The sequence below is a fragment of the Streptomyces sp. CY-1 genome, from assembly GCF_047218265.1.
GTDB lineage: Bacteria > Actinomycetota > Actinomycetes > Streptomycetales > Streptomycetaceae > Streptomyces > Streptomyces niphimycinicus.
Genome location: NZ_CP178393.1, coordinates 7,020,001 through 7,939,999, shown reverse-complemented (window position 1 = coordinate 7,939,999; position 919,999 = coordinate 7,020,001). Strand labels below are relative to the sequence as shown.

Annotated in this window: 763 protein-coding genes, 8 tRNA genes, 2 rRNA genes, 22 pseudogenes and 3 riboswitches (2 of these 798 running past the window's edge); of the genes and pseudogenes, 333 read left to right on the top strand and 462 right to left on the bottom strand. The window is 70.5% G+C overall.

The features are described 5' to 3' along the window. On the top strand, window positions 1–109 hold the final stretch of the coding sequence (locus ACK1X7_RS34190) for a hypothetical protein (RefSeq protein WP_385152616.1). 443 nt of this gene lie to the left of the window's left edge; the window shows 109 of its 552 coding nt (coding positions 444–552); the start codon falls outside the window, past its left edge; its stop codon occupies window positions 107–109. Between the two features lie 55 nt (window positions 110–164). Here ACK1X7_RS34190 and ACK1X7_RS34185 read toward each other — a convergent pair whose 3' ends face one another. From ACK1X7_RS34185 to eccD, 10 genes are all read right to left on the bottom strand, one after another. Next, the gene (locus tag ACK1X7_RS34185; RefSeq protein ID WP_216345249.1) at window positions 165–626 is read right to left on the bottom strand and encodes a tetratricopeptide repeat protein; all 462 of its coding nucleotides are present in this window, start codon (window positions 624–626) and stop codon (window positions 165–167) included. Between the two features lie 10 nt (window positions 627–636). Further along, complete coding sequence (gene dapB / locus ACK1X7_RS34180) at window positions 637–1,389, bottom strand: 4-hydroxy-tetrahydrodipicolinate reductase (protein ID WP_382960295.1); 753 nt, start codon at window positions 1,387–1,389, stop codon at window positions 637–639. Window positions 1,390–1,428: 39 nt separating this feature from the next. Continuing rightward, window positions 1,429–2,808, bottom strand: coding sequence for a M16 family metallopeptidase (locus ACK1X7_RS34175; RefSeq protein WP_390795480.1), 1,380 nt, complete (start codon window positions 2,806–2,808; stop codon window positions 1,429–1,431). Continuing rightward, entirely contained in the window at window positions 2,805–5,060 is a 2,256-nt protein-coding gene (locus ACK1X7_RS34170) for a polyribonucleotide nucleotidyltransferase (protein WP_385152625.1), read from the bottom strand. The genes ACK1X7_RS34175 and ACK1X7_RS34170 overlap by 4 nt, the downstream gene beginning before the upstream one ends. 393 nt (window positions 5,061–5,453) lie before the next feature. Next, window positions 5,454–5,741, bottom strand: a complete 288-nt coding sequence (gene rpsO, locus ACK1X7_RS34165; RefSeq protein ID WP_020868053.1) for a 30S ribosomal protein S15 — start codon at window positions 5,739–5,741, stop codon at window positions 5,454–5,456. Window positions 5,742–6,025: 284 nt separating this feature from the next. Further along, a complete protein-coding gene (locus tag ACK1X7_RS34160) occupies window positions 6,026–8,083 on the bottom strand; it encodes a protein kinase domain-containing protein (RefSeq protein WP_413116094.1) in 2,058 nt (685 codons plus the stop codon). A gap of 78 nt (window positions 8,084–8,161) precedes the next feature. After that, window positions 8,162–10,351, bottom strand: coding sequence for a protein kinase domain-containing protein (locus tag ACK1X7_RS34155; protein WP_413116093.1), 2,190 nt, complete (start codon window positions 10,349–10,351; stop codon window positions 8,162–8,164). 11 nt (window positions 10,352–10,362) lie between these two features. Further along, window positions 10,363–12,486: a PQQ-binding-like beta-propeller repeat protein gene (locus tag ACK1X7_RS34150; RefSeq protein WP_413116092.1), complete on the bottom strand. Its 2,124-nt coding sequence runs from the start codon at window positions 12,484–12,486 to the stop codon at window positions 10,363–10,365. A 24-nt stretch (window positions 12,487–12,510) separates the two neighbouring features. After that, a complete protein-coding gene (locus ACK1X7_RS34145) occupies window positions 12,511–14,901 on the bottom strand; it encodes a PQQ-binding-like beta-propeller repeat protein (RefSeq protein WP_413116091.1) in 2,391 nt (796 codons plus the stop codon). Between the two features lie 66 nt (window positions 14,902–14,967). Next, the gene (gene eccD, locus ACK1X7_RS34140; RefSeq protein ID WP_385147733.1) at window positions 14,968–16,425 is read right to left on the bottom strand and encodes a type VII secretion integral membrane protein EccD; all 1,458 of its coding nucleotides are present in this window, start codon (window positions 16,423–16,425) and stop codon (window positions 14,968–14,970) included. A gap of 174 nt (window positions 16,426–16,599) precedes the next feature. On the opposite strand from eccD, the gene eccCa reads away from it, so the two are divergent. The 3 genes from eccCa to ACK1X7_RS34125 all read left to right on the top strand — a co-directional run bounded on the left by eccCa (window position 16,600) and on the right by ACK1X7_RS34125 (window position 21,258). Continuing rightward, the gene (gene eccCa, locus ACK1X7_RS34135) at window positions 16,600–20,550 is read left to right on the top strand and encodes a type VII secretion protein EccCa (protein WP_413116090.1); all 3,951 of its coding nucleotides are present in this window, start codon (window positions 16,600–16,602) and stop codon (window positions 20,548–20,550) included. A 93-nt stretch (window positions 20,551–20,643) separates the two neighbouring features. Beyond that, window positions 20,644–21,117: a hypothetical protein gene (locus ACK1X7_RS34130; RefSeq protein WP_413116089.1), complete on the top strand. Its 474-nt coding sequence runs from the start codon at window positions 20,644–20,646 to the stop codon at window positions 21,115–21,117. Window positions 21,118–21,129: 12 nt separating this feature from the next. Next, the gene (locus tag ACK1X7_RS34125; protein ID WP_385147726.1) at window positions 21,130–21,258 is read left to right on the top strand and encodes a hypothetical protein; all 129 of its coding nucleotides are present in this window, start codon (window positions 21,130–21,132) and stop codon (window positions 21,256–21,258) included. A 174-nt stretch (window positions 21,259–21,432) separates the two neighbouring features. Here ACK1X7_RS34125 and ACK1X7_RS34120 read toward each other — a convergent pair whose 3' ends face one another. Then, complete coding sequence (locus ACK1X7_RS34120; protein ID WP_385147723.1) at window positions 21,433–21,663, bottom strand: hypothetical protein; 231 nt, start codon at window positions 21,661–21,663, stop codon at window positions 21,433–21,435. 533 nt (window positions 21,664–22,196) lie between these two features. Between ACK1X7_RS34120 and ACK1X7_RS34115 the strand changes: the two genes are divergently transcribed. From ACK1X7_RS34115 to ACK1X7_RS34105, 3 genes are read left to right on the top strand one after another with little or no spacing between them, the layout of a single operon-like run. After that, on the top strand, window positions 22,197–22,643 hold the full coding sequence (locus ACK1X7_RS34115; protein ID WP_385147720.1) for a type VII secretion target: 447 nt from the start codon (window positions 22,197–22,199) through the stop codon (window positions 22,641–22,643). A gap of 46 nt (window positions 22,644–22,689) precedes the next feature. Next, a complete protein-coding gene (locus tag ACK1X7_RS34110) occupies window positions 22,690–24,999 on the top strand; it encodes a hypothetical protein (RefSeq protein ID WP_390795485.1) in 2,310 nt (769 codons plus the stop codon). Next, window positions 24,999–25,682 (top strand): hypothetical protein, encoded by a 684-nt coding sequence (locus ACK1X7_RS34105; protein ID WP_413116088.1) that lies wholly within the window; start codon window positions 24,999–25,001, stop codon window positions 25,680–25,682. The genes ACK1X7_RS34110 and ACK1X7_RS34105 overlap by 1 nt, the downstream gene beginning before the upstream one ends. A gap of 67 nt (window positions 25,683–25,749) precedes the next feature. On the opposite strand, the gene ACK1X7_RS34100 is transcribed toward ACK1X7_RS34105, so the two are convergent. The 9 genes from ACK1X7_RS34100 to eccB form a co-directional block, all read right to left on the bottom strand. After that, entirely contained in the window at window positions 25,750–26,061 is a 312-nt protein-coding gene (locus tag ACK1X7_RS34100; protein ID WP_044569463.1) for a WXG100 family type VII secretion target, read from the bottom strand. Window positions 26,062–26,138: 77 nt separating this feature from the next. Further along, window positions 26,139–26,513: a WXG100 family type VII secretion target gene (locus ACK1X7_RS34095; protein ID WP_216343011.1), complete on the bottom strand. Its 375-nt coding sequence runs from the start codon at window positions 26,511–26,513 to the stop codon at window positions 26,139–26,141. A gap of 131 nt (window positions 26,514–26,644) precedes the next feature. Further along, entirely contained in the window at window positions 26,645–27,895 is a 1,251-nt protein-coding gene (locus ACK1X7_RS34090) for a S8 family serine peptidase (RefSeq protein WP_413116087.1), read from the bottom strand. A gap of 1,609 nt (window positions 27,896–29,504) precedes the next feature. Then, window positions 29,505–29,966 (bottom strand): hypothetical protein, encoded by a 462-nt coding sequence (locus tag ACK1X7_RS34085; protein WP_385147707.1) that lies wholly within the window; start codon window positions 29,964–29,966, stop codon window positions 29,505–29,507. Between the two features lie 336 nt (window positions 29,967–30,302). After that, a complete protein-coding gene (locus ACK1X7_RS34080) occupies window positions 30,303–30,788 on the bottom strand; it encodes a hypothetical protein (RefSeq protein ID WP_413116086.1) in 486 nt (161 codons plus the stop codon). An 88-nt stretch (window positions 30,789–30,876) separates the two neighbouring features. Further along, a complete protein-coding gene (locus ACK1X7_RS34075; protein ID WP_413116927.1) occupies window positions 30,877–32,724 on the bottom strand; it encodes an alpha/beta hydrolase in 1,848 nt (615 codons plus the stop codon). Between the two features lie 7 nt (window positions 32,725–32,731). Further along, the gene (locus ACK1X7_RS34070) at window positions 32,732–33,196 is read right to left on the bottom strand and encodes a hypothetical protein (protein WP_385147698.1); all 465 of its coding nucleotides are present in this window, start codon (window positions 33,194–33,196) and stop codon (window positions 32,732–32,734) included. 78 nt (window positions 33,197–33,274) lie between these two features. Then, window positions 33,275–34,534 carry a type VII secretion-associated serine protease mycosin gene (gene mycP / locus ACK1X7_RS34065; protein WP_413116085.1) on the bottom strand — a complete coding sequence of 420 codons (1,260 nt, stop codon included), beginning with the start codon at window positions 34,532–34,534 and terminating at the stop codon, window positions 33,275–33,277. 21 nt (window positions 34,535–34,555) lie between these two features. Further along, window positions 34,556–36,112, bottom strand: coding sequence for a type VII secretion protein EccB (gene eccB / locus ACK1X7_RS34060; RefSeq protein ID WP_413116084.1), 1,557 nt, complete (start codon window positions 36,110–36,112; stop codon window positions 34,556–34,558). Window positions 36,113–36,296: 184 nt separating this feature from the next. On the opposite strand from eccB, the gene eccE reads away from it, so the two are divergent. The 3 genes from eccE to ACK1X7_RS34045 all read left to right on the top strand — a co-directional run bounded on the left by eccE (window position 36,297) and on the right by ACK1X7_RS34045 (window position 38,772). Further along, a complete protein-coding gene (gene eccE / locus ACK1X7_RS34055; protein WP_385147689.1) occupies window positions 36,297–37,640 on the top strand; it encodes a type VII secretion protein EccE in 1,344 nt (447 codons plus the stop codon). Further along, window positions 37,640–38,446 carry a hypothetical protein gene (locus tag ACK1X7_RS34050; protein WP_385147686.1) on the top strand — a complete coding sequence of 269 codons (807 nt, stop codon included), beginning with the start codon at window positions 37,640–37,642 and terminating at the stop codon, window positions 38,444–38,446. The genes eccE and ACK1X7_RS34050 overlap by 1 nt, the downstream gene beginning before the upstream one ends. Window positions 38,447–38,541: 95 nt before the next feature. Further along, window positions 38,542–38,772, top strand: a complete 231-nt coding sequence (locus ACK1X7_RS34045; protein ID WP_093465055.1) for a DUF397 domain-containing protein — start codon at window positions 38,542–38,544, stop codon at window positions 38,770–38,772. A gap of 70 nt (window positions 38,773–38,842) precedes the next feature. Here the strand turns inward: ACK1X7_RS34045 and ACK1X7_RS34040 are convergent, their stop codons facing one another. Next, window positions 38,843–40,393, bottom strand: a complete 1,551-nt coding sequence (locus ACK1X7_RS34040) for a PQQ-binding-like beta-propeller repeat protein (protein WP_385155059.1) — start codon at window positions 40,391–40,393, stop codon at window positions 38,843–38,845. Window positions 40,394–41,069: 676 nt separating this feature from the next. On the opposite strand from ACK1X7_RS34040, the gene ACK1X7_RS34035 reads away from it, so the two are divergent. After that, window positions 41,070–44,429: an SCO5717 family growth-regulating ATPase gene (locus ACK1X7_RS34035; RefSeq protein ID WP_413116083.1), complete on the top strand. Its 3,360-nt coding sequence runs from the start codon at window positions 41,070–41,072 to the stop codon at window positions 44,427–44,429. 130 nt (window positions 44,430–44,559) lie between these two features. On the opposite strand, the gene ACK1X7_RS34030 is transcribed toward ACK1X7_RS34035, so the two are convergent. From ACK1X7_RS34030 to rimP, 8 genes are all read right to left on the bottom strand, one after another. Further along, a complete protein-coding gene (locus ACK1X7_RS34030) occupies window positions 44,560–45,516 on the bottom strand; it encodes a bifunctional riboflavin kinase/FAD synthetase (protein WP_385155053.1) in 957 nt (318 codons plus the stop codon). 209 nt (window positions 45,517–45,725) lie between these two features. Beyond that, window positions 45,726–46,664: a tRNA pseudouridine(55) synthase TruB gene (gene truB, locus ACK1X7_RS34025; RefSeq protein WP_390795492.1), complete on the bottom strand. Its 939-nt coding sequence runs from the start codon at window positions 46,662–46,664 to the stop codon at window positions 45,726–45,728. Next, window positions 46,661–47,161 carry a 30S ribosome-binding factor RbfA gene (gene rbfA / locus ACK1X7_RS34020; RefSeq protein WP_385155047.1) on the bottom strand — a complete coding sequence of 167 codons (501 nt, stop codon included), beginning with the start codon at window positions 47,159–47,161 and terminating at the stop codon, window positions 46,661–46,663. The genes truB and rbfA overlap by 4 nt, the downstream gene beginning before the upstream one ends. A gap of 82 nt (window positions 47,162–47,243) precedes the next feature. After that, complete coding sequence (locus ACK1X7_RS34015; protein WP_385155045.1) at window positions 47,244–47,540, bottom strand: DUF503 domain-containing protein; 297 nt, start codon at window positions 47,538–47,540, stop codon at window positions 47,244–47,246. 124 nt (window positions 47,541–47,664) lie between these two features. After that, window positions 47,665–50,814 (bottom strand): translation initiation factor IF-2, encoded by a 3,150-nt coding sequence (gene infB / locus ACK1X7_RS34010; protein WP_390795493.1) that lies wholly within the window; start codon window positions 50,812–50,814, stop codon window positions 47,665–47,667. A 158-nt stretch (window positions 50,815–50,972) separates the two neighbouring features. Further along, the gene (locus ACK1X7_RS34005; RefSeq protein WP_078644074.1) at window positions 50,973–51,260 is read right to left on the bottom strand and encodes a YlxR family protein; all 288 of its coding nucleotides are present in this window, start codon (window positions 51,258–51,260) and stop codon (window positions 50,973–50,975) included. 97 nt (window positions 51,261–51,357) lie between these two features. Next, window positions 51,358–52,350: a transcription termination factor NusA gene (nusA, locus tag ACK1X7_RS34000; protein WP_216347089.1), complete on the bottom strand. Its 993-nt coding sequence runs from the start codon at window positions 52,348–52,350 to the stop codon at window positions 51,358–51,360. Window positions 52,351–52,352: 2 nt separating this feature from the next. Then, window positions 52,353–52,877 carry a ribosome maturation factor RimP gene (rimP, locus tag ACK1X7_RS33995; RefSeq protein WP_385156130.1) on the bottom strand — a complete coding sequence of 175 codons (525 nt, stop codon included), beginning with the start codon at window positions 52,875–52,877 and terminating at the stop codon, window positions 52,353–52,355. A 185-nt stretch (window positions 52,878–53,062) separates the two neighbouring features. Between rimP and ACK1X7_RS33990 the strand changes: the two genes are divergently transcribed. The 3 genes from ACK1X7_RS33990 to ACK1X7_RS33980 are packed head-to-tail and all read left to right on the top strand — an operon-like array spanning window position 53,063 to window position 55,205. Then, the gene (locus tag ACK1X7_RS33990) at window positions 53,063–53,674 is read left to right on the top strand and encodes a hypothetical protein (RefSeq protein WP_385156133.1); all 612 of its coding nucleotides are present in this window, start codon (window positions 53,063–53,065) and stop codon (window positions 53,672–53,674) included. Between the two features lie 33 nt (window positions 53,675–53,707). Next, window positions 53,708–54,211 carry a ferritin-like domain-containing protein gene (locus tag ACK1X7_RS33985; protein WP_385156136.1) on the top strand — a complete coding sequence of 168 codons (504 nt, stop codon included), beginning with the start codon at window positions 53,708–53,710 and terminating at the stop codon, window positions 54,209–54,211. A gap of 49 nt (window positions 54,212–54,260) precedes the next feature. Beyond that, a complete protein-coding gene (locus tag ACK1X7_RS33980; protein ID WP_413116082.1) occupies window positions 54,261–55,205 on the top strand; it encodes an aminoglycoside phosphotransferase family protein in 945 nt (314 codons plus the stop codon). A gap of 552 nt (window positions 55,206–55,757) precedes the next feature. Here ACK1X7_RS33980 and ACK1X7_RS33975 read toward each other — a convergent pair. The 7 genes from ACK1X7_RS33975 to ACK1X7_RS33945 form a co-directional block, all read right to left on the bottom strand. Further along, window positions 55,758–57,485: a proline--tRNA ligase gene (locus tag ACK1X7_RS33975; RefSeq protein ID WP_398160242.1), complete on the bottom strand. Its 1,728-nt coding sequence runs from the start codon at window positions 57,483–57,485 to the stop codon at window positions 55,758–55,760. Between the two features lie 128 nt (window positions 57,486–57,613). Next, the gene (locus ACK1X7_RS33970) at window positions 57,614–58,183 is read right to left on the bottom strand and encodes a GNAT family N-acetyltransferase (protein WP_216347084.1); all 570 of its coding nucleotides are present in this window, start codon (window positions 58,181–58,183) and stop codon (window positions 57,614–57,616) included. 25 nt (window positions 58,184–58,208) lie between these two features. Continuing rightward, window positions 58,209–59,054 (bottom strand): GNAT family N-acetyltransferase, encoded by an 846-nt coding sequence (locus tag ACK1X7_RS33965; RefSeq protein WP_385156145.1) that lies wholly within the window; start codon window positions 59,052–59,054, stop codon window positions 58,209–58,211. A 314-nt stretch (window positions 59,055–59,368) separates the two neighbouring features. After that, window positions 59,369–60,523: a flavodoxin-dependent (E)-4-hydroxy-3-methylbut-2-enyl-diphosphate synthase gene (ispG, locus tag ACK1X7_RS33960; protein WP_398160243.1), complete on the bottom strand. Its 1,155-nt coding sequence runs from the start codon at window positions 60,521–60,523 to the stop codon at window positions 59,369–59,371. A gap of 141 nt (window positions 60,524–60,664) precedes the next feature. Then, a complete protein-coding gene (locus ACK1X7_RS33955; RefSeq protein ID WP_413116081.1) occupies window positions 60,665–61,966 on the bottom strand; it encodes a M50 family metallopeptidase in 1,302 nt (433 codons plus the stop codon). Further along, window positions 61,963–63,225, bottom strand: a complete 1,263-nt coding sequence (gene dxr, locus ACK1X7_RS33950; RefSeq protein ID WP_385157343.1) for a 1-deoxy-D-xylulose-5-phosphate reductoisomerase — start codon at window positions 63,223–63,225, stop codon at window positions 61,963–61,965. The genes ACK1X7_RS33955 and dxr overlap by 4 nt, the downstream gene beginning before the upstream one ends. A gap of 117 nt (window positions 63,226–63,342) precedes the next feature. Beyond that, the gene (locus ACK1X7_RS33945; protein WP_413116080.1) at window positions 63,343–65,277 is read right to left on the bottom strand and encodes an acyl-CoA dehydrogenase family protein; all 1,935 of its coding nucleotides are present in this window, start codon (window positions 65,275–65,277) and stop codon (window positions 63,343–63,345) included. 296 nt (window positions 65,278–65,573) lie between these two features. On the opposite strand from ACK1X7_RS33945, the gene ACK1X7_RS33940 reads away from it, so the two are divergent. Then, complete coding sequence (locus tag ACK1X7_RS33940) at window positions 65,574–66,590, top strand: LacI family DNA-binding transcriptional regulator (RefSeq protein WP_390791877.1); 1,017 nt, start codon at window positions 65,574–65,576, stop codon at window positions 66,588–66,590. Between the two features lie 60 nt (window positions 66,591–66,650). Here ACK1X7_RS33940 and ACK1X7_RS33935 read toward each other — a convergent pair whose 3' ends face one another. From ACK1X7_RS33935 to ACK1X7_RS33915, 5 genes are read right to left on the bottom strand one after another with little or no spacing between them, the layout of a single operon-like run. Beyond that, window positions 66,651–67,352, bottom strand: coding sequence for a glycoside hydrolase family 12 protein (locus ACK1X7_RS33935; protein ID WP_385139350.1), 702 nt, complete (start codon window positions 67,350–67,352; stop codon window positions 66,651–66,653). Next, window positions 67,322–69,382: a beta-galactosidase gene (locus ACK1X7_RS33930; RefSeq protein WP_413116079.1), complete on the bottom strand. Its 2,061-nt coding sequence runs from the start codon at window positions 69,380–69,382 to the stop codon at window positions 67,322–67,324. The genes ACK1X7_RS33935 and ACK1X7_RS33930 overlap by 31 nt, the downstream gene beginning before the upstream one ends. 43 nt (window positions 69,383–69,425) lie before the next feature. Next, window positions 69,426–70,388 (bottom strand): carbohydrate ABC transporter permease, encoded by a 963-nt coding sequence (locus ACK1X7_RS33925; RefSeq protein WP_385139344.1) that lies wholly within the window; start codon window positions 70,386–70,388, stop codon window positions 69,426–69,428. Next, the gene (locus ACK1X7_RS33920) at window positions 70,385–71,365 is read right to left on the bottom strand and encodes an ABC transporter permease (RefSeq protein WP_390791879.1); all 981 of its coding nucleotides are present in this window, start codon (window positions 71,363–71,365) and stop codon (window positions 70,385–70,387) included. The genes ACK1X7_RS33925 and ACK1X7_RS33920 overlap by 4 nt, the downstream gene beginning before the upstream one ends. Next, entirely contained in the window at window positions 71,365–73,047 is a 1,683-nt protein-coding gene (locus tag ACK1X7_RS33915; RefSeq protein ID WP_390791880.1) for an extracellular solute-binding protein, read from the bottom strand. The genes ACK1X7_RS33920 and ACK1X7_RS33915 overlap by 1 nt, the downstream gene beginning before the upstream one ends. Before the next feature lie 291 nt (window positions 73,048–73,338). Here ACK1X7_RS33915 and ACK1X7_RS33910 point away from each other — a divergent pair, with 291 nt between their 5' ends. Next, complete coding sequence (locus ACK1X7_RS33910; RefSeq protein ID WP_413116078.1) at window positions 73,339–76,359, top strand: glycoside hydrolase family 3 C-terminal domain-containing protein; 3,021 nt, start codon at window positions 73,339–73,341, stop codon at window positions 76,357–76,359. A gap of 80 nt (window positions 76,360–76,439) precedes the next feature. Here the strand turns inward: ACK1X7_RS33910 and ACK1X7_RS33905 are convergent, their stop codons facing one another. From ACK1X7_RS33905 to ACK1X7_RS33895, 3 genes are all read right to left on the bottom strand, one after another. Next, window positions 76,440–77,900, bottom strand: coding sequence for an aldehyde dehydrogenase family protein (locus ACK1X7_RS33905; RefSeq protein WP_385139333.1), 1,461 nt, complete (start codon window positions 77,898–77,900; stop codon window positions 76,440–76,442). A 233-nt stretch (window positions 77,901–78,133) separates the two neighbouring features. Continuing rightward, window positions 78,134–79,921 carry a PucR family transcriptional regulator gene (locus ACK1X7_RS33900; protein ID WP_398160249.1) on the bottom strand — a complete coding sequence of 596 codons (1,788 nt, stop codon included), beginning with the start codon at window positions 79,919–79,921 and terminating at the stop codon, window positions 78,134–78,136. 207 nt (window positions 79,922–80,128) lie between these two features. After that, on the bottom strand, window positions 80,129–82,228 hold the full coding sequence (locus ACK1X7_RS33895; RefSeq protein ID WP_413116077.1) for an ATP-binding protein: 2,100 nt from the start codon (window positions 82,226–82,228) through the stop codon (window positions 80,129–80,131). Between the two features lie 664 nt (window positions 82,229–82,892). Here ACK1X7_RS33895 and gabT point away from each other — a divergent pair. Then, window positions 82,893–84,242 (top strand): 4-aminobutyrate--2-oxoglutarate transaminase, encoded by a 1,350-nt coding sequence (gene gabT, locus ACK1X7_RS33890; protein WP_413116076.1) that lies wholly within the window; start codon window positions 82,893–82,895, stop codon window positions 84,240–84,242. 102 nt (window positions 84,243–84,344) lie between these two features. Continuing rightward, on the top strand, window positions 84,345–85,265 hold the full coding sequence (locus ACK1X7_RS33885; RefSeq protein ID WP_413116075.1) for a phosphatase PAP2 family protein: 921 nt from the start codon (window positions 84,345–84,347) through the stop codon (window positions 85,263–85,265). 141 nt (window positions 85,266–85,406) lie between these two features. On the opposite strand, the gene ACK1X7_RS33880 is transcribed toward ACK1X7_RS33885, so the two are convergent. The 8 genes from ACK1X7_RS33880 to ACK1X7_RS33845 all read right to left on the bottom strand — a co-directional run bounded on the left by ACK1X7_RS33880 (window position 85,407) and on the right by ACK1X7_RS33845 (window position 94,552). After that, window positions 85,407–86,855: an NAD(P)/FAD-dependent oxidoreductase gene (locus tag ACK1X7_RS33880; RefSeq protein ID WP_385139318.1), complete on the bottom strand. Its 1,449-nt coding sequence runs from the start codon at window positions 86,853–86,855 to the stop codon at window positions 85,407–85,409. A gap of 5 nt (window positions 86,856–86,860) precedes the next feature. Next, complete coding sequence (locus ACK1X7_RS33875; RefSeq protein ID WP_078644035.1) at window positions 86,861–87,658, bottom strand: ABC transporter permease; 798 nt, start codon at window positions 87,656–87,658, stop codon at window positions 86,861–86,863. Beyond that, window positions 87,655–88,659 (bottom strand): ABC transporter permease, encoded by a 1,005-nt coding sequence (locus tag ACK1X7_RS33870; RefSeq protein ID WP_413116074.1) that lies wholly within the window; start codon window positions 88,657–88,659, stop codon window positions 87,655–87,657. The genes ACK1X7_RS33875 and ACK1X7_RS33870 overlap by 4 nt, the downstream gene beginning before the upstream one ends. 62 nt (window positions 88,660–88,721) lie before the next feature. Then, complete coding sequence (locus ACK1X7_RS33865) at window positions 88,722–89,885, bottom strand: ABC transporter ATP-binding protein (protein ID WP_385139312.1); 1,164 nt, start codon at window positions 89,883–89,885, stop codon at window positions 88,722–88,724. A gap of 20 nt (window positions 89,886–89,905) precedes the next feature. Then, a complete protein-coding gene (locus ACK1X7_RS33860; protein WP_413116073.1) occupies window positions 89,906–91,156 on the bottom strand; it encodes a polyamine ABC transporter substrate-binding protein in 1,251 nt (416 codons plus the stop codon). A gap of 80 nt (window positions 91,157–91,236) precedes the next feature. Further along, complete coding sequence (locus ACK1X7_RS33855; protein ID WP_385139306.1) at window positions 91,237–92,757, bottom strand: gamma-aminobutyraldehyde dehydrogenase; 1,521 nt, start codon at window positions 92,755–92,757, stop codon at window positions 91,237–91,239. A 280-nt stretch (window positions 92,758–93,037) separates the two neighbouring features. Continuing rightward, window positions 93,038–93,460, bottom strand: a complete 423-nt coding sequence (locus ACK1X7_RS33850; RefSeq protein ID WP_385139303.1) for a DUF4190 domain-containing protein — start codon at window positions 93,458–93,460, stop codon at window positions 93,038–93,040. A gap of 153 nt (window positions 93,461–93,613) precedes the next feature. Continuing rightward, window positions 93,614–94,552: a DUF4190 domain-containing protein gene (locus tag ACK1X7_RS33845; protein WP_413116072.1), complete on the bottom strand. Its 939-nt coding sequence runs from the start codon at window positions 94,550–94,552 to the stop codon at window positions 93,614–93,616. Window positions 94,553–94,664: 112 nt separating this feature from the next. On the opposite strand from ACK1X7_RS33845, the gene ACK1X7_RS33840 reads away from it, so the two are divergent. Then, window positions 94,665–95,687, top strand: a complete 1,023-nt coding sequence (locus ACK1X7_RS33840; RefSeq protein WP_216347592.1) for an adenosine deaminase — start codon at window positions 94,665–94,667, stop codon at window positions 95,685–95,687. Continuing rightward, entirely contained in the window at window positions 95,684–96,373 is a 690-nt protein-coding gene (locus ACK1X7_RS33835; protein ID WP_385139297.1) for a glycerophosphodiester phosphodiesterase, read from the top strand. Before ACK1X7_RS33840 ends, ACK1X7_RS33835 begins: the two co-directional genes overlap by 4 nt. Window positions 96,374–96,566: 193 nt before the next feature. Here the strand turns inward: ACK1X7_RS33835 and ACK1X7_RS33830 are convergent, their stop codons facing one another. Further along, window positions 96,567–98,018: a gamma-aminobutyraldehyde dehydrogenase gene (locus ACK1X7_RS33830; RefSeq protein WP_382960114.1), complete on the bottom strand. Its 1,452-nt coding sequence runs from the start codon at window positions 98,016–98,018 to the stop codon at window positions 96,567–96,569. A gap of 178 nt (window positions 98,019–98,196) precedes the next feature. Between ACK1X7_RS33830 and ACK1X7_RS33825 the strand changes: the two genes are divergently transcribed. Together ACK1X7_RS33825 and ACK1X7_RS33820 are read left to right on the top strand one after the other, a co-directional pair. Continuing rightward, window positions 98,197–98,667, top strand: a complete 471-nt coding sequence (locus tag ACK1X7_RS33825; RefSeq protein ID WP_361499566.1) for an Lrp/AsnC family transcriptional regulator — start codon at window positions 98,197–98,199, stop codon at window positions 98,665–98,667. 2 nt (window positions 98,668–98,669) lie between these two features. Next, on the top strand, window positions 98,670–100,031 hold the full coding sequence (locus tag ACK1X7_RS33820; protein ID WP_216347596.1) for an aspartate aminotransferase family protein: 1,362 nt from the start codon (window positions 98,670–98,672) through the stop codon (window positions 100,029–100,031). A gap of 54 nt (window positions 100,032–100,085) precedes the next feature. Here the strand turns inward: ACK1X7_RS33820 and ACK1X7_RS33815 are convergent, their stop codons facing one another. Then, window positions 100,086–101,630, bottom strand: coding sequence for a PucR family transcriptional regulator (locus ACK1X7_RS33815; RefSeq protein WP_385139294.1), 1,545 nt, complete (start codon window positions 101,628–101,630; stop codon window positions 100,086–100,088). Window positions 101,631–101,908: 278 nt separating this feature from the next. Between ACK1X7_RS33815 and ACK1X7_RS33810 the strand changes: the two genes are divergently transcribed. From ACK1X7_RS33810 to ACK1X7_RS33790, 5 genes are all read left to right on the top strand, one after another. Further along, the gene (locus ACK1X7_RS33810; RefSeq protein WP_361495992.1) at window positions 101,909–103,384 is read left to right on the top strand and encodes a sodium:solute symporter; all 1,476 of its coding nucleotides are present in this window, start codon (window positions 101,909–101,911) and stop codon (window positions 103,382–103,384) included. 104 nt (window positions 103,385–103,488) lie between these two features. Continuing rightward, the gene (locus ACK1X7_RS33805) at window positions 103,489–105,165 is read left to right on the top strand and encodes a thiamine pyrophosphate-binding protein (RefSeq protein ID WP_385139291.1); all 1,677 of its coding nucleotides are present in this window, start codon (window positions 103,489–103,491) and stop codon (window positions 105,163–105,165) included. 196 nt (window positions 105,166–105,361) lie between these two features. Continuing rightward, entirely contained in the window at window positions 105,362–106,087 is a 726-nt protein-coding gene (locus ACK1X7_RS33800) for an ABC transporter ATP-binding protein (RefSeq protein ID WP_385139289.1), read from the top strand. After that, window positions 106,069–107,322 carry a hypothetical protein gene (locus ACK1X7_RS33795; RefSeq protein WP_385139286.1) on the top strand — a complete coding sequence of 418 codons (1,254 nt, stop codon included), beginning with the start codon at window positions 106,069–106,071 and terminating at the stop codon, window positions 107,320–107,322. Before ACK1X7_RS33800 ends, ACK1X7_RS33795 begins: the two co-directional genes overlap by 19 nt. Before the next feature lie 105 nt (window positions 107,323–107,427). After that, on the top strand, window positions 107,428–108,525 hold the full coding sequence (locus ACK1X7_RS33790) for an LOG family protein (RefSeq protein WP_413116071.1): 1,098 nt from the start codon (window positions 107,428–107,430) through the stop codon (window positions 108,523–108,525). Window positions 108,526–108,622: 97 nt separating this feature from the next. Here the strand turns inward: ACK1X7_RS33790 and ACK1X7_RS33785 are convergent, their stop codons facing one another. From ACK1X7_RS33785 to rpsB, 9 genes are all read right to left on the bottom strand, one after another. After that, on the bottom strand, window positions 108,623–109,660 hold the full coding sequence (locus ACK1X7_RS33785) for an ABC transporter ATP-binding protein (protein WP_398160256.1): 1,038 nt from the start codon (window positions 109,658–109,660) through the stop codon (window positions 108,623–108,625). After that, on the bottom strand, window positions 109,661–111,274 hold the full coding sequence (locus ACK1X7_RS33780; RefSeq protein WP_385139356.1) for an ABC transporter permease: 1,614 nt from the start codon (window positions 111,272–111,274) through the stop codon (window positions 109,661–109,663). 95 nt (window positions 111,275–111,369) lie between these two features. Next, entirely contained in the window at window positions 111,370–112,443 is a 1,074-nt protein-coding gene (locus ACK1X7_RS33775) for a thiamine ABC transporter substrate-binding protein (RefSeq protein ID WP_413116070.1), read from the bottom strand. Next, a riboswitch (TPP riboswitch) is annotated at window positions 112,439–112,543 on the bottom strand. Its footprint overlaps the gene before it by 5 nt. Before the next feature lie 73 nt (window positions 112,544–112,616). Continuing rightward, window positions 112,617–113,723 (bottom strand): 23S rRNA (adenine(2503)-C(2))-methyltransferase RlmN, encoded by a 1,107-nt coding sequence (gene rlmN / locus ACK1X7_RS33770; protein WP_208517734.1) that lies wholly within the window; start codon window positions 113,721–113,723, stop codon window positions 112,617–112,619. 71 nt (window positions 113,724–113,794) lie between these two features. Continuing rightward, window positions 113,795–114,973 carry a phosphatidate cytidylyltransferase gene (locus ACK1X7_RS33765; RefSeq protein ID WP_385139274.1) on the bottom strand — a complete coding sequence of 393 codons (1,179 nt, stop codon included), beginning with the start codon at window positions 114,971–114,973 and terminating at the stop codon, window positions 113,795–113,797. Beyond that, complete coding sequence (gene frr, locus ACK1X7_RS33760; protein ID WP_059144208.1) at window positions 114,973–115,530, bottom strand: ribosome recycling factor; 558 nt, start codon at window positions 115,528–115,530, stop codon at window positions 114,973–114,975. Before frr ends, ACK1X7_RS33765 begins: the two co-directional genes overlap by 1 nt. A gap of 104 nt (window positions 115,531–115,634) precedes the next feature. Continuing rightward, complete coding sequence (gene pyrH / locus ACK1X7_RS33755; RefSeq protein WP_014055206.1) at window positions 115,635–116,417, bottom strand: UMP kinase; 783 nt, start codon at window positions 116,415–116,417, stop codon at window positions 115,635–115,637. 154 nt (window positions 116,418–116,571) lie between these two features. Further along, a complete protein-coding gene (gene tsf, locus ACK1X7_RS33750; protein WP_361495971.1) occupies window positions 116,572–117,408 on the bottom strand; it encodes a translation elongation factor Ts in 837 nt (278 codons plus the stop codon). Between the two features lie 110 nt (window positions 117,409–117,518). After that, complete coding sequence (rpsB, locus tag ACK1X7_RS33745) at window positions 117,519–118,460, bottom strand: 30S ribosomal protein S2 (protein ID WP_385139270.1); 942 nt, start codon at window positions 118,458–118,460, stop codon at window positions 117,519–117,521. A gap of 315 nt (window positions 118,461–118,775) precedes the next feature. On the opposite strand from rpsB, the pseudogene ACK1X7_RS33740 reads away from it, so the two are divergent. Next, window positions 118,776–119,348: pseudogene (locus ACK1X7_RS33740) on the top strand (peptidoglycan DD-metalloendopeptidase family protein); the annotation flags it as partial. Window positions 119,349–119,630: 282 nt separating this feature from the next. On the opposite strand, the gene ACK1X7_RS33735 reads toward ACK1X7_RS33740, so the two are convergent. The 3 genes and pseudogenes from ACK1X7_RS33735 to ACK1X7_RS33725 all read right to left on the bottom strand — a co-directional run. Continuing rightward, window positions 119,631–120,170 (bottom strand): TetR/AcrR family transcriptional regulator, encoded by a 540-nt coding sequence (locus tag ACK1X7_RS33735; protein WP_078644001.1) that lies wholly within the window; start codon window positions 120,168–120,170, stop codon window positions 119,631–119,633. A 93-nt stretch (window positions 120,171–120,263) separates the two neighbouring features. Continuing rightward, complete coding sequence (gene whiG, locus ACK1X7_RS33730; protein ID WP_014055202.1) at window positions 120,264–121,097, bottom strand: RNA polymerase sigma factor WhiG; 834 nt, start codon at window positions 121,095–121,097, stop codon at window positions 120,264–120,266. Between the two features lie 129 nt (window positions 121,098–121,226). Beyond that, a pseudogene (locus ACK1X7_RS33725) lies at window positions 121,227–121,739 on the bottom strand (DNA-processing protein DprA); the annotation flags it as partial. Window positions 121,740–121,863: 124 nt separating this feature from the next. Here ACK1X7_RS33725 and ACK1X7_RS33720 point away from each other — a divergent pair. Genes ACK1X7_RS33720 through ACK1X7_RS33710 form a run of 3 tightly spaced genes read left to right on the top strand, consistent with a single transcriptional unit; the run spans window position 121,864 to window position 126,025 of the window. Further along, window positions 121,864–123,033: a tyrosine-type recombinase/integrase gene (locus ACK1X7_RS33720; protein ID WP_413116069.1), complete on the top strand. Its 1,170-nt coding sequence runs from the start codon at window positions 121,864–121,866 to the stop codon at window positions 123,031–123,033. Next, complete coding sequence (locus ACK1X7_RS33715; protein WP_413116068.1) at window positions 123,030–125,510, top strand: tyrosine-type recombinase/integrase; 2,481 nt, start codon at window positions 123,030–123,032, stop codon at window positions 125,508–125,510. The genes ACK1X7_RS33720 and ACK1X7_RS33715 overlap by 4 nt, the downstream gene beginning before the upstream one ends. Next, a complete protein-coding gene (locus tag ACK1X7_RS33710; protein WP_413116067.1) occupies window positions 125,507–126,025 on the top strand; it encodes a DUF6262 family protein in 519 nt (172 codons plus the stop codon). The genes ACK1X7_RS33715 and ACK1X7_RS33710 overlap by 4 nt, the downstream gene beginning before the upstream one ends. Before the next feature lie 87 nt (window positions 126,026–126,112). Here the strand turns inward: ACK1X7_RS33710 and ACK1X7_RS33705 are convergent, their stop codons facing one another. The 22 genes and pseudogenes from ACK1X7_RS33705 to proS form a co-directional block, all read right to left on the bottom strand. Next, window positions 126,113–126,412, bottom strand: coding sequence for a hypothetical protein (locus tag ACK1X7_RS33705; RefSeq protein WP_413116066.1), 300 nt, complete (start codon window positions 126,410–126,412; stop codon window positions 126,113–126,115). 246 nt (window positions 126,413–126,658) lie between these two features. Beyond that, window positions 126,659–127,996, bottom strand: a complete 1,338-nt coding sequence (locus ACK1X7_RS33700) for an IS630 family transposase (protein WP_386955605.1) — start codon at window positions 127,994–127,996, stop codon at window positions 126,659–126,661. A 151-nt stretch (window positions 127,997–128,147) separates the two neighbouring features. Further along, window positions 128,148–129,080 (bottom strand): annotated as a pseudogene (locus tag ACK1X7_RS33695) (DNA-processing protein DprA); the annotation flags it as partial. Then, window positions 129,080–129,721 (bottom strand): annotated as a pseudogene (locus ACK1X7_RS33690) (ATP-binding protein); the annotation flags it as partial. The pseudogenes ACK1X7_RS33690 and ACK1X7_RS33695, both read right to left, overlap by 1 nt. A gap of 165 nt (window positions 129,722–129,886) precedes the next feature. Further along, window positions 129,887–130,489 carry a DUF6262 family protein gene (locus ACK1X7_RS33685; protein ID WP_413116065.1) on the bottom strand — a complete coding sequence of 201 codons (603 nt, stop codon included), beginning with the start codon at window positions 130,487–130,489 and terminating at the stop codon, window positions 129,887–129,889. Beyond that, a complete protein-coding gene (locus tag ACK1X7_RS33680; RefSeq protein WP_413116064.1) occupies window positions 130,486–132,840 on the bottom strand; it encodes a tyrosine-type recombinase/integrase in 2,355 nt (784 codons plus the stop codon). Before ACK1X7_RS33680 ends, ACK1X7_RS33685 begins: the two co-directional genes overlap by 4 nt. Window positions 132,841–133,097: 257 nt before the next feature. Continuing rightward, a complete protein-coding gene (locus ACK1X7_RS33675; protein ID WP_413116063.1) occupies window positions 133,098–134,276 on the bottom strand; it encodes a tyrosine-type recombinase/integrase in 1,179 nt (392 codons plus the stop codon). A gap of 123 nt (window positions 134,277–134,399) precedes the next feature. Beyond that, window positions 134,400–135,386 (bottom strand): annotated as a pseudogene (locus ACK1X7_RS33670) (YifB family Mg chelatase-like AAA ATPase); the annotation flags it as partial. Further along, window positions 135,386–135,745, bottom strand: coding sequence for a YraN family protein (locus ACK1X7_RS33665; RefSeq protein WP_216346935.1), 360 nt, complete (start codon window positions 135,743–135,745; stop codon window positions 135,386–135,388). The gene ACK1X7_RS33665 and the pseudogene ACK1X7_RS33670, both read right to left, overlap by 1 nt. A gap of 93 nt (window positions 135,746–135,838) precedes the next feature. Then, window positions 135,839–136,147 carry a DUF2469 domain-containing protein gene (locus tag ACK1X7_RS33660; RefSeq protein ID WP_004944840.1) on the bottom strand — a complete coding sequence of 103 codons (309 nt, stop codon included), beginning with the start codon at window positions 136,145–136,147 and terminating at the stop codon, window positions 135,839–135,841. 39 nt (window positions 136,148–136,186) lie between these two features. Further along, complete coding sequence (locus ACK1X7_RS33655; RefSeq protein WP_385139261.1) at window positions 136,187–136,702, bottom strand: NUDIX hydrolase; 516 nt, start codon at window positions 136,700–136,702, stop codon at window positions 136,187–136,189. Beyond that, window positions 136,695–137,465, bottom strand: coding sequence for a signal peptidase I (lepB, locus tag ACK1X7_RS33650; protein WP_385139258.1), 771 nt, complete (start codon window positions 137,463–137,465; stop codon window positions 136,695–136,697). The genes ACK1X7_RS33655 and lepB (ACK1X7_RS33650) overlap by 8 nt, the downstream gene beginning before the upstream one ends. A 96-nt stretch (window positions 137,466–137,561) precedes the next feature. Next, window positions 137,562–138,398, bottom strand: a complete 837-nt coding sequence (lepB, locus tag ACK1X7_RS33645; RefSeq protein WP_385139255.1) for a signal peptidase I — start codon at window positions 138,396–138,398, stop codon at window positions 137,562–137,564. Between the two features lie 46 nt (window positions 138,399–138,444). Beyond that, window positions 138,445–139,635 carry a signal peptidase I gene (gene lepB, locus ACK1X7_RS33640; protein ID WP_385139252.1) on the bottom strand — a complete coding sequence of 397 codons (1,191 nt, stop codon included), beginning with the start codon at window positions 139,633–139,635 and terminating at the stop codon, window positions 138,445–138,447. Continuing rightward, window positions 139,628–140,464, bottom strand: coding sequence for a signal peptidase I (gene lepB, locus ACK1X7_RS33635; RefSeq protein ID WP_385139249.1), 837 nt, complete (start codon window positions 140,462–140,464; stop codon window positions 139,628–139,630). The genes lepB (ACK1X7_RS33640) and lepB (ACK1X7_RS33635) overlap by 8 nt, the downstream gene beginning before the upstream one ends. A gap of 72 nt (window positions 140,465–140,536) precedes the next feature. Continuing rightward, window positions 140,537–140,887, bottom strand: a complete 351-nt coding sequence (rplS, locus tag ACK1X7_RS33630) for a 50S ribosomal protein L19 (protein ID WP_014055193.1) — start codon at window positions 140,885–140,887, stop codon at window positions 140,537–140,539. A 132-nt stretch (window positions 140,888–141,019) separates the two neighbouring features. Beyond that, a complete protein-coding gene (gene trmD / locus ACK1X7_RS33625; RefSeq protein ID WP_382960489.1) occupies window positions 141,020–141,850 on the bottom strand; it encodes a tRNA (guanosine(37)-N1)-methyltransferase TrmD in 831 nt (276 codons plus the stop codon). Beyond that, window positions 141,847–142,473 carry a ribosome maturation factor RimM gene (rimM, locus tag ACK1X7_RS33620; protein ID WP_385139246.1) on the bottom strand — a complete coding sequence of 209 codons (627 nt, stop codon included), beginning with the start codon at window positions 142,471–142,473 and terminating at the stop codon, window positions 141,847–141,849. The genes trmD and rimM overlap by 4 nt, the downstream gene beginning before the upstream one ends. An 81-nt stretch (window positions 142,474–142,554) precedes the next feature. Then, the gene (locus ACK1X7_RS33615) at window positions 142,555–142,794 is read right to left on the bottom strand and encodes an RNA-binding protein (protein ID WP_003980229.1); all 240 of its coding nucleotides are present in this window, start codon (window positions 142,792–142,794) and stop codon (window positions 142,555–142,557) included. A 2-nt stretch (window positions 142,795–142,796) separates the two neighbouring features. Continuing rightward, the gene (gene rpsP / locus ACK1X7_RS33610; RefSeq protein ID WP_216347666.1) at window positions 142,797–143,240 is read right to left on the bottom strand and encodes a 30S ribosomal protein S16; all 444 of its coding nucleotides are present in this window, start codon (window positions 143,238–143,240) and stop codon (window positions 142,797–142,799) included. Window positions 143,241–143,395: 155 nt separating this feature from the next. Further along, the gene (locus ACK1X7_RS33605; protein ID WP_216347665.1) at window positions 143,396–143,989 is read right to left on the bottom strand and encodes a hypothetical protein; all 594 of its coding nucleotides are present in this window, start codon (window positions 143,987–143,989) and stop codon (window positions 143,396–143,398) included. 159 nt (window positions 143,990–144,148) lie between these two features. Then, complete coding sequence (gene proS / locus ACK1X7_RS33600; RefSeq protein WP_385139243.1) at window positions 144,149–145,564, bottom strand: proline--tRNA ligase; 1,416 nt, start codon at window positions 145,562–145,564, stop codon at window positions 144,149–144,151. Between the two features lie 307 nt (window positions 145,565–145,871). Between proS and ACK1X7_RS33595 the strand changes: the two genes are divergently transcribed. Continuing rightward, window positions 145,872–146,780, top strand: a complete 909-nt coding sequence (locus ACK1X7_RS33595) for a methyltransferase domain-containing protein (protein WP_413116062.1) — start codon at window positions 145,872–145,874, stop codon at window positions 146,778–146,780. A 130-nt stretch (window positions 146,781–146,910) separates the two neighbouring features. Here the strand turns inward: ACK1X7_RS33595 and ffh are convergent, their stop codons facing one another. The 5 genes from ffh to ACK1X7_RS33570 all read right to left on the bottom strand — a co-directional run bounded on the left by ffh (window position 146,911) and on the right by ACK1X7_RS33570 (window position 154,810). After that, the gene (gene ffh, locus ACK1X7_RS33590) at window positions 146,911–148,455 is read right to left on the bottom strand and encodes a signal recognition particle protein (protein WP_216347926.1); all 1,545 of its coding nucleotides are present in this window, start codon (window positions 148,453–148,455) and stop codon (window positions 146,911–146,913) included. Between the two features lie 250 nt (window positions 148,456–148,705). Then, the gene (locus ACK1X7_RS33585; protein ID WP_385156734.1) at window positions 148,706–151,318 is read right to left on the bottom strand and encodes a [protein-PII] uridylyltransferase; all 2,613 of its coding nucleotides are present in this window, start codon (window positions 151,316–151,318) and stop codon (window positions 148,706–148,708) included. A 149-nt stretch (window positions 151,319–151,467) separates the two neighbouring features. Next, window positions 151,468–151,806 carry a P-II family nitrogen regulator gene (locus ACK1X7_RS33580; RefSeq protein ID WP_014055184.1) on the bottom strand — a complete coding sequence of 113 codons (339 nt, stop codon included), beginning with the start codon at window positions 151,804–151,806 and terminating at the stop codon, window positions 151,468–151,470. Continuing rightward, complete coding sequence (locus tag ACK1X7_RS33575) at window positions 151,803–153,089, bottom strand: ammonium transporter (RefSeq protein WP_385156731.1); 1,287 nt, start codon at window positions 153,087–153,089, stop codon at window positions 151,803–151,805. Before ACK1X7_RS33575 ends, ACK1X7_RS33580 begins: the two co-directional genes overlap by 4 nt. 206 nt (window positions 153,090–153,295) lie before the next feature. After that, complete coding sequence (locus tag ACK1X7_RS33570; RefSeq protein ID WP_385156728.1) at window positions 153,296–154,810, bottom strand: hypothetical protein; 1,515 nt, start codon at window positions 154,808–154,810, stop codon at window positions 153,296–153,298. A gap of 451 nt (window positions 154,811–155,261) precedes the next feature. Here ACK1X7_RS33570 and ACK1X7_RS33565 point away from each other — a divergent pair, with 451 nt between their 5' ends. Beyond that, window positions 155,262–155,933, top strand: a complete 672-nt coding sequence (locus tag ACK1X7_RS33565) for a bifunctional DNA primase/polymerase (protein WP_059144190.1) — start codon at window positions 155,262–155,264, stop codon at window positions 155,931–155,933. Window positions 155,934–156,079: 146 nt separating this feature from the next. Here the strand turns inward: ACK1X7_RS33565 and ftsY are convergent, their stop codons facing one another. The 5 genes from ftsY to ACK1X7_RS33540 all read right to left on the bottom strand — a co-directional run bounded on the left by ftsY (window position 156,080) and on the right by ACK1X7_RS33540 (window position 161,053). Beyond that, a complete protein-coding gene (gene ftsY, locus ACK1X7_RS33560) occupies window positions 156,080–157,300 on the bottom strand; it encodes a signal recognition particle-docking protein FtsY (RefSeq protein ID WP_361502052.1) in 1,221 nt (406 codons plus the stop codon). Window positions 157,301–157,335: 35 nt separating this feature from the next. Beyond that, window positions 157,336–157,986, bottom strand: coding sequence for a response regulator transcription factor (locus tag ACK1X7_RS33555; RefSeq protein ID WP_361502055.1), 651 nt, complete (start codon window positions 157,984–157,986; stop codon window positions 157,336–157,338). Window positions 157,987–158,075: 89 nt separating this feature from the next. Then, complete coding sequence (locus ACK1X7_RS33550; protein ID WP_390791908.1) at window positions 158,076–160,208, bottom strand: sensor histidine kinase; 2,133 nt, start codon at window positions 160,206–160,208, stop codon at window positions 158,076–158,078. Between the two features lies 1 nt (window position 160,209). Next, a complete protein-coding gene (locus ACK1X7_RS33545; RefSeq protein ID WP_385145814.1) occupies window positions 160,210–160,518 on the bottom strand; it encodes a hypothetical protein in 309 nt (102 codons plus the stop codon). A gap of 136 nt (window positions 160,519–160,654) precedes the next feature. Further along, the gene (locus tag ACK1X7_RS33540; RefSeq protein WP_385145816.1) at window positions 160,655–161,053 is read right to left on the bottom strand and encodes a hypothetical protein; all 399 of its coding nucleotides are present in this window, start codon (window positions 161,051–161,053) and stop codon (window positions 160,655–160,657) included. Window positions 161,054–161,256: 203 nt separating this feature from the next. Here ACK1X7_RS33540 and ACK1X7_RS33535 point away from each other — a divergent pair, with 203 nt between their 5' ends. After that, window positions 161,257–162,243: an LLM class flavin-dependent oxidoreductase gene (locus tag ACK1X7_RS33535; protein ID WP_361502064.1), complete on the top strand. Its 987-nt coding sequence runs from the start codon at window positions 161,257–161,259 to the stop codon at window positions 162,241–162,243. Window positions 162,244–162,286: 43 nt separating this feature from the next. Here ACK1X7_RS33535 and ACK1X7_RS33530 read toward each other — a convergent pair whose 3' ends face one another. The 4 genes from ACK1X7_RS33530 to ACK1X7_RS33515 form a co-directional block, all read right to left on the bottom strand. Beyond that, window positions 162,287–163,705, bottom strand: coding sequence for a sugar porter family MFS transporter (locus ACK1X7_RS33530; RefSeq protein ID WP_385145818.1), 1,419 nt, complete (start codon window positions 163,703–163,705; stop codon window positions 162,287–162,289). Window positions 163,706–163,921: 216 nt separating this feature from the next. Then, complete coding sequence (locus ACK1X7_RS33525; RefSeq protein WP_413116061.1) at window positions 163,922–168,706, bottom strand: AAA family ATPase; 4,785 nt, start codon at window positions 168,704–168,706, stop codon at window positions 163,922–163,924. Window positions 168,707–168,945: 239 nt separating this feature from the next. Further along, a complete protein-coding gene (locus tag ACK1X7_RS33520; protein ID WP_014055172.1) occupies window positions 168,946–169,155 on the bottom strand; it encodes a hypothetical protein in 210 nt (69 codons plus the stop codon). 372 nt (window positions 169,156–169,527) lie between these two features. Beyond that, window positions 169,528–169,809: an acylphosphatase gene (locus tag ACK1X7_RS33515; RefSeq protein WP_014055171.1), complete on the bottom strand. Its 282-nt coding sequence runs from the start codon at window positions 169,807–169,809 to the stop codon at window positions 169,528–169,530. Between the two features lie 191 nt (window positions 169,810–170,000). Between ACK1X7_RS33515 and ACK1X7_RS33510 the strand changes: the two genes are divergently transcribed. After that, window positions 170,001–170,927: a CAP domain-containing protein gene (locus ACK1X7_RS33510; protein WP_385145822.1), complete on the top strand. Its 927-nt coding sequence runs from the start codon at window positions 170,001–170,003 to the stop codon at window positions 170,925–170,927. A 146-nt stretch (window positions 170,928–171,073) separates the two neighbouring features. Beyond that, a complete protein-coding gene (locus ACK1X7_RS33505) occupies window positions 171,074–171,550 on the top strand; it encodes a winged helix-turn-helix transcriptional regulator (RefSeq protein WP_385145824.1) in 477 nt (158 codons plus the stop codon). Here ACK1X7_RS33505 and mutM read toward each other — a convergent pair. The 9 genes from mutM to ACK1X7_RS33460 form a co-directional block, all read right to left on the bottom strand. Continuing rightward, a complete protein-coding gene (gene mutM / locus ACK1X7_RS33500; RefSeq protein WP_385145826.1) occupies window positions 171,466–172,398 on the bottom strand; it encodes a bifunctional DNA-formamidopyrimidine glycosylase/DNA-(apurinic or apyrimidinic site) lyase in 933 nt (310 codons plus the stop codon). The genes ACK1X7_RS33505 and mutM overlap by 85 nt on opposite strands. 121 nt (window positions 172,399–172,519) lie before the next feature. After that, window positions 172,520–173,356 carry a ribonuclease III gene (gene rnc / locus ACK1X7_RS33495; RefSeq protein WP_390791911.1) on the bottom strand — a complete coding sequence of 279 codons (837 nt, stop codon included), beginning with the start codon at window positions 173,354–173,356 and terminating at the stop codon, window positions 172,520–172,522. A gap of 19 nt (window positions 173,357–173,375) precedes the next feature. Continuing rightward, entirely contained in the window at window positions 173,376–173,549 is a 174-nt protein-coding gene (gene rpmF / locus ACK1X7_RS33490; RefSeq protein ID WP_009714764.1) for a 50S ribosomal protein L32, read from the bottom strand. Window positions 173,550–173,551: 2 nt separating this feature from the next. After that, window positions 173,552–174,142, bottom strand: coding sequence for a YceD family protein (locus ACK1X7_RS33485; RefSeq protein WP_385145830.1), 591 nt, complete (start codon window positions 174,140–174,142; stop codon window positions 173,552–173,554). Window positions 174,143–174,344: 202 nt separating this feature from the next. Next, window positions 174,345–175,469, bottom strand: coding sequence for a cell division initiation protein (locus ACK1X7_RS33480; protein ID WP_390791912.1), 1,125 nt, complete (start codon window positions 175,467–175,469; stop codon window positions 174,345–174,347). 107 nt (window positions 175,470–175,576) lie between these two features. Continuing rightward, window positions 175,577–176,086 (bottom strand): pantetheine-phosphate adenylyltransferase, encoded by a 510-nt coding sequence (coaD, locus tag ACK1X7_RS33475; protein WP_253209493.1) that lies wholly within the window; start codon window positions 176,084–176,086, stop codon window positions 175,577–175,579. Next, complete coding sequence (gene rsmD, locus ACK1X7_RS33470; protein ID WP_382957432.1) at window positions 176,083–176,670, bottom strand: 16S rRNA (guanine(966)-N(2))-methyltransferase RsmD; 588 nt, start codon at window positions 176,668–176,670, stop codon at window positions 176,083–176,085. The genes coaD and rsmD overlap by 4 nt, the downstream gene beginning before the upstream one ends. Window positions 176,671–176,856: 186 nt before the next feature. Beyond that, window positions 176,857–179,016, bottom strand: coding sequence for an ATP-dependent DNA helicase RecG (gene recG, locus ACK1X7_RS33465; protein ID WP_385145849.1), 2,160 nt, complete (start codon window positions 179,014–179,016; stop codon window positions 176,857–176,859). Window positions 179,017–179,144: 128 nt separating this feature from the next. Next, entirely contained in the window at window positions 179,145–180,938 is a 1,794-nt protein-coding gene (locus ACK1X7_RS33460; RefSeq protein ID WP_385145837.1) for a DAK2 domain-containing protein, read from the bottom strand. 266 nt (window positions 180,939–181,204) lie between these two features. On the opposite strand from ACK1X7_RS33460, the gene rpmB reads away from it, so the two are divergent. After that, the gene (gene rpmB / locus ACK1X7_RS33455; protein WP_009714771.1) at window positions 181,205–181,390 is read left to right on the top strand and encodes a 50S ribosomal protein L28; all 186 of its coding nucleotides are present in this window, start codon (window positions 181,205–181,207) and stop codon (window positions 181,388–181,390) included. A gap of 110 nt (window positions 181,391–181,500) precedes the next feature. On the opposite strand, the gene thiD is transcribed toward rpmB, so the two are convergent. Together thiD and ACK1X7_RS33445 are read right to left on the bottom strand one after the other, a co-directional pair. Then, window positions 181,501–182,331: a bifunctional hydroxymethylpyrimidine kinase/phosphomethylpyrimidine kinase gene (gene thiD / locus ACK1X7_RS33450; protein WP_385145839.1), complete on the bottom strand. Its 831-nt coding sequence runs from the start codon at window positions 182,329–182,331 to the stop codon at window positions 181,501–181,503. A gap of 141 nt (window positions 182,332–182,472) precedes the next feature. Then, entirely contained in the window at window positions 182,473–183,441 is a 969-nt protein-coding gene (locus tag ACK1X7_RS33445) for a thiamine-phosphate kinase (RefSeq protein ID WP_385145841.1), read from the bottom strand. A gap of 137 nt (window positions 183,442–183,578) precedes the next feature. Here ACK1X7_RS33445 and ACK1X7_RS33440 point away from each other — a divergent pair, with 137 nt between their 5' ends. Continuing rightward, window positions 183,579–183,812, top strand: a complete 234-nt coding sequence (locus ACK1X7_RS33440; RefSeq protein ID WP_014055158.1) for an Lrp/AsnC family transcriptional regulator — start codon at window positions 183,579–183,581, stop codon at window positions 183,810–183,812. A 74-nt stretch (window positions 183,813–183,886) separates the two neighbouring features. Beyond that, window positions 183,887–184,330, top strand: coding sequence for a DUF3515 domain-containing protein (locus ACK1X7_RS33435; protein ID WP_385145843.1), 444 nt, complete (start codon window positions 183,887–183,889; stop codon window positions 184,328–184,330). An 18-nt stretch (window positions 184,331–184,348) separates the two neighbouring features. Here the strand turns inward: ACK1X7_RS33435 and ACK1X7_RS33430 are convergent, their stop codons facing one another. From ACK1X7_RS33430 to ACK1X7_RS33420, 3 genes are read right to left on the bottom strand one after another with little or no spacing between them, the layout of a single operon-like run. Beyond that, on the bottom strand, window positions 184,349–185,521 hold the full coding sequence (locus ACK1X7_RS33430; RefSeq protein WP_385145845.1) for a D-alanine--D-alanine ligase family protein: 1,173 nt from the start codon (window positions 185,519–185,521) through the stop codon (window positions 184,349–184,351). 34 nt (window positions 185,522–185,555) lie between these two features. Further along, window positions 185,556–186,557 (bottom strand): NAD(P)H-dependent glycerol-3-phosphate dehydrogenase, encoded by a 1,002-nt coding sequence (locus ACK1X7_RS33425; protein WP_014055155.1) that lies wholly within the window; start codon window positions 186,555–186,557, stop codon window positions 185,556–185,558. Next, complete coding sequence (locus ACK1X7_RS33420) at window positions 186,554–187,324, bottom strand: lysophospholipid acyltransferase family protein (RefSeq protein WP_385145847.1); 771 nt, start codon at window positions 187,322–187,324, stop codon at window positions 186,554–186,556. Before ACK1X7_RS33420 ends, ACK1X7_RS33425 begins: the two co-directional genes overlap by 4 nt. A 171-nt stretch (window positions 187,325–187,495) precedes the next feature. On the opposite strand from ACK1X7_RS33420, the pseudogene cofC reads away from it, so the two are divergent. Then, window positions 187,496–188,110: pseudogene (gene cofC / locus ACK1X7_RS33415) on the top strand (2-phospho-L-lactate guanylyltransferase); the annotation flags it as partial. A 290-nt stretch (window positions 188,111–188,400) separates the two neighbouring features. Here cofC and ACK1X7_RS33410 read toward each other — a convergent pair. The 4 genes from ACK1X7_RS33410 to leuC form a co-directional block, all read right to left on the bottom strand. After that, window positions 188,401–188,973, bottom strand: a complete 573-nt coding sequence (locus tag ACK1X7_RS33410) for an HU family DNA-binding protein (protein ID WP_385142657.1) — start codon at window positions 188,971–188,973, stop codon at window positions 188,401–188,403. Window positions 188,974–189,098: 125 nt separating this feature from the next. Further along, complete coding sequence (locus tag ACK1X7_RS33405) at window positions 189,099–189,344, bottom strand: hypothetical protein (protein WP_014055151.1); 246 nt, start codon at window positions 189,342–189,344, stop codon at window positions 189,099–189,101. 124 nt (window positions 189,345–189,468) lie between these two features. After that, window positions 189,469–190,062: a 3-isopropylmalate dehydratase small subunit gene (gene leuD, locus ACK1X7_RS33400; protein ID WP_385142660.1), complete on the bottom strand. Its 594-nt coding sequence runs from the start codon at window positions 190,060–190,062 to the stop codon at window positions 189,469–189,471. A 6-nt stretch (window positions 190,063–190,068) separates the two neighbouring features. Next, window positions 190,069–191,499 (bottom strand): 3-isopropylmalate dehydratase large subunit, encoded by a 1,431-nt coding sequence (gene leuC / locus ACK1X7_RS33395; protein ID WP_398160279.1) that lies wholly within the window; start codon window positions 191,497–191,499, stop codon window positions 190,069–190,071. A 142-nt stretch (window positions 191,500–191,641) separates the two neighbouring features. Here leuC and ndgR point away from each other — a divergent pair, with 142 nt between their 5' ends. After that, a complete protein-coding gene (gene ndgR / locus ACK1X7_RS33390) occupies window positions 191,642–192,358 on the top strand; it encodes an IclR family transcriptional regulator NdgR (protein ID WP_216345316.1) in 717 nt (238 codons plus the stop codon). Between the two features lie 10 nt (window positions 192,359–192,368). Here ndgR and ACK1X7_RS33385 read toward each other — a convergent pair whose 3' ends face one another. After that, complete coding sequence (locus ACK1X7_RS33385; RefSeq protein WP_385142665.1) at window positions 192,369–192,860, bottom strand: DUF4188 domain-containing protein; 492 nt, start codon at window positions 192,858–192,860, stop codon at window positions 192,369–192,371. A 93-nt stretch (window positions 192,861–192,953) separates the two neighbouring features. Here ACK1X7_RS33385 and ACK1X7_RS33380 point away from each other — a divergent pair, with 93 nt between their 5' ends. Further along, on the top strand, window positions 192,954–193,595 hold the full coding sequence (locus tag ACK1X7_RS33380) for a MerR family transcriptional regulator (RefSeq protein WP_385142667.1): 642 nt from the start codon (window positions 192,954–192,956) through the stop codon (window positions 193,593–193,595). A 51-nt stretch (window positions 193,596–193,646) separates the two neighbouring features. Here ACK1X7_RS33380 and ACK1X7_RS33375 read toward each other — a convergent pair. From ACK1X7_RS33375 to ACK1X7_RS33340, 8 genes are all read right to left on the bottom strand, one after another. Then, window positions 193,647–193,722 (bottom strand) — tRNA-Glu (locus ACK1X7_RS33375). A 22-nt stretch (window positions 193,723–193,744) separates the two neighbouring features. After that, a tRNA-Gln gene (locus ACK1X7_RS33370) sits at window positions 193,745–193,816 on the bottom strand. A gap of 13 nt (window positions 193,817–193,829) precedes the next feature. Continuing rightward, window positions 193,830–193,902, bottom strand: a tRNA-Glu gene (locus ACK1X7_RS33365). Between the two features lie 31 nt (window positions 193,903–193,933). Further along, window positions 193,934–194,006, bottom strand: a tRNA-Glu gene (locus ACK1X7_RS33360). 50 nt (window positions 194,007–194,056) lie between these two features. After that, window positions 194,057–194,128 (bottom strand) — tRNA-Gln (locus tag ACK1X7_RS33355). Between the two features lie 167 nt (window positions 194,129–194,295). Continuing rightward, a complete protein-coding gene (gene gltX, locus ACK1X7_RS33350) occupies window positions 194,296–195,783 on the bottom strand; it encodes a glutamate--tRNA ligase (RefSeq protein ID WP_385142670.1) in 1,488 nt (495 codons plus the stop codon). After that, window positions 195,776–196,567 carry a fumarylacetoacetate hydrolase family protein gene (locus ACK1X7_RS33345; RefSeq protein ID WP_216345312.1) on the bottom strand — a complete coding sequence of 264 codons (792 nt, stop codon included), beginning with the start codon at window positions 196,565–196,567 and terminating at the stop codon, window positions 195,776–195,778. Before ACK1X7_RS33345 ends, gltX begins: the two co-directional genes overlap by 8 nt. Before the next feature lie 121 nt (window positions 196,568–196,688). Next, window positions 196,689–196,904 carry a hypothetical protein gene (locus tag ACK1X7_RS33340; protein WP_216345311.1) on the bottom strand — a complete coding sequence of 72 codons (216 nt, stop codon included), beginning with the start codon at window positions 196,902–196,904 and terminating at the stop codon, window positions 196,689–196,691. 592 nt (window positions 196,905–197,496) lie between these two features. On the opposite strand from ACK1X7_RS33340, the gene ACK1X7_RS33335 reads away from it, so the two are divergent. From ACK1X7_RS33335 to ACK1X7_RS33300, 8 genes are all read left to right on the top strand, one after another. Next, window positions 197,497–201,444: a sensor histidine kinase gene (locus ACK1X7_RS33335; protein WP_413116060.1), complete on the top strand. Its 3,948-nt coding sequence runs from the start codon at window positions 197,497–197,499 to the stop codon at window positions 201,442–201,444. Next, window positions 201,445–201,867, top strand: a complete 423-nt coding sequence (locus ACK1X7_RS33330; RefSeq protein WP_078643930.1) for a roadblock/LC7 domain-containing protein — start codon at window positions 201,445–201,447, stop codon at window positions 201,865–201,867. Window positions 201,868–201,972: 105 nt separating this feature from the next. Further along, the gene (locus ACK1X7_RS33325; RefSeq protein ID WP_014055140.1) at window positions 201,973–202,383 is read left to right on the top strand and encodes a DUF742 domain-containing protein; all 411 of its coding nucleotides are present in this window, start codon (window positions 201,973–201,975) and stop codon (window positions 202,381–202,383) included. Beyond that, on the top strand, window positions 202,364–202,948 hold the full coding sequence (locus tag ACK1X7_RS33320) for a GTP-binding protein (protein ID WP_078643928.1): 585 nt from the start codon (window positions 202,364–202,366) through the stop codon (window positions 202,946–202,948). The genes ACK1X7_RS33325 and ACK1X7_RS33320 overlap by 20 nt, the downstream gene beginning before the upstream one ends. Before the next feature lie 333 nt (window positions 202,949–203,281). After that, a complete protein-coding gene (locus tag ACK1X7_RS33315) occupies window positions 203,282–206,314 on the top strand; it encodes a sensor histidine kinase (RefSeq protein WP_385142677.1) in 3,033 nt (1,010 codons plus the stop codon). A 10-nt stretch (window positions 206,315–206,324) separates the two neighbouring features. Next, complete coding sequence (locus ACK1X7_RS33310) at window positions 206,325–206,738, top strand: roadblock/LC7 domain-containing protein (RefSeq protein WP_020868201.1); 414 nt, start codon at window positions 206,325–206,327, stop codon at window positions 206,736–206,738. Between the two features lie 82 nt (window positions 206,739–206,820). Continuing rightward, a complete protein-coding gene (locus ACK1X7_RS33305) occupies window positions 206,821–207,483 on the top strand; it encodes a DUF742 domain-containing protein (RefSeq protein WP_078643925.1) in 663 nt (220 codons plus the stop codon). Then, window positions 207,464–208,042 (top strand): GTP-binding protein, encoded by a 579-nt coding sequence (locus ACK1X7_RS33300; RefSeq protein WP_078610434.1) that lies wholly within the window; start codon window positions 207,464–207,466, stop codon window positions 208,040–208,042. Before ACK1X7_RS33305 ends, ACK1X7_RS33300 begins: the two co-directional genes overlap by 20 nt. A 195-nt stretch (window positions 208,043–208,237) precedes the next feature. Here ACK1X7_RS33300 and ACK1X7_RS33295 read toward each other — a convergent pair whose 3' ends face one another. The 5 genes from ACK1X7_RS33295 to ACK1X7_RS33275 all read right to left on the bottom strand — a co-directional run bounded on the left by ACK1X7_RS33295 (window position 208,238) and on the right by ACK1X7_RS33275 (window position 214,725). Continuing rightward, a complete protein-coding gene (locus tag ACK1X7_RS33295; protein WP_078643923.1) occupies window positions 208,238–208,477 on the bottom strand; it encodes an acyl-CoA carboxylase subunit epsilon in 240 nt (79 codons plus the stop codon). 56 nt (window positions 208,478–208,533) lie between these two features. Continuing rightward, complete coding sequence (locus tag ACK1X7_RS33290; RefSeq protein WP_216347526.1) at window positions 208,534–210,117, bottom strand: acyl-CoA carboxylase subunit beta; 1,584 nt, start codon at window positions 210,115–210,117, stop codon at window positions 208,534–208,536. Between the two features lie 332 nt (window positions 210,118–210,449). Continuing rightward, window positions 210,450–212,048, bottom strand: a complete 1,599-nt coding sequence (gene cimA / locus ACK1X7_RS33285; RefSeq protein ID WP_361496363.1) for a citramalate synthase — start codon at window positions 212,046–212,048, stop codon at window positions 210,450–210,452. A gap of 345 nt (window positions 212,049–212,393) precedes the next feature. Next, the gene (locus ACK1X7_RS33280) at window positions 212,394–213,479 is read right to left on the bottom strand and encodes a branched-chain amino acid aminotransferase (RefSeq protein WP_385142681.1); all 1,086 of its coding nucleotides are present in this window, start codon (window positions 213,477–213,479) and stop codon (window positions 212,394–212,396) included. 202 nt (window positions 213,480–213,681) lie between these two features. Next, a complete protein-coding gene (locus ACK1X7_RS33275) occupies window positions 213,682–214,725 on the bottom strand; it encodes a 3-isopropylmalate dehydrogenase (RefSeq protein ID WP_385142684.1) in 1,044 nt (347 codons plus the stop codon). A 127-nt stretch (window positions 214,726–214,852) separates the two neighbouring features. Between ACK1X7_RS33275 and ACK1X7_RS33270 the strand changes: the two genes are divergently transcribed. Continuing rightward, a complete protein-coding gene (locus ACK1X7_RS33270) occupies window positions 214,853–216,436 on the top strand; it encodes a purple acid phosphatase family protein (RefSeq protein ID WP_390791915.1) in 1,584 nt (527 codons plus the stop codon). On the opposite strand, the gene ACK1X7_RS33265 is transcribed toward ACK1X7_RS33270, so the two are convergent. The 3 genes from ACK1X7_RS33265 to ACK1X7_RS33255 form a co-directional block, all read right to left on the bottom strand. Then, window positions 216,430–216,552, bottom strand: a complete 123-nt coding sequence (locus ACK1X7_RS33265) for a hypothetical protein (RefSeq protein ID WP_086706647.1) — start codon at window positions 216,550–216,552, stop codon at window positions 216,430–216,432. The genes ACK1X7_RS33270 and ACK1X7_RS33265 overlap by 7 nt on opposite strands. A 543-nt stretch (window positions 216,553–217,095) precedes the next feature. Next, window positions 217,096–218,727 carry an L-glutamate gamma-semialdehyde dehydrogenase gene (pruA, locus tag ACK1X7_RS33260; RefSeq protein WP_216347720.1) on the bottom strand — a complete coding sequence of 544 codons (1,632 nt, stop codon included), beginning with the start codon at window positions 218,725–218,727 and terminating at the stop codon, window positions 217,096–217,098. Between the two features lie 56 nt (window positions 218,728–218,783). Further along, the gene (locus ACK1X7_RS33255) at window positions 218,784–219,710 is read right to left on the bottom strand and encodes a proline dehydrogenase family protein (RefSeq protein WP_059144148.1); all 927 of its coding nucleotides are present in this window, start codon (window positions 219,708–219,710) and stop codon (window positions 218,784–218,786) included. A 164-nt stretch (window positions 219,711–219,874) separates the two neighbouring features. On the opposite strand from ACK1X7_RS33255, the gene ACK1X7_RS33250 reads away from it, so the two are divergent. Then, on the top strand, window positions 219,875–221,116 hold the full coding sequence (locus ACK1X7_RS33250; RefSeq protein WP_385142690.1) for a PucR family transcriptional regulator: 1,242 nt from the start codon (window positions 219,875–219,877) through the stop codon (window positions 221,114–221,116). Between the two features lie 22 nt (window positions 221,117–221,138). Here ACK1X7_RS33250 and ACK1X7_RS33245 read toward each other — a convergent pair whose 3' ends face one another. Both ACK1X7_RS33245 and ACK1X7_RS33240 read right to left on the bottom strand, forming a co-directional pair. Beyond that, window positions 221,139–222,428 (bottom strand): SGNH/GDSL hydrolase family protein, encoded by a 1,290-nt coding sequence (locus ACK1X7_RS33245; protein WP_413116059.1) that lies wholly within the window; start codon window positions 222,426–222,428, stop codon window positions 221,139–221,141. A 167-nt stretch (window positions 222,429–222,595) separates the two neighbouring features. Continuing rightward, window positions 222,596–224,386 (bottom strand): hypothetical protein, encoded by a 1,791-nt coding sequence (locus ACK1X7_RS33240; RefSeq protein WP_413116058.1) that lies wholly within the window; start codon window positions 224,384–224,386, stop codon window positions 222,596–222,598. 208 nt (window positions 224,387–224,594) lie between these two features. Between ACK1X7_RS33240 and ACK1X7_RS33235 the strand changes: the two genes are divergently transcribed. Next, window positions 224,595–226,988, top strand: a complete 2,394-nt coding sequence (locus ACK1X7_RS33235; protein ID WP_413116057.1) for an alpha-L-fucosidase — start codon at window positions 224,595–224,597, stop codon at window positions 226,986–226,988. A gap of 72 nt (window positions 226,989–227,060) precedes the next feature. Here the strand turns inward: ACK1X7_RS33235 and ACK1X7_RS33230 are convergent, their stop codons facing one another. Further along, window positions 227,061–227,711, bottom strand: a complete 651-nt coding sequence (locus ACK1X7_RS33230; protein ID WP_385142705.1) for a TetR/AcrR family transcriptional regulator — start codon at window positions 227,709–227,711, stop codon at window positions 227,061–227,063. Window positions 227,712–227,807: 96 nt separating this feature from the next. Between ACK1X7_RS33230 and ACK1X7_RS33225 the strand changes: the two genes are divergently transcribed. Together ACK1X7_RS33225 and ACK1X7_RS33220 are read left to right on the top strand one after the other, a co-directional pair. Further along, on the top strand, window positions 227,808–229,451 hold the full coding sequence (locus ACK1X7_RS33225; RefSeq protein ID WP_385142708.1) for an MFS transporter: 1,644 nt from the start codon (window positions 227,808–227,810) through the stop codon (window positions 229,449–229,451). Window positions 229,452–229,672: 221 nt separating this feature from the next. Then, window positions 229,673–230,632 (top strand): glycoside hydrolase family 6 protein, encoded by a 960-nt coding sequence (locus ACK1X7_RS33220; protein ID WP_385142710.1) that lies wholly within the window; start codon window positions 229,673–229,675, stop codon window positions 230,630–230,632. 33 nt (window positions 230,633–230,665) lie between these two features. On the opposite strand, the pseudogene ACK1X7_RS33215 reads toward ACK1X7_RS33220, so the two are convergent. Together ACK1X7_RS33215 and ACK1X7_RS33210 are read right to left on the bottom strand one after the other, a co-directional pair. Next, a pseudogene (locus tag ACK1X7_RS33215) lies at window positions 230,666–231,013 on the bottom strand (Uma2 family endonuclease); the annotation flags it as partial. Between the two features lie 98 nt (window positions 231,014–231,111). Beyond that, the gene (locus ACK1X7_RS33210) at window positions 231,112–231,726 is read right to left on the bottom strand and encodes a TetR/AcrR family transcriptional regulator (protein WP_385142713.1); all 615 of its coding nucleotides are present in this window, start codon (window positions 231,724–231,726) and stop codon (window positions 231,112–231,114) included. 71 nt (window positions 231,727–231,797) lie between these two features. Here ACK1X7_RS33210 and ACK1X7_RS33205 point away from each other — a divergent pair, with 71 nt between their 5' ends. Beyond that, window positions 231,798–232,367, top strand: coding sequence for a peroxiredoxin-like family protein (locus ACK1X7_RS33205; RefSeq protein WP_385142716.1), 570 nt, complete (start codon window positions 231,798–231,800; stop codon window positions 232,365–232,367). A gap of 90 nt (window positions 232,368–232,457) precedes the next feature. Here ACK1X7_RS33205 and ACK1X7_RS33200 read toward each other — a convergent pair whose 3' ends face one another. From ACK1X7_RS33200 to ACK1X7_RS33165, 8 genes are all read right to left on the bottom strand, one after another. Further along, window positions 232,458–233,960: an MFS transporter gene (locus ACK1X7_RS33200; protein ID WP_385142718.1), complete on the bottom strand. Its 1,503-nt coding sequence runs from the start codon at window positions 233,958–233,960 to the stop codon at window positions 232,458–232,460. 44 nt (window positions 233,961–234,004) lie between these two features. Beyond that, window positions 234,005–234,754, bottom strand: coding sequence for a TetR/AcrR family transcriptional regulator (locus ACK1X7_RS33195; protein ID WP_390791922.1), 750 nt, complete (start codon window positions 234,752–234,754; stop codon window positions 234,005–234,007). Between the two features lie 212 nt (window positions 234,755–234,966). Then, complete coding sequence (gene serA / locus ACK1X7_RS33190; RefSeq protein WP_385158599.1) at window positions 234,967–236,568, bottom strand: phosphoglycerate dehydrogenase; 1,602 nt, start codon at window positions 236,566–236,568, stop codon at window positions 234,967–234,969. A 272-nt stretch (window positions 236,569–236,840) separates the two neighbouring features. Further along, entirely contained in the window at window positions 236,841–237,839 is a 999-nt protein-coding gene (ilvC, locus tag ACK1X7_RS33185) for a ketol-acid reductoisomerase (RefSeq protein WP_059144139.1), read from the bottom strand. Window positions 237,840–237,970: 131 nt separating this feature from the next. Further along, a complete protein-coding gene (ilvN, locus tag ACK1X7_RS33180; RefSeq protein ID WP_191065556.1) occupies window positions 237,971–238,495 on the bottom strand; it encodes an acetolactate synthase small subunit in 525 nt (174 codons plus the stop codon). Between the two features lie 34 nt (window positions 238,496–238,529). Beyond that, window positions 238,530–240,380 (bottom strand): acetolactate synthase large subunit, encoded by a 1,851-nt coding sequence (locus ACK1X7_RS33175; protein WP_385151416.1) that lies wholly within the window; start codon window positions 240,378–240,380, stop codon window positions 238,530–238,532. 223 nt (window positions 240,381–240,603) lie between these two features. Further along, window positions 240,604–243,525 (bottom strand): putative bifunctional diguanylate cyclase/phosphodiesterase, encoded by a 2,922-nt coding sequence (locus ACK1X7_RS33170; RefSeq protein WP_385151413.1) that lies wholly within the window; start codon window positions 243,523–243,525, stop codon window positions 240,604–240,606. A 346-nt stretch (window positions 243,526–243,871) separates the two neighbouring features. After that, window positions 243,872–244,870, bottom strand: coding sequence for a 2-hydroxyacid dehydrogenase (locus ACK1X7_RS33165; protein ID WP_398160284.1), 999 nt, complete (start codon window positions 244,868–244,870; stop codon window positions 243,872–243,874). 76 nt (window positions 244,871–244,946) lie between these two features. Here ACK1X7_RS33165 and ACK1X7_RS33160 point away from each other — a divergent pair, with 76 nt between their 5' ends. From ACK1X7_RS33160 to ACK1X7_RS33150, 3 genes are all read left to right on the top strand, one after another. Further along, on the top strand, window positions 244,947–245,945 hold the full coding sequence (locus ACK1X7_RS33160) for an aldo/keto reductase (protein ID WP_385151407.1): 999 nt from the start codon (window positions 244,947–244,949) through the stop codon (window positions 245,943–245,945). A gap of 192 nt (window positions 245,946–246,137) precedes the next feature. After that, a complete protein-coding gene (locus tag ACK1X7_RS33155) occupies window positions 246,138–247,331 on the top strand; it encodes a PQQ-dependent sugar dehydrogenase (RefSeq protein WP_385151404.1) in 1,194 nt (397 codons plus the stop codon). A 145-nt stretch (window positions 247,332–247,476) separates the two neighbouring features. Next, on the top strand, window positions 247,477–247,644 hold the full coding sequence (locus tag ACK1X7_RS33150) for a DUF6191 domain-containing protein (RefSeq protein ID WP_014055106.1): 168 nt from the start codon (window positions 247,477–247,479) through the stop codon (window positions 247,642–247,644). 303 nt (window positions 247,645–247,947) lie between these two features. Here the strand turns inward: ACK1X7_RS33150 and ACK1X7_RS33145 are convergent, their stop codons facing one another. The 3 genes from ACK1X7_RS33145 to ACK1X7_RS33135 all read right to left on the bottom strand — a co-directional run bounded on the left by ACK1X7_RS33145 (window position 247,948) and on the right by ACK1X7_RS33135 (window position 253,882). Next, window positions 247,948–251,178: a helix-turn-helix transcriptional regulator gene (locus ACK1X7_RS33145; protein ID WP_413116926.1), complete on the bottom strand. Its 3,231-nt coding sequence runs from the start codon at window positions 251,176–251,178 to the stop codon at window positions 247,948–247,950. 97 nt (window positions 251,179–251,275) lie between these two features. Next, window positions 251,276–251,464 (bottom strand): hypothetical protein, encoded by a 189-nt coding sequence (locus ACK1X7_RS33140; RefSeq protein ID WP_385151402.1) that lies wholly within the window; start codon window positions 251,462–251,464, stop codon window positions 251,276–251,278. A gap of 159 nt (window positions 251,465–251,623) precedes the next feature. After that, a complete protein-coding gene (locus ACK1X7_RS33135) occupies window positions 251,624–253,882 on the bottom strand; it encodes an MMPL family transporter (protein ID WP_413116056.1) in 2,259 nt (752 codons plus the stop codon). Window positions 253,883–254,010: 128 nt separating this feature from the next. Between ACK1X7_RS33135 and ACK1X7_RS33130 the strand changes: the two genes are divergently transcribed. Then, entirely contained in the window at window positions 254,011–255,501 is a 1,491-nt protein-coding gene (locus ACK1X7_RS33130; RefSeq protein WP_390791926.1) for a M81 family metallopeptidase, read from the top strand. Window positions 255,502–256,079: 578 nt separating this feature from the next. Here the strand turns inward: ACK1X7_RS33130 and gatB are convergent. The 10 genes from gatB to ACK1X7_RS33080 form a co-directional block, all read right to left on the bottom strand. Continuing rightward, on the bottom strand, window positions 256,080–257,585 hold the full coding sequence (gene gatB, locus ACK1X7_RS33125) for an Asp-tRNA(Asn)/Glu-tRNA(Gln) amidotransferase subunit GatB (RefSeq protein ID WP_385153714.1): 1,506 nt from the start codon (window positions 257,583–257,585) through the stop codon (window positions 256,080–256,082). A gap of 15 nt (window positions 257,586–257,600) precedes the next feature. After that, a complete protein-coding gene (locus ACK1X7_RS33120; protein WP_014055101.1) occupies window positions 257,601–257,840 on the bottom strand; it encodes a hypothetical protein in 240 nt (79 codons plus the stop codon). Between the two features lie 88 nt (window positions 257,841–257,928). Further along, on the bottom strand, window positions 257,929–259,422 hold the full coding sequence (gene gatA / locus ACK1X7_RS33115; RefSeq protein WP_385153711.1) for an Asp-tRNA(Asn)/Glu-tRNA(Gln) amidotransferase subunit GatA: 1,494 nt from the start codon (window positions 259,420–259,422) through the stop codon (window positions 257,929–257,931). A gap of 5 nt (window positions 259,423–259,427) precedes the next feature. Beyond that, window positions 259,428–259,724: an Asp-tRNA(Asn)/Glu-tRNA(Gln) amidotransferase subunit GatC gene (gene gatC, locus ACK1X7_RS33110; protein WP_014055099.1), complete on the bottom strand. Its 297-nt coding sequence runs from the start codon at window positions 259,722–259,724 to the stop codon at window positions 259,428–259,430. A 190-nt stretch (window positions 259,725–259,914) separates the two neighbouring features. After that, the gene (locus tag ACK1X7_RS33105) at window positions 259,915–262,023 is read right to left on the bottom strand and encodes a putative bifunctional diguanylate cyclase/phosphodiesterase (protein ID WP_413116055.1); all 2,109 of its coding nucleotides are present in this window, start codon (window positions 262,021–262,023) and stop codon (window positions 259,915–259,917) included. Window positions 262,024–262,314: 291 nt separating this feature from the next. After that, window positions 262,315–264,528, bottom strand: a complete 2,214-nt coding sequence (gene ligA, locus ACK1X7_RS33100) for an NAD-dependent DNA ligase LigA (protein ID WP_390791928.1) — start codon at window positions 264,526–264,528, stop codon at window positions 262,315–262,317. A 15-nt stretch (window positions 264,529–264,543) separates the two neighbouring features. After that, window positions 264,544–265,560, bottom strand: coding sequence for a methionine synthase (locus ACK1X7_RS33095; protein ID WP_413116054.1), 1,017 nt, complete (start codon window positions 265,558–265,560; stop codon window positions 264,544–264,546). 143 nt (window positions 265,561–265,703) lie between these two features. Beyond that, complete coding sequence (locus tag ACK1X7_RS33090) at window positions 265,704–266,393, bottom strand: SDR family oxidoreductase (protein WP_382961135.1); 690 nt, start codon at window positions 266,391–266,393, stop codon at window positions 265,704–265,706. Between the two features lie 133 nt (window positions 266,394–266,526). After that, window positions 266,527–267,054 carry a TIGR00730 family Rossman fold protein gene (locus ACK1X7_RS33085; protein WP_211123532.1) on the bottom strand — a complete coding sequence of 176 codons (528 nt, stop codon included), beginning with the start codon at window positions 267,052–267,054 and terminating at the stop codon, window positions 266,527–266,529. 817 nt (window positions 267,055–267,871) lie between these two features. Further along, window positions 267,872–269,107, bottom strand: a complete 1,236-nt coding sequence (locus ACK1X7_RS33080; protein WP_413116053.1) for a glycosyltransferase — start codon at window positions 269,105–269,107, stop codon at window positions 267,872–267,874. 99 nt (window positions 269,108–269,206) lie between these two features. Between ACK1X7_RS33080 and ACK1X7_RS33075 the strand changes: the two genes are divergently transcribed. Then, window positions 269,207–270,250 carry a MerR family transcriptional regulator gene (locus ACK1X7_RS33075; RefSeq protein WP_390791929.1) on the top strand — a complete coding sequence of 348 codons (1,044 nt, stop codon included), beginning with the start codon at window positions 269,207–269,209 and terminating at the stop codon, window positions 270,248–270,250. A 121-nt stretch (window positions 270,251–270,371) separates the two neighbouring features. Here the strand turns inward: ACK1X7_RS33075 and ACK1X7_RS33070 are convergent, their stop codons facing one another. The 3 genes from ACK1X7_RS33070 to ACK1X7_RS33060 all read right to left on the bottom strand — a co-directional run bounded on the left by ACK1X7_RS33070 (window position 270,372) and on the right by ACK1X7_RS33060 (window position 274,348). Then, window positions 270,372–272,126, bottom strand: coding sequence for a methyltransferase domain-containing protein (locus tag ACK1X7_RS33070; RefSeq protein WP_398158378.1), 1,755 nt, complete (start codon window positions 272,124–272,126; stop codon window positions 270,372–270,374). Window positions 272,127–272,257: 131 nt separating this feature from the next. Continuing rightward, window positions 272,258–273,409, bottom strand: coding sequence for a tRNA 2-thiouridine(34) synthase MnmA (gene mnmA, locus ACK1X7_RS33065; protein WP_413116052.1), 1,152 nt, complete (start codon window positions 273,407–273,409; stop codon window positions 272,258–272,260). An 18-nt stretch (window positions 273,410–273,427) separates the two neighbouring features. Continuing rightward, window positions 273,428–274,348, bottom strand: a complete 921-nt coding sequence (locus ACK1X7_RS33060) for a TIGR03619 family F420-dependent LLM class oxidoreductase (RefSeq protein WP_413116051.1) — start codon at window positions 274,346–274,348, stop codon at window positions 273,428–273,430. 224 nt (window positions 274,349–274,572) lie between these two features. Here ACK1X7_RS33060 and ACK1X7_RS33055 point away from each other — a divergent pair, with 224 nt between their 5' ends. Further along, a complete protein-coding gene (locus ACK1X7_RS33055; RefSeq protein WP_413116050.1) occupies window positions 274,573–275,250 on the top strand; it encodes an N-acetylmuramoyl-L-alanine amidase in 678 nt (225 codons plus the stop codon). A 64-nt stretch (window positions 275,251–275,314) separates the two neighbouring features. Here ACK1X7_RS33055 and ACK1X7_RS33050 read toward each other — a convergent pair whose 3' ends face one another. Together ACK1X7_RS33050 and ACK1X7_RS33045 are read right to left on the bottom strand one after the other, a co-directional pair. Then, complete coding sequence (locus ACK1X7_RS33050) at window positions 275,315–276,754, bottom strand: hypothetical protein (RefSeq protein ID WP_413116049.1); 1,440 nt, start codon at window positions 276,752–276,754, stop codon at window positions 275,315–275,317. Between the two features lie 248 nt (window positions 276,755–277,002). Further along, the gene (locus ACK1X7_RS33045; protein ID WP_385140375.1) at window positions 277,003–278,172 is read right to left on the bottom strand and encodes a cysteine desulfurase family protein; all 1,170 of its coding nucleotides are present in this window, start codon (window positions 278,170–278,172) and stop codon (window positions 277,003–277,005) included. 144 nt (window positions 278,173–278,316) lie between these two features. On the opposite strand from ACK1X7_RS33045, the gene ACK1X7_RS33040 reads away from it, so the two are divergent. Next, on the top strand, window positions 278,317–279,183 hold the full coding sequence (locus ACK1X7_RS33040; protein WP_398158376.1) for an alpha/beta fold hydrolase: 867 nt from the start codon (window positions 278,317–278,319) through the stop codon (window positions 279,181–279,183). Between the two features lie 75 nt (window positions 279,184–279,258). On the opposite strand, the gene ACK1X7_RS33035 is transcribed toward ACK1X7_RS33040, so the two are convergent. The 11 genes from ACK1X7_RS33035 to ACK1X7_RS32985 form a co-directional block, all read right to left on the bottom strand. Continuing rightward, window positions 279,259–280,131, bottom strand: a complete 873-nt coding sequence (locus ACK1X7_RS33035) for an SRPBCC family protein (RefSeq protein WP_385140381.1) — start codon at window positions 280,129–280,131, stop codon at window positions 279,259–279,261. After that, window positions 280,128–280,511: an ArsR/SmtB family transcription factor gene (locus tag ACK1X7_RS33030; RefSeq protein WP_385140384.1), complete on the bottom strand. Its 384-nt coding sequence runs from the start codon at window positions 280,509–280,511 to the stop codon at window positions 280,128–280,130. The genes ACK1X7_RS33035 and ACK1X7_RS33030 overlap by 4 nt, the downstream gene beginning before the upstream one ends. A gap of 75 nt (window positions 280,512–280,586) precedes the next feature. Further along, on the bottom strand, window positions 280,587–281,246 hold the full coding sequence (locus ACK1X7_RS33025; RefSeq protein ID WP_014055076.1) for a trimeric intracellular cation channel family protein: 660 nt from the start codon (window positions 281,244–281,246) through the stop codon (window positions 280,587–280,589). Between the two features lie 52 nt (window positions 281,247–281,298). Beyond that, entirely contained in the window at window positions 281,299–282,375 is a 1,077-nt protein-coding gene (locus ACK1X7_RS33020; RefSeq protein WP_385140387.1) for an ABC transporter ATP-binding protein, read from the bottom strand. Between the two features lie 20 nt (window positions 282,376–282,395). After that, the gene (locus tag ACK1X7_RS33015) at window positions 282,396–283,538 is read right to left on the bottom strand and encodes an ABC transporter ATP-binding protein (protein ID WP_385140390.1); all 1,143 of its coding nucleotides are present in this window, start codon (window positions 283,536–283,538) and stop codon (window positions 282,396–282,398) included. Then, complete coding sequence (locus tag ACK1X7_RS33010; RefSeq protein ID WP_390791935.1) at window positions 283,535–284,509, bottom strand: ABC transporter permease; 975 nt, start codon at window positions 284,507–284,509, stop codon at window positions 283,535–283,537. Before ACK1X7_RS33010 ends, ACK1X7_RS33015 begins: the two co-directional genes overlap by 4 nt. Window positions 284,510–284,669: 160 nt before the next feature. Continuing rightward, complete coding sequence (locus tag ACK1X7_RS33005; RefSeq protein WP_385140396.1) at window positions 284,670–286,430, bottom strand: ABC transporter substrate-binding protein; 1,761 nt, start codon at window positions 286,428–286,430, stop codon at window positions 284,670–284,672. 134 nt (window positions 286,431–286,564) lie between these two features. Next, the gene (locus ACK1X7_RS33000; protein ID WP_211123545.1) at window positions 286,565–287,569 is read right to left on the bottom strand and encodes an ABC transporter permease; all 1,005 of its coding nucleotides are present in this window, start codon (window positions 287,567–287,569) and stop codon (window positions 286,565–286,567) included. 465 nt (window positions 287,570–288,034) lie between these two features. After that, window positions 288,035–288,829, bottom strand: coding sequence for an enhanced serine sensitivity protein SseB C-terminal domain-containing protein (locus ACK1X7_RS32995; RefSeq protein ID WP_385140400.1), 795 nt, complete (start codon window positions 288,827–288,829; stop codon window positions 288,035–288,037). 112 nt (window positions 288,830–288,941) lie between these two features. Beyond that, a complete protein-coding gene (locus ACK1X7_RS32990) occupies window positions 288,942–289,748 on the bottom strand; it encodes an enhanced serine sensitivity protein SseB (RefSeq protein WP_385140403.1) in 807 nt (268 codons plus the stop codon). Window positions 289,749–289,978: 230 nt separating this feature from the next. Beyond that, the gene (locus ACK1X7_RS32985) at window positions 289,979–290,677 is read right to left on the bottom strand and encodes an AAA family ATPase (protein WP_398158375.1); all 699 of its coding nucleotides are present in this window, start codon (window positions 290,675–290,677) and stop codon (window positions 289,979–289,981) included. A gap of 169 nt (window positions 290,678–290,846) precedes the next feature. Continuing rightward, a riboswitch (glycine riboswitch) is annotated at window positions 290,847–290,957 on the top strand. 169 nt (window positions 290,958–291,126) lie between these two features. On the opposite strand from ACK1X7_RS32985, the gene gcvT reads away from it, so the two are divergent. The 6 genes from gcvT (at window position 291,127) to ACK1X7_RS32955 (ending at window position 297,179) form a co-directional block, all read left to right on the top strand. Continuing rightward, window positions 291,127–292,254 (top strand): glycine cleavage system aminomethyltransferase GcvT, encoded by a 1,128-nt coding sequence (gene gcvT / locus ACK1X7_RS32980; protein ID WP_385140409.1) that lies wholly within the window; start codon window positions 291,127–291,129, stop codon window positions 292,252–292,254. A 207-nt stretch (window positions 292,255–292,461) separates the two neighbouring features. Then, window positions 292,462–292,842: a glycine cleavage system protein GcvH gene (gene gcvH, locus ACK1X7_RS32975; protein WP_385140412.1), complete on the top strand. Its 381-nt coding sequence runs from the start codon at window positions 292,462–292,464 to the stop codon at window positions 292,840–292,842. A 25-nt stretch (window positions 292,843–292,867) separates the two neighbouring features. After that, window positions 292,868–294,133, top strand: a complete 1,266-nt coding sequence (gene glyA / locus ACK1X7_RS32970) for a serine hydroxymethyltransferase (RefSeq protein ID WP_413116048.1) — start codon at window positions 292,868–292,870, stop codon at window positions 294,131–294,133. A gap of 87 nt (window positions 294,134–294,220) precedes the next feature. Continuing rightward, window positions 294,221–295,603 (top strand): L-serine ammonia-lyase, encoded by a 1,383-nt coding sequence (locus ACK1X7_RS32965; RefSeq protein ID WP_413116047.1) that lies wholly within the window; start codon window positions 294,221–294,223, stop codon window positions 295,601–295,603. Between the two features lie 128 nt (window positions 295,604–295,731). Continuing rightward, window positions 295,732–296,289 (top strand): carboxymuconolactone decarboxylase family protein, encoded by a 558-nt coding sequence (locus ACK1X7_RS32960; RefSeq protein ID WP_390791938.1) that lies wholly within the window; start codon window positions 295,732–295,734, stop codon window positions 296,287–296,289. Beyond that, a complete protein-coding gene (locus tag ACK1X7_RS32955) occupies window positions 296,286–297,179 on the top strand; it encodes an RNA polymerase sigma-70 factor (protein ID WP_413116046.1) in 894 nt (297 codons plus the stop codon). Before ACK1X7_RS32960 ends, ACK1X7_RS32955 begins: the two co-directional genes overlap by 4 nt. On the opposite strand, the gene ACK1X7_RS32950 is transcribed toward ACK1X7_RS32955, so the two are convergent. After that, window positions 297,170–297,736 carry a Uma2 family endonuclease gene (locus ACK1X7_RS32950; protein ID WP_216342851.1) on the bottom strand — a complete coding sequence of 189 codons (567 nt, stop codon included), beginning with the start codon at window positions 297,734–297,736 and terminating at the stop codon, window positions 297,170–297,172. The two genes, ACK1X7_RS32955 and ACK1X7_RS32950, sit on opposite strands and share 10 nt — an antisense overlap. Window positions 297,737–297,926: 190 nt before the next feature. Between ACK1X7_RS32950 and ACK1X7_RS32945 the strand changes: the two genes are divergently transcribed. Together ACK1X7_RS32945 and ACK1X7_RS32940 are read left to right on the top strand one after the other, a co-directional pair. Further along, window positions 297,927–303,158, top strand: a complete 5,232-nt coding sequence (locus tag ACK1X7_RS32945) for a DUF6531 domain-containing protein (RefSeq protein ID WP_413116045.1) — start codon at window positions 297,927–297,929, stop codon at window positions 303,156–303,158. Between the two features lie 65 nt (window positions 303,159–303,223). After that, a complete protein-coding gene (locus ACK1X7_RS32940; RefSeq protein ID WP_413116044.1) occupies window positions 303,224–303,568 on the top strand; it encodes a hypothetical protein in 345 nt (114 codons plus the stop codon). A gap of 24 nt (window positions 303,569–303,592) precedes the next feature. Here ACK1X7_RS32940 and ACK1X7_RS32935 read toward each other — a convergent pair whose 3' ends face one another. Both ACK1X7_RS32935 and ACK1X7_RS32930 read right to left on the bottom strand, forming a co-directional pair. Further along, entirely contained in the window at window positions 303,593–303,817 is a 225-nt protein-coding gene (locus tag ACK1X7_RS32935; RefSeq protein ID WP_385140433.1) for a DUF397 domain-containing protein, read from the bottom strand. Continuing rightward, window positions 303,814–304,641: a helix-turn-helix domain-containing protein gene (locus tag ACK1X7_RS32930; protein ID WP_413116043.1), complete on the bottom strand. Its 828-nt coding sequence runs from the start codon at window positions 304,639–304,641 to the stop codon at window positions 303,814–303,816. Before ACK1X7_RS32930 ends, ACK1X7_RS32935 begins: the two co-directional genes overlap by 4 nt. A gap of 364 nt (window positions 304,642–305,005) precedes the next feature. On the opposite strand from ACK1X7_RS32930, the gene ACK1X7_RS32925 reads away from it, so the two are divergent. Next, window positions 305,006–305,167, top strand: coding sequence for a hypothetical protein (locus ACK1X7_RS32925; protein WP_413116042.1), 162 nt, complete (start codon window positions 305,006–305,008; stop codon window positions 305,165–305,167). Then, window positions 305,164–305,430 carry a hypothetical protein gene (locus tag ACK1X7_RS32920; protein ID WP_413116041.1) on the top strand — a complete coding sequence of 89 codons (267 nt, stop codon included), beginning with the start codon at window positions 305,164–305,166 and terminating at the stop codon, window positions 305,428–305,430. The genes ACK1X7_RS32925 and ACK1X7_RS32920 overlap by 4 nt, the downstream gene beginning before the upstream one ends. A gap of 35 nt (window positions 305,431–305,465) precedes the next feature. On the opposite strand, the gene ACK1X7_RS32915 is transcribed toward ACK1X7_RS32920, so the two are convergent. Then, window positions 305,466–306,764 (bottom strand): diacylglycerol/lipid kinase family protein, encoded by a 1,299-nt coding sequence (locus tag ACK1X7_RS32915; RefSeq protein ID WP_413116040.1) that lies wholly within the window; start codon window positions 306,762–306,764, stop codon window positions 305,466–305,468. A 273-nt stretch (window positions 306,765–307,037) separates the two neighbouring features. Between ACK1X7_RS32915 and ACK1X7_RS32910 the strand changes: the two genes are divergently transcribed. The 4 genes from ACK1X7_RS32910 to ACK1X7_RS32895 all read left to right on the top strand — a co-directional run bounded on the left by ACK1X7_RS32910 (window position 307,038) and on the right by ACK1X7_RS32895 (window position 310,498). Further along, on the top strand, window positions 307,038–308,405 hold the full coding sequence (locus ACK1X7_RS32910; protein ID WP_390791944.1) for a hypothetical protein: 1,368 nt from the start codon (window positions 307,038–307,040) through the stop codon (window positions 308,403–308,405). A gap of 24 nt (window positions 308,406–308,429) precedes the next feature. Continuing rightward, window positions 308,430–309,266, top strand: coding sequence for a YhjD/YihY/BrkB family envelope integrity protein (locus ACK1X7_RS32905; RefSeq protein ID WP_390791945.1), 837 nt, complete (start codon window positions 308,430–308,432; stop codon window positions 309,264–309,266). Window positions 309,267–309,474: 208 nt separating this feature from the next. After that, window positions 309,475–310,143, top strand: a complete 669-nt coding sequence (locus tag ACK1X7_RS32900) for a glycoside hydrolase family 25 protein (protein ID WP_385140448.1) — start codon at window positions 309,475–309,477, stop codon at window positions 310,141–310,143. Between the two features lie 46 nt (window positions 310,144–310,189). After that, window positions 310,190–310,498: a hypothetical protein gene (locus ACK1X7_RS32895; protein ID WP_078643828.1), complete on the top strand. Its 309-nt coding sequence runs from the start codon at window positions 310,190–310,192 to the stop codon at window positions 310,496–310,498. Between the two features lie 86 nt (window positions 310,499–310,584). Here the strand turns inward: ACK1X7_RS32895 and ACK1X7_RS32890 are convergent, their stop codons facing one another. The 5 genes from ACK1X7_RS32890 to ACK1X7_RS32870 all read right to left on the bottom strand — a co-directional run bounded on the left by ACK1X7_RS32890 (window position 310,585) and on the right by ACK1X7_RS32870 (window position 315,049). Beyond that, window positions 310,585–310,815 carry an EF-hand domain-containing protein gene (locus ACK1X7_RS32890; protein WP_413116039.1) on the bottom strand — a complete coding sequence of 77 codons (231 nt, stop codon included), beginning with the start codon at window positions 310,813–310,815 and terminating at the stop codon, window positions 310,585–310,587. Between the two features lie 142 nt (window positions 310,816–310,957). Beyond that, entirely contained in the window at window positions 310,958–311,617 is a 660-nt protein-coding gene (locus ACK1X7_RS32885; RefSeq protein WP_385140451.1) for an N-acetylmuramoyl-L-alanine amidase, read from the bottom strand. A gap of 481 nt (window positions 311,618–312,098) precedes the next feature. After that, entirely contained in the window at window positions 312,099–312,602 is a 504-nt protein-coding gene (locus ACK1X7_RS32880) for an ATP-binding protein (protein ID WP_413116038.1), read from the bottom strand. 277 nt (window positions 312,603–312,879) lie between these two features. Next, the gene (locus ACK1X7_RS32875) at window positions 312,880–313,647 is read right to left on the bottom strand and encodes an enoyl-CoA hydratase/isomerase family protein (RefSeq protein ID WP_385140457.1); all 768 of its coding nucleotides are present in this window, start codon (window positions 313,645–313,647) and stop codon (window positions 312,880–312,882) included. A gap of 178 nt (window positions 313,648–313,825) precedes the next feature. Further along, window positions 313,826–315,049 carry a L,D-transpeptidase gene (locus tag ACK1X7_RS32870; protein WP_390791947.1) on the bottom strand — a complete coding sequence of 408 codons (1,224 nt, stop codon included), beginning with the start codon at window positions 315,047–315,049 and terminating at the stop codon, window positions 313,826–313,828. A 344-nt stretch (window positions 315,050–315,393) separates the two neighbouring features. Here ACK1X7_RS32870 and glgX point away from each other — a divergent pair, with 344 nt between their 5' ends. From glgX to ACK1X7_RS32855, 3 genes are read left to right on the top strand one after another with little or no spacing between them, the layout of a single operon-like run. Continuing rightward, on the top strand, window positions 315,394–317,724 hold the full coding sequence (gene glgX, locus ACK1X7_RS32865) for a glycogen debranching protein GlgX (RefSeq protein WP_413116037.1): 2,331 nt from the start codon (window positions 315,394–315,396) through the stop codon (window positions 317,722–317,724). A gap of 34 nt (window positions 317,725–317,758) precedes the next feature. Beyond that, window positions 317,759–319,612, top strand: coding sequence for an ABC transporter ATP-binding protein (locus ACK1X7_RS32860; RefSeq protein WP_385140465.1), 1,854 nt, complete (start codon window positions 317,759–317,761; stop codon window positions 319,610–319,612). Further along, window positions 319,609–321,480 carry an ABC transporter ATP-binding protein gene (locus ACK1X7_RS32855; protein WP_385140468.1) on the top strand — a complete coding sequence of 624 codons (1,872 nt, stop codon included), beginning with the start codon at window positions 319,609–319,611 and terminating at the stop codon, window positions 321,478–321,480. Before ACK1X7_RS32860 ends, ACK1X7_RS32855 begins: the two co-directional genes overlap by 4 nt. A 118-nt stretch (window positions 321,481–321,598) precedes the next feature. Here the strand turns inward: ACK1X7_RS32855 and ACK1X7_RS32850 are convergent, their stop codons facing one another. From ACK1X7_RS32850 to ACK1X7_RS32835, 4 genes are all read right to left on the bottom strand, one after another. After that, window positions 321,599–322,297: an aspartate/glutamate racemase family protein gene (locus ACK1X7_RS32850; RefSeq protein ID WP_385140471.1), complete on the bottom strand. Its 699-nt coding sequence runs from the start codon at window positions 322,295–322,297 to the stop codon at window positions 321,599–321,601. A 260-nt stretch (window positions 322,298–322,557) separates the two neighbouring features. Further along, window positions 322,558–323,349 (bottom strand): AroM family protein, encoded by a 792-nt coding sequence (locus ACK1X7_RS32845; RefSeq protein WP_390791950.1) that lies wholly within the window; start codon window positions 323,347–323,349, stop codon window positions 322,558–322,560. A gap of 10 nt (window positions 323,350–323,359) precedes the next feature. Continuing rightward, window positions 323,360–325,057 (bottom strand): OPT family oligopeptide transporter, encoded by a 1,698-nt coding sequence (locus ACK1X7_RS32840; protein ID WP_385140476.1) that lies wholly within the window; start codon window positions 325,055–325,057, stop codon window positions 323,360–323,362. A 61-nt stretch (window positions 325,058–325,118) separates the two neighbouring features. After that, window positions 325,119–326,081, bottom strand: coding sequence for a DUF1177 domain-containing protein (locus ACK1X7_RS32835; protein ID WP_385140478.1), 963 nt, complete (start codon window positions 326,079–326,081; stop codon window positions 325,119–325,121). A 373-nt stretch (window positions 326,082–326,454) separates the two neighbouring features. Here ACK1X7_RS32835 and ACK1X7_RS32830 point away from each other — a divergent pair, with 373 nt between their 5' ends. Both ACK1X7_RS32830 and pepE read left to right on the top strand, forming a co-directional pair. After that, window positions 326,455–327,258, top strand: a complete 804-nt coding sequence (locus ACK1X7_RS32830) for an IclR family transcriptional regulator (protein WP_361507332.1) — start codon at window positions 326,455–326,457, stop codon at window positions 327,256–327,258. 128 nt (window positions 327,259–327,386) lie between these two features. Next, entirely contained in the window at window positions 327,387–328,124 is a 738-nt protein-coding gene (gene pepE / locus ACK1X7_RS32825; protein WP_413116036.1) for a dipeptidase PepE, read from the top strand. A 21-nt stretch (window positions 328,125–328,145) separates the two neighbouring features. Here pepE and ACK1X7_RS32820 read toward each other — a convergent pair whose 3' ends face one another. Beyond that, entirely contained in the window at window positions 328,146–328,304 is a 159-nt protein-coding gene (locus ACK1X7_RS32820; RefSeq protein WP_413116035.1) for a hypothetical protein, read from the bottom strand. Window positions 328,305–328,803: 499 nt separating this feature from the next. Between ACK1X7_RS32820 and ACK1X7_RS32815 the strand changes: the two genes are divergently transcribed. From ACK1X7_RS32815 to ACK1X7_RS32805, 3 genes are all read left to right on the top strand, one after another. Then, window positions 328,804–331,032 carry a M4 family metallopeptidase gene (locus ACK1X7_RS32815; RefSeq protein ID WP_385140486.1) on the top strand — a complete coding sequence of 743 codons (2,229 nt, stop codon included), beginning with the start codon at window positions 328,804–328,806 and terminating at the stop codon, window positions 331,030–331,032. Between the two features lie 345 nt (window positions 331,033–331,377). After that, the gene (locus ACK1X7_RS32810; RefSeq protein ID WP_390792198.1) at window positions 331,378–333,009 is read left to right on the top strand and encodes a M4 family metallopeptidase; all 1,632 of its coding nucleotides are present in this window, start codon (window positions 331,378–331,380) and stop codon (window positions 333,007–333,009) included. Between the two features lie 146 nt (window positions 333,010–333,155). Beyond that, window positions 333,156–334,829: a M4 family metallopeptidase gene (locus ACK1X7_RS32805; protein WP_385141304.1), complete on the top strand. Its 1,674-nt coding sequence runs from the start codon at window positions 333,156–333,158 to the stop codon at window positions 334,827–334,829. Window positions 334,830–334,902: 73 nt separating this feature from the next. Here ACK1X7_RS32805 and ACK1X7_RS32800 read toward each other — a convergent pair whose 3' ends face one another. The 4 genes from ACK1X7_RS32800 to ACK1X7_RS32785 form a co-directional block, all read right to left on the bottom strand. Continuing rightward, the gene (locus tag ACK1X7_RS32800) at window positions 334,903–336,456 is read right to left on the bottom strand and encodes a phosphate ABC transporter substrate-binding protein (protein ID WP_385141306.1); all 1,554 of its coding nucleotides are present in this window, start codon (window positions 336,454–336,456) and stop codon (window positions 334,903–334,905) included. Window positions 336,457–336,560: 104 nt separating this feature from the next. Continuing rightward, window positions 336,561–337,445 (bottom strand): hypothetical protein, encoded by an 885-nt coding sequence (locus ACK1X7_RS32795; protein ID WP_398158364.1) that lies wholly within the window; start codon window positions 337,443–337,445, stop codon window positions 336,561–336,563. 91 nt (window positions 337,446–337,536) lie between these two features. Beyond that, window positions 337,537–337,953, bottom strand: a complete 417-nt coding sequence (locus ACK1X7_RS32790; protein WP_390791953.1) for a hypothetical protein — start codon at window positions 337,951–337,953, stop codon at window positions 337,537–337,539. A gap of 167 nt (window positions 337,954–338,120) precedes the next feature. Then, window positions 338,121–338,432, bottom strand: coding sequence for a hypothetical protein (locus tag ACK1X7_RS32785; protein WP_385141314.1), 312 nt, complete (start codon window positions 338,430–338,432; stop codon window positions 338,121–338,123). Window positions 338,433–338,772: 340 nt separating this feature from the next. Between ACK1X7_RS32785 and ACK1X7_RS32780 the strand changes: the two genes are divergently transcribed. The 3 genes from ACK1X7_RS32780 to ACK1X7_RS32770 are packed head-to-tail and all read left to right on the top strand — an operon-like array spanning window position 338,773 to window position 340,357. Beyond that, window positions 338,773–338,976, top strand: a complete 204-nt coding sequence (locus ACK1X7_RS32780) for a hypothetical protein (protein WP_382949294.1) — start codon at window positions 338,773–338,775, stop codon at window positions 338,974–338,976. A gap of 5 nt (window positions 338,977–338,981) precedes the next feature. Further along, window positions 338,982–339,518, top strand: coding sequence for a DUF6879 family protein (locus ACK1X7_RS32775; protein WP_413116034.1), 537 nt, complete (start codon window positions 338,982–338,984; stop codon window positions 339,516–339,518). After that, a complete protein-coding gene (locus ACK1X7_RS32770; RefSeq protein ID WP_385141320.1) occupies window positions 339,515–340,357 on the top strand; it encodes a helix-turn-helix domain-containing protein in 843 nt (280 codons plus the stop codon). The genes ACK1X7_RS32775 and ACK1X7_RS32770 overlap by 4 nt, the downstream gene beginning before the upstream one ends. 82 nt (window positions 340,358–340,439) lie before the next feature. Here ACK1X7_RS32770 and ACK1X7_RS32765 read toward each other — a convergent pair whose 3' ends face one another. Further along, window positions 340,440–340,595 (bottom strand): hypothetical protein, encoded by a 156-nt coding sequence (locus ACK1X7_RS32765; RefSeq protein ID WP_014055013.1) that lies wholly within the window; start codon window positions 340,593–340,595, stop codon window positions 340,440–340,442. 267 nt (window positions 340,596–340,862) lie between these two features. Then, window positions 340,863–343,559 carry an alpha-glucan family phosphorylase gene (gene glgP / locus ACK1X7_RS32760; RefSeq protein WP_413116033.1) on the bottom strand — a complete coding sequence of 899 codons (2,697 nt, stop codon included), beginning with the start codon at window positions 343,557–343,559 and terminating at the stop codon, window positions 340,863–340,865. A gap of 195 nt (window positions 343,560–343,754) precedes the next feature. Between glgP and ACK1X7_RS32755 the strand changes: the two genes are divergently transcribed. The 8 genes from ACK1X7_RS32755 to glgB all read left to right on the top strand — a co-directional run bounded on the left by ACK1X7_RS32755 (window position 343,755) and on the right by glgB (window position 358,150). Further along, window positions 343,755–345,617 carry a rhamnogalacturonan lyase gene (locus ACK1X7_RS32755; protein WP_413116032.1) on the top strand — a complete coding sequence of 621 codons (1,863 nt, stop codon included), beginning with the start codon at window positions 343,755–343,757 and terminating at the stop codon, window positions 345,615–345,617. A 37-nt stretch (window positions 345,618–345,654) separates the two neighbouring features. After that, a complete protein-coding gene (locus tag ACK1X7_RS32750; RefSeq protein ID WP_385141330.1) occupies window positions 345,655–346,449 on the top strand; it encodes a pectate lyase in 795 nt (264 codons plus the stop codon). Between the two features lie 87 nt (window positions 346,450–346,536). Then, entirely contained in the window at window positions 346,537–347,406 is an 870-nt protein-coding gene (locus tag ACK1X7_RS32745; RefSeq protein WP_385141333.1) for a helix-turn-helix domain-containing protein, read from the top strand. 68 nt (window positions 347,407–347,474) lie between these two features. After that, window positions 347,475–348,710, top strand: coding sequence for a S8 family peptidase (locus ACK1X7_RS32740; protein ID WP_385141336.1), 1,236 nt, complete (start codon window positions 347,475–347,477; stop codon window positions 348,708–348,710). A 279-nt stretch (window positions 348,711–348,989) separates the two neighbouring features. Further along, window positions 348,990–350,984, top strand: coding sequence for an alpha-1,4-glucan--maltose-1-phosphate maltosyltransferase (locus ACK1X7_RS32735; RefSeq protein WP_385141339.1), 1,995 nt, complete (start codon window positions 348,990–348,992; stop codon window positions 350,982–350,984). Beyond that, the gene (treS, locus tag ACK1X7_RS32730; RefSeq protein WP_385141342.1) at window positions 350,981–352,726 is read left to right on the top strand and encodes a maltose alpha-D-glucosyltransferase; all 1,746 of its coding nucleotides are present in this window, start codon (window positions 350,981–350,983) and stop codon (window positions 352,724–352,726) included. Before ACK1X7_RS32735 ends, treS begins: the two co-directional genes overlap by 4 nt. A 543-nt stretch (window positions 352,727–353,269) precedes the next feature. Then, a complete protein-coding gene (locus ACK1X7_RS32725; protein ID WP_385141345.1) occupies window positions 353,270–354,817 on the top strand; it encodes a maltokinase N-terminal cap-like domain-containing protein in 1,548 nt (515 codons plus the stop codon). A 1,092-nt stretch (window positions 354,818–355,909) separates the two neighbouring features. Further along, the gene (glgB, locus tag ACK1X7_RS32720; RefSeq protein ID WP_413116925.1) at window positions 355,910–358,150 is read left to right on the top strand and encodes a 1,4-alpha-glucan branching enzyme; all 2,241 of its coding nucleotides are present in this window, start codon (window positions 355,910–355,912) and stop codon (window positions 358,148–358,150) included. Between the two features lie 99 nt (window positions 358,151–358,249). Here glgB and ACK1X7_RS32715 read toward each other — a convergent pair whose 3' ends face one another. Then, entirely contained in the window at window positions 358,250–361,384 is a 3,135-nt protein-coding gene (locus tag ACK1X7_RS32715) for an AfsR/SARP family transcriptional regulator (RefSeq protein WP_413116031.1), read from the bottom strand. A gap of 274 nt (window positions 361,385–361,658) precedes the next feature. Between ACK1X7_RS32715 and ACK1X7_RS32710 the strand changes: the two genes are divergently transcribed. Beyond that, window positions 361,659–361,853, top strand: coding sequence for a hypothetical protein (locus ACK1X7_RS32710; protein ID WP_059148544.1), 195 nt, complete (start codon window positions 361,659–361,661; stop codon window positions 361,851–361,853). Between the two features lie 229 nt (window positions 361,854–362,082). Here the strand turns inward: ACK1X7_RS32710 and ACK1X7_RS32705 are convergent, their stop codons facing one another. After that, window positions 362,083–363,522 carry a cation:dicarboxylate symporter family transporter gene (locus ACK1X7_RS32705; protein ID WP_385141351.1) on the bottom strand — a complete coding sequence of 480 codons (1,440 nt, stop codon included), beginning with the start codon at window positions 363,520–363,522 and terminating at the stop codon, window positions 362,083–362,085. Between the two features lie 164 nt (window positions 363,523–363,686). Here ACK1X7_RS32705 and ACK1X7_RS32700 point away from each other — a divergent pair, with 164 nt between their 5' ends. Together ACK1X7_RS32700 and ACK1X7_RS32695 are read left to right on the top strand one after the other, a co-directional pair. Beyond that, the gene (locus ACK1X7_RS32700) at window positions 363,687–365,309 is read left to right on the top strand and encodes a sensor histidine kinase (protein ID WP_385141354.1); all 1,623 of its coding nucleotides are present in this window, start codon (window positions 363,687–363,689) and stop codon (window positions 365,307–365,309) included. 394 nt (window positions 365,310–365,703) lie between these two features. Then, a complete protein-coding gene (locus ACK1X7_RS32695) occupies window positions 365,704–366,411 on the top strand; it encodes a response regulator (RefSeq protein ID WP_216340593.1) in 708 nt (235 codons plus the stop codon). Between the two features lie 18 nt (window positions 366,412–366,429). Here ACK1X7_RS32695 and ACK1X7_RS32690 read toward each other — a convergent pair whose 3' ends face one another. Next, window positions 366,430–366,936: a winged helix-turn-helix transcriptional regulator gene (locus tag ACK1X7_RS32690; protein WP_361511494.1), complete on the bottom strand. Its 507-nt coding sequence runs from the start codon at window positions 366,934–366,936 to the stop codon at window positions 366,430–366,432. A gap of 119 nt (window positions 366,937–367,055) precedes the next feature. On the opposite strand from ACK1X7_RS32690, the gene ACK1X7_RS32685 reads away from it, so the two are divergent. Next, window positions 367,056–367,700 carry a dihydrofolate reductase family protein gene (locus tag ACK1X7_RS32685; RefSeq protein WP_390791962.1) on the top strand — a complete coding sequence of 215 codons (645 nt, stop codon included), beginning with the start codon at window positions 367,056–367,058 and terminating at the stop codon, window positions 367,698–367,700. Between the two features lie 29 nt (window positions 367,701–367,729). Here the strand turns inward: ACK1X7_RS32685 and ACK1X7_RS32680 are convergent. Together ACK1X7_RS32680 and ACK1X7_RS32675 are read right to left on the bottom strand one after the other, a co-directional pair. Then, window positions 367,730–368,139: pseudogene (locus ACK1X7_RS32680) on the bottom strand (HAD family hydrolase); the annotation flags it as partial. Between the two features lie 220 nt (window positions 368,140–368,359). Next, on the bottom strand, window positions 368,360–369,127 hold the full coding sequence (locus ACK1X7_RS32675) for a DUF3159 domain-containing protein (RefSeq protein WP_385141363.1): 768 nt from the start codon (window positions 369,125–369,127) through the stop codon (window positions 368,360–368,362). A 287-nt stretch (window positions 369,128–369,414) separates the two neighbouring features. Between ACK1X7_RS32675 and ACK1X7_RS32670 the strand changes: the two genes are divergently transcribed. The 5 genes from ACK1X7_RS32670 to ACK1X7_RS32650 all read left to right on the top strand — a co-directional run bounded on the left by ACK1X7_RS32670 (window position 369,415) and on the right by ACK1X7_RS32650 (window position 373,881). Further along, window positions 369,415–369,819, top strand: a complete 405-nt coding sequence (locus ACK1X7_RS32670; RefSeq protein WP_413116030.1) for a MerR family transcriptional regulator — start codon at window positions 369,415–369,417, stop codon at window positions 369,817–369,819. Then, entirely contained in the window at window positions 369,786–370,181 is a 396-nt protein-coding gene (locus tag ACK1X7_RS32665; protein ID WP_413116029.1) for a hypothetical protein, read from the top strand. The genes ACK1X7_RS32670 and ACK1X7_RS32665 overlap by 34 nt, the downstream gene beginning before the upstream one ends. A 187-nt stretch (window positions 370,182–370,368) precedes the next feature. Continuing rightward, window positions 370,369–371,382 (top strand): chitinase, encoded by a 1,014-nt coding sequence (locus ACK1X7_RS32660; protein ID WP_413116028.1) that lies wholly within the window; start codon window positions 370,369–370,371, stop codon window positions 371,380–371,382. A 192-nt stretch (window positions 371,383–371,574) separates the two neighbouring features. Then, window positions 371,575–372,951, top strand: coding sequence for an extracellular solute-binding protein (locus tag ACK1X7_RS32655; RefSeq protein WP_385141371.1), 1,377 nt, complete (start codon window positions 371,575–371,577; stop codon window positions 372,949–372,951). Window positions 372,952–372,963: 12 nt separating this feature from the next. Then, window positions 372,964–373,881 (top strand): carbohydrate ABC transporter permease, encoded by a 918-nt coding sequence (locus ACK1X7_RS32650; RefSeq protein ID WP_385141374.1) that lies wholly within the window; start codon window positions 372,964–372,966, stop codon window positions 373,879–373,881. A 348-nt stretch (window positions 373,882–374,229) separates the two neighbouring features. Here ACK1X7_RS32650 and ACK1X7_RS32645 read toward each other — a convergent pair whose 3' ends face one another. Beyond that, window positions 374,230–375,024 (bottom strand): TetR/AcrR family transcriptional regulator, encoded by a 795-nt coding sequence (locus tag ACK1X7_RS32645; protein ID WP_385141377.1) that lies wholly within the window; start codon window positions 375,022–375,024, stop codon window positions 374,230–374,232. Between the two features lie 87 nt (window positions 375,025–375,111). On the opposite strand from ACK1X7_RS32645, the gene ACK1X7_RS32640 reads away from it, so the two are divergent. Both ACK1X7_RS32640 and ACK1X7_RS32635 read left to right on the top strand, forming a co-directional pair. Beyond that, window positions 375,112–376,041: an NmrA family NAD(P)-binding protein gene (locus tag ACK1X7_RS32640; protein ID WP_385141380.1), complete on the top strand. Its 930-nt coding sequence runs from the start codon at window positions 375,112–375,114 to the stop codon at window positions 376,039–376,041. Window positions 376,042–376,079: 38 nt separating this feature from the next. After that, window positions 376,080–376,307, top strand: a complete 228-nt coding sequence (locus ACK1X7_RS32635) for a hypothetical protein (RefSeq protein WP_413116027.1) — start codon at window positions 376,080–376,082, stop codon at window positions 376,305–376,307. 6 nt (window positions 376,308–376,313) lie between these two features. On the opposite strand, the gene ACK1X7_RS32630 is transcribed toward ACK1X7_RS32635, so the two are convergent. Together ACK1X7_RS32630 and ACK1X7_RS32625 are read right to left on the bottom strand one after the other, a co-directional pair. Continuing rightward, window positions 376,314–376,511, bottom strand: a complete 198-nt coding sequence (locus ACK1X7_RS32630) for a DUF397 domain-containing protein (RefSeq protein WP_361496348.1) — start codon at window positions 376,509–376,511, stop codon at window positions 376,314–376,316. Window positions 376,512–376,513: 2 nt separating this feature from the next. Continuing rightward, complete coding sequence (locus tag ACK1X7_RS32625) at window positions 376,514–377,377, bottom strand: helix-turn-helix domain-containing protein (protein WP_398158356.1); 864 nt, start codon at window positions 377,375–377,377, stop codon at window positions 376,514–376,516. 78 nt (window positions 377,378–377,455) lie between these two features. On the opposite strand from ACK1X7_RS32625, the gene ACK1X7_RS32620 reads away from it, so the two are divergent. From ACK1X7_RS32620 to ACK1X7_RS32610, 3 genes and pseudogenes are all read left to right on the top strand, one after another. After that, window positions 377,456–378,064: a TetR family transcriptional regulator gene (locus tag ACK1X7_RS32620; protein ID WP_413116026.1), complete on the top strand. Its 609-nt coding sequence runs from the start codon at window positions 377,456–377,458 to the stop codon at window positions 378,062–378,064. A 33-nt stretch (window positions 378,065–378,097) separates the two neighbouring features. Next, window positions 378,098–379,093: pseudogene (locus ACK1X7_RS32615) on the top strand (FAD-dependent monooxygenase); the annotation flags it as partial. A 353-nt stretch (window positions 379,094–379,446) separates the two neighbouring features. Beyond that, window positions 379,447–379,566: a hypothetical protein gene (locus tag ACK1X7_RS32610; RefSeq protein WP_413116025.1), complete on the top strand. Its 120-nt coding sequence runs from the start codon at window positions 379,447–379,449 to the stop codon at window positions 379,564–379,566. An 18-nt stretch (window positions 379,567–379,584) separates the two neighbouring features. Here the strand turns inward: ACK1X7_RS32610 and ACK1X7_RS32605 are convergent, their stop codons facing one another. Beyond that, window positions 379,585–380,370 carry a methyltransferase domain-containing protein gene (locus ACK1X7_RS32605; protein WP_413116024.1) on the bottom strand — a complete coding sequence of 262 codons (786 nt, stop codon included), beginning with the start codon at window positions 380,368–380,370 and terminating at the stop codon, window positions 379,585–379,587. A gap of 156 nt (window positions 380,371–380,526) precedes the next feature. Here ACK1X7_RS32605 and ACK1X7_RS32600 point away from each other — a divergent pair, with 156 nt between their 5' ends. From ACK1X7_RS32600 to ACK1X7_RS32590, 3 genes are all read left to right on the top strand, one after another. Beyond that, the gene (locus tag ACK1X7_RS32600; RefSeq protein WP_398158353.1) at window positions 380,527–382,659 is read left to right on the top strand and encodes a bifunctional polysaccharide deacetylase/glycosyltransferase family 2 protein; all 2,133 of its coding nucleotides are present in this window, start codon (window positions 380,527–380,529) and stop codon (window positions 382,657–382,659) included. Between the two features lie 128 nt (window positions 382,660–382,787). Further along, window positions 382,788–384,095 carry an LCP family protein gene (locus ACK1X7_RS32595; RefSeq protein WP_385141397.1) on the top strand — a complete coding sequence of 436 codons (1,308 nt, stop codon included), beginning with the start codon at window positions 382,788–382,790 and terminating at the stop codon, window positions 384,093–384,095. Window positions 384,096–384,225: 130 nt separating this feature from the next. Then, window positions 384,226–385,119 (top strand): carbohydrate ABC transporter permease, encoded by an 894-nt coding sequence (locus tag ACK1X7_RS32590; RefSeq protein WP_385141400.1) that lies wholly within the window; start codon window positions 384,226–384,228, stop codon window positions 385,117–385,119. Between the two features lie 659 nt (window positions 385,120–385,778). Here ACK1X7_RS32590 and ACK1X7_RS32585 read toward each other — a convergent pair. The 3 genes from ACK1X7_RS32585 to ACK1X7_RS32575 all read right to left on the bottom strand — a co-directional run bounded on the left by ACK1X7_RS32585 (window position 385,779) and on the right by ACK1X7_RS32575 (window position 389,425). Continuing rightward, window positions 385,779–386,927 carry a hypothetical protein gene (locus ACK1X7_RS32585; RefSeq protein WP_413116023.1) on the bottom strand — a complete coding sequence of 383 codons (1,149 nt, stop codon included), beginning with the start codon at window positions 386,925–386,927 and terminating at the stop codon, window positions 385,779–385,781. After that, a complete protein-coding gene (locus ACK1X7_RS32580) occupies window positions 386,918–388,246 on the bottom strand; it encodes a hypothetical protein (protein WP_413116022.1) in 1,329 nt (442 codons plus the stop codon). Before ACK1X7_RS32580 ends, ACK1X7_RS32585 begins: the two co-directional genes overlap by 10 nt. Before the next feature lie 153 nt (window positions 388,247–388,399). Further along, window positions 388,400–389,425: an ATP-dependent 6-phosphofructokinase gene (locus ACK1X7_RS32575; RefSeq protein ID WP_385117454.1), complete on the bottom strand. Its 1,026-nt coding sequence runs from the start codon at window positions 389,423–389,425 to the stop codon at window positions 388,400–388,402. Window positions 389,426–389,633: 208 nt separating this feature from the next. Here ACK1X7_RS32575 and pta point away from each other — a divergent pair, with 208 nt between their 5' ends. From pta to pyk, 3 genes are all read left to right on the top strand, one after another. Beyond that, the gene (gene pta, locus ACK1X7_RS32570) at window positions 389,634–391,760 is read left to right on the top strand and encodes a phosphate acetyltransferase (protein WP_413116021.1); all 2,127 of its coding nucleotides are present in this window, start codon (window positions 389,634–389,636) and stop codon (window positions 391,758–391,760) included. Further along, window positions 391,757–392,902, top strand: coding sequence for an acetate kinase (locus ACK1X7_RS32565; protein WP_385145615.1), 1,146 nt, complete (start codon window positions 391,757–391,759; stop codon window positions 392,900–392,902). Before pta ends, ACK1X7_RS32565 begins: the two co-directional genes overlap by 4 nt. A gap of 72 nt (window positions 392,903–392,974) precedes the next feature. Beyond that, on the top strand, window positions 392,975–394,402 hold the full coding sequence (gene pyk / locus ACK1X7_RS32560; protein ID WP_385145617.1) for a pyruvate kinase: 1,428 nt from the start codon (window positions 392,975–392,977) through the stop codon (window positions 394,400–394,402). A gap of 111 nt (window positions 394,403–394,513) precedes the next feature. On the opposite strand, the gene ACK1X7_RS32555 is transcribed toward pyk, so the two are convergent. The 4 genes from ACK1X7_RS32555 to ACK1X7_RS32540 form a co-directional block, all read right to left on the bottom strand. Next, a complete protein-coding gene (locus ACK1X7_RS32555) occupies window positions 394,514–395,893 on the bottom strand; it encodes a hydrogenase expression protein HypF (protein ID WP_385145619.1) in 1,380 nt (459 codons plus the stop codon). Further along, complete coding sequence (locus tag ACK1X7_RS32550) at window positions 395,871–396,401, bottom strand: DUF6114 domain-containing protein (RefSeq protein WP_385145621.1); 531 nt, start codon at window positions 396,399–396,401, stop codon at window positions 395,871–395,873. Before ACK1X7_RS32550 ends, ACK1X7_RS32555 begins: the two co-directional genes overlap by 23 nt. Window positions 396,402–396,537: 136 nt before the next feature. Continuing rightward, window positions 396,538–397,155, bottom strand: a complete 618-nt coding sequence (locus tag ACK1X7_RS32545; RefSeq protein ID WP_059147638.1) for a DUF6230 family protein — start codon at window positions 397,153–397,155, stop codon at window positions 396,538–396,540. A 559-nt stretch (window positions 397,156–397,714) separates the two neighbouring features. Continuing rightward, a complete protein-coding gene (locus ACK1X7_RS32540; protein ID WP_413116020.1) occupies window positions 397,715–398,686 on the bottom strand; it encodes a tetratricopeptide repeat protein in 972 nt (323 codons plus the stop codon). 138 nt (window positions 398,687–398,824) lie between these two features. Here ACK1X7_RS32540 and ACK1X7_RS32535 point away from each other — a divergent pair, with 138 nt between their 5' ends. Continuing rightward, window positions 398,825–399,499, top strand: a complete 675-nt coding sequence (locus ACK1X7_RS32535) for a TetR/AcrR family transcriptional regulator (protein WP_385145625.1) — start codon at window positions 398,825–398,827, stop codon at window positions 399,497–399,499. Here ACK1X7_RS32535 and ACK1X7_RS32530 read toward each other — a convergent pair. The 4 genes from ACK1X7_RS32530 to ACK1X7_RS32515 all read right to left on the bottom strand — a co-directional run bounded on the left by ACK1X7_RS32530 (window position 399,475) and on the right by ACK1X7_RS32515 (window position 403,609). Next, a complete protein-coding gene (locus ACK1X7_RS32530; RefSeq protein WP_390791974.1) occupies window positions 399,475–401,175 on the bottom strand; it encodes an acyl-CoA mutase large subunit family protein in 1,701 nt (566 codons plus the stop codon). The genes ACK1X7_RS32535 and ACK1X7_RS32530 overlap by 25 nt on opposite strands. Before the next feature lie 138 nt (window positions 401,176–401,313). Beyond that, window positions 401,314–401,646 (bottom strand): DUF3817 domain-containing protein, encoded by a 333-nt coding sequence (locus tag ACK1X7_RS32525; RefSeq protein WP_413116019.1) that lies wholly within the window; start codon window positions 401,644–401,646, stop codon window positions 401,314–401,316. Between the two features lie 54 nt (window positions 401,647–401,700). Further along, the gene (locus ACK1X7_RS32520; RefSeq protein WP_385145630.1) at window positions 401,701–402,210 is read right to left on the bottom strand and encodes a MarR family winged helix-turn-helix transcriptional regulator; all 510 of its coding nucleotides are present in this window, start codon (window positions 402,208–402,210) and stop codon (window positions 401,701–401,703) included. A gap of 43 nt (window positions 402,211–402,253) precedes the next feature. Continuing rightward, window positions 402,254–403,609: an MFS transporter gene (locus ACK1X7_RS32515; protein WP_413116018.1), complete on the bottom strand. Its 1,356-nt coding sequence runs from the start codon at window positions 403,607–403,609 to the stop codon at window positions 402,254–402,256. Between the two features lie 80 nt (window positions 403,610–403,689). Between ACK1X7_RS32515 and ACK1X7_RS32510 the strand changes: the two genes are divergently transcribed. Beyond that, a complete protein-coding gene (locus tag ACK1X7_RS32510; protein WP_385145634.1) occupies window positions 403,690–404,679 on the top strand; it encodes an ArsR/SmtB family transcription factor in 990 nt (329 codons plus the stop codon). Window positions 404,680–404,754: 75 nt separating this feature from the next. On the opposite strand, the gene ACK1X7_RS32505 is transcribed toward ACK1X7_RS32510, so the two are convergent. Both ACK1X7_RS32505 and ACK1X7_RS32500 read right to left on the bottom strand, forming a co-directional pair. Beyond that, window positions 404,755–405,048, bottom strand: coding sequence for an MTH1187 family thiamine-binding protein (locus ACK1X7_RS32505; RefSeq protein ID WP_020868372.1), 294 nt, complete (start codon window positions 405,046–405,048; stop codon window positions 404,755–404,757). After that, window positions 405,045–405,389, bottom strand: coding sequence for a DUF3817 domain-containing protein (locus ACK1X7_RS32500; protein WP_216340639.1), 345 nt, complete (start codon window positions 405,387–405,389; stop codon window positions 405,045–405,047). The genes ACK1X7_RS32505 and ACK1X7_RS32500 overlap by 4 nt, the downstream gene beginning before the upstream one ends. A gap of 178 nt (window positions 405,390–405,567) precedes the next feature. On the opposite strand from ACK1X7_RS32500, the gene ACK1X7_RS32495 reads away from it, so the two are divergent. Continuing rightward, the gene (locus ACK1X7_RS32495) at window positions 405,568–406,206 is read left to right on the top strand and encodes an AIM24 family protein (protein ID WP_216340640.1); all 639 of its coding nucleotides are present in this window, start codon (window positions 405,568–405,570) and stop codon (window positions 406,204–406,206) included. Further along, window positions 406,206–406,856 carry an AIM24 family protein gene (locus ACK1X7_RS32490; protein WP_385145637.1) on the top strand — a complete coding sequence of 217 codons (651 nt, stop codon included), beginning with the start codon at window positions 406,206–406,208 and terminating at the stop codon, window positions 406,854–406,856. The genes ACK1X7_RS32495 and ACK1X7_RS32490 overlap by 1 nt, the downstream gene beginning before the upstream one ends. 34 nt (window positions 406,857–406,890) lie before the next feature. On the opposite strand, the gene ACK1X7_RS32485 is transcribed toward ACK1X7_RS32490, so the two are convergent. Then, a complete protein-coding gene (locus ACK1X7_RS32485; RefSeq protein WP_413116017.1) occupies window positions 406,891–408,147 on the bottom strand; it encodes an RNA-guided endonuclease InsQ/TnpB family protein in 1,257 nt (418 codons plus the stop codon). Between the two features lie 128 nt (window positions 408,148–408,275). Here ACK1X7_RS32485 and ACK1X7_RS32480 point away from each other — a divergent pair, with 128 nt between their 5' ends. Together ACK1X7_RS32480 and ACK1X7_RS32475 are read left to right on the top strand one after the other, a co-directional pair. Beyond that, window positions 408,276–408,956: an AIM24 family protein gene (locus ACK1X7_RS32480; protein WP_216340642.1), complete on the top strand. Its 681-nt coding sequence runs from the start codon at window positions 408,276–408,278 to the stop codon at window positions 408,954–408,956. Between the two features lie 94 nt (window positions 408,957–409,050). Continuing rightward, window positions 409,051–409,527 (top strand): MarR family winged helix-turn-helix transcriptional regulator, encoded by a 477-nt coding sequence (locus tag ACK1X7_RS32475; RefSeq protein WP_014054954.1) that lies wholly within the window; start codon window positions 409,051–409,053, stop codon window positions 409,525–409,527. A gap of 42 nt (window positions 409,528–409,569) precedes the next feature. On the opposite strand, the gene ACK1X7_RS32470 is transcribed toward ACK1X7_RS32475, so the two are convergent. The 9 genes from ACK1X7_RS32470 to ACK1X7_RS32430 all read right to left on the bottom strand — a co-directional run bounded on the left by ACK1X7_RS32470 (window position 409,570) and on the right by ACK1X7_RS32430 (window position 418,404). After that, complete coding sequence (locus ACK1X7_RS32470; RefSeq protein WP_385145641.1) at window positions 409,570–410,511, bottom strand: urease accessory protein UreD; 942 nt, start codon at window positions 410,509–410,511, stop codon at window positions 409,570–409,572. After that, window positions 410,508–411,218 (bottom strand): urease accessory protein UreG, encoded by a 711-nt coding sequence (gene ureG, locus ACK1X7_RS32465; RefSeq protein WP_385145643.1) that lies wholly within the window; start codon window positions 411,216–411,218, stop codon window positions 410,508–410,510. Before ureG ends, ACK1X7_RS32470 begins: the two co-directional genes overlap by 4 nt. Before the next feature lie 60 nt (window positions 411,219–411,278). Next, window positions 411,279–411,965, bottom strand: a complete 687-nt coding sequence (locus ACK1X7_RS32460) for an urease accessory protein UreF (RefSeq protein ID WP_413116924.1) — start codon at window positions 411,963–411,965, stop codon at window positions 411,279–411,281. 109 nt (window positions 411,966–412,074) lie between these two features. Continuing rightward, on the bottom strand, window positions 412,075–413,799 hold the full coding sequence (ureC, locus tag ACK1X7_RS32455) for an urease subunit alpha (RefSeq protein ID WP_390791977.1): 1,725 nt from the start codon (window positions 413,797–413,799) through the stop codon (window positions 412,075–412,077). Beyond that, entirely contained in the window at window positions 413,799–414,209 is a 411-nt protein-coding gene (locus ACK1X7_RS32450; RefSeq protein WP_413116016.1) for an urease subunit beta, read from the bottom strand. The genes ureC and ACK1X7_RS32450 overlap by 1 nt, the downstream gene beginning before the upstream one ends. Before the next feature lie 37 nt (window positions 414,210–414,246). Continuing rightward, entirely contained in the window at window positions 414,247–414,552 is a 306-nt protein-coding gene (locus ACK1X7_RS32445) for an urease subunit gamma (RefSeq protein WP_078643702.1), read from the bottom strand. Window positions 414,553–414,557: 5 nt separating this feature from the next. Continuing rightward, complete coding sequence (locus tag ACK1X7_RS32440) at window positions 414,558–415,493, bottom strand: urea transporter (RefSeq protein WP_390791978.1); 936 nt, start codon at window positions 415,491–415,493, stop codon at window positions 414,558–414,560. A 747-nt stretch (window positions 415,494–416,240) separates the two neighbouring features. After that, complete coding sequence (locus ACK1X7_RS32435; RefSeq protein ID WP_398158345.1) at window positions 416,241–417,755, bottom strand: sensor histidine kinase; 1,515 nt, start codon at window positions 417,753–417,755, stop codon at window positions 416,241–416,243. Then, window positions 417,748–418,404, bottom strand: coding sequence for a response regulator transcription factor (locus ACK1X7_RS32430; protein ID WP_385145653.1), 657 nt, complete (start codon window positions 418,402–418,404; stop codon window positions 417,748–417,750). Before ACK1X7_RS32430 ends, ACK1X7_RS32435 begins: the two co-directional genes overlap by 8 nt. A 114-nt stretch (window positions 418,405–418,518) precedes the next feature. On the opposite strand from ACK1X7_RS32430, the gene ACK1X7_RS32425 reads away from it, so the two are divergent. Beyond that, complete coding sequence (locus ACK1X7_RS32425; protein WP_413116015.1) at window positions 418,519–419,085, top strand: PepSY domain-containing protein; 567 nt, start codon at window positions 418,519–418,521, stop codon at window positions 419,083–419,085. Window positions 419,086–419,505: 420 nt separating this feature from the next. Here the strand turns inward: ACK1X7_RS32425 and meaB are convergent, their stop codons facing one another. Beyond that, window positions 419,506–420,480, bottom strand: coding sequence for a methylmalonyl Co-A mutase-associated GTPase MeaB (meaB, locus tag ACK1X7_RS32420; RefSeq protein ID WP_385156189.1), 975 nt, complete (start codon window positions 420,478–420,480; stop codon window positions 419,506–419,508). Window positions 420,481–420,585: 105 nt separating this feature from the next. Beyond that, window positions 420,586–421,764, bottom strand: coding sequence for an acetyl-CoA C-acetyltransferase (locus tag ACK1X7_RS32415; protein WP_078643692.1), 1,179 nt, complete (start codon window positions 421,762–421,764; stop codon window positions 420,586–420,588). Between the two features lie 156 nt (window positions 421,765–421,920). On the opposite strand from ACK1X7_RS32415, the gene mce reads away from it, so the two are divergent. From mce to ACK1X7_RS32385, 6 genes are all read left to right on the top strand, one after another. Further along, window positions 421,921–422,373: a methylmalonyl-CoA epimerase gene (gene mce / locus ACK1X7_RS32410; RefSeq protein ID WP_059147653.1), complete on the top strand. Its 453-nt coding sequence runs from the start codon at window positions 421,921–421,923 to the stop codon at window positions 422,371–422,373. A gap of 247 nt (window positions 422,374–422,620) precedes the next feature. Then, window positions 422,621–426,649 (top strand): polarized growth protein Scy, encoded by a 4,029-nt coding sequence (gene scy, locus ACK1X7_RS32405; protein ID WP_385156186.1) that lies wholly within the window; start codon window positions 422,621–422,623, stop codon window positions 426,647–426,649. A 240-nt stretch (window positions 426,650–426,889) separates the two neighbouring features. Continuing rightward, window positions 426,890–427,828, top strand: coding sequence for a cellulose-binding protein (locus ACK1X7_RS32400; protein ID WP_078643689.1), 939 nt, complete (start codon window positions 426,890–426,892; stop codon window positions 427,826–427,828). Window positions 427,829–428,195: 367 nt separating this feature from the next. Further along, window positions 428,196–429,179: a hypothetical protein gene (locus ACK1X7_RS32395; RefSeq protein WP_413116014.1), complete on the top strand. Its 984-nt coding sequence runs from the start codon at window positions 428,196–428,198 to the stop codon at window positions 429,177–429,179. 82 nt (window positions 429,180–429,261) lie between these two features. Next, window positions 429,262–430,542 (top strand): ABC transporter ATP-binding protein, encoded by a 1,281-nt coding sequence (locus ACK1X7_RS32390; RefSeq protein WP_413116013.1) that lies wholly within the window; start codon window positions 429,262–429,264, stop codon window positions 430,540–430,542. Further along, window positions 430,539–431,537 carry an ABC transporter permease subunit gene (locus tag ACK1X7_RS32385; protein ID WP_385156386.1) on the top strand — a complete coding sequence of 333 codons (999 nt, stop codon included), beginning with the start codon at window positions 430,539–430,541 and terminating at the stop codon, window positions 431,535–431,537. The genes ACK1X7_RS32390 and ACK1X7_RS32385 overlap by 4 nt, the downstream gene beginning before the upstream one ends. A 47-nt stretch (window positions 431,538–431,584) precedes the next feature. On the opposite strand, the gene ACK1X7_RS32380 is transcribed toward ACK1X7_RS32385, so the two are convergent. Continuing rightward, window positions 431,585–431,902 carry an ATP/GTP-binding protein gene (locus tag ACK1X7_RS32380; protein ID WP_216347734.1) on the bottom strand — a complete coding sequence of 106 codons (318 nt, stop codon included), beginning with the start codon at window positions 431,900–431,902 and terminating at the stop codon, window positions 431,585–431,587. 208 nt (window positions 431,903–432,110) lie between these two features. Between ACK1X7_RS32380 and ACK1X7_RS32375 the strand changes: the two genes are divergently transcribed. Then, window positions 432,111–433,151 carry an LLM class flavin-dependent oxidoreductase gene (locus ACK1X7_RS32375; RefSeq protein ID WP_413116012.1) on the top strand — a complete coding sequence of 347 codons (1,041 nt, stop codon included), beginning with the start codon at window positions 432,111–432,113 and terminating at the stop codon, window positions 433,149–433,151. A 37-nt stretch (window positions 433,152–433,188) separates the two neighbouring features. Here the strand turns inward: ACK1X7_RS32375 and ACK1X7_RS32370 are convergent, their stop codons facing one another. Then, window positions 433,189–433,581, bottom strand: coding sequence for an SCO5389 family protein (locus tag ACK1X7_RS32370; RefSeq protein WP_037951008.1), 393 nt, complete (start codon window positions 433,579–433,581; stop codon window positions 433,189–433,191). Window positions 433,582–433,792: 211 nt separating this feature from the next. Between ACK1X7_RS32370 and nucS the strand changes: the two genes are divergently transcribed. Further along, window positions 433,793–434,455, top strand: a complete 663-nt coding sequence (nucS, locus tag ACK1X7_RS32365; protein ID WP_203348529.1) for an endonuclease NucS — start codon at window positions 433,793–433,795, stop codon at window positions 434,453–434,455. A gap of 215 nt (window positions 434,456–434,670) precedes the next feature. On the opposite strand, the gene ACK1X7_RS32360 is transcribed toward nucS, so the two are convergent. The 4 genes from ACK1X7_RS32360 to ACK1X7_RS32345 all read right to left on the bottom strand — a co-directional run bounded on the left by ACK1X7_RS32360 (window position 434,671) and on the right by ACK1X7_RS32345 (window position 439,617). Continuing rightward, window positions 434,671–437,340, bottom strand: a complete 2,670-nt coding sequence (locus ACK1X7_RS32360; protein ID WP_413116011.1) for an ATP-binding protein — start codon at window positions 437,338–437,340, stop codon at window positions 434,671–434,673. Between the two features lie 210 nt (window positions 437,341–437,550). Continuing rightward, on the bottom strand, window positions 437,551–437,874 hold the full coding sequence (locus tag ACK1X7_RS32355; protein WP_014054940.1) for an STAS domain-containing protein: 324 nt from the start codon (window positions 437,872–437,874) through the stop codon (window positions 437,551–437,553). 155 nt (window positions 437,875–438,029) lie between these two features. Continuing rightward, entirely contained in the window at window positions 438,030–438,878 is an 849-nt protein-coding gene (locus ACK1X7_RS32350) for a 3-hydroxyacyl-CoA dehydrogenase family protein (RefSeq protein WP_385137771.1), read from the bottom strand. Window positions 438,879–438,975: 97 nt separating this feature from the next. Continuing rightward, a complete protein-coding gene (locus ACK1X7_RS32345; RefSeq protein WP_385137772.1) occupies window positions 438,976–439,617 on the bottom strand; it encodes a TetR/AcrR family transcriptional regulator in 642 nt (213 codons plus the stop codon). Window positions 439,618–439,697: 80 nt separating this feature from the next. Between ACK1X7_RS32345 and ACK1X7_RS32340 the strand changes: the two genes are divergently transcribed. From ACK1X7_RS32340 to ACK1X7_RS32330, 3 genes are read left to right on the top strand one after another with little or no spacing between them, the layout of a single operon-like run. Next, entirely contained in the window at window positions 439,698–440,480 is a 783-nt protein-coding gene (locus ACK1X7_RS32340; RefSeq protein WP_386950905.1) for an ABC transporter ATP-binding protein, read from the top strand. Between the two features lie 47 nt (window positions 440,481–440,527). Beyond that, the gene (locus ACK1X7_RS32335; protein ID WP_390791985.1) at window positions 440,528–441,283 is read left to right on the top strand and encodes an ABC transporter permease; all 756 of its coding nucleotides are present in this window, start codon (window positions 440,528–440,530) and stop codon (window positions 441,281–441,283) included. Between the two features lie 23 nt (window positions 441,284–441,306). Beyond that, window positions 441,307–441,879 (top strand): cob(I)yrinic acid a,c-diamide adenosyltransferase, encoded by a 573-nt coding sequence (locus ACK1X7_RS32330; protein WP_216339585.1) that lies wholly within the window; start codon window positions 441,307–441,309, stop codon window positions 441,877–441,879. Window positions 441,880–441,976: 97 nt separating this feature from the next. On the opposite strand, the gene ACK1X7_RS32325 is transcribed toward ACK1X7_RS32330, so the two are convergent. Next, the gene (locus ACK1X7_RS32325) at window positions 441,977–442,528 is read right to left on the bottom strand and encodes a hypothetical protein (RefSeq protein ID WP_385137776.1); all 552 of its coding nucleotides are present in this window, start codon (window positions 442,526–442,528) and stop codon (window positions 441,977–441,979) included. Window positions 442,529–442,699: 171 nt separating this feature from the next. On the opposite strand from ACK1X7_RS32325, the gene ACK1X7_RS32320 reads away from it, so the two are divergent. Both ACK1X7_RS32320 and ACK1X7_RS32315 read left to right on the top strand, forming a co-directional pair. Further along, complete coding sequence (locus tag ACK1X7_RS32320; protein ID WP_385137778.1) at window positions 442,700–443,914, top strand: sensor histidine kinase; 1,215 nt, start codon at window positions 442,700–442,702, stop codon at window positions 443,912–443,914. A 34-nt stretch (window positions 443,915–443,948) separates the two neighbouring features. Beyond that, window positions 443,949–444,638: a response regulator gene (locus ACK1X7_RS32315; protein ID WP_385137780.1), complete on the top strand. Its 690-nt coding sequence runs from the start codon at window positions 443,949–443,951 to the stop codon at window positions 444,636–444,638. 47 nt (window positions 444,639–444,685) lie between these two features. Here ACK1X7_RS32315 and ACK1X7_RS32310 read toward each other — a convergent pair whose 3' ends face one another. The 25 genes from ACK1X7_RS32310 to ACK1X7_RS32190 all read right to left on the bottom strand — a co-directional run bounded on the left by ACK1X7_RS32310 (window position 444,686) and on the right by ACK1X7_RS32190 (window position 471,092). Beyond that, window positions 444,686–445,135 carry a DUF2550 domain-containing protein gene (locus ACK1X7_RS32310; RefSeq protein ID WP_216339576.1) on the bottom strand — a complete coding sequence of 150 codons (450 nt, stop codon included), beginning with the start codon at window positions 445,133–445,135 and terminating at the stop codon, window positions 444,686–444,688. Window positions 445,136–445,253: 118 nt separating this feature from the next. Beyond that, on the bottom strand, window positions 445,254–445,631 hold the full coding sequence (locus ACK1X7_RS32305; protein WP_385137782.1) for a F0F1 ATP synthase subunit epsilon: 378 nt from the start codon (window positions 445,629–445,631) through the stop codon (window positions 445,254–445,256). Between the two features lie 111 nt (window positions 445,632–445,742). Continuing rightward, entirely contained in the window at window positions 445,743–447,188 is a 1,446-nt protein-coding gene (gene atpD, locus ACK1X7_RS32300; RefSeq protein ID WP_385137784.1) for a F0F1 ATP synthase subunit beta, read from the bottom strand. A gap of 4 nt (window positions 447,189–447,192) precedes the next feature. Then, complete coding sequence (locus ACK1X7_RS32295; RefSeq protein WP_385137786.1) at window positions 447,193–448,107, bottom strand: F0F1 ATP synthase subunit gamma; 915 nt, start codon at window positions 448,105–448,107, stop codon at window positions 447,193–447,195. A gap of 2 nt (window positions 448,108–448,109) precedes the next feature. Continuing rightward, on the bottom strand, window positions 448,110–449,681 hold the full coding sequence (atpA, locus tag ACK1X7_RS32290; protein WP_385137788.1) for a F0F1 ATP synthase subunit alpha: 1,572 nt from the start codon (window positions 449,679–449,681) through the stop codon (window positions 448,110–448,112). A gap of 89 nt (window positions 449,682–449,770) precedes the next feature. Then, window positions 449,771–450,586: a F0F1 ATP synthase subunit delta gene (locus ACK1X7_RS32285; RefSeq protein WP_390791986.1), complete on the bottom strand. Its 816-nt coding sequence runs from the start codon at window positions 450,584–450,586 to the stop codon at window positions 449,771–449,773. Further along, window positions 450,583–451,146: a F0F1 ATP synthase subunit B gene (locus ACK1X7_RS32280; protein WP_382949068.1), complete on the bottom strand. Its 564-nt coding sequence runs from the start codon at window positions 451,144–451,146 to the stop codon at window positions 450,583–450,585. Before ACK1X7_RS32280 ends, ACK1X7_RS32285 begins: the two co-directional genes overlap by 4 nt. A gap of 38 nt (window positions 451,147–451,184) precedes the next feature. Further along, entirely contained in the window at window positions 451,185–451,427 is a 243-nt protein-coding gene (gene atpE / locus ACK1X7_RS32275; protein ID WP_020868408.1) for an ATP synthase F0 subunit C, read from the bottom strand. A 77-nt stretch (window positions 451,428–451,504) separates the two neighbouring features. Then, window positions 451,505–452,314 (bottom strand): F0F1 ATP synthase subunit A, encoded by an 810-nt coding sequence (atpB, locus tag ACK1X7_RS32270; protein ID WP_059147674.1) that lies wholly within the window; start codon window positions 452,312–452,314, stop codon window positions 451,505–451,507. 264 nt (window positions 452,315–452,578) lie between these two features. Then, window positions 452,579–453,034 carry a hypothetical protein gene (locus ACK1X7_RS32265; protein WP_385137793.1) on the bottom strand — a complete coding sequence of 152 codons (456 nt, stop codon included), beginning with the start codon at window positions 453,032–453,034 and terminating at the stop codon, window positions 452,579–452,581. 292 nt (window positions 453,035–453,326) lie between these two features. Beyond that, on the bottom strand, window positions 453,327–454,748 hold the full coding sequence (locus tag ACK1X7_RS32260; RefSeq protein ID WP_390791987.1) for an MraY family glycosyltransferase: 1,422 nt from the start codon (window positions 454,746–454,748) through the stop codon (window positions 453,327–453,329). Window positions 454,749–454,823: 75 nt separating this feature from the next. Then, a complete protein-coding gene (glyA, locus tag ACK1X7_RS32255; RefSeq protein WP_413116010.1) occupies window positions 454,824–456,113 on the bottom strand; it encodes a serine hydroxymethyltransferase in 1,290 nt (429 codons plus the stop codon). 135 nt (window positions 456,114–456,248) lie between these two features. Continuing rightward, complete coding sequence (locus tag ACK1X7_RS32250) at window positions 456,249–456,908, bottom strand: protein-tyrosine-phosphatase (protein WP_078643655.1); 660 nt, start codon at window positions 456,906–456,908, stop codon at window positions 456,249–456,251. Further along, entirely contained in the window at window positions 456,905–457,552 is a 648-nt protein-coding gene (locus ACK1X7_RS32245) for an L-threonylcarbamoyladenylate synthase (RefSeq protein WP_413116009.1), read from the bottom strand. Before ACK1X7_RS32245 ends, ACK1X7_RS32250 begins: the two co-directional genes overlap by 4 nt. Before the next feature lie 49 nt (window positions 457,553–457,601). Then, window positions 457,602–458,447, bottom strand: coding sequence for a peptide chain release factor N(5)-glutamine methyltransferase (gene prmC / locus ACK1X7_RS32240; RefSeq protein WP_059147679.1), 846 nt, complete (start codon window positions 458,445–458,447; stop codon window positions 457,602–457,604). A gap of 54 nt (window positions 458,448–458,501) precedes the next feature. Further along, the gene (gene prfA / locus ACK1X7_RS32235) at window positions 458,502–459,581 is read right to left on the bottom strand and encodes a peptide chain release factor 1 (protein ID WP_385137799.1); all 1,080 of its coding nucleotides are present in this window, start codon (window positions 459,579–459,581) and stop codon (window positions 458,502–458,504) included. Window positions 459,582–459,709: 128 nt separating this feature from the next. Further along, a complete protein-coding gene (rpmE, locus tag ACK1X7_RS32230) occupies window positions 459,710–459,934 on the bottom strand; it encodes a 50S ribosomal protein L31 (RefSeq protein ID WP_201851294.1) in 225 nt (74 codons plus the stop codon). Window positions 459,935–460,100: 166 nt separating this feature from the next. Beyond that, entirely contained in the window at window positions 460,101–461,225 is a 1,125-nt protein-coding gene (locus tag ACK1X7_RS32225) for an LCP family protein (protein WP_413116008.1), read from the bottom strand. 366 nt (window positions 461,226–461,591) lie between these two features. Next, entirely contained in the window at window positions 461,592–463,745 is a 2,154-nt protein-coding gene (gene rho / locus ACK1X7_RS32220; RefSeq protein WP_413116007.1) for a transcription termination factor Rho, read from the bottom strand. 402 nt (window positions 463,746–464,147) lie between these two features. Continuing rightward, the gene (gene thrB, locus ACK1X7_RS32215) at window positions 464,148–465,062 is read right to left on the bottom strand and encodes a homoserine kinase (protein WP_361495120.1); all 915 of its coding nucleotides are present in this window, start codon (window positions 465,060–465,062) and stop codon (window positions 464,148–464,150) included. A 400-nt stretch (window positions 465,063–465,462) separates the two neighbouring features. After that, complete coding sequence (thrC, locus tag ACK1X7_RS32210) at window positions 465,463–466,581, bottom strand: threonine synthase (RefSeq protein ID WP_385137804.1); 1,119 nt, start codon at window positions 466,579–466,581, stop codon at window positions 465,463–465,465. A 59-nt stretch (window positions 466,582–466,640) separates the two neighbouring features. Beyond that, the gene (locus ACK1X7_RS32205) at window positions 466,641–467,933 is read right to left on the bottom strand and encodes a homoserine dehydrogenase (RefSeq protein ID WP_216339553.1); all 1,293 of its coding nucleotides are present in this window, start codon (window positions 467,931–467,933) and stop codon (window positions 466,641–466,643) included. A gap of 110 nt (window positions 467,934–468,043) precedes the next feature. Further along, window positions 468,044–469,435 carry a diaminopimelate decarboxylase gene (lysA, locus tag ACK1X7_RS32200; protein ID WP_385137806.1) on the bottom strand — a complete coding sequence of 464 codons (1,392 nt, stop codon included), beginning with the start codon at window positions 469,433–469,435 and terminating at the stop codon, window positions 468,044–468,046. Window positions 469,436–469,474: 39 nt separating this feature from the next. Then, window positions 469,475–470,509, bottom strand: a complete 1,035-nt coding sequence (gene nrtL, locus ACK1X7_RS32195; RefSeq protein WP_385137808.1) for an ArgS-related anticodon-binding protein NrtL — start codon at window positions 470,507–470,509, stop codon at window positions 469,475–469,477. 151 nt (window positions 470,510–470,660) lie between these two features. Then, on the bottom strand, window positions 470,661–471,092 hold the full coding sequence (locus ACK1X7_RS32190) for a response regulator (protein WP_232546197.1): 432 nt from the start codon (window positions 471,090–471,092) through the stop codon (window positions 470,661–470,663). A 213-nt stretch (window positions 471,093–471,305) separates the two neighbouring features. Here ACK1X7_RS32190 and ACK1X7_RS32185 point away from each other — a divergent pair. Then, window positions 471,306–471,377, top strand: a tRNA-Arg gene (locus ACK1X7_RS32185). Window positions 471,378–471,515: 138 nt separating this feature from the next. Here the strand turns inward: ACK1X7_RS32185 and ACK1X7_RS32180 are convergent. The 3 genes from ACK1X7_RS32180 to ACK1X7_RS32170 form a co-directional block, all read right to left on the bottom strand. Next, complete coding sequence (locus tag ACK1X7_RS32180; protein WP_413116006.1) at window positions 471,516–473,090, bottom strand: recombinase family protein; 1,575 nt, start codon at window positions 473,088–473,090, stop codon at window positions 471,516–471,518. 245 nt (window positions 473,091–473,335) lie between these two features. Beyond that, window positions 473,336–473,596, bottom strand: a complete 261-nt coding sequence (locus tag ACK1X7_RS32175) for a hypothetical protein (RefSeq protein WP_413116005.1) — start codon at window positions 473,594–473,596, stop codon at window positions 473,336–473,338. Window positions 473,597–474,638: 1,042 nt separating this feature from the next. Further along, window positions 474,639–475,121, bottom strand: a complete 483-nt coding sequence (locus ACK1X7_RS32170) for an ATP-binding protein (protein ID WP_385137813.1) — start codon at window positions 475,119–475,121, stop codon at window positions 474,639–474,641. A 583-nt stretch (window positions 475,122–475,704) separates the two neighbouring features. On the opposite strand from ACK1X7_RS32170, the gene pglW reads away from it, so the two are divergent. Both pglW and pglX read left to right on the top strand, forming a co-directional pair. Then, complete coding sequence (gene pglW / locus ACK1X7_RS32165; protein WP_413116004.1) at window positions 475,705–480,354, top strand: BREX system serine/threonine kinase PglW; 4,650 nt, start codon at window positions 475,705–475,707, stop codon at window positions 480,352–480,354. Then, the gene (gene pglX / locus ACK1X7_RS32160; protein WP_413116003.1) at window positions 480,351–484,028 is read left to right on the top strand and encodes a BREX-2 system adenine-specific DNA-methyltransferase PglX; all 3,678 of its coding nucleotides are present in this window, start codon (window positions 480,351–480,353) and stop codon (window positions 484,026–484,028) included. Before pglW ends, pglX begins: the two co-directional genes overlap by 4 nt. Window positions 484,029–484,083: 55 nt before the next feature. Here pglX and ACK1X7_RS32155 read toward each other — a convergent pair whose 3' ends face one another. Both ACK1X7_RS32155 and ACK1X7_RS32150 read right to left on the bottom strand, forming a co-directional pair. Then, window positions 484,084–484,293, bottom strand: coding sequence for a DUF397 domain-containing protein (locus ACK1X7_RS32155; protein WP_413116002.1), 210 nt, complete (start codon window positions 484,291–484,293; stop codon window positions 484,084–484,086). Continuing rightward, a complete protein-coding gene (locus tag ACK1X7_RS32150; RefSeq protein WP_413116001.1) occupies window positions 484,275–485,117 on the bottom strand; it encodes a helix-turn-helix domain-containing protein in 843 nt (280 codons plus the stop codon). Before ACK1X7_RS32150 ends, ACK1X7_RS32155 begins: the two co-directional genes overlap by 19 nt. A 232-nt stretch (window positions 485,118–485,349) precedes the next feature. On the opposite strand from ACK1X7_RS32150, the gene ACK1X7_RS32145 reads away from it, so the two are divergent. From ACK1X7_RS32145 to ACK1X7_RS32100, 10 genes are all read left to right on the top strand, one after another. Further along, window positions 485,350–485,634, top strand: a complete 285-nt coding sequence (locus ACK1X7_RS32145; protein ID WP_385137820.1) for a hypothetical protein — start codon at window positions 485,350–485,352, stop codon at window positions 485,632–485,634. Continuing rightward, window positions 485,631–485,858 carry a hypothetical protein gene (locus ACK1X7_RS32140; RefSeq protein WP_385137822.1) on the top strand — a complete coding sequence of 76 codons (228 nt, stop codon included), beginning with the start codon at window positions 485,631–485,633 and terminating at the stop codon, window positions 485,856–485,858. Before ACK1X7_RS32145 ends, ACK1X7_RS32140 begins: the two co-directional genes overlap by 4 nt. Window positions 485,859–486,048: 190 nt before the next feature. Then, window positions 486,049–486,318, top strand: a complete 270-nt coding sequence (locus ACK1X7_RS32135) for a hypothetical protein (RefSeq protein WP_413116000.1) — start codon at window positions 486,049–486,051, stop codon at window positions 486,316–486,318. Further along, window positions 486,311–486,937, top strand: a complete 627-nt coding sequence (locus ACK1X7_RS32130) for a DUF6879 family protein (RefSeq protein ID WP_385137826.1) — start codon at window positions 486,311–486,313, stop codon at window positions 486,935–486,937. The genes ACK1X7_RS32135 and ACK1X7_RS32130 overlap by 8 nt, the downstream gene beginning before the upstream one ends. Before the next feature lie 105 nt (window positions 486,938–487,042). Next, on the top strand, window positions 487,043–489,349 hold the full coding sequence (locus ACK1X7_RS32125; protein WP_413115999.1) for an ATP-binding protein: 2,307 nt from the start codon (window positions 487,043–487,045) through the stop codon (window positions 489,347–489,349). A gap of 268 nt (window positions 489,350–489,617) precedes the next feature. Continuing rightward, window positions 489,618–493,517, top strand: coding sequence for a BREX-2 system ATPase PglY (pglY, locus tag ACK1X7_RS32120; RefSeq protein ID WP_413115998.1), 3,900 nt, complete (start codon window positions 489,618–489,620; stop codon window positions 493,515–493,517). Continuing rightward, window positions 493,514–496,408, top strand: a complete 2,895-nt coding sequence (gene pglZ, locus ACK1X7_RS32115; protein ID WP_413115997.1) for a BREX-2 system phosphatase PglZ — start codon at window positions 493,514–493,516, stop codon at window positions 496,406–496,408. Before pglY ends, pglZ begins: the two co-directional genes overlap by 4 nt. A 35-nt stretch (window positions 496,409–496,443) precedes the next feature. After that, window positions 496,444–498,195, top strand: a complete 1,752-nt coding sequence (locus ACK1X7_RS32110) for an AIPR family protein (RefSeq protein ID WP_413115996.1) — start codon at window positions 496,444–496,446, stop codon at window positions 498,193–498,195. 38 nt (window positions 498,196–498,233) lie between these two features. Beyond that, on the top strand, window positions 498,234–499,556 hold the full coding sequence (brxD, locus tag ACK1X7_RS32105; RefSeq protein ID WP_385137836.1) for a BREX system ATP-binding protein BrxD: 1,323 nt from the start codon (window positions 498,234–498,236) through the stop codon (window positions 499,554–499,556). Then, window positions 499,556–501,736 carry a DEAD/DEAH box helicase gene (locus tag ACK1X7_RS32100; RefSeq protein ID WP_385137838.1) on the top strand — a complete coding sequence of 727 codons (2,181 nt, stop codon included), beginning with the start codon at window positions 499,556–499,558 and terminating at the stop codon, window positions 501,734–501,736. Before brxD ends, ACK1X7_RS32100 begins: the two co-directional genes overlap by 1 nt. Window positions 501,737–502,215: 479 nt before the next feature. Here the strand turns inward: ACK1X7_RS32100 and ACK1X7_RS32095 are convergent. Continuing rightward, window positions 502,216–503,271 (bottom strand): annotated as a pseudogene (locus ACK1X7_RS32095) (IS701 family transposase); the annotation flags it as partial. Window positions 503,272–503,494: 223 nt separating this feature from the next. Between ACK1X7_RS32095 and ACK1X7_RS32090 the strand changes: the two are divergent. Then, entirely contained in the window at window positions 503,495–503,866 is a 372-nt protein-coding gene (locus ACK1X7_RS32090) for a hypothetical protein (protein WP_385137841.1), read from the top strand. Beyond that, entirely contained in the window at window positions 503,806–503,967 is a 162-nt protein-coding gene (locus ACK1X7_RS32085) for a hypothetical protein (protein WP_385137842.1), read from the top strand. The genes ACK1X7_RS32090 and ACK1X7_RS32085 overlap by 61 nt, the downstream gene beginning before the upstream one ends. Before the next feature lie 390 nt (window positions 503,968–504,357). On the opposite strand, the gene ACK1X7_RS32080 is transcribed toward ACK1X7_RS32085, so the two are convergent. The 7 genes and pseudogenes from ACK1X7_RS32080 to ACK1X7_RS32050 form a co-directional block, all read right to left on the bottom strand. Further along, window positions 504,358–505,410, bottom strand: coding sequence for a beta family protein (locus tag ACK1X7_RS32080; protein WP_385137844.1), 1,053 nt, complete (start codon window positions 505,408–505,410; stop codon window positions 504,358–504,360). Window positions 505,411–506,094: 684 nt separating this feature from the next. Continuing rightward, window positions 506,095–506,730 (bottom strand): DUF6879 family protein, encoded by a 636-nt coding sequence (locus ACK1X7_RS32075; RefSeq protein ID WP_385137846.1) that lies wholly within the window; start codon window positions 506,728–506,730, stop codon window positions 506,095–506,097. Then, a pseudogene (locus ACK1X7_RS32070) lies at window positions 506,723–506,991 on the bottom strand (hypothetical protein). Before ACK1X7_RS32070 ends, ACK1X7_RS32075 begins: the two are co-directional and overlap by 8 nt. A gap of 544 nt (window positions 506,992–507,535) precedes the next feature. Further along, the gene (locus ACK1X7_RS32065) at window positions 507,536–509,395 is read right to left on the bottom strand and encodes a DNA/RNA helicase domain-containing protein (protein ID WP_413116923.1); all 1,860 of its coding nucleotides are present in this window, start codon (window positions 509,393–509,395) and stop codon (window positions 507,536–507,538) included. Window positions 509,396–509,499: 104 nt separating this feature from the next. Then, window positions 509,500–510,516, bottom strand: a complete 1,017-nt coding sequence (locus tag ACK1X7_RS32060) for a DUF3883 domain-containing protein (RefSeq protein ID WP_413115995.1) — start codon at window positions 510,514–510,516, stop codon at window positions 509,500–509,502. A gap of 518 nt (window positions 510,517–511,034) precedes the next feature. After that, complete coding sequence (locus tag ACK1X7_RS32055; RefSeq protein ID WP_413115994.1) at window positions 511,035–512,711, bottom strand: SWIM zinc finger family protein; 1,677 nt, start codon at window positions 512,709–512,711, stop codon at window positions 511,035–511,037. 76 nt (window positions 512,712–512,787) lie between these two features. After that, on the bottom strand, window positions 512,788–514,221 hold the full coding sequence (locus tag ACK1X7_RS32050) for an ATP-binding protein (protein WP_390791996.1): 1,434 nt from the start codon (window positions 514,219–514,221) through the stop codon (window positions 512,788–512,790). A gap of 266 nt (window positions 514,222–514,487) precedes the next feature. On the opposite strand from ACK1X7_RS32050, the gene ACK1X7_RS32045 reads away from it, so the two are divergent. Continuing rightward, window positions 514,488–516,131, top strand: coding sequence for an SDR family oxidoreductase (locus ACK1X7_RS32045; protein ID WP_385137853.1), 1,644 nt, complete (start codon window positions 514,488–514,490; stop codon window positions 516,129–516,131). Here the strand turns inward: ACK1X7_RS32045 and ACK1X7_RS32040 are convergent. The 3 genes from ACK1X7_RS32040 to ACK1X7_RS32030 are packed head-to-tail and all read right to left on the bottom strand — an operon-like array spanning window position 516,128 to window position 519,758. After that, window positions 516,128–517,720 (bottom strand): FAD-dependent oxidoreductase, encoded by a 1,593-nt coding sequence (locus ACK1X7_RS32040; protein WP_398158311.1) that lies wholly within the window; start codon window positions 517,718–517,720, stop codon window positions 516,128–516,130. The genes ACK1X7_RS32045 and ACK1X7_RS32040 overlap by 4 nt on opposite strands. Next, on the bottom strand, window positions 517,717–518,541 hold the full coding sequence (locus ACK1X7_RS32035; protein WP_385116709.1) for a methyltransferase domain-containing protein: 825 nt from the start codon (window positions 518,539–518,541) through the stop codon (window positions 517,717–517,719). The genes ACK1X7_RS32040 and ACK1X7_RS32035 overlap by 4 nt, the downstream gene beginning before the upstream one ends. Before the next feature lie 17 nt (window positions 518,542–518,558). Next, window positions 518,559–519,758, bottom strand: coding sequence for a lycopene cyclase family protein (locus tag ACK1X7_RS32030; protein ID WP_385116708.1), 1,200 nt, complete (start codon window positions 519,756–519,758; stop codon window positions 518,559–518,561). 568 nt (window positions 519,759–520,326) lie between these two features. Here ACK1X7_RS32030 and crtI point away from each other — a divergent pair. Genes crtI through ACK1X7_RS32015 form a run of 3 tightly spaced genes read left to right on the top strand, consistent with a single transcriptional unit; the run spans window position 520,327 to window position 523,963 of the window. Further along, a complete protein-coding gene (crtI, locus tag ACK1X7_RS32025) occupies window positions 520,327–521,925 on the top strand; it encodes a phytoene desaturase family protein (RefSeq protein WP_413115993.1) in 1,599 nt (532 codons plus the stop codon). Continuing rightward, on the top strand, window positions 521,922–522,956 hold the full coding sequence (locus ACK1X7_RS32020; RefSeq protein ID WP_390792001.1) for a phytoene/squalene synthase family protein: 1,035 nt from the start codon (window positions 521,922–521,924) through the stop codon (window positions 522,954–522,956). The genes crtI and ACK1X7_RS32020 overlap by 4 nt, the downstream gene beginning before the upstream one ends. Further along, window positions 522,953–523,963 (top strand): DUF5914 domain-containing protein, encoded by a 1,011-nt coding sequence (locus tag ACK1X7_RS32015; protein WP_413115992.1) that lies wholly within the window; start codon window positions 522,953–522,955, stop codon window positions 523,961–523,963. The genes ACK1X7_RS32020 and ACK1X7_RS32015 overlap by 4 nt, the downstream gene beginning before the upstream one ends. Window positions 523,964–524,554: 591 nt before the next feature. Here the strand turns inward: ACK1X7_RS32015 and ACK1X7_RS32010 are convergent. After that, complete coding sequence (locus ACK1X7_RS32010) at window positions 524,555–526,240, bottom strand: DNA methyltransferase (RefSeq protein WP_390792003.1); 1,686 nt, start codon at window positions 526,238–526,240, stop codon at window positions 524,555–524,557. 80 nt (window positions 526,241–526,320) lie between these two features. Between ACK1X7_RS32010 and ACK1X7_RS32005 the strand changes: the two genes are divergently transcribed. Together ACK1X7_RS32005 and ACK1X7_RS32000 are read left to right on the top strand one after the other, a co-directional pair. Further along, the gene (locus ACK1X7_RS32005) at window positions 526,321–526,560 is read left to right on the top strand and encodes a helix-turn-helix domain-containing protein (RefSeq protein ID WP_216339537.1); all 240 of its coding nucleotides are present in this window, start codon (window positions 526,321–526,323) and stop codon (window positions 526,558–526,560) included. Continuing rightward, a complete protein-coding gene (locus tag ACK1X7_RS32000; RefSeq protein ID WP_413115991.1) occupies window positions 526,560–528,029 on the top strand; it encodes a HEAT repeat domain-containing protein in 1,470 nt (489 codons plus the stop codon). Before ACK1X7_RS32005 ends, ACK1X7_RS32000 begins: the two co-directional genes overlap by 1 nt. A 599-nt stretch (window positions 528,030–528,628) precedes the next feature. On the opposite strand, the gene ACK1X7_RS31995 is transcribed toward ACK1X7_RS32000, so the two are convergent. From ACK1X7_RS31995 to ACK1X7_RS31975, 5 genes and pseudogenes are all read right to left on the bottom strand, one after another. Beyond that, entirely contained in the window at window positions 528,629–528,907 is a 279-nt protein-coding gene (locus ACK1X7_RS31995; RefSeq protein ID WP_413115990.1) for a beta family protein, read from the bottom strand. Between the two features lie 25 nt (window positions 528,908–528,932). Further along, window positions 528,933–529,412: pseudogene (locus ACK1X7_RS31990) on the bottom strand (beta family protein); the annotation flags it as partial. Between the two features lie 143 nt (window positions 529,413–529,555). Next, a complete protein-coding gene (locus tag ACK1X7_RS31985) occupies window positions 529,556–529,714 on the bottom strand; it encodes a hypothetical protein (RefSeq protein ID WP_385137873.1) in 159 nt (52 codons plus the stop codon). Next, window positions 529,707–529,910, bottom strand: a complete 204-nt coding sequence (locus ACK1X7_RS31980; RefSeq protein WP_385137875.1) for a hypothetical protein — start codon at window positions 529,908–529,910, stop codon at window positions 529,707–529,709. The genes ACK1X7_RS31985 and ACK1X7_RS31980 overlap by 8 nt, the downstream gene beginning before the upstream one ends. 364 nt (window positions 529,911–530,274) lie before the next feature. Next, window positions 530,275–530,517 (bottom strand): annotated as a pseudogene (locus ACK1X7_RS31975) (hypothetical protein); the annotation flags it as partial. Between ACK1X7_RS31975 and ACK1X7_RS31970 the strand changes: the two are divergent. Together ACK1X7_RS31970 and ACK1X7_RS31965 are read left to right on the top strand one after the other, a co-directional pair. Beyond that, window positions 530,507–530,722, top strand: a pseudogene (locus ACK1X7_RS31970) (MerR family DNA-binding protein); the annotation flags it as partial. The pseudogenes ACK1X7_RS31975 and ACK1X7_RS31970 sit on opposite strands and share 11 nt — an antisense overlap. Before the next feature lie 242 nt (window positions 530,723–530,964). Further along, window positions 530,965–531,633, top strand: coding sequence for a lytic polysaccharide monooxygenase auxiliary activity family 9 protein (locus ACK1X7_RS31965; protein ID WP_385137877.1), 669 nt, complete (start codon window positions 530,965–530,967; stop codon window positions 531,631–531,633). Between the two features lie 65 nt (window positions 531,634–531,698). Here ACK1X7_RS31965 and ACK1X7_RS31960 read toward each other — a convergent pair whose 3' ends face one another. The 3 genes from ACK1X7_RS31960 to ACK1X7_RS31950 all read right to left on the bottom strand — a co-directional run bounded on the left by ACK1X7_RS31960 (window position 531,699) and on the right by ACK1X7_RS31950 (window position 533,337). Further along, window positions 531,699–532,187, bottom strand: a complete 489-nt coding sequence (locus tag ACK1X7_RS31960) for a hypothetical protein (RefSeq protein ID WP_385137879.1) — start codon at window positions 532,185–532,187, stop codon at window positions 531,699–531,701. 68 nt (window positions 532,188–532,255) lie between these two features. Next, the gene (locus ACK1X7_RS31955) at window positions 532,256–532,651 is read right to left on the bottom strand and encodes a DUF427 domain-containing protein (RefSeq protein ID WP_385137881.1); all 396 of its coding nucleotides are present in this window, start codon (window positions 532,649–532,651) and stop codon (window positions 532,256–532,258) included. 56 nt (window positions 532,652–532,707) lie between these two features. Then, entirely contained in the window at window positions 532,708–533,337 is a 630-nt protein-coding gene (locus ACK1X7_RS31950) for a MarR family winged helix-turn-helix transcriptional regulator (RefSeq protein WP_385137882.1), read from the bottom strand. Between the two features lie 128 nt (window positions 533,338–533,465). Here ACK1X7_RS31950 and ACK1X7_RS31945 point away from each other — a divergent pair, with 128 nt between their 5' ends. Further along, window positions 533,466–535,880: an MFS transporter gene (locus ACK1X7_RS31945; RefSeq protein ID WP_413115989.1), complete on the top strand. Its 2,415-nt coding sequence runs from the start codon at window positions 533,466–533,468 to the stop codon at window positions 535,878–535,880. A 357-nt stretch (window positions 535,881–536,237) separates the two neighbouring features. Here the strand turns inward: ACK1X7_RS31945 and ACK1X7_RS31940 are convergent, their stop codons facing one another. Beyond that, window positions 536,238–536,474: a hypothetical protein gene (locus ACK1X7_RS31940; protein ID WP_014054887.1), complete on the bottom strand. Its 237-nt coding sequence runs from the start codon at window positions 536,472–536,474 to the stop codon at window positions 536,238–536,240. Window positions 536,475–536,516: 42 nt separating this feature from the next. Further along, window positions 536,517–537,803, bottom strand: coding sequence for an MFS transporter (locus tag ACK1X7_RS31935; protein ID WP_385137886.1), 1,287 nt, complete (start codon window positions 537,801–537,803; stop codon window positions 536,517–536,519). Window positions 537,804–537,977: 174 nt separating this feature from the next. Here ACK1X7_RS31935 and ACK1X7_RS31930 point away from each other — a divergent pair, with 174 nt between their 5' ends. Next, window positions 537,978–538,883 (top strand): LysR family transcriptional regulator, encoded by a 906-nt coding sequence (locus ACK1X7_RS31930; protein WP_390792200.1) that lies wholly within the window; start codon window positions 537,978–537,980, stop codon window positions 538,881–538,883. A 41-nt stretch (window positions 538,884–538,924) separates the two neighbouring features. Here ACK1X7_RS31930 and ACK1X7_RS31925 read toward each other — a convergent pair whose 3' ends face one another. Next, window positions 538,925–539,437: a GNAT family N-acetyltransferase gene (locus ACK1X7_RS31925; protein WP_385137890.1), complete on the bottom strand. Its 513-nt coding sequence runs from the start codon at window positions 539,435–539,437 to the stop codon at window positions 538,925–538,927. Between the two features lie 316 nt (window positions 539,438–539,753). Then, window positions 539,754–540,869 (bottom strand): ferritin-like domain-containing protein, encoded by a 1,116-nt coding sequence (locus tag ACK1X7_RS31920; RefSeq protein WP_385137892.1) that lies wholly within the window; start codon window positions 540,867–540,869, stop codon window positions 539,754–539,756. A 192-nt stretch (window positions 540,870–541,061) separates the two neighbouring features. Here ACK1X7_RS31920 and ACK1X7_RS31915 point away from each other — a divergent pair, with 192 nt between their 5' ends. From ACK1X7_RS31915 to ACK1X7_RS31900, 4 genes are all read left to right on the top strand, one after another. Next, window positions 541,062–541,991: an AurF N-oxygenase family protein gene (locus ACK1X7_RS31915; protein WP_093464646.1), complete on the top strand. Its 930-nt coding sequence runs from the start codon at window positions 541,062–541,064 to the stop codon at window positions 541,989–541,991. Window positions 541,992–542,068: 77 nt separating this feature from the next. Next, on the top strand, window positions 542,069–542,896 hold the full coding sequence (locus ACK1X7_RS31910; protein ID WP_385137896.1) for a TetR/AcrR family transcriptional regulator: 828 nt from the start codon (window positions 542,069–542,071) through the stop codon (window positions 542,894–542,896). Between the two features lie 94 nt (window positions 542,897–542,990). Then, window positions 542,991–543,257, top strand: a complete 267-nt coding sequence (locus ACK1X7_RS31905; RefSeq protein ID WP_390792011.1) for a hypothetical protein — start codon at window positions 542,991–542,993, stop codon at window positions 543,255–543,257. A gap of 127 nt (window positions 543,258–543,384) precedes the next feature. Continuing rightward, the gene (locus ACK1X7_RS31900) at window positions 543,385–544,650 is read left to right on the top strand and encodes a C40 family peptidase (protein ID WP_390792012.1); all 1,266 of its coding nucleotides are present in this window, start codon (window positions 543,385–543,387) and stop codon (window positions 544,648–544,650) included. Window positions 544,651–544,670: 20 nt separating this feature from the next. On the opposite strand, the gene ACK1X7_RS31895 is transcribed toward ACK1X7_RS31900, so the two are convergent. From ACK1X7_RS31895 to ACK1X7_RS31875, 5 genes are all read right to left on the bottom strand, one after another. Then, window positions 544,671–546,029: a styrene monooxygenase/indole monooxygenase family protein gene (locus ACK1X7_RS31895; protein ID WP_413115988.1), complete on the bottom strand. Its 1,359-nt coding sequence runs from the start codon at window positions 546,027–546,029 to the stop codon at window positions 544,671–544,673. A gap of 77 nt (window positions 546,030–546,106) precedes the next feature. After that, window positions 546,107–546,718, bottom strand: coding sequence for a GTP-binding protein (locus tag ACK1X7_RS31890; protein WP_228054154.1), 612 nt, complete (start codon window positions 546,716–546,718; stop codon window positions 546,107–546,109). A 34-nt stretch (window positions 546,719–546,752) separates the two neighbouring features. Continuing rightward, window positions 546,753–547,145: a DUF742 domain-containing protein gene (locus tag ACK1X7_RS31885; RefSeq protein ID WP_093464640.1), complete on the bottom strand. Its 393-nt coding sequence runs from the start codon at window positions 547,143–547,145 to the stop codon at window positions 546,753–546,755. Beyond that, on the bottom strand, window positions 547,142–547,627 hold the full coding sequence (locus tag ACK1X7_RS31880) for a roadblock/LC7 domain-containing protein (protein WP_385137902.1): 486 nt from the start codon (window positions 547,625–547,627) through the stop codon (window positions 547,142–547,144). Before ACK1X7_RS31880 ends, ACK1X7_RS31885 begins: the two co-directional genes overlap by 4 nt. Continuing rightward, on the bottom strand, window positions 547,624–550,824 hold the full coding sequence (locus ACK1X7_RS31875) for a sensor histidine kinase (protein WP_413115987.1): 3,201 nt from the start codon (window positions 550,822–550,824) through the stop codon (window positions 547,624–547,626). The genes ACK1X7_RS31880 and ACK1X7_RS31875 overlap by 4 nt, the downstream gene beginning before the upstream one ends. Before the next feature lie 389 nt (window positions 550,825–551,213). On the opposite strand from ACK1X7_RS31875, the gene ACK1X7_RS31870 reads away from it, so the two are divergent. Further along, entirely contained in the window at window positions 551,214–551,984 is a 771-nt protein-coding gene (locus tag ACK1X7_RS31870) for a hypothetical protein (protein WP_385137905.1), read from the top strand. A 108-nt stretch (window positions 551,985–552,092) separates the two neighbouring features. On the opposite strand, the gene ACK1X7_RS31865 is transcribed toward ACK1X7_RS31870, so the two are convergent. Continuing rightward, a complete protein-coding gene (locus ACK1X7_RS31865; protein ID WP_385137907.1) occupies window positions 552,093–552,662 on the bottom strand; it encodes a MarR family winged helix-turn-helix transcriptional regulator in 570 nt (189 codons plus the stop codon). Between the two features lie 207 nt (window positions 552,663–552,869). On the opposite strand from ACK1X7_RS31865, the gene ACK1X7_RS31860 reads away from it, so the two are divergent. Next, window positions 552,870–553,718, top strand: a complete 849-nt coding sequence (locus ACK1X7_RS31860) for a lysozyme (RefSeq protein WP_390792014.1) — start codon at window positions 552,870–552,872, stop codon at window positions 553,716–553,718. Window positions 553,719–553,832: 114 nt separating this feature from the next. Next, window positions 553,833–554,411 carry a TetR/AcrR family transcriptional regulator gene (locus tag ACK1X7_RS31855; protein WP_390792015.1) on the top strand — a complete coding sequence of 193 codons (579 nt, stop codon included), beginning with the start codon at window positions 553,833–553,835 and terminating at the stop codon, window positions 554,409–554,411. Between the two features lie 133 nt (window positions 554,412–554,544). Here the strand turns inward: ACK1X7_RS31855 and ACK1X7_RS31850 are convergent, their stop codons facing one another. From ACK1X7_RS31850 to ACK1X7_RS31830, 5 genes are all read right to left on the bottom strand, one after another. Next, entirely contained in the window at window positions 554,545–555,099 is a 555-nt protein-coding gene (locus tag ACK1X7_RS31850) for an NAD(P)H-dependent oxidoreductase (RefSeq protein ID WP_390792016.1), read from the bottom strand. Between the two features lie 106 nt (window positions 555,100–555,205). After that, window positions 555,206–555,811, bottom strand: a complete 606-nt coding sequence (locus ACK1X7_RS31845) for a short chain dehydrogenase (RefSeq protein WP_390792017.1) — start codon at window positions 555,809–555,811, stop codon at window positions 555,206–555,208. Window positions 555,812–555,878: 67 nt separating this feature from the next. Then, window positions 555,879–556,466 carry a Uma2 family endonuclease gene (locus ACK1X7_RS31840; RefSeq protein ID WP_390792018.1) on the bottom strand — a complete coding sequence of 196 codons (588 nt, stop codon included), beginning with the start codon at window positions 556,464–556,466 and terminating at the stop codon, window positions 555,879–555,881. Window positions 556,467–556,602: 136 nt separating this feature from the next. Next, a complete protein-coding gene (lon, locus tag ACK1X7_RS31835; RefSeq protein ID WP_385137920.1) occupies window positions 556,603–559,020 on the bottom strand; it encodes an endopeptidase La in 2,418 nt (805 codons plus the stop codon). 74 nt (window positions 559,021–559,094) lie between these two features. Next, window positions 559,095–559,814 carry a rhomboid-like protein gene (locus ACK1X7_RS31830; protein WP_385137922.1) on the bottom strand — a complete coding sequence of 240 codons (720 nt, stop codon included), beginning with the start codon at window positions 559,812–559,814 and terminating at the stop codon, window positions 559,095–559,097. Window positions 559,815–560,376: 562 nt separating this feature from the next. On the opposite strand from ACK1X7_RS31830, the gene ACK1X7_RS31825 reads away from it, so the two are divergent. From ACK1X7_RS31825 to ACK1X7_RS31805, 5 genes are all read left to right on the top strand, one after another. After that, window positions 560,377–561,153, top strand: coding sequence for a spermidine synthase (locus ACK1X7_RS31825; RefSeq protein ID WP_413115986.1), 777 nt, complete (start codon window positions 560,377–560,379; stop codon window positions 561,151–561,153). A 104-nt stretch (window positions 561,154–561,257) separates the two neighbouring features. Continuing rightward, complete coding sequence (locus ACK1X7_RS31820; RefSeq protein ID WP_014054863.1) at window positions 561,258–561,998, top strand: response regulator transcription factor; 741 nt, start codon at window positions 561,258–561,260, stop codon at window positions 561,996–561,998. A gap of 107 nt (window positions 561,999–562,105) precedes the next feature. After that, window positions 562,106–563,272, top strand: coding sequence for a sensor histidine kinase (locus ACK1X7_RS31815; RefSeq protein ID WP_385137932.1), 1,167 nt, complete (start codon window positions 562,106–562,108; stop codon window positions 563,270–563,272). Window positions 563,273–563,519: 247 nt separating this feature from the next. Next, window positions 563,520–567,365, top strand: a complete 3,846-nt coding sequence (locus tag ACK1X7_RS31810) for a multifunctional oxoglutarate decarboxylase/oxoglutarate dehydrogenase thiamine pyrophosphate-binding subunit/dihydrolipoyllysine-residue succinyltransferase subunit (protein WP_413115985.1) — start codon at window positions 563,520–563,522, stop codon at window positions 567,363–567,365. 294 nt (window positions 567,366–567,659) lie between these two features. Further along, window positions 567,660–568,838 (top strand): RNA-guided endonuclease InsQ/TnpB family protein, encoded by a 1,179-nt coding sequence (locus ACK1X7_RS31805; protein ID WP_413115984.1) that lies wholly within the window; start codon window positions 567,660–567,662, stop codon window positions 568,836–568,838. A 221-nt stretch (window positions 568,839–569,059) separates the two neighbouring features. Here ACK1X7_RS31805 and ACK1X7_RS31800 read toward each other — a convergent pair whose 3' ends face one another. After that, the gene (locus tag ACK1X7_RS31800) at window positions 569,060–569,440 is read right to left on the bottom strand and encodes a MerR family transcriptional regulator (protein ID WP_385154315.1); all 381 of its coding nucleotides are present in this window, start codon (window positions 569,438–569,440) and stop codon (window positions 569,060–569,062) included. 322 nt (window positions 569,441–569,762) lie between these two features. Beyond that, window positions 569,763–570,533, bottom strand: coding sequence for an SDR family NAD(P)-dependent oxidoreductase (locus tag ACK1X7_RS31795; RefSeq protein WP_413115983.1), 771 nt, complete (start codon window positions 570,531–570,533; stop codon window positions 569,763–569,765). 126 nt (window positions 570,534–570,659) lie between these two features. Here ACK1X7_RS31795 and ACK1X7_RS31790 point away from each other — a divergent pair, with 126 nt between their 5' ends. Further along, window positions 570,660–570,842 carry a DUF6104 family protein gene (locus ACK1X7_RS31790; RefSeq protein WP_078643568.1) on the top strand — a complete coding sequence of 61 codons (183 nt, stop codon included), beginning with the start codon at window positions 570,660–570,662 and terminating at the stop codon, window positions 570,840–570,842. Between the two features lie 95 nt (window positions 570,843–570,937). Here the strand turns inward: ACK1X7_RS31790 and ACK1X7_RS31785 are convergent, their stop codons facing one another. Further along, the gene (locus ACK1X7_RS31785; protein WP_382959649.1) at window positions 570,938–571,753 is read right to left on the bottom strand and encodes an AfsR/SARP family transcriptional regulator; all 816 of its coding nucleotides are present in this window, start codon (window positions 571,751–571,753) and stop codon (window positions 570,938–570,940) included. Window positions 571,754–571,775: 22 nt separating this feature from the next. Then, a complete protein-coding gene (locus ACK1X7_RS31780) occupies window positions 571,776–572,474 on the bottom strand; it encodes a TetR/AcrR family transcriptional regulator (RefSeq protein WP_385154308.1) in 699 nt (232 codons plus the stop codon). 149 nt (window positions 572,475–572,623) lie between these two features. Between ACK1X7_RS31780 and ACK1X7_RS31775 the strand changes: the two genes are divergently transcribed. Beyond that, entirely contained in the window at window positions 572,624–573,244 is a 621-nt protein-coding gene (locus ACK1X7_RS31775) for a malonic semialdehyde reductase (RefSeq protein WP_385154305.1), read from the top strand. A gap of 81 nt (window positions 573,245–573,325) precedes the next feature. Here the strand turns inward: ACK1X7_RS31775 and ACK1X7_RS31770 are convergent, their stop codons facing one another. Genes ACK1X7_RS31770 through ACK1X7_RS31760 form a run of 3 tightly spaced genes read right to left on the bottom strand, consistent with a single transcriptional unit; the run spans window position 573,326 to window position 577,589 of the window. After that, the gene (locus ACK1X7_RS31770; RefSeq protein ID WP_211123683.1) at window positions 573,326–573,724 is read right to left on the bottom strand and encodes a nuclear transport factor 2 family protein; all 399 of its coding nucleotides are present in this window, start codon (window positions 573,722–573,724) and stop codon (window positions 573,326–573,328) included. 15 nt (window positions 573,725–573,739) lie between these two features. Further along, on the bottom strand, window positions 573,740–574,684 hold the full coding sequence (locus tag ACK1X7_RS31765) for an NAD-dependent epimerase/dehydratase family protein (RefSeq protein ID WP_385154302.1): 945 nt from the start codon (window positions 574,682–574,684) through the stop codon (window positions 573,740–573,742). A gap of 55 nt (window positions 574,685–574,739) precedes the next feature. Further along, window positions 574,740–577,589, bottom strand: coding sequence for an AMP-binding protein (locus ACK1X7_RS31760; protein WP_413115982.1), 2,850 nt, complete (start codon window positions 577,587–577,589; stop codon window positions 574,740–574,742). 373 nt (window positions 577,590–577,962) lie between these two features. On the opposite strand from ACK1X7_RS31760, the gene ACK1X7_RS31755 reads away from it, so the two are divergent. The 3 genes from ACK1X7_RS31755 (at window position 577,963) to ACK1X7_RS31745 (ending at window position 580,837) form a co-directional block, all read left to right on the top strand. Beyond that, entirely contained in the window at window positions 577,963–578,820 is an 858-nt protein-coding gene (locus tag ACK1X7_RS31755) for a DUF4097 family beta strand repeat-containing protein (protein WP_390792024.1), read from the top strand. After that, on the top strand, window positions 578,820–579,938 hold the full coding sequence (locus tag ACK1X7_RS31750) for a PadR family transcriptional regulator (protein ID WP_385154293.1): 1,119 nt from the start codon (window positions 578,820–578,822) through the stop codon (window positions 579,936–579,938). The genes ACK1X7_RS31755 and ACK1X7_RS31750 overlap by 1 nt, the downstream gene beginning before the upstream one ends. Before the next feature lie 155 nt (window positions 579,939–580,093). Continuing rightward, the gene (locus ACK1X7_RS31745) at window positions 580,094–580,837 is read left to right on the top strand and encodes an antibiotic biosynthesis monooxygenase (RefSeq protein WP_413115981.1); all 744 of its coding nucleotides are present in this window, start codon (window positions 580,094–580,096) and stop codon (window positions 580,835–580,837) included. A gap of 122 nt (window positions 580,838–580,959) precedes the next feature. Here ACK1X7_RS31745 and ACK1X7_RS31740 read toward each other — a convergent pair whose 3' ends face one another. Together ACK1X7_RS31740 and ACK1X7_RS31735 are read right to left on the bottom strand one after the other, a co-directional pair. Beyond that, window positions 580,960–581,922, bottom strand: a complete 963-nt coding sequence (locus ACK1X7_RS31740; RefSeq protein ID WP_385157064.1) for a zinc-binding dehydrogenase — start codon at window positions 581,920–581,922, stop codon at window positions 580,960–580,962. A 162-nt stretch (window positions 581,923–582,084) separates the two neighbouring features. After that, entirely contained in the window at window positions 582,085–583,317 is a 1,233-nt protein-coding gene (locus tag ACK1X7_RS31735) for an NAD(P)-dependent malic enzyme (RefSeq protein WP_385157061.1), read from the bottom strand. 508 nt (window positions 583,318–583,825) lie between these two features. Between ACK1X7_RS31735 and ACK1X7_RS31730 the strand changes: the two genes are divergently transcribed. The 3 genes from ACK1X7_RS31730 to ACK1X7_RS31720 are packed head-to-tail and all read left to right on the top strand — an operon-like array spanning window position 583,826 to window position 586,519. Further along, the gene (locus ACK1X7_RS31730) at window positions 583,826–584,779 is read left to right on the top strand and encodes an ABC transporter substrate-binding protein (RefSeq protein ID WP_385157058.1); all 954 of its coding nucleotides are present in this window, start codon (window positions 583,826–583,828) and stop codon (window positions 584,777–584,779) included. 43 nt (window positions 584,780–584,822) lie between these two features. Continuing rightward, on the top strand, window positions 584,823–585,761 hold the full coding sequence (locus ACK1X7_RS31725; RefSeq protein WP_385157055.1) for an amino acid ABC transporter permease: 939 nt from the start codon (window positions 584,823–584,825) through the stop codon (window positions 585,759–585,761). A gap of 5 nt (window positions 585,762–585,766) precedes the next feature. After that, window positions 585,767–586,519 carry an amino acid ABC transporter ATP-binding protein gene (locus ACK1X7_RS31720; protein ID WP_385157070.1) on the top strand — a complete coding sequence of 251 codons (753 nt, stop codon included), beginning with the start codon at window positions 585,767–585,769 and terminating at the stop codon, window positions 586,517–586,519. A 26-nt stretch (window positions 586,520–586,545) separates the two neighbouring features. Here the strand turns inward: ACK1X7_RS31720 and ACK1X7_RS31715 are convergent, their stop codons facing one another. After that, window positions 586,546–587,322 (bottom strand): class I SAM-dependent methyltransferase, encoded by a 777-nt coding sequence (locus ACK1X7_RS31715; protein WP_413115980.1) that lies wholly within the window; start codon window positions 587,320–587,322, stop codon window positions 586,546–586,548. A gap of 124 nt (window positions 587,323–587,446) precedes the next feature. Here ACK1X7_RS31715 and ACK1X7_RS31710 point away from each other — a divergent pair, with 124 nt between their 5' ends. Then, window positions 587,447–588,109, top strand: a complete 663-nt coding sequence (locus tag ACK1X7_RS31710; protein WP_385150643.1) for a CGNR zinc finger domain-containing protein — start codon at window positions 587,447–587,449, stop codon at window positions 588,107–588,109. A gap of 104 nt (window positions 588,110–588,213) precedes the next feature. Here ACK1X7_RS31710 and ACK1X7_RS31705 read toward each other — a convergent pair. After that, a pseudogene (locus ACK1X7_RS31705) lies at window positions 588,214–588,381 on the bottom strand (S24 family peptidase); the annotation flags it as partial. A gap of 253 nt (window positions 588,382–588,634) precedes the next feature. Here ACK1X7_RS31705 and sodN point away from each other — a divergent pair. Next, window positions 588,635–589,030, top strand: a complete 396-nt coding sequence (sodN, locus tag ACK1X7_RS31700) for a superoxide dismutase, Ni (protein WP_020868495.1) — start codon at window positions 588,635–588,637, stop codon at window positions 589,028–589,030. A 114-nt stretch (window positions 589,031–589,144) separates the two neighbouring features. Here sodN and ACK1X7_RS31695 read toward each other — a convergent pair whose 3' ends face one another. From ACK1X7_RS31695 to ACK1X7_RS31685, 3 genes are read right to left on the bottom strand one after another with little or no spacing between them, the layout of a single operon-like run. Next, window positions 589,145–589,963, bottom strand: coding sequence for a class I SAM-dependent methyltransferase (locus ACK1X7_RS31695; protein ID WP_361501913.1), 819 nt, complete (start codon window positions 589,961–589,963; stop codon window positions 589,145–589,147). After that, complete coding sequence (locus ACK1X7_RS31690) at window positions 589,960–590,448, bottom strand: hypothetical protein (protein WP_413115979.1); 489 nt, start codon at window positions 590,446–590,448, stop codon at window positions 589,960–589,962. Before ACK1X7_RS31690 ends, ACK1X7_RS31695 begins: the two co-directional genes overlap by 4 nt. Next, window positions 590,414–591,295 (bottom strand): hypothetical protein, encoded by an 882-nt coding sequence (locus ACK1X7_RS31685; RefSeq protein WP_413115978.1) that lies wholly within the window; start codon window positions 591,293–591,295, stop codon window positions 590,414–590,416. The genes ACK1X7_RS31690 and ACK1X7_RS31685 overlap by 35 nt, the downstream gene beginning before the upstream one ends. A gap of 103 nt (window positions 591,296–591,398) precedes the next feature. On the opposite strand from ACK1X7_RS31685, the gene ACK1X7_RS31680 reads away from it, so the two are divergent. From ACK1X7_RS31680 to ACK1X7_RS31665, 4 genes and pseudogenes are all read left to right on the top strand, one after another. Continuing rightward, entirely contained in the window at window positions 591,399–591,860 is a 462-nt protein-coding gene (locus tag ACK1X7_RS31680; protein WP_385116676.1) for an ATP-binding protein, read from the top strand. Window positions 591,861–591,883: 23 nt separating this feature from the next. Beyond that, a pseudogene (locus ACK1X7_RS31675) lies at window positions 591,884–592,998 on the top strand (hypothetical protein). Beyond that, window positions 592,995–593,354 (top strand): ASCH domain-containing protein, encoded by a 360-nt coding sequence (locus ACK1X7_RS31670; protein ID WP_385116674.1) that lies wholly within the window; start codon window positions 592,995–592,997, stop codon window positions 593,352–593,354. Before ACK1X7_RS31675 ends, ACK1X7_RS31670 begins: the two are co-directional and overlap by 4 nt. Window positions 593,355–593,395: 41 nt before the next feature. Continuing rightward, entirely contained in the window at window positions 593,396–593,923 is a 528-nt protein-coding gene (locus ACK1X7_RS31665; protein WP_413115977.1) for an NUDIX domain-containing protein, read from the top strand. A 22-nt stretch (window positions 593,924–593,945) separates the two neighbouring features. Here the strand turns inward: ACK1X7_RS31665 and ACK1X7_RS31660 are convergent, their stop codons facing one another. Further along, entirely contained in the window at window positions 593,946–594,506 is a 561-nt protein-coding gene (locus ACK1X7_RS31660; RefSeq protein WP_385150623.1) for a TetR/AcrR family transcriptional regulator, read from the bottom strand. Window positions 594,507–594,645: 139 nt separating this feature from the next. Between ACK1X7_RS31660 and ACK1X7_RS31655 the strand changes: the two genes are divergently transcribed. Further along, a complete protein-coding gene (locus tag ACK1X7_RS31655) occupies window positions 594,646–595,572 on the top strand; it encodes an NmrA family NAD(P)-binding protein (protein ID WP_385150621.1) in 927 nt (308 codons plus the stop codon). Between the two features lie 148 nt (window positions 595,573–595,720). Next, a complete protein-coding gene (locus ACK1X7_RS31650; RefSeq protein WP_385150618.1) occupies window positions 595,721–598,165 on the top strand; it encodes a SpoIIE family protein phosphatase in 2,445 nt (814 codons plus the stop codon). Window positions 598,166–598,212: 47 nt separating this feature from the next. On the opposite strand, the gene ACK1X7_RS31645 is transcribed toward ACK1X7_RS31650, so the two are convergent. Beyond that, window positions 598,213–598,722 carry a pyridoxamine 5'-phosphate oxidase family protein gene (locus tag ACK1X7_RS31645; protein WP_385150615.1) on the bottom strand — a complete coding sequence of 170 codons (510 nt, stop codon included), beginning with the start codon at window positions 598,720–598,722 and terminating at the stop codon, window positions 598,213–598,215. Between the two features lie 112 nt (window positions 598,723–598,834). Continuing rightward, a complete protein-coding gene (locus ACK1X7_RS31640) occupies window positions 598,835–600,001 on the bottom strand; it encodes a LysR family transcriptional regulator (RefSeq protein ID WP_390792029.1) in 1,167 nt (388 codons plus the stop codon). A 292-nt stretch (window positions 600,002–600,293) separates the two neighbouring features. Here ACK1X7_RS31640 and snpA point away from each other — a divergent pair, with 292 nt between their 5' ends. Further along, entirely contained in the window at window positions 600,294–600,959 is a 666-nt protein-coding gene (gene snpA / locus ACK1X7_RS31635) for a snapalysin (protein ID WP_385150609.1), read from the top strand. A gap of 271 nt (window positions 600,960–601,230) precedes the next feature. After that, entirely contained in the window at window positions 601,231–601,443 is a 213-nt protein-coding gene (locus ACK1X7_RS31630; protein WP_385150606.1) for a hypothetical protein, read from the top strand. Here the strand turns inward: ACK1X7_RS31630 and ACK1X7_RS31625 are convergent. Both ACK1X7_RS31625 and ACK1X7_RS31620 read right to left on the bottom strand, forming a co-directional pair. After that, entirely contained in the window at window positions 601,440–601,997 is a 558-nt protein-coding gene (locus ACK1X7_RS31625) for an STAS domain-containing protein (RefSeq protein WP_413115976.1), read from the bottom strand. The genes ACK1X7_RS31630 and ACK1X7_RS31625 overlap by 4 nt on opposite strands. Window positions 601,998–602,225: 228 nt before the next feature. Then, window positions 602,226–602,618: an STAS domain-containing protein gene (locus tag ACK1X7_RS31620; protein ID WP_385150600.1), complete on the bottom strand. Its 393-nt coding sequence runs from the start codon at window positions 602,616–602,618 to the stop codon at window positions 602,226–602,228. A gap of 265 nt (window positions 602,619–602,883) precedes the next feature. Between ACK1X7_RS31620 and ACK1X7_RS31615 the strand changes: the two genes are divergently transcribed. The 3 genes from ACK1X7_RS31615 (at window position 602,884) to ACK1X7_RS31605 (ending at window position 605,162) form a co-directional block, all read left to right on the top strand. After that, a complete protein-coding gene (locus ACK1X7_RS31615; RefSeq protein ID WP_390792031.1) occupies window positions 602,884–603,543 on the top strand; it encodes an HAD family acid phosphatase in 660 nt (219 codons plus the stop codon). Window positions 603,544–603,751: 208 nt separating this feature from the next. Continuing rightward, window positions 603,752–604,690: a beta-ketoacyl-ACP synthase III gene (locus ACK1X7_RS31610; RefSeq protein WP_385150594.1), complete on the top strand. Its 939-nt coding sequence runs from the start codon at window positions 603,752–603,754 to the stop codon at window positions 604,688–604,690. A 76-nt stretch (window positions 604,691–604,766) separates the two neighbouring features. Then, complete coding sequence (locus ACK1X7_RS31605) at window positions 604,767–605,162, top strand: VOC family protein (RefSeq protein ID WP_385150591.1); 396 nt, start codon at window positions 604,767–604,769, stop codon at window positions 605,160–605,162. On the opposite strand, the gene ACK1X7_RS31600 is transcribed toward ACK1X7_RS31605, so the two are convergent. The 3 genes from ACK1X7_RS31600 to ACK1X7_RS31590 all read right to left on the bottom strand — a co-directional run bounded on the left by ACK1X7_RS31600 (window position 605,151) and on the right by ACK1X7_RS31590 (window position 607,167). After that, on the bottom strand, window positions 605,151–605,921 hold the full coding sequence (locus ACK1X7_RS31600) for a helix-turn-helix domain-containing protein (RefSeq protein WP_413115975.1): 771 nt from the start codon (window positions 605,919–605,921) through the stop codon (window positions 605,151–605,153). The genes ACK1X7_RS31605 and ACK1X7_RS31600 overlap by 12 nt on opposite strands. Next, complete coding sequence (locus ACK1X7_RS31595; protein WP_216341654.1) at window positions 605,918–606,142, bottom strand: hypothetical protein; 225 nt, start codon at window positions 606,140–606,142, stop codon at window positions 605,918–605,920. Before ACK1X7_RS31595 ends, ACK1X7_RS31600 begins: the two co-directional genes overlap by 4 nt. 113 nt (window positions 606,143–606,255) lie before the next feature. After that, window positions 606,256–607,167: a glutaminase gene (locus ACK1X7_RS31590; protein WP_216341653.1), complete on the bottom strand. Its 912-nt coding sequence runs from the start codon at window positions 607,165–607,167 to the stop codon at window positions 606,256–606,258. A gap of 170 nt (window positions 607,168–607,337) precedes the next feature. Here ACK1X7_RS31590 and ACK1X7_RS31585 point away from each other — a divergent pair, with 170 nt between their 5' ends. After that, entirely contained in the window at window positions 607,338–607,928 is a 591-nt protein-coding gene (locus tag ACK1X7_RS31585) for an N-acetylmuramoyl-L-alanine amidase (RefSeq protein ID WP_385150584.1), read from the top strand. Between the two features lie 261 nt (window positions 607,929–608,189). Here ACK1X7_RS31585 and ACK1X7_RS31580 read toward each other — a convergent pair whose 3' ends face one another. Continuing rightward, a complete protein-coding gene (locus tag ACK1X7_RS31580) occupies window positions 608,190–609,800 on the bottom strand; it encodes a Na+/H+ antiporter (protein WP_385157876.1) in 1,611 nt (536 codons plus the stop codon). 77 nt (window positions 609,801–609,877) lie between these two features. Between ACK1X7_RS31580 and ACK1X7_RS31575 the strand changes: the two genes are divergently transcribed. The 4 genes from ACK1X7_RS31575 (at window position 609,878) to ACK1X7_RS31560 (ending at window position 612,362) form a co-directional block, all read left to right on the top strand. Continuing rightward, complete coding sequence (locus ACK1X7_RS31575) at window positions 609,878–610,138, top strand: UBP-type zinc finger domain-containing protein (RefSeq protein WP_216341650.1); 261 nt, start codon at window positions 609,878–609,880, stop codon at window positions 610,136–610,138. A 95-nt stretch (window positions 610,139–610,233) separates the two neighbouring features. Beyond that, window positions 610,234–610,779 carry a GNAT family N-acetyltransferase gene (locus ACK1X7_RS31570; protein WP_385157873.1) on the top strand — a complete coding sequence of 182 codons (546 nt, stop codon included), beginning with the start codon at window positions 610,234–610,236 and terminating at the stop codon, window positions 610,777–610,779. Window positions 610,780–611,025: 246 nt separating this feature from the next. Next, window positions 611,026–611,439, top strand: a complete 414-nt coding sequence (locus ACK1X7_RS31565; RefSeq protein ID WP_014054819.1) for an anti-sigma regulatory factor — start codon at window positions 611,026–611,028, stop codon at window positions 611,437–611,439. 17 nt (window positions 611,440–611,456) lie between these two features. Beyond that, window positions 611,457–612,362, top strand: a complete 906-nt coding sequence (locus ACK1X7_RS31560) for an RNA polymerase sigma factor SigF (protein ID WP_372458320.1) — start codon at window positions 611,457–611,459, stop codon at window positions 612,360–612,362. Window positions 612,363–612,669: 307 nt separating this feature from the next. On the opposite strand, the gene ACK1X7_RS31555 is transcribed toward ACK1X7_RS31560, so the two are convergent. Continuing rightward, complete coding sequence (locus ACK1X7_RS31555) at window positions 612,670–613,221, bottom strand: hypothetical protein (protein WP_385148630.1); 552 nt, start codon at window positions 613,219–613,221, stop codon at window positions 612,670–612,672. 80 nt (window positions 613,222–613,301) lie between these two features. Between ACK1X7_RS31555 and ACK1X7_RS31550 the strand changes: the two genes are divergently transcribed. Continuing rightward, the gene (locus ACK1X7_RS31550; protein ID WP_093464575.1) at window positions 613,302–614,270 is read left to right on the top strand and encodes a diacylglycerol/lipid kinase family protein; all 969 of its coding nucleotides are present in this window, start codon (window positions 613,302–613,304) and stop codon (window positions 614,268–614,270) included. A gap of 317 nt (window positions 614,271–614,587) precedes the next feature. Next, entirely contained in the window at window positions 614,588–614,845 is a 258-nt protein-coding gene (locus tag ACK1X7_RS31545) for a WhiB family transcriptional regulator (RefSeq protein ID WP_014054815.1), read from the top strand. Between the two features lie 183 nt (window positions 614,846–615,028). On the opposite strand, the gene ACK1X7_RS31540 is transcribed toward ACK1X7_RS31545, so the two are convergent. The 6 genes from ACK1X7_RS31540 to ACK1X7_RS31515 all read right to left on the bottom strand — a co-directional run bounded on the left by ACK1X7_RS31540 (window position 615,029) and on the right by ACK1X7_RS31515 (window position 622,673). Beyond that, complete coding sequence (locus ACK1X7_RS31540) at window positions 615,029–616,498, bottom strand: sensor histidine kinase (RefSeq protein ID WP_216341647.1); 1,470 nt, start codon at window positions 616,496–616,498, stop codon at window positions 615,029–615,031. A 380-nt stretch (window positions 616,499–616,878) separates the two neighbouring features. Continuing rightward, window positions 616,879–617,949, bottom strand: coding sequence for an SIS domain-containing protein (locus tag ACK1X7_RS31535; RefSeq protein WP_385148634.1), 1,071 nt, complete (start codon window positions 617,947–617,949; stop codon window positions 616,879–616,881). Window positions 617,950–617,998: 49 nt separating this feature from the next. Then, window positions 617,999–619,558: a glycoside hydrolase family 3 protein gene (locus ACK1X7_RS31530; protein ID WP_390792033.1), complete on the bottom strand. Its 1,560-nt coding sequence runs from the start codon at window positions 619,556–619,558 to the stop codon at window positions 617,999–618,001. A 9-nt stretch (window positions 619,559–619,567) separates the two neighbouring features. Next, entirely contained in the window at window positions 619,568–620,398 is an 831-nt protein-coding gene (locus ACK1X7_RS31525; RefSeq protein ID WP_216344984.1) for a carbohydrate ABC transporter permease, read from the bottom strand. Further along, the gene (locus tag ACK1X7_RS31520) at window positions 620,395–621,396 is read right to left on the bottom strand and encodes a carbohydrate ABC transporter permease (protein WP_385148640.1); all 1,002 of its coding nucleotides are present in this window, start codon (window positions 621,394–621,396) and stop codon (window positions 620,395–620,397) included. The genes ACK1X7_RS31525 and ACK1X7_RS31520 overlap by 4 nt, the downstream gene beginning before the upstream one ends. A gap of 5 nt (window positions 621,397–621,401) precedes the next feature. Beyond that, window positions 621,402–622,673, bottom strand: a complete 1,272-nt coding sequence (locus ACK1X7_RS31515; protein ID WP_413115974.1) for an extracellular solute-binding protein — start codon at window positions 622,671–622,673, stop codon at window positions 621,402–621,404. Between the two features lie 262 nt (window positions 622,674–622,935). On the opposite strand from ACK1X7_RS31515, the gene ACK1X7_RS31510 reads away from it, so the two are divergent. From ACK1X7_RS31510 to ACK1X7_RS31495, 4 genes are all read left to right on the top strand, one after another. After that, complete coding sequence (locus ACK1X7_RS31510) at window positions 622,936–623,730, top strand: GntR family transcriptional regulator (protein ID WP_385148679.1); 795 nt, start codon at window positions 622,936–622,938, stop codon at window positions 623,728–623,730. A 247-nt stretch (window positions 623,731–623,977) separates the two neighbouring features. After that, complete coding sequence (locus tag ACK1X7_RS31505) at window positions 623,978–624,238, top strand: DUF3311 domain-containing protein (protein ID WP_043235484.1); 261 nt, start codon at window positions 623,978–623,980, stop codon at window positions 624,236–624,238. Beyond that, window positions 624,235–625,848, top strand: a complete 1,614-nt coding sequence (gene mctP / locus ACK1X7_RS31500; protein ID WP_385148648.1) for a monocarboxylate uptake permease MctP — start codon at window positions 624,235–624,237, stop codon at window positions 625,846–625,848. The genes ACK1X7_RS31505 and mctP overlap by 4 nt, the downstream gene beginning before the upstream one ends. 249 nt (window positions 625,849–626,097) lie before the next feature. Next, window positions 626,098–626,763 (top strand): hypothetical protein, encoded by a 666-nt coding sequence (locus ACK1X7_RS31495; RefSeq protein WP_398158287.1) that lies wholly within the window; start codon window positions 626,098–626,100, stop codon window positions 626,761–626,763. Here ACK1X7_RS31495 and ACK1X7_RS31490 read toward each other — a convergent pair. Beyond that, window positions 626,745–627,242, bottom strand: coding sequence for an ATP-binding protein (locus tag ACK1X7_RS31490; RefSeq protein WP_398158286.1), 498 nt, complete (start codon window positions 627,240–627,242; stop codon window positions 626,745–626,747). The two genes, ACK1X7_RS31495 and ACK1X7_RS31490, sit on opposite strands and share 19 nt — an antisense overlap. 153 nt (window positions 627,243–627,395) lie before the next feature. Here ACK1X7_RS31490 and ACK1X7_RS31485 point away from each other — a divergent pair, with 153 nt between their 5' ends. The 4 genes from ACK1X7_RS31485 to ACK1X7_RS31470 all read left to right on the top strand — a co-directional run bounded on the left by ACK1X7_RS31485 (window position 627,396) and on the right by ACK1X7_RS31470 (window position 629,970). Continuing rightward, window positions 627,396–628,247, top strand: a complete 852-nt coding sequence (locus ACK1X7_RS31485; protein ID WP_382958110.1) for a helix-turn-helix domain-containing protein — start codon at window positions 627,396–627,398, stop codon at window positions 628,245–628,247. Window positions 628,248–628,257: 10 nt separating this feature from the next. After that, window positions 628,258–628,458 (top strand): DUF397 domain-containing protein, encoded by a 201-nt coding sequence (locus ACK1X7_RS31480; RefSeq protein WP_382958112.1) that lies wholly within the window; start codon window positions 628,258–628,260, stop codon window positions 628,456–628,458. A 10-nt stretch (window positions 628,459–628,468) separates the two neighbouring features. Beyond that, window positions 628,469–628,669: a DUF397 domain-containing protein gene (locus ACK1X7_RS31475; protein ID WP_398158285.1), complete on the top strand. Its 201-nt coding sequence runs from the start codon at window positions 628,469–628,471 to the stop codon at window positions 628,667–628,669. Window positions 628,670–628,812: 143 nt separating this feature from the next. After that, window positions 628,813–629,970, top strand: coding sequence for a serine hydrolase domain-containing protein (locus tag ACK1X7_RS31470; protein ID WP_413115973.1), 1,158 nt, complete (start codon window positions 628,813–628,815; stop codon window positions 629,968–629,970). A 117-nt stretch (window positions 629,971–630,087) separates the two neighbouring features. On the opposite strand, the gene ACK1X7_RS31465 is transcribed toward ACK1X7_RS31470, so the two are convergent. Continuing rightward, window positions 630,088–630,999: an IPT/TIG domain-containing protein gene (locus tag ACK1X7_RS31465; protein ID WP_390792037.1), complete on the bottom strand. Its 912-nt coding sequence runs from the start codon at window positions 630,997–630,999 to the stop codon at window positions 630,088–630,090. Between the two features lie 479 nt (window positions 631,000–631,478). Here ACK1X7_RS31465 and ACK1X7_RS31460 point away from each other — a divergent pair, with 479 nt between their 5' ends. The 5 genes from ACK1X7_RS31460 (at window position 631,479) to ACK1X7_RS31440 (ending at window position 636,427) form a co-directional block, all read left to right on the top strand. Next, window positions 631,479–631,766: a hypothetical protein gene (locus tag ACK1X7_RS31460; RefSeq protein WP_385148662.1), complete on the top strand. Its 288-nt coding sequence runs from the start codon at window positions 631,479–631,481 to the stop codon at window positions 631,764–631,766. A 38-nt stretch (window positions 631,767–631,804) separates the two neighbouring features. Beyond that, window positions 631,805–631,975, top strand: a complete 171-nt coding sequence (locus tag ACK1X7_RS31455) for a DUF7196 family protein (protein WP_385148665.1) — start codon at window positions 631,805–631,807, stop codon at window positions 631,973–631,975. An 85-nt stretch (window positions 631,976–632,060) separates the two neighbouring features. Next, a complete protein-coding gene (locus ACK1X7_RS31450; RefSeq protein WP_413115971.1) occupies window positions 632,061–632,567 on the top strand; it encodes a GNAT family N-acetyltransferase in 507 nt (168 codons plus the stop codon). Between the two features lie 136 nt (window positions 632,568–632,703). Beyond that, a riboswitch (cobalamin riboswitch) is annotated at window positions 632,704–632,862 on the top strand. Window positions 632,863–632,999: 137 nt separating this feature from the next. After that, window positions 633,000–635,414 (top strand): ribonucleoside-diphosphate reductase subunit alpha, encoded by a 2,415-nt coding sequence (locus tag ACK1X7_RS31445; RefSeq protein WP_385148670.1) that lies wholly within the window; start codon window positions 633,000–633,002, stop codon window positions 635,412–635,414. After that, window positions 635,405–636,427 (top strand): ribonucleotide-diphosphate reductase subunit beta, encoded by a 1,023-nt coding sequence (locus ACK1X7_RS31440; RefSeq protein WP_385148673.1) that lies wholly within the window; start codon window positions 635,405–635,407, stop codon window positions 636,425–636,427. Before ACK1X7_RS31445 ends, ACK1X7_RS31440 begins: the two co-directional genes overlap by 10 nt. A gap of 81 nt (window positions 636,428–636,508) precedes the next feature. Here the strand turns inward: ACK1X7_RS31440 and def are convergent, their stop codons facing one another. The 3 genes from def to ACK1X7_RS31425 form a co-directional block, all read right to left on the bottom strand. After that, on the bottom strand, window positions 636,509–637,138 hold the full coding sequence (gene def / locus ACK1X7_RS31435; RefSeq protein WP_385148676.1) for a peptide deformylase: 630 nt from the start codon (window positions 637,136–637,138) through the stop codon (window positions 636,509–636,511). A 707-nt stretch (window positions 637,139–637,845) separates the two neighbouring features. Next, window positions 637,846–638,832, bottom strand: a complete 987-nt coding sequence (locus tag ACK1X7_RS31430; protein WP_014054791.1) for a tetratricopeptide repeat protein — start codon at window positions 638,830–638,832, stop codon at window positions 637,846–637,848. A gap of 233 nt (window positions 638,833–639,065) precedes the next feature. Continuing rightward, window positions 639,066–640,367, bottom strand: a complete 1,302-nt coding sequence (locus tag ACK1X7_RS31425) for an HD-GYP domain-containing protein (protein ID WP_390792201.1) — start codon at window positions 640,365–640,367, stop codon at window positions 639,066–639,068. A gap of 42 nt (window positions 640,368–640,409) precedes the next feature. Here ACK1X7_RS31425 and ACK1X7_RS31420 point away from each other — a divergent pair, with 42 nt between their 5' ends. After that, window positions 640,410–641,093 carry a hypothetical protein gene (locus ACK1X7_RS31420; protein ID WP_390792038.1) on the top strand — a complete coding sequence of 228 codons (684 nt, stop codon included), beginning with the start codon at window positions 640,410–640,412 and terminating at the stop codon, window positions 641,091–641,093. Window positions 641,094–641,401: 308 nt separating this feature from the next. On the opposite strand, the gene ACK1X7_RS31415 is transcribed toward ACK1X7_RS31420, so the two are convergent. The 5 genes from ACK1X7_RS31415 to ACK1X7_RS31395 all read right to left on the bottom strand — a co-directional run bounded on the left by ACK1X7_RS31415 (window position 641,402) and on the right by ACK1X7_RS31395 (window position 646,032). After that, a complete protein-coding gene (locus ACK1X7_RS31415; RefSeq protein WP_390792039.1) occupies window positions 641,402–642,862 on the bottom strand; it encodes an HD-GYP domain-containing protein in 1,461 nt (486 codons plus the stop codon). 341 nt (window positions 642,863–643,203) lie between these two features. Beyond that, window positions 643,204–643,521 (bottom strand): mycothiol system anti-sigma-R factor, encoded by a 318-nt coding sequence (rsrA, locus tag ACK1X7_RS31410; protein ID WP_216348139.1) that lies wholly within the window; start codon window positions 643,519–643,521, stop codon window positions 643,204–643,206. Beyond that, a complete protein-coding gene (locus tag ACK1X7_RS31405; protein WP_043235475.1) occupies window positions 643,518–644,207 on the bottom strand; it encodes a sigma-70 family RNA polymerase sigma factor in 690 nt (229 codons plus the stop codon). The genes rsrA and ACK1X7_RS31405 overlap by 4 nt, the downstream gene beginning before the upstream one ends. Window positions 644,208–644,509: 302 nt before the next feature. Continuing rightward, the gene (locus ACK1X7_RS31400; protein WP_385141226.1) at window positions 644,510–645,214 is read right to left on the bottom strand and encodes an alpha/beta family hydrolase; all 705 of its coding nucleotides are present in this window, start codon (window positions 645,212–645,214) and stop codon (window positions 644,510–644,512) included. Then, complete coding sequence (locus ACK1X7_RS31395) at window positions 645,214–646,032, bottom strand: SOS response-associated peptidase (RefSeq protein WP_385141229.1); 819 nt, start codon at window positions 646,030–646,032, stop codon at window positions 645,214–645,216. The genes ACK1X7_RS31400 and ACK1X7_RS31395 overlap by 1 nt, the downstream gene beginning before the upstream one ends. Window positions 646,033–646,080: 48 nt before the next feature. On the opposite strand from ACK1X7_RS31395, the gene ACK1X7_RS31390 reads away from it, so the two are divergent. From ACK1X7_RS31390 to ACK1X7_RS31375, 4 genes are all read left to right on the top strand, one after another. Then, window positions 646,081–646,794 (top strand): M50 family metallopeptidase, encoded by a 714-nt coding sequence (locus ACK1X7_RS31390; protein ID WP_014054784.1) that lies wholly within the window; start codon window positions 646,081–646,083, stop codon window positions 646,792–646,794. 162 nt (window positions 646,795–646,956) lie between these two features. Beyond that, a complete protein-coding gene (gene aroA, locus ACK1X7_RS31385; protein WP_361501590.1) occupies window positions 646,957–648,333 on the top strand; it encodes a 3-phosphoshikimate 1-carboxyvinyltransferase in 1,377 nt (458 codons plus the stop codon). 12 nt (window positions 648,334–648,345) lie between these two features. Continuing rightward, window positions 648,346–649,353 (top strand): ribosome small subunit-dependent GTPase A, encoded by a 1,008-nt coding sequence (gene rsgA, locus ACK1X7_RS31380; protein WP_385141232.1) that lies wholly within the window; start codon window positions 648,346–648,348, stop codon window positions 649,351–649,353. 180 nt (window positions 649,354–649,533) lie between these two features. Next, a complete protein-coding gene (locus ACK1X7_RS31375; RefSeq protein WP_216347032.1) occupies window positions 649,534–649,857 on the top strand; it encodes a DMT family transporter in 324 nt (107 codons plus the stop codon). Between the two features lie 20 nt (window positions 649,858–649,877). Here the strand turns inward: ACK1X7_RS31375 and ACK1X7_RS31370 are convergent, their stop codons facing one another. Further along, window positions 649,878–650,450 (bottom strand): TetR/AcrR family transcriptional regulator, encoded by a 573-nt coding sequence (locus ACK1X7_RS31370; protein WP_385141235.1) that lies wholly within the window; start codon window positions 650,448–650,450, stop codon window positions 649,878–649,880. 170 nt (window positions 650,451–650,620) lie between these two features. On the opposite strand from ACK1X7_RS31370, the gene hisN reads away from it, so the two are divergent. Both hisN and ACK1X7_RS31360 read left to right on the top strand, forming a co-directional pair. Beyond that, window positions 650,621–651,415: a histidinol-phosphatase gene (gene hisN / locus ACK1X7_RS31365; protein ID WP_216347030.1), complete on the top strand. Its 795-nt coding sequence runs from the start codon at window positions 650,621–650,623 to the stop codon at window positions 651,413–651,415. 219 nt (window positions 651,416–651,634) lie between these two features. Next, complete coding sequence (locus tag ACK1X7_RS31360) at window positions 651,635–652,027, top strand: cyclic nucleotide-binding/CBS domain-containing protein (RefSeq protein WP_385141294.1); 393 nt, start codon at window positions 651,635–651,637, stop codon at window positions 652,025–652,027. A gap of 159 nt (window positions 652,028–652,186) precedes the next feature. Here the strand turns inward: ACK1X7_RS31360 and ACK1X7_RS31355 are convergent, their stop codons facing one another. Beyond that, entirely contained in the window at window positions 652,187–653,653 is a 1,467-nt protein-coding gene (locus ACK1X7_RS31355) for a catalase (protein ID WP_385141238.1), read from the bottom strand. Window positions 653,654–653,814: 161 nt separating this feature from the next. On the opposite strand from ACK1X7_RS31355, the gene ACK1X7_RS31350 reads away from it, so the two are divergent. Further along, window positions 653,815–654,228 carry a Fur family transcriptional regulator gene (locus tag ACK1X7_RS31350; RefSeq protein ID WP_059149453.1) on the top strand — a complete coding sequence of 138 codons (414 nt, stop codon included), beginning with the start codon at window positions 653,815–653,817 and terminating at the stop codon, window positions 654,226–654,228. A 76-nt stretch (window positions 654,229–654,304) separates the two neighbouring features. On the opposite strand, the gene ACK1X7_RS31345 is transcribed toward ACK1X7_RS31350, so the two are convergent. The 4 genes from ACK1X7_RS31345 to ACK1X7_RS31330 form a co-directional block, all read right to left on the bottom strand. Continuing rightward, window positions 654,305–654,381 (bottom strand) — tRNA-Met (locus ACK1X7_RS31345). A gap of 138 nt (window positions 654,382–654,519) precedes the next feature. Continuing rightward, the gene (locus ACK1X7_RS31340) at window positions 654,520–656,367 is read right to left on the bottom strand and encodes a tetratricopeptide repeat protein (RefSeq protein WP_413115970.1); all 1,848 of its coding nucleotides are present in this window, start codon (window positions 656,365–656,367) and stop codon (window positions 654,520–654,522) included. Between the two features lie 181 nt (window positions 656,368–656,548). Then, window positions 656,549–656,622 (bottom strand) — tRNA-Met (locus tag ACK1X7_RS31335). Between the two features lie 70 nt (window positions 656,623–656,692). Next, on the bottom strand, window positions 656,693–659,635 hold the full coding sequence (locus ACK1X7_RS31330) for a UPF0182 family protein (RefSeq protein WP_413116922.1): 2,943 nt from the start codon (window positions 659,633–659,635) through the stop codon (window positions 656,693–656,695). 134 nt (window positions 659,636–659,769) lie between these two features. On the opposite strand from ACK1X7_RS31330, the gene ACK1X7_RS31325 reads away from it, so the two are divergent. Beyond that, window positions 659,770–660,333, top strand: a complete 564-nt coding sequence (locus ACK1X7_RS31325) for a PPA1309 family protein (protein ID WP_385141244.1) — start codon at window positions 659,770–659,772, stop codon at window positions 660,331–660,333. 22 nt (window positions 660,334–660,355) lie between these two features. Here ACK1X7_RS31325 and ACK1X7_RS31320 read toward each other — a convergent pair whose 3' ends face one another. The 4 genes from ACK1X7_RS31320 to ACK1X7_RS31305 form a co-directional block, all read right to left on the bottom strand. Next, window positions 660,356–661,450 carry a YlbL family protein gene (locus tag ACK1X7_RS31320; protein WP_361498401.1) on the bottom strand — a complete coding sequence of 365 codons (1,095 nt, stop codon included), beginning with the start codon at window positions 661,448–661,450 and terminating at the stop codon, window positions 660,356–660,358. Window positions 661,451–661,527: 77 nt separating this feature from the next. Further along, complete coding sequence (locus ACK1X7_RS31315; RefSeq protein WP_208518180.1) at window positions 661,528–661,710, bottom strand: hypothetical protein; 183 nt, start codon at window positions 661,708–661,710, stop codon at window positions 661,528–661,530. Window positions 661,711–661,951: 241 nt separating this feature from the next. After that, window positions 661,952–662,410, bottom strand: a complete 459-nt coding sequence (locus tag ACK1X7_RS31310; RefSeq protein WP_385141247.1) for a molybdenum cofactor biosynthesis protein MoaE — start codon at window positions 662,408–662,410, stop codon at window positions 661,952–661,954. A 132-nt stretch (window positions 662,411–662,542) separates the two neighbouring features. Next, the gene (locus tag ACK1X7_RS31305) at window positions 662,543–663,652 is read right to left on the bottom strand and encodes an NAD-dependent epimerase/dehydratase family protein (RefSeq protein ID WP_078643469.1); all 1,110 of its coding nucleotides are present in this window, start codon (window positions 663,650–663,652) and stop codon (window positions 662,543–662,545) included. 192 nt (window positions 663,653–663,844) lie between these two features. Here ACK1X7_RS31305 and ACK1X7_RS31300 point away from each other — a divergent pair, with 192 nt between their 5' ends. Then, complete coding sequence (locus ACK1X7_RS31300) at window positions 663,845–665,329, top strand: zinc-dependent metalloprotease (protein ID WP_385141251.1); 1,485 nt, start codon at window positions 663,845–663,847, stop codon at window positions 665,327–665,329. Continuing rightward, window positions 665,326–665,853 carry an NUDIX hydrolase gene (locus tag ACK1X7_RS31295; RefSeq protein ID WP_216346321.1) on the top strand — a complete coding sequence of 176 codons (528 nt, stop codon included), beginning with the start codon at window positions 665,326–665,328 and terminating at the stop codon, window positions 665,851–665,853. The genes ACK1X7_RS31300 and ACK1X7_RS31295 overlap by 4 nt, the downstream gene beginning before the upstream one ends. 70 nt (window positions 665,854–665,923) lie before the next feature. Here the strand turns inward: ACK1X7_RS31295 and ACK1X7_RS31290 are convergent, their stop codons facing one another. From ACK1X7_RS31290 to ACK1X7_RS31275, 4 genes are all read right to left on the bottom strand, one after another. Further along, window positions 665,924–666,682, bottom strand: a complete 759-nt coding sequence (locus ACK1X7_RS31290) for an AIM24 family protein (RefSeq protein WP_413115969.1) — start codon at window positions 666,680–666,682, stop codon at window positions 665,924–665,926. A gap of 16 nt (window positions 666,683–666,698) precedes the next feature. After that, window positions 666,699–667,382: an AIM24 family protein gene (locus tag ACK1X7_RS31285; RefSeq protein WP_361498410.1), complete on the bottom strand. Its 684-nt coding sequence runs from the start codon at window positions 667,380–667,382 to the stop codon at window positions 666,699–666,701. Window positions 667,383–667,393: 11 nt separating this feature from the next. Continuing rightward, complete coding sequence (locus ACK1X7_RS31280) at window positions 667,394–669,151, bottom strand: TerD family protein (protein ID WP_413115968.1); 1,758 nt, start codon at window positions 669,149–669,151, stop codon at window positions 667,394–667,396. Window positions 669,152–669,317: 166 nt separating this feature from the next. Next, window positions 669,318–669,944: a M48 family metallopeptidase gene (locus ACK1X7_RS31275; protein WP_385141258.1), complete on the bottom strand. Its 627-nt coding sequence runs from the start codon at window positions 669,942–669,944 to the stop codon at window positions 669,318–669,320. A gap of 263 nt (window positions 669,945–670,207) precedes the next feature. On the opposite strand from ACK1X7_RS31275, the pseudogene ACK1X7_RS31270 reads away from it, so the two are divergent. The 10 genes and pseudogenes from ACK1X7_RS31270 to ACK1X7_RS31225 form a co-directional block, all read left to right on the top strand. After that, a pseudogene (locus ACK1X7_RS31270) lies at window positions 670,208–670,718 on the top strand (ThiF family adenylyltransferase); the annotation flags it as partial. Between the two features lie 205 nt (window positions 670,719–670,923). Continuing rightward, complete coding sequence (locus tag ACK1X7_RS31265; RefSeq protein ID WP_413115967.1) at window positions 670,924–671,766, top strand: winged helix-turn-helix transcriptional regulator; 843 nt, start codon at window positions 670,924–670,926, stop codon at window positions 671,764–671,766. Further along, window positions 671,763–672,281, top strand: a complete 519-nt coding sequence (locus tag ACK1X7_RS31260) for a regulator (protein ID WP_413115966.1) — start codon at window positions 671,763–671,765, stop codon at window positions 672,279–672,281. Before ACK1X7_RS31265 ends, ACK1X7_RS31260 begins: the two co-directional genes overlap by 4 nt. Further along, a complete protein-coding gene (locus ACK1X7_RS31255) occupies window positions 672,278–673,507 on the top strand; it encodes an MFS transporter (RefSeq protein WP_413115965.1) in 1,230 nt (409 codons plus the stop codon). The genes ACK1X7_RS31260 and ACK1X7_RS31255 overlap by 4 nt, the downstream gene beginning before the upstream one ends. A 34-nt stretch (window positions 673,508–673,541) precedes the next feature. Continuing rightward, entirely contained in the window at window positions 673,542–673,844 is a 303-nt protein-coding gene (locus tag ACK1X7_RS31250) for a hypothetical protein (protein ID WP_413115964.1), read from the top strand. A gap of 73 nt (window positions 673,845–673,917) precedes the next feature. Then, window positions 673,918–675,129, top strand: a complete 1,212-nt coding sequence (locus tag ACK1X7_RS31245) for an ATP-grasp domain-containing protein (protein ID WP_413115963.1) — start codon at window positions 673,918–673,920, stop codon at window positions 675,127–675,129. Then, a complete protein-coding gene (locus ACK1X7_RS31240) occupies window positions 675,126–675,995 on the top strand; it encodes a DUF317 domain-containing protein (RefSeq protein WP_413115962.1) in 870 nt (289 codons plus the stop codon). Before ACK1X7_RS31245 ends, ACK1X7_RS31240 begins: the two co-directional genes overlap by 4 nt. Before the next feature lie 30 nt (window positions 675,996–676,025). Further along, window positions 676,026–676,529: a hypothetical protein gene (locus ACK1X7_RS31235; protein WP_413115961.1), complete on the top strand. Its 504-nt coding sequence runs from the start codon at window positions 676,026–676,028 to the stop codon at window positions 676,527–676,529. 172 nt (window positions 676,530–676,701) lie between these two features. Continuing rightward, window positions 676,702–677,719, top strand: a pseudogene (locus ACK1X7_RS31230) (SpaA isopeptide-forming pilin-related protein). A gap of 691 nt (window positions 677,720–678,410) precedes the next feature. Further along, the gene (locus tag ACK1X7_RS31225; protein ID WP_413115960.1) at window positions 678,411–678,740 is read left to right on the top strand and encodes an STAS domain-containing protein; all 330 of its coding nucleotides are present in this window, start codon (window positions 678,411–678,413) and stop codon (window positions 678,738–678,740) included. Here ACK1X7_RS31225 and ACK1X7_RS31220 read toward each other — a convergent pair. Further along, window positions 678,712–679,086, bottom strand: coding sequence for an ANTAR domain-containing protein (locus ACK1X7_RS31220; protein WP_413115959.1), 375 nt, complete (start codon window positions 679,084–679,086; stop codon window positions 678,712–678,714). The two genes, ACK1X7_RS31225 and ACK1X7_RS31220, sit on opposite strands and share 29 nt — an antisense overlap. A gap of 452 nt (window positions 679,087–679,538) precedes the next feature. Here ACK1X7_RS31220 and ACK1X7_RS31215 point away from each other — a divergent pair, with 452 nt between their 5' ends. Continuing rightward, window positions 679,539–680,066, top strand: coding sequence for a hypothetical protein (locus tag ACK1X7_RS31215; RefSeq protein ID WP_413115958.1), 528 nt, complete (start codon window positions 679,539–679,541; stop codon window positions 680,064–680,066). A gap of 12 nt (window positions 680,067–680,078) precedes the next feature. Here the strand turns inward: ACK1X7_RS31215 and ACK1X7_RS31210 are convergent, their stop codons facing one another. Both ACK1X7_RS31210 and ACK1X7_RS31205 read right to left on the bottom strand, forming a co-directional pair. Beyond that, on the bottom strand, window positions 680,079–680,897 hold the full coding sequence (locus tag ACK1X7_RS31210) for an endonuclease/exonuclease/phosphatase family protein (RefSeq protein WP_413115957.1): 819 nt from the start codon (window positions 680,895–680,897) through the stop codon (window positions 680,079–680,081). A 615-nt stretch (window positions 680,898–681,512) separates the two neighbouring features. After that, window positions 681,513–682,802, bottom strand: a complete 1,290-nt coding sequence (locus ACK1X7_RS31205; protein ID WP_413115956.1) for an FAD-dependent monooxygenase — start codon at window positions 682,800–682,802, stop codon at window positions 681,513–681,515. A 390-nt stretch (window positions 682,803–683,192) separates the two neighbouring features. Here ACK1X7_RS31205 and ACK1X7_RS31200 point away from each other — a divergent pair. Next, window positions 683,193–684,043: pseudogene (locus tag ACK1X7_RS31200) on the top strand (IS5 family transposase); the annotation flags it as partial. A gap of 129 nt (window positions 684,044–684,172) precedes the next feature. Here the strand turns inward: ACK1X7_RS31200 and ltrA are convergent. The 3 genes from ltrA to ACK1X7_RS31185 form a co-directional block, all read right to left on the bottom strand. Next, window positions 684,173–685,603 carry a group II intron reverse transcriptase/maturase gene (gene ltrA, locus ACK1X7_RS31195; RefSeq protein ID WP_413115955.1) on the bottom strand — a complete coding sequence of 477 codons (1,431 nt, stop codon included), beginning with the start codon at window positions 685,601–685,603 and terminating at the stop codon, window positions 684,173–684,175. A 960-nt stretch (window positions 685,604–686,563) separates the two neighbouring features. Then, window positions 686,564–686,770 carry a hypothetical protein gene (locus ACK1X7_RS31190; RefSeq protein ID WP_413115954.1) on the bottom strand — a complete coding sequence of 69 codons (207 nt, stop codon included), beginning with the start codon at window positions 686,768–686,770 and terminating at the stop codon, window positions 686,564–686,566. A 38-nt stretch (window positions 686,771–686,808) separates the two neighbouring features. After that, the gene (locus tag ACK1X7_RS31185) at window positions 686,809–687,372 is read right to left on the bottom strand and encodes a hypothetical protein (protein ID WP_413115953.1); all 564 of its coding nucleotides are present in this window, start codon (window positions 687,370–687,372) and stop codon (window positions 686,809–686,811) included. Between the two features lie 248 nt (window positions 687,373–687,620). On the opposite strand from ACK1X7_RS31185, the gene ACK1X7_RS31180 reads away from it, so the two are divergent. From ACK1X7_RS31180 to ACK1X7_RS31165, 4 genes are all read left to right on the top strand, one after another. Then, window positions 687,621–687,995, top strand: coding sequence for a DUF317 domain-containing protein (locus ACK1X7_RS31180; protein WP_413115952.1), 375 nt, complete (start codon window positions 687,621–687,623; stop codon window positions 687,993–687,995). An 82-nt stretch (window positions 687,996–688,077) separates the two neighbouring features. Beyond that, window positions 688,078–688,368 (top strand): hypothetical protein, encoded by a 291-nt coding sequence (locus ACK1X7_RS31175; RefSeq protein ID WP_413115951.1) that lies wholly within the window; start codon window positions 688,078–688,080, stop codon window positions 688,366–688,368. A gap of 14 nt (window positions 688,369–688,382) precedes the next feature. Then, complete coding sequence (locus tag ACK1X7_RS31170; RefSeq protein WP_413115950.1) at window positions 688,383–689,204, top strand: DUF317 domain-containing protein; 822 nt, start codon at window positions 688,383–688,385, stop codon at window positions 689,202–689,204. A gap of 737 nt (window positions 689,205–689,941) precedes the next feature. Further along, on the top strand, window positions 689,942–690,715 hold the full coding sequence (locus ACK1X7_RS31165) for a glycosyltransferase family 2 protein (RefSeq protein ID WP_413115949.1): 774 nt from the start codon (window positions 689,942–689,944) through the stop codon (window positions 690,713–690,715). A 258-nt stretch (window positions 690,716–690,973) separates the two neighbouring features. On the opposite strand, the gene ACK1X7_RS31160 is transcribed toward ACK1X7_RS31165, so the two are convergent. From ACK1X7_RS31160 to ACK1X7_RS31150, 3 genes and pseudogenes are all read right to left on the bottom strand, one after another. Further along, a complete protein-coding gene (locus ACK1X7_RS31160; protein ID WP_413115948.1) occupies window positions 690,974–691,669 on the bottom strand; it encodes a hypothetical protein in 696 nt (231 codons plus the stop codon). Window positions 691,670–691,747: 78 nt separating this feature from the next. Continuing rightward, window positions 691,748–692,194, bottom strand: coding sequence for a hypothetical protein (locus tag ACK1X7_RS31155; protein ID WP_413115947.1), 447 nt, complete (start codon window positions 692,192–692,194; stop codon window positions 691,748–691,750). A gap of 89 nt (window positions 692,195–692,283) precedes the next feature. Then, window positions 692,284–692,586, bottom strand: a pseudogene (locus ACK1X7_RS31150) (mobilization protein); the annotation flags it as partial. A 745-nt stretch (window positions 692,587–693,331) separates the two neighbouring features. Here ACK1X7_RS31150 and ACK1X7_RS31145 point away from each other — a divergent pair. The 6 genes from ACK1X7_RS31145 to tyrS all read left to right on the top strand — a co-directional run bounded on the left by ACK1X7_RS31145 (window position 693,332) and on the right by tyrS (window position 700,228). Beyond that, complete coding sequence (locus tag ACK1X7_RS31145; RefSeq protein ID WP_413115946.1) at window positions 693,332–693,931, top strand: DUF4254 domain-containing protein; 600 nt, start codon at window positions 693,332–693,334, stop codon at window positions 693,929–693,931. Window positions 693,932–693,974: 43 nt separating this feature from the next. Next, window positions 693,975–695,657 carry a pyridoxal phosphate-dependent decarboxylase family protein gene (locus ACK1X7_RS31140; RefSeq protein ID WP_413115945.1) on the top strand — a complete coding sequence of 561 codons (1,683 nt, stop codon included), beginning with the start codon at window positions 693,975–693,977 and terminating at the stop codon, window positions 695,655–695,657. Next, a complete protein-coding gene (locus ACK1X7_RS31135; protein ID WP_413115944.1) occupies window positions 695,654–696,715 on the top strand; it encodes a glycosyltransferase family 9 protein in 1,062 nt (353 codons plus the stop codon). Before ACK1X7_RS31140 ends, ACK1X7_RS31135 begins: the two co-directional genes overlap by 4 nt. Continuing rightward, window positions 696,712–697,665, top strand: coding sequence for a phosphotransferase family protein (locus tag ACK1X7_RS31130; protein WP_413115943.1), 954 nt, complete (start codon window positions 696,712–696,714; stop codon window positions 697,663–697,665). The genes ACK1X7_RS31135 and ACK1X7_RS31130 overlap by 4 nt, the downstream gene beginning before the upstream one ends. Window positions 697,666–697,669: 4 nt before the next feature. Next, entirely contained in the window at window positions 697,670–698,821 is a 1,152-nt protein-coding gene (locus ACK1X7_RS31125; protein WP_413115942.1) for a glycosyltransferase, read from the top strand. 138 nt (window positions 698,822–698,959) lie between these two features. Next, window positions 698,960–700,228: a tyrosine--tRNA ligase gene (gene tyrS / locus ACK1X7_RS31120; protein ID WP_413115941.1), complete on the top strand. Its 1,269-nt coding sequence runs from the start codon at window positions 698,960–698,962 to the stop codon at window positions 700,226–700,228. Window positions 700,229–700,310: 82 nt separating this feature from the next. Here the strand turns inward: tyrS and ACK1X7_RS31115 are convergent, their stop codons facing one another. The 9 genes from ACK1X7_RS31115 to ACK1X7_RS31075 form a co-directional block, all read right to left on the bottom strand. Continuing rightward, a complete protein-coding gene (locus tag ACK1X7_RS31115) occupies window positions 700,311–700,970 on the bottom strand; it encodes an HAD family hydrolase (RefSeq protein ID WP_413115940.1) in 660 nt (219 codons plus the stop codon). Window positions 700,971–701,046: 76 nt separating this feature from the next. Beyond that, the gene (locus tag ACK1X7_RS31110; protein WP_413116921.1) at window positions 701,047–702,768 is read right to left on the bottom strand and encodes a mobilization protein; all 1,722 of its coding nucleotides are present in this window, start codon (window positions 702,766–702,768) and stop codon (window positions 701,047–701,049) included. Window positions 702,769–702,826: 58 nt separating this feature from the next. Beyond that, a complete protein-coding gene (locus ACK1X7_RS31105; RefSeq protein ID WP_413115939.1) occupies window positions 702,827–703,324 on the bottom strand; it encodes a plasmid mobilization protein in 498 nt (165 codons plus the stop codon). 131 nt (window positions 703,325–703,455) lie between these two features. Beyond that, on the bottom strand, window positions 703,456–703,653 hold the full coding sequence (locus ACK1X7_RS31100; RefSeq protein WP_413115938.1) for a hypothetical protein: 198 nt from the start codon (window positions 703,651–703,653) through the stop codon (window positions 703,456–703,458). Between the two features lie 87 nt (window positions 703,654–703,740). Further along, window positions 703,741–703,932, bottom strand: coding sequence for a hypothetical protein (locus tag ACK1X7_RS31095; protein ID WP_413115937.1), 192 nt, complete (start codon window positions 703,930–703,932; stop codon window positions 703,741–703,743). Continuing rightward, window positions 703,929–705,593, bottom strand: a complete 1,665-nt coding sequence (locus tag ACK1X7_RS31090; RefSeq protein WP_413115936.1) for a hypothetical protein — start codon at window positions 705,591–705,593, stop codon at window positions 703,929–703,931. The genes ACK1X7_RS31095 and ACK1X7_RS31090 overlap by 4 nt, the downstream gene beginning before the upstream one ends. Continuing rightward, window positions 705,590–706,231 carry a WhiB family transcriptional regulator gene (locus tag ACK1X7_RS31085; RefSeq protein ID WP_413115935.1) on the bottom strand — a complete coding sequence of 214 codons (642 nt, stop codon included), beginning with the start codon at window positions 706,229–706,231 and terminating at the stop codon, window positions 705,590–705,592. The genes ACK1X7_RS31090 and ACK1X7_RS31085 overlap by 4 nt, the downstream gene beginning before the upstream one ends. Window positions 706,232–706,387: 156 nt before the next feature. Further along, window positions 706,388–707,095 (bottom strand): zinc finger domain-containing protein, encoded by a 708-nt coding sequence (locus ACK1X7_RS31080; RefSeq protein WP_413115934.1) that lies wholly within the window; start codon window positions 707,093–707,095, stop codon window positions 706,388–706,390. A gap of 2 nt (window positions 707,096–707,097) precedes the next feature. Beyond that, window positions 707,098–707,985, bottom strand: coding sequence for a helix-turn-helix domain-containing protein (locus ACK1X7_RS31075; protein WP_413115933.1), 888 nt, complete (start codon window positions 707,983–707,985; stop codon window positions 707,098–707,100). Window positions 707,986–709,362: 1,377 nt separating this feature from the next. On the opposite strand from ACK1X7_RS31075, the gene ACK1X7_RS31070 reads away from it, so the two are divergent. The 6 genes from ACK1X7_RS31070 to ACK1X7_RS31045 all read left to right on the top strand — a co-directional run bounded on the left by ACK1X7_RS31070 (window position 709,363) and on the right by ACK1X7_RS31045 (window position 714,389). Then, window positions 709,363–709,797: a helix-turn-helix domain-containing protein gene (locus tag ACK1X7_RS31070; protein WP_413115932.1), complete on the top strand. Its 435-nt coding sequence runs from the start codon at window positions 709,363–709,365 to the stop codon at window positions 709,795–709,797. A gap of 147 nt (window positions 709,798–709,944) precedes the next feature. Continuing rightward, on the top strand, window positions 709,945–710,388 hold the full coding sequence (locus tag ACK1X7_RS31065) for a hypothetical protein (protein ID WP_413116920.1): 444 nt from the start codon (window positions 709,945–709,947) through the stop codon (window positions 710,386–710,388). Further along, complete coding sequence (locus ACK1X7_RS31060; RefSeq protein ID WP_413115931.1) at window positions 710,379–711,530, top strand: MAB_1171c family putative transporter; 1,152 nt, start codon at window positions 710,379–710,381, stop codon at window positions 711,528–711,530. The genes ACK1X7_RS31065 and ACK1X7_RS31060 overlap by 10 nt, the downstream gene beginning before the upstream one ends. A 57-nt stretch (window positions 711,531–711,587) precedes the next feature. Further along, a complete protein-coding gene (locus ACK1X7_RS31055) occupies window positions 711,588–712,775 on the top strand; it encodes an amidohydrolase family protein (protein WP_413115930.1) in 1,188 nt (395 codons plus the stop codon). 256 nt (window positions 712,776–713,031) lie between these two features. Beyond that, complete coding sequence (locus ACK1X7_RS31050; protein ID WP_413115929.1) at window positions 713,032–713,853, top strand: phytanoyl-CoA dioxygenase family protein; 822 nt, start codon at window positions 713,032–713,034, stop codon at window positions 713,851–713,853. A gap of 215 nt (window positions 713,854–714,068) precedes the next feature. After that, a complete protein-coding gene (locus tag ACK1X7_RS31045; protein ID WP_413115928.1) occupies window positions 714,069–714,389 on the top strand; it encodes a hypothetical protein in 321 nt (106 codons plus the stop codon). 77 nt (window positions 714,390–714,466) lie between these two features. Here ACK1X7_RS31045 and fxlM read toward each other — a convergent pair whose 3' ends face one another. The 17 genes from fxlM to ACK1X7_RS30960 form a co-directional block, all read right to left on the bottom strand. Beyond that, entirely contained in the window at window positions 714,467–716,764 is a 2,298-nt protein-coding gene (gene fxlM, locus ACK1X7_RS31040; RefSeq protein ID WP_413115927.1) for a methyltransferase, FxLD system, read from the bottom strand. Window positions 716,765–717,095: 331 nt separating this feature from the next. Then, the gene (locus ACK1X7_RS31035; RefSeq protein WP_413115926.1) at window positions 717,096–718,610 is read right to left on the bottom strand and encodes an NUDIX hydrolase; all 1,515 of its coding nucleotides are present in this window, start codon (window positions 718,608–718,610) and stop codon (window positions 717,096–717,098) included. A 50-nt stretch (window positions 718,611–718,660) separates the two neighbouring features. After that, window positions 718,661–720,670: an ABC transporter ATP-binding protein gene (locus ACK1X7_RS31030; protein WP_413115925.1), complete on the bottom strand. Its 2,010-nt coding sequence runs from the start codon at window positions 720,668–720,670 to the stop codon at window positions 718,661–718,663. A gap of 1,313 nt (window positions 720,671–721,983) precedes the next feature. Then, window positions 721,984–722,478, bottom strand: coding sequence for a 3'-5' exonuclease (locus ACK1X7_RS31025; protein WP_413116919.1), 495 nt, complete (start codon window positions 722,476–722,478; stop codon window positions 721,984–721,986). Window positions 722,479–722,673: 195 nt separating this feature from the next. After that, window positions 722,674–723,480, bottom strand: coding sequence for a hypothetical protein (locus tag ACK1X7_RS31020; RefSeq protein ID WP_413115924.1), 807 nt, complete (start codon window positions 723,478–723,480; stop codon window positions 722,674–722,676). A 142-nt stretch (window positions 723,481–723,622) separates the two neighbouring features. Continuing rightward, window positions 723,623–724,588, bottom strand: a complete 966-nt coding sequence (locus tag ACK1X7_RS31015; protein ID WP_413115923.1) for an endonuclease/exonuclease/phosphatase family protein — start codon at window positions 724,586–724,588, stop codon at window positions 723,623–723,625. A 37-nt stretch (window positions 724,589–724,625) separates the two neighbouring features. Further along, window positions 724,626–725,237: a response regulator transcription factor gene (locus ACK1X7_RS31010; protein WP_413115922.1), complete on the bottom strand. Its 612-nt coding sequence runs from the start codon at window positions 725,235–725,237 to the stop codon at window positions 724,626–724,628. A gap of 47 nt (window positions 725,238–725,284) precedes the next feature. Continuing rightward, a complete protein-coding gene (locus ACK1X7_RS31005) occupies window positions 725,285–726,400 on the bottom strand; it encodes a glycosyltransferase (RefSeq protein WP_413115921.1) in 1,116 nt (371 codons plus the stop codon). Window positions 726,401–726,485: 85 nt separating this feature from the next. Further along, window positions 726,486–727,475 (bottom strand): GntR family transcriptional regulator, encoded by a 990-nt coding sequence (locus tag ACK1X7_RS31000; protein WP_413115920.1) that lies wholly within the window; start codon window positions 727,473–727,475, stop codon window positions 726,486–726,488. A 136-nt stretch (window positions 727,476–727,611) separates the two neighbouring features. After that, complete coding sequence (locus ACK1X7_RS30995; RefSeq protein WP_413115919.1) at window positions 727,612–728,883, bottom strand: cytochrome P450 family protein; 1,272 nt, start codon at window positions 728,881–728,883, stop codon at window positions 727,612–727,614. Then, window positions 728,883–730,193 (bottom strand): cytochrome P450, encoded by a 1,311-nt coding sequence (locus ACK1X7_RS30990; protein ID WP_413115918.1) that lies wholly within the window; start codon window positions 730,191–730,193, stop codon window positions 728,883–728,885. The genes ACK1X7_RS30995 and ACK1X7_RS30990 overlap by 1 nt, the downstream gene beginning before the upstream one ends. Next, a complete protein-coding gene (locus ACK1X7_RS30985) occupies window positions 730,190–730,813 on the bottom strand; it encodes a GTP-binding protein (protein WP_413115917.1) in 624 nt (207 codons plus the stop codon). The genes ACK1X7_RS30990 and ACK1X7_RS30985 overlap by 4 nt, the downstream gene beginning before the upstream one ends. Then, window positions 730,794–731,153: a DUF742 domain-containing protein gene (locus ACK1X7_RS30980; RefSeq protein ID WP_413115916.1), complete on the bottom strand. Its 360-nt coding sequence runs from the start codon at window positions 731,151–731,153 to the stop codon at window positions 730,794–730,796. Before ACK1X7_RS30980 ends, ACK1X7_RS30985 begins: the two co-directional genes overlap by 20 nt. Further along, window positions 731,150–731,557, bottom strand: a complete 408-nt coding sequence (locus ACK1X7_RS30975) for a roadblock/LC7 domain-containing protein (RefSeq protein WP_413115915.1) — start codon at window positions 731,555–731,557, stop codon at window positions 731,150–731,152. Before ACK1X7_RS30975 ends, ACK1X7_RS30980 begins: the two co-directional genes overlap by 4 nt. 2 nt (window positions 731,558–731,559) lie before the next feature. Continuing rightward, a complete protein-coding gene (locus ACK1X7_RS30970; protein WP_413116918.1) occupies window positions 731,560–732,846 on the bottom strand; it encodes an ATP-binding protein in 1,287 nt (428 codons plus the stop codon). A gap of 204 nt (window positions 732,847–733,050) precedes the next feature. Continuing rightward, window positions 733,051–734,019 (bottom strand): SAM-dependent methyltransferase, encoded by a 969-nt coding sequence (locus tag ACK1X7_RS30965; protein ID WP_413115914.1) that lies wholly within the window; start codon window positions 734,017–734,019, stop codon window positions 733,051–733,053. Between the two features lie 758 nt (window positions 734,020–734,777). Then, complete coding sequence (locus ACK1X7_RS30960) at window positions 734,778–736,019, bottom strand: helix-turn-helix domain-containing protein (RefSeq protein ID WP_413115913.1); 1,242 nt, start codon at window positions 736,017–736,019, stop codon at window positions 734,778–734,780. 830 nt (window positions 736,020–736,849) lie between these two features. Here ACK1X7_RS30960 and ACK1X7_RS30955 point away from each other — a divergent pair. The 3 genes from ACK1X7_RS30955 to ACK1X7_RS30945 all read left to right on the top strand — a co-directional run bounded on the left by ACK1X7_RS30955 (window position 736,850) and on the right by ACK1X7_RS30945 (window position 739,587). Continuing rightward, on the top strand, window positions 736,850–737,020 hold the full coding sequence (locus tag ACK1X7_RS30955) for a hypothetical protein (RefSeq protein WP_413115912.1): 171 nt from the start codon (window positions 736,850–736,852) through the stop codon (window positions 737,018–737,020). Window positions 737,021–737,605: 585 nt separating this feature from the next. Next, entirely contained in the window at window positions 737,606–738,802 is a 1,197-nt protein-coding gene (locus ACK1X7_RS30950; RefSeq protein ID WP_413115911.1) for a JmjC domain-containing protein, read from the top strand. Beyond that, entirely contained in the window at window positions 738,736–739,587 is an 852-nt protein-coding gene (locus ACK1X7_RS30945) for an aldo/keto reductase (RefSeq protein WP_413115910.1), read from the top strand. The genes ACK1X7_RS30950 and ACK1X7_RS30945 overlap by 67 nt, the downstream gene beginning before the upstream one ends. Here ACK1X7_RS30945 and ACK1X7_RS30940 read toward each other — a convergent pair. Further along, entirely contained in the window at window positions 739,575–740,435 is an 861-nt protein-coding gene (locus tag ACK1X7_RS30940; protein WP_413115909.1) for a hypothetical protein, read from the bottom strand. The two genes, ACK1X7_RS30945 and ACK1X7_RS30940, sit on opposite strands and share 13 nt — an antisense overlap. A 135-nt stretch (window positions 740,436–740,570) precedes the next feature. Here ACK1X7_RS30940 and ACK1X7_RS30935 point away from each other — a divergent pair. After that, window positions 740,571–740,763: pseudogene (locus ACK1X7_RS30935) on the top strand (NUDIX domain-containing protein); the annotation flags it as partial. A 164-nt stretch (window positions 740,764–740,927) separates the two neighbouring features. On the opposite strand, the gene ACK1X7_RS30930 reads toward ACK1X7_RS30935, so the two are convergent. The 3 genes from ACK1X7_RS30930 to ACK1X7_RS30920 form a co-directional block, all read right to left on the bottom strand. Next, window positions 740,928–741,365, bottom strand: a complete 438-nt coding sequence (locus tag ACK1X7_RS30930; RefSeq protein WP_413115908.1) for a hypothetical protein — start codon at window positions 741,363–741,365, stop codon at window positions 740,928–740,930. Continuing rightward, the gene (locus tag ACK1X7_RS30925; RefSeq protein ID WP_413115907.1) at window positions 741,366–743,423 is read right to left on the bottom strand and encodes a PrsW family intramembrane metalloprotease; all 2,058 of its coding nucleotides are present in this window, start codon (window positions 743,421–743,423) and stop codon (window positions 741,366–741,368) included. It abuts the gene before it with no gap. An 80-nt stretch (window positions 743,424–743,503) separates the two neighbouring features. Beyond that, window positions 743,504–744,046: an ATP-binding protein gene (locus ACK1X7_RS30920; RefSeq protein WP_413115906.1), complete on the bottom strand. Its 543-nt coding sequence runs from the start codon at window positions 744,044–744,046 to the stop codon at window positions 743,504–743,506. Window positions 744,047–744,317: 271 nt separating this feature from the next. Here ACK1X7_RS30920 and ACK1X7_RS30915 point away from each other — a divergent pair, with 271 nt between their 5' ends. Continuing rightward, window positions 744,318–745,685: a tetratricopeptide repeat protein gene (locus ACK1X7_RS30915; RefSeq protein WP_413115905.1), complete on the top strand. Its 1,368-nt coding sequence runs from the start codon at window positions 744,318–744,320 to the stop codon at window positions 745,683–745,685. Window positions 745,686–745,814: 129 nt separating this feature from the next. Here ACK1X7_RS30915 and ACK1X7_RS30910 read toward each other — a convergent pair whose 3' ends face one another. Then, entirely contained in the window at window positions 745,815–746,786 is a 972-nt protein-coding gene (locus ACK1X7_RS30910) for an acetylxylan esterase (RefSeq protein WP_413115904.1), read from the bottom strand. Between the two features lie 1,326 nt (window positions 746,787–748,112). On the opposite strand from ACK1X7_RS30910, the gene ACK1X7_RS30905 reads away from it, so the two are divergent. Together ACK1X7_RS30905 and ACK1X7_RS30900 are read left to right on the top strand one after the other, a co-directional pair. Next, window positions 748,113–748,271 carry a helix-turn-helix domain-containing protein gene (locus tag ACK1X7_RS30905; RefSeq protein WP_413115903.1) on the top strand — a complete coding sequence of 53 codons (159 nt, stop codon included), beginning with the start codon at window positions 748,113–748,115 and terminating at the stop codon, window positions 748,269–748,271. Window positions 748,272–748,309: 38 nt separating this feature from the next. Next, the gene (locus ACK1X7_RS30900) at window positions 748,310–749,545 is read left to right on the top strand and encodes a tyrosine-type recombinase/integrase (RefSeq protein WP_413115902.1); all 1,236 of its coding nucleotides are present in this window, start codon (window positions 748,310–748,312) and stop codon (window positions 749,543–749,545) included. A gap of 643 nt (window positions 749,546–750,188) precedes the next feature. Here the strand turns inward: ACK1X7_RS30900 and ACK1X7_RS30895 are convergent. The 4 genes from ACK1X7_RS30895 to ACK1X7_RS30880 form a co-directional block, all read right to left on the bottom strand. After that, on the bottom strand, window positions 750,189–751,541 hold the full coding sequence (locus ACK1X7_RS30895) for a hypothetical protein (protein ID WP_390792087.1): 1,353 nt from the start codon (window positions 751,539–751,541) through the stop codon (window positions 750,189–750,191). Continuing rightward, window positions 751,538–753,523, bottom strand: a complete 1,986-nt coding sequence (locus tag ACK1X7_RS30890) for a hypothetical protein (protein ID WP_390792086.1) — start codon at window positions 753,521–753,523, stop codon at window positions 751,538–751,540. Before ACK1X7_RS30890 ends, ACK1X7_RS30895 begins: the two co-directional genes overlap by 4 nt. Next, the gene (locus ACK1X7_RS30885) at window positions 753,520–754,302 is read right to left on the bottom strand and encodes a toll/interleukin-1 receptor domain-containing protein (protein ID WP_078643313.1); all 783 of its coding nucleotides are present in this window, start codon (window positions 754,300–754,302) and stop codon (window positions 753,520–753,522) included. Before ACK1X7_RS30885 ends, ACK1X7_RS30890 begins: the two co-directional genes overlap by 4 nt. A 297-nt stretch (window positions 754,303–754,599) precedes the next feature. Continuing rightward, the gene (locus ACK1X7_RS30880) at window positions 754,600–755,844 is read right to left on the bottom strand and encodes a helix-turn-helix domain-containing protein (RefSeq protein ID WP_086706125.1); all 1,245 of its coding nucleotides are present in this window, start codon (window positions 755,842–755,844) and stop codon (window positions 754,600–754,602) included. Window positions 755,845–756,310: 466 nt separating this feature from the next. On the opposite strand from ACK1X7_RS30880, the gene ACK1X7_RS30875 reads away from it, so the two are divergent. Further along, the gene (locus ACK1X7_RS30875) at window positions 756,311–757,564 is read left to right on the top strand and encodes an ATP-binding protein (RefSeq protein ID WP_385145137.1); all 1,254 of its coding nucleotides are present in this window, start codon (window positions 756,311–756,313) and stop codon (window positions 757,562–757,564) included. Between the two features lie 164 nt (window positions 757,565–757,728). On the opposite strand, the gene ACK1X7_RS30870 is transcribed toward ACK1X7_RS30875, so the two are convergent. From ACK1X7_RS30870 to ACK1X7_RS30860, 3 genes are all read right to left on the bottom strand, one after another. Beyond that, complete coding sequence (locus ACK1X7_RS30870; protein WP_385145135.1) at window positions 757,729–759,075, bottom strand: MFS transporter; 1,347 nt, start codon at window positions 759,073–759,075, stop codon at window positions 757,729–757,731. 196 nt (window positions 759,076–759,271) lie between these two features. Then, window positions 759,272–760,024, bottom strand: a complete 753-nt coding sequence (locus tag ACK1X7_RS30865; RefSeq protein WP_385145133.1) for an SDR family NAD(P)-dependent oxidoreductase — start codon at window positions 760,022–760,024, stop codon at window positions 759,272–759,274. Continuing rightward, the gene (locus tag ACK1X7_RS30860) at window positions 760,021–760,338 is read right to left on the bottom strand and encodes a hypothetical protein (RefSeq protein WP_385145131.1); all 318 of its coding nucleotides are present in this window, start codon (window positions 760,336–760,338) and stop codon (window positions 760,021–760,023) included. The genes ACK1X7_RS30865 and ACK1X7_RS30860 overlap by 4 nt, the downstream gene beginning before the upstream one ends. A gap of 70 nt (window positions 760,339–760,408) precedes the next feature. Here ACK1X7_RS30860 and ACK1X7_RS30855 point away from each other — a divergent pair, with 70 nt between their 5' ends. Then, complete coding sequence (locus ACK1X7_RS30855; RefSeq protein WP_413115901.1) at window positions 760,409–761,314, top strand: LysR family transcriptional regulator; 906 nt, start codon at window positions 760,409–760,411, stop codon at window positions 761,312–761,314. A 180-nt stretch (window positions 761,315–761,494) separates the two neighbouring features. Here ACK1X7_RS30855 and ACK1X7_RS30850 read toward each other — a convergent pair. Together ACK1X7_RS30850 and ACK1X7_RS30845 are read right to left on the bottom strand one after the other, a co-directional pair. After that, window positions 761,495–761,581 (bottom strand): annotated as a pseudogene (locus ACK1X7_RS30850) (Uma2 family endonuclease); the annotation flags it as partial. A 52-nt stretch (window positions 761,582–761,633) separates the two neighbouring features. Continuing rightward, the gene (locus tag ACK1X7_RS30845) at window positions 761,634–763,100 is read right to left on the bottom strand and encodes a M1 family metallopeptidase (protein WP_385145154.1); all 1,467 of its coding nucleotides are present in this window, start codon (window positions 763,098–763,100) and stop codon (window positions 761,634–761,636) included. 287 nt (window positions 763,101–763,387) lie between these two features. Between ACK1X7_RS30845 and ACK1X7_RS30840 the strand changes: the two genes are divergently transcribed. The 6 genes from ACK1X7_RS30840 (at window position 763,388) to ACK1X7_RS30815 (ending at window position 771,942) form a co-directional block, all read left to right on the top strand. Then, window positions 763,388–764,140, top strand: a complete 753-nt coding sequence (locus tag ACK1X7_RS30840; RefSeq protein ID WP_216343135.1) for a GntR family transcriptional regulator — start codon at window positions 763,388–763,390, stop codon at window positions 764,138–764,140. 223 nt (window positions 764,141–764,363) lie between these two features. Beyond that, window positions 764,364–766,109 carry a purine-cytosine permease family protein gene (locus ACK1X7_RS30835; RefSeq protein WP_413115900.1) on the top strand — a complete coding sequence of 582 codons (1,746 nt, stop codon included), beginning with the start codon at window positions 764,364–764,366 and terminating at the stop codon, window positions 766,107–766,109. Window positions 766,110–766,275: 166 nt separating this feature from the next. Next, complete coding sequence (locus ACK1X7_RS30830) at window positions 766,276–767,955, top strand: APC family permease (RefSeq protein ID WP_390792082.1); 1,680 nt, start codon at window positions 766,276–766,278, stop codon at window positions 767,953–767,955. Window positions 767,956–768,129: 174 nt separating this feature from the next. Further along, window positions 768,130–768,315: an SPOR domain-containing protein gene (locus tag ACK1X7_RS30825; RefSeq protein WP_078643335.1), complete on the top strand. Its 186-nt coding sequence runs from the start codon at window positions 768,130–768,132 to the stop codon at window positions 768,313–768,315. Between the two features lie 228 nt (window positions 768,316–768,543). After that, window positions 768,544–768,996 carry a (deoxy)nucleoside triphosphate pyrophosphohydrolase gene (locus tag ACK1X7_RS30820; protein WP_385145123.1) on the top strand — a complete coding sequence of 151 codons (453 nt, stop codon included), beginning with the start codon at window positions 768,544–768,546 and terminating at the stop codon, window positions 768,994–768,996. A 246-nt stretch (window positions 768,997–769,242) separates the two neighbouring features. Further along, window positions 769,243–771,942, top strand: coding sequence for a SpoIIE family protein phosphatase (locus tag ACK1X7_RS30815; RefSeq protein WP_385145121.1), 2,700 nt, complete (start codon window positions 769,243–769,245; stop codon window positions 771,940–771,942). A 68-nt stretch (window positions 771,943–772,010) separates the two neighbouring features. On the opposite strand, the gene ACK1X7_RS30810 is transcribed toward ACK1X7_RS30815, so the two are convergent. From ACK1X7_RS30810 to ACK1X7_RS30795, 4 genes are all read right to left on the bottom strand, one after another. After that, on the bottom strand, window positions 772,011–772,781 hold the full coding sequence (locus tag ACK1X7_RS30810) for a succinate dehydrogenase/fumarate reductase iron-sulfur subunit (protein ID WP_413115899.1): 771 nt from the start codon (window positions 772,779–772,781) through the stop codon (window positions 772,011–772,013). Then, window positions 772,778–774,733, bottom strand: coding sequence for a fumarate reductase/succinate dehydrogenase flavoprotein subunit (locus ACK1X7_RS30805; protein WP_413115898.1), 1,956 nt, complete (start codon window positions 774,731–774,733; stop codon window positions 772,778–772,780). Before ACK1X7_RS30805 ends, ACK1X7_RS30810 begins: the two co-directional genes overlap by 4 nt. A 15-nt stretch (window positions 774,734–774,748) precedes the next feature. Continuing rightward, window positions 774,749–775,600 (bottom strand): hypothetical protein, encoded by an 852-nt coding sequence (locus ACK1X7_RS30800; protein WP_216343142.1) that lies wholly within the window; start codon window positions 775,598–775,600, stop codon window positions 774,749–774,751. A gap of 75 nt (window positions 775,601–775,675) precedes the next feature. After that, the gene (locus ACK1X7_RS30795) at window positions 775,676–775,960 is read right to left on the bottom strand and encodes a hypothetical protein (RefSeq protein WP_069864407.1); all 285 of its coding nucleotides are present in this window, start codon (window positions 775,958–775,960) and stop codon (window positions 775,676–775,678) included. Between the two features lie 307 nt (window positions 775,961–776,267). Here ACK1X7_RS30795 and ACK1X7_RS30790 point away from each other — a divergent pair, with 307 nt between their 5' ends. From ACK1X7_RS30790 to ACK1X7_RS30760, 7 genes are all read left to right on the top strand, one after another. Beyond that, window positions 776,268–778,397, top strand: coding sequence for an ABC transporter family substrate-binding protein (locus tag ACK1X7_RS30790; RefSeq protein WP_398158251.1), 2,130 nt, complete (start codon window positions 776,268–776,270; stop codon window positions 778,395–778,397). A 504-nt stretch (window positions 778,398–778,901) separates the two neighbouring features. Beyond that, window positions 778,902–780,797: a translational GTPase TypA gene (gene typA, locus ACK1X7_RS30785; RefSeq protein ID WP_216344162.1), complete on the top strand. Its 1,896-nt coding sequence runs from the start codon at window positions 778,902–778,904 to the stop codon at window positions 780,795–780,797. 507 nt (window positions 780,798–781,304) lie between these two features. Then, window positions 781,305–782,948 (top strand): peptide ABC transporter substrate-binding protein, encoded by a 1,644-nt coding sequence (locus ACK1X7_RS30780; protein WP_385146073.1) that lies wholly within the window; start codon window positions 781,305–781,307, stop codon window positions 782,946–782,948. Between the two features lie 148 nt (window positions 782,949–783,096). Then, the gene (locus tag ACK1X7_RS30775) at window positions 783,097–784,023 is read left to right on the top strand and encodes an ABC transporter permease (RefSeq protein ID WP_385146071.1); all 927 of its coding nucleotides are present in this window, start codon (window positions 783,097–783,099) and stop codon (window positions 784,021–784,023) included. After that, window positions 784,016–784,993 (top strand): ABC transporter permease, encoded by a 978-nt coding sequence (locus tag ACK1X7_RS30770; protein ID WP_385146069.1) that lies wholly within the window; start codon window positions 784,016–784,018, stop codon window positions 784,991–784,993. Before ACK1X7_RS30775 ends, ACK1X7_RS30770 begins: the two co-directional genes overlap by 8 nt. 11 nt (window positions 784,994–785,004) lie before the next feature. After that, window positions 785,005–786,063 carry an ABC transporter ATP-binding protein gene (locus ACK1X7_RS30765; protein WP_385146067.1) on the top strand — a complete coding sequence of 353 codons (1,059 nt, stop codon included), beginning with the start codon at window positions 785,005–785,007 and terminating at the stop codon, window positions 786,061–786,063. Then, window positions 786,056–787,213: an ABC transporter ATP-binding protein gene (locus ACK1X7_RS30760; protein WP_361511191.1), complete on the top strand. Its 1,158-nt coding sequence runs from the start codon at window positions 786,056–786,058 to the stop codon at window positions 787,211–787,213. Before ACK1X7_RS30765 ends, ACK1X7_RS30760 begins: the two co-directional genes overlap by 8 nt. Window positions 787,214–787,804: 591 nt before the next feature. Here the strand turns inward: ACK1X7_RS30760 and ACK1X7_RS30755 are convergent. The 3 genes from ACK1X7_RS30755 to ACK1X7_RS30745 all read right to left on the bottom strand — a co-directional run bounded on the left by ACK1X7_RS30755 (window position 787,805) and on the right by ACK1X7_RS30745 (window position 790,023). Then, a complete protein-coding gene (locus ACK1X7_RS30755; protein WP_385146065.1) occupies window positions 787,805–788,476 on the bottom strand; it encodes a M15 family metallopeptidase in 672 nt (223 codons plus the stop codon). A gap of 106 nt (window positions 788,477–788,582) precedes the next feature. Then, window positions 788,583–788,780 (bottom strand): hypothetical protein, encoded by a 198-nt coding sequence (locus tag ACK1X7_RS30750; protein ID WP_086711230.1) that lies wholly within the window; start codon window positions 788,778–788,780, stop codon window positions 788,583–788,585. 109 nt (window positions 788,781–788,889) lie between these two features. Then, complete coding sequence (locus tag ACK1X7_RS30745; protein ID WP_398158255.1) at window positions 788,890–790,023, bottom strand: epoxide hydrolase family protein; 1,134 nt, start codon at window positions 790,021–790,023, stop codon at window positions 788,890–788,892. A 178-nt stretch (window positions 790,024–790,201) separates the two neighbouring features. Here ACK1X7_RS30745 and ACK1X7_RS30740 point away from each other — a divergent pair, with 178 nt between their 5' ends. Genes ACK1X7_RS30740 through ACK1X7_RS30720 form a run of 5 tightly spaced genes read left to right on the top strand, consistent with a single transcriptional unit; the run spans window position 790,202 to window position 795,845 of the window. Beyond that, window positions 790,202–791,842 carry a peptide ABC transporter substrate-binding protein gene (locus ACK1X7_RS30740; protein WP_390792078.1) on the top strand — a complete coding sequence of 547 codons (1,641 nt, stop codon included), beginning with the start codon at window positions 790,202–790,204 and terminating at the stop codon, window positions 791,840–791,842. Window positions 791,843–791,845: 3 nt separating this feature from the next. After that, complete coding sequence (locus ACK1X7_RS30735; RefSeq protein ID WP_361505055.1) at window positions 791,846–792,769, top strand: ABC transporter permease; 924 nt, start codon at window positions 791,846–791,848, stop codon at window positions 792,767–792,769. After that, complete coding sequence (locus ACK1X7_RS30730; RefSeq protein WP_413115897.1) at window positions 792,762–793,799, top strand: ABC transporter permease; 1,038 nt, start codon at window positions 792,762–792,764, stop codon at window positions 793,797–793,799. The genes ACK1X7_RS30735 and ACK1X7_RS30730 overlap by 8 nt, the downstream gene beginning before the upstream one ends. A gap of 2 nt (window positions 793,800–793,801) precedes the next feature. Then, complete coding sequence (locus ACK1X7_RS30725; RefSeq protein WP_385146057.1) at window positions 793,802–794,827, top strand: ABC transporter ATP-binding protein; 1,026 nt, start codon at window positions 793,802–793,804, stop codon at window positions 794,825–794,827. Further along, window positions 794,820–795,845, top strand: a complete 1,026-nt coding sequence (locus tag ACK1X7_RS30720; RefSeq protein WP_385146055.1) for an ABC transporter ATP-binding protein — start codon at window positions 794,820–794,822, stop codon at window positions 795,843–795,845. Before ACK1X7_RS30725 ends, ACK1X7_RS30720 begins: the two co-directional genes overlap by 8 nt. Here ACK1X7_RS30720 and ACK1X7_RS30715 read toward each other — a convergent pair. Then, a complete protein-coding gene (locus ACK1X7_RS30715; RefSeq protein ID WP_390792076.1) occupies window positions 795,835–796,371 on the bottom strand; it encodes a hypothetical protein in 537 nt (178 codons plus the stop codon). The genes ACK1X7_RS30720 and ACK1X7_RS30715 overlap by 11 nt on opposite strands. Between ACK1X7_RS30715 and ACK1X7_RS30710 the strand changes: the two genes are divergently transcribed. Further along, window positions 796,370–797,155, top strand: coding sequence for a GNAT family N-acetyltransferase (locus ACK1X7_RS30710; RefSeq protein WP_385146051.1), 786 nt, complete (start codon window positions 796,370–796,372; stop codon window positions 797,153–797,155). The two genes, ACK1X7_RS30715 and ACK1X7_RS30710, sit on opposite strands and share 2 nt — an antisense overlap. A gap of 19 nt (window positions 797,156–797,174) precedes the next feature. On the opposite strand, the gene ACK1X7_RS30705 is transcribed toward ACK1X7_RS30710, so the two are convergent. The 5 genes from ACK1X7_RS30705 to ACK1X7_RS30685 form a co-directional block, all read right to left on the bottom strand. Continuing rightward, the gene (locus ACK1X7_RS30705) at window positions 797,175–798,320 is read right to left on the bottom strand and encodes an ABC transporter ATP-binding protein (RefSeq protein ID WP_385146050.1); all 1,146 of its coding nucleotides are present in this window, start codon (window positions 798,318–798,320) and stop codon (window positions 797,175–797,177) included. 26 nt (window positions 798,321–798,346) lie between these two features. Beyond that, window positions 798,347–799,420, bottom strand: coding sequence for an ABC transporter ATP-binding protein (locus ACK1X7_RS30700; RefSeq protein WP_385146048.1), 1,074 nt, complete (start codon window positions 799,418–799,420; stop codon window positions 798,347–798,349). A 19-nt stretch (window positions 799,421–799,439) separates the two neighbouring features. Then, window positions 799,440–800,417 (bottom strand): ABC transporter permease, encoded by a 978-nt coding sequence (locus ACK1X7_RS30695; protein ID WP_361505513.1) that lies wholly within the window; start codon window positions 800,415–800,417, stop codon window positions 799,440–799,442. Window positions 800,418–800,508: 91 nt separating this feature from the next. After that, window positions 800,509–802,302 (bottom strand): ABC transporter substrate-binding protein, encoded by a 1,794-nt coding sequence (locus tag ACK1X7_RS30690; protein WP_385146076.1) that lies wholly within the window; start codon window positions 802,300–802,302, stop codon window positions 800,509–800,511. Window positions 802,303–802,373: 71 nt separating this feature from the next. After that, window positions 802,374–803,378: an ABC transporter permease gene (locus ACK1X7_RS30685; RefSeq protein WP_398158259.1), complete on the bottom strand. Its 1,005-nt coding sequence runs from the start codon at window positions 803,376–803,378 to the stop codon at window positions 802,374–802,376. 476 nt (window positions 803,379–803,854) lie between these two features. Here ACK1X7_RS30685 and ACK1X7_RS30680 point away from each other — a divergent pair, with 476 nt between their 5' ends. Continuing rightward, a complete protein-coding gene (locus ACK1X7_RS30680) occupies window positions 803,855–805,123 on the top strand; it encodes a hypothetical protein (RefSeq protein WP_413115896.1) in 1,269 nt (422 codons plus the stop codon). 75 nt (window positions 805,124–805,198) lie between these two features. On the opposite strand, the gene ACK1X7_RS30675 is transcribed toward ACK1X7_RS30680, so the two are convergent. Beyond that, window positions 805,199–807,361, bottom strand: coding sequence for a S9 family peptidase (locus ACK1X7_RS30675; protein WP_413115895.1), 2,163 nt, complete (start codon window positions 807,359–807,361; stop codon window positions 805,199–805,201). Between the two features lie 319 nt (window positions 807,362–807,680). Between ACK1X7_RS30675 and ACK1X7_RS30670 the strand changes: the two genes are divergently transcribed. The 8 genes from ACK1X7_RS30670 to ACK1X7_RS30635 all read left to right on the top strand — a co-directional run bounded on the left by ACK1X7_RS30670 (window position 807,681) and on the right by ACK1X7_RS30635 (window position 815,777). Continuing rightward, window positions 807,681–807,875 carry a hypothetical protein gene (locus ACK1X7_RS30670; RefSeq protein WP_014054695.1) on the top strand — a complete coding sequence of 65 codons (195 nt, stop codon included), beginning with the start codon at window positions 807,681–807,683 and terminating at the stop codon, window positions 807,873–807,875. Between the two features lie 259 nt (window positions 807,876–808,134). Beyond that, window positions 808,135–809,019: an N-acetyl-1-D-myo-inositol-2-amino-2-deoxy-alpha-D-glucopyranoside deacetylase gene (gene mshB, locus ACK1X7_RS30665; RefSeq protein ID WP_361505432.1), complete on the top strand. Its 885-nt coding sequence runs from the start codon at window positions 808,135–808,137 to the stop codon at window positions 809,017–809,019. Beyond that, a complete protein-coding gene (locus ACK1X7_RS30660; protein ID WP_351879695.1) occupies window positions 809,016–809,384 on the top strand; it encodes a DUF6113 family protein in 369 nt (122 codons plus the stop codon). Before mshB ends, ACK1X7_RS30660 begins: the two co-directional genes overlap by 4 nt. 196 nt (window positions 809,385–809,580) lie before the next feature. Next, on the top strand, window positions 809,581–811,794 hold the full coding sequence (locus ACK1X7_RS30655) for a hypothetical protein (RefSeq protein WP_413115894.1): 2,214 nt from the start codon (window positions 809,581–809,583) through the stop codon (window positions 811,792–811,794). A gap of 218 nt (window positions 811,795–812,012) precedes the next feature. Further along, window positions 812,013–813,002, top strand: a complete 990-nt coding sequence (locus ACK1X7_RS30650) for an ABC transporter ATP-binding protein (protein ID WP_385155090.1) — start codon at window positions 812,013–812,015, stop codon at window positions 813,000–813,002. Continuing rightward, window positions 812,999–813,742 carry an ABC transporter permease gene (locus ACK1X7_RS30645; RefSeq protein ID WP_390792072.1) on the top strand — a complete coding sequence of 248 codons (744 nt, stop codon included), beginning with the start codon at window positions 812,999–813,001 and terminating at the stop codon, window positions 813,740–813,742. Before ACK1X7_RS30650 ends, ACK1X7_RS30645 begins: the two co-directional genes overlap by 4 nt. A 54-nt stretch (window positions 813,743–813,796) precedes the next feature. Continuing rightward, window positions 813,797–815,068: a sensor histidine kinase gene (locus ACK1X7_RS30640; RefSeq protein WP_413115893.1), complete on the top strand. Its 1,272-nt coding sequence runs from the start codon at window positions 813,797–813,799 to the stop codon at window positions 815,066–815,068. 103 nt (window positions 815,069–815,171) lie between these two features. After that, a complete protein-coding gene (locus tag ACK1X7_RS30635; protein WP_372458597.1) occupies window positions 815,172–815,777 on the top strand; it encodes a response regulator in 606 nt (201 codons plus the stop codon). Window positions 815,778–815,992: 215 nt separating this feature from the next. Here the strand turns inward: ACK1X7_RS30635 and ACK1X7_RS30630 are convergent, their stop codons facing one another. Together ACK1X7_RS30630 and ACK1X7_RS30625 are read right to left on the bottom strand one after the other, a co-directional pair. Then, entirely contained in the window at window positions 815,993–816,829 is an 837-nt protein-coding gene (locus ACK1X7_RS30630) for a tetratricopeptide repeat protein (RefSeq protein ID WP_413115892.1), read from the bottom strand. Between the two features lie 18 nt (window positions 816,830–816,847). Next, the gene (locus ACK1X7_RS30625; protein ID WP_413115891.1) at window positions 816,848–817,864 is read right to left on the bottom strand and encodes a GNAT family N-acetyltransferase; all 1,017 of its coding nucleotides are present in this window, start codon (window positions 817,862–817,864) and stop codon (window positions 816,848–816,850) included. Between the two features lie 114 nt (window positions 817,865–817,978). Between ACK1X7_RS30625 and fdxA the strand changes: the two genes are divergently transcribed. Both fdxA and dapC read left to right on the top strand, forming a co-directional pair. After that, window positions 817,979–818,305, top strand: coding sequence for a ferredoxin (fdxA, locus tag ACK1X7_RS30620; protein WP_014054705.1), 327 nt, complete (start codon window positions 817,979–817,981; stop codon window positions 818,303–818,305). A gap of 232 nt (window positions 818,306–818,537) precedes the next feature. Next, a complete protein-coding gene (dapC, locus tag ACK1X7_RS30615; protein ID WP_385155100.1) occupies window positions 818,538–819,659 on the top strand; it encodes a succinyldiaminopimelate transaminase in 1,122 nt (373 codons plus the stop codon). A gap of 60 nt (window positions 819,660–819,719) precedes the next feature. On the opposite strand, the gene ACK1X7_RS30610 is transcribed toward dapC, so the two are convergent. Then, a complete protein-coding gene (locus ACK1X7_RS30610; protein WP_385155103.1) occupies window positions 819,720–820,316 on the bottom strand; it encodes an ATP-binding protein in 597 nt (198 codons plus the stop codon). A gap of 215 nt (window positions 820,317–820,531) precedes the next feature. Continuing rightward, complete coding sequence (locus ACK1X7_RS30605; RefSeq protein WP_385155106.1) at window positions 820,532–821,452, bottom strand: hypothetical protein; 921 nt, start codon at window positions 821,450–821,452, stop codon at window positions 820,532–820,534. Window positions 821,453–822,045: 593 nt separating this feature from the next. Between ACK1X7_RS30605 and dapE the strand changes: the two genes are divergently transcribed. After that, entirely contained in the window at window positions 822,046–823,116 is a 1,071-nt protein-coding gene (gene dapE / locus ACK1X7_RS30600; RefSeq protein ID WP_382957992.1) for a succinyl-diaminopimelate desuccinylase, read from the top strand. Between the two features lie 308 nt (window positions 823,117–823,424). Then, window positions 823,425–824,174 (top strand): TIGR00730 family Rossman fold protein, encoded by a 750-nt coding sequence (locus ACK1X7_RS30595; RefSeq protein ID WP_385149870.1) that lies wholly within the window; start codon window positions 823,425–823,427, stop codon window positions 824,172–824,174. 54 nt (window positions 824,175–824,228) lie between these two features. On the opposite strand, the gene folP is transcribed toward ACK1X7_RS30595, so the two are convergent. Beyond that, window positions 824,229–825,089 (bottom strand): dihydropteroate synthase, encoded by an 861-nt coding sequence (gene folP, locus ACK1X7_RS30590; RefSeq protein WP_361506477.1) that lies wholly within the window; start codon window positions 825,087–825,089, stop codon window positions 824,229–824,231. 138 nt (window positions 825,090–825,227) lie between these two features. On the opposite strand from folP, the gene ACK1X7_RS30585 reads away from it, so the two are divergent. Together ACK1X7_RS30585 and ACK1X7_RS30580 are read left to right on the top strand one after the other, a co-directional pair. Next, on the top strand, window positions 825,228–825,725 hold the full coding sequence (locus ACK1X7_RS30585) for a DivIVA domain-containing protein (protein WP_385149873.1): 498 nt from the start codon (window positions 825,228–825,230) through the stop codon (window positions 825,723–825,725). Continuing rightward, window positions 825,722–826,318, top strand: a complete 597-nt coding sequence (locus ACK1X7_RS30580) for a DNA-3-methyladenine glycosylase I (RefSeq protein WP_385149875.1) — start codon at window positions 825,722–825,724, stop codon at window positions 826,316–826,318. Before ACK1X7_RS30585 ends, ACK1X7_RS30580 begins: the two co-directional genes overlap by 4 nt. A gap of 56 nt (window positions 826,319–826,374) precedes the next feature. Here ACK1X7_RS30580 and ACK1X7_RS30575 read toward each other — a convergent pair whose 3' ends face one another. Next, window positions 826,375–827,181 carry an enoyl-CoA hydratase-related protein gene (locus ACK1X7_RS30575; RefSeq protein WP_413115890.1) on the bottom strand — a complete coding sequence of 269 codons (807 nt, stop codon included), beginning with the start codon at window positions 827,179–827,181 and terminating at the stop codon, window positions 826,375–826,377. A 354-nt stretch (window positions 827,182–827,535) separates the two neighbouring features. Here ACK1X7_RS30575 and ACK1X7_RS30570 point away from each other — a divergent pair, with 354 nt between their 5' ends. After that, window positions 827,536–827,703, top strand: a complete 168-nt coding sequence (locus ACK1X7_RS30570; protein ID WP_003966491.1) for a DUF3117 domain-containing protein — start codon at window positions 827,536–827,538, stop codon at window positions 827,701–827,703. A gap of 152 nt (window positions 827,704–827,855) precedes the next feature. On the opposite strand, the gene ACK1X7_RS30565 is transcribed toward ACK1X7_RS30570, so the two are convergent. Next, window positions 827,856–828,521: an O-methyltransferase gene (locus ACK1X7_RS30565; RefSeq protein WP_385149881.1), complete on the bottom strand. Its 666-nt coding sequence runs from the start codon at window positions 828,519–828,521 to the stop codon at window positions 827,856–827,858. A gap of 130 nt (window positions 828,522–828,651) precedes the next feature. Here ACK1X7_RS30565 and sigE point away from each other — a divergent pair, with 130 nt between their 5' ends. The 5 genes from sigE (at window position 828,652) to ACK1X7_RS30540 (ending at window position 833,925) form a co-directional block, all read left to right on the top strand. Next, the gene (gene sigE / locus ACK1X7_RS30560) at window positions 828,652–829,470 is read left to right on the top strand and encodes an RNA polymerase sigma factor SigE (RefSeq protein WP_385149919.1); all 819 of its coding nucleotides are present in this window, start codon (window positions 828,652–828,654) and stop codon (window positions 829,468–829,470) included. Continuing rightward, on the top strand, window positions 829,467–830,384 hold the full coding sequence (locus ACK1X7_RS30555) for an anti-sigma factor family protein (RefSeq protein ID WP_385149884.1): 918 nt from the start codon (window positions 829,467–829,469) through the stop codon (window positions 830,382–830,384). The genes sigE and ACK1X7_RS30555 overlap by 4 nt, the downstream gene beginning before the upstream one ends. 426 nt (window positions 830,385–830,810) lie before the next feature. After that, window positions 830,811–832,577 (top strand): trypsin-like peptidase domain-containing protein, encoded by a 1,767-nt coding sequence (locus tag ACK1X7_RS30550; RefSeq protein WP_413115889.1) that lies wholly within the window; start codon window positions 830,811–830,813, stop codon window positions 832,575–832,577. A gap of 99 nt (window positions 832,578–832,676) precedes the next feature. Beyond that, window positions 832,677–833,147, top strand: a complete 471-nt coding sequence (locus tag ACK1X7_RS30545; RefSeq protein WP_385149890.1) for a sec-independent translocase — start codon at window positions 832,677–832,679, stop codon at window positions 833,145–833,147. A gap of 118 nt (window positions 833,148–833,265) precedes the next feature. Then, entirely contained in the window at window positions 833,266–833,925 is a 660-nt protein-coding gene (locus tag ACK1X7_RS30540) for a hypothetical protein (protein WP_413115888.1), read from the top strand. 99 nt (window positions 833,926–834,024) lie between these two features. Here ACK1X7_RS30540 and ACK1X7_RS30535 read toward each other — a convergent pair whose 3' ends face one another. The 3 genes from ACK1X7_RS30535 to ACK1X7_RS30525 are packed head-to-tail and all read right to left on the bottom strand — an operon-like array spanning window position 834,025 to window position 837,026. Next, window positions 834,025–835,179: an Mrp/NBP35 family ATP-binding protein gene (locus tag ACK1X7_RS30535; RefSeq protein WP_382958006.1), complete on the bottom strand. Its 1,155-nt coding sequence runs from the start codon at window positions 835,177–835,179 to the stop codon at window positions 834,025–834,027. A 58-nt stretch (window positions 835,180–835,237) separates the two neighbouring features. After that, window positions 835,238–835,753, bottom strand: a complete 516-nt coding sequence (locus ACK1X7_RS30530) for a DUF1003 domain-containing protein (protein WP_385149896.1) — start codon at window positions 835,751–835,753, stop codon at window positions 835,238–835,240. Then, entirely contained in the window at window positions 835,743–837,026 is a 1,284-nt protein-coding gene (locus ACK1X7_RS30525; RefSeq protein WP_385149899.1) for a magnesium transporter MgtE N-terminal domain-containing protein, read from the bottom strand. The genes ACK1X7_RS30530 and ACK1X7_RS30525 overlap by 11 nt, the downstream gene beginning before the upstream one ends. A gap of 187 nt (window positions 837,027–837,213) precedes the next feature. Here ACK1X7_RS30525 and ACK1X7_RS30520 point away from each other — a divergent pair, with 187 nt between their 5' ends. Continuing rightward, window positions 837,214–837,963, top strand: a complete 750-nt coding sequence (locus ACK1X7_RS30520; RefSeq protein WP_385149902.1) for a hypothetical protein — start codon at window positions 837,214–837,216, stop codon at window positions 837,961–837,963. 154 nt (window positions 837,964–838,117) lie between these two features. On the opposite strand, the gene ACK1X7_RS30515 is transcribed toward ACK1X7_RS30520, so the two are convergent. Further along, window positions 838,118–838,663 carry a hypothetical protein gene (locus ACK1X7_RS30515; protein WP_216345923.1) on the bottom strand — a complete coding sequence of 182 codons (546 nt, stop codon included), beginning with the start codon at window positions 838,661–838,663 and terminating at the stop codon, window positions 838,118–838,120. A gap of 85 nt (window positions 838,664–838,748) precedes the next feature. On the opposite strand from ACK1X7_RS30515, the gene ACK1X7_RS30510 reads away from it, so the two are divergent. Further along, window positions 838,749–839,708: a DMT family transporter gene (locus ACK1X7_RS30510; protein ID WP_390792063.1), complete on the top strand. Its 960-nt coding sequence runs from the start codon at window positions 838,749–838,751 to the stop codon at window positions 839,706–839,708. Window positions 839,709–839,781: 73 nt separating this feature from the next. On the opposite strand, the gene ACK1X7_RS30505 is transcribed toward ACK1X7_RS30510, so the two are convergent. Continuing rightward, window positions 839,782–840,882, bottom strand: coding sequence for a magnesium and cobalt transport protein CorA (locus tag ACK1X7_RS30505; RefSeq protein ID WP_385149908.1), 1,101 nt, complete (start codon window positions 840,880–840,882; stop codon window positions 839,782–839,784). Window positions 840,883–841,332: 450 nt separating this feature from the next. Here ACK1X7_RS30505 and ACK1X7_RS30500 point away from each other — a divergent pair, with 450 nt between their 5' ends. The 4 genes from ACK1X7_RS30500 to ACK1X7_RS30485 all read left to right on the top strand — a co-directional run bounded on the left by ACK1X7_RS30500 (window position 841,333) and on the right by ACK1X7_RS30485 (window position 844,404). After that, window positions 841,333–841,938 (top strand): suppressor of fused domain protein, encoded by a 606-nt coding sequence (locus ACK1X7_RS30500; RefSeq protein ID WP_385149910.1) that lies wholly within the window; start codon window positions 841,333–841,335, stop codon window positions 841,936–841,938. 89 nt (window positions 841,939–842,027) lie between these two features. Then, complete coding sequence (locus tag ACK1X7_RS30495; RefSeq protein WP_211123774.1) at window positions 842,028–842,669, top strand: DUF6758 family protein; 642 nt, start codon at window positions 842,028–842,030, stop codon at window positions 842,667–842,669. A 159-nt stretch (window positions 842,670–842,828) separates the two neighbouring features. Continuing rightward, a complete protein-coding gene (locus ACK1X7_RS30490) occupies window positions 842,829–843,683 on the top strand; it encodes a PHP domain-containing protein (protein ID WP_385149913.1) in 855 nt (284 codons plus the stop codon). A 115-nt stretch (window positions 843,684–843,798) separates the two neighbouring features. Beyond that, window positions 843,799–844,404, top strand: coding sequence for a MarC family protein (locus ACK1X7_RS30485; RefSeq protein ID WP_385149916.1), 606 nt, complete (start codon window positions 843,799–843,801; stop codon window positions 844,402–844,404). A gap of 75 nt (window positions 844,405–844,479) precedes the next feature. On the opposite strand, the gene ACK1X7_RS30480 is transcribed toward ACK1X7_RS30485, so the two are convergent. After that, window positions 844,480–844,632 carry a hypothetical protein gene (locus ACK1X7_RS30480; protein WP_014054732.1) on the bottom strand — a complete coding sequence of 51 codons (153 nt, stop codon included), beginning with the start codon at window positions 844,630–844,632 and terminating at the stop codon, window positions 844,480–844,482. Between the two features lie 216 nt (window positions 844,633–844,848). Between ACK1X7_RS30480 and ACK1X7_RS30475 the strand changes: the two genes are divergently transcribed. After that, entirely contained in the window at window positions 844,849–845,778 is a 930-nt protein-coding gene (locus ACK1X7_RS30475) for an NYN domain-containing protein (RefSeq protein ID WP_413115887.1), read from the top strand. Window positions 845,779–845,854: 76 nt separating this feature from the next. On the opposite strand, the gene ACK1X7_RS30470 is transcribed toward ACK1X7_RS30475, so the two are convergent. Together ACK1X7_RS30470 and ACK1X7_RS30465 are read right to left on the bottom strand one after the other, a co-directional pair. Then, the gene (locus ACK1X7_RS30470; protein WP_385158192.1) at window positions 845,855–846,721 is read right to left on the bottom strand and encodes an alpha/beta fold hydrolase; all 867 of its coding nucleotides are present in this window, start codon (window positions 846,719–846,721) and stop codon (window positions 845,855–845,857) included. Between the two features lie 112 nt (window positions 846,722–846,833). Further along, a complete protein-coding gene (locus ACK1X7_RS30465) occupies window positions 846,834–849,233 on the bottom strand; it encodes a DEAD/DEAH box helicase (protein ID WP_390792060.1) in 2,400 nt (799 codons plus the stop codon). A 463-nt stretch (window positions 849,234–849,696) separates the two neighbouring features. Here ACK1X7_RS30465 and ACK1X7_RS30460 point away from each other — a divergent pair, with 463 nt between their 5' ends. Beyond that, on the top strand, window positions 849,697–850,509 hold the full coding sequence (locus tag ACK1X7_RS30460; RefSeq protein WP_216347611.1) for a ferritin-like fold-containing protein: 813 nt from the start codon (window positions 849,697–849,699) through the stop codon (window positions 850,507–850,509). Between the two features lie 152 nt (window positions 850,510–850,661). Here ACK1X7_RS30460 and ACK1X7_RS30455 read toward each other — a convergent pair whose 3' ends face one another. From ACK1X7_RS30455 to ACK1X7_RS30440, 4 genes are all read right to left on the bottom strand, one after another. Beyond that, window positions 850,662–850,934, bottom strand: coding sequence for a hypothetical protein (locus tag ACK1X7_RS30455; protein WP_385158268.1), 273 nt, complete (start codon window positions 850,932–850,934; stop codon window positions 850,662–850,664). Between the two features lie 206 nt (window positions 850,935–851,140). Further along, on the bottom strand, window positions 851,141–851,368 hold the full coding sequence (locus ACK1X7_RS30450; RefSeq protein ID WP_014054738.1) for a DUF3107 domain-containing protein: 228 nt from the start codon (window positions 851,366–851,368) through the stop codon (window positions 851,141–851,143). 267 nt (window positions 851,369–851,635) lie between these two features. Then, on the bottom strand, window positions 851,636–852,277 hold the full coding sequence (locus ACK1X7_RS30445; RefSeq protein WP_014054739.1) for a TetR/AcrR family transcriptional regulator: 642 nt from the start codon (window positions 852,275–852,277) through the stop codon (window positions 851,636–851,638). A gap of 137 nt (window positions 852,278–852,414) precedes the next feature. Beyond that, window positions 852,415–852,645 carry a hypothetical protein gene (locus ACK1X7_RS30440; protein ID WP_385155247.1) on the bottom strand — a complete coding sequence of 77 codons (231 nt, stop codon included), beginning with the start codon at window positions 852,643–852,645 and terminating at the stop codon, window positions 852,415–852,417. A 218-nt stretch (window positions 852,646–852,863) separates the two neighbouring features. On the opposite strand from ACK1X7_RS30440, the gene ACK1X7_RS30435 reads away from it, so the two are divergent. From ACK1X7_RS30435 to moeZ, 7 genes are all read left to right on the top strand, one after another. Further along, entirely contained in the window at window positions 852,864–853,898 is a 1,035-nt protein-coding gene (locus tag ACK1X7_RS30435) for an alpha/beta fold hydrolase (RefSeq protein ID WP_385155250.1), read from the top strand. After that, window positions 853,882–855,390 carry a DUF3152 domain-containing protein gene (locus ACK1X7_RS30430; RefSeq protein WP_390792058.1) on the top strand — a complete coding sequence of 503 codons (1,509 nt, stop codon included), beginning with the start codon at window positions 853,882–853,884 and terminating at the stop codon, window positions 855,388–855,390. The genes ACK1X7_RS30435 and ACK1X7_RS30430 overlap by 17 nt, the downstream gene beginning before the upstream one ends. A 203-nt stretch (window positions 855,391–855,593) precedes the next feature. Then, a complete protein-coding gene (locus ACK1X7_RS30425; protein ID WP_413115886.1) occupies window positions 855,594–857,417 on the top strand; it encodes a DUF3492 domain-containing protein in 1,824 nt (607 codons plus the stop codon). Next, complete coding sequence (locus ACK1X7_RS30420; protein WP_413115885.1) at window positions 857,414–858,709, top strand: hypothetical protein; 1,296 nt, start codon at window positions 857,414–857,416, stop codon at window positions 858,707–858,709. The genes ACK1X7_RS30425 and ACK1X7_RS30420 overlap by 4 nt, the downstream gene beginning before the upstream one ends. A gap of 111 nt (window positions 858,710–858,820) precedes the next feature. After that, a complete protein-coding gene (locus tag ACK1X7_RS30415) occupies window positions 858,821–859,873 on the top strand; it encodes an NAD-dependent epimerase/dehydratase family protein (protein ID WP_385155260.1) in 1,053 nt (350 codons plus the stop codon). Next, the gene (locus ACK1X7_RS30410) at window positions 859,861–860,628 is read left to right on the top strand and encodes a spherulation-specific family 4 protein (RefSeq protein WP_385155263.1); all 768 of its coding nucleotides are present in this window, start codon (window positions 859,861–859,863) and stop codon (window positions 860,626–860,628) included. The genes ACK1X7_RS30415 and ACK1X7_RS30410 overlap by 13 nt, the downstream gene beginning before the upstream one ends. 85 nt (window positions 860,629–860,713) lie before the next feature. Then, window positions 860,714–861,892 carry an adenylyltransferase/sulfurtransferase MoeZ gene (moeZ, locus tag ACK1X7_RS30405; RefSeq protein WP_078643444.1) on the top strand — a complete coding sequence of 393 codons (1,179 nt, stop codon included), beginning with the start codon at window positions 860,714–860,716 and terminating at the stop codon, window positions 861,890–861,892. 80 nt (window positions 861,893–861,972) lie between these two features. Here the strand turns inward: moeZ and ACK1X7_RS30400 are convergent, their stop codons facing one another. The 3 genes from ACK1X7_RS30400 to ACK1X7_RS30390 all read right to left on the bottom strand — a co-directional run bounded on the left by ACK1X7_RS30400 (window position 861,973) and on the right by ACK1X7_RS30390 (window position 868,130). After that, window positions 861,973–863,577, bottom strand: coding sequence for an alpha/beta hydrolase (locus ACK1X7_RS30400; RefSeq protein WP_385141288.1), 1,605 nt, complete (start codon window positions 863,575–863,577; stop codon window positions 861,973–861,975). A 135-nt stretch (window positions 863,578–863,712) separates the two neighbouring features. Then, window positions 863,713–865,221, bottom strand: coding sequence for an alpha/beta hydrolase (locus ACK1X7_RS30395; protein ID WP_413115884.1), 1,509 nt, complete (start codon window positions 865,219–865,221; stop codon window positions 863,713–863,715). Window positions 865,222–865,364: 143 nt separating this feature from the next. After that, entirely contained in the window at window positions 865,365–868,130 is a 2,766-nt protein-coding gene (locus ACK1X7_RS30390; protein ID WP_390792052.1) for a lysylphosphatidylglycerol synthase transmembrane domain-containing protein, read from the bottom strand. A 219-nt stretch (window positions 868,131–868,349) separates the two neighbouring features. Here ACK1X7_RS30390 and ACK1X7_RS30385 point away from each other — a divergent pair, with 219 nt between their 5' ends. The 5 genes from ACK1X7_RS30385 (at window position 868,350) to nudC (ending at window position 878,419) form a co-directional block, all read left to right on the top strand. After that, on the top strand, window positions 868,350–868,739 hold the full coding sequence (locus tag ACK1X7_RS30385) for an MGMT family protein (RefSeq protein ID WP_385141280.1): 390 nt from the start codon (window positions 868,350–868,352) through the stop codon (window positions 868,737–868,739). Between the two features lie 309 nt (window positions 868,740–869,048). Continuing rightward, window positions 869,049–872,228, top strand: coding sequence for an ATP-dependent helicase (locus ACK1X7_RS30380; RefSeq protein ID WP_390792203.1), 3,180 nt, complete (start codon window positions 869,049–869,051; stop codon window positions 872,226–872,228). 65 nt (window positions 872,229–872,293) lie between these two features. After that, window positions 872,294–875,974 carry a UvrD-helicase domain-containing protein gene (locus ACK1X7_RS30375; protein ID WP_413115883.1) on the top strand — a complete coding sequence of 1,227 codons (3,681 nt, stop codon included), beginning with the start codon at window positions 872,294–872,296 and terminating at the stop codon, window positions 875,972–875,974. 54 nt (window positions 875,975–876,028) lie between these two features. Continuing rightward, on the top strand, window positions 876,029–877,432 hold the full coding sequence (locus ACK1X7_RS30370; protein ID WP_390792050.1) for a dipeptidase: 1,404 nt from the start codon (window positions 876,029–876,031) through the stop codon (window positions 877,430–877,432). A 51-nt stretch (window positions 877,433–877,483) separates the two neighbouring features. Further along, a complete protein-coding gene (nudC, locus tag ACK1X7_RS30365; protein ID WP_398158276.1) occupies window positions 877,484–878,419 on the top strand; it encodes an NAD(+) diphosphatase in 936 nt (311 codons plus the stop codon). A gap of 1 nt (window position 878,420) precedes the next feature. Here the strand turns inward: nudC and ACK1X7_RS30360 are convergent, their stop codons facing one another. Continuing rightward, window positions 878,421–878,663, bottom strand: coding sequence for a mycoredoxin (locus ACK1X7_RS30360; protein WP_014054756.1), 243 nt, complete (start codon window positions 878,661–878,663; stop codon window positions 878,421–878,423). Between the two features lie 146 nt (window positions 878,664–878,809). Here ACK1X7_RS30360 and ACK1X7_RS30355 point away from each other — a divergent pair, with 146 nt between their 5' ends. From ACK1X7_RS30355 to ACK1X7_RS30340, 4 genes are all read left to right on the top strand, one after another. Continuing rightward, complete coding sequence (locus ACK1X7_RS30355; RefSeq protein WP_385141269.1) at window positions 878,810–881,062, top strand: ATP-dependent DNA helicase UvrD2; 2,253 nt, start codon at window positions 878,810–878,812, stop codon at window positions 881,060–881,062. Between the two features lie 182 nt (window positions 881,063–881,244). Next, on the top strand, window positions 881,245–881,511 hold the full coding sequence (locus ACK1X7_RS30350; protein WP_390792049.1) for a hypothetical protein: 267 nt from the start codon (window positions 881,245–881,247) through the stop codon (window positions 881,509–881,511). Window positions 881,512–881,626: 115 nt separating this feature from the next. Continuing rightward, window positions 881,627–881,989 (top strand): WhiB family transcriptional regulator, encoded by a 363-nt coding sequence (locus tag ACK1X7_RS30345; protein WP_020868576.1) that lies wholly within the window; start codon window positions 881,627–881,629, stop codon window positions 881,987–881,989. After that, window positions 881,986–882,297 (top strand): hypothetical protein, encoded by a 312-nt coding sequence (locus ACK1X7_RS30340; RefSeq protein ID WP_014054760.1) that lies wholly within the window; start codon window positions 881,986–881,988, stop codon window positions 882,295–882,297. Before ACK1X7_RS30345 ends, ACK1X7_RS30340 begins: the two co-directional genes overlap by 4 nt. 202 nt (window positions 882,298–882,499) lie before the next feature. Here the strand turns inward: ACK1X7_RS30340 and ACK1X7_RS30335 are convergent, their stop codons facing one another. Next, window positions 882,500–883,870, bottom strand: a complete 1,371-nt coding sequence (locus ACK1X7_RS30335; protein ID WP_385141264.1) for an ABC1 kinase family protein — start codon at window positions 883,868–883,870, stop codon at window positions 882,500–882,502. Between the two features lie 75 nt (window positions 883,871–883,945). Beyond that, on the bottom strand, window positions 883,946–884,551 hold the full coding sequence (locus tag ACK1X7_RS30330) for a TOMM precursor leader peptide-binding protein (RefSeq protein WP_413115882.1): 606 nt from the start codon (window positions 884,549–884,551) through the stop codon (window positions 883,946–883,948). 242 nt (window positions 884,552–884,793) lie between these two features. Here ACK1X7_RS30330 and ACK1X7_RS30325 point away from each other — a divergent pair, with 242 nt between their 5' ends. Both ACK1X7_RS30325 and ACK1X7_RS30320 read left to right on the top strand, forming a co-directional pair. Further along, complete coding sequence (locus ACK1X7_RS30325; RefSeq protein WP_413115881.1) at window positions 884,794–886,860, top strand: hypothetical protein; 2,067 nt, start codon at window positions 884,794–884,796, stop codon at window positions 886,858–886,860. Window positions 886,861–887,107: 247 nt separating this feature from the next. Further along, a complete protein-coding gene (locus ACK1X7_RS30320; RefSeq protein WP_390794959.1) occupies window positions 887,108–889,111 on the top strand; it encodes a glycosyltransferase in 2,004 nt (667 codons plus the stop codon). A 53-nt stretch (window positions 889,112–889,164) separates the two neighbouring features. On the opposite strand, the gene ACK1X7_RS30315 is transcribed toward ACK1X7_RS30320, so the two are convergent. From ACK1X7_RS30315 to ACK1X7_RS30305, 3 genes are all read right to left on the bottom strand, one after another. Further along, entirely contained in the window at window positions 889,165–891,174 is a 2,010-nt protein-coding gene (locus ACK1X7_RS30315) for a glycosyltransferase family 2 protein (RefSeq protein WP_385151063.1), read from the bottom strand. A 100-nt stretch (window positions 891,175–891,274) separates the two neighbouring features. Continuing rightward, window positions 891,275–893,536: a bifunctional glycosyltransferase/CDP-glycerol:glycerophosphate glycerophosphotransferase gene (locus ACK1X7_RS30310; protein ID WP_390794960.1), complete on the bottom strand. Its 2,262-nt coding sequence runs from the start codon at window positions 893,534–893,536 to the stop codon at window positions 891,275–891,277. Between the two features lie 430 nt (window positions 893,537–893,966). Beyond that, window positions 893,967–898,925: an NAD-glutamate dehydrogenase gene (locus ACK1X7_RS30305; RefSeq protein WP_385151069.1), complete on the bottom strand. Its 4,959-nt coding sequence runs from the start codon at window positions 898,923–898,925 to the stop codon at window positions 893,967–893,969. A 522-nt stretch (window positions 898,926–899,447) separates the two neighbouring features. On the opposite strand from ACK1X7_RS30305, the gene ACK1X7_RS30300 reads away from it, so the two are divergent. Further along, entirely contained in the window at window positions 899,448–900,014 is a 567-nt protein-coding gene (locus ACK1X7_RS30300) for a DJ-1/PfpI family protein (protein ID WP_043241320.1), read from the top strand. A 136-nt stretch (window positions 900,015–900,150) separates the two neighbouring features. Here the strand turns inward: ACK1X7_RS30300 and ACK1X7_RS30295 are convergent, their stop codons facing one another. Together ACK1X7_RS30295 and ACK1X7_RS30290 are read right to left on the bottom strand one after the other, a co-directional pair. After that, entirely contained in the window at window positions 900,151–900,819 is a 669-nt protein-coding gene (locus ACK1X7_RS30295) for an HAD family hydrolase (RefSeq protein ID WP_216345098.1), read from the bottom strand. Between the two features lie 35 nt (window positions 900,820–900,854). Continuing rightward, window positions 900,855–901,361: a DUF6912 family protein gene (locus ACK1X7_RS30290; protein WP_216345104.1), complete on the bottom strand. Its 507-nt coding sequence runs from the start codon at window positions 901,359–901,361 to the stop codon at window positions 900,855–900,857. Between the two features lie 582 nt (window positions 901,362–901,943). On the opposite strand from ACK1X7_RS30290, the gene ACK1X7_RS30285 reads away from it, so the two are divergent. Beyond that, on the top strand, window positions 901,944–902,306 hold the full coding sequence (locus tag ACK1X7_RS30285; protein WP_413115880.1) for an Rv3235 family protein: 363 nt from the start codon (window positions 901,944–901,946) through the stop codon (window positions 902,304–902,306). 770 nt (window positions 902,307–903,076) lie between these two features. On the opposite strand, the gene secA is transcribed toward ACK1X7_RS30285, so the two are convergent. Then, window positions 903,077–905,932, bottom strand: coding sequence for a preprotein translocase subunit SecA (gene secA, locus ACK1X7_RS30280; RefSeq protein WP_385153332.1), 2,856 nt, complete (start codon window positions 905,930–905,932; stop codon window positions 903,077–903,079). Between the two features lie 242 nt (window positions 905,933–906,174). Here secA and ACK1X7_RS30275 point away from each other — a divergent pair, with 242 nt between their 5' ends. Both ACK1X7_RS30275 and ACK1X7_RS30270 read left to right on the top strand, forming a co-directional pair. Beyond that, window positions 906,175–906,831, top strand: a complete 657-nt coding sequence (locus ACK1X7_RS30275; protein ID WP_413115879.1) for a GNAT family N-acetyltransferase — start codon at window positions 906,175–906,177, stop codon at window positions 906,829–906,831. Between the two features lie 91 nt (window positions 906,832–906,922). After that, the gene (locus ACK1X7_RS30270) at window positions 906,923–908,107 is read left to right on the top strand and encodes a winged helix-turn-helix domain-containing protein (RefSeq protein WP_385153326.1); all 1,185 of its coding nucleotides are present in this window, start codon (window positions 906,923–906,925) and stop codon (window positions 908,105–908,107) included. Between the two features lie 146 nt (window positions 908,108–908,253). Here ACK1X7_RS30270 and ACK1X7_RS30265 read toward each other — a convergent pair whose 3' ends face one another. The 7 genes from ACK1X7_RS30265 to mtnA form a co-directional block, all read right to left on the bottom strand. Further along, on the bottom strand, window positions 908,254–909,003 hold the full coding sequence (locus ACK1X7_RS30265) for a response regulator (protein ID WP_014061176.1): 750 nt from the start codon (window positions 909,001–909,003) through the stop codon (window positions 908,254–908,256). A 222-nt stretch (window positions 909,004–909,225) separates the two neighbouring features. Beyond that, window positions 909,226–909,915, bottom strand: coding sequence for a ribosome hibernation-promoting factor, HPF/YfiA family (gene hpf, locus ACK1X7_RS30260; protein WP_385153323.1), 690 nt, complete (start codon window positions 909,913–909,915; stop codon window positions 909,226–909,228). A 315-nt stretch (window positions 909,916–910,230) separates the two neighbouring features. Next, window positions 910,231–911,088: a ComF family protein gene (locus ACK1X7_RS30255; protein ID WP_385153321.1), complete on the bottom strand. Its 858-nt coding sequence runs from the start codon at window positions 911,086–911,088 to the stop codon at window positions 910,231–910,233. A gap of 120 nt (window positions 911,089–911,208) precedes the next feature. Beyond that, window positions 911,209–913,086 (bottom strand): LpqB family beta-propeller domain-containing protein, encoded by a 1,878-nt coding sequence (locus tag ACK1X7_RS30250; protein ID WP_413115878.1) that lies wholly within the window; start codon window positions 913,084–913,086, stop codon window positions 911,209–911,211. Continuing rightward, entirely contained in the window at window positions 913,076–915,049 is a 1,974-nt protein-coding gene (gene mtrB, locus ACK1X7_RS30245) for an MtrAB system histidine kinase MtrB (RefSeq protein WP_385153315.1), read from the bottom strand. The genes ACK1X7_RS30250 and mtrB overlap by 11 nt, the downstream gene beginning before the upstream one ends. A gap of 64 nt (window positions 915,050–915,113) precedes the next feature. Continuing rightward, window positions 915,114–915,791 carry a two-component system response regulator MtrA gene (gene mtrA / locus ACK1X7_RS30240; protein WP_014061181.1) on the bottom strand — a complete coding sequence of 226 codons (678 nt, stop codon included), beginning with the start codon at window positions 915,789–915,791 and terminating at the stop codon, window positions 915,114–915,116. Next, window positions 915,788–916,945: an S-methyl-5-thioribose-1-phosphate isomerase gene (mtnA, locus tag ACK1X7_RS30235; protein ID WP_385153311.1), complete on the bottom strand. Its 1,158-nt coding sequence runs from the start codon at window positions 916,943–916,945 to the stop codon at window positions 915,788–915,790. The genes mtrA and mtnA overlap by 4 nt, the downstream gene beginning before the upstream one ends. Window positions 916,946–917,094: 149 nt before the next feature. Here mtnA and ACK1X7_RS30230 point away from each other — a divergent pair, with 149 nt between their 5' ends. Beyond that, window positions 917,095–918,363 carry a hypothetical protein gene (locus ACK1X7_RS30230; RefSeq protein WP_385153308.1) on the top strand — a complete coding sequence of 423 codons (1,269 nt, stop codon included), beginning with the start codon at window positions 917,095–917,097 and terminating at the stop codon, window positions 918,361–918,363. A gap of 244 nt (window positions 918,364–918,607) precedes the next feature. Here the strand turns inward: ACK1X7_RS30230 and rrf are convergent. Further along, window positions 918,608–918,724: ribosomal RNA gene (gene rrf, locus ACK1X7_RS30225) — 5S ribosomal RNA — on the bottom strand. 92 nt (window positions 918,725–918,816) lie between these two features. Then, window positions 918,817–919,999, bottom strand: a 23S ribosomal RNA gene (locus tag ACK1X7_RS30220) (it continues 1,939 nt past the right edge of the window).

The following is a 919,999-nucleotide window of genomic DNA, read 5'->3' as shown; positions in this document are numbered from 1 at the left end:
AGCGCCGGAGATCGTGTTCACCACCCATGGCGCCGACTTCCTGGGCCATGCGGAGAGCTTCGAGCGGGCCGCCGACGCGATCGAGGGCTGGGCCGCCACCCACCGCTGAGCCGTACCGCCGCGGGCGCCCAACCGCTGACGTACCGCCGCGGGCGGCTCCGGGGTCAGCCCCCGGCCGCCCGTACCGGCTTGCCGTCGTGCAGGGCGATGGCGCGCTGCATCGCCTTACGGGCGCGCGCGGTGTCCCGGGCGTCGTGGTACGCCACGGCGAGCCGGAACCAGGACCGCCAGTCGTCCGGCGACTGCTCCGTCTCGGCCCGGCGCTTGGCGAAGACGGCGTCCGCCGAGTCCCGGTCGATCCGCCCGCCGGGCGTCCGTACCAGCTCGTCGACCGGAAGGCCGCCCTCCGCCTCCAGTTCACGGGCGAGCTGGTCCGCGCTCCGCGCGAACTGCGTGGTCTGCCACAGGAACCAGACGCCGATGAGCGGCATCACCAGCACCGCCAGACCGAAGGCGATCGTGACCGGGGTGCCCTCCCGGATCAGCAGCACCCCGCGGTCGCCGACCAGCACGAAGTAGACGACCAGGACGGCCGCGAGAACGAAATACGTGATCTTTGCGCGCACCGCTGTGCCCTCAGTCCAGATCCAGGAAGTGTTCCAGGCCGAAGGTCAGGCCGGGGGTGGTCACCACGCGGCGGACGCCGAGCAGGATGCCGGGCATGAAGCTGCTGTGGTGGGTGGAGTCATGGCGGATGGTGAGTGTCTCGCCCTCGCCGCCCAGCAGGACCTCCTGATGGGCGAGGAGCCCGCGCAGCCGCACCGAGTGCACCGGCACCCCGTCCACGTCGGCGCCCCGCGCGCCGTCGAGCGCCGTGGTGGTGGCGTCCGGCTGCGGGGCGCAGCCGGCCTCCCGCCGGGCCTCGGCGATGAGCTGCGCGGTGCGCGCGGCCGTGCCGGAGGGAGCGTCCACCTTGTTGGGGTGGTGCAGCTCGATGACCTCGACCGATTCGAAGAACCGGGCGGCCTGGCGGGCGAACCGCATGGTCAGCACGGCACCGATGGAGAAGTTCGGCGCGATGAGCACGCCGGTGGTCGGCGAGGCGTCGAGCCAGCCTCCCAGCCGCGCCAGGCGCTCGTCCGTCCAGCCGGTGGTGCCGACGACGCCGTGGATGCCATGGCGGACGCAGAACTCGAGGTTGTCCATCACCGACGCCGGTTCGGTCAGCTCGACCGCCACCTCGGCGCCCGCCTCCACCAGCGTCTCGAGCCCGTCGCCCCGCCCCAGCGCGGCGACCAGCTCCAGGTCCTCGGCGGCCTCCACGGCTCGTACGGCCTCGGCACCGATCCGGCCCTTGGCGCCGAGGACGGCCACACGCAGCTTGCTCATCGATCCTGTTTCCTTCGATCCGGGAGGCTTCGGCACGGGCTAGGCGACGGCCTCGTCCAGCCGGGCCGCCTGCTTGTCCTTCAGCGGGCCGATGACGGACAGCGAAGGACGCTGTCCCAGTACATCGCGCGCCACCTCGCGCACCTCGTCCGGGGTGACCGCCGCGATCCGCTCGAGCATGTCGTCCACCGACATCTGCTCGCCCCAGCACAGCTCGCTCTTGCCGATCCGGTTCATCAGCGCGCCGGTGTCCTCCAGACCCAGCACGGTGGAGCCGGCTAGCTGGCCGACGGCGCGCCGCAGCTCCTCGTCGCTCAGGCCGTTCTCCGCGACCTGGGTGAGCTCGTCGCGGCAGATCTTGAGGACGTCGTGCACCTGGTTCGGACGGCAGCCGGCGTAGACGCCGAAGAGCCCGCAGTCGGCGAAGCTGGAGGTGTAGGAGTAGACGCTGTAGGCGAGCCCGCGCTTCTCCCGGACCTCCTGGAAGAGCCGGGAGCTCATACCGCCGCCGAGCGCGGTGTTGAGCACCCCGAGCGCCCAGCGGCGGTCGTCGGTGCGCGGGATGCCGGGCATGCCGAGGACGACATGGGCCTGCTCGGTCTTGCGGTTCAGCAGCCCGACCTTGCCCGCCGTACGGATCGCACGGATGCCGGAGCGCGGGGCGACCGGGACCGCGTCGGTGCGGGACAGGGCGCCCGCCCCGTCGAACGCCGCGTGCACCTGGCGTACGACGTCGTCGTGGTCCACATTGCCCGCGGCGGCGACGACCAGATGCGTCGGGTCGTAGTGCTTCCGGTAGAAGCGGGCGATCTGGTCGCGGCCCAGGGCGTTGACGGTGTCGACGGTGCCCAGGACCGGGCGGCCGAGCGGGGTGTCGCCGAGCATGGTGTGGGCGAACAGGTCGTGCACACAGTCGCCCGGGTCGTCCTCGGTCATCGCGATCTCTTCGAGGACGACACCGCGCTCCGCGTCCACATCCGCCGCGCCGATCACCGAGCCGGTCAGCATGTCGCAGACGACGTCGATGGCCAGCGGCAGATCGGTGTCGAGCACCCGCGCGTAGTAACAGGTGTACTCCTTGGCGGTGAACGCGTTCATCTCGCCGCCGACCTCGTCGATGGCGGCGGAGATGTCCAGCGCGCTGCGCCGCCGGGTGCCCTTGAAGAGCAGATGTTCCAGATAGTGGGTGGCCCCGCCGAGCGCCGGGGTCTCGTCGCGCGAGCCGACATGCGCCCAGATGCCGAAGGTCGCCGAGCGCACGGACGGGAGGGTCTCGGTGACGACGCGCAAGCCCCCGGGGAGGGTCGTCCTGCGGACCGTGCCGATGCCGTTCTCGCCCTCGAGAAGCGTTTGGGTACGGGCGACGGCCCGCGCCTCCGAGGAGGTGCGGGCCGTCGTCTCGTCGTCGCGGGACGTCACTTGGCGGCTTCGTCCTTCGTCTGGGGCTGCGCTTCGGCGCCGGCCTCGTCCGCATCCGCGTCCGAGCCCGCTTCGTCCTCGAGGACCGGGATGAGGGAGAGCTTGCCGCGCTGGTCGATCTCGGCGATCTCGACCTGGACCTTGGCGCCGACCTTCAGCACGTCCTCGACGTTCTCCACGCGCTTGCCACCGGCCAGCTTGCGGATCTGCGAAATGTGCAGCAGGCCGTCCTTGCCCGGGAGCAGGGAGACGAAGGCACCGAAGGTGGTGGTCTTCACGACCGTGCCCAGGTAGCGCTCGCCGACCTCCGGCATGGTCGGGTTGGCGATGCCGTTGATGGTCGCGCGGGCGGCCTCGGCGGCCGGGCCGTCGGCGGCACCGATGTAGATGGTGCCGTCGTCCTCGATCGTGATGTCGGCGCCGGTGTCCTCCTGGATCTGGTTGATCATCTTGCCCTTGGGGCCGATGACCTCACCGATCTTGTCGACCGGGATCTTCACGGTGATGATCCGCGGCGCGTTGGGGGACATCTCGTCCGGGACGTCGATGGCCTCGTTCATCACATCGAGGATGTGCAGCCGGGCGTCGCGGGCCTGCTTGAGGGCCGCGGCCAGCACGGACGCCGGAATGCCGTCCAGCTTGGTGTCGAGCTGGAGCGCGGTGACGAACTGCTTGGTGCCGGCGACCTTGAAGTCCATGTCGCCGAACGCGTCCTCCGCACCGAGGATGTCGGTGAGGGTGACGTAGTGGGTCTCGCCGTCGATCTCCTGGGAGATCAGGCCCATGGCGATGCCCGCGACCGGCGCCTTCAGCGGCACACCGGCGTTGAGCAGCGACATCGTCGAGGCGCAGACCGACCCCATGGAGGTCGAGCCGTTGGAGCCGAGCGCCTCGGAGACCTGGCGGATGGCGTACGGGAACTCCTCGCGCGTCGGCAGCACCGGCAGCAGCGCGCGCTCGGCCAGGGCGCCGTGGCCGATCTCGCGGCGCTTGGGGGAGCCGACGCGGCCGGTCTCACCGGTGGAGTACGGCGGGAAGTTGTAGTTGTGCATGTAGCGCTTGCGGGTCTCGGGCGCGAGGGTGTCGAGCTGCTGCTCCATGCGGAGCATGTTCAGCGTGGTGACGCCCAGGATCTGGGTCTCGCCGCGCTCGAACAGCGCCGAGCCGTGGACCCGCGGAATCGCCTCGACCTCGGCGGCGAGCGTACGGATGTCCGTGACGCCGCGGCCGTCGATGCGCTTCTTCTCCTTGATGACGCGCTCGCGCACCAGGGTCTTGGTCAGCGCGCGGTACGCGGCGGAGATCTCCTTCTCGCGCCCCTCGAACTGCGGCAGCAGCTTCTCGGCGGCCAGGCCCTTGACCCGGTCCAGCTCGGTCTCGCGCTCCTGCTTGCCCGCGATGGTCAGCGCCTGGGCCAGCTCGTCGCGGACGGCGGCGGTCAGCGCCTCCAGGATGTCGTCCTGGAAGTCGAGGAAGATCGGGAACTCGGCGGTCGGCTTGGCGGCCTTGGCGGCGAGGTCCGCCTGCGCCTTGCACAGGACCTTGATGAAGGGCTTGGACGCCTCCAGGCCGGCGGCGACGATCTCCTCGGTGGGAGCCTCGGCGCCGTCCTTGACCAACTGGATGGTCTTGTCGGTGGCCTCGGCCTCGACCATCATGATCGCGACATCGCCGTCTTCCAGCACCCGGCCGGCGACGACCATGTCGAAGACGGCCTCCTCCAGCTCGGAGTGGGTCGGGAAGGCCACCCACTGGCCCTTGATCAGGGCGACGCGGGTACCGCCGATGGGGCCGGAGAAGGGCAGCCCGGCAAGCTGCGTGGAGCAGGAGGCGGCGTTGATCGCGACCACGTCGTAGAGGTGGTCGGGGTTGAGCGCCATGACCGTCTCGACGACCTGGATCTCGTTGCGCAGGCCCTTCTTGAAGGACGGGCGCAGCGGGCGGTCGATCAGACGGCAGGTGAGGATCGCGTCCTCGGAGGGGCGGCCCTCACGGCGGAAGAACGAGCCGGGGATGCGCCCCGCCGCGTACATCCGCTCCTCGACGTCCACCGTGAGCGGGAAGAAGTCGAGCTGGTCCTTGGGGTTCTTGGAAACGGTGGTGGCCGACAGCACCATGGTGTCGTCGTCCAGGTAGGCCACGGCCGAACCGGCGGCCTGACGGGCCAGGCGGCCCGTCTCGAAACGGATGGTGCGGGTGCCGAAGGTGCCGTTGTCGATGACTGCTTCGGCGTAGTGGGTCTCGTTCTCCACCAGGGAAATCTCCTCTTCTGCGTCCCTCGTCCGTGTGACGGTGGACGGTGGTGGAGCAGCGCCCCTGGCCTTGCGGGCCGGCGGCCGGGCCGGTCTTCGATCGAAGCCACCGGAATTGCCAGTTCCGGGAGCCACTACCGAGGACCGGCTCCTGTGGCGCCGGTGCGGCGGGAATGAGGCGCTCCTCCTCGTGCGTTATGGCGTTGTTGGGACCAGACTACAAAGCTTCGGCCGTCATCACGACGGCTGTGCTCTCCGGCCCCTACGGTACGTAGCCAGCACGCTACGCACCGCTGTGATGGCGGTACGGGTCACCTTTGGCTGAAACCGTACGACGCCGTGTACGGCAAAGGGAGCGGCCCCCATAGCGGGAACCGCTCCCTCCTTGGCGTCTTACTTGGCGCCCGCCGCACCCCGGCGGATGCCCAGGCGCTCGACCAGCGCACGGAAGCGCGTGATGTCCTTCTTCGCCAGGTACTGGAGCAGCCGGCGGCGCTGGCCGACCAGGAGCAGCAGACCACGGCGGGAGTGGTGGTCGTGCTTGTGGGTCTTGAGGTGCTCGGTGAGGTCGGAGATGCGGCGCGTGAGCAGCGCGACCTGGACCTCGGGGGAGCCGGTGTCGCCCTCCTTGGTGGCGAACTCGGTCATGATCTGCTTCTTGGTAGCGGCGTCGAGCGACACTCGGTACTCCTTGCTTTCGTATCAGCCGCCGAGTGCCCCTGGTCGTTGTCTCAGGGGATCTTCCGTGACTCGGGAGGCGGGGTCCGCTGGGCGCTGTCTCCCGAGACTCCAAGCCTCCGGGGACGCGTACGCAAACGGCCAGCACACAGAGTACCAGCGTCTTGGCGGGGGGTGGGCGGGGGCTCTTGGCGGGGGTGTGGGGTGGGGGTGTGGGGTGGGGATGTGGGGTGGGGGTGTGGGGTGGGGATGTGGGGTGGGGGCGCTGGTGGGGCGGGGCAGTGGGGCTAGAAGACGGGCATGGCGGTCAGGGTGCCGGACTCCAGTGCGAACACGCGGTTCCCGGCTGCCGCGAGCCGCCAGCCTCCCTCGGCCCCCGGGGCGTACGGCCAAGCGATGCTTCCGCTGCGCACATCGACCGCCACCACACCCTGGTCCCCGCGCAGGTCGACGGCCGCCCATACAGTGCCGCCCTCGGCGACGGGGGCGTCAAGGGGACGGTCGTCGGCCGCGAACGGCAGCGTCCACATCTCCGCCCCGTCATCCGCCCGCCGCGCCGAGAGGTCGCTTCCGTCCACGGCGTACACAACGCCCTTCCGAACGGCCGGCGCGCTCCAACCCCTCCCGCCCTGCCCGGCACGGGCCCACTTCTCCTCACCGCTCACCAAGGCGAGTGCCCTCAGGCTCTTCCCGCCGAGGTACACGACGCCGTCCGTGACGACAGGGGCGAGTGCGGTGGTGGGCCCCTGCTCGTGCGGGCCCCAGGCGGTCCTGCCCGTGCGGGTGTCGAGAGCGGCCACACCGCCGCCCGAATCATGGATCACCAGCCGGCCCTCGGCGACCGCCGCTTCGGCCGGTGCCTTGGCGGACGTCCTTACGGGCGCCGGGACCGTCCACAGTGTGCTGTGCGAGGTGAGGTCTACGGCGCGGATCCCACCGCCGCGTGTGGCGACGTACGCCGCGCTCTCGTCGGCACCGAGCAGCACCGCCGCGTCGGCACCCTGCGCCGACCACCGCTTTCTGCCGTCCTTGGTGCCCAGCGCGAGCAGCGCCCCCTCGGTGTCAGCCGTAAGGATGACGTCGTCGGATGCGGCGAGCATGCGGGCGGTGGTGGCGGCAGTGCGTTCGGAGGTCCACCGCCGCTCCCCCCTCCGCACGTCGTACGCGCGCAGAGCACCGCTCGGGGTGGCGACGACCACGAGGTCGTGGACGGGCAGCGGAGCGGGCAGGTCGGTGTCGGACGTCTCTGCGACACGGACCGGACCCCACAGCGGCTGCGGGGCCGTTCCTTCGTCATAGCGCGACAGCGGCTCGGCCTCCCAGGGCCGCCCGCCGGCCTCCGCCTCGTCGCCGCGCAGCAGCCACCATGCGACGCCTCCGCCGCCCGCCGCGAGCACGGTGCCGCCCGCGGCAATAGTGCCGATGAGCCGCCGCCGGGAGGGACCCGTACGGTCGCCGGGCAGGGCGGCCATGCGCCGGGCATCCGCCTCGCGCCGTGCGATGTCCTGCGCGAGCGGTCCGCTCTTCCAGGCGCGGTCCGCGCCCCGGGGCGGCGCCAGCGCCCGGCCGAGCCAGTCGAGACCGGGGCGGCCCCCGGGATCCTTGGACAGACAGGGCTCGACCAGAGGCCGCAGCGCGCCGGGCACCGAGCCCAGCTCCGGCTCACCGTGCACAACCTGGTACTGCACGGCGGCCACATGGCCGCCCTCGTAGACCGGCCGTCCGCCCGCCGCGTAGGCGAGGACCACCCCGAGGGAGAACACATCGCCCGCGGGGCCGGTCCGCTGTCCCAGGACCTGCTCGGGCGCGGCGTAGCCGGGGGTGGCGACGGTCTGTCCCGTGGTGGTCAGGGTGAGTCCGTGCTCGGGCCGGGCGATCCCGAAGTCGATGACCCTCGGGCCGCGGGAGGTCAGCACGATGTTGGACGGTTTGAGGTCGCGGTGCACCAGCCCGGCACCGTGGATGTCGTGGAGCGTGCGGACGAGCGCGGCTCCCAACGCCCTTACGGCGGGCTCCTCCAGGGCGCCGTACCGCTCGACGGCCTGGTCGAGCGTGGGCCCGGCGAGGAACTCCGTGGCGATCCACAGCCGTCCGCCCTCGGTCTGCGCCGCGAGCACCCGCGCCACGCCGTCGCCCCGCACGGCCTGGGCCGCGTGCGCCTCACGCACGAAACGCTGGGCCATGTGGGGGTCGTGCGCCACTTCGGGTCGCAGTACCTTCACGGCGGCCGTCCGGCCCTGCCCGTCCCGCCCGAGGTAGACCTGGCCCATGCCGCCCGCACCCAGAACGCCGATGAGGCGGTACGGGCCCAGGCGCAGCGGATCGCCGGTGCCGAGGGGTTTCATGACGAAGGGTCTCCTGGTCGATGAGGGCTGGTCGGGATCAACGAGGCCGCGGGACGGCCGGACGGACCGAGTGCCAGGTCATTCCAGCGGGATGGCGCATACGGTCTTGCCACTGGTGATGACGACCAGGCCCGCGCGGCGGTGCGCCCGCATCACGGAGGCGGATACGCCGTCCTTGTCACCGGAAGGGCCCTGGAACGTCCACGCCGTGCGATGGGTGCGGAGGTCGACAGCCCTGGCCCATCGATCCTTCTCCGGCGAGCCGTAGAAGTACTTCTCGCCGACGACCGGGGTGGATTCATAGGCTTCGGAGACGGTCGTCTGGTCCGCTGCCGCCCTCTCCTGCCACAGCAGCCGCCCGCTCTTCGCGTCCAGGGCGATGAGGCCGTTCCTCCGCTCGACGCTGTAGACCACACCGTCCTTGACCACCGGCGGCCCGTAGTGCTCCATGCTCGGGTCGTAGCCCTCCGCGGATGTCCGTTCGGCGCCGAACCGCCATGCGGTCGCGCCGTCGGCGGTGCGCAGTGCGAGAAGCTCCCGCCCACCGGTGAACAGGTGGTCTTCGGTGACGGCGAAGCACCGATCCAGGGCGATCACCGCGTCCGATCCGAGCGGAATCCGCTTCGACCAGCGCCGGTCCCCGTCGCGCGGGTCGATGGAGATGGTCTCCTCGCCCGAGAAGCGCAGGAGTGAGGCACCGGCGGGTACCGCGGCGATGGGGTCGCTGGTAGCCGCGGCGATGGCTCGGCTCCACAGCCGTTTCCCGGTGCGCAGACTGATGGCCTGCCGTTTCTCGCCGCCTTTCGCGTATCCCTCGGCGAACAAGGTGCCGTCCATCACGGCGAGAAGTTTCGGTTCGAGGCCCAAGGCGCCGGTACGAGCGATCGGGGTTTGGAGATTGCCCGTCTCGAGGTTGACGGGAGCGATCGTGGTGGCGCCGCTCCGGTCGTCCGCCTCGCAGGCGAGGAGCCGGTCCCCGTCGACGACGAGGGGGACGGTCCGGTCGCTCTCGCCCCGCTTTTCGCCCGTCTTCGCGTCCACGCAAAGGAATCCGTTGTCGTGGACGATCACGACATGGTCCCCGACGATCAGGGACGTGACGTCCGTGGTCGCCCCGGGGACGGACATCTTCCACACCAGACGTGGTCCCGCACCGGCAGGACGCCGGGTGGAGCGGGGCGTCGCGGCTGTACCGCCGTCGGATTTGTGCGGCCCGAACCAGGCCCAAGCCCCGGCCGCCCCGCCGGCCACAAGCGCAGCGCCGCCCACCGCCGCGATCAGCTTCCGCCGGGAGAGTGCGGCTCCCACCCGCCGCGGCCCCGCGGTTTCGGTATGGGGCTCTGTCCGGGGAGCCGGGAGCCTGCCGGGCTGGACCTCCCATACGGCCGTACAGCGCCGGGCGATCTCCGCGAGGACCGGGGCCGGCAGATGGTCCGCGAACCGCCGCAGGTCACCAGCGTGATCGGTACCCACGCGGAGCCGCTCTCCCAACTCCAGCGTGCCGGGCCGCGCTCCGGGATTCTTGGCGAGACACAGCTCCAGCGTCGCCCTCAGCCCCTCCGGTACCCCGGACAGGTCGGGCTCGGCGTACCGCACCCGGTAGAGCAGATCGGCGGGCTGTCCGCTGCCGAAGGGCGGGCGACCGGTGGCCGCGAAGACCAGCACTCCGGCGAGGGCGAACACATCGCCCGCAGCCGCGTGTTCGCCTCCGGCCACCTGTTCCGGCGACATATAGGCGGGCGTTCCGGCCGCCGCGCCCGTACGGGTCAGCCGGTCGTCGCCCGCCGCGCGGGCGATGCCGAAGTCGATGACCTTGGGGCCGAGGGCGGTCAGCAGGATGTTGGAGGGCTTGAGGTCGCGGTGGACCACATCGGACCGGTGGAGTTGGGCGAGTGCGTCGCACAGGGCGGCTCCCAGCGCCCTTACGGCCCGTTCGGTCAGGGCGCCACAGAGCGCGACCGCGTCGTCCAGCGGCGGGCCGAGGACGTATTCGGTGGCGAGCCAGGGGGTCGGGGCAAGGGGATCGGCGTCGATGACCTGTGCGCCGTACTGTCCGCCGATGACGCGTGCCGCGTCGGTCTCCAGTTGGAACCGGGCCCGGAATTCGGCCTGCCCGGCGTACTGGGTGTGCACGGTCTTGAGGGCGACCATCCGTCCCCTGGGCGAGCGGCCGAGATAGACGGTGCCCATTCCGCCGCCGCCGAGCCGGGCGAGAAGGGTGTACGAACCGAGGGCTTGCGGATCGTCGTGGGTGAGAGGAGAGACCATCGGTATCCGTATCAGTCCACTGGCAGTGCGTAGAGGATGGTGCCGTTCAGGACGAGGGCGATTCCGGGTGCGACGCCCACGACCTGGCCCGGGACCGCGGCTTGTTGGCCGCTTCCGGCGAGCGCCGACCGCCACCGCAGCGAACCGTCCGCCGCGTCCAGGGCCTCGATCTCCGCATCGGTCACCTGGAAGACGGTGGCCCCCGAGTGGCTCACCGCGGTCTCGCCCCTCGTCGACGAGGACTCCAGGGGAGCGGCACTTCCGCGCCGCCACCGCACGCTGCCGCTGCGGGCATCGACGGCGTAGGTGGTGGCGCGGGAATCGGTGGCGTAGACCGACCGCCCCTGAGCGGCCGGAGTGCCGGACATCCTTCCCTTGGTCGCGATCCGCCAACGTTCTTCGCCGCCGGCGATGTGGTACGCCCTCAGCGCATGGTCGTCGCAGGAGACCAGGAGATCTCCCGGAGCCACCAGACGCTGCTTGGCGCTCTCGTCCTTCGTCCCGGGGAACTCTCGGGTCCACAGCTTCCGGCCGCTACGGCGGTCGAGTGCCAGATACGAGGAGGCGTCCTCGTCGGTGTCGTCCCCCTGACTCGGCAGCAGCAGCATGGTGCCGAGCCACAGCGCGGTGGTCGTGCCGTCTCCCCGATAGGGAGCGGGAAGCGGCGTGCGCCATATCTCCTTGCGCCGCACGGAGTCGTAGCAGACCACCGCATGGTCCCCGCTCTCCGCTCCCCCACTGCCATACCTTCTGGTCAGGAACCAGCAGATGTCCCCGACGGCCCCGAGGAATTGGTAGATCGCCGGGCCGTCCACTCCGTCGTACCGCCGCTCCACCCCCTTGATACGGCCCGTGGCGAGCGAGACGACGGAAAAGGCCGAGGTGTCCGGGGAGACGAATGTCCCGTTGTCGAGCAATGTGAGGGCGGACATGGGATAGAGATCGTCGCGCGACCAGATCTTCTTGCCGGTTCGGAGATTCAGCGCGGTCACGGCGTCGGTGCTCGAGACAAGGGCGGTCCTGCCGCGCCAGAGCAGCGGTGTCTGCTGTGGCTCGCTCCCGATGTCGTGGCGCCACAGCGGAGCGGGCGCGATGCCTCGCCGGTCGGACGCACGGGATCCCGCACCCTCGCCGACCGCCCGCCAACCGGCCACTCCGCCCGCCCCGAGCGCGAGGCCGACCGCTCCCCAGAGGCCACCGACGACCAGGGCGCGCCGGGAGCGGCCCGGCGGCGCGGTGGCAGCCTTCTCCTCGACGGGCGCGGGGGGCCTCACGGGGACCTCTGCCGGATACGCGGCGGCCTGTCTGGCAAGGGCCGTCGCCACGGCGTCGGGCAGACGGCCGACCGCTTCGGAGGCCGATGCCGCCCGGAGCTCACGGGCCAGCACGTCCGGCCGGGGCCGCTGCCCGGGCTCTTGGGCGAGACAGGCCGCGAGCAGCTCTCTCAGCGCTTCCGGCAGTGCCGCGCGCATCCGCTCGGCCACGTCCGGGCGGCCTGTCGCGGCGTAGCAGAGCACGGCGCCCAGTGCGTAGACGTCCCCGGCCGGGCTGGGCCGTTCACCCGCTCGCTGTTCCGGCGGCAGGCTGAAGGCGTCGACCCCGAGCGGCGCGCCGTGGGCCGGGCCGTGCGGCGTCGCCGCTCGCACCAGCCCGTACCCGGTCAGCCGGGGCCCGTCGGCCATGAGGAGCGTGGCCTGTGGCGATATCCCGGCGTGCACGAGGCCGCCGGCGTGCCAGTGCGCGAGGGCGTGAGCGAGGACGGCGCCGAGCCCGCGCACCGTGGGTTCGGGAAGGGGGCCGCCGCAGGCGGCCAGCGCGGCGGGAAGCGGAAGGGCGGGGAAGCAGGTGTACGCGACCCAGGGGAGATCCGCGTCGGGCCCGGCGACATCGATCACGGGAGCCGCCCAAGGCCCGGTCAGACGCCGGGAGTTCTCGGCCTCCGACCGGAACCGCACCCGGTATCCGGAGTCGTCGGCGAGGGTTTTGTGCGGCAGCATCAGCACGGCCGTGCGGCCGGTGCGCTCGTCCCGGACGATACGGCGGCGCGCGTCGTCGGCGTGCCCACCGGCGTCCAGCGTGCCGATGACGCGGTACGGGCCGAGCCGGGTCGGTTCGGCCTCTCGCTGCGGTTCCATTCACTCCTCCCCTGGCGCCCTGGCTCAGCTCAACGGCAAGGCGTAGACGCTTCTCCCGCTGACGACGAGGGCCAGGTCGTCCGTCACGGCCACCCTGCGCCGCGCCACGACGGCCCCCTTGTCCGCCGCGGCGCCGAGGTCCATGAAGCGCCACCGCAGGGCGCCGTCCTCCGCGTCGAAGGCGTCGACTTCCACGTCATTCGCCATGAGCACCGTGCGCCCGGACGGATCCACCGCCGTGTCGGGTGTGCGGGCCCCGGACAGCGTCTTCATCGCGAAGGCGTAGGTGCGCTGCCATCGCACCTCTCCAGTGGCCGTGGAGAGAGCGTGAACCGCGTAGCCCCCGTCGGTGGCGTACACGACGTCGTCGTGCACGACCGGAGCACCGAAGTCAGCGGTATGCCCGGATCCGGCCTCGCCCTTGGCCCGCACGCTCCACGCGGGGCCGCCACCGTGCGCCAGGCCGTATCCGCGCAGGGTGGTGCTGACAGCGGCGATGAGAGTGCTGCGGCCGTCGGTGGTAACCGGTCGTCCGCCGGTCACGCCCTCATACGACCGCTTCCACCGCCGCGTCCCTCGCTCCCGGTCGAATGCCTGGAATGTGTCGCCCCGCACGACGAGGGCGTCCCGCGTCAGATACCCCTCGTCGAAGCCGCCGGGCAGAGGACTGCGCCAGAGTTCCTTCCGCCCGGTCAGGTCGTAGGCGATCACGACACCGTCTTCGGCTGAGCCGCTCCCCTGGCCGCCCGCCGCGAGCCAGACGGTCCCGCCTTCGGCCGCCAGCAGTGCGGCGTACGGGGTGCGGCCACCCCGCCGGAAGCTCTTCGGCCGCCACTGGATGTCGCCGGTACCGGCGGACAGGACGGCGAGTCCGTCGTCGCCCGGGACCAGGATCGAATCCTTACCGACGGGCAGAAGCCGTCCCTTGGTCCGGACTTGGTCCTGCGCCCAGAGTCGCTTGCCCGTATGGAGGTCGACTCCGATGACGGCCGTATCGTTCGCGACGACGGCTACCTTGTCCGCCCAGATGAGCGGGGGGTGTGCCGGTGGCCCGCCGGTCAGGTCATGGCGCCACAGCGGGGTGGGCGGAGCGCCGGCGAGCCGACGGCGGGAGTGGCCGGCCGCTGCCAGTCGCTCAGCGGTGGTGGACGGCGGAGGCTCCTCGTCAGTCGCCAGCCACGTCGCACCGCCGCCGAGCGCGATACCGGCCGTGCCACCGGCCGCCCCGATGAGCAGGGTTCGCCTGGACGAGCGTGCGGCGTCCTGCCGAGACGGACTCCTGGCAGCGGTCACGCCGCCGGACAGGCGCGTCGGCGCATGCGGGGCGCCGGGCGCGTCCCTCGGGGCCGGTGCCCCCTCCTCGAGCGGCGCGTCCGCCGTCGACTCGGCTTCCGCCGGCTCGACCTCCGCCGCCAGCGTCGCCGCGGACTGCTCGGCCAGTGCGACGACCACCGGTGCCGGCAGCCAGCCGGGGCTCAGCAACGCCGCCGCCCTGCGGGTGCCCCCGTCCAGCGCGGTCGAACCGGGCCCGCCGAACGGCACCGGCGCGGGCGGACGCCCGGGCCCGCCGTCGAGGACCGTCGGCGTGGGGCCTGCGGGGCCCACCGTCACGCCTGCCGGCGGTGGCAGCCGCACCCCCCGGGTCAGCCCGTCCGCCAATGCCGCCGCCGTCGGCCGGTCGGCCGGGTCCGGAGCGAGACACGGGAGCACGATGCTCCTCAGCTCCCGCGGCAGCTCGCCCGCGTCGGGCAGCCGCCGCCCGGTCACCGCGTATGCCAGGACCGCGCCCAGCGCGTAGACGTCCCCCAGCGGCCGCGGGCGCCCGCCCGCCGCCTGCTCCGGAGGCAGGTCGCCCCCGGCCAGCCCGGAAAGGCCCATCCGCGCCTGCCCGTCCGGCCCCGCTGTCCGTACCGCGCCGAAGCCCCCCAGCCACGGCCCGTCACCCGCCACGAACACGGTCCCCGGCGTGATCCCCGCGTGGGTGAGGCCCGCCCCGTGGATCTCCGCCAGCGTCGCGGCCAGAGCCGCCCCCAGCGCATGTACTGTCCGGATCGGAAGCGGCCCTCCACACACCCGCAACACGCCCGGCAGGGGCAGCATCGGGCGATACGGAAACGCGCTCCAGGGGAGGTCCGACGCGTTGCCGGAGATCTCTACGGGGGCGAGACAGGCAAGCGGCCGAGCGCCGCCGAGCCGACGTGCGTTCTCCGCCTCCGTCAGAAAGCGGCCCCGATACGCCGCGTCGTCGGCGAACTCGGCGGACGGTGCGCTGACCAGCACCGTACGGACCCCACCGGCACTGCGAGCGAGGAAGAGTCGGGCGGCCGCCCGGGGGTCGTCATCACCAGGAGCCAGCCTGGCGATGAGGTGATAAGGCCCGAGCCGCCGCGGGTCGTCCTCGCTCAGCGGCTCCACCCACGCCTCCCGAACCCCTCGGTGAGCCGTACGGTGGACCGCCCTCGCGGATGAGTGGCCATGCCCTCAGCCACTGGTCAGGCTGCGCGCCGAGCTGTAGACGTCCAACACGGCGAGACACAGGGGTACCAGAGAGAGCAGGAAGGCGCTCTCGGCCAGGTCGGACAGCCGTCCCCAGAAGGGTGACAGGCCCTTCTTCGGAATGACCAGAGCGACGCCGATGATCAAGCCCGCGCCCACGGTCACGGACACGGCGAGCCAGATCGTCCGGATGTCCAGCGGCCCACGGTCGTTCTCCGTCAGGAGCTTGAGGACCGCGTCGGCCGGCGGGTTCAGCGACAGCCCCAGGACGAGCAGGGCCAGGGCGAGCAGACCCGCGCCGAAGACGGCGGCAACCTGGGCGGTGTAACGGAAGAGGCGGGCACGCAGCAGCATCGCCAGACCGGCAGCGAGCGCGAGAAGCTGCGCCCACACACCCTCGGAGAAACCCAGGACCGCGGCGGCACCCACGACGACGGCCGAGCAGCCGCCGACCATGCCCAGCAGCATCTCGTGACCGCGCCGGGTCTGGGCGGCGATGCGGTGGATGTCGATGGGCTCGGCGTCGGGGCCGGTGTCAAGGTCATCGGTCGACGAGCGGGGCGCGGCGTAGCCGATGGGCAGACGGGCGACGCGGGCCGACAGCCCCGGCAGGAAGGCGATCACTCCGATCGCGACGACGGCGCACACGGCGGCCGTCTCGGTGGCGCCGGCGTCGGTGAGGATTTCGCAGAAGGTGGCCAAGGTCCCGACACTGGCCGCGAACACGGCGGCGACGAAAGGAGCGTCACCACTGGGCATGACGATGACCAGGACGGCCGAGCCGACGAGCACGGTGACGCAGCCGAGCAGGAACTGGAGCCGTCCGACGCCCTCTCCCGCGTCCAGGGCCATGATCCCCGACCCGGCGATCATGAGATGGGGAAGGGCGGCCATGCCCAGGGCGATGGCGGATGCGCGGTCCTCGTACACCCGTGCCCGCACGCCGGCGAGGGCCGTCAACAGCACGCCGACGGCGGCGGCGATGATGCCCGGGAGGCCGTGCATGTCGTGCTTGACGGGATCGGCGAACCAGAGCACGAAGCCCATGAGGATCAGGAGCAGCGCCCCTCCGAGCAGGCCCGAGGCCCGCAGGAACCGGTCGTTCCACAGCGTGCGGTCGCGGGTGACCGCGGAGGCGATCGCATCGGACACATCGTCATAGACGGCGGGGGGCAGCGACTCGGCGAAGGGCCGCAGAGCCAGCAGTTCCCCGTCCAGGATCTGCTGGGCCAGCAGCGAGCGGCTGCTGTCCAGGACGGTGCCGTCGCGTCGCACCAGGTGATACCCGGTGGGAGCACCGGTCGGCTGCGTCTGCCCCGTCAGGCGCAGGATCTCCGGGTAAACGTCGGCGACAGGGATGTCCTCCGGGAGAGCGACATCGATCCGGCTGTCGGGTGCGACGACGGTCACCCTGCAGAAACCGGTTGTTGCGGACGTACTCACGTGTAGGGCCCCCTGGTTCGGTCTGCGACATCGCCGGTGTCATGCGCGCGGCGGCCACCCTACCGGGGCTCCGGAGCCAATACGTCGATAGGATCGCTGACTCGCGGAGGGAGGCCGTCGCCACGGGGGTGCCGGACGAGAACTGTCCCTCCGCGTGGAGGGATGAGGGATCCGGTGAGCCAGGTCGTCGTCAAGCGCCAGCCAAGGGCTCTGCCACCCGAGGTGCCGACCGAGGAACTCCGCCTCGAACCACCCCCGGAACTGCCGCGCGGGCAGCAAGAAGGCATGCTCATGCAGCTACTGCCGACGCTCGGCATGGGTTCGTCGATGGTCTACTTCTTCATGCCGGGTGCTGCCCCGATGATGAAGATCATGGGCGTCATGATGATGTTCTCCACGCTCGCCATGACCATCGCCATGGTCATGCGGCACCGGCAGGGCTCCCAGGGCCAGCGGGCGGACATGCGTCGCGATTACCTCAAGTACCTCGCGCAGACGCGCCGGACCGTACGGCGCACGGCCCAGCGGCAGCGCGACGCCCAGTTCTATCTGCACCCCGCCCCGGAACAGCTCTGGTCGATCGTCGCCGAGGGCAGCCGGGTGTGGGAACGGCGGTTGACCGACCACGACTTCGTGCAGGTGCGGCTCGGGCTCGGAACGCAGCAGCTCTCCACACCCCTGATCGCCCCCGAGACCGCCACCGTGGACGAGCTTGAGCCGCTGACGGCAGGCGCGATGCAGCGTTTTCTCGCGACCCAGGGGTCACTGGACCATCTGCCCATGGCGGTGTCGCTGCGCGCGTTCTACCACATGACCGTGTCCGGGGCGCCGGAGCAGGTGCACGGGATCGCCAGGGCACTGATCGCCCAACTGGCCACCCTGCACTCGCCGGAGGACCTCGTCATCGCGACGGTCGCCTCGCGTGGCGCGGCGGAGCAGTGGGAGTGGACGAAGTGGCTCCCCCATGCGCAGGTGCCGGGGTCCTTCGACGGCGCGGGCTCTCGGCGGCTGTTCGGCGACTCGCTGGCCGAGGTGGAGGAGCTGCTGAGGGGGCGGCTGGAAGGGCGTACCCGCTTCAGCAGGGACGGGCAGCCGCTCCTCGACCAGCCGCACCTGGTGCTCGTGCTCGACGGCGCGATGGTGCCGCCGGACTCGGCGTTCGCTGCGGCCGAGGGGCTCCAGGGCGTCACCGTCATCGAGGTGGTGGCGGGCGAACTCGACGAGCCGCGCGGCGGTCTGTCGATCGTCGTACGGCCGGGCAAGCTACAGCTTGAGTCGCAGGTCGCCGGATACGACGGCACACCCGACTCGCTCTCCGTGGAGGCCGCGGAGGCGCTCGCGCGACAGCTCGCGCCGCTGCGCATGGGCGGGGACGACGACGATGAGCCGCTGCTGGCCAACCTCGACTTCACCGAGCTGCTGGGGCTGGGCGACGCCGGTTCGGTGGATGTCTCCCGCACCTGGCGGCCCCGCTCGCTGGCCGAGCGGCTGCGGGTGCCGATCGGGGTCTCGGAGGACGGCTCCCCGGTCATGCTGGACCTGAAGGAGGCGGCGCAGGAGGGTATGGGCCCGCACGGTCTGTGCGTCGGCGCGACGGGCTCGGGCAAGTCGGAGCTGCTGCGGACGTTGGTGCTGGGGCTGGCAGTCACGCATTCGTCAGAGACCCTCAACTTCGTCCTCGCGGACTTCAAGGGCGGCGCCACCTTCGCGGGCATGTCGGAGCTGCCGCACGTGGCCGCGGTCATCACCAACCTCGCCGACGACCTGACGCTCGTCGACCGCATGCGCGACTCGATCACCGGTGAACTGCAGCGTCGTCAGGAGCTGCTGCGTTCGGCGGGCAATTACGCGAACATGCACGATTACGAGAAGGCGCGGGCGGCCGGAGCCCCGCTGGAGCCCCTGGCATCACTCGTTCTGGTGATCGACGAGTTCAGCGAGCTGTTGACGGCGAAGCCGGACTTCATCGAGATGTTCATCCAGATCGGCCGAATCGGCCGATCGCTGGGTGTGCATCTGCTGCTCGCCTCGCAGCGGCTGGAGGAGGGCCGCCTGCGCGGCCTGGAGACGTACCTCTCCTACCGCATCGGTCTGCGCACCTTCTCGGCCGCCGAGTCCCGTACGGCCCTGGGCGTGCCGGACGCCTACCACCTTCCCCCCGTGCCCGGCTCCGGCTATCTGAAGTTCGGTACCGACGAGATGACCCGCTTCAAGGCGGCGTACGTCTCCGGCACGTACCGCACGGCCCCCGCTCAGTTCGACAGCGCGTCCCTGCCCGTCGAGCGCCGGCCGGTGCTGTTCACCGCCGCCCCGGTCCCGGTGACCTACGCCGCCCCGGACCCGGCGAGGCTGAACGCCCCGGCTCAGCCCGAGGACGACGCACTGGCCGAGACGGTCCTGGACGTCATCGTGAGCCGCCTGGAAGGCCAGGGGCAGCCCGCCCACCAGGTCTGGCTGCCTCCCCTGGACGAGGCGCCGTGCATGGACGAGCTGCTGCCGCCGCTGGCCCCTACCCGGGAGCGGGGTCTTCAGTCGGCGGACTACGCAAGGCCGGGCGGTCTTGTCGTTCCTCTGGGCCTCATCGACAAGCCGTTCGAGCAGCGGCGCGACATCCTCTACCGCGACTTCTCCGGCGCCGCCGGCCACATGCTGGTGGTAGGCGGCCCGCAGTCCGGCAAGTCCACTCTGATGCGCGCCTTGGTCACGGGCTTCGCCCTCACCCACACCCCCGCCGAGGTGCAGTTCTACGCACTCGACTTCGGTGGCGGCGGTATGAGTGCCATCGCGGATCTGCCGCATGTGGGCGGGGTCGCCTCCCGCCTGGACCCGGAGAAGGTGCGGCGGACCGTCGCGGAGGTCTCCGGGGTTCTCGCCCGGCGTGAGGAGTACTTCCGCGCCAAGAACATCGACTCCATCGGCACCTACCGACGCCAGCGGGCGGCCGGACAACACGCCGACCAGGGCTGGGGCGATGTCTTTCTCATCGTCGACGGCTGGGGCAACTTCAAGGCCGAGTACGACATGCTGGAAGGCATCGTCACCGACATCGCCGGCCGAGGGCTCGGCTACGGCGTCCATGTCGTCATCACCGCCTCCCGCAACATGGAGGTCCGCGCGTCGCTGAAGGACCAGTTGCTCAACCGGCTGGAACTGCGTCTCGGTGACACGATGGACTCGGAGTTCGACCGCAAGGTCGCCGCGAATGTCCCGGTCGGGGTCCCCGGCCGCGGTCAACTCCCGGAAAAGCTGCACTTCATGGGCGCTCAGCCGCGTATCGACAAGGGCCACGACCCCAACAGCATGACGGAGGCCACGACCGAACTGGTCCGCGCGGTCAGCGCCGCCTGGTCCGGCCCGCCCGCCCCGCGCGTGCGGTTGCTCCCGCGCAAGCTCCGCGCCGACGAACTCCCCAAGGGCTTCGAATACCCGCAGCACGGCATTGCGATCGGCATCGATGAGACAAACCTCGAACCGGTATTCATCGATTTCGAGACCGACCCGTTCTTCGTCATCTTCGGTGAAAGCGAGTCGGGCAAGACATCGCTCATCCGTCTGATCGCCAAGCAGATCATCGAGCGGTACGGTCCGGATGAAGCGAAGATCGTGGTCGGCGACTACCGCCGCTCCCTGCTCGGGGTCATCCCGGACAGCCATCTCCTCGAATACGCTCCGATCGCGTCCGCACTCGAACTCCACGCCAGTGCGCTGAACGGCCTGATGGAGCGACGCGCCCCCAAGCCGGACATCACCCCGCAGCAGCTCCGCGACCGCAGTTGGTGGAGCGGCCCCCAGTTCTTCGTCATCATCGACGACTACGAACTGGTCTCCACCAGCAGCGGCAACCCGCTGGCAGTCCTGACCGAGAACCTGCCCTTCGCCCGCGACGTCGGCATGCGCTTCATCATCGCCCGCAATTCCGCGGGCTCCTCCCGTTCGATGTTCGAGTCTTTTATGCAGCGCGTAAAGGAACTCGGCGCGCAGGGCATGGTGCTGTCCGGCGACCCCGGCGAAGGCGACGTCTTCGGCGGGGTCCGCCCACGGCCCATGCCGCCAGGTCGTGGCTTCTTCGTCTCGCGTAAGCGTGGGGTGCCGTTGACCCAGGTGGGGTGGCTGCCGGAGCAGTAGCACTGAACATGGTGAGCGAGACCCCACCCAGTTGCTGCTTTTGAGGCACAACTGCCGTGCAGACCAAGCGGCTTCATACATCTTGGGGGAAGTATGACGTTCGACGACGAGTGGTACCAGCTCCGGGCCGCAGCCTCGGACAAACAGTCGACACGTATGCGCCTCAACCAGGCGGACAGCGGAGGCGCGGCCAGTACGTCCGCTCAAGGCGATCTGGTCGTGAACCAGGACGACCTGGGGCGAGTGGGCCATGAGGCATACATACTGCACGGCCGTCTCAAGAAAGCCGGCGACATTACCCGCGGCGCCAAGGACTACGGGTCAACAACCAAGGCGGCGACCGTCCTCTCCTCACACCACTTCACCATGGGCGATGCCCTGACGACGACAGCGATGGTGTGGAACGATCAGCTCAAGACGCTCCTCCAGGCGTGCGCTCATATCTCGAACCACCTCGACTACACAAAAGAGTCGCACGCCAATGAGGATGCGAAGATCGCCGCGTCCATGGCACGGAGGCACGGCAGCGCCATGCCGATCTCCGAAATCCCCAAGTACTACAAGTAAAGGGGACTTGCCATGACACGCCTGACCTTCGACGACATCCATCACGTCTCCTTCAGCAGTCTCGGAGCCGCGGCCGACGACTGGAAGGAGATGGTGGACCAGCTCGATAGGCCGGCCACCGACGCCGTTGACGGCTGGTGAAGCAGGCCGACGCCGCCCGTTGGGCAGGCGCCAATTCCGACGTCACCAAACCTTTCGTACGCAAGACGGCCAAGGAATTCGGCGACGCCCACACCGAAGCCAAGGGCATCTGGAGCATGCTCCGGGACGCGCACTCGGACCTCGTCTCGGCCCAGTCGGACATCAAGAAACTCGTTAGATGTCGAGGCCAAAGGCAAGAACGTCCGGGTCACCGGCTTGGACGACGGCACGGTGTACTGCGTTTGTCTCCATCAGCGCGGAGACAGCGACCAGCGCACACAGAAGCAACTCGACTACCTGGACGACCTGGCGAGCCGGATCAACAGCCTCATCGCCAAGGCAGACGAGATCGACAACTCCGTGGCCGGCGCCCTGAAGAAAGATCCACGGCAGCGACAGCGACAACTTCGGCCATGCGAAGTACGACTCACTGGATGACGTCCAAGCCGAGCGAGCGGTTCAACTTGCCAAGAAGAGCCTCGCCAAGTACAAGCAGGGCGAGGAGCTCAGCACCAAGGAGCTCGCAGAGCTCAAGCGACTGATGTCGGACAACGCCAAGGATAAGCCGACGACGGCAGACAGCGCGTACCTCGAATTCACCGCCCAGGTGGCTCGCACCTTGTTCCAAGAATGGTTCAAGTGTCCAGGTGCAGCGAAGCTTCAGGACGGACCCGTGACAGTCCACTGGAATGACCCTCGACCCGATGGGTCCCACTAACAGGAACCTCCTCACTTTAAAAGGACGACGTCTTCGACGGCGTTGGCGCTCGCGCCATGTCGCCCGCCTCTCCCACAGGCGTGGGGGCCACTGGCTCAGGTGATGTAGCGCCGGAACAGTGGAGCGGCGTGCGCAGGGGGCTGCGAGCCGCACAGCCCCCTGCTAGCTTGACCTGGACATCAAGCGAGTTCGCTTTGCGACTTCAATCACCGGGGGAATCATGGCATTCGAGGACGAATGGGCCGACATCAAGGCCGAAGCCGCAAAGCAGCAGGAATCCCATATGCGGCTCAACCAGCTCGACGACGGCAACGGCGGCCGGGGAGTTCCGCAGAAGAAGCTGAAGGTCACCGCTTCAGTGCTGCGAAGCAAGGCCGGCAAGGTCGACCACGTGAGCACCGGCTTCGCCAAAGCGGACAATGAGACCATGACCGAAACCGGTCAGGTGAAAGCGAGCCTCAAGGGCTTCGACTGCGCCGCGGCGTTCGCCACGTTCCAGGAGCGGTGGGGGGCCCAGATGCGCTACGCCCAGGGGCTCCTGTCGCAGGGCCTGGCGGGGCCACTGAGGGACGCCGCCACGCACTTCGAGGTGACCGACAAGGGCGTCGGCGAAGGGCTTGACCGAGGGAAGCAGCAGGGCGGCGGCCAGGACAAGGTCGCCAGGTAGCACCTGCCCCGCGGAAACACGGTCCCAGCTCAAGGCGGAAGCACACATGGTCACATATCACTCGCTCATCACCGTCGACCTCACCCCACTCTCCGAAGCGGTCGGCAAGTGGCGCACCCTGCCGGGGAAGTTCCGGCAGGTCGGCACAAATCTTCGCACTGAGGTGCAGACACCCCTGACCAACTCGGATTGGGAGGGTGAGGCGGCGGAGTCGGCATCCACGAGGATGCAAAAGGCGGCGAAAGAGATCGAATTGGCCGCTTGCGAAGCCGAGGACGTGTATGGCCTGCTGCACGACGCGTACACGGCATTCAAGAACGCCAAGAAGAAGCTCCAGGAGTACAAGAAGGACATCGAGGAGGCGAAGCACCTGGCCATCGACGGCACCGGGCACGTCTCCTACAAGCCGACGAACCTCGATGACCTCACGCCGGCGCAACAGGGGTTGCAGGCGAAGAACTTCAGTGAAGTGGTGGGGGACTACAACGGCTACATCAGCGAGGTCGTCGCCAACGCCACCACGACCGACGAGATCCTGGCCTGGGCGCTGACGCAAGACGGCAACGGCCGGGATGAGGGTTTCTCCGCCGACGGTTACAGCAGCACCAAGGACGCCAAGGCCGGTCGCGAGCAAGCACGCAAGGACCTCAAAGAGGTCGAGGAGCTGGCGAAGTCCAAGAAGAACCTCAGCGCAACCGAGATCGCGCGGGCGAACACACTCCTCTCCCGGCACGAGGGCGACCCCTACTTCTCCGAGAAGTTCGCCACCGACCTCGGCCCGAAGGGGACCCTCGAATTCTGGCAGCACGTCACGACCGGCCAGCAATTCGGAGACGAACGCACCAAGAACCTGGAAAAGCTCCAGAAATCTCTCGGCTACACCCTCGCCACCGCCTCTCACTCCAACAGCGATGAGATGAAGCAGTGGAAGAAGGACATCATCAACCTGGGGCCCCGGCGTGTCATGGACACCGACTGGGAGGCCGGGACGAGTACTCCTGGGTCCTACGGCTTTCAGGTGATGAGCAGTCTGCTGCGCTACGGCGAGTACGACAAGGACTTCCTCGTCGACTACGGCAAGGGCTATCCCGATCCGCACAGCAAGGACGGTCGCACCGGCGGCCTGTTCGAGTTCGACCGCAAGCACAAGGACGACCTCAAGGATCTCTACTGGCCCGATGGGTACGAGACGTACGTCAACTTCGGCGAGGACAATGACCACGGAGTCGACCCCATGGCCGGCTACATGGAGTCCCTGGGGCACAATCCCGAAGCGGCGCAGACGATTTTCCACCGCAACCGCTTTGAGCAGGATGCGAGCGTCCCGCCGAACGACGACCTCATGTATCTCCTCAAGGAACGCAAGTGGCTGAACGGAAACTTCTACGCCGACGACGGTAAGGGATACGGCTACGACGAACTGGGGCACGCCTTCGAGGCTGCCGCGCTGGGGCATCCGTACGACCAGCCCGAGCTGGGCCTCCACCGCAACCCCGCCAGTGTCAATGTCGCGACACAGCTGATCAGTGTGGTCGGCGACAACTCCGGTATCCTCGCGGACAAGCAAGGCCTCAGTGACAGCTTGGCCCGCGTGGGCGCCGGCTACATCGACAATCTGGACTGGGCCACCGCCAACCACGGCGATGCCGAATCGGGGGCGAAAACCCGCGACGCGGCTTTCGGCGCGCTCGGCCCATCCGACATCTCCGTCGCCAATGAGACAGCCAAGAACTTCCTGTCGGCGGTCGGCAGAGATGACAGCGGCTATCAGATTCTCTCCGCGGCCCAGCACGACTTCACCACGGACGTGCTCAAGGCTCACCCGAAGGCCGACGACTCGCTCACCCTGGCTCTGGGCACCGGCGCCGAGACGCAGGGCATCCTGGACGAGGCCCGTTCGGACGCCATCATGAGCGACGCGAACGACAGCAAGGAGGAGAAGGCGAGGAAGCTGTCGGAAGCGGGAGAATGGCAGAAGTACCGGACGAGCACCGGGATCAGCACCGTCACCAGCCTCGTCACCGTCCCGTTCGAGGCGGCGCGGGCAACGCCCTTCGTCACGCCCTTCGTCGACGCCGCCACCGGTGCCATCGATACCCAGGCCGGCATCAACATCGACCGGGAAATCGAGAAGCAGCAGAAGGAGTTCGACGCGAAGGTCGACGCAGACGCTCATAACATGCAGAAGAAATTCGTCGAAACGAGCCAGCGTCGTTCGGTCAATCCGCTCGATGCCTATATCGCCGGCCATCCTGAACTCGACAACAGCGCTTGGTACAACCAGGCCAGCGAGCGCGTAAAGGCCGGCTACATACGTGGCGTCGGTGACGCCCAGCTGACCGGGAGCGGCAGTTGATGGAGTCGACAGGAGAGATCGTGCACCGCAATTTTCGTCTGACTCTGCGGCTGGCAGCCCTGGTCTGTACGTCTGTCGTCGCCGTCACGGGATGTGGCGGCGATGACGACGGATCCGAGGCTCCGAAGGCGGCCGCGAAGCCGACCGCCAACGCCGGGCTCATACCTGTCGCCCAAGCCTGCGATGGCCTGTTCGACGAGGCCATCGCGAAGGAGGCCCGGGAGCCAAACGGGCCCGGCAAGGTCTATCCGGTCAAGACCGAGAGCACCGGTCACGTGGCGAAGGCGCTGCGGGAGGAGTCGGCCAGGAGGAGCACGCCCGAGGACCTCTGTACCTTGACGGACAAGGCCGAGGGGAAGGAGTTGCTCGCCATCACCGTGGCATGGACTCCCCACTCGCCGCCGTCGGATCGGTCGGTGCACTACACGACCACCGTCGGTCCGGAGGACGCCGGCAGACTCCTCGTCACATGTGACATCGACAGCGGCGGCGGAACGGGGTCGGGAGGAGGTCGTTTCCTGGAGTTCGCCATGCGCGACTACTTCACCATCAGCGACCACTCCCACGCCAAGCTGCTCATCGCCTCGGCGAGGAAGATAACGTCACAGTTGAACTGCCGGGAAGCTCCCGAATACCCGGACCCGAAGGTTGTGGCACCTCCGCCGAAGGCGGGGCTGCGGTAAAACGCAAACATGGGGGTGGGCAACCGCTTCAGCGGTTGCCCACCCCCATGTGCTTGCGACCGGACCCTCAGATGGTGATGTCCTGGAAGAGCTGGGCCGACTTCTTGTCGGTCGCGTGGTAGTCCATGCTGCCGGTCCTGACCTTGGTCGCCACCTCTTTGAGCGTGCTCTCGATATGGTTGGCGCGCGTCTTGAACTGCCTCTCGGCGGCCAGCATCATCTGGTGAGCCTCGCCCTCCCAACCGTCGGTCACGGCCTTGACCGAGGCGATGATGGCCTCGATCTGCTGGCTCACCACCCTGGCGCCGCGCTCGAGGTCACCGGCGGTGTCCTCGAGCGAGTTGTATGTGACCTTGATGTCCATCCCGTCACCGGACACTTATGCTCCACCCCTCGTGGTGTCTTGATGGTTGTCGATCATTTCTGTCCCGGGGCTTTGATGGCGCCCCTAGGCGACTAGAACTGGTCGACCTTGCTGTGGGCCAGGCCATCCGCACCACTGCCGAGGTGCCCGCCGGCCGCGCTGCCATTGACGTCAACGCTGCGGAGCTGGGATGCGATCTCACTGTCGTTGGCACCACCGGAACGGTGCGTGAGCTGCACCGCCTCGTGGATGTTGACGATCAGCTGACGCAGAGCCTCGTGGTCCTCGTTGAGGCTCATCTGCGCCCTCCTGAACGCGCTTCCGCCCTGACCGGTCCACGCCGCCTCCACCGTGTCGATGGCGTTGATCAGCGTGCGCAGGTTCTGCGAGAGGTCCTCGCTGACGCGGCCGAGGTCGCCCTCGAACTTCCTGAAATGTGCGTCGCTAATCCGCTGCGAGCCCGACATCTTTCCACCTTCCCCCATGATGTGTTGGTGAGCCGAGCTGGGGATTCTTCGTCAGCTCACCACTCTGTGGAGTTTCCTACCTGACATGGCAGGAAGCGTCTAGCTGTAGTTGGTATTGGTGCTGGTGCTGCTTACGGCCTGGCCATCGATCCACCACGACGTCGCACGACGGTGAAGGCGACGGCTGCTCCGGCGACGATGACGCCCGCACCCAGGGCGACCCAGAGCGTCGCATTACCGCCGTCGTCGCTCGTCTTGGCTTCCGCCGCGGGCTTCTCAGCGGCTTGCTCATCCGATGCGGGGGGCTGTGAGCCATCCCCCGCGGCCTTAGACGCCGATTCGGAGGGCTTTGGTTTCGTAGCTCCCTCACGAGCGAGCAACGGATTGGTGTTGGCCGGCCCCGGATCCCCTTCGCCATCGAGAAGCACCTTGCGAGGACGGACCGAGCCATACCCGAGGTAACTGCTCGGGATGTCACCGGTCTTGGGCTTCGCGGCGGTCTGCATCATGACGCGCAGGACCTGGTTGCCTGTCCACTTGGGGTGCTTGGACCAGATCAGGGCGGCGGAGGCGGAGGTGATGGCGGCGGAATCGCTGGTTCCGTGTGTCATGCAGACCGACTCGAGGTCCTTACACCGGACGGGGATCTCGTCGCCGACCGCCACCAACCCGACCTGATCACCGGTCGTTGAGAAGTTGGCTACCTTGCCCGTGCGGTCAATGGCACCTACGCCAACGACGCCGGAAAGCACCGCAGGATATTCGGGGTTGTTCTCCTCATCACCGCTGTTTCCCGTTCCCGCGAAGATCAGGGCTCCCTTTTTGAGAGCGTAGTTCACGGCACTCTGAGTCTTAGAGAAGTATGCAGGTATTCCCGTCACTCCAAGCGAGATGTTCAAGACTTTCGCTCCGTGATCAACGGAATATCTAATAGCTTCGGCCATAACCGATCCGACAGATTCCGCTCGCATGTCGATCAGCGATGCTTTCACCGGCAAGATCTTTGCTTCAGGTGCCAGACCCTGTATGCCACCTGCCTCACCGGAGCCTGCGATGAGTCCAGCTATGTTCGTGCCGTGCCCATTGGGGTCGTTGTGGGGGTCGGTCGCCTTGGCCGAGGCGTCTATGCCTTCGAGTACTCGCCCCCGCAGCTCGGCCCGTGACGCATCGACGCCTGTATCGATGACGGCGACCGTAACTCCTTTGCCTTTGCTCACCTTCCACATACTGTCGGCCTTCATGTCCTTCAGGTACCACTGCTGAGAGCTGATGTCCTGTGCAGCTACCGCGGGCGAAATACCACCCACTGCCATGACCCCGGCTCCGAGTGCCGCCAGAGCCGACAGGGAACGCCGTCGCGCTCCATACTTCTGAAATGGCATAGGTGAGTGCTCTCCTCGGCATTGCACGGGGATCTGTCGATCTAGTCGATGACCGGCGGGACGGTGTCCCGCCCTCCACCCGACCAGCTCTCTTCGTCTTCCTGAAGGTAATCGGGCCTCGCCCCTGGGGCTTGCGAGCTGTTCGGTGCACCCCTGCCGGCGCGCGGCGTCGGCTCAGGATCCTGGTTGCCCCGCACAAGCCCGGATCCGCCCGGGGTGAACTCCGGCTGCGCTCCGCGCCCAGAACGCGTACCACTGACGGGCCCCCCCGACTCCGACGCGAGCCGCCGGCCCTGGCCACCACTGCTCCCGGGCGCGTGCGTACCGCCATCGGCGGACGCACCGCCCGTGCCCAGAGGACCACGCCTCGGAGGAATACCGTGCTCGTCTCCGACGACCGTACCTCGTGGCAAACGCTGCCCATTGGCGTTGTTCGGTCCTCGTGGACTGTCTACGGTCCCACCCGGCTCCGAAGCGAGCCGTCGGCCCGGCCCACCGTTCGCCGACGGAGGCGTTCCTCGGCCGAAACCGTGCGTGGCCGGTCCCATCGGCCCACGCCTCATGAGCCCTTGCTCTTCTCCGATCACCCTGCCCCGGGGAATCCGTGGAGTATTGGTTTGCCCCGGTGGGCGAGCCCGGGTCCCGCCGTGAATACCGTCAGGCAACCCGGTTCGAGGAAGACTCGTCGGCCGAGGCTGCTTTGCGGCGCCCTGGTAGGGGCCGACAGGCTCCCGTACAGGGTTACCCCCACCTCGTGCGGGAGGCGGGGCACTCGGGAGAAACGGGTCCCTCGGCGCCCTGAGACCCCCCGGCCCCACCGGGCTCGGTTGCTGGTCCGGCGCATCAGGCGGCAATGACGGCTGCCTGGTCCTGTCAATGATGTCAGGTGACGGCAGGGTGTTCGTAGAGTCGATGGTCGTATGCGTATCTGGCACCGTGTCCGGACTAGTTGCGGTCCCATGAACGCCAGTGTCCTCTACACCTAGGAACTTGGGTGAATGGACAGCAGTACCCGGAGACGAGGCGGCGGCTACGGTTCCACCACCAGGCGTTCCCTCTCCTGCAACTCCCTGGGACGGAGAGCCTTCTTCGTAAATGGGCGGAGTGAACCCGGATGGCAGCGGCGGGAAATTGGGTTCCTCGAGACTATTAATCTCGGTGTACGCCGTCTCGTAGTACGAGTCCAGCTTGTCCATCTGCTGAAGCGCTTCCAGATGGTGCTTGTCCGCGACCGCCTTCTCCGCGTCGCTCTTGTGCTTCTTGTCGTCGGCCACCGTCGGGGCCGGCATCGCTGCCTTGACCTCGGTCAGGCCCTGGCCCGCAGCGGACATGTGTACGCCGACGAGCAAGGTGTAGTCGGCCATCTTGTGGGTCTGCTTGGCCACCTCGCGACCCCAGGTCCGGAATGCGTCGGCGCCCTCGCCCTCCCAGTGCACCCGCTCGGCGTGGGCCTTCAGCTCGTCCGCGATGGCGTTGATGTCGTCGAAGGCAGCCATCAGCGCGGCACCGACGTCGGTCAGCTGACCGGGCTGCGCGGTCGCGACCATGTTGTAGAGCTCGTCGTGCGACCGATTCTCGAACTTCCCTCCGGCCATCTACCTTCTCCCCCTCACAGCGCGTCGCCCCCGACCTCTTTGCTGCCGTGGTTCTCAGTCTGACCAGCGTGCTTCTCAGTGGGCTCGCGGTAGTACTTCCGCGTGTGTGCCTGGATCTCCCGCATGCGACGAGCCTGTTCGGCGTCCATGCCGTCGTAGCCACGCTCGGCGACGATCGCCATGAGGCCCATGGCCTCAATCTGGTCGCCGAAGGACTTGCACAGGGTCTCCAGCCGCGCGTGGACCTTCTCGTAGAGGTTGGCCAGGTCGTCAGAAGAGGTGAACCCGGTACCCGAACCGTACGCGTCTCGCGTGATGGACTGTTGCGAGATCGTCTTGCGCGATGCCGGGGACTTCTCAAGGTCGGTCAGGACCTTGTCCAGGCGCGTCTTGAACTTGGCAAGCGTCTCGGCTTCCTTGACCAGCTTCTTGCCGAACGGCGTCTGTGGCTCAGACCCCGGCTCTATGGGCCTCACGCTGTCCCTCCCCGTATGACACCAACGATGTCCTAAGCCACTCTATCCGCCAGGCTTGGACGCCCCAACTGCCCCGTAGCTGTGGGACGTCGACGGTTCAGTAACGGTCCCCTCCCCCAAACGGCGCATACGAGGCACACGTCACATCCGGTGACACTATCGACTTCACCACAGACGCACATGAGTACGCATACCTATTTCGCCGGATGACAGCACAGGCGTGCGGCCTGAACGGAGGACCCCTGACCCGGCGGGGCCGAGCAGCGAAGCGGCACGGTACGGCCGTGCAGGGCGGGAGGCGGGTCGGCGCTGAGCCTCTGCCTCAAGTCGAATCGGTCAGTACTCGTCCACGTTCTGTCCGTCGGGGACCTGGAAGCAGGCCGAGGTCAGAAGGACGTAGATCAAGGACTTGGGCGCCTTGGACCCAGTCTTATCGCTCTCGTCGTAGAGATGGATGCTGACCGAGTACGGCTTCTTCGTGGAATCGGCGATGAGCTCAGGGCTCTTACTCGGGCTCTTGTCCGGCCCGTACTTGACGACCTTCCAGCCCTTCTTCGGGAGGTCTTCCTTGAGCCTCACCATTGCCTGCTTCATATCCTTGACCGGCACGTCCCACAGAGACCACGCATGGTTGACCTTGTAGAACTTTTCCTCGTCCTTGCCGCCACAGCGGGCAATCGACGGCCCCGGCTTGCTCGTCTTCCCGCGCAGGTTAATCACATCGAAGATCTCACTGGATAGACCAGCCGCTTCATCTTCCGCGTCAGCGACCTTGCGCGTCTTCGGCGTGTAGCCCAGCTCGTCCTTCTTCTTGTCACTCATTCCCGAGCACCCCACCAACGCAAATACCGCAGCCAGAGACATGATGATACCGAGGGGCGAAAGGATGCCGATTCGGTTACGCGCGGAGCTAGTCACTGATTTGCACCTTGTCATGTCGCCCCACTACCACGTTGGCCTGGTTGAGTAGACTTTGCGAGCTATCTTCATGATCCAAGTCGTAATCCCAGTAGCCACTGTGCCCATCGGTGTCGGTCGTCATCTGATGCGCCCCGAACTCGGCATCAGCGGGAATGATGGGCATGTCCGCGTCGTGCCAGAAGCGGCCGCTCTTGTCACCGCCGTGGAATGCACGACCCAGTTCAGGCACTGGATCTCCATCAGCGTACTCGTTCCAGACATGCCCCTTGGGTACATCCAGTTGTTCGGCACTGCCGACCTGGACACCCGGGCTTCCCGCGAAGACGACATCGTCCGCGTTCAGGTCGCCCTGGCGAGCTGCGGAACCAATGAGGGTGGATCCATAGGAGTGGCCTATCGCGGTGACATGGCTATTCGTCCCCGACTCATTCGACGCGTTCAGACCATCGACGAACTGGTTGAACGCGGGTGCGCCGGTATTCGCGTATCCGGGACGGGTGGCGTCCGTGACAATGTTTTGCGGCGCGTCGTAGCCGAGCCAGGTGATGGTCGAGACGTTTTGCCCCGGTGCCAGCGGTTCGGATGCATGCCACAAGTTGGTCATGCGGTTGATGTCCCCGTGAATCTTACTGAGGTTCGAAGTTGTGCCAGGGACATAGACCGCGGTGTGGTCGGCCGTGTCTGGATTTCCATTTGCAACGATCGCGCGCCCTCGACCTTCAGGACTGAAGCCGAGCAGGTATGCCTCCGGCAACCCCTTTTGACCAGTCTGATCGAATCGATCCTGAATGGCCTCCATGCCCTTCAGGGCACCCTGCAGGCGCCCCTTCTCGCCTTCGTACTTGTGATGCCAGTCGAGCCATTCTTGAGTGTAGGCCGTGACGTTGGGGCCGAGATCCTTGAACTTGGTAGGTTCCTTTGGAATCGCGTCAAGCCGAATCTGGTAGTCCGCTCGCCTCTCTGCCAGCTCGACTCGGTTCGCCTCGTCACGGATATCCGCGGGAATGCCATCCAGTTTGCCAAGGCTGGCGGGGTACATGGCGGCATAGTCGGCCTTCTCCTGATCGGAAAGACCCTTCCACCATTTCGCATTATCCTTGGGGCTTCCATCTTTGGGTGGATGCTTGATGTCGTCGAGGTAATCTTTCGCTCCGCTGCGGACACCGCTCGTGTCGCTCTGGGTGTCGGTCCAGTCATAACGGGAAACCTGCAGGTCGTCGTCGGCCTTCAGGCTGCGCAGCTTGGGGGCCCACTTCTCGTCGGCCTGCGTGGCGTCATAGACGGCTTGAGCGATGCGATTGGCGATCGCCACCGCACGGCCGAAGTTCGGGTTGGGGTGGATGTTCGCCGCCTGGCGATCCAGGGCGTCGGCTGTGTCATTCGCGTCGCCGGTCGGGTCGATCGGCTGGTTCGTCGGCTTGCCCTTCGCGCTGCCCTGGACCGTGCCGCCCTCCGGCACTTTGCCGTCGACCTTGTCACCGGCCGCCGGGTAGCTCACCGAGCCGTTGGAGCCCACCGTGAACTTTTCCGCCTTGGCGTCTTCCACAGCGGCGTCGAGCTTGTCCTTGGCTGCTCGTAGTTCGTAGGCCAGAGAGTTGAGGGCAGTGGTGATGAGAGCGCACTCGACCTGGGTGTAGTGGAAGTTGGTCGCCAGCTTTCGGAGCTGCACCACGGCCGCGTCAACGGCCTCGCCTTCGAGTGTTTTCCGCATGCCTGCGGCTATCTGCTGCTCAAGGTCGTCCTTGACCTGACTGGCCATGTCGCCGACCGTCCTATAGCCGCCCGCGGCATCCTCGAACTCCGAGGGTTTGAGGGACTTGAGCGTCGCGTAATCCACCGCCGATTCACCGACCCCGGCTGTCGCCGCCAACGGGCTTCGTGTCCTTGTACAGGACGTCCAGCCCGTCGAACGCGCGCTTGGTGGCCTCGTCGTTCTTGTATTGCTGATCCCCGGCCCTTTCAAGCCGGTCCTGGATCGCACCACACTTCCCGCTGACGCCCTTCAGGTAGCGCTTCCAGGAGCGGTAGAGTTCCCGCTGGGCCGCCGCGCTCTGGATGCCGCCACCAGAGTCGCTGCCCGCGCCCAGGCCGGTCTGCTCCTCCTCCAGCTTCGTCAGCGCCGTCTTGATGTCCCCCCGGAGCTTGCCGACACTCCGACCGGCTGTGGTCCAGGCCCTCTTGCTGGACTTCACCCCGCGTGATCCGCCTTGCGCCCATCCCGGCTTGTCATCGGCGCTCGCGAGGCTCATCCCGGTGTCACCGGACGCCTCGCGCTTCATCTGCGCCCATTCCGCCTCGAACGTCGACATACGTTCCCCCATTACATGATCACAGCGACGTCAAATACCTCAGTGTAGGAGAATGATCAGGCGCCTCCCTGAGTACTCCTACTCAACTGCTCCGGAGCGACGGCGCCTCCGTTCGTTGAGGACCGCTGCCAGGCCCGCGATGCCCGCCACCACGACGGCCGCGGCTCCCACGGAGTAGGTCGCGAGGCGTTCCCTTCGCTCCTGGGGGGTCTCGCCCAAGGGCATGGGGGCGGGGTCGGGCGCGGCGACGTCGTGGGCCGCGCCCTTGTCCAGGGTGACGTGGTCGATGCGGGTTTCGTCCTCGGTGAGGGCGCGGACGGGGTCGACGACGCCCCAGCCGATGAAGCGGTCGTGCTCGTTGACGGCTCGCTCGGCGGTCTGCTCGATCTGGGCGACCACCTCGTGCTGTTTCCAGTCCGGGTGCTTGGCACGGATCAGGGCAGCGACACCGGCGACGTACGGCGCGGAGAAGCTGGTGCCGTTGTCCACGCATTGGCCGCCCTTGGGGACGGTGGAGACCATTTCGACGCCGGGAGCGGCGACATCGACGAAGTCGCCGGACTGGGAAAAGGCGGCGCGCTCGTTGTTTCGGTCCGAGGCGCCGACGGCGAGGACGCCGTCGTAAGCGGCCGGGTAGGTCTTCTTGACCTTGCCGTCGAGACCGTCGTTGCCTGCGGAGGCGACCACGACGACGTCCGCTTGCAGCGCTTTCTCAACGGCCTGCTGAAGATTGCTGTTTGCCTGGAGCGGCTTGACGGTGTCCTGGGAGATATTGATGACGCGGGCTCCCGCGTGGACCGCCCAGTCGATGGCCGTGGCCATGGTGTCGGTGGTACCGGAGCCCTTTTCATCGTTCTGCCGGATCGGGATGATCTCGGCTTTCGGTGCGATACCGACGAACCCCGTGCCCGTGTGCGGGCGGGCGGCGATGATGCCGGCGACCTTGGTGCCGTGGCCGACCGAGTCGTCCGTCCCGTCGCCCTTCTTCCCCTTGGACAGGCCCTTCTTGCCCGCCCTACGGACCTCCTTGCCGCTCTTGGCGTCGATGGCGTCCTTGAGCTGGTCATTGGTGTTGTCAACACCGGTGTCGATGACGGCGACCTTGACCGGACGGCCCTTCGGATCCAGCCCCTTGGTGTCATGCCAGAGCTGGTCGAGCATGACGCGCTGAAGGGACCAGGGGGTGCCCTTGATCTGTTTGGCCGGATAACTGCATTCGCCACTGCCCGCGAGGGACAGATCCGGCGCCGCGGAGGGCGATGTCGGTCCGGCTGCCGCGGTCACAGCGGTGAGGGCCGTCGCCGCCGACAGGGCGAAGGGTTTGATGATGCGCCGCATGTGTTTCGGCTTCCTCATGTCCTATGAACCCTGGGGCTGCTTGGCGCTGTTGGCGTCGAGGCGTGGACCGGTGGGCAGGAATTCGGACCAGTCCGCGGGCACCGGAGTCGGGTTGACGTCCTGGTATCCGAGGCTGCGCTGGGCCTTGTTGACGTCCTGCTGCGTCTCCGTGGCCTTGCCGGAGCCGTCGTCGCCGATTTTCGATGTGCCGGAATCACTGTCGTTGTTGGACTGGACCGAGTAGCGAAGGCCGGTGTCGGTCACCAGGAATACCGGCCCGTTCTTGATCTGGCGACCGCTCACCTGGCGGTAGAGCACTCCCGAGCCCGGGGTCACATAGGCGCTAGTGGCACCGTCCGGGATGGTGGCCGGGAAATCCCGACCGGCCCAAGTGGCAACCTTCGCACCGCCCTTGGCGGTCACGCCATCCATGACGCTACAGCTCGTGTCCCGGGCTCCGCTGCCCAGTGCGGGATCGACGGAGTTGGCCTGGTTCGGGATTTCGCTGGGCCAGTGATACTTGCCGTAGAACTCATTCTCGGTGTCCGGGGTGAACGACGGGGCCGCCACTCGCTTGGCCGTACTCGCCTCGTTGATGGAGGTCTTGCTTCTGAGCAGGAGCTTGGCGACGAATTCCGAGACGCGCTGGACCTTTCCCTGAAGCACCACGTACTTCTGGGTGCCGGCTCCGGTGGGCGCTTCGAGCACCATGCCGACCCGGTTCGCCTCGCCGAGGCTCGACACCCCGGCGTCATCGCCGATCTGTCCGGGAACCTGCGGAAAGTCGATCGGCGCCCCGTCCCTGAAGGTGGCCAGCCAGTCCCTGGTGACGTGCTGCGGCTGAGCCCCGTCGTGAAAGATCGAACGCAGCAGGAGATTGCTGTCCTCGGCGGACTTGGCCTTCCAGTCCGGGCCGCCGATCAAATACTTGACGCCCCGCGGGTCTACGAGATAGCGGGCGCCATCCTGGCCCTGCACATAGAGGGCCTGGCCACCGTGGAGCGCCTGGGATCCCCGCATCTTCTTCAGCTTCGGGTCCCGTTCGGAAAAGAGGAAGACGGCCTTCTGGGTGGTCTTCCCATTGCCGCCCGGCTGTTCGCAGACCGCCCACGTCATGCGCTTCTTCGCCTCGTCCGCGCTGGGGATGCGGTCCGGCGCGTACGGAATGCCGATCGTGGGGCCACGCGGGATGTGGCCGTTGTCGAGCTCCGACTCCTTCACCTTGATGATGCTGGACTTCTCGGGGTCGAGGAGGAGCTTGGCGGAGGCGAGGTTCAGCACAGGGTGGAGTTGAGGCTTGCCGCCGGTCTTCAGGATGACGTACCGCGTGGTGGAGTCACTGCCGACGATCACATGCGATTCCGGCGTGTCCCACCCCTTGGGGGCGACGGGCTTGAACATGCCCCAGGCGCCGAAACCGGCGAGAATCAGGGCCCCGACGACGACTCCGGGAAGGACCGCGCGCAGCGGACGCGGCGCACCCTCCTCCGTACCACTCGGCGTGGGCTGCAAGAACGCGGCGACTGTCCGCTTCTTCGCATAGATATAGGCGTTGAGTTCATCCCGCCGTGATGCCATTTTTAGCCGCTTCTCCCCGCTTTTCGGCCTCGGTAGTCAGGTAGCCTGCCGTCGGTCCTGGTGTCGTACCGACCCTCTACTATGCCGGTAGTGAACTGGCTCATGCCGCCCGGGGACACTGCCCGGCGGGCGGTGGACGACCGGGCCGTTAGGGCTGGTTTCGGATACGAGGGGGCTGACGGGGATGGCTGCCGCAACGCGCGCACGTAACGCGAGGAGCGCGTCCGGCCGAGGAGCACCGAGCGGATCGCGTCCGCCAGCGCCCACTGGCACTCCCCCGACAGCGGCCCCCATCGCTTCCGCCACCCCGCGCACGACGTCCCGGCCCGGCAGCATCGGCCCTTTGCGGTTGCAGCAATTCGTGCTGGTCGAGGTGGCCGCGGCGATCGTGCTGGCCGCAGGAGTCGTCAACAAGCTCTTGCTGGTGCCCGCCGGAGTCGTGGGCGTCGTCCTGGTTCTGCTGGCCGTGGTCACGCGTCATCAGCAGCCGATTCCGGAATGGCTGGGCACCGCGCTCGCGCTGCGCAGGCGCCAGCGGCAAGCGGCGAAGCCGGTCGACGCGGGCGCGGACCCCGTGTTCACGCCGGCCCTCGAGTGCGAACCGGCCCTGCGGACCTATACGTTCACCGATCGTGAGCGGCGCATGGTCGGCCTGGTGGGCGACGGCACGTTCCTGACCGCCATCCTGCAGGTGGACGCGACGGACTCGCCGCTGCGCCCTCACCGTATGCAGCGTCCGCTTCCGCTTTCGCTGCTGCGTGACGCCATGGACGTCGACGGCATTGTCCTGGAGTCCGCCCAGGTGGTGCAGCATGCGCTGGCGGCGCCCGCACCCCATCTGTCGGCGCAGACGGTGCCCGTGCGCAACTACGGGCCGCTGCAGGAGCAGACGGGCGCCCCCGCGGTCCGTCTGACGTGGGTGGCGTTGAAGTTCAACCCGGAGCTCTGTCCGGAGGCCGTCGCGGCCAGGGGCGGGGGCCTCGAGGGTGCGCAGCGGTGTGTGCTGCGGGCCGCGGATCAGTTGTCGAGCAGACTGCAGGGGGCGGGTTTCGGCGTGACGCTCCTGACGGAGGAAGGCGTGACAGCGGCGATCGCCACCGCCGCGAGCGTCAACCCGCGAGCGACCGCGCAGGCCCGGCAGACCAACACGCTCAGCCGACGCACGGTGGAGAGCACACGAGCCTGGCGCTGCGACGACCGGTGGCACACCACCTACTGGGTCAGCCGGTGGCCGCAGTTGGGGCCAAGCGCCACGCCCCTGCCCCAGTTGGCCGCGCTGCTGACCTCGCTGCCCGCGCTCGCGACCACGTTCAGCCTCACCTTGCGGCGGGGCGGGACGCAGGGCGGCCGGCCCGCCCCCACGGTGAGCGGGCATCTCCGGATCACGAGTCATAGCGCGGACGACCTGGTCGGGATGAGGCGAGAGCTTCAGCGCACCGCCCGTGGGGTACGGGTGGGGCTCGCACGACTGGACCGCGAGCAGGTACCCGGCGTACTCGCCACTCTGCCCCTGGGAGGGACCCGCTGATGGCCATGCCGACGACCGTCTCAGGCGGCCCTTCTTACGCCCCGGCCTCCACACCTGGCCCCATGCCTGGTCAGACGGATGAGCCGGCCACTCCCGCCCCCCGCAGGCCGCGACGGGGTTTCGGGCTGATCGGACCGCGGCGCCAAGGGCATGAACTCCCCCCGGAGCAGTTCGACGCACTCGCGCTGCCGATCGGCGACGACGGGGTGATGATCGGCGTCGGCGCGCGGGATCAACCCGCAGTACTGGGCCTGCACCGTGCTACGCCCTTCAATGTCGTCCTGGTCGGCGGGCTGTGGACAGCGCAGGTGATCGGGTTGCGAGCGGTCGCCACGGGCGCACGGGTCACCGTGGAGACCGGCCGTCAGCAGATGTGGGCGTCATTGGCGCAGGCCGCGAACGGCGGGTACCAGAGCATGACACTCCATGACGTGGGACGTGTGCCGCCACAGGGGCCGTCGATCGGCAGCCCCGTCCTGGTGATCCGTGACGCGGGCATGCGGCCGCCGCGCGGGCGGGTTTCCTCGGCGCCATGGCAGTCCGTGCTGACGCTTCTGCCCTATATGAGCCCGGTCGCGCCCCGGCTCATGGAGAACGCGGACCTGGTGGGCGTCCAGCGGGTGTCCCCCGAGGAGGCCATCCAGGTCGGGCGGATCATGGGGCTGCCGTCCATGGATGTCGAGTCGCTGTCCACGCTCCCCGACGGGGTCACTCTTTGGTGTGATCGCCAAACCCGGCTCTATGTGGCGACACATCCGACGGATGTCGAGTCGGGCCTGTTGGGCGGGGCTCGCCGCATGGACTGACGGTGTTCGATTGCCGCCGCGCACACCGTGGATGAGACTGGCAGCCAAGCACCAGGCGGGCTAGTTTCCGCGGTACCCGAAGGGATTCTCCACCGATGGCCGACGCCAAAGAGAAGGAAGAGCTGTACGCCCTCGACATCTCCGATGTCGAGTGGCTGAGCGCACCTGGCAGCACCTCCGAGGACCGGGTGGAGATCGCCTACTTGCCGAATGGGGCAGTGGCCATGCGGAATTCCACCGACCCCGAGACCGTGCTGCGCTACACGGAGGCCGAATGGCGTGCCTTCGTCCTGGGCGCGAGGGACGGCGAATTCGATCTGACCTGAGAAGCGCGGGCGCGGGGGCGGGCACCGGCCGGTGCCCGCCCCCGCGGTCGTTCCGCCGCTCGGCCGCCGCTCAGGGCCCGAAGGCCAGGAGGAGCTTTTCGGGGGTGGAGTCGTTGCCGGTGACGCGGTTGGTGGCGATGTAGAAGTTGCTGTTGCGGTAGGTATGGGTGGCGGAGTAGAAGTCGCGCTCGGTTCTCTGGGTGGCCTGGGGCAGGCGTAGCAGGGTTTTCGGCTTACCGCCGTCGGGGGCGATGCGGACGATCTGGCCGGGTGCGGTGTACGAGGGCTTTTCGTAGGCGATGAGGTTCTTGCCGTCCATGTTCAGTGGGAGCAGGAGCCGTTCGGCCACCTTGACCGCCCATTTGCGCTTGCCGGTGTCGAGGTCGAAGGCGTGGATCTCGCTCGTCGAGCCCATGCCCTGGTCCTGGGTCATCTCGGTCGGCAGGTAGAAGGTGTCGGCGGAGACGGCGACGCCCTCGCAGTTGCCCATGTTCGTGCCGAAGATGTCCGTGCCGCACTCCGGTTGGTAGGAGTGCTTGCCCAGGGCGAGGGTCGAGCGTTCCTTGCCGTTGTCCGAGATGGCCAGGATGCCGCCGGACTGTCGGTTCTGGTCGGTGAGGGCCACCACGGCGGGGCTGCTGGAGAAGATGTTGTTGACCTTGTAGCCCTTACGGACGTTGTAGGTCCACTTGATCGAGCCGCTGGGGGTGAGTTGCTGGAGCCTCGCGGTGCCATTGGTGCAGGAGTAGGCGCGCAGCAGGACCTTGCCGCCCGCGTAACCGTCAATGGAGCAGCCCGCACTCGGCTTTTCGGATGGGACTTCCTTGCCGTCGCTGACCTTGATGACGGCGGAGCCGCCGAACCAGGCCATGCCGACGAGATCCCCGCTCTGTGCCATGCCCACGCTGGTGTAGCCGCTGCCCAGGGAGCCGGTCTCGGGGGCGTGGTGGTCCCAGAGCTTGACGCCCTTGTTCAGGTCGATCAGGGCGAGTTGGCTGCACGAGTTCTTTCCGTGGCCCTCATAGGCGACCACGACCTTGCCGTCGGTCGTGGAGTGGGGAGCGGCGCAGACCGCTTTGGGGAGCGAGAGGGTCCACTTGCTGCCCCCCTCGTCCTGGTACGCGACGATCTTGTTCTCGACGGCCTTGACGACATAGCCCTTCATCGCCCAGAAGCCGGGCACTTCCAGGTTCTTCTTGCTGAGCTCGGGCGCGGGCGTCTGGTAGAGAACCTTCGCCTCGCCCGCCCGGCGCTGATCGTTGGGATCGCTCTCGCCGCTGCCGCGGCCGCCGGTGTTGTCGCCGTCGCCGGTCGGCCCGGGTGTCGGGTCCTGTGTCCGCGGTCGGTCGGGGGTGGTCGTCGTGGATCCGGCGGTGGGCTTCTTACCGTCGTCATCGCCGCCCACCGCGGCGTACACCCCGCCACCCGCCGCGAGCAGTACCGCCACCACCGCGCCGATGATGAGGGCTTTGCGCTGACGGGCCGGGCCGCCGCCGCTGAGCGGATGCGCGCCGTACGGTTGGCCGGGCGGCGGGGAGTGCGGGCCGCCGTAGCCTGGCTGACTCGCGTACGGGCTCTGGGCGTACGGGTTGGCGGGGTCCGGGCCGGGGGGACCGGGCACGCCGGGCGGCGGTGGAGGCGGGCTCGACGGCAGGACGCCGGTGTCCCATATCTGGGGTGGGGTGTGGCCCGTCGACGGAGTCGATGGGGGTCTCGGGTACGCGGCGGGCGGTACGGGGGGCACGGGAGGTTTCCGCACCGGAGGTCTGCCCGGCGAGCCGGAGCCGCCCTGGCCGGGCTCCTGGGGCTTCTGAGGCCGCTGGGGCTCCTCGGGCTCCGGGGGCGGGCCGAAGCCGCCGGAGGGCGGCTGGTTGGGGGGCTGGGGCGGCTGCGACATCTGCGCCTACCTCTCACGCGAGTCCACCGACCGGTCGGCCACCTCCCGCGACCCGGTCGGTGGCACCGGCCGGAAAGGGGCGACGTGGTCGCAGGTCCCACTGCGCAACGGCATTCGAGCGGGGATTCTTTGTACCACCGGACGCTTGGACTTCCCCCCGTGGTTGCCGGGTACGTACCGCCGTAAGGCACGGTGAGGTCTCGGACTGCCGTGAGTGCGCGGACGGGCCTGCCCTCGTGGCGCTCATGGTGATTAGTCTTGGGGTACCCGGTGGAGAACCTGTTCAGGGATCCCCGGCGACACAAAAGGGGAAAGCCGAACGGTCGGACGACAGTAGCGATCGGCAACAGATCGGCCTCGCCAAGATTTTCAAGGGTGTTCGACCACACCAGGAGGCATTGTGAGCAGCGATCGGGACGAGATCCGCACGGGCGGAAACACACCCGGCGATGATCGGTCCGACGCGGAGACCGAGCACACGGGCGAGTTCACCATCGACTACACCCCGCCCGCCTGGTACACGCAGAACGCTTCGTCGTCGTCCTCGCCGGCCTCCACGGCCCCCGCGTCGACCGGCGGTTCCGGAGGGATCGGGACGGGCACCGGTGCGGGAGCGCCGGGCCCGCCGCCTCCGCCGCCCACGGGTAATCCTGTGTCCGTGCCGGGGGCGCCGGAGCCGAGCGGCTTTCCGGGTGCTTGGCCGTCGCCGACCGCGCCGCCCTCCGCCGATGCCGCTTCGGACTCCTCCGAGGTGGAGGGGGTCCCCGCGCGGAGGGAGGACGAGGGACGGTCTGAAGCCGGGGCGGGGTCGGACGCGGGGTTCCGTATGCCGCCTTTGCCCGACACCAGGCCGGGTTGGGGCAATGTGCCCGCGGATGACGCCGTGACGGGTGGTGCCGCGTCGGACAACCCCGAGTCCGAACCCGCGCCCCGAGAATCTTCCATCGAGGCTTCCGAGGTCGATGCGGAGGCGTCTGCGGCGACTCCCGCTCCGGCTTCCTTCAGCGCTTCCACTCCCGTCGATGACGACTTCAACCTGGCGCCCGCCGCGGCCCCGCGGGACGACGCTCCCGAGTCCGCGCCCGAGCCGGAGCCCGAGTCCGGCTCCGATGAGAGCGACAACGGCGATGTGGTCAGCCCCTCCACCGTGCGGTTCTCCACCGCCGCGCTGCGGCGCGAGGTGGCCGAGAGGCGGAGTGAGGATTCCGAGGAGGCTGCCGAGGCTGGTCCCGGGTTCGGGTCTGGTCCTGGCTCTTCCTCCGGTCCGGATTCATCTTCCGGTTCTGGTTCCGGTTCCTCTTCCGGTTCTGGTTCCGGGCCTGATGCCGGCGTGGGGGACGAATCCGGCTTCGCGGACGCGGACGACCGTACCGACGACGAAGTGCCCAGCAAGGGCACGCTGCGCTTCTCCACAGCCGAGCTGCGGCGTGAGATGGAGGAGCTGAGGCAGGCGACCGCCGAGCCTCAGGACGCGATCCCCGAGGACGCCGTGCCGCCGGGCGCGCCCTCCTCCGAGCAGCCCGCCGCCACCTGGGCCCCGCCGCCCGTGCCGCAGTCGGGGCTGCCGCCCCTGCCGCCGGACTTCCAGCCCGCCGCGCCCGAGGACGCCGCACCGGCTCCGGGTCCCGCTCCGGTTCCGGAGCAGCGGACGGACGGGCCTCCCACCCCTGGCGCCGGCGTGCCGCTCCCGCCCCAGGACACCTCCTGGGCGCCTCCCCCGCCCCAGTCGCAGGGTCATCCCGGTCAGCCCGCCGCCGCGGCGCCCGGGCCCGGGCCGCAGGGCGGATACGGCTATCCGCGTCCCGGCGAGGGCGCTCCCGGTGTGGTCCCCGGCCAGCCCGGTCCGGCCCCGCTGCCGGATCAGGGCCAGGGGGCACAGCCCCCGGCGGCCAACGTGCCTGGTCCGCAGGGCGGTTATCAGCAGCCCGGTCCGCAGGGGCCGCCGGCTCCGCAGGGGCCCCACTACGGCTATCCGCAAGCCGGGGGTCAGCCCGCGCCCGGTCCGGCCGGTCAGGGCCAGAGCCAGGGCCAGGGGCCGATGCCCGTCCCGGGCGGCTACGGCTTCCCACAGCCGCCCGCCCCGGACCAGCAGGGCCAGTACCAGCAGCAGCCCCATCCGCAGCCCTATCCCAATCCCGCGCCCCAGCCCGGGCAGCCGATGTACCCGGGCCAGCCCGGTCAGCCCGCACCGTACGCGCCGGGCGACCCCGCCCAGGGCCAGCAGCCCCCCGGCCAGCAGTTCCCGGGGCAGCAGGGTCCGGGGCAGCAGGGTCCGGGCGTACCGGGTGCGCAGGGGGGCTACGGCTTCCCGCGCCCCGGCGACGGCGTTCCCGGGCCCGTGCCGCAGGGGCAGGGGCAGGGGCAGCCGCACGACGGCTACGGCTATCCGCGCCCCGACGCCCACGCCGCCCCGCCGGCCCCGGCCACCCCGGCGGCCCCGGCCGATCCCCGTACCGGCGGCTGGCCGACGGTCACGCCCGACCAGCGGCGCCAGGGCGGAAGCGCGGGGGCGCCGCTCGGGTACACCGCCGCGGTCGAGCTCTCCTCCGACCGGCTGATCAAGGGCAAGCAGAAACCGAAGAAGAACACCCCCGGCCCCTCCCGCTTCAAGATCGGCGGCAAGAAGGAGGAGGCGGAGCGGCAGCGCAAGCTGGAGCTGATCCGTACGCCGGTGCTCTCCTGCTACCGCATCGCGGTGATCAGCCTCAAGGGCGGTGTCGGCAAGACCACGACGACCACCGCCCTCGGCTCGACCCTGGCCATCGAGCGCCAGGACAAGGTCATCGCGATCGACGCCAACCCGGACGCGGGCACCCTCGGCCGGCGGGTGCGGCGGGAGACCGGTGCGACCATTCGCGACCTGGTCACCGCGATCCCGTATCTCAACAGCTACATGGACATCCGGCGGTTCACCTCACAGGCGCCGTCGGGGCTGGAGATCCTCGCCAACGACGTTGACCCCGCTGTCTCGACGACGTTCAACGACGACGACTACCGCAGCGTCATCGACGTCCTGGGCAAGCAGTACCCGATCATCCTCACCGACTCGGGCACGGGTCTGCTCTACAGCGCCATGCGTGGCGTCCTCGATCTCGCCGACCAGTTGATCATCATCTCCACGCCCTCCGTGGACGGTGCGAGCAGTGCCAGCACCACCCTCGACTGGCTGTCCGCGCACGGCTACGCGGATCTGGTCTCGCGGAGCATCACCGTGATCTCCGGGGTCCGGGAGACCGGAAAGATGATCAAGGTCGAGGACATCGTGTCCCACTTCGAGACCCGCTGCCGCGGGGTGATCGTCGTGCCGTTCGACGAGCATCTGTCGGCGGGCGCCGAGGTGGACCTGGACATGATGCGGCCCAAGACCCGTGAGGCGTACTTCAACCTCTCGGCCATGGTCGCGGAGGACTTCACCCGCGCCCAGCAGCAGCAGGGGCTGTGGACGGGCGACGGCGGGGCTCAGCCGCCGCAGGTGGCCCCGCCGATGCCCGGACAGGCCCAGCAGCCCTACCCCGGCCAGCAGCCCTACCCGGGCTCCTACGCGCCTCAGCAGGGCCAGCAGCCGCAGTACCCCGGATACCCGCAGCAAGGCGGTCAGCAGGGCGGTCAGCAAGGCTGGCAGCAGTCCTACGGGCAGGGGCAGCAGCCGCAGCCCGGCCAGCCGTGGCAGCAGGTCCAGCCAGGGCAGCCGGTCCAGCCGGGTCAGCCCGGGCAACCGGAGCAGCCCTGGCAGCAGCAGCCCCCCGGGCCGCAGCAGTAGCAAGGGGCTACGGCAGTAGCAAACGGAAGCAATGCGCCCCGTGTGCCCGGATCACCGGGCCCACGGGGCGCATCCACGTTCACCGCACGACGTACCTCACGGGCGTCTCACGGGCACACCGCACACCGCCTCAGCGGCTGCTGCCGTGCTCCTCCACGAGTTCACGGGCCCGCTTCACATCGGCCGCCATGCGCTCCAGCAGCGCCTCGATCGAGTCGAACTTCTCCTGGCCCCGCAGATAGGCCAGGAAGTCGACCTCGACATGGAGTCCGTACAGATCCAGTCCGACCCGGTCGATCGCATACGCCTCGACCGTCCGCTCGGTCCCGTCGAACTGCGGATTGGTGCCGACCGAGATCGCCGCGGGCATCGCCTCGCCCCGCGCCGTCAGCCAGCCCGCGTAGACGCCGTCGGCCGGGATCGCGGTGTGCGGCGGGGTCTCCAGGTTGGCCGTCGGGAAGCCCAGTTCGCGGCCGCGCTGCGCACCGCGCACCACCACGCCCTCGACCCGGTGCGGCCGGCCGAGGACCTCCATCGCGCCCGCGACATCGCCCTCGGCGACCAGCCGGCGCACCAGTGTGGAGGAGAACGGCTCGCCGCCGCCCGCCTCACCGCGCTCGTACAGGTCGATGACCTCGACCTCGTAGTCGTAGGTGGTGCCGAGCTCGCGCAGGAACTCGACGTTCCCGGCGGCCTTGTGGCCGAAGCGGAAGTTGGGGCCCTCCACCACGACCCGTGCGCGCAACTTGTCGACCAGCACCTTCGCGACGAAGTCGGCGGGGGTGAGCCGGGAGAACTCCGCCGTGAACGGCAGGACCAGCACCGCGTCCACTCCCAGCCCGGCCATCAGCTCCGCGCGCCGCTGATGCGGGGCCAGCAGCGGCGGATGGCTGCCGGGCCGCACGACCTCGCTCGGATGGGGGTCGAAGGTGACCACGACCGCCGGTACGCCCAGCTCACGCGCCCGTGCCACGGCACGGCCGATGATCAACTGGTGCCCTCGGTGCACCCCGTCGTAGGAACCGATGGTGACGACGCTGCGCCCCCAGTCCTCAGGGATGTCCTCCAAGCCACGCCAGCGCTGCACTTTGCCCGCTCCTCGCCCGAACCTTTGTCTGTCGACTTCGCAGGTCTAAGACTGCCATGCCCCGGTCGTCCGCCTCGCATCGGTGGTCTCCACGAGCGCCCGGACCGGCCGGAAAGCCACCGTAGGCGGCCGGTCCGGGCGCTCGCAACGCAGCACGGAGTCGGTCACGACACACCACGGCCCCCTGGCCCGGACGCGCCCCGACGGCCTCATACGAAGACGGCCAGGCTCTTCGCCTTGCCCTTCGACTCCTCCACGAGGGCCAGAAAACGCCCCTCCGGCCCGAACACCGCGACCGGCCCCGAACCCGATGCCGAAGGACCCGGCGCACCCTCCCCCGAGGGCATGTCGATCCGTACGCCGTTGCCCAGCAGCCGGGCCTGGTGGTCGTCCACGTCCCAGCGCGGGAAGGCGGCGGCCGCCGCCTCGGCGATGGGCATGATCTCCAGCGACTCCTCCAGGCTCTCCAGCGTCCTGGCCGCCTCCAGCCGGTACGGGCCGACCCGGGTCCGGCGCAGGGCCGTCAGATGGCCACCGGCGCCGAGTCCGGCGCCGAGGTCGCGCGCCAGCGCCCGGATGTAGGTGCCGGAGGAGCACACCACCGTGACGTCCAGGTCGAGGACGGTGGTGCCGTCCTCCGCCTTGGCCTCGCGGCGGTCGTGGAGGACGAAGGAGGAGACGGTCACCGGCCGCGCCGGGATCGCGAACTCCTCGCCCTCCCGCGCCCGTGCGTAGGAGCGCTTACCGTCGATCTTGATGGCGCTGACCTTCGAGGGGACCTGCTGGATGTCCCCGGTCAGTTCCTCGATCCCGGCCTGGACGGCGCCCGGGTCGACCCCGGCGGCACCGTCCGAGGCGGTGATCTCGCCCTCCGCGTCATCGGTGACCGTGGTCTGGCCGAGCCGGATGGTGGCCCGGTACTCCTTCTCGGTCAGCGCCAGATGCCCCAGCAGCCGGGTCGCCTTCTCCACGCCGACCACGAGCACGCCCGTGGCCATCGGATCCAGCGTTCCGGCGTGGCCGACCCGCCGGGTGCCGGCGAACCGGCGCATCTTGGCGACGACGTCGTGCGAGGTGAAACCGGCCGGCTTGTCGACGATCACCAGGCCGTCCGGTGCCCCGGAACCGGCCCTGCCCTTGCGCGTCATGCGTCCGATGAACCCTTGCCGTCCGCGCCGGGCCCGTTGCCGTCCGCGCCGGACTCCTCGTCGGCCTCGTCCTCGTCCTCGCCCGGCTTGCGGTACGGATCGGCGTCCCCGGCGTAGCTGGCGCCCGAGGACGCCTCGCGCACCTGGGCGTCCGCCTCCCGGGCCTTGGCGAGCAGGTCGTCGATGGTGCGGGCGTTCTCCGGCAGCGCGTCCGGGACGAACGTCAGGGTCGGGGTGAAGCGCACCCCCGTCTGGCGTCCGACCTCCGACCGCAGCACACCCTTGGCGCTCTCCAGGGCCGCGGCGGAGGCCGCCCGCTCCTCGTCGTCGCCGAAGACCGTGTAGAAGACGGTCGCCTCCCGCAGATCACCGGTGATCCGGGTGTCGGTGATGGTCACATAGCCCAGCCGCGGGTCCTTGATCCGCCGCTGTAGAGTCTCCGCGACCACGACCCGGATGCGGTCCGCCAGCTTGCGTGCCCGCGCGGTGTCGCTCATGCGTCTTCTTCTCTCTTCTTCGCGTCAGTTCTTCGCGTCAGTCATCGATGGCCCGGGCGGTCTGCCGCCGCCGTTCCGGCCCTCATTCATCATCGCCACCGTGGAACCGCCGTCGCACCGACAACAGCTCCACCTCCGGCCGCGCCGCCACCAGCCGCTCGCAGCGGTCGAGCACGTCCGTGAGATGGCCCGCGTCCCCGGAGACCATCGCCAGGGCGATCCGGGCCCTGCGGTAGAGGTCCTGGTCCCCGACCTCCGCCACGCTCACCGCGAATTTGCGGTGCAGCTCGGCGACGATCGGGCGGACGACGGAGCGCTTCTCCTTCAACGACCGTACGTCGCCGAGAAGCAGGTCAAAGGACAACGTCCCTACATACATGCGGTCCGGGTCAAGCCACCCGTGGGGCCTTTGTGAATGCGGGCTTCTCGAACCGTACACGCAAGGGCCGGGGCCGATCGACGGAAATTCCTCCGCCGACCGGCCCCGGTGGGACAGCCGCTTGTCAGCCGCGCGGCTTCTCGCGCATCTCGTACGTCGCGATGACGTCGTCGATCTTGATGTCGTTGTAGCTGCCGAGGTTGATACCGCCCTCGAAGCCTTCGCGAATCTCGGTGACGTCGTCCTTGAAGCGGCGCAGACCCTCGATGTTGAGGTTCTCCGCGATGACCTTGCCATCGCGGACCAGGCGGGCCTTGGTGTTCCGCTTGACCTCGCCGGAGCGGATGAGCACACCGGCGATGTTGCCCAGCTTGGACGAGCGGAAGACCTCGCGGATCTCCGCCGTACCCAGCTCGACCTCTTCGTACTCCGGCTTGAGCATGCCCTTCAGGGCCGCCTCGATCTCCTCGATCACCTGGTAGATGACCGAGTAGTACCGGACGTCCACGCCCTCGCGCTCGGCCATCTGCGTGGCACGCCCATCGGCGCGCACGTTGAAGCCGATGACGATGGCGTCGGAGCCGGTCGCCAGGTCGATGTCGGTCTCGGTGACCGCACCCACACCGCGGTGCAGGACGCGCAGGTCGACCTCTTCGCCGACGTCGAGCTGGAGCAGCGAGGACTCGAGAGCCTCCACCGAACCGGACGCGTCGCCCTTGATGATGAGGTTGAGCTGCTGGACCTGACCGGCCTTGAGCACCTTGTCCAGGTCCTCCAGGGAGACCCGGCGGGTGCGCTTGGCGAACGCCGCGTTCCGCTCGCGGGCGGCACGCTTCTCGGCGATCTGGCGGGCGGTGCGGTCCTCGTCGACGACGAGGAAGTTGTCGCCCGCACCGGGCACGTTGGTCAGACCGAGCACCAGGACCGGGGTCGCCGGGCCGGCCTCCTCCAGCGCGTTCCCGTTGTCGTCGAGCATCGCCCGGACGCGGCCGTAGGCGTCGCCCGCGACCATCGTGTCGCCGACCCGCAGGGTGCCGCGCTGGACCAGCACGGTGGCCACGGCGCCGCGGCCGCGGTCCAGGTGCGCCTCGATCGCGATGCCCTGCGCGTCCTGCTCCGCGTTGGCGCGCAGGTCGAGCGAGGCGTCCGCGGTCAGGACGACGGCCTCCAGCAGGCTGTCGATGTGCAGACCCTGCTTGGCGGAGATGTCGACGAACATGGTGTCGCCGCCGTACTCCTCGGCCACCAGGCCGTACTCGGTGAGCTGACCGCGCACCTTGGTCGGGTCCGCGCCCTCGACGTCGATCTTGTTGACCGCGACCACGATCGGCACATCGGCCGCCTTGGCGTGGTTCAGCGCCTCGATCGTCTGGGGCATCACACCGTCGTTGGCCGCCACCACGAGGATCGCGATGTCGGTCGACTTGGCACCACGGGCACGCATGGCGGTGAACGCCTCGTGACCCGGGGTGTCGATGAAGGTGATCTTGCGCTCTTCGTCGTTGACCTCGGTCGAGACCTGGTAGGCACCGATGTGCTGGGTGATGCCGCCGGCCTCGCCCGCGATGACGTTGGTCTTGCGGATCGCGTCCAGCAGTCGCGTCTTACCGTGGTCGACGTGACCCATGACGGTCACCACCGGCGGACGCGCGACGAGCATCTCCTCGCCGCCCTCGTTCTCGCCGAACTCGATGTCGAAGGACTCGAGAAGCTCGCGGTCCTCCTCCTCCGGGCTGACGATCTCGACGTTGTAGTTCATCTCGTCGGCGAGGAGCTGGAGCGTCTCGTCGGAGACGGACTGCGTCGCGGTGACCATCTCGCCCAGGTTGAACATCACCTGGACCAGGGACGCCGGGTTGGCGTTGATCTTCTCCGCGAAGTCGGTGAGCGAGGCACCCCGCGACAGCCGGACCGTCTGGCCGTTGCCGCGCGGCAGCATCACACCGCCGATGGACGGGGCCTGCATGGCCTCGTACTCCTGGCGCCTCTGCCGCTTCGACTTACGGCCACGACGCGCCGGACCGCCGGGACGGCCGAACGCACCCTGCGTGCCACCACGGCCACCGGGACCGCCGGGACGACCACCGAAGCCGGGACGGCCACCGCCGCCACCGAAGCCGCCGCCGCCACCGGGACCGCCCGGACGACCGGCGAAACCGCCGCCGCCACCGGGACGACCGCCGCCGCCACCGCCGGGACGACCGGCGAAGCCGCCGCCGCCACCGGGACGACCGCCGCCGGCACCGCCGGGACGACCACCGCCGCCGGGACCGCGACCGCCGCCGCCACCGGGGCCCGGACGCGGGCCGGCAGCCGGACGCTGCGGCATCATGCCCGGGTTCGGGCGCGCACCGCCGGGACCCGGACGCGGGCCGCCACCCTGGGCACCCTGCGGACGGGGCATCTGGCCCGGAGTGGGACGGGGACCGCCGGGACCGCCCTGGCCACGGCCGGGACCACCCTGGCCGCCGCCCTGCGGACGCGGGCCGCCGCCGGGCTGACCGCCGGGGCGCGGGGCGCCGCCGGGACGGGGCGCCTGCGGGCGCGCCATACCGGTGGAGCCACCTGAGGTGAAGGGGTTGTTACCGGGACGGGGACCGGCCGGACGGGGACCACCCGGACGCGGACGCTCCTGACCACCCGGACGCGGGCCGCCACGGCCACCCTGACCGCCCTGGCCCTGACCCTGACCCTGGCCACCCTGACCCTGGCCGCCCTGGCCCGGTGCACCCGGACGGGCGCCGGGGCGCGGACCGGGTGTGGCACCCGGCTTGGCGGGCGCGCCCGGCTTGGCCGCGGCGGGCTTGGGGCTCGGGGCCGCCGGCGGCGCGGTGAACTCGGGCTGCGCCGGAGCCGCCGGCGCGGGGCCCGGCTTGGGGCCGGGGGCCGCCGGACGGGCCGCGGGCGCGGGACGCGGGCCCGGCGTGGGCGCCGCACCCGGGGTGGGCGCCGCACCGGGGGTGCCGCGCTGGCCCTCGGCAGCCGGCTTGGGGCCGGGCGCCGTCGGGGGCTTGGGGGCGGCCGGACGGGCCGCGGCCGCCGGACCGGGGGTCGGCGGCTTGGGCGTCGCCTTGCGCGGCGCCGAGGGCTTGCCGGCGGCACGGCCGGAGCCGTTGCCACCCTGGAATGCGTCAGTCAACTTGCGCACAACCGGCGCCTCGATCGTCGAGGACGCCGAACGTACAAATTCACCGAGTTCTTGGAGCTTGGCCATGACGACCTTGCTCTCAACTCCGAACTCCTTGGCGAGTTCGTATACCCGGACCTTAGCCACTTCGCTCCTTTTAGGTCCGGGTTGTCGCCGGACCGTCGCTACTTCATGGGCGTACTCATCGCGTACTCATCGAGTGCTCATCGCAATCTCGACCTACTTCCGACTCGCGAGGTACCTGACCGCACGGTGTCCCGTGCCGTTCTCTTCCAACTACTTACTCAGGGTGTCGCCTGCTCACCCTTCTCGACAAACCGGCGGAGCGCCGTGGTGTCGAGCGCCCCCGGCCCCCTGAAGGCCCGGGAAAAGGCCCGGCGGCGAACCGCCAGGTCAAGGCAGACCCGTGTGGGGTGAACATAAGCACCCCGACCGGGGAGCGTACCGCGCCGGTCGGGGACACAAACACCCTCGACCAGCACGATGCGCAGCAGATCGTTCTTGGCCGCCCGATCCCGGCATCCCACACAGGTTCGCTCAGGGCAGGCACCAGCGCGCGTGCGGCCAGACACTGCTTAAGTCTACCTCCCCGTACCGACCTCACCCCTTGGGGGGAGTGATCGAATGGTCACTCGATTTCTGGCCGGATCCCGCCGGCTCCGGCCAGAATCAGCCTTGATCACCCGACTGCTCGGTGTCCGGCCGGATGTCGATCCGCCAGCCGGTCAGCCGGGCCGCCAGCCGGGCGTTCTGCCCCTCCTTGCCGATGGCGAGGGAGAGCTGGTAGTCGGGCACGGTGACCCGGGCCGAGCGGGCCGCCAGATCGACCACCTCGACCTTGCTCACCCGCGCGGGTGACAGCGCGTTCGCCACCAGCTCAGCGGGGTCGTCCGACCAGTCGACGATGTCGATCTTCTCGCCGTGCAGCTCGGCCATCACACTGCGCACCCGGCCGCCCATCGGGCCGATGCACGCGCCCTTGGCGTTCAGCCCCGCGCGGGTGGACCGGACCGCGATCTTGGTGCGGTGACCCGCCTCGCGGGCGATCGCCGCGATCTCCACCGAACCGTCGGCGATCTCCGGCACCTCGAGCGCGAAGAGCTTCTTGACCAGATTGGGATGCGTACGCGAAAGAGTCACCGACGGACCGCGCACGCCCTTGACGACTCGTACGACGTACGTACGCAGCCGGGTGCCGTGCGCGTAGTCCTCACCCGGGACCTGCTCCTGCACCGGCAGGATCGCCTCGAGACGGCCGATGTCCACCAGCACGTTCTTCGGGTCCTTGCCCTGCTGGACGACGCCGGCGACGACATCGCCCTCCCGTCCCGCGTACTCGCCGAAGGTGATCTCCTCCTCGGCGTCCCGCAGCCGCTGGAGGATGACCTGCTTCGCGGTCGTCGCGGCGATCCGGCCGAAGCCGGAGGGGGTGTCGTCGAACTCGCGGGGCTCCTGCCCCTCCTCCAGATCCTCGGCGTCCTCGCGGGCCCATACGGTCACATGGCCGGTGTCGCGGTTCAGCTCCACCCGGGCGCGGCGACGGCTGCCGTCGGTGCGGTGGTAGGCGATGAGGAGCGCCGATTCGATCGCCTCGACCAGCAGGTCGAAGGAGATCTCCTTCTCTCGCACCAGACCCCGCAGGGCACTCATGTCGATGTCCACGGCTACGCCTCCTCTTTGCTCTCGTCGTCCTCGCCCGCGGTCTTCTCCTCGGGCTTGCGGTTGAACTCGATCTCCACCCGGGCCTTGGAGATCTCCCCGAAGGCAAGCCGTCTGGCGGTGGGCTTGCGCCCCTTCACACCGGGAACCTCCAGATCGAGCCCCTCGTCGTCCACCGAGACGATCCTGGCGACCAGCTCGCCGTCGTCGGTGAGCCGCGCTCGCATGAGGCGGCCGGTGGCACGGCGGTAGTGGCGCGGCTCGGTCAGGGGGCGCTCGGCGCCGGGCGAGGTGACCTCGAGGACATACGGGACCTGGCCCATCGCGTCCGTGTCGTCCAGGGTCTGGGAGATGTCCCGACTCAGCTCCGCACACGTGTCCAACTGGACGCCGTCGTCGGAATCCACGACCACTCTCAGCACACGCCGCCGCCCAGCCGGTGTCACCTCGACCTCTTCCAGATCCAGGTCTCGCGCGCTGACGAGCGGTTCCAGCAGTCCGCGCAGCCTCTCGCTCTGGGTCGTGCTCATCCGGGTGACTCCTCGGCCGCGTGTGCTGTTGTGGGAAGGTCGCGTGTCAGGTCAAAGCCTATCTGTTCCGGCGGCGGGCTGACGATTCGGTGGCCGCTGCCGGGCAGACGGGCTCCGCGCGGGTACGCTCGCCTGCTGTGATCACTACCGGCGGCCGGGAGCGGCCGCAGCCCGGAAAGAGGAACGTGTCGATCACGACTCCCCCACCTCCTCCCACACCCGCATCCGACGCGAAGTCCTCGGCCTCCCCGGCGTCCGCCGAGTCCTCGGCGCGCGCCGCCGCGGTGCCCCGGCGGCGGAGTCTGCTGCTGGGCGGCGGAGCGTTGGGGGCGGTCGCGCTGCTGAGCGGCTGTTCCGACGATGCCGAGCCCCGGCGCGACACGGGCGGCGAGGCGGCCGTCGCCCTGCTGCGAACGCGGGGCGCGCGGGACTCCACCGCACTCCTCGCACGCTACGACGCGACCGTGGACGCGCACCCCGACCTCGCGAAGCGGCTGGCGCCGCTGCGGGAGGAGACGGCCCGGCATGCCGCGGCCTTCACCACCAAGGACCATTCCGCCTCCCCCTCCGCGACCGCCTCGCGCTCGCCCTCCGCGGGCGGGCAGCGGGTGCCGAAGGTGCCGGAGGACGAGAAACAGGCCCTGTCCGCGCTCGCCCAGGCCGAGCGCCAGACCGCCGACACCCGCACCGCGGCGCTCGCCACCGCGCCGCCCGAACTGGCCCGGCTGCTGGCCTCCGTCGCGGCCTGCGGCGCCGCTCACGTGTATCTCCTCACCCAGCGCGGCACGGATTCGTGATCACGCTCGGAACCACCGGGAAGGGGTACTGACATGGCCTCTCGAGCAGGCCGATCGGCCGTCGGCGAGCGCGCCGCGGCGCTCAGGGCCGCACAGGCGGCGCTCGCCGCCGAGCACGCCGCGGTGTACGGGTACGGCGTCGTCGGCGGGCGGATCGGCGACGACCGGCTCGCGGAGGCGCGCGAAGGCTATGCCGCGCACCGCGCCCGCCGGGACGACCTCGCCCGCACCGTGCGCGACCTCGGCGGCAGCCCCGAGGCCGCGGCGCCCGCCTACGCCCTGCCCTTCGCGGTACCGGACGCGCCCGCCGCGGTGCGGCTCGCGGCCGAGCTGGAGAACCGGGTCGCCGCCGTCTACGCCGACCTCGTCCGGGCCTCGACCGGGTCCCTGCGCCGCCAGGCGGCGGGGGCGCTGCGGGAGGCGGCGGTCCGGGCGGTGCGCTGGCGGGGCGGCGGCGTAGCCTTCCCTGGACTCACCGAACGCGCCGCACCGGCCACTCCGTCGGCGTCGGCCAGCGGTGGGGCGGACGGGGTGTGAGACCGATGGGGTCTGTGAAGTCATTGATGGTGGAGGGGACAGCTCAGGAATGGCATCGGCACCACAGCCCGGCGGCCGCGATACGGCTCGCGTCCATGTGCCGAAGCGGCTCCTGGACGCGCTGAGCGACACCCCGGCGAGTGCCGTACGGAGCTGGCTGGACGCCCTGCCCGAGACGGTCGAGTGGCAGCTCGCCGCGTGGGAGCTGACCCTGGAGCGGGTGTCGGCGCCCGGCGGGCGCCGCGGGCTCGTCGCGCTCGTACGGCAGGAGGACGACACCCCGGCGGCGCTGAAGTTCCCGGTCCCCGGCCCGGACGCCGACCATGAGCGGGCCGCCCTCGCCCACTGGGACGGCTGGGGCGCGGCCCGGCTGCTGCGCGCCGACCCGGACACCGGTGCGCTGCTGATCGAGCGGCTGCGCGGCACGGTGTCGCTGCGCTCGCTGCCCGAGGCGAAGGCGGTGCTGGAGGCGACGGGCACGGTACGGCGGCTATGGGTGGCGCCGCCCGGGGGACATCCGTTCGCGTCGGTCACCGGGCGTACGGAGGAGGAGTGCGAGACCCTGCGGACGCTCGGCGCCGGGGGCTGGGCGGCGGAGGCCCGCCCGCTGACCGACGAGGCGCTGGAGCTGCGGGAGGCGCTGCCCGCCGAGCCGCCCGAGGAGGTGCTGCTGCACGGCGACTTCCGGCAGGGGAAGGTGCTGGCCGGGGAGCGCGCACCCTGGCTCGCGGTGGGCCCGGCGCCGGTCGTGGGCGAGCGCGCGTACGACCTGGCGCGGCTGGTGCTCGACCGCTGCGAGGACCTGGCCGCCGGCCCCGGCCCCGCCGCGGCCGCGCGCCGCCGGGTCGGCAAGCTGGCGGACGCCCTGGAGGTCGACCGCGACCGGCTGCGGGGCTGGTCCTTCTATCGCGCCGTCGAGACGGGCCTACGGCATGCCGCCGCGGGCGATCGCCGCCGGGCGGAGCTGCTGCTGGAGTTCGCGGGCTGGCTGTAACGGGGCCTGGCTGTAACGGTGGCTCCGCCCACAACTCCCTTGCCGAGTACGACTGTTCGGCTCGGTCGGGTGCGGCTTTCGTCTCGCGCCTTCGGCGCAATTGAGCAGCGGGGCAGGGGGTGCCGGGCCGGGCGACGTCGCCGACCGCCGGGGACGGGGCCGGTGGCGGCGGCCGATGCCGGAGAGCAGGGGGGTGGGGTACCCCTCTCGAAATCGCTTGATGTATTAGTTGCGCCAAATCAAGCATTTTTCAGAGGGGTACCCGGACCCCCGCTGCCACTCCGGAGAGGACCTCCGCCGGCGAGCGGGGAAGCCGCCACCGGCGCCCGCACCAACGGGCCCGATGGCCGGAGGCGGCGCCGCGCCCCGGCGCCCCCTGCCCCGCTGCTCAAATGCGCCGAAGGCGCGAGACGAAGCCCGCACCCGCCCACGCCGCGCAACACCACAACCCCCCAGCCCCCAGCCCAGCTCCAGCTCCAGCCCCAGCCCCAGCCCCGGGCGCCGGAGCGCAGGGCCGGGGGGTTCCCGGGACCGGCCGGGCGGGCCTGCCCGTCAGGCGGTGGCGGTGGCGATGGCGGTGAGGCGGGAAACCGCGTCGTCGATCGGCAGCTCCTCGCGCTCCCCCGTACGGCGGTCCTTCAGCTCGACGACGCCGTCCTTGGCGCCACGGCCCACGACCAGGATGGTCGGGACGCCGATCAGCTCGGCGTCGGTGAACTTCACGCCCGGGGAGACGCCTGCGCGGTCGTCGACCATGACGCGCACACCCGCCGTGCCCAGCTTCTCGGCGATGTCGAGGGCCAGCTCGGTCTGGAGGGCCTTGCCCGCCGCGACGATGTGGACGTCGGCCGGGGCCACCTCGCGGGGCCAGCAGAGGCCCGACTCGTCGTGGGTCTGCTCGGCGAGCGCGGCGACGGCGCGGGAGACGCCGACGCCGTACGAGCCCATCGTGACCCGCGCCGGCTTGCCGTTCTGGCCGAGCACATCGAGCTGGAAGGCGTCGGCGTACTTGCGGCCGAGCTGGAAGATGTGGCCGATCTCGATCGCCCGGTCCAGCTCGATGCCCGTACCGCAGCGGGGGCAGGGGTCGCCCGGCTCGACCACGACGACGTCGAGGTAGTCGTCGACCTCGAAGTCACGGCCGCAGACCACGTTGCGCGCATGGGTGTCGGGCTTGTTGGCGCCGGTCACCCAGGCGGTGCCGGGGGCGATGCGCGGGTCGGCGATATAGCGCAGGGCCTTGCCCGCCAGGCCCTGCGGGCCGACGTAGCCGCGCACCAGCTCGGGGCGGCCCTCGAAGTCCTCGGCCGTGACCAGCTCGACGACGGCGGGGGCGAGGTGCTCGCCCAGCTTGCCCAGGTCCACCTCACGGTCGCCGGGGACGCCCACCGCGGTGATCTCGCCGTCGACCTTGACCAGGAGGTTCTTCAGGGTGGCGGAGGCCGGGACGCCGAGGTACTCGGCGAGGCTCTCGATGGTCGGGGTGTCGGGGGTGTCCAGCTCCTCCAGGGGCCCGTGCTCGGCGCCCTCGACCGGCGACAGGGCCACCGTGACCGCCTCGGTGTTCGCGGCGTAGTCGCAGTTCGGGCAGTCGACGAAGGTGTCCTCGCCGGCCGCCGCCGGGGCCAGGAACTCCTCGGAGGCCGAGCCGCCCATCGCGCCGGAGACCGCGGAGACGATGCGGTAGTCCAGGCCGAGGCGCTGGAAGATCCGCTGGTACGCCTCGCGGTGCAGCCGGTAGGACTCGGCGAGGCCCTCGTCGGTGGTGTCGAAGGAGTACGAATCCTTCATCAGGAACTCGCGCCCGCGCAGCACGCCCGAGCGGGGGCGGGCCTCGTCCCGGTACTTGGTCTGGATCTGGTAGAGCATGACCGGCAGGTCCTTGTAGGACGTGCACTGGTCCTTGACCGTCAGGGTGAAGATCTCCTCATGGGTCGGGCCGAGGAGGTAGTCGGCGCCCTTGCGGTCCTTGATCCGGAAGAGCAGATCGCCGTACTCGTCCCAGCGGCCGCTCACCTCGTACGGCTCACGGGGCAGCAGCGCGGGCAGGAGGACCTCCTGGGCGCCGATGGCGTCCATCTCCTCACGCACGATCCGCGAGACGTTCTCCAGGACCTTCTTGCCGATCGGCAGCCAGGTCCAGATGCCCGCGGCGGCACGGCGGACATAGCCGGCGCGGACGAGCAGCTTATGGCTGGCGGTCTCGGCGTCCGCCGGGTCTTCGCGCAGCGTCTTCAGCATTGTCGTGGACAAGCGCTGGACGTTGACGGCGTGGGCCATGGGGTCTCTCCTGCGTGCGATGGGATGTTCAGGAGGTTAGCCGCACCGGTCGGTTTCCCGGAAATGCGTATGGCTACGGACGGTGCCCAGGCCGCGTCGCGGGCCCGCGAAGATCCACCGGACACGGCCTAGCGGCGGCGCAGCGGCAGCGGCGCTCCCATCACGGCGTACGGGCTCGGGGCGCTCGGGAAGAGCACGGGGCGGGCGAGGTCGCGGTAGCCCAGTGAGTGGTAGAGCGCGCGGGCCGGGCTCTCGGTGTCGATGGCGGAGAGGATCGACCGCGGCTGGTCGGCGCCGTCCGTGATGGTCGTGATCAGCTCCCGGCCGATGCCGCGGTCCTGGAAGTCGGGGTGGACGTGCAGCTCGGTGATGACGAACGAGTCGTCCAGCCAGTCGTCCTGCCCGGCCGCGCGCAGATACGGCTGGACGACCGTGGACCACCAGTGGGTGCGGTCGTTGGGCATGCCGTAGACGAAGCCGACGAGCCGGCCGGAGGGGGTGGTCGCGCCGAGCGCGCGGGCGCCGGGGCTCTTGAGATGGCGCAGCACGATGTGGCGTCGTACGCCGATCTCCTCGCCCGTCAGCCCGAAGGCGACGGCCTGAACGGCGAGCGCTTCGTCCACGCGTGCGGCGAGGTCGAGCGACCCGACGACGACGTCTTCGGGTTCCGGGGTCCGCCCCCCGGCGAGATGCAGCATGGGCGGCACCCTACTTGGCCGTCGATCAGAACAGCACACTCATGAACGCGCCGACTTCCCGGAAGCCGACCCGGCGGTACGCGGCGCGGGCCGCGGTGTTGAAGTCGTTGACGTACAGGCTCACCACGGGGGCGACCTCGCCCAGCGCATAGCGCAGCACGGCCGCCATCCCGGTCTCGGAGAGGCCGCGGCCACGGTACTCGGGGGCGACCCATACGCCCTGGATCTGGCAGGCGTGCGGGGTGGCCGCGCCGATCTCGGCCTTGAAGACCACCCGGCCGTTCTCGATCCGGGCGAAGGAGCGCCCGGCGGTGACCAGCTCGGCGACCCGTGCCTGGTAGAGCAGCCCGCCGTCGCCCGCGAGCGGCGAGACGCCGACCTCCTCGGTGAACATCGCCACGCAGGCCGGCATGATCACGTCCATCTCGTCCTTACGGACGCGGCGCACCAGCGGATCGGGCGGGATGTCGGCGGGCATCGCGTTGGTGACCATCAGCGGCTGCCGGGCGCGGACCTCGCGGGCCGGGCCCCAGCTCGGCTCGAGCAGGGACCACAGCCCGGCGGTGGTCTCGGCGGGGCCGACGATCGAGGAGCAGCGGCGGCCGGCCCGGCGGGCGCGCTCGGCGAAGCCGCGCACGGCCTCGGGGGTGGCGCAGATGGGCACCAGGTTGGCTCCGGCGTAGCAGAGCGACTCCAGCCGTCCGCCGGAGTACCAGCCCCACATCTCGCCGCCGAGCCGCCACGGATCCAGTCCGGCGACCTGGACGCGGGCGGCCACGAAGGCGTTCGAGACGGGGTCGCGGTTCAGCACCGCGAGGGCCGCGTCGAGCTCATGGGGCTCGAGGACCCTGGTGGTGGACGTGGTCAGCACGTGTCGGTCTGCCTCACGTGGTGCGGGCCTGCGGGCCGGGGACGTCAATTCTCCAGACTCTATCGCGCAGGTCCAGAAGGGGGTTTTTCGAGGGCTCGGTTGCGCCTCCGGGGCGCCCAACGGCAACTGGATACGCCGAAGGGCGCCGTGGAGCACCGGGTGCTTAGGTCTTCCGGCGAGTGAGCCGAAGGGGCGCGTCGCTGTCGAAAGGGAGAGCGCGCGCAGGGAGCGAGGAACGAGCGACCGAGCACGGTCGACCGTCGACAGTGACTGAAGCGCCCCGGAGGCGAACCGAGCCCTCGAAAAAAGGGGGATCAGCTAATGGAGACCTGCGGTTCGCCGGAAGCGATGCCGTCCTTCTCCATCTGCTCGGCGATCTTCATGGCCTCGTCGATCAGGGTCTCCACGATCTTCGACTCCGGCACCGTCTTGATGACCTCACCCTTGACGAAGATCTGCCCCTTGCCATTGCCCGAAGCCACTCCCAGGTCCGCCTCACGCGCCTCACCGGGGCCGTTCACCACACACCCCATGACCGCCACGCGCAGCGGAACCTCCATGCCCTCCAGACCGGCCGTCACCTCGTCCGCCAGCTTGTACACATCCACCTGCGCCCGCCCACACGACGGACACGAGACGATCTCCAGTCGCCGCTGCCGCAGATTCAACGACTCCAGAATCTGGATCCCGACCTTGACCTCCTCCGCCGGAGGCGCCGACAGCGACACCCGGATCGTGTCCCCGATCCCCTCACTCAGCAGCGCACCGAACGCCACCGCCGACTTGATCGTCCCCTGGAACGCCGGACCCGCCTCCGTCACCCCAAGGTGCAGCGGATAGTCACACTGCGCCGCGAGCTGACGGTAGGCATTGACCATCACCACCGGATCGTTGTGCTTCACCGAGATCTTGATATCCCGGAAACCATGCTCCTCGAACAGCGAGCACTCCCACAACGCCGACTCCACCAACGCCTCCGGCGTGGCCTTCCCGTACTTCTCCAGCAGCCGCTTGTCCAGCGACCCCGCGTTCACCCCGATACGGATCGGCACACCCGCGTCCGAGGCCGCCCTCGCGATCTCCTTGACCTTGTCGTCGAACTGCCGGATGTTCCCCGGATTCACCCGCACCGCCGCACACCCGGCATCGATCGCCGCGAACACATACTTCGGCTGGAAATGAATGTCCGCGATCACCGGGATCTGCGACTTCTTCGCGATCACCGGCAACGCGTCCGCGTCATCCTGCGACGGACACGCCACCCGCACGATCTGACAGCCCGACGCCGTCAGCTCCGCGATCTGCTGGAGCGTCGCCCCGATGTCCGCCGTCACCGTCGTCGTCATCGACTGAACCGAGATCGGAGCGTCGCCACCCACGGCCACCGGACCGACCTGGATCTTCCGGCTGACCCTGCGCTCGGCGAGCTTGGCCGGTACGGACGGCATTCCTAGCGAAATCGCAGTCATCTGGTTCGTAACCCCAAGAAGGTGTGTGCGTGGCCGGAGATCAGCAGACTCCGATCTCCGAGATTACGGCAACGGTGATGGCGTCAGCACACCGTGCTCCTGAAGTCCACCCAAAGGTGAACTTCAGGACATCTCGCGTCATCAAGAGATTTTCACGGGGTTCACGACGTCCGCCACCAGGACGAGCAGGGTGAAGCAGATGAAGACTCCCGCGATCACATAGGCGACCGGCATCATCTTCGCCACATCGAACGGCCCGGGGTCGGGCCGCCGGACCAGCCGGGCGGTGTGGCGCCGGATGGCCTCCCACAGCGCGCCCGCGATATGGCCGCCGTCCAGCGGCAGCAGCGGGAGCATGTTGAACAGGAACAGCGAGAGGTTGAACCCGGCGACCAGGAAGAGCATGGTCGCGATCCGCTGGGAGGGCGGGATGTCGAGGCTGGCGACGTCGCCGCCGACCCGGGCCGCGCCCACGACGCCCATCGGGGAGTCGGCCTTGCGCTCGCCGTCGCCGAAGGCCGCGTTCCACAGGTCCGGGACCTTGGAGGGCAGCGCGATCATGGAGTCGATGCCGTCGTGGACCATGGAGCCCATGCGGTCCACGGACTGCCCGAAGGACTGCTGGACCACGCCGTTGGCCGGGGTAAAGCCGAGGAAGCCGGCGGTGACGTACTCGCCCTCGACATAGCCGCCGTTCCCGTCGGACTTGGCGACCTGGTTCTCTATGAGGTTGGCGTGCAGGGTCTTGCGGACACCGTCCCGCTCGACGGTGATCGTGGCGGGGCCGGTGGTCTCGCGGATGTCCTTCTGGAGCGCGCCCCAGTCCGGGGTGCGGTGCCCGTTGAAGGCGATGATCTTGTCCCGCGGCTGGAGACCGGCGGCCTTGGCCGGGGAGTCCTTGGCGCTCTTGGGGCACTTGTCGGTGGCGGACGAGGCCGCGACCACACACTGGGAGACCGTGCCCACGCTGGTGGTCTGGGTGTTGACGCCGAAGCTCATCATCACCCCGAGGAAGATCACCACCGCGAGGATCAAGTTCATAAAGGGCCCGGCGAACATGACGATCACGCGCTTCCACGGCTTGCGCGTGTAGAAGAGGCGCTTCTCGTCGCCGGGCTGGAGCTCCTCGAAGGCGGCCGACCGGGCGTCCTCGATCATGCCGCGCCAGGGGGAGGTGGAGCGGGCGGTGAGCTTGCCGTCGTCGCCCGGCGGGAACATCCCGATCATGCGGATATAGCCGCCGAACGGGACCGCCTTGATGCCGTACTCGGTGTCCCCCTTCTTGCGGGAGAAGATCGTCGGCCCGAAGCCGACCATGTACTGCGGGACCCGGATGCCGAAGAGCTTGGCCGTGGAGAGATGGCCGAGCTCATGCCAGGCGATCGAGATCAGCAGGCCGACGGCGAACACCACTATGCCGAGGACCGTCATCAGTGTCGTCATGCGCGAGCCTCCGGGGTCGCCTTCGCCGCTCTGGCGGCCAGTTCCGTTGCGCGGGCGCGGGCCCATGTCTCAGCCTCGAGGACGTCCGCGACGGTGAGCCGGGTTCCCACGGCGGGGGTGCCATGCTCGGCCACCACCTCGGCGACCGTATCGACGATTCCGTTGAAAGGCAGCTTTCCGTCAAGGAAGGCGTCCACGCACTCCTCGTTCGCCGCGTTAAAGACGGCCGGGGCGGTGCCGCCGAGGCCGCCGACATGCCGGGCGAGGCCGACCGAGGGGAACGCTTCGGTGTCCAGGGGAAAGAACTCCCAGGTGTGGGCCTTGGTCCAGTCACAGCCGGGCGCGGCGTCCGGCACCCGCTCGGGCCAGCCGAGGCCGAGTGCGATGGGCATCCGCATATCCGGCGGGCTCGCCTGGGCGAGCGTCGAGCCATCGGTGAATTCAACCATCGAGTGGATATACGACTGAGGGTGGACCACCACCTCAATCCGCTCGAAGGGAATGTCGTACAGCAGATGGGCCTCGATGACCTCGAGGCCCTTGTTGACCAGGGTCGCGGAGTTGATCGTGACCACCGGGCCCATGTCCCAGGTGGGGTGGGCCAGCGCCTGCTCCGGGGTGACCGAGGCCAGCTCCCGCTTGGTCCGGCCGCGGAACGGGCCGCCGGAGGCGGTGACGACCAGCTTGCGGACCTCCTCGCGGGCGCCGCCGAGCAGCGCCTGGAAGAGCGCGGAGTGCTCGGAGTCGACGGGGACGATCTGGCCGGGCTTGGCGACGGCCTTGACCAGGGGGCCGCCGACGATGAGCGATTCCTTGTTGGCCAGCGCCAGCACCCGGCCCGCCTCCAGGGCGGCCAGGGTCGGCGCCAGGCCGATGGAGCCGGTGATGCCGTTGAGCACGGTGTGGCACTGGGAGCGGGCGAGCTCGGTGGCCGCGTCGGGCCCCGCCAGGATCTCGGGGAGCGGCTCACCGGCTCCGTAGCGCGCGCCGAGCGCCTCGCGCACCTCGGGCACCGCCTCCGGACGGGCGACCGCCACCCTGTCCACCCGCAGCCGGTGGGCCTGCTCGGCGAGGAGCCCGGCCCGTCCCCCGGCGGCGGACAGGCCGGTCACACGGAAGCGGTCGGGGTTGCGCACCACCACGTCGATGGCCTGGGTGCCGATCGAACCGGTGGAGCCCAGGATCACGATGTCGCGCACGCCCTCCGCGGCGGTGGCCGCCGGAAAGCGCAGATGCGGGTCAGCCAGGGATTCCGTCATCCCCCCATTGTGGCGGCAAGGGATGACGGCTCGGGGACACGCCCCGGGTTACGGCGATCACGGGCTCCGGCGGCTCCTGAAGCGACTCCCGCGTCCTCTTCGGTGGATCGGGCGGTTTCAGCGGATCGGGCGGTGGACGTTCTGGGCGGTGGTCGGGCCGGGGGTGGCGTCGGCGATCCAGGGGCCGTCGCCGCTGGGGTCGAGAACGCCCTGTTCGAGCCACTCGTAGGCGCCGGAGAGCACCCCGGAGACCACCTTGCGGTCGAGTTCGTCGGTGTTGGTCCACAGCCGCCCGAAGAGCTCGTCGGCGCGGATCCTGGCCTGTCGGCAGAACGCGTCGGCAAGCTGGTAGGCCGCGACGCCGTGGTCACCGCGCGAGCGCAGCATCTCGGCCCGTACGCAGGCCGCGCTCATCGCGAACAGCTCCGCGCCGATGTCGACGATCCGGGCGAGGAAGCCCTGTTTGGTCTCCATCCGGCCCTGCCACCGGGACATGGCGTAGAACGTCGAGCGGGCCAGCTTGCGTGCCGAGCGCTCCACATAGCGCAGATGCGGTGAGAGGTCCGGATGCCCGGCCGGGTGGAACTCGGGGTAGGCGCGGGGAAGTTGGCCGGGCCCGGCGAGCAGGCCGGGCAGCCAGCGGGCGTAGAAGCCACCGGCCTTGGCGGCCGCCTTGCCCTTGTCCTGGAGGGACTTGTCGGGGTCGATGAGGTCGCCCGCCACCGACAGATGGGCGTCCACGGCCTCGCGGGCGATGAGGAGATGCATGATCTCGGTCGAGCCCTCGAAGATCCGGTTGATGCGCAGATCGCGGAGCATCTGCTCGGCGGGGACGGCCCGCTCCCCGCGGGCGGCCAGCGAGGCCGCGGTCTCATAGCCCCGGCCGCCGCGGATCTGGACCAGTTCGTCGGCCATCAGCCAGGCCATCTCGCTGCCGTAGAGCTTGGCGAGCGCCGCCTCGATGCGGATGTCGTTGCGGTCCTCGTCGGCCATCTGGGAGGCGAGGTCGATGACGGCCTCCAGGGCGAAGGTGGTCGCCGCGATGAAGGAGATCTTGGCGCCGACGGCCTCGTGCTTGGCGATGGGCTTGCCCCACTGCTCACGGGCGGCGGACCATTCGCGGGCGATCTTCAGGCACCACTTCCCGGCGCCCGCGCACATCGCGGGCAGCGACAGCCGTCCGGTGTTGAGCGTGGTCAGCGCGATCTTGAGGCCGGCGCCCTCGGGGCCGATCCGGTTGGCGGCCGGGACGCGCACCTGGTGGAAGCGGGTGACGCCGTTCTCCAGGCCGCGCAGCCCCATGAAGGCGTTGCGCCTCTCGACGGTGACGCCCTCGGAGGCGGTCTCCACGACGAAGGCGGTGATGCCGCCCTTACGGCCCTCGGAGCGCGGCACCCGGGCCATCACCACCAGGAGGTCGGCCACCACGCCGTTGGTGGTCCACAGCTTGACGCCGTCGAGGAGGTAGTCGTCGCCGTCGGGCACGGCGGTGGTGGCGAGGCGGGCCGGGTCGGAGCCCACGTCCGGCTCGGTGAGCAGGAAGGCGGTGATGTCGGTGCGGGCGCAGCGCGGCAGGAAGCGGTCCTTCTGCTCCTGGGTGCCGAAGAGCTTCAGCGGCTGCGGTACGCCGATGGACTGATGGGCGGAGAGCAGGGCGCCGATCGCCGGGCTGGCGGAGCCGGCCAGGGCGAGCGCCTTGTTGTAGTAGACCTGCGTGAGACCCAGGCCGCCGTACTTGGTGTCGATCTTCATGCCGAGCGCGCCGAGCTCCTTGAGCCCCTGGATGGTCTCGTCGGGGATCTGGGCCTCGCGCTCGATACGGGCCGCGTCGACCCGCGTCTCGCAGAACTCGCCGAGCTTGGCGAGGAAGGTCTCGCCACGGCGCACATCGTCCGGGGCGGGGGCGGGGTGCGGATGGATCAGATCGAGTCGGAAGCGGCCGAGGAAGAGCTCCTTGGCGAAGCTGGGCTTGTGCCATACCTGTTCGCGTGCGGCCTCGGCGACCTGGCGCGCTTCACGCTCGGACACCGGCCTGACGGAGGATGCGGTCATCGGTGCTCCCTTGCCGCGAATGACGATCTCGTGACATTACCGGCACGTACCGCTGCCAGTGTGCCTCCGGTCCGACCGGTCGGCAAAGCGGGTGGATGGAGCGGGATTGCCGCAACCGTGGATCCCACAGGGCGCATAAGCGGTGTCGAAGCGCTTCGATGACTATGGACAGCCCTGCGCCGCGGGTCTACTGTCAATCCACATGGCCAGCACGGACAGGCTCGGCCATGCGTCGAAGCGCTTCACCAAAACGTATCGCTGTCCTCTCGCAATCCCATCGGATGGAGTCGCCCCGCATGGTCACCCTCGCCGAGGTCGCCCGGCACGCCGGAGTCTCCGCCAGCACGGTGAGCTATGTCCTCAGCGGCAAGCGGTCGATCTCCGCCCCCACGCGCGAGCGCGTCGAGCACAGCATCAAGGAGCTGGGCTACCACCCGAACGCCGGGGCCCGGGCCCTGGCCAGCAGCCGCTCCAACATCCTCGCGCTGATGGTGCCACTGCGGACGGACATGTATGTGCCGGTCATGATGGAGATCGCCATCGCGGTCGCCACCACCGCCCGCTCCCACGGCTATGACGTGCTGCTGCTCACCGGCGAGGAGGGCCCGGCGGCGGTGCGCCGGGTGACCGGCAGCGGGCTCGCCGACGCCATGATCGTGATGGATGTGGAGCTGGAGGACGAGCGGCTGCCGCTGCTGCACGCGGCCCGCCAGCCCACCGTACTGATCGGACTGCCCGCCGACACCGTCGGCCTGACCTGCGTCGATCTGGACTTCACCGCCACCGGTGCGCTGTGCGCCGAGCATCTGGCGGAGCTGGGCCACCGGGAGATCGCCGTCGTGGGCGAGGCCGCGGCCGTCTATGAGCGCCACACCGGATTCGCCGAGCGGACCCTGGAGGGGCTGCGGCGCCGCGCCGGTGAGCTGGGGGTGCGGCTGCTGCACCGCCCGTGCGAGGGCAGCTACGAGTCCATGGACGGCACCCTGTCCCGGATCTTCGACGAGCGGCCCGGCACCACCGGCTTCGTGGTGCAGAACGAGGCGGCCATCGATCCGCTGCTCAGCCTGTTGCGGCGGCAGGGGCGCGCGGTTCCCGAGGACGTCTCGGTGGTCGCCGTCTGCCCCGAGCAGGTGGCCACCCAGGCGTCGGTGCGGCTCACCTCGGTGGCCATTCCGGCTGAGGAGATGGGGCGGCGCGCGGTGGAGCTGGCGGTGGCGAAGCTGGCGGGGCAGCCCCTGGAGGAGCAGGTGACGCTGCTGGCCCCGGAGCTGACCGTACGGGCCAGCTCGGGCCCGGCGCCCGGCACCTCCTGAGCCCGCGGGCCCGGTGGCGTACCGCCGCCGCGCGGGAAGGACGGCGGCGGTACGGGGGCGTCAGCTCGCGCTCACGCCGAAGCTGTTGGTCCGGAAGTCCAGACCGCCGGCCGAGGAGGTGATCTCGTAGCCGAACTGGACGTCGCCGATGGTCACATCGCCGAACCAGCCCTTGGTGTTCTTGATCCAGTTCACGATGGGCTTGATGTCCACGGAGCCGGAGGTGGAGTTCGAGGTGCGGATGAAGGAGAAGACCTCATTGGCCCCGTTGCTGCCCTTGTAGACGCTCCAGGTGTGGCCGCCGAGGGAGACATTGCCCTGAGCGGTGCCGAGCGGGCCGACCGGGCCGGTCTTGTTGACCCAGAGCATGATCTCGTAGTCGTAGTTGGTGTCCCAGATGTCGTACGAGGTGTTGTACGCGCCCGAGGACGGCACGGTGACGTTGTAGTCGCTGGTGAGGGTGGAGATGGCGCTGATCTTCTTGCCGACGACCTTCTTGGCGTTGGGATAGGACTTGATGCCGCCGGTGTTCGGGTGGTTGGCCCACACTCCCCAGTCGCTGAAGGAGTTGGCCCAGATGGTCTGGGCTCCGGCGCCGGAGCCCCAGATGTTGTTGTAGAGGGTGTAGCCGCCGTTGGACCAGGTGCCCCACTGGTCCGAGGAGGACCAGGTGGCGGCCTGGGCGGGGGCGGCGGCGAAGCCGATCAGCGCGAGTAACGCGACCAGCGGGGTCAGGAAGAGCGTTCTGGCGGTTCGTCGCACGGGACTTGTCCCTTCGGATGGGGGGTCGGACGCGGGGATTCGGGCGGAGCCAGGACCATGACCGCGAAGTGGTCGAGCCGGACGCCGGTGTGGTGCGCGCGTCCGGTGAGCAGATCCGTCCGCGGGGACGGCAGGGGGACGACCGCCGGGGTGCGGCCGTGGTTGAGGAGGAAGAGATACGGGCCGCGCGCCACCGCCTCGACGCCCTCGGGGAGGCCGGGCAGCACCGGTGCCAGCCCGGCCTCCTCGGCGGCGCGGGCGAGCAGGGCGCGCAGGGCGGCGGGGTCGGGGAGGGTGGAGACGTACCAGGCGGTCCCGGCGCCGTAGGCGTGGCGGGTCACGGCGGGGCGGCCGTCCAGCTCACCGCCCTTGATCCGGGCGACCGGTTCGGCGGTGGACGGCTCCAAGTCCTCGGACCAGCCGGTGCCGTGGAACGGGCCGAGCCAGGCGCCCTCGGCGTCGAGCGTCTCGCCCTCGTCCAGCGGCCACCACTCGTGGACCGTACGGATGCCGAGGAGTTCGCGGAGCCGCCGGTCCACGCCGCCGGGGCGCACCCGGTCGTCCTCGTCGGCGACGCCCGTGAAGAAGCCGCAGACGAGGGTGCCACCGCCGCGTACATACGCCGCCAGGTTGTCCAGCGCCTCGTCGGTCAGCAGATAGAGCTGGGGGACGGCGACGAGGGCGTAGTCGGTGAGGTCGGCGTGCGGATGGGCGAAGTCGGTGGTGAGGTTGCGCTCCCACAGGGCCCGGTGCCAGGCGCGCAGCAGCCCTTCGTAGGGGAGCCGGGAGGAGGGGCGGCCGTCCTGGACGGTGGCCCACCAGGAGTGCCAGTCGTGCAGGATCGCGGCCCGCGCGGGGACGTCCGAGCCGGTGACCGGGGCCAGTTCGCGCAGCTCGGCGCCGAGCCCGCGCACTCGCGCGAAGGTGCGGCTGTGCTCACCCGCGTGCGGGACCATCCCGGAGTGGAACTTCTCGCTGCCCTGCCGGGACTGCCGCCACTGGAAGAAGCAGATCCCGTCGGCGCCGCGGGCGACGGCCTGGAGGGACCACAGCCGCATCAGCCCGTCCGGCTTGGGGTGGTTGACGCCGCGCCAGTTGACCGGCCCGGCGGCCTGCTCCATGAGGACCCAGGGGCCGCCCGCCTGGGAGCGGGTCAGATCCTGGACCATCGCCCCGTAGGCCGCCGCGTGCGGATCCTTGGGGTCGGGGTAGAGGTCGACGGAGACCACGTCCTCCTCCGCCGCCCAGGCCCAGCCGTCCTGGCCGATGAACAGCGGCATGAAGTTGGTGGTCACGGGGATGCGCGGGGTGCGTGCGGCCAGCGCGTCGCGTTCGGCGGTGAAGCACTCCAGCAGGGCGTCGCTGGTGAAGCGGCGGAAGTCCAGCCCCTGACCGGGGTTGATCATGTATTGGGCGCGGCGCGGCGGGATGATCTCCTCCCAGGAGTCATAGCGCTGGCCCCAGAAGGCCGTTCCCCACGCCTCGTTGAGGGCGTCCAGGCCGCCGTACCGCGTGCGCAGCCAGCGGCGGAAGTGCCTGGCGGTCTCATCGCACCAGCAGTGGGTGCCGTACTCGTTGCCGACATGCCACATCCGCAGGGCCGGATGGCCGCCGTAGCGGTCGGCCAGGTCCTCGGTGATGCGCAGCGCGTAGTCGCGGTAGACGGGGGACGAGGCGCAGAACTGGTTCCGTGAGCCGTACCAGACGACCGAGCCGGTCTCGTCGCGCGGCAGGGTCTCGGGGTGGCGGGAGCCCATCCAGGGCGGCGGGGAGGCGGTCGGGGTCGCCAGGCACACCTCGATCCCGCCCTCGTGGAGCAGGTCCATGACCCGGTCCAGCCAGCCGAAGTCCCGTGTGCCGGGGCGGGGTTCGAGCCGGGCCCAGGAGAAGACGCCGAGGGTGACGGTGGTGACGCCCGCCCGGCGCATCAGCCGGATGTCGTCGTGCCAGACGCTCTCGGGCCACTGCTCGGGGTTGTAGTCGCCGCCGTAGAGGATGCGGCCGCGGGTGGCGTCGTTCAGGTCGGGCATACGGCTCCCGTCTCGGGTCGGCTGGGAACGGGGGCAACCGGCGTCAGCCCTTGACGGCGCCGGTGAGCATGCCCTTGGTGAAGTGCTTCTGGACGAAGGGGTAGAGCACCGCGACGGGGATCAGCGCGAGCACCATGACGGCCATCTGCACGGCCAGGCCGGGGATCTGCTGGGTGGAGATCATCTGGGACATGCCCTGCGGCGCCTGCTGCTTGATCACCAACTGGCGCAGGATCATCTGAAGCGGCCATTTGTCCTGGTCGTTGAGGTAGAGCATGGCGTTGAACCACTGGCTCCAGTAGCCGACCGCGTAGAACAGCGAGACCACGGCGATCACGCCCTTCGACAGCGGCAGCACGATGCGCAGCAGGATCCGCCACTCCCCCGCGCCGTCGATCCGGGCGCTGTCGATCAGCTCCGGCGCGATGTTCTGGAAGAACGCCCGCAGCACCAGGACATTGAAGACCGAGACGGCCCCGGGAAGGATCATCGACCAGTAGCTGCCCTCCAGGCCGACGCCGGTGACCAGCAGATACGTGGGGATGAGACCGGCGTTGAAGAACATGGTGATGAGCAGCACCATCAGGATCGGCCGGTGCAGGAAGGACCCCGGACGGGACAGTCCGTAGGCGCACAGGACCGAGACCACAGTGCTGATCACGGTGCCCACGGCGGTGAGCGCGAGGCTGACGAGGGTCGCGCGGGTGACCGTGCCGCCGCTCAGCAGCTCGGTGTAGGCGCGGAAGGTGATCGTCTTGGGGACGATCACCAGTCCCCCGGCGTCGGTGATGGTCCGCTGGTCGGAGAGGCTGGTGACGATCACCACCCACAGCGGGCCGAGGATCACCAGACACACCCCGGTCAGGGTGACCCCCTTGAGCCCCTGGCCGACCCTGCCGGGCTCCTCCTCCCACACCGGGCGCCGCTCGCTGCCACGCCGCCGCGGGGGCGGGGCGGTGGGTGTGGGCGGGGCGGAAGCGGCCGGGGTCCGCTCGGTCACGGTCATTTCCGGTAAACCCCCTGCTCGCCGAGCATATGGGCGACTTTGTTGGCGATCAGCACCAGCACCAGGCTGAAGACGCCCTTGATCAGCCCGCCGGCGGCGGCGATCCCGTAGTCGGTGTTGGCGATGCCGACCCACCACACATAGGTGTCGAAGACCTCCGAGGCGCCGGGCCCCACCGCGTCGCGCTGGAGCAGGATCTGCTCGAAGCCGACGGTCAGCGAGTCGCCGACGCGCAGCACCAGCAGCAGGGCGACCACGGGGCGCAGCGCGGGCAGCGTGACGTGCCACATCCGGCGCCACCGGTTCGCGCCGTCCACCGCCGCGGCCTCGTAGAGGTCCTGGTTGACGGCGGAGAGGGCGGCCAGGAAGACGATCACGCCCCAGCCCGCGTCCTTCCACACCAGTTGGGCGGTGATCAGGAACTTGAAGGCCGCCGGGTCGGTCATCAGGTCGAAGCCCTCATGCCCATGGGCGCGCAACTGCTGGGCGAGCAGCCCGGCGCCGCCGAGCATCTGCTGGAAGATCGTGATGACCAGCACCCAGGAGAAGAAGTGCGGCAGGTACAGGATCGACTGCACCAGGCCGCGGACCCTGTCGCTGAGCACGCTGTTGAGCAGCAGCGCGAGCGCGATGGGCACCGGGAAGAACAGCACGAGCTGGATGAAGGTGATGGAGAGGGTGTTGGCGAAGGCGTCCCAGAAGCGGCTGTCCTCGAAGAGGAGGGTGAAGTTGTCGAGGCCCACCCAGGGGCTGGTCCACAGCCCCTGGGTGAACGGGTCGTAGTCCTTGAAGGCGACGGTGGTCCAGATCAGCGGGACGTAGGTGAACAGCAGCAGCAGACCGACGGCGGGCGCGGTCATCAGCAGCAGGGCGCGGTCCCGGCGCAGCCGGTGCCACCATCCGGCGCGACCGCCCGGGGTGCCGCGAGCCTTCGCGTGGCCGGGGCCCTTGGGGCGGCCGCGGATGTCCAGGGCCATCAGGCGCCGCTGCCGTTCTGGTCGAGGAGCTTCGCGTACCAGTCGCGGAGCCGGTCGCCGCCCCCGCTGCGCCAGTCGCTGATGGCCCGCTGGGCGTCCTTGATCGACTTACGGCCGCGGGTGACGTCCTTGGCGAGGTCCTCGAAGGGCGTGTAGAGCGAGGCGTACCGGTTGGGCTCCTGGATCTGCATCCCGTAGAAGAGCGGCTTCCTGGCGAACTTGCCCATTCGCCGCATCCAGCCGCAGTAGTCCTCGACCATCCGCGGAAAGTCCGGATAGGCGACGCTCGCCTGGGGGGAGGCGATGAAGCGGTAGGTGTCCTGGACGTCCCGGACACCCGTGGCGTTCTTGACCGGCACCCCCTTCCTCATATCGTGGTGCACGCCTTCGACGCCGTAGTCGATGAGGCGCTGTTCCTTGGTGCCGAAGGGCGCGGCGATGAAGTTCGCGAGGGCGAGGATTTCCTCGATCCCGTCCTTGGAGAGGTTTTCGTTGAGGAAGGACCAGATCTGGGCGGGCGGGTCGAGATAGATGACCGGGTCGCCGCCGTCGGGGCCGAACCAGTCCATTCCCTGGATCTTGAATTCGGGGTTCGGCCCGGCCTGTTCGAAGGTGGCGCCGTACCATTTGGCGTCGCCGTCGTTGTAGAGGAGCGTCTGGCCGGAGGTGAAGCGGGTCAGCGCGTCATTGCCCTTGCCCGCGACCGCGTCGGGATGCACATATCCCCTGGCGAAGAGCTTGCGGCACCATTCCAGGGCCTCGAGATAGTTCTCGGTCTCGACCTTGTGGACCAGCTTGCCGTCCTTCTCGACCCAGTAGTACGGCTTCTCCCCCGGGCAGCCGAAGAACCGCTGCGCCGACCACCACATGTCGTCGCAGGCCCATACCTTGCTCTTGGGCCGGGTGATCTCCTTGGCCAGAGCCAGGAATTCCGCCGGGCTCTTCGGGACCTGGTAGCCCTCCTTGGCGAAGATGTCCTCGCGGTAGTACGGGATGACGCCGGCGAGCGGGCGGGAGGGCATCGGCAGCCCGCGGAGCTTGCCGCCGAAGACTGACATCTGCCAGGCGGCGGTGGGAATGGCGGCGAGGTTCGGATATTTCTTGACCTTGTCGCCGGAGAGATACGGACCCAGGTCGGCGAATTTGGCGCCGACCGCGCCATGGATCCGCCCGCCCATCTCCCATAGCGGGATCATCACGATATCGGCGATATCACCGGAGGCGAGGACGGCGCCGAGCTTCTCGCCGTAGGTGTTGCCGTCCTGCGGCTGAAGGCTGATCTTGGCGCCGAGCGCGTCATTGACCGCCTTGTAGTAGGCGTTGTTCTTGGGCGGCGGGGTGCCCCACAGCGGTTCGAACATGGTGTAACTGCCGCCGTGGCCGGGCTTGCCCTTGACGGAGGCGACCAGGTCGGCGGCGGGCGGGGCCTTGGTGTAGCCGGGGCTGGAGCCGTTGACGCTGGGGATGTCCGGGTCCGCGACCGTCGAGGCCACATAGGTCGGCAGCAGGTTCTTCAGCTCCTTGCCGGAGGTGGTGCCGCCCTTGCCGGAGCCCTCCTCGGTGGAGCACCCGGACAGCAGCGGCGTCCCTCCCGCGACGGCCGCCGCGGCAACCGCCGTGGAGGCCAGGAAGGTTCTTCGGCTGGGAGCGGAAGTGGAGGCCGAAGCCTGGGAGTTCGACATGTGCGTCAACCCTTCGTGGCGTGCCCGCCGTACGATCGATGGTCGAAGCGCTTCGATATTGCGCTGAGGTTAAGTCGGGGGATGAGGTCACGCAAGAGCGGTGTCGAGATGAGCCGTTGGGCGTCTGTCGATTGACGGGTTGAGCAACTGTGATGCGCTTGTGAATTGTTGTCTCGTTGAGCCTTGACAGGGTCGGTGTGGCGGCTCCAGCATCGAAGCGCTTCGAATTGCTGACGCATCACCTTGTGCGGCACGTCTCCGACGAACTGGGTAAGGGGATCGGTATCCGTGATGAGTGATGACGGTGGTCTGATCACCCGTCTGCCGTTTCGCGATACGCGGCTGCCGGTGCGTACGCGCGTGGCGGATCTGCTGGCCCGGCTCTCGCTCGACGAGCGGATCGCGATGCTGCACCAGTTCGCGCCCGGAGTGGAGCGGCTCGGCCTCGCGCCCTTCCGTACCGGGCAGGAGGCGCTGCACGGTGTCGCCTGGATGGGTCCGGCGACCGTCTTTCCCCAGGCCGTCGGGCTCGGCGCGACCTGGAACCCGGAGCTGGTGCGGCGCGTCGGCGAGGCGGTCGGCCGCGAGGCACGGGCCATGCGCGCACGCGATCCGCGGGTGGGCCTCAATGTGTGGTCGCCGACGGTGAATCCGCTGCGCGATCCGCGCTGGGGCCGCAACGAGGAGGGGTACGCCGAGGATCCGTGTCTCACCTCGGCCCTGGCCACGGCCTACACCCGCGGGCTGCGCGGCGACCACCCGGAGCGCTGGCGCACCGCGCCCGTCCTCAAGCACTGGCTGGCACACAACAACGAGACCGACCGGGACACCACCTCCTCCTCGGTGCGGCCGCGGGTGCTGCACGAATACGATCTGGCGGCCTTCCGCGGGGCGGTGCGGGCGGGCGCGGTGGCCGGGGTGATGCCCGCGTACAACCTGGTCAACGGGCGCCCCAACCACCTCTCCCCGTATCTGCGCGAGCAGTTGCGCACCTGGACCGACCAGGAGCTGGTGGTCTGCTCCGACGCGGGCGCGCCGTCCAATCTGGTCGACTCCGAGCACTACTTCGACAGCCATGCGGAGGCGATCGCCGCGGCTCTGCTGGCGGGGGTGGACAGTTTCACCGACCACGACCAGGACGCGTCGAAGACGATCGCGCGGGTGCGGGGCGCGCTGGAGCGCGGGCTGATCGACGCGTCCACGGTGGACACGGCGGTGGGGCGGCTGCTGACGATGCGGTGTGGGCTGGGTGAGTTCGACGAGTGCGACGAGCCCGAGGGAGCGGCAGGCGGAATCGACGGGGCCTTCGACACCCCCGCGCATCGCGCCCTCGCCCTGGAGGCCGCCGAACAGGCCGTCGTCCTGCTCGCCAACGACGGTCTGCTGCCGCTCTCCGAGAGCGGCGTCCGTACCCTCGCGGTCGTCGGTCCGCTCGCGGACGAGTGCAAGCTGGACTGGTACAGCGGAAGCCTGATCCGGCGCAGTTCGCCACGCGAGGCGCTGGCCGAGCGGCTCGGCGCGGACCGGGTGGTATTCGCGGACGGCCTGGACACCGTACGGCTGCGCACCGAGGCCGGTTGGGTGCGGGTACCGGACGCGGCGGCGGAGGGCGAGCGTCCGGTGCTTCCGGTGCGTTCGGTGCGTCCAGTGCATCCGGTGCGTCCGGTGCGTCCGGTGCATCCGGCGGAGGAGGGGCCGACGAACGAAGGGCCCACGGGCGAAGGCCCGGCAGACGAAGGCTCGCTCAACCCTGCCCATACGGCGGGCCGTACCGATCTGCCCCCGCTGACCGTCGGCGACACCCCCACCGAGCTGTCCCTGGCCGACTGGGGCGGTGGTGTGCTCACCCTGCGCGCGCCCTCCGGCCGCTATCTGACCGTGGCCGACGACGGCTTCGTGCGCGCGGCGGCCGAGCGGCCCGGGGGCTGGGTGGTCCAGGAGACATTCACGCTCGAAGCACACCGTGACGGACACCTCCTCAGACATATGGGCACGGGCGGCTACGTCTGTGTCGCCGCGGGCGCGCTGAAGGTTGCCGAGCGTGACAGCGACGCGGAGGGGACCGTCTTCCGGCTGGAGGTCGTCGAGCGCGGCGAGGACGCGGTGGCCCGCGCCGCCGCGCGGGCGGACGCCGTGGTGGTCGTGGCGGGCAACGATCCGCATATCGGCGGCCGGGAGACCGAGGACCGCACCACCCTCGCCCTGCCCGCCCAGCAGGAGCGGCTGTGGCGCGCGGCCCACGCCGCCAATCCGCGGACCGCGCTGGTGCTGACGTCCAGCTACCCCTACGCGGTCGGGGAGGCGGCCGACGCGCTGCCCGCGCTGCTGTGGACGGCGCACGGCGGCCAGGCGGCGGGCACGGCGCTGGCCCGGGTGCTGTTCGGGGACATCTCACCGGCGGGGCGGCTGCCGCAGACCTGGTACGCCTCCCACGACGATCTGCCGGACCTGCTCGACTACGACATCATCGCCGCGCGCGCCACCTATCTGTACTTCGACGGCGCCCCGCTCTTCCCCTTCGGACACGGCCTGTCGTACACCGACTTCAGCTACGGCGAGCTGTCGGTACGGCGGGCGGCGGGCCTCACCGTGGCATGCGAGGTCACCAACTCCGGTCCGTGCGACGGCGACGAGGTCGTGCAGATCTACGCGAGCGCGCCGGGTCCGTCGCGGGTGCCACTGCCGCACCGCCGGCTGATCGCCCACCGCCGGGTGCGGCTGCGCCGGGGCGAGCGGGTGCGGCTGTTCTTCACCGTGCCGGTCGAGGACGCGCTGGGGTTCTGGGACGTGGCGCACGGCCGCTGGACCGTCGACCCGGGTACGTACGAGATCCACGCGGGCGCGTCCAGCGCGGATCTGCGGGCCACCGCCACCGTCACCGTCGAGGGCCCGCCGCCCGCGCCGCGCCCGGTGCTGCGGCGCGGTCTGGAGGCCGCGGACTACGACGCGGCGGACGGGATCGTGCTGGTGGACCGCACCAAGGTTCGCGGGGACGCGGTGGCCCGCCGTGATGACGCGGTCGGCCGACTGCTCTTCCGCGCCTGCGACTTCGGCGCGGGCGCCACGTCGATGACCGTCGAAGCGGCGCGCGATGCGGCCGCGGCGGGGGCGGGGGCGGAGGATGACGCGACGGTCGGGGTGCACCTCGCCGACGGCACCACCCTGGCCACCGTCGCCGTCCCGCCCACCGGCGGCCGCTACACGTACACCACGGTCCGCGCGGTCCTGCCCACGTCGCCGACCGGCGTCCAGGACCTGCACATCACGCTGCGCGGCGGCCTGAGACTGGCCCGTCTCGGCTTCTCCGGCTGAGGGTTCGCGGGTCCGGAGCCGCCGGGGCGGCCTGCCCCCGCGCCGGGCCCCGCAGTGGGGGCGGGGCCCGGCGGGGTGGATCAGAGGTCGAGGCCGGTGAGGACCATGACCCGCTCGTAGGTGTAGTCCTCCATCGCGTACCGCACACCCTCGCGGCCGACGCCGGACTTCTTGGCGCCGCCGTACGGCATCTGGTCGGCACGGTAGGAGGGCACATCGCCGATGATCACTCCGCCGACCTCCAGGGCGCGGTGGGCGCGGAAGGCGGTGCGCACCTCACGGGTGAAGACGCCCGCCTGGAGGCCGTACTTGGAGTCGTTCACGGCCGCGAACGCCTCGGCCTCGTCCGCCACCTTGTGCAGGGTGAGCACCGGTCCGAAGACCTCCTCGCAGGAGAGGGTGACATCGGCGGGGACGTCCGCGAGCACGGTCGGGGCGTAGTTCGAGCCCTCGCGCTTGCCGCCGGTCAGCAGCTTCGCACCGGCCCGTACGGCCTCGTCGACCCAGGACTCGACGCGCTTGGCGGCGTCCTCGCTGATCAGCGGGCCGACATCGGTGGCGTCATCGGTCGGGTCGCCGGTGACCTGCGCCTCGACGGCCGCGACGATCTTCGGCACGAGCTCCTCGTAGACGGACGCGTCCGCGATCACCCGCTGCACCGAGATGCAGGACTGTCCGCCCTGGTAGTTGGAGAAGGTGCCGATGCGGGTGGCCGCCCAGTCGAGGTCGGCGGCGGAGGCGTAGTCCGACAGGACGACCGCGGCGCCGTTGCCACCGAGCTCCAGGGTGCAGTGCTTGAGCGGCACCGACTCCTTGATCGCGTAGCCGACCTTCTCCGAACCGGTGAAGGAGATGACCGGCAGCCGCTCGTCCTGCACCAGCGCGGGCATCCGGTCGTTGGGCACGGTAAGGACGCTCCAGGAGCCCGCCGGGAGCTCGGTCTCGGCCAGCAGCTCGCCCAGGATCAGCGCGGACAGCGGGGTCGCGGGCGCCGGCTTGAGGATGATCGGGGTGCCGACCGCGATCGCCGGGGCGACCTTGTGGGCGCTCAGGTTCAGCGGGAAGTTGAACGGGGCGATGCCGAGCACGGTGCCGCGCGGGAAGCGGCGGGTCAGCGCCAGTCGCCCGGTGCCACCGGCGTCGGTGTCCAGCCGCTGGGCATCCCCGCTGTTGAACCGGCGGGCCTCCTCGGCGGCGAACCGGAAGACGGACACGGCGCGGCCCACCTCGCCGCGCGCCCACTTGATCGGCTTGCCGTTCTCGTCCGAGATCAGCCGGGCGATCTCCTCGCTGCGCTCGGCGAGACGGCGCGAGACATGGTCCAGCGCGGCGGCCCGCACATGCGCGGGGGTCGCGGCGAACTCCTCGCGCACCGCGTCGGCCGCGGCGACGGCCTCCTCGATCTGCGCATCGGTGGGAACGCTCACCACGCCGACGCGGCGGCCGTCCCAGGGCGAGGTGACCTCGAGCGTGCTCTCGCCCGTCGCCTTGCGGCCGGCGAGCCAGAACGCGTGGGTGACAGCTTCGTTTGTGTCTGGCACAGCGGATCCCGACCCTTCTGAAGTGGTGTATCTCCTCCCACCGTAGGCGCGCCCGGCCCGCTCGGCGTTTGTCCGGGGCGTAGCAGTCGGGGCCGTCGGCGCTCCGCTATGGCGTGCCCGATTCGGGAGAGATCGGGAGGAGGATGACCGGAATGGGATGACCGAAGCGGACGCGGTCGGCTCGTGGCGGTCGGCTCGTGATGCGGATGCGCGCTTCAGCCCGAGGTACCGCTTCAGGCAGAGGTGCCCGCGGCCGTGGCCTTGAGGGCGAGCCACAGCTCCATGCGGACGTCCGGATCGTCCAGGGAGCGGCCCAGGATCTCCTCGACGCGGCGCATCCGGTAGCGCAGGGTGTGCCGGTGGACGCCGAGGTCGGCGGCGGCCGCGTCCCACTGGCCGTGCCGGGAGAGCCAGGCGCGCAGCGAAGCGACCAGATCGCCCCGGCCGGTGGCGTCGTGCTCGTGCAGGGCGCGCAGCGTGCCGTCGGCGAACGCCCTTACGGCGTCGTCGGCGAGCAGGGGCAGCACGGAACCCGCCGCGACCTGCTCATGCTCCACCAGCATCCGGCCCCGGCGGCGCGCCACCGACAGCGCCTGCTCGGCCTGGCGGTAGGCGGCAGCGGCGGCGATGGGGCCCGCGGGGGCGGACAGCCCGATGACCAGCTCGTCGCCGTGGGGCGCGGTGGCGGCCGTACGGTCGCGGGGGCGGGCCTTGGTGCCGCGGCGGCTCTCGACGGCCCGGGCGTGCTCGGCGCATGCCGCGACCGCCGCGCCGCCGTCGGGGGCCAGCACGATGAGCCGTTCGCCGTCGGGCACCACCAGCACGGACTCGCCGATGCGGGCCGCGGCCGCCTCCATGGTGTCGGTGAGCGTGGCGAGGGGGTCGGCGGCCTCGGCTTCGCCGGGGGTCGTGCCCATGGCCGTGCCCGTGGCCGTGGTGGTGGCTTCGGCGAAGGGCTCCTGAGGGGCCTCGTCCGCTCCGGGCGTGGCCGCTATGGGCTGCTGGACCGCGCCGCCGGACGGCACCTCGGCGACCAGCATCCGGAACGGCGCGTCGAGCAGCCCGCCGTACAGCCGCCCGGCGACCGCCCGCGCATGGTCGGGCTCGCCCGCGAGCAGCATCCGCAGCACGGCGGCGCCGAGCCGCTGCTCGGCCTCCCGCAGGGCGCGGGAACGCTCGGTGGTCAGGGTCAGCAGCGCGACCGCGGAGTGCACGGCATAGCGCTCGGCGGTGCCCAGCGGCGCGCCCGTACCGACCGCGAGCACACCGCGGGTGGTGCGGCGCCCGGTGCCCAGGGACTGGAGCTCCACCCGGTCGGCGGCGGCCGTGTCCTCGGCCGGTTCCGCGCCCTTGGCCCCGGCCTCGCCGCCCCCGCCGCCGCCGCCGCCGACCACGATGCTCGCGGGGCCGGGGCGGGAGCGCAGCCGCTCGACATCGGCGGTGAGCCGGGCGGCACGGCGGGCGGCCCAGTCGGGGGCGGCGGCGACCACGGAGCCGGAGACGTCGTAGAGCGCGGCCCAGCCATCGACATGGGCGGCGAGCCGGGCGAGCAGCGCGGCGGGCCCCTCGGCGCCGATGGCGGCGCGGGTCAGCTCGCGCTGCGCCTCGAACCCGGCGGTCACGGCCCGGTACTGGTCGGCGGCTATGGCCGCGGAGACGGCCTTGCTGATCGCGATGAAGGGGGTGGGGCGGGGCACGCCGATCAGCGGCAGCCCCTCCTCCTTGGCCGCCGCGGCGAGCGCGGCCGGCACCTCGGCGTACTTGACGCCGAGCGCGAAGCCGAGCCCGACCACGCCCGCGCCCACCAGCCGCCGCACATAGCGGCTCATCGCCTCCGGGTCCTCGGCCTCGATCTGCATCGCGGTGATCAGGAGCAGCTCGCCGCCCTCCATATAGGGCACGGGGTCGGCCAGCTCGCTGACATGTGCCCAGCGCACAGGCGTCTCCAGCCGGTCCTCGCCCGCGAGCACGGACAGCTTGAGACCGGGGTGACGGACGAGTGAGGCGAGCGTGGGAGGCATGGCACCTTCGATGCGGATGCGACGAATTCACCGTCCCGTATGAACGGCTACTGCCGATTCTGCCTCAATGGAGGAATACGTGGAATTGACGGCCGGATTTGGCCGCCGGTCTGGCCGTTACGCTGCGGTCGCCCCGTCGCGTTGAGCGGGGCAACCGCGGCAGAACATCTGATCGCGGCAAGGAGGAACACCTGGGGCGCCGGTCGGTCACCCGCGGAGATCCACCAGCACCGGCGGCCCGCCCTCGCCCCTTACGGAGGTCACCGAGAGCACCGCATGCCCGGCGGGAACCGCGTGGGCCAGCTCGGACGCGGACCAGCGCTCGCGCTCCACCGTCCGTACGGTCACCGACTGCGTGGTCACCGCCTTTCCGGTGACGACCTTACGGATGAAGTGCAGCACCTTGGTGAGCGGTTCCTCGGCGATGATCTGCCGGTCGGTGATGTCCCGCGTCTCGACCCACTCCGTCCCCCACACCTCCGCGAACCGCGCCCCGTCCCAGGTCGTCACCCCGGCACAGGCCATCCGGCAGCCGACCGCGCCGAGCAGGGCACTGCGCAGCGCCTCGGGGACGTCGTCGAGGGTGCGGAGGGTGAGCACGGCGCCCGCGTGGGCGGAGCGGAGCCGCTGGATGCCGCGCAGGGCCTCGGGGGTGATGGTGTGCGAGGCGTCGTCCAGGACCAGACAGGCGAACAGCGAACGGTCGGCGCGGCCCACGGCGCACTCGGTGAACTGCGCCAGGACCAGCCGCGCCAGCATCCGCGACGCCTCCGCATGGCCGCGCTCGGGCAGATCGATGCGGACCCGGAGGGGGTGTTCGAGGGCGCGGAGGGAGAACGGGCGGCGGTCGCCGGTGGTGTCGAAGAAGTCGGCGAACGCGGGCCGGTCCAGCAGTGCGATCCGGTCCGCGAGCAGCGTGCCCACGTCCCCGGGCGCACCCGACTGCCGGACCCGCGCCTCCAGCTCACGGGCCTGCGCCCGCTCCCCGGCCTCGTCCAGCGCCGCGCGCAGCGCGTCGACGGCCGCCTTGGAACCGTCCAGCAGCTCCCGCAGATCCGGAACGGACGGGAAGCGGCCGTGTGCGGCGCGGTAGGGGCCGAGCAACTGGGCCAGCGCGGTGGCGGCGCGCCGGCTGTCCCCGCCGGGCAGCGAGGCGGCCATGTCGCCGATCAGGGCCTCGGCGAGGACGCCCGCGGCCTCGTCGGGGTCGGTGGTGCCGCCGTAGAGGTCGAAGTCGTAGCCGGAGTCCGGCCGGCCGATCTTCACGACGACGTCGAACGCCTCATCCGCCCCGAGCCCGGCCCCCGCCGCCCCGACCGCCACGACGGCGACCTGCCCGGCGAGCGCCTGTAGACACAGCGACTCCACGACGGGCCGCACCATCCGCCCCGTCTTCCCCGAACCGGGCGGCCCGACGGCCAGCAGCGAGGTGGCGAGCACATCGGGCTCGAGGGCCAGCCCGACGCCGCGGTGCTGGTAGGGGTTGCGGCGGTCGTCGGCGGCGGTGCCGAGGCGGACCTGATGCGCGAGGAGATCATGGCGCGCCGTCCTGGCGGGCAGATCCCGCGCCCCGGACGGATGCCCGTACGAGGCGGCGCCGTGGCGCAGCACGGTGTCGGTGAACGAGGCGAGGGAGTTCCGCCCGGCCCGCACGGACTGCCAGGCGCGCTCGATGCGGGCATGGTCGACGTCATTCATCGCCCCCGCCCGCGCGTCCGCCGCCAACCGGTCAGCCGCACTGTGCGCCCCGGCGGCCCGCAGGTGCGGCCACTCCACGGGATCCCCCTCGGGCCGCCCCGCGGCGGCCGCCTCGGGGGCGGGCTCATCCCAGGCCCGCCGGAAGAGGGGCGCGACGTAGCGGCGCCAGACTTCGGACCAGTGGCCGACGCGGCCGAAGATCACGGCAAGGCAGGCGAGAACAATGCCGATGTAGATCCGCTGGGCCCACCAGCCCGCCTGTGTGTTGCCCCCGCGCTCGTACCACGAGTCCGGAGTCAGCAGATACATGGGCCACAGCCAATAGCCACCCAGGTACCCGTTCCAGAGCAGTGACCAGACCAGCCAGCCGCAGAGCACGGAGATCACTGCCCCGCTGAGCAGCCGCCGCCCTGGGATCCGGTCCGGCTCCTCCGGCGCCTTCGGCTTGTGCTCGTACGTCCACACCCCCGGTGCCGCCTCGGACCGCGGAGCGCGCAGCCAGGCGACGAAGGACGGCCGGGCCGCGGGCGCGGGCACCGGGGGCGTGCCGGGAGCCTGGGCGGGGACCGGGGCCGCGCCGGGGGCCGCCGGGGGCGCGGTCCGCGGCATCGGCGGCGGCCCAGCCGGGCGGCTCGTGGCCGGTCCGGGAGCGGCGACGGGTGGCCAGGCTGCTGGTGACGGGCCGGTCTGCGGAGAAGGCGTGTCCCTGCCGTCTCGGTGCCACGGTCCACCTGAACCCTGTGATGGAGCGTCCGCCGCAAGCCGGGGCGTGGAGGGCTGTTCTGCTGATGCGCGCGGGTACTCCGGCTCGCGCGGCGGCTGCGGCCGGACTCCTGAGGTTGCCGAGGGCGGGGTTTGCGGGGGCGGGGGTGGGAGCGGGTTGTGGCGTGTGCTGCGTGGGTCGAACGTGCCCTCGGTGTCCATGTGCTGCCCCTTGCCCCCTGACCGGCTGTTCCTCGGCTTTCGCGCCATCGCTCAATCTAGTGTTCCCGCGCGGGGAGTTCAGCGACCCGGGCGGTGCCGTCTCACTCGCGGGGTCCCCAAAGCGGTCACCTGATCCGTAAGGCGGACACCGGATCCGTAAAGCGGTCGCTGGATCCGTAAGGCGGACACCGGGTTCGTAAGGCCGCCGCCGGATCCGTAAGGCGGTCGTCGGGCTATGGCCGTGGCGGACAAGGCAACACGCGCAGTGCTCCCGAACGGAACATGCCTCATCCGGTGCCGCGCCCCTAGCCTGCGACTAAAACCGCTGTTCTTTCCCCTGGAGCCCCTCATGACCGAACTGTCCGGAGGCCCGTCCCTCCCCCAGGAGCGTCGCGTCGTCACCGCCATTCCCGGCCCGAAGTCGCAGGAGCTGCTCGCCCGTAAGAACGCGGCGGTCGCCGGTGGGGTGGGGAGTGTGCTGCCGGTCTTCACCGTGCGCGCGGGCGGCGGTGTGATCGAGGACGTGGACGGCAACTCGCTGATCGACTTCGGTTCCGGTATCGCCGTGACCTCCGTCGGCTCCTCCGCGGAGGCCGTCGTGCGCCGGGCGTCCGCGCAACTGGCCGACTTCACCCACACCTGTTTCATGGTCACGCCGTACGAGGGCTATGTGGAGGTCTGCGAGGAGCTGGCCCGGCTCACGCCCGGCGACCACGCCAAGAAGTCGGCGCTGTTCAACTCGGGCGCCGAGGCTGTGGAGAACGCGGTGAAGATCGCCCGTTCGTACACCAAGCGCCAGGCGGTCGTCGTCTTCGACCACGGCTACCACGGCCGCACCAACCTCACCATGGCGCTCACCGCCAAGAACATGCCGTACAAGCACGGCTTCGGCCCCTTCGCGCCCGAGGTCTACCGCGTTCCGCTCGCCTACCCCTACCGCTGGCTGACCGGCCCGGAGAACTGCGCCGAGGAGGCCGCGACCCAGGCCATCGACATGATCAGCAAGCAGATCGGGGCGGAGAACGTGGCCGCGATCATCATCGAGCCGATTCTCGGCGAGGGCGGCTTCATCGAGCCCGCCAAGGGCTTCCTCCCCCGGATCGCGGAGTTCGCCAAGGCCAACGGCATCGTCTTCGTCGCGGACGAGATCCAGTCCGGCTTCTGCCGCACCGGCCAGTGGTTCGCCTGTGAGGACGAGGGCATCGTCCCGGACCTGATCACCACCGCCAAGGGCATCGCGGGCGGTCTGCCGCTCGCCGCCGTCACCGGCCGCGCGGAGATCATGGACGCGGCGCACTCCGGCGGCCTCGGCGGCACCTACGGCGGAAACCCGGTGGCGTGCGCGGCGGCGCTCGGCGCGATCGAGACGATGCGCGAGCTGGACCTCAATGCCAAGGCCAAGCGCATCGAGGAGGTCATGAAGGGCCGCCTGGCCGCGATGCGGGAGAAGTACGACATCATCGGCGACCTCCGCGGCCGCGGCGCCATGATCGCCATCGAACTGGTGAAGTCCGGCACCAAGGACCCCAACCCCGAGGCCACGGCCGCCGTCGCCAAGGCGTGCCACTCGGCCGGGCTGCTGGTGCTGACCTGCGGAACCTACGGCAATGTGCTGCGTTTCCTGCCGCCGCTGGTGATCGGCGAGGACCTTCTGAACGAGGGTCTCGACGTCCTCGAGAGCGCCTTCGCCGAGCTGTGACTGTGGGTGATCGATGGGTGGCGTGAAGAAGATGTGCGGGGCCGATGACAGGTGGGTGATCGGCCTGTCCGGCGGGGCTTCGCTGCCGTACGGTCATTCCAGATGAGAGAAACACCCCGCTCGCAGGGGACTGCGGGCGATGCCGAGCCGGTGCTTCCCCAGCCCCGACCCGGCTGTGCCCTCGCGCACACCACTGGAGCCTCCGGCTCCGGATCTCCTCACCGATCGGACGGCCGCCCGCCCCAAACCCCCCGGGGCGCGCGGCACACCGGTCGCCACGGCGGCCCCGGAACTACCCCCCCTGTTCCGGGGCCGCCGACTGTTCACTCCCCTTCCGCGCCCCGGGCGCCGTTCGTCACGCCCCGCGCACTCCTCACGCCCCGCGCGCTCTTCACACCCCTCGCACTGATCGCACTGCTCGCGCTGTGCACCTGGCAGATCGCCGCCCGCGGCCCCCTGCGGACCTACGACGAACGGCTCGGCCGCGCGATCGCCGGCTCGGCGTTCCCCTCCCCCATCGCCGAATTCCTCGCCGACCTCGGCAATACGGCGGTGGCGGTCCCCGTCCTCGCCGTCGCGCTCTGCTGGGCGGCGTGGTGCGCCCGGCGCGCGGGAGAGCCGCGCTGGTGGCTGCCGCCGCTGGCCGCCGCCGTGTCGATGGCGGCGGTTCCGGCGCTGGTGGTTCCGTTCAAGGCGCTGATCGACCGTCCCGGCCCGCCCGGTCCGCTGGCGGGCGAGACCGGATTCTTCCCGTCCGGCCATGCCGCGACGGCCGCCGTCGCCTATGGCGCGGCGGCGCTGCTCCTCCACCCTCTTCTGCGCCCGCGGCTACGGCGGCCCCTCCTGGTAGCCGTCGCCGTACTGAACCTCGCCGTGGCCGCCGGACTGGTCCGGCGCGGCTACCACTGGCCGCTGGACACCGTCGCGAGCTGGTGTCTGTGCGGTCTGCTGCTGTGGGCGACGCTCCGGCTGTGCCGGAGCGGCCAGGGTGACGGTCTGAACCGGTCGCGCCCCGGCGGCTAGCGGAAAGCGGCCCGCGAAAGCCGCGGTCACCACGGGCCGCACCGAACGGCCCGGAGTGACCTCAGCCGAGCACGGTCTCCCCGTCCTCCGGTCTCCCCGTCCTCCGGTCTTCCCGTCCTCCGGTCTTCCCGTCCTCCGGTCCTAGCTGTCGAAGCCCAGCCCCACCTTGTCCATGGCCTTCAGCCACAGATTGCGGCGCCCGCCGTTCTCGTCGGCCCGGGTCATGGCCCACTGGGTGATGCCGATGCCCGCCCAGCGCACCGGCTCCGGCGGGAAGGGCAGGGGCTTGCTGCGGACCATCTCCAGGCGGGTGCGCTCGGTGCGCTCGCCGGCGAGCAGATCGAGCATCACCTCGGCCCCGAAGCGGGTCGCCCCGACCCCCAGTCCCGTATAGCCGAGGGCGTACGCCACCCTGCCCCCGTGCGCGCTGCCGAAGAACGCGGAGAAGCGCGAGCAGGTGTCGATCGCGCCGCCCCAGGCGTGGCTGAAGCGCACGCCCTCCAACTGCGGGAAGCACTGGAAGAAGTGCTGGGCGAGGGTGCGGTAGGTGGCCGGGTGGTGATCGTATTCGGCGCGCACCCGTCCGCCGTAGCGGTAGATGATGTCGTAGCCGCCCCACAGGATGCGCCGGTCGGCGGTGAGCCGGAAGTAGTGGAAGTGGTTGGCGGTGTCGCTGAGTCCCTGCCTGCGCTGCCAGCCGATCGCCTCGAGCTGCTCCTCGGTGAGCGGTTCGGTCATCAGCGCATGGTCGTAGACGGGGGCGATGAACGGGCGGACGCGGCGCACCAGGGCGGGGAAGGCGTTGGTGGCGAGCGCCACCTGGCGGGCGCGGACCCGGCCGTAGGGGGTGCGGACGGCCATCGCCGCCCCGCTGCTCGCCAGCCGTTCGGCCGGGGTGTGCTCGTAGATCCGTACGCCCAGCTCGGCGCAGGCCCGTGCCAGGCCCCAGACGAGCTTGGCGGGGTGCACCATGGCCACGCCCCGGCGGTCCCACAGCCCGGCCAGGAAGGTGGGCGAGTCGACCTCGGCGCGTACCGCGTCGCGGTCGAGGAACTCGGGCGGCTCCAGGCCGAGGGCACCGGCCTGTTCGACGGTTTCGCGCAACTCCTCGACCTGGTGGGGCGCGGTGGCGACATCGATCTCGCCGGTGCGTTCGAAGTCGCAGTCGATGCCGTAGCGCTCGACGGCGGATTCGATGGCGTCGAGGTTGCGCAGGCCGAGCCGTTCGAGTTCGGCCAGTTCACCGGGCCAGCGGGCGGCGCCGTTGCCGAGGCCGTGGGTGAGGGAGGCGGCGCAGAAGCCGCCGTTGCGTCCGGAGGCGGCCCAGCCGATCTCCTGGCCCTCGACCAGGACCACCTCGCGGTCGGGGTCGCGCTCCTTGGCGATCAGGGCGGTCCACAGTCCGCTGTAGCCGCCGCCGACGACGAGCAGATCGCAGCGCTCGTCCCCGACGAGGGCGGGGCGGGGGCGGGGCCTGCCGGGGTCGTCCAGCCAGTACGGCCGGTACGCGGCGTCGGCCAGGGCTTTGAGGGCGGACGGGCCGGGGGCGCTGTCGCCCCCGGGCGAGCGGGTCATGGCGTCCGTGGCCATGGTTTTCAGCTCCTCTTGCGGCGGGCGCCGGCCAGTTGGCCGGCGAGAACGCACAGCACCGCGACGGCGAACATCGCCGTGCCGATCACATTGATCTGCACGGGTGTGCCGCGCTGTGCCGATCCCCAGACGAACATGGGGAAGGTCACGGTCGAACCGGCGTTGAAGTTGGTGATGATGAAGTCGTCGAAGGAGAGCGCGAAGGACAGCAGCGCGCCCGCGGCGATACCGGGCGCGGCGATCGGCAGGGTGACGCGCACAAAGGTCTGCGCCGGGGAGGCGTAGAGGTCCTGGGCGGCCTGTTCCAGCCGGGGGTCCATGGACATCACCCGCGCCTTGACGGCCGTCACGACAAAGCTCAGGCAGAACATGATGTGGGCGATGAGGATCGTCCAGAAGCCGAAGTCAACGCCCATGTTGAGGAAGAGGGTGGCCAGCGAGGCGGCCATGACGACCTCGGGCATGGCCATCGGCAGGAAGATCAGGCTGTTGACCGCGGAGCGGGCCCGGAAGCGGTAGCGGGCCAGCGCGAAGGCGATCATCGTGCCGAGGAGGGTCGCGCCGATCGTCGCCCATATCGCGAGCTTCAGGCTGAGCGAGAGCGAGCCGCACATGTCGGCGACGCCGCACGGATCGGTCCATGCCTCGGTGGAGAACCGCTGCCATTGGTAGTTGAAGCGCCCGTTGGGCTTGTTGAAGGAGAAGACCAGGACGACGACATTGGGCAGGATCAGATACGCGAGGGTGCCGAGCCCCGCGATGACCACCAGGTTCCGTCGTATCCAGCGCGTCAGGGCCGTCACACCAGGTCCTCCGTCCCGGACTTGCGGATGTAGACGGTGACCATCGTCAGGATGGCCGCCATGAGGATGAAGGACAGTGCCGCCGCCGTCGGATAGTCCAGGACCCGCAGGAACTGCGACTGGATGACGTTGCCGACCATCTTCTGGTCGGCGGAGCCGAGCAGTTCGGCGTTGATGTAGTCGCCGGTGGCGGGGATGAAGGTGAGCAGCGTGCCCGCGACGACCCCCGGCATGGACAGCGGGAAGGTCACCTTCCGGAAGGTGGTGGCGGGCCGGGCGTAGAGATCGCCCGCGGCCTCGTGGAGCCGGGGGTCGATGCGCTCCAGCGAGGTGTAGAGCGGGAGGATCATGAAGGGCAGGAAGTTGTACGTGAGCCCGCAGACCACCGCGAGCGGGGTGGCCAGCACCCGCTGTCCCTCGGTGATTCCCAGATAGCTGGTGACGTCCAGGATGTGCAGCGAGTTGAGCGCGCCCACCACCGGGCCGCTGTCGGACAGGATCGTCTTCCAGGCCAGGGTGCGGATCAGGAAGCTGGTGAAGAACGGCGCGATGACCAGGATCATCACCAGATTGCGCCAGCGGCCCGCCCGGAAGGCGATGAGGTACGCGAGCGGATAGCCGAGCAGCAGGCACATCACGGTGGCGGTGGCGGCGTAGAGCACCGAGCGCAGGAACTGCGGGTAGTACTCGCTCAGCGCGTCCCAGTAGGTCTGGAAGTGCCAGGTGACCTTGAAGCCCCCTTCGAGGGAGCCGGTCTGGACGGAGGTCGACGCCTGGTAGATCAGCGGCGCGGCGAAGAAGATCAGCAGCCAGAGGATGCCGGGGAGCAGCAGCCAGTAGGGCACCAGCCGCTTGCGGACGGCGGGCTTGAGAAGGGGCGGCTTCTGTACGGGCTCGGGCGCGGGCCCAGCGGTGTCCGGCGGGGCGTCGGGAGTGGCTGTGGCCGTCCCCTCTCCCCGCTCAGTCCCGGCGCGCTCCGACGCGCGGGCTTCCCTCGTCACTGCTCGCTCCTTCGTCGCTGCGCGGCTCCTCAGTCCAGCCCGCGCAGCGCGCCGGGACACGCTCACGAGGCCTCCTCGTCCAGCTCCGTACCCGCGTCGATGTCCTGGGTCGCGTCGAGGCCGAAGGTGTGGGCGGGGTTCCAGTGCAGGACGACCTCGGCGCCGGGGACGAGCCGGGCGTCGCGCTCGATGTTCTGCTCGTAGACGGTGATCTCGGGGCAGTCCGGGGTGGTGATGAGGTACTGGGTGGAGACGCCGATGAAGCTGGAGTCGGCGATCCGCCCGGTGAGCCGGTTGCGGCCCTCGGGTATGGTCCCGGCGTCCTCGGCATGGCTCAGGGTGATCTTCTCGGGACGCACCCCTACCAGCAGTTTCCCTCCCGTGCGGACGGGGGCGCTACATCGGTCGGCGGGCAGTGAGAGCTTGCCGCCGGCGGCGGCGAGGACGAGGTCGCCGCCGCTCTTGTCGGTGATCTCGGCCTCGATGAGGTTGGAGGTGCCGAGGAAGTTGGCGACGAAGGTGGTGCCGGGGTTCTCGTAGAGGTCGGCGGGGGCGCCGCGCTGTTCGACCCGGCCGCCGTTCATCACCGCGACCGTGTCGGCCATGGTCATGGCCTCCTCCTGGTCGTGGGTGACATGGATGAAGGTGATGCCGACCTCGGTCTGGATGCGCTTGAGCTCGAGCTGCATCTGACGGCGCAGCTTGAGGTCGAGCGCGCCCAGCGGTTCGTCGAGCAGCAGCACCCGGGGGTGGTTGATCAGAGCCCGGGCGACGGCGACGCGCTGCTGCTGGCCGCCGGAGAGCTGTTGCGGCCTGCGGCGCGCGAAGTCGCCGAGCTGGACCAGCTCCAGCATCTCCTCGACCTGCTTCTTCACCGACTTGACGCCGCGCCGGCGCAGTCCGAAGGCGACGTTCTCGAAGATGTCGAGATGCGGGAAGAGGGCATAGCTCTGGAAGACCGTGTTGACGGGCCGCTTATGGGGCGGGAGGGCGGTGATGTCCTCATCGGCGAGCCGGACGATGCCGCTGGTGGGCTCCTCCAGTCCCGCGATCATGCGCAGTGTGGTGGTCTTGCCGCAGCCGGAGGCGCCGAGCAGGGCGAAGAAGGATCCCGCGGGCACGTACAGATCGAGCGGCTGGACGGCGGTGAAGGACCCGTAGGTCTTGCTGATCCCGGTGAGACGGACGTCGCCGCCGGAGGCGAAGGTGGCACTGGGGTCGGTCATGGGGTGGCTTCCCTCGTCTGTCAGGCGCCGGTGAGCTTGGTGAACTTTTCCTCGAAGACTGTCTCTTCCTCGCTCGAGAGCGAACGGAAGGCATGAGACTTGGCGGTCATCTCCTCGTCGGGGATGATCAGCGGGTTCTCCGCCAGGCTCTTGTTGATCTTCGCCAGCTCATCGCGGACCCCGTCGACCGGACATTGGTAGTTGATGAAGGCGGCGACCCTCGCGGCGTTCTTGGGCTCGTAGTAGTAGTCGATGAGCCGCTCCGCGTTCTTCTTGTGGCGCGCCTTGTTCGGGACCAGCAGATTGTCCGTGGAGGTCATATAGCCCGCGTCCGGGACGGCGAACTCCACCTGGGGCTTGTCCAGTTGGAGCTGGACGAGGTCGCCCGCCCAGGCCACGCACGCCGCCAGGTCGCCCTGGCCGAGGTCGCCGGTGTACTCGCCGCCGGTGAACCGGCGGATCTGCCCGCGGTCGACGGCCTTCTGAATACGGGCGAGGGCGGCGTCGTAGTCGTCGGCGGTGACGTCCTCCGGCCGCTTGCCCATGTCGAGCAGGGTCAGCCCGACGGTGTCGCGCATCTCGGTCAGCATGCCGACCCGGCCCTTGAGCTTCGGGTCCTCCAGGAGCTGCGTGATGGAGGTGACCTTACGGCCGCCGGTGGCCTTCTTGTTGTACGCGATGACGGCGGGGATGCCGGTCCAGGGGTAGGAGTAGGAGCGGCCCGGGTCCCAGTCGGGGGTGCGGAAGCCCTCGGCCAGGTTGCCGAAGGCGTGCGGCAGGTTGGCCGAGTCCAGCTTCTGCATCCAGCCGAGCCGGATCATGCGGGCGGCAAGCCAGTCGGTGATGCAGATGAGGTCACGGTCGATGCTCTGGCCTCCGGCGAGCTGCGGCTTGATCTTCCCGAAGAACTCGACGTTGTCGTTGATGTCCTCGGTGTACTTCACCGCGATACCGGTGCGCCGCTGGAACTCGTCCAGGGTGGGGTGGCGCTTCTTGTCCTTGCTGACGTCCATGTACTCCGACCAGTTGGAGAAGTTGACCTTCTTCTCCTCGTCGGAGTGGTCATCGGAGGCGTTGTTGGCCTCGGTGCGCCCCGCGGGCGGGATACCGCAGCCGCCGAGCGCCCCGAGCCCGCCGACGGCGATCGCCCCGGCGCCTCCCGCGCGCAGCAGGGAGCGGCGGGTGAGCGCCATCCGGCCACTGGTCATGGAGCGCCGTATCGCGGCGATCTGCGGTGGGGACAGGCTCTCGGACTCGTGCCGTGCTTCCATAAGCTGTGCCTTTCGAGGGTGTCGGCCGGTGGCGGCCGGCCGAGGCCACGCGGGGGTGGCCGCACATTCAGGTCTGTCGGTCAGGTCTGTCGATCCCCGAAGACCGTGCGGTGCCAGTCCTTGCGGACCACTGCGGTGTTGTCGAACATCACATGCTTGACCTGCGTGTACTCCTCGAAGGAGTACGCCGACATGTCCTTGCCGAAGCCGGATGCCCGCACACCGCCGTGCGGCATCTCGCTGATGATCGGGATGTGGTCGTTGATCCAGACGCACCCCGCCCGGAGTTCGCGGGAGGCGCGGCCCGTCCGGTAGACATCGCGGCTCCAGGCGGAGGCGGCGAGACCGTAGGGGGTGTCGTTGGCGAGTGCGATCCCCTCGTCGTCGCCGTCGAAGGGGAGGACCACCAGGACCGGACCGAAGATCTCGGACTGGACGATCTCGCTGTCCTGGGGCGCGCCGGTGATGAGCGTGGGCCGGTAGTAGGCGCCCTTGGCGAGGTCGCCGCCCGGGGCGTCGCCGCCGGTGACGACGGTGGCGTAGCCGCGGGCCCGGTCCACGAAGCCCGCCACGCGGTCGCGCTGGGCGTGGGAGACCAGCGGGCCGAGGTCGGTGTGCGGATCGAAGGGGTCGCCGAGCCGTACGGACGCCATCAGATCGGCGACGGCGGCGACGAACGCGTCGTAGAGCGGGCGCTGGACATACGCGCGGGTGGCCGCGGTGCAGTCCTGTCCGCTGTTGATCAGCGCGCCAGCGACGGCGCCGTGCGCGGCGGCCTCCAGGTCCGCGTCGTCGAAGACGACGAAGGGCGCCTTGCCGCCGAGTTCGAGATGGATCCGCTTGACGGTGGAGGTGGCGAGTTCGGCGACCCGCTTGCCGACCGCCGTCGATCCGGTGAAGGAGGTCATCGCCACCGCGGGGTGGGAGACCAGCCACTCGCCCGCCTCCGCGCCGGTGCCGCTCACCACGTTGATGACACCGTCCGGAAGGCCCGCCTCCGTGGCCGCCTGCGCGAACATCAGCGAGGTCAGCGGCGTCAGTTCGGCGGGCTTCAGCACGATGGTGTTGCCCGCGGCGATGGCCGGGAGGACCTTCCAGGCCGCCATCTGGAGGGGGTAGTTCCAGGGGGCGATGGAGCCGATGACCCCAATGGGCTCGCGGCGGATGTACGAGGTGTGGTCACCGCTGTACTCACCGGCGGCCTTGCCCTCCAACTGGCGGGCGGCGCCCGCGAAGAAGGAGGTGTTGTCGATGGAGCCGGGCACATCGAACTCGGTGCTGAGCTTGATGGGCTTGCCGCACTGAAGCGACTCGGCGTAGGCGAGGTCGTCCGCCCGCTCGGTGAGCACCGCGGCGAAGCGGTGCAGCGCGTCGGACCGCTCACCGGGGGTGGCGCCCGCCCATTCGGGGAAGGCGGCCCCGGCCGCGGCCACGGCGGCGTCGACATCGGCCGCACCGGCGAGCCGGTAGTCGAACACCTGCTCGCCGGTGGCCGGGTCGATGACCTGATGCGTGCCCTCGGAGCCGCCCTGGCGCAGACGGCCCGCGATGTACTGGGCACCGTCGGCGAACCGCTCCGTCACGTCGAACCGCTGATCCATCGCGCTCTCCTCCGCCGGTCCGCCCCAACGAGGCGCGGCGTAGCTCCAACCGGAATTGAAGGCTGATCCTGACAGAGAGCCTTCGCTTCAACAAGGGATTCCGTTGTTGCTTTTTGATTTCGCGACGGATTCAGTGATCGGAGCGGCTCCGGTGTCACCGTTTCCGCGCCGGATCCCGGTCCGGACCGACGGTTTGGACAGCCGGGCCGGACGCCGGGCGGGATGCCCGGCTCGGATGCCGGCCCGGGGTCGCTCCGGGTGTCGGTCCGGACCCTCCGGTCTAGAAGATGGAGTCGATGGCGGCGTCCACCGCCGCGACGTAGATCACCGGGAGCACCATGCCGATGATTCCGCAGACCAGACCGGCGGTGGCCGAGCCTCCGTTGTTCGCCTGCCCCCGGCCGGCCTTCCCCTTGCCGATGGCGCCGAAGATGATCGCCAGGACTCCGAGGATGACCGCGAAGACCCACAGGAAGTAGGTGATCCCGCAGACCAGGCCGACGATGCCGCAGACCAGCGCGGCCGTGCCCATGCCGTTGTTCAGCCGCATCGGCATCCCGGCCGCCCCCGGGTGGACGGGCGGCGCGGCGGGGTATCCGGCTCCGGGGTACTGCGGTGGCTGGGCCGGCGGCGCGGGCATGGCGTAGGGATTGGCCTGGGGGTCGTACGGATCCTGCGGCGGACCGGGCATGGCGCTGGACATCGGTGGTCTCCCCTCCTGGTGAACGTCCGGCAATGTTATGGGCATGCCGCATTCCGGGACAGCTCGATTGCCCAGGTCGGCGCCGCTGTCGGCGGTGCCTGCCGGTGGGGGGCGGGAGCGTCCCGGGAGGCCGGTCGCGATGTGGGAGGCGCGTCAGCGGCCGATATCGGCGACCGGGAGCACCGCGGCGGCCGAGACATCGGCATAGCCCGGATCGTCATCGCCGTCCGAACCGTCGTCCCCGGTGGCGATGTAGACGAAGATCATGGCGACGCTCGCCACCACGGCGACCACGCCGAGGATCACCCCGGCGAGCGCGGAACCGCCATTGGTCGCCTCGCCGCTTGCCGCCCTGGCGCGGCCGAGCACCCCGAAGACGATGGCGAGCACACCGAGGATGATGCCGAACACGATGCTCGGGGAGAGGACCAGGCCGATGATGCCGAGCACCAGGGCGGCCGTGCCATGACCGTTGTTCGGCACATACGTCCCGCCCGGCCAGCCCTGGCCGTACGTCCCGCCGGGATAGGCGGCGCCGGGGTAGGCGGTGCCCGGATATCCGGAACCGGAGTATCCCGTGCCGGGGTGGGCGGTGCCCGGGTAGCCGTAGCCGGGATAGCCCGGCACCCCGCCGTACGGGGACTGCTTGGGGGGCGCCTGCTGCCCGTATCCGGTGTGGCCGTATCCCGGCTGGGCGTATCCCGGCTGGGCGTATCCGGTCGGCCCGTAGCCCGCCGAGCCGTACGGCCCGGCGGCCGGATAGGCGCTGGGCGTGCCCGGGCCGGTCGGCGCGGGCGGCGGCGGGGGCACCGCGCCCGGCGCGGCCACGGGGCCCGGCGGGGGCGGCGGAGGGGACGGGGGCGTCGGGCCCGCCATGGCGGTATAGGAGGTGAGGGTCGGCTGCTCGGCCACCGAGGGGCGGGGAGCCGGTTGCCCTTGTCCGGCCGCCGCCTGGTCCATCGGGCTCTTGTCCATCGCGACCCGCTGCGCCGGTGGAGCCCAGGGGTCGCGCTCGCGCGGTTCGGGCTGCCTCGGCCGCCCGGGCCGCCGTGGCTCATCCCGCGGCTCGGACGGGTCGTGCTGGTCGGCCATGAAGCTCCCCCACAAAGACGTCCGCCCATGCTACGGCCTGTGGCGGGCCCGTCGGCGACACACCATACGATGACCGGAACCCGCCGCCGGCGGGCGTCTCCCGGAGGTTTCGTTGACCGATCTGACCACCTTCATCGCCGGGCTGCCCAAGGCGGAGCTCCATGTGCACCACGTGGGGTCCGCGTCCCCGCGCATCGTGGCCGAGCTGGCCGCCCGGCACCCCGACTCCAAGGTGCCCACCGACCCCGAGGCACTCGCCGAGTACTTCGTCTTCCGGGACTTCGCGCACTTCGTCGAGATCTATCTCTCCGTGGTGGACCTGATCCGCAACGCCGAGGACGTCCGGCTGCTGACCTACGAGATCGCCCGCGACATGGCCCGGCAGAACATCCGCTACGCCGAGCTGACCGTCACCCCCTACAGCTCGACCCGGCGCGGCATCCCGGACACCGCCTTCGTCGAGGCGATCGAGGACGCCCGTAAGGCGGCCGAGTCGGAGTTCGGCACGGTGCTGCGCTGGTGCTTCGACATTCCCGGCGAGGCCGGTCTCGAGGCCGCCGAGGAGACCGCCCGGATCGCCTGTGAGCTGCGCCCCGAGGGGCTGGTCGGCTTCGGCCTCGGCGGCCCGGAGATAGGGGTGCCGCGCCCCCAGTTCAAGCCGTACTTCGACCGGGCCATCGCCGCCGGGCTGCGCAGCGTGCCGCATGCGGGCGAGACCACCGGACCGCAGACGATCTGGGACGCCCTGATCGAGCTGCGGGCCGAGCGCATCGGCCATGGCACCAGTGCCGTCCAGGACCCGAAGCTGCTCGCCCATCTCGCGGAGCATCGCATTCCGTTGGAGGTCTGCCCGACCTCCAACCTCGCCACGCGCGCCGTCGCCACGCTCGATGAGCACCCCCTGAAGCAGATGGTCGAGGCCGGGGTGATCGTCACGATCAACAGCGACGACCCGCCGATGTTCGGCACCGACCTCAACACCGAGTACCAGGTCGCGGCCCGGCTGCTGGACCTGGACGCGGCGGGCGTCGCGGCCCTGGCGAAGAACGCCGTCGAGGCGTCCTTCCTGGACGCCGAGGGCAAGGCGCGGCTCGCCGCGGAGATCGACGCCTATACGGCGGTCGCGGGCCGATGAGGGCGGCGGGGGCGCGCTGCGTCCCGGTCGGCCACCGCGGCGACCCGTATGTGTGCCGTGAGAACACCCTGCCCTCGATCCGCTCCGCGGTGCGCGCGGGGGCGGGCGCGGTCGAGATCGACGTACGGCTGACCCGGGACGGGGTGCCGGTGCTGCTCCACGACGCCACGCTGAAGCGGCTGTGGGGCCAGGACCGGCCGCTGTCCGGGCTGACCGCCGACGAGGTGCGGCGGCTGACCGGCGGGGGCGTCCCGACCCTGCGCGAGGCCCTCGCGTGCGCCGGTTCCACCCGGCTGCTGATCGACCTGCCGGACGCTTCCGCCGCGCCCGCCGCCGTCGCCGAGGTACGGGAGAGCGGGGCGGGCGACCGGGTGTACTACTGCGGCGCCCTGGCCGCCCTGCACGCCGTGCGCCGCGCGGAGCCGGACGCCGAGATAGCGCTGACCTGGACGACGCTGGCCCCGCCCGGTGCGGCGCTGCTGGCCGCGCTGCGCCCCCGGTGGCTCAACTACCGCTTCGGGCTGGTCTCCCGGGAGCTGGTCGCCCGCCATCACGCCGACGGGCTGCTGGTCTCCGCCTGGACCGCCGACACCCGGCGGTCGATGTCGCGGCTGCTGCGGGCGGGCGTCGATGGCATCACCACCAACCGGGTCGGCGCCCTGGCGGCCCTTCTGCTCAGCGGCTGATCATCGGCTGACGGGCTTCGTACAGTTCGTACAGGCCGCGTCGCCGGTCCGTAGTGGCGGAACCCCGGCTCGGACGCGGCCGGGCCGCCCGGCCCCACTTGGTCATGACAGGGGATCCTGCCATGACCAAGTGACAAGCCCGGCGCGGGAATCGGCCGGGGTCGGCCCTGATCGGCCCGGAACCGGCCCGGGATCAGCCCAGCGACGTCATGACGTGCTTGATGCGGGTGTAGTCCTCGAAGCCGTAGGCGGAGAGGTCCTTGCCGTAGCCGGACTTCTTGAAGCCGCCGTGCGGCATCTCGGCGACCAGCGGGATATGGGTGTTGATCCAGACGCAGCCGAAGTCCAGGGCCTTGGACATCCGCATCGCGCGGGCGTGGTCCTTGGTCCACACCGACGAAGCGAGGGCGTACTCCACGCCGTTGGCGTACGAGATCGCCTGCGCCTCCTCGGAGAAGGACTGCACGGTGATGACCGGGCCGAAGACCTCGTTCTGGATGATCTCGTCGTCCTGCTTGAGCCCGGAGACCACGGTGGGCGCGTAGAAGAAGCCCTTGTCGCCGACCCGGTGGCCGCCCGCCTCGACCTTGGCGTGGGCGGGGAGCCGGTCGATGAAGCCGGAGACCTGGGCCAACTGGTTGGCGTTGTTCAACGGCCCGTACAGCGCGTCCTCGTCGTCGGGCGCGCCGGTCTTGGTCTCGGCGGCGGCCTTGGCGAGCGCGCTCACGAACTCGTCGTGGATCGACTCGTGGACCAGCACCCGGGTGGCGGCCGTGCAGTCCTGACCCGCGTTGAAGAAGCCCGCGACCGAGATGTCCTCGACCGCCTTGGGGATGTCGGTGTCCTCGAAGACGACCACGGGGGCCTTGCCGCCCAACTCCAGATGCACCCGCTTGACGTCCTTCGAGGCGCTCTCGGCGACCTGCTTGCCGGCCCGCACCGAGCCGGTGATGGACGCCATGGCGGGCACGGAGTGCTCGACCATCAGCCGGCCGGTCTCGCGGTCGCCGCAGATCACGTTGAAGACGCCCTGCGGATGTCCCAGTTCCGCCAGCACTCCGCCGATGATCTCGGCGATCAGCACGGTGGAGGCGGGGGTGGTGTCCGAGGGCTTGATGACGACCGTATTGCCCGCGGCGAGGGCCGGGGCGAACTTCCATACGGCCATCATCATCGGGTAGTTCCACGGTGCGACCTGGGCGCAGACCCCGACCGGCTCACGCCGGATGATCGAGGTGAGACCCTCCATGTACTCACCGGCCGAGCGGCCCTCCAGCATCCGGGCCGCGCCCGCGAAGAAGCGGATCTGGTCGATCATCGGCGGGATTTCCTCGTCCCGCGTGAGACCGATCGGCTTGCCGGTGTTCTCGGACTCGGCGGCGATCAGCTCCTCCGCCCGCGCCTCGAAGGCGTCGGCGATCTTGAGCAGTGCCTTCTGGCGCTCGCCGGGCACCAGGTCGCGCCAGGCCGGGAAGGCGGCCTCGGCAGCGGCCATCGCCGCGTCCACGTCCGCCGCGCCCGAGAGCGGCGCGGTGGCATAGGGCTCGCCCGTGGCCGGGTTGACCACCTCCGTGGTCCGCCCGTCCGCGGCGTCCCGGAACGCTCCGTCGATGTAATTGCGCAGACGACGCAGTTCGGTGGTCACGTGCCACCCCTCCTGTTGGCTGTCCGATGGGTGAGACATCCACAGTAGTCGCCGGGGCTGCGCTTTCAACATACCCGCCACACCAGAACAACGGAATCAGTGTTTTCAGGGCCCCTGAACGACGAAATTCATCGATGAAGGGTTGCGACACGAGCGAGGCTCGTGCACAGTGAGGGTCGTGGCCACACCTGACAAGAACGGCACGACCCTCGACTCCGTATCCCTGGCGATCATCGAGCAGCTCCAGGAAGACGGCCGCCGGCCGTACGCCGCCATCGGAAAGGCCGTGGGGCTCTCCGAGGCCGCCGTGCGGCAGCGCGTGCAGAAGCTGCTCGACCAGGGCGTGATGCAGATCGTCGCCGTCACCGATCCTCTCACCGTGGGGTTCCGGCGGCAGGCGATGGTCGGCATCAACGTCGAGGGCGATCTCGACCCGGTCGCGGACGCGCTGACCGCCATGGACGAGGTCGAGTACGTGGTCGTCACCGCGGGTTCCTTCGATCTCCTGATCGAGATCGTCTGCGAGGACGACGACCACCTCCTCGACATGATCAGCAAGCGGATCCGCACACTGCCCGGTGTGCGCTCCACCGAGAGCTTCGTCTACCTCAAGCTCCGGAAGCAGACCTATACCTGGGGAACGAGATAGCAATGAGCGCCGACCTCTCCAAGACGGCGTACGACCACCTGTGGATGCACTTCACCCGCATGTCGTCGTACGAGAACTCCCCCGTGCCGACGATCGTGCGCGGTGAGGGCACGTACATCTACGACGACAAGGGCAAGCGGTACATCGACGGCCTGGCCGGCCTGTTCGTGGTCAACGCGGGCCACGGCCGGGTCGAGCTGGCCGAGACGGCCTATAAGCAGGCCCAGGAGCTGGCCTTCTTCCCGGTGTGGAGCTATGCCCACCCCAAGGCCGTCGAGCTCGCCGAGCGGCTCGCGGGCTACGCGCCCGGCGACCTGAACAAGGTCTTCTTCACCACGGGCGGCGGCGAGGCCGTCGAGACCGCGTGGAAGCTGGCCAAGCAGTACTTCAAGCTCACCGGCAAGCCCACCAAGCACAAGGTCATATCCCGGGCGGTGGCCTACCACGGCACCCCGCAGGGAGCCCTGTCGATCACCGGGCTGCCGGGGCTCAAGGCCCCGTTCGAACCGCTTGTCCCCGGTGCCCACAAGGTCCCCAACACCAACATCTACCGCGCCCCGATCTTCGGCGACGACCCCGTGGCGTTCGGCCGCTGGGCCGCCGACCAGATCGAGCAGCAGATCCTCTTCGAGGGCCCGGACACCGTGGCCGCGGTCTTCCTGGAGCCGGTGCAGAACGCGGGCGGCTGCTTCCCGCCGCCGCCCGGGTACTTCCAGCGGGTCCGCGAGATCTGCGACAAGTACGATGTGCTGCTGGTCTCGGACGAGGTCATCTGCGCCTTCGGACGGCTGGGCACGATCTTCGCCTGTGACAAGTTCGGCTACGTCCCGGACATGATCACCTGCGCCAAGGGCATGACCTCGGGCTACTCCCCGATCGGCGCGTGCATCATCTCCGACCGGCTCGCCGAGCCGTTCTACGAGGGCGACAACACCTTCCTCCACGGCTACACCTTCGGCGGCCACCCGGTCTCGGCCGCGGTCGGCGTCGCCAACCTCGACATCTTCGAGCGCGAGGGCCTCAACCAGCATGTGCTGGACAACGAGGGCGCGTTCCGGTCCACGCTGGAGCGGCTGCACGATCTGCCGATCGTCGGCGATGTCCGGGGGGACGGCTTCTTCTACGGCATCGAGCTGGTGAAGGACAAGGCCACCAAGGAGTCCTTCGACGAGGAGGAGACCGAGCGGATCCTCTACGGCTTCCTCTCCAAGGCGCTGTACGAGAACGGGCTGTACTGCCGGGCCGACGACCGCGGCGACCCGGTTGTGCAGTTGGCGCCGCCGCTGATCGCCGACCAGGCGCTCTTCGACGAGATCGAGCAGATCCTGCGGACGGTGCTGACGGAGGCATGGACCAAGCTCTGACGGTGGGTCGCTTGGGCAGGTCCAGTTGACCGAAGCTCAGGCCCATGTTGAGGCTCACGCCCACTTGAGGGCGAACCACAGCTCCATCCGGACGTCCGCGTCGCCCAGGTCCACGTCCAGCAGGGCCTCGACGCGGGCGATCCGCTGACGGACCGTATTGCGGTGCACCTCCAGTGCCACCGCCGTACGGTCCCAGCTTCCGTGCAGCGACAGCCACACCCGCACCGTCTCCAGCAGCGCCGGTGCGCCGTCGAGCGGCGCGAGCAGGGCCCGGCCGTGCGCCCCCGCCTCGGCCGGGTCCACCAACGAGCCGACCCCGCCCGCGCGGGCCGGTCCGTGCCGCACCAGCGGCACCCGCTCGGCGACGGCCCGCCGCAGCGCACGGGCGGCGTCGGCGCCGCCGCGCGGCAGCTCCGCGGCCGGTACGGGCGCCCCGACGCCCAGGGTCCAGCCGGGCTGCGCCCGCACCTCCCCCTGGCCCGGCACCAGGGCGCACATGGCGTCCCCGTCGAGGTCGACCAGCGGCGTCCCGAGCCCGGCCGCGAGCGCCGCCGTGGCCAGCAGCCCGTCATCCCGGCCGCGGCCGCGCCGCCGCCCGTGCACCACGGTCCACAGCCCGCCGCTCTCCGGGGGCCCGGATCTCAAATCGGGGGCTGTCCCCGTCTGCCCCGGCGAGCGGCTCAGCAGTCCGGCCACCCGTGCCGGTTCGGCGCCGAGCATCAGCCGTACCAGCGCCGCCGTGCGCTCGGCCTCGGCCCCGACCACCCGCCGCGCCGTCAGCAGCGACAGCAGCACCACGGCCACCCCCACGATCGCCCCGTCCGCGCCGTCCCGCCGGGGAGCGCAGAGCCCGAGCGCGAGCCGGTCCTCCGGCCCGGCCGGGCCGCCCAGCCCGTACGCGGTGAGCTGAAGCTCCTCACCGGCGGCGTCGGCCGCCCTGCCCGCCGCCGAGGACGGGCCCGAGCGCAGCCGCGCCGCGAGCGCGGCGAGCGCCGTACGGGCCTCCCGCGGCGGCCGGGGGCCCGCGGCCGCCAGCTCAGCGCCGTCCGGGCCGTAGAGCACCGTCCACGCCCCGAGGTGCTGGCCGAGCTGCCGCAGCACGGCCGGTACGGGGTGCGGGCGCGCCGCGGCCGTCGCCAGCGACTGCTGTGCCTCGGTGACGCTCCGCAGCTCATGGTGGCGGCGCTCGGCCATCGCGTCCCAGACGGCACTCGCGACGGCGGTGAAGGTCGTCTGCCGCGGCACCTCGACCAGCGGCAGCCCATGCCGGTCGCACGCCTCGACCAGCGCGCGGGGCACGGTGTCGTGCACCGGCGCGATGCCGAAGCCGAGCGCCGCCGCGCCCGCCTGGACCGTACGGGCCACATAGCGGTCCCAGTAGGTGCCGGCGCCCGCCGCCTCCGGGCAGTGCACCCCCGCGCTGAGCAGCAGCTCGCCGCCCAGCAGATACGGGACGGGGTCCTCCATCTCGCTGGTGTGGACGAAGTACACGGGCGTGTCCGCCTCGCACGCCCCCGCGACCTGCCGCAGCCCGAGAGCGGGGTGGCCGAGGAGGGTGGCGAGCGGGACGGGGGCCGTCGGGGGTACGCGGTCGTTCATCACGGCGGGCCTCGCGTGGGGACGGTTCGTACATCCCGGGGATCGGGAGTGGAGGAAACGTACACTTCCCGGACGCTCCGGCGACACCTAGGGTCTCCGTCACTCCCCACATTCCCCGCACGTCCCGTACTCCCCCGTACTCCCCCGCACTCCCCGCACTTCCGCACGCCCCACGACCCGATCCCCGCGGATCGCCGGGACCTCCCCGATCCCGTGCGGCTCCGCTCGCCCGACCTCCCGACCGCTACCCGACCCCCGCCGGACCGAGGAGCACTGCCATGACCGCTGTCGACTACACCGTGATCGTCGTCTATCTCGCGGGCATGCTCGCGCTCGGCTGGTGGGGGATGCGCCGCACCACGTCCACCAGCGACTTCCTGGTCGCGGGCCGACGGCTGGGGCCGTTCATGTACTCCGGGACGATGGCCGCGATCGTGCTCGGCGGCGCGTCCACCATCGGCGGCGTCGGGCTCGGCTACCAGTACGGGCTCTCCGGCGCCTGGATGGTCATCGCCATCGGCCTGGGGCTGCTGGCGCTGTCGGTCTTCTTCTCGGCGCGCATCGCCCGCCTCAAGGTCTACACGGTCAGCCAGATGCTGGATCTGCGCTACGGCGGCTCCTCCGGGCTGATCTCGGGCATCGTGATGTGGGGCTACACCCTGATGCTCGCGGTCACCTCGACCATCGCCTACGCCACCATCTTCGATGTGATCTTCGGCCTGGACCGGGTCATCGCCATCGTGCTCGGCGGGGCGATCGTGGTCTGTTACTCGACGCTCGGCGGCATGTGGTCGATCACCCTCACCGACATGGTGCAGTTCGTGGTCAAGACGGTGGGCGTGCTGCTCCTGCTGCTGCCGATCGCGGTGGTGAAGGCGGGCGGCTTCGGCGCGATGAAGTCCGAACTCCCCCATGGCTACTTCTCCCCCATGGGCATCGGCGGCCAGACCATCTTCACCTATGTGCTCATCTACTCCTTCGGCATGCTCATCGGCCAGGACATCTGGCAGCGGGTCTTCACCGCCCGCGATGACAAGGTGGCCCGCCGTGGCGGCACCGCGGCCGGTACGTACTGCCTGGCCTACGCGGTCGCGGGCGCGGTCATCGGCACGGCGGCGAGGGTGCTGTACCCCAAGCTGGACGCCCCGGACGACGCGTTCGCGACCATCGTCAAGGACTCCCTCCCGGTGGGCGTGAAGGGGCTGGTGCTGGCCGCCGCGCTGTCCGCGGTGATGTCCACCTCCTCGGGCGCGCTCATCGCCTGCGCGACGGTGGCCAACAACGACATCTGGGCCCGGCTGCGCGGCCGTACGCTCCGTACCTCCGGTGGCTCCCACGACGAGGTCGGCGGCAACCGCGTCTTCATCCTGATCATGGGCATCGCCGTGATCGGCATATCGGTCGCGCTCAACAATGTCGTCGAGGCGCTGACCGTCGCCTACAACGTGCTGGTCGGCGGATTGCTGATGCCGATCCTCGGCGGGCTGCTGTGGAAGCGCGGCACGGGCGCGGGCGCCCTGGCCTCGGTCGGTGTGGGCGGCCTTACGGTCATCGCGCTGATGGGGTGGAAGGGCATCCTCGCCAACGAGCCCATCTACTTCGGGCTGCTGGCCTCGCTGGTGGCCTATGTGGCGGTCAGCCTGGCCACCAAGCCGACCGACGCGGCGATCCTCGACGCCTGGCGGCGCCGACTCGCCGGTGAACCGGCCGCCCCCGCCTCCGAGACCGCCAGCCCGGCCACCGCGGGCGCCTGACACCACCTCACGCCCCCACACCGGCACCGCCATACCTACCCCTCCCTCATTCGCGTCTCCATACATCCGCGCCTCCATACGCCCCGTCAGAAAGGCACCAACCCATGCCCACCGCACAGCGCGCGCGTCACGGCGGCGATCTCGTCGTGGAGTCCCTCACCGCGCTCGGGGCGAGCACCGTGTTCGGGCTTCCCGGACAGCACGCTCTCGGGGCGTTCGACGCGCTGCGGCGGTCCGGGCTCACCTATGTGGGACTGCGGGTGGAGAACAACGCCGGGTTCGCCGCCGACGCCTTCGCCCGTGTCACCGGTACGGTCGCGCCGTTGCTGGTGTCCACCGGACCGGGGGCGCTCATGACGCTCGCGGCACTCCAGGAGTCGGCGGCGGCTTCCGCACCGGTCCTGGCCATCGGCAGCCAGGTGCCGACCGCGGGGCTCGGCGGCGGGCGCAAGGGCTATCTCCATGAACTCGTCGACCAGAAGGCGTCGTTCCGCGACGTCGTCAAGTCCGTCCACACGGTCCGTACCGCCTCCCAGATCCCCTCCGCGGTCGCCGCCGCCTGGGCGTCCGCACTGGAGGCCCCCGCCGGGCCGGTGTGGCTGGAGATCCCGCAGGACGTGCTGCTCGCACCGGTCTCCGTGCCGCCGGTGACCTCCCTGCGCGCCGAACCCCGGCCGCTGCCGCCCCGGCCCGAGCTGACGGCGGAGGCCGCGAGGCTGCTGAGCGCCGCCGAGCGTCCGGTGATCCTGGCCGGGGGCGGCGTGGTGCGCGCCGGGGCACGGCAGGAACTGCGGGCGCTGGCCGAGGCGCTGGACGCGCCCGTGGCCACGACCTTCGGCGGCAAGGGCGCGTTCCCCTGGGACCATCCGCTCTCGCTCCAGTCCTGGCTGGAGGACGCGCACACCACCGAGTTCCTGGAGGACGCCGATGTCCTGCTGGTGGTCGGCTCCGGACTGGGCGAACTCTCCTCCAACTACCATACGTTCCGCCCGCGCGGCCGCCTGGTCCAGATCGAGGCCGACCTCGGCAAGCTGGAGTCCAACCACCCGGCCCTCGCCATCCACGCCGACGCCCGCGAGGCGCTGGCCGCCCTCGCCGAGGCCGTCACGCCCCGCCCACCGGGCACGGCGGCCAAGGCCGCGGCCGGGCTGCTCACCCGGGTGCGGGAGCGGATCGACGGGCAGGGTCTGGAACTGGAGCAGCGGGTGCTGGGCGCGGTGCGGGACGCGCTACCCGATGACTCCGCCAGCTTCTGGGACATGACGATCCTCTCCTATTGGGCCTGGTCGGCCTTCGATCCCCGTGCGGGCGCCCTGCACTCGGCGCAGGGCGCGGGCGGTCTCGGCTACGGCTTCCCGGCCGCCCTCGGGGCCGCCGCCGCTGATCCCGGCCGGCCGGTGCTGGCCGTCTCGGGCGACGGTGGCGCCATGTACTCGATCGCCGAGCTGGCCACCGCCCACCAGTACCGGCTCCCCGTCACCTGGCTGATCGTGGACGACGGCGGCTACGGCATCCTGCGCGAGTACATGACGGACACCTTCGGCGAGGCGACCGCCACCGAGTTGTCCCGCCCGGACTTCGTCACGCTGGCCGAGTCCTTCGGCGTCCCGGCGGTCCGTACCACACCCGAGCGGCTGCGCGCGGACCTCGCCGGCGCCCTCGCGGCCCCCGGGCCGTCGGTCGTGGTGCTGCCCGCGCTGCTGCGGATGTTCGCGCCCACCCACCTCGACCGGCTCGCCGACGGCGGCGCCGACGAGGGCCCCGGACCCGATCAGCGCTGATCGGAGCCCGACCCCGATCAGCGCTGATCGGAGCCCGACCCCGATCAGGGCTGATCGGAGGAAATGGGGGCCACCCGCGCCGAGCCTGGGCGCGGGCCCCCACCCGAGTCCTTACCGTGCCAGTGACCCATTGGCTTCACGCTCGTTCACCCAACCGGGGGAATGAGACGATCGCAGGTAAGGCGAGGTGCTCGGGATGGTGGCTCCGCCGGACGACGAGATGCTCGCGGCACGCACCGTGTCGTATGCCTACGGCGGCTCACCCGCCCTCCTCGGTGTCTCCCTCGACGCCCGAGAGGGCGAGATCCTCGCCGTCACCGGTCCGCGGGGCTGCGGCAAGACCACCCTCCTCAGTTGTCTGGCGGGCCAACTCGTCCCGGACGGCGGGGAGGTGTGGTTCAAGGGCGTCCCCGTGCACAGCCTCCCCCCGCTCGGTCTCGAACGGCTGCGGCGCGACCACTTCGGCTGGATCGGCACCGAGCCCCATCTCGTCCCCGAGCTCACCGCCTGGGAGAACGCCGCGCTCGCCCTGATGCTGCGCGGCACCGGGCGGCGCGCCGCGAAGAGCGCCGCGTGCGAGTGGCTGGACCGGCTCGATGTCGGCGAATGCGCCCGGGCACGGCCAGCCGCGCTGCTCCAGTCCCAGCGCCAGCGAGTCGCCATCGCCCGTGCCCTGGCCGCCGGGCCGAGCGTCCTCTTCGCCGACGAGCCCACCGCCCCGCTGCACCAGGCCGACCGCGCCCAGGTGCTGCGCACCCTCACCTCGGCGGCCCGCTCCCACGGCATCACCGTCGTCCTCGCGACCCATGACCAGGAGATGGCCACCCTCGCCGACCGCACCGTCGCCCTGCTCGACGGGCGCCGGGTGGGCTCGGACCCCTCCGAGGCGGAAGGCAGGGCCGCGTGCTCAGCCTCCGTCTGACCCGCGGTGCCCGCCCATCGGTGCTGCTGCGACGGTCGCTGGTCACCGTCGCGGCGGCGGGCGCGAGCTTTCTGCTGCTGAGCGCCCTCGGGTTCGCCTCCGGCCATCCGGCCGACTCGCAGGGCGCGGTGGGGCGGCTGCTGTGGTGCCTGGTGCCACTGGCCGCGACCGTGCATCTGGCCGTCGCCGTGGGCCGCGCCGACCCCAGCACCGGGCCGGGCCCCGGGTTCGCCGCGGCCGGGCTCGGCCCCGCCCGTGCGGCACTGCTCGCGGCGGTCTCGATGGCCGCCGCCTGCGCGCTCGGCGGTGTGCTGGCGCTGCTGGTCTTCCTGCATCTGCGTGGCGACCTCGGCTCCTGGCTGGACTGGGCCGGAAGCGGGGCGGACGGCCGGCAGCTCGGCGGCGGCCGTCCGCTGCCCCTGGCCGGCACCGTGACGCTGCTCGCCGTCGTCCCCGTACTGGTGGGCGCGGCGTGTGCGGCCGGGCTGTGGCCCCGGCAGCCGCGGGCCGGGCACCAGCCGGTCCGCGAACCGCGGGGCGCCCGCCGCCCGGCGGTCCCGGCCCCGCCCACCGTCGTGACGGGGCCGGTCGCGCCCTGGCCCCACCGGGCCACCTCCGGCCTTCCATGGGGCATCGCCCTGACCGCGGCCGGACTCGCCCTGGAGGCATACGCGAGCGGTGACGCGCCCCCGCACCCCGACGCCCTGCTCGCCGTGCCGGGCCGGCTCGGCGGCAACCCGCCCGGTGTAGTGGGCGGCTGGGTGCTGGCGGCGCTCGGGCTGGTGCTGGCCGGGCCCGGCCTCACCCATCTGTGCGGCAGACTGCTGGCCGTCGGGCGGCCCGGCGTGCTGCGGCTGCTCGCCGGGCGCATGCTCCAGCAGGAGGCCGGTCTCATCGGACGTCCGGTCGGCGCGCTGTGTGCCCTGGCCGCCGCCGGATACACCGTCCTGGAGCTGTACGGAAGGGCCTCCGGGCCGTCCGGCGCCCATGCCTTCGGCCCGCTCACCGGTCTGGGCGCGGCCCTGGTCACGCTGTGCGCAGCGGCCACCACCCTGACCGCGGTCGTGGAGGCGAGGAGCGCGCGCGAGCGCACGACGGCCGCGCTGCTCCGCCTCGGCGCCCCGACCCGGCTGCTCCGCGCGGCGGCCGCGCTGCGCGCGACGGCCCTGCTGGCACTGCTGGTGCCGCTGGCGTGGGTGGTGGCGCATCTCACGGCGATGCCGTTCCGCCGCTGAAAATACGGGGTGTTGGTGTCCATGCCTGGATTGTGCGACCAAGGGGCCCGGTCACGTTTGCCGCAATCCACAGCCCCCCACCTCCGGTGTGATTAGCATGTCGGCGTGCAGGAACCAGCCCGCGAAATAGAGTCCATCGAGGAGTTCGACCAGGTCGTCGCCCGCGGCACCCTGGCCGGGTTCCGGGTCCAGTCCGTGGACCTGACGAGCCGTACGGCCGCGCTCCTCTCCACCGACACCAGCGAGGCGGTCTTCCTCGGCTGCCCGATGGAGCCCGAGGCGGCCGCGAAGGTCCGGGCCGGGGGTGCGCTGGTGTTCCCGCCGGTGCCGGATCTCCCGTTCGATCCGTACCGCGGCACCCTCTACTCGCCCGCGCAGCTCTTCGAGGGCCTGACGGAGCACGGTTACGCGCGGACGCCGGACGCGCTCGCCTACGCCTGGTTCCAGCGGACCAAGACGGACGGCGACATCTTCTCCTCGATGCTGCGTTCCATCCACGACGACGCGATCTCCGACGCGCTCGACGAATTCCTCGTCGGGACGCGGGTGGTGGGCGTCATGGGCGGCCATGCGCTGGAGCGCGGCTCCGACGGGTTCGCGGGCGCCGCGTACCTCGGACGGGCCCTGGCGCGGACCGGTCTCACGGTCGCGACGGGCGGCGGACCGGGCGCGATGGAGGCCGCGAACCTGGGCGCCTACGCGGCCCCGCACGAGGACACGATGCTGGACGAGGCGCTCGAACTGCTCGGCAAGACGCCCTCGTTCCGGCCGTCCATCGGGGCGTGGGCCGAGGCCGCCTTCGCGGTGCGCGAACGCTGGCCGGACGGCGGGGCGTCGGTCGGCATCCCCACCTGGTTCTACGGACATGAGCCGCCGAGCGCGTTCGCCTCGCACATCGCCAAGTACTTCGCCAACGCCACCCGGGAGGACGGGCTGCTGGCACGCTCGACCGCGGGCGTGGTCTTCCTGCCGGGCGCCGCCGGGACCGTCCAGGAGATCTTCGACAACGCGACGCCGAACTACTACGAGTCGCGCGGTGAGCCCACCCCGATGGTGCTGGTGGACCGCGACCACTGGACCCGGCGGCTGCCCACCTGGCCGCTGCTCGAAGCCCTCGCCGAGGGACGGTCCATGAAGGCCCGTATCGCACTGGTGGACTCGGTGGACGAGGCACCCGAGGCGCTGCTGTCGCTGCTGGGCTGACCCGACGTCAAGGAGGCCCCTGCGCACGAGCGTTGTCGCGCCCGGGGCCCAGCGCGCGCCGGAGCACCGGCGTCGGGCCCCTCCGCGAGCCCAGGCGTCAGACCTGGGCGTCCAACAGCACCACATCGGCCGGGTCGAAGGCCACCCCCACCCGGGCCCCCGCCTCCGGAGCGTCCCGCAGGGCGCAGGACGCCTCCAGGGGCGGCGCGGCCGGGTCCGGCAGCCGCAGGATGAGCGCCACATGGTCGCCGCGGAAGGTGCGCGTCTCCACGGTGCACGCCAGCCCCTCCCCGGGGTCCGTCAGCCGTACCCCGGCCGGGCGGACCAGCAGCCTGGTGGGGCCCGGCCGGGAGCCGGGCGGAACGGGCAGCTTGCCCCAACGGGTGTCGGCGACCTCGCCGTCCACGATCGCGTCGACCACATTGTCGAAGCCGAGGAAACGGGCGACGAACTCGGTGGCGGGCCGCTGCCACACCTCCAGCGGGGTGCCGGTCTGGGCGATCCGGCCGTCGTCCATCACCACCACCCGGTCCGCGAGCGCGAACGCCTCCCCCTGGTCGTGGGTGACCGCGAGGACGGTGGTGCCCAGCCGTGCGAAGAGTTCGCGGAGCTCCACCACCAGCCGTTCCCGCAGCCCCCGGTCGAGCTGGCCCAGCGGCTCGTCCAGCATCAGCAGCTTGGGCCGCGGGGCCAGCGCGCGGGCGAGCGCCACCCGCTGCTGCTCGCCGCCGGAGAGCGAGTCGACGGGGCGGCGCTGGGCGCCCGGCAGCCCCACCAGCTCCAGCAGTTCGGCGACCCGGCGATCCGCCTCCGCGCGCCCCACCTTGCGCATCCGCAGCCCGAAGGCGACATTGCCGCCCACGTCCCGCTGCGGGAAAAGCTGGTGGTCCTGGAACATCAGCCCCACCCCGCGCCGGTGCGTGGGCACCCCGTTCTGGTCCTGTCCGGCGAGCCACACCCGGCCGTCGTCGGCGGACTGGAGCCCGGCCACCACGCGCAGCATGGTGGACTTGCCGCTTCCGCTCGGGCCCAGCACACAGACCGTCTCGTGCTCGGCGACCTCCAGGTCCACGGCGTCCAGCGCGTCGCGCCGGCCGAACCTTACGGTCACCTCGTCCAGTCGCAGCAGCGTCATTCAGAACTCTCCGGAACGGTCGGTGCGGATGCGCTCGAGCGCCAGCAGCGATCCGGCGCAGACCAGCATCAGGATCGTGCTCAGGGCCATCGCCTGCCCGTAGGTGAGCTGTCCGGCCCGGCCCAGGAAGCGGGCGATGGCCACCGGGAGGGTCGGCTGGTCGGGGCGCGCGATGAAGACGGTCGCGCCGAACTCGCCCAGGGAGACGGCGAAGGCGAAGCCCGCCGCGACCGCCACGGCCCGTCCCACCAGCGGCAGGTCCACTTCTCGCCAGACCCGCCACGGGGACGCCCCGAGCACGGCCGCCGCCTCCCGGAGCCGGTGGTCCACCGCCCGCAGTACGGGCAGCATGGTCCGTACGACGAAGGGCACGCCCACCAGGGCCTGGGCGAGCGGCACCAGGACCCAGGAGGCACGCAGATCCAGCGGGGGCTCGTCGAGGGCGATCAGGAACCCGAATCCCACGGTGACGGCCGAGGTGCCCAGGGGCAGCATCAGCAGCGCGTCGAAGCCCCGTACCAGCCTGCCCGCCTTACGGGTGAGCGCGGCGGCAGCGAGTCCGCCCACGGCGAGGGCGAAGACGGTGGCGACCGCCGCGTATCGCAGGGAGTTCCCGATGGCCTCCATGGGGGCCACGAAGAAGGTGCCTCCGCTGTCGGCGGCCGACGTGAGCGCCTCGTAGTAGCTGAATCCGTAGCCGTCCGGGCCGTTCAGCGAGCGTTCCACCAGCACCGCGAGCGGTGTCACGATCAGCAGCGCGACCACCGCCAGCACGCCCCACAGCAGCGCCCACTGCGCCGGTCCCTTCGGCCGGCGCGCCGTGCGGCCGGGGTCGACGAGCCGCAGGGCACTCTCCCGGCGCCTTACGGTCCACGCGTGCAGGGCCAACACGGCGGCGACCGCGGCGAACTGGACGAGGGTGAGCACCGCGGCCGTGGGCAGGTCGAGCAGTTGCGCGGTCTCGCGGTAGATCGCCACCTCCAGGGTGGCGTAGCGGGGGCCGCCGAGGATCTGGATCACGCCGAAGGAGGTGAAGGTGAAGAGGAACACCATCAGCGCGGCGGCGGCCACGGCGGGGGCCAGCGCGGGCAGCGTCACCCGGCGCCAGGCCGAGAGCCGGCTCGCGCCGAGCACCCGCGCGGCCTCCTCCTGGCGCGGGTCGAGCTGGGCCCACAGCCCGCCGACGGTCCTGACGACGACCGCGTAGTTGAAGAAGACATGGGCCAGGAGGATCGCCCAGACGGAGGTGTCGAGGCGCACCCCCCACAGCTCGTCCAGCAGCCCGCCCCGGCCGAGCAGGGCCAGGAAGGCGGATCCGGCGACAACGGTCGGCAGGACGAACGGCACGGTCACCACGGCCCGCAGCAGCCCCTTGCCGGGGAAGTCGAAGCGGGCGAAGACATAGGCGCCGGGCAGCGCGACCGCGAGCGTGAGGGCGGTCGACGCGACCGCCTGCCAGCAGGTGAACCACAGGACGTCCAGCGTCGCCGGATCGCTCACCACCTCGGCGATCCGGCCGAACCGCCACTGCCCGCCGACGCGCAGCCCCCGGGTGACGATGGCGGCCACGGGATAGGCGAAGAAGACCGCGAAGAAGGCGAGCGGCACCGCCATCAGGGCGAGCCGGAGGGCGAGCGCACGACGGCCGCCGCCGGCTGCCGTGTCGGCCTTACGGTGGCCGTCGGCCGTCTTACGGTTCTCGCGGGGCTCTACAGGACCAGCGAGGACCATGTCTTGACCCACGGCTCACGGTTCTTGGCGATCTTCTGCGGCGCCAGGGTGGCCGAGTCGCCGATCCTGACCCCGTACCGGGTGAACAGCTCCGGCAGCTTGGCGTCCTCGCGCGCCGGGTTGACGTACATGTTCAGCGGGACGTCCTCCTGGAACCGCTTGCTCAGCAGGAAGTCCAGCAGCGCCTTGCCGCCCTTGGTGTTGCCCGCGCCGTTCAGCAGCCCGGCGAACTCCACCTGCCGGAAGCAGGTGCCCGTCGCCACCCCGGTGGGGGCCTCGGCGGGCTTGGTCTTGGCGTCGGCCACCTCGGCGGGCGGGCTGGAGGCGTAGGAGACGACGAGCGGCCGGTCGCCCTTGCCGCCGCCGGCCGAGCCGGAGAAGCGGTCGTAATACGCCTGCTCCCAGCCGTCCACGACCTCGACGCCGTTGGCCCGCAGCTTCTTCCAGTAGCCCTTCCAGCCGTCGTCGCCGTACTTGGCGGCCGTGGCGAGGAGGAAGCCGAGGCCGGGGGACGAGGTGGCCGCGTTCTCGGTGACGAGGAGGTTCTTGTAGGCGGGCTTGGTCAGGTCCTCCAGTGTCCGGGGCGGCGCCAGCTTCTTGTCGGCGAAGTACTTGCGGTCGTAGTTGACGCAGATGTCGCCGAAGTCGACGGGGGTGACGCGGTGCTCGGCCCGGTCGAGCTGAAGGGCCGCCGGGACCTTGTCGAGGCCCTTGGCCGTATAGGGGGTGAACAGGTCGTTGTCGAGCGCCCGGGAGAGCAGGGTGTTGTCGACGCCGAAGAACACATCGCCCTGGGGGTGGCCCTTGGACAGGATCGCCTGGTTGACGGCGGCTCCCGCGTCGCCCCCGGCCTGCACGCGCACCTTGTAGCCGGTCTCCTTGGTGAACTCCTTGAGGACCGCCTTGGAGGCCGCGAACGAGTCGTGGGTGACCAGGATGACCGTCTTGGAGTCCGCGCCGCTCTTGGAATCCTCGCCGCAGCCGACGAGCGCGCCCAACGCCAGTGAGCCGAGGAGGGCGGCTGAGATGGCACGCCGAAGCTGGCTATTCATGGTGATGCTGACTCCCTACGCCGGTATGACCCGGATCAGGTCCGAGGGTCTGCGGCCGTGCCGCACTCTCAGCGCTTTGAGCGCTCCCCTGTCGGAATGTTCATTTGTACGGATGTTCGGTTTTACGACAATCGCATGACGCAACGATGCCCAGGCACCGTATCAGCCGGTCCTCAGCGCTCCGAAGCCGCCAGTTGCCCGCAGGCCCCGTCGATCTCCTGGCCACGGGTGTCCCGGACGGTCACCGGCACCCCGTGGGCCTCCAGGGCCGCCACGAACGCCTTCTCGTCCTCGGGCCGGGACGCCGTCCACTTGGAGCCGGGCGTCGGGTTGAGCGGAATGAGGTTCACATGCACCCGGCGGCCCTTGAGCAGCCGGCCGAGCAGATCGGCGCGCCACGCCTGGTCGTTGATGTCCTTGATCAGCGCGTACTCGATGGAGACCCGGCGGCCGGACTTCTCCGCGTACTCCCACGCGGCGTCCAGGACTTCGCGCACCTTCCAGCGGGTGTTGACCGGCACGAGGGTGTCGCGCAGCTCGTCGTCGGGCGCGTGCAGCGACACCGCGAGTCGGCACTTGAACCCCTCGTCGGCGAACCGCAGCATCGCCGGAACGAGGCCGACGGTCGAGACGGTGATGCCGCGCTGCGAAAGGCCGAGGCCGTCGGGCTCGGGGTCGGTGAGCCGGCGGATGGCGCCGACGACGCGGTTGTAGTTGGCCAGCGGCTCGCCCATGCCCATGAAGACGATGTTGGACAGCCGGGCCGGCCCACCGGGGATCTCACCGTCGCGCAGGGCCCGCATCCCGTCGACGATCTGGTGCACGATCTCGGCGGTGGACAGATTGCGGTCCAGCCCCGCCTGGCCGGTGGCGCAGAACGGGCAGTTCATCCCGCAGCCCGCCTGTGAGCTGATGCACATGGTGACCCGGTCCGGGTAGCGCATCAGTACGGACTCCACGAGCGTGCCGTCGAAGAGCCGCCACAGGGTCTTGCGGGTGGTGTCGTCGTCGCAGCTAATGTGCCGCACCACGCTCATCAGCTCCGGCAGCAGCCCGGCGGCCAGCTTCTCGCGCGCGGCGGCCGGTATGTCGCTCCACTGTGCGGGGTCGTCGACGTAGCGCGCGAAGTAGTGGCGCGAGACCTGACTGGCCCGGAAGGGCTTCTCCCCGAGGGCGGCGACGGCCTCCCGGCGCTCGGCGGGTGTGAGGTCGGCAAGATGCCGCGGGGGCTTCTTGGCCCCGCGCGGCGCGGCGAAGGTGAGTTCTCCGGGCTTAGGCATGGTTCACCCAGTGTCGCAGACGTACGAAGGGCCCCGCGCCATGCCTGGCGCGGGGCCCGTGGGCGGCCTCGTCAGCCGCCGCCCACGAAGATCACCAGCAGCAGCCACGCGACCGGCGCGGTGGGCAGCAGCGAGTCGAGCCGGTCCATGATCCCGCCATGGCCGGGCAGCAGCTTGCCCATGTCCTTGATGCCGAGGTCCCGCTTGATCATGGACTCGCCGAGGTCGCCCAGGGTCGCGCTGACGGCGACGGCGAGGCCGAGCAGCAGGCCCTGCCACCAGACGCCGTCGTCGATGAGGTACTGCATGCACAGCGCGCCCGCGACCATCGCGAAGGTCACCGCGCCCAGCAGTCCCTCGCGCGTCTTGCCGGGGCTGATCCGCGGCGCCAGCGGATGCTTGCCGAAGCGCCAGCCCACCGCGTACGCCCCCGTGTCGCTGACCACGGTCAGCAGCAGGAAGGTGAGGACCCGCCACGGGCCGTCCGCGGTGTCGAGCATGAGCGCCACGAAGGTGGCCAGGAACGGCACGTAGAAGGCGGCGAAGACGCCCGCGGTGACATCCCTGAGGTAGTTGTCGGGCGGCTCGGTCATCCGCCAGACCAGCACCGCGAGCGCCGTGAGCGCCACCGCCACCACCGCGCCCTGGGCACCGCGCACATAGCCGGCGACGATCATGGCGACCCCGCCGACGGCGAGCGGCACCAGCGGGACCCGGATGTCCTTGCGCTCGGTCAGCCGCGAGGTCAGCTCCCAGAGCCCGACCACCACCGCGACCGCCACCACGCCGACGAACACGGGCTTGTAGATGAAGAGCGAGGCCACGATGATCACGCCGAGGCCGATGCCCACCCCTATCGCGGCGCGCAGATTACGGCCCGCGCTCTTCTTCCCCTGCCCGGCACCGGCGCCGTGCGCGCCGCCGTCGGCGGAGGCCGGGTCGGGCGCGGGGTCGGGGGGCGTCGGCGGGCGCCCGGCGGGCGGCCGGGGTCCGGGCTGCGGCTCCCGCTCGTCGCGGAAGAGGGGGCCGCTCAGCCGAGCGGCCCCCCGGTCACGGTCGGCGGCCTCGCCGGAGTCGCCGCCTGCGTGGGGCACGGTGGGCATGGGGCGAGTCTGCGCCGCTTCGCCCACCTCGTGCGCGGGACCCGCCGAAGAAGGCGCCGCCACCCAGCCGTAGCCGGGGGAGGTGCCCTGACCGCCCGGTGCCCGGAATCCGGCGCTTGGTGGGGCCCCCCAGGAAGAGTCGTTCATCAGACCTCGAGCAGCTCGGCTTCCTTGTGCTTGAGCAGCTCATCCACCTGCGCGACATACTTCGCCGTGGTGTCGTCGAGCTCCTTCTCGGCGCGGCGCCCCTCGTCCTCGCCGACCTCGCCGTCCTTGATCAGCTTGTCGATGGACTCCTTGGCCTTGCGCCGGACACTGCGGATCGAGATCTTCGCGTCCTCGCCCTTGGCCTTGGCGACCTTGATGAACTCCTTACGGCGCTGCTCGGTGAGCTCGGGGAACACCACCCGGATGATATTGCCGTCATTGCTCGGGTTGACGCCCAGATCCGAGTCCCGGATCGCCTGCTCGATGTTGCGGAGCGCGGTCTTGTCGAACGGCGTGACCACGGCCATGCGCGGCTCCGGCACCGAGAACGACGCGAGCTGATTGATCGGCGTCAGCGCACCGTAGTAGTCCGCCACGATCTTGTTGAACATCGCCGGGTGCGCACGCCCGGTGCGGATCGCGGCGAAGTCCTCCTTGGCGACCACAACGGCTTTCTCCATCTTCTCCTCGGCCTCGAGGAGGGTCTCTTCGATCACCACTTGCTCCTGGTGTTATCAGTAAGCAGAGCCTCGCCCCTGCGTGCGTCTTCTCCTGCACGGTGTCCGACCGGCAGGCCGTTGTCCATCCCCCGTTCGAGCCGTCAGGCCCGGGAGCCCTGGTCGCTCACCAGCGTGCCGATCTTCTCACCCTTCACCGCGCGCGCGATATTTCCTTCGGCCAGGAGCTCGAAGACGAGGATGGGCAGCTTGTTGTCCCGGCAGAGGGTGATCGCGGTGGCGTCGGCGACCTTCAGGTCCCTGGTGATCACCTCGCCGTACTCCAGGGCGTCGAACTTCACCGCGTCGGGGTTGCGGGCGGGGTCGGAGTCATAGACCCCGTCCACGCCGTTCTTCCCCATGAGCAGGGCCTGGGCGTCGATCTCCAGCGCCCGCTGGGCCGCGGTGGTGTCCGTGGAGAAGTACGGCATGCCCATACCCGCGCCGAAGATGACCACGCGCCCCTTCTCCAGGTGGCGCACCGCACGCAGCGGAATGTACGGCTCCGCGACCTGGCCCATGGTGATGGCGGTCTGGACGCGGGAGTCGATGCCCTCCTTTTCCAGGAAGTCCTGGAGGGCGAGACAGTTCATGACGGTTCCGAGCATGCCCATGTAGTCCGAGCGGGCCCGGTCCATACCGCGCTGCTGTAGCTCCGCACCGCGGAAGAAGTTACCGCCACCGATCACGATGGCGATCTCGGCGCCGTCCCTGACCACGGCGGCGACCTCGCGGGCGATGGCGTGCACGACATCGGGGTCGACACCGAGTCCCCCGCCTCCGGCGAACGCCTCGCCGGACAGCTTCAGCATGAAGCGACCATGCTTGGCCGCACCGTGCGCGTTCTTGTCATCGGCGGCCTGTTTGGCGTCCGCGCCGTGATTCATTGGAGATCTCCTCGTGCACATACGAAGAAGGCCACTGCCGGACGGTCCTGTTACGACCTCTGCGGCAATGGCCTCCTCGTCACATCTGCGGCCGACCGGTTGACGGTTGGCTGACTACGACCCTATCGGGGTCGACGGTCATTCGCTGCTCGGCTCAGACGCCTACGCGGAAACGGGCGAAGCGCTTGAGCGAGACACCGGCCTCGTCCAGGACCTTCTGGACGGACTTCTTGTTGTCCTTGGCGAACGGCTGGTCCACCAGGACGTTCTCCTTGAAGAAGCCGGTGACGCGACCCTCGACGATCTTCGGCAGGGCGCCCTCGGGCTTGCCCTCCTCGCGGGCCGTGGCCTCGGCGACCCGACGCTCGTTCTCGACCGTCTCGGCCGAGATCTCGTCGCGGGTGAGGAACTTCGGGGCGAAGGCGGCGATGTGCTGCGCGACGTCCTTGGCGACCGTGGCGTCTTCCTTGTCCAGCTCGACCAGGACGCCGACCTGCGGCGGCAGGTCCGGGCTGGTGCGGTGCATGTACGCCGCGACGAAACCGCCGGAGAACTGCGCGAAGCGGTCCAGGACGATCTTCTCGCCGAGGGTCGCGTTGGCCTCGTCGACGAACGCCTGGACGGTCTTGCCCGCCTCGATCTCGGAGGAGAGCAGGGCGTCCAGGTCGGCCGGGGAGGTCTTGGCGACGTGGGCGGCGATGGCGTCGGCGACGGCCACGAACTTGTCGCCCTTGGCGACGAAGTCCGTCTCGCACTTCAGCTCGACCAGCACGCCGGAGGTCTTGTCGTCCGCGATGAGGGAGACGACAGCGCCGTTCTCGGCGTTGCGGCTCTCCCGCTTGGCCACACCCTTCTGGCCCTTGACGCGCAGGATCTCGACGGCCTTGTCGACGTTGCCCTCGGCCTCGTCCAGCGCCTTCTTGCAGTCCATCATGCCGGCGCCGGTCAGCTCACGGAGCTTCTTGACGTCAGCGGCGGTGAAGTTCGCCATGATCTGTAAATCTCTTCTCGAAAGTCGAAAGCTCTACGGGTGAACGGCGGGGGCGGCGCCATCGGCACCGTCCCCCGCCGTCATACACCGTCTGAGTGACGTCTGAGTGGTCAGCCCTGCTCGGTGCCCGCGGCGGGGGCCTCGGCAGGAGTGGCGTCCTCGGCGGGCTTGGCGTCCTCAGCGGGCTTGTCCGCGGCGGCCTCGGCGGGCTTGTCCGCAGCGTCCTCGGCAGGCTTGGCGTCCTCGGCGGGCTTCGCCTCGGCGTCGTCGGCCTTCTTCTCACCCTCGAGCAGGTCGCGCTCCCACTCGGCGAGCGGCTCGCCCGCGGCCTTGTCGGCCTTCTCGTCACCGGTGGCGACGCCGGAACGGGCGATGAGGCCCTCGGCGACGGCGTCGGCGATCACCCGGGTGAGCAGGGTGACGGAGCGGATCGCGTCGTCATTGCCCGGGATCTTGTAGTCGACCTCGTCCGGGTCGCAGTTGGTGTCGAGGATCGCGACGACCGGGATCCGGAGCTTGCGCGCCTCACCGACGGCGATGTGCTCCTTCTTGGTGTCGACGATCCAGACGGCGCTCGGCACCTTCTGCATCTCGCGGATACCGCCGAGGGTCTTCTCCAGCTTCGCCTTCTCGCGGGAGAGGACCAGGAGCTCCTTCTTGGTGAGGCCGGAGGCGGCCACATCCTCGAAGTCGATCTGCTCGAGCTCCTTCAGGCGCTGAAGGCGCTTGTAGACGGTCGAGAAGTTGGTGAGCATGCCGCCCAGCCAGCGCTGGTTGACGTAGGGCATGCCGACGCGGGTCGCCTGCTCGGCGATGGCCTCCTGCGCCTGCTTCTTCGTGCCGACGAACATGATGGAGCCGCCGTGGGCGACGGTCTCCTTGACGAACTCGTAGGCGCGGTCGATGTACGACAGCGACTGGAGCAGGTCAATGATGTAGATGCCGTTGCGCTCGGTGAAGATGAAGCGCTTCATCTTCGGGTTCCAGCGGCGGGTCTGGTGCCCGAAGTGGACGCCGCTCTCCAGCAGCTCCCGCATCGTGACGACGGCCATGGCCGTACTCCTTGAGGTACTCGGTTCCACGGCGGCCGGGCGGCCGCCGCTCCTGACGTCCCGGCGCGCCTGCCACGGACGAGGCCCTTTCGGGGGGTCGTCCAAGGACCGAGGGGCGCGGCCACCGAGCTGACCGATGCGCGATCGGAGCGTCGGTGGCGGGGCGTGCGAAGTCGATCCGGTGACCCGGATCGCCATAAGAAGTGTACGGGACGGGTACGGTGCCGGGTGACGGCGTTATCCACAACCCGTGAGTAGTCCCCCGATTCCGTCCATGATCCACCCGTTTCGGGTCGCCGGGCCATCGTGGAGGACATGCGAAGGCTTGTGGTGGGGCGGGCTCTTGCCCTGGTGATTCTGGCGCTGCCGATCTTGTCGGTGCTGCCAGTGGCGACGGCGCCTCTTGCGGCGGTACCGCTTTCGACGGCGCGGGCCGCGGCGGCGGCCCCGGGCGCGGCGTCCGGTCCGGGCACGGCATCCGGTCCGGGCACGGCATCCGGTCCGGCTGAGGGGCACGCGCCGGGGACGAGGCCGGGGACGAGGCCGGGGGCGAGGCCGGGCGGGGAGCGGTCGTGGCCGGTCGACGCTGCGCCGGGCGCGGTGCGACCGGCCGTGCTGAGGGGCTGGCAGCCGCCTCCGGCGCCCTGGGCGGCGGGGCATCGCGGGGTCGACCTCGCGGCGCGCCCGGGAGCGCGGGTCAGGGCGGCGGGCGCGGGGCGGGTGAGCTTCGCGGGCCCGGTGGCGGGCCGTGGTGTGCTGGTGATCGAGGTGTCCGGGACCGGCTCCCCTCCGCTGCGCACCACCTACGAACCGGTGCGCGCCACCGTGGCCAAGGGTGAGCGGGTGGCCGCAGGGCAGGTGGTCGGGGTGGTGGCGCCGGGCCCGTTCCACTGCCGGTCCGGCTGTCTGCACTGGGGGCTGCGGCGCGCGGACCGCTATCTCGATCCCCTGTCGCTGCTGCTGCCGTCGATGCTGCGGGGCGGGCCCTCCCGGCTGCTTCCGGTGTTCGGGGTGCGCGACGCACCCACGGTCTCCGCGCTCGCCTCCCCCGCCGGGGACACCCGGCTGCCGGCCGCCGCGGCGCTGGTGGCGGCGTCCCTGTGGGCCCGGATCCGGCTGGGCCACACCTCTCGCGCCCGGTGGAGTGGAAGTGGAAGGAACCGGCGGAGGTCAGCCCCGGACGCCGCGCAGGGCCATGGCGACGGCCGCCTCGGTGATCCGCTCGGGGTCCTCGGCAGCGCCGAGCTCGATGCGCCGGACCGCGGCGTCCACCACGCCCTGGAGCAGCACGGCCGAGAGCCGCGGCTGCTCATGTCCGAGGGTCGCGAGGGCCTCGACCACCATGGCGATCAGTCCGCCATGGGCGGCGCGGATCTTCTCCCGCGCGCCCGAGTCCAGCTCACCGGCGGAGATCGCCACCACCGCGCGATGCCGGCGGTCGCCGACGAGCGCGAGCTGCCGGCGGACATACGCCTCGATCTTCGCCTCGGGCCCATCGGCCCGCTCCATCGCGGCCTCGACCTCGGCGGCCCAGACCGGGAAGTCGACGGCGCACAGCTCCTCGACCACGGCGGCGCGGGAGCGGAAGTACTCATAGACGGAGGACCGTGCGAGTCCCGTGCGCTCGGCAAGGGCGGGGAAGGTCAGCGCCTCCGTGCCGCCCTCGGACAGCAGGGTGCGGGCGGCCTCCAGCAGGGCCGCGCGCTGCATCGTTCGGTGCTCGGCCACTGAGGCCGCTCGAATCCTGGGCACCCGACCACTCTACGGAAGAGGCCACCGGAAGGGCGATGCCGGAGGGACGATTCAGCGTCCGACGTCGGCGAGTTTCGCCCGCAACTGGAGCACCGATTTGGTGTGGATCTGACTGACCCTGCTCTCGGTGACGCCGAGCACCTGGCCGATCTCGGCGAGCGTGAGCCCCTCGTAGTAATAGAGCGTGACCACGGTCTTCTCCCGCTCAGGGAGGGTGTTGATCGCTCGGGCGAGCAGCCTGCGCAACTCCCGGTCCTCGGCCACCTCGACCGGGTTGTCCGCGGCGGTGTCCTCGAGGGTGTCCATGAGGCTGAGCCGGTCGCCGCCCTCGCCGCCGACATGCAGCAGCTCCTCCAGGGCGACCACATTGGCGAGCGACAACTGGCTGAAAACGCCGTGCAGTTCCTCGATGCTGATGTCCATCTCGGCCGCCACCTCGGCCTCCGAGGGGGTGCGGCGCAGTTGGGCCTCCAGCGTGGCGTATGCCCGCTCCACGGCCCGGGCCTTCTGACGGACCGACCGCGGGATCCAGTCCAGTGCCCGCAACTCGTCGATCATCGCGCCGCGGATCCGGGTGATCGCATAGGTCTCGAACTTGATGGCGCGCTCGGGGTCGAACTTCTCGATGGCGTCGATGAGTCCGAAGACCCCGGAGGAGACGAAGTCCGCCTGCTCGACATTGGAGGGCAGCCCGACGCTGACCCGGCCGGCCACATATTTCACCAGCGGTGAGTAGTGCAGGATGAGCTGCTCCCGCAGCCGGCCGTCGCCCGTGGTCTTGTACGACCGCCACAGCTCGTCGAGCGATGAGGGCGCGGCAGGGCGCACCGCGCCGCGAGCCGCGGGCGGCGCCGCGCTGTCAGACCCGGAGATGTGCTGGGGCATTCGTCGCCTTGAGCCGTTCTGCCATGACATGGGTGAGGACGTACGCTTCCGCCGGAAACCTTGTGAGCGTAGCGTGACTACGGCGTCGCGGTATGCGAAGGGCTTCGGCTCGGCGGTGTGCGGATACGGTCATCGCCTCAACCCTTTCACCCGATTGCCCCGATTCGGGGGATCGCCTCGCCGTGCGCCGTCGCCCGGGCTCACGGGACGGACCAACTCCCATCGATCGCCATGACGTTCGACAAAGCCCAGGGCGAGCAGTTCATGGAGCCGGCCCAGGGCCTCGTCGCAGCCGGTCCCGGATTCCCGGGCCACCTCCCGCAGGTCGTTGCCGCCTCGTGCCGACAACGCTTCCAGCACCCGTGCCGTCACGGGATCGAGGAGGTCCCGCTCGACCAGCGGGCCCCGGCGCTCCGGGGCGAGGTCTCCGATGCCGCCGATGAGCTCGGCCACTTCGGCGGCGTCGGTGACCAGGACCGCCTCACCGCGCAGCAGTTCATGCACCCCGGCGGACAGCCCGCTGGTCACCGGCCCCGGCACCCCCATGGTGGACCGCCCGAGCTGTTGTGCCCGGCGCGCGGTGACCAGCGATCCGCTGCGGAACTGGGCCTCGACCACGACCGTGCCTCGGGTGAGCGCGGCGTTCTCTGGGGGTTCAGTGGGGGTGGTGTGACGTTGCAGAAGCCCTCTCATAGGGTCCTACTGCAACAGGTCTCAGGGGGTGTGGCTCTGCGGCAGATCGTTGCGATCAAGCCGTGGAGGCAGAGTGAAAGTACGGGCTTTTCGTGTCGTGCTGCCGTCGGGTACCCGGTACTGGACGGTGGTCGACGACGACTTCGAGGTGGTCAAGGAAGCCGATCGGTTCCTGCGGGAGATCCGGCTGGCGAGGGGGCGGGCAGAGACGACAACTAAGGCGTACGCCGAGGGAGTGGCGCTGTTTCTGCGCTGGTGCCTGGCTACGGGGAGGGACTGGAGGACCGCGGCCCGGGAGATGGGGCTGTTCATGCTCTGGCTGAAGTGGACACCGGGCCGTGGCGGCGACGCCCCGGTCGTCGTGCCGGGGCCGGGGTCGAAGCCCATCCGGGGCGAGATCCGGGTCAACAAGGTCCTGACCGCGGTGCGGATGTTCCTGCTCTACGCCGTGACGAACAAGCTGGTACCGGCCTGGGTGCTGGAGCAGATCTACGAGGTCGGCGACACCCGCGACCTGCCCGAGGCGGCCCAGGGCGAGAGCGATGGCATGCGGTTGCGGTTGCGTGCTCGCCACCGGGTCCAGGAGCCGGAGACGGACATCGATCGCGCCAGCGACGAGGAGGTCGTGGCGATGTTCCTGGCCTGCCGTTCCGCCCGCGACCGGTTGACGCTGCTGCTTCTCTCCCGTGTCGGCCTGCGGCCGGGGCAGGTCGCGGGTCTGCGCCGCAGCGACTGTCATCTGCTGATGGACTCCAGGCCGCTGGGCTGTGACATCGAGGGCGCCCACGTCCACATCGCCCGCCGACAGAACGAGAACGGCGCCTGGTCGAAGTCGAAGAAGACCTGGGCGATGCCGGTGGATTTCCTCGTGGTTCAGGCTTTCGATCAGTATGCGCTGGAACGCCATGAGCAACTGCCCTCCAGCGACAGCGACTTCCTCCTGATCAACCTCTTCCGGCCGCCCTACGGCAAGCCGGTCACGACGGACGCGATCGGCGAGCTCTGCGAGTCCTTGTCCCGCCGGGCCGGCCTGGGCCGGATGATCACACCGCGGATGTGTCGCCACGCCATGGCCAGCAACGTCGCGGACGCCGGCGGCAGCCTGGACGAGGTCCAGGCCCTGCTCGGTCAGAAGAACCCGCACTCGCCCAGCCCTTATCTCCACCCGAGCCGCACCCGGCTCCGGGACGCCATCGAGCGGGTCCCCTCTCCCCGCCTGCAGTTCGAGGGCGAGGGCCGATGACCATGATCCACGCAGTCGTCTCGGCCGCCGACTCCCCGGCGGACGAACTCAACGATCCCCTGCGCGAAGCCATCACGCCGGAGTTCCTGCAGCTCATGGGCTGGGACCCGCAGGTCAGGCTGCTGCTCATCCCGCGCGACCACCCGCAGTTCAGCGCCCCGGAGTGCCTGGTCGCGGGCTGCGACAAGATGGTCTACTACGCCTTCCAGCAGGGCCTTTGCGTCGGCTGCATGCGGCGCTGGGAGAAGAGCGAACAGAGCATCGAGGAGTTCGCCGGGACCGCGAAGCGGTACTGGCGGGCCATCGGCGAGGTCCCCTGCCAGGTTCCGCAGTGCGCCCGGCCCGGCAACGGCCTGGCCACCCCGCTCTGCGCGGCTCACCTCTATCAGCAGAAGCGGATCTACAAGATCCCGGTCGAAGAGTTCGTACAGCATCCCGACGTCGTCCCGCTGGAGGCGTTCGGTCCCTGCAACGTCGCCGCGTGTTACCGGCAACGTCAGAGCCCGACCGGCTACTGCCCCGCGCACGCACAGCGCCGCCGGGCCGCGATCCGCAAGGGAACTCTCGGCGACGAGGACCACTGGCGCCGGACCACGAACGCGGTCTCCGAGCACGGCGTGATCAGCCTGCGCGGACTACCCGATCGAGTGGTGCACGAAATCCTCTACGGTCTGCAGGAACGCGTGGCTGAGGGCGTGATGCAGAAGGACTACCTCCTGCGGCCGTTCTGCGACCGGGTCCGTTCCCAGCAGGTCGCCACGCTCGCCGAGCTCGACCTGAGCGCCTTCAACCACCAGACGAAGAACATCGCCACGGGCTTCCTCAAGCACCTCGGCCGTGTCGGTCTGACTCCGGAGACAGAGCGGCATAAGGACATCTGGTCCGGCTACGCGTTCGGCCTGGACGGCAACATCTACTTCGACAAGATCAGTCAGCTCTGGCTGCGGGAGGCCACGAAGTCGTGGGCCCTGGACGACATTCCCAAGCGGCGGGGCAAGAGCCGGGCAGCTGTCCAGTCGCACATCAACGCGATCGTCCAGCTCTCGGACAGCCTGCGGCTGAACCGGCCCGACCACGGTGAGGACGTTCGCGCGGTCGAGCGCGTTGACGTGACGGTCTTCCTGAACCGGCTGCGGTTCCTGAACGAGCAGGGTGAGCTCAGCGGATACGCGCACGTCCGCGTGGTCCGATACGTCCGGCGGCTGCTGAGCCGGATGCGGACCCTGGGCCTGACCCAGCGCGATCAGCCCCTGCACGGGATCAGCGAGACCTTCGGCCTGCACGCCGAGGACGTGCCGGATGATCCCGAGGACAACGAGGCCGGCCGCGACCTGCCGACCGAGGTGATGACGCAGCTCTGCCAGCACCTCGACGGCCTCGAAGCCACGGGATCCTCCGAGATTCGCACCGGGGTCGAGCTGATCATCGACACCGGCCGCCGCCCTGCGGAGATCTGCCAGCTTCCCTACGACTGCCTCGAGCGCGATGACGACGGCAAGCTGACGCTGGTCTATGACAACCACAAGGCGGCCCGAAAGGCCCGTCGCCTGCCCATCAGCGGCGAGACCGGCGCCGTGATCACCGCCCAGCAGGAACGAGTACGGGCACGGTTCCCGAACACCCCCACCGCCGAGCTCAAGCTGCTGCCCACCGTGTTGACCAACGCCACGGGCACCAAGCCGATCACGTCTGAATGGCTCGCCGCCCGCCACCGCGCCTGGGTCGAGGAACTGCCCGAGTTCCTGGTCCCCACGGTCGTCACGATCAAGGGCCGCCAGGTCACCAAGATGCTGCCCTTCGACAAGGCGAAGATCTTCCCCTACGCCTACCGGCACGCCTACGCCCAGCGGCACGCGGACGCCGGCGTCGCGCCCGACGCCCTGCAGTCCCTTATGGATCACCGTCAACTGACGACCACTCAGCAGTACTACCGGGTCAGCGAGACCCGCAAGCGTGAGGCCGTCGAGCGGGTCACCGCGATGCAGTTCGACCGGAACGGCAACCGTGTCTGGCGCAAGGCCCAGGCCCTGCTCGACTCCGAGCATGCCCGCCGGGCCGTCGGCGAGGTCCAGGTCCCCTACGGGCTCTGCACCGAGCCCACCAACGTCCAGGCTGGCGGGCACGACTGCCCCGTCCGCTTCCGCTGCGTCGGCTGCGATCACTTCCGCACCGACGTCTCCTACCTCCCCGACCTGGAGGCATACCTCGCCGACCTCCTCCGAGGCCGCGAACGCCTCGCCGCTTTTGCCGCCGATTCGTGGGCCAAGGCCGAGGCCATGCCCTCCGACGAGGAGATCACCCGGGTCCGCCGCCTGGTCAAACGCGTCCGGGAAGACCTCGAAGACCTCACCGAGGAAGACCGCATCCAGATCAAGGAAGCCGTCACCACGGTCCGACGCACCCGCCGCGTCGTCTCACTCGGCCTGCCCCGCGTCAGACCGCCCCAGGACCTCCGCCCCGAAAGGCCCGCAGGATGACCAACCCCATGATCGAGGGCAAGCGCGCCGACTCGGCCCGCCGCCGCGAACGCGTCCTGAAAGCCATCGACGCCGCCGCCAAGAACGGCGGAGACATCACCGTCTCCGGCCTCGCCAGAGCCGCCCGGGTCGACCGCACCTTCCTCTATCGCCACCCCGACCTGCTCGAACGCGTCCACGCCGCCGCCAATACCCCCGTTGAGGAAGGGCGGGTCGCGGCGGTCAGCCGGACTTCTCTGCAGACCGATCTCGCGAACGCACTGGAACGCAACAAGCGCCTCGCGGCACGGGTCCGGCAGCTGGAGCACCGCCTTTCCTCCCAGCTCGGCGACGCGGTCTGGGCCGAGTCCGGCCTCGGTGCCCCCGTCGACATCGACCAACTTCAACGCCGCATCGCCCTCCTTGAGCAGGAGGTCGCCGCCAAGCAAGGCGAACTCGGCGAGCGGACCGAGGAGTTGGAGGCAGCACGGGCAGCAAATCGGGAGCTGACCCGAGCCCTGAACCACCGACCCTGAGCGCTCAGGTCACCACCACGGCGGTTCTCGGCGGCCTTCGGCCGCCGAGAACCGACCCAGTCGGTTCACCGCGCAGCAGATCACTGGTTAGACGGGATCGGTGAACGAGATCGGCTTTCCGGTGGCTTGGGCATACGCGATCTCCCTGCTTGTGGACTCGCCGACATACCCGCCGGGGTTGACGACCAGAACCCGGTCAGCCAGGTCGATCTTGCGCAGGTGGAGGGCACCCAGCGCCGTCTTCTGCTCGTCGGTGATCAACTCGTCTGCTTCGCCTGGCGCGACGACGATGGCACCTGCGAAGGTCAGATCACGGTTCGCCGCACGCATCTCGTCCACGAACCGAGTAGAGCCGCAGATGCAGACAATCTCAGGTCGGTCGGGCACGGCTCAGTCCTTCGGTCGAACGGGAAACCGTCCGTGTTGCACGTTGACATCACAGACAGGCACACGAGCCAACAGTTTATGCAGCGAGATGGACGCCTCCCGGCTGCACCGTCGCAGCCGGGAGGCGTGGCCCGTACTGGGAATGACGCTGCTCGACGGCGAAGTCTGGGGTGCACCCGGCTCACCAGCCTTCTTTAGCAACACGACCTAGTGTGATGCGCCAGAAATGATGAGGCTAAGTCTGTCTCAGGTTTCAGTGGTCGGCGGGTTGATTTTGGTGAGGTAGTCAGCGAGAGAGTTGAGGATCTCGTCGGCGGTCTTGGTCCAGGTGAAGGGCCTGGGGTTCTCGTTCCATCCGTCGATCCAGGCCCTGATGTCTTGCTCCAGGGCCTTCACGGAGGTGTGCACTCCGCGGCGGATGAGCTTGTCCGTCAGCAGGCCGAACCACCGCTCGACCTGATTCATCCACGAGGAGCCGGTGGGGGTGAAGTGGACGTGGAAGCGTGGGTGTTTTCCGAGCCACGTCTTGATCTCGGCGGTGTTGTGGGTGGCGTAATTGTCACAGACCAGGTGAACGTCGAGGCCGGCGGGCACGGCCTTGTCGATCGTGACCAGGAACTTCTTGAACTCGATCGCTCGGTGGCGGCGGTGCAGTTCCGATATGACGCTGCCGTCGGCGATGTTGAAGGCCGCGAACAGGCTGGTGATGCCGTGCCGGTAGTAGTCGTGGGTGCGCCGCTCAGGCATGCCCGGCATCATCGGCAGCACCGGCTGGGACCGGTCCAGCGCCTGGATCTGGCTCTTCTCGTCCACGCACAGCACCACCGCTTTCTCGGGCGGATCGTGGTACAGGCCGACGACGTCGACGACCTTCGCGACGAACTGCGGGTCAGTGGAAAGCTTGAAAGCGTCCTGGAGATGGGGCTTGAGATCGAACTTCTTCCAGATCCGCCCGATGGAGGACTTCGACAGCCCGGAGTGCTTCGCCATCGAGGCCCGCGACCAGTGCGTGTCCTCGCCCGGGGTGGACTCCAGCGTCGCCGTGAGCACATCCTCGACCTGCTCCAGCAGGATCGAGGGCGGCCTGCCCGGACGCGGCTCATCGGTCAGCCCGTCCAGCCGCAACCGGACGAACCTCGACCGCCAGCGATTCACCGTTCCCTGCGATACACCGAGTTCGGCAGCGACCTCCTTGTTCGTCCCACCGTCCGCACACCGCAGCACGATCCTCGCCCGCAACGCAAGGAACTGCGCGGTCTTCGCCCGCCGCGCCCAGCGTGTCAGCTCCGCCCGCTCGACCTCCGAGAGCACCAGCTCCGGCTTACGCCGCCCCGGCCGCGGCTCGTCCACCAGGCCCGCCATCCGCCGGGCCACGAACCGCATGCGCCACTTGCGCACCGTCTCCGTGGAGACCCCGAAGTCCGCCGCTACACCGGCATTCGACGCTCCCTCCGCACAGGCCAGAATGATCCGGGCCCGCTCCGCCACACGGGCCGACACCGCACCACCCGCCCAACGCGACAGCTCCGACCGCTCCTCGGCAGACAGCACCACTTCGACAGCACGAGGACCCCGAGACACCATGAAAACAGCCTACAGACTTAGTCTCATCATTTCTGGCGCATCACACTAGCACCACAGGTGTCGTGATGCATAGACTCAGCTACCAAGTCGCTGAGCTGCATCAACATGAGCCATACCTCACGGCAACAGCTTCGACCCCCAGAGAATCGACGATGACCCGGTTGCGGAGCACGAATCTGGGGCGCGTCGGATGGGTTCCGGGCGGCAACTCGGCCAGTACCAGGCCCTGTTCCGCGATGCGCTCGATCAACTCGGCATGCCCTCGCGGATAGGGGATGTCCACACCGGAGGCGAGCACCGCGATGGTGGCCCCGCCCGCGGCGAGCGCCCCTCGGTGAGCCGCGCCGTCCACACCGTGGGCCGCACCGGAGACGACCACCCAGCCCCGCTCGGCCAGCCCGGTGCCGAGCGTGGCCGCGACATGCGCGCCGTAGTCGCTACAGGCCCGCGCGCCCACCACGGCGACCGAGCGCAGCGCCCACATCCGCAGGCCGGCCGGGCCGCGCACCCATAACCCGACCGGGCGAGCATCCCCGAGATCGTCGAGCTGACCGGGCCAGTCCAGATCCCCGGGGCAGATGAACCGCCCTCCGCGCCGGGCGATCAGCGCGAGATCGGCGACCGGGTCCAGCCCGGCCGCCCGCAGGGCGCATCCGGCCAGCCGGTCCCCGGTCGCCCCGGGCGGGGGCTTGCCCTTGCCGGTGAGCGCCCGCCACAGCGCCACCGGCCCCATGCGGCGCAGCCAGCGCCCCACGGCCTGGTCCCCGGGCTCCACGAGCCGGGTGAGCGCCGCCCGCGCCAGCCGCTCCTCGTCCGTGACCCCGTGCCGCTCGGGGAGCCCCTGCGCCCCGCCCGGGACGCCCTCCCCCGCGTCCAGGGCTCCGTACTCCTCGCCCGGGACGCCACGCCCCGCGTCCGGGACACCCTGTCCCTCGCCAGGGGGTCCGTGCCCCGCGTCCGGGGCGCCCCGCCCTCCCTCGCCAGTGACGCCACATCCCTCGCCCGAGGCACCCTGCCCCTGCCAGGGATCGGAGAACAGGGCGGGGACGGCGGCGCCGCGGCCGCCCGCCGAAGGCGCGGACATCAGCACTCCCCCGCCGCGACCGGCACCCCACGACTGATCCCGGTGCGTAACTGGAGCGCCTGGGCGATGTCCGGCGCCCCCGGCCGGTCGTGCCCGGCCAGGTCTGCGACGGTCCAGGCGACCCTCAGCACCCGGTCGAGCCCTCGGGCAGTGAGCAGTCCGCGCTCCATATCGCGCTCGGCCTCGCGCAGCGCACCGGGGAACGGGTGCCAGCGGGTGCGCAGCTCATGGCCCGGCACCTCGCTGTTCAGCCGCCAGGGGGTGTCCTGGAGGCGGACGGCGGCCCGCTCCCGGGCCTCCCGGACCCGGGCCGCGACGGACGCGCTGTCCTCCGCCCCGGCATGCGCCCCGGTGAGCTCGGCCCGGCTCACCGCTTCGACATGGACACGCAGGTCCACCCGGTCCAGCAGTGGCCCCGACAGCCGCGCCTGGTAGCGGCGGACCGTGGTGGGCGAGCATTCGCAGACGTCACCCACCAGCCCATAGCGCCCACAGGGGCAGGGGTTGGCCGCCAGCATCAGCAGGAAGCGGGCCGGCATCCGCATCATCCCGGCGGACCGGGCCACCACCACATGCCCCGACTCCAGGGGCTGCCGCAGGGCGTCCAGCGCCTTCCCGCTGAATTCGGGAGCCTCGTCCAGTTTACCGACCGTGATCGCGCCGATATCCCATCTGACCTGCGGTGATACGAAGACTACATGTTCGTGACGACGGGTGGCAGTGGTCTCGATCATTCGTCCGAAGAATCTTGTGGAACGGTCCGGTCGCCTGGTTTGGCGACCGGACCGTCGGTGGTTGCGTCGAGGTCAGCCCCTGTCAGACCCTGGAGAGGGCGGGGTGAGCTGTGCTTCGAGGTCAGCGAGGCGGCGATCTTGGAATCGCAGGTTCGAGCGTGCGGCCTTGAGCCGCTCGTCCAGCGTGCGGTTGTCCGTCGTAAGCTGTCGGACTCGCTGCTTCAGCGTGGTGTTCTCGCTGGTGATGCGCTGGATGCCATCTTCAGTCCACTCGGATTCCAGGTCCCTTATTCGCCCGAGAAGTTCGCCGATCCGTACTCGCTGAAGCCGGATCTCCTCGTTCGCTGCCTTGAGCCCGGCCTCGGCGTTGAGCGCTCTCTCTCGCCAGGTGGCTTCGCGTTCCGCATCCGCGGCCTCAAGGACTTGTGTGCGCCGCTCCCCGGCTCGTTCGATCGCGTCGGTGACGGCCGCGCGGGCGTCCGGGTTCTCGTAGAGGAACGTGCGGGAGACGTCTGCCCTCCGGGCAACAGCAGCGACGCTGACCTGCGACTTCTCACGTTTCAGCCGGGCAATGGCGTCATGGACGCGTGCGATAGCAGCTTGCGTGCTGCGGCGACGGGCGGCGAGAGCCGCAGTAGTCCGCGGCTCCGGGATCGCGCGTTTGGCCGTGCTCATGCGAGGTCCTCCGCGAGGTCGGCGCTCTGAGCTCGGTCGTCGTTCTCGACCTCGTCCTCGTCGGCTGCGGCAGCGAGGTCCGTGGCTCTGAAAGCGACGTTCCAGATGCGCTGGAAGTAGTCCTGGGGCTTCCGCATGTCGAGCGCGAGGGCGTCCTCAAGGAGCCCGAGCCCGGCCAGTGCCTGCTCAAGGCCGTCGATGGCCTGGCCGGTCGGCGCGAAGACGCTGTGCAGGTAGTCGGCGGTCGCGTTGTCGGGTGCGCGTTCGGCCAGGGACGCCCACTGCTCACGCTTGCGGCGCCAGTAGAGCAAGTCGGCGCCGGAGAGTACGAACTTGTCGCAGTTGTGGCAGTCGAGGTTCCAGGGGCAGGCTCCGCCCTGGACGACGGGCTGGAAAGTGCAGAACCCGCCCTCGGCGGGCGTGCTGCGTCGCGAGAGGTCCACTGCCATGGCCATCGCCTGTTCGCGGTCCATCGCGGTGATTCCCTCGGAGAGGATCTCGCCCGGCTTGGCTGAGCCCGGGCCAGCGACCCAGACGTGATGCAGGATCTCTTCGAGGTCGGAGTGCGAGACATGCACGTAGTGCTCGGCCATCCGGTCGGAGACCTGGCCGAGATAGCGCCGGATGTGCGTCAGTGTCGCCCCGGCCCGCAGGAGGTTGGTGGCGAGCGTGTGGCGGGCCTGGTGGGCGACGAAGTTGCCGCCGAGGTCGAGCCCGTCCACCCAGGCCCGGAAGCGCAACTGGAACCAGTTGTAGGAGATCGACTTGCGGCCGTCGAGGTTGGTGACCCTGGTGGGGAACAGAGCCATCCCGACGCGCTCGCGAGGTGCTGGCCTGTGTCCGTGACGGGCCTCGAAGCGGTCCAGCGTCTTGCGTTGTCGCTCGCGGATCAGCCGGTAGAGGGTTTCGGGGATGCGGATGCCGTCGTTGAAGTTGCCGACCTTGGTCTGGTCGTGCCAGAACATCGGCAGGCCGCCGAGGCGACCGACGCAGTCGAGCCGGAGTTCGAGGACTTCTGTGGAGCGTCGGCCGGTGAAGACGATCGCCATCCACATGTCGCCGATGCCGTAGTCCTCCGGGTCGTACTCGTTCACGAGCTGTAGCAGGTTGGCTTCATCGGCCAGAGCGCGGGCCACGTGGTCAGGAAAGGGGCTCCGCGGCTTCCTCGGGACCTCCCCGCCGTGCGGACAGTAGGCGACGAAGGCCCGGTCCAGGCCGAGGCGCTCTGCTTCGCCGGTCTCCAGCGTTCCGCGAAGGAGTTTCCGGACTCCGTTGAAGGTGAAGCGGCGGGTCGTAGCGGTCAGAATCGGGGACTCGCCGCTCGGAAGAAGCAGCCCCAGGGACGGCAGTCCTTCTCGTTCGCGGTGGCGGACGTCGGCCACGAACCGGAGCATGTGCTCCTCCTCCAGCAGCGTCGGATCCTCTCCCCCTTGCGGCGCTTCAACCTGCAAGAACGCGCTGAGCTGCACGATCGCCCGTCGCATGTTGTCGAACATCGCGCTTGTGCGAGGGCACTTCGGTGATCGCATCGTGTCCGCCATGAAGTCCCAGAGCAGATTCCGAAGCCAGACTTGCGACACGGCGGTGAGGTCGAAGTGACTGGAACGATCTTGGAACCTGATCCCGAAGTGATCGGTTTCGATGAAGCCGGCCTCGCGGGTATCCACCGGCGTGAAGTAGACCAGCCTGAGCTCCTTGATGATCTCTCCAGCGATCATCGCGCCGTGGACGGGTGCCTTCTGCAGGTCGATGTCGATCAGGGAGTTGAACTGGTTCCGCCGGCAGAAGTCGACGAGTCTCTGGACCCAGGCCATCTCCCAACGGGCGCGTCGTCCCTGGGTGTGGACGGCAAGGCCCCACTTGAACTCCGCCGCGATCAACGGACGCAGCCCAAGCAGCGAGAGCCGCCCTGGCCGTGGGATCGGGTTGGTGTTCGCGCACCACTCCAGGAACGCGGCTTCGTCCTCGTAGACGACTGGGACCGGCAAGCCGCGCATCTCGTGCGTGTGGAACCAGTTGGGTGGCAAGAAGGCCCGCCCGGGCCGGTTGTCCGTGCGGTAGCGAGACTCGTGCCGTGGGCAGAGCCCGAGGGCCGAGTTCGCGAGTTCCGGGCAGGCGGCGGTCCGGCAACCGCCGTAGCCGTCGTAGATCCGCTGCTGGCTCAGCCAGTCGTCGAAGTTCGCGTCCTGGCCGTGGTCGCGGAGGTGGAAACGCCACCGATGTGCGTGACGGAAACACAGCTGCCCTTCGGTCCGCCATGCGGGGCGGTCCGGGCAGATCCGACAGCGCAGAGCCTCCACCGTCACCATGGGCAGCGGTTCGGCGGTGCGGTTGAACTCCGCCCGGGTCATGCCCGTCTTCCGCAGGTTCTTCCACTGGTCCAGGTGGGCCGGACACATGTCCCGGCCTTGGGCGAGCGCACGTTCGCAGCCTGTGATCAGGCATTCCCACCGATAGACGGGGTGATGGCGGGGGATCTCGATGACGTCCGGCCGGAACAGCGGCTCGAACCCGGGGCCGTCGATCAGGGCAGTCAGGATCTCCAGCCGATCGCGTCGCTCCCGTCCGGTGTCCAGCCGGGCGAAGTGGCTCAGGGCCTTCTCGATGATCACGCGTGGGTCCCCCAGACGGTGCGGAGAGCCATGTCGAACTCCGGATCATGCAGATCGACGTGTCCGTAGATCTCGTCAACCACCGCCGTCGACGCCCACCCGCCGGCGTCCCGCGCGACCAGGAGGTTGCCCTTGGCCGCATCGAGAACGGCGGAGGTGAAGCTGTGCCGGAACATGTGAGGCCGGACCTTGCCCAGGCCAGCTCGTTTCCCGGCTCTTTCGAGCATGCGGCGGTTCCCGACCGGCGCCCATGGCTCACCGCGCTCAGCGCCGTGCTGCTGGACCATGAGCATCCCGTGATCGGCTCCGCGCGGGTACTCGGTGGTCATGTACTCGAAGTAGGTATGCACCATCTGCGGGCTGACGCGCTTGATCAACCCACCAGTCATGCTTCCCTGCTGGATCTTCCACTCGATCTTGGTCTTGGCCTCGGCCCGGTTCGAGTTCCACGGCCGATGGCAGACGTGCACGTGCGGCGAGCGGCATTCCCCGCAGGGCGCGTCCTCGCGAAGGTGCAGGTCAACCAGGTGGAGCCCGCAGAATTCGCCGTTGCGCAGTCCACCGTCGGACAGCCAGGTCACGGACATGCGGTCGCGTGCGGAATGAACCACCGACAGCAGCGTGTCCCTCGCGCCTTCGGGCAGCATCTTCGGGTGCCTGCGGCGAGGGCCGGTCGGCGCCAGCGGGTTCGCAGGCCTCGTCGACTTCACATGCCCGAGGAAGGAGCGCCGGCGGTCGGCCCGCGAGGGCAGTCGTGTCTGGTCCAGCTGGCGCCCGAGCTCGCGGTTGACGCCGAGGGCCGCCTGGTTGAGGTAGAACCCCTTCAGACATGCCGCGGCAGTCTTCAGGGCCGAGTCGCTGTACGGCTTCTTGTCCTGCCTCCAGGGCTCGCCAAGCGGCATTCGGACCTCTGCTCCGACGATGCCCATGTACCGCTCAAGGTCGCGCAGGGCCACCTTGTCGAAGGTCAGACACTCGCGCTCCATCCACCGAAGGTGATCGACCAGGTAGTACGCGTAGGTCTTCTGCGTGCCTGACCCGTCGTGCAACCGCAGGTAACGGTCCGCCTCGCGGTGCACCGTCCCCTCGGGCCAGAGGATCGTCCAGGACCTGCAGCCGTTCTTATGAGTGATCTCTTGGACCCGCAGGTCCCCGATCACCGTCGTGCGTATCACGTGCTCTCCGTACCGACTCCGGAACAAGGACGACGTTCCGAACTCGGTCGGTAAACGAACACGGGACGCCCTGGCCACAGGCCAGAGCGAACATCACGTACAGCTCAATGCACGGTCTGTAAAGTCCAGGAAGAGCACTCCGCGGTGGGCTAGCGAGACCGCGCCGGGCCTGGGCAGGCCGTTGCCCCCGCCGACGAGCGCGGCCATGGTGGCCGAGTGATGCGGGGCGCAGTACGGCGGGCTCTCCACCAGCGGCTGGCCCGGCGGGAGGACCCCGGCGACCGAATGGACCGCGGTGACCTCCAGGGCCTCCTGCTGGGTGAGCGGCGGCAGCAGCCCCGGCAGCCGCTCGGCCAGCATGGTCTTCCCGGCGCCCGGAGGCCCGCTGAGGAAGAGGTGGTGCCCGCCCGCGGCCGCGACCTCCAGGGCGGTGCGCGCGGCCCGCTGCCCGGCGACCTCGGCCATATCGGGCCGCCCCGCGCCGGTCCCGGGCACGGCGGCGACTCCGGTGCCCATACCGGCGCCGGGCACGGTGAGCCCGGCCAGCATCGGATCGGGGCGGCCCAGCTCCTGGGTCTCCTCCTCCTCGGGCACCGGCTCGTCCGTCAGCACCGCGATCAACTGGCGCAGGCTCCGCACGCCCAGCACCGAGACGCCCGGCACCAGGGCCGCCTCCGCCGCCGTCTGCTCGGGGACCACCACCTGGCGGTACCCCGCCTCGGAGGCGGCGAGCACGGCGGGCAGCACCCCGCGGACCGGCCGGACCCGGCCGTCCAGGCCCAGCTCCCCGATCATCATCAGATCGGCGATCTCACGCGGGTCCACGCGCTCGGCCGCGCCGAGCACCGCACAGGCCACGGCCAGGTCGAAGCCGCTGCCGCCCTTGGGGACGGATGCCGGGCTGAGCCCCACCGTGAGCTTCTTCTGCGGCCATTCGCCGCCGGAATTGACGACGGCCGCGCGGACCCGGTCCCGGCTCTCCACCAGGCTCTTGTCGGGCAGCCCGACGAGGGTGAAGGCGGCCACTCCCGGCTCCAGATCGGCCTGGACCTCGACCACGACGCCTTCGACCCCGACCAGCGCCACCGAGCAGGTGCGGGCGAACCCCATCAGGCCACCCCTCGCACATGCTCGACCACGGGCGCGCCCCGGCGGGGCAGCACCACCGCCACCACGTCGATCCGCACTCCGCCCGGCGGCGGGCCGCCGTGCCGCTCGAGCCAGCACTCGGCCAGCTTCCGCAGCCGCTCGGTCTTGTCCGGTCCGACGGCCGCCATGGGATGCTCATAGCCACCCTCGCGGCGCGTCTTGACCTCGCACACCACCAGCGCACCGGCGTCGAGCGCGACGATGTCGATCTCGCCGTCCCGGCACCGCCAATTGCGCTCCAGGACGGTCATCCCGGCTTCCGCCAGCCTGCGGACCGCCACATCCTCGCCGTAGCGGCCCAGCGCTCCTCGGGCGTTCATTCGGCACCACCTCCGGCACCGACTGTGACGCCCCCGCGCCCCGCTCAGGGATCTTGGAGAATTCCTGTGGACAGCCGCCCGGCTGTGGAAAACTCAGCCACTCGGAAGGTCGAGGTCGCTCTTGTTCAGCTCCTCGATATTCACGTCCTTGAACGTGAGAACCCGCACCTGCTTCACGAAACGGGCCGGGCGGTACATGTCCCAGACCCAGGCGTCGGCCATCGACACCTCGAAAAAGACCTCACCCTGGACCGAGTGCACCTGCATCTCGTAGTCGTTGGTGAGATAGAAGCGGCGTTCGGTCTCGATCACATATTTGAACAGACCGACGACATCGCGGTACTCCCGGTAGAGCTTCAGCTCCATCTCGGTCTCGTACTTCTCGAGGTCCTCGGCGCTCATGGCATGTTCCCCTTCAGCCGTGCGTCCCCCCATTGTGCGTCAGACGCGCTCAGTCTCCAGGATCACCGGTGCACCCGGGGGTCCCTCGACCAGCAGCGTACGCAACAGCTCCGCCAGCCGTGTCGGGTACACCGGCTCGGTGGCCGCGGCCAGCTCATCCACCGTCCACCACCGCAGCCCGGCCACGCTGCGCCGCTCCAGCTCCGTCAGCCCGCCGCCGGCCCGCGCCGCCGTGGTCTGTTGGGTACGACACAGGTAGTACCACTCGTCCTGGTCCCAGCGCCGCCCGGCGAACGGGAAGGAGCAGATCCGCCGCCACAGCAGCGGCCCGAGCCGCACATCGGTGATCCCGGTCTCCTCCGCGAGCTCCCTGAGCGCCGCCTGCTCGCGGCTCTCCTCGCCCTCCAGGCCGCCTCCCGGGGTGAACCACCACGTCGACGAGGGATCGTCCGGTTCGAAGCCGTGCAGCAGCAGGATGCGGTCCTGCGGATCCAGCAGCACCACCCGTGCGACCTTCCGCAGCCGCCGCTCGTCCGCGCCAGTCGGCTCAGCCACGCGCGGCCACCTTCCCCTTCGCCGCCTGGTCCCGCCGTGCGCCGCCGCCCGCCCTGCGCCGGACGAGGGGCCCGTAGGCCGCGCCCACCAGGATCAGCACGGCGCCGGTGACGATCGCGATCAGGATCGGCCCCAGCGGCCCCGGCTGCGAGATCCCGCCCGGCAGCGCCTTGAAGGCATCGGGCCGCCCCACGGTCCCCCAGGACCCAAGCGGCCAGGCGGTGGCGTCCACCCGGGCGTCCACCGCGCCCCGCTCCACGGCGCCGCCCGCCTCGTCGGTGAGGTGCACCCGTGAGTCGAGGGAGTCGCTGCGGTGGTCGCCCATCAGGAACAGCCGGTCCTTGGGCACGGTGGTGGAGAAGACCGTCGAGGACGCCTGCTCCCCCGGGCGCAGATACGGTTCCTCGAAGACCTTGCCGTTGACCCTCAGCCGACCCTGCTTGTCGCAGCACTCGATCCGGTCGCCGCCGACCCCGATGACCCGCTTCACCATGGGCAGGTCGCCCCACACCTGGTCGCGGAAGACCACCACATCGCCGCGGCGCACCTCGCCGCCGTCGACCCGCTGCGCCAGCACCCGGGCGCCCTTGGCGATCGTCGGCGCCATGGAGTCGGTCGGGACGGTGTACGGCTTGTAGAGCACCGCGCCCCAGACGAAGCCCCCGAGGAACAGCACACACCCGAGGGCCACCGCCACCCCGGACAGCACGCTGCCCGGCGTACGCCGCGGTGTGCCGCCCCCGACCCCTTGGGCTCCGCTCATTCCAGTGCTCCCGCCGTACGCAACAGACGTAGAAGATCAGGTTCCGTGTGCCCCGGGGCACACGGAACCGCACCTTACCCGGCGGTACGAGCCCCGTCAGCAGTCGGCGGTCAGCCGATCCGGCCGGGCCTCGGCCTCGGCCCGGACCTTGGCGATCAGCCTGCGGCGGCGCCACAGCACGATCGGCAGCGCACCCGCGAGCCCCACGGCCGAGGGGGCCACCGCGGCGGCCGCCCCCAGACCCGGCTGGTCGAAGGTGCTCGGCACCGGCAGGGTGGACCAGCGGTCGATCGGCCAGGCGACGACGAAGGCGCGCCCGACGACATCGTCCACCGAGACCGTGCCGTTGTTCAGGTTCTGGTGGTAGCGGGAGTCCAGTGAGTCCTGGCGGTGGTCGCCCATCACCCAGATCCGGCCCTTGGGCACCTTGATCGGGCCGAACGGCTTCTCGTCACAGGGGGTGTTCCCGGGGAAGATGTACGGCTCGTCCAGCGGCTTGCCGTTGACCACGACCTTGCCGCCGCGCTTGCAGGAGACGGTGTCCCCGCCGACCGCGATGACCCGCTTGATCAGGTCCTTCTCCTCCGCCGAAGGCATCAGCCCGATAAAGCTGAGCGCCTTCTGGATGCCCTCGGCGACCGGGCCGGAGTCACTCGTCTGTGTCTCGCCGAGCCAGCCCCCCGGATCGTGGAAGACGACCACCTCACCGCGCTGCGGCTCGGAGCCGAACCACGGGGTGAGCTTGTCCACCAGCACCCGGTCGCCCCGCTGGAGGGTGTTCTGCATGGAGTCGGACGGGATGGAGAACGCCTGCACCAGGAAGGTCTTGATCAGCAGCGCCAGAGCCAGCGCAATGATGACCAGGATCGGCAGCTCCTTCCAGAAGGAGCGCACCTTCTTCGGCTTCCCGAGCTTCCCGGGCCCGCCGGGCATCCCGGGGCCCGGCTTCGCCGGTGCCCCGTCGTCGGCCCCGGACGGGTCAGTGCCGCCGGGTCCGTCCGGGGGGCCGGAGGGATCCTGCCCGCCATCGGCTCCGTGTGGGTCCGACGCCCTGGGGCGGCCAGCCGCCTTGTCCGTGGGTGCACCGGCTTCGGGCGCCTCGTCCGTCCCGTCCGTGGGGTGCTCTCCCGTCGTCCCGGGCTGCCTCTCGGGCTCTTCGTGACCGGATCGTGCGCCGACCGCCAAATCCCCCACATCCACTCCTCACGCCTGACTGCCGCCTGCCCCACGAACGGCGCAGGATCACCACTCCCATAACGAGCGGGAGTTCCGCAGGGGTCGGGAGCTGGACCATTCCTTGCTGATCCATGGAGGACAGCCTATGCGCCGCGCCCTCGGCCCGTGTCGCCCCACTCGGCGCGTCCTTGACGGATGCGTAGGTGTCCGGCTCCTCGAGCCGCCGCATATGCCCGAACGGCCATGCGATCACCACGGCGCGGCCGACCACCATGTTGTCCGGGACCGTGCCCTGATACGGCTCGTCGAGATGGACTCGGGAGTCCGCCGAATTTGACCGGTGATCGCCCATGACGAACATCCGCCCCTGAGGGACGGTCACCTTGAACTGCCGCTGCGACGGCGGGTTCCCGGGGTGCAGATACGGCTCGTTCAGCGGGGTCCCGTTGACGGTGACCTTGCCGTTCGTATCGCAGCAGGCCACCGTGTCGCCGCCCACCGCGACCACCCGCTTGATCAGGTCCTGCTCGTCGGAGGACGGCAGCAGGCCGATGAAGGTCAGGAACTCCTTGCCCTGCTTGATGACGGGCGGGTCGTCCTTGGGGGACTTGCGCTCGTCCTCCAGCCAGCCGCCGGGGTCCTTGAACACCACCACATCGCCGCGCTCCGGCTTCGAGCCGAACCACGGGGTGAACTTGTCCACCAGCACCCGGTCGCCGATCCGGATGGTCTGCTCCATCGAGCCGGACGGAATGACGAACGCCTGTACCAGGAAGGTCTTCAGGACGAGCGCGATCACCAGCGCCACGCCCACCAGGATCGGAATCTCCTTGACGGCCGAACGGCGCCGCCTGCGCTTGATACGGCGCTGGATCCTGCGCCGCTCCGCGCGCCCGCCCACCCGGCGCTCGCCCGGGGCACGGGGCGTGTCCACACCGGGTGGCGGATCCACCACCCGGCGCGCCTTGGCACGGGGCCGCCCGCGGCTACCCATGGGCACCACCGGGGGCGCCGGAGGGTATGGCGCCGGGCGCCGCGGGCACGCCCGCGAAGGCGTCCGTACGGGGCACACCGGACCAGCGGCCGAACGGCCAGGCGATCCATGCGGCGCGGCCGATCACCTTGTCGACGGGGACCGTGCCCCCGCCCGGCGCGCCCAGGTAGTCGCGTGAGTCCCGGGAGGCGTCGCGGTGGTCGCCCATGACCCACAGCCGCCCCTCGGGCACGACGATGTCGAAGGGCACCCGCGAGGGGCTGTCCCCGGGGTGCAGATAGTGCTCGTCCACCGGCCGGCCGTTCACCTCGATCCTCCCCCGCTTGTCGCAGCAGGTGACCCGGTCACCACCGATGCCCACCACGCGCTTGACGTAGTCGGACTCGGCCGGTTCGGCCAGCCCGACCGCCGCGGCGGCCTTGCGCAGCAGACCGGTCACCGGGTTTCCGGACGGCTCCTCCTCACCGAAGGAACCGGCTCCGTCGAACACGACAACGTCGCCGCGGCGCGGATCGTCCCCGAAACGGTAGGCGAGCTTGTTCACCAGCACCCGGTCCCCGGGACGGAGGGTGTTCTCCATCGAACCGCTGGGGATCAGGAACGGCTGCACCACAAAGCCGCTCACCAGCAGCACGAGCGCGGCGCAGGCCGCCGCGAGCAGCGCCCCGCGCCGCCATCGCCCGCCGCCGGCCAGCCATCGCGGCAGCCGCCCGGCGGACCAGGGCTCCTCGGCCCGCGCCGGAGCATGCGAAGAGCGCGACCGCCCCTCGCGCTCCTTCTCGGAGCCCGGAGAGCGGTCGCGCTCCGCGAGCTGTCCTTCGGTGTCCATCGGCCCAGAGCCTATCCGGCCCGGCCGGATGATCCGGCGGTAGCTCAGTAGTCGCGCAAAATCGCCGCGATCTCAGTTGTCGCGCTTCTCCTTGATCTTCGCGGCCTTGCCGCGGAGGTCGCGCAGGTAGTACAGCTTCGCCCGGCGCACATCACCGCGGGTGACGACCTCGATCTTCTCGACGATCGGGGTGTGCACCGGGAAGGTGCGCTCCACGCCGACGCTGAAGCTCACCTTGCGGACGGTGAAGGTCTCGCGGACACCGGAGCCCTGGCGGCGGATGACGACGCCCTTGAACTGCTGGACACGGGAGCGGTTGCCCTCGATGACGCGGACGTGGACGTTGACCGTGTCGCCGGGGCGGAAGGTCGGGATGTCGCTGCGCAGCGACGCGGAGTCGACGGTGTCGAGCAGGTGAGACATGATCGTCTGCTTTCCTCGCTGATGCCACAGGTCATCAGCGGCATATCGGATGATGATTTGGAGTGCCGCCCTCATCGGGTGGGCGTCGGTCCCCCTGTGGCAGGGGCGCACACCCGGACGTACGGCAGCGGCCTATTCTTCCACGGCCCGGTCCGGCCGCCCAAATCGGGCCCCACCGGTCCCGGGCAGTTCCTCCCAGCCCAGCTCGGCGAGGAGCGCGCGGTCGTGCTTGTCGAGCGTCGCCGGGTCGCAGCGCTCGATCAGATCGGGGCGGTTCTCGCTGGTACGGCGGAACGCCTCGTCCCGGCGCCAGCGGCCGACCCTGCCGTGGTGGCCGCTGATCAGCACCTCCGGGATGGAGCGGCCGCGCCACTCGGGGGGCTTGGTGTAGACGGGCCCCTCCAGGAGGTCGGCCATCGCGCCGGGGGCGAAGGAGTCGTCACGATGCGACTCGGCGTTGCCCAGCACGCCCGGCAGCAGCCGGGCCACCGCCTCGGTGATCACCAGCACCGCGGCCTCGCCGCCGGCCAGCACGTAATCGCCGATCGAGACCTCGTGGACCTCGAGCCGCTCGCCGTACTCCTCGATCACCCGACGGTCGATGCCCTCGTAGCGGGCGGGCGTGAAGACCAGCCAGGGGCGCTCGGCGAGCTCTACGGCGAGCGCCTGGGTGAACGGACGGCCGCTCGGGGTCGGCACGATCAGCGTGGGCTTGACCAGTCCCTCCGCCTCGCCCGACGCCATGATCGAGTCAAGCGCCTCGCCCCAGGGCTCGGGCTTCATGACCATGCCGGGTCCGCCGCCGTACGGGGTGTCGTCGACCGTGTTGTGCCGGTCGTGCGTCCAGCCGCGCAGATCGTGGACCCGTACGTCGAGCTGGCCGCGGGCGCGTGCCTTGCCGACCAGCGAGACGTTCAGCGGCTCCAGGTACTCGGGGAAGATCGTGACGACGTCGAGCCTCATGACGACTCGTCCTCACGGCCGCTCGCGGTGTCGCCCTTACGGCTGCCGCCGGTCTCGTCCTTCTCACGACCGCTCGCGGTGTCGTCCTTACGGCTGCCCGCGATCTCCGCCTCGGCCTCGTCGAGCAGGCCCGGCGGCGGGTCGATCACGGCGCGCTGCGCCTCCAGATCGATCTCCGGCACGAACTCGGAGACGAACGGGATCATCACCTCACCCCCGTCGGGGCGCTTCACGATCAGCAGGTCCTGGTACGGCAGATGGGAGATCTCGGAGATCCGCCCGACCTCGGTGCCGTCCACGGTGACCACATCGATGTCGATCAACTGATGGTCGTAGAACTCCTCGGGGTCCTCGGGGAGTTCCTCGGGGTCGACCTCCGCGATCAGCAGGATGTTCCGCAGCTCCTCCGCGCCGCTGCGGTCGCGGACGCCCTCGAAGCGCAGCAGCAGCCGGCCGCTGTGCACCCGGCCGGACTCGATGGTCAGCGGCCCGGCCGAGGCGGGCTCGGTGGTCAGCACGGCGCCCGGGCCGAGCCGCAGCTCCGGCTCGTCCGTCCGCACCTCGACGGTGACCTCGCCCTTGATGCCATGGGCACGGCCGATCCGCGCGACAACCAACTGCACGATGCGATGTCCCTTCACACACACGGGCCGGGGACGGCCCAAAGCCCTCCCCGGCCCGTGCCGGTGCTCTTCTTGATCGCCTCAGCGGACCTGATCGACGTCGACGAGGTCGACGCGGATCCCGCGGCCGCCGATGGCGCCCACGACGGTGCGCAGGGCGCGTGCGGTGCGGCCGTTGCGGCCGATCACCTTGCCGAGGTCATCGGGGTGCACCCGGACCTCCAGCACACGCCCACGCCGCAGGGTGCGCGAGGCCACCTGCACGTCGTCGGGGTTGTCGACGATGCCCTTCACCAGGTGCTCGAGGGCTTCCTCGAGCATCCTCAGGCCTCAGTCGACGCGGTGGACTCGGCGGAGTCAGCCGCCTCGTCCGACTTCTTCTCGGACTTCTTCGCCTTCTGGGTGATCGCCTCACCCTTCGGCTCGTCACCGGCGTCCTTGGCGGCCGCCTCGAACAGGGCGCGCTTGTCGGCCTTCGGCTCGGCGACCTTCATCGGGGCCGGGGCGGGCAGGCCCTTGAACTGCTGCCAGTCGCCGGTGACCTTCAGGATGGCCAGCACGGGCTCGGTCGGCTGGGCGCCGACCTTCAGCCAGTGCTGCACACGCTCCGAGTCGACCTCGATGCGCGACGGGTTCTGCACCGGGTGGTACAGACCGATCTCCTCGATCGCCCGGCCGTCACGGCGGGTGCGGGAGTCGGCGACGACGATGCGGTAGTGAGGCGAACGGATCTTGCCCAGACGCTTCAGCTTGATCTTGACTGCCACGGAAGTGGTGTCTCCTGGTCTTGACGTGGTTGAGCACTGCGACGTGCCGCGTGGGGTTGCGGTACCCGAGTGCCCGATGGACGCGTCAGCCGGAGGAGAGAGGGGTCCTGGTCGGCTGTCGAGTACAGCAGACCATTCTGCCACACCGGGACAGGTCAGCCGACCGCGGCCACCGCCTCCGGAATGCGGAAGGGCTTACCGCAGCCACCGCACATGATCGGCGCCTGGGCCAGCACCGACGGGACGACCCGGACATTGCGCCCGCAGTCGCACACCGCCTTGACCCGGACCCCGCCACCGGAGGAGCCATGGCGCGCGGCGGGCCCGCGGAAGGTGCGGGAGGTCTCGGCGGTGGTCGCCACGGTGTGCGCCTTCAGCGCGCGCTGGAGGCGGTCGATCGTGCTCCGGTACCGCTTTCTCGCCTCGGGGCTGAGGGTGACCAGCGAGAAGCCGCTGCTGGGATGCGGCTCCTCGGGGTGGTCGAGCCCCAGCTCCTCGGCGATCGCCAGGAACCGGCGGTTGTGGTAGCGGCCGGCGCGTGAGGTGTCACGGACACCGCGGGCGGCGGCGATCCCATGGACTGCCTCATGCAGCAGCCGTTCGAAGGAGAGCTCGGCGCCACATGCGGACGACGACTCTCCGATCAGCGATTCGGGCGCGGCGAGATCCGGCAGCTCGGAGTGGTGCCGTTGAATATCGGCCCACGCCTGCGCCAGCTCTGCGGCGAGAACAGGTGGTGTCGTGCTCACGTCGTGCTAACGAGCAGGACCGGTCCGGTGTTCCGATTCCGGGGCATCCCAAATAATTTGCACGTACCAGTCAGTTCACGGTGATGTACGACGACGAGGGGCGGGTGCGTAAATGTGTGGATGAGCCACGCACCGTGCATCAAGCCGGTACGTACCGCCTCAGTAGGCCCTCGCGACGATCGCGACGTTACCGGGAGCGTCGTCGGCGTCCGGCACCGCCCCGTCCTCGGTGACCAGACACCGTACGGACACCGACCGCTCGGCGAGCGCCGCCTCGCCCTCCGGCCCCAGGTCCGCCCATCGGATCCGGGCCCAGCCGCCCGCGGCCGCGGCCTCGGCGGCCTCCTCCATGGTCGCCACCTCCGTGGTGCGCGCCTTACGGCGCTCACGGGCCTGCCGCAGCAGCAGCGCCTGGTCCTCCTCCAAGACCTTGGGCAGCAGCTCCGGCAGCAGCTCGGCGCGCACCGGCTCCTTACCGCCGGGGATCCGCCGGGCCACCATGGCGGTGCCGCTCTCCAGGTCGCGCGGGCCGATCTCGACCCGGACCGGCACGCCCTTGAGCTCCCAGTCGACCGCGCGGCGGCCGAAGGGGGTGTCCGTACGGTCGTCGACATGGACCCGCACGCCCGCCGCGGTGAGCAGCTCGCCGATCTCGCGGACCTTGGCGAGCACCGCGTCGTCGCCCTTGATCGCCAGCACCACGACCTGGGTCGAGGCCAGCCTCGGCGGGATCCGCAGGCCGTTGTCGTCGCCGTGCATCATCACCAGCGCGCCGACCATCCGGGTCGTGCTGCCCCAGGAGGTCTGCCAGACCAGCTCCTGCTCGCCGTCCTTGGACAGATAGCTGGTGTGGAAGGCCCGGGCGAAGTTCTGGCCCAGCTCATGGCTGGTGCCGAGCTGGAGCGCCTTGCCGTCGCCCATCATCCCTTCGAGGGTGAGGGTGTTGAGGGCGCCGGCGAACCGCTCCCGGGCGGTCTTGCGGCCCAGCACCACGTCCATCGCCAGGACGTCCTCCATGAACCGGGCGTAGACCTCGCGGTGGATCCGGGCGGCGAAGTCCCTGGCGTCCTCGTACGACGCGTGCGCGGTGTGCCCCTCCTGCCACAGGAACTCGGTCGTCCGCAGGAACAGCCGCGGCCGCAGCTCCCAACGCACCACATTGGCCCACTGGTTGATCAGCAGCGGCAGATCGCGGTAGCTCTGCACCCACTTGGAGAAGTACTCGTTGACGATCGTCTCCGAGGTGGGCCGGACGACGACCGGCTCCTCGAGCTCCTTACCGCCGCCATGGGTGACCACCGCGAGCTCCGGCGCGAACCCCTCGACGTGATCGGCTTCCTTGGCCAGGTACGACTGCGGGATGAAGAGCGGGAAGTACGCGTTCTGGACGCCGACCGCCTTGATGCGGGCGTCCATGTCCTGCTGCATCCGCTCCCACAGCCCGTACCCGTACGGTCGGATCACCATGGTGCCGCGCACCGGGCCGTTGTCGGCCAGCTCGGCCTTGTTGATCACGTCCTGATACCAGCGGGGGAAGTCCTCCGCCTGCGCGGTGAGCACGGGGGTCTTGGCCATGGCGCCGATCGTACGGCGGTGGGGTACCGAACCGTGAATGAAGGAAAAGCGAGCCGATCAGTGCCGGCCATCGCCCGACACCGGCCACGGGCCGCACGGAGGTCAGGGGGCGGTCGGGGAGCGAGACGTACGCACAGGTGTGCGGGGGCGCACAAAGGGGGCACGCAAGCACGGCCGTGAAACCTCTGGACGCGGGGACGGATGCGGAGTTCCCTGGCATTTGGGGGTGGGACGTCACACCGCACAACGGCGGATGTGACACCGAATCTGACGACGGCACTGCTCTTCGCTGATTGGGGCCCTTTCGATGACATTTACGCTCGTACAGCGGCACCGCCCGCACCCCTCCTCGTCGCCGACGGCGGACGCCCACGCTCGCACCCGCGACTGGGCGGAGATCCAGGAGCGGATGCTGGTCCCGCTGTACGAGGCCGTGTACGAACGGCTGGACATCGGCGCCGGGACCCGGCTGCTGGGCCTGGGCTGCGGCTCCGGGCTCGCCCTCCTCATGGCGGCCACGCGCGGCGCCACGGTCTGCGGGGTGGACACCGACGAGCGGCGCCTGGACCTCGCGCGCGAGCGGCTGACGGCCGTGGGCGCACCGGGCGGCCCGGCGCTGCCCGCCCGGCTGGGCCTCGGCGGCCCGGAGAGCCCCTGCGTAGGGGCGGCCGCGGCGGAGTCCGCCTTCACGGTGGTGACCGCCTTCGAGCCGCTGTCGGCCCTGAGCGGGATAGGCGCCGGAGCGGAGGTGTGCGCCGCGGCGTCCACCCTCGCGGCCGCCACGGCGCACACCGAGCGCGGCGGGGCCGTGGTGCTCGCCGGATGGGGTCCGCCGGAGCGCTGCGCCACCTCCGGGGTGCTGCGGGTGGGCGCCCGGCTCGCCGATCCGATGGGCTCCCCCGGCCTGCGCCGGGAGGCCGAGGCGCCCCCTGCCGCGCGCTGGTGGCCGTACGGCCGCGACGACCTGGAGGAACTGGCCACACTTGCCGGGCTGCGGCCCGACGGATCGGGCCGGGTGGCCTGCCCGTTCGGCTACGCCGACATGGACAGCGCGGTGCGCGGGCTGCTGTCGACGGGGCTCTTCGACGCGGCGGAGCGGGTCACGGATCCGATCCAGGTCCGCAAGGAGATCACCGAGGCGCTCCATCCGCATCAGCGCGCGGACGGCACGGTGTGGATGCCGAACGTCTTCCGCTATCTGATCTGCCGCATCTGATCTGTCGTAGCTGATCTGTCGTAGCTGATCTGTCGTAGCTGAACGGGACCGTCGCGTAAGGCCCCTGACGGTGTGCGCAGGGGCCTTACGGTTCATTCGTACGGGAACGCCTCCGGGGCGCCGGGGCGGCTCAGCCCATGAACTTCTTGAACTCGTCGGGGAGTTCGAAGTTCTGTCCGTCCTGTCCGCCACCGGGCAGCCCGAACGCGCCGCCCTGCTCGCGGCGCGCCGCGGCTTCCTGCTCCTGCTGAGCGCGCTTCAGCGGATTCCCGCTGCGCTGCTTCCCCTTGGCCTTCTTCTGCTGCTTGCCCTTGCGCTTGCCGCCACCCACGCCCGGCATACCCGGCATCCCGGGCATCCCCGGCATGCCGCCCTGGGCCATCTTCGACATCATCTTGCGCGCGTCGAAGAACCGCTCCACCAGGTTCTTCACCGCGCTCACCTCGACGCCGGAACCACGGGCGATACGGGCGCGGCGCGAGCCGTTGATGATCGTGGGGTCCTGGCGCTCGCCCGGGGTCATCGACTTGATGATGGCCGCGGTGCGGTCCACTTCCCGCTCGTCCAGGTTGTTGATCTGGTCCTTCATCTGGCCCATGCCCGGCAGCATGCCGAGCAGCTTGGAGATGGAGCCCATCTTGCGGACCTGCTCCATCTGCGCCAGGAAGTCGTCGAGCGTGAACTCCTTGGGGCCCTTCGCCAGCTTGGCCGCCATCTTCTCGGCCTCTTGCTGGCTGAAGGTCTGCTCGGCCTTCTCGATCAGGCTGAGCATGTCGCCCATGCCGAGGATGCGGGACGCCATGCGGTCCGGGTGGAACGCGTCGAAGTCGTCCAGCTTCTCGCCGTTGGAGGCGAACATGATCTGGCGGCCGGTGACATGCGCGATGGACAGCGCGGCACCGCCGCGCGCGTCGCCGTCCAGCTTGGAGAGCACCACACCGTCGAAGCCGACGCCGTCGCGGAACGCCTCCGCGGTGTTCACCGCGTCCTGGCCGATCATCGCGTCGACGACGAAGAGGACCTCGTCCGGGCGGACCGCGTCGCGGATGTCGGCGGCCTGCCGCATCAGCTCCTCGTCGATGCCGAGACGGCCCGCGGTGTCGACGATCACGACATCGTGCTGCTTGGTCCGGGCGAACTCGATCGAGTCCTGCGCCACCTTGACCGGGTCACCGACGCCGTTGCCCGGCTCGGGGGCGAAGACGGCGACACCGGCCCGCTCCGCGACCACCGAGAGCTGGTTGACGGCGTTGGGGCGCTGGAGGTCACAGGCGACGAGCAGCGGCGCGTGGCCCTGGCCCTTCAGCCAGCGGCCCAGCTTTCCGGCGAGCGTCGTCTTACCGGCACCCTGGAGACCCGCGAGCATGATCACGGTCGGCGGCTGCTTGGCGAAGCGGAGGCGCCGCGCCTCGCCGCCGAGGATGCCGATCAGCTCCTCGTTGACGATCTTGATGACCTGCTGGGCGGGGTTGAGCGCCTGGGAGACCTCGGCCCCGAGGCTCCGCTCCTTGACCTGCTTGATGAACGACCGGACGACGGGCAGCGCCACGTCGGCCTCGAGCAGGGCGATCCGGATCTCGCGTGCCGTGGCGTCGATGTCCGCCTCGCTGAGGCGTCCCTTGCCCCGGAGGTTCTTGAAAGTCGCTGCGAGGCGATCGGAGAGGGTATCGAACACGGTGGTCGCGAATCCTTCGGTCGGATGTCGGGTCGGTGGTCGGCCTCCAAGGGTATCCGCCCGGCGCGGGAACGGTCTGCCCCCGGGCGTGCGACGCCCTGGCGGGGCGTCTTTCCCCACCCCGCCCCTTCCCGAACCGGGGCTGCGCCCCGGGCCCCGTTCCGGGGGCTCCGCCCCCGAGCCCCCGCCGGGGCTCCGCCCCGGACCCCGCCCCTCAAACGCCGGAGGGGCTGGGGAGTGCTGGGGAGTCTCAGGCGCCGGACGGGCTGGTCAGCGTCTGCTCGACCTTTTGGGCCACCTCGGCCGCGTGCATGGGCTTCAGGGGGGCGCCGGAGCTGTCCGTGACATAGAACGCATCCACGGCGTTGGCGCCGAGGGTGGAGGCGTGGGCGCTGCGTACCGCGACGCCGGTGTCCTCCAGGGCACGGCCGATGCGGTGCAGCAGGCCGGGGGCGTCCTGGGCGCGGACCTCGATCACCGTGGCCAACTGGGAGCTGCCGGGTGCGACCGTCACCCGTGGTGGCGGGGCGTGCACCCCGCGGCGGCGGGGGTACTTGCGGTAGGCGGCCTCGCGTTCGGCGAGGCGGGCGACGATGTCGAGGGAGCCGTCCAGGGCGCGGAGCAGGTCGTTGCGCAGGCGGGCGGCCTGCGGCAGGGAACCGTACTCGGCCGCGACCCGCCAGCTCAGCAGCAGCACCCCGGCCGCCTCGCCCGCCGCGTCCAGCTCCGAGGGCAGCTCGAGGGCGCGCAGGTCCGCCGCGCGCACCGTAAGGCGGTGCAGGGCCAGGACTCCGGCCGCCGTGGGCAGGACGCCGGGCTGGTCGGGGACGGCGATGAGCAGTTCCACGCCGATCGGCTCGGGGGCGGTGGTCCCCTCCTCCGGCGGTCCTTCGGTGGCGGCCGTAAGGAGGCCATCCGTGAGGTCACCCGCAAGGAGGCCCGCCTCGCTCGGTGCCATTGCCTCGGAGCGTGCGTGCAGGGCCAGCACCGGGCCGCCGGTGCGCCATGCCTCGATCGCGAGGCGTTCCTGTTCGGCCGTGGTCTGCTGCGGGGTGGACCAGTCGTCCGCGGGTTCGCCCGCGAGCACCGCCGAGACCCGTTTGACCAGGTCGGCGACGAGGGAGCCGCGCCAGGCGCTCCAGGCCGCTGGGCCGGTGGCCAGCGCGTCGGCCTCGGTGAGGGCGTGCAGCAGTTCCAGGGTGGTGGCGCCGCCGACGGCCTCGGCGACCGAACGCACCGTGGCCGGATCGTCCAGGTCGCGCCGGGTGGCGGTCTCGACGAGCAGCAGATGGTGGCGTACGAGGGTGGCGAGGACCGCGACATCCGCGCGGTCGAAGCCGATGCGGGCGGCGACATCGCGGGCGATGGTCTCCCCGGCCACCGAGTGGTCGCCGGGCCAGCCCTTGCCGATGTCGTGCAGCAGCGCGGCGACCAGCAGCAGATCGGGGCGGCCGACCCGGCGGCTGAGCGCGCTGGCCCGGACCGCGGTCTCGACCAGATGCCGGTCCACCGTCCAGCGGTGGACGGCGTTGCGCTGCGGACGGCAGCGCACCCGCTCCCAGTCCGGCAGCAGCCGGGTGATCAGCCCCTCGGCCTCCAGTGCCTCCCACACGCCGACGGTGGACTCGCCCGCGCCCAGCAGCGTGATCAGTTGCTCCCTGGCCTCGGGCGGCCACGGCACGGGCAGCGGCCGGGCGGCGGCGGACAGCCGCCTTACGGCGTGCGGCGACAGCGGAAGTCCGGCCTGGGCGGCGGCCGCGGCGGCCCGCAGGGTCAGCACGGGGTCGCGGTCGGGGCGGGCGGTACGGGCCAGCACCACCTCGCCGTCCTGTTCCACGACGCCCTCGGCGAGCGGGCTGCGCTCCCCCGCGTCCGCGCCGCCTCCGGCGCCCCCACGACCGCCCGAGCGCCCGCCGAGGCCGCCGAGCAGTCCGCGCAGCCGGGGCCGGGCGGCCGAGCGGGCGCGCAGCACCCGCTCGACCTCGCGCCAGGTGACATCGCTCGCGTAGGAGATGATCCGGGCGGATTCGTAGATCTGGCGCAGCAGGGCGTCGGCGTCCAGCAGTCCGAGGGCACCCGCGACCTGGTCCTGTTCCTGGAGCGCGAGACGGTCGGTGGCGCGGCCGGTGGCCAGATGGAGCGCGTCGCGGGCGTCCAGCAGCCGCCGCCGCGCGTCGTCGAGGCCCTCGCGGGGGGCGTCGGCGAGCCAGGAGGCGGCGATGGCGCGCAGCGCGGTGGCGTCGCGGAGCCCGCCGCGGGCCTCCTTCAGATCGGGTTCGAGCAGGAACCGAAGCTCACCATGGCGCTCGGCGCGCTCCTGGCACAGCGCGTGGAGGTCGGGCAGCCGCCGCGGGGCCTGGGCGCGCCAGTCGGCCAGGACGGTGCTGCGCAGATCGGCGGTGAGCGCCTGGTCGCCCGCGATGTGGCGGGCGTCGAGCAGGCCGAGCTGGACCTTCAGCTCCTCGGCGGCGGTCGCGCGGGCCTCGTCGGGGGTGCGCACCGAGTGGTCGAGGGCGAGGCCCATGTCCCAGACCGGGTACCAGACGTGGTCGGCGAGGGCTGCGAGGGCCGAGCGGTCGGCGGAGCCGTCGTGCAGCAGCAGCACATCGAGGTCGCTGCGCGGGGAGAGTTCGCCGCGTCCGTAGCCGCCGACCGCGACCAGGGCGACGCCCCGGCCGATCCCGGCGGTCTGCGCCCCGCCGGTGAGCAGCGCGGCCAGCCACTGGTCGGTGAGTTCGGCCAGGGCGGAGCGGCGCGGCGGCCCGGACCGCGACCCCTCCTGGAGGAGTCGCAGCCTGGCCGCCGCATAGCCGCCGGGCCCCGAGTCGGTGGTGTCGGTCGTGGTCTCGAGGCTTTCCGTCAACTCGGCTCCCTGTCAGCGTGCGACTGGTTGTCCGGCTCGTGCCGGGCCCTCGGAGGGCGTACGGGCTCCGGTCCTCGGAGCCCGTCCCGGCCCCGGCCCTCGAAGGGCGCCCGGGCCGCGGCCCTCGAAGGGCATCCCGGCCCCGGCCCTCAGAGGGCGTCCGGGCCGCGCTCCCCGGTGCGGACCCGGACGGCGGTCTCCACGGGGACGCTCCAGACCTTGCCGTCCCCGATCTTTCCGGTGCGGGCCGCCTTGACCACGACATCGACGAGATCGTCGGCGTCCTCGTCCTCGACCAGCACCTCTATGCGCACCTTGGGCACCAGGTCGACGGTGTACTCCGCACCCCGGTAGACCTCGGTGTGGCCGCGCTGACGGCCGTAGCCGCTGGCCTCGGTGACGGTCAGGCCCTGGACGCCGAACGCCTGGAGCGCTTCCTTGATCTCGTCGAGCCGGTGCGGCTTCACGACTGCGGTGATGAGCTTCACGCGTCCACCTTCTTGTTGTGCGGCTTCTGCGGCGCGGACGCGCCGGTCGCGGCGGGCACCGTACTACGGGCGGATCCGCCCACCGCGCTGAAGTCATAGGCGGTCTCGGCGTGGAACGCCTGGTCGATGCCGCCCAGTTCCTCGTCCTCACTGGCCCGGAAGCCGATGGTCACATCGATGAGCTTGGCGAGGATCCAGGAGACGACGAAGGAGTAGAGCAGCACCGTGAAGGCGCCGAGCGCCTGCTTGCCCAACTGGGCCGCGCCGCCGACGCCGTCGGTGGCCAGGACGCCGACCAGGAGGGTGCCGATGACACCGCCGACCAGGTGCACCCCGACCACGTCGAGCGAGTCGTCGAAGCCCAGCTTGTACTTGAGGCTGACGGCCCAGGAGCAGACGACACCGGCCACCAGGCCGATCACGATGGCGCCCCAGGCGTTCACCGCCGCACCCGAGGGGGTGATGGCGACCAGGCCCGCGACCGCGCCGGAGGCGGCGCCCAGCGTGGTGAACGCGCCGTGCCGGATGCGCTCGTAGGCGAGCCAGCCGAGCATCGCGACACCGGTGGCGACCTGGGTGTTGAAGGCCATGTTGGCGGCGGTCCCGTTGGCGGCGAGGGCGGAGCCGGCGTTGAAGCCGAACCAGCCGAACCACAGCAGACCGGAGCCGAGCATCACCAGCGGCAGGTTGTGGGGGCGCATCGGGTCCTTCTTGAAGCCGATGCGCTTGCCGAGCACCAGGGCCACGGCAAGGCCCGCGGCGCCCGCGTTGATGTGGACCGCCGTGCCGCCCGCGAAGTCGATGACCTCCTTCTTGAACAGCCAGCCGTCGGCCTGCCAGACCCAGTGGGCCACCGGGAAGTAGACGACCGTGGTCCACAGGGTGATGAACAGCGCCCAGGAGCCGAACTTGACGCGGTCGGCGACGGCTCCGCTGATCAGCGCGGGGGTGATCACCGCGAACATGAGCTGGAAGAGCGCGAAGGCCAGCACCGGGATCGCGTCGGGCTTCTCGCCCCACAGCGAGGTCGGCTCGATGCCCTTGAAACCTATGTGGTCGAGATTGCCCAGCAGCCCGCCGCCGATGTCATCACCGAAGGTGAGCGAGTAGCCGAACAGCACCCACAGCAGCGAGACGACGCCGAGCGAGATGAAGGACATCATCAGCATGTTCAGGGCGCTCTTCACCCGCACCATGCCGCCGTAGAAGAAGGCCAGGCCAGGGGTCATCAGCATCACGAGCGCGGCGCTGATCAATACGAACGCGGTATTTGCGCCATTCAATGTGGACGTCTCCTCGAAACGACGGCCCTGCGGGCAGGACATCGGGGGGCCGGTATTCGCCTCGAGGTTGGCGCAGCACCGTTTCAGCCGATGCCGCCCGATGTTTCACCGCAGTGACGAAGGCCGCGGGAGTGTTACGTACCGATGAACCGCGGCTGTCAGGGCGGAGCGCTCCGTTATCGTGTCGCAACCACCGCCGGGACCGCTCAGACGGCCTGGCCGGGCCCCGCGGCCCCTGGCGTATCGGGCATGAGGGTGGCCAGCCGCTCGCCGAGATCGGCGATCTGCGGCACATCGCCGAACTGGCGCACCGCCGTGTCCACGGTCTTGCGCAGCCGGTTGTTGACCCGCTCCGAGCGCACCCGCTTGGCGAGCGGCAGCGCCAGGCGGGCGACCCCGGCGGCCTGCTCGGGCTCCTTCTGGAGGAGATGGACGGTGGCCATGCCGATCAGGTTGAGCGCATACGAACGCTGGGGGCCCGCGTCGCTCTCCGTCTCCTGGCCGAAGAGCTTCACGGCCTGCCGCATCACCGGGTCGGCCATCTTGGCGTAGGTGGGGCTGCGGCCGGCGACATAGGCGAGATCGCGGTAGGAGTGGGCGTTCTCCGCGTTGAGCTCGGCCTCGGAGAAGAAGCGGATCCAGTCGGGGTCGCCGTCGCCCTTGGCGCAGTCGGCGAAGGTGTCCTCGGCCATCTTCACCGCGCGGTGGCATTTGCTGGGCTGGCCCATATTGGCGTAGGCGCGGGCCTCCATCGCATACAGCATGGCCTGGGTGCGCGGGGTGGCGTTCTCCCGGCTGCCGTACTGCGCGAGGTGGATCAGCTCCAGCGCGTCATCCGGCCGGCCGACGTGGATCATCTGGCGGCTCATACCGGAGAGGATGTACGAGCCGAGGGGGCGGTCGCCGGACTCCTTGGCGGCGTGCAGGGCGAGCACGAAGTACTTCTGCGCGGTGGGCTGGAGCCCGATGTCATAGCTCATCCACCCGGCGAGTTGGGCGAGCTCGCCCGCGACCTTGAACAGCCGCCGGGAGACCGCCTCCGGATGCGGCTCCTGGAGCAGGTCGGTGACCTCGTGCAACTGGCCGACCACCGCCTTGCGCCGCAGCCCGCCGCCGCACTGGGCGTCCCAGGCGCGGAACATCACGATGGTGGACTCCAGCAGCTCGAGCTCCGGCTCGGAGAGCCGGGAGACCCGGCGCGCGCGGCCGGCGTCCGCCGCCCTGGCGCCGCCGGGCTGTCCGCTCGTGGAGGGCACCAGCCAGCGCTGCATCGGCTCGATGAGGGCGGGGCCCGCGGACAGCGAGAGCGAGGTGCCGAGGAAGCCGCGGCGGGCGAGCATCAGATCGCTGCGGGAGAACTCGCCGATCAGCGCGACCGTTTCGGGCCCGGCCCAGGGAAGATCCACACCGGACACGGACGGTGACCGGTGGACGGCGCGCAGCCCGAGGTCCTCGATGCCCACCACACAGCCGAAGCGCTCGGAGAACAACTCGGAGAGAATCTGCGGAATCGGCTCCCGGGGCTGCTCGCCGTCCAGCCAGCGGCGCACCCGCGAGGTGTCCGTGCTGATGTGATGGGCCCCTAACTGCCGCGCCCTGCGGTTGACTTGGCGCGCCAGCTCCCCCTTCGACCAGCCGCTGCGCACGAACCACGACTGCAATTGCGCATTGGGGCGCTTCCCAGCACCGCCGCCGCCGTCGCCCACCCGGAACGCCCCCATCCCACGAATCTTCCCGAACCGCCACCAGAATGCCTTCTGTCACGGTCAGTTGTCCCCGGGATGCGGCGTATCAACCGTCCCGACAGGGAACAGCCACATGCCAGGGGCATGTACCGATCCGTACTCCGCCCGTCGTCAGCTCGCATTCGAGCGAGCACCACATCCAGGGACTGTGCACTGAAAGTAATCCTACGATCACGCCCCCGGCGAGGCGGTTCGTGAAAACGCCACCATTCGCCACCCCTTCGAATGAACCCGGTTACCGGTTCGCACGATTCACTTGACACCGGGGCGACGGGAAACAGGTGAAGGGGTGCAGGCGGGGGCGCACGGGTCGCGTCTCACCACCTGCGTCACATCGGAGCGCACTCTGCCGCGCCTCCTTGGCGACGGAGCGTCATCGTGACGTTCCGGCTCGTAACCATCCAGAGCGGGACCCGTTGGAGGGGGCATGGGCTTCACGATCGGCGGCAACCGGGACATGCGGTCCGGCTCACGGCGCCGCGGCCGTACGTCCGAGTCCACGACGGTGGCGGAGTACACCGGTCTGTGGGGCTGGGACGTGGTGCCGGGCGCGCGGGCGGCACGGAGCTCGGGGGGCGGCAGAAACGAATGTTCATGCGGTGACCACGGCTGTCCCTCCCCCGGCGCGCATCCGCTCTCCTTCGCCCCCGGCGTCCCGGCGGGCGCCACGCTGGACGCCGCCGCGGCCGCGTGGGAGCAGGTCCCGGGGGCGGCCGTGCTGCTGCCGGTGGGCCGCTCGTTCGACGTCCTGGAGGTCGCGGAGTACGCGGGCGGACACGCGCTGGTCCGGCTGGAGCGGATGGGGCTGCCCCTCGGCCCGGTGGCCGTCACCCCGCACGGGCGCGCCCAGTTCTTCGTCGCCCCCGGCGCCGCCGCCGAACTCCCCGAGCTGCTGTACCGCATGGGCTGGGACGACGCCGACCTCGATCTGCGCTGTCTGGGCCCGGGCGACCACATCACCGCCCCGCCCTCGGACCTCGGCGGCCTCGGACCGGTCCGCTGGCTGCGCCCGCCGACCCTCGACACCGCGGGCCGCCCGCCGCACGCCCGGCTGGTCCTGGGCACCCTCGCCTATCTGAGCCACCGGGCCGGGGCCTGAGGCGGCTTTCCGCTTACCCGAACGCCCCGTACGCGGGCGCTGTGCCCGTACGCGGACGCCGTTGAAAGCCGTACACGAACGCCGGACGGGCCGGGAGTCAACCCCGGCCCGTCCGGCGCGCTACAGGTGATCCCCCCACCACGGCCTCAGCCGCCGATCAGCGCGTCGACGAACGCCTCCGGCTCGAACGGCGCGAGATCGTCCGCGCCCTCGCCCAGCCCCACCAGCTTGACCGGGACCTTCAGCTCACGCTGGACCGCGACGACGATGCCGCCCTTGGCGGTGCCGTCCAGCTTGGTCAGCACGATGCCGGTGATGTCCACGACCTCCGCGAACACCCGCGCCTGAACCAGGCCGTTCTGCCCGGTCGTGGCGTCGAGGACGAGCAGCACCTCGTCCACCGCGCCGTGCTTCTCCACGACCCGCTTGACCTTGCCCAGCTCGTCCATCAGACCGGTCTTGGTGTGCAGCCGCCCGGCGGTGTCGATCAGGACGACGTCCGCGCTCTCCGCGATGCCCTCCTTCACCGCGTCGAAGGCGACCGACGCCGGGTCGCCGGCCTCCGGCCCCCGGACCGTACGGGCGCCGACCCGCTCGCCCCAGGTCTGCAACTGATCGGCGGCGGCGGCGCGGAAAGTGTCGGCCGCGCCGAGCACCACCGACTTGCCGTCCGCGACGAGCACCCGGGCCAGCTTCCCGGTCGTGGTGGTCTTACCGGTGCCATTGACGCCGACGACCATGACGACGCCCGGCTTCTCCTCGCCGTTCGCGCCCACACCGCTCTCGGTGTGCACCGAACGGTCGGCCTCGGTGCCGATGAGGCGCAGCAGTTCCTCACGCAGCAGACCGCGCAGCTCCTCCGGGCTACGGGTGCCGAGCACCTTGACGCGCTCCCGCAGCCGCTCGACCAGCTCCTCGGTCGGCGCCACACCGACATCGGCGGTCAGCAGCGTGTCCTCGATCTCCTCCCAGGTGTCGTCGTCGAGGTGCTCCCGGGACAGCAGCGTCAGCAGCCCCTTGCCCAGAGTGGTCTGGGAGCGGGACAGCCGGGCGCGCAGCCGCACCAGCCGGCCGGCGGTCGGCTCCGGGACCTCGATCGGCGGAACCTCGGGCGGGGCGGCGGCGGGTGCCTCCGCGGCCGGGGCCTCGGTCCCCGGAAGGTCCACCTCCTCGATGGTTCTGCGTGGTTCCTCACGCGGGGTTTCGGCCTCCTCGCCGACGTGCGGTTCGGCGGGCGGCGCGGTGACGGTGGGGCTGCTGGGCGGGGGCGGGGGCAGCCGCTTCTTCTTGCGGCCGCTGATCACGAGCCCGCTGATCGCGGCGACCGCGACCACAGCGATGACTACGGCAAGGATGAGGTATTCCATAACGCCCCCCAGTATCAGCCACGAGGGGGAGCGAGTCATTCGCCTCCCAGCCCGGCCTGCCGGGCACGCACGATCGCCTGGGCGCGGTCGCGCACTTGGAGCTTGGCGAAGATCGAGCCCACGTGATTACGCACCGTCTTGTCGGTGACCACCAGCCGCTGGGCGATCTGACGGTAGCCGAGACCGGCCGCCAGCAGATCCAGCACCTCCCGCTCCCGGGCCGTCAGAGTCGGGAACGCCTCCTTGGCCGACGCCGAACCCGAGGCGCCGACCAGCGCGCCCAGCCGCTCCGCCATCCGCGGGCTGAACACCGCGCCGCCCCGCGCCACGGTATGCAGCGCCCGCAGGATCTCGTCCCGGCCCGCGCCCTTCAGCAGATAGCCGCGGGCCCCCGCGCGCACCGCGGCCAGCAGGCTGTCGTCGTCCTCCGACATCGTCATGACCAGCACCCGGATCTCGGGGTGATCGCACAGAATCCGCCGCGTCGCCTCCAGACCGGACCGGCCCGGCAGCCCGAGATCCATCACCACCAGATCCGGACCGGTGCGCACGGCCTCGGCTATCGCCCCGTCCGCGCAGGCCGCCTGACCGACTACGGCGAACGCGTCATCGAGATTGACGGCGGCGGCCAAGCCCTCACGGAAGAGGGGATGATCGTCCACCAGCAGTACCCGCCACTGCCCCACGCTTACGGCTCCCTTTTTCTTTTGAGGCTCGGTTCGCCTCCGGCCGGAAGACCCCAGCACCCGCGGGCCCCATGCCGCCCCATGCCGCCCTAAGGCGCCCGGCTCATCGGTCTACTCGTCTTGAGCAGCGCCCGGCACGCCTCGTGCCCCGTGGGCTTCCGGTGCTCCTCGGGGTTCCCGTGTTCGCCCGGTCCGGCGAGTGGCAGCACCGCGTGCACCACCGTGCCCGTCGCCGATCCGGTCACCGAGCAGGAGCCGCCGATCTCCTCGGCCCGTTCGGTGACCGACGCGAGGCCGACCCCGGGCACCGCCGTCTCGCGCAGCCCACTCCCGTCGTCGGTGACCTTGACCTCCAGGGTGTCCGGGCCCGCGGTCAGCTCGACGCTCACCTGGCGCGCCCTGGCGTGTCGTACGGCGTTGGTCAGCGACTCCGCGGCGATCCGGTACGCGGCCGTCTCCACGCCGGGCGACAGCGGGGGCAGTGCCGCGGGACGGCTGGCCACGCCGACCCGTAGCCCGGCGACGCCCAGGCGGTGTGCCAGGTCCCGGACCGCACCGGCCAGTCCGCGCTCGGCCAGCGCGGCAGGCGCCAGGCCCGCGGTGATCCGCCGCACCTCCACCAGCGCCTCGGCCAGCGTCTCGGCGGCCTCGCACAACTGCGGGGTGGCGGGGTGGCCGGGCGGGCAGGAGGTCTGCGCGATGTCCAATCGCAGCCTTACGGCGGCCAGTTGGGGGCCGAGTCCGTCGTGGATCTCCCGGCGCAGCCTGCGGCGTTCCTCCTCGCGGGCGAGCACCAGCCGTTCCCGGGCGGCCTGGGCCTCCTCGGCCAGGCGCAGCGCGGCGAGCGCGGGGGCGGCCTGGTCGGCGAGGAGGGAGAGCAGTCCGCTGTCGCGTTCCGCCGGGGTGCCGGAGCCGTCGCGGGGGACCTCCAGGCGGCCGACGGTGCGGCCGTGGTGGCGCAGCACGAACGTCTGGACCGGGCCGGTCAGCGGGGCCCCCTCGGAGGCCAGCCGCCGGGGTCCGGCGCGGGTGTCGACGCTGACGGCGGCGCCCGAGACGCCGAGGTCCTCCACGGCGCTGCGGCAGATCTGCTGGGGCACCTCGCCGGGGTGCGGGGCCTGCTGGAGTCTTACGGCGAGGGCGCTCACGGCTTCGTGCGGGCGGGCCCGGGGCCCATAGAAGGCGCGCTCGACGCAGAGGGTGAGCCAGCGGGCGCTGGGCCGCAGCCCCCAGCCCAGCACCAGGGCGCACCCGGCGGTGACGGTGGTGGCCCCGCTCCGTACGGAGGGGAGCCCGGCCTGGACGGCGACGACCGCACAGACCACCACGGCCGCCAGTGAGGTGAGCACGAAGGCGCGGGCGAGGCGGTGGCTGGTGGAGCGGTCCAGCCGCCATATGCCGGTGCGGGCGACGCCGAGGCAGATCGCGGCGGCCCATACGGCGCTGCCGACGGTGCGGGCCACGATGGTGGGCACGCCCTCGCCCCACTGGGACAGCAGGAGCGAGACACAGGCGGGATAGGCGGCGGCCAGCAGCGCCCAGTCGCGCCGCTCGGCGCCGCGCGAGAGGGCGGCGCGGCAGCACAGGGCGGCCGTCACGGCCGCCGCGACACTGCGCAGCACCCAGGGTTCGGCCTCGGCGTAGGTGTCGAGGTGGTCGAAGGCCCACTGGCCGCCCGCGGTGGCGAACGCCGGGTTGAGCACGGTGCCGACCCGGGGCTCGCTGATCATCCACAGCCCCGCGTACCCCAGCCAGTAGCCGGACGCGCCCAGGCTGATCACCCACCACTGCCACCGCCGGCGCCCGCCCCGGGGGAACAGCCACAGGGGAAGCAGCAGCACGGTCAGCGGGCGGCAGGCCATCTTGGCGGCGGCGAGCAGCAGGGACAGCACGGCGCCGGTGGTGCCCAGGTCGGCCAGGCCCAGCAGACCGGCCGCGGCCGAGGGCAGCAGCCACAGGCCGCCGGCCACCAGCAGGACGCCGCCGTAGCGCCGGGCCTCGCGCTCGGCCAGCAGCAGCACGCCGACGCCCAGCACCGGGACGCCCACGGCGACCCGGGTCAGCACGGTGGCGCCCCGGGGGTGGGGATAGGCGAGCGCGAGCCACTGGTCGTTCACCCTCAGCATCCCGGCCACCCATCCGGCCAGGACCACCACGATCAGTGCCGATACCCCGCCCGCGGCACGCACGGCGCGGTCCTTCGGCAGTGCGGCATGTCGCATCTCAGCCGGCGGCCGGCCCGGCGGTCAGGGCGTGTGCCACGCCGGAGCCGCCGCTGGCCCACAGCGTGACGTAGTTGTCGTTGCGGCCGGGGCGGCACTTGTACTCGTCCCATTTGTGCCGCTCGATGCCTGCCTTGCCCGCGCGCTTGCAGGCCGCGGTGGTGTCGTAGTGCCCCGCCTCCCGCCAGGCGGTGTCTCCGGAGGTGGCGGCCGGGGAGGAGGCGGTGGCGGGCGAGGAGGCCGCGGTCCACACGACGGCCCCGGCGCTCAGGCCGAGTGCGATCGCCGTGCGGATTCGGGTAGGGCGCATGGTCGTTCTCCTTGGTCTCGCCCGTGCCCTACCCGCCGCCGCGGCCGTGAAGTGCGCGGATGCCGCGGCCCACCCGAACCGGTGACCTTCTAGCACCCCCGTTCCGTATCCCGTCGGCGGCGCCGGCGCCGGATGCTCACCGGACGAGCACCAGGACGGCGACGGCGATCGTCTCGGCCTCCTCGTAAGGCAGTCCGAAGCGCATCAGGGTGAGCATGATGGGCTGCGCCGCCCAGACCTCCAGCGTGTCCAGGAAGTTGGCGAGCCGGTGTGCGTACCGGCGCACCATCGCGGTTTCCCGGGGGCTCAGCCGGCTGAGCAGCTTGGCCAGCAGCGCGCCCCCGTGGTGCAGGGCGGTCACCAGCAGCCGCTGCCGGATGAGCCGCGCGGCCTCGGGGTCCGGGGCGGCGCCGGAGAAGAGCGCGGCCTTGGCGGATTCCAGGTCCCCGGGGTCGCCCGCGGTCAGCCGGACCCGGTTGATGAGGTCGTCGATGTCGGCCGCGGTGATGAGTGATTCCCCCGTGCTGATTGTCACGCACCCCTCCTCAGTTGGCGTTGTGGGCTGCGGCCCATGGGGCGGGCCGACCCTCACAATCGGCCGCCCCGCGTCCCAGGCACATGAGTCATCCGCCCCGGCCGTGCCCGGGCGGTGGGCCGAACGGCCCATGCGGGTGGTGATTTGACGGTCCGTCAGTTACGGTCCGGCTGCCACAGCCGCGACGAAGGAGGACATCCGCCATGCCGGTCACGGTCGTACGCCTCAACCTCGTCGATCCCGACGCGACCCCGCGCAGCCTGTCCGAGCGGTACCGCGCCGCCCTGGAGATGGCGGCCTTCGCCGATGAGCGGGGCATCTCCACTCTCCAGACCGAGGAGCACCACGGCTCCCCCGACAACTGGCTACCCGCCCCGCTGCCCTTCGCGGGCACGCTGCTGGGCGCCACCCGCCGGATCACCGTCACCCTCTCGGCGCTGATCGCGCCGCTGTACGACCCGCTGCGGCTGGCCGAGGACCTCGCCGTGCTGGATCTGGCCAGTGGCGGGCGGCTGATCACGGTGGCGGGGATCGGCTACCGGCCGGAGGAGTACGCGGCCCAGGACAAGGACTGGAAGCGGCGCGGGGTGCTACAGGACGAGGCGCTTGAGACGCTGCTCGCGGCCTGGACTGGCGAGCCCTTCGACTACCGGGGCCGCACCGTCCGGATCACCCCGCGCCCGTACACCCGGCCGCATCCGCCGCTGCTGGTCGGCGGCAGTTCGCAGGCGGCGGCCCGGCGCGCGGCCCGCCTCGGGCTGCCGTTCTTCCCGAGCGCGCATCTGCCGGAGCTGGAGGCGTACTACCACGCGCGGCGGGCGGAGTACGGCACCGAGGGCTGGTGCCTGATGCCCCCGGCGGCCACCCCGCTGCTTCATCTGTCCGAGGACCCGGACCGGGCCTGGGCGCGGTACGGCACCCATCTGCTGTACGAGGCGCGCAGATATGCCTCCTGGCAGCAGGGCACGGTGCGCTCGGCGGTGCGCTCACGGGCCGATGATGTGGCGGCGCTGCGCCGGGAGGGCGTCTACCGCATCGTGACCCCCGAGGAGTGCGTCGCGTACGCGGCGGAGGGCGGCGAGATGGCGAGCCTGGTGCTCCATCCGCTGTGTGGGGGGATGCCGGTCGAGGAGGGCTGGCGGTCGCTGCGGCTGTTCGCGGAACGAGTGCTGCCCCGCCTCAAGGACTGAGGCGGGGCAGCTTCTCCTGTGCGAGGAGTGGGCGGCGGGGGGGTCAGCCCATCTCCTCCAACGCCTTGCCCTTGGTCTCCGGCACCCACTTGAGGATGAACGGGATCGAGAGCAGGGCGAAGGCTGTGTACATGACGTACGTGGCCGACAGGTTCCAGTCCGACAGGCTCGGGAAGCTGGCGGTGATGGCCCAGTTGGCGATCCACTGGGCGGAGGCGGCGACACCGAGGGCCGCGGCGCGGATCTTGTTCGGGAACATCTCGCCGAGCAGGACCCAGACCACCACACCCCACGAGAGGGCGAAGAAGAGCACGAAGGCGTGGGCCGCGATCAGCGCGAGGACACCCTGGGCGTGCGGCAGCTTGCCGTCCACCAGATGGGCCGAGAAGGCCCAGGCCACCAGGCCGAGGGAGACGGCCATGCCCACGGAGCCGATGAGCGCGAGCGGCTTGCGGCCGATCCGGTCGACGAAGATCATCGCGATCACGGTGCCGAGGATGTTGATGATCGAGGTGGTGAACGAGTAGAAGAACGAGCTGCTCGGGTCGACGCCGACGGACTGCCACAGCGTCGAGGAGTAGTAGAACGCCACGTTGATGCCGACGAGCTGCTGGAAGACCGAGAGGCCGATGCCGATCCAGACGATGGGCAGCAGACCGAACCGGCCGCCGAGGAGGTCCTTGAAGGTGGACTTCTCCTCACTGCGCATGGCCCGGTCGATCTCGGCGACCCGCACATCGAGGTCCACGGTCCTGCCCTCGACCTCTTCGAGGACCTTCTTGGCCTGCTCGGTCCGGCCGACGGAGATCAGGAAGCGGGGCGACTCGGGGATGGCGAAGGACAGCAGCCCGTAGAGGACGGCGGGGATGACCATGACGCCGAGCATCCACTGCCAGGCTTCCAGGCCGGCGATCTTGCCGCGCTGGTCGCCGTCGGCGAGGTTGAGGATGCCCCAGTTGACGAGCTGGGAGATGGCGATGCCGACGACGATCGCGGCCTGCTGGAACGAGGCGAGCCGGCCACGGTAGGCGGGCGGGGCGACCTCGGCGATGTAGGCCGGGCCGATCACCGAGGCCATGCCGATGCCGATACCGCCGAGCACCCGCCACATCGCCAGGTCCCACAGCGAGAAGGGCAGCGCCGAGCCGACCGCGCTGATCGTGAAGAGGGCGGCGGCGATCTGCATGACGCGGATCCGGCCGATCCGGTCGGCTATCCGGCCCGCGGTGGCGGCGCCGATGGCCGAGCCGATCAGGGCGATGGCCACGACCTGGGCGAGGGCCGCGGAACCGATGTCGTACTTGCCCCGGATGGCTTCGACCGCTCCGTTGATCACCGAGCTGTCGTAGCCGAAGAGAAAGCCACCCATCGCGGCGGCGGCGGTGATGAAGATGACATGGCCGAGGTGATCCGGCTGGGCCTTGCGGCCCTCGGCTCCCTCTGCCTGCACGGTGGTGGACAACGTGAACTCCTGACGCCCGCCCGGCAACGCTGCCGGACGTGGGGGGACGGCTGGCCCTTCCAGCGGAGGCTGCTGAGGCGTCGACCACCACTTGAAGGTAAAAGCAACGTTGCAGAGACTATTCCTTCAAGTTTCGAAGTCAATAGAGTGTGACGAAGAAATCGTTGCAGCATGCCGACACGCAGGGGCATGTCTTGACTTCAAGTATTGAATCGGTCACCGCAAGCGCTGGCTGATGACCTTTGAGACGCCGTCACCCTGCATGGAGACGCCGTACAGCGCGTCGGCGACCTCCATCGTCCGCTTCTGGTGAGTGATCACGATCAGTTGGGAAGCCTCCTGAAGCTCCTGCATGATCCGGATCAGCCGCTGGAGATTGGTGTCGTCCAGCGCCGCCTCGACCTCGTCCATCACATAGAACGGGCTCGGCCGCGCCTTGAAGATCGACACCAGCAGGGCCACGGCGGTCAGCGAGCGCTCACCGCCCGACAGCAGCGACAGCCGCTTGACCTTCTTGCCCGGCGGCCGTGCCTCCACATCCACGCCGGTGGTCAGCATGTTCTCGGGGTCGGTCAGCACCAGCCGCCCCTCCCCGCCCGGGAACAGCCGGGAGAAGACGCCCTCGAACTCGCGCGCCGTGTCCCGGTACGCCTCCGTGAAGACCTGCTCGACCCGCTCGTCCACCTCCTTGACCACCTGAAGGAGATCGGCCCGGGTCTTCTTGAGGTCCTCCAGTTGCTCGCTCAGGAACTGATGCCGCTCCTCCAGCGCCGCGAACTCCTCGAGCGCCAGCGGATTGACCTTGCCGAGCTGCTGGTAAGCGCGCTCCGCGGCCTTCAGCCGCTTCTCCTGCTGACCCCTCACGTACCGCACCGGCTGGTTGCGCGGATGTTCGGGATCCTCCGGCAGCACCTCGCCCTCGGCGGGCGGGGAGGGCGGGACGAGCTGGTCGGGGCCGTATTCGGCGATCAGCCCGGCCGGTTCGACGCCCAGCTCCTCCAGCGCCTTGCTCTCCAACTGCTCGATCCGCATCCGCTTCTCCGCCCCCAGCACCTCGCCCCGGTGCACCGAGTCGGTCAGCTTGTCCAACTCGCCCTTGAGGTCGCGCCCCTGGCCACGGGCGGCGTCCAGCTCCCGCTCGCGCTCGGCCTTGGCGCGCTCCGCGGCGTCCCGCTCCTGCCCGGCCCGTACCAGCGACACCTCGACATGCGCGAGCAACTGACGGGCGCCGGAGGCCACGGCGGAGGCCACCTGGGCCTCATGGCGCAGCCGGGCGCGCAACTGCTCGGCGCGGGCCCGGGCCTCGCGCTCGGCGCGCGCGCCCCGGTCGAGCGCGTCGGCCCGCCCCGCGAGCCCCTTGACGCGCTCCTCATGCGTACGGACCTGGAGCCGCGCCTCCATCTCGGTCTGCCGGGCGTTGGCGCCGTCGGCCGCGAGCCGGTCCCGTACGGAGGTGTCGGGCTCCTCTTCACCCGGTTGCTCCTCCGCCACCGCCAGCCGCTCGGCCAGCTCCTCCGCCTCCTCGGTCGCCCGCTCCAGCGCCTCCTCGGCCCTGACGACGGCCGCGGCCGACCGCTCGGCCTCCCCGGCGGCCCCGCGCGCCTGCCCGGCCAGCCGGCCCAGCGACTGCGCGACCCGCGACTTCTCCCGGTCCGCCGCGCTCCGGCGACCCGCCAGCTCCTCGACGAGCGCCAGGCACTCGGCCCGCCGCTCCTTTGCCGCACGCTGCGCCCCGGCCAGCTCCTCGCACCGTACGGCGAGCCGCTCCAGCTCCGCCGCCGCCTCGTCGACGGACGCCTGCACCTCCAGCAGTGAGGGCGCCCCGGCGGACCCGCCCTGCGCGAAGTGCGCCCCGAGCAGATCGCCCTCGGCGGTCACGGTCGTCAACTCCGGCCGCCGCGTGAGCAGTTCCTCGGCCTCCGCCAGCGTCCCGACCACCACCATGCCGTCGAGCAACCGCCTTACGGCGGGCAGCAGCGAGGCGGGCCCGGCCACCAGATCCGCCGCCCACGGGGATTCCTCGGCCGTCGCGGCCTTACCGGGCTCATCGCGACTGACGGCCCCCTCGGGCACGGCGCCCGGCGCGGTCGCCTCTCCCCCGGCGGGATGCGGCACCCGCGCGGAAACGGCCGACGCGGACGGCCCACCGACGGCGGCGACGGTGGCACCGGGGCGCGAAGCGGCGGGGGCGCCGTCAGACGCCGTATGGGGATCGCGGCCCTCGTCCCCGGACGCCTCCGGCCGCGTACCCGGGACCACGGGCCGGTCGGCCTCGGGCCGCGCGGACGCGCTCGCGGCACCCGTGTCACCCCGGCTCGCGGTATCGGCGGCGGCCTGCGGCGCGCTCGGGCCGCCGGACCCCGACTCGGTACCCCGGGAGTCCGCCCCGCCGGGCCGAGAGCCGTCAGCGGAGCCGGAGGACCCGGCTACCGCACCGTCCGGGGACCGCGTGCCCGGTACGGCGGCGGCCCCGTCGCCCGCGTCGGCGGACCTACCCGCCCAAGCGTCCGGCGGGGGCGCCGCAGCCGGGGAACCCGCCCCGGCCGTGGGCGCTTCGGCCTCCGCGCCCGACACCCCGCCCGACACCCCGCCCACTTCCGAACCGCCGCCGGGCTCCGGCCCGAAGGCGGGAACAGGGGAACTGGTCGCCGCCGGGGCAGCGCCCTCGGCCGCCGGGGCAGCGGCCGATCGCGGCGGGGTCACCTGCCCCGGCTCACCCGGCACGACCCCCTCGGCCCGCGTCTCCGGCACGAGGGCGCCGCCCGGCGCCGATTCTCCGGAGGCGGCACGCGGGGCCGGTTCACCGGAGGCGGCGCGCGGGGCGGACTCACCCGAGGCCGCGCGGGAAGCGGGCTCACCCGAGGCCGCGTACGGCGCGGGCTCACCTGAGGCCGCGTACGGCGCCGGTTGACCAGAGGCCGCGTACGGTGCGGACTCACCGGACCCGGCGCGCGCCATGGGCTCACCCGAGGCGGCGCGCGGCGCCGGTTCACCAGAGCCCGCGTGCAGTGCGGACTCACCGGAGGCTGCACCCGGCGCCGGTTCACCGGACGCGGCGCGCAGTGCGGGCTCACCGGACGCGGCGCCCGGCATGGGCTCACCCGAGGCCGCGTACGGCGCCCGTCCACCGGAGGCGCCGCCCGGCGCGGACTCACCGGAGCCCGCGCGCGGGGCGGGCTCACCCGAGGCCGCGCGGGAAGCGGGCTCACCCGAGGCGGCGTGCAGTGAGCCGGAATCGCCCGGCTCCACAGCGGCGCCCGGACGCTCCGCTCGGTCGGGGGTGGCCGTGGTCAGGAGGAGCGCGGCGCGGCCGGCGTCGTCGGTGCGCAGGAGGCGGATCGCCTCGGCCGCCGCGCGGGGGCCGGTGACGGCGATCGCGTCGGCGGCGGCGCCCAGGGCCGCGGCGACGGGGACCTCGAAGCCGGGAGTGACGGTGAGGAGTTCGGCGGCGGGGCCCAGGAGTCCGCCGAGCCGGTCGGCGGCGGCCAGCAGGGCGCCCGTGCCGTCCTTACGGCGCAGACCGAGGGCGAGGGCGTCATGGCGGGCGGAGGTCGCGGCGCGCTCCCGCTCGGCGGCCGTCGCGGCCTCGCGGGCCGCGCTCAGCGCGGTCTCCGCCTCGGCCAGCTCGCGCTTGGCGGCCTCATGGCGCTCCGCCAGTTCCGCGTCGTCCGCGTCGAGTCCGTCGACCTCCGCCTTGAGCTGTTCGTACTCCTCCTGTGCGGAGACCGCCCGGGTCTGTGCCTCGTCACGGGACGCGGCCAGCCGCTCGATCTCGGCGCGCGCCGAACCGGCCCGACTACGGGCCGCGTTCACCTGGCCCTGGAGCCGGGCGAGCCCTTCGCGGCGGTCGGCGATGGCGCGGGCCACGTCCTTCAGGCGGCGCTCCTCGTCGGCCAGGCTGCGTTCGAGCTCGGCCCGGTGCGCCACGGTGTCCTCCAGCGCCCGGCTCGCCGCCTCCAGGGCGGCCTCCAGTTCGGCCTCCTGCTCCCGGATGCGGGCCGCCTCGCGCTCCATGTCCTCCGGGTCGCGGCCGCGCCGCTCCTCCGCGGGGGCGGAGGTGGCACTCTTGACCCGGGCGTCCGCCAGGCTGATCGTGCCGCGCACCCGCTCGGCGAGCTGCGAGAGCTCGTACCAGGTCTGCTGGGCGTCCCGGAGCCGGGGCGCGAGCCGCCGCACCTGCTCCTCCAGCGCCGCCTCGCGCTGCTGGGCGGTCCGCAGCTCGGCCTCCGCGGCCTCCTTACGTCGCTTGAGCTCGGCCTCGTCGGCGATCTCGGCGCGCAGCGCCTCGCGCAGGGTTACCAGGTCGTCGGCGAGCAGGCGCAGCCGGGCGTCGCGCAGATCGGCCTGGATGACGGCGGCCCGCCGGGCCACCGCGGCCTGCCGGCCGAGCGGCTTGAGCTGGCGGCGCAGCTCGTCGGTGAGGTCCTGGACGCGGGCGAGGTTGGCCTGCATGGCGTCCAGCTTCCGCAGCGCCTTCTCCTTGCGCTTGCGGTGCTTGAGGACGCCCGCGGCCTCCTCGATGAAGGCGCGGCGGCCGGTCGGGTCGGCGTGCAGCACCCCGTCGAGCTGGCCCTGCCCGACGATGACATGCATCTCACGGCCGATGCCGGAGTCGGAGAGCAGCTCCTGGATGTCCAGCAGCCGGCAGGTGTCCCCGTTGAGCTGGTACTCGCTGCCGCCGTTGCGGAACATGATCCGCGTGATGGTGACTTCGGCGTAGTCGATGGGCAGCGCGCCATCCGCGTTGTCGATGGTGAGCGAGACCTCGGCGCGGCCGAGCGGGGGACGGCCGGTGGTCCCGGCGAAGATGACGTCCTCCATCTTGCCGCCGCGCAGGGATTTGGCGCCCTGTTCGCCCATGACCCAGGAAAGGGCGTCCACGACATTGGACTTGCCCGAGCCGTTGGGGCCGACGACGCAGGTGATACCCGGCTCGAACCGGAGCGTCGTGGCGGAGGCGAAGGATTTGAACCCTCGCAGGGTCAGGCTCTTGAGATGCACGCCTTTGGACTCTACCCGCCGCCCCTCTTCCGGCACCGTCCCGTGACGGTGGCGCCGCGCTCCCGTCCCGGCTTTTTCTCGGTTTCAGCAATGATCGGTTTCACCGCTGGGAGAGAGGGGCACATCAGTCGGTAAGGGTGGCTCGGAGACCACTTGGGGATACGACGAAGGGACGCCGAGGCGTCCCTTGAAGATTCTCAAGCGGCTGACGATGCAGCCCGACCGGCCCTTGGGCTGGGTCAGGCGAGCGCAGGCTCCGCCTGGGATACGTCGATGCTTTCGAGCAGCGAGTCGCCGTGGTAGTGAGCGGCGGCGGACAGTGCGTCGTTCTCGGCCTGAATCCGGACGAGCTCGGATTCGAGGTCCTGGACGCGCTGCTGAAGCCGTCGCATCTCGGCGAGGACTCGGGGGTCGGAACCGCCGACGTAACCGAGAAGCGCCTTTGCCATGATGGATGGTCCTCCACACTGAGTGACCGACCGAAGCGGTCTGGGTCGTGAGGGATTTGCACCCGCGTTGCCTGCCGAATTACTACCGTGCTGCGCGGCAAACAGTTAAGGTGCGCGGGGCTTCCAGCGTCTCACCAATTGGTTTGAGGGTCAACACGATCACATGCCGACGGGGCCGCAGGGGTCGAGAGCACACGGGCGGCGGACTGCGCCCACCCCTCTCCAGATGACCCATGGCGGTCGGGGATCTTCCGTGACACCGCAGCCTTCCACGGCGCGGCGCCGTTGGCAACCATCAGCCGATTTCTGCTCACCGTGCGCAGGGAAGGCATGGTCGGCGGGGTACCGCGGAGGGTGCCTCCGGTGAGTTGATCAACGGATTTCGAAGGTGCCGTAACCCCCGCGCGGTGTGTCCCAGATCTCGGTGATTCCCTCGACTTTCCCGGGCGTGTCGCCATCCTGGAGCCATTCGAGTAGCTGTTCGCATTCCGCGCGCGGGCCCTCCGCGACCACCTGCACCCGCCCGTCGGCGAGGTTGGAGGCAAAGCCGACGAGGCCCCCGATACGCAGTGCGTTGGCCCGGGTGTACCAGCGGAAGCCGACGCCCTGGACATGGCCGCGGACCCACACGGTGAGGCGGACTCTCTCGTTCATACGCGCACGCTAACCCCACGCGCGAGCAGGCGCTAAACCATCCAATTCGCAACTGTGCACGCGCGTTGGGGCCCGGATGGCGTACAGTCCCGGCTCAACGAGACTCACCCACACGAGTGATACATGGCTCGCGCACACGAGTGACACATTTAGAGCGACTTTTGACGCCGAGCACACAAGGAAGGCAGGAGATGGGCCGCCATCGACGATCTGCCCCCGGGGCCGTGGCGCACGACGCCATCGCAGGCCGCCACCGGGGACCGCACCGGAGCCCCCTCGCTCCGGTCCGGACCGGACTGTTGGGCGTGTCCGCCGCCGTCGCGGTCGGCGCGGTGGCGATGGCCTCCGGACTCGTTCCGGGAGACGGCTACAAACTGGGCGGGGGCAATGACTCCGCCGGACAGGTCCAGGCGGGCGGTCCCACGGACTCGGGCCTGGAGACACAGGGCTCGCAGTCCGCGGCCCCCACCGACCGCAGCTCGGTTCCGCCCAGCCGCGGCGACGACCGTCCTCACGCACCCTCCACAACTCCCTCCAGGACCCCCTCCAAGCCCTCCGGTACCCCTTCCACCACACCGCCGGAGCAGCCGGGGTCCTCCGCGCCCTCCGGGAACAACGGAAACGGTGGAAAGGGCGGAAACGGCAAGGGCGGTTCCAAGGGCAACGGCCACGGCAAGCCGTCCCGTACGCCCACGACGGAGCCGACCGCACCCGCGCCCCCGGCGGAGTCGGCCGGTCCCGAGACCGCCTCGGAGACCGAGGTCCTCACCCTCGTCAACAAAGAGCGCGAGAAGGCCGGCTGTGGCCCCGTGACGGCCGACCCCAAACTCGCCCAGTTGGCCGAGGACTTCAGCGAGGACATGTCCCTGCGCCAGTTCTTCGACCACATCAGCCCCGACGGCGACAGCCCCTGGGACCGCGCCGAGAGCGCGGGCATCCTGGACCTGGGCGGGGAGAACATCGCCCGCGGCCAGTCGGACGCGCAGGCCGTCATGGACTCCTGGATGAACAGCTCCGGCCACCGCGCCAACATCCTCAACTGCTCGTTCAAGCGCCTGGGCGTCGGCACCCACTTCGGCACCGGCGGCCCCTGGTGGACCCAGGACTTCGGCTACTGAGCCGCTGAGCGGGCGATCGCGGCCCGTCACCCGCCAAGCCCGGGGCGTATGCGTACGCCCCGGGCTTCGCATACGTCCGTAGCTGCATACTCACTATGCGAAAGCGCAGCCCGGGAGTCAGCGCTGAGTGCGCGTATGGTGTGTGCATGGACTGTGAACGCACTGGCGCGGCGTCCTCCACGGCGGACGCGGCGGACAACCTGGCCTTCGACGTGTTCGCCCGCGCCTGCCCCTCGCGCGGCACGCTGGAGCATGTCACCGGAAAATGGGGCGCCCTCATCCTGACCGCGCTCCACGAGAGCACCTTCCGCTTCAACGAGCTGCGGCGGCGGGTCGACGGCGTCAGCGAGAAGATGCTGTCGCAGACGCTGCACGCGCTGGAGCGCGACGGTCTGGTGCACCGCGAGGCGCAGCCGACCAACCCGCCCCGCGTGGACTACCGGCTGACCCCGCTCGGCGGCGAGGTCGCCGAGCGGCTGCGGGCACTGATCGATCTGGTCGAGGACCGGATGCCCGAGGTGCTGACGGCGCGGGAGCGCTACGACACGGTGCGCGCCGAGAGCGGCGAGGCGGCCGGGCGCGAGGCCGGCCGGGCCGCGATGGCCGGGCGCGGCGGGCGCTGACAGCGCGGGCAGAAGAAGCTGGAGCGGTTCATCCAGGGGCGGCGGCGCATCGCGGTGCCGCAGCGGCGGCACGGCTCGTTCTCCCGGCCGTACGCGTCCAGGGAGCGCTCGAAGTAGCCGGACTCGCCGTTCACATTGACATAGAGGCTGTCGAAGCTGGTGCCGCCGACGGCCAGCGCCGCGGTCATCACCTCGCGCACATGGCCGAGGAGTTCGGCGGCGCGCGGGCGGGCGAGGGTGGCGGTCGGCCGGTCGTAGTGCAGCCGGGCGCGCCACAGCGCCTCGTCGGCGTAGATGTTGCCGACCCCGCTGATCAGCGACTGGTCCAGCAGGGCGCGCTTGATCGTGGTGCGGCGGCGGCGCAGCGCGGTGTGGAAGGCCGCCTCGTCGAAGGCGGGGTCCAGCGGGTCGCGGGCGATATGCGCGATGGCGTCCGGCAGCCCCTCCAGATCGCCGGGGACGGTGTCGTGCAGCGAGAGCCCGCCGAAGGTGCGCTGGTCGACGAAGCGCAGCTCGGTGCCCGCGTCGTCGGCGAAGCGGACCCGGATGCGCAGATGCTTCTCGTCGGGGGCCTCGGCCGGCTGGACCAGGAGCTGCCCGCTCATCCCGAGATGGGCCAGGACCGCCTCGGCGGCGGCGTCATCGTCGAACGGCAGCCACAGGTACTTGCCGCGGCGGCGGACGATCCCGGTGCGGCGGCCCCTGAGCCGGGCCGCGAAGTCCTCCGGGCCGCCGAGGTGGCGACGGACCGCGCGCGGATGCAGCACCTGGACCTCGGCGACCGTACGGCCGCTGACCCAGCGCTCCAGTCCGCGGCGGACCACCTCGACCTCGGGCAGTTCGGGCAACGGGGGCCTCCTCGGCCTTGAGCCCTCACCGCCCCCGGGCGGAACGGCCGGGCGAGCCGTCCGCCGCGGGGGCGGTGAGAGGTGTTACGGACGTGACGGACGGTACGGCGGGGAAGGGCGATCAGCGTGCCGATGAGGCCGTGTCGGCGGCGGCTCCGCCGTCCGCCGCCGTGCTGGCGGTTCCGGCGTCGGCCGCCTTGGCCTTCGCCTGAGCCTCGTCGGCAGCCGCGCGAATCGCGCGCCAGGCGGCCTCGGCCGCCTGCTGCTCGGCTTCCTTCTTGCTGCGGCCGGTGCCGGTGCCGTACGCGACACCACCGACGCGGGCAGCAGCCGTGAAGGTCTTCTCGTGGTCGGGCCCGGTCTCGGAGACCAGGTACTCCGGGACCCCGAGCCCCTCGGTGGCGGTCAGCTCCTGGAGGCTGGTCTTCCAGTCCAGGCCGGCGCCGAGGTTCGAGGACTTCTCGATCAGCGGGTCGAAGAGCCGGTGCACCAGCTCAGCGGCAGCGTCGAGCCCCCGGTCGAGATAGACCGCGCCGATCACCGCTTCAAGGGTGTCGGCGAGGATGGATGCCTTGTCCCTGCCCCCGGTGCCCTCTTCGCCCCGGCCGAGCCGGATGAAGGCGCCGAGATCCAGACCGCGGCCCACTTCGGCGAGCGCGCGCGAGTTCACCACCGCGGCCCGCAGCTTGGCCAGTTGGCCCTCGGGCAGGTCGGGGTGGATGCGGTACAGCGTGTCGGTGACCACCAGGCCGAGCACGGAATCCCCGAGGAATTCCAGCCGCTCGTTGGTGGGCAGCCCGCCGTTCTCGTACGCGAAGGAGCGGTGGGTCAGCGCACGCACCAGAAGGGCGGACTCGAGCTGGTACCCGAGCCGCCCTTCCAGGATCGTGTGAGACGAGGCCGTGTCCGCCTGGGACGCTTCACCGCGCTTACGCGGAGGCGTAGTGGCGTCTGACATAGAGCCTGTCACCCGCCGATCAGACCTCGAGGACCTGGCGGCGGTTGTAGGTGCCGCAGCTCGGGCACGCGATGTGCTGCTGCTTCGGCTCGTGGCAGCGCTCGCACGCCACCAGGGTGGGGACCGCAGCCTTCCACTGCGACCGGCGGTGGCGCGTGTTGCTGCGCGACATCTTCCGCTTCGGAACAGCCACGGCTACTTCTCCTGTGGGTCATCCCCGCGCTCGCGGGGTGCGTTGTCCTTCTCGCCGTCCCTCATGGTCTCGGCGAGTCCTTGCAGCGCCGCCCAACGGATGTCGGCGGCATCGTGGTGGTGGTCGGGGTCGTCCGCGAGGCGGGCGCCGCATTCGGCACACAGCCCCGGGCAGTCCTCCCGGCACACCGGCTGCAACGGCAGTGCGAGCACCACCGCGTCGCGCAGCACGGGCTCGAGGTCGAACAGGTCGGCCTCGAGGAAGAGCCTGTCCTCCTCCTCGGCGTCGTCGCCGGTGTCCGCGTCGCGGCTCCGGTCGTCGGCGTCGGGGTAGGAGTACATCTCCTGGAAATCCGCTTCGAGCTCTCGCCCCAGCGGCTCCAGACACCTTACGCACTCCCCTGTCAGCGGTGCACGGGCGGTGCCTGTGACAAGCACCCCTTCCATGACCGACTCCAGGCGGAGGTCCAGCTCGACGGTCGCGCCTTCCGGCACCCCGATGACCTCGATGCCGAGGTCCTTCGGCGCCGCCACGGAACGGGAGATCCTTTTCAGCGCACCAGGACGACGGCCCAGCTCGCGCGTGTCGAACACGAGAGGGGCACGGTGGTCGAGGCGGGCGTTCAGGGCTTCCTGCTTTCTACGCTGCGGCGGGCCACCCGATCATTCGCTACGAAACGGGCAGCCGAGATCGCGGACGTACACGCGACCGAAGAGCCAGGATACTGGACGGGCCGCCGTAGACCCAATCCGCCCGGTGGGGGCGGAGTTCCGGCGGCCCGAGGGGGGACGGGACCTAGCGGCCCTGCTCGTACTGGCGGAGCTGATCGAGGTCGATCATGCTCGTGTCGAACAGGCTGGTCTCGTCGAGCGCGGCGCCCGACTGCTGCTGCTGATGGTGCTCCAGCGGCTGCTGGGACTGCTGGGGCTGCTGGGGCACATAGCCCGCGTTCGGGTCGTAGCCCTGGGCCTGGGCCTGCTGCTGCCAGGCGTAGGCGTCCTGCTGATAGCCGCCCTGCATCGCGTACGGGTCCTGCTGCTGCGGTACGTACGCCTGCTGCTCCTGCTGCGGTACGTACGCCTGCTGCTGGTAGCCGTACGCATCCTGCTGCTGCTGATAGCCCGCGGTGGCGGCGTAGTACGCGGCGTCGGCGGCCGCCTGATCGGGCTGGGCCACGGGCTGGGCGACGGCCGCCTGGGACTGGGCGAGGTCCGCCAGATAGTCGTCGTCGGTGGTCCGCAGGGCCATTCCGGCCTCGTCCTGGGCCGCCATATGGGCGCCGAGCTCATCGGCGGGGCGGGCCCCGAGCAGCTTCTGGCGGCCCCGGCCGACCGCCTCCAGGGTCTTGGAGAGGACCGCCGAGACCGCCCCCAGCTTGGTGTCCACGTACTCGTCGGCGCGCTGCCGCAGGGTCGCCGGGTCGGCGCTGCGCTCCGGGCCCTCGTCGGACTGCTCGAAGCCGTCCTCGGCGCCGGGAACGCGGCCGAGCAGCTTCTCCCGGCCGCGGCCCACCGAGCCGATGGTCTTGGTGAGCACGACCTCGAAGTTGGCCAGCTTGCTGTCCACGTAGTCGTCGGCCTCGGCCCGGATCTCCTCGGCCTCCCGGCGGGCCTCGGTGAGGATCCGGTCGGCCTCCTCCTGGGACTTGCGCACCATCTCCGTGTCCGAGATCAGCGAGGCGCCCTGGGCGTGCGCGGACTCGATGATCCGCCCGGCCTCCTCGCGGGCCTCCGCCACCATCTGGTCCCGGCCGCCGATCAGCTCCTGGGCGTGGGCCAGGGAGTCCGGGAGTGCCGCGCGCACCTCTTCGAGCATGGCGAGCAGCTCGGCGCGGTTGACCACGCACGAGGCCGACATGGGCATGGACCGGGCGCCGCCGACGGTATCGACGATCTCGTCGAGCTTCTTCTGCACGTCCACTGTGGGTGCTCGCAGACTGTCTGGATGCGGATGGGAACGGAGAACGAACGGGACGACTGTACGGCGAGCGGACCGCTCCCGGACAGCCGCTGACGTCCCGTCAGCCGTTACTTCCGGCCGAGCCGCTCGGAGAGCGATTCCAGCACCACCGGGGGGACCAGGTGGGAGACGTCGCCGCCCCAGGCCGCGACCTCCTTGACCAGGCTGGAGGAGAGGAAGCTGTAGGTGGGGTTGGTGGGCACGAACAGCGTCTCCACGCCGGAGAGGCCGTTGTTCATCTGGGCCATCTGGAGCTCGTAGTCGAAGTCGCTGACGGCTCTCAGCCCCTTGACGATCGCGGGGATGTCCCGCTGCTTGCAGAAGTCGACCAGAAGTCCATGGAACGCCTCCACCTTGACGTTCCCGTACTCCTCGGTGGTCTGGCGGAGGAGATCGATCCGCTCGTCCACCGTGAACAGGCCCTGCTTCGACTTGTTGATCATCACGGCGACATGCACGACGTCATAGAGCTTGGAGGCACGGCCGATGATGTCGAGGTGTCCATTGGTGACGGGGTCGAACGACCCCGGACAGACTGCGCGGCGCAACGGAAGTTCCTCGCTCTCGGGTCCGGTCATGACGCGTTCTCGCACGTCGAGGCGGCGCGACCGTACCAAAGCGTGCCCTCGCCGTACCGACGGGCCCGTAGCCCCTCGAATCCGGCAGGCCACACGAACTCCCCACCTCGTGTGCTGCGCTCAACGGTGACCAGCGCGTCGGCCGCTAGCCAGCCATTCCCCAGGAGTGTGAGGAGGATCTCGCGGAGTTCGCCGTCGGTGACGGCGTAGGGCGGGTCCAGGAAAACGACGTCGTACGGGCCGGTGACGGGGGCCTGTCCGGTGATGGTCTGTTCGGCCTTGCCGGTGCGCAGCTCCGCGCCGGGCAGACCGAGCGCCCGGACGTTCTGACGGATCGTGCGGGCCGCCCGCGGATCGGACTCGACCAGCAGCACATGGCCGGCGCCGCGGGACAGCGCCTCCAGGCCGACCGCGCCGGAGCCGCCGTACAGGTCGAGGACGCGGGCTCCGTCCAGCGAGCCGAGCAGCGACTCCCAGGTGGAGAACAGGCCCTCGCGCGCCCGGTCCGAAGTGGGTCGGGTGCCGTTTCCCGGCGGCACGGCCAGGCGGCGTCCGCCGGCCGCTCCGGCGATCACGCGGGTCATGAGTGTTGGCAGTCCTTCGCGGTGGTCGGGGCCGCGGCGCACCTCGCCCGTCCGGGCGGGGCCGCCGCACCTCCACGATATGGCGTACGGCGGCGGGCGGTGGCCGCGCGCTCCGATCGCGGGGTCCGGCCCCGTCCTCGGCGCCCGTCCCGGCCCTCGTCCCAGCCCTCTGTTCCGGCCCTTGTCTCAGCCCTTGTCGAGGTACTCCTCGCGCTCCTTGTCCAGCAGGGCGTCCAGCGCGGTGCGCAGCTCGGGGTATCCGGCCAGCTCCGGGTCGTCGGCGACGATCGCGGTCGCCTCCTCCCGGGCCGCCGCGATGACCTCCTCGTCGTCGATGACGGCGAGGACCCGCAGCGAGGAGCGGACCCCGGACTGGGCCTGGCCGAGCACATCGCCCTCCCGGCGCTGCTCCAGGTCGATCCGGGACAGCTCGAAGCCGTCGAGCGTGGCCGCGACCGCGCCCAGCCGCGACCGGGCGGGGCTGGCCTCGGGCATGTCGGTCACCAGCAGGCACAGCCCGGCGGCCGAGCCACGGCCGACGCGGCCGCGCAACTGGTGCAACTGGGAGACGCCGAACCGGTCGGCGTCCATGATCACCATGGCGGTGGCGTTGGGGACGTTCACACCGACCTCGATGACGGTCGTGGCGACCAGGACGTCCACCTCGCCCGCGGCGAAGCGGCGCATCACATCGTCCTTGGCCTCGGGCTGCATCCGCCCGTGCAGCACCTCCACCCGCAGACCGCTCAGCGGGCCCTTGGTGAGCTGCTCGGCGACCTCGACGACGGCCAGCGGCGGGCGCTTCTCGGCCTCGTCCTCGGGGGACGGGCCCGCGGCGCCCTTGGGCGTCTCCCCCTCGTCGCCGATGTCGTCCCCGATCCGCGGGCACACCACATACCCCTGGTGCCCGGCCGCCACCTCCTCGCGCACCCGCTCCCAGGCGCGGGTCAGGAAGTGCGGCTTGTCCTTGGCGGGCACCACATGGGAGGCGATCGGGGAGCGGCCGGAGGGCAACTGGTCCAGGACGGAGGTCTCCAGATCGCCGAAGACGGTCATGGCGACGGTGCGCGGGATCGGGGTGGCCGTCATCACCAGCAGATGCGGGGGCTGCTTGCCCTTGGAGCGCAGGGCGTCGCGCTGCTCGACCCCGAAGCGGTGCTGCTCGTCGACGACCACCAGCCCCAGGTCGTGGAACTGGACCTTGTCCTCGATCAGGGCATGGGTGCCGATCACGATCCCGGCCTCGCCGGTGACCAGGTCCAGCAGCGCCTGACGGCGGGCCGCGGCGCCCATGGAACCGGTGAGCAGCACCACCTTGGTGCCCTGCTCCGCGCCCCCGAGCATGCCTCCCTCGGCCAGCTCCCCCATCATCTCGGTGATCGAGCGGTGGTGCTGCTGGGCGAGCACTTCGGTGGGCGCGAGCATCGCCGCCTGTCCCCCGGCGTCCACGACGCCGAGCATCGCGCGCAGCGCGACCATGGTCTTGCCGGAGCCGACCTCGCCCTGGAGCAGCCGGTGCATGGGGTGGTCGGTGGCCAGGTCGGCGAAGATCTCCTCGCTGACCCGGCGCTGGCCGTCGGTGAGGGTGAACGGCAGCCGGGCGTCGAAGGCGGTCAGCAGCCCGTCCGGGACGGGCTTGCGGGGCGCCGCGGGCAGTTGGGCCTCGGCCCGGCGGCGCCGGGCGAGCGCCACCTGGAGGACGAACGCCTCGTCCCACTTCAGGCGGTCCCGGGCCATGGCGATATCGGTCTTGGTGGCGGGTCGGTGGATCTTGCGCAGCGCCTCGGGGAGCGTGGCCAGCCCCCGGCCCTCGCGGAGGCTGTCGGGCAGTGGGTCGACGAGCCCGGCCAGCGCGGCCTCCTCGTGGCCGGCCGGGCCCAGCACGGTGTCGACGGCCTGCTGGATCTGCCAGGACTCCATCTGCTTGCACGCCGGATACAGCGGCAGGAGCTGATGGGCGAACGCCTCCACGGCCTCCGCGCCGCTCTCCGCGCCCAGCGCCTTGAACTCCGGATGGGCCAACTGCCGCTTGCGGTTGAAGACCGAGACCTTCCCGGCGAACATCGCGCGAGTGCCGGGCTGGAGCTCCGCCCGCGGCTTGTGCACACCCTTGCCGAAGAAGACGAGCTGGAGACGGCCGCTGCCGTCGGTGATGGTGACCTCCAGCCGGCGGCCCCGGCCGCCGTTGAACGTGTGCACCCGGGCGTCGGCGACCTGCGCCACCACGGTCACATGCTCATCCAGGGGCAGATCGGACAGCCGGGTCAGCTCACCTCGCTCCGCGTACCGCCGCGGGTAGTGGTGCAGCAGATCGCCGACGGTGTGCAGGTCGAGGTGGTCGGCCATCACCTTCGCGGTGTTGCCGCCCAGGACCTTCTTCAGTGGTTCATCCAGCACGGGCACTCGTCCATTGCACACCACGGCAGTGACAAAGCGGGTGACGAGCGGGGTGATTCAGCGGCCGGCCGCCGGTCTCATTCGATGCCTATGATCAGCGGCGCGGTGGGCTGACCGCCGTGGTAGACGACCGTGTCCACGGCGAAGTGCCCCTCCCGCACATGCCGCTCCAGCCGCTCGGCGACCTCCTCCGGCAGGCCCGCGCCCAGCACCAGCGTGACCATCTCGCCGCCCGAGGCCAGCATCCGGTCCAGCACCGTCTCGGCGGTCGCGGTCAGTTCCGACCCGATCACCGCCACATCGCCGTCGATCATGCCCAGGACGTCCCCGGCCTGGCACACCCCGGCCATGGTCCAGGACTGGCGCTCGGCGACGGCCAGTTCCGCGTAGCGGGTGGCGCCCGCGGCCGAGGTCATGGCCACCACGTCCTCGTCGAAGCTGCGGCCGGGCTCGTGGACGGCGAGCGCGGCGATGCCCTGGACGGCGGAGCGGGTGGGGATCACCGCGACCCGTACGCCCTCGGCGCGGGCCTGGGCGGCGGCCGCGGCGGCCGTATGGCGCAGCTCGGCGTCGTTCGGCAGCAGCACGACCTCCCGGGCACCGGCCCGGCGGACCGCGTCGACCAGTTCACCGCTGCCGGGCGGCTCCCCGGGGCGGGTGGCGACCGCGGTCGCGCCCGCCTCGGCGCACAGCGCGGCCAGCCCGTCCCCGGGGACGACGGCGACCACGGCACGGCCCGTGCGCTCGGTGCGCGGGCCGCCCGTGGGGCCCTTGGTGCCGGGCTGATCCGGCAGGACGACGGCCGGGCCCGGCCGGTCCGGGCCGTCGGCGCCCGCCTTACGGGCGGCGGCGCCGTCGAAGTGGGTGATCCGGATGCGGTAAGGGCGACCGGCCTGGATGCCCGCCTCCACGGCCGCCCCCGCGTCGTCCACATGGACGTGCACATTCCACAGGCCGTCGCCGCCGACGATCACCAGGGAGTCGCCCAGGGCGTCCAGCCGCTCCCTCAGGGCGGCCACGGCCATCTCGCCGGCCTCCAGGAGGTAGATCACCTCGAAGGCGGGCCCACCTGCCGCGGCGCTGTCGGCGGGACAGCCCGCGGGGTCCTGCCCATGCGTCCCGGCGGGCGCCAAGTCACGCGCCGGGACGTCACGCGTCAGGCCGTCATCGCGCGAGCGGACGGGCGCGAGCGCCGCGGGAGCCTCGCCCGACAGCGCCTCGGCGAGCCCGCCCAGGACCGTCACCAGGCCGTAGCCGCCCGCGTCGACCACCCCCGCGCGGGCGAGGACGTCGAGCTGGCCGGGGGTGGCCTGGAGCGCCGTCCGGGCGCCCTCGTAGGCGGCGCGGGCCACCGTGGCGGCGTCGCCCGTGGCGCGCTCCGCGCCCTCAGCGGCGGCCACGGCGACCGTAAGGACGGTGCCTTCGACGGGGTGGGCGACGGCCAGGTAGGCGAGGTCGGCCGCGCGCCGCAGCGCCAGCCGCAGCCCGTCCGCCTCGTCCGCTCCCGGGCTCCCCTGCGCCGGGACCCCCTGCGCCGGACCGTCGGCCAGGACGTCCGCCATGCCGCGCAGAAGCTGCGCCAGGATCGTCCCGGAGTTGCCCCGCGCGCCGATCAGCGCGCCATGGGCCATGGCGCGCACCACATCGGCGAGGGTGGGGCGGGAGGCGGCGGCCGAGGCCGCGTGGCCGTCGAAGGCGGCGTCGACGGCCCGGGCGGCGGACTCGACGGTCAGATACAGATTGGTGCCGGTGTCCCCGTCCGCGACCGGATAGACGTTGATCGCGTCGATGTCCGCGCGGGCCCGGCCCAGCGCGTCCAGCGCGAGCCCGCACCAGGTCCGTACCGCATCGGCGTCGAGCGTGTGCGGCACGTAACGTCCTCCTCGGAGGGTGCTGGGGCGGGGGGCGGGCATCGCGTCACCGCAGGGTAGTCGCCGCCCTCGGCGGGTGCCGGGCCAGCCATGATAGTTTCGTTGTACGGGAGTGGCCGTTGTATGCTGCTCCGGTTGCCCGATGCGAATCGGGCCATTCCCCCCAGGCGCCGCCGATCTTCCACGATCCAGGCAACGTCCGGGGCATCCGTTCAGTGTCCTGTCTCCTCGCGGGAAGCGAGGGTGACCCGTCTTTGGAGTAACCCGTGGCTGCCAACTGCGACGTCTGCGGCAAGGGGCCGGGCTTCGGCAACAACATCTCGCACTCGCACCGCCGCACCCGCCGTCGTTGGAACCCCAACATCCAGACGGTGCGCGCTGTGGTCGGTCGTACCCCGAAGCGGCTCAACGTCTGCACCTCGTGCATCAAGGCCGGCAAGGTTTCGCGCTAGTCGTCTAGTCGCACGGCCTCCCCGCGCGAGCGGGAACCGGTACGCCGAGGCCGGTCCACCATGGATGTGGACCGGCCTTTTCGCGTGCCCTTACGCACGCACCGCGTCCGTCATCCCCGCAACCACCCGTGGTCGACCGGGCCGATGCCCGCGCCCAGGGGGAAGCCCGCCGCGATGGCGCCCGTGACGTACTCCTTGGCCGCCGTGACGGCCTGAGGGACCTCGTATCCGCCCGCCAGATATGTGGCGATCGCCGCGGCGAGGGTGCATCCCGTGCCGTGCGTATGGCGGTTGTCGTGGCGGGGCGCCCGCAGCCAGTGCTCCTCGGTGCCGTCCGTGAGCAGATCCACCGCCTCGCCGCCGGGCAGATGGCCGCCTTTGATCAGCGCCCAGCGCGGGCCATGGCCCAGCACCGCCCCGGCCGCCCGCCGCTGATCGTCCTCCGACTCCACCCGGACGCCGGTGAGCTGGGCCACCTCGTCCAGGTTGGGCGTGGCGACGGTCGCGGTCGGCAGCAGCTTCGTACGGACCGCGTCGAGCGCCTCGGTGGCCAGCAGCGGGTCACCGTGCTTGGAGACCCCGACCGGATCGACGACCACCGGCGCGGGCAGCTCCGCGAGCAGCGCGGCAACGGTCTCGACCAGTTCGGCGGTCGCCAGCATGCCGGTCTTGACCGCCTGGACGCCGATGTCGTCGGCCACACTCCGGAACTGGGCCCGTACGGCCTCGGCGGGCAGCTCCCAGGCGCCCTGGACGCCCAGGGAGTTCTGCGCCGTCACCGCGGTGATCACGCTCATGCCGTGGGCGCCCAGGGCCAGCATGGTCTTCAGATCGGCCTGGATACCCGCACCGCCGCCGGAGTCCGATCCGGCGACGGTGAGGACGCGCACGGGCGCCGAGCCGCCATGGGAGGGGCGGGGGATACGAGGAGGCTGGACCATGGGGCCGAATCTACTCGCCGCCCCCGCGCCCCCGATGTCCCCCCTCGCGCCCTTACCGCCGACGCGGGCTCCCTGCCAACGACTCGACGCCCTTACGGCGGACTCGACGCCCTTACCGCCGACTCGGCGTCGCCCTTACCGTCACTCGGCACCGTTACTGTCGCCGAAGTGGTCCCACCCGCCATGGGCCCAGGGGGCTCCGTCGACCGTCACCTGGGGCAGCGCCGAGGGGTTCAGCACCTCGCCGATCACCTTCCAGCGGGCCGGCAGCTTGGCGTCGGGCGGGAAGGTGGCCACGATCGCGTGGTCCTCTCCCCCGCTGAGCACCCACTGAAGCGGATCGACGCCCACCGCCTGGCCGATGTCCGACATCTGCGAGGGGATGTCGATGTCCCCCGAGCGCAGATCGATACGGACCTTGCTGGCCTCCGCGATATGCCCGAGGTCGGCCACCAGCCCGTCGCTCACATCGGTCATGGCCGTCGCGCCGAGCCCGGCGGCGGCGGGACCTGCGTGGTACGGCGGCTCCGGCCGGCGGTGCGCCTCGACGAAGGCCCGCGGCGAGCGGAAGCCGCGTGAGAGCACCGCGTGTCCGGCCGCCGACCATCCCAGCCACCCGGTGACGGCGACAACATCGCCGGGCTGGGCACCGGATCGGGTGACCGGCTCATGGTTGCGCAGATCGCCCAGGGCGGTGATGGCCACGGTGATGGTGTCCCCGCGCACCACATCGCCGCCGACCACGGCCGCGCCCGCGACCTGGCATTCGTCGCGGATGCCGTCCATCAGCTCGGCCGGCCAGGTCACCGGCAGATCGGCCGGGACCACCAGGCCGAGCAGCAGCGCGGTCGGCACCGCGCCCATGGCCGCGATGTCGGCCAGGTTCTGGGCCGCGGCCTTACGGCCGACGTCATAGGCGGTGGACCAGTCCCTGCGGAAGTGCCTGCCCTCCAGCAGAACGTCCGTACTGGCCACAACCCTCCGGTCGGGCGCGGCCACGACCGCGGCATCGTCACCGGGCCCCAACCTCACCGCCGGGGTGGTGGTGAGCCGGGAGGTGAGCTCTCTGATGAGCCCGAACTCCCCCAACTCGCCCACGGTGCCCTTCATCCCATCGCCCCTTCGTGCTCGTGGCCGCTTGCCCGCCGCGCCGCGCTCCCCGCGCGGGTCTCCCCGCGCCGCATGGCGACGCGGTACCGTGGCGTCCCTTCTCCCCACATGATCCTCGTAGCCGCCCTGGAGGTTCCGTGGTACAGGCGTACATCCTGATCCAAACCGAGGTCGGCAAGGCCTCGACCGTGGCCGACGTCATCGCCAAGCTCCCCGGGGTGATACAGGCGGAGGACGTCACGGGCCCTTACGACGTGATCGTCCGCGCCCAGGCCGACACGGTCGATGAACTCGGCCGCATGGTGGTCGCGAAAGTCCAGCAAGTCGAAGGCATCACTCGTACCCTGACCTGCCCGGTCGTCCATCTCTAGCTCCCCCGTATGCTCGGCGGGTGAATTGCGCACACCGTAGTCTCACCCGAAGGCTCGTTCCGCTCTCCGCCACCATGGCGCTGGCCCTGGTGCCGCTGGCCGGTTGCTCCTTCATCGGGGATTCCGACGACAGCGTGGCGCTCGCGGTTCCCTCGCCGTCCGCACAGGCGGCGGCGGTGTGCCGGGCGCTCCACAAGGAACTCCCCAGCACCGTGAACGGGCTGAAGCAGGGCACCGCCAAGCCCGCCTCGGACTACACAGCCGTGTGGGGGGACCCCGCCGTGCAACTGCGCTGCGGGGTCCCCCGGCCGGCGGCCATGGGCTCCACGACCGATTCGGCCGGGGTGAACGGCGTCGAGTGGCTGCCGGAGAAGCGAAAGGACGGCTACCGCTTCACCACCGTACTGCGCCGGGCGTATGTCGAGGTGACCGTGCCCAAGAAGTACGCCCCCGAGATCAACGCCCTGATCGACTTCGCCAAGGCCGTCAAGAAGACGGTGCCCAAGGGCGTGGCCTAGGGGCTGGGGGCCCGGGCCCTAGCGCAGCCCCGTCGAGCGGCGCAGCGCGGCCTGAAGCAGCCGGTCCACCAGCTCGGGGTAGCTCACACCGCTCTCCTGCCACATGCGCGGGTACATCGAGATCGGGGTGAAGCCGGGCATGGTGTTGATCTCGTTGATCACGAACTCGCCGCTGTCCAGCAGGAAGAAGTCGGCCCGGACCAGCCCCTCGCAGGACGCCGCGTCGAAGGCGGCCACCGCCAGCTCCTGTACCCGCCGGGTCTGCTCCTCGGTGAGCGGCGCGGGCACGATACCGGCCGCCGAGTCGATGTACTTCGCCTCGAAGTCGTAGAAGGCGTGGGAGGAGACCGGCGGGATCTCGGCGGGCAGGCTGGCGCGCGGCCCGTCCTCGTACTCCAGCACCCCGCATTCGATCTCGCGGCCGCGCAGCAGCGCCTCCACGATGACCTTCGGGTCGTGGCGCCGGGCCTCCTCGATGGCCTCGTCCAGCTCGGCCGGGCCCTCGACCTTGGTGATGCCGATGGACGAGCCGGCCCGCGCGGGCTTCACGAAGAGCGGCCAGCCGTGCTCCGCGGCGAACTCCACGATCCTGCGGCGGGCGGCGGAAGGTTCCTGCTGCCACTCCCGGGGGCGGATCACCTCGTACGGGCCGACGGGCAGCCCGAAGGAGACGAACACCCGCTTCATGTACTCCTTGTCCATGCCCACGGCGGAGGCGAGCACCCCGGCGCCCACATACGGCACCCCGGACAGCTCCAGCAGCCCCTGGAGGGTGCCGTCCTCGCCGTACGGGCCGTGCAGCATGGGGAAGACGACGTCGACGTCGCCCAGCGCCTTGGGCACCGACCCCGGCTCGCTGTAGACGACCTCGCGGTTCCCCGGGTCGACCGGGAGGACGACCGAACCCTCGCCGGACTCGGCGAGCCGTTCGACGCTGGGCAGCTCGCGGCCCGCGATGCCCATCCGCTCGGGCTCGTCCGCGGTCAGCGCCCAACGGCCGTCAGCGGTGATGCCGATCGGCAGCACGTCGTACTTCTCGCGGTCGATGGCGCGCAGCACGGCGCCCGCGGTGACCACCGAGATGGCGTGCTCGGAGCTGCGGCCGCCGAAGACGACGGCGACGCGCGGCTTGTGCCGCTCGTCTCCGGAAGAAGCCGGGACAGGGCCTGGGGAAGGGGTCTGGCTGCTCATATCGCGTTGAGGTTACCTTGCGGTCCGCGTGGCGTCAGTGCCGCTCGGCCTTGGCGCTGCGGGACATCAGCTCTTTGAGTGCGACAAGCGGCTGTTTGCCGTCGTGCACGATCTCGACGACGGTCTCGGTGATGGGCATGTCGACGTCGAAGCGGCGGGCGAGATCCAGCACGGACTCGCACGACTTGACGCCCTCCGCGGTCTGCTTGGTGACCGCGATGGTCTCCTCCAGTGTCATCCCGCGTCCCAGGTTGGTGCCGAAGGTGTGGTTGCGGGAGAGCGGGGAGGAGCAGGTGGCGACGAGGTCGCCCATGCCCGCAAGGCCCGCGAAGGTGTGCGCGTCGGCGCCCATCGCCAGGCCCAGTCGGGTCGTTTCGGCGAGGCCACGGGTGATGAGCGACGCCTTGGTGTTGTCGCCGAGCCCCATGCCGTCGGCGATGCCCACGGCCAGCGCGATGACGTTCTTCACCGCGCCGCCCAGCTCGCAACCGACCACATCGGTGTTGGTGTACGGGCGGAAGTACGCGGTGTGGCAGGCGGTCTGGAGGCGGCGGGCCACGCTCTCGTCGGGGCAGGCCACCACGGAGGCGGCCGGCTGCCGGGCGGCGATCTCCTTGGCCAGGTTGGGCCCGGTGAGCACCGCGACGCGCTCCGCGGGCGCCTTGGCGACCTCCTGGACGACCTCGCTCATCCGCTTGGCCGTCCCGAGTTCGACGCCCTTCATCAGGGAGACCAGCACGGTGTCAGCGGCCAGCAGCGGGGCCCATTCGGAGAGGTTGCCGCGCAGCGTCTGGGAGGGCACCGAGAAGACGGTGAACTCCGCGCCGGCCGCGGCCTCGGCCGGGTCGGTGGTGGCCCGCACGCCGTCGGGGAGCCGCACCCCGGGGAAGTAGTCGGGATTGGTGCGGCCGGTGTTGATGGCCTCGACGACACCGGGCCGGCGGCCCCACAGCGTCACCTCGCAGCCGGCGTCGGCGAGCACCATCGCGAAGGCGGTGCCCCAGGAGCCGGTGCCGAAGACGGCGCAGCGCGTCACTTGCTCTCCTCATCGGCCAGCGGGAGCGGCGGGCCGTCGGTGCTGGTGCTGGTACTGGTACTGGTGGGCCGCTCGGGCCGGTGAACGGGCGCGGGCTCGCCGCGCACCTCGGAGAGGAGGTCGGTGATGGCTTCCATGATGACGTCGGTGGCCGCTCGGAGGACCTCCGCGGTGGGCTCCTGGCCGTAGAACCCGGACAGGTCCACCGGCGGGCCGGCGAGCACCTTGAGGGTCTTGCGCGGGAAGAGGCGGACCCGTTTCTTCTTGGCGTACGGCGGCACGGCCTCGTTGGCGCCCCACTGGGCGACGGGGATGACGGGGGCCTTGGTGACCAGCGCGACCCGCGCGGCGCCGGTCTTTCCGCGCATGGGCCACATGTCGGGGTCGCGGGTGAGGGTGCCCTCGGGGTAGAAGGCCACGCACTCGCCCTTGTTGATGGCGTCCACGGCGGCCCGGAAGGCGTTGGCGGCGTCGGTGGACTCGCGGTAGACGGGGATCTGGCCGGTGCCGCGGAGCATGGCGCCCATGAAGCCGCCCCGGAAGAGGGCGGCCTTGGCGAGGAAGCGCGGCACCCTGCCGGTGTTGTACTGGAAGTGCGCGTAGGAGAGGGGGTCGAGATACGAGTTGTGATTGATCGCGGTGATAAATCCACCGTCGGCCGGAATGTGCTCCATTCCGTGCCAGTCCCGCTTGAACAGAACCACCAGCGGCGGTTTGCACAAGACCGCTGCCGTGCGGTACCAGAAGCCGATTCTGCGGCCGGACACTCGGAACATCCTCTCTTGGACCCTGCTGACCTGCTGGCTTGCTGTCGTCCCCGGCAGCCGCACAAGTGTCGCTCCAGGCAACCTGTCTGTCGAGAACACCGTAACCCCGCACGTCTTCGGCGAGCCCGGCAGCAGGTCAGAATGAGGCCCGTGGGAAGAAACGGAGCCCCTGTGACCTGGACCCTCGTGGTGCCGCTGAAGCCCTTGTCACGGGCGAAGACCAGGCTCTCCGACGCCGCGGGGGACGGCCTGCGGGCCTCGCTCGCGCTGGCGTTCGCTCAGGACACGGTGGACGCGGCGCTGGCGAGCCGCTGGGTGCGGGGGGTGACCGTCGTCACCGACGACCCGCTCGCCGGACGTGAGCTCTCCGCCCTCGGCGCCCGGATCCTGCCCGACTCCCCGGGGCGCGGGCTGAACGCGGCGCTGGCGCACGGCGCCCTCGCCGTCCGCGGGGAGCGCCCGGGGGCCGCCGTGGCGGCGATGAACGCCGATCTCCCGGCGTTGCGGACCGTGGAGCTCGATCTGGTGCTCGAGGCCGCTTCCGGCTTCTCTCGCGCCTTTCTGGCGGATGCCGCGGGGGTGGGCACGACTCTCCTCTCGGCGGCGCCCGGCGCCGATCTGGCACCCGCCTTCGGGGGGCCCTCACGGGCCCGGCACCGGGCATCGGGGGCGCGGGAGATCGAGTTGGCGGGGGTGGACTCGGTGCGGCGCGACGTGGACACGGCCGGGGATCTGCGCGCGGCGGTGGCCCTGGGCGTGGGCGCCCGCACCAGGGCTAGGCTGGCGGACATGCAGGGAACCGCCTATACGTACGACCCCGAGACCCGCGCCGGCAGCGTGCTGCTCGACGACGGCACCCCGCTGCCGTTCGACACCGCGGCCTTCGACGCCGGGGGGCTGCGGATGCTGCGCCCGGGCCAGCGGGTGCGGATCGAGGTGGCGGGCGAGGGCGAGCAGCGCCGGGTCGTCTTCGTCACGCTCCAGACGTTCTGAACGGCGCGGACAGCACCGCGGGCCGGGCTCCCTCGGGGAGCCCGGCCCGGCGCGTGAACAGTGCGGCGCCTGTGCGCCGCCGGCTAGCGCTTCCTGGCGGTGGTCTTCTTCGTGGTGGTCTTACGGGCGCTCGTCTTGCGCGCCGGGGCCTTCTTGGCGGCGGCCTTGGCGGTCGCCTTCTTGGCCGTCGTCTTCTTGGCGGGGGCCTTCTTGGCGGCGGCCTTGGCCGGGGCCTTCTTGGCCGTCGCCTTCTTGGCCGTCGTCTTCTTCGCGGGAGCCTTCTTGGCGGTCGCCTTCTTGGCCGCGGCCTTCTTCGCGGCGACCTGGAGGCTGCCCTTGGGAGCCTTCTTCACGGCGACCTCACCGCCGCGCGGGAGCTTCTTGGAGCCGCTCACCAGGTCCTTGAACCCCTGACCGGCACGGAAGCGGGGCACCGAGGTCTTCTTGACCCTCACGCGCTCCCCGGTCTGCGGGTTACGGGCGTACCGGGCCGGCCGTTCCACCTTCTCGAACGAACCAAATCCAGTGACTGAAACTCGCTCCCCGGCGACGACCGCCCGGACGATGGCGTCCAGAACTGCGTCGACGGCCTCGGCGGCCGACTGACGGCCGCCGACCTTGTCGGCAATCGCTTCTACGAGCTGCGCCTTGTTCACGTCTTCCCCTTCGGAGACATTGCCGGAATCAATGTGTTCAAGCCTTTTCGCACGTTAGGCAGATATATACCGCAAATCAAACACGAAACGGGCTAATCACCCTTGTGCCGCAACGCACTCGATCGTCACGGACTTCCGTCGGTGTCGGGATCTTGGGGGAAACGGCCCTCGTCGAGGTCGTTCATCAACCGCTCCAGACGCTTTGCCGCATCTGCGAGATCGTGTTTCGCCGCTGAGGTGATGACCAGCAGCTTCCGGGACAGCGCCATCCGTACGCCCTCCGGGACTTGCAGTGCGCGCACCCTTGCGTGCGCTTCCTTGAGCCGGTCGGCGACGATGCCGTAGAGCTCGAGTTGGCCGTCGCGTTCCATGCACTGATTGTGCCATCTGAGGCGAGTTGTCGCTTCACGGGGCCTCAACATGCCGATGCGCCGCCGGTCCGAGGACCGGCGGCGCATCTTGCCAAACCCGCTCTGTACAGGGAGAACCGGGGGGTCAGACCTCCACCGTGCTCGGCTTGAAGGAGGGACGACGCGCCTCGTACGCGGCGATGGATTCGTCCTCCCTGAGGGTGAGGCTGATGTCATCCAGCCCCTCCAGGAGTCGCCACCGGGCATTCTCGTCAAGCTCAAAATCAGCCGTGATGCCCTCGGCTCGAACCTGGCGGTCGACGAGGTCCACGGTGACCTCCGCGGTGGGGTCCGCCTCGACCAGCTTCCACAGCCGGTCCACGGTCTCCTGCGGCAGGACGACGGTCAGCAGCCCGTTCTTGAGGGAGTTGCCGCGGAAGATGTCGGCGAAGCGGGACGAGACGACGGCCTTGAAGCCGTAGTTCTGAAGCGCCCATACCGCGTGCTCGCGCGAGGAGCCGGTGCCGAAGTCGGGACCGGCGACCAGCACCGTCCCACCCTTGTACGCGGCCGAGTTGAGCACGAACTCCGGGTCCTTGCGCCAAGCCTCGAAAAGTCCGTCCTCGAAGCCGTCGCGGGTGACCTTCTTGAGCCAGTGCGCCGGGATGATCTGGTCCGTGTCCACATTGCTGCGGCGCAGCGGAACGGCCCGGCCGGTGTGCGTGGTGAATGCTTCCATGACTGCTCAGGCCCCCACGGGAGTCGATACGGCCGCGTCGGACAGATCGGCGGGCGAGGCCAGATGGCCCAGCACCGCGGTGGCGGCGGCCACCTGCGGCGAGACCAGATGGGTCCGGCCGCCCTTGCCCTGCCGCCCCTCGAAGTTGCGGTTGGACGTGGACGCCGAGCGCTCACCGGGCGCGAGCTGGTCGGGGTTCATGCCCAGACACATCGAACAGCCCGCATGCCGCCATTCGGCGCCGGCGGCGGTGAACACCTTGTCCAGCCCCTCCTCGACCGCCTGGAGGGCGACCCGCACCGAGCCGGGGACCACCAACATCCGTACGCCGTCGGCCACCGAGCGGCCGGACAGCACCGAGGCGGCGGAGCGCAGGTCCTCGATCCGGCCGTTGGTGCAGGAACCGACGAAGACCGTGTCCACCGCGATGTCGCGCAGCGGCTGACCTGCCGTCAGACCCATGTACTCCAGGGCCTTCTCGGCGGCGAACTGCTCGCTGGCGTCCTCGAAGGAGGCCGGGTCCGGGACCGACTCCGACAGCGGAGCGCCCTGGCCGGGGTTGGTGCCCCAGGTGACGAACGGGGCGAGCCCGGTGGCGTCGATGACGACCTCATGGTCGAAGACCGCGTCGTCGTCGCTGCGCAGGGTGCGCCAGTACGCGACGGCCGCGTCCCAGTCGTCGCCCTGGGGGGCGTGCGGGCGGCCCTCCAGATAGGCGAAGGTCGTCTCGTCCGGGGCGATCATGCCCGCGCGGGCGCCCGCCTCGATGGACATGTTGCACACGGTCATCCGGGCCTCCATCGAGAGCTTCTCGATGGCGGAGCCGCGGTACTCGATCACATAGCCCTGGCCGCCGCCGGTGCCGATCTTCGCGATGATCGCCAGGATCAGGTCCTTGGCGGTGACGCTCTCGGGCAGCTCGCCCTCGACGGTGATCGCCATGGTCTTGAACGGCGCGAGCGGCAGCGTCTGGGTCGCCAGCACATGCTCGACCTGGCTGGTGCCGATGCCGAACGCGAGCGCGCCGAAGGCGCCGTGGGTCGAGGTGTGGCTGTCACCGCAGACCACGGTCGTACCGGGCTGGGTCAGTCCGAGCTGCGGTCCCACCACGTGGACGACGCCCTGCTCGACATCGCCGAGCGGGTGCAGCCGGACACCGAACTCCGCGCAGTTCTTGCGCAGCGTCTCCAACTGGGCGCGGGAGACGGGGTCCGCGATCGGCTTGTCGATGTCGAGGGTGGGGGTGTTGTGGTCCTCGGTCGCGAGGGTGAGATCGGTACGACGGACCATGCGGCCGGCCTTGCGCAGGCCGTCGAACGCCTGCGGGCTGGTCACCTCGTGCAGCAGGTGCAGATCGATGAAGAGAAGGTCGGGCTCGCCTTCGGCGTGCCGGACGACATGATCGTCCCAGACCTTCTCCGCGAGTGTCCGTCCCATCGCATTCCCTCCGACCGGCGCCAGTGCCGGCCCAACTTGTCTCGACTGCGCGCCCTGGTCTGCGGGCCCGCCATTTACAGGGTCGCGGGTCTCCCCGGAAAATGAACTTGCGTTTCACAGTGTGAGACGCGAGTATCGTTTCATGGACAACTCTAGCGGCGTCGGCGTTCTCGACAAGGCGGCTCTGGTATTGAGCGCCCTGGAGTCCGGCCCGGCCACCCTCGCCGGACTGGTCGGGGCGACCGGTCTCGCCCGCCCCACGGCACACCGGCTCGCGGTCGCACTCGAGCACCACCGGATGGTGGCGCGTGACATGCAGGGACGCTTCATTCTGGGCCCCCGCCTGGCCGAGCTGGCGGCGGCGGCGGGCGAGGACCGGCTGCTCGCCACGGCCGGTCCGGTGCTCACCCATCTCCGGGATGTGACCGGCGAGAGCGCGCAGCTCTACCGGCGCCAGGGAGACATGCGCATCTGTGTCGCCGCGGCCGAGCGGCTGTCCGGACTGCGGGACACCGTGCCGGTCGGCTCCACCCTCCCCATGAAGGCCGGCTCGGCCGCCCAGGTCCTGATGGCCTGGGAGGAGCCGGAGCGGCTGCACCGCGGACTGCAAGGAGCCCGCTTCACCGCCACGGCCCTGTCGGGCGTACGACGGCGGGGCTGGGCCCAGTCGATCGGCGAGCGGGAGCCCGGCGTGGCGTCCGTCTCCGCGCCGGTGCGCGGCCCGTCCAACCGCGTGGTCGCCGCCGTCTCGGTCTCCGGACCGATCGAGCGGCTGACCCGCCACCCGGGCCGGATGCACGCCCAGGCCGTCATCGACGCGGCGGCGCGCCTGACCGACGCGCTGCGCCGAGGGAATTGATCACGTCCCGTTACGCGCTCTTCAGGCTCAGCCGGTCGGCCGCGCGGTCACCGCGGCGGCCGACCGGGACCACCCCGGTGGCCTCGCCCAGGCCGAACGCCGGCATGTTGAGGTAGATCGCCTCATGCGCCCCGGCCGGTACGACATAGGTCTCGTGCCAGAAGCCGACCTTGCCCCGGCCCTCCCGCATCCGGCGGTTGAACGCCGCCCAGGCGGGACGGTGCTCCTTGTCCTGGGCCGACGCGTACTCCAGCAGCTTCTCGTGCGAGTCCCAGTACTGGACGACATAGAGCACCCGGGGCGCGCCGAACAGGAGCTGACAGCCCAGCATCCCGCTCCCCTTGTCCCGCGACAGCTCACGGAGCATCCGCGGCATCGCCCTGAAGACCGGCAGCCAGCTTCGCAGCGCACGGAAGCGGTTGATGCGCATGCCGATCAGAAAGACGGTGACCTCCCCCTCGGCCTCGGCGGTCATACGGCCGGCGAACAGCTCGGTACCCATGGTGATCCCCTTGCCCCACGACGGGATAGTCTTGGATAGCGGCGCTATCCATTACTTGGATAGTGCCACTCTCCAACGGAAGGTGCAACAGGGATGCGACTGGCGGAGCTCAGCGAGCGCAGCGGAGTGCCCACCGCGACGATCAAGTACTACCTGCGCGAGCGGCTGCTGCCGCCGGGAGAGCGGATCACCGCCACCAAGTCCGAGTACGGCGAGGAGCATCTGCGCCGGCTGCGGCTGGTGCGTTCGCTGATCCAGGTCGGCCGGATGCCGGTGGCGACGGCGCGCGAGGTGCTGGAGGCCGCCGAGGACGAGTCGCTCAGTCAGAACGCCCGGATGGGAGCCGCGGTGTGGGCACTGCCGCACGGCGCCGAGCCCGATGAGGACGATCCGCACGCGGCGCGGGCCCGGGAGCAGGTGGACACCGTGCTGCGGCGGATGGACTGGTCCCACGGCCAGGAGCTGGGCGACACCTCCCCCGCCTACCGGATGCTGGTCGCGGCCATCGCCTCGCTGGACCGCCTGGGATATCCCCATGACACCGAGCATCTGCTGGTGCACGCCCGGCTGGCGGGTGAACTGGCCGTCGCCGACCTGGACCTGGTGGAGACCTACGACACCCCGCCCGAGCGGATCGACGCGGTGGTGGCGCTGACGGTGCTCTATGAGCCGGTGCTGCTCAGCCTGCGGCGGCTCGCGCAAACCGAGGAATCCGGGCGCCGCTTCGCGGAGTGAGCCATGGCCGGGGCACGAAAAAGCCCCCCGCTGTCGCGGAGGGCTTTTCGCTGGTACCCCCGACCGGATTCGAACCGGCGCTACCGCCTTGAGAGGGCGGCGTGCTAGGCCGCTACACAACGGGGGCCTGAATCAGCACAGGTGCTGCGCTGGGCTACCAGGACTCGAACCTAGACTAAATGAACCAGAATCACTCGTGCTGCCAATTACACCATAGCCCATGGTATAGACCAGTACCCCCGACCGGATTCGAACCGGCGCTACCGCCTTGAGAGGGCGGCGTGCTAGGCCGCTACACAACGGGGGCCCTAGCGATCTCCGTCTTTCGAAGAGATCCGTACCCCCGACCGGATTCGAACCGGCGCTACTGCCTTGAGAGGGCAGCGTGCTAGGCCGCTACACAACGGGGGCTTGGTCCTGCTTTGATCAAGAGATCCATCACTCATCCGACGGATCTCTTGCTGGGGTACCAGGACTCGAACCTAGACTAAGTGAACCAGAATCACTCGTGCTGCCAATTACACCATACCCCACCAAAACGCCACCCCCATAAGGGGTTTTGTTTGGCTTGCGCCCCGGTCCGGCCTCTCGGCCCGCCCGTCCGGCGCAGGAAGAACATTACCCGATGGTGGACGGGCCACCAAAACGAGTATCACCGCGAGTGGCGCCGCCTCACAGGCCCAGGCAGCGCCCCGCACGGCTATCCGGCCAGCTTCGCCAGCGCCGCGTCCACACGGGCCAGGGTGCGCTCGCGGCCCAGGACCTCCAGGGACTCGAACAGCGGCAGTCCGACCGTGCGGCCGGTGACCGCGACCCGCAGCGGTGCCTGGGCCTTGCCCAGTTTGAGGCCGTGCTCCTCGCCGGCCGCGAGGACCGCGGCCTTCAGGGTCTCGGCATCCCAGTCCGCCTCGGCGAGCCGGGTACGGACCGAGGCCAGCAGCGCGTCGGCGCCCGGCTTCATGGCCTTGGCCCAGGACGCCTCGTCCTGGGCGGGCTCGTCCAGGAAGAGGAAGTCCACGTTCGCGGTGATGTCGGACAGGACCGTCAGCCGGGTCTGGGCCAGCGGGGCCAGCGCCGCGAAGCCGTCCGCGTCGAAGGCGTCCGGGGACCAGGGCGCGTGCGGGGCCTTCAGCCAGGGCTCGCACGCCTCGATGAACGCCTTCACATCCAGCAGCCGGATGTGGTCCGCGTTGATCGCCTCGGCCTTCTTGAGGTCGAACCGCGCCGGGTTGGCGTTCACCCCCGAGATGTCGAACGCCTCGACCATCTCCGCCAGCGAGAAGACGTCCCGGTCGGAGGAGAGCGACCAGCCCAGCAGGGAGAGGTAGTTGAGCAGCCCCTCGGGGAGGAAGCCGCGCTCCCGGTAGAGGTTCAGCGAGGACTGCGGATCGCGCTTGGAGAGCTTCTTGTTGCCCTCGCCCATGACATACGGGAGATGGCCGAACGCGGGCACCTCGCCGGAGCCCACACCGATCTCGGCGAGCGCCCGGTAGAGCCCGATCTGCCGCGGGGTGGAGGAGAGCAGATCCTCGCCGCGCAGCACATGCGTGATCTCCATCAGCGCGTCGTCCACGGGGTTGACGAGCGTGTACAGCGGCGCGCCGTTGGCCCGCACGATGCCGTAGTCCGAGACGTTCTCGGGGGTGAAGGTCAGCTCACCGCGCACCAGGTCGGTGAAGGTGATCGGCTCGTCCGGCATCCGGAAGCGCACGATCGAGACGCGCCCCTCGGCCTCGTACGCGGCGATCTGCTCGGCGGTCAGGGTGCGGCAGGTGCCGTCGTAACCGGAGGGGCGGCCGGCCTTGCGGGCCGCCTCGCGGCGCTCCTCCAGCTCCTCGGCGGTGCAGTAGCAGCGGTAGGCGTGGCCCGCCTCCAGCAGCTTGTCCGCGACCTCGCGGTAGATGTCCATCCGCTGCGACTGGCGGTAGGGCGCGTGCGGTCCGCCGACCTCGGGGCCCTCGTCCCAGTCGAAACCCAGCCAGCGCATGGCGTCCAGGAGCTGTGTGTAGGACTCCTCGGAGTCGCGCGCGGCGTCGGTGTCCTCGATGCGGAACACCATGGTGCCGCCGTGGTGACGGGCGAAGGCCCAGTTGAACAGGGCCGTGCGGACCAGGCCGACATGGGGGTTGCCGGTCGGCGAGGGACAGAAACGAACTCGCACGGGGGCGGAGGGGGATGCGCTAGCCACGCTTGATCACCTTGTTGGTGAGAGTGCCGATGCCTTCGATGGTGACGGCGACCTCGTCGCCGACGGAGAGCGGGCCGACGCCCGCCGGAGTGCCGGTGAGTACGACGTCGCCGGGGAGCAGCGTCATCGCCTCGGTGATGTGCACGATCAGATCCTCGATCGGGCGCACCATCTCGCTCGTCCGGCCGAGCTGACGCTGCTCGCCGTTGACGGTGCACATGATGCCGAGATCGGCGGCGCGCGTCAGGTCGATATCGGTCTCCACCCAGGGGCCCAGCGGGCACGAGGTGTCGAAGCCCTTGGCCCGCGCCCACTGCTTCTCGCTCCGCTGGGCGTCGCGGGCCGTGATGTCGTTGCCGCAGGTGTAGCCGAGGATGACGTCCTTGACGCGCTCACGCGGAACCTCACGGCACATCCGTCCGATCACCACGGCCAGCTCGGCCTCGTAGTGCACCTCGGAGGAGAAGGAGGGATAGGTGACGGGGTCGCCGGGGCCGATCACGGAGGTGGACGGCTTGAAGAAGACGACCGGGACCTCGGGGACCTCGTTGCCCAGCTCCGCCGCGTGCTCGGCGTAGTTGCGCCCGATTCCGACGACCTTGTTCGGCAGGACGGGCGGCAGCAGCCGGACCTTGCTCAGCGGGACCTTCTGGCCCGAGCGCTCGAATTCGGCGAAGGGGTGGCCCTTGATGATGTCGATGACGGGGCCGTCCTGATCGGACGGCTCACCCTCCACCACGCCGAAGGCGACGTTGCCGTCGATGGAGAATCTGGCGATGCGCACGGGAAGCCTTGGCTCCTTGACTGAACTCGCTGGAGACTGACGCTCCAGGCTATCGCTCCGCGTCCCGCGCGCCGCCGTCCCGCCTGCCGGGAGTGGTGGCGTCCGCCACAGCCCCGGCGGATCAGTGGCCCGGGGCCTCGGTCAGCACGGTGCGCTTGGGGTTCGCGGTCCGGTTCGGCAGGTCGACGCGGTGCTCCGACTGCTCCTCGGGCGCGGCCGGCAGGTCGCCGGCGTCCTTGATGTCCTGGGCCTCTCCCAGCTCTTGGACGTCCTTGAGATGGGCCAGGGTGGTGCGCCGCGGGTTGGCTATGGAGTGGAACATCATCGTCGTCTTCACTGGGTTTACGCCTCGTTCTTGTCGTCCGTACCGGCTGTGTAAAGCGTCAGGCTAGAGGCGGCCTTGCCCATGGAATCGCAGGAAAAGTCACCGTCAGCATGTGATATTGCTCACGAATGATCAGGCAAAAGCCGCATAGGAGACAGTTGCGCAATCGCCCTAAACGGACATCGCCTACCTGAACGCGACGTTCCGCTCTTGATCATCGCTAGCCGGACACTCGATTGCGACCTTCGGTTCGTACCCGAAAGTCCGTTATCGCCGACATGACTTTCTACGTCCCGTAATAAAGTCCGCACTGAGCGTCACACGGATCACAGCCTTATCCATTGCCCTTGTTGCAGCATCCGGCACTGTGCTGGAATTCCCGGGACCGCCGCGGGAATCGGCCGGCGCGCACGGGGGCGCAGCACAGAGGCGCCGAGCGGCGGGGGGCTCCTCTTGTCGACATGAAAGGAAGCGCGCCGGTCACTCACGACCGACAGGGGGGATCGCGGTCCCCCACGACTCGACACCGCTCCGCCGGTCTTCCGGAGGGGCGCCTGGTCCAGAGGTTGCGACGCTAGTGCAGGGACGTATCAAGAGGGATGGTATGGGGGCTCCCCAGGCCCGCCAGGGCCGTGGGGACGCTTCGGCGGACCCGGAGCCGCGTGGCGGGACCGACCGCGGCTCCTCGCCCCAGCGCGCCCAGGGGAGCAGCGGCAGGACCCTGGGTGATCAGAGCCCCGAGGCCGGCACGCAGAGCGCTACCCGGATCAGTGCGCCCAGTGGCGGCGGAGACGCGGAGCAGCCTGCCAAGCCGAAGTCCTCCGGCCCCACCGGGCCCGGCAATCGCATGGCCCTGCGCAACTGGCGCATCAGCACCCGACTGGTCTCCCTGCTCACCCTCCCGGTGGTCGCGGCGACCACCCTGGGGGCGCTGCGCATCGAGGGCTCGCTGGACAACATCCAGCAGCTCGACCAGATGAAGCTGCTCACCAAGATGACGCAGCAGGCCACCCAACTGGCCAGCGCGCTCCAGGAGGAGCGCGACAAGTCGGCCGGTCCGCTGGCGGGCAAGGGGAACGACAAGGACGACCGGGTCGTCTCCACCCGTGAGGACACCAACCGCGCCATCACGGCCTTCCGCGAGGCCACCCACCAGATCGACCCCGGCGACCAGTCGCTGGCCGGTGTGCAGTCCACGCTCGTCAACATCGACCGTCAGCTCGGCAAGATCAACGAGGTCCGTGACACGGCCTACGACAACAGTGAGTACTACTCGCTGACGGTCCAGAACTACAACGAGCTGATCAACTCGCTGCTGCTGCTCTCCCAGGACATGGCGCAGGCGACCAGCAACCGCGCGATGATCAACAACACCCGCGCGCTCGCCACCTTCTCCTCGGCCAAGGAGTACGCCTCCATCCAGCGCGCGCTCATCAGCGCCGCGCTCGCCGACCCCAAGGGCGCCGACTTCTCCGCCAACGACCGCCGCTTCGCCAGGACCGCGGTGGACAAGGAGAACGAGGCGCTCGGCCGCTTCAAGCAGATCCGCCAGGGCAACTCCGAGGATCTGCTCGAACCGCTGGACAGCCGCCCCGACATCAAGGCGGCGACCATGTACGCCGACCGCGCGGTGCGCGACCCCGAGGGGCTGAAGGCCGAGAAGCGCACCGATCTCGACTGGTACGACCAGGACAGTATCAAGATCGAAGAGATGGGCAAGATCGAGGAGACGCTGCTCAGCGAGATGCAGCAGAAGGCTCGTGAGCTCCGCGACTCCGCCCAGCAGGACGCCATCCTCAACGGTGCGCTGATCCTCCTGGTCCTCGGCGTCTCCCTGGTCGGCGCCTTCGTCGTCGCCCGCTCCATGGTCCGCTCGCTGCGCCGCCTCCAGGACACCGCGCAGGAGGTCTCCCAGAAGCGGCTGCCCGAACTGGTCAAGCAGCTCTCCGAGTCCGATCCGCAGGATGTGGACACCTCCGTCGAGTCCGTCGGTGTGCACAGCCGGGACGAGATCGGAAAGGTGGCCGCGGCCTTCGACGACGTGCACCGCGAGGCGGTCCGGCTCGCCGCCGAGCAGGCGCTGCTGCGAGGCAACGTCAACGCGATGTTCACCAACCTCTCGCGCCGCAGCCAGGGCCTCATCCAGCGCCAGCTCTCGCTCATCTCCGAGCTGGAGAGCCGCGAGGCCGACCCGGACCAGCTCTCCTCGCTCTTCAAGCTGGACCACCTCGCCACCCGTATGCGCCGTAACGGCGAGAACCTCCTGGTCCTCGCGGGCGAGGAGCCCGGCCGCCGGTGGACCCGGCCGGTGCCGCTGGTGGACGTGCTCCGCGCGGCCGCCTCCGAGGTGGAGCAGTACGAGCGCATCGAGCTCAGCTCGGTCCCGGCGACCGAGGTCGCCGGGCGCGTCGTCAACGACCTCGTCCACCTGCTCGCCGAGCTGCTGGAGAACGCGACGTCCTTCTCCTCGCCGCAGACCAAGGTCAAGGTCACCGGTCACGCGCTGCCCGACGGGCGGGTGCTGGTCGAGATCCACGACACCGGTATCGGGCTCTCGCCCGAGGACCTTGCGGCGATCAACGAGCGGCTGGCCTCCCCGCCCACGGTCGATGTGTCGGTGTCCCGGCGCATGGGCCTTTTCGTGGTCGGCCGGCTGTCGCTGCGTCATGGCATCCGCATCCAGCTCCGGCCGTCCGACTCGGGCGGTACGACGGCGCTGGTCATGCTGCCGGTCGATGTCGCCCAGGGCGGCCGGAAGCCGGCGCCGCAGGCCGCCGGCGGCAAGTCGGGCCAGGGTGCACCGGCCGTCGGTGGCGGCCAGGGCAACGGCTCGGCCGGACTGCTCGGTTCGGCGCCCTCGCGGCGCCAGGTCCCGGGCTCGGGTCCGCGCACCGCGCTGCCGGGCAACGGCGGCAGCGGACTGCCGACCCGGCCGGTCGGCGCCGGTGCGGGCCCCGCGGGCGGCGCCCCGGCAGGCGGCACCAACTTCTTCGAGGGCGGACGGCCTCCGGGCCCCCGGAGCAACGCCCCCACGGGCCCCGGCGGTCAGGGCAGTCCCGGCGGTCAGAGTGGCCCCGGCGGTCAGGGCGGTCCCGGCGGTCAGGGTGGTCCCGGCGCCCCCTCCGGACGTCCCCCGCTTCCGCAGCGCAACGACGGCCCGACCGTCGCCCCGCCGACCGGCGCCCCGGCCCGTGCCGACGGGGGCGACCAGGGCGGCCGTCCGCAACTGCCCACCCGCGGCCCCGCACCCGAGCTTCCGGCCCCGTCCCAGCCCGGCACCAGTTGGGGCGCACGCGCCGCGGCCGGCGAGGACGACTGGCCGGTCACGCCGCGCGACGCGGTCGACACCCCGCGCGGGCATGAGGAGTACGACTCCACGGGCCAGTTCGCCCGTCCGGACCTCGGCGGCTCCGGGGACCGGCGCGACCCGTTCGGCAACCGCGGCCCCGGCGACACCGGCGAGCTGCCGCAACTGAGCGACGGCCCCAACCTGTTCGAGCCGCGCCGCGGGGCCAATGGACCGCAGGGCGGCCAGGGACCGGCCGACACCGGCCAGTTCAACCGGCCCGACTACGGCCGCGGCCCCGGCGACACCGGCGAGTTCGCCCGCCCGGAGCTCGGCCAGGGCCCGGGTGACACCGGTGAGTACGCCCAGCCCCGGTTCGAGGACGCCGCCCCGCGCGGCGGCCGCGGCCCCGGGGACACGGGCGAGTTCCCGCGTCCGAACATGGGCGGCCCGGGCGACACCGGCGAACTCCCCCGCCCGAACATGGGCGACACCGGCGAGTACCAGCGCCCCACGATGGGCGGCCCCGGCGACACCGGCGAGTACCCCCGCCCCGACATGGGTGGCACCGGTGAGTACCCGCTGCCCCAGGGTCCCCAGGGCCAGCCCGGTGGGCGCCCGAACGATCCGCTGCCGCCCGCCGGCCCCGGTGACGGCCGTACGCCGATCTTCGACACCATCGAGTCGTCCTGGCATCTCAACCAGGGCGAGGACCCGGGCATATCGGACTCCCAGGACGGTGGCCGGTCGTACCCGTCCGCGCCGTCCGCCCCCGAGCCCACGCCCGGTCGGCCCGCCTCCGCCGTACCGCCGCCCTCGGCCCACGAGCCGCTGCCGGCGGCCCAGGGCATGGGCGACTTCGCCGGTGCCCAGAGCACGGGCGACTTCGCCGGATCGGGCGCCGCGGCGGGCCCCGGCGGCACCAACGGGGCCGGCCTCAACGGCCGGAACACCGGTTCCCACTGGCGTACGTCGCCCCACAACGACGAGCGCTGGCGCCGCGCCGAACAGGTCCGCGAACCGGCGGCCGGCGGTATCACGTCGTCCGGGTTGCCACGGCGGGTGCCGCGCGCAAACCTCGTGGAGGGTGCCGCACACCAGCCCCAGCCCGACCAGGCTGGGCCGCAGGTGTCCCGCGCGCCCGATGATGTACGCGGCAGGCTGACCAACCTCCGCCGTGGAATTCAGCAGGGTCGCCGGGCCGGTACCGGATACGGCGACAACCATGATCGCGGCATTGGCCCGACTTACCAGCAGGAGCGTTAGTTGAGCCCGATGAGCCAGGCGGCGCAGAATCTGAACTGGTTGATCACGAACTTCGTGGACAACACCCCCGGGGTGTCCCACACGGTCGTGGTCTCCGCCGACGGACTCCTTCTGGCGATGTCCGAAGGCTTCCCCCGTGACCGAGCCGATCAATTGGCGGCGGTGGCTTCCGGCCTGACCTCGCTCACCGCCGGGGCCTCCCGCATCTTCGAAGGCGGCATGGTCAACCAGACCGTCGTCGAAATGGAACGAGGCTTTCTCTTCATCATGTCCATCTCCGACGGCTCCTCCCTCGCCGTGCTCGCACACCCCGAGTGCGACATCGGCCTCGTCGGCTACGAGATGGCCCTGCTGGTCGACCGCGCGGGCAGTGTCCTCACCCCCGACCTGCGTGCCGAGCTTCAGGGCAGCCTGTTGAACTGATCCATCGACCATCCGACGCCTGTCCCCCCGGCCGCACGGCCGGCGGGCCCCCACCGGCACCGACCGACGGCACGCCCGTCACCTTGTTGTCCGACCGGAGGATCCATGACCCCGCCCCCCGCCTCGCCCGGCCCGTACGGCGGCCATCACCAATCGCCGTACGGGGGTGAAGGCGACCAGCCATTGGTGCGCCCGTATGCCATGACCGGTGGCCGGACCCGGCCGCGCTACCAGCTCGCCATCGAGGCGCTGGTCAGCACCACGGCCGACCCCGTGCATCTACAGGGGCTGCTCCCGGAGCACCAGCGGATCTGCCATCTGTGCCAGGAGGTCAAGTCGGTCGCCGAGGTCTCGGCGCTGCTGAACATACCCCTGGGTGTGGCGCGGATCCTGGTGGCGGACCTGGCAGAGGCCGGCATGGTGGCGATCCACCAGCCCGGGGGCGGTTCGGAAGCGGGCGGTACCCCGGATGTGACACTGCTCGAAAGGGTGCTCAGTGGACTTCGCAAGCTCTAGCGGCGCTCCCCCCGCCCGCGCGACCACCTCGGCGAAGATCGTGGTGGCGGGCGGCTTCGGCGTGGGCAAGACCACGTTCGTCGGCGCGGTCTCGGAGATCAACCCGCTGCGCACCGAAGCCGTGATGACCTCCGCCTCGGCGGGGATCGACGATCTGAGCCATGTCCAGGACAAGACCACGACGACCGTGGCAATGGACTTCGGCCGCATCACGCTCGACGACGATCTCATCCTGTATCTGTTCGGCACGCCGGGCCAGGACCGCTTCTGGTTCATGTGGGACGACCTGGTGCGTGGCGCGATCGGCGCCGTGGTGCTGGTCGACACCCGTCGGCTCGCCGACTGCTTCCCCGCGGTCGACTACTTCGAGAACTCCGGGCTGCCCTTCGTCATCGCCCTCAACGGCTTCGAGGGCCAGCAGCCCTACAACCCCGAAGAGGTCCGCGAGGCTCTCCAGATCGGCCCGGACACTCCCATCATCACCACGGACGCGCGCCATCGCACCGAGGCCAAAAGCGCGCTCATCACGCTGGTCGAGCATGCGCTGATGGCTCGGCTCAAGTAGTCGACGCCGTCCGGAAGTTACCGGATATCGGACGGAGGGCGGGCCGTGTCGGACGATACGGCCCGCTCGCCGTTCATAACGTTTCGACAGAGATATGTCCCGCCCCTCGATACGGAGCGCGATCGTGCCGCTGCGTTGCGCACTCAAATACTTCGGTATTTGACATATCTCAGCCCTAACGCCCCTTTTTTCTCTGGTCCAGACAACGTACTGAGCGCTTTGCGCACTGTTTGGAAAGCACCAGCGGGGCGTGCTGGAATTCGCTGAACTGGGCAGTCAGGGATTAGCTGGGAACGGCACAAATGGTGCCGATGCCGAGAGGTTGTTGGTCGAGTGAGGCGAAGCAAGCCGGACCCCGCGCAAGACGCGCGAGGGAACTTCACCCCGCCGCCGCGTTCAGGCACAGCGGCGTCGCCCGCCGAGGCACCGGATCCACCCAGCGGTGGCCGGATCTCCCCTCGGAACTGGCGGGTGCGCGGCCGGCTGTACGCGATCCTGCTCATCCCGGTGCTCGTCGCCCTGGTCTTCGGTGGCTTCCAGGTCGCCTCCTCGGTCTCCACCTGGAACGAGGCGCGGGACGCCGAACGCACCGCGCAGGTCGTCCGGGCCGCCACCACCTACGCCCACGCCCTGGTCAACGAGCGCGACCTGAGCGCGGGCCCGCTGCTCAGCGGCACCAACGAGGCCACCGTGACCAAGGCGCGGGCCGCCAGCGACGCGGCGAAGAAGGACTTCGACAAGGCCGTCGCCGATATGCCGCAGACGCCGACCATGAAGCGCCGCCTCAAAGCCTTCAGAACCGCAGAACCGCAGCTCGCCTCCTTGCGCCGGAACGCCTACACCGACCGCCTGAACGGTGTGAAGACCGAAGAGGGCTATGTCGCCGTCGAGCATGGGCTGATCGAATTCGCCAATGAACTGGGCCTGGGCACCGGCAATATCACGTCATACGGCCGTACCGTCTACGCGGTATCCCTGGCCAAGGGCGCGGAGTCGCTCCAGCGCTCCATCGGCACCCATCTGCTGGTCAAGCCCGGTCCGTCGGCGACCGACCGCAAGACCCAGCTCACCTCCTTCACCTCGTACGTCTATCTCGAGGGCATCGCGCTCGGGGAGTTCGAGGCGGCCGGCACACCGCAGGACGTGACCCGGCTCGAGGACACCCTCAGGGCGGCCGAGAAGCGTGCGCAGGAGCAAATCGCCGAGGCGAAGCAGAAGGCCGAGGCGGACGGCAAGAAGTTCGTGGCACCGCCCGGTATGGACCAGATGCGCAAGGCCATCGGCAGCGGCGCCTCGCCCACCGCGCTGGCCGGCCAGGGGGTCACCCCGGATGCCTGGTTCAACGCCTCCACGATCAAGTTCAACGCCTACCGGGACGTCGAGCAGACCCTGGTGAACAGAGCCGTGAACGAGGCGGCGCAGATCTCCTCGGACGCCCGCCGCGATGCGATCGTGAACGGCGCGATCGTGGTGCTGGCACTGCTCGCCGCCTTCTTCGTGGCCGGCCGGATGGCCCGCTCGATGAGCCATTCCATGCAGCAACTGCGCAACGCCGCCTTCGACGTCGCCGAGAACAAGCTGCCCGCGGTGGTCGGCCAGCTCTCCCGCACCGACCCGGGACGGGTGGACACCCGGGTCAGCTCGATACCGATCAACACCAAGGACGAGATCGGCGAGGTGGCCCGCGCCTTCGACCAGGTGCACCGGGAGGCGATCCGGCTCGCGGCCGAGCAGGCGATGCTGCGCGGCGGCGTCAACGCGATCTTCACCAACCTTTCCAGTCGCAACCAGGGACTGATCGAGCGGCAGCTCACCCTGATCTCCGAACTGGAGAGCCGGGAGGCCGATCCGGACCAGCTCGAGCACCTCTTCCGGCTGGACCACCTGGCCACCCGTATGCGGCGCAACGGCGAGAACCTCCTGATCCTCGCGGGCGAGGAGCCCGGCCGGCGCTGGAACCAGCCGGTGCCGCTGATCGATGTGCTGCGCGCCGCCTCCTCGGAGGTGGAGTCCTACGAGCGCATCGAGCTGGCCGGTATCTCCGAGAGCGAGATCCACGGCACCGCGGTGACCGACCTGGTGCACCTCCTGGCCGAGCTGCTGGAGAACGCCACCACCTTCTCCTCCCCGCACACCAAGGTGCGGGTCACCTCGACCCGGCTGCCCGACGGCCGGGTGGTGGTGGAGATCCACGACAAGGGCATCGGCCTGACCGCCGAGGACTTCGCCGACATCAACCACAAGCTGGCCAATCCGCCGACGGTGGACGCCACGGTCTCCCAGCGCATGGGGCTCTTCGTGGTCGGCCGCCTCGCCGACCGGCACGGCATCCGGGTCCAGTTGCGCCCCTCCGGGGAGCAGACGGGCACCACCTCACTGGTGATGCTGCCCGAGGCGATCACCCACGGCGGTGGCGGCGAGGAGCTGCCCCAGGACGACTTCACGGTCTCCCGGATCGTCCCCGAGCCGCGGCCCGCCCCGGCCTTCGAGGACATGAGCGAGCTGTCCTCGCGGACCGCCGCCGAGCTGGGTTTCGACGACTCCGCCTACGACCGGGACCAGGGACATCACCAGTTTCAGGGCCAGTACAGCGGAATGGGGGCCACCCCGCCCGAGCGGGATCCGCGGCCCGGACAGGCGCCCGCCGATCCGCCGGCGCAGTCGTCGTACCAGAATTCCGGCTATTCGCAACCGGAAGCGGATTACGCAACTCAAACGGAACCCGAACAGCAGCCGTACATCGGCTACAACTCCCCCTCTCAACAGGGAGAGTGGGGCGATTCCGGATCTTTCGAGATGCCCTACGCGTCGCAGTTCGGGACCGAAGCGGAATCAGGACCCAGCGCTCCCGAAGTTTCTCGGGACCGCGTAGAGTTCCACCGTCCGGGCCCTTCCCCGAGCGGAATCCACTCGATGACCGACGCCGGGCTTCCGCGTCGCGACCGGCAGTGGCAGCCGTCCGAGGAAACAGGGACACAGGGGATGGCCGGGGACCCGGCGGCGCCCACGGCGCCGGAGCGACCCCGGCAGACACCCCAGCAGCAGGAGGACAGTGCCCCATGGCAGTCGGAGAACGACCAGCGCTGGCACCGTGCCGAGCGGCTGCGCGACCCGAAGGCCGGTGGGGTCACCACATCCGGCCTGCCCCGCCGGGTGCCCAAGGCCAATCTGGTCGAGGGCTCCGCGGAACCGACCGGACAGGGCGGCCCCCAGGTCTCCCGCGCCCCGGAGGACATCCGCGGCAGGCTGAGCAACCTGCGCCGCGGCGTCCAGCGGGGGCGCAGCGCGGGAACCGGGACCCCCGGGCGTGACCAGCATGACCAACAGGGCTTCGGCCCCGGCAGCACCTACGATCAGGAGCGTTAGTGTGAGCCCGATGAGCCAGGCGGCGCAGAACCTGAACTGGTTGATCACCAACTTCGTGGACAACACCCCCGGGGTGTCCCACACCGTGGTGGTCTCCGCCGACGGACTCCTTCTGGCGATGTCCGAAGGCTTCCCCCGTGACCGAGCCGATCAACTGGCGGCGGTGGCCTCCGGCCTGACCTCGCTCACCTCCGGAGCCTCCCGCATCTTCGAAGGCGGCGTGGTCAACCAGACCGTCGTCGAAATGGAACGAGGCTTCCTCTTCATCATGTCGATCTCCGACGGATCCTCCCTCGCCGTGCTCGCGCACCCCGAGTGCGACATCGGCCTCGTCGGCTACGAGATGGCCCTGCTGGTCGATCGCGCGGGCAATGTCCTCACCCCGGATCTACGCGCGGAATTGCAGGGCAGTCTTCTCAACTAGCAAACATGGAGTGCGTTTCGCGCCACCGCGCCATAGGGTGCGGTGGCGCGACCGGCAAGACAGGCGAGTTGGAGGAGGACACGTGGCAACGCCCCCTAGCGGATATCCGTACGCCCACGGGCAGCCGTCCGAGCCGCGCGGAGAGGCCCCGATGAAGCGCTACAACTTCCCCTCCGCGCCCAGCCGCCAGGCCCGCTCCCCACAGCAGCCGGAGCCGCAGCAGGAGCAGCAGCCCCCGCGGCGGCAGCCGCAGCGGCCTCAGCAACAGCCGTACACGCCCTCCTACGCGCCTCCGGCGCCGCAGGAGGGGTCTTGGTACGACGCGCCCTCCGCGCCGCGTATCGAGCCCGTACAGCCGCCTGAGCGCCCCGCTCCGGAACCTTCCTCCCCCGCGGGTGGCACTCATAACCCTCTGGTGCGCCCGTACGCCATGACTGGGGGCCGGACCCGGCCCCGGTACCAGCTCGCCATCGAGGCGCTGGTGCACACCACGGCCGATCCCGCTCAGCTCCAGGGCCAACTGCCCGAGCACCAGCGGATCTGCCATCTGTGCCGCGAGATCAAGTCGGTCGCCGAGATCTCCGCACTGCTCGCCATTCCCCTCGGCGTGTCCCGGATCCTCGTAGCCGACCTGGCCGAGGCGGGGCTCGTCGCCATTCATCAGCCGGGCGGCGACGAGTCCGCCGGCGGTCAGCCTGACGTGACACTGCTCGAAAGGGTGCTCAGTGGACTTCGCAAGCTCTAGCGGTGCAGCCCGCTCCACCACCTCCGCGAAAATCGTGGTGGCGGGCGGCTTCGGCGTGGGCAAGACCACGTTCGTCGGCGCGGTCTCGGAGATCAACCCGCTGCGCACCGAAGCCGTGATGACCTCCGCCTCGGCGGGGATCGACGACTTGACCCACGCACCGGACAAGACCACCACCACGGTGGCGATGGACTTCGGCCGCATCACGCTGGACCAGGACCTGATCCTGTACCTGTTCGGCACGCCCGGCCAGGACCGCTTCTGGTTCATGTGGGACGACCTGGTCCGTGGTGCCATCGGCGCGGTCGTCCTGGTGGACACCCGCCGGCTCGCCGACTGTTTCCCCGCGGTCGACTACTTCGAGAACTCCGGACTGCCCTTCGTCATCGCCCTCAACGGCTTCGACGGACATCAGCCGTACACCCCCGAAGAGGTCCGCGAGGCCCTTCAGATCGGCCCCGACGCGCCGATCATCATCACCGACGCCCGCCACCGCAGCGAGGCCAAGAGCGCGCTCATCACGCTGGTCGAGCACGCGTTGATGGCCCGGCTGCGGTAGCCGAGACCGGCGACAGAAGCCAAAATCCCCTGCTCTCCGAGGAGAACAGGGGATTTGTGCGTTCCCGGTCCGATGCATCCGGGGCAGTCGGATGCATCCGGGGCAGTGGGGGCGTCCGGCGCGTTCAGGCGCTCGGCGCGGGGCCGGCGGCCTCCGGGCGGTGTGCGGCCGTCCGGAGGCGGCGGGGCCGCTCGCTCAGCCCTGCCAACTGTGCGGCGCGCTGAACGCCGGGCGGCGCTCCAGACGGCGCCAGCGGGCGGCGCTGCGGCCCGGGCGGGTGGAGTCGGTGGTGCGGTGGGTGCCGGCGGCCGCGCGGGCGAGGAGCACCGCGGTGACCGCGGCGAGTTCCTCGGCGTCGGCGTGGCCCTTCTCGACCCGGACCAGGGTGGCCGCCGCCGCGGCGGCGGGATCGGCGATATCGCTCGGTGTGCTCACGGTTTGTCTCTTCTCCCTTGTCGCGCGGGTTTCGCGCGAGGACACGAACTAAGAGGCTACTGCGGCGGGTTGCCGTGCTTGCGGGACGGCAGGTCGGCGTGCTTGTCGCGCAGCATCGCCAGCGACCGGATCAGGACCTCGCGGGTTTCGGACGGGTCGATGACGTCGTCCACCAGGCCCCGCTCGGCCGCGTAGTACGGGTGCATCAGCTCGGACTTGTACTCCTTGACCATGCGGGCGCGCATGGCCTCGGGGTCGTCGGCGTCGGCGATCTGACGGCGGAAGATCACGTTGGCCGCGCCCTCGGCGCCCATCACCGCGATCTCGTTGGTGGGCCAGGCGTAGGTCAGGTCGGCACCGATGGACTGGGAGTCCATGACGATGTACGCACCGCCGTACGCCTTGCGCAGGATGACGGAGATCCGCGGCACGGTGGCGTTGCAGTACGCGTACAGCATCTTGGCGCCGTGCCGGATGATCCCGCCGTGCTCCTGGTCGACACCGGGCAGGAAGCCGGGCACGTCGAGGAAGGTGACCAGCGGGATGTTGAAGGCGTCGCACATCTGGATGAAGCGCGCGGACTTCTCCGACGCCTCGATGTCCAGCACCCCGGCCAGCGACTGCGGCTGGTTGGCGATGATGCCGACCACCTGGCCGTCGAGCCGGGTCAGCGCGCAGATGATGTTGGTCGCCCAGCGCTCGTGGACCTCGAGGTACTCGCCGTCGTCGACGATCTCCTCGATGACCTTGCGCATGTCGTACGGCCGGTTGCCGTCGGCCGGGACGAGGTCCAGCAGCGAGTCGCCGCGCCGGGCGGCCGGGTCGTCGGACTCGACGGTCGGCGGGTTCTCCCGGTTGTTCTGCGGCAGCAGCGACAGGAGGTAGCGCACCTCCTCCAGGCACGTCTCCTCGTCGTCGTAGGCGAAGTGGCACACGCCCGAGGTCTCGGCGTGCACATCCGCGCCGCCCAGTCCGTTCTGGCTGACCTTCTCGCCGGTCACCGCCTGGACCACATCGGGTCCGGTGATGAACATCTGAGAGGTCTCCCGGACCATGAAGACGAAGTCCGTCAGCGCCGGGGAGTACGCCGCCCCGCCCGCGCACGGGCCGAGCATCACGCTGATCTGGGGGATGACGCCGGACGCCTTGGTGTTCCGCTGGAAAATGCCGCCGTATCCGGCGAGCGCCGAGACGCCCTCCTGGATACGGGCACCGGCGCCGTCGTTGAGGGACACCAGAGGCGCCCCGGCCGAGATGGCCATGTCCATAATCTTGTGGATCTTGGTCGCGTGGGCCTCCCCCAGCGCCCCGCCGAAGATCCGGAAGTCGTGTGCGTAGACGAACACCGTCCGTCCGTGGACGGTCCCCCAGCCGGTGACGACCCCGTCGGTGTAAGGCTTCTTCGCCTCCAGGCCGAACCCGGTCGCACGATGCCGCCGCAGCGGCTCCACTTCGTTGAAGGACCCCTCGTCAAGCAGCAGATCGATCCGCTCGCGAGCCGTCAGCTTCCCCTTGGCCTTCTGGGCCTCGGTCGCCCGCTCGCTCGGGCCGCGCCGAGCCTGCTCGCGAATCGCGTGCAGCTCGGCGACGCGCCCGCGAACGTCACTCGCCTCAGCAGGCGCACCTTCGAGATTGGTCATGCATTGACGGTACGTTCCCTGGCCCCCGGAAACGCATGTCAATTCCCTACAACGTCAGGGGCGTTTTGGTGGGCAGGCGGAACAGAACTGGACAGCGGCTTTCCCACTACCTGGTGTCCTAAAGGACTATCGACCCTGTCGGCATCCGACAAACCTCCAGGCGGCGACCGTGCGAGGGGCGGGCCCGACCACCCGGATGGGCGGCGTCCGCCGGAGCGGCGCTGCGGCCGGATCGGGGAACGGAGCACGTCGGCCGCGCTCCGCTCCCCGCACCCTACTCCCGCGACGGCCCGCGCCACGCGCACCGGTCCCATGCGGCCATGAGGCCCGGCTCACTCCTGCGGGTCCACCCCGGCCCGCAGCAGCCCGTAGGCGTAGGCGTCGTCCAGGGCCTGCCAGGACGCGGCGATCACGTTCTCCCCGACGCCGACCGTCGACCACTCCCCCTGGCCGTCGGCGGTGGAGACCAGTACCCGGGTCGTGGACTCGGTGCCGTGCTTGCCTTCCAGGATGCGGACCTTGTAGTCCACCAGCTCCATCGTCGCGAGCTGCGGGTAGATCCGCTCCAGCCCCACCCGCAGCGCCCGGTCCAGGGCGTTGACCGGACCGTTGCCCTCCGCAGTGGCGACGATGCGCTCGCCCTTGGCCCACAGCTTCACGGTGGCCTCGTTGGCGTGGGTGCCGTCCGGGCGGTCCTCGACGATCGCCCGCCAGGACTCGACCCGGAAGTAGCGGCGGGGGCGGCCGTCGACCTCCTGGCGCAGCAGCAGCTCGAAGGAGGCGTCGGCGGCCTCGTAGGTGTAGCCCGCCAGCTCGCGCTCCTTGACCCGCTCGACGATCCGGCCCACCAGGGCGCGGTCGTCGCCGAGGTCGATGCCCAGCTCCTTGCCCTTGAGCTCGATGGACGCCCGGCCGGCCATGTCGGAGACGAGCATCCGCATGGTGTTGCCGACCCGCTCGGGGTCGATGTGCTGGTAGAGATCCGGGTCGACCTTGATCGCGGAGGCGTGCAGTCCGGCCTTGTGGGCGAAGGCGGATACGCCCACATAGGGCTGGTGAGTGGACGGCGTCAGATTGACGACCTCGGCGATCGCGTGCGAGATCCGGGTCATCTCCTCCAGGGCGCCCTCCGGCAGCACCCGGCGGCCGTACTTGAGCTCCAGGGCCGCGACGACCGGGAAGAGGTTGGCGTTGCCGACCCGCTCGCCGTAGCCGTTGGCCGTGCACTGGACGTGGGTGGCGCCCGCGTCCACGGCGGCGAGGGTGTTGGCGACCGCGCAGCCGGTGTCGTCCTGGGCGTGGATGCCCAGCCGGGCGCCGGTGTCGGCCAGCACGGTGCGGACCACCGCGTCGATCTGGCCCGGCAGCATGCCGCCGTTGGTGTCGCAGAGGATCACCACCTCGGCGCCCGCCTGGTGGGCGGCGGAGACGACCTGCTTGGCGTACTCCGCGTTGGCGCGGTAGCCGTCGAAGAAGTGCTCACAGTCGAGGAAGACCCGGCGGCCCTGGGACCGCAGGTAGGCGACGGTCTCGCGGACCATCGCGAGATTCTCCTCGAGCGTGGTGCGCAGGGCCAGCTCCACATGGCGGTCGTGGGACTTCGCCACCAGGGTGATCACCGGCGCTCCGGAGTCCAGCAGCGCCTTGACCTGGCGGTCGTCCTCGGCGCGTGCGCCCGCCTTGCGGGTGGCGCCGAACGCCACGAGCTGGGCGTGCTGGAAGTCGATCTCGGCGCGGGCCCGGGCGAAGAACTCCGTGTCGCGCGGGTTGGCGCCGGGCCAGCCGCCCTCGATGAAGCCCACGCCGAAGTCGTCCAGGTGACGGGCGATGGTCAGCTTGTCCGCGACCGTCAGGTTGATGCCCTCGCGCTGCGCTCCGTCGCGCAGGGTGGTGTCGAAGACATGGAAGCCGTCGTCGGGCAGATCCTTCATGGTTGGTCTGGCTCCTGTCGGATGGATCTCGGTCTACCGGAATATCCGGTTCCGCGCCCTCCTATGGTCCCTCACGCTTCGCCTCCGGCGGGATGGTCCGGAAAACGAAAAGACCCCTCGCGGGTGCGAGAGGTCTGCGCGCGGGTCTGGGGCACGGTGGCCGCGCCGTACCGGGTCGTACGGGCGGTCACTGCGGACCGGCGCGCCTGCTGTCAATAATCATGACGAACGAGAGCACGGAGGCAGTGTGGCACATTCCGCCCCCGCGCTCTCATCCGTCTCATCATGCGAACCATCGGTGTCAACGGGGTGACACCCGCGATCAGCCCAGAGGGGACGCCGCGATCAGCCCAGGGGGTGCATCCAGCCATGCGGGTCCGGGGCGACGCCGGTCTGGATGTCCAGCAGCGCCTTGCGCAGCCGCATCGTCACCTCGCCCGGCTCACCGTCGGCCACCGTCCAGTTCGCCCGGGCGGACTTGACCGAGCCGACCGGGGTGATCACGGCCGCCGTACCGCAGGCGAAGACCTCGGTGAGGGTCCCGTCGGCGTTGCCCTGGCGCCAGTCGTCGACCGAGATCCGGCCCTCGGAGACCTCGTAGCCGAGGTCGGCGGCGATCCGCAGCAGCGAGGCGCGGGTGATCCCCGGCAGCAGCGAACCGGACAGCTCGGGGGTCACGATGCGGTCCCCGTACACGAAGTACAGGTTCATCCCGCCCATCTCCTCGATCCAGCGACGCTCGATCGCGTCCAGCCAGACCACCTGGTCACAGCCCTGCTCGGCGGCCTGGGCCTGGGCGACCAGGGAGGCCGCGTAGTTGCCGCCCGCCTTGGCCGCGCCGGTGCCGCCGGGCGCGGCGCGGACGTACTCCTCCGAGAGCCAGACCGAGACCGGCCGCACCCCGCCGGGGAAGTAGGCCCCGGCCGGGGAGGCGATCACCACGAAGAGGTACTCGTTCGAGGGCCGGACACCCAGCCCGACCTCGGTGGCGAACATGAAGGGCCGCAGGTAGAGGGACTGCTCTCCGTGGCCGGGCACCCACTCCTTGTCCTGGGTGACCAGCGCGTCGCACGCCTCGATGAAGGTCTGGACGGGCAGCTCGGGCATGGCGATGCGGCGCGCGGACGCCTGGAACCGCTCGGCGTTCTGCTCGGGGCGGAACGTGGCCACGGACCCGTCGGGGCGGCGGTACGCCTTGAGCCCCTCGAAGATGGTCTGGGCGTAGTGCAGCGTCATGTTCGCCGGATCGATCGAGAGCGGGGCGTACGGCACGAGCTGGGCCTCGTGCCAGCCGCGGCCCTCGGTCCACTTGATGGTCACCATGTGATCGGTGAAGTGGCGGCCGAATCCGGGATTGGCAAGGATCTTCTCCCGCTCGGCGGCGGGGAGCGGGTGGGATGAGGGCTTGAGCTCGATCGTGGGCGTCGTCATGGCAGGTAGTCCTTCACCTTCGGTTGTGGCGGACCGCGCTCGCACCATCCTGCCCGTGATCGGTACTAGGACGTCCAAGCTCTTCTTCACACAACGGCCCCACCGGGGATTATCTCCTAGGTGAGGCCGTGGCGGGGAGCGTTGTGCAGCGCGCGGCCCAGGTCGATGGTCGCACCCAGCCGCGCGGTGGCACAGGCTGGGGTCAGCCGGATACTCGGGCGGCGAGCGCGTCGCCGATCTCGTCGGTGGTGCGCGGCTCGGCCGCGTCCCGCCCGGCGAGGTCGTCCGCGACGGCGGCCTCGATACGGGCCGCCTCGTCCGCGTAGCCGAGGTGCGACAGGAGCAGGGCCACCGACAGGACGGTCGCCGTCGGGTCGGCCTTGCCGGTGCCCGCGATGTCCGGCGCGGAGCCGTGGACCGGCTCGAACATCGACGGGAAGGCGCCGGAGGGGTTGATGTTGCCGCTCGCGGCGAGCCCGATGCCGCCGGTGACGGCGGCGGCGAGGTCGGTGAGGATGTCACCGAAAAGGTTGTCGGTGACGATCACGTCGAACCGCTCCGGCTGGGTGACGAAGAAGATCGTCGCGGCGTCGACGTGCAGATAGTCGGTGCTGACCTCGGGGTACTCCTTGCCGACCCGGTCGAAGATGCCCTTCCACAGGTGGCCGGCGTGCACCAGGACGTTGTTCTTGTGCACGAGGGTCAGCTTCTTGCGCGGCCGGGCGTTGGCGCGCTCGTACGCGTCCCGGACCACGCGCTCGACACCGTAGGCGGTGTTGAGGCTGACCTCGGTGGCGACCTCGGCCGGGGTGCCGGTGCGCAGCGTGCCACCGTTGCCCACGTACGGGCCCTCGGTGCCCTCGCGGACGACCACGAAGTCGATGTCGGGGCGGCCGGCCAGCGGGGTCGGGGTGTTCGGGAAGAGCTTCGACGGACGCAGGTTGACGTAGTGGTCGAAGGCGAAGCGCAGCTTGAGCAGCAGTCCGCGCTCCAGCACGCCCGAGGGCACCGACGGGTCGCCGATGGCGCCGAGCAGGATCGCGTCGTGGTTCTTCAGCGACTCCAGGTCCGCGTCCGGCAGGGTCTCGCCGGTGGCGTGCCAGCGCTGGGCGCCGAGGTCGTAGTTACGGGTCTCCAGCTTCACGTCCTGAGGAAGGGCGGCGGAGAGGACCTTCAGGCCCTGGGCCACGACTTCCTGGCCGATACCGTCACCGGGGATCACTGCGAGGCGAATGCTGCGAGACATACCCGGACCCTACCGCTCGTCCCATGGATTGACATAGCTGTCCGCCATTCGGACATCCGCTCAGTGGCAATCGCCCGTTCACCCCCTGTATGGCGCGCTGTTGACCGCCCGGGGGACATTCCGGTCCATGGACACACCACGGTTCGGCGTACCGGAGCGGCTCGCCCAGCGGATGACCATGGCGGAGCAGCATGAGTATCTGCGGGCCCGGCTCTCCCGGCGCCGGGTGCTGCGCGGGGGCGCCGCCACGGCGGGGACGGTCGCGGGTGCGGGGCTGCTGGGCGGGGCGGCGTGCGCCGCCGACGCCGAACCGGCGCCCGTGGCGAGCCCGAAGCCGGTGACCGCCACGGTGGACGGCGCGCTGGTCGCCCCGTTCGGCCGCCATCTGGCCTTCGGCGCCGATCCGCGGACGCAGATGCGGATCTCCTGGCAGGTGCCGTTCGCCGTGCGCAAGCCCTATGTGCGGATCGGCACGAGCCCGCTGGAGCTCACGCGCAAGGTCGAGGCCGAGGTCCGCGCTCTGCACACCCCGTCGCTGAGCGACAAGCTGCCCGCGGTCGACCAGTTCCATCTGCACGCCGCGGTGGATGATCTGCGCCCCGGGACCACCTATTACTACGGCGTCGGCCACGCGGACCGCGACCCGGCCGAGCCGCGGCACTTCTCGTCCGTGGGCACCTTCCGCACCGCGCCCAAGGAGCCCGGGAAGTTCGTCTTCACGGCCTTCGGCGACCAGGGGGTGAGCTATGACGCGCTCGCCAACGACCAACTGATCCTTGGCCAGAATCCGTCGTTCCATCTGCACGCCGGGGATCTGTGCTACGCGGACACCACCGGCCATGGGAAGAAGACCGACCTGTACGACGCCCGGGTCTGGGACTCCTTTCTCGCCCAGACCGACTCGGTCGCGGCGAGCGTGCCCTGGATGGTGACGACCGGCAACCACGACATGGAGGCGTGGTACTCCCCCGACGGCTACGGCGGCCAGCTCGCCCGCTGGTCCCTGCCGGACAACGGCCCGGATCCGCGCAAGGCGCCCGGCGTCTATTCGTTCGTCTACGGGAACGTGGGCGTGGTCGCCCTGGACGCCAATGACGTCTCGTACGAGATCAGCCCCAACAAGGGGTACACCGACGGTGCGCAGACCCGCTGGCTGGACCGGCGCCTGGGGCAGTTGCGCAAGCGGCCCGGCATCGACTTCCTGGTGGTCTTCTTCCACCACTGCGCCTACTCCACCACCAGCGCCCACGCCTCGGACGGCGGGGTCCGCGACGCCTGGGTGCCGCTGCTGGAGAAGCACCAGGTGGACCTGGTCATCAACGGCCACAACCACGTCTACGAGCGGACCGACGCGATCCGGGGCGGCAAGGTCGCCCGCCGGGTCCCCATCGGGGGAAGCGCCGACGCGGTGCGCGACGGGATCGTCTATGTGACGGCGGGCGGGGCGGGCGCGAAGCTCTACGAGTTCCCGGTGCCCGACAGCTACGAGGGGCACATCAAGGACCTCGACGAGGTGAAGACCTACCACTGGACGGAGGACGGGGAGAAGAACCGGGACAGCGCCGACTGGTCCCGGGTCCGCTACACCGGCTTCTCGTTCCTCGCCGTGGAGGTGGAGCCGGGCCCCCGCCCCCGGCTCACGGTCACGGCCCTGGCGGAGTCGGGCGAGCGAGTGGACCGCTTCGAGGTGACCCGGCCCCGGCGTCAGTGACCGGTGGAACCGCCGTTGTCCCGGCGGTCGAGGGCGCGCTGGAGTGCGGCGGCCGCCTTCTTGCGGTCGGTGTCGTCGGTCTTGCGGCGGATCCTGCGGACAGTCGTCTCGGCCATGATCACATCTCCTCTGCTGATTCCCGGTGGACCGGGAGGAAGGAAAGCTCCCCGAGAAGGTGGCTGCCGGAAGAGGCGGGGGCCTGGGTGCGGCAGGGGTCACCTGCGCCTGTGCACCGGGCCGCGGCCGCCATCGCTGGATACAGCGGGACGTTCGGCTTCCACAAAAGTAAGGCAGCGGAGCGTCAGTGTCTGCACAATTAGTCGGACGTCCTACTATCTGAGACGCGAACAGGGTGACATCGGCCACTGACCCAGGGTGATCACATCGCGGCACCGGGCCGATAGTCGAGGCCGACCCCCGTCCGACCTCGACCACGGCGGCCGATCGCAGGTCGTCGTGGGCGATCCCGCGCCTGGTTACCCACGTAAACTGCGGTAAATAGTGCCTACTTGACTGCTCGACGCTAGCACCGCCGCGCGTCGGGCGTCCACAGATTTCCCCCTACGCGCCCCCGGAGCGCACGCCGCCCCCGGACCGCACTGAAGCGGTCCGGGGGCGGGGTCGCGGGGCGGACGGAGTCGGCCCGTCCGCACGGGCGGTCAGCCCATGTGCGGGTAGCGGTAGTCGGTCGGCGGGACCAGGGTCTCCTTGATGGAGCGGGTGGAGGTCCAGCGCATCAGGTTCTGCTTGGCGCCCGCCTTGTCGTTGGTGCCGGACGCCCGGCCACCGCCGAAGGGCTGCTGGCCGACGACGGCACCGGTCGGCTTGTCGTTGATGTAGAAGTTGCCGGCCGCGAAGCGCAGCGCCTCACAGGTGGCGGCGGCCGCCGCACGGTCCTGGGCGATGACGGCGCCGGTCAGCCCGTACGGGGCGGCCGACTCCATCTGCTGGAGCATCGCGTCGTACTGATCGTCCTCGTAGACGTACACCCCGAGGATGGGGCCGAAGTACTCGTCCTTGAAGATCTCGTTCTCGGGGTCGGTGGAGGCCAGCACGGTCGGGCGGACGAACCAGCCCTCGCTGTCGTCGTAGGTGCCGCCCGCGACGACCTCGACCGTGGGGTCGGACTTGGCCCGGTCGATGGCGGCCTTGTTCTTGGCGAAGGCGCGCTCGTCGATGACCGCGGACATGAAGTTGCCGAGGTCGGCCACATCGCCCATGGTCAGCCCGTTGACCTCGGTGGCGAACTCCTCCTTGAGGCCGTTCTCCCACAGCGAGCGCGGCACATAGGCGCGGGAGGCCGCGGAGCACTTCTGGCCCTGGAACTCGAAGGCGCCGCGGGTCATCGCCGTCTTGAGCACCGCCGGGTCGGCGGAGGGGTGGGCGACGATGAAGTCCTTGCCGCCGGTCTCACCGACCAGCCGCGGATAGGTCTTGTAGTTCTCGATGTTGTTGCCGACCGTCTTCCACAGGTACTGGAAGGTCCGGGTGGAACCGGTGAAGTGGATGCCCGCGAGGTCCGGGTGGGCCAGGGCCACCTCGGAGACGTCCTTGCCGTCGCCCGTGACCAGGTTGATCACGCCCTTGGGCAGCCCGGCCTCCTCCAGAACCTCCATCAGCAGCACGGCGGCGTGCGTCTGGGTCGGGGACGGCTTCCAGACCACCACATTGCCCATCAGCGCGGGGGCGGTGGGGAGGTTGCCCGCGATGGCGGTGAAGTTGAAGGGGGTGATCGCGTAGACGAACCCCTCCAGCGGCCGGTGGTCGCTGCGGTTCCAGACCCCCGGCGAGTTGGCCACCGGCTGCTCGGCCAGGATCTGCCGCGCGAAGTGGACGTTGAACCGCCAGAAGTCGATCAGCTCACAGGGAGTGTCGATCTCGGCCTGCTGCGCGGTCTTCGACTGGCCCAGCATGGTGGAGGCCGCGAGGGTCTCCCGCCAGGGGCCGGAGAGCAGATCGGCGGCCTTGAGGATGACCGCGGCACGGTCGTCGAAGCTGAGCGCGCGCCACGCGGGGGCCGCGGCCAGGGCGGCGTCGATCGCGTCCTGCGCGTCCGCCTGCGTGGCGTTGGCGTAGGTGCCCAGGCGGGCTGAGTGCTTATGCGGCTGGACGACGTCGAAGCGCTCCCCCGCTCCCATCCGCTTCTCGCCGCCGATGGTCATCGGCAGCTCGATGGGGTTCTCGCCGAGCTCCTTGAGCTTGGTCTCGAGGCGGGCACGCTCCGGGGTGCCGGGTGCGTAGGTGTGCACCGGCTCGTTCACCGGCACGGGGACCTGGGTGACGGCGTCCATGATGGCCGTTGTCTCCTTCGATCGTCGGGTTGCGAGGTCTGCGATGCCTGGAGCGGTCAGCGACGGCCGACCAGCGAGCGCAGGAAGAATGTGAGGTTGGCGGGGCGCTCCGCGAGGCGGCGCATGAAGTACCCATACCAGTCTGTGCCATACGGGACGTAAACCCGCATACGGTGGCCCTCCGCCACCAGCCGCTCCTGCTCGGCCACGCGGATCCCGTACAGCATCTGGAATTCGTACTCGTCCAGCTTGCGCCCGAGCCGGTGTGCCAGATCCTGGGCGATGGCCACCATCCGCGGATCGTGCGAGCCGATCATGGGGTAGCCCTCACCGGCCATCAGGATCTTCAGACAGCGCACATAGGAGCGGTCCACCTCGCGCTTGTCCTGGTAGGCGACGCTCGCCGGCTCGTTGTACGCGCCCTTCACCAGCCGCACCCGGGAGCCTTCCCCGGCCAGCGCCCGGCAGTCGTCCTCGGTCCGGAAGAGATAGGACTGGACGACGGCGCCGGTCTGCGGGAAGCGGGTGCGCAGCTCGCCGAGGATGGCGAGGGTGGAGTCCACCGTGGTGTGGTCCTCCATGTCGAGGGTGACCGTCGTGCCCGCCGCGGCGGCGGCCTCCACGACCGGGGTCACATTGGCCAGCGCCAGATCGTGGCCCCCGGGCAGCGCCTGTCCGAAGGCGGAGAGCTTCACGGACATCTCCGCGCGCCCGGCGAGCCCCTCGGCGGCCAGCGCCTCGGTCAGCGCCAGATAGGCGTCACGGCTGCGCAGCGCCTCGACCCGGTCGGTGACGTCCTCGCCCAGATGGTCCAGGGTGACGTCCAGGCCGCGGGCGGTCAGCGACCGCACCGAGCCCAGGGACTCGGTGAGCCGCTCCCCGGCGATGAAACGGTCCACCATCGGGCGGGTGACCGGCGCGGCCGAGACGAGACGGCGGATGGCGGCACTGCGCGAAGCGGCGAGCAGCACGGGTCCCAGCACGGGGCACCTCCACGATGACGGCCGACGAACGGCACCAACAACTCACCGTGAAACTTAAGGATGGCCCGGATCCCGGACCATCGACACCTGTCACGCATCCGTGGCCGGGATCTCAGACATCTGTATGAGAATGTGAGAGGTGAAACAGGGAAGAGGCGGGACCCATGCGCGACGACTACCAGCAGTTGGTGGACGAGATCACGGCGGTGCTCCGGGCACCCGCGACCCTGGAGAATCGCGACTTCGCACTGATCGCCTTCGGCGCCCAGGACAGCGAGGACCGCGATGACACGGAGGAGCCCGCGCTGGACCCGGTCCGCACCCGCTCGATCCTCCAGCGCCGCTCGACGGCGGCGGTGCGGGCCTGGTTCGAGGCGTTCGGGATCGCCCGGGCGCAGGCGCCGCTGCGGATTCCGCCCGATCCGGCGGCCGGGGTGTTCATGGGCCGTATCTGCCTGCCCGTCCGGCACCGCGGGGTGGTGCACGGCTATGTCTGGCTGCTGGACGACGGCCATCTCTCCGATCTGGAGCTGGGCGGCCCCACTCGCGCGCCGGACCCCCGGCTGGCCCGCGCGATGGAGACCGCGGACCGTATCGGGGCGCTGCTGGCGGCCGAGGCGCGGGCCGGGGAGCAGCTCGGCGAGCTGCTGCGCGATGTGCTGACCGGGCCGCCGGCCGGCCGGGACGCCGCCCGCGCCGGGCTGCGGACCGCGCTGCGCGGCGCGGGCGACGGGCCGCTGGCGCTGGTGGCGGTGGTGCCGTGGACACCGGGGACCGGCGAGGACGCGGACCACCCCGGACTCCCCCACCTCCCCGGCATCGTCGCCGCGTGCGCACTGCCCGGGACCGCGGCGGCCGGGGCCGGGCTGGCGACGCTGGTCCGGCTGCGCGCGGCCACCGCCCTGGACCCGGCCCGTACGACGGCCGAAGCGCTCCTGCGTTCGCCCCGGGCCACCGCGGGCTCCCCGAACGGGGCACCGGCCAGGCCGGCCGCGGGGGTCAGCGCTCCCCGGCGCGGGCTGGAGGAGCTGCCCGCCGCCTGGCAGGAGGCCCTGGCCGCGGCGCGGGCGGCCCACGCCGATACGCGGCTGGGGCCGGTCGCGGAGTGGTCCGCCATCGGCCCGTACCGTCTGCTGGCCGCGCTGCCCGCGGTGCAGCCCGACGCCGCCGTACGCCCGCTGCTGGAGCCCGCCCACGCCGAACTCGCCCGCACCGCCGAGACCTTCCTCGACTGCGCGGGCCAGGCCGGGCGCACCGCCGCGCGGCTGGGCATCCACCGGCAGACGCTCTACTACCGGCTGTCCCGGGTGCGGCAGCTCACCGGTCTCGACCTGGACGCGGGCGAGGACCGGCTGCTGCTGCATATGACCCTCAAGGCCGCCCGTCTCGGGGCGCGGCGGCGCTGAGATCCTCCAGGATCTCGCCCCGTCAGGAGACATCACCGGTGAGCAGGCGGAGGTCGACGGTGTCGGCCATGGCCTTCAGACCGGCGTCCGTGGGGTGCACTCCGTCACCGGCGTCGTAGGCGGGCAGCAGGTGGTGCGGGTCGGCGGGGTCGCGCAACGCGCGGTCGAAGTCGATCACGCCGTCGCATACGGATGTGCCGCGCAGCCAGGTGTTGACCTGTTCGCGGATCTCCTCGCCGACGTCGCCGAGCTTGCCGTTGGGCGTGATGGTGCCGCAGTGGAAGCGCAGACCGGCGGCGTGGGTCCGGGCGGCGAGGGCGGAGATCCCGGCGGTGAGGTGCGCGGCGGTCAGTTGCTCGCCCGGGTGGGGGCCGTGCAGGCCACCGAGGTCGTTGGTGCCCTCGAGGAAGATGACGGCGCGGACGCCGGGCTGTTCCAGGGCGTCGCGGCCGAAGCGCGCCTGGGCGCTGTCGCCGAGGTTGATACTGCCGGACCCGTTGTAGCCGCCCGGTGTGAGGATCCGGTTGCCGCCGATACCGGCGTTGACGACGGCGGGGCGGTGGCCGCGCTCCAGCTTCACCAGGCGGCGGGAGAGGTCGTCCGTCCAGCGGCGGTTGGAGTCGTTGGCGGTGAGCCCGCCCTCGGTGATGGAGTCCCCGAAGGCGACGACCGTGCCGCCCGCGTCGCGCGTGGAGACGTCGACGCCCTGGAGGTAGAACCAGGAGGTGGTGGTCGTCGGGTAGGCGGCGGCCGTGTCGTCGGCGGTGTGGTCGCCCGCGGTGGAGACGTAGCTGGTCTGCTTGGCCCAGCCGTGATAGGTGGCGGGGCCGGTCGGGCCGGGCAGGTGCAGGCTGACGAGCAGGTCGGTGTCGGGCTTGGTGTTCAGGCCGACGGGGTCGCTGACGGTGCGGGCACCGGCCGGGACGGTGGTGGCGGGGCGGCCGCCGAAGGTGACGGTGTGCCGGGTCCCCGGGGCGGCGGCCGCACCGGCGCCGCGGGTGGCGACGGTGGCGGCGCCGATGTCGAGCGGGGTGGTGCCGTACTCGTTGGAGAGCCGGATGCGCAGCGCGCTGCCGCCCGCGCCCACGTGGACGACGAGGCGCAGGGTGCGGTCGGTGAAGCCGGTGGCGGAGGGGCCGGAGGTGCCGGGCGGCCCGGCGGCGGCCGCCCATCCGCCGACCCAGTGCTGCCTCGGCGGATGGCCCGATGCTCCGGCGGCGGGGCCGCCGGAGACGGCGAACACGGCGAGCAGGGCCGCGCTCAGGAGGGCGGCCCAGGTGCGGGCGCGGAGGGCGGGCATACGACGGATCACGGGTACTCCCATGGAGGTCGGGGACGGGTCGGGCCCGGTCCGGCCGGGGTGTCCGCGCCCCGCGGCAGGACGGAGGCGGCGGACGGGGCGGGCGGCGGCGGACAGCCGGTGTTGCCGCGGCGGACAGCCGGTGTTGCCGCGAGGGACAGGTGTTGGCGGCGGCAGCCCTACGCCCCGAGCAGGGCCCGGTAGCGGTCCACGGACGGCTTCATGCCGTGGTTCGGGTCGGCGTCGTAGAGCCCGTCGGCGTTCTTGGCCCCGAAGCCCAGCGGCTGGTAGAGGGTGGCGCAGCCGGGGTCGCGGGCGAGGTCGTGCCAGCGTGCCCAGGCGGCGTCGTAGGCGTGCAGATGGCGGGCCATGGCGCGGGTGTCGTAGGCGCCGGTGGTGTCGCCCACGAAGCCGCGGAGCATGACCTGCCAGCCGTGGTGGATGACGTCGTACAGGCACCGGCCGTAGCGGGTGGAGACGCGGAGGTAGGCGCGGTCTTCCCGGTCGCGCAGGGGGATCGTGTCGGCGAGGCGGGTGATCCGGGCCCAGGCGTGGGCGGCGCGCGCCTTCTCCTCCAGGACCTTCTCGACGAGCCCGGCGGCATGGATCCGGCCGAAATCGGCGGTGAGGTCCTTGTCGGAGCCGCCGAGGAACTGATCACGGGTCCAGGTGAGCCGGGAGAGGGGGTACACGGTGCTGTAGTGGCCGCGCAGGGTGCCGGCGGCGGAGAGCAGGGCGAGGCCGCGGAAGCGGCCGACGGCGGCGCCGCGCAGGCCGACACGGGCGGCGTACTCGGCGAAGACGTCGGCCTCCGTGCGGCCGGTGTCGCGGGTCCAGCGGGCCGCGACCCAGGTGTTGAGGTCGCACCACAGCTCGTTGCCGATGTAGGGGCCGCGCCAGCCGCCCCCGCGGGACCAGGTCCAGACCCCCGAGACGATCGGGTTGGCGGCGACGTGGGCGAGGCCGGTGGGGCCGGGGGCGCCGCGGAACTCCTCGAAGCCGTTGATGACACCGTCGAGCACATAGTCGGGGCACGCGCCCTTGCCCTCGTACTCGCGCTGGCACTGGACCTCGACGATCTGACGGTGGCGGCCGACGCCGATGGTGGGGTTGAAGGGGACCGTGCGCCAGAAGTCACGTGAGGTGTGCTTGATGGAGAACAGCAGATTGTCGTGGACCGGCACCCGGTCGGTGACGCCGCGGTAGTAGTCGGGGTCGGCGGTGAGCTTGTCGTCGCCGGTGGACCAGGTGCGGTAGAACACGCGCTTGCCGGCGCGTTCGCAGACCTCGTCGCGCAGGATGCCCAGCAGCGTCAAGTGGCTGTCGGCACCGTGCAGGATGGGGTTGTTGCCGGTGTGGTACGGGACGTTCTGGAGGTAGGTCTCGCCCGTGCGGACGACGAGTCCGTCCAGCCCGGGGAACCGGGCGAAGACCTCACGGAGCATCAGGCGGTGGACCTCCTGGGTGAACGGCCTGACGAGGTCGATGCGGCCCGAGCCGTCGAGGAGCTGGTCGCCGTGCAGCTCCACGAGGCGCTTGGGCAGCATGATGATGTCGGTGAAGTAATACGCGGCGAGGCCGGCGGCGTGGGCGCGGAAGATGCGTTCGTCGATGTGGCGGGCGGTGGCCTCGACCCAGGCGCGGCCGTCGGAACCGGGCGGGAAGATCCGCGGGTCGACGGAGTCGAAGGTGACGGCGGTGTGCGGCGGACGGAACTCATTGACGACCTGCCCGTCGTATCCGTAGTCGGCCAGCAGGCGCGGGTCGTCGAAGCGGCTCTCGGCGGCCGGCTCGCCCGGGTTGCTCTGCACCATGTCGAGCAGGAACGGAAGTCGGCGCCCGCCGGCCGCGGAGGCGCTCACGGGGGTGTCGGCGGCGGCGGGTCGGGCGACCGCGAGTCCGGTCAGGGCAGCCGCCCCGCCGAGCAGGATCATCCGTCGGTCGGCGTGCAGGCGTCCGTCGTCCTCCATGGAGGCTCCCTTGGGTCATCCGATGGCCGATGGCTAGACATCGGTGTAATGCATGGCTCGCGCTTCCAGCAAGAGGTCGGTATCTACCAATCTTTGCCGTTCGTACGGCCGTTGCGCATATTGACAGGCTTTCAGTACGCCTCAATCATCGGATGTCATGACCGAGCATCCTGAACATTCTGAGCCTTACGGGCCTTTTGGGACCTCTGTGACCTCTGGGGCCCGGCTCCCCAGACGTCAGGCACTCGGATTCATCGGCGCAACCGCCGGGGCGGCCGTAGGAGCCACCCTCATCCCGGTCTCCGCGGCGGAGGCCGCCCCCGCGTCCGCCCTTCCCGAACGGAGCGAGCCGGAAGGGGAAGGCCGCCACTGGGGCACCGTGCCCGCGCCCGTCCCCGTCTCCCTTGAGCAGTGGTTCGACAACGACGGCATCGACACCGCCGCCGCGCGTGGCGGGAACTTCGACGGGGCCGGGTACACCCTCCCCGGTGAGGAGCTTCCCGCCGGACGGATCACGGTCGACGGCATCCCCTATGACTTCCCGTCATCCGCGGCCGGCGCCAAGAACAACGTCGTCGCCCTCGGCCAGCGCGTGGACCTGCCCAAGGGCCGCTATCTCTCCGCGCTCTTCCTCGCCGCGGGCAGCTACGGTTCCGCCGCGGGCAAGGCCACCGTGCACTACGCCGACGGATCCACCACGACCGCGGCCCTCGGCGGACCCGACTGGTACGCGGGAACCGCCGCCCTCACCGCCGCCTACCGCTACAAGCCGGACGGCACGAAGGACCAGCACCCCGTCGGCATCGGCGTGGCCGAGCTCTGGCTCGACCCGCGCCGCGAGGCCGTCGCGATCACCCTGCCGACCACCAGCAGGCCCGAGCCGAAGAAGCCCGCTCTGCACCTCTTCGCGCTCACCCTGCAACCCGCCGCACAGGGCCGGGCGCTGACTCTGCGCGACGCCCGCTCCACCGTCTCGCTCCTGGAGTCGAACGGCGCCCAGAGCGTCGAGGCGACGGTGGTCAACGCGGGCACGGTCACCCTGCTGGCGGCCGACGCGGTATCCATCGCGGTCGACGTCCCCGGCGCCCGCACCGTGAGCGCCGCCCCGGTCACCCGCCTCGACCCCGGCGAGCAGGCCAGGGTCCGTATCGGCATCCGCAATCGCGTCGGGGTCGCGCCCGGCACGCGGCAGCAGGGCCGGATCGTCGCCAAGGGTGGCGGCCGGACGGTGGCCGACACCGGCCGAAGCCTGACCCTCGGGGTGCCCGACTACCGGCCTGCCGCGGACTCGCTGGCGACGCATCAGGCGCCCCACTGGTTCCACGGTGCGAAGTTCGGCATCTTCATCCACTGGGGCGTCTATTCGGTGCCCGCCTGGGCGCCCGTCGGCAAGCAGTACGCCGAGTGGTACTGGCGCCATATGCAGGACAAGGACAACCCCACCCACGCCCACCACCGCGACACCTACGGCGAGGACTTCGCCTACGACGACTTCATCCCGATGTTCACGGCGAAGAAGTTCGACCCGCGCGCATGGGTGGAGCTGTTCCGCGACGCGGGTGCCCGCTACCACGTCCTGACGTCCAAGCACCATGAGGGCTTCGCCCTCTGGGACACCAAGGTCTCCGACCGCAACTCGGTGCAGATGGGCCCGAAGCGGGACCTGATCAAGGAGCTGTTCGACGCGTCGCGCCGCTACACGCCCGAACTGCACCGCGCCCTGTACTTCTCGATGCCCGAGTGGTTCAACCCGGACATGCCGTGGAAGGGCGACCTGTACCCGCCGCGCAATCCGTACACCCTGGAGCCCGTGCCGTACACCGGATACACCTCCGGCAAGGACTTCGTGAAGGACTACCAGGCCAAGCAGATGCTCGAGCTGATCCAGGGCGGCTACGACCCCGAGCTGCTGTGGTGCGACATCGGCGGCCCGAACGACAGCCTGAACGTCCTGTCCGAGTACTTCAACCACGGCAAGAACCGGCCGAGGCCGCGCGAGGTGGCCGTCAACAACCGCGCGGGCATCCCGTTCCACGACTTCACGACGCCCGAGTACACGACGTACGACAACACGGTCGTCGCCAAGTGGGAGTCCAGCCGCGGCCTCGACCCCTTCAGCTACGGCTACAACGCGCAGACCCCCGACGACCAGTACATGACCACCGAAGAGATCGTGCACAGCCTCGTCGACATCGTCTCCAAGAACGGCAACTTCCTCCTGGACATCGGCCCGCGGGCGGACGGCACCATCGCGGAGATCATGCAGACCCGGCTGCGCGAGACCGGCCGGTGGCTCGAGGTCAACGGCGAGGCGATATACGAGACGACCTACTGGTCCCGGATGGCGCAGCTCGGCGAGGACCTGCGCTTCACCGTCCGGCAGAACGAGGCGTTCTACATCCACTCCCTGGCCGAGCCCGGCGCCAAGCTCACCGTCGAGGCACCGGTACCGATACGGGCCGGGGACAAGGTGACGATGCTGGGGTACCGGCGCCCGCTGACCTGGCGCACATCCGGGGACGCGCTGGTGATCGACGTCCCCGAGGCGGCACGCAGGGCGGGCGAGCATGTGTGGGTGTTCAAGGTGGAGTGGACCCGCTGAACGACCGTGGCCGGGAAATCGGTCAGCTAATCTTCGCGGACGCTCCCGCGTCGCCCGCGGCGCTGAGCCCCCTCAGCCCGCGGGGGGCGCGGGGGCGTCGGGGGCGTCGGGCGCCGGAAGTGCGTCGGGCGCCGCGGGGGCGTCGCCGATGATCCGCCGCATCGCCTCGACGAGGTCCTGGGCGCTGGGCATGAGGTCGGGGTCGATGGCCATCTGGACGACCATCCCGCTCACCAGCGTCATATAGAACGAGCCCATGACCCGCGAGGTCTCCTCGTCGACGTCGCGCTCGTCGATGCCGTGGATCAGCCCCACCAGCCCCTGGCGCCCCTCCGGTTGGGCCCGGCCGAAGGCCGCACGCAGCTCGGGGTCGTTTCGGACCTGGAGGATGGCCTCCAACTGGGACTGCCACATCGCCTGGTGCTTGCCGAACAGTTCGAGCACCCGGGTCCAGCGGGCCTCGAACCGCTCCCGCAGCTCGCTGTCCTGATCGCCGCCCGCCGGGTCGTCCACCTCCAGGGACCGCTGGACGTCATCGGCCCAGTCGCCCATCGCCGCGAAGAGCGCCTCCCGCATCAGGGCGTCCTTGGAGCCGTAGTGGTAGCCGATGGAGGCCAGGTTGGCGCCCGAGGCGGCCACGATGTCCCGCGCCGTCGTACGGGACCAGCCCTTCTCCTCGATGCAGCGCTTGGCCCCGGCGAGCAGATCCTCTCGATGTCCCATGGCGCCAGGGTATCCCGATCCCATACGACCGTCCTAGACATGCGTCTTATACAGTCGTACTAGACAGGCGTTTAAGACGCTCGTATATTCACCGCCATGACCTCGACCTCGACCTCGACCTCGATCTCCGGCGGCCCGCGCGCCGGGCGCAAGGAATGGACCGCCTTCGTGGTCCTGATGCTTCCGCTCCTCCTGGTCTCCATGGATGTGTCGGTGCTGTACTTCGCGGTGCCGGCCATCAGCCGGGAGCTGCACCCCAGTTCCACCCAGCATCTGTGGATCTTCGACATCTACGCCTTCGCCCTCGCCGGGCTGCTCATCACCATGGGAGCGCTGGGCGACCGCTTCGGACGGCGGAAGCTGCTGCTGTTCGGGGCCGCGGCCTTCGGCGCCGCCTCGGTCGCCGCGGCGTACGCGCAGAGCGCCGAGATGCTCATCGCCGCACGGGCGGTGCTCGGGATCGGCGGTGCGACACTGATGCCGTCGACGATGGCGCTGATCCGCAATCTCTTCCTCGACGAGAAGCAGCGGGCCAAGGCGATCGCGATCTGGTCGTCGGCCATGGCCGGCGGTATCGCGCTGGGCTCGGTGCTGAGCGGGGTGATGATCGAGCACTTCTGGTGGGGCTCGGTCTTCCTGATCAACGTCCCGGCGATGGTGCTGCTGCTGGCGCTGGTGCCGCTGCTGGTTCCGGAGTTCAAGGACCCGAAGCCCGGGGCGTTCGATCTGCCCAGCGTGCCGCTGTCGTTGGCCGCCGTGCTTCCGGTGATCTACGGACTGAAGAAGATCGCCGCCGACAACGGCGTCAGCCCGATCCCGCTGCTGTCCATCGTGGCCGGTCTCGCCATCGGCGCCGTCTTCATACGGCGTCAGCGCACCCGCCGCGACGCCATGATCAGCCCGGAGCTGTTCCACCACCGCGGCTTCGGCCCGTCCATCGCCCTCAACGCGCTGGCCACCTTCGCCGTGATGGGCTCGGCCTACTTCACCACCCAGTATCTCCAGTCGGTGCTCGGCAAGGGCCCGCTGGAGGCGGCGCTGTGGAGCCTGGCCCCGTCCATCTGCGTCGGCATCGCCGGACCGGCGGCGGCCGCGGCGGTCCAGCGCGGCGCCGACCGGGCCCAGGTGATCGGCGTCGGCTTCGTGACCGGGGCCATGGGCTACGGGATTCTGGCGCTGGCCGGCCCGGACGCGCTGTGGACGGTGCTGATCGGCGCCGCCGTCCTGTCCAGCGGGATCGTCATGGTGATGTCGCTGGTCACCGACCTGGCGATCGGCACCGTCCCGCCGAAGCGGGCCGGTTCGGCGGCCGCGCTGCTGGAGACGGGCCAGGAGTTCGGCGGGGCGATGGGCATGGCGGTGCTCGGCAGCGTCGGCACCGCCGTCTACCGGAGCGACGTCAAGGACTCGCTGGGCGCCGGACTGCCCGGCGGCGCGCTCGACCAGGTGCACGAGACGCTGGGGGCCGCCGTCGCGGTGGCGGGAAGGCTGAAGGGGCGGGCTGGGGAGCATGTGCTGGACGCGGCGCGCGAGGCGTTCACCCACGGGATGCGGATCGCGTGCGGGGCCGGGGCGCTGGTCCTGGTGGCGGCCGCGGTGCTGGCCCTGGTGACGCTGCGTCGGGTGGGGACCACGGGGCCCGCGGCCGGGGGCGGGGGCGGGGATGTGCCCCCGGCCGACGCGGACGAGACGGCCGCGCGCGGCGAGACGGTGAGCGAGGCGGCGGCGCCGGTTCGCTGAGTCGTGGCACGGCCGGAGGGGACCTCACCGACGTGGGGTCCCCTCCGGCGTTCCGGGCGGGGCGAGTTGACCGTTACGCGCGGCCCGTCACGGCCGTACGCGTCGAATCCGTATCGAACACGGCGGCAACCATCTCCCGCCCGGCGGCAACCAGGAGACGGCGGCCTGACAACACGGCCGCCCGAGGGCTGAGCAGCCCCATGCGAGAGGAGTGACGCACCGTGCGCATCACCACCAGAGCGTTGGCGGCGGCCGGGCTCGCCGTCGCCTTCCTGATCGGCGCGGCCCACACACCGCGGGCCGCCGCGGGCGAACTGCCGGGCGCCACACGGTTCTTCAACGACCCCGACTCGCTCGTCAGCAAGTGGGTCGCCGCCAATCCGGGCGACTCCCGGCAGCCGCGCATCGCCTCGCGGATCGCCAGTCAGCCCCAGGCCCTGTGGTTCTCCCGGTACTCCCCCGCCACCGTCACCGCGGATGTCCGCAAGCTCACCTCCGCCGCCTCCGCCAAGGGCCAGACGCCTGTTCTGGTGTCGTATCAGATCCCCAACCGCGACTGCGGCGGGGCCTCGGCGGGCGGCGCGCCCGACCTCGCGAGCTATGACGCATGGGTGCGCGCCTTCGCCGCCGGGCTGGGCAGCGGACCCGCGATCGTCATCCTCGAACCCGACTCGATCGCGCTCATCAGTTGCCTCTCGTCCGCCGAGCTGAGCGGCCGCTATGCCTCACTGGCCCGCGCGGCGACGGCCATTCACGGCGCCAACCCCAACGCCCGGGTGTACTTCGACGCCGGGCACTCGGCCTGGAACAGCGCTGCCGTCCAGGCGTCGCGGCTTCGCTCGGCCGGGGTGCTGACCAGCGGCGACGGCATCTACAGCAATGTCTCCAACTTCCGCCGCACCGCCGACGAGGTGGCCTTCACCAAGAGCGTGCTCGGCCGGCTCGGCACCTCCTCGGGGCTCACGGCCGTCATCGACACCAGCCGCAACGGCAACGGCCCCGCCCCCGACAACACCTGGTGCGACCCCCACGGCCGCGAGGTCGGCGAGAACCCGACGGCGAACACCGGCGACCCCGCCATCGACGCCTACCTGTGGATCAAACCCCCGGGCGAACTGGACGGCTGCGCGGGCGCGGCGGGCACCTTCTCGCCGGACTACGCCTACGAGCTGGCGGGCTGAGCGCACCCGAATTCGGTCACTCTCCACCACGAGCACGACGTCGGCCGCTTCGTAGCCGGTCTCATGCCCCTCGGCGGACACCGCCTCGGCGCGTAGCACGGAGAGGTCCGGCTCAGGACGGTTACGCCGGTCCAGGGTCACCGTCATATCCCGGCACACCCGCAGCGACTTCGGCGCCCACTGGCGAAGAGCGGTATTCAACAGACACAGAACCAGGGAGTGGAAGGCCCTCTGCCGGCCCGCGAAGACGAGACTGCCGTCGATCAGCTCGGTGTGTCGCGGAAGCTCGGGGATGCCATCGAGGTGGTCGGCGGTGAATCCGCCCGGAGGCGGAAAGACCCAGGCCGGGAGGGATTCTTCAGCGGCGAGGAGGTCGTCCATGGACGGGATTCTGGCCGCGCGACCACGCGTAGCGGGCAGGAACGCCGAGGACGGCCACCCACACGGGTGAGCAGCGACCCCAGCATTGACCGGGGTCGCTATGCCCCCAGCCCGCGCAGGAATACCTCCAGCCCCCCGAAGAACTCCCGCTCCACCCCCACGCTCCGCGCCTGGCGCGCCGTTTCGGCCATGTACGGGAACGCGTCGGACGGCAGCTCGGCGATCGCGACCGTGCCCGCGCCGGACAGCGGCCCGAGGTGTTCGAGCTGGATCGCCCCGATCACATAGCCGAGCAGGGCGCGCAGCGCGAGGACCCGCCGTTCGCCGTCCAGGCCCGCCTCGGTGAGGATCGCCAGCGCCGTCTCCGACCAGCGCAGTCCGCTGGGGGAACGGTGCCGGTGAGTGAGGGTCAGCGGGAGGACCGCGGGGTGGGCGATGATCGTGTCGCGCAGCCGCCCGACCATGATCCGAAGCCGTTCGTCCCAGGGGACCTCGGGCTCCGGCGGTGTGGTGTCGACGGCCCCGAGGACACGCTCGACCACCAACCCTTCGAGCTCCTCGCGATCGTCGACATAGCGATAGAGCGCCATCGCGCTCATCCGGAGTTCCTTGGCGACGGCACGCATCGAGAGCCCGGCGAGCCCCTCGCGGTCGAGGACGGCGAGGGCGGCCGAGGCGAGCTGATCGGGGGTGAGGGAGCGGGGACGTGGCATGGCGGTTGACAGCGTACGGCATACGCTTACGCTGGTAAGCGTATGCCGTACGCCTACGAAAGGGGGCTCCCATGGAGCCCGGTTCCGTCGTCGCCGCCCGTACCCTCACCCCCGTGACCGGCCCGGACGTCGCCGTCCCCGACCCCGGCCGGCTGATCCACCTTCAGTTCCGGCGCTTCGCCGGATGCCCCGTCTGCAATCTCCATCTGCGGTCGGTCGTGCGGCGCCATCAGGAGATCGAGGCGGCCGGAGTCCGGGAGGTGGTGGTCTTCCACTCTCCAGCCGAGGAGCTGCGGAACCATACGGACGAGCTGCCGTTCGCCGTCGTCGCCGACCCCGGGAAGCGGCTGTACCGGGAGTTCGGGGTGGAGCAGGCGCCCAGGGCGCTGCTCAGCCCGCGTGCCTGGGGGCCGATCGCGCGGGCGCTGCTGACCGGCGCGTGGGCGGTCGTCCGCGGCCGGGAGAAGCTGCCCGCGCCCAGCCAGCCAGGGGGCCGACTGGGGCTGCCCGCGGACTTCCTGATCGGCGGGGACGGCCACGTCATCGCCGCCAAGCACGGCGAACACGCCTATGACCAGTGGTCGGTGGACGAGCTGCTGGCGCTGGCCGCTCGCGCCCCGCGCCCCGACCCGGCTCCCTGATCCACCACCGCCGGAGGCCCTCCGCTCCGGCGGTGGAGCGAAGGGCCTCCGGACGGCGAGGCGAGGCGCCGTCAGCGAGGCGAGGCGCCGTCAGCCCATATGCGCGGCCAGCGGGGTGGCGCCCTCGGCACCCGGCTCCCGCACCGGGCGCGGGGTGTTCATCAGCAGCGCGATGACCACCGCGGCGCCCACGAGAATCGAGGAGGAGACGACGAAGGCGTGCGAGAAGCCCTCCACCAGACCCGCCTTGGCGGTTGCCTCGGCGGTCCGCGGTGCCATCCGCACGGCATGCGAGGCCATGTAATCGGAGGTCGCGCTGGTGGCGATGGTGTTGAGCATCGCCGTGCCGATCGAACCGCCGATCTGCTGGGCGGTGTTGACGGTGGCGGAGGCGACGCCCGCGTCCCCCTCCCCCACCCCATGGGTCGCGTAGTTCATCGAGGGCGCCATCACCAGGCCCATGCCGAAACCGACCAGAAGCTCGGCGGGCAGCACCCCCGCCGCGTACGAGCTGTCGACATCCAGGGGCACCAGCAGCGCGACACCAGTGGCCGCGATCAGCAGACCGGGCGCCACCAGCAGGCGCGGCGGCACCTTGGGGATGAGGCGGGAGGCCACGCCGCCCGCGCCGACCAGCACCGCCCCGGTCATCGGCAGGAACGCCACACCGGTGAGCAGCGCCGAGTACCCCTTGACGAGCTGCATGTAGTACGTGAGGAAGAGGAACATCGCGAACATGCCGACCACCGAGAGGCCGACCGCCAGATAGGCACTGCCCCGGGTGCGGTCCGCCACCACACGCGGCGGCAGCAGCGGGCGCGCCACGCTCCGCTCCACCAGGACGAAGGCGACGAGCAGCACCGCGCCCAGGATGAGCAGCCCGGTCACCAGCCGGGAGTCCCAGCCCTCGGACTCGGCCTCACTGCATCCGTAGACCACGGCCACCAGCCCGCACACCGCCAGCAGCACACCGGGGATGTCGAAGCGGGCCCGGCCCCCGGCGCGGGTGTCGGTGGGCAGCACGGACCAGCCGACGGCGGCGACGACGGCGATCGGCACATTGACGTACAGGCACCAGCGCCAGTCCAGGTACTCGGTCAGCAGTCCGCCGACGACCAGCCCGATCGCACCGCCGCCCGCCGCGATCGCGCCGAAGATGCCGAACGCCTTGGCGCGCTCACGGGGCTCGGTGAAGTTCACCGCGAGCAGCGACAGCGCGGAGGGGGCGAGCAGTGCGGCGAACGCGCCCTGGAGGGCGCGGGCCGAGAGCAGCATCTCGAACCCGGAGGCGGCGCCGCCGAGCGCGGAGGCCCCGGCGAACCCCAGCAGCCCGATGAGGAAGGTGCGCTTACGGCCGGTGTAGTCCGCGATCCGGCCGCCGAGCAGCAGCAGACTGCCGAACGCCAGGGTGTAGGCGGTGATGACCCACTGCCGGTCGCCGTCGGAGATGCCGAGGTCCTTCTGGGCCGACGGCAGGGCGATGTTCACGATGGTGATGTCGAGAACGATCATGAGCTGGGCCAGGCCGATGAAGACGAGTGCGAGCCAGCGCCGGGGGTTCGCCTCGGGCGGCGTCTTTGAGGGCTGGGACATGACCATGCCTTTCTGGTCTTGCGGAAGGCGAGCGGAGCGGGAGATCAGTCGGCGTCGGAGACGTCGGAGTGGCCGGTGCCGTCGGCGCGGGCTTCGGAGTGGGCTTCGCGGGCGTCGTCGACCACTCGCTGCCGGAGGAGCTTGAAGGCCGCCGCGTCGATGGCCGGGCCGCCGAGCGGGGTGGTGGGCCGCGGGGAGCCGGTGGGGCGCAACCCGTCGGCATAGATGTCCAGTTGGCGATGGGCGAGGGCGTCATCGGCGGCGAACCGGCCACCGCCGGGCAGCGGCCGCGACAGCCGCATGATCATCATCGTGATGTCGCCGAAGACCACATCGGACCGGATCAGCCCCTGGGCCTGGGCGCGCAGCAGCAGCGCGTCGATCGGGTCGACGACATCGCCGGGGACGCCGTCGAGGATGTCGTCGACGGTGAAGCGGCCCAGCAGCGCGGGCATCACCGAGCCGATCTTGAGATCGAGGGCGGCGTGCATAAAGCGGCGCAGCGCGAGCTGGGCGTCGTCCTCCTCGGCGGCGGCCCGGCTCCCGGCCTCGACCAGCGCGGTCAGCACCTCGATGGCGACCCCTCGGTGCAGATCGTCGCGGTGCGGAAACCGGCGGTAGAGGGTCGCGATGCCGACCCCGGCGCGCCGGGCTATCTCATCCAGCGGGGCATCGGGCCCCTGATCGGCGAAGACCTCGCGGGCGGCGCGCAGGATCTGCTCCCGGTTGCGCCGCGCGTCGGCGCGCATGGGCGGGACGTCGGCAAGGGCGTCGGCATCGGTGTCTGCGGACACGGGGCTCTCCTGACAGCGCATACGAAAGCTATGTGGAGAAATTTTCTCCACATAGCGATGAGCGTAGCGAGCCGACCCGCATTATTCAACACGTGATGAAAAAGATCCGGAACCCCTCCGGCAGGCCCTGCCGCCAGGGGCACACAACGCATCCGGGCCCGGCCCCCGCCGAAGCGGGGACCGGGCCCGGATGGGTGAACTGCCTACGCGGCTCAGACCAGATTGACCGAGCGGGCCGAGGAGGCGCCGATCTCCTCGGCGATCTCGGTGAGCACGGGCTGCGGAATGGTGTCGTCCACCGTGAGCGCCACCAGCGCGGCACCGCCCGCCGCCGCCCGGGAGACCTGCATCCCGGCGATGTTGATACCCGCCTCGCCCAGGATGCGGCCGAGCGTGCCGACCACACCCGGGCGGTCGGTGTAGCGGAGGAAGGCCATGTGGTCGGCGAGCGCCAGATCCACGTCGTACTCCCCGACCGCGACGATCTTCTGCTGGTGCTTATGACCGGCCAGCGTGCCGGAGATCGAGACCTCCTCGCCGTCCGACAGGGTGCCGCGCACGGTCACCACATTGCGGTGCTCGCTCGACTCGGAGCTGGTGGTCAGCCGCACCTCGACACCGCGCTCCTGCGCGAACAGCGGCGCGTTCACATACGACACGGTCTCGTCGACGATGTCCTCGAAGACGCCCTTGAGCGCCGACAGCTCCAGCACCTTGACGTCATGCTGGGTGATCTCGCCGTACACCTCGACATCGAGGCGGACCGCGACCTCGCCCGCGAGCGCGGTGAAGATCCGCCCCAGCTTCTCGGCCAGCGGCAGCCCGGGGCGTACGTCCTCGGCGATGACGCCACCCTGGACGTTCACCGCGTCCGGGACCAGCTCGCCGGCCAGCGCCAGCCGCACCGAGCGGGCGACCGCGATGCCCGCCTTCTCCTGGGCCTCACCGGTGGAGGCGCCCAGATGCGGGGTGACCACCACATTGTCGAACTCGAACAGCGGGGACTCGGTGCACGGCTCCTGGGAGAAGACATCCAGCCCGGCCCCGGCGACCCGGCCCTCCTTGAGGGCGGCGGCCAGCGCCACCTCGTCCACGATCCCGCCGCGCGCGGCGTTGACGATCCGGACCTCCGGCTTGACCTTGTGCAGCGCCTCGTCGCCGATCAGGCCGACCGTCTCGGGGGTCTTGGGGAGGTGGACGGTGATGAAGTCCGAGACCTCGAGCAGCTCGTCCATCGAGAGCAGCTTCACACCCATCTGCGCGGCCCGCGCGGGCTGCACATACGGGTCGTACGCGACGACCTTCATGCCGAAGGCGGACATCCGCTGGGCCACCAGGACGCCGATGCGGCCGAGGCCGACGACGCCGAGGGTCTTCTCGCTCAGCTCCACACCGGTGTACTTGCTGCGCTTCCACTCGCCGTTCTTCAGCGCGGCACTGGCCTGCGGGATGTTGCGGGCCGTGGCCACCAGCAGACCGCAGGCGAGCTCGGCGGCGGTGACGATGTTGGACGTCGGCGCGTTGACGACCATGACGCCGGCCTTGGTGGCGGCGGAGACGTCCACATTGTCCAGGCCGACGCCCGCGCGAGCGACCACCTTCAGCTTCTTCGCCGCGGCGATGGCCTCGGCGTCGACCTTGGTCGCGCTGCGGACGAGGATCGCGTCCACACCGGCGATGGCGGGAAGGAGCTCGGCTCGGTCCGCCCCGTTGCAGTGCCGGATCTCGAAGTCCGGGCCCAGGGCGTCGACCGTCGCCGGCGAGAGCTCTTCGGCGATGAGTACGACAGGTTTACCAGTGGAAGCAGTGCTCACGTGGTCTTCAGTCCTCACTAGTCCTCAGCGGACGGCCGTCCCGACGGCCGCTGGCGGTGAAGGGGTCAGCCGCGTGGAAGACGCACGACGCTGTGAGCCTGACGCGCTTGCTGTTGTTGAGTGTAGTGGCGGTCGGGCCTACGTCATGTGCCGTTGCGGCAGGATCACCCGCACGTGGTGGTGCGCGGTGGACAAAGCGCGAACCGGGTGCGGCGGGGGTTCAGCGAACCCCCGCCGCACCCGGGGCACGGCCGCCGCGCCACCAGGCGCGGTTACGCCTCCTCGTCCACCCAGCTCATGAGCTTGCGCAGCTCCTTGCCGGTGGTCTCCAGCAGGTGGTTCTCGTCGGCCTTCTTCAGCTCGTTGTACTTCGGCAGACCGGCGTTGTACTCCGCCATCCAGTTCTTGGCGAAGGTGCCGTCCTGGATCTCACCGAGGAGCTTCTTCATCTCGGCCTTGGTGGAGTCGTTGATGATCCGCGGACCGGAGACGTAGTCACCCCACTCGGCGGTCTCGGAGATCGACCAGCGCATCTTCTCCAGGCCGCCCTCGTACATGAGGTCCACGATCAGCTTGAGCTCGTGGAGGCACTCGAAGTACGCGATCTCCGGCTGGTACCCGGCCTCGACCAGGGTCTCGAAACCGGCCTTGACCAGGGCCGAGGTGCCGCCGCACAGGACCGCCTGCTCACCGAAGAGGTCGGTCTCGGTCTCCTCGGTGAAGGTGGTCTTGATGACGCCGGCGCGGGTGCCGCCGATGCCCTTGGCGTACGACAGGGCCAGCTCGAAGCCGTTTCCGGTGGCGTCCTGCTCGACGGCCGCGATACACGGCACGCCGCGGCCCTCCTCGTACTGGCGGCGGACCAGGTGGCCCGGGCCCTTGGGGGCGACCATGCAGACGTCCACATTGGCCGGGGGCTTGATGAAGTCGAAGCGGATGTTGAGACCGTGCCCGAAGAACAGCGCGTCGCCGTCCTTCAGGTTGTCCTTCACGGACTCCTCGTAGACCTTCGCCTGGATCGGGTCCGGGACCAGGATCATGATCACGTCGGCCTCGGCGGACGCCTCGGCGGGGGTGACCACGCGCAGGCCCTGCTCCTCGGCCTTCGCCTTGGACTTGGAGCCCTCGTGCAGACCGACCCGGACATCGACGCCCGAGTCGCGCAGCGACAGCGCGTGGGCGTGCCCCTGGCTGCCGTAGCCGAGGATTGCGACCTTACGGCCCTGGATGATGGACAGGTCGGCGTCGTCGTCGTAGAACAGCTCGGCCACTTCGGGAATCTCCTAGCGTGTGGGTTGTGCTTCCCACCGTATGACGGGCGGGCGGGTGAAGGTTTCGGGGTCTCGCCATACGGTCCGGCGCGCGGTGCGCGCCGGACCATGATCCCCGCTGGTGGGGCGGGTCAGGCGGACCGGTCGAGCGCGCGCAGGCTCCGGTCGGTGATGGAGCGGGCGCCACGCCCTATGGCGATGGTGCCGGACTGGACCAGCTCCTTGATGCCGTACGGTTCCAGCATCTTGAGCATGGCCTCGAGCTTGTCGCTGCTGCCGGTGGCCTCGATGGTCACGGCCTCCGGGGAGACGTCCACGGTCTTGGCGCGGAACAACTGGACGATCTCGACGATCTGGGAGCGGGTCTCGTTGTCGGCGCGGACCTTCACCAGGACCAGCTCCCGCTGAATCGCCTGGCCGTCCTCCAGCTCGACGATCTTCAGCACATTGACCAGCTTGTTGAGCTGCTTGGTGACCTGCTCCAGCGGCAGCTCCTCGACATTGACCACGATGGTGATCCGGGAGATGTCGGGGTGCTCGGTGACGCCGACGGCCAGCGAGTCGATATTGAAGCCGCGGCGGGAGAACAGGGCGGCGATCCGGGCGAGGATGCCGGGGGTGTTCTCCACCAGGACGGAGAGCGTGTGCTTGGACATGGGCTCGGTCTCTCTTCTTCTCTCGGTCCTGGTCTCAGTCGTCCGCGCCGTCGCCGAAGTCCGGGCGGGTGTCGCGCGCCGCCAGGATCTCGTCGTTGGAGGTGCCGGCCGCGACCATCGGCCAGACCATGGCGTCCTCATGGACGATGAAGTCCACGACCACCGGGCGGTCGTTGATCGCGTTGGCCTTCTCGATCACGGCGTCGAGGTCGGCCGGGTCCTCGCAGCGCAGTCCGACGCAGCCCATGGCCTCGGAGAGCTTCACGAAGTCGGGGACGCGGGTGCCCATGCTCTGCTGGGCTGGGGCGTCGGGGCCGGAGTGCAGGACCGTGTTGGAGTAGCGCTGGTTGTAGAAGAGGGTCTGCCACTGGCGGACCATGCCCAGCGCGCCGTTGTTGATGATCGCGACCTTGATCGGGATGTTGTTCAGCGCGCAGGTGGCCAGCTCCTGGTTGGTCATCTGGAAGCAGCCGTCGCCGTCGATCGCCCAGACCGTACGGCCCTCGACGCCGGCCTTGGCGCCCATGGCGGCCGGCACGGCGTAGCCCATCGTCCCGGCGCCGCCCGAGTTCAGCCAGGTGGCGGGGGTCTCGTAGTCGATGAAGTGGGCCGCCCACATCTGGTGCTGGCCGACGCCCGCGGCGAAGATCGTGCCCTCCGGGGCGAGCTGCCCGATCCGCTGGATCACCTGCTGCGGGGAGAGACTGCCGTCGGTGGGCTGGTCGTAGCCGAGCGGGTAGGTCTCCCGCCACCGGTTCAGGTCCTCCCACCAGCCGGTGTAGTCACCGGCGCGGCCCGCGTCGTGCTCGGCCTGGACGGCGACGACCAGGTCCGCGATGACCTCGCGGGCGTCTCCGACGATGGGCACGTCGGCGGCGCGGTTCTTGCCGATCTCGGCCGGGTCGATATCCGCGTGGACGATCTTGGCGTAGGGGGCGAAGGAGTCCAGCTTGCCGGTGACGCGGTCGTCGAAGCGGGCGCCGAGCGCCACGATCAGATCGGCCTTCTGGAGCGCGGTCACGGCGGCGACCGTGCCGTGCATGCCCGGCATGCCGAGGTGGAGGTGGTGGCTGTCGGGGAAGGCGCCCAGTGCCATCAGGGTGGTGGTGACCGGGGCGCCGGTCAGCTCGGCCAGGACCTTCAGCTCGGCGGTGGCCTGAGCCTTGATCACACCGCCGCCGACGTACAGCACCGGGCGCTCGGCCTGGGTGATCAGGCGGGCGGCCTCGCGGATCTGCTTGGCGTGCGGCTTGGTGACCGGGCGGTAGCCCGGCAGATCGGTCTGCGGCGGCCAGGAGAAGGTGGTCGGTCCCTGGAGCAGGTCCTTGGGGATGTCCACCAGGACCGGGCCGGGGCGGCCGGTGGAGGCGATGTGGAACGCCTCGGCGATCGTGCGCGGGATGTCCTCGGCCTTGGTGACCAGGAAGTTGTGCTTGGTGATCGGCATGGTGATGCCGCAGATGTCCGCCTCCTGGAAGGCGTCCGTGCCGATGGCCTTGGACGCCACCTGGCCGGTGATCGCGACGATCGGGACCGAGTCCATATGCGCGTCGGCGATGGGGGTGACCAGGTTGGTGGCGCCGGGGCCCGAGGTCGCCATGCAGACGCCGACCTTGCCGGTGGCCTGGGCGTAACCGGTGGCCGCGTGGCCCGCGCCCTGCTCGTGGCGGACGAGCACGTGCCGGACCTTCGAGGAGTCCATCATCGGGTCATAGGCGGGGAGGATGGTGCCACCGGGGATGCCGAAGACGGTGTCGGCACCCACTTCCTCGAGGGAACGGATGAGGGACTGCGCGCCCGTGACGTGCTCGACGGGGGCGGACTGCGGTCCGCCGCTACGGGGCCGAGGCTGGGGGTGATGGGACCCGGGGGCCTGCTCGGTCATCGGCATTCTCTTCTCGAAATGAGGTTCGGTGCGGGAGGGTGAGGGCGGGCGGTGCACCGGGTGCCGGTGCAACAAAAAACCCCTCGTGCCGTAAGGCAAGCGAGGGGAGCGCGCCGGTGAGGGTCCGCAGGGCTTCAACCAGCCCTGCTCAGCCGACGCGCTGTCCAAGTACGAGAATTCGGGTGCGCATGGCTCCGACCCTCCCCCCGGCGCACATCGGGTGTCAAGTGGGTGGGACAGGCGTCTCAGTATTTGAGCGGGTCGGCGGGTGGGTGTGCGGCTCCGTACGGCGCGGCCCATGGGAGCCGCCATGCCCGGTGTGACCGCCGTGCCGGATCGGCAGGGCGCCGCCGACGAGCAGCGGCGGCTCCGAGCGCGGGACGGGATAGCCGCCGCGCAGCAGGGCCCGGCGCAGCCGGTGCTCGTCCAGTGGTCCACTGAAGGCCGCCCCTTGGGCGTGGGTGCATCCCATACCGCGCAGGGTGACGATCTGCTCGGGCAACTCCACCCCCTCGGCGATGGACTGCATTCCGAGGTCTCCGGCGATCCTCAGCAGCCCAGCGGTGATCTTGTGGAGCCGTGAGGACTCGACCACTCCCTCGACCAGCCCGGGGTCCAGTTTCAGCACATCGATGGGGAGCCTGCGCAGCGCCCTGATCGCGGCATAGCCGCTGCCGAAGCCGTCGAGGGCGATCCGCACCCCCAGCCGGCGCAGCGCGCCGAGACGGTGCTCCAGCTCGTCGAGCGGCACCCGTGGATCGCTGTCGGTCAGCTCCAGGATCAGCGCGCCGGACGGCAGCCCATGGCGGGCCAGCAGGGTCTCCACGGCCTTGGGCGGCAGCGACTTGTCCACCAGCCGGCTCGCGGGGAGCCGTACGCAGACCGGGACCGGATGGCCGTCGCGGCGCCGCTTGGCGGCCTGCTCGACGGCCGCCTCCAGCATCCAGCGGGACAGCTCGGCGGTGCGGGCCGTGTCCTCACCGCCCCCACGGCCGTTGTCGGCGACCCGGAGGAACTCGGCGGGGGTGAACAGGATGCCCTGGGCCGAGCGCCAGCGGGCCTGCGCCGCGACGGCGGTGATCCGGCCGCTGGTCAGCTCGACGACGGGCTGGTGCAGCAGCACGAACTCCCCGTCGTGGAGGGCGGCGCGGAGTCTGGTGGCGACCTCGGCGCGGCGCGCCACCTCGGCCTGCATCTGCGGTGCGTACAGCTCGACGCGGTTCTTGCCCGCGGCCTTGGCGCGGTACATCGCCAGGTCGGCGTTGCGCATCAGGGCGCCGGGGCTGGTGCCGGGCTCGGCGAAGGCGACGCCGATGCTGGCGGCCACACGGACCTCGGTGCCGCCCTCGACCCGGTAGGGCTGGGAGAGCCGGACCCGCAGCCGGTCGGCGATCTCCATGATGCGCTGCTCGCGGGCGCCCGCGTCCCCAGCGCCGTCGCCGTCGCCGATGATCAGGGCGGCGAACTCGTCGCCCCCGAGCCGGGCGGCGCAGTCGCCGGACCCGGACCGCACGGACTCCTGGAGCCGGCGGGCGGCCTGGACCAGCAGCTCGTCACCGGCGTGGTGGCCGACGGTGTCGTTGACCGCCTTGAAGCCGTCGAGGTCGATGAAGAACACGGCGGTGCCGGCGTCCGTGCGTCGGCGGCCGCCGACGGCGTGCCGGACCCGGCGGGTGAACAGGGCGCGGTTGGGCAGATCGGTGAGCGGGTCGTGCTCGGCGTTGTGCTGGAGCTGGGCCTGGAGCCGGACCCGCTCGGTGACATCGCGGCTGTTGAAGATCAGCCCGCCGTGGTGGCGGTTGATCGTGGACTCCACGTTGAGCCAGTCGCCGGAGCCGGAGCGGAAGCGGCACTCGATGCGCGTCGTGGGCTCCTCGCCCGGTGCGGCGGCCAGGAACCGGCGGACCTCGTGGACCACCGATCCGAGGTCCTCGGGGTGGATGAGGGAGGCCAGCTCGGAGCCGACCATCTCGTCCGCGTCGCGGCCGTAGACCCCGGTGGCGGCCGGGCTGACGTAGCGCAGGATTCCGGTGGGCGCGGCGATCATGATCACATCGCTGGAGCTCTGCACCAGGGAGCGGAAGTGGTTCTCCTTCTCGGCGAGCTCCTGGGTGAGCCTGATGTTGTCCATCAGCATGATCGCTTGTCGGACGACGAGCGCGAGCACGACCGCGCAGGCGGTGGAGAGCACCACCCCGTCGATCGGCCGGCCGTCCATCACGTTGAACAGGACCCCCAGGGTGCAGACGGCGGCGGCGAGATACGGCGCGAGTGCGGCGAGCGAGCCCGCGATGGGGACGCTCTGCTGCGGGGTGCGGCGCGCCGACGGCGGCTCCTGGGCGGCCTCGCGGCGGGCCACCCACGGGGCGTAGGCCAGCAGCGCGGAACCGGCGAACCACCCGGCGTCGAGTATCTGCCCGGAGCGGTAGTGCTCGCGCAGCAGTGGTGAGGTGAACAGCGCGTCGCACAGCACGGTGAGCGCGAAGGCGGCGATCGCGGTGTTGACCGCGGAGCGGTTGCCCGTCGAGCGCCGGAAGTGGAGGACGATCACCATGCTGACGAGCACGATGTCCAGCAGCGGATAGGCGAGCGCCAGGGCCCCGCGGGCCACGGAGGCGCCGTCCCCGCCGAACTGCCCGGTGTGGGCGAGCGCGAGGCTCCAGGAGAGGGTCACCAGCGATCCGGCGATCAGCCAGGCGTCCAGCCCCAGACAGATCCACCGGGCCCGGCTCGTGGGGCGCTTGGCGAGCACCAGCATCCCGACGATGGCGGGCGGGGCGAAGAGCAGGAAGCAGAAGTCGGCGGCCGAGGGCGTCGGCACGGATTCGCCGAGCACCACCTCGTACCAGCCCCAAACGCCGTTCCCCAGCGCGGCCATGGCCGAGGAGGCGGCGAACAGCAGCCAGGCCGGGCGCAGCCGCCCGGCGTGCCGGCGGCCGTGCCACAGACAGGACACCGCGGCGGCGAGCGCTGCCGCGCTGAGTCCGAAGTCACCCATGACGAGGGCGAGTCGGGACGATCCCCAGCCGAGGACCGCACCCGCCGCATAACCGCCGCAGACCAGGGCGAGGACCACTTGCGGCAACAGCCCGGCGCCGCCGCCGGAGACCGACGGCCTGGCGAGCACCGCTCCCGTGGCGCTCACTGGACTGCCATCCACTGCGTGGCGGACCACTGACGCCGCGGGAACCCCGGGAGCGGTATCCCCGCGGGCCTCGTCGAGTTGGAGATCCGCGCGGCTGCGCGGAAGTGTCGCGGTCGACGCCTGAGCTGCGTCGGGTTGTCGGTCCATCGGCCATACATCGCCCGTCGCCCCCCTCGAGTTCCGGTCCATCGCTGACGCCGTCAGGTCAGTGGCGCAGCCCCCGCTCGGGACGATACACCAGACTGGTCACTCAGGGACATAGGCCATCTACGGTCCGTAACCGACTACGGCGTTGTATATACGCAGTGGAGTCAATCGGTGCCTGTATGTGGTGCCAGAGGCATGTCTACCCCGTCGTGGCGACGAGATGTGCCAGCGACTCGCCGCGTGCGTAGCGGTTGAGCTGATCCCTCAACAGCCGCTTGGCGCGCGGGAGGAAGGCCGACGTGGGGCCGCCCACATGCGGGGAGATGAGCACCCCTGGAGCGTGCCACAGCGGATGCCCGGCGGGCAGTGGTTCGGGGTCGGTCACATCGAGCGCGGCCCGCAGCCGGCCCGACTCCACCTCGGTGAGCAGGGCCTTGGTGTCCACGACCCCACCACGGGAGACGTTCACCAGCAGCGCCCCGTCCTTCATCCGCGAGAGGAACTCCGCCCCGGCCAGGCCGCGGGTGGCCTCGGTGAGCGGGGTCACCAGCACCACCACATCGGCCTCCGGAAGCAATTGGGGCAGTTCGTCGATCGGATGCACCGGGCCGCGCTCGGTCGTGCGCGGGGAGCGCGCGACGCGCGCCACCCGCTCGCACTCAAAGGGCACAAGCCGGTCCTCGATCGCGCTGCCGATGGCCCCGTAGCCGACGATCAGTACGGACTTGTCGGCGAGCGCGGGGCGGAAGCCGGAGCGCCACTCCTCGGCGTCCTGGCCCCGGACGAAGTCGGGGATACCGCGCAGCGAGGCCAGGATGAGGGTCAGGGCGAGCTCGGCCGTGCTCGCGTCGTGCACCCCGCGTGCGTTGCACAGCCGCACCCCGGGGGCGAGGTCCGCCAGCGCGGGCTTGATGTGGTCTATTCCTGCGGTGAGGGTCTGCACCACCCGTACGTTGGTCATGGCCGACAGCGGGCGGGTGCACACCTGCGGCGGCTTCATGTACGGGACGCAGTAGAACGCGCAGCGCGCCGGGTCGGTGGGGAAGTCGGGGCCGCCGTCCCAGTGGGCGTATTCGAGGGTGCCCGGGAGACCGTCGATCTCCTCGGGCGGGATGGGCAGCCACACCAGGTCGCGCGCTTCGGATGAACCCTGAGTCGCATCGTGCTGGCGGAACGTATCGCTGTGATCTGCACTCATGCCAGGAGGCTATGCGATCACCGGCAGCCCGCAGAGGTTAGTTTGGGGTCCGAGGGAACGGGAGGGGTCAGGCGAGGTGAAGCGCAGGAGAATCGGAGCGGCGGCGCTCGAAGTGGGTGCGATCGGCCTGGGATGCATGCCGATGAGCTGGGCGTACACCGCTTCACAGCGCAGTGGCGAGACTTCGGTGCGCGCCGTGCACACCGCGCTCGACTCGGGCACGAGCCTGCTGGACACCGCCGACATGTACGGCCCCTTCACCAATGAACTGCTGGTGGGGCGGGTGCTCAAGGAGCGGCGGGCGGACGCCTTCGTGTCCACCAAATGCGGACTGCTGGTGGGCGAGCAGCACATCGTGGCCAACGGACGGCCCGGCTATGTGAAACGGGCCTGCGACGCCTCGCTGCGCCGGCTACAGACCGATGTGATCGACCTCTACCAGTTGCACCGGGCCGACCCGGAGGTGCCCATAGAGGAGACCTGGGGCGCGATGGCGGAGCTGGTCGCGGCCGGGAAGGTGCGGGCGCTGGGGCTGTGCGCCGTGGGTGCGCGGGCGCAGCGCAGGGCGGGCGCGCGGATGCACGACGCCACGGTGCGCCAGTTGGAGCGGGTCCAGCAGGTCTTTCCGGTGAGCTGTGTACAGGCGGAGCTGTCGGTGTGGTCGCCCGACGCCCTGGAGGCGCTGGTGCCGTGGTGCGCCTCGCGTGGAGTGGGCTTCCTGGCGGCGATGCCGCTCGGCAACGGCTTCCTGAGCGGGACGCTGACCCCGGGGCAGGGCTTCGAGCCGGACGATATGCGGGCCCGGCACCCTCGGTTCACGGCGGAGATGATGGCCGCGAACCAGCCGATCGTGGCCGGTCTGCGACGGGTCGCCCGGCGGCACGGGGACGAGGTGACCCCGGCACAGGTGGCCCTGGCCTGGCTGCTGGCGCAGGGGCCGCATGTGGTGCCGGTGCCGGGGACGAAGCGGGAGCGGTGGGCGGCGGAGAACGCCGCGGCGGCCGATGTGCCGCTCTCGCGCGAGGATCTCGAGGAGATCGCGAAGCTGCCGCCGGCGCGCGGGTCGTGGGACTGAGGCGCCGGTCGTGGGTGCGCGTCCGGTCCGGGCCTGACTCCAGTCCGGGCCTGACTCTGGTCGGGGCCTGACTCTGGTCCGGGCCTGACTCCGGTCGGGGCCTGACTCTGGTCGGGGTCCGGTTCGGGGATGGGAACCCGGCGCGGAGCAGCGGTGTATAAGAATCAGTGCCGTGCCGCGGCACACGTGCCCATGGAGAGGAATCCGACCGTGCGACGCCCTCGCCTGACCTCTGTACTCGCCTCCGTTGCCGCCGTGTTGCTCGTGGCGGGCTGCTCGTCCGACGGCGACAGCATCACCAGGCCGGGCGGCCGCTCGTCCGCGCCCTCGAAGCCGGACGGCGGGGGCTCCTCCTCGGGCGCACCCTCGCCGACGGAGTCCGCGGCGCCTGCGAAGGGCTCGGTGAAGGTGGTGCGCACGCTCACCACGAAGCTGGACTCCCCCTGGGGGCTCGCGCCGCTGCCCGGCGGGGATCTGCTGGTCTCCTCGCGGGACACCGGAAAGATCTTCAAGGTCTCGGCGGACACCGGGAAGAAGACAGAGGTCGGGTCCGTCCCGGGCGTCTCCGCCGCCGGTGAGGGCGGGCTGCTGGGGCTGGCGGTCTCCTCCGACTTCGGCGCGGACCACATGGTCTACGCATACTTCACCACCGACTCGGACAACCGCATCGTCCGCATGGTGTACGACGACAAGCGCCCCGCGGGCGATCAGCTCGGCGCCCCGGACACGATCTTCAAGGGCATCCCCAAGGGCACGATCCACAACGGCGGCCGCATCGCCTTCGGCCCGGACAAAATGCTCTACGCGGGCACGGGAGAGAGCGGTGACCGCGGGCTCGCCCAGGACATGGACTCCTTCGGCGGCAAGATCCTTCGGATGACCCCGGACGGCGAGCCCGCGCCCCGCAATCCGGACGCCCAGTCGGTCGTCTACACGTGGGGTCACCGCAATGTGCAGGGCCTGGCCTGGGATGCGGACAAGCGGCTGTGGGCCTCCGAGTTCGGCCAGGACACCTGGGACGAGCTCAATCCGATCGAGCCGGGCAAGAACTACGGCTGGCCGGAGGTCGAGGGCAAGGCCGGTAAGAAGGGCTTTGTCGATCCGGTCGAGCAGTGGAAGCCCGAGGACGCCTCGCCGAGCGGAATCGCCTTCGCCAAGGGCTCGATCTGGATGGCGGGGCTGCGCGGTGAGCGGCTGTGGCGCATACCGCTGAAGGGCGACAAGCCGGTGGCGAAGGCGCAGTCGTTCCTGGACGGGAAGTACGGACGGCTGCGCAGCGTGGTGGCGGCGGACGACGGGGGGCTATGGCTGACGACGAGCAATACCGATGGGCGTGGCAAGCCGGGTAAGCAGGACGACCGGATCCTGCGACTGGAGGTCCGCTGAGCGGAGAGGGGGGTCCGCTGAGGGATGCCGAGGGGAGGGTGAACCGGCCGATCACGGCGCCGAGTTCGGCGGACATGTCGCGGAGTGCCCGTTCTGTGGGCGGTCTGCCTACACTGGCAGCAGCCGCACGCCTACGGGGGTCGTCATGTTCAACCTCATCGAGGAGCTCTTCGCACCCGGCCGCAAGCACACCGAGGAAGAGCGCAACCGGCTGGAGGTCACGCTCGACGAGACGGGCAGCAGCGACCCAGGGAAGGGCCCGGTGGACCTCGACTCCGGCCGGGTGGTGATCCGCCCCCGCGAAGAGGGCTGACCCGGCGGACGGTCGACGCACAGCACGGCTGTGAGCGCCGCGCGTCGTGTCAGCGCGCGCGTCCGGTCAGCGCCCAGTGCGTCGCCAGCGTGCGCATCCCGTCAGTGCCTCCGCGCGTCCGGTCAGCGCCCCGCGAACCCCGTCAGGGTGCGTCCGCGTCCCGCCGGCCCGCGCATCCCGTCCACCGCGTCCCGCGCGTCCCGTCCACCGCGTCCCGCGCGTCCCGTCCACCGCGTCCCGCGCGTCCCGTCCACCGCGTCCCGCGCGTCCCGTCCGCGGCGCCCCGCGCGTCCGCGTACGTACTCAGCGTGCCGCCGCGCCGTCGGTCAGGCCGTCCACCAGCCGCAGCCGATGGGCCACGGCGGCCGCCTCGCCCCGGCCCGAGACGCCCAGCTTGGCCAGGATGTTGGAGACATGGACGCTCGCCGTCTTGGGCGAGATGAAGAGCTCCTCGGCGATCTGGCGGTTGCTGCGCCCCGCGGCGACCAGCCGCAGCACATCCCGCTCCCGGGGCGTCAGCCCCAGCTCCTCGGCCGGATCGGCGGGCGCGGCAGGCCCGGCAGGCCCGGCAGGCCCGGCGGGCCCGGCGGCAGGGACCGAAGAGCCCGGGGCCCGGGAGACCGGCCCCGGGGAACCCGGAGTCCGGGAGCCCGGAGTCCGGGAGCCCGGAGTCCGGGAGCCCGGGCCCGGGGGCAGCGCGGGGGTACGGGGCAGGGACGCGTCGAGTGCGGGGCGGGTCGCGGCGGATGCCAGGGGCAGGCGGGCGCGCCGGGCCAGCAGCTCGATCTCCTCGCGCAGCGGGCGGGCGCCCAGCCACTCGGCCACGGCATGTGCCTGGCCGAGCAGTTCGGCGGCGTGCTCGCGATCGGCCTGAGCCGGGGAAGCGCCCCGGCCGGGGGTGAGCAGCGCCTCCGCCCAGCGGTGACGGGCGCGGGCCAGCGGATACGGGCGGTCCAGCGCGGAGAAGGCGTCCGTGGCCTCGGCCCAGAGGTCGGGCCGGTCCCGGCCCTCGGCGCGCTCCCGTTCGGCCTGGAGCATCGCCGCGTAGGCCCGCCATACCGGCACGGGCTGCGCCACTCGCTTCGCGGCGGCCCGGAGCCGGGCCAGCGCCTCGCTCCGGCCCGGCTCGGCCGTGGGCAGTCCGCGTGCGGCCGACTCGGCCGCGGCGGCCGTGTACAGCAGCGGCCAGACGTAGCGCTGTAGCCCGGGCGGGAAACCGGCCTCCACGACCTGGTCCAGCACGGCCCGGACCTCCAGGATCCGGCCGCGTGCCGCCGCGAGTTCGATGGCCCGGCCCGCGACCTGGAGGGTGTACTGCGGTTCGGCGTTGTGGGCGCCGTAGTGCTCCCGGGCGGCGGCCAGCTCGCGCTCCGCCGTGTCCCATTCGCCGCGCGCCAGCGCCAGTTCGGCGAGCCGGTTGGCGGCGGTGCCGTGCGGCTTGGTGCCGATGGCGAGCCGCCGGGTCTCGCGGGCCGCCGCCTCCGCCTCGTCCCAGCGGCCCAGGGCGAACAGCGACTCGGCCAGATTCCCGTACACCCAGGCCCGGGAGTCCACCAGGCCGACGCGGTCCAGGATCCGGGCGCCCTCCTCGGCGGTCTCCACCGCCTCGGCCGACCGGCCGACCCCCTCCAGCGCCGAGGCGAGATTGACATAGCACCGCCCCAGGACGCTGATGTCGCCGAGGGCCACGGCCCGTCTGCATACCTCGCGCATCTCGGCCAGCCCGCGCTCGGTGTCGCCGGAGTCACCGGTGAAGTAGCCCAGCGTCAGCCGGGCGTTCAGCTCCGTGCTCTCGGCGCCGACCATCCGGGCCAGCTCCACCGCCCGTTCGGCTGCCGCCAGGCCCTCCGGCCCGGGCCGGTGGGTCATCGTCCAGCCCGCTACGTGCGCCATGACGTCGGCGTGCACGGGGGACGGCGGCAGCCCGCGCACCAGCTCCTGGGCACGGCTCAGCTCCGCCCAGCCGTCCCCGCGTGCCAGGCCCTCCATCAGCTTGGACTGCTGGGTCCAGAACCAGGCGGCCCGCAACGGGTCATGGCCGCTTCCGTCCAGCGCCCGCAGTGCCCGCTTCGCGACGGCCAGCGCCCGCTCCCGCTGCCCGGACATATGCGCGGCCACCACCACCTCGGCGAGCAGATCGAGCTGGCGCAGCGCCTGGTCCTCACAGCCACAGGCGGGGTACACCTCGGCGTAGTCCACGGGCCGCTGCGCCTCGCGTATCTCCTCGGGGGCGTCCTCCCACAGCTCCATGGCCCGCTCCAGCAGCCGAAGCTGCTCCGCGTGGGCGTAACGCCGCCGCGCCTCGACGGACGCCTGGAGCACGGCGGGCAGGGCCTTGGCGGGGTCGTGGGCGTGGTACCAGTAGCTGGCCAGCCTGGCCGCCCGCTCATCGGCCCGCACCAGCGCGGGCTCGGCCTCCAGGGCCTGTGCGAAGCGCCGGTTGAGCCGGGAGCGCTCCCCGGGCAGCAGATCGTCGACGACGGCCTCGCGCACCAGCGCATGCCGGAAGCGGTAGCCGCTGTCGTCGGCGGTGGGGCGCAGGATGTTCGCCCCGACCGCGGCCCGCAGCGCGTCGATCAGCTCGTCCTCGCCCAGCCGGGCGACCGCGCGCAGCAGTTCGTACTCCACGGAGGAGCCGCCCTCGGCGAGGATCCGCACCACGCCCTGGGCCTCCTCGGGCAGTGCCTCGACCCGCACCAGCAGCAGATCGCGCAGGGATTCGCTGAGCCCGGTGCTGCATCCCTCGTTGAGGGAGCGGGCGATCTCCTCCACGAAGAAGGCGTTGCCGTCGCTGCGCTTGAAGATCCGGTCGACCAGGTCGCGCTCCGGCTCGGCCCCGTTGATCCCGGTGAGCTGGGCGTGCACCTCGCCCCGGGTGAAGCGGGACACCTCGATGCGCCGCACCTCGCGCATCCGGTCCACCTCGGCGAGGAAGGGGCGCAGCGGATGGCGGCGGTGGATGTCGTCGGAGCGGTAGGTGGCCACGACCAGCAGCCGGGCGCTGAGCAGCGAGCGGAAGAGATAGCCGAGCAGTTCGCGGGTGGAGCGGTCGGCCCAGTGCAGATCCTCGATGGCGACGACGAGGGTGCGCTCCGCGGCCAGCCGCTCCAGCAGCCGTACGGTGAGCTCGAACAGCCGGGCCCGGCCGTCCCCGTCGTGGGACGCGCGGGCGGTTTCGCCCAATTCGGGCAGCAGCCGGGCCAGTTCGCCCTCCTGCCCGGCGGCGGCCCCGTCCAGCTCGGTGCCCAGCTTGCGGCGCAGTGAGCGCAGCACGGTGGACACGGGCGCGAACGGCAGCCCGTCGGCCCCCATTTCCACACAGCCGCCGACCGCCGCGACGGCCCCCGCGGCCACGGCCGAGGCCAGGAACTCGTCGATGAGCCGGGTCTTGCCGACCCCCGCCTCCCCGCCGACCAGCAGCACCTGCGGCTCGCCCGCGGTGGCGCGGGCGAGCGCGTCCTCGAGGGTGGCCAACTCCTGGGCGCGGCCCACGAACACCGGGCTGACAGACGTGGTGTGCACGTCGTCGAGCATCGCATAGGGCTCTGACACCGCGGCACCGGCTTTTCCGGCCCCCGCTACCTCGGCCTCCGCCCCGGCTGCCACGACGAGCCGCACGGCCCGGCCTCCCTCAGGCCGCCGTGCGGTACGACCGTGGTGAGCGATGGCCGCGCCACCGCCGGACCGGCCTCACCCGCCCTCCGGACGCACGCTCGGCCGACCGGCCGCCCGGCTCCGCCGCCTCCCGGCCCAACCGGTGGGCGGCGGCCTCCCGCAGCAGCTCGGCCTCGCGAATCCGGTGCAATTCATGGTGCAGCATGGTGTTCTCCCTGGTGACGAGCGTTTCGTGGAATGCGTCCACTCTCGTCGCCCAGGTAGGTCCGGCACATCGGGAAGCTGCCTGATCTTCGCTCGGCCCAGGGCCTTAGGGCCCCTGCCCGCACGGCTGGGGAAGGTCCTTAGGACGGAGAAGGGCACCTTAGGGAACCGGCGAGCGTGCCGTACCGGCCCGCGCCGTAACGGCCCCTGGCTGTCCCGGCAGCGGCACCGGCTCCTGCCCGGCGGACCGGCCCTCTCCCTCGCCCTCCGCCTCGATACTGATCTTCGGCAGCAGCCGCTCCAGCCACCTCGGCAGCCACCAGTTGGCGCCCCCGAGCAGATGCATCAGCGCGGGCACCAGGAGCGTACGGAGGACGAAGGCGTCCAGGGCGACCGCGGCCGCCAGCCCGATGCCGAACATGGCGATGATCCGGTCGCCGCTGAGCACGAACGCCGAGAAGACCGCGATCATGATGACGGCCGCGGAGTTGATGACCCGGCTCGTCTCGGCGAGTCCCACCCGGACCGCGGTGCGGTTGTCGCGGGTGCGCCGCCACTCCTCGTACATCCGGCTGACCAGGAAGACCTGGTAGTCCATGGAGAGCCCGAAGAGCACCGAGACCATGATCACCGGCAGGAAGGGCTCGATCGGGCCCGCCCTGCCCAGCCCCAGCAGTTCGCTCCCCCAGCCCCATTGGAAGATCGCGACCACCACGCCGAAGGACGACGCGACGGCGGCCACGTTCATGACCGCCGCCTTGATCGGGATGCCGATGCTGCGGAACGCGAGCAGCAGCAGCACACATCCCAGGGCCACCACCACCCCCACGAACAGCGGCAGCTTGCTGACGATCACCGCGGCGAAGTCGTCGTAGCCCGCGGTCAGCCCGCCGACGTACACCCGCAGCGAGCTGCCCTCCTCGGCCCGGGGCAGCACCTCGGCGCGCAGCCGTCCGACGAGGTCGGAGGTGGCCCGCGACTGCGGTGCCGTCTTGGGGACGACCGTGATGACGCCGGTGTCGCCGCCCCCGTCCAGGTCCGCGGCGCTCACCGCGGCGACCCCGTCGATGGTGCGCAGGACCTTGGGCAGTTGGGTGAAGGCCATACGGTCGTCGGCCCCGTCGATGCTGCCCATCAGCGTCAACGGCCCGTTGAAACCTGGCCCGAATCCATCGGCCAGCAGGTCGTACGCGCGTCTCGTGGTCGAGGCCGAGGAGCCGTTGCCCTGGTCCGAGGTGCCCAGGTGAAGGGAGAAGGTGGGGAGCGCGAGCACCGCGATGAGGGCGGCCGCGGCGGCGCCCAGCAGCTTGGGGCGGCGTTCGATGCAGACCGCCCAGCGGGCGCACAGCCCCTTGGCCGCCGTGGCTTCCGGCCCCCGCTCGGCCAGCCGTCTGCGCTCCCGCCGGCTCAGGGCCCGCATGCCGATCAGGCCGAGCAGCGCGGGCAGCAGGGTGAGCGAGGCGGCGACCGTAAGGGCGACGGTGAGGGCCGCCGCGACCGCCACCCCGTTGAGGAAGGACAGCCGCAGGACCAGCATGCCCAGGAGCGCGAGACAGACGGTCGCCCCCGCGAACACCACCGCGCGCCCCGAGGTGACCACCGCGCGCTGGGCGGCCTGTTCGACCGACAGCCCGCGCCGCAGCCCCCGGCGGTGCCGGGTGACGATGAACAGCGCGTAGTCGATCCCCACGCCGAGGCCGATCAGCATGCCGAGCATGGGCGCGAAGTCGGCGATGGTCATGGCGTGGCCGAGCAGCCCGATGGCCGCGTACGCGGTGCCGACGCCGATGAGCGCGGTGGCGATCGGCAGCAGCGTGGCCGCGAGCGAGCCGAAGGCGAGGAAGAGGACCACGGCGGCCACGCCGACCCCGATGGCCTCGCTCAGATGGGCGGGTCCGGTCCGCTCGGTGAGCACGGCGCCCGCACCGCCCATCTCGACCTCCAGGCCCCGAACCCCGGAGGCGGCGGAGCGCACCGCGTCCAGCACCCGGCGCACCTCCGCCTCGCCCAGGTCGGCGGCGGGTTTTCGGAAGACCACGGTGGCGTAGGCGGTGTGCTGGTCGGCGCTGATCCGGCTGGTGTCATCGGTGCCGTAGGGGCCGGTCACGGAAGCGACGCCGGGCAGGTCCGCGACCTGCCGCAGCGCCGCCGTCATCCGCCGCTCGACCCCCGGCGCGCGTACGGTGCCCGCGCCGTCGTCGGTGTGCCAGACGATGGTGTCGCTGTCCCCCGCCCGGTCGGGCAGCCGCCGCTCCAGCAGGGCGGAGACCTTGGAGGAGTCGGTGCCGGGGATGTCGTAGTCGTTCGAGTACGCGGACCCGGTCACGGCCGCCGCCGCGGCGACCCCCGCGAAGGCGGCCAGCCACAGCGCGATCACGATGGCGCGGCGCCTGAGACACCAGCGGGCGAGTGCGGCCATGGCTGCCTTTCGGTTCCGGCGCCAGGGGCGGCGTGATGCGGTTGTGACCTGAGCACTCTGTCAGGCGGATAAGATCCTTTGTCCCCTTTGTGGGCTTCACCACATGAATGAGCGGGAAGTCGGAGAGCATGACTCCTGCCGCGTCCCGAGGCCGCCGCCCGCGTATCGGCATCGGCGGTATCCACATCGAGTCCAGCACCTTCAGCCCGCACCGCGCCGCCTACGACGACTTCCGCGTCACCCGCGACGCCGAGCTGCTGGACCGCTACGCCTGGACCCGGCCGGACGGCGATCTGGCCGGGCGCGCCGAGTGGGTGCCCCTCCTCCACGCCGTCGCGCTCCCCGGCGGCCCGGTCGAGCGCGAGACCTACGACCGGATCAAGGGCGAGCTGATCGAGCGGCTGCGCCGGGCCGGTCCGCTCGACGGGCTGGTCTACGACATCCACGGCGCGATGAGCGTGGTGGGCCTGGAGGACGCCGAGGGCGATCTCACCGAGGCCGTACGGGAGGCGATCGGGCCCGACGCGCTGATCTCCGCCGCCATGGATCCGCATGGCAATGTCTCCCGCCGCTTCGCCGGCCGGCTCGATCTGCTCACCGCCCACCGGCTCGCCCCGCACGAGGACGCCTGGGAGACCCGCGAGCGCGCCGCCCGCAAGCTGGTGGAGCGGCTCGCCTCCGGCCGGGGCCGCCCGCATCTCGCCTGGGTGCAGATCCCGGTGCTGCTGCCCGGTGAGCGCACCAGCACCCGGCTGGAGCCCGCCAAGTCGCTGTACGGGCGGCTGGCCGCCGTGGAGTCGATGGACGGTGTCGTGGACGCGGCGATCTGGGTGGGCTACGCCTGGGCGGATGAGCCGCGCTGCCGGGCGGCCGTGGTGGTGACCGGCGACGACCCCGTGCTCGCGGTCGAGCAGACCCGCTCCCTGGCCCGCGACTACTGGGATATGCGCCGCGACTTCGCCTTCGTCGGCCCCACCGGCGGCGCCGACGCGTGCATCGCCGAGGCCGTCGCCTCCTCCGCCCGCCCCTTCCTGATCAGCGACTCCGGAGACAATCCCACGGCCGGAGGCGCCGGGGACCTCGCCTATATGCTCGGCCGGCTGCTGGCCAACGAGGATCTGGCCACCGGCCGGGCCACCGCCCTGCACCCCGGGATCACCGATCCGGCGGCGGTCGCGGAGTGCTTCGCCGCCGGGCCGGGCACGAGAGTCCGGCTCCGCGTAGGCGGCGGGATCAGCCGGGGGACGGCGGACCACGCCGAGCCCTGCGAGCTGACCGGCGAGGTGGTCGCCCTGCGCCGGGACGACCCGGTCGGCGGGGATCTCGCGGCGGTGCGGCACGGCGGCGTCACGGTGGTCCTGGTCAGCCGCCGCAAACCGTTCCACACCCTGGCCGACTTCGGCGAGCTGGACCCGCGCGACCATGACCTCGTCGTCGTCAAGATCGGCTATCTGGAGCCCGAGCTGTACGACCTGGCGGCGGACTGGCGGCTCGCGCTCACCCCCGGCGGGGTCGACCAGGATCTGGCCCGTCTGGGCCACCGGCGCCTCGCGCGGCCGCTGTACCCGTTCGACGACGAGGGGTTCGAGGTCCCGCATCTGGAGCCGCTGCTGCTCTAGGGGTGTCCGGCGGTCTCCGACGCCCGCGGCGGGTCACGCGGCGGAGCCGCATATCGATGCTTCCCCCTCCCCGCCCCTTCCCTCAACTGGGGCTCCGCCCCAGACCCCGCGGCCGGACATCCCGGATGCGCGCGGGCATCCGCCCGGTCATCCGCCGCGTCGGCGTGCCGATGGCGAACCGCGACCAGCCCCCGCCTCGCGGACGCCCTGGCCCCTGCCCACCGCCCGGCCACTCGCCCACCGCGTCACAGACGGCGCGGTCGGCGCCCCGGCCGGACACCCCCGGATGTGCTCGGGCGTCCGCCGGTCATCCGTCGCGCCGGCGTGCCGACCGCGGTCAGCCCGCCCACGCAGGTGGTCACGGCGGCGACGGCCTGCCCGCCGCCCGCGGGGTCCAGGGGCGGAGCACCTGGCAGGAGCCCCTGATAGCGGGAAGGGGCGGAGAGGGGAAGGCATCGATATGCGGCTCCGCCGCGTGGTACGCCGGACACCCCGTAGGAGTGCGGAAGGGCCCATACGACGGCGGCGGGGTGCGCCCTCGCGCACCCCGCCGCCGTCATGGACACAACGGACGAACGTCAGCCCTCGACGCCCAGCTTCTCCAGGATCAGCTCACGCACCCGCGCCGCGTCCGCCTGGCCGCGGGTCGCCTTCATGACCGCGCCGACCAGCGCACCCGCCGCCGCGACCTTGCCGCCGCGGATCTTGTCGGCGATGGCCGCGTTGGCCGCGATCGCCTCGTCCACGGCGGTGCCGAGCGCGCCCTCGTCGGAGACGACCTTCAGCCCGCGCTTGGTGACGACCTCGTCCGGGCCGCCCTCGCCCGCGAGGACGCCCTCGATCGTCTGGCGGGCCAGCTTGTCGTTGAGCGAACCCTCCTTGACCAGCGCGCACACCCGGGCCACCTGCGCCGGGGTGATCGGCAGTGCCGCGAGCTCCACCCCGTCCTCGTTGGCGCGGCGGGCCAGCTCGCCCATCCACCACTTACGGGCCTGGTCGGCCGGGGCGCCCTCGTCGATGGTGGCGGTGATCAGGTCGATCGCGCCCGCGTTGAGCACCGACTGCATCTCGTGGCGGGACAGGCCCCACTCCTCGCGCAGCCGGTTGCGGTAGACCCGCGGCAGCTCGGGAAGCCCGCCGCGCAGCTCCTCCACCCAGGCACGAGAGGGGGCGACCGGCACCAGGTCGGGCTCGGGGAAGTACCGGTAGTCCTCGGCCTCCTCCTTGACCCGGCCGGAGGTGGTGGAGCCGTCCTCCTCGTGGAAGTGCCGGGTCTCCTGGATGATCGTGCCACCGTCGCCCAGCACCGCGGCATGCCGCTGGACCTCGAAGCGCACGGCCCGCTCGACCGACCGCAACGAGTTGACGTTCTTGGTCTCGGAGCGGGTGCCGAACTTCTCGACGCCCCGCGGGCGCAGCGACAGGTTCACATCGCAGCGCATCTGGCCCATTTCCATCCGCGCCTCGGAGACCCCGAGCGACTTGATGAGCTCACGCAGCTCGGTCACATACGCCTTGGCGACCTCCGGGGCCTTCTCCCCGGCGCCGACGATCGGCTTGGTGACGATCTCGATCAGCGGGATACCGGCCCGGTTGTAGTCGAGCAGGGAGTGCTGGGCGCCGTGGATACGACCGGTCGCGCCACCCACATGGGTGGACTTGCCGGTGTCCTCCTCCATATGGGCGCGCTCGATCTCGACGCGGAAGACCTCCCCGTCGACGTCGACGTCCAGATAGCCGTTGTAGGCGATCGGCTCGTCGTACTGCGACGTCTGGAAGTTCTTCGGCATGTCCGGATAGAAGTAGTTCTTCCGGGCGAAGCGGCACCATTCGGCGATCTCGCAGTTGAGTGCGAGCCCGATCTTGATGGCGGACTCGACCCCGGTCGCGTTGACCACCGGGAGCGAGCCGGGCAGGCCGAGGCAGGTGGGGCAGGTCTGCGTGTTGGGCTCGGCGCCAAGCGCCGTGGAGCACCCGCAGAACATCTTGGTCTTGGTGCCGAGCTCGACGTGCACCTCGAGCCCCATCACGGGGTCGTAGGCGGCCAGGGCGTCCTCGTACGACACCAGTTCAGTGACGGTCACGGAAAAACTAACCTCTCAGTCCGCGAGGACGTCGTCGTCGCCCATGCGCTTGAGCTCGCGGACGAGCAGGGCGACGCCGGTGACGATGGCGGCGGCCGAGACCACCGCGTCGGCCAGTTGCAGCTTGTCGTTCTCGAAGCGGGCCTTCTTGACCTGCTTCGCCACGCTGACCGCGCCGAAGAGCGAGCCCGCGATGGACAGGTAGGTGCCGGGCCTGGACTTCTTGAAGCCCTTGGCCTTCTTGATCGCACTCATAGCGTCTCTCCGTTCGCTTCTCCGCCCACGCGGCGCAGAGGTGCGGCTTTCAACGTCATCCGCGGCCCGGCGGCCGCGCGTGCGTCGCTCACAGGGACGGTGCCTCCTCGAGCAGCGGGTGACCCCACTTGTCGGCGAGCGCGGCCTCGACCGCGGCGCCGACCTTGTAGAGCCGGTCGTCGGCCATGGCGGGGGCGATGATCTGTAGTCCGACCGGCAGACCGTCCTCCGGCGCCAGACCGCAGGGCAGTGACATGGCCGCGTTCCCCGCGAGGTTGGTGGGAATCGTGCAGAGGTCGGCCAGATACATCGCCATCGGGTCGTCGGCGCGCTCGCCGATCGGGAAGGCGGTGGTCGGGGTGGTCGGCGAGATCAGCACGTCGACCCGCTGGAACGCCTTCTCGAAGTCACGCTTGATCAGCGTGCGGACCTTCTGCGCGGAGCCGTAGTACGCGTCGTAGTAGCCGGAGCTGAGCGCGTAGGTGCCGAGCATGATCCGGCGCTTGACCTCCGCGCCGAAGCCCTCCGCGCGGGTGAGCGCGGTGACCTCCTCCGCGGACTTCGTACCGTCGTCGCCCACCCGCAGCCCGTAGCGCATGGCGTCGAAGCGGGCCAGGTTGGACGAGCACTCGGACGGCGCGATCAGGTAGTACGCGGCCAGCGCCTTGTCGAAGGACGGGCAGGAGATCTCCTCGATCTCGGCGCCCAGCTCCCGCAGCAGCTCCACCGACTCGTTGAAGCGCTGCATGACGCCGGCCTGGTAGCCCTCGCCCGCGAACTCCTTGACGACGCCGATGCGCATGCCCCGCACGCTGCCGTTGCGCGCGGCCTCTACGACGGCCGGGACCGGCTCGTCGATGGAGGTCGAGTCCATCGGGTCGTGCCCGGCGATGACCTCGTGCAGCAGCGCCGCGTCCAGCACGGTGCGGGCGCAGGGGCCGCCCTGGTCGAGCGAGGAGGAGAAGGCCACCATGCCGTAGCGGGAGACCCCGCCGTACGTCGGCTTGACCCCGACCGTGCCGGTGACGGCGGCCGGCTGGCGGATCGAGCCGCCGGTGTCGGTGCCGATGGCGAGCGGGGCCTGGAAGGAGGCCAGCGAGGCGGAGGAGCCGCCGCCGGAGCCGCCGGGGATACGAGTGAGGTCCCAGGGGTTGCCGGTGTGGCCGAACGCGCTGTTCTCGGTCGAGGACCCCATGGCGAACTCGTCCATGTTGGTCTTCCCGAGGATGACCACGTCCGCGTCCCGCAGCCGCTGGGTCACCGTCGCGTCGTACGGCGGGATCCACCCTTCGAGGATCTTGGAGCCGACCGTGGTCGGGATCCCCTTGGTGGTGAAGATGTCCTTGAGCGCGAGCGGAACACCGGCCAGCGGGCCCAGCTCCTCGCCGCGCTCCCGCTTCTCGTCGACGGCGCGCGCCTGGGCGAGCGCCCCCTCACGGTCCACGTGCAGGAAGGCGTGCACCTTCTCGTCGACGGCCTCGATACGGGCCAGATGCGCCTCGGTCACCTCGACGGCGGTGACCTCGCCGGAGGCGATCCTGGCGGCGATCTCGGCCGCGGTGAGCCTGGTCAGGTCGGTCACGGTGGTCACTCCTCCCCCAGGATCTGCGGCACCTTGAAACGCTGCTGCTCCTGGGCCGGGGCGCAGGCCAGGGCCTGCTGCGGGGTCAGGGACGGACGGACCTCGTCCGCGCGCATGACGTTGGTCAGCGGCAGCGGGTGGGAGGTCGGCGGTACGTCTTGGTCGGCGACCTCGGAGACGCGGGCGACCGCGCCGATGATGTCGTCGAGCTGTCCGGCGAAGTGGTCGAGCTCTTCGGCCTTCAGCTCCAGACGCGCCAGCCGGGCGAGGTGGGCGACCTCCTCGCGCGTGATGCCAGGCATGCAGCGATCCTCAAAGTGAGTGTGGAGTGTTTCGGCCCCAATCCTATGGCTCTCCACACACGGCGCGCGAAAGGCTTTGGTGCACCCGCGTCACGGGCGCTCCCCGCGCGGGGAGGAACGGGCGGGCGCAACGCACCCACCGGCCCGCGGCCGACGACGAAACGCCCAGGGGCGCCCGGGAGCGGCACCCTCACGTCACGGGCTGGTCCGCGTCTTCCTCGGCGGGAGCCTGCGCCTGGTCCGACGGCTCCGCCGGCTCGCGGTGCCAGCCGCCCTCGCCCCGCGCCCGCAGCCACGCCGTCGTCTCCTCCGGCGGCATCGCGGCGGCCACCAGCCAGCCCTGCACCGCGTCGCAGCCCAGATCCCGCAGCCGCTCCCAGGTCTCGTCGTCCTCGACGCCCTCGGCCACCACGAGCAGGCCCAGCGAGTGGGCGAGGTCGACCGTGCAGCGGACGATCTCGGCGTCCTCGTTGTCCACGGCCAGCCGGGCCACGAAGGAACGGTCGATCTTGAGCTCGCTCACCGGCAGCCGCCGCAGATGGACCAGCGACGAATAGCCCGTCCCGAAGTCGTCGAGCGACATCTTCACGCCGTGGCCGGTGAGCCCGGCCAGGGTGTCGGCGGCCCGCTGCGGGTCCTCCAGCAGGACGTGCTCGGTTATCTCCAGTTGCAGGGCGCCCGCCGGGACACCGTGCCGGGCCAGCCGCCCGGCGACCGCACCGGCGAAGCCGGGGGTGTGGACATCGCGCGGCGAGACATTGACCGCGACCGGCACCTCGAGGCCGTCGGCGCGCCAGCGCGCGACCTGGCCCAGCGCGGTCTCCAGGACGTACTCGGTCAGCCGGGGCATCAGCCCGGAGCTCTCGGCCATGGAGATGAACTCGTCCGGCGGCACCCTGCCCCGGTCCGGGTGGACCCAGCGCACCAGCGCCTCCAGGCCCGCCACATGCCCGTCGAAACCGACCTTGGGCTGGTAGTGCAGGTCGACTTCGCCCGCGTCCAGGGCGCGCCGCAGATCGCCGAGCAGACCGAGCCGATCGGGGGTGTTGCCGTCGCGCCGGGCCTCGTAGAGCTCGACTCCGCTGCGGTCCCGCTTGGCCTGGTACATCGCGACGTCGGCGCGGCGCAGCAGCCCCTCGGCGTCCAGCGCGTGGTCGGGGTAGACGGCGACGCCGGCGCTGGCCTCCAGCACCAGGGTCAGTCCGTCCAGGTCGAGGGGGGAGCCGAGGTCTCCGACGAGGACCCGGGCGCTGCGCTGGGCGCTGGTGAGCGAGTCGGTGGTGGGCAGCAGCACCGCGAACTCGTCGCCGCCGAGCCGGGCCACCTCCGCGCCGCGGGGCAGGGCGAGCCGCAGCCGCTCGGCGATCTGGAGCAGCAGCCGGTCACCGGCCAGATGGCCCAGGGTGTCGTTGACCGAACGGAAGCGGTCGAGGTCGAGCAGGACCAGCGCGGTGCGGGTGCCGGCCCGCTCGGACTCGTCCAGCGCGGTCCAGGTGCGCTCCAGCAGCCACTGGCGGTTGGGCAGCCCGGTGAGCGGGTCGCGCAACTGCTCCTCGGCGCGGACCCGGGCGATCCACAGCGTGGAGTCCAGGGCGACCAGCGGCACCGCGAACAGCGGGAGCAGCAGCGGGGTGTCCCCGGCGACGACCACGATGAGGGGCGCGATGCCGAGGAGCGCGATGCCGACGAGGGCCTGCCGGAAGAGGGCGGTGCGGGCGACGGTGGGCAGTCCGGCGCCGGGCGGGGCGAGGGAACACCACAGCAGGGCGCGGGTCACCGCGAGATAGACGAAGGCGGCCAGGGCCGTCTGGGGGATGGCGGAGACGTCCCAGGTGTCGGTGCGCCAGGGGTGCTCGACCGAGGGGGTGGTGCCGAACGCGGCGAGGGTGAGGGCGGCCGCGCCGACCCCGAGAATGTCCACCGCGCCGTGCAGGGCGGCCTGCCGCCATCGGTGCCGGCGGGCGGCGCCGACCAGGACGACCACGGCGAGGCTGACCAGCACGGCCGGAATCCAGCCGTAGAGCAGCAGCGCGGCCAGGGTTAACGCGGCCCCGGAACCGGTGCCGCCCCACCAGCGGTCGCGCCCGAGGGCGACCAGATGGCCGACGATGATTCCGGTGAGCACGGCGAGCGACCAGCCCACGGTGCCGTCGGGAAAGAGCGCATTACCCGCGTCGAGCACTCGGAATACCCCGATGCCGAGTGCGAAAGCCGCCACGGCGACCGCCGCGGCCGGCAGCGCGGGCAGCACGGCCCGGCGCAGCCGCGACGCCGGGGCGGCGCTTTCGGTCGGTTTCATACCCGTCCCTCTCACAGCCGGCGGTGCCAGCGCCACGGCGGGCGCACACCTCAACAGTAGGCGGCAGAAGGGGAAGACGGGCGGCGATCGGCGACGGTTCCCCGAATGCCGCCCGACGATCCATGACCTTCTGCTATGCGCTGTAAGGGTGATGCCCGCCGGCTGTACCCGGGAAGTGCTCCCAGTCGTAATCCGGCCAGCTTTGCACCCACTGGGCGGACAAGATGGCCGGACCACTGCGCCGGATGGGTGGAACGGCTACTCCAACCGCCGCTCCACGGGCCCTCCGTGCTACTCCGCGGCCTCTTCCGGAGGCGCCATCGCGACCTCTCTCGCCGCGTCCGGTCCCTGTTCGAGGAGGACGCCAAATCCGTCCTCATCGAGCACGGGAACCTTCACCTGCATGGCTTTGTCGTACTTCGAGCCCGGATTGTCGCCGACTACCACGAAATCGGTCTTTTTCGAAACCGATCCGGTGACTTTGGCACCCCGGCTCTGTAGCGCCTCTTTGGCCCCATCTCGCGTGTAGGACTGGAGCGTTCCGGTGACGACGACGGTGAGGCTCTCCAGCGGACGGGGGCCCTCGTCCTCGCCGCCCTCCTCCTCCAGCCGGACCCCGGCCCGCCGCCATTTCTCGAGGATCTCGCGGTGCCAGTCGACCGCGAACCACTCCTTGACCGAGGCGGCGATGGTGGGCCCCACCCCCTCCACGGCCGCCAGCTCCCCCTCGTCCGCCTCGGCGATCCGGTCCAGCGAGCGGAATTCACGGGCCAGTGCGGTGGCGGCGACGGGGCCGACATGACGGATCGAAAGGCCGGTGATGATCCGGGCCAGCGGGCGCTCCTTGGCGGCCTCGATATTGGCCAGCATCGCCAGGGCGTTCTTCTTCGCCTCGCCCTTCTGGGTGGCGAAGAAGGTGACGACCTTCTCCTCGCCGGTCTCCGGATCGCGCTTGGGCAGTCCGCTGTCCGGGTCCAGTACATACGACCGAATGGGCAGCAATTGTTCGATCTTCAGATCGAACAGATCGCCCTCATCCTTCACCGGCGGATCGGTCGGTTCCAGCGGCTGAGTGAGGGCGGCGGCGGCGACATAGCCGAGGTTCTCGATGTCCAGGGATTTCCGCCCGGCGAGATAGAAAATCCGCTCGCGAAGCTGCGCCGGGCAGGACCGGCTGTTGGGACACCGCAGATCGACATCGCCCTCCTTGGCGGGCTGAAGCGGCGTATCGCACTCGGGGCAGGTGGCCGGCATCACGAATTCCCGCTCGCTGCCGTCGCGCAGATCGACGACCGGGCCCAGGATTTCCGGAATGACATCGCCCGCTTTGCGCAGCACCACGGTGTCACCGATCAGCACACCTTTGGCCTTGACGACATCCTGGTTGTGCAGCGTCGCGAATTCGACCTCCGAACCCGCGACCGTGATCGGCTCGACCACCGCATAAGGCGTCACCCGCCCCGTGCGCCCCACGCCCACCCGGATGTCGACCAGCTTGGTGTTGACCTCCTCGGGCGGGAACTTCCAGGCGATCGCCCAGCGCGGCGCCCGCGAGGTGGAGCCCAGCCGCCCCTGGAGCGGGATCTCGTCCAGCTTGACGACCGCGCCGTCGATCTCGTGCTCCACCGAGTGCCGGTGGTCGCTGTCCCCGTAGTACGCGATGTACTCGCGCACGGCCTCGATCGTGTCCACCACCTTGAAATGGGCGGCGGTGGGCAGCCCCCATTCGTGCAGCAGCTCGTACGCCTGCGACAGCCGATCGATGTCGAAGCCGTCACGCGCACCGATGCCGTGCACCACCATGTCCAGCGGCCGGGACGCGGTGACCTTCGGGTCCTTCTGGCGCAGCGAACCCGCCGCCGCGTTCCGCGGGTTGGCGAACGGCGGCTTGCCCGCCTCCACCAGCCCGGCGTTCAGCTCCTCGAACCGCTCGCGGGCCAGGAAGACCTCGCCGCGCACCTCCACCAGCGCCGGGACGCGGTCGCCCGTCAGCCGGTTGGGGATCTTGGCGATCGTGCGCACATTGGGGGTGATGTCCTCGCCGGTGCGGCCGTCGCCACGGGTCGCGGCGCGGGTCAGCCGCCCGTGCTCATAGGTGAGGTTGACCGCGAGGCCGTCCACCTTCAGCTCGCACAGGAAGTGGTACGCGCCGCTGCCCAGCTCCTTGGCGATGCGGTCCGCCCAGGTCGACAGCTCCTCGTCGTCGAACGCGTTGTCCAGGCTGAGCATCCGCTCGCGGTGCGCGACCTCGGAGAACGCCGTGCCGGCAAAGGCAGCCTCGTACGCCCCCGCGACCTTCTGGGTCGGCGAGTCGGGCGTACGGAGCGCGGGGGTCTCCTCCTCCAGCGCCTCCAGCTCGCGCATGAGCTTGTCGAACTCCGCGTCGCTGACGACGGGCGCGTCCTTCACGTAGTACCGGAAGCGGTGCTCCTCGATCTGCTCAGCGAGCCTGGCGTGCCTCTCCCGCACCTCGGCGGGGACCTTCGACTGCTGTTCGCCGGCCACCGTGTCGTCCTCCCGTTACTCAGGGTTGTCCGCGAGCGATCTCGCCGCCCGGACGCAGTGGGCCAGCGCGGCGCGGGCGTACCCGGGCGAGGCGCCCGCGAGCCCGCACGACGGGGTGATCACCACGGATTCCGCGAGAGTCTCCGGTGACAGCCCCAGCCTGCGCCACAACGTCCTGACACCACTGACGCTACCGGCAGGGTCCGACAATGGGGTGTCGGTGCCGGGTACCGCGCCGATGAGCAGCGCCGTACCGCCTTCCACGGCCTCCCCGATCGCCTCCTCCTCACTCTCCGTGAGCAGCGACAGAGGAAAGGAGATCCCCTCGACGCCCGCGCGCCGCAGCAGCCCGAACGGCACGGCGGGCGCGCACGAGTGCACCACCACCGGCCCGCCGGCCGCCTCCACCAGAGTCCGCAGCGCGCCCTCCACCACACCCCGGTCCACGGCGGCGTGGGTGCGGTAGCCGCTGGCGCTGCGGACGCTCCCGCGCAGCACCGACGTCAGCGACGGCTCGTCGAGCTGCAACACCACCTCGGCGCCCGGCACCCGGCGGCGCACCTCCGCCAGATGGGCGCGGCACCCTTCGACGAGCGAGGCCGTCAGATCGCGGCAGGCGCCCGGGTCGCTCAGCGCGACCTCGCCGCCGCGCAGTTCGAGGGAGGCGGCCAGGGTCCAGGGGCCCACGGCCGACACCTTGAGCGCCCCCTGGTACCCCTGGGTGAACTCCTCCAGCGCGTCGAGGTCCTCGCCCATCCAGGCGCGGGCCCGCCGGGTGTCCCGGCCCGGCCGGTCACTGATCCGCCAGCCGCTCGGCTCCACATGCGCGTACAGCTCGACCAGCATCCCGGCGGTGCGCCCGATCATGTCCGCGCCGGGCCCCCGCGCGGGCAGCTCCGGAAGATACGGCAGGGCCTCCAGCGACCCGGTGACGGTCTTCACGGCCTCCCGCGCGTCGCCGCCCGGCATCGACCCGACGCCGCTCGCGGCCCCTGGGGCCCAGTGGTGCTTATTGGTGCTCTTCTCGCTCACCCGCGAAGCCTAAGCGCTCCGCCGGGGCCCCGGGATCGGGAGGTGCCCCGGTACGCCGTGGGTCGTCTGCCGCGCCGTCGTGGCTGGTCGCGCCCACGCGGCGGAGCCGCATATCGACACAGCCCCGCGCCCCTGCGGGGCGCTCAGCCGCGGGGGCGGATCTGGAGGTCGGTGATCTCGGCGTCGCGGGGCAGGTCGAGTGCGGTCAGGATGGTCGTCGCCACGGTCCCGGGCTCCATCCAGCGGTCCGCGTCGTACTCCTTGCCCTCCTGCTGGTGCACCTTCACCTGCATCGGAGTGGCCGTACGCCCCGGGTAGACCGTGGTCACCCGGAGGCCGTTGCCGCTCTCCTCCCAGCGCAGCGCGTCGGCCAGCGCCTTGAGCCCGTGCTTGCTGGCGGCGTACGCGGCCCACTGGGCGTTGGCGCGCAGTCCGGCGCCGGAGTTGACGAAGATGACATGGCCCTGGGCCAGCCGCAGTTGCGGCAGCAGCAGGCGGGTCAGCTCGGCGGGCGCGACGAGGTTGGCGGCGAGCTGGCGGGTCCACGCCTTCGGGGTCAGCTCCCCGACCTCGCCCAGGTCGACCACCCCGGCGATATGCAGCAGCGAGTCGAGCCGGTCGGGCAGCGTCTGGTGGCCCAGCGCCCAGGAGAGCCGGTCCGGGTCCGCCAGGTCACCGACGACCGTCCGCACCCCCGGGAACCGCTCCGCCAGCTCCTTCGCCCGCCCGGCGTCCCGCGCGAGCAGCCACAGCTCCTCGCCGCGCTCGGCCAGCCGCTCGGTGACCGCCGCGCCGATGCCGGAACCTGCCCCAGTGATCAGATGCGTTCCCATGCTCCCCAGCTTGCCTCACCGTTGGACGCACCCCGACGACGGTCCCGGCTTGGCGCGATCCCATGCCCGAAACCCGGGCGGACTTCCCGCCGAGCGCTGCCATCCTGTAACGGGTCCGGTAACGGACCACGGCTCAGACGGACTCCAGATACGTCATGACCTCGGCCCCGCTCTCCGCGAAGAAGACGAGCTCACTGAGCGGAATCGGCAGGAACCCCTCCTCCTCCATCCGCTGGAACTGCTGCTTCAGCCCGTCGTAGAACCCCGCCGCGTTGAGCAGCACCACCGGCTTGATGTGCAGCCCGTGCTTCTTCAGCTCCAGGATCTCGGTCGCCTCGTCCAGCGTCCCGGTGCCGCCGACCATGACCACGACCGCGTCGGCGCGGGCGAGCAACTGCGCCTTGCGCTCGGCGAGGTCCTTGGCGATCACCATCTCGTCGGCGCTCTCCCGGGCCTTGGCGGCGAGGAACTCGACCGAGATCCCCACCAGCCGTCCCCCGTGCTCCTGCACTCCGTCCGCCATCACCTTCATCAGCCCGACATCGGACCCACCCCAGACCAGCGTGTGCCCGCCCTTGCCGATCAGCTCGGCGAACTCGCGGGCGGGGGCGGTGTAGCGGTCGTCGAGGTCGGCGGCGGAGCAGAAGACGCAGATGTTCATGTCCGCCACTCTACGAGCCGGGTCGGACACCCCGACGGCTCCGCGCCACGGATCGCGCCGTGCGGCGCCTTGGGGTCGGCCGCCATCACCGGTACGGGCCTCCGGAGTCGCCCAGGGCGGGACGCGGGGAAGGCGGGTGGTCAGCGGGCGGCGAGGCGACGGCGTTCCACGGGGTGCCCGGCGGACCACGGGGCGCAGCCGCATACCGATGCTGCGGGCAGGGGCGGAGCCCCGGGCCGGGGGCTGGGGCGGAGCCCCGCGCCGGGGTCTGAGGCGGAACCCCGCGCCGGGGCCTGAGGCAGAGCCCCATGCCGGGGTCTGAGACGGAACCCCGCGCCGGGGCCTGAGACGGAACCCCGCGCCGGGGCCTGAGGCAGAGCCCCGCGCCGGGGTCTGAGGCGGAACCCCGCGCCGGGGCCTGAGGCAGAGCCCCATGCCGGGGTCTGAGACGGAACCCCGCGCCGGGGCCTGAGACGGAACCCCGCGCCGGGGCCTGAGACGGAACCCCGCGCCGGGGCCTGAGGCAGAGCCCCATGCCGGGGTCTGAGACGGAACCCCGCGCCGGGGCCTGGAGCAGAGCCCCGCGCCGGGGCCTGGAGTGGAACCCCGGGGGTCTGAGGCGGAACCCCGCGCCGGGGGCTGGGGCGGAGCCCCAGTTGTGGGAAGGGGCGGGGAGGGGAAACAGCCCGCCGCAGGCGGCACGACCCGTCGGACGCCCCCTGGTGCGGGCGACGGCGCGGCCGGGCCCGGCCATGGTGCGGGCCTACGGGAGGCGCCGGGGCCGCCGAGGAAAAGCTCCCTGTCGCCGCGCCCGAGCTCATGCCCCGTGGACGGAGCTGATGAGGGCGAGCACCGCCCCCGCGCCGTCCTCCGCGCCGATGGCGTGCGCGAGTTCGGCCGCCCGGCGGCCGAGGGCGGGTTCGGTCAGGCAGGTCGCGATCGCCGCGGCGAGGGAGCCGGCGGTCAGCGCGCCGAGCGGCAGCGGCCGGGGGGCGACTCCGAGCCGGTGCAGCCGCGCCGCCCAGAACGGCTGGTCGGCCATGGCGGGCACCGGCACCGCCGGCACCCCGGCGCGCAGTCCGGCCGCGGTGGTGCCCGCTCCGGCGTGGTGGACGACGGCGGCCGTGCGCGGGAACAGCCAGTCGTGCGGGAGGTCGCCGACCGTAAGGACGTCGTCGCCGACCATAAGGGCGTCATCGCCTGCCGTGGTCAGCCCGGCCCACCCCGCCTGCACCACCGCGCGCACCCCCGCCCGGGCCACCGCCGTCGTCACCAGCTCGCCCAGCCGCTCCCCCTCGCCCGGCGCCATGCTGCCGAACCCGATGAACACCGGCGGCGGACCGGCCTCCAGGAAGTCGACCAGCTCGGCCGGGGGCCGCCAGTCCTGCGGCCGGGCGGGCCACCAGTAACCGGCCACCTCGACCTGGGGCGGCCAGTCCGCCGGGCGCGGTACGACCAGCGGACTGAAGCCGTGGAAGACCGGCCGGATGTCCGCCCCCGTCGGCCGCGAGGTGGCGGGCGGCAGCCCGAGCCGGGCGCGCAGCCCCGCCACGGCCCCCGCCTGGAGCGCTCCGGCATCCGCCAGCAGCCTCCGGCCCGCCGCCAGGTTGCCGTCCGGGCCCAGGTCGTCGCCGCCCGTCGCACCGGCCAGCGGGAACTCCCGCGTGGCACAGGCCGGTACGAGATAGCTGCCGATGACGGGGATGCCGTACGCCTCGGCGGCCGCCTGGCTGAGCGCCGCCGGGCCGAACGCCGTGAGCACCAGGTCGGCCCCGTCCGCGGCCGCCACCACCCCGTCGGCGAACCGGTCCAGGAACGCCGCCATCGCCGCCCGCGCCTCCTCCCACGACGCGGCCCGGGCCCTGGTGCGGATCAACTCCCGCGGATCGCCCGGCAGTGGCCGGTGGTCCAGGCCGCATCCGTCGAGAAGCCCGGCGAAGGGCGGATGGGCGGCCACGGCCACCTCGTGACCGGCCGCCAGCAGACGCAGCCCCAGGCCCGTGTACGGTGCGACGTCGCCTCGCGAACCGGCGGTCACGATCAGAATCCGCATGTGATGATCCTCCTCGGCGAGTGCCGCCCGGCGCATACTCGGACGACGGCGTTCGCCAGGGACGCTAAGGGCTCCTGCGCGGGGGAGGTTCAAGCGGCTGTGACGCGCGGCACGCAGGATGGGAACACGGGCGGCACGCAGGGCGGGATCACACGCGGCACGCAGGGCGGGAACACCGGCGGCACACAGGGCGGGGACACGGTGGGCATCGGCGAGTTGGCCGCGCGCACCGGACTGCCGGTGAAGACCATCCGCTACTACTCGGACATCGGGCTGCTGCCCGAGAGCGGACGCACCCCGGGCGGCCACCGCAGATACGCCGCGGACGCGTTGCCCAGGCTCCGGCTGATCCAGCGCCTCCGTGCGCTCGGCACCCCCATCGCCGCGATCGCCACGGTCACGGCGGGGGAACGCTCGCTGGACGAACTCGTCAGCCGAGAACTGGACGCGGTCCAGGAGCAGTTACGTGAGGCGACATGGCGCCGCGAGGTGCTCCGCGCGCTGGACGACTGCCCGGCGCCGGAACGGCCGCGCCGCCTCGCCCTGCTCGCCGGGGTGGGCAGTCCGGACGACGCCCACGATCGGCTGGTGCGGTACTGGCACTGGGCGCTCCCGGCCGGTCTGCCGCGCCGCCTGGCCCAGGCCGTGATCGACGGCGCGGTGCCCGCGCCACCGGCCGCCCCGACCGCCCCGACCGCCGCGACTCCGACCGCCCCGACCGTCCTCGCCTACGCCGAACTCCACGCCCTGGCCACTGCGGACGACCGGCGCCGACAGCCGCAAGCCCACCAGGTGGGCGATGTCGCGTCGTTCTACGCCGGTCTGCTGGACGCCTGTGCACTGGCCGGCGAGGCCCTGGTCTCCGGCTGTCCGGAGCGGCGCGCCGAGGCGCTCGGCCAGTTCGTGCGCACCTACGCCCGCGTCGACGGCCACGACGACACACCGGCGTTCCGCGCGCATCTGCGCGCCCTGTTCCGCCGCGGGAGGCGCGCCGGTTCGTTCTCGCTGCGCTACTGGCGACAGGCCCTCGCCGTCACCGGCGAGACCCCGCCACCGTCCGCGGCCGCCGGCCAGGGATACCTCGCGGCACCGCTCGCCGCCCTGCACGAGCAGGTCGCGGGCCTCCCCCTGACCGCGAAATGACCGTGAAGTGACCGTGAAGTGACCGTGAAGTGACCGCGAAATGACCGCGAACGCCGGGTGAGCGCCCGGGGGTGGCCGCTGTGGCGGGACAGGCCCCGCCACAGCGGCCACCCGGCGGGGATCAGCGGGTGAAGTGGAAGATGCCCCAGGTCACATGGCGGTTTGTGCCGCCGTCGACCCAGTTGCTGAGGCCCTTCTTCATATGGGTGAGGTAGTCGGCGCTGACGTGTTCCGTCAGGCCGTCGGCCTCCTGGCGTCGGGTTTCTTCCAGCACCCGGGCGTAGTGGGTGATCAGTTGCTCGCGGTGTTCCTGGAAGCCGCCGCCGACCTCGGTGAAGCCGAGCCGCGCCAGTTCATGGCGGTAGAACTCGGGCGACCCCATGGTCTCCAGATGGATGCGGTCCAGGATGGGGCGGAGGGTTTCGGCGGGGCAGCCGTCGGCGGCCATGGGGTCGGTGAAGATGAGGTGACCGCCGGGACGCAGGACGCGGGCCGCCTCCTCCAGGGGGCGGGCGCGGTTGCCGCTGTGCAGGAAGGCGTCCTGGGACCAGACGACATCGACGCTGTTGTCCGGCAGCGGGATCCGCTCGAAGGAGCCGTCCAGCACCTCGATGGCCTCGGTCAGCCCCCGCTCGGCGTTGAGCGCGCGATGGCGCTCGTTCTCCACCTCGCTGAGGTTGAGCGCGACGACACGACAGCCGTAGGTCTCCGCCAGATAGCGTGCGGAGCCGCCGAAGCCCGCCCCGAGGTCGAGGACGACGGATGACTCGGTGAGGTCGAGCTTCCCGGCCATCCGGGCCACGGTGCGCCTGCTGGCCTCGGCGATCGGCTCGTCGGGCCGGTCGTAGATGCCGATGTGGATGTCCTCGCCGCCCCAGACATGCCAGTAGAAGGCGTCGGCGTCCGAGGAGTTGTAGTAGTCGCGGGCGGTGCCGACGGCTCCCGCGTACTCCCCGTCGCCGGTGGCCGGAGCGGCCGGTCCGGCCGGCTCGTCCGCCGCGATGTATTCCTTCTCCGCGACGTGAATGAAGAAGTCGGGGCGCTCCGTCCGGTAGGTGTGCTGGAAGTCGCCGTACGTCTCGATCCGCTGGAAGCCGACCTCCTGCATCAGCCTGCGCGTGTAGTCCTTGCGCAGCGGAAACATGTTGAGGTGGTAGACGGATTCGTCGGGGAAGCTGTAGCGCATGCGCACCAGCCCCTCGTCCACGTACTCCGGTTCGACGGCGACGTCTTCCCCGCAGTAGTAGTACACGTGCTTGCTGCTGTAGCCGCGATCGAGGATCGCGTCGTAGTTGCGCTGGTCCAGGACCAGGATTCCGTCGTGCTTGAGCATGGCGTAGAACTCGGCGAGCGCCTTGCGCCGGTCGCGCTCGGAGAACAGATGCGTGAAGGAGTTCCCGAGGCAGACGATGGCGTCGTACTCGCCGTGGGCGTCGCGGTTGAGCCAGCGCCAGTCGGCCTGGACGACGCGGAGAATGTGGTCACCGTGCTTGAGCCCGTTGGCGAACGCCTGGGCGAGCATCTCGCCGCTGCCGTCGGCGCTCACGGTCTCGAATCCGGCCTCGAGCAGCCGGACGGAATGGAAGCCGGTCCCCGTGGCCACGTCGAGGACCTTCTTGACGCCGCGCTCGCGCAGCAGATCGATGAAGAACGTACCCTCGCTCTCCGACCTTCGGTCCCAGTCGATCAGCGAGTCCCACTTTTCTACGAAGCTGGGTACGTACTCCTCTGTGTAGTGATCAGTGTCCCTGACATCAACTGGATTGTTGCCAAATTTCTGTACAGGTTGCGCAGAAATAACGGAACCTCCGGTGCTGAGACAGCGGACCACGGCACCCGTGTCCGCGTGGCGCATTCCCAGATTCAGGTGACGCATGCCACCGGAATGGCCGGACGCACGTTAATTTCAGAGAAACTGATCGCGCCAAACGGAGATAATCCACCCCATCCCGACTTTCGGCTTCTTTCTCGCCAAAAGCGGATATCCCCCGGGGGCCGGCGGCCCGCCTACGAGGCGACGACCTGCGCGCGCTCGGTCGTGGCGATGGTGGCGGAGCCGACCACCCGGGTGCCGTCGTAGAGCACGATCGCCTGCCCCGGGGCCACGCCCCGCACCGGCTCGGCGAAGGTCACCCGCAGACCGGTTACCCCGATCGGCTCGGCCGTCACCTCGGTCTCGCCGCCATGGGCGCGCAGTTGGGCGGTGTAGCTGCCGGGGCCCGCCGGAGGGGCTCCGCACCAGCGCGGCTTGATGGCGGTCAGGGCGGCGACGTCCAGGGCCTCGACCGGGCCGACCGTGACCCTGTTCTCCACCGGGGAGATGTCCAGCACATAGCGCGGCTTGCCGTCGGGCGCCGGATGGCCGATGCGCAGCCCCCGGCGCTGGCCGATGGTGAAGCCGTACGCGCCCTCGTGGCTGCCCAGCTTGTGCCCGTCCTCGTCGACGATGTCGCCCTCGGCGGTGCCGAGATGACCGGCCAGGAAGCCCTGGGTGTCGCCGTCGGCGATAAAGCAGATGTCATGGCTGTCGGGCTTCTTGGCGACGGCCAGGCCCCGCCGCTCGGCCTCCGCGCGGATCTCGTCCTTGGTCGTCAGGGTGTCCCCGAGGGGGAACATCGCGTGGGCGAGCTGGCGCTCGTCGAGCACCCCGAGCACATAGGACTGGTCCTTGGCCATATCGCTGGCGCGGTGCAGCTCACGCACGCCGTCCGGGTGCTCCACGACCGTGGCGTAGTGGCCGGTGCAGACGGCGTCGAAGCCGAGGGCGATCGCCTTGTCCAGCAGCGCGGCGAACTTGATCTTCTCGTTGCAGCGCAGACACGGATTGGGGGTGCGGCCCGCCTCGTATTCGGCGATGAAGTCCTCGACCACGTCCTCGCGGAAGCGCTCGGCGAGGTCCCACACATAGAACGGGATGCCGATCACATCGGCGGCGCGCCGGGCGTCCCGCGAGTCCTCGATGGTGCAGCAGCCACGGGCGCCGGTGCGGAACGACTGCGGGTTGGCGGAGAGCGCGAGATGGACGCCGGTCACATCGTGGCCCGCCTCGGCCGCCCGCGCGGCGGCGACCGCGGAGTCCACACCGCCGGACATGGCGGCGAGAACGCGCAGCCGGCGGCCGTCGCGGGGACCTGTGGGCGCACCGGGGAAGTCAGTCATAACCCGACCAGCATATAGCTACGCACGCAACTGGTTCCGGGCCCGCTCCAGCACCCGCCGGACGAGGTCCAGGGTCTGGTCTGTGTCCTTCCCGAGATAGATCAGATCGACGAAGGCGTGCTGGATGCCCGCCTCCCGCTCCGCCCGGACCAGGGTCGTCGCGATGTCGTCCACGGAGGCGCCGGAACTGGGGTTGACGCGCAGGATCGCGTCGAACGCGGCCGGGTCCCGGCCCTCCCGCCCGACCGCTTCCCGCACCCCGCCCAGCCCCTCGGCGAGGGTGGCGATCGGGTCGGGGGCGCCGGGCGCCGCGGGGACGACCACGATGGGCAGCCAGCCGTCGGCGCGCCGGGCCACCCGGCGCATGGCCGCGGGCGCGAAGGCGGCGAGGTAGACGGGCGGATGGGGGCGGGAGGCCGGTTTGACGTCGACATGGGAGGCGGGCACGGTCCAGTGGTTCCCGCGGTACTCGACCGGGTTCCGGGTCCACCAGGCGTCCAGGGCGTCGAGGCATTCGTCGAGGCGCCGGCCGCGCTCGGCCATGGGGATGTCGACCGCCTCGTACTCCTCGGGGGACCAGCCGGTGCCGAGGCCGACCAGCAGCCGGCCCGCGCTCAGCACATCGATGGTGGTCAGGGTGCGGGCGAGCACCGCGGGCGGGTACCAGGGGGCGTTGATGACATCGGTGCCGAGCTGGACCCGCTCGGTGGCCGCGGCGGCGGTGGCCAGCACGGTGAAGGGATCCAGCGCGGCGCGGAATTCCGGCGGGATCACATCGGTGCCCGCGTAGCCGACGATCGGGTCCACCGGGGCGAGCAGGCGGTCCCCGACCCACAGGCTGTCCGCGCCGAGCTCCTCGGCCCGGCGCGCGAATCGCGCGATGTCCTCGGGGTGCTGGGCCAGCGGGCCGAACTGGGGAAGGGCGAATCCGATGCGCATACCGTCAGCTCCTCGTCGAGCGGATGGACACATTCCGGTGGATACATTGCGGTGGATATACGTTCCGAGGTGCGGAGCCCCGGACAGAGCGATAGCGACCGACTCAGAGACAGTTCAACGTTCATCTACCCGGACGGCCAGAGGGCCGTCGCCCGGAACGAAGGCTTCTGGCCATGATCTCATCGGCCGGAACCGGATGCCCGCCCCCGCGCGTTGAGCGTTCCGTGAGCGAGACCACGACCGGCGGTGGACGCCGCGTCAGCAGACGCACCCTCCTGATCGGGGGCTCGGCGGCCGGGCTCGGCGCGGCCGGGGTCGCGGGCTATGCCGCGCGGGACGAGCTGTCCCGGATGTGGTGGCGGCTGCCCGGGATCGAAAAGCCGCGCAAGGCGGGCGCGGTCGACCAGCCGGGCGCGGAGTGGATCGCGGCCTCGGGGGCGAACTGGCGGTGGGCCGACCGGCCGGACGACTACACCATCGACCGGGTGGTGATCCATGTGGTCCAGGGCAGCTACGACGACGCGGTGCGGGTCTTCCGGGACCCCGGGCACCGCGCCGCGGCGCACTATGTCGTGCGCCGCGACGGGCATATCGCTCAGATGGTGCGCGAGCTGGATGTGGCGTTCCACGCGGGCAACCGCCCGTACAACGAGCGCAGCATCGGCATCGAGCACGAGGGGTTCGTGAGCAAGCCGAGCTCCTTCACGGACGCGATGTACCGCGCCTCGGCACGGCTGACCTCCTCGATCTGCGAGCGGTACGACATACCGCGGGACCGTGAGCACATCGTCGGCCATGTGGAGGTGCCGGGCACCGATCACACCGATCCGGGCCGCCACTGGGACTGGGATCGCTATATACGGGCGGTGCGAGCGGTGCGCGTGCCACGGACGGCGGCGTAAGAGCCCCGCGAACCCCGCGAACCCCGCGAACCCCGCGAACGGCGGCTCAGGCGCCGTAGACGGCTCAGGCGCCGAAGACGACGGCCAGCGGACGGCCCGCGCCGTCGCCGCTGGCGGGCCTGCTCGCCCGGTTGTCGCCGATGTAGAGCTTCTTACCGGTGTAGATCATGGTGCAGTCCCCGTAGACGTCCATGCCGGACTCCGCGTCCTTCATGTCGTCCGGATGGGTCTGGAGCGTCTCCATCCCGAAGGTCTTGGGGTCGACGCGCACGACCCCGCCGGCCTCGCTGTACATGGAGCCCAGATAGGCGATCAGGGCGCCGTCGTCATCGGTCCGGATCGGGATCAGCGACCGGCTCTCCGCCATCTTCGTCTTCCCGGTCTCCTTGCCGGTCTTCAGATTCAGGCCGGTGATCCGCTCTCCCGGGCCGCCGTGGTCCACGTCCACCTCGGAGGAGAGATAGAGGGTGCTGCTCGCCTTGTCGAGGGCGAGTTCGGCGCAGCCCTCCACGCTCGTGGCCGGGCAGTTGGGCTGGTATCCCTTGGCCAGGACGTCGATCGTGCTGAGCAGCTTGCCCTGTTTGCCGCTGTCGTCGATGGTCAGGATGTCGGTGGTGCCCGTCCCGGCGTCCGAGTCGCCGGTGTCGACGGCCACGACGAGCGGCGCGGTGGAGATCACATGCGCGTATTCGACCTTCTCGTCCAGCTTGTAGGAGGAGAGCACGTCGCGGGTCTTGGGATCCACCGTCTGGACTTCCAGCCGCTGTTCGCTGGAGTCCTCGCCGCTGTCGCAGCCGCGAATCGCGACGATCTTGTCATCGCCGCCCGCGTAGCCGTCGTCGTCGCAGTCCGCGAGGTAGGCGGGCTTCCACAGCGGCTTGCCGTCCAGCGACCAGGCACCCCCGCCGCCGGTGCCGCCCGCGGCGACGGTGCCACCGCCGATGGTGACCTCGTCGAACTGCACCCCGGCGTTGCCCTCGCTGTCCGACCCCTCCTTCTGCCAGACCAGCTTGCCCTTCTTCAGGTCGACCAGCCCGACCCGGGTGCACAGCGCGTCCTCCCCCGCGCCGTCCCGGAACAGGACCGCGGTCAGCCCCTCCTTGGTCATATGCGGTGAGGCCCAGCAGAGCTGCCCGCCCAGCGGTATCTCCCACCGCGACTTGGCGCCGTCGAGCGAGTAGCCGACGATCTTGTTGACGTCGCCCTTCACAAAGGTCGTGTCCGTGACCCAGGTGCCCATGGTGTTGGTCTCCTTGCCGACCTTCGGCATGGCGACCTTGCCCAGCGTCTTCGCCTGAGCGCCCTGGGACGACCCTCCGTTCTCACCGCCGTCGTCATCGTCTCCGGACCCGCAGCCGGTCACCAGGGCGACGGCGAGGGCTCCGCCCACGATCAGCTTCAGGGCGGGCTTGGCACGCCGCCCCCGCGACGGCCGGCGCTGCGCCCCCTGCGACTGCGAGGGCTGGTGCGACGGATGGTACGGCGGCAGCGAAGGCTGCGACATCGATGAACTCCTGGATTTCCCCGTGAAGAAAACCTGTGCGCTTTCCGCGCATGCCAGGTCCGTTGACGGGGAAATCCTTTCCCACGGCTCTCCGCCATTTCAAGCGGAGATGAGTGTTCCGTAGGTTATGTGAAATGGCCGCCAGGACAATTCGAATTCCGTGGTTATGATGTGGCGGGTCCGGGCGGAGATATCGGCCGGGCCGGGCCCCGCCCCGTCAGGTGAGCCCTGCCCCTCAGCCCTGCCCCTCAGCTCAGTCCCGCCCCGCGCGCCCGCTCCACCGCCGGGCCGATCGCCTCCGCGACTGCCTCGACATCGGCCTTGGTCGAGGTGTGGCCGAGCGAGAAGCGCAGGGTGCCGCGGGCCAGTTCGGAGTCGCTGCCGGTGGCCAGGACCACATGGCTGGGCTGGGCGACACCGGCGGTGCAGGCCGAGCCCGTCGAGCATTCGATGCCCTGCGCGTCCAGCAGCAGAAGCAGCGAATCGCCCTCGCAGCCGGGAAAGGAGAAGTGGGCATTGGCGGGGAGCCGGCCCGCCGGATCGGGGTCGCCGCCGAGAACCGCGTCGGGGACGGCCGTACGTACGGCGGTGATCAGCGCGTCGCGCAGCGCGCCGATCTCGCGGGCGAACTCCTCTCGGTGCCCGGTGGCATACGCACCGGCGACGGCGAAGGCGGCGATGGCCGGGGTGTCGAGGGTCCCGGAGCGCACCTGGCGCTCCTGGCCGCCGCCGTGCAGTACGGGCACGGGCGTGTGGTCACGGCCGAGCAGCAGCGCGCCGATGCCGTAGGGGCCGCCTATCTTGTGGCCGCTGACGGTCATCGCGGCCAGCCCCGAGGCGGCGAAGTCGACCTCGATCTGGCCATACGCCTGGACCGCGTCGGCATGCAGCGGAACGTCGAATTCGGCGGCGATGTCGGCGAGTTCGCGGACCGGCTGGATGGTGCCGATCTCGTTGTTGGCCCACATGACGGTGGCGAGGGCGACGTCCGAGGGATCGCGGGCGATCGCCTCGCGCAGCGCGCCGGGGTGGACGCGCCCGAGGGAGTCGACTGGCAGCCATTCGACCCGGGCGCCCTCGTGGTCCGCGAGCCAGTCGACCGCGTCGAGCACGGCGTGGTGCTCCACGGGGCTGGCGAGCACCCGGACGCGGGCCGGATCGGCGTCCCTGCGGGACCAGTAGAGCCCCTTGACCGCGAGGTTGTCGGCCTCGGTGCCTCCGGCGGTGAAGACGACCTCGCTCGGGCGGGCGCCCAGCGAGGCGGCCAGGGATTCACGCGACTCCTCGACGGTACGGCGGGCACGCCGGCCGGCGGCGTGCAGCGAGGAGGCGTTGCCCGTGACGGCGAGCTGGGCGGTCATCGCCTGCACCGCCTCCGGGAGCATCGGGGTGGTGGCGGCGTGGTCGAGATAAACCATGGTGGCCTCGATTCTACGAGGCATTGTGGGGTGCGTAGCGGCTGCGTGTACGCACGGTCTTCCCGGTGCCTCTTCCGCACCCCCTCGCGCGGGTCGCGCCAAGGTCCTCGACAGAGGCGGTAAGGACTGTCTACGGTTTCACTCATGACAGCCGCTGAGTGGAAGACCGAGTGGACGCTGGACCGCACCTACCGCAGCTCCTCCGGCGAGGTCCGCTGGGCCGCGCTCGGCGCACCGGACGCGCCGCCGGTGGTGCTGCTGCACGGCACGCCGTTCTCGTCGTACGTATGGCGGGGCGTCGCCCGTGCGCTGGCCGACCGGCACCGGGTGTTCGTCTGGGACATGCCGGGCTACGGGGCCTCCGAGAAGCGGGCGGACCAGGACGTCTCGCTGGCCGCCCAGGCCCGGGTCTTCGGCGAGCTGCTCGACGCGTGGGGGCTGACCGGGACCGAGGCCGGGGACGGGGCGGAACCGGCCGTCGTCGCCCATGACTTCGGCGGGTGTGTCGCGCTACGTGCGCATCTGCTGCACGGTGCGCGGTATCGCCGGTTGGCGCTGGTGGACGTGGTCGCGTTGGCGCCCTGGGGCTCGCCTGCGTACCGGCTGCTCGGTGCGAACGACACGGTCTTCGAGCAGTTGCCGACGGCGCTGCACCGGGCGCTGGTGCGGGAGTACGTCGGCTCCGCGAGCGCGGTGGGGCTGCGGGACGGCGTGCTGGAGCGGCTGGTGGAGCCGTGGTGCGGGGAGGCGGGGCAGCCCGCGTTCTATCGGCAGATCGCGCAGAACGATCAGCGGTTCACGGATGAGGTCGAGGGGTTGTACGGGGGGATGTCGCTCCCCGTGCTGGTGTGCTGGGGGTCGGGTGACACGTGGATCCCGGTGGAGCGGGGGCGGGAGCTTGCCTCTCGTATTCCGGGGGCGCGGTTTCGGCTGATCGAGGGTGCGGGGCACCTGGTGCAGGAGGACGCGCCTGCCGAGCTGGCGGTTGCGCTCAGCGGGTTCCTCGGCTGAGGTTTCGTTCGCGGGTGCGGGCCGGTGGGTGGGTTGTGCCCACCCGTTCCGCCCCGCGGAACGATTGCCCACAACCTAGCTCTTCAGCAGTTCGGCGGCCAGGAGGCCGATGTGGTGGCGCCATGCCTGCTGGGCCTCGGTGCGTTCCGCTTCCGCGTCCGCCGGGCCGGTCTGGGTCAGGATGAGGCGGGCGCCGTGGCCGGTGCCCTGGGTCAGCTCCCAGCGGACCGTTCCGGCTGGGCGGCCGTCGCGCTCCCAGTCGTAGGCGAGCACCCGGGGCGGTTGCGCCTCGGTGATCGGACCCGCCGGAACCGCGTCGGTACGGAAGCCGAGGGGGACCGGCGCCCCGGCGGCCGGTTCGGGGGTGTCGGCGGCCGGGCCGGTCAGCGCCCGCCAGGCCGTCTCGGCGGGGCGGACCAACTGGCGCTCGAAGCGCAGCCGCCAGCCGCCGTCCTCGGTGGCCTCCACCGCCCCCTCGGCCAGGCCGAACGCCTCGACGTACTTCTCGTGCAGCTCGGCCATGTCGCCGTGGGCGAACTCCTCGCCGCCGAGCAGGGCCGCGAGACCGGTGATGCAGGCGTGCCAGCCGGAGGCGAAGCTGGCCGCGCCGAAGCGGTCGCCGAAGGTGTGGGTGAGGGTCAGCACAGAGCCGTCGCCCTCGGGGCGCAGCTCCCAGCGGAGCTCGTCCTCGCCCCAGGTGAAGGCGAAGACATGGGGCGGGTCGAGCTCGGTGACGACGCCGTCCATGTCCGGGGCCTCGCGCCCGGGGAAGACGAAGCCCATCCGGCCCCCGACCTTGAGCTCGACCTGGACCTCGGAGGGGAACCAGTGGACGAGCTGGGCGGGGTCGGTCAGCGCTCGCCAGACCTTCTCCGGGGGATGGGCGAGCCGGCGCTCCAGGCGCAGGGCCGAGCGGCCGCCGCCGGTCTGGGCAAGGGTGTCTTTCATCGCGCTTCTCCGTCGGGTACGTCGGGTACGTCGAGCACTTCGGGTACGTCGGGCTCGCCGGTCGCGTCCGGGGACTCCGGCATCGTGTCCAGGTGTCGTTCGAGCGCGTCGAGACGGTCGGTCCACAGCCGACGGTACGGCGCGAGCCAGGCGTCCACCTCGGCGAGCGGCTCCGGGCAGAGCTCGTACCAGCGGCGCTGGGCGTCCCGGCGGACCCGCACCAGACCGGCCTCGCGCAGCACGCGGAGGTGCTTGGAGGTGCCCGGCTGGGTGAGCCCGAGATGCTCGGTCAGCTCACCGACCAGGCGGGGCCGCTCCAGCAGGAGGTCCAGGATCTGCCGACGACTCGGCTCCGCGAGCACATCGAACGGTATGGGCATGACCTCAACATAACGGCCCGGCTATATAACCGCAAGGGCATGCACCCTCGACCATACCCGGTGCGACCGAACCCCTCAGGTCTCCTCCGTCGCCGTACTGCGCCGGTTCCACGCCCGCGGCGCCCGCCAGCCGTACCGCATCGCCAGCAGCCGCACCACAAACGTCACGGCGGCCGCGAGCGCGCTCGTGGCCGCCGTGAGGGCGTGGAAGTGGAGCAGCAGTGCCGCTATCGAGGAGCCGAGGATGGCCGGGACGGCGTACAGGTCCCGGTCCCAGCGCAGCAGTGAGGGCACCTCATGGGCGAGCAGGTCGCGGATCACACCGCCGCCGACCGCCGTGGCCATGCCGAGGGTGACCGACGCGGTGACACCGAGCCCGAAGTCATGCGCCTTCATCGTGCCCTCGACGCAGAACAGCCCGAGACCCGCCGCGTCGAAGACCCCCACCGCCGCCGTGATCCGCTCGACCTCGGGGTGGAGGAAGAAGACGATGCCGGTGGCCACGAGCGGGGTGAGGAAATAGCCGAGATCGGTGAAGGCGATGGGCGGCACCGCGCCGATCACCAGGTCGCGGAAGATACCGCCGCCCAGCGCGGTGGCCTCGGCGAGCACCGCCATGCCGAAGACATCGAAGTTCTTCCGCACGGCGAGCAGCGCGCCGGACATCGCGAAGACGAAGATCCCGGCGACTTCGAGCGCGTGCTGGACGGACGGGGTGAACAGTTCGATGAGCACCCGACATTGTTATCCGCGGATGCCCCCGGCCCCGTCCGGACCCCGTCCCGTCTCAGCCTTCGGTCTTCTTCGTCACCTTCTGTGCCGCCTCGGCCCCGGGCTTCTCCTGCGGCGCCTGGTCCGCCGCGTTCTCCGGGTGGTGGCAGGCCACCTGGTGGCCGGTGGCCAGCGTCACCAGCGGCGGCTCCTGGCTCTTGCACACCTCGGTCGCCTTCCAGCACCGGGTGTGGAAGCGGCAGCCGGACGGCGGGGAGATCGGCGAGGGCACATCGCCCTTGAGCAGGATCCGCTCCCGCTTGGCGCGCCGCTTGGGGTCCGGCACCGGCACCGCGGAGAGCAGGGCCTTGGTGTACGGGTGCATGGGACGCTCGTAGAGGTCCTTGCGGTCCGCCAGCTCGACGATCTTCCCGAGGTACATCACCGCGATCCGGTCCGAGACATGGCGGATGACCGACAGATCGTGCGCGATGATCACATACGTCAGGCCCAGCTCGTCCTGGAGGTCGTCCAGCAGGTTGACCACCTGCGCCTGGATCGACACATCCAGCGCCGAGACCGGTTCGTCGGCGACGACCAGCCTGGGCTTGAGGGCCAGCGCCCGGGCGATGCCGATGCGCTGCCGCTGACCGCCGGAGAACTCGTGCGGATAGCGGTTGTAGTGCTCGGGGTTGAGCCCGACCAGCTCCAGCAGCCGCTGGACCTCCGCCTTGACGCCGCCCTGTGGGGTGACGCCCTGGAGCCGGAAGGGCGCGCTGACGATCGCGCCGACGGTGTGCCGGGGGTTCAGCGACGAGTACGGGTCCTGGAAGATCATCTGGACGTCACGGCGCATCGGCCGCATCTGCGCGGTGTTCAGATGCGTGATGTCCTTGCCCTCGAACTCGATCTTGCCCGAGGTGGGTTCCAGCAGCCGGGTGACCAGCCGCCCCATGGTGGACTTGCCGCAGCCCGACTCGCCCACCACGCCCAGGGTCTCCCCCGGCCGGACGTCGAAGTCGAGCCCGTCGACCGCCTGCACCGCACCGGCCTGCCGCTGGAGCAGCCCCTTCTTGATGGGGAAGTGCTTGACCAGACCCGACACCTTGAGCAGGGGCTCGGGCGATGTCGTCGCCTTCTCCGGGACCGTCATCTTCGGATCCTTCTGGTCGGTCACAGCTTCGGCGCAATCTCTTCGGTCCAGATCCGGGTGCGCTCCTCCTGCGACATATGGCACGCGGAGAAGTGCCCGCCGCCGCCGGCCTCGCTGAGCTCCGGCCGCTCGGTGCGCGTGATGTTGTCCTTCGGCACATCGGCGTACGGGCAACGGGGATGGAAGGCGCAGCCGGACGGCACATTGATGAGGCTGGGCGGGGAGCCCTTGACCGGGATGAGCCGCTCGGTCTGGTCGCGGTCGATACGGGGCATCGAGCCCAGCAGCCCCCAGGTGTACGGGTGCTGGGGCTCGTAGAAGACCTTCTCGGCCGGGCCGCGCTCGACACAGCGGCCGCCGTACATCACCAGCAGATCGTCGGCGAGCTCGGCGACCACGCCCAGGTCATGGGTGATGACGATGACCGCGGAGCCGAACTCCTTCTGGAGATCCCGGATGAGGTCGAGGATCTGCGCCTGGACGGTGACGTCCAGGGCGGTGGTCGGCTCATCCGCGATCAACAGCTCGGGGTTGTTGACCAGCGCCATCGCGATCATGGCTCGCTGGCGCATACCGCCGGAGAACTCATGCGGATAGCTGTCCACGCGCTTGTCGGGCTGTGGGATGCCGACGCGGTCCAGCAGCTCGATCGCGCGCTTGCGGGCCACCTCCTTGGTGACCTCGTGGTGCACCCGGTACGCCTCGATGATCTGGCGGCCGATGGTGTAGTACGGGTGCAGCGCGGACAGCGGATCCTGGAAGATCATCGACATCTCGCGGCCGCGCAGCTTGCGCACCTCGTCGGGGTCGGCGCCCAGCAGCTCCTGGCCGTTGAGCCAGATCTCACCGGAGATCCGCGCCTTGCGGCGGCCGTACTGCCCGGCGGTGTGCAGCCCCATGATGCCGAGCGAGGTGACGGACTTGCCGGAGCCGGACTCGCCGACGATGCCGAGGGTCTTGCCCTTCTCCAGCCGGAAGCTGAGCCCGTCCACCGACTTCACCAGACCGTCGTCGGTCGGGAAGTGGACGTGCAGATCGCGCACCTCGAGGAAGGCGGTGGGGGCGGGCGAGCCCGCCGCGGCCACCTCGCCCACGGCGGCGGTGCCGGTGGCCGGCAGATCGCCGTTCCCGGGCTGTCCGGAGGGCTTGGTCAGGTCGGTCATCCGAGCCTCACTCGCGGGTCGATGACGGCGTACAGAAGGTCCACGACGAGGTTGGCGACCACGATGAAGACGGCCGCGATCAGGGTGACGCCGAGGATGACCGGCAGGTCCTTCTCGGTGATCGCGTTCACCGCGAGCCGCCCGAGGCCGGGCAGGTTGTAGGTGGTCTCGGTCAGGACCGCGCCACCCAGCAGCGCGCCCAGGTCGAGGCCGAGCAGGGTGAGGACCGGGGTCCAGGTCGAGCGCATCGCGTGCCGGCCGATGACCACCCGTTCTCGCAGGCCCTTGGCGCGGGCGGTGCGGATGTAGTCCTCGCCCATGATCTCCAGCATGGTGGCCCGGGTGAGCCGGGCGTACATCGCCGCGTAGAGGAAGGCGAGCGTGATCCACGGGAGGATCAGGCTCTCGAACCACATCGCCGGATCGTCACCGAGCCCCTTGTAGTCCACGTTGACCCACTTCAGCGAGTAGCTGAAGATCGCCAGCGAGAGCAGACCGGTGAAGTAGATCGGCAGCGAGACACCTGCCAGCGCGATCGTCATCGCCGAGCGGTCCCACAGGGTGCCCCGGCGCAGCGCGGAGACGACACCGGTGGTGATGCCGCCGACCAGCCACAGCAGGCAGGCGCCGGCGGCGAGCGAGAGGGTGACCGGCATGGCGTCGGTGAGCTGCGGCCACACCGCCTGCTCGGTGCGGAAGGAGTAGCCGAAGCAGGGCGCCGGGCAGTGGGTGACATCCGTACCGCTGGCGTAGTCCCGGCCGACGAACAGGCCCTGGACGAAGTGCCAGAACTGCACCAGGACCGGATCACCGAGGCTGAGCTTCTGCCGGATGCCCTCGATGGCCGCGGGGTCGGCCTGCTTGCCGACGAACAGCAGCGCGGGATCGGAACCGGCCCACTTCGGGATCACGAAGAAGATGGCGAAGGTCGTAAGGGTGACGACCAACAGCATCACGACGACGGCGAACAAGCGCCGGATGAGATAAGCAAGCACTGTGCGCGGCCCGGGCGGTGGCCCGTGATACCCCGGTTGAGGGGGATCACGGGCCACCACCCGCGGCCATCACCTGCCCTTCGGGCCTATCGGGTGCGGCGATGGGGGGGTGTGCGACGGGTCGGGTGACCTGTCGTCACTTGACGACGCCCAGTTGGGAGTAGTCGTAGCGGCCGTTGTAGGCCGCCGACGAGAAGGCGTTCGTCAGCCGCGAGCTGCGCCAGGTGATGTTCTTCTCGTAGATGAACGGCATTTGCACGGCCAGGTCGCTGACCTTGTGATTCATCTTCTGGTAGATCGCGCCGGCCTTGTTGGGGTCGGTCTCCTTGAGCGCGTCGTCGAAGTACTTGTTGATCGCCGCGTCGTTGGTCTCGGAGACGTTGTAGTTACCGGTCTGCTCGATGAAGCGGCCGTCGATCAGCGGCTGGGAGAAGCCCTGGCCGGTCGGGAAGTCGGGGCCCCAGCCGGTCATGGACAGGCCGTAGCCGCGCTTCTTCATCACCGCCGGCGAACCGGTGATGCTGGCGGAGGTGCTGCCCTGGATCGGCTCCACGTTGAGGTTGATGCCGACCTTCTTCAGCGACGCCTGGAGCGCCTCGGCGGCGTCGACCTCGGCGGGCTGGTCGTTGCGGGCCACGATGCTGGTGGAGAAGCCGTTCGGCTTGCCGCACTGCTTGAGCTCGTCCTTGGCCTTGGCCGGGTCGGCCTTGCCACCGCGCTTCAGGACACCGTACGGGTCGTAGTCGTCCGAGCCCTTCACGCTCTTGGGGAGCATGTTGGTGGCGATGTCACCACCGGCCTGCGGGCCACCGCGGGTGGTCTGGAGCGACTTGTAGTCGGTGCCGTAGACGACCGCCTTGCGGCAGTGGATGTTGTCGAACGGCTTGACCTTGGTGGTGAAGTCGACGTACCGCACGAAGCTGGTGGTGATGTTGTCGACGTTGCCCTTGTGCTGCTTGAGGGCGTCGTTACGACCCGAGGGGGTCATACCGGTGGCGCTGAGGAAGACGTCGTAGTCGCCCTTGATGAGCAGCCGGTCGATCGCCTCGAGGTTGGAGTTGAAGGTGACCGAGATCTTGTCCGGCAGGGCCGGGCGGATCGGGTCGGACGCCTTCTTCCAGTTGCTGTTGCGCACCAGCGACAGGCTCTTGCCCGGGGTGTACGACTGGACCTTGTACGGACCGGAGGAGAACGGCCGGTTGGTGTACTTGGCACCGGTGTCCTTGTCCGCCTTCACCGGGGAGCCGGTCGGCATCGCGAGCATCTGCTCGAAGTCACCGTTGGGCTTGGCGAGGTTGAAGACGATGGTCTTGTCGTCCGGCGTCTGGATCCCCTTCAGGCCCAGCTTGTCCTTGGACTTGTCCTTGTACGGGCCCTTGTACTCGCCCTTGGGGTCCAGGACCTGGCGCAGATAGCCGGGGCCGCCGGAGACGACGTCCTTGGCCCAGATGCGCTCGATGCCGTACTTGACGTCCTTGGACGTGATCGGGGAGCCGTCCTCCCAGGTGATCCCGTCGCGCAGGGTGTAGGTGTAGGTCTTACCGCCGTTGGTGATCTTGCCGGTGGAGGTGGCGAGGTCCGGGACCAGCTCGTTCGCGGCGTTGCCCGGCTTCGGCGCGTAGGAGATCAGTTGGCGCGCGTAGAAGCGGGAGAAGTCCCAGGCGAACCCGTAGTACTGACGCTGGGGGTCGAGGGAGTCGAACTCCTGCTTGTTGATGAACTTGAGGGTGCCGCCCTTCTTGGCGGACTTGGCTGCGACACCCTTCACCGCGGCGTTGAACCCGGCACCCGAGCCCTCGTCGTCGGAACTGCCACCACCGCAGGCAGCGGTGGCCAGGAGAGCGCCGACGACAGCCGCCGCTCCGGCGATCCGCCTGCTTCTCGAGAGCTGTTTCATAGTTGTTGCAACCTCCGGGGTAGCGGTCCTAGGCATGGCGCCGCGGAATTCTTCGGGGAGCCGACTGCCGGATACGGCAGGGGCTGATGCATTCGGGTACGACCGGTCCGCAGGGCGTGTCGTGCGCCGCGCCGTCATCGGGTGCCCTTCGGATCGAGCGCGTCGCGGACGCCGTCGCCGAAGAGGTTGAAGGCCAGCACCGTGACGAAGATCGCCACACCCGGGATGATCATGAACATCGGGTCGTCCTCGTAGGTGCCGACCGCCTTGGAGAGCATCTGCCCCCAGGAGGCGGTGGGCGGCTTGACGCCCGCGCCGAGGAAGCTGAGCGCGGCCTCGGTGAGGATGTTGGTGGGGATCATCAGCGTCGCGTAGACGGTGATCGGCGCCACCAGGTTGGGCAGCAGCTCGCGGAAGAGGATGTAGCGCCGGCCGGCGCCCAGGCTCCGGGCGGCCTCGATGTACTCCTTCTCGCGCAGCGACAGCGTCTGGCCGCGCACGATGCGGCCGACGTACGGCCAGCCGAAGAAGCCGATCACCGAGACCAGGATGGCGATGCGCACCCCGCTGCCGGTCAGTCCCAGCAGGTCGTTGGGGAGCACCGAGACCAGGGAGATGATGAAGAGCAACTGCGGGAAGGCCAGCAGCATGTCCATCACCCGGCTGATCACAGAGTCGACCCAGCCGCCGAAGTACCCGGCGATGATGCCGAAAATGGTGCCGAGGACCACCGCGACCACCGCCGCGAGGAAGGCCACCAGCAGCGAGATCCGGGCGCCGTAGACGACGCGGCTGAAGACGTCGCGGCCGTTGGACGGCTCCACGCCGAAGAGGAAGTCCGAGCTGATACCGCCCATGGACCCCTTCGGGGTGCCGAACAGCGGGTCGATCTCCTCCTGGTGGAACTCGTTGGGCGGATGCCCGAGCAGGCTCACGATCAGTGGAGCGAAGATCGCCACCAGGACCAGGAAGACGACAACGATGCCACCCGCCAGCGCGAGCTTGTCCCGCTTCAGGCGTGTCCAGGCGATCTGCCGCAGCGATCTGCCTTCGACGGACGCTTTGACCACATCCGCCGCTACATCGGCAGTCGCCACCGGATCGCTGTCCGTGCTCGTGCCGTGCAATGGTGCCGTCATCGTGGTGGAGACCCCTCTCGACCGGTGGTGACCGGCCCACGACTCGCCGCTGTGGCGGCTTTGTTCACAACTCGGGTGAAAGTCGCGTTCTGGTACGGAACCTTCTCGGAAGGGGTCGTACGTATGAACCGCACCCCTTGGAGCGGGAGTCTTCAACGCGTTTGTGATCACCCGCCAGTACTCCCGGGCAATGGATGCCTAACCGTGATGTGAGGAGTACCGCTCCGCTATACGGACGGTCGCGACACGAGAACGCAGCAGTAACCTCACGACCGCTATGGGATGTTCGGCCCCAAAGGCCCGGAAGGCCGGGCGGGCAATCCCGTCAATCGGTGCGCGGACCAGCGGGTTGGCGGGTCGGTGGGTTGGCGGGTCGGCGACGGACCAACGGGTCGGCGACGGACCAACGGGTCGGCGACGGACCAACGGGTCGGCGAGTCGGCACCGGCTCGGCGCGGCAGCGGATCAGTAGGCGGGACGCGGCGGCGGGTAGCCGTAGCCGTAGGACGGCGCGGCGGGCGCGGCGCCATAGGCGTCGCGGTCGAAGAAGGGCCGGGCGTTGGCCCGCATCCACAGGGCGACGGGGTCGTACTCGTCGGAGAGCGCGACCGTGGAGACCGGAAGCCCGTCCGGTACGGCGGTGATCGACTGCTCCATCATCACCCGCACCGACTGCACCGCCGGTGGGCCGCTGTCGTAGAGATCCAGCCCGATGGCCAGATACGGGGCGCCCAGCGCGGGCTGCACCCAGGCACGCCGCAGCGACCGCACCGCGGTGGTGCGATGCGCGTTCTGCCCCAGCAGGGCGTAGAACTGCGGGATGTCGATGGCGGGTTCGCTCAGCCGCAGCGGCCCGGCGGGCAGCCGGTCCAGACCGCCCGCGATCCGGCGCAGATCCGGCCAGGGGATGCCCACTCCGCCGCCGCGGGCGTGGGGGTTGAGCCAGAGGCCGTAGCGGTCGCGGTAGAGCGAGTCGGCGATGAGACGGCCGTCGACCACCTCATGCGCACGGTTCCAGCCACTTGCGGCCAGTTCCTGTGCGGAGGTCACGCACGGGGCGTAACCGAGGCCGTCCACATCCATGTTCCCGTACTGGGCCTCGGGCGTGCCGGGCGCACCGTGCCACAGCAGCATCCAGACCTGGCCCTCGCCGATGGACTGGAGCAGCGCCTCATAGGCGTCGTACCGGCCGGGAGCGACCTGCTGCAACGCTCGCTCAACCTGGCCGGCCGCCGCCCCCCAATCCGCGCCCGCGCTCACCTGGGTCCGCCCCTTCTCTCGCCCTTTGTCCGCACCTCACCAGGGAGCGTGCTCGCACCCCTCCTGGTCATCAAACCAGCTTACGGGCCCCCGTAGCGGACCCTGGGGTGAGTCAGAGGTCACGGTCGTAGAACGGCCGTACGCGCCCCATCATCCAGTCGACCACCGGATCCCCCTGCGCCACATCCAGCAGCACCAGTTGGACCTTCCACCGCACGGGCACCACGCCGAGGGCGCGGCCCAGCGCGTCCACCGCGCGCGCCTGGCCCTCGGGGCCGGGGGCGTCGAGCTGCACGCCGACGAAGAGCGCCGGCTCGTCGCCCTCGACGCTGGCCAGCGCGCGCCGGGCGGTCCGCACCCCGCTGTCCTTGGCGAACTCGATCCCGGCGGCGGCCAGGAAGTCCACCGGCTCGTCCTGCCAGTCCGGTTCGAAGAGCCGCACCCTGCCTCCGGTGGCCGGGCCGTCGAGCTCGCTACGCCCGGCACGGCACAGCTCCCGGACAGCGGGCGGAGGCAGCGGTACGACCACCGCACCACCGGGGTTCACCGCGATGCCGAGCTGGGGCGGCAGGCCACGGGCGAACTCCACGGCCGGGGCGACGGTGAAGGACATATGGGAGCCGACGAGCTGGAGGAACTGCTGCTCGGAGCTGAACACCGGGACATACGCGGCGCCCTCGATCTCCACCGTGGGCAGATCGAGGCTCGGGCTGCTCGGGCCCCCGCCATTGGGCAACGGCACCCAGACATGGCTGCGGGAGAGCGTCTCGACGATGCGCGCTCCGGCCCCGGGGACGTCGATCGAGGCGGCCATCACCTCTTCGAGCTCATTGCCGGGAAACGCCGGATACGCGGTGTGCGCGCCGTCGGGGAATCCTCCGTGAGCCGGGGCCATGCCGTACTGCTCCGGGAAGCTCATCTTCGTCCAACCGCCATCTCGTCCTACCTGCCCAAAGCACCCTAGCGGCTGGGCGGGCCGGGGCCAGCGGGGGCGGCGTCATCTCCACAGCACTTCCCCACCTCGCCCGGCCCCACGCCACGGTCACACTGGGTGATGCCCCGGTGGCCGATTTCCGGCCAAGGTCATCCGGCGTTTCCCTCTCTCCCCGGGGAGGAAGGGAGACTCCCGCCCTCCCTTCTCTGCGGGACTCACTCGAAGGAGATGCAGCGCAGCTCGCTCGCGGTCGAGCGGTCCAGCAGCACCGCCGAGGCGCATCCCTCCGGCGGCCGCCCCTCCTCCATCCCCGCGATCAGCCGCCGCATCGCGCGCCGATGTCTGCCGAAGGCATAGCCGGAGACCCCGCGGCCACGGGCGGCCTGGCCCTCCAGCGCCATCGTGGCGTCCACGTCCAGCAGCACCATATGAAGACTGCGGCCCCGGCGCCGCGCGTCCCGGGCCAGCCAGCGGCGGACCCATGGCAGCGCCCCGCAGTCGTGCACCACGACGCTCACATTCGAACGCAGTGCCCGGCGCAGCCCGGCGTAGTGGGCGTACCGGACCAGCGGGCGGTAGAGCGCGTAGGGCAGCCAGCCGGGCATCCGGCGCTCCCACGCCTCCCGGGTGTTCTGCGAGTCCACCCGGATGACGACCGCGCCCGACCCGTCCAGGAGCGGCACCGTCCGGTTGATCAGCGTGCTCTTGCCGGCGCCCGGCAGCCCGGAGGCGACCAGCACGTCCCCCACCGGAAAGCGCAGCTCGCGCGGGTCCGCGCCGCCGTCCGGCACGGGGCCGCGCAGATCGTGCACCGCGATGCGCCGGCCGGGGATGGCCGTCGACCCGGAGGGGATGCGGCCACGCCGGGCCGGCAGGAGCCTTTGTGTGGTCCCGTATGTTCCCTGCCCTTGCACCGTGATCGTCCTCCCAGGTCGGTCAACGCTGCTCGTACCCGCAGAGTGTCAAGAAAAGGTAATGTCCATCAAGGCTGCCTCTGCCCGCTCCGGCCGGAGCGGGCCCGATCGGGGCTTCCTTTCTCGGCCACACATGCGATGATGTGCGCGCAACTCCATACCGGCCGCTTGAATCCGCGCGGGAGAGTCCTTGGTCACCGGCAGTCATGCCGGGTGTCCGGGGCGCCGAAGGAGCAAGTCCTCCCTTGAATCTCTCAGGCCCCGATACCGCGTGGACGAGGCAGATCTGAAAAGCGAGCCGCGGGCGCGGCTCCACCCAAGGTGCAAGCCGGGCCCCTTACGGGCGTCACGGCGAACCTCTCAGGTTCCGATGACAGATGGGGAGGACGCACGCGTCCTTGTCGTACGTCCTCGCCGTCGCGCGACCCCGATCTCCTGGAGCCTGAATCGTGACCGACGCCCCGCCCGCCCCCCGCCGTACCGCGCTGGACGCACGGCACCGTGCGCTCGGCGCCACCATGACCGACTTCGCCGGCTGGGACATGCCGCTGCGCTACGGCAGCGAGCGCGACGAGCACACCGCGGTGCGCACCCACGCCGGGCTTTTCGATCTCTCCCATATGGGTGAGATCTCTCTCATCGGTTCGCAGGCCGGAGCGGCCCTGGATCACGCACTGGTCGGCCGGCTGTCGGCGCTCGCCGTGGGCCGCGCCCGCTACACCATGATCTGCGACGACGAGGGCGGCATCCTGGACGACCTGATCGTCTACCGCCTCGGGGACGAGGAGTTCCTGGTCGTGGCCAACGCCTCCAACGCCCAGGTGGTGCTGGACGCGCTGACCGAGCGGGCCGGTGGCTTCGAGGCGACCGTAAGGGACGACCGCGACGCCTATGCGCTGATCGCCGTCCAGGGCCCCGAGTCCCCCGGGATCCTGGGCAGCCTGACCGACGCCGATCTGGAGGGGCTCAAGTACTACGCCGGGCTGCCGGGCACCGTCGCGGGCGTCCCCGCCATGATCGCCCGCACCGGCTACACGGGCGAGGACGGCTTCGAGCTGTTCCTGGCGCCGGACGACGCCGAGCGGGTCTGGGACGCGCTGACCGAGGCGGGCGCCCCGGTGGGCCTGGTGCCCTGCGGTCTGTCCTGCCGGGACACCCTGCGCCTCGAGGCGGGCATGCCGCTGTACGGGAACGAGCTGACCACCGACACCACCCCCTTCGACGCGGGGCTCGGCCGGGTCGTGAAGTTCGACAAGCCGGGCGACTTCGTCGGCCGCCAGGCCCTGGAGGCCGCCTCCCGCGAGGCGGACACCGTCAGCCCGCGCACCCTGGTCGGCCTGGTCGCCGAGGGCCGCCGGGTGCCGCGCGCCGGATATGCCGTGGTGGCCGCCGACGGCTCACAGATCGGCCAGGTCACCTCCGGAGCGCCCTCGCCGACGCTGGGCAAGCCGATCGCGATGGCGTACGTGGACCCGGAGTACGCGAAGCCCGGCACCGAGGGGGTCACGGTGGACATCCGGGGCACCCGGGAGCCGTACGAGGTCGTGGCGCTCCCCTTCTACCGGCGCGAGCGCTGAGCGGTCCCACCGCAACGCGTCCCGCCCGACCGGCGTCCTCACATGGACCGGCACGGCGTTCACCGGCGTCACATCCCACTGACGCCGCGTCCACCGGCGTCATATGACGCCCGCACCGCGTGGACCGTCGCCGCACCCACCGGCGTCGCGTCCCACCAGCTAAGACCCGTTTCCCAATCACTCCCCCGTATCCAGGAGAATCGGACCATGAACAACCCCCAGCAGCTTCGCTACAGCAAGGAGCACGAGTGGCTGTCGGCCGCCGACGAGGACGGCGTGTCGACGATCGGCATCACCGAGTTCGCGGCCAACGCGCTCGGCGATGTCGTCTATGTCCAGCTCCCCGACGTCGGCTCTGCCGTCACCGCCGGTGAAACCTGCGGTGAGCTGGAGTCCACCAAGTCGGTCAGCGACCTGTACTCGCCGGTCTCCGGTGAGGTCACCGAGATCAACGAGGACGTGGTGAACGATCCGGCGCTGGTGAATTCCGCCCCCTTCGAGGGCGGCTGGCTGTTCAAGGTACGGGTGACGGGCGAGCCGGAGGAGCTGCTCTCCGCCGACGCGTACACCGCCTTCGCCGAAAACTGACCCTCCTCTTCCGATCGGGACCCTGATGTCGCTTCTGAACAGCTCCCTGCACGAGCTCGACCCGGATGTCGCCGCCGCCGTCGACGCCGAACTCCACCGCCAGCAGTCCACCCTGGAGATGATCGCCTCGGAGAACTTCGCTCCGGCGGCGGTCATGGAGGCCCAGGGCTCGGTCCTGACCAACAAGTACGCCGAGGGCTACCCGGGCCGCCGCTACTACGGCGGCTGTGAGCACGTCGATGTGGTCGAGCAGATCGCCATCGACCGGGTGAAGGAGCTCTTCGGCGCCGAGGCGGCGAACGTCCAGCCGCATTCGGGCGCCCAGGCCAACGCGGCCGCGATGTTCGCCCTGCTCTCCCCCGGCGACACCATCCTGGGGCTGAACCTGGCGCACGGCGGCCATCTGACCCACGGCATGAAGATCAACTTTTCCGGCAAGCTCTACAACGTGGTGCCCTACCACGTGGACGCCAAGACCGGTCTGGTCGACATGGACGAGGTCGAGCGGCTGGCCAAGGAGCACCGCCCCAAGATGGTGATCGCGGGCTGGTCGGCCTACCCCCGCCAGCTCGACTTCGCCGCCTTCCGCCGGATCGCGGACGAGGTCGGCGCGTACCTGATGGTCGACATGGCCCACTTCGCGGGTCTGGTGGCGGCCGGGCTGCACCCCTCGCCCGTACCGCACGCCCATGTGGTGACCACCACCACCCACAAGACCCTGGGCGGTCCGCGCGGTGGCGTGATCCTCTCCACCGCCGATCTGGCCAAGAAGATCAACTCGGCGGTCTTCCCTGGTCAGCAGGGCGGCCCGCTGGAGCATGTCATCGCGGCGAAGGCGGTCTCCTTCAAGGTCGCCGCGGGCTCGGCCTTCAAGGAGCGCCAGGAGCGCACGCTGGAGGGCGCCCGGATCCTCGCCGAGCGCCTGACCCAGGCCGATGTGCGGGAAGCGGGCGTCGCCGTGCTTTCCGGTGGCACCGACGTCCATCTGGTCCTGGTCGATCTGCGCGACTCGGAGCTGGACGGGCGGCAGGCCGAGGACCGGCTCCACGAGGTCGGCATCACGGTCAACCGCAACGCGATCCCGAACGACCCGCGGCCCCCGATGGTCACCTCGGGTCTGCGGATCGGCACCCCGGCGCTGGCCACCCGCGGCTTCACCGCGGAGGACTTCCGCGAGGTCGCCGACGTGATCGCGCAGACGCTCAAGCCGTCCTACGACGCGGAGGCGCTGAAGGCCCGGGTCACCGCCCTGGCCGACAAGCACCCGCTGTACGCCCATCTGTCCGAGTAACCCTGGACACGGGGGCGCGCCCGCCCTGGCGCGCCCCCGCCGCACGGCCCGCACGCCTCCCCCGCGTGCAGACGAAGGAGTCCCCCCGTGGCCCTCTCCGTATTCGACCTCTTCTCGATCGGCATCGGCCCGTCCAGCTCGCACACCGTCGGCCCGATGCGGGCCGCGCGGATGTTCGTCCGCCGGCTGAAGAACGAGGGCCTGCTGGCCCACACCGCCTCCGTGCGCGCCGAGCTCTTCGGCTCACTGGGCGCCACCGGTCATGGCCATGGCACCCCGAAGGCCGTGCTGCTGGGTCTGGAGGGCCACTCCCCGCGCACCGTCGACGTCGAGGCGGCCGACGGTGAGGTGGAACGCATCCGCAGCACCAAGCGGCTGCGGCTGCTCGGCACCGAGATCGGCCCCGGCCAGGAGATCGACTTCGACGCGTCGACCCAGCTCATCCTGCACCGCCGCCGCTCCCTGCCGTACCACGCCAACGGCATGACGCTGCTCGCGTACGACGCCGAGGGCCATCCGCTGCTGGAGAAGACGTACTACTCGGTCGGCGGCGGCTTCGTGGTGGACGAGGACGCGGTCGGCGAGGAGCGCATCAAGCTCGACGACACCGTCCTCACCCACCCCTTCCGCACCGGCGATGAACTGCTGCGGCTCTCCCATGAGACGGGCCTGTCCATCTCGGCGCTGATGCTGGAGAACGAGAAGGCGTGGCGCACCGAGCAGGAGATCCGGGACGGTCTCCTGGAGATCTGGCGCGTCATGGAGGCGTGCGTGGCCCGCGGCATGTCCCAGGAGGGCATCCTCCCCGGCGGCCTCAAGGTCCGCCGCCGCGCCGCCACCGCGGCCCGCGCGCTGCGCTCCGAGGGCGAGCCGACCGCCCGCGCCATGGAGTGGATCACTCTCTACGCGATGGCGGTCAACGAGGAGAACGCGGCCGGCGGACGCGTGGTCACCGCCCCCACCAACGGCGCGGCGGGCATCATCCCCGCCGTCCTGCACTACTACACGCGCTTCGTGCCGGGCGCCGACGAGGACGGCGTCATCCGCTTCCTCCTCGCGGCGGGCGCCATCGGCATGCTCTTCAAGGAGAACGCCTCGATCTCCGGCGCCGAGGTCGGCTGCCAGGGCGAGGTCGGCTCCGCCTGCTCCATGGCCGCCGGCGGCCTCGCCGAGGTCCTCGGCGGCTCCACGGAACAGGTGGAGAACGCCGCCGAGATCGGCATGGAACACAACCTCGGACTCACCTGCGACCCCGTGGGCGGCCTGGTCCAGATCCCCTGCATCGAGCGCAACGGCATGGCCTCGGTCAAGGCGGTCACCGCCGCGCGGATGGCCCTGCGCGGCGACGGCCGCCACCATGTCTCGCTCGACAAGGTCATCAAGACGATGAAGGAGACGGGCGCCGATATGAAGGTCAAGTACAAGGAGACGGCCCGGGGCGGGCTCGCGGTGAACGTCATCGAGTGCTGAGGGGCGGGCGGCACCGGCCGGATCCGTCGCGGAGGCGGGGTGGCCGGATGTCACACTCCGGCGTCCTGTTCTGTCGCACCTGCGGAAGGTCATTCGACCCCAGCCGCGACACGATGGAGAAACCCGCCATGGCCCGTATCTCGCTCGCTCCGCCCAGCACGCTGCTCAACCGCATCGGCGCCTGGTACTCCCGGCGCACCTACGGCAAGGTGCTCGACCCCGGTCTGGCCGTCGGCCACAACGCGCGGGTGCTGCTCACCTACGTACGCCAGGAGCGCGGTGCCGCCAAGTGGAACCGCCTCGACCGGGGCCTCAAGCACCTCGCGGTGATGGCCGCGGCGGCCAGGATCAACTGCTCGTGGTGCATGGACTTCGGCCATTGGGAGGCCGACTCCCTCGGCCTCCCAATGGACAAGATCTCCAAGGTCCCGCAGTGGCGCGACCACCAGAACGCCTTCACCGAACTGGAACTGCTCGTCCTGGACTACGCCGAAGCGATGACCGAAACCGAACCCCGCGTCACCGACGAACTCGCGGCCACCCTGATCGAGCGGCTTGGTGAGGCCGCCTTCGTCGAACTCACCGCCATGGTCGCCCTGGAGAACTACCGCTCGCGCGTCAACAGCGCCTTCGGCCTGACCAGCCAGGGCTTCTCGGACTCCTGCGCGGTAACGTCACGGACGTGATCGACGCGGCCACCTTCGAGCGCCACCGGCGCATGCTGTTCGGCATCGCCTACCGCATGCTCGGCAGCGTCGCCGATGCCGAGGACATGGTGCAGGACACCTGGCTGCGCTCCAGCCAGGTGACCACCCCGGTGGACAACCCGGCGGGCTATCTGGCCCGTACGGTCACCAACCTCTCGCTCAACCGGCTCACTTCCGCCGCCGCCACCCGCGAGCGGTACGTCGGCCCCTGGCTGCCGGAACCGCTGGTCACCCAGCCCGGCGCCGGCGAGGAGGTGGAGCTGGCCGAGTCCGTCTCGCTCGCCCTGCTCGTCGTCCTCGAGACTCTCTCGCCACTGGAGCGGGCGGTCTTCGTACTCAAGGAGGTCTTCGGCTTCTCCTTCAAGGAGATCGCCGGAATGCTGGAGCGCGGCGAGGCGTCCGTACGCCAGGTGGGCCACCGGGCCAGATCTCACGTCCAGGCCCGCCGGCCGCGCTACGACACACCGGCCGAGGTGCGGCGCCAGGTCACCGATGAGTTCCTGGCCGCCTGCCTCGGCGGCGACCTCAACCGGATGATGGAGCTGCTCGCCCCCGACGTCACGGCGTGGAGCGACGGCGGCGGCAAGGTCAAGGCCGCTCTGCGCCCGCAGCAGGGCGCGGAGAAAGTCGCCCGCTTCCTGGCAGCAGTCCTCACCCAGCCGATGGACGACCCCCGGGTCCACACGGTCGACGTCAACGGCCGCCCGGGCCTGCTCCTCACCGTCGCGGGCCACCCGGACACGGTCGCCTGTGCGGAAGTCGAGGACGGGCGCATCACCGAGATCCGCATCATCCGCAACCCGGACAAGCTGCGCCACGTGCTCCCGACCGGCCGTCCGGATGCTCGACGTCCGAGCGATCAGAGCTGACCGAGGTCGACCCGCACCGGGAACGGAGCCGCGACCTTCACCACACCGGTGAACACCTCGCCCTCCCGGTACGTCTTCGTCGCGGGGTCGAGAACATAGGTGTAGACGAGCGGGACGCCGGTGGCCGCCTGCTCGATCCGCCAGTAGAAGGCGATTCCGGCCTTGGCGTACTGGTCCACCTTCACGATGCGGTCGGTGGTCTCCGACCCGGGCGAGACGACCTCGGCGACCAGCAGTACATGCTCGGGGCGGGTGGGCGTGATGTCGATCGTTTCCGCGCGATACACGACCACGTCCGGACGACGATTGGTGAGCGGCACGTCCTGGAGCCGGACGTCGAAATCGGTATCGGCGTTCCAGTCGGGGCCTGCGGCGTCTTCCAGGGCGTTGGCAAGGATCCGGGCCAGGCGGTTGTGCCGCTTCGACGCGCTGGGGCTCACCACGACCATCCCGTCCACGACCTCGATGCCCGCGCACTGCTCCTCGGACCAGGAGTCGTACTGCTCAGCCGTGATCTGCTCGTGCATCCACTCGGGAGCCACCATCTCGGCGGTCATGACTCACCTCCCTGAACCTGCGCGCCGGGGCTGATGCTGCTGGCCTCAGCGTACCGGGGTGGGCGCCCCCTGTTCGGGACGCGCTGGTCCGCCCCAGGCCGCTTGGCCGCCCCTTGTATGTCACCGCTGTTCGACTTAGCGTGACGGATCACTGACAACGTCGGAGGGGGCCGCGGGCGTGGCGTTCTGGATGGCTGCTGCGTCCGTATGGGCTGTGTTTCAGCTCTTATTGCTGTCCTGGCCGGTGCGGACGGTGCGGTGGCCGACGGTGCTGCTCGCCTTCGGGGTGGGTGTGTACGGCTGCGGTGTGCTCTCGATGGGCCTGGAACTCGTGGTGGCACGCCAGTTGGCGACCGCGCGGGAGAAATCGCTGTCGGGCGTCATGGATGTGGTGTCGTGGACGACGGCTCCGGTGGTGGAGGAGCTGGTCAAGATCGCACCGCTCCTGGTCGCGGGGTGGGCGCTGCGCAAGCGGATGCAGTGGGGTCTGGCGGACTTCGTGGTGCTGGGCGGTGCCGCCGGGGCGGGGTTCAGCCTGCTGGAAAACCTTCTGATGTACGCCGAGTCCGCGGGCAAAGCCGTTCCTTCGAACGAGGGAGGCTGGCTGATCGCGAAGGGGCTGATCGACCACCCGTACGTTCCCGGCCTCGGTCAGATCGTGGGCAGTTGGTTTCCCTCACCGACCGGCACCGTCGAAGTCGTCGAGGGGGCGGTACTCCCCTATGACGTACACATCTTCGCCAGCGCGCTCGGCGGGCTGGCGGTGGGCCTGCTGTGGTGTGGTGCCCGCGCGGTGACCCGGGTCGCGGCGCTGGTGCCGCTGGCCGCGGCGGTGGCGATCCACTGGGTGACCAATTACGCCGCGGCCTTCCCGGGCGAGACCACCGCGATGGAGTGGCGGGAGAGGCTGGCCGGGGACTGGGGCCTGTGGATCGTCCTGGGGTGCCTCGCCGTCGCATGGATCTGGGATCTGCGCCGGTCCGGCCTGGGTCGGCGCCGTGCGCCTGACGTCGTGCTGGCGGCCGAGCGCCAGGGCCGAACCGCCCCCGAGGCTCTCCTCGGGTACGCCCTGCTGCGCCTCCCGGCCACCTGGATCATCGCCCTGGGCTATGCCCGGCAGCGCCGGGCGCTGCTGTATGCCACGGCCCACCCCCGTACCCGCGCCGAGAAGCTGGAGCCGCTGCGCGAGTCGGTCGCCCGGCAGACCCACCGGATGGACGCGACCCACAGTCAGGAGGCATGGCATGGCGTGACCTTCCGGCAGTTGTGGCGCCGGGCACGGGCGCAGCGCCCCCGCCGGCCGCGCCACGAGAAGGTTCTTCTGGTGCTCAGCCTGCTGCTGGCCGTCCCCTCCCTGCTGTATCTGGCGGTGGGCTCCTTCCCGTCCACGAAGGATCTACAGGAGTACTTCACCGGGGGCACCGGGCTGCACATCCTGGTCGGCGTTGGCCTGGCCGGGCTGGCCCTGACCCTGTGGCGCCTGATCTCCGCCGTACGCGGCTACCGGACGGCGGGCGCGGCCCCTCTGGGAGAGGCGCTCGCCCTGGTCCAGTTCCGGATCGCCGTCTGCGCGGGCTCACTCGTCGTCGGCGCCCTGCTGCTCTCCCGCTGGTCGGCCATCGCCGACGGCGAGGCTCCCTTGGCGGGCTACCGCATCCTGGGCACCGACCGCTTTCTCCTGGAAAAGCTCCTCGAGATCGGCCTTCCCCTCCTTCTGACCCTCGCCATGTTCGCCATGCCCTACGCGCTGCCGCTGGAACTCGCCATGGGCGGCGGGCTGGCGGAGAGCCTGCTGATGGGTCTCGCCCCGCGCGCCCTCGCCCCGGTCGCCTCACGCCTCGGGGCCAGGCTGGCGGCGCGTGAGGCGACGCAATGGGCGCGCGGCGCTCTCCGCAGCCGTGGCCGGGGGTTCTTCTCCCGTACCTGGGACCGAGTACGTCATGGTCGTACGGATCCGGTGGATGTGGCGACGGGGCGGATGTTCCTGCCGCAGACGGATGTGGAGCTGCCAGGTGTGCTGCCGCTGATGTTCTCCCGCCGGGTGGACTCCGGGTACCGCGCCGGGCGGTGGTTCGGCCCGACCTGGGCCTCAACGGCCGACCAGCGGCTGGAGTTCGACGAGCAGGGCGTGGTCTTCTTCACCGAGGACGGTCTGCTGCTGGCCTATCCGCACCCGGTGCCGGGCGGCACCGCGGTCCTGCCCGCGGAGGGGCCGCGGTGGCCGCTGGCACGGACGGCGGACGGGGTCGCGTACACCGTCACCGACCCGGAGGCCGGGCTCGTCCGCACCTTCGCCCCGTACCGCGACGAGGCACTGGCGCTCGTGCGGGAGATCGCCGACCGCAACGGCAACCGCATCACCTTCACCTACGACGCCTCCGGCACACCCCTCGAAATCCTCCACAGCGGCGGCTACCGGCTGCGGCTGACATCGGAGAACGAGCGGATCACCGGCCTGTGGGTGGGGGACGTACGGGTGATGGGCTACGGCTACACCGACGGCCATCTCACCGAAACGACGGGCTCCTCGGGGCTGCCGCTGCGCTTCGTCTACGACCGGGCCGGGCGGATCACGTCCTGGACCGACACCAACAACCGCTGGTACTCCTACGCCTACGACGAGCGGGACCGGGTCATCGCCGAGGGTGGCGAAGGCGGTCACTACACCCTCCGCATCGGCTACGACGGGGTGGACCCGGACTTCCCCGGCTTGAAGCTCACGACCCTGACCTCACCGGACGGTGCGATCACCCGCTATCTGATCGACGAGGCACACCAGGTCGTCGGGGAGATCGACGCGGCCGGCGCGGTCAGCCGCACCGCGTATGACCAGGCCGGCCGTACGGTCGCCGAGACCGACCCACTGGGCCGCACCACCGGCTTCCGCTACGACGAGCACGGCCATCTGACGGCCGTGATCCGGCCGGACGGCAGCGAGATCAGCGTGGTGCCCGACGCACAGGGCAACCCGGTGCAGATCACCGATCCGGGCGGCGCGGTATGGCGGCAGACCTTCGACACGGCGGGCAACCGCACCACCCTCACCGACCCACTCGCCGCCACCACCCGCTACCACTACGACACACGCGGAGGTCTGCTGGCCGTCACCGACCCGCTGGGCGCGACGACCCGGGTGCGCTGCGACGGGGCCGGGCTCCCGGCCGAGATCACCGACCCGCTGGGAGCCACGACCTTCTACCAGCGGGACGCGTTCGGCCGCGTCGTGGCCGAGACCGACCCGCTGGGCGCGGTGACCCGCTACGCATGGAGCCCGGAGGGCAAACTCCTGCGCCGCACCGGGCCGGACGGCTCGACGGAGTCCTGGACATACGACGGCGAGGGCAACCGCACCACCCACACCGATTCTGTCGGCGGCACGACGGTGTACGAGTACACCCACTTCGACCTGCTGGCCGCCCGCACGGGTCCGGATGGGGTCCGCTACACCTTCACCCACGACGCGGCGACGCGGCTGACCCAGGTCACCAACCCCCAGGGGCTGACGTGGGATTACGCCTATGACCCGGCAGGCCGTCTGATAGCGGAGACCGACTTCGACGGCCGAAGGGTGACCTACGAACACGACGCGGCGGGCCAACTCCTCTCGCGCACCGACCCGCTGGGCCAACGCACCGGCTACGTCTACGACGCGCTGGGCCGCGTAGTGTCCCAGGACGCCGCCGGGCAGGTATCGACCTTCCGCTGGGGCCCGGCCGGAGAACTGCTCGAGGCCGTCGGCCCGGACACCGAGCTGACCCGGGCCTACGACCCCGTCGGCCGCATGCTGTCCGAGACGGTGGGCGGCCGCACCCTGTACCTGGTCTACGACCCGGCAGGGCAGCTTGTCCGCCGCCGCACTCCGGCCGGAGCGGAGACAACTTACGCCTACGACGCGGCGGGCAACCGCACCGCCCTGTCCACCGGGGACCGCGTCCTCACCTCGGCACACGACGCTGCGGGCCGCGAGATCACGCGCCGCATCGGCGACGCGCTCACCCTCACCAGCACCTGGGACCCGCTCGGCCGCCTGACCGCGCAATCACTGACCGGCGCATCCAGCCAGATCCACCGGGCGTACGCCTATCGAGCCGACGGCCACCTCATCTCGATGGACGACAACCTGTCGGGCCGACGCACCTTCGACCTGGACGCGACAGGCCGGGTGACGACCGTCCACGCCGACGGCTGGACCGAGACCTACGCCTACGACGCGGCGGGCAACCAAACGCACGCGGCCTGGCCGAGCACACAACCCGCCCAGGGGGCGACGGGCCCCCGCACCTACACAGGCACGCGCATCACCGGCGCGGGCTCGGTCCGCTACGAACACGACGCGGCGGGCCGCCTCACCCTCCGCCAAAAGACCCGCCTGTCGAAGAAACCCGACACCTGGCGCTACACCTGGAACGCCGAAGACCGCCTGGTATCGGTCACCACCCCCGACGGCACGGTCTGGCGCTACCTCTACGACCCGTTCGGCCGCCGCACCGCCAAGCAACGCCTCGCGGCCGACGGCGAAAGCGTCCTGGAACAAACGGATTTCACCTGGGACGGCCCCACCATGGTGGAACAAACCACCACCACCCCGGACCTCCCCCATCCCGTCACTCTCACCTGGGACCACGACGGCCTGCGCCCGGTGGCCCAAACCGAACGCATCACCGAAGCCACCACCCAACGCGAAATCGACACCCGCTTCTTCGCCATCGTCACCGACCTCGTCGGCACCCCCACCCAACTCATCGATGATTCAGGCACCACCGCCTGGCACACCCGCACAACCCTCTGGGGCAACACGACCTGGGCCGCCGACAGCACGGCCTATACCCCTCTCCGCTTCCCCGGCCAATACTTCGACCCCGAAACCGGCCACCACTACAATTTCCACCGCTACTACGACCCTGATTCCGCCCACTACCTAACCCCCGACCCCCTGGGTTTAACCCCCGCCCCCAATCCAACAACCTACGTCCACAATCCTCATGTTTCGCTGGACCCTGACGGTCTCGCGCCATGCCGCCCCGGGCCGGGGGCGCTCATACAAGATGAGCAGAGGGGCATAGGGAATGTCTGGACGAAGGACCTGAGCCATGTGACCGGCAAGACGGCACGATCGCGGAATCGGGCGATCGACGCCATGATCAGAGAGGATTTCCAGCACCTGCGGTTCACGCATCGGCCCCGGTACAGTCCTTGGGCAAGCACGGGAATCGCCAAAAGCAATGTGGGTACTCAAGTCGGATGGAAGTCATTTGTCAGCAGGGACGAACTGCGTAACACACTTGTGCATGAGGAACTCCACCACCGCTGGTACGGGCGCGGCATCCCCGGTGGCACACATCATCCTCGCGACGGCTCCGGCATGTCCGCGCAATTCTACGAAACAGTGGACAGATACATGAGAATGCGAGGCTGGCGATGATTGAGCAGGCGGCCAGACTCATTGAGCCGTGTAGCGATTGCGGTCGACCGTGCGAAGGCTGGGCAGTGCAATTGGTGCAGGAGGGCAGGCTCCGTTGGGAGCTCGAGTGGGCCTGCGACGACTGTGGCGTTTCGCACGACGGCGATTGGGGCGTCGCACCGGACGAAGTACGGCGGCCTATCCTGGCCGAGCACGGGTATCGGCGACTCCGGGTCGAGGGGCCGATCAGTTCAGGAGGAAAGGTCCTCAGAGCGTTCCGCAATGCGTTCGGGGTATCCATCGGCGAGGCGAAGCAATCGGCCAAGGAGCTCGCCGGGAAAGAGGGATATCGGGGAACCCTGGTAGAGGTTTCCCTGCTTGCTGAACTTCTAGAGGCGTCCGGCATCGCCACAACGATTGACCATGCCTGACGCCCATCGACCGAGACCGGCGCCTCAGAAGGCCGGGAGCTCTCCGCTGCGCACGGCACTCGTGAACGAAGTCCACGCCTCCACGGGGAAGACGAGGGCGGGGCCTGCCGGGCGCTTGCTGTCCCGGACGGGGACAACACCGGCAGTGGTGGCTATGGAGGGCGCGAACTCCACGCACTGGCCTTCGTCGCCGCTACTGTAGCTGGACTTGACCCATTCAGCACCGGACAGGTCGAGGGCGGTGTTCATCGTGTGTAGTCCTCCATCAGTCTGCGGATCACGGCCAGCGAATCGTCCGGTGACAAAGCCGAAGCCCTGATTCGGTCGTACCTGGCAGTCGCGAGCTTCACTTCTATCGGTGAATCGATCGTCTGGCCTGCCATGGCTGTATCTGCGTACACAATGCTCGGTCCATCGCCGAACGTCAGAAGGGTGAAGCTGCCCGGCACCGGAGGTGCTCCGGCCGAGAACGGCAGCACCTGAAGTGTGACGTGCGGAGACTCTGCTTCGGTTAGGAGGTGGGCGAGTTGGGCGCGCGTGACTTCCCTTCCTCCGACCTCAGTGCGTAGACACGCCTCACTCACGACGCACCACAGCAACGGAGGCGCATCCCGTTCCATCACCTCTCGTCGCTGCAATCGTCTGGCCACCCTTGCGTCGATCTGGTCGGCGGTATCCCGAGGATGTGCGGACCGGAACACCGCCCGTCCGTACTCGGGCGTTTGCAGCATCCCCATGATGAGCGTCGCCGAGTAGTCGAGGATGCTGACCGCTTGCCGCTCCAACTGCACGTACGGCACGAACCAGTCCGGATAGCCGTGCTGGCTGACCCTCTCTCTCAGGCGCGCGAACGTGCCCGGCGTGCCGAAGACCCGATCGCACGCGTCGGCGAACTCGGGGCTGGCCAAGCGCTCACCCGCCTCCACCTTGGCCACATATTGCTGCCCGTAGTTGGCCTTCAAGCCCAACTCCCGCTGGCTCAGCTCCGCCCGCATCCGCCAGGTTCGTACCTCGGCTCCTAAGAACGCCGCTCCGCTGGACGGTTCCTGGCCTGCTTCCCTGACCTCACTCACCTGTGGTTCTCCCCTCACGCCAAGCCTCTTGGTGTGCCCCGATCCCTGTTGCGCGCGGCCCCGCAGGGCAACGCTGGGAGTACACAGAGTGATTAAAGCCCGCAAGACACATCCAGGTCAGGAAGAACCCCCCATGGTGTTTCCCTCCGAACACATCACCGAATCCACCCGATATCGCGTCGCGGACCGGGTCACCCGCGAGATGCGGGAAGTGGCGCGGCGACGTGGCTGGAGTTCGGCGGGCCCGGCCGAGCCGTCGGTGGGAGGGACTCCGGACGTCCTGTTCTGCGGGGCGCTCCCCGAAGACCTCGCACGGCGGCATCAGCCGCCCCGCCTGTCACCTACACCCACCGGAGAGTGACCGTTGAACGACGTCTGCCCCATCTGCCGCCACTACGCGGCACTGCGCGAACAGGCCAAACGAGCCGGGGACTACAGCAAGGCCACCGACTACGAGGTGCTGCGCCGACGCCACCCCGCCCACACCGTCCGCATCCCCCGGCAGCCCGAAGGACGCATCGCATGAACCACCAGCTCCATCAGCCACAGCCCAACCAACCCCCAGCGCCCGCCCCCGGCCAGGTGGCGTACGACCCGGCCAGTGGCCGCACCGGCGTGGTGCAGGCGGTGCACAGCGTCGCCGAGTTGTGCTTCGACCACCAGATGACCAGCGGTCGCGTCGCGTTCCTCCGGCCGGAGCGCGGCGGGGTCGAGTGGACGGCCGACGCCGGGGCCCTCCGTTTCCCGGCGGAGGGGGAAGGCGGCGCGCGGCACCCCCGCGAGCCGTAACCGTGATCGGTGTCGGCCGCGCCCCGCCGCCGTCCTTACGGTGGCAGCGCCAGTCGCCGCACCCTGCGCCAGTCCATGGCCGGTCTGCCGGCCGGGACCCCCGGGCGGTGTCTGGGGACCCGTACGCGCAGGGCGCCCGGCGCTATGTGGCAGTGGAGGGGGGTTCGCAGGGTGAGGGGTTCGCCGTCCACGCCGACCGGGACGGTCGGCTCCCGCGTGTCGACGATGACGTCCTCGGTGGTCGTGGAGACCAGTCCGGGCGCGTTGCGGCCGCGCAGCAGGCCGGCTGCCTGTGCCGCCGAGTCGACCGTGACGGCCAGCACGCCGAGGACTCCGGAGTCCAGCCGTGGTCGCCGCCCCAGGCCCGCCGGATCGCCCGTGCGGTACGGGTTGTTGCTCACCAGGACGGCCTGTGGCCGGTCCAGGACGAGCCCGCCCGCCCGCACCACGAGATCCGGCCCCGTCTCGTGGGTCAGCAGGTCGGGGAGGAGCTGAAGGGTGGTGCGGACCTTGTCGTCGCGGTAGGCGGGGCTCTGGACGACGGCCGCGTAGGCACCGAACGAGGCGTTGTTCACGAACACGCGCTCGCCGATGAAGCCCAGGTCCACGCGGAACTCGACCCCGTCGGTGAGCGCGTCCAGGCAGGCCGACGGGTCGTCCCGGTCCAGTCCGAGGTCCAGGGCGAAGTGGTTGCGGGTCCCGGCGGGGATCACCACGAAGGGGATACCGCGCTCGGCCGCCACCCCCGCCACCAGGGCCTGCGTGCCGTCGCCGCCCGCCACTCCCAGCAGATCGGCGCCCTCCTCGACGGCGCGGCGGGCGAGCCCGACCACCCCGCCGGCCTGCTCGGGGTGGTCCGGGTCCAGGACGGCCACTCGTGCGCCCAGCGCCTCCGCCTTCTCCGGCAGGCCCAATCGGTCGACCTTCCCGCCACCGGAGCGCGGATTCATGATCAGGAACGGCCGTTCCGGCGGTGCGACCCGGCGTTCCCCCGGGCGCCGGGGCCCGGTCTCCTCCGCCAGCGCGAACCGCCCCGAGGCGACCGCCAGCGCCCAGAGCGCGAGGGAGACCAGCACCACCCACAACAGTCCGGCCAGCGCGTAGAGGACCAGGACGGCGACCGGTGCCGCCACCGCCAGCACGGCGGCCAGCGCCCTGACCGGCCCTCTGTGGACAAGCGTCCACCACACGCCCGCCAGCGTGACCGCCGTCCCGCCCGCCCCCACCGCGACCAGCACGACACTCCGCGCACCGGCGAACAGAAGAAGGATCACCACCGCCATGGCGCCCGCGACCAGGGCGAGGCGTGCCGTCCAGGGTGCCGCCGACGTCATGTGACCTCCCGGGGCAGTGACCTCCCACAGGTACCCCGCGCAGGGCTCGCCACCACGCCATCCCACCACGTCGGCTCCCCGCTCCCGGCCGTGGATCGAAACCGTGAATCGAAACCGTGAATCGAAACGGCCCGTCACCGCGTTTCCAGAGCCTCGGACCGCGGATCGAGGAGATGCGCCGCCCGCCGGGGTGGCCAGCGCCGTGACGCCGCCACTTCCCGGTGGCGTCTCCGTCCGGTGGCACTTCCCTCCGTCCCGCGCGAGGGAGGACCCATGGATCCGTCCGCCGACGCCTCCGGCCCCGCCCAGCCCCAGCCCCAGCCCCAGCCGCTGAGCGGGAGCGAACGACAGGAGTACGAGCGGCTGCGCGGGGCCGCGGCCGTACGCCACCGGCGGCTTCGCCACGCGGGCGCGAGTGTGCTGCTCGTCCTGGCGGTCCTGCTCTCGCCACTCGCCGTCGTCGCCACCTGGCTGCACGAGGAGATCACCGACCCGCACCGGTATGTCCAGACCGTCGCCCCGATCGCCCGGAACCCCGGCGTCCAGTCCACCGTCACCAACCGGCTCACCCGGCGCGTGGTCGACCAGGTCGACGTGCCCGCCATCACCGCCCAGCTCGCCAGGAACCTGGACCAGACCAGAGCCCCGGCCGTCGTCGTGAACGGCACGAAGATGCTCGGCGGGCCGCTGGAGAGCGCCCTCACCGACGCCGTGCACCGCGTGATCCACAAGGCCGTCACCAGCGAGCAGTTCCCGTTGGTGTGGGACGCGGCCAACCGCCGCGCCCACGCCGCCGTCGTCAAGGTCCTCACCGGTGAGGGCACCAGCGCGGTCCAGGCCCGCGGGAACGCGATCGTCCTGGACATCGGCACCCTTGTCGACAACGTCAAACAGCGCCTCGTCCGGGCGGGCTACGAGAAGGCCGCCAAGATCCCTTACATCGACCGGCAGTTCACGCTGGTGCGGACGGACAAGCTGGACGAGGCGCAAGGGGCGATGCGCCTCCTCGACATCGTCGGCACCTGGCTGCCCGCCGTGACCATCGTGCTCGCCGCGCTCGCCGTGTGGCTCTCCCCCGCGCATCGCCTCACGCTGCTGGCCGCCGGGGTCGGCACAGTGGTGATGATGGTCGCGCTACTGGTCGGCCTGGCCGTGGTGCGCGGCGTCTACCTGGACTCCGTCCCGCCCACGGCCCTGCCCCGGGGCCCGGCGGCCTTCATCTTCGACACCCTCGTACGCTTCCTGCGCGAAAGCACCCGCACGCTTCTCGTCGTCGCGGTCGTCACCGCGCTCGCCGCCTATCTGTACGGCCCCGGGCGCGGGGCCCGCGCCGTCCGCTCGGCGGCGGCGCGCGGCACCGGCGCCATCGGCCGGGGTCTGGCCCGCGTCGGAGCCCGCACCGGGGGTTTCGGCCGCTGGCTGGACACCCACCGGGCCTGGACCACCGGCGTGGCGATCACGGGCGGCGCGCTGGCCCTGGTGCTGTGGAACCACCCCACTCCGGCATCCGTGGGGCTCGTCCTCGGCATCGTCGTGGGGGTCCTGGCGCTGCTCGGCATCCTCGCCGGGGCGTCCGGCCCCACGGCGAACGGCCCCGCGGCCGACGGTCCCGCGGCGGGTGACCGTCACGGAAGTCCCTGACGGCCGGGTGCCGGGTGGTATGCCATGCGGGCACCGCGGACGCTGTGGGAGCGCGTCACGACCGCGATCGGCGGCGGCCCGGCCGCCCGCTTCCTCGAGCGCCTGGTGGCGGTGAACGTCGTGGAAGCCGCGACCCGCCTGGCGGCCCAGGCGTTCCTCACCGCCCTCCCCCTGCTGATGGCCGTGGCGGCCTTCGTCCCCGACACGCTACAGAGCCTCCTGGCCGACTCCCTGCGCTCGGTGGTGGGAGTGCGCGGTGACGTCCTCGACGAGGTACGCCGTACGTTCGTCCCCCGGGGCACGGCCAAGAACACCTCGGGGGCCGTCGGGCTGCTGGTCGCCCTGGTGTCCGCGACGGCGTTCAGCAGAGCGCTCCAGGCGATCTGCGAACGGTGCTGGGGACTGCCCAGGGCGGCGGTGCGCGTGACGGCGTGGCGCTGGCTGCTGTGGCTGCTCGTCTGGCTCGCGGTACTCCTCGTCCAGGCGCCGGTGCGCAGGGGGTTCGGCACGGGCATCGTCTCCGGACTGGTGCTGTCCCTGCTGTCGGCCGTCCTGCTGTGGTGGTGGACCCAGCATCTCCTGCTGAGCGGCCGCGTCACCTGGACATATCTGCTGCCGGGCGCCGTGCTCGCCGGTGTGGGGACCGTCCTGCTGGGTTACCTCTCCCGGCTGCTCATGCCCGTGGCCATGGCCCGCAGTCTGGCGGACTTCGGCCCGCTCGGCCCCGTTTTCACGCTTCTGACCTGGCTGATCGTCGTCTTTCTCATCGCCGTGGCCGGTCTCGCGGCGGGACCGGCGGTGGCCTCGTCGGCCTGGTACGCACGGACGATCCGTCTGTCTCGGGGACGGGAACGCCCCTGAACGCCGCCGAGTCGTAGTCGCCCGCCCCTCGACGGGCAGTTGGACGACCGAGGCCGTGCGGACCGTTCGTGCCCGTTCCTCCGGCGGGCCGCTCCCCCGGCGTGGGCCCGAACGCCTGCGGACCACGATCTCGTCCCAGTAGGGTCCTCGGTACGAGAGGGGGAATAACACCCGTGTATTCACTCGTTCTTGACTCGAGGTAGGCACCATGCTGCACGGCATCGACGTGAGTTCGCACCAGTCCACGTTCGACGCGGACGGACTGGCCTTCGTCTTCATCAAGGCCACCGAAGGCCGGTCGTACATCAACCCGAAGCAGTCCTCGCAGGCGTCCCGGGCGCGGAAGGCGGGATGCGTCGTCGGCTTCTACCACTTCCTGTGGCCGGGCAACATCACGGCGCAGGCGCAGTACTTCGTCGAGAAGTGCGCGTCCCAGAAGCACGATCTGCTCGCCGTGGACTGGGAGACCACCGGTTCCGGCACCCGCGCGAGCAACGCCGAGAAGGACCGGTTCATCCGCGAGGTCAAGAAGCTGCGTCCCACGCACCGCGTGATGCTCTACTGCAACCGGAGCTTCTGGCTCAACTACGACACCACGTCCTACGCCGGGGACGGCCTGTGGATAGCGGACTATGTGACAGCGGGCAAGCCGCGCATCAAGGCGAAGTGGCGGATCCACCAGTACACCGACCGCCCGCTGGACAAGGACGTGGCGAACTTCTCCAGCAAGGCCGCGCTCCAGGCGTGGGCCGATCCCAGCCGGGCGGCGCTCACCTCGGAGGAGGCGGCGGACGCCGAGGACGTCCACCTCGCGGAGGGTGCGGACGACGCGGGCGCGGACGGGGGTGGCGAGGAGGTGCGGGAGGGCGGGGCCTGACCGGGGCCCCGGGGCGTTGTCGGTGGGTGCGCCTACGCTGCCCGGTATGAGTTACGCAGACCTGCGCGAACTCCGCAGCGCGCTCACCACCGCGTCGGACATCGCCTTCTCGCTGGATGCCGCGCCCTCCGGGCCGGAGACCGAGCTGCTCACCGACGCCCTGCGTCGGGCGCTCGCCGCCGCGGGGTCGCTGACCGCCGAGCGCGGCGCCACGGGCTGCCCCGAGCATCCGCGCGGGGCCGTCGATCCGCTCTACGGGGATCCGGAGGACCCGCTGCCGCCCGGCTACGGCCGCTGCCTGCTGTGCAACGACCGCAGACGGCGGGCGAGCGCACAGCGGCGCGGCTGGCGCTGACGCGCCGACCGTGCCGCCATGCGGCCTGTTGCTGCCATGCGGCTCGTTGCCGCCGTGCGGCTAGGAGCCGCCGTGTGGCGGCCCGTTCAGCCGGCCTTGCTGTCGTCCTTGTTCTGGGCCGCCCAGAACTCGTCGAAGGTGAGCAGCCCGTCACCGTTGGCGTCGTGGGCGTTGATGACGGCCTGGGCGACGGGCTCCGTGACATACGGGTCCCCCAGTTGCGCCATCACGCTCTTGTACTCGGCCGCGGTGATCTGGCCGTCACCGTTGAGGTCATACCGCTCGAACGCCTTGCGCGCCGCCTCGATATCCGCCACCTGTTCCGCCCCTTCCGTGCGTGTGCTTGACCCGCACAGATTAGCGGTCGGCGGCGGGAGGCCCATCGGCCGCGTCGCGATGTACACGACATAAGCGGCGCACACGGCGTTCGACGCGTTTCGCTTACGTCCGCCAGGTTCGCTACCTTCGCCAGGTTCGCCGCGTTCCCGGCGCGTAGGCTTTGTTGACCAGGGACATGTAGCGGTCCCAGTCCCACAGCGGGCCGGGGTCGGTGTGATCGGTTCCGGGGACCTCCACATGGCCGATGATGTGGTCGCGGGTCTTGGGGATGCCGAAGCGGTCGCAGACGGCGGCGGTCAGGGCGGCGGACGAGGCGTACATCTCGTCCGTGAACCACTTGGGGTCGTCCACCCAGCCCTCGTGCTCGATGCCGATGCTGCGGTTGTTGTAGTCCTTGTTGCCGGCGTGCCAGGCGACGTCCTTCTCCCGGACGAACTGCCCGATATAGCCGTCGGCCGAGGCGACCATGTAGTGCGCGGAGACCTGTTTGGCCGGGTCCTGGAAGATCTTCATCGCGTCCGGGAAGGTCTCCTGCGTCACATGGATGACGACGAAGTCGATCGGATACGAGGTCGGACGGCTGGAGACGCGGTAGTTGGAGGTGGAGGCCGGGATCCAGTGGGTGGGGGGATAGGCGGCCGCGGCGCGGCGGCGTCTGTCGTCGGCGTGGGCGGTGGTGGTGGCAGCCGCGGCGGCGGTGAGTCCGGTGGCGGCGGTGGCGAGATAGGCGCCCGAGCGGAGCAGGGCGCGCCGGGTGGAGGTGCGGCCGTGCGCTTCCATGGGGGATCTCCCGAGTGGCGTAGCCGGGACAAAGGGGGGTGATACGTGGGGGGTGTGACGCGCGTAGCGCTGTTCCATGGTGAGTGCTGGGCAGGGCCATGCCAAGAACCGACGGGCAAAGAAAGATTTCGTGTCACGGTCTGGACCACTGGAGATTCATCAGAAAGAGGTCGACAACAAAGGAAAATTACGCCTCTACCCGCCATTAGCAAGGTAAGTGTTACAGCTCACCTTGGATTGGCTTGGAAGTGATCTACCGTCTCTGCGATAGTCGGGGCCGCGACCCCATTGACCCGAGCGAGGTCGCTTCCCCCGAATGCCATGACGAACACCCCTTTCGTGCCATGGCCGGGGACAAAAGAGGTCCCCGTGTCGTCGGAGCACGACGACACGGGGACCCTTTTCACACTCCGCGCCCACACTCCGCTTTCGTGCCCCGCGTCCACACTCCGCGCCGAAGTCCCAGCGGCGCCCAACGCGGTCAGTTCTCGGCCACGCGCATCTCGAACCAGGTCGTCTTGCCGCATGGCAGCAGATCGACCCCCCACCGCTGGGAGAGCTGGTCGACCAGCGTCAGCCCGCGCCCGCTGGTGTCGAGTTCGCCCACCGGCAGCAGACACGGCAGCCCCCGGGAGGGGTCACGGACCTCGACCCGGATCCAGCCACGCCGCCGCAGCATCCGCAGCCCGAAGGTGCGGGCGCCGGTGTGCCGTACGGCGTTGCCCACCAGCTCGGAGACGAGCAGCACGGTGTGCTCGGCGAGCTGAAGGCCGAGCCCCCAGTCGCGCACCACGACGAATTCGGCCAGCCGGCGGGCGGTCCTCGCGGACTCGGGACGGGAGGGCAGCCGCACCTCCTCGGCCGCGGGGTTACCGAAGAGGTCAAGCGCCCTGCGGGCCCGGTCGTCCTCGACGGTCGGCGCCCCCCGCACCGCAGCCGTACCAGTGCGCTGCTGCGGCTGCTCCATTCCCTCCAAGCCCGCCATGCCCCCCATCATGGCCGCCCAAAAGGCCATCCGGGGCGGAACCATGCGATCCCGAACACCGGAGCCCCAGGCTCCACAAACCCGATCCGACATATGCCAAAGGCAGTTGAGGCACCACAACACCCCGGCTGACCAGCGATGTCACCGCGCATACGCGTGATCACCCAGCGTACCGGACCGGGTCATCCACGTGCCGACCGTTGGCGAAGAAAATTCGCTCGCACGGGGCATACGCGGCTCCGTGACCCGGGCCGATACGATCGGAACCGGTCGGGTATCAGCGGAACGTGGCCTTACCCGGCCCGTCCTCGACAAAGCTGCGCATCCCGATCTCCCGGTCCTCGGTGGCGAACAGCCCGGCGAACCAGGTCCGTTCGATGGCGAGGCCGCTGTCGAGGTCCGTCTCCAGCCCCCGGTCCACCGACTCCTTGGCCGCGCGCAGCGCGATCGCCGGGCCCCGGGCCAGCCGCGCCGCCCAGGCGTGGGCCTGCTCGTAGACCTCCTCGGCCGGTACGACCCGGTCCACCAGGCCGATGGTGAGCGCCTCGTCGGCCTTGACCTGACGGCCCGTGAAGATGAGGTCCTTGGCCTTGGCCGGGCCGACCAGCCGGGCCAGCCGCTGGGTGCCGCCCGCGCCCGGGATCAGGCCGAGCAGGATCTCGGGCTGGCCCAGCTTGGCGTTCTCCGCGGCGATCCGGAAGTCCGCGCACAGCGCCAGCTCGCAGCCGCCGCCGAGGGCGTAGCCGGTGACGGCGGCGACCACGGGCTTGGGGATCCGGGCCACGGCGGTGAAGGAATCCTGTAGATCACCGGAGCGGGCCACCATCGCGGCGTGGTCCATCTCCCGCATCTCCTTGATGTCCGCGCCCGCCGCGAACACCTTCTCGCCGCCCCAGATGACCACGGCGCGCACATCGTCGCGGCGGGTCACCTCGTCGGCGAGTTCCCGCAGCCGGTCCTGGGTGGCGGTGTCGAGCGCGTTCATCGGGGGGCGGTCAAGGCGGAAGGTGGCAACGCCGGCGGCAACCTCGAGGTTCACAGTCATGAGCGCAGGTTAGCGCCCGCTAACACGGGAGCGGTGGGCCGGGGGCGGTGCCATAACGCGGGGACGCGAAGACGCTGATACGCGCGGACGCGAAGGCGCGAAGACGCGGGGGCGCGGGGGCGCCGGGGCTGCCGGGGCCGGAGGCGGGGCACCAGCGCGCCCCGGCTCCGGCGCGGGGTCATGCCTTCCACTTCTCCCAGGACATGTTCCAGCCGTTGAGCCCGTTGTCCGGCTGGACGGTCTCGTCATGCGAGTTCTTCACAATGACCACATCGCCGATGATCGATGTGCGGAAGAACCAGGACGCCGGGGTGGCGGAGTCCCCGCCGCCGCGCTGGTCGAACAGGCCCACACAGCCATGGCTGACATTGGACGAGCCGAACGTGGCCCGGCCCGCCCAGTAGTTGCCGTGGATGAAGGTGCCGGAGGTCGACAGGCGCATCGCATGCGGCACGTCCTTGATGTCGTACTCCCCGTCGAAACCGACCGTGGCGCCGTCCATCCGCGTCACCGGATGCTTCTCGCTGATCACCATTTTGCCGTTGTAGGTCTCATGGCCGGGCGCGCCCGAGGTGATGGGGACGGTCCTGATCGTCTTGCCGTCCCGCTTGACCGTCATCTTCTTGGACTTGGCGTCGACGACCGAGATCTGGCTGCGGCCGATGGTGAACGTCACGGACTTGCGCTGCTCGCCGTACACCCCCGGCCTGCCCTCGATCCCGTCCAGATCCAGACTGAGCGTCACCTTGGTGCCGGGCTTCCAGTACTTCTCCGGCCGGAAGTCCAGCCGGTCGTTGCCGAACCAGTGGCTCGCGAGCGGCACCGACGGCGAGGCGCTGACCTTTATCCCCTTCTCCACGGCTGCCGGGTGGGTGATACCGCGGTTGAAGTGGAGCGAGACGGGCATGCCGACGCCGACCGTCGAGCCGTCTTCCGGGGTGTAGATGCCCACGAAGGTCTTCTTGGGACGCAGAGTGGTGAAGGTCGCGTGCCTGGTCGTGGTCAGGCCGTCGGTGTCCTTGGCGACCGCGTCCACGGTGTAGGTGGTGTCCGAGCGGAGATGGGCGGCGGGCAGCCAGCTCTTTCCGTCCTCGCCGACCTTCCCCTCGACCGCGGCGCCCTTGGCGTCCTTGACCTTGACCGAGGACAGGGTGCCCTTCGCCGAGGTGACCTTCAGCGCACCGCTGGTGTCCACGCCCTTCGCGCCGTCCTTGGGCGCGATCGTCACCACGGCCCGGGAGGTCTTGGGCCGGCCGTCGCCCTTGCCGTCCTTGCCCTTCCCGCCGTCGGAGCCACCGCCCCCGCCGCACGCGGCCACCGCCATGAGCAACGCCCCGAGCAGCAGCGCGAGAAGCCCCTTGCGGCCGCCGTGCGCCGCCCTAGGTATCCACCGCACCGTCACAACAGCTCTCCCTCCCCCGGAGCCGCGCCCCCGCGGCAAACCCGATCACGCGCAGGGCGCGCCTGGCGATAGGTAATCACACGCCACCGACAGTGGACTTCCCCTCGATGGTCACGGTTCAGTCGCAGGCGGGAGCGGGTCACGGGACTTTCGGCCCATGCCGGGCGGCGGTGGGGCACGGGGAAACGTGCGAGTCGGCGGGATTGCGGGCAGAACAGGTGGGAGAGCGTGGGCCAGGGTCCGTGCGGTACGGGACACCGCGGGGCCCGCCGGCCCGCCATGAGGTGCTGCCCGCCTTCCCTCGTCCGGGCGGAGGCGGTTGGCCGCGAGCCGCGGAGGCCGATGTGTCCAGTGCAGCCGGGCAGGAGACACGCGACGACGTCCCCGGACGCCCCTCGGCGGCGGCGGTGGGCCGTCTCATCGGCCACCGCCCCATGGCGCTCGCCCCGCGGCCCGACCGGACCACCGCCCCGGCGGCGGGCCCCGCCGTCCGGCCGGGCAGCCCGGAGCCGCTCGGCGCCCGCCCCTGCCGGGGGCCGGACGGGGCGTGGGGGACCAACTTCGCGCTGTGGGCGGGCGGTGCGGAGGCCGTCGAGCTGTGTCTGTTCGACGACGACGGCCACGAGCTGCGCTGCCCGCTCACCGAGCTCACCCATGAGGTCTGGCACGGCTTCGTGCCCGGTGTGCTGCCCGGGCGGCGGTACGGCTACCGCGTGCACGGCCGCTGGGACCCGTGGACCGGCGCCCGCTGGAATCCGGCGAAGCTGCTGCTGGATCCGTATGCCCGCGCCGTGGACGGGGAGTTCGCGCTGCCCGCCGAGGTCTACGGACATATGCGGGACTGGCCGCAGCAGCATGTGGCGGACACCGTACGGGACGACCGCGACTCCGCCCCGTATGTCCCCAAGGGCGTGGTCGTCGGCGACGACACGGCGGACGGAGCGCCCGACGAGTGGACGGCGGACCGGCGGCCCAAGACGCCCTGGGACGAGTCGGTGATCTACGAACTCCATGTGCGCGGCTTCACCATGCGCCACCCCGGGGTGCCGCCCGAACTGCGCGGCACCTACGCGGGGCTGGCGCATCCGGCGGCGATCGAGCATCTGACCCGGCTGGGGGTCACGGCGGTCGAGCTGCTGCCGGTGCATCAGTTCGCCCATGAGGACCATCTGCTGCGGCGGGGCTTACGCAACTACTGGGGCTACAACTCCATCGGCTACTTCGCGCCGCACGCCGGATACGCCGCCGGTGGCAGCACCCGGGGCCAGCAGGTCGGGGAGTTCCGGCGGATGGTGCGCGCCCTGCACGCCGCCGGGATCGAGGTGATCCTCGACGTCGTCTACAACCACACCGCCGAGGCCGATGAGCTGGGCCCCACCCTCTCGCTGCGCGGTATCGACAACCGCGGCTACTACCGCCTCCAGCAGGACCCCCGCCGCTACGCCGACTTCACCGGCTGCGGCAACACCCTGCACGTCCTCCAGCCGCAGGTGCTGCGGCTGGTCACCGACTCGCTGCGCTACTGGGTCACCGAGATGGGGGTGGACGGCTTCCGCTTCGACCTGGCCAGCGCGCTCGCCCGCGCCGCGCACGGCGTGGACATGCTCTCGCCCTTCCTCGCCGTGATCGCGCAGGATCCCGTACTGCGCCGGGTCAAGCTGATAGCCGAGCCGTGGGACGTGGGCTCCGGCGGCTATCAGGTGGGCGCCTTCCCGCCGCTGTGGGCGGAGTGGAACGACCGCTACCGCGACGCGGTGCGGGACTTCTGGCGCGGGGCGCTGCCCGACGCCCGCGATCTGGGCTACCGGCTCTCGGGCTCGAGCGATCTGTACGCGTGGAGCGGCCGCCGCCCGTACGCCTCGGTCAACTTCATCACCGCGCACGACGGTTTCACCCTGCGCGACCTGGTCTCCTACGAGCGCAAGCACAACGAGGCCAACGGGGAGGGCAATCGCGACGGCACTCCCGACAACCGTGCCTGGAACTGCGGTGCCGAGGGCGAGACCGACGATCCGGAGATCCGCGCGCTGCGCCGCCGCCAGTTGCGCAATCTGCTGGCCACCCTGCTGCTGTCCACCGGGGTGCCGATGCTGGTCGCGGGCGATGAGCTGGGCCGCACCCAGGGCGGCAACAACAACGCGTACTGCCAGGACAACGAGACCGGCTGGCTCGACTGGTCGCTGCTGGAGGACCCCGGCTGGCGCGCCCTCACCGAGCTCACCGCCCGGCTGATACGGCTGCGCCGGGCCCATCCGGTGCTGCGCCGCCCGGCCTTCTTCTCCGGCCTGGCCCGGCCCCCGGAGGGGCTGCGCGATCTGGCGTGGTTCACCCCGCACGGCACCGAGATGACCGAATCCGACTGGTACGCGCCGACGACCGCGCTCGGGGCCTATCTGTCGGGCCGCGATCTGCCCCAGCGCGATCCGCACGGCGCCCCGGTCACGGACGACAGCTTCCTGGCGCTGCTGCACGCGGGCCCGCGGCCGATCTCCTTCACCCTGCCCGGACCGCCCTGGGCCCGGGGGTACGAGCTCCTCCTGGACACGGCCCGTGAGGACCAGGAGGCGCCCCCGGGCACACGGCTCGCGGCGGGCGCCCCCATCGAGCTTCCAGCGCGCTCGGTCCTGCTGCTGCGCGCCCTCGACGCCATGGACCTACGCCAAAAAACCGAGTGAGCGCTGTCAGTGGCGGACCGTAGTCTCCCCACTGATGGCTGTGACGAGTGAACCCCGCGCCCAGGAAGGCGGTGCCGCCCCGCGGCACCGCTCCGCCACGCGTTCGCTCCTGCGGCTGTGGCCGTATGTGCGCCCGGTGCGGGTGCGGCTGTTCGGCGCGGCCGGGGTGGCGGTCGTCGCCTCCTGTCTGGGGCTGGTCATCCCGCTGGTCCTCAAGTGGATGGTGGACGGTCCGGTGGCCCACCGGGACCCGGGCGGGGTCTGGCTGGGCGGTGCGCTGCTGCTCGCCCTCGGCACGGCTGAGGCCGGGCTCTTCGGGCTGCGGCGCTGGCTGGTGGGGCGGCCCCTGGCCTCCGTCGAGGCCGCGATGCGCGCCGATCTCTACCGCCATCTCCAGCGGCTGCCGGTCTCCTTCCACGACCGCTGGGCGTCGGGCCAACTGCTGTCGCGGGCCACGACCGATCTGATGCTGCTGCGGATGTTCCTGGCCTTCCCGCTCACCTTCCTGGTGGTCAACGGGGTCACCATCCTGGCCGGATTCGCCATTTTGCTGTCGCAGGAGTGGACGCTGGGCCTGGTCCTGGTGGTCCCGGCAGTGCCGCTGGTGATCCTCTGCTCGCTGTTCGAGACGCGGTACGCGACGGTGGCCCGCACCGTGCAGGACCAGACCGGCGATCTGACGACGGTCGTCGAGGAGGGCGTGCTGGGCGTCCGGATCGTCAAGGGCTTCGGCCGCCACCGCAGCCAGGCCCGCGCCTTCCGCGCCCTGTCCCAGCAGGTCCGCTCCACCGAGCTGCACAAGGCGCGGCTGCTGGCCACGCTCTGGGCGCTGATCATGACGCTGCCGGAGCTGGCGATCGGCGCGGCGCTGGTGCTCGGCACGATGCGGGTCGCCGACGGGGATCTGTCGGCGGGCACGCTGGTCGCCTTCCTCTCCACCGCCCTGACGCTGCGCTGGCCCGTGGAGTCCCTGGGCTTCCTCCTCGCGATGAGCCAGGACGCGGCGACGGCCACCGACCGCTATTTCGACGTCATGGACGCGGAGCCCGCCGCGGCGGCCGACCGGCACCGGCCGGCGGAGTCGCTGGGGCGCGGCGAGGCGGGCCGGAGCGGGACGCGCAGCCAGGACCGCGAGGGCGGGCTCCGGTTCGAAGGGGTGGAGTTCGCCTACGCGGACGCGCCCCCGGAGGAGCCGCCCGTGCTGCGCGGGGTCGATCTCCATATCCGGCCCGGCGAGACCATGGCGCTGGTCGGGGCGACCGGTTCCGGGAAGACCACCCTCACCGCGCTCGTCCCCCGGCTCCAGGAGATCACCCGCGGGCGGATCACCCTGGACGGCCGGGACATCACCGCCCTCCCCCGGGAGGAGCTGCGCGCCCTGGTGGCCGTCGCGTTCGAGGAGCCCACGCTGTTCTCCGCCACCGCCGGTGAGAACGTCCTCATGGGCGCCACCGACGCGGGCCGGGAGGAGCTGCTGCGGGCCCTGAAGGTGGCGCAGGCCGATTTCGTACACGCCCTGCCGGAGGGCACCGACACCGAGGTCGGCGAGCAGGGGCTCAGCCTGTCCGGCGGTCAGCGGCAGCGGCTCGCGCTGGCGCGGGCCGTCGTGGGCAGCCCGCGGTTCCTGGTGCTCGACGATCCGCTGTCCGCCCTCGATGTGCACACCGAGGCGCTGGTGGAGGCGGCGCTGCGGCAGGTGCTGGCGGCCACGACCGCGCTGGTCGTCGCGCACCGGCCGTCCACCGTGCTGCTCGCCGACCGGGTCGCGCTGCTGTCGGAGGGCCGGATCACCGCCGTCGGCACCCATCAGCGGCTGCTGCGGGAGAGCGCGGAGTACCGGTCGCTGATGTCCGGGCAGGAACGCGAGGAGGGGGAGAGCGGCCCATGACGACGGTCGAGGAGGAACGGGAGAGCACCGACGACGAGGGCTGGGGCGAGGACGGGGAGGAGGGCCGGGCGCTGTCGTCCGACCCGTTCGACCGCGATGTCCTGCCGGTGCCCAAGGGCGCGTCGCCGGCCCTGCTGCGTTCGCTGCTCTCACCGCGCCGGCGGCGGGTCTGGCTGGCGGCCGTCCTGCTGCTGCTCCAGCAGGCCGCCGTGCAGGCGGGTCCGCTGCTCGTCGCGTACGCCATCGACCATGCCGTGCCCGCCCTCCGCGACGGCGCCCACGGCCCGCTGATCGCCGTCGGCGCGGTCTATCTGGGCTGTGCGCTCGCCTCCGGGGCGCTTCAGTACCTGTTCATCCGCTTCTCCGCCCGGATCGGCCAGGACGTGCTGCTGGATCTGCGCGGCCGGATCTTCCGCCATGCCCAGGCGCTGAGCGTGGACTTCCACGAGCGCTACACCTCCGGCCGGCTGATCTCCCGGGCCACGACCGATGTCGAGTCGCTGCGCGAGCTGCTCAGCGAGGGCCTGGAGGAGCTGCTCGGGGTCGCGCTGTCGGTCGTCTACATCTCCATCACGCTGCTGTATCTCGACTGGGGGCTGGGCGGGGCGGCCGTGCTCTCCTTCTGGCCGCTGTATCTGCTGATCCGCTCCTTCCAGCGGCGCTCCATGCGGGTGTACCGCAAGCGGTCGACCGCGATCGCGGCGGTGATCGTGACGTTCACCGAGACCATGAACGGCATCCGCCCCGTGCAGGCGTTCCGCCGCGAGCGCGCCAACGACGCGCGCTTCCGCGAGCTGAACCACCGCCATGAGCGCGCCAACGGGGACGCGATCCTGGAGATGGCCCGCTATGTGGTCAGCTCCCGGCTGGTCGCCAACGCGGTGGTGGCCGCCATCGTCCTCTGGGGCGCCTACCGGGTGGCCTCCGGTTCGCTCGCGCTCGGGGTGCTCGCCGCGGCCGCGCTGTATCTGCGCAGGCTGTACGACCCGATCGACCGGCTGGGGATGTTCCTCAACTCCTACCAGTCGGCGGCCGCCTCACTGGAGAAGATCGCGGGCCTGCTGGCCCAGCGCCCCTCCGTCCCCGAGCCCGCCGACCCCAAGCCGCTGCCGCCGCGCCCGACGAAGGCCCCGGGCCGGGAGGTGGTCTTCGACGGGGTGCGCTTCGCCTATCGCACCGGCGGCGAGGTGCTGCCCCGCTTCGACCTCACACTGCCCGCCGGGCAGACGCTCGCGGTGGTCGGGGCGACCGGCGCGGGCAAGTCCACCCTCGCCAAGCTGCTGGCCCGCTTCTACGACCCCAGCGACGGCCGGGTGCTGCTCGACGGGGTGGACCTGCGCGATCTGGCCATGCCCGAACTACGGCGCGGTGTGGTCATGGTGACGCAGGAGGCGTTCCTGTTCTCCGGCACGATCGCCGAGAACATCGCCATCGGCCGACCCGACGCCACCCGCGCCGAGATCGAGCAGGCGGCGAAGGCGATCGGCGCGCATGACTTCATCGCCGCCCTGCCCGACGGCTACGACACGGATGTGCGCAAGCGGGGCGGCCGGATCTCCGCGGGTCAGCGCCAACTGGTCGCGTTCGCCCGCGCGCTGCTCGCCGACCCGTCGGTCCTCATCCTCGACGAGGCCACCTCCTCCCTCGACATCCCGGGCGAGCGGGCGGTGCAGCGCGCCATGGACACGGTGCTGCGCGGCCGTACGGCGGTCGTCATCGCCCACCGGCTGTCGACCGTCGAGACGGCCGACCGGGTGCTGGTCATGGCCGACGGCCGGATCGTCGAGGACGGCCCACCGGACCGCCTGATCGCGGGCGAGGGCCGCTTCGCGGCGCTGCATCAGGCGTGGCGGGACAGCCTGGTGTGACGCGTGGGGCGAATGCCTTACGGCTCGATCGGCGACCGCGCGGAGCCCTTACGGCTGCTCAGTTGGCGCACGGATGCCATACGGCCGCTCGGTCGGTGCGCGGAGCCCTTACGGCTGTTCAGCCGCCGTACGCGTACGAGGCCAGGAGTCCGGCGGCGAGCACCGGGTCCACGACCGGGACGCCCAGCCGCTCCGCCAGCAGGGGGCGGATTCCAATGGTGTTGAGGCCGGTGCAGGCGAGCAGCAGGGTGTCCGCACCCGACGCGACGAGCCCGGCCGCGGCCTCCAGCACCGCCTCGGGCCCCTCCGGGGCGAGCAGGTCGGTGGTGCGGTGGACGCCGTCGGGGCGGGCGGAGGCGGCGAAGTGGTCGCCGAGCACGGCGCGCACGGCGGGCGGTGCCTCGTCCCGGATGCCCAGCACCCCGATCCGGCTGCCGAGGCCCAGCGCGACGGCGGCGGCCGCCGAGCCCGCACCGATGACCGGGATGCCGACGGCCCGGCGGGTCTTCCGGAGCGCCGGATCGGCGGCACAACTGATGATCAGCGTCCGCGCCCCGGCGTCGGCCAGCTCCCGGGCAAGGTCCACGATCTTGGGTTCGGCGCGGGCCTCGGAGTCGTCGTCATGGATGCCGTGGGGCTGGCCGGGGATGCACCGCGAGACGGTCGGCAGGCCGTAGCGCTCCTGGATGGCCTTGCCGTGGGTGGCGACGGCGGCGGGGTCCTCGCTGGTGAGGACGCGGATCACCCCGATGGGCCGGGCGGGGGCGTCGGACGAGGACACGGGCTCGGACAGGGACACGGACGGGGGCACGGACACGGTGGACCTCCGTTGGATGGGGCGCTACGGGGCGGGCGGAGGGTGCGGGCGGACGCGCGGCGGCGAACGGGGCGGGCGGGTTCGCCGCAGCCTTACGCGGCGGGGCGGCAGGGTGCGGGCGGACGCGGTACGGGGCAGGCGGGTACGCGGCAGCCTTACGGGGCGGCTGGGTACGCGGCAGCCTCACGGGCCGCGGGTGCCCGGAGGCGTTACCGGGGGGCGGCAGCGTGTGGGCAGGTGCGGGGCGGCGCCGCCCACCCTCACGCCGAGGCCGCCACCACCTCTGCCGCCATCCGGACGGCGATGGCGCGGGCCAGCAGCACGGGGCGGGCCGCGGCCCGCAGCGCGGCGGTGCGCATCTGTTCCGTGTAGCCGATGCAGTCCAGGACGAGCCAGGAGCTGCCGCGGTCCACGAGGGTGCGCGCGGCGGCGGCGACGTCGTCCAGGACGCGCTCGGCGGGGCCGTACGGATCGGCCGTCGCGGCCTGGACCCGGCCGGGCAGCAGCTCCGCCCAGCGCTGGGAGACGTCCTCGGCCTGGTCGGGGTGCGGGCAGACGATGCCCACGGGGTCGGTGCCCACGGTCGCGGCGACGGCCTGCTGCACCAGCGGCTCGGCGAACAGCAGGGGCCGCCGGGCCCGCACCGCCGGGAAGCGGCCGGTGCACAGCAGCAGGGTCGCGGCGGCGCCGTCCCGCTCCGCGCGGGCGACCGCGTCCGTGATGCGCGGGACGATCGCCCCGTGCCCGAGCAGTACCGAACGGCCGTCGCGCAGCCGGGAGACCAGCGGTGCCTCGCCGTCCTCGGGGGCCAGCAGCCGACGGGTCGCGGCCTCGGCGTCGCCGTCGAACCGTTCGGCGTCGAGCGCGCCGTGCTCGACCAGGCGCACCCCGGGCAGCAGCGGTTCGGCGTCCGGGCGGAGGTCGGCGCGCGGGGCCTGGCCGATGGTGACGAGGCCGAGGGCCGGGGCCGGAGCCGGGGCGCCCGCCGGGTGTTCGGGGGGCACGGTCCCCGTGGTGTCCATGTCGTCCACAGCGTGCACGTCCTTTCTCACCGAACCTTCCTCACAGGGCCTTGGTGAGCTGGCCCACGTCGTTGAGGGAGCTTCCGGCGACGAGTCCCGCGCCGACCAGCGACAGGTCGTTCTCGGCCTGCTCGTCGGACTCCTTGCGCGCCGCCGCGTCGGTGATCCCGCGCCGCCGCCACAGGGTGTAGAGCTGACGGACGACCAGGGCGCCGAGGACCATCCATCCGGCCTGGGGCGTGGCCACCAGAAGTCCGGTGGCCAGCAGGACGCCCATCTGCCGGGAGGGTCCGCCGAGAAGCTGGACGAGCGCGCCGGGGATCGCCCACAGCAGCATGGTGGTCATGGTGCCGGGTTCGAGGCCGGTCTTGATGGTGGTGACGTAGACCTCGGCGACCGGCGGCACCTTGCCGTCCTGGAAGAACGTCTTCCAGGCGACGGCGACGACGACCAGCGCGACACCGAACCCGACGAGCTGGGCGAGGTACTGCTGGCGCCGCCCCTCGATCTCGAAGGGCCGCCAGGGCGCGGCGTCCCGGCGGAGCAGCCAGCCCGCCTTGAAGTCGTAGCCGAGGTCGGCGAAGGCGGGGCCGGTGGAGGCCGTGTAGCCGACCATCAGGGCGAGGGGCACGGTCGGGATGTGCAGCACCAGACCAATGATCAAGAAGATCAGGGTGACGGCGAAGGCCGGGAACCAGCCGGAGTGCATCGCCGCCAGCCCCACGATGAGCTGGTGGACGATGGCGGCGACACCGGCCAGCAGCACCCACCCGACCAGGGCCGGCAGGGAGAGCTTGCCGACCACACCGCCCGCGATGGCGACCACGATCGCGCCGCAGACGAAGAGGCCCATGCCCTCCAGCAGTCCCCTGCGCAACTGGGGGGCCCGGACCGTAAGACCGCCGTCGGCATCCGGACCGTCGGCGGCCGGACCCTCCAGAGCCGGACTGTCAGCGGCCCCCTTCGCCCCGCCCTTCTTCGTCCGCATCAGCAGCAGCGCCTGGGTCAGGGCGACGAGCCCCGCACCGATCATCAGCCCGTGCGGCACATGGCGCGCGCCCAGGTCGAAGCCGAACTCGGGGGCGTACTGCCCCACGGTCAGCCCGACGCCGAACATGGCGAGCGCCCAGATGTTGCCCAGGAAGCCCACACCCGCGGCGCTGGTCGGCAGCTTGAACAGCGCGCCGACGAAGCCGATCACCGCACCCGCGCCCAGGATCGCGGCCTTGCGCCCGCCGGTGTCCCCGGCCTTGATCGTCTCGGCCGCCGCGATCCCGGCCGGCCAGGAGCCGGTGGCGGGCAGCAGCTTGGAGTCGAACACCCGGTACAGCACCCAACTGTCGACGGCCAGGCCGATGACGGCCCCGCCGAGCATGGGCCACACCAGGTCGTTGCGCCCCAGGGCGAACGGCACCGCGATCGGGGTGAGCAGCGAGTTGGCCGCGGCGAAGGTGGAGCCGGAGATCGCCGACTGCACCAGGTTCTGCCGGTGCTTGGAGCGCATCCGGGTCAGCACGCCGACCGGGATCCGGCCGATGAGCATCGCCACCAGCGCGCCGATCACGGCCGTGTTGGGCGACACCCCGAGCGAGGTGATCAGCACGACGCCGATCAGGGCGCCGAGCACCGACAGCACGATGGTGAGGACGAGGGTGACCGGCTCGAAGGCTCTGGGGTGCGACCGCGGTGGGGCGTCCGCGGCCGCGACGTCGACGCCGGCCTGGGGGTTCGGGTTCATGGGGACTCCTGCGGGGTCCGATGGGGACGGGTCGGTCACCCGTCCGCTGGGGACGGGTCGGTCACCCCGCCGGGGTGAGGGCCTGGAGGTGGGTCATGGGTCCGTACAGCTCGACCAGGCGCGCGAACTCCTCGGGGTCCAGGAAGCGGGCGATGCCGCGTCCGAACTCCTTCGCGGTCTCGACCGCGAACCGGGCCGCGACCGCGATGTCGGTCTCATGGCTGGCGCCGGTGGCGCATCCGGCCACCGCCGAGCCCGCCGTGATCGCGAGGCCGACGACCGGGGCGGTGGTGGCGACGGCGGGCTGGAGGATGGAGTTGAGGTGGTGCACTCCGTTGCCGTACGGGGTGATGTCCTGCGTGGTGATCGGCAGGATGCGCGCCGACTCGCCGGTCACGCTCTCCAGGACGGCCACCAGATCCTCGCTGACCCGCAGGATCCAGCCCTGGCAGACGGTCGGCGACAGGGCGACGCCGCGGTGGTTGAGCAGCCGGTTGCCCTTGGTGGTGTCGATGGAGACGACCGCGTCCATCGCGGGCGAGATCTCCTCGCGGTTGCACACCAGGGTGTCCACCGGGGAGTCCATGAAGGGCACGGGGTCGTGCGGCTGGGTGGGGGCCCAGCCGGAGACGTGGGTGGAGAGCGTGACATCGCCGTCCAGGACGTCGCCGCGGGCGTGCATGTCCAGCAGCTTGGCCGCGGCGGACAGCGCCGCCACCGCCCCGTCGGCGTCCGAGACCAGCCCGATCCGCTCCGGGCGGGCCCCGACTCCGCCGAGCCGGCCGAGGATGCCCAGGGTCGGGGCGTCGCCGCCGCCCAGCTTGCCGCGGCGGCCGGGGACGGTGACGGAGACGAAGTCCGTGCTGCCCTTGTCGCCCTCGACGGTGCGCACCTCGACCTCGGGCGCCGTCTGCGGGTCGGCTCCGGCCGCGGCCTGGACCGCGCGCAGATGGTCGGCGAGGAGGGCGCCGCTGGTCTGCGGACGGTCGAGGAGTTCGATGATGTCAAGGACGTGTTTGAGCACGGCTGGCCTCTCACGGCGGGGTGATGCGGTTGGTGATGTGGTGGGAGATGCGGTTGGTGATGCGGCGGGGAATGTGGTCGGTGATGCGGTCAGGGACGCCGTCGACGATGCGATCGGCGATGTGATCGGCAGATGCGATCGGTAAGGCCGTCGGCGATGGCGTCGGTCAGGCGATCGGTCATGCCTCGGTGAGGCGATCGGTGACGCCGATGGCCCGACCGGACGAGCGGGGGAAGCGGCACGCGGGGCGGGCACTGCCACCGGGCACCGGCCTGGCCGGGGATCCTCCCGGCCGTCGGCTCCGCCAGGGTCCGCCCGGTGTCGCGCTGTGCGCAATGTTTTCTCGATATCCGAGAATGTTTACTCTTTCGTCATGCCTGAACAGAAGCCCGTAACCGGCGCCCCGCCCCTCCAGACCGCGGACCGCGTGCTGAACGTGCTGCTCGCCTTCGACCGCGAGCGCCCCGAGTGGGGCGTCACCGAGATCGCCGAGGAGTTCGGGCTGGACAAGTCGGTGGCCCAGCGGCTGCTGGCCGCGCTGGCCTACCGGGGCTTCCTGGTGTCCGACAAGCGCTCACGCCGCTATCGGCTGGGCCCGGCGGTGTGGCATCTGTCCTGGGTGTGGGAGCGGGGCGGCGGCATGGCCAGCCTGGCCCGGCCGATCCTGGAGGCGCTGGCCGAGGCGGTCGGGGTGAACACGCTGTTCGCGGTCCCGGACGGAGTGCATATGCGCTGCGTGGCGGCGGTGGACGGGGCCACCGGCCCGCTGCGCTACTACGTGCTGGCGGGCGAGCTGTACCCGGCGCACGCCGGCGCCACCTCCCGCGCCTACTTCGGTATGCTCCCGCCCGGTGACCGGGCCGTGCTGCTGTACGGCCGCCCGATGGCGCGCTTCAGCGAGCACACACCGACCGATCCGGTGCGGCTCGAGGAGCGCTTCTCCGAGGTGCGGCGCGACGGCTACGCCTACTCCGAGGGCGAGTACGATCCGGACAGCGCGGCGCTCGCGGCGCCGGTTCTGGTGGGCAGACGTCCGGTGGGCACCCTGACTCTGGCCGCCGCCCCCGAGGTGCTGCGCCCCCGCCGGGAGCAGCTCATCTCACCGCTGCTCCAGGGCGCCGCCGATCTGGGCAGGCTGCTGACGCCGACCCGGCCGCGGCGCGCCCCGCGGCGCTGAGTGGCACGACATACCACCGCTCCCGACATCTCCCCCCAAATCCCCTCGCCACCTCAGCCCTCCGTCCCGTCGTTCCGCCCGTTCCGCCCGTTCCGCCCGTTCCGCCGTTCCGCCAGAAAGGCCCCCTCATGCAGTTGCTGCTGCTGTCGAACTCCGCCGCGCCCGGCCGTGGCTACCTGGACCACGCACTCGAGGAGATCGCCTCGGCGCTGGACGGCGCGCGCCGGCTCGTCTTCGTGCCGTACGCGCTGGCCGACCACGACGGCTACACCGCCAAGGTGGCCACGGCCCTGGAGCCGCTGGGTGTGGAGGTCACCGGCGCGCACACCGCCGACGACCCGGCCGAGCTGGTGCGCGGGGCGCGGGCGGTGTTCGTCGGCGGTGGCAACAGCTTCCGGCTGCTCAAGGCGTTGCACGAGCGCGATCTGGTCCGGGCGATACGGGAACGGGTGGCCGCGGGCGCGGTCTACATGGGCTCCAGCGCGGGCACCAACATGGCCTGCCCGACCCTGCGCACCTCCAATGACATGCCCATCGTCCAGCCGCCCACCTTCGAGGCGCTGGGGCTGCTGCCGTTCCAGATCAACCCGCACTACCTCGACGCCGATCCGGACACCGCCCATATGGGCGAGAGCCGGGCCCTGCGGCTCGAGCAGTTCCTGGAGGAGAACGACGTCCCCGTGGTCGGGCTGCGCGAGGGCACCTGGCTGCGCCGGGACGCGGATCGGCTGACACTGGGCGGCATCGACGCCGGGGCGATCCTCTTCCGCAGGGGCGAGGACCCGGCGGAGCTGCGGCCCGGCGCCGATCTGAGCGCGCTGCTGCGGGAGGAGTCGCGCTTCGACTCCGCCGTGCGCCTGCCCTGACCGGGCGGGGCCGGGCGCGCCTCACGCACCGACCGAGCCGTCGGCCGACTCCCGTCCCCGGCGCAGTCGGCGCCGTTCGCCATGGGTCAGATGGTGGAGCAGTTCCAACTGAGCCCAGCCGGACGGCGGTTGGCCGGCGCGCGGCTCGTGCCCCGAGAGGCCGACGAGCTTGTCGGGCATGACGGAGCGGGGTCGGACATGGGGGTGATGCTATGGAACGGCACCGACATCGGGCATTGCCGAATTTGACCGTAAATCACCGTCATGCGAACACGGCATAGCTGTCAACGGACGCTTTCCGGACAAGTTCTTGTCGCGATCCTGACAGGTCAAGTCCAGTGATGCCACTCTTCCCTCGGCCGGGGGCGCTGCATTCCCACAGCGCACAGCGCCGAAGGCCAACCCCCCACGCCCCCGGTCGCACCGCGGCCGCGCCCCGTCGTTCGTCTGCGACAGGGCGCACCCGGTAACGCCAGGAACGGTAGCCCGCTCTGCCCTGCCCTGCCCGGACGGCGACCCAGCCGCCCGGTCGTCCCGGCCGTGCCACCGTGCGGCCAGCGCAGAAGGAGTCAGCGTGAGATCCCTCCCCCAACGGCACCTCAGACCCAGCACCCGCGGATCCGGTCGCACCCCAGGTCAACGAGCCGTCGCGACCGGTGCGCTGGTCGTCGCGGCGGCGATGATCGGCGTCGGCTTCCAGAGCGGCACCGCCGCCGCCCGCCAGGGCGGCGCCGCGAACCGCCCCGCCGCCCGCACGATTTCCGGCGCCCCCGACCCCGGCGCCCTCCCCGCCAAGCTCTCCCCCGCCCAGCGCGCCGGGCTGATCCGGAAGGCCGACGCCGCCAAGGGCGAGGCCGCCAAGGGCCTCGGGCTCGGCGCCAAGGAGAAGCTGGTCGTCAAGGACGTCATCAAGGACGCCGACGGCACCACCCACACCCGTTACGAGCGCACCTACGCCGGGCTTCCCGTCCTCGGCGGCGATCTGGTCGTCGACCGGGCGAAGAGCGGTGCGCAGTTGACCGTCGCCAAGTCGACCAAGGCCCGGCTGACGGTGCCGACCACCACCCCCGCCGTCGCGCCCGCCAGCGCCGAGAAGGCCGCCGTGAAGGCGGCGAACGCGCAGGGTTCGCGGAAGACCGAGGCCGAGCGGGCGCCCCGCAAGGTGATCTGGGCCGCGAAGGGCACCCCGACCCTCGCCTTTGAGACGGTCGTCGGCGGCCTCCAGGAGGACGGCGCCCCGAACGAGCTGCATGTCATCACCGACGCGGCCACCGGCGCCAAGCTGTTCGAGTTCCAGGGTGTCAAGAAGGGCACCGGGAACAGCCAGTACAGCGGCCAGGTGACCCTCGGCACCTCGGGCAGCGCGGGCTCGTACAACCTCACCGACTCCGGCCGCGGCAACCACAAGACGTACAACCTGAACCGCGGCACCTCGGGCACCGGCACCCTCTTCACCGACACCGACGACGTCTGGGGCAGCGGCAACACCTCCGACGCCGCGACCGCCGGTGTGGACGCGCACTACGGCGCCGCCGAGACCTGGGACTACTACAAGAACGTCCACGGCCGCACCGGCATCAGGGGCGACGGCGTGGGCGCGTACTCCCGGGTCCACTACAGCAGCGGCTATGTCAACGCCTTCTGGCAGGACGCCTGCTTCTGCATGACCTACGGCGACGGCTCGGGCAACACCAAGCCGCTGACCTCCCTCGATGTCGCCGCCCACGAGATGAGCCACGGGGTCACCGCGGCCACCGCCAACCTCACCTACAGCGGTGAGTCCGGCGGGCTCAACGAAGGCACCTCCGACATCTTCGCCGCCGCCGTCGAGTTCTACGCGAACAACGCGAGCGACCCCGGCGACTACCTCGTCGGCGAGAAGATCGACATCAACGGCAACGGCACCCCGCTGCGCTACATGGACAAGCCCAGCAAGGACGGGGCCTCCAAGGACAGTTGGTACTCCGGGGTCGGGAATGTGGACGTCCACTACTCGTCCGGCATCGCCAACCACTTCTTCTACCTGCTCTCCGAGGGCAGCGGCACCAAGGTCATCAACGGCGTCAGCTATGACAGCCCGACCTACGACAACCTCCCGGTCACGGGCATCGGACGGGACAACGCGGAGAAGATCTGGTTCAAGGCGCTGAGCCAGCGGATGACCTCCAACACCAACTACGCGGGCGCCCGTGACGCCACGCTGTGGGCGGCGGGCGAGCTCTTCGGCCAGGGCAGCGCGCAGTACAACGCGGTGGCCAATGCCTGGGCCGGGGTCAACGTCGGCACCCGGATCGCCGACGGGGTCACCGTCACCCCGCCCGGCGCCCAGACCAGCATCGTCAACCAGGCCACCAGCCTCCAGATCGCCGCGACCAGCTCCAACCCGGGCGCGCTCGGCTACGCGGCCGATGGGCTGCCCGCGGGCCTGTCGATCAACTCCTCGACCGGCCTGATCTCCGGGACCCCGACCACCGTCGGATCCAGCCAGGTGACGGTCACGGTGACCGACTCGGCCGGCAAGACCGGCACGGCGTCCTTCACCTGGACCGTGAACACCAGTGGCGGCAATGTCTTCGAGAACACCGCGGACATCGCCATCCCGGACGCGGGTGAGCCGGTCACCTCGCCGATATCGGTGAGCCGGGCCGGAAACGCGCCGTCCAACCTCCAGGTGGGCGTGGACATCGTGCACAGCTACCGCGGCGACCTGGTGATCGACCTGATCGCCCCGGACGGTACGGCCTACCCGCTCAAGAGCGCCAGCCTCTTCGACTCGGCGGACGATGTGCGGACCACGTACACCGTGAACGCCTCCTCCGAGACCGCGGTCGGCACCTGGAAGCTGCGGGTCCAGGACATGTACGCACAGGACACCGGCTACATCAACAGTTGGAAGCTGACCTTCTGACCGAGCCGTGAGGCTCACTCAGGACAGGCGCCGCCAGGGGTCGACCCGACTCCCCCTGGCGGCGCCTCTTCATGCCCCGACCTGCCCTGACCTGCCCCGACGCGTCGTTTCCCCAGCCGCCGACGCTTACGCCGAGCTGTCCGGAATCCGAAGGTTGATCAGCATTCAACGAACATTTTCCCTTCGACCTGTCGTGAAACCCGTGACATGTCCCGGACTTGTGTGACAGTCTGCCCAACGCATTACGCATCAGTACCTCTTGTTCAGCACCGGGCCGCACTTCCCCGCAGCCCGGCGCTGACCCCCCCACAGCAACGAGGAGATCGCGTGCGCAAGACCTTCAGCATGCCCATGTCCGGTGCCGGCAAGCGGCGTTCGGCGATAGCGGCCGGCACCGTGGTCGCCGCGGCGGCCCTGCTCGCCTCGGGAATGACCGCCGGCACCGCGGGTGCCGCCCCGGCCAAGTCCGGCGGCCAGCCCACGGCGCTCACCGCCTCGGCCCGCGCCGAGCTGCTCCGCGAGGCCAACGCGACCAAGGCGGACACCGCCTCGTCGCTCGGCCTCGGCGCCAAGGAGAAGCTGGTCGTCAAGGACGTCATCAAGGACGCCGACGGCACCACCCACACCCGCTACGACCGCACCTACGACGGTCTGCCCGTCCTGGGCGGCGACCTGATCGTCCACCAGGCCAAGGGCGGTGACGTCAAGAGCGTCACCAAGGCCACCAAGGCCACCGTCAAGGTCGCCTCCACCACGGCCGGGATCGCCCCGACCACCGCGGCCAAGGCCGCCGTCAAGCTGGCCAAGGCCGACGACACCACCAAGGCGGCGGCCGACCAGGCTCCGCGCAAGGTGATCTGGGCCGCCACCGGCAAGCCGGTGCTGGCCTACGAGACCGTCGTCGGCGGGGTGCAGAAGGACGGCACCCCGAACCAGCTTCACGTCATCACCGACGCCGCCACCGGCAAGAAGCTCTACGAGTACCAGGGCATCGAGACCGGCAAGGGCGCGAGCGAGTACAGCGGCTCGGTCGAGCTCGGCACCAGCAAGGAAGGCAACGGTTTCACCCTGACCGACGCCGACCGCGGCGGCCACAAGACCACCAACCTGGAGAACGGCGAGGAGGGCGAGGGCAAGGCGTTCACCGACGACGACGACAACTGGGGCACCGGCAAGCCGGACGACCCCCAGACCGCCGCCGTCGACGCCCACTACGGCGCCGCCGCCACCTGGGACTACTACAAGAACGTGCACGGCCGCGACGGCATCGCCGGCGACGGCAAGGGCGCCTACTCCCGCGTGCACTACGGCGACAGCTACGTCAACGCCTTCTGGGACGATAGCTGCTTCTGCATGACCTACGGCGACGGCCAGGGCAACAAGGCCCCGCTGACCGCGCTCGACGTGGCGGGCCACGAGATGAGCCACGGCGTCACCTCCAAGACCGCGGGCCTGGAGTACAGCGGCGAGTCGGGCGGCCTCAACGAGGCCACCTCCGACATCTTCGGCACCGCCGTGGAGTTCAGCACCAAGAACACCACCGACGTCGGTGACTACCTCATCGGCGAGGCGATCGACATCAACGGCGACGGCACCCCGCTGCGCTACATGGACAAGCCCAGCAAGGACGGGCAGTCCGCGGACGCGTGGTCCGACGGCGTGGGCGACCAGGACGTGCACTACTCCTCCGGTGTCGCCAACCACTTCTTCTACCTGCTGTCCGAGGGCAGCGGCGCGAAGGAGATCAACGGTGTGAAGTACGACAGCCCCACCTCCGACGGCTCCAAGGTCGAGGGCATCGGGCGGGACAAGGCCGAGAAGGTCTGGTACAAGGCCCTGACCACGTACATGACCTCCAACACCGACTACCACGCCGCCCGTGAGGCCACGCTGAAGGCCGCCACGGACCTCTTCGGCGCCGACAGCGCCGAGTACAAGGGCGTGGACGCCGCCTGGGCCGGAGTCAACGTCAAGTAAGAAAAGTTCAGTTGGACGCACGACACTCTGCCGGTGCCCGGGGCCTGAGGTCCCGGGCACCGGTATGTTTTATCCACGGCAAAGCGGCATCTTTGTCGCGTTGGGCGGAACCTTCGCCCAACTCCGCATCACAACTGGAGATACGCGTGGATTCACGTTCACCGTCAGCGATATCCGGCATATCACGTCTCAGACGTTCGCGTACCGCCCTCGCCGCCGGAGCGGCGACCCTGGCCGCCACCTTGCTCGCCGCCGGCGCCACCGCCGGCTCCGCGAACGCGGCCGCCCCCTCGGCCACCCCCTCGGGGGCCTCCACCGTCTCGCTCTCCCCCTCGGTCCGCGCCGAGCTGCTGCGCGAGGCGGGGGCGACCGCGACCTCCACCGCGAAGTCGCTGGGGCTCGGGGCCAAGGAGAAGCTGGTCGTCAAGGACGTCATCAAGGACGCCGACGGCACCACCCACACCCGCTACGAGCGCACCTACGCCGGACTGCCCGTCCTCGGCGGCGATCTGATCGCCCATGAGTCCGCGAGCGGCGCCTCCCAGGGTGTCGACAAGGCGACCGACGCCGACATCAAGGTCGCCGACACCAGCGCCGCCGTCGCCCCCTCCGGCGCCCAGCGGTCCGCCCTGAGCGCCGCGCGGGCCGCGGGCGACAAGGAGACCGGCGCCAAGGCCGCCCCGCGCAAGGTGATCTGGGCCGCCACCGGCAAGCCGACGCTCGCCTACGAGACGGTCGTCACCGGGGTCCAGAAGGACGGGACGCCCAGCAAGCTGCACGTCATCACCGACGCCGACACGGGCAAGAAGCTCTACGAGTTCCAGGCCGTCGAGAACGGCACCGGCACCGGTCAGCACAACGGCAAGGTCACCGTCGGCAGCGTCAAGAGCGGCAGCCAGTGGCTGCTGAAGGACACCGCGCGCGGCGGCCATATGACGTACAACCTCAAGCACGCGTGGGAAGACACCAAGAAGGGGTCGGCGTTCTACGACGCCGACAACGTCTGGGGCAACGGCAAGCCCACCATCGCGCAGACCGCCGCCGTGGACGTCCACTACGGCGCCGCCATGACCTGGGACTACTACAAGAAGGTCCTCGGCCGTAATGGCATCAAGGGCAACGGCAAGGCCGCGTACTCCCGCGTCCACTACGGCGACGCGTACGAGAACGCCTTCTGGGACGACGACTGCTTCTGCATGACCTACGGCGACGGCGCGGGCAACAAGAAGCCGCTGACCTCGCTCGATGTCGCGGGCCACGAGATGAGCCACGGGCTCACCTCGGCCACCGCCAACCTGGAGTACAGCGGCGAGTCCGGCGGGCTCAACGAGGCCACCTCCGACATCTTCGGCACCGCCGTGGAGTTCTACGCCAAGAACGCCAAGGACCCCGGTGACTACCTCATCGGCGAGAAGATCGACATCAATGGCGACGGCACGCCGCTGCGCTATATGGACAAGCCCAGCAAGGACGGTCTGTCCTACGACTACTGGAAGAGCGGTGTGGGCGACGACGACCCGCACTTCACCTCCGGTATCGCCAACCACTTCTTCTACCTGCTGGCCGAGGGCAGCGGCCGTAAGGTCATCGGCGGGGTGACCTACGACAGCCCGACCAAGGACGGCCGCACCGTCAAGGGCATCGGCCGGGCCAAGGCCGAGAAGATCTGGTACAAGGCCCTGTCCTCGTACATGACCTCGACCACCAACTACGCCAAGGCCCGCACCGCGACCCTCAAGGCCGCGAAGGCGCTGTACGGCGCGAGCAGCGCCGAGTACAAGGCGGTCGACAACGCCTGGGGCGGCGTGAACGTGAAGTAAGCCTCGCCGGTCGGCCGGACGGGCGGCTCAGTGCCCGCCCGGCCGACCGGTGCCACCATGTAGGCAGTACCCCCTACCGCCCGCCGGCCGCGAGCTGACAGGCCCGCTGGTTCTCCGCCGCGGAGCAGGGCAGATGGCCATGCTTCTCGACGAGGTTCCGCCCGGTGTCGCCCGCCAGATAGTCGAGGAACTTCGAGGTCAGGGAGTTCGGGGGCGGCGCGGTGTAGGTGTAGGCGTACTCCGGCTCCCAGAAGGAGTACGTCCGCTCCCGCACCGCGTCGATGGAGGGCTTGCGTCCCTCCAGGGCCACCAGATGGAGTGCTCCCGTGCGGGCGCTCTCCTCGGCGGAATGCAGCTCGGCGTATCCGATCGCGCCGGGTGTGCCCGCCACTGTCTTCAACACCTCACCCGTGCTGTCGAGTTCACAGCGGATGACATGGTCCTTGGCGAATTTCGGGGTCCGGCAGTTGTCGGACGTCCGGGAGATCTCATTGCCGCCCAGCACCCGGTTCTCGAACACGCCGCGCGTTCCGGATTTCGCGTCCCGGCTCACCAGCCGCACCGGCAGATCGGGCCCGTCGGGCAACTGATTCCAGTTGGTGATCCGGCCGGAGTAGAGCCCGCGGAGATCCTCGAGGGAGAGATCGGTTACCCGGACGTCCTCGTTCACCACCACGCTGAAGACGGACAGCGCGACCAGATGCTCCTTGAGCTTGGAGTCGCCGTCTCCGTCCGGGCCATCGGAGAAGGCCAGATACGCCGGGAACCCGCCCTTCGCCGCCTCCCCGGCATCGATCAGCGTCTTCGTACCGCGCCCACTGCCCTGCGCCTCCACGGTGACCTGGGCACCACGGCAGTCGCTCTGATACGCCTCACCCACATCCTGGGTGACCGGCTTGAACGCGGTCGAGCCGACGATCGTCAGATTCCCCTCGGCACATCCGCGCGGCAGCGGATCGTCCCGCAGCAACTGCGTGCCGAACGGCTGGAGGATCAGCAGCGCCAGCAGACTGCCGATCAGCCCGAGCACCCGGTTGCTGGGCCGTCGGAACTTCTCGTTGTTGCGGATCCTGCCTTCCTTGATCCGCCCGCCCACATGCGGCGGCTTGTCCGTCCCCGCGCCCGTCAGCAGCACCAGCAGCTTGAAGTGATCCCCCTTGTTCAGCGGCACCCGCGGCAGGGAGATCTCATTGCCCTCACAGACCAGCCCGGGGTTCTCCGGGGTCCCGTGCTGTGGAAGGTGGCGCAGCAGATCCGGATGGCTGGGCTCGGTGACCGCCACATCCCGCACGATCCGATTGGGAAAGGTCGCGGTGAGCCCGCGGTGGTTCGTCGCCGGTGCGGTGATGTAGTCGTCGGCGTCAAGGCTGCGGAATCCGTCGTTCTCGATCCGCAGCAGGACGAGTGAGGCCCCGGCCAGATCCGGGGTGTTCTCCAGCATCCGCAGCCGCTGATGAACCGGCCCGTCCTGGGTGCTGTCGTCTATCAACGTGTCCATCTGCACGCGATAGCCGATACGCTTCCGCCCCGGGATCAGCCGCTCGTACGAGAGCCCCCCGAGCGTGACGATCACACCGAGAAGCGCCAGCAGATTCTCGGGCGCCGTCAACTGTTCCAGCCACTTCACGATGTCCCCCCGTGCATGCCATGGCTTCAGGGGGGCGAATGTACGCGCCAAAAACGCTTACGGGGCCGATGTGGCCCGCCTCTCATGCAATGTTCGTCCCGCGTTCAACGACCGCCGCCGTGGCCCTCGGCGGAGGTTCCGACCCGGGTGAGGGCGGCGACCGCCTCCCGCGGGTCGTCCGCGTGGAACCGCAGCGTACGGGCGAGGCCCGGCCCGCCGAGCGGTCGTACGAACTCCACCGGTTCCGTCAGCTCCACCGTCACCGTGGTCTGGCTGCCCACCGCGAGATCGAGCACCCCGTCCGCGCTCACCCGCAGCAGCCGCCCGTCGGGGTAGCGCCGGTCGACCCGGGCGGCGGCGATGGTGGCGGCCGGAACCCGCAGGTCGAACAGTGCGCCGTACCGTATGCGCAGCGAGCCGTCGGATCCCACGACATGCGGCCGGACCACGCACGACGCGTGCAGGGCGAGGACCAGCACCACCCCGTACACATCGACGACGAGCAGGATCGCGTGCACGACCGGCCAGGGGATCACCAGCGCCAGCCCGACCGTTTCGACGACGGAGACGAAGAGCAGCCCGTACATCATGGCCGTCTGGGGCCCGGTGTACGCGACGGCCAGCGCCCCCTCGGGGACCTGGTGGCGGCGGCGCAGCACCCACAGCCCGAGGCTGTGCAGGGCCCGGACCTCATGCGCGACGAGCCGACGCGCGGCTACCGGTACCAGAGTACGCAGCGCGCCTCGCACGGCGTCCCGCCGCCCGGCCCCGGCCCGTCGCCGGAGCGCGTACAGCCGCCACAGAACGACGGCCTCCAGCGCGAGCACGGTCGCCACCAGCGCCTCGGCCCCCACGAGAATCGCCCCGGGTATCCGTACGCCCGCCACCACACACACCGCGACGGCCACCTCGGCGGGCAGCACCGCCCCCACCGCCACCCGCGCGACCCGCAGACCCTTGACGGCCTCGCCGCCCTCTCCGATACCCATGACGCCAGTAGAAACCCTGCCGCTACGACAAGGTCAACCACGGCCGGAGCGGCCGACCGGGCGGCGCCGGCTGCCTCATGAAGACCTGGGCTCAGGTGGTGGCACCAACAGGACAGGGGATCTCCGGGCGCATACGGTGCGGACTGCACGCGATCAGGCACACGGACAGAAATCTCTGTCCGGTGAGATACCAGCCGCCGACCACGTCCTCGCCGCTCGCCACCCGCCCGGTCATGCGGCCGATCACGTCGGCGAGCCGGGTGGTGTCCCGGTCGCGCTCCGAGGCGAACGCAGCCACGGAAGCCAGCACTTGCCGACCGAACCATTCGGCTGCCTGCCGCGGATCACTCCACGTCCCCTGGATGAAGGTGGCCGGCTTGAGCAGCCAGTGGGCGCATTCCAGGGGAACGACCTTGCTGGATCTGAACTCCGGATGCAGGGGACGCCGCGGGCCATCCCTGAGTAATTCGTGAGCGGACCCCAGCCAGGAGTAGCCGTGATGGTGCATGTGCTCGCTCTCTCGGTGAGAGCGGCCCCCACGCGGGGTGAGGGCCGCCCGCCTACATCACGCGGCGCGGGGGCCTTCCTCGCGCCGTCGTGCACATGCACCCGTTCCGCGCTGGGCTCGACCTGCCAGGGCTCCGGTCCAGCGGGAACGGGGGTCTCAGAGACGGCTCACCGAGTGGTTGCCTTCTTGGTGTGCTCCTCCAGAGCGGCACGCATGAGGATGTCCGCGAGCCGGTTGGCACTGTCGAGCGGAATACGGCCGAGGGCGACCATCGGATGCCCCGAAACCGTCACCTCGCCCCGCAGGACCGGCCAGAACAGGGCGTCGTCCTTTTCGCCATGGGGCATGGCTACGTCCGGAGTGAAGCCGAGACGGCCCAGCGCCTCTCGGAGCAGTTCGGCGACGGCTCTCGCGTCTTCCCCGGCCGCTCGGTGACGCTCGGAACGCATGGCGTCGATGGCCTCTGCGGTGATTCGCATGGCTACCAAACTTCTCCGCGCGAGTGGGTGACGGAGACACTACGGAGCGCACTCATCACTGCTCAACGCGATTGCTCGAAGTTGCTCAACGCTTTCGGGCGAGCGGGTGGAACGGTGGGATGGGCGAGGCCAGAAGCTGTGCCCTGGTCCTGGGTCAGCCCGCCGTCTCGTGCCGCAAGTTCAGACAGGCATCAGGACAGTCGGCTTCCGCGCCTCGAAGGAGCGCAGAGCAACACCCATGGGTGAATGACCGTCGCAATCCCGCGCAATCGCATAGTTCCATGACGTTGTCCACGACATTCTGATGACCCGGTCGACTCCCGACAGGAAGGGGAACTCCATGGCGTTGAGGTTCCTCGGCACGACGTCCGAGCACGGCAACTGTCCAACGCTGTACGAGATCGAAGAAACCGGCGATCTTGTCGTTCAGGGCGATCTGCTCACCGACCCCAAGCACCTTGCCCAGCTCCGAGACATCAAGGAGTCCGAGGCATTCGTCGTCGTCCCGCGTGAGTTGCTGACTCGCTACGCCCCCAAGGAGTAGAAGACGTGCCCGACCTCATTCCTTTCGAAGACGTCGCACATTTCTTCGATGACTTCGAGCACACCGCCTGGCGGCTGGAGACACAGCGGGGCTACGCGTCCGACCTCGCCAGCCCCAACTGGCGGCGCTTCCAGCGCGGGGAGACCTTCGGCTACAACCCGGACAGCCCCTGGCACGTCAATGTCCGCGAACAGACGATGCGGGGCAAGCGCTTCGAGCGGGTGCGCCTGGTGGATCAACCTCCCACAGAAGGACAACGGTTCCTTCTCGCGTCCGGGCTCGGCAACGTTGAAGCCGGAGAGGACATCCGGAACCTCTACCGGTCGGACGCGGAGCGTATCGGTCTGCCGGACTATGACTTCTGGCTGTTCGATTCCCGCTCGGTCGTCAAGTTCGTCATCGACAGCGAGGGAACGACCCTGGGCGTACACGTCCTGGAGGACGCGGAATCAGTGGTCAGCGCTTGCCAGGTCCGTGACGCCGCATGGCACCACGCCGTACCCACCAGGGAGTTCGAGGCACAGGTACCGTCGTCTGTGTGAGCACTGACTTTCAGGTCGGCCGTATCGCCCTCGGTGCGCGGCTGCGTGAACTGCGCACCGAGGCCGGTCTCAATGGCAAGGAGCTGGCGGCCCGAGTCGGCTGGCAGCGTTCGAAGGTCTCAAGGCTGGAGAACGGCAAGCAGACCGCTACCGCTACAGACCTCGAAGCGTGGGCCGATGCGGTTGGCGCTCGGCCCCAAGCGGAGGACCTGAAGGCACGTCTACGCGGGCTGGAATCACAGCAGCGATCGTGGCGGCGCCAGCTCGCTTCGGGCCATCGCGGCGTACAGGAGAAGTACATCGTTGAGTACCGTCGAACTTCGACCGTTCAGGGCTATGAGGCGACCGTTGTCCCGGGCTTGTTCCAGACTCCGGAATACGCGCGATGCCTGTTGCTTCAGAACGCCGAGCTGATGCGGACGCCGCGGGACACCGAAGAGGCGGTTCGAGCGCGCGTCAAGCGGCAGGAGGTTCTCCACGAGCCCGGCAAGCGCTTCGAGATCCTCATCTGGGAAGGCGTACTGCACGCCCTGGTCTGCCCCAACGACGTGATGGCGGCACAGCTTGACCGACTCGTCGGCCTCATCGGGATGAGCAGCGTCTCATTCGGCGTCATCCCCCTCGGTGCACCTCTCAAGCTCACGCCCAAGCACGGTTTCTGGATTTTCGACGATGAGCGCGTAATCGTCGAGACGATCAACACTGAGCTGCATCTCGAATCGGCAGACGATGTCGCCCTGTACAAGCGCGTTTGGGAGCGGCTGAGTGAGACCGCCGCCTACGGAGCCCAAGCGCACCGTCTCATCGCACGTGCGAGAGCCTGTCTGACTCGCCCGTAGATCACCATCCGCACCGGCGTCATCAGGAATGGTTGATCGAGGGTGTCTGGTCCATGGCCTCGCTCGATTCCGACCCGGCCGTCTAGCCATCCTGGCCGCCGCGCCAGGTGGCGCGGACCCGGCGCCATGCCTCGATGACGGCCGGGATCTTGGACAGGAGCTCTGCTGACAGGGTCAGTATCAGTCCGGCGAGGCCGAAGGCCGCGAGGACGAGGAGGGTGACGGTGTCCCAGTCCACCAGTTCTCAACCCTTCGATCGGGTGGTCGAACCGATGGCCCGGCAGGCAGCTCAGCCCGACCACCGCTTGCGGTGGTCTGCTGAGGTCCTGCCGACGTCCAAGATCTCAATACGTACGGACGGAGGGCATCGCTCTCCGGGACCGTCGGCAATTCCGGTCACCGCATGGGCGGCGGCCGGCTTTTTTCGTGCACCCCGAGACGTCGGGCATGGGGTGGCACTTTCCCCCGTGCCGGACGGTCCGGGGTCAGTCTAGCCGCCGAAGGCTCAGCGCATCAGGACTCCCGCCGCCTCGGTCATGGAATCGCCGGGCAGCGCGATGAGGCCCAACTCGGGGGCGGAGGCCAGGAGGTGGTGGGTGGGGAGGATGCGGACCGTGTAGCCGAAGGGGCCGGTACGGTCGAGGGCGAGGGGGCCTTCGTAGAGGCGGCGGCCTTCGGGGTCGGGGCCCGTGGTGGGTTTGAGGGGGACGTGGGTGGCGTGGGTGATGCGGTCGGTGTCGTCGACCCGGCCCGCCACCGCCTGGACCTCCACGTCCGCCGGGTCCAGTCCGGCCAGGCGCACCCGGACCCGTAGGGAGAGGGTCGAGCCGAGTTCGGCGGCGCCGCCGGGGGCGGGTGGGGTGAGCTGGGCCTCGACGTGGTCGACGGTGACGCCGGGCCAGGCGTCGCGGATCCGGGACTTCCAGGTGGCCAGTTCGGCGGCCGCCACCGGGTCCAGGGCACGGTGGGAGCGGGCGGCCGGGGCGTAGAGCCGCTCGACGTATTCGCGCACCATGCGGCCCGCGAGGACCTTGGGGCCCAGGGTGGTGAGGGTGCGGCGGACCATGTCGATCCAGCGGCCGGGGAGGCCGTCCGGGCCACGGTCGTAGAAGCGCGGGGCGATCCGCCGTTCCAGCAGGTCGTAGAGGGCGGTGGCCTCCAGGTCGTCGCGGCGGGTGTCGTCGATGGCGTCGCCGTCGGCAGTGGGGATGGCCCAGCCGAAGTCCGGCTCATACCACTCGTCCCACCAGCCGTCGAGGACGGAGAGGTTGAGACAGCCGTTCAGGGCGGCCTTCATACCGCTGGTGCCGCATGCCTCCAGCGGGCGCAGCGGGTTGTTGAGCCAGACGTCGCAGCCGGGGTAGAGCTGCTGGGCCATGCCCATGCCGTAGTCGGGCAGGAAGACCAGGCGGTGGCGCACCCGGGGGTCGTCGGCGAAGCGGACGAGTTCCTGGACCAGGCGCTTGCCGCCGTCGTCGGCCGGGTGGGCCTTGCCCGCGACGACGATCTGGATCGGCCGCTCGGGGTGGAGCAGCAGCTCCATCAGCCGGTCCGGGTCGCGCAGCATCAGGGTGAGCCGCTTGTAGGAGGGGACGCGGCGGGCGAAGCCGATGGTGAGGACGTCGGGGTCGAGCACCCCGTCGATCCAGCCGAGCTCGGCGGTGCCCGCGCCGCGCTGCCGCCAGGAGTCGTACAGCCGCTGCCGTACCTCGGCGACCAGCCGCTTGCGCAGGGCGCGGCGCAGCTCCCACAGCTCGGCGTCGGGCAGATGGCCGAACTGGCGGGCGCCGAGCCGGGTGACCTCGGGGGCCGTCCAGGTGGGTGCGTGCACCCCGTTGGTGATGGAGGTGATGGGCACCTCCTCGGGGTCGAACCCGGGCCAGAGCCCGGCGAACATCTCCCGGCTGACGCGGCCGTGCAGCGTGGACACCCCATTGGCGCGCTGGGCCAGGCGCAGCCCCATCACCGCCATGTTGAAGAGGTTGGGCTCACCGCCGGGGTAGCTCTCCATGCCGAGCGCGAGGACCCGCTCGACCTCGATTCCCGGCAGCTCGGCGTCGTCGCCGAAGTGGCGGGCGACCAGCTCGCGGTCGAAGCGGTCGATACCGGCGGGCACGGGGGTGTGGGTGGTGAAGACGGTCCCGGCCCGCACCGCCTCATGGGCGGCGCCGAAGTCGGCCCCGTCGGCGATCAGTTCGCGGATGCGCTCCAGGCCCTGGAACCCGGCGTGGCCCTCGTTGGTGTGGAACACCTCGGGGTCGGGGTGGCCGGTGAGCCCGCAGTACGCGCGCACGGCGCGCACCCCGCCGATGCCCAGCAGCATCTCCTGCAACAGCCGGTGCTCGCTGCCGCCGCCGTAGAGCCGGTCGGTGACATCGCGCTCGCCGTGGCCGTTCTCCTCCACATCGGAGTCGAGCAGCAGCAGCGGCACCCTGCCCACCTGGGCATGCCAGACGCGGGCGTGGAGCGGACGGCCGCCGGGCAGGGTGAGCGGGATCCGGACGGGCCGCCCGTCGGCCTCGCTGAGCTGGGTGAGCGGCAGTTCGTTGGGGTCCAGGACCGGATAGTGCTCCTGCTGCCAGCCCTCACGGGAGAGCGACTGCCGGAAGTAGCCGTGGCGGTAGAGCAGTCCGACGCCCATCAGGGGCACGCCGAGATCGCTGGCGGCCTTGAGGTGGTCACCGGCGAGGATGCCCAGGCCGCCGGAGTACTGGGGCAGGGCGGCGGTGATCCCGAACTCCGGCGAGAAGTAGGCGATCGCGGCGGGGAGCCCGGAGGGGGCGGATGCGCCTGGGGGTACGGATGCGCCTGGGGGTACGGAAGGTACGGATGCGCCTGAGGGCGCGGACCCATCGGAAGGCACGGCCCCGCCGGGCCCCGGCCCGGCTCGGCCCTCCGCGGCGGTCCGCCCCTGGTACCAGCGCGGGCCGGTCAGATAGTCGTGCAGATCGTCCGCGGCCGCCGTAAGACGGCGCAGGAAGGAGCGGTCCTCGGCGAGGTCCGCGAGCCGGGAGACGGGCACGGTGCCCAGCAGCCGCACCGGGTCTCCGCCCGACTCCCGCCATCCCTCGGGGTCCACGGACTCGAAGAGCTCGCGGGTCTCGGGATGCCAGGACCAGCGCAGATTGCGCGCCAGCCGGTGGAGCGGTCGCAGGGGCTCCGGAAGCACGGGACGCACGCTGAATCGTCGAATGGCCTTCACCCTTCGACGGTAGCGGCCGACGAGTCCCCGTTTCGACTGTTTCGCCCGGCTCCCGAGAAGTCGGCCCGAAGGCGGCAACCTTTCCGGCCAAGGGGGCGACTAGGGGGCACACCTTCCCCCCATGCCTTGGAGGACCACGTGCGCTCTCGGGACAGTTCGCACACTCCACCCCCCGCCCATCCGCCCAGATCCCCGATGCGAAGGGCGCTGCCCCGCGGCCGGATGCTCGCCGCCGCCTGCCTGGCGGGCGCGCTGACCGTCACCGCCCTGACGGGTGTCTCGGGGGCCGCCGAGGACAAGGGGTCCACGCCGAAGGCGGCAGTCGCGGCCCAACTGGAGAAGCTGGACCGGGGGCTGGTGAGCGTGCACACCGGCAATGACAACCTGGTGAGCTGGCGCTGGCTGGCCACCGACCCGAACGATGTGACGTTCAACCTCTACCGGGGCGCCGTCAAGGTCAACTCCTCCCCCATCACCACGGCCAACTACCTCCACAAGGACGCCCCCAACAGCGCGGACTACACCGTGCGGGCCATCGTGGGCGGGGTCGAGCAGCCCGCCTCGCCGAGCGCGACGCAGTTCCGCCCGGGCTACTACGATGTGCCGATCTCGCCGCCCGCGGGCGGTTCGGACTACACCTACGAGGCCAATGACGCCTCGGTGGGCGACCTCGACGGCGACGGCGATCTGGACTTCGTCCTCAAGTGGCAGCCGACCAACGCCAAGGACAACTCCCAGTCGGGCGTCACCGGCAACACCGTCGTGGACGGCTACAACCTTAAGGGGCAGCGGCTGTGGCGGATCGACCTGGGCCGTAACATCCGCTCCGGCGCCCACTACACCCAGTTCCAGGTGTACGACTACGACGGCGACGGCCGGGCCGAGGTCGCGCTGAAAACCGCGGACGGCACGGTCGACGGCGCCGGGAAGACCATCGGCAGCGCCTCCGCCGACTACCGCAACTCCAGCGGCTATGTGCTCGGCGGACCCGAATATCTGACGATGTTCAACGGGCGCACGGGCGCCGCGATGAGCACCGTGGACTACGTCCCGCCGCGCGGCACCGTCTCCTCGTGGGGCGATGACTACGGCAACCGCGTGGACCGCTTCCTGGCCGGGACGGCGTATCTCAACGGCTCCACCCCCTCGCTGATCGAGGCGCGCGGCTACTACACCCGCACGGTGATCTCCGCCTGGAGGTTCAGCGGAGGGCAGCTCACCCGTCAGTGGACGTTCGACACCAACAGCTCCACCAACACCGGCAAGGGCTACGACGGCCAGGGCAACCACGCGCTGGCGACCGGGGACGTGGACGGCGACGGCAGGGACGAGATCGTCTACGGCTCGATGGCCGTGGACGACAACGGCTCGGCGCTGTGGACCAACAGATACGGCCACGGCGACGCCGCCCACCTCGGCGACCTCGACCCCGCGCGGCCTGGCCTGGAGTACTTCAAGGTGGACGAGGACTCGTCCAAGCCCGGCTCGTACTTCGCCGACGCCCGCACCGGCCAGGTGCTGTGGTCGACCGCGTCGGGCGGCGACAACGGGCGCGGTGTGGCCGATGACATCTGGGCGGGCAACGACGGCGCCGAGATGTGGTCCGCGCGGGACGACCAGATCCGCGACGAGGGCGGCGGCGCCAAGGGCCGCAAACCGTCCTCGATCAACTTCCTGGCCTGGTGGGACGGCGATCCGGTGCGCGAGCTGCTGGACGGCACGCATATCGACAAATACGGCACCTCCGGTGACACCCGGCTGCTCACCGGCTCCGGGGTGCACTCCAACAACGGCACCAAGGCCACCCCGTCGCTGTCCGGCGACATCCTCGGCGACTGGCGCGAGGAGGTGGTCTGGCCGACCAGCGACAACAAGGCGCTGCGGATCTACTCCACGCCGTACGAAACCGACCGGAAGATCACCACGCTGCTCCACGACCGGCAGTACCGCGAGGCGCTGGCCTGGCAGAACACCGCCTACAACCAGCCCCCGCACCCCAGTTTCTTCCTCGGCAACAAGATGGCGACCCCGCCACGGCCGACCATCACCACCCCCTGAAACACCTCCATCACCCCCTCGCACAAGGAGATCCGGCATGGCTGAACAACGCACCAGGCACCGCGCGATAGCGGGCGTCCTCGGCGCCGTGGCCCTCACCGCGGGTGCGATCACCACCGGGCTGACCCTGCCCGCGGCCTCCGCGGCCACCTGGCCCACGCCCAGCGGCACCCCGCAGGCGGTCTCCAAGACCATCAGCGTCAGCGGGACCACCGACGGCGGTATGAAGCGCTACTACGGCTCCGGCGACCTCGGCGGGGACGGCCAGGAGGAGGACCAGGGCCCGCTGTTCGAGCTGAAGGACGGTGCCACCCTGAAGAACGTCATCCTCGGCGCCCCGGCCGCCGACGGCGTCCACTGCGAGGGAAGCTGCACCCTCCAGAACGTCTGGTGGGAGGACGTCGGCGAGGACGCCGCCACCTTCCGCGGCACCGGCAAGACGTTCAACGTGATCGGCGGCGGGGCCCGCAAGGCCGCGGACAAGATCTTCCAGTTCAACGGCGGCGGCACGCTCAACATCTCGAACTTCGCCGGCCAGGACTTCTCCACCTTCGTCCGGTCCTGTGGCAACTGCTCCTCGCAGTACAAGCGCACCATCAATGTGAGCAACTCCGAGATCACCGCCCCGGGCAAGGTCATCGGCGGGATCAACACCAACTACGGCGACTCGCTGACCCTGCGCGGCATCACCATCGTCGGGGACAGCAGCAAGAAGATCGTCCCGTGCCAGAAGTACATCGGGAACAACACCGGCGCCGAGCCGAGCAAGAACGGCAGCGGCCCCGACGGCACCTACTGCAAGTACAGCGCCTCCGACATCACCTACAGGTGACCTCCGCCTGACTACGGACCGCCGCGCGCCGTGCCTGACCCTCACAGGGACAGGCACGGCGCGTGCCCGTACCGGACACTGGTGGGCATGGAGGCACCTGCCGAGCTGGGAAGTTTTCTGCGCACCCGCCGCGCCGGGCTGCGCCCCGAGGACGTCGGCCTGGTCGCGTACGGGACCCGGCGCCGGGTCCCGGGGCTGCGCCGCGAGGAGCTGGCGCAGTTGGCCGGGGTGAGCGTGGCGTACTACACCCGGCTGGAACAGGGCCAGTCCACCGGCGCCTCGGACGGGGTGCTGGACGCCATCGCCCGCGCGCTGCGGCTGAGCCAGGACGAGCGGGCGCACTTGAGCAATCTGGCCCGTCCGCCGCGCACCGGCTCCGCGCGCCGTCCCGCGCCGCGCACCGGCTCCGCGCGCCCGGCGACCCGGCGGCTGATCGCCGCGATGGACGGGGTACCGGCCGTGGTCCTCGACCTGCGCTTCGACGTCCTGGCGTGGAATCCGCTGGGGCACGCCCTGATCGCCGGGCATCTGCCCGCCGACGCGCCCGAGCGGCCCGGCGCCCGGCCCAACACCCAGCGGATGCTGTTCCTCGATCCGCACACCCGTGAGCTGTATCCGGACTGGCAGGGCGAGGCGCGGCGGGCGGTCTCCTCGCTGCGGGTGGCGGCGGGCGCGCATCCCGACGACCGGCGGCTCGCCGAGCTGATCGGCGAACTGTCCATGAAGAGCGCGGAGTTCGCGGCGCTGTGGTCGCGCCATCCGGTGCGCCGGTGCGCGTTCGGCACCAAGTCCTTCCACCACCCCCTGGTGGGGGCGCTGGAGCTGGACTTCGAGATGACCCGGCTGCCGGACTCGGGGGGCCAGGGGCTGCTGATGTACGGGGCGGAGCCGGGTTCGCCGTCGGAGGCGGCGCTGCGGTTGCTGGCGCGGGAGGCGGTCACGTTTTACGCCCCCTGATGCGCCCTTGTCGGGATCTTTCCTCTCACGCAAGGCTTGCGCGGTCGAGTTGGGGAGGGGATCGCTCCATGGCATGCGCATCTTCGGGTCGCCGGCGCAGGGTGGGGGCGCCGGCCGCCGTCGTCGCGGTGGTCCTGGTGGCCCTGTCGCCCACCCAGACCGTTCCCGCACAGGGGGTCCAGGCCACGGGCGGGGCGGCGGGCACCCAGGGCTATATCGTCGCCCTGAAGCGGGGCGCGGGGGCGCCCGTGGCGGCGTCCGGGGCGGGCCGGGCGCTGGTCGAGCGGTACGGGGCGCGGGTGCGCCGGGTCTACAGCTCCGCGCTCAACGGCTATGCGGTACGGGCGAGCGCGGTGCAGGCCGGGCGGCTGGCGGCGGATCGGCGGATCGCCTCGGTGACCCGGGACGAGCGGGTGTCGCTGCGCTGGACCCGGGCGCGGCGGATGGCCCCGCCCCGCGCCCAGGAGCGGCCGCCGTGGGGCCTGGACCGGATCGACCAGCCGGACCGGCCGCTGGACGGGGCGTACACGGCGTCCGGCGGCGGCGGGCGCGGGACCACGATCTACGTCATCGACTCCGGGGTCCGCGCCTCCCATGAGGACTTCGGCGGCCGGGCCCGCTCCGGCTGGGACTTCGTGGACGACGATCCGGTGGCCGAGGACGGCAACGGGCATGGCACCCATGTGGCCGCGACGGCGGCGGGCTCCCGCTACGGCGTGGCGAAGAAGGCCGCGATCGTGGCCGTCCGGGTGCTGGACGACCGGGGCGAGGGCACCATCGCCCAGGTGCTGGCCGGAATGGACTGGGTGCTGCGACACGCCAGGCGGCCCGCGGTGGTCAATCTGAGCCTGGGCTCGGCGGCGGCCACCCCGCTGCCCGAATGGGACGCGGCGGTGCGGACGGGGATCGCCGCCGGGCTGGTCTTCACGGTGGCGGCGGGCAATCAGGACCGGCCCGCCGCCGCCTTCTCCCCGGGCCGGGTGGCGCCGGCGCTCACGGTGGGCTCGACCGACCGCGCCGACCGGCGCTCGGGCTTTTCCAACTGGGGCCCGGGAATCGACCTGTTCGCGCCCGGCGACCGGATCGTCTCGGCGTCGAATACGAGCGATACGGCGACCAGGACGCTGTCGGGCACCTCGATGGCGGCCCCGCATGTCGCGGGCGCCGCCGCGCTGTATCTGGGCGACCACCCCCTGGCCACTCCGGCCCAGGTCGGCGCGGCGCTGATAGCCGGGGCGAGCCGGGGCCGGGTGCGCGGCGCGGGCGCGGACTCACCGAACCGTCTGCTGCGGGTGGCCAACTGACGTAGTTCCAGAACGCATCGGGTGGACGGCCCCGCCTACGGGCGGGGTCGATTCACGCACCCGGCGTTACGGACCGGTAGTTAACGGGAACCCGGATTGTCTCCCCGTTCCACAGGGGAAGGCTTTCCACGCGCGCCCCCCATGGCCGACCCCATCCGCCCACCAGAGTGAACGCGGACAGGAGCTGTCATGCCCGCAACCCAACGCCCGGCGGCAAAACCGATACAAAGGACAAAAGCCGCCCTAGCGTCTCCATCCGCAACGCCGTCAGGTGATCCTATGATCGGTCGCATCCCCATTCTGGATATCCGCCCGCTGATCGACTGCGGCCGCCGCCCCGCCAAGGCGGTGGTGGACGAGACCTTCGAGGTCAGCGCCACCGTGTTCCGGGAGGGCCATGACGCTGTCAACGCCAATGTGGTCCTCCGTGATCCCTCCGGGCGCTCCGGCCCCTGGACCCCGATGCGCGAACTCGCCCCCGGCACCGACCGCTGGGGTGCCGAGGTCACACCGGGCGCGCCCGGCCGCTGGACGTACACGGTCGAGGCGTGGAGCGATCCGATCGCCACTTGGCGCCACCACGCCCGGATCAAGATCCCGGCCGGGATCGACACCGATCTGGTCCTGGAGGAGGGGGCCCGGCTGCATGAGCGGGCCGCCACCGGAGTGCCCAAGAACGACGGCCGGGAGGCGGTCCTGGCCGCCGTCGACGGGCTGCGCGACGAACGCCGCCCGGTGGCCGACCGGCTCGCCGCCGCGCTCGCGCCCGATGTGACCGAGGCCCTCGACCGCCATCCGCTGCGGGAGTTGGTCACCTCCTCGCGCCCCATGCCGCTCCAGGTGGACCGGGAGCGTGCGCTGTTCGGCTCCTGGTACGAGCTGTTCCCACGCTCCGAGGGCGCCAGGGTGACCGAGGGGCGGCGACCGGTCAGCGGCACCCTGCGCACCGCCGCCGAGCGGCTGCCCGCCCTCGCCGCCGCGGGCTTCGACGTCGTCTATCTGCCGCCGATCCACCCCATCGGCACCGCCTACCGCAAAGGCCCCAACAACACCCTCTCCGCCGGCCCCTTCGACGTGGGCTCCCCCTGGGCCATCGGCTCGGCCGACGGCGGCCATGACGCGATCCACCCGGACCTCGGCACCCTGGAGGACTTCGACCACTTCGTGGCGCGCGCCCGTGAGCTGCGCATGGAGGTCGCGCTGGACTTCGCGCTCCAGTGCTCCCCGGACCACCCCTGGGTCACCGAGCACCCCGAGTGGTTCCACCAGCGCGCCGACGGCACCATCGCGTACGCCGAGAACCCGCCCAAGAAGTACCAGGACATCTTTCCCGTAGCCTTCGACCGGGACTTCCACGGCCTGGTCCGGGAGACCGAGCGGGTGCTGCGCTTCTGGATGGAGCACGGGGTGCGGATCTTCCGGGTGGACAATCCGCACACCAAACCGGTGGTGTTCTGGGAGAAGGTGCTCGGCGACATCCACCGCACCCACCCCGATGTCCTCTTCCTCGCCGAGGCGTTCACCCGCCCGGCGATGATGAACACCCTCGGCGCGGTCGGCTTCCACCAGTCGTACACCTACTTCACCTGGCGGAACACCAAACAGGAGCTGACCGAATACCTCACCGAGCTGGCCGGGGACGCGGCCGCCTGGATGCGGCCCAACTTCTTCGTCAACACCCCGGACATCCTCCATGCCCACCTCCAGGAGGGCGGCCGCCCCGCCTTCGAGGCGCGGGCCGTGCTCGCCGCCACCCTCTCCCCCACCTGGGGCGTCTACGCGGGCTACGAACTGTGCGAGAACATCCCGGTGCGCGCGGGCAGCGAGGAGTACCTGGACTCGGAGAAGTACCAGTTGCGGCCGCGCGACTGGGCGGCGGCCGAGCGCGAGGGCGCGACGATCACCCCGCTGCTCACCCGGCTGAACCGGCTGCGCCGCCGCCATCCCGCCCTGCGGCGGCTGCGCAACCTCAGATTCCATCACGCCGACAACGATTCCGTCATCGTCTACTCCAAGCGCGCGGGCGATTCGTGTGTGATCACGGTCGTCAACCTGGACCCTCACCACACCCAGGAGGCGACGGTCTCGTTGAACATGCCGGAACTCGGCCTCGAGTGGCATGAGTCCGTCCCGGTGCGCGACGAGCTCACCGGCGAGACCTATCACTGGGGCAGGGACAACTATGTGCGCCTGGAGCCGGGGCGTGAGGTGGCTCCGGCACATGTGCTGTCCCTGCGACCGTCCTCACCGATCGGAGGGTCACCCACAACATGATCGTCAATGAGCCCGTACCGGACACATTCGAGGACACACCGGCGAAGGACCGTGATCCCGACTGGTTCAAGCGCGCCGTCTTCTACGAGGTCCTGGTGCGCTCCTTCCAGGACAGTAACGGGGACGGCGTCGGCGACCTCAAGGGCCTGACCGCGAAGCTGGACTATCTCCAGTGGCTGGGCGTGGACTGCCTGTGGCTGCCGCCGTTCTTCGCCTCGCCGCTGCGCGACGGCGGCTATGACGTCTCGGACTACACGGCCGTGCTGCCGGAGTTCGGGGACCTCGCGGACTTCGTGGAATTCGTCGACGCCGCGCATCAGCGCGGGATGCGCGTGATCATCGACTTTGTCATGAACCACACGAGCGACCAGCATCCATGGTTCCAGGAGTCCCGCAGCGACCCGGACGGACCGTACGGCGAGTACTACGTATGGGCCGACGACGACAAGCAGTACCAGGACGCGCGGATCATCTTCGTCGACACCGAGGCGTCCAACTGGACCTTTGATCCGGTACGCAAGCAGTACTACTGGCACCGCTTCTTCTCGCACCAGCCGGATCTCAACTTCGAGAACCCGGCCGTCCAGGAGGAAGTACTGGCCGCTCTGCGCTTCTGGCTGGACCTGGGCATCGACGGATTCCGGCTCGACGCCGTCCCGTATCTGTATGCCGAGGAGGGCACCAACTGCGAGAACCTCCCGCGCACCCATGAGCTGCTCAAGCGCGTCCGGGCCGAGATCGACGCCCACTACCCCGACACCGTGCTGCTGGCCGAGGCCAATCAGTGGCCGGAGGACGTCGTCGACTACTTCGGCGACTTCACGGCGGGCGGCGACGAATGCCATATGGCCTTCCACTTCCCGGTGATGCCGCGCATCTTCATGGCGGTGCGGCGCGAGTCCCGCTATCCGGTCTCGGAGATCCTCGCCAAGACCCCCGCCATCCCCTCCGGCTGCCAGTGGGGCATCTTCCTGCGCAACCACGACGAGCTGACGCTGGAGATGGTCACCGACGAAGAGCGCGACTACATGTACGCGGAATACGCCAAGGACCCCAGAATGCGGGCCAACATCGGCATCCGCAGACGACTCGCCCCCCTGCTGGACAACGACCGCAACCAGATCGAGCTGTTCACCGCGCTGCTGCTGTCCCTGCCCGGCTCCCCGATCCTCTACTACGGCGACGAGATCGGTATGGGCGACAACATCTGGCTCGGCGACCGCGACGCCGTGCGCACCCCCATGCAGTGGACCCCCGACCGCAACGCGGGCTTCTCCTCCTGCGATCCGGGGCGGCTGTTCCTGCCGACCATCATGGACCCGGTCTACGGCTATCAGGTCACCAATGTCGAGGCGGCCATGAGCAGCCCCTCCTCGCTGCTGCACTGGACCCGCCGGATGATCGAGATCCGTAAGCAGAATCCCGCCTTCGGGCTCGGCTCCTTCACCGAGCTGCCGTCCTCCAACCCGGCCGTCCTCGCCTTCCTGCGCGAGGCCCCCTCCACCCGGGACGGCGAGGACGACCTGGTGCTGTGCGTGAACAACTTCTCGCGCTTCGCCCAGCCCACCGAGCTGGACCTCCAGTCCTTCGCCGGGCGCCATCCGGTGGAGCTGATCGGCGGGGTCCGCTTCCCGGCCATCGGGGAGCTGCCGTATCTGCTGACCATGGCCGGTCATGGCTTCTACTGGTTCCGGCTGCGGCGAGGCGAGGCGATGGGGCACTGGGCCGACCGCGTCGGCTGAGCGACGCTTTCCCCGCCCCGCCCCTTCCGCCTTCCAGCCTCTCCGGTGTTGAGGAGCGAGGGCCGGGGCGGGAGCCCCGCCTCCAGCCTCTCCGGCGTTGAGGAGCGAGGTCCGGGGCCGGAGCCCCGCCTCCAGCCCCTCCGGCGCATGAGGAGCGAGGTCCGGGGCGGGAACCCCGCCTTCCAGCCCCTCCGGCGCTTGAGGAGCGGGGTCTGGGGCGGAGCCCCAGTTGAGGGAAGGGGCGGGGAGGGGAACGGCCCGCCGCAGGCGCCAAGCTCCGCCGTCTGGTTTCGGCCGGGCACGGCCTCCGCTCCGGCCTTCGCTCGTCCGTACGCGTCCATCTCGGCCGCGTACGGGCGTTTTCGACCCCCCGTCATGGGCACTCTGTACTCACATGCGCCACCGGCGGACCCGATCGCGTACACCGAGCTCGCCGTACGGACGATCCTCGCCCGACACGTCCCGCACCGTCGCACAGTCAATGCCGCAATCCGGGACACTTTGCCCTGATCTGTCGTGTGCCCGGGGAAAGGACGCGACGCCATGCCGGAAGCTCCGCTCTCCCGGGGGGCACAACACCCGCCGACCGCCGTACCGCGGGACCAGCCCCCGACGTCCGCCACCCGCACCGCCACGGCCGCGGGCCCGTCCGGGCTGCTCGCCTCGCTCGCGCCGCTGCTCGCCGAGTGGCTGCCCCGCCAGCGCTGGTTCGCGGGCAAGGGCCGTCCCGTCACCGGCTTCGCGCTGGTCTCCGCGACCGAGCTGCTGCCGTGGCGGCCGGGCGGCGGCATGCCCGGGCTGCTCCATCTGCTGATCCGCGCCCAGCAGCCGGAACCGCCCGGCCACCGGCACGGCTTCGGCTGCGGCCACCGGCGCGGGGCGGCGGCCAGCGACTGCTACCAGCTCCTGCTCGGGGCGCGCCCCACGCTTCCGCCGCCGCTCGCCCCCGCGCTCATCGGCCGGCCCAGCGGCGGGCCGCTGGACGGGCAGACGGTGTACGAGGCGCTGTTCGACCCCCGGCTCACCACGCTGCTGCTGGAGCGGCTGCGGATGCCCGGGCGGCTCGGCCCGCTGCGCTTCGTACGGGAGCCGTCCAGCGCGATTCCGTCCGCGCTGCCGCCCCGGGTGATGACCGCCGAGCAGTCCAACTCCTCGGTGATCTATGGCGATACGTTTATTCTCAAACTTTTCCGCCGGGTCAGCCCCGGCACCAACCCCGACCTCGAACTCCCCCTCGCGCTCGCCCGCACCGGCTGCACCCGGGTGCCCGCGCCCGCCGCCTGGTTCGAGGCAGAGCCACCGGCCGAGGGCGCCGGGCCACCGCCGGAGCCCGTCACCCTGGGGGTGCTTCAGCCCTTCCTGACCGGCTCCCGGGACGGCTGGCAGCTCGCGCTCGACGCCCTGGCCGCCGGGGGCGACTTCACCGACGCCGCCCGCGCGCTGGGGCAGGCGACCGCCGAGGTCCATCTGGCGATGGCCCGTGCCCTGCCCACCGCCGTGCTGCGCCGCCCGCAGATCGAGCATCTCGCCGCCGCCATGAGCGAACGGCTCGACTCGGCCGCCGCCGCGGTGCCCGCGCTCCAGCCGTACCGCGCGGAGCTGCACGGCGCGTACGAGGACCTGGCCGCGCTGGGGCGCGCGGGCCGCACCTGGGCGGCCCAGCGCATCCACGGCGATCTGCATCTGGGGCAGGCGCTGCTGACCGGGGACGGGGCTGGAGACGGGCGCGGTGGCGGTGGCGGGCGGTGGTCGCTGATCGACTTCGAGGGCGAGCCGTCCCGTCCGCTGGCCGAGCGCCGCCGCCCGCAGCCGCCGGTGCGCGATATCGCGGGCATGCTGCGGTCCTTCGACTACGCGGCGGCCGTGGGACGCCATGAGCGCCCGCAGGAGTGGGCGGGCCGCACGCGCGCCGCGTACTGCGCGGGCTACGCGGAGGCGTCCGGCACCGATCCGCGCGCCGAGCCGGAGCTGCTGCGCGCCCATGAGACCGACAAGGCCGTCTACGAGGTGCTCTACGAGGCGCGGCACCGCCCCGACTGGCTGTCGGTCCCGATGACCGCGATCCGCCGCCTGGCCGCCACCCGCGCCTGACCTCGGGGGCCGCGGACGGCTCCGGGCCGTGGCCCGGAGCCGGGCTCCGGCACCCACGGACCGCCGCTTCGGGGTCCCCGTCCACATCCCCGCTTCCGACCGTCCGACGCCCGACACCTCCGGGAGGACCACCCCGTGACCGCACGACCGCCGTCCGGCCAGCACCCGTCCGACAAGGGACCGGGCCACCCACCCGCCGCCCCCGGCGTCACAACCGGCCCGGCGGCCCCGGCAGTCCCCCCGACCTTCCTCCCCGGCCGCACCCATCCGCGGCCCGAGCCCGCCACTGCGCACCCGGGCCCCGAGCCCGTCCGGCCGAGCGAGAGCGCGGACCGCCCAGCGCCGACCGCGTCCCCCGGCCCGGACGCCGCGCAGGCGGACCCGGCTTCGGCGACGGACCCCGCCCCGGCGCGGGAAGCCGCCGCAGCGGCCGGGCCCCCGGAAGCGTCCTCAGCAGCCGGGAATCCACGCCCGGACCGACGGCCGAGCCCAGACGACGGCCCAAGGCGGGGGGCCGCCGCGGCGAGCGGGCCCAGGGAAGCAGGTCCAGCGGCCGGGCACCCGCGCCCGGACCAGCGGCCGGACTCCGAGGACGCCCCGGGGCGGGCCCCGTCCCCCCGCAAGGACCCCGCGTCCGCCGAGTCGGCGGGCATCAAGCCCACCCCCGGCCGGGAAACCCCCGACACCGCCGCCACAGCGGCGAACCCCGCCCCGGCGGCCGGGCCTCGGGCAGCGACCACACCGGCCGGGCACCCGCGCCCGGACCAGCGGCCCGAGCCCGACAACACCCCGGAGCGGGCCCCCGACCTCCACCAGGACCCCGCGTCCGCCGAGTCGGCGGGCATCAAGCCCACCCCCGGCCGGGAAACCCCCGACACCGCCGCCACAGCGGCGAACCCGGCCAGGCGGCCGGAGACGCCCGTCGGCAGTGGCGGCCCGGGGCAGGAGGCTCCTGCCGGCCGCGCCCGCCCTGGCCGCGAGGCCCGGGTGTCCTATGGCTCACCGCCCGTACCGCGTGCGGCTCGCGCGGGCCAGAAGCGGCAGGAGGAGCCCGGGGGCACGGGCGAGCCCTCGCGCGTGGCCGGGCGGCCCTTGGCCGGGGGTGGCGGGCCCGCTGACGTGGCGTATGACGAGCACGGTGTGCGGCCCGCGCCCGCGCTCGGGGACGAGGAGCGGCGGCGGCTGCTGTCCGGGGCGCATCACGCACCGCACGATCTGCTCGGCGCCCACCCCGTGCGCGGTGGTGTGCTCTTCCGCTGCCTGCGCCCGTACGCCCGCTCGGTGACCGTCGCCGCCGCCGGGCTGCGCGCCCGGCTGCGGGCCGAGGGGGACGGGCTGTTCTCCGGGGTGCTGCCGCTGCGGGAGATCCCGGACTACCGGCTGCTGGTGACGTACGAGGACGCCGAGCTGGAGCTGCACGACCCGTACCGCTTCCTGCCCACCCTCGGCGAACTCGATCTGCACCTGATCGGCGAGGGCCGCCACGAGGAGCTGTGGCGGGCGCTCGGCGCGCGTCCGATGACCCATCAAGGCGTGGCCGGCACCCGCTTCACCGTATGGGCACCCAATGCCCTCGGGGTGCGGCTGACCGGCGACTTCACCTACTGGGACGGCACCGCGCTGCCGATGCGCTCGCTCGGCGGCAGCGGCGTGTGGGAGCTGTTCCTGCCCGGGGTCGGGGAGGGCGCGCTCTACAAGTTCGAGATCACCCGGCCCGACGGCGGCCACTCGCTGCGCGCGGACCCGATGGCGCGGCGCACCGAGTGCCCGCCCGCCACCGCCTCCGTCGTCCATGCCTCGCACCACCGCTGGGGCGATGAGGCGTGGCTGGCGGCCCGGAAGGGCGGGCGCGTCCATGAGCTGCCGTTCTCCGTCTACGAGGTGCATCTGCCGTCCTGGCGGCCGGGGCTGACCTACCGGCAGCTCGCTCAGCAGCTCCCGGCGTACGTGAAGGACCTGGGCTTCACCCATGTGGAGCTGATGCCGGTGGCCGAGCACCCCTTCGGCGGCTCCTGGGGCTATCAGGTCACCGGTTTCTACGCGCCCACGGCCCGGCTGGGCACCCCCGACGACTTCAAGTACCTGGTGGACGCGCTGCACCAGGCGGGCATCGGGGTGCTGGTGGACTGGGTGCCCGCGCATTTCCCCAAGGACGCCTGGGCGCTGGCCGAGTTCGACGGCCGTCCGCTGTACGAGCCCGCCGATCCGCTGCGGGCGGCGCATCCCGACTGGGGCACGCTGGAGTTCGACTACGGGCGCACGGAGGTGCGCAACTTCCTGGTGGCGAACGCCGTCTACTGGTGCGAGGAGTTCCATATCGACGGCCTGCGGGTGGACGCCGTCGCCTCCATGCTCTACCTCGACTACTCCCGCGAGCCCGGCCAGTGGACGCCCAACGCGCACGGCGGCCGGGAGAACCTGGACGCGGTCGCCTTCCTCCAGGAGATGAACGCGACCGTCTACCGCCGCTGCCCGGGTGTGATCACCATCGCCGAGGAGTCGACCGCGTGGGACGGGGTCACCCGCGCCACCCACCATGTGGGCCCCAGCGGCTTCGGCGGCCTCGGCTTCGGGCTGAAGTGGAACATGGGGTGGATGCACGACTCGCTGGCCTATCTCGCGCATGAGCCGGTGCACCGCGCCTACCACCACCATGAGATGACCTTCTCGATGGTGTACGCGTACAGCGAGAACTATGTGCTGCCGATCTCGCACGACGAGGTGGTGCACGGCAAACGGGCCCTGGTGTCCAAGATGCCCGGCGACTGGTGGCAGCAGCGCGCCAACCACCGCGCGTACCTCGGCTTCATGTGGGCCCATCCGGGCAAGCAACTGCTGTTCATGGGCCAGGAGTTCGCCCAGGGCGCGGAATGGTCGGAGGCGCATGGGCCCGACTGGTGGCTGCTGGATCCGTCGTACTCCGCCGAGCCCGACCACCGTGGCGTCCGCGATCTGGTCCGTGATCTGAACCAGGTGTACGCGGCCACGCCCGCGCTGTGGCAGCGGGACACCGACCCCGAGGGTTTCTCCTGGATCGAGGGCGACGCCCGCGAGGACAATGTCTTCGCCTTCCTCCGCTTCGACGCCGACGGCTCCCCGCTGCTGGCCATCAGCAACTTCTCCCCGGTGGTCCGCCAGGACTACCGGATCGGAACGCCGGAGGCGGTCCCGGTGTGGCGCGAGGTGCTGAACACCGACGACGGGCGGTACGGCGGCGGCGGTGTGGCCAACGCCGAGCCGCTGAAGGCCGAGCCCACGGGGTGGCACGGCCGTCCGGCCTCCATCCTGCCGGTGCTGCCGCCGCTGGCCACGATCTGGCTGCGGCCCGCCTGAGCGAGGACCGCTTCCCGCACGCCGCCTGAGCTGCCGCCTGAGCAGTACGCCTTCCCGCGCCACCGCCTGAGCCACACGCCGCCCGAGCCCTACGGCCCGTCAGCCGTCGAGCCCGCCCAGCCGGGCGAGTCCCTCCCGGAGCCGCTGGGCGTCGGGGTGGCCGAGGGCGTCGAAACGGGTCAGGGCCCGCTGCCAACTGTGGCGGGCCCCGGCCCGGTCCCCGGCGGCGAGCTGTGCGCTGCCCAGCCGGTGCAGGGACTCGGCCTCCCGCACCCGCTCGCCCCGGCCGCGCCGCAGCTCCACGGCGTGCCGGTAGCAGCTAATGGCCTGCTGGTGGTCGCCGACGTGCTGATACGCGTAGCCGAGGCTGTCCCAGGCCGCGGACTCCCCGCGCCGGTCCCTCGCCTCCCGCATCATGTTCAGCGCCTTCTCGCAGTGGACGAGGGTCTGCTGGAAGTCGCCCAGCATGGCGTAGGCCCAGCCGACGTTGTTCATGGCGTACGCCTCGCCGCTGCGGTGGCCCGCCGCCCGGTACAGCTTCAGGGCGCGCAGCGCGTGGTGCAGCCCCTCGTCATGGCGGCCCTCCCGCTCACCGGCGAAGTTGAGCGCGCCATGGGCCAGGGCCTGGCCGACGGCGTTGCCGGTCTCGCGGTGCAGGTTCAGGGCGCGCACCAGATGGCCGCGGGCCCGGTCGTAGCGGCCCATCCGCAGATCGGCCATGCCCAGGCCGTAGCAGGCGTGGGCCTGGCCGGTGAGGTCGCGGATGCGGTGGGCCGAGCCCAGGGCGGTCCGGTGGACGGTGCGCTGATCGTGCCAGTGACCGCGCTGGTCCAGGAACTCCATCAGCGACCAGGCCAGTTGCCAGGCGTGGGTCTCGAATCCGGTCTCGGCGGCCTGCTGGAGCGCCGCGATCAGCGTCGGATAGGTGAGGCCGAACCAGAGCAGCGCCTGTGCGTGCCCCGTGAACTCCCCGACGCTGACGCCGGGCCGGACCGGCTCGACCGTGATCGGCTCCCGGTGCGGGGTGAAGGCCGCCCCGGCGGCCACGGCGGTGTGCAGATAGTGGTCGAGCAGCCGGTGCAGCGCGGTGTGGCGGTCGTCCTGCCCGTCGTACGCCCGGGTCAGCTCCACGGCGTAGGCGCGCAGCAGATCGTGGAAGCCGTACTGGCCGGGGGCGCGTTCGGTGATCAGATGCGCCCGGGTGAGCTGGATCAGCAGCCGGCGGGCCTGCGGGACCGGGACCCCCACCAGGCTGGCGGCGGCCGGGGCCGCGATATCGGGGCCCGGGTGGACGCCCAGCAGCCGGAACAGCCGGGCGGCGTCGGGGCCCAGGGTGTGGTACGACCAGGAGAAGACGGCCCGGACATCGGTGGTGGCGTCCCCGCCCTCGAACGCGTCGAGGCTGCCACGGGCGTCGCGCAGCTCCCCGGCCAGCGCCTCCAGGCCGAAGCGGGGGTGGGCGGCGGCGCGGGCGGCCACGATGGCGAGCGCGAGCGGCAGCCCGGCGCACACCGTGATCACCTCGGCCACGGCGTCGGGTTCGGCGGCCACCCGCTCGGCGCCCACCCGGCTGCTCAGCAACTCGCGCGCCTCGGCGCGGTCGAGCAGATCCAGCGGCAGCGGCTGGGCCTGCTCGGCGACGACCAGGCTGGTGAGTTCGTTACGGCTGGTCAGCACCACCAGACAGCCGGGGGAACCGGGCAGCAGGGGCCGCACCTGCTCGGCGTCCCGGGCGTTGTCGAGCAGGATCAGCATCCGGCGGTCGGCCACCAAGCTCCGGTACAGCGCGGTCTGCGCCTCGACGGTCGCGGGGATCCGGTGGGCGGGCACCTGGAAGGCGTCCAGGAGGCTCCGTACGGCCTCGGCGACGGTCATGGCCGAGTCGGTGGGGCCGAAGCCGCGCAGGTTCAGATAGAGCTGGCCGTCGGGGAACCGGTCGCGGACGCGGTGGGCCCAGTGCACCGCGAGGGTCGTCTTGCCGAGGCCGCCGCTGCCCGCGATCACGGTGAGCATCGCGGCCGTGGGCGCCCGTCCGCCGCCCTCGCCCGAACCCGCGCGCAGCAGGGCGTCCAGCCCGGCCAGTTCGCGCTCGCGACCGGTGAAGTGAGCCACGTCGGAGGGGAGTTGCTGCGGTACGGCGGTGACGACGGAGATGGGCCCGGGGGCGGGGGTGGGTTCGGGTGTCGCGGTGGGCGGATCGGCGGTGGATGCGGGTGTGAGGGCTTGCTCGTCGCCGGGCCCGGCGACGGGCTCCGTGACGGGCCCGGCGACGGGCTCGGGCGCCGCGTCGGCGGCCGGGACGCCCCCCACGGCGGGGGTCGGGGCGGGCGCCGCGTCGGATGGCGGCGCTGCTGCGGGAGCGCTTCCGTACGATCCGGGCGGCCCGGAGGGGTCCCCGGACCGTCCGTCACGGCCGTCTCGGGCGTCCCGGCCCTCGCGGCTGTCCTCGAGTGCCTCCCGGTGGAGCCGCTGAAGCTCGTCGCCGGGCTCGATGCCGAGCTCCTCCACATACCTCCGGCGGGTGGAGCGGAACAGCCCGAGGGCGTCGGCCCGCCTGCCGCCGCGCCGCAGCGCCTCCATCAGCAGCGCCACCGAGCGCTCCCGCAAGGGGTGTTCGGCCACCAGCGCGGACAGCTCCGTGGCGGCCTCGTGGTGCCGTCCGGAGCGCAGATCGATCGCGGCCAGCTCCTCGACCGCCGTACGCCGCTCCTCCTCCAGCCCGGCGCCCAGGGTGTCGGGGAGCCAGCCGCCCGCGACATCCGCCAGCGCGGGCCCGCGCCACAACTGGAGCGCGGTGTGCAGCAGTTCCCCGGCCCGGTCCTCGGGGCCGTCGGCGAATCCGGCGGCCCCGGTGGCCGACCCGGCGGTCCGGGCGACCGACCCGCCGGCTCCGCCGTCCCCGCCGGCCTTGGGGCTCTCCCGCGCGGCCCGCACCAGATCGCGGAACCGGTGCAGATCGACCTGCTCACGGGCGACGGTCAGGGAATAGCCCTTCGCCGATGTCGTCAACTCGGCCCCGGGCAAGGCGGAAAGGATCCGCCGCAGCTTGGAAATCTGCACCTGTACGGCGTTTCGCGCGGACCCCGGCGGGTCCTCGCCCCATACTGCCAACACCAGCCTGTCGACGGAGACCACGCGGCCGGAGGCCATCAGCAGCATCGCCAGAACGGACCGCTGCTGCGCGGCGGTCGGCCCCAGGAGACGCTCGCCCTGCCATATTCCGACCGGTCCCAACAGGCGAAACTCGGTCCCATCCACACACTGCCCCCGTTGGTACCAGAGATTTCACTGTGACCATGTGGAAGCCTACCCACGGGTTCGGGTCAGCGAGGCATCAGCGGGATATCAGCGGCTCGTAGCACCCTACGGTCATCGAGGGCCCCATGGGCACCAGAAGCTCACCCGGTCACCGCGGCGGCGGCGACCGAACCGGAAGTGTCCGGTCCGGGGCCCTCATCCACCAATGAACGGGGGACAGCATGGCAGTGAGGTGCCGAGGTGGCGGCTCATGACCACCGCTGAAGGAACACGAAGCACACCTCGGATCGGCGAACTCGTCTACGACCTCGAACGCGAGGCCATGGGCCGCGTCGCCTACGTCGACACCGGCGGCAACATCGCCTGGGTCAAACCCCTCCACGAGGGCCCCGAATGGACGGCCCTCCCGGAACAGCTACGCCGCGCGCCGGACGGCGAGCGATAAGGCGCCTTCGGCGCCGAAAGGACCGCCGAAGGGCACCGGCGGCGTAGCCAATGGCGGCGTCTCGCGTCTTCCAACGGGGGGAAGACGCGGGGCGCCATTCGCCGTGCGCGCGACGCGTGCGTGCGCGACGCGTGCGTGCGCGACGCATGTGTGCGCGACGTACACGCCCGTGAAACGCCCGCGGCCCTGCCCCGATTCAGGAGGGCAGGGCCGCGGCGCGCGCAAGGTGTCAGGCGGGCACGTGCTCCTTCGCCGTGTCACCGTCACGCCGCTCGGGGAGGGACTTGCCCTCGGCCCCGTCGGAGTCGTCCGCGGCCGGGCCGTGGCCGCCGCCGTGGCGCGCGAAGCCCTCGGCGTCGAACGGCAGTCGTCCGGCGAGGACTTCGTTCATCCGCTCCTTGTCGATCTCCTTGGTCCAGGTGCCGACCAGGACGGTCGCCACCGCGTTGCCCGCGAAGTTGGTGAGGGCGCGGGCCTCGCTCATGAAGCGGTCGATGCCGACGATGAGGCCGACGCCGTCGACCAGTTCGGGCCGGTGCGACTGGAGGCCGCCCGCCAGCGTCGCCATGCCCGCGCCGGTGACACCGGCGGCGCCCTTCGACGCGACGATCATGAAGAGGAGGAGGGATATCTGCTGGCCTATGGAGAGCGGGTCGCCCATGGCCTCGGCGATGAACAGCGAGGCCATCGTCAGGTAGATGGCGGTGCCGTCCAGGTTGAAGGAGTACCCGGTGGGGACGGTGATACCGGCCACCGGCTTGCTGACGCCCGCGTGCTCCATCTTCGCGATGAGCAGCGGCAGCGCCGACTCGGAGGACGACGTCGACAGGATCAGCAGGAACTCCCGCGCCAGGTACTTCAGCAGCAGGAAGATGTTCACGCCCGCGACCAGCCGCAGGATCGTCCCGAGGACGATGAACACGAACAGCGCGCAGGTCACATAGAAGCCGACCATGATGACCGCGAGCGCCTTGAGCGCGTCCAGACCGGTCTCGCCGACCACGGCGGCCATCGCGCCGAAGGCGCCCACCGGGGCGGCCCACATGACCATCGACAGCAGCTTGAAGACGAGCTGCTGGATGTGGCCTATGCCGCGCAGCACCGGCTCGCCCGCCTTGCCCATCGCCTGGAGGGCGAAGCCCGCGAGCAGGGCCACGAACAGGGTCTGGAGCACCTCGCCCGCGGTGAAGGCGGAGACCAGCGTCTTCGGGATGATGCCGAGCAGGAAGTCCGCCGTCGACTCGGAGGCGCCCTCGGCCTGGCTCTGCCCGGCCTGGGCCGCGTCATGGCTCATGTGCAGGCCGCTGCCCGGCTCCAGGAAGTTGCCGACGACCAGGCCGATGGCGAGGGCCACGGTCGACATCACCATGAAGTAGCCGAGCGCGAGACCGCCGACCGCGCCGACCTTCGCGGCCTTGCGCACCGAGCCGACCCCGAGCACGATCGTGCAGAAGATGATCGGCGAGATCAGCATCTTGATGAGGTTGACGAAGCCTTCGCCGATGGGCTTGAGCTCCACCGCCGTATCGGGGGCCGCGAAGCCCACGAGGATGCCGAGCGCCACCGCGCCGATGACGGCGAGGTAGAGGTAGTGAATCCTTTCCTTCTTCGGCTTCGTCCCATCCGGTTCCGTACGTCCGGATGCGGGCGGCGTGGTGTCCGCAGCCACGGTGCTGCCTCCTTCTGATCTGCCGTCCAACTGTCCCGGCGCTGTACTGTGTGCGGCTCGCACACCGCCTTGAACGGTCCCGGCGACTATGCCCCAACGCTGTGATGGGGGTCACCCTTCCGTTCATTTCGTTCATACAAAGATGCGTGTGCAGACTGATGGCCATGCGCATCCCCCACCCCCGGAGCCTGGCCGGCCAGCTCTTCGCGATGCAGGTCGTGCTGGTCGCCGCCCTGGTGGCCGGATGTGCCGTCTTCGCCTACGTCACCGACCGCGAGCAGGCGGTGGTGGCCGCGCGGCAGCGGGCGACGGCCGCCGCGGTGGCCGTCGCCGACTCCCCGTCGGTCGCCGAGGCGGCACGGTCCAAGGACCCCACCGCCCGGCTCCAGCCGTATGCGGAGAAGGTGCGCCGGGACACGAACGTCACCTTCGTCACGATCATGGATACCCACGGTGTGCGCTGGGCGCACCCCGATCCGCGCCAGATCGGCGCCACCTATCTCGGCCATATCAAGCCCGCGCTGCGCGGCCGGATCTTCGCCGAGACGTACACCGGCACCCTCGGCTCCTCGGTGCGCGTGGTCGCCCCGGTGCGCGACGACCGCGCCGGCGGCCGGATCACCGCGCTGGTCAGCGCGGGTATCACCGTGGACACGATCAGCGCCCAGGTGCGCCGCCAGTTGCTCGCGCTGCTCGGTGTCGCCGCCGCCGCGCTCGCGCTCGGCGGCCTGTGCGCGTATGTCATCAACGCCCGGCTGCGCCGCCATACGCACGGCATGAACGCGGACGAGCTGAGCCGGATGCACGACTACCACCAGGCCGCGCTGCACGGCGTGCGCGAGGGGCTGCTGATGCTCGACGGCGGGCGGCGGATCGCGCTGATCAACGACGGCGGGCGGGAGCTGCTCGGCCTGCCCGAGGACTCCGTCGGCCGCTACGTCTCGGACCTGGGCCTGCCGCCCGCGCTGACCGGCGCCCTGCTGGCCACCGAGCCGCGCGTGGACGAACTGCATCTGACCGCGGAACGGGTCGTGGTCGTCAACACCTCCCCGGTGAGCAGCGGCGAACAGCGCGGCACGGTGGTCACCCTGCGCGACCACACCGAGCTCCAGGCGCTCTCCGGCGAGCTGGACTCGGTGCGCGGCTTCGCGGAGGCGCTGCGCTCCCAGGCCCATGAGGCCGCGAATCGGCTGCATGCCGTCGTCTCGCTGATCGAACTGGGCCGGGAGGACGAGGCGGTCGACTTCGCCACCGCCGAGCTGGAGCTGGCCCAGGCGCTCACCGACCAGGTGGTGGGCGCGGTCGCCGAACCGGTGCTGGCCGCGCTGCTGCTGGGCAAGGCGGCCCAGGCCAGCGAACGCGGCGTCGAGCTCGTCCTCGCCCCCGACAGCCGCATCGACGACGGCGTCCTCCCGCCCGGCCTGCCCGCCCGCGACCTGGTGACCATCCTCGGCAACCTCATCGACAACGCCACGGACGCGGCCGCCGAGGGCGTCGGCCACGGCGGTGCCCCCCGCAGCGCCCGCGTCACGGTCACCGCCCGCGCGGACGGCGGCGAGCTGACGCTGCGCGTCGCGGACACCGGCGCCGGCCTCGACCCGGCGGCGGCCGAGGAGGTCTTCCGCCGCGGCTGGAGCACGAAGTCCCAGGGCCGCGGCCTGGGCCTGGCCCTGGTCCGCCAGGCCGCCCGCCGCAACGCGGGCACGGTGGAGATATCGGCCGCCCCGGACGGCGGCGCCGAATTCACCATCCGCCTGCCGCTGGCAACCCCGACCACGACGCCGTGACACGGCCCCACGCAACCCACGCACCGACCGGCCCCGCGCCCGGGCCGGGACGGCCCCGGCCGGACGGGCCCGCCCGGTCCAAGCGCCGCACGGCGCCCCACCCGGCCCGGTGCCGGGAGCCCGGCCCGCTCGCGCGAACCGCGGCCACATCCCGCCACGGCGCGTCGGCCGCGAGCGCGGCGCCACCCGCCGCCCCGCCCGTGACCGGGGGCCATATTCAGCCGCGTGCGGGGAGGGGACCCGGTCGACAAGCGCCCCAGCACAAGCGGTAGGGGAATCGTCACCGTAGGGATCTGGCCACTCGCGGTTACCCTCCGTAAATTGGAGCCCTAAGCATTCCGCGCGCACCGCGCCGCACCCCGCACCCCGCACCTCGTCCGAGAGGAATCCGTTCATGAGCCCGCCGCAGGCGAAACCGGGGGACCCGGCGCCGATCCGGGTTCTCGTCGTCGAAGACGACCCCGTCGCGGCGGACGCGCACCGGATGTACGTCGACCGCGTCCCCGGCTTCGCCGTCGTCGGGGCCGCGCGGAGCGGCGGGGACGCGCAGCGGCTGCTGGAGCGGACGCCCGCCGATCTGCTGCTGCTGGACCTCTACCTCCCCGACGGGCACGGCCTCCAGCTCGTACGGGCGCTGCGCGCGGCCGGGAACGGGGCGGATGTGATCGCGGTCACCTCGGCCCGGGACCTGGCGATGGTCCGCGACGGGGTCTCCCTCGGGGTCGTGCAGTACGTGCTGAAACCGTTCACCTTCTCCACCCTCCGGGACCGCCTCCTCCGGTACGCCGAGTTCCGGGCGACCGCGGGCGAGGCCAGCGGGCAGGACGAGGTGGACCGCGCACTGGCCGCGCTGCGGGCGCCGCAGCCCGCCGCGATGCCCAAGGGGCTGACCCAGGCGACCCTGCACGCGGTCACGGAGGCGCTGCGCGGCGCGGAGGAGGGAATCTCGGCCGCGGCCACCGCCGAGACGGTGGGGATCTCCCGGATCACCGCCCGCCGCTATCTGGAACACCTGGTGGAGGCGGGACGCGCCGCCCGCGCCCCGCACTACGGACAGATCGGCCGCCCCGAGCTGCTGTACCGCTGGCTCAGCGAGCACTGAACGAGCACTGAGCGAGCGCTAGGAGCGGCTGCCTCCGGCCGCGATCGCGGCTTCGTACGCCTGCCGCAACCGCTCCGAAGCCGTGGGGCTCTTCGGGCTTGCGCGAGTGACGCCGAGGTGGATCTCGCGCAGTTCGTCCATGAGCTCATCGACGAGTTGCGGGGAGCCTTCCGCGAGGATGCGGGCACGCACCGCGAGCTCCGGGGTTGTGGGCCGGTGCCGCAACCCCCACGCGCCGAGGGCGACCATCACCGGGAGCGTCTGGATGCCGGCTTCGGTGAGGGTGTAGGTCGCTTTCTTGCCACGCGTGGCATCGTCGCGGGTCAGCAGCCCTCCCTCGACGAGCTTGCGCAGGCGGCCGGCGAGGATGTTGGACGCGATGCCCTCGTCGTTCCGGGTCAGCAGATCGCGGAAGTGACGACGTCCGCCGAAGATCACGTCACGCAGCACGATCAGAGTCCACGGGTCCCCCAGGACCTCCACCGCGGCGTTGATCGCACAACCCGAACGCGGCTCCGCACGCATCGCGCACGCACCTCCTGACTGATGACAACCGAATGTCACTGATTGCAACTCGCAACCCCTCCATCGTAGAGTTCCCTCAACCAGTTGCAGTTCGCAATCACTCACCGGAGGTGGACCGCATGGCCAGGGTCCGAGTGCACAACTTCTTCGTCTCCCTCGACGGCTACAGCGCGGGCGAGACGATCACGCTCGACCAACCCATCGGGGGCGCCGAGAGACTGTTCACGGGCTTCGACGGGCGATTCATCCACGGCGTGAACGTCGCGGATGAACCGATCACCCTCGATCGTGCTCTCACCAGCACCTGGGGTCAGGGCATCGGGGTCGAGATCATGGGCCGGGGCAAGTTCGGTCCGCAGACCGGCGAGTGGACCGACGACGACTGGCGAGGCTGGTGGGGCGACGAACCCCCCTTCCGCACGCCCGTGGTGGTGCTCACCCACCATCGACGTGACCCCATCCACTTCGACAACGGGACGAGCTTCCACTTTCTCGACGCCACCCCCGAGGACGCACTCGCCTACGCCCAGGACCTCGCCGACGGCCGGGACGTGCGCATCGGCGGCGGCCCCTCCACCGTCCGGCAGTTCCTGACGGCCGACCTCATCGACTTCATGCACCTGGTCACCGTGCCCATCACCCTCGGCACCGGGGTCTCGGTGTGGGACGGGCTGGCCGAGGTCCAGGACCGTTTCACCACCGAGTCGGCGACCTCGGCAAGCGGCCTCACCCACCACTTCTGGAATCGGACCGTCACCGGCTGAGGGCTGTCCCGTGATCATCCCACCCCGGCTTATCCCTCCGGGCGGGCGAAGGCGAGGATGTCGGGGACTGCTTCACACAGGCTCCCGAAGTGACGGTGCACGCCGTCCACCGCAACGGCGGCGTTGACCCCCCACACCGTCATGCCGGCCCGCAGCCCCGCCTCGACTCCGGAGGGGGCGTCCTCAATGACCAGGCAGTCCTCGGGCCTGGCACCGAGTTGGCGGCCAGCAGGTAGGGCACGGGCGACGGTTTGCCCTCCTCCACCGCGGCGGCGTCGACTATGACGCGCGGGAGTGGCAGGCCCGTCCGGGCAAATCGCCCGCGCACCCGGTGCTCGTAGTTCGAGGTCACCAGCGCCCACGACGACGCCGGCAGGGTGCCCAGAAGCTCCGACGCACCGTCGAAGGCCGTATAGACGCCGGACCGAACGTCCTCGTTGTAGGTGTGGGGGGGGCGATAGCACCGCCCGTCGGCCTGCTCGCCCTTGCCCAGGGTGTCGAGGCAGCCGCTGGATCCGCCGAAGCCGCGCAGGTCCACCTGGACCAGGGCGGAACCCCGGTCGAACAGGTCGCTTCCCGTCGTTGTCCTCGTGCGTCACCGGGTTCTCGGCGTCGGCCACTGCCGCGGCGTCCGACTGCGTCGCGCCGGCCGGGCCGTCTCAGTGGTCGGTCGGCTGAACGAGCCGCTTGGTCGAGCGGCGGAACGCCCAGAAGACGACCAGCAGCGCCAGCGCGAGCAGCGGCGCGCCCATACCGACCTTGGCGAGGGCCAGCCAGCCCGTGGAGTCGTTCTCGTAGAGCCACTGCTGTACGGCGAACCGGGCCCCGAAGAGGGCGGTCAGGGTGGTGGTGGCGATGTCGTGGGCCAGCAGGCTGGGGCGGTCGCTCCGCCATGGGTGGCGGTTGCCGTGCAGCGCGTTCCACACCAGGCCGGTGACCGGCCTGCGGGCCAGCAGCGAGGCCAGGAAGAGCACCGCGCCCGCGAAACTGGCCCAGATTCCGATCAGGAAGAAGCCGCTCGCCGAGCCGGTCCACGCCGCGATGCCGCCGGCGGCCGCAACGCCGAAGAGACCGCCGGACGCCGCGCTGAACGGTTCCTTCCGCGCCATCCGCCACACGGTGAGCGCCAAGGCGACCGCGAACGCGATGCCGATCGCGAGGGGCAGCCCGAGGGCGGCGTTGGCCGCGGCGAACGCCGTGATCGGGATCGCCGTGTACACCATCCCCTTGGTACCGCCGAGTTGGGCGAACAGCTTGTCGTGTGCCTGGCCGGCGGACGGCTCCTCGTGCGCCCGACCGGTGAACGGTTTCCCGTCCGCCTGGCTCTGTGCCCCGGGCCCGACCGGTGTCTGCTCGGCGCGGCCGTTCTCGGTCATGGTGTCTTCCCGGCTGTCGTGGGTACGCGTGAGACGGTCCGTCGTCGTCATGACGTCCTTCCAGGTGATTGGCGGTCAGCGGCGGGCGGACCCTGGCCGTGGATCCGTGCCGTCGGTGCGCTGAAGACCATGGAAAACCGTGCCGTCGCGGCACACTCAAGCCACCTGGAACGCGACGCGGGTCACTACCCGCCGGGGTGGACGGGGGCGCACTGGGCGAGAGCCCGGTCGCGCTTGACCATGCCGCGACGGCATGATTTCGGATGACGTGAGTCGGGGCGGCCGGCCGATCCCCGAGCAGTCGCCGATACCCGACCAGTCGGAACGGAGTGCGGGCCATGGCATGGAGCACGCGTGAGATCGCCGAGCTCGCGGGCACGAGCCTGCGAGCGGTGCGGCATTACCACGAGGTCGGTCTGCTCGACGAGCCGATGCGCCGCGCCAACGGCTACAAGCAGTACGGCGTCGCCCATCTCGTCCGGCTGCTGCGCATCAAGCGCCTGGTCGACCTGGGGTTCTCGCTGTCCCAGATCGCCGAGATGGGCGACGCCCACGAGCATCCGGAGGAAGCGTTGCGTGCGCTTGACGCCGAACTCGCCGCCACCATCGAACGGTTGCAACGGGCCAGGATGGAACTCGGCTTCATACTGAAAAAGTCGGTTCCGACGACCTGCCGCCGGAGTTCGCCACGGCCGCGGCCGACACTCCCATGTCCGAGGCGGAACGCTCGTTCATCACCGTGATGAGCAGGGTGCTCGGCCCGAAGGGCACCGCGGCCTACGCCGACCTGATGCGAAACCCCGTCCAGGATCCCGCCGGCGACGCCTTCGCACAGTTGCCCGCCGACGCCGACGAGCAGACCCGCGCCGAGGTGGCCGAAGCCCTGGTCGCCTACGTGCTGGAGCTGTGGCGGCAGAACCCGGGGCTGAGCACACTGTCCGCCGACGCCCCGCGCGGCGCGAAGTACGCGAAGAAGACCGTCGTCAGCGCCTTCCAGGAGATCTACAACGAAGCCCAGGCGGACGTCCTGCGCCGGCTTGGCGTCCTGCTGGCCCAAGCGCGACGCACCCCGGACTCGCGACCGGCGGACCAACGGCCCTGCTGATCCAAACGAAACCGCCTGGGGCCCGGCCCGGCACCGCCCAGTCCTGGGTGCCGGGAAGTGCCGTGCAGCCGGACCTCGCCCGATAGGAAAGTTTCCTATCCGACATCTTGTCGCGGCCATGCCGCCTCGCTAGGTTCAGCCTCGCTCGACTTCCCTCCCACCCCCCACCCAGGAGGCTCCGTCAGCCATGCCTCGTTCCCGGCATCACCGCAGACTCGCCCTCGCCGTCGCCGTCGGCATGCTCGCCGCGGGCGTCACCACGGCGGCCACCGCGCAAGCGGCGCCGCAGCACACCGCCGCCGCAGCAGCCGCCGCGCCCAGCGGGCTCAACGGTCCGTACCTCTACCTCGGCTGGGGCTCCCCGCCCAAGGCCACGGACGTCATGTCGGCGACCGGCACCACGCAGTTCACGATGGCGTTCATGCTCTCCGACGGCGGCTGCAACCCCAAGTGGGACGGCTCCCGCGGGCTCACCGGCGGCAACGACCAGTCGACGATCAACTCCATCCGCTCGGCGGGCGGCGATGTCACCGTCTCCTTCGGCGGCTGGAGCGGTAACAAGCTGGGCGAGAAGTGCTCCTCCGCCTCCGCACTCGCCGGCGCGTACCAGAAGGTCATCGACGCCTACAAGCTCAAGTCGATCGACATCGACATCGAAGCGAGCGAGTTCGAGAACGCGACGGTCCGCCAGCGTGTGGTCGACGCGCTCAAGACCGTCAAGCAGAAGAACAGCGGCATCAAGGTGTACGTCACCTTCGGCACCACCACCTCCGGCCCCGACTCCAATGGCAAGGACCTGGTCAAGCGCGGTGCCGCCGCCGGGCTCGACGTGGACGGCTGGGCGGTCATGCCGTTCGACTTCGGCCAGGGCTCCATCGATATGGCGGGGGCCACCAAGTCGGCGGTGGACGGTCTGAAGAACACCGTGGCGAGCGCCTACGGCCTCTCCTCCGACGCCGCCTACCGCAAGGTCGGCTTCTCCTCGATGAACGGCAAGACCGACGTCGCGGGCGAGACCATATCCCTGAACAACTTCAAGGACATGGTGTCCTACGCCAAGAGCCACCACCTGGCCCGCGTCAGCTTCTGGTCGCTCAACCGCGACCGCAAGTGCGGCTCCGGCACGGACGGCGACGCATGCAGCGGGATCGACCAGGGCACGTACGACTTCACCAAGGTGCTCGCGGGGTACAACGGCTGAGTCCGGCTGCCACCGGCTGAGCCGCGCCCCCGTACGCCCGGGGTGTACGAACGCGTACGGGGGCGCACGGGGGCGTATACCCGCGACGGCGTTCGATCAAGTGACGATCCAGGTCACGGGGATTGACCTTCCGTTGAAGCCGACCTTACGGTCAGCGCGCAGCCCACAGAGGCCAGCAAGGAGGTCGTGCCCGTGCGCCCCACCGCCCCACTGATCCTCGCCGCCACCCTCGCCGCCACCGCAGGACTCACATCCTGCGGTGGCGGTTCGGGCAGCGACCCGGACACCGTCAAGGTCGTCTACAACCGCTCCACGGACAACAAGATCCGCTTCAAGGACAACCACCTGGCCGAGGTGAAGAAGCAGTTCGAGAAGGCCAACCCCGGCAAGAAGGTCAAGCTGGTCCCGATCCAGGCGCAGGACAACGACTACGCCACCAAGGTCCAGCAGATGATGCGGTCCCCCAAGACCGCTCCCGACCTGGTCTACGAGGACACCTTCCGGATCAACTCGGACATCAAGGCGGGCTATCTGCGCCCCCTCGACGACTATCTGGCCAAGTGGAAGAGCTGGGACCAGTTCGTCGACACCGCGAAGGCGGCGGCCAAGGCCGAGGACGGCAAGACGTACGGCGTCCCGGACGGCACCGACACCCGTGGCCTGTGGTTCAACAAGAAGATCTTTGCCAAGGCCGGGCTGCCGGCCGACTGGTCGCCCAAGAACTGGGACGACATCCTCAAGGCGGCGCGCACGATCAAGCAGAAGGTCCCCGGCGTCACCCCGCTCAACACCTACACCGGCAAGGCCCCGGGCGAGACCTCCGTCATGCAGAGCTTCGAGATGCTGCTGTACGGCACGGGCGAGGCGGGCGGGAACCCCCTCTACGACCCCGGCGCCAAGAAGTGGGTCACCGGCGGCAAGGGCTTCCAGGACGCGCTGGGCTTCCTTCGGACCGTCTACTCCGAGAAGCTCGGCCCGGACATCTCCGACGCCCTCGACCCCAACGTCGGCACCACCGTCTTCAGCGAATGGCTCCCCGAGGGCAAGCTGGCCATCGCCCTCGACGGCTCCTGGCTGGGCCAGAACTGGCTGAAGACCGGCGGCAAGCCGTGGCCCGAGTGGTCCAAGACCCTCGGCCAGGCCCCGATGCCCACCCAGAACGGGCAGGCGCCCGGCAAGGTCAGCATGTCCGGCGGCTGGACGTGGGCGATCACCGCGAAGTCCAAGAACCCCGATCTGGCCTGGAAGTTCATCCAGCAGCTCCAGACCAAGGACAACGCGGTCACCTGGGACATCGTCGACGCCCAGATCGCGGTCCGCAAGGACGTCGCGCAGGACCCGAAGTACACCTCCTCCATGCCCGGGATCACCTTCTTCACGGGGCTGGTGAAGTACACCCACTACCGCCCCACCACCCCCGTCTATCCCCAGGTGTCCACGGCGATCGGCGAGGCCATGGAGGCGGCGACGGCCGGTGGCTCCTCCCCGGAGAAGGCCGCGAAGTCCTACGACGACCAGCTCAAATCCATCGCCGACGGCGCCACGGTGGCGGCGAGCGGCCAGGGCTGAGGGCCGCCCCCGATGGCAACCGCGACCAAAGCGGCGGCGGCCCCGACGGACACCCCGGCCCGCCCGGGCTCCCGTCGCGGCCGCCCCCTGCGCTGGCTTCCGCTCGCCCCCGCCACCGTCATGCTGCTGCTCTTCCTCGGTGGCCCCATCGCGTACTGCGTCTATATCGCCTTCACCAATATGCAGCTCACGGGCGCCTCCTCCACGGACTTCGTGGGGCTGGACAACTTCCAGCGCGCCTTCGGGGACGACGACTTCCGCAACGCCGTCGTGCTCACCCTCGTCTTCACCCTGCTCTCCTCCCTCGTCGGCCAGAACACCCTGGGCCTGGCGCTGGCCGCCCTGATGCAGCGCGCCTCGCGCCCGGTGCGGACACTGACCGGCGCGATCGTCATCGCGGCCTGGGTCGTCCCCGAGATCGTGGCGGGCTTCCTGCTGTACGCGTTCTTCCGCCGCGAGGGCACGCTCAACGCGCTGCTGGACTGGCTGGGCCTGCCGTCCCAGAACTGGCTCTACACCCTGCCCATCCTCGCCGTGTCCTTCGCCAACGTCTGGCGCGGCACGGCCTTCTCGATGCTCGTCTACTCCGCCGCCCTGTCCGAGATCCCCAAGGAGATCACCGAGGCGGCGGAGGTCGACGGCGCGGGTGGGCTGAGCCGCTTCTGGCACATCACCCTGCCGATGATCCGCCGCTCGATCGGCACCAATCTGATGCTGAACACCTTGCAGACGCTGTCGGTGTTCGGCCTCATCTGGGCGATGACCCGGGGCGGCCCGGGAAACCGCAGCCAGACGCTGCCGGTCTTCATGTACGACCAGGCGTTCAACAAATCCCTCATCGGCTACGGCACGGCGGTGGCACTGCTGTTGCTGCTGGTGGGGGCGCTGTTCTCGGTGGTGTATCTGCGGCTGATGCGCGAGGAGGTCTGAGCCGCGGCCCTCTGAACTCCGCCCCGGACTCCGCCCCGAACCCCGCCGGGGTGCCGGTTTCCACGCCGGTGGCGGTTTCCACGCCGGTGGCCACGCCTTCCGTCCGTACGCCGAGGCCGGACCCGGGGGCCGCGAACGCGGCCCCCGTCAGCATCACCGCGCCCAGCAGGGCGCCCACCGCCACCGCGGCGCTCGCCGACGGTCCGGTGCCCGACCCCGGGCTGGTGCCCGACGCCGGGCTGATGTCCCTGTCTGAGATCACACCCTCAACTGTCCGCGCGGACGGCCACGTTCCCATGACGTACGTCACCCGGCCGCCTCAGCGTCCGGTCGGCCACGGGCAGGCGGTCAGCCGCTGGTGCGCGTGCGCCGCCGGTGGGCCTTCTGTCTGCACGCCGCCCCGCAGAACCGCGCGGGGCGCCCCGCGCGGCCTGTGCGGTCGCCGGGCAGCGGATCACCGCACATCTCGCACCGACCGATTTCGTCACGCGGACCGGCGGCTCCGGTGTCGACCTCCGCCATTCCGTTACGGATTTTCGTTACGGTCTGTTCCGCCCGCAATCCGTCGCACATCACCGCCGTCAGCACCCCGGACCCGGGGCCGCGCCCCTGCTCCATGGCCGCGCACCCCGCCACCAGCGCCTGTACGTCCGCCGCCGCGACATCCGCCCTGACCGCTCCGGCCTCCTGGGCGCGCCGGAGCAGCACACTCAGCGCCTCACCGAACTCGCGCCTGGCACCGGCCGCCGCCGCGTCGGGCGCACGGCCGGGCGCCTCCCGGGCGAATGCCTCGCACAGCGCACGGTTGAGCGATGCCTCTCCGACCACGCGCTCCAGGAAGCCGAAGAACGCCGCCCCCGGGTCCTCGGCCACGGCCAACGCCCGCCCCTCGGCGACGAACCCGTCCACGCTGTCGGCGATCACCGCCTCGAAAAGGTCCTCCTTGGAGGGGAAGTGTCGGTACACCGTCCCGGCGCCCACCCCGGCCCGCTCGGCGATCGCGCCGAGCGGCGCCATGCCGCCCTCCGCCGCGAACGAGGCCCTGGCGGCGGCCAGCACCCGCGCCCTGTTCCGCCGCGCGTCGGCCCGCGAGGGCAGCTCGCCCGAGGGCGGCCCTCCGCCGTCTGCCGCTTCCCTTTCCATCTCCGTCCCCCTGATTGACAAGCGGGTCGTCCGTTCCGGTACGTTAACCGGGTTACTCGTTCCGATTCTACTCGGGAGCCTTCCGCCATGACCTCCATGACGTCGAACCACATCATCCTGGTGACCGGCGCGACCGGTCAGCAGGGTGGCGCCACCGCGAGGCGACTGCTCGCGGACGGCCGCCACGTACGCGCGCTCACCCGGGACACCACCAGCCCCGCGGCACTCGCCCTCGCCTCGGCGGGCGCCGAACTGGTCGCGGGCGATCTGGACGACCGCGCCTCGCTCGACGCGGCCGCCCGCGGAGCCCACGGTGTCTTCAGCGTCCAACCCACCCCCGGCATGCCGGGCCTGCCCGCGGAATACGGACCGGACGACGAGGTTCGGCGGGGCAGGAACGTGGCGGACGCCGCGCGGGCCGCCGGGGCCCAACTCCTCGTCTACGCCTCCGCGTTCGGCGCCGACAATGACAGCGGGCTGTCGACGCTGGAGAGCAAGCGGCGCATCGAGGAGCACATCGACGCGATCGGCATGCCCGCGACCGTCCTGCGCCCCACGTCCTTCATGGAAAACCTCCTCCACCCCGTATGGGGTCTGCGGGACGGCGCCCTGGCCACCCCGTACAACCCGGACACCCGCCAGCAGTTCATCGCGCTGTCCGACATCGCGGCCTTCGCCGCCCTCGCCTTCGACGCCCCCGACCGCTTCCGCTCCCGCGCCCTCGACCTGGCGGGCGACACTCTCACCCCACCGGAGACCGCCGCCGCCATCACCCGGGCCACGGGCCAGGATGTCCCGTACGTCCACATCCCCCTGGACGCCATACGCGCCCAGAGCGAGGAGGCGGCCCGCGGCATCCAGTCCCTCAACGACGGCATCTACCCCTTGGTCGACATCGGACCCCTGCGCGCTCTCCACCCCGGCCTGTTCACCTTCGAGGACTGGCTGACTCACCACGGCGCGGCCCGACTTCAGGCCATGACCACATCAGGAGACGTCGCGCCGGCCGTCGACTAGCCATGGCATGGCACGGAGCCGGCGAGACGTACCGAGCGATGAGCCGCCTGGACGAAGCCGCCGACTTTCATCGCCGTGCGGCGGCGGCCCACCACGCGCTGGGCGACCACTGGCACGAGGCGTTGGCCCTCGACGGCCTGGCCCTCGCTCTCGCCGAAGACGATGGCGCCCAATCCCGTCAGCACCGGGCCGAAGCCCTGCGCCTGCTCTCGGGCTACGACGACCCCAGAGCGGCAGAGCTGCGCGCCCAAATCGAACAACGGTAGGCCAACTCAAGGTCGCCGCACGAGCCGAACGTCAGCGACGGCACCCTGGAAGGCCGCCCAGGCGGCGGGGGTGAAGCGGAGTATTCGCCCCTCCGGGTCCTTGGAGTCGCGTACCGCCACGGTGTTGGGCACGTTCGTGGCCACCTCGACGCACTCCCGATCGCCAGTGCTGAAGCTGGACTTCCGGAACTCAAGAGCCGCCATGCTCACATCTCTCCTCGGAGCGCTTCGATGAATGACCTGCTCTCCGACTCGGTGAGGGCGTGGCGGGCGATCTTCTCGAACAGCTCCTGGTGCTGAGCGGCTTCGTCACCTCCCTCAACCCATAGCTGGCCGAAGGCAGTTTCTGTATACACCACGTCCATGGCTCCCGGCTCCGCGAAGGAGATGATGTTGAATGCCCCGCCCATGCCCAGATGCGCTCCGGCCTCGAACGGCAAGACCTGGACGGTGATGTTCGACTGCTGGGCCGCCTCCTCCAGGCGCTTCAACTGCTCACGCATCACCGTCGAACCGCCGACGCGATGCCGGAGTGCGCTTTCGTGGACCACCGCCCAGAGGCCCAGAGTCGGTTCCTCGGAAAGCCGCCGCTGTCGCGCGATACTGCTGGCAACCAACGTCTCACCCCTGTCGGGGTGGCCCTTCGTCGAATTGCCCAGCGCCAACGCACGTGCGTAGTCAGGGGTTTGGAGCAGGCCAGGCACCAGGCAGAGCTGCCAAGTCCTGATGCTCGTAGCCGCGTTCTCCAGAGCGACGTATTCCTGCATGTCCCCGAGGTTCGGGAACTCGTTCCACCAGCCCTTCGCCTTGCGACGTTCGCGGTCGATGCGTGCCAGCTCCAGCAACCCGCCCACCGCCGCAGGATCGCTCAGGCCGTACAGCTCGCACAGCGCGCGGATGTCCGGGTCCCGCATCGGGACCCAGCCGCCCTCCATCTTGGCGACCTTGGTCGTGGATCCGGTGAGCACCTTGGCGGCGTGGGTCTGCGTCAGGCCCGCCGCAGTGCGGAGCTTGGTCAGCTCACCACCGAGCCTACGTCCCAAAACGGTCGAGGTGCTATTGCCCTGCATCGGCTGACTCCGACCGAATCCTAAAAGTTGCGCGCTCCGCACATTTGCGGGACGCGCAAATTCTATTACGCTCACCCCATGGGACTGCGAGAGCGCAAGAAGGCCCAGACGCACGCGGCGCTGAGCTGGGCCGCGGTGCGGCTGACCGTGGAGCGTGGGTTCGACAAGGTCAAGGTGGAGGACATCGCCGAGGCCGCCGGGGTCTCGCCGCGTACGTTCAACAACTACTTCTCGAGCAAGGCCGAGGCGATCGCGTTCCGCCACCTCCACCGCTGTCTGCGCGTCGCGGAGGCGTTGCGCGAGCGGCCGGACGAGCCGCTGTGGGACGCGATCACCGACTCCGTACTGCGGCATTTCGCGTCGGACGTGGAGGCGATCGCCGATCCGCCCGTCGCCGACGCGGCGCAGTGGACAGCGGGTGTGCGGGTGATGGTCGCGGAACCGGCCCTGCGGGGCGAGATGTTGCGGGCCGGGGCCGTCGCCGAGGCCGAGATCGCGGCGGCCGTCGCGGAACGTACCGGCGGCGACCTGGAGCAGGACCTGTACCCGCACCTCGTCGCTTCGGCGGTCATGGGCGCGGTCAACACCGCCATCGCCCACCATCTCCGCACCGACGCGGCCGTGCCGGTGCGCCCGCTGCTCACGGACGCCCTCGCCCGGTTCGCGGCGGGGCTGTCCACCCCTTGAGGCCCCCAACCACCCTGCCCCGAGGGGGAATTCATGATCGAGGTCGTCATCGCAGGCGCGGGGCCCAACGGCCTGATGCTCGCCTGCGAACTCGCCCTGGCCGGTGTGCGCCCGGTCGTCCTGGAACGCCTCACCGAACCCACCGACACGCAGCGCGCGAACGGCCTCGTGGGCCAGGTCATCCGCATGCTCGACCGGCGCGGGCTGTACGAGCGGCTGGCCACGCCCGGCACCGGCACCGCCCCCGAACCGGCGCCCCGTTTCACCTTCGGCGCGTTCCCGCTCCACCTGGACGACCTGCCGGACAACCCGCTCTACACACTCCTCGTGCCGCAGCTCCGGATCGAGCGGATGCTCACCGAGCGCGCGGCGGAGCTGGGTGTCGACATCCGGCGCGGGCACGAGGTCATCGGGCTGGCACAGGGCGAGAAGTCGGTGGCGGTCGAGCTGCGCGAGCGGGCGCCGATCGAGGCGGAGTTCCTGGTCGGCGCGGACGGCGGGCGCAGCACGGTCCGTAAGCTCACCGGCATCGGCTTCCCCGGCGTGACGAGCGACGACTCGGTGTCGCGCACCGGCCATGTGAGCGTGCCCGCACACCTGATCGGCCCGGACGGCAGCCTCACCGTGCCCGGTTTCGGCACCGTCCCGCCGTTCCAGCATCTGCGGACCGAGCACGGGCTGATCGCCTGGGCGCCGTCCCCGGACGGTGACCCGAAGCTGTTCACCGTGGAATGGGGGCAACCGGCCGAGGGCGAGGCGTCGCTGGACGAACTGCGGGCCAGCGCCCGCCGGGTGCTCGGCGCGGACGTACCCCTCGACCCGCCGACCGGGCCCGGACCACATCTCATGCGGCGGCTGTTCGGCGGCAACACCCGGATCGCCGAGCGCTACCGCGCGGGCCGTGTCCTGCTGCTCGGCGACGCCGCGCATGTGCACTCGGCGATCGGCGGCCCGGGGCTCAACCTGGGCCTCCAGGACGCGGTGAACCTCGGCTGGAAGCTGGCGGCGGAGGTGCGCGGCCACGCGGCGGAGGGGCTGCTGGACACATACGAGTCGGAACGGCACCCGGCGGCGCGACGGGTCGCGATGCACACGCAGGCGCAGTCGCTGCTGACCCGGCCGGGCGGCGATGTGACGGCGCTGCGCGAGCTGTTCGGCGAACTGCTCGACCAGCCCGCGACCCGGCAGCACATCGCGGGGCTGCTCGCCGGCGCGGACATCACGTACGACATGGGCCCGGCGACCGGACCGCTCGTCGGCCACTGGGCCCCGGACCTGCCCGGCCTGCCGGACCTGGGCGACCTGACCCGCACCGCCCGCCCCCTCCTCCTGGACCCCACGGCCACCCTCGACCCGGGCCCTGGGCACCGCACATCGACACGGTGCCCGCCCCCGACCTCGACACCGCCCTGCTGCTCCGGCCCGACTGCTACATCGCCTGGCAGGGCACGACGAACGGGGGCCTGCACGAGGCGCTGAGCACCTGGTTCAGGCCCGCCTGAGGCCGCGGCACGACCGGCTTACGCCTCCGCCACCACCACGTACAGCGTCGCCGAGGCGAAGAACGGGCGGTGGGCGAGGTGGTGCAGCCAGACTGCCGCCTGGTACTCGCTGAGGTAACCGGCCTCGACGGCGCGGCGGGTGGTGCGCTCGAATCCGAAGACCCGGTCCGCCGCGCGGACATCGCGGAAGACCTGGGTGGCCGGGATGACCTCCGGCACCCGGAACCCGGCGTCGGTGGCGAGACGGGCGAGCTGGCGGCCGATGGCGGCGTTGCGGATCACCTGCTCGGTGATATGGCGGGTGTAGGCGCGGGAGAGCGACGGATGGGGGTGGTCGACGGCGAGGGTGTCCCAGTCGGGCTCGCCCATCACCAGCCGTCCGCCCGGCCGCAGGACCCGGTGGAACTCGGCGAGGGCGCGGGCCGGGTCGTCCACCCACTGCATCACCCGGTCGGTCCGGGCGCGGTCCACCGAGGCGTCGTCCAGGGGGAGGGCGTGGATGTCGCCGCGCCGCAGCTCGACGCACGGATGCGCGGCGGTGGGCGCCGCCGCCGCGTCCAGCATCTCCTGGTCGTGGTCGACCCCGATGACCGTACCGCCGGGGGCGACCGCCTCCGCGAGGGCGGGAAGATCGGCGCCGGGGCCGCAGCCCGCGTCCAGTACTGTCAGCCCGGCCCGGAGATCGAGCGCGTCCAGCATCCGCCCTTTGTAGTCGCGTCCGGCGTCGCTCGCGGCGAACCGGGTGAGGTAGTCGGCGGACGCGGGCCTGGTGGTCTCGAAAACGGACGCATCGGCAGAGGTCATGGGCGTCAGTCAAGCAGAGCCGCCACGCGGAGGTGGCCGCTTCCGCGTGCGCACTACGTGATCCGGCCGCGTGGCGGGTGGCGACCCGGAATTCTTATCCATTCGCGCTGCATCGCCGGACCCGCTCCGGGCCCCGCAACTACCGTGCGACCAACCATGTTTGAGGGCAACCGGTCGAAAAAACGCCAGGAATCCAGCCACTTGTCCCGAGGGGGCCGGCACAAGCGGTCCCGTGACCCGCGCGCGCACTGGCTGCTTCTGCTCCTCGTCCTTCCCGTCATGTTCGGCCTGCTGATGTTCCAGGGCTGGACCACCCATGAGGTCGACGCGGCGAAGGCGCGGCGGCCCTGCACCAGCCCGGTGCCCCGGGCGCTGGCCGACGGTGGGCCGGTGGTGCAGATCAACGGCGGTCAGGTGCGGACCGTGGGCATGCCCGCCGGAACCGTCGCGCTCACCTACGACGGCGGGCCCGACCCCGTCCAGACCCCGCGCCTGCTGGACCTGCTGCGCCGTTACGACGCGCGGGCCACGTTCTTCGTCTCCGGCGCCAAGGCGGCGCAGTACCCGGATCTCGTGCGCCGGATCCGCGCCGAGGGCCATGAGATCGGGTCGAACACCTACACCGGCGCCGACATGGGCACCGCCTCCCCCACCCGTTCCCGGATGGAGCTGTCCCTCACCGAGTCGGCGCTGGCGGGCTCGGTCGGGGTCCAGCCGAGGCTGCTGCGGCTGCCGCTGACCACCGATGTGGACACGCTGTGCGGGGATGAGTGGCAGGCGGCGCGGCGGGTCGCCGAGGAGGGGTACGCGCTGGTGGCCGCCGACCGGTCGGCCAGGAAGCCCGCACAGGGCGTGGTCCGGCAGTTCAGCCAGACGGACACCGCGTACCAGGAGACCGAGAAGCTGCTGAAGGACCCGCGGGCGAAGAAGTTCACCACCGTGACGGGTGGGCTCGGCGTGCCCCCGGTCGACGTACCGGTCTCCGGTCTCGAACGCTGGGAGGGCAAGGCGCTGATCTGGGTCGCGGCCATCGGCCGTGGCTTTGTGTCCACCATGACCTGGGTGCTGGGGATCGCGGGGGCGCTGGGGGTGCTGCGGCTGCTGATGCTCGTGTTGTTCGCCCGTACCCATGTCCGGCGGCTCACCCGCTTCCGGCCCGGCGCGCCCTGGCTGCGCGAGGTGAACGAACCCGTGACGGTGCTCATCCCCGCGTACAACGAGGAGGCGGGCATCGAGGCCACCATCCGGTCGCTGCTCGCCTCCACCCATCAGCGCCTCCAGCTCGTCGTGATCGACGACGGGTCGACGGACCGTACGGCCGATATCGCCGCGAGCGTGGACGACCCCCGGGTGCTGGTGGTCCGCCAGCCCAACGCGGGCAAGGCCGCCGCCCTCAACACCGGGCTGGCCCACACCCGGCACGAGATCGTGGTGATGGTCGACGCCGACACCGTCTTCGAACCGGACGCCATCCACCAGCTCATCCAGCCCCTCGCCCACCCGGCCATCGGCGCGGTCAGCGGCAACACCAAGGTCGGCAACCGGCGCAGTCTGCTGGGCCGGTGGCAGCACCTGGAGTACGTCTTCGGGTTCAACCTCGACCGGCGGATGTTCGAGGTCCTGGAGTGCATGCCGACCGTGCCCGGCGCGATCGGCGCCTTCCGCCGGGACGCGCTGATGGGCGTCGGCGGGGTCAGCGAGGACACCCTCGCCGAGGACACCGACCTGACCATGGCGCTGTGGCGGGCGGGCTGGCGGGTGGTGTACGAGGAGACCGCCGTCGCCTGGACCGAAGTGCCCACCTCCCTGCGCCAGTTGTGGCGCCAGCGGTACCGCTGGGGATACGGCACCCTCCAGGCCATGTGGAAACACCGCCGCGCGGTGGTCTCCCTGGGCTCGGTGGGGCGGTTCGGCCGCCGGGGGCTCAGCTATCTCACGCTCTTCCAGGTGCTGCTGCCGCTGCTGGCGCCCGTGATCGACCTCTTCGCCCTGTACGGGGCGCTCTTCCTGGACCCGGGGCAGGCGGCCGGGGTGTGGTTCGGCTATCTCGCGATCCAGATGGTCTGCGCCGGATACGCGCTGCGGCTGGACGGTGAGCGGATGCGGGCGCTGTGGTCACTGCCGTTCCAGCTCTTCGTCTACCGGCAGTTGATGTATCTGGTGGTCATCCAGTCCGTGGTCGCCCTGCTGCTCGGGACGCGGCTGCGGTGGCACCGCATCCAGCGCTCGGGGACGGCCGCCGAGGCGCTGGGCGAGGCGCCGGCGTACCGGAGCCTGACGTCGAAGTGACGGCGGCGAGCCGACCGCATCGACGAGCTGACGGATGGGGACCACCCCCGCGTTCAACGCCGCGCCGAAGTTGTCATAGCTCTATGAAGCGACGGCGGGCCCCTCCGGCCGCTGGGCAGACTGCGCCCATGAGCGATCGGTTGGACGGGTGGGCCGCCGCGAACCGGCCGTCGGGGCAGCAGCCCTGGGACATCTCCACGGCGGAGACGCAGAGCATCCCCGTGCAGGGGACCCCCATGCCGGGGACCCTCTCCCAGGGAACCCCCTTCCAGGGGCCCCAGGGCATGCCCGCGCCAGGCACCCCAGGCGGGCCGGGCACCCCAGGCGTCCCGACGAAACCCGCCCCGTACCGCAGGGGCGAGGAAACCGTCGCCACCCCCACACCCGCCGAACCGGGCCCCACCCCCGCCCCCACCGTCCGGCGCCGCGCCCCCAAGGAGCCGCTCAGCCGACGCCGCCGGATCATCCGGCTGGCCATCGTGACCGTCTCCGCGCTGCTCCTCGCCTCCGGCAGCGCCTACGTCTGGGCCGACACCCAGCTCAACCGCGAGGTCGACCTCGGCAAGTCGCCGGACCGCCCACCGCCCGGCAAGGGCACCAACTACCTCATCGTGGGCTCCGACAGCCGGGAGGGCCTGTCCGAGCAGGCCAGGAAGAACCTGCGCACCGGCTCGGCCGAGGGCCGCCGCACCGACTCGATGATGGTGCTGCACACCGGGTCCAACGGCACCACGATGATGAGCCTGCCGCGCGACTCCTGGGTGACCATCCCGGGGTTCCTGCGCCCCGACACCGGCAAGACCTTCGCCCCGTCCCAGAACAAGCTGAACGCCGCGTACTCGATGGGCGGCCCCGATCTCCTCGTCTCGACCATCGAACGCAACACGGGGCTGCGCATCGACCACTACGCGGAGATCGGCTTCTCCGGGTTCGTGGACGTCGTGGACGCGGTGGGCGGCGTACGGATGTGCGTGGACCGCGACATCAAGGACCCCAAATCCGGGCTGGACCTGCAAAAGGGCTGCCACACCCTGGACGGCGCGAAGGCGCTCGCCTTCGTCCGCCAGCGCAAGCAGGAGGCCAAGGGCGACCTGGGCCGCACCCAGAACCAGCAGAAGTTCCTGGCCGCCCTCGCCGACAAGGCCGCCACCCCGGGCGTCCTGGCCAACCCGTTCGCGGCCTTCCCGACCGTGCGCGCGGGCCTGGACACGCTCATCGTCGACAAGGACATGGGCCTGCGGAACCTGATGTCCCTGTTCGAGGCGATGAAGGGTGTCACCTCGGGCGGCGGCAGGCAGCTCAACGTCCCGGTGTCCAACACCAACCTCCGGACCTCCAAGGGCAGCGCCGTGCAGTGGAACGTGACACAGGCGCGGCGCCTGTTCGACCAGTTGCGGAACGACCAGCCGGTGGACGTCGCCCCGCCGACGCCGTAAGCCGTAAGCCGTAGGGCGAGGCCGTAGGGCGAGCGAACCGCGCACGCGTCTTCCCCAACGCGAGTGGCAACCGGTTTCATGGACGGCACGCTGATCGACTGCGCTCGCAAGCGCGCGAGGAGGTCCGAGGTTGTCCACGCTCTCCGCCCGCCCCGCCCGCCCATGGCCCGGCTCCGCCACATCCCGCCCGCGCCCCCGCTGGTCCCCGAGCCGACGCCGTCGACTGGCCGCCGACGCCGCGCTGCTGCTCATCGCCGCCGCGTTTCTGCTCCCGCTCGCCTGGCTGGTCCTGGCCTCCATCGACAGCGACGCCACCCTGCGGGTCTCGGCGCCCGGCTCGCCCACGCTGGACAACTTCTCGGCGGTGTGGACGGACGAGATCACCTTCACGCCCATGCTCAACAGCCTGCTCCTGTGCGGCGGCGCCACCATCCTGACCGTCGCCTGCGCCGCGCTGGCCGCCTATCCCCTCTCCCGCTTCCGCTCCCGCGTCGTACGCCCGTATCTGCTGACGGTGCTCTTCACCACCTGTCTGCCGATCACCGCGATCATGGTTCCGGTCTACGGACTCTTCGTCCAGGTGGACCTCATCGACACCATGTCCGGCACGGCGCTCTTCCTCGCCGCCTCCCAACTGCCCTTCGCCATCTGGCTGATGAAGAACTTCATGGACGGCGTGCCGGTGATCCTGGAAGAGGCCGCCTGGACCGACGGCGCCTCCTGGCTACAGAGCCTGACCCGGGTCATCCTGCCGCTGATGGGCCCGGGCATCACGGTGGTGATGATCTACAGCTTCATCATGATGTGGGGCAACTTCTTCGTCCCCTTCATGCTGCTGCTCTCCCCCGAACAACTCCCCGCGTCCGTCTCGATCTTCACCTTCTTCGGCAACTACGGCCAGGTCGTCTACGGCCAGTTGGCCGCCTTCTCGATCCTCTACTCGACGCCCGTGCTCCTGCTCTACGTCCTGATCTCCCGCCGCCTGGGCGGCGGCTTCGCCCTGGGCGGCGCCGTCAAGGGGTGAGGGCGGCACCGCTACGGGGTACCCGTCGGTTCGCTCTTCCCCTACCCGCCCCTTCCCGATACCAGAGGCTCCGCCCCTGGACCCCAGGGGCGGACCCCCGCCACGCGGCTCAGCCGCCATATCGACGCCCCGGCAAGGGGCAGGGAGGCGAGATGCCCCCCGTTCCCGGCGCTGGGGGCCGGGGCAGAACCCCAGTTACGGGGAGGGGTGGGGAGGGAACCCCAGGCGGCCCGGAGCCCGCCACGCGGCGCAGCCGCCACATCGATACCCCGGCAAGGACGGGCAGGCGGGATACCCACCCGATCCGTCACCGGGGGCTGGGGCAGAACCCCAGTTGCGGGGGGCCGGGAGGGGACCCCGGGGCGGAGCCCCGCCACACGGCGAGGCCGCCAGATCGACGACCCCGCACGGGGCGGGGAGACGAGATGCCCCCGTTCCCGTAGTTGCGGGAAGAGGCGGGGCGGGGACCCCCGGGGGCGGAGCCCCGCCACGCGGCTCAGCCGCCAGATCGACGCCCCGGCAGCGGGCGGGGATGCGTGCCTGCCCGTTGCCGGCACCGGGGGCTGGGGCGGAGCCCCAGTTTCGGGAAGGGGCGGGGAGGGGAACAGCCCGCCGCAGGCGGCACAGTCCGCCGGAACGTCCCCGGTTCGGCCCCTGGTTCAGTCCTTGGGCAGGCTCGGCGCGGCGCAGCCGTGGTGTTCGGCCGAGGCGGCGGCGAAAGCCGCCAGCGCGGCGCGTTCGTAGGCCAGGTCCGGGCGGCGGCGGGTTTCGCCGTCGGCGGCGGCGCGGATGAGGTAGAGGGCGGACTCGGCGCCGCGCGGGCAGGTGGCACCGGCCCAGTAGGCGCTCTGGCCGAGCCGTCCGGCGGGCTGCTCGGCGGGGGTCACGTTCTCGTAGTCGTAGTCCCGGGTGTACTGGGAGCGGGCGTCCTCCGCGTACGGGCCGTAGTACGCCTCAAGACGGTAGAGCGGGGAGCCGTCCCGCGTGCCGAGGACGCAGCTCTCGCGCGGTGCGCGGTCGCGGGCGGTCTCGCGGGCCGTGGAGACGGCGGAGCGGGAGGCGGTGGGGACGGCCGCGCAGGTGCCCTTGGCGCCGAGCAGCGGTTCGTACTCGTCCTCGTTCACCGGCAGGCCCACCGTACGGACGGGTGTGCCCAGGCGGGCGCCGCAGCCCCAGTGGTCGTTGGCCGCCTCGGCGGTGGCGGTGGCGGTGCGGACGAAGTCGGGGCGGACGGCGGGGTCGTCGAGGGTGGTGGCGCCGCGCAGCGCGGTCTCGACGGTGATCAGCAGGCTGTCGCCGCGCCGGGCGCAGTCGAGCAGTACGGCGGTGGTGGCAGTGCCGTCCTCGGCGTCGCCCAGCCGTGCGGTGTCGGTGGCGAAGAGGCCGGACCAGCCGTTGCCGAGGGGGACGGGAAGCGTGTGGCTCGCGGGTACGGCGGCGTACAGCTCGCCGTATCCGTACTCGGCGCGGGGGCGGGGCGAGCCCGCGATGGTGACGGCGATATGGCCGGTGCTCTCCGCCGTGATCCGGCAGCGGACGGACAGGCTGTTGGCCCGCTTGCCGCCGCTCGTGGCGGCCTTGTCGCCGAAGGCGCCCTGGGTGCGGTTGGTCACGTCCAGCCCGGCGTCCTCGCCGAGCACCGCGCGGACGTCGCCGACCGGAAGCACCCCGTCGCAGGCCCCGTCCAGCGCCCGGTCCTCGCTGCCCGCGAACCAGACGATCGCTCCGGCGAGGGCGGCCAGCGCCACCGCGACGGCCGCCAGGGCCCGGACCCCGCGCCGGGTGAGGGTGGGTCGGGTCAGTGCCACTGCTCCACCTCCCCGAGCACCTTGGTGTCGCGGCAGTCCGCCGATACGGGCCAGCCGTCCTCGGCCTCGAGATAGCGGTCGAGGACCGTACGGGCGGTGGTGGAGAGCCTGGTGCGGTCCTTGCCGCTGATGACGGCGGTCTCGCCGTCCCCGAGCTGGATCTCGGGGAGGACGGCGACCCGGTGGTAGGTGGTGCGGCCACCGCACACCGACCGGGCCCACAGGGCGAGTTGGGGCCGTCCGGCGTAGGAGGAGACGCGGTCCTCCTGCCGCACACCACGATCGGCGTCCGCCCCGGAGTCCGCCTCGGAACCGGCCTCCGAGGGGCTCTCGCCCTCCTGCGCTCCCCATCCGGGCACATGGCCCGCGCGTTCATAGGAGTCGTAGGCGGACCGGCCGAGGACCCCCGACCAACTGGCCGCCTCGACCTCGGTGACCTGCCACTCCTTCGGGCGCGGGCGCTCCCCGGCGTTCTTCTCCGCGTCCCACTCCCCGGCGCAGGCGCTCAGGGCGGTGGACTCCTGTAGATCGCCGAGCGTGGTCCAGGCGCCGGAGGCGATGCCGGGGAGCGAGGAGCCGTCGATCCACTCGCATTTGCGCAACCCCCGGCCGGGTGCGCCATGGGTCTCGTCCGTGTCCACCACGGTTTTCGGCATCGTGAGCGGGCCGGAGCCGCAGTGCTGGGCCTTGGTGAGGACGTTGGCGACCTGTACGGCGGTACGGAAGCCGAGGAGCGCGGTGGCGCGGTCCGGCTTGCCGCTCCGCGACGTCGCCCCGCCAGCCTCGTCAGCCCCATCCGTCCCGTCCGTCACCCGGGCCGTCACATACATATCCGTCGTGGGCCGGACCCGGCCGCCGAGCCCGCCCAGGCAGTCGGTCACCAGCCAGGCTCCCCGCTTGCCGTACTGGCCGGTGGTGCCCGGTGCCACAAAGGTGCCGTGGCCACCGGCCGGTTCCAGCAGGTCCCGGGTCTCGACGGCTTGGGGTACATCGGACACCAGCGCCTCGGCATGGACCGTGACCCCGTAGCCGTCTCCCCAGGACAGCGAGCAGTCCAGCAGCGAACGGCTCTCCTGGCCGGGGGCGAGCATCGTGCCGTGCTGCCTGAGCTTGCCCGGCCGCTCGTCACGCACCAGCCGTTCGAGGTCCCCGTACGGCAGGGTGCCGTCGCACGCCTTCCTCAACTGGGCCTGGTTGGCGGCGAGATGGCCGCCGCCGCTGTCCCTGGTGGCGAGGACGGCTCCCGCGATCCCCACCACCGCCATCAGTACGACGAGGGGCTTGCGGCGCTGCCGCGCACGGCCCCATAAACCACGCATCCCGCCCTTGACTCCTCACATCTCCTGACCAGTTCCCCCTTGATCAGGCGGGGACAGTATCAGAGGGGCGGAAGACCCGCTGAAGGCCGCCCACAGCCGACGAGAGAGGCGAGTGAGCCCCCAACGACCGCGAAAGACCGGCGGCCCGACGGATCAGAAGACCGACTCGGCCTCGTCCATCCGGTCGACCGGAACGGTCTTCAGCTCGGTGACCGCCTCGGCGATCGGCACCATCGTGATGTCCGTGCCGCGCAGCGCGGTCATCATGCCGAAGTCGCCGCGGTGCGCCGCCTCGACGGCGTGCCAGCCGAAGCGGGTGGCCAGCACGCGGTCGTACGCGGTGGGCGTGCCGCCGCGCTGCACATGGCCCAGGATGACCGGGCGGGCCTCCTTGCCCAGGCGCCGCTCCAGCTCGGCCGCGAGGCGGTTGCCGATGCCGGTGAACCGCTCATGGCCGTACTGGTCGATCGCGCCCTTCTGGTACTCCATGGAGCCCTCGGCCGGGTGCGCGCCCTCGGCGACGCAGATGACCGCGAACTTCTTGCCGCGGGCGAACCGCTCCTCGACCATCTTCACCAGCCCGTCGATCTCGAAGGGCCGCTCCGGCAGGCAGATGCCGTGGGCGCCGCCGGCCATCCCGGACTCCAGCGCGATCCAGCCCGCGTGGCGCCCCATGACCTCGACGACCATGACCCGCTGATGGGATTCGGCGGTGGTCTTCAGCCGGTCCATCGCCTCGGTGGCGACACCGACGGCGGTGTCGAAGCCGAAGGTGCGGTCGGTGGAGGAGATGTCGTTGTCGATCGTCTTCGGCACGCCGACGATCGGCAGCCCGGCGTCGGAGAGCATCCGGGCGGCGGTGAGGGTGCCCTCGCCGCCGATCGGGATGAGCACATCTATCCCGTAGTCACGCGCGTGGTCCTTCGAGGTCTCGCATGCCTCGCGCAGCCGGGCGCGCTCCAGCCGGGAGGAGCCGAGGATGGTGCCGCCGCGGGCGAGGATGCCGCTGACGGCGTCGAGGTCCAGCTTGTGGTGACGGCCGTCGAGGAGGCCCTTGAAGCCGTCCTCGAATCCGATCACCTCGTCTCCATGGCCGGCGACCGCGCGGTGCACCACCGACCGGATCACAGCGTTGAGGCCGGGGCAGTCGCCGCCTGCGGTGAGAACTCCGATGCGCATCGTGCTGTGTCTCCTGCTCCCTACGGGTAGATGTGAGCCAGTCCGATTGTTTCATGGGCGGGGTAGTGCTGTATCCCAAAGCGACCAGCGCCTTAATCACGGTCGCAGGTATTGTCAAGAGGACCGGGCCGTTCAATGTGGCCAATTTGTGTCCCAAGGGCGCACAAACGGAAAACACCCAAGAACGCCAGAGGAACGGAGAGTGCGCGTGACACGCAGCGTGTACGTGACCGGAGTCGAGCGTGGCGACGGACGCCAGGTCGTGGAGCTGGGGGTGATGGAGCTCCTGACCCGTCATGTCGACCGGGTCGGGGTCTTCCGCCCCCTGGTGCACGACGACCCCGATCGCCTCTTCGACCTGCTGCGGGCGCGCTACCGGCTCGGCCAGTCGCCGGAGTCGGTCTTCGGCATGACGTATCACGAGGCGGCCACGCTCCAGGCCGAGCGGGGCGCCGACGAGCTGGTCTCGCAGTTGGTCGGCCGCTTCCACGAGGTCGCCGACGCGTATGACTACGTCCTGGTGCTGGGCAGCGACTACGCGGCCACCAGCCTCCCCGACGAGCTGGGGCTGAACGCACGGCTCGCCAATGAGTTCGGCGCCTCGGTGATCACGGTCGTCGGCGGGCAGCGGCAGACCGTCGAGTCGGCCGGTGCCGAGGCCCACAACGCCTACCGGGCGTACGAGGCGCAGGGCTGCGATGTGGTCGCGGTGGTCGTCAACCGGGTGGTGCCCCAGGACCGTGAGGCCCTCGCCGAGCGGCTGGCCGCCAAGCTGCCGGTCCCCGGCTATGTGCTGCCCGAGGACGCGTCGCTGTCGGCGCCCACCGTCTCCCAGATCGTCCGCACCCTGGGCGCGGAGGTGCTGCTCGGCGATGACACCGGGCTCTCCCGGGACGTGGGGGACTTCGTCTTCGGCGGCGCGATGCTGCCGAGCTTCCTGCCCGCGCTGACCGAGGGCTGTCTGGTGGTGACGCCCGGGGACCGCGCGGATCTGATCGTGGGCGCGCTGGCCGCGCACAGCGCCGGCGCCCCGCCGATCGCCGGGGTGCTGCTCACCCTGGACGAGCGGCCGGGCCCGGACATCCTGGCGCTGGCCTCGCGGCTGGCCCCGGGGACCCCGGTGGTGTCGGTGGCGGGCGGGTCCTTCCCGACGGCGGCCGAGCTTTTCGCCATCGAGGGCAAGCTCACGGCGAGCGCGCCGCGCAAGGCGGAGACGGCGCTCGGCCTCTTCGAGCGGCATGTGGACACCGCCGCGCTGACCGAGCGCATCTCGGTGGGCCGCTCGGCCCGGGTCACCCCGATGATGTTCGAGCGGGAGCTGATCGAGCGGTCCCGGTCCGGTCGCCGCCGGGTGGTGCTGCCCGAGGGCGCGGAGGAGCGGGTGCTGCGCGCCGCCGACGTACTGCTCCGCCGCGATGTGTGCGATCTCACACTGCTGGGCGAGGAGGACGCGATCCGCAAGCGCGCGGCCGAGCTGGGCATCCAGCTCGCCGAGGCGCGGATCGTCGATCCGCAGACCTCCCCGCTGCGCGAGCGCTTCGCCGAGGGGTACGCGAAGCTCCGCGCCCACAAGGGCGTCTCCTACGAGCTGGCGTACGACGTGGTGGCCGATGTCTCCTACTTCGGCACCCTGATGGTCCAGGAGGGGCTGGCCGACGGCATGGTCTCGGGCGCGGTGCACTCCACCGCCGCCACCATCCGGCCCGCCTTCGAGATCATCAAGACCGCGCCGGGCGCCGAGATCGTCTCCTCGGTCTTCTTCATGTGCCTGGCCGACCGGGTGCTGGTGTACGGCGACTGTGCGGTCAACCCCGATCCGGACGCCGAGCAGCTCGCGGACATCGCCATCCAGTCGGCGACGACGGCCGCCCGGTTCGGGGTGGAGCCGAGGATCGCGATGCTGTCGTACTCCACCGGCACCTCGGGCTCCGGCGCGGATGTGGACAAGGTCCGCAAGGCGACCGAGCTGGTCCGCCAGCGCCGCCCCGATCTGCTGGTCGAGGGCCCGATCCAGTACGACGCGGCAGTGGACGCGGCGGTCGCGGCGACCAAGCTGCCCGACTCCGAGGTGGCGGGCAACGCCACCGTGCTGATCTTCCCGGACCTGAACACCGGCAACAACACCTACAAGGCCGTGCAGCGCTCGGCGGGCGCCGTCGCGGTCGGCCCGGTGCTCCAGGGTCTGCGCAAGCCGGTGAACGACCTGTCCCGCGGGGCACTCGTCCAGGACATCGTCAACACCGTCTCGATCACCGCCATCCAGGCCCAGTCCCCGACGTCCCCGGCGTCGCCGACCTCCCCGGCGTCCCCCGCACAGAAGGCGCAGTCCGCGTGAACGGCTCCCGAGTCCTCGTCCTCAACTCCGGCTCCTCGTCCGTGAAGTACCAGCTCCTGGACATGGCCGACGGCTCCCGGCCCGCCTCCGGCATCGTGGAGCGGATCGGTGCGGGCCCCGTCGCCGACCACGCGGCGGCCCTCAAGCAGGTGGCCGACGAACTGGCCGCCCAGGGACTGGGCCTCGACTCGCCCGAGCTGGCGGCGGTCGGCCACCGGGTGGTGCACGGCGGCACCCGGTTCACCGAGCCGACCCTGATCACCGATGAGGTGGTCGAGGAGATCGAGAAGCTGATCCCGCTGGCCCCGCTGCACAACCCGGCCAACGTCACCGGGATCAAGGTGGCCCGCGCGCTGCGCCCGGACCTGCCGCAGGTCGCGGTCTTCGACACGGCGTTCCACTCGACCATCCCGGAGGCGGCGGCGCGCTACGCGATCGACGTGGCGACCGCCGACCGCTGGGGGGTGCGGCGCTACGGCTTCCACGGCACCTCGCACGCGTATGTCTCCCGGGCCACCGCCGCCCTCCTGGGCAAGGACCCCGCGGAGGTCAACACGATCGTGCTGCACCTGGGCAACGGGGCCAGCGCCTCGGCGGTGCGCGGCGGCGTCTGCGTGGAGACCTCGATGGGGCTGACCCCGTTGGAGGGGCTGGTGATGGGTACCCGCTCGGGAGACATCGACCCGGCGGCGATCTTCCATCTGTCCCGGGTGGGCGGTATGCCGACCGATGAGATCGACACGCTGCTCAACAAGCGCAGCGGGCTGGCCGGGCTGTGCGGGGACAACGACATGCGCGAGATCGGCCGCCGGATGGGCGAGGGCGATCAGGCCGCCCAGCTCGCCTTCGACATCTACATCCACCGACTGCGGAAGTATGTGGGCGCGTACACCGCGGTACTCGGGCGGGTGGACGCCATCGCGTTCACCGCCGGTGTGGGGGAGAACTCCGCGGCGGTACGGGAGGCGGCGATGCGCGACCTCACCGCGTTCGGCATCGAGGTGGACGGCGTCCGCAACGCGCTGCGCTCCGCCACGGCGCGGCTGATCTCCACGGAGTCCAGCCGGGTCGCGGTGGCCGTGGTGCCCACCGATGAGGAGCTGGAGATCGCCGGCCAGACGTTCGACCTGGTCAGCGCGTAGTCTCCGCTATCCGCTCCGCTCTGCCCATGACTGAAATATTCCGCTCCGAAACAAACCGATAGGATCAGCCTCATGCGCCGTTCCAAAATCGTCTGCACTCTGGGCCCCGCTGTCGACTCCTACGATCAGCTCAAGTCCCTCATCGAGGCCGGGATGAACGTGGCCCGGTTCAACATGAGCCACGGAACCCACCCGGAGCATGAGGAGCGGTACCACCGCGTCCGCAAGGCATCCGAGGAGACCGGGCACGCGGTCGGCGTCCTCGCCGACCTCCAGGGCCCCAAGATCCGTCTGGAGACCTTCAAGGACGGCCCGGTGGAGCTGGTCCGCGGGGACGAGTTCATCATCACCACCGAGGACGTCGAGGGTGACCGCACCATCTGCGGCACCACCTACAAGGGGCTGCCGGGCGATGTGTCCAAGGGCGACCAGGTCCTGATCAACGACGGCAATGTCGAGCTGCGGGTCACCGCGGTCGAGGGCTCCCGGGTCCGGACCATCGTCATCGAGGGCGGGGTGATCTCCGACCACAAGGGGATCAACCTGCCGGGTGCGGCGGTCAATGTGCCCGCGCTGTCCGAGAAGGACGTCGAGGACCTGAAGTTCGCCCTGCGGATGGGCTGCGACATGGTCGCCCTGTCCTTCGTCCGGGACGCGTCCGACGTCCGGGACGTGCACCGCGTCATGGACGAGGTGGGCCGCCGGGTGCCGGTGATCGCCAAGGTGGAGAAGCCGCAGGCGGTCGCCAATATGACGGACGTCGTCGCGGCCTTCGACGGGGTCATGGTGGCCCGTGGCGACCTCGCGGTGGAGTATCCGCTGGAGAAGGTCCCGATGGTGCAGAAGCGGCTGATCGAGCTCTGCCGCCGCAACGCCAAGCCGGTGATCGTCGCGACCCAGATGATGGAGTCGATGATCACCAACTCCCGGCCGACCCGCGCCGAGGCGTCCGATGTGGCCAACGCGATCCTGGACGGCGCGGACGCGGTGATGCTCTCCGCCGAGTCCTCGGTCGGCTCGTACCCGATCGAGACGGTCAAGACGATGTCCCGGATCGTCCAGGCCGCCGAGCAGGAGCTGCTCTCGCGCGGTCTCCAGCCGCTGGTGCCCGGCAAGAAGCCGCGCACCCAGGGCGGTTCGGTGGCCCGCGCGGCGTGCGAGATCGCCGACTTCCTGGGCGCCAAGTCGCTGGTGGCCTTCACCCAGTCCGGTGACACCGCCCGCCGGCTGTCCCGTTACCGCGCCCAGCAGCCGATCGTGGCCTTCACCACGGACGCGTCCACCCGCAACCAGCTCACGCTGAGCTGGGGCGTGGAGTCCTTCGTGGTGCCGTACGTCGAGCACACCGACGCGATGGTCGACCTGGTCGACGCCGAGCTGCTGAAGCTGGGCCGCTACTCCGCGGGCGACACCATGATCATGACCGCCGGTTCGCCTCCCGGCGTCCCCGGCACCACCAACATGGTCCGGGTCCACCACCTGGGCGGCGCGAGCCGGTAACGCGCCCGACGCGACCGTGGGCACCGTCTCCGAGTGGAGGCGGTGCCCACGGTCGTTTCCCTCCCGGAGGAGGGGTGTGCGGCTCCCGAACGGGTCGGTGGTCCCCCGGGGTCACTCCCCGGTCTTGAACAGATGCATCCCCGGCACGGTCAGGGTGCCGCCGAACTGGCCGGCCTGCGTGACCGTGACATCGGTGAAGAACACTTCGGGGATGTTCACCGGCGGCGGGCTCTTGGGGCTGAAGGTGATCGGGATGAGCCCCAGCAGGTTCCCCTTCAGCTCCTCGGTGTACATGGTCACCGTGCCGTCCCGAATGGTCGAGGTGGACCCTTCGCGCGCCTGCACATGGGTCGTGGTCCCGGCCGGGCCCACCACCAACTGGTGCAGATCCTTGATGTCCACGCCCGAGGCGGTGAACTTCAGGACCTTCTTGACGTGGCCGCCCTGCGTCTTGACCTCCACGATGCCCTTGTAGTCCAGGCCGTGCAGGCTCAGCAGGGTGCTCTTGAGGGTCCAGGGGTCCTCGGGCAGCAGGCTCGGGGTCGGCTCGGTCTCGGCGTTGTCGTACGCGTCGGCGTCGAACTCGGGGCAGGGGAACGCCTCCTTGCCGTGTCCGTCCTTCGAGGCGGACGAGGAGGGCTTCGGAAGCGCCTTGTCCGCCTTGTCCTTGGCGTCGTCGACGGTCTTCCCCACCCCGTCCGCGGTGTCCTCGAGGCCCTTGCCCACCTTGTCCACCGTGTCCTTGACCGGATCGGTGGGCTTGTCGGGGCTCTTGGACTCGGGCGCGGACGGAGACGGCGACGAGCTGGGCCCGGCGCTCGACGAGGGGCTCGGCGAGGAACTCGGCTCGGCCGACTCCTTGGCCTTCTCATCGGGCGTCAGGATGTCGTGCAGCGCGTCCCCGAGACCCAGCGGGTCCAGGGGGTTCTTGGACTTCGACGGGCTCGGCGAGGCCGACGGCTCCTCGTCCCCGGCACCGGAGGACGGCGCGGCGGAGGAACGGGACGGAGACGGCGTGGAGGTGGCCTTGTCGCCGTCCGGGCCCGCCGTGCCGTCAGAGGACTTCTCAGAGCCCTTGGAGCCGTCCTGGGAGCCCTTCTCGGGCGAACCCTTCGAGTCCTCGGCGCCCTTGCCGTCCTTGTCCTTGGCGTCCTTGGCGGACTTGTCCTTGGCGTCCTTGTCCTGCGAGTCCGACGCGTCCTTGCCGCCCTTGGAGTCCTTGTCCGCCTCGTCCGGCTGGGACACACACGGCCCGGCCTTGTACCGGTCCTCGGGCCGGGGGTTGGCCGAGGCGAGCTGCGGAGTGAGCCCCATGCCCATCAGCACGGCCGTCGGCATCGCGGCCAGCGCTATGGCCTTGCCGGCGGGCACCTGAAGGCGGGTGAGTACCGACTTCTTCGGTGCCGCGTGCCGCGGCCCCGTTCTGACCCGGCGCGGGCTCACTCCCTCCGGCTGCTCGGGTCGGTCTTCACCCCGCACGGTGCCTCCCATTCCTGGCTTCCTGGTCCGGTGCGGACCCGGCCCCGGCCGGTTCCGGCACGTTGTCACCGTTCCCGTCGTCCTGCGGCGCCGCTCCCGGCCCCTCGGCCGGCTGCGCGGAGGGAGTCTCACCCGGTGCCCAGGAGATGCTCATGCCGCCGCCGAACAGCGCGAGCAGGAATCCCATCAGGAAGCCGCCGAAGTTCGATACGGGGATGGACACCAGACCGAGCAGGATCGTGGCGACTCCGGCGAACACCCGCACCATGGGCTGGAACCACATGGTCAGGCCCAGGACCACCAACAGCACCCCGATGATCAGCGAGGCCGATCCGGCGGTGGTGGACATGTTGATGGTGAATCCACCCGCGTTGAGGTCGTTGTACGGGAAGTACATGATCGGCAACCCCGCCAGCAGGCTCAACAGCCCTGCCCAGAACGGGCGCTGCCAGCGCCACGCCCTGAAGGACCCCCGCCAACGGCTGATGCGGTCACTCGCCCCCGGCGACTCGGCACTCATCGAAAACAGCTCCCTGGGGCCGGCGATCGGTGTGATCGCGGTTGTTCTACAGCAGTACAAGCGTGGCGCATACGCGCTGCTGGTCGATGCCCGGGTGAGGGGCAGCGCCGCGGCCCCTCACCCTCAGCTCAACGGATCAGAAGCACTCGTTCTTGCCCTTGCTGACCTTCATCGAAAGGCCGGAGAGCTTGAACGTGCCCGCACTGGTCGCCCAGGCGGTCTGCTTCACACCGACCAGCGTCGCCGAATCCGACTGCTGGCCGAACGAACCGGGATCGGCCGCATCGCCCTTGTTGATGCCAGGACCCTTGTGGGCGTCACCCGCCGCCACACCGATGTCGATCCCACGGAACGTGGCGTCCGCGTTGAGCTGATCGAGATCGATGAAGAGGTTCTTGGCCTCGACCTGCTTGCTGCCGTTGCCCGCCGTCAGCTTCAGCGACACATCGCCGAAGACGGGAACCGGGATCACGACGGACTGGCACAGGCCCTTGAGCTTCGCGCTCTTGAACGCCGACACCGCGACGGGGATCTTCTTGCCCCCGTGCTGGGTGTCCAGCGCCCCGTACTGCGCGAACCCGGTGCCGTCGAGCCGGTCGACCGAGACCTTGAACTGCTGACCGGACACGTTGAACGAGGCCGCGAGCGCACCCTGGGACAGGGCGACGCCGATCGCGGCCGTGGCAGCAACGCTCGGCACCATGACAACGGCGAACCGCTTCCATCTGGTGCCGCCACGAGCCACGGACTCCATGACTTTCCTCCTTCTCGGACGTACATCTCCGGCCGGGGCGAACCCGGACCTGGGATGGGAGAAGTGCTACGTCCTCGGGAAGGAGAGCGCCCACGTCTGACAGGCGCACACCGCACCCGCAACACCGGCGATCACCCCCGAGCGACAACCACTGGCCACGCAATCTCGCGCAACCTCCTGGACAGGCCCTGCCCTTTGGGCAGAGACCCCCCTGTCCACGGCCGACGCCACTGCCGTCGGCCTGCCCGGTGGGGACCCAACCACACCGACGCGCCGACCGGATGCCGAGCTACGGGGGATGGACCGAGCTTGGCCGATCGTGGTCCATTCCCGGCCCAGGCACAAGGGGTTCGTTACTAGCGAGTAACGGACGGATAACCGAACTGCGGCAGGACGGTCGAGATCAGGCACGCACGGTTGCCGGACAGTGACCGGAAAGAGAGGGAGATTTACTCCAAGACCGGACAAAGCCCGGCCCCGCATTTACTGGCAGTAACAGCGACCGCGTTTACCAAGTTTTGGTAAAGAGCGGCCGCTGTGTTGTTTGAGGAGCCCGAGGTCAGAACAGCACGCGCGCCAACGCGCTGCGCGCCGCCACCACTCGGGGGTCCTCACCGCCGATCACCTCGAACAGGCTCAGGAGATGAACGCGGGCCGCGTCCCGATCGTCCCCGGCCGTACGACGCACCGTGTCCACCAACCGCCCGAAGGCGTCTTCCACATGACCGCCCATCAGGTCCAGGTCGGCCGCCGTGATCTGGGCCTTGACATCCGCGGGGCTCTCCGCGGCCGCCTTGCGCGCCTGCGTGGCGTCCACGCCCTGAACGCGCTCCAGCAACTGGGCCTGGGCCAGGCCCAGCTTGGCCTCGTCGTTGGCCGGGTCGTCGGCGAGCACGCTCCGGTACGCCGCCACCGCACCGCCCAGGTCCCCGGCGTCCAGCGCCTGATGGGCCGCGGCGAGCGCGGTCTCCTGCGGCGACTCGGGGGCCTCGGGGGCGGCCTCCTCGGCGCCCTCGTCCTGGGCGCCGGGTTCAACAGGTGTACCGACGATGCCGAACTGCTGCTCGGCGGCCTGGATGAGCTGGTCCAGCACCTGGCGGATCTGCGCCTCGGGCGCGGCACCCTGGAAGAGTGGCACCGGCTGGCCCGCGATCACCGCGAAGACCGCGGGGATGCCCTGGACGCCGAACTGCTGGAAGAGCATCTGGTTGGCGTCGACGTCGATCTTCGCGAGGACGAACTGCCCCGCGTACTCGGTGGCCAGCCGCTCCAGGATGGGACCGAGCTGCTTGCACGGCTCGCACCACTCGGCCCAGAAGTCGATGACGACCGGCACTTCGGTGGAGCGTTGCAGGACGTCCTGCTGAAAACCCGCTTCGTCGACATTGAAGACCAGACGGGCGGGCGCCGCGGCGCCCCCGGAGCGGGCCGCCTGGGCCCGCGCCTGCTCCGCCTTCTGCTTCGCTTCTCCGGCCGCCTTCACCGCGGCGAGGTCGACCGCTCCACTCATGGACATGTTCCGTGGCTGCATGGTCCTATCCTCCCCTCTTCCCGCGGTGAAGGGAAAAGCGCATCGGCCGATGGCCCGGCCGTGGCACACCCTTACGCTACGAGCCGTAGCGTAACTCACCAGGGACGGTGTGCGGTACTGGCGGGTAGGGTGCCGCGCATGAGCCCGTCCGCACGCCGCACCGGGCGCCCGCGCAGCGCCGAGGCCGACCGAGCCATCCTGGGCGCCACCCGTGCCGCCCTGGTGGAACTGGGCTGGGCGAAGCTGACGCTGGGCGATGTGGCGGCCCGCGCCGGAGTCGCCAAGACGACGCTCTACCGCCGCTGGGCCAGCAAGTGCGAGCTGGTGGTGGACGCCATCGCGGCGGTCCTCGACGAACACCTGGAGGCGACCGACCGCGGCAGTCTGCACGCCGATGTGGAGGCCGTGGTGATCCGGCTGGGGGCGCTGCTGGAGCGGCCCGAGACGGGCACCGCGCTGATGGCCGTCATCGCGGAGGCCATGCACGACGAGGCGCTGCGGTGCCGGGTCCGCTCGGCGATCGTGGACCGGCAGAAGCGGCTGGTCACGGTCGGCCGGGAGCGCGCCCGGCTCCGCGGTGAGCTGCCGCGCGAGGAGGATCCGGAGGAGTCGGCCCGCAACGCGGACCTGATCTTCGACACGGTCGCCGGGGCGGTGCTCCACCGGCTGATGGTCAGCGCGGAACCGGTTGACCCGCGGTGGGCCCGCGACTTCACGGATCTGCTGCTGTACGGACTGACCGGGGCGGATTCCGGCGGCGCCGCGGCCGGACCCGCCCCGGAAGGGGCTCAGAAGCCGGCCGGCTCCGTATAGATTCCCCACTCGTCGCGGAGGGCGTCGCAGATCTCGCCGAGGCTCGCCTCGGCGCGTACCGCCCTCAGCATCGGCTCGATCATGTTGGACCCCTCGCGGGCGGCGGCGACCAGCGCCCCCAGCCCTGCCGCGATCTCCGCCTCGTCCCGCCCGGCCTTACGGGCGCCCAGCGCCCGCACCTGCTCGCGCTCGACCTCATGGCTGACCCGCAGGATCTCCAGATCGCCGGTGACCGAGCCCTCGTGGCAGTTGACGCCGACGACCTTCTTGTCCCCCTTCTCCAGGGACCGCTGGTACCGGAAGGCGGATTCGGCGATCTCGCCGGTGAACCAGCCGTCCTCGATGCCCTGGAGGATGCCGGCGGTGATCGGCCACCGGGGCCGCTGTCCGTCCGGCACCGTGCGGCGGCCGCGCTCCTTGATCTGCTCGAAGATCTTCTCGGCGTCGGCCTCGATCCGGTCGGTCAGCGCCTCGATGTACCAGGAACCGCCCAGCGGATCGGCCACATTGAGGACGCCGGTCTCCTCCATCAGCACCTGCTGGGTGCGCAGGGCGATCTCGGCGGCCTGCTCGCTGGGCAGCGCGAGGGTCTCGTCCAGGGCGTTGGTGTGCAGCGAGTTGGTGCCGCCGAGGACCGCGGCGAGCGCCTCCACCGCCGTCCGCACCACGTTGTTGTACGGCTGCTGGGCGGTGAGCGAGACTCCGGCGGTCTGGGTGTGGAACCGCAGCCACTGCGCCTTCTCGGTTTTCGCCCCGTAGACATCGCGCATCCAGCGGGCCCAGATCCGGCGGGCGGCGCGGAACTTGGCGATCTCCTCGAAGAAGTCGACATGCGCGTCGAAGAAGAAGGACAGCCCGGGCGCGAAGGTGTCGACGTCCAGCCCGCGGGAGAGGCCGAGCTCCACATAGCCGAAGCCGTCGGCGAGGGTGTACGCCAGCTCCTGCGCGGCCGTCGCCCCGGCCTCGCGGATGTGGTAGCCGGAGACCGACAGCGGCTTGTACGCCGGGATGCCCTCGGAGCAGTACTCCATCAGGTCGCCGATCAGCTTCAGATGCGGCTCGGGCGGGAAGAGCCACTCCTTCTGCGCGATGTACTCCTTGAAGATGTCCGTCTGGAGGGTGCCGTTGAGCCGCGAGATGTCCACGCCCTGGCGCTCGGCGGCGACCAGGTACATACAGAAGACGGGGACGGCCGGACCGCTGATGGTCATCGAGGTGGTGACGTCGCCTAGCGGGATGTCCTTGAAGAGGATCTCCATATCGGCGGCGGAGTCGATGGCGACACCGCAGTGGCCGACCTCGCCGAGCGAGTGGGGATCGTCGGAGTCGCGGCCCATCAGGGTCGGCATGTCGAAGGCGACCGAGAGCCCGCCGCCGCCCGCCTTCAGGATCATCTTGTAGCGCTCATTGGTCTGCTCGGCATTGCCGAACCCGGCGAACTGGCGGATGGTCCAGGCCCGGCCCCGGTATCCGGTGGCGTACAGACCACGGGTGTACGGGAACTCGCCGGGCCAGCCGATCCGCTCGAACCCCTCGACGGTGTCGCCCGGGGCGGGTCCGTAGACCGGCTCGACGGGGTCCCCGGACAGCGTGGAGAAGTCCGCCTCGCGCTTGTGTGCCGCGTCGTACCGGGCCTGCCACCGACGGCGGCCCGCCTCAATGCCTTCGGCGTCCATGCTTCAAAAGTACTAGGACGTCCTACTAATTGTCGACGCGAGACTCGCCGTACTGGGCCGAACGAGGACTTTCCACTCCCCCACCGCGCGCCTCGTCCAGCCCCGGACGGGACGCGCGGAAGGGCTACAGACCCCCGGTCAGACCTGCGCGGGCGCGGGCTCGGCGCCGCTGACCAGCGGCTCCACCTCGCGGCTGACCTTGCGCTCGACGAAGAACGCGGCCGTCGGGATGGTGCCCGCGACCAGGACCCACAGCAGCTTGCCGAACGGCCATCTGGCCTTGGAGCCGAGGTCGAAGGCGAAGACCAGGTAGATGATGTAGAGCACACCGTGGATCTGGGAGACCACGAGCGTGAGGTCCTCGCCCGTGTCGAAGCCGTACTTGAACACCATGCAGGTGCAGAGCACGAGCAGCATCACTGCGGTGACATAGGCCATGACCCGGTAGCGGGTCAGCACGCTGCGTTTCATGCCCTGAGCGTAACCGCCCGTTCCGGGGCGATCTTCGCCGCCCCCGGCTCTTCGTCAGCCGTCCTCGAAGTCCTCCGCGGCGACCCGCAGCGGGCGCAGCAGCTCGAAGATCCTGCCGCAGTCCTCGGCGTCGTAGACCCCGAGCCCGAATTCCATCGCCATCAGATCGCGGGTGGCCGATTCGACCACCTCACGGCCCCGGTCGGTGATCGAGGCCAGGGTGCCGCGGCCGTCGTTGGGGTTCGGCCGCTTGTCGACCAGACCCGATTTGACCAGGCGGTCCACCGTATTGGTGACCGAGGTCGGGTGGACCATCAGCCGCTCGCCGATCTTGGACATCGGCAGCTCACCGGATTTGGAGAAGGTGAGCAGCACCAGTGCCTCATAGCGGGCGAAGGTCAGTCCGTACGGTTTGACGACCGCGTCGACCTGGCTGAGCAGAATCTGGTGGGCCCGCATGATCGAGGTGATCGCGCCCATGGAGGGCACGGACCCCCACCGCTGCTTCCAGAGCTCATCGGCACGGGCGATGGGGTCGAACGACAGGCTGAGCGGCTTCGGCACATCACCGACCCTACCGGCCGGTCATATCGTGGTCAGCCCTATCTCATACTTCGGGCCGGGCGGGCCCGGGGACGGTGCGCCGCACCTCCAGGGCCACCAGCAGCGAGCACAGCGCCCCGCAGCCACCCGCCGTCGCGGCCACGACATGGACCGGTACGAACTCGGCGACCGCGCCGGAGACCGCCATCCCAAAACCCTGCGCGGTCATCAGCCCGGCCGTCAGCACCGTCATCGCCCGGCCGCGCAGCTCGTCCGGTACGGCGGCGAGGAACCACTGGTCGAGGCCGAGGCTGTAGGCGATCCCGCAGCCGGTCAGCATCTGGAGGGCCAGCGCCCAGCCGAACGACGGATGGACGGCGTACCCCAGGGCGGGCAGCATCGCCAGGACGCCGACCGGCAGCGTCAGCCGGGCGCGGGCGCGCGGTCCCAGCAGCGAGCCCACCAGCGCCTCGCTGACGATCGCGCCGACCGGCATCCCGCACATCAGCAGCCCGAGCCCCACCGAGCCGAGCCCCAGCCCATCGGAGTACGGCGTCAGCAGGGCCTCCGGCATCACCACGAACATCGGCGGCACCCACGACAGCAGCATCAGCGCCCGGATCCTGCGGTCCGCGAACAGCCGCCGCATCCCGCTCAGCGAGTCCCCGAGCAGGGGGCACCTCCCAGCGGTAGCTGGGGGAGCCCCGCCCCCGGCCATCTGCCGGGCGGGGCGGCGGCGGGTGCCGAAGCGGAGCACCAGCGCCGAGCCGACGAGCGCCGCCGCCGTGAGCGCCAGCGCGGCCCGCGGCGAGACGGCGGCCAGCAACAGCCCGCCGACCCCGAACCCGGCGAGCTGCGCGGTCTGGGCGGTGATCCGGATGACCGAGCGGCCCAGGACGAAGGCGTCGCCCTCGCCGAGGATGTCGCCGAGCGTCGCCGACCGGGTCCCGCTGAACACCGGCGAGATCGCGGCGGGCACACAGCGCAGCGCGAGCAGCACGGCCACCGGCATCCCCGGCACCACCATGGCGGCCACGCATCCGGCGTGCACCAGATCGCAGACCACCAGCACCCGGCGGGCCGGGAAGCGGTCGGTGACGGAGGACAGCAGGGCGCCGCCGATCACATACGGCAGCATCGAGGTGGCGAACGTCAGGGCGCTGAGCAGCGGCGATCCGGTGAGCCGATAGACCAGCACGGACAGCGCGAGCTGGCCGACCACCTCGCCGAGCATGGAGACCAGATGCGCGGCGAAGACGGCCCGGAACTCCCGGACCGCGAACACCGCGCCGTAGCCAACGCCCCCCGGACCCCGCGGCGGCCCCTGGTCGTCACCGGGCGCGAGCTCGGGTCGGGAGGCGTGCGCGTCGGGGCGCGACTCGGCAGGGCCCGTCGTACCGGGCCCGGAGGGCGTTGACATGCCGGAAGCGTGCCCGTACGGGCGGGGCGGGTTCTAGTGTTTCGGCCAGAGCCGAATCTTCGCGATCGGGGGGCGAGACCATGCCACTGCATATGAATTTCGGCGCCGACGATCTGCTGCGCTGCCGGTTCGCCATCTCGCCCCTGTGCCAGACGCATGAGGCGGTGCGCACGCTGCGCCGGCCCGAGCGGCACGGCTACCACCTGCCGTGGCTGCGGCGGGTGCGGGAGGCGGTGACCGGGCTCGATCTGTCGGAGCTGTGGCTGCTGCTGCCCAGGCGGGGCGGCTACACCCCGGACTTCCTGGGTCCGCCCCCGGAGGTGCCGTACGCGCCGTTCGAGGACGAGCTGGCGCGGATGCGGGCCACGGACCCGGCCGCCGCCCACCGGGAGCTGGTCCTGTCCCTGGCGTGCACCCCGGGGGCCGCCGACTCCCCGCAGGGCCGGGCGATGCTGGCCGATCCGGCGCGGGCCGTCCAGCGGCTGGCCGATGTGACCGAACGGGCCTGGCGGGCCCTGGTCGCACCGGACTGGCCCCGGCTGCGGGCCCTGCTGGAGGCCGATATCGGCTATCGCTCACGGCAGTTGGCCGACGGCGGCCTGGAGCGGCTGTTCGCCGATCTGCGGCCCGCGCTGCACTGGACCGACGGCACGCTCACCATCCGTACCTCCGCGCTCCCCGCCCGGACGCAGGACCTGGGCGGCCGCGGGGTGCTGCTGATGCCCAGCGTCTTCGTCTGGCCGGATGTGGTGAGCGGCTTCGCCCCGCCGTGGCAGCCCACGGTGATCTATCCGGCGCGCGGGGTCGGCGGGCTGTGGCGGGAGCCGGACGGGGAGGGGATGGACGCGCTCGTACGCCTCCTGGGCGCGGGCCGCGCGGCGGTCCTCGCCGCTCTGGAGGAACCCGCCTCCACCTCGGCCCTGGCCGCCCGCCTGGGCCTCGCGCCCTCGTCGGTCTCGGCGCATCTCGCGGTGCTGCGCGCCGCCGGACTGCTCGGCTCACGGCGCCAGGGCCATCAGGTGCTGTACGAGCGCACACCGCTGGGCATGGCCCTGGTGGGCGGGGGCTGAGCGCGGCCCCGGGGCGGTCGGCAGGTCCCGGTCAGCCGGTCTCGGCCAGTCGGTCTCGGTCAGTCGCTCGGGTGGTCAGTCGCTCAGATGGCGCTCGACCGTCTCGACCTTGGAGGTCAGACCGTCCGTGACGCCCGGGCGGATATCGGCCTTGAGGACCACCGAGACCCGGGGCGCCCGGGCCTCCACCACGGCGACGGCGCGCTTGACGACGTCCATGACCTCGTCCCACTCGCCCTCGATCGAGGTGAACATCGCGTCCGTACGGTTCGGCAGCCCCGACTCACGGACCACCCGCACCGCGTCGGCGACGTACTCCCCCACGTCCTCGCCGACGCCCAGCGGCGTCACCGAAAAGGCGACGATCATGCGTTGACCACGCCCTCCTTACGGGCGCGGGCCGCGATCACACCGGCCTCGGCCTCCCGCTTGAGCTTGCGCTCGGCGAAAAAGCCGCCGGTGGGCAGGACGGAGAGGACGAAGTACAGGGCCGCGGTCTGCCACTTCCACTTGGTGCGGTTCCAGGCGTCCGCCCAGAAGACCACGTAGAGGATGAAGAGCACGCCGTGCACCATGCCCATCACCGGCACCGCGTTGAAGTCCGAGGTGCGCTTGAGCACCGAGCAGATGAGCAGCAGCAGGAACGACACGGCCTCGGGCGCGGAGACCAGGCGGAGCCGGCGCAGCGCGGTGGCGGTCTTGAAGTCCACGAGAGCACCTTCGTATGAAGAGGGGTACGGCAGTACGGCAGAACACAGACCGGCTTGTGAATCCATGCACAAGCCTTCGCCCATTGTCGCAGCTTCGCGGGCGATCATGGCCCGGGGGTCACCTTCAGCCCCCGGGGCTCCCTGTCCGCCGACGTCAGAGCCCGCTACCGTCGGCTCCGTGGCTCAGTTCCGACTCCAGGGAAGCAGGGTGCTCGCGGTCGACCTGACCGGAGACTCCGTGAAGGCCAAGAACGGCGCGATGGTCGCCTACGAGGGGGAGATGACCTTCAAGAAGAAGACCGGCGGCGGCGAGGGGCTGCGCGGGATGGTGACCCGGCGGCTCACCGGGGAGCAGATGGCGGTCATGGAGGTGAAGGGGCACGGCACCTGCTACTTCGCCGACCGGGCGAGCGAGGTCAACCTGGTGTCGCTGCACGGCGAGAAGCTCTATGTGGAGTCCAGCAATCTGCTGTGCACGGACTCCGCGCTGCGCACCGGCACCTCCTTCACCGGGCTGCGCGGCTCCTCGCAGGGCAACGGCCTGTTCACCACGACCGTGGAGGGCACCGGCCAGGCCGCGCTCGTCTCGGCCGGTACGGCGATCGTGCTGCGCGTCACTCCGCAGACCCCGCTTCAGGTCGACCCGGGCGCGTACCTCGCCCACACCGGCGGCCTCAAGCAGCACTTCCAGGCGGGGGTGAACTTCCGGGCGCTGATAGGCGAGAGCGGCGGGGAGTCCTTCCAGATCCGCTTCGAGGGCGACGGGCTGGTCTACGTCCAGCCGAGCGAGCGCAACACGATCGGGGGTGAGGTCTGATGCCGTTCACCTTGCTCACCTCGCGCATGGTCGAGGCCCAGGTGCTCCCCGGGCAGACCCTGTTCAGCCAGCGCGGCGCGATGCTCGCGTATCGCGGGGACGTACGGTTCACCCCCAGCATCACCGGCGGGCAGCGCGGGGTGCGGGGGATGATCGGGCGGCGGATCGCCGACGAGGACACCCCGCTGATGACCGTCGAGGGCCAGGGCACGGTGATGTTCGGGCACGGCGGCCACCACGTCCATGTGATCGACCTGGTCGGCGACACCCTCTATGTGGAGTCGGACCGGCTGCTGGCCTTCGACGGCTCGCTGCGCCAGGGCACGATGTTCATGGGCTCCCAGGGCGGGGTGATGGGCATGGTGCGCGGCCAGGTCACCGGGCAGGGGCTGTTCACCACCACCCTGGAGGGGCACGGCTCCGCGGCGGTCATGGCGCACGGCGGGGTGCTGGAGCTGCCGATCGGCCAGGGACGTCCGGTGCATGTCGATCCGCAAGCCTATGTCGCCCACCGGGGTGATGTTCGCAATAAGCTCTCGACGGCGATCGGCTGGCGCGAAATGGTGGGCCGGGGCTCGGGGGAGGCGTTCCAACTGGAGCTGTCCGGCACCGGCATGGTCTATGTCCAGGCATCGGAGGAGAAGCTTTGACTGCTCTCCCACTCGTAGGCGGGAGATTCCTGGCTCAGGCCGCCTTCCGGACCGGCGGTCCGGGAGGTCTTACGCCATCGACACCAGCCGGGTTCAGACCAGCCCGGACGAGCATCACGTAGGCGGAGTTCTTGTCCCTGGGGGATACGGCTCCGCACGCGGCGCAGGTGTAGATACGTTCCGAGAGAGGTAGTGCGTGCTTGGTTCTCGCTCCGCACCGCGCACACTCCATGGTGGTGTGCGCAGGGTGCACCAGGCGGATGTCCCGCTGATGCTTGCGACCCATCTCGACCAGGGCCGCCTTCGTGGCGCCCATGGCGGCGTCGGCCGCCTTACGCGCCATCGACGTTTTGGCGAGGAACTTCGGGCGGAAGTCCTCCACCGCCACTGCGTCATGGCCACGGACCACCTTCTTGGCCCACTTGCGAGCGGTGTCCTGCCTCTGCCGGACGATCTTCTTGTGCAGCTTGGCCGCCTGCCGTTTGGCGGTGCGGTAGCCGTTCGATCGGGGTTTGCCCTTCGGCGTGCGGCGACGGGCCATCATCCGCTGGTAGCGGCCCAGCTTCGCCATGACCTTTCTGCCATGCTCGGCGTGCGGAAGGTCGTAGGCGTCGGATGTGGTGGTGGCGGTCTCGCGTACGCCCCAGTCCACGCCCAGCACCAGACCGGTTCCGGGAAGCGGCTCGGCCTGGGCGGGGACAACGAACGACGCATACCAGTGGCCGAGGCTGTCCTGATAGACGCGCACGCTGGACGGGTCGGCCGGAAGGTCGCGCGACCACACGACCCTCACGACGATGCCGCCTGCCAGGTGCAGACGCCCGTCTTTCAGACGGAATCCGCGCCGGGTGCAGTTCAGCGTCGGGGCAGCGTCCCGCTTCTCCTTCCAGCGAGGCATCCCCGCCCGCCGGTGCACAGGGAGCCGGTCTTTGATGTCCTTCAGCGCCTTCGCACGGGACGTGCCGAAGACGCGTATGACCTGCTGCTGAGGAACCGAGGAGCCCTCCCGGAGCCAGGGCGTGATGCGTCGGGCCCCGGTCAGCATCTTGTCCAGCGCGGCCGGTCCGCACTTCTCCCCGTCCCGGTGAGCCTTCCTCGAGCGGGCAACACACTCATTCCACACCCACCGGCACCGGTCCCACTCCGCCTCAAGCACCGCGCGGGCACCGGCGGACACACGAAGCCGGTAGGTCCACCGGGCATGCCCGGTCTCCCCCGTGGTCTTCGCTTCTGCCGTCACAATCGCCAATCTAACCGGGAGGTACGACAGTTGAGAGTTCCTGGCCTGCATGGCCCACCCCGGCACTGCGCGGGATGGCCCCCGAGGCGCCCAGACAGCGATTCGCCCCGTCCTGTCCTGCTCCGCGAGAATCCGATTCCTCCCCGGCCCGAAAGCCGGGGCATCCTCGGAGGACCCAGGTGAACGGCCCCGTGATCCACGACGCCTGGACGCTGCCCGTCGACGACAACATCAATCCGTACGCCTTCAGCGTGGACCTGAACGGCCAGTGGTTCCTCCAGAAGGGGAAGATGGTCGCCTACTACGGGCAGATCGACTTCCATGGCGTCGGGCTCGGCCACCTCGACCATCTCATCGCGTACAGCTTCCACTCCCCGCTGCACGCGGCGGACTGGGTGGTGGCCGAGGGCCAGGGGAAGATGGTGCTGGCGGACCGCGCCTTCGACGTCAACTCCTATGACCTGGAGGACGGCAACCTCTCCATCCGGTCCGGCAATCTGCTGGCCTTCCAGCCGTCGCTGTCGCTGAAGCAGTCCATCGTGCCGGGGTTTCTCACCCTCCTGGGCACCGGGAAGTTCGTGGCCGCCTCCAATGGGCCCGTGGTCTTCATGGAGCCGCCGATCCGGGTCGATCCACAGGCGCTGGTGGGCTGGGCGGACTGCCCGACACCGTGCCACCACTACGACCACCAGTATCTGCGCGGCTTCCTGGGGGCCATCAGGTCGCGCACGGGGCTCGGGGGCGCCTCGGGCGAGGAGCACCAGTTCGAGTTCGTGGGCGCGGGGACCGTACTGCTCCAGTCCACGGAGGAAGTCGTCGCCGAGATATCGGTTGGCGAGACAGGGGGTACCGGTTCGTGAGCGCGAGCGTGCGGAGTGTAACGTCGAACAGGTGACCTCTAGCCCGATACATCCATTGGTTCGGAATTCAACTTCTATAGGTAGAATACATCCCATGGAGACCGAGAACGGCACGCGCTGGCTCAGCGATGAGGAACAGCGCGCGTGGCGCACCCACCTGGATGTCAGCCGGCTGCTGACCTACCAGCTCGAGAAGGACCTCCAGCCGTTCGGCCTGACCATGAACGACTACGAGATCCTGGTCAACCTCTCGGAGTCGGAGGACCGCCGGATGCGGATGAGCGACCTCGCCTCCGCGACCCTTCAGTCCAAGAGCCGGCTGTCCCATCAGATCACCCGGATGGAGAACGCCGGCCTGGTCCGCCGCGAGAACTGCGAGTCCGACCGACGGGGGCTGTACGCCGTGCTGACCGAGCACGGCTGGGAAACCATGCGCAAGGTCGCGCCCCACCACGTGGCGTCCGTGCGCAACCACTTCATCGATCTGCTCGCGCCGGAGGACCTCAAGGCGCTGTACGGATCGCTGGTGCCCGTCGCCGAGCATCTGCGCGCCCAGCGGGGCCGGGTCTGACACCACGACCACCCCCCGGACGCCGGGTGCGGCCGGGGGGCGTCAGGTCTTGCGCAGATCGGGGGCGGGGACCCCGAGGAGCAGCTCGCGCAGGGCATTCCAGGCCGTACGCAGAGCGCGGGTGACCGCCGGCGGGTCGCTGCCCATGATCCGCGCCCACGCCCCGCAGTCGTCGGGCAGCACGCTCACGCCGAAGGCCGGGCCGGTGGTCAGCAGAGCCTCGTGCAAGGTGTCGGCGACCCGCGCCGCGGGGGCGAGCGGAGTGACCGCGTAGAGCGTGGCCATCAGGTCGTGCCCGCCGAAGACCGCCGGGCCGGTCACCGAGCCCGGCTCGCGCGGATCCAGGCGGACGGTGTCGACCACCACCGGCTCGCCGTCGGGACGCATGATCTCCAGGTCGCTGAAGAGCAGGCGGTAGGCGTGCCGTTCGCCCCGGGCCAGCCGCCCGGCCGCGATCGTCTCGCCCAGTACAACGGTGGCCGTGGGGTCGGCGGTCACGCGGGTCTGCTGGTAGAAGCGGGCATCCCGGTACGGGATCAGCGGGTCGGGCAGGTACTCGACGTAAGCGTGGGCGGCGGCGGTGAGGTGGACGACCTGGGTGGCGTGGTCGAACTCCATCCGGTGCAGCTTGGTGGCGGCCTGCGTCGTCAGATGTACGGCGGTCCCGGGGCCGCACTCGATGTCGACGCGGTTGCGGTCGGCCTGGACGATGCCGCCGCCGGTGGACATGAGGTAGGTCACCGGCATGTCCGGCCGCAGCGGGTCCACATACAGCGGCCGCATGATCTGGAGCGGGGACTTCTGGTAGCGGTGGACCAGTTCGCTGCGGTCGCCGACCCGCGCATAGCCCAGTTCGAGCAGGCCGACCTTGCCGGGGCGCCCGGCGGCCAGGGTGTCCGGAGTGCCGGTCAGCTCGAGCATCCGGGCCGGTACCCGCCGGGGTTCGTAGTGTGCGGGGTGCAGCCGCGCGGGCGCCTCGGTCATGCGGAAGCCGCCTCCTGGCCGATCTGCCGGGCGGCCTCCTGGGCCAGCAGGAAGTCGGCGATGGTGTCCAGGCCCTCTCCGGTCAGGGAGTTGGTGAGCACCACCGGCCGGCCCTGCCGGACGTGCTGGGCGTCCGACTCCATCCGGTCCAGGTCGCATCGCACATACTGGGCGATGTCGATCTTGTTGATGACGAGCAGCTCGCACTCGGTGATGCCCGGACCCCGCTTGCGGGGCATCTTGTCGCCCTCCGCGGTGTCCAGCACGAACAGGAAGAGGTCGACGAGCGCCGGGCTGAAGGTGAGCGTCAGGTTGTCGCCGCCGCTCTCGAAGAGCAGCGTGTCCACCTCGGGGAAGCGCTCCAGGATCTCGTCGGCCGCGGCCTGGTTCATCGTCGGGTCGTCCCGGACCGCGGTGTGCGGGCAGGCTCCGGTCTCGACACCGACGATGCGGTCCGCGGCGAGGATCCCGTCCAGGGTGCGCCGCACATGGGCGGCGTCCTCCGTGGTGTAGATGTCGTTGGTGATGACGGCGGGAGTCCGGCCGCGGGCGATCAGCACCGGGACGAGCGCCTCGATCAGCGCGGTCTTGCCGGAGCCGACCGGCCCGGCGATGCCGACGCGCAGCACGCCGTCCTTCGGGCGCCGGATCAACTCGTCGTGGTCATGGTGGTGGTGGGAGCCTCGGACCTGTGTGGGGTCGTGCATGGTGATTCCTTGTCCGGAGTGTGGGTGTCTTGTCGGTGGCAGGCAGGGCGGGCCGGGGCGCTAGCTCGCGAACAGCCGTGCCTCGGCGCGCTCGTGACGGCCGGCCATGACGTCGGCCACGGGGACGCATCCGCCGAGGTCGGCCAGGTCCCGGTCCAGCGCCGCCGCCACGGTCTCCTCGACGACGGGGGCGGCGCCGTGGAGTACGACCTGGGCCCGGCGGTGATCGGTGAGCCGCAGTCGCAGGGCCGCCCCCACGAAGCTGGCCGCGAAGGCGAACAGCTCGCAGGTGACGGCCTGGCGCGTGGTGAGGCCGTTCGCCGCGTGGACGACGCCGGCCACGACCGGCTGGCAGCCGCGCACCGCACCCTCCCGGTGCAGCGTGCGGTACCGCTCGAGCTGCGGCGTCCCGTAGACCTCGCCGGCCAGGTCGAGCAACTGCCGTCCGGTGCGGACGGCGGCCTGCCGGGCCTCCCGGCCCAGCTTGGTCGCGTACAGCCGCCGCTCCACGGCCACCACCCCGTCCCAGTCGTCCGCCGCCACCGCGCGGTGGGTGAGGGCGAGGGCGGTCGCGTCGGCCGGCCCCGCGCTGTGGCGGAGCAGGTCGTGGAGAAGGGCGGGCAGGCTGCGCGGGGTGACCGCACGGGCCTGCTGGAAACCCTCCAGTCCGTGGGAGAGGGTGTAGTAGCCGCTGGGGAAGGCCGAGTCGGTGAGCTGGAGCCCGGTCAGCAGGGCCGCGACCGGCATCGGTTCGTTCACGCTGGGTTTCCGTTCCTGCCGGATGACGGTCCGTCGAGGTCGGGCCGCGGGGTCCGCGGGGCACGCGAGCGCCCCCGCGGACCGTCCTTTGGGTGCGTCAGACGATGTAGAAGAGCTGGTTGAGCGGGAGGCGCTCGGCCGGTTCGATGGTGGCGGGCTCGCCGTCGACGGTGACCTTGTAGGTCTCCGGGTCCACCTCGATCCGCGGCAGCGCGTCATTGCGGACCATGTGCTGCTTGCCGACGGTCCGGCAGCGCCGCACGGGCTCGATCCGCCGCCCGAGGCCCAGCTCGCCGGGGACGCCTGCGGCGATGGCCGCCTGGGACATGAAGGTGACGGACGTACGCTGCCGGGCGCGGCCGAAGCTGCCGAACATCGGCCGGTAGTAGACCGGCTGAGGCGTCGGCAGGGAGGCGTTGGGGTCGCCCATCAGTGCCCAGTTCACCATGCCGCCCTTGACGATCAGCTTGGGCTTGGCGGCGAAGGAGTTGATCGGCCAGAGCACGATGTCGGCGAGCTTGCCGGGCTCGAGCGAGCCGATCACATCGGAGGCGCCCACCGCGATCGCCGGGTTGATGGTGAGCTTCGCCAGATAGCGCAGCACGCGCGCGTTGTCGTTGCGGGAGCTGTCCTCGGCGAGCGCACCGCGCACCTCCTTGCAGTGGTGCGCGGTCTGGAAGGCACGGGCGAAGGACTCGCCGACGCGGCCCATGGCCTGGGAGTCGGACGAGAAGATGCTGATCACGCCGAGGTCGTGCAGTACCGTCTCGGCCGCGATGGTCTCGGCGCGCACCCGGCTGTCGGCGAAGGAGACGTCCTCGGGGATGTTGCGGGACAGATGGTGGCAGACCATCACCATGTCCAGCAGCTCGTCCACCGAGTTGATGGTGTACGGCAGGGTGGGGTTGGTGGAGGCCGGCAGGACGTTGGGCTCGCCGGAGACCCGCATGATGTCGGGGGCGTGACCGCCGCCCGCGCCCTCGGTGTGGAAGGTGTGGATGGTCCGGCCGTCGATCGCGGACAGGGTGTCCTCGAAGAAGCCGCCCTCGTTGAGGGTGTCGGTGTGGATGGCGAGCTGGACGTCGTGCTCGTCGGCGACCCGCAGCGCGTTGTCGATGGTGGCCGGAGTGGCGCCCCAGTCCTCGTGCACCTTCAGACCGGCCACGCCCGCCTCGACCTGCTCGCGTAGCGCCTCGGGCAGGCTGCCGTTGCCCTTGCCGAGCAGACCCACGTTGACCGGCAGCTCCTCGACGGCCTCCAGCATCCGCTGGATGTTCCACGGGCCGGGGGTGCAGGTGGTGCCGTTGCTGCCGTCGGTCGGCCCGGTGCCGCCGCCGAAGAAGGTGGTGATGCCGTTGGACAGGCCCTCCTGGGCCTGCTGGGGCGAGATGAAGTGGATATGGGTGTCGACGCCGCCGGCGGTGGCGATCATGTGCTCACCGGATATGACCTCGGTGCCGGGGCCGATGACCAGCTTGGGGTCGACACCGTTCTGCACATGCGGGTTGCCCGCCTTGCCCACCCCGACGATCAGTCCGTCCCGGACCCCGATGTCGCCCTTGACGACGCCGAGCACCGGGTCGAGGACCACCACATTGGTGATCACCAGGTCGAGCGCACCCTCGCGGTTGAGCGCGGCGGGGTCCTGGGCCATGCCGTCGCGGATGGCCTTGCCCCCGCCGTAGACGGCCTCGTCGCCGTAGGAGCCGGCGTTGTGGTCGTACTCGACCTCGACGACCAGGTTGGTGTCGGCGAGGTGGAACCGGTCGCCCACGGTGGGGCCGAACAGGTCCGTGTACTGCTTGCGCGGGATGATCGCCATCAGTGGTCGGCTCCCTCGTTCTCGGTGTCGGCGTTGCCGCCGACGTCGGCGAATCCCAGTTCTCCGGCGCGGCGCAGCGCGGCGCGCCGGGTGTCGTCGGCGTTCAGGCCGCCGTCCACGAGTCCGGCGAAGCCGATGAGCCGCCGGCTTCCGCCGAAGGCGACCAGCTCGACCTCGCGGGTGTCGCCGGGCTCGAAGCGGACGGCGGTGCCGGACGGGATGTCCAGGTGCATGCCGTACGCGGCTTCGCGGTTGAACCGCAGCGCGCGGTTGACCTCGAAGAAGTGGTAGTGGGAGCCGATCTGGACGGCACGGTCACCGGTGTTGGCGACCGTCAGACCGACCTTGGCCCGACCGGGGTTGATCTCCACGGGGTCGTCCCCGTAGAGGTAGTGGGCTCCACCCGACATCGTCGTCTCCTTGTCTCAGGCGGGGATTCAGGCGGTTTCAGGCGCCGATGGGGTCGTGGCAGGTGACCAGCTTCGTCCCGTCCACGAACGCGGTCTCGACCTGGAGGACGGTGAGCATCTCGCGTACCCCGGGCATGACGTGGTCGGCCGTGACGACCTTGCGGCCCAGCTCCATGCACTCGGCCACCGTGTGGCCGTCGCGGGCGGCTTCCAGGACGGCCTCGGTGATCAGGGCGGCGGCCTCGGTGTAGTTGAGCTTGGTGCCCCGGTCCCTGCGGCGCCGGGCCAGGTCGGCCACCACGTAGACGTGGAGCTTGTCGATTTCGCGCGGTGCGAGGTTCATTGGTGTCACTTCGCTTTCTCTGACGAGATGCCCGGCCGGTCCAAGGCTGGAGCGGCCTCCAGGAAGAGCCAGGTCGTCACGACGAACGGCCAGGTGAAGGGAGATCCGCCGGAGGGCTGGGCGAATGCCTGCCAGGCGGCCGTGAAGGGGACCGAGGCCACTGCGGCGAGCGCGGCGTACCCCGCGGTCCACGGAGTGAGGGCCAGGAAGGTGGCGGCCAGTGCGATGGCGACGAGCACCGCGTTGTAGCCGTAGAGCCCCTCGCCGATCCGGTCGGCGGGCAGGCCCATGGCGCAGGCGGTCAGGATCGCGACGACGCTGCCGCAGGCGGCGGCGACGGCGGCGACCCGGGAGGTGATGAGCAGTCCGGCGAGCAGGATCAGGCCCGCGTACCACTTGTCGAGGAAGAAGACCTGACCGAGGTTGTTGCAGAACGCGTGGCCGAGTTCCGCGGCAGACAAGGTGGTTGCCCCGTCACCGGGGAGCGGTGGTGCGGCGGCGGGCGGCGCGGTCGGCAGGGCGATCGCCAGCACCCCGGCGACCAGGCAGAACGGGGCCGTCAGCGCGGGCAGACCGATGCGGCCCAGCAGATGGCCGACCGCCGCGCTCAGCACCGCGCAGACCGCCGCGGCGAGGACGGCGAGCAGTGCGGTCCGCCAGGAGGCGCCGAGCCGGACGACTATGGCGATGCTGGTCAGGCAACCGCAGTAGCCCTCCAGCCCGTTGGCCAGACCGTCCCGGTCGGCGCCCAGCACGGATGCGGCCACGGTGGACGCCGCCGCGCCGAGCAGGCCGTAGACGCCGATCCGCCAGCCGCCCGCGAACAGCGCGACGGTGAACAATAAGCCGGTCCATGGGCTCGCGCTGAGCGCCACCTGGGCGACGCCCCGCATCGGTATCCGTCCCACATCGGCCGGAGCCCAGCGTCCCGGCTGCGACACCTGCCCTGTTGTAGGCATGAGTTTCCCCCTGACGGGAACATGACGAATTCACCAGCACCCCTTGAACCGAAGGGGGCCAAGCTTGATCAACAACTTGTTTCGGAGCCTACGCCCGGAATTGCGAGGCGCGTCGACGGAAGTTGGGTGATCATGTGAGTGCACAGTGAAGTCACCGCTGATGGTGCGGCATATATGTGCGGGCCGGGTTGCCCAAGTCTTGACTTCGTTGGAGAGTCCTTGGCACTACCGAGGTGAAAATTCGACCAAACGGAGTCGGCAAAGTCCCCCGCACTCACCGCTGTTCCGAGCGGGCGTGAATTCCGTAGGACGGCCGTTTCGCAGGCGGCGCCCGAGTCGGCTGGTCAGGGCGATCGGGCCGCTAGGCGGAACGCCCGGGTATCCGCCGGTGCGGTTCTCGGAACAGTGCCTGACCGGGCTACACGGCGGCCCGGGAGAATTCCGGACGGGCCGGATGGCCGTCGGCCGGACCTGTGCCGATGAGTGTCGACACCCTCCCGGCCGGGCACGGCGCCGCGAACCGCCGCACTTCCTCGTCCGGCACCCCGGCAGGCGCCAGGTAATTCCTCGCCCGGTTCGCTTGTGACGGCTTCACCTGATCTCTTGCGAGGAAGCCCCTGTGTTCAGGGGTCCGTTGGGAATCCGCAAACCGATGGTGTGATGCTGCTCAAGCGGCGAGTTCGAGGCGGTCCGGGTGAGTGGTTCTGGCCCCACCGAGCGGAATTGCGGTTAGCCGGGCATCGAGTCGGATGATGTTGATCGCGGTGACGGCGAGTATGTCGCCGAGGTGGGTTTGGGGCAGGCCGGTGCAGCGGGTCCGGCGGGTGCGAGTGCGGCGGACAGCCTGGCCGGCAGCGCCTCGGCGGCCGGCAGCCGCAGCTTGAACAGGGCACCGCCCTCGGGTGCCGCCCGGACGGCCAGGGTGCCACCGTGGCGCACCGCCACGTCCCGCGCGATGGCGAGGCCGAGCCCGGCCCCGCCATCGTCGCGGCTGCGGGCGTCGTCGAGCCGTACGAACCGCTCGAAGATCCGCTCCCGCTCGCCCTCGGGCACCCCCGCCCCGTCGTCCGCGACCTCCAGCACGGCCCACCGGCCCTCCTCGCGCACCGCCACCCGCACCCCGCTCCGGGCATGCCGCTGCGCGTTGTCGACCAGATTGCCCAGCACCCGGGCGAGCTGCCCGCGCGAGCCCGGCACCGCCACCGGAGCCACCTCCGCACGCACCGGCACCCGGTCCCCCAGCCGCTGGGCCAGCTCCTCGCGCACCAGCGCGTCCAGCGCCACCGACGCGTGGGCGGGCCGCTCCCCCGCGTCCAGCCGGGCCAGCAGCAGCAGATCGGCCGCCAGCCGTTGCAGCCGCACCACGTCCTCCACCGCGCCGTCCAGGTCCAGCAGCTCCGGATGGGCGGCGCCCACCTCCAACTGGGTGCGGAGCGAGGCCACCGGGGAGCGCAGCTCATGGGAGGCGTCGGCCACGAAGGCCCGCTGCCGCTCGACCGACGCCTCCAGCGCCGTGAGCGTCTCGTTGGTGGTCCGGGCCAGCCGCGCCACCTCGTCATACGACCCCGGCACGGGCACCCGCCGGGACAGATCCGTACTCGCCGTGATGGCGGCCATCTCCCGCCGGATGCCCTCCACGGGCCGCAGCGCGCGCCGGGTCACCAGCCAGGTCACCCCGGCCACGACCACCAGCAGCAGCGGCAGCCCCATCAGCATCGCCTGCCGCACGGTGCCCACCGCGCCCTGCTCGGTGGCCAGCGGGGCGCCCGCGTAGACCGTGACGTCCTCACCGCGGGCGTCGGTGACCTCCAGGGCCGCCCAGCGGTACTCCGCGGTCTCGCCGTCGATCCGGGCCGTACCGGCGCTGTACTCCGGGGTCGACGAGACCTCCCCCGCACCGTCGTCGTCATCGTCCTCGCCGGGCGCCGGAACCGGCCGCACCGAGGAACTGCCGGTGCCCGTCACGGCCTGGAGATCGTCACTGACCGCGCGCACCCGGTGGTCCTCGTCCACGATCTGCACCGGGGTGTCGTCCCCGAGGTCCAACTCCCGGTACGCCACCCCACCTGCGACCTTCGAGGCGACCGCCCGGGCGGTCGCCCCGGCATCCACCTCGGCCCGGTCCGCCAGATTGCTCCGCAACACCCCGAGCACCGCGAGGCCCGCGGCCACCAGCGCCACCGCGACCACCACGGTCGCACCCAGCGCCGCCCGCGCCCGTACGGAACCGAAGACCTTACCCACGGAGCCGGTACCCCGCTCCCCGCACCGTCTCGATCAACCCGGCGCCCAGCTTGCGGCGCAGCGCGCTGATGTACACCTCGACGATATTGGGGTCGCCGTCGTACGCGAAGTCCCAGACATGCTCCAGGATCTCGGCCTTGGAGATTACGTCCCCCGGCCGCAGCGCCAACTGCTCCAGTACGGAGAACTCCTTGGCGGTCAGCGCGATCTCACCATCACCCCGCTCCACCCTGCGCGCACCCCGGTCCACCGACAGCTCCCCGACCCGCACCACGGGTGAGGCCCCGGCCCCCCGCCGCCGCAACAGCGCCCGCACCCGGGCCACCAGCACCACGTACGAGAACGGCTTGGTCAGATAGTCGTCGGCGCCGGTATCGAGCCCCTCGGCCTCGTCGTACTCGCCGTCCTTGGCGGTGAGCATCAGGATCGGCACATCGCTCCCGGCCGCCCGGAGCGCCCCGCACACGTGGTAGCCGTTCATCCCCGGCAGCATGATGTCGAGAACGATCAGGTCGTAGTCGCCCTCCCGCGCACGGTGCAGCCCCTCGCGCCCGTCATGGACGACATCCACGGCGAACCCCTCGGCCTGCAACCCCTTGGCCAGCGACAGGGCCAGCCGCCGCTCGTCCTCCACAATCAGCAAACGCATACGACCAGCCTCCCAAAGCGAACCTGAAGATCTCTTCAGGCGGCTTCAGCTCAGCTTCAGCATCGCTCCCCGATGGTGGTTGACGTCCGAACACGACCCAGGGAGGAACCCCTCATGAAGCGCAACATCGTCATCGCATCGGTCACCGCGGCCGCCCTGCTCAGCGGTACGGCCGTCGCGGTGGCAGGCACCCAGTCCTCGTCCACCGGGGCCCCGACCACGCACACGACCAACGCCTCCGGGACCACCGCCCGCGCGTCCTTCTCCGACGCCGCGCACGCCGCGCTCAAGGCCGTCCCGGGCACGCTGGACTCCCTCGACCGGGACCACGGCGCCCGGACCACCTGGGACGCGGAAATCCTCGGCAAGGACGGCAAGTGGCACGAGGTCACGCTGGACGGGTCGACCGCCAAGGTCCTGAACCAGCACATCGACAGGGACACCGACGCCGAGGACGCCGCCGAGGCCAAGGCCCTGCGGAACGCCGACATCTCGGCCACCGAGGCGACCCGGAAGGCCGCGTCCAGCGGCACCGTGACCTCCGTGGAGTTCGACGGTGACCGCACCCCGATGTGGGAGGTCGAGACCGTCAAGAACCACAAGGAGCGTGACCTGACCGTCAACGCCCAGTCCGGCAAGGTCAGCCAGGCCCCGTCCGACGACGACGGCGACGACGACTAGGGAGAGCCGCGAGGGGACAGGGCCGCACCCACCCCGCCCCTTCCCACAGCATCAATATGCGGCTCCGCCGCGTGGGGGGGGGCTCCGCCCCCTCACCCTCGCCGGGGCTCCGCCCCGGACCCCGCTCCTCAAACGCCGGAGGGGCTGAAATTCACGCCCCCCGGGACGGACAGACGCCCCTGGGCCACCGGTGGGCAGCCGCCGACGAGACGGGAGGGGGCGGGGTCGCAGGGGTGGTGTCCTGGACGCTTGCGTGTAGTTGTGGCGCCAATCTCCGACCAACACAACGCCCCCGGCCAACGGCGCCGTAAATATACGGTCCAGGGCGCCGCCCCGGAGGCCCCGCACCCGGCACCCACAACGAACAGCAGGCGCACCACCCACACACCGCACCCGCAAGCCGGACCCCAGGCGCACCCGTCACCCCCGCTCCGTCACCCCCGGCTCCGTCACCCCCGCCACCAGCTCGTCCGCCGCCGTATACGGATCCAGCTCACCCGCGACGACCCGCTCCGCGAGCGCCCCCAGCCGACGGTCGCCGTGCAGATCGCCGATCCGCTCCCGCAGCGCCGTCACCGCGATCGTCTCGACCTCGCCGGCCGCCCGCCGCATCCGGCGCTCCGCGAGCACCCCGTGCTCCTCCATCCAGGCGCGGTGCTTCTCCAGCGCCTCGACCACCTCGTCGATCCCCTCGCCGCGCGCCGCCACGGTCTTCACGATGGGCGGCCGCCAATCCCCCGGCGCCCGCCCCTCGCCCAGGCCCAGCATGTGGTTCAGCTCGCGGGCCGTGGCATCGGCCCCTTCCCGGTCGGCCTTGTTGACCACGTACACATCGCCGATCTCCAGGATCCCGGCCTTGGCCGCCTGGATCCCGTCCCCCATCCCCGGCGCGAGCAGCAGCACACTCGTATCGGCCTGGGCGGCGATCTCGACCTCGGACTGACCGACGCCCACCGTCTCCACCAGCACCACATCGCAGCCGGCCGCGTCCAGCACCCGGATGGCCTGCGGAGCGGCCCAGGCGAGCCCGCCGAGGTGGCCGCGGGTGGCCATGGAGCGGATGTAGACGCCGGGGTCGGAGGCGTGCTCCGACATCCGTACCCGGTCGCCCAGCAGCGCCCCGCCGGAGAACGGCGAGGAGGGGTCGACGGCGAGGACGCCCACCCGCTTGTCCATCCGCCGGTAGGCGGAGACGAGCGCGGAGGTCGAGGTGGACTTGCCGACGCCCGGCGAGCCGGTCACCCCGACCACATACGCGCCCCCGGCCAGCGGAGCGAGCGCGGCCATCACCTCGCGCAACTGCGGCGAGGCACCCTCGACCAGCGAGATGAGCCGGGCGACCGCACGCGGCCGCCCCTGCCGCGCCTGCTCCACCAGCGTGGGCACATCAGCCATGGGTGCCGTACTCCTTACCGCTCCATCATCGCGTCATCACAGCGGAAACCCGGGCCCCAAGAGAGACCCGGGCCCCAGGGGAAACCCGGGCCCCAGGGCAACCCTCTACTCCCCCGCCGGCACCCGCAGGATCAGCGCGTCCCCCTGCCCGCCCCCACCGCACAGCGCCGCCGCGCCGGTCCCGCCGCCACGCCGCCGCAGCTCCAGCGCGAGATGCAGCGCGATCCGCGCACCGGACATCCCGATGGGGTGGCCGAGGGCAATCGCGCCCCCATTCACATTCACCCTTTCGGGGGAAACACCCAGGTCCTTCATCGACTGCACGGCGACCGCGGCGAACGCCTCGTTGATCTCGATGAGGTCGAGATCGTCGACCGTCAGCCCCTCCTTGCCCAGGGCGTGCGCGATCGCGTTGGACGGCTGGGACTGGAGGGAGTTGTCGGGTCCCGCCACATTCCCGTGGGCGCCGATCTCGGCGATCCACTCCAGCCCCAGCTCCTCGGCCTTGGCCTTGCTCATCACGACGACCGCGGCGGCCCCGTCCGAGATCTGCGACGACGTGCCCGCCGTGATCGTCCCGTCCTTGGCGAACGCGGGCCGCAGCCTGCCCAGCAGCTCGGCCGTGGTCTCGCCGCGGATGCCCTCGTCCTTGTCGAAGACCACCGGCTCGCCCTTGCGCTGCGGGATCTCCACGGGGGTGATCTCGGCGTCGAAGAGGCCGTTCTTCTGGGCGGCGGCGGCCCGCTGGTGGGACTGGGCGGCGAACTCGTCCTGCTCGGGGCGCTGGATGCCCAGCCGGGTGTTGTGCTTCTCGGTGGACTCGCCCATGGCGATGGACTCGAAGGCGTCGGTCAGCCCGTCGTGCGCCATCGCGTCGAGCATCTCGACGGCGCCGTACTTGTAGCCCTCCCGGGACTTGGGCAGCAGATGGGGGGCGTTGGTCATGGACTCCTGCCCGCCCGCGACCACGATGTCGAACTCGCCCGCGCGAATGAGCTGGTCGGCCAGGGCGATCGCGTCCAGCCCGGAGAGGCAGACCTTGTTGATCGTGAGGGCGGGCACGCTCATCGGGATGCCGGCCTTGACCGCCGCCTGCCGGGCCGGAATCTGCCCGGCGCCCGCCTGGAGCACCTGCCCCATGATCACGTACTGCACCTGCTCGGCGCCGACCCCGGCCCGCTCCAGCGCGGCTTTGATCGCGATTCCGCCCAGGTCGGCGCCGGAAAACGAGCGCAGGCCGCCGAGCAGCCGTCCCATGGGCGTCCGGGCGCCCGCCACCATCACAGAGGTCGTACGAGACATTGGTGCGTCCCTTCACGAGGAGAAGGAAGTTAACGAGGGTTATCGTCAATGTACTGACGAGTACCCGCGCGGTCACCGGCCCATCGGTGTGATCGCGCGCACGTTGCGTAACCGGCTGTGCGGCGGTGCACTGTTCCCATGCTGACGAGAATCGACCACATCGGGATCGCCTGCTTCGATCTCGACAAGACTGTTGAGTTCTACCGTGCCACGTACGGCTTCGAGGTGTTCCACTCCGAGATCAACGAGGAGCAGGGCGTCCGCGAGGCCATGCTCAAGATCAATGAGACCTCCGACGGCGGGGCCTCCTACCTCCAGCTTCTCGAGCCGATCCGGGAGGACTCCGCGGTCGGGAAGTGGATGGCCAAGAACGGTGAGGGCGTCCACCACATCGCCTTCGGCACCGCCGATGTCGACACGGACTCCGAGGCCATCCGCGACAAGGGCGTCCGAGTCCTCTACGAACAGCCCCGCCGTGGCTCGATGGACTCCCGGATCACCTTCCTCCACCCCAAGGACTGTCACGGTGTGCTGACCGAGCTCGTCACCGCCGCGGACCCCGCCGCCCACAAGGGCGAAGAGGATCACTGAAGCGGACCACTGACCTACCCCTTCCCCGGCCGGTAGAGTGCAGCATCGGCCGGGGTACGGAATCGGAAAGGGATCGGGGTCCGGCCCGGGCTTCGCCGATGATCTGACACCATTTCTTCGGAAGGGCCAGCTCCGGTCCGACCCGGCACGCACTTCGCCTGGTCGGTACCGCAAGGGAACCGTCGAGGAACCCCTGGGCACCGCAAGGGACCACGGGGGACCACGAGGGTGACGGAGCCGGCCGCCAATGCGACCAGGGGACGGATGGGACCGCGCAGTGCGGGGCTACGACCGCTACGAGCCTGACGATCAGCTCTCCAAGTTCGAGGCCGAGATGGAGCGGCTGAAGACCGAGCGTGAGAAGGCCGTCCAGCACGCCGACGACCTCGGCTACCAAGTCGAGGTGCTGCGCGCCAAGCTGCATGAGGCGCGCCGCAACCTGGCGGCCCGCCCCGCCTACGACAGCGCCAACGTCGGCTACCAGGCAGAGCAGTTGCTGCGGGACGCCCAGCTCCAGGCGGACCAGTTGCGCGCCAACGCCGAGCGTGAGCTGCGCGAGACCCGGGCGCAGACCCAGCGGCTGCTCCAGGAGCAGGCCGAGCGGCAGGCCCGGCTGGAGGCCGAGCTGCACGCCGAGGCCGTGGCCCGGCGCCAGCGGCTGGACCAGGAGCTGGCCGAGCGCCGCAGCACCGTCGAGTCGCATGTCAACGAGAACGTGGCCTGGGCCGAGCAGTTGCGGGCCCGTACCGAGGCGCAGGCCCGCCGGCTCATGGACGAGTCCCGTACGGAGGCCGAGCAGGCCCTGGCCGAGGCGCGCGCCGAAGCCCAGCGCATGACCGAACAGGCCCGTCAGCGGCTGGGCTCCGAGGCGGAGGCCAGCCGTGCCGAGGCCGAGGCGATTCTGCGCCGGGCCCGCGCCGACGCCGAGCGGCTGCTGACCAACGCGGGCACCCAGGCCCAGGAGGCCACCGACCACGCGGAGCAGTTGCGCACCACCACCGCCACCGAGGCGGACCAGGCCCGTCGTCACGCGGCCGAGCAGACCCGCGCCGCCGAGCAGCGGATGCAGGAGGCCGAGCAGGCGCTGCGCGAGGCCCGCAGCGAGGCCGAGAAGGTCGTCGCCGAGGCCAAGGACGCGGCGGCCAAGCGGCTCACGGCCGCAGAGTCGGACAACGAGCAGCGCACCCGTACCGCCAAGGCGGAGGTCGCCCGGCTGGTCGGCGAGGCCACCAAGGAGGCCGAGCGGCTGCGGGCCGAGGCCGAGCAGTTGCGGGACGACGCCCGCGCCGAGGCCGAGCGGATGGTCGCCGAGGCGAGCGACGACGCCCGGGCCAGGGCCGCCGAGGACTCGGCCGCCCAGCTCGCCAAGGCGGCCCGGAGCGCCGAGGAGGTGCTGACCCGCGCCTCGGAGCAGGCGCAGGCCACCACCAAGGCGGCCATCGACGAGGCCGAGCGGATCCGGGGCGAGGCCGAGGAAGAGGCGGACCGGCTGCGGGCCGAGGCGCACGACACGGCCGAGCAGCTCAAGGGCACGGCCAAGGACGACACCAAGGAGTACCGCGCCAAGACCGTCGAGCTTCAGGAGGAGGCCCGCCGGCTGCGCGGCGAGGCCGAGCAGCTCCGGTCGGAGGCGGTCGCCGAGGGCGAGCGGATCCGCACCGAGGCGCGCCGGGAGGCGGTCCAGCAGATCGAGGAGGCGGCCAGCACCGCCGAGGACCTGCTGACCAAGGCGAAGGCCGACGCGGAGGAGACCCGCTCGGGTGCCACCGCCGAGAGCGAGCGGGTGCGCACCGAGGCCATCGAGCGGGCCAACGCGCTGCGCCGGCAGGCCGATGAGCTGCTGAAGCGGGCCCGCGGCGAGGCCGAGGAGCTGGTGACCTCGGCCGAGGAGCAGGCCGAGCGGGTCAAGTCGGAGGCGTCCACCGCGGCCGAGGAGCTGCGCGAGGAGGCCGAGCGGGCCGCCGAGGACCGCCGCTCCGAGGCCGAGGGCGAGCTGAACCGGCTGCACCAGGAGGCCGAGCAGCGGCTCTCCTCCGCCGACGAGGCGCTGCGGGACGCCCGCACCGAGGCGGAGCGGCTGCGCAAGGAGACGGCCGAGGAGATCGAGCGGCAGCGCACGGAGTCCGCCGAACGGCTGAACGCGCTGCGCCAGCAGGCCGAGGACGAGGCCGTACGGCTGCGCGACGAGGCCGCCGCGGACGCGTCCAACGCGCGCGCCGAGGGCGAGTCGGTGGCCGTACGGCTGCGCGGCGAGGCCGCCGCGGAGGCCGAGCGGCTGCGCTCCGAGGCCCAGGAGACGGCCGACCGGGTCCGCGCGGAGGCGGCGAGCGCCGCCGAGCGGATCGGCGCCGAGGCCGCGGAGGCCCTGGCCGCCGCCCAGGAGGAGGCGGCCCGCCGCCGCCGCGAGGCCGAGGAGCTGCTCGCCGACGCCCGCGAGGAGGCACAGGCCGAGCGGACGGCGGCGCGGGAGCAGAGCGAGGAGCTGCTGGCCGCCGCCCGGAACCGGGTCTCCGAGGCGCAGACCGAGGCGCAGCGGCTGGTCGAGGAGGCCGAGCGGCGCTCGGCCGATCTGGTCTCCGCCGCCGAGCAGACCGCGCAGCAGGTGCGGGACTCGGTCGCGGGGCTGCACGAGCAGGCCGAGCAGGACATCACGGCGCTGCGTACGGCCGCGGAGCACGCCGCGGAGCGGATGCGCGGCGAGGCGCAGGGCGAGGCCGACCGGGTCCGCGCGGACGCCCAGGACGAGCGCGAGCGGGCCTCCCAGGACGCCTCGCGGGTGCGGCAGGAGGCCCAGGAGGAGTCCGAGGCCGCCAAGTCGCTCGCGGAGCGCACGGTCGCCGAGGCGATCGCCGAGTCGGAGCGGCTGACCGAGCAGGCCCGCGAGGAGGCCGGCAGGCGCCGCGCCGAGGCCGCCGAGCAGGCGGACCGGCTGGTCGCCGAGGCCACCCACGAGGCCGAGCGGCTGCGGGCCGAGGCCAACGAAACGCTCGACGAGGCGCGCCGTTCGGCCCACAAGAGCCGTGCCGAGGCGGCCGAGCAGGCCGATACGCTGGTCGGTGGCGCGACGGAGGAGGCGCAGCGGCTGGTCTCGGAGGCCACCACGCGGGCGCAGGCGCTGCGTACGGAGGCGTCCGACGCAAGGGCGACGGCGGAGCAGGACGCGGCCCGCACCCGGGCCCAGGCCCGCGGGGATGCCAACAACATCCGCTCGGAGGCGGCCGAGCAGGCCGACCGGCTGATCGCCGAGGCCCGTAACGAGGCCGAGCGGCTGCACGCGGAGGCCAGCGGCGAGGCGGAGCGGCTGCGCGGCGAGGCCGCGGAGACCGTGGGTTCGGCGCAGCAGCACGCGGCGCGCACCCGGGCCGAGGCCGAGCGGGTGGAGACCGAGGCGGCGGCCGAGGCGGAGCGGATCCGCAACGAGGCGCAGGCCGAGGCGGACCGGCTGGTCGACAGGGCGCGCGAGGACGCCAACAAGCGGCGTTCCGACGCCGCCGAGCAGGCCGACCGGCTGGTCACCGAGGCCTCGGCGGAGGCCGAGCGGCTCACCTCCGAGGCGCAGGAGGCCGCGCTGCGCACGGCGACCGCGGCCGAGGAGCAGGCCGACACCATGGTGGGCGTGGCCCGCCGGGAGGCGGACCGGGTGATCGCCGAGTCCACGGCCGAGGCCAACGGCATGGTGGAGAAGGCCCGTACGGACTCCGACACGATGCTCAGCGAGGCCCGGGGCGACGCCACGGCCATCCGGGAGCGCGCCGAGGAGCTGCGCAGCCGTACCGAGGCCGAGGTCGAGGAGTTGCACGAGCGGGCCCGCCGGGAGTCCGCGGAGCAGATGAAGGCCACCGGCGAGCGCGTCGACAAGCTGGTCGCGGCCGCCACCGCGCAGCTCATGAAGGCGGAGGAGAAGGCCAAGTCGCTGGTCGCGGAGGCGGAGAGCGAAGCGAGCCGGGTGCGGATCGCGGCGGTGAAGAAGGCCGAGGGTCTGCTCAAGGAGGCCGAACAGAAGAAGTCCGATGCCGAGCGGGAGGCGGAGCGGCTCCGGAACCAGGCCACGGCCGAGGCGCAGCAGATCGTGGACGAGGGCAAGCGCGAGCTCGAGTTGCTCAAGCGACGCCGCGAGGACATCAACGCGGAGATCTCCCGTGTCCAGGACGTGCTAGAAGCGTTGGAATCCTTCGAGACCCCCGCGTCGGGTGGCGCGGGTGGCAAGGAGAACAACGGAGTCAAGACAGCGGCAGGCGCGGGTGCGACGAGGAGTGGAAAGCGGTCGGAGGGGTAACCGTATGCGGGGGACGAGGGTCGGCTGTGCCCGTCCGCGTCGATTTCGCGTAAGTCTCGCGTCGGACTGCGTCCATCACGGCATGTCCGTATCATCCCGACGAGTGACGAGGTCTCCGTCTTACTGCCACTCAAAAGGCTGGACATCTTGCAGATCAAACAGACGTTGACTCGATGACACGCCGCTCGGACCCCTAGGATTCCCTCTATCACCTCACCGGTCTCTTTCGACAGGAACCCCATGAGCGACACTTCCTCCCCCTTCGGCTTCGAGCTCGTGCGGCGTGGGTACGACCGCGGTCAGGTGGACGACCGCATTTCCAAGCTCGTCGCCGACCGTGACAGTGCACTGGCCCGCATCACCTCGCTGGAAAAGCGCATCGAGGAGCTGCACCTCGAAACGCAGAACGCTCAGGCCCAGATCAACGATTCGGAGCCGTCCTACGCCGGGCTCGGCGCTCGGGTCGAGAAGATCCTCCGTCTCGCCGAGGAAGAGGCGAAGGATCTGCGCGAGGAGGCTCGGCGCGCCGCCGAACAGCACCGTGAGCTGGCCGAGTCGGCCGCCCAGCAGGTCCGCAACGACGCCGAGTCGTTCGCCGCCGAGCGCAAGGCGAAGGCCGAGGACGAGGGCGCGCGGATCGTCGAGAAGGCGAAGGGCGAGGCGACCACACTGCGCCAGGAGGCGCAGAAGGACGCCCAGTCCAAGCGCGAGGAGGCGGACTCCCTCTTCGAGGAGACCCGTGCCAAGGCCGCGCAGGCCGCCGCCGACTTCGAGACCAACCTCGCCAAGCGCCGCGAGCAGTCCGAGCGCGACCTGGCCTCCCGTCAGGCCAAGGCCGAGAAGCGGCTCGCGGAGATCGAGCACCGCGCCGAGCAGCTTCGCCTCGAGGCCGAGAAGCTGCGCACCGACGCCGAGCGCCGCGCCCGCCAGACGGTGGAGACCGCGCAGCGCCAGGCCGAGGACATCGTGGCCGACGCCAACGCCAAGGCCGACCGGATCCGCAGCGAATCCGAGCGCGAGCTGGCGGCCCTCACCAACCGCCGCGACAGCATCAACGCCCAGCTCACCAACGTCCGCGAGATGCTGGCCACGCTGACCGGCGCCGCCGTGGCCGCGGCCGGTGCCCCGGGCGAGGACGAGGCGGCCACCCGCGGCGTCCCGGCCCAGCAGTCCCGGTGACCCGAGGTCCCAACGGAGCGTACGATGCCCCGCGCCGCCACGAGCGGCGCGGGGCACGCGCATATCCGGGCCCCCGGGTCGAGCTTCCGGGCCACGCCCCGGGCGCCCCCGTCCGCCGCCCAACCCCCTCCGGCGCGTGAGGAAATCCAGCCGCTCGGGGGCGAATCCAGCCCCTCCGGCGCATGGGAAATCCAGCCGCTCGGGGGCGAATCCAGCCCCTCCGGCGCATGGGAAAACCAGCCCCTCCGGCGCGTGGGAAAACCAGCCCCTCCGGCGATTGAGGAGCGGGGCCCAGGGGCGGAGCCCCGGCCGGGGCCGGGCCGGGGCCCGGTTTCGGGAAGGGGCGGGGTGGGGGAGACACCCCTCCGTGACCGACCGCACCCTCCCCACCCTCGGCTTCGCCGACACCCCCGCCAAGCACCCCCTCACCTACCCCGGCCGCCCCATCACCCGCCCCACCCTCCTCACCGCCGGAGAGCTGTGGGAGCTCACCCCCACACCAGGCGGCCGCCTGGGCACGTGGACAGTCGACACAGACCCCGGCGCAGGGCCAACAGAGAACCCGGAGCCACTCGACACCCTCCTCACCGCCCTCGGCCACCCCCCAACCCCCCACCGCCACCCCGTCATCGCCGTCGGCTCCAACGCCTCCCCCGCCCAGCTCCACCACAAGCTGTCCCGCCCCGGCCACCCGGCCACCGTCCCCATGGTCCCGGTCGATGTGCACGGCATCGCGGTCGGCTGCTCGGCCCACATCGGCCGGTACGGCTACGTGGCCTCCGCCCCGTACACCGCGCCGGGAGCCCGTACCCCCCTGGTCATCGGCTGGCTGGACACCGAGCAACTGGCGGCCGTGGACGCGACCGAGTACCCCAACTACCGCCGCGTCCTGCTGCCCGGCACGGAGTACCCGATGGTGATGCCGTCCGGCGAGCGGCTCGGCGGCGCGTATCTCTACGTCGGCGAGCGCGGCGTGCTGATGTCCCCGGACGGCACCGAACGTCCGCTCCCCGGCGGCGGCGACCAGAGCGCCCTGCTCACCCGCCTGCTCGCCGGTTCGCCGCGGCTGCGGGAACTCCTCGGGCCCGACCCCGGCACCTGGGTCGCCCGCGCGGCCGCCGACCCCGCCGTACGGACGTCCGGCACCCGGATCTTCCAGGAGGAGGGCTGGGCACTCCCCCAGTCCGACCTCCTCCGCTGCCCGCAGGACGAGCACAACGACGGTCCCTCAGACTCCGCAAGCCCCACAAGCCCCACAAGCCCCACAAGCCCAACAAGCCCCACAGACCCCCGAGGCCCCCGAGACCCCCGAGGCCCCAAGAGTTACGGTGCGCTCACATCTCCCGAATAGCGGGAACCGTCAACACCCCGGCTATCCTCCTAACCCTCACCGGGGGCGAGCACGCCCGACCCATGCTCATGAGGGGCGGAGAATGATCGAGGCAGTCGGTCTGACGAAGCGCTACGGCGCCAAGACGGCCGTGTACAACCTGTCCTTCCAGGTGCGGCCCGGCGCCGTCACCGGCTTCCTCGGGCCCAACGGGTCGGGCAAGTCCACCACGATGCGGATGATCCTGGGCCTCGACGAGCCCACCGCCGGCCATGTCACGGTCGGCGGCTACCCGTTCCGCAAGCTGCCCAACGCCCCCCGCCAGGTGGGCGCGCTCCTGGACGCCAAGGCGGTGCACGGCGGCCGCAGCGCACGTCACCATCTGCTCTGCCTGGCCCAGCTCTCCGGGATCCCGGCCCGCCGGGTCGACGAGGTGCTGGGCGTGGTGGGCCTCCAGAACGTGGCGCGCAAGCGCTCCAAGGGCTTCTCGCTCGGCATGGGGCAGCGTCTGGGCATCGCGGCCGCCCTCCTCGGCGACCCGCAGGTGCTGCTCTTCGACGAGCCGGTCAACGGCTTGGACCCCGAAGGCATCCTCTGGGTCCGCAACTTCATGAAGCAGCTCGCCTCCGAGGGCCGCACCGTCTTCGTCTCCAGCCATCTGATGAGTGAGATGGCGCTCACCGCCGACCATCTGATCGTGATCGGGCGCGGTCAGCTTCTCGCGGATATGAACGTCAAGGACTTCATCTCCTACAACTCGGCGGACTTCGCCCGCGTCCGCACCCCCGAGGGCGACCCGGGGCAGCGCGAGAAGCTGACCGCCGCGCTGAGCGAGGCGGGCGGCCAGGTGCTCCCCGAGCAGGACGGCGCGCTACGGGTGACCGGGCTGCCGCTGCCGCGCATCAGCGATCTGGCGCATGGGGCGGACGTCCGGCTGTGGGAGCTCTCCCCGCACCAGGCGTCGCTGGAAGAGGCGTACATGCGGATGACGCAGGGCGCGGTGGACTACCGCTCGACCGCCGACGAGCGCGCCGGCCTCCAGCAGCAGATGCCCGCCGCGGTGCCGCAGGGCGCGCCGCACGGCTATGCGCCGGGGGCCCCAGGAGCGCCGGGCGCACCGGGCACACCGGGAGCCCCGATGGGCTTCCCGCCGGGGACCGTACTGCCGGGATACGCCGAACCGCCGGCCCCGCCGCAGCCGCAGCCGCACGCTCCGGGCATGGCCATGCCCGGAGCCCCTGCCGCACCTGCCGCACCCCCCGCTCCGGCCGCCGCCGCCGCGACGCCGCCCCCGGCTCCCCCCGCTCCCCCGGCTCAGCCGCCCGCGGCGCCCCCCGCCCCCGCCGATCCGACCAAGAGCGACAACGAGGACGACGCCCGATGACGACCCCGTATCAGCACCAGTCCCAGGCGCCCGTCCCCCCGCAGGCAGCCCCGCAGATGCCGCCGCAGGCCCCACACCAAGCACCCCCGCACCAGTCGGCCCCGCACCACCACGCGCCCCAGATGCCCCACGCGCCCCAGGCGTACCAGCAGCCCGCGCCGACCGGGCCGTCCGGGCCTCCCTCGCAGTCGTACGCCGGTATGGGCCCGTACACCTCGCCGATCCCGGTCCGGCGCACCCACCTCGGCAACGCCCTCGCCTCCGAGTGGACCAAGATCAAGTCGGTGCGCTCCACGATCTGGACGCTCGGCGTCATGGTCGCGCTGGTGATCGGAATCGGACTCCTCGTGGGGGCGACCACGAACGACTCCGACTACGAAAGCGTGCCCACCACCCTCCCCGGGTTCTTCGGCACTCTGCTCGGCCAGCTCTGCGTCGTCACCCTCGGGGTGCTCGTGATCACCTCCGAGTACGGCACCGGGATGATCCGGACCACCCTCACCGCCTCCCCGCAGCGCTCACGGGTGCTCACCGCCAAGGCGCTGGTCTTCTTCACCCTCTCGTTCACCACCACGACCGTCTCGCTCGCGCTGGTGGCCTACGCGAACATGGGGATGCACAGCGGGCCGGGGGTCCCGGAGCCGACGGGTGACGAGATCCTGGGCGCGACGGTCGGCGCGGGGCTCTATGTGTCGCTGCTGGGGCTGCTCTCGCTGGCCGTCGGAGCCATCCTGCGGCACTCCGCGGGGGCGATCACCACGATGCTCGGGGTGGTGCTGCTGCCGGCCATCCTCCCCGCGTTCCTGATGATGTCGGACAGCCTGCGCGACCTGGGACAGAAGATGCTGGAGTACTCCTCGCCCCAGTCGCTGGCCTCCCTCTTCCGCCTCGACGAGAGCCTGAACAGCGGCTGGCCCCAACTGTCGGCGCTGGCCGTGGTCACGGCGGCGGCGCTGATCGCCGCGTACGCACTGCTGGAGAAGCGCGATGTGTAGCGCTCCGTAGCCGCTACGGAGGTCCGGGCCCGGGTGCCAGGCCCGAGTCAGTATCGCGGTGCGTTACGGGACCGCTGGAGCTTGGCGCTCCGGCGGTCCCGCGCGCTCCAGCACGCCTTGTGCCAGTGGCGCCGGTCGTCCGCGCCCATATGCTGCTGCCAGGCGACCACATGCGCCACCCCCGGCGGAATCTCCTGGTCACAGCCCGGGCAGCGGTAGTGCTTGGCGGCGGCCCCGCCGCCGACCTGCCGGACCACCCATTCCTCGCCCTGCCAGGTCTCCATGCGATCGAGGCCGTAGCGATTCGCACTCTCGTGGCCGACGGGCTGCTCGCCGCCTCGCGGGCGGTTTCGGCGTGGAGACACAGGGCACCTCGACAGAACTGTGACTAACGGGCTGTGACCAGCGTACGCGCTACGGTCACCGTCCTGGAAAGTCGTCGTCCACACTCACCCTCTGATCATCATGAAAACTTCATGCACGGCCGTGCCCTTGGCACGTGTCAGGCGTTAATGCCTACAAGGGGGGATGCCCGCGCCGGCACATCAGCCGCGACAAGGAGGCAGGATCACGATGGATGTGGGGGCTTTCATCCTGGCCGCTCAATTCCCAGGCCAGGGACAGGAGGAGGCGCTGCACCGGGCGGTGCGGTCGGCCGAGGTCTCCGAGGAGGCGGGGCTGGACGCGGTCTGGGTCGCCGAGCACCACTTCGTTCCGTACGGCGTCTGCCCGTCCGCGGTCACCCTCGCCGCGCTGCTGTTGGGACGTACCCGCCGGATCGGCGTCGGTACGGCGGTGAGCGTACTGCCGACCGCGCATCCCGTCGCGCTGGGTGAGCAGGCGGCACTGCTCCATCTCCTCTCCGGCGGCCGGTTCACGCTGGGCGTCGGCCGCGGCGGCCCCTGGGTGGACCTCGAGGTCTTCGGCTCGGGGCTGCGGGCGTACGAGCGGGGCTTCCCCGAATCACTCGATCTGCTGCTGCGCTGGCTGCGCGAGCCACGGGTGGGGGCGGACGGTGAGCGGTTCGCCTTCCGCGAGGTGGCCGTGGTGCCGCGCCCCGACGACGTGCTCGCCGGGCAGGCGGTGGACGCCCCGCCGGTGGTCGTCGCCTGCACCTCGCCCGCGAGCGTGCGGCTGGCCGCCGAGCGCGGGCTGCCCATGCTGCTCGGCATGCACTGCGGGGACGAGGAGAAGGCCGAGGTGGTCGGCCTGTGGCGGAAGTCCGCGCTGGCGGCGGGCCGTTCACCGGAGGATGTCGAGGCGGTGGCGGCGCGCCATGTCTCGGCCGGGGTGGCGCAGATCGCGGACGACCGCCCCGCTGCGGCCGAGATCCTGACCAAGGCGATGCCCGGCTGGTTACGGCAGGGTCTTGAGGCGCATGTGACGGTCGACGGCCGGGAGCGCCGGATGCGCGACCCCGTGGCCTATGCGGAGCTGCTGTGCGAGCTGCATCCGGTGGGATCGCCGCGGCTGTGCGCCGACCGGCTGGCGGCGACCGCGGAGCGCACCGGGATCAGCCGGTTCGCGCTGCTGGTCGAGGGCTCGGGCGATCTGGTCGCCACGGAGGAGAACGTACGACGGCTCGGTGGTGAGGTGCTGCCGCTCCTGCGCTGATACACCTCCCCCTGGTGGAGCGGCAGCGGACATCCCGTCAGCAGTCGCGGAGCTCGGGTGACTGGTTGAGCAACTGCCCCCGGACCGAGGTGAAGCGGGCGAGGCGTTCGTCGGCGGACGCGTCCATCGGGAAGACGGCCACCCGGTGACAGTTCTGGAAGGCCAGCCGTACCCCGAAGTGACGCTGGAGCGCACCGCGTATCGCGTCACTGGCGAGCGCGCGAAGCAGTTGACCGCGTGCCTGCTCGTCGGGCGGCGGCGTCTGGTTGTCGGCGAACTCCCCGCCGTCCACCTTGAGCTGGGCCACCAGCGAGCTGATCATCTCCCATGCGTACGGTAGGGAGTTCCGGACGCAGTCGACGAAAGCTGCTTCGTCGACCTCGCCTCGCTCGGCCTGTTCGAGCAGGGCCGGTGAGACGTCGAGCGACATGGGTTCTCCTCTCGCGACCCCGCGAGCGGGGTCTCAGGGACGGGAAGGGCGGACGGCGACGCAGCGTACCCGTCCGACGACCGCCCGCTTCAACGGTAATTCGGCCACTCCACCCGCACCAGGAGAATGGGCACACAACCAGCCATCCCCGAAGGGGTCCATCGACGGACGAATCGCGTCGGGCGGCGGTGGTCGAGTAGCGTTGCCGACCATGCGTCTCGTCATCGCCCGGTGCTCCGTGGACTACGCCGGCCGCCTCACCGCCCACCTCCCCTCGGCACCCCGCCTGATCCTCGTCAAGGCCGACGGAAGTGTGTCCATCCACGCGGACGACAGGGCCTACAAACCCCTCAACTGGATGTCTCCGCCGTGCACGCTGAAGGAAGGCGACGACGACGTGTGGACGGTGGTGAACAAAGCGGGCGAGAAGCTCATCATCACCATGGAGGAGGTCCTCCATGACTCCTCGCATGAACTCGGCGTCGACCCTGGTCTGATCAAGGACGGCGTGGAGGCCCATCTCCAGGAGCTGCTCGCCGATCGTATCGAGACACTCGGCGATGGCTGGACGCTTATTCGGCGTGAATACCCCACTGCCATCGGTCCTGTGGACATTCTCTGCCGCGACGCGGACGGGACGACGGTCGCCGTGGAGATCAAACGCCGTGGTGAGATCGACGGTGTCGAGCAGCTCACCCGCTATCTCGAACTCCTCAACCGGGACCCGCATCTCGCCCCGGTGAAGGGCATCTTCGCCGCCCAGGAGATCAAGCCCCAGGCCCGCGTCCTCGCCACGGACCGGAGCATCGGGTGCGTGGTGCTGGACTACGACGCGCTCCGGGGCATCGAGGACGACAAGCTCCGCCTGTTCTGACGCGGGGCTGACACAAGGCTGATACGAGGCCGACGCCGGGCCGACACGGGGGCGCCGGGGCCATCGGGCCCCGGCGCCCTTCCGTCGTACGGGCGCCAGGGCGCCATGGGGGCGACGAGATCACGCCACGGGGGCCGGGCGCCGTCTGGCGTGATCCGGCGCCCAGGGCCCGCGCCCCCGCACAGCGCCCCCGCGCCCCCGTGCGGCGTTCCCGGCTACGCGACCGGAGCGGCCGTGCCCGACGCCGTGTGGGTCGTGGGCGCGCTCGCCGTATTGGATGTGTCGCCGGTGGGGGTCTGCGTCGGGGCGGAGGTGGTGGGCGTCGGCTCGGTGGGCTCGCCGGTCGGGGTCGTCGGCCTGCCCGTCGGCGGCTTGGTCGTGGGCGGCTTGGTCGTCGGGTGCGACGACGGCGGCGAGGGCGGCTGTTCGGTGTCGGAGGGCGAGCCGCCGGTGGACGACGGGTCGCCGGACGCCGTGGTGCCGCTGGGCGAACCGCTGCCGCTCGGGGCGGTCGGGGAGGTGGACGCCTTGGTCGATCCGCTGAGGCCGGGCTGGGGGGCCCGGTCGGTGCCGCGCGTGGGCTCGTCGGCGGTCAGACCCTTGTCGTCGTCCTGCTGGGAGGCCGACCGGTCCGGCTTGACCTTGCCGGAGGGGCTGTCGGAGTCGTCGCCCCCGGTGGCGCCCAGGGTCACGACGGTGCCGAGCACGGCCACCAGCAGCACGCCCGCGGAGGCGGCGACCACATTGCGCCGGGCACCCTGCATCGCCAGCCGGCGCAGGCCGCGCGGCGCGCCGTCCGAGGGCCCGGCGGGGGCCGAACCGGAGGCGGCCGCGGGAGCGGCAGCGGAGGCGAGGGCCGAGGGGGTGGCGGAGGCGGCCACCGTGGTCCGGGAGACCGCCGGGACCACCGCCGTCACCGCCCTCGTCGGGGCCGGGGCGCCCATGGCGGCCAGCGGCGTGGTCGTGGCCGCCTTCGGGGTGACGATCGTGGTCTCGGTGTCGTCCGGTGCGGCGCCCGCCGCCGGGGGCGTCACGTCCTCGCCCTTACGGCTTCCGCCGCCCGCCCCGAACGCCCCGGCCATCGCCGAACCGGGCGAGCGGTCGGCGACCAGCGCCAGCGCGCGCCGCCCCGCGACCGTGCCCCGCTTGTCGGCGAGGACGCCCCGCAGCCCGATGGACGCCTCCAACTCGGCGCGGGCCCGGTCCAGATGGCCCGTGCACAGCGCGAGGACGCCCAGCTCGTGGTGGAAGTACGCCTCGTCCGCGACCTGTCCCGCCAGCCGCGCGGCCTCCTGGCCGTGCCGCACCGCGCGCTCCCAGGCGCCCCAGTGCAGCGCCGCGGCGAAGGCGGGCGCGGCGGCGCGGGCGAGGAGCACGGCGGCGTCCGCGTGGCCCGCCTCGCGGCTGCCGATGAGCGCGGTCATGGCGGCGAGGATCGCGTCGGCCTCGGCGGCGACGCGCTCGGGGGCCACCGAGGGGTGCCCGGCCCACCAGGCGTAGTGCCCGGCGACGGCGTGGGCGCGCCCGGCGTCCGCGTCGGCGTAGCCCTCCTCCGCGAGCTGAGCGGTGACGCGCGCGGCCAGCCGGTGGTGCGCCCCGGCCGCGGTGACGAGGCCGCAGCCGAGCAGTTCGCCGAGGGCCGCGTCCGCGTGGGTGTCCGCGGACAGCGCGCGCAGATGCACCTGGTGCGGGCATTCGCCGCCGAGCGCGACCGCGAACCGCAGGGCGTCGTGGGCCGCCTCGCTCAGCCGTCCGGCGAGCAGCGCGGCGGGGGACGCCGCCTCGGCGATCGAGGGCAGCGGGACGTCCTGTCCCCCGCCCGCCTCCCGCGCGGCGGGGTCGTCGCGCAGGGCGTCGCGCTGCCGCAGCAGCGCGCCCGCCTGGACGAAGCGCAGCGGCAGCCCCTCGGACTCGAACCACAGGTCCGCGGCCCAGCTCGCCTCGTCCTCCTCCAGGGGCCGCCGTGCGGCGCGCGCCAGCAGCTCCAGACCGGCCGTACGGCTGAGCCCGGAGAGGAAGACCTCTTCGAGGTGGGAGTCGGCGGAGGGCGCCGGGACGTCGGGGGTGGCGGAGATCAGGAACGCGCATTCGGGGGTCGCGTCGAGGAACTCGTCCAGCGCGGCGCCGCCGAAGTCGATGTCGTCGAGGACGACGACCGCGCCGACCCCCTGGACCGCCTCCAGCAGCTCCGCGCGCTCGGGCCGGTACAGCGGGGCGTCGAAGACGGCGGCGTAGAGGTCGTGGAGGAGGTCGGCGGGGGTGCGGTGGTAGCCGGAGAGGCGTACGACACCGTCGGGCGCGAGCCGCTCGCAGTCGGCGGCGACGGCCTCCAGCAGGGTGCTGCGGCCCGAGCCGGAGGGCCCGGTGACCCGCACCGAGCGGCCGCGGGCGAGCAGCCGGGCGAGCCGCTCCCGCTCCTCGTCGCGCTCCAGCATCGGCAGGTCGGGCAGGACGGTGCCGGAGGGGCGCGGCGCGGCGGCCGCGTGGCGCAGCTCGGCGCGCTCGTCGGGGCCGTGGCGCTCGGGCCGGGCGGGGCGCGCTCCGGGCGGGCAGGGTTCTATCTCGCTGCCGTCGACGGGGTTGACGGTGAGCAGATAGTCACCGGTGACGATGCGCGCGGTGCGGGCGGGCGGCCCGGCAGGATCGGACGAAACGGAGGACACGGAGGACACGGAAGAAGCCGAGGAAGCGGAAGAGGCCGAGGAGCCGGACGCCGGGCTGTCCGGCGGCGGCGTCGGTACGTCCTCCGGCGGTCCCGGCGGCGCGGGCGGGCGCGATGGCGAGCCGGCGCCGGGAGTGTCCGCGGCATGCGGCGCACCGGACGCCGCACCCGGCCCGGACTCGTCCCAGCCGTGCTCCTGCGATCCGCGGTTCTTCGGGTCCATGGTCCTTGCCCCCCAGATGCGTGGCGTGCTGTAAGGCTCCCCGGCCTGCCTTCGCTTCTGGTCCGGTGCCGCCGTAGGGAATGTGTCCGGCATCCACCGAACCCCGGGCCGTATCACACGGCCTGGACCTGCTCACAGTATCCACCGCGCGGGAGGGTGCCCACGCCACCCCGGGTAACCCGGCACCCCCGGATGTCCGGCCCGCGCGGCTCACACTCGCGGCAGCGACTCCGCCTCCAGCCCGCCCTCGATCGCCAGGATGCGGTGCAGCCGGGTGGCCACCAGCAGCCGCTGCATCTGGGGCGGCACCCCGCGCAGCACCAGCCGTCTGCCCACCCGGCCCGCGCGGCGGTGCGCGCCCATGATCACTCCGAGCCCGGTGGCGTCCCAGGAGTCCAGTTCGGTCAGGTCGAGAACGAGATCCCCGCCCCCGGCGTCCACAGCGGTGTGCAGGGCCGTACGGGCGTCCGCCGCGCTCCGGACGTCCAGTCGGCCCCCGACGACCAGCTCGGCGTGGTCGCCCCTGATGTGCATATGCGCTCCCCTATACGGTGCGTCGTGTCGTCAATGCGCCATTTCTGTCTACAGAACTGACTGCCTCTCACACGCGGAAGTTGCCGTCTGTAAGCGAACCGATACCGAATTCACCCAGGAGGGTGAGCTCCGGGCCTGGCGCCGCACCAGGGCCCTCAGTAGCGGTAGAAGCCCTCGCCGCTCTTACGGCCGATGTCCCCCGCGTCGACCATCCGGCGCATGATCTCCGGCGGTGCGAACTTCTCGTCCTGCGACTCGGTGTAGATGTTGTCGGTGGCGTGCAGCAGAATGTCCACACCGGTCAGGTCGGCCGTGGCGAGGGGCCCCATCGCATGGCCGAAGCCCAGCTTGCAGGCCGTGTCGATGTCCTCGGCCGTGGCGACCCCCGACTCGTACAGCTTCGCCGCTTCCACGACGAGTGCGGAGATCAGCCGGGTGGTGACAAAGCCCGCGACATCACGGTTGACGACGATACAGGTCTTGCCGACACCCTCGGCGAACTCCCGTGCGGCGGCCAGGGTTTCATCACTGGTCTTGTGACCGCGGACCAGCTCGCACAAACCCATCATCGGGACGGGCGAGAAGAAGTGGGTGCCGACGACCCGCTCCGGGTTCCGGGTGGCCGCGGCGATCTTGGTGATCGGGATGGCGGAGGTGTTCGAGGCCAGGATCGTGTCGTCCTTGACCAGTTCGTCGAGGGTGCCGAAGATCTCCCGCTTGACCTCGATCTTCTCGAAGACCGCCTCCACCACGACATCCGCGTCGGCGGCGGCCTCGAGGTCGGTGGTGGTGGTGATCCGGCCCAGCGCCCGTTCGGCCTCCTCCGCCGCCAGCTTGCCCTTGGAGACGAACTTCTCGTACGAGGCCCTGATGCCGTCGGTGCCGCGGCGCAGCGCCTCATCGGTCACATCGCGCAGCACCACGTCCCAGCCGGCCTGGGCCGAGACCTGCGCGATACCGGACCCCATGAGTCCGGCTCCGATGACCGCGAGCTTCTTGGCCACGACACACACCCCTCTGTTCCGTCTGATCTGGTCAACAGTCCGATGTGCCGGACCTTAACGCCCGTTCACCCCCGCGGGCAGCCCCTCGTAACGCGCGTCACGGTGTGTTCTTCACCGCATAGTTCAGCACCGTGTCGCTGAGGAGCGACTCCATGACATCGACATCGCGGAGGGCGTCCTCGGCGACCGAGTCCACGCCGCCGCCCTCCGCGAGCCCGCGGATGATGGAGCGCAGGACGGCGTTCTGCAACCCGATGAGCTGGTGCGCGATGAACTCGGGCGTCGGGTCCCGCGGGTCCGCGGCGGCCTCCTCGCGCAGCGTGGCACCGAGCTGGTGGACCGTCCGGCCCTGGATGGCGAAGAGCCTGGCCATCAGCGTCGGGGACTTCACGATGACCTGACGGAACTGCTCATAGCCCTCGGTCAGCCCGACGTAGGGGTGCCGTTCGCGGATGTCCTGGCGCAGTTGGTCCATCAGCGCCCGCGCCGCCGACCGTCCGGCCGGGCGCTCGCGGACGAGCCGGGAGGGCCGGTCGACGACCTCCTCCTCGCGGTCGACGAAGAGGTCCTCCTTGGCCGGGAAGTAGTTGTAGACCGTGTTGACGGAGACCTCGGCCGCCTCGGCGATCTCCGCGATCGTGACCGCGTCGAAGCCGCGCTCCATGAACAGCCCGGTCGCGACGTCCGAGATGTGCTGCCTGGTCTGCCGCTTCTTCCGCTCCCTGAGTCCTTCCGCCATGGCCCCATCCTAGCTTCGCTGGGGCTGCTTGATTTTTGGGGTCATTGCAAAATTAGGGAGACCCTGTTTTCATGAGCCGCATGGCAGTCATCACGACGAACGGCCTCACCCACACCTTCCGGACCAAGCGCGGCCCGGTGACCGCCGTGCGCGGTATCGATCTGACCGTCGAGCGCGGTGAGATCCTCGGCTTCCTCGGGCCCAACGGAGCGGGCAAGACCACCACGCTGCGCATGCTCACCACGCTGCTCCCGCCCACCGGCGGCAGCGCCACCGTCGCCGGGCACGACCTCGCCCGCGATCCGGCCGGGGTGCGCCGGCGGATCGGATACGTGGCGCAGGCCGGCGGGGTCGATCCGACCGTCTCCGTACGGGAGGAGCTGATCACCCAGGGGCGGCTCTACCGGATGGCCAAGGCCGAGGCGACCGCCCGCGCCGGGCAACTGGCCCGGGACCTGGGCCTGGCCGAGCTGCTGGACCGCCCCTGTGCCGCGCTCTCCGGCGGGCAGCGGCGGCGGCTGGACATCGCCCTCGGCCTGGTCCACCGGCCCGAGATCCTCTTCCTGGACGAGCCGACCACCGGCCTCGACCCCGGCAGCCGCGCCGATCTGTGGCAACTGATCCGCGGGCTGCGCTCCGAGCACGGTATGACGGTCTTCCTGACCACCCACTACCTGGACGAGGCGGAGGCACTGGCCGACCGTCTGGTCATCGTCGACCAGGGCCTGGTGGCCGCCGAGGGGACGGCGCGGCGGCTCAAGACCGAGCACGGCGGCTCACCGGACGCCACCCTCCAGGACGCCTTCATCGCCATCACCGGGCGCGGCACCGCCCCGCGGAACCCCGCCCCGCTCGCCGTCTGACACACAGTCACCGGATGTGCCCCAAGCACCCCACGGAGGAAGGCCCCATGCCCCCGCTCATCGCCGACACGGCCCTGATATTCGGCCGCTACGCCCGCCAGACGCTGCGCTCCAAACCAGCCCTGATCTTCGGGATGGTCCAGCCGCTGCTCTTCCTCGTCTTCTTCGGCCCGCTGCTCACCGATCTGCCGCTCGGCGGCCGGGCCGGCTCCTGGCAGACCATCGTCCCCGGCATCCTCGTCCAACTCGGCCTGTTCAGCGCCTCGTTCACCGGCATCGGGCTGATCCTCGAACGGCGTACGGGAGTCATCGAGCGGATGCTGGTCACCCCGGTCAGCCGGCTGGCGCTGCTCATGGGCCGGGTACTCAAGGACGTCGCCCTGCTGCTGGTGCAGTCCCTGCTGCTGGTGTGCGTGGCCGTGGTGCTCGGGCTGCGCGCCCCGGTGCTGGGCGTGGCGATCGGCTTCGTCTTCGTCGGCGTGCTGACCATCTCGCTCGCCTCGCTCTCCTACGCGCTGGCGATGCGGGTGGCGTCCCCGCAGGGGTTCGCGCCGGTCATCAACTCCATCACCATGCCCGCGATGCTGCTGTCCGGGATTCTGCTGCCGATGTCGCTCGGGCCCCGCTGGCTCGACATCGCCTCGCACTTCGTGCCGTTCCGCTATCTCGTGGACGGGGTGCGGGCCGCCTTCGCGGGCGAGTACGGGGACGGGAAGATCGCGCTGGCCTCGCTGGTGGCCTCCGCGCTCGCGGTCGTCGCCGTCACCCTGGGCGCACGGCTCTTCCGGCAGGCCGGGGCGTAGGGGCGCCGCGTAGGCTCGGCCCCATGGTCAATCTCACCCGCATCTATACGCGTACCGGGGACACGGGCACCACCGCCCTCGGCGATATGAGCCGCACCGCCAAGACCGATACCCGGATCTCCGCGTACGCCGACGCGAACGAGGCGAACGCCGCGATCGGAGTGGCCATCGCCATGGGCCGGTTGCCCGCCGAGATCGTCACGGTGCTGGTCCGCGTCCAGAACGACCTGTTCGACGTGGGCGCGGATCTGTGCACCCCCGTGGTGGAGAACCCGGAGCACCCTCCGCTCCGCGTCGAGCAGAGCTATATCGACAAGCTGGAGGCGGACTGCGACGGATTCCTGGAGGGTCTGGAGAAGCTGCGCAGCTTCATCCTCCCGGGCGGCACCCCGGGGGCCGCGCTGCTGCACCAGGCGTGCACGGTGGCGCGCCGCGCCGAGCGCTCCACCTGGGCGGCGCTCGCCGAGCACGGGGAGTCGATGAACGCGCTCACCGCCACCTATCTCAACCGGCTCTCGGACCTGCTGTTCATCCTGGCCCGGGCGGCCAACAAGGAGGTCGGCGACGTCCTGTGGGTCCCGGGCGAGAACCGCTGAAAAACCACGGGCCCCGCCGGCCCGGCCGCGCGTGGCAGCGCGTTGCCGGGGCCGACGGGGCGGGGCGGGGCTCGTCGTCGTCTGCCCGTTACGGGGGTTAGCGAGCAGACGACGCGGAGCGCTCCCGCTTGGGAAAGAGCGTGTAGCTGAGCGCGATGAGCACGTTGATGCCGATCAGGAAGAGCATCTTGGTCTGCCAGTCGCGCAGCGAGCCGATCTCGCCGTCGTCGCCGACGTACCAGATCGCGCCCTGGAGCAGAGCGATGGCGATGACCGCCGCCAGCACCCAGCGGCCGGCCGTCTTCCACTCGTGCAGCGTCTTCGCGGCGCCGTACTTGGCCGGCTTGACCGGCGGCGGGCCGCCGAAGAAGCGGTGGGCCACCCGGGCGTCGACCCATTTGATCGTCGAATGGCCGAGTGCGGCCGAGTATCCGATGTAGACCGCGGCGAGGCCGTGCTTCCAGTCCGGTTCGGCGCCGTTCCGCAGGTCGATCACGGTCGTCACGAACAGCACCAGCTCCAGCAGCGGCTCGCACAGCAGCACGGCGGTGCTGGCCTTCGGCATCTGCGCCACGTACCGCAGCAGGAGCCCGATGGCCAGCAGCACCCAGAAGCCGACTTCACAGGCGATGATCAACGCGACAACCACGATGTTTCCTCTCTCCCTCTGCCCTTGGCCCCACCCTCTCCCGGCGATCAGGGCGCCCGCGTCGTCGGCAGCGATGAAACCCGGCTGCATCCTTCGATGTACGCCGCCGGGCCCTCGGCCCGGACCCAGGGGGGAGGCCCACCCGGCGCGCCACATGGTGTGATGGGTGCCATGCCGTCCCGTCCCCACCTGCCGCGCCCCCACCGGCATGACGTCCTGATCGCCCTCAGCGGACTGCTCGGCGGGGCACTGATGTGGGCGCTGGGGGTGAGCAACAACCATCCGTTCTTCCACGCGCCCCGATCGCTGGGGCTGATCGCGCTGCTGGTGATCTCGGCGGCCGTGCTGCTGCGCCGCTCCAGGCCCCTCATCGCCCTGGGGGTGGGGACCGCCGCGCTCGGCGTCGACATCCTCAGCGGCGGGCTGTCCGTGACGTTCCTGATCTACACCGACCTGGTGTACGCGGCCGTCATGTACTCCGGCCCGCTCGCCGCCCGGCGCATCCCCCAGCTCTGCGGGCTCCTCACGGGGCTGGCGACCGTGGTGCCGCTGGCCATCTTCGGCGACCCGGTGACGCTGCTGATCGGCCCCTTCGTCGCGCTGCTCACCCTCACCCCGGCGTGGACCGGGACGGTGGTCCGCAACCACCGTGAGGAGGCCGCGGCGGCCCGTCTGGAGGCGGAACGCGTCGCCCTGCTGGCCGAGTTGGACCGGCGGGAGGCGGTCGCCTCCGAGCGCTCCCGGATGGCGCGCGAACTCCACGACATGGTGGCGAACCATCTGTCGGCCATCGCCATCCACTCCAGCGCCGCGCTCTCCCTCAAGGACCCCGCCGCGACCGACGAGGCGCTCGGCGTCATCAGGGAGAACAGCGTGCGGGGCCTGGCCGAGATGCGCCGGCTGATCGGACTGCTGCGGGACCCGGGGGACACGGCGGAACCGGCCGCCATCTCCACCCTCGACGCGCTCGACACCCTGCTGGAGCAGGCCCGCGCCAACGCCCGCCCCGGCGGGCAGGACATCGTCCTGTGCGATGAGCGGCCGGCCGGCGCCGACCCGCTGCCCGCCCCGGTCGAGCTCGCCGCGTACCGCATCGTCCAGGAGTCGCTCACCAACGCCCTCAAGCACGCCGCACCCGGCCGGGTGGACGTGACCCTGACGCACCGCGCGGACGGCCCGCTCGAAGTCAGCGTCATCAGCCCCTACGGCGACCGCTCGGGCCCCCGGGCACCCGGCTCCGGCACCGGGCTGATCGGGATGCGCGAGCGGGTCAGCCTGCTCGGCGGCACCCTCGACGCCGGACCCGTCACCGGACCCCGCGGCATGGTGTGGCAGGTGCGGGCCGCGCTGCCCCGGGGCGACGAGAGCGCTCAGAGTGTGCCATGACCCTTCGACGACCCTTCGACGACCAGGAGCCACCGTGACCCCGCCCGCCCCGCCCGCAGGTGCCGCGTCCGAGCCGATCCGGGTTCTGGTCGCCGAGGACCAGAGCGCCGTGCGTTCCGGGCTGGTGCTGATCCTGCGGTCCGCCCCCGATGTCGAGGTGGTCGGCGAGGCGGTCGACGGCCTCCAGGCGGTGGAGATGGCCCGAGCACTGCGCCCCGATGTGGTGCTGATGGACGTCCAGATGCCACGGCTGGACGGGGTGTCGGCCACCCGCCAGGTGGTCGCCGAACAGTTGGCCGATGTGCTGGTGCTCACCACGTTCGACCTCGACGAGTACGTCTTCGGGGCGCTGCGCGCGGGCGCCTCCGGGTTTCTGCTCAAGGACAGCGAGGCGGCCGATCTGATCGAGGCGGTCCGTACGGTGGGGCGCGGCGAGGGGATGATCGCCACGGCGGTGACCCGGCGCCTGATCGCGGAGTTCGCCCGGCCCCAGGCCGCCCCCTCCCCCACCGCGCCCAGCCCCGCGGCGCTCGACTCGCTCACCCCGCGGGAGCGGGAGGTGCTGGCCTGTCTCGGTCAGGGGCTGTCGAACGCGCAGATCGCGGCGCGGCTCAGCATGGCGGAGGCGACGGTGAAGACGCATGTCAGCAGGCTGCTGAACAAGCTGGAGCTGCGCAGCCGGGTCCAGGCCGCGGTACTGGCCCAGGAACTGGGCGTGCGATAGCGCACGGGACGACCTGGGTGACGTGATTGCCGCGGGTGACGAGGTGGCTAGGCCACGTTGACGCGCTGGCCGGGGGGCGCGGCCTCCAGCCAGGCCAGGAAGCCGGTCAGGGCGTCCTCGCTCATGGCCAGCTCCAGTTGGGTGCCGCCGTGCCGGCAGGCGAGCACCACCGCGTCGGAGAGCAGCGCCAGCTCCTCCTCGCCCTTGGGGGTGCGCCGCTCCAGCACCTCGATCGAGGCGCGCTCCAGCATCCGCCGGGGCCTGGGCGCGTAGGAGAAGACCCGGAACCACTCGATGCGGTCACCGTTGTAGCGGGCGACCCCGTACACCCAGCCCTTGCCGCTGGTCTCGGATTCGCTTGCGGGTGGGTCCCAGCGCAGGGAACAGTCGAAGGTTCCGCCGGACCGCTGGATCAGCCGCCGCCGGAGACCGAAGACGAAGAGTCCCACCACCACCAGCGCGACGACCACGCCGCCCACAAGCAGAGCGAGGACCATCTTCACCGACCTCCTCGCGTCATCCGGAAAAACCGCACCTGCATCGCCTCAGCCGCGGACCGCTGAAAGGGCTCCAGCGAGGTCCGCGGCTGAGGTTTTCCGACCGTACGTGACAGGCTCAGTGCGCTCCCGCCACCGCACGCAGCCGGACGTCGGCGCGCCGCTCGGCGGCGGCGTCCGCCGCCGCCTTGGCACGCTCCAGCGCCCGCTCCGCGCGCTTGACATCGATCTCGTCGGACAGCTCCGCGACCTCGGCCAGCAGTGAGAGCTTGTCGTCCGCGAACGAGATGAACCCACCGTGCACCGCGGTCACGACCGTCCCGCCGTCGACCGAACGGATGGTCACCGGGCCGGACTCCAGCACACCGAGCAGCGGCTGGTGGCCGGGCATGACGCCGATGTCACCCGATGTGGTGCGCGCGATGACCAAGGTGGCCGCGCCGGACCAGACACTACGGTCCGCCGCGACCAGCTCGACGTGCAGCTCAGCAGCCAACGTGGCTCCTCGGGTCTCTCCCTGCCGGGTCGGGCAGGGCTTTCGTCAAAGAATAACGGGCGTACGGAGAGGGGTGGGACCGGGCCCACCCCTCCCGCGGAACTACGGGGCTCAGGAGACGCCCAGCTCCTTGGCCTTGGCCTTGAGGTCGTCCAGGCCACCGCACATGAAGAACGCCTGCTCGGGGAAGTGGTCGAACTCACCATCGGCGATCGCGTTGAACGCGGCGATGGACTCGTCCAGCGGCACATCCGATCCGTCGAGGCCGGTGAACTGCTTCGCCGCGTGGGTGTTCTGCGACAGGAAGCGCTCGATACGGCGGGCGCGGAAGACGGTGAGCTTGTCCTCCTCGCCGAGCTCGTCGATGCCCAGGATGTTGATGATGTCCTGGAGGTCCTTGTACTTCTGCAGGATCGACTTCACGCGCGAGGCGCAGTCGTAGTGGTCCTGCGAGATGTAGCGCGGGTCCAGGATCCGGGACGTCGAGTCCAGCGGGTCCACCGCCGGGTAGATGCCCTTCTCCGAGATCGGCCGGGAGAGCGTCGTCGTCGCGTCGAGGTGCGCGAAGACGTTCGCCGGAGCCGGGTCGGTCAGGTCGTCCGCGGGGACGTAGATCGCCTGCATCGAGGTGATCGAGTGGCCACGGGTCGAGGTGATGCGCTCCTGGAGAAGGCCCATCTCGTCGGCCAGGTTCGGCTGGTAGCCCACCGCGGAGGGCATCCGGCCGAGCAGGGTCGAGACCTCGGAACCGGCCTGGGTGAAGCGGAAGATGTTGTCGACGAAGAACAGCACGTCCTGCTTCTGCACATCGCGGAAGTACTCCGCCATGGTCAGACCGGCCAGGGCGACGCGCAGACGGGTGCCCGGGGGCTCGTCCATCTGGCCGAAGACCAGCGCGGTCTGCGGGAGCACGCCGGACTCGGCCATCTCCTCGATCAGGTCGTTGCCCTCACGGGTGCGCTCGCCGACACCGGCGAACACGGAAACGCCCTCGTGCAGCTTGGCCACACGCATGATCATTTCCTGGATGAGGACGGTCTTGCCGACGCCCGCGCCGCCGAACAGGCCGATCTTGCCGCCCTTGACGTACGGGGTCAGCAGGTCGACGACCTTCAGGCCGGTCTCGAACATCTCGGTCTTGGACTCGAGCTGGTCGAAGGCCGGGGCCTTGCGGTGGATGGACCAGCGCTCGGTGACCTCGGACTCGGCCTCGGGCTCGTTGAGGATCTGGCCGAGGGTGTTGAACACCCGGCCCTTGGTGACGTCGCCGACGGGCACGCTGATGGCAGCGCCGGTGTCGGTCACGGCGGCCTGGCGGACCAGGCCGTCGGTGGGCTGCATGGAGATGGAGCGCACCAGGCCCTCGCCGAGGTGCTGCGCGACCTCGAGGGTCAGGGTCTTCTTCGCCCCGTCCTGGGCCGGGTCGGCGACCTCGACGGTCAGCGCGTTGTAGATGTCCGGCATCGCGTCGACGGGGAACTCCACGTCGACGACCGGGCCGATGACCCGCGCGACGCGGCCGGCGGCCACAGCGGTTGGCTCAACAGTGGTGGTCATAGTGTCAGTCACTCCCCGCGGAGGCGTCGGCCAGAGCGCTCGCGCCACCGACGATCTCGCTGATTTCCTGGGTGATGTCGGCCTGGCGGGCCGCGTTGGCAAGCCGCGTGAGCGACTTGATGAGTTCATCGGCATTGTCGGTCGCCGACTTCATCGCCCGCCGGGTCGCCGCGTGCTTGGAGGCGGCGGCCTGGAGCAGAGCGTTGTAGATACGGGCCTCGACGTACCGGGGCAGCAGGGCGTCCAGGACGTCCTCGGCCGACGGCTCGAAGTCGAAGAGCGGGAGGATCTCGCCCTTCTTCTCCTGCTCCTCCGCCTTCTCCTCGAGACTGAGCGGCAGCAGCCGGTCCTGGACCGGGGTCTGCGTCAGCATCGAGACGAATTCGGTGAAGACGATGTGCAGCTCGTCCACGCCGCCCTCGGCCGTGTCCTTGAGAACGGCCTCGATCAGCGGGCCCGCGATCTTCTTGGCGTCCGCGTAGGTGGGGTTGTCGGTGAAGCCACCCCACGACTCCGTGACCTTGCGCTCACGGAAGGAGTAGTACGCCACGCCCTTGCGGCCGACGATGTACGCGTCGACCTCCTTGCCCTCACGGGTGAGCCGCTCGGTGAGCTCCTCGGCCGCCTTGATCACGTTGGAGGAGTAGCCGCCCGCCAGACCCCGGTCGCTCGTGATGAGCAGCACCGCGGCGCGGGTCGGGTTCTCGCTCTCCGTGGTCAGCGCGTGCTGGGTGGTGGAACCCTTGGCGACCGCGCCCACCGCCCGGGTGAGCTCGGTGGCGTACGGAGCCGACGCGGCCACCCGGCGCTGCGCCTTGACGACGCGCGAGGCGGCGATCATCTCCATCGCCTTGGTGATCTTCTTGGTCGCGGAGACGGATTTGATCCGCCTCTTGTAGACCTTGGCCTGGGCACCCATACTCAGCCCTCGCCCAGCAGCTTGCCGTCCGAGGTCTCGAACTGCTTCTTGAAGCTGTCGACGGCCTCGCCCAGCGCCGCGATCGTGTCGTCGGACATCTTGCCGCCCTCGACGATGCTGGTCAGCAGCCCCTTGTGCTCACGGTGCAGGTAGTCCAGCAGCTCACGCTCGAAGCGGCGGACGTCCTGGACCGGGACGTCGTCCATCTTGCCGTTGGTGCCGGACCAGATGGAGACGATCTCGTCCTCGGTGGAGTACGGGGCGTACTGGCCCTGCTTCAGCAGCTCGACCATGCGCGCACCGCGCTCCAGCGACGCCTTGGAGGCCGCGTCCAGGTCCGAGCCGAAGGCCGCGAACGCCTCCAGCTCACGGTACTGGGCGAGGTCCACCCGGAGGCGGCCGGACACCTGACGCATGGCCTTGTGCTGAGCCGAACCACCGACTCGGGAGACCGAGATACCGACGTTGAGGGCCGGCCGCTGGTTGGCGTTGAACAGGTCCGACTCGAGGAAGCACTGACCGTCGGTGATGGAGATGACGTTGGTCGGAATGAACGCCGACACGTCGTTCGCCTTGGTCTCGACGATCGGCAGACCGGTCATCGAACCGGAACCCATCTCGTCGGAGAGCTTGGCGCAGCGCTCCAGCAGCCGGGAGTGCAGGTAGAAGACGTCGCCCGGGTAAGCCTCACGGCCCGGCGGGCGGCGCAGCAGCAGGGACACGGCGCGGTAGGCGTCGGCCTGCTTGGACAGGTCGTCGAAGACGATCAGGACGTGCTTGCCCTGGTACATCCAGTGCTGACCGATGGCCGAGCCGGTGTAGGGCGCGAGGTACTTGAAGCCCGCCGGGTCGGACGCCGGGGCGGCGACGATCGTGGTGTACTCCAGGGCACCGGCCTCCTCCAGCGCTCCGCGCACGGAAGCGATGGTGGAGCCCTTCTGGCCGATGGCGACGTAGATGCAGCGGACCTGCTTCTTGGGGTCGCCGGAGCGCCAGTTGTCGCGCTGGTTGATGATCGTGTCGACGCACAGCGCGGTCTTGCCGGTCTGCCGGTCACCGATGATCAACTGACGCTGGCCGCGGCCGATCGGGGTCATGGCGTCGACGGCCTTGTAGCCCGTCTCCATCGGCTCGTGCACCGACTTACGTTCCATGACCGTGGGGGCCTGCAACTCAAGGGCGCGGCGGCCCTCGGTCTCGATCTCGCCGAGGCCGTCGATCGGGGCACCCAGCGGGTCGACCACGCGGCCGAGGTAGCCCTCGCCGACGGCGACCGAGAGAACCTCGCCGGTGCGGTGCACCTGCTGGCCCTCCTCGATGCCGCTGAACTCTCCGAGGACGACCGCGCCGATCTCGCGCTCCTCGAGGTTGAGGGCGAGGCCGAGGGTGCCGTCCTCGAACTTCAGCAGCTCGTTCGCCATGGCCGAGGGAAGACCCTCGACCTTCGCGATGCCGTCGCCGGCAACGCTGACCGTCCCGACCTCCTCGCGCGAGGCCGCGTCCGGCTGGTACGCCTGGACAAAGTTCTCCAGCGCGTCCCGGATCTCCTCCGGCCGGATCGTGAGCTCCGCCATCTGGGTTCCCTGCTCTCCTTGTTGGGCCCGAAGTGTCTGACCACGGCCCAACTCGGGCCGCTTGCATGCTTGTTGAGTTGGTGGCTGTGTCAGCCGGCCATCCGACGGGTCGCCTCGTCAAGGCGGTCCGCGATGGTCCCGTTGATGATCTCGTCGCCGATGCGCACCGAGATCCCGCCGAGGACCTCCGGGTCCACGTCGAGGTTGAGGTGCATCTTCCGTCCGTACAGCTTCCCCAGTGCCTCGCCGAGCCGCTGCTTCTGCCGGTCGCTGAGCGGCACCGCGGAGGTGACGACCGCGACCGTACGGTCCCGGCGCTCCGCCGCCAGCTTGGACAGCTCGTCGAGACCCGCCTCCAGGCTACGACCCCGCGGGTGGGTCACCAGACGGATCACCAGTCGCTCGGTCACCTGGTCGGCCCGGCCGCCGAGCAGCTCGCGGACCAGCCCGGCCTTGGCCGCGACGGTCGCCCGCCGGTCGGTGAGCGCGCCCCGCAGCTCGGACGAGGAGGAGACGATCCGGCCGAACCGGAACAGCTCGTCCTCGACGTTGTCGAGGGCACCCGTCCGCTCGGCCGCCACCAGGTCGGCGGCGCTGGCCAACTGCTCCAGCGAGTCCACCAGGTCGCGCGAGCGCGACCAGCGGGACCGGACCAGGCCGGAGACCAGGTCGATGGACTCGCCGCCGACCTGTCCGCCCAGCACCCGCGCGGCCAGCTCGGCCTTGGCCTCGCCGGGCTGCGCCGGGTCGGTGAGGACCCGGCGCAGCGAGACCTCGCGGTCGAGCAGCGCGGTGACGGCGGCCAGCTCCTCGGCGAGCTTCGGCGCGTCGACGGCGGTGTTGTCCGTCAGGGCGTCGAAGCGCTCGCGCGCGGCTGCCAGTGCCTCCCGGCTCGCTCCGTTCATCGGCCGGCCTCTGCCTTCGAGCCGTCGTTCGACTTGGCCTCGAGCTCGTCGAGGAACCGGTCGATGGTGCGGCTCTGCCGGGCCACGTCCTCGAGCGACTCGCCGACGATCCGGCCGGCCAGGTCGGTGGCGAGCCTGCCCACGTCCTGGCGCAGGGTCTGGGCGGCCTGCTTCCGATCGGCCTCGATCTGGGCGTGACCGGCCGCGATGACCTCTTCACGCTGCCGCTGGCCCTCCGCGCGCATCTCGGCGATGAGCGCGGCGCCCTGCTCCTGCGCCTCCTGACGCAGTCGCGCGGCCTCGTGGCGGGCGTCAGCGAGCTGGGCTCGGTAGTCCTCGAGGACCTGCTGGGCTTCGGCCTGAGTGGCCTCGGCCTTCTCCATGCCGCCTTCGATCGCCTCGCGGCGCTCCTCCAGAACCCGGTTGATGTTCGGGAGGAGCTTCTTGGCGAGGAAGAAGAAGACGATGGCGAAGGCGATCAGGCCGATGACCAGCTCCGGGATCGGCGGGATGAGGGGGTTCTCACTCTCCTCAGCCGCCACCTGTACCAGGGCGTTCACATCAGTGCCTTCCGTCTGTCGTGGTTAAAGCGGTCCGTTCAGGACTTGAAAAGGAAGCCCATGACGATACCGATCAGCGCGAGCGCCTCACAGAAGGCGAAGCCCATGATCTGGTTGGCGCGGATCAGGCCGGCGGCCTCGGGCTGGCGGGCCAGGGCCTGGGTGCCGTTACCGAAGATGATGCCGACGCCGACGCCGGGGCCGATGGCGGCGAGACCGTAACCGATCGAGCCGAGGTTGCCGGTGACGCCGTCGGCGGCGAGGGTCTGGAGAGCGGACATGCCGGTTCTTCCTTTGCGTTTCATGGGCCGGTGGGGGTTGGCCACCGGACGTCTGATGGTCTGGGAGCCAGGTCCGCTCAGTGGTGCTCGGCGAGCGCGCCCTGGACGTAGTTGCAGGCCAAGAGCACGAAGACGTACGCCTGGACAGCCTGGATGAAGAGCTCGAAGGCGGTCAGCAGAATCGTCATCACGAAGGACGCGCCCGCGTAGACGATGCCGATGCCGTTCAGCAGGTACCAGGTGCCGATGGTGAACATCAGCAGCAGCAGATGGCCCGCGAACATGTTGGCGAAGAGCCGGACCGCGTGGGTGAAGGGCCGGATGATGACGTTCGAGAAGAACTCGATCACGACGATCATCGGCAGGATCGCGCCGAGCTCCTTGTCGTAGCCGGTGATGTTCTTCCAGCCGCCGACGAAGCCGTGCTTCTTGAAGGTCAGGTACATCCAGAGGATGTAGACGATCGCGGCCAGACCGGCCGGGAAGGCGATGATCGACGTCACCGGGAACTGGGCGACCGGAATGATCGACCAGAGGTTCATGATCCAGACGAAGAAGAAGATCGAGACCATGAGAGGGACGTACTTCTCGCCCTCCTTCTTGCCGAGGGCCTCATAGACCAGGCCGCGGCGCACGAAGTCGTAGCCCGCCTCGCCGATCATCTGAAGCTTGCCCGGCACGACCTTGGCCCGCGCGAAAGCGGCCCAGAAGAACCAGACGATGGCGACCGTACCCAGCAGGGCCAGCAGCATCGGCTTGTTGAAGTCAAAGCCGCCGACGGAGAAGAGCGGCTCGAACTTGAAGGAATGGAGTCCGGGTGCCGGGAAGCCGCACCCGTCGAAGATGTGGCAGTTCGTCTCGAAGGCGAGCGTCTGGTCAGAACTCACCGCGAGCTCCTTCAGCGTGGCGCATGGGTACGGCAACCTCGTTGTGTCGGCGCGGCACGCGGCCACGGAACGGCACTGGACTGGTCTTGCGGATGTGGGGGCGGCTGATCGGCGCGTGGCCGAGTGGTATGTCGGGCATCAGCTGCATGGGCCGCCGATTCCGTCCCGTGGAATCCGGGGGTTCAGCTACCTGCGCCCGCTGTGCCTCAGATGGCACCGGACGATAGCAGGTGAGCGCACATGCTCTTATCCCGGCCCTACTTCTCACGACGTGGACCCGGCGGGAGCGGACTTCTTCGCCCCCTCGGGCTTACGTTCGTCCTCGGCTTCGGGCTCCACATAGAGGATCTTCGCCTTCATATGCGCACGGGCCTGTGCGCCGACCCACACCAGGGTCGCCGCGAGCAGCGCGAGGGCGAAAGCCTTGACGTTGAACATCGTGGTGTCCTGGAACACCGCGAGCACGACCGCCACCAGCAGGAACTCGGTCATGAAAAGCACCATGCCCATGGCCTGGAACAGATGCGGGAGATGCTTCGCGGTGCGCTCCAGCACGATCAGCCCCGAAGCCATCACCACCATGGCGACGAATGTGCCGAAGCCCGCGCCGATCGCTCCCTTGCCGCCTGCGAACGCGGCACCGACAGCGACGGCGACCACGCCGGCGACGGCGGTGGGCACGGCGCAACTCAGGAGCGTTCTGGCGTCGTTGGACTGCATGAAGGGTTTCTCCGGCAAGTGTCGGAAGCAACGATTCGTCGTGGACGAGCGTATCCCCGGGAACAGAGGAGACCTCACGACGAAGAGCCGTCGCCCTACGGCTCCTCGGGTCTAAGCACCGGGTTTAGTGAACGGTATCACAAACTATTTGATGAGGTCTTTACCCTTTGGATGTGCTGCACGTCACACGGGAGAGTTATGCGCTGTGTACCGTGCTGACGCCGTCCTGTGATCTTCGGCGCTCTCACCGGCCGTTCCCCCTCCGCATTTTCTGGGGGAATCACCAGGGCGGTTACTGGGGTGTTCCGATCCTGCGGCGGTGGGTGAAGCGGGACCGGTCGCCGATCGCGGTGGCGCCGTTCAGCCCGCTGGTCGTCCCGCCGCTCGCGCCGCCGTTCAGCCCGCTGTTCGCGCCGCCGTTCAGCCCGGAGCCCACCGGCTCGGGCGCGGCCGTCTCCGGACCCGATGGTGCGGACCCGCCGCCGGCCACGGCCGCCACCGGCTCCGCGGGCGCCTCGGCGCCCCGTTCGGCCCGCGCGATCCGGTTGGCGCGGCGGTAGCGCGGCGGAACGAACGCCTCGGCCCAGCTCGGCACGCGCGGGGTGAACCGCGGCAGCAGCAACAGCACCAGCCCGACCCCGCTCAGCGCGACGATCGCGAGGACGAACCACACACCGGCCGAGTTCACCGAGTAGGCCACGGCGCCGAAGGCGATCAGCGCCGACCAGAAGTACATGATCAGGACGGCCCGGCTGTGCGAGTGGCCGATCTCCAGCAGCCGGTGGTGCAGATGGCCGCGGTCGGCGGCGAACGGCGACTGGCCCCGCCAGGTGCGCCGGACGATGGCCAGCACCAGATCCGCGAAGGGCACCGCGATGACGGTCAGCGGCAGCAGCAGCGGGATGTAGACCGGGACGGTGGCGTGCACCGCGGCCTGTTCGGACCCCTCGAACAGCTTCATCGCGTCCGGGTCGACCTGGCCGGTGATGGAGATGGCGCCCGCCGCCAGCACCAGCCCGATCAGCATCGAGCCCGAGTCGCCCATGAAGATCCGCGCGGGGTGCGCGTTGTGCGGCAGGAAGCCCAGGCACATCCCCATGAGGACGGCGGCGAACAGGGTGGCGGGCGCGGCCGCCTCCAGGCCGTAGCCGTACCAGATGCGGTAGGCGTACATGAAGAACGCGGCGGCGGCGATGCACACCATCCCGGACGCCAACCCATCAAGCCCATCAACGAAGTTGACGGCGTTGATGGTGATGACGACCAGGGCGACGGTCAGCAGTGTGCCCTGCCAGGGCGTCAGCGAGACCGGTCCCACACCGGGCACCGGAAGCCACAGGATGGTCAGACCCTGGAGCACCATCACACCGGCGGCGATCATCTGCCCGCCGAGCTTGATCAGCGCGTCCACGCCCCACTTGTCGTCCAGCACGCCCAGCAGCCAGATCAGCCCGGCGCCGGACAGCAGCGCCCGTGGCTCGTTGGAGACCTCGAAGACGTCCTTGAGGTTGGTCAGATGGGCGGCGACCAGCAGCCCCGCGCACAGCCCGCCGAACATGGCGATGCCACCGAGCCGCGGAGTGGGCTCGCGATGCACATCACGGGCGCGGATCTCCGGCATCGCACCGGCCGCGATGGCGAATTTCCGCACCGGCCCGGTCAGCAGATAGGTGACCGCGGCCGTGATGCACAGAGTCAGCAGGTATTCACGCACAGGCTGCCCCAGGGGTATCGCTGGCCATCACAGCCTCACACCTTATGCGTGTCGGACGCCTTGCGGTGAACGTACTTACAGACGTCCTACACCTTCGGATGGTTGCATGATTCGGGCCTCGTCCGGATAGGGCGGAAATCTCCCGGCCAGTTCCACCACCTTTTCCCGTACCACGCCTTCGTCCCGCAGGACGGTTCCCATCAGGGCCGCTATCCGCTCCATTTCCGGCGCTCCCATTCCCTGGGTGGTCACCGCTGCGGTGCCCAGCCGGATCCCCTTTACGCATCCCCGGGGCTCGGTGGCGGATGCCAGCGCGCAGGTGTCCAGAACGATCCCGGCGGCCGCGCAGCGGGCCTTCGCGGTCCGTCCGTCCAGGCCCAGCGGGGCCGTATCGGCGGTGATCATATGGGTGTCGGTGCCGCCCGTGGCCACCGCGAGACCCTCCGCGACCAGGGCGTCCGCGAGCACCCGGGCATTGGCCACCACCCGCCGCGCATAGGCGGTGAAGGCGGGCGCCGCGGCCTCGCCGAACGCCACCGCCTTGGCCGCGACGGTGTGCATCTGGGCGCCGCCCTGGGTGAACGGGAACACCGCCCGGTCGACCCGCTCGGCCAGCTCCGCACCACACAGCAGCATTCCGCCGCGCGGCCCGCGCAGCACCTTGTGTGTCGTTGCGCACACCACATCCGCGTACGGCACCGGGGACGGCGCCACCTTTCCCGCGACCAGACCGATCGCATGGGCGGCGTCGGCGATGAGATACGCGCCCACCTCATCGGCGACGGCACGGAAGGCGGCGTAGTCCAGATGGCGCGGATAGGAGATGGAGCCGCAGACGATCGCCTTCGGCCGATGGGCGTGGGCCAGCGCGCGGAGCTGCTCGTAGTCGATCAGGCCGGTCGCCGGATCGACGCCGTAGCCGATGAAGTCGAACCAGCGGCCGGAGAAATTGGCGGGTGAGCCATGGGTGAGATGGCCGCCGTGCGGCAGCGCCATCGCCAGCACCGTGTCCCCGGGCCGCAGCAGCGCGGCGTAGGCGGCCAGCACCGCCGAGGAGCCCGAATGCGGCTGCACATTGGCGTGCTCGGCGCCGAACAGGGCCTTCGCCCGGTCCTGGGCGACCCGCTCGGCGATGTCCACGATCTCGCAGCCGCCGTGGTGGCGGGCGCCGGGATAGCCCTCGGCGTACTTGTTGGCCAGCGGCGAGGCGAGCGCCGCCAGCACGGCCGGCGAGGTGAAGTTCTCGGCCGCGATGAGCTGGAGGCCGCAGGAGACGCGGTCGATCTCGCTCAGGATGATCCCCGCCAGCTCCGGGTCCTGGCGGGCGAGCGCTCCGAAATCGGGGCCCCGGTGGGTGACGGCCATGGCGTGCTCACAGCCTTGGGAGGGGACGGCGGGTCGTCGAAGGTGGTCACCCCCAATGTAGGCCCCACGCGCCCTCGTGGCGCGCCGTGAGCCCCGGAAACCCCCGCCCGCGCGCCCCTGGGCCCCGCCAGGGGGCTACGCGGGGGCGGGGACCCCCGTCAGGGCCGTGACGACCGGGTCCAGGGCCTGGTTGATCTCGTCCCCGATGGAGCGGAAGAAGGTGATCGGCGCCCCGTACGGATCGTGCACCTCGTCCGCGTCCTCGGTGGGCGCCAGCAGCCAGCCGCGCAGCGCGGCCGCCGCCTGCACCAGGGCACGGGCGCGCTCGACCACGCCGCCCGCCTCCGCCGGATCGGGCAGCGTCGCGGGGTCTATGGCCCGCACCAGCCGGGTGAACTCCTTGAGCGTGAAGGTGCGCAGCCCCGCCGAATGCCCCATCGAGATGACCTGCGCCCGGTGGTCGCGGGTGGCGGTCAGGACCAGATCGGCGCGGATGACGTGCTCGTCCAGCAGCTCACGGCCGAGGAATCCCGCCGGGTCGGCGCCGAAGTCGGTCAGGACCGTCGCGGCGTGCGCCTCCATGGGCGCGCCCTCATGGCCCCAGGTGCCGGCGCTCTCCACGATCAGACCGCGGGTGCGGACGGTGCCGAGGCGGTGCGTGAGGGCATGCCGGGTCAGCCGCTCGGTGATCGGCGAGCGGCATACATTGCCGGTGCTGACGTGGAGGATGCGGAAGGTGGCCTCGGGCTTCTTCTCACGGTGTTCCGCTATGCCACGCCCCTCAGGGGCTGTCAATTCGCCACCTCGAGGTCGGGTACGACCTCGCGGAGCTGCTCGGCGGTGAGCGCGCCCGCCCGGAGCAGCACCGGCACCTTGCCGGTGACGTCGACGATCGAGGAGGGCACGGCGGCCGGGGTGGGCCCGCCGTCGAGGTACACCGAGACGGAGTCCCCCAGCATGTCCTGGGCGGCGTCGCAGTCCTGCGGAGAGGGGTGTCCGGTCAGGTTGGCGCTGGAGACCGCCATCGGGCCGAAGTCCGTCAGCAGCACGATCGCGACCGGGTGCAGCGGCATCCGCACCGCGACGGTGCCCCGGGTCTCCCCCAGGTCCCAGGTGAGGGACGGCTGGTGCCGGGCGACGAGGGTGAGCGCACCGGGCCAGAAGGCGTCGACCAGCTCCCAGGCCATCTCGGAGAAGTCGGTGACCAGTCCGTGCAGGGTGTTCGGGGAGCCGACCAGCACCGGGGTGGGCATATTGCGGCCGCGGCCCTTGGCCTCGAGCAGATCGCCGACCGCCTCGGCGTTGAAGGCGTCCGCGCCGATCCCGTAGACGGTGTCGGTGGGCAGCACGACCAGTTCGCCGCGGCGGACGGCGGAGGCGGCCTCGCGCAGGCCGGTCTTGCGGTCGGTGGCGTCCCCGCAGTCGTATCGCCGTGCCATCTTTAACGGACCTCCTCGTACGTGGCCAATGTGTGGTGCGGTGCCGCCGTCACGGCATGGCCTTCCGCGCGGTGGCGAACCGGGGCCGGTTGTTCAGGTCGGGGTGGTCGGCGGCGTCCGCCCAGCCACGCTCCTCCGTGAAGATCCACGGCACCTGGCCGCCCTGGGTGTCTGCGTGCTCGATGACCACCACGCCTCCGGGGCGCAGCAGCCGGTGGGCGGTGCGCTCCAGGCCACGGATCACATCGAGGCCGTCCTCTCCGGAGAAGAGCGCGAGCTGGGGGTCGTGGTCGCGGGCCTCCGGCGCCACGTACTCCCACTCGGTCAGCGGGATGTACGGCGGGTTGCTGATGACGAGGTCCACCTGTCCGTCGAGCTCGGGCAGGGCCGTCAACGCGTCCGCGTGATGGAGAACGACGCGGGACCCCTCGACGTTCTTGCGGGCCCAGCGCAGGGCGCCCTCGTCCAGCTCGACGGCGTGCACCCGGGAGCGCGGCACCTCCTGGGCGAGCGCCAGCGCGATGGCGCCGGAACCGGCGCACAGATCGACGATGAGCGGTTCGACGACATCCATCGCGCGGACCGCGTCTATCGCCCAGCCGACCACCGACTCGGTCTCCGGCCGGGGCACGAAGACCCCGGGTCCGACCTGGAGCTCGAGATAGCGGAAGAAGGCGCGGCCGGTGATGTGCTGAAGGGGCTCGCGGGCCTCCCGCCGGGCGACCGCCTCCCAGTAGCGGGCGTCGAAGTCGGCGTCGGGCACGCCGTGCAGCTCTCCCCGCTTGACGCTGTGCACAAAGGCGGCGAGCTCCTCCGCGTCGAAGCGCGGTGAGGGCACGCCGGCGTCGGCCAGCCGCTGAGTGGCCTGCGCCACCTCGGCGAGCAGCACGTTCACTGAATTCCTCCAGCCGGTCCGGACAAGAGCACGAAGCCTACGACGGTGGGTGGCTCAGCCCGCGGCCGCCAGCTTGGCGGCCGCGTCGGCGTCGACGCACGCCTGGATGACCGGTTCGAGTTCACCGTCGAGCACCTGGTCCAAGTTGTACGCCTTGAAACCGACTCGATGGTCCGAGATCCGGTTTTCCGGGAAGTTGTACGTACGGATGCGCTCGGAGCGGTCGACGGTGCGCACCTGGCTGCGGCGCGCGTCCGACGCCTCCCGCTCGGCCTCCTCCTGGGCCGCGGCCAGCAGCCGCGAGCGCAGGATGCGCAGCGCCTGCTCCTTGTTCTGGAGCTGGCTCTTCTCGTTCTGGCAGGAGACGACGATGCCGGTGGGCAGGTGGGTGATGCGCACCGCGGAGTCGGTGGTGTTGACCGACTGGCCGCCGGGTCCCGAGGAGCGGTAGACGTCGATCCGCAGGTCATTGGGGCCGATCTCGACCTCGACCTCCTCGGCCTCGGGCGTGACCAGCACACCGGCCGCGGAGGTGTGGATACGGCCCTGGGACTCGGTGGCGGGCACCCGCTGCACCCGGTGCACCCCGCCCTCGTACTTCAGCCGGGCCCAGACGCCCTGGCCGGGCTCGGTGGCGCCGTTCCCGCCCTTGGTCTTCACCGCGACCTGGACGTCCTTGTAGCCGCCGAGGTCGGACTCGTTGGCGTCGAGGATCTCGGTCTTCCAGCCGACGCGCTCGGCGTACCGCAGATACATCCGCAGCAGATCGCCGGCGAACAGCGCGGACTCCTCGCCGCCCTCTCCGGCCTTGACCTCCAGGATGACGTCCTTGTCGTCGCTCGGGTCGCGGGGGACGAGCAGCAGCCGCAGCCGGTCGGTCAGCCCCTCGCGGGACTGCTCCAGCTCCTTGACCTCGTCCGCGAAGTCGGGGTCGTCCTGGGCCAGCTCCCGGGCGGTCTCGATGTCCTCCCCGGCCTGCTTCCAGGCGCGGTAGGCGGCGATCACCGGGGTCAGCTCGGCGTAGCGCTTGTTGAGCCGACGCGCCTCCCGCTGGTCTGCGTGGACCGCGGGGTCGGCGAGCCGCTTTTCGAGGTCGGCGTGTTCGCCGATCAGTTCCTCGACCGCCTCGAACATCGGGGGGCTCCCTGGGTGGTCTGCGTGGGGGTGTTGCGGAGATGAGGTGCCGGAAGGGCCGTGACGACAAAACGCCGGTCCGGTCGCCCCAGGGAAGGGGCGACCGAAGACCGGCGCCGTGCGGGTCGCTACTTCTTGGCGGACCCGGCGTTCTTGCCGAAGCGGGCCTCGAACCGCGCCACGCGGCCACCGGTGTCGAGGATCTTCTGCTTGCCCGTGTAGAACGGGTGGCACTCGGAGCAGATGTCGGCACGGATGGTGCCGCCGCTCACGGTGCTACGGGTGGTGAAGGACGCGCCACAGGTGCAGCTCACCTGCGTCTCGACGTACTCCGGGTGGATCTCGCGCTTCAAGGGAATCTCCTAGGTTCGGGAGGGCACCGGGTCGACGGGCGGGATGCCTGTCGTGAACCGGGACCGACGATCCAGTTTGCCAGTACTGGCCGCATCTCCCAAAACCGGGGGTGGGGCCGGGATATTCCCGGCCCCTCCCGGGGACGCCGTCCGACTCCCGGGGACGCTACTTGACGACCTTGCCCGCGTCGGTGGCGTCGCCCGCGGAGCCCTTGGTGGCCGAGGCGGGGACGGGCTGGTCGTTGCGGAGCGCCGTCCATATGAGCTTGGCCTTGCGCTCCATGGGCAGCACCCGGTCCGGGTTCTGCGGGTCGTACTCGACGGGCAGCGTGGTCATCTTCATATCGCCCGACCCGATGCCCTTGAGGGATTCGGCGAAGCCCTTCAGCTTGCTCACCGAGGCCAGCTCGGAGTCGGTGGTGAGCGCCTTGGTGGAGGTGTCGGCGAGGTCGTAGAGCTTCTTCGGGTTGCCGAACACATCGACGTGCTTGACCTGGTCCAGCAGCGCCTTGACGAACGCCTGCTGGAGCTTGATCCGGCCGAGGTCGCTGCCGTCGCCCACACCGTGCCGGGTGCGCACCAGGCCAAGGGACTGCTCGCCGTTCAGCGTGTGCGGGCCGGGCTCCAGGTCGAGGTGGCTCTTCGCATCGTGAATCGGGGCGGTGGTGGTGAGGTTGACGCCGCCGAGGTCGTTTATGAGGTCCTTGAAGCCGGAGAAGTCGACCTCGAGGAAGTGGTCCATGCGTATGCCCGTCATGGACTCGATGGTCTTGATGGTGCAGGCCGGGCCACCGGTCTCGTACGCGCTGTTGAACATCGCCGACTGCACGGCGGGCGTCTGCTGCCCGCCCTTGGTGGTGCAGGACGGCCGCTGTATGAGGGTGTCGCGCGGGATGCTGATGACGCTGGCCTTCTTGTGGCCCTTGTAGACGTGGACGATCATCGCCGTGTCGGAGCGCGATGTGCCCTCGTCCGTGCCGTACTTCGCGTTCTTGCCGGCCCGGGAGTCGGAGCCGAGGACGAGGATGTCCATCGAGCCGTTGTCGACGTTCTTGGGGCGGTTGGCACCGAGGGCGGCGTTGACGTCGACGCCGGTGAGGTTTCCGTTCAGCTTGTAATAGAGGTAGCCCAGTCCGGCACCGCCCAGCACCAGCACGGCGGCCAGCGTCCACACCGTGTAGAGCACGGCCCTGCGGCGCGTGCTGGGCCGCTTGCGGCGGCGGCCCGACGTCGCGCCGCGGGCGCGATGGCGGCCCGGGGTCACCGGTGCGTTGCTGCTGTCCTCGGCCATGTGCTCCTCAGTCCTCTATGTGCTGCCCGAGTACCCCCTGCCGTCACGGTCAGGCGTGGCGTCGCGGTTTCACGGTTTCCGCGGTGATGTCCGCCTGTGTTCGGGCCCCGTATTCCGACCTGACAGATGGAAGGCCGTGCGCCAGGGTTGCATATGTGCGATGGCCGGTTTTCGTCCGGGCCGCCGGAAGCTCCGTTCGTCCCCTTCGTCCGCCTTACCGCTCTGACCTGCACTTTCGCGGGCGATAACATGATCAGGACCGGTCCGTGGCCCGGCTTGCCGCTGTGGCTCACCTCTCATCGAACGCAGCGAGGCCCCCCGCGGTGCGGGGGGCCTCGGCTACGGAGCGTTCCGGCGGGTGTCCGGTCAGTCGCCGTTGTTGCCCGGAGTGGGCGTGGTCTTGGCGATCTGCATCAGGAACTCGGCGTTGGACTTCGTCTGCTTCATCTTGTCCAGCAGCAGCTCGATCGCCTGCTGGGAGTCGAGCGCGTGCAGCACCCGTCGCAGCTTCCAGACGATGTTCAGCTCCTCCGGCGCCAGCAGGATCTCTTCCTTACGGGTGCTGGACGGGTCGACGTCCACCGCCGGGAAGATGCGCTTGTCGGCGAGCTTCCGGTCGAGCTTGAGCTCCATGTTGCCGGTGCCCTTGAACTCCTCGAAGATCACCTCGTCCATGCGCGAGCCGGTCTCGACCAGCGCGGTGGCCAGGATGGTCAGCGAGCCGCCGTCCTCGATGTTGCGCGCGGCGCCGAAGAACTTCTTCGGCGGGTAGAGCGCGGTCGAGTCGACACCACCGGACAGGATGCGGCCGGAGGCGGGCGCCGCCAGGTTGTAGGCACGACCCAGGCGGGTGATCGAGTCCAGCAGGACGACCACGTCATGGCCCAGCTCGACCAGGCGCTTGGCCCGCTCGATCGCCAGCTCCGCGACGGTGGTGTGGTCCTCGGCCGGGCGGTCGAAGGTCGAGGAGATGACCTCGCCCTTGACCGACCGCTGCATGTCGGTGACCTCTTCCGGCCGCTCGTCGACGAGGACGACCATCAGATGGCACTCGGGGCTGTTGCGGGTGATCGCGTTGGCGATCGCCTGCATGATCATGGTCTTACCGGTCTTCGGCGGGGCCACGATCAGACCGCGCTGCCCCTTGCCGATCGGCGCGACCAGGTCGATGATCCGGGTCGTCAGCCCGCCTGCCTCGGTCTCCAGACGCAGCCGGTCCTGCGGGTAAAGCGGCGTCAGCTTGCCGAACTCCGGCCGCCCGCGCCCGGTTTCGGGCGCCATGCCGTTGACCGAGTCCAGCCGCACCAGCGCGTTGAACTTCTCGCGGCGCTCGCCCTCGCGCGGCTGCCGCACCGCGCCGGTGACGTGGTCGCCCTTGCGCAGACCGTTCTTACGGACCTGGGCGAGCGAGACATAGACGTCGTTCGGACCCGGGAGGTAGCCGGAGGTCCGGATGAACGCGTAGTTGTCGAGGATGTCGAGGATGCCCGCGACCGGGATCAGGACGTCGTCCTCGGACACCTGCGGCTCGTTGCCGAAGTCGTCGCGGCCACGCCGGCCACGGCGGTCCCGGTAGCGCCCACGGCGGCCACGGCGGCCACCGTCGAAGTCGTCATCGCTCTCGTCGGGGCGCTGCTGGGCCTGGCCGCGCCCGTCGCGCTGCTGACGGCCGCCGCTCTGCTGGCCGTCGTCGCCCTTGCCGCGGCGGTCACCGCGCTCGCCGCGCTCACCGCGGTCCCCGCGGTCCCCGCGGTCGCGCTGACGCTCCCGGCGGTCGCCCTTCTGGCCGCGCTCCTGGCGGTCACCGCCCCGCGCGCCCTTGCCCTCGGCGGTGTCAACGGCGGCCTCGGCCTTTCCGTCGCCCTTGGGCTCGGTCCTGGTCTCGGTCTTGGCGGAGGCGTCCGTACGAGTCTCCGTCTTGGTCTCGACAGCGGTGGCCGTGCCCCCGGCGTCGGGGGTGGTGGCGGGCGCGGTGGCGCGGCGACGGCGGCGCTCACCGGCCGGCTGCTCATCGCCCGCGGGCTCACCGGGCTGGCCCGGGATCTCGATCTGCGCTTGCGCGACGGCCTTCCCCTCGGCTTCGGCCTTGTCGGCCTTCTCCGCCTTCCCGGCGGACTTCGAGGACTTGGCGCTGCCGGCCTTCTCCTCGGCGTCATCGCCCGTACGCGTCCGCGAGGTGGCGCGGCGCTTCGGCTTGGTCGCGCCTTCCGCGGCGGACGGGCTGCTCTCGGAGCCCTCGGCGGAGCCGGAGCCCCCGGCCTGCTTCTCCTTGATGACCTCGATCAGCTGGCCTTTGCGCATCCGTGCGGTGCCCTTGATGCCAAGGCTCGAGGCGAGCTGCTGGAGCTCGGCCAGGACCATGGCGTCAAGGCCGGTGCCCGAGCGGCGTCGCCGCGGGGCAGCGCCAGTGGCAGCACCGGTGGCGGGCGCGGAAGCGTCCGTGGCGGGCGCGTTGTTGCCGACACCGCTGTCGGAGGTGCCGGAGGCGTTCACGCCCATCAGATCGGTGGTGTCGCTCACGAAGGGTCCTTCCCTGGAGCGGGCGTCGGCCTGTCTGGCTCGGCGACCGGTTGTGCTGTCCGGCTGTGGTCCTTCCGTAACGGACCGGGCCGGGGCGGTGGTCCGCCGGGGTACGGCGGAGAGATCAATTCATGGTTCCGACGCGGTGGAGGGTTCACTGAGATCCGCCACGCCGATTCCGGAGCGTGCTCGCTACTGCTCAGGCAGGCTGCTCAGGCAGTGGGGGAGGCTCCCGGAAGAAGGGTGGTCCCGGATGGGGACACTGAGCACCTCGCCTCCGAATAGATCCAAGAGGCATCAAGTGCTGACTTGAGGTTAACACTACCGGATCCAACAAACATTCCCCCTTTCCAAGACCGGCTATCGAGTTTTCCCGGGCCCGGGACGCCCCGGACCGGGGTGTCAGGTGAGCGGCAGGACGCTCGCCCCCCCGGCGTCGAGAGCCAGCCGGTTGGCCGCCCACCCCTCGCCCGCCAGTCGTGCGACCTTGTCGGCCGCACCGTCCTCGACCAGCGCGAGCACCGTGGGGCCCGCACCGGAGATGACCGCGGGGACGCCGTCCGTCCGCAGTCGGTTCACCAGGCTCACGCTCTCGGGCATCGCCGGAGCACGGTATTCCTGGTGCAGCCGGTCCTCCGTCGCCGCGAGCAGCAGCTCGGGACGCCTGGTCAGGGCCTCGACGAGCAGTGCGGCCCGGCCCGCGTTCACCGCCGCGTCCACATGCGGGACGGTGCGCGGCAGCAGCCCGCGGGCGGTCTCGGTGAGCACCGGCCGGCCAGGGACGAAGACCACCGGAACGATGGAATCCGCAGGGTCCATCCTGATCGCGCGGGCGGATCCCGCGTCCGTCCAGGCGAGGGTGAAGCCGCCGAGCAGACAGGCGGCGACATTGTCGGGGTGGCCCTCGATCTCGGTGGCCAGCTCCAGCACCGCCTCGTTGTCGAGCCGCTCGGCGCCGCCTATGGTCACCGCGCGCGCGGCGACGATCCCGGCGCAGATGGCGGCGGAGGAGGAGCCCAGGCCCCGGCCGTGCGGGATGCGGTTGGCGCAGACCACTTCGAGGCCGCGGGGCTGCCCGCCCAGCAGGTCGAAGGTGGTGCGCAAGGAGCGTACGAGCAGATGGCTCTCGTCGCGCGGCAGCGACTCGGCGCCCTCGCCCGCGATATCGACGTGCAGACCGGAGTCGGCCACCCGGACCACGACGTCGTCGTAGAGGCCCAGGGCCAGGCCGAGGGCGTCGAAGCCGGGACCGAGATTGGCGCTCGATGCGGGGACGCGCACTCGGACGGCGGCGGCGCGGAACGCTGGACCGGCCATCGCTCGATGACTCTCCTTGTGGTTACGTGCGATTGCTCGAAGAGGTACGGAACACCGCAGGGGCCGCGACACGTACGGCGACGCCGCGCAGAGGCGAGCGCTCTGCGTCGGGGCGGATTCAGTACAGCCTATCGAAGGAAGGTTCTGTGGCGACATAGGGCGCACGGGAGGCGCACGATGCGTGTCGCGCTCCCTGCAACCATCCGCGACCACTGTACTGGGTCGCTCCGCGCGCCCTCGCGCTGCTCTGCCACCGCTTGAGTGGATCTTTAGAGTACAGCCCGGAGAGGGCCCGGCGAGCCGCGGGGCAGCGGCCCGCCGAAACCCTCATCACCCCAGGTCACGGCCGCCTGCGGGGCCGGGCCGGGACATGCCGTGCCGAGCCCCTCGCGGGGCCGGATCAGCCCAGCCCGAGCCGTACGGCCGCGGCGTCCGCGTCCACCGGGACCACGACCGGCTGCGGCGCACCCGCCACTGCCCAGTCCGGGTCCTTGAGTCCGTTTCCGGTCACCGTGCAGACGATCCGCTGGCCGGGGTCGACCAGCCCCTGCTCGGCCGCCTTCAGCAGACCCGCCACGCTCGCCGCGGAGGCCGGCTCCACGAAGACGCCCTCCTGAGCGGCGAGCAGCCGGTAGGCGGCGAGGATCTGACGGTCGGTCACCTCGTCGATGAAGCCGCCGGACTCGTCGCGTGCCTGCTCGGCGTAGGCCCACGAGGCCGGGTTGCCGATGCGGATGGCGGTCGCGATGGTGCTCGGCTCCTTGACCGGCTCACCGCGCACGATCGGCGCCGAGCCGGACGCCTGGAACCCCCACATCCGGGGCGTACGGGAGGCGCGGGCCCCGCTGTCGGCGAACGGCGCCGCGTACTCCTGGTAGCCCTTCCAGTAGGCGGTGATGTTGCCCGCGTTGCCCACCGGCAGCACATGGACGTCGGGCGCGTCCCCGAGCATGTCCACGATCTCGAAGGCGGCGGTCTTCTGCCCCTGGATCCGGGCCGGGTTGACCGAATTGACCAGCGCCACCGGGTACTTCTCCGACAGCCCGCGCGCCAGCGTCAGACAGTCGTCGAAGTTGCCGTCGACCTGGAGGATCTTCGCGCCGTGGACGAGCGCCTGGCCCATCTTGCCCAGCGCGATCTTGCCCTGCGGGACCAGCACCGCGCAGACCATCCCGGCCCGTACGGCATACGCCGCCGCGGAGGCCGAGGTGTTGCCGGTGGAGGCGCAGATGACGGCCTTGGCGCCGGCCTCCTTGGCCTCGCTGATGGCCATCGTCATCCCGCGGTCCTTGAACGACCCGGTGGGGTTGGCGCCCTCGACCTTGAGGTGCACATCGCAGCCGGTGCGCTCGGAGAGCACCTGCGCGGGAACCAGCGGCGTACCGCCCTCGCGCAGGGTGACGACGGGCGTCGTCTCGCTCACCGGGAGACGGTCGCGGTACTCCTCGATGATGCCCCGCCAGCCGTGCCACTGGCGGGTGCCGGACATTCGGGGCCCGGCGTCGGCGATTGCGTTCATGATTTCCCTTACTCTCCGCTCACCCTCTGTTCGGCCTCGGCGCGGCCGCTACCCGGCCTCTACTCGCCCTCGACCCGCATGATGCTCGCGACATCGCGGACGGTGTCGAGCCGGCGCAGCGCCTCCACGGTCGACGACAGCGCGGCGTCGCTCGCGCGGTGGGTCACCACGACGAGGGACGCCTCGCCGTCCTTCCCCTGCTGGCGGACCGTATCGATGGACACGCCATGCTCGGCGAAGACTGTGGCGACCTGTGCGAGAACTCCCGGTTTGTCGGCGACGTCCAGGCTGATGTGATAGCGAGTGATCACATCGCCCATCGGACTCACCGGGAGCCTGCTGTAGGCGGACTCCCCGGGTCCGGTGGCCTCCGCCAGCTTGTTGCGGCAGGCGGCGACGAGGTCGCCGAGGACGGCCGAGGCGGTCGGCGAACCGCCCGCGCCCGGTCCGTAGAACATGAGCTGCCCCGCGGCGTCGGCCTCCACGAAGACCGCGTTGTACGCCTCGCGGACGGAGGCGAGGGGGTGGCTCAGCGGAATCATCGCCGGATGCACCCGCGCGGTGACCGAGCGGCCGTCGGCGGCCCGCTCGCAGATCGCGAGCAGCTTGACGGTGCAGCCCATGCGCTTGGCGGAGGCGATATCGGCGGCGGTCACCTCGGTGATGCCCTCGCGGTGCACATCGTCGAGGGTGACCCGGGTGTGGAAGGCGATCCCGGCGAGGATCGCGGCCTTGGCGGCGGCGTCGAAGCCCTCGACATCCGCGGTCGGGTCGGCCTCGGCATAGCCCAGGGCCGTGGCCTCGTCCAGCGCCTCGCTGTAGCCGGCGCCGCTGCCGTCCATCCGGTCCAGGATGAAGTTGGTGGTGCCGTTGACGATGCCGAGGACCCGGTTGACCTTGTCGCCCGCGAGCGACTCGCGCAGCGGCCGCACCAGCGGGATCGCCCCCGCGACCGCGGCCTCGTAGTAGAGGTCCGCACGGCGCTGCTCGGCCGCGGCGTGCAGCGCCGCGCCGTCCTGGGCGACCAGCGCCTTGTTCGCGGACACCACGCTCGCGCCGTGGTCGAAGGCGGTGGTGATGAGGGTGCGGGCGGGCTCGATCCCGCCGATGACCTCGACCACCACATCGATGTCCCCGCGCTTGACCAGGGCCGTGGCATCGGTGGTCACCAGCTCCGCGGGCACCCCTTCCCGGACCCGGCCGGGGCGCCGCACGGCGATCCCGGCCAGCTCGACCGGGGCCCCGATACGCGCCGCGAGATCGTCCGCGTGCGTCGTCATGATGCGCGCCACCTCTGAGCCGACCACTCCACAGCCCAGCAGCGCCACTTTCAGCGGACGCGTACGCATCATCCGACCTCGTTTCTCATCCATCGCGTTATGCATCAGCGCGTTAGTGCACCAGTCTCAGGCACTGGACGGGATTTCCTGTCCCAGGTCCAGTATCCGAGATCCTTTTCTCGCTAGCCGACATCGAGCCGCAGGAGATCTTCCTCCGTCTCGCGCCGGACGATCTCGCGCGCCTGACCGTCCCGTACGGCGACGACGGGCGGCCGGAGCGCGTGGTTGTAGTTGCTCGCCATCGAGCGGCAGTACGCGCCGGTGGCGGGGACGGCGATCAGGTCGCCGGGCGCCAGATCGGCGGGCAGGAAGGCGTCCCGTACGACGATGTCGCCGGACTCGCAGTGCTTGCCGACGACGCGGGAGAGCATCGGCTCGGCGGTGGAGGAGCGGGAGACCAGCGCCACGGAGTACTCCGCGTCGTAGAGCGCGGTACGGATGTTGTCGGACATCCCGCCGTCGACGCTGACGTACGTCCGCAGCCCCGGCAGCTCCTTGACCGTGCCCACCTCGTACAGCGTGAACGCGGTCGGCCCGACGATCGCCCGCCCCGGCTCGACCGACAGCCGCGGCACCGCGAGCCCGGCCGCGTCGCACTCCCGGTGGACGATGTCGCGCAGCGCCTTGGCGATCTCATGCGGCTCACGGGGGTCGTCCTCCGAGGTGTACGCGATGCCGAGGCCGCCGCCGAGGTCGATCTCGGGCAGCTCGACGCCGTGCTCGTCCCGGATTTCCCCCAGCAGCCCGACGACGCGGTGGGCGGCCACCTCGAAGCCCGAGGTGTCGAAGATCTGCGAGCCGATGTGCGAGTGGATCCCGATGAGCTCCAGCCCGTCCAGCTTGAGCGCCCGCCGTACGGCCTCGGCGGCCAGCCCGCCCGCGAGCGGGATGCCGAACTTCTGGTCCTCGTGGGCGGTCGCGATGAACTCGTGGGTATGCGCCTCCACACCCACGGTGATCCGGATCTGCACCCGCTGGCGCCTGCCGAGCCGCTGGGCGATATGCGCGACCCGCGCGATCTCCTGGAACGAGTCGAGCACGATCCGCCCGACACCCGCCTCGACGGCCCGCTCGATCTCACCGGTGGACTTGTTGTTCCCGTGCAGCGCGATCCGCTCGGCGGGCATCCCGGCGGCGAGCGCGGTGGCCAGCTCCCCGGCGGAGCACACGTCCAGGTTGAGCCCCTCCTCGGTCAGCCAGCGCACGACGGCGCGGGAGAGGAACGCCTTCCCGGCGTAGAACACGTCGGCGTCCTCCCCGAACGCCTCCCGCCAGGCCCGGCAGCGCGCCCGGAAGTCGTCCTCGTCGAGGAAGTAGCCGGGTGTCCCGAACTCCTCCGCGAGCGTCTTGACGTCGATCCCGCCGACGGTGGCGACGCCGTCGACGTTCCGGCCGACGGTGCGGGACCACACGCGGGGGTCGAGCTGATTGAGATCGGCGGGCGGCGCGGCGTAGTGCCCCTCGGGAAGGACATCGGCGTGGCGGGGCCCGGCGGGGTGGGCGGAACGGCTCATGCTGTCTCTGCTGTCTCTCTCAAGGTCTTACACAAGGTCTTACAGATGTTCGGGTGCGCTGATGCCGAGCAGATGCAGGCCGCCGGCGAGCACCGCCCCGGCGGCGTCGGCGAGGGCCAGCCGGGAACGGTGGACGGCCGAGGGTTTGAGCTCGCCTGCGGGGAGGGGCGGGCAGGCGTCATGGAACCGGAAGAAGCCATCGGCGAGGGCGACGAGCTGCCGCGCGAGCCGATCGGGCGCACGGTGCCGGGCGGCGGCCTCGAGGGTGCGGGGGTGATCGGCGAGGAGCGCGAGAAGGGCGGCCTCGGCGGGGTGGCCGTAGGCACTGGTCGCGGACTCGGGGTCGGACTGGGGCTGGGGCTGGGGCTGGGGCGTGATGCCGAACTGGCCCGCGTTCCGCATCAGGGCCCGGGTGCGGGCATGGGCGTACCGAACCCGGAAGAGGGCGTTGTCCTCCCGCTGGGACAGAAGATGGCCAGGGTCGAGATCGGGCAGATCATGCCCGGCGGGCCGGAGCAGCGCCCAGCGGGCGGCGTCGGGCCCGAGGCGGGTGAGCAGATCACGCCCGGAGACCGGAACGGCCCGTACGACGGGCCCCTCACCAGGAACAACGACTCCCCCGGTGGCGTCGACAAGCCCCCGCACCACATGAGCGACGAGCGCGGCCCGCACCTCATCACTGGCCCCGAGCGGAACCGACACCCCGGCGAGCGCATCCCCGTGCCCGTAGCGAAGCCCCTGGGAGAGGACGGCCCGCACGAGCTGAACATGAGAGGTGCCCTCAAGGGTGATGTTGAGGAACCCAGGAGCGGCGACATCAACGCGGGCGATACCAGGAGCGCGAACAAGCCGCCGCCGCAAAACCTCGGCGATAACGAGCGCATCCCCCTCACCCCTGGCGTCCCTGGCCCCCCTGGCCAGCAGCAGGGCGACATTGGTGGCGTAATCCCCACACCCGGGCCGAGGAGGAGTCCGCACCTTCACCCGCTCCGGCACGGCAACGCACAGCTCGTCGTCCTCAACGGCACGACGCACGGTGTGCAGCACAGTGCGGGAGAGCTGGGCGGGAGTCACGGGACCAGCGTATGGGAGGAGGGGGGTACGAAAGCGAACCGGTTTCGCCCATCGGACGAGCGCACGGGGCACACCGACACGGGGCGCACCGACACGAGCCAAAGCCGAGACCCTCAGCCCAGAAGCGACGGGGCGGCCCTGAGGCCCACCACTACCCGGTGGGCCCCACAACCGGCTCGGCATCACCAGGAGCCGCCGCACCGGCCGCCCCCTGCCGCATCAGCCTCCGCACGAGCTCGACAAGATCGACGGGCTCGAACGGTTTCGCGAGGAAGGCATCGACACCCAGCGCCTTCCCGCTGTCCATCTCGTACTGCGTACACGCACTGATGATCGCGACGGGCACATGACACGTACGAGCATCAGCGCGCAGCCTCGACGCCGTATGCAGCCCATCGAGTCTGGGCATCACAACATCGAGAGTGATCACATCGGGCCGCACCTGGTGAACGATCTCCAGGCACTCGGCACCATCGGCCGCGGTCACGACCTCGAAGCCCTCCAGCTCGAGGTTGACCCTGATTAGCTGCCGGATGACCTTGTTGTCGTCGACGACAAGGACCCGGCCGGACAAGCCAGGCACACCCTGAAGAGTAGGCGCGCAGCCACGACCGCGTCCGGGTTTTCCCCACTTCCGCCCCGTGCGAGGGACCTTTCCCCAAGACCCCTGCACCCCCACCTCCACATGCGGTATACGCCCCTCCGCTCCCCCGCCCACCAACTCCCGATAACCGTTCATGACCACCCTCTGCGAGCTGATAGTGTTCTACCTGTCGCCGCGAGACAGCAGCGACAGGCCCCCGTAGCTCAGGGGATAGAGCAACGGCCTCCGGAGCCGTGTGCGCAGGTTCGAATCCTGCCGGGGGCACTCAGGGGATGGGAATGAACGCGACAGTTATGCCGCGTTTGTCCACCCCGGGTGTCATGATCGGGTGCCAGCACTTCGGTGCGGGTGCCCGATTTCTTGTTCCATGGGTCCAGCTCACGGGTGACGGCCACCAGTCCGTCAAGCAGATGCCCCGGGATCGTCACCCGTAGGGTCACTTCTTCGCGGGGCCCGGCTGTAGCGGACTTCCAGCCCGAAAGCGTCGTAGAGCCGCCGCTGGATCTCCTCCGGGACCAGGGCGAGGTCGATGTCGAGGTGCGGGAGCACGTCCAGCAGGGCAGCGCTGTCGACGGGCCGTACCTCCTGCTCCGGGGTTTCCAGACGGGCCAGCTGTTCGGCGAGCCCTGTGCGCTGCTTGCCCAGGGCGGCGTGCTCCCGGCGGATCGCGTCGCGGAACTCCTTCTCCTGTTCCAGGTCGGTCCCGCCATCGGCAAGGGTGCGGATGAGCCGGGCCTGACGCTCGCCGATGGCCTTGATGGCCTGCTCCAGCGCGGCGCGTTCCTTCGCGGTTCGGTCGCCGGGCCCGTCCGCGAGCCGGGCGGCTTCGAGCGCGGCGCCGAGATGGGTGCGCCGGTCGGGGCCGAAGACGCGGGTGGCGAAGAAGCGGGAGACGGATGTGATCAAGGCCTCTTCCCGGACCCACAAACTCTTGGGATGCCCACCGAACCAGGGCTTGTCCCGGTGTTCGTTCGGGTCGACCTGACAGGCGTAGTACGAAATCCGGTGGCGGTTCTTGCCGAACATACGGCGGTCGCAGATCTCGCAGACGACGTACGACCGCAGGACATAGGAACGCCGGGTCGCCGGGTGGGAGTTGCGACCGGGCGTCGTCCGTGACCCCCGTCGCTTGCGCGCCACGGTGGAAGCCACATCGAACAGCTCTTTGGAGACGAGAGGCTCGTGAGTGGGCTGCGGCGACCACACCCAGTCCTTGGGATCGTTGTAGCAACCGCCTTTCGTCGTCGCGCGGCGGTTCCAGACCTGATAGCCGGTGTACTTGGGATTGCGCAGGATCTCTCGCACGGCCGAGCCGCTCCAGCGATGGAGGGCCATGTCGGGGCGAGTGGGCTCCGGGGGCGGATACGCCACAGGATCCAAGTTCAGGCGGTCGGCGATGGCGTCGTATCCGAGCTTGTCCAGTCCGCGGAGCTGGAAGATGTAGGTGACGGCCGGGGCCCGGGACGCATCCGGGACGAGCCGGTGCTTGGTGCGGCCCTCGGCCCGGCGGGCCGGGACGGGATGCGGGACCTTTTCCGCGCGATAGCCGTAAGGCGGCTTGCCCACATTCCAGCCCTGCGAGACATGCTCAATGAAGCCGTCCCACGACAGCTCCAGCATCTGCAGCACGTACCACTCGGAGACCGCCTGCTTGACGCGCCGCGTGAGCGTGGGCGTGGCGCGCTTGGCTCGCGGACCGGTGACGATCGGCTCATCGGCGGCACACAGGGCGACGCCTGCCTGCTCCAGCTCGTACTCGATCTTCGTACCGAAGTAGGTCCGGCGCGCGACGCGTTCAATGGACTCGCAGATAACTGCGGCGAAGCGGCGATCAGGCCGCTGCGCCTCATCAAGCAGATCGGCCACACTGCCATCGCGGGGAATGGGAATCTGGAACTGCTGGTGCGCAAGGGAATTGCCGCGCTCGCGCAACTCTTTACGGCCGGATTCCACATCGTAGAAATGGGCGACAATCACCCAGCCGGGCGGAAGCGCGGCTCTCGCGTTACGCAACTGTCGGGGCAGCGACAGGGTGGGGTCCTGAGCGTCCTCCGTAGAGGTCCGGCCGAGCCAAGCCACTGGGACGGTCACCGGAAGCGCCGAGGCGTCCGGAATACCGGCCGTGGACCAGGGTCGGCCGGATACGGGCTGCGCCCAAGGCCGAGTGCTGAGCGGATTGCCGTGCATGCGTTGTCTCTCTCCCAGGGATCGGGGCGAGAGGCTCAGACACGGCCGCTCTTCGGGGCACTGTGACCGGCGTACAGCCACTCCAGCACCTCACGAATCGCGGCCCCCTGACGCTGGGCCAGCGCCTGAGCCTCGCCACCATCGACGACGACGTACTCCACGACCGTCCGCAACCCCTCTGAAGTGCGCGTTTCAGCGTTGCCGCGACCGGTCGACGTCCATGGACGCTCCGACTCGGTGGTGTCGTCAAGGCCGCGATCTTGCGTGTCGGAAGATGGCTGCGAGGGCCGGTTCACGACCGCTCTCCGTCACCCCGTCGCCGCACGTGAACGGCCACCCGCACACCCAGAACCCCATCTCCGCCGGAACAACCCGCCCCGAGCCACTGCCGAGCCTGCGCTCCCCAGCCCCTCGCTGGCACAGGTGCGGCACCGAACTGTGGCGACGGTTGCCGACCCGGTGCCGGGCAGGGGATGCCTCGGCGGTGGGTATCGCGGACGTTCTTCATCTGGAACCCCCAGGCGTGGTGCCGAATTCGACGGCGGCGGCCAACTGGCGCTGACATGATCAATAGAGATTCCAGGAGTGGGTCTTTGCCACCGCCGGGGAGCGGGTCAGCTCCCCACTGCACCTCAGGCACACGCACCTGGGGTGCGAGCGCACTCCGCACCCGAGCCATCACCGAGCCAGTACCGGTCCGTCGGCAGCACGGACGGACACGGGAGCAGGTGCTCCAAGATCCTCGGGCGCGCTCCCTCGCATCGGGTGCACGACCGCGACCGGCGCGAGCCGCGGGGCACACCCCGAGAGCACCGCTCCCGTCCATTCCCCGACCGCTCCCGCCGCCCAAAGCCGGCGGCATCGGCCGGGCCAGGCCAGGCCGCCCAGGTCACCCACACGCGGCCCACGCGACCGCACGCACCCGCCGCGGGCGCACAAACCGCCCCGGAGGAACACCCACCCCCCCAGGCGCGAGGTGCTCCTGACTCGCACCTCACCAGCCCCTCGCGGGACGTGTACAGAACCCACGCGGCACATGATTCCCGCAAGGAGAAGGTACCCACCACAGCTCGGCAGCCAAGCAAGCAGCAACACGCGCACACCGCCCACGCCCGGCCGCGCTGACCAGGTAGATCGGGATGCTTCGCTGTACCGATATACAGTCCCCCTCGCTGGCAGCTGGCTCACCTACGGCCTGGCCTGCGGTGATGCCCTTGTGGGGGCGTCGCTTCCAAGGACGGCCCCGGACACGCCGACGGAATCGACGATGGAAACGACGGGGGAAACGCCAGCGGGCCACGTCCGGCAGCCCACTCGCCGACGCCCCAGCCGAGCAAGTCATTCCCCGAACCAATCCTCCCCACTGGCGGGCAGAGACAAGGCGAACCAAGCTGCCTTCGTGCCCAGCAAGCGGCGGAACCCCCAGGCTCCTCTGGTCAGTTCATGCACGATATGCAAGCCCCGCCCGCGCTCTGACAACAGCGCGCACAGCGCCTCCAGGCCGCCACCCCGATCTTCCTCCACCGGAGCGAACAGAGCGCCCACCGCAAAAGACGGGATCTCGGGAATCCTCGGATCGTGATCCACCACTTCGCAGATGACGTTCAATGCCGTGCGGCGCAGCCGCAGCTCATACGGCCCCACCGCGTGCTCAACGGCGTTCGCCACCAACTCCGATACGACCAGCACGGCATCACTCACCGACTCGCCGTCATACCCCAGACCGCTCAGGGCATACCCCAGGACGGCCCGCGCACGAGCCAGAGCCCCCAGCTCCCCGCCATGCCAACGCCACAGCACGACCGGTACACCGTCCGACATGCCCGACGGGTTCATCGCTGCCCAGTCCGAACCGCGTGACGCACACGCCGGACACGGCGATGTCGCCCCGTACCGGGCCCTACGACCGCCCAAACTCCGGGCAGCGCATGCGGCCCGTCGGCCATGAGAAAAGAACCGAGCAGAGCGGATGTGGCCAGAACAGACGCCGCCACAACGGCCTCCAGGGGTAGTCGCGACTAGAACGCGACCACCACACCGTCGACCTCACCAAGAGCGGAACCGTCCTCCCATCAGGACTTTTCCTCTGCGACAACACGCCGCCTTCAGCACTCCTGTTCGCCCCAGTAGCACGGTGACAGTCCAGGGCAGGATCTGTTCCTCGAAGACGGAACGGCCTGCTTTCCCGCCCGGCACGTTCGCCCAACCGTTCCGCTATCGGGCCAGGCTGATGCGGCCCGCCTTCGAACAGCTTGCTCCTGAGATGCAACAGTCACAGCTGGTCCCGGTGCCACACCTGACCGTTAGGATTTCCCTCCAGGCAATCCACTCCAGGGCAGCTGCAGCACGGGGGATCAGGAGTGGAAGGCCGTGGCGTGAGAGTTCCGACAGGCGGGGGCAGTGCATGCGTGACGGTCGGTGGACCGCGGTCACCGAGTCCGAGTTCGACCATGAGCACCGCGGCTTGGAGGCCATCCGCAAGCAGCTTCCCGACGCCGAGCCGTGGCGGGCTTGGTCTAATTTCACGTTCACTTCGCACACCGGGCATGTGCGCGAGGTCGATCTGCTCGTGGTCGCACCGAGCGGCGTGCTGGTGGTCGAGCTGAAGGAGTGGCACGGCTCGGTCACCAGCGAGAACGGCACCTGGGTGCAGGCCACCCCGGGTGGCCGCCGCGTTCCCCACGGCAACCCGCTGCATCTGGCCAACAAGAAGGCCAAGGAACTGGCCGGACTGCTCAGGCAGCAGTTGCCGTCCCACCACCACCGCAGGCAGCTGTGGGTCGGCGAGGCCGTCTGCTTCACCGACGCCTCCCTGCGGATCCAGCTCCCGCCGCACGACCAGAACGGTGTCCACACCGTCGCTCAGCTGGCCGAAATGCTGAAACGGCCGCCCAGGGACGAGCGGCATCGCATCGATGCCACCCGCTCCCGCGAGATCAAGGCCGCTCTGGAGAGCATCGGCATCGGCCGCAGCGGCGCCGAGTACCGTGTCGGTCCCTATCTCCTGGACCGGAAGGCCCTCGACACCGGTCCCACCTGGGCGGACTACCTGGCCCGTCACGAGGAGCTTCCGGAGTCGGCCCGCATCCGCGTATACGTGCGCGAGCGCGGCTCGGACGCCTCGTTACGCGAGTCCGTCGAGCGTGCCGCCCGCCGTGAGGCCGCGGTGCTCCAGCGCTTCAGGCACCCCGGTGCCGTCCAGCTCAAGACGTACGACGCCTCCGGGCACTCCGCCGGCCCCTCCCTGATCTTCGATTACCACCCGCAGACCATGCGGCTGGACGAGTATCTGCTCCAGTACGGCGACAAGCTGGACATCCTCTCCCGTATGGCACTGGTCCGCCAGCTCGCCGAGACGATGCGGTCCGCGCACTCCAGCCGGATCCACCACCGGGCACTCGCCGCCCGCTCGGTACACGTCCTCCCCCGCAACCGTGGACGCAGGGGGCAGACGGTCGGTGAGGAAGCGGCCTGGCTCAGTCCCCATCTGCAGATCTCCGACTGGCAGATAGCCACCCAGCGCGGCGGCAGCCAGAACGGCACGGCCTTGGGCTCAACCCGGTTCGCCCCCACGGCACTTTCGCTGAAGCACCTGTCCGAGGGTGCCGACCCGTATCTCGCGCCGGAGCTGACCGCGCTCAACCCCGATCCGGTGTACCTGGACGTGTACGGCCTCGGCGTCCTCACCTACCTCCTGGCCACCGGAAAGCCCCCGGCCGCGAGCCAGGCCGAACTGCGCGCGCGCCTGGAGGCGGGCGAGGGCCTGCGGCCGAGCTCCGTGGTGGACGGCCTGTCGGAGGACATCGACGAACTGGTCCAGGCCGCCACCGCCTACCGCCCCGGGCAACGGCTCTCCACGGTCGACGAGTTCCTGGAGATGCTGGAGCTGGTCGAGGACGGACTCACCGCACCGGCCAACGTCGCCGCCCCCGCCTCCGAGGCGCCGGAGAAGGATCCGCTGGAGGCGGTCGCCGGTGACGTCCTGGCAGGCCGGTGGGAAGTACGCCGCCGCCTCGGCACCGGTTCCACCAGCCGGGCGTTCCTGGTGCGCGATCTGAAGGCCGAGGCCCGCAAGACCCGCCCACTGGCCGTGCTGAAGGTCGCCCTCTCCGACAGCCGGGGGGAGATCCTCAAGCAGGAAGCCGAGGTGATGCGCCGTCTGCGCCCGGACTCCCGGATGATTCGCCTCGTCGAGCCGCACCCACTGACCATCGGGGAACGCACGGTCCTGGCTCTGGAATACGTGGGCGACGAACGGGAGGAGACCTCCGACGAGGCCGGGTCCACCGGGCGCAAACGCCGCCGTGAGGAAACGGTGGCCCGTCAGCTCCGGGAAGGCGGCCGACTTCAGATCGACCAATTGGAGGCGTACGGCGACTACCTCTTCGGCGCCGTCGACTTCCTGGAGGGCGAGAGCGTCTGGCACCGCGATATCAAGCCGGACAACATCGCCATCCGCATCCGACCGAACCGCACCCGCGAACTGGTCCTGATCGACTTCTCGCTGGCCGGCTATCCGGCGAAGAATCACGAGGCGGGCACGGACGGCTACCTCGACCCGTTCATCGGCACGCTGACCCGTACCGCCTACGACTCGCACGCCGAGCGGTACGCGGTCGCAGTCACCCTGCACGAAATGGCGTCGGGCGAGCTGCCGAAGTGGGGCGACGGGTCGGTCCTGCCCCGGGACACCGACCGGGAGGAGTTCCCCCACCCGGCGATCGTCGCCGACGCCTTCGATCCGGCCATACGCGACGGACTCGTCGGCTTCTTCCGCAAGGCCCTGCACCGGGACGCCGCCCAGCGCTACCCCGAGCTGAAGCCGATGCGGGACGCCTGGCGGAAGATCTTCCTTGACGCCGCACAGACCGCGCCGTCAAGCCACCGCTCCCGCCACCCCGAGAAGACCCCGGACGCGGCCCCGGACGGTCTGGGCGAGGCCGAACCGCTCACCGCCGAGGAGCAGCGCGAGGAGCTGGCCAAGCAGGTCACGCGCGACACCCACCTCTCGGCCGCCGGCCTCACCCCCGCCGCCGAGTCCTTCCTCTACGGCCTCCGCATCACCACCGTCGGCCAGTTGCTGGACTACAGCCGCCGGAAGCTCGTCAACGCGCCGGGTCTGGGTGCCAAGACCCGCAGCGAAGTGCAGCGCCGCCAGCGCCAGTGGGGTGACCTGCTGCGCGAGGCACCCGTCTCGCCGCTCACCCCGCAGGGCCGGGCCGAGGCCAAGGAGGAGCTGGCCCAGCTCAGCGCCGCCGAGTCGGCCCTCCTCGGCGTCCTCGCCGAGGACGGCAGGCTCTCCGAGACGTCGCTGCGTTCGATCAGCCTGGACACCCTGGCCACCTTCCTCGTGCCGGAGCTCAACAACAACGGCTCCAACCGCAACAAGGTCGACATGGTCCGGCTCCTGCTCAGGCTGCCGAACGATCACGGTGATCTGCCCGCGATCGGCGTGTGGCCCAAGCAGAAGGATGTCGCGGACAGGCTCCGGCTGTCCGCCGGACGCATCCCGCAGATGCTCAAGGAAGAGCGCAAGCGGTGGAAGAAGCATCCGGCGGTGCAGGTACTCCGTTCGGAGATCATGGAGCTGCTCACCGGACTCGGCCGCGTCGCCCCCGTCGTCGAGATCGCCGACGCACTGCTCGTGCGCCGCGGCACGCAAGCACGCGGCGAGCAGCGGCGGGCCCTCGCGCTGGCCGCGGTACGGGCGGTGGTGGAGGTCGAACAGCTCGATCCCGAGACCGCCGAGTTCCGGCACCAGACCAACCGCAAGGCGACGGAGGAGTCCCTGGGCTCGGGTCTGCTCGCCCTGGACGTGCGCGAGGACGACGCTCCCGACACGCCCACCGCCCCCGCCCTTCTCGACTACGCGATGCGGCTGGGCCGTACGGCCGACCGCCTCACCCGCCAGGAGACCCTGCCCACCGCGGCCACCGTTCTCACCGAACTGGGCGCCCTCACCCCGCCGCCCGGGGCCCTCGAATGGGACGAACGCCGCCTGGTGGAGCTCGCCGCCGCGGCCTCGCAGAACGCGGCGGCCACTCCGCGCCTGGAGATCTACCCGCGGAACCTGCCGCTGGTACGCGCACTGCGGCTCACCCAGGCCGGTCTGGTGCCGTGGATCGCCGGCGTTCCGGAAGAACAGCAGCCGGGCCTGACCGCGGCCGACGTCCACGAACGGGTGCGGGCCCGCTTCCCCGAACTGGTCGTCGATGACGGCCGCGGCGGCACGACCCATGAGCTGCCCACGGGTGCCCTCCTCACCAAGGCCCTTCGAGACGCCGGGTTCGACCTGAAGCTGGCCACCCGCGAACCCGTCAAGACGCTGCGCTATCTGCCCGCGCACCTGGACAACGAGTCCAGCTATCTGACCAGCGGCGCCGTACGCCGCGCCACCGCCCTGGGCACCGCCACCCGGTACGCGGATGACCCACTCATCGCCTCCGCCGCCCGCGCCGAGGAGCTTCTGGCCGACTCCGCCCGGCGCGACGGCTACCGCGTCCTGACGGTGCGCCGTGGGCTGACGCGCGACGCGGTACGGGAATTGGCCGCCCCGCGCATCGGAGCCCGGGAGGTCTCGGCCACCGTCCTGTTCCTGGAGGCCCTGCATGCGCTGGTGCCGCCGGGCGCCAAACCGACCTGGGAGACGCTCCTCAAGGCGGACGCGGCCGAGCCGGGCTCGCGCGGCGCGCTGAAGTTCGCCGAGTACGCGCGCACGGCCTGGGGCACGGTGGAGCCCCAGGTGCGCGAGATGCTGACCGAGGGTTCCGGGGATGGCTCCCCTGCGGGTCCAGTGCTGCTCACCGAGACGGCGGTGTTCGCCCGCTACGACGCGATGGGCGTCCTCGACCGCCTCGCCGAGGCGGCCCGGCATGGCGGGCGCGGCCTGTGGCTACTCGTCCCCCAGGGCGACCCGGCGCGCGAACCGAAGCTCGGCCAGGTCGCGGTGGCCTACCAGGCCGGACTTGGCGAATGGATCGAACTCCCCGACGCGTGGGTGGAGAACGCCCACCGCTCGGGCGCACACGCACCAACCGAGGGAGACGGCGAGTGATCGACCGCTTAGCACTGCTGGACGATCTGAAGAAGCAGGTCAAGGCAGCCGAAACCGACTTGAGCAAGCAGGTCAAAGCGGTCTCGGAGGTGGAGCTGCGGCTGCGCGCCGAGTACGGCCGGGCACGTGAGCTGGGCCGTACGGCAGCCACTTGGACCTCCTGGCTGGACGAGCGCGTCACGCAGGTCGCGGTGGCGTGGGTGCTGGGTACGGTCTTCGTCCGCTTCTGCGAGGACAACCGCCTGATCCCCGAGCCGTACGTGACGGCCCCGGAGGAGGACCGCCGCGACCTCGCGCTCGCGCGGTACGAGGCGTATATGGAGCGCGAGGAAAACCCGACGTACCGCGGCTGGCTGTTGCGCGCCTTCGCGGAGCTGGGCGACGGGCAGGCCGGGCGCCTGCTGTTCGACGAACGGCACAATCCGCTGTACCAGATCCCGCTGTCGCATGACGGCGCCCGTGAGCTGATCGAGTTCTGGCGGGAGCGGGACGAGCCGGGCTCGCTGGTCCACGATTTCACCGACCCGCTGGATGAGGACGAGGACGAGGACAGTACCGATTCCGGTGCGACGGGTACCGGAACGGCGGGCTGGGACACGCGCTTCTTGGGGGACCTCTACCAGGACCTCAGCGAGGCCGCACGGAAGACGTACGCGCTGCTCCAGACCCCGGAGTTCGTGGAGGAGTTCATCCTCGACCGGACGATGAACCCGGCGGTGCGGGAGTTCGGGTACGAGGATCTGAAGATGATCGACCCAACGTGCGGGTCGGGCCACTTCGTGCTCGGCGCTTTTCGGCGGCTAGTGCGGTTATGGGCCGACGGCCAGCCGGGCCGGGATGTGTACGAGCGGGTGCGGGCCGCGCTGGACTCGGTGCACGGCGTGGACGTCAACCCGTTCGCGGTGGCCATCGCACGGTTCCGGCTGCTGATGGCCGCCATGGCAGCGGCGGGCATCCGGACGCTGGGGGAGGCCGACCGCTACGAGTGGCCGACCCATTTGGCCGTGGGCGACTCGCTCATCAAGGAGCGCCAGACGGAGATAGGCATACGGGGAACGAAGGGGCAGGACGCCCTGGAGTTCACGACCGACGACGAGGACGAGCTGGCAGAGTTCTCGTACGCCACGGAGGATGTGCACGAGCATCCGGGCATTCTGGAGCCGGGGCGGTACCACGTGGTGGTGGGGAATCCGCCGTATATCACAGTGAAGGACAAGAAGCTTAACGAGCTGTATCGAGGGCTGTACAAGGCATGTTCGGGCACGTATGCGCTGTCGGTGCCGTTCGCGCAGCGGTTCTTCGAGCTGGCTGTGAAGGGCGAGCCCGACGGTCGGGGCTATGGCATGGTCGGCCAGATCACGGCGAATTCGTTCATGAAACGCGAATTCGGCAAGACTCTGATTGAGAGCTACTTTCGTGACCAGGTGGAACTGACAGAGGTGATCGACACCTCGGGTGCCTACATTCCAGGGCACAGCACGCCGACAGTCATCCTAGTTGGCAAGCACAGAGGGGGGAACGAGCGTTCGGCGACTGTTCGGACGGTGCGTAGCGTTCAGGGTGAGCCTAAGACTCCCGAGAGGGCTGAGGATGGGCTGGTTTGGCGAGCAATTGTTGAGCAGATCGACAGGCCCGGCTCGGTCAGCCGGTGGGTCTCGGTGGATGACCTTGAGCGGGGACGCTACTTCGGTAAGCAGCCATGGATTCTGACTGACGGCGCGCTTGAGATGGTCGAGCAATTAAACAAAGCCTCTCAAACCTCACTGCGGCAGATTATTGATGAGATCGGCGCCGGGGCCGTCACCCGCGAGGATGCGGCCTACATGATCGGCTCTGGAGCCCTTCGTCGACACGGAATTCCCGGCAGCCACCAACGCCCCTTGGTCGAGGGGGAAAACGTCCGAGATTACCTAGTGGCTGACCCCGTCCAGTCGCTCTGGCCCTACAAGGAAGACGATCTCCGCGCCGACGCCCCCGATGCCGCAAAACGACTTCTTTGGCCCTATCGCTTCTTCCTGCGAATTCGGGTCGCCTTCGGAAAGACACAGATAGAACGGGGCCTATCCTGGTTCGAGTACTCAATGTTTTTCAGGAAGCGATACAAGAGTCCCCTCATTCTATCATTTGCGGAAGTGGCCACCCATAACCACTTCACTTTGGATCGCAGCGGGAAGGTGTTTAAGCAAACCGCCCCCGCACTCAAACTCCCCGAACAGGCACGCGAGGAGGAATACCTAAGACTGCTTAGCGTATTAAACAGCTCAACTATCACCCTATGGCTTAAGCTGAATTGCCACAACAAAGGAAATGCGACAGCCTCCAGCGGAATGGCCGACCAGCCTTGGTCTTGGAATTACCAATTCAATGGCGGCAATATTGAAAGAATCCCTCTACCGACTCACTATCCAGTTATACTCGCGACCACTCTGGACAAGCTCGCGCAACAGCTAACTCTCTGCGCTCCCGCTAGCCTCACAGAAACCGCACCACCTACAGCACCCGTTCTACGTGGCGCGAGTAGAACTTGGCATGTCACACGCGCTCGGATGATTGCTCTCCAAGAGGAACTGGACTGGCAGGTCTACTCGATCTACGGCCTCTATCCCGAAGACCTCCGGGTATCCGAAGCCCCGAACGATCCCAACATCCCCGAGATCGCCCTCGGCGAGCGGGCCTTCGAGATCGTGCTCGCGCGGAAGGTCGCTGCAGGGGAAGCCAGCGATGAGTGGTTCAAGCGGCATGGGTCCACGCCCATTACGGAGATCCCCGACCGCTGGCCCGCCGCCTACCGGGAGATCGTCCAAAAGCGGCTCGACGCGATCGAGTCGAGCCGGGCGATCGGGATGATTGAGCGGCCGGAGTACAAGCGGCGGTGGGCCACCGAAGGGTGGGACGCGCTCCAGGAGAAGGCCCTGCGGAGCTGGTTGCTCGACCGGATCGAGAACCGCGAGCACTGGTTCGACGAGAACGACATGCCCCGCATCGTCACGCTCTCCTGGCTCACGGACGCGCTCTCGCGTGACGAGGACTTCGTTTCTGTCGCCAAGATTTACGCGCCTCGCAAGGAACTACTCACTCTCGTCGCCGAATTGCTAACCACCGAACACGTTCCGTTCCTCGCCGCCTTGCGCTACAAGCCATCGGGGTTGAAGAAGCGTACGGACTGGGAGCACGTGTGGGACTTGCAGCGGAAGGAGGACGCAGCCCCGGACGAGCCGATGAAGCGGAAGATTCGGGACTCGATCCCCGTGCCGCCGAAGTACGCCTCGACCGACTTCCTCCGGCCCTCCTACTGGAAGGCACGCGGCAAGCTGGACGTGCCCAAGGAGCGGTTCATCTCGTACGGGCAGACCAACGCCGCCACACCCACCCTGTACGGCTGGGCGGGCTGGAACCATCAGGAGCAGGCATACGCCCTGCTCGTGCACATTGCCTCGCACGAGTCGATGAGCGCCGAGGAGCTCACCCCGTTCCTTGCTGGCCTGCTGGAACTCCAGCCATGGCTGGACCAGTGGCATGACGACTTCGACCCGACGTTCAGCGGCTCCCCTGCCGCGTACTTCCGAGGCGAGCGTCAGGTGGAGCAGGGCAAGCACGGTCTGACCGACGACGACCTGCGCGCCTGGCGCCCGGTCGCCACCACCCGTGGACGCCGGACAGCCAAGAAGGAGTGAGACGCGAGTGGCTCCCGCAATCAGCGGATCGCGGGAGCCGCCAGAGACACAGCCCTCAGCGTGTGAACCGGCCGTCCTTGACGACGGATACGAAGGCCGTCCAACTCTCCGTCGGGAACACGAGAGCCGGGCCCTGCGGGTCCTTGCTGTCACGTACAGCGAGGACGTCAGCGAAGTCGTCGCAGACCTCCACGCATGCGCCACCGTCCTGGTTGCTGTGACGGCTCTTGCGCCAAGTGGCCGCGCTCAGGTTGATGGATCGCACGGTACTTCCTCCAGGGTGCGCAGGATGAACTTCCGCGACTCAGCGGGAGACAGGGCCAGGTCGCGCAACGCATCGTATGCCCGTTGGAGACGTAGAACCGGGGCAGTTGCCTCAATCAACTCGCCCCGGTATCCGTTCTCGGTGTACACCACGGTGCTCGCGTCGGGCAGTTGCAGGTACCACACCTCGAAGCCCATCAGCCCGTGCATTCCTGCGCTCTGCAACAGCACCTGAACGGACACGTTGGGCCCCTCCCCCACCTCCGCCAGGTACTCCAACTGCCCCCGCCACTCCCCCGCATCCCGCAGCGGCGTCCGCAGCACCGCTTCCGAGAGGATCGTGCGGAACGGGGGCGCCTCCTCACCGGCCAGCAGCTCGCGGCGGCCCATGCGGGCCTCAACCTGCTGCTCAAGCTCGTCGCCCTTGAGGCCGCCCGCCGCCAGCACCTCCCGGGCGTACCCCGGTGTCTGAAGCAGCCCCGGCAGCACGCTCACTGCGAAGTGCCACAGGCTGACCGCCTCGGCCTCCAGCGCCATGTAGCGCCGGTACCGTTCGCGGAACTGTGTGTGGTCCCCGGCGGCCAACTCCCACAGGGCGAGCAGCAGGCCGGGCGTCCCGTAATAGGTGTCGAGCGCCTGGACGACTTCCGGGCCGCCCAGCGTCTCACCCTTCTCCATCTTCCCGAACAGGGACCAGTCCCAGCCGACGCGTTCGCCGACCTGACGCAGGCTGACGCCCTTCTCCGCGCGCAGGGCGCGCAGCTCCTCGGCGAAGCGTCTGCGCGGCTCCTGGCTCCGGCCTGTGATCACCCTTCTCTGCGGCATGGCGTTTCCCCTCCGTGATCTCCGCATTCCGTAAGCACCGCACGCGGCAGCCATCCGTGGCAGGTGTGGAAGGACGGCCGTCTCACGGGGAACGACACGCCGTCGCCGCCGTCCGCGCCTCCGCACACGGGTCCATCCTCGTAACTCCGTCACTACGCACCGTAATGCAACGAGTGCGCCCCAAACATAAAAACTGCTGAAAAACAGCTAAAAAGCATAAGGAGCAGAGATAATGACCAGCCCTCGCCCCTCGGCCCAGCACAAGACCAAGCGCCCGAAGACTGACCAGCCCAGGACCGAGGAGGCACTCCAAGCCCGTGACGCCCTCGCCGCCGCGCTCATCCAGGCGGGGATCCAGCTCCCCGCCATGGACGTCCGCACCCCGTGGAACGGAGACCTGGACGAGACCGGGCCCGGAGGGAGGTCGGCCCGGTACGCCCTCGTCCACCTCGGCGTGTGCTCCGCTCCCGTGGCGCACGCCCTGGCCGAGGTGATCGCGAAGGGGTCCGTGCGATGACCGGTGGGCCGGCCGTTCCCGTGGGGACGGCCGTGCGCGACACCGTCCGTGACCGGATCGGCGTGGTCATGGCCCATGAGGGGCCGTACCTCCAACTCCGCCCGCTCGGCGGTGGGCGGGAGTGGGACGCGGACCCGGCGTACGTCGAGCCCCTCACGCCAGAAGACGTACTGCGGGCCCGCGTCGCCGAGACCAACGCCCGCAGCCGTCACAGGCGCGAGTAGGCGCCGGACCACGCGCGCCGAGACCGCCGGAGCAGCTGGGCGCCCCCGGAACGAGGGGGTGCCTCTCCGCTTGAGGGGGGCGTTCCTCGGCCAGTTTGGCCCGCGCGCCACTTGCGGTACGTGAGCGTCCTCCATACGCTCCGTAGCAATCAAGGCGACTGATGAAGGCAACTGGTGAGGGAGAGACAGCATGGCCCGTCCCTGGGAGGCCGATTCCTCCGCGTTATTCATGCGCCGATTGGGAAAGTCGGCCAAGGAACTGGGCACGACAAAGGATGAGGACGGCTGTCCGGACATCTGGGAGCTCGACAACGGTGACATCGCCATCGTCGGGCGTGACCTCACCGATGCCTACACCGCGCATCTGCCCGCGGATGTCACCATCGCCCGGGACGAGCGCTTGGTGGTCATTCCGGGAAGCATGCTCCGCTCGGCGAAGCCGGACATCGCGGATGCTTGACCCGAGCGCCCTCGAACTCCCCGCCTCGCAAGGGGATCGGCTGCCCACTCAGGTCTACCGGCGCGATTTCCGGCAGTATCGAACGGAGCTGCGTCACGGGCATTCCTGGAAGTTCGAGCGGCAGCAGGAGTTCGAGGAACAGGACGACAGCTGGGCAGCCTTTCGCGAGGGCCGCTGGGAAGAAGCCCTGCGGCTCCTTGAGGAGGAGCGGCAGGACCTGGTCGAGGCCGCCCGGCGCGACCGGGAGCGCGGCATCGCCTTTCACCGTGTCCGGGTGGTGGAGGAGCCGCTGACGCCCTACATGCACTGGGAGTTACACGCGCTGCGCGTGCAGGCGGAGTCCGGCAAGCACATTCGGGTCGTCGCCCCTGCTGCCCTGGGCACGCTGGAGACCGCTGGTCCGCTGCCCGAAGTCGTCGTCGTGGGCGGGAAGGTCCTGTACCAGGTCGTCTACACGAGAGCGGGCATCCTGGACGGAGCCATCCGCTTCCGTGGCTCCGAGCTGATCAAGCGCTGGGAGAGCTTCATCAGGGAGCTCTACGAGGCAGGTGAGGACCTCCTGTCCTACTTCGAACGCCGTGTGGCGCACCTTCCGCCGCAGCGGCCGAAAGCGGTGTAGGCGATCAGCGCGGACGACCCGGAGGAGAGGCGCCGGGAAGGTACGGACAACGATCTGTCGGGGTCCTCTCGCGATGTCGTACAAGCAGGAGCCATCACGGGAGGAGTGCACTTCCACCACACCCGACCGCCGGACGTCCCTTCAAGGGTCGTTCCGCGGCAGCTTCCCGGTGACGTCAGGGGCTTTGTCAACCGCACGGAGGAACTGCACCGCCTCGACGCGATCCTGGCCGGCGACTCAGGCGACTCCGTTGTCGTCGCCATATGCCTGATCGCCGGTACCGCCGGAGCCGGGAAAACCTCTCTGGCCTTGCGCTGGGCCCACCAGGTGAAGGCCGCCTTCCCCGACGGTCAGCTCTACGTCAATCTGCGGGGCTACGACCCGGGCGAGCCGGTCACGGCGCAGGAGGCACTGCACCGATTCCTCACCGGGCTCGGCGTCCCGGCAAGCGCGGTGCCGACGAACACCGAGTCCGCCGCGGCCCTGTTCCGCTCCTTGGTGGCCGACCGAAGAGTGCTGATCGTCCTTGACAACGCCGCCACCGTCGCCCAAGTACGTCCGCTGCTGCCTGGGCACCCCGGCTGCCTCGTGATCGTCACCAGCAGAGGTCGCCTGTCCGGACTCGCCGTGCGCGACGGGGCGCATCGCATCACTCTCGGCACCCTTCCCGAGCCGGAGGCAGTCGCCCTTCTGCGTGCCGTGACCTCGGGCTACCGCCCTGAGGACGACGCGGCGAAATTGGGCGAACTCGCCCGCCTCTGCGCGCGACTGCCCTTGGCATTGCGCATCGCGGCGGAGCGCGCCGCGAGCCACCCCCATATGCAGTTGGACGAGTTGATCGCCGACCTGTGCGACGAGTCGGCGTTGTGGGCGGCCTTGAGCACAGGGGAGGAGCAGGACGCCGACGCCGTGCACTCGGTGTTCGCCTGGTCCTACCGGGCGTTGTCCCCCGAGGCCGCCCGCCTCTTCAGACTGCTCGGTCTGCACCCGGGTCCCGGGTTCGGCATCGGAGCGGTCTCGGCTCTCGCCGGTATCAGCATGCGGCAGGCGCGACAACTGCTGGATGTGCTCGTCGGGGCGCATCTGCTGGAGCAGACCGCTCCTGACCGGTTCGAGTTCCACGACCTCCTGCGGGCCTACGCGACCGAACAGAGTCGTTCGGAGGAGACAGCCGACAGCCGCGCCGCGGCATTGCGGCGCGTACTCGACTGGTATCTCCACACCGCCGATGCCGCGCAGAACTGGATCTCCCCTGCCCGCGAACACGTCCCGCTCGATCCGGCCGATGAGAAGGCGGTTCCCCTGCACTTTTCCGACTACGACCAGGCAGTCGACTGGGCCGAGCGGGAGCAGTCGAATGTCATAGCCTCAGTCCGCACTGCCGAGAAGGTCGGACTCGATCGCTACGCCTGGCAGCTGGCCACGGTGTTCTGGAGCGCCCAGGCGCCGTCGGCCTCCGTCACCGACTGGCTCGTCACGGGAGAGATCGCGCTGCGTGCGGCACGACGTCTGGGTGAGCGGGCCGGGGAAGCCGGGATCCTGGAAAGCCTCGGATTCGCCTACCGGCGGCTCAACGACATCCCGAAGGCCCTGAACTCGCATCGCGAGGCGCTGACGATCCGACGTGAACTGGCCGATCCGCGGGGCGAGGCTTCCGCCCTGAACGCCCTGGGTCTGCTCTCCATGCGCCAGCGACAGTTACACGGGGCGGAAAACCAGTTCGTGACAGCCATGGCCCTCTTCCAGGAACTCGGCGCTGCACACTGGGAAGCGGTCACCCGCGCCAACCTCGCCACCGTGCACTTCGAGGCCGGACATCTGGCAGACGCTGAAGAAAATCTTGAGCGAGCCCTCGTGGTGCACGAGCGGATGGCAAACAAACGCAGCGTAGGAAACGTCCTCCGTATCCGGAGTGCGATCCACCTGGAACGCGGTGAGCTGTCCGAAGCCGACCGGGTGGCGCAGGAAGCCCTGGATATCGCTTTGGAGCTGCGCGACCATGTGCTGGAGGGCTACTGGCTGCTTTACGTGGGCGATGTCCAGCAAGCTCTCGGACAATGTGCCGAGGCTTTGACCTCGTACCAGCGATCCGCCGCGATTCACCGCCGCTTGGGCGACCGCAGCCGCGAAGCGCTCGCGTGGTACGGCGCAGGCGGGACGTACCAGCGCCTGGAGCGCACCGACGAAGCATCTGACTTTTACCGCAGGGCTGCTGCGGCACATCAGGAACTCGGTGACTTCTGGCACCGGGCCCTCGCGCTGGACGGCCTCGCGACTTCGCTGTGCGACGCAGACGTGGCAGAGGCCAGGCGGCATTGGGACGTTGCCCTCCGGCTCCTGGCCGATTACGGCGATGCGCGCGCGGTGACACTGCGCGAACGGATTGAGGGCCGGTTGCGGCACGGCCTCTGAAGGCGAAGTCACTGCCGCGTGTGATCAGCCGCCCCTCGTGGGCTGCCGACAGGGCGCCTGGGCAGCGATGAGCCCAGCGAATTCGGTCCTGCGGCGGGGCTGTTGCCGGTGGCGCATGCCATGCTGTCCACCGGGGGGATTTTCAGACCATCGCCCGGTTACGACGCCTACGCGTCCCGGCCGGTGTCCTGATCGATCTCCGGGCAGCAGCAGCGACGGTGGCGTGCGCGCGGCGCGACGGCGCCGCCGGAAGGAGAGCGAGAACCGTATGACCCAGCAGCCGCCTCTGCTCCGCGAAGTGATCAACATCAAGGAGAAGGTGTCCACGTCCGACTACGTCCTCCGGCTGTCGGAAGCCACGACGCCCGAAGGAGCCGAGCGGGCGCTGAAGGACTACGTGGTCACCGAACGGCTGCTGGAGAACTTCGACGAGGCGCTGAGCCTGATCAAGGCCGCCCTGGACGGGCAGACCTCCAAGGCGTCGTATCTGCACGGCTCGTTCGGTTCCGGTAAGTCGCACTTCATGGCCGTGCTGCACGCACTGCTCAGCGGCAGCCCCGCGGCCCGGGAGCGCGCCGACCTCGACCCGGTGCTGACCAAGCACGAGTGGCTGACCACGGACGGCAAGAAGTTCCTGCTGGTGCCGTACCACATGCTCGGCGCCAAGGCGATGGAGCAGCGGGTACTGGGCGGCTACGTCAGCCATGTGAAGAAGCTGCGCCCCGAGGCGCCGGTGCCGCGGGTGTACCGCACGGACTCACTCTTCGAGAACCTCCGCACGATGCGCGCCCGCATGGGCGATCAGGCCGTCATCGCCGGTCTCTCCCCGGCGGAGGGGAACGGTGCGGAGGACGACGAGTGGGGCGAGTCCTTCGCCTGGACGGCTGAGCTGCTGAACACCGCGCTCGGGGCCGAGGAGGTCCACGACTCGGGGGAGGAGCTCAATCTGGTGTGGCCGTCCGCCCCCGCCGAGCTACGGGCGCGGCTCGTGCAGGACGCGAGCACGAATCTGCTGCCCGGGTTCATGCAGAACGCCGCTGAGGACGAGCACGGCTTCGTCTCACTCGACGCGGGCCTGTCGGTGATAGCCGAGCATGCCAAGTCGCTGGGCTATGACGGGCTGATCCTCTTCCTGGACGAGCTGATCCTGTGGCTCGCCACCCTCATCCACGACGAGAAGTTCGTGGCACGCGAGGCAGGCAAGATCACGAACCTCGTCGAGGGCGGCGACGCGCGCCGCGCCATCCCCGTGGTGTCGTTCATCGCCCGCCAGCGTGACCTGCGTGAACTGGTCGGCGAGGAGGTCTCCGGAGCCGCCGAGTCCGCCATCCAGGACACGCTCAACCTGGCCTCCGGCCGGTTCGACAAGATCACCCTGGAGGACCGCAACCTCCCCCAGGTGGCGCACGCCCGCCTTCTGCAGCCGAAGGACGCGGAAGCGGCCGCGCTGATCAACGACCAGTTCGAGAAGACGCGGAAGGTCCGGCAGGAGGTGTGGGACACCCTGCTGGGCTCGGACCGGGGGGCCGACGGCGTCGGAGCGGACGAGGACAGCTTCCGCCTCACCTACCCTTTCTCCCCCGCCTTCATGGACACGTTGGTGCACGTCTCGTCGGCGCTCCAGCGCAACCGGACCGGCATGAAGCTGATGGGCCAGTTACTCGCCGACCACCGCGACGACCTGCGCCTGGGCGATCTGGTACCGGTCGGCGACCTCTACCCGCTGATCACTACGGGTGGGGACAAGCCCTTCACCGACAGCTTGAAGGTCGTCTTCGAGGCCGCCGACAAGCTGTACAAGACCAAACTGCGTCCGTACCTCGTGGACCACTACCGGGTGGACGAGGAAGACATCAAGCGGTATAAGCGCCGCCGCGACGACATCACCGACCCCGAGCTGCTGAGCCGACTGAAGTCCTTCACCGGGGACAACCGCATCATCGGCACCCTGCTGCTGTCGGCGCTCGTACCGAGTGTGCCCGCCCTGTCGAATCTGACGATCCGGCGGTTGTCCGCGCTCAACTACGGTTCGATCGTCGCCCCGATACCCGGCCGCGAGTACGGCATCCTGCAAAGCAAGATCAGCGAGTGGGCGTCCCGCTTCCCCGAGATCAAGCCGACCGGCACCGAGGCCAACCCGGGTGTCCGGCTCGAACTGTCCGGCATCGACGTCGACTCCGTCATCGCCAACGCCGCCGTCAACGACAACCCGGCCAACCGGGAGGCACTCGCCAAGCGCCTGCTGACCGACGAACTCGGAGTGGCCCAGGGGCGGCTCTCGGACGAGCTGAACTTCGTGTGGCGCGGCACCCAGCGCGCCGTCGAAGTGGACTTCGGATACCTCGCCGACGCCGACGAGATGCCCGACCACGACCTCAGCCCGCTGGAGGAGGGCCGCTGGCGCATCGTCATCGGCCTGCCGTTGCCGGAGGGGGAGTTCGGCCCGCGGGACGGCGTCAGCCGCCTCCAGGGCCTGCGTGAGCAGCAGCAGGGCGAGCGGTGGCGCACGGTGGCCTGGCTGCCCGCCCATCTGTCCAAGCAGCGCTACCAGGACTTCCGACGTCTGGTGATCATCGACCGGGCGCTCGCCGACGAGCAGCGTTTCAACACGCAGTACGCGGTGCACCTCAACGCTGACAACCGCGCCCGGGCGAAGGGGATGCTGGAAACCCAGCGGGAGTCGCTGCTCCAGACCATCACGGGCGCCTTCAAGCAGGCGTACGGACTGGCCCAGAAGAAGCCCGACGACGTGGAGCTGGGCTTCGACAAGCACCTGGAGTCGCTGCGCGACGTCGAGGGTCTCAGGCTGTCCTTCGCGCAGTCTCCGCGGGACGCCCTGCGGCACATCGCGGGCAGGCTGCTCGCCGCCCAGTACCCCGCCCATCCCGACTTCGATACGGCCGGCAGCGGCGGCAGCGGCGCGGTCGTCAAGCCCGCGGACGCGCGCCGCGTGTTCACCCACGTCCGCGCCGCGGCCGAAGCGCGCGACGGGCGCATCGAGGTACCGAGCGGCGACCGGGGCCTGATGGAGCGGGTGGCGGTGCCGCTGCGCCTCGGCCGGCAGAAGGAGGCGTACTTCGAGCTGTCCCCGTACTGGGCCGACCACTTCCGCAAGCTCGCACGGGACGACGGCTTCACCGGAGACCCGTCCGTGATCAAGCTACTCGACTGGACGGACAAGCCCGACCCGCTCGGCCTGCCCGACTTCCTCGCCAAGCTCGTCGTGGCGTCGTTCGCGGAGGTGGACGACCGGGTGTGGGTCCGGGGCGGCACGGTGCTCGACCCGGCGCCCGAGCCGGCACAGATCCAGGAGCACGACGTACTGCGCAGCCAGCCGCTGCCCTCTGACGAGAACTGGGAGACGGCGCGGTTGCGCTTCGAGACCGTCTTTGGCGCCAAGGCCCCCACACTGCGGCGCGGCCGCATGGTCAACCAGCTCGCCCGCCAGATCACCGAGCAGGCCCGGACGCACCAGGAACCGGCCGGGGAACTGGTGCGCCAGTTGGAGCACCGGGCCGGGTTCCTGGAACTCGACGAGACCGACGAGACCGGCCGCCTGGCCCTCGCGCGCAAGGCCGTGGATCTGCTCAAGGCTCTGAAGGGCGCCACGGGGGCGAAGAAGACCGTGGAGGCGCTTGCCTCGTTCGACCTGGGGCAGGTCGGCCCCGACCGCTACGGCACGTCCATCCGGCAGGCCCGCAAGGTGGCCGAGGCGCTGGACCGGGCGTCCTGGTCCACTCTGGAACTGGCGCTGAACGAGGGCCCCGAGGGGCTCGCCCTGCTGGAGTCGCTGCGCACCGTGGCCCAGCGGGACCAGCGCACCCACGACCTGTGCGAGGCCCTGGACCGCACCCAGCAGGACGTGCTCGCCCTGGTCAAGCGCAACCGCGCGGCGGACCGGCCGGCGCCGCAGCCGACGCCGCGGCCCTCAGCGGAGCCACGGCAGGCCGACGACGTGCCCCTGGACACCAGGACCAGCCACGCGTCCGTGCCCGCCGACCCGTCCGCCGAGCCCGGCGCGGGCACCACGAAACGGCCCAGGCGCTCCGGGGGCGGACGCACCACGGCGGCTCGTGCGGTGGCCGAGTTGCAGGCCGAACTAGCTGAGCTGGCGGCCAGCGATCCCGAGGCCACCATCGAGATCACCTGGAAGGTCGTCGAGGGATGAGCGTGACGGTCACCCCGATCGCCACACGACTGAACCTGGCGACCATCACGCAGTACCTGTCGTCTCAGAAGTCACTGGCCGCCTCGCTCTGCGGCGGTGGCAGGCGCCATGTGGTCCTGCTGCGTTCCACGTCCCAGTGGGACGGTCCCGGGGAGCCGGTGTGGGCGGAAGGCAGGACGGCCCGCATCACGGCCGCCCCGTCGGCGCTCGCCGTCCACGAGCTCATCATCAGCCACCTCGCGGACGACGCCGCCGGACCGCCGGTTCTCGTAGTCCTCACCGACCGCGAGGAAGGCGAACTCGACCCGGCGCTCCTGGCGCGCACCCATAAGAAGCGCGTTGCGGCGGTCGACCGATGGGACGTGGTCCGCGAAGCGTTCGGAGCCGGCCAGGTCGATTCCCGGCTCAAGGACGACAACTGGGCCGCCGAAGCCCTACTGGACGCCGCTCCGCCAGGTGGCTGGCGCCCGCTGGGAGGCGGTCTGCTGTCGCGCCGCACGGCACTGACCCGGCTGGCACTGCGGCGGCTGCGGCTGGGGACGTACGGCGAAGCACCGGACCACCCGCAGGCCGAACCGGCGGGCGAGGGCATCGACGCGCAGACGCTCTTCGGCTGGTCCCTCACCTCCAGTGGCCCCGAGCGGTTCCTCGCGCTGCGCGGCCCCGAACGCGCCGGGCTCGTGGCCTTCCTCGGTGAGGAGGATCAGGCGGGTCTCCCGGGGTGGGCGCTGCTCGCTCTCACCGAGGCCGGACACGGCCCGGACGCGGTCGCCTTCGGCCTGGTGTGCTCGGCGCTGTGGCGGCACGCCGATCCGGATGCCGACGTGTACCGGGCGCGAGGGCGCGCCGAGCGCTGGTTCGGGGAGCAGCCGCCCGCGGCCGGTGACCAGTTCGACGCCCTGGCCTCCGCGTTCGGAAAAGCCGCGGAGGAATACCTCACGGCCCAGCTGGCGATCGCGGCACGCGGCGCGGACGGTGACCATGCGGAGGAAATCCGCGAGGCGCGCCGGATCGGGGACACCGTCCTGGAGCGGGCTTCCAGCCTGGTCCGCCAGTTCGGTGCGGAGTCGGCCGCCACGGCGAGCCCGGTACTGCCCGCGGGGCTGGACGCCAGGTTCACGGCCGTGGGCAAGGCGCTGGCAGCGGAGGGAGCCGCCCCGCTGGCGGCAGCCGTGCGCGACCTCGCCGCGCACGCGCGTGCCTACGGCCCGGAGACCCGGACCCGTATCGAACGCGCCCGCATGGGCCAGCGCCTCACCCAGTGGCTGGCCACCGACCCGGCCGTCGGCTCCGATGCAGTGGGCCACGCCGTGGAGCGGCACATCGCCGAGACCGGCTGGGTGGACCGCGCCCTTGAGTACATCGAGGCCGGTGGCGACTCCGCCCCCGAGCTGAGGTCGGCGTACGGCGTCCTCGCCGCACGGGTCCGCAAGCGGCGGCACGAGATCGACCGCGATTTCGCCCGCAGGCTTGCCGGCTGGACGGAAGCGGGCACCCCACCGGGCGCCATGCTGACCGTGGAAACCTTCCTGGACCGGGTCGTGAAACCGGTCGTCCGCGGCGGAACCGGGCGCCGTGTGCTGCTGCTCGTCCTGGACGGCATGAGCGCGGCCATCGCCGCCGAGCTGGGCGAAGAGCTGCGCGCTTCCTGGGCCGAGTACGACCCACTGCACGAGGGTGTGCCGCGGCGGCGGGCGATGGCCGCAGCTCTGCCCACCTTAACGGCCGTCTCCCGTACGTCACTGCTCACCGGGAAGCTGATCAAGGGGGCGCAGGCAGCCGAGAAGCGGCAGTTCCCCGCGCTCGCCCTGTGGGGCAAGCAGAAGGCGGCCGTCTTCCACAAGGACGACCTGGAGACCAAGGAAGCCGGAGCCCCCTTCGGCCCGGAGGTGCTCTCGGCACTCACCGACGGCGAAAGCCATGTGGCGGTCGTCCTGAACGCGATCGACGATCGGCTCGCCAAGGAGCAGAAGCTCGGTGACGGGGCCTGGAAGGCCGACCACATCCCGGCGCTCGTCGGCCTGCTGCGCGTTGCCGCCTCCGAGGGCATGGCCGTCCTCATCACCAGCGACCACGGTCACGTGGTGGACCGGCACGGCACGAAGGTCGGCGCCAGCGCCCCGGAGTCGGCGCGCCACCGGGCTGCCGGTGGGTCACTGCACGAGGCGGAGGTCGCTCTCTCGGGCCCCCGTGTGGTGTGGCCCGACCCCGGTGCCTCGATCGTCGCCCTGTGGGATGCCGACTCTCGGTACACCTCCCGTAGAGCCGGCTATCACGGCGGTGCGTCTCTCGCCGAGTTCGCCATACCGGTGCTCGCGTTCCTGCCCTTCGGGGCGGAACCTCCCAAGGACTGGCGGGAGCTGGGCGACCCGCGGCCGTCGTGGTGGTTCTGCGAGCAACCGGAGACGCGGCCTGCGGCGGAGAGGCCGGTGGCCGGAGCCCCCGTCGTGAAGAGGACCGCGCGGCACAAGCCCGTGAAGGAGCAGGCCGCCCCATCTCGCGATGTCCTCTTCGATGTGGCACTTGTCCCGGCCGCGGAAGACGGTGACGCGCTGCTCACTCCGGCCCGCGTCGCCCGGGACGAAGACATCGTGGACCGGCTCTTCTCGTCGGAGATCTTCCACAGTCAGCTGGAACTCCTCGCACGGAAGCCGACGAACCTGGACAAGATCGAACAGGCGATCCGCGCTCTGCTCGACAGCGGCGGCACCCTGCCCACCACGGCCCTCGCGCAACGCATCGGCTATCCGCCCACCCGTGCCGACGGTTTCGCCGCCGTACTGCGCCAGCTCCTGAACTACGACGGCGTTCAGGTCCTCGAAACCCTGCCGGACGGACGCACGCTGCGGATTCAATTAATGCTGATGCGCAGTCAGTTCGACCTAGACTGAGATGTCTCTGTGGAATTCGTCGAAAACGGGGAGTCATGAGCGCCAACGACCGTGTACTGATCGACCAGATGATCGAGGAGCAGCGAAACAGCCTCGCTGTCCCGCTCTCCTTCGACGAGGTCTTCGAGAGATTTGCCTGTGAGCACGCGCTGCACGGCTTCGGACTGTCCGAGGAGGAGGTGGCAGCCGGCGTCATCGGCGGTGGCAACGACGGTGGCGTGGACGGGGCCTACGTCTTCCTCGGCGGGCGCCTGCTGCACGAGGACAGCGAGATTCTGCAGACCCCCTCGGCAGCGGCCAACGTCGAGAGCGGTGCGCAGCTCACGCTCTGGCTGGTGCAGGCCAAGAAATCGACGACATTCTCCGAGTTGGCGCTGGACAAGGTGGCCTCCACCTGCACCCACCTGCTGGACATGTCCGCCGACGAGACAGACCTCAAGGTGATGTACTCCGAGGACCTCATCGCTCGTTTCACTTTGTTCAAAGACGCCCTGCGCCGGCTCCTCAAGCGTCATCCGACGGTCCTGATCAAGTTCTCCTATGTCACGCGTGGCGACACCAACGAGGTGCACACCAAGGTCCAAGCCAAGGCAAAATTCCTCGAATCACAATTCGACAAGGCATTCGCCATCTCCCAGGGCGAAGTGGAGTTCCTGGGGCCCGTCGAACTGTGGAAGCGGGCCAGCACGTTACCTTCCTACACCCTCGAACTCCCCTACCAGGAAAGCATCACGCACCAGACCAGCCACCTCGCACTGGTTGCTCTCGGGGATTACATCGACTTCCTGAGCGACGACACCGGGGCCATCAAGTCACATATCTTCGACTGGAACGTGCGCGACTACCAGGGGAACGTGGAGGTGAACCAGGAGATCGCGGCAGGACTCCAGGACCCTGCCGCCGCGGAGTTCTGGTGGCTCAACAACGGAATCACCATTGTCTGCTCCCAGGCGACCTCCGTCGGAAAGCGACTCAGCCTCTCGGACGTCCAGATCGTCAACGGCCTGCAGACCTCGTACACGATCCACGAGACCCTTCGGCAGCTTTACGACACCGACCCGTCCGACCCGGTCTTCACGCGGCTGGTGCAGGTACGGATCCTGGTCACCGCCGACCAGGCAGCGCGAGACGCGGTCATCCGCGCCACGAACCGGCAGACGGCGGTACCCGTGGCGTCGCTGCGCGCCACCGACGACATCCAACGGCAGATCGAGTCGTACTTCCTGGAACACGAATGGTTCTACGACCGTCGCAAGAATTTCTACCGCAACAAGGGCAAGCCGGCCAGTCAGATCGTCAGCATTCCCTTGCTGGCACAGTCCGTCATGGCCATGGGACTCGGCCGGCCGGACAATGCCCGGGCCCGTCCGTCGAGCCTCCTGAAGTCCAACCAGGACTATCGCCGCGTCTTCTCCGAGAACACCGAGCTCGCAGTCTACCTGTGGCTCGCCAAAACCCAGCGATGCGTGGACGAATTCCTACAGACGCGCCCGGTTCCGATCTCACGGTCCCACTACACGAACCTCCACTTCCACCTGGCCATGCTCGGAGCCGTCAAAATCGTCGGCGGAGTCTTCAGTGATCCGAACAAGCTGAAGAATGCAGCCCGGGAGGACATCTTCCCCACGGAGAACCATCTGGAATCCCTCCTCGATTCCCTACAGGAGAAGTTCACTGATTTCCAGAAGGAGCACAACTACGGCCCGGACAAGGCGGCCAAGAGCAGAGAATTCGTTCACTATCTGACGACGGAACTCGGCTACGGCAGCCTCCCCGTCGGCAGGTGACCGACAAGTATGACCAGCCCCGATGGGAGACTGGAAGCGTGAGCGATTCCCGCCCCTCCGTGTCCGCCGTTCGTCGCCGCACCGCCATCGACGCGCTGCGGCGCGGCGCTGTACCCGAAAGCGGACTGGACCTGCTGGCCACAGGTCTGGAGAGGTTCGAGTCGGCGCTGGACGCCGAACTGGACGCGGTGGCGGCCGGCGCATCGGTGTTCAAGGCCGTTCGAGGCGAATACGGCTCGGGCAAGACCTTCTTCACCCGCTGGCTCGGCGAGCGGGCGCGGCAGCGCAACTTCGCCGTCTCCGAGATTCAGATCTCCGAGACCGAAACACCTTTGCACCGGCTGGAAACCGTCTACCGGCGGCTCACCGAGCGGCTGGCCACGTCCAGTTTTCCGCCCAGCGCACTCAGGCCCGTCGTGGACGCCTGGTTCTACGCCCTTGAGGAGGACGCCCTGGCGGCGGGGGCGGACGAGGACGAGCTGACGGAAGAGGTCGGCCAGCTCCTGACCGCACGCCTGGCGGAGGTCTCCCGGCAGGCCCCGTCCTTCGCGGCGGCCCTGCGCGGCTACCGGTCCGCGCTCGCCCGTGGCGACGAGGCGACCGCGGCGGCCGTGCTGGCCTGGCTCGGGGGGCAGCCGCACGTGGCCGCGGGAGCGCGTCGGGCTGCCGGGGTACGCGGTGACCTCGACCACTTCGGAGCCTTCGGGTTCCTGCAAGGTCTCCTGACCGTGCTGCGAGACTCCGGGCACCACGGCCTGTTCGTCGTCCTCGACGAAGTGGAGACACTTCAGCGGGTCCGTTCCGACGCCCGTGACAAGGCCCTGAACGCGCTGCGGCAGCTCATCGACGAGGTGCACTCCGGCCGTTTCCCGGGTCTGTACCTGGTCATCACCGGCACGCCGGCGTTCTACGACGGCCCACAGGGGGTACAGCGCCTTGCCCCGCTCGCCCAGCGCCTCGCCACCGATTTCACCACCGACCCCCGATTCGACAATCCCCGAGCCGTGCAGCTGCGTCTGCCCGGTTTCACTCAGGACTCGCTGGTGCGCGTGGGCATGACCATTCGCGATCTGTACGCGCAGGGCGCCGAGTCGCCCGACCGCATTAAGAACCGTGCCGACGACGCATACGTCGCCGACCTCGCGCGGGCCGTCGGTGGCGCGCTGGGCGGGAAGGCCGGTGTCGCACCGCGGCTGTTTCTCAAGAAGCTGGTCGGGGATGTCCTGGACCGCATCGACCAGTTCGAGGACTTCGATCCCCGCCGCCACTACAAGCTGACGGTGGGCGCAGGTGAACTCACGGAGGTGGAACGCAACGTGGTGGCCACGGTGTCGGCCGACGACATCGACTTGGAGGTGTGATGTCCGACGCCTCGGACACGGATGATCCGGTGGACCGGCTCGACCCGGTCGTCCTGCACCACATCGTGAACACCCTGGGCTGGCCCGACCTGCGCCCCCTCCAACGCGCCGCGATCTCGCCGGTGATGGACGGCGAGGACGTGGTGCTGCTCGCCCCTACCGCGGGTGGGAAGACGGAGGCTGCCTGCCTGCCGGTTCTCTCCGTCATGACCGAGCAGCAGTGGACCGGCGCCTCGGTGCTCTATCTGTGCCCGCTCAAGGCGCTGCTCAACAACCTGGCCCCCCGTGTCCACACATACGCCCAATGGCTCGGGCGCAGCGCCGCGCTCTGGCATGGCGACACCAAGGAGTCACAGCGGCGCCGTATCCGTGCCGACCCTCCCGACGTCCTGCTCACCACGCCCGAATCGCTGGAAGCCATGCTCATCGGGGCGAAGACGGACCATGCCCGCCTGCTGGGCAGCGTCCGGGCTGTCGTGGTGGACGAGATACATGCCTTCGCAGGCGACGACCGCGGCTGGCATCTCCTTGCCGTGCTGGAACGCCTCGAACGCGTCGCCGGGCGCCCGATTCAGCGCATCGGTCTTTCAGCGACCGTCGGCAATCCGCAGCAGCTGCTCACGTGGCTGCAGGGCACCCATGCGAGCAAGCGGCCGGGCCAGGTCGTCGCGCCCGGCGTTCCTGTCGGCACAAGCGCGAGCGGGCCGCTCGGCCCATCCGCCAGTACCCCCGGCAAACACCCCGCCGGCGACATCGAACTGGATTACGTGGGTTCTCTCGACAACGCCGCGAAGCTCATCGCCGCTCTACACAAAGGCGAGAAGCGCTTGGTTTTCTGCGAGTCGCGGCGGCAGGTGGAACACCTGGGAGCAGCCCTTCGCGCACGCGATGTCAAGGTGTTCCTGTCTCACGCCTCCTTATCGGCAGAGGAGCGGGCCAGGTCGGAGGAGGCCTTCGCCGAGGGACGCAACTGCGTCATCGTTGCCACGTCCACTCTTGAATTGGGCATCGATGTCGGCGACCTGGACCGTGTCATCCAGATCGACTCGCCGCGCACTGTCGCGTCGTTCCTGCAGCGCATCGGCCGCACGGGGCGGCGCCCGGGTTCCAGCCGGAACTGCCTGTTCCTGACGACCGGCAAAGACACTCTGTTGCAAGCAGCGGGGCTGCTGCTGCTCTGGGGGCGCGGCTGGGTAGAGCCCATCACGCCGCCACCCGAACCCCGGCATCTCGTGGCGCAGCAACTTCTCGCCGTGTGCCTGCAACAGCACAAGCTCGGCGACCAGCTCTGGGCCGAACAGTGGAACGGACTCGCTCCGTTCGACCAGTCCGCTGCTCCCATCCTGCGTCATTTGGTGTACGAAGAATTCCTCGATACAGACACCGGGTTGCTGTTCATCGGACCGGAAGCGGAACGCCGCTTTGGCCGCCGCCACTTCATCGAACTGACCGCCTCCTTCACTGCGCCCCCACAGTTCACGGTGTTGTCGGGGCGTACGGAAATCGGCCAGACAGATCCATCCGTGCTGACCGAAGAACGGCCCGGACCGCGCCGGCTGCTCCTGGGCGGACGCAGCTGGCAGGTGACGTTCATCGACTGGGCGCGCAAGCGAGCCTTCGTCGAACCCGTCGAGAGCGGAGGGGTCGCCAAATGGACCACCGGAGATGTGGCGGGCCTGTCGTACGCCCTGACCCGAGCCATGCGCGAGGTACTGCTCGGCGCCGAACCCCCCGTATCCCTCACCCGACGTGCCGAGGCGTGCCTGGCCGAGTGGCGCCAGGCCGACGCACCCGACCTGGTGCACCCCGGAGGCACTCTGATCACCCGATTGGGAGGGGACGTGCGCTGGTGGACCTGGGCCGGGCATCGTGCGAACGCGACCTTGACCGCGACCCTGCCCACGATCAGCGACCCCGTCCAGCGTCCAACGGACTGCTACCTACGCCTTCGAGAAGACCTCGACCCGAAGATGTGGACCACTGCCCGCGAGGCCACCGATGCGGGAGAACTTCTCGTTCTCCCAGATGTCGACCGCCGGGCAGTGAGCGGCTTGAAGTTCTCCGCCGCCCTTCCGGAACGCCTGGCGACAGCGACCCTGGCCGCCCGCCTCGCAGACTTCGACGGAGCCCGCGCCGTCCTCGCGGAGCCGACGCGTTTACACGTTTCTCCTGCCCGATGAGTCCGTTGCTCAGACAATTTCCTGCTCTCCTGGAGGAGTGACTTTGCCGCGCACCGGATGAGCAAGCTGAGGCATGGGGACGTCATCGCATTGGCCCGGCCCCGACGGTCGCCCAAGCGTGGCGGGTGAGCGGACTCGCGATAGCGGACGAGTCTCTTCCTGGCGGCCGGATATGCGGGACGACTTGGTGAAACTGGAGGGACATCACGGCGAAGCCCCAGCCGCTCTATCCCCTTAGTACTCCAGTGCGGTTTCGTGATCTATCCAGCAGGTTCGTCGACGGACCGCCGTCGATAGTGACTGCGACGAGATGTTGCCTGGTGGCGTCTGCGCCAGGTGGACCAGTGCAGCAGTCTGCTCACGGTCGCGACCGGCGAGTTGAAGACGGCGGCGAGCAGGTGGCGGATCTCCGGGACGGTCAACGTGATCGGATCGCTGCAGCGGGCGGGGTGGGTCGAGTCGGTGGGCCGGTCCGGGGCCGCGCTGGCGGCGACGGCGGTCAGGAAGGCCAGGGCGAGCATGATGTGCCGGTGCCATGCGGTCCAGTTCCGGACCTGGTAATGGTCGAGGCCGACCTGGCCCTTGGCGGCCTGGAGACACTCCTCCACGCTCCAGCGGACACCTGCGACGCGGACCAGCTCCGCCAGGGGCACCTTGGTGGGTGACCAGCACAGGTAGAAGGCGAGTTCGCCGGTGGTCCGGTTGCGGCGGACCAGCAGGTGGCGGTGGGCGTCGCTGCCGTTGTGGATCCAGGCCCAGTCGTAGTAGCGCGGGCCCTTCGCCCCTGCCCCGGCGCTGTGTCGCTGCCAGGCCGTGGCGGGCAGGCGGCGGACGAGAACGTCGGCGCGGACGGGGGTGCGGCCGTGGTTGATCCGGACCCGGGTGGAGCAGGCGACGGCCAGCACGTAGCCCAGGCCCCGTGCCTCCAGAGCGGCGCGGAGCTGGGGATCTTGGCCGTAGGCTTCGTCGCCGGTCACCCAGGAGGCGGTGATGCCGGCGTCCAGCGCGGCGGCGATCATCTCTCCGGCCAGGCGGGGCTTGGTCGCGAACTGCACCTCGTCAGGTATCCCGGCCGCGTGGCGGCGCCCGGGATCGGTGGACCAGGAACGCTCGGGCAGGTAGAGCCGCCGGTCGATCAGCGCCCGCCCCCGCACGGTGGCCAACGCAAGGAACACGCCGACCTGGCTGTTCTCGATGCGTCCTGCGGTGCCGGTGTACTGCCGCTGCACCCCCGCTGAGGCCCGGCCCTTCTTCACAAAGCCGGTCTCATCCACGACCAGAACACCGCCGTGGGTGCCAAGGTGGTCGACGGCGTAGGCGCGCAGGTCGTCACGGACGGCATCGGCGTCCCAGCGGGCGTAGCGCAGCAGGCGCTGCATCGGCCCGGGCCGGGCGTGACCGGCCTGTTCGGCCAGCTGCCAGCAGTTCTTGCGCTCGACATTCGACAGCAGCCCGAGCAGATAGGCGCGGGCGGTGGCTCGCGGCTCAACTCGGCCGAACCGTCCCGCAATCCTGGCCATGGCCTGGTCGAACATCGCCCGCCACCGGGCAGGGTCTACGCTATGGCCTGCGGCCACCGCACGATCTTCAGGAGTCCACACAACCCCCGATGATCACGCGGTGGCCGTACCCGTTCCCAGCCGGGTCCGCCGCGAGATCGCGAAACCAGACTGGAGTATTAGCCGTGCGGTACCGCCACGGCCGGGAGCCCCGTGAGAAGCAAGCGAGCGAAGCAACGACGTACGACAGGAAATACCGATGAGCGTGACGATCCACCTCGCCGACAAGCGGGACACCCTGACCATGGCCGACCTGATCGAGGAGATCGAACGCTTCTATGGCTCGACTCAGATCCAGCCGCTCGCGCAACGCCAGTCGCAGATCGAGGAAGCGCTCTTCGGTTCACCCCCCATGGCCTCCGCCCTGCTCGTCGAGGACGAGACCGGCGGCCTCGCCGGTCTCGCCACCTATTCGTTCCTTTCGGCCGCGGGCTCCTCCCACTCGCTCTTCCTCAAGGAGCTCTCTACGTCCGCGACACCCTGCGCAAACAAGGCGTCGGCGCACAGCTCATGCGGGAGCTCCAGGACCTCGCCGCCGCATGTCCCGGATGCAGCCGTGTGGATTGGATGACCGACCCGGACATCCCGGGAGCGCGCGCCTTCTACAAGTCCCTCGGCTTCGCCGAATTCGACGGAAAGATCATCTACCGGATAGACACCCGTACGGCATGAGGATTATGTGTGACTGCCAAGGAAGTCCGCTGCGAACGTTGCGAGAACATCATCGGGCTAGGGTGCGCCTGCCCACCTGACGGTTCCGTCCCCAAGGCGCGCCCCGCATCCCAGCCGAGACAGGAATGGCGCCGCTTCCCCGCGGACACGATCCTGATCTCACACACACGGTACGCACATCTGCCAGGGGCGTGCACCCACGTATCCGAGGAGTTCGTCAAAGCCCCGCGCTGGGGATGGATCCCCGACCCGCCGCCGGGTCTCTGGGACCGCCTGAGCAGCAGCTACCCGGCAACCGCGACGCGGGGCAACACCGCGCGCCAGGCGATACGGCGATGCGAGGAATGTGAGACGACGTTGTCGGCCACGTAAGCCGCCACGGACCCGGGCTCATCGAACATGCCCTGCCAAACAGCTGACGACGAACGTCATGTGTTGGATGTTCCCCATTCGGTTCCACGTGGAGTGGTTGCCAGTGGTGACAGACCCCTGGGCGCAGTCACGCAGCCAGCCCTCCCCTGTTCCGGCTGACGGGCCGCGGAAGTCCCCGAGGCGGGTGAGGCGCCTCGCGGCGTCGCGGTTGACGACGTCGCGGTGATCCCCGCGCTGCAGCACCTTGGCCAGGAAATAAGAGCGGTCGGTTGTGTAGCGGAGGATGCCCCATTTTGGTCCGCCCTTGCCCGACGCCGGAGGGCGGGTCGCGTACCCGGCAGGGAGGATGCCGTAGTCGCCGTAGTGCAGCTGGGAGAGGTAGGAGCGCCCGCTGTGGTGGATCTCGTGCCACGTGTCCCAGTCCGGTCGTGGGGCCTCGTGCCAGCCGGTCTCCAGGAAGTCCTCAGGCGGCTCGGGGAAGCCACCTGCCGCGACGGCCACCGTCCGCCAGGGGGCGAGCGGGACCAGCACGTCGAGGGCGCGCAGCGCCTCTTTGGCGGCGTCCCGGCGAGTGGGCAGCACGGCGCCCAGATCGAGGAACAGGTCGACGGGGCCGATAGGACAGGCGCGGTCGAGCAGTTCGCCCAGCCGTGGGACATCCCGGTCGTGCCACTCACCCGGAACCTGCACGCGTATGCCCAGACCACCGCCATGCAGCTCGGCCGCGGCGAGGGCCAAGGACTGCTGAGCGACCGGCCGGACCGGGCCGGTCACCGGGCGCAGGTTTCGCAGGGCCCACCACTCGGGCGGCAGGGTCTCGGCCAGGACGATGGCCTCGCTCTCGTCGGCAAGCGGCGCGTCCAGCCATGCCGGCCGGTGGCGATGCGCGGCGGCGACCCGGCGTGCGTCCTCGCGAAGCTCCGTGGCGAGCGGGTCTGGCAGCATTCCCGGGTGGGGTGGCAAGGTCCACAACGGGGCGACCCTGGCCTGCGTGTCGGGCCGCAGTCCACGATATGCCTCCACGGCATGCGGGCGGGTCGGCAGGACGGCAACGTACAACGGTCCGGACATGGGGCGGCCCCCTCGACACAGTCCGTGTCATCTCCCTGTCCTCAGGATGAGTTGGTGGCCAGCGTCTGGAAAGGGCGCCAATTGGCCACGACGGCGTGTATGCGTCAGGAGCGACGGGTGAGGAGCCAGGCCCGTACTCCTCTGCGGATGTATGTAGCGCCCTCACACCGGTGTGGGCCGCCTGGAGCCATGACCGACCTCGCCGTGGACGGGCAAGCGTCGGCAGGGACCCATGAGGCGGGCCCGAGCAAGTGGGATGCGTCGAGCCCTGCAAGAACGCCCACCCGCCGTCATCCAGCGGTACCCCGCCGGGAGGGTGGCCAGCGCCCTCAAGCTCAGGCTGCTGGGGACATCGCAATGGGGTCTTTGGCTGATCAACCTCACCGGACACCGGCGGTGCCGGCGATCACGTATACCGAGACGACGAGCGGACCGCCGTCCTCGCTGGTGAGAACGGCGTTCAGCTCACCAAGCTCATCGGTGCGATTGACGAATCCGCGTACGTCAGCCGATAACTGGCGTGGGACGGGGCTCGCGGAACTTCCCTGGCCCGGCTTGCCCTGCGCGTGGAAGTGGATGCCTCCCTGGACATTTCTCGCCCGGACGACGTCACGTGAGGATCCCGACAGCTCGGAATGAGTGCTGCCGGAGCGCTCGTCCCCTCCGTCTGACGCGGCGATCGGTCTACTCCTTTCCCGCGCTCAGCGTCGGCGGATCAAGGTGCGCCACCTCGCGGTCGAAGTAGGAGAGCACGTCTTCGCCCACCGCGTAGAGCGCCTTGATGTAGTTCTCCCAGCGCGTCACAAGCTCCTGGTCGGTGTAGCGGATCGCGCCGTTCGCAACGCCTGTCTCGGTGTACAGAACCTGGAAGAGGGTGTGGCTGCCGAGAACGACCACTTCAGGGAGCGGGCCGGTGCTCTCCGAAGCGGCCACCTGTTCGACGGGGACGACCTTGATCTTCTGCCCGTACTGCGCACGCTGCCGCTGGGAGTGGAGTTCCCACTGCACATACGGTGCCAACGGCTTCGCAACCACCCGCACACGGTGAAATGCATAACCCCTGCGTGCGTCCTCCTGTGCGGCCGCGGCCAGGTTGTCGCGTCGGCCCGCGAGAAGCCGCAGCGCCTCATCCCAGTCGCCCCGACGCAGAGCGTCCCGGCTCGGGCTGCCCTGCTCCTCGAAGTGTTGACGGCGCTCCAGCTTCCAGGAACTCCCGTCACGGATCGCCTCTTCACGTTCCCGGAAGTCCTGCTTGTAAGCGGGCCGGGTGAGCCGTTCGCCCTGCTCGGGGGTGAGGACAGGAGCAAGGAGATCAAGCATGGAGGATGTCCTTCTTCGCCGCACTGAGCATGTTCCCTGGGATGACGACCAGCCGCTCGTCCGGAGCGAGGTTCACGCCATGAGGAAGACGGGAGCCGTAGACGGCTGTCAGATCCCTGCCGATCACAGCCTCATCACCGTTGTCGAGCTGCCAGATGTCCGGGCACTCGTCATTGCCATCGGAGTTCCCCAGCTCTTCGGCCGATCTCCCCAGCCGACGCTCAATAACGCGTACGGGTCAGCCTCCCAGGCACGAGCCATGTCTGCCTCCGGTCGAGGGGGTCGAGCACGCCATTGCTACACAGTGTAGCCAGGCCGTACCTAAAGGTGAGAGGTCGTCCACGGCTGCCGCTGTCGATGGTCACCACCGGCAGCCGTGGCCTTGTCGACGGCAGATGACCACCCAGCACTTCAGCAGCCAGAGCGGCAGCGCTAGCAGGGGAGTATTCGCCGCCATGCCGCCGCTCTCCTAGCCGAGACTGGCACGCCATCGACGCCATGCTCAACGCGACTGCACTCGCAGCCTCCGGGTCCCCACTGTGCTCACCGCCGATCCCGAGAACCTCACGGCACTGTGCGTCGTGCACGTCACTATCATCAAGATCTCACGACGCGCCCCTCGAGCCCCGCCCCGCGCACCCCACGCGCACGGCGAGTGCCAACACGATGCCGGTCGTCCGGCACACCGCTGGTGTCCACGCAGGGCACGGCGCCCCCACCCAGGTAATCCACATGGACGGCGGACACGTCCGGCCGCGCCCGGAGGCCCGGCGAACCAAGTAGTAAGGGGCGCAGGGCTATTCACTCACGGGCCCTGCTTTATCCCTGTCGGGACCAGGCTGGCCAGCATGGCCCGAGTCTCGGGATCGGTTGAGTAAAGTACGGCACCAGCCAGTCCCCGCGTAAGCAGCACTTTGTATGTGTTGCGTATGAGGCGGTCGAAAGCTTCGGGCGTTGCCTTTTTCACGGTGCGGTCCTTGCTCTCTCCACGAACAGCACGCCATCCATTGCCGCGCCACACCAGGTCGGGACCGAAGATCACGCCATTCCAGGCGTACTCGAATCCTTGAGCCGTATAAATGCAGCCGATTTGCCCGAAGCCTGACGGATCGGTGGCCCAAAGTGAGGATGCGGGCGCCCCACCCAGAGGTTGCTCACTTCTGAGGTTCCAGGGCCTGCGCCACGTGCCAATGACCACGTCGTCGACCAGGTTGCCGTCAGTCCCCGGATCGCTCCACGGCCAGCAGAATCCCGCCGTCATACGAGAGGTGTAGCCGGAATCTTGCTGGCCGCGGAGGTAGCTCTCCATCTCTTGGGGCGATTCGGCGACGAGCAACTCGAAGTTTTCCTCGGGCTCCCATTGAATCGGGCCACCGGGCTCAAGGCCAAGGAGACGGAGGACCCAGTGCTCGTAGGCACGGCTCCCGCCACACCGGAACTGGCTGTTGAGATTGACATGGCGGACGATGCACCCGCGCGCGTGAGCAGCCTCATCGATGGTCTTGACACTTCCCATCTCGCCTGGCCTCACGACCTGATGCTCATCGAGCAGGAAGACAGGGACTCTGGCTGCGTCGATGAGTTCCTCCACTTGCCTTCGACTGCTCCGATGCCCGGCATACCTGTCCTGTCTTGCTGACCGCTGTCGCATGCGATGGGATTCGTCACAGATCAAGACGTCCAGGCCATTGCGTTCAGCATCGGTAAAGTCGAAGAAGTACCGGAAGAGCTTTGGGACGCGGTCGTTCTTGGAGCCGACGACGTGTCGAAGAGTGGTGGTAAAGGACTTGGATCCGGTGGCGTGGACGACGCTTCGTCCGTTCCTCAGGAGGTGTCCCATGAGGTGCAGCGCAATGATGCTCTTACCCGAGCCAGGACCCCCGGATATCACTATCACTTCCTTTTGGTTCGACTGTCGCGACAGGTTCGCCGCCCGCTTTACCAAACGGGCTGCTACCTCTTGCTCATCCATCAGGAGGAACTCGCCGCCGTCGATTATCTCGGCAGCGGCGGCGCGCATCAGCTGACGGCCGGGAGCATGGGGACTGTTCAGGAGATGATCACCTTCTGGTGAACCGTCCAAGGCGGAAAGGCGGGTCCGAAGATACCGAATGAGTTCGCCGCGAGATGTGTCTGTGAAAAGCTGAGCCTTCGCATCGGGCAGTCTGAATAGTTCACTGACACCCTGATCAACTGCGTAGTGCAGATAGGCCACGCCCGCGACGGCGTCCTCCTGATCACTCAGCACATTGGTGAAGTCCTGCAGGTAGTCGCAGTAGCGGCGTACCTGAGCCACGGGATGTAGGGCGGGTAGGTTGCCCATTCGCTCTACCAAGCAGAGGTTGTCAGTACCGGGAACGAGGTGCGCTTCGGTCCACTGCTTGAGCTCGACGATGACGTAGGACGGTCTCCCCGTCGTGGGATGTGAGCCGGCGAGGACGATGTCTGCGCGTAGGCTGGAAAGGGGCAATTTTTGCTCGACCAGCACATCGACGTCATCAAGCCCCGCGTCACGCAGAACCTCTGCCAGGGCAGGGAGGCTGTTCTCCCACGAGTGGCGTTCGCTGTCCGATGGGTTCTGGAAGAGCACGGAACGGTACTTCTGGGCGAGCCGCTCGAAGAGGGCGCCGTCATTGCACCGCTCGAACAGTGCACGTGCGGACATGCGGAGAAGAGGCACGGACGATCTCCATAAGGGCGGTGGGCGTGAAGACCCGAGGGGCTGGCGGGGCTCCTGGAGCGCCCTGACGGCGCATCCGGGCAATTCATTCAGATGAGCGGCAGTCGGTACTCGAAGCTCCGGGGCCTCAGGTCCTCCTCAGCCGGCGCCCAGTCGTGGAGGTGCAACACCCTGCCGCCACTCGTTGCGTAGGTGTCGGTCCGCGTGTCCACGTTGATGTCGCTGACCACGAACAGGTCCACGGTGTTCTGCGGGTTCCGGGCGTGCTCGACCTCGTTGATCGTCAGGTCGACGCTCGTGGCCGCACCCGTTGTCCCCTTCACTTCAACGCGGCGCTCTTCTCCACCACGAGTGCAGTGGAGGTCGTACGGCTTGCCGAGGCGTTTGACCGTCCAGCCCTCCCCCTCGTAGTGAGCGACTGCTATGTCCTCCGCGTGCAGTTCGATGGCCTTGCGCTTCTTGGGGTCGGAGACGAAGCCCGCTCCGCTGGGGCGTCGCTTCGGTGGCTTGGGCGACTTCACTTGTTCTGGGGTGAAGCCGGGCGTGCGGTTCAGGGCGACCGTCTGCTGTTCGGACCAGTTCGTCGGGATCCCGGCCGCATCGAGCAATGGCTGCGGATCCATGTCGACGAGCAGACCTATGCCTCGCTGAGTCCCTGAAACACGTATGGCGTCACTGGCAGTCAGTCCAAGAGGCCCGTCCTCATCAAGGGAGACGTCGTGAAGTACAGCCAACGGCTCGATACCGAAGCGCACCGGGTACTTGATCGCGTTCTCAGCTTCCTCGTCCGGCCAGTGAGGAGCCTCTGCCTCATAGAAGTTCTCACGCACCTCGAAGAGGTACAGAGTGATCTTCTTGGTAGTCCACACGTAGGGCTGTACCCGCGGGCCCACTCCTGTGGCCAGCACGGCGAAGCGTGGCCTGGCGGACCGGTACTCGGGCTTCCACAGAGGGAACCCCCATGACCGGGTTTCGATCCCGTGCCGCAGGTTGCGCCGGGTTTCGGGCTTTTGGCCGACATGGACCATCACAAAGGAGGCTGTCTGCGACGGACGGTGGAGGAGAGCAGGAGCGTCGTCCTTGCTGCTGTCCTCGTCCCTGGACAAGTGCCTACCTCTGTGACCGCCTGCCTCCACGCCGATCCCAACGATCGGCTGAGCTCCATGACCATTCCGCATGGCAATCAGATTTTCATATAAACAAGGCCAGCTGTTGGCGACTTGGCGAGGCAACCCAGTCTGCGTGCGATGGGGCGGCGGACACATCAGCCCCCGGGGGAAGGCGCGGGGACCTGGTCCCGTCACTACCCGGTGGCTCTGCTGCGGCAGAGCCACCGGGGCGGGGCAGGGGGCCGCCAGGGCGGCTGCCGTGCGGTGCGGTCGGGCGCCGGTCGGTTACGTGCGCGCTCGGGGCACCAGCACCGGGTAGGTCGTCTGGATCACCAGCTCACCGCCCATCAATGGCTCGGTTCGTCCCCATGTACCGGGCCCTTCGCCGGGCACTCGAGCCTGCGAGAAGCGCCTCACTACAGCAGTCGCGGCCCATGCCATACGACGACTCCCAACCGGCCGTTCTACGTCACCACCGGTCGTACAGGAGCGGCTTTCGGGGGCCGGTTGTGGGTTCACAGGCCGTGCTGGTCGAGGAGCCGCATCAGGTTGCGTTTGCGCTTCTGGTCGGCGCGCAGGGCGGTGAGGTAGGTGGTGAACTCGTCCTGGGTGTCCAGGCGGCGGTGGCAGTCGCGGATGCTGAGCAGCAGGCTGGTCAGCTGCTCGTAGACCGCGTTGCCCGTCTGCTTCGTGAGGGGTTCGGTCAGGCGCCGGTAGACGCGGAGGGCGTCGGCGGGGCGGGTGGGGCGGGCCTGGTCGGCGAGGGTGAGCCACTGTTGGTCGTGGGCACCGGTCTCGGTGGCGGCTTGCCAGGCCGCGTCGATGTCCTTGTCGTCGAGCAGGGCGTCGATCAGGGCCGGGCCGCCGTACCGAGAGTGCTGTTGCTGCTCTGCGTCGGCACGCAACAGGGCCAGCGCTCCCTCGCGCTCGGCCGACCAGCAGTCCGCGGCTCGGGCGGCGGCTCGCAGTTGCTGGTACGCGAGCAGGGTGCGGCGGGCGCCGAAGTGGTCGCGACGCAGGGCGACGGCATCGGGGCGCCGGTCCGCCTGCGCGTAGCGGTCGCAGAGGTAGTCGACGAGGGCGGTGTCGACGGCGGCGAGGTCCCGGGCGTCCTGGATGCCTCGTTCCGCCCAGCGCAGGGCCTCGTCGGGGCGCCTGGCGGTGTCCAGCTCGTGGGCGATGACCAGGTGGGTGTGTCCGTTCGGTGAGAGGTCGGCCGCATGCACGGCGATCACCGCGTCGACGTCGCCTCCCGCCTTGGCCAGACGCTCCATGAGGTACTTCTCCGCCCAGCCGCGGCGGTTGCCTCGCCACGCCTCGACCGCCAGCTTCCGCAGGACGGCCATCCCCTCTTCGCCGAGGACTTCGCCATAGTCGAGCGGATCGATGTCCGTGAGGCCGTCGTCCCCGTCGCCGAGCGCATGGCCGACCAGCCAGCGCGCGAGCTCCTCGGGGTCGGGGCGTGCCGCACGGCACGCTTCGAGGTGGGCCTCGGCGAGGTCCGCACCGACCTGCCCGAGCCATCCGTCCGAGTCGTCGACGCTCTCCACCGCGTCGGCGAGCAGCTTCATCGCCTCCCGCGCCAGGGTGATCGCGTCGTCGGCCCGGCCCGAGCCGGTGAGCGCGCCGATCGCGGACACCGCCTGCCCGGCCTGATCGGCGTAGGCGCGGGCATCGGCGTACTCGACGTACCCGTACTGCGCGAACGGTGAGATATCCAGCAGATCGCGGATACGGGCCCGGACCGCGGCGAGGTCCCCGCGGGCACTCGCGGCCCGAAGTTCCAGGCGGCGCCGCAACTGCCGGTCCTCGCTTAGCTGTTCCCGCACCAGAGCGAGCAACTCGTCCTTGGACAGGCCGGACAGCCACCCGTAAAGGTCCTGCGCACGGTCCCGGGCAGCCTTCCGCTGCCGCGGCAGGCTCTCCCGCTGGGCGAGCACGGTCAGGCCGAGGGCGACCAGGTGCTTGCAGAAGTTGCCCTCCATGCCGTACGGGCAGTCACACTCGCCGGACAGCCCGCCTGGCCCGTCCAGCGTCAGCTCCACCTCGTACCGCTCCGTGCCGTGGACACTCGCGGTGACCCAGCCGTCACCGACCTCGACCCCGGACACCGCGTCCAGGTAGCCGAGCCCCCGTTCGAAGGAGCGCGGACCGGCCAACGCCCGCAGAGTCGGCTCACTGAACCCTTCCAATGGTCTTCCCCTGCTCTCGTGTCGCCTGCTGACCCCGGCATCCGCCCTCTGGGGCGTTTGCCCGCCTCTTCCCCTGTTACCGCCAAGCGCGGACCAAGTCCTCCGGGCCCCAGTGCGCCGCGAGCGGCAGGTCGTCCTCGATGCCGCAGCGGGAGACGGCCACGAGCGGGGTGTCCGGTTCGGCGCCGGGCACCGCGAGCATGTCCCGGGCCAGGGCGTCGTACTCGCGGCGGCCGAAAGGATGAGACTCCAGCCACTTGACCGAGCCGATGAAGTGCACTGCGCCCGCGACCGGTTCGCGGTCGACGCCGATCAGGTCGATCTCCGGGTTGTTCTGCCGGTTCCACCAGCCGCCGACCGCTTCCGTGTGGGGCCATCTGTCATCGGGGAGCAGACGCAGCAGCGACTCGCGGATGACCGGCTCGACGGCACGTCCTCGCCATGTGGTCCAGGACCGCTCGATGCGCTCCAGGGCGAGGTCCCCGCGACCGCGCTCGATCAGTGGGATTCCCCGCTGCATGAAGGCCAGCCAGAAGCGGAGATACGGGTCGGCGATCCGGTAGCGCTTGTTCTTGGTGTCGGCCTTGGCGGAGAGCGGCAGATCGGTGGCCAGGATCCGCTTGGTCTGCAGGGTGTGCAGCAGCGGGGACAGGGTTCCGGAGGGCAGGGCGCCGGCGCCGCCGGCCTGGGCGGCGATGGTGGAGAAGGTCCGCTCGCCGCTGCCGACCGCCTCCAGCACCGCCCGCGAGTGCGAGGCTTCGGGGAACTCGCCCAGGAGTGAGAGTTCGCCTGCCACCAGTAGCGGCGACAGGGGGTTGGCCACGGCCTCGCGCAGGAAGTCCGTACGGCCCATCCCCGACCGCCACGACTGGACGATCTCGGGGAAGCCCCCGGTGATCAAGAGCGCGTCCACCGCGTCCGCCGCGCCCAGACCAGTCATCGCCTGCACATCGGCCAGGTGCAGCGGACGTACGGTCATCTTCGCGGCCCGGCCGAAGAACGGACGGCCGTACGACTGCAGCGCCTCCATCACCGACATGTCGCTGCCCACCAGGATCAGCAGCACCGGCTTGGCTGACAGGTGCCGGTCCCAGACCGTCTGCAGCGCCCCTTCGAACTCCCGGTCCTGCTCCACCAGCCACGGCACCTCGTCGATCACCGCGATACTCGGGGCATCGTCCGGGACCGCGACGGCCAGGGAACGCAGCGCCTGGTTCCAGTCCACGGCGTGCAGTCCGGCCACCAGCTCCGCCCCGGGCAGAGGGGACTGCGCGAGCGCCGTGGCGAAGTCCGCCCGCTCGGCCACGGCGTTGCGGCCCCGGGTCGCCTGGAAGACCACGTACGGAACCCCGGACCGGTCACAGAACTCCTGGACCAGACGGGACTTCCCCACCCGGCGCCGCCCCGTCATGATCACAGCCTGCCCCCGGGTGGCCCCCGCGCCCCCGGCCACAAGACCCAGTTGCCTCGTCAGCAGGTCGAGGTCAGCGACCCTGCCCTTGAACTCCACCCCTGCTCCACCTCCAGCACGGCGCATTCAAGCGCAGTTTCGATCTTACGTAGATTGAATCTTACTTAGATGCTAGCTCCCTTCTTTGGAGAAGCAGGCGATCCCGGAGGGTGGTGCTCCGTGCCGATCCGCCCCGTCACCCGGCCGCCGCACGCACCGGGTGCATCCGGCCCGTCCGCCCGCACGGTAGAGACATGGAAGTCACACACCGGCCCCGAAAGTCACACACGACGACGCGGCGGACGGCAGGCGGCTGAGGCGGGACCATGGGCGACGAACAGGCCACCAGGGCGAGTGGGAACGAGCAGGCGGCATCCGACACCCTGACCTGTCTGGTGACCGGCGCGAGCGGCTACATCGGCGGACGGCTGGTGCCCGAGCTGCTGGACGCCGGACACCGGGTGCGCTGCCTGGTCCGCACCCCGCGCAAGGTGCGGGACCACCCGTGGGCGGACCGGGTTGAGATCGTCCAGGGCGACGTCACGGACGCCGAGTCGGTGGCACGGGCGATGGACGGCGTGGACGTGGCCTACTATCTCGTGCACGCGCTCGGTACCGGTCGCGGCTTCGAGCGGACCGACCGTGACGCGGCCCGCATCTTCGGCGAGCAGGCCCGCCGGGCCGGCGTCCGCCGCCTCGTCTATCTCGGCGGACTCACCCCCGCGGGCGTTCCGGAGTCATGTCTCTCCCCGCACCTGCGTTCCCGCGCGGAGGTCGGCCGCATCCTGCTCGACTCGGGCGTGCCGACCGCCTTCCTGCGCGCCGCCGTCATCATCGGCTCCGGCTCCGTCAGTTTCGAGATGCTGCGCTACCTCACCGAGCGTCTGCCGGTGATGGTCACCCCGCGCTGGGTACGCACCCGCATCCAGCCCATCGCCGTGGGAGACGTGCTGCGCATCCTGGTGGGTTGCGCCGGGCTGCCCCCCGAAGTCAACCGCGCCTTCGACATCGGCGGCCCGGAGGTGCTCACGTACCGGGACATGATGCGCCGGTACGCGGTGGTCGCTCATCTGCCCCGGCGGCTCATCCTGTCCGTACCCGTGCTCACCCCCAGGCTGTCCAGCCACTGGATCGGCCTGGTGACCCCGGTGCCGGCCTCGCTCGCCCGCCCGCTGACGGAGTCCCTGCGCCACGAGGTGGTCTGCCGGGACCGGGACATCGAGCGGTACGTGCCCAGCCCGCCCGGGCACCCCATCGGCTTCGACCGCGCCGTCGCCCTGGCGCTGCAACGCGTACGAGAGGCTCAGGTCACCACCCGCTGGTCGTCCGCCGCCGTGCCGGGCGCGCCCAGCGACCCGCTGCCCACCGACCCGGACTGGGCGGGTGGCAGCCTGTACACCGACGTGCGGGAACTTGACGCGGACGTGGCGCCGGACGCGCTGTGGCAGGTCATCGAGAGCATCGGCGGGGAGAACGGCTGGTACTCCTTCCCGCTGGCCTGGGCGGTGCGCGGCTGGATCGACCGTCTCGTCGGCGGCGTGGGCCTGCGCCGGGGCCGACGTGACGCGCGCCGACTGCGGGCGGGCGACTCGCTGGACTTCTGGCGGGTGGAGGAGATCGAGCGCGGGCGGCTGCTGCGGCTGCGCGCCGAGATGCGGCTGCCCGGCCTGGCCTGGCTGGAGATGCGCGTGGACGGCGACACCGGCGGGCCCGTCCGGTACCGGCAGCGGGCCCTGTTCCACCCGCGCGGACTACTCGGCCATCTGTACTGGTGGAGCATCTCGCCCCTCCACGCGGTCGTCTTCGGAGGCATGGCCCGCAACATCGTCCGCGCCGCGGCCCGTGACCAGGAGCGATGTGCGGCACACTCCAGGGCGGCCACGGCCGACGGCCCCGCGGTGCCAGGTCCCGGCACCGCGCCGGGGCCGGGCACGGCTTCCGGCCCCGCTGTGCCGCCGGAAGACAGTTAAGTCACTGCCGCCCGCGCCGCCCACCGCAGGACGGCCCCGCGGCCCCGTTCGGGCACGGTCCACAGCGGATGCCCGCGCAGACCCCAGCGGCTCAACAGCGCGTTGGCGGCGAGGAACCCGCTGGTGGCCGCCCGCTCCATCAGCGCCACCGGCAGACCGGTGCGCACGGCGTCGCCCGCCACGACCAGGCCCGGCACGGGTGTACGCACGGCCGGCCGGTCGCCGTACCCGCCGACCGGGAACAGCGGGCAGTCGGCGCGCCATTCGTGGCGGGCGTCCACCACCCGGGCGCTGTGCGTCTCCGGGTAGATCCGGTGCAGTTGCCCGAGCAGTTCCTTCTGCCGGACCTCCCGGTCGGTGTCGCCCGGCAGCGCGTAGGCGTGCAGTTCCACGACCGACCCGCCCGTGCGGGCGGCCCAGCGGGCGGCTTCGCCCTCCCACCGGTTCAGGACGCTGACGTTGTCCAGGAGGCCGTATCCACTGGTGCCCAGGAAGCCGGGCCGGTCGCCGCGGACAGGCCGGTCCAGCCACAGGCGGGAGACCAGGAACGGCGGAGCGGTGCGCAGCCGCGCCACCCGCTCGCGCCACGTCTCGTCCCCGAGCCCCTCGGACCGGGCCACCACGCCGCGCAGCGCTCCCGGGTCCAGGGCCAGCACCACGGCGTCGCACCGCTCCTCGGCGCCGTCCTGCCCGGCCACGGTGAAACCGCCGCCGGGCAGGACCTCGACCGCTTCGACAGCGACCGAGGTCCGCAGCTCGGCCCCGAGACCGGTCAGATACCCGGCGAGCGGGTCCCACAGGGCCTGCGGGAACGGCTCGTCCGGTACGTCGAACAGCAGGCCCTCGGCCGAGCCGAGGAAGTAGACGTGGAACATCAGCGCCATCTCGGCCGCCGACAGCCGGCGGGGGTCGGCGAAGAAGCTGCGCGAGAAGACCTCGAAGGCCAGGTGGCGCGCCGCCGCCGGGAAGCGGATCGCCTCCAGGAAGTCGTGGGCGCTGATGTGGTCGAGCCGCTCGTACACTCCGGGCACCCGCACGTCGAGCAGCGGCAGCGCGGCCCGGGCGTCCATCCGGGCCAGGTCGCGCATCCGGAAGGAGCGGCTCAGCGCGACGAAGCCGAGCGCGCTCAGCGGTGGCGTACGTGGGACGTGCCGGAAGCTGTCGTGGCCGCCGCCCGCGTGGCGCAGGGGGTAGTCGGGCAGGCCGGTCAGCCGGGACAGGGCCGGATCGGTGCGGCGCAGCAGGGCGCGCAGGTTGTAGTACTGGCGGAAGAAGGCGTGGAAGCCACGGCTCATCGTCACCGTGCTGCCGTCGGCGAGCTGGGTGCGCCAGCCGGCCAGTCGGCCGCCGAGCACCTCCTCGCGCTCGTACAGGGTGACCCGCACTCCGCGCTCAGCCAGCGCCGTGGCGGCCGTCAGCCCGGCGATGCCACCGCCTACGACCATGGCGTGCGGTCCGGCCGCGGGGTCGGCGCGATCGGCCCCGGGCGGGGCCGGCAGCAGCCGGGCGAGCCGGTCCAGGCCGGGGCGGTCCAGACCGGGCCGGTCCAGGCCGGGGCGGTGCGCGGGCCGTCGGGTGCCGGTGGTCATCGCGGTCCTCCTCGCTCGCCGGCTCGGCGGTTCTCGGTTCTGGGTCCGGGACTTCTCGCTCCGGGCCGCTCGGCCTCACCCTCCTCCGTCCCGCTGCCCGGCTCCCGGCCGCCCGTCGGCCGACGGGCCACCACGGTGTGCGTGATGCCGGTCTGCCAGCCAGGCAGCGGCAGTACCCGCACCCGCTCGAAGCCGGCCCGCGCCACCCGTCGGCCCAGAGCGTCGGCCGTGTCGAAGCCGAGGACGCTGCGCCACAGATGCCGGTAGAGCGCCCCATCCCCCAGCAGCGTGGCGACCGGCAGAAGGATCCCGCCGCACACCGCACTCCACACCGCGCGGTGCGCGGCCCTCCCGCTCAGCGCGTACTCGTGTACCGCCAGACGGCCGTACGGCGCGAGCAGCCGGTGGGCCGTGGCCAGCACGGCGTCCGGGTCGGTGGCGTTGCGCAGCAGGTATGCGGCGAAGACCGCGTCGAACGGGCCGTTCACGCCCGCCTCGGCCAGCCGTTCCACCGGCGCGTGCACGAACCGCACCGGCCGCGCCCACCGCCGGGCGGCCGCCCGGCGGAGCATCCCCGCCGAGGCGTCGACCGCCGTGATGTCCGCACCGGGCAGCACGGTGGCCAGAGCGGCCGTGGACGCTCCCGTACCGCATCCCAGGTCCAGCACCCGCGGCCCGGTGCCGTCCCGGGGGAGACCGAGCCGCCGGGCCGAGCGGCGCAAGTGGGCGTGGTACCCGGGGTTGGTGGCCACCAGCGCGTCGTAGCTGCGGGCGGCATGGTCGAAGGCGTCGGCCAGATCGGCGTCGCGCAGAGGGGGCATGCGGTCCGGCTCCGAGGTCAGGCGGCGGGAAGGCTCCGGCGCGGGGCGAGGGGCAGGGCGAGGGCGGAGGCGAGCATCGCGGCGACGGGCAGGTGCGCGCCGATGGCGAGGTCCTCCGGCAGGCTGGTACGTCCGTCCAGGAACCGCAGCAGCCGCGGTGCGGGCACGCGCCCGAACAGGCGGGTGAAGAAGGCGGGGCCGTCCACCCGTCCGGTGTCGAGGGCGTGCAGCAGCACCGCGTCCATGAGGCGGGCGCGTGTGGAGTGGGGCCGCGGGGGCAGCGGATACCGTCCGGTGTGCAGGGCGGCGGCCACGGCGCTCGTCTGCCGCTGCACGGCGCTGAAGGTGTAGCCGGTCGACGGACGGGTGGCGCCGGAGCAGGCCCCGATCCGGAACACGCCCGGCGCCGTCTGCCGGACGAAGTCGGCGTCCGTCATCGGGATCACCCCCTGCTCGCACGCGGTGACCTCGTAGTCGGCCAGACCGAGCACGCGCTCCGCGTAGTCCCCCAGCACGCGGTCGTACCCGGCACGGCTGAGCACCCGGCGGGAGAACTCCGTGTATTCGACCAGCGCCTCGTGCGGGCCGACCGGCAGCACGTAGCCGAAGGAGAGACCGTGCGCGGGCTGCGGCGTGCGGAAGTCCATCAGTTCCACTACGGACGAGTCGAAGACCGGCCGCCCCGTACGGACGAACCAGCCGCGGAAGTGCTGCAGCAGTGTCGTACGCGCGGGCGGGAGGCGGCTGAGCGGGCGTGAGTCGAACACCCAGCGGGCGCGGACGGCGACGCTGCCGCCGTCCGCGCGGCGGGCGTGCACCAGGGCGCCGCCGCCCGGCACCGGTGCGACCTGGTCAACGGCCGCCTCGACGCGCGAGACCCGCCCGCTCGCCGCGACGCGACGGCCGACCAGCGCCTCGAAGGCGTCGGAACGCAGCATCTTGTAGCGCAGTGGCGCGATGGCCGTGGTCACGGACGTACCGTCGGCGCCGCGCACGCGCAGCCACTGCCAGGAAGCGGCCAGCGCCTCGTCGTAGGGGCCGTCGTCCGGCTCCCAGAAGCACCAGGTGCGCGGTGCGGCGCGGGCCGGACCAGGCGGGGCGGCCAGCAGCACCGTGTCCAGCGGTCCGGCGCCCGAGGGCGGCCGGGCCAGCCGCAGCGCGAGCGACAGCCCCGCGGCCCCGGCTCCCACCACGGCGACGTCGGCCTTCAGGTCCACGACCGCTGCTCCCTCCTCGGGCCGTTCTCATGGCGATCAGGCCGGTACGTCACCGGCGGAGACGGTGTCCGCGAGGGGCCCGGCGGCCCACCGTCGAGTCTCGTGCGCACATCCCGGGACGAGATGCCGTCCGCCCGGTGCCGTCCAGTGTTTCCGGCCGCCGGCGGTCAGCGGATGCGGTGCGCGGCGTGTCGTCGCGGGACACGTCCCCGGCGCGGGAGCTTCCCCCGCTTGGCGCATCCGTTCCGGTGCCGTACGCGGAATGTGTCCTGACACGAGCGATGTGACGACGGGCGAGAGGATCCGCGATGTGCTTCACCCAGGCGCCCTGCCCACACGAGGCGGCCCCGCCGGGCGGACCCCCCGGTGGCCTCGCCGCGCGTACGTCGGCGACCGAGGCGGTCACCGGCCACGACAAGGCGGCGGGCACGCATGACGTCTCCCGCCCCGCCCCAGGACCAGACTCCGGCCCCGGACCCGACTCCGACTCCGACCCCGGGACTGTCCGCGATCCCGGGACTGTCCACGACGACGAGGCCGCAGCGGTCCGTGAACCGGAGGGAGGCCGGTGACCAGGGCCCTGAAAGGACCGACCGATCACGTGGTGGTCGTCGGCGCCGGACTGGCCGGCCTCTCCGCCGCGCTGCACCTGCTCGGCGCGGGACGCCAGGTCACCGTCGTCGAACGCGCCGCCGGGCCCGGCGGTCGCGCCGGCCGGCTGGTCCGCGGCGGCTACCACATCGACACCGGCCCCACCGTGCTGACCATGCCCGAGATCGCCGACGAGGCGTTCCACGCGGTCGGGGCCTCGCTGCGCGACCGCGTCGAACTGATCCCTCTGCACCCGGCCTACCGGGCGTCCTTCGCCGACGGCAGCACCCTCGACGTGCACACCGACGCCGACGCGATGGAGACCGAGGTGGAACGCTTCGCCGGGCCCGCCGAGGCGGCCGGCTACCGCCGGCTGCGTCACTGGCTGACCAAGCTGTACCGCGCCGAACGGCACCGGTTTCTCGACGCCGACTTCGACTCCCCCTGGCAGCTGCTCGGCCCCGACCTGGTCCGGCTGGCCGCGCTCGGCGGCTTCGGCCGCTGGGAGAACGGTGTCGCCCGCCACCTGCGCGACGAGCGGCTGCGCCGCGTCTTCACCTTCCAGGCCCTGTACGCGGGCGTGCCCCCGGCGCGCGCCCTGGCCGCCTACGCGGTGATCGCCTACATGGACACGGTCGCCGGGGTGTACTTCCCGCGCGGCGGCATGCACGCCCTGCCGCGGGCCATGGCCGAGGCCGTCGAAGCGGCCGGGGCGGTCGTCCACTACGGACGGCCGGTCACCCGGCTGGAACGCTCCGGTGAGCGCATCACCGCCGTGATCACCGGCCAGGTGCGCATCCCCTGCGACGCCGTCGTCCTCACCCCCGACCTGCCGGTGATCTACCGCCTCCTCGGCCGCACCCCGCGCCGCCCGCTGCGGCTGCGGCACGCCCCCTCGGCGGTCGTCCTGCACGCGGGCTGCGACCGCACCTGGCCGCAACTGGCCCACCACACCCTGTCCTTCGGCCACGCCTGGCGGCGCACCTTCGACGAACTCACCCGCACCGGCGTGCTGATGCGCGATCCCTCCCTGCTGATCACCCGTCCCACCGCCACCGACCCCGCCCTGGCCCCGCCGGGCCGCCATCTGCACTACGTCCTGGCGCCGTGTCCCCACACCGGCATCGGCCCCGGACCCGCCGACTGGCACGACCTCGGTCCCCGCTACCGCGACGCGCTGCTGCACGAGCTGGAACGCCGGGGACTCGACGGCATCGCCGCGGCGATCGAAGAGGAGTGCCTGGTGACACCGGCCGACTGGACGGAGCAGGGGCACGCCGTCGGCACGCCGTTCTCCGCCGCGCACACCTTCGCCCAGACCGGCCCCTTCCGCCCACGCAACCTGGTGCGCGGCACCGCCAACGCCGTCCTCGCCGGTTGCGGCACCACGCCGGGTGTCGGCGTGCCGCCCGTCCTGCTGTCGGGAAAGCTTGCCGCCGCCCGTATCACCGGCGCACGCCGCACGACCGCCGTCCGTATCACCGGCACGCGCCGCACGACCGCCGCCCCGGTGACCCTCCCGGTGACCCACCCGGTGACCCGGACCCGGCCCCGCCCGGAAGGAGCTCGTCCATGACCGGCCGGGAACTGGACGCGGCGGGCATCACCGAGCCGGACCTGCGCGCCGCCTACACCCGCTGCCGGGAGTTGAACGCCCGGCACGGCCGCACCTACTTCCTCGCCACCCGCCTGCTCACCCCCGACCGGCGTCCCGCCGTGCACGCCCTGTACGGCTTCGCCCGCTGGGCCGACGACATCGTCGACTCCCTCGACAGCACCACAGGCCCGAAGGACCGCGCCCGCGCCCTGGGCAGGCTGGACGACGACCTCGCCCACGGCCTGGCCGGCGGCGCCGGAGCCGAGCCGGTGGTGCGGGCGCTCGCCGACACCGCACGCCGCCACGCCATCGACCACCGCCACTTCGCCGACTTCCTCGCCGCCATGCGCAGCGATCTGACGGTCACCTCGTACGCCACCTACGCCGACCTGCGCGGCTACATGCACGGCTCCGCGGCGGTGATCGGCCTGGAGATGCTGCCCGTGCTCGGCACCGTGACCCCCCGGGAGGAAGCCGCGCCCCACGCCGCCGAACTCGGCGTCGCCTTCCAGCTCACCAACTTCCTGCGAGACGTGGGAGAGGACCTCGACCGAGGCCGCGTCTACCTCCCGCGGGACCTCCTGAACGCCCACGGCGTTCACCGCGAGCTGCTGCGCCACTGCCGGGACACCGGCCGCGTCGACCGCCGGGTCACGGCGGCGTTGAGGGAGTTCGAGGACCTCACCCGTGCCGCCTACCGGCGCGCCGCGCCCGGCGTCGGCATGCTCGACCCGGTCTCCCGGCCCTGCATCCGCACGGCGTTCGTCCTGTACGGCGGCATCCTGGACGCCGTCGCCGCCACCGGGTACACCGTGCTGCACCGCCGCGCCGTGGTGCCCCGGCGGCGGCGGGCCCTGGTCACCGCGGACGGTCTGCTGCGGGTGGCGGCCGCCCGCGTGGCCGCCCGGCGCGCCCCCGGCGGGCCGGGCGTACCCCTCGAACCGGCGGCTTCCGGTCCCCGTGCCCACCCCCTTGCCCGACCGCACCCCCGTCACAAGGAGGTCGCGTGAAGCCCGCCCGGCCGTCCCGGCCCAAGCGTCTGCCGCTGACCCTGCGCCGCGACCCGGTCGCCTGGGAGCGTCAGCGACCCACCTGGCGCGAAGCCCGGCCCGCCCTGATCGCCGACGCCCTCAAAAGGGCCCAGGCCCGCCCCACCGGCAACTGGTACGTCGTCGGAGCCTCCCGTGAGCTGCGTCCCGACCGGCCGCTGGCCCGCACCGTCGCCGGCCACGAGGCGGTGCTGTGGCGGGACGCCGAAGGACGCCTCGTGGCCGGGCCGGGAAGCTGCCCGCACCTCGGCGCTCCGCTGCGCGACAGCCCGGTGCGCTGCGGCACCCTGGTGTGCCACTGGCACGGACTGGCCCTGAACGGAACACCGTTCGCCGGCTGGGAGCCGTGGCCGGCGCACGACGACGGGGTGCTGGTCTGGGTACGGCTGGACGAGGTCGGGGCGGAGGAGCCCACCGCCCGTCCGGCGGTGCCGAGGCGACCGGCGGCGGCCGGGGCGCTGACCGCCGTGTACACCGCCGTGGGCGTCTGCGAGCCGGACGATGTCGTCGCCAACCGCCTCGACCCCTGGCACGGGGCCTGGTTCCACCCCTACTCCTTCGTCGACCTCACCGTGGCCCGGACCCCCGGGCGGGCTGACGAGAGCGACTCCTTCACCGTGGACGTGTCCTTCAGGGCCGCCGGGCGGGTGGTCGTCCCGGTGCGCGCGGTCTTCACGGCGCCCGGACCCCGCACCGTCGTGATGCGGATCAGCGAGGGCGAGGGGCAGGGCTCCGTCGTGGAGACGCACGCCACCCCGCTCGGGTCGGACGCCCTGGGACGGCCTCGCACGGCAGTGGTGGAGGCCGTCGTCGCCACGTCCGAACGGCCGGGCTTCGCCGTGGCCCGTCGCGCCGCCCCGCTGCTGCGCCCCTTGATACGCGCTGCCGCCGGCCGGCTGTGGCGCGACGACCTCGCCTACGCGGAGCGCCGCTGGGCCCTGCGCTCCTCGGGTGGTTTCCCCGGCTGACCGACGCCCTGGTGGCGCCCACCGCGCGACCCATGATGTCGGGGGCAGCCACGACGAGCTTGACCCGGCGTCCTCCAGCGGCTTCTCCGGGCACTGCCGGGCGTTGACCAGGATCACGTTCAACTCCCGGAACGCGACAGGGGCCGCGAGAGGCGGCCCCTGCCACGGCGGGCGAGGCGCCGATCGTCTACGTGCCCGCGCGATTCACCGGGACGGCCGTCTCGATCACCAGCTCACCACCCATCAGCGGCCCGCTTTGTCCCCAATTACTGGGTCCTTCGCCGGGGGCACCTCGCACGAGGTGCCAGCAGACCCCGCCATCAGCCCAGCGGCTGAGAGCAGGGTCTTCGCGTATGTGCGGCCGAACGTCGCCGAAGGTACCCCATGACAGTGATCACGTAACGACCACATGATGAAGGCGTAGACCCAAGCGGCTTCAGCTCTCACTCGCCGACGAAACGGGACGGAATCACAGTACGGCTGTAACCACATCCGTGTTCAATTCCAGAAAGTCTGGCTGTCAGTGCCTAAAAGCCGGAAAGGCGTCCATCCCTTCGTCAAGGCGGCCACCCCTCTGGCTACTCAAAGCGCCTACTCGGGCTCGACCAGTAGGCCCGTCTTCGGGTCGATACTCCACCCGTCATCCAGCAACGCTGCCGTCGCCGTCTGCAGGTTGAGGTCCGCGACGCTCCATCCTTCCCAAAGCGCGCGGCGGAGCAGCTCCAGATACAGGTGACTCGGAGAGGCAGCGCCGGCAGCACTAGCAAGCTCTCGCGTCGCCGCAGCGACCGCCTCAGCCGTCGGCTGTTTGAACGAAGCCTCGGCGCCGTCCTGCGGAACCATCGTCAGGACAAGATCGAGCGTAGCGACGTGCTCGAAGCCCGAGGCCAGCCCCTTCACGGAGCGCTGCCCCTTGTTCAGGATGGCGATCTTCTCCGGCTCGATGCGCAGGCCGGCTGCTGCGACTGCTCGCTGGACAACTGCCCAGATCTTGCCCGAGGAGTTGCCGAAGACCATCGAGATGCGCCCGCCAGGCTTCAGGATGCGGCGGCAGTGCTTGAGTGACTCCGTCAGCAGCGTCTCGTAGCGGTCCGCCGTGCGCTTCGTGCCGGTGGAGCGATCGATCACCGCTTCCTTGCCGACGTCCGTGAAGCCGTCCAGCCAGCCCTCCTGGAACAGAGCCATATCCGCGTAAAAGAGGTTCGAACCGAACGGCGGGTCCGTGAACACGTAGTCCACGCTCGCGTCCGGCAGGGACAGCTCCGCAGCGCTCTCCGTGACGTACTCCACAGGCACCGTGTCCGCGTCCACATTGCGCGTGAACGCCTGCGTCCGGATCCAGTCATCAGCCTTCAACACGGCGGTCGTCTTACGCTCGAAGAGCTCGAAAACATTCCACTCATAGAAGACCGGCGCGATGTAGTAGTTCTGGTTCGCGGCGTTCAGCGGGCGTTTGTGCGACCACTGATACCGCTTGCTCGCCCGAGTCAACGTCGCGGTGAACGCGAACAGCAGCTTTTGACTCAGAGCGCGGTCCTCAATCCCGTGGATCTCATCGCGCAGGGCCACCAGAGTGCGCAGGTTACGCGGCGAATAGAACGAAGCCACGGTCGTGTAGCCGCTCTTGCCCAGCGCAGACGCCCGGTACATCTCCCGGTCAGGCGTAATCTCAACGCGGGGGAAGTCCAGGCCGTCGACGTCGATGCTCGGCGCGGCGACCGCCGGCTGCTCACGCTGCTTCGGGGAGCACGCGCAGTTGACGTAGTCGACCACGGGCTGCTCACCCACGCGCTCGAGCTTGCTCGAAATGTGGGCCGAACAATGGGGACAGACCATCTTCGGCTTCGACCACTCCGCGGCCTCGAGCGAGTGGTAGTAGCTCACGGGCTTCTCACAGCCCGCGCACCTCACCAGGACGCTCCAGACAGTCTTCGCAAGCTGACCGGTTCCACCGCACCCACGGCAGGGGACCTCGTAGATCTTGCCGACAGCGTCCCGGGCCCGCTTGATGACGGCCTGCGCGGCCCTGGTGAACTCGTACCCTTCGACCATGCTTAGGTAGTTGGAGCCAATATGTCGCCCCAGCACAGAGATGTCCGACAGGCGTGCCTGGCGCCCGGTGATCCGCGCCGCGACCCCCGTCATCCCAGACCCGGCGAACGGATCAGCCACGACGCCGTTGGGCGGACAGTAAGCCTCGACGAACGGCGTAATAGCGGGCACAGGGACCTTCGTCAGGTAGGCGTGCGCGAGATAGGCAGGGTCACCACGACCCACCACGATCTCCTCAGCCGTACCCCCAACGTTACTCATAGTCTGTAGACCCATCGTCTGCACCGTCCTAACGTCCACACATCATGACGCATGCCTCCGACAAGCTCCGCCTCCAGCGGCAGCGCGGGGCGTTCGGCCACCGTGTGCGGGAGCACCGTCTCTCGGCAGGTCTCTCGCAAGAAGAGCTCGCGGAAGCTGCGGGGATCCACCGCACCTACGTCTCTTCGCTGGAACGAGGCCAGCGCAACGTAAGCCTTGACAACATCATTGCCCTCGCGCGTGCACTCAAGGTCGATGCCGCACAACTACTCGAAGGCATTTGATGGGCTTCAAAGAAGACGCTGATTTCGCTCGGTTCCTGAGCATGGGAGTCTACGCCGCCGACGCGGTTGCCCAAGACCTTGAACTCAATCACGGGCACCGCATTATCAAGCTCGATCGGTTCGCCACGTCCAACAAGGTATGGCAGACGAAGGTCAAGCGCATGCGCCTACCCGACCTCCTCTGCGTTAACTGTGGACGCCGTTTTGAGTGCAAAGGCAAGAAGAAGCTTGAGATCAAACTCTCCGACTCCACGGTGCCAGGCCGCGCCTGGCGCGACGAAGGAATGCGACCAGACGACATCTTCGCCTTCGCGCGTGTCAATTTGGAGACGACTCCTGTGAGCGTGTCCAACCTTGTCTACGTGACTCGGCAGAGCCTGGAAGATGCTTTGGGTTCCTCTAAGGAGGGCAACCGAAAGTCCGTGTCCGAGGGATCGGAAATGGATCGCCGTTGGCCGATGTGGGCCCCGGACTATGCCGGTGAAGTCACCACGGTCGACGACGACCTAAAAAAGGTTCGCGTCACGAAGGGCGCCAGCACGTACGTCTACGGACAGGGTAGCCGGTGGGATGCGTTCCACACGTTGGCAGCAGGGACGGCATTCGAGGCCGGCCAGCCGGTCGCGTTCTGCTTCCGCATGGCTGGCTCGATCGCCTGTGCCGGGGATGGGTCCTGGAGCTGGAAGGAGGACCTTCTGTCAACTGACGACGACATTCGATTCCCTGCCGTCAAGGCCGCCCGGTTCCTCGGCGCGGAGCCCGTCGAGGACATACTCATCGGCATAGCGGATGACGAGGCCAATGACCGGCTCCTGCGCCTCGAAGCGCACACTGGCCTCGCCCCCACGCGCCCAGCGTCCGTCGCTGCGCTGCTCGTGCTCGCTGAAGGGGCTGACTCGGCCGACGAGGTGCGTATGGAGGCCGTGTTCTGCCTATCGGAGATCGACACCGAGGAAGCCACGGAGGCGCTGTACTCGATTGCCAGCAGCACCAAGCCGGCGATTCCGGAAGAGGTACGTGCGGCTGCCGCCTGGGGGCTCGGGACTGGGGCTCGCAAGGCACCCACCAAGCTCATACGCCTCGTCAACGATCCCAGCGTGCTGGTAGCGACGCACGCAGCGGCGGCCATACCGTCGGACCTGCCCCAGGAGTGCCTGGACGAGCTCCTCGACTGGCTTCGCGCTGATGACCTGCACCGGGCCGCTACGGCTGCGCACCTGCTGGCTGACCGCGACCTCGTCGCCGAGCTCGTAAATGCCCTCCTGGCGGCGCCGGAACGCGTTCGTCGGCTGATCGTCCTGGCACTCGGGGACGCCTCGCGTGAGGCCGTTTCCGGCCTGCTGAGCGGACTCGACGCTCAGAGCCGTGCCGGCATCGCCATCCTGTGGGCGAAGAGCGACGACTGGCTCCGTCAGCCGGACACGGACGGCATTCTCGACGCCCTGAAACTCCAGACGCTTCGCCGGTAACAGTGGCTCGAACACTGCTCTGCGTCCTGGCGAACCCACCTGTCGTCGGTGATGGTGCCCGTACCCGCGATCGGTGCGCACTCGCGGGTGAACTGCCTCTCCGGATTCCCAGTGCCCCGGTACCGGGTCGCAGACATGCCTAGGCATCCGTCACCTTGACAGCGGTGGATAGCCCGACAGCACCGGCAGCACGACTTTTAGATTCGGGGTTCGCTCAGTTGGTGGACCGGTTCCGGTGGGCGTGAGCCCGAGTCGTCCAGGTCGCGACGGCTTGTAGACACCGGCTGGCAACGCCCTGGAGTTCAAGGCATTCGCCGACGACTCCCACGTCTTCGCCCCTGACCAACTGCCGAGCGATGCCCGCCTCGCCTGCCGCTTCACTGTGCAGCAACTCGCCCACTGGGGCTGGGGGCTACCAAGACGAATCGGTGCATGCCGCCGGACATCCGAGGAGGAGCACAGGCGAGATCTGGTCATCGCCGAGTCCCTCGCGGTGCGGTGGGGCGTCGAACCCAGGCACCCGGTGGGCAAGACCGCGTGGGCCGAGATCCAGCTCAACGCCGGCTTTTCGTCCTGAACCGCACGGCCGTCTCACCGTCTCAACCGGGTTGCCCTGCGAGACAATTGACGACGAACGTCATGTGCTGGATGTTTCCCACTCGGTTCCATACGGAGTGGTTGCCGGTGGTGACGGATCCCTGGGCGCAGTCGCGCAGCCAGCCCTCCCCCGTTCCAACGGACGGGCCACGGAAGTCCGCGAGGCGGGTGAGGCGCCGCGCGGCGTCGCGGTTGACGGCATCGCGGTGTTCGCCGCGCTGTAGCGCCTTGGCCAGGAAATAAGAACGGGTGGTGGTGTCCCAGTCCGATCGTGGGCTCATGCCAGGCGCTCTCCAGGAAGCCCTCGGGCGGCTCGGGGAAGCCGCCCGCCACAACGAAAACCGTCCGCCAGGGGGCGAGCGGGACCAGCACGTCGAGTGCCCGCAGAGCCTCTTTGGCGGCGTCCCTGCGGGAGGGCGGTACGGCGCCCAGATCGAGGAACAGGTCGACTGTGCCGATGGGACAAGCACGGTCGAGCAGTGCGCACAGACATGGGATATCCCGGTTGTGCCACTCACCCGGGACCCGCACGCGTATACCCAGACCGCCACCACGCCGCTGGGCTGCCGCGAGAGCCAGGGACTGCTGAGGGACGGGCCGACAAGGGCCGGTCACCGGATGCAGGTTCCGCTGGGCCCACCACTCGGGCGGCAGGGTTTCGGCCAGGACAGCGGCCTCATTCTCGTCGGTGAACGGCGTGTCCAGCCAGGCCGACCGGTAACGGTGCGCGGTGGAAACGCGGCCCGCATCCTTGCGAAGTTCCACGGCCAGGAGGTCCGGCAACATGCCAGGGCGGGGCGGCAAGGTTCACAGCGGCGCGGACATGGCAGCTCCCCCTCGGCGCAGACCGTGTCGTCTCCCGCCCCTCAGGGTGAATTGGGTCCCTGAGTCCGGAAAGGGCGCCAATCAGCCACGACGGCGTGTATGCGTCAGTGGCAAGGGGCCCAGGAGTGCTGTCGGCGCTCCAACTTCCAGGAACTGCCGTCACGGACCGCGTCCTCCCGTTGCCGGAAGTCCTGCTTGTACGCGGTGCGGGTGAGCCGATCGCCCTGCTCGGGAACGAGAACGGGAGCGAGGAGGTCAAGCATCGGGGATGTCCTTCTTGGCCGCGCTGAGCATGTTCCCCCGGGATGACGACCTGCCGATCACAGCCACATCGCCGTTGTCGAGCTGCCAGATGTCCGGACACTCGTCGTTGCCGTCGGAGTTCCCGAGCTCGTCGGCCGACTTCCCCAGCCGACGCTCGAACAACGCGGACGCGGCAGCCTCCCAGGCACGGGCCATGTCTGCCTCCGGTCGAGGTGGTCGAGCACGCTGTGGCTACCCACTGTATCCAGGGACACACCCATAGGTGAGAGGGTCGCCCGACGGCCGAGCCCGCCGGGTGGCGGCACGGAAGCCGTCAGGGGCTGCTCCGTGCGGTCGGAGTGCCGGTCGGTTACGTGTGCGACCGAGTGCGTTCATGCCAACGGCGCCGGTCGGCCGGGGCCGGGCAGGCTCGAAGCGCCGCCTGATCACCGACGGGCAGGTCGCCCCGGGTATGCGCCGCCGACGCCCTCGCCTTCCCGCTGACCAGCGGGAACCGTAGCCATGTCGCCCAGTCGCTGTGCCGGCTCGCCCGTGGGCCGCTTCTGGCCCGAGCCGGACATCACCGGGCCTGGGTGCTGAGCGGGTGTTCGGCGGCCGGACCGGCGGGGCCGTCCGTGAGGTTGGCGCGGGCCCGCCACCACGGCAATAGCTGGACGACGTCGAACGCCACCTCGACAACGAGAAAGAGCCACAGCAGCCGCGGGGCACCGTGGGCCATCGCATACGCCAGCCACGTGGCGAACAGCGTGCGCGCGACACCATCGAGGAGTCCGTGCAATGGCAGCGGCTGCACGATCCGCATGCTCGGCTTCTCGCTGGCCGAGATCGCACAGCACGGCGAGGAACTGAGCGACGCGCCGGATGCCGCTGAGGCGTTGTCTGCGCTATTGGAGGAGAAAATCCGGGTCATCGACACGCGTATGGCCGAGCTTGCCGTTCTGCGGGCCGATCTCGAAGAGCGCGTCGGCACCGGATGTCCCTTCCGGGCGGCTGACCGGGCCATCTGAGCACCGAGCCTTTTACGGCCTGCCTCGGATCGATGGCTGCGGGCCTCGGGCGTGCGCCCCTTCGTCCGGCCAGGGCGGGGCGCAGGTCGGCGGGCAGGGCGTTCGGGGTTGGTCGGCGCCTCGGGTGGGGTGTTGCCGCCTCGGCTCCAGGTTTCGAGGTCTCGTCGTTCGGGAAGCAGCCATCTTGGGAGCGCTCCCATGATCCTGACCCACCCCCATGGACGATGGAGGAAGATCGCGAAATGATTTGTCATGAACGCGGCAATTCCTTACGTTGGGCGTCTCGCGCCCTTGGGCTGCTGGCCGCGGCGCTGCTGTGCCTGATCCCGTGGTCCACCACCGCGAGCGCCCATGGATCGGTCGTCGACCCCGCCTCCCGCAACTACGGCTGCTGGCTGCGCTGGGGCGACGACTTCCAGAACCCCGAGATGGCGAAGTTGGACCCCATGTGCTGGCAGGCATGGCAGGACAACCCGAACGCCATGTGGAACTGGAACGGGCTGTACCGCAACGGCTCCGCCGGCAACTTCCCGGCGGTGATCCCGGACGGGCAGTTGTGCAGCGGTGGTCACACCGAGGGCGGCCGCTACAACTCGCTGGACACGCCCGGCGCCTGGCAGACGACGAACATCGGCGGCAAGTTCACCGTCAAGCTGTACGACCAGGCCAGCCATGGTGCGGACTACTTCAAGGTGTATGTGTCCCGCCAGGGGTACGACCCCACCACCCAGCCGCTCAAGTGGAGTGACCTGCAACTGGTCACCACGACCGGCAAATACGCCCCCAGCCAGAACTACGCGATCGACGTCAGCACCTCCGGCTACACCGGTCGCCACGTCGTCTACACGATCTGGCAGGCGTCGCATATGGACCAGACGTACTTCCTGTGCAGTGACGTGAACTTCGGCTGAGCGGCGCCCCCTACGGCTCAGTCATCCGCACCACGGCCCCGCCGGATGCGCCCTGTCCGGCGGGGTCAGGTGGGAGTGAGGGGGCAGGGGAGGTCCGGGGCCCAGTGGTTGGGGGAGCACGTCACCAGGGCCAGGGAGAGGAACGAGGTGCGGCCCAGGTAGCAGCCGAAGGAGACGTCTCCGGCGTGGGTCAGGCGGTCGGCGGCTGTGGTGACCAGGCGGGCCAGGCGGGCGGTGTCGGCTTCCTGGTGGGAGAGGAAGCCGGGGGCGTGTTCGGTCAGTTCGCGGCCCAGCCAGGCCGCCGCGTCCTTGGGTTCCTCGAGGGTGGCGCGGATGAGGGTGGGGGACTTCAGGAGCCAGAGGGACGTTTCCAGTGGGGGGAGCTCCGAGTGGCGGAAGGTTTCCAGGAGGGTGCGGTAGCGCTCCTGGTCCTCGCGGTAGTAGTCCTCGTCCTCCGTCGTGAGGGGCGGGCGGGGGCGGTCGGGTGGGCGGCGGAGGGCCTCCCGGTCGAACAGCTCCTTCTCACCCAGCCACGAGTACGCGTGGATGTGCACGCGTCAGGGGTTCCCTCCGGGGGTTCCCCGGAAGGCCCCTGATGGGGTGATGTCAGCGGTTTGTTGCGCTATTCCGAGACGTCGATCTTCGCTACCGCGTCGTAGAACGACAGATGGTCCTTGATCTCCGCCACCTTCTCGATCGGCTGCGGGTACGCCCACACCACGTCCGGCCGGGGCTCCGCCTCGTCGCCTGCCGGGCCGCGGTAGGTCCAGTACGCGGCCTCGCCCTTGAAGGGGCAGGTGGTGTGGGAGTCGGTCGGCTGGAAGAGGGTCAGGTCCACGTCCTCCGGGGGGAGGTAGTAGCGGACCGGGAGTCCCGTCTCGTGGACGAGCAGGGGGCGGGTCGACTCCGCGACGACGCGGCCGTCGATCGTGACGGTGACGTGCTGGGAGCCGTGCTCCACGTCCACGCGGTGTCCGCCGGTGCCGGTGGTGTGCGGGTGGGAAGCGGGGGTGGGCATCTCTTCCTGGCCTCCTCGGTATGGTCCTGTCTACGGCAACGCCCTCGGCGCCGTCGTCATTCCGGAGGCGTTACGCGTCCTTCCGGAGGCGTTACGCGTCCTTCCGGAGGGCCTTGCGCGTCGCCCGGCTCGCGGGGCCAGGCGCGGCCCTCCTGACGTTCCACCTCGCGGTTGAAGCGGGTGAGGACGTCCTCCAGCCGGGCCACTTCCTCGGAGGGCCATGACTCCAGCAGCCGGGACAGGTCGGTCTGCCGGCATGTCCGTTCCGCCGCCATGCGGTCTGCGCCCCGCGGGGTGATGCGGAGCTTGCGGGCCAGGCCGCCGTCGGGGTCCGCGATGCGTTCTACGAGACCGGCCCGGAGCAGGGCGCCGGTCTGGCGGTTGACGGTCGAGACGTCGAGCTGGAACGCGTCGGCCAACTGGCCGATGGACATCGCGCCCTCGGCGTCGAGGCGGGAGAGGAGCAGATAGCCGGAGCGGTCCAGGCGGGTGGGGGCGGCGCAGGGCTCGTGCTCGTCGGTGTGGCGATCCGGGTGGGGTTCCTTGGGGGCCCGGCCGGTGTTCGGTTGCGCCGGGGACTCGTGGGCCTCCGTCGCCTGGCCCTTCCGTTCGCGAGGCGTCAGGACTGAACATCTGGCCACCAGCATGAGCTCGCGCTCCAGCCGCTCCAGCCGCCGATCCAGCACGATTCCTCCTCGCCTCCCCCGCGCCCCTCAATGGAAGTGTGCACGATACACGTCATGTGTAGGATGCACATCTCTCATCGTTCCACTTTTCGCACATCTCTCGAAATCCCTTTGGAGGCGGCATTCGCATGCCCCAGTCAGCCCCACCTCGCGTCGCGGATCCTCTGAGCGCCGCGCCCTCCGGCACGCCGCTCCCGCGGGAGGTCGGCGGTGGCTTCGTGGCGGTGCTCGCGTTCTGCGGTATCGCCGTGTCCGTCATGCAGACGCTGGTCGTTCCGCTGGTCACCGAGCTGCCCCAGTTGCTGCACACCACCAGTTCCAACGCGTCCTGGGTGGTCACCGCCACCCTGCTCGCCGGCGCCGTCTCCACCCCGGTCATGGGCCGGCTCGGGGACATGTTCGGCAAGCGCCGGATGCTGATGGTCGCGTTGGCGCTGATGGTCATCGGCTCGCTGACCTGCGCCGTCACCTCCGACCTGGTGGTGATGGTGATCGGCCGGGCCATCCAGGGCGGGGCCATGGGGGCCATTCCGCTCGGCATCAGCATCATGCGCGACGAGCTGCCGCCGCAGAAGCTCGGCTCGGCGATGGCTCTGATGAGCTCGTCGCTGGGCATCGGCGGTGCGCTGGGGCTGCCCGCCGCCGCGTTCGTGGCGCAGCACACCAGTTGGCATGTGCTGTTCTACGGGGCCGCGGGGCTGGGCGTGATATCGATCGCCCTGGTGCTCTCCGTCATCCCGGAGTCCTCCGTCCGTACCCCCAGCCGCTTCGACGTCATCGGCGCGCTCGGGCTGACGGCCGGGCTCGTCTGTCTGCTGCTGCCCATCACCAAGGGCGGTGACTGGGGCTGGACGAGCGGCACCACGCTCGGGCTGTTCGGCGCGGCCGTGGTGATCCTGCTGCTGTGGGGCGTCTTCGAGCTGCGCACCGCCGAACCGCTGGTCGATCTGCGGACCACGGCACGGCGTCAGGTGCTGCTGACCAACCTCACCTCGATCATGGTCGGCTTCTCGTTCTACGCGATGTCGCTGATCCTTCCGCAGCTCCTACAGCTCCCGAAGGCCACCGGTTACGGCCTGGGCCAGTCGATGGTCATGGCGGGGCTCTACTTCGCCCCGATGGGCGTCGCGATGATGCTGGTCTCGCCGCTGTCCGCGCGGATCAACGCCGCGAAGGGGCCGAAGGTCTCGCTGGTCATCGGGCTGATCGTGATCGGCGCGACGTACGGCGCGGGCCTGGTGATGATGGACTACATCTGGCAGATCGTGGTGCTGTCCACCGCGCTCGGCGTCGGCATCGGCATCGCGTACTCGGCGATGCCCACGCTCATCGTCAGCGCCGTTCCGGCCGCCGAGACGGGTGCGGCGAACGGGCTCAACACCCTCATGCGGTCGATCGGCATGTCCACCTCCAGCGCGGTGGTGGGTGTGATCCTGGCGCACCAGACGACCGACTTCGGCGGGGTGGCGCTGCCGAGCAAGGACGGGTTCCAGACATCGTTCCTGGTGGCGTGTGCGGCCTCGGTCGGCGGCCTGCTGATCGCCCTGTTCCTGCCCGCGCGGCGGCGCGCCGCGGTGGCGGGCTCGGGTCCCGTGGCCACATCGGCTCCCGCGACCGGGGGCGCGACGGGCTCCGCCCCGGTGGCCGACTCCGCGCCCGTGGCCGCGCCCGCGCTCGTGGGCGCCCCGGCCGCATCTGCTGCTTCGGCCGCGACAGAGGTCGGGGATGTCGCCTACGCCGCCGAGTACGCGGCGGCGGACGGGCCCGCTCTCACCGGCAGCGTCATCCACGGTCGGGTCCTCGGCCCCGGCGGCACCCCGCTCGCCGACGCCGCCATCACCCTCATCGACACCGGCGGCCGTCAGCTCGGCCGTACGGTCACCGGCCGCGACGGCCGGTACCGCGTGCCCGCCCCGGACACCGCGAGCGTCGTCCTCATCGGCTCGGCCGCCGGGTACCAGCCGCAGGCCGCCACCCTGCTGGTGACTGACCTGCCGGTGGTCTGCGATCTGCGGCTGTCCGGCGGGGGCGGGCTGACCGGGTCAGTACGCGCCGTCGGCGGGGAGCCGCTGGCCGGTGCGACCGCCACGGCCACCGGGCCCGAGGGCGAGGTCGCGGGGTCGGCGACCGCCGACGAGAAGGGCGAGTTCGCGCTGCCGGAGCTGGCCCCGGGGACGTACACGCTGACCCTGGCCGCCGCCGGGCACCGGCCGTACGCCACCCAGGTGGAGCTCGCCGTCGGTGAGCCGGTGCGGGTGGACGCGGAGCTGCCGCCGGCGGCCCGGGTGCGGGGCACCGTACGGGACCGGGGCGGCCGACCGCTCGGGGACACCCGGGTCTCGCTGCTGGACGCGTCCGGCGACGTGGTCGGCCAGGCCATCACCGGTGACGACGGGTCCTTCGGCTTCGAGGCGCTCACCGGCGACCACTACACGGTGGTGGCCAGCGGCTACGCCCCGGCCACCCGGCAGATCACGGTCGGCGGGGCGGCGGGCGCGGAGCGGCGGGATGTGGACTTCCTGCTGGGCCACGGCGAGGAGTGAGACGGCCCCGTCTCCGGCCCGGAGCTTGAGACGGCCCCGTCTCCGGCCCGGAGCTTGAGACGGCCCCGTCTCCGGCCCAGAGCTTGAGACGGCCTCGACTCGGGCCCCGAGCCTGAGGCGACGCCCTCTCGGGCCCGGAGCTGGAGACGGCCCCGTCTCTGCCTCCCCCTCTCCGCCCCTAGCTTGGGGCGGCCCCGTCGGCTCAAGCTCGGGGCCCTCCGCTCAAGGCTCTACGGCGAGGGCAAGCCGTTGGAAGAGGCAGGCGGCCCGTGGGCGAAGACAGGCCCGTTGGGTCAGCGGCATCCAGAAGTAAGGGGCAGCGCCTCCGGGCGCTGCTCCTTACTCATTCCTCCCCACTCATTCCTCCTCCTCGGGGAGGCTCTCCCACGCCTCGCCCTTCCGGTACAGCTCATAGCCCTCCTCGTCCGCGATGGACTCCGCCTGGGCACGGCTGCGCACGGAGATCTCATACGTGTGGCTGTCGACGGTCGCGTGGACGCCCGAGCCGTCGGTGACCGTCTCGATCGCATGCGTCTCGTAGATGACGCGTCCCGGCTCGCATTTGCTCCAGACCACATGCATGCTCACTGCCATCGGACCCACTCCCGCGCAGACGAGTCCCCTGGTTTCAGGGTCTCACCTGATCGCCTGGTCCACATGGCTTGACGTGGCCCCTTGGCCTGACGAGGCCCCCGTCCGGCCGGACGCGGCGACGGCTCCCCGGCTGCCGAAGAGCGCCACGTTCGCCAGGGCGAGGATCACCAGCGCGCCCCCGAACCACAGCACGCTGGGGACCGCGATCGCGTCCGCCGCCCGGCCGCCGAGCAGTGCGCCCAGCGCTATCGCCACGTTGAAGACCCCGACGAACAGCGCCGACGCCGCCTCCCGCGCGTCCGGGGCCGCGTGGAGTACCCAGGTCTGGCAGGTCACCGACACCCCGCCGTACGCCAGGCCCCACACCAGCAGCAGTACGGTCGCCCCGGCCGTCGTGGCACCGGCGACCGGGAGCAGCAGTTCGGCCGCCGCGAGCAGGGTGAAGATGACCATGAGGGTGCGGCGCGGATCGCGGTGGGCGGTGGTGCCGGCCAGGAAGTTTCCGGCGATGCCCGCCACGCCGTACGCCAGCAGCAGGGTGCTGATCAGGCCCGTTCCGACCCCGGCGACGTCCTCGAGCACCGGGCGCACGTAGGTGTACGCCCCGAAGTGGCCGGTGACCAGCAGCAGTGTGGTGATGAGGCCGGTCCGCAGCCGGACGTTGCGGAACAGCCCGGGCACCTCGCGCAGCCGCAGGGTCCCGGCCGTGGGCAACGGCGGCAGGGTGACGGCCATGGCGGCGGCCACGGCCAGCGACAGGGCGGCCATGGCGGCGAACGCGATCCGCCAGTGGACCAGATCGCCGAGGAGCGTCCCGATCGGCACCCCGAGCACCGAGGCCACCGCGATACCGCTGAAGATCAGCGTGGTGGCGTGGCCCGTGGACCGCTCGGGCACCAGCCGCACCGCGAGCCCGCCCGCGATCGACCACACCCCGCCGATGCTCACCCCGACCAGCACCCGGGCGAACAGCAGGACGGCGAAGCCGGGCGCGAGCGCGGACAGCAGATTGGCGACGGCCAGCAGCCCCATCAGACCGCACAGCACCAGCCGCCGGTCGAAGCGGCCGACGGTGACGGTGAGCAGCGGGGCGGCGAACGCGGCGACCAGACCGGGCACGGTCATGGCCAGGCCCGCCGTACCGGCCGAGACGCCGAGCGCGGAGCCGATCGACGTCAGCAGGCCGACCGGCAGCATCTCGGTGGTGACCACCGAGAAGGTGCCGACCGCGACGGCGACGACGGCGAGCCAGGCCCTGAGCGGCGAGCGCACCACCGGAGGTGACCCGGATGTGCCTGCCGGAGCGGTGAGTTCCGTGCTATTGGACATGCCTTTAGCGAACTGCCGTGCCCCTGCGGGAACAACGCCGAAGTTCTCAGACTTCTATGAGCGAGGCTCATCGATGCGAGTCGATGCGAGTCGATGCGAGTCAATGTGACGCGAGTCGATGCGAGTCCGGGCGAGGCAATTCGCGTCAGCGCGAGCGCGATCCACGGGGAGACCATGGCCGGGTTGGAGATCCGCGAGCTGGAGTGTTTTCTCGCGCTGAGCGAGGAGCTGCACTTCGGACGCGCGGCGGAGCGGTTGTACGTCTCGCAGAGCAGGGTGAGCCAGCTACTGCGGTCCCTGGAGCGCCGGATCGGCGCCCGGCTGCTGGAGCGCACCAGCCGCCGGGCGCGGCTGACCCCGCTCGGCGAGCGGTTCCTGGCCGACCTCCGGCCCGCCTACGAGGCGCTGTACGGGGCCGTCGAGAGCGCCCGCTGGGCGGCGCGCGGGGTGGAGGGCGTGCTGCGGATCGGGTTCCAGGGGGCCGCCGATGAACGGGTGACGGCGGCCATCGCGGCCTTCCGGGAACGCCACCCCGGCTGCGAAACGACGACCGTGGAGATCCCGCTGGCCGATCCGTTCGGCGCGGTGCGGGCCGGTGAGGTGGACGCCGCGATCGTCTGCCTGCCGGTCGCCGAGCCCGATCTGGTCCTCGGCCCGGTCTTCTCCAAGCAGCCGCAGACGGTGGTGGTCTCCGCCCGCCATCCGTTCGCGGGCCGCGCCCGCGTGGACGCCGAGGCGCTGGCCGACTGCCCGCTGATCGGCCCGTCCGCCCCCGCGCCGCGCTACTGGCACGACGCGATGGCGCCCGCCGCCACCCCCGGTGGGCGCCCGATCCCGCGCGGGCCGCGGGTGCACACGCTCCAGGAGGGGCTGGCGGCGGTCGCGGCGGGCCGGGGCGGGATGCTGCTGTGCGTCCCGACGGCGGAGTATCACCGCCGCCGGGACATCACCTTCGTACCGGTCGAGGGGGTGCCGGACTCGATGCTCGGCCTGGTGTGGCGGCGGGCGGACGAGACGGCGCGGATCCGGGCGTTCGGGCGGGCGGTGGAGGAGCTGTGTTCGGCGCCGGACCGAGCCTGAGCCGGATCGCCCTCGCTCACCGCCCCACCCCGGCCTCCCCGCTACCCCACATCCCTGCGCATGCACACCCGTGGCCAGCGGTCCAGCCCATGGCCCGCCTCGCAGCGCCGGATCTCCCGGAGGCCGGGGGTCAGCTCGGCCTCGGTCAGGGTCCGGAAGCCGCAGCGTGCGGCGTAGTACGGGGCGTTCCAGGCCACGTCGACGAAGGTGGTCAGGGTGAGCGCGGGGACGCCGTCGTCGGCGGCGCGCACCGCGATGTGGTCGATCAGGGCCCGGCCCACGCCACGGCGGGCGCTGTCGGGGTGGACCGAGATCTGCTCGATATGGACGTTTCCGTCGACGGGGTCGGTGATCAGATACGCCATCGCCCGGTCGACGTCGTCCACCGCGACCCAGGCCCGTCCGGCCCGCTGGTAGCGGCTCAGCTCCTCCAGGCTCAGGGGCTCGTCATCGGCGACTTCGTCCATCCCGATGTCCCGGAAGCAGAGTCCGGCGGCGCGCTCTATGTCCTGGAGGACGGGGAGTTCTTCACTGGTGCTCGTTCGAATCCGCACCCCACCATCATCCTCCGGAACGCCGGAACAAAGGTGTGCCCCCCACCGCCGTGGAGAGCACCCTTCGGCCGTTCCTTCGTTCCTTCAGATGAAGGCATATGAACGCCACCGGACCGAGGGCACCCCAATGACCTCGGCCTTCTCCGTTGGCGATGATCAAGAACTTACCAAGAACGGTGATTCGAGGGGAGGTTGAGGGGGTCGCGAGATCTCACGCCGTATCGCGGTGCCTCACTCGGCCCCCTGCCCCACGTGGTCCCACGCGGTCCCGCGTGCCTCACGCGGTCCCGCGTGCCTTACGCGGCCCCGCGTGTCCTCACGCATCCGCCTCGGCCGCGCCCTCCGCGATCGCCTCCTCGACCTCGCCCGTGCGCGCCGCCTCCTCCGCCGCGAAGCGCCGTTCGTCCAGCCGCTCCGCGAGCTCCTCGTCCTGGCTCATCAGCAGGTCGAGGTTGCTGTCGCCCAGCTCCAGCACGCCCATGTCGACGTACGCCCGCTGGAGCCGCTCGCCCCACAGCCCGATGTCCTTCACACAGGGGACGATCCGGCTGAACAGCAGCTTGCGGAACATATGCAGGAACGACGACTGCTCGCAGTACTCCTCGGCCTCGGCCTTCGGGATGCCGAAGTTCTCCAGGACCTCCACCCCGCGCAGCCGGTCGCGCATCAGGTAGCAGCCCTCGATGACGAACTCCTCGCGCTCCCGCAGCTCCGCGTCGCTGAGCTGCCGGTAGTAGTCGCGCAGCGCCATCCGGCCGAAGGCGACGTGGCGAGCCTCGTCCTGCATGACATAGGCGAGGATCTGCTGGGGCAGCGGCTTGTCGGTGGTGTCGCGGATGAGGCCGAACGCGGCGAGCGCCAGGCCCTCGATGAGCACCTGCATGCCCAGGTAGGCCATGTCCCAGCGGGAGTCGCGGAGGGTGTCGCCGAGGAGGGTCCGCAGATCGGTGTTGATGGGGTAGAACGTGCCGAGCTTGTCATGCAGGAAGCGGCTGTAGAGCTCGGCGTGGCGCGCCTCGTCCATGGTCTGGGTGGCGGAGTAGAACTTCGCGTCGAGGTCGGGCGCGGCCTCGACGATCCGGGCCGCGCACACCATCGCGCCCTGTTCGCCGTGGAGGAACTGGCTGAACTGCCAGGCGGCGACGTGGTGCCGCAGCTCGCCCTTGTCCCGTTCGGTCATCCGGTCCCAGTGGCGGGTGCCGTAGAGGGCGAGGGACTCATCGGGAGTGCCCAGGGGGTCGTACGGATCCACCTCAAGGCCCCAGTCGATCCGCTTGACCGCGTCCCACTGCTTGTCCTTGCCCTTCTGGTAGAGGGCGAGCAGCCGGGCCCGGTGGTCGTCGTACTCCCAACTGAATCGGGCGGCGCCACCGGCGGGCACCTGCCAGTGGGGGTCCCCGGGATCCATCGCGTAGAGCTCTTGCGTCGACACCGACGCCTCCTTCGCCTCGCTCCCCCGTGAACGGATGCGTACTCGGCAGGCTCACATGACCGTTACTCGTCGGTCAATAAGACCTCTCCAAGGGATTGACGCCCCTTGCTGACGCAGAGTCTCATAAGAGATATTCACCGGTAACCCATCCCGCCGGCGTTTGTCCGAGCCACCAGTGAGGTGCCCTCAGCGATGACCACCACGACCGAACCGCCCGCGCTCCGGGACGCGCTCGGGCTGATCAAGGACCGTGAACGGGTCGCGGAGCGACTGCTCGAGTCCTCCGCCAAGCACTCCTTCGACCCCGACACCGAACTCGACTGGGACGCGCCGTTCGAGCCCGGCAAGTGGTTCTGGCCACCGGAGCTGGTCTCGCTCTACGACACCCCCATGTGGCGGCGGATGTCCGAGGAGCAGCGGCAACTGCTGGCCCGGCACGAGGCGGCGGCCCTCGCCTCGCTGGGCATATGGTTCGAGATCATCCTCATCCAGCTCATGACCCGGCACATCTACGACAAGCCCGCGACCAGCGCCCATGTGCGGTACGCGCTCACCGAGATCGCCGACGAGTGCCGCCACTCCAAGATGTTCGCGCGGCTGATCACCAAGAGCGGCACCCCGGCCTATCCGGTCACCCGGCTCCACCACAATCTGGGCCGGATCTTCAAGGCGATCTCCACCACGCCCGGTTCGTTCACCGCGACCCTCCTCGGCGAGGAGATCCTGGACTGGATGCAGCGGCTGACCTTCCCCGACGAGCGCGTGCAGCCGCTGGTGCGCGGGGTGACCCGGATCCATGTGGTCGAGGAGGCGCGCCATGTGCGGTACGCACGCGAGGAGCTGCGCCGCCAGATGCTGCGGGCGCCGCGCTGGGAGGCGGAGCTGACCCGGATCGGGTCGGGCGAGTTCTCCCGGATCTTCTCGCAGGCGTTCATCAACCCCAAGGTCTATTCGGATGTGGGGCTCGACCGGCGCGCGGCCGTCGCTCAAGTGCAGGCCAGCGCCCATCGCCGTGAGGTGATGCGCAGCGGGGCGAGCAAGCTGACCGAATTCCTCGACGACGTCGGGGTGATGCGGGGTGTGGGCCGCCGACTGTGGAAGAGTTCGGGGCTGCTGGCCTAGGGTCGGGACCAAGGGACCGCAGGGCCGGGACCAAGGCGGCATCCGCTTCGTCACAATGGCCGGTTACGCTGCCAGGCATGACGACAGGCAGCGGCACCGCTTCGGCGCCCCCGGAGGCGACACCCCCGGCGGAGGCGAGCGCCGCCGCACGCCCGGCGGCGGAAACCCCGGCCACCGCCCGTCCGCCGGCCGCCCGGCGGGCGAGCTACCGCAGGCTGAGCGTCGAGGCGCGGCGGGCCGAACTCCTCACCGCCGCGCTCGGCCTCTTCGCCCATCGCGCGCCCGAGGACGTATCGCTGGACGATGTGGCCCTGGCCGCCGGTGCCTCCCGTCCGCTGGTCTACCGCTACTTCCCGGGCGGTAAGCAGCAGTTGTACGAGGCGGCGCTGCGCAGCGCCGCCGATGAGCTGGAGCTGTGCTTCGAGGAGCCCAGGAGCGGTCCGCTCAGCAGCCGGCTGAGCCGGGTGCTGGACCGCTATCTGGCCTTCGTGGACGAGCACGACGCGGGGTTCAGCGCGCTGTTGCAGAGCGGCAGCGTGGTCGAGACCTCGCGGACGAACGCGATCGTCGACGAGGTGCGACGGGCGGCGGCCGAGGAGATTCTGCTCCATCTGGCGGTCAAGGAGCCCGGTGCGCGGCTGCGGATGATGGTGCGCACCTGGATCACGGCCGTCGAGGCGGCCTCGTTGATCTGGCTGGACGAGGAGAAGCAGCCGCCGGTGGAGGAGCTGCGCGACTGGCTGGTGGACCAGTTCGTGGCGATGCTGACCGCCACCGCGACCACCGATCCGCAGGCGGCCCGGGTGATGCGGGCCGCGCTCATCATGGAACCCGCCGAGGGCCTGGTCGGACGGCTGGCACGCCGTGTTGTGCCCGCGCTGGGCGAGGCGTCGCACCTGCTGTGACGGGGCGGCCGGTGACGGCCGTGACGGGGGCGGTCGGTGACTGCCGTGACTGCCGTGACGGCCGGGGCGCGGGCGATGCTGTGAGACTGGTGCGGTGAGAAGCGAGGAGACGCCCTTTGTGGGCGGGCCGCTGGACGGCCGGGTGCTGCCGGTGCTGGTCGGCCTCACCGGCCAGCCGCCGAAGACCTACGAGGTGCCGGTGGAGAACGAGGCGGGCGCACCGCCGACGGTCCATGTCTACCGCAGGGTTCCGGCCGCCACGTCCAAGCGGCTGGGCCTGGTCCGGGGCTGGGCCTATGAGTACGACCCGGAGGGAAAGCCGGGTGGCGGGCTGAAGTGGCCGTGGTCCAAGTCGAGCTGACGGCCCGCCGGACGGGTGACCATATTCGCCCGACTCGCCCACAATTCTCCTGAAGATACGAACGTCATGCCACGATCCTGCTGAGCTGGACGCCGAACAGAGGCGTCAGTGAGCCGGAGGTGATCACGTGTCAGGACGGATCGTGGGCTCGGTCTGCGCGGCGGCGATCACGGCGACCGCCGCGCTGGTACCCGCCGTTCCGGCGGCCACGGCGACGGCCGCCCCCTCCCGCCCCGCCGACCGGTCGGTGTCCGAGCTGCTGACGCAGCTCAAGACGCTGTACCGGAAGGCCGAGGAGGCGACGGAGACGTACAACGCGACCGAGGAGAAGCTGCGCAAGCAGCGCACCAGGACCAGGGAACTCACGGCCGAGCTGGTGCACGCCCGTACGGAACTCGCCGACAGCCACGACGACGCGGGACGGCTGGCCCGTCAGCAGTACCAGGGCCACAGCACGCTCTCCTCCTACGCCTTTCTGCTGACCCTGCTCACCCCCCACCCGGAGGGCGCCGCCGACGAGGCGCGTGAGCTGGAGCGGGCGGCGGGCCGCGAGGCCGCCCTGATGCGGCGGCTGACCAAGGGTGAGCGGCACGCCGACACCATCGCCACCCGGGCGCGCACCGCGCTGGACAAACAGCTCTCCCTGACCGCGAAGCGGAAGAAACAGCGGGAGAAGGTGGAGAAGAAGCTGCACTCCATCGAGAAGCTGCTCGCCACGCTGAGCACCCGCCAGATCGCCCAGGTGGCGCAGCGCGAGCGCCGGCAGACCGCGAAGGCGCAGCGCAAGCTGCTCGACTCCGGGGCGCTCGGCCCCGCGAGTGGCGCCCCGGACGCCCCCGCCACCGGCGGCGGCACCGGCACCACCCCGGCCCCGGCCCCCGGAGGCGGACGGGCCACCCCGGCCCCGGCCCCCGGAGGCGGACGGGCCACCCCGGCGGGCACCCCCTCCCCGGTCGCCACCGTCACCGCGCCCCGCCCCCGCCCGGCCCCCGGCGGCCCCGGCGGCCCCGGAACGGCGACCGCGGAGGCCGGGAAGCGGGCGCTCGCCTACGCGCTGAGCCAGATCGGCAAGCCGTACGTCTGGGGCGCCGAGGGGCCGAACTCCTTCGACTGCTCGGGGCTGACCTCCTCCGCCTGGGCGTATGCCGGACGGCTCATCCCACGCACCAGCCAGGAGCAGTGGCGCCAGTTGCCACGGGTGCCGCTCGACAAGCTGCGCCCAGGCGATCTGGTGATCTATTACAAGGGCGCCAGCCATGTGGCGATGTACGCGGGCAACGGCCAGGTGGTCCAGGCGCCGCGCCCCGGCCAGCGGGTGAAGCTCTCCCCGCTCGCCTCCAATCCGCTGCACGGCGCCGTGCGCCCGGGTCCGGCACCGGTGGCCAAGCGCTGAGCGCCCCGGCGACACCGGTGTCAGCCGACGTACCGGATGACTCCGGCCCGGTCGTCGTCCCCGGCCTCTTCGCAGACCTCGGCCTCATCACAGACCTCGGCCTCCGCTTCAGCCTCCGCGGCCTCGGCCTCTTTCCTGACCTCGTCCAGATAGGCGGCCGTCTTCTCCGGCTCGTAGAAGAAGTTCTCGAAGTCGGAGGGGTCGTCGAAACCGTTGGCGATGCGGTGGGCGACGGCAGGGAAGGCGGCCCCCGCCCCGATGAGGTCCACGATGTGCTCCGGCGGCGGGCCCAGCATGGTGTTGGTCCACTTGGTGACGTGCCGCGCGGACTCCCAGTAGCGGTCGAAGGTCGTCCGCATCCACTCCTCGTCGAACGGCCGGTCGCCGTGCTCGACGATGCTCTCCAGATAGGCCGCCGCGCATTTGGCCGCCGAGTTGGAGCCCTGCCCGGTGATCGGGTCGTTGGCCACCACGACATCGGCGACGCCCAGGACCAGCCCGCCGCCCGGCAGCCGCGCGACCGGGTTGCGCACGGTCGGGGCGTACCCCCCGGACAGCGTGCCGCCCGCGTCCGTCAGCTCGACCTTGGTGGCGCGCGCGTACTCCCAGGGCGTGAACCGCTCCATCAGCTCCAGGACGCGCGCCAGATGCTCCGAGGGGTCGGTGATGCCCTGGAAGGCGTCGACCGGACCGCCCGGGACGCCCTCCCAGAAGAGGATGTCGGCGCGGCCGGTGGTGGTGAGCGCGGGCATCACGAACAGCTCGCCGACGCCGGGGACGAGATTGCAGCGCACCGCGTCGATGTCGGGGTGTTCGGGGCGCGGGCCGAGCCCGTGCACATAGGCCACCGCGAGGGCGCGCCGCGGGGTGTCGTACGGGGAGCGGGCGGGGTCCCGGCCGAAGAGCGAGACCAGTTCGCCCTTGCCCGCGGCCACCAGCGCCAGGTCGTACTTTCTGTCGAGGACGTCCAGGTCGGAGACGGCGGCGCCGTGGACGACCACCTGGCCGCCGCGCTGCTCGAACGTCTCCATCCAGCCGGCCATCTTGATCCGCTGGTCGACGGACTGGGCGTGGCCCTCCAGCCGGCCGACCCAGTCGATGACCCGCGGATGGGCCTGGCCCTCGGACACCGGCCGCCCGGCGACGGAGACCCCGAGGCCCTCGACCCGCGGCGCCCGATCCTCCCAGAAGTTGAGCGCCAGATCGCGCTCATGGCCCAGCGCGGTGTGGAACATGCACTGGGTGGACATCACCCGTCCGCCGCGGATCTCATCGGACGTCCGGTTGGACATCAGCGTGATCTCATAGCCCTTGGACTGGAGGCCGAGAGCGAGTTGGAGCCCGGACTGACCGGCACCCACGATGAGTATCTTCCGCATGGCTGTCGACTCTCCCTCAAGCTCGGGCCGGTAAAGGGAATGGAGCCCTCCATCCCACGGGCGGAGCTGAGGTTACGTCACTCGGGTGAGGCGTCAACGGCGTGTCTCACCAGCGCCAGCAGCGCGTCCACGACCGCGATCCGGCGCCGGGCGTCCATCATCACCACCGGCACCGTGGACGCGACGGAGAGCGCGTCGCGCACATCCTCGGGCTCGTAGAGCGGGGTCCCCTCGAAGTGGTTGACCGCCACCACATACGGCAGACCGAGGCTCTCGAAGTAGTCCAGCGCCGGGAAGCTCTCGTCCAGGCGCCGGGTGTCGACCATCACCACCGCGCCGATGGCCCCGCGCATCAGGTCGTCCCACATGAACCAGAAGCGCTGCTGACCTGGGGTGCCGAAGAGATACAGGACCAGATCGTTCTCCAGCGTGATCCGGCCGAAGTCCATCGCGACGGTGGTGGTCAGCTTCTCGGGCGTCGCCTCGAGATCGTCCACGCTCTCGCTGGCCTGCGTCATCAGCGCTTCGGTCTGGAGCGGAGTGATCTCCGAAACCGCGCCGACGAAGGTCGTCTTGCCGACCCCGAACCCTCCCGCTATCACGATCTTGGTGGCGATCGGCGCGCGGGAGCGGTCCGTCTGCCACCTCTGGAGCACCTCCTCGGCCCCGGGTATCCCGGCCCCGGGTATCTCCGACGTCGCCGGCGGGGTCGCCGTGATCGTCTCAGAGCCTGCGAAGTCCACTGAGCACCCTTTCGAGCAACGCGCGGTCCGGCTGGCCGGGACCCCGCCCGGTGCCGTAGACGCGGATCTTTCCCTGGTCGGCCAGGTCGCTGAGCAGGACACGCACCACCCCGAGTGGGATCTTGAGCATCGCGGAGACCTCCGCGACGGAGCGCATCCTGTCGCACAGTTCGATGATCGCCCGGATCTCCGGCATCATCCGGGCGTTCAGCCCGCTGGGGGCCAGGTCGAGCCGTCCGTCCGGAGACTCCAGCGACGCCACGAAGGTCTCCACCAGCAGCACATGGCCGGAGCGGGTGCGACCGCCGGTGAGCGAGTACGGACGTACGCGAGCGGGTTTACGGGCGGGCCGGCTGGACCCGGCGGCCGTCACTGTGCGTGCTCCAGCGACCTGCGTAGTTCATTGCGGAGTTCGGGGGTGAGCACATGTCCGGCCCGGCCCACGAACAGTGCCATGTGATAGGCGACGACGGTCATGTCGCAGTCGGGGGTGGCATGCACCCCGAGCAGCGAACCGTCGCTGATCGACATGACGAACAGACTGCCCTCGTCCATCGCCACCATCGTCTGCTTGACGCTGCCGCCGTCCATCAGCTTCGCCGCGCCGAGCGTGAGGCTGCCGACCCCCGAGACAATCGTCGCGAGATCCGCACTGGAGCCCTTGGGGCCGTCCTGTGCCGCCGGATCGGACGACGCGGCATGGTGCCGTGTGTCGGAGGAGAGCAGCATCAGCCCGTCGGTCGAGACGACCACAACCGAGCGGACGCCCGGCACCTCCTCGACCAGGTTGGCCAGCAACCAGTGCAGATTACGGGCCTCGCGACTCAACCCGTACGTACTACTGGGCGCATTCACCCGCGTGCCTCCTCAACCGTGCCACCCTCGCTCTGCGCCCCCGTTTGTCCTGCTGTTCCCCGCTGCCGCCGCGCGGGCTCGCCGCGGGCGGCGACCTCGGCGGCGGCGTCCCGGCGTCCGTCGCGGGCGCCGCGCTGGAAGCCACCGAGCCGGCGCCGCAGCTCCTCCGCGTTCACCGAGCCGGTCCGCTCCCGTGGATCGGGCTCCCGGAGCGCCAGGTTCCGCGGGGTGCGTTTGGGAAGCCCCTTGTCGGTGCGCGCCGCCTCGTCCCGCGGGCGGGCGTGCTGGTCGGGGCCGATGGCGTACGGATCGACGCGGGACGGATCGACGCCGGACGGTTCACCTGGCGCCGCCGACTCACCGGGCGCCGCCGGGGCACCCTGTGCTGTCGGGCTCCCCTGTGCTGTCGGGCCGCCGACCGCCGGGCCCCAGGCGTCCGCACCGACGGGGCGAATGCCGTGGCCCGGGGCGCCGAACCGCCGGTCGAAGTCCTCGTGGTCCTCGTGGTCGTCGCCGTCGGCGCGGTCCGCGCCGCCCTCGCGGCCCTCGCGGTCGTCGTGGTCCTCTTGGCTCTCGCGGCTCATGCGATGGAGGGTCAGCTCCATCGTCCGCTCCACGGCCGGTACCTCCGGCTCCTCGACCTGGGCGGTCGGGGCCGTCTGGGGTGCCGGGGCCGGGGCGTCCGCGCCGTGCCGTACGCCGTCCTGCGCGTCGGTCCGGGCCGACTTGGGGACGCGCTTGGGCAGGGTGGGCAGCGCACCGCCGTTCCCCGGGCTCGGGTGGCCGCGCGGCGGCGTGGGCTCCATGGGGTAGTCACGGGCGGCCGGGTCCCCGGTCTGCCCCCACCGCTCGGCGGGGACGGCCCAGGCGGCGCCCGGCTCGGAGTCCGAGGCCGCCTCGACGGGCGTGGGCTCCGGCTCGGCGGCCTGCGGCGCCGGGTCCGGCTCCGCGGGCGGCGCGACCGGCTCGGCCGACGGCTCGGCACCGGCACCGGCACCCGCCACGGCGCCCGCGCCCGCACTCGCGCTCGGCACACCCTCCTGGTCCCGGGCGACCGAACGGGTCTGCCCGGGAAGCGTGTTGGAGTTCGCCTCGGCCTCCGAGCCCGGGAAGCCCAGGAAGGACGACGGTCCGGCGCCACCGAACGTCGCGGCCACGCTCACCGGCGGGGCGGGCGGCAGCCCGGCGCCGGGCGGACCGGCCGGGAGGATCTTCGTCGGGAGGACGACCACGGCGGCCACCCCGCCCGGCTGCTGCTCACGCAACTGCACCCGGATGCCGTGGCGCGCGGCGAGCCGGGTCACCACATACAGCCCGAGGCCCAGCGGGTCCTCCGGCTGGGGGCCCTGGCAGTACTCCGGCACCGGGTCGGCGAGCCGGGTGTTCAGCTCCAGGAAGCGCTCGGGCGTCATGCCGATGCCCTCGTCCTGGACGGAGAGCATGACCTCGCCGGACTCCAGGAGCCAGCCGGAGACCTGGACGGCCGCGTCCGGCGGAGAAAACGATGTCGCGTTCTCCAGCAGCTCGGCGATCAGGTGGCTGACGCTGTCCGCAGCGAACCCGGCGACCTGGGCATGCGGCGGCAGCGCCTGGATCTGCACCCGGTCGTACCGCTCGACCTCGCTGATCGAGGCGCGCAGCACATCCAGCAGCGGCACCGGCCCCGGATGGGTGGCCTTGTGCTCGGAGCCCGCGATGACCAGGAGGTTCTCGCCGTAGCGGCGTATCCCGGTGGCCAGGTGGTCGAGCTGGAAGAGCGTCTCGAGGCGGTCGGGGTCCTGCTCCCGCTCCTCCTGGGACTCGATGATGGCGAGCTGGCGCTCGATCAGGCCCAGCGAGCGCAGCGCGAGGCCGACGAAGCTGCCGTGGACCCGGGCCCGCAGCCCCTCCAGCCGGGTGGCGACCGCGTCCCGCTCGGCGCGCAGCCCGTCCCGCTCATCGGCCATCCGCTGCCGCTCGCCGACGAGCCGGGTGCGCTCGGTCTCCAGCTCGGCGACCCGCTCGTAGGCTTGCGCGGCCTTGGCGTGGAGTTCGTTGACGGCCCGTACGGCGTCCGCGTACTCGTCGTCGCGGCCCTTGAACGCGACCGGCTCCTCGGCCGCCGGATCGGCCGCGACCCGCCGGGCGCCGAGCCGCAGCGCGGCCAGCGGCCGGGTCATCGAGCGGGCGCTGTGCACCCCGGCGCCGAGGGCGACCAGCAGGGCGGCGCCGACGATGCCGATGCGCAGTTCGAGGTCGGTGACCTCGTCGTCCCGCAACCGGGCGAGCTGGGCGGCCTCGGAGGAGGCCAGCGAGGACTGCGCGCCGCGCATCCGGTCGATCCGGGTGTCCAGGCCGGCCTCGACGCGGTCCTCGTCGAGGAAGAAGTCATTGCCCGCGAAGCGGTTCTGGTCGGTGAGCCGGGCGAGATAGCGCTCGGCGTCGCTGACCTCGGTGCCGTTGACGGTGCGGTCGTAGGCGTCGCGCATGGCGGCCGGGGCGAGCTGCTCGAAGTCGGCGAGCGCGGACTGCTCGCGGAGGTTGGTCCGCTGGGCGGCGGAGACCAGCGTGGGCTGGCCGCCGCCCGCGTCGAGCGCGGCCAGCAGCAGTCCGCGGGTGGCGGACGCCTCCTCGACCGCGCGGCCGAGCGGGGCCAGCGCGGCGGTGGCGCCCGACTCGGCGTCGGCGGGGAGCCGCCGGGCCAGGGTGTCGGTGATCCCGTTCAGCGCCTGGACGGTCCGGGTGTACGAGGTGAAGACGTCGAGGGCCGAGCCCTTGCCGGTCAGCGCCTGCTGCCGCACCTCGGGCAGGGCGTCGAGGAGCCGCCGGACCGAGGCCGGGACCTGCCCCCGCACCTCCCGGACGCGGCGGTCGACCCGGGACCGCATCTCCTCGGAGACCCCGTGGCCGGAGGCGGTGGTGCGCCCGTCGGCGACGTACCGCGTCATGGCGTCGCGCTCGTCGGCGAGGGCGTGGGCGAGGGTCACCGCGCCGCGGTTGGTCTCCGCGAGGTCGACGAGCCGCTGGGCGTCGGTGGTGTCATCGAGGGCGAGCAGGACGGCGGGAGTCCCGGCCCCGAGGACGGCGACGGAGACGAGGGCGACCGACGTGGTCAGCCGACGACGGACGCGTGCGGTGTGCCGTCGCGGCGTCGCCTCGTCCTGACGTGGCTCGCTTACCGCATCGCGCGTGGTGCCCCGAAGCCGCTTCTTCCGCACCGGTGCTCACAATCCATTCTCGCCCGACCGCTCTGTGAACCAGAGGTGACGACGGATCAACAATTGTGTTTCCCCACCTCTGGTAGGGATTCCGACCCTTTCAGGACGGGTCTGGGGCGGGCATGCATCACCCACCCGGCCACCCGAACGAGTGAACCGCATTGGGTAGTTGACCACCAACTTTGGCTCGCGGCCATACCCTCCCGCCACCTTACGCGGATTGGTAAAGACCTCACCGCCCTGACAAGATGCCCACCCGCAGCTTCCCAGAAGTGTCAATCCCTCCCCAATCAGGCAGCCGGGAAACCGGCGAGAGATTTGGTACGGACCAACACCCGGCCAGGTCACCACGACGGCGGTGATCAACGGCGGTCCGGCAGACTGAGGGAATGCGCATCGAACTCGCGACCGCCCCCGGCGATCAGCAATATCCCAACGAGGACTACGCATCGATAGCCCTTCCGGCCTCGGGGAGCGGCGGTGCGCTGGTGGTCCTGGACGGGGTGACCCCGCCCGCGGGCGACGACGGATGCGTACACAGCGTGAGCTGGTTCACCGCGCGACTCGGCGGATCGCTGCTCGAACTGTCCGGTTCGCGACGGGATATGCCCCTGACACAGTGCCTCTCCGAGGCGATCGCCCGAACCGCCGCATCGCATAGTTCAACGTGTGACCTTTCTCACCACCTCACTCCGCAGGCAACCGCCGTCGCGGCGCGCTGGGACGCCGAGCGGATCGAGTATCTGGTGCTCTCCGACTCGGTGTTGCTCATCGAGTCGGCCCATGGCGGAGTGACTCCGGTACTGGACGACCGGATCGACCGGCTGCGGGCCGAGGGCAGGCGGCTCGCCCCGCTGCGCAACGCGGAGGGCGGCTTCTTCACCGCCGCCGCCGACCCCGCGGTCTCCGACAAGGCCGTCGCCGGGGAGTTCCCGCGCGGCGAGGTGCGGGCGCTGGCGGCGCTCACCGACGGCGCGACGCGCTGGGTGGAGCGGTTCGGCGAGGGCGACTGGGCCGACTGCTTCGCACTGCTGCGCAAGGAGGGCCCGCAGGCGCTGATCGACCGGGTGCGGGCGGTCGAGCACACCGATCCGGACGGTACGGCGTTTCCGCGGGGCAAGACCCACGACGACGCGGCCGTGGTCTTCGTGGAGCCCTGACCGGCGGGGACGCCCCCGCCGGGCTGCCGTGTGGGGCGGGGTAGCGCGGTTGCCACGCCCGCGTCGCCGGATGCGCGGGGGTCGCCGATCCTGGCGGGTATGAGCGCCTTACTCCTGCGCCGCCCGCGCCGCGTGACCGGGTTCCCCGGCCTCCTGCGCCGCCCGCGCCGCCTGACCGGGGTCCTCGGCCTCCTGCTCCGCGTTCAACCGGTGCAGCAGTCTGGCGAGTTCGGCGACCTCGTTGCGCTCCCACGCGGCGAGGCGGCGGGCGTACCGCGCCCGCCGGGCGACCCGTACCGCGCTGAAGCGACTGCGGCCCTCTTCGGTCAACTCCACCAGGAAGGCCCGGCCGTCCGCCGGATCGGGCGTCCGAGTCACCAGGCCGAGCCCCTCAAGGGCGCGGAGCTGACGGCTCATCGTGGCCTTTCCGACGCCCACGAAGCCCGCGAGGTCGGTGGCGCGCTGCGGACCCGCGTCCTCCAGCCGCATCAGCAGCCCATAGGCGGCGGATTCGAGCTCCGGGTGGACCTCCCGGGCCAATTCCCCCGAAGCGGCACGGGCTCTGCGGAGGAAAACCGCCAATTCGCGCTCCAGAGCCAGGAATGCATGGTCCACACCAATGCCGCCCACGGTGCCACCCGCGCCCTGCTCGGGTGGCAATGCCCCGTTGTTGTGCACGTCAGAGCCCTCTCCGGGTTTTCACTTCGTGAAAGTTTCTACCACGCGCGGTTGTTACCGCAGCTCCACCAGTATTTCGCAGGATTAGACCAACGGCATCACACCCTCCCCCTTCCGCCGACCTATCTACGCCCGTAGCGTCCCTCCTGACATGGTCATACCAATCGGACGTCCTTCTCCCCCCACCGAGGCTTCGGAGGCAACGCCATGCTCGTGCACAGACCTGGTTCGGTCCGACGCGCCCTCAGCGCGCTGATCGGAATCCTCGCCGCTCTCCTCGCCGTGACCATCGCACTGCCCGGTACGGCCTTCGCCGCGCAGGGCCGGGGCGACAAGGCCATCCCCCACCCCGAGGACGACTGGGCGGGTTCGCAGATACTCAAGCACGAGGGCGGATCCACGGCCGGCGAGGCGCCCACGGGGCTGCTCGCCACCGTCGAGGGCGTGGACGTCAGCAGCCACCAGGGCAATGTCAACTGGGCGACGCTGTGGAGCAGCGGGGTCCGGTTCGCCTACGTCAAGGCCACCGAGGGCACGAGCTACACCAACCCGAACTTCGCCCAGCAGTACAACGGCTCGTACAACGTCGGCATGATCCGCGGCGCGTACCACTTCGCCCTGCCGAACAACTCGACCGGCGCCGCGCAGGCCAACTACTTCGTGGACCACGGCGGCGGCTGGTCCAAGGACGGCAAGACGCTGCCGGGCGCGCTCGACATGGAGTACAACCCCTACGGCGCGAGCTGCTACGGGCTGAGCGCCGGCGCGATGGTCAACTGGATCAAGTCCTTCAACAGCACCTACAAGGCGCGCACCGGCCGCGACCCGGTGATCTACACCTCCACGAGCTGGTGGAAGAGCTGCACGGGCAACTCCGCCGCCTTCGGTGGCGTCAACCCCCTGTGGATTCCGCGCTACGGCTCGTCCGTCGGCGAGCTTCCGGCGGGCTGGGGCTTCCACACCATCTGGCAGTACACCTCGTCCGGCCCGACGGTCGGCGACCACAACAAGTTCAACGGCGCCATGGACCGGCTCCAGGCGCTCGCCAACGGCTGAGCCCGCGCCTCCTCACCCCCCACATCCGGCGCGTCCGCCCTCCGGTGTACGGACAGGTCTGTCTGTACGCTGGAGGGCGTCGGTCGTCCTACGGCCAAGCCAAGGAGCATGATCATGAGCACCGTCCGCCCCTCCGCCCATGAGCGGATCCTGTCCACCGCGACCGCGCTGTTCAACGCCCATGGGGTGCGCGGCGTCGGCGTGGACCGGATCATCGCCGAGTCGGGTGTGGCGAAGGCGACGCTCTACTCCCACTTCCGCACCAAGGACGATCTGGTCCTGGCCTATCTGCACCGGTCGGACCAGCACTGGCGCGGGTCGCTGCGGCAGGCCGCCGAGGCGGCCGGCGCCGATCCCCGGGACCGTCTCGTCGGAGTCTTCGACGCGCTGATCGCGACGACCGAGCGGGACGGTTTCCGCGGCTGCGCGTTCACCAGGACCGCGGGCGAGACCGAGCCGGGCACCGCCACGCACGCCGTGACCGCCGAGCACAAGCGCGCCATACGGACCTGGCTGACCGAGCTGGCCCGGGAGGCCGGGGCCGCCGACCCCGAGCGGCTCGGCCTACAGATCTCCGTGCTCGTGGACGGGACGATGGCCGCGGCCGCGCTGGAGCCGAGGCCGGAGTTCGCGGAGGCGGCCCAGGACGCGGCGCGGTCGCTGGTCGCGGAGGCGTGCCCGGCGCGGGTGTAGCGCTCGCAGCCTTCGTACGCGGCGTCCGGCTCTCGTCCGTACGCGAAGGGCCCGGCCGCACCCATGAGGTGCGGCCGGCCCTTTACCGTGTCGCGCGGCTCAGGCGTGGCGCATGGCTCAGGCGTGACGCGACTCAGACGGCGGTCAGCTCGTGCTCCCGTATCACGCCGGAGGCCAGCAGCTCGCGATAGCGGTCCTGGTACACGGCGAGCTGGGCGTCGTCGAGCGTATGGGAGCCGTGCACGATGAGCGGCTCCTCGTAACGCATCCCGGTGATGTGGGCGGTGGCGTCGAAGGGCTTGAGCAGCTCGACGACCGGGAAGCGGTGGAACCCGTCCGGCCGGTACTGCTCCTCGGCGGCGCCCGTCGAGGTGGCCAGCAGCAGCGACTTGCCGCGCAGCGAGGTGCCGCCGGTGCCGTAGGCGAAGCCGCGCAGGAACACCTCGTCCTGCCACTTCTTCAGCAGCGGCGGCACCGAATACCAGTAGAAGGGGAACTGGAGCACGATCCGGTCGTGCTCCAGCAGCAGCCGCTGCTCGCGCTCGACATCGATCCGCAGATCGGGATAGGCGGCGTAGAGGTCATGGAAGGTGACCCCGTCCACCGGCCGGGCCGCCTCGGCGAGCGCGGCGTTGATACGGGACGCGGCGAGGTTGGGGTGGGCGAGGACGAGCAGGGTGCGCGGCACGGATCCCTCCGGAATGACGAGCGTGAACAGACAGGTCTGTCTGTTCGCTGGTGAAGCTACCAGACAGACCTGTCTGGCTGCCAACAGATCCGGCCTCGGGCCCGGGTCAGCCGCGACCGGGCACGATCACCTGCCCCTGCGCCGCCCCCTCGACGACCTGCGCATACGCCTGGGCCACGGTTTCCACCGGGGTCCCCTCCGCGGGGTCCATGCCCAGCTTCTCCAGGGTTTCCCGCACCCATCCCGGGCAGATCGCGTTCACCCGCAGCCCGCGCTCCGTCTCGATCGCGGCGGCCCGGACGAAGGCGTCGAGCCCGGCGTTCACCAGCGCGCCGAAGGCCCCGCCGGGGGTGGGCTTCTCGAAGACCCCGCTGGTGAGGGTGATGGACCCGCCGTCGCGGAGGTGGTGGAGGGCCCGGCGCACGAGGGCGACCTGGCCCAGCAGCTTGGCGTCCAGACCGGTGGTGAACTCCTCGTCCGAGGCGTCCCCGCCGAGCGGGGTGAGCGCGCCGGAGGCCGCGCAGCAGACGACGGCGTCGACGTCCTGGACGGTCGCGAAGAGGTGGTCGAGGGTGGCGGGGTCGGCCATGTCGACGCGCACGGCGCCGGCGGCGCCGGTGCGGGAGGCCCGTACGACCTCATGCCGGCCTTCGAGGGCGTCCGCCACGGCCCGCCCGATGGTTCCTGTCGCTCCGATCACGATGACCTTCATGCGGTCAGCGTGCCGGAGCGCGGGGCGCGCCGCCTGGCCCTGTGGGAACCAGGCAGCGGGGGGCGGGTCAGTCGCGGGGGAACTCGTCGGTCTTGAGCGTCAGGTCGACGACGGTGTTCGTCAGATCCACCTCACCGCCGAAGGGCACCGTTCGTTCGTTGATGTAGGCGCCGTCCTTGGGCTCGGTGAACAGGTGGCACCTGCCGGTGTAGGGGTCAATGATCAGATAGACGGGAACCTCGGCAGTGGCGTATGCCGACTTCTTGGGGCCGTAATCATTGGCACCCGTGCGCTTTGAGATCACCTCGGCCACGAACTCGACGTCCTGATGACGCCACTGGCCCTTGGAGTTCTTGACAGCTCCCTCGGCGATCAGCGTGACATCGGTCGCGAAGCCGTTGAGGTAGCCGGGATAGTCGATGCGGACATCCGACTTGACCCGCTTGCGCGCGTACTGTGTCCGCAGTTGCTCGACGACGTCCAAAGTGATGTCCCAGGTGTCCCGCTGCGGCGACATGAAGATGTTCCCCTCGACAATCTCAACCTTGATTCCCTCGGGGACGGGCATCTTCTCGAGCGCCTCGAACATCGCGTCCAAGGTGAGTTCGTCGCTGCTGTCGGCCATCTCGATCCTGTCAATCGCCATGACGGTCATCGTGCCGCTCCTCCCCGCCGCAGGCACAGAAACCGCGACCGGTCAGTCCAACGATACGCAGGGCCGACAGGTCACGCGTGGCCCGGAATCCCGTTCGATACGGGATCCCGGGCCACTGCGCCACCGGCAGCGTCCGTCACGCCGCTGCCGGAACCTCGGGGGCGGCCGTCCGGGCGGGTTCGAGGGCCAGCTCCAGGACTCGGCGGACATCCGAGACCGGGTGGACGTCGAGCTTGTCCAGGACCTCGGCGGGGACGTCGTCCAGGTCGGGCTCGTTGCGCTTGGGGATGATCACGGTGGTCACCCCGGCCCGGTGCGCCGCCAGCAGCTTCTGCTTGACGCCGCCGATGGGCAGCACCCGCCCGGTCAGCGAGACCTCACCCGTCATCGCCACGTCCGGGCGCACCTGGCGGCCGGAGAGCAGCGAGGCCAGGGCGGTGGTCATGGTGATGCCCGCGCTCGGGCCGTCCTTGGGGACCGCGCCCGCCGGGACGTGCAGGTGGACGCCGCGCTCCTTCAGGTCGCCGACCGGCAGCTCCAGTTCCGCGCCGCGGGAGCGCAGGAAGGAGAGCGCGATCTGGGCGGACTCCTTCATGACGTCGCCGAGCTGCCCGGTGAGGTTCAGCCCCGCGCCGCCCGTCTCCGGGTCGGCCAGCGACGCCTCCACGAACAGCACGTCACCGCCCGCGCCCGTGACCGCGAGCCCGGTCGCCACGCCGGGGACGGCGGTGCGGCGCTCGGCCGGGTCCTGGGCGGACTCGGGGGTGTGGTGCGGCCGGCCGATCAGCGGGCGCAGCTCCGCCACATCGACGGTGAAGGGGAGTTCGCGCTCGCCGAGTTCGTGCTGGGCCGCGACCTTGCGCAGCAGCCGGGCGATGGAGCGCTCCAGGGTCCGTACGCCCGCCTCGCGGGTGTACTCGCCCGCCAGCTTGCGCAGCGCCTCGTCCGCCACCGTGACCTCGCCCGGCTCCAGACCGGCCCGCTCCAACTGCCGGGGCAGCAGGTGGTCACGGGCGATGGTGACCTTCTCGTCCTCGGTGTAGCCGTCCAGGCGCACCAGTTCCATGCGGTCCAGGAGGGCTTCCGGGATGGCCTCCAGGACGTTGGCGGTGGCGAGGAAGACCACGTCGCTCAGGTCGAGTTCGACCTCCAGGTAGTGGTCGCGGAAGGTGTGGTTCTGGGCCGGGTCCAGGACCTCAAGCAGGGCCGCGGCCGGGTCGCCGCGGAAGTCGGAGCCCACCTTGTCGATCTCGTCCAGGAGGACGACGGGGTTCATGGAGCCCGCCTCCTTGATGGCCCGGACGACGCGGCCGGGCAGCGCGCCCACGTAGGTGCGCCGGTGGCCGCGGATCTCCGCCTCGTCGCGGACGCCGCCGAGCGCGACCCGGACGAACTTGCGCCCCATCGCGCGGGCGACGCTCTCGCCCAGGCTGGTCTTGCCGACGCCGGGCGGGCCCACCAGGGCGAGCACCGCGCCGCCGCGGCGGCCGCCGACGACGCCCAGGCCCCGGTCGGCGCGGCGCTTGCGCACCGCCAGGTACTCGGTGATCCGCTCCTTGACGTCCTCCAGGCCCGCGTGGTCGGCGTCGAGCACGGCCTTGGCGCCCTGGATGTCGTACGCGTCCTCGGTGCGCTCGTTCCAGGGCAGCTCCAGGACGGTGTCCAGCCAGGTGCGGATCCAACTGCCCTCGGGGCTCTGGTCGCTGGACCGCTCCAGCTTGTCGACCTCCTTGAGGGCCGCCTCGCGCACCTTGTCCGGCAGCTCTGCGGACTCGACCCGGGCCCGGTAGTCGCCGGACTCGTCCTCAGGGTCGCCGTTCAGCTCGGCGAGCTCCTTACGGACGGCTTCGAGCTGGCGCCGCAGCAGGAATTCGCGCTGCTGCTTGTCGACGCCCTCCTGGACGTCCTTGGCGATCGACTCGGCGACGTCCTGCTCGGCGAGGTGGTCGCTCAGCCAGGTGACGGCGAGCTTCAGCCGGGCCACCGGGTCGGTGGTCTCCAGCAGCTCGACGCGCTGGGCCACGCTCAGGAAGGGCGAGTAGCCGGAGTTGTCGGCGAGCTGCGCGACATCGTCGATCTGCTCCACCCGGTCCACGACCTGCCAGGCGCCGCGCTTGCGCAGCCAGCTCGTGGCCAGCGCCTTGTATTCCTTGATCAGTTCGGTGACGGCACCGGGCAGCGGGTCGGGCACGATCTCCTCGACCGTGGTCCCCTCCACCCACAGGGCCGCCCCGGGCCCGGTGGTCCCGGCCCCGATGCGAACGCGGCGCACACCGCGGATCAGCGCGCCGGGGTCGCCGTCGGAGAGGCGGCCCACCTGCTCGATGGTGCCGAGCGTGCCGATGCCCGCGTAGGTGCCGTCGACGCGCGGCACCAGCAGCACCTTCGGCTTGCCGCTGCCGCTCCCACTGGAGCGTGCGGCGGCCTGGGCGGCCTCCACCGCGGCGCGTACCTCGGTATCGGAAAGGTCCAGCGGCACCACCATGCCGGGCAGCACGACCTCGTCGTCCAGAGGCAGTACGGGCAGGGTGAGCGGTGTGGACAGCGAAGCCATGATCTCCCCTTCGGCAGGCAACTTGAGTCGGTGAGACTCAAATAATCAATGCCCACTCAATGCACGGAGGGGCCTCAGGTGTTCCCGGACGCTCGTTCGCTGTGAGCGAAGCCGCTCTCGGCGGCGTCGCGGCTCTTCGAGGACGGCCGCCACCTGGCGTTTCGCCGGACGTACCGCCAGCAGACGACACCGATCAGCAGGGCGAGCCCATGCCCCCATTCGGTGAGCGGATCGAAGTCGACGAGGCTCCCGGCGACGAGCGCGAGGCCGATTCCGCCGAGCAGCGCCCAGCGCGGCCGGGGCATCAGCAGCCCGGCGAGCGCGGCGGCGCAGGCGATCAGGCCATAGCTGACCCCGTAGTCGAGGCGGCGCAGCGAGCTGTCCGGGAGATGCCCGACGGCGACGGAGGCGGCCACCGGGAGCTCGGTGAGCAGCGTCGCCAGCACATGGCCGAGCAGGAACACCCCGGCGGTCCGCACCCCGCCGATGCGCCGCTCCAGCGCGCCGAGCACCAGGGGGAAGACGACCAGGTAGGGCGAGGTGATCCCGCCCACCACCCACAACGCGCTGACCAGCAGGGTCAGCAGCGGGCGCTGGGAGAGGTGGGACACATCGGTGCTGGAGTCCGCGAGCAGATCGTGCACGGTGCCGGGGTCGCCGAGACGGGCGTAGAGCCCGGTGCAGAGGAGGACGAGCGTGTAGCCGAGGGTGAACGGCACGCGGATGAGCGTGCGCGGAAGCCTGGTGAGGAGCGGCGGGTCGCCGAGGCGCGGCAGCGCGCCCGGGCCCACCACGGTGGCAGCCGTAAGGCGCCCACGACCCGCGGTGGCAGCCGTAAGGCGCCCGCGACCCGCCGCGGCGACCGTAAGGCGCTCACGACCCGCCGCGGCCGCCGACCCCTGCGGCGTACTGGCCCCGACGGCGGCCGGCCCGGTACGCCCTGCCGCCCGCCGCCGACCGGCCGAGCCGACACACGGACGAGCCCTCCCGGCCACCCCTTGCCCACCGGGGGCATCGCCGTCCGCCGCCCGCGCGCCCGGGACGGCCGGAGGGCGCCCGGGAGCGGCCGGCGGAGACCCCGCCGACGCCCCTGCGGCATCCGCGTCGTCGGGCTCCGCGTCCGTCGTCCCCCGTATAGATGTCGTCAACGCCCGCGCCCCTTCCTCACTCCCTCTGCTCTCCGCATATCCGCCACGACGAGAACAACAACCCGGAGGCCGTGAGTCATGTCACCGTGGCGACGGCTGTGACGCGGGCGACGTCATGGCACCGGACCACCGGGGGAATCGGTTGGACCGGCGGGCGGGACCGGCGCGAGGATGGCGGCATCAGGACCACCCGGGAGGACCTCACCCCATGCCGCCGCGACCGCAGCCGCCGTACGACCTCCACCCCGCCGACGACGACCGGCCGGTGACCGTCGACCGCCGGGAGGGTCCGTACGGCGAGGTGGTACTGCGGCGGCGCGACGGCGGAGGGCCGGGCGACGCCGTCTTCGAGATCATCGCCAATGGGTGCTTCCTCATGGACACCTCCGACGGCCGCTCCGAGCGGCTGCTCATCCGCGCCGCGCTCGGCGCGCTGCCCGCCGACCGCCCCTCCCCCGCCCTGCTCATCGGTGGGCTCGGCGTCGGTTTTTCGCTGGTCGAGGCGGTGGCGGAGCCCCGGTGGGGGCGGATCGCGGTGGTCGAGCGGGAGGCGGCGGTGATCGACTGGCACCGCGATGGACCCCTGGCGGCCATGACCGCCGGGGCGCTGGCCGATCCGCGCGCCGAGATCGTCCACGCCGATCTGGTCGCCTGGCTGCGGACCGGCCCGCGGACCCCTCAGACAACGCAGACAACGCAGACACCCCAGCCCCCGCAGACCTATGACGCGCTGTGCCTGGACATCGACAACGGCCCCGACTGGACCGTCACCGAGGACAACGACGGTCTCTACTCCCCCGCCGGGCTCGCCGCCTGCGCGGCGCGCCTCGCGCCGGGCGGAGTGCTGGCCGTATGGTCGGCGCAGCCATCACCCGCATTCGAGGAATCTCTCCGTAATGCCGGGTTCACGCGGGTGCGTACGGAAGAGGTAACCGTTGCCCGGGGTGTTCCCGACGTCGTGCATCTCGCCGTTCGGGGCGCGTAGCAAAGCCGCGTACGCTGGCTTTACGCTTGCTTGCCTACCAAACGCGGCTGAGCGATGACCAGGCGCGAGCCGCGGGTTTCACCGGAAGACGCAGGGGCGGGCGTATGGAGCAGACTCACAACGGTCACAACGGGACCGCCACGACCACCCCTGGCGCACAGCGCCGGGTCCTCGTCGTCGAGGACGATCCGACCATAGTGGACGCCATCGCGGCCCGGCTGCGTGCCGAGGGGTTCCAGGTCCAGACGGCGGGAGACGGTCCGGCGGCGGTCGACACGGCCGAGGCGTGGCAGCCCGATCTGCTGGTCCTCGACGTGATGCTGCCGGGCTTCGACGGTCTGGAGGTCTGCCGCCGGGTGCAGGCCCGCCGTCCGGTGCCGGTGCTGATGCTGACCGCCCGCGATGACGAGACCGACATGCTGGTGGGGCTCGGGGTCGGCGCCGACGACTACATGACCAAGCCGTTCTCCATGCGCGAACTGGCCGCGCGGGTGCATGTGCTGCTGCGGCGGGTGGAGCGGGCGGCGCTGGCCGCGCACACCCCGCGCAGCGGGATACTGCGCCTGGGCGAGCTGGAGATCGACCACGCCCAGCGCCGGGTGCGGGTGCGCGGCTCGGATGTGCATCTGACCCCGACCGAGTTCGATCTGCTGGTCTGTCTGGCCAACACCCCGCGCGCGGTGCTCTCGCGTGAGCAGTTGCTGGCCGAGGTGTGGGACTGGGCGGACGCCTCGGGCACCCGCACCGTGGACAGCCATATCAAGGCGCTGCGGCGGAAGATCGGCGCGGAGCGGATCCGTACGGTGCACGGCGTCGGCTACGCCCTGGAGACCCCGGCGGCATGAGGAAGGGCCGCTGGGCGCGCAGGGTTCCCAAGGTCTGGCGGATCCCCGGGGCCGGGGTGCCCAGGGGCTGGCGGATTCCCGGGGCCCGGGTTCCCAAGGTCTGCCGGATGTATGTCGACCCCAAGGGCCGGCGGGCGCTGTCCCGCGCCACCTGGGCCCGGATCTGGGAGGCGCTGCGGCCCTTCGACCCGTACCGCTCGGTCAAGGCGGCGCTGGGGGCGCTGGTCATCGGCTCGGTGATCATCACCACGTGGCTGGTCTTCGCGGCGGTGCACTCCGATACCGAGCTGCGCGTGATCACCATCTTCTCGATCATCGCCTCGCTGCTGATCACCCAGTTCGTGGCCCACGGGCTGACCGCCCCGCTGGACGAGATGACCGAGGTCACCCGGGCGATGGCGAACGGCGACTACACCCGGCGGGTCCGGGCGGCCCAGCGCCGGGACGAGTTCGGCGACCTGGCGACCGCGTTCAACCGGATGGCGGCCGACCTGGAGGCGGTGGACACCCACCGCAAGGAGTTGGTCGCCAATGTCTCGCATGAGCTGCGCACCCCCATCGCGGCCCTGCGCGCCGTGCTGGAGAACGTGGTGGACGGGGTCTCGGAGGCCGATCCGGAGACCATGCGGGTCGCGCTGCGGCAGACCCAGCGGCTGGGCCGCCTGGTGGATCAGCTTCTCGATCTCTCCCGCCTCGACAACGGGGTGGTGCCGCTGCACGTGCGGCGGTTCGAGGTCTGGCCATATTTGGCCGGAATCCTCAAGGAGGCGAGCATGGCCAAGGGCGCGGAGTCCCAGTCGGGCGCGCACACCCGTACGGACGTCCATCTCAATCTGGACGTCTCCCCGCCCGAGCTGACCGCCCACGCCGACGCCGAGCGGCTGCACCAGGTGATGGCGAACCTCATCGACAACGCGGTGAAGCACAGCCCGGCGCACGGCCGGGTGACCGTGCGCGCCCGGCGCGGTGCCGGCGGCCCGGAGAGCCTGGAGCTGGAGGTGCTGGACGAGGGCCCCGGCATCCCGGAGGCGGAGCGGCACCGGGTCTTCGAGCGGTTCAACCGGGGCGGGCTCTCCCCCGACAGCTCGGCGAACGGAAGCCGGCGCCGGCCGGGCCAGGTCAGCGACGGCGGCACCGGCCTGGGACTGGCGATCGCGCGCTGGGCGGTGGATCTGCACGGCGGGCGGATAGGCGTGGCGGAGTCCCCGCGGGGCTGCCGGATCCAGGTCAGCCTCCCCGGACCGGCACCGGAATCCAAACCGGCCACCCCCTGAGATCAAAGTTGAAGTAAAGTCACTCCTGTCGCGCACATACGAGCGGCAGGGGTGCACGTTTGCGCTGCCCCACGTGAGGAAACACACGAAACCCCGGGTGTTTCCCGGTGAGTCATGCGCTGAAACCCGCCAATCAATGTGACTTGCGCGACGATGACCAGTGCGGCCTGCACGTAAGGGTCCAAGGGGCGTAGCCTTAATTCCCGCTGTCCACCACCTTAGGAAGCGGAAGAGGGCGGTTGCCGCCGTGTCGCCACAGTCCCCCAACACCTCGAGCGTCTCGACCGATGAGCAGGACGGGCAGGGAAGTAACCCTGCCGCTGCCTTCGGCCCCAATGAGTGGCTCGTCGACGAGATCTACCAGCAGTACCTCCAGGACCCGAACTCGGTCGACCGAGCCTGGTGGGACTTCTTCGCCGACTACAAGCCGGGTCAGGACACCGGCTCCGCGGTGGTCAAGCCACCACAGGGAGTAGCGGCGAGCGCCGCCCCGGCGGCTCCGGCCCAGCCGGCGGAGGCCAAGCCCGCCGTCCCGGCCGCGAAGCCCGCCGAGGCCAAGCCCGCAGCGGCGGCCCCGGCCGCCCCGAAGCCCGCACCGGCGCAGCCCGCGGCCCCCGCCGCGAAGGCCGCCCCGGCGGCTCCGGCGGCCCCGGCCAAGCCCGCTCCGGTCAAGCCGACCCCGGCCGAGCCGACGGTCTCCAAGAAGGAGCCCGCCGCGCCGTCCGCCGGCCCCGAGCTGGTCACGCTGCGCGGCCCGTCCGCCGCCGTGGCGAAGAACATGAACGCGTCGCTGGAGCTGCCGACGGCCACCTCGGTCCGTGCGGTCCCGGTCAAGCTGCTGTTCGACAACCGCATCGTCATCAACAACCACCTCAAGCGCGCCCGTGGCGGCAAGGTGTCCTTCACGCACCTGATCGGCTACGCCATGGTGCAGGCGCTGAAGGCGATGCCCTCGATGAACCACTCGTTCACCGAGAAGGACGGCAAGCCGACCCTGGTCAAGCCCGAGCACATCAACCTCGGTCTCGCCATCGACCTGGTCAAGCCCAACGGTGACCGCCAGCTCGTCGTGGCCGCGATCAAGAAGGCCGAGACGCTCAACTTCTTCGAGTTCTGGCAGGCGTACGAGGACATCGTGCGCCGCGCCCGCTCGGGCAAGCTGACGATGGACGACTTCACCGGCGTCACGGCCTCCCTGACCAACCCCGGCGGCATCGGCACCGTCCACTCGGTGCCGCGGCTGATGCCCGGACAGGGCCTGATCGTCGGCGTCGGCGCGATGGAGTACCCCGCCGAGTTCCAGGGCACCTCCCAGGACACCCTGAACAAGCTGGGCATCGCCAAGGTCATGACGCTGACCAGCACCTATGACCACCGGGTGATCCAGGGCGCCGCCTCCGGCGAGTTCCTGCGGATCATGAACCAGTTGCTGCTCGGCGAGAACGACTTCTTCGACGAGATCTTCAAGGCGCTGCGCATCCCCTACGAGCCGGTCCGCTGGCTCAAGGACATCGACGTCAGCCACGACGACGATGTCACCAAGGCGGCGCGGGTCTTCGATCTGATCCACTCCTACCGGGTCCGCGGCCATGTCATGGCCGACACCGACCCGCTGGAGTACCGCCAGCGCAAGCACCCCGACCTGGACATCATCGAGCACGGGCTCACCCTGTGGGACCTGGAGCGCGAGTTCGCGGTCGGCGGCTTCGCGGGCAAGACCATGATGAAGCTGCGCGACATCCTGGGCGTGCTGCGCGACTCGTACTGCCGCACCACCGGCATCGAGTTCATGCACATCCAGGACCCCAAGCAGCGCAAGTGGATCCAGGACCGCGTCGAGCGCAGCCACGACAAGCCGGAGCGCGAGGAGCAGTTGCGCATCCTGCGGCGGCTCAACGCGGCCGAGGCGTTCGAAACCTTCCTCCAGACCAAGTACGTCGGCCAGAAGCGGTTCTCCCTGGAGGGCGGCGAGTCCGTCATCCCGCTGCTGGACGCGGTGCTGGACGCGGCCGCCGAGTCGCGCCTGGACGAGGTCGTCGTGGGCATGGCCCACCGCGGCCGGCTCAACGTGCTGGCCAACATCGTCGGCAAGTCGTACGCGCAGATCTTCCGCGAGTTCGAGGGCAACCTCGACCCGAAGTCCATGCACGGCTCCGGCGACGTCAAGTACCACCTGGGCGCCGAGGGCACCTTCACCGGCCTGGACGGCGAGCAGATCAAGGTCTCGCTGACCGCGAACCCCTCCCACCTGGAGGCCGTGGACCCGGTCCTGGAGGGCGTCGTCCGCGCCAAGCAGGACATCATCGGCAAGGCCGGCACCGACTTCACGGTGCTGCCCGTCGCCCTCCACGGCGACGCGGCCTTCGCGGGCCAGGGTGTGGTCGCCGAGACGCTGAACATGTCGCAGTTGCGCGGCTACCGCACCGGCGGCACCGTGCACATCGTGATCAACAACCAGGTCGGCTTCACCGCCGCCCCGGCCGCGTCCCGCTCCTCGATGTACGCCACGGACGTCGCGCGCATGATCGAGGCGCCGATCTTCCATGTGAACGGTGACGACCCGGAGGCCGTCGTGCGCGTCGCGCGGCTCGCCTTCGAGTTCCGCCAGGCGTTCAACAAGGACGTGGTCATCGACCTGATCTGCTACCGCCGCCGCGGCCACAACGAGACCGACAACCCCGGTTTCACCCAGCCGCTGATGTACGACCTGATCGACAAGAAGCGCTCGGTGCGCAAGCTCTACACCGAGTCGCTGATCGGGCGCGGCGACATCACCCTGGAAGAGGCCGAGCAGGCGCTTCAGGACTTCCAGGGCCAGTTGGAGAAGGTCTTCACCGAGGTCCGCGACGCGGTCTCGGCCCCGGCCCCGGCCGAGGTCCCCGAGCCGCAGGCGGAGTTCCCGGTCACGGTCCAGACGGCCGTCTCCCAGGAGGTCGTCAAGCGGATCGCCGAGTCCCAGGTCAACACCCCCGACCGGATCACCGTCCACCCGCGGCTGTTCCCGCAGCTCCAGCGGCGCGCGGCGATGATCGAGGACGACTCGATCGACTGGGGCATGGGCGAGACCCTCGCCATCGGCTCGCTGCTGATGGAGGGCACCCCGGTCCGGCTCGCCGGCCAGGACTCCCGCCGCGGCACCTTCGGCCAGCGCCACGCGGTGCTGGTGGACCGCGAGACCGGCGACGACTACACCCCGCTGCTGTACCTCACCGAGGACCAGGCGCGGTACAACATCTACGACTCGCTGCTCAGCGAGTACGCGGCGATGGGCTTCGAGTACGGCTACTCGCTGGCCCGTCCGAACGCGCTGGTCATGTGGGAAGCGCAGTTCGGTGACTTCGTCAACGGCGCGCAGACCATCGTGGACGAGTTCATCTCCTCGGCCGAGCAGAAGTGGGGCCAGACCTCTGGTGTCACGCTGCTGCTGCCGCACGGTTACGAGGGCCAGGGGCCGGACCACTCGTCGGCCCGTATCGAGCGCTTCCTCCAGCTCTGCGCGCAGAACAACATGACGGTCGCCGCGCCGACGCTGCCGTCGAACTACTTCCACCTGCTGCGCTGGCAGGTCCACAACCCGCACCACAAGCCGCTGGTCGTCTTCACCCCGAAGTCGATGCTGCGTCTGAAGGCCGCGGCGTCGAAGACCGACGAGTTCCTGAGCGGCTCCTTCCGTCCGGTGATCGGCGACGAGACCGTCGACCCGGCCGGGGTGCGCAAGGTGGTCTTCTGCTCCGGCAAGGTCTACTACGACCTGGCCGCGGAGCGGGACAAGCGCGGTGCGAACGACACGGCGATCATCCGCCTGGAGCGGCTGTACCCGCTGCCGGGCAAGGAGCTCCAGGCCGAGATCGCCAAGTACTCGGGTGTGGAGAAGTTCGTGTGGGCGCAGGAGGAGCCGGCCAACCAGGGTGCCTGGCCGTTTGTCGCGCTCAACCTGATCGACCACCTGGAGCTGTCGGTCGGCGCGGACATCCCCCCCGCCGAGCGCCTGGTCCGGGTCTCCCGTCCGCACTCGTCCTCGCCCGCGGTGGGGTCGAACAAGCGGCACCAGTCGGAGCAGCAGGCGCTGGTGAACGAGGTCTTCGAGATCTGAGGCCCTCAGCCGATACGGAAGGCCCGGCCCCGCGAGCGACACGCGGGGCCGGGCCTTCCGGCGTTGATGGCGTTCGCCCAGCACATTGGCGGCGCCGCGGTTTCCCGGCCCAGCGCGCAGGCGTCCTCCCGCCGCTCCGCGCCCCGCTCCGGCACCGGCTCCCCGCCGACGGGGTCCGTCCTCCATGGGTCGCCCCCTCCCGGTACTGCTGCAACGCGGGCAGGCTGCCGCGCCGCCAGCCCCTCGGCGCCTTCACCGGCTTCGCCCACTTCTGGCGAGGCTGCCCCGGCGTTCATGCTGGGGAGGTATCACTTCCCGTCCCAGCGACGCGGAGCGTTACGGCTGCTGCCGACGCCCGAGCAGGCGTCCGCCCTGGAGGCGACCCTGCGCGCCTGTAACCGGGCCGCCGCCTACGCCTCGCAGGTTGCCTTCGCCCAGGAGCTCAAGGACCGCAACGGCCTGCAGGAGGAGGTGTACGCGGATCTGAAGGCGATGTTCGGGCTGTCGGCGCAGCCGGCGGTGCGGGCGGTGAAGAAGGTCGTCGACGCCTATGCGACGCTGAGGGCTAGCCTGCGGGCGGGGAACCTGGGCCCGCCCACGTCCAAGCGCTACCGGAAGGCCGTCGGCACCCCCATCGGCTTTCGCCCGGAGGCGGCCCAGCCGTTTGACGATCGCTGCCTGTCCTGGCAGTACGACGCACGTACAGTGTCGATCTGGACGGTGACCGGGCGGATGCGCGGCATCCGGTTCGCCTGCTCACCCGACCAGCTCAAGACGCTGGTCGCTCACCGCAAGGGCGAGAACGACCTGGTATGCCGGGACGGGAAATGGTTCCTGATCGCCACCTGCTACCTGCCCGACCCGGACGTGTACGAACCGGTCGACTGGATCGGAATCGACCGGGGCATCGTGAACCTCGCCACCACCTCCGACGGCACGAACTACCAGGGCCGACGCCTGTCCCGCTACCGGCGCTGGCAGGCCCGCAAACGCGCCGAACTCCAGGCCAGGCGGACCCGCTCGGCCACTCGCCGCCTCGCCCGTCGCGTACGCAAGGAGCACCGCCACGCCACTGGCGTGAACCATCGCATCAGCAAGGAGATCGTGTCCGTCGCGCAACGCACCGGGCGCGGCATCGCCGTCGAAGCACTCGGCGGGATCCGCGAGCGGGTACGGCCACGCTGCGACCAGCGGGGCGCCCTCTCCTCCTGGCCCTTCCACCAGCTTGGTCAGCACCTGGCCTACAAGGCTCGCAAGGCCGGGGTGCCCTTCCTTGAGGTAGACGCGGCCTACACTTCGCCGCGCTGTCCGCGCTGCGGGCACACCGAGCGGGCCAACCGGTCCGACCGGGACCATTTTCGCTGTCGTCGGTGCGGGCTCGCTGGCCCGGCCGATGTCGTCGCCGGGGTCAACGTACGCAATCGCGCGCGCTCGGCGTGGGTGTTTGTCACCGCACCCGCACCCTCCCTCTGACACTAACCGGGGGCTGGGTGGATGCGACCCGTGACCGTCCCGTCGTAGGGGGCAGTCGGGAGCGCGACGAGGTGCGAACGACCGAGCGTACAAGCTTGGCCGTTCACGGCCGAGAAGGTGACGAAAGAGGTCAACGATGCCGAACCGCCACCGCCCCGCCCTCCTCACCCTCACCGCCGCCGTGCTCTCCGGCGCCGTACGCGCGCTGGTGTCCTGGCTGCTCAGCCGGACGACGGAGTGACCGCGGCCCGGTCGCCCGAGGCGATGGCCAGCCGCTCGGCGAGTTCCGCGCGCACCCGCGCGAGGGTGGCGATCCGGTCGTCCAGCACGCTCAGGCGGCGGCGCCCGACGTTCAGCATGGCCTCGGAGGGGCGGCTGCCCGGCAGGTCGCCGTCCAGGCAGGCGCCGAAGTGCTCGATGTCCTCCAGCGTGAGCCCGGCGTCCAGCAGATAGCGGATGTTGGCCACCCGCTGGATCGCCTGCTCGTCGTAGATCCGGTAGCCGTTGACCGCGCGTGTGGAACTCAGCAGCCCTCGCTCCTCGTAGAAGCGCAGGGCCCGGGTGGTGGCACCGGTGGCCTTCGCCAACTCCCCTATCCGCATGCGGCGACACTACTCGCGGACGGGGTCCGGCTGTTCCTTCCCCTCCCCGCCCCTTCCCGCTGCCAGGTGCTCCGCCCCTGGACCCCGGGGGGGGCGACGGGCCGACCGCGATCGGCTCATGCGCCAGGGCCTCGACCGCGCCACCCGCGGCGCGGTGGACGAGCCGCCGGCCGGTGAACGGGCGGACGCCCGCGCCGTCCAAGTCGTCCGGCCGGGGTCTGGGTGGAGCCCCCCACGCGGCGGAGCCGCATATCGTCAGGTGTCGGGAAAGGGCGGGGAGGGGAGAAGCCCGCCGCAGGCGGCACGATCCGCCGGGCGCCTCCTAGCCCACCAGCGCCCCGCCGTCCACGGGCAGGACGACACCGGTGGTGTAGCCCGCCTCGGGCCTGGCGAGCTGGGTGATCCAGAAGGCGACCTCCTCCACCTGGCCGAGCCGCCGCAGCGGGACGTGCTCGATCAGGGTCGTCCGCAGGGCGTCGATCTGCTCGGTGTCGAGCCCCTGGTGCCGCCCGATCGAGGTGGCGATGGGGCCGGGGGCCACACCGGCCACGCGCACTCCGCGCGGGGCGAGTTGCACCGCCCAGCTCCGTGTCAGGGTGTCCAGGGCGGCCTTCAGCGCGGCGTACAGCTCGGTGCCGGGCATCGGCCAGCCGCGCTGGCCGATCGCCGTGCTGACGTTGATCACGACACCGGCGCTCTCGGTCAGATGCGGAACCGCGGCCTCGGTGAGGTACATCGGCGCGAGCAGGTTGACGGCGAGCATCTCGTCCACGGCTTCCCGGCGGATGTCCCCGAGCGGCGTCTGCCGGACCAGGGCGGCGTTGTTGACCAGCACGTCGATCCGGCCGAACGCCTCCAGCGCGGTGTTCACGATCAGTTCGGCGGCGCCGGGCGCCGAGACGTCGGCCACCAGCGGCCGGACGCCCGGCGCGTCGGCGGCCGTCTCGGCGAGCCGGGCCGCCGTCCGGCCGACCACCAGGACCTGGGCGCCCTGCTCGGCGAAGGTCCGCGCGGCGGCCCGCCCGATCCCCGTGCCCCCACCGGTGACGATCACCGCTGTGCCGTCGAAGTGCGCGGCTGTCATGTCTGTCATGCCAACGCACCGTAAACATTGACGCCCGCGTCAAGGTCAACTCCGGCGGCCCTCGGGTCGCTCACCGGGCCGCGGCGCCACATATCCTGGGCGGGTAGATCCACACCATCCCCACCGGAGTGACCCTTGTACTTCACCGATCGCGGTATCGAGGAGCTGGAGCAGCGACGCGGCACCGAGGAGGTCACCTTCGAGTGGCTCGCCGAGCAGCTCCGGACGTTCGTCGACCTGAACCCGGACTTCGAGGTTCCGGTGGAGCGGCTGGCCACCTGGCTGGCCCGGCTCGACGAGGAAGACGACGACGTCTGAGGGCGACGACGTCTGAGGGCGGCGAGGTCCTCCAGGGACGACGCCGTCTGAGCGCGTGTGACGTATAAGCCCGTCGCGGCCCTGGCGGCCGCTCCTCACGCCACCACCGGACCGCGCCCCGGCGCCCCCGCCTCGTGGTCCAGCCGGGGGTCGGAGACCAGCACCGCCTGCTGTAGCCGTTGCAGCTTCGCCGAGGGTTCCAGCCCCAGCTCCTCCGTCATCGCCATCCGCAGCCGCTGGTAGACCGTCAGGGCGCGGGTGCGCTGGCCGGAGCGGTGGAGAGCGAGCATGTACTGCCCGTGCATGCCCTCGTGGAAGCGGTGCTCCACGACCAGCGAGGCGAGGTCGCTCAGCACCTCCAGATGGCCGCCGAGCCGCAGCCGGGTCTCGATGCCGCGCTCGGTGACCGTGAGCCGGGACTGCTCCAGCCGGGCGACCTCCGCTTGCAGCGGGCGGCCGTGCGGGGTGACGTCGACCAGGGCCGGGCCCTGCCAGAGGGCCAGCGCGCGCCGGAAGGAGGTGTCCGCCGTCCGCTCGTCCCCGGCCTCCAGCGCGCCTTCGCCCTCGGCGACGAGGGCGCGGTACTCATGGACGTCGAGCTGGCCCGGGCCCACCACCATGGCGTAGCCCCCGGGCCGGGTCTGGAGCACATCCCGGGTGACGGCGGCCGACGGCATCCCCAGCCCCTCGGCGAGCAGCTTGCGCAGATGCAGGATGTACGTCTGGAGCGTGGTCAGCCCGGTGCGCGGCGGATGATCGCCCCACAGCTCGGCCATCAGCGACTGCACCGGCACCATCCGTCCGGCGTGGAGCAGCAGCAGGGACAGGACCTTGCGCGGCTTCATCGCGCTGGGCACCCCGGACCGGGCGCCGAGGCCGAGTGTCAGCGGTCCGAGCACGCTCACCCGCATGGGTGGCACCTCTCTTCGGGCTTCATGGGCGGTAGGCACGGACGAGCAGGTCGGCGGCGCTTTCGCAGACGGCCGCGGCCTGCGTGTCGGCGAGCGGGCAGGTGCCGTACATCGACTGGTAGAGGCCCTGCTGGACGATCAGGGCCACGAACTGGCGGGCGGCGGTGGCCGGTTCCGGCACGGTCAGCTCGCCGCGGGCGGTGCGCCGGCCGAGCAGCTCGGCGAGGTGGGTCACCAGTTGCTGGGGCTCTCCCTCGGCGCAGGCGGGGCGCAGCGAGGGGTGGCGGGCGACCTCGGCGATGACCAGGCGGCGCAGCGCGGAGGCCCGTTCGTCGAGGAGTACGGCGAGCACCCGGTGGCCGAAGTGGATCAGCGCGGTGCGGGCGTCGCCGTCGTCGTACGCCTCGCCGGGCTCGGTGCCGTCGGGTCCGGTGCCGTCCGGTCCGGGGGCGTCGGGGGAACCGGCGGCGAATCCTGCCGCGACCCGCTCCCGTTCCTCCTCGACGGCGGCGATGAACAGCCGTTCCTTGTCGCCGAAGTGGTTGTAGACGGTCTGCTTGGACACGCGGGCCTCGTCCGCGATGACGTCCACGCTCGCCCGGGTGTATCCCTCGCGCAGAAAGACGGCCACGGCCGCCTCCAATATCGCCTGCCGCTTGGCGGGCTGGGGGCCCGCGGGCCGTCCCGCGGCGCTGCGCCGGGGACCGCTGTCCGTCCGCAACGGCCCAACCTCCTCGCTCCGAGCCGGTCTTGCCCTCGATGGACGTGTGAGTCTAGCCTTCGTTCACTGCAATGGACTAGCCCGTCCAGTCCAATTAATTCATCGGCAGATCATGTCGTTTCCGCACCGCTTCACAAGGAGAGCCCCCCATGAGCGCACCGGAGAGCAGCGAGGCCCTGAGCCCTCTCACCCTGGCGCCGGAGGCGCAGCGGCAGTTGTTCCTGGAGGCCCGGACGGCCAACACGTTCACCGCCGAGCCGGTGACGGACGAGCAGGTCCGCGCGATCCACGAGCTGGTCAAGTACGCGCCCACCTCGATGAACCAGCAGCCGCTCCGGGTGGTCCTGGTGCGCTCGGAGGAGGCGCGCGCCCGGCTGGTGGGGCATATGACGGGGAGTAACCAGGAGAAGACGGCCAAGGCGCCGCTGGTCGCGGTGCTCGCCGCGGACCTGGACTTCCATGAGGAGCTGCCGCGGCTGGTGCCGTTCATGGAGAACCCGCAGCAGATCTTCGCCGACCCCGGTATGCGGGAGGCGTCGGCACGCTTCAACACCGCGCTTCAGGTGGGCTACTTCATCCTCGGCGTACGCGCCGCGGGGCTCGCCGCCGGGCCCATGATCGGCTTCGATCACGCGGCCGTCTCCAAGGAGTTCTTCGAGGACGGGCGGCACGCGGCGGTCTGTGTGGTCAACATCGGCAAGCCGGGTCCGGACGCCTGGATGGGCCGGCTGCCGCGCCTGGAGTACGAAGAGGTCGTCCGGACCGTCTGAGACCTCTCCCGGAAGAACGGCCGTCCGCTCCCGTGCCTTCTCGGCGCGGGAGCGGACGGCTGAGGAGCTTGCCGGTCTCGGTCAGCTCTCGATCAGTTCATGGAACGCCACGGTGTCGAAGATGTCCTCCATCCGCGCCGCCTTGCCGTCCCGCATCGTCCACGAGTGGACGAAGTCCAGCGTCACGGTCGTACCGCGGCGCGAGGTCACCTCACGGGTGCCGAACACCACGACCCGGTCGCCCTGTTCGATGAACTCCCTCGGCGCGAGCTTCATCCCGCCCAGCACGGTGGGCACATGGGCGAGGAACTCCTTGATCCCGGCATGGCCCAGCTTGGTGCCGCCGAGCCCGTACTTGGCCATCCCCTCCGGATGGACCCACTCCACATCGGGGTGCATGCCCGACAGGATTCCCTCGATGTCGCGGTCGCGGAATCCCGCGTAGGAGGCGCGAATGGCCTCGATATTCGCTGATGCCATGGTGGTCGCCACTCCTCAGACGGCGGGGTGCCGCGGCTCGGACGGAAGGTGCTCGGGGTGGAGCGCCTGGAGCGTACGCCGCACGCCCTCGCGCCACGGCACCCGGCAGGGCCCGGTGAGCTCGCGCCGCCGGGCGGGGTCGAATTGATAGGTCTCGCGGGTGACCTCGCTGGGCACGAGCCGCGCCCGCACCCCGGTGAGCTCCTCCAGATGACGCACGCAGTCGGTCATCCCGACCGCCTCGTCCCCGCCCCAGTTGACCAGCGTGGCCGGGGCCGAGGCGGCCTTCCACAGATGGGGGACATGGGCGACGAGATCGTCGGTGTGGAGGAGCGAGCACCAGTTCTGGCCCTCCATGGGCACCGGTATCGGCTCGCCCGCGAGCATCCGCTTGAAGTAGAGCATCGGCACTCCGCCGTAGCCGCCGGGGCCGTAGGCGATGTTGAGCCGGGCGATGGTCGTCGGCAGGTTGAGCACCTGGGCGAACGCCCGTACCGCGCCCTCGGCGGCGATCTTGCCCACCGGGTAGGCGGGCAGCCAGTCGGCCACTCCGTCGACGGGGTCGTCCTCCGTGTACGCGTGGTCGAGGGTCTGCCGCTTGTAGAGCGCTCCGGTGGAGACGAAGAGGAACGCCTCCGCCCGCCGGCAGTGGTTCATCAGCCGGCCGGTGGCCACCGAGTTGACCTCGATGGCCGCGTTGACATCGCCGTCCTCGCCGCGGCGCACCGCCGAGTGGAAGACATGGGTGAAGTCGTCCGGCAGCGCCTCGTACGCCGCCGCGTCCAGGTCGTTCATATCCCAGTGGAACGTGGTGATCCCCTGGTCGTTCAGCTCCTTCTCGACACCTGGGGTGCCGAACCGGCCGAGGCACCACACCTCATTGCGCTCGGCCAGCGCCTCGGCCACCGGCCGGGCGACCTGTCCGGTGCCCCCGGTGACCAGGATCTTCTTGCCTTCCACCCTGCTCTTCTCCTTGTGCCTGGCCCGGTCGGGCCTATGCCTGGCCCGCTCGGGCCTATGCCTGGCCCGCGGTCCGGGCCCGGTCGGCGTCGCCCAGCGCACGGTCGAGTTCCCTGCGCAGAACCGCCTGGAAGGCCGCGACATGCCGCGGGCCCATCAGTGTGTAGTGCTCACCGGGTACGTCCAGATACCGGTTCGGCTCCGTGGTGTGCTCGTCCCACCGGCGCAGCTCGTTCTCCAGCCAGTCCTCCTTGGTGCCGCGCAGCGGAATCGCGTAGAAGACCGTCATGGACCGGGTGGTGCCGCTGGGGTGGTAGTCGCGGCCCAGGGTGGTGAGGCCGTGGGCCAGCTCCGCCCAGGCGGTGAACGTGTCGAGGTCCAGGTCGAGTTCGTCCAGCCGGCCGGGCGGGGCGATCCGCAGCAGATGCGCGAGCTGCTCCTCGCGGGACAGGGGGCGCAGCTCGGCGGGGAGGTCGAGCGACTGCTTCTTGTTGATCAGGTCGAGGAAGAAGGCGAGGTTGGTCGCGGTCTCGATGAAGTCGAGTTCCTCCATGCGGTACTTGATATGCGGCGGAAGGTTGAAGCTGCCGACGAAGTCGACCCGCTCGCCCTGGGCCTCCAGCGCCTTGGCGATCTCGAAGGCCACGGCGCCGCCGTAGGAGTACCCGGCGACGGCGTAGGGGCCGTGCGGCTGGCGGGCGCGGATGGCCTCCACATAGCACTCCACCATCTCCTCGAAGCTGGTGAAGGGCTTCTCGTGCTCGTTGAAGCCACGGGCGCGCAGCGCGTAGAACGGCCGGTCGCCGACGAAGTACTTGGCGAGGTTGACGAAGACCAGCACCTCGCCGACGCCGGGGTGGACACAGAACAGCGGGGTCTTCCCGCCGCCGGTCTGGAGCGGTACGACCGGGTCGTACACGGCGTCGCCGGGCGTACCGCCGTCGCCGAGCCGGGCGGCGAGCTGCCGTACCGAGGGCGCCGTGAGCACCGTGATGACCGGCAGCTCCGCGACGCCGAGGCGCCGGTGGACCTGGCGGCGCAGCCGCAGGATGTCCAGCGAGGTGCCGCCGAGGTCGAAGAAGCTCGCGGTGGCGCTGATGCGCTCCGGGGCGGTGTCGAACATCTCGGCGTAGATCTCGGCCAGGACCCGCTCGGTCTCGCCCTCGGGCGGGGTGTGGCCGCCGAGCCGGCGAGTGGTCAGCTCCGCTACCCGCTCGATGACCTCGTCGAATCCGCCGGACTCCAGACGCTGGCGCATCCGCCGGCGCAGCGTCTTGCCGAGGCTGGTCTTGGGGAAGGCGTCCTTGGGCAGCGGCAGGATGAGGAAGGGCCGGAAGCCCCAGTGGATCACGACGGTGGAGCGCACCGCGGTGATCATGCGGTGCAGCCCGGCCTCGTCGTCCTCCGCCGGTTCGGGGCTGACGGCGATGACGAGCTGCTCGGTGTCGCTGCCGGGGCGGCGGGTCGGGAACGCCGCCACGAAGCCGCTCGCCACGTCGTCGAGCTGCTCCAGGGCGGCCTCTATCTCATGGCTGAAGTAGTTGACGCCATTGACGATGACGCTGTCCTTGCTGCGCCCGACGAGGGTCAGCCGGCCCTCGTCGATCCGGCCCAGATCACCGCTGCGGAACCAGCCGTCGGGGGTGAACGCCGCCTCGGTGGCCGCCTCGTCGTGGTAGTAGCCGGTGGTGATCATCGGCCCGCTGAGCTGGAGCTCGCCGATCTCGCCGGCGGGCAGCGCCCGGTGGTCGTCGTCGGCGACCCGGATCCGCAGCCCCTCGACGGGGGTGCCGAGGTTGGCGAACTCCTGGCCCACGTCGGTGACCGGGAACGCGCGGTTGTAGATCGATCCGGCACAGGTCTCGGTCATGCCGAAGGCGGGCCAGAGGGCTCCCGCCCGCAGTCCGTACGGAGCGTAATGGGCGAGGAATGCCTCACCGGTCGCGACGACATTCGCCTCACCGCCGCTGACGATATGGCGCAGCGCGCTGAGATCGAGCCCTTCACCGCCCGCCGATATCTCCTCCGCCATCTCATGGGCGGAGGAATTGAGCGGACCGAGGAGGAAATTCGGCGTAAAGGTCATCGTGACCTTGTGGCGGGAAATTATCCGAAGAAACCGCAGCGGCTCCTCGAGAATGACCGCGGCTTCCGCGTGCAATTGCTCGGCACCCACGTACAACGGCAGCATATGCGCTTCCAGAAGCGCGGCCACATGGTCGTAGGAAATCCAGTTGAAGGTGGTGTCGGCGGCGGTGAGCTGTTGTTTCCCCGCCTTTCCGGCCATCGACGCCAGGATATTTCCATGGGTGAGCGTGACCGCCTTGGAATTCCCGGTGGAGCCGGAGGTCAGCACCAGCAGGGCGAGGTCCTCCAGGGCCGCGGAGTGCACGGCGGGCGGCTGTCCGCGCTCGGCGCCGGAGGGGTCCGCGGCCTCGTCGCGCAGCTCCTCCACCACGGCCACCGCGAGTCCCGGCACCCCGGGCAGCTCGGCCCGCATCGCCTCGGTGGTCACCAGCAGGGGACCGTCCAACAGCCCGTTGACATGCGTGAGTTGGGCCGTCCAGCGAGCCGGGTCGCCGGAGATGGGCACCATCGGGCAGGGCACGAAGCCGCCCAGCAGACAGGCCCAGAGGACGGTCAGGAATTCCGGCTGACGGTCCAGCAGCAGGGCCACCGTGTCCCGTGGCCGCAATCCCCGGCCCCGGAGTGCGGAGAGGAGGTCGAGCGCCGATTCCAGAAGTTCCGGGTAGGACTGCCGCACGGATTCGCTCGCCGTGGGCCCGACCAGATAGCGCACTCCCGAATGGGCGTGGTCGCGCGCCGCCCGCAACAGCAACTGGGCAACCGAGTGCGGCTCCGGGCCTTCCTCTGGCGCCGAGGTATTCAAGGGTTGTGACGTCATTACCCCACGGCCCTCTTCCTTCCCGATTCTGAGGCCACGAAGGTAACAGCCCCGAACATTTGTCTCCATGACGCTCTACCAGCACTCTAGCGAGTCTCTAGCGGGGAATTTCCGGGGAGGAGGATTTTCTCGAAGAAGGGTGATCTGGTCCATCGGGAACGATGACTGCACCATGCATCTGTCACCGGCTCGCGCGATTGCACACAGGCGCGCGGACGCCCCGGAGTCGGCCACCGCCGGGCCGGGCGCCCCCTCTCGGGATGGATCCGGCCCAGGGCTTGACTCCGCAGGACCGCGATATATCGTGTTCAATAGAGACACGATATGTTGCGTCGTCGTGACGCGTCGCACGTCCAGTCAGGGGAGGCCGGGGATGTCAGCCCGATCACAGTGGTCGATCACCGCACCACAGAAGCTCACCTTCGACGACCCGGTGTCGGCCCTCGACGTCCGTATCGCGGGCGGCACCGTCAATGTGGTCGGCACCGGCGACGGCCCCGCCCGCCTCGAGGTCTCCGAGATCGACGGCCCGGCGCTGAAGGTCTCCCACATCGACGGCACCCTGAGCGTGGGCTATGACGACCTCTCCTGGAAGGGCTTCCGCAAGTGGCTCGGGCAGTGGAACCGCACCGCCCATGTCACCCTCACCGTGCCCGTCGGCACCAGCGCCACGGTCGGCGTGATCGGGGGCTCCGCCGTGGTCTCCGGGCTGGCCGGCCGGGCCGAACTGCGCGGTGTCTCCGGCGACTTCACCCTGCTCGGGCTGACCGGGCCGGTGCGGGCCGAGACCGTCTCCGGCCGGGTCGAGGCGCAGGCCGTCACCGGCGACCTGCGGTTCCACTCCGTCTCCGGCGACCTCACCGTCATCGAGGGCTCCGGGCCCCTGGTACGGGCCGAATCGGTCAGTGGCGACATGGTGCTCGACCTCGCCCCCGCCCCCAAGTGCTCCGACATCGGACTCACCACCGTCTCCGGGGAGATCGCCATCCGGCTGCCGCACCCCGCCGACGCCGAGGTCGAGGCCAACACGGCCAGCGGCTCGGTCTCCAACGGCTTCGACGATCTTCGGGTCAGCGGCCAGTGGGGGGCCAAGAGGATCACCGGGCGGCTCGGCGCGGGTCATGGCAGCCTCAAGGCCACCACCGTCTCGGGCGCCATCGCGCTGCTGCGCCGTCCGCCGTCCGAGGACGACACGGACACCACCGACGGCACCCAGGGAAAGGTCCTCTGATGCCCCCCGTATTCGCCCACGGCCGACTGCGCCTGTATCTGCTCAAGCTGCTCGACGAGGCGCCGCGCCACGGCTATGAGGTCATCCGACTGCTGGAGGAGCGGTTCCAGGGGCTGTACGCGCCCTCGGCGGGCACCGTCTATCCGCGGCTGGCCAAGCTGGAGGCCGAGGGCCTGGTGACCCACACCACCGAGGGCGGCCGCAAGGTCTACTCCATCACCGACGCCGGACGCGCCGAACTGGCCGACCGCAGCGGTGAGCTGGCCGATCTGGAGCTGGAGATCCGCGAGTCGGTCGCCGAACTCGCCGCCGAGATCCGGGAGGACGTCCGCGGCTCCGCGAGCGATCTGCGGCGGGAGATGCGGGAGGCGGCCCAGCAGGCCCGCTCCTCCGGCGGCACCGGGGGCAGCGGCGGCAGCCAGGACAAGCACGCCCCGTGGGAGGGGCCATGGGGCGACAAGGAGACCTGGCGGCAGGCGAAGGAGGACCTGCGGCGCGCGAAGGACGAGTGGAAGGAGCAGGCGCGCCGGGCGAAGGAGGAGAGCAGGCGGGCCCGGCAGGACGCCCAGCGCGCCCGTAAGCAGGCCAAGGACGCGCAGGACTTCGCGCGCGAGGAGGTCCAGCGGATCGCCCGGCGGGTCCAGGAGCAGACGCAGGAGCACATCCGGGCGGGCGACTGGCAGCAGGCGGTGCGCGAGGGGCTGGCCGAGGTGTCGCGCGGGATGAGCCGCATCTCCCGCCAGGGCGGCTCGCGTTCGGACTGGGGCTGGGGCTGGGACGACGAGACGTCCGGGCCGGAGACCAAGGTCGAGCGGATGGACATGACCAAGCCGGCGGGCGGCCGCGAGGAGGAGAAGCCGACCGGTGGCGACAGCGGCCGTAGCGGGGACGGCGGCAGCGGCGCGGCCGGGGCCCAGGAGCCCGAGTGGGCCAGGGACTTCACCCCCTCGGACGCCCCCGCCCGCGATCTGGAGCGGCTGCTCGACCGGCTCCGCGACGACATCCGCGACGCGGCCCGCGACCACGGGGTGACGGACGCCCAACTGGCCGACGCCCGCCACCACCTGGGGGCGACCGCGGCGCGGATCACCGCGCTGCTCCGGGACGACCAGGCATAGGCCCGGCATCCGTCAGGACGGCTTACGTCCACCGCTTGACCTCAACCGCGGTTGAAGTTCCAGGATCGGGGTCGGAGGGGCGCACCACGGGGGGCGCCCCTCCGACCCCGATCCCCTTTTCCTTCTCAGCTCTTCCCGACCGCGAGGAGACCGTCATGCCCGCTCTGCCCAGCTCCGGCCCGCTGCCCGATCTCACCCGGCCCGATGTGGGCGCCGCGCTGTTCAGCACCTGGAGCGTGGCCACACCGGAACGGCAGCGGGCCACGGTCGACGCCATCGCCGCCGCCTGGGACGGCCGCCCCTGGCCGGCGCCCGAGTTGCTCTCCTACAACCTCTACGCGGGTACCGACGGCGATACGCTGCTGCACCACTCCCAGTGGGCCAGTGAGGCCGCGTACCACGCCTTCGTCCGGACCCAGCGCCAGGAGCGCAACGACGAGATCGACAGCGCGGTCCCGGACATCGAGCGGCTCGGCCTCTCCTCGTACCGCCGCTACCGCGGCTTCCAGGCACCGGCCGCCGCCCAGCGCGATACGCCGGACCCCGGGCTGTTCGTCGTGGTCGAGATCGACTTCAGCGACCCCGATCCCCGGCTCCGCCGGTCCTGGATCGACCTGGTCATCGAGGCCCTGGAGAATGAGCCCGACCCGGGCCTGATCTCCGCCGACTTCCATCTGATCGTCGACGGCGAACGCCATCTGAGCACCGACCGTGCCCGGGTGTTCAACTACGCCCGCTGGACCGGTGTGGAGGCGTACGAGGCGGCGATGGCGGCCGATGGGCCGCGCGGCGGCGGCTCGTCCCTCTGGGACAAGGTGCGCGACTTCCCCGGTCGGGTGGGGGCCTCGTCCCGTTCCTATCGCTTCCGGCGCAGCTTCGTACGGCCGTCGGCGGCGTAACGGAATTCCGGGAATTCCCCGGAGCGCGAGGGCCGGCCGGCCGCCGCGCATTACTTCGCGAATCCCCGACCCGCACAACGGCCGGGGCCCGCACCACGGCCGGGGATATGCCACCGCGATATTCAGACCGTCAATACGACCTTGCCGAACAGATCGCCGCCCGCCATCTTCTCGAACCCCTCACGGGCCCGGTCCAGCGGCAGCACCGAGTCGATCACCGGTCGTACACCGCGGGCGGCGCAGAAGCTCAGCAGGTCCTCCAGCTCGTCCTTCCCGCCCATCGTGGAGCCGACGACCTTCAGCTCCAGGAAGAAGATCCGGTTGAGCTCGGTGGCCTTCGGGTTGGGGCCGCTGGTGGCGCCGGAAATCACCAGGGTGCCGCCGGGCTTGAGGGACTTCACCGAATGCGACCAGGTCGCGGCGCCCACCGTCTCGATCACGGCGTCCACCCGGCGCGGCAGCCGCTCCCCCGGTTCGTACGCGCTCTCGGCGCCCAGCTCGATGGCGCGGGCCCGCTTGGCCTCGTCACGACTGGTGGCCAGCATCCGCAGCCCGGCGGCCGCGCCCAGCACGATCGCGGCCGTGGCCACCCCGCCGCCCGCGCCCTGGACCAGGACACTGTCGCCGGGGCGCACCCCCGCGTTGGTGAACAGCATGCGGTACGCGGTCAGCCAGGCCGTGGGCAGACAGGCGGCCTCCTCGAAGGAGAGCTCCTTGGGCTTGGGCAGCAGGTTCCAGCTCGGGACGGTCACCTTCTCGGCGAAGGTGCCCTGGTAGCGCTCGGTGAGGATGGAGCGGGGCTCCTTCGGGCCGACGCCGTGTCCGCTCTGGCCGATGACGGAGTGGAGGACGACCTCGTTGCCGTCCTCGTCGATCCCGGCCGCGTCGCAGCCGAGGATCATCGGAAGCGACTCCTCGCCGAGCCCCACACCGCGCAGCGACCAGAGGTCGTGGTGGTTGAGCGAGGCGGCCTTGACGTTCACGGTCGTCCAGCCGGGCCGGGCCTGCGGATCGGGGCGCTCCCCCAGTTCGAGGCCGCTCAGCGGCTGGTCACGGTCGATACGTGCGGCATAGGCAGCGAACATGATCCCGACCTTAGGCCGCACGGCGACCCCGCGGAACCACGCCACGGTGTGACCCCGCTCGCCCGCCGCGCACAAGCCGACGGGCCGGTCCGCCCCTCCGGCTGAGGGGCGGACCGGCCCGTGTGGGCACAACCCTTAACGGCGCCTGGGCCCTGGCGGGCGTCAGCGGCGGGCGACGCCCTCCGCGCGGGCGGCCGCGGCGACGGCCGCGGTCACGGCGGGGGCGACCCGGTCGTCGAACGGCGAGGGGATCACCTTGTCCGCGCTCAGCTCATCGGCCACCACCGCGGCCAGCGCCTCGGCGGCCGCGAGCTTCATGCCCTCGGTGATCCGGGAGGCCCGGACCTGGAGGGCGCCCGCGAAGATGCCGGGGAAGGCGAGGACGTTGTTGATCTGGTTCGGGAAGTCGCTGCGCCCGGTGGCGACCACGGCCGCGTACCGGTGGGCGACGTCCGGGTGGATCTCCGGGTTGGGGTTGGCCATCGCGAAGATGAAGGCGCCGGAGGCCATCTTCGCCACCGCGTCCTCCGGCACCGTGCCGCCGCTGACGCCGATGAAGACGTCGGCGCCGTCCAGCGCGGCCTCCAGGGATCCGGTGAGCCCGGCCTTGTTGGTGAACCCGGCCAGCTCGCGCTTGACGTCGGTGAGGTCCTCGCGGTCCTGCGAGACGACGCCCTTGCGGTCGCACACGGCGACATCGCCGATGCCCGCCTCGGTGAGGATCCGGGCGATGGCCACACCGGCGGCGCCGGCGCCGGAGATGACGGCGCGGAGCTGGCCCAGCGCGCGGTCCGTCAGCCGGGCGGCGTTGCGCAGCGCGGCGAGGGTGACCACCGCCGTGCCGTGCTGGTCGTCATGGAAGATCGGGATGTCGACCCGCTCCTGGAGCTTGCGCTCGATCTCGAAGCAGCGGGGCGCGGAGATGTCCTCCAGGTTGACGCCGCCGAACGAGGGCGCGAGCCGGGCGACGGTCTCCACGATCTCGTCCACGTCCCGGCAGTCGAGCGCGATCGGCACCGCGTCCACCCCGCCGAACTGCTTGAAGAGGATCGCCTTGCCCTCCATGACCGGGAGGGACGCCTCCGGGCCGATGTCACCGAGCCCCAGCACCGCGCTGCCGTCCGTCACCACGGCGACGACCTGGGACTTCCAGGTGTAGTCGTGGACGAGCTCGGGCTGCTCGGCGATGGCGCTGCACACCTTGGCCACGCCCGGTGTGTACGCGAGGGACAGATCGTCCCGGTCGCGCACGGGCACGGTCGCCTGGACGGCCATCTTGCCGCCGCGGTGCAGGGCGAAAGCCGGATCGAAGGGCTCTTCGCCGGTCACGCCGTCGGCTCCTTCGCCACTGCCGCTTGTGCTGTCGCTGCGAGGATTGACCATCTCCGCTGCCACTGTTTGACCCCTTTGTCGTTTTTCTGTCGAGGGTATCCGCCCCAGGTTCGGAGCGGGCGGGCACCGCGTCGTCCCATTCAGCGGATGACCACCGCATGGGTCTGGGTACGGACGCCGGGCGCGTCGCACACACGCCCTGAGCCCCGGGTGAGGGGTGCCGTCTGTTCTACCTGAAGCGCGCGTCGGGCGACGAGCGAGTTCTGGTGCGATGACACCGGAAAACCAGGCATTAAGGCCGAAGGCGGGCGAATCTCTAGGGAAAGTCCATGCCTCCGTCACGCGCTGTTCTCCGCGTGATCATGAGCCCGCCCCGCGTCTCCGGCCGCCGCTGTCCGGCCGGTGAAGCTGTCCGGTTGTGCACCACGGGGATCGCCCGTTATCCGATTTTGACATGGCCAGCGGCCCGCACGGGCCCGTCCGATGACAAGATGCCCCAATCACACGAGATCGCGACACCCACAAACGTGTTCCCGAGATCTCGCCCCCTCACCCTGCCGGAGGAACCAGCATGACCGCCAGCTTCACGCCCCGTGGGGCCACCCTGAAGTCCCGGATGGCCTCCGTCGGCGCGATAGCGGTGGCAGGTGCCTTGCTGCTGACGGGCTGCGGTGACCAGACCGACAAGGCCACCGGTGGGTCGAACACCAACGCGGCCCCGCTCTTCAACCAGCTCCCCAAGGAGATCCAGAGCGCCAAGGTGATCAAGGTCGGCTCGGACATCAACTACCCGCCGGTCGAGTTCAAGAAGAACGGCGAGGTCATGGGCATCGACCCGGACATCGCCGACGCCCTCGGCAAGCAGCTCGGGGTGAAGTTCGAGTTCAACAACGGCACCTTCGACACCCTGCTCTCGGGCCTGCGCTCCAAGCGTTACGACATCGCCATGTCGGCCATGACCGACAACAAGGGCCGCCAGGAGGGTGTCGACCCGGACACCGGCAAGAAGGCGGGCGAGGGCGTCGACTTCGTCGACTACTTCACCGCGGGTGTCTCGATCTACACCAAGAAGGGCGCCAACACGGGCATCAAGACGTGGGACGACCTGTGCGGCAAGAAGATCGTCGTGCAGCGCGGCACCGTCTCCCACGACCTGGCCAAGTCCCAGTCGAAGACCTGCCAGAAGAACGGCAAGGGCAAGATCTCGGTCGAGGCGTTCGGCAATGACACCGAGGCCCAGACCCGGCTGCGCGGCGGTGGCGCCATCGCCGGCTCCAGCGACTTCCCGGTCGCCGCGTACGCGGTGAAGACCTCCGGCGGCGGCAAGGACTTCGAGCTGGTCGGCGACCAGGTGGAGGCGGCCCCGTACGGCATGGCCATCGCCAAGAAGAACACCCAGTTGCGCGATGCCATCAAGCAGGCCCTCGCCCTGATCATCGCGAACGGCGACTACGACAAGATCATCGCGAAGTGGGGCGTCAAGGAAGGCGCGGTCACCAAGGCCATCATCAACGGCGGCAAGTGATCCGGCCCTCCCCCGTCCGCGCTCGCGCTGAAAGGCACCATCCGTGACGACAAAGATTGAGAAGGCGGGTCCGGTCGACGCCCCGCCGCCGGCGCCGGAGAACATCAAGGCCATCCCGGTGCGGCACTACGGCCGCTGGGTCTCCGCGGTCATCACCATCGCCGTGCTCTTCCTGCTCATCTCCGCGTTCGCCCGCGGCGATGTGAACTGGGGCGCCATCCCGGACTACTTCTTCGACAGCGAAATCCTCAGGGGCGTCCGCAACACCGTCTGGATCACCATCCTCGCGATGGTGCTCGGGGTGGTCCTCGGCATCATCCTCGCCGTGATGCGGCTGTCGAAGAATCCGGTGACCGCCTCCATCGCCTGGGGCTACATCTGGTTCTTCCGCGGCACCCCGGTCTATGTGCAGTTGCTGGTCTGGTTCAACCTCGGCCTGGTGTTCGACTACATCAACATCATGCCGATCTACAAGGACGAGTGGTCGGACTTCATGACCCCGTTCCTGGCCGCCCTGCTGGGCCTGGGCCTGAACGAGGCCGCGTACATGGCCGAGATCTGCCGGGCGGGCCTCCAGTCGGTCGACGAGGGCCAGTCCGAGGCCGCCCAGGCGCTCGGCATGAGCCACGCCAAGACGCTGCGCCGGGTGGTGCTGCCGCAGGCGATGCGGGTGATCGTGCCGCCGACCGGCAATGAGTTCATCAACATGCTCAAGACCACCTCGCTGGTGATCGCGGTGCAGTACTGGGATCTGCTTCAGGCCACCTCCGAGGTCGGCCAGAACTCCGGTGCCACGGCGGAGATGCTCTTCCTGGCGGCCGCCTGGTACCTGATCCTCACCTCCGTCCTGAGCGTGGGCCAGTACTACCTGGAGCGGTACTACGCGCGCGGCTCGAGCCGCAGCCTGCCGGCCACCCCGCTCCAGCGGGTCCGGGCCAATCTGCTCTCCTTCAGCAACCGCTCCGGAGGTGTCGGCGTATGACCGCCATGGTGAAGGCCGAAGGCGTCCACAAGTCCTTCGGCCCGGTGCAGGTCCTCAAGGGCATCGACCTCGAGGTCGCGCCGCGCGAGGTGTTCTGCCTGATCGGCCCGTCCGGCTCCGGCAAGTCCACCTTTCTGCGCTGCATCAACCACCTGGAGAAGATCAACTCCGGGCGGCTGTACGTCGATGGCGACCTGGTCGGCTACCGCCAGAAGGGCGACAAGCTCTACGAGCTCAAGGACCGCGAGGTCGCCGAGAAGCGGCGCGACATCGGCATGGTCTTCCAGCGCTTCAACCTCTTCCCGCATATGACCGCGCTGGAGAACGTGATCGAGGCGCCGGTCCAGGTCAAGGGCGAGACCAAGGCGGTCGCGCGGGAGCGCGCGCTGAAACTGCTGGACCGGGTGGGCCTCGCCGACAAGGCGGGCAACTACCCCTCCCAGCTCTCCGGCGGCCAGCAGCAGCGCGTCGCGATCGCGCGGGCGCTGGCGATGGAGCCGAAGCTGATGCTCTTCGACGAGCCCACCTCGGCGCTCGACCCGGAGCTGGTCGGCGATGTGCTCGATGTGATGCGCGGGCTCGCGGAGGACGGCATGACGATGATCGTCGTCACGCATGAGATGGGCTTCGCCCGTGAGGTCGGGGACTCGGTCGTCTTCATGGACGACGGCGTGGTGGTGGAGTCGGGGCACCCGCGTGAGGTGCTGACCAATCCGCGGCACGAGCGGACGAAGTCGTTCCTCTCCAAGGTGCTGTAGGCGCCCTCACGCACTCCGCACCGGGGTTACTTCAGCCCGAGCACCATCGCGTCCGAGGGCGAGCACCATACGGCCCGCGCCTCCCCGAAGCCCCCCTCGCGCAGCGCCTCGGCGTGCCAGGCGACGGACTGCGTCTCCCCGTCGGCGTGGTCGCCGTTGGCCGGATTGCCGAAGATCGTGAACCGCTCGGCCACCGGTCCGGCCAGCACCTCGTCCCGTGCGGCGGCCTGCCACCACTGGACCCAGTCCTGCGCGCCCGCGGCCTGGGCCCGGGCCCGCCGCTCCTTCTGGAACGCGTGGTCGGCGGCGTTGAGCCGGGGCGTGGCCGGATCGGGCATATGGTCCGCGTTGAGGAACACCCCGCCCTCCCGTACGACGCCCGCGATCTGCCCGTACAGCACCCGCAGCTCGTCCGAGTGCAGCCAGTGCAGCGCCGTGGCGGTCAGCACGGCGTCGTACCCGCGATGCGGCAGCCGCCCGGTCCATCCGGGGTCGCGCAGATCGGCGGTCACGAACTCGGCGCGCGGCTCGGCCGCGAAGTGGCCGCGGGCGATCGTCAGCAGCGCGGGGTCGAGGTCCACGCCGGTGCTGCTGGCGCCCGGGAACCTGCGCAGCGCCCGCTCCGAGATACTGCCCGTACCACATGCGAGGTCGAGGATCCTCGGCTCCGGGCCGACGACGGCCTCGACCGCGTCGAGCATCACCCGGAACCGCTCCTCACGATCGGGGAGGTACCACTCCTGCTGCCGGTCCCAGCTCCGCTGCCACGCCTGCCAGTCCGCCACGGCGACGGTGTCCGTCATCGAGCCCCTCCAAGCCATGCGTCGTAAGCCATGCGTCATCGTCTCCGGGGCCGCCGCCCCGTAATACCCTCGTAGGCAGAACGCCTCTTACCCGACTCTAGATGCCCCGTCGTAAGGACCACAAGTGGAACTGGCTTATTACTCGGATCTCGCCGTGCGCCTGGTCAACAGCGAGGAGCCAAGCCGCGGCACCGACACCCTGACCTCGGTGGAGGCCGTGCGGGCGCTCTTCGGGGAGAGCCGGCAGGCGGCCCGGCGGACGACGGACGCCGATGTCACCCGGCTGAGGTCGGTCAGGGCCCGGCTGCGCGCCGTCTTCGAGGCGGCGGCGGGCGGCGACGAGGTGCTGGCGGTGGACCTGCTGAACGCGCTGCTGATCGAGTTCCCGGTGAGCCCGCAGATCTCCGGCCATGAGATCCGCGACGACGACGGACGCCCCAAGTGGCATATGCATATCGCGGACTACGCCGCCAACGCGGGCGCCGGATACGCCGCCACCGCCTCCATGGGGCTGGCCTTCCACCTCACCGAACTGGGCGCCGACCGGCTGGGCATCTGTGAGGCGTCACCCTGTCGCAACGCCTATCTCGACACCTCGACCAATCGATCCCGGCGCTACTGCTCCGACCGCTGCGCGACCCGCGCCAATGTGGCCGCCTACCGCGCGCGCAAGCGCCTGGACGCCGAGCGGTCGGCCGGCGCCGCGCGCAGCCGGCGCCAGGACCGCGAGCCCACCGGCCGTACGGCGGACACCGCCCAGAAGACCAGCCCGGCCATGGACCGCTGACCCCGGCGCCCGGCGCCCGGCCGCGGCCGCAGCCGCAGCCATGCCCGGGCGACCACCAGCTCGTCCGGTACGACGCCGAACTCCCGGCTGTCGTTCTCCACATACGGGTTGTCGCCCTTGACCCACCAGCCGCCCTCGCGCCGCTCCACCGCGCGCTTGACGATCAGCAGATCCTGCCGGAACGGATGGCGCACCACCACCACGTCCCCCGGCCGCACCGGCGCCCCGTAGCGGACCACCAACTGGTCGCCGGGGTACAGCGTCGGCTGCATCGACGGGTTGTACACCTCCGCGAGCCCGATCCGCAGCAGTCCGCGCTGGTCGCGGTCGGACTCCTGCCCACGATCGCCCAGCTCCTCCCGCATCACGGCACCTCCGGTTCTCAACCCCGCACCATCACGATCCCAGGCATCCCAGCCTGACACCGGACTTTTGACCTAAGCCCCCCGGGGCACCCGAGAAAAGCCTTCCCCCACGGAGTAATCTCGCACCTGAGAAGACGATCACGAATGGAAGGACAGCTCTATGCTCTCCCGCCTGTTCGCCCCGAAGGTTCAGGTCAGCGCGCACTGCGACCTGCCCTGCGGTGTGTACGACCCGGCCCAGGCCCGCATCGAAGCCGAGTCCGTCAAGGCCGTCCAGGAGAAGTACCAGGCCAACGAGGACCCGCACTTCCGCGCCCGCGCCACCACCATCAAGGAGGAGCGCGCGGAGCTCGCCAAGCACCATGTCTCGGTGCTGTGGAGCGACTACTTCAAGCCCCCGCACTTCGAGAAGTACCCGGAGCTGCACCAGCTCGTCAACGACACCCTCAAGGCCCTGAGCGCGGCCAAGGGCTCGACGGACCCGGCCACGGGGCAGAAGGCCCTGGACTACATCGCCCAGATCGACAAGATCTTCTGGGAGACCAAGAAGGGCTGACCGCTCTTCCCTTGCATTGCCGGACCGCACCCGAGCCGCCCCGAGTGGCCCGGGTGCGGTCTACTTTTCCGCCGGCCGCGGGTGGGCATGGATCCATCGCGTGATGTGGGCGGATCAGCGCCGGCAGACGAGGACACCGCCCTTGCAGCGGATCTCGAACGCACCGTGCCGGGAGATGTGGTCCGCGAGAATGGCGCGGGCTCGTTCGATGGTCACGTCGAAGGGCACATCGTGCTGGTCGGCCCATGCGTGGTACGAAGCCATGTGCGCGATGACCGGTGCGGGGTCACGGATCGTGATGATGCCCGGCAGCTCGATCGTCTCCACGTGGCCGAACTCCTCGCCGAGGTAGGCAGGGGCCTTCTCCAGGGAGAAGCGGGCACTGAGCGAGATGCGGGACGGCCCCCGTCCAGTGCCGAGGACGTCCCCTGCGGCTCGCTCCCAGAGGTCGTCGAGTTCGGCCTTGTCCCGGTCGCTGTTGGTGGAGGTGATCACCAGCCCGTCCCGCTTCACCACGCGGGACAGCTCGCCGACCGCCTGGGCGATGTCGGTGACGTGGTAGAGCATGTGCAGGGCCAGCGCCGCATCACAGCTCGCCGTGGCGATCGGCAGGCGAGTGGCATCCGCCACGGCGACCGGGCCGGGTACCCCGTCGAGGATGCCGGGAGCGATGTCCAGGCCCAGCAAGGCCAAGTCGGGCCGATCCCGGCGGAGCCGCTTGATGAACCTGCCGTTCCCGCATCCGACGTCGACCACGAGTCCGAGTAGGTCACTCAATTGTTCGGCGACCATGCCGGGCAGGTCGTACAGGGGCGTCTGCCACCGATAGAGGGACTGCCGGGCCGCGAGGTCTCGGTCGCCGTTGTACGCGCTCCCGGCGAGGCGGCCCCGATCGGTGATGGCGGCATCGTGGGCGGCGGACAGTTCGGTCACGTCGACAGCTCCGAAGGACGGGCGGTGGGCGAAGCCGCGAGGACAGCCGTGTACTGGAGTCTTTCGCGTAAGTCTGCCGCCTGCGCGGCTCCCCCGTACTGCGGACCACCCAGCTCGCGACGCAGCGCGATGAGCCGTCGCACGATGCTGGCCGAGATGCGCTCCGGCGGAGCGTCCAGGACGAAGGCGAGCATCGCCTCAGTGCCGTCCAGGTCGCCCAGAAGCAGGTGGCCACGGGCGAGGTCGAGGTGGGCGGCGAATAGGTCGCCGACCGACCGGTCGTCGTTCTCCGCATCGCGGTGGAGGCGGATCGCGGTGCCCGCCCAGGCGATCGCCTGCTGGATGTGCGCCGGTCCGCCCAGGGCGAGGTGGGTCGTCCCGGCATATGCGAACTGTTTGGCCGCCGGGAAGGCGAAGAGTCCCGGTGCCTCGTCCGGGTCGGATGCCGCCTCACGGGAACGATCGGCGTCGGCCAACGCTGCCACCGCGCCTGCTTGGTCTCCCACTATGGCCAGAGCACGCCCCTCCAGACTGGCCAGGCGGGCGGTGATACTCCCACTCGCTCGGTGCCTTCGGCCCGCCCGGGCCGGTCCGGCCGCCTGCTCGTACCGCCCGGTCCAAAAAGCGATCAGGGACTCCACGGCTCGTACCCAGGCCAGCATCCCTTCGTGCCCGGCCGCTCCCGCGCACGCGCGGGCGGTACGCGTGTGGGTGGCCGCGGAAGGCGTAGTCCCCCAGGTCCAGGCAGACGTGGGCGGACATGCCGCACAACCGTGAAGCCGCGACGTACAGGTCAGCAGTCTGCCGAGGGCGCTGACGCCCGCGCAGCAACTCGAACACCCCGTCCCGCGACTGCTTGATCTCGACGTACAGCTCCAGCAGTGGGTGGCTGACGTAGGCGCGGGCAAGCTGAGCGACGTCAGCCTCCATCTGCTCGACAACGGACTCATCGGCGTTGCGCTGCGCGATGAACCGGGCGAAGTCCGCGGCCGCAGCGGCATCCGCCGTCACCGCTTCCGCTGGGGAACGTGGAGGCGCCTGCTGCCGTACGAGCTCCTGCACCCGCACCGTCCCACCCTCGCCGCTCCGGCGTCTCTTGCTGACCGCGGCGGCCTGGTCGAGCACCGCAACACCGACGCCGAACACCTTCGCCAGATATCTCCGCGTGTACGGAACGGGGATGCGCGTCTCGCGCTCGTAGCGGCCCATCTCCTTACCGGTCTTGGTGCAGCGCCCTTCCAGGGCGTTGTACTCATCGGCCACCCGCTGCTGAGTCCAGCCTCGCTCGGTGCGCAGCCGGGTGAGCAGCGCTCCGATCCCCGTGTCGCCCATCCCACTCTCCCCTGAGCACAGGACTTCTGGCCCCCATAGTGGCCCCGGAACGGCCCCCACGCTGGCTCCCGACCCGAACGAGCTACGGCGGTTGGCTGGTGGCATGTCGAGGAATCCGTTCAAAGAACCGGAGACGCCCGAGCCGGACCACATCGGCAGCGGCTCGATCGAGCACCGCGCGATGTCCTTCGCCCGGCGCGAGCACACCGCCCCCGCTGCTCGCGGTTTCATCACCGAGGCCCTTACGCAGTGGCAGCGAACCGAACGCATCGACGACATCCGGCTGTGCGCCTCCGAGCTGGCCACCAACGCCCTGCTGCACGGAGCCTCGGAGGACGGACTGGTTCTCGTACGCATCGAACTGCACGACGCCCTGCTACGCCTCGAAGTGCACGACAGCGGTGACGGCACGCCCACCATGCGCGAGCCGCAGGCAACGGCAGACGACGGCCGTGGCCTGCTACTCATCTCCGCTGTTGCCGACAACTGGGGTGTGGATCAACAACAAGGACCCGGCAAATGCGTCTGGGCCACCTTCGAACACAGCTCGGTACCAGCGTGCTGACACCCAGCTCTTGGAGACGTCCCATGACATACAGTCCCTTATCGCCGAACACCGTCCTCGCCAACGCCCTCCACCACGCAGAAGATGTCCTGGCCCCGCGCATCATGGCTGCCACGCCCGAGCGGATCACGATGGTCGTCGGTACTCAGATCAACGGCGCCCCACACATCGGCACATCACTCGTGCAGTCCCTGGCCTTCACCATGGCCGCCCGCTTGCGTGACCGCTTCGGCCTCCCCGCCGAGGTCCTGTTCAGCGCCCTCGACAACGCTCCGTACGAGTTGGCCACCGACCCGGTCAGCAGCCACCGCTATCAGCGCGCCTACGCCCAAGCACTCGATGACGAGGCCCTGACCGACCTCATCACCACCCTCTACGAGCCCTGTTCACAGCGCTGTCTTGGCATCTGGGAATCCCGCATCGCGTCGAGACCTACAGCCAGCAGCAGGCCGACGAACAGTTCCGCCGTACCTGGCTCCGCCTCCTGCCCCGCCTCGACGCCGCCCGCTGGTGGCTCGCCCCCTCCACCGGCACCCCACACCTGCGCGTCCCCTGCCCGCACCTCGGCTGCGGCTGGGCCGAGAAACACGCCGAACGCACCCGCGTCCACCTCACCGACCGCGAGACCGCCCAAGTGGCCGCCGTCTGCCTCCACCACGGCCCCTACCGGGCCACCATCTCCCCAACCGGAGGCGCCTATCTGGACCTGGCCACCCTGTACCGCAACATGGTCAAGGAACTGGCCCTGTCCAGCCCCCATGGCACCCTGCACATCATGGTCAAGGGCGGCGACTGGGTCTTCGGCTCCCACCTGGTCGACGAGGCCCTCCAGTCCGTCGGCCTCATCCGCTCCCAACTGCCGGCCCGCCTCTTCTGCCCCCAAGTCGTCACCGACACCGGCGCCAAGCTGTCCAAATCCCTCATCCGCGAAGGCCGCACCCCCGCGCCTGACGGCACCGCCGACTGGATGCTCGACACCCGGAAATGGCCCGGCACCACCACGGAGTATGCCGAGCAACTGCTGTCCCTGGCAGATACCTTGCTGTCGGACCCGCGTCACTTCTTCCGGTCGTACTCAGCCGCCGAGATCGGCCGCCTGATCACCACACCAGCCACCAGGAGCGTCCCCGCCCCATGACCGATACCACCGCCCGCGTCCGCGAGCTCAACCTCTACCCCCAGTACTTCGACCTCGTCGCCGCGGGCACCAAGACCATCGAGGTACGGGTGAAATACCCGCACCTCGCCGACCTCGCCCCCGGCGACACCATCCGATTCCGCATCAAGGGCACCGACGAGACCTGCGAGGTCAAGGTCAAGCGGGTCACCGAGTACCCCGACTTCGAAGCCTTGCTCGACGGAGAGGGTCCGGCCAACGTCAACCCGACCGCCACTCGCGAACAGCAGCTCAACAACATCCGAGCCATCTACTCGCCCGAGAAGGAAGCCCTTGGCGCTCTGGCCATCGAAATCGAACATACCGCTGATCATTAGGCCGAAGCTGTCCACCAATGGGTCGAGGAAGGAGCGTTATCGTGGCTCAGCCTCAGTCCGACGACCAGCCCAATGCCCTGCCGCCCGCCCCCGAATCCATGACCCTGCTGGTCGCTGCCGTCATCGTCCACGACAAGGCCAACAACCGCGTCGTCCTCCTCCAGCGCAGCCAGAACGCCAAGTTCGCCCAGGGCATGTGGGACCTGCCGGTCGGCAAGAGCGAGCCGGGCGAACCCATCACCGAGACCGCGGTCCGCGAGCTGAACGAGGAGACCGGCCTGACCGTGCAGCCGGAAGCCCTGAAGGTCGCCCACATCATCCACGGCGCCTGGGGTGTCGAAGCCCCCAACGGCTTCCTCACCGTCGTCTTCGCCGCCCACGAGTGGGCTGGCGAGCCGGAGAACCGCGAGCCGCGCAAGCACGCCCAGGTCCGTTGGGTCGGCGCCGATGCCATCCCCGAGAACTTCGTGGACACCACCTCAAGCGCCCTCCACCGGTACCTCACGGGAGGCCCTGAGGTCTCCCTCGACGGCTGGCAATTGAAAGGCCAACTGCGGCCGAGTGAATAGGGGTTGACCGACCCCCGCCCGCTCACCCCCGTGGGCTGATCCCCGCCACGGCCAGGCCCAGCAGGCGGTCCGCCTCGGCGGTGGGGTCCGGGTGGTGCTGGGTGGCCAGTGCGATTCCGGCGATCAGGGTGACCAGGTCGACCGCGGTGGCCCCGGGGGCCATCACACCGGCTCGTTCGGCTCGCCGCAGCAGTGGCTCGCCCGCCTCGGTGAGGGTGTCCACGCAGGGGTTCGCATGTTCCGGGTCGAGTTCCCCGTTGCGCAGCAGCGCGGTGGCCAGGCCCTGGACCGAGGCCGAGTAGACGGTGAGCTCGCCCAGCCACTCCAGCAGCGCGGCCCGTACGTCCTCCACCTTCGCGAGTTCACGGGCGCGGGCGGCCAGGACCTCGATCCGTTCGCGGAAGACGGCCTCCAGGAGGGCGCTTCGGGTGGGGAAGTGGCGGCGCACGGTGGCCGAGCCGACTCCGGCGGTGCGGGCGATCTGTTCCAGGGAGGCGTCGGCGCCGTGTGCGGCGACCTCCTCCTCGGCCACGGCGAGGATGCGCTCGTAGTTGCGCCGGGCGTCCGCACGCTGGGCGGGCATGGCGTCACCTCCGGGTTGCCGAGTGGTTGCTAAGTGGCGGGGCCCTCCGTATCGTACCGAGCAGTAAGTGGCGGGGCCCGCCGTTTAGTGTTCGCGCAGTCGATACATCGATATCCCCATGCCTGAGGAGCAGCACAGCATGCCCATGAACTCCCCGACGTCCGCCCCGTCCGCCCCCGTTCTGGTCACCGGCGCCACCGGACAGCAGGGCGGCGCCACCGCCCGCGCGCTGCTCTCGGCGGGCGTTCCCGTACGGGCGCTGGTCCGCGACCCGGCCACCGAGCGGGCCAAGGCCGTGGCGGCGCTCGGCGCCGAACTGGTCACCGGCGATCTGCTCGACCTCGACTCGGTGCGGCGGGCCGCCGAGGGGGCGCGGGCCGTCTTCTCGATCCAGATGCCCGACATGAACGACCTCCAGGGCGACTCCGAGTGGGTCCAGGGGCGCAACCTGATCGACGCCGCGCGGGACGCGGGGGTGGCGCAGTTCGTGCACACCTCCGTCTCCGGCGCCGGGCAGCACCACACCGCGCCCGGCTGGGCGGAGGGCCGCTGGGCGGCGATGGAGCACTACTTCGCGACCAAGTCCGGCCTCCAGGACCGGGTCCGGGAGGCGGGCTTCCGCCACTGGACGCTCCTCAAGCCCGCCTTCTTCATGGAGAACTTCCTGTCCCTGCTCCCGAACGGCCCCGAGGGCGGCCTGGCCACCATCCTCCAGCCCGGCACCGAGCTCTCCCTCATCGCCGTCGCCGACATCGGCACGGCGGCCGCCGCGGCCTTCGCCGACCCGGAGCGGTTCCACGAGGTCGAGCTGGAACTGGCGGGCGAGTGCTTGACGATGACCCGGGTCGCCGAGGTCCTCTCCGCCGTCGTGGGCACCGAGGTGGCCGCCCCGTCGATGACCGCCGACGAGGCGCTCGCCGCCGGGATGCCGCAGTGGGGCCTCGGGCACGTGTGGCTGAACGAGGCCGGTCAGCCCGCCCGCCCCGCCTTCGCGCGGGCCCTCGGCCTCCCGCTCACCGGCTTCGCCGAATGGGCCGGGCGCCATCTGCGGCCCGCGGCGGCCTGACCCGCCCGACCGGGCATCAACCACAGCCCGACCCGGCATCAACCACAGCCCGACCCGGGCTGTGGTTGATGCCCGGACCGGAGTGGACGAGTCTGGAAGAGGACCCTGGAGGACGGACCCGGTGCCGTCCCCGGAGGGATGGGCGACCATGATGCGCCACGACAGCGGCTCCGCGCGCGAGCGGGGCGGCCTGGACGAAACGGATACGGCGAGGGTCACCGTCACCGATGACGGGACGCTGACCAGTTGGAACGAGGGTGCCCGTCGGCTGCTCGGGTATCGGCCCCCGCAGGTCGTCGGGCGGTCCGCCGCCGAGCTGCTGGCCGATCCGGCCCGCGCGGCGGACGCCGGGGTCCGCCGCGCCCGCACCCGGCTCACCCGGTGGCACGGGACGGTGGCGCTGCGCCACCGGGACGGCCACGAGATGCCGGTGCGGGTGCTGGCACACCGCACAGGGCCGGAGGGCGACTGGCTGCTGGTGGCCGCGGCACCCCGGGCGGAGCTGCCCCCCGAGTCCTGGAACGACGCGCTGATGCGCTGGGCCTACGCGCAGTCACCCTGCCCGATGGCGATCTACGACGCCGATCTGCGGCTGCGCAAGGTGAACGACGAGATGGCCCGCGTCGTCGGCCTCCCCGAAGCGGAGATCCGCGATCTGCGGCTGTCGGAGATCGGGGGCAAGCTCCAGGGCGAGCAGCTCGAAGGGGTCATGCGCCAAGTGCTGACCACCGGCGAGCCACGCGAGGTGGAGACCTATCTGCGCACCGGCGGCGAGACCGAGGAGCATGCCTGGTCGGCCGCGTTCGCCCCGTTGAAGGCGAAGGACGGCCAGGTGTACGCGGTCTGCATGGCGGCGCATGACATCACCGAGCAGTATCTGGCCCGCCAGCGGCTGCTGTTGCTGAGCGCGGCCAGTGAACGCATCGGCAGCACCCTCGACATCGACCGCACCGCACAGGAGCTGGCCGACGTCTGCGTACCGCGGCTGGCCGACTACGCCAGCATCGACCTGCTGGACCGGCTGGCCCAGGACGAGGAGCTGCCGCCCGGGCCGCTCACCGGCCCGATCGTGCTGCGCCGCGCGGCCAGGCAGTCGCTCTACGAGGGCTGCCCCGAGTCCGTGGTGCCGGTGGGGAAGGTGGACACCTATCCGCAGGTCTCGCCGATGGCGGAGTGCCTGGTGGTGGAGCGGCCCCTCATCTACGCGACCACCGACCCCATGATCACCAAGTGGGGTGCGCTGAAGCCCGCCCGCGCCCGTTCGATCCGGCGGTTCGGCGTTCACTCGATCATGGCGGTGCCGATCCGGGCGCGGGGAACGACGCTCGGGGTGGCCGTATTCGCCCGCCACCACACCCCCGAGCCGTTCACCCAGGACGATGTGGTGCTGGCCGAGGAGATCACCACCCGGGCCGCCGTCTGCGTGGACAACGCCCGCCGCTTCACCCGGGAGCGCGACACCGCCCTGGCCCTCCAGCGCAGTCTGCTGCCGCGGACCCTCCCCCAGCCGCCGGCCGTCGAGGTCGCCTCCCGCTATCTGCCCGCGGGCCCGTACGCGGGGGCGGGCGGGGACTGGTTCGACGTCATCCCGCTCTCCGGGGCACGGGTCGCTCTGGTCGTGGGCGATGTGGTCGGCCACGGCATCCAGGCGTCGGCCACGATGGGGCGGCTGCGGACGGCGGTCCGTACCCTCGCCGACGTCGATCTGCCGCCGGACGAGCTGCTGACCCACCTGGACGACCTGGTGATCCATCTGGCCGCGGAGACCGGGGCCGAGGAGGCCACCGGGGATGTGGGCGCCACCTGTCTGTACGCGGTCTACGACCCCGTCTCGCACCGCTGCTCACTGGCCGCGGCCGGGCACCCGCCCCCGGCGCTGGCCAGGCCCGACGGCACCGTGGAGTTCCTCCCGGTACCGGCCGGACCGCCGCTGGGGGTCGGCGGGCTGCCCTTCGAGTCGATGGAGACCGAGCTGCCCGAGAACGCCGTGCTCGCCCTCTACACCAACGGGCTGATGGACGTATGGGACCGCGATGTCGACGAGGGCCGACTGCTGCTGACCAACGCGCTGGCCCACCCCAGCGGGTCCCTGGACGGCGCCTGCGACGCCGTTCTGCGCACGCTCCTGCCCGGCGGGGGCGCCCTCGACGACGTCGCGCTGCTGCTCGCCCGCGCCCGCTCCCTGGACGAGGCGCACGTGGCCACCTGGGACGTACCCGCAGATCCGGCGTGGGTGGCCCGCTCCCGCCGGAACGTGACGGAGCGGCTGACCGAATGGGGGCTCGACGAGGCCGTCTTCACCACCGAGCTGGTCGTCAGCGAGCTGGTCACCAACGCCATCCGGCACGCCGTCCCGCCCATCCGGCTGCGGCTGATCCATGACCATTCGCTGATCTGCGAGGTCACCGACTCCTCCAGCACCGCCCCGCATATGCGCCGCGCCCGCACCTTCGACGAGGGCGGCCGCGGGCTGCTGCTGGTCGCGCGGCTCAGCCAGCGCTGGGGCAGCCGGCAGACCGCCGAGGGCAAGACGATCTGGTCGGAACAGAGCCTTCCGGTCGGGGTGCCCACCGGGCTGCCGGGCCTGGACTGAGCGGCCGGGGGTGGGCCCCCTGGGTGGTGTGAAGCGGTCGGCCCCTGTCAGAAGCGCCAGCGCGTCTGGCCGTACGCGCCCTTGCGGAAGCCGAACGCCGTGGCCGGGGCGACCCGGAAGACCAGGGCGTCATGGCCGTCGTGGTGGAAGGCTCCGTCGCGCACCTGGAAGGTCCACTCCGCGCCGTACTTCGCCACGTACGCCGCGGCGATCCGCTCCAGCGTGGCGTCGTCCCGCACCCGCTCGGCCTCGCCCTCGACCACCAGGTCCAGCCCCTCGTGCAGCACGCCCGCACCCGTGGTGAGGACGCAGCGCGGATTGTGCGCGAGGTTCCGGGCCTTCTGTTCCTCGGGGCCGGTGCAGAAGCAGAGCGCGCCGTCGAACCAGACGGCGATGAGCGGGGTGACATGGGGGCGGTCGTCCCGGCGGACGGTGGACAGCCAGTACAGCTCCGCCGCCGCCAGCGCCGCACGCCCCTCCGGCCAGGGCGTGGCGGTGGCGTCCGGGCCGCTGAAGCGGGTGTCCAGCGCGGTCTGCGGATCGTGCTCCGTGATCATTCGCTCGCTCCTCGGGTGGCATGCGGTCCGGTCCGGTGCGGTCCCGGGTGCTTGGACCGCCCGGCGGAGCGAAACTCATCGCTCGCGCCGCGCCCGCCCCTGAGGAGGGGCGCTACGAGACCTCGGCGGACCCGGCGAGGTCCAGGACGTCGAGCGCGTCGCGGATCCGGGGCTCATGGGAGCGCAGCAGCGGGCTCTCGTTGCGGACCAGCCACTGGCGGTACGCGGGGCTCGCCCAGGCGATCTCGAAGTACGCGTCCGCGAGGTCGCCGAAGAGGGCGTCGACGTCGAGCGGGGCAGCGGGCGCGGTGTCCGGACCGGGTCCGGCGGCCTCGGTCCCGGTGTCGGCCTCGGCGGGGAGCGCCGTGTCCGGGGCAGTTCCGGCGGCCCCGGCGCGGGCCGGGAGCGCCGTGTCCGGGTCGGGTCCGGCGGCCCCGGTGCGGGCCGCCGGGACCGCCCGTGAGGCCAGGAACAGCCGGACCGTCAGCGGGTCCCCGTGCAGCGGACGGACGGCCACACCCTGGCGGGACCGCGCGGTGGGCTGGCAGGGGGTGACCACCTCGCCCGAGGCGACCAGGTCGGCGGCGGTCAGATAGTCCCCGTACACCACCCTCGGATTGAGCCCCGCGGCGGCCAGGACCCGGCGCAGCCCGGGCCCCTCGCCGTCCACACTGGGGTCGACCATCCACTGGTCGGCGGCGAGGTCGGCGAGCCGCACCGCGGGCCGCGCGGCGGCCGGATGGGTTTCGGCCAGCGCCACGAACTGCGGCTCCCGCTCCACGAGCACCCGGCGCTCCACGCCCTCGGGCACCCGCAGCGGCGCGCCCTCGACCTCGTGCACGAAGGCGACGTCGAGTTGGTTGGCGGCGACCATCTGGAGCAGCGCGTTGGCGGAGACGTCGATATGGATGGTGGTGTCCGCGTCGGGATAGCGGTCGCGGAGCCTGCGCAGCCAGCCGACCACGGCCCGGCTGCCCGTGCTGCCGATGCGCAACCGGGCGTCGGCGGTCTGCCCCGCCTCCAGCCGGACCTCGCTGAGCAAGGCGTTCATCTCGGCCACGATCGGCCGGGCGCGGCACAGCACGGACCGCCCCAGCGGGGTCGGCCGACTGCCGGTGACCTCCCGCGAGAACAGCCGACCGCCGATGGTGTTCTCTATGCGCCGGAGCTGGGTCGTCAAGGATGGCTGGGTCATGCCCAGTTGGCGCGCCGCCTTCCGTAGGCTGCCGGTGTCGGCGATGGCGCACAGTGCACGGAGGTGCCTCACCTCGAGCTCCACGGCGGGAGCATATCTGCGCCCTTGTCGGTCACACCAGACTCTGAAACCACTCCAACCCATATCGGAATCGATCAATCGGTGGTCAAACACCGGTCAACGGGACGTCAAACCACCATCTCAGCCATGGGCTTGAGAGTCCGGCGGGGGATATGCCTTCGTGCTATCACCAGTTGATATCTCCGCGTACGGCTCGATCTCCTCAAGACTCGGCGTCAGCCAAGAGTTCATCCCACGGCCCCGGCCGCCACCCCACACGGCGACCGGGGCCCGAGGACGATGAGGAGCCCCCCACATGTCACTCCCCAAGCTCGCGCTGTCCGCGACCCTCGGCCTCGGCCTGGCGGCCGCACTGTCCGCCGTGCCCGCCTCCGCGGCCACGCCCGACCACTCCACGACCCAGCGCAGCGCCGCGGCCGCCGGCTACACGGCGAGCGGCGAGGAGAAGGCCGACACCGACGCCTTCATCAAGGCCGTCATGAAGTCGGCGCTGGCCAAGCAGGCCAAGGCGCGCAACGCGACGGCCGCCGTCACCGTGACCTACGACGCGAGCCAGGCCCCGACCTTCCAGTCGCAGATCTCCCGCTCCGCCCAGATCTGGAACTCCTCGGTGAGCAACGTGAAGCTCCAGGCGGGCAGCAACGCGGACTTCAGCTACCGCGAGGGCAACGACCCCCGGGGCTCGTACGCGAGCACCGACGGCCACGGCAGCGGCTATGTCTTCCTGGACTACGCCCAGAACCAGGAGTACGACTCGACCCGGGTCACCGCGCACGAGACCGGCCATGTGCTGGGTCTGCCGGACCACTACGAGGGCCCGTGCAGCGAGCTGATGTCCGGTGGCGGCCCCGGCCCGTCCTGCACCAACTCGCAGCCCGACCAGGCCGAGATCAGCCGCGTCAACCAGCTCTGGGCCAATGGCCTGGCCAAGCTCGAGAAGCAGCTCGCCAAGTCCCACTGAGCCCGCTGAGCCCGCTGAAACCGCCGAGCCACTGATCCCCTGGATCAGGGCCTGACCGCCCGCACCCGGTTCCCGACGCCGGATGCGGGCGGTCGGCGTGTACAGGGGCCGTCGAAGGCGCGTACGGGGCCATCCACCGCGCGCACCGGGACGCGGCGCACGGGAAGCGACGCCGCCTCCGGCCGGAGGTACCGTATAGACGCCAGGAGCATTTCGCACAAACCGGCCGGATTCCCTTCAGTCCGGGGCCCGGCCGCAGGGAGTGAGCACCATGGAGACCCTGATCACCGTGGTCGTCATCCTCGCGCTGATCGGGGTGGGCGCGCTGCTGATCCACCGGACCAATGTCCAGAACGGCAACCGCATGTCCGCCGAGAGCCACGACGATTCCCGCGTCGGCGGGCGGCCGCACCATCGCACCTGGGGCCGCTGGCGGCAGCACCGGGGCCAACAGGTCGCGCCTCCCCAGGACCGCCGTACCTAGCCCTCCGCCTCGCGCAGCGCCTCGTCCAGCGTGGCGACCGGGCGGAGCACATCCAGCATCCGGCCCGCCCGCAGAGTGCGCAGGATCAGCGCGTTGTCGCAGACCAGCCGCATCCGCCCGGCCCGCTCCACCACACGTCGATGGGCCCGGCACAGCAGTCCCAGGCCCGAGCAGTCGAAGAAGGCGGCCGGCCGTAAGTCCACGATCACCGCGGGCCTGTCCCCGGCCGTGGCCGCGTCCAGCGCCGGTCCGACACTTTCCACCCCGGCGATGTCGATCTCCCCGTGGAGCTCCACGACGGTGTACCCGCCGACCCGGTGCGTACGGGCGCGCGGAGTGGTGACGTCGGCGGCGTCGCCGTCCCGAGCGGCAGAATCGCCCCGAGCGGCGGAATCGCCCCGAGCGGCGGAATCGCCCTGAGCGATGGAATCCCCCTCGGCGGACGCCCGCGCGGCCGGATCGCGGCCGACGGGCCCAGCGGGCCCGTGCGCGGCGTTCTGGGCACCGCGCTCCAGCGGCACCGGCGCATCACGGGGAGCGCCTTGCTGCGTCATCGCGATATCCCCTCGGAACGGCACACTGCCCCCTCTCACCTTCGTCAGGGTCCCGGAAGCGGGCAGGGTCGGGCATCGGGTGTGAATCCGCCGGGTCCTTGGGCGACGTCTCGCGAGCGTAAAGGGGTGACCCCCGGTTACAGAGGTAGGGACGCAGCATTCCGCCGGTGAATACCGCTCGTCCGAGTGAATTTCGGTTCTTACTATTGACACTTGGTCAGATACGGCCTAGGCGAAGGCATCATCGCCCCCTCCGGCCGGCGGACCCGCCACCCCCGCGATCGCCGGAGTCAGATCCTCCAGTACCTCGAACGCGTCGTCCAGCCGGACCATGCGCAGCAGCCGCACAAACCGCGGTTCGTCGATGACGAGCCGCAGCCGCCCGTCCCGCTCCAGCACGCGATTGCGCAATCGGCACAGTAACGACAATCCGGCACAGTCCAGGAAGGTCACCGGCCGTAGGTCCAGGACCAGATCCGGACACCGTGCCTGGATGAGGGAATCGAGCCGAGCCACGATCCGCCCTGCGGCGAAGATGTCCAACTCTCCCGCGATCTCGGCGACGGTGACGCCGCCGAGTGCGTGGACTCGGACGCCGAAGGCGGGCCGATCATCGAACATGCAAGCCTCCTTGACCTGGTGGAGGCGCGCGACACCGGAGCCCGCGGCCACGCCGGTCAGCGCCGGGGTCCAGGCCGGCCCTTCAGTAGATGACATACCCATCTACCGGCTGACCAGTCAACGAACGGCACGGCACGTGTCGTTGGCCTATTAGGGCCCCTCGGCCGCGAACTGTTACTCATCGGTAAAGCAGAGGTCTTCTCAAGTCCACCGGGAGCCGTGAGCATGCCATCCGGCAATCGCCTCGAAGCGAAGGATGTGACCGATGACAGCAGGACGCGTGCGATCACGGCGGCTCGGCATGACGACAGTGGTCGTCGCCCTCGCCATCGGCGTCGGCGCAACGGCCACCACGGCGAGCGCCGCCACCCCCGGCACCACCGCCACCACGGCGGCCTCGGCGGCGCCGTCGGGCGCCACCGCCGCCGAGAAGGTCGACTACGAGACCTGGCAGCGCGATGTTCGCGCCATCATCGACGAGCAGGCCCGCCCCTACATCGAGGAGCGCACCGCCAACCCCTCGGGGCAGAAGCAGGCCATCGTCCTGGACATCGACAACACCTCACTGGAGACGGACTTCCGCTTCGCCCTCCCCCAGCACCCCGTCGAGCCGGTCCTGAAGCTCTCCCAGTACGCGCACGACCGCGGCGTGGCCATCTTCTTCGTCACCGCGCGGCCCGGCATCATCTCCTGGCCGACCGAGTGGAACCTGGAGCAGGTCGGCTACTCGGTCGCCGGTCTGTACGTACGCCACCTGCCGGATCTCTTCCAGAACGTGGCCGACTACAAGACCGCCAAGCGGGCGGAGATCGAGAAGAACGGCTACACGATCATCGCCAACATCGGCAACAGCGCCACCGACATCAGCGGCGGCCACGCCGAGAAGTCCTTCAAGCTCCCGGACTACGACGGTCAGCTTTCCTGAGCCGCGGTCAGGTCATCCCCTTCCGCCACCGCCCATCACCCCCCGCCGGGGAAAGGTCGAAAACTCCAGATCTTGGCGCCCAAGATTGGTGAGTAGGCCGAGCGCACGGCACGTCTGCTCCGCTCAAGACTGGACACACCGCAGACTGTGCGTCGAGATCTCCGCAAACGGCGCGGATACGTCGGCACTGGCGCGAAGGGGATGACCGATGACCGGCTCACACGTACTGGCACTCGGCCACTACCAGCCCGCGAAGGTGCTCGGCAACGAGGACCTCGCGGCCATGGTCGACACCAGCGACGAGTGGATCCGCAGCCGGGTCGGCATCCGCACCCGGCATCTCGCCCGCCCCGACGAGACGGTCGACGAGATGGCCGCGGCGGCCGCCGCCAAGGCGCTGGCCCACAGCGGTCTCGCCCCCTCCGACATCGACCTCGTGCTCGTCGCCACCTGTACGGCGATCGACCGCAGCCCCAATATGGCGGCCCGGGTCGCCGCCCGGCTGGGTCTCGACTGCCCCGCCACCATGGACCTCAATGTGGTGTGCGCCGGCTTCACCCACGCGCTGGCCACCGCCGACCACACCATCCGGGCCGGGGCGGCCACCGCGGCCCTGGTGATCGGCGCCGACAAGTTCACAGCGGCCACCGACTGGACCGACCGCTCCACCTGCGTCCTGACCGGCGACGGCGCGGGCGCGGCCGTGGTGGTGGCCGCCGAGCGGCCGGGCATCGGCCCGGTGGTGTGGGGCTCGGTCCCGGAGATGGGCGGCGCGGTCCGTATCGAGGGCACACCGCCCCGCTTCGCGCAGGAGGGCCAGACCGTCTACCGCTGGGCCACCACCCATCTGCCGCCGATCGCGCGGCAGGTGTGCGAACGGGCCGGGATCGCCCCGGAGGAGCTGGCCGGGGTCGTGCTGCACCAGGCCAATCTGCGGATCATCGAACCCGTCGCCCATAAGCTGGGCGCGGTCAACGCGGTGATCGCCCGCGATGTGGTGGAGTCCGGCAACACCTCGGCGGCCAGCATTCCGCTCGCCCTCTCCAAGCTGGTCGAGCGCGGGGAGGTGGCCTCCGGCGCCCCGGTGCTGCTCTTCGGCTTCGGCGGCAATCTGTCGTACGCGGGCCAGGTCATCGACTGCCCCTGACGGCGTCCTGGCCGCCTCCACCACAACGTCCGATTCGTTCAAGACCGGCCGTCCGCGCGCTGCCTACGCTGCCCGTATGACAGCACGATTCAACGCCATCGGCCTGGTCGTCGCCGACCTGGCCCGCTCCCTCGCCTTCTACCGCCGCCTCGGCCTCGACATCCCCGCCGAGGCCGCCACCCAGCCGCACGCCGAGGCCGCCCTGCCCGGCGGGGTGCGGCTGATGTGGGACACCGTCGAGACGGTGCGCTCCTTCGACCCGGAGTGGACGCCGCCGAGCGGCTCCCACCAGGTGGCGCTGGCCTTCGCCTGCGACAGCCCGGCCGAGGTGGACAAGACCTACCAGGACCTCGTGGGGTCGGGCGTACGCGGCAAGAAGGAGCCGTGGGACGCGCCGTGGGGCCAGCGCTACGCGACGGTCCTCGACCCCGACGGCAACAGCCTGGACCTCTTCGCCCCGCTACCCTCCTGACCCCTGGAGCAGACGGCCCAGCGGGACGCCGGTCAGGGTCCTGACCTCGCGGGCGAGATGCGCCTGGTCGGCGTAGCCCGCCGTGGCCGCGACCGCCGCGTAGGGAACGCCGGTGCGGGCCAGGTCCAGGGCCCGGTTCAGCCGCAGCACCCGGCCCAGCGTCTTGGGGCCGTAGCCGAACGCGGCGAGGGAGCGGCGGTGCAACTGGCGCTCCCCCAGCCCCACGGCGGCGGCGATCCGGGCCACGCCCGTTCCGCGGGATACCCCGGCGACGACCGCGGCGAGCACCGGATCGGGCGGTTCCGCCGTCCGCAGGCGGCCCAGGGCGGCGTCCTCCAGCAGGCGGCCCTGTGCCGCCTGCCGCGCCGCCGTCCGCTCGGCGTCGGCCGTCCGCTGGGCGTCCACGATCCGCCCGGCGTCGGCGATCCGCTCGGTCAGCCGCCGGACCTCGGCGCCCGGCCAGAGCGCGGCCAACGGCACGAGCTGATCGCGGAGTTCATGCGCCGGTACGCCCAGCACGGCGGGGCCCTGTCCCGGGGCGAAGCGCAGGCCCACGGCGCGGGTGCCGGGCGGGCCGGGGGCGAGACGGGCGCACGTATCCGGCCCGGCGACCAGCAGCTCGCCGTCGGGTCCCGCCTCGCTCCAGATCAGATCCGTGCAGCCGTCCGGGAGCACCCGCTGCGGCCCGGTGCCGGCCGTACGGGCCCACACCGCGGCGCCGCGGCCGATCAGCGCCCTTCGCTCCCGGTACTCGCTCAAGGGACCTCGCGCAGATACATCGCACCGCACGAGTGACAGAAGGGCCCCGAGTCACCCGTGGCCCACAGATCGGCCGCCTGGGTCTCGGCGTCCGGGTCCAGCTCCCGCCCGCACATCGCGGTCGTTCCGTTCCCGCGGACCATGTGCCAGATCTTGACGGGCGCGCCCGCGACCCGCCCGGAGCTGCCCTCCTCGTATTCGGCGCGCATCTCATGCTGCATGGCGGTACACCTCCTGCTCACCACCACTACTCCCCATGCTCCCGCCGCGCCAGGCCGGGCGCCACCTCCGCAGCCGCCCCCGCGCCCGCGCCCGCCGCCCACGCCCTCCGCCGCTAGAAGACGGACCAGCCGGTCAGCGTGGTGAAGTGGTCCAGGGCCGCCACTCCGGCCACCGAGTTGCCGCGGGCGTCGAGGCCGGGGCTCCAGACGCACAGCGTGCAGCGGCCGGGAACCACCGCGACGATGCCGCCGCCGACACCGCTCTTGCCGGGCAGCCCCACGCGGTAGGCGAAGTCGCCCGCCGCGTCGTACGTACCGCAGGTGAGCATGACCGCGTTGACCCGCTTCGCCTCGCTCTGCGACAACAGCCGCGAGCCGTCCGCGCGCAGCCCGTGGCGGGCCAGGAAGCCCCCGGCCAGGGCCAGATCGCGGCAGCTCATCTCGATCGAGCACTGCCAGAAGTAGTGCTCCAGAACGGTCGGCACCGGGTTGTGGAGGTTGCCGTAGCTCGCCATGAAGTGGGCCACGGCGGCATTACGGTCGCCATGGGCGGACTCGGAGACGGCTACCTCCTGGTCGAAGGCGAGGTCCGGATTGCCGCTCTCGGCGCGCAGGAAGTCCAGCATGGTGGTGCTGGCGTCGCCGGTAAGGGTGTGCAGCCGGTCGGTGACGACGAGCGCCCCGGCGTTGATGAACGGATTGCGCGGGATGCCGTTCTCGTACTCGAGCTGCACCAGGGAGTTGAAGGGGTTGCCCGAGGGCTCCCGGCCGACCCGCCGCCACAGCTTCTCGCCGTCGTCGGCGAGGACGAGCGCGAGGCTGAACGCCTTGGAGATGGACTGCACAGAGAAGGGCCGCTCCCAGTCGCCGACCCCGGTGACATGGCCGTCGACATCGGCGATGGCGATCCCGAAGCGGTCCGCGTCCACCGAGGCGAGCGCCGGGATGTACTGCGCCACCCGGCCCCGGCCGATCTGCGGTTTCACATGGGCCGCGACCTCGTCCAGCACTGCCTGGTAGTCCATGGTGCGGTGTGTCTCCCGGTGCGAGGTGGAACGGATGGATCGGCTCGCACGATAACGCGCCCCCCACCACTGATCACCCCATGTGTTTATGTGCGTGCGATGGGTAAGCAAGCGGGTGAACGAGGCGGACCGCGACCGGGGCCCGCCGTGCGACCAGAACGGAGGCGGTCATGGCCTCACCCATGTCCGCGGGGGACTTCCTGGCGGCGCTGACGAACGAGGGCGTGCGGGTGACGCAGGTCGGCGACTGGCGGGAGCACAACAGAAACCACAAGGGCCCATGGGGCCCGGTGCACGGGGTGATGATCCACCACACCGTCACCTCCGGCACCGAGGAGACGGTGGAGATCTGCCGGGACGGCTTCGAGGGGCTGCCCGGCCCGCTGTGCCACGGCGTGATCGCCAAGGACGGCGGCGTCCATCTGGTCGGCTACGGCCGGGCCAACCACGCCGGTCTCGGCGACGACGACGTCCTGCGGGCGGTGATCGCCGAGCGCGCCCTGCCGCCCGACAACGAGGCGAACACCGATGGCAACCGTGCCTTCTACGGCTTCGAATGCGAGAACCTGGGCGACGGCGAGGACCCGTGGCCCGAGGCCCAGCTCGACGCGATCGCGCGGGCCGCGGCGGCCGTATGCCGCCATCACGGCTGGACCGAGCGCTCGGTGATCGGCCACCTCGAATGGCAGCCGGGCAAGGTGGATCCGCGCGGCTTCACCATGGCGGCGATGCGCGAGCGGATCCACGAGCGGCTCAAGTAGGACGCTCACCTACGGGTGTCCGGCGGCTCTTTCCCCTCCCCGCCACCAGGGGCTTCCCCCTGGACCCCGGAGTCTGGGACGAAGCCCCGCCCGTCCAGCCCCTCCGGCGCTTGAGGAGCGGGGTCTGGGGCGGAGCCCCAGTTGAGGGAAGGGGCGGGGAGGGGAACAGCCCGCCGCAGGCGCCACAATCCGCCGAACACCCCTAGCACCCGGGTCCGGGTCCGGGTACAGCCGCGGCCGCGGCCGCGGACAAGCCGGCCCTCAGGCCCCCTCCTCCGTGGCCCCCTCCCGGTAAAGCGCCGCCTCCTCCAGATCCAGCCGACGCAGCAGCGACCGCAGCATCTCCTCGTCGATCCGCCGCGCGTCCCGCAGGTCCACGAACACCTTCCGCTCGGCCTCGATCATCTCCCGGGACAGCCTCCGATAGGTGTCGTCCGCCGATTCGCCGGTCACCTCGTTGACCGCCCCGAGCCGCTCCCATACGGCGTTGCGGCGCTGCTCCAACACGGTGCGCAGCCGGTCGGCGAGCGGCGGCGGCAGGGCGTTGCGCTCATCGTCGAGCAGTTCCCCCAGACGGCTCTCGGCCGCCAGTGACGCCTGGTTCTGCGCCTGGGCCTCGGCGAGGGTCTCGGCCCGTGGATCGCGGCCCGGCAGCCCGAGCAGCCGGATCAGGGACGGCAGGGTGAGCCCGTGGACCACCAGGGTGCCGATGACGGTCGTGAAGGTCAGGAAGAGGATCAGATTGCGGGCCGGGAAGGGTTCCCCGCCGTGGGTGGTCTGCGGGATCGAGAAGGCGATGGCCAGCGAGACCACCCCGCGCATCCCGGCCCAGCCGACGACGACCGGCGCGGTCCAGTTGGTGCCGGGCTCGCGCTCGCGAATGCCGGGGAAGAGCATCCGCGGCACGAAGGTCGACGGGAAGACCCAGACGTAACGGGCGACCACCACGGCCAGGAAGACCACGGCCGCGTACCAGGCGGCCTCGCCCGCGCCGTACTCCCCCAGGCCGCCCACCACGACCCGCAGTTGCAGCCCGATCAGCGCGAACACCGCCGACTCCAGTACGAAGTCGATCATGCGCCAGACCGCCGCCTCCTGGAGCCGGGTGGCGAAGTCGACCTGCCAGGAGTGGTGTCCGAGGTAGAGCCCGACCACCACGACGGCCAGCACACCCGACGCCCCGAACTGCTCGGCGACGGCGTAGGCGACGAAGGGGATGAGCAGCGAGAGGGTGTTCTGGAGCAGGGCGTCCCGCAGCCGGATGCGCAGCCAGTGCAGCGGCACCATCAGGATCAGACCGACCACGACACCGCCGACCGCCGCGAAGGCGAACTCCCGCAGCCCCTCGGTCCAGCTCACGCCCTCCCCCACGGCGGCGGCCACCGCCACCCGGTAGGCGGTGATCGCGGTCGCGTCGTTGAACAGGGACTCGCCCTGGAGGAGTGTGGTGAGCCGGGAGGGCAGCCCGATCCGGCGGGCGATGGCGGTGGCGGCCACGGCGTCCGGCGGCGCGATCACCGCGCCCAGCACCAGCGCGGCGGTCAGCGGCAGCCCCGGGATCAGCAGATGGGCGACCACGCCGACCGCGACGGTGGCGAAGAGCACATACCCGACCGAGAGCAGCGCGATCGGCCGCAGATTGGCGCGCAGATCCAGATACGAGCTGTCCAGCGCGGCGCTGTGCAGCAGTGGCGGCAGCACCAGGGGCAGCACGATATGCGGGTCCAGGGTGTAGTCGGGCACCCCCGGGACGTACGAGCCGACGAGCCCGACCACGACCAGCAGCAGCGGCGCCGGCACCGGGGTCCTGCGGGCCGCGCCGGCGACCACCGCGCTGCCCGCGACCAGCATCAACAACGGCAATACGTCCATCGACCGACCCCGTCCCCGCCGGTCGTGCCGACGGTCGTCCATGTGATCCGCCCACGCGGCGTTTTAGTCTGGCAATCATGAGCGAGTGCCTGCATGTTCCCGCACTGCCGCGCCCCGAGCCGGAGCCGCGGTCCGAGACCTGTCCCGAATGCCTGGCGGTCGGCAGCCATCCCGTCCAGCTTCGGAAGTGCCTGGTCTGCGGCCACGTGGGCTGTTGCGACTCCTCGCCGTACCAGCACGCCACCCGGCACTTCGAGGAGACCGGCCATCCGGTGATGCGCAGCTTCGAGGAGGGCGAGGAGTGGCACTGGTGCTATGTGGATCAGCTCATCGTGTAGCTCCGGCTCCGCGAACGCCCTGGTCTTGGCGTTTTCCGCGCATTGTGGGAGATCGACCTCCGCGTTTGTCGGTCCGGGCCGCTAGCCTTCACCACATGATCCGATCAGCGAGGCCGTCCGACGTTCCGGCGATCCATGCGATGATCCGCGAGCTGGCGGACTACGAGCGGGCTCCGCAGGAGGCGAAGGCCACCGAGGGGCAGTTGCGCGAGGCGCTCTTCGGGGCGCATCCCGCGGTGTTCGCGCTGATCGCCGAGGAGACCGGCGGCGCCGGAGAGCCCGGCGGGCCGGTGGGGTTCGCCCTCTGGTTCCGTAACTTCTCCACCTGGACAGGCACTCATGGCGTGTATCTGGAGGATCTGTACGTCACCCCGCGGGCCCGCGGCGGCGGCCACGGCAAGGCGCTGCTCGCCGAGCTGGCGCGGATCTGCGTGGAGCGGGGCTATGCCCGTTTCGAATGGTCGGTGCTCGACTGGAACGAGCCCGCGATCGGCTTCTACGCCGCGCTCGGCGCGGAGCCGATGGATGGATGGACGGTGCGCAGGCTCTCGGGAGAGCCTCTGCGAGAGCTGGCCGCTCAGGCCATGGGCACCGCCGTGACCAGCGATTCCCTGAGTGAGGCGACATCTCTTTCGAATTGAGACCGCAAGACCTCTAGCCACGCTGCGTACTCATGTGCTTACTATGAGTGATATCGCGGCTCTGTGGGCCGGGGTTCACCCGTGATGGGGGCCGTGCTTCGTCCGGGCGACACCGAACCGCAGATCGCGATAGCGTCGCAGCCAAAGTACATACAGCGCCGGTCCGTCCACCCTCCACCATAAGGGTTCGGGGCCGACGCTCCAATCAGCTCAGCTCAATCAGCTTGTGTCACCTTGGAGGTGAGGGTGTCCCAGATCGCAGGCGAGCCCGGGACCCAGGACTTCGTGGAAGTCCGGCTGCCCGCTGCGGGTGCCTATCTGTCGGTGCTGCGTACGGCGACCGCCGGCCTCGCAGCCCGGTTGGACTTCACCCTCGACGAAATCGAGGATCTGCGTATCGCCGTGGATGAGGCATGCGCGATCCTGCTTCAGCAAGCCGTGTCCGGCAGTGTGCTGAGCTGCGTCTTCCGCTTGATCGACGACGCACTTCAGGTCACCGTCTCGGCTCCCACCACCGACGGCCGCGCCCCCGAGCGCGACACCTTCGCCTGGACGGTGCTCTCCGCACTGGCGGGCAAGGTGGACTCGACCGTGGCCGAGGACCGAACGGTCAGCATCAGCCTGTACAAGGAGCGCGGCGCCGGCCCCGGACAGCCGTGACGGAAAAAGGGGGCTCCGTGAGCACTGCATCATCGCGGGGAGTGGGTACCCCGGCCATCCCGCACCCGCCGGCCCGGCCGCATCCCGCGGACTCGGAGGCGGCAGGAGACCGACCAGAGCGGGCGGACCACATGGATCAGCACGAGCAGGTGCATCAGCAGCACGATCCACATGACCGGAGCGGCGCGCGGGCGATGTTCCTCGAGCTGCGCGGGCTGCCGGAAGGCTCCACCGAGCGGGCCGAGCTGCGCAACAACCTCGTGCGTATGCATCTGCCGTTGGTGGAGCACCTGGCCCGGCGCTTCCGCAACCGCGGTGAGCCGCTGGACGACCTCACCCAGGTCGCCACCATCGGGCTCATCAAATCCGTGGACCGGTTCGATCCGGACCGCGGGGTGGAGTTCTCGACCTATGCGACACCCACGGTCGTCGGCGAGATCAAGCGCCACTTCCGCGACAAGGGCTGGGCGGTGCGGGTGCCGCGCCGGCTTCAGGAGCTGCGGCTGTCGCTGACCACGGCCACCGCGGAGCTCTCCCAGCGCCATGGCCGCGCCCCGACCGTCCATGAACTGGCCCAGCATCTGTCCATCTCCGAGGAGGAGGTGCTGGAGGGGCTGGAGTCCGCCAATGCCTACAGCACCCTGTCCCTTGACGTACCGGACACGGACGACGAGTCCCCGGCGGTCGCCGACACCCTCGGCGCGGAGGACGAGGCGCTGGAAGGCGTCGAGTACCGCGAATCGCTCAAACCGCTGCTGGAGGATCTGCCGCCGCGCGAGAAGAAGATCCTGCTGCTGCGCTTCTTCGGCAATATGACGCAGTCGCAGATCGCGCAGGAGGTCGGCATCTCCCAGATGCATGTCTCCCGGCTGCTGGCCCGCACGCTCGCGCAGTTGCGCGACAAGTTGCTGGTCGAGGAGTAGCGAGCGCGCGGCGGGTGCCCCGTGATTCCTTCCCCTCCCCGCCCCTTCCCGCAGCATCGTCTGGGACGGAACCCCGCCTTCCAGCCCCTCCGGCGCTTGAGGAGCGGGGTCTGGGGCGGAGCCCCCGCCTTCCAGCCCCTCCGGCGCTTGAGGAGCGGGGTCTGGGGCGGAGCCCCCGCCTTCCAGCCCCTCCGGCGTTTGAGGAGCGGGGTCTGGGGCGGAGCCCCAGTTGAGGGAAGGGGCGGGGAGGGGAGCAGCCCGCCGCAAGCCCCAAGGCCCGTTAGGCATGCCCCAAGGGTGAAACCGGCTAGACGTCGCGGGGGCCGATGCCAAGTGCTTCGGTCGCCGTCGGGTTGATCAGCAGCGCCAGGACGGCGAGGGCCGCGATGGCGGTGACCACCCCGGCGGCGATCAACGCGCCGCCGTTCTGCATCAGCGTCCAGGCCACCGGCAGCGCCATGAGCTGGGTGATCATCGCGGGGCCGCGGCTCCAGCGGCGGCGCAGCCACAGCCCGCGGGCCGCCAGCAGCGGCAGCAGGGCCAGCGCGACCACGGTGACCCCGAGCATCTCCGCCTGCTGGGGGCTCTCCGGGTCTCCGGCCAGCCCCATGATCAGTACGTAGACACCGAAGCCCAGCAGCACCACGCCCTCCGCGGCGGCCAGCGCCGCGGCGACGGTCAGCCGGGTGGGGCGGGGCCCGGTGGGCGCGGCGTCGGCGGTGGCGGCGCCGGTCGCCTTGGCGGCGGCCCCGGCGTCCGGCCGGGCCGTGGCCTGCTGGGCCGCGGCCTTCCGCTCGGTCGCCTTCCGCGCCGTGGCCCTCTGCGCCTTCTTCGCGGTAGCGGACTTCTTACTGCTCACCCCAGCAGCGTAGCCGCCCCCGGGCCGCCCGGACCCTACCCCCCTCGGGCCGGTCGTCCCGGATAGGTAGGCTGGCGCGCATGCGCGCGCTCCTTGTGGTCAACCCGGCAGCAACCACCACCAGTGCCCGCACTCGGGATGTTCTGTTCCACGCGCTCGCCAGCGATCTGAAGCTGGACGTGGTGACCACCGAGTACCGGGGCCATGCGCGCGATCTGGCCCGGCGGGCGGTCGACGGCGGCACGCATGAACTGGTCGTGGCCCTGGGCGGCGACGGCACCGTCAACGAGGTCGTCAACGGACTGCTCCACCACGGCCCCGCCCCGCGCGAACTGCCCCGGCTCGCGGTCGTCCCGGGCGGCTCCACCAATGTCTTCGCCCGCGCGCTCGGGCTGCCCAATGACGCCGTCGAGGCCACCGGCGCCCTGCTGGACGCGCTGCGGGACGGCACCGAGCGCACCGTCGGCCTCGGACTCGCGGCCGGCACCCCCGGCACTCCGGACGAGTCGGTCCCGGCCCGCTGGTTCACCTTCTGCGCCGGGCTCGGCTTCGACGCGAGCGTCATCGGCCGGGTCGAGCAGCAGCGCGAGCGCGGCAAGCGGTCCACCCACGCGCTCTATATACGGCAGATGGTGCGGCAGTTCATCGGGGAGCCGCATCGGCGGCAGGGCGCCATCACGATTCGGCGGCCCGGCCAGGACCCGGTCGAGGGGCTGGCGCTGTCGATAGTCTGCAACACCTCCCCGTGGACCTTTCTGGGCAACCGCCCGGTCTACGCGTCCCCTCAGGCGTCCTTCGACACCGCCCTCGACGTGCTGGGACTCACCAAACTGTCGACGTCGGCGGTGACTCGCTACGCCACCCAACTGCTGATGTCGACGCCCGAGCGCGGCCCTCGCGGCAAGCATGTGGTGGGGCTCCACGACGTGGAGGACTTCACCTTGCAATCCCAGGCGCCACTGCCGTTCCAGATGGACGGTGACCATCTGGGACTGCGTACGAGCGTGACGTTCACAGGCGTACGCCGTGCACTGCGTGTGATTGTGTGAGTGAGAGCGCAAAAAGTCCTTCCACTCGAACGTTTAGGCTGGCCTCCACCCACCGGAAGTACGGCTGTGACCGAGTCGACACCAAGGAATCAAAAAAAACTTTCCGGAAGGGGTTGTATCCGCCGCCGAGGTTTGCGAGTCTCTTCTTGGCGATCGGGACGGCCTCCAGAAGGCCCCCTTGAGAGCCCGAACCCCCTCCTCATTCCACGGGACTGAACCAGCCCCAACTGGTTGGCGTCCCTACCCTTGCGGGGGGATTCGTGAAAGCGTTCACATTCACAAGCAACGAGCCCGCAATACGAGGAGATGGAGCAGCCATGGACTGGCGTCACAACGCCGTTTGCCGCGAGGAAGACCCCGAGCTGTTCTTCCCCATCGGCAACACCGGTCCTGCGCTGCTGCAGATCGAGGAAGCCAAGGCCGTCTGCCGCCGCTGCCCCGTCATGGAGCAGTGCCTGCAGTGGGCGCTTGAGTCCGGCCAGGACTCCGGCGTCTGGGGTGGAATGAGCGAAGACGAGCGCCGCGCCATGAAGCGCCGTGCCGCTCGCAACCGGGCACGCAACGCCAGCGCCTGAAGCCCGCACCCCGTGGCCCCCGAGCCGCAGCGCGTAGTACCCCCGATGCGCACAGCAATTTGAGCTTTGAGCCCCGGACCAGATGGGTCCGGGGCTCAGTGCTTTCCGGGGTACGGGACGTTGACCCACCGCGAGTTGCGGGGACGTTGACCCACCGCGAGTTGCGGGGATGTGGTCAGCGTCTCAGTGCTTCTCGGCACGCACCGGGAAGTCCAGCACCACACGGGTGCCCCGCTCCGGCGCGGGCACCATGTCGAACGTCCCGCCCAGCTCCCCCTCCACCAGGGTGCGGACGATTTGCAACCCCAGGTTTCCGGCCCGCTGGGGGTCGAACCCCTCGGGCAGCCCGCGCCCGTCGTCCTGGACGGTGACCACCAGCCGACTCTCCTCACCGCTGCCACCGCGCACCGCCGTGACCTCGACCGTGCCCTGCTCCCCCGGTCCGAAGCCATGCTCCAGCGCGTTCTGGAGCACTTCGGTCAGGACCATGGACAGCGGGGTGGCGACCTCGGCCTCGAGAATGCCGAAGCGTCCGGTGCGGCGGCCGGTCACCTTTCCGGGCGATATCTCGGCCACCATGGCCAGCACCCGGTCGGCTATGTCGTCGAACTCGACCCGCTCATCGAGGTTCTGGGAGAGGGTCTCGTGGACGATCGCGATCGAGCCGACCCGGCGCACCGCCTCGTTGAGCGCCTCCCGCCCCTGCGCCGAATCCATCCGGCGGGCCTGGAGCCGCAACAGGGCGGCCACCGTCTGGAGGTTGTTCTTCACCCGGTGGTGGATCTCCCGGATGGTGGCGTCCTTGGTGAGCAACTCGCGCTCGCGGCGGCGCAGTTCGGTGACGTCCCGCAGCAGCACCAGCGAGCCGATGTGCAGCCCCTTGGGCTTGAGCGGAATGGCCCGCAACTGGATGACCCCGTCGCCGCCCTCGACCTCGAACTCCCGGGGCGCCCAGCCGCTGGCCAGCTTGACCAGCGCCTCGTCCACCGGGCCGCGCACCGGGGCGAGTTCGGCGGTGGTCTTGCCCAGATGGTGGCCGACGAGATCGGCGGCGAGCCCCAGGCGATGGTAGGCGGAGAGCGCGTTGGGGCTCGCGTACTGGACCACCCCGTCCGCGTCGAGCCGGATCAGCCCGTCGCCCGCACGCGGTGACGCGTCCATGTCGACCTGCTGATTGGGGAACGGAAACGATCCGGCGGCGATCATCTGGGCGAGGTCGGACGCGCTCTGGAGATAGGTGAGCTCCAGCCGGCTGGGGGTCCGTACGGTCAGCAGATTGGTGTTCCGCGCGATCACCCCGAGGACCCGGCTCTCCCGGCGGACCGGGATGGACTCCACCCGGACCGGCACCTCCTCGCGCCACTCGGGGTCGCCCTCCCGCACGATCCGGCCCTCGTCGAGCGCCGCGTCGAGCATGGGGCGGCGGCCGCGGGGGACGAGATGGCCGACCATGTCGTCCTGGTAGGAGGTGGGCCCGGTGTTCGGCCGCATCTGGGCCACCGAGACATACCGGGTGCCGTCGCTGGTGGGGACCCACAGCACAAGATCGGCGAAGGAGAGGTCGGAGAGGAGCTGCCACTCCGAGACCAGCAGATGGAGCCACTCGAGGTCGGAGTCGTCGAGTGCGGTGTGCTGGCGGACGAGGTCGTTCATGGAGGGCACATTGTGAGCCTACCCTCACCGGGGGATTAGCCTATTCGCGCATAAGCATGGACAGACAGCAGTGGTCTAGTCCAGAATATCGAGCACTGCGATCTTCCGCTCTCCCCGCACAGGAGGGCGGATCGAGGGGCCCGGAGCGCTCTGCCCTGACCGCCCGGGGTCCTCAGGTCGGCCGCTCGGCCGATGCAACTCCGGGCTGCGGTGCCGGGTGGGTTGAGGGTCCCGCCCTGGCGCCGCGGCCCGCGGGTGTCCCACGCGTCGTACTCAAGGCTCCCGCGCACCCGTCGCGTACTTCAAGGACCCGTCGTACTCAGGCTCCCGCGCCTCCTCGAAGGCCGCGGGAGCCTTTTCCGCATCCCAAGCCGTACGACTCAGCGGGTCTCCGTCACCTTCGCCAGCGCCCGCGGCGCGTCCGGGTCCTGGCCGCGCGCGATCGTCACCTCGTACGCCAGCATCTGGAGCGGGAGGATCTCCAGGATCGGCTGGAGCTCCTCGGCGACCCCGTCCGTCGGCAGGGCGAACCCCGCCGAGGCCCGCTCCACCTCCGACGCGCTGCCGATGACGACCAGGTCGGCGCCCCGGCCGCGCAGCCGCTCCAGGACCGGCTGGAGCGCCTGGCCGCCCTTGCCCTCGGTGACGATCGCGATCACCGGCGAGATGTTGTCGACCATGGCGAGCGGACCGTGCAGCAGATCGGCGCCGGAGTAGGAGAGCGCCGGGATGTAGCTGGTCTCCATCAGCTTCAGGGCGGCTTCCTTGGCGGTCGGATAGCCGTAGCCCCGGGAGGTGAGGACCATCCGCTCGGCGAAGCGGTAGCGCGCCGCGAGCTGCCGGACCTCGTTCTGGCGGTCGAGGATCTGCTGGGCGAGGTCGGGCAGCACCTTGGCGGCCGCGCCGTCGCCGCCGCGCAGCCCCTCCACGAAGAGGTAGAGGGCGAGGAGTTCGGCGGTGTAGGTCTTGGTCGCGGGCAGCGCCTTCTCCGGCCCGGCCAGCACGTCGATGTGGAATTCGGAGACGGCCGCGAGCGGCGAGTCGGCGTTGTTGGTGACCGCGAGGGTGATCGCACCGGCCGCGCGGGCGGCCTCGGTGGAGGCGACCAGGTCCGGGGAGCCGCCGGACTGGCTGACGGTGATCACCAGCACATCGGTGAGGTCCGGCTGGGCGCCGTACGCGGTGGTGGTGGACATGGAGGTCAGACCGCACGGCTTGCCGAGCAGCACCTCGAGCAGGTACTTGGCGTACAGCGCGGCGTTGTCGGAGGTGCCCCGGGCGGTGAGGAGGACGAAGCGCGGATTGCGGGCGGCGATGCGCTCCGCGATCTCGCGGATCCGCGGGGCGCCCTGGTCGAGGATGCGGCGCAGCACGGCGGGCTGCTCGGCCATCTCGCCGGACATGATCCGGCCCGGCTGGTCGCTGCGCTGGGCCGTCGTCGTGGCGGACATGCTGGGTGCCTCCAGGTGGCTCTGTGCCGGCTGTGCTGAGGGGCTGGGATCAGTCCTCGGAGCGGTCACCGGCGCCGATGCCGGCGATCACCTCGGCCGCCGCCCGTCCACACACCCGGGCGGCGCCGTGGGTCGCGATGTGCAGGGCTCCGGCGGGCGGCGCCTGGGGCACTCCCATCTCGACGACGACCGTCTCCGGCCGGGCGGCGAGCAGAGCGTCCAGCGCGTCGGCCATCCAGGGGTGCCGGTGGACATCGCGGACCACAGCGACGATCCTACGGTCCGCCGCGGTGTCGAGCATATTTTCGATCAGCGCGGGGACGCCCTGGGCGTCGGCGTCCTGCCGCCCGTAGGTGGCGGCCTGGGTGCCGGGGCGCAGCCGGGCCAGTTCGGCGCCGACGCCCCAGGGGGTCTCCTCGCCGACGGCGATGTTGGCGACCGGGGTGAAGGCGGCGACGTAGGCGGGCCCGGTCACCGGCTCGTACGACACCCCGGCCGGGGTGACTCTGAGCGCGCGGCGCGCGGCGGCGAGCCCCACCCCCGCGGCGGGCTCGATGCCGTGCGCCGCGCGCGGTCCGGCGGAGTGCCGCGTCCACTCTCCCAGGGCGCGCACCCGCGCCGCCGCCTCGGCCAGCCGCTCCTCCGCCAGCCGTCCCTCGATGACGGCCGTGACCAGCGCGTCGCGCAGCCGCAGCACGGTGTCCTCGTCGGCGAGTCCGCCGCCCACGCAGATCGCGTCGGCGCCCGCGGCGATGGCCATGACGCTGCCGTGCTCGATGCCGTACGCGTCGGCGATGGCCCGCATCTCCATGCCGTCGGTGACGATCAGCCCGTCGAAGCCGAGGCCGCCGTCGGCCACGGGCCGGCGCAGCAGGCCGTGCAGCGCGGCGGGGCTGAGGGTGGCGGGCAGGTCGGGGTCGAGCACGGGCAGCAGGATGTGCGCGCTCATCACGGCCTTGGTCCCGGCGGTGACGGCGGCGCGGAAGGGCACCAGTTCGCGGGCGGTGAGGGTGTCGAGTCCGGCGTCGATGCGCGGCAGGGCGTGGTGGGAGTCGGTGGCGGTGTCGCCGTGGCCGGGGAAGTGCTTGGTGCAGGCGGCGACCCCGGCGCTCTGGAGGCCCTCGATATACGCGGCGGTGTGCCGGGCGACGAGCCCGGGTTCGGCGCCGAAGGAGCGCACGCCGATGACCGGGTTGTCGGGGTTGGAGTTGACGTCGGCGGAGGGCGCCCAGTTGAGGTTGACGCCGCACTCGGCGAGGCGGCGGCCCAGCTCGCGGGCGACGGCCCAGGTCAGCTCCGGGTCGTCGACGGCGCCGAGCGCCAGATTGCCGGGGAAGGAGGAGCCGGCGCGCACCTCGAGCCGGGTGACGTCGCCGCCCTCCTCGTCGATGGCCACCAGGACGTCGTCGCGCTCGGCGCGCAGCTCGGCGGTGAGGGCGGCGAGCTGCTCGGGCGAGGTGATGTTCCGGCCGAACAGACCGACGGAGGCGAGCCCCTCGCCGAGCCGCCGCAGCAGCCAGTCGGGGGCGGTGGTTCCGGTGAAGCCTGGCTGGAGGACGGTGAGAGCGTCGCGGGTGAGGGTGGCGGAGTCATGCGCGAGGGTCGTCATAAACCGGGATCATCCCTTCACAGCGCCGGAAGTGAGCCCACCGACCGCCTTGCGTTGCAGAAACAGGAACAGAACCAGGATCGGGATGGCGAACAGCGAGGCCGCCGCCATGGTGGCACCCCAGTCGTCGCCGAAGGCGGTCTGGAAGCTGGACAGCCACAGCGGAAGCGTCTGGGCCTGCGGGTCCTTGTTGAGGATGAGGACGAGCGGGAATTCGTTCCAGGCCGTGATGAAGCCGAAGAGCGAGGTGGCCATCAGGCCGGGCGCCAGCAGCGGGAAGATCACCCGGACGAACGCCTGCGGACGGGTGCAGCCGTCGACCATCGCCGACTCCTCCAGCTCCTTGGGGATCGCGGCCACATAGGCGCGGAGCGTGAGGATCGTGAAGGGCAGCACCATGACCATGTAGAACAGGGTGAGCGGGATCAGGCTGTTCAGCATGTCGCCGTCGCGGACGATCATGTAGACGGCGATGACCAGGACTTCCCAGGGCGCCATCTGCGCGATCATGAAGGTCACCAGGAAGCCGCGGCGCCCCTTGAACCGCATCCGGGCCAGGGAGAACGCCGCGAGCAGCGCGATCACCAGCGAGAGGGCGACCGCCGAGAGGGTCACGGTGAGCGAGTTGCCCACCAGCGTCCAGAAGTTCTTGGCGTCCAGGGCCTTCTGGAAGTGGTCCAGGGTGGCACTGGTCGGGAACCACACCGGGTCCTCGGAGATGACGTCCGAGGTCGGCTTGAAGGCCGTGGTGAACATCCAGTAGACGGGGAACGCGAAGCCGATGAAGAGCACGACGGCGGTCGCGTTGGGCCACAGCCGGGCGAGCGGCGAGCGCTTCACAGCTCGTCCTCCTCTTGCCTGAGCACGATCCGGAGGTAGTAGGAGGTCAGTGCCAGCAGCACGGCGATGGTCAGCAGCGAGATCGCGGCGCCCATGCCGTAGTGCTGATTGCCCACGCCCTCGATGAAGGCGTAGACGGGGAGGGTTTCGGTGAGCCGGTCCGGGCCGCCCTCGTTGATCGCGAAGACCTGGGTGAACGCCTTGAAGACCCAGATGACTTCGAGGAACGTCGTGGCCAGCAGAAACGGCTTGAGGAAGGGGAACGTCACCGAGGTGAAGCTCTTCCAGGTGCCGGCGCCGTCGAGCGCGGCGGCCTCGTAGAGCTCGCCGGGGATGGTGGTCGTCGCGGCGTAGAGGTTGATCGCCACGAAGGGGATCGACTGCCAGACGATCAGCACGGTGATGATGAAGAAGGTGGAGAACTGGCTGCCGGTCCAGTTGTAGTTCGCCATGGAGTGCCAGCCGAGCGCGTCCAGCACCCAGTTGACCACCCCGAAGCGGGCGGCGAAGAGCCACTGGAAGACGGTGGTGCCGGCGATGGGCGGCATGGCCCAGGCGAGCACCAGACCGACCGAGAGCAGCAGCCGCATCTTGCTGCCGAGGCGGGCCAGCAGCAGTCCGACCAGAGTGCCGAGCAGCATGATCAGCACGACGTTGACCGCGGTGAAGATCACCGACCGCAGGGTGACCCGCCAGAAGTCCTCGCTGGTCAGCGTCTCGCGGTAGTTGTCGACACCGTTCCACTCGGTGAGGTGCTGGATCAACTGCCGCATATTGAGGTTCTGGAACGACAGCAGGCCGTCCTTGACCAGCGGCCAGCCGAGCAGCAGCACGGTCGCCACCAGCGCGGGCAGCAGCAGGAGGTACGGGGCGGCGCCGGTCAGCCGTCCGCGCCCGGGGGTTCCCGGGGCCGGGCGCCGGGTGCCTGGCGGCTCCCCGCTCCGGCGGACCCCGGCCGCCGCCGGGCCGGGGTCCTGGCGTTCGGTCGTTACGGACATCCGGCTCAACGCTCCTGGCTGAGGCGCTTGTTCAGCTCGCCTTCGACCGACTTGGCCGCCTCGGCGGGCGACTTACCGTTCAGCACAGCGGTCATATAGGTCTTGACCGGGTTCGGGGCGTTCTCCACCGGGGCCCATTCGGGGATCAGCGGGGTGGTGCCGCCGGTCGCGGCGGCCGGTGCGGCGGCCATTCCGGCGGGGTTGCCCTTGAGCTGCGCCTGGAGCGACTCCTTGTTGGGGATGACACCGCCTTCCTTGGCGAGCTGTCCCTCGTAGGTGTCATTCAGCGCGATCTTCAGGAACTCCTTGGCCAGCTCCTGCTTTTCGCTGCCCGCGGCGACCGCGAGGTTGGAGCCGCCGAGGAAGACGCCCTCCGGCTTGCCGGCGGTCTCACCCGGGATGGTGAAGTAGCCGAGGTCCTTCTCGATCTTCGGGTTGGCCTTGATCGCGATACCGGCTTCCCAGCCCATGCCGATGAACGCGCCGGTCTTGCCCTTGGCGAAGACCTCGCCCTGCTGCGGGGTGGCCTCGTCCTTGTCCTTGGGGGCCTTGCTGAAGGACTGGTACTGCTTGTAGATGTCCATGGCCTTGCCGACCTTGGGGTCGGCGAGGTTGGAGACCCACTTCTTCCCGTCCTTCTTGACGAGGTCGGCGCCGGTGCCGATGGTCAGCCCGTCGAAGAAGTACCAGTTCTGGCCAGGGAGATAGATCGGCTCGGCGTCCGTCTTCTTCTGGATGGTGTCCAGGTCCTTGAAGAACTCGGTACGGGTCTTGGGGGTGTCCTTGATCCCGGCCTCGGCCCAGATCTTCTTGTTGTAGAGGACGACCCGGTTGGCCGCGTACCACGGCGCCGCGTACTGCTTGCCGTCGTAGACCGCGGACTTGTTGATCGACTCCGACCAGTCGGCGCCGATGGACTTCTTCAGGTCATCCAGTTCGGCCAGTCCGCCGGTCTGCGCGTACGACGGCGTCTGGGTGTTGCCGATCTCCAGGACGTCCGGCGGATCGGATTCCGAGAGCGCGGTGGTCACCTTCTGCTGAATGCCGTTCCACTGCTGGATCTCCAGCTTCAGCTTGGCGCCCGTCTTCTTCTCGAAAGCGGCCTTGACATCCTTCGTCCAGCCGTCGGGCGTGGAGCCGTCCATCGCCCAGACGGTCAGCGTCTCGCCCTTGAAACCATCCGCTCCGGCCTTTTTGTCATCGCCGTCGGACCCACAGGCCGCGACGGATACCAGCATTGCCGCGACACCCGTCGCCGCTATGAGCCCACGCTTCACAGCACTCTCCTCAAGAAGGCCGGATGAGGGGTTTAATGGTCCAGACCAGTGCCCGCAGCTTGGCCTAGACCTTTTGGGGTGTCAAGGGTGTATAAGAGTCACCGGCGGCTCCGTTACCGGACCGACACTTCCCGACATCCGGACCGAACGGATGCCCGGAGCCGGGACCGTGCCACGATGTGAGGCGCTGGATTCTTCAGGAGACCGGTGACGGCGGCAGACGCCGGTGACGGCAGCGGACCAGGAGTCGGAAGGGCGCGCGATGGAGACCGAGGGGGCAACGGCGGCAGCGGCGGCCATCACGACGGCCGAGAGCGACGGCAACGGCTCCACTGGGGCGCGGACCGCACGCGTCCCGAAGTACTACCGCCTCAAGCGCCACTTGCTGGAGATGACCGAGACCCTGCCACCGGGCACTCCGGTCCCCCCGGAGCGCACCCTGGCCGCCGAGTTCGACACCTCGCGCACCACCGTGCGCCAGGCGCTCCAGGAGCTGGTCGTCGAGGGCCGCCTGGAGCGGATCCAGGGCAAGGGCACCTTCGTGGCCAAGCCCAAGGTCTCCCAGGCGCTGCAACTCACCTCGTACACCGAGGACATGAAGGCCCAGGGCCTGGAGCCCACCTCCCAGCTCCTGGACATCGGCTATGTCACCGCCGACGACCGGCTCTCCGGGCTGCTGGACATCGCCGCCGGCGGGCGGGTGCTGCGCATCGAGCGGCTGCGGCTGGCCAGCGGTGAGCCGATGGCGATCGAGACCACCCATCTGTCCGCCAAGCGCTTCCCCGCGCTGCGCCGCAGCCTGGTCAAGTACACCTCGCTCTACACGGCACTGGCCGAGGTGTACGACGTCCGGCTGGCCGAGGCCGAGGAGACCATCGAGACCTCGCTGGCCACCCCGCGCGAGGCGGGGCTGCTGGGCACCGATGTGGGGCTGCCGATGCTGATGCTCTCGCGCCATTCGCGGGACGCGGCCGGGGAGCCGGTGGAGTGGGTGCGGTCGGTCTACCGCGGGGACCGCTACAAGTTCGTGGCCCGGCTCCAGCGGCCGAACGGCTGAGCGGCGATACGTCCGGGGCGCGGTAAGGCTGAGCCCGCCATGCCCGAGCCGCGCCCGCGTTCGGGCCGCGCTACGACTGGGCGGGGCACGCCTAACCCGCTTTCTTTCTCATACCGATATACGGACGGGTAGTGACGACCGCCGGGCCGGGGGCTTAGATTTCCTGCGCATTACACAAATGATCACCCGGGATCCAGGTGATCGACTGTGCCGCAGGTGATGAGCCGAGGGGACTGGAGCCCGCCGCATGTCAGACACGTCCGCTTCACCCGGCAGGAGACCGGTCGTGACGCCTGCGCGCGTCGTGGCCGCTCTATGCCTGATCGCACCCTTTGTCGGGATGCTCTGGGTCGGCTCGTACGCCAAGGTCGAGCCGACCCTCATCGGGATCCCGTTCTTCTACTGGTACCAGATGCTCTGGGTACCGATCTCGGCCGTGCTGACCTCGGTCGCCTACATCCTGGTCCGCCGTGAGCAGCGGGCGCGCAAGGGAGGTGAGTCGGCATGAACGACGGAGTGAACGGCGTCGCACTCGCCGTCTTCATCTTCTTCTTCGTGGTCGTCACGGTCATGGGGTTCCTGGCCGCCCGCTGGCGCGCCGCCGAGAACGCCAACAACCTGGACGAATGGGGACTGGGCGGCCGTAGCTTCGGCACCTGGATCACCTGGTTCCTGCTGGGCGGCGACCTCTACACCGCGTACACCTTCGTCGCCGTCCCGGCGGCGATCTACGCGGCGGGCGCGTCCGGCTTCTTCGCGGTCCCGTACACCATCCTGGTCTACCCGCTGATCTTCACCTTCCTGCCCCGCCTATGGTCGGTGTCCCATAAGCACGGGTATGTCACCACTTCGGACTTCGTCCGCGGCCGCTTCGGCTCCAAGGGGCTCTCGCTGGCCGTCGCGGTCACCGGCATCCTCGCGACCATGCCGTACATCGCCCTCCAGCTCGTCGGCATCCAGGCGGTGCTGGACGTGATGGGCGTCGGCGGCGGGGAGAACACCAACTGGTTCATCAAGGACCTGCCGCTGCTGATCGCCTTCGGCGTCCTCGCGGCGTACACCTACTCCTCCGGGCTGCGCGCGCCCGCGCTGATCGCCTTCGTCAAGGACACCCTGATCTACATCGTCATCGCGGTGGCGATCATCTACATCCCGATCAAGCTGGGTGGCTTCGACGACATCTTCAGCGCGGCGAACGACAAGTTCACCAAGGCGGGAGCGGGCGGGCTCGCGCCCCCGGCGGAGGGCCAATGGGCCTACGGCACGCTGGCCCTGGGCTCGGCGCTGGCCCTGTTCATGTATCCGCACTCGATCACCGCGACGCTCTCCAGCCGCAGCCGCGAGGTGATCCGCCGCAACACCACGATCCTGCCGCTGTACTCGCTGATGCTGGGGCTGCTGGCGCTGCTCGGCTTCATGGCCATCGCCGCCGGGGTGAAGGTCGAAAACGGCCAGCTCGCCATCCCCCAGCTCTTCGAGAACATGTTCCCCGACTGGTTCGCGGGCATCGCCTTCGCCGCGATCGGCATCGGCGCCCTCGTCCCGGCGGCCATCATGTCCATCGCCGCGGCGAACCTCTTCACCCGCAACATCTACAAGGACTTCCTGCGGCCGAACGCCACGCCGGAGGAGGAGACCAAGGTCTCCAAGCTGGTCTCACTGCTGGTGAAGGTCGGCGCGCTGATCTTCGTGCTGGGCATGGACAAGACCGTCGCGATCAACTTCCAGTTGCTGGGCGGCATCTGGATCCTCCAGACCTTCCCGGCCCTGGTGGGCGGCCTGTTCACCCGCTGGTTCCACCGCTGGGCACTGCTGGCGGGCTGGGCGGTCGGCATGGTCTACGGCACGTGGAAGGCGTACGACACCCCGAGCGGCACCCAGAAGCACTTCGGCAACACCGCCGATATGCCCGCCATCGGGGAGATCGGCTACATCGGCTTCACCGCGATCGTCCTCAACGTGCTGGTGACCGTCGTGCTGACGTTTGTGCTGCGCGCGCTCAAGGCCCCCGACGGCATCGACGAGACCACCGCCGCCGACTACAAGGCGGACGCGGGCGACCCGGGCGTCCAGGTCGACCTCCCGCCGGCCACGGCGGGCTCCCCGGGCGGCCACTGACGCCTGCGGCGGGCTGCCGCACTGATCGACGGCGAACGGGCCGTCGGCTCCCCCTGACTGACGGGGAGCCGACGGCCCGTCCGCCCTTTCGCCGTTGCACCGGTTCGCCGTTGCACCGGTTCGCCGATTCGGCGGTTCGGCGGTTCGGCGGTTCGGCGGTTCGGCGGTTCGTGTGAGTACGGGTACCTACGCCATGGTGAGGAGCCGCGCGGATCCGGGGCTCCGGGGCCGGGACCTACCGTCCGGTATATGAACGAGAGCGAGGTGCCCGCCGGAAAGGGCCGCAACTGGCGGGGCGTCGGGTGTTCCAGTGTGCTGATGCTGGCCGCGGCCGGGATCGGCTGGCTCGCGTACGCGAGCGTCGATTCGACCTACCCCGACGTCGACCCCGAGAAGCGGGCGCGTCAGCTCTCGGGCTATTCCCGGGACGCGTATGCCGCGCTCGGCATCGACCGCACCGTGGAAGGCGGCTACGTCGATGTGAACGACTACAACAGGTACGACTCCAACTATTGCTACCCGGACGGCCTGTTCAGCATCGCCGACCCACCCGTGGAAGGCGCGTACCAACTGATCCACGGGTGGTCGATCGGAAAGGTGGACCGGGCGGAGGCGCTGCCCGCACTGCGCAGGGCGCGGGATCGCCTCAAGGCGGAGGGGTGGCGCATCACGCGATTCGGCAAGGACGAGCAGCTCGAGGAGTGGAGCGTCGAGGCCGAACGCGACGGCGGCTTCAGCACCGGGGTCACGTGGGAGGCGGAGTACCACCGGCTCAGCGGAGGCAGCGGTGGGCCTTGTGCGATGGACCCGGACTGGAGCCAGGAGAAGGACGAACCCTACGAGTCGTATGGCGAGCCCGAGCTGAACTCCTTCCCACCGGCGATGGCACCCGGGCGTCAGGCGGCGATCTCGTAGGCGTCGCGGGGCAGCTGCTGCGGTGCGAGTTCGAACCAGAGCAGCTTGCCGCTCCTGCCGAACAACTCGTCGGCGAGGGCGTAGCCGCCCCAGTTGTCGGCGCAGATCCGGACGATGAGCAGGCCGCGTCCGTAGGTGGCCTCGGTGTTCGCGGCGGCCTCGGCGAGGGCGTGCGAGCGGTCGAAGAGGGCCGGGGGCTTGTCGAAGGGCGGCGGGATATCCGGATTGGTGTCCCACACGCTGATCCGCAGACGCCCCTCCTCCACGGCGCGGATACGCATTTCGGCCGGACCGGTGGTGTGGCGGTAGGCGTTGGTGACCACCTCACTGGTCACGAGGGTCGCGGGGTCGGTGAGATCACCCATGCCGTGGCGGACGAGGACCGCACGGAGGGTGGTGCGGGCGATGGCTGCGGCACGGGGGTCGTGGGGCAGGCGGAGTGAGTACGACCAGGGGTTTTCCGGGGGTGTGGTGGGCATGAAGTCTCCGGTCTGTGCGTGGAGTTGTGCGGTGTCCGGGCACACACCGTAGAGCTTGCAATGGCCTATATTCCATTCGAGCGACGAAATACGGGCCAAGTTGCCCTGTGTGGGTGACACGTGCACACTGTGTGCCGACCGGGAGGACGAACCATGCCGACGAGCACCACCCCGACGCTGCGTCAGCAACGATTGGGCGCTGAACTGCGCAAACTACGCGATCGAGCTGGCCTGCCGACCACCGCAGCCGCCTCGCTTCTCGGCGTCAACCAATCCCGCATCAGCAACATCGAGGCCGGGAGGTATGCCGTAGGCGCCGACCGCGTCCGTACCATGGCGTGCAACTACACCTGCGCGGACACGCGGCTGGTCGAGGAGTTGGCCGCCATGACCGGAGGGCGCACCCGTGGCTGGTGGGAGGAGTACCGGGAGATCCTCGTCCCCGGCTTGCTCGACCTTGCCGAACTGGAGCACCACGCCGCGGCCCTGCGCATCGCATCGGTGGTCCACATGCCCGGCCTGCTGCAAACCACCCAGCACGCACGCACCATCTTCAGCGAGGCCATTCCGCCCCTCGCGGGATACGAGGTGGAGCACCGGGTCTCGTTTCGCATCAAGCGGCAGGCGGTCCTGTACGGGGACCAGCCGATCCCACTGACGGTCGTCCTCCACGAGGCTGCCCTGCGCATGGGGTTCGGCGGCCCGGAGACGACCCGCGAGCAGCTCGACCACCTCATCGAGATGAGCGAACACGAGCACATCACCATCCTGGTGATCCCCTTCGGCGGCGGCACATTCCCGGGCTCGGGCCAGCCCATCGTCTATGCTCACGGCCCGGTGCCGCAGCTCGATACCGTCCAGTTGGACACGGACCACGGTTGCGAGTTCATCGATGCGGAAGCCAAGTTGGTGATGTATCGCTCGGTGCTGGACCGGATGGAAAGCTGCGCCCTTGGGCCCGTGAAGTCGCGCGATCTGATCCACGGCATCGCGCAGGACATCTGAAAGGCAACGCATGCGCACCCACCTCTGGCGGAAGTCCTCCTACAGCTCCCAGGGGGCCAACTGCCTCTATGCTTCCGCACCCGACGATGCCACCGTCCGACTCCGCGAGAGCGACCAGCCGGACACCGTCCTCACCACCACCCCCACCACCTTCCGCGACCTCATACGCAGCGCCAAGGCAGGGCGGCTCGACCACCTCGGCAAGGCATAGGGCGGAGCTCATGCGCACCCACCTCTGGCGGAAGTCCTCGTACAGCTCCACAGGCAACGCCTGCCTGTACGTCTCCGCACCCGACAACGCCACCATCCGACTCCGCGAGAGCGACGAACCCGAGACCATCCTCACCACCACCCCCCGCGCCCTGAGCGCCCTCATACGCAGCGCCAAGGCTGGGCAACTCGACCACCTCGGCGCGCTGTAGGGCGGAGCCGACCCGGGGGCTGTCCCCACCACGTTCGTTACAGGTAGCCGGACGCTGATCCGGCGGGACAGCGGGATCGACCCGAGCGAACGCGATCGGAAAGGCTGAAGGCCGGTTTCGCGAGACGTCCCAGGAGTTCACTCGTGCGCAAACAGGCAGGTCAAAAGGTTCGTTCGGCCCGATGCGGGCACGGTTGGCGCGGGGTCGGTGCCGCTGTCGCCGTGGGGGCCGTGATGATCGGCGCCCTGGCGCCGCAGGCGGCCTTCGCCGGCACCCGCCCGGACCGCGGCGTCCAGCAGGGGCTGAACGCGCTGGTACATGCCGATGGAGTCCCCGCCGCACTGGCGAGCGTGCGGGACCGGCACGGTCATACCCGTACCTACACCGCCGGGATCGGCGACCTGGCCACCGGCGCCGAGGTGCCCCGGGACGGACAGGTGCGCATCGGCAGCAACACCAAGACGTTCACCGCGGTGGTCGTGCTGCAACTGGTCGCCGAGGGGAAGGTCGGCCTCGACACGCCGATCGAGACCTACCTGCCCGGCCTGGTGCGCGGCGAAGGCATCGACGGGCGTCGCATCACGGTTCGCCACCTACTCCAGCACACCAGCGGGTTGCCTAACTACGTCCCGTACCTCGACGACGAGCCCCGCTCCTACACCCCGCCCGAGCTGCTCGCCGCCGCCCTCCGGCACAAGGCCGACTTCGAACCCGGAACGAGCTGGCGGTACAGCAACACCAACTACGTCCTCGCCGGCCTGCTGATCGAAAAGGTCACCGGACACTCGTACGCCGAGGAGGTCGACCGGCGCGTCATCAAACGCCTGGCGCTGCGCCACACCTACTTCCCGAAGCCCGGCGAGGTGGACATCCGCGAGCGCCACCCCCACGGTTACGACCGGAGTTCGGCCGACGCACCCTGGCAGGACGTCACGGAGCTCGACCCCTCCTGGGGCTGGGCGGCCGGGCAGATGGTGTCCACCAACTCCGACCTCAACCGCTTCTTCTCCGGGCTGCTGTCCGGGCGTCTCCTCCCGGAGGCCCAGCTCGCCCAGATGCGCACGACCGTCCCCGCCGAGTACTTCGGCCCCGGTGCCCGCTACGGGCTGGGCCTGGTGAGCAAGCCGCTGTCGTGCGGCGGCGTCTACTGGGGCCACGGCGGCAGCACCACGGGCTACGAGACCCGGGGCGGGGCCACCGACGACGGCCGCGCCGCCGAGCTCGCGGTGACCACGCAGCCGGGCGACCCGGCGGTCATGCGGCACGTGGACACGGTCGTGGACCGGGCGTTCTGCCGCTGAGCGGCGGGCGCGCCGAGGCAGGACCTCGCCGGTCACCGGGCCCTGGCGAAAGGGGCCCGGTGACCGGCGTGGTTCGGCCGGATGTGCGCGGTCGGACGTAGGCGTCAGACGTAGCCGTCAGACGTAGAGGAAGCCGCCGGGGACGGTGACGGTCCCGAAGGCCGTCACCAGCCTGACGGTCGCGGTGCCGGCCACCCCGGCCGGGGTGACGCCGGTGACCGTGGTGGCGGTGGCGGTCACACCCGTGGCGGGGACGCCGTTGAACAGCACGCCCAGCACGCTGCCGAGGTTGGTGCCGTTGATGGTGAACGCGGTGCCGCCGGCGGCGGGTCCGGTGGTGGGCGTGATGCTGGTGGGCGCCGGGGCGGGCGGCGGGACGAAGTAGGTGAAACCGCCGGGGACGGTGGCGCTGCCGCCCGGGCCGCTCAGCGTGACGGTGACATTGCCGCCCGCGGGCGGGCCTGCCGGGGTGATGCCGACCAGGGCCGTCCCGGACGCGTTGATGGTCAGGATCGCCGAGGGGTTCGCGCCGAAGGTGACACTGGTGACGCCGGTCAGATTGGTGCCCGTGATCAGGTAGAGGGTGCCGCCGGTGGTCGGTCCCACGGTCGGGGTGATGGAGACGGCGGTCGGCGGCGTCGGCGGCACATAGGTGTACGGCTGGCTGTTGCTGGTGCCGGCGGTGGTGGTGACCAGGACCTGGACGGAGCCGGGCGCGTGCGGCGGGGCTATCACCACGACGATGTCGTTGGTGGGATCGCCCGGCCAGCCGCCTCCGGACCAGCCGCCGCCCCAGTCACCATCCCAGCCGCCGCCACCGGAACCGCTCTGGCTGATGATCTGGGCGGGCACGCCGCCGAAGGTCACGCTGATGACATTGCGCAGGTTCTGCCCGTTGAGCTGGACGAGGTTCCCACCGGCGGTGGGGCCCGAGTTGGGCACCACGGACAGCAGCAACGGCGGCCCCACCTGCGACGGGGGCCAGTTGGCCGCGGTGGGGGCGGCGGTCGCGAGAGCGGTCGAGGTCATGGTTGGTCCTCCCGGGGAAGGTTTCGGGCGATATGCGCCGACGGCATGCCGATGTCGTGGGCAGGCCGCTGGTCAACGCCTCGTCGTCGCCGCACGGTCGAGGCAGGCGCCGGTCGAGGCAGGTCGGCACCGGAGGCACGGAGAGCCGCCGGGCGGCCGGTCAGGGCGCGGAAGCGATGCGCCGGATGAGAGCGGAGCTACGGGACGAACGCCCGGCTCCTGGCGGGCCTACGAGGTATGGGCCCCCTCGGCGGCACGTTTCCAGTTATCCACGCCCACCCCCGTCGCTCAAGGTTCCGGGGCCGCCATCACTCGTTTGGCGCATCTGGGCGCTCCCGGCGGAGAGCTTGTATGACAAGCGCTCCGCTATTCGGGGGAACGCGCGGCCGGAGTATGGTCTGCCGTCCTCCACCGTGCCTCTAATGAGTGACATCGGCAGTGCCGGCCCGCGCGGGACCACCCGGGGAGGGAGCGATCCGATGAGCCTCGCCGCGTTCCTCCTCGCCCTCGGCACCACCTGCCGTATCACCCGCTTCATCACCAAGGACACGCTGGCGGCGGGGTTCAGAATCTGGGTCGCCGACCGCTTCGGCGACGACTCCCGGCCGTCCAATCTCGTCAACTGCGGCTGGTGCACCAGCACCTGGGTCGCCGCCGCCATCGCCGTCTACGCCTCCTTGCTGCACACCACCGCGTGGTTCCACCTCCCGGCCACCGCCCTGACCCTCTCCTATCTGGCCGGGGTCGCCTCGCGGTGGCTGGACTGACACCGACCCGTAGGACCCGAGGGAAAGGAAGGGCAGCCATGGCCTGCAACTGCGGCGGAGGGGCGGCTCAGAACGTGCCCCGTCCCGTTGTCGCCTATGAGCTGACGCTGCCGGACGGCACGGTCCGGCGCTATGTCACCTTCCAGGAGGCCGAGGCCGCCAACCGGCGCGCGGGATTCACCGGAGCGATCATCGCCATCACCCGTTGACGATCGCCATCACCCGTTGACGGCGGAGACCAGCGCCGGACACAGGTCCTACCCGGCTGTCAGTGGGGTGCGGCAGACTGCGCGCATGGACATCACGATCAGGCGTGCGAGGGATGCGGAGCTGGACGGGATCGGGGAGCTCACCGCGCGGGTGTATCTCGGGGACGGGCTGCTGGACTTCGGCGACAGTGATCCTTATCTCGCCACCCTGCGCGACGCCCGGCGCCGGGCCGCCGAGGCCGAGCTGCTGGTCGCGGCGGACGCGGCCAGCGACGAGGTGCTGGGGGCCGTGGCGTTCGCGGTGTACGGCGGGGCGTATGCGGAGCTGGCCCGGCCCGGCGAGGGCGAGTTCCGGATGCTGGCCGTGCGGCCCGAATCGCGGCGGCGCGGGGCGGCCGAGGCGCTGGTGCGGGCCTGCCTGGACCGGGGGCGCGCGCTGGGGCTGCGGCGGATCGTGATCAGCAGCCAGCAGTCCATGACCGCCGCCCACCGGCTGTACGAGCGCCTGGGGTTTGTGCGGGCCCCGGAGCGGGATTGGTCGCCGATAGCCGGAATGGAGATCGCCCTGTGGGCGTTCACCGTGGAGCTGTGACGACCGGCGGCGCGCGCCCCGGGCCGCGGCCTCCCGTGCGCGCCGGGCTACGCGCCGCGACCGGCCCCAGGTCACGGGCCACCTCCGGAACGCATTAGCACATTCATGCGAAACTCCGCACCTCGCGACACAAGATATGGGGGTGCGTGCGTCGGCCGACACAAGATGTATGCTCGTCCTCGCTGTCGTCGCAGGGGAATCCGGTGGGAATCCGGAACTGTCCCGCAACGGTGTACGTGTGCGCTTATGCGGTGTGCCCGTAAGTCCGAGCACCTGCCGACGGCCCTGTGTGAACACGTCCCCCGGCCTCGAGGGTTGGGCCGATGGACGCTGCGTGGTGTGCCCGACGTACGAGGAGTGCGGTATCGGCATGCCCGTACGCGCCCATCGCACCCCCCTCGTGGCCCCGGCCGAGCGAGGGAGAGCACCTCAGTGACCATCGCGCCCGCAGATCCGGTTTCAGAGCAGGCGGTTTCTCAGGCAGCGCATGACGCGCCCGGGACCGCCCTGCTGCGGATCCTCACCGGACTCACCGCCGACCTGCCCGCCACCGACCCCGGTAAGGTCGCGGCCGCCGCCCTGCGTGGCCGCCATCCCGGCTCGGACGAGGCGGAGTTGCGTGGCCTGGCGACCGAGGCCGCGGCCGGGCTGATCGCCGAGGAGCCGGAGTACTCGCGGCTGGCCGCGCGGCTGCTGGCGCTCACCATCACGGAGGAGGCGGCCGGGCAGGGCGCTGTCTCCTTCTCCACCTCCGTCCAGGTGGGCCACCGTGAGGGGCTGCTCGCCGACTCCACCGCGGAGTTCGCCGCCGCCCACGCGGCGCGGCTGGACGCGCTGGTGGAGCGGGCCCTGGCCGACGGCGCCGACAAGCGCTTCGGCTACTTCGGACTGCGCACCCTCTACAGCCGCTATCTGCTGCGCCACCCCATCACCCGTCAGGTGATCGAGACTCCGCAGCACTTCCTGCTGCGGGTGGCCTGCGGGCTCGCCGAGGATCTCTCGGAGCGGGCGCTGGACGATGTGGCCGAGCTGTACCGGCTGACCAGCACGCTGTCGTATCTGCCCAGCTCCCCCACACTGTTCAACTCCGGCACCCGCCATCCGCAGATGTCGTCCTGCTATCTGCTGGACTCGCCGCTGGACGAGCTGGACTCGATCTACAACCGCTACCACCAGGTGGCCCGGCTCTCGAAGCACGCGGGCGGCATCGGCCTGTCCTACTCCCGTATCCGGGCCCGCGGTTCGCTGATCCGGGGCACCAACGGGCACTCCAACGGCATCGTGCCGTTCCTGCGCACGCTCGACGCCTCGGTGGCCGCCGTCAACCAGGGCGGCCGGCGCAAGGGCGCGGCCTGCGTCTATCTGGAGACCTGGCACGCGGACCTCGAGGAGTTCCTGGAGCTGCGGGACAACACGGGCGAGGAGGCCCGCCGCACCCACAACCTGAACATCGCCCACTGGATCCCGGACGAGTTCATGCGCCGGGTCGAGGCGGACGCCGACTGGTCGCTGTTCTCCCCGGTCGACGCGCCCGCTCTGGTGGACCTGTGGGGCGATGAGTTCGACGCCGCGTACCGGAAGGCCGAGGCCGAGGGGCGAGCGGTCAAGCAGGTCCCGGCGCGGCAGCTCTACGCCCGGATGATGCGCACCCTCGCGCAGACCGGCAACGGCTGGATGACGTTCAAGGACGCCGCCAACCGCACCGCCAACCAGACCGCCGAGCCCGGCAGGGTCGTCCACTCCTCCAACCTCTGCACCGAGATCCTGGAGGTCACCAACGACGGCGAGACCGCCGTGTGCAACCTCGGCTCGGTCAACCTCGCCGCGCACCTGGACGAGGACGGGCAGGTGGACTGGGAGCGCCTGGACGCCACCGTCCGCACCGCCGTGACCTTCCTCGACCGCGTGGTGGACATCAACTTCTACCCGACGGACGAGGCCGGGGCCTCCAACTCCCGCTGGCGCCCGGTGGGTCTGGGCCTGATGGGGCTTCAGGACGTCTTCTTCCGGCGGCGGCTGCCGTTCGACTCGCCCGAGGCCAAGGCGCTCTCCACGCGGATCTCCGAGCGCATCATGCTCGCCGCCTACGAGGCGTCCTGCGAGCTGGCCGAGCGCCACGGCCCGCACCCGGCCTGGTCCGAGACCCGCACCGCGCGCGGTGTGCTGCACCCGGACCACTACACGGACGCGGTGGCCACCTGGCCGGAGCGCTGGGAGGCGCTGCGCACCCGGATGGCGAAGTCCGGGATGCGGAACTCGCTGCTGCTGGCGATCGCGCCGACCGCCACCATCGCCTCCATCGCGGGCGTCTACGAGTGCATCGAGCCGCAGGTCTCCAACCTCTTCAAGCGCGAAACGCTCAGCGGGGAGTTCCTCCAGGTCAACTCGTACCTGGTGGACGACCTCAAGAAGCTGGGCGTCTGGGACGCCCAGACCCGCGAGGCGCTGCGCGAGTCCAACGGCTCGGTCCAGGACTTCTCCTGGGTGCCCGCGGACGTACGGGACCTGTACCGCACCGCGTGGGAGATCCCGCAGCGCGCCCTGATCGAGATGGCGGCGGCCCGCACCCCGTACCTCGACCAGAGCCAGTCGCTGAACCTCTTCATGGCCTCGCCGACCATCGGCAAGCTCAGCTCGATGTACGCGTACGCCTGGAAGCGCGGCATCAAGACCACGTACTACCTGCGCTCGCGCCCGGCCACCCGGATCGCCCAGAGCGCCCGCGGCGGCGGCGCCTCGGCCAACGCGCCCGCCCCCGCCCCCATTCCCGTACAGCAGGCTCCGGCCGAGGCCGACGCGATCGCCTGCTCCCTGGAAAACCCCGAGTCCTGCGAGGCATGCCAGTAACCATGAGTGACACCAAGAACCTGCTCGACCCGGGCTTCGAACTGACCCTGCGGCCCATGCGGTACCCGGAGTTCTACGACCGCTACCGCGACGCGATCAAGAACACCTGGACCGTGGAGGAGGTCGACCTCCACTCCGACGTCGCCGACCTCGCCAAGCTCTCCCCCGGTGAGCAGCATCTGATCGGCCGTCTGGTCGCCTTCTTCGCGACCGGCGACTCGATCGTGGCCAACAACCTGGTGCTGACGCTCTACAAGCACATCAACTCCCCCGAGGCGCGGCTGTATCTGTCGCGGCAGCTCTTCGAGGAGGCCGTGCACGTCCAGTTCTATCTGACGCTGCTGGACACCTACCTCCCCGATCCGGACGACCGCGCCGCGGCCTTCGCCGCCGTCGAGAACATCCCCTCCATCAGGGAGAAGGCGGAGTTCTGCTTCCGCTGGATGGACTCGGTGGAGAAGATCGACCGGCTGGAGACCAAGGCGGACCGCCGCCGCTTCCTGCTCAACCTGATCTGCTTCGCGGCCTGTATCGAGGGGCTGTTCTTCTACGGCGCCTTCGCCTACGTGTACTGGCTGCGCTCACGCGGGCTGCTGCACGGCCTGGCGACGGGCACCAACTGGGTGTTCCGCGACGAGTCGATGCACATGGAGTTCGCCTTCTCGGTCGTGGACACCGTCCGCGAGGAGGAGCCGGACCTCTTCGACGACGAACTCCAGCAGCAGGTCACCGACATGCTGAAGGAGGCCGTCGAGGCGGAGCTCCAGTTCGCCCGCGACCTGTGCGGGGACGGGCTGCCGGGCATGAACACCGCGTCGATGCAGGAGTATCTCCAGTGCGTGGCCGACCAGCGCCTGATGCGCCTCGGCTTCCCCGCGGTCTTCGGCTCGGAGAACCCCTTCTCCTTCATGGAGCTGCAAAACGTCCAGGAGCTGACCAACTTCTTCGAGCGCCGCGCCTCGGCCTACCAGGTCGCGGTCGAGGGCTCGGTCGCCTTCGACGACGACTTCTGATGCCACTCTGGCGTCACTCTGACGCAACAGGGCGGGCCGGACCCCGCATGGGTCCGGCCCGCCCTGTGAGGTACGGCACACTCAGTCGTTGGGCACCGTCTCATAGCGGGCGGTGCCCTCGGCCATCTGCCTCAGCACATCCTTACGGTCGCGCTTGGAGAGCCGGTCGATGTACAGGTAGCCGTACAGATGGTCGGTCTCGTGCTGAAGACAGCGCGCGAAGTAGCCGGTGCCACGCACCGCGATCGGCTCGCCGTCGAGGTCCTGGCCGCGCACCACCGCGTAGTCGGGGCGGGCCAGCTCCATATAGGCCGTGGGGACCGACAGACAGCCCTCATTGGAGTCGTCCAGCACCCGGCGGTCGGCGGGCAGCTCCTCCAGCACCGGGTTGCACACCGCGCCCACATGGCGAACGCCCTCGTCGTCCATGCAGTCGTAGACGAAGACCTTGAGGTCGACACCGATCTGGTTGGCGGCCAGGCCCACGCCCTCCGCCGCCCGCTGGCTGGCGAACATGTCGTCGACGAGCCGCGCCAGCTCCTCGTCGAACACGGTCACGTCCCGGCACTCCTTGTGCAGGACCGGGTTGCCGTACACGGTGATCGGGCGGGCGGTGCCGCGCTCACGGAAGGCCCGCTCACGCTCCTCGCAGTCCTCCGTGTCCACGATGAAATCGTCGACCACCTGCTGTTTCGTCCCTTGCTGCGACATCGTCCGCCGTGTGCCTTCCCTCAACCGTGATGCGTCGCCCTACAGGGTACGGGCACGACGCGGCGGGGTGCGGTGTGCTTACACGGTGTGACCGGGCCTCCGCAAGTCTTCCGGGGCCGCTACGGGGGGGTAGGTGGTTCTTTCCCCTCCCCGCCCCTTCCCGCAGCATCGATATGCGGCTCCGCCGCGTGGCAGGGCTCCGCCCCTGGACCCCGGCTGCCGAGGAGGCGACCGTCGCGGCAGCGGATGGCCGAGCGGAGACCCGCGCACACCCGGGTCGCCCGGCCGCAGTCTGGGGCGGGCCCCACCACGAGGCAGAGCCGCATACCGATGCTTCGGGAAGGGGCGAAGCCCCGCCCGGGGCCCGGGGCGAAGCCCCGCCCGGGGCCCGGGGCGGAGTCCCGGTTCCGGCGGGCTCTGGGGCAGAGCCCCGGTGCCGGCGGGGCCTGAGGCAGAGCCCCAAACCGGGGCCCGGGGCAGAGCCCCGGTGCCAGCGGGGTCTGGGTCGGAGCCCCGGTGCCGACAGGGTCTGGGGCAGAGCCCCGATGCCAGCGGGGCCCGGGGCAGAGCCCCGATACCAGCAGGGCCCGGGGCAGAGCCCCAGTTTCGGGAAGGGGCGGGTAGGGGAACAGCCCGCCGCAGGCGTCACGACCCGCCGCCCCCCTAGGCCCCCAGGGCATCCAGGGCAGCCGCCCGCCGCCAGGCGCTCAGCAGACCTCTTCCAGATCCCGCCACTCACGGGTGTCCGGGCTGTCGGCCACCCACCCGTCCAGCAGCCCCCGCACCAGCCCCCCGGGCGCCGCGATCCCGCACTCCCGCTCGGGCACCCACAGCGAGCCCGAGCCCGCCATACGGTGGCCCAGCGGCCCGGGGTGGCCCGGTTCGCTGTGGTCGTGCGGGTCCAGATGCTCGCCCTCGCCCTCGTCGCTGGGCATCCGGCTCTCCGAGCAGGAGCGGCACAGCAGCCGCACCGACGACGACCAGTCCTCGGCCGCGAAGCCCGCGTCCGCCGCGAGCCGCTCCAGGGCGTCCCGGTCGGCCTCGGTGGCCGCCTCCAGCAGCACCACCCAGGTCGGCACCGGGGACGGCGCCCACAGCTCGATCTCGTCGAAGACCGGGTACGAGGGGCCAGCGGAGGTCACGCGCTCACCGTGCGGTACGCCGTCGTGGAGCACCACCTCGCCCCAGCGCCGCCCGGACGACGGCAGCGGGATGGACAGCACCTCGATCCGGGCCGGGTCCAGCCGGCGGCCCCAGACCACCTCGGCCTCGCCCTCCGGCGACAGCCTTACCGCCGCGCTGCCCAGCTCCATGCCGAGCGGCTCCCCGGACGCGGACGCCTCTCCGGGCACCTTCAGCCCGTACGCCTGCCAGGCGCGGCGGGCCAGCGGCCAGTCCTGAAGCGCGGTGGCCGCGATTCCCACGTTCCACCAGTCCGGAGCGCCCGTCTCGCGGTCCAGCAGCGCGACCGCCCGCAGCCCCGCGGCGCGCGCCTGCTCCCAGTCGTGCCGGAACTTGTGCAGCAGCGCCAGGTTGAACCAGGACTCCGACAGCCACGGCTCCAGGTCGGCGGCGCGGGTCAGCAGCGCTCCCGCGTCCTCGTACCGGCCGTCGCCGATGAGCGTGAACGCACGGTCCGTGGCCTGCCGCCATGAGGCGGACGGCCGGTGCCGTACCTTGCCGAAGATCTTCACGATTCCCGCCTGCCGGTATCGAAGTCGTCCCGTACCAGATGCCTTCGCGGACGGCGTCGCCCTCCCTTGAAGACAACCTGCCACACATTCGCGGACATCTCAGCCCGGCCCCTCACCCTCCGGCCGGGATGCGAAGCCCTCCACACCTCCTTGCCACCGGCCATTCGGCCTGGCACCCCTCTCCTCGCATCCAACCATGCCCCTCGGGAGCCCCGCTTATTACCGGCGAGTTCTCACCGGGGCCGGCCGTACACCTGGCGCGACAGCACGGTGGCGAGCGTCTCGACCACGATGGGGTCGAAGTCGCGCGCCGTGGCCAGCCGCAGCCGCTCCAGGGCGCGCAGGGCGGCCGCCCCGGCCGCACCCTCGGCCCCTGGCCCGCTGACCAGTTCGGTATACGCGTTCACCGCGCGCACGATACGCGCGGCGAGCGGCTGCTCGCGGTACGGGTCCGCCTGGCGCTCCACGACCTGTGCCACCTCGGCGGGTACCCCGGTCTGGCGGACCACAGCGCCGCCGAGCAGCGCGATTTCGCGCTGCTCGGCGGCGGGCAGCGGCTCGGTGGCCCCAGCCGGCACCGGGTCCACCAGCGAGAGCTGGCCGATGTCGTGCATCAGCGCCGCGTACTCCAGCACGGTCAGCCGCGGCTCGGAGAGCCCCAGCTCACGCCCGACCGCCCGGCTGAGCGCGGCCACCTCACGGGCGTGGCCGGTGGGGGTGTACCCGGCTATCTCGGTCGAGCGGGCCAGGGAGGCGATGGTCTGGCGGTAGGTGGCCCGTATCCCGGCGTAACGGCGGTAGGAGTACTGGATCAGCAGCAGCGGCACCGCCAGCACCGGCACCGGCCACAGCCCGGCGACGGCCACGGTGAGCGGCATCACCACGGCGGTCGCGCAGACGGCCGCCGCGACGCCGGGCAGCGACCGCAGCTCGTCGCGGAGCAGCGGTCCGTAGGGCCAGCCGGTACGGGCGCGGGCGAGCGCGGCGGCCAGGACAGCGTCGCACAGGGCGGTCACGGCCAGCAGGGCGAGCAAATAGCCCACGAGATACGGGCTGTGGCCGAACCAGGAGCCCAAGAGGCCGGTCCGGTGCAGCGGTTGGAAGCAGACGGCGGCGAACGCGACGGCGAGCACCCGGCGGGCGGTGTGGCCGGGGTCGACCGGGCAGCCGAGCGCCAGCGGCGCCACCAACCCGGCCAGCGAGGCGGCCACGACGACGGTGACCACCTGGAGGACACCGTGAGTGGTCGGCTCCCCGCCGAGCCGCCCGAGCAGGGCGTAGCCGAGGGCCCCCGCGGCGGCGACGGGCGCGGGCTCCCCGCGCGGATCGGGCACCCCGCTGCCCCCCGGAAGCGCGGGCGGAGCCTCCACGCACCGGATCGCCTCCCCCACGGCGATGAGCGCCCCGAAGGCCAGCGCCGCCTCCGGCTGCCGCACCCCGTGCCACTCGGTCCACACCAGCGCAACCACGGCCAGCGCCCCGGCCGCGCCGTAGACGGCGACGACGGTAAGGCCGCCATAACGGCGCCCAGATATGCGCTCCCGCTCCCGGGCCTGGGCGTCCAAGCCCCGTTCGCGGTGGCCCGCACCCCGGCTTGCCCAGCGGACGCCGACGCCGCCCTTACGGACACCGACACCCCGGCCCGCCCGGCGGACGCCCGCACCCCCCTTACGGACACCCGTGCTCCGGCCCTCGCCGCGGACGCCTGCGGCCTGGGCTCCCTTACGGACGCCCGGGCCTTGGGCTCCCTGGCGGACAGCCGCGCCCCGGCCGTCCTCGGGGAGGCCCGAGCCCCGGCCTTCCTCGGGGAGACCCGCGCCACGGCCGTTCCCGCGAACGCCTGCGTCCCGGCTCACTCGGCGGGCGCCTGCGCCCCGGCCGTCCTCGGGCGCGCCCGCAGCCCGGCCCTTTTCGTGGACGTGGTCGCCCTGGCCCCCCTTATGAACGCCCGCGCCGCGGCCCTCCTCGCGGTCCGCGGCCGAACCACCGCCCGCGTCGGCGGCCGTGGGCGGGGCCTCCTTACGGGCAGCCGCGGTCTCGCTCTGTTGTCGGCGGGCGCGGTGGAGGGCTCGGCCGTGTCGTTCCGCGAGCCAGCCGAGGCTGCCGCGGAGGGCGTTCGGGAGGCGGGGTGCGGCCGGGGTGGGGCGGGCCGCTCTGGACGGCCACTGGGCCGCGCTCTCGTCCCGGTCGCGCGGGCCGGGGCGGGGCGTGCCACGGGCCTCGTCGCTGTCCGAGGCGTCCGGGACATCCGGGGCATCTGAGGCGTCTGAGGCGTCCAGCGGGCCCGGCGCACCCGGCGCGTCCGACCCGTCCAGCGCGCCCGGCGGGACGGGCTCTCCCCCAACCCGTGCCGGGGCCGTCCCGGGCCCGTCCGGGGCACCCGAGGCGTCCAGCGGACCCGGGCCACCCGGCACACCCGACGCATCCGGACCGCCCGGCGGGACGGGCTCTCCCCCGGCCCGAGCCGGGGCCGTCCCGGGGCTGTCCGGGGCGGCGGGGCACGGGCGCCGGGCGGATCTGGGGTTCCGGGCCGGGCCGTCCGGTGCGGCGGGTGACTCGTGGGTGGGGCTCATGGGCCACCGCCGGGGCTGCCGTGGCCGGGGCGGGGCTCGGGGGCGTCGGCCGGGCCGGAGGCCGCCGCGCGTACCAGGGGCGGCAGCTCCAGCGGCGGGCTCAGGGGGTCTGCCGGGACGTTTCCGCGCTCCTCGGGGGCGTCCGCGGTGACCGCCGCATGCCAGCCGTGGCGGTCCAGGGCGGTGCTGAGGGCCCGCACCATCCGGGGGTCGAACTGCGAGCCCGCGCACCGCTTCAGCTCCTCCACGGCCGTGTCCACCGGCCGGGCCCTGCGGTACGTACGCGTCGAGGTCATCGCGTCGAAGGCGTCCGCCACCGCGACCACCCGGGCGAATTCGGGGATCTGCGCCCCGGCGAGCCCGTACGGATAGCCGCTGCCGTCCAGCCGCTCATGGTGGTGGAGGATCGCGGCCCGCGCCTCGCCCAGGAAGCCGATGCCGCGCACCATCTCGTCGCCGTACTCGGGGTGGAGCTCGATCACCCGGCGCTCATCGGGGGTGAGCGGGCCGTTCTTCCGCAGCAGCCGGGTGGGCACGCCGAGCTTGCCCACGTCGTGGAGGATGCCCGCGATCCGCACCGCCTCCAGCCGGTCGCCGCTCATGCCCAGCTCGCGGGCGATCATCGCCGAGGCCCGGCCGACGCGCTCGCTGTGGCCCCGGGTGTAGCGGTCCTTGATGTCGACCGCCTGGACCAGGGCCCGGATGGTGGCCTGATGGGCGGCGCTCTCGCGGCGGTAGAGCACGAAGCCGCAGGCGCAGACGTACATCGGCAGCAGCACCAGCAGGGCCGCCGCCGGTCCGTAAGGGCTGCGCCAGAGCACCGCCATGGCGAGCCCGGCGGGCCCGTGCACCAGATACGGGGCGAGCGCGCCGGGCAGCCGGCCGCACCAGGCGGCGCGCGGGGAGTGGCGCTCGGCGGTGACCAGCACCCCGCCCTCCAGGGCGGTGGCGGTCAGGCCCAGGACCAGCGCGGCGGCGACGGCGGCCACCAGTGCGTACCCAAAGCCGGGCGTACCGGATGCCTCGGGGGCGGGAAGCCGCGCAGCGGGGTCCTGGGCGCCGTCACCGAGCGCCCACAGGGCGCTGAGGGCCCGAGAGCCGCCCAGAGCCGCGAAGGCGCACGAGGCGGCCCAGACGGCCAGCGAGAGCCGTGCGGCGCGCCAGGCCCGCCGCGCCCCGGCCGGGGGCCGCTCGACGCGGGCGAGCAGCGCACCGGGCACGGCGACCAGCGCCGCGGCGGCGGGCGGCAGCAGAAAAGCCCCGGCCAGAAGGACGGGGCTGCACCATTCGGGCCAGCGGGCGCGGACCCTGGAACCCACCGCGTGCACCACGGCGAGCAGGGCGGCCGTGGCCCAGGGGACAGCCGCTCCGGGCCGAACGGCCGGGGCGGCGCAGAGCCCCCCGGCGAGCACGGCGCATAGGACATAGGCGCGCGCCCCGTGGGGAAGTGCCCGCACGGTGTCCTCCTCCCCATCCACGTCCGTTGCGCCGCCCCTCTGGGACGGGGGCGGGTCAGGTGGTTGGGGAGCTTAGGCCGGACTGGGGTGGCTGAGATCGGAGGGACTGTCCGATTACACCCCTTCGAGTGATGATCTGATCACCGAAGGTGGGGCCGGGAACCCGCCCGGCTCGTTGACGATCAACCGGCAGGTCGAGGATCGGCGGACGGTCAATCGACAGCCGCTCGACGGACGCTCCACGGGCAGTCGTTCAGCGCACCCGATCGGCGAACGATCATCGAGCGACGATCCACCGGCGCTCAAGGCCGGGGGTCAACGCCGACGCTCAAGGCCGGGGGTCACTCCTGGGCCGTGGTCGGAGCGTTCGTCTCCGCGGTGACCTCACGCTCGGGCACCACCTGCCCGGAGCGGATCAGCTCGATCCGCCCCATGACCTTCGAACGGAGGTCGCTGGGCACATCGTCCTGGCCGCAGCACCGCTTGACGAGCTTCTTCACGGCCTTCTCGAGGCCGTACTTCTCCAGGCACGGAGAGCACTCGTCGAAATGCACCTCGAACTTGGCGCAGTCGCCGTCCGGCATTTCGTGGTCGAGGAACTCGTAGAGGTGATCGAGAACCTCGGAGCAGTCCGTCTCATGCGGCTCTCCGCAGCTCATGAGTCCGCGCCTTTCCGATCGTGCGACTCGTCCGCCCCGGCGGCCGCGCCCGCGGGGACCAGCCCGCGCCCACGGGCGTAGTCCTCCAGCAGATCACGAAGCTGGCGGCGCCCACGGTGCAGTCGGGACATCACCGTACCGATGGGTGTACCCATGATGTCCGCGATCTCCTTGTAGGCAAAGCCCTCGACATCCGCCAGATAGACCGCGATGCGGAACTCCTCGGGGATGGCCTGAAGGGCTGCCTTGACATCGGAGTCGGGCAGGTGGTCGAGGGCCTGCGACTCGGCAGAGCGAAGACCGGTCGACATATGCGACTCGGCACGGGCGAGCTGCCAGTCCTCGATCTCCTCGGCCGCGCTGCGCTGGGGCTCCCGCTGCTTCTTGCGGTACGAGTTGATGAAGGTGTTGGTCAGGATGCGGTACAGCCACGCCTTGAGGTTGGTGCCCTCGCGGAACTGGTGGAAGGACCCGTACGCCTTGGCGTACATCTCCTGCACCAGGTCCTCGGCGTCGGCCGGGTTCCGCGTCATCCGCAGCGCGGCCGAGTACATCTGGTCCAGGAAGGCAAGGGCGTCCCGCTCAAAGCGCGCGTTGCGCTCCGAGGACGTCTCCTGCGACCGCTCGACCGGCTCTCCCTCGGTAACGCCGTCGGTCCCTGCGTCGGTCCCAGTGACCTGACCCACCTCCTCCAGCTTCGCGTCGGGTCCGGATGTGGACCCGCTCGAATCGGAGAATAGACGACGATCCGGTGCGCCCGCCGCTCCGATCTTCACAGCCTGTGCCGCCTGAAGCTGCGACCAGTCGAGGTCAGCGCCGTGCGGACGGGCCGGGCAAGCAAGCGAACCCATGCGGGGAACTCCCTTTCCTCGTATTCCGCGTATCGGTGCCTCTTACACGGTGAGCACCAACGGCCCTTACAACACGGGACCCGTCCGTCGCATTCCCGCGCCCGGCGCCCGGCCCCGCCTCCCCGGGCCCGCGCAGGTCAGGCCAGGGCGCGCGGCAGCCAGTCGGCGACGGCGCCGGTGATCAGGGCGAGCGCCGCGGGCTCGTCGAGGTCCGCCGACTTCGGCAGGCCGAAGCCGTGATCGCCGTACGGCACCGTCACGAGCTCCATCTCCGCGGGCAGCTCCGGGAACTCCTCCGGCCGTCCGAAGGGGTCCCGGCCGCCCTGGACGATCAGCGTCGGCACCCCCGCGGCCAGCAGCTCATCGGCCTTGGAGCGCTCCGGCTTGCCGGGCGTGTGCAGCGGGAACGACAGCGCCAGCACGGCCTTCGCGCCCAGCTCCCGGCCGGTCCGGCAGGCCACCCGTGCCCCGGCGCTGCGGCCGCCCGCCACGATCGGCAGCCCGGCCTTCTCCAGCGCGGGCCACAGGGCGCGCCAGCCGGTGTCCAGGGTCGAGGGCGCGGGCGCGATCTTCTTGCCCGCCACCCGCCACGGCTGCTCGACCAGCGCGACGCTCACCCCGCGCCCGGGGAGCGCCCCGGCCAGCGCGCGCAGGTCGCGTGCCTCGATGCCCCCGCCGGCGCCGTGGCTCGCGGCGAGCAGGGCATGGGCGCCGGGCGCGTGATGCCAGGTGATCCGGGCGTCCCCGGCCGGGGTCGGCACCGTCTCGATCGTCACTTCGGGCGCCACTTCGGGCGTCACCTCGGCCGTCGCCTGGGGCGTATCCGTCTTCTTGGCGGCCATCAGAACAGCGTGCCCTCCTCCGGGGCCTCGAGCTCCTTCAGCAGCTCGGGGCCGTTGTTACGGACATCACTCACCCCGGTGGCCACCGGGTAGGCCCGCAGCAGCCCGGAGGGCGGCGGCGCCAGCAGCGGCAGCAGATCGTCGGCGTCGGTGCGGGCGGGATCCAGCCAGGAGGCCCAGCGGTCCTCGGTGAGGACCAGTGGCATCCGCGGATGGATCTCGGCGAGCGACCGCGGCCCCTCGTCGTGGCCCTCGCCCCCGAAGGGCTCCTTGTCCGCCTCGGTCGTGATCACCGTGCAGGTCACCCACCACGACCGAGGATGATCGTCCGGCAGCGTCCGGTCCCGCCAGAACTCGTACAGCCCGGCCATGGCCATCACCGAGCCGTCCACCGGGGTCACGAAGTACGGCTGCTTGCGGGGCCGCTTGCGCTTGCCCTTCTCCTCGAGCTGCCGCTCCTGCGCCGCGGTGACCCACTCGTAGTAGCCGTCGGCGGGCAGGATGCAGCGCCGGGAGGCGAACGGGCGCCGGTAGGAGGGCTTCTCGTGCACGGTCTCGGCCCGTGCGTTGATCATCTTCGCGCCGCCCTCGGGCGACTTCGCCCAGGACGGCACCAGCCCCCATTTCAGCGCCCTGAGCTGGCGAACCGGGCGCGGCTCGTCGGCGTCCTTAAGAGGGCGTTCGAGCACCGCGTACACGTCCTTGGTGGGCGCGACGTTCCAGTCCGGCGCCAGAGTCTCCTCCGGTTCCCACTTCTCCACTCCGAAGATCCCGACGAGATCCTCCGGCTTCCGGCTCGCTGCGTATCGACCGCACATAGGTGCCACACTGCCACGACCCCTACCGATGCGAGGAGCCGCCCGCACATGGACGCAACGAACGCCGCCGATCTGTGGGACCGAGTGACCGGCGCCCAGCCCGACCCCACCACCTGGCTGGTCGTCTCCACCGGTGTGGTCGCGCTCGCGGTCGTCGTCTTCCGTACCGCCTGGCGAATAGCCCGTAACGCCGTCACGATCGCCCACGAGGGCGGCCACGCCCTGGTCGCCCTGCTCAGCGGGCGGCGGCTGGACGGCATACGGCTGCACTCGGACACCTCGGGGCTGACCGTCTCCCGTGGCAAGCCCACCGGCCTGGGCATGATCCTCACGGCGGCGTCCGGCTATACCGCCCCCTCCCTGCTGGGCCTCGGCGGCGCCTGGCTGCTGGCGGCGAACCACATCACCTTGCTGCTGTGGGGCACGACGGCGCTGCTGGTCGCGATGCTGGTGATGATCCGCAACGCGTATGGCGTCCTTACGGTCGTCATCAGCGGGGCCGCCTTCTTCCTCGTCTCCTGGCTGACCGGGCCGGACGTCCAGGCGGGGTTCGCCTACGCCGTGGTCTGGTTCCTCCTCCTGGGCGGTGTGCGTCCGCCCTTCGAGCTCCAGCGCAAGCGCCGGCACCAGGGCGCGTACGACTCCGACCCCGACCAACTGGCCCGGCTGACGGGCATTCCGGCCGGCGCCTGGCTGCTGCTGTTCCACGTGGTCTCGCTGTGTTCGCTGCTCGCGGGCGGGCGCTGGCTGCTGGGGCTGTGACCCGTACGCGCGTCCGGCGCGCCACCCCCGGCGTCCGGCGCCGCGCCACCCCCGGCGCATGGTGCGCGACCCTCGGCGCCCGGTAGCAGCGCCGTGTTTCGACTGGGTTTCGCCACTTTCGATCAAGATTGGCACTCCGGGCGAACCACTAAAGTGAGACCCATGACCGGCATTGAGACCTCCCCGGGCGATCACACCGCCCTCTGGCCCGCTCCGACCGCCGATGGAGCGGTGGACGCGACCGTCACCGTGCCCGGATCCAAGTCGGTTACCAACCGCGGTCTGATCCTGGCCGCGCTCGCCGCCGAACCCGGCTGGCTGCGCCGCCCGCTCCGCTCCCGCGACACCCTCCTGATGGCCGCCGCCCTGCGCGCCATGGGCGTCGGCATCGAGGAGACGGTGTCCGACGGCGCCCTCGGCTCGGGCGGCCCCTCCGGCGGCGGAGAGGCATGGCGGGTCATCCCGGCGGGGCTGCACGGCCCGGCCACCATCGACGTCGGCAACGCCGGCACCGTGATGCGCTTCCTGCCGCCGGTCGCCGCCCTGGCCGACGGCCCCGTCCACTTCGACGGCGACCCCCGCTCCCATGAGCGCCCGCTGCACGGCGTGATCGACGCGCTGCGCGCCCTCGGCGCCCGTATCGACGACGACGGCCGCGGCGCGCTGCCGATGACCGTGCACGGCGGCGGGGCGCTGGACGGCGGCCCGGTCCGCATCGACGCCTCGTCGTCCTCCCAGTTCGTGAGCTCGCTGCTGCTGTCCGCGCCGCGCTTCAACCAGGGCGTCGAGGTGCGCCACATCGGCGCCGCACTGCCCTCCCTGCCGCATATCCGGATGACCGTCGACATGCTGCGCGCGGCGGGCGCGCGGGTGGACACCGCGGAGGCCGGCGGGGAGCGGGGCGTCTGGCGGGTGGCGCCGAGCGCGCTGCTCGGCCGCGATCTGGTCGTCGAGCCCGATCTGTCCAACGCGGCACCGTTCCTGGCCGCCGCCCTGGTCACCGGCGGCCGGGTGACCATCCCCGACTGGCCGGAGCGCACCACCCAGCCCGGGGACGAACTGCGCCGCATCTTCACCGAGATGGGCGGTTCCTACGAGCTGACCGACACCGGTCTGACCTTCACCGGAACGGGCCGGATCACCGGGATCGACGCCGATCTGCACGAGGTCGGCGAGCTCACCCCGGTGATCGCGGCGGTCGCGGCGCTGGCCGACTCCGAGTCGGTGCTGCGCGGCATCGCGCATCTGCGGCTCCATGAGACCGACCGGCTCGCCGCGCTCGCCAAGGAGATCAACGAACTCGGCGGGGACGTCGCCGAGACCGAGGACGGACTGCGGATCCGCCCCCGGCCGCTGCACGGCGGGATCTTCCACACCTACGAGGACCACCGGCTGGCCACCGCCGCCGCCGTACTCGGCCTCGCCGTCGACGGTGTGCTGGTCGAGAACGTCGCCACCACCGCCAAGACCCTTCCCGACTTCCCCGGTCTGTGGACCGGGATGCTCGACGCGACGACGACCTCGGCGCGGAGATCCTGAGAGCCTGGACTCATGCGCCGCTACGGCAAGCACACCGACGAGGATGACGTTCGGGTCCGCCCCAACCGCAAGGGCAACCGGCCGCGCACCAACATCCGCCCCAAGCACGAGGACGCCGCCGAGGGGTTCGTGCTGACGATCGACCGCGGCCGGCTGACCGTCCTGGTCGGGGACCGCACCATCACCGCCATGAAGGCCCGCGAGCTCGGCCGTAAGGGCGTCGTCGTCGGCGACCGGGTCGCGGTCGTCGGGGATCTGACCGGCGACAAGGACACGCTCGCCCGGATCGTACGGGTCGAGGAGCGCAGCTCCGTCCTGCGCCGGACCGCCGACGACGACGATCCGTACGAGCGGGTCGTGGTCGCCAACGCCGACCAGCTCGCGATCGTGACCGCCCTGGCCGATCCGGAACCGCGCCCGCGGCTGATCGACCGGTGCCTGGTGGCCGCCTTCGACGCGGGGCTCGAACCGCTGCTCGTGCTCACCAAGTCCGATCTGGCGCCCGCAGAGGAGATGCTGAAGACCTATGAGCCGCTCGGCATCCCCTTTGCCGTCACCAGCCGTGACGAGCTGGCCGACGGCGAGGCCGCCGACCGGGTGCGGGAGCGGCTGACGGACCGGATCACGGTCTTCGTCGGCCATTCGGGCGTGGGCAAGACGACGCTGGTGAACGCGCTGGTCCCGGACCACCAGCGGGCCACCGGCCGGGTGAACGCGGTCACCGGCCGCGGCCGCCACACCACCACCTCCGCGCTCGCGCTGCCCCTGCCGGACACCAAGGGGTGGGTGATCGACACCCCGGGCGTACGGTCCTTCGGGCTGCACCATGTGGACCCGGCGCGGGTCATCCACGCCTTCCCGGACCTGGAGCCGGGCACCGAGGGCTGTCCGCGCGCGTGCAGCCACGACGAGCCGGACTGCGCGCTGGACCAGTGGGTGGCCGACGGCCACGCCGAACCGGCCCGGCTGTACTCCCTGCGGCGGCTGCTGGCGACCCGGGAGCGGCGGGAGGGCGACTAGGCCCTGTCGGGCGCCTATCAGGGGCTTCGCCCCTGGACCCCGGAGTCCGGGGCGGAGCAGCGTGTTTGCCGTCCACCCGGGACGGTAAATGGATAATCGCATCAAGGACTCCACGGGAGTCCAGGCGGCCGGGCGGGTCCCGGGCGGCGGCAGCCGACGGCGGCACGGGAGGGCATCTCTATGGCGTGGCTGCTGGTCGTGGTCGCCGGGCTCCTCGAAACGGGCTTCGCCGTCTGTCTCAAGCTCTCGCACGGCTTCACCCGGCTCTGGCCGACGATCGCGTTCTGCGCGTTCGCGCTCGGCAGTTTCGGGCTGCTGACGCTGTCGCTGAAGAAGCTCGACGTGGGGCCCGCGTACGCGGTGTGGACGGGGATCGGGGCCGCCGGGACCGCGATCTACGGCATGATCTTCCTCGACGATCTCGTCTCCATGCTCAAGATCGTCTCCATCAGCCTGGTGATCATCGGCGTGATAGGGCTCCAGCTCTCCGGCTCGGCCCACTGAGCCCGGCCGCCCGGGTGGGTTCAGGCCAGCACCGTGCGCACCATACGGGCCACATCCGCCGCCGGGGCGGGCGCCACCACGTACGACAGGGCCAGCCTGGCGACCGCCTCGCAGGCCAGCGGCAGCTCGACCGCACCGGGCGGCCAGTCGCCCGCCAGCAGCCGCACCGCCCGGTCCCGCGCCTGACCGAGCAGCTCGCCCGGCGCGGGCAGCGGACCGGGCAGCGGATCAGGCGGTGCCGTCCTTACGGACATCGGCAGCCGCTCGTTCCAGCAGCCGGTGAGCACCGCCCGCACCAGTGGATTCTCGGTCGCCGAGCGGACCGTCCACACCGCCGCGGCGGCCAGCCGCTCCCTGGGGCCCGCCGCGCCGGACACCCCGGACAGCGCCCGCTCGACCCCGCTCAGATACGCGTCGGCCTCGCGCCGCACCAGAGCGCGGGCGAGGCCCTCCTTGCTGCCGAACTCGTTGTAGAGAGTCTGCCGGGAGACCCCGGCCGCCGCCGCGACCTCGGCCATCTTGACCCTCGGCCACGGACGGCCCTCGAGCGCGGCGAAGGCCGCGTCGAGTAAGGATTCACGCGCTGCGGGCATCGTCGCCTCCCAGAGCGGGCATCGCCGCCTTCCAGCGGCATGTGCCCGACAGAATTGACGGGCCGCCAGATGAAGTCAAGAGCCCCGCACGGGCCGACCGGTACGGCCCGCGTCCCTGGTCATATGGAGTCGTGTGGCTCCGGGTCTTTTCCGCTCGATACTGTTCGGCCATGCCCGACTACCACGATGACCTGCGTCTCGGCCATGTCCTCGCCGACGCCGCCGACTCGACCACCATGGAGCGGTTCAAGGCGCTCGACCTCAAGGTCGAGACAAAACCCGATATGACGCCGGTGAGCGAGGCCGACAAGGCCGCCGAGGAGCTGATCCGCAGCTCTCTCCAGCGCGCCCGGCCGCGCGACGCGGTGCTCGGCGAGGAGTTCGGCAGCGAGGGCAGCGGTCCGCGGCGCTGGGTGATCGACCCGATCGACGGCACCAAGAACTATGTGCGCGGGGTCCCGGTCTGGGCCACCCTGATCGCCCTCATGGAGCGCGGCGAGGGCGGCGACCGGCCGGTGGTCGGAGTGGTCTCCGCACCGGCGCTGGGACGCCGCTGGTGGGCCGCCGAGGGGCTGGGGGCCTACACCGGGCGCAGCCTGTCCTCGGCGTCGCGGCTGGCCGTCTCGAAGGTGAACAGCCTCTCCGACGCCTCGTTCGCGTACTCCTCGCTCAGCGGCTGGGAGGAGCGCGGCAAGCTGAACGGCTTCCTGGATCTGACGCGCGAGTGCTGGCGCACCCGTGGCTATGGCGACTTCTGGCCGTACATGATGGTCGCCGAGGGCTCGGTGGACATCTGCGCCGAACCGGAATTGTCGCTGTGGGACATGGCGGCCAACGCGGTGATCGTCCAGGAGGCGGGCGGCCGGTTCACCGGGCTCGACGGCGTGCCCGGCCCGAACAGCGGCGACGCGGCGGCGTCCAACGGGCTGCTGCACGGGGCGATGCTGGACTACCTGCGGCCCTGAGAAGCCCATCGGCGTAAGGGCCGGACGAGAACCGGAGTGTGAACCGGAGCGCGGGGCGCGCTTAGCCGCCCGTCGGCTACCGCGCGCCCTTGTTGGATCCACCAAGGCATGTGAACATGAGAATCCAGGACCTTGTGAACTTGTGCATCCATTCACAGGCGCCTCCGGCGCCGGGCATTCCCGAATGGATTCCCCAAGGAGGTGGCTCCATCCATGCCCATGCACGTCCGTGACGCCATGAGCTCGGTGGTCCTCACCATCGGCCCCGCGCACACGCTCCGTCAGGCCGCCCGGCTGATGTCCGCACGCCGGGTCGGATCGGCCATCGTGCTCGATCCCGACACCTGCGGCCTGGGGATTCTCACCGAGCGCGACATCCTCAACTCAGTGGGGGCGGGCCAGGACCCCGACCAGGAGACCGCACACGACCACACCACCGCCGACGTCGTCTTCGCCGCCCCCGGGTGGACGCTGGACGAGGCGGCCCGCACGATGACCCAGGGCGGCTTCCGTCATCTGGTCGTCCTCGACGCGGTCGGCCCCGTCGGAGTGGTGTCGGTGCGCGACATCATCCGCTGCTGGGCCCCGGTCCCCCAGCCCGTACCGGCCTGAGGCGCCCCGGAACCGGAACCGGACTCGGACTTCGCACCCGGCACCCCGCGTCCGGTGCGCCGCATCCGGCGCACCCGCCCACGGCACACCGCGCCCGGCACACGAAGAGGCCGGAGCCCAACGGCGTCCGGCCTCTTCGGTTGATACGGCAAGCGTCCGTCAGCCGCGCAGGGCCTGAACCGCGGCCTCCAGCCGCTTGCCGTAGTCGGCGTCCGCCTTGCGGAAGTTCTCGATCGCCCGCTGTGCGATGTCATCGCGGGAGACCTTGGCGATGAACTGCGCCAGATTCTCGATCAGGCGCGCCTTCTCGTCGTCCGACATCAGCCGGTAGAGGTTCCCCGCCTGGACGAAGTCGTCGTCCTCGGCGTGCGAGGGGGCCTCGTGGTCACCGGTCCGGCCGGAGACCGCGGACGGCTGCCACAGCGGCCGGCCGGTCTCCGCCGGGCCGCCGAAGCTGTTGGGCTCGTAGTTCTTCGCGCCCGCGTGACGGCCGTCGTACAGGAAGCCGTCCCGGCCGTAGGTGCGCGCCTCGGCCGCGTGCGGACGGTTCACCGGCAGGTGGTCGGCGTTGATGCCGACGCGGTAGCGGTGGGCGTCGCCGTACGCGAAGAGGCGGCCCTGGAGCATCTTGTCCGGGGACGGGCCGATGCCCGGCACGAAGTGGGCCGGCGAGAAGATCGACTGCTCGACCTCGGCGAAGATGTTCCGCGGGTTGCGGTTCAGCTCCAGCTTGCCGATCTCGATCGGCGGGTAGTCCTCGTGCGGCCAGACCTTGGTCAGGTCGAACGGGTTGAAGCGGTAGTTCGCCGCGTCGGCCGCCGGCATGATCTGCACCTGCACGGTCCAGGTCGGGAAGTCACCGCGCTCGATGGCCTCGCGCAGATCGCGCTGGTGGCTGTCCGGGTCCAGACCGGCGGTCTCGGCCGCCTCGGCCGCGGTGAGGTTCTTGATCCCCTGGTCGGTCTTGAAGTGGTACTTCACCCAGAAGACCTCGCCCGCGGCGTTGTTCCACTGGAAGGTGTGCGACCCGTAGCCGTTCATATGGCGGTACGAGGAGGGGATGCCGCGGTCGCCGAAGAGCCAGGTGACCTGGTGGGTGGCCTCGGGCGAGAGCCCCCAGAAGTCCCAGACGTTGTCCGCCTCCTGCGAGCCGGTGTACGGGTCGCGCTTCTGGGTGTGGATGAAGTCGGGGAACTTGATGGCGTCCTTGATGAAGAACACCGGGGTGTTGTTCCCGACCAGGTCGTAATTGCCGTCCTCGGTATAGAACTTCAGCGCGAAGCCGCGCGGGTCGCGCACCGCGTCCGCCGAGCCGAGGTTGCCGGCGACCGTCGAGAAGCGCAGGAACGTCTCGGTCTCCTTGCCGACCTCGGAGAGGAACGACGCGCGGGTGTACTGGCTCACGTCCGCGGTCACGGTGAAGGTGCCGTACGCACCGGCTCCGCGGGCGTGCACGATCCGCTCCGGGATCCGCTCGCGGTTGAAGTGGGCGAGCTTCTCGATCAGATGCTGGTCCTGGATGAGGACCGGACCGCCGGCGCCCGCCGTCTCGCTGTTCTGGTTGTCCGCCACCGGAGCCCCGGACTCCGTGGTCAGCGGACCAGTGATGTTGTCCTGGACCGTCACGTGCGCCTCCTGCGTACTCGCATTCTGTCCCTGGTCTGGGGCTGTTGCCGATCCTACATTGGACAATGTCTAAGTCAAGAAGCATTGGAAAGTCGTACCCGATCTGGTCAAGGACTCGTCCGCTGCTACCCTTGTCCTTATCTGACTGATAGGTGAATGGCATGAGTGACCTGCTGGAACGGCTCAGGGGACGCGGCTGGAGGCTGACGGCGCAGCGGCGTGTCGTCGCCGAGGTCCTCGACGGGGACCATGTGCACTACACCGCCGACGAAGTCCACGCGGCGGCGGCCGAGCGCCTGCCCGAGATCTCCCGCGCGACCGTCTACAACACCCTCGGCGAGCTGGTCTCGCTCGGTGAGGTGATCGAGGTCACCACGGACGGCAGGGCCAAGCGCTACGACCCGAACGCACACCACGCGCATCAGCACCTGGTGTGTGCGAAGTGCGGCACGATCCGCGATGTCCACCCCTCCGGCGATCTGCTCGCCGACCTGCCCACGCAGGAGCGCTACGGCTTCGCGATCTCCGCGGTCGAGGTGACCTACCGGGGGCTCTGCCCCGACTGCGCGGCCTGAGAGCGCCCGCGACAGGCGGCTGAGACGCCGAGACAGACGAAAGGCCCGGATCCTGGAGGATCCGGGCCTTTCGCATTGGTAGCGGGGACAGGATTTGAACCTGCGACCTCTGGGTTATGAGCCCAGCGAGCTACCGAGCTGCTCCACCCCGCGTCGTTGTGTTGCAACCTTAACCCGGGGTGGACGGCAGGAGCAAACCGGTTACCGGCGGGACGCCCGCCGGTGGCTCCGGACCGGGGTTCCGGCCCGGAGCACTACGCCGTGAGCTGCTGTTACGCCGCGACCTGCCCGCTACGCCGTGAGCTCCTGCTGAAGCGCGTCCCGCAGCCGCGCCGCGCGCTCGGCGACCTCCGCGGGCCCCAGCTCGACCGCCCGCGCACACCACCGCTGGCCCTCGGTGAGCGCCCCGCGGCGGGCCGCGAGCAGCGCGAGCCGCAGCGCGGCCCGGCCGTGCCCGGCCTCGGCGGCACGCGTCCACCACAGGGCGGCCTCCGGCTCGCTGCCCTCCCGGGCCAGCAGCAGCCCCAGGTTGAACGCGCCGTTGCTGCTGCCCGCCTCGGCCGCCGCCCGGTACCAGCGCGCGGCCTCGACCACTTCGCCGCGCGCCGCCGCGAACATGCCCACCCGCACCTGGGCCCGCCGGTGGCCCTGGCGCGCGGCGCGCTCGTACCACTCCTCGTACTCCGGGACGTGCGGCCCGGAGCCGTCGCCGGGCGGCGGGGTCGGGAAGCGCGTCCCGGAGGAGCTGCCGAAGCCGGTGCCGGTCGCCGGGTCGCCGCCGACCGAGGAGCGGTCCAGCAGCGCGGCCAGCCGGAAGGCGCCCTCGGCGCTGCCGCCGCCCGCGGCGCAGCGCAGATGGCGCTCGGCGCCCTGGAGGTCGCCGTCCCGCTGGAGGGCGAGGCCGACCTGAAGCGCCGCCTCGGTGTGCCCGGCGGCGGCGGCCCGCTCGTACCACTGCCGGGCCGCCCGGCCCTCGCCCCGGCCCGCGTACAGGATCCCCAGGTTGAACGCGGCGTCGACGCTGCCCGCCTCGGCCGCCTTGGAGAACCACGGCTCGGCGCCCGCCGCGTCGCCGCGCTGGAGCAGCATCACGGCGACCGCGTTGGCGGCCTCGCGGTGGCCCGCGTAGGCGGCGCGGCGGTACCACTGCTCGGCCTGTGCGGTGCGGCCCTGCTCGGCGCAGAGCAGCCCGAGGTTGTAGGCGCCGTTGATGTCCCCGGCGTCGAGCGCGGCGCGGTACCAGCGCTCGGCGGTCTGGGTCTCGCCCCGGTCGGCGTGCAGCGCGCCGAGCGCGTTGGCCGCGTTGCCGTCGCCGTCCTGGGCCGCCCGGTGCCACCAGACCGCCGCGCTGTCCGTGTCGCCCGCGTCGCGCAGCAGGAAGCCCAGCGCGCAGGCGGCGCGGGACTCACCGTCCTTGGCGGACATCAGGTACCAGCGGCCGGCCTCCTTGGTCTCACCGCGCTTCTCCAGCAGCGTGCCGAGGTGGAGGGCGGCGCGCCGGTGGCCGCGCGCGGCGGCCTGCCGGTACCACTGCTCGGCCTCCTCCCGCCCGGCCCCGTCGTCGCCGCGGCGGCGCTCGGCCACCGGCTCGTCGCCCTCGTCGCCGCGGTCGTCCAGGATGCGGGCGAGCCGGTACGCGGCCTCGCGGTGGCCGCGCTCGGCGGCCGTGCGGAACCAGCGCTCGGCGCCGATGTCGCTGCGGTGCTCCAGCAGATCGCCCAGCGCGTACGCGCCCAGGGTGTGGCCGGATTCGGCGGACTGGCGCAGCCAGTACTCGGCGGCGGGCTCATCGCCCCGCTCACGGTGGTGCCGGCCCAGGGCGTGGGCCGCGGCGGCGGATCCGGCGACGGCGGCTATGCGCCACCAGCCGGCCGCCTCGTCGGCATAGCCGCGCTGGTGCAGCAGGACGCCGAGGTTGTTGGCGGCGGCACGATCGCCCGCCGCGGTGGCTCCCCGCAGATGCGGTTCCGCGCCGTCGACGTCGCCACGGCGCAGCAGCAGCGCGCCCAGTGCGCTCATCGCGGCGGTGTCACCGGCCTCGGCGGCACGACGGTGCCGGGTCTCCTCCTCGGCATCGTCATGCGTGTGCGCAAAACGCCCTGTCTCCAACAGACTGACCCTGTCCCCCATAAATCCCATCGTGACATCACCCGCATCCGGCGTACACCTGGTATACCGCAGCCGAGGAGGTCACTTCAGCGTTTTGTCGACATGCCCACAGAGAGACAACCCAAACGCTTGTATCCGCATTCCCCGAGTGGACGCTCACAGAACACACAACAAGGCCCGGATCCTTGCGGATCCGGGCCGTGTCTGTCAGTAGCGGGGACAGGATTTGAACCTGCGACCTCTGGGTTATGAGCCCAGCGAGCTACCGAGCTGCTCCACCCCGCGCTGTGTTGCCACCACCGTATCACGGTGCGCGGGGTCGGCCGCCCGGCCGTTCTCGCAGGTCGTCAGAGGGTCAGCCGCCCTTCTTGCCGGAGCCGTCGGCGGCGCTCTGACTCTGTGGCTGGTTCTGCTTCTGCCCCGGCTTGGCGCCCGCCTTCTCCTCCGCCTTGGCGGCGCGGTTCAGAGCGGCCCTCAGATCGTCCTGGGCCCTGCCGTACGCCTCCCAGTCCTGCGGCTGCTTCTGGAGCGCGTCCTGGCCGTCCTGATACGCCTTCTGGGCGTCCTTGAGGGCTTCCTTCACCGTGGGGTTGGCGCTGGCCGGCGGTTCCTGTCCGCCGCCCGGTGGCTGATGCTCCTCGGACGACTCGCCGAAGACGGCGTCCAGGGCCTCGCCCAGGGTGTCCTTGAAGACCGTCTCCTTGCCGTAGGAGACGCCCACCTTCTTCAGCAGCGGGTAGTTGGCACTGCCACCGCGGGCGTAGACCGGCTCGATATACAGGAAGCCGTCGTCCAGTGGCACGGTGAGCAGATTGCCGTACTCGATATCGGAGTCGGTGCCCCTGAGGTTCCGGACGAACTCGGCGACCTCCGGATCACCGTTGAGCTCGCTCTGCACCTGCTGTGGCCCTGGCACGTTGGAGGTGACCTTCAGCAGTCTTATCGTGCCGTAGTCCTTGCTGTTGGCATCCGCGTCGATCGACATGAACGCGCCCAGGTTGGGACGCCCGTTGGGGGTGAACGTCGTCGTCAGCGAGAACGTCTGCCCCTTCTGGTCGGGCATCTTCATGCTGAGGTAGTACGGCGGCACCGCGTTCCCTTCCTTGTGGGTCGGGTCCTCGGGGACCTGCCAGGCGTCACTGCCGCTGTAGAACTGCGTCGGGTCGGTGACGTGGTAGCGGGTCAGCAGCTCGCGCTGGACCTTGAAGAGGTCCTGCGGGTACCGCAGATGCTCCATCAGATCCTTGCTGATCTTCTCCTTGGGCTCGACCGTGCCCGGGAACGCCTTCTCCCAGGTCTTCAGGACCGGGTCCTTGGTGTCCCACTCGTAGAGCTTGACCGTGCCGTCATAGGCGTCCACGGTCGCCTTGACCGAGTTGCGGATGTAGTTGACCTTGTTCTGCTGCGCGACCACCGAGCGGTCCCCGTCGCTCAGCGAGTCGGCCGTGCTGTCGCCCAGGGTCGTGCGCGAGGCGTACGGATAGCCGTTGGTCGTGGTGTAGGCGTCGACGACCCACTTGATCCGGCCGCCGACCACCGCCGGATAGGCGTCGCCGTCGATGGTCAGCCAGGGGGCGACCTTCTCGACGCGCTCCTTGGGGGTGCGGTTGTACAGGATCCGCGAACCGTCGCCGATCGCGCCCGAGTAGAGGATCTGGGGCTCGCCGAACGCCACCGCGTAAGCGGCGCGGTTGACCGGGTTGGAGAGGCTGACCCCGCTCTTGCCCTTGTAGCTGGTGGTCCTCTCGCCGTTCTTCTCGTAGTCGAGCTCCTTCTGGGGGCCACCGACTATCGAGTACTGATCGGTCTTCTCGCCGTAGTAGACCTGCTGCTTGTAGGTGCCGACCCCGCCGCCGCTGGAGCTCTTGGTGGGCAGCCCGGACTCGGTGAAGTCCGGCGAGCCGGCCGGGTCCGCGTTGGGATCGGTCGTGGTGCCCTTCGCCGCCACCATGCCGTAGCCATGGGTGTAGGTGAAGTGGTCGTTGATCCAGTTCCGCTTGGGGATGCCGTCGAGGTTCAGCTCGCGCACACCGACGACGGTGTCCTGGTCCTTGCCGTCGGCGCCCTTGTAGCGGTCGACGTCGAGCGTCGAGGGGAACTGGTAGTACTTCCGCTCCTGCTGGAGCTGCTGGAAGGTCGGCGAGATGACGCTGGGGTCGATCAGCCGGTAACTGGCCGTCGTATTGGCGTCCTTACGGAGCTTCTCGCCGCCCTCGCTGTCGTTCTTGCCGGAGTAGTCCGCCACCTTGGAGTCATCGATGCCGTACGCCTGGCGCGTGGCCTCGATGTTCTTCTGGATGTACGGCGCCTCCTTGGCCTGCTCGTTCGGCTGGACCTGGAACTTCTGCACGATCGCCGGGTAGAGCCCGCCGATGAGGATCGCCGAGAGCACCATCAGCCCGAAGCCGATGACCGGCAACTGCCAGGTGCGGCGCCACAGCGTCGCGAAGAAGAGCACCGCGCAGATGGCCGCGATGCAGAACAGGATCGTCTTGGCGGGCAGATAGGCATTGGCGTCCACATAGCGCAGACCCGTCCAGTTGCCCGTCGCCTTGAAGTCGCTGGACTTCACCGCGAGCCCGTAGCGATCCAGCCAGTACGCCACCGCCTTGAGCGCGACGAAGACGCCCAGCAGCACCGACAGATGGCCGGTGGCCGCGGCGGTCGCGCGGGCGCCCGGGCTGGTGACCCGCAGGCCCCCGTAGAGGTAGTGCACCAGGGCGGCGGCGATGAGCGAGAGCACCGTGGCCGCGAAGCCGAAGCTCAGCAGGAAGCGGTACCAGGGCAGATCGAAGGCGTAGAACGCCACGTCCTTGTGGAACTGCGGGTCCTTCTGGCCGAACGGCACTCCGTTGACCCACAGCAGCCAGATCCGCCACTGGCCGGCCGCCGAGGCGCCCGCGATCAGCCCGACCAGGGCGGTGACCGCGAGCAGCACCCACTTCTTGAACGGGGCGATGCCCATCCGGTAGCGGTCCAGGCTCTGCTGCTCCATGGACATCGCGCTGAGCGGCGGCCGCAGCCGGTGCGCCAGCCAGATGTTGATCCCCACCGCCGTGGCCATCAGCACGCCGAAGACGAAGAACAGCCCGATCTTCGTCTTCAGGGTCGTACTGAAGACGGATGAGTAATGAAGCGAGCGATACCAGAGCCAATCCGTCCAAAACCCGGCAAACATGACAAAGAGCATGGCCAACACGGCCAGCACGCCCAGGGTCATGAGCAGGGTCCTGGCACGCCGGGACGGTCGGCCGACTCTCATCCGCGGCCCCGTCGGGCCTCCGCCGCGGTCCGGCATCTGGAAAGCCAAGGTGCGCACCTCGAAGTTCGCTGTCGATTGAGGGACCCTGAACTCCAGGGCCCACCTGATGCAACTTACTCAGGCTTTACTCAGTTCCCGTTTCCGGGTCCGAACAGGGCACGATATGAACCATGTCCAACGCAACCCCCGGCACCGACCCGCTGGCCTCGAATCCTCTGACCCGAGCCGTCCTCGAAATTGACGAGTACGCCTCAGGGCTCGGCTGGGACCAGCCCGCCCGGCTCTTCGCCCTCGTCGACACCGCCCGGCTGCGCGCCGAGGAGCCCGGCCTCGCCTCCCAGCTCGGCCTTGACGAGGGCGGCGAGGAGATCGCCTCCCTGACCCCCATCGAGCAGGACGAGCTGCCCTCCGGCGCCCCGCTGGACGAGTTCCTCGCCACCATCGCCTGGCCCGACGCCGTGACCGGCTGCGCCCTGACCGTCGAGCGGCAGATGCTGCCGCCGTCCGCCGAGGGCTCCGTGCCCAAGGGGCTGGCCGACGCCGAGCTGGCCAAGTGGGTCGCCGAGCACCCGGACCGCCAGGAGGTCCGGATGACCGTCGCCGTGCTGCGGGACGGCGCGCGTGAGTCGGCCCTGCGGCTGCGGGAGAAGGACTCCCCGACCGAGGTGCTCACCGGCTCCGGCCTGGTGCCGGGCCTGGCGGAGGCGCTCGCCGCCACCTTCGCCACCGACTGACCGCTCGAGCGGGGGGCGCCGCTCAGCCCGTCGTGCACTTCGGCAGACCGGCGGTGTCCCCCTTACGGATCTTCTCGAGCGCCTTGAGGGCGTCGTCGATCGTATGCACCTTGACCAGCCGCAGCCCGCCCGGCACGTCCTTGGCGGCGGCCGCGCAGTTCTCCTTGGGCGTGAGGAAGTAGCGGGCGCCCGCGTCGCGCGCGCCGATCGTCTTCATCTCGATGCCGCCGATCGGGCCGACCGTGCCCTTGTCGTCGATGGTGCCGGTGCCCGCGATGTACTTCCCGCCGGTGAGATCCCCGGGCGACAGCCGGTCCACGATCCCCAGTGCGAACATCAGACCCGCGCTGGGCCCGCCCACGTCCGCCAGCTTGATGTCGATCCGGAACGGGAAGGTGTAGTCGACCCCGGCCTGGATGCCCACGATGGCGCGGGAGCGGCCCTGGTCCGCCTTCGCGGTGGTGATCGTGACGCGCTCCTCGCCGGTGGGCTGCTTGCCGCGCTTCTCCGCCGCGGCCACGTCCTTGGCCGGGACGACCGAGAAGGTCACCTTCTGGCCCGGCTTGTGCTTGGTGACCAGCTTGGCGACGTCATCGGGCTCGCGCACCGCCGTGCCGTCCACCGACTTGATCACATCGCCCGCGTGCAGCTTGCCCTGGGCCGGGGCGCCCTTCTGGACGGCGCCCACGATGACATGCGCGGTGACCGGCTTCTTCAGCGCCCGCAGCGCGGCGACCTTGGCGGACTCCTGGGACTGGGTGAACTCCTCGGCGTTCTGCTGGTCGACCTGGTCCGGGGTCTTGTCGTCCGGATAGAGGGTGCTGTGCGGCACGACCACGTCATCGTGCGCCAGCCAGCCGTAGACGGCCTCCACGAGGTTCATCCGGTACTCGGAGCCGGTGACGCGGACCGTGGTCATGTTCAGATGGCCACCCGTGGTCTCACAGTTCTTGCGGCCCGAGATCTGAAGCACGCACTCCCCGTTGTGCTCGCCCAGGGTGTTGTACGTCGGCCCGGGAGACATCTCCGCGTACGGCACCGGGATCAGCACTCCGGCGCAGAGCAGCGCGATCAGCATCAGGAGGGAGGCGAGCATCGTCGCGGTGCGGCGTGGCATGGAACGACAGTACGGGACCCGTCCGTCAGTCCACCGTCGGGGCCGTCCGTACGAGGGGCGGCGCGGACGGGGCGCGGTCAGGCCGCGGCGTCCGAATCGGAGGGCCGGCGCTCCATCGCCTCTCGGAAGCGGGCGTATCCGGCCAACTCGGCTACGTCTCCCCCGGACTTCCGTTTTACGGCTCGAGCGGCTATGCCCGCGTATATCGCCGCGGCTATCGCCGCGAACAGCGGAATCAGCAACCAGAGAAGCGCACCCACAGCAGCCTCCCGACCCCTGGAAAAATCGCGTCTCACGACCGCGACTGACAGATGAGCAGATTAGTCCTCTGCCAGGTCAACGCTCACGGCAGGGTGGGGGTTACGCAAGTGGAGTACACCCTTCCGTGCTCTAGCGCATTCCCGCTACGCCCCGACCCGCCCTCCCGACCACCGCCCCAGAACGAGGCGCTACGCGCCCACCCGCCCTCCCGTCGCCCGACCACCACCCCACAACGAGGCGCTACGCGCCCACCCATTCCTCGGTCCCATCCGCGAAGGACTGGTGCTTCCAGATCGGCACCTCGCTCTTGAGGTCGTCGATCAGACGGCGGCAGGCCGCGAACGCCTCCGCGCGGTGCGGGCAGGAGACGGCCACCACCACGGCCAGATCGCCGATCACCAGATCGCCCACCCGGTGCACGGCGGCCAGCGCGCGGACCGGGAAGTCGGCCACGACCTTCTCGGCCACCCGGCGCAGCTCGGCCTCGGCGGTCGGATGCGCGGAGTAGCCGAGGGCGCCGACCTCCGCGCCTGCGTCGTGGTTGCGCACGGTGCCCACGAACAGCGCCGTACCGCCCGCCGCGGCATCCCCCACCGCCCCGAACACCTCGTCCACGGACAGGGGCGTGTCACGGACGGCGAGCAGCCGGATGGGATGGGCGGCCGCGAGTTCACCGGGGTGATCGTACGAATGTGCCATGCCGTCCATCGTGCCGCACCGTCCCGTCCTCGCGTAATACCGGATCCCGGAAGGCGCCTTCCGGACCAGACCCGTGCCAGACCCGCCTCAGGCCCGGGGCAAGCCCAGGCCAGGGCCATCTCGGGCCGGGTCTCAGGCCCGGCGGCGCGCCTTACGGGCGCGGCGCACGATCGCCGCGGTGCCCACCAGGGCCACCGTCGCGCCCGCCGCGCCGAGCGTCGTGGCGTCCTTACGGCCCAGGCGGCGGCCCGCGACCGTATGGCGGCCGGAGACCTCCTCCAGCAGCTCCGCCAGGACCTCCTCGTTGGTCCAGCGCGGCCGCCAGCCCGCCGCGTGCAGCCTGCTGCCGCTGATCGCCCACGGGTGCATCGTGTACGCGAGATCGCCGGCCGGGGACGGCGTCAGACCGAGCCGGTGCAGCCGGGAGGCGGCGCCCAGGGCGACCGCCGAGGGCAGCTCCATGCGCCGGATTCCGGACAGTTCCTCGACCTCCTCCTGCTCCAGCCAGCCCTCGCAACCGACCGCCAGCTCGCCCTCGACCTTCTCCAGGGCTGCGTACTCCAGCGCGCCGACCAGGTCCTCCACATGACAGAACTGCCAGGTGGGGCGGGATCCGGCGACGACCAGCAGCCGCGGTGACTCGAAGTAGCGGGTGAGCGCGGTGTCCGTGCCGCCGACCAGGATCGCCGGGCGCACGATGGTCACATTCAGCCCCGGATGCGCCCGGGGCGCACGCTCCCCGAGCCGCTCGATCTCCAGGAGATCGCCGACGCCGGTGGCCTCGGCGGTCGCCCGCAGCTCCGCGTCCTCGGCGAGCGGCACGGCGTTGTCCGGGAGCGCTCCGTAGACCATCGCGGAGGTGCACAGCACCACCCGGCGCACCCCGGCCGCCGCGGCGGCCGTGAGGACGGTCTGGGTGCCGCGCACGTTGTAGGCGGTGCGGGCGGCGGAGTCGGTGCCCAGGTCCAGGTCGACGGCGAGGTGGACCACCACATCCGCGCCGCGCAGCTTCTCGGCGATGGCCGGATCGCGGACGTCCAGCACATGCCACTGCGCCTCGGTCACCTCACCGCGGCGTTCATCGATGGCCAGGACCTGCTTGACCTCTTCGGACTCCGCGAGCCGCTGCGTGAGCAGGGCACCTGGGCCCGAGGCGGCACCGGTCACCGCCACGACGGGTCGTCGTGCGGTGCGAGCCGTATCGTTTCGCGCAGCGCGAACTTCTCGGTCTGGGGAACTCACCGGGCGTCTCCAGCGGTTGTCTTCAGTACGGAGCGCATGCACGCATACGTACCAGGTGACGTCCATCCTGCCGCAGGGCGGCGATCAGCGAAGCACCGAGCCCGGAAACCGGCGAGGTGTCTAGGCTGGGTGGTGATGTCGGGCATCCGCCACCGGCCCGGGAGCCGGTGGCCCAACGAGCCGAGGAAACCCGTGAGTGACACCCCATTCGGATTCGGCCTTCCGCCGGAGGAGCCGGAGGACGGCGACGACGGCAAGAAGAAGGGCGGCCAGGGCGGCGAGCAGGGCCCCGCGAATCCCTTCGGGTTCGGCGGCGGACCCGGCGGAGCCGGCGGCGCGGACAATCCGTTCGCCGCGATGTTCGGTTCGCTGAATCCGGGCGACCTGGGCGCGGCCTTCCAGCAGCTCGGGCAGATGCTCTCCTACGAGGGCGGCCCGGTGAACTGGGACATGGCCAAGGACATCGCCCGCCAGACCGTGGCGCGCGGCACCGCCGACGGCAGCAAGGACGAGAGCGTCGGCCCCGCGGACCGCGCCGCGGTCCAGGAGGCCGTGCGGCTGGCGGACCTGTGGCTGGACGGCGTCACCTCGCTGCCCTCGGGCTCCGGCAGCGCCGTGGCCTGGAGCCGCGCCGAATGGGTCGAGGCGACCCTGCCGGTGTGGAAGGACCTGGTGGACCCGGTCGCCGAGCGGGTCGGCGCCGCCATGGGCGATGTGCTCCCCGAGGAGATGCAGGCCATGGCCGGCCCGCTGCTCGGGATGATGCGTTCGATGGGCGGCGCCATGTTCGGCACCCAGATCGGGCAGGCGCTGGGCGTGCTGGCCGGCGAGGTGGTCGGCTCGACCGATATCGGGCTGCCGCTGGGCCCGGCGGGCAAGGCGGCCCTGCTGCCGGTCAACATCGCGGCGCTCGGCTCCGGCCTCGGCGTGCCCAAGGAAGAGGTCCGGCTGTATCTGGCCCTGCGCGAGGCGGCCCACCAGCGGCTCTTCGCCCATGTGCCGTGGCTGCGCTCGCACCTCTTCGGCGCGGTCGAGGGGTACGCCCGCGGCATCAAGGTCGACACCGCCAAGCTGGAGGACGCGGTCGGCCAGCTCGACCCGACCCACCCCGAGCAGCTTCAGGAGGCACTCCAGCAGGGCATGTTCCAGCCCGAGGACACGCCCGAGCAGAAGGCCGCGCTGGCGCGTCTGGAGACCGCTCTGGCGCTGGTCGAGGGTTGGGTGGACGCGGTGGTGCACGCCGCCGCCAAGCCGCATCTGCCGTCCGCCGACGCCCTGCGCGAGACGCTGCGGCGGCGCCGGGCCAGCGGCGGCCCCGCCGAGCAGACCTTCGCCACGCTGATCGGCCTGGAGTTGCGGCCGCGCCGGCTGCGGGACGCCTCCCGGCTGTGGGCCTCGCTGACCGACGCCCGGGGCCTGGAGGGCCGCGACGGGCTGTGGGCGCATCCGGACATGCTGCCGACGGCGCAGGACCTCGACGACCCGGACGGCTTCGTCCACGGCGAGCAGTTGGACTTCTCCGAGCTGGACAAGATGCTCGGCGAGGCGGCGGGCGGTGAGGACCGTAAGGACGGCCCCGAGCGCCCCGATCTCCGTAAGGACGACCCCGACGGTCCCGACCTCCGTAAGGGCGACGAGGGCGGCGAGGGTGACGACCGGGGCGACGGCGAGAAGTGAGTCTGCACCAGGACGCGGCGCGGGTGCTCACCGAGTGGCCCGCGCCCGATGCCGCCCAGGAGCGGCTGCGGCGGCATTACGGCGACCATCTGGCCGCGTATCCGGACGGCATGTGGAAGGCGTGCGGAGACGGCCACATCACGGCGAGCGCGCTGGTGGTCGACCCGGACCGGAACCGCGTGCTGCTCACCCTGCACCGGAAGCTGCGGATGTGGCTCCAGATGGGCGGCCACTGCGAGCCGCACGACACCACGCTCGCGGGCGCGGCGCTGCGCGAGGCCACCGAGGAGTCCGGGATCGAGGGGCTGACGCTGCTGCCGGGCGGCCCGGTGCGGCTCGACCGGCACCAGACCCCCTGCGCCTGGCATCTGGACGTCCAGTACGCGGCGGTCGCGCCCCGGGGCGCGGTGGCGGCGATCAGCGACGAGTCACTGGATCTGCGCTGGTTCGGCTACGACGAGGTGGCGGACGTGGCCGATGAGTCGGTACGCCATCTGGTGACCCGCACCCGCGCGCTGCTGTGAGGAGCGCGGCGGCCGCGAACCGGGAGTCCGCGGCCGCCGTGCTCCATCAGCGTGATCAACGTGGCCTCGGTCAGTTGCTGAAGATATTTCCCTGGTTCTGACCGCGAGCGCCTTGCTGGCCCATGCCGAACTGCGCGGCCATGCCGCCCCCGACCACCGCGTTCTGCGGCGGGAGCAGCTCACTGGGCTGCACCAGGGCGTAGCCCTGGCCGAGGAAGCTCAGCTCCCAGCCCTCGCCGGTGTTGCCGCGCCGCCGCCAGACGCCCGAGGAATGCGTCTGCGCCTGCATCTGGACCCGCAGCGAGCTGGACCAGGCGACGATGGCGTCCGCGTCGACGTTGACGTACTTGTCGAGGGTGACCTGGAGCAGCAGCGGCTGCCCCGAGGTCATCAGCGCGACCTTGCCCTGGCCGGAGATGTTGAGGTTGTACTTGCCGGAGCCGGAGATCCCGTACTGGCTGTCCACCGCGATCGTCTCCCAGTGCAGCGTGGAGTCGAGCGCGAGCACATAGGAGCTGTCGACGGTCAGCCCGTCGTGGTCCACGTCCATCACATGGATGTGCTGGGCGAGGTTGGCGAGGTAGACCGTGCCCTGCCCGGAGCAGCGCATCAGGTCCAGGCCCTCACCGGCGCGGCTGCGGGTCATGCGCTGCCCCGGCGTCTGGTACTCGCCGTCGAACTCGATGAGCCCCTGATAGGCGACCATGCTGCCCTTACGGGCGAGCACATCCTCATGACCGCTCAGGGCGACCCGCAGCAGTTGCGGGTTCTGGAGCGCGTAGCGGTCCTGCGTCTGGGCCTCGGTGAAGGCGAAAAGCGGGCTCTGCATCTGGTGTCCCTCCCCCTCAGCCCCGGGCCCGGAGCCGGTCGGTGCTGTCCTCACTGGGCTGTACGACGACGAAGCCCTGCCCGGAGAAGCCGAGCTGATATGCCTCGCCGCTGCCCCGGCCGATCAGGGACGACGCCTTGAAGCTGCGCTTGCCCTTCACCTTGAGCCCCGAGGACCAGGCCACGAGCGCGTCCGGGTCCACATAGGTCTCGTCATCGCCGCGGCCGCAGTCGACCACGATGGGGGTGCCGCGGGAGGTCAGGGCGACCCAGCCGGTGCCGGAGACGCCCACGTTGAACAGGCCCTGCCCGGCGAACTTGGCGATGCCCTTGACCCGTTCGACGCCCCACTTGAGATGCGCGTCGAAGGCGAGGAGGTTGGTGCCGTTGACCGAGAGCGCGTCGCCGTTGAGGTTGATGCAGACGACATTGGCCCCGTAGTCGGCCAGGTAGAGCAGTCCGTCGCCGCTGCACCGCATCAACGGGGCGCCCTCGCCGGTCAGCCACTGGGAGGCCATCTGACGCACCGCGGGCGGGTTGGGCTCGTACTGGACGAAGCCCTCGTAGGCCACCATCGAGCCGGTGCGGGCGAAGAGGTCCTGGCCGCTCTGCATGGCGACCTTGAGCATGCTGGCGCCGTGGTTCTCCATCCGGGCGGCGACCGGGGCGGGTGCGAAGCCCGAGATCATTTGCTGGTCCATGACGGGCTCCTTCAGACCTCGTAGGGCTGGACGACGATGAAGTTGCCGGGCGCGCCACGGAACTGGAGGTTCACGGTCTCCCCGCTGTGGCCGGGGTAGGCGCTGCGGCGCAGCCGCACCTGGCTGGAGATGATCACCTGGGATCCGGCGGACCACGCCACGATGGCGTTGCTGTCGGCGAAGGTGGTCGGGGTGACGGGGAGGACGACCGGCGTGCCCTCGGTCTTCACCACGACGGTGCCGGTGCCCTGGAACTGCATGGTGAACAGCGCGCCGCCGGGGATGCCGTGGCCCTCGATCCGGCGCACCTCGTGGTGCAGCGACTCGTCGAAGGCGAGCACGTTCTCGGCGGCGACACAGATGGCGTCGCCCTGGAGCTCGATCGGGTGGAGTTCGGCGGCGTTCTCGGCGAGGAAGACCTGGCCCTGGCCGGTGCAGCGCATGAGCTGCATCTCCTGGCCGGTCGCGTTGCCGACGATCCGGCCGCGGAAACCGGCGCCCTTGTAGCTGAAGTCGACCTTGCCCTGGTAGAGCACCATCGTGCCCTGGCGGGCGAGCACGGGCTGCCCGCCGACGCCGAGGTCGACCCGCATCAGCCGGGGGTTCTGCGGCGTCCAGCGCTGGCCGGTGGGCGCCTCTCGGTACTGGGCGAGGGCGGCCTGGAGCCCGGGCGCGCCACCGCCCTGGGGGACACCCATGGCCTGCGGCTGGCCGTAAGGGGCGGGCTGGCCGGGCTGACCCGGGTGGCCGGGCTGACCGGCCTGGCCGGGGTACGGCTGGGCGGGCGGCTGGCCGTACGGCGCGGGGGCGGGCGGGGTCTGGCCCGGCGGCTGTCCGAAGGGGGCCTGCTGGCCCGGGAACTGGCCGGGAGGCGGGGGCGGCGGCACCTGCCCAGGGGGCGGCACCTGGCCGGGCGGCGGCGCGATGGGTGCGGCGATGGTCGGGGCGCCGTGCATCTGCGGGGTGCCGGGGGCGGGCGGCTGAACACCCTGAGGGGGCGTGCCATGGGGTGTGCCCGGCGGAGGCGTGCCCTGCGGAGGCATGCCCGGGGCGGGCATCCCTGGAGGCTGCATCCCCTGCGGCGGCGTTCCCTGGGGAGCGCCGAAGGCGGGGGCGGGCGGCGCCGGGGCGGCCGGGGCAGCGGTCGCCGCTGGGGCTGCGAAGCCCGGAGCGGGGGCGGCCTGGCCGGGCGGCGCGAAACCGGGCGCGGCGCCCTGGGCGGGCGCGGGCGCGGGCTCCTCCTCGGCCACTTCACCGCCGAAGTTCTTGAGCAGCGCGTCCAGTCCCCCGTCGAAGCCCTGCCCGACGGCGGCGAACCGCCAGACGTCCTTGAGATAGAAGTCGCCCAGCATCACCGCGCGTTCGGTGCTGAACTCCGAACCGGTGAAGGAATACCGGGCCACCTCCTCGCCGCCCGCGACGATCCGGATATAGCCCGGGCCGATCTGCGACATCTGCCCGGCGCCGTCGAGGGTCGCGGTGAAGGAGAGCTTCTGGATGGCGGAGGGGATGCTGTCGAGCGTGACGCGGAACGAATCCGTGTCACCCGCCTGCGCCCCGAGCTGCTGTATCGCTTCTTCAGGGGATTTCGGCTGGTTGAAGAAGATGAAGTAGCGGTCGTCCGACAGCCGCTCGTCCGCGTCGAGCCCGAAGCAACTGATGTCGAACGTCAGGCCGGGCCCGGCGATCTGCACCCCGACGTACAGATCCCTCCCGGCCGTCAGATCACTGATCCTGGCCTTGTGGCCGCGCTGGAATTCCCTGGCCATACGTTAGGACCGTCCCCCATCGCCGTACCGGTGTGTGCATTGCGCGCCAGGCTAGCCGCTGCCGCCGACTATGAGCGACGCCAAGGAGCACGGGTGTGGTTCCGTTACGGCACGGGGGTGGTTCCGTTACGGCACGCGCGTCGTCCCTACGGCCGCGCGTGTTCCCCTACGGCTGGTCGTCCCCGGGCCCGGAGAGATGCGGCAACCGCCCGGCGGCGACCACCCCTTCGAGATAGCCCCGCGCCCGCTCGGTCCGCGGATACGCCTCCAGAAGCTGCCAGAAGCGCCGCCCGTGACCCGGCACCAGAAGGTGGGCCAACTCATGGAGCAGCACATAGTCCACGACGTACTCGGGCATGCCCTGGAGCCGGTGCGAGAGCCGGATGCTGCCCTCGGCGGGGGTGCACGACCCCCAGCGGGTGTTCTGGTTGGTGACCCAGCGGACGGATTCGGGCCGCGCCCGCCCGCCCAGGTACTGGCCGGAGAGCAGCTCGGCGCGGGCGGCCAGCTCCGCGTCGCCCAGCATCCGCTTGCTCTCCTGCGCGGCCAGCTTGTCCAGCATGACGCTCACCCAGCGCTGCTCCTCGGCCTCGGACATCCGGGCGGGGATGAGGACGACGGTGCGGTCGCCCTCGCGATAGGCGGAGACCGTCCTGCGCCGCCGGGTGCTCCGGCGGACCTCGACCGCGCTCGTGCCCGAGCCTCGGCTCTGTGGGCTCGGGACGGTGCGCGGTGCGCTCGCGGCGCTGCGAGGGTTTTCCCCCGCGGTGCGAGAGGACGGATCGGCGGGCACGCCCCGACGTTACCCGGTGGCCGCCGGGGAAGTCCCGCCCCGCACCTTGTTGCGGACCGAACCACTCCACGGTGTGCACGGCTTGTACGACCGGTGTTCGTACGACTTATTCCACCGCCTGTGGATAACGCGCTGCGAGCTCCGGTCGCCTGCCCGCATGCTGAGGGCGGTGCGACGGAAGCGAACCGGTGCAACTCGGCGCGAAAGTCATGAACAGGTAAGTACAGCAACGAAGATACACAGAACATCAAAGGGGGGCGGCGATGCATCCGATGCTCAAGCCCGCGCTGCGGCGCGGCTGGCGGAGTCGGGACACGATCCAGTTCGGGGTGGCCCGGGCGCATGCGGTGGTGATGGGGCCGGTGGACACCGCCACGGGCAGCTTTCTGGAGCTGTTGGACGGCACCCGCGGTCTGCCGCTGCTGCGGCAGGAGGCCCGGGCCATCGGGCTGCCGGAGGGGCGGGCCGACGCACTGGTGGACCGGCTGGCGGCGGCCGGTCTGCTGGACGAGCCGAGGGACGGCGGTGCGCCCGCCGCGGCGCTTGACCGGCTGCGGCCCGACGCGGGGGCGCTGTCAGTGCTGCATCCCGAGCCCGGGGCGGCGGCGCGGCTGCTCGGCGCGCGGCGGGCGATGCGGGTTCAGGTGCGGGGCGCCGGCCGGGTCGGGGCGGCGGTCGCGGCCGCGCTGTCGGGCTCGGGGATCGGCCGGGTCGATGTGGTGGACGGAGGCCGTGTCGAGCCCTGGGATGTGGCTCCAGGCGGGCTGTCGGCCGGCTCGCCGAAGCCGTCGCAGTCCGCGACGTGCAGGCCAAGTCGGTCGCCGCCGTTCTGCAGAGCCTCGCCCGCGTCCCGGCCCCGGCGCCCTCTCCGCCGGCGCCGTCCCCGCCGCTGCCGGCTCCGCCCCTTCCGGCCCAGAGCACTGCGCACAGCCGCTGACCCGCAGGCGATTCCCTGCCATCGCACTCAGGAGTTCCTCCCTTGGCCATCACCGCTCTGCCCCCAGACACCGACGCCGACATCGCGCGGGTCACCGAGGCCCTCGCCATGATCACCCCGCGCTGGAACGTGAGGATCCTGCTGGCACTCTCCGGCCCGCCGCAGCGCTACACCGAGCTGGCGGCCAAGGTGTCCTGGCTGCAGAACGGCCAGCTCCACCCCAAGCTGCGGGCTCTGTGTGACACGGGCCTCGTCCAACGCACCGAACACACCTCGCGGCACGTCACCTATGGCCAAACCGACCGCGGGGCAGAGCTGCTGCCGGTCCTGTCGCTGATCGTCACCTGGGCCGAGGAGTATCTGGAGAAGACGAACCGGGCGCTGCCGGCGATCGAGCAGATCGAGGACAGCCTCACCCTGCTCACCCGGCGGCACGCTGCCGCCATCCTGTGGGTGCTCAAGTCCCGCCAGGAGGTCAGCGGGCGGGCCCTGGCCAGGATCCTGATGCCCAGCAGCGACTGGACCAACGTGTACCCGCCGCTGCGGCAGCTCGTCGGCGATGGCCTGGTCGACACCGAGGGCATCGGCCAGCCCTACCGGCTTTCCGCGGCAGGCGACGGCCTCGGCCCCGTGCTCGGCGCCCTGTCCGCGTGGTCCGCCGGGCAGCCCCTCAACCAGGCGGCCCACCATCCAGTCTGGGGGCACCCGCAGGCGAAGCCGACGCCGCGGCCGTGGATAAGCAGCCAGTCCCGGCCAGCCCCCGCGGCGCTTGCGCAGACCCGGACGGGCGAGTCCTCTCCGGCCTGGCACAACCGCGATCTGTTCTCCCACGCCACGACCGCCCGCCCGAAGGCGGCCGTCCCGGCGGGAGGCCCGCGCCGATGACCACCCTCTTCACCACGGCCGAAGTACGCACCGCCCTCGAGCTGCTGGCCTCGCGTTCCTTGATCCGCCTGGTCACCGAGATCGACGACAACGGGGCGATACCGCCGCGGCGGCTGGCCGGCACCCTCCCCGACCTCTCCACGCACCAACTGCGGAGCGCTTCCGACACGGCCTGCGCTCACGGTCTCGTCCGGGTCGCGCCCGGCGCCGGTCTGGAACTCACTGAACCCGGAGCGGAGTTGGCCGACCTGTACGACGCGGTGGCTCGCTGGGCCCGGCGTCACGCTGTCCCGGCCCCCATCTGCGAGTTCAGCGGCCGTATCCGGCACGTCCTGGACCTCCTGGCACCCTCGCTCACCACCGAGCGCGCCGACGGTCTCTCACCGCTGTCCGCCGCGCGCCTGACCAGCGCCGGGGCCGAGGCGGACCTGGCCCATCCCCGCACGCTCCTGCTCCAGTGGCTGGCCGGTAATCCGCAGGTCATCCGGGTGTCCGAGCCCGAGCCGGTCGCGTGAGCGCAACGTTCACACCCCGGCACGCGCGCCACACCGACGAGCTACTGCGCAGCATCTACCTGCCGCGCATAGCGGACGCTCTCACGTTCGCGATGTCCACCTACGGCATTCCGCTGCTGGTCCTGACCACAACGCGCTCGGCCACGCTGACGGGAGCGGCGTTCGCCCTGGAGTGGATCCCGCGGCTGGCGGCGTTCGGGTGGGCCGGATCGATCGTCGACCGGCGCGGGGCGGCCGTCGTCTTCCACCTCGCCTCCCTGGCACGCGCACTGGCCCTCGCCGCCAGCGCGGTCCTGCTCCACCTCCACCCGTCCGGCACCGTGGCGAGCGCAACGGTGATGGTGCTTGCGGCTACGACCGGCGTGCTCACCGAGTTCAGCTACATCGCAGCCGAGACGGCGGGCGCCGCCGCCAGCCGCCGGGCAAGAGGACGAGCCCACCGCGTCCAAGCCGTCCTGCTCGGCATCGACCAGACCGCGACCCTGGCCGGCCCAGCCCTCGCAGGGATACTCCTGCTCGCCGGGCCGATGCTCGCGGTGATCACCGTACTCTCGCTCCTCGCCGCGATGCTCGCCCTGCGCACACCCCCCTCACCCGTCGCCCCGGCCCACGCGCCGAAGGGACAGTCGAGCGCGGGACTCCTCACCGGGTGGCGCACCATCCGCTCTCTTCCCGCGCTCGGCTGGCTCATGACCGGGCTGACCCTGTCCAACCTGGCCACCGGCCTCCTCCAAGCGGCCGGCCCGGTGATCGTTGTCCAGCACTTCAGGCAGTCCACCACTGCCGTCGGCCTGGTCTGGTCCGCAGCCGCCGGAGCGACGCTTCTCAGCGTCACGCTCTGCCGGTTCGCGCTCGACCGGCTGGGCCTGTGGCCGGTCGGCGCCGCCTGCGCCGCGCTCGCCTCGCTCGGCTGTCTCGCCGCCGCCCAGGCCCCCGACTACCTGTCCTACCTGATCTTGGTCGCGGTCCTCATGGCGGGCGAAGGCGGCATGACGGTCGTCCTGCGCACCCTGCGCTCCCGCCTGATCCCTCCGGAGAAGTTCGGCAGCACCCTGTCGGCGACCATCCTCATCCTCCTGCTGCCCTTCCCCGTCGCCGGCGTGCTCACCGCGTTCACCCCGCCCGGCGCATTGGGCCACGTCATCACCGCCTGCGCCGCGCTGCAGGCCCTCGGTCTGTTCTGTGCCTTCGCCCACCTGCGCACCGATCCCGCCCTGCGCACCTGACGCTGGCTCGCTGCCCCAGCCTGTGGAGAACCCCATGCCCATTGCCGCCCTCGGACCGCACCGCGCGAGCGGTCGCACCATCACCGAACAATTCCACGCCTTCGACGCCCGCAACCCGCACGTCTACCGCGCTCTGGAACGCATGGCCGCCCGCCGCCTGGCCGCCGGCGCCACCCGGGTCAGCTTGAAGGACCTCTTCGAAGAGCTGCGGCGACAGCTCCCGTACGGCGTCGCGGGGCTGAACAACAACTTCACCGCCCTCTACGCCCGCCGCCTGATCAGCGAACACCCGCACTGGGCCGCGGCGTTCGAGCTACGCCGCCGCCGTGCCGCCTGAGACACCCCTTCACTCCTCACTCGTCCTGCCGTCCACCGATACGGAGAACCCCTTCTTATCCGTTCGCCCCCTCGTGCTCGTCGTTTCTTCCGGCGACGAGACCTACCGTGGCTACTGTCTGGAGCAGGTGGCCGCCGCGTATGACGTCGTTCTGCTCACCGGTGCCGAGCCGTCGTGGGAGAGGCCGTTCATCGTCGACCACGTTGTCGTCGACCTGAGCGATTACGCAGCACTGCTCGCCGCTGGCCGTGCCCTGGCCCTGCGTCACGACCTCGCCGGCGTGGTCACCTGGGACGAGTGGCACCTCGTCCCCACCGCCCGCCTCGCTCGCGCGCTCGGTCTGACCTCGAATTCCATCGAGGTGATGCGCGGCTGCCGCAACAAGGCCACCGCCCGTACGTTGTTCGCCCGCCACGGGGTGCCGTCGGCCACCTCGCTGAAGGCGCGGACCCTGCTGGAGGCCGGCCTTGCGACGATGACCCTGGGCTACCCGGCCGTCATCAAGCCCGCGGCGTCCGCCGCCAGCATCGGCGCGATCCGCGTAGACCGTCCTGAAGAGCTGCCCGGAGCCTTCGCGTTCGCCTCGGCACGTGCGAGCCGCAGCCGTGAGGACACTGGTGTCCTGGTCGAGGAGTATCTCGACGGGCCGGAAGTCTCCGTCGAGTGCGTCACCCACCGCGGCGCCACCACAGCGGTCGCGGTGACCCGCAAGCACCTGGGCCCCGCCCCGTACTTCGACGAGACCGGGCACACCGTCGATGCCACCGACCCGCTCCTGACCCAGGTCGCCCCTGTCGCTGCTGCTGCGGTCAAGGCCCTGGGGATCACCGACGGCGTGCAGCACGTCGAGCTGCGCCTCGTCGGTGGCCGGCCCCGGCTGATCGAGGTCAACGCACGCATCGGCGGCGACATGATCGGCCACCTCGTCCGCCTCGCCACCGGCATCGACCTGCCCAAGGCCGCCGCCGACCTCGCCTGCGGCACGCCTCCGGACCTGGCCCCGACCCGCAGCGGGGCCGCAGGCATCCGCATGCTCTACCCGGAAGCCTCCGGCACCCTCACCGCACGGCACATCAACCAGCCCTTCGCCGCCCACACCCCCTGGCTGCGGCAGGTGCAGTGGACCCGCGCGATCGGCGACCCGCTCCTCCTGCCGCCCGAAGGCGACCTGTTCACCGCCCGGGCCGGGTTCTACATCGTCACCGGCCGCGACACCGCCGAGGTCACCGAACGCCTCGACACCGCCGCCGACGAGATCACCGTGACCACGCAGGCGGATCGATGAGCCACCAGCCCGACCCGCGCCACGACATCGGGGACGTATATGTCTCCCCGCGCTACCTCGCCTCCACCACCGGGGTCGGCGATCCTGCCCTCGCCCCGCTCTTTGACCTCGGCTGGGATCTGCGGCACGACGACCTCGGCAACGCCTTCGTGCATGCTCCCGACCGGCGCGTGTGCCTGGGCTACCTGCCCGAAGGTGAGGACGACGGGCTCTGGCGCATCAATGCCTACACGGACTCCTTCGGTCCGCCGGCGTGGGGCGTCTGTTTCAACGACCGCGTTCCCACCGAGTTCGTCCAAGCGTTCACCACCGTCCTCGCCACGGCGTACGAGCAGGGACCGGACGCCTACCTCGCCCGGCCGGTCTCCGGGACCGACGAGCACGATCCCTTCCTCGCTGTCGTCCCGCTCCCGAGACAGGGCTGGGAGATCGACCGCCCACGCCGGGGCGTCTTCGCGGTCCAGGCCCCGGACGGCCTCGCTGGCATGGAGTTCACCACCGGCGACCTCGATCCGGAAGCCGAGCTGACAACGCGGGACGCCCGCTGGCAGCTGTGGGCTGGCAAGTCCATCGACCGGCCCGCCTGGTACGCCACGGCCAGCACCGACACCCCCGTCGCCCTGCTCACCGCCGTCACCCAGTGCGCCGCCGATCCGGCTCCGCTGCCCCGATGGCGTCAGGAGACCTTCAGCTACATCAAGGGCATGGCCCAGCTCACCCCGATCCTTCCGCCCGGACCGCCGGCCCCCACCCCGCTCGACGTGCAGCGGGCCGCCGCGTCCCGCCGCCAGGCCGCGATCCCCGCGGCCAGCGTTCCGCGCTGGAGCACCACCAGCCGACCGGCCCTGCCCGGCCCACGCCCGTAGCACCGGCCCGCCCCCTACCGGAGACCCCTCTTGTCCCTTCAGGCCCCCGAGTTCTTCGCCGAACTGTGCCTCCCCTTCCACAACAGCACCGTGGTGGGCAGCACCTACTTCGCCGCTCCCGTCCCCGGCGCACCACTGCGGCTGCGGATCGACTTCAGCCGCACCATCCGCGCGGACACCTACGGCGGGCTGCGGGTAGCGGTCGTCCACTCGGACCGCGGCGAGATCGACGCGGTGGCGCTCAGCTTCGTGGATCACGGCACCTTCCACCGCCGCGACGAAGCCACCAACACCCGGCCGAACACCAACCACTACGGCATCTTTCACTACCGCCCCTTCGATAAATTCCAGCGCACCGGCCGACCCCCGTGGGACGGCGCCGTCACCACCGGACTGCGCGACGCCATCGAGCAGTACATCGCCGTCTGGTTCCCCGGCACCTGGACCGCGTCCGCACCGAGCCGCGCCGCAGGCCGGACCGCGCACACGGCTCCCGCCGTGCCGGTCGCCCGCAGCGGCGCCCGCGCCCGTTGAGCCGCGCCTAAACCGCCAGCCCCGGCTACACCCGCCGCGCCCTCTACGTCCCCATCACGACAGCCAAGCAACCTCAAGGCAACACCTCCGTTGTCCCGCGACCTCCCGCCCCGGCCTCTGGTCGAACCCGTTGGCCGTTCCCCGCCCCCTGCTCCAAGGAGCTCTCCTCCTCGTGCACGCGCGTTTCGTACGATCCGCCGCCGTCGCTGTCGCGGTGGCCGGCGCCCTCACCTGGGCGCCGGCCGCGAGCGCACAGCCCTCCGGGCCGCCCCCCTCGGCCGCTGCTCCCGCCGAGACCCCAGCCCCGGATAAGGGCAGCGTCGAGATCACCACCAAGGACACAGCCGGGGACGCGCTCCCCGACGCCGCGTTCCTTCTGCTCGACTCCGCCGGCCAAGAAGCCGCACGCGGGAAGACCGACGCACGGGGGAAGCTGGCCTTCTTCGACCTCGCGCCGGGCGTCTACCGGCTCAAGGAGGCGGCTTCCGGCAGCCCGCTACACGAGGTCGTCGCCGACCAGGACGTCATCGTCACCCTGGGTGCGACCACACGGCTGACCATCACTGACCCGTTCAAGGCCGCCAAGGTTCGGCTGCGGGCCAAGGACGACAAGACGGGCAAGCTCCTGCCCGGCGCGACCGTGAACATCGGCACCGGCACCTCGACGCTGCTCACCCTGACCACCGGCGCCAACGGAACCGCCTCCGGAGAACTGCCTGTTCCGAACCGGAAGACGCGATTGTGGGTCAAGGAGATCAAGGCCCCCGACGGTACGACCTCTACAAGCCGTCCAAGACGTTCACCGCGCGCCCTGGCGCCCCGGTGACCGTGACCGTCACCAACGCCAAGACCGCGACCGACCCGAAGCCCGACCCCTCGGACAAGCCGACGCACAAGCCCACCAACAGCCCGTCCACTCCAGGCAAGCCGAACAGTGGGACCGGAGCCGCACCCTCCTCGCAGAACACCGGCGCACCGGACGCCGAATCCTCGTCCACCGCCGCGGCGACACCGACTGGCGCACGCTGGAGGCATCGGCAGGCTCCCTCGCTCACACCGGGGCCGATGCCACCCCATGGATTGCCGCAGGGGCCGGCCTCCTCATCGCCGGCGGCGTGGTCACCTTGATCGTCGCCCGCCGTCGCACGACGGGCGGGTCCGAGCCCGACGACAGCGGCACGGCACGCTGATCGAAGACGAAACAACACCACCAGTAGGCCCCCGGGACGCCCTCCAGGGGGACCACTCGCGCCTCGTGCAGAACCTCGGCAGCGGCGGACCCGCTGCTATCCCAGCCCCTGTCCGAGTTCGAGTGCCGGGACGAGCACAGCCGCCGCGTCGCAGTCGGTGCAAGCGCGGCGTGACGGCAGGTGACGTCGTGCACTACGGTCCGTCCCCCGAGCTCAGATGCGGGGCGGACCGCCCCATTGGACTCAGGGCCGTCACGGCAGTCAGTGCCCGGGGGCCGCCAGTCCTGTCACCCGCCCGGCCGCGGGCAACCCGCCTGCTCGACCCGTTCGGCGGACTGACGCTGAGCTGCGACACGCCAACCCGCAAAAGGTGTATTAACGTCATTGGCGACAGCATGGAAACTTCCGATTACCGACCGTCGCGAGTTCTATCGACTCCGCTCCGCCCTCTGGTCATGGGGTGGAGCGGCCTGATCTCCGTGCGCGGCAGATCACACGACCCCGGACCCACCTGGTCCGGGGTCGTTGCGCGAACAGTTCCTCAACCCCGGCCGCGGAGGAGCACTCACCACCCCGAAGGCGCCGCCGCATCCCACGATCACTGCCCCCGGTGACGGTGGACAGGCGCGTTGGTCTGGTGTTTTTCTGGATCCAGGCCCTTCAGGCCGCCTCACACGAAGGGGGCGGGCCGGTGCACGAGACGATCAGGGTGGACCGGAAGGCCACCGGACCCGACAGATGCCAGGTCGCGGTGTCGGGGGAGCTTGACCTTGTGACCGCCGGCGATGTGCGCCAGGCACTCCAGAACGCCGTCGGGGAGAACCATGTGGTGGTCGTCGACCTCGGCGGGCTGACGTTCTGCGACTGCCGGGGGCTGAACGCACTGCTGGCCGCCGCCCGCACCGCCCGAGCCGGTGACGTCGAGCTGCGGCTATGCGCTGTCCCGCATTTCCTCGCCCGCATCCTGCGGCTCTCCGGCACCCGCAGTGCGTTCACCATCGAAGAGAGCGGCCTGCCATAGAGCTACCCCTGGAGCATCTTCGACCGTCCGGATTGGGGCGGTGGTGGTGTAATGCGACCGCCAGGGCCTTCTGCACGTCCTTGGAGAGAGGCGGTTGCTCAGTGGTGGCCACCAGGTCGGCAGCGATGTCGCGCAGCTTGGTGTTGGTGTTCTGGGAGACCTCGACCAGGACCTCCCAGGCTGCATCGGAAGGGCATGGGCACAAGGCCATCACCATGCCGCGGGCCTGATCGATGACTGGTCGAGTTTCCATCGCCTGCCGGAGCTGGGCAGCCTCCTCAGCCAGCCAATCGGCCTTGAGCCCCTGGTCTTCCTCAGCGCGATCCCGGTACTGCACAGTGCTCATCAGCAGGTCATGCCTTTGGCGGCGATCCCCTTCTCCTTGAAGGTTCACTTCGAAGCGATGCCCGCTCCGAAGGCTCTCCCCGTTCGAGGCTGTACCAGTCGCCCTCTTAGCAGCAACCCCGTCCTTAGCCACTGCTTAAATCAAGCGGCGCCGACGGCTGTTACCCAAACCGCCGGCGCCTGCGCGAACGGACGTCACATTCGCGTACCGCAGCGCGTTACCACCTGCTCACCAGGTCAAACCCTCGTCCACACCAGCAATTGCGCCACTGACAAGGCACAAGAAATGAGTGCGCGCCGAGGTAGGCGTACAGCGGGAAGACTCGCGCGACCAGTTCGCCGTGTGCGTAGCGCGGCTGGTTCTGCAGGTGCGGGGTGACGTCGCGGCCGACTCTGGTAGCAGCAGCTCGTAAGGGCGTGCCAGCTTCGGTTCCTGCCAGTAGGTTAGCGGGCATGACACACGTGCGGGATCTGTGGTGGCGGGCGGGACGGCTGGCGTTCCCAGTGTCGACGGAGACGTGGCTCAACGACGCGTGGGTGCAGTCCGTATACCGGTCAGCCACGCTCCTCGAACCGGCGTGGCCGACGGACTTCGGCGGCGGTTCCTTCGTACACGCCCTGCCCACGGTCGCGCTCGTGCTGTACGCGGGCGACGTCGGTGGTCGGCCGGAGTATGTACCGGTGGACAAGCTCGTGGACAGGCTCACCCTCGCGGGACCCGGCGCGGGCGAGTCCTCCATCGAGGACATCGTCCGCGAAGGGCTGACGACGAAGCGTCGGCACGACCTGGACAACGACTCGCAGCTGTCCGCCGTGTTCCATCAGCTCACGGTGCACCGGCCGCCACTCACCCACAGCGTGGGCGGGATGGAGCTGCCCTCCATGGAGCAGTGGCCGGGCGGAACGCTGATGGCCGAAGCGGCGCGGTGGGCCAAGCTTCAGCTCACCCACCACCACCTGAGTGTCGGCAACAGGGCATGACGGCCGTTCTCGTCACACGGTCAGGTCGAAGTCCGCCGACACAGCGGCGTGGTCCGACCAGCCTTCGTCCACCGGCTCCATGTGCACCTGGTAGCTGGTCAGTACCAGCGCCAACGCCGGGCTTGCGAGGATGAGGTCTTGACGGCGAGGCACGTCGCCAGGACCGAATGCGGCTGTCGCCACCGCCTCTTGCCCGAAGCAGCTCGCGGCGTCGACGAACCCTGAGCGGGCGAGCAACTGCACCGCCTCACGATCAGAGACCAGCTCCTGGCCGTGGCCGGGTGCGCGTACGTGACCGTTGAGCAGATGCGGCGGAAGCTGTGTCCAGTCTGGTTCGGGGAACCCGAGCCCGATGGAGTTGATGTCACCGACGATCAGCGAATGCCGTCCGGGCGCAGCGAGGACTTCGAGTGGGGCGACCTCCCGTGCCCGGTTACGCGGATCGAACGGGTCCAAGTGAAGATTGCGCAGTTCCACTAGACCGTCCACGCTCGGCAGAAGCAGGTTCGCCCAGCCCATGACGTGGTGGTAGCGCGTACGGTCCGCGTCCTCGGCATCGACCCCGACGCGGTCGCTGAGCAGGATCGCGGAGTGGAAACGATGACCGGCTGTCGTCACATTGGCCTCCGCAAGGAAGCCCTGGGCCATGCCGAGGGCAGTGACTGCCCGGCGCAGGCGCCGTCGGCCCAGCAGGTCCCAGAAGTTGCACTCCTGGAGCGCGAGCACGTCCGGTCGCAGCGAGCGCAGGAACTCCATCTGCCCGTCCCATCGGTCAGCTGGCCCAAGCCCGGAGTCCGTATGCCCGCCGAATAGCGTGTTGAAGGTAACCACTCGTAGCACGGGGTCATCCCACCGGCGAGGAACGGCGAAACATCGGAAAGTTCATAGCCGTCAGCGTAAGACTGAATGCCCCCGGTCTGGTGGCAGACGACTGAGTCAACTTGTGGGTTCTCGCGGACCGTGTCATCTGCCGGGCTGTGACCTGGGCGTTCTCACGCAGCATCCGGCCAGACAGCCCGCGCGATTCTCAACTCTGCCCCAATATCCGCGCGGTCCTCGTCGGACTGGCCGGAATGCCCGGGGCGCTGATGTCCGTTCTCATTCATCGTGTCAGGGAGGCCATGTCGGCGAGCTGCGTACTGACAACTGCCTTGAGACAAGACGGGCGAGCGATCCGGCTGGGATCAATGGGCTTGGGCGTCACGGGGTTGATGTCTCAATGGTCTTGTCAGCTCCGGTGAGCGCCGACCAGGCAAGTGACAGGACCACAGAGATCCCACGCGGTGGATTCTCATTGATCTTGTCGGTTTCCCGAGCCAACACCGCCTCATCGGAACGTGGCCTGGCCGCCGAACGGGCCCTCCAACGCGCACCATGCGGCATGAGCGGAGGTCGTCCGGCGGTGTCCTACCGAAGCGTGGTCCCTCTCGACACGTTATGTGACACCTACGGCTTGGCCGACGAGGTGATCGGCGATCCGGCCGGGGCTGCGGAGTCCGGCACCCCCGCGTAGTCGGGCAGCTCGACGCCGCTGATCGCGCGCCCGACCAGCTCCGTGAACCATTCGCCGGCGAAATCGGGGCCCGGCTCGGTGTCTGGCCCGGGGACGTCGCGGCTGCGGGCGTTCAACCGGCCGATCTCCTGGTTGGCCTCGACGAACGAGCGCATCCGCGCCTCGTAGCGGGCGAATCCGGCGTGGGGGTCCCATCCGGCAGCGGCCAGCTCACCGGCCAGCAGATAGGCGCCGACCAGTGCCAGCCCGGTGCCCTGCCCGGACATCGGCGACGAGCTGAACGCCGCGTCTCCGAGCAACCCCACCCGTCCACTCGACCAGCGGTCCATCACCACCTGGGCGACCTGGTCGAGGTAGAAGTCCGGAGTGTCGTCCAGGTGCGCGAGGATGTCCGGGGTCAACCAGCCCAGGCCCGCCATCCGCTCCCGCACTAGGACCTTCTGGGCCGCGACGTCACGGTGGTCGACGTCGAAGTCAGCCGAGGCGAAGGAGAACATGGCCATCGCCCGGGTAGCGTCCCGGACGGGCCGCAGGAGGGCGGAGCGCCCGGACTCCTGATCCTGGTACTCCAGCAGCCAGCGGTCCAGCCCGAACACGTTGGGCACACTGTAGAAGGCCAGCGCGTGCCCGAGGTGGCGGAGGAACCGCTCATGCGGCCCGAAGACCATCGCTCGCAGCTCCGAGTGCAGCCCGTCTGCCCCAACCACCAAGTCGAAGCGCCGCCGGCTGCCGCCCGCGAAGACCACGTCGACCCCGTCCGCGTCCTGGACGAGCTCGGCGATTCGGTCGCCGAAGACGTACTCGACGCCGTCGCGGGTGTCGTCGTAGAGCACCTGGGACAGGTCCCCGCGCAGGATCTCGATGTCCGCGATGAACCCGTCGCCACCGTCGTCGTCGGCACGGAAGGTCTCCAGCACCTGCCCGTCCGCGTCCACGGTGTGCGCGCCGGCGGTGTCGGTGCACGCCGCGCGCACCGCCGGGGCCAACCCCATGCGCCCGATGACCTCCCTGGCGACCCCGCGCGCGTCCACCGCCTGCCCGCCGGGACGCAGCTCGGGAGCCTGCTCCACCACGGTCACCTCGGCCCCCCGCCGTCGCAGCCAGTGGGCCAGCGCGGGTCCCGCGATGCTCGCCCCCGCCACCAACACCCTGGGACCGCTCACCCCCGTCCCCTGCCCGCCCGTCCGGATCGCGTGCCCCTGGTCGGAGTCATCGACGCTCATCACAGCCTCCATGTGCTTCCTCCCGCGCTGAAACGTCCCCAGCACAGGCCCACCCCTGTCGGTGAATCCAGCCGTATCGACCACGGACCCGCACAAAACTCATCGGGTACGGCAGACATTGATGAGAAACGCCAACTCCGATGAGACTCACACCAACCCAGACTGGCGTCACAGTGAGACTCTGAAAGGACCAGTGCGAACGGACTGCTGACCAGCGGGTTCTCAGTGCCAACGCCGCAGGTGCGGTCGCTATGGCGTCGGCGCTGAGAATGTGACGTGGATCTTGAGAACCTACACAACTGTCAAAGGACACAGTTGTCCGTTGACAGCGAAGCTAGGGCTTGTCCGGTCGATCACGTGACTGCCTCGTGTCTGGGTCGTTGATGTGGCATGGGGCGGGGTGATCTGAGCGATGCGGAGTGGGAACGACTGCGGCCGTTTTTGCCGGTCAGCAATGGGCGTTGTGGCAGGTGGCGGGATCACCGGCAGGTGATCGACGGGATCCTGCACCGTGTGCGAACCGGCGTGCAGTGGCGTGATCTGCCCGAACGGTTCGGGCCGTGGAAGACGGTCTATGAACGCCACCGGCAGTGGTCGGCCGACGGCACCTGGGAACGCCTGCTGCAGCAGGTCCAGGCAGCGGCCGACGCCGTCGGCGACATCGACTGGGACATCGCGGTCGACTCGACCATCGTGCGCGCCCACCAGCACGCGGCCGGTGCCCGCACCGATCCGCCGCCGGCAACCGCGCCAAAAGGGGCCGAAACAGCAGAACACCAGGACGAGCCACCGTGGCAGAGCCTGCTCGCCCGCCTGGTGGAGGTGGTGCAGGAGGTGAGGGCCTGGGCCGCTCGCGCGGCGGGCTCACCAGCAAACTCCACCTGAGCTCCGACGGCCGCTGCCGCCCGCTGTCCCTGATGGTCACCGGTGGACAGCGGGCCGACTGCACCCAGTTCCAGCCGGTGCTGGAGAAGATCCGCGTTCCACGGCCGGGGCCGGGCAGACCGCGCACCAAGCCCGACAGCCTCGCCGCGGACAAGGCATACAGCAACGGCCCCTGCCGCGACTACCTGCGACGACGGGGCATCCGGCACACCATCCCGGAGAAGACCGACAGCCAGGCCGCCCGCCTGCGCAAAGGCTCACGCGGTGGACGGCCACCCGGGTTCGACGAGGAGCGGTACAAAAAACGCAACACGGTCGAGCGGGCGATCAACAGGTTGAAGCAGTGCCGGGCCGTGGGTGAGGTCGACTCGGGGCGCCCTGCTGGTGTTTCACCAGTGGGTTTCCCCGAGCCGCCTCCCGAACCCGGCGTGCCCGTCTCCGGGCACCGGGCTCTCCACAAATCCCGTTTGCGGGTGTTCAGTTCCTCATGCCGTAGTGGGCCACGGAGACGGAATGAGTTTTCCCCGGTATCGGTATCTGGTCGTGCTTACCTTTGCCGGGTTAAACAGTTCTGTTTCCTCTGTGACGGGCCACCAGCCGCCGCCGTAATAGCGTCGACGGAGCTGTTTCCAAGTGATCCGGGGGTGCTTGCGGCGGATCCATCGCGTCACTCTCATCCACGTGTAGTGGCTGAGGTAACAGAAAGCGACGTTCGACACTCCGGGACGGAAATACGCGCACCATCCGCGCAACACCGAGTTCAATCGGTGGAGCAAGGACTCCAGCGACAAGCCGACGTTCTGCCGTCCGGTCAGTTCCTTCACCTTGCCCGTGGCGGAACGTACTGATTTCCGTGCCGGGTAGGTATAAATGTACTGCCGATCAGTGCCAAGTTTCCGGTGACGCTGGATGCGCCATCCGAGAAAGTCAAGGCCCTCGTCAATATGCGTGATCTTTGTCTTCTCCACCGACAGGCGAAGGCCCATTGGCTTCAATGCCTCTGCGACCTCGTCGCGTAGTTCCTCGGCATGCTCACGGCGCCCGAAGACGAGTACGAGGAAGTCGTCCGCATACCGGACCAGCCGGTAGTTGGGCAATCCTCGGCGCCGTCTCCTGCGCCGATCCTCGGAGGTGCCATCTGGTCCTCCGAGACCCTGGGCGATGTGCTCGTCCAAGACCGAGAGTGCGATGTTGGCCAGCAGCGGCGACAGGATCCCGCCCTGCGGGGTCCCGGTGCGTGTGTCCATGAAGGCTCCGTCACGGGACAGGATCCCGGACTTCAAGAACGCCTTCACCAAGGACAACATCCGCTTGTCCCCGATTCGATTCCGCACCCGCTCCATGAGGGCCGGGTGCGCGATCTCGTCGAAGCATGCCGTGATGTCGCCCTCCACCACCCACTCGTATCCGTGGCTGGCGAGGTAGCGAGTCTCGGCGATCGCATCGTGAGCTCGGCGGTTCGGGCGGAACCCATAGGAACACGGGAGGAAATCCCCTTCGAATACCGGCTCCAGCACCAGTTTCAAGGATGCCTGGACCACTCGGTCCGCCACAGTCGGAATCCCGAGACGACGAAACTTGCCATTCGCCTTGGGAATCATCCGCTCCCGGACAGGAACCGGGTGGAAGCTGCGGTCTCTGATCTGGGTCCGCAGCCTGTCGAGAAACGCCTCGACTCCCTGCCCGGCCTCGATGGAGCGGGCGGTCTTCCCGTCCACTCCGGCCGTGCGGGCGCCCTTGTTTCCCCGGACACGGTCCCATGCCACCAACAGGAAGGCGGGATCGGCCACGAGGTTGAACAGGTCGTCGAACCTGCGATGAGAATCATCGGTAGCCCAACGGTGCAGCTTGGTCTGGATCTCCAGTACCCGGCGTTCGGCCTTCATCAAGGCCCATTCCAGCTCGTCGGTATTCACCGGCGACAGCCTCCTGGCATTCCACTCTCCTTGCTGCTGACTTGCTGGCTCCCTTCCCCATGCGATCGGCTTTCCCGACCTCGGAGTACTACGGAGCCTCCGTCCTGCCCGACGGCCATCAGCCGGCGATGGACCTGCCCCCGATGGGACTGGATGTCCCATACGAGAGCGACCGCGAGCAGTTCCCACGTTCACCACGAAATCGATCGACAGGTGAGGTGCCCAGCTCTACCCCGGCAGCATCGCCACGCTTACGCCGCAGACTTTCGGCGTGGCCTCCCCACCGATGAGTAGAGTCGGCTTCGGAGTCGACCACCGACGAGCACTGGTGGTCGTGCACTGCGTCCGGCCCAGATCCGCCAGGTTCGAGCCGGTGTCGTAATTACGGGGCGTCAGGCACTGATTTCTCGCGTGCACCTTCCTGTCTCGCTAGCCGGACCCGGGTCGTCTGGCAGTACCAACCCGTCCCGGCGTTGTCGGGGCTGCTTACCGCTCGGCCCGGCATCCCCCGAACCGAACTGCCCCCAGCTTCAACCGGATCGCTACGACAACCCGGCGGTGAAGGTCTCTCACCTCACTCGATTCCATGGCACCTCGTGGCGCACCCACTCGCTACGACAAACGCGGCTACGTCTTCCTCGGCACTGCCACTACAGCCGCCCTGGTCATCTGGCTTCGCACATGATCGCCCGGACAAGTCCTAGTCGGCCGGATGCCGCTGACCAGCGACGACCAACTTCGTTGTCAAAGCGGGTCTCGCCGCCATGGCCGTGTGCGCGGCCTCCTGACCTGCATCGACTGGATTCGATGACAAGGAACGACTGACGGCGGACTCGGTTCGGTATCAAGGGACTAACTTGGTGGGATATCAGTTGTGTGCGGCCACTGGACAGCGTCGGCGCCATCCCACACGGAAGGGGTGGAAAGTTGAAGCTTGTCATCCCCCATGCCGCCCGCCACTCACTCCCGGTTCTCTACCTCCCGCCGCTCACGACGCTTGCGCTCTTGCTCTCGCGCCCGCTGCCGCTGCATCAGCAGCTCCTTGCGGTCACTCGACTGCTGCGGCCAGACCGCGCGCAGGACGACCCCCACGCCGGTCACGACGATGAACAAGAATGCGATGCCCAAGACAGCCCACCACGGGGCAGAGTCCGGCAGAAAGAACACGACTTAAACCTTCCGACCTACAAGGGTCGGCGGGTCGCTTAAGCAGCTAGTACGGCGCTCCCCAGCGCGCTGCGCCCGCCCCGAAGACTGATCACGGGGAAGGCGGGGTTTGGGCCGCGAGGAGCGACCTGGGGTGATGTATCAAGAGGTCGCGGTGCCCAGTTCACACAGTCGGGCGGCCTCGGCGCCAACGATGCGAGTAGAGTCATCAAGCTGCGGCGCTGAAAGCTCACGTAATAGGCGAGCAGTTCTGCTAGGGCAGCAAGATACTCAGTGACGAGACTTGGGTCGTGAACACCTTGCGCGTCGCGAAGGGCGTCCGCCGCCTTGGCGAGCCGGGTCTTCGCGCATTCGACGTGTGCAGGGCCAGCGTGAGTCTTGCTGCCCAGCAGCCGCTCTTCGAAGATTTTTCGGAAGTCGTCAGACTCCCAGCCCAGGGCTGCCGCTTCACGAACTCGCGGGTCACGGGTTGCTACCCGAAGCTCATCTTCGAGGATCAGCAATTCAACGCCGGTGATGTCGATCCCGACTTCCAGCCGGTTGGTGGCGATCACCATCTCAAGGTCACACGCTCCTGACGTTGGCCGTTCGGACTCGCTCATCTCAGTCAACTTCCTCCTCTCAGTGTCTCGTTCGTCACGATCGACAGAAGTCTATCTGGCGGGTCCGACACCACTGCCAGAAAGGCCGAAGCGACAGGGTTCGCTGTCAAACGCCTCGATTGGATGTCGAAGGACAACAGTTCGCCGGGGGCAGACAGTAAAGACCGCAGAAAGACTGGCCAACGTGTGCGAGGGCATGTCAACGTGGACGACCTTGTAAAAACCCCAGGTCAGAGAGGTGATTGCCCGTGACCGTAGCGCCCGTGAGCCCCGGCTTTTCCACCACCGCCGAAACCCTGCGGCTGCGCGAGTGGCAGCTGGGCCCCGGCCAGCCCACGCTCGTCATGGACCAGTTCTCCGCAGAGGACTTCCACCTGATCGTGGACGACCGCGCGGACGTGCACGTCAGCTCGAAGGACGGCCGCTTCTACCTCGGCTGGTTCCCGCTCGGCCGCCCCGGCACTGACGGCGAGGGATGGACGATCGCCGTCACCGGCACGGCCGAGGTGCCCGGCTACCACCTGTCGTTCGACACCGAGACGCCAGCTGACATCGTCGCCGCCGCCGTGGCGCGCGTGCTGGAGACCTCACGTCGTGTACGACAGCCAGGCGCCCACGAGTAGTCCTCGCTCTGGCGGCCGGCTGGCTGTCGAGCTTCCGCTCCTTTCATCGCTCACCGTTTCCCCTCACCCCAGGAGGCTGTTCGTGACGTCCTCGGAGATGACCGTCGGTGATCTCATCGACCTGCTGTCCGCCTGCGACCGGACTGCTCCGGTCCGCCAGGCCATGAACCCGTTCTTTCCGATGGTGCACCGCCTTTCGCAGGTCGTGCAGTCCGTGGACGAGACCGGCCGGACCGTCGTCTACCTCGCCGAGGGGCGGGACGAGGACGCACAGCTCGGCCATCTGCCGCCCGAGGTCGCCGTCACCCTGGCCTGGCAGGGCCCCGTTCAGGCGCCCCTGGGCCGCCCCCGCCGCCGTGCGGGCGGAAACTAGCCCGCATCGAGCCCTTGGAGGCGCCCCTGTACCCCGACTTCCCGCTCGGCCCGTCCACCCCGCGCGGCGGCCAGCCCGCGTTCTGGGTCGGTCCCCGGCATCTGGCCGGTGACGATGGGCGCCTCTACGACGCCATCGCCGACACGCTGTCCGGCCTCGGCTGGACGAGCCTGACGATCGTCCGCGGACGACACGAGCCGGACGAAGCACCGGAGGACCGCCAGGTCCTGCGCAGCACCGTCCTGCACATCAGCCCCGACGCCCTCCGCTGGGCGCAGTGGAATCTGGCGGACGAGCCGTTCCATCTGGGAGAACTGCCGATTGCCTGGCAGATCTCCGCCCGCGCGGACACGAGCAACCCGCTCGCTCAATGGTCGGCCTACTTCACCACGGACCTCCCCGGCGAGGCCGTGGCCGACTTCCTCGTCGCGCTCGACGCCCGCGACCAGCCCGCCGTGCCGCTCGCCGGCCCCGAGCTGGTCCTCGACGCTGTCGCCGCCCACGGCTGGCTCCGCGACATCGACCAGCCTCAGGCGGCAGCAACGGACCCGACGTTCACCTCGCACATCAGCCTCGGGGAGGTGCCGTCCCTCATCCAGGACGCCCACCCGCGCGTCCTGACGACCGAGGCCGACGAGGCGGGACCGGCCGGATGGCAGGCATGGTCCGAGCCCGCGCTCGGCGCACCGTGCCTGTGGGCAGCCTCGTTCGGGGCCAGCGTCCCCCACGACCTCGTGGCAGCCTTTGCCGCCTCCCTCAGCTCGACCGCACCGGTCCTACGCCGGGTACTGCCCGAGGCCACTCAGGAGCGCCTCCTGCGCGCGCCAGTCATCTAACACTCCGCGCTCAACTCCCGACGTACGCAGCCCGGCCCCTTCCAAACGGAGGGCGCCGGGCTTTTTGCTTCCAGGGCCGTAAACGCCGGTGTGCACAACAGGCTGCGCGGTTCCCTGCCGCCGCAGTCGGACAGTAGACAGCGGCATGTCGGAACAGGTCAGCAGACCAGCACCCCGGCAGTTGGGGGACCGGACCGGGGCGAGGCACTGTCGCCGGGCGGCCGGTCTTTGCTGTCCCTGGGGGTTTGCCGCCCTGAGACGGCACGATGCGGGATGCGGCAATGCATCCCAGCCCTGGCGTCCTTGTCGCCGTCGCTCTCGCTGTCCTCGTGACGGTCGCGCTGTCGGTCCGTTCACGTCGCAAGCGCACAGCCGCCCTCGCGGCTCAGCGACAGGCATTCCAGCAGCACCATAGTTCCGGGCGAGAGCAACTTCTCCAGGTCATGCGGGTTTATCAGCACGGACGCCGTGGCTCGAAGGGCATCGTGACCTGGTGCGACGCCGGTCGGCATCAGGGCGCCTGGTGCTGGGACTGGCATGTTCCCGCAGGCGCGTATCTACTCGTCAACGCCTCCAGCGGCTATGGGTCGCACAGCCACAACCCGAACGTGCTCTACGTACAGCCCGGACACGTTCGAGCCTGGGTGCCCGGCCAAGCTGCTCGCGCCGCTCAGCGGGTCGGCCAGTAACGCAGTGCTTGAATGGACCGTCGTTCTGGCTGAGCAAGGAGAAGCGCTGTGCCCCTGGTGTCTGTCGTGATGCCCGTGTACAACTCGGCAGCCACGCTCGGTGCAGCAATCCGGTCGGTGCTCACGCAGACCCACAGCGACCTGGAGCTGCTGATCACCGACGACCAGTCGTCCGACGGCTCCATGGACCTGCTCATGGAGTTCGCCCGGCAGGACAAGCGCGTCCTGCCGGAAGCCGCACCCGAGCGGGGCGGTGCCGGGCGGGCACGCAACCTCGCTATCGAGCGGGCCCGGGGGGATTACGTCGCCTTCCTCGACAGCGACGACATGTGGCTGCCGGAGAAAGCCGAGCGGCAGATCGAATTCGCTGCCGCGGGTACGGCACCTCTCACGTTCACCTCGTACTTCAAGATGGCTGCCGACTACCACGGCGAGAGCACCGACTTCATCCCGAACGGGCGCGTGGTCCGCGCCCGCGAACACGTGGACTACGGCGCGATGCTGGTCCAGGACCACATCGGCGCTCTGACCGCCATGTACGACCGTAACGTCCTGGGCACCAGGCTGATGCCGGAGATGCGCAAGAGGCAGGACTACGCCCTGTGGCTCTCGATCATGCGTGACGGCGCCGATGCCCGGGGCCTTCCCGAGCCGCTTGCGGTGTACAGGTCCCACCAGGCGGGGTCGCTGTCTTCCAACAAGCTGTCGCTCGTCCCGTACAACTGGGAGCTCTACCGCGAACACGAGGGGCTGTCGGTCCCCAGGGCGACGCGGGCCCTGGCAGGCGCAGTGTGGCAGTCGATGCGCAACTCGCGGATCTAACAACCTCAGCAAGCCCCCGACCTGTGGCCGCTGTGCTCGCACTCCTTGAAGAAGGTGCCCATGCCGCAGGCCCGCGAGCACTAGATGAACGGAGATTGGTTCGGCACCGTGCAGGGGTGCGACGGTGCGTCGATCCCCGCCCTTGCGCTGCCCGGCGTGCCCCTGAAACCGCGGGCACGTGTGCGCTGAGCTGCGATCCTTACGCTGCTGCCCCCTGACCCATGGTGGTCGGGGGCAGCAGCTTGGTGGGCGGAAGGGCTAGCTCGTTGCCGTGGTCTTGGCGAGGGCCTTGTCAAGGTGGCGGTCGACGAGGGCCGGGGAGCCGGAGACGATCAGTAGCAGGCTGCCGTCGCGGATCGCGGTCTGCTTGACCACGGTGCTCTTTCCTCCGATGGAGAACGTCAGGAGCTGGCTCCACTGCTCGTCACCGAGGCCGCGGGGTGCGGGCAGCTTTTGCGAGGCCATGTCGATCGGGGTGCCGCCTGCCACGACCTGATAGGTCGGGCAGCCGGTCATGGCGTCGAAGATCCGGTCGATGCCGCCGGACAGCTTCTCCACGCTGTCGCTGTACAGCTCCTCGTCGATCTCGGAGCTGCTGCCGCCGTAGGTGAAGGCGGCGTTTGCCTTGCGCGGGAAGGCGAACGTGCCGCCGGTCGCCGAGTCGCCGCCCAGCTCGCTCAGGGCCGGGCAGCCGACGACGGTGATGTCGTCGTGCTGGGCGGGGCGCTCTGGCTTTCGCAGGTAGCCGCTGCCGAGGTCGCTCCCGTTGAGCAGGCGCGCCTCCAGCTTGGCCGACGAGAGCACGCCAGCCTTCTGGGCTGTGTCGGCCGACCTCTCGGTATGGGCGGGGGGTGCGGTGTCGGGCTTGGTGCCAGCGGTGTCGGTGGAACAGGCGGGCATGGCGAGGAGGGCGGCGGTGATGCCGAGGGCGGTGGTGGTGGCGCGAACGCGCATGGCGGAACTGACCCCTTGGTGCTTGACGACGAGTGGTCAGTGCGGGCCGCGGGCCCGGTGGGGTCGTAGGGGTGGGAGTCAGTGCCCGAGGTGGCGCAGGCAGTCCTCGAACGTGGCGTGCGTCGCGTCCGCCGGCCCGGAGTTCCGGTTGTACCAGGCGGTGTCGAGGCGGGTCTCCTGCTGTTGGTGACCGGCCCGGCACCGCAGCCAGATCTGGCCGTGGGTGGAGAGGACGAGCCAGTCCCGGTACGCGCCGCACTCGGCGCAGGCGACCACCTCACCGTCGAGGACGAGCGGCTGCTTCCACGGCATCATCTTGCCGTCGAGCTGATCGTGGCTGGGCACCCGCAGCTCCGGCGGAAGGAAGTTGTCCACCAAAGTGGATGCTGGCTCGGTGTGTTCCGGCTCGGCCGGCGACACCCCGACCCCGGGCGGGACCTGATTCTGCAGCCGCGCCGACAGCTCGAAGAATCGGCGCTGCGCCTCGCTGGGCTCCTTGGCCCGGCGGCGTATTCGGTGAAACACCCTGGCGTCCTCCTTCGCCTCGTCCTGCTCGCTTCATGATCGTGCCCTTCATTTCCGGCGGTTTCAATTCACAACGTCCACAGTCGAGGGGGCCGGTTCAGACGCCGGCCGCGCTGGTAGAGGCCCCCAACGGGCTGGGCAGCGGCGACCTGGTAGGCGGAACGAAGGTGCTCGGCGGCTTGGCGGGCCGCGGCGGGCTGCTGCGTATGCCCCTTCTTCGCGTGCCAGTGCATGGTGGCGCTGATCAGGAAGAACAGCATGTCGATTGCCATCGCGGTCGTCGCACCGTCCTCGCCCCGATCGAGGGCGGGACCGCGGGTTGCCTTCTGCGGAACCTGGTGGCTCGCCTCGGCGCGTGCTTGGTTCCTTAACCCTGCGCACTCGCGCAACTCTGGCTCGGGTCGCCGGGGTGTCGGCAGAAGGGACGGAGTCCGTCGATAGGAACCCGGAGATCCGACTCATTCGACGAAACGGCCGAAGTTGGTCGAGCGAGCACCGGAAATCCTGGTCATCGGCGTTCAGGCGCATCGGACCGCGGTCGACGCTGGCCGAAAAGCAATCACCTAAAGTGATCAAATGTCCACTCGTTGTCAGAGCCCTGTGCTCTTATTGCGAGCGCGGGGATCGTCAACGGCTGTGGACAGGAGGGCTTATTTCATGGTGGCGAAGGTGGAGGGTCACGTTCGGGCCGCTGTCCCGATGTGGGCGCGCCCGGGTATGGCCCGATGAGCCGTCGGCGCCCGGCGCGGGGTACCGGCCGTCGTAGGCCGATACGCCGCTCCGAGCAGGATGAGCAGGGTGCTCTGCTGGCCGCCGGGGGCTGGGGCTCTCCAGGATCGCGGTGTCGGCTGGGAGGCCGGCGATGCGGAGAGATGGCACCAGACACTGGTGCGAGATGGCCCATGATCACCTGTTCTCCCTGAACTGTTAACGTGCCACGAGATCAACTTAGGGGCAGGTGGCGGACCTGGATGGATGCCAAGCAGCCACTCTGGTCGCAGAGTCAGGCGCACCATGGAGTAGCAATCGTGAAGTACCGCGCCCCTCTCGGACACCCTCCGGTCATGCTCAAGGCTGTCTTCAATGGCGGTCGGCAGAGACCGTCCTCACCAGATACCGAAAGGGGGATCACCACCCATGGCCAAGACGCGTGCATGGCTGGGTACAGACACGGGTGAGTCGGAGGGAGACCTGCGCGCTCCTATGACGGCGGGTACAGCCTGCCCCGACGTGGCAGGTGAGCAAGGTGAATGGTCCGAGGACGTTCTCGCCGGGATTCCATCTCCTTATCGGCCCGACTTGTTGCAGGCTCTGGGCCGGCTGCATGCGGTCAACAGCCGCCAGTGGGACGCCGAGGACCGGGTGCGGCAGGCTGGGGACGGGGAGATTCCGGCCATCAAGCGGGAGATCGACGATCTCAACGGCCTTCGCCATGCACTCATCGAGCAGGTCGACCGGATCTTGGATGCGGCGTGGAGTGCGAACGAGGACGTGCCTCCCATCACGGAGTCGATCGGATCGGCGCTTGACCGACTCTCGGTGCAGAAGCTTCGGATAGTCCATACGGAGCGACTGGCTGGGGGTGATGCGGCCGCGGCGGGGCGAGTAGGGATTCTGCGCCGTCAGTACGACGATCTGGTGTGGTCCATCGCGGTCGCTTGCGAGGATCTCGTGTCCGGTCGGCGGCGCACGCCCCGGCCTGAGCGCATGAAGCTCTACGGAAAGTCCGTGCGATGAGCGCAGTCACGTTGCTCCTCCGAATCGCCAGGTTCGATCTGCGATGACGACTGATTCCTTCGGGGATGGAGATGAGTTTGAGCGCTGGCGCAGCGGCCTGTTCCTGCATCCAGAGGGGACCAATGCCGATGCGCTTATCGAGCTTCTTCGCCGCGCTCTCGATGAGACGCTGAGCCATCAGGGCGAGGGGCCCGTGTATCCGCGCACTGGCCAGGAGGGTGGGCGTTCCCTCGTGGGTGACGGATGGCTGCCGGAGAGCCCTGTCACGGCGGAGACGGCGCTCAGCCAATTGCGCTGGTGGCTCGCTGGGTCGGTCAAAGTTCATCATCAGATGTTCGCCAAGAACATCGTTCCGCCACCGTCGTTCGTCAACCTGGCAGCGTTGTGCGCGGTGTCGTTGTTCATGCCTAACGGTGTCACTGGGGAGGACGCCGCGGAGACCCTTTCCGCCGAGCTGTCCTCCGCCCAGGCGTTGGCGCGGCTGGCGGGGTACGACCCGGAGCGGGCAGGCGGCCTGTTCACGTTCGGCGGCACCGCGACCAACCTGTACGCCATCAACGTCGGCATTTCCAAGGCACAGCCCGACCACGCCGAGCGTGGGATCGAGCCTGGGATGGCCGTCGTCGGGTCCTGGCCGGCGCACTACTCGCAGAAATCCGCGTGCGCGTGGCTGGGGATCGGCACCCGAAACTACATATCCGCTGCGTCGCTACCCGACCAGACCACGGATCTGGAGTCGATGGAAGCGGCTTGCCGGGACGTCCTGACACGCGGCCACCGGCTTGCATGCATCGTCGGCGCGGGCGGGACGACTTCCAACATGGCTGTCGACGACTTCGGCGAGATCGCTACGATGCGGGATCGGCTGGCCGCCGAATATGGGTTGGATTACACGCCCCATGTGCATGCAGACACGGTCATCGGGTGGGCATACCTCTGCTTCATCGATTATGACTTGCATCAGAACCCCCTCGGCTTCAGCCCACCTGTGGTGGCCAAGCTGGCCCGACTTGTGGAGCGTCTGAAAACGGTGCAGCACGCCGACTCGTTCGGAACGGACTTCCACAAGACCGGTTTCGCGCCCTATACGTCGAGCATGATCGTCATGCGAGATGGTCGGGACTTCTCGCGGCTGCGCCGCGACGGCGGAGCCATGACCCCATTGTTCCATGACAAGGATGCCTACAACCCCGGGACCTTCACGTTGGAGACGTCCAGGTCGGCAGCGAACATGGTCGCAACCTGGGTTGGCTTGCAAGCTCTGGGCAAGCAGGGGATGCGGCAACTGCTCGGCCACGCGCTTGAAACGGCAGAAACGCTCCGGCGCCACATCAATGCCTTGGCAGGTCGCGACGCGACAGCTATCAACAGACATTCGTACGGCCCGGACGTGTTCGTGCGCTGTTACCCGCCGGACGACCCCGCCGCTACCGAGGAGGACTTCGACGACACCAGCTCCGTCCGCCGGATAAACCAGTACACCTCTGACCTATTCGCGTGGCTATCGACTCAACGGGTGCCGGACGCTGAACAAATCGCAGTGAGCAAGACCTCCGCGGCCTTCTATACACCGGCTGGCGAGCCGGTCGTCGCTCTCCGGGTGTACTCCCTCAACCCGTACTTCTCCGATGCTCACGCCAGAGAGCTGGTCGTACGCCTGCTGAGGGGCAAGCGACGGTTCGATGCCATGTGCATGCGTGCAGATGCGTGTGAGGAGGCTCAATGAAGCGACCGTCGCTGTGTGGCCGAGAAGAGCTGCCGACGCGCTTCGCAGCCGCCGACCTTCCTGTCCGTGACTGTGTCGAGTTGGCCGCCGGCCTGGCCTCCTATGCCCGTACACATGGACTGGCCCGAGTCGAGGTGAGCGGGCCGCCGGCAATGCGTGAGCTCATCGAGGAGTTCGGCTTCGACGAGGTGCGATTTGTCGAATTCCACCATCAGTCCGCAGTGGACATTGCAGCGGTTCCTCGGACTTGGCGCTGCGGCCAACGAGGGCTGCGCTGCCTGAGCGACCAGCTCGTCGACGCAGCAAAAATCGCGTCGCGGGTGGACACACCGCCGTCAACACTCGCCGGGGGAACTGTGATGCGGTTTGCCCGGCATAACCGCCTCGGCGACGCACTGGGCATCGTGACCGGCCTCGAGCACTACTGCCGCGACAACGCCGTGGCATCAGTTGCCGTATCCGGTTCGCCCATCCTTGCCGAGGTAGTGGAGGTGTTCGCGTGCAAGCGGGTGAGCTATGCCCCTTCGCCCAGCGAGTCGATCAACGGCGACGCGATCTTCGCCCGATCGTCATGGAGCATCCCCTGGCTTGACCGGTTCAACCACGCCGTCACCGACGCCTTTGGAGGGCGAGCCCGCCACCGAGTGCCGCCGCTGCCTCTCCGCCAGGCACCGACGCCTCGTGGCCAAGAGAATGTGGTGTATTGCCAGCTCGATGCGCGTTCCGGCACTGCGCCATCGCGACACTCGGCTCGGCGGCTCCTGAACCAGGTCTCGGCGCACGGTGAAGTACGGGTCCTCGGCGGCCCCGACACCCAGACCTACCTCGGCGAGGACTTGACCTACGTCCGGGCCGACCTTCCCGAAATGGTCGCCCGTCTGCTGTCATGCCGTCTCTTCGTAGGGTGCGACAGCGGCCTGGGCCACCTCGCGGGTTGCCTCGGTGTGCCTGGTCTGATCGTCAGTACCGACGACTTCGAGACGACCTGGTCATTCTTTCGAGGCTACGCCAGCCTCAATGTCATCCCGCTCGCGGCAGCAGAGGTGCTCCTGCCATGAAGCCGCCGACAGAGCAGGCAGTCCTGCGGGCGGCCAGCCGATGCCTGAATCAAGAGGCCGTGACCGCGAACCGAATCCCGATGGGCCGCAGTCACTTCGTGTTCACAGTGCAGCTGGAGTCCGGTGAGCCAGTGATTGCACGGATCACGCGTCACGACCGTGCTGGGTGCTTCGCCGGCTTCGCGTACTGGCGGTGCAAGCTGGCAAGGGTGGGAGTGCCCGTTCCCCGCGTGCTGCACATGGACCTGAGCGGGACAGCGCTGCCCTGGCCGATCATGTTCCTTGAGCAAGCCCCAGGAACCGATCTCTGCAACGTCTACGTGGGCCTTACCGCTGCCGAGAAGCGAAGCATTGCCGACGACCTGCTCGATATTCAGCACCGCACGCGCGGCCTCCCGCCCGGTCCCGGGTACGGCGGTATCGCCAGTTACGGTGACCTTCGGTGCCACCCGCGCTGGTCGGACGTGCTGTGGGAGTACTTCACCGGTGCCGTCGATCAGCTTGCGCCCCCGCAGCGGGAGGCCCCGGCCATTGGACAAATTCGCAGAACCATCCACGAGCTACATCCCGAATTCGATGGCATCGCCCCGTTGCCCTACTTGATCGACGCCACCCACCAGAACGTGTTGGTGGAAGACGGGAGAGTCACGGCGATCGTCGACCTGGACGAGGTCGGATTCGGTGACTCTCTGTACCCGCTCGGTGTCGCTCGTGCTGGACTTCTGGCCCGTGGACCGGAGGCCGACTGTATTGAACAGGTTGCAGCGCCGCTGTGCGTCGGTCCGAATCGGCGTCGTGTATTCGACCTGTACTCAGCGATCGCATGCCTCAAAATGCTCGCCCCCAGTCCCCTCAGCGTCGCTGGCCCGCCCTCTGCCGGCAGCCAGATCGCCGTCCGGCTTCGGAGCTTGCTCGATGCCTTTGCCGCCGCCGCGGCACACAAGGAGTAACGTCATGGCCGGTATCGTCTTTGTGAGTATCGACGACTTCACCCGCGAGGGCTTTACCAATGGTCTGTTTCTGCAGGTGCGCGAACTACTAAAACGCGTCGTAACCCGAGGGCACCCGGCCAGCCTCGCCTGTATCGCTCAGAACACTCAGAGCAGGAATCCCGGAGTCGGACGCAGAACTCGAACCATCCAGGGTTGCACTGTCCACGAGACCTTCATCGGTGCTCCGGGGGTAGCCAGTGCGTACCGGCGGGCTCTTCAAGATATTTTGAACGACCTGGACCCCGACGTGATTCTGCTCAACTCGTGTGCGGTTCGGCTCAATGAAGCGCATCACGCGGTGCTGGACGAGAGCCTTGCGAGCGGTCGGCAGGTAGCCGTGCTCGTGACCGACCAGCTCTACCCCACAAGCAGGGACCACCCTGAAGATGAGGTGCGGAGCTACTACAGCCTGATGCGGCAGACCAGCGTGCACGCGGTCAGCGAGACCATCGCCGACGCCTTCCATGGCGAAACCGGTGTGCCAGCGCAGGTTCTCCCTAATCTCCTACCCGAGCGACGAGTCGTCCCGGCATCTTCGGGGGCAGAGAGTCGATCCCTGACATTGATCAATCACCACCCGATCAAGGGTCGACGTGTCTGGGACGCGCTCATTCGGCAGCGCCCCGGCGATGCCTATCTGGCCGTGGAAACCTGGCCCGATGTCCCGGCGTATGTGCCGCCCTCACCGAGGGTCGAAGTGGCCGCATTCACCCCGGATCCCACCACGATCTACAACCGCACCAGAATTCTGCTGGTGCCTTCGCTGGGCCCGGAAGGTCTCGCACGAGTCACGCTTGAAGCAATGGAGTCAGGAGTGCCTGTCATAGCTCACCGGATAGGCAGCCTGCCCGAACTCGGGAACGCCGCGATGTTTATCGCCCCGCCACCGATAGCCGGCTACGAGCTCGATGGCAATGTGCTGTATCCCATGGTTTCCCAGAATGACGTCGAGCGGGCCGCGCAAGATCTCGGGCAGGCGATCGACGCTCTTGATCATGATCCGGCACTCCGGGCCCGATTCGTGACCAGCGGCAGAGTACTCGTGCGTGACTACCGTGATCACAGCGAGGCTGTTTCCGACCGGCTGCTCGACGCATGGTTCGGGACTGTGTGACTCAGGACCCTCAGATGTGGGGTGATCTTGGCTTTTCCGCCGTACGCGATGCCGCTGACCAGCACAAACGCGGAAGCTCCGGCTGGACGACTAGACTGGCCGCCGCACTGTACGCGCGACTCAAGGAGACACGGGACCGTGACGGCCATCGTCGACGAGCTCACGTGGCGCGGGCTGATCGCCCATGCCACTGACGAGGACGCATTGCGCAAGGCTCTCGCGGACGGCCCTGTCACGTTCTATTGCGGCTTCGACCCGACCGCGGCCAGCCTGCACGTCGGCCACCTGGTGCAGGTGCTCACCCTCCGCCGACTCCAGCAGGCCGGGCACCGACCGCTGGCGCTCGTGGGCGGCGCGACCGGCCACATCGGCGATCCTCGGCCGACTGCCGAGCGCACCCTGAACGCCCCGGAGACGATCGCCGAATGGGTGACCCGGCTGCGGGCGCAGATCGAGCCGTACCTCTCCTTCGAGGGCGACAACGCGGCGACCATGGTCAACAACCTGGACTGGACCGGGGGCATGACCGTGATCGAGTTCCTGCGGGATATCGGCAAGCACTTCCGGGTGAACAAGATGCTCACCAAGGACTCGGTCGCCCAGCGCCTGGCCTCCGACCAGGGCATCAGCTTTACGGAGTTCAGTTACCAGTTGCTTCAGGGGATGGACTTCCTGGAGCTGTACCGGCGGTATGGCTGCACCCTCCAGACGGGGGGAAGCGACCAGTGGGGCAACCTCACAGCCGGTCTGGACCTGATTCACCGCCTGGAGCCGCACGCCGAGGTGCACGCGCTGGCCACGCCACTGATGACGAAGGCGGACGGCACCAAGTTCGGCAAGACCGAGACGGGCACGCTTTGGCTCGACCCGGAGATGACCACGCCGTACGCGTTCTACCAGTTCTGGCTGAACACGGACGACCGGGATATCTCGCGCTACATGCGCATCCTCTCCTTCAAATCCCGCGAGGAGCTGGAGGAGCTGGAGAAGGTGACTGAGGAGCGGCCGCAAGCCCGTACCGCGCAGCGCGCCCTTGCCGAGGAGCTGACCACGTTGGTACACGGTGCCGACGAGTGCGCCGCTGTGATCGCAGCGTCAAAGGCGCTGTTCGGGCAGGGCGAGCTCACCGAACTCGACGAGGCAACGCTGGCCGCCGCGATCTCCGAGCTCCCGAACGCCAAGGTGAGCGAGCTCGGCCAGGTCACCGACATGTTCGCTGAGGTCGGCCTGGCGCCGAGCAAGTCGGCCGCCCGCCGCACCGTGAAGGAGGGCGGCGCCTACGTGAACAACGTCAAGGTGACTGCCGAGGATGCCGTGGTCACGGCCAACGAGCTCCTTCGCGGACGCTGGCTGGTGCTGCGCAGGGGCAAGAAGAATCTGGCGGCCATCGAGGTCACCGGAGCCTGAACCGGGGGACGGAAGCTCAGCTGTGAGCCGGGGTGCCTCCGGCTCACAGAGCCAAGTGGTAGGGGCAAGGCGCTGCGGAAGTTCAGTCGGTAGTGGTGGCCAGCAGCTTGGGCAGGTCGCGCATATCGTCGAACAGGGTGGTGCCGGGTCCTTCCAGCCGTGAGGCCGACGTGAGTCCGCCGCAGTAGCCGAAAGTCCGCATACCGGCGGCACGGGCTGCCTGAACTCCGTACGCGCTGTCCTCGATCACCACGCACCGCCTGGGTTCTACGCCCATGGATCGAGCAGCGTGCAGGAAAAGGTCGGGGGCAGGCTTGCCTCGGGCGACGTCGGCTGCGCTGAAGATGTGCCCCTCGAAGTGGTCTCTCAGGCCGACGATCTCCAGGTTTCGCCTGAGGCTGGCGTGACCGGTGTTCGATGCGACGCAGACGGGCATCGCAAGGCTGTCCAGGGCTTCTGTGACGCCGTCGACAGCGGTCAGGTCAGCTTCGAAGGCCGCCTCGTAGAGATGCTCGTATTGCTGCAGCCAGTTATTCTCTAGGCGCCGTCCAAGCCGTTCCTCCACGGCAGCCGTGTAGACCTCGCTGGAGGAGCCGACGAACTTCTCGATGATCTCCTCCTCGGTGAACGCGCACCCCAGGTCAGCCGTGATCATCGCGTCCACTTTGACGCATATCCGCTCGCTGTCCACCAGTACGCCATCACAATCGAAGATCGCCAGATCGACAGGACTCCGCGTCATGATCGGCAGTGTAGACCTGCGGTCTGCTTGGCATGCCTCCAGCTGCGCGCCCCCAAGGGAGGTCTCCAGGCCACAGTTACGGACTGTGGCTGCGGGGGCCGGTCCGTTGCTGTGCCGGATGCTGCGCGCGCCACCTCGACCGTTTCGCTCGAGCTTCTTGCGGCCACAGGCCGGTGGTGTCGGCGGGCAGGTCTGCCGCCCGACGCAGTCGCCACACCAGTACATCGCTGACCGACTCCGCACTCTCCAATTCTCGTTCAGCAGCGGTCACCGTAAGGAGCATCGCGGGGGAGTGGCCGGCGTTCTCGGCGTCGGTGAGGGTGGCGGCGAGTGCGTACCAGCCGGGCTCGGCGAGGATCTGCTCGGCCAGCTCCGGCAGCGCCTCGCGCACCACCGCCGCCTGCTGTCGTAGCAGAGGACGGCCCAGATGCCGACCGCGCTGGTAGAGGGCGCCGAGGGGCTGGGCGGCAGCGGCCTGGTAGGCGGCGCGCAGGTGCTCGGCGGCTTGGCGGGCTGCGGCGGCCTGCTGGGCGTGGTTGTTCTTGGCGTGCCAGTGGGCAGTGGCGGTGATGAGGAAGAACAACATGTCGATCGCCATCGCGGTGGTCGCGCCGTCCTCCCCGCGGCCGAGCGCCGGACCGCCGTGGATGAGGTCGCGTGCGGCCTGCCGCAGTGCCCGGTCGTGGCCGCGCTCGGCGCGGACCTGGGAACGGGACGCCCGCTCGAACGCGAAGGCAGCGTTCCGCAGTTCGTGGCGGGTGTGGGCAGCGGAGGTTTTCGCGAGAGCGTCCAAGACCTCGCCGGCTGCGGCGACGTACGCAGCGGTGACGGCGTCGTTGGTCTGCTCGATAACCAGCACCGCGTGCCACGCGGCCGAGGCCGCGCGTCGGCGTGCGGCGGCGGGACCGTTCGGGGCCGTACGGACAAGCGGATCGACCAGTGCGATGCCGTGGTCTTGAATGTAGGCGTCCCAGCGCTCCCGGATCCGGGGCAGGGAGAGATCCGGCGCGAGGCGCGCGCCAGGGTAGAACACCGGATCATCGTCCTTGTTGCGGTCATCGGGCAGAGCGACCGTGTATCCGATCAAGTCACCAGAGGGGGCGCGGCGCTTGCGGATCAGCAGGCCGGCGGCGGCCAGTCGGTCGAAGAACTCCTCCTCGCTGGTTGCGCCAGCCACCGCGCGGCGCACGGTCTCCCGGAGTTCTTCCCGTGCAGTGCGCTCGCGGCCCTGGCGTTGAGCTTTGTGGCGCTCGGCGCTGGTCGGGCGCTGGCTAGCGGTGCCGTCGCCCTTGTTGAGGCGACGTAGGCCCAGCTCCACTTCGAGGGAGCGGGCCTGGGTTTGGACGCGCGCGGCGTCGTGGTTGAGATCGGGTTTATAGCCGTCTTCGCGGGCGAGGGTGGCGACGATGTGGATGTGGTCGGCGGCGTGCCGGACAGCCACCCACCGGCAGCCGGCATCTTGTTCCGGGTCGTCGATACCGGCGGCGGTGACCATCCGACGGGCCACTTCGCCCCACTCCTCGTCTGTCAGGATCCGGTCTTCGGCACTGTTGCGGACGGACAGGTGCCACACGTGTTTCTTCGGTCGCAGTGCCCGGTCGATGTTCTCGACGGGCTGGTCCAGGAGCTGCTGGAGCTGTTTGAGGGTGACAGACCGGTCCCGGCCGGGGTCGGGGGCGTTGCGGTCCCAGGAGGCGACCAGATGGGGGTCGATGTGCTCCTCGTGCTTCCCGGGCCCGTAGAGGTAGTACAGAAGGCCGATGGTGCGCTGTCCGCGCTTCTGTATCCGGGGGATCATGCTGGTGTCCGGGTCGTGAGAGGGAGTGGTGGCCGCGGGGTCTTGCACGGAAGCGAGGTCAGCGCTGGTCCAGCAGCCGGTCGGTGGCCGCCTGTACTCGGGTCACGGCGCGCTGGACCGCCATGACGACCGCGTCAATCTCTGCTGGCTGGCCGCCGGAATTGAGGGCGCGTGCGATCTGGTTGAGATTGTTGCCGACCTGTCCGAGGTGCCGACGGGCGGCGAACAGCTCGGCGACCAGCTCGCGGCGGCCTGCGATGGCGGCGGTCGTATTGTCGAGGTCTTGCGCGGCGGCGAGACCGCTACGGGCGAGGAAGGTCGGCAGGCTCGAACGGGTCGCGCTGGCGGCAGCCGACAGCTGATTCTTCTCGTCGTCGTTCATACGGACGCTGCACACGTAATCACGTTTACGCGCATGCGGCTTCGGCGAGCGCTTGCGCGAGGTCTTCTTCACATTGCGGCGATTGCGCGGCGACGGTTTTTCCTCCGGCTGCGATCCGCCCTCGGTCGCTGCCTCGCGGACCAGCAACCCCCGGTGCTGGTCCGCACCCGCCACCCCCGGGGCGTGCTCTGGCCAAGGCCCCTTCCCCGACGGGGAAGAGTGTCTTGGCCGATAACTTGCTCGCCCCGAGACCGAGTTGGGTTCGCCCTCACCTGGAGTGGGGGAGGCGCTTGGGACCGAGTTCGTCACTGCCCACAGCCATGAGCGTCGCCGACGACATCCAGGATGCCGAGGACGAAGTCGACGGCACCCTCCTTCAGGTGATGGATCTGCTCGCCGGAGCCGTCTACAGAAAAGAAGAGCAGCCCGTACGGAAGGAACGTGAGCAGCAGAGCACAGATCAGGCGTCTGTCGAAGAGGTCGGGTACGGCGGCATGCCGCATGGTGATTTCCTTGGGGTAGTGCGGCGGCCCGGCGCTGGCCGGGACACGATCAGGGAGGTGGGGTCGGTGAGCTGCGGCTTCGTAGATTCAGCCGCACTCGGGGCAGCGCCTGACGTGGCCGCTGAGCGCCCTGGCCATCCGGGCCTTCGTCGTCGTGGCGTGCTTCGCGCTGGCCTTCGCCGACGGCCTGCCGGCATGCCGCTGGGAGTGGGCGCTTAGGTAGCCGATCTCCCGTTCGTACTCCTCACGGAGGACCGCGAATTGGTGGCAGGTCTTCATCTCGTGGTGCTCCTTGCTTTCGTGGTGGCGTCCTCGCTCCGCAGTTCCTGGAGGACGAGGCTCAGTCGGTCGTTCCGGCCGCCCTTCAGGCCCTCGCGGCGGAGGATCTCCCGTAGCTGGACCCGAGTGACGGACTCGTTGCCGTCTCGTTCGAGCAGGGCGGGAACATGGGGACGGACCTGCTGGACGAGCTGGTCCACCGACTGCTCCGGCTCGCGTGGCGGGCGCTGTGTCTGCGGAGTGCGGGGCCCGCCGCGCTTCCCCTTGTTCTTCGTCCGGGGCTTCGTGGTCGACTTCCGGCGGAGGGGGACCTTGTGTCCCCGGTCCCGGGTGGTCTCGGTCCCCGTGTCGGTGTCGGTCGGTCCCCGGTCCCGGGTGGTCTCGGTCCCCGTGTCGGTGTCGGTCGGTCCCCGGTCCCGGGTGGTCTCGGTCCCCGTGTCGGTGTCGGTCGGTCCCCGGTCCCGGGTGGTCTCGGTCCCCGTGTCGGTGTCGGTCGGTCCCCGATGCGAATCAAGGCCCTGAGCAGGGGCTTCTCGCGAAGTGCGGTCGGTCCCCGTGCCCGCAGCGTTCTCCTCTGCGCCTTCCGGACTGGCGGGATCGGTCCCCGGGGCCGCGCCCGCTTCTGGGCCCTCGGTCCCCACTTCGTTTCCTTCCGTCCCCGAGCCTGCCGACGCGTTCGAGTTCACAGGCTCGGGGACCGGTCCCCTCGGGGCGCTCGGTCCCCGGCCCCCGTCCGACGCGTTGGGACCGTGGGGGTCGGCTACGGGGACCGGCGATGGCATCGGGATCGTGGCTGCCGTTGCGGTGCTGTGTGCCGGGGACCAGGGAGAAGGGAGTGGGACCGTGGCGAGCGCGAGTGCGTGTCGGCGGGCGGCGAGCTGGTCGAGCAGCTGCGTGCGCTGGAAGGCATCGGTCCCGACCGAGGCCCTGCCGACCGCCTTGGACAGGCGCCGAGTGAGTCGCCGGCCGCGCCAGCTCCGCTGCTGCTCGGGCGTGCGCTCGGCGAGGCGCGCGGCGAGGGCGACCGCGCGGGCGGTGGCACGGTCCCGGGTGATCTGCGCGGCGTCGCGGTCTTGCGCGGCGATACCGAGGCGGGACAGGAGCCGTTCGCGCGTCTCACGCCCCAGGACGGCGATCAATCCGTGGGAGGCGGCGCCCGGGGTCCGCAGACGCAGCTCGATTCCCATCGCGATATGCCACAGCATCGCCGCCATGACCGGCCCGACGAAGGCGCGGACGGTGCCGCCGATGGGACCGCTCTCGGCGTAGGCGGGGATCACCTGCACTCCGGTGATCATCCAGACCAGGGTTCCCGGCAGGCCAGGCGCGCCTTCGGCGGTCAGGTTCTGCCGTGCCATCAGCGCGGTCGCGAAGAGCGCCAGCTCGGCCGCGGCGAACATGCCGACCCGTTCGGCTGTGCCAGCCATGTCGAGGTAGTCAGCCGCGAAGCGCCACGAGGTGTCGGCGCTGTAGGCGGTGCAGCCGAGGGCAGCAAGGGCGGCGACCTTGATCGCCGGGCCGCCTAGACGTTTCTGCGTGCGGGTTCCCCGGCGCCGGATGGTCCAGGCGGTCAGCACCAGCACGAGGGCGGCCGGCACGCTGGCGGCGAGGAAGAAAAGGAGGTCCGGAGCGGCGCTAAAGGACAGGACGGGGTGGGTCATGCAACCTTTCCGAGAGGGGCACGCGCCGGAGCCGACGCAGTCGGGCGGGCTGCCGACTGCTGGGTGCCGGGTGCAGCTGGCTCGGGACTGCGCGTTGCCGGGGTGGTCTTCTTCTGCTTCTTCTTGGGCCGCGGCACGCCGTAGGTGCGGTCGCGGTCGAAGACCTTGAGGGCGGCCTGCCGGAGCAGGTCACGGGCGTGCTTGTGGCTGATCTGCAGGGCGACGGCGAGGCGGTCCGGCCGCCAGCCGCGTACGTAGGCGTGGTCGATGACGACCTTCCGCTCGGCCTCGGTCAGGTGCACGTCGCGTCCCTGGAAGAAAGCCGTTATCCGCCGGTAGTCGAGGCGCTGGGGCAATCCGTCGTGGAAGGGACGCCGCTCGGCTTCGGTGAGGCCGCCCCAGATGCCCTCCTTGAGGACGTTCTCCAGGGCGAAGTCGAGGCAGTCGCGGCGTACCGGGCACCAGCCGCACAGCTCCTTCGCCTCGGCGATGGCTTCGTTGTCCCGGGGGAGCGGGAAGAAGACGGCGTCGGCGTCCTCGACGTCCATGCCGTGGCATGCTCCACGGATGTGCCAGCTGGTGTCTCCGATGCCGCGCAGGCCGGTGGCCGGCGCGTCGTGGGTGGTGATGTGGCGCAAAGGGGTCTCCGATGTGCTGCCGCGTCGGCCGGCTGGGGCGGTGCTGGGCGGATGCGGCGTCGGGGGCTGGCTGCGGCGCGCGGGGGTGCGCCGCAGCCGGGACGGTGACGTTGGGTGACGGTGCATCGGACGGGCTGCGCGAGCCAGATGCGCCGGTCAGGTCATGGCGGGCTGCTGGACCGGCTCGGTCTGCTGGGCAGCGGCGAGGTCGAGGCGGCCGGGATGGGCGGTGTCGCGCGGGGCGGTTCCACGGGCTCCGCCGTCGGGGCCGACCCGGCGGCGGCGACACGGCTCGCCGGGCTGGGCCAGGCACCACTCGCACCGGACGCTCAGGGCGTCGGGCAGCCCCTGCGCGACAGCCGCTTCGCGTGCCGCTCGGGCGGGCCGGTAGGGCGCGAGCGCGGCGCGAGCGGCGGGCGGTATGCAGGAGCCGATCTCCCGCAGCCTCGCCTCCAGCTTCGGGTCGATCCCGTCGCGACCGCTGGTGATCGCCCGGGCCTGCGCGGGCGGAGCAGTGCCGGCAGCGACGGCGCGGCGGGTGCCGGCCAGCTCGGCGGTCCAGGCGGCCTGGTCGTCCGGGTCGACGACCGGCGTGGGGTCGGAGTGCCGGGCCAGGCGGTCTCGCCGGTAGCTCTCCCAGGGACGGGCGATGTCCGCGGGGAGGATCTGGTACGGCGAGGTGCGGATGTGCTGGCGGGCGGCGACGCGGGCGTCCCAGCCGTGCGGGGTCGCCATCGGCACGTCGCCGAGCAGCTCGTGCCACTGGGCGAGCTGGTCGCGTGCCTCGCCCTGGTCGGTGCGGATGGTGCGGGGGTCGAGTCGGCCGATGTAGGCCAGCAGGGCGGCGGTTTCGCGGCGGTCCACGGTCAGCCCTCCGTTCCGGTCGGCTCGTCGAGGGCGGCGAGGAGGGCGGCGGTGTGGGCCTCGGCCCGTGTCATGCCGCTCGGCGTGGCGGGGCTTTTGCCGGGCACGGCATGGAGGTTCGGGCGGCTGGGGGAGTGCTCTCGGGCGATCCAGGCGCGCCAGTCGGCAGCCCAGGCGTCCGCCGGCCTCGGCTTGAAGTCGGCCCGGTGGGCACGCCACTTCGCGTCGGCGGCCCGCAGGCCCTGCTCGCCGAGGCGGTCGAGGTGTCCCTGCTGGCGGGCCCAGGCGTGGGTGGCAGAGTCGACCTGCCACCCGGCGGCCGAGGTGACGGCGGCACCACCACTGCTGTACCTACGGTTCAAATCCGGTTCACTACGGTTCTGTGTGCCGGTTTCCGGTACATCGCTGTGCCGGTTTCCGGCACGTCGGGGTGCCGGTTTCCGTCGGGACCTGCCGGATTCCGGTACTGCCGGTTTCCGGACCCTCGCGGGGGATTCCGGCACCTCACGCGGGCGGATTCCGCACCGCCGCAGGGCCGAGATCCTGAGAGCCGGGGTGGCCTCGCGCCTCTGCGCTGGAGCCTGGTCGGAGTCCTGGTCCTCCGCGGTCTGGGCCACGGCCTTGGCGGCGAGGGGGAGGCGGTAGACGGTGCTGCGCTGCGGGCCGGTGAGGTCGTCGATCTGCTCCAGCTCACCGGCGTGGACCAGGCGGTCGATGGCCTCGCGCACCGTGGAGACGGAGGCGCGTGTGCGCTTGGCCAGGCTGGACAGCGAGGCCCAGGAGACGCACTGCTCATCGGCCACCCGGTCGGCGATCGACAGCAGGACCAGACGCGCGGCCCCCCGGCTGGAGCTGTGCTCCCACACCCACTCGCGGGCTTCGCTGCTCATAGGCCGCTCCCGGTGAGCAGGCGGGACCGGCGGCCCGCCGGGGCCGGGATGGTGTGGTCCGGCTCGGGGCGCTGAGGCGCCGAGGCGGAGGTGGCTGCCGCGCAGGCCCGGCGGAAGGGCCTTTTGCGCAGGGCAGGAGGCATGCGATACTCCCCTTTGCAGTGTTGCCACGCTGACGCGCCCCTTGGAAGGACTCAGCGTGGTGATGTTGGGCAATCTCCGCCCTTGCCGGGGCGGGTATGCCGCTTAGCGTTCGGCGTCCGTGAGTTACCGCTCTCGGGCGCCGTCGCTGTTACGGGACCTTCTCGGTCGGGTCCGTGCTCGCAGTGCTCCTCACGTCTGTCGCCGCGGGCGGGCTGCCCGGGGACGACGAACATACGCACGGATCCGTGTCAAGATCCAGGGTTGATTCTTAAACTCTGTACTGGTTGCAGAGAGTGACGAGGGTGGGATGGTCTGTGGCCCCCGCCTGGGTCGGGAGTGCTGCCTCGCGACCGGCGCATGAGAGCCGCCCGTCCAGGCGTCGTCGCTTTCCTGAACTCACTCCGCCCGGCGATTCGGTGTGTGCCGCATATCGGGCCCTTGCTGTCTTCGCTGAGCGGGGTGCCCGGTGACCAGTCACGGACAAATGTGGGTGCCGCGTCACGATTCATGGGTGGCTCAACAGTTTGCTGGATCTCGCGGGGTGAGGTATTGCCTCGCCTGCCTCAAGGCGGCCTGGAATCCGGGCGATTGTGGTGTGTCAGTGTTTCGGATGTCCCGACAGAGATCTTCAAGCAATCCCCCGCGCATAGCGACCCTATTGGTGGCGCATGGCGGCACACCGTCGCGACGCGACCGGTGAAGCCGCCTGTGGCCACCTCGTTGCTGAGAGACGAGCACTGGCCGAATGGAGATACCGGAGATGACGACTCACGGGTAATGCCGAGAAGTCCGTCACAGTGCGCTGAGTTTCTCCCCGGCTCCAGCAAGTAATTCGATCTTCTTGCCGCGCTGGTCGTGACCCATTCGACCACCTCGGGACTCGGGTCCCTGCCAAAGGCGAAAAGGGTGATTTGCGCGCACTGCCCGTGATGGGGTGAGGGTCGCCCTCGGGGCGAGGGGTGGCAGAGTGTCTCGCGTAGGTGCCGGGCCTTCCTCGGTGCCGAGGGTCCGGCATCCGGGGCTGTCCGCCTCTGTTGCCGGAGGCGAGTCCTGGGGCTCGGTCATTACTTCCACTCGCATATAGATGTCATTCCCTCGACGTTCCACCTCAGTGGAAGCCGCTGATGAGTGACCCTATACCGAGATCGCTGTCCGCTCAACTGTCGTGAAGGTGCCAGTCTGTGTCGTCTCCACTCGTGTACACTCGCGGATTGGCAATCGAGAGGGGAAGTGGTGAGCGAACCGACCCGCACCCTGGCGGACAAGATCAACAAACTGTTCCAGGCGATCACCGACGACGGCCGGGAGCACAGCAACGAGTACGTGGCCCAGGCGATCTCCAAGACGGGGATCACTATCTCCCAGAGTTACATCTGGCAGCTGCGGAAGGGTAAGAAGGACAACCCGACCATGCGCCACTTGCAGGCACTGGCGAACTTCTTCGGCGTGCCTGTCGCCTACTTCTTCGACGACACGGTCGCCGGAGAGGTCGACGGGAAGCTGGCGCAAATGGCTGCCGAGCAGGCCAGCGTCAACGAGGCGTTCGAGAACGGCGACATCAAGTTGATGGCCATGCGTGCCGGCGAGCTGTCGGATAAAGGACGGAAGCAGGTAATGGACCTGCTGGACGTCGTCTACAGGTTGGAGCAGGCAGAGCATCACGACTGACGCGTCTGAGGCGACGTCATGCCGTGAAGAGGGGGTGCTGCTGTCGCGACGGGGGTCGTGTGCAGGAGAATCAACGTGAAAGAACGAGAGCTTCGCAGACGCTGCAAGCGAGAACTGCGAGCCCTTGGCATCCAGCCCCCCTTGCGAGTGGAAACGCTCTGCCAGAAACTCGGCGAGCGACGCGGCCGCCCTATCCGGCTGGTCCCACACGCACTTCCGGTACCGGGACCCTTCGGCGCATGGATCGCCGCCCCGTCCACTGACTACATCCTGTACCAGCAGGAGACCACCGCAAGTCACCAGCGGCACATCATCCTCCACGAGGTGGGCCACATCCTCGCGGACCACCACAGCGACGCGTTCGACGACGAACTGTGGAAGACGGCGGTCCCCAACCTCTCAGCCAAAGCGGTGAAACGGCTCTTGCGGCGCACCGCATACGACGAAGAGCACGAACGCCAAGCCGAGTTGGTCGCCACGATCATCATGGAGTGGGCCTCGGTCCTGGACCGAGTCGCCCCGCGGCCGGCCTCCACCCCGTCCCTCGACCGGGTTCAGACGGCCCTCGGAGACCGGCTGGGGTGGCTGTGACACGCTCCCTCATCACGGCCGCGATCCTCCACCTCGCCGCCCTCTGGAAGCTGCTCCAGCTCGCTCGGGCGCCTCGCGACCTTACGCTGCGCGCGATAGCTCTCTGCGTCACCTGCACGGCGGCGACCATCACCCTGGGCCTGGACACCTGGGCCGGCCTCGTCGACCACCTGACGGGCCTGGGCTCCGCTCGGCTGGTCCAGAACGTGCTGCTTCTGGCCGCGGTCTACTGGCTGATGTGCGTCTATCTCTTCTCCGCTGAAGAGCGGCAAACAGCCAGCCGCCGTGCCCGATGGGAGGCACTGCCACTGGCACTGGCCATCGCCGTCCTCGTCACAACGACCCTCACCACACCGGACAACATCAGAGGCCGGGGCTTCGCCACCGCCGACATGACGAGAACACCAGTAGCCGTGTTCTACGTGACCGCCCTGCTCTACCTGGTCTACGCGTTCGCCGCGGCACTACGGTGGACGTGGCGCTACGCCCGCATCTCGCTCCGCCCTCTGGCCACGGGACTATGGCTCACAGCGGGCGCCCTCACGGCCCTGGTGGCGGCGAACGTCGGCCGCATCGCCATCGACGTCACACGGTGGCGCGGTGCGCATGTGCCCGGATGGCTGAACAGCGGTTCCCACGTCCTCCTGGCGCTCGCGATCCCGCTATTCGTCGTCGGCGTCAGTTACTCCAGCGTCGCCATGCGGGTGGCGAGTGCGCGGATCTGGCTGCAGCACCGCCGCGCGTATCAACGCATGCGCCCGCTATGGGAAGCACTGCACGACGCGTTCCCCCAGCACGCCCTCAACCGTGTGCCCACCAGCGGCTGGCGCGACCGGCTGTTCCTGCGCGGCACCCACTACCGCTACTACCGCCGGGCCCTGGAATGCCGCGACGGCCTGGTACACCTCAGCCCCTACCTTGCCCAGCTCGGCGTGCCGCAGGATGCGCCCCCCGAAGTTCTCGCCGGCCATCTGCGGTCAGCCCTGCGGACCCAAGCGGTCGACGAGGCCGAGCCTGCACGAGCCGTAGCCGTCGCCCAGCCCGGTGAAGACAGCCTCGACGCCGACGTACGGCAACTCGTTCTCCTCTCACAAGCCCTGAACAGCCAGCCAATCGCGCACCACAACCACCCCCCACGGTGAATCACCTGGCCCGGCACCCCAGTCAACGGGCGCAAACAACGATTAAGGAGTGGCAGCATGACCGAATCACTGATCACAGCCAGCCGGGTCATCACCGGCCCCAACGGATCCTTCATTCCCGACGGTGCTGTACTGGTGCGAGGCGGCAGGATCGCCGCGGTCGGACCACGTGAGGAAATCGAACGGCTCGCCCCCACGGGACTGCCCCCCACAGCCTTCCCACACGGCACGCTGCTGCCGGGCCTGATCGACTCGCATGTCCACCTGATCTTCGACGCCAGCAACGACCCCCTCACCGCCGTACAGAAGACCGACGACGATGCGCTGCTGGAGGGCATGGCCGAACGCGCACAGCAGCTCCTGCATAGCGGCGTCACCACCGTGCGCGACCTCGGAGACCGCAACGGCCTGGTCATCCGCCTCCGCGACGCCATCAACGACACAACGCTGCCCGGCCCACGCATCCTGTCCTCAGCCACACCACTGACCTCCCCCGGAGGACACCTGTACGTCTTCGGAGGAGAAGTCGCCGACGAGGACGCTATCCGTGACATGGTGCGCCATAACGCGGACCGGGGAGCGGATGTCATCAAGATCATGGGCACCGGCGGCGGTATGACCAAGGACGGCCCCGCCATCTGGCAGAACCAGTTCACCGAACACCAGCTCCGCGTCACGGTGGAAGAAGCCGGACGCCACGGCCTTCCCGTGGCCGTCCATGCACACGGCACCGACGGCATCGAGGCAGCGGTCAACGCTGGCGTGGCGACTATCGAACACTGCACCTGGATGAGCGAGGAGGGCGACTTCGATCTCCGCGAGGACCTTGCCGAAAAGATCAAGACGCAAGGCATCTCGGTCTGCCCGGCCACCAGCCCCAACTGGAGGGCCCTCGCCGAAAGGGTCGGTCACCAGAGGGCAGAAGAAATGTTCAGCTCCATGCGATGGATGGCCCGCCTCGGTATTCCCATGATCGCGGGCACCGACGCCGGCGTGCCCCGCGCGGCCTTCGACAAGATCGTCAGCGCTCTCGAGTTCTACCAGTACCTCGGGCTAACCAACGACAAGATCATCGACATGGTCACAGCGGACGCTGCCCAAGCCCTGGGCATCACTGACACCGGACGTCTCGCCGAAGGCCACCGCGCCGACATCCTCGCCGTAGACGGAGACCCGCTCACGGACCTCGGAGCCCTGTGCAACGTTCGTCTCGTGGTGTCCGGGGGCAGGATGGTCCGGCGGTGAGTGTAGGAAGAGTACGGATAGACGATCTTCCTCAAGCAGGAGCGGGCGATCCCGAGGCCCATCGAACATGAGACGGCAGATCGGCGGCGCCCTGCCACAGGTTGCCAGTTCCCGCCAGGTCGTGGGACACGTGACGCGCGTCTCCTCAAGCGGATGGGGTTCGGCCGGCCAATCTCGACCTACTCCGCCGATGCGTACTACACAGCGTTGAACACCCAACATCACGTACCGGCGCCGGCTGCGATGGCGTGTGGGCTTGGACGGCAAGGTAATTCGGTTGCTGGGGGATACGCCGCTTGATGCACTGAACTGCATGGTGACCATCACTGGCGAGATCATGACCGCGTTCCGTCAGCACGGATTCGTAGTGATCCCCGGGGTGCTCAGCGACGAACAGATCGCCCAGGGACGCCGAGTGGTCGCTGCCATGCTGGAGCGGAAGCCCTACGCCGACGACCACGTCGGACCGTACTTCCTATGGCCGCGCTTCACCTCAACCGGCCATCCGCTGCTCTCCTTCTATCAGGAGACGGGCATTGGAAAGCTCGCCGACCAGCTACTGCGTACGGACTTGGCCGTGCAGGATCCCGATTCCGCACAGGTGGCCACAACGATCCCGCCCTGGCCGCACCCGCCGGGTGGGCCGCACGTCGACGGCCTGACGCCGGGTGAAGCGGATGGACGTCCAGGGACGTTCTCGCTGCTGGCTGGTGTATGGCTCACCGATCATGACCGGCGGCACCGGGGGAACCTGTGGGTCTGGCCCGGCACCCATCTGCGTTTCGGACAGTACCTCGCCGAATTCGGCGCGGAGGCCCTGACTCGGGTCGAGGAGATGAATCCAGGCCCCTATCCGAAGATCGAACTCGGTGAGCCGACACAGGCCGTCGGCAGCGCGGGCAGCGTGCTGTTCGCACACTACCTGCTTGCCCACAACATTGGTGACCACGACGGTGTGGCTGAGACGGGGCGGCGAGAGACGGTGTACTACCGGCTCCATGCGAGCGGCCACCGCGAACGGTGGCGCGAGGCCGTCACTGATCCGCTCGCCGAATTCCGTTCGTACGGAGCGGCGTAACGAGCCGGGCCTGCGCGAGGTGTCGGCCGACCAATGCCGGGCGGCTCCACCCAAGCAGTGTGTCGGTAACCGCTCAAATCTCCTGAACCGCGCACCCGGCAGATGCACAGCTCAGCCGGACCGCATCACAAGATCTCCGGCAGAGCCCAATTGCATGACAGCCGATAGGGCCACCGGGGGCTGGCTCGAGCCTTGAAGGCTACTGTGGGGAGGGAGTGAACAGGGACTCGGCGACCACACTCGCCCGGTCCCGGGCCAGCCCCCGCTGTTCCTGCCGTCGACCACGGACGGAAGCGCCGCCGCTGCCCTGGCCGGGTGCGATCGCGCTGGTCAACGAGATCGCCGCCACCGATGTCCGCGCCTGCGCCACCCAATTCCGCCACACCGTGGACGCCCAGCTCGCCGAGGCGGGCCTGGCCGATCACATCCGGCTCACCGGGAGGGCGACGGGGCCAGCGGTGATGTCGCGGGACGTTCAACGGCATCGGGTTTCCTCCAGACTGAGCATGGCATGGCACGTCTTCCCGACGAAATGAGCGATGGACGTCGTGCCAAGAGGCCATGAAGAAGTTCCGTGCCCCGGTGGAGCGCGCACGAGACAGAGGACTGGTCATCAGGCGCTGTCGACGTGGTGCGGGTGCGTCCAGTCGAAGTCGAAGCGGGCGTGCCTCTTCACGAGGGTGCGGGCGCCGCTCGGCTTGGTGTCCTCGTCGAGGACGGAGTGGACCGTCAGGAGGGGAGCGTCGCTGATGTGGTGCTTGCGGTCCCAGACGAGGACTTGCTGGGCCATCTCCTCAGCGAGCTGCTCTGCGGATGGTCCGTAGGCGTGGATGCCCCACTCCCATGTCGAGGGCCCGGTCTGCCGGTTCAGTAGGCGGGCGAGGGAGCCGTCGCGGACGATGGCCGCTGCGTCCCAGCCCTTGGGGCGGTCGACGATCCCTGTGTCGAGTTCGGGGTCGACGGCCAGGCGGCAGAAGCCGTCCAGTGTGGTGGCGAGCCACAGCATGAGCTTGTCGAAGGGGGTGTTGCCGGGGATGGTGACGCCGGTCCACCGCTCGTGCCGCGGTGATTCCAGGGCCTGGGCGAGCTGCTCGGCGTCCGCTGTGCCTCCCTCGGGGAAACGTACGCGAACTTCTCCGCCGCGCAGGGATACGGCGTCTTCTTCGCGGGCGCCGGCACCTTGCATGGGGACGAATCCGCACACCGTGTACGACCGGCTGACCAGCTGGTCGCCGCGTTTGTCGAAGGCGATGGCCCAGCTGTATCCGTGAATTTTCAGCGGGACCACGAGGCGCCCGCCCTCAATAAGTGGGGTGATCCAGGCCGGCGGAATGTCGGTGGCCTGGACGGTCACGATGATCGCGTCGAGGGAGTCCTTGTCTGTGAGGCCGGGAGCACCGTGCTCGCCGTCGCCCAGCACAACCCGCACCCGGTCGTACCCTGCGGCGGGCAGGAACCGTGCCGCGCGTTCGATGACGAATGGGTCGATGTCCATGGTGGTGATCAGTCCGTCGGGGCTGACGAGTTCCTGCATGAGCGCGGCGTTGGGGCCGCCGGAGCCGATCTCCAGCGCGGTCTGTCCGGGGTGGAGCGCGGCCTCGCGGAGCATGACGGCCTGCACCCAGGGCGCCGAGACGGAGCTGGTGGCCCGGCCGTTGCGGTCGCGTTTGGTGGTGATGACCGCGTCGGCCGCGTCGTACACCGTTTCCAATGCGACCCCGGGGAGGAAGAGGTGGCGGCGCACGCGGCGGAAGGCCGCTTCGACGGAGGCGTTGTCGATGTAGCCCTGGTGGATCAGCTGGTCGGTCATTTCCTGGCGCAGTCGGTTGGCTTCGCGTGCCTGCTGGGGAGCCTCGGGTGGGGTGGGCTGGCGGACGAGGTTGCGGTGCACGGGCGGCAGCCAGGTGAGGAGCCCGGGCCAGACGGTGTTCAGCACGTGTGCGGAGGGTGTGAACAGCGTGCCGGTGAGAGCGGGGAGGTCGGCGGGCCAGTGCCATTCCCAGCGGTGGAACAGGTCGGGTTCGGTCACGGTGGGGGTGCCGTGGTGGCCTGTGACGCGCACGGCGGCGGTGAGGCGCGGGATGTCGGAGGTGGTGTCCATCAGGAAGGCGAGGACGTGCGCGTCGTCCGCCGAGGCGCTCAGTCCGGTCTCCTCGGCCAGCTCGCGTACGGCTGCCTGCTCCAAGGACTCACCGGGGTCGGGTTTGCCGCCGGGAAGTTCCCAGACTCCGTGTACGGAGCGGCCAAGCAGCACGCGGCCGTGCTCGTCGGTGACCACGACACCTGCGCCGATGAGGCCCTGTGGCGCGGGGTGTGGCTTGTCGGCGACGGACACCGGACCAGCGGCGGGTTCCCGGAGCACCAGTACGGTCATGCCGTCGGCTTCGAATCGGGCGGCCGTGGTCCATCCGGCTGTGGCCAGGGCGATCTCGTTTTCGTCGAGGGCGATGTCGCGCCGGTCTGCGGAGACGGTGTCCGCGAGCGGGGTGATGATGCAGATCGTGCCGCCGGGGCGCAGATGCTCGCGTAGGCGGTTCAGGAGCCAGGTGCGGTTGTGGAGGAAGGCGTAGCTCAGGCGGAAGGTGATCAGGTCGTACGTGTCATGGGGCAGGGCGGCGAGGTTGTCGCGTTCGATGTCGTGGCGCAGGAAGCGCACGTCTGCGTCGTCCGGAGCCTGAGCGGCGGCGAGTTCGACGGCTGACTCCGCGTAGTCCACGGCGTCGACGGAGTACCCCATCTCGTGGAGGTAGAGGGCGAGTTCGCCGACTCCGCAGCCCACGTCCAGGGCGACGGCGGGGTCAGCGGGGCGAAGAGCGGTATTCAGTATGGCGCGTTCGGAGGCGGTCAGAGTCCGGAAGCGCTTGCCGCTGGCGTAGTGGTCGTGCCATTCGGCTTGGTGCGTGTATCCCACCGAGGCTGCTCCTTGTGGTCGTGAGGTTGGTGGTCAGGGCTTTGTGAGTGCCGTTGGAGGCGCGACTTCTCGTCCGGGGCGCTGCGCCGCACGTACGCCTGCGGCATCAGGACCTCACGCGGCAGCGCGAGCAGGGCCTCGTACACCGGGCCGGGGCCACGAGGTCGCCGTCCGCCTTCAGCCGGGCGACCGCCGCCGCCCGTGTGGCCGCCGCTTTGTCTTCCGGCGCCGGTCTTGAGCTGCTTGTCCCGGTCGGCCGGGTCCGGGCCCTGCCGGGGTGATGAGCCCTCCTGCGTGCCCGTGTGGCGGGCGCGGGTGGTCTTTTCAGCGGTCATGCCCAGCCCATCTCCGTGTAGAGGCGCTGTGCGCGGATGCCCTCGATGGCTGCCCGGGTGTAGGCCACGGTCTGCGCTGGGAGCTTGTCGGGATGCCAGAAGCTCCATCTGGTGCACTTGTCGGGCTCCCGGACCTCTGGGGTGCCTTCCCAGCGGTGGGCCCGGAATACGAGCTGCATCCGGGGCCGGTCGCCGGGGGTGTCCACGAGGTGGACGACGTGCGCGAGTTCAACATCGTCGGCCTCGATCCGCAGCCCTGCCTCTTCCTGCGCTTCGCGGAGGAGACAGGCCAGGGCGGATTCCTGCTCGCAGTGTCCTGCCAGGAAGTGGTACATCGAAGCGGCGTAGGCCGAGTTGGGGTGACGCAGGCCCAGCAGCACCCTGCCGTCGGAGTCTTCCAGATAGAGGTGGACGCCGACGACGTTCAGCACGGTCGACGCCGCCGCCGGAGGCAGTGTCGGCGGCCGGCACGAGCCAAGGGGCTCGGCGGCCTCCCGCGACGTATCGGGGCGGACGGCTTCGTGTTCGCCCTCGGGCCCGCTCGTGGCGTGGCGGTACACCAGGTCGAGGGTGGAGGAACTGATCCGAAGGCGAGGGAGGACGTCCGGGGCGAACCAGTGGAGCATCACCCCTTCGGTGAGCGTGAGGTCGGCGGGATTTCCGTTCCACCGGCCCGCGTAGACGGCGATGGGGATGCTGGCGCCGTCGCTCCCTCGCGCCTCCTCGACGGCGAACGGCCGCAAGACGGGGACATGGAGACCCGCCTCTTCCCTCAGCTCCCGCCGGACGGTCTCCTCCAGCGTCCGGTCCTGCGGTTCGCGGCCACCGCCGAGGAGCGACCAGGCTCCTGGCTCCCACATGACGCCTGGCAGATGGTCGCGCAGATGCAGCAGGTACTGGCCCTGGTCGTTGTAGATCAGCGCCGAGGCGTTCACCGGCTCACCCGCGGGCGCCGCTGTGCCGAGCTTGAGGAGTTTGTCGCGCAGCGTCGGCGCGGCGACGCGGTCGATGGGACGCCACTCCCGTTCGGAGACAGCTTCGGCCTGAAGGGCGATGGCCGCATCGACGCGGCGGAGCCGGAAGCAGAAACGCAGGTCGTAGTGGTGGTGGGCCGGCGTGCCCCTGGCCGGGCCGGCGTCGACTTCGTGCACGCCGATGTCGAGGGGCAGGCCGTCCAGCCCCGGCCACGGGACCACCGCGCCGGGCGGGATGCCTGCCTCCTCGTGCAGTGCACGCAGGGCCGCCGCTGCGAGCGTGTGGTCACCGGGCTCGTTGTGGCCGTCGAGGGTGGAAACCTTGCCGCCGGCTTGGTGGTGAATGTGCAGAACTCGGTCAGTGTCGTCGATCACGATGGCACTGCAGGTGATGTGACCGGGAAGGGTAGTGCGGCTGGTCGGGTCGGCGGGGCGGCCGAGAGCCGCGAGGAGGGTGTCGAGCCCGGCGCGCTCGCCCGGATGGCGGGCGAGGTACGCCTCGAGGGTGCTGCGGATGTGGGAGCGGCTGGGCGGCATGTCGTCACCTCGGAGTCCACAGAGCAGGGGAGTTTGGCAGCGGGCGGGCTTCACCGGGCCTGCCTGTGCTGAGGCTCGGCGCTGCGGCGCGGTGCGGGGAGGTCGCCTGCCGGTGGTGAGGCCAGCCCGTACTGGGCGGCCTGGGCCTGGAACATCTCCCGATACAGACCCTCCCCGCGCGCCATGAGCTGGTCGTGGGTGCCCTCTTCGACGATGAGCCCCTGGTCGAGGACGTAGATGCGGTCGGCCTTCGCGGTCGCGGCGAGACGGTGGGTGACCAGGACGATCGCGTTACCGTCCTCGGCCAGGCTCCACAGCCGCTCGAAAGCGGCGATCTCCGCATGCGGATCCAGCGCCGAGGTGGGCTCATCGACCAGGAAAAACGGCGCTCCCCTGTACCTGCTGCGCGCGGTGCCCAGCTTCTGCCACTGACCACCGGACAGCTGGACGCCCCGCTCGTATCCCTTGAAGACGATCGAATCCCACTGGTGCGGCAGCCCCTCGATCAGCGCGTGCACGTCGGCCGCCTTCGCCGCCTCCTTGACCCGGTCCATGTCCCGGGGACGGTCACCGGCGCCGATGGCCACGTTCGTGGCGGCCGTCATCTCCCAGCGCGGGAAATCCTGCGCGAGCAGTCCGACAGCCGCGAACACGTCCGCGCGGTCAGCCTCGCGGATCTCGCCCCGCTCGCCGCTCGCTCCTTCCCACCACACGTTCCCGCCGGTGGGCAGCAACAGGCCCCCGAGGATCCGGGTCATAGTCGTCTTGCCCGAGCCGTTCGCACCGACCAGCGCAGTCACCTCACCCCGCCGCACCGACAGACTCACCCCCTTCAGCGACGGGGACGAGGCCCCGGGGTAGGTGAAAGACACGTCCTCCACATGGATGGCCTGCACGGGGGACGGCAGTGGCGCGCCTGTCTGCGGGATGGCGTGCTTCGCAGCCAGCTCGGTGGCGTTCTGGGTGTCGGTGAGGAACAGCATCTCTTCGTAGAGGCGGTTGACCTGCTGGACCAAAGAGGTGAGCCGCGCGGTGGAATTACGGATGGCCACCACCGCGGTGCCGCCGACCGCCAGCGGCAGCCCACCACTGGTCAGCAGCCACCACAACACCCCGTAGCAGCCCAGGGACGCCAGACCGGAGAAACCGCCGACGACCAGGTCAGTGTGCGCCTGCGCCCGCGCCAGACGCCGCTGCTCGGCCTCCATCTGCCGCGACATCTCCTCATAGCCGCGCAGCAGCTTCACCCCGGCCGCGTGTGCGCGGATCTCACCTGCGGCATGGGGCCTGGTCAGGTACGCCAGCAGCGAGGCCACAGCGCGCCGGTGATCCACCCAGTTCAGCCGTGAGGTGTACTCACGGCGCGCCGAGCGCACCGCCCCCCACCCCCTGGGCAGGGCGATCGCCAACAGCATCGGAAGCAACGCCCAGTGGAGGGAGGCCAGCACGATGGCCGCCGCCACCAGGCTGATCAACACGTTTCCCACGCCCACCGACAGTCTGAGCATGTTGCGTGCCGAGTCGGTGCCGAACTTCCCCGCCTCCAAGACGCGTTGGACCTCGGGCCGCTCGGTCGCCTCGACTTCCACCCGGGTGACGGCCCGGTAGTACCGGGCGGAGATGGCCCGCTCGACCTGTGGCTCCAGCCGACCGGACATCGCCGTCGACCACGCCGCCAGCAGCGCCGCCCCCACCGACACCGCCGCCAACACCATCAGGGAGGGCAGCGCCTCGCGGAGCCTGTCCGCGGTCGGACCGTCGGCGAAAAGCCGGGTGAGGATATCGTTGACCGCCAGCAGGCCCCACGCGGCCATCACGCCCTCTCCGGCCTGGGCCACAACGACACCGGCCAGGGCCCGCCGGTCCGCCTCCCATCCGGTGTGTAACACCATCCCGACCATGCGCGGAAGTGCGGCGGCCATCTTCCCGAACCCCATGCGGGCCAGCGCGCCTTGGTGGTGCACGAAGGACTGATCCCAGCGCAGCCGGCCCCCGAACAGCTCATGCTCCGCGTCCGAGATCCCGCTCGCCGTCTCTCCCGGCTTGCTCTGCGGCTTCATGCGCAACACCCCTGCCCCAACCCCGCAGCGGGCTGGGCGATGACCAGAACCTGGGCACCGGCAGACGCACTCCACCACCGCTCCGCTGAAGGAAGCTGGTGGCCGCGCCGCCGCAGCGGGGAGAGCGGCAGCACGGACCACTCGGTGCGGGCCGGCGGGACGGCAGCCATGGCCGGTTGTGGGCCGCAGTCGCTGGCGGAGGGTGCCGACGCGGCGTGGCTCCTTTGGCCTGCGTCACCGCGCATCCAGGCCGCCTCCGGGTGGAAGGTGCCGCCTGCGGCAGCGTCAACACGAAGCCTCATCAGCGCGGTAGTCAGCCCGCCGGAACGACGTTGTTCGATTAAGGCAAGGGCAGGCGGCGGAACAGGACTGGGGGCCACGGCGTCCTCCGGATGGGCGCGTCTGAGGTACTGGTGCTCTAATAACGGGGCCGAATGTGACACCGTTACGGGTATCTGGCGAACAAATGTTCCCTGCGACGGCGGTTCGCCTGTCGTGGTGGGCTCGTCGGCCTCCGGGGGCATTCGAGCAAGAAGGCGTCACTCGACCGGGTGATTGACCTGCTGGCACCTAGCTCGCCGAGAACACCACCTCCAGGTGCTGCCGGGAGAGAAAAATTCGAGGTTCTCTGCGGCGTAGCAAGTCGGTGGAGCCATGTCACACGCTGCTCCACTCGGACGGCAGTTCGTCGATGGTGGATGGAGAGCCAGTGGGCACGGCCCACAAGGCGTGGGCGGCAATGAGCGCCGTACGGGCTCGATCGTGGCCGGCTGGTCCCAGGCCAAGGAGCGCGACGGCCTGGTGTGGCGTGACAAGCAGACGCCTGAATGCCTCACGGTGGCGAGGAGTTGGAGTGCTGGGCTGGACGTTGGTGACGATCGCGGCCAGGCTGACGGCAGCGCAGGTACGGTATGCCACGTTTATTCCAGTCTCGTGTTGCTTGGTCTCTTCCCGGATGTATGTGGCATATCCCAGGTAGTGAGGAGTCTCGGTATCGAGCTGGGCCTGCTGGCTGGCACCACGGTTCACGAAGGCGGGGTCGCTGGCGCCGTCCTGGAGAGAGCTGCTGGGGAGCCAGAACCGTGTGCCCGTGGCGTCAGCCAGCACAACAATCCGCCCATCGGGCACGAACAGCCACGCCTCTGCCAGCGCGATTGGAAGGCCATCGGGGACCTCCTGGCCGCCGTGCCACCGCGGCCAGGGTCCTGCTTGACGGACGGCCGGAGGGGCGAGTGGGCCAGGGGGAGCCACGAGTGAGGGGGCGCGGACGGCTTCAGGCACGTAGGACTGCTCCAGTCAGATGAAGCGGGAGGTCAGAAAAGGCCGGAAGGGTGAGGCTGCAAGGTTTTCGGGGGGGGGCGGCCTGCGGCGTAGATCAGGTCGGTCAGGGAGACAAACAGTCCGCGGCGTGCGGCGTCGCCGAGAAGCTGACGGAAGAGACGGGCTGCGATCTTCCGGTCGTCCGTAGCCTGGTGGCGCCGGGCGGTGCGCGGGAAATGGAGGTGGCTGACCAGGGCGTCCAGCCGGTAGGAGTCCAGGCCGGGGTGGAGAGCGCGGGCCAGGAGCACGGTGTCGATCAGGGCAGTGCCGGCCAGACGAGGGCAGGCGTCGCGGTAGGCATACAGGAATCCGGCCTTGGCCGGAGCGTAGTAGGCAACGTGCGACTCGAGTGTCCCGAGTACCACGGAGGCGGATGAGGCGTTGGCGAGGTCTTGGGCTCGGATGCCGGTCTGGGCGGTGTCCACGGCGGTGAGCGGTGCCTGTTCGGGCGGGCGGATGAACGAGCGGAAGGTGTAACCGGTGGGCAGTGGGCCCCTGGGGGTCCTGGAGTGCGAGGATGCCGAGTTCGATTGGTTCGGGACGGTGGCCGCGCGGTGTCGTCCCCATGAAGTCGATGACGCAGAAACACACCGCGCGGAAGTCTTCGTCTTCGCTGAGATGCCCGCGGGCCCGGGCCGCGTCGTCAGGTCGGGGTTGGCTGTGTGAGAGCGGGGGCGTGTGCGTCATCGCGCCAGGGCCGTGGCGGGAGCGTGGTTACCGAAGGCGAGGGTGGCCAGTGTCAGAGTGCGTAGCTGACCGGGGGTGGTAGCCCAAGCCGTCCACTGGCGCGCGAAGGGTTCTTCCTCGACGGGGAGACCCGCGTCAGGGGCTGCGCTGTGCGCGCAGCTGCGCAAGGTGAAGTCGTGGTGGGGATAGAGGGCGAAATCGCCCAGGTAGTCGGCTGCTGCTGCGGCCGCGGTCCACGTTCCCACGCGGTGAATGCTCCTCAGCGCGGTGACCAGCTGGCGACCCTTCAGGTGTCTCCATGATTCGGCGTGGGCCAGATAGGCATGGGCGGCCGACCGCAGGCCCGCCTGGGCGACACCTACTTTGGCTTTGTGGAAGGCGGAGTCGGGCAGGCAGAGCAGCGTTTTGGGGGTGGGAACGAGGTGGAGCGTTCCGCGCGGGCTTTCGCGGACGGGCCCGTAGAGGGTGCACCAGCGGCCATAGAGCTCACGGCTGGCGTCGGGAGCGGTCTGGCACTGTCGCAGGATCGCGACGCACAAGGCGTCCCACAAAGAGGGGTTGGAAATGCGCACGATCGTTCCCAGGCTGGACAGCGCGTTGGTGAGCTGAGGAGGCGCGGCGGGGGGAAGGCGCTGGCAATGGGTGTAGGTGAGGTCGGGGAGGCTTCCGTTTCCGACCATCGGCATGAAGTCGAGGGCTTGTCCGTCCCAGGAGGCCAGCCAGGTGGTGCCCCGTTCGTTGGACAGCAGCCGATAGGGGCGGCCGGACTCGGTGTCGGTCCAGCCGGGATGGTCGGTGCACATGCTCGCGTGAGTCAAGACGTTTTCCTGTCTGATGGTGATGGTGGGGTTACGGGGATATTGCGGGCGATGCTGTGCCGAGAGACCCGAGCGGAAATCGGGGCACGACCCCCTTCGGCTGGTGTGGGTACTTGAGAGGGGTCGGTCAGGCCGCGAGCGCGAGTTGCCACGTGCGATTGAGGATCTGGATGAACTCATGGGTGTTCACCGTGACCACCAGGACGTCGTGGTCGGACCAGTCCACGTCGATGACCTTGACGTCTGTGATCGCTGGGAGGAGGGGCTTGCTGGCGTAGATGCGGTCGACGCGCTGTCGGCCTCCCTGCCAGTCCACGCCGCAGGTGGGGGCTAGGGCTTGGCGCCGGGCGGCGCCGTTGGTGCGAACGGCATGCCGGGCGACGTCTTCCAGGCCCGCGGTCCGCAGGATCTGATCGGGATAACTGTCCGCGATACGGCGTCCATGGGCGTCCAGCACGCTGCGGTGGGCTACGTGCTGCTCGTCATCGATCTCGTTCCAGTCCGGCAGCCTGACGTGATCCATTCCCGGTTCGGGATAGGAGTTCCAGTCTCCGCCGCCGATCATGTACACCGGTGTCTTCCGCCGGTCGCGATCGTAGGCGCGTGAGGCGCCCGGGACTGTGGCCGCTTTGTCGTTGAGCGTGGTCCACCGCTCCGCTTCCAGCCGGCGCCTGGCCGGGGAGCTGTAGCTGGCATGTACGGAGGAGGCGATGAACGGCACCGCGCAGTCGCCGATTCTCAGCGAGAGAGTGGTGGGCGCTTGGTTCCATACCGCCTTGTCGCGCCATTCGCCGACGCAGCGGAACCGCGACTGGTCAACGAATATGCCGGTGAGCTGCTTGGTCTTCCCCTTCTTGGGGCCCATCCAGCCGCGCAGGCCAAGGGCGTCTTCGTCCTCGTAGAGGAGCTTGCGGTTGTTGGCGAGGGCTTTGTCGCATTCCTGCCGCAGCAGGATGCCGGGGCCGATGTCCGTGATGGTGGCGTGCATGGCCCCGCGGCGACCGGGGTCTCCCACGCCGTTGCCCTCGAAGTTGGAGCTGACGATATGGAAGGTGTCGCTGCCACTATCCTCGGCGGATGTCGTTACGGGCATGACCAGTGGTTCTCCTGAAGAGGACGGCGGGGGCGGGTCAGATGAGTCCCTTGCGTAGCGCGAAGGCCACGGCGTGGGATCGGTTGCGCAGGTGGTGCCGGGTGATGAAGGCATGCAGCACGTTCTTGATCGTGCGTTCCGAAAAGCTCAGCTTGAGGGCGATCTCCGGGGTGTCGTAGCCCTCGGCGACCAGCCGCAGGACATCGATTTCTCTCTCGGCCACTCGCCCGATCCCCAGATTCTGATCCCTTCCGTGGAGTTGGCCGAGCAAGTGGAGCAGGCGTGTCTGGAGGCCCGGCGGGAGGTGGCCGTCTCCTGTAGCCACGGTCTGGATGATGCGGACGAGCCGATCGCTGTCGACGCTCGCGCGCCACATGATCCCGGCGGCACCGCATTCGGCGGCCAGCGACAGTTGATGGTCATGCAGATGGGACACCAACAGGACGAGCCGCGATGAGCCGCTGTGCTGCGCGGTGCGGAGCAGTTGGTACCCGGCCGGATCGGAGATGTCCGCTGTCACCACGGTCACGGCTGGATCGTCGGCACCGTCGTACAGGCGTATCTCCGGCCGCGGGCGCAGCAGACTGATCACCCCGGCTTCGGAGAGGGGGTCATCGGCGCACACCTGGACAGTGATGCGGTCGGTCATCCTTGGGGATCCATCGAATGGGGTGGATTGGGGCGGTTCGGTGTTGCTCAGGGCAGGGCGGAGCAGAAGAGCTGTGCGACGCGGGCAGGCCGGAGGTCCTGGGCGCGGCGGTAGGCGGCCTGGCAGGCCGCGTGGTAGGAAGCAGGGTCGGCGAGTAGTCCGTCGGTGAGGAACAGCAACGCGTTCGGCCCGTGCATGACGTCGGCGAGCAGCCGGCGGGGACCGTGTTGGAGAGGCAGGAGCAGGTCGGACAGGATGCCGGTGTTGTAGGCGATGACCGGTGTGCCCTGGCTGAGGGCTTCCAGAGCGGTCATGCTGCTGGTGGGGCGGCGGCACGGGATGATCACTGCGGCAGCGTTGGCGAGCCAGCCGGGTATTTCTGTCCAGCTGGGCACAGGTTCCAAGGTGATGTTCGGTGCCCGGTCGGCGAGCATTTGGCACTGCTGCCGCAAGGCCCGCTCACCGTGTAGGTCGTCGGGCCCGGGCGGGGCGAGGGCGACCTCCACATGGCGATGCCATGCTCTGGCGCCTGCGATCAGCTCAAGGACACCCACATCCTGGCCGGCCGGGGCCAGTACTCGCACCGGGGCTTCAGACTTCCGTGCAACCGGGGCTGGGATGCCGGGATTGTGGAGTGGGGCGTTGGGGACGACGCGCCATCTATGGGTGGGCCAGGCCGCGGCGGCGGCCTGTCGCAGGACGGCGTCGCAGGAGGTGATGACGGTGTCCGCATACGCCAGAGCCGGTGGCATGTCCTGCTCGTGCGGGAGCGCGGGCATCACAAGGACACGCTGGACGCCCTGTGGAAGAGCTGCTCGCAGGCGGCCCAGACCCCACAAGGCGCCCACGAACACGACGGTATCAATGCGGCGACGGGCGATCAGCATGCTCAAGGAGTGCTGGATTTTTGCTTCGTTGGTGATGAGAGCCTCGCGCAACGCACGTGAGGGGCAGGGGAGGGTGAGGGGGAGGTCGAGCTGGTCGACGATGACGCCGGGCAGCCCGTTGCCATCGCACTGCTCAGCGGCCGTGGCGATGACCACCTGATGCCTGGCCGCAGCTAGCGCGGCGGCGAGTGAAGAGACGGCTCGATCTGTCCCCGTGACCGCGTCAATACACCAAGGGGCGCGGACGAGAAGGATGGAGCGCCGCTGTGTGGTCATGGCAGGGTCCTTCGTGAAGTTCAAATTGAGTGAGAGGCGAGCCGGGAGCGGCAGACGCCAACGCCTGGCCAGATCATCGGGGCGGTCAGGGTGGGTCCTGCTGCCGGGTGTCTCTTGTCCTGGCAGCGTCAGGCCGGGTGTCGGGCGCAGTGATCCGGTACCTGCCCGGCGATGACGCGTCCCGAGTGTCAGCTGCGGCTGTGTCTGTCTCGGCGTTTTCGAGGAGCCCTTCGGCCCGGAGTTTCGGTAGGGACTTGACGACGGTTGTCTGGCCTAAGCCGTAGCGCTGGGCGAGTTTCACCGAGCTCGGTAGGAGGTCGCCGGGAGGCCAGGTGCGGTTGAGGATGTCGTCGCGGAGCGCGGCGATGAACTGCTCGGATTTGCTCAGCAGCTGTCGATCGCCTGTGGTGCCCTTCGGATCTCGTACGAGTTTGCCGACCGAGCCCAGTGTCTCCACGACCCCGTCAGCGGCCAGGGTTTTGATGACGTGGACTATGACGTGTTCGGGGACTTGGTGTTCCTGGGCGAGCTTGCGGTTGGAGGGCAGCAGTGTCCCCGGCGGGTATGTACCGTCTTGGATCTGGTGGCGGATCGTCGTGGCGACCTGGCTGGCTCGTTCTGCTGTCGTCCGTGGTGGTTTTTGCCCGGCGCCTGCGACGCGTGTTCCTGCCTTGCCCGGTCCTCCGTGGAGCACGCCATGGTCTTTGAGGCGGCGCAGCGCGTCACCGGCTGTGCTGAGTGATACGTCGAGACTGCGGGCGAGCTCTGCCCCTGTCGGCACGAGGTCCCCCGGATTGTAGCGGCCCTCGTTGATCTGGGTCAGGATGAATTGCTCGACGCGATCGGTCTTGTTGGCCACGGGGCAGTCGTGGGCGGGGGAGAGGGAATAGCTGGATGAAGTTCGTGCTACCAACCCTTGGTTCTCCAGGTGTTTGCGTGCGGTGCGCACCACGGGAGGGCTGACCTGGAAACGCCGGGCGAGGAGATCTATGCGGGACAACTCGTGCGGGGTCAGTGCTCCCTCGGCGAGCTGCTCGGCCAGCACCGTGGCGATCGTCTCGGACGTAGTGGTCAACGTGTTTCCTTCTCCTGCAGGAATAGGAGGAACGGGAAGGGGGACGCCTACGTGGTGCGCTCGCGGGTGGGAGGGGAGCGGTCCCCACGACTTGGTGCCCACGTGTGGGGCGTACAGCGTCCGTGGTGAGGCGTGGTCAAGCAGCCTTGGCGGTGCCCGAGCGCAGGACGACGGGGAGCTGCTGGTGGCCGTTGGAGATGAAGGACTCCAGCGGGCGCAGATCTCTCTTCGAGACCGCGAGGGTGAGGTCGGGAAAGCGGTGGAAGAGGGCTCGGAGCGCGATCTCAGCTTCGAGGCGGGCGAGTTCCGCCCCGAGGCAGTAGTGCGGGCCGAATCCGAAAGACAGGTGGTCGCGGCGGCTGGCCCGGGTGATGTCGAAGCGCTCGGCGGTGTGGCCGTGGAGGTGCGGGTCGCGGCCGACGGCGGCGTAGCTGATGACGATCGGTTCCCCTTGCCGGAACGTGATGCCGCTCGGTTCGTCGTGAAGATCCTCGGTGGGGAAGCGCATGATGATCGTGGCGACCGGCGGTTGGTGGCGCAGGGTCTCTTCCACCGCGTCCGCCCAGGCGCACTGCCCGCTGCGCAGGAGGGCGAGCTGCTCGGGGTGGGTGCTGAGGTTGACGATGGCGTGGTCGAGTAGGTTCACGGTGGTCTCGTGGCCAGCCCCGATGAGCAGCAGGATGCTGTCGAGCAGCTCCTGCTCGGTGAGATGGGAATTGGTCTCGTCGTCATGGGCGGCGATCAGAGCACTGGTGACGTCGTCACCCGGTGCGCGGCGTTTCGCAGCGACGAGATCGGTGAGCAGCTGGTAGAGCTCCCGATTGTTCGCTTCTGCCTCTTGTGGGGTCTGGTCGGTGGCGAAGATGCCGCCAATCGCCTTTCGGAAGGCGGGGTGCAGGTGATCGGGGACGCCGAGCAGGAGGTTCACGACGGTCAGCGGCAGGATCCACGCGAACGTGGCGCGCAGGTCCACGGTTTCGCCGGGTTCGGTGGTGGCCTGGAGCTGGTCGAGGAGATGGTGGGCGATGTCCTTGATCTGCGGGCCGAGGGCGCGGATGCGGCGGGTGGTGAATGCCTTGGCGATCAGGCGGCGCAGCCGGATGTGTTCCTCGCCGTAGGAGGTCAGGGCGTTGTAGACGTCGACCCACAGCCGCAGCGGCCAGGTGGAGGGGATCCGTCCGTTGATGTAGTCGGGCCAGTGCTGACGGGCGTCTTTGGAGACGCGCCGGTCGGTGAGCAGCCGTTTGATCAGTGCCGGGTCGGTCACTTCCCAGGCGGTCACGTTGCCGGGCAGTTCCACATTCGTCGCCGGGCCCTGGGCACGGAGGAGAGCGGTTTCGCCGTGGATGTCAGGTGCGGTGGGGTCAAGGCGGAAGGGGCAGCCGGAAGCTGCGGGGGAGGTGTCCATCAGCAGGCTCCATGGGTGGTGTGGGGGGCCACGGGCGGGGCGGGCGGGAAGGTGACGGGCACGCTGGCCCAGCCGGAGAGGAACCATCCCGGCTGGCGCGGGAGCTGGTGCCGGGGACGGGCGAGGGCGAGATCAGGGAGCCGGTCGAGGACGCGCTCGACCGCGGTCTCGCAGATGATCCGGGCCAGATCCGGGCCCGCGCAGCCGTGGACGCCGGCGCTGAAGGCAAGGTGTGCGGAATTGCCTGCATGACGGTCGGCGTAGGCGGTGAACCTTGGGTCTGTGTTGGCCATCACGAAGCTCACCAGCACCGGCACCCCGGGCTGCAGAGGGACGTTCTCGTAGGTGGTGGGATAGCGCGGGTACAGCGGGCAGTAGTTCGCGACGGGCGTTTCTTCCCACAGCACGTCGTCCAGTGCGGCGCTGACAGGCAGCACACCGTCGTAGACGTTCCCGGCGAACCGGTCGTCATCGAGCATCAGCAGCAGGGCTGTGGTGATCAGGTTCGTGCTCGGCTGGCTGGCGGCACCGAAGACCAGGAGCATCTGCTGGACCATCTCGTCATCGGTCAGGCCGGCGGGGTGGTCCAGCAGCCAGGATGTGGCGTCCATGCCGGGCTGGCGGCGCTTGATGCGGACCAGTTCCAGACAGGCGGCTTCCAGGTCCTGGTTGGCCTGCACGGCGTCGTGCGCGACGTTGAAAAGCTTGCGCAGGGCCGCCACGATGCGCAGGCTGAGGTCGGGTGACCCGCCGAACATGTCGATCAGGACCAGAGTGGGCAGCAGAGCCCCGTAATCGGCCACCAGATCGGCGTGCGCGCGAGGGGCGAAGGTGTCGATGAGTGTGTCAGCGATCCGCGTGACGGTGACGGCCAGGTCGTGGGTGTCAACCCTGGCGAGGCTGTCGGTGATGGACTGCCGCAACCGCGCGTGTGCCGGTCCGTCCATCCACAGCGCATTCGGCCGACGCTGCAACAGCGGCAGGGCCGGGCTGTCAGCGGGCACCTGCCCGGACCTCAAAGCCGCCCAATGATCGGGATCCTTGGCGAACTTCTCCGGTGTATTACGCAGCAGGTGCAGGGCGGCCGCATAGGTGGTGGTGATCTGCCCGTACACCCTGGGAGCGATCTCCACCGGTGCGATCGGGCCCATCGCACGCAACCGCTCGTAGACGGCACGGGGATTCGCCTCGTACTCCGGCCCGAAGAGCGCGACCGGCTCTGCGGAGGACATGGTGGCGGAGGGGGCGCTGTAGGGACAGGCGCCGGACAGGGCCCAGCCGGGGGGCGGGACGGAGGAGGGAAGGGTCATCGGGCAGGCTCCGAGTAGCGGGCAAGCAGGTACTCGACAAGGCAGATCAATGCATCCCGGGAGCTGCCACGGTCCCGGGCATCGCAGAAGACCAGCGGGGTCTCCGGCGATAGGTCCATCGCTCCGCGCAGCTGCTCCACGCTGTAGGCGGGTGCTTGGGGGAAGGTGTTGACGGCGATGGCGTAGGCCAGGCCGAGTTCCTCCAGCCGGTCAATGACGTCGTAGCTTTCGCCAAGGCGCCGGGGATCGGACAGGCGGCGGGGGTCAACCAGGACCAGCGCTCCCAGGGCACCTCGGGTCAGGTCGGCCAGGAAGTTCTGGAAGCGTTCCTGCCCGGGGGCACCGAACAGGTACAACACGAGGTCGTCGGTCAGAGACAGGCGGCCGAAGTCCATCGCCACGGTTGTGGTGGTTTTCTCCGGCAGACCTTCCAGGTCATCGGTGCCGACGCTGGCTGCGGTCATCTGTTCCTCGGTCCGCAGCGGACGTATCTCGGACATCGAGGCGATGAAGGTGGTCTTGCCAACGCCGAACGCCCCCGTGATCACAATCTTCGCGGCCTGCTCGTGACCGCTCAGATAGCTGATGTCGGCGGTGGGATTAGAGGCTGCGGAGTCCATGGAGTACTGCCTTCAACAGGTCAGGGTCGGATAGCTGGGCGGGCGGGATCGGGGCACGGGTGGTGATGTGACCGCTGTCCATCAAGTCGGCCAACGGGAAACACAGGACGCTGACCGGAAGGCCCAGGTAGGAGCTAATCTCGGCGACCGAGAGAGCACCCGGCAGGCACAGCTCCACCACTCGGCGATGCTCCGCGGTCAGATGGGAGCGCGCTGTCTCGGGCCGGGAAATGACCAGCGTGTGGTGATCGAAGTGATTGCGGCTCGGGGCGGGCCGGCCACCCGTGACGACATACGGCCGCACCAGCCCGTTATCCCGGCCGCGCCGGGGCCCGGTCATGACACCGCACCCGCGGTGCCCCGCGACGCGACACCCATTTCCTGGCCGAGTCGGGCGATGGTCTTCTCCATGGCGTAAGAGACCGCCTCGACATCCGCCCGCTCGGCGGCGGAGACCGCCAGATAGGCGCTCTCACCGGCAGCCATGAGGAAGATGTATCCGCCCTCGTACTCGATCATGGTCTGCTGCCACGGACTGTTCTGACAGTCGGCGAACTCCGCCGACCCGCGGCTGAGGGACTGCATCCCGGAGACAGCAGCCGACATCCGCTCGGCCATCTCCCGGTCGACCCCCTGGGAGCTGGCCATCGTCAGACCATCGCCGGACAGCAGCAGCGCGCGCTTGGTGCCATCGAGATTCAGGATGTGCTCGTCCAGGATCCAATCGAGGTTATTGCGGTGCACGGTCAGGCATTCCTTTCATCAGAGGTGCTCTCGGCTTGCGCGGCTCGACGGCCGCGGACGAACGCGCCCACGCTGCTGCCGGACTTCGTAGGGGTCTGCGAACTCGGAGCGGTGGAAGCGGCTGGGGGCTGCTGCGGCTGGCGCCGACGGCGCTGCAGCAGACCATCGGGGCGCGCCTGGACCGCCTGCTCGGGATGGTGCTGTGGCTGTTCCGTGCGGGCAGCGGGGACGTCCTGCTGAGTCGTCGACTGCTCAGGGATCGGCGGTGTGGGCGTAGCAGTGTGCTGCGGCTCGGGGGGTGCGGTGAGCAGGGCCTCAGGGAGATGGATGACCGCGCGGGTGCCGCCGAACGGGCTTGTCGTATCGACGCTGGCACGGAAGCCGTACCGGGCTGCGAGCATCCCGACTGCGGCGAAGCCGAGCCGGAAGGGATGACGCAGCTGTGTGAGGAGCACGGGCTCCTGGCCGGGCAGGAACCTGGCCGCCCATGCCCGGTCTTCGGGCTTGAGACCGACGCCGGCATCGTCGATGACGATGCTCACGCCATTGCCCTTCACGAATCCGACCAGCACTTTCGAACTGGGCTCGGAATGACGGGCCGCGTTGTCCAGCAACTCAGCCACAGCCAGCGCCACCGGCTCAACAGCCCTGCTGACCACAGACAACGGCAACTCGCCGATGACCTCGACGCGACCGTAGTCACGAATGCGGCCCGCACCGGCCCGCACGACATCCAGCACCGGAGCAGCGACCCGCTGGCGACCTGGCCAGGAGCCAGTCAGCATCCCCAGCACCTGAGCCCGACGCCCCAACTGTCCACTGGCGTGATCGATCGCCATCGCATCAGCCAAAACCAGCGGGTTGTCGTGCCGCTCAAGCAGATTGCTCACAGCCCGCTGCTGCTCATTGACCAGCGCCTGTACCGACCGAGAGACCTCCTTGGCCGCGGCCTGTGCCGTCTTCTCCGCCCACTGCCCGGCCACGTTCCCCGCATCGGCAACCAGACGGACAACCGCATCCTGGGCATCCGCGAAGCGTGTCCCTGCCAGTCCCGCGTGCAACAGGCCAGGCACCGTGGCCTCCTGGCCACGCCACAGGTGAACCACGACGGCCGGCAGCCGGTGCTCCACCAGGTGCTGAGCTTCCGCGTCCCGTAGGTCGATCTCTCGCCTGAGCGCCTCTATCTCCTGGGTGAGCGCACCAGTCCGCTGTGCGTGGTCCGTCTCCAGAATCTTGATCCGACGAGACCGGCGATAATGCAAAGACACCACTGCTGCGGCGGCCACCACAGGGGTCAAGAACCAGAAGACTATGAGGGGGGTCATTAGAACCTCGAACGCAATGGAAACGAAGGGGTAGGTGATTGAGAAGGCCGTCGGGACGCTTCAGGGCCTCGGGACGGGGGAACCGAAAGCCTCACTCGTGTATGCGCCCCGACGGCCGGTCCAGATACAGCGGCCGCACGCCGGGTAAGCAGGTGTGGAGACCGCCTCCTAAAGGTCGTCTCGGGTCGGGCTATACGATCCGGCTTCCCAGGGACAAGCGGAAGGTTTCACAGGGGTTTCGACTGGAGTAGGCGCTGTTCCCTCCCCGGGGTTGGCAGCTGCGCTAGGGTCCGTGGTTTCACGGGCGGCGACCTTCTGGCCGATACCGCCGTACAGCCATACCCGCGCGAGTTCCTCTGCAGTGACCTCTTCGTTGGGATTCCAAAGTGGTATCTGCACCACTCCGGGATCGATCAGAGTAAACCCAGCGAATAGCGCCTCGATCTGTTTGTGAGACCGCATCGTCACCCCGACAGCGGCCTGGTATTCGTCGTAGACAGCTGCACCGTGCGCGGCCCTGTCGTGTTGGAACTCGCCAGTGGCATGCGACAAGGCTAAGTAGCTTGCAGGCGGAAGCGCATCACGGAGGGTAGCGAGAATGCCGGCGGCGTCATCCTCGTCCGCAAGGAAATGCGTAATAGCGGATAGTACGAGAGCGATCGGTTGTCCCCAGTCAAAGATGTCCCGTGACCGTGCCGTCTCGATGACGGCCTGAGGGTCTCGCAAATCACCGTGAGCATATTCGACCCGGCCGGACTTGTTGCTCACAAGTAGCGCTTGTGCATGCGTGAGCACGATCGGATCGTTATCGACGTAAAGAACATGGGCATCATCTATTACTGATTGCGCGATCTGGTGGAGGTTGGGTTCGGTGGGGAGGCCGGTGCCGAGATCGAGGAACTGGCGGACCCCCTTCTCTGTCAGATGACGCACCACTCGCCTCATCCACGCACGGTTGGCCCGAGCACAATCGATGGCCTCTGGTACCCGCCGGACAACTTCTTCAGCAGCCGTTCGGTCGACTTCGTAATGACCCTTCCCGCCAAGAAAGTAGTCATACATTCGCGCGGGATGCGGCACGTTGGTGCATACATCGGCCGGGTGATAGGAGCCATTGAAGGGACCGAGGCTGTTCACGGGGCCTCCGGCTAAGTGACTTGGAAGGTGATTAGTACAGAGGGCGGCGGGGTTGACCAATGGCCTTCGGAACTCCCCTAACCGCAGTCGACGATCAGGGAATTCGTGGACTCGCCGCTTCTGGGAGAGATCGAGTGGCATTGAGGTCGAAAGCTAATGACCCAAGTGATTCAGCCTGCGTGCCCAGTCGCACTCCAGCAGGCTCCGTTACTGAAAGGAGTCGGGAGAACAGCCTCGCCGCTCCCTGCGGGCCTTTGTAAGTGCCCGACGCAAGGGCTCGCGCTCCGAAAGGACGCGGGGTGCACTGGGGGGCTTGTGCCAGTGCAGGCCAGGCGGGGAGGTCTTTGTCATGGGAGGCACGACGACATGGCATGTGCGGCCGAGAGCAACGGTGTCCGGCTCGTTCCAGTTGCTGCTTGCTCCCGCGGGCACGAGGAAATAGAGCCGCGGTTCGAGGCTCTCGGGGTGGAGGATCACCGGCCCGACTTGGCAACCTGCTTCCTCAAGCAGGTCGATGGCTCGAAGACCGATCGCCTCAACCGTGCGGATGACATCCCACCACTCGCCGACAGGGCGAAGGTCGGACTCGTCGCCGGTGGGCATCCATCGAGGCGGCTGGGCCGCAGCACCCCGTTCGGGGTCGGGCATCATGGTAATGGTCTCCTCACAACTGACTGTGAGGAGACCATTCCACTGTGCAAGCGCCGTGAGCGGACAGTCTGTCCGCAGGAATTTACAACCAAGTACTTGACGCTATGTCAGGATGTGGTAAGGCCGGCCCAGTTCCCAAAGGCCGACAGCTCATTGGATGGGTGAGTCTCCAACCGGAGCAGTGCGGACGTGGTCTCGCGGACGGACGGGTGGAACCGCGTGTGGTTCGGTGCGATCTTCCTGGCCCGCCGCAGTTCCTCAAAGGCTCCGGCCCGGTCGCCGAGGGTGAGCTTGGCTGAGGCTACGTCGATGTGGTGATGGCTGGAGCGTTCGCCAACGGTCGTTGCTGGCGGAGCCCATTCTGCGTCGCCGGACGGGGCCCACTCAGCGAGCCGGGCGAGGGCCTGGTCGGCGTCGCCCATGTCGATCAGCGCGTGTATGCCATGGATGCGAATGTTCGTGGGCCCGAACGACATCTCGTGAGCGAGGGAATCGCGGTTCCCCGCCATCTGAGCTATCTCTTCGGCCTCGCGTAGGTACGCGCTCGCACCGTCCGGATTGTTCTTCCGGGACTCGATCACCGCCAGCTTGAGCAGCAGCGCGCCGTCGACCGCTAGAGCATCATCCGTGAACGAACGTTCCGGCTGTATGCGTTCCAGCTCAGCGCGCAGGGCCAACAGCTTCCGTCGGGCGGGTGCGTAGGCCCCCTGCCGTAGCATCGCTCCTGCTACTAGGTAGCCGGCGGTGATCTGTAGCAGTGGATCGCCTGACTGGTTGGCAGCCCAGCGGACCCGCTCCAACGCCGTGTTCGAGAGGTCGTGATGGCCCATCTTGTGGGCCAGTGAGTTCACCGCTCGATAGGCGCGAGCCAGGTGCCAGAATGCCTGCCTTTGTTCCCTGTCGTCGAGGGCACTCAGTGCCACATGGGTCAGTTCTGCGATGATTGGAGGTAGCAGCGGCCCCATCGGCGCGTAACGGGCGTCGCGGCGCAATGCGGCGACCTGGTCTACCTCTGATGCCAGCACGGGGAGGGGACGAGGCGCGATTTCCAGCTCGTCGGGGGTGTCGTAGCAGAGCAGCAACCGGCGCAGCTCAGGAATGACGGCGTGTACGGCGTCTTCAGCTTCGGGCTCACCATAGTACGGCTGACCTGTCAGCACTTCCGGGCCGAAGTGCAAGGCGTTCGCGAGCGCTGCCACCAGCGACGGTGTCGCCTTCCGGGCGCCGGACTCGAGTTTCTGGACATAGCTGGGTGAAATGGCAACTTTGTTGGCAAGCTGGGCGGCTGACAGTTTTCGTGTCCTGCGTGCGACGCGGAGGCGATCTCCGAGCGTCAGGCTTTCACTCATCGGCGGTTTGTTCCCTTCGCGGTGGAGCACTCCCGATCAGAGTACGGACGATGTCTAGTCCACCGTCATGGTCGCAAGCTTTGAACGGAACGCCCCTGTCCCGGGAAGCATTGATACGGCAGCGTCGGAACATGCGGAGTCTGCTAGTCCGACCTGATCAGGGAATTTGCTCAAGACTCCTTCGAGGGGCTGAAAGAGGGGCGGTGCTCCAGCCTGCTGGCATGCGGCCTTGCAGGAAGTCAAGGGGTGGCGGAGAGAAACCTACGGACAGTTTGTCCGTGCAGGGGATTCGGGTGATGACATGCTCCTACGAGTGCACTTGCTACAGGCATGCGCATGCGCAGGGTGTCATCGCGTCAGGTCACGGAGACGAGGTTGCCCCGACTCTTCGACGCACCGAGGGCAGCCCCGCACCAACTGAACGAGGTCAATTCGAAGCAGGACCGCCGTGCCTTGACCGTGGGCCACCGAAAACGTAGTGAGCGGGGATGCCCTTCGGGGCATGCCTAACCAAGATCGCAGAAGCAACGGCGTGGGTGATGGGCGCTGAGAGTCCGAGCATCCCGCGTGACAGGTCCCCCTCGAAGGTCGTCGGTTAACCACAGCGTCCGGCATGAGCTCGGGAGCAGAACTGTGCAACTGTTCGACACCGCAACGCAGAGCCACACCCCGATGCGCATCTCTAGCCCGGCCCTCATGTACGCGTACGGCATCACCCGCTACGGCTCGGCCCACCTGGAGCACGCGTTCACCTTCCTCACCTACGGCCTGCTCCAGCGTCGACTCGAAAACCTTGGTGCCCGCGTGCGCATGGTCCGGACGGTACGGACGTGGACGAGCCGATCTACGTCAAGACCAAGCAGCTCGGCGTGCACTGCCTCGACCTCGCGCGCACAGAGTCCGCCGAGTTCACGCCTGTCACGCAGGCGCTCAATCTCAAAGATCCTGAAGCCCAGCTACGGCCGAGCCAGCACATCAACGCCATTGCAGTACACCTGTAGAAATGTCAATCGGCCCCGGCAAGGGTAGTTTCCCGAGAGGCGGTGGGCGATATGCTCCCGCATGCTGGCTTGGATGACTAGATTGTCGAGTTCTTCCGGGCGGATCCATTGCACCGCGTCGGCCTCGTCCTTAATTGCCAGAGTGCCCCCACCGGCCGACCGAATACGCGGCTTCGTACTGCTGCCGGATCCCGCCATCGGTGTACGCAACGATGCGTGCCGGGGAGGGGAGTGGACGCCGAGAAATCCACTGATTTTCAGCTTGGCCGCCACTTGCGACTTCCCGCCGGTACCCCGGCGGGAGAACCGAAGAGAAGGGAGTAGATGGTGACCCAGCATGAGCCTCCCCCGCCCAGGGGTGGCCTTCTGGTGGCCGTGGAAACCCTGACCGCCATCCACGATCGTTACGACGGCGCCGCATCCGACCGTCCACCGGATGGTTCCGGCGACGCCCCGTGGCCGGGCGGTGACGGCAACTTGCACGACCGCGAGTAACAGCGAAGCGGCGTGGGCTCCCATGGATGTTCTGTGAGAGCCCACGCTTGTCCTTCGCATCACGTGATCGGACGAGGGGAGAAGGAAAGCGTGGAGCATCGATTGATCAGCGCTATGGAAACGGCACTAGGGTGGAGGGGAGCGGACCTCTTAGGGAAAGACTTTGCGCGTGGCAGCCTAGACGACACGATATTGGCGGCCCGCATCCTGACCCCGAACAGGCTGCTGGACATGGCGATGCGTCGGAGCCTGAGCCGTCCTCAGCTCCGATGCTTCCGCGAGGGGAACGAGATACACCCCGCAACCTATTTCACCGACGAGGTAAGCCCCAGGGGACAGAGCATCCCCATGGTCAACATGCGTCGCTTGAATGGTCTCCTGCGCCAGGGAGCGACGCTCATCCTCGACCAGGCGAACGTCTTCGATCCCACAATGGAAGTCGTCTGCCGAGCCATGCAATGGTGGTCACGCGAACGGGTCCAGATCAATCTGTATCTGACGACGAACGACGCCGCGGGTTTCGATCTGCACTGGGACGATCACGACGTCATGATCGTCCAGCTCGCCGGCGAGAAGGAGTGGGAGGTACGCGGAGCCTCTCGCAAGGTCCCCATGTACCGGGACACCGACCCGAACAGCGATCCGAGCGAAGAGATCGTCTGGTCCGGTGTCATGAAAACCGGTGACGTGATGCATATCCCGCGCGGCTACTGGCACAAGGCCACCCGCTGCGGCAGTGGCTCGGGGCAGAGCCTGCATATGACGTTCGGCATCGCCAAGCGGACTGGAGTGAGCTGGTTGTCCTGGCTGGCGGACTGGTCCCGCGAGCAGGAGATCTTCCGGCATGACCTGGATCAGTGGAACGGCGCCGGCTACCAGGCCCTGACCGAGGCTGCCGCACGACTGATCAGGGAGCGAACCCCGGCTGACTACCTGGCCGCCTACGAGCAGGAGACGACGGCTGCGCGACACGTGCCGTTCCTCGATATCTTCGGACCGCTCGACTCCGTGGTTTGCGTCACCCACTTCCGCCCCAAGATCCGGGAGAACGGTGAGGCTGTAGACATCGTGGCCTCGGGGAAGAAGCTCACGTTCATGGCCAAGGCACTGCCCGCTCTGAGGCTGTTGCTGAGCGGTAAGCCCGTGAACCTCGACCAGGCGGCGCGCATAGTGGGGGCCGACGTGGCCGAGGTTGCCGAGATCCTGGTGGAGGAAGAGGTATGCGCGCCGCTCACCCCGGAATTGTCCTCGGGCTATACAGGTCTCGTCACGAACGCCGTCTGCTGAGTGGCGCCCTCGACCTCGGAGTTCAAACGATCGACACCAGCTTCAACTACTTGGGGTTTCGCGCGCATGAGACCTTGGCGAAGCTCGCGAGGGACCTGCTGCCGAAGTTCTCGATCTCCACGAAGGTTGGTTTCTTCCCTGGCCCAGGCCGAGCAAAGCACTCCATCGATCCGCGTCGCCTGCGTGCGGCGCTCGAGCAGACGGCCCGGAACCTTGGGCAGGAACCTGACCTCGTGTTCTTGCACAATCCCGAGCAGAGCCTGACCCAGCTTGGCGAAGGATCAAAGCGTCATCGCCTGGCCGATGCATGCTCGGTCCTGGTCGATGCCTGCGAGCAGGGACTTTGCGGGGCATGGGGAGTCGCATCCTGGGACCCCCGCCCCCTGGCCGCCATTGTGGGGAGTGACCTACCAAGGCCCGACGTCCTGATGGTGCGCTGCGGCCTGCTCGCCAGCATCGGCGTTCTGGAAGCCGCCGATTCCCTCGCCGAACGGTGGAAGCCGTCGGCCATGTGGGGCATGAGCCCTTTCGGTGGCAGCACGGCGGAACCGGTGTGGAAAGCCTTCGACCCACGTATCTTCCTCTGCGACCCAGAACAGGATTGCTCAGCGGTACAGGCCGCATTTCAGTGCGCCTACCACCTCCCCGCGGTGGACGCTGTCGCTGTCGGCACAGACAATCTCGACCACCTGCGGGAGCTGACCGATTCTCTCGGCATCGGGCTGGATGAGGTGACTGTCCGCCGATACCGCCGCCTGCTGCGAGACCGTTGTCAGGAGGATTGAAGCTCGGCGACGAGACGAACCGCCGCCCTCCGGGCAGGTGCTAGCCGGGGGTCAGCCTCGTGTGCGTGCGGCCCCACGACCTTCGCGCAGTAGAACAGCGCCATCAGCCGGCCGGACCTGCTTTCAAGGTCCGGCCGACGCTCACGGCGCACCCGGTCGGCCAAGCTGGGAACGGCGAGGGAGTTGCACCACAAGGCCGCAGCGTCCAGGCCACGCGGAGCCATCCCCCAATCCTCCCAGTCAATCAGGAAGAACTCCGGGCCGGTCACGTTCGCCCAGGTCATATCCGCGTGTGCCGGCGTCCACTCGTCAACGGTGGTATCGACGATCTCGGGGAAGACCTCCCGGATTGTCGCGGTCACCAGATCTTGCGTGATGGTGTCGGTGTCGGGAGTGGCTACACGGGGGGTGCCCTGTCCGGCGAGCGCGTCCAGCGAGGTATTCAGTGCCTTCCACCATGAATCCGGCAACTGGGGGTCATTGATCACCAGAGCGCCTTGCCCGACTGGCGGCGTGGCGATCAGTTCCGTCTCGTCCGCCCGCCACATGGCTGGCTCATCAGGGGCACGCCAGGCCAGCCCCATGTACCACTCAGGCATGGAGACGCCATGAAGGACAGCGGCGGCCTCAGTACCGTTCCATCCTTGGGCGCCGATCCTGTCGAAACTGCGCCGTTCAATCCTTACCCAGGTGTCGCGGTCAGTCCGTCCCCCGATCGATCGGCGCTTGCGCACCACCGTAGCCCGGTCCAAACGCACGCGAAGAGACCGCTCCACACGGTCGAGAACTTCATCGACTGGCTGAACCCGTAGGTCGACAACAGAGGCAGGGGACAGAGAGGGCGTCATACGGACTCCTTGGCGACTGTGCCGCGACGGTATCAAGTAGCCAGCCAAGCGATGGTTGGTGGCATCAAATTCGGCTGCAGGTGTACAGGATCCGAACGCCGCGCCACTGCGCATGTCGACAGGAGTGAGACGCAGGTGGGCAGGACTGAGTACTGCCACGCCTGAGGGCACCAAAGCCAACACCTTGATCCCGGCCAGCAACCTCCTCGTCCGCAACAGCGAGGGCGCGCCCCTGCTCCAGCAGCGCAGGGACACTGGCCAGTGGTGCCTACCGGGCAGAGCCCAGGAGATCGGAGAGAGCGCGGCGCAATGCGCTGTCCGCGAGTGCGGGAGGAGGAGATCGGCATCATCGGTACCGAAGCGATCACCTCCAAAGCAGTGTCCTCGTCCGGAAGGCAAGTGATAAGGCGTCGGCGCCCACGTGACGTGCGGCCTGCGCGACTTCCGCGGGTGGTCTTCGCCTCGCCGAACTACTGGAAGTGCATGGAGTAGTCAGTCGGCCACGTCTTGGGCCGTGTATCCCAAGAGGCCGATCTTGAATAGCGGGCCCAGCATCTGCTCAAGATACCAAGGAAGATCCGTCATCTCCTCGGCCACAACATGAGAGCGCCTGTTGATTGAAGGTGTGAAAGAGGCTTCCCTTCTTCCGGAAAAGAGGAGAAGCAGCCCACCGGTTTGGGCTCCCGGATGGTAGATGGAGACCCCGACGTTCTGTTGCTCCCGGGCCGGTGAGTCGAGGGTGCTGATGATGTGTCCAAGCGCCTCCGGCGGCGCGCTCGACCAGTCCAAGTCGCCGTCTTCGTCCTGGACGGCGTACGAGACACCGCGAGGTTCAGCCGGTGACCACCCAGACTCCGACAAGGCACGCACGACGAGGGAAGCCGTGACCGGTGCCTGGAATGTGAAGTCGATGTCTGCCGTTCGGGACATCTATCCTGTCTCCTTCGAGATCACGCGCCACACATAGTTTTTCTTGTTGAGCCACTTGACGATATTTTCTGGGATCGGCTTCTCGGAGATGAGGGAGAATCTTCTGCCGCTCTCTTCGGCTATGCGGCGCGCGTCGCCGAGGTTCGACTTGAACTTCTCCATCACCTTCGGATTCTCGTTGGCGAGATCCCAATACCTTCCGGACTTCGCCTCGTACCACACTTCGACCCCATCATCTCCCAGATGAGCTCCGTCGAACTCGCGGCCCCCTTCTCTGAACGATCCGCGACCCCCCAGCTTCTCCTGCAAGTGGTCCTCGTACTCCTTACCGCGCCGCACCCTCCCCTGCCCCGACGATTCAGCCGAACTGCCCGACCCCGGATACTCCGGCCCGCCTCCGCCCCCGGCCGCACCCGCCGACATCAAGACGATGCCCAAGGTGCCGAAGGCCGCGGCGTGGATCACCGCTGGGACGGCGATGATGCCTCCTCCGGCGGTCGCGAGGGCGAGCCCGCCGCCGGACGGTAAGAGGGCGAGCAACGCCATCAGGATGAGGGCGAAGCCGAGGTAGGCGAGGAAGTTGTTGAGCGCCTCCAGCAGGTGGAGGTTGCGGACCACCGGTTCGTCCGGCTCCAGACCGTCCTGCACACGCAGTAAGAGCACCATTCCGGTGGTCAGTCCGCCCAGCGCCGTCCAGATCCGGAACCGGGTGACCGCGAGCAGTTCGCCGTGGGGGACCGTGCGGGTTGCCTGCCATGTGCGCAGGAGGGTGAGGAGCTGCCAGCCCATCCACAGCAGTCCGGCGATGCCGAAGGCCATGAGGATGTACGGGCCGTTGCCCGAGCCGAAACGCTCCTGGAGCGTGGCAGCGGCGGGGAACGAGCCGACGCAGAGGAAGACGAGGGCCGGGAGCGCGAGCCCGAGGGAGATGAGGATGAACCACATGCGGCGCCAGTCCCGCACGGCACCCGCCGCTTTGCGCACGGCCGGAAAGCCCAGATGCTGCCAGGCACGTTCGTTGTCGGAGGCGTCGATCTGCCCGGCCGACCAGACGACGGTCTGGTGCAGGGCCTCGGCACCGGGGTACGGAGGACGGGCCGCTGCGTAGAGCAATGACCGTCGCATCCGGGCGAAACGCAGCGCGATCAGGGTCGTCCACGGCACCCGCCATGCCCCGTACCCCGCCAGTGCCGACAGGCCCGACCGGCCGGCCCGCTCGGCCTGGAGGAGTATGCCCGGCACGATCCGCTTGCCACTCCGGATGTGCCGCAGGTCGAAGGCCATGGCGAGCGCCAGACACAGCAGCGGAACCAACCACAGGACCCCATCGAAGGTATCGGCCCATGACTGCGCATCTTGGTCGGCGGGGCGCGCGGCGGCATAGTTGGTCAGCATGTGATGCGAGGTAGCGGCCACCACCGGCAGCAGGCTCAGCACACGGATCCATCCACGGCCGCGCAACAGCACGCCGACACCCAGCGCGGTCAGGGCGGAGTACACCAGGTGAGGACTGGTGCCCGCCACCGGGCTGAAGTCCCCCAGTTCCAATGTGCCGGATGGGGCCGGGAACCAGGCGGAGAAAACCTGCTCGGGGCCCGGAATATAGGGCGCCCGCAGACTGTCGGGGATCGCCCAGCCGCCGCCGGGATGCGAAATCGCCCGGCCCGCGTCCAGCCCGAACCGGGCCACCGCCTCCAGCAGACCGAAGCCCGCCCCCAGCGCCGAGCCAAGCACCACGTAGTCGGTCAGTCCCCATTGACGGCGAATACGGATGTTCCACGCAGCCAACAGCAGCGGCGTGATCTTGATGAGCTCTTCGATGGCCGGATCGACGGTATAGCCGGCGACCTCTACGACCTTCGCCAGCGACTCACCCGTTGCATCCGCGGTGCTTCGCGTGTAGGCGAGCTCCAGCAACGCTGTCACGACACCGCAGCCGTAGACACCCACCGCGATCGCCAACAGCACCGTCGACACCCGCACCGACCTCGTCGGCGAGGCCAGAACCAGCAGCTGCACCACGCCGTACACCGTCGCGGCCACCATGAGCAACGCCACGCCCAGCCCCCAACGGCCGCAGGATCAAAGCCGCGACGTTAAGGGGTAATTGGCGACCGAGCAACCGAGTAGCTCTGTGGCTATGCGAACGTGGTCAACTTTGAGCCGTCCGACAGTCCTTGCCCACGCTGTGCCTCGCCGGGCAGGTCGACTTCACCAGCACCGGAGCAGGAAGGCGTAGTTCGGATTGACAGTGACGCGAGACCATTGGCTAAGGCCCTTTCAGGCCCCAGAGTGAACCAAGTGATCTTCCCCGCTCGGTCCAGTCGTGTGCCCCAGTCGCTTGCCAGCGCGTTGATGAGAAACAGGCCACGGCCCGTTTCGTCGTCGAGGTCGGCGCGTCGAGGGCTCAGATCGCCGCGGTCAACATCGGTGACCTCCACCTGCACGCGAGACCCGGATGCCGTTACGCAAACGGTACAAGGGGCACCAGTGTGCACGATAGCGTTGGCGATCAGTTCTCCAGCCAGCAACGCGAGGTCGTCCGTGACTGCCTCATCCAGGCATAGGCCCAGGAACTTTGAGAGCTCAACGACACGTCGGCGCGCTTTTGGTACTTCTTCCAGCACAGCGGGTACGAGGAAGCCGTACCGGTTTTGTGGTTCAGTCCGTTGGCGCGACATCAGTAGGGACCTCTCGCGGGGATAGTGGTGGGAAGAGGCGCCGTGCTAGAGAGGCGCTGGCCCGGTCCGGACGCGCAGCAGCCCCTCGCGGCTTGGGGCTGCGATCCTCGACGCCCGGAATGCGGGGGCGTTCCGGGCCAGCTGCTACGAATCTGCGGTTGTACAGGCCCCAGAGGAAGGTTTCACAAGGGTTTCAACCCTGCTCCGGCCAGCTGCCGCTGGATGCGGCCGCCACTACCTTGGAGCGCTCAACACCAAAGGAGGGGGTGTCATGACCGCCGAGCAGTCGCTCAGCCCGCTGTCACATCCCATGGCCTACGTGAGAGTTTCGCTCCTCGGCATGGGCAAGGCACAGTTCGCGGAAGCCCTGAAAGCACGGGCACAGCTTCTGGGCTATAACTTGGGGACCACGCGGTCCACGGTCTTCAAATGGGAGCGAGGTGATCACGACCCCGATGACATTGCCCAGATCGTGATCGCAGACCTGCTGCAGATACCTGCATCGGTCTGCCGCTCAGCGCCGTGGCCGAAGTGGCTCCCGGCCTGGGACGCACAAGTCCTGAGCGCTCCATGGGCAACGGGGGATACCCTCAAAAGCCTTAAGACGCTTTCGGTGAGTGACCGGATGGACCGAAGGGGATTCCTCGGAATCGGCGGTGCTGCGCTCGTCAGTATCGGTACACAGTGGTCCATTTCCGCGTCGTACCCTGATCCATCGTCTGAAGCTGCGGCCAATGGTGACAGCGTTACACCAGCCGTCGTTGACCGCTTGAGTCAGCGCGTTCAGTCCCTACGTGCCTTGGAACAAGAGGCCGGCGGGGGCGGCTTCATCGAGTCGGGGAAAACTGACCTGGAGCTGATCATTCGTATGCTCGACAATGGGCGCTACACGGAGGAGACAGAGAGTCGCCTGTATGCTCTGGCCGCCGAAGTGTGCTGCCTTCTCGGCTGGATGAATTACGATGCCAGCTTCAATTCTGCAGCTCAGAAGTACTATGCAGCTGCCCTGCGGGCGTCTCGTGCTGCGAATGACGACACATTGGGTGCACACACGCTCTGCTTCATGGCGGTTCAAGCTGCCACCCACCAGGAACAAATGGCTGCTGTTGGGCTGATGGAAACGGCAGACAGCGTCCGCAGGCGTGTTTCACTCACCATGCAGGCATCGCTGGCAGCGCACCAGGCCACGGTGCTCCTCAAAGCTGGCCAGGAGAAGGCTGCTGGCCAAGCCTTGAACCGAGCATTCGCCGCACTGGACCGAAGCAACGGCGATGACACACCTGCCTACTTGCAGTGGTTTGGTGAGGCTCAGCTTCGGTCGACTGAGGGCCGGTTCCTCTTGTCGACTGGCCAGGCAGCAAAGGCGACTGACGCGCTGGAGAAGTCCGTCGACCATGCTCCGCAACGCGACCAGGCTGTGCGTTGTGGTGCTCTCGCACTCGCCTATCAACAGGCTGGGGACCTCGACGGGGCCCTTGACGCCACCAATCGTGCCCTCGACCTCATCGACAACGCAGGCATCCACACCCAGCGCGGAGTGGAACGTCTCCGCGAAGTGTACAAAGCTCTGGCTCCCTACCGTTCCGAGGCCAAGGTGACCGAGGTCCGTGCACGCATCGCTGCTCTCGCTGCCGCGTAGATTGCGACTGTATTTGAGCCCTGGATAGCAGGGTAGAAACCTGTCGGAGTGGCGGCGTATCGGCAGTTGTTGGAATACCTCTGACCTGGAAGTGACCGCCTATATCATATGGGCCAGGAGTCGAATCCCTTAGGTGAGAAACCGTGTGCGGCCTTCAAGTAGTTTTGCATATTCGTGTGCTGCTGACGGGTGCTCGTAGAAGTGGCCGGCGGTGACCAAGTGCAACTCCTTGGGGCCGGCCAACGCGTTGAATACCGCAAACTGACCTGGAGGCGGCACGGCCGGATCGAAGAGAGCTGGCGCAACCTGGACAGGGATGTGCAGATGGCGGGCAGCGGTAGCGGCGTCAAAGTAGGCAAGAACTTCCAAGACTTCAGGGGTCTTCATATAGCGGTCTCGAACCGCCGCTCCACTCCCCACGCAGGGGAGGGTCACTCGGAGGGGATGGTTGCCGAAACTGGGAAGACTTAGATGGGCGCTGTGGAATCGAGAATCCCAAGGAAGTGCCAGCGCGCCAATCCCACCGCCGAAACTATTCCCCACATAGTCCAGTCGTTCGCCCGTTTGAGGTACGAGCTCCAGCAGAGCAGTCGCCGCGCACCAGACGTCCGCAGCGCACCCCCCGTGCACGTACGTGTCACGTGACTCGATGCCGTGGAGGACGTGCCCCTCAGGAGACGACGGGATCCCTGGCAGCACACTGGCCTCACGCAGGCCACGCGCAACCGGGAAGATTGCCGCCGCCCGCGGCACTGGCAAAACCGGATCGGGTTGCTCGCGGCCGTTATAACCGTGTCCGATGACGAGGCCGCGCTCCACCCTGCCCTCTGTCGGCACGGCGAGCCAGCCATGCAGTCGCACTCCGCCCAACGAGCTGAAGCTCACTGTACGAACCTCGAGCCCATCGTCGGTTCGCGGCAGGCGAGGCCCAACCTGCGGCCGTACGTCTACTTCCAGTGCACGATCATGGAGGTCTTCCCAAAACTCAATGAAGTCGTGGGGAGCCTGAGCTGGCGGTTCAACTGCCAACAGTGAGTCGAGATCGTATCCGTACGTTGGGTCGAATGAGAACGGATGCAGCCACTTCGACGAGTCCTTCACGGCCCCTAACTCTGTCACAGTAGGCTTCCGTCCCTCACAAAGCTGAACGTGCGAGCCTTGAATGTCCCGGTCCGGTGTGGTCCATTGAATCACGAAGGGGAATTACGTCGCTTTTGGTTGGGTACGGGCGGAAGGCGTCCACTTGATCGAATGACCCGGGCACTCTCGCGTCATGACGCTGGAGCCCCAATGCCGCCCCTGGTCTCGCCACACATCGCGCATACCCTGACCGACGCCACTGACAATCACCCCTTAGCGTGGGGAGGAGCGGCTCCCTCTCCAATCCGGTTGCTTGACTTCTGCGGTCGTCCCGCAGGGCGGAACCTCCGTAAATGCCAAAGTGGTCGAGCCGCTCGACGGCGACCAGCCCGTGATCGACGAGGTCCCCCACCGAGTCACCTCAGCTCAGCCGTGCGCCAGGGCGTCCAGGGCGGATTCGCCCACGGCAGACGAGAAAGAGCCCCCAAGGACTGGAACCTGCTCCGGGGCCATGTCAACGTACAACGTCGTGTAAAGAGGCAGGTCAGAGGGATGCGGGCCTCCGGGGCAACCGGCGACAGACTGGCTGCCCCAGCAGCCCGTACCCGCGTCCTACCTGGTCCTTGCTGATCGAGGCTTGCCCAAGGAGGCCCCGTTGAATCCCGCTCTTCGATCCGCTCGCTTCGCTGCTCCTGTCCGCTTGGCGCATGGGGCCTTTGAACGCATGGACGTACAGGAGCGAGAGTACGGCGGCGCTCTTCTTCATGGCGCTGTGCCTCTGTGTGGCTGGGCTGTTCGGCGAGGACCTGGCTGCAATGCGGCTACCGATGGGATCGAGTCGTCCTCGCGCACATCGCGAGACACCCAGATCTACAGCGTGATACGTCGCCTGAACTGTCGGTGCTCCCGAGCGCGTCGTGGCACGCAGCCTAGACCGGTCCACTGACGATGGGCTCCTGGCGCTCATGACAGACGGCGTGACCCTGGCTACCGGTCGTACCGACTGGCCTCCTGGCTTCGTCCATCGGGAACTGTCTGGGAACTTCCCTGTGCGGGCGCGGAACATAGACCACGATCGCCGGTTAGCCAAACCGGCGATCCTCATGACCATTGAGGAGTTCGTGGCGGCTGCGCTTGGCGGTGGAGCTGCTGCGGACGCCGTGGCGGCACCGGAACTCGGTGGTCGAGGAGCAGGGTGCCGTCCTCGGCTGCACACATGACCGCGGTGCCCGAAGCTCAATCGCTACGGCACCCCGCCGAGGGAGATGCGCAAGTGGCTGTCCGGCCGAGGAATTCCGGTGAAGCGATCGAGGGCGTGACGATTTGACCGCCGGCGGGAGCAATCGCTTGCTGACTCCTGAAGAGGTAGCCGCGTGGCTCAAGGTGAGCGAAGTCACCGTGAAGAACAAGTACCGGACGTGGGGGATCAAGGCCCAGAAGGTCGGCCGTCTCCTGCGATTCCGTGAACGCGACATCGTCGCCTATCTGGAAGAAAACTATGGGTGAGGCTGTTTGGCCATACCTCGTCATATGAAAGGGGTCGCGTGGCTACCGTTTTTCAGCGTTGCAAAACCGATAAGAGGAACAAGAACTACCCGTGCGAGAAGGTGCGGTGCGGGCATGACTGGACCGTCCGTTTCCGCGAGCCCGGAGGTCGCACTGGACGGCAGCGCGAGGAGAGCTTCGCGAAGAAGACTCAGGCAGAGGCTCACGGCGTCAAAATGGAGGCCGATAAGGGCCAGGGTGTCTACATCGACCCAAGCGCCGGAAAGATCAGTCTACGGGTGTACGCAGACGACTGGCTGCAGCGCCGAAGCGTAGGTGAATCGACGGCCTCGAACTACCAGGGATTCCTCGATAATCACCTCGTGCCCCACCTGGGGTCTAAGATGCTCGTCTCGGTCACAAAGCGAGATATTGAGCATTTCAAGGCGGCGATCCTCAAGGTCCTCGCGGAAAGTACCGTGCACGATCGCATGAAGATGGTGAAGCACATCTTCTGGTCGGCCAAAGAGGAAAAGCTGATACGTGAGGATCCGACGAAGGGCGTTGACACCAAGCCCACCAACGTCGCGGTGGACGAGGACGAGATCCCGACGCTGGTTGAGGTGAACCTCATCCACCGACACATCTCGCCTCAGTACAAGCTGACGGTGCCCCTGCAGGCTGGTGCGGGCCTGCGCATCAGCGAGGCGCTGGCGTTCCACACCGGCTGCATGCGTGGTGACTTCATCCGGGTTCGCTGGCAGATCAGCGCGAAGGCGAACCGGGAGGACTGCAAGACAAGGCTCGTCCCGCTCAAGCACCGGCAGGAGGGCGAGTACCGCGATGTGCCGGTGGCGCCGTTTATCGCGGAGGAATGTCATGAGCATGAGGTCGCGTGGCGACCGATCCCTCTTGAGTTTCACGACAAGGCCGGGCGACCACGGGTGGTCGAGGTCTTCTTCGCGCCGCGGGATCGCGGGAAGGGTGTCATGCCCACGGCTACCACCTACGCGTACCACTTTCGGAAGGCGCAGATTGCGGCCGGCGTCACCAAGCCCGACGGGACCGCGAAGTACACCCCGCACTCTCTGCGGCACTTCTTTGCCTCGACCGCATTGGCAAACGGCGTACCGATCCACGAGGTCTCGCGCTGGCTCGGCCACAAGTCGATCAAGACCACCGTGGACATCTACGGTCACCTGGTCCCCGAAGCGTGGGACCGTTGTCGGGACGTCATGCAGAACGCCATGCGCCCGGCTGTGACAGACGCGCAGGCGTCTGCCTCCGCAGCGTGACGTGCTGGATGTACTGGATGAGTTCCGACGGTGCTGGATCGGTGCTGGATGCGATTAGCGTGACCGACGTTTTCGCAGGTGGGAGCAAGGTGTTGAACGTTCCGCTTCAACGTCTAGTTCCTCCCCGAGCTCGCCCCCTGATCGACATTTGCGCAGTTCAGGGGGCGATTCGCTGCTTGGATTCGTGCGTTGCGGCGGAATGTTCAAGGTCGGCGTTCGCGAGATGCCGCGCAGTGTTTGTGCACGTCAGGGCGTTGCTGTCCGACTTGTTGAATCCGGGCGGGGTTTCCGGTTGCTGGATTTTTCCTGGTTCGGTCGGCGTGGCTGAGCGGCCTCGGGGAAGTGAGGCACGCCCCCACACCGCCCGGCACGGCACCTCGCCGCGTTGTCGGAGTCGCCCGCTACGCCGTGGCAGGGGGTTCCTCCCTAAGCAGTAGCTGGGGGAGGCATATCGACCGCAGCGCCCCGTGCGACAGCTCACCACGGTGTCTTGAGCTGGTCGTCTCCCGTTCCCCTCCTCCCCCGGCTTTGCCCGGGGCAGCGTCCTGGCGAGTGATGGTCTTGCCCAGGTATCCGGGTAGGAGGACTCCCCCGCCGCGGTGTGCGGTAAGGGGGAGCCTCGGAGAGTCGACTGCCTACCGGATCAGCGACCGTTCTCGTCGTCCTCGTCCCGTGCGCGAGGTGCGGCGGTCCGGTGCGGCCTGTGCGAGGGATCCTGGGAGTACGGAGATGTCATGTCGCCCTCGCTCGTCTCCTGCCAGCCTTGGTTCCGTTCGTCTGTGCCGCTCTCCGCCACCCCCGGCGTGAACCTGCCAGTGCCAGCATCCGGGTCCGCGGCCGCGTCGGTGAAGGGTGAGCCCTCGGGGGGTGGGAAGCGCGGCGACCAGGGCCCCGTGGTGTCTCCCTCACCCGAACGCCCACCCTCCGGCTCCTCACTCCAGCCCTCGTCGGGCGTCGGCAGAAGGGTCCGCCTGATCTCCTCGGCGGCCTCGTCGAGCCCGGCCGCTTCCAAGCTCCGCACCACACGGTGTACGAACACCGTGTACTCGTCCATGTCCGGCTTCAGGCCCACTGCCGCCAGTAACAGGAGCAGCCGATCCGAAACCCCTACTTCCTCCTCGCGGTCAAACGTTCCTCCTCCCTGGCGGTGTCCGTCCCATAGCGGGCCTCCGACGGTCGCTTCGCTCTGCGCGCCCACGGGTGGGACGAGCAGGTGGCGGAAGAGTTCGGGCACCTCTTCGTCGTTGGCCGCCGCCGCGATCTGGGCGAGCGGGCCAATCATGTCGACCGCCCTCTCGATTTCGTTCTCATGACGGGCCAGCCACCACACCACCGCGCTGCCCGCGCTCTTGAGCACGTCGTCACCGAGGTAGCGCCGCTTGTTGCGCTCGTGCTGACGCTCGTACTCCCAGATCTCCTCGTCCTTGCGAAGGTCGTTCAACTTCCGCAGGCGTTCGCGGTCGGCGGGGGCGAGGGTCAGTGCCACATCGGTCGCTAGGGCCTTCACCCGTCCGCTCCGGTCCGGGAGCGGGACGCTCAGCTCCCCCTCCAGGAGATAGCGCGCGAAGCTCGCCCGGCCGGGCTCTTCGCGGCGGACGACCTCCAGGGCCCGGCTGACGATCGAGGACACGGCGAGGGCCGGGGAGGCACCGTTGGACCGGTTGGCGTGGTTGGGGACCGGCCTCCACCACACGGTGGCGGAGAAGAGGAAGTCGTAGCCGTCCGCCGAGCTCGGCAGCGCCGCGTCGACCACCCGCGTCTCCTGGTACGGCTGCTCCGTCGGCGCGACGGGTGGCTCAGGTTCCCCGGGCTCGTACGGATCGGCCGGCTCGCGGCCACTGCTGAGGACGGTCATCGCGAGCAGCAGGGAACCCGAGACCGTGACCATGGACATGAAGCCCCACAGCCAGGCCGACCAGTGCAGGACGTTTCCGAGCACGGCCGGTGCGAGGCCGCAGAGAGCGACGAACATCAGTCTGGGAAAGCGGTGTGTCATCGTGCCTCTTCCGTGGTCCGTGGTCCGGCGCCCGCACGCTTCGCACTCTCCGTGCGGGCGTACTGCGCGTGGTCGATGTGCTGCCAGAAGAGGGCGGCGACGCCCGCCCGGGAGGAGTGGTGCGCGGTCCTCGCCCAGTCGAAGGCGATGGCGTAGAGGCGGTGGAGAGCGGCCGCGTGGCCGCGCGTCGCCCCGACCATCACGCCCAACGCCATCTCCCGCGTACTGTCGCTCGCCACGGCGTTCAGCCAGCTACTCACCAGCGGGTTCCAGAGCTCCGTCGGCGGCTGGGAGAAAACCGTCTCCCAGCCCAGGAACAAGTCCGGCCATGGCGGCGGGTCTGGGGCCCGTTCGCTTCCCAACAGCTCCGTGAGCAGATGGAGATGGGGCTCCGCCCCGCGCGGCTCCCGACGGGCCCGGCCCCGCACGCGGCCGATCAGCAACCGGTAGAGCCGAGTGTCGCGGCCGGTGAGGTCGAGAAGTGCCTCCCGGGCCTCGCGCGCCGCCTCCCCCTTCCGTACGGCGAGGTAATGAAGCCGCACCATCGCCTGATCCGGGTGCGTCGCACCGAGGCTCTGGAGGCAGGCGGCGGTCAGGACGCGGACGAGACCGTCCGACAAGGGGCCGGACCTCACGCACTCGTACATCCGCCTGCGGAACCATCCCCCGAACCTTTCGTGGCTGAGACCGAGTTCGAGGGCCGCCACGGCTCGCGCATCGCAGGACGCCGCGGTTGCGCTGTCCGCCCAGCGCACCACGAGGTCGAAGAGGTGGTCGGGCCGCCCGACGGCCAGGGACCGCTCACCGAAACGGACGACGATGTTCACCCGGTCATCGGTGGTAAGACCCGAGAGCCCGGCGGCATGGGCGACCCAGTCCCTGAAGTCGTCGCGCAGTCCGGGGAAGTTCGCCCAGAAGTACGTCCGTACCGCGTCGGCGTAGGCCAGCCGCCCGAAGCGTAGCCGTCTGTCCGGGTCCCGCTCGATCCCCAGCGCAGCCAATCGCTCCCCGAAATCCGTCCGCCCGAGTTCGGTCGTCGCCTCTTCCTCGTGCCTCACCATCCTCATCAGGCCGCGCCACGCCTCGTAGACGGTGTCGGCGCGGGCCTCCTCGAACACCGCCGCCGCGAGCAGCAGGGCTCGCTCGGGCACGGTGCGAACCGTGACCACCTGTCGGCCCACGTCACCGGCACGGTCGGTCACCGCGTGCATCGCCTGGTCGAGCCATCCCGCGAAGTCGGCGCCGAACCGTCCGCTGTCGCGAGCAGTCCTCACCAGCCCCGCGAAGCGCGTGAGTTCCCGCATGGGGGAGCGGTCGCACAGGCGCTGGAGGTCGGCGCTCCCCAGGTCCACGGAGCGGAAGGTCATCCGGTCCATGCGGAGGTATCGGGTGACGACGGCGACGCCCCGGGGGCGCCCCAGCGTCACCGTGTGCGGTTCGAGGTCCGGCGCGTGGGCGTGCTCCATGCCCGACGGCAGGACGACGACCATGTGGGCCCCCGCCTCCCGGATCTGTGACCGGTGCACGGTCAGTCGGCGCTGGGCCTTGGCATACGCCTCCTCGTCGGCGATCCCGGAGAGGTCGAGGAGGAAGCGGTCCCCATCACCGGGGGCGAGAGGGGGCTCGTCCTTGTCCGTGGTGGGAAGCTCCTCGAACCGGACCCCCGCCTCGTCGGCGCCCCCGTCCTCACCGAGCCTGTGGAGCAGCATGATCGCCGCGGCGCGGCGCCCGCTGCCGGGCGGAGCCTCCAGCAGCACCACTGATCCGGGCTTCTCCAGGCGGTCGGCGGCGACGCGGTAACCCAGCGGCGGAACGAACCGGTCGGCCAGGCGGACACGGTCCTCGCGGACGATCCGGAGAGGCTCGACCCCTTTGCGGATCATCCAATCCGCGCCGACGCCGTAAAAGACGTTCTGGGACCCCGCGCCGTTGTTCACCGGGCCATGCGGATCGTTGACGGTGACGTGGTCCTGCCCGGTCATCGTCCGTCGCCCGAGCGCCGACGCTCGCGCTCGAAGCGCTGGTGGACCGTACCGCTGTTGTCGCCCGCCGTGAACTGGACCCCGGTGTTGTCGCCCTCGAAGTGAGGCGCGTTGTACTGGTGGCCCTGACCGGTGTTCACGGGCCCCTGCGGCTCGTTGACGAAGGTGCCGGACAGGTCTCCGTTGAGGTTTCCGATGCCGCCGCGCACGTCGCGTGTCCGCATCCTGGTGTGCCCGACACCCTGGGCCGACTTCTTCCGGGACTTTGCCTTCGCCCGCTCCCGCGCCGCACGGGCGTCGCGGTCCACCGTGCCCAGCTCGGGCAACAGCCGGGCGAGGGTGTCGCCGAGCGCCGTCAGGTCCGACTCGGCGTTGCGGTGGTCGAACCGCCTGTACTGGCAGTCCGCTAGCTCCCGGAGATCGTCCGGGAGGGCGGCGGGGGCGATCCTCGTGGCTTTTCCGACGAGCACGGGGATCACCAGGATCCCTCGGTCGAGCGCGGTATGGATCTCGCGACGGGTCCAGTCCTGCTCGGCTTCGAGGGCGGGGCGGCCATCGACCCCCCGCACCTCCGCCCAGCGCGGGCCGATCACGGCGAGGAGCGCCTCGCACTCCTCCACCGCCCTGACCAGTTCCACCGGGAAACGGCGCCCGGCCTCGATCGAGTTGCTGGCAAAGAAGATCCGCTCGGGTCCGAACCGGCGGGAGAGCTCGCGCGCGATCATGGTCGCGGCGGATTCCTCGTCGCCTGTCCGGTAGTTGACGAAGACGTCGGGCATGAAGATTCCCTTCGTGGAAGGAAGACGGGGGAATGAGCATGAGCACGGGGGCAGCGGACCGGGGCTCCGAAGCCCCGGTCCGCCTGGGCCATGCGGTCCCGACCGTGTGACGGCAGGGCGTGTCCACGGGAGGGCGTACGGATGGAGGTGCGTCGCCGGGCGCGTCACTGGTCGCGGGCAGCAAGAGGAAGCCAAGGGCGCCGTGTGACGCGTCGGGCGGGGGTGAGAGGTCCCCCCGGGGATCGTAGGATTCGGAGGGCCGGGGTAGTCCGGCGAGCCGGGCGGCTCGAGCCGGTGTCAGTCGTGCGCGGGGGCGAGTACCCGTGCCATCGTCGGTTGAAGATCGCGTACGGCCCGGCTGCTTCGGAATCGGGAGAGTTCCCGCGCGAGACGCCGGACGTCGCTGTTCACCGTCGCCGAGGGCACGGCCGGCATCACCCCCAGGAGCTCCCCGGCGATCGTGCACGCGCGCTCGATTTCTCCGGAGGCGGCGTGGGCCAAGGACCTGCGAAAGCCGTACCGGGCGCGGGTTCGCAGCGCGTGCGGCGGGAGACGGCGGCACTCCCGGTCGAGGATCTCGGCGGCCGCCTTGGGGCGACCGAGGTCGTGCAGGCACCAGCCGGTCGTCATCGCCGCCGGATCGCTCACGTGGGTGGTGCCGATCACGGGCTCGGCGCCGCTGCGGGCGTCGTCGCCGTCGAGCAACTCCCGTGCTCTGTCGAGGCTGCGGAGGCAGTCGCGTTCGTCGCCCACGAGCGCGAGTCCCTGTGCCTCCCGCTGGGCCGCCAGCCCCCGGATGCGCGGCGGGATTTGGTCGCTCTGGGCCCGGCGGGCCAGGGCGACGGTGCCTGCGGCGTCCCCTGCGTAGAGCGTGATCAGGGCACGACGTACGAGCGCGTAGGAACCGAGGTACGGATCGCCCCCGGCCCGCGCTAGCTCGGCGGCCTCACCGGTCCAGGCGAGCGCCGCGCCGCTGTCCCCGGCCTCCTGGGCCATCCAGCCGGTGAACTCCGCGAACCGCGACGCGAGCAGGAGCGCGGGGGTCCGAGTGGCGGACGGGGCGTCGGCGGTCAGCCCGGCGACCATGCGTGTCTGCGTCTCCAGTAGGGGAAGCAGGACCTTCGGCGCGGTGGACTGGCCGAGTTTTCGCAACTGCTCGAACTGCGCGCGGAAGGAGCAGAGGAGGGGCTCGGCGTCAGAGGACGCCTGACCGCCGAGTTTGAGGCTGAGGTCGATCAGCGACCCTGTACCCGCCGCGAGGACCGCCCGGCGCCCGACGAGCCAGAGGCTCGGGATGGCGGGGGTGTCGGTGGTGTCCGAGTCGGTCTCGGGGCGGACGACCAGGCGCTGCAGCTCGCCGTTCGCTCCGAGGAAGGCGTCGCACCGCCGGGCCAGTTCGGGGGACGCGGAACGCTCCCCGCGCTCGACCTTGCTGAGGTGCCCCTTGTCGTAGTTGAGCGCCACGGAGAACTCGGTCAGAGTAAGGCCCGCTTCCTGTCGCAAACGGCGAAGCTCCGGGCCGAAACGTAAATCTGTGCTCATCATCAACCGCCCCCTTGAACAGCGACCGTGAGAGCCGTGCGCCCTCACGGGAAACCTTCCTTCGACGTTCACTGGCCGACGCGAAGGACCGACGGCGATCACGTGTCGTGACCGAGCCCTTTCGCTTCGCATCCGAGAGCGAGTTTCGCACGAGATACGCACCCAGAACCGGGATTCGGCGGGTTGCCCGTTGCCTCTTCTGTTCTCCGTCTGTTCCTTGCCGTGACTGGAGTCGACCGCGCTCGGACAAACTGATCGCGAATGGCGAGGGAGGTGGCGGTGACGTGCCCGTTGCCTGGCAGATGCTCGTCGAACTGCTTGGCCGCTCAGGATCTGCAGATGTCGGTCGCTTAAGTGATCGATGGGCCATCGTCCGTCCGAATGCCCATCAGCCTACCGGCTGGTTGTCCACAATGGGTCCGTCTAAATGACCATTGATCTTGGCGGTGGTGGCATTCTGTGATGCATGGCAACTCGCAATGATCTGGTTCGGCGCCATGCCGAGAGTTTTGTCGCGGAAGCGCTCGACGACACACGCGTGGTGCTGGTCAACGGCGCCCGTCAGGCGGGGAAGTCGACCTTGACCCGCCTGACCGCCGCGCGTCGCCGCGACCCCGTCCTGCGTCTGCTCGACGACGCGGCGACCCTGCGTGCCGCGAGGGACGATCCCACGGGATTCGTCGAGCACGACTCGATGATGCTCATCGATGAGATCCAGCTTGCGCCGGAACTCCTCCGTGCGATCAAGATGGCCGTCGACCTCGATCCGACGCCGGGGCGCTTCCTGCTGACCGGATCCTCGCGGATCCTTGCCATGCGGACGCTGCCGGATGCGCTGCCCGGCCGTATGGAGGTCATCGAACTGTGGCCGTTCTCGCAAGGGGAGATCAGCGGCGGTCCGGACCGGTTCGTCGACGCGGCGTTCACTCACGGCCCCGGCCTCAGCCGCACCTCCGCTCTGCGTAAGCGCGACTATCTGGACCGCGCGGTCGTCGGCGGATTCCCTGAGGCCGTCAAGCGCACGCCCCGGCGCCGGACCGCGTTCTTCAACGCCTATCTTTCGACGCTTGTTGAACGTGATGTGCTGGAGCTCGCCAGTATCGAGCGGCACGGCGAGATACTGAAACTCCTCGGTCTCCTTGCCGGGCGGGCTGGAGGGCTGCTGGTCCCTGCGGCGCTCGCCACCGCCTCGGGTATTCCACGCACCACGCTGGTGCGCTACCTGGAACTGCTTACCTCAGTCTTTCTGATCAAGACCATTCCGGCCTGGACCTCCGGGCTGACGGGAAGGACGGTGGGGACTGGCAAACTCGCCTTCGTCGACACCGGGATCGCCTGCCATCTGACGGGCCAGGACGCCGCCCGGCTCGCTGAGCCCGACGGCGCGGCCGGTGCCATGTTGGAGAACTTCGTCGTCATGGAACTCGCCCGCCAGCTGACCTGGTCCGAGCAACAAGGCCGCCTCTTTCACTATCGGACCAAGGACAAGGTCGAGGTGGACGCGGTCATCGAGACGCCGCGAGGCGACGTGATCGGCATTGAGGTCAAGGCCGGGGCCACCGTGCGTACCGAGGACCTCTCGGGGCTGCGCAATCTCGCCAACCTGCTCGGGGACCGGTTCGTCGCCGGCTACGTCCTCTATACGGGACAGCAGACCTTGCCGTTCGGCGACCGGATCCGGGCTCTGCCCATCGACGCCCTGTGGCAGCTGAGCCCCTGACAGGCGGTGGGGCCGGTGGGGTGATCCAGCGATTCCATGCTTGTTGCTGGATCGGTGCTGGATGGTCCGGCCGGATTTGCCGTTTCCGCAGGTGACTGTGCTGTTCCCGACGTTCCGCTTCAACGTCTGACCGGCGCCACGCCGGTGCCCCGGGTCTGTCCGGTTCATGGTGTCCGTCCGGCCGTTGACTCCTGGGCGAGTGGCGCGGGAGCGGGACGGTCCTGGGCGCGGGGTGTTCGGCCGGGGTCGCGGGGTGGTCGGCCGCGGTCGTCGCGTGGCGTTCGTCCGCCGGCCGCCTGGGCGAGGAGCGCGCCGAGGACGGCCGGGGCGGCGAAGAGGATGAAGTTCCACCGGGGGGCCAGGTCGGCCGCGAGGAGCCAGCCGCCGAGCGTGGGGCCGGCGATCGCGCCGATGCGGCCCACTCCGAGCGCGATGCCCACCGCGCTGGCCCGCGCGGTCACCGGATAGGTGCGGGCAATGTACACATTGAGCAGCCCCTGGACGCCGACCGCGCCGCAGCCGCCGAGGATCACGATGCCGTAGAGCACCGGCAGCGGCAGTTGGGCGCTCATGCCGACGATCGCGGCGGCTCCGAGGGCGAAACTGGCGGTGACCGCCCCCTTCGATCCGGCGCGGTCGGCCAGCAGTGCCATGGCGAGTCCGCCGACGGTGGCGCCGAGATTCAGCAGGACGAGGAAGGTCTGTGAGGACCGCAGCGGATAGTCCGCGGTCCTCATCAGCTCCGGCAGCCAGGTGTTCATGCCGAAGATGAGCAGGAACGAAAGGGCCGCCATGGCGCTGAACAGCAGGGTGGTGGTGAGGTACGGCGGCTTCAGCACCAGCCGTACACCGCGGCTGCCGGGGGCCGGGGCCGATGTGGTCACCGCCCGCTGGTATTCCGTGGACTCGGGCAGCCAGGCGTAGGCCATGGGCAGCACGAGCAGACCGGCGAACCCGCCGACCAGGTACTCCGCATGAAAGCTGTGGCCGCTCAGCAACGTGTTGGCGGCGAGGGCCGCGAACGCGCCGCCGATGGGCGTTCCGCACTGCACGATCCCCGAGTACAGGTTCTTCCGTCTGTCAGGGGCCAGTTCGAAGATCAGCGGGGCCATCGCCGGGTAGATCGCACCGGCGCCGAGCCCGACGACGAAACGGCCCGCGCCGAACAGGGCCGGGAGGGGCGCCGCGGCGCAGGCGAACATTCCGGCGCTGACGAGCGCGGCACTGACCAGGGTTGTCCGGCGCCGGCCGAACCGGTCGGTGAACTGGCCGACCAGCAGGGAGCCGAGGAGCATCCCGATGGGCGTGAGGCTGCCCAGCAGGCCGACCAGCGCGACGGTGAGGTCCCAGGGCCGGTAGTCGAGCAGCAGGGGTGTGGTCGCGCCGAAGGCGACGAGGTCGAAGCCTTCCAGTGTCATCACCGCCAGGCCGACGGCGAGTGCGGCGCCGGTCGGCGTGGACAGGATCCGGGGCGGTTTCCCGCCGGTGCGGGGGAACGCGGGGGTGCTCAATGATCCGATTCCGTTCGTCTGAGCGCCGGGGCGCGAGCGCGGTCCGCTGACTCGAGCCCTGACGGCCCGGCTCTCTCCGCACCCGGCCCCTCCGCACCCAGCTCCTCAGGAGCGCGGGCGACGGAGAGCGCGGGGCCGGGGGTGCCGGGGGTCAGGTGACCTCAGGAGGGTCCGGTGCCCGGGCGCGGCGGATTCCTCAGGCCCGCCGTCCGCCGTCGACCGACAGCGCGATGCCGGTGACGTAGGACGCCGCGTCCGAGCAGAGCCAGACGGCGGCGGCCGCGGCCTCCTCCGGGTCGGCCATCCGGCCGAGCGGCGTGATCGCCTCCTGCATGGCGATCATGTCGGTACCCGCCGCCACCCGCTCGAACCCGGGAGTACGGGTCGGGCCGGGGCAGACGGCGTTGACCCGGATGCGGTCCGGCGCGTAGTCGACCGCGGCGACCTTGGTGAGCCCGACGATGCCGTGCTTGGCGGCCACATAGGCGGGGGCGGTCGGGATCGCGTACAAGCCGCCGTTGGAGGCGATGTTGACGATCGCGCCGCCCTGACGGCTTCGCAGGGCGGGCAGTTCGTACTTCATGCACAGGAAGGTTCCGGCCAGATTGACATGAACCACGCGCTCGAACTCGTCCAGTGTCATCTGCTCGAGCTGCCGGTGATGGGAGGCCAGGCCGGCGTTGTTCACGGCGAAGTCGAGGCCCCCGTACTCCGCGACCGTACGCTCGACGGCCGCCCGCACGGAGCCTTCGTCGCCGATGTCGACGGGGACGGCCAGCGCCTCCCCACCGTTCTCCCTGATCATCTCGGTGGTCTCGGCGGCCGTGTTCTCGTCGATGTCGAGCACGGCGACCGCGGCGCCGCACCGGGCGAACTCCAGCGCCGCCGCGCGGCCGATCCCACTGCCCGCGCCGGTGACCAGTCCCGCTCTACGGGTTGTGGCGCTCATGCCAGCGGCTCGTGGTTGGCCCAGGCGACCTTGTACGGGTGCCGCGACTGCCAGTGGTGGATGACCTCGTGCAGGGCGGGCGCGGCGAACCCCTTCGCCAGAGCGTCGATGTCGGCCACGGCGAACTGCACGATCGCGGTCGCGATCAGCGCCGGAATGGCCTCCTCCCCGGGGACGGGAATGTGACGGCGGGCTACGACCGACTCCGCGAGGCCGGTGTCGAGCATGGCTCGTTCGATATCTCCGAGGTATTGGTCGAGCTCCGTGTCGGGCAGAGGTTGATCGAAGGAGACGATCATTGTGTGCTGGATCATGTGGCGATTCTTGCGACCACATGCCGTAAGTGTCCAAGATCGATATGGAATTCGGCGATAACCTACAGGCATGGTTGAACTGGAGACCCGCGAGCTCGAGTACTTCGTCGCAGTGGCCGACGAACTGCACTTCGGCCGGGCCGCCGCCAGGCTCTCGATCGCCCAGCCGGCGCTGTCGAAGGCGATCCGGCGGATCGAGACCCGGCTCGGCGTCCCGCTGTTCCTCCGCACCAGCCGGCACGTCGAACTCACACCGGCCGGGGAAGCGTTGCAGGAGCACGGACGGCATGCGCTCAACGCGGTCGCCGCCGCCGTCCGCAGCGCCCGGCGTGCCGTCGACACCCAGGCTCACCTGCGGCTCGTACTCAAGCCGGGCGGCGACGCCGGGCTGCTGTCCGGGATCCTGGCCGAGTACGCCCACCAGCCCGATGCCCGCCGGGTCGACATCCTCTTCAGCGGCCCCGCCGACCGCACCGACTTCCTGCTCGACGGCCGGGCCGACGTCGGCCTGCTCTACGTCCCGTTCGACGATCTCGACGGCCTGGACCACGAGACGCTCCACGCCGAGGAGCGGGTGGCCATCGTCCCCTCCGCACACCGCCTGGCCGGGTTCGCCTCGGTGCGGATGGCCGATCTGGAGGGCGAGACACTGCCGCGCTGGAAAGGCGTGCCCGGGGGCGAAGGGACCGGTCCGGAGGTCGCCGACGTGGTCCAGCTTCTCCAGATGATCAAAGTGAGCCGGATGATCGGGGTCCTTCCCCGCTCGCTGGTCGAACCGCTCCCGCCCGGCCTGGTCGGTGTACCGGTATCCGACGCGCCGCCCAGCCGCCTCGTGCTCGCCTGGAACGAACAGGACCGCCGCCCGCTGCTCGCCTCGTTCGTGGCCGCGGCGCTGAGGGTTCCGCCCGGAATGGCCGACCTGGCCGGTGCCGATGCGGCAGGGGTGTCGTCGACGTCGGGCCGAGGGGGCGTCTGAGCCCCTTTATGGGGATGGCGACTTCATGGGGATGGCGACGCGCGAAGGGGGCCGGGCTCTCGGAGCCCGGCCGCTCGTCGTCTCACCTGTTCCTATCGGGAATGAGACTGTTGAGATCGATGTCGATCTTGAACGGAACCGGTCGCTGGAGGTTGTGGCGGAAGATCCCGGCAGGGGCGTAGGCACCGGTCGGAGGCGGTCCAGGTCCTCCGCGAACCAGCCTTCCGGGCGGGGCGGTCGCATCCAGGCGGGCGGGGTGGTGGTCATGGCTCGACCGTAGCCACGTGGAAGGACATCGGTCACGGGCCGTCCGCAGCCGTCAGGGCTTCTTCGGCTTGCCCTTGCCGTACAGCCAGACGTCGAAGAGGCGGGTCAGGTCCTTCCCCGACTTGCGTTCGCACAGCTCGATGAACTGCTTCGTATCCGCGTTGCCGTGCCGGTGGTCCTTGAGCCAGGTGCGGAGGATGGAGAAGAAGGTCTTGTCGCCGACGGCCCGGCGGAGCTGGTGGAGCACCATCGCGCCGCGGCCGTAGACGGGTGGGTCGGAGACGCTGGCGACGCTCGGGGGGCCGGCGGGTGGGAAGTCCCAGATGCCCTCGCTCTCGTCGTCGGTGCCGTCGTAGAAGTCGTCGAAGATCTGCTGGGCGCTGCGGCCGTCGTGGTCCTCCTCCCACAGCCACTCGGCGTAGGTCGCGAAGCCCTCGTTGAGCCACATGTCCTTCCAGACCCGGGGGGTGACCGAGTCGCCGAACCACTGGTGGGCCAGCTCGTGCACGACGAGCGCCTTCTCCGGGGCCGCGTCGTAGTACGGCATGGGCTGGGTCTCCAGGGCGTAGCCGAGGCCGGGGAGGTGGTCGACGACCGCGCCGGTGGAGGAGAAGGGGTACGGGCCGAAGGTGCGGGTCTCCCAGGTGATGACGTCGTCGACCTGGTCGGCGATGTCCTTCGCGCGGTCGGCCTCGGTGGGGTCGACGGCTACGTGGACGGGCAGGCCCTTGCCGGTGGTCGTGGTGCGGACGTCGAAGCGGCCGATGGCGACGGTGGCCAGATAGCTCGCCATCGGCTCGCCCATGTGCCACCGGAAGGTGGTGCGGCGGTCGCGGGTCTGCCGGCCCGTCAGCTCTCCGTTGGAGACGGCGGTGTAGCCCTCGGGAACGGTGACGGCGATGTCGTAGGCGGCCTTGTCGGAGGGGTGGTTGTTGCCGGGGAACCAGGTCATGGAGCCGGTCGGCTCGCCGAGCGCCACGGCGCCGTCGTCGGTGCGGATCCATCCCTCCTTCCCGGTGTCCTGGCCGGTGAGGGTCTTCGGCTTGCCGTCGTAGACGACGGTGGCCGTGAAGGTACGGCCCTCGGGGAGGGCCGAGGCGGGGGTGAGGATCAGCTCGGTGCCGCTGCGCGCGGCCTTGGCGGGGCGGCCGTTCACCGTGGCCTTCCGCACCGTCAGCCCGGCGAGGTCGAGGTGGAAGGAGCTCAGGGCGCGGGTGGCGCGGGCGGTGATCCGCGCGGTGCCCTTCAGGTGGCGGGAGCCGGGCGTGTAGTCGAGGGCCAGGCGGTAGCCCCGTACGTCGTAGCCGCCGTTGCCGAGCCGGGGGAAGAGCGCGTCACCGACCCCCGCGGCGCCCGCCCTCGCACCGGACGCCCCGGCCGCGTCCTGTGCCCCGGAGCCACCGGTGCAGCCCGCGACGCACAGCGCCATGAACAGCACGCCGGGCAGCACCCGCGAGATGCGGCGAACGGGCCTGGGCGCCACGCGTTGGGGTTCCGAGGCGTGCGGTTCGTCGTCCATCGTGGTCCCCATGCTTCGGCGGTGCTTCGGCGGCTGCTCCTGCTCAGGAGACTAGCGGGCACCGGGACCCGCCCGGCGGCCATCAGGACCGGCCCCGCGCCGCACGCACGCGCGTCGCGGTTGCAAAGGGCGGGGCGGGGGGCGGGGTTGGGCAGCTCAGCGGGCTTTGGGCGAGTTAAACGTCTCTGAGCTGCGGTTCACCACTTCTAGTGAAGCTATGGCCTTGAGTTGCAATCGACAACGCTGGGTTGCCAAGCTGTGGCTGACTGTCAACCCAGGGAGTGCACGTGGCCTTTGGTGACCAGCCCGCATACCTCCGCGTCGCCGACGATCTGCGGAAGAAGATCGCCGGGGGTGAGCTGCCACCGCATGCGCGTCTCCCCTCTCAGGCCAGGATCCGTGAGGAGTACGGGGTTTCGGACACCGTCGCCCTCGAGGCCCGCAAGGTGCTGATGGCCGAGGGGCTGGTCGAGGGGCGGTCGGGATCGGGGACGTATGTGCGGGCCCAGCCGGTGCCTCGGCGGGTGGTGCGGGGTGGGTTTCACACCGCTGGGGAGGCCACGCCGTTCCGGCAGGAGCAGGCCGATGAGCGGGTCATCGGGAGCTGGGACGCCCACAGTGAGCAGGACGAGGCCGGGGCGGAGATCGCCGGGCGGCTGGGGATCGGCGTGGGGGAGCGGGTGATGCGCACCCGCTATGTGTTCCAGTCGCAGGGGGAGGCGGTCATGCTCTCCACCTCCTGGGAGCCGCTCGCCGTCACCGGCCGTACGCCCGTGATGCTGCCCGAGGAGGGGCCCCTGGCCGGGCGCGGGGTCGTCGACCGGATGGCCGCCCTCGATCTGGTGGTGGACAACGTGGCGGAGGAGGTCGGCGCGCGGCCCGGCCGGGCCGAGGAGGTGCTGGCTCTCGGCGGGGTGCCGGGGCACTGGGTGCTGGTCACCTCGCGTACGTACTTCGCGGGCGGCCGTCCGGTCGAGACCGCCGATGTGGTGGTGCTCGCCGAGCGTTATCGGGTCACCTATCGGCTGCCGGTGAAGTGATTTCTTGTTCGGCCCGTGGGGGCTCACTGCCCTGTCTCGCCGTTCCCGCCGGCGCTCACCGATAGTCGGGCGGCCTGTTCCGGCGCGTCTTACCGCGAGTTAACCGCCTCCCCGCCGCCGTAACGGCCCGGCAATGCCGCACCGCCGCCGTCCGTCACCCGCGGCTTCTAGCTTCCTGGGCCGTGGTCCAAACGGAACGGCCCGAGCGACAGGGGAAGCCGGTATGACGGATACGGTCGATGCGGTCGGCACGGTTGATACGGGCGATACGGCCGCAGCCGAGGCGGGAGCGTCCGCGGCAGCCGCCTCGCGGCGCCGCTACGCCCGGCTCGCGGCGGACGAGAGCCGCGAGGACTACTCGCTGCGCTACGCGCCCCACTCCTACCGCCGCTGGTCGCCGACCATGGTCGCCTCGACGGCGCTCGGCGGGATCGCCTACCTCGCGGACTTCGCCATCGGCGCGTCCATCGTCTTCACCTACGGCTTCACCAGCGGCATCGCCTCGATCCTCACCGCGGCGACGATCATCTTCCTGACCGGCATCCCCATCGCCCGCGCCTGTGCGACCTACGGCCTGGACATGGACCTGATCACCCGCGGTGCCGGATTCGGCTACTTCGGCTCGACCCTGACCTCGCTGATCTACGCCAGCTTCACCTTCATCTTCTTCGCGCTGGAGGGTTCGATCATGGCGCAGGCCATGCACCAGGCCCTCCATATCCCGCTGCCGGTCGGCTATCTGCTGACCACCCTCATCGTGATCCCGATCGTCTTCCGCGGCATGGGCGCGCTCGCCAAGGTGCAGGCGTGGACCCAGCCGGTCTGGCTGATCGGGCTCGCCCTGCCGTTCGTGGTGCTCGCCTTCGAGGCGCCCGGCTCCTGGGGCGCGTTCGCCTCCTTCGGCGGGACCGAGGGCGCGGGCTCCGGTTTCGACTGGATCGGATACGGCCTGGGCACGGGGGTCGCGCTCTCGCTGATCGCGCAGATCGGTGAGCAGGCCGACTATCTGCGGTTCATGCCCGCGAAGACCGAGGAGAACCGGCGGCGCTGGAATCTGGCGGTCCTGGCCGCCGGCCCCGGCTGGGTGGTCATCGGCGCGGCCAAGCAGATCGGCGGCGCCTTCCTCGCGTTCATGGCGCTGGGCGCGGTCGGCAAGACCCATGCGCTGGAGCCCATCGCCCCGCAGATCGAGGCGCTGAAGCCCTGGCTGGGGTCGGTCGCGCTGCCCGCCGCCGCGCTCTTCGTGGTGGTCTCCCAGATCAAGATCAATGTGACGAACGCCTACAGCGGCTCGCTGTCCTGGTCCAACTTCTTCTCCCGGGTCACCCACCGCCACCCCGGCCGGGTCTGGTACATCTTCCTCAACCTCGCCATCGCGCTGGCGCTGATGGAGATGAACATGTTCGCGGCGCTCAACAAGCTGCTGGGCTTCTACTCCAACGTCGGCATCGCCTGGATCGCCGCCGTCGCCGCCGATCTGGTCATCAACAAGCCGCTCGGGCTGAGCCCGAAGTACATCGAGTTCAAGCGGGCGTATCTGCATCCGGTGAACCCCGCCGGTTTCGGTGCGATGGTGATCGCCTCGACGGTTTCGATCGTCGCCTTCTTCGGGGCCTTCGGGGAGGTGGCCGAGGCGTTCTCGACCTTCATCGCCTGCGGTCTGGCGCTGGTGCTCTGCCCGCTGCTGGCCTGGCTCACCGGGGGCCGCTACTACCTGGCCCGGCGGAACCCGGTGAACGGGCCCGGCGCCGAGGTCCCGGACATCACCGCCACCCACCTCTGTGCCTCGTGCGAGACGGCGTACGAGTTGCCGGACATCGCCGACTGCCCGGTGCGGGCGGGGGCCGTGTGCTCGCTGTGCTGCTCACTGGACGCCGAGTGCGGGGATGTCTGCCGTAAGGCGCCCACGGGCGAGCCGGTGCTGATGCCGCTTCCCACCGTGCGTACGGGGTCGGCCACCGGTATCTGATCCCAGACCCCGGCCACGGCGCCCGCGTGCGGTTCCAGCGTCCGCTGTTGCAAAACTCACATCGGCGCAGGTGAAAGGGGTTACTGGAAGGTGATCATCCATTTCGCTCTTACGATGGACCGGTTTGTGTCCGGATCGTCGGGGGGCGAAGGGAGTGCCAGGAACGTTGAGCACGGAGCAGGGTTCCCACTCGCATTATCGAAGGTCACTCGGACCGGTGGCCCTCACCGCCGTGGGTCTCGGGTCGATCATCGGTTCCGGCTGGCTCTTCGGCGCCGAGCGCGCCGCCTCGCTGGCCGGACCCGCCGCCATCCTGGCCTGGGTGATCGGCGCCGCCGTCGCCCTGACCATCGCCCTGACCTACTCCGAGCTGGGTTCGATGTTCCCCAAGGCCGGCGGCATGGTCCGGTACGGCCAGTACTCCCACGGCTCGCTGGCCGGTTATCTGGCCGCCTGGGCCAACTGGATCGCCATCGTCTCGGTGATCCCCGGTGAGGCCACCGCCTCCGTGCAGTACATGAGCTCCTGGGACTTCGGCTGGGCCAAGGCGCTGTACGACGGCAAGGAGCTGACCGGCAGCGGTGTCGCGCTCGCGTCCGTGCTGCTGCTCTTCTACTTCTTCCTCAACTGGTTCGCGATCACCCTCTTCGCGAAGACCAACACCGCGATCACCGTCTTCAAGGTGGTGGTGCCGACGCTGACCGCCGGGGCCCTGCTGCTGTCGCACTTCGACACCGGCAATGTCACCGGCCACGGCGGCTTCACCCCCAACGGCTGGAGCTCCGTGTTCACCGCGGTCGCCGTCTCCGGCATCGTCTGGGCCTACAACGGCTTCCAGTCGCCGCTCAACATGGCCGGTGAGGCCCGTAACCCCGGGAAGTCGCTGCCGAAGGCCGTCATCGGCTCGATCCTCATCTCGCTGGTGATCTACGTCGCGCTCCAGATCGCCTTCCTGACCGCCGTCCCCGCCGCGGATCTGGGGCACGGCGGCTGGTCCGGGCTCTCCTACAACTCCCCGCTCGCCGATCTGTCCCTGGCCTGGGGCCTGAACTGGCTGGCGATGCTGCTGTACGCCGACGCCTTCATCTCCCCGTCCGGCACCGGCATGATCTACGCGGCCACCACCTCCCGCATGATCCAGGGTGTCCAGGAGAACGGCCATCTGCCGAGCATCTTCGGCAAGGTCGACCCCAAGACCGGCATTCCGCGCCCCGCGCTGCTGCTCAACCTGGGGATCGCCTTCATCTTCCTCGCGGTCTTCCGCGGCTGGGGCTCGCTGGCCGAGATCGTCTCCGTCGCCACCGTGATCTCGTACATCACCGGTCCGGTCGCCGTGATGTCGCTGCGCCGCCTCTCCCCGGACCTGCCGCGTCCGGTGAAGCTGCGCGCGATGCCGGTGATCGCGCCGATCGCGATGGTCTTCGGCTCGCTGGTGCTGTACTGGGCCCGCTGGCCGCTCACCGGCAAGGTCATCTTCATCATGGCGATCGGGCTGCCGATCTGGGCCTGGTACGAGCTGCGCAAGCCGTGGGCAGAGCTTCGGCCGCATCTGGCCGCCGGTGCCTGGATGGTCACGTATCTGCTGGTCATGGCGGCGGTGTCATGGGCCGGTGGCAAGGAGTTCGGCGGTCGCGGCTATCTGCCGGGCGGCTGGGACATCCTGGTCGTCGCCCTGATCGGGCTGGCCTTCTACGTCTGGGGCGTACGCAGTGCGTGGCGCAATCCGACGCTGCTGGAGGCCGAGCGCGAGCTGGGCACCGCCCCGGCCGGTGAGGACGGCGGGGGCGGCGAGGGCAGCGAGGGCGGCGGGGACGACGACCGGGCGAAGGCCGACGCGCGCGTCTGAGGCATCCGCCTGAGGACATACGTCTGAGACATGGCCGGATGAGTGCCTCGTTGTAAGAACCCGTATCCGCTGCGTGAAGGTAGGGCGTAGGCTCGGGCATATGCGGATCGGGATTTCCTTCATGGTGTCGCGGGGGCGTACGCCCGGGCGGGCCACAGCGGAGAGGGCGGGGAGATGAGTGACGGGAACGCTGTGCTGCCCTGGCTCGTGATCCGCCAGGACACCAATGGCAACCGCTACCGCGTCGGGCGCTACGCCACGAGGACGGAGGCCCAGGAGGTGGCCGACCGCCTGGAGGGCCAGGGCCAGGAGCAGTTGTACGTGGTCGAGCGGACCGCGGCGACCCGTCAGTCCGGCTAGACCGAGGGAATCCGGTCAGCCCGTAAGGATCCGGTCAGCCCGTAAGGATCCGGCCGGCCCTCGGAATGGGGTCGGCCCGCCGAAATCCGGTCAGCCTTCCCGGAATTGGGTCAGTTCGCAGGAATCCGGCCCGTCCGCGGGAATGCGCATATCTTCCCAGGCCCCGGGGCGTCCGCCCCGGGGCCCTGGTGTGTATCGGTGCAGGCCAGGCAGGCTAAGGTGCGGCGCATGAGCGTGCGTGTGGTGGTGGGTGGAGCGGTGTTCGACCGGGGGCGGCTGCTGGCCGCGCGGCGCAGCGCCCCGCCCGAGCTCGCGGGTCGCTGGGAGCTGCCCGGCGGCAAGGCCGAGCCGGGGGAGACCCCGCCGCAGACGCTCGTCCGCGAACTGCGCGAGGAACTCGGGGTCGAGGTCGAGCCGCTCGAACCGCTGCCGGGGGAGTGGCCCTTGAAGCCCGGCTATGTGCTGCGGGTGTGGACCGCGGCCCTGCGCTCCGGGGAGCCGCGCCCGCTGGAGGACCACGACGAGCTGCGCTGGCTCCCCCCGGACCGGGTGGACGAGGTCGACTGGCTGGACGAGGACCGTCCCGCGGTGGCCGAGGCGGTCCGCCTGCTGCGCGCGGCCGAGAGCGCCGGACGCGGCGCAGAGCGGGGCGCCGAGGGTGCCCCTCCGCGCACCCCTTGAGACCGTCCCGCGCGAGGCCCGTCCGAGGTCTCGTACAGGGAAAATCCATGGGGTTCGAGCCGCCTCCACCTGGTTAGGAGTGAGGGGGAGCGCTGATCATGAGCGCTTCACCAAAAGCCGGGACGGAAACCGATGGCGGGCTGAGATAGTGCTGTGATCGTGAAGACCGTACTCGGGATGGCCGAAGTGCTGGATACTCGGCTATCTGGAGCCGGTCGGAGCACCTGAGCCGGAGGGGACGGGCGCATGAGCGAGAAGCCAGCGGGGGCTGATATGCCCGAGGAGACGGTTGGTTCGCAGGTGTCGCCGGTGTCACAAGGGTCTTCGGTGCCGGACATGTCGTCCATGTCCTCGATGTCGGCGGTGTGGCAGAGCAGCCCGCCCGGCTCGATCTATGACTACATCCAGGTCGCTTCCTTCGCACTGGGGTCCGACGGCCGGATCGCGCAGTGGAGCGAACGGGCCGCGGAACTGCTGGGGCTGACGGCGAGCCAGGCCATCGGCAAGGATCCGGTGGAGGCGTTCGTACCGCCCGAGTACCAGGAGACCGGCCATCGCGCGGTCGCCGACATCCTGGACGGCCGGGAGTGGACCGGGCTGGTCCCCTACCGTAGCCCTCAGGCGCCGAACGGACATGGCATCGCCGAGGTCTATGTGATGCCCGCTCAGGATGAGGACGGGAAGCGGGCCGCGCTCTGTATCGCGGTGGACGTCAGTGCCTTGCGCGGCTTGGAAACCGATCTTGCTTCTTCACAGGCCGTTTTCGGTCAATCTCCGCTCGGTTTCTTCCTCTTCGGGACCGATCTGCGGATGCTTCGGGTCAATGAGCGTTTTGCGAAGGTTTTCGGCCGCCCCACCGAGGAGTACCGCGGGGTGACCCCGCACGATCTGCTGCCGCGCGGCGAGGCCGACCGGCTGGCCGCCGCCCTGCGCCAGGTCCTGGACTCCGGCCAGGCGCTGACCGATATGCCGCTCATGGGCCAGACCCCGGGCAGCGCCGACCGCCGCCGCTGGTCGGTCTCGCTCTACCGGCTGCACAGCGGCTCCGGCCGCCCCATCGGCATCGCCGGACTGGCCACGGATGTCACCGGCCGCCGCCGCGCCGAACAGGAGGCCGCGGGCGTACGGCGCAATCTGGCGCTGCTGAACGAGGCCGGGGCCCGAATAGGCACCTCGCTGGATCTGGAGACCACCGCCCGAGAGCTGCTGGACGTGGCCGTGCCACAGTTCTGCGATCTGGCCTCCGTCGACCTCTACCAGGGGCTGCTCTCCGGCGACGAGACCCCGCCCGGACTCGCCGACGGCAGCGCCGAGTTGCGCCGCGTCGCCTTCGCCAGCGCGGTCTCCGACGGCCCGGTCGCCTTCGGCGACATCTGCCGCGTCAACACCGCCGAGGACCCCAAGCCCATCCAGGTCGGCGAGGTCCACCGCTACCCCTTCAACTCCCTGTGCGCCCACGCCCTGCGCACCGCCCAGGTGCGGGTCGTCCCCGGCCGGGACGGCAGTGAGAGCCTGGAGTTCGGCGCCATGCTCCAGTCCACCCTCGTGGTGCCGATGGTCGCCCGCGACACCGTCGTGGGCCTGGCCCAGTTCTCCCGTACCAAGGGCAGCGAGCCCTTCGGTGAACGGGACCGCGCGCTCGCCGTGGAGCTGGCCGCCCGCGCCGCCGTCAGCATCGACAACGCCCGGTTGTACCGCAGAGAACATGAACGCGCGCTGATACTCCAGCGCAGCCTGCTCCCGCCCGGCGACCCGGAGGCCGCCGGGCTCGACATCGCCTGCCGCTATCTGCCGGGGAACGCGGCGACCGAGGTGGGCGGCGACTGGTTCGATGTGATCGAGCTGCCCGGCCACCGCACCGCGCTGGTGGTCGGCGATGTGATGGGGCGGGGGCTGCGCGCCGCCGTGGCCATGGGCGAACTGCGCACCGCCGTACGCACCCTCGCCCTGCTCGACCTGGAGCCCGCCGAGGTGCTCTCCGCGCTGGACGAGATCGCCCTCGGCCTCGGCACACCGGGCGGCTCGCACGCCGGCGCGCGGGCGGGATCGCGCGCCCGCGGCGGCCAGACCGCCGACGACTCCTCCGATCTGACCGAGGTCTACCTCGCCACCTGCGTCTACGCCGTCTACGACCCGGTCACCCGCCGCTGTACCTTCGCCAACGCCGGGCATCCGCCCCCCGTCCTGGTGGAACCGGGGGAGAACGCCCTGCTGATGGAGGTCCCGCCGGGCATGCCGCTCGGCGTCGGCGGCGAGCCGTTCGAGGAGATCGAGGTCGAGCTGCCCGACGGCGCACTGCTGGCCCTCTACACGGACGGTCTGGTCGAGTCCCGCGACCACACCCTCGACGAGGGGCTCCAGGCCCTGCGCGCGGCCCTCGACACCCCGGACGGTGCCGACGGCGGAAGAAACGCCGCGGCCGGATCCCTCGAGGACGTCTGCGACCACGTCCTGAGCACCCTCGACACCCACCACGGCGAGGACGACATCGCCCTGCTGATGGCCCGGGTGCAGGGCCTGTCGGCCGAGTCGGTCGGCGACTGGCACCTGCCCAGCGCCCCGCAGTCCGTGGGCCGGGCCCGCGAACTGGCCCGGGAGCAGCTCGAGTCCTGGGGTCTTGACGGTCTGGTGGACACCACCGAGCTGCTGGTCAGCGAGCTGGTGACCAACGCCCTGCGGTACGGCGAGGGCGAGATCAGGCTACGGCTGCTGCTGGACCGCACCCTGGTGTGCGAGGTCTGGGACGGCGGACTGGTCCAGCCCCGGCGGCGGCGCGCCCGGGACACCGACGAGGGCGGGCGCGGGCTCCAGCTCGTCGGGCTGCTCAGCGCGGGCTGGGGGAGCCGGCGGACCCCGTTCGGCAAGACCGTCTGGTTCGAGCTGGCCCTGCCGGACGGCCGGTCCTCGGGGCCGGACTCGGTGGAGGCGCTGCTCAGCCTCTGGTGACGGCGGCGGGCCGGGCGCGGTCATGGCGGCGGGCCCGCCATCGACGGGCCCGCGACACGAAGGGGGAGCTACTGCTCCCGGCGCCGGATCTTGTTGCCGAGCCAGACCAGCGGATCGTACTTACGGTCCACCGCCCGCTCCTTGAGCGGGATCAGCGCATTGTCGGTGATCTTGATCTGCTCGGGGCAGACCTCCGTACAGCACTTGGTGATGTTGCAGTAGCCCAGTCCGTGCTCCTCCTGGGCGGTGCGCTTGCGGTCCAGTCCGGTCTCCGCCGCCGCGTCCAGCGGATGCATGTCCAGCTCGGCGACCCGCATCAGGAACCGCGGCCCGGCGAACGCCTCCTTGTTCTCCTCGAAGTCCCGCACCACATGGCAGGTGTCCTGGCACAGGAAGCATTCGATGCACTTGCGGAACTCCTGCGACCGCCCCACGTCCTCCTGCCACATCCGGTACTCGCCCGGCCCCACCCCCTCCGGGGGGACGAAGGACGGCACCTCGCGGGCCTTGGTGTAGTTGAACGACACGTCCGTCACCAGATCCCGCACCACCGGGAAGGCCCGCAGCGGGGTGATGGTGATCGTCTCGGCCCGGTCGAACACCGACATCCGGGTCATGCACAGCAGCCGGGGGCGGCCGTTGACCTCGGCGCTGCACGAACCGCATTTGCCCGCCTTGCAGTTCCAGCGGACCGCCAGATCGGGGGCCTGGGTCGCCTGAAGCCGATGCACGATGTCGAGCACGACCTCGCCGTCGTTGACCTCGACGTGGAAGTCCTTCAGACCGCCGCCGTCCTGGTCGCCCCGCCACACCCGGAAGTGGGCCTCGTACGCACTCACTGGGTCAGCTCCTCGTCCGTCAGGTACTTCACCAGCTCGTCCTTCTCGAACAGGTTCAGCAGATCGGGCCGGATGGGCGGCATCTGGCGCCGCTCCAGCCGGATCTGGCCGTGTCCGGTGTCGGGTGCCGCCAGCCCGCCCGAGGGATCGGAGAGGCGGCAGACCAGATTGAGCCGCCGCCAGTCGCGGTCCATCTCCGGGCAGTCGTCGCGGGTGTGCCCGCCGCGGCTCTCGGTGCGCTCCAGCGCGGCACGGGCCACGCACTCGCTGACCAGCAGCATGTTGCGCAGATCGATCGCCAGATGCCAGCCGGGGTTGAACTGCCGGTGCCCCTCGACCCCGGCCCGGCGCGCCCGGACCCGCAGACTGGCCAGCCGGTGCAGCGCCTCCTCCATCTCCCCGGCCCTCCGGATGATCCCCACCAGGTCGTTCATCGACTGCTGTAGCTCCTGGTGGAGGGTGTACGGGTTCTCCGGCGGCCCGGCCGGACCCGCGCTCTCGTCCGGCTCACCGGCCTCGGCGCTGAACGGGCGCAGCGCCTCGGCCGCCGCCAGGTCGAGCTGGGTCTCGTCCGGCACCGGGCGGGTGCCGGAGGCCGCGGTCTCCTGGGCGTAGCGGGCCGCGTGGAGCCCGGCGCGGCGCCCGAAGACCAGCAGATCGGAGAGGGAGTTGCCGCCGAGCCGGTTGGAGCCGTGCATCCCGCCCGCGACCTCGCCCGCGGCGAACAGGCCGGGCACCCCGGTCGCGGCCGCGGTGTCCGGGTCGACGTCCACCCCGCCCATCACGTAGTGACAGGTCGGGCCCACCTCCATGGGCTCGGCGGTGATGTCGACGTCCGCCAGCTCCTTGAACTGGTGGTGCATGGAGGGCAGCCGCCGCTTAATGACCTCGGCGGACATCCGGGTGGACACATCGAGGAAGACCCCGCCGTGCGGGGAGCCCCGGCCCGCCTTCACCTCGGCGTTGATGGCGCGGGCCACCTCGTCGCGGGGGAGCAGCTCGGGCGGGCGGCGGTTGTGGTCCGGATCCTCGTACCAGCGGTCGGCCTCGCCCTCGGACTGGGCGTACTTCTCCTTGAAGACGTCCGGGATGTAGTCGAACATGAAGCGCTTGCCCTCGCTGTTGCGCAGCACCCCGCCGTCGCCGCGCACCGACTCGGTGACCAGGATCCCCTTCACCGAGGGCGGCCAGACCATACCGGTCGGATGGAACTGCACGAACTCCATGTTGATCAGCGGGGCACCCGCGAGCAGCGCCAGCGCATGGCCGTCACCGGTGTACTCCCAGGAGTTGGAGGTCACCTTGAAGGACTTGCCGATACCGCCGGTGGCCAGCACCACGGCCGGGGCCTCGATCGCGAAGAAACGCCCCGACTCACGCTCGTAGCCGAAGACCCCGGCGACCCGGTCGCCGTCCTTGACGATCCGGGTGACCGTGCACTCCTGGAAGACCTTCAGCCGGGACTCGTAGTCGCCGGTCGCGGCCTTGTCCTCCTGCTGGAGGGAGACGATCTTCTGCTGGAGGGTGCGGATCAGCTCCAGGCCGGTGCGGTCCCCGACATGGGCGAGGCGGGGGTACTCATGGCCGCCGAAGTTCCGTTGGGAGATCTTGCCCTCCGGGGTGCGGTCGAAGAGCGCGCCCCAGGTCTCCAGCTCCCAGACCCGGTCCGGGGCCTCCTGGGCGTGCAGCTCGGCCATCCGCCAGTGGTTGAGGAACTTGCCCCCGCGCATGGTGTCGCGGAAGTGCACCTGCCAGTTGTCGCGCTCGTTGACATTGCCCATGCTGGCGGCGATGCCGCCCTCGGCCATCACGGTATGGGCCTTGCCGAACAGCGACTTGCAGATGACGGCGCAGCGCATGCCCTGCTCGCGGGCCTCGATCGCGGCCCGCAGTCCGGCGCCGCCCGCGCCGATCACGACCACGTCCCACGCCTGCCGCTCGACTTGCGTCATCGATGAGCACCTCTCCTAGAAAAAGCGGGGATCGTCGAAGGCACCGCTCGCCACCAGATAGACGTAGAAGTCCGCGACGGCGACGCTGATGAGAGAGGCCCAGGCCAACTGCATATGGCGGGCGTTGAGCCCGCTCACCCAGCCCCAGAGCCGATAGCGCACCGGGTGCCGGGAGAAGTGCTTCATCCGGCCGCCGACGATATGGCGGCAGGAGTGGCAGGAGAGGGTGTACGCCCAGATCAGCGCGATGTTGGCGAGCAGCACCAGGGTGCCCAGGCCCATATGGCCCCAGCGGCCGTGTTCGTCCCGGAAGCCGAGCACGGTGTCATAGGTGAGGATCCCCGCGACGATCACCGCGAAGTAGAAGAAGTAGCGGTGGATGTTCTGAAGGATCAGCGGGAAGCGGGTCTCGCCGGTGTACTTGGCGCGCGGCTCGGCGACGGCGCAGGCGGGCGGCGAGGCCCAGAAGCCCCGGTAATACGCCTTGCGGTAGTAGTAGCAGGTCAGCCGGAAGCCCAGCGGGAAGATCAGGATCAGCAGTGCGGGGGACAGGCCCCACCAGGCGCCGAAGATCTCCCAGTTGGCGCCGCCCTTCATGGGCACGCAGTTCTGGGCGACGCAGGGCGAGTAGAAGGGGGAGACATACGGCTCTGCGTAGTAGTCGTCCCCGGAGAAGGCCCGCCAGGTGGAGTAGACGATGAACGCGAACAGCCCGGCGGCGGTGATCGCCGGGGAGAGCCACCAGCGGTCGCTGCGCAGATGGCGGGCGGGGATGGCGGCGCGGGTGGCGCCGTGCACGCCGTGCGGGGCCGTCCCGCCGCCTGCGGGCGCGGGGGTGGTGGCTTGGGGGTCGGTGCCTGTGGCCAAGGGGAACTCCGCGGTGGAGTGGTATGGGGGGACGATGGGGGGCGCCCCGACGACGGGAGGCGCGCCGGGCCGTCCCTAGGGCGCGTGGCGATCGCGCGCGCCGAGGCCCTCGTCGTCGACGTCCGACCACAGCGCACTGTTGTACGGCGCGTCGGGGACGGGAACCATCTCGGGGCGTGGTCGCTCCTCGGGCGCGGTCTCGCGCAGGAGGGCGAGGCTCTCGCGGAGGTGGTCCGCGTCGGTGCGGACACGGCGTATCTCCAGCCCGCCGGCGCCCACCCGCTGCTCCAGCCGGGAGACGGAACGGACCAGGTCATCGAGACAGCGCTGGACGGCCGTCAAGTCGTCGTTCAAGGACATGACTTGCCCTCACTTCCGCGGTTGCGGTTGGCGACGCTCATGCGACAGCGAGTGTTACGCGCCACGGTCGTGGTTGTGAAGGGATCTGTCGGGATTGGCGGCGCCACCGGCGCGATTCCGCCGCCGCGCGCCGTACTGCGCGCCCGCCGCATTGATCCGGACGGGTGATCCTTTCCCCTCATGGCCGTCTCCATGGCCTTCTCGGCGTGCTGTCCCATGAACCGTCGCTTTGAGTGAGGAGTATATGCGATCAGCGTCACACTATGCCAAATGCGCATATATCCGTCACCCTGCGGAGGTACGAGCCATGCCCCTCACCAAGCGCCGCCGCGCCATGCTGCTCGCCGCGGGGGTGATGCTGCCGCTGCCCGTACTGACCGGCTGTAGCTCGGACGACGACGGCCCGCCGTCGCCCGCCGCCTGGGATATCGCCTCCGCGCCGCGCAGCGCGACCTCCGGTACCGGCACCCTGCGCTGGGCCCTGGACGCGGCACCCACCACCCTCAACGCGTTTCAGAAGACCGCGGACACGGGCACCCAGCGGATCGCGGGCGCCGTGCTGCCCTCCCTCTACACCCTCGACGCCCGGGGCAGGCCCCAGCGCAACGGCGACTATCTGACCGCCGCCGACGTCACCTCGTCCGACCCCAAGCAGGTCGTGGTCTACAAGCTCAACCCCAAGGCGGTGTGGAGCGACGGCCGCCCGATCGGCGCGGAGGACTTCCAGGCCCAGTGGCGGGCGCTGCGCGGCACCGACGAGGCGTACGGGACGGCGCGCAACGCCGGCTACGACCGGATCGCCAAGATCGAACCCGGGGACAAGGAACACGAGATCAAGGTCACCTTCGCCAAGCCGTACACCGACTGGCGCTCGCTGTTCACCCCGCTGTACCCGAAGAGCGTGATGGGCAACCCGGCGGTCTTCACCGCACCGGCGGCCAAGGGGCTCGCGGTCGGCGCCGGGCCCTTCATGGTCCGCGAGGTCTCGGACGGCTCCGTCACCCTGGTCCGCAACCCCCGCTGGTGGGGCGACCGGGCGCGGCTGAGCCGGCTGGTCTTCCGGACGGTGCCGGCCGACAAGCGCGACGAGGCCCTGATCGACGGACAGCTCGATCTGGCCGAAGTGGACCGGGCCACCGCCCGGCGCATCCGGGCCACCGCCCCGGACAAGCAGGCCGCGGGCACCAAGCAGGGCTCCTCGGCCCCGGGCAAGGCGGGCGCGCCGGAGCCGTCCACCGGCGGCCGGGAGGCGGCCGGAGCCGAGGGAGGGGCCACCGGCGACACCGGCAAGGCCACCGGCGACACCGACAAGAACCGGTCGCAGACCCGGGCGCTGAGCAGGTTCACCCTGCGCAAGGCGCTGGACTCCGCCTACACCCAGCTCGCCCTCAACGGCACCAAGGGCCCGCTCGCCGATGAGCGGGTGCGCCGCGCGGTGGCCCGCGCGATCGACCGTAAGGCCCTGGCGAAGCTGGTGCTCAAGCCGATGGGGCTGCCGTCCGAGCCGCTCGGCAACCATCTGCTCATGGCGGGCCAGCCGGGCTACAAGGACCACAGTGGCGCCCTCGGCGACCCGGACACCAACGCAGCGCAGTCGCTGCTCGCGGACGCGGGCTGGCGGGCGGGCGACGCGGGTCGGCAGAAGGCGCTCGACGGCAAGACGGACGACCGGGGCAGACGGCACAGCGCCCCGACCGCCTCCGCCACGGACCCGGCCACCGACGGCGCCTCCGGCACGGACTCCGCCACCGATGGCGCCTCCGGCACGGACTCCGCCACCGACAGCGCCTCCGGCACCGGGTCCGCCTCTGCCGCCAACTCCGCCGCGCCCTCCGAGCGCCGCTCCGACGCCGCCCCCGCGGCCGGTGACGCCGGGCGGTCCGGACGGCTCGGGGAGGCGGCCGTCGTACGGAAGAAGGGACGGCCGCTGGTGCTGCGCTTCGTCCTTCCCGACGACCGGACCGCCGCCCCGCTGAGCACGGTCGGCGAGCGCATCGCGCGGATGCTGGAGAAGATCGGCGTCCGGACCGAGATCACCAAGGTCCCGGGCGAGAGCTACTTCCGGGACCACATCGCCACCGGCGACTACGACCTGGCCCTCTACTCCTGGCCCGCCTCCGCCTACCCGGCCACCGACGGCCGCCCCATCTACGCCAAGCCGCAGCCCGCCGCCGACGGCTCCCTGGTCATCGAGCAGAACTACACCCGGGTGGGCACCGACCAGATCGACCAGTTCTTCGACCAGGCGCTCTCCGAGCTGGACGGCGGCGCCTCCCGTTCCCTGGTCAGCCGTGCGGACGCCCGGATCTGGGCGGCGGCCGGATCGATTCCTCTCTATCAGCGGCCCCAGTTGATCGCCATGCGCAAGGGCCTGGTCAACGCGGGTGCCTTCGGCTTCGCCACACCCCGCTACCAGGACATCGGCTTCCGCCGCTAGGGGGTGCGGCGGGCTCTTCCCCTCCCCGCCCCTTCCCGAAACTGGGGCTCCGCCCCAGCCCCCGGGCCGGGGCTCCGCCCCGGACCCCGCTCCTCAAACGCCGGAGGGGCTGGGTTGGCAGGGCTCCGCCCCAGACCCCGGGATGGGGCTTCGAGCCCGGACCCGGGGGCCGGGCTCTGACTCTTCCCGCGGCATCGATATGCGGCTCCGCCGCGTGGTGGGGCTTCGCCCCAGGCCCCGGGTGCCAGGGGCGAAGCCCGACCCATCCCCTCCGGCGTTTGAGGAGCGGAGTCCGGGGCGGAGCCCCGGCGGGGGGCCAGGGGCGGAGCCCCTGGTATCGGGAAGGGGCGGGGAGGGGAAAGACCCGGCGGGGACGGGCTGCGGCATCCGTCTCCGCGCCGTCCCCGTACCATGGGGGTGAGGCCGAGGCGTGATCAGCCCGGCGGAAGGCGCGTCGCACAAGGAGCGCGCCGCCACCCACGAAACCGGGAGAAGCGCGCTTCTATGCCCACGCGCCACGACATTCGTAACGTCGCCATCGTCGCCCACGTCGACCACGGCAAGACGACCCTCGTCGACGCCATGCTCAAGCAGGCGGGTGCGTTCGCCGCCCACCAGCAGGTGGACGACCGGGTCATGGACTCCAACGACCTGGAGCGCGAGAAGGGCATCACCATTCTCGCGAAGAACACCGCCGTGAAGTACCACCCGGCGGACGGCGGCGACCCCGTCACCATCAACATCATCGACACCCCCGGCCACGCCGACTTCGGCGGTGAGGTCGAGCGCGGCCTGTCCATGGTCGACGCCGTGGTCCTGCTGGTGGACGCCTCCGAGGGGCCGCTGCCGCAGACCCGCTTCGTGCTGCGCAAGGCGCTCCAGGCCAAGCTGCCGGTGATCCTTTGCATCAACAAGACGGACCGTCCGGACTCCCGGATCGACGAGGTCGTCAACGAGGCGTACGACCTCTTCCTGGACCTGGACGCGACCGAGGAGCAGATCGAGTTCCCGATCGTCTACGCCTGCGCCCGGGACGGTGTGGCCTCGCTGACCAAGCCGGAGGACGGCACCGTCCCGGCCGACAGCGACAGCCTCCAGCCGTTCTTCTCCGCGCTGCTGGAGACCGTTCCGGCGCCGGAGTACGACGCGGCCGCGCCGCTCCAGGCCCATGTCACCAACCTGGACGCGGACAACTTCCTCGGCCGGATCGCGCTGCTCCGGGTCGAGCAGGGCGAGCTGAAGAAGGGGCAGACGGTCGCGTGGATCAAGCGCGACGGCACCATCTCCAACGTCCGGATCACCGAGCTGCTGATGACCGAGGCGCTCACCCGCAAGCCCGCCGAGGTGGCCGGCCCCGGTGACATCTGCGCGGTCGCGGGCATCCCGGACATCATGATCGGCGAGACCCTGGCCGACCCGGAGAACCCGATCGCGCTGCCGCTGATCACCGTGGACGAGCCCGCGATCTCGATGACCATCGGCACCAACACCTCCCCGCTGGTCGGCCGCGGCCCCGGCGGCAAGGGCGCCGACAAGTCGGCCGTGAAGGACCGCAAGGTCACCGCGCGGCTGGTCAAGGACCGGCTCGAGCGCGAGCTGATCGGTAACGTCTCGCTGCGCGTGCTGCCCACCGACCGCCCGGACGCCTGGGAGGTGCAGGGCCGGGGCGAGCTGGCGCTGGCGATCCTGGTGGAGACCATGCGCCGGGAGGGCTTCGAGCTGACCGTCGGCAAGCCGCAGGTGGTCACGCGGGAGGTCGAGGGCAAGGTCCACGAGCCGATCGAGCGCATCACCATCGATGTGCCCGAGGAGCACATGGGTGCGGTCACCCAGCTCATGGGCACCCGCAAGGGCCGGATGGACAACATGTCCAACCATGGCTCCGGCTGGGTGCGCATGGAGTTCATCGTCCCCTCCCGCGGTCTGATCGGCTTCCGTACCGAGTTCCTGACCGCGACCCGCGGCACCGGTATCGCGCACTCCATCCACGAGGGCCACGAGCCGTGGTTCGGCGAGCTGAAGACCCGTAACAACGGCTCGCTGGTGGCCGACCGCTCGGGCGCGGTGACCGCCTTCGCGATGACCAACCTCCAGGAGCGCGGCGTGCTCTTCACCTCGCCGGGCACCGAGGTGTACGAGGGCATGATCGTCGGCGAGAACTCCCGCGCCGACGACATGGACGTCAACATCACCAAGGAGAAGAAGCTCACCAACATGCGGTCCTCCACCGCGGATGTGACCGAGTCCCTGGTCCCGCCGCGGCTGCTCTCGCTCGAGCAGTCCCTGGAGTTCTGCCGTGACGACGAGTGCGTCGAGGTGACCCCGGAGACGGTCCGGATCCGCAAGGTGGTGCTGGACCAGAAGGAGCGCGCCCGCACCGCGGCCCGCGCCAAGCGCTGACGCTCACGCCCGGGCGCCGGGGCCCGTTCCGGGCGCCGATGCGCACTCCGGAGCCGATCACGGAGCGTAGGCGCCCCCCTGTGCGTCAGTGAGCTGCCAACGGCCCGGACTCCCCGCTTCCATGGCGGGGGTCCGGGCTGTTGCCATGTCAGCAAGGTGACAGTCAAGCGGTTATCCGGATCTGAGCGTCCGGGTATCGGAGCCCAGGCTCCGCATGATGTGTTAACAGTCCGTTTCGCGTGTGTCTGTCTGGGGCAGTTTTGTCCGGATTTCGAAGCTCCGCGCGTAGATGCTGTGACCAAAGCGAGACCCATAAGGTGTGGTTTAAGCGCCGGGCGTGCTCAATCATGGGGTCCATTGAGCTCGGGTCAATGGGTCACACGCTGTGGGGAGCGCGGACCTACGAGCGCATCTGGGGGGTTCCGGTCCCTTTCGCTGTCAGGGGTGTCAGCGTGTCTCCGGGCGCCCCCTCTCGTAGTGACAGTGGACTCCTGAGGAGGCAAACCCATGCGCGGTGCGCAAAGCGCCAAGTGGGTCGCGTTGGCAGCAGTTGTGGCGCTGGCCGCGACCGCCTGCGGTGGCGGCGACAGCGACAGCGGCAGCAATGACATGAACAAGGGCACGGCGGACCCGAACGGGATACTCACCGCCCAGCTAAGCGAGCCGCAGAACCCGCTGCAGCCGGCGAACGCCAAGGAGAGCCAGGGCAGCCGCGTCCTCAAGCAGATCTTCGCGGGGCTGGTGGACTACGAACCGGGCACCGGCAAGCTGGTGTACGTCAACGCGGAGTCGGTCACCCCCAACAAGGACTCCTCTGTCTGGACCGTCAAGCTCAAGCCGGGCTGGAAGTTCCACAACGGCGAGGCCGTGACCGCCAAGTCCTACGTGGACTCCTGGAACTGGTCGGCCAACGTCAAGAACAACCAGACCAACTCGAGCTGGTTCCAGGACATCAAGGGCTACGAGGACGTCCACCCGGAGAAGGGTGCGCCCAAGGCCGACAAGATGTCCGGCCTCAAGGTCGTCAACGACAACGAGTTCAAGATCGAGCTCAACAGCTCGGTCTCGTACTTCGCCTACAAGCTGGGCTACGACGTGTGGTCCCCGCTGCCCACCGGGTTCTTCAAGGACCCCAAGGGCTTCGGTGAGAAGCCGGTCGGCAACGGCCCCTACAAGTTCGTCTCCTGGGACCACAAGAAGCTGATCAAGGTCCGGAAGTTCGACGGCTACCAGGGTCCGAACAAGGCCAAGAACGGCGGCATCGACTTCAAGAACTACACCACCGCCGACGCCGCCTACTCGGACCTGCGATCCAACAACCTGGACTGGATCGAGCAGGTCCCGACCACCGCGCTGACCAACTACAAGTCGGACCTCGGCAAGCGCGCGATCGACGAGGAGTACTCGGCGGTCCAGTCGGTCGTCCCGGCCTTCTACACCGACCAGTTCAAGAACATCGACCCCAAGGTCATCCAGGGTCTGTCCATGGCGATCGACCGCAACACGATCACCAAGACCGTGCTGCACGGCTCCCGCACCCCGGCCGACAGCTATGTCGCCCGCGGCGTGCTCGGCTACAAGGCCGGTGCGCTCAAGGAGCAGGTCACCTACGACCCGGCCAAGGCCAAGTCCCTCATCAAGGAGGGCGGCGGTGTCCCGGGCAACAAGATCTCGATCCAGTACAACGCCGACCAGGACCACAAGCCCTGGGTGGACGCGGTCTGCAACAGCATCCGCAAGGCCACCGGCGTCGACTGCGTCGGCGACTCCAAGCCCGACTTCCAGGCCGACCTGAACGCGCGCGACAAGCACCAGGTCAAGTCGATGTACCGCGGTGGCTGGGTGCTGGACTACCCGGTCAACTCCAACTTCATGAGGGACCTGTACGGCTCCAAGGCGGCCGGTAACACCAGCGGCTACGCCAACAAGGAGTTCGACAAGCTCGCTGCCAAGGCCGACAAGGCCGCCACCCTGGATGAGACCGTGAAGCTCTACCAGCAGGCGGAGCAGGTCCTCGCCAAGGACATGCCGGCGATCCCGCTGTGGTTCTACAAGGTCAACAGCGGCCAGTCCAACAAGGTCCTGGGGAAGATCCCCTACGGCCAGGACGGCGACCCCATCTTCACCGACGTCCAGGTGAAGAAGAAGTAATCATCGGGACCGCCGGCCGGTGCCGCCGCTCCTCCCACCGGGGAGCGGCGGCACCGGCCCGCAGGCGTGAGGCCCGCAGCTCATCCCCCCACCCGCGTGGCGCAGACGAGACGTGGCCTCCGCCGCCCCCCAACGGCATGGAGGCATGATGGGGCGCTATGTCGCCAGGCGACTGCTCCAGATGATCCCGGTGTTCATCGGGACTACTCTGATTATTTTCCTCATGGTCCACGTACTGCCCGGTGACCCTATCCGGGCGATGTGGGGAGACAAGGCCGCGGACCCCGCGCAGGTCGCGTCCCTCCGCCATGAGTTCGGGCTGGACCAGCCCCTGTGGAAGCAGTACATCGACTACATGGCCGACCTCTTCCAGGGAGACTTCGGCAAGACCTTCGGCGGCCGCGAGGTCTCCGAGGAAATGGGAATGGCCTTCCCGGTGACCCTCCGCCTCGCGGCGGTGTCCCTCACCATCGAGATCATCGTCGGCATCGGGCTCGGTGCCTGGGCCGGCCTCAGGGCCGGCCGCGCCGCGGACACCGGTGTCCTGATCTTCACGCTGATCGTCATCTCGATGCCGGTCTTCGTCCTCGGCTACCTGGCCCGGTTCATCTTCGCCGACGAACTCGGCTGGCTGCCACCGAACGTCCAGGACTCGATGGACATTCAGCAGCTACTGCTGCCCGGCTTCGTCCTCGCGATGTTGTCCATGGCGTATGTGGCCCGGCTGACCCGGACCACGTTCGCCGAGAACCTGCGCGCCGACTACATGCGCACCGCGCTCGCCAAGGGCCTGCCGCGCCGCCGCATCATCGGCGTCCACCTGCTGCGCAACTCGCTGATCCCCGTGATCACCTTCCTCGGCACCGATGTCGGCGCGCTGATCGGCGGCGCGGTGGTCACCGAGGGCATCTTCAACGTCCAGGGTGTCGGCAATCTGCTCTTCAAGGCGCTCGGACAGCGGGAGGGCACCACCATCGTCGGCACGGTGACGATCTTCGTCCTCGTCATCCTGCTGATCAACCTGCTCGTCGACCTGCTGTACGCGGTCCTGGACCCGAGGATCCGGTATGCCTGACATGACCAAATCCCAGTCCGGTGCGGCGGTCGACACGGCGGTCGACGCCGTGGCCCCGCCGACCGAGGTGGACACCGCCTCCGCCGCCGGCCCCGCCCCCCAGGGCAAGCCGCGCTCGCTGTGGGGCGACGCCTGGTACGAGCTGCGCCACCGGCCGCTGTTCTGGGTCTCGGCGGTGCTGCTGGTGCTGCTGCTCGCCATCGCGGCGTTCCCCGGTCTGTTCACCGGCACCCAACCGCGCAACGGCGATCTGACCAACCACTTCCTGACCAAGCCCGAGCTGACCCACTTCTTCCAGGCCGACTGGTTCGGCTACGACGGCCAGGGCCGCTCCATCTACGCCCGGGTCATCTACGGCACCCGCGCCTCCATCATGGTCGGCGTCGGCGTGACCGTGGTGGTGACGCTCATCGGCGGTCTGCTGGGCATGGTGGCCGGATACTTCGGCGGCTGGATCGACTCGATCGTCTCCCGGATCGTCGACATCTTCTTCGGTCTGCCGTTCCTGCTCGGCTCGATGGTCGTCCTGAACGCGTTCACCGAGCGCAAGGTGTACGTGGTGATCGCGGCCCTCGCCTTCCTCGGCTGGACCACCATCGCGCGGGTGATGCGCAGCTCGGTGATCACTGCCAAGCAGGCGGACTACGTCACCGCGGCGCGGGCGCTCGGCGCGGGCACCGGCCGGATCCTCTTCCGGCACGTCCTGCCCAACGCGCTGGCCCCGACCATCGTGGTGGCCACCATCTCCCTCGGTGCCTACATCTCCGCCGAGGCCACGCTGTCCTTCCTCGGCCTCGGCCTCGCCGACCCCACCATCTCGTGGGGCATCGACATCTCCGACGCCAAGGACGCCATCCGGGACAACCCGCATGTGATGCTGTTCCCGGCCGGAATGCTGAGCCTCACGGTCTTCGCATTCATCACGCTCGGCGACGCGGTGCGCGACGCCCTCGACCCCAAGCTGCGCTGAGGAGGGCGTACGTGACCACCATCGAGAAGACCGCGGACGACGCCGTCCGCGAGGGTGCAGGCGACGACGGCACCCCGCTGCTGGAAGTCCGCGATCTGCATGTGGAGTTCCACACCCGGGACGGTGTCGCCAAGGCCGTCAACGGCGTGAACTACAGCGTCGACGCCGGTGAGACGCTCGCCGTCCTCGGCGAGTCCGGCTCCGGCAAGTCGGTGACCGCCCAGGCGATCATGGGCATCCTGGACATGCCGCCCGGGAAGATCCCGCAGGGCCAGATCCTCTTCCGCGGCGAGGACATGCTCACCATGTCGGGGGAGGAGCGCCGGAAGATCCGCGGCCGGAGGATCGCCATGATCTTCCAGGACGCGCTCTCCTCGCTGAACCCGGTGCTCTCCGTCGGCTATCAGCTCGGCGAGATGTTCCGGGTCCACCAGGGCCTGTCCAAGAAGGAGGCCAAGGCCAAGGCCGTCGAGCTGATGGACCGGGTCCGCATCCCGGCGGCCAAGGAGCGGGTGAGCGACTATCCGCACCAGTTCTCCGGCGGTATGCGCCAGCGCATCATGATCGCCATGGCGCTCGCGCTGGAGCCCGACCTGATCATCGCCGACGAGCCGACCACGGCCCTCGACGTCACCGTCCAGGCCCAGGTGATGGACCTGCTCGCGGAGCTTCAGCGCGAGTTCAACATGGGTCTGATCCTGATCACCCATGACCTGGGCGTGGTCGCGGACGTCGCCGACAAGATCGCCGTGATGTACGCGGGCCGGATCGTCGAGACCGCCCCCGTGCACGAGCTCTACAAGCGCCCGGCCCACCCCTACACCCGGGGCCTGCTGGACTCCATTCCGCGCCTGGACCGCAAGGGGCAGGAGCTCTACGCGATCAAGGGGCTGCCGCCCAATCTGCTCAAGATCCCCTCGGGCTGCGCCTTCAACCCGCGCTGCCCCAAGGCGGAGGACATCTGCCGTACGGACGTCCCCGCGCTGGTGCCGGTCACCGAGCAGGACGGCGCGGAGCTGCCGGGCCGCGGCAGCGCGTGCCACTTCTGGAAGGAGACCCTCCATGGCTGACACCGAGAAGAACGAGGCCGCCATGGAACCGGCCGTGGACGCGACCCCCAACGTCACGGAGGTGGAGACGGTCGACGCCGCCACCGAGGACGAGGCGGTCGCGGCCCTCGAGGCCAAGGTCGACCGCGGTGAGCCGATCCTCCAGGTGCGCAATCTGGTCAAGCACTTCCCGCTGACCCAGGGCATCCTCTTCAAGCGGCAGATCGGCGCGGTCAAGGCGGTCGACGGCATCTCCTTCGACCTCTACCAGGGCGAGACGCTCGGCATCGTCGGCGAGTCAGGCTGTGGCAAGTCCACCGTCGCCAAGCTGCTGATGACCCTGGAGACCGCCACCGCGGGCGAGGTCTTCTACAAGGGCCAGGACATCACCCGGCTGTCGGGCCGCGCGCTGCGGGCCGTCCGCCGCAACATCCAGATGGTGTTCCAGGACCCGTACACCTCGCTCAACCCGCGGATGACGGTGGGCGACATCATCGGGGAGCCCTTCGAGATCCACCCCGAGGTGGCCCCCAAGGGCGACCGGCGCCGCAAGGTCCAGGAACTCCTGGACGTCGTGGGCCTCAACCCCGAGTACATCAACCGCTATCCGCACCAGTTCTCCGGCGGCCAGCGTCAGCGCATCGGCATCGCGCGCGGGCTCGCCCTCAACCCGGAGATCATCATCTGCGACGAGCCGGTCTCCGCGCTCGACGTCTCCGTCCAGGCACAGGTCATCAACCTGATGGAGGGCTTGCAGGACGAGTTCAACCTGTCCTACATCTTCATCGCCCACGACCTGTCCATCGTCCGGCACATCTCCGACCGGGTCGGCGTGATGTACCTGGGCAAGATGGCCGAGATCGGCACCGACACCGAGATCTACGACCACCCGACGCACCCCTACACCCAGGCGCTGCTGTCGGCGGTCCCGGTCCCGGACCCGGAGTCGCGCGAGGGTCGCGAACGCATCATCCTCACCGGCGACGTCCCCTCCCCGGCCAACCCGCCCTCCGGCTGCCGCTTCCGCACCCGTTGCTGGAAGGCCGAGGACAAGTGCGCCAAGGAGATCCCGCTCCTGGCCATCCCGGAGCGCTTCGCCGGCTCGGACTCGCCGGCGGCGCACGAGTCGGCATGCCACTTCGCGGAGGAAAAGGACGTGGTCCACGCCTAGCGCTGCCGCGCGGGCCGCTGTTCGAACGACGAGGGCCGCCCGGGACGTGACACCACGTCCCGGGCGGCCCTCGTCGTCGTTCAGCCCCCGTCCGACTCGGGCAACGCGCGCGGCGGCCCGTTCGGGATCGCGCCGTAGCGGCCGCGAAGGCGGGGGAGTTCGACCGCATCGAAGGGTGATGCTCACCCCTCCCGGTACCCCTACCGAAAGTGCTTGATGTCGCGCAACTAATTTGTCAGACGTTTTCCAGAGGGGTACCCCACACCCCCGCCAATCCGGAGGCGGTCCCGCAGTCCGGCGATGGCCTCGGCCTCCCGGGCACGGACGCCGCCACCGGCCCCACCCCTCGGCGGCCGGTGCCCGGCGATGGCGCGCCGCCCGTCACCCCGACCCATGCTCAAATGCGCCGAAGGCGCGAGACGAAAGCCGCACCCGACCGAGCCGTGAAGCCGAACGGACTGCCCATCTGCCCATCTGCTCGATCGGCTCGGCAGCCGAGGCAGGCTGGTGGCCGTGCAGCAGGTCTGAAGACCAGTAGCCCCGGCCCCGGGCGGACCCGGACCCGTACCGGGTCGGCGGTCCGTCGGGGGCTCAGGGCGGCGGGGCGGGGCCGTAGACGGCGGTGGGGGCTGTCGTCGACCAGGCCCAGTAGCGGTCGCCGTAGGACCAGTGCCACCACTCGGTGGGGTAGTTGACCATGCCGACCGAGGACAGCGTCTCGATCATCAACGCCCGGTTCTCGCGGGCCCGTTCGGGCAGGTCGGGGGCGTGGGTGTAGCAGGCGCCGGCGCTCTCCTCGGGGGTCGCGGCCTCCGGGCTGCCCATGTCGATCTCGGTGCCGTCGCGGGTGCATACGGTCAGGTCGATCGCCGCCCCGGCGACGTGTCCGGCCGTCTCCGCCGGGGCGCACCAGCGGCTGGTGGCCGTGTGGATCCGGTCCTCGTCGGCGTCCGGATCGAGTCGGCGCAGCGTGGCCGCGTAGCCGTCGAAGATCTCCTGTTGGAGCGCCGGGGGCCGGTAGCCCTCGACCAGCAGCCAGCGCCAGCCGTCCGGCAGCAGCTTCTCGGCGCGCTCCAGGCGTTCGACGACGCCGGACCGGAGGTGTGCGAAGTGTCCCGCGGGGTCGGCTCGCCGGGTGTCCACGCGCATCCGGCCCCGGCAGTCGACCAGCGGTTCGCCGCAGTCGCGTACCGGGACCGCCCTGACGCGTGGGTCGCCGATCAGGACGATCCGCTGGTCCGCCGGGAAGGGCGAGTTGGTCATGGGCTCTCCTCGCGGGTGCTGGTCGGCCGTCCTCCCTACCTGCCCAGCGCTTCGCTCGGATGAACCGCCGTCCATGGGCGCCCGGAGGCGGCGGTGTCGGCTTGCCTCATGTGCCCCACGCCATGTTGACGAGGGCCACGCACATCACGAGGACCATGCCCACACCCTGCACGGCCGTGCCCCAAGCAGGCATGGACTCGCCCCTCCGGGTCGCCGAGCGACGCGCGAAGAAGGCGGTCACCAGGGCGATGACGCCGATGGGAGCGAACACGATGGACAGCCAGTCGGCTTGCACAGGGGTCATGGCGGACTTCCTTGGTTTCTCACCTCGGTGACAGGGCGGCCATCATCCGGGGGAGTGCTCGGGACCCCTCCCGAGCGGGGTTCACGGGTACGGACGGTACGGGCCCCGGTCAGCGCAGGGCGCGGAAGAACGTCCGTACGTCACCAACCAGCAGTTCCGGGACCTCCATCGCCGCGAAGTGGCCGCCCGCCCCGAACTCCGACCAGCGGGTGATCGTGTGGTGTGGCTCGGCGAGGCGGCGGATCGCGGTGTCGCCCTGGAAGACCGCGACCCCGGTGGGGACGCCGGAGCGCTCAGGGGGTGCGGCCCAGGCCGAGGCGGCCTCCTTGTAGAGGCGGGCGGAGGGGGCCGCCGTGTTGGTGAACCAGTAGAGGGAGACGTTCGTCAGGACCGCGTCGCGGTCTAGGGCGTCCGGTTTGTCGCCGTGGGCGGCGAACCAGTCCAGGTTCCAGGCCAGTTGGCCGGAGGGTGAGTCGGCGAGGCCGTAGGACAGGGTCTGGGGGCGGGTGCCCTGGACAGCGGCGTAGCCGGACAGTTCGCGGTGCCAGCGTTCCCGCGCGGCGAGGCGGGAGCGTTCCGCCGGGGTCAGCTCCTCCGTTACGGCCAGGTCTGCCGGGTCGGCCGCCCCCACGGTCACCAGCGCGTTGACGTGTACGCCGATGACCTGGGACGGCGCCACCCTGGCCACCTCGGGGGAGATCAGCGAGCCGAAGTCGCCGCCCTGTGTGCCGTAGCGCTCGTACCCCAGGCGCCGCATCAGCTCCGTCCACGCGGTGGCGATGCGGCGGATGCCCCAGCCGGGTTCGCGGGGCGGGGCGGAGAAGGCGAAGCCGGGGAGGGACGGGGTGACGACATGGAAGGCGTCGGCCGGGTCGCCTCCGTGCCCGCGCGGATCGGTCAGCGGGCCGATGACCTCCGTGAACTCCGCGACCGAACCGGGCCAGCCATGGGCGATCAGCAGCGGCAGGGCGTCCGGCTCGGGCGAGCGGATATGGAGGAAGTGCACCCGCTGCCCGTCGATCTCGGTCGTGAACTGGGGGAACGCGTTCAGCCGGGCCTCCTGCGCCCGCCAGTCGAACCCGGTGGCCCAGTACCCGGCCAGCGCGCGGACGTGGTCGAGCGAGGCACCGTCGGACCAGCCGGTGCCCGGGAGCGGTTGCGGCCAGCGGGTGTGGTCGAGGCGCCGGCGCAGATCGTCGAGGTCGGGCTGGGGGACGGCGATGCGGAAGGGACGGATCTCCATGGCCCGCAGGGTAGAGGCGGTCGCGGACGGGGAGCGTCCGCGACTCTCGGGGGGCCGTGGCGCCCGGGGTCAGCGACCTCCCGCCACCCCGGACAGCCGTCATCGACGTGCGCCGTCGCCCCGGCGGATGTCAGATGGGGCCTAAGGCGGATCTTGGACCGGATCCTCGGGAGGCGCCATGCGCGGAGCCCCGTATTCCCTGTGTGCCAGGCGCGCGCTGTCCGCGCTCTGCGTCTCCGCCGTCGCCCTGCCCCTGACGGCCTGCGGCGGCGGGGACGGCGGTGCCGAGGACGGTGTCGTCCGCTCGTCCTGGGGCGATCCGCCCAATCCGCTGGAGCCGGCCAATATCAACGACGTCCAGGGTGGCAAGGTCCTCGACATGATCTTCCGGGGGCTGAAGCGCTACGACCCCAGGACCGGCGAGGCCAAGAACGCGCTCGCGGACCGGATCGACAGCTCCGACCAGCGGAACTACACCATCACCCTCAAGAAGGACCGGCGGTTCGCCAATGGGGAGAAGATCACCGCCGCGTCCTTCGTGAACGCCTGGAACTACGGCGCCCGGATCGACCACGAGCAGCGCAACGCCTACTTCTTCGAGTACATCGAGGGCTACGACAAGGTCCATCCCGCCTCCGGCGGCGCCCCCACCGCCAAGACCCTCTCCGGGCTGCGGGTCAAGGACGAGCGGACCTTCACCGTGCGGCTCACCCAGAAGTTCTCCACCTGGCCCAAGACGCTGGGCTACAACGCCTATGCGCCGCTGCCCCGGGCATTCTTCGAGGACCACGCCGCCTGGCTGAGGAAGCCCGTCGGCAACGGCCCGTACCAGGTGCGGTCGTACACCAAGGGCTCGGTGATGAAGCTGCGCGCCTGGGGCGGCTACCGCGGCCCGGACAAGGCCCGTAACAAGGGCGTCGATCTGCGCGTCTACACCGACAACAACACCGCCTACACCGATCTCCAGGCGGGCAATCTCGATCTGGTCGACGATGTCCCGGCGCAGCAGCTCAAGTTCGTCCGCTCCGATCTCGGCGACCGCTACATCAACCAGCCCGCCGGGATCATCCAGACCCTCACCTTCCCGATGTACGACCGCGCCTGGAGCGGGCCGGACAAGGCCAAGGTCCGCCGGGGCATCTCGATGGCGATCAACCGCGCGCAGATCACCGAGCGGATCTTCCACGGCACCCGCACCCCCGCGACCGACTGGACCTCGCCGGTCCTGCGCCGCCAGGGCGGCTATCAGCCGGGGCTGTGCGGGGACGCCTGCCGCTACGACCCGGTCCGGGCGCGCAAGCTGATCAAGGCGGGCGGCGGGCTGCCCGGCGGCCGGATGACGATCACGTACAACGCCGACAGCGGCTCCCACAAGGACTGGGTGGACGCGGTCTGCAACAGCGTCAACACCGTGCTGAGAAGCGACCGGGCCTGTGTCGGCAAACCGGTCGGCACCTTCGCCGACTACCGCAACAAGATGGCGGGCAAGGAGATGACCGGGCCGTTCCGGGCCGGCTGGCAGATGGACTATCCGCTGATCCAGAACTTTCTCCAGCCCCTGTACTACACCGGCGCCTCCTCCAACGACGGCCACTTCAGCGACACCGGCTTCGACCGGATGGTGAACCAGGCCAACGCCGCCTCCGCGGACGGCCGGGCCATCGCGGACTTCCGGGACGCGGAGAAGGTCCTCGCCCAGCAGATGCCCGCCATTCCGCTGTGGTACCAGAACGGCAGCGCGGGCTATTCGCAGCGGCTCAGCGAGGTGGCGCTCAATCAGTTCAGCGTCCCGGTCTACGGACAGATCAGGGTCGGCTGAGCCATGGGCCGTTACGCGCTGCGCCGACTGCTCCAGATGATCCCGGTGTTCATCGGCTCCACGTTCCTGATCTTCTTCATGGTGTACGCGCTCGGCGACCCGGTGGCCGCGCTCTTCGGCGACAAGGCCCCCGACCCCGCCACCGCCGCCCGGATCCGTAAGGACCTCTATCTGGATGAGCCGCTGTGGCGGCAGTACACGCACTACATGGGGCAGGTCTTCAGCGGGCACTTCGGTACGGCCTTCAACGGGCAGCCGGTGACCGAGCTGATGGCGAGCGCGTTCCCCGTCACCCTCCGGCTCACCGTGGTCGCGGTCGTCTTCGAGATGGCGCTGGGCATCACCCTGGGCGTCCTCAGCGGGCTGCGCCGGGGCCGGGGTCTTGACACCTCGGTGCTGCTGCTCACCCTGGTCGTGGTCGCCGTCCCGACCTTCGTCAGCGGCACGGTGCTCCAGTATCTGTTCGGCGTGACCTGGGGCTGGGCCAGACCGTCGGTCTCCCCGGAGGCGCCGCCGGCCGAACTGCTGCTGCCCGGGGTGGTGCTGGGGCTGGTGTCGCTCGCGTACACCACTCGCCTCACCCGCACCTCCATCGTGGAGAACGCCCGCGCCGACTACGTCCGCACCGCCGTGGCCAAGGGGCTGCCGCGCCACCGCATCGTCACCCGGCATCTGCTGCGCAACTCGCTGATCCCGGTGGTGACGTTCATCGGCACGGACATCGGCGCGCTCATGGGCGGGGCCATCGTCACCGAGCGGATCTTCAACATCCATGGCGTGGGCTACCAGCTCTACCAGGGCATCCTGCGCCAGAACTCGCCGACCGTCGTCGGCTTCGTGACCATCCTGGTGATCGTCTTCCTGCTCGCCAATCTGCTCGTCGACCTCCTCTACGCCGTGCTCGACCCGAGGATCCGGTATGCCTGAGCCCTTTGACACGCGCTACGACATGACCGAGGCGATCGCACCGGCCGGCAGCGGCGCCGGTCCCATGGACCTCACCACCCCCGGCCCGCAGACCCTGAAGGGCGGACCACGGCGCGGCCTGGGGCGGCTCCCCCTCCCCTGGCGCAAGGAGCCCGGCCGCCGCTCCGGCGGACCGGCCGCGCCCACCGGACGGGGGCTGTGGTCCGACGCCTGGCATGATCTGCGCCGCAACCCCGTCTTCATCGTCTCCGCGCTGACCATCTTCTTCCTCGTTGTGATCGCGATCTGGCCGCAACTGATCGCGAGCGGAAACCCGTACCACGGAGACCTGGCCAGGGCGCAGGACGGCCCGGCCCCCGGCCACCCCTTCGGCTACGACCTCCAGGGCCGCGACGTCTACACCCGCACGGTCTACGGCGCCCGCGCCTCCATCACCGTCGGCATCTGCGCCACCCTCGGCGCGGCCCTGCTGGGCAGCGCGCTGGGCGGGCTCGCCGGATACTTCGGCGGCTGGTGGGACGCGCTGCTCTCGCGGATCGCCGATGTCTTCTTCGGCATCCCGATCCTGCTGGGCGGCCTGGTCTTCCTGTCGGTGGTCACCAGCGGCTCGGTGTGGCCGGTCGTCGGCTTCATCGTGCTGCTGGGCTGGCCGCAGATCTCCCGGATCGCGCGCGGCTCGGTGGTCACCGTCAAGGAACACGACTATGTGCAGGCGGCGCGGGCGCTGGGTGCCGGCAGCGGGCGGACGCTGCTGCGCCATATCGCGCCCAACGCCGTGGCCCCCGTGATCGTCGTCGCGACCATCGCGCTGGGCACCTATATCTCGCTGGAGGCCACGCTGTCGTTCCTCGGCGTGGGGCTCAAACCGCCCACCGTCTCCTGGGGGATCGACATCTCCTCCGCCGCCACCCAGATCCGCAACGCCCCCCACATGCTGCTGTGGCCCGCCGGAGCGCTGTCGGTCACGGTGCTCGCGTTCATCATGCTCGGCGACGCGGTGCGCGACGCCCTCGACCCCAGGCTGCGCTAGCCATGGCGGCCCGCCTGCTGGAGGTCCGGGACCTCCGCGTCGAATTCCGCACCCGGGACGGGGCCGCCGAGGCCGTCGGCGGGGTGAGCTACGGCCTGGACGCGGGCCGCACCCTCGCCGTGCTGGGCGAATCCGGGTCCGGCAAGTCCGTGACCGCCCAGGCCGTCATGGGCATCCTCGACTCCCCGCCGGGCCGGGTCACCGGCGGCCAAGTGCTGTTCCGGGGGCGGGATCTGCTGACGATGGGCGCGCGGGAGCGCCGCCGGATCCGGGGCGCCGCGATGGCGATGATCTTCCAGGACGCGCTCTCCGCCCTCAACCCGGTGGTCTCCGTGGGCGCCCAGCTCGCCGAGATGTACGAGGTGCACCGGGGGATGTCCCGCAAGGACGCCCGGCGGCGGGCGGTCGAGCTGATGGACCGGGTCCGCATCCCGGCGGCGGGGCAGCGGGCCGGGGACTATCCGCATCAGTTCTCCGGGGGGATGCGCCAGCGCATCATGATCGCCATGGCGATGGCGCTGGAGCCGGAGCTGATCATCGCCGACGAGCCGACCACGGCCCTGGATGTCACCGTCCAGGCCCAGGTCATGGACCTGCTCGCGGAGTTGCGCCGGGAGTACGCCATGGGGCTCGTCCTCATCACCCATGACCTGGGCGTGGTCGCGGACGTGGCCGACACCATCGCGGTGATGTACGCGGGCCGGATCGTGGAGACCGCGCCGGTGCGCGACCTCTACCGTCGCCCCGCGCACCCCTACACGCGCGGACTGCTGGACTCCGTGCCGCGCGTGGACCACCGGGGCGAGCGGCTCTACGCGATCAAGGGCGCGCCGCCCAGCCCCCTCGCCATGCCCTCCGGCTGCCCCTTCCACCCGCGCTGCCCGCGCGCCCAGGAGGTCTGCCGCACCGAACGGCCGCCGCTGTACGAGGTGGCGACGGCGGACACCGGGACGGCCGCAGGGACGGACGCCGGAGCGGACAGCCGGACCAGCGCCTGCCACTTCTGGAAGGAGGAGCTGCATGGCTGAGCCCGACGGGCCGGTCCTGGAGGTCCGGGACCTGGCCAAGCTCTACCCCCTGACCCAGGGCGTGGTGGTCAAGCGGCGGATCGGCGCCGTCCGGGCGGTCGACACGGTCTCCTTCGCCCTGCGGCGCGGCGAGACGCTCGGCATCGTCGGCGAGTCCGGCTGCGGCAAGTCCACCGTCGCCAAGCTGCTGGTCAGCCTGGAACGGCCGACCGCCGGGACGATCCACTACAGGGGCGAGGACATCACCCGGCTCTCGGGCCGCGCGCTGCGGGCCGTCCGCCGCAACATCCAGATGGTGTTCCAGGACCCGTACACCTCGCTCAACCCGCGGATGACGGTGGGCGACATCATCGGCGAGCCCTTCGAGATCCACCCCGAGGCGGCCCCCAAGGGCGAGCGGCGGCGGGCGGTCCAGGAGCTGCTGGAGGTCGTGGGGCTCAGCCCGGAGCACCTCAACCGCTATCCCCACCAGTTCTCCGGCGGCCAGCGTCAGCGCATCGGCATCGCCCGGGGCCTGGCGCTACGGCCGGAGGTCATCGTCGCGGACGAGCCGGTCTCGGCGCTGGACGTATCGGTGCAGGCGCAGGTGGTCAATCTGATGGAGCGGCTACAGGACGAGTTCGGCCTGGCGTACGTCTTCATCGCCCACGATCTGTCGGTGGTCCGGCATATCGCCGACCGGGTCGCCGTGATGTACCTGGGCCGCTTCGCCGAAACCGGCACCGGCCCCGAGATCTACGACCACCCCACCCACCCGTACACCCAGGCCCTGCTCTCCGCCGTCCCGGTCCCCGACCCCGTGGCCCGCACCCGCCGGACCCGCATCCTGCTCCCCGGCGACGTCCCCTCCCCGGCCAACCCGCCCTCCGGCTGCCGCTTCCGCACCCGCTGCTGGAAGGCGCGGGACCGCTGCGCGACGGAGACGCCGGTGCTGGCGGTCCCGCCCGCCGCGACGGGCCCCGCCGCCCACGCCTCGGCCTGCCACTTCGCGGAGGAGCGCGCGGGGGTCAGGGCATGATGTCGAAGATGCTCCCGCCGGACCCGTACCCCGGCCCGCCGGCGTACCCCGGCCCGCCGCCCTGCCCCGGGCGCACCCGGTGCACCGGGTGTACACGCAACTGAACGTGCGGGGCGAACGCCTGCACCGCGGCGGCGAGCCGGGTGGGGTCCACCTTCCAGAAGGCGATGACGCGATTGTTCCTGACGACCGGGTACTCGATATGCGGCGCCGCACGCGCGGCGAGCTGCGGGCTGATCTTCGCCTCGGGGCCGGGAACGTCCGGCACGCCCTGCCGCAACTTCAGACCTATCCGCCGTATCGGCCTCTCCATGGTCTTCTTCGTGGCCCACACGACGACGGCTTCGATGTCCCGCCACGGCACGACGACGGTGAACCGGTGGTATCGCGTCACGGGGCCGCCCAGGGTGACGCCCGACTCATCGGCCCGGAAGGCCACCAGCCGCTTCCAGCCGACGCCGGAGAAGAGCTGAAAGGGTGTGCGGGTGTAGTACTCCTGATAGACCGGAGGATGAGGAACAGCCATGCCAGGACCCTATGATGCGCGGCGCGTCCAGGACTTCCGGATCTCCTTCGCCCGTCGTCAGGCCGGTGCGGTGCGGGAGGTGCCCGGGGGATTCCTGGTGCTGCATGGGGGTTACGCACGCTCCCATGAGCACAATCAGCTCCATATCGTCGGGCCCGCCGACCCCGAGGGGCTTCCCGCGCTCGCCGACGAGGTCATGGCCTTCCTGCCGCATCGCCGGATCACGGTCCATGACGACGCGCTGGGACTTCTCTGTGTGCCCGCGCTCGAACGGGCCGGGTACGGCCATGTGACCGAGGTGCTGATGGTCCACACCGGGCCGGTGCCGGAGGCCACCGCGGCCGATGTGGTGGAGCGGGAGCTGGGGCCGGATCCGCACGGGCCGCTGCGGCGGGCGGTGACGGCGCAGCAGCGGCGGTGGATGCCGGACGCGGACGAGCGGACCGTGCACGACCTGGTGGAGCGGCGTACCGCGCGGCGGGCCGGGGCCGAGGAGGTGCTCTTCCTCGCCGCCCACGACGACAGCGGCGAGGTCGCCTCCTGGGCCGATCTCTACCTGGAACCCACCGCCGGGATCGCCCAGATCGAGGAGGTGGCGACGGCCGAGCCGTACCTGCGCCGCGGCCACGCCGACACCGTCCTGACCGCGGCGCTGCGCCGCGCGGCCGCCGCGGGGTGCGGGCTGCGGTTCCTCGTCGCCGACCAGGACGACTGGCCGCTGCACTGGTACGGCCGCCGCGGGTTCACCGCGATCGGCCGTGCGCATGCCTTCTCGCGGTTCTGAGCCCGAGCGGCCAGGTCCCCTACGGCTCCTTGCGCGGTGGCGTTCCCGTCGCCGACTCCGCCGCGATCAGCGCCGGGTCGAGGACGACGTCCTCCTCGCGGGCCTCGAGGGTCGGGTCCTCGGGGAAGTGACAGGCGGACAGATGGCCCTCGCGGTTGCCGTCCAGGCGCAGGAGCGGCGGCTCTTCCCGCGCGCACTTGTCCTGGGCCTTCCAGCAGCGGGTGCGGAAGCGGCAGCCGGAGGGCGGGTTGATGGGGGAGGGGACGTCCCCGGCGAGCCGGATGCGTGTCCGGCGGGCGGTCTCTTCGGTATCCGAGGCGTCCGCTGTGTCCTTGACGTTCTCGGCCATCACCACCGCCGCGTCCGGCACCGCCGACAGCAGGGCGTGGGTGTACGGGTGGCGGGGGCGGTGGTAGATGGAGTCGCGGTCGCCCACCTCGACCACCTTGCCCAGGTACATCACGGCGACGCGCTGCGAGAAGTGCCGTACGACGGCGAGGTCATGGGCGATGAACAGGAAGGCGATGCCCAGTTCCCGCTGGAGCTTCTGGAGCAGATTGACGACCTGCGCCTGGATGGAGACGTCCAGCGCCGAGACGGGCTCGTCGGCGACGATCAGCTTGGGTTCCAGGGCGAGCGCGCGGGCCACGCCGATGCGCTGGCGCTGGCCGCCGGAGAACTCGTGCGGGAAGCGGTTGTAGTGCTCGGGGTTGAGGCCCACGATCTCCAGCAGTTCGCGCACCCGCGCCTCGCGGCCGCCCGGCGGATTGATGCCGTTGATCTCCATGGGGCCGGAGATGATGGTGCCGACGGTCTGCCGGGGGTTCAGCGAGGAGTACGGATCCTGGAAGATCATCTGGATCTCGGAGCGGATCGGGGCCAGCTCCTTGCGGCCCGCGTGGGTGATGTCCCGGCCCCGGTAGGTGATCGTCCCGGCGGTGGGCTCCAGCAGCCGGGTCAGCAGCCGGCCCGTGGTGGACTTGCCGCAGCCGGACTCGCCGACCAGCCCGAAGCTCTCCCCGGCGTGCACGGTCAGATCGACCCCGTCCACCGCCTGCACGGCCCCGACCTTCCGCTTGAACGGAAAGCCGCCCATGATCGGGAAGTGTTTGGTCAGCTTCTCGGTGACCAGGAGAGGTTCGGGTGTGCCCGACTCGATGCTCATGCGTCAGCGCTCCTAGGCCCTGGCCCCTAGCCCAGCCGGGGCTTGATCTGCTCGGTGAAGAGGGTCTGTTTCCGCTCGGCGCTCAGATGGCAGGCGGCGCCGCGGCCGTCCGGCAGCATGGGCCGCTCGGTGGCGCAGCGGTCGCCCCCCACCTGGTCGGTGTAGTGGCACCGCGGATGGAAGGGACAGCCCGGCGGGGGGCTGAGCAGGCTCGGCGGGGAGCCGGGGATGGGGTTCAGCGGCTCGTCCACGGCGGAGGACAGCCGCGGCATGGAGCCCAGCAGCCCCCAGGTGTACGGATGCTGGGGCGCGCGCAGCACCTCGCGGACCGTACCGCGCTCCACGGCCCGGCCCGCGTACATCACCAGCAGATCGTCGGCGGTGTTGGCGACCACGCCCAGATCATGGGTGATGAGGATGATCGCGGAGCCGAACTCCTGCTGGAGGTCCTTCAGCAGATCCAGGATCTGGGCCTGGACGGTGACGTCGAGGGCGGTGGTCGGCTCGTCGGCGATCAGCAGATCGGGGTCGCAGACCAGCGACATCGCGATCATCGCGCGCTGCCGCATCCCGCCGGAGAACTGGTGCGGATAGTCGTCCACCCGCAGCCGGGGGTTGGGGATGCCGACCTTCTCCAGCATCTCGATCGCCCGGGCGCGGGCCTCGCTCTTGGAGGCGCCGGTGTGCTTGCGGAACGGCTCGGCGATCTGGCGGCCCACCGTGTAGTACGGCGACAGGGCGGTCAGCGGATCCTGGAAGATCATCGCCATGGTGTTGCCGCGCAGCCGCTCCAGGGTGCGCTCGGGCGCCCCGGTCAGCTCCTGCCCGTTCAGCAGGATCTCGCCGCTGACGGTGGTGGTGCGCGGGTCGTGCAGGCCCAGCACGGTGAGGTTGGTGACGGACTTGCCGGAGCCGGACTCGCCGACGATGCCGAGCGTCCGGCCGCGTTCGAGGTCGAAGGAGAGGCCGTCGACGGCCTTGACGACGCCGTCCTCGGTCGAGAAGCGGACGTACAGATCGCGTACGGACAGGAAGGCGCCGTCGCCGGGTCCGGCCGGTGGGGGCGTCGCGCCGTCGTCGGGCTTGGTGAGTGTGGTCATCTCGGCAGCTCCGGGTCTGTCAGGCGAGGCGCACGCGCGGGTCGATGAAGGCGTAGGCGGCGTCGACCAGGATGTTGAACACCACGATGGCCGCGGAGCTGACCAGCATCACACCCATCAGCATGGGCAGATCGGTGAGCTGGACGGATTCCACCGCCAGCCGTCCGATGCCGTGCAGGGTGAAGGTGTACTCGGTGACCATGGCCCCGCCGAAGAGCGATCCGAGGTCGATGCCGAAGATGGTGATGATGGGGGCGATGGCGCCGCGCCAGGCATAGCGGAAGAAGACCGTACGGCTGGAGAGCCCCTTGGCTCTCGCCGTGCGGACATGGTCCTCCTGAAGCTGCTCGACCATCTGGGAGCGGGTCATCCGGCTGTAGTTGGCCAGGAAGATCAGTGAGAGCACCACCCAGGGCAGCAGCATCCCGCTGAACCATTTCGCCGGATTGTCGGTGAACGGGTAGTAGGCGGGCTGGTCCATGATCCCCAGCCCGCTGACGAACCAGGCCAGGGCGAGCACCCCGACGAAGTAGATCTGCATCGAGGCGCCGAGCAGCGACAGCGAGCTGAAGAACTTGTCGATCCAGGTGCCACGCCGCCAGGCCGCGATCATGCCGATGCCGATCCCGCAGACCAGGAAGACGGCGGCACCGCCGAGGGCGAGCGAGAGGGTGGTGGGGAAGCGGTCGGCGATGGTGCCCCAGACGGGCTCCTGGCTGACGAAGGAGTAGCCGAAGCAGGGGGCGCTGCAATGCCCCACGGCGAAGTCCCGCCCGGCGAAGATCCCCACCATGAACTTCGCGTACTGGACCGGCACCGGCTGGTCCAGGCCCAGATTCTTGTTGATCATGGCGAGCGAGACGGGGTCGCAGTTCTTGCCGCAGGCGAGCCGGGCCGGTTCGGCGGGCAGGGCGAAGAAGAGGAAGAACGTGATCGCGCTGATCAGGATCAGGATCACGATCGCGCCGAGGGACCGGCGGGCGAGGAATCTCAACATGACGTCGGTGATCTTCCGCTAGGGGCGGGTCCCGGCCGCACCCGCCGATGGGGGTGCGGCCGGGGTCTGCGCTGCCTGGTGACGGCCGCGGCTACTTGATGAAGACGGCCGTCGGGTCCACGGCCCCGTAGACCGAGTTGAACTTCACTCCGCCGATGCCCGAGCCCCAGAGGGTGAACAGCCGGTTGTAGAAGGTCGGGACCGCGGGGACGTCATCGGTGAGGATCTTCTCGCTGAGCTTGATCCACTCCGAGGTGGCCCGGCTGAGGTCGCTGACCTTGGCGATCTTGCCGATCTCGTCGTTGACCGCCGGGACGTTGAGGTGCGAGTAGTTCGAGGAGTCGTCGTAGACGTTCTCGCCGCCGTACACCGGCGGGACCACGGTCGAGGCGGACGGCCAGTCGGCACCCCACGAGGACCGGTACAGGTCGAACTTGTTCTTGACCTTTCCGATCTGCGTGTAATAGGTCGACTGGTCGATCTCCTTCTTCTGCACCTTGAACCCGGCCCGCTCCAGGGCCTGCTGGACGACCACCGAGGCGTCCTGGTGGGTGTCGCCGTTGCCGTAGGCGTAGACGAGCTCGTAGTTCTCCTTGCCCGCCTCCTTCAGCAGCTCCCTGGCCTTCTTGGCGTTGCCGCCGGGGTACTTCTTCTTCTGGAACGGGTCGAAGGAGGGGTCGTAGCCCTTGAGCGTGGGACCGACCAGTCCGCCGCCGACCTCACCGCCCTTGGGGCCGCCGAACTGCTGGAGGTACTGCCCGCTGGGGAAGGCCCAGGCGATCGCCTCGCGCACCTTCTTGTCCTTGACCCGATCGGTGTTGATCGAGACGACGTCCACATAGGGCTGCGTCTCGGTCAGCGACCGGGCCATCGCCTCCTTGTCCTTGAGGACCGTGGAGATCTGCGAGGGGTCGACCGCGTTGGTGAGCGTCATCCCGTTACGGTCGGCGCCCTTGCTGGCCTGGAGCCTGCGGGTGGAGTCCACCCACTGGTGGCCGAAGGAGATGTCGAACCCGTCGACGTACTGATGGCGTATGGAGTCGGTCTTGGGGTCCCACTGGTCGTTCTTGACGAACTCGACGCCCTTGCCCGACTTGAAGTTCCGGATCTTGTACGGGCCCGAGGCCAGCGGGGCCTTGTCGTACTTCTCCTTGGTGTCCTTGGCCGGCGGCACCGCGGTGATATTGGGCATGGCGACCGCGAACGGCACCTCGGCGCGCGGCTGGTCGAAGTGGAAGACGATGGTCTTGTCGTCCGGGGTGTCCAGCACCGACGAGGGCAGATGCTTGCCCTTGTAGGGGCCGTCCGGAAGCGCCTTGCGGTACTTCTGGCCCTCACCGGAGAGCCACTGCTGGAGATAGGTCGGCCCGTTCGTCTGATACGGCGCGTAGAGCCGCTCGACGGCCTGCCGGACGTCCTTGGAGGTGATGGGCGAGCCGTCCTCGTACTTCAGCCCGTCCTTGAGGGTGTACGTCCAGGTGCGGCCGCCGTCGGAGGACTTGCCGGTGTCGGTGGCGAGGTCGCCGACCAGTTTGGCCTTGCCCGTCTTGTCGTCGAACTGGTAGTTCGTCAGCGTCCGGTTGTAGAGGGTCTGCGCGATCAGCTCATCGCTGACGTAGATCTGCCCCGGGTCCAGATGCTCGAAGGCGTCCCGCTGGAGCACCGTGACGGTGCCGCCCTTCTTGGCGCCCGGCAGGTCCCTGGCCGGTCCGGTGGAGTCGGCGGCGGTGCCGAGGGTGACGTCCTGGGACTCCATCTTGGGCTCGTTGGACTCCTTGGAGCCCGAGCCGCCGCCTCCGCTGCTGCACCCGGCGAGCGCCAGGGCGCCCGCGGCCAGGGCGACGGCATAGGTACGGGCTCTGCGACTGTTCTTCTTCGGCGTCATCGTGGTCACTGCACCTGCCTCATCGGACGGAAGACTTGCCGTTCTCTGCCTTGGGCCCTCCGGCCCCCCGGTCACCGCGTGGTCTTCGGGTCCATCGCGTCCCGGACCGAGTCCCCGAGCAGGTTGAAGGCGACCACGAAGACCACCATGGCGATGCCGGGGAAGAACATGTAGGTGATGTCGCCCTCGTAGAAGTTGGCGCCCTTGGCGAACATCCGGCCCCAGTCGGGGGTCGGCTCCACCACGCCGACGCCGAGGAAGGACAGCGCCGCTTCCGTCGTCACGAAGTTCGGCAGCATCAGCGTGGACTGCACCAGGATGGGCGTGACGAGGTTGGGCAGCAGCTCCTTGCGGACGATCCGCCACGGCGAGGCGCCGGTCACCCTGGCCGCCTCGACGAACTCACGCTCCCTCAGGGACAGCACCTGGCCGCGCAGCAGCCGGGCGAGCTGCATCCAGCCCAGCAGCCACAACACCATCACCAGGGCCGTCACCCGGAAGTAAGTGGGCGTCTCCTTCTGCGGACTGACGAACAGCGCGGTGACCACCGGCATGAAGGCGACGAAGAACAACTGCTGCGGAAAGGACAGCAGCAGATCGATGAGCCGGCCGAGGAAGTAGTCGGTGCGGCCGCCCAGATAGCCCGCCACCACGCCGATCACGATGCCGGTGACCGTGGACAGCACGGTCGCGGCCAGCCCGATCAGCAGCGAGGTGCGGATGCCGTAGACGAGCTGGGTCAGCACATCGCGGCCCAGCTTGGGCTCGATGCCGAACCAGAACTCGCCGTCGATGCCCCCGTTGGGCTTCATCGGATAGCCGGTGAGGGGGTCCAGCAGCTCGGGCCGGTCCAGGCCGTAGGTGGTGTACGGATCCTTGCCGTACAGCCAGGAGATCACCGGCGCCAGTACGGCGACCGCGAAGAAGAAGATCACCACGCACGCGGAGATGACACCCGTGCGGTCGCGCTTGAAGCGCCGCCACATGAGCTGGCGGGGCGCCAGACCGGCCGGCGCCTCGCCCTCCGTGCCCGGTGTGGTCTTCTCGACCACGCCGGACTGGGATGGACTCGTCATCGCGTAGCGTCCCCCCGCACTGGTGTCACACCGTCAACTCGCGCTGTCTATGCGCGTCATGTCGCTGCCCGCTCGCCGGAGTGGTGCGGGCGTACCGGGTTGAGCGGACTTTCGCAATCGGGGAACGGCCCAGTCAAGGGGCCGGGGAGGGTGGATGTGCCGCTCATTCGAGTCTTGAGCGAACATTTGGCAGATCGAGGTCAGGGCGTGCTTGACAGGGACCTCTCATGGGGGACAAAGCATGTTCTATGGGCAGCAAGCGCGTTAACACACCGGCAACTCATCCGTCGCAACACCGATATACGGACGCGTCAGGCTGAACTGCGTACGGCCGTGCGGGTGCCGTGGACCGGCCGGGGCGCGCCATATGGCCCCGGCCGGTCGCACCTCCCGGCGGCCGCCGGACGGTCACGATCCGTATTTTTCTTCGGCCCGCGACGGTTGCCCGGGGTACGAGGCGGGGGAAACCTACGGCTATGGGGCAGGGACGGATACTCAATGGCGGAGGGCGCCTTTTCGGGGCGCTCGTCTGCGCGGTTCTCGGGCTGATCTCGCTGGCGTGGATCATCCACGACCTCGACAAGGCCGACGAGGCGAACCATCTGTGGTGGACCTGGGCGGGGCTGCCGTTCCGGGCCACCGGAGGGATCTTCGGTTCCTCCCTGCTCGACCTCGTGCTGCTGCTGGTCTACGCGGTCGTCGGGATCACCGCCCTGCGCTCACCGGCCGCCGGGGGCGCGCTCGGCACGGTCGCGGTGGTGACCGTCGCGGTGCGCCTGCCCAGCCTCTGGAACCTGAACTCCGACTGGCTCCAGGGCATCCCCGGCGATCTGAAGACGCGGGCCAACCTCAGCGCCTGGGCGCAGGTGGTGCTCGGCGGGCTGCTGCTGGCCGTGGTGGCCGCCGCCCGGCGCCCCGCCGACCTCGCCCCGCCCGGGCACCTGGCCTCGCCCGCCGACCGGCCTCCGGGCCGCCCCTCGCCCGGGGCGGCGGTCACCGGCGCACTGTTCCTGGGCGCAGTCGGGGCCGTCCTCGCCGCCTGGCAGATCTACTGGGCCCAGGAGCGGGGCTGGGAGATCTACAAGTATCTGCTCACCGGCAAGCACACGCTGCCCACCCTGCTCTCGCCGCCCGGTGCCTGGACGGCGTGGGCGGCGGTCGCGCTGTGCCTGGCCGCCGCGGCGGCCGCGCTCGCGCGTGCGCCGCTGGCGCGCCCGCTGGGGATGACGGCGGCGGCAGTGGTCATGGTGACGGGAATCAGCGAGGCATCGCTCTACTTCAAGCTGGACTATGTGGACCACCTCGGCGATCTGCCGACGGTGGGTGTGCTCAGCGTGCTCACCGGCTTCTTCGAGGCGATCGCGGGGCTGATCGCCCTTCTGGCGCTGGCTCGGCGGGGCCTTGAGGAGGACGCGGCGTTCACCGGGGCGCCGGGCGCCCCGGCGTACGGCGGCTATGACGGCCATGGGCCCGGCGGTTACGACGGCCATGGGCCCGGGGGCTACGACGACGGCTCCGGGGCCGGAGGCTACGGCGGCTACGGGAGCGGGGGTTACGGGAGCAGCGGACCCGGGAGCGGGGGCTACGGCGGCGGTTATGGCGGTGGCGGCTACGGCGGCGGGGGTTACGGCCCGCCGCCGCCCAGCACTCCGCCGCTGGTGCCCCCGCCGCCCGGAGCCCCGCCCGCCGCGCCCCCGCCGCCGTCCGCACCCCCCGCGCCTCCCGCACCGCCGCCGGGCTGGTGAGGCCGGGCTGGTGAGGCCGGGCTGGTGACGCCCGGCTGGTGACGCCGGATCAGCGCGGCCCCGGGGCCGCGTCGGCTACCGCAATCCGAGGGACCGCTTGAGGAAGTCCACCTGAAGCAGGAGCAGATTCTCCGCGACCTGCTCCTGCGGGGTCATATGGGTCACCCCGGACAGCGGCAGCACCTCATGCGGACGGCCCGCGGCCAGCAGCGCCGAGGAGAGCCGCAGGGTGTGGGCGGCCACCACGTTGTCGTCCGCCAGACCGTGGATGATCATCATCGGCCGGGCGGTCTCCGCCGCGCCGGACAGCCCCTCGTCGGTCATCAGCGCGTTGGCCGCGTAGACCTCGGGCTGTTCGTCCGGCAGGCCCAGATACCGCTCGGTGTAGTGGGTGTCGTACAGCCGCCAGTCCGTCACCGGGGCGCCCACCACGCCCGCGTGGAAGACATCGGGGCGGCGCAGCACCGCCAGCGCGGCCAGATAGCCGCCGTAGGACCAGCCGCGGATGGCGACCCGGCCGAGGTCCAGCGGATAGCGCTCGGCGAGCGCCGTCACCGCCTCGACCTGGTCCTCCAGGGTGACCGCGGCCAAGTCGTCGCGTACCGCCTTCTCCCAGCCGGGGGAGCGGCCGGGGGTGCCGCGGCCGTCGGCGACGATCACCGCGAAGCCCTGGTCGGCGAACCACTGCGAGGTGAGATGGGCGTTGTGCGAGGCGACCACCCGCCGGCCGTGCGGCCCGCCGTAAGGATCCATCAGGACCGGCAGCGGTCCGTCGCCCTCCCGGTGGCCGCTGGGCAGCAGCACGGCACAGGGGATGTCCCGCTTGCCCGCGAAGAGCAGCTCGGGGCGGGCGGTGATGACGGGCCGCTCCGCGTACGAGGCGATCTCGGCGATGCGCTCGGCCGCGCCGTGGTCGGCGGGCCGGAGGATCTCCACGCTGACCCCGGGTCGCTCCAGCCCCGTATACGCCAGCGCGAGCACCTCACCGCCGCGCACTGCGGAGTGGACCGCGGGGAAGGGCCGCTTGCCGACCGGCTCCCAGCCGCCCTGGTCGCCGCTGCCCCGGAACCAGGCGCGGTAGACGTCGATCTCGCCCGGCTGCTCGGGCAGCGGAGCACCGGCCCCGGGGGAGGCGGAGAACAGCACGTCGTCCGTGCCGATGTCGAGGACCGCGTGCACATGGAGGGCGCCGGACGTCAACTTGCGGTCGCCGACCATCAGCACCCGCGCGCCGCCCTCGTCCGCGATGCGGACGAGGCGTCCGTCCTCCGTCCAGGACGGCACCCCGGGGAAAAGATCCAGCCAAACCGCGTCCTCGTCGACATGGACCGTGCTGGTCCGTCCGGTGTCGGTGTCCACGGCCAGATAGAGCTGGCTGCGCTGGTCCCTGGCCTGGACCAGAAGCAGGGGCGGACCGTAGGCCGACCAGTGCACCCGGGCGAGGTACGGATAGCGCTCCCGGTCCCACTCGATCTCCGTACGGGAGCCGTCCAGACCGAGCAGAACCAGCCGCACCTCGGCGTTGGCGGTGCCCGCGGCGGGATAGGCGGCCTCCGTGGGCTTTTGGCCAGGGTGGGCCGGGTCGGCGGTCCACCAGCGCTGTACGGGGGCGTCGTCGGCCCGGGCGGCCAGCAGGGCGTCGCTCCGCGGCGACCACCAGAAACCGCGTGAGCGGTCCATCTCCTCGGCCGCGATGAACTCCGCGAGGCCGTAGGTGACGGTGTCCTCCTCCGGCTCCGCGAGCGCCCGGTCGTCCGTGCCGTCCGCGCCCGTGACCCGCAGCGCCCCGCCCGCCGCATAGGCGATGTGGCGGCCGTCCGGCGAGGGGCGCGGGTCCACGACGGGACCGGGGACGCGCAGCTCACGGGTGGTGCCCGCGGGCAGGTCGGTGCTGAAGAGCCGTCCGGAGAGGGCGAACGCGGCCCGCTCGACGGCGGCGTCCACCGCGTAGCCGACCACTCCGGCCGACCCCTCGCGGCTGCGCTCGCGCCGCGCCCGCTCCTCGGGCGACAGCTCCTCGCCGGCGCCGCCGAGCAGCTCGGCCGGGTCGGCGGCGGGGTACTCGCGCTGCCCGGCGAGGTCGTGCACCCAGAGGAGGCCGGTCCGGTCGGTGCCCGAGCGGGAGCGCAGGAAGACGACGCGTGAATCGTCGGGGGCCACGGTCAGGGCCCGCGGTGCCCCGAGGGTGAAGCGTTGGGTCCGCGCGTGCTGCCGTGGGAACGAGAGCTGTCCGGTCATAGGGCGAGCGTACGGCTCAGGATCATCGCGAGGGAGAGTACGGATCGGTAGGCCGGGACGGCATTGCCCCCGGCACGGTCCGGCCGGAACGGCGCCGGAACCAACCGGCCGCACGCGATGGCGAGATGGCGCATAACCACCGAGAAAACGCCCCGGGGGCGCGGAAGTTCGTGCGATCAGGCATGCGCCCCTGTCATGCTCCCGTGCACCGAGTCATGTGTACACCGCCATAGTTATGATCGATTGCGCATAGTGGGTAGCCCCTCTGTGGCATCAATATGTTGTCCGTCCGAGTGCGTGTATCTGGAGGTGAGCCGCTGTGGCGCTCTCGATCTCGGTATCAGTGCTATTGCTGATCATCGTCTTCATGCTCGTAAACAAGGCAGGGCTGAAGGCGGTTCATGCGGTCGTCTGTGTCCTCCTCGGCTTCTACCTGGCGAGTTCTTCGGTAGCCCCGACGATCGACGACCTCACCACCAATGTGGCGGACATGATCGGCGGCGTGAAGATCTGACCCCTAAGCGGATCGGCGGAAGTCGGCTGCGGTTCGGTGGCGCCCCGAAGGGGCGCGGGGCTGTGTCGATATGCGGCTCCGCCGCGGCCGTGTCGATATGCGGCTCCGCCGCGTGGGACCGGTCACGACGGTGCCGTGGACGATCGACGGCAGGTCAGGGCACTTCCAGCGGAGCGCTTAGCGGCGTGAAGATCTGACCCCGAGCGGGGCCGGGGCGTGCGACCCGTGGGCACTGGTGTGCGAATCGTAGGCTGTGCCCATGACCGCTCTTCCCGCCCGTCGTCTGCTGCTGGTGCACGCACATCCGGACGACGAGTCGATCAATAACGGCGCGACCATGGCGAAATATGCCGCCGAGGGTGCATACGTCACCCTGGTGACCTGCACCCTCGGTGAGGAGGGCGAGGTCATTCCGCCTGCCCTCGCGCATCTCGCCGCCGACCGCGACGACGCGCTCGGTCCGCACCGGATCGGCGAACTCGCCGCGGCCATGGACGCCTTGGGGGTCGAGGACCACCGCTTTCTGGGCGGTCCCGGCCGCTATCGCGACTCCGGGATGATGGGCGCCCCGCAGAACGACCGGCCGGACTGCTTCTGGCAGGCCGACCTGGACGAGGCCGCGGGGCACCTGGTGGCCGTGGTCCGCGAGATCCGGCCACAGGTTCTCGTGGCGTACGACACCCACGGGGGGTACGGCCACCCCGATCACATCCAGGCACACCGCGTGGCGATGCGCGCCGTGGAGCTGGCCGCCGACGCGGACTTCCGCCCCGAGCTCGGCGCGCCGCACGACATCGCGAAGGTCTACTGGAACTGCGTACCGCGCTCGGCCGTCGAGGAGGGCTTCGCCCGGCTGCGGGCCGCGGGCCGTGACTCGCGCTTCCCCGGCGTCGCCACGGTCGACGACGTCCCCGGAGTGGTGCCGGACTCGGATGTCACCGCCTCCATCGACGGCACCGCCCACGCGGCGGCCAAGGCGGCGGCGATGCGCGCCCACGCCACCCAGATCGCGGTGGACGGACCCTTCTTCGCGCTCTCCAACGACCTGGCCCAGCCGATGTTCGTCCATGAGCACTACCGGCTCGTCAAGGGCGAGGCCGGGGCGGGCCGCGAGGACGACCTGTTCGCGGGGGTGACGGCATGACGGCGCTGCGCCTGGGCGGATACGCCCTGCTGGCCGTGGCCGGGGTGCTGGTCGGCGCCGCGGGCGCGCTGGTCCAAGCGGCATGGTTCCCCGGCGGGTTGCTGCTGGCGCTGCTCGCGGTCGCGGGCCTGTGCTACGGCGGGGTCAAGGCCGCGGGTGCCCGGATGGGCGGCGGAGTGCCCGCGGGGGCCTGGACGGTGGCCGTGTTGCTGCTCACTTCCTCCCGCTCGGAAGGGGATTTCCTGTTCGGCGCCGGGCTGGGGTCGTACGCTTTCCTCCTCGGCGGGATGTTCATCGGTGTGATGTGCGCCACGTTGCCTCTGGTGCCGCAACCTCCTGGCCCGCCGGTCCGACTTGGTAAGTGACGTGACGTTTTCGGCACGACGCCCTCGGCACTTGGCGGCCCTTCGGACATGCGGCGAAGGGTGCGCCTCGGGCGTACCGGATGCGGTGATCCGGCGGCCGTCAAGTGCGCGTCCGCACCGCCCAGTATGGTGGTGCCGCCGCCGAGCCGCCCGCGCGAGGTCTGACGGGCGGCGGAGCTAACTGGGAGAACCTGCTTTGAGCCGTGAATCTGACAGTTCGTCCTCCGGGCCCCGGGAGGGAAGCGGCGGTGCCGCCTACCCGTCGGGCACCCCGCCGTACGGATCCCGCCAGTACCCCTCGCCGAGCCCCACGCAGGAGGCTCCGCAGGAGCTCGCCGACGACGGGCAGGGGCGGGCCGCGGCCAAGCCGGAGGAGCCGAAGACCGAGACCACGCTGACGACCCGGATCAAGATCAACATTCCGGGGTCGCGGCCCATCCCGCCGGTGGTCATGCGCACGCCCGTCGCGGAGGACGGCGTACCCGCGCAGCGCTCCGGCGAGGACGACGACGCCCCCGAGCCCACCAGTGCCCTGCCCCGGGTCGACTACACGCCGACGCCGGAGCGCGGGGTGCCGGCCGAGCCCGGCGGGCCGGGCGAGCCGTCCGAGAACCGCGAGAAGAAGGGCGACGGCGAGCGGCGGACCAGCGACTGGTTCTCGCCCCGTAAGCCCAGGGGCGGTTCGTCGGCCACCGGCAGCACACCGACGCAGCCGATGCCCCCGGCCCCGGACACCACCCAGGGGTTCCCGGCGCCCGACACCACGCAGGCATTCCCGGCCCCGGATACCACCCAGGGGTTCCCCGCGCCGGACACCACCCAGGGATTCCCCGCGCCGGACACCACCCAGGGGTTCCCGGCCCCGCAGCAAGGCGGCGGCCCCGTCGCCGATCTGCCGTACTTCACCGACGCCCAGGCCCCGTCCGGCCACCCCGAGCCGAGCGGCCCCACCACCGGCCCGGCCACCGGCGACATGTACATGCCGCCGTCCGGCCCCGGTACGGGCCCGCGCGACAGCGAGTTGCTGGCCCCGCCCGGACCGGGCCCGGCCGGTGGCCCGTACGGCGGTGACCCGCAGACGCCTCCGGGCGGGGTGGGGCCGCTGGCCGGCGGCGGCCCGGCCGCCCAGCCGCCGACCCCGCCGGGCGGCTCGCCGATGTCCGGCAGCCTCGGCGCCACCACCGGCGCGGGCCCGCTGACCGGCCCCGGGGAGGGATTCCGGGACGACCTCGGGAGCGATCCGTCCCCCTCGCTGTTCCGCGACCCCGACCCCACCCCGGGCGGCGGGGTGCCGTCGGACCAGATCTCCAGCGACACGCTGGTCAGCGGGGTGCCCGTGGTGCCGTCGGGCGAGGGCCGGGCCAGGCCGCCCGCGCCACCCGCCCCGGGCGGCCTCGGGGCCCCGGCGCCCGGCGGCGACAGCGCCCCGGCGCCGTCCGCCCCGAAGGCCGGTAAGCCCAAGAAGAAGGGCCGTTCCAAGGTCGTCATGGTCGCGGGCCTGCTGTTCGTGATCGCGGGCGGGGCCTACGCCGCCGGTCTGGTGATGAACCACGCCGATGTGCCCAACGGCACCACCGTCCTCGGCGTCGACATCGGCGGCAGCTCCAAGGAGGTCGCCGTCGACAAGCTGGACGCCGCGCTGGGCAAGCGCACCACCGCCCCGCTGACGGTGTCGGTCGACGGCCAGCAGAAGGAGATCAAGCCCTCCGTCGCGGGCCTGGCGCTCGACACCGAGGCCACGGTCCGGGACGTAGCGGGCCGGGACTACAACCCGGTCACCGTGATCGGCTCGCTCTTCGGCGGCACCCATGAGGCCGACCCCGCGGTCACGGTCGACGAGGAGAAGCTGCGGGACGCCCTGGAGCGGCTCGCGGGCGACTCCGGCACGGCCCGCGAGGGCGGCATCGACTTCACCTCCGGCAAGCCCGTCGCGGTGTACGGCAAGGAGGGCAAGGGGCTGGACGTGGACACGGCGGTCAAGGCCGTATCGGAAGGGTTCCGCCTGCGCGCCGAGACCGGCCGGAACAAGGCCATCACCCTGCCGGTCGCCGTGCGGCGCCCCACGGTCAGCAACGCCGAGGTCGACCGGAAGATGAAGAGCTTCGCCAAGCCCGCGATGTCGGGGCTGGTCACGGTGCAGACGGACGCCCAGCACTCGATTCCGTTCGGCCCGGACAAGTCGCTGCCGAAGATCCTCTCCATGAAGGTGGTCGACGGCAAGCTGGTGGAGCACTACGACCTGCCCGTCCTCAAGCAGTTGTACGGCGGCACCTTCGACGGCGTTCTGCTCGAACGGGGCGACGGCAGCAAGAAGCCCGTCACCCCGGAGGACGTGGAGTCCGCGCTGCGGCAGGCGCTGCTCGGCAAGACGCCCAGCGAGCGCATCGGCGTCATCGGCAAGGACAACTGAGCGGGCCCCGCTCGTTCACCACGCGGCCCCCGCCCGGCACCGGGCGGGGGCCGCGTCGTGTCTCCCGGCCCGCGTCGTGTCTCCCGGGCCGCTTCGTGTCTCCCGGCCCGCGGCACGTCTCCCCGGCGCGTCATGCCCCGACCCATGACATCTGTCATCCCCAGGTCACGACCGCTGACACTGCCGGGCACCGCCCGCCCTCGGCCAGGCTTGTGGCCATGACCGCAACGACCGCTGTTTCCGCCCCCGGCACCGGGGCCGCCACCACGGGCGCCCCGCCCGTGGTCCGCTTCGAGAAGGTGAACAAGAGCTACGGCAGTGTGCGCGCCGTGGCCGATCTCGATCTCACGCTGTACCCGGGGGAGACCGTCGCCCTGCTGGGCCCCAACGGCGCCGGCAAGTCCTCCAGCCTCGATCTGCTGCTCGGCCTGCGCCACCCCGACTCCGGCCGGGTGGAGGTCTTCGGCACCACCCCGCGCCAGGCGATCGTCCGCGGCCGGGTCGGCGCGATGCTCCAGAGCGGCGCTCTGATGGAGGACGTGACGGTCCGCGAACTGGTGGGGCTGGCCTGCGAGCTGCACCCCAAGGGTCATCCGGTGGACGAGGTGCTGGAGCGGGCGGGGATCGCCGAGATCGCCTCCCGCAAGGTGAACAAGCTCTCCGGCGGTCAGGAGCAGCGGGTGCGCTTCGCGTTCGCCACCGCCGGTGCCTCCGATCTGATCGTGCTGGACGAGCCCACGACCGGTATGGATGTGTCTTCCCGGCAGACCTTCTGGGGCGCGATGCGGGAGCAGACGAAGCAGGGCCGCACCATTCTGTTCGCCACCCACTACCTCGAAGAGGCCGACGCCATCGCCGACCGGGTGATCGTGCTGCACGGCGGCCGGGTGCTGGCGGACGGCTCGTCCGCCGAGATCAAGGCGATGGCCGGGGCCCGGCGGGTCAACTTCGAGCTGGACGGGCCGATCGACGGGACGGCGCTGCGTGCCCTGCCCGCGCTGACCGGGATCGAGATCTCGGGGCGTACCGTACGCATCCGGTCCACCGACGCGGACGCGACCGTGCACGCGGTCTACGGGCTCGGGCTGTATCCGCGCGGCCTGGAGGTCACGGGCCTCGGCCTGGAGCAGGCGTTCCTCGCCATCACCGACGCCGCCACCGACGTGGCAGGCGACGCCGCGCCCACAGTTGAGGAGTCCGCACGATGAAGGCGCTGGTCAAGCTGGAGATCGCGCGGACCCTGCGCAATCGCAAGTTCATGTTCTTCACGGTCGTCTATCCGTCCGTGCTCTTCCTGCTGATCGCGGGCAGCACCGACGCCGCCGACCGGGTGCCCGGCACCGGGCTGTCGATGCCGCTCTACTACATGGTCGCGATGGCCTCCTTCGGGGCACTGACCGCCGGGCTGATGGGCAACGGCGAGCGGATCGCCAAGGAGCGCGAGGGCGGCTGGACCCGGCAACTGCGGCTCACCCCGCTGCCCGGGCGCGGCTATGTGGCGGCCAAGATCGCGGTGGGTGCGGTGGCCACCCTGCCGTCGATCGTGATCGTCTTCGTGGTGGCCGCCGCCGTCAAGGGCGTACGGCTGGACGCCGCCTGGGAGTGGGCGGCGCTGACCGGCGCCATCTGGGCGGGCTCCCTGGTCTTCGCCGCGCTGGGGGTGGCCATCGGCTATCTGGCGACCGGGGACGCGGTCCGCCCGCTGACCATGATCATCTACTTCGGTCTGTCGATCCTCGGCGGGCTGTGGATGCCGACCACGTCGTATCCGCAGTGGCTGCGGAACATCGGCGACTATCTGCCCACCCACGCCTACACCGCCCTCGGCCAGGCGATCGAGCTGGGCGGCGCCCCGCACGCCAAGGACGTCGCACTGCTCATCGGCTATCTCGCGCTCTTCGCGGGCGGCGCGGCGTGGCTGTACCGCAAGGACACTCGTAAGGCGTGACCGAGGGTGTGATCCGAGGCGTAACCCGAGGTGTGATCGGAGGAGAGAAGAACCATGGCTGACCGGGCCGAGTGGACCGACGGCGATCCGGAGCGCCGCCCCGGCGTGCGCCAACGGCTGACCTGGTGGGCCGACGCGATGGCGTACGACGACGAGCACGACCGGCTGGCCGGCATCGGCCAGAGCCCCGAGAACCGCCGACAGGCCCTGATCAAGCTGATGTGGATCGGGATCTGGCTGGCCTATCTGGGGGCGCCGGTGAGCGATCTCGCCGATGGCCACCACTCCGTTCCCGCCACCGTGTGGGGTGCGCTCGGCCTGCTGGCCTTCGTCGCCATCTATCTGGTGCTGATCTTCCGGAATACCGGGCGGGCGCTGAGCCGGGCCGCGGTCTTCGGGGCGCTGGGCACGTCCTGCGCGCTCGCCGCCGTTCTCACGCTCACCATGGGCGACGCCTGGCTGGTGCTGTGCGTCTATGTGTCCGTCGCCTACGGGGCGGTGCTGCCGCTGTGGCTCTCGCGGTGGGCGATTCCGCTGAACACCGCGTTCATGGTGGCCGTCGGGGTGCTGGTGCGCGGTTCGCACGGGCTGCTGTCCGCCCTGGTCATCCCCTCGCTGCTCGGCGGGTTCGCGATGAGCGGGGTGCGGCAGATGGTCCGTACCACCCGGGCGCTGCGCGCCGCCCGCGCCACCGTGGCCCAGCTCGCCGCCAACGAGGAGCGGCTGCGGCTCGCCCGCGATCTGCACGATCTGCTGGGCCACTCGCTCTCCCTGATCACGCTCAAGAGCGAGCTGGCGGGCCGGATGCTGCCCGACAAGCCCGAGCAGGCGGCGCGGCAGGTCGCCGATATCGAACGGGTCAGCAGACAGGCGCTGGTGGACGTCCGGGAGGCGGTCAGCGGCTTCCGCCGCCCCACCCTGGAGGCCGAGGTCGCCGGAGCCCGTACCGCCCTCGCCGCCGCGGGCATCGCCGCCGACCTGAGCCGGGCCGCCACCCACCACCCCGACCTGCCGCCCGACCAGGAGGGGGCGCTGGCCTGGGCGCTGCGCGAGGCGGTCACCAATGTGGTGCGGCACAGCGGGGCACGCCGCTGCGCGGTCACGCTCGACGAGACGGACGACGAGCTGTGCCTGACCGTCACCGACGACGGCCGCGGCACGGCCGGCCCGCACGGCAACGGGCTCACCGGGCTCGCCGAGCGGCTCCAGTTGGCCGACGGCCGCCTGGAGACCGGCCCCGGCGAACGCGGCGGCTTCACCCTCCGCGCCCAGGTCCCCCTCTCCCGCGGCGCCCCCATGGAGTTGCCCTCACAGGCCGCGCCGTAGGGGCGGGCCGCGCCGTAAGGACCGCGCGGCGGGAACGCGTGCAGGGAACGCGTGCAGGGAGCGTGCGGAAGAGCGGATACGGAGAGCGGATACGCTGCGGGGCGTGATCCGGGTACTGCTGGCCGAGGACCAGTCCATGGTGCGGGAGGCGCTGGCCGCGCTCCTCGGGCTCGAGGACGAGATCGAGGTCGTCGCGCAGGTGGCCCGCGGCGACGAGGTCGTGGACGCCGCCCGGGCCCATCGCCCCGATGTGGCACTGCTGGACATCGAGATGCCCGGTATGAGCGGGATCGAGGCCGCCGCCGCGCTGCACCGGGCCGCGCCCGGGATCCGGATCGTGATCCTGACCACCTTCGGCCGCCCCGGCTATCTGCGCCGCGCCATGGAGTCCGGCGCCGACGCCTTCCTGGTCAAGGACGCCCCGGCGGCCCAGCTCGCCGACGCCATACGGCGGGTGCTGCGCGGGGAGCGGGTCATCGACCCCACGCTGGCCGCCGCCGCGCTCGTGGACGGGGCCAGCCCGCTGACCGCGCGGGAGCGCGAGGTGCTGCACGCCTCGGCGGACGGCTCGACCAATGCCGAGCTGGCGCGCGCCCTGCACTTGTCGCCGGGCACGGTCCGCAACTACCTCTCCACGGCGATCCAGAAGACCGCCGCCCGCAATCGGGCCGAGGCCGTCCGTATCGCCCGCGAGAAGGGGTGGCTGTAAAGGGGTGGCTGTAGCGGCGGGGGCTTTCCCCTCCCCGCCCCTTCCCAACACCTGACGATGTGCGGCTCCGCCGCGTGGGGGCCCGGCCCCGGCCCCCGCCGGGGCTCCGCCCCTGGGCCCCGCTCCTCAAACGCCGGAGGGGCCGGAAGGCCGGACCCGGGGCCGGGCAGCCGCCGAGGCCACAGGCGCGAAGACCCACCAGGCAGCGGCAGCCGCTAGTTGAGCATCGCGCGGGCGGCGCGGGCCTCGTGGCGTGCGGTTTTGGCGGTGTCGGGCTGTACCGGCTCCACTACCTCCGCGTAGTCCTCCAGCTCCTTGGCGCCGGTCATGAAGTCGCCCCGCTCCACCAGGAGTTGTGCCCGCTCGTAGCGCAGTTCGGCCGGGTGGCTGGGCAGCAGCAGGGACAGTTCGACCGCCCACAGCCGGACGTCGGTGCGCTCGGGGCGGGCGGATGCCCAGGCGCGGATGTTGTTGAGGATCCGCAGCACGATGTCCAGCGGCCCGGCCGGGCTCAGCATCGACGGGGAGAGCGGGGCGCCGGTGGCCCCCGACACCAGCGTCGCCGCGTCCTCACTGGACAGCGGCCGCCCGCCGTCGAACGGATCGGCCAGTACATGGCTTCCGTAAGGATCGCCGAAGCCGACCACGAAGTGGCCCGGCAGCGCCACCCCGTACACCGGCGCGCCCGCCCGGCGCGCCACCTCCATCCACACCACGGACAGCAGGATCGGCAGTCCACGGCGGCGCCGCAGCACCGTGTGGAGGAGCGAGGATCCCAGCCGCCGGTAGTCCGCCGGGCCGCCCCGGAAGTCATGGCGTTCGCCGAGGAGGCTTGCCAGCGCGGCGGCCCAGTCCTCGGGGCCGCCGGGGGAGAAGGGGAGCTGACCGGCCAGCCGGTCCAGCTCGATCTGCGCTTCGTCGAGTCCGGTCTCGTCCAGTCCGGCATCGGCCTCCATGCCGACCAGCAGGCACAGCAGCGCCAGATCGGGGCGCTCTTCGCGGGCCGCATCGGCGAACCGCCGGCGGCGGGACGTGTCGTTCATCCGTGGCATAGCCGACTCGTACCCTGCTCAGCGCGCATCCTGTCCAGATGCGCGCCAGTGATGGTAGCTGTGGTGGACGGTGAAGCCCATGCCCTCGTAGAGGGCCTGCGCACCGTCATTGTCCGTCTCCACCTGGAGATACGCGGCCGAGGCGCCCTCGTCGAGCGCCTTGCGGGCCAGCGCCGTCATCACGGCCTTGGCCAGGCCCTGGCGCCGCCGCTCCGGGGCGACCTCCACGGCGGTGAACCCGGCCCAGCGGCCGTCCACCACACAGCGCCCGATCGCGTCCGGGGCGGCTCCCTCCCGCCCCGCCACGGTGGCGAACCACACGGACGGGCCGCCCGACAGCACCGTCCGGGCCTCGGGGGAGGGCTCGCCGGACGACCGCTGATAGCGGGCCAGCCAGGCGTCGTCGAGCCGGCGGGAGAGCGTCACCGCCGAGGCGTCGGCGTCCAGATCCCCGATGGGGGCCAGCGCCGCGATGCGTATCCGGGACGAGACCTCCCGCGTCCAGCCGCGGCTCTCCAGCTCCGCCGCGAGCAGCTCCTGGGTGCCCTCGGCGCCCGTACTGACCTGGATGTACGCGGGCAGCCCGCGCGCCGCGTACCAGTCGGTCACCCGGCGCAGCGCCTCGTCGAGGCCCGTCCCGGGGTCGCCGAGGGGCAGCACCGAATTGGCGCGCCGGGTGAATCCGCCCGAGGCGCGCAGCGTCCACTCGCCCAGCGGTTCGCTGACCATGGGCGGCCAGGCCCGGGCGGCGACCCGGTCCAGCTCGGGCGCGGTCGCGGCGGGGCCGCGGCGGCGGGCCGGAGCGGCGGGCACCACCTTGCCCGCCACCAGGGACGACTCGGCGATCCGCACGGCCTCACCGGTGCGCCGCGTGATGGAGAGCGAGCCCTCGGTCCACGATGTGAGAACGCCGACCACGTCGGTGAAGGTGGGGGCGGGCTCACGATCTCTGGTGATCAACCTGACCGAGACGCGTTTTCCCACGTCATCCGGGGTGATCCGGACTTCAAGACGTCCGCCAGTGGTGAAATCCACAGCTCAGTCAGCCCCTCATGTGCGTCTGGTGCCCAAGAACGGAGATACTAGGTGCGGGCATCGACGACGCCGCGCTCCCGCGCGATAGCAGCCCTAACGAGGAGGAACGACAGCGTGACCTACGTCATCGCGCAGCCTTGTGTCGACCTGAAAGACAAGGCGTGCATCGAGGAGTGCCCCGTCGACTGTATCTACGAGGGCCAGCGGTCCTTGTACATCCACCCGGACGAATGCGTCGACTGCGGGGCTTGTGAGCCGGTCTGCCCGGTCGAGGCGATCTTCTACGAGGACGACACTCCCGAGGAGTGGAAGGACTACTACAAGGCGAACGTCGAGTTCTTCGACGAGCTCGGTTCGCCCGGTGGCGCGAGCAAGCTCGGCCTGATCGAGCGGGACCACCCCTTCATCGCCGCGCTTCCGCCGCAGGAGCACGACGAGTAACCCTGCCCCGGCGTCAGCGCCCGGAAGCAGCCGGCGGTCCCGTATGGCCTGTGGCCTGCGGGACCGGGCTGTTTCCCGGGCGCTCCCGGCGCTCCCGGCCCTCCCATGGGTCCCGGGTCTTCCCGGGGTCCAGCGGTGCGGCCGGAATCCACCCGGGTTCCACCGGGTTCCCGGGCCCTCGGCCCGGCGGTGCCGAAGGACCCGGGCAGTTCCGAAGAAAGCGAGCCACCCCGTGCCACCCGTATCCGCCCGCCTCCCGGTCTTCCCCTGGGACCGGCTCGAACCGTACAAGGCGATCGCCGCGGCCCACCGCGACGGCATTGTCGACCTCTCGGTGGGCACCCCCGTCGACCCGGTCCCCGAGCTGATCCGCGCGGCCCTCGCCGACGCCTCGGACAGCCCCGGCTATCCGACCGTCTGGGGCACGGCCGCGCTGCGCGACGCCCTCACCGGCTGGGTGGAGCGGCGGCTGGGCGCGGCCCGGGTGACCCACACCCAGGTGCTGCCGGTGGTCGGCTCGAAGGAACTGGTGGCCTCGCTGCCCGCGCAACTGGGCCTCGGCCCCGGCGACCGGGTCGCCTTCCCGCGGCTCGCCTATCCGACGTACGAGGTGGGCGCCCGGCTGGCGGGCGCCGAGCCGGTGCCGTACGACGAGCGGACATTCGCGGCCGGCGCCGCGGGCGCCGACCTCGACCCGGCCGGGCTGAAGCTGCTGTGGCTCAACTCCCCGTCCAACCCCACCGGCCGGGTGCTGTCCAAGGACGAGCTGCGCACCGCGGTCGCCTGGGCGCGTGCGCACGGGGTGCTGGTGGTCAGCGACGAGTGCTATCTGGAGCTGGGCTGGGAGGCCGACCCGGTCTCCGTGCTCCACCCGGATATCTCCGGCGGGTCCTTCGAGGGGCTGGTGGCGGTCCACTCGCTGTCCAAGCGGTCCAATCTGGCGGGCTACCGGGCGGCGTTCCTCGCCGGTGACGAGGCGGTGCTCGGCGAGCTGCTGAAGATCCGCAAGCACGGCGGGATGATGGTGCCCGCGCCGGTGCAGGCGGCCACCGTCGCGGCGCTCGGCGACGACAAGCATGTGACCGAGCAGCGCGAGCGCTATGAGCGGCGCCGGGCCGCGCTGCGGTCGGCGCTGGAGGGCCAGGGCTTCCGCATCGAACACAGCGAGGCGTCGCTGTATCTGTGGGCGACGCGGGACGAGCCCTGCTGGGATACCGTGGGCGCCCTCGCCGAACTGGGCATCCTGGTGGCCCCGGGCGAGTTCTACGGCGCGGCGGGGGAGCGGCACGTGCGGGTCGCGTTCACGGCGACCGACGAGCGCGTGGCGGCGGCGGTCCGGCGACTGGCGAGCTGAAAGACCTGAAGGGGCCCGGGGAGTACGAGACTCCCCGGGCCCCGTGTTGGTCCGGCGAAATCAGCCGAGCAGCGGCAGGCCCTTGATCGGCAGATCCTTGACCGGGAGGTCCGCGCCCTGCGGGGCGCTGGGCGCGGGGGCCTGCGGGGCGGCGGCCTCAGCGGGCTGCGCCGCCTTGGCCGCCTTGCCCTTGCCCTTGCCCTTGGCGTGGGCGCCGCCCTTGCCCTTCCCGTGTCCGAGGGCCCTGCCCTCGCCCTTACCGCCGACCTTGGCGTGCGCGGCCCTGGCCGGACCGGCCTTGGCGGCCTTGGTGGCCTTCGCGCCCTTGGCGGGCTTCGCGGGCTTCGCGGGTTTGGCAGGCTGGGCGGGCTTGGCCGGGGCCACGTTCGCCGGGGCGGTCTTGCCCGGCAGGATCTCCTTGACGGTCCCGCCGGCCTTGCTGCTGACGTCACCCGCCGTGCTCCCGACCTGCTGCGAGGCGACGTCGGCGACCTCACCGACCGAGGCGGGGTCCAGCGAGGACAGCCCCAGCTTGGAGGACTGCGGCTGGGCCGGCTCCGCCGCACTCGCGACCCCGGCGGCGCCGACGACGGGTGCCGCGCTCGCCGCGACCAGCAGTGCGGCGCGGGCGATCCGACGGGTGAGAGGGAGGGACATGGTTCTCCTTTGGCGGAGGGACAATTTTCGTGCGGTGCCCGGCGATTCGGACGCTGTGAATACCGCGTGAACCCCGCGAAGGTTGCGGTGAGACAGGGCAAAGAGTTGGCAATGCGTCGCATTATCCGGTTCTGCGTGTAATACGCCCGGGTCATTTCGCCGTATGCGCCGCACAATGCGCCGTCAACCGCCCTGAACTGCGGTGATTCCATGCGCTATCGCATGGTGACGATCCGCACTTCCGCCCCGGAAATCCCCTTGGCCGGACGCCAACCCGCTGCGGAATTCCGCGCGTTCCATTCGCGCTCGCCGTAAGAGACACGTTCGATGCGCAACTCGTCCGAGTGGGCCACCGCCCAGTGCGCGATCTCCCAGCCGCGCTGCCCGGCGCGCCCCGGAGCCGCCGCCTTCGGCACCGGAACCACCACGGTGTGCGGCGAGGGGGCGGCCTGCTTGCCGCCGCCGTGCCCGGCCGAGGCCGGCCGCGCCTCCGTCTCGGCGCCGAACTCCCGCTTCAGCGACGCCCGTACGCGCAGCGGATCGCCCGCCTGACCGTCGTCCGGCGGCCCCGGGCAACTGAGGGCCGCCCCGGAGCGCCCGGTGAGGGCGCCGGTCAGCACCACCGCTTCGGTCTCGTGCTTGGCGTACGCCTGCGGGAAACCGCTGCGCTGCACCCGCTGCGCCGCCACCGTCAGCGGCAGTCGCGAATAGCCGGGCAACCGCACCAGGTCGTCGTAGAACTTCCCGGCGGCGTAGACCGGATCGCGGATCTGCCGCACACTGCCCCAGCCCTGGGAGGGGCGTTGCTGGAACAGCCCCTGCGAATCCCGGTCCCCGTGGCGGATGGTGCGCAGCCCCGACTCCTGAAGGGCGGTGGCCAGCGCGATGGTGACGGCCCGCTCCGGCAGTCCGCGGGAGGCGGCCACGGCCTCGATCGTGGCGGCGTTCACGGTCTGTTCGGGGGAGAGCCGCACATCCTCGCCGTTCGCCCGTACGACGCAGCGCGGCGGCCCCACACCACCCGTCAGCAGTTGCGCCGTCAGGTATCCGGCCAGCGCCAGCAGTACGGCACAGGCGACCGCCGCCCGCAGCAGCCGGGCGCGGTGGGAGAAGACGGACAGGGGCACGCGCCACACGGTACTGGAGCTCGCCCGGCCTCGCCGGATCACCGGCGCGGGGTGGGGAACACCACGTCGCGAACCGCGTGGGCGGCCACGCCACGAGCCGCGTGGGCGGCCGGGGCCGCCTGGTCCGCCGGGTCCGAGGCTGCCGGGGCCGCTTGGGCCGCCGGAACCTGGGCCGCCGGGGCTGGGGCGGCGTGGGCGGCCGGAGCCGGGGCCCGCTTGGGCGGCCAGGACTGGGGCCGCCTGGGCCGTCGGGTCCGAGGCTGCCGGGGCCGGGGGTGCTTGGGCCACCGGAGCCCGGGCCGCCGGGGCCTGGGTCCGGGGCCGCTTGGGCCGTCGGTCCGAGGCCGCCTGGGCTGCCGGGGCCGGGGCCGGGGCCTGGGTCCGGGGCCGCCTGGGCCGTCGGTCCGGGGCGTGGGGCCGGAGCCGCTTGGGCCGTCGGTCCGAGGCCGCCTGGGCCGGGGCCGCCTGGGCTCGGAGCCGGGGCCTGGAGTCGGGGCCGCCTGGCCTGGGGCCGGGGCCGCCTCGGCCGTCGGTCCGAGGCCCTCTGGGCCGCCTGGGCCGGGGCAGCCGGACGCGCGGGCCGACCGGCTAGGGTCGGCCGTATGGCACATCCAGAACTCGACCTGTCCCTGGACGCGGCCCGGCTCACCGCCCGGCTCGTCGACTTTCCCTCGGTCAGCGGTGAGGAGAAGGCGCTCGCCGACGCCGTGGAGCAGGCCCTGCGGGCCCTGCCGCATCTGACCGTCGACCGGGACGGGGACGCCGTCGTCGCCCGTACGAACCTCGGGCGGGGCGAGCGGGTCGTGCTGGCGGGCCATCTGGACACCGTGCCGATCGCCGACAACGTGCCCTCCCGCCTCGACGACGACGGCGTGCTGTGGGGCTGTGGCACCTCCGACATGAAGTCCGGCGTCGCGGTGCAACTGCGCATGGCCGCGACCGTGCCCGAGCCCAACCGCGACCTCACCTTCGTCTTCTACGACCACGAGGAGGTCGCCGCCGAGCTGAACGGGCTGGGGCGGCTGGCCAGGAACCACCCCGAGTGGCTGGCCGGGGACTTCGCCGTGCTGCTGGAGCCCACCGACGGCAAGGTCGAGGGCGGCTGCCAGGGCACCCTGCGGGTACGGGTGAGCACGCAGGGGCGGCGCGCCCACTCCGCGCGCAGTTGGCTCGGTGAGAACGCCATCCACAAGGCCGCGCCGATCCTGGACCGGCTGGCCGGATATGTCCCCCGGCGGGCGGAGATCGACGGGCTCACCTACCGCGAGGGCCTCAACGCGGTACGGATCGACGGCGGCCACGCGACCAATGTCATCCCGGACTTCTGCACGGTGACGGTGAACTTCCGCTTCGCCCCCGACCGCTCCGAGGAGGAGGCGCTCGCGCATGTCCGCGAGGTCTTCACCGGCTTCGACATCGAGCTGACCGACAGCGCGCCCGGCGCCCTGCCCGGTCTCGGCCACCCGTCGGCCGCCGCCCTCGTGGCGACGCTCGGGGTGGAGGTGGCCCCCAAGGATGCCTGGACCGATGTCGCCCGCTTCTCGGCGCTCGGCGTGCCCGCCGTGAACTACGGCCCCGGCGATCCGAAGCTGGCCCACACCCGTGAGGAACACGTACCGGTCGCCGCAGTGCTGGAGGCCGAGGAGCGACTGCGCGCCTGGCTGGCCGGCTAGCGCCGCCGGGGCTCCGCCCCTGGACCCCGCTCCTCAAACGCCGGAGGGGCTGGATTGCGTTACCAGGGGCGGAGCCCCAGTCGCGGGAAGGGGCGGGGAGGGGAGGGGAGCAGCCCGCCGCGGACGGCAAGATCCGTCGGGCACCCCCGAGCGGCGCCGGCGGGCCGTCGCCCCTGTGTGATCACTCCTGTGTGATCAGCGGTTCGGTGGGTGAGCGTGGCCGGGATTTCGGCTCCAAGCCGCCCGAGGGGCCTACCCTGAACCACAGATCTTTGACCAGATCTTGGTCTTGGCGAAGGGAGCACACAGTGGGCAACGCCGAAGAAGAGCGAGCGCTGCACGAGCAGCGTCTGGGCCCGGTCGTGCGCCGCCGCCACCAGATGCGACCGGAGACGACCGATCAGCGGCTCCTGGACACCCAGGGGGCCACGCACTGGGTGCACGAGGACCCGTTCCGGGTGATGCGCATCCAGTCGGAGTTCGTCGAGGGCTTCGGCACCCTGGCGGAGCTGGGCCCGGCGATCAGCGTGTTCGGCTCCGCCCGTACGCCCGAGGGGTCCCCGGAGTACGAGGCGGGGGTGCGGATCGGCCGGGCCCTCGTCGAGGCGGGCTTCGCGGTGATCACCGGCGGCGGCCCGGGCGCGATGGAGGCCGCCAACCGCGGCGCGACCGAGGCGGGCGGCGTCTCGGTCGGCCTGGGCATCGAGCTGCCGTTCGAGCAGGGCCTGAACCCGTACGTCGACATCGGCGTCAACTTTCGCTACTTCTTCGTGCGAAAAACGATGTTTGTGAAGTATGCCCAGGGGTTCGTGGTGCTTCCCGGCGGGCTCGGCACGCTCGACGAGTGCTTCGAGGCGCTCACCCTCGTCCAGACCAAGAAGGTCACCCGCTTCCCGATCGTCCTCTTCGGCAGCGCCTACTGGAAGGGCCTGGTCGACTGGCTCACGGACACCCTGATCGCGGAGGGCAAGGCGTCCCCGCACGATCTGGACCTGTTCCACCTCACCGACGACATCGACGAGGTGATCGACCTGGTGACCAAGGAGTCCGGCGTCTGACGGCGCGTGCTCCTGGTCGCCCCGCCCGCCCGGCCGGCCCCCGGCGGGCTTTCCTCAGGCCAGTCCCCGGCGGGCGACCGCCGGGGGCCGGTGGCCCGCGATGGACGACACCATGTCCAGCACCTGACGGGTCTCGGCCACCTCGTGCACCCGGTAGACCTGGGCCCCCAGCCAGGCCGATACGGCGGTCGTCGCGAGCGTGCCGATCAGCCGCTCCTTGACCGGCCGGTCCAGGCTCTCGCCGACGAAGTCCTTGTTGGACAGCGAGACCAGGACGGGCCAGCCGGTCTCCGTCAGCTCGCCCAGCCGGCGCGTCGCCTCCAGTGAGTGGCGGGTGTTCTTACCGAAGTCATGGCCCGGGTCGATCATGATCCCGTCGCGCCGCACCCCCAGTTCCAGGGCGCGCTCCGCGAGCTCCAGGGTGACCCGCAGGATGTCCTCCACCACATCGTCGTAGCCGATCCGGTGCGGGCGGGTGCGCGGCCGGGCCCCGCCCGCGTGGGTGCACACCAGCCCGGCGCCGTGGCGGGCGGCGACCTCGGCCAGTTTGGGGTCGACCCCGCCCCAGGCGTCGTTGAGCACATCCGCGCCCGCCGCGCAGACCGCCTCGCCGACCTCATGGCGCCAGGTGTCCACGCTGATCACCACGTCCGGATGGCGCCTGCGCACCTCGGCCACGAAGCCCACCGTGCGGCGTGCCTCCTCCTCGGCGCTCACCTCGTCCCCCGGTCCGGCCTTGACACCGCCCACGTCGATGATCGCGGCGCCGTCCGCGATCGCCTGCTCCACGCGGGCCAGGGCGGGCTCGTCGCCGAAGGTCGCACCCTGGTCGTAGAAGGAATCCGGTGTCCGGTTCACGATCGCCATGATCACTCGCTCGTTCTCGCCGAACTCACGTCGTCCCAGCCGCAGCATCCGAACTTCCTTCATGTCTTCTTCCAGGTTGCGGGCAGCGACGATAACTGTCGGAGGGGCATGGCACGATCGGTGCAGACAGTTATCGAGGCCGACGGACACAGACTCAACCATGCATCTGACGGGGAGACGATCACCGTGTTCTTGTTCTTGCTGATCGCGCTGGTCGTGGTGGTCGGCGGAGTCACGCTCGCCGTCGTCGGCGGCGGTGACGGCCCGCTCACCGAGGCGCCCCCGGACCGGCTGGACGAGCCGCTGCCCGCCGACCGGCCGCTGGCGCGCGCCGACGTGGAGGCGCTGCGCCTCCCCATGACGCTGCGGGGCTACCGGATGGCGGACGTCGACGATGTGCTGGGCCGCCTCGGTGCCGAGCTCGCCGAGCGCGACGCCCGGATCGCCGAGCTGGAGGCGGCGCTCGCGGGCCCGCACCCGAAGCCGTCGTCGCCCGCCGGGCCCGGCCCCGATCCGCTGTCCGCCCCGGAGAGCGACCACGGCTTCGGGCGGGGCGGCCGCGAGGGCCCCGCCCCCGAGTGGCCCGGCTTCGACGAGGACGGCTTCGAGGGAAACCTCTTCGAGGGGCGCGGCTACGACGGGCGCGGCAATGAGGGACACGGCTACGGAGGGCGGGGCGCATGAGTGGGCAGGGTGTGGTTCCGGGGCCGGACGGTCTGCCGCGCTGTCCCTGGGGGCTGGAGTCCGAGACCATGGCCGACTACCGCGTCTATCACGACACCGAGTGGGGCCGCCCGGTCCACGGCGATGACGCGCTCTATGAGCGGATCAGTCTGGAGGCGTTCCAGTCCGGGCTGTCCTGGCTGACGATCCTGCGCCGCCGGGAGGGGTTCCGGGCAGCCTTCGCCGACTTCTCGATCGCGAAGGTCGCGGAGTTCACCGAGGCCGATGAGCAGCGGCTGATCGCCGACCCCGGGATCATCCGCAACCGGGCCAAGATCGCCGCCACCATCTCCAACGCCCGCGCCGCGGCCGCCCTGGCCCCCGGTGAGCTGGACGAGCTGATCTGGTCCCATGCCCCGGCCCCCGACGGCCGCCCCATCCCGCGGACCTTCGCCGATGTCGCCGCGATCACCCCGGAGTCCACGGCCCTCAGCCGCGACCTCAAGAAGCACGGCTTCCGCTTCGTCGGCCCCACCACGGCCTACGCCCTGATGCAGGCATGCGGCCTGGTCAACGACCACCTGGCCGACTGCCACAGCCGCGACGCGGTCTGATCGCCACGGCCGCGAGGCACTCCGGGCCCCGGCCGCCGGCGGCCGGGGCGAGCCGGTCAGCGGCCGGTGAACCTCGGCTTCTCCTTGTTCACGAACGCGTTCACCGCGATCGCGTGGTCCTCCGAGGCCCCCGCCCGGCGCTGGAGTTCGTCCTCCATGGCCAGGGACTCGGTGAGGGTGTGGCCGGCGGCGAAGGCCAGGGACTCCTTGAGCGCCGCATAGGCGGCGGTCGGGCCCTCGGCCAGCCGCCGGGCGACCGCCGCCGCCTGGTCGGCCAGCTCGTCGGCCGGGACCATCCGGTGGGCGATGCCCAGGTCGAGCGCCTCCTGGGCGTCGATACCGCGCGGGAAGAGCAGCAGCTCCGCCGCGCGGCCGTATCCGATCAGCCGCTGAAGGGTCCAGGAGACCCCCGAGTCGGCGGTCAGCGCGACCCCGGCGAAGGAGGTGTTGAAGGAGGCGGTGTCGGCGACGATCCGGTAGTCGGCGGCGAAGGCGAAGCCCGCCCCGGCGCCCGCCGCGACACCGTTGACGGCGGCGACCACCGGCTTCGGCATCCCGGCGATGGCGGTGACGATCGGGTTGTAGTGCAGCGCCACCGTGCTCATGGTCGAGCCCTCGCCGCTGCCGTCACGGTCGGCGGCCAGCAGGCCGATGTGCTCCTTGAGGTCCTGCCCGACGCAGAAGGCCCGCTGCCCGGAGCCGGTGAGCAGCACCGCCCGCACCGCCGGGTCCTCCGCGGCCTGGAGCAGCGCGTCGCGCAGCGCCACCTTGGTGTCGATGTTCAGGGCGTTCATCGCGTCGGGACGATTGAGCGTGATCGTGGCGAGACCCTCGGCGAGGTCGTAGAGCACGGTGTCGGCCATGGCGGTCCTCCGGCGGTGGGGCGGGGCGGGTTGGCGGGTGGCGGCGGCCGCACCGGTGGGCCCGCGAGGGGACCTACGGCGGCGGTCAGCGCACAGCATGCCGGAGATCATGACTGACCGACATGTGACCTGCGTCAAAGAACCGACCCTTCGTTCGGTGACGGCGGGCGTACGCTATCGCGGCCCCCTCCCCGAATTGAGTGGTTTTGGGGGAGCGCCTCGTACAGGCGTTGCCGACCGATGTTGGTCATCGGGTCATGCCATGCGGGATAATGAGAGTGAAGCAACGTGTTCGATGCCGGTGACACCTGGGTTGTCGGCTGCGATGAGCTGGTTTCAGGAAGGGGAACGAGCATGGCGGCCATGAAGCCGCGGACGGGCGACGGCCCGCTCGAGGTGACCAAGGAGGGGCGGGGCATCGTCATGCGCGTTCCGCTCGAAGGCGGCGGTCGGCTCGTCGTCGAGCTGACACCGGACGAGGCCGACGCCCTCGGCGACGCCCTGAAGAAGGTCGTCGGCTGACGGATTGCGGCCCACCATCACCCGCGCGCTGCCCCGGCGGCCGGTACGTCAGGTACCGACCGCCGGGGCAGCGCATGTAAGGGGTCGCGGTACTGGGCGGGGGACCGGCCGGGCAGAGCGGACGAGGCGGGGGACCGGCCGGGCAGGCCGCGTCAGCCCCGCTTGACCGCGCAGAGCAGCCCGTCGCCGACCGGCAGCAGGGACGACTGGAGCACGGTGGACTCCCGTACGGTCCGCAGCAGCTCGCGCACCCGCAGCACCTCCGTGGGCTGGGCGGCGGAGTCCACGGTCCGCCCGTTGGTGAAGACCCCCTCGAAGCAGACCAGCCCGCCGGGCCGCAGCAGACGCAACGATTCGGCGAGGTAGTCCAGGCACTCCTGCCGGTCGCCGTCGCAGAAGACCAGGTCGTATCCGCCGTCGGCCAGCCGGGGCAGCACATCCAGGGCGCGGCCGGGGATGAAGCGCGCCCGGTTCCCGGTGAATCCGGCGGCGCGGAACGCCTGCCGGGCGAACTGCTGCATCTCCGGTTCGGTGTCCACGGTGGTCAGCACGCCGTCCGGGCGCATTCCGCGCAGCAGATGGATCCCGGAGACGCCCGTCCCGGTGCCGATCTCGGCGACGACCTTGGCGTCGGCGGCGGCAGCGAGCAGCCGCAGCGCGGCGCCGGTACCCGCCGACACCGAGCGCAGCCCTGCCTCCCGGGCCCGGTCACGGGCCCAGTGAAGGGCTTCGTCCTCGGCGACGAACGCGTCGGCGAACGCCCAGCTCGTCTGCCGGTTGCCGGTAATGACCCTCTCCTGTCCCCGTAGTTGGCGCAACGGTGACTGTATCCGCTGCGCACGGGAACCCGCAGATGGGACCAGGCGTTGTAGAAGCCGGGGGGACCGTATGGATCACGACCAAATGCAGGTCAAAAATGCTTATCCGGAGCTAACGGGCGAGGTGGATATGGTAGGGGCTCTACTGGAGACCACCAGAGCCGACAGGGGAGGTGCGGCTGCGGCCGGTGACCGGCGAGTGCTGAAGCGCTTTCGCAGGTCAGTGGGCGAGCCGAAATCCGTGACCAACACCGCTGACCGTTCTCGCCCCCGTAGCCCAAAGGGCACGGGAGGTGCGCCCCTCGCCGAGCCCGCCACCACCGCGACCTTCGCCACGGACGCGGACGCGCCGGCGTGGACGCCTCCTACCTGGGAGGAGATCGTCAGCACGCACAGCGCACGGGTCTACCGCCTTGCCTACCGGCTCACCGGTAACCAGCACGACGCCGAGGATCTCACCCAGGAGGTGTTCGTCCGCGTCTTCCGCTCGCTGTCGACGTACACCCCGGGCACCTTCGAGGGCTGGCTGCACCGCATCACCACCAATCTCTTCCTCGACATGGTCCGCCGTCGGCAGCGCATCCGCTTCGACGCCCTCGGCGAGGACGCGGCGGAGCGGCTCCCCAGCCGCGAGCCCTCTCCCCAGCAGCACTTCAACGACACCCACTTCGACGCCGATGTGCAGCAGGCGCTGGACACCCTGGCCCCGGAGTTCCGCGCCGCCGTGGTGCTCTGTGACATCGAGGGGCTGTCGTACGAGGAGATCGCGGCCACCCTGGGCGTCAAGCTGGGCACCGTGCGCAGCCGCATCCACCGCGGCCGCTCGCATCTGCGCAAGGCGCTCCAGCACCGTGCCCCCGCGGCGCGGACCGGCCAGCAGCATGAGGTCGCCGCGGTGGCGCCGCGTGTCACGGCCCCCCGGCTGAGCGGGGAGGTCGGAATCGCGTGACCCGATCAGGCGGTCCGTCCCCCGCCGAGCAGCATCTCGGCGACCGCCTTGCGGCTCTGGTCGACGGTGAGCTGGGGCATGACGCGCGTGAGCGCGTCCTCGCCCATCTCGCCACCTGCTGCAAGTGCAAGGCGGAAGCCGATGCTCAGCGTCGGCTGAAAAACGTGTTCGCCCAGACGGCGCCCCCGGCACCGTCCGAGGGCTTTCTGGCGCGTCTCCAGGGCCTGCCGGCCGCGGGCGACGACGGTATGGGCGGCTCCCCCTTCGGGGGTCCGAGCGTCTTCGGCCCGCGCGAGATGCGCGGCGCCCCACGGGACATCCGTGAGGTGCGCGACGTCCGGGAGCCGGAGGAGAGACGGGAGCGGGCGTTCGCCTTCGTGCCCGCGATGCCCCCGGGCACCGCGATCGCACCGGCGGCATCGGCCCGTGCCTCACGTCAGCGCGGCTTCAGGATCCATGAGGTCGAGCGCCCCGCCCCGCGCCGCAGGTTCGCCTTCGCGGCGGCCGGAGCGGTCTCGCTGGCGGCCTTCGCGCTCGGCGCGGCCCTTCCGCTGGACGCGGCGGTCGACCCCCCGGGAAGTTCGGCCGACGGTGCCGACACCGCGGTCGCCCCGGTCGACGCCGCCGTGAGCACGGGCGTCCGGGAGCGGACCCGCCAGGAGGTGGGGCTGATGGCCACCACGGACACCCGGACGGGCACCCCGTCCCCGACGGCCACCCCGCATCCACCGGCCCTGCGCCAGCCCGTCGGGGCGGCCCTGAATCCGCTGATACAGCCGATTCTCTCGGTCACCGAGCTGCTGCGGACGGCGAACTCCACACCCCCGGCCCCCGCGCCGACCCAGTTGGAGGTCCCGTCCCGGCCCACATCGGGCGGCTCGCCGTATCTGGGGTTCAGCGCGCCCCCGAAGTAGTACGACGGCGGTGACGGCGCGATGTCGCCGGCCGCCCGTCTCTTTGCCGATCATGACAAGGTCTTCTCGTCCGCCCTGCGCGAGCGATGGCGGACCTGATTGAATCGGCTCCGGGCAGCGCGGCTCGGCCTCACCGGCCGGGACACCCACCGGGGTAAGCCGAAGGGTGCTTGGCCTTGCCGGCCGGGGGGCATTCCCAACGGTGGCTGGGGTAAGCCGAAGGGCGCCGTAGTGTGTCCGGGTGTTTGGGCTTACCGGCGAGTGAGCCGAAGGGGCGCGTCGCTGTCGAAAGGGAGAGCGCGCGCAGGGAGCGAGGGACGAGCGACCGAGCACGGTCGACCGTCGACGGGGGGCACCTCCCAGCGGTAGCTGGGGGAGACTGAGGCGCCCCGGAGGCGAACCGAGCCTCTAAAAAAGAGGGAGATCATGGACGAGCCGAAGGCTCCCAAGCCGAAGTGGTGGAGCCGCCCGGGCGCCGCACGACCCGGCGACCGGCCGAGCGACGCGGCGGAGGGCGCCGAGGAGCGTACGGAGGCCGCCGCCGCCCAGGCGCCGCCGGAGCCGGTGGACGCGCCCATGGAGGGCCACGCGCCCGAGGAGCCGGCGTCCCGGCCGTTGCACGAGCCCGACCCGTACAGCACCCCGCCCTACGGCGGCCCCGGGCCCTGGGCCCCGGCCCCGCCCGTCCAGCATCCGGCGGCGACCCCCGCACAGGGCACGCATGTCCCGCCCGGGATGGCCCAGGCGCCGCCCCCGGCCCCCGGCATGGCCCAGGCGCCACCCCACCAGACGCCGCCCCAGGCCCCTGTGACGCCCCAGGCGCCGCCCCAGGCCCCCGGGATGACCCCGCCCCACGGCACCACCGTGCCGCCCGCCGCCGGCCCCGTGCCGGGGCAGAGCGCGCCCGCGCCCATGCCGTCGCACCCCGGGATGACCCCGCCGCACGGCACACAGCCCCCTGTGGGGTCCGCGGATCCCCACCACCCTGCCCCGATGGCGCAGCCCGCCCCGACCGCCCAGTGGCGCGGCTACGACCCCTGGACCGTGGTCCCGCCCGCCGCGCCCAAGACGCCGAAGGCGGTCTCCCGCCGCGGCGCCTGGATCGCCGTGCTGCTGATCGCCCTGGTCGCGGGGTGCGTCGGCGGCGGCATCGGCGCGTACGCGGAGCGGGACAACGCCTCCGGGGGCGTCGATGTGAAGCTGCCGCAGGCCCCGGTCGAGAAGGAGGCCAGGGCCCCGGGCAGCGTCGCCGGGATCGCCGCCAACTCGCTGCCCGGCGTGGTGACCATCCATGTGCGCGGCAGCTCGGAGGAGGGCACCGGCACCGGCTTCGTCCTCGACAAGCAGGGCCATATCCTCACCAACAACCATGTCGTCCAGCCCGCCGGCGCGGACGGCGACATATCGGTGACGTTCAACAGCGGCCAGGACGCCAAGGCCGAGATCATCGGCCGCGACACCGGCTATGACCTGGCGGTCGTCAAGGTCGACCGCGTCTCCGGGCTCACCCCGCTGCCGCTGGGCAACTCCGACTCCGTGCGCGTCGGCGACCCCGTCGTGGCCATCGGCGCCCCCTTCGACCTGGCGGGCACCGTCACCTCCGGGATCATCAGCGCCAAGGAGCGCCCCATCACCGCGGGCGGCGAGAAGGAGGACGGCAGCGACGTCAGCTATGTCGACGCGCTCCAGACCGACGCCCCGATCAACCCGGGCAACTCGGGTGGCCCCCTGGTCGACCGCAAGGGGCGGGTCATCGGGATCAACAGCGCGATCCGGGCGGCCGACGACGGCTCCGGCCTCGGCGGCGGCCAGGGCGGCAGCATCGGCCTGGGCTTCGCCATCCCGATCAACCAGGGCAAGCGGGTCGCCGAGGAGCTGATCAACACCGGGAAGGCCACCCATCCGGTGATCGGCGTGACCCTCGACATGGGCTACACGGGCGACGGCGCCCGGGTGAACACCAAGGGCGCGGGCAGCGGCCCGCCGGTCACCCCCGGCGGCCCCGGCGACAAGGCGGGGATCAGGGCCGGTGACGTGATCACGGAAGTGGACGGCGTCCCGGTGCACAGCGGACAGGAGCTGATCGTGAAGATCCGCAGCCACCGCCCCGGTGACCGGCTCGCGCTCACCGTCGAGCGCGGCGGTAAGAAGCGCACCGCGGAGCTGACCCTGGGTTCGGCGAGCAGCGGCTGACGCCCGTTGTTGGCCCGGCCGTCTCCCGCGCCGGCTCCGCCGCCAGGTACGGTGTTCAGTGGCCCAGGCCGGGGCCCAGACGTCTTGAGGAGCTGCAAGGTGTTGGACATAGGACCTCTCGAGTTTGTCGCGCTCGTTGTCCTTGCGGTGCTCGTCTTCGGCCCGGACAAGCTCCCGAAGGTGATTCGGGATGTGTCGCAGTTCATCCGGAAGATCCGGGAGTTCTCCGACAACGCCAAGGAGGACATCCGCTCCGAGCTGGGGCCGGAGTTCAAGGACTTCGAGTTCGAGGACCTCAACCCCAAGACCTTCGTGCGCAAGCATGTGATGGACTCCGATGAGCTCGGCCTGAAGGAGATCCGCAACGGCTTCGACCTCCGTAAGGAGATGGCGGAGGTCGCCGACGCGGTGCACGGCCGGGAGAGTGATCCGTCGCAGGGCTCTTCAGGGGCTTCCGGCACCACCCCGCCGTCCCTGTCCAAGGGCGACTCCAGCACGCCTGACCTGCTGCGCAAGCGCGAGGAGCCGAGCCGCGAGGAGCGTCCGCCTTTCGACTCCGACGCCACTTGATCCCCCCGTATGCCCGGCCTGGTTGACCCGTATGGCTATCCTCCCTTTGTCCGGGGTGAGGGTCGCCCGAGGGGGGCGGGCCGCCCACAACGCAGGGCAATGAGGAGGCCGCGCGCACATGGAGACCACGGGTCGGCTAGGGGAACGAGGGGTGGCAGCGGCTGCGCAGGGGATGCCCGCCGATGCCCGGCGGAGCGTCGACGGCTATCTGATGGCCGGCTTCCCCTGGTACGGGCTTGACGAGGCGTTCACCGGCCCCCGCTGGCTGATGCAGGTGGGCGCGGCGGCCGACGGCATCGTCGAGTACGGCTCGACCGGCCATGGCGAGGAGCCGTCCCTGAAGGTCGAGACCGATATGGACCAGCAGCGCTTCACGGTGGTCGTCACCGTCGCCAGCCGCCCGGGGCGGGACAGCGCCGACGGCACCGGCAAGCTGGAGGCCACCTCGGTCTCCTCCGCCGCCTGGCTGGCCGGCTCCGGTCTGTTGTCGTGCACCTGGCCGACGCGGATGGAGCGGGCGCTGCGCCAGGACTGGCTGGACCAGCAGACCGCGATCGCCTGGGAGCTGGCGGACGATCTGGATGGCGAGAGCTGGTCGCAGCTCTCGCTCCCGGTGGACGGGGTGCCGACCGACTTCCACTACCGCGAGTCGGAGTACGGCTGGGTGCTGGCCGGAACGGCGGGCGAGGACGTGCACATCGGGGCGTACGGGCGCGGGGTGAGCGCCTACGGCCTGGGGTTCGCGGTGGTCAAGGACATCACCCGCTACGACTCGTAAGGCATCCGCCAACGGCTCAGGGGCGGCTTCCCGGGGAAGCCGCCCCTGAGCCGTGAGGCCGTGGCCGGGCAAGCCGTGAGGCCGTTGCCTGGCGAGCGCTCAGAACTTGTTGCGCGGGGTGACGCCCAGCGACATGCCCGCGAGGCCGCGCTGCCGTCCGCCGATCTTGCCCGCGATCGCCTTGAGCGCGCTGCCCGCCGGGGAGTCGGGGTCGGTCAGCACGACCGGCTTCCCCTCGTCGCCGCCCTCGCGCAGCCGTACGTCGATCGGGATGGAGCCCAGCACCGGCACCGTCGTGCCGGTGGTCCGGCTGAGCCCGTCGGCGACCACCTGGCCACCGCCGGTGCCGAAGACGTCGACCATCTCGTCGCAGTGCGGGCAGGGCAGCCCGGACATGTTCTCCACCACGCCGACGATCTTCTGATGGGTCTGGACGGCGATGGCGCCGGCCCGCTCGGCGACCTCGGCGGCGGCCTGCTGCGGCGTCGTCACCACCAGGATCTCGGCGTTGGGCACGAGCTGGGCGACGGAGATCGCGATATCGCCGGTGCCCGGGGGGAGGTCGAGGAGCAGCACATCGAGGTCGCCCCAGTAGACATCGGCCAGGAACTGCTGGAGCGCGCGGTGCAGCATCGGGCCGCGCCAGACCACCGGGGCGTTCCCGGGGGTGAACATCCCGATCGAGATCACCTTCACGCCGTTCGCCGACGGCGGCATGATCATGTTCTCGACCTGGGTGGGCCGTCCGTCGGCGCCCAGCATCCGGGGCACCGAGTGGCCGTAGATGTCGGCGTCCACCACGCCGACCTTGAGCCCGTCGGCGGCCATCGCGGCGGCCAGGTTGACCGTCACCGACGACTTGCCGACGCCGCCCTTGCCGGAGGCCACCGCGTAGACCCTGGTCAGCGAGCCGGGCTTGGCGAAGGGCACCTCGCGCTCGGCCTGGCCACCGCGGAGCGAGGTGGCCAGCTCACGCCGCTGCTCATCGCTCATCACATCGAGTTCGACCGTGACCCCGGTCACGCCCTCGACCCCGGCGACCGCCGTCCGTACGCTGCTGGTGATCGTGTCCCGCATCGGACAGCCGGAGACTGTGAGGTAGACCACCACGGCGACCGAGCCATCCGCCGCGATCTCGACGGATTTGACCATGCCGAGGTCGGTGATCGGCTTGTGGATCTCCGGGTCGTTGACCGTCGCGAGCGCGGCGCGTACCGCGTCTTCGCTCGGCGCTGGGAGGGTGTCGGTAGCCATACGGAGATGGTACGGCGCCGCGGGCGGGAGGCGGGATGGCCGTCGGCGGTCGCGTACCTCACTCGGCCGGGGGTTCGCCGTGAACGGCGGGCCGCGGGGCGCTCCGACCGCCGTCCGGCCCCTGGCGCAGGTCCTCCAACTGGTCGCGGAGCCAGTCGCGGGTGGCGACCTCGCCCAGACCCGTCCGCAGTGCCGCGATCTCCCGGGTGAGGAACTCGGTGTCGGCGATCGACCTTTCGTTCCGCTTGCGGTCCTGTTCGAGGTTGACGCGGTCGCGGTCGGCCTGGCGGTACTGGGCCAGCAGGATCAGCGGGGCGGAGTACGACGCCTGGAGCGAGAGCATCAGCGTCAGGAAGATGAACGGGAACGGGTCGAACCGCAGCCGCTGCGGCGCCAGGGTGTTCCAGGCCAGCCATAGGGCGACGAAGGCGGTCATCCAGGCGATGAACCGCCCGGTGCCCAGGAAGCGCGCGATCCGCTCGGACGCCCTGCCGAACGCCTCGGGGTCCCAGCGCGGCAGCGGGCTGCGGCGCCGCGCCTTGGGCCGGTCCAGCCGGATGCCCTCACCGTCCATCGGCGGCCTCCGGCAGGGCCATCCCGGCGTACAGCTCGCGCTCCCGCCAGTCGGAGGGCAGCAGATGGTCCAGCACGTCGTCGACCGTCACGGCACCGAGCAGGGAGCCGGTCTCGTCCACGACGGGCGCCGCGAGCAGGTTGTAGGTGGCCAGATGGCCGGCGACGACGGGCAGCGGGGTGTCCGGCGGCAGTGTCGGCAGATCGGTGTCGACGGACGCCCCGACGAGGGTGAACGGCGGGTCGCGCAGCAGCCGTTGGAAGTGGATGATGCCCAGATAGCGGCCGGTGGGCGTCTGGTCGGGCGGGCGGCACACATAGACCTGGGCGGCGAGCGCGGGCGTCAGATCCTGGTCGCGCACCCGGGCGAGCGCGTCCGCGATGGTGGCGTCCGGGCGCAGCACGATCGGCTCGGTCGTCATCAGACCGCCCGCCGACCCCTCCTCGTACGACATCAGCCGCCGCATGTCCGCCGCGTCGCGGGGGCGCATCAGGTCCAGCAGCCGCTCCTTGTCGGGCTCGGGGAGCTCGGAGAGCAGATCGGCCGCGTCATCGGGGTCCATGGCCTCCAGGACGTCGGCCGCGCGCTCCTCCTTGAGCTTGCCGAGGATCTCCACCCGGTCGTCGTCGGGCAGCTCCTCCAGGACGTCCGCGAGCCGCTCGTCGTCCAGGGCCGCCGCAACCTCGCCCCGGCGCTTCGCGGACAGATGGTGCAGCACATTGGCCAGGTCGGCGGGGCGCAACTGCTCGAAGGTGGCCAGCAGGTTCTCCGCGCCCTGGCCCTGCTCCTCCAGCGAGAATCCGGTGACCGCCGACCAGTCCACGGTCAGTGCCTCGCCGCGGCGGCGCAGCGCGCCGGTCTTGCCGCGGCGTACGAAGACCTTGTCGACCTCCCACTCCCGGCGCGCGGGCAACTGGGTCATCGCCACGTCGAGGACCGTCACCGGCTCGCCGGTCTCGACCACCCGCACCGTGCGGTCGAGCAGTTCGCCGAGGACCAGGGTCTCGGTGGGGCGCTGTTCGAAGCGGCGCATATTGAGCACGCCGGTGGTGATGACCTGGCCGGACTCCACGCCGGTCACCCGCGTCATGGGCAGGAAGATCCGGCGGCGGCCGATCACCTCGACCACCAGGCCGAGCACCCGCGGCGGGCGGCCGGCCAGTCGCAGCATCGCCACGACATCGCGCACCCGCCCCACCTGGTCGCCGTTCGGGTCGAAGACGGCGACGCCCGCGAGATGCGAGACAAAGACCCGGGGGGCGCCTGCCGGCATGCCCTGCCTCCCCTCGTATATGGGGTTTTATGGTCATTCAAGGTAATGATCCGCTCTTCACCGGGTTCAGGCTAACGTGCCCGCACCTGCCCTGCCGCCGGGCGAGGGCGGTACGGCACCCTGCGGACACCGGGGGACGGCACCGGTACGCTGCCCTACTGCACCGGCATCAGGAGGCAGAGCGGACGTGCGCACCCGGAACAGGGCTGTCGTTGCGGCGATGTGCGCGGGGTTGGCCGCCACGCTCGCCGCGTGTGGCGGCGGCGGTGGGGAGCAGGACCCCGACGCGGGGACCAACGGCGTGGGAAAGCTCCCCGCCACGAAGATCGAGAGCAAGACCCGTCAGGCGGTCGCCGGCGCGAGTTCGGTACGGCTCTCCGGCACGCTCGTCACCCAGGGAGCCACCTACAAGCTGAACATGCGCCTCAAGGCCGACGGCGGCACCGGCCAGGTCTCCACCAAGGGCTCCAGCTTCGAGCTGCTGCGCGTCGGCAAGGAGCTCTACCTCAAGGCCGACGCGGGCTTCTGGTCCCACGACGGCGGGGACGAGGGACACGGCGGCGCGGCCGACGCGGCCGGGAAGCTGGACGACAAGTATGTGAAGGTCCCCTCCGGCGACCCCTCCTACCAGCGGCTCAGCGGTTTCACCGATATGAAGCTGCTGCTGGACGGCTTGCTCGGCCTGCACGGCAAGGTCGCCACGGGCGACCACGGGCGGGTGGGCGGCGTACGGACGATCCGCATCAGCGCCGGTAAGGCCGGTGAGGGCGGATCGCTCGATGTCTCCCTGGAGGGCCGGCCCTATCCGCTGCGGCTTCAGCGGGCGGGCGGCGCGGGCGTGATCCAGCTCGCGGACTGGAACAAGGGCTTCGAGCTCGCCGCCCCGGAGAAGGGCCATGTGCTCGACTACGGGCAGCAGATCCCGGAGGCGCCGTAGTCGGCCCCGTGAGCGCCGTGGTCGCGAGCGCGTCCGTAAGGGCGGCCAGGGCGCGCCCTTGACGTCCTGAAGCCAGGGTGCGGCCTTACCGCGTCCTTGAAGCCAGGACGTGGCCTTACCCGGCGTCAGAAGCTACGGCATCCGGCGTCAGAAGCTACGACGCGTCCTTACGGGCGTCACGGGCGCGCTTCTTGCGGCGGGCGAGGAGCTTCGGGAGCGCCGCCGGGATCGGTTGGCGGGTGGTCGCGGGGGACGGTAGCGGGGTCGCCGCCAGGGAGCCGGTGGGGTGTTCGGCGAGCGCCCCGGGCGCGGGCTCCAGCCGCAGCACCCGGCATTCGCGCGCCCAGCGCTCCGCGATGTGGTCGGCGTCCGGCGCGTTCAGCCGCTTGCCCTTGAGCTCGTCGACCACCGCGGTCCACGCCTCGCCGCCCGGGGCCAGTTCGACCACCCGCGCGGGCCAGCCGACCAGCCGCCCGCCCTTGTCCTTGCTGCGCACGGTCACCGTGGCGCTTCCGCCGTCGGTCAGCCCGAGGCCCTGGAGGGGCTGCTCCTGGGGTCCGTCCCCGACGAGGCAGACCGCGCCCTCGTGCCAGATGTGCCACAGGGCGCGCGGGGCGCCCTCGGTGCCCTGGACCCAGATGAGGGCGGACTTCTTGGCCGCCTCCTCGACAAGGGCACGGTCCATCGGCGTCTGCGTCATGCCGACAGCCTAGGCCAGTCGCCAACTCGTCCCAGCCTGTGAAAGGTCAGTTCCGTCTTATGCTCATGCGCCTTACCCTGGCGCCGTGCCCACCGCCCGTGCCGCGCGCACCCCAGCCCACCCCGCCGCCCCCGCCGCATCCGGTGACGGCGGTCGTCCCGGTGGTGGCGTTCCCGTCGATATCGCGCTCCTTACGGTCGCCATCGCCGGTGTCTCGCTCTCCGCGCCGCTGGCCGCCGCGACGGTGGCGCCCGCGCTCGCCATCGCCTTCTGGCGCAACGCCATGGCGGTGGGCGCGCTCACCCCGTTCGCGCTGTGGCGCCACCGGGGCGAGCTGCGCGGAATGGGCCGCCGGGCGGCGCTGCTGTCGGTCGGGGCGGGAGCGCTGCTCGCGGTGCACTTCGGCGCCTGGCTGCCGAGCCTGCATATGACCTCCGTGGCCTCCTCCACCGCGCTGGTGACCACGACCCCCATCTGGACGGCGCTGCTGCTGCGGCTGCGCGGCCACCGCCCGCCCACGCTCGCCTGGGTGGGCATGGGGCTCGCGATCCTCGGTGTGGTGATCCTCACCGGGGTCGATCTGTCCGCTTCCCCGCGCGCCCTGCTGGGCGACGCACTCGCGCTGCTGGGCGGGGTGGCGGCGGCCGGGTATGTGCTGCTCGGGGCGGAGGTGCGGCGTTCGGTGAGCACCACCGCGTACGCCTATGTCTGCTACGCCACCACCAGCGTGCTCCTGCTGCTGACCTGCCTGGTGGCGGGCGCGCGGCTCGGCGGCTACAGCGGCACCACCTGGCTTCAGCTTGCCGTGCTGACGGTCACCGCGCAGTTGCTGGGGCACACCCTCATCAACCGGGTGGTCAAGGGCCTCGGCCCCTCCATCACCTCGACCGCGATCCTGCTGGAGACGCCCGGGGCGGCCCTGATCGCGGCCCTGTGGCTGGGCCAGATGCCGCCCGTGGCCTCCTACCCCGCGCTCGCGGTGATCCTCGGCGGGCTCGCGCTGGTCATCATGGCGGACGGCAGGAAGCCGCGCCCGGGCCGGTGAAGGTCCCCTCGGACGGGCCCGGCCGACAGGGGCCCGTCCGTCCGCGGTCCGGCCCTGCGGCCGGGCGTCGTCCTTACAGCCAGCCGTTGCGCTTGAAACCGCGGTGGATCGCGAAGCAGATGCCCACCGTGACGACGAGCACGGTCGGGTAGCCGAACTTCCAGCGCAGCTCCGGCATGTAGTCGAAGTTCATGCCGTAGATCCCCGCGATCATCGTCGGCACGGCGAAGATCGCCGCCCAGGACGTGATCTTCCGCATGTCCTCGTTCTGCGCGACCGTGGCCTGCGCCAGATTGGCCTGGAGGATCGAGTTCAGCAGGTCGTCGAAGGCCAGCACCTGCTCGTTGACCCGGGCAAGATGGTCCGCGACATCCCGGAAGTACTTCTGGATGTCCGGGTCCACCAGCCGCATCGGCCGCTCGCTCAGCAGTTGCATCGGCCGCAGCAGCGGCGAGACGGCCCGCTTGAACTCAAGGACCTCGCGCTTGAGCTGGTAGATCCGGCCCGCGTCGCCGCCCCGCCGGGAGGTCGCGGCCGAGAAGACATCGATCTCGACCTCGTCGATGTCGTCCTGGACCGCGTCGGCGACCGCGAGATAGCCGTCGACGACCTGGTCGGCGATGGCGTGCAGCACCGCGGAGGGGCCCTTGGCGAGCAGCTCGGGGTCCTGCTGGAGCCGGTGGCGCAGGGCGCGCAGCGAGCCCTGGCCGCCGTGCCGCACGGTCACGATGAAGTTCCGGCCGGTGAAGCACATCACCTCACCGGTCTCCACCACCTCGCTGGTCGAGGTGAGTTCGGCGTGCTCGACATAGTGGATGGTCTTGAAGACGGTGAAGAGGGTGTCGTCGTACCGCTCCAGCTTGGGCCGCTGATGGGCCTGCACCGCGTCCTCGACCGCCAGCGGGTGCAGCCCGAACTCCTGGGCGATCCCCGCGAACTCGCGCTCGGTGGGCTCATGCAGCCCGATCCAGGCGAATCCGCCCCCTTCGCGGACCCGCTCCATGGCCTGTGCCGGGCTCACGTGGTCACTGACCCGCTTGCCGTCGCGGTAGACCGCGCAGTCGACCACGGCGCTGGTGACCGACGGGTCACGCGTCGCGTCGTAGTCACTGGAGTTACGGGTGCGGCGCAGCGCGGGGCGGACGGCTGCACGCAGGTCACGGATCATCGACATGACGGGCTCCTTCACGGGCCGGCCGTCAGCGGCGGGCGCGCGGCGCAGCGCTGCGCCCGGAAGGTGGACGTACGACACCCGGTGCCCGTACGTCCGCAAAGCGGGCGGCGCTCCGTGCGATGGCGCTGACGGAAGTTCTTCGGAACTGAACAAAGCGGTACGAAGGCGCTCTACCGTCAGATGCCCTGGATGCGAGATGGCTTCGCGTGTTTCACCGCCGGGGGGCGGGGTACGGAAGGCTTCAGATCATTGAAGTCGCATACCAAGGGGAAACGACGGGAGAACTGTCGGTACTGCACGGTCGACTAGGATCCACCGCAGCCCCACCTCCTCCGGCCGGTCCCCCGTGAGGGACGACGTGTAACTCCCTGGGCAGGGATTAAGGCTATCAGTCGGCAGAACCGTTACGTCGCCGCTTTGCCCGTTCGATACGCGATCTATGCTCACCGCATGTCAGACGTTCTTGAGCTGGTCGAGGCCCGGTTGATCACCGCGCTGGGCGAGCCGGATGCCCGCGCGGCCATCACTTTCGTCGGTACGGACCGCATTGACGTGCTGCGATTCCGGGACGAGAGCGATGTCATCCGCTACGCCACCCTCGGTATGTCGGACCGTCCGATGACCAGCCCGACCGCCGCCGTCGCCGATCCCCTGCGCGGGCCGCGCGCCGAGCTGGTGCTGACCGTGAGGACCGGCGGCCGCGGTCCCGACCTCGCCGTCCTCGACGAGGTGCTCCGCCCGCTCGCCGTGCTGGCCGCCTCCCCCCAGGTCGAGGGGGTCGTGGTGACCCCCGGCGCATCGCTGGAGCTCGGCGGGCCGCTGTGGCCCGGGGCGTCCTTCAGCTCCGTCCTGGTCGCCGAACCGGGCGGCCTGGTCGAGGACTTGGAGCTGTTGGAGCCGATGGAGCCGGTGCGCTTCCTGCCGATGCTGCCGATGACCGCGAACGAGGCGGCATGGAAGCGGGTGCACGGCGCCGGCGCCCTCCAGGACCGCTGGCTGCGGCACGGTACGGATCTGCGCGACCCGGTGCGGGCCGGGGTACCGCTGACGGGCTGAGGCCCGTCAGGGCATCTCCTGCGGGAAGTGACCTCCGGACGGGTGATCGTCCTTGACGCGACGACGACCGGGGAGGACCGTGGGGGCCTATGAGGGGCGAACCCAGTTGCCCGAAATGCGGTGGCCGGGTGCGAGCACCCGGTCTCTTCGCCGACTCCTGGCAGTGCGGAGTGCACGGCACGGTGCACCCCCTCCAGCCGGTCGTTCCGCCGAGCGTCGAAGCGCTCGTGGTGGTCACCAACCGCGCCCGGGTGCCCGTATGGATGCCGTGGCCGCTGCCCGTGGGCTGGCTGTTCACCGGTGTGGCCTGCGCCGGGGACGACCGTAGCGGTGGCCGCGCCACCGCCGTGGCCTGCTCCGGACCCGGACCGCTGGGCGGCCCGGGGGAGCTGCTGCTGATCGCCGAGGAGCTGGGCGTCGGGCTCGGCGCGCGTTTCGCGGGCATCCCGGGGCCCGATCCGGGGCCGGGGATGCGGGTCGACAAGCCGCCGCATGTCAAGGTGCTGGCCGCCGGGCGGCCCACCCCGCTGTGGCATGTCGAAGGCACCCCGGACGACCGCGCCGTCTTCGCGGGCGAGGCGTGCGGGCTGTGGCTGTGGGCGGTCGTCTGGCCCGAGCAGACCGGGCTGCTGATGTACGACGAGATGGTGCTCACCGATCTGCGGGACGCGGGGGCCGAGGTCGACCTGGTGCCCTGCGGGGCGCTCTCACCGAGGCTGCTCTCACCCTGAGCCGCGTCGCCGCCCGAGCCTTACCGCCCGAGCTTCGTCGTCGGAGTCCTAGACCGTGGCTCCAGCGCGGGTCAAGGGGGGCTGCCCCGGGCGTCACCGGGCGTGGTTATGCTGAGGCGTCCCATCCGACCGTCCCGAACGCAGCTTGGAGCCCGTGCCGTGCGCATCGATCTGCACACCCACTCCACTGCCTCGGACGGTACGGACACCCCCGCCGAGCTGGTGCGCAATGCCGCCGCCGCGGGGCTGGACGTCGTCGCGCTCACCGACCACGACACCGTCGGCGGCCATGCGGAGGCGACGCGGGCGCTGCCCTCCGGGCTGACGCTGGTCACCGGCGCCGAGCTGTCCTGCCGCCTGAACGGGGTGAGCCTGCACATGCTGGCGTACCTCTTCGATCCGGCCGAGCCCGAGCTGGCGGCCGAGCGCGAGCTGGTGCGCGACGACCGGGTGCCCCGGGCCCAGGCGATGGTCGCGAAGCTGCGCGAGCTGGACGTGCCGATCACCTGGGAGCGGGTGGCGGAGATCGCCGGGGACGGGGCCGTCGGACGGCCGCACATCGCCACCGCGCTGGTCGAGCTGGGCGTCGTGGAGAGCGTCTCGGACGCCTTCACCCAGGACTGGCTGGCCGACGGCGGCCGGGCGCATGTGGAGAAGCACGAGTCGGACCCCTTCGAGGCGATCCGGCTGATCAAGGGCGCCGGCGGGGTCGCGGTCTTCGCGCATCCGCTGGCCGTCAAGCGGGGCCAGTGCGTACCGGAGAGCGCGATCGGCGAGCTGGCGGCGGCCGGTCTCGACGGTATCGAGGTCGACCACATGGACCACGACGAGGACACCCGTACGCGGCTGCGCGGCCTCGCCGCCGATCTCGGTCTGCTCACCACCGGCTCCAGCGACTATCACGGCAGCCGTAAGACCTGTCGGCTCGGCGAGCACACGACCGATCCCGAGGTCTACGGGGAGATCGTGCGCCGGGCGACCGGGGCCTTCCCGGTGCCGGGCGCGGGCGGCTGAGCGCGCCCCTCCCTTCTCTCACCTCTCCTTCTCCCACCTCCCCTTCTTCCGCTTCCCCTCATTTCCCGTACCGCATCAGCGCGCACCGCTGCTCGTCCCCGCAAGGCCATTCACCGTGTTCGACACCGCCGTCTTCGGCTCCCTCTTCCTCACCCTGTTCGTGATCATGGACCCGCCGGGCATCACACCCATCTTTCTCGCGCTGACCTCGGGCCGTCCGGCCAAGGTGCAGCGCCGGATGGCGGGCCAGGCGGCGGCCGTCGCCTTCGGCGTCATCGCCGTCTTCGGTATCGGCGGTCAGCAGATCCTCGACTATCTGCATGTCTCCGTCCCCGCGCTGATGATCGCGGGCGGGCTGCTGCTCCTGCTGATCGCTCTCAGTCTGCTGACCGGTAAGAGCGACGAGCCGAGCCAGACCAAGGACGTCAATGTGGCGCTCGTCCCGCTCGGCATGCCGCTGCTGGCCGGGCCGGGCGCGATCGTCTCGGTGATCCTCGCCGTGCAGCACGCGTCCGGGCTCGCCGATCAGGTGGCGGTGTGGTCCGCGATCGTGGCCATGCATATCGTGCTGTGGCTCACCATGCGCTACTCGCTGCTGATCATTCGCGTGATCAAGGAGGGGGGAGTGGTGCTGGTCACCCGGCTGTCCGGGATGATGCTCTCCGCCATCGCGGTCCAGCAGATCATCAACGGGGTCCTCCAGGTGGCCCATACCGCCTGACATGACACAAGCGCCCCCGTACCGTCGCGGTACGGGGGCGCTCGACGCTCTGTGCTGCTGGAGGGCCTTATGGCACTACCGGGCGGCGGTCTCGGCTGGACGGATGTAGATGCGCTGGCCGATAGCGGCGGCCTGCTGCACGATCCGGTTGACGGAGGCGGCGTCTACGACGGTGCTGTCGATGGCGCTGCCATCGACATCGTCAAGGCGCATGATCTCGAAGCGCAAGTGGCTTCTCCCTTCGTCTGATCCTCCTGAAGGAGAACTGATGTGTACGGAGTCGCGCAGCTTCGCTGCCGCGCCCTCCTGTACGTGTTCAACGAGAGGGTCCCCCAAAAACATTCCCTACGCTAATAAAATTTTTTCGCAGCCTAAGTATCTGCTGGTGGCCGGTGCGGGGTCCGGTTGTGCCTCTCGCGCGGCCGCCCGGAGAATGAGCCGCGTATGAGTGAAGCGATGCCTCCGGGCCAACCAGACCTCGTCTCGATCGTCGCGGGCATCGAGCGCACCAACGAGCTGCTTCAGCGCGTGCTCGCCGAGGTCGCGACCACGCCCTCGACGCACGCGATCTTCGTGGACGCGGGATATGTCTACGCGGCAGCAGGCCGGCTCGTCGCGGGCACGGAGGACCGCCGCGCGTTCGAGCTGGACGCCGAGGGGCTCATCGAGGCGTTCATCGACAAGGCGCGCACGATCTTCCCGGACAGCAGGCTGCTGCGCGTCTACTGGTTCGACGGCGCCCGGCGCCGGATCCACACCCCGGAGCAGCAGAGCATCGCGGAGCTGCCCGACGTCAAGGTCCGGCTCGGCAACCTCAACGCCAACAACCAGCAGAAGGGCGTCGACTCGCTCATCCGCTCCGATCTGGAATCCCTCGCCCGCCACCGCGCCATCGGGGACGCCGTGCTGATCGGCGGCGACGAGGACCTGGTGTCCGCCGTCGAGGCGGCCCAGGGCTACGGGGCACGCGTCCATCTGTGGGGCATCGAGGCCCTCGACGGGCGCAACCAGGCCGAGCCGCTGCTGTGGGAGGTCGACAGCCAGCGCACCTTCGACCTCGACTTCTGCAAGCCGTACGTCACCCGGCGGGCCAGCGGCTACGAGCTGAACGGCGACTCGCCGCTGTGCGGACCCGCCCCGACCCGGGACGAGGTGCGCTTCGTCGGGGCGCAGATCGCCGCCCAGTGGCTGTCCGCACGCGGCCGCGAGACGCTCGCGGAGCTGCTGCCGGGCCATCCGTATCTGCCCGGCTCCGTGGACCAGGAGCTGCTGATCGACGCGGAGGGGCTGCTGCGGCTCTCGCTGCGTGCCCATGCCGATCTGCGGCGCGCCCTGCGGGATGGCTTCTGGGAGCATCTTCAGGCGCAGTACTGACCCTTTCCGGGCTGCCTTCTCGGTCCGCGTCGCCTTGGCCCAAGTCGCTCAGCCCACGTCGCTCAGCCCACGTCGCTCAGCCCACGTCGCGCCAGAAGGCGGTCAGGGCGTCGGCGGTGGGATGGGCCCGCTCGGCGTTGGGGGAGTGCCCGGCACCCTCGATCACGGTCCGGCGGGCGGCCAGCCGTCCGGCCATCTCGTCGATCAGCGGCACCGGCCAGGCGTAGTCCGACTCACCGGAGATCACATGGGTGCGCAGCCGCAGCGCCGCCAGCTCATCCACCCGGTCCGGCTCGGCGGCGAGCTGCCGCCCGGTGACGATGAGCTGCTCCGGTACGGTCCCGAGCCAGCGCTGATGCAGGAACTCCGCCACCCCGGGGGGTGTCGCCGCGTCGGCCGCCTCGGGCGGATCCAGCTCGCGCATCGCCTGCCATACGGACTCCATGTCCATCACGGTCAGCGCGTCGATCAGCAGCTTGATCCGGGCGCACTGCGGGGCGGAGATCGCCGCCGGGCCGGAACTCATGATCGTCAGCGAGGCGAACGCCCCCGGGTCGCGCAGTACGGCCGCCCGCGCGATCAGCCCGCCGAGCGAGTGCCCGAGCAGATGGACCGGGTCCTCGGTCGCCGCGCTCAGGGCGGTGGCCTGCGCGAGCAGGTCCTGGGCCAGCTCGTCCTGGGCGTACACGGCCTCCTTACGGGGGCCAGGACTCTCGTGCTGCCCCCGCCCGTCGATGGCGACGGCCCGGAAACCGGCCGAGGAGAGCGGCTCCAGCAGCGCGATGAAGTCCTCCTTGCTCCCGGTGAACCCCGGGACCAGCAGGACGGTCCCGCGTGCGGCCGAAGCGGGCCGCGCGTCATGGACGGCGAACTCCCCGCGCGCGGTCCGGAGGCGGTACGCGCGGGCGCCCGCGGGCAGTGTGAGAAAGGGCGGCCTGCTCATGGGATGAGGCTATACAGGTCGCGGGAAACGGTACGTGAACGTCCAGGGGCCCGCCCTGCGGTGTCGCGGAACGGGCCCCTGACCATGCCATGCGCTGTGGCGCGGTCGCGCGTCAGCCCTCGGCCGTCGCCTCTACGGCCTCGGCGGCCTTGGCGCGCGTACGGCGCCGGGGCTTGGCCGGCGCGGCCTCGGCGCCGGCCTCGTCCGCGGCCGGTGCCGCCGTGGCGGCCTTGGCGCGGGTCCGGCGCGGCTTGGCGGGGGCCTCGGTGGCCTCCGTCTCGGGCTGTGCGTCGGCGGTGTCGGCCTTGGTGGCGGCGCGGGTGCGGCGTCGGGGCGTGGCCGCCTTGGCCGTGCCCTCGGCCGTGTCCACAGCGGCCTCCGCGGCCTCGGCGGCCTTGGCGCGCGTACGGCGCCGAGGCTTGGCTGCCTCGGTGGCCTCGGCGGTGCCTTCGGCGGTCTCGACAGCGGCTTCCGCGGCCTTCGTGGCCTTGGCGCGGGTGCGCCGCGGCTTGGCGGGGGCCTCGGTGGCCTCCGTCTCGGGCTGTGCGTCGGCGGTGTCGGCCTTGGTGGCGGCGCGGGTGCGGCGTCGGGGCGTGGCCGGCTCGGCGGTGCCCTCGGCCGTGTCCACAGCCGCTTCCGCGGCCTCGGCGGCCTTGGCGCGGGTGCGACGGCGCGGCTTGGCGGGGGCCTCCACGGCCTCCGGCTGTGCCTCGACGGTCTCGGCGGCGTTCACCGCGTCCGTCGTGCCCTCGGCCGTTTCCACGGCGGTCCGGGCCGCGTCGGTGGCCTCGGCGGCCTTGGCGCGGGTACGGCGGCGCGGCTTGGCGGGTGCCTCTACGGCAGCCTCCGTGGCCTCCACCGTCGTCACCGCGGTCTCCGCCGACTCGACGGCGACGGCGCTCGCGGACTCCTGCGCGGCGCTCTCGACGCCCTTAGTGCCCTCGGCCGTCTCGACGGCCGCTGTCGCGGCCTCGGCGGTCCTGGCGGCGCCCCGGGTGCGGCGGCGGCGCGGCTTCGCGGCAGCCTCGGCGGGCTCCGCCTCCGGCTGGGCCGCCTCCGCCGTGTCGACGGCGGCCGTGGCCGCCTCGGGGTGGGCCGTCGCCGCACCGCCGCGCGTACGGCGGCGTCGGCGGGGCCGACGGGGCTCGGTGGCACCCTCGGCGGTGTCGGCGGCGGACTCGGCCGCCGCCGCGCCCTCCGGGGCGCCCGTGCCGTCCGTGGACAGACCGCCACGGGTGCGACGGCGTACCCGGCGGCCCCGCGCCGGACGCTCCTCCGTGGCCGGAGCGGCGGCCCGGCGGCCGCGGCCACCCCGGCCTCCGGTCTCGCCCAGGTCCTCGATCTCCTCGGCGGCGAGCCCGGCCCGGGTGCGCTCACCACGCGGGAGCACACCGGTGGTGCCCTCGGGGATGTTCAGCAGCTCGAAGAGGTGCTCGGAGGTGGAGTACGTCTCCTCCGGCTCATGGAACGCCAGGTCCAGCGCCTTGTTGATGAGCTGCCAGCGTGGGATGTCGTCCCAGTCGACGAGCGTGATGGCGATACCCGAGGCACCCGCGCGACCCGTACGGCCGATGCGGTGCAGATAGGTCTTCTCGTCCTCGGGCGACTGGTAATTGATCACATGCGTGACGCCCTCGACATCGATACCGCGCGCGGCGACGTCGGTGCACACCAGCACATCGACCTTGCCGTTGCGGAAGGCGCGCAGCGCCTGCTCGCGCGCCCCCTGGCCGAGGTCGCCGTGGACCGCGCCGGAGGCGAAGCCACGGCGCGCGAGCTGATCGGCGATGTCGGCGGCGGTCCGCTTCGTACGGCAGAAGATCATCGCGAGGCCGCGGCCCTCGGCCTGAAGCACCCGCGCCACGACCTCCGGCTTGTCCATGGAGTGGGCGCGGAAGACATGCTGGGTGATGTTGGCCACGGTCGCGCCCTCGTCATCCGGCGCGGTGGCGCGGATGTGCGTGGGCTGCGACATATAGCGCCGGGCCAGCGAGATGACCTGGCCCGGCATGGTGGCCGAGAAGAGCATCGTCTGGCGCTTGGCGGGCAGCAACTGGATGATCTTCTCGACGTCGGGCAGGAAGCCCAGGTCGAGCATTTCATCGGCCTCGTCAAGGACGAGCGCCTTCACGGAGGAGAGCCGCAGCTTCTTCTGGCCCGCCAGGTCCAGCAGCCGGCCCGGGGTGCCGACGACCACGTCGACGCCCTTCTTCAGGGCCTCGACCTGCGGTTCGTAGGCGCGACCGCCGTAGATCGACAGGACGCGGACGGCGCGGACCTTGCCGGCCGTCAGAAGGTCGTTGGTCACCTGCTGGCACAGCTCGCGGGTGGGGACGACCACGAGCGCCTGCGGGGCGTCGGTGAGCTGCTCGGGCTTGGCCCGGCCCGCCTCGACGTCCGCGGAGACGACAACGCGCTCCAGCAGGGGCAGGCCGAAGCCCAGCGTCTTGCCGGTGCCGGTCTTCGCCTGGCCGATGACGTCGGTGCCGGAGAGGGCAACCGGAAGCGTCATCTCCTGGATGGGGAACGGGGACGTGATGCCGACGGCTTCCAGGGCCTCGGCCGTCTCGGGGAGGATCCCGAGTTCTCGGAAAGTGGTCAGGATGCTTGCCTCTTCTGTGAGACGCGGCGAGAAGCGGCGAAGGGGGTCGCACGGCGCCCGGGTGCACCGGCCTTGGGGATGGCCGGTTCGGCGCGGGACCACGGCCTTCGCTCGAGCGCTCACGCCGCGAGCGGGTCCCTCCTGCCGTGCGCATAGGTGGTGCGCGCCGCGCGGAGGGCGGTCGGGTTTGGAGCCGATCGGGCCACCGACCGGGCATCCGCATTCGTGGAACAACCCGCCGATACTCGACGGGCGCATTTATCACTGTACCCCGGAAGCACGCATCTGTGACCGGGCCGTCCGATGCGGGGCATCCGTGGGCATGGCTGACCAGGGCCTTCCCCGGGGCGCGGAGCGGGCTATTGTGCGCTCCATGGAGACGCCTGACACGCCTGAGACGCCCGCCGCGACCGCCGGGGACCACGCAGGGGACCGCGCCGGGGACCACGCAGCTTCGGGGGAGGGCGGCGGGGAGAAGGCCCCGGCGCCCACCGGGATCGCCGCCCAGAACTGGGACACGGCGGCCGCCGATCCGCAGTACCGGGCCGCCGTGGTGGATCTGCTCGGCGCCCTCGCCTACGGCGAGCTGGCCGCCTTCGAGCGACTGGCGGAGGACGCCAAGCTGGCGCCCACGCTCGAGGACAAGGCGGAGCTGGCGAAGATGGCGTCCGCCGAGTTCCACCACTTCGAGCGGCTTCGGGGCCGACTCTCGGCGGTCGGCGAGGAGCCGACGGCGGCGATGGAGCCGTTCGCCGCGGCCCTGGACGGGTTCCACCGCCAGACCGCGCCGTCCGACTGGCTGGAGGGCCTGGTCAAGGCGTACGTGGGCGACTCGATCGCCAGTGACTTCTACCGCGAGGTCGCGGCCCGGCTGGACTCCGACACCCGCGATCTGGTGCTCCAGGTGCTCGACGACACCGGCCACGCCTCGTTCGCGATCGAGAAGGTGCGTGCCGCGATCGAGGCCGATCCGCGGGTCGGCGGGCGGCTGGCGCTGTGGGCGCGGCGGCTGATGGGCGAGGCGCTGTCGCAGGCCCAGCGGGTGGTCGCGGACCGCGACGCGCTCTCCACGATGCTGGTCGGCGGGTTGGCGGGCGGCTTCGACCTGGCGGAGGTGGGCCGGATGTTCTCACGGATCACCGAGGCCCACACCAAGCGGATGGCCGCCCTGGGGCTCGCCGCCTGAGCCCTTCCGGCGGATCTTCGCGCCGGTGACTTTCGGCGTCTGGAGCAGGGGGCGCCTCCCGGGGGGCGCCCCTAGCGGTATCCGGGGGCGCGGTGCCAGGCGTCGCGGGCCCGCGAAGAGCTGCCGGGCCTGCCGGACTCGCCGGACAGGGCCTACGCCGGGACCGAACGCCCGCGGCGCGTCCTGGCGGGGCGGATGAGCAGCGACAGCAGGGCAGCGGCGAAGCCGAGCGCGACGATCAGCACGGCGGCGGTGTGCCCCGAGCCCAGCACCGTATGGGTCAGCAGGGCGCCCAGCAGCGCGGCGGCGGGGCCGGTGGACAGGACGAGGCGCCGCGCGGGCAGCCTTCGGGGGAGCCGTTGAAGCGCCCCGTACGCGATGACGAGACCGATCAGTACCGAGGCGAGCGCTTCCCAGAACAGCATTGGCGCGTCCTTCCCGTAAGCGGATCGGAACCGACACGTGATCACGCGTCGGTCGAGCCCGTCCTACCCGCGCCCGAGCGAGGGCAACCCTGCCCACGGGGGCGGTCTGTGGTGCCCGGCGTGCCGGGGGCGTGCGAGCGCGCGCACAAACGGCGGCGGGGTTTGGTGGAAGATCCACCAAACCCCGCCGCCGTCGGCTGAATACGTCAGGCCGCGCCGAAACCGACCTTGCGGGCGCTCGGCTCGCCCAGCTCGATGTAGGCGAGCCGGTCGGCCGGGATCAGGACCTTACGGCCGTGGCTGTCCTCCAGGATCAGCACCTGAGACTTGCCGCCGAGCGCCTCGGCCACCAGGCGCTCGACCTCCTCGGCAGACTGCCCGCTCTCCAAAGTGATCTCGCGGGGCGCGTGCTGCACGCCGATCTTGACCTCCACGGCCTTGTCCCTCCGACGGTCATTTGGGGTAGCGCGGCCATCCGCGCTGTACCCAGCACACACTAGCCGTGCCGGGACACCCGCCGGGGGCCGCGGGCGCACGCCAGAAGCGAACACAGCCGGCGCCCGCGAACACGCCCCTCGCGGCCCCGCGCGCTCAGCGGCCCCGCGCGCTCAGCGGCCCCGCGCGCTCAGTGGCCCCGCGCGCTCAGCGACCCGACCGCTCGCGGTCCCGCTCCCTCGTGGCCGGAAATGGCGCCCGGGCGCTCAGTGGCCGCCTTCGGCCCCGTGCAGCGGGAAGCCCGCGATACCGCGCCAGGCCAGCGAGGTGAGCAACTGCACAGCGGTCTCCCGCGGCACCTCGCTCTCGCTGGAGAGCCAGTAGCGCGCGACCACCTGGGAGATCCCGCCGAGGCCCACGGCCAGCAGCATCGATTCGTCCCTGGACAGCCCGGTGTCCTCGGCGATGACCTCGCTGATCGCCTCGGCGCACTGGAGCGAGACGCGGTCCACGCGCTCGCGCACCGCGGGCTCGTTGGTCAGATCGGACTCGAAGACGAGCCGGAAGGCGCCGCCTTCCTCCTCGACGTAGGCGAAGTACGCCTCCATGGTCGCCGCGACGCGCTGCTTGTTCTCGGTGGTCGAGGCGAGCGCGGTGCGCACCGCGTGCAGCAGGGACTCGCAGTGCTGGTCGAGCAGGGCGAGATAGAGCTCCAGCTTGCCCGGGAAGTGCTGGTAGAGCACCGGCTTGCTGACCCCGGCGCGCTCGGCGATGTCATCCATCGCGGCCGCGTGGTAGCCCTGGGCCACGAAGACCTCCTGAGCGGCCCCCAGGAGCTGATTACGTCGGGCTCGGCGCGGAAGGCGCGTACCCCGTGGGCGCGCCTCGGTCTGCTCGATGGCTGTCACGCCGCCTCCCAATGAATGATCCCTATGCACGATGTCCATCGCGTCCGCCATCGTACTTTTCGGTAACAGCGCGGCGCGCGGTTCGTGCGGAGAATTTCACGGACCGGACTCTATGAAAAGCCCACAAATGACGCAGGTCATCGGTAGTCCTCCTCGTTCACCTCCACCACCCGGGCCTGTTCCGCGCGGTCGGCCTCGTTGGCTTCCACGAGCTCGTCCGCCCTGGGTGGTTCGTCGCGGCGGGCGATCACCTCGCGATGTTGTTCGGCGGCGTCCGCCTCGGGAGCCTCGACGTCGTACACGGCGGTTTCGTCGGCGTTCTCGACGGAGTCCTCGAAGGTATCGGGGTCGGTTGGGTCGATGGACATGTACTCCCCTTCCCTGTGCCCTGTGGCGGCTGCCACTGACGGCCGCCCGTGATGGCCTCCCACTGAGGGCTTACCCACTGGCGACCACTCGTGACTACCCAGGGGCAAGGCGATCGCCCCTGTGACTTACGAGCCTAGGAGAGGTCACTTTCGGACGCTACGCGGTCTGTGAGCGTGAACACACGGTCGCGCGCGTGATCGTCTCGTAACATTGGCGCATGTCTTCGACCGAGCCGCCGGAAGCCCGCTTCGTCGCGGCGGTGCCGCCCGCGAGGTCCGTGCGGGTCGGAGCGGGTGAGAAGCTGCGGACCGCTTCCCTTCCGGGGCTCACGATGACCGTGCGCTGCCGTCCGCCGTCCGCCTCCGGGCTGCCGCCCGCGCTCTTCGTGCACGGCCTCGGCGGCTCCTCGCAGAACTGGTCGGCGCTCATGGAGCTGCTCGCCGACCGGGTGGAGGGCGAGGCGCTCGACCTCCCCGGTTTCGGCGACTCCCCGCCGCCGGACGACGGCAACTACTCCATAACCGCCCACGCCCGCGCCGTGATCCGCTACCTCGACGCGCAGGACCGCGGGCCGGTCCATCTGGTCGGCAATTCGATGGGCGGCTCGATCGCCACCCGCGTCGCGGCCGTGCGGCCGGATCTGGTGCGCACCCTCACCCTTGTCTCGCCCGCGCTGCCCGAGCTGCGCCCGCAGCGCACCGCGGTGCCGACCGGTCTGCTCGCGGTGCCCGGGGTGACCCGGCTGTTCACCCGCATGACGAGGGACTGGGACGCGGAGCGGCGCACCCGCGAAGTGATGTTGCTCACTTTCGGCGACCCGTCCCTTGTCAGCCGGGAGGACTTCGCCTACGCGGTCGAGGAGTTCGAGCGCCGGCTCGCCCTCCCGTACTTCTGGGACGCGCTGAGCCGCTCGGCACGCGGTGTCGTCGACTCGTACACCCTGGGCGGCCAGCACTCTCTGTGGCGCCAGGCCGAGCGGGTGCTCGCCCCGACGCTGCTCGTCTACGGCGGCCGCGACCAACTGGTGTCCGTAAGGATGGCGCAGCGGGCGAACGCCACCTTCCGCGACTCGCGTCTGCTGACGCTGTTGGACGCCGGGCATGTGGCGATGATGGAGTATCCCGAAGCGGTGGCGCGCGGGATGCGCGAGCTGCTCGATGGCGTTGAAGAACGAGATGACCGGGACAGCCGGAAGGCGCGGGGGGCCGTACCGGCGTCCGGCACGGACGGGAGCGGTGCGGCGCGTGGGTAAACACAGCGCACGTGGCAGCCAGGAGGGCCGGGAGCGCCGGTCCGCGGCGGCGGGCTCCGGGCAGGGGCACGGCTCGGGCCCCGAGTTCGTCGAGCACACCGCATCCGGCACGGCCCCGGAGGACGACAGACCGGGCACCGGACGGCGCCGCGCCGCGGCGGGGCCCGGTGCCGTGGATCCCGGGGTGACCCCGCCGCAGGGCGTGCCCAGGCTGCCGTACGGAGCGGGCGGCCCCGGGGCGCGCACCAGGGGCGGGCATCCCGAGCAGCGCGAGGCGGGCGGCGGCTGGGGTGCGGTCGGCGGCCGCGGCGGCGGTCCGGCCGGAGTCAGGGGCCCCGGCGGTCCCGGCGCTCAGCGGCCCCCTTACGGCATGCGCTCCATGAACCCGCCGCAGCGCCCGACCACGGGCGGCACGGGCGGCGCGGCCGGTCTGATGCCCGGCCCGCGCAAGGAGTACGTCGAGGCGTTCGATGCCCCCGACGCACTGGATTGCGACGGCGATGACGTCTTCGCCGCCGGGGCGCCGGGCGGAGTGCCCCCGCAGCGCGGTACGCAGCGGGCGGCCACCCCCTCCGACGGGGTCGGCGGCGGCTCCGGCGGTGACGGCGGGAGCGGACCGGACGACGACGAGACGGGGCCCGGGGGCAAGGGGGTGCGCGGCGTCACCAAGAGCGGTAAGGGGCGCACGTTCACCGGTGTCGCCGCGGCTGCCGTCACCACCGTGCTGGCCGTCGTGGTCGCCGGACAGGTGGCGAGCGGACCGCACGGCGGCGGTAAGACGCAGGCCCAGGGCGGCCCGGAGCGCGGCGACGCCGCCGCCCGCGGCGGTCGCGACTCCCGCGCCGACGATGGCCGCGGGGCGGCCCGCACGGCGAGTCCGGCGGCCCCCGTCACCTACGACGAGAAGATGGCGACCGTCTTCCCGCTCGACGCCAAGCTGCGCGGCTCCGGCTCCTTCCAGGCCGTCGGCGGGCACGACAAGGCCCCCGGCCGGGGCCAGGTGCTGCGCTATCGCGTCGATGTGGAGAAGGGGCTGCCGCTCGACGGCGAGCTGTTCGCCGAGGCCGTGCACAAGACGCTCAACGACGACCGCAGTTGGGGACACGGCGGCGTTCGCACCTTCGAGCGGGTCTCGTCCGGCCATGCGGACTTCGTCATCACCCTCGCGAGTCCCGGGACCACGGCGGTGTGGTGCGCCAAGTCCGGCCTGGACACCACCGAGGACAACGTCTCCTGCGACTCGGCGTCGACCCAGCGCGTCATGATCAACGCCTTTCGGTGGGCGCGGGGCGCCTGGACCTTCGGCCAGGACAAGATGCACTCGTACCGCCAGATGCTCATCAACCACGAGGTCGGCCACCGGCTCGGCCACAACCATGAGATCTGCTCCAAGCAGGGCGCGCTGGCGCCGGTGATGATGCAGCAGACCAAGTTCCTGTCGACGGACGGCGCCACCTGCCGCCCCAACGCCTGGCCGTTCCCCAAGGGCTGACGGCCCCGCACCGGCCCGTATAGCGCGTCCCAACGCGTGAATTCCCGATAGGTCACGTGCGTTCACCCCTTCCGGTGGTGCGACGGACAACCGTCCGTCGCACCGGGGCTCTGCGCGCATAACGTGCTCCCGCTGCCTGACGGCGGCCGCCGCCGGTGACGGCGGCAGGACGACGGCCCGTTTGGGAGATCGGGGGTGCGCTCATGCGCGTGGGACTGCTTACGGAGGGTGGCTATCCGTATGCGACCGGTGATGCGCGGGTGTGGTGCGACCGGCTGGTGCGCGGCCTCGCCCAGCATGAGTTCGAGGTGTACGCGCTCAGCCGCGGCCCCGGCCAGGAGGCCGGCGGCTGGGGCGCTCTGCCGCACCACGTCGGCCTGGTGCGCACCGCGCCGCTGTGGGGCGAGCCGGAGCGCCGGCGGGGCGGGCGGGGCGGCCGACGCCAGCGGCGGCGGTTCGCCGAGCACTTCGGGGAGCTGGCCGCGGCGATCAGCGCGCCTTACGGTTCCGGCGCGCCCCATGGCTCCGGCGTGCCCGGCCGCTCCACGGCCGAGGCGGACCGTTTCGCCAATGGTCTCCACGGCCTCGCGGACCTTGCCGCGGAGTACGGCGGGCTGTCCGCCGCGCTCCGCTCCGAGGACGCCGTAAGGACGCTGGAGCGGGCCTGCCGCACCCTCGGGGCGCCACACGGCGCCCACCAGGTGCGAGTCGCCGATCTGCTGACCGTCACCGAGGCGCTGGAGCGCGCGCTGCGCCCGTTGTCGCTCGACTGGTACGGCGAGGGCGCCGGAGGCGATCCGGGGCTGTCCGGGGTGGATCTGTGCCACGCCGCGACCGGCGGCGCGGCCCTACTCCCCGGGCTGCTGGCCAAGCGCCGCTTCGGCACACCGCTGCTGCTCACCGAGTACGGCGTCCGGCTGCGCGAGTGCTATCTGGCGGGCGCGGCGGGCGGACGGCCGCTCCCCGGGCCCGTACGGACCCTGCTCGCCACGTTCCACGGCCGGCTGGCCGCCGAGGCGTACGCACGGGCGGATCTGATCACCCCGGGCAATACGCATACGCGGCGCTGGCAGGAGCGGTGCGGCGCCGACCGGGAGCGGCTGCGCACCGTCTACCCCGGCATGGACGCCGCCCGTTTCGCCGAGGTCGGCGAGCAGGGCGCGGCCCCGTCCGGCGGCGACGACCGGACGCTGGTGTGGGTGGGCCGGATCGAGCCCCCCAAGGACGTCATCGCCCTGCTGCACGCCTTCGCGGAGGTGCGCAGATGGCAGCCGGACGCCCGGCTGAGGATCATCGAGACCCGGCGCGGCGAGGATCCGGGGACGGACGGCTATCCGGCCCACTGCCGGGCGCTGGCCGAGCATCTCTTCCCCGACGAGGCGGCGGACGCCCACTCCGCCGGTGACAACCCGGTCTCCTTCGAGCGGCTCGGCGACCCCGAGGTGCCGACCCTGGCCGACGCCTATGGGGCGGGCTGCGTGGTGGTGCTGTCCAGCGTGGTCGAGGGCTTCCCGGTCGGGCTGGTCGAGGCGATGTTCTGCGGACGGGCCACGGTGTCCACGGATGTGGGCGCGGTGTGCGAGGTCATCGGCGGCACCGGGCTCGTGGTGCCCCCGCGCAATCCCCGGGCGCTCGCGGATGCGTGCCTGGCCATGCTGGGCGACCCCGAGCGCTGCGCGCGCCTGGGCGCCGCCGCGCGCGCCCGTGCGCTGGAGCTCTTCACCGTCGAGCAGAATGTCGCGGCCTTCCGAGGGATCTATCTGGAGCTGATGTCGCACTGCCCGGTGCCGCGCGAGGAGGTCGGTGAGGGCGGCGGGCCGCTGCCGTTCGCCCGCCCCGCCGAGGCCCATGTCCCGGGGCGCTGGACCGCGGGCCGCGACGGTGACGGCTTCGGCCACTGGCTGCCCGGCCCGCTCGCCTCCCGCTCCGCCCCGGAGCACACCCCCACCTGGGCCGCCCCAACGCCCACCGCACCGCCGCGTGAGCCGCTGGGCGTGGGCCCGCGGCCGTCCGAGGAGGGCGCATGACCACGCCTCCCCGGTGGAACGGCCCGTTCGATCCGGCCTCCTCCGACCGCGGCCTCGGCGCCCTGTCCGGGGTCCGGGTGCCGGTCTCCCGGCGGCCGGACGAGGCGTCCGCGCGCACCGGCGGCGGGAAGGGACGGCGGGGGCCCGCCGATCCGGTGCGGGCGCTGATGCACCACCACCACGACCTGTGCGCCCGCGCCGTCGACCCGCTGGAGATCGCCGCCGGGCTGGAGACCCACGGTGTGACGGACCGCACCGCCGCACGCTTCCGGCACCGCGATGTCTTCTCGCTCGCCGAGGAGCTGTACGCCCGGGTGCCGCGCGCCGAGGAGCCCGCGCCCCCGGCCGCCCCCGCGCCGGGGCGCGCACTGGCGGCACGCATGGCGCTCGGGGCGCTGTGGCTGCTGCCGGGCGCCCTGTGCGCGGCGACCGCCTTCGCCGCCCTCCGCGTCGATGCCATCCGTAAGGACGCCACCATCGGCCTCGCCGTGGGCGCGGGCGGCGCCGCCCTGACGGTCATCGCCCTGTGGCTGTGCCTGCGCCGCGGGCCCCTGCGCGTCCAGGGGAGCGGGCGCGGAGGCCGTATCGCGTACGCCCTGGGCGTCGGCTGGCTCCTCGGCCATGCCGCCGTCGGGGACTGGCTGCTCACCGGGCTCCTCGACGGACGCCGTCCCTACGAAGCGGCGCCCGCGGCGCGGGCCGCCGTCCTCCTCGCCCTGGCCGTCGCGCCCGCCGCGTGGTGTGCCCGCCGGCTCGCCGTAAGGGCGCGCCGCAGGCTGGCGGTCAGCCGTGGGCTGGAGGAGTTCGCGGCGGGGGTGCGCCCGCTGTTCGCGGGTGTGGTGATGGCCTTCCTCTGCGGTCTGGCGGCCCTGGTGCTCGCGGCCCGGCTCACGGTGCCCGGATCACCCCCCGCCGCCGCGCCGCCCTCGATGGCCGAGGCGGCCGTCGTGGCGCTCTGCGCGCTGCTGTTCCTCGCCCGGCTGCTCGCCGTCCACGGCTTCCGCAGGGCCGCGCTGACCGGCACCGCCGTGGCCTGCGCGGTACAGGCCGCGGCCCTGGCGACGGCCGCCGCCGCCCGGCTGCCGGGCGGCGGGCCGCTCGGCGCGCCCGTGGCACGGCTGACCGCCGCCCACGGCACGGCCGCCATCCCCGCGGCCGCCTGCGGCGCCGCCGCGCTCGCGCTGCTGATCCACGCGTTCGGCGCCCTGTGCCGGGCCTCCGCCCACGGCGGCCCCGGCGCGCGTACCCGTACCGCTCGTACCACCGGCACCGCCCCGAACCGCGCCCCATAAGGCGCGCACCGAACCCGCCACCCCCCGTCCTTCCCCCTCACTGAGTCCGAGGAGCAACCACATGAGCTGCGACACGACCGATCAGCGCGCCCGTACGGGGAGGCGCGACCGATGAGAGTCCTGTTGCTCGGATCCGGCGGATTTCTCGGCCGCTATGTCGCCGAACACCTGCTTGCCGACCCCGCCGTCCAGCTCACCGCGCTCGGCCGCGGCGATGACGCCGATGTGCGGTTCGACCTCTCCAACGGCAGCCCCGGCGCGCTCACCCGCTTCCTCAACGCGGTCCACCCCGGCGTCGTGATCAACTGCGCCGGGGCGACCCGCGGCGGGGCGCGCGAGCTCACCCGGCACAACACCGTCGCCGTGGCGACCGTCTGCGAGTCACTGCGCCGCAGCGGCTGCGGCGCCCGCCTTGTCCAGATCGGCTGCTCCGCCGAGTACGGGCCCTCGCAGCCCGGCTCGTCGACCGCCGAGGACGCCGTGCCGCGCCCCGGCGGCCCGTACGGCGTGAGCAAGCTCGCCGCGACCGAGCTGGTGCTGGGCTCCGGTCTTGACGCGGTGGTGCTGCGGGTCTTCTCGCCCGTGGGGCCCGGCACTCCGGCAGGTTCGCCGCTGGGGCGGCTCGCGGAGGCGATGCGGCGCGCGATGCAGTCCGGGGAGAGCGAGCTCAAGCTGAGCGGCCTCGGCGTACAGCGCGACTTCGTGGACGTACGGGACGTGGCGCGGGCGGTCCACGCGGCCTCCCTGTCGGCCGCGCAGGGCGTCGTCAACATCGGCAGCGGGCGCGCCGTACGGCTCCGCGAGGCGGCCTCCGTGCTCGCCAGGGTCGCGGGCTTCGGCGGCGCCCTGCACGAGATCGACGCCCCGCCGGGGCGCGTCCCGGCCGCCGCCGGCCATATCCCGGCGCCCGCCCACCCCCATGGCACGGCCCACGCCCATGCCACCGCCCACGGCCACGCGCCCGCTCACGCCCAGGCGGCGGCCGAGCACGGCGGCGTCCCGGGCGGCGCCGGCAACGCGACCACCTATCCCTATCCGGACGGCTGCGGCAGTTGGCAGCAGGCCGATGTGCGCACCGCCCGCGACCGGCTCGGCTGGCGCTCCCGGATCCCACTGGAGGAGTCGCTCGCCGACATCTGGATGGAGGCGGCATGTCGCATCTGATCCCCGCGGGCCCCTCGCGGGACGCCCGGGCCACCGCCGACCGGCTGGGCTTCGGAGTGCCCGGCTACGCCCACCCCCTGGTCGCGCCCACCGAATGGGCCGAGCTCACCCGCCCCGGCACGCCCCTGCACTGGGCGGTCCTCAATGTCTCCCGCGGCCCCGGCACGAGCAGGGATCCGCACTGCCTCACGGCGGCGTCGAGGCTGCGCGCCACGGGCGTACGGGTGCTGGGCCACCTCGACCTGCGGTGCGGCACCCGCCCCTTCGGCGAGCTGATCAGCGACGCGAACCACTTCCTGGACTGGTACCAGGTCGACGGCTTCTGTCTGGACCGCTGCCCGGTGGACCGCCCCGGCCTGCCGGACGTCCGCCGTACGGTGGCCACCCTGCGGGCGCTGCTGGGCGGGGCGTATCTGGTGCTCGGCCAGGGCATCCACCCGCATGAGGGCTATATGGAGCTCGCCGATCAGCTCGTGACCTTCCGGGGTTCATGGGCGGACTACCGCTGGTCCCAGGTGGCCGAGTGGACGGCGGGGTATCCGCCCGAACGGTTCTGCCACCAGGTGCACGGCGTTCCCCGCCGCCATCTCGAGGAAGCGCTGAGGATCGCCCGCTGGCAGGGCGCGGGCACGATCTACTTCACCGACCGTACGGCCCACCCTGAGGGGCGGACCTGCGCGGATTCCCCCTGGAAGGCCCTGCCCGGCTACTGGGACGAAATCGTCTCGCGACTCGGACCACGTGTCATGGAATGAGATGGGGCGTGGCAGTGTTACGAGAAGAAAACCTCCCCGCTCACGCGGGGGTGAACCGTTTGCTCCCTTCCCTTACGGAGTCCCCGTGTCGCTGCCACCGCTGGTCGAGCCGGCTTCCGAGCTCACCGTCGACGAGGTCCGCAGGTACTCACGCCATCTGATCATCCCGGATGTCGGGATGGATGGGCAGAAGCGGCTGAAGAACGCCAAGGTGCTCTGTGTGGGCGCGGGCGGCCTCGGCTCTCCGGCCCTGATGTACCTCGCCGCGGCCGGCGTGGGCACGCTCGGCATCGTGGAGTTCGACGAGGTCGACGAGTCCAATCTCCAGCGCCAGATCATCCACAGCCAGGCGGACATCGGCCGCCCCAAGGCGGAGTCCGCCCGTGACTCGGTCCTGGGCATCAACCCGTATGTCAACGTCGTGCTGCACGAGGGCCGCCTCGAGGCGGACAACGTGATGGAGATCTTCTCCCAGTACGACCTGATCGTGGACGGCACCGACAACTTCGCCACCCGCTATCTGGTCAACGACGCGTGCGTGCTGCTGAACAAGCCGTACGTGTGGGGCTCGATCTACCGCTTCGACGGCCAGGCGTCGGTCTTCTGGTCCGAGCACGGCCCCTGCTACCGCTGCCTGTACCCGGAGCCCCCGCCCCCCGGCATGGTCCCCTCCTGCGCCGAGGGCGGCGTGCTGGGCGTGCTGTGCGCCTCCATCGGCTCGATCCAGGTCACCGAGGCCATCAAGGTGCTCACCGGCACCGGCGACCCGCTGGTCGGGCGTCTGATGATCTACGACGCCCTGGAGATGACCTACCGCCAGGTCAAGGTCCGCAAGGACCCCGACTGCGCGGTCTGCGGTCCGAACCCGACCGTCACCGAGCTGATCGACTACGAGGCGTTCTGCGGTGTGGTGTCGGAGGAGGCCCAGGAGGCGGCGGCCGGTTCGACGATCACTCCCAAGCAGCTCAAGGAGTGGATGGACGACGGCGAGAACATCGACGTCATCGATGTCCGCGAGCCGAACGAGTACGAGATCGTCTCGATCCCCGGCGCCCGGCTGATCCCGAAGAACGACTTCCTGATGGGCGGCGCCCTCCAGGACCTTCCGCAGGACAAGAAGATCGTCTTGCATTGCAAGACGGGTGTCCGGTCGGCGGAGGTTCTGGCCGTCCTGAAGTCCGCGGGCTTCTCCGACGCCGTCCATGTGGGCGGCGGCGTGATCGGCTGGGTCAACCAGATCGAGCCCGACAAGCCGGTCTACTGATCTCCTGACGCACCGCGCACCAGGGGGCCGGACCGCCGCACCGGCGGCGGGTCCGGCCCCCTTGCCGTTCCATGAGCCCCTTACCGGCAGGTCGTGCCGCCCGCGGGCACCTTCCCGTCCAGCAGATAGGCGTTCACGGTCTTCGTCATACAGGCGTTGCCGCTGTTGTACGCGCCATGGCCCTGCCCCTTGTAGGTGACCTCGACGCCCACGCCCTGGCCCAGCTCCTGGACCATCTTCCGCGCCCCCTCGTACGGGGTGGCCGGGTCGCCGGTGTTGCCGACCACGAGGATCGGCGCCGAGCCCTTGGCGCTGACGTCCGGGGTGTCCGTGGTGCCGTCCACCGGCCAGCCGGTGCAGCCGAGCAGGCCCCAGGCCAGATACTCGCCGAAGACCGGTGACGCCTTACGGAAGCGCGGCAACTGCGCCTTCACATCGGTCACCGTGTAGCGCTGCCTGTCGTCCACGCAGTTGATGGCGGCATTGGCGGCGTTGATATTGCTGTAGTGGCCGTCGTCGTCGCGGCCGGACATCGAATCCGACATGGCGAGCAGCAGATTGCCCTCGTCGAGCTGCATCGCCTCCTGAAGCCCGATCGTCAGATACTTCCAGCTCTCCTTGTCGTAGAGCGCGGCGGCGATCCCGCCCAGCGCCCCGTCCTGGGTGAGCTTGCGGCCGCTCTCGGTGGACAGCGGCTTCTTGTCGAGCCGCTTCAGGAAGTCGACGATCCGGTCCGTACCGGCCGCCGGGTCGCCGCCGGTCGGGCAGGCCGCGCCCTTCTTGGCGCAGTCCTTCAGGTAGTTGTCCAGCGCGAGCTGGAAGCCCTTCGCCTGGCCGTAGGAGCCCTGCTCGGGGTCCTCGGTGGGGTCGACCACGGCGTCCAGGACCGCGCGTCCCACCCGGCTGGGGAAGAGATGGGCGTAGACGCCGCCGAGTTCGGTGCCGTAGGAGATGCCGAAGTACGACAGCTTGTCGTCGCCGAGCACCTGCCGCATGAGGTCCATATCGCGGGCGGCGCTCACGGTGTCCACATGGGCGAGCACCGTGCCGGAGCGCTTCTGGCAGCCCTTGATGAACTTTTTGGCGTCCGCCATCGCCGTCTTGACCTCGGCGTCGTCGTCCGGAGTGCCGTCGACGGAGTCGGAGGCGTCGATCTCCTTGTCGCTCTGGCAGGTCACCCCGGCGCTTTCCCCGACCCCGCGCGGATCGAAGCTCACCAGGTCATAGCGGGAGCGCAAGGTGTCGTAGTCGGCGGCGAAACCGGGGAGCGAGGAGACACCGGAGCCGCCGGGTCCGCCGAAATTGAAGACCAGGGAGCCGATGCGCTCGCCCGGCCCGTTCGACTTGGCGCGGATCATGGCCAGATCGATCGTCTCGCCCTTGGGCTTCGCGTAGTCCAGCGGCGCCTTGAGCGTGGCGCATTCCCACTCATCTCCCGGCTTCTCACCGGTGCCCTGGATCGCGGTCGGGGCAGGGCAGGACGACCAGTTGAGCTTCTGAGCGGTGAGCGAGCCGGGCAGCCCGGAGTCCGAGGGCGCGGCCGGGGCCGGCGCCGAGGGCTTGGCCGACGCCTTGCCCTGCTCGCTTCCCCCGTCTCCGTCGCAGCCTGCGACGGCGATGAGGGCGACCATGGCGGTCATGGAGACCAGCGCCCTGGTCCGTATGGTGCGTGGGGAACTCGGCATATCCGGAGATCCTATGAGGAGGCGGGGGCGGAATCGTCCGTACTTCTTCTCAATGCCATCACGGTTCGCGGGGCGGCGGGTCCGGGCGCGGACCCGGGGCTGGGCCCTGTCCCGCGAAGATCCGCCGGACAGGGCCTAGCCGCAGACCGTGCCCTTCTGCGGCACCTTGCCCTGGAGCAGATAGGCGTTGACGGTCTTTCGGACGCAGGCGTTGCCGCTGTCGTACGCCCCATGGCCCTCGCCCTTGTAGGTGAGCTCGACCCCGACCCCGGGGCCCAGCTCCTTCGCCATCCGCCCCGCGCCCTCGTACGGGGTGGCCGGGTCACCGATGTTGCCGACGACCAGGATCGGGGCGGACCCCTTGGCGCTCACGTCGGGTGTGGTCCAGGCGCCGTGGACCGGCCAGTCGGTGCACTGCGTCAGGCCCCACGCCATCATGTCGCCGAAGACGGGGGAGACCTTACGGAAGGCGGGAAGGTTCCGCTCGATGTCCGCGACCGTGTAGCGCTGCTCGAAGTCGGCGCAGGTGATGGCGGTCAGCGCGGACTGAAGGGTGCTGTAGCGGCCGTCCGGGCCGCGGCCGTTCAAGGCGTCGCCCAGGGCCAGCAGGATCCTGCCGTCGCCCTGCTGGGCGCCCGCGATCCCCTGGGTGAGGTATTGCCAGTAGTCCCGGGAGTACAGGGACTGCGCGATACCGCCGTCGGCCAGGGACTCGGTCAGCTTCCGGCCGCCGTAGCCGCGCACCGGATGGCTGTCGAGCCGCTTCAGCAGGGAGCGGATCCGGGGCTGGGTGGGGCAGCTATAGACGCTGCTCTTGGTGCATGCCTTCAGATAGTCGCTCAGGGCGCGCTGAAATCCCTTGGCCTGGGCGAGCGCGCCCTGTTCGGGTGTCTGCATGGGGTCCACGACTCCGTCGAAGAGGGCGCGCCCCACCTTCATCGGATACAGATGGGCGTAGACGCCGCCGAGTTCGGTGCCGTAGGAGACGCCGAAGTAGTGCATCTTCTTGTCGCCGAGGACGCGCCGCATGAGGTCCATGTCGCGGGCGGCGTTGGTGGTGCCGACGTAGGGCAGGATCGTGCCGGAGTTCTTCTCGCATGCGGCGGCGTAGGTCCTGACCCGGCGGAGCTGGCTGTTCACCTCGGCCTTGTCGTCCGGGGTGGAGTCGGCGGCGTAGAAGGCGTCGAGCTGCCGGTCTCCCAGGCAGCGCACCCCGCTGCTGCGGCCGACCCCGCGTGGATCGAAGCTGACCAGGTCGTAGCGGGTGCGCAGTTGCTTGTAGCCGTTGGCGAGGGCCGGGAGGGTGGCCACGCCGGAACCGCCGGGGCCGCCGAAGTTGAAGATCAGCGAGCCGATCCGGTGGCGCTGGTCGGTGGCCTTGGCGCGGATCATGGCGATGCCGATGGTCCGGCCGTGCGGCTTGCGGTAGTCCAGCGGCGCGTGGAGCGTCGCGCACTCCCACTGCCCGCCCGGGGCCTTGGTGGCGGCCGCGTCCTGGCTCGAGGAGGGGGCGGGGCAACTGGACCAGTGCAGCTTCTGATGGGCCGAGGTGTCCGGCCGTCCGCCGTCGCCACCGCATCCGGCGGCCAGGACGGCCAGCAGCAGGGCGGTGGACAGCGCACCGAGGCGCAGAGGTCGGGACACGGCGGCCCTCCCGGGGGTGGCGGCGTATCGCCATCCTGCGGGCGGCGGGCGCCCGGCGCGCGCACAGCGGGGGCGTACGGGTGAGAGGGGAGGCCGGGCGGCCGGGTGCACGCAGGAGGGCTCCGGCGGGGCGTCCAGGGCCCCTACAGCGCCTCTCTGCGGGTGAGGTGGGTGAAGGCCACCCAGCCGGGCAGCACCGGCAGCCAGAAGACCATCAGCCGGAAGAGCAGCACCGCGGGCGCGGCGGTCTCGTACGGCAGCCCGGCGAAGGTCAGACCCGCGATCAGGGCGGCCTCGACCGCGCCCACACCGCCGGGGGTGGGTGCCGCCGACCCCAGGGCGTTGCCCGCGAGGAAGACGACGGCGATGCTCGCGTAGCTCAGCTCACCGCCGAACGCCCGGATCGCGGAGTCGAGGCACATCACGTTCGCCGCGGTCAGCAGCAGGGTGCCGCCGATGCCGGTGAGCAGCTTCTTGGGCCGCTGGAGCACGTCCAGCATGCGCGGGACGACGCCCGCGAACAGCGACCGCACCCGGGTGGACACGAACTTCCGCAGCACGGGGATCGCGGTCACCACCAGGACCAGCACGGCGGCCGTCAGCAGCCCGGCGATCACGGTCCGGGACGGCGAGAGCGCCGGGGTGCGCTCGGTGCCGGTGATGTAGCCGAAGGTCAGCAGCAGCACGATATGGCTGGCGAGCCCGAACAACTGGGAGGCGCCCACACTGGCCACCGCGAGCCCCGGCCGCACCCCCGCGCGTTGCAGGAAGCGGGTGTTGAGGGCGACCCCGCCGACCGCCGCGGGCGCCACCAGCTTCACGAACGAGGCGGCGACCTGCGCCAGCACCGTCCGTGGCAGCGGCACCTTCTCCGGGACGAAGCCGAGCAGGCTCAGCGCCGCGGCCAGATAGGTGAGCGCGGAGAAGACGAGCGCGAAGATGACCCAGATCCAGTTGGCCTCGCCCACCAGGGCGCCCAACTTGAGATGGGTGAACTGGGACAGCAGGAAGTACGCGGCGAAGGCCCCCGCGCAGAAGCTGACCAGGGTGCGCGGCTTGATGCGCTCCAGCCGCTCGGGCTCTATCGGCGCCTGTGGCCTCACCAGCAGCACCTGCTGCCGGATCTGGGAGAGCAGATCCTCCTCGCGGGCGTCCTCCAGGGCCTCCTCTATGGCGCGCTTCTCCGCCTGCTTCTCGGCCTTGCTGGTCCTGCGGTCGCTGGTGGCCGCCTCCGCGGCCCCGGCCTCCTGGGCGCTCGCTTCCTCGGCCTCCCGCGCCTCCTTGGCCTCCTTGGCGGCGTGTGACGCCTCCAGGACGGCATCCCGCTGGCGCTGGGCGCGCTCGCGCGCGCGCTGCCGCAGGGTCGCGCGGGTGCCCCGGCCGAGCGCCAGGGGCTGGAGCAGCGGCAGGCTGTCGGCGACCGCGTCCGGGCCGAGGACCGCCACCGCGGCGGCCACCGAGCGCTCGGCGCCCACGCGCAGGCCCAGGGTGGTCAGCAACTGTGCGACGTCCATCCGCAGCACCACGTCACCGGCCGCGATCTCACCGCCGCGCAGATCGGTCAGGATGACCGTGCCGTTCCGGTCCACCAGCAGGGCGTCGCTGTCCAGCCGCCGGTGGGCGATGCGCCGCGACTGGAGCGCCTGGACCTCGTGCCAGGCCCCGGCCAGCAGCTCGTCGGTGATCGCCTCGTCCGGCAGGGCGTGCAGCGGACGCCCGCCGACATGCTCGTAGACCAGCATCACGGCGTCCGGGCCCAGCTCGGAGGTGGCGATCAGCTTGGCCGCGTTGGCCCCGGCCGCGATGGCCGCGTAGGCGAGCAGCGCCTCCTGCTCCAGGGCCTGGCGCAGCGACTGGAGGCTGCGGGGCGGGGTGATCGTCCGCAGGGTCAGCCGCTGCCAGACGCCGTAGAAGAAGCCCTGGGCCTGCTGCTCCCGGTCGACCACGGTGACGTCCAGGGGAGGGCCGTCCTCCAGGGTGACCAGATAGCGGCGGCTCCGGTCGCCGTGGCCGCCGTGCTCGTCCTGGGGCTCCTCGGCGCGCATGGCGCTGACCGGGTTGAAGCCGACGCGGCGCAGCCCGGCGAGCAGGTTCTGGCCCGTGGGGCGCACATTGGGGGAGCCGACCGCGTAGAGCGTGCCGTAGGCCACCGTCCAGCCGATGAGCACCGTAAGGATGATCGCGAACGGTGTGGTGTAGCCGCCCACGAGCACCGCGAAGGCGTCGAGCAGCAGTACGCACCACATGGCCACCCGCCAGCGCGGGCGCCGGGCCATGCCGACGGCCGTCATATAGGCGATGACGGGTGCGAGATAGCCGTGGACGGGGTCGCTGAAGGCGCCGCCGGGTGCGGGCTGGGTGAGCGCCTCGTGGATCGAGCCGGGGGCGGCTCTGGCGACCCACAGGTCCGTGGCGAGGGACACCCCGTGGGCCAGCACCGCGGCCAGCACGCCGTCGGCGATCCGCAGCCCGTCCCGTTTGATCAGCCGCTCGAAGGCGAAGGCCACCGGCAGGACGAGGACGGCCACCCCGGCCGTGAGGCCCGCGAAGTCGATCAGGAGTGGGGGCGCCTGGTTGGCGCCGTGCCCGATGTCCTTCTCCAGGCCCGCGGTGGTGCCGTGGGCGAAGGCCGCGATGGCCAGGACGACGGCCATGCCGAGGACGCCGAGCAGCAGCCGCAGCAGATCGGCGGGGCGGTGGACACGGGCGGACAGCAGCGGCTCGTCCCCGGAGACCCGGTCCACATGGCCCTCCGGTCCGTCCGGGCCGCAGTCGTCCCCCGCCTCCGGGGGCTCCTGCCGGCCGCCGGACGGCGCCTTGGAGTGCGGCAACGACTCCGGGGTGCGGGCCTCCTCCTCCGGAGGCTGCGCACCCTGCTGCTTCGCCGTCTCTTCTTGATCTCGTATCACCAGTCACCGCCCGGAAGATGGTGGCATGCCCGGGCTGCGGAGGGGGGCATCAGGGTGCATTTCGGGGACGTGGACCCCGAATGGTACGCCCTGCTGATGATTCCCGCACAATGCGTGATCGAACCGCAACCCGCCCCCGCGGGCCCCTCGACACCGCTCATGGGGCGCTCGGCGCGGCCGTCGGCCGGGCTGTCGGAGGGGTGCGGCAGGATGGGGCGGATGAGCCGGGAGAGCAAGGACAGCAGGGAGCCGGGGGACGGAGAGGGCGCCGACGAGCTGCCCGAGTACGCCGAGCGGGTGCTGGACGTGGCCGAGTCGATCCCCTCCGGCCGCGTGATGACCTACGGGGACGTCGCGGAATGGCTGGAGGAGGGCGGGCCGCGCCAGGTGGGGCGGGTGATGGCGCTCTACGGGGGCGCCGTGCCGTGGTGGCGGGTGGTGCGCGCGGACGGTGTGCTGCTGCCCGGCAGTGAGCTGCGCGCTCTTGACCACTACCGCGAGGAGGGCACCCCGCTGCGCGAGGCGGCGCGCTCGGCGGAGGGCCATGTGCCGCGGATCGACATGGCCAGGGCGCGGTGGGACGGGGGCGGGGAGGGCCACGGCCGGTAGTGGGGCCGCATGCGGTGCGTTCCGGGGCCGCGGTGGCCGTGCCGGGGTGCGTGGAGGCGTGTGCACCGATGTGCGATGGGCCCGCGGTCGTCGTACCGGCGGTATCCACAGCCATACGGGTGAGGTCCCGTCGTGCATGAGAGGCTGTCCCGCACCCAGCCAACCCACCAGGACCGGCGATCCAACGTGAGCTCCTCCCCCCCGTCCCTTCCACGGCAGCGGCAGGCGCGGCAGCCCTCCTCACGGCAGTCGTCCTCGGGCGTCTACCGCCTGCTCCGTCATCGGCCGGAGCCCGGATCCCTTCCTGTCCTGGACGCACGGCAGCGCGCTGTGGTTGAGCATCGGGGCGGCCCTTTGCTGGTGCTCGCCGGGCCGGGTACGGGCAAGACGACGACGCTCGTGGAGGCGGTGGCCCGCCGGGTGCGCGAGGGCGCGGACCCCGAGCGGCTCCTGGTGCTCACCTTCAGCCGTAAGGCCGCCGTGGAACTGCGCGACCGCATGGCCGCGCGCCTGGGCGGCGCGAGCGCCCCACGGGCCACGACCTTCCACTCCTACTGCTACGCCCTGGTCCGCGCCCACCAGGACGTCGATCTCTTCGTCGATCCGCTGCGGCTGCTCTCCGGACCGGAGCAGGACGTCGTCGTCAGGGAGCTGCTCGCCGGGCAGGCCGAGCTGGCGCGCGAGGGCCGGGCCTTCGTCCGCTGGCCCGACGAGCTGCGCGCCTGCCTGACCACGCGGGGCTTCGCCGACGAGGTGCGCGCGGTGCTCGCCCGCAGCCGGGAGCTGGGCCTGGGCCCACGGGCGCTGGGGGAGTTCGCCGAGCGCACCGGGCGCCCCGACTGGTCCGCCGCGGCCGGTTTCCTCGCGGAGTACCTCGACGTCCTGGACGCCCAGGGGGTGCTGGACTACGCGGAGCTGGTGCACCGTGCGGTGCTGCTCGCCGGGCGGCCGGAGGTCGCGGCCGAGCTGGCGGGGCGGTACGACGCCGTGTTCGTCGACGAGTACCAGGACACCGACGTGGCGCAGGGCCGGCTGCTGGGGGCGCTCGCGGGCGGCGGCAGGACCCTGCTCGCCTTCGGCGACCCCGATCAGTCGATCTACGCCTTCCGCGGCGCCGACGTGGGCGGCATCCTCCGCTTCCGCGAGGACTTCCCGCGGGCGGACGGACGGCCCGCCGACATGGAGGTCCTCACCGTCTCCCGCCGCTCGGGGGCCGCTCTGCTCGCGGCCACCCGGAGGATCGCCGGCCGGATGCCGCTCACCCGGCTGCCCGCGCGAGCCGTAAGGGCGCATCGGGAGCTCGCGGCCGTTGGCGGCGGCGGTCGCGTCGAGGCGTACACGTACCCCACCGCGGGCGCCGAACTCGACAACGTCGCCGACATCCTGCGCCGCGCCCATCTGGAGGACGGGGTGCCTTGGCGTGAGATGGCCGTCCTGGTGCGCGCCGGGGGGCGCTCGATCCCCGGTGTGCGCCGGGCGCTCACCTCGGCCGGCGTCCCCGTCGAGGTGGACGGCGATGACATCCCGCTGCGCCATGAGCCCGCCGTGGCCCCCCTGCTCACCGCGTTGCGGGCCGCCGCCACGGCCGCGCTGCCGGACAGCGGCGGGCTGTCCGCGGTCCTCGGCGTCGAGACCGCCCTGACCCTGCTCACCTCGCCCCTCGGCGGTATGGACGCCGCTGATCTGCGCCGCCTGGGCCGTGCGCTGCGCGAGGAGGAGCGGTCCGCCGGACGCGCGGTGCCGCGCCCCTCCGACGTCCTGCTCGCCGAGGCGCTCGCCGAGCCGGAGCGGCTGGCCGTCCACGACCCGGCGTACGCACGCGGCGCCCAGCGGCTCGGGCTGCTGCTGCGCACCGCCTGGGAGGCGCTGGCCCGGGGCGGCACCGCAGAACAGGCGCTGTGGCAGTTGTGGGACGGCACCTCCTGGCCCGGCCGGCTGGAGCGGGCCGCGCAGCGCGGCGGCACCGCCGGGCGGAACGCGGACCGCGACCTCGACGCGGTGTGCGCGCTGTTCGAGACCGCCGCCCGGGCCGAGGAGCGCACCGGCGGCCGCGGCGCCCTCAACTTCCTGGAGGAGATCGACGCCCAGGACATCGCCGCCGACACCCTCTCCCGCCGGATGGTCCGCCCCGACGCGGTACGGCTGATGACCGCCCACCGCGCCAAGGGGCTCGAATGGGCTCTGGTGGTCGTCGCGGGGGTGCAGGAGGGGCTGTGGCCCGATCTGCGGCGGCGCGGCTCGCTCCTGGAGGCCGACCGGATCGGCCGGGACGGGCTGGCCGAGCCGCTGCCGCCGGGCGCGCTGCTGGCCGAGGAGCGGCGGCTGTTCTATGTGGCGGCGACCCGCGCGAAGGAGCGGCTCGTGGTCACCGCCGTCAAGGCCGCCTCCGAGGACGGGGACCAGCCCTCCCGTTTCCTCGCCGAACTGGGCGTCCCGCCCACCGACGTCACCCAGCGGCCGCGCCGCCCGCTGTCCGTCGCCGCGCTCGTCGCCGAGCTGCGCGCCACCACCGTCGACCCGGACGCCTCGGAGGCGCTGCGCGACGCCGCCGCGCGCCGGCTGGCGCGGCTGGCGGCGCTGCGCGACGAGGAGGGCCGGCCGCTGGTCCCGGCCGCCCATCCGCACCGCTGGTGGGGGCTGCACGAGCCGACGCACAGCGAGGTCCCGCTGCGCGACCGGGACCGCCCCGTGGCGCTCTCCGGCAGCGCCCTCGACCAGCTCGTCAACACCTGCTCGCTCCAGTGGTTCCTGGGGCGCGAGGTGAAGGCCGACGCGCCCTCGACGGCCGCCCAGGGCTTCGGCAACGTCGTGCACGTCCTGGCCGACGAGGTCGCCTCCGGCCGCACCCCGGCCGATCTCGCGGTCCTCATGGAGCGTCTGGACTCCGTATGGGACGCGCTCGCCTTCGACGCCCCCTGGAAGTCACGGCAGGAGAAGGAGCAGGCACGGGCGGCCCTGGAGCGCTTTCTGCACTGGCATGTGATGGAGCGCGGCGGCCGCACCCCGGTCGCCACCGAGCACTCCTTCGACGTCACGCTCGAAGCCGACGTCTATAAGGTGCGCATCCGCGGCAGCATGGACCGCGTCGAGACGGATGGCGAGGGGCGTGCCTACGTCGTCGACTTCAAGACCGGCAAGCAGGCCGTGACCCGCGGCGATGTCGAGCACCATCCCCAGTTGGCGGCCTATCAGCTCGCGGTGCGCGAGGGCGCCGTCGACGACCTCTTCGAGGGCGGGCGCCCCGAGGCGGGCGGCGCGGAGCTCGTCCAGTTGCGGCAGGGCGCCGCCAAGAAGGACGGCGGCGATGACGTCCCCAAGGTCCAGGCCCAGGAGCCGCCGGACGGGGAGTGGGTGGGGCAACTGCTCGCCACCGCGGCCGGGCGCGTCCTGGACGAGCGGTTCACCCCGACCACGGGCGACCACTGCGAGCGCTGCGCCTTCCGCGGCGCGTGCAGTGCCCGGGCTGAGGGGCGCCATGTGGTCGACTGACGCATTCGCGTATCGGGCCCGGACTCCGGGGCGGCCGCCCGCCGGAGCGGCGAGGGCGGCGGGGCATGTCGGTGGGCACCGATAGCCTCACTGGAGTGTCAGCCCGCATCACCGATCCCGAGGAGCTCAAGGAACTCCTCGGGATCCCGTTCACCCCGGAGCAGGTGGCGTGCATCACCGCACCGCCCGCCCCGCAGGTGATCGTCGCGGGGGCGGGCTCCGGCAAGACCACGGTGATGGCCGCCCGCGTCGTCTGGCTGGTCGGCACCGGACGGGTCGCGCCCGACCGGGTGCTCGGCCTCACGTTCACCAACAAGGCCGCCGGAGAGCTGGCCGAGCGGGTCCGTAAGGCCCTCGTCACGGCGGGCATCGTGGACCAGGACCCGGATCCGGGCGGCACCGAGGAGGCCGCGGGCGAGCCCGTCATCTCCACGTACCACGCCTTCGCCGGACAACTGCTCAAGGACCACGGGCTGCGCGTCGGCCTGGAGCCGAGTGCCCGGCTGCTCGCCGACGCCACCCGCTTCCAACTCGCCGCACGGGTCCTGCGCTCGGCCCCCGGCCCGTACCCGGCGCTCACCCGCCCCTTCTCCGACCTGGTCACCGATCTGCTCGCACTCGACGCCGAGCTCGCCGAGCACCTCGTCCCGGCCGGGCGGCTGCGGGCGTACGACACCGAGCTGCTGCGGACCCTGGAGGGGGCGCGGCTCACCAACGAGGCGCTGCGCAAGGTGCCCGAGGCCGCCCGCGCCCGCCAGGAGCTGCTGGGCCTGGTCGAGGCGTACCGCGAGGAGAAGCGGCGCCGCGATCTGCTCGACTTCGGCGACCAGATCGCCCATTCGGCCACCCTGGCCCTCGACCACCCGGAGGTCGGCCGGATCCTGCGCGAGCAGTTCGCGGTCGTCCTGCTCGACGAGTACCAGGACACCTCGGTCGCCCAGCGGCTGCTGCTGTCCGGGCTCTTCGGCGGCGGCACCGGACACCCCGTCACCGCCGTCGGCGACCCCTGTCAGGCCATCTACGGCTGGCGCGGCGCCTCCGTGGCCAACCTGGACGACTTCCCCGAGCACTTCCCGCACGCCGACCGCCGCCCGGCGGCGCGCTTCGCGCTCAGCGAGAACCGGCGCAGCGGGGGCCGCCTGCTGGACCTCGCCAACGGGCTGGCCGCCCCGCTGCGCGCGATGCACGAGGGTGTCGAGGCGCTGCGCCCGGCGCCCGGCGCCGAGCGGGACGGAGCGGTGCGCTGTGCGCTGCTGCCCACCCACGGCGAGGAGCTGGCCTGGCTCGCCGACTCCATCGCCCATCTGGTGCGCACCGGCACCCCGCCCGGTGAGATCGCGGTCCTGTGCCGGACGGCGGGTGACTTCGCGCTGATCCAGGGCGCCCTGGTGGAGCGGGATATTCCGGTGGAGGTGGTGGGCCTGTCGGGGCTGCTGCATCTGCCGGAGGTGGCCGATCTGGTGGCCGTCTGCGAGGTCCTCCAGGACCCGGGGGCCAACGCGGCGCTGGTCCGTCTGCTCACCGGGCCGCGCTGGCGGATCGGCCCCCGCGACCTCGCGCTGCTCGGCCGCCGCGCCCGCGCGCTGGTCTTCCACGGCGGGCCGGACGGCGCGGAGGACGATCCGGACCTACGGCTCGCCGGGGCCGTCGAGGGCACCGACCCCTCCGAGGTGATCTCCCTCGCCGATGCCCTCGACACCTTCCTGGAGGCGGGCGGCGGCCCGGACGACGGGCTGCCCTTCTCGGCCGAGGCACGGGTCCGGTTCGCCCGGCTCGCCGCCGAACTCCGCGAACTGCGCCGCTCGCTGGCCGATCCGCTGATGGACGTGCTCCACCGGGTCCTGGCCACCACGGGCCTCGAGGTCGAGCTGTCCGCCTCACCGCATGCCCTGGCCGCCCGCCGCCGCGAGACGCTCGGCAACTTCCTGGACGTCGCGGCCGCCTTCGCGGGCCGGGAGGGCGGCGCGGCCGTGGAGGGCGAGGCCACGCTCCAGGGCTTCCTCGGCTTTCTGCGCACCGCCGCGCAGTACGAGAAGGGGCTCGACAACGCCCTCCCCGGCGGCGAGAACACGGTCAAGGTGCTCACCGCCCACAAGTCCAAGGGACTGGAGTGGGATGTGGTGGCGGTGCCGGGGCTGGTCGCCAAGCAGTTCCCGAGCGAGCAGTCCCGCGAGTCCTGGACGGCCAACGCCAAGGTCCTGCCGCATGAGCTGCGCGGGGACGCGCGGACCCTCCCGGACGTCACCGCCTGGGACAGCAAGGGAATCGCGGCCTTCAAGGACGCCATGAAGGAGCATCAGCGGACCGAGGAGCTCCGGCTGGGCTATGTGACGTTCACCCGGCCGCGGTCGCTGCTGCTGGGCTCCGGCCACTGGTGGGGCCCCACCCAGAAGCGGCCGCGCGGCCCGTCGGCCTTCCTGGACGCGCTGCGCGAGCACTGTGAGGCGGGGCACGGCGAGGTCGAGGCATGGGCCGAGCCCCCGGAGGAGGACGCGGAGAACCCGGCCCTGCGGGAGTCGGCGGCCGACCGGGCCTGGCCGCTTCCGCTGGACCCGGCCGCGCTGCGCCACCGGCGGCGCGCCGCCGATGTGGTGCTCGCCCATCTGGCGCGCATCGAGACGGCGGGGGACGGGCCGACCGCGCATGACGGGGGGCACCGCTCGGCCGACCGGGACCCGTTCCCGAGGCCCATGGACGATCTGGAGCCGCTGGAGGAGCCTGAGCCTCTGGACGGCCCGGAGTGGCCAGAGCCTCCGGAGGACCCATACGAGGACGCGGACGCGTACGGCGACGCGGCCGAGGACCCGTACGGGCCATATGAGGACGAGCCGTATGGCGATGGGTCACACGTCGATCCTTACGGCGCGCCGGAACCCGATGTGCCGGATGTCACGCGAGAACCGGCCGAGGACGAGCTGGCGCCCGAGGAGGCCCGGCTGGCCGGTTCCTGGGACCGCGATCTGGACGCGCTCGCCGGGGAACTGCGCCGCGCCCGCGAGACCGTGCACGAGGTGCCCCTGCCGGGGACGCTCACCGCCTCCCAGATGCTGCGCCTCGCCGCCGACCCGGACGGCTTCGCACGGGAGCTGGCCCGCCCCATGCCCCGCCCGCCGCGCCCCGCCGCGCGGCGGGGCACCCGCTTCCACGCCTGGGTCGAAGCGCGCTTCGAGGCGCTGTCGCTGCCGTTCCTGGGCCCCGACGAGCTGCCGGGCGGCGAGGAGGACGAGGCGGAGATCGCCGACGAGCGGGATCTGACCGCGCTCAAGGAGGCGTTCGCGCGCACGCCGTACGCCCGTCGCACGCCTTACCGCGTGGAGGTGCCGGTCCAGTTGACCCTGGCGGGCCGCATCATCCGCGGCCGGATCGACGCGGTGTACCGCGCGTCCGGAAGCGGCCCCGACGGCGGCCCGCGCTACGAGATCGTCGACTGGAAGACCGGCCGCTCCCAGGACGCCGACCCGCTCCAGCTCGCCATCTACCGCCTCGCCTGGGCCGAGCAGCACGAACTGCCCCTGTCGGCCGTGACGGCGGCGTTCGTGTACGTGCGCAGCGGCGAGGTCGTGCGCCCCGCCGGGCTGCCCGGCCGGGCCGGGCTCGAACGCGTCCTGCTCGGGGAGCCGGGCGGCGAGACGGAGGACGTGGAGGGGGTCACGGAGGTAACGGAGGTGGACGTGGCCGGAGCCGGGGGCGCGACCGAAAGTGATCGTATCGACGCCGAAACTGTCACCGAGGGCGAGCGCTCATGAGCGCCCCGGAGACCCCCGCCCTCGTCCCGCCGCGGGCCGGATAGGCTCACATGCATGAGCAACACCCCGGACACGGACAACGCCGTCCGCGCCTATGTGGACGACCATCGCGCCGCCTTTCTCGCCGAACTCTCCGAGTGGCTGCGCATCCCGTCCGTATCCGCCGACCCGGCCCGCGCCGACGACGTCCGGCGCAGCGCCCGGTGGCTGCGGGACCACCTGGCCGCCACGGGCTTCCCGGTGGCTGAGATATGGGACACACTGGGCGCCCCGGCCGTGTTCGCCGAATGGCCGTCCGGCGATCCCGACGCCCTTACGGTGCTCGTCTACGGCCACCACGACGTCCAGCCCGCCGACCGCGCGGACGGCTGGCGCACCGACCCCTTCGAGCCGGTCATCGAGGACGGCAGGCTCTACGCCCGCGGCGCCGCCGACGACAAGGGGCAGGTCCTCTTCCACACCCTGGGGATACGCGCGCATCTGGCCGTGACCGGCCGCGGCGCGCCCGCGGTGAACCTCAAGCTGCTGATCGAGGGCGAGGAGGAGTCCGGCTCCCCGCACTTCCCCGAGCTGGTCCGCGCGCACGCCGACCGGCTGGCCTGCGACACCGTGATCGTCTCCGACACCGGGATGTGGTCCGAGGACACCCCGACCGTCTGCACCGGCATGCGGGGCCTCGTCGAATGCCAGATCGATCTCCATGGACCCGCCCAGGACATCCACTCCGGCTCCTTCGGCGGCGCGGTGCCCAACCCGGCCACCGAGGCCGCCCGTCTGGCCGCCGCGCTGCACGACGCCGACCGTAAGGTGGCGATCCCCGGCTTCTACGACGGTGTCGTGGAGCTGACCGACCGTGAGCGCCAGCTCTTCGCCGAGCTGCCCTTCGACGAGGCGGGCTGGCTGCGGACCGCGCATTCGCGGGCCGCGCTCGGCGAGGCGGGGTACTCCACCCTGGAGCGGATCTGGGCCCGTCCGACCGCCGAGGTCAACGGCATCGGCGGGGGCTATCAGGGTCCTGGCGGCAAGACCATCGTGCCCTCGGCCGCCCAACTGAAGGTGTCCTTCCGGCTGGTGGCGGGCCAGGACGTGGAGAAGGTCCAGTCGGCCGTACGGGACTGGGTCGCCGCCCGGCTCCCGGCCGGTATCCGCCATGAGATCACCTATTGGGGCGCCACCCGCCCCTGTCTGACCCCGCTGGACCACCCCGCGCTCCAGTCGGTCGTCCGGGCCATGGGGCGCGCCTTCGGCCAGGAGATCCGCTTCACCCGCGAGGGCGGATCGGGCCCCGCCGCCGATCTCCAGGACATCCTCGGCACCCCGGTGCTCTTCCTGGGCATCTCGGTGCCGTCCGACGGCTGGCACGCGCCCAACGAGAAGGTCGAGCTCGGCCTGCTCATGAAGGGGGCCGAGACGGCCGCCCATCTCTGGGACGATCTCGCCGAGAACGGACGGGGATAGCTCGCTCATGTACGTAGACCACCCATTTCGCTGGGGGAGTTGGAAGCAACCGTGACCACCTGGACCGACCACGCCACCGACCGGCCGATCACGCTCGCTGCCCCGAGCGGCATCGACCGCTCCGCGCATCACCGCTTGGACGAGGCGTGGCTGGCGGCGGCGTGGAGTCACCCGACGACGCGTGTCTTCGTGGTCTCCGGCGGCCAGGCCCTGGTCGACGACACCCCGGACGGCCGCACCGAGCTCGTCATGACCCCGTCCTTCGAGGCCCCGCCCACCGAGAACCACCGCTACTTCCTGGGCACCGACCAGGAGGGCGTGCGCTACTTCGCGCTCCAGAAGGACTCCCTGCCGGGACGGATGGACCAGTCGGCACGCCCGGCCGGGCTGCGCGAGGCGGGCGCGCTGCTGTCCGAGCGCGACGCGGGGCTGCTGGTGCACGCGGTCGCGCTGGAGAACTGGCAGCGGCTGCACCGCTTCTGCTCACGCTGCGGCGAGCGCACGATGATCGCGGCGGCGGGCCATATCCGCCGCTGCTCCGCGTGCGGGGCCGAGCACTACCCGCGGACCGACCCCGCCGTGATCATGCTAGTGCGGGACGAACAGGACCGTGCGCTGCTGGGGCGCCAGGTGCACTGGCCGGAGGGGCGCTTCTCGACGCTGGCGGGCTTCGTGGAGCCGGGCGAGTCGATCGAGCAGGCCGTGGTCCGCGAGGTGGCGGAGGAGGCGGGCGTCACGGTCGGCGAGGTCGAGTACGTGGCCAGCCAGCCGTGGCCGTTCCCGTCCAGCCTGATGCTCGGCTTCATGGCACAGGCCACGTCCTCCCTGATCCAGGTGGACGGGGAGGAGATCCACGAGGCGCGCTGGTTCTCCCGGGACGACCTGCGGGCCGCGATCGAGTCCGGGGAGGTCCTGCCTCCGTCCGGTATCTCGATCGCGGCCCGGCTGATCGAGCTCTGGTACGGCGAGCCGCTGCCGCGAGGCTGACTCAGCCGCCGACCTTGGCCTTGACCTGCGCCAGGGACGGGTTGGTCAGGGTCGACCCATCGGGGAAGAGAACGGTCGGCACCGTCTGGTTGCCACCGTTCGCCTTCTCGACGAAGGCCGCGGACTCCGGGTCCTGCTCGATGTTGATCTCGGTGTAGGCGATGCCCTCGCGGTCCATCTGCCCCTTCAGGCGGCGGCAGTAGCCGCACCAGGTGGTGCTGTACATCGTCACAGTGCCGGACATCGGTCTTCGCTCTCCTCGGGGTCGTGGTCGGTGGGCAGAAGGAGAACGCTCACCCTCCGCCGGTCATTCCCGGATTCATATGACCGGAAGGCCATGGCTGTGGACAACCGGCACGGGGGTCCCAGGGGACCTGGCAGCATGGCGGGGTGACAGCAGCAACGTCCTCCACTCTGTTCCCGCAGGGCTCCACGCCGGGTGGCTACGCGGCCACACCGCGCGACGCCGACGCGGTGCTCGACGGGCTCGACCCCGAGCAGCGCGAGGTGGCGACGTCCCTGCACGGCGCGGTGTGCGTGCTGGCCGGGGCCGGCACCGGCAAGACCCGCGCCATCACCCACCGGATCGCCTACGGGGTGCGCGCGGGCATGCTCCAGCCCGCCAGTGTGCTGGCCGTCACCTTCACCAACCGGGCGGCGGGGGAGATGCGCGGCCGGCTGCGGCAGCTCGGCGCGGGCGGGGTGCAGGCGCGCACCTTCCACTCGGCGGCCCTGCGCCAGTTGCAGTATTTCTGGCCCAAGGCGGTCGGCGGCGAGGTGCCGCGGCTGGTCGAGCGCAAGGTCCAGCTCGTGGCCGAGGCCGCTGCCCGCTGCCGGGTCCGGCTGGACCGCAATGAGCTGCGGGACGTGACCGGCGAGATCGAATGGTCGAAGGTCACCCAGACCGTGCCCGAGGACTATCCGGCCGTGGCCGCCAAATCCGGCCGGGAGGCCCCCCGCGACGCCGCCGAGATCGGGCGGATCTACGCCACCTATGAGCAGTTGAAGCGCGACCGCGGCGTCATCGACTTCGAGGATGTGCTGCTCCTCACGGTCGGTGTGCTCCAGGAGCGGCACGACATCGCCGATCAGGTGCGCCGCCAGTACCAGCACTTCGTGGTCGACGAGTACCAGGACGTCAGCCCGCTTCAGCAGCGGCTGCTGGAGCTGTGGCTGGGCGACCGGGACAGCCTGTGCGTGGTCGGCGACGCCAGCCAGACCATCTACTCCTTCACCGGCGCCACCCCCGACCATCTGCTGAACTTCCGCACCCGCCACCCCGGGGCCACGGTGGTCAAGCTGATCCGGGACTACCGCTCCACCCCCCAGGTGGTCCACCTGGCCAACGGGCTGCTCTCCCAGGCCCGCGGCCGGGCCGCCGAGCACCGGCTGGAGCTGGTCTCCCAGCGGGAGGCGGGTCCCGACCCGGTCTACGCCGCCTATGCCGACGAGCCGGCCGAGGCCGAGGGCACCGCCCGCCGGATCCGTGAGCTGATCACCCCGGTCGAGCAGGGGGGCGGGGGCGTCCCGCCGAGCCAGGTCGCGGTCCTCTACCGGGTCAACGCCCAGTCGGAGCTCTATGAGCAGGCGCTGGCCGATGCCCAGGTGCCCTATCAGCTCCGCGGCGCCGAGCGGTTCTTCGAGCGGCCCGAGGTGCGTGAGGCGGGGCTGCTGCTGCGTGGCGCGGCCCGCGGGAGAAGCACCGACCCGGCGCTGATGGACGCGGACATCCCGTCCCAGGTGCGGGCCGTGCTGGGCACCCGTGGCTGGACGCCCGAGCCCCCGGCGGGGTCGGGCGCGGTGCGCGACCGCTGGGAGTCCCTGGCCGCCCTGGTGCGGCTCGCCGAGGACTTCGCGGGCAGCCGCCCCGCGGCCACGCTCTCCGATCTGGTGGCGGAGCTCGACGAGCGGGCGGCGGCGCAGCACGCCCCGACCGTCGAGGGTGTGACCCTCGCCTCACTCCACGCGGCCAAGGGCCTCGAATGGGACGCCGTCTTCCTGGTCGGTCTCACCGAGGGGATGGTGCCGATCACCTACGCCAAGACGGACCAGCAGATCGAGGAGGAGCGCCGGCTGCTCTATGTGGGGGTCACCCGCGCCCGCCACCATCTGACGCTGTCCTGGGCGCTCTCGCGGGCTCCGGGCGGTCGGGCCTCCCGTCGCCCCACCCGCTTTCTCAACGGGCTGCGGCCCGGCTCCCAGGCCGTGGGCGCCCGTACCCTCGGCGGGGCCGGCGGGATCGAGCGCGGGGCGGCGGCCCCGGGCGGGGGCGGCGGGGCGCGCAGGCGGCGCGGTCCGGTCCACTGCCGGGTGTGCGGCCGGGCGCTGACCGACGCGGGCGAGATGAAGCTGATGCGCTGCGAGGGCTGCCCGTCCGAGCTGGACGAGGCGCTCTATGAGCGGCTGCGCGACTGGCGGGCGGAGCAGGCGGGGCTGCTGGGACAGCCGGCCTACTGCGTGTTCACCGACAAGACACTGCTCGCGATCGCCGAGGCCGTTCCGGAAACCGAATCGGAGCTGGCCCGTATCGCCGGTGTCGGACGCCGCAAGCTCGACCGGTTCGGGGGCGATGTTCTCGCGCTGTGCGAGGGGCGGGAACTGCCCTCGGCGGTCGACGGCGAGGGGGATGACGGTGCCGGGTGAAGCCATTCGGGTGACCCTTGGCAAAACTCGACGGAAAAATAGTTTGCGCGCGTGGAGGCCGTACCCATAGCCTTCCGAGCACGGAGACAACGGCCCTTCCAGGAGCCGAGGATTCCGTGTTGTACTGAACACCCGGACTGGTTTCGATCGGTCCCTGAGACGCCGAGAGGAGGCGAAGACCAGTGATCAGCTTCATCAACACCATCAAAAAGGCCGATCGATCGGTCGTCGCCACCTGCCTGCTCGGCTCCGCGCTTCCTGGCACCGGTATGCCCGGCGTCGATGAGGCGCGCCTCAGTGAGCGACCGATCCAGGCACCTGCGGTAACGGCAGTGGCACAGGCAATGGCCTATGCCTTTGCGGCCAATGGTGCCGAATCCCGGACGCAGCAGCAGCACCACAAGACGTGGGCCTTCCGCAGGCTCGAACCCTGGAGTTATCCAGCCTGATCCAGGATCAGGTCGGCACCTTCCAGGGCCGCGGAACCCACACCGGGATCCGCGGCCCTTTTGATTTGCCAGAGCCCGGCCACCAGCCGGACCAAAGAGACGAGGACCACACACCGTGCAACTCAACGCACACGCCCCGTCCGCATCGACCGACCTGAACCGACCGCCTGACTCCTCGGAGGACTCCTTGACCCCGCTCACCGCCCTCACCGAACTCGATGAGGCCATCGAGAACCTGGGTGTAGCCGTTCCGTGCCGTTCGTACGACCCGGAGGTCTTCTTCGCCGAGTCCCCGGCCGACGTCGAGTACGCGAAGTCGCTGTGCCAGACCTGTCCGCTGCGTGAGGCATGCCTCGCCGGTGCCAAGGACCGTCGCGAGCCGTGGGGCGTCTGGGGCGGGGAGCTCTTCGTCCAGGGCGTGGTGGTGGCCCGCAAGCGGCCGCGTGGCCGCCCGCGCAAGAACCCGGTTGCGGCATGAGCACCACCGGCACCATCGATCGCCCAGCGACGCACGACCCCATGAAGCAGGTCCCGACGATGACCCCACCGGTCTCCGACACCCCAGCACCCGAAACCTCCGGCGCGCCCGAGTCGCGCCAGAACAGGAACCGAGAGATGCAACTCATCCAAGAAGCCCTGGCGCGTGCGCATATGCACGACCGGCTTCAGGAGGCAGAGTCCGAACGGCCCGCCGCTCGACTCGCCGCCGCCCGCCGGATGCAGCGCCGCGCGGAGCGTGCCTCGCTCCGCGCCCGCCGCGCCCTGGCCATGGCGCTCATGCAGTGACCACCGGGTGCGGCACCGGCCGGAGCCGGGGCTGACATCAACACACACTGACGGGTCCTACGCCGACCCGTCGCGTGACCACAGAGGGCCGGTCCGATCGGACCGGCCCTTTGGCTACCCCGAAGGGCCCACGCTCCGGGGCGGCACCGCCCGACGGCAGAGGCTCGACGGCAGAGGCCCGGCCGCCGGGCGGCGCGCGGGCTCAGGCCGAGGTCTCCGCGGCCTCGGACTCCGGGTCCTGGGCGAAGCCGGGGACCCATGCCTCGAGTTCATCCCTCAGCCGCACCGTGGCGCCCAACTGGCACAGCACCCCGATGGTGCTCAGGGTCACCCGGTGGATCAGCAGATAGGCGGGCGGCAGATTGAGCTGATTGCCCAGCTCATAGACGGGGGAGTGACGGTCGGCCATCCGGGCCGCCTGGCTGCGCAGCCACTGCCGGTCGAAGACGAACGCGTCGACCTGGGCCGGTTCGAGCATCGGCAGCAGAAAGTCCAGCAGGTCGTCCGGGTCCATCTCAATGGTCGGCTTGACGAAGCCCTCCCCGCGCATCAGCTCATAGACCCCCATGGCATCGCCCTGGAGCGCCATGCGCAGTGCGATGCCGATGGGCTCCGGAAGCCCTTCCGGGAGCCGGTTCACCGAGCCGAAGTCCAGCACCCCCAGCTTCCACCGCTCCGGCGGTCCGTCCGGGGCGTCACCGGTCAGCAGCCGGAAGTTTCCCGGATGCGGATCGGCGTGCAGCAGCCCGGTGCGGGACGCCCCCGAGAACAGAAAGCGGGCCAGCAGTTGCCCGGCGCGGTCCCGCTCCTCCTGAGTGCCGTCGGCTATCACCTCGGAGAGCGGTATCCCCTCCAGCCATTCGGTGATCAGTATCTGATCGCTCTGGTGCACCACCTCGGGCACCACGATCTCCGCGTCCTGGGCGTACTCCTCCGCATGGGCCCGCTGAGACGCCGCCTCCAGTTCGTAGTCCAGCTCCTCGGCGACCCGCTCGCGCAACTCCGCGATCAGCGGCTTGATGTCCAGCCCCGGCACCAGCGGCCCCAGCACCCGGGCGAACCGGCTCAGTTGGTTGAGGTCGGACAGCAGCGCCTCGCCCGCCCCCGGGTACTGCACCTTGACCGCCACCACACGCCCGTCGTGCCAGACCGCCCGATGCACCTGCCCGATCGAGGCGGCCGCCGCCGGCTTGTCCTCGAACTCCTGGAACAGCTCCGGCCAGTCCGGGCCCAGCCGCTCCTCCAGCGCCGCGTGGACCGTGCGGCTGGGCATGGGAGGGGCCGCTTCCTGGAGCTTGGTCAGGGCCGCCCGGTAGGGCCTGGCTATCTCCTCGGGCAGCGCCGACTCGAAGACCGACATGGCCTGCCCGAGCTTCATGGCCCCGCCCTTGAGCTCACCGAGGACCTTGAACATCTGCTCGGCGGTGCGCTGCTGTACCTCGCGCGCGACCATCTCCGCCGGCCGTCCCCCTATCCGCTTCCCGAGCCCCCACGTGGCGCGCCCCGCGAATCCCAAGGGCAGCGCCGCCAGTTTGGCGGTACGGGTGATCGCCTTGCGCGGCAGATCGGTCATGCGCCCCTCCAACTACAGCCGTGCCATCCCGGAGGGTGGCCCCCGGGCCCCCGTCGCCCACTCCACGGACGTGGGTCACCCGGACATTGTCGCGTGCGGTGCCTCTGCGGCCGAGGCATATACGGCATCCTCCTCCCCGGCCGCTCCGCAGCCGCAGCCGGGATGTGCTACGACCGGACGCGCCTCCCAGACGAGGGAGGGAAGCGCCAACTCCCACCGGACCCCCGCGCCCCCGGAAGGCCGGCCGTCGAGGAAGGCCAGCGCCTGCACCGCGGTGAGCCCCGCCACCACCATCGCCAGCGCCGCGTCGCAGGCCGGGGCGGTCCGCCGCCGCCCGGACCGCCACTGCGCGAGCATCCGCGGCCAGACGGGCTCCCGCTCGGCACGGCCCGCCGCGGCACAGCCCGCACAGGGCGTCATGCCCGGCACCACCAGCGGCCCCACCACTCCCGTCGCCTCGATGACTCCCGCATAGAGATGGGGTGTCCCGGAGGCGAGCAGCGGCTGGGCGGGCTCCGGATCCGGTGCGTACGCGGCGAGGCCGTCACGCGGGGCGATCACCACAAGCGCCAGACCGGGCTCTCCCGAGGGGGTCCGCTCTTCTGTACAGGTCCGCTGCCGCGCCGCCCGGCGCGGGAGCGGACCGGGCGCGGTCTGTCGCACCACACGGCGCGCGGCCATATCCCGGCGCTCCCCGATCTGCCCCGCCACATCGTGCCCCGGTCCAGGCCCCACAACCCCAGCCCCAGCATGACGGCCATCGGGAGCACGATCGCCGTCGGCGCGGAGATCCCGTCGCGCTTCCGCACCCTTACCCTCGCCTTCACCCTCATCCACCCCGCATGACAACAAAAGGCATAAATACGACTATTCGCCTACAGTGTGCAGTCAGGACGACACATCCGCCGCGAAGGGCACGCGTCATGAACCGCCTCGGTATCGAAAACCCCCGCGGTCTCGTGGCCTTCGCCGCGCTGACCGGGTGTCTGGTGACCCTGGCGGTGGCCGCGCTCACCGGGGCCGGAGGGGTTTTCGCCGTGGCGGGGCTGGTGGGCTGCGGCTGTGAGCTGCTGCTGGACCGCACCGAACCGGGGCTGATGGCCCGTCTGGGGCGGCTGCACATGGGTGCCACGTCCCGCTTCGAGATCCGCTGCGTCCTGCTGCTCCTCCTGCTCGGCCGACTCCATGTCACCGGCCCCATCGGGCTGGCCGCGGCCATGACGCTGGTGCTCTGCCTGCTGGCCGGGCAGGCCCTGCACGCCGCGCTCATCACGCTGATCCGGCGGCGCCGCGCCCTCGCGGTCGCGGCCCGCAACATCGATCTGCGCCGACTGGACATCAGCGACCGGCCGCCCCGCAGGCTCACCGAATGGCCCGGTCAGCGGATGCTGGTCTACGAGCTGTCGGCCCTGCTCGGGCTGACCGCGTCGCTGCTGACCGGCGACGCCCGCTGGGTGGTGGCGGCGCTCACCCTGGCCGCCGGATCCTGCCTGATCACGGTCGTGGCGCTGGTTCCGTACCTCGTCCGGGCCATCCGCCGGCTGCCCGGCGCCGCCCAGGTGCTGGCCGAGGTCGACGCCTGGCTGATCCAGCGCCGCCCGCGCACGGTGCTGTACTTCTCCGGTCCGCGCGACCGCGCCGACCAGCTCACCCGATGGCTGGGGCCGGTGGCCGCACTGCCCACCCCGTCCCTGGTCATCGTGCGCGAACGGGAGCTGCTTGAGGCCCTGGAGCCGACCCCGCTACCGGTACTGTGCGTGCCGAGCGCCGCGCATCTGTCGCAGTTGGACCTGGGCGGGGTGCGGGTCGCGCTCTACCCCGCCAACACCGGCCGGAACATCCATCTCCTGCGGATCCCCACCATGCAGCACGTCTTCCTGGCCCCCGGCGGCGACGGCGACGAGGCCGCCGCCGTCGATCCGTACAGCAAGGTCTACGACCAGGTGTGGGTGGCGGGCGAGGCGGGACGCAGGCGCCATGTCCAGGCCGCGGTCGGCGTCGAGGACGCCGACATCGTGGAGATCGGCCGCCCCCAGCTCGACGGACTGCGCGTGGACCGGACCGGCCACACCCCCGCGCCCCTGCCCACCGTGCTGTACGCGCCCACCCGGGACGGCGCGGCGGGTGAGCCAGGCGCGGCGGGCGAGCAGGACACGGCAGGCGAGTCGCTCGTACGGGCGCTGCTGGACAGCGAACGCCCCCTCCGCGTGCTCTACCGGCCGCATCCCCCCACCGGCCACCGCACCCCCGAGGCCCGCGCCGCCCACCGCCGCATCGTCGCCCTGATCCACGCCGCGAACGAGCGGCGCACCGCCGACGCCCTCGGCGAGGCGCCCGAGGACGCCGAGGCGCAGCGCACCGAGGACGCCCGCCGCCGCGCCGAACTGACCAAGCGCATCGCCGCGCTGGACGCGCGGCTGCGCCGGGCGGACGCCGACGAGGCCATGCTCACGCGGGACCGCGCCGCACCCGATCCGGCCCTGCTCACCGAGGCCGAGGGGCTGCGCAGGCAGTGGCACCAGGCCCACTGGGCGGCCTCACCGCCCTGGCTCCACCAGGTGATCGAGGGGGACCTGCCCACCCTCCACTCCTGCTTCGACCAGGCCGATCTGCTGATCGGCGATCTCTCCGACGTGGTCGGCGACTTCCTCGCCACCCTCAAGCCGTACGCGCTCACCGTTCCGGCGGGGCTCGGCGAGGAGGAATTCCGCCGGCGGAACGTCGTGGCCAGGGCGGCCTATCTGCTCGGTCCCGGGGCATCCGGCATGCAGGACCTCCTGCGCAAGCTCTTCGACCCGTGCCTCGACGAGCTGCGCACCGCCCGCCACGAGGTGAAGGAGTTTCTGCTCGGCCCCAGCACCCCACCGTCCATCCAGCGCTTCACCGACGCCGTCGACGCGCTCGCCGAGAAGGGCGAGACGGTCGTCCGGCTGCGTGACCTCCACACGGCCCCACCCCCCGGCGCCGGACGCTGGTCCGTCATCCGATAACAAGACATCCCACAGGTACGTCATCCGATCGCTCGACAACACCCCATAGGTACGCCCCCACAGGTACATCACCCACAGGCACGACACCCCACACGTACGACACCCCACATGTACGTCACCCCGTAGCAGCACATCCCACACCCGGACCTCACCCCAGGCCCTCACCATGAGCTTCCACCCCAGGCCCCGTCCCCAGGAGCCCCCCGCACACGCCTCCTGAGCCCCCCGCACACCCTCCGGAGCCAGCATGCCGCGCAATCACCGCCCCGGCCCGCCTCCCCGTGTCAGCGTGATCGTCCCCGCCCGTGACGCCATGCCCGGGATCACCCGGGCCGTCACCTCCGCCATGGAGCAGACCCTCGGGCTCAGCCGACTCGACATCATCGCCGTCGACGACGGCTCGGCCGACGGCACCGCTGAGGAGCTGGACCGGCTCGCCGCCGGCTGCCCCTCGCTCCATGTCGTCCGCAACCCCCACCCCTGCCGCGGCGGCGCCGGCGGCCCCCGCAACACCGGACTGGCCCGCGCCCGGGGCGACTTCGTCTTCTTCCTGGACGCCGACGCCCGGCTGGCACCCGACGCGCTGCGCCGCATGGTCGCGATGGCCGACCAGAACGGCACCGATGTGGTCCTGGGCAAGATGGTCTCCCCGGACGGACGCGGCGTCCCCAAGGCGGTCTTCCGCCACAACCAACTGCGCACCGACGCCCACAGCTCCCACGCCTACGCCACCCTGGAGCCCTGCAAGCTCTTCCGCCGCTCCCTGATCGAACGGCTGCGGCTGCGCTTCCCCGCCCACCTCCACCACGGCGAGGGCAAGCCGTTCACCGCGGCCGCCTATCTCAACGCCTCCGGGATCTCCGTCGTCGCCGACTACGACTGCTACCACCTGGGCCCGGGCCCGGGCCGCACCGCCGCGGGTCTCGCCGACCGCGTGGACGCCATGCGGCCGCTGTTCGAGACCGCCGCCCGGCACACCCGGCCCGGCAGCCGCCGCGACGCCGTCATGCTCCACCACATCCGCCGGGAGCTGTGCCCGGCGCTGCGCGCCCTGCCGCGCGAGGACGAGACCGAGGCCCGCCAGCGGTTCCTGCCCGAACTGCGCCGATGGGCGCTGGCCCACTGCTCCGACACGCTCTTCCCCACCCTCACCGCCCCCGAGCGGCTGATGGTCCATCTGCTGCGCACCGGCCGCTTCGAGGATCTGCTGTCCGTCGTGCGCAACGCCAAACGCGACGCCCGGTGCGGCCATCTCGTCGAGAAGGGCAGCGTCTACTGGCTCCACCCCTTCTTCCGCGACCCCGACGCCGAGATCCCCGACGCCTGCTTCGACGTCACCGACCGGCTGCCGGTCCGCCACCATCTCGCGGGCGCCGCCTGGCACGGCCGCAGCACCCTGCGGGTGCGCGGCCGGGCGGCCATCGACGGGCTGGAGACCGACCCCGAGGAGGACCGCGCCGAGCTGGTGCTGCGCCGCCGCGAGGCACTTGACGAGGTGCGGATCCCGGCGGTGGCCATGGCGGAGGACGACCCCGCGGAGTTCGCGGCGGATGTGAACATCGCCGCGGCCGACGGCGGCGCACCGCTGCGCCCCGGCGTCTGGGACGTCTTCCTCGACGTCCGCGCCGAGGGCATCAGCCGCACCGTACGGTTCGGCAACCGCCATGACGACACCCTCGACATCGGCACCGCGCGCCGGGTGGTGGCCGCCGGGCCCGGGCTGCGCGCCCGGGTCACGCCGTACTTCACCAGCCCGTACCGCAATCTCTCCCTCGACATCGGCCCGGCCCCGCGCGGCGCGCCCTGCGAGGTGACCGAGGCCGTATGGCATCCGTCGGACAAGGGCACCCTGGTCGTCGCCGGACGGCTGCTGCCGCCCGGCACCCCGGCGCGCGGGCGGCTGCTGCGGCTGCGCGCCGAGCATGCCGACGGACGGGTCTTCGACCATCCGGTGCGGTTCGCCGCGGGGCATCCGGCGGGCGCCTTCACCGCCCGGCTGCCGGTACGGGACCTGGGCCGCGGCCGGTGGACGGTGACGCTCGCCGTCATCGGCCCGGGCGACCAGGCGCCGGGGCACCCCGCGCCCGCCGCGCCGGTGCCGCCGCCCGCCCGGCTGCCCGGCGCCCGCTGGGTGCGCCGCGGCCGTCCGTACTACGCCAAGCCGCTGATGGGGCGCGGCGAGGTGACGCTGGAGCTGCGGGTGGCGCCGGTCCGGCTGCTCGCCGCCGTACGCAACCGGCTGCCGTGGTGACGCACCATGACCTCCCTCCCGGCTGCGGTGGTCACGCACCATGACGACCCCGCTCACCCCCGCAGCCGCCGCCGCACCCCCGTGGCGACCTTGATCGGAGCCACCTCCAGGACCAGGGCCCGGGCCGGGCCCAGAGCCACCGGCTTGGCGTAGTACGGACGGCAGCCGAAGCGCAGCCAGCGGGTCGCGGCCAGCCGGTCGAAGTACGGCACCACCGCGGAGCGGCGCGCCGCGTCCTCCCCCGGGCCGTCCATGATCAGCGACAGCGTCCAGCGGCCGGTGCCCAGCCTGCCGACCGGCAGCCGGGCGGTGAAGACGGACGTGGGCCCGCCGGGCTCACAGCGCACCGGCACCTCGTGCACCGTGCCCGTGCCGCCCTCGGCGCGCAGCAGCAGCGTCCCGCCGTCCCGCGCGGCCTCCTCGGTCAGCCGTCCGCCGACCAGCAGGGTGCTCCGGGTGCGCCAGAGGGTCCGGAGCACCTGGCAGGGCGGGTCGTAGGGATGGGCGACCTCGCCGACGTCGAGCGAGAGATTGCCGTACGGGGTGTAGTACGGCACCACCACCTCCGCCCCCTGGGGCGTGGTGACGCGGCGCCGGGAGGGATGGGTGACCTCACCGCCCTCGCGGCGGTTGCCGAACCGCACCGTACGGCTGACGCCCTGGGCGCGGACGTCCAGGTAGATGTTCCACAATCCCCGTTCCAGCGGGGCCCCGCCATCGGCGGTGGCCGGGTCGATCTCGGCGGTGAAGCCCGCCATCTCGTACCGCCGCCCCTCCCCGGGCAGCGGGTTGGCGGACAGGCACGGTGTGGTGGGCACCCGCACCTCGGGGCGGTCGGCCCGGTACTTGCGCAGCACGATCTCGGTGGCCGGGTCCAGGGCGTCGACGTCCTCGATATAGGCGTGGCCGGCCAGCCGCAGCGTCCCGCCGTGCCAGCTCGCCGCCTCCAGGTGGTGCTGGACCGGCAGCCGGTCGGTGACGTCGAAGCAGACGTCGGGGACGGCGGCGGCATGGTCCCGGAAGTACGGATGGAGCCAGTAGACCCGGCCCTTGTCGACGAGATGGCCGCGCCGCCCGTCCCGCCCCGCGTTCCGGGCCACGGTCAGCACCTCGTCGAAGCGGTCGGCACGCAGCAGTTGGATCAGCAGCCGGTCGGGGGCGTCGAGCCGCTGGAAGAGGGCGTCGCTCACCCAGGTCCTCGCCCAGTGCCGGAACTCCGGGAAGAACCGCTCCCGCGCCTCCTGTTCGCTCTCGCGCGGCAGCAGGGCGCGCAGCGGACCGCACAGCTCCCACTCCACATGGCGGCGCATGATCTGGTCCCGGCGCGGGCCCGGTTCCAGATAGCGGGCCACGGTCTCGAAGCACAGCCGGGTGCCGTCCATGCGGTGGGCGAGATCGGCGGCGGTGAGGGTGAGGTTGTTGCGGTTCTCGCGGTAGCGGACGTAGTAGCAGTCGTAGTCGGCCACCACCGAGATACCGGAGGCGTTGAGGTAGGCGGCGGCGGTGAACGGCTTGTCCTCGCAGTTGCGGTAGGGCGGGAAGCGCAGACGCAGCCGCTCGATGAGGGAGCGGCGGAACAGCTTCCACGGGCCCAGGGTCAGATAGGCGTGGGAGGAGAAGACGTCGGTACGGGCCTGATTGTGCTGGAAGACCGCCCGGGGCACGGCCCGTCCCCCCACGGAGGCGATCTTGCCCAGCACGATGTCGGTGCCGTGGGCGTCGGCCATGGCGACCATGCGGCGCAGCGCGTCCGGCCCCAGATAGTCGTCGGAGTCGAGGAAGAAGACGAAGTCGCCCCGGGCCTGGTCCAGTCCGGCGTTGCGGGGGATGCCCGCGCAGCCGGAGTTCTCCTGGTGGATGACGCGCAGCGCGGAGCAGATGCGGGCGAGCCGCTCCAGCTCCTCGCCGGTGCCGTCGGTCGAGCCGTCGTCCACCGCGATGATCTCGACCCGGTCCGGGCCCAGGGTCTGGTCCATCGCGGAGGTGACGGCGCGGGTCAGCTCCGGCAGAGCGTTGTAGGCGGGGATGATCACACTGACGCGAGGTCGGGATACGGCGGGCATGACGGCCTCCTGACTCCGGGCTCTCGACGGGTCGGGGGTCGGGGTCGGGCGTCGGGGGTTCGGGCGTCGGGCGTCGGGGGCGGGGGTTCGGGCGTCGGGGTCACTCGGCGGTGAGGACGCCGCCGCGCGGCCCCGCCGGGGCGCTGTCGCCACCGGCCGGCAGGGGCCGGGTCCGCGGCGCGGGCGCGAGAGGGAGCGCCGCATCGTCCTGGCCCAGCATCAGGGTCCGTACGACGCGTTCGGCCGCGTGGCCGTCGTCGAACGGGCAGAAGCGGGCCCGGAAGGCGGTGCGCAGCGCGGTCGCGTCCGCGTCGCACCAGCGGCCCTCGCGGAAGACCTCGGCCAGTTGCCGCTCGGTGCGGGCGACGGCTCCCGGGGTCTCGCCGGGGGATCCCGAGAGGAGGTCGAAGTAGACCCCGCGGGAGGACCGGTAGATGTCCCAGTCGTCGGCGTAGATGACGATGGGGCGGTCCAGCAGCGCGTAGTCGAACATCATCGACGAGTAGTCGGTGATCAGCGCGTCCGCCGCCAGGCACAGTTGCTCCGCCGACGGGTGGCCGGAGACGTCGATCACCAGCCCGGCCTCCTGGAGCCGGGACAGATGGTCCTGCGGCCGGTAGGAGTAGTGGGCCCGCACCAGCAGCGTGGTCTGCGGGCCGAGTTCGCGGCTGAGCCGCTCCAGGTCCAGCCGGGGGGTGAACCCCTTCTGGTAGTCGCGGAGGGTGGGCGCGTAGAGGAGGGCGGTGTTCCCGGCCGGGATGCCCAACTCCCCGCGGATCCGTGCGATGTCCTCCTCCGATGCCGTGAAGAAGACGTCATTGCGCGGATATCCGTATTCCAGCAGCCGGTACGCGGCGGGGTAGACCCGCTCCCAGATCTGGCTGGAGTGCGGATTGGCGGAGAGGGCGACGTCCCAGCGGTCGATGCGCTTCAGCAGATTGCCGAAACTCATCCCGCCCGCGGCGGCCGGATAGCGCTGCTGATCCAGTCCCATGCATTTGAGCGGGGTGCCATGGAAGGTCTGGAGATGCACCGTGTCCGGCCGTTTCACCACCTCATTGGGGAAGTTGACATTGTTGATGAGGTATTTGGCGCGGGCCACCGTGCGGTAGAAGTCGCGGGTGCCGGTGACGACGTAGTCGACGCCTTCGGGGAGGGACTCGATCTCCGACTGCTTGACCGCCCACACCCCGTGGATCTCCGGCGCCAGTTCCCGCGCCTTGTAGTAGATCGCCCCCGGATTGCACAGCACCCCACGGCCCCAGTACGCGGAGTAGACGGCCAGATGGGGGTCGACCGGGCGCTGCCGGTGCAGCCGGTACAGGCCCCGCTTGGCGCGTGCGGCCAGGGGTGGCCGGACGGTCCGGCGCAGCTTGCGGGCCCCGGCCGCCGCCCGTACGCCCAGTTCGCGCTCCCGGTAGCGGAGGAAGGAGCCGGACGCCAGCGCCTCGAAGCGCCACCGGCCCTCGACCGGCGGGGTGAACCCGGCGGGCAGCCGGCCGCGGTACCACGCGGCGGCCCGTCCGAAGAAGCGCGGCCGGTCCGCCGTCGCCACCCGGGACGTCCGGTCCAGGCAGAACAGGAAATGCGAGACGGCCCGTTCGAAGAGCAGCGGACGCAAAGGGTCCAGATGCGGGTGGTCGTCGAGGAAGTCGAAGAGCCGGGCGTACTGCTGGAAGATGACGAAATGCTTCTCGCCGGGGCTTCCGGTACTGGCCCCGACCCGCCGCTGCCGGTATTCCAGGCCCACCAGATCGACACAGGCTATTCGCCGCGCGGTGAGCATCGTCTTGTACGAGAGCAGGGCGTCCTCGTAAATACCCTCGCTGAACGCGAAGCCATGGCGGGTGTAGAAATCCCGGCGGTAGACGCGGTTGGACGACATCGCGAACAGCCGCAGGAATTCCGGGCGTTCGACGACGGAGAAGACATCGGTGCCCGCCGAGGCCAGCAGCTCCCCGAAGAGGCTGGGGGCCCGGCGCTCCGACCAGTAGGTGCGCACATGGTTGAAGTAGAGGATCTCCGGGTCATGGGTGAGGGCGAGCCGGTCGGCGAGGCCCTGGAGGGTGCCCGGGGCGAGGGTGTCGTCCCCGTCCAGGAAGAGCAGATAGTCCCCGCGGGCCCGCTCGACACCGGCGTTACGGGCCCGGCCCGGCCCGGAGTTGACCCGCTGGTGCACGGGCACGACCCGGCTGTCGCGCGCCGCGTACGCGTCGATGATCGCGCCGCAGTGGTCCGGTGAACGGTCGTCGACGGCGACCACCTCCACGTCCTGACACGACTGCGTCAGCACGGAATCCAGGCAGGCGCTCAGATAGCCCTGGACGCGATAGGCGGCGATGACGATGGTGAAGCGGGGCATAAGGCTCCTCGGGACGCGACGGCGGTTCGAGGTGCGAAGCACTCACTGACCACCCACGCTAGGTGGGTTCGTCCCGGTATGCCCGCTCAGTCGTTGGACGGACGCCCAAGCGGGTGACAAACGCCCCCGACGGACATGAAAGTCCGCCGGGGGCGCCGGAGCTGCCACATCCTCCTCCCGCGGCCTTCCCCCTCCACGTTGGCGCGCCGCCGCGCTTCACGCAGGTACGGCGTCGCGGGCGCCGCGCCCTCCAGGCACCCGGGCCCTGGCCCGATGCCGTGGGCCCGATGCCGTGGGCCCGATGCCGTGGACAGGTGCCGTGGACAGGTGCGGCGCATGGGCCGTGCGCCGCCGCGGGGTCATGGCCCGAACGCACCTCGCCGCCCGGGGCGCGGAGCCCCGGGCGGCGCGGTGTCAGCTCGGTGGAGGATCAGCTATGCGTGCGCAGCAGCGTTCGCATCGTCCGCATCGCGACCGACAGATTGGCCAGGTCGAAGGTCTCCGAGGACTGGATCTCATCGAGCGTGGTGCGCGCACGCTGAAGGATCGCGGCGTTCTTCTCCTCCCACGCCTTGAAGCGCTGCTCGGGCGTGGAGCCGCCGTTGCCCACCGACAGCACATCGGAGGTCAGGGCGGCCTGGGCCGCGTACAGGTCCTCGCGGATGGAGACCCGGGCCATGGACTGCCACCGGTCGGCGCGCGGCAGCTCGATGATCCGGTCCATGAGCTGGCTGATCCGCAGCCGGTCGGCCAGGTCGTAGTAGACCTCGGCGACCGCCAGCGGCTCCTTGCCGGTGCGGTCCGCGATGGCGACGATGTCCAGCGTCGGGAAGGCCGAGGAGAAGCCCGCCACCCGGGTGGCCAGGTCCTCCGGGACGCCCGCCGCCGTGATCTCGTCGTAGATCCGCTGGTACCACTCGATGTCGGAGCCGCGCAGCAGCTTGGGCAACTGCGCCCGGACCGCGGCGACCCGCTCGCCGAAGAAGTCGATGGTCTCGGCGAGCTCCAGCGGCTGCGGCCGGTTGTTGAGCAGCCAGCGGGTGCCGCGCTCGACCAGCCGCCGCGAGTGCAGCCGCATCCTGGTCTGGATTTCGGCGTCGACGACCGTGTCCAGCGCCTCGACCTCGTCCCACACCTGGTTCAGCTCGAAGATCGCGCGGGCCGCGGTCTGGGCGCGCACGACCTCCTCGGTGGAGGCCCCGCTCTCCTCCCGCATCCGGTGCAGGAAGGTCGTACCGGCGGTGTTGAGCGTGTCGTTGACCAGCACCGTGGTGATGATCTCGCGCCGCAGGGCATGGCCGTCGATGTACTCGGGGAACCGCTGCCGCAGCGCCTGCGGGAAGTAGGCGTGCAGCAGCCGCTGGAGATACGGGTCGTCGGGCAGCCCGGTGGTGATCAGCTCATCGGCCACCGTGATCTTGACGTAGGCGAGCAGCACGGCCAGCTCGGGCTGGCTCAGACCGCGCCCGGCGGAGAGCCGCTCGCGGATCTGGCGGTCGGTGGGCAGGAACTCCAGCGCCCGGTCCAGCCGCCCCTCCCGGCCCAGGCGGCGCATCAGCCGCTGGTGGGCGTGGAGCAGGCTGGGGGCCTGGACGACGGAGTTGGCCAGGGCCACGTTCTGCGCGTAGTTGTTGCGCAGCACCAGCGCGCCGACCTCGTCGGTCATCTCGGCGAGCAGCTTGTTGCGCTGCTTGAGGGTGAGGTCGCCCTCGGTGACCAGGGCGTTGAGCAGGATCTTGATGTTCACCTCGTGGTCGGAGGTGTCCACCCCGGCGCTGTTGTCGATCGCGTCGGTGTTGATCCGGCCGCCCTTGGCGGCGAACTCGATCCGGCCCAACTGGGTCAGACCCAGGTTGCCGCCCTCGCCGACGACCTTGACCCGCAGATCCTGGCCGTCCACCCGGATCGCGTCATTGGCCTTGTCGCCGACATCGCCGTGGGATTCGGTGGACGCCTTGACATAGGTGCCGATGCCGCCGTTCCACAGCAGGTCGACCGGGGCCTTGAGGATCGTCTTCATCAGATCGGCCGGGGTCATCTTGGCGACCCGCTTCTCGATGCCGAGCGCGGCCCGCACCTGCGGGGTGATCGGGATGGCCTTGGCCGTACGGGGGTGGATGCCGCCGCCCGGCGACAGCAGCTCGGTGTCGTAGTCCTCCCACGAGGAGCGCGGCAGCTCGAACAGGCGGCGGCGCTCGGCGTAGGAGGTGGCCGCGTCCGGGTTGGGGTCCAGGAAGATATGCCGGTGGTCGAAGGCGGCGATCAGCCGGATGTTCTCGCTCAGCAGCATGCCGTTGCCGAACACATCGCCGGACATGTCGCCGACGCCCACGACCGTGAAGTCCTGGGTCTGGGTGTCATGGCCCAGCTCACGGAAGTGGCGCTTGACCGACTCCCAGGCACCGCGGGCGGTGATGCCCATGCCCTTGTGGTCGTATCCGGCGGAGCCGCCGGAGGCGAAGGCGTCCCCGAGCCAGAAGCCGTACGACTGGGCCACGTCGTTGGCGATGTCGGAGAAGGTCGCGGTGCCCTTGTCGGCGGCGACGACGAGATAGGTGTCGTCCCCGTCGTGGCGGACCACGTCCTTGGGCGGCTCGACCTGGCCCGCGACCAGGTTGTCGGTGATGTCGAGCAGACCGGAGATGAAGGTCTTGTAGCAGGCGATGCCCTCGGCCATCCAGGCGTCGCGGTCGACGGACGGATCCGGCAGCCGCTTGCCGACGAAGCCACCCTTGGCGCCCACCGGCACGATGACGGTGTTCTTCACCATCTGCGCCTTGACCAGGCCGAGGATCTCGGTACGGAAGTCCTCACGCCGGTCGGACCAGCGCAGGCCGCCGCGGGCGACCTTGCCGAACCGCAGATGCACACCCTCGACCCGCGGCGAGTACACCCAGATCTCGTACGCCGGGCGGGGCGCGGGCAGATCGGGCACGGCCTGCGGGTCCAGCTTGATCGACAGATAGTCGTGGGGCTTGCCGTCCCCGTTCTTCTGGAAGTGATTGGTGCGGAGGGTGGCCTTGATCAGGGTGAGGAACGAGCGCAGGATGCGGTCCTCGTCCAGCGAGGCCACCTGGTCCAGCGCCGCGTCCAGCTCCTCCAGCAGGGCGTCGGTCAGCTCCAGGCCCGCCCGCTGCCGCTCCGGCGACATCCGCGCCTCGAAGAGGGAGACCAGCAGCCGGGTGGTGTGCACATTGTTGCGGAGGGTGTCCTCCATGTACGACTGGCTGAAGGTGGAGCCGGCCTGCCGCAGATACTTGGCGTAGGCCCGCAGCACCATCGCCTGCCGCCAGTCCAGCCCGGCGCCCAGCACCAACTGGTTGAAGTTGTCGCTCTCGGCCTGGCCGGTCCACACCGCGGCGAACGCGTTCTGGAAGCGCTCACGGGCGTCGTCGGCCAGCGCCTCGCCCTCGCGCAGGGGCAGCCGCAGCCCGAAGTCGTAGACCCAGGCGGTGGTCTTGTCCGAGCAGCGCAGCTCGTACGGGCGCTCGTCGACCACCTCGACACCGAGGGTGTTGAGCACCGGGAGCACCGCGGACAGCGAGATCTGGGCCCCGGCCCGGTAGATCTTGAAGCGACGCTCGGCATGGGCCGCGCCCACCGGCTCGTAGAGGCTGAGCCCGAATTCCTTGCCCCGGTCCTTCAGCCGCTCCAGATGCTGGAGGTCGGCCACGGCGCCGCGCGGGGTGTGGTCCGCCTTGTACCCCTCGGGGAAGGCGTGCTGATAGCGGCGCAGCAGCTCGGCCGCGCGCTCCTCGCCGACCTCGGAGACCAGCGCCTCGGCGAAGCCGTCGGCCCAGGAGCGGGCGGCCTCGATCAGCCGGCTCTCGATCCGCTCCACATCGGCGTCGGTGAGGTCGGGCAGCTCGGTGCCGGGCTGGAGGCGGACCACGAAGTGCAGCCGCGAGAGCACCGATTCGGTGTGCAGGGCGGTGAAGTCGACCGGCGGGCGGCCGCTCAGCTCCTCCAGCAGGATGTCGGTCAGCCGCAGCCGCACATCGGTGGTGAAACGATCACGCGGCAGATAGACCAGCGCGGAGTAGTAACGCCCGTACTCGTCCTGGCGGAGGAACAGCCGCAGCCGGCGGCGCTCCTGGAGGTAGAGCACGCTGGTGACGATCGAGCGGAGCTGGTCGACCGGGGTCTGGAACAGCTCATCGCGCGGATACGTCTCCAGGATCTGGAGCAGATCCCGGCCGTCGTGGCTGTTGGGCGCGAAGCCCGCGCCCGCGAGCACCTCGACCACCTTGCGGCGGATGACCGGGACCCGGCGCACCGACTCGGTGTACGCGGCGGAGGAGAACAGCCCCAGGAAGCGGCGCTCGCCGATCACATTGCCCTCGGCGTCGAACTTCTTCACGCCGATGTAGTCGAGATACGAGGGGCGGTGGACGGTGGCGCGGCTGTTCGCCTTGGTCAGCACCAGCAGCTTGCGCTCACGCGCCTTGGCGCGGGCGTCGGCCGGAAGCCGGTTGAAGGACGGCGACCCCGGGCCCCCGTGGGTGCTCTCGTCGCTGTCCTTGTGCTGCGGATCGGAGCGGAGGATGCCCAGGCCCGTGCCGGGCACCGCGGTCAGCACGTCCTCCTCGCCACCGGCCTCGGTGGGGACCTGCGTCAGCTCGTACTCGCGGAAACCGATGAAGGTGAAGTGGTCGTCGGCGAGCCAGCGCAGCAGCTCACGGGCCTCCTCGACCTCCTCCTCACGGACCTCGGCGGCCTTGGGCTCATCCGGCAGGCCCTCGGCGATGCGCAGCGCGGACTCGCGCATCTTCTCCCAGTCCTCGACCGCCTCGCGGACATCGGACAGGACGCGCAGAAGATCGGCGGTGATCTGCTTCAGATCGCCGCGGTCGGTCTCGCGGTCGGTCTCGACATGGATCCAGGACTCCACGACCGCGTCATGCGGGAGCTTCTTCCTGGCCGGGCCCTCCGGGGAGACATCGAGCAGCTCGATCAGCTTGCCGGTGATGTCACGGCGCACGATCACCTGCGGGTGGATCACGACATGGATGCCGCGCCCCTGGCGGGTGAGCTCATTGGTGACCGAGTCGACCAGGAACGGCATATCGTCGGTGACCACCTCGACCACCGAGTGGCTGCACGTCCAGCCGTGCTCCTCGACGGTCGGGGTGTGCACCCGGACGTTCGCCGTGCCCTGCGGACGCACCTCGGCGAGCCGGTAGTGGGAGAGCGCCGCCCCGAAGACGTCGACCGGGTCGCGGTCGGCGAGGTCCTCCGGAGGCGTGTGCAGGTAGTAGTGCTGGAGGTATGCGGTCAGGGTCTCCGGTCCTGGGCCCTGAACCGGTTTTCCCCCGGCAGGGCTGTTCTCAGCGACCCGGGCGGCCCGTTCGAGCAACTCGGCCTTGGCTTCGTCCAGCTTGGTCTGCATGTCCTCTGGCTCCTGTCGCGCGCCGTTGCGTGACATCGATGGCGGTGGCATGACGCCGCGACGCGAAAAATCCGGTCGTTGACGACGGTATGCCGGATCGGGGAATGGCCGGGGTGTACTGGGCCGTAAGTGACCAAGAACCCACGCGCCACGGGTCAGCGGCGGCTCGGGCCCGGGGCCGGTGGGGCGCCGGGCGCGGAGCGAGGGCCTCGTTGCCCTCACGGACTATCGCGCTGATCACGCAGTAAGGCTATCGCTCCTCCCCAGGGGGTCGTCATGAGCCGTTCGTGTACAAAACCGAGCCCTGAAGTTTGACGAAATGGACAGCGACCACGGGCGCGCGCGAACCGATGATGTGCGGCCCGCGTTCTCCGGGGCCCTCCTGCGTCCTCTGGTTGTGTCCTCCGAGGCCCTCTTGGCAACGCGCCGACGCGGATGCACCGTGATCGGGACGGTGGTAGTCAGACGGTGGTAAGCGTGGAGATGAAGGCGGAGGTGGGCGGCATGGGTGGCACGAATGGCATGACTGCGAAGATCCTTCTGGTGACCGGCGACGCGGCCGAATCGCTGGAGGTGCTCTACCCCTACCAGCGGCTGCGCGAGGAGGGGTACGAGGTCCATATCGCGGCCCCGACCCGCAAGACGCTGCGCCTCGTGGTCCATGACTTCGAGGAGGGCTTCGACACCTACACCGAGAAGCCGGGCTATACGCTCCCCGCCGACCTCGCCTTCTCCGAGGTCGACCCAGGTCAATACGGAGCCCTCGTGATCCCGGGCGGCCGGGCCCCGGAGTATCTGCGCAACGACCCCGAGCTGCGCAAGATCTGCAAGGCGTTCTTCGACGCCGACAAGCCGGTGGCGCAGATCTGCCACGGCCCGCTGCTGACGGCGGCCGTGGGCGGCCTGAGCGGGCGGCGGGTCACCGCGTATCCGGCGCTGGAGCCGGATATGCAGGCGGCGGGGGCGGAGTACCAGGACGCGGAGGTCGTGGTGGACGGCTCGCTGGTCTCCTCACGGGCGTGGCCGGACCATCCGGCGTGGATGCGGGAGTTCCTGGCGGTGCTGCGGACGAAGGCGCCGGTGGTGTGAGGGGTGGTGGGACCGCGTAGGGAGGCAAGAGGGGGCGCACGGGGTGGCGAAGCACGAGACGGACGCCGAGGAAGCCCAGGACGGGCCCCGAGGAGCCCAGAACGGGCCGCCCCGGCCTACTGCTCTACTACTCGTACTACTCGTCGGCCATGCGCTCGGCCTCCCGTACGGCCTCCTCGAGCGTATCCACGACCGGCACCCCGGCCGCCTCCAGACTGGCCCGGCTGTGCGAACCGCCCGTGTAGAGCACGGCCCGCGCCCCCACATGGCGTGCCGCCACCGCGTCGTCCACGGCGTCCCCGATCACCACCATCCGCTGCGGGGGCACCCCTTCGAGCTCGGTGATATGGCGCATCATCTGCTCGGCCTTGCCGGTGTTGCTCTCGCCGACACGGCCGTCCACCCGGACGAAATGGCGCTCGATGCCATGCGTCCGCACCAGCGGGACCAGATGCTCATGCGGGGCCAGTGAGCACAACGACTGGGTGAGACCCGCCTCCTGCCACTCGACGAGCAACTGCCGGGCGCCGATCGCCAGCCCGGCGCTCTCGGCCAGCGCCCAGTAGTGCCGGTGGAATGCCTCGTCCATGACCGCCCACTCCTCGTCGGTGGGCAGCCGCCCCATCAGCCGCTCATAGAAGCGCGGGACCGGGACGCAGTACAGGTCGCGATAGCGCTCGAGGGTGATCGGCGGCAGGCCGATCTCCCCGAACGACGCGTTCGTCGCCGAGATCACGGCGTCGATGTCGTGGAGCAGCGTGCCGTTCCAGTCCCAGACGAGGTGCGTCACGTGGTTCTTCCCCATTCCACGACCGTACCTGCCGGGTCCGACAGCGGGCATCACTCGATGAGATTGGGGATCTCCTGGGTGGCGTACCAGAGCAGCTCATGATCCTCGGCGCCGTCCACGGTGAACTGCGCGTCGTCGTCACCGAGGTCCGCCGCGCCCAGCGCGTCGGCGGCCGCGGCGATGTCGCGCTCGGCGTCATCGGCGTCCAGATGCACGGCGGCGGCCTTGGCCAGCGGTACGGCGGCCTTGATCCGCACCTCGCCGAGCGCGGACTGGTCCAGCCCCCGGTCCGGATCGGCGACGGCCTGCCCGTCGGGCACATCCACGGCCACCACGACCCGACGGCGGGGCGCGCGCGGGTCGACCGCGAGCAGCCGCAGCGACGCCTGCGCGGCCCGGCTCAGCGCCGCGTACTCCAGCTCCTCGATGTCGTCCGACACGTACCACTCGCGGAGCGCGGGGGTGACCGCATAGGCCGTCAACGGCGTCGGCCCCAGTTGGCCCTCCTTGTGCGCCTCGGCGAGAGCGGAGAGGGTCAGGGGGACGTAGACGCGCATGTCTGCCGCTTTCATCAGAGACCAATAGGCTCTCAGCATACGGTCGCCCGTCCCCTGGCCCGAGCCTTCTCCCAAGGCCCGGTGGTCCCCTTTCGGAGGACGCGGCGCCAGGGCACCGCACAAAGCCCGGAACAAGCCCCGCCCGCCCCCGCGACCAGGGCCGATGACCGCCCGCATGCCCCGAATAGGTGAACCGCGGCGTCGACCGCGACCAGCGACGGCCTTCATTGCGGAGGCCGAAAACCCCCCGGTAGAAGACTCTCGGACGAAAGCTACCGCCCGGTATTCGGCCGGGCCGGAGAGGAACGGGGCGAGAAGCATGCGCGAGGGCGTCCGGGCGACGGATCGGGCCACGACGACCGGGGAGGGCGTACGACGACGCGGCGGCAGCGGACCAGGCCGAAGCGGCCCCCCGACCCGCAAGGACCCCCGCCGCCCCCGCACCACCCCCACAACAGCAGCACCCCCCACCACACCACCCACCCCGCACAACACAACCGCCACCACACCCCCCACAACGTCCACGCCCCTCACCGTCACCCGCGCCGCGGCCGTATCGCGCAGTGCGGCCGCCGCCGCGGCGTGTCGGCAGCGGGACCGGTTGCGCGCTACTGGTTCGCCAACCGGCTGGTGCTCACCCTCAGCGGTCAGCGCCCCGTCCACACCCTCCTCGGGCACGCCCTCCCGGCCGCCTACGACCGGCTGATCGAACTCGCCCCGCACGCCCCGCTGCGCCCCGCCGCAGGACGTGCCACAGCGCCCGTCGTACGGCGCTGTGGCGAGTACCAGCCCCGGCACGGGGTCATCGAGGCGTTCGCCCGAATCGCCTCCGGAGACCGGCTCAGCGCGCTCGCGTTCCGGCTGGAACTCGGCGCCGACGCCCGCTGGCGCTGCGCCGCCATCGACCTCGGCCCACTCGCCCAGATGGTGCCCGACGGATCGTGACACCTGCGGCAAACTGCTCCCTGCGTCACCACTTCCCGCAGCATCGATGCGGCTCCACCGCATGATCCGCAGCGCCTCCGAAGCCCCGGTTTCGGGGAGGGGCGGGGAGCCATTCCAGCCCCTCCGGCGCCGGGGCGCCAGATCCCGGTGTCACGGAGGAGCGAGGAGCCAACCCAGCCCCACCGGCGCTTGAGGAGCCAAGCCCCGGTTTCGGGGAAGGGACGGGGAACCAACCCAGCCCCTCCCGCGCTTGAGAAGCCAAGCCCCGGTTTCAGGAAAGGGACGGGGAACCAACCCAGCCCCTCCCGCGCTTGAGAAGCCAAGCCCCGGTTTCAGGGAAGAGACGGGGAACCAACCCAGCCCCTCCCGCGCTTGAGAAGCCAAGCCCCGGTTTCAGGGAAGAGACGGGGAACCAACCCAGCCCCTCCCGCGCTTGAGAAGCCAAGCCCCGGTTTCAGGGAAGAGACGGGGAACCAACCCAGCCCCTCCCGCGCTTGAGAAGCCAAGCCCCGGTTTCAGGAAAGGGACAGGGAGCCAACCCAGCCCCTCCGGCGATTGAGGAGCGGGGTCCAGGGGCGGAGCCCCGGCGGGGGCCGGGGCCTGGCCCCGGTTGTGGGAAGGGGCGGGTAGGGGAAAGATCCACCGGACACCCACAGGCCCACAGGCCCACAGGCCCACAGCCACACCTACAGCCACACCCACAACGCGAACGGGCCGGGGCGCCGCGCTCTCGCGCGGCACCCCGGCCCGTCAACCAAAGCCCCGCCGGACTACTTCTTGCGGCGCCGCCCCTTCTGCGCCTTACGCCGCTCCGCCCGCGTCAACCCATCCGCCTCCGACCGAGGCGCCGGCGGCGTCTCACCATTGGGGAAGTCGCCCTCGACGACACCGCCCTCACCGTCCACCGTCGGAGCGGAGAAGTGCAGCCGGTCCGGCCGCTGCGGGGCCTCCAGGCCCTTGGCCCGGATCTCGGGGCGGCCCGAGGAACCCGCACCCGGCGCGGCCGACGCGCCCGCCGGCACCGCGGCGTCCTCCACATCCTTCGCGAGGGCGACCTTCTCATCCGCCGCCTCGACCGGAACCTCCTCGACCTGCTGCTCGACCTGGACCTCCAGGTTGAACAGGTAGCCGACGGACTCCTCCTTGATGCCCTCCATCATGGCCTGGAACATGTCGAAGCCCTCACGCTGGTACTCGACCAGCGGGTCCTTCTGGGCCATCGCGCGCAGCCCGATGCCCTCCTGGAGGTAGTCCATCTCGTAGAGGTGCTCGCGCCACTTGCGGTCCAGGACGGAGAGCACGACCCGCCGCTCCAGCTCACGCATGATCTCGGAGCCGAGCTGCTCCTCACGCGCTTCGTACTGCTGGTGGATGTCGTCCCTGATGGTCTCTTCGAGGAACTCGGCGGTGATCCCGGCGCGGTCCCCGGCCGTGTCCTCCAGCTCCTCGATCGTCGTGCTGACCGGGTAGAGCTGCTTGAAGGCGCTCCACAGCCGGTCCATGTCCCATTCCTCGGCGAAGCCCTCGACCGTCTCGGCCCGCACATAGGCTTCGATGGTGTCGTCCATGAAGTGGCCGACCTGGTCCTTGAGGTCCTCGCCCTCCAGGACGCGGCGGCGCTCGCCGTAGATGACCTCACGCTGCCGGTTCAGGACCTCGTCGTACTTCAGGACGTTCTTACGGGTCTCGAAGTTCTGCTGCTCGACCTGCGACTGGGCGGAGGCGATGGCCCGCGTGACCATCTTGTTCTCGATCGGGACGTCGTCCGGGACGTTCGCCATCGCCATGACGCGCTCGACCATCTGCGCCTTGAACAGCCGCATCAGATCGTCGCCGAGCGAGAGGTAGAAGCGGGACTCGCCGGGGTCGCCCTGACGGCCGGAGCGGCCGCGGAGCTGGTTGTCGATCCGGCGCGACTCATGGCGCTCGGTGCCCAGCACATACAGCCCGCCGAGCTCCTTGACCTCCTCGAACTCGGCCTTGACCGCGGCCTCGGCCTTCTCCAGGGCGGCGGGCAGCGCGGCGGCCCACTCCTCGGAGTGCTCCACCGGGTCCAGACCGCGCTGGCGCAGCTCGGCCTCGGCGAGGTCGTCGGGGTTGCCGCCGAGCTTGATGTCCGTACCACGGCCGGCCATGTTGGTCGCGACCGTCACGGCGCCCTTACGGCCGGCCTGGGCGACGATCGTCGCCTCCCGGTCGTGCTGCTTGGCGTTGAGCACCTCATGCGGCACCCCGCGCTTGGCGAGCTGCTGGGAGAGGTACTCGGACTTCTCCACGGAGGTGGTGCCGACCAGGACCGGCTGGCCCTTGGTGTGCTTCTCGGCGATGTCGTCGACCACCGCGTCGAACTTCGCGACCTCGGTGCGGTAGATCAGGTCGGACTGGTCGATCCGGGCGAGCGGGCGGTGGGTCGGGATCGGGACCACGCCGAGCTTGTAGATCTGGTGGAACTCGGCGGCCTCGGTCATCGCCGTACCGGTCATGCCGGAGAGCTTGTCGTAGAGGCGGAAGAAGTTCTGAAGGGTGATCGTGGCGAGCGTCTGGTTCTCGTCCTTGATCTCCACCGCTTCCTTCGCCTCGATGGCCTGGTGCATGCCCTCGTTGTAGCGGCGGCCCGCGAGGATACGGCCGGTGTGCTCGTCGACGATCATGACTTCGCCGTCCATGACGACGTAGTCCTTGTCCTTCTTGAAGAGCTCCTTGGCCTTGATCGCGTTGTTGAGGTAGCCGACCAGCGGGGTGTTGACCGACTCGTAGAGGTTGTCGATCCCCAGCCAGTCCTCGACCTTGGTGACACCGGACTCATGGATGCCGACGGTGCGCTTCTTCTCGTCGACCTCGTAGTCCCCGGTCTCCTCCACGCCCTTCTGCGGCTCGGCCGCCTGGCCCCTGCTGAGCCGGGTGACCAGCTTGGCGAAGTCGCCGTACCACTTGGTGGCCTGGTCGGCCGGGCCGGAGATGATCAGCGGCGTACGGGCCTCGTCCACCAGGATCGAGTCGACCTCGTCGACGATCGCGAAGTTGTGGCCGCGCTGCACCAGCTCGTCCTGCGACCACGCCATGTTGTCGCGCAGATAGTCGAAGCCGAACTCGTTGTTGGTGCCGTAGGTGATGTCGCACGCGTACTGCTCACGGCGCTGCGCCGGGGTCATGTTGGCGAGGATGCAGCCGACCTCGAGGCCGAGGAACCGGTGCACCCGGCCCATCCACTCGGAGTCGCGCTCGGCCAGGTAGTCGTTGACCGTGATGAGGTGGACGCCCTTGTCCGACAGCGCGTTCAGATACGCCGGGAGGGTGCCGACCAGGGTCTTGCCCTCACCGGTCTTCATCTCGGCGACATACCCGAGGTGCAGCGCCGCGCCGCCCATGAGCTGGACGTCGTAGTGGCGCTGGCCGAGCACCCGCTTGGCCGCCTCGCGCACCGTGGCGAACGCTTCGGGCATCAGGTCGTCGAGGCTCTCACCGTCGGCGTACCGCTGCTTGTACTCGTCGGTGAGGGCGCGCAGCTCGGCGTCGGAGAGGGACAGGAAGTCCTCTTCGATGGAATTGACCTGGTCCGCGATGCGGTGCAGCTTGCGCAGGATCTTTCCTTCGCCTGCACGCATGAGCTTGTTGAGGACGGACACGTAGGCTGGCTCCTTGCCGGTCGGGCCTGGCACGGTCGGGGTGCGCTGGCGCGGCATTGTCAAGGGGCGCAGGCCCCGCCGCAACGGCCATCGTAAGACAGACCCCGGCACGCCGGGAGGTCCGTCACCACGAGGACCGGATGTCACCTCACCGTGTCAACGCCCGAGAGCTCCCCCAGGTGCCCTCGAATTCGGGGAAACCGCTCGCGGTGAGTGACGACGGCGGCGCAGACTCGGGACGCATGGAGCCTGTCACCCTCACCACCGAGCGTCTGGTCCTGCGCCCCTTCCGGCCCATCGACACGGACGCGGTCTTCGCAGCTTGTCAGGACCCGGACATCCAGCGATGGACCACCGTGCCCTCCCCGTACGAACGTGCCCACGCGGAGGACTTCACCGGCCGCATCTGCCCGGAGAACTGGCGCGACGACGTGACCTACGACTTCGCGGTGGTCACCAAGAGTGACGACACCCTCGTCGGCGCCATGGGCCTGGTGCGGCTGACCCATCTGCGCACCCTCAGGCACCAGGCCGAGCTGGGCTACTGGACGGTCCGGGAGCACCGGCGGCGCGGCTATACGGACGAGGCGGCGCGGGCCGTGATCGAGTGGGCGTTCACCCGGCTCGGGGTGGAGCGCCTGGAGTGGAGCAGCGAGGCCGGGAACGAGGGCTCGCGGGCGGTCGCCCTCGGGGTGGGCTTCCGGATGGAGGGGACGGACCGCGCCCGGATCGTCCACCAGGGGACCCGGCGGGACGCCTGGCGGGGCGCGCTGCTGCCCTCCGACTGGGGGCTGCCGTCGACGACGCCGTATCTGCCCGCCAAGGCGTCGGAGGCGTCCAACGCGCCTCGGGCTTCCGAGGGGTCCGGCCGGGCGTCCACGGCGCCGTCAGCGGTCTGAGAGAGGCCGTGCGGGGCCGTCGGCCCTCGGTAGCGGGCGGGGCTCGGCGGCCCGGACAGCGTTGTCAGTGGGTGCTACTACGGTGGCGCGCATGACGAACGCCGCCACCGGGTCCGCCATGGACCGCACGCCCGAGGCCACCCTCTCCGCCGACGAGGCGCGCCGGATCGCGCTGCACGCCCAGGGGCTGCTGGGCGCCCCCGACCGGCGTGGCGGGGTGCGGGGCGTGCTGCGCCATCTGGGCGCGGTGCAGCTCGACACGATCTCGGTGCTGGCCCGCTCGCATGAGCTGATTCCGTACGCACGGCTGGGCGCGGTCGGCCGTAAGACCGTCGAGTCGGCCTATTGGAGCGACACCCACGCCTTCGAGTACTGGTCGCATGCGGCCTGTGTGCTGCCGATCGAGGAGTGGCCGCACTTCGCCTTCCGGCGCCGCGCCTACCGCCTGCGTCCGCACTGGCACCACGAACTGCCCGACGGGGTGTACGAGACGGTGGTCAAGCAACTGCGCGCGGAGGGCCCGCTGACCGCGACGGAGCTGGGCGGGGCCAAGAACGGCGGGCCGTGGTGGGACTGGTCGGCGGCGAAGATCGCGGTCGAGCGGGCGCTGATGTTCGGCGAGGTGGTGTGCGTCGAGCGGCGCGGCTGGAAGCGGGTGTACGACCTGGCGGAGCGCGCCGTGCCGGATGCCCTGCTCCATGACGACCTGGACGACCGGGAGTGTCTGCGCCGGCTGGTCCGGCTGGCCGGGCAGTCCCTGGGCGTGGGCACCCGGGCGGATATCGCCGACTACCACCGGCTCAAGGGCGAGCAGGTGGCCGCGGTGATCGCGGACTCGGGGCTGGTGCCGGTGGCGGTCGAGGGCTGGGACAAACCGGCCTGGGCCGACCCCGAGGCGCTGGCCGCCGCCCCGCGCGGCCGGCACCGCACCACGCTGCTGTCGCCCTTCGACTCGCTGATATGGGACCGGGCGCGCACCGAGCGGATCTTCGGCTTCACCCATCGGCTGGAGGCGTATGTGCCCAGGCCCAAGCGGATCTACGGCTACTTCGCCATGCCGCTGCTGTCGGGCGGGCGGCTGCTGGGCCGGGTCGATCCGGCCCGGGAGGGGAAGACCCTGGTCGCCCGGCAGGTGTCCCTGGAGTCGCCGAAGGCCGTGGACCCCATGGCACAGGCGCTGCGGGAGGCGGCCGAATGGGTGGGCTGTGACTCCGTACGGATCGAGCGCGTCGACCGCCCGGAGCTCGCCGCACCACTCGCGGCGGCCGTCGCCTGAACCGCGCCCCCGGCGGACGCCCGGCCGGGGTCCCAGCTCATCCGGGCTTCCGGCTCGGCCGGGGCTCCGGCTCACCCGGGGCCCTGGCTCAGCCGGGCTTCCGGCTCACCCGGGGCTCCGGCTCACCCGGGGCTCCGGCTCATCCCTCACCTGATCTCGAGGATCTTCTCCCGCATCGCATAGACCACGGCCTCCATCCTGGAGTGAAGCTGCAATTTCTCCAGAATGTTGCGAACGTGGTTCTTCACGGTGTTCTCGCTGATGAACAGCTCCTTGGCGATATCCCGGTTGTTCATTCCGGTCGCCACCAGCTTGAGCACCTCCAGCTCCCGGTCGGTGAGCCGGGGCGCGGGCACCAGCCGCCGCTCATCGGTGCGCTGGATCATCGACTTGAACTCGGTCAGCAGCTTGGCCGCCATCGACGGGCTGATCTGCGACTGACCGTCCGCCACCGCCCGGATGGCGGTCGAGACCTCGTCGGTCGAGATCTCCTTCAGCAGATAGCCCGTGGCACCCGCCTTGATCGCGTCGTAGAGATCGGCTTCCTCATCGCTGATCGTCAGCATGATGATCTTGGCGCTGGGTGCCACCTCCTTGATGGCGGTGCATGCCTCGATCCCGCCGCGCTTGGGCATCCGCACATCCATCAGGACGATGTCCGGCAGCAGATCCGCCGCCTTGTCCACGGCCTCGGCCCCGTCCCCCGCCTCGCCGACGACCTGGATGTCCTCCTCCTGAGCCAGGACGATCTCCAATCCACGCCGGAAGAGCGCGTGGTCGTCCACGACGAGGACCCGAATCGGCTCCTTGCGCGGTTCGCCGCGCGGCTCGCCCCCGTCCGGACCGACGCCATGGTCTTCACCGGCGTCGGACACGGGCCCGAAGCTGTCCGCCATCGTTCCTCCCCCTGAAGGCCATGGCCCTTGCGGTCCGCACCCTGGGTGCACTCGGTCTGGCGTCAACCAGTGCATTCGCTACACCGGTTGGCCGCCCGGCCATGATTTCATGCCCGGACGGCGGAATGTTCCTACCTTCGTCGCACGACGGTGCCCCGGGGGGCGCACACGCGCTCCGGGGCACCGCTTACTTGTCAGGCTGGATTCGGCTGAATTTCTCGGTCAGCCGCCGAGTGCGCCACCGGCGCCGCCGGGTGCCTCTCCGACGAACGCTTCCGGCTGAAGATGAATCACCCCGTAGTCATAACCATGCCGCCGGTAGACGACGCTGGGCTGGTTGGTGTCGGAGTCGACGAACAAATAGAAGTCGTGCCCGACCAGCTCCATCTCGTAGAGAGCCTGGTCGAGGCTCATCGGAGCCGCGGCGTGGGTCTTCTCCCGGACCACCAGGGGGCCCTCACCCTGGACTTCCAGGGGGCCCATCCGGGTGGTGGGGACGGCCTCCGCGGTGCGCTGGGGGGCGATGTCCCCATGCCCGTTGATACGGGCCGCGTTGGGCACGGTGACAGCCACGTCGCTGGCCGGAATGCGACCGTTTCCACGGCGCGTATGACGCTTGTCGTGCTGCTTGCGCATCCGTGCTTCCAGCTTGCTGGCCGCCAGGTCCAGCGCCGCGTACGGATCGGCCGCGGCGGCCTCCGCCCGGATCACCGGGCCGCGCGAGCGGAGCGTGATCTCCACTCGGTCGGCGCGGTCGGACTGCCGCGGGTTGTGCTCCTTGGACACCTCGACGTCGAGGCTGATCACCTTGCCGTCGAGCTTCTGGATCTTATCCAGCTTCAGCTTCTCGGCCACGTGCTTCCGGAACCGCTCGGGCACCTCAGTTTTACGGCCCTTGACGACGATGTCCACGCAGAACTCCGTTCCCGGGTAGCTCCAGTCAGTATCGGAGCGTCATCCCTTGTGCACTTGGCTCCGGCGTCCTCCGGAGCCATCGGCTTGGCGCTTTCAGCTCCTCCTTCCCACGGAGAGGATCTCAATCCCGTTTGTTCCAAGCCTCACCAGAATGCAGGCAAAACACGCCAAGCGGATGAGCGAGTCATAGCACTCGCCTTTCCTCACAACCGAACATAGCTCGACCGGTCGGAAGTCGGCACCCCCTACCGGCACGTACCTCCGATCAGGTGCTTTGCCGCGGTTACCACCTGCAACGATGCGGCTTCGTATTCAGTTCCGGTTGATACGCGTCAGGGGTGCGGCCACCACGGCCGCGCCGATGACCAGCCCACCGGCCGCCGTCACCGCCCGCGCCGCCTCCGCGAGCGAGGCCCCCGTCGTCATCAGATCGTCCACCAGGACGACCGGGCCTGCCGCCAGCAGCCGGCCGCTGCCGGGGACCGCCCCCAGCGCCCCCGTCACATTCGCCCGCCGCTGCCGTGCGTCCAGCCCTGACTGGTCGCTCACCCGGCGCCGCTGGCGCAGCACCGCCGGGACCCGCGCCGGGCGCCCGCCACCGCGCAGCACGCCCGCCGCGGCGAGCGCGATCCGCCGGGCCGGGTCATGCCCCCGGGCGCCCACCGCACGCCGGGCCGATGGCACCGGCACCAGCAGCAGCGGACTCCCGCCGGGTCTCGCCCCGGATCCGCACCCGGGTCTCGCCCCGGCACCCGCTCCCGATCCAGTACCCGGTCTCGCCCCGGATACCCGGTCCAATCCCGCGCCCGCCCGCCTTCGGGACCCCGCACCGGGCCCTGAGCCGGACTCCGGGCCAGGCCCTGAGCCGGGCCCCGGGCCGGGACAGGCCGCCCGCACCGCCCCCGCCAGCGCCTCGCCCAGCGGCCGCGCCAGCCGGAGCGCTCCGCGCTCCTTGTGCGCGAGCAGCACCGCCCGCGCCTCGTCCACGTAATCCACCGCCGCATGGACCACCGGCAGCCCCGGCGGCACCGGGCTCGGCTCCACCCGGCGCGCCCCGGACCCGCGCAGCGCCCCACGACAACGCTCACACAACGCGCCACCCGGCCGACCGCATCCGGCACAGTCGGCCGGCAGCGCCAGATCGGCGATCTCCTGCCACCAGCCCCGCATGAACACCACTGTCCCGGCGGCCGAGCCCCAGCGCCACCCCCTGTGGACAACCGCGCACATGTGGACAACCAGCCACCCCCGACCGGTGCCCTGGCCTAGAGGCCGCCGCTACGGCCCCGCCTAACCGGGGTAGACCGGAGCCGAACCGTCCTGGTCCACGGTCTTCCAGTCGGTGTTCGGCAGCAGCCGCACAATGCCGTTCTCCCTGGTCTCGGCGATCAGCGGCCGGGTCTGGTCCTCCGAGGCGCCGATCGACTGCACACCGTTCGGCCCCGGCACCTCCGGGATGTTCGCCGGGGAGCCGTCCGTCTCCACGTACTGGAGCTGCTGCACCCCGTCCGACTCCCGGCCCGCGACCACCAGCCGGCTGTCGCCCGCCCAGGAGAAGGTGTCCACGTCCTCGAGCTTCGGCGCGACCGCCCGCAGCGCCCCCACCGACAGCTTCGGGGCCGCCTCGGTCCCTCGCCGCTCGATCCGGCCGAGCCGCAGCGTGGTGTGGCCGGACCGCTTGACCAGCATCGCGATCCTGGAGCCGTCCGCCGAGACCCGCAGCGCCGTGATCCGGCCGCCGTCCAACTGCGGCAGCGCCACCTCGTCCGCCGCTCCGGTGCCGCCCCGCAGCCGCAGCAGCCTCGGCCGCTGCGGATTGCGGTCGGCCACCCACAGACCGCCCAGGCCGTCCCAGCTCGGCGCCGTCAGACCGTGCTCCACGCTGCCGCCCTGGCTGCGCAGCCGCACCGTGCCGCGCTCGGCGCCTGGGGCCATCTGGGTGACGTAGAGCGCCTGACCGTCGGCGGTGACCCCCGCCACGTCCCGCTCGTCGCGGGAGACCGCCACCGTGCCCAGGCCCGCGTCCTCGGAGCCGAACGGCCCCGGAACCGGCTGTGGCCGGTCCTCGTCGTCGGACAGCCGGACCATCCGATGATCGGAGTCCACGAAGTACTGGTGGCGCGGATGGCCCTCGACCCCGTCCGGGGCGTAGACACGCGCCGCGTCACTGGAGAGGGCGCACAGCTCCGAACCGTTCTGCCGCTCCAGCCGCACCCCGCTGACCTCGGACGACCCCTCGCCCAGATCCTGGACCGTGAACAGCGTCTGCGCCGCCATCCGGACACAGCGCGCCGCGCTGACCTGCGCCGCCCGGTCGCTCAGCCGGACCTTCAGCGTGTTCGAATCGTCCAGCGACAGCCGCTCGTCCCGGCGGCCCAGCGCCGAACCACGCGGGAAGGAGCTGCTGACCACCGGCTCCAGCCACTCGGTCGGACCGCCCAGCAGCGCCTTGACGGTCGCGGTCACCGGATCGATACGGCGCCGCACATAGACCGGATCGGCCACCAGCACGTTGTCCCCGGCCGTCGACTCCTCGGCGTCCGGACCCAGATCGGCGAAGTAGTACTTGTTGACCGAGCGGTAGATGCGCTGGAAGTCGGACTCGCCGAGGATCAGCCCCCGCGGCGGCCCGTCGATCCGCCACTCCGAACCGCTCAGCGTGAGATGGATGCGCTCCTCGTACGGCTGCGCGTCGGGCTTGTAGGCGTGCGTTTCGTCCACGACGGCGATCCGCTTGCCCGACAGCACCACCGTCTTACCGCTGCCGTCCCGGTCGCCCGGGTCCGTCTCCACCCGCACATCCGGAGCCTGCTCCAGCACGGTGGTGGCCGCGAACGGCTGCCACCGCTTGACCGCGCTCTTGGTCAGATACTCCTTCGCGGTGCCGAAGTTCTCCTCGTCGCTCGTCGTGGCCTCCAGGAAGCCGGAGACCAGCTCCGCGGGCTGCTCGCCCTTGCCCGGACTCACCCCGTACACCCGGACCTGTGAATCGACGTCGGAGCGCGGTGAGGAGTCCACCCGCCGCACATCGCCGCTGTCGGGCATCGAGGCACAGCCGGACAGCAGCAGGGCACCACAGGCCAGCAGCGCCGGCGTGCTCAGGGCCCGGCCGTCCGGGCGGCGCCCACGGCGGCGGAAGCGGCGACGGTCGGCATGGTCATCGCCCACGAGGGCGGCCCTCCCCTTCGTTCGATGTCGTCGGCCGGGCGGCCGGCGCCCGGCCGCCCCGCGGCCCGTCGGACGGCGTCTCCGGGGCGCCACGCACCACCCGCGACCCATTGCCCGGCAGGGCCGTGGGATCGGCCGACGGCGCCGCGGCCTCGGCGGGCAGCGCGGACCGCGGCTGCGCGGGCACCGCCGCCAGCCGCTCCGCCGGGGGCTGCGGGGCCCCGGTGTCATCCGTACGGCGGTTGCGCCGGGAATCCTCGGGCTCCAGCGGGATCGGCGAGCCGCGCAGCACATCGCCCGCGGTACGCGGCAGCGTCAGCCGGAACTGCGAACCCCCGCCGGGCTCACCCCACGCCTGCAACCAGCCACCGTGCAGCCGCGCGTCCTCCACCGCGATCGACAGGCCGAGACCGGTGCCGCCGGTGGTGCGCGCACGGGCCGGATCGGCCCGCCAGAAGCGGTTGAACACCCGCGTCGCCTCGCCGGGCTTGAGCCCGACGCCGTAGTCCCGCACCGCGACGGCCACCGCACCACCCGCCGTCGCGAGCCGCACGACCACATCGCGGCCCTCACCGTGCTCCACGGCGTTGACCACCAGATTGCGCAGCACCCGCTCGACACGGCGAGTGTCCGCCTCCGCGATGACCGGCGCCTCGGCGCCCCGCACCAGGATCCGGGTGCCCTTGGCCTCGGCGAGCGGCTCGGCCCCGTCCACCACCCGGTTCACCACATCGCGCAGATCGATCGGCTCGGCCTCCAGGGCGGCCGCGCCCGCGTCGAACCGGCTGATCTCCAGCAGATCGCTGAGCAGCGACTCGAAGCGGTCGACCTGGCCCCACAGCAGCTCGGCGGAGCGCGCGGTGATCGGGTCGAAGTCCTCACGCGCCTCGTGAATGACGTCCGCCGCCATCCTTACGGTCGTCAGCGGAGTGCGCAGCTCATGGGAGACATCGGAGACGAAGCGGCGCTGCATCCGGGAGAGCTCCTCCAACTGCTGGATCTTGAGCTGGAGGTTCTGCGCCATCTTGTTGAACGACTCCCCCAGACGGGCGATGTCGTCCTCCCCGGTGACCTTCATCCGCTCCTGGAGCAGACCGGCCGCCAGCCGCTCGGAGATCCCCGCCGCCATCCTTACGGGCGTCACGACCTGCCGGACCACCACCCAGGCGATGGCCCCGAGCAGCACCACCACGAACACCCCGGCCGTGGCCAGGGTGCCCTTGACCAGGCTCAGCGACTTCTCCTCCTGGCTGAACGGGAAGAGGTAGTAGAGCTGGTAGGCGTCGCCGTTGTTGTCGTCCAGCCGCTTGCCGATGATCAGCGCGGGCTCGGCGTCTCCGGACCCCGCGTGCACGATCTTTCCGTAGCGCTCATACGGCGCCGTCCGGCCCTCGTCCACCCTCCGGCGCAGATCGGCGGGCACACTGTCCGGCTGGACATCGCCGGAGGCCCGCGGCCCCCGGCTGGCCACATAGGGCGTCTCACCGGAGTCGGAGCTGAGCGCCACCACCGAATACGCGCCCTTGCCACCGCTGGAGAGCTGCTCCACCAGCGCGTTCAGCCAGGCGCCGGAGTCCTCGGCACCGGCCCCCGGCCCGTCCTGGCCACGGGAATCGCTCTTACGGTCGGCCATCTGCTCGGCCACCTCGAACCCGCCGACGGCCTGCCCCTGCGCCGCATGGCGCTTGGCGTCCAGCAGCCCGTTGCGCACCTGCCCGATGACCACCAAGCCCAGCAGCAGCACCACACCGAGCGACATCAGCAGCGTGGTGGCGACCACCCGCAACTGAATGTTCCGCCGCCACAGCCGGGCAGCGGGCAGCAGCGGACGGCGCACCCACCGCCCGAACAGCCGGATCACCGGATGGGCCGGCCCTCCGGACGCCCCGTCGGGCAGCAGATGCCCACCGCTCCACAACCTGCGCAGCAGCGGTATCTCACCCGCCGGGTCGGGCCGCCCCATCCGGGCACCCTCCGGAGCCCCGCCGCCCGGTTCGCCGGGCTGCGGCGCCGTACCACCCGTCATCTCAGCTTGGCCCGGCCTTGTAGCCGACACCGCGCACGGTCACCACGATCTCCGGCCGCTCCGGGTCCTTCTCGACCTTCGACCGCAGCCGCTGCACATGCACATTCACCAGCCGGGTGTCGGCGGCATGCCGATAGCCCCAGACCTGCTCCAGCAGCACCTCACGGGTGAACACCTGCCACGGCTTACGTGCCAACGCCACCAGAAGATCGAACTCCAGCGGAGTCAGCGCAATCGACTGGCCGTCCCGCTTCACCGAATGCCCCGCCACGTCGATCACCAGATCGCCGATGGCCAACTGCTCCGGCGCCGGCTCCTCCGAACGCCTCAGCCGGGCCCGTATCCGGGCCACCAGCTCCTTCGGCTTGAACGGCTTGACGATGTAGTCATCCGCCCCGGACTCGAGCCCGACCACCACATCGACCGTGTCGCTCTTGGCCGTGAGCATGACGATCGGCACACCTGATTCGGCCCGGATCAGCCGGCAGACCTCGATGCCGTCCCGGCCGGGCAGCATCAGATCGAGCAGCACCAGATCGGGCTTGGTCTCGCGGAAGGCGGCAAGAGCCTTGTCGCCGTCCGACACAAACGACGGTTCAAAGCCTTCGCCGCGCAGCACGATGCCGAGCATCTCTGCCAGTGCGGTGTCGTCGTCGACGACAAGGACGCGTCCCTTCATATCGACATCATCCCATTACCCGATCGTGACCTGGCCCACAGCTCGGCGATGCCGTCCGCCGTGACCGGAGAGATCACACCGTCCTCGGTCACGATCGCCGTCACCAACTCCGGTGGTGTGACGTCGAAAGCCGGATTATGGGCCTGTGTCCCCAGCGGAGCGACCGGCACTCCGGTGCCCGCCTCATGCCCGGCGATGGGGGCGTAAGGAATTGTGATGTCTGTCACCTCATGTCCAGGACGCTGCTCGACCTCGATCGAGTTCCCGTCGGGAGTGGCCGGGTCCACCGTGGTACTCGGGGCGACCACCACAAACGGCACATGGTGGTAGCGGGCCAGCACCGCGAGCGGATAGCTGCCCACCTTGTTGGCCACCGAGCCGTCCGCGGCGATCCGGTCCGCCCCGATCAGCACCGCGTCCACCTCACCCGCCGCGAACAGCGAGCCCGCCGCGTTGTCCGCGAGCAGCGTGTACGCCATACCGGCACGCGCCGCCTCGTACGCGGTCAACCGCGCCCCCTGGAGCAGGGGCCGGGTCTCGTCCACCCAGAGCCGCCGCAACTGCCCCGCCCGGTGCACCGCCTTGACCACGGCGAGGGCGGTCCCCTCACCCCCGGAGACCAGGGCGCCGGTGTTGCAGTGAGTGAGGATCCGATGACCACCGGCAGGCAGCAGCTCATCGAGGAGCGCTTGACCATGGGCCGCCATGCGGTCGCTGGCCTCGGCATCCTCCCGATGCAGGGCCCGGGCCTCGGCGAGCGCGGCCGCGGCGGCCTGGGCGTCGTCCGCGTCGTCCCGGATCGCGCCGTGATACGCGGCGACTGCCCGGCGGACACCGTAGGCCAGGTTGACGGCCGTGGGACGGGCATGGGCGAGCGATTCGGCGGCCTCGTCCACATCGAAACCCCGGGCCGCGGCGAGCGCGATCCCGTATGCCCCGGCGAGGCCGAGCAGCGGGGCGCCGCGCACGGCGAGAGAGCGGATCGCCTCCACCAGCGCCGGCACATCGGTGCACACCAGCTCGACCTCTTCGGCGGGCAGCCGGGTCTGGTCGAGAAGTACCAGTACGGGCCCTTCCGGGGGCTCCTCCCAGCGCAGCGCCAAGGCGGTGGGAGGTATGGGGCCTTCCGGGGACACCGGATGCTGATCAGCCATCCGCCCAGTCTGCCCTGTGCGCCACCGACTATTGAAGTGCCGGACCGCCCCCAGTGACCGGCACGAGGCGCAATGCCCCGTGGCACGATGGCTGGCATACGCCCGCCGCGGACGCCGCGGCCGGTCAACGAACAACCTACGGAGCGACGATGAATGACACTCCGGGCTGGGCCCCGCCCGGATCGTCCCCTTCCGACGAACCGGACCACGGCGCTCAGCAGCAGAACGAGCCCGCCGACCAGCCCGCCCCGGAGCAGCCCACCTGGGGCCGCCAGTGGGCCCGGCGCCAGCCGCCGCCCGGCCGCTGGACCGCATCGGGACAAGGCCCCACGCCACCGCCGGTGCCGCCCGCATCCACGCCGAGCGGCGGATGGGGCACCGGCCCGCGGCAGCCGGCTGCTCCCCGCCCCGGTGTCATTCCGCTGCGACCGCTGGCCGTAGGCGAGATCCTGAACGGCGCGGTGGCCATCATGCGCACCCACTGGCGCACGGTCCTCGGCATCTCGCTGATTGTCTCGATCGTCACCCAGGGTCTGATCACGGCCGCCACAGGACTCTGGTTCAACGACGCCCGCGGCAACGAGCGCAATGTCCTCGACGATCCGGACGCCACCGTCAGCCAGGCGATGCGCGCCGTCGGCGACTCGCTCGGGGACAGCGGAGTCACCCTGCTGCTCGGCGTCCTCGGAACGATCGTCACCACCGCTCTGCTGACCGTGGTCACCGCACGGGCGGTGCTGGGCCGGTCCGTATCCGCCAAGGAGGCATGGGACGGTGCCCGCCCGCACCTCCTTCAACTGTGCGGGCTGCTCCTTCTGATCCCCGCCATCGCCGTGGCCGTCATCGCCGCCGGTATGACGCCGGGTCTGCTGCTGGCCTTCGCGGGTGTACGCAGCGAGGGCGCCGCACTCGCCTCTCTCGGCGGTTTCGCCGCGGCCGGCGTCGCCGCCTGGCTCTGGGTCCGTTTCAGCCTCGCCCCTGCCGCGCTGATGCTGGAGAAGCAGGGGATCATCAAGGCCCTGCGACGCTCCTTCAAGCTGGTGCGCGGTGCGTGGGGGCGCGTCTTCGGCATCCAACTGCTGGCCGTCGTCCTGGTCTTCATCGTCGGCGCCATCGTCGAGATCCCCACCAGCCTGATCGCCATGGTGATCGGCGGGGACAACGCCATGGACTGGCTGTCCGGTGAATCCGTCGCCGTGAGCTGGACCTTCCTGGTCGTGGTCGGCGTCGGCGGCGTGATCAGCTCGACCATCACCTTCCCGATCAGCGCCGGTGTGACGGCCCTTCTCTACATGGACCAGCGCATCCGGCGCGAGGCGCTCGACCTCGAGCTCGCCCGCGCAGCGGGAATGCCGGGCGACCCCATGGAAGGCCATGGCAAGGGCCAGCCGACCGTCGCCTCGACGTCCGGGAACTGACGGCTTCACAGACGGGCACGAACGGGGCGTCACCCGACGCCCCTTCACCGCACAGGTCATCACTCTCACAGGCCCTCACCTCCCCCGTCGGACTGCGGCCTCACTGACACTCTGCGTGCCGGCAACCGCGCCACGCCAGGACACTGAGGGCTTTTCACTCGATCCGGTGGAACATCCGCTCAAACGGGAACGCAAAAAAGCCTCGGTCCCGAGCACTAAATGCTCGGGACCGAGGCTAAAAATTGTTCGGCGGTGTCCTACTCTCCCACAGGGTCCCCCCTGCAGTACCATCGGCGCTGAAAGGCTTAGCTTCCGGGTTCGAAATGTAACCGGGCGTTTCCCTAACGCTATGACCACCGAAACACTATGAAACCTGAACCGGAACCACACCCCAAGAGGGGGGTTCAAATACGGTTCGTTGCTTCAGAACCAACACAGTGGACGCGAGCACCTGAGGACAAGCCCTCGGCCTATTAGTACCAGTCAACTCCACCAGTTACCCGGCTTCCATATCTGGCCTATCAACCCAGTCGTCTACTGGGAGCCTTAACCCATCAAGTGGGTGGGAGTCCTCATCTCGAAGCAGGCTTCCCGCTTAGATGCTTTCAGCGGTTATCCCTCCCGAACGTAGCCAACCAGCCATGCCCTTGGCAGAACAACTGGCACACCAGAGGTTCGTCCGTCCCGGTCCTCTCGTACTAGGGACAGCCCTTCTCAAGACTCCTACGCGCACAGCGGATAGGGACCGAACTGTCTCACGACGTTCTAAACCCAGCTCGCGTACCGCTTTAATGGGCGAACAGCCCAACCCTTGGGACCGACTCCAGCCCCAGGATGCGACGAGCCGACATCGAGGTGCCAAACCATCCCGTCGATATGGACTCTTGGGGAAGATCAGCCTGTTATCCCCGGGGTACCTTTTATCCGTTGAGCGACGGCGCTTCCACAAGCCACCGCCGGATCACTAGTCCCGACTTTCGTCCCTGCTCGACCCGTCGGTCTCACAGTCAAGCTCCCTTGTGCACTTACACTCAACACCTGATTGCCAACCAGGCTGAGGGAACCTTTGGGCGCCTCCGTTACCCTTTAGGAGGCAACCGCCCCAGTTAAACTACCCACCAGACACTGTCCCTGATCCGGATCACGGACCCAGGTTAGACATCCAGCACGACCAGAGTGGTATTTCAACAATGACTCCACACTAACTGGCGTTAATGCTTCACAGTCTCCCACCTATCCTACACAAGCCGAACCGAACACCAATATCAAGCTATAGTAAAGGTCCCGGGGTCTTTCCGTCCTGCTGCGCGAAACGAGCATCTTTACTCGTAGTGCAATTTCACCGGGCCTATGGTTGAGACAGTCGAGAAGTCGTTACGCCATTCGTGCAGGTCGGAACTTACCCGACAAGGAATTTCGCTACCTTAGGATGGTTATAGTTACCACCGCCGTTTACTGGCGCTTAAGTTCTCAGCTTCGCCACACCGAAATGTGACTAACCGGTCCCCTTAACGTTCCAGCACCGGGCAGGCGTCAGTCCGTATACATCGCCTTACGGCTTCGCACGGACCTGTGTTTTTAGTAAACAGTCGCTTCTCGCTGGTCTCTGCGGCCACCACCAGCTCAAGGAGAAAAT

Bases quoted from the DNA above. Each gene is read 5' to 3' on its own strand.
- whiG (WP_014055202.1), bottom strand. From the start codon at position 121,097: ATGCCCCAGCACATCTCCGGGTCTGACAGCGCGGCGCCGCCCGCGGCT.
- ACK1X7_RS30755 (WP_385146065.1), bottom strand. From the start codon at position 788,476: ATGACCAACTCGCCCTTCCCGGCGGACCAGCGGATCGTCCTGATCGGC.
- ACK1X7_RS31325 (WP_385141244.1), top strand. From the start codon at position 659,770: ATGTCCAACGCAACCCCCGGCACCGACCCGCTGGCCTCGAATCCTCTG.
- ACK1X7_RS31495 (WP_398158287.1), top strand. From the start codon at position 626,098: ATGAACGAGAGCGAGGTGCCCGCCGGAAAGGGCCGCAACTGGCGGGGC.
- ACK1X7_RS33835 (WP_385139297.1), top strand. From the start codon at position 95,684: ATGAGGGCGGCGGGGGCGCGCTGCGTCCCGGTCGGCCACCGCGGCGAC.
- ACK1X7_RS33805 (WP_385139291.1), top strand. From the start codon at position 103,489: ATGCCCACCGCACAGCGCGCGCGTCACGGCGGCGATCTCGTCGTGGAG.
- ACK1X7_RS33000 (WP_211123545.1), bottom strand. From the start codon at position 287,569: ATGACGGCACCATTGCACGGCACGAGCACGGACAGCGATCCGGTGGCG.
- rplS (WP_014055193.1), bottom strand. From the start codon at position 140,887: ATGTCTCACCTGCTCGACACCGTCGACTCCGCGTCGCTGCGCAGCGAC.
- ACK1X7_RS31100 (WP_413115938.1), bottom strand. From the start codon at position 703,653: ATGCGGCATGCCGCCGTACCCGACCTCTTCGACAGACGCCTGATCTGT.
- ACK1X7_RS31320 (WP_361498401.1), bottom strand. From the start codon at position 661,450: ATGCCACGCCGCACCGCGACGATGCTCGCCTCCCTCCTGATGCTGATC.
- ACK1X7_RS33735 (WP_078644001.1), bottom strand. From the start codon at position 120,170: ATGCAGCGCGCGGCCCTGCTGGAGGCCGCCCGCACCCTGCTGTCCGAG.
- ACK1X7_RS32630 (WP_361496348.1), bottom strand. From the start codon at position 376,511: ATGGCGGCTCTTGAGTTCCGGAAGTCCAGCTTCAGCACTGGCGATCGG.
- ACK1X7_RS30865 (WP_385145133.1), bottom strand. From the start codon at position 760,024: ATGAGCGCCACAACCCGTAGAGCGGGACTGGTCACCGGCGCGGGCAGT.
- ACK1X7_RS31090 (WP_413115936.1), bottom strand. From the start codon at position 705,593: ATGACCCACCCCGTCCTGTCCTTTAGCGCCGCTCCGGACCTCCTTTTC.
- thrB (WP_361495120.1), bottom strand. From the start codon at position 465,062: ATGGCCGGTCCAGCGTTCCGCGCCGCCGCCGTCCGAGTGCGCGTCCCC.
- ACK1X7_RS30400 (WP_385141288.1), bottom strand. From the start codon at position 863,577: ATGCCGAGTTCCCCACGCACCATACGGACCAGGGCGCTGGTCTCCATG.
- ACK1X7_RS33175 (WP_385151416.1), bottom strand. From the start codon at position 240,380: ATGACCGAGCAGGCCCCCGGGTCCCATCACCCCCAGCCTCGGCCCCGT.
- ACK1X7_RS30985 (WP_413115917.1), bottom strand. From the start codon at position 730,813: ATGGACTCCGCAGCCTCTAATCCCACCGCCGACATCAGCTATCTGAGC.
- ACK1X7_RS30855 (WP_413115901.1), top strand. From the start codon at position 760,409: ATGGTTGAACTGGAGACCCGCGAGCTCGAGTACTTCGTCGCAGTGGCC.
- mtnA (WP_385153311.1), bottom strand. From the start codon at position 916,945: ATGGCTGATCAGCATCCGGTGTCCCCGGAAGGCCCCATACCTCCCACC.
- ACK1X7_RS32595 (WP_385141397.1), top strand. From the start codon at position 382,788: ATGAGCGATCGGTTGGACGGGTGGGCCGCCGCGAACCGGCCGTCGGGG.
- ACK1X7_RS30735 (WP_361505055.1), top strand. From the start codon at position 791,846: ATGGGCCGTTACGCGCTGCGCCGACTGCTCCAGATGATCCCGGTGTTC.
- ACK1X7_RS33250 (WP_385142690.1), top strand. From the start codon at position 219,875: ATGCGCGACGACTACCAGCAGTTGGTGGACGAGATCACGGCGGTGCTC.
- ACK1X7_RS33665 (WP_216346935.1), bottom strand. From the start codon at position 135,745: ATGAACGCCCGAGGAGCGCTGGGCCGCTACGGCGAGGATGTGGCGGTC.
- ACK1X7_RS31530 (WP_390792033.1), bottom strand. From the start codon at position 619,558: ATGACGACCCTCGCGCATGACTCCGCCACCCTCACCCGCGACGCTCTC.
- ACK1X7_RS33005 (WP_385140396.1), bottom strand. From the start codon at position 286,430: ATGAAACAGCTCTCGAGAAGCAGGCGGATCGCCGGAGCGGCGGCTGTC.
- ACK1X7_RS33290 (WP_216347526.1), bottom strand. From the start codon at position 210,117: ATGACCAATCTCGAAGGTGCGCCTGCTGAGGCGAGTGACGTTCGCGGG.
- ACK1X7_RS31205 (WP_413115956.1), bottom strand. From the start codon at position 682,802: ATGAGCGTCGATGACTCCGACCAGGGGCACGCGATCCGGACGGGCGGG.
- lepB (WP_385139252.1), bottom strand. From the start codon at position 139,635: ATGGGTAGCCGCGGGCGGCCCCGTGCCAAGGCGCGCCGGGTGGTGGAT.
- ACK1X7_RS34045 (WP_093465055.1), top strand. From the start codon at position 38,542: ATGGCCGACGCCAAAGAGAAGGAAGAGCTGTACGCCCTCGACATCTCC.
- ACK1X7_RS30465 (WP_390792060.1), bottom strand. From the start codon at position 849,233: ATGACGCTTCCGGTTGCCCTCTCCGGCACCGACGTCATCGGCCAGGCG.
- treS (WP_385141342.1), top strand. From the start codon at position 350,981: ATGATCGTCAATGAGCCCGTACCGGACACATTCGAGGACACACCGGCG.
- ACK1X7_RS31870 (WP_385137905.1), top strand. From the start codon at position 551,214: ATGCGCATCGAACTCGCGACCGCCCCCGGCGATCAGCAATATCCCAAC.
- ACK1X7_RS32385 (WP_385156386.1), top strand. From the start codon at position 430,539: ATGACGACCCCGTATCAGCACCAGTCCCAGGCGCCCGTCCCCCCGCAG.
- ACK1X7_RS30890 (WP_390792086.1), bottom strand. From the start codon at position 753,523: ATGACCGGGCAGGACCACGTCACCGTCAACGATCCGCATGGCCCGGTG.
- ACK1X7_RS33850 (WP_385139303.1), bottom strand. From the start codon at position 93,460: ATGTCCAGCGCCATGCCCGGTCCGCCGCAGGATCCGTACGACCCCCAG.
- ACK1X7_RS32330 (WP_216339585.1), top strand. From the start codon at position 441,307: ATGGTCAATCTCACCCGCATCTATACGCGTACCGGGGACACGGGCACC.
- ACK1X7_RS30410 (WP_385155263.1), top strand. From the start codon at position 859,861: ATGTCGCATCTGATCCCCGCGGGCCCCTCGCGGGACGCCCGGGCCACC.
- typA (WP_216344162.1), top strand. From the start codon at position 778,902: ATGCCCACGCGCCACGACATTCGTAACGTCGCCATCGTCGCCCACGTC.
- ACK1X7_RS31125 (WP_413115942.1), top strand. From the start codon at position 697,670: ATGGCCGGTATCGTCTTTGTGAGTATCGACGACTTCACCCGCGAGGGC.
- ACK1X7_RS33920 (WP_390791879.1), bottom strand. From the start codon at position 71,365: ATGGCCCTGGACATCCGCGGCCGCCCCAAGGGCCCCGGCCACGCGAAG.
- ACK1X7_RS32700 (WP_385141354.1), top strand. From the start codon at position 363,687: ATGCGCATCCCCCACCCCCGGAGCCTGGCCGGCCAGCTCTTCGCGATG.
- ACK1X7_RS30980 (WP_413115916.1), bottom strand. From the start codon at position 731,153: ATGACCGGGCCCCGGCGCGGCCGGGATAACGGGCTGGTGCGGCCGTAT.
- ACK1X7_RS32045 (WP_385137853.1), top strand. From the start codon at position 514,488: ATGGGCGACGAACAGGCCACCAGGGCGAGTGGGAACGAGCAGGCGGCA.
- ACK1X7_RS31645 (WP_385150615.1), bottom strand. From the start codon at position 598,722: ATGATCACGGAGCACGATCCGCAGACCGCGCTGGACACCCGCTTCAGC.
- ACK1X7_RS32790 (WP_390791953.1), bottom strand. From the start codon at position 337,953: ATGCACCATCACGGCTACTCCTGGCTGGGGTCCGCTCACGAATTACTC.
- ACK1X7_RS33085 (WP_211123532.1), bottom strand. From the start codon at position 267,054: ATGAACATCTGCGTCTTCTGCTCCGCCGCCGACCTCGACGACCGCTAC.
- ACK1X7_RS30705 (WP_385146050.1), bottom strand. From the start codon at position 798,320: ATGAGCATCGAGTCGGGCACACCCGAACCTCTCCTGGTCACCGAGAAG.
- ACK1X7_RS30550 (WP_413115889.1), top strand. From the start codon at position 830,811: ATGGACGAGCCGAAGGCTCCCAAGCCGAAGTGGTGGAGCCGCCCGGGC.
- ACK1X7_RS32640 (WP_385141380.1), top strand. From the start codon at position 375,112: ATGACCTCCATGACGTCGAACCACATCATCCTGGTGACCGGCGCGACC.
- ACK1X7_RS32960 (WP_390791938.1), top strand. From the start codon at position 295,732: ATGGCCCGTATCTCGCTCGCTCCGCCCAGCACGCTGCTCAACCGCATC.
- ACK1X7_RS32460 (WP_413116924.1), bottom strand. From the start codon at position 411,965: ATGCCGGTCGCGGCCCTGCTGACCGGGCTCCAGCTCACCGACTCGGCC.
- ACK1X7_RS33880 (WP_385139318.1), bottom strand. From the start codon at position 86,855: ATGGCCACGGACGCCATGACCCGCTCGCCCGGGGGCGACAGCGCCCCC.
- mtrA (WP_014061181.1), bottom strand. From the start codon at position 915,791: ATGAAGGGACGCGTCCTTGTCGTCGACGACGACACCGCACTGGCAGAG.
- ACK1X7_RS34090 (WP_413116087.1), bottom strand. From the start codon at position 27,895: ATGCCATTTCAGAAGTATGGAGCGCGACGGCGTTCCCTGTCGGCTCTG.
- ACK1X7_RS31955 (WP_385137881.1), bottom strand. From the start codon at position 532,651: ATGCCCACCCCCGCTTCCCACCCGCACACCACCGGCACCGGCGGACAC.
- leuC (WP_398160279.1), bottom strand. From the start codon at position 191,499: ATGGGACGGACACTCGCGGAGAAGGTCTGGGACGATCATGTCGTCCGG.
- ACK1X7_RS33265 (WP_086706647.1), bottom strand. From the start codon at position 216,552: ATGGCCGAGACGACTGTCCGCAGGATCCGCCGCAAGACCGACGACACC.
- ACK1X7_RS32950 (WP_216342851.1), bottom strand. From the start codon at position 297,736: ATGACCGCCGAGATGGTGGCTCCCGAGTGGATGCACGAGCAGATCACG.
- ACK1X7_RS31095 (WP_413115937.1), bottom strand. From the start codon at position 703,932: ATGAAGACCTGCCACCAATTCGCGGTCCTCCGTGAGGAGTACGAACGG.
- ACK1X7_RS33520 (WP_014055172.1), bottom strand. From the start codon at position 169,155: ATGGCAAAGGCGCTTCTCGGTTACGTCGGCGGTTCCGACCCCCGAGTC.
- rlmN (WP_208517734.1), bottom strand. From the start codon at position 113,723: ATGCCTAAGCCCGGAGAACTCACCTTCGCCGCGCCGCGCGGGGCCAAG.
- ACK1X7_RS30270 (WP_385153326.1), top strand. From the start codon at position 906,923: ATGACGAACGCCGCCACCGGGTCCGCCATGGACCGCACGCCCGAGGCC.
- ACK1X7_RS32430 (WP_385145653.1), bottom strand. From the start codon at position 418,404: ATGCGTTTGCTGATTGTGGAGGACGAGCGGCGGCTGGCCCTGTCGCTG.
- pepE (WP_413116036.1), top strand. From the start codon at position 327,387: ATGCAGTTGCTGCTGCTGTCGAACTCCGCCGCGCCCGGCCGTGGCTAC.
- ACK1X7_RS31795 (WP_413115983.1), bottom strand. From the start codon at position 570,533: ATGACAGACATGACAGCCGCGCACTTCGACGGCACAGCGGTGATCGTC.
- rpsB (WP_385139270.1), bottom strand. From the start codon at position 118,460: ATGGCCGTCGTCACGATGCGGGAGCTGCTGGAGAGCGGCGTCCACTTC.
- lysA (WP_385137806.1), bottom strand. From the start codon at position 469,435: ATGAGCCGTTCCGCCCACCCCGCCGGGCCCCGCCACGCCGATGTCCTT.
- ACK1X7_RS30255 (WP_385153321.1), bottom strand. From the start codon at position 911,088: ATGCGGGGCTGGTGGCAGGAGATCGCCGATCTGGCGCTGCCGGCCGAC.
- ACK1X7_RS33765 (WP_385139274.1), bottom strand. From the start codon at position 114,973: ATGAACGACTCTTCCTGGGGGGCCCCACCAAGCGCCGGATTCCGGGCA.
- ACK1X7_RS33910 (WP_413116078.1), top strand. From the start codon at position 73,339: ATGAGTGATGACGGTGGTCTGATCACCCGTCTGCCGTTTCGCGATACG.
- ACK1X7_RS32040 (WP_398158311.1), bottom strand. From the start codon at position 517,720: ATGACCACCGGCACCCGACGGCCCGCGCACCGCCCCGGCCTGGACCGG.
- ACK1X7_RS30420 (WP_413115885.1), top strand. From the start codon at position 857,414: ATGACCACGCCTCCCCGGTGGAACGGCCCGTTCGATCCGGCCTCCTCC.
- ACK1X7_RS30720 (WP_385146055.1), top strand. From the start codon at position 794,820: ATGGCTGAGCCCGACGGGCCGGTCCTGGAGGTCCGGGACCTGGCCAAG.
- trmD (WP_382960489.1), bottom strand. From the start codon at position 141,850: ATGAGGCTCGACGTCGTCACGATCTTCCCCGAGTACCTGGAGCCGCTG.
- ACK1X7_RS32335 (WP_390791985.1), top strand. From the start codon at position 440,528: ATGCCCCCGCTCATCGCCGACACGGCCCTGATATTCGGCCGCTACGCC.
- ACK1X7_RS33680 (WP_413116064.1), bottom strand. From the start codon at position 132,840: ATGACCCGGGCGGAGTTCAACCGCACCGCCGAACCGCTGCCCATGGTG.
- ACK1X7_RS32695 (WP_216340593.1), top strand. From the start codon at position 365,704: ATGAGCCCGCCGCAGGCGAAACCGGGGGACCCGGCGCCGATCCGGGTT.
- ACK1X7_RS31160 (WP_413115948.1), bottom strand. From the start codon at position 691,669: ATGCGCGTTCGCGCCACCACCACCGCCCTCGGCATCACCGCCGCCCTC.
- ACK1X7_RS32090 (WP_385137841.1), top strand. From the start codon at position 503,495: ATGAGCGTGACGATCCACCTCGCCGACAAGCGGGACACCCTGACCATG.
- ACK1X7_RS33130 (WP_390791926.1), top strand. From the start codon at position 254,011: ATGACTCCTGCCGCGTCCCGAGGCCGCCGCCCGCGTATCGGCATCGGC.
- tsf (WP_361495971.1), bottom strand. From the start codon at position 117,408: ATGGCGAACTTCACCGCCGCTGACGTCAAGAAGCTCCGTGAGCTGACC.
- ACK1X7_RS31110 (WP_413116921.1), bottom strand. From the start codon at position 702,768: ATGATCCCCCGGATACAGAAGCGCGGACAGCGCACCATCGGCCTTCTG.
- ACK1X7_RS32815 (WP_385140486.1), top strand. From the start codon at position 328,804: ATGATCGGCGTCGGCTTCCAGAGCGGCACCGCCGCCGCCCGCCAGGGC.
- ACK1X7_RS31550 (WP_093464575.1), top strand. From the start codon at position 613,302: ATGCGCGCGCTCCTTGTGGTCAACCCGGCAGCAACCACCACCAGTGCC.
- gatC (WP_014055099.1), bottom strand. From the start codon at position 259,724: ATGCCTGGCATCACGCGCGAGGAGGTCGCCCACCTCGCCCGGCTGGCG.
- ACK1X7_RS30580 (WP_385149875.1), top strand. From the start codon at position 825,722: ATGAGTGGGCAGGGTGTGGTTCCGGGGCCGGACGGTCTGCCGCGCTGT.
- ACK1X7_RS32820 (WP_413116035.1), bottom strand. From the start codon at position 328,304: ATGCCCGACAAGCTCGTCGGCCTCTCGGGGCACGAGCCGCGCGCCGGC.
- thiD (WP_385145839.1), bottom strand. From the start codon at position 182,331: ATGGTCCAGCCTCCTCGTATCCCCCGCCCCTCCCATGGCGGCTCGGCG.
- ACK1X7_RS31770 (WP_211123683.1), bottom strand. From the start codon at position 573,724: ATGGCATCAGCGAATATCGAGGCCATTCGCGCCTCCTACGCGGGATTC.
- ACK1X7_RS33940 (WP_390791877.1), top strand. From the start codon at position 65,574: ATGGTCACCCTCGCCGAGGTCGCCCGGCACGCCGGAGTCTCCGCCAGC.
- ACK1X7_RS30315 (WP_385151063.1), bottom strand. From the start codon at position 891,174: ATGCCCGCCGTATCCCGACCTCGCGTCAGTGTGATCATCCCCGCCTAC.
- pyrH (WP_014055206.1), bottom strand. From the start codon at position 116,417: ATGAATCACGGCGCGGACGCCAAACAGGCCGCCGATGACAAGAACGCG.
- ACK1X7_RS31215 (WP_413115958.1), top strand. From the start codon at position 679,539: ATGACACACGTGCGGGATCTGTGGTGGCGGGCGGGACGGCTGGCGTTC.
- ACK1X7_RS32725 (WP_385141345.1), top strand. From the start codon at position 353,270: ATGCCGGAAGCTCCGCTCTCCCGGGGGGCACAACACCCGCCGACCGCC.
- ACK1X7_RS33900 (WP_398160249.1), bottom strand. From the start codon at position 79,921: ATGCCTCCCACGCTCGCCTCACTCGTCCGTCACCCCGGTCTCAAGCTG.
- ACK1X7_RS32755 (WP_413116032.1), top strand. From the start codon at position 343,755: ATGCGAAGGGCGCTGCCCCGCGGCCGGATGCTCGCCGCCGCCTGCCTG.
- ACK1X7_RS31805 (WP_413115984.1), top strand. From the start codon at position 567,660: ATGCTGGGGAGGTATCACTTCCCGTCCCAGCGACGCGGAGCGTTACGG.
- ACK1X7_RS32425 (WP_413116015.1), top strand. From the start codon at position 418,519: ATGAAGCGCAACATCGTCATCGCATCGGTCACCGCGGCCGCCCTGCTC.
- ACK1X7_RS31490 (WP_398158286.1), bottom strand. From the start codon at position 627,242: ATGCCCACCACACCCCCGGAAAACCCCTGGTCGTACTCACTCCGCCTG.
- ACK1X7_RS30650 (WP_385155090.1), top strand. From the start codon at position 812,013: ATGACCGCAACGACCGCTGTTTCCGCCCCCGGCACCGGGGCCGCCACC.
- ACK1X7_RS31440 (WP_385148673.1), top strand. From the start codon at position 635,405: ATGCCAGTAACCATGAGTGACACCAAGAACCTGCTCGACCCGGGCTTC.
- ACK1X7_RS32170 (WP_385137813.1), bottom strand. From the start codon at position 475,121: ATGTCGGACGGTGTACCGGTCGTGCTGTGGCGTTGGCATGGCGGGGAG.
- ACK1X7_RS31390 (WP_014054784.1), top strand. From the start codon at position 646,081: ATGGACGCAACGAACGCCGCCGATCTGTGGGACCGAGTGACCGGCGCC.
- ACK1X7_RS30610 (WP_385155103.1), bottom strand. From the start codon at position 820,316: ATGTCCCTCCCTCTCACCCGTCGGATCGCCCGCGCCGCACTGCTGGTC.
- lepB (WP_385139249.1), bottom strand. From the start codon at position 140,464: ATGGACACCGAAGGACAGCTCGCGGAGCGCGACCGCTCTCCGGGCTCC.
- ACK1X7_RS31350 (WP_059149453.1), top strand. From the start codon at position 653,815: ATGAGTGACCTGCTGGAACGGCTCAGGGGACGCGGCTGGAGGCTGACG.
- ACK1X7_RS34110 (WP_390795485.1), top strand. From the start codon at position 22,690: ATGGTCACATATCACTCGCTCATCACCGTCGACCTCACCCCACTCTCC.
- rsgA (WP_385141232.1), top strand. From the start codon at position 648,346: ATGCGCCGCTACGGCAAGCACACCGACGAGGATGACGTTCGGGTCCGC.
- ACK1X7_RS32600 (WP_398158353.1), top strand. From the start codon at position 380,527: ATGTTTGAGGGCAACCGGTCGAAAAAACGCCAGGAATCCAGCCACTTG.
- ACK1X7_RS33800 (WP_385139289.1), top strand. From the start codon at position 105,362: ATGGTGGCTCCGCCGGACGACGAGATGCTCGCGGCACGCACCGTGTCG.
- ispG (WP_398160243.1), bottom strand. From the start codon at position 60,523: ATGACTGCGATTTCGCTAGGAATGCCGTCCGTACCGGCCAAGCTCGCC.
- ACK1X7_RS32140 (WP_385137822.1), top strand. From the start codon at position 485,631: ATGACCGGTGGGCCGGCCGTTCCCGTGGGGACGGCCGTGCGCGACACC.
- truB (WP_390795492.1), bottom strand. From the start codon at position 46,664: ATGACGCGCAAGGGCAGGGCCGGTTCCGGGGCACCGGACGGCCTGGTG.
- ACK1X7_RS30305 (WP_385151069.1), bottom strand. From the start codon at position 898,925: ATGCAGACCAAGCTGGACGAAGCCAAGGCCGAGTTGCTCGAACGGGCC.
- ACK1X7_RS30530 (WP_385149896.1), bottom strand. From the start codon at position 835,753: ATGGACGGTGAGGGCATCCGGCTGGACCGGCCCAAGGCGCGGCGCCGC.
- pruA (WP_216347720.1), bottom strand. From the start codon at position 218,727: ATGGACGCCGTCACCCAGGTCCCCGTGCCGGTGAACGAGCCGGTGCAC.
- ACK1X7_RS33615 (WP_003980229.1), bottom strand. From the start codon at position 142,794: ATGCTCGAGGAAGCCCTCGAGCACCTGGTGAAGGGCATCGTCGACAAC.
- ACK1X7_RS31580 (WP_385157876.1), bottom strand. From the start codon at position 609,800: ATGGACGTATTGCCGTTGTTGATGCTGGTCGCGGGCAGCGCGGTGGTC.
- ACK1X7_RS30335 (WP_385141264.1), bottom strand. From the start codon at position 883,870: ATGACCGATCTGCCGCGCAAGGCGATCACCCGTACCGCCAAACTGGCG.
- ACK1X7_RS31825 (WP_413115986.1), top strand. From the start codon at position 560,377: ATGCCGCCGCGACCGCAGCCGCCGTACGACCTCCACCCCGCCGACGAC.
- ACK1X7_RS30265 (WP_014061176.1), bottom strand. From the start codon at position 909,003: ATGGCGGACAGCTTCGGGCCCGTGTCCGACGCCGGTGAAGACCATGGC.
- ACK1X7_RS32740 (WP_385141336.1), top strand. From the start codon at position 347,475: ATGGCATGCGCATCTTCGGGTCGCCGGCGCAGGGTGGGGGCGCCGGCC.
- ACK1X7_RS31465 (WP_390792037.1), bottom strand. From the start codon at position 630,999: ATGACCTCGACCGCTCTCGCGACCGCCGCCCCCACCGCGGCCAACTGG.
- ACK1X7_RS32370 (WP_037951008.1), bottom strand. From the start codon at position 433,581: ATGTCGCTCGACGTCTCACCGGCCCTGCTCGAACAGGCCGAGCGAGGC.
- ACK1X7_RS30385 (WP_385141280.1), top strand. From the start codon at position 868,350: ATGAGCCGGGAGAGCAAGGACAGCAGGGAGCCGGGGGACGGAGAGGGC.
- ACK1X7_RS33845 (WP_413116072.1), bottom strand. From the start codon at position 94,552: ATGGCCGACCAGCACGACCCGTCCGAGCCGCGGGATGAGCCACGGCGG.
- ACK1X7_RS30500 (WP_385149910.1), top strand. From the start codon at position 841,333: ATGTCAGACGTTCTTGAGCTGGTCGAGGCCCGGTTGATCACCGCGCTG.
- ACK1X7_RS32880 (WP_413116038.1), bottom strand. From the start codon at position 312,602: ATGGCGGGCTTGGAGGGAATGGAGCAGCCGCAGCAGCGCACTGGTACG.
- ACK1X7_RS33165 (WP_398160284.1), bottom strand. From the start codon at position 244,870: ATGAGTGCAGATCACAGCGATACGTTCCGCCAGCACGATGCGACTCAG.
- ACK1X7_RS33515 (WP_014055171.1), bottom strand. From the start codon at position 169,809: ATGAACGAGAGAGTCCGCCTCACCGTGTGGGTCCGCGGCCATGTCCAG.
- ACK1X7_RS31895 (WP_413115988.1), bottom strand. From the start codon at position 546,029: ATGCGGAAGATACTCATCGTGGGTGCCGGTCAGTCCGGGCTCCAACTC.
- ACK1X7_RS32245 (WP_413116009.1), bottom strand. From the start codon at position 457,552: ATGGCACGGCGATACGACTGCGGGGACGCCACCGACCGCAAGACCGGC.
- ACK1X7_RS32530 (WP_390791974.1), bottom strand. From the start codon at position 401,175: ATGGACGCCGAAGGCATTGAGGCGGGCCGCCGTCGGTGGCAGGCCCGG.
- ACK1X7_RS31005 (WP_413115921.1), bottom strand. From the start codon at position 726,400: ATGACCACACAGCGGCGCTCCATCCTTCTCGTCCGCGCCCCTTGGTGT.
- ACK1X7_RS32545 (WP_059147638.1), bottom strand. From the start codon at position 397,155: ATGGAGTCCGTGGCTCGTGGCGGCACCAGATGGAAGCGGTTCGCCGTT.
- ACK1X7_RS33035 (WP_385140381.1), bottom strand. From the start codon at position 280,131: ATGAAAGACACCCTTGCCCAGACCGGCGGCGGCCGCTCGGCCCTGCGC.
- cimA (WP_361496363.1), bottom strand. From the start codon at position 212,048: ATGAAGGATCTGCCCGACGACGGCTTCCATGTCTTCGACACCACCCTG.
- ACK1X7_RS31995 (WP_413115990.1), bottom strand. From the start codon at position 528,907: ATGAGCCCACGATCGGACTGGGACACCACCACCCGTTCTTATTTCCTG.
- ACK1X7_RS33380 (WP_385142667.1), top strand. From the start codon at position 192,954: ATGCGACTGGCGGAGCTCAGCGAGCGCAGCGGAGTGCCCACCGCGACG.
- dapE (WP_382957992.1), top strand. From the start codon at position 822,046: ATGGCACATCCAGAACTCGACCTGTCCCTGGACGCGGCCCGGCTCACC.
- ACK1X7_RS32490 (WP_385145637.1), top strand. From the start codon at position 406,206: ATGCCGTTCACCTTGCTCACCTCGCGCATGGTCGAGGCCCAGGTGCTC.
- ACK1X7_RS31630 (WP_385150606.1), top strand. From the start codon at position 601,231: ATGGAGACCCTGATCACCGTGGTCGTCATCCTCGCGCTGATCGGGGTG.
- ACK1X7_RS33145 (WP_413116926.1), bottom strand. From the start codon at position 251,178: ATGCTCGACGACGTGCACACCACGTCTGTCAGCCCGGTGTTCGTGGGC.
- ACK1X7_RS32310 (WP_216339576.1), bottom strand. From the start codon at position 445,135: ATGGTCCTCGCTCTGCTTGTGGGCGGCGTGGTCGTCGCGCTGGTGGTG.
- ACK1X7_RS30880 (WP_086706125.1), bottom strand. From the start codon at position 755,844: ATGAGCACAGATTTACGTTTCGGCCCGGAGCTTCGCCGTTTGCGACAG.
- ACK1X7_RS32360 (WP_413116011.1), bottom strand. From the start codon at position 437,340: ATGGACCCGAAGAACCGCGGATCGCAGGAGCACGGCTGGGACGAGTCC.
- ACK1X7_RS33565 (WP_059144190.1), top strand. From the start codon at position 155,262: ATGGGCTTCACGATCGGCGGCAACCGGGACATGCGGTCCGGCTCACGG.
- ACK1X7_RS31625 (WP_413115976.1), bottom strand. From the start codon at position 601,997: ATGACGCAGCAAGGCGCTCCCCGTGATGCGCCGGTGCCGCTGGAGCGC.
- lon (WP_385137920.1), bottom strand. From the start codon at position 559,020: ATGGCTTCGCTGTCCACACCGCTCACCCTGCCCGTACTGCCTCTGGAC.
- ACK1X7_RS32750 (WP_385141330.1), top strand. From the start codon at position 345,655: ATGGCTGAACAACGCACCAGGCACCGCGCGATAGCGGGCGTCCTCGGC.
- ACK1X7_RS33155 (WP_385151404.1), top strand. From the start codon at position 246,138: ATGGAGAGGAATCCGACCGTGCGACGCCCTCGCCTGACCTCTGTACTC.
- ACK1X7_RS31615 (WP_390792031.1), top strand. From the start codon at position 602,884: ATGACAGCAGGACGCGTGCGATCACGGCGGCTCGGCATGACGACAGTG.
- ACK1X7_RS30930 (WP_413115908.1), bottom strand. From the start codon at position 741,365: ATGTCCCGAACGGCAGACATCGACTTCACATTCCAGGCACCGGTCACG.
- ACK1X7_RS32205 (WP_216339553.1), bottom strand. From the start codon at position 467,933: ATGATGCGTACGCGTCCGCTGAAAGTGGCGCTGCTGGGCTGTGGAGTG.
- ACK1X7_RS32075 (WP_385137846.1), bottom strand. From the start codon at position 506,730: ATGCTTGATCTCCTTGCTCCTGTCCTCACCCCCGAGCAGGGCGAACGG.
- atpE (WP_020868408.1), bottom strand. From the start codon at position 451,427: ATGTCCGCTCTCCAGACCCTCGCCGCCGACGGCGTCACCGGCAACCTC.
- ACK1X7_RS31620 (WP_385150600.1), bottom strand. From the start codon at position 602,618: ATGTTCGATGATCGGCCCGCCTTCGGCGTCCGAGTCCACGCACTCGGC.
- ACK1X7_RS32660 (WP_413116028.1), top strand. From the start codon at position 370,369: ATGCCTCGTTCCCGGCATCACCGCAGACTCGCCCTCGCCGTCGCCGTC.
- ACK1X7_RS32505 (WP_020868372.1), bottom strand. From the start codon at position 405,048: ATGATCGTCGCCTTTTCGGTGACGCCGCTGGGCGTCGGCGAGGACGTG.
- ACK1X7_RS32485 (WP_413116017.1), bottom strand. From the start codon at position 408,147: ATGCAGGCCAGGAACTCTCAACTGTCGTACCTCCCGGTTAGATTGGCG.
- ACK1X7_RS33090 (WP_382961135.1), bottom strand. From the start codon at position 266,393: ATGGGAACGCATCTGATCACTGGGGCAGGTTCCGGCATCGGCGCGGCG.
- ACK1X7_RS32340 (WP_386950905.1), top strand. From the start codon at position 439,698: ATGGCAGTCATCACGACGAACGGCCTCACCCACACCTTCCGGACCAAG.
- ACK1X7_RS30540 (WP_413115888.1), top strand. From the start codon at position 833,266: ATGGAGACCACGGGTCGGCTAGGGGAACGAGGGGTGGCAGCGGCTGCG.
- ACK1X7_RS32450 (WP_413116016.1), bottom strand. From the start codon at position 414,209: ATGTCGGGTGGAGCCCACTACCTCTACGGGGACGACCCCGTGGAGATC.
- ACK1X7_RS33595 (WP_413116062.1), top strand. From the start codon at position 145,872: ATGACATTTACGCTCGTACAGCGGCACCGCCCGCACCCCTCCTCGTCG.
- ACK1X7_RS34050 (WP_385147686.1), top strand. From the start codon at position 37,640: ATGGCCATGCCGACGACCGTCTCAGGCGGCCCTTCTTACGCCCCGGCC.
- ACK1X7_RS32150 (WP_413116001.1), bottom strand. From the start codon at position 485,117: ATGCCGCAGAGAAGGGTGATCACAGGCCGGAGCCAGGAGCCGCGCAGA.
- ACK1X7_RS31760 (WP_413115982.1), bottom strand. From the start codon at position 577,589: ATGACGTCACAACCCTTGAATACCTCGGCGCCAGAGGAAGGCCCGGAG.
- lepB (WP_385139258.1), bottom strand. From the start codon at position 137,465: ATGAGCGGAGCCCAAGGGGTCGGGGGCGGCACACCGCGGCGTACGCCG.
- ACK1X7_RS30320 (WP_390794959.1), top strand. From the start codon at position 887,108: ATGCCGCGCAATCACCGCCCCGGCCCGCCTCCCCGTGTCAGCGTGATC.
- ilvN (WP_191065556.1), bottom strand. From the start codon at position 238,495: ATGTCCAAGCACACGCTCTCCGTCCTGGTGGAGAACACCCCCGGCATC.
- ACK1X7_RS33815 (WP_385139294.1), bottom strand. From the start codon at position 101,630: ATGAACGACCGCGTACCCCCGACGGCCCCCGTCCCGCTCGCCACCCTC.
- ACK1X7_RS33405 (WP_014055151.1), bottom strand. From the start codon at position 189,344: ATGGAACGCGACGGCCAACTCGAGCTCTACGGCATCGTCGCCGACCGG.
- ACK1X7_RS33775 (WP_413116070.1), bottom strand. From the start codon at position 112,443: ATGAATAGCCAGCTTCGGCGTGCCATCTCAGCCGCCCTCCTCGGCTCA.
- ACK1X7_RS30750 (WP_086711230.1), bottom strand. From the start codon at position 788,780: ATGACCCCTGTGCAAGCCGACTGGCTGTCCATCGTGTTCGCTCCCATC.
- ACK1X7_RS31115 (WP_413115940.1), bottom strand. From the start codon at position 700,970: ATGACGCGGAGTCCTGTCGATCTGGCGATCTTCGATTGTGATGGCGTA.
- ACK1X7_RS32130 (WP_385137826.1), top strand. From the start codon at position 486,311: ATGCTTGACCCGAGCGCCCTCGAACTCCCCGCCTCGCAAGGGGATCGG.
- mtrB (WP_385153315.1), bottom strand. From the start codon at position 915,049: ATGGGGCGGCCCGACCCGGCGGGTGAGATACCGCTGCTGCGCAGGTTG.
- ACK1X7_RS33030 (WP_385140384.1), bottom strand. From the start codon at position 280,511: ATGCCCATACCGTTCGATGTGCTCGCGGAGCCGAGTCGTCGGCAGATC.
- ACK1X7_RS33040 (WP_398158376.1), top strand. From the start codon at position 278,317: ATGACAGCCGCTGAGTGGAAGACCGAGTGGACGCTGGACCGCACCTAC.
- ACK1X7_RS34125 (WP_385147726.1), top strand. From the start codon at position 21,130: ATGACACGCCTGACCTTCGACGACATCCATCACGTCTCCTTCAGCAGT.
- rbfA (WP_385155047.1), bottom strand. From the start codon at position 47,161: ATGAGCGACACCGCGCGGGCACGCAAGCTGGCGGACCGCATCCGGGTC.
- ACK1X7_RS31910 (WP_385137896.1), top strand. From the start codon at position 542,069: ATGACGACAGGCAGCGGCACCGCTTCGGCGCCCCCGGAGGCGACACCC.
- ACK1X7_RS33955 (WP_413116081.1), bottom strand. From the start codon at position 61,966: ATGACGACACTGATGACGGTCCTCGGCATAGTGGTGTTCGCCGTCGGC.
- ACK1X7_RS32885 (WP_385140451.1), bottom strand. From the start codon at position 311,617: ATGGAAGCGCACGGCCGCACCTCCACCCGGCGCGCCCTGCTCCGCTCG.
- ACK1X7_RS32785 (WP_385141314.1), bottom strand. From the start codon at position 338,432: ATGCGAATCACCGCAGAGGCCATCGACGCCATGCGTTCCGAGCGTCAC.
- snpA (WP_385150609.1), top strand. From the start codon at position 600,294: ATGTCACTCCCCAAGCTCGCGCTGTCCGCGACCCTCGGCCTCGGCCTG.
- ACK1X7_RS30775 (WP_385146071.1), top strand. From the start codon at position 783,097: ATGGGGCGCTATGTCGCCAGGCGACTGCTCCAGATGATCCCGGTGTTC.
- ACK1X7_RS32110 (WP_413115996.1), top strand. From the start codon at position 496,444: ATGAGCGCCAACGACCGTGTACTGATCGACCAGATGATCGAGGAGCAG.
- ACK1X7_RS32915 (WP_413116040.1), bottom strand. From the start codon at position 306,764: ATGACGTCGGCGGCACCCTGGACGGCACGCCTCGCCCTGGTCGCGGGC.
- recG (WP_385145849.1), bottom strand. From the start codon at position 179,016: ATGGCCGACCACCTCGACCTGCACACCGTCGGCGATCTGCTGCACCAC.
- ACK1X7_RS33980 (WP_413116082.1), top strand. From the start codon at position 54,261: ATGGCATCGGCACCACAGCCCGGCGGCCGCGATACGGCTCGCGTCCAT.
- ACK1X7_RS33280 (WP_385142681.1), bottom strand. From the start codon at position 213,479: ATGACGACGCCCACGATCGAGCTCAAGCCCTCATCCCACCCGCTCCCC.
- ACK1X7_RS30700 (WP_385146048.1), bottom strand. From the start codon at position 799,420: ATGACCACACTCACCAAGCCCGACGACGGCGCGACGCCCCCACCGGCC.
- ACK1X7_RS31930 (WP_390792200.1), top strand. From the start codon at position 537,978: ATGGCCGGGTTGGAGATCCGCGAGCTGGAGTGTTTTCTCGCGCTGAGC.
- ACK1X7_RS32920 (WP_413116041.1), top strand. From the start codon at position 305,164: ATGAACCACCAGCTCCATCAGCCACAGCCCAACCAACCCCCAGCGCCC.
- ACK1X7_RS30760 (WP_361511191.1), top strand. From the start codon at position 786,056: ATGGCTGACACCGAGAAGAACGAGGCCGCCATGGAACCGGCCGTGGAC.
- thrC (WP_385137804.1), bottom strand. From the start codon at position 466,581: ATGAACGCAATCGCCGACGCCGGGCCCCGAATGTCCGGCACCCGCCAG.
- ACK1X7_RS31715 (WP_413115980.1), bottom strand. From the start codon at position 587,322: ATGACGGACACCGTCGCCGTGGCGGACTGGCAGGCGTGGCAGCGGAGC.
- ACK1X7_RS30695 (WP_361505513.1), bottom strand. From the start codon at position 800,417: ATGTTGAGATTCCTCGCCCGCCGGTCCCTCGGCGCGATCGTGATCCTG.
- ACK1X7_RS33325 (WP_014055140.1), top strand. From the start codon at position 201,973: ATGACCCCGCCCCCCGCCTCGCCCGGCCCGTACGGCGGCCATCACCAA.
- ACK1X7_RS32540 (WP_413116020.1), bottom strand. From the start codon at position 398,686: ATGCAGCCACGGAACATGTCCATGAGTGGAGCGGTCGACCTCGCCGCG.
- ACK1X7_RS32375 (WP_413116012.1), top strand. From the start codon at position 432,111: ATGGATGTGGGGGCTTTCATCCTGGCCGCTCAATTCCCAGGCCAGGGA.
- ACK1X7_RS32085 (WP_385137842.1), top strand. From the start codon at position 503,806: ATGCGGGAGCTCCAGGACCTCGCCGCCGCATGTCCCGGATGCAGCCGT.
- ACK1X7_RS32840 (WP_385140476.1), bottom strand. From the start codon at position 325,057: ATGAACCCGAACCCCCAGGCCGGCGTCGACGTCGCGGCCGCGGACGCC.
- ACK1X7_RS31595 (WP_216341654.1), bottom strand. From the start codon at position 606,142: ATGCAGCATGAGATGCGCGCCGAATACGAGGAGGGCAGCTCCGGGCGG.
- ACK1X7_RS31785 (WP_382959649.1), bottom strand. From the start codon at position 571,753: ATGCGGGTGAGCGTGCTCGGACCGCTGACACTCGGCCTCGGCGCCCGG.
- ACK1X7_RS31720 (WP_385157070.1), top strand. From the start codon at position 585,767: ATGGTGAAGGCCGAAGGCGTCCACAAGTCCTTCGGCCCGGTGCAGGTC.
- ACK1X7_RS32135 (WP_413116000.1), top strand. From the start codon at position 486,049: ATGGCCCGTCCCTGGGAGGCCGATTCCTCCGCGTTATTCATGCGCCGA.
- ACK1X7_RS31145 (WP_413115946.1), top strand. From the start codon at position 693,332: ATGGCCAAGACGCGTGCATGGCTGGGTACAGACACGGGTGAGTCGGAG.
- ACK1X7_RS30790 (WP_398158251.1), top strand. From the start codon at position 776,268: ATGCCCCTCACCAAGCGCCGCCGCGCCATGCTGCTCGCCGCGGGGGTG.
- ACK1X7_RS31680 (WP_385116676.1), top strand. From the start codon at position 591,399: ATGTCGAGGAATCCGTTCAAAGAACCGGAGACGCCCGAGCCGGACCAC.
- ACK1X7_RS31135 (WP_413115944.1), top strand. From the start codon at position 695,654: ATGAAGCGACCGTCGCTGTGTGGCCGAGAAGAGCTGCCGACGCGCTTC.
- ACK1X7_RS30675 (WP_413115895.1), bottom strand. From the start codon at position 807,361: ATGACCGGACAGCTCTCGTTCCCACGGCAGCACGCGCGGACCCAACGC.
- ACK1X7_RS32080 (WP_385137844.1), bottom strand. From the start codon at position 505,410: ATGTCCGGACCGTTGTACGTTGCCGTCCTGCCGACCCGCCCGCATGCC.
- ACK1X7_RS30805 (WP_413115898.1), bottom strand. From the start codon at position 774,733: ATGACGCAAGTCGAGCGGCAGGCGTGGGACGTGGTCGTGATCGGCGCG.
- ACK1X7_RS32735 (WP_385141339.1), top strand. From the start codon at position 348,990: ATGATCGGTCGCATCCCCATTCTGGATATCCGCCCGCTGATCGACTGC.
- ACK1X7_RS31220 (WP_413115959.1), bottom strand. From the start codon at position 679,086: ATGAGCACTGTGCAGTACCGGGATCGCGCTGAGGAAGACCAGGGGCTC.
- ACK1X7_RS32855 (WP_385140468.1), top strand. From the start codon at position 319,609: ATGACGACGGTCGAGGAGGAACGGGAGAGCACCGACGACGAGGGCTGG.
- ACK1X7_RS30275 (WP_413115879.1), top strand. From the start codon at position 906,175: ATGGAGCCTGTCACCCTCACCACCGAGCGTCTGGTCCTGCGCCCCTTC.
- ACK1X7_RS31775 (WP_385154305.1), top strand. From the start codon at position 572,624: ATGAGCGCACCGGAGAGCAGCGAGGCCCTGAGCCCTCTCACCCTGGCG.
- ACK1X7_RS33150 (WP_014055106.1), top strand. From the start codon at position 247,477: ATGTTCAACCTCATCGAGGAGCTCTTCGCACCCGGCCGCAAGCACACC.
- coaD (WP_253209493.1), bottom strand. From the start codon at position 176,086: ATGACCGGACCCGAGAGCGAGGAACTTCCGTTGCGCCGCGCAGTCTGT.
- ACK1X7_RS34160 (WP_413116094.1), bottom strand. From the start codon at position 8,083: ATGAAACCCCTCGGCACCGGCGATCCGCTGCGCCTGGGCCCGTACCGC.
- ACK1X7_RS31010 (WP_413115922.1), bottom strand. From the start codon at position 725,237: ATGACCGACCGCATCACTGTCCAGGTGTGCGCCGATGACCCCCTCTCC.
- ACK1X7_RS33060 (WP_413116051.1), bottom strand. From the start codon at position 274,348: ATGCGCATCGGATTCGCCCTTCCCCAGTTCGGCCCGCTGGCCCAGCAC.
- ACK1X7_RS30815 (WP_385145121.1), top strand. From the start codon at position 769,243: ATGAGCGAGAAGCCAGCGGGGGCTGATATGCCCGAGGAGACGGTTGGT.
- ACK1X7_RS33685 (WP_413116065.1), bottom strand. From the start codon at position 130,489: ATGAGCACGGCCAAACGCGCGATCCCGGAGCCGCGGACTACTGCGGCT.
- dapB (WP_382960295.1), bottom strand. From the start codon at position 1,389: ATGAGCAAGCTGCGTGTGGCCGTCCTCGGCGCCAAGGGCCGGATCGGT.
- ACK1X7_RS31740 (WP_385157064.1), bottom strand. From the start codon at position 581,922: ATGTTCGCTGCCTATGCCGCACGTATCGACCGTGACCAGCCGCTGAGC.
- ACK1X7_RS33385 (WP_385142665.1), bottom strand. From the start codon at position 192,860: ATGGGTACCGAGCTGTTCGCCGGCCGTATGACCGCCGAGGCCGAGGGG.
- ACK1X7_RS32710 (WP_059148544.1), top strand. From the start codon at position 361,659: ATGACCACCGCTGAAGGAACACGAAGCACACCTCGGATCGGCGAACTC.
- ACK1X7_RS32935 (WP_385140433.1), bottom strand. From the start codon at position 303,817: ATGAACACCGCCCTCGACCTGTCCGGTGCTGAATGGGTCAAGTCCAGC.
- ACK1X7_RS33865 (WP_385139312.1), bottom strand. From the start codon at position 89,885: ATGACCGACCCCAGTGCCACCTTCGCCTCCGGCGGCGACGTCCGTCTC.
- ACK1X7_RS30640 (WP_413115893.1), top strand. From the start codon at position 813,797: ATGGCTGACCGGGCCGAGTGGACCGACGGCGATCCGGAGCGCCGCCCC.
- ACK1X7_RS32580 (WP_413116022.1), bottom strand. From the start codon at position 388,246: ATGCGTGGTTTATGGGGCCGTGCGCGGCAGCGCCGCAAGCCCCTCGTC.
- ACK1X7_RS30645 (WP_390792072.1), top strand. From the start codon at position 812,999: ATGAAGGCGCTGGTCAAGCTGGAGATCGCGCGGACCCTGCGCAATCGC.
- ACK1X7_RS31685 (WP_413115978.1), bottom strand. From the start codon at position 591,295: ATGGGCGACACGGGGATCGGAGCGCTGCTCACCCGGCTGCGCACCGAG.
- ACK1X7_RS33885 (WP_413116075.1), top strand. From the start codon at position 84,345: ATGAGAGAAACACCCCGCTCGCAGGGGACTGCGGGCGATGCCGAGCCG.
- folP (WP_361506477.1), bottom strand. From the start codon at position 825,089: ATGCTGCGGCTGGGACGACGTGAGTTCGGCGAGAACGAGCGAGTGATC.
- ACK1X7_RS32535 (WP_385145625.1), top strand. From the start codon at position 398,825: ATGAGCCCGTCCGCACGCCGCACCGGGCGCCCGCGCAGCGCCGAGGCC.
- ACK1X7_RS30710 (WP_385146051.1), top strand. From the start codon at position 796,370: ATGCCAGGACCCTATGATGCGCGGCGCGTCCAGGACTTCCGGATCTCC.
- ACK1X7_RS33855 (WP_385139306.1), bottom strand. From the start codon at position 92,757: ATGGATCAGCGGTTCGACGTGACGGAGCGGTTCGCCGACGGTGCCCAG.
- ACK1X7_RS32910 (WP_390791944.1), top strand. From the start codon at position 307,038: ATGGATCCGTCCGCCGACGCCTCCGGCCCCGCCCAGCCCCAGCCCCAG.
- ACK1X7_RS30895 (WP_390792087.1), bottom strand. From the start codon at position 751,541: ATGACACACCGCTTTCCCAGACTGATGTTCGTCGCTCTCTGCGGCCTC.
- ACK1X7_RS31340 (WP_413115970.1), bottom strand. From the start codon at position 656,367: ATGGGATTTATGGGGGACAGGGTCAGTCTGTTGGAGACAGGGCGTTTT.
- proS (WP_385139243.1), bottom strand. From the start codon at position 145,564: ATGGCCAAGACCCCCGTGCTCACCGCGCAGGCGGAGGACTTCCCCCGC.
- ACK1X7_RS32510 (WP_385145634.1), top strand. From the start codon at position 403,690: ATGCCACTGCATATGAATTTCGGCGCCGACGATCTGCTGCGCTGCCGG.
- ACK1X7_RS31935 (WP_385137886.1), bottom strand. From the start codon at position 537,803: ATGTCCAATAGCACGGAACTCACCGCTCCGGCAGGCACATCCGGGTCA.
- ACK1X7_RS33505 (WP_385145824.1), top strand. From the start codon at position 171,074: ATGGACTGTGAACGCACTGGCGCGGCGTCCTCCACGGCGGACGCGGCG.
- def (WP_385148676.1), bottom strand. From the start codon at position 637,138: ATGTCGCAGCAAGGGACGAAACAGCAGGTGGTCGACGATTTCATCGTG.
- glyA (WP_413116048.1), top strand. From the start codon at position 292,868: ATGTCGCTTCTGAACAGCTCCCTGCACGAGCTCGACCCGGATGTCGCC.
- scy (WP_385156186.1), top strand. From the start codon at position 422,621: ATGCGACCAGGGGACGGATGGGACCGCGCAGTGCGGGGCTACGACCGC.
- ACK1X7_RS30690 (WP_385146076.1), bottom strand. From the start codon at position 802,302: ATGACGCCGAAGAAGAACAGTCGCAGAGCCCGTACCTATGCCGTCGCC.
- ACK1X7_RS34095 (WP_216343011.1), bottom strand. From the start codon at position 26,513: ATGTCGGGCTCGCAGCGGATTAGCGACGCACATTTCAGGAAGTTCGAG.
- ACK1X7_RS30825 (WP_078643335.1), top strand. From the start codon at position 768,130: ATGAGTGACGGGAACGCTGTGCTGCCCTGGCTCGTGATCCGCCAGGAC.
- ACK1X7_RS30435 (WP_385155250.1), top strand. From the start codon at position 852,864: ATGTCTTCGACCGAGCCGCCGGAAGCCCGCTTCGTCGCGGCGGTGCCG.
- ACK1X7_RS30740 (WP_390792078.1), top strand. From the start codon at position 790,202: ATGCGCGGAGCCCCGTATTCCCTGTGTGCCAGGCGCGCGCTGTCCGCG.
- ACK1X7_RS32445 (WP_078643702.1), bottom strand. From the start codon at position 414,552: ATGAACCTCGCACCGCGCGAAATCGACAAGCTCCACGTCTACGTGGTG.
- rimP (WP_385156130.1), bottom strand. From the start codon at position 52,877: ATGAGCACGACCCAGAGCGAGAGGCTGCGCGGACTGCTGGAACCGCTC.
- mctP (WP_385148648.1), top strand. From the start codon at position 624,235: ATGAACGACGGAGTGAACGGCGTCGCACTCGCCGTCTTCATCTTCTTC.
- ACK1X7_RS30575 (WP_413115890.1), bottom strand. From the start codon at position 827,181: ATGGCCGACACCGTGCTCTACGACCTCGCCGAGGGTCTCGCCACGATC.
- ACK1X7_RS30940 (WP_413115909.1), bottom strand. From the start codon at position 740,435: ATGACGCCCTCTCTGTCCCCTGCCTCTGTTGTCGACCTACGGGTTCAG.
- ACK1X7_RS32100 (WP_385137838.1), top strand. From the start codon at position 499,556: ATGTCCGACGCCTCGGACACGGATGATCCGGTGGACCGGCTCGACCCG.
- ACK1X7_RS33945 (WP_413116080.1), bottom strand. From the start codon at position 65,277: ATGACCGCATCCTCCGTCAGGCCGGTGTCCGAGCGTGAAGCGCGCCAG.
- ACK1X7_RS33020 (WP_385140387.1), bottom strand. From the start codon at position 282,375: ATGACGGTCCCGGAGAAGGCGACGACATCGCCCGAGCCCCTGCTCAAG.
- ACK1X7_RS31985 (WP_385137873.1), bottom strand. From the start codon at position 529,714: ATGCTTGACCTCCTCGCTCCCGTTCTCGTTCCCGAGCAGGGCGATCGG.
- ACK1X7_RS31840 (WP_390792018.1), bottom strand. From the start codon at position 556,466: ATGACCGTCATGGCGATTGACAGGATCGAGATGGCCGACAGCAGCGAC.
- ACK1X7_RS31800 (WP_385154315.1), bottom strand. From the start codon at position 569,440: ATGCGGATAGGGGAGTTGGCGAAGGCCACCGGTGCCACCACCCGGGCC.
- ACK1X7_RS31845 (WP_390792017.1), bottom strand. From the start codon at position 555,811: ATGAAGGTCATCGTGATCGGAGCGACAGGAACCATCGGGCGGGCCGTG.
- ACK1X7_RS33240 (WP_413116058.1), bottom strand. From the start codon at position 224,386: ATGGAGGACGACGGACGCCTGCACGCCGACCGACGGATGATCCTGCTC.
- ACK1X7_RS33015 (WP_385140390.1), bottom strand. From the start codon at position 283,538: ATGACCGACCTGACCAAGCCCTCCGGACAGCCCGGGAACGGCGATCTG.
- ACK1X7_RS31310 (WP_385141247.1), bottom strand. From the start codon at position 662,410: ATGGCACATTCGTACGATCACCCCGGTGAACTCGCGGCCGCCCATCCC.
- ACK1X7_RS33275 (WP_385142684.1), bottom strand. From the start codon at position 214,725: ATGTCTCGCAGCATTCGCCTCGCAGTGATCCCCGGTGACGGTATCGGC.
- ACK1X7_RS33200 (WP_385142718.1), bottom strand. From the start codon at position 233,960: ATGTCCCAGCCCTCAAAGACGCCGCCCGAGGCGAACCCCCGGCGCTGG.
- ACK1X7_RS33660 (WP_004944840.1), bottom strand. From the start codon at position 136,147: ATGAGCGCCGAGGACCTCGAGAAGTACGAGACCGAGATGGAGCTGAAG.
- ACK1X7_RS30415 (WP_385155260.1), top strand. From the start codon at position 858,821: ATGAGAGTCCTGTTGCTCGGATCCGGCGGATTTCTCGGCCGCTATGTC.
- ACK1X7_RS32670 (WP_413116030.1), top strand. From the start codon at position 369,415: ATGGCATGGAGCACGCGTGAGATCGCCGAGCTCGCGGGCACGAGCCTG.
- ACK1X7_RS31650 (WP_385150618.1), top strand. From the start codon at position 595,721: ATGATGCGCCACGACAGCGGCTCCGCGCGCGAGCGGGGCGGCCTGGAC.
- ACK1X7_RS33210 (WP_385142713.1), bottom strand. From the start codon at position 231,726: ATGCCACGTCCCCGCTCCCTCACCCCCGATCAGCTCGCCTCGGCCGCC.
- ACK1X7_RS30990 (WP_413115918.1), bottom strand. From the start codon at position 730,193: ATGACCCTTCCCTCCTCCGTCCCGCCCCCCGGCTGGGCCCTGTCCGGC.
- ACK1X7_RS33930 (WP_413116079.1), bottom strand. From the start codon at position 69,382: ATGCCCGACCTGAACGACGCCACCCGCGGCCGCATCCTCTACGGCGGC.
- ACK1X7_RS31130 (WP_413115943.1), top strand. From the start codon at position 696,712: ATGAAGCCGCCGACAGAGCAGGCAGTCCTGCGGGCGGCCAGCCGATGC.
- ACK1X7_RS31505 (WP_043235484.1), top strand. From the start codon at position 623,978: ATGTCAGACACGTCCGCTTCACCCGGCAGGAGACCGGTCGTGACGCCT.
- ACK1X7_RS30685 (WP_398158259.1), bottom strand. From the start codon at position 803,378: ATGACGAGTCCATCCCAGTCCGGCGTGGTCGAGAAGACCACACCGGGC.
- ACK1X7_RS32225 (WP_413116008.1), bottom strand. From the start codon at position 461,225: ATGGCCGAGGACAGCAGCAACGCACCGGTGACCCCGGGCCGCCATCGC.
- ACK1X7_RS30310 (WP_390794960.1), bottom strand. From the start codon at position 893,536: ATGCCCCGCTTCACCATCGTCATCGCCGCCTATCGCGTCCAGGGCTAT.
- ACK1X7_RS33970 (WP_216347084.1), bottom strand. From the start codon at position 58,183: ATGCTGCATCTCGCCGGGGGGCGGACCCCGGAACCCGAAGACGTCGTC.
- gabT (WP_413116076.1), top strand. From the start codon at position 82,893: ATGACCGAACTGTCCGGAGGCCCGTCCCTCCCCCAGGAGCGTCGCGTC.
- ACK1X7_RS33780 (WP_385139356.1), bottom strand. From the start codon at position 111,274: ATGGCGGTGCCGCTCGCCTTCTTCGCGGTCTTCTTCGCCTATCCCGTG.
- ACK1X7_RS32515 (WP_413116018.1), bottom strand. From the start codon at position 403,609: ATGTCAACGCCCTCCGGGCCCGGTACGACGGGCCCTGCCGAGTCGCGC.
- atpA (WP_385137788.1), bottom strand. From the start codon at position 449,681: ATGGCGGAGCTCACGATCCGGCCGGAGGAGATCCGGGACGCGCTGGAG.
- rsrA (WP_216348139.1), bottom strand. From the start codon at position 643,521: ATGAGCTGCGGAGAGCCGCATGAGACGGACTGCTCCGAGGTTCTCGAT.
- ACK1X7_RS30960 (WP_413115913.1), bottom strand. From the start codon at position 736,019: ATGAGTGAAAGCCTGACGCTCGGAGATCGCCTCCGCGTCGCACGCAGG.
- rnc (WP_390791911.1), bottom strand. From the start codon at position 173,356: ATGTCAGACGCCACTACGCCTCCGCGTAAGCGCGGTGAAGCGTCCCAG.
- ACK1X7_RS32830 (WP_361507332.1), top strand. From the start codon at position 326,455: ATGCCTGAACAGAAGCCCGTAACCGGCGCCCCGCCCCTCCAGACCGCG.
- ACK1X7_RS32605 (WP_413116024.1), bottom strand. From the start codon at position 380,370: ATGACCTCTGCCGATGCGTCCGTTTTCGAGACCACCAGGCCCGCGTCC.
- ACK1X7_RS31030 (WP_413115925.1), bottom strand. From the start codon at position 720,670: ATGAAGCCGCAGAGCAAGCCGGGAGAGACGGCGAGCGGGATCTCGGAC.
- ACK1X7_RS31660 (WP_385150623.1), bottom strand. From the start codon at position 594,506: ATGCCCGCCCAGCGTGCGGACGCCCGGCGCAACTACGAGCGCATCCTC.
- ACK1X7_RS31980 (WP_385137875.1), bottom strand. From the start codon at position 529,910: ATGGCCCGTGCCTGGGAGGCTGCCGCGTCCGCGTTGTTCGAGCGTCGG.
- ACK1X7_RS33545 (WP_385145814.1), bottom strand. From the start codon at position 160,518: ATGCGCCCTACCCGAATCCGCACGGCGATCGCACTCGGCCTGAGCGCC.
- ACK1X7_RS31590 (WP_216341653.1), bottom strand. From the start codon at position 607,167: ATGGACTACCAGGCAGTGCTGGACGAGGTCGCGGCCCATGTGAAACCG.
- ACK1X7_RS31140 (WP_413115945.1), top strand. From the start codon at position 693,975: ATGACGACTGATTCCTTCGGGGATGGAGATGAGTTTGAGCGCTGGCGC.
- ACK1X7_RS30725 (WP_385146057.1), top strand. From the start codon at position 793,802: ATGGCGGCCCGCCTGCTGGAGGTCCGGGACCTCCGCGTCGAATTCCGC.
- ACK1X7_RS32690 (WP_361511494.1), bottom strand. From the start codon at position 366,936: ATGCGTGCGGAGCCGCGTTCGGGTTGTGCGATCAACGCCGCGGTGGAG.
- ACK1X7_RS30715 (WP_390792076.1), bottom strand. From the start codon at position 796,371: ATGGCTGTTCCTCATCCTCCGGTCTATCAGGAGTACTACACCCGCACA.
- ACK1X7_RS30860 (WP_385145131.1), bottom strand. From the start codon at position 760,338: ATGATCCAGCACACAATGATCGTCTCCTTCGATCAACCTCTGCCCGAC.
- ACK1X7_RS33860 (WP_413116073.1), bottom strand. From the start codon at position 91,156: ATGGAAGCACGGCACGAGTCCGAGAGCCTGTCCCCACCGCAGATCGCC.
- ACK1X7_RS33510 (WP_385145822.1), top strand. From the start codon at position 170,001: ATGGGCCGCCATCGACGATCTGCCCCCGGGGCCGTGGCGCACGACGCC.
- mshB (WP_361505432.1), top strand. From the start codon at position 808,135: ATGACCGCTCTTCCCGCCCGTCGTCTGCTGCTGGTGCACGCACATCCG.
- ACK1X7_RS33135 (WP_413116056.1), bottom strand. From the start codon at position 253,882: ATGGCCGCACTCGCCCGCTGGTGTCTCAGGCGCCGCGCCATCGTGATC.
- ACK1X7_RS31370 (WP_385141235.1), bottom strand. From the start codon at position 650,450: ATGCCCGCAGCGCGTGAATCCTTACTCGACGCGGCCTTCGCCGCGCTC.
- ACK1X7_RS34150 (WP_413116092.1), bottom strand. From the start codon at position 12,486: ATGGAACCGCAGCGAGAGGCCGAACCGACCCGGCTCGGCCCGTACCGC.
- pglY (WP_413115998.1), top strand. From the start codon at position 489,618: ATGACCCAGCAGCCGCCTCTGCTCCGCGAAGTGATCAACATCAAGGAG.
- ACK1X7_RS30460 (WP_216347611.1), top strand. From the start codon at position 849,697: ATGGAGACGCCTGACACGCCTGAGACGCCCGCCGCGACCGCCGGGGAC.
- ACK1X7_RS31940 (WP_014054887.1), bottom strand. From the start codon at position 536,474: ATGGCAGTGAGCATGCATGTGGTCTGGAGCAAATGCGAGCCGGGACGC.
- pglW (WP_413116004.1), top strand. From the start codon at position 475,705: ATGCGTGACGGTCGGTGGACCGCGGTCACCGAGTCCGAGTTCGACCAT.
- ACK1X7_RS32005 (WP_216339537.1), top strand. From the start codon at position 526,321: ATGACGCATGCCTCCGACAAGCTCCGCCTCCAGCGGCAGCGCGGGGCG.
- ACK1X7_RS30295 (WP_216345098.1), bottom strand. From the start codon at position 900,819: ATGGGGAAGAACCACGTGACGCACCTCGTCTGGGACTGGAACGGCACG.
- ACK1X7_RS32665 (WP_413116029.1), top strand. From the start codon at position 369,786: ATGTCCGAGGCGGAACGCTCGTTCATCACCGTGATGAGCAGGGTGCTC.
- ACK1X7_RS31285 (WP_361498410.1), bottom strand. From the start codon at position 667,382: ATGGACCAGCAAATGATCTCGGGCTTCGCACCCGCCCCGGTCGCCGCC.
- ACK1X7_RS33225 (WP_385142708.1), top strand. From the start codon at position 227,808: ATGACCTCGACCTCGACCTCGACCTCGATCTCCGGCGGCCCGCGCGCC.
- ACK1X7_RS33430 (WP_385145845.1), bottom strand. From the start codon at position 185,521: ATGAGCAGCCAGACCCCTTCCCCAGGCCCTGTCCCGGCTTCTTCCGGA.
- mycP (WP_413116085.1), bottom strand. From the start codon at position 34,534: ATGCGGCGCATCATCAAACCCTTCGCCCTGTCGGCGGCGACGGCCCTC.
- lepB (WP_385139255.1), bottom strand. From the start codon at position 138,398: ATGCCCGGCGGGCCCGGGAAGCTCGGGAAGCCGAAGAAGGTGCGCTCC.
- ACK1X7_RS31860 (WP_390792014.1), top strand. From the start codon at position 552,870: ATGCTCGTGCACAGACCTGGTTCGGTCCGACGCGCCCTCAGCGCGCTG.
- ACK1X7_RS33925 (WP_385139344.1), bottom strand. From the start codon at position 70,388: ATGACCGTGACCGAGCGGACCCCGGCCGCTTCCGCCCCGCCCACACCC.
- ACK1X7_RS33550 (WP_390791908.1), bottom strand. From the start codon at position 160,208: ATGCGACATGCCGCACTGCCGAAGGACCGCGCCGTGCGTGCCGCGGGC.
- ACK1X7_RS30525 (WP_385149899.1), bottom strand. From the start codon at position 837,026: ATGCCGGCAGGCGCCCCCCGGGTCTTTGTCTCGCATCTCGCGGGCGTC.
- ACK1X7_RS33810 (WP_361495992.1), top strand. From the start codon at position 101,909: ATGACCGCTGTCGACTACACCGTGATCGTCGTCTATCTCGCGGGCATG.
- ACK1X7_RS32795 (WP_398158364.1), bottom strand. From the start codon at position 337,445: ATGGGTATCGGAGAGGGCGGCGAGGCCGTCAAGGGTCTGCGGGTCGCG.
- ACK1X7_RS32320 (WP_385137778.1), top strand. From the start codon at position 442,700: ATGCCGTCCCGTCCCCACCTGCCGCGCCCCCACCGGCATGACGTCCTG.
- ACK1X7_RS33975 (WP_398160242.1), bottom strand. From the start codon at position 57,485: ATGGCCCACGCCGTCAACGTCCAGCGCTTGTCCACGACAATGCTGAAG.
- ACK1X7_RS31450 (WP_413115971.1), top strand. From the start codon at position 632,061: ATGGACATCACGATCAGGCGTGCGAGGGATGCGGAGCTGGACGGGATC.
- ACK1X7_RS31015 (WP_413115923.1), bottom strand. From the start codon at position 724,588: ATGCCCGTAACGACATCCGCCGAGGATAGTGGCAGCGACACCTTCCAT.
- ACK1X7_RS31330 (WP_413116922.1), bottom strand. From the start codon at position 659,635: ATGCCGGACCGCGGCGGAGGCCCGACGGGGCCGCGGATGAGAGTCGGC.
- ACK1X7_RS30630 (WP_413115892.1), bottom strand. From the start codon at position 816,829: ATGCCACGGATGAACGACACGTCCCGCCGCCGGCGGTTCGCCGATGCG.
- ACK1X7_RS32860 (WP_385140465.1), top strand. From the start codon at position 317,759: ATGGCTGTGACGAGTGAACCCCGCGCCCAGGAAGGCGGTGCCGCCCCG.
- ACK1X7_RS30300 (WP_043241320.1), top strand. From the start codon at position 899,448: ATGACTGCGAAGATCCTTCTGGTGACCGGCGACGCGGCCGAATCGCTG.
- ACK1X7_RS32780 (WP_382949294.1), top strand. From the start codon at position 338,773: ATGGCGTTGAGGTTCCTCGGCACGACGTCCGAGCACGGCAACTGTCCA.
- ACK1X7_RS32675 (WP_385141363.1), bottom strand. From the start codon at position 369,127: ATGACGACGACGGACCGTCTCACGCGTACCCACGACAGCCGGGAAGAC.
- ACK1X7_RS31395 (WP_385141229.1), bottom strand. From the start codon at position 646,032: ATGTGCGGTCGATACGCAGCGAGCCGGAAGCCGGAGGATCTCGTCGGG.
- ACK1X7_RS32685 (WP_390791962.1), top strand. From the start codon at position 367,056: ATGGCCAGGGTCCGAGTGCACAACTTCTTCGTCTCCCTCGACGGCTAC.
- ACK1X7_RS31375 (WP_216347032.1), top strand. From the start codon at position 649,534: ATGGCGTGGCTGCTGGTCGTGGTCGCCGGGCTCCTCGAAACGGGCTTC.
- ACK1X7_RS31535 (WP_385148634.1), bottom strand. From the start codon at position 617,949: ATGTCCGCCACGACGACGGCCCAGCGCAGCGACCAGCCGGGCCGGATC.
- pyk (WP_385145617.1), top strand. From the start codon at position 392,975: ATGCGCCGTTCCAAAATCGTCTGCACTCTGGGCCCCGCTGTCGACTCC.
- ACK1X7_RS34155 (WP_413116093.1), bottom strand. From the start codon at position 10,351: ATGGTCTCTCCTCTCACCCACGACGATCCGCAAGCCCTCGGTTCGTAC.
- ACK1X7_RS31545 (WP_014054815.1), top strand. From the start codon at position 614,588: ATGGACTGGCGTCACAACGCCGTTTGCCGCGAGGAAGACCCCGAGCTG.
- pglZ (WP_413115997.1), top strand. From the start codon at position 493,514: ATGAGCGTGACGGTCACCCCGATCGCCACACGACTGAACCTGGCGACC.
- ACK1X7_RS30680 (WP_413115896.1), top strand. From the start codon at position 803,855: ATGGGGCAGGGACGGATACTCAATGGCGGAGGGCGCCTTTTCGGGGCG.
- ACK1X7_RS32875 (WP_385140457.1), bottom strand. From the start codon at position 313,647: ATGACTGTGAACCTCGAGGTTGCCGCCGGCGTTGCCACCTTCCGCCTT.
- ACK1X7_RS31055 (WP_413115930.1), top strand. From the start codon at position 711,588: ATGACCGAATCACTGATCACAGCCAGCCGGGTCATCACCGGCCCCAAC.
- ACK1X7_RS33570 (WP_385156728.1), bottom strand. From the start codon at position 154,810: ATGGGGGCGTTCCGGGTGGGCGACGGCGGCGGCGGTGCTGGGAAGCGC.
- sigE (WP_385149919.1), top strand. From the start codon at position 828,652: ATGGTAGGGGCTCTACTGGAGACCACCAGAGCCGACAGGGGAGGTGCG.
- ACK1X7_RS31965 (WP_385137877.1), top strand. From the start codon at position 530,965: ATGATTTGTCATGAACGCGGCAATTCCTTACGTTGGGCGTCTCGCGCC.
- ACK1X7_RS31730 (WP_385157058.1), top strand. From the start codon at position 583,826: ATGACCGCCAGCTTCACGCCCCGTGGGGCCACCCTGAAGTCCCGGATG.
- ACK1X7_RS30475 (WP_413115887.1), top strand. From the start codon at position 844,849: ATGAGTGAAGCGATGCCTCCGGGCCAACCAGACCTCGTCTCGATCGTC.
- ACK1X7_RS31280 (WP_413115968.1), bottom strand. From the start codon at position 669,151: ATGGCCAGGGAATTCCAGCGCGGCCACAAGGCCAGGATCAGTGATCTG.
- ACK1X7_RS32895 (WP_078643828.1), top strand. From the start codon at position 310,190: ATGAGTTACGCAGACCTGCGCGAACTCCGCAGCGCGCTCACCACCGCG.
- ACK1X7_RS32525 (WP_413116019.1), bottom strand. From the start codon at position 401,646: ATGAAACGCAGCGTGCTGACCCGCTACCGGGTCATGGCCTATGTCACC.
- ACK1X7_RS31570 (WP_385157873.1), top strand. From the start codon at position 610,234: ATGATCCGATCAGCGAGGCCGTCCGACGTTCCGGCGATCCATGCGATG.
- ACK1X7_RS33105 (WP_413116055.1), bottom strand. From the start codon at position 262,023: ATGAAACCGACCGAAAGCGCCGCCCCGGCGTCGCGGCTGCGCCGGGCC.
- ACK1X7_RS31240 (WP_413115962.1), top strand. From the start codon at position 675,126: ATGAGCCACCAGCCCGACCCGCGCCACGACATCGGGGACGTATATGTC.
- ACK1X7_RS32645 (WP_385141377.1), bottom strand. From the start codon at position 375,024: ATGGAAAGGGAAGCGGCAGACGGCGGAGGGCCGCCCTCGGGCGAGCTG.
- ACK1X7_RS31510 (WP_385148679.1), top strand. From the start codon at position 622,936: ATGGAGACCGAGGGGGCAACGGCGGCAGCGGCGGCCATCACGACGGCC.
- ACK1X7_RS30470 (WP_385158192.1), bottom strand. From the start codon at position 846,721: ATGAGCAGGCCGCCCTTTCTCACACTGCCCGCGGGCGCCCGCGCGTAC.
- ACK1X7_RS32000 (WP_413115991.1), top strand. From the start codon at position 526,560: ATGGGCTTCAAAGAAGACGCTGATTTCGCTCGGTTCCTGAGCATGGGA.
- ACK1X7_RS34070 (WP_385147698.1), bottom strand. From the start codon at position 33,196: ATGTCGACGTTCGAGGCGGAATGGGCGCAGATGAAGCGCGAGGCGTCC.
- ACK1X7_RS30730 (WP_413115897.1), top strand. From the start codon at position 792,762: ATGCCTGAGCCCTTTGACACGCGCTACGACATGACCGAGGCGATCGCA.
- ACK1X7_RS30820 (WP_385145123.1), top strand. From the start codon at position 768,544: ATGAGCGTGCGTGTGGTGGTGGGTGGAGCGGTGTTCGACCGGGGGCGG.
- ACK1X7_RS32575 (WP_385117454.1), bottom strand. From the start codon at position 389,425: ATGCGCATCGGAGTTCTCACCGCAGGCGGCGACTGCCCCGGCCTCAAC.
- ACK1X7_RS32635 (WP_413116027.1), top strand. From the start codon at position 376,080: ATGAGCCGCCTGGACGAAGCCGCCGACTTTCATCGCCGTGCGGCGGCG.
- ACK1X7_RS30515 (WP_216345923.1), bottom strand. From the start codon at position 838,663: ATGACGCAGACGCCGATGGACCGTGCCCTTGTCGAGGAGGCGGCCAAG.
- rsmD (WP_382957432.1), bottom strand. From the start codon at position 176,670: ATGACCCGCGTGATCGCCGGAGCGGCCGGCGGACGCCGCCTGGCCGTG.
- ACK1X7_RS31605 (WP_385150591.1), top strand. From the start codon at position 604,767: ATGACAGCACGATTCAACGCCATCGGCCTGGTCGTCGCCGACCTGGCC.
- ACK1X7_RS33820 (WP_216347596.1), top strand. From the start codon at position 98,670: ATGAGCGCCGACCTCTCCAAGACGGCGTACGACCACCTGTGGATGCAC.
- sodN (WP_020868495.1), top strand. From the start codon at position 588,635: ATGCTCTCCCGCCTGTTCGCCCCGAAGGTTCAGGTCAGCGCGCACTGC.
- ACK1X7_RS33335 (WP_413116060.1), top strand. From the start codon at position 197,497: ATGGGGGCTCCCCAGGCCCGCCAGGGCCGTGGGGACGCTTCGGCGGAC.
- ACK1X7_RS30230 (WP_385153308.1), top strand. From the start codon at position 917,095: ATGAATGACACTCCGGGCTGGGCCCCGCCCGGATCGTCCCCTTCCGAC.
- ACK1X7_RS30875 (WP_385145137.1), top strand. From the start codon at position 756,311: ATGGCAACTCGCAATGATCTGGTTCGGCGCCATGCCGAGAGTTTTGTC.
- aroA (WP_361501590.1), top strand. From the start codon at position 646,957: ATGACCGGCATTGAGACCTCCCCGGGCGATCACACCGCCCTCTGGCCC.
- ACK1X7_RS31455 (WP_385148665.1), top strand. From the start codon at position 631,805: ATGGCCTGCAACTGCGGCGGAGGGGCGGCTCAGAACGTGCCCCGTCCC.
- ACK1X7_RS30535 (WP_382958006.1), bottom strand. From the start codon at position 835,179: ATGGCTACCGACACCCTCCCAGCGCCGAGCGAAGACGCGGTACGCGCC.
- ACK1X7_RS30325 (WP_413115881.1), top strand. From the start codon at position 884,794: ATGAACCGCCTCGGTATCGAAAACCCCCGCGGTCTCGTGGCCTTCGCC.
- ACK1X7_RS32745 (WP_385141333.1), top strand. From the start codon at position 346,537: ATGGAGGCACCTGCCGAGCTGGGAAGTTTTCTGCGCACCCGCCGCGCC.
- ACK1X7_RS32625 (WP_398158356.1), bottom strand. From the start codon at position 377,377: ATGCAGGGCAATAGCACCTCGACCGTTTTGGGACGTAGGCTCGGTGGT.
- ACK1X7_RS30795 (WP_069864407.1), bottom strand. From the start codon at position 775,960: ATGTCCTTGAACGACGACTTGACGGCCGTCCAGCGCTGTCTCGATGAC.
- ACK1X7_RS31815 (WP_385137932.1), top strand. From the start codon at position 562,106: ATGTATGTCGACCCCAAGGGCCGGCGGGCGCTGTCCCGCGCCACCTGG.
- ACK1X7_RS30845 (WP_385145154.1), bottom strand. From the start codon at position 763,100: ATGGACGACGAACCGCACGCCTCGGAACCCCAACGCGTGGCGCCCAGG.
- ACK1X7_RS32470 (WP_385145641.1), bottom strand. From the start codon at position 410,511: ATGACCGAGGCGCCCGCGCGGCTGCACCCCGCACACTACGAACCCCGG.
- ftsY (WP_361502052.1), bottom strand. From the start codon at position 157,300: ATGGAATACCTCATCCTTGCCGTAGTCATCGCTGTGGTCGCGGTCGCC.
- ACK1X7_RS31755 (WP_390792024.1), top strand. From the start codon at position 577,963: ATGTCAGCCCGATCACAGTGGTCGATCACCGCACCACAGAAGCTCACC.
- ACK1X7_RS30290 (WP_216345104.1), bottom strand. From the start codon at position 901,361: ATGCGCGTCTACGTCCCCCTGACCCTCTCCGCTCTCGCCGAGGCGCAC.
- ACK1X7_RS31185 (WP_413115953.1), bottom strand. From the start codon at position 687,372: ATGAGCGAGTCCGAACGGCCAACGTCAGGAGCGTGTGACCTTGAGATG.
- ACK1X7_RS31520 (WP_385148640.1), bottom strand. From the start codon at position 621,396: ATGTCCGTAACGACCGAACGCCAGGACCCCGGCCCGGCGGCGGCCGGG.
- ACK1X7_RS33070 (WP_398158378.1), bottom strand. From the start codon at position 272,126: ATGCGTCACCTGAATCTGGGAATGCGCCACGCGGACACGGGTGCCGTG.
- ACK1X7_RS30440 (WP_385155247.1), bottom strand. From the start codon at position 852,645: ATGTCCATCGACCCAACCGACCCCGATACCTTCGAGGACTCCGTCGAG.
- ACK1X7_RS33445 (WP_385145841.1), bottom strand. From the start codon at position 183,441: ATGAAGGGCACCGTGGGCGAGTTGGGGGAGTTCGGGCTCATCAGAGAG.
- hisN (WP_216347030.1), top strand. From the start codon at position 650,621: ATGCCCGACTACCACGATGACCTGCGTCTCGGCCATGTCCTCGCCGAC.
- ACK1X7_RS34130 (WP_413116089.1), top strand. From the start codon at position 20,644: ATGACGTTCGACGACGAGTGGTACCAGCTCCGGGCCGCAGCCTCGGAC.
- ACK1X7_RS33140 (WP_385151402.1), bottom strand. From the start codon at position 251,464: ATGCTGCACCATGAATTGCACCGGATTCGCGAGGCCGAGCTGCTGCGG.
- ACK1X7_RS30745 (WP_398158255.1), bottom strand. From the start codon at position 790,023: ATGGAGATCCGTCCCTTCCGCATCGCCGTCCCCCAGCCCGACCTCGAC.
- ACK1X7_RS31540 (WP_216341647.1), bottom strand. From the start codon at position 616,498: ATGAACGACCTCGTCCGCCAGCACACCGCACTCGACGACTCCGACCTC.
- ACK1X7_RS30835 (WP_413115900.1), top strand. From the start codon at position 764,364: ATGACGGATACGGTCGATGCGGTCGGCACGGTTGATACGGGCGATACG.
- ACK1X7_RS30360 (WP_014054756.1), bottom strand. From the start codon at position 878,663: ATGTCCGGCACTGTGACGATGTACAGCACCACCTGGTGCGGCTACTGC.
- ACK1X7_RS30570 (WP_003966491.1), top strand. From the start codon at position 827,536: ATGGCGGCCATGAAGCCGCGGACGGGCGACGGCCCGCTCGAGGTGACC.
- ACK1X7_RS30425 (WP_413115886.1), top strand. From the start codon at position 855,594: ATGCGCGTGGGACTGCTTACGGAGGGTGGCTATCCGTATGCGACCGGT.
- ACK1X7_RS34105 (WP_413116088.1), top strand. From the start codon at position 24,999: ATGGAGTCGACAGGAGAGATCGTGCACCGCAATTTTCGTCTGACTCTG.
- ACK1X7_RS30780 (WP_385146073.1), top strand. From the start codon at position 781,305: ATGCGCGGTGCGCAAAGCGCCAAGTGGGTCGCGTTGGCAGCAGTTGTG.
- ACK1X7_RS33270 (WP_390791915.1), top strand. From the start codon at position 214,853: ATGGACACACCACGGTTCGGCGTACCGGAGCGGCTCGCCCAGCGGATG.
- ACK1X7_RS34080 (WP_413116086.1), bottom strand. From the start codon at position 30,788: ATGAGTGACAAGAAGAAGGACGAGCTGGGCTACACGCCGAAGACGCGC.
- ACK1X7_RS33985 (WP_385156136.1), top strand. From the start codon at position 53,708: ATGGCCTCTCGAGCAGGCCGATCGGCCGTCGGCGAGCGCGCCGCGGCG.
- ACK1X7_RS33050 (WP_413116049.1), bottom strand. From the start codon at position 276,754: ATGTCGCAGCCTTCGCTGCCGCCGTACCATCCGTCGCACCAGCCCTCG.
- ACK1X7_RS33915 (WP_390791880.1), bottom strand. From the start codon at position 73,047: ATGTCGAACTCCCAGGCTTCGGCCTCCACTTCCGCTCCCAGCCGAAGA.
- atpD (WP_385137784.1), bottom strand. From the start codon at position 447,188: ATGACCACCACTGTTGAGCCAACCGCTGTGGCCGCCGGCCGCGTCGCG.
- ACK1X7_RS30370 (WP_390792050.1), top strand. From the start codon at position 876,029: ATGAGCAACACCCCGGACACGGACAACGCCGTCCGCGCCTATGTGGAC.
- ACK1X7_RS30770 (WP_385146069.1), top strand. From the start codon at position 784,016: ATGCCTGACATGACCAAATCCCAGTCCGGTGCGGCGGTCGACACGGCG.
- ACK1X7_RS30920 (WP_413115906.1), bottom strand. From the start codon at position 744,046: ATGTCGCGCCAACGGACTGAACCACAAAACCGGTACGGCTTCCTCGTA.
- mce (WP_059147653.1), top strand. From the start codon at position 421,921: ATGCTGACGAGAATCGACCACATCGGGATCGCCTGCTTCGATCTCGAC.
- ACK1X7_RS30375 (WP_413115883.1), top strand. From the start codon at position 872,294: ATGTCGGTGGGCACCGATAGCCTCACTGGAGTGTCAGCCCGCATCACC.
- ACK1X7_RS31745 (WP_413115981.1), top strand. From the start codon at position 580,094: ATGCCCGCTCTGCCCAGCTCCGGCCCGCTGCCCGATCTCACCCGGCCC.
- ACK1X7_RS30945 (WP_413115910.1), top strand. From the start codon at position 738,736: ATGCGCGCCGCTCACCCCGGAATTGTCCTCGGGCTATACAGGTCTCGT.
- ACK1X7_RS31575 (WP_216341650.1), top strand. From the start codon at position 609,878: ATGAGCGAGTGCCTGCATGTTCCCGCACTGCCGCGCCCCGAGCCGGAG.
- ACK1X7_RS32295 (WP_385137786.1), bottom strand. From the start codon at position 448,107: ATGGGTGCCCAGGCCAAGGTCTACAAGAGGCGGATCAAATCCGTCTCC.
- ACK1X7_RS33205 (WP_385142716.1), top strand. From the start codon at position 231,798: ATGGAGCCCGGTTCCGTCGTCGCCGCCCGTACCCTCACCCCCGTGACC.
- ACK1X7_RS32145 (WP_385137820.1), top strand. From the start codon at position 485,350: ATGACCAGCCCTCGCCCCTCGGCCCAGCACAAGACCAAGCGCCCGAAG.
- ACK1X7_RS31820 (WP_014054863.1), top strand. From the start codon at position 561,258: ATGGAGCAGACTCACAACGGTCACAACGGGACCGCCACGACCACCCCT.
- ACK1X7_RS31915 (WP_093464646.1), top strand. From the start codon at position 541,062: ATGACCACCACGACCGAACCGCCCGCGCTCCGGGACGCGCTCGGGCTG.
- ACK1X7_RS31075 (WP_413115933.1), bottom strand. From the start codon at position 707,985: ATGAGCAGCGAAGCCCGCGAGTGGGTGTGGGAGCACAGCTCCAGCCGG.
- ACK1X7_RS31610 (WP_385150594.1), top strand. From the start codon at position 603,752: ATGACCGGCTCACACGTACTGGCACTCGGCCACTACCAGCCCGCGAAG.
- ACK1X7_RS30505 (WP_385149908.1), bottom strand. From the start codon at position 840,882: ATGTCGATGATCCGTGACCTGCGTGCAGCCGTCCGCCCCGCGCTGCGC.
- ACK1X7_RS32020 (WP_390792001.1), top strand. From the start codon at position 521,922: ATGACCGGCCGGGAACTGGACGCGGCGGGCATCACCGAGCCGGACCTG.
- ACK1X7_RS30495 (WP_211123774.1), top strand. From the start codon at position 842,028: ATGAGGGGCGAACCCAGTTGCCCGAAATGCGGTGGCCGGGTGCGAGCA.
- eccE (WP_385147689.1), top strand. From the start codon at position 36,297: ATGGCTGCCGCAACGCGCGCACGTAACGCGAGGAGCGCGTCCGGCCGA.
- ACK1X7_RS32620 (WP_413116026.1), top strand. From the start codon at position 377,456: ATGGGACTGCGAGAGCGCAAGAAGGCCCAGACGCACGCGGCGCTGAGC.
- ACK1X7_RS34015 (WP_385155045.1), bottom strand. From the start codon at position 47,540: ATGTATGTAGGGACGTTGTCCTTTGACCTGCTTCTCGGCGACGTACGG.
- ACK1X7_RS31400 (WP_385141226.1), bottom strand. From the start codon at position 645,214: ATGGCCGCCAAGAAGACGGATACGCCCCAGGCGACGGCCGAGGTGACG.
- ACK1X7_RS31250 (WP_413115964.1), top strand. From the start codon at position 673,542: ATGCCCATTGCCGCCCTCGGACCGCACCGCGCGAGCGGTCGCACCATC.
- ACK1X7_RS32550 (WP_385145621.1), bottom strand. From the start codon at position 396,401: ATGAGTGCCGAGTCGCCGGGGGCGAGTGACCGCATCAGCCGTTGGCGG.
- ACK1X7_RS33700 (WP_386955605.1), bottom strand. From the start codon at position 127,996: ATGGTGTCTCGGGGTCCTCGTGCTGTCGAAGTGGTGCTGTCTGCCGAG.
- ACK1X7_RS32285 (WP_390791986.1), bottom strand. From the start codon at position 450,586: ATGAACGGAGCGAGCCGGGAGGCACTGGCAGCCGCGCGCGAGCGCTTC.
- ndgR (WP_216345316.1), top strand. From the start codon at position 191,642: ATGGACAACTCTAGCGGCGTCGGCGTTCTCGACAAGGCGGCTCTGGTA.
- ACK1X7_RS31475 (WP_398158285.1), top strand. From the start codon at position 628,469: ATGCGCACCCACCTCTGGCGGAAGTCCTCGTACAGCTCCACAGGCAAC.
- ACK1X7_RS32345 (WP_385137772.1), bottom strand. From the start codon at position 439,617: ATGGCGGAAGGACTCAGGGAGCGGAAGAAGCGGCAGACCAGGCAGCAC.
- ACK1X7_RS31670 (WP_385116674.1), top strand. From the start codon at position 592,995: ATGACCGATACCACCGCCCGCGTCCGCGAGCTCAACCTCTACCCCCAG.
- ACK1X7_RS32900 (WP_385140448.1), top strand. From the start codon at position 309,475: ATGCTGCACGGCATCGACGTGAGTTCGCACCAGTCCACGTTCGACGCG.
- gcvH (WP_385140412.1), top strand. From the start codon at position 292,462: ATGAACAACCCCCAGCAGCTTCGCTACAGCAAGGAGCACGAGTGGCTG.
- ACK1X7_RS32265 (WP_385137793.1), bottom strand. From the start codon at position 453,034: ATGCAGTCCAACGACGCCAGAACGCTCCTGAGTTGCGCCGTGCCCACC.
- dxr (WP_385157343.1), bottom strand. From the start codon at position 63,225: ATGACGGAATCCCTGGCTGACCCGCATCTGCGCTTTCCGGCGGCCACC.
- ACK1X7_RS31260 (WP_413115966.1), top strand. From the start codon at position 671,763: ATGACCACCCTCTTCACCACGGCCGAAGTACGCACCGCCCTCGAGCTG.
- prfA (WP_385137799.1), bottom strand. From the start codon at position 459,581: ATGTTCGAGGCGGTCGAGGAACTGATCGGCGAACACGCCGACCTCGAA.
- ACK1X7_RS34115 (WP_385147720.1), top strand. From the start codon at position 22,197: ATGGCATTCGAGGACGAATGGGCCGACATCAAGGCCGAAGCCGCAAAG.
- leuD (WP_385142660.1), bottom strand. From the start codon at position 190,062: ATGGAAGCATTCACCACGCACACCGGCCGGGCCGTTCCGCTGCGCCGC.
- ACK1X7_RS32400 (WP_078643689.1), top strand. From the start codon at position 426,890: ATGAGCGACACTTCCTCCCCCTTCGGCTTCGAGCTCGTGCGGCGTGGG.
- ACK1X7_RS33310 (WP_020868201.1), top strand. From the start codon at position 206,325: ATGAGCCAGGCGGCGCAGAACCTGAACTGGTTGATCACCAACTTCGTG.
- ACK1X7_RS32475 (WP_014054954.1), top strand. From the start codon at position 409,051: ATGGAGACCGAGAACGGCACGCGCTGGCTCAGCGATGAGGAACAGCGC.
- ACK1X7_RS31945 (WP_413115989.1), top strand. From the start codon at position 533,466: ATGCCCCAGTCAGCCCCACCTCGCGTCGCGGATCCTCTGAGCGCCGCG.
- ACK1X7_RS32990 (WP_385140403.1), bottom strand. From the start codon at position 289,748: ATGAGCTTCCCGGAGCAGTACGGCATGGCCCCGGCTCACGGAGGATTC.
- ureC (WP_390791977.1), bottom strand. From the start codon at position 413,799: ATGGCGATCATCCCGCGCAAGCAGTACACGGACCTGTTCGGCCCCACC.
- ACK1X7_RS30330 (WP_413115882.1), bottom strand. From the start codon at position 884,551: ATGGCCGCGCGCCGTGTGGTGCGACAGACCGCGCCCGGTCCGCTCCCG.
- ACK1X7_RS33230 (WP_385142705.1), bottom strand. From the start codon at position 227,711: ATGGGACATCGAGAGGATCTGCTCGCCGGGGCCAAGCGCTGCATCGAG.
- ACK1X7_RS33535 (WP_361502064.1), top strand. From the start codon at position 161,257: ATGCCGGTCACGGTCGTACGCCTCAACCTCGTCGATCCCGACGCGACC.
- ACK1X7_RS30455 (WP_385158268.1), bottom strand. From the start codon at position 850,934: ATGCTGTTCTGGGAAGCGCTCGCCTCGGTACTGATCGGTCTCGTCATC.
- ACK1X7_RS31360 (WP_385141294.1), top strand. From the start codon at position 651,635: ATGCACGTCCGTGACGCCATGAGCTCGGTGGTCCTCACCATCGGCCCC.
- ACK1X7_RS33785 (WP_398160256.1), bottom strand. From the start codon at position 109,660: ATGACGCTGCTGCGACTGGACGAGGTGACCGTAAGGTTCGGCCGGCGC.
- ACK1X7_RS33710 (WP_413116067.1), top strand. From the start codon at position 125,507: ATGACCAACCCCATGATCGAGGGCAAGCGCGCCGACTCGGCCCGCCGC.
- ACK1X7_RS31480 (WP_382958112.1), top strand. From the start codon at position 628,258: ATGCGCACCCACCTCTGGCGGAAGTCCTCCTACAGCTCCCAGGGGGCC.
- ACK1X7_RS32650 (WP_385141374.1), top strand. From the start codon at position 372,964: ATGGCAACCGCGACCAAAGCGGCGGCGGCCCCGACGGACACCCCGGCC.
- ACK1X7_RS32905 (WP_390791945.1), top strand. From the start codon at position 308,430: ATGCGGGCACCGCGGACGCTGTGGGAGCGCGTCACGACCGCGATCGGC.
- ACK1X7_RS31035 (WP_413115926.1), bottom strand. From the start codon at position 718,610: ATGCCGCCCAGCCGCTCCCACATCCGCAGCACCCTCGAGGCGTACCTC.
- ACK1X7_RS30885 (WP_078643313.1), bottom strand. From the start codon at position 754,302: ATGCCCGACGTCTTCGTCAACTACCGGACAGGCGACGAGGAATCCGCC.
- ACK1X7_RS32390 (WP_413116013.1), top strand. From the start codon at position 429,262: ATGATCGAGGCAGTCGGTCTGACGAAGCGCTACGGCGCCAAGACGGCC.
- ACK1X7_RS31585 (WP_385150584.1), top strand. From the start codon at position 607,338: ATGGCCTCACCCATGTCCGCGGGGGACTTCCTGGCGGCGCTGACGAAC.
- meaB (WP_385156189.1), bottom strand. From the start codon at position 420,480: ATGGCTGATGTGCCCACGCTGGTGGAGCAGGCGCGGCAGGGGCGGCCG.
- ACK1X7_RS31655 (WP_385150621.1), top strand. From the start codon at position 594,646: ATGCCCATGAACTCCCCGACGTCCGCCCCGTCCGCCCCCGTTCTGGTC.
- ACK1X7_RS32355 (WP_014054940.1), bottom strand. From the start codon at position 437,874: ATGCACATCAGGGGCGACCACGCCGAGCTGGTCGTCGGGGGCCGACTG.
- ACK1X7_RS31855 (WP_390792015.1), top strand. From the start codon at position 553,833: ATGAGCACCGTCCGCCCCTCCGCCCATGAGCGGATCCTGTCCACCGCG.
- nucS (WP_203348529.1), top strand. From the start codon at position 433,793: ATGCGTCTCGTCATCGCCCGGTGCTCCGTGGACTACGCCGGCCGCCTC.
- ACK1X7_RS32810 (WP_390792198.1), top strand. From the start codon at position 331,378: ATGCCCATGTCCGGTGCCGGCAAGCGGCGTTCGGCGATAGCGGCCGGC.
- ACK1X7_RS33895 (WP_413116077.1), bottom strand. From the start codon at position 82,228: ATGCCGCGGACCGCGCCCCCGGCGGCCCCCGGCGCGGCCCCGGTCCCC.
- ACK1X7_RS33045 (WP_385140375.1), bottom strand. From the start codon at position 278,172: ATGGTTTATCTCGACCACGCCGCCACCACCCCGATGCTCCCGGAGGCG.
- ACK1X7_RS32945 (WP_413116045.1), top strand. From the start codon at position 297,927: ATGGCTGCTGCGTCCGTATGGGCTGTGTTTCAGCTCTTATTGCTGTCC.
- ACK1X7_RS31460 (WP_385148662.1), top strand. From the start codon at position 631,479: ATGAGCCTCGCCGCGTTCCTCCTCGCCCTCGGCACCACCTGCCGTATC.
- ureG (WP_385145643.1), bottom strand. From the start codon at position 411,218: ATGCACGACCCCACACAGGTCCGAGGCTCCCACCACCACCATGACCAC.
- ACK1X7_RS32555 (WP_385145619.1), bottom strand. From the start codon at position 395,893: ATGGGAGGCACCGTGCGGGGTGAAGACCGACCCGAGCAGCCGGAGGGA.
- ACK1X7_RS32035 (WP_385116709.1), bottom strand. From the start codon at position 518,541: ATGCCCCCTCTGCGCGACGCCGATCTGGCCGACGCCTTCGACCATGCC.
- ACK1X7_RS30660 (WP_351879695.1), top strand. From the start codon at position 809,016: ATGACGGCGCTGCGCCTGGGCGGATACGCCCTGCTGGCCGTGGCCGGG.
- ACK1X7_RS30995 (WP_413115919.1), bottom strand. From the start codon at position 728,883: ATGGACACCTCCCCCGCAGCTTCCGGCTGCCCCTTCCGCCTTGACCCC.
- mnmA (WP_413116052.1), bottom strand. From the start codon at position 273,409: ATGACTGACTTCCCCGGTGCGCCCACAGGTCCCCGCGACGGCCGCCGG.
- eccB (WP_413116084.1), bottom strand. From the start codon at position 36,112: ATGGCATCACGGCGGGATGAACTCAACGCCTATATCTATGCGAAGAAG.
- ACK1X7_RS33080 (WP_413116053.1), bottom strand. From the start codon at position 269,107: ATGCGGATTCTGATCGTGACCGCCGGTTCGCGAGGCGACGTCGCACCG.
- ACK1X7_RS31750 (WP_385154293.1), top strand. From the start codon at position 578,820: ATGCCCCCCGTATTCGCCCACGGCCGACTGCGCCTGTATCTGCTCAAG.
- ACK1X7_RS33435 (WP_385145843.1), top strand. From the start codon at position 183,887: ATGGCGCTGGCCCTGGTGCCGCTGGCCGGTTGCTCCTTCATCGGGGAT.
- glyA (WP_413116010.1), bottom strand. From the start codon at position 456,113: ATGGCCGTCACCCACCGGGGCCCCGATTTCGGAGCGCTCGCCCGCCAG.
- ACK1X7_RS32065 (WP_413116923.1), bottom strand. From the start codon at position 509,395: ATGTCCGCACGTGCACTGTTCGAGCGGTGCAATGACGGCGCCCTCTTC.
- ACK1X7_RS31020 (WP_413115924.1), bottom strand. From the start codon at position 723,480: ATGTGCACCGACCATCCCGGCTGGACCGACACCGAGTCCGGCCGCCCC.
- ACK1X7_RS33715 (WP_413116068.1), top strand. From the start codon at position 123,030: ATGACCATGATCCACGCAGTCGTCTCGGCCGCCGACTCCCCGGCGGAC.
- ACK1X7_RS31485 (WP_382958110.1), top strand. From the start codon at position 627,396: ATGCCGACGAGCACCACCCCGACGCTGCGTCAGCAACGATTGGGCGCT.
- ACK1X7_RS33120 (WP_014055101.1), bottom strand. From the start codon at position 257,840: ATGAGTGCGATCAAGAAGGCCAAGGGCTTCAAGAAGTCCAGGCCCGGC.
- ACK1X7_RS30915 (WP_413115905.1), top strand. From the start codon at position 744,318: ATGACCGCCGAGCAGTCGCTCAGCCCGCTGTCACATCCCATGGCCTAC.
- ACK1X7_RS31290 (WP_413115969.1), bottom strand. From the start codon at position 666,682: ATGCAGAGCCCGCTTTTCGCCTTCACCGAGGCCCAGACGCAGGACCGC.
- ACK1X7_RS30340 (WP_014054760.1), top strand. From the start codon at position 881,986: ATGAGCACCACCGGCACCATCGATCGCCCAGCGACGCACGACCCCATG.